Origin of the sequence: Vibrio sp. JC009 (assembly GCF_029016485.1) — a bacterium.
GTDB lineage: Bacteria > Pseudomonadota > Gammaproteobacteria > Enterobacterales > Vibrionaceae > Vibrio.
This window is the reverse complement of the sequence record NZ_CP092106.1, coordinates 1-922,746: the sequence shown is the minus strand read 5'-3', so window position 1 is coordinate 922,746 and position 922,746 is coordinate 1. Positions and strand designations below refer to the sequence as shown.

811 protein-coding genes, 39 tRNA genes, 13 rRNA genes, 1 other RNA gene, 4 pseudogenes, 1 riboswitch and 2 other annotated features (1 of these 871 only partly in view) are annotated in these 922,746 nt (G+C 46.4%); of the genes and pseudogenes, 338 read left to right on the top strand and 530 right to left on the bottom strand.

Going from position 1 to position 922,746, the window contains the following annotated elements:
* Positions 1-1,812, top strand: the 3' portion of a protein-coding gene (gene pta, locus L3Q72_RS04340) for a phosphate acetyltransferase (protein WP_275131445.1). Its footprint begins 327 nt before the window's first position; only the last 1,812 of its 2,139 coding nucleotides appear in the window; the start codon falls outside the window, past its left edge; its stop codon occupies positions 1,810-1,812.
* A gap of 155 nt (positions 1,813-1,967) precedes the next feature.
* Here the strand turns inward: pta and L3Q72_RS04335 are convergent, their stop codons facing one another.
* Positions 1,968-2,834 (bottom strand): TIM44-like domain-containing protein, encoded by an 867-nt coding sequence (locus tag L3Q72_RS04335; RefSeq protein WP_275131444.1) that lies wholly within the window; start codon positions 2,832-2,834, stop codon positions 1,968-1,970.
* 186 nt (positions 2,835-3,020) lie between these two features.
* On the opposite strand from L3Q72_RS04335, the gene L3Q72_RS04330 reads away from it, so the two are divergent.
* The 3 genes from L3Q72_RS04330 (at position 3,021) to L3Q72_RS04320 (ending at position 6,514) form a co-directional block, all read left to right on the top strand.
* Positions 3,021-3,617, top strand: a complete 597-nt coding sequence (locus L3Q72_RS04330; RefSeq protein ID WP_275131443.1) for a TetR-like C-terminal domain-containing protein — start codon at positions 3,021-3,023, stop codon at positions 3,615-3,617.
* Positions 3,618-3,627: 10 nt separating this feature from the next.
* Positions 3,628-5,502, top strand: a complete 1,875-nt coding sequence (locus L3Q72_RS04325) for an MFS transporter (protein ID WP_275131442.1) — start codon at positions 3,628-3,630, stop codon at positions 5,500-5,502.
* A gap of 94 nt (positions 5,503-5,596) precedes the next feature.
* Entirely contained in the window at positions 5,597-6,514 is a 918-nt protein-coding gene (locus L3Q72_RS04320) for a putative sulfate exporter family transporter (RefSeq protein WP_275131441.1), read from the top strand.
* Here L3Q72_RS04320 and L3Q72_RS04315 read toward each other — a convergent pair.
* Both L3Q72_RS04315 and L3Q72_RS04310 read right to left on the bottom strand, forming a co-directional pair.
* Positions 6,507-6,662 (bottom strand): hypothetical protein, encoded by a 156-nt coding sequence (locus tag L3Q72_RS04315; RefSeq protein ID WP_275131440.1) that lies wholly within the window; start codon positions 6,660-6,662, stop codon positions 6,507-6,509. The genes L3Q72_RS04320 and L3Q72_RS04315 overlap by 8 nt on opposite strands.
* Before the next feature lie 88 nt (positions 6,663-6,750).
* Positions 6,751-7,710, bottom strand: coding sequence for a helix-turn-helix domain-containing protein (locus tag L3Q72_RS04310; RefSeq protein WP_275131439.1), 960 nt, complete (start codon positions 7,708-7,710; stop codon positions 6,751-6,753).
* Between the two features lie 201 nt (positions 7,711-7,911).
* On the opposite strand from L3Q72_RS04310, the gene L3Q72_RS04305 reads away from it, so the two are divergent.
* The 9 genes from L3Q72_RS04305 (at position 7,912) to L3Q72_RS04265 (ending at position 19,281) form a co-directional block, all read left to right on the top strand.
* The gene (locus L3Q72_RS04305; RefSeq protein ID WP_275131438.1) at positions 7,912-8,421 is read left to right on the top strand and encodes a TRAP transporter small permease subunit; all 510 of its coding nucleotides are present in this window, start codon (positions 7,912-7,914) and stop codon (positions 8,419-8,421) included.
* The gene (locus tag L3Q72_RS04300; RefSeq protein ID WP_275131437.1) at positions 8,418-9,740 is read left to right on the top strand and encodes a TRAP transporter large permease subunit; all 1,323 of its coding nucleotides are present in this window, start codon (positions 8,418-8,420) and stop codon (positions 9,738-9,740) included. Before L3Q72_RS04305 ends, L3Q72_RS04300 begins: the two co-directional genes overlap by 4 nt.
* 85 nt (positions 9,741-9,825) lie before the next feature.
* Positions 9,826-10,866: a TRAP transporter substrate-binding protein DctP gene (gene dctP / locus L3Q72_RS04295; RefSeq protein ID WP_275131436.1), complete on the top strand. Its 1,041-nt coding sequence runs from the start codon at positions 9,826-9,828 to the stop codon at positions 10,864-10,866.
* Between the two features lie 77 nt (positions 10,867-10,943).
* Positions 10,944-12,350, top strand: a complete 1,407-nt coding sequence (locus L3Q72_RS04290) for an ethanolamine ammonia-lyase subunit EutB (protein ID WP_275131435.1) — start codon at positions 10,944-10,946, stop codon at positions 12,348-12,350.
* Complete coding sequence (eutC, locus tag L3Q72_RS04285) at positions 12,347-13,216, top strand: ethanolamine ammonia-lyase subunit EutC (RefSeq protein ID WP_275131434.1); 870 nt, start codon at positions 12,347-12,349, stop codon at positions 13,214-13,216. The genes L3Q72_RS04290 and eutC overlap by 4 nt, the downstream gene beginning before the upstream one ends.
* A gap of 109 nt (positions 13,217-13,325) precedes the next feature.
* A complete protein-coding gene (locus L3Q72_RS04280; protein ID WP_275131433.1) occupies positions 13,326-13,637 on the top strand; it encodes a hypothetical protein in 312 nt (103 codons plus the stop codon).
* A 189-nt stretch (positions 13,638-13,826) separates the two neighbouring features.
* The gene (locus tag L3Q72_RS04275) at positions 13,827-14,378 is read left to right on the top strand and encodes an NAD(P)H-dependent oxidoreductase subunit E (RefSeq protein ID WP_275131432.1); all 552 of its coding nucleotides are present in this window, start codon (positions 13,827-13,829) and stop codon (positions 14,376-14,378) included.
* Positions 14,379-17,516 carry an FAD-dependent oxidoreductase gene (locus tag L3Q72_RS04270; RefSeq protein ID WP_275131431.1) on the top strand — a complete coding sequence of 1,046 codons (3,138 nt, stop codon included), beginning with the start codon at positions 14,379-14,381 and terminating at the stop codon, positions 17,514-17,516.
* Complete coding sequence (locus tag L3Q72_RS04265; protein ID WP_275131430.1) at positions 17,509-19,281, top strand: NADH-dependent [FeFe] hydrogenase, group A6; 1,773 nt, start codon at positions 17,509-17,511, stop codon at positions 19,279-19,281. The genes L3Q72_RS04270 and L3Q72_RS04265 overlap by 8 nt, the downstream gene beginning before the upstream one ends.
* A 271-nt stretch (positions 19,282-19,552) precedes the next feature.
* Here the strand turns inward: L3Q72_RS04265 and L3Q72_RS04260 are convergent, their stop codons facing one another.
* The 4 genes from L3Q72_RS04260 to L3Q72_RS04245 form a co-directional block, all read right to left on the bottom strand.
* Positions 19,553-21,397, bottom strand: a complete 1,845-nt coding sequence (locus L3Q72_RS04260; protein ID WP_275131429.1) for a GGDEF domain-containing phosphodiesterase — start codon at positions 21,395-21,397, stop codon at positions 19,553-19,555.
* Positions 21,398-21,727: 330 nt separating this feature from the next.
* Positions 21,728-23,323 carry a methyl-accepting chemotaxis protein gene (locus tag L3Q72_RS04255; RefSeq protein WP_275131428.1) on the bottom strand — a complete coding sequence of 532 codons (1,596 nt, stop codon included), beginning with the start codon at positions 23,321-23,323 and terminating at the stop codon, positions 21,728-21,730.
* Positions 23,324-23,698: 375 nt separating this feature from the next.
* Complete coding sequence (locus L3Q72_RS04250; RefSeq protein WP_275131427.1) at positions 23,699-25,579, bottom strand: methyl-accepting chemotaxis protein; 1,881 nt, start codon at positions 25,577-25,579, stop codon at positions 23,699-23,701.
* A 604-nt stretch (positions 25,580-26,183) separates the two neighbouring features.
* Complete coding sequence (locus L3Q72_RS04245) at positions 26,184-27,062, bottom strand: LysR substrate-binding domain-containing protein (protein WP_275131426.1); 879 nt, start codon at positions 27,060-27,062, stop codon at positions 26,184-26,186.
* Between the two features lie 167 nt (positions 27,063-27,229).
* Here L3Q72_RS04245 and nagE point away from each other — a divergent pair, with 167 nt between their 5' ends.
* Complete coding sequence (gene nagE, locus L3Q72_RS04240) at positions 27,230-28,687, top strand: N-acetylglucosamine-specific PTS transporter subunit IIBC (RefSeq protein WP_275131425.1); 1,458 nt, start codon at positions 27,230-27,232, stop codon at positions 28,685-28,687.
* 32 nt (positions 28,688-28,719) lie between these two features.
* Here nagE and menE read toward each other — a convergent pair whose 3' ends face one another.
* From menE to L3Q72_RS04210, 6 genes are all read right to left on the bottom strand, one after another.
* A complete protein-coding gene (gene menE, locus L3Q72_RS04235) occupies positions 28,720-30,144 on the bottom strand; it encodes an o-succinylbenzoate--CoA ligase (RefSeq protein ID WP_275131424.1) in 1,425 nt (474 codons plus the stop codon).
* Positions 30,132-31,121, bottom strand: coding sequence for an o-succinylbenzoate synthase (gene menC, locus L3Q72_RS04230; RefSeq protein ID WP_275131423.1), 990 nt, complete (start codon positions 31,119-31,121; stop codon positions 30,132-30,134). Before menC ends, menE begins: the two co-directional genes overlap by 13 nt.
* 100 nt (positions 31,122-31,221) lie before the next feature.
* Positions 31,222-32,088, bottom strand: a complete 867-nt coding sequence (gene menB, locus L3Q72_RS04225) for a 1,4-dihydroxy-2-naphthoyl-CoA synthase (RefSeq protein WP_275131422.1) — start codon at positions 32,086-32,088, stop codon at positions 31,222-31,224.
* Positions 32,089-32,091: 3 nt separating this feature from the next.
* The gene (gene menH / locus L3Q72_RS04220) at positions 32,092-32,928 is read right to left on the bottom strand and encodes a 2-succinyl-6-hydroxy-2,4-cyclohexadiene-1-carboxylate synthase (protein WP_275131421.1); all 837 of its coding nucleotides are present in this window, start codon (positions 32,926-32,928) and stop codon (positions 32,092-32,094) included.
* Positions 32,915-34,630 carry a 2-succinyl-5-enolpyruvyl-6-hydroxy-3-cyclohexene-1-carboxylic-acid synthase gene (gene menD / locus L3Q72_RS04215; protein WP_275131420.1) on the bottom strand — a complete coding sequence of 572 codons (1,716 nt, stop codon included), beginning with the start codon at positions 34,628-34,630 and terminating at the stop codon, positions 32,915-32,917. The genes menH and menD overlap by 14 nt, the downstream gene beginning before the upstream one ends.
* Positions 34,627-35,913, bottom strand: a complete 1,287-nt coding sequence (locus L3Q72_RS04210) for an isochorismate synthase (RefSeq protein ID WP_275131419.1) — start codon at positions 35,911-35,913, stop codon at positions 34,627-34,629. Before L3Q72_RS04210 ends, menD begins: the two co-directional genes overlap by 4 nt.
* Positions 35,914-36,138: 225 nt before the next feature.
* Between L3Q72_RS04210 and L3Q72_RS04205 the strand changes: the two genes are divergently transcribed.
* Positions 36,139-37,353, top strand: a complete 1,215-nt coding sequence (locus L3Q72_RS04205) for a pyridoxal phosphate-dependent aminotransferase (RefSeq protein ID WP_275131418.1) — start codon at positions 36,139-36,141, stop codon at positions 37,351-37,353.
* A gap of 91 nt (positions 37,354-37,444) precedes the next feature.
* A complete protein-coding gene (gene yfbR, locus L3Q72_RS04200; RefSeq protein ID WP_275131417.1) occupies positions 37,445-38,047 on the top strand; it encodes a 5'-deoxynucleotidase in 603 nt (200 codons plus the stop codon).
* 89 nt (positions 38,048-38,136) lie between these two features.
* Here yfbR and L3Q72_RS04195 read toward each other — a convergent pair whose 3' ends face one another.
* Positions 38,137-40,053, bottom strand: a complete 1,917-nt coding sequence (locus L3Q72_RS04195) for a methyl-accepting chemotaxis protein (RefSeq protein ID WP_275131416.1) — start codon at positions 40,051-40,053, stop codon at positions 38,137-38,139.
* A 267-nt stretch (positions 40,054-40,320) separates the two neighbouring features.
* Complete coding sequence (locus tag L3Q72_RS04190; RefSeq protein WP_275131415.1) at positions 40,321-41,781, bottom strand: SLC5 family protein; 1,461 nt, start codon at positions 41,779-41,781, stop codon at positions 40,321-40,323.
* Positions 41,782-42,252: 471 nt separating this feature from the next.
* Between L3Q72_RS04190 and L3Q72_RS04185 the strand changes: the two genes are divergently transcribed.
* Positions 42,253-43,587, top strand: a complete 1,335-nt coding sequence (locus L3Q72_RS04185; protein WP_275131414.1) for an anti-phage deoxyguanosine triphosphatase — start codon at positions 42,253-42,255, stop codon at positions 43,585-43,587.
* Positions 43,588-43,628: 41 nt separating this feature from the next.
* Positions 43,629-44,141 (top strand): hypothetical protein, encoded by a 513-nt coding sequence (locus tag L3Q72_RS04180; protein WP_275131413.1) that lies wholly within the window; start codon positions 43,629-43,631, stop codon positions 44,139-44,141.
* A gap of 23 nt (positions 44,142-44,164) precedes the next feature.
* On the opposite strand, the gene L3Q72_RS04175 is transcribed toward L3Q72_RS04180, so the two are convergent.
* Positions 44,165-44,791, bottom strand: a complete 627-nt coding sequence (locus L3Q72_RS04175; protein WP_275131412.1) for a tRNA-uridine aminocarboxypropyltransferase — start codon at positions 44,789-44,791, stop codon at positions 44,165-44,167.
* Between the two features lie 3 nt (positions 44,792-44,794).
* On the opposite strand from L3Q72_RS04175, the gene rrtA reads away from it, so the two are divergent.
* The gene (rrtA, locus tag L3Q72_RS04170) at positions 44,795-45,343 is read left to right on the top strand and encodes a rhombosortase (RefSeq protein WP_275131411.1); all 549 of its coding nucleotides are present in this window, start codon (positions 44,795-44,797) and stop codon (positions 45,341-45,343) included.
* On the opposite strand, the gene cobA is transcribed toward rrtA, so the two are convergent.
* The 11 genes from cobA to tig all read right to left on the bottom strand — a co-directional run bounded on the left by cobA (position 45,340) and on the right by tig (position 59,387).
* Positions 45,340-46,095, bottom strand: a complete 756-nt coding sequence (gene cobA / locus L3Q72_RS04165; RefSeq protein WP_275131410.1) for a uroporphyrinogen-III C-methyltransferase — start codon at positions 46,093-46,095, stop codon at positions 45,340-45,342. The two genes, rrtA and cobA, sit on opposite strands and share 4 nt — an antisense overlap.
* 97 nt (positions 46,096-46,192) lie before the next feature.
* Entirely contained in the window at positions 46,193-47,047 is an 855-nt protein-coding gene (locus L3Q72_RS04160) for a formate/nitrite transporter family protein (protein WP_275131409.1), read from the bottom strand.
* 266 nt (positions 47,048-47,313) lie between these two features.
* Entirely contained in the window at positions 47,314-47,640 is a 327-nt protein-coding gene (gene nirD / locus L3Q72_RS04155; protein ID WP_275131408.1) for a nitrite reductase small subunit NirD, read from the bottom strand.
* Positions 47,637-50,204, bottom strand: a complete 2,568-nt coding sequence (nirB, locus tag L3Q72_RS04150; protein ID WP_275131407.1) for a nitrite reductase large subunit NirB — start codon at positions 50,202-50,204, stop codon at positions 47,637-47,639. Before nirB ends, nirD begins: the two co-directional genes overlap by 4 nt.
* Positions 50,205-50,488: 284 nt before the next feature.
* Positions 50,489-50,815 (bottom strand): helix-hairpin-helix domain-containing protein, encoded by a 327-nt coding sequence (locus L3Q72_RS04145; protein WP_275131406.1) that lies wholly within the window; start codon positions 50,813-50,815, stop codon positions 50,489-50,491.
* 127 nt (positions 50,816-50,942) lie between these two features.
* On the bottom strand, positions 50,943-52,808 hold the full coding sequence (gene ppiD, locus L3Q72_RS04140) for a peptidylprolyl isomerase (protein ID WP_275131405.1): 1,866 nt from the start codon (positions 52,806-52,808) through the stop codon (positions 50,943-50,945).
* Between the two features lie 175 nt (positions 52,809-52,983).
* Positions 52,984-53,256: an HU family DNA-binding protein gene (locus tag L3Q72_RS04135; RefSeq protein WP_275131404.1), complete on the bottom strand. Its 273-nt coding sequence runs from the start codon at positions 53,254-53,256 to the stop codon at positions 52,984-52,986.
* A 199-nt stretch (positions 53,257-53,455) separates the two neighbouring features.
* Complete coding sequence (lon, locus tag L3Q72_RS04130; protein WP_275131403.1) at positions 53,456-55,801, bottom strand: endopeptidase La; 2,346 nt, start codon at positions 55,799-55,801, stop codon at positions 53,456-53,458.
* Between the two features lie 118 nt (positions 55,802-55,919).
* Positions 55,920-57,194: an ATP-dependent protease ATP-binding subunit ClpX gene (gene clpX, locus L3Q72_RS04125; RefSeq protein WP_275131402.1), complete on the bottom strand. Its 1,275-nt coding sequence runs from the start codon at positions 57,192-57,194 to the stop codon at positions 55,920-55,922.
* Positions 57,195-57,269: 75 nt separating this feature from the next.
* The gene (clpP, locus tag L3Q72_RS04120) at positions 57,270-57,896 is read right to left on the bottom strand and encodes an ATP-dependent Clp endopeptidase proteolytic subunit ClpP (protein ID WP_275131401.1); all 627 of its coding nucleotides are present in this window, start codon (positions 57,894-57,896) and stop codon (positions 57,270-57,272) included.
* Positions 57,897-58,082: 186 nt separating this feature from the next.
* Positions 58,083-59,387 carry a trigger factor gene (tig, locus tag L3Q72_RS04115; RefSeq protein WP_275131400.1) on the bottom strand — a complete coding sequence of 435 codons (1,305 nt, stop codon included), beginning with the start codon at positions 59,385-59,387 and terminating at the stop codon, positions 58,083-58,085.
* A 481-nt stretch (positions 59,388-59,868) separates the two neighbouring features.
* On the opposite strand from tig, the gene L3Q72_RS04110 reads away from it, so the two are divergent.
* Together L3Q72_RS04110 and L3Q72_RS04105 are read left to right on the top strand one after the other, a co-directional pair.
* Complete coding sequence (locus tag L3Q72_RS04110) at positions 59,869-61,662, top strand: ATP-binding protein (RefSeq protein ID WP_275131399.1); 1,794 nt, start codon at positions 59,869-59,871, stop codon at positions 61,660-61,662.
* A 96-nt stretch (positions 61,663-61,758) separates the two neighbouring features.
* Positions 61,759-63,102, top strand: a complete 1,344-nt coding sequence (locus L3Q72_RS04105; protein WP_275131398.1) for a sigma-54 dependent transcriptional regulator — start codon at positions 61,759-61,761, stop codon at positions 63,100-63,102.
* A 54-nt stretch (positions 63,103-63,156) separates the two neighbouring features.
* Here L3Q72_RS04105 and L3Q72_RS04100 read toward each other — a convergent pair whose 3' ends face one another.
* From L3Q72_RS04100 to L3Q72_RS04090, 3 genes are read right to left on the bottom strand one after another with little or no spacing between them, the layout of a single operon-like run.
* On the bottom strand, positions 63,157-64,518 hold the full coding sequence (locus tag L3Q72_RS04100) for a TRAP transporter large permease (protein WP_275131397.1): 1,362 nt from the start codon (positions 64,516-64,518) through the stop codon (positions 63,157-63,159).
* 1 nt (position 64,519) lies between these two features.
* On the bottom strand, positions 64,520-65,140 hold the full coding sequence (locus L3Q72_RS04095; protein WP_275131396.1) for a TRAP transporter small permease: 621 nt from the start codon (positions 65,138-65,140) through the stop codon (positions 64,520-64,522).
* 60 nt (positions 65,141-65,200) lie between these two features.
* Positions 65,201-66,196, bottom strand: coding sequence for a TRAP transporter substrate-binding protein (locus L3Q72_RS04090; protein WP_275131395.1), 996 nt, complete (start codon positions 66,194-66,196; stop codon positions 65,201-65,203).
* Between the two features lie 428 nt (positions 66,197-66,624).
* Between L3Q72_RS04090 and L3Q72_RS04085 the strand changes: the two genes are divergently transcribed.
* Both L3Q72_RS04085 and L3Q72_RS04080 read left to right on the top strand, forming a co-directional pair.
* Positions 66,625-68,205 carry a tetrathionate reductase family octaheme c-type cytochrome gene (locus tag L3Q72_RS04085; RefSeq protein WP_275131394.1) on the top strand — a complete coding sequence of 527 codons (1,581 nt, stop codon included), beginning with the start codon at positions 66,625-66,627 and terminating at the stop codon, positions 68,203-68,205.
* Positions 68,206-68,215: 10 nt separating this feature from the next.
* Entirely contained in the window at positions 68,216-68,806 is a 591-nt protein-coding gene (locus L3Q72_RS04080) for a cytochrome b/b6 domain-containing protein (RefSeq protein WP_275131393.1), read from the top strand.
* Positions 68,807-68,890: 84 nt separating this feature from the next.
* Here the strand turns inward: L3Q72_RS04080 and L3Q72_RS04075 are convergent, their stop codons facing one another.
* The 4 genes from L3Q72_RS04075 to L3Q72_RS04060 all read right to left on the bottom strand — a co-directional run bounded on the left by L3Q72_RS04075 (position 68,891) and on the right by L3Q72_RS04060 (position 71,909).
* Positions 68,891-70,492, bottom strand: coding sequence for a PAS domain-containing methyl-accepting chemotaxis protein (locus tag L3Q72_RS04075; protein WP_275131392.1), 1,602 nt, complete (start codon positions 70,490-70,492; stop codon positions 68,891-68,893).
* Between the two features lie 125 nt (positions 70,493-70,617).
* Complete coding sequence (locus tag L3Q72_RS04070) at positions 70,618-70,785, bottom strand: hypothetical protein (protein WP_275131391.1); 168 nt, start codon at positions 70,783-70,785, stop codon at positions 70,618-70,620.
* Positions 70,786-70,890: 105 nt separating this feature from the next.
* Positions 70,891-71,673 (bottom strand): transporter substrate-binding domain-containing protein, encoded by a 783-nt coding sequence (locus tag L3Q72_RS04065; protein WP_275131390.1) that lies wholly within the window; start codon positions 71,671-71,673, stop codon positions 70,891-70,893.
* A gap of 159 nt (positions 71,674-71,832) precedes the next feature.
* Positions 71,833-71,909, bottom strand: a tRNA-Arg gene (locus L3Q72_RS04060).
* Positions 71,910-72,099: 190 nt separating this feature from the next.
* Here L3Q72_RS04060 and folD point away from each other — a divergent pair.
* A complete protein-coding gene (gene folD / locus L3Q72_RS04055) occupies positions 72,100-72,960 on the top strand; it encodes a bifunctional methylenetetrahydrofolate dehydrogenase/methenyltetrahydrofolate cyclohydrolase FolD (RefSeq protein ID WP_275131389.1) in 861 nt (286 codons plus the stop codon).
* Between the two features lie 157 nt (positions 72,961-73,117).
* Here the strand turns inward: folD and L3Q72_RS04050 are convergent, their stop codons facing one another.
* Positions 73,118-74,092 carry a lytic murein transglycosylase gene (locus L3Q72_RS04050; RefSeq protein WP_275131388.1) on the bottom strand — a complete coding sequence of 325 codons (975 nt, stop codon included), beginning with the start codon at positions 74,090-74,092 and terminating at the stop codon, positions 73,118-73,120.
* A 56-nt stretch (positions 74,093-74,148) separates the two neighbouring features.
* Positions 74,149-74,430: a YcgL domain-containing protein gene (locus tag L3Q72_RS04045; protein ID WP_275131387.1), complete on the bottom strand. Its 282-nt coding sequence runs from the start codon at positions 74,428-74,430 to the stop codon at positions 74,149-74,151.
* Between the two features lie 174 nt (positions 74,431-74,604).
* Between L3Q72_RS04045 and minC the strand changes: the two genes are divergently transcribed.
* The 6 genes from minC to L3Q72_RS04015 all read left to right on the top strand — a co-directional run bounded on the left by minC (position 74,605) and on the right by L3Q72_RS04015 (position 78,587).
* Positions 74,605-75,267: a septum site-determining protein MinC gene (gene minC, locus L3Q72_RS04040; RefSeq protein ID WP_275131386.1), complete on the top strand. Its 663-nt coding sequence runs from the start codon at positions 74,605-74,607 to the stop codon at positions 75,265-75,267.
* A gap of 24 nt (positions 75,268-75,291) precedes the next feature.
* The gene (gene minD, locus L3Q72_RS04035) at positions 75,292-76,104 is read left to right on the top strand and encodes a septum site-determining protein MinD (protein ID WP_275131385.1); all 813 of its coding nucleotides are present in this window, start codon (positions 75,292-75,294) and stop codon (positions 76,102-76,104) included.
* A 1-nt stretch (position 76,105) separates the two neighbouring features.
* On the top strand, positions 76,106-76,366 hold the full coding sequence (gene minE, locus L3Q72_RS04030; protein ID WP_275131384.1) for a cell division topological specificity factor MinE: 261 nt from the start codon (positions 76,106-76,108) through the stop codon (positions 76,364-76,366).
* Positions 76,367-76,549: 183 nt separating this feature from the next.
* Positions 76,550-76,774, top strand: a complete 225-nt coding sequence (locus tag L3Q72_RS04025; protein WP_275131383.1) for a hypothetical protein — start codon at positions 76,550-76,552, stop codon at positions 76,772-76,774.
* Positions 76,775-77,016: 242 nt separating this feature from the next.
* On the top strand, positions 77,017-77,334 hold the full coding sequence (locus L3Q72_RS04020; protein WP_275131382.1) for a helix-turn-helix transcriptional regulator: 318 nt from the start codon (positions 77,017-77,019) through the stop codon (positions 77,332-77,334).
* A gap of 11 nt (positions 77,335-77,345) precedes the next feature.
* Entirely contained in the window at positions 77,346-78,587 is a 1,242-nt protein-coding gene (locus tag L3Q72_RS04015) for a HipA domain-containing protein (protein WP_275131381.1), read from the top strand.
* A 709-nt stretch (positions 78,588-79,296) separates the two neighbouring features.
* Here L3Q72_RS04015 and L3Q72_RS04010 read toward each other — a convergent pair.
* From L3Q72_RS04010 to L3Q72_RS04000, 3 genes are all read right to left on the bottom strand, one after another.
* Positions 79,297-80,577 carry a TRAP transporter large permease gene (locus tag L3Q72_RS04010; protein WP_275131380.1) on the bottom strand — a complete coding sequence of 427 codons (1,281 nt, stop codon included), beginning with the start codon at positions 80,575-80,577 and terminating at the stop codon, positions 79,297-79,299.
* 15 nt (positions 80,578-80,592) lie between these two features.
* Positions 80,593-81,087, bottom strand: coding sequence for a TRAP transporter small permease (locus tag L3Q72_RS04005; RefSeq protein WP_275131379.1), 495 nt, complete (start codon positions 81,085-81,087; stop codon positions 80,593-80,595).
* Positions 81,088-81,169: 82 nt separating this feature from the next.
* A complete protein-coding gene (locus tag L3Q72_RS04000; protein ID WP_275131378.1) occupies positions 81,170-82,198 on the bottom strand; it encodes a TRAP transporter substrate-binding protein in 1,029 nt (342 codons plus the stop codon).
* 527 nt (positions 82,199-82,725) lie between these two features.
* Here L3Q72_RS04000 and L3Q72_RS03995 point away from each other — a divergent pair.
* Positions 82,726-83,370, top strand: coding sequence for a GntR family transcriptional regulator (locus tag L3Q72_RS03995; RefSeq protein WP_275131377.1), 645 nt, complete (start codon positions 82,726-82,728; stop codon positions 83,368-83,370).
* 88 nt (positions 83,371-83,458) lie between these two features.
* Here the strand turns inward: L3Q72_RS03995 and L3Q72_RS03990 are convergent, their stop codons facing one another.
* The 4 genes from L3Q72_RS03990 to L3Q72_RS03975 form a co-directional block, all read right to left on the bottom strand.
* Entirely contained in the window at positions 83,459-85,801 is a 2,343-nt protein-coding gene (locus L3Q72_RS03990; protein WP_275131376.1) for a pyruvate formate lyase family protein, read from the bottom strand.
* A 61-nt stretch (positions 85,802-85,862) separates the two neighbouring features.
* Entirely contained in the window at positions 85,863-86,765 is a 903-nt protein-coding gene (locus L3Q72_RS03985; RefSeq protein WP_275131375.1) for a glycyl-radical enzyme activating protein, read from the bottom strand.
* Positions 86,766-87,386: 621 nt separating this feature from the next.
* A complete protein-coding gene (locus L3Q72_RS03980) occupies positions 87,387-88,214 on the bottom strand; it encodes a transporter substrate-binding domain-containing protein (protein WP_275131374.1) in 828 nt (275 codons plus the stop codon).
* A 724-nt stretch (positions 88,215-88,938) separates the two neighbouring features.
* Entirely contained in the window at positions 88,939-89,772 is an 834-nt protein-coding gene (locus L3Q72_RS03975; protein WP_275131373.1) for a pyruvate, water dikinase regulatory protein, read from the bottom strand.
* 153 nt (positions 89,773-89,925) lie between these two features.
* Between L3Q72_RS03975 and ppsA the strand changes: the two genes are divergently transcribed.
* Complete coding sequence (gene ppsA, locus L3Q72_RS03970) at positions 89,926-92,313, top strand: phosphoenolpyruvate synthase (protein WP_275131372.1); 2,388 nt, start codon at positions 89,926-89,928, stop codon at positions 92,311-92,313.
* Positions 92,314-92,536: 223 nt separating this feature from the next.
* Here the strand turns inward: ppsA and rnd are convergent, their stop codons facing one another.
* The 7 genes from rnd to L3Q72_RS03935 all read right to left on the bottom strand — a co-directional run bounded on the left by rnd (position 92,537) and on the right by L3Q72_RS03935 (position 99,824).
* Positions 92,537-93,652, bottom strand: coding sequence for a ribonuclease D (gene rnd, locus L3Q72_RS03965; RefSeq protein ID WP_275131371.1), 1,116 nt, complete (start codon positions 93,650-93,652; stop codon positions 92,537-92,539).
* 83 nt (positions 93,653-93,735) lie between these two features.
* Positions 93,736-95,445, bottom strand: coding sequence for a long-chain-fatty-acid--CoA ligase FadD (fadD, locus tag L3Q72_RS03960; RefSeq protein WP_275131370.1), 1,710 nt, complete (start codon positions 95,443-95,445; stop codon positions 93,736-93,738).
* An 84-nt stretch (positions 95,446-95,529) separates the two neighbouring features.
* A complete protein-coding gene (locus L3Q72_RS03955; protein WP_275131369.1) occupies positions 95,530-96,399 on the bottom strand; it encodes an alpha/beta hydrolase in 870 nt (289 codons plus the stop codon).
* 117 nt (positions 96,400-96,516) lie between these two features.
* Positions 96,517-96,813, bottom strand: coding sequence for a chromosome partitioning protein ParA (locus L3Q72_RS03950; RefSeq protein WP_275131368.1), 297 nt, complete (start codon positions 96,811-96,813; stop codon positions 96,517-96,519).
* Between the two features lie 10 nt (positions 96,814-96,823).
* Positions 96,824-97,525 carry a tRNA (adenosine(37)-N6)-threonylcarbamoyltransferase complex dimerization subunit type 1 TsaB gene (gene tsaB, locus L3Q72_RS03945; RefSeq protein WP_275131367.1) on the bottom strand — a complete coding sequence of 234 codons (702 nt, stop codon included), beginning with the start codon at positions 97,523-97,525 and terminating at the stop codon, positions 96,824-96,826.
* Between the two features lie 33 nt (positions 97,526-97,558).
* Positions 97,559-99,490, bottom strand: a complete 1,932-nt coding sequence (locus L3Q72_RS03940; protein WP_275131366.1) for an ATP-dependent DNA helicase — start codon at positions 99,488-99,490, stop codon at positions 97,559-97,561.
* A 136-nt stretch (positions 99,491-99,626) separates the two neighbouring features.
* Positions 99,627-99,824 carry a hypothetical protein gene (locus L3Q72_RS03935; protein ID WP_275131365.1) on the bottom strand — a complete coding sequence of 66 codons (198 nt, stop codon included), beginning with the start codon at positions 99,822-99,824 and terminating at the stop codon, positions 99,627-99,629.
* A 198-nt stretch (positions 99,825-100,022) separates the two neighbouring features.
* Here L3Q72_RS03935 and purU point away from each other — a divergent pair, with 198 nt between their 5' ends.
* Positions 100,023-100,856: a formyltetrahydrofolate deformylase gene (gene purU, locus L3Q72_RS03930; RefSeq protein WP_275131364.1), complete on the top strand. Its 834-nt coding sequence runs from the start codon at positions 100,023-100,025 to the stop codon at positions 100,854-100,856.
* A gap of 291 nt (positions 100,857-101,147) precedes the next feature.
* On the opposite strand, the gene L3Q72_RS03925 is transcribed toward purU, so the two are convergent.
* Positions 101,148-102,029 carry an OmpA family protein gene (locus L3Q72_RS03925; RefSeq protein ID WP_275131363.1) on the bottom strand — a complete coding sequence of 294 codons (882 nt, stop codon included), beginning with the start codon at positions 102,027-102,029 and terminating at the stop codon, positions 101,148-101,150.
* A 279-nt stretch (positions 102,030-102,308) separates the two neighbouring features.
* Between L3Q72_RS03925 and rnt the strand changes: the two genes are divergently transcribed.
* Both rnt and L3Q72_RS03915 read left to right on the top strand, forming a co-directional pair.
* Positions 102,309-102,953: a ribonuclease T gene (gene rnt, locus L3Q72_RS03920; protein WP_275131362.1), complete on the top strand. Its 645-nt coding sequence runs from the start codon at positions 102,309-102,311 to the stop codon at positions 102,951-102,953.
* 32 nt (positions 102,954-102,985) lie between these two features.
* Positions 102,986-104,308 (top strand): Na+/H+ antiporter family protein, encoded by a 1,323-nt coding sequence (locus tag L3Q72_RS03915; protein WP_275131361.1) that lies wholly within the window; start codon positions 102,986-102,988, stop codon positions 104,306-104,308.
* A gap of 186 nt (positions 104,309-104,494) precedes the next feature.
* Here L3Q72_RS03915 and L3Q72_RS03910 read toward each other — a convergent pair whose 3' ends face one another.
* On the bottom strand, positions 104,495-104,830 hold the full coding sequence (locus L3Q72_RS03910; RefSeq protein WP_275131360.1) for a Grx4 family monothiol glutaredoxin: 336 nt from the start codon (positions 104,828-104,830) through the stop codon (positions 104,495-104,497).
* 286 nt (positions 104,831-105,116) lie between these two features.
* Between L3Q72_RS03910 and sodB the strand changes: the two genes are divergently transcribed.
* Positions 105,117-105,701: a superoxide dismutase [Fe] gene (sodB, locus tag L3Q72_RS03905; protein ID WP_275131359.1), complete on the top strand. Its 585-nt coding sequence runs from the start codon at positions 105,117-105,119 to the stop codon at positions 105,699-105,701.
* 101 nt (positions 105,702-105,802) lie between these two features.
* On the opposite strand, the gene L3Q72_RS03900 is transcribed toward sodB, so the two are convergent.
* Complete coding sequence (locus L3Q72_RS03900; RefSeq protein WP_275131358.1) at positions 105,803-107,032, bottom strand: sensor domain-containing diguanylate cyclase; 1,230 nt, start codon at positions 107,030-107,032, stop codon at positions 105,803-105,805.
* A 166-nt stretch (positions 107,033-107,198) separates the two neighbouring features.
* Here L3Q72_RS03900 and L3Q72_RS03895 point away from each other — a divergent pair, with 166 nt between their 5' ends.
* The 3 genes from L3Q72_RS03895 (at position 107,199) to L3Q72_RS03885 (ending at position 109,758) form a co-directional block, all read left to right on the top strand.
* A complete protein-coding gene (locus L3Q72_RS03895) occupies positions 107,199-107,825 on the top strand; it encodes a recombinase family protein (RefSeq protein WP_275131357.1) in 627 nt (208 codons plus the stop codon).
* Between the two features lie 35 nt (positions 107,826-107,860).
* On the top strand, positions 107,861-108,658 hold the full coding sequence (locus L3Q72_RS03890; RefSeq protein WP_275131356.1) for a siderophore-interacting protein: 798 nt from the start codon (positions 107,861-107,863) through the stop codon (positions 108,656-108,658).
* Positions 108,659-108,849: 191 nt separating this feature from the next.
* On the top strand, positions 108,850-109,758 hold the full coding sequence (locus L3Q72_RS03885) for an AraC family transcriptional regulator (protein WP_275131355.1): 909 nt from the start codon (positions 108,850-108,852) through the stop codon (positions 109,756-109,758).
* On the opposite strand, the gene L3Q72_RS03880 is transcribed toward L3Q72_RS03885, so the two are convergent.
* Complete coding sequence (locus L3Q72_RS03880; RefSeq protein WP_275131354.1) at positions 109,755-110,312, bottom strand: XRE family transcriptional regulator; 558 nt, start codon at positions 110,310-110,312, stop codon at positions 109,755-109,757. The genes L3Q72_RS03885 and L3Q72_RS03880 overlap by 4 nt on opposite strands.
* A gap of 436 nt (positions 110,313-110,748) precedes the next feature.
* On the opposite strand from L3Q72_RS03880, the gene L3Q72_RS03875 reads away from it, so the two are divergent.
* Together L3Q72_RS03875 and L3Q72_RS03870 are read left to right on the top strand one after the other, a co-directional pair.
* Positions 110,749-111,843, top strand: coding sequence for a NapC/NirT family cytochrome c (locus L3Q72_RS03875; protein WP_275131353.1), 1,095 nt, complete (start codon positions 110,749-110,751; stop codon positions 111,841-111,843).
* Positions 111,844-111,875: 32 nt separating this feature from the next.
* Positions 111,876-114,323: a molybdopterin guanine dinucleotide-containing S/N-oxide reductase gene (locus tag L3Q72_RS03870; RefSeq protein WP_275131352.1), complete on the top strand. Its 2,448-nt coding sequence runs from the start codon at positions 111,876-111,878 to the stop codon at positions 114,321-114,323.
* 79 nt (positions 114,324-114,402) lie between these two features.
* Here L3Q72_RS03870 and sucD read toward each other — a convergent pair whose 3' ends face one another.
* From sucD to sdhC, 8 genes are all read right to left on the bottom strand, one after another.
* A complete protein-coding gene (sucD, locus tag L3Q72_RS03865; RefSeq protein WP_275131351.1) occupies positions 114,403-115,275 on the bottom strand; it encodes a succinate--CoA ligase subunit alpha in 873 nt (290 codons plus the stop codon).
* Complete coding sequence (sucC, locus tag L3Q72_RS03860; protein WP_275131350.1) at positions 115,275-116,441, bottom strand: ADP-forming succinate--CoA ligase subunit beta; 1,167 nt, start codon at positions 116,439-116,441, stop codon at positions 115,275-115,277. The genes sucD and sucC overlap by 1 nt, the downstream gene beginning before the upstream one ends.
* Positions 116,442-116,630: 189 nt before the next feature.
* Complete coding sequence (odhB, locus tag L3Q72_RS03855) at positions 116,631-117,860, bottom strand: 2-oxoglutarate dehydrogenase complex dihydrolipoyllysine-residue succinyltransferase (protein WP_275131349.1); 1,230 nt, start codon at positions 117,858-117,860, stop codon at positions 116,631-116,633.
* A 53-nt stretch (positions 117,861-117,913) separates the two neighbouring features.
* Entirely contained in the window at positions 117,914-120,730 is a 2,817-nt protein-coding gene (gene sucA, locus L3Q72_RS03850) for a 2-oxoglutarate dehydrogenase E1 component (protein ID WP_275131348.1), read from the bottom strand.
* 92 nt (positions 120,731-120,822) lie between these two features.
* Entirely contained in the window at positions 120,823-121,536 is a 714-nt protein-coding gene (locus L3Q72_RS03845) for a succinate dehydrogenase iron-sulfur subunit (protein WP_275131347.1), read from the bottom strand.
* A 15-nt stretch (positions 121,537-121,551) separates the two neighbouring features.
* Positions 121,552-123,318, bottom strand: coding sequence for a succinate dehydrogenase flavoprotein subunit (gene sdhA / locus L3Q72_RS03840; RefSeq protein ID WP_275131346.1), 1,767 nt, complete (start codon positions 123,316-123,318; stop codon positions 121,552-121,554).
* Positions 123,319-123,663, bottom strand: a complete 345-nt coding sequence (sdhD, locus tag L3Q72_RS03835; RefSeq protein ID WP_275131345.1) for a succinate dehydrogenase, hydrophobic membrane anchor protein — start codon at positions 123,661-123,663, stop codon at positions 123,319-123,321.
* Positions 123,657-124,049: a succinate dehydrogenase cytochrome b556 subunit gene (gene sdhC, locus L3Q72_RS03830; RefSeq protein ID WP_275131344.1), complete on the bottom strand. Its 393-nt coding sequence runs from the start codon at positions 124,047-124,049 to the stop codon at positions 123,657-123,659. Before sdhC ends, sdhD begins: the two co-directional genes overlap by 7 nt.
* Before the next feature lie 380 nt (positions 124,050-124,429).
* Here sdhC and L3Q72_RS03825 point away from each other — a divergent pair, with 380 nt between their 5' ends.
* On the top strand, positions 124,430-125,719 hold the full coding sequence (locus L3Q72_RS03825) for a citrate synthase (RefSeq protein ID WP_275131343.1): 1,290 nt from the start codon (positions 124,430-124,432) through the stop codon (positions 125,717-125,719).
* Between the two features lie 173 nt (positions 125,720-125,892).
* Here the strand turns inward: L3Q72_RS03825 and L3Q72_RS03820 are convergent, their stop codons facing one another.
* Positions 125,893-126,648: a Nif3-like dinuclear metal center hexameric protein gene (locus L3Q72_RS03820; protein ID WP_275131342.1), complete on the bottom strand. Its 756-nt coding sequence runs from the start codon at positions 126,646-126,648 to the stop codon at positions 125,893-125,895.
* 261 nt (positions 126,649-126,909) lie between these two features.
* Between L3Q72_RS03820 and L3Q72_RS03815 the strand changes: the two genes are divergently transcribed.
* On the top strand, positions 126,910-127,170 hold the full coding sequence (locus L3Q72_RS03815; RefSeq protein ID WP_275131341.1) for a DUF5062 family protein: 261 nt from the start codon (positions 126,910-126,912) through the stop codon (positions 127,168-127,170).
* A gap of 93 nt (positions 127,171-127,263) precedes the next feature.
* On the opposite strand, the gene pgm is transcribed toward L3Q72_RS03815, so the two are convergent.
* Complete coding sequence (pgm, locus tag L3Q72_RS03810) at positions 127,264-128,910, bottom strand: phosphoglucomutase (alpha-D-glucose-1,6-bisphosphate-dependent) (RefSeq protein WP_275131340.1); 1,647 nt, start codon at positions 128,908-128,910, stop codon at positions 127,264-127,266.
* 193 nt (positions 128,911-129,103) lie between these two features.
* Positions 129,104-129,691 (bottom strand): replication initiation negative regulator SeqA, encoded by a 588-nt coding sequence (seqA, locus tag L3Q72_RS03805; RefSeq protein WP_275131339.1) that lies wholly within the window; start codon positions 129,689-129,691, stop codon positions 129,104-129,106.
* Positions 129,692-129,784: 93 nt separating this feature from the next.
* Here seqA and L3Q72_RS03800 point away from each other — a divergent pair, with 93 nt between their 5' ends.
* The 5 genes from L3Q72_RS03800 to L3Q72_RS03780 all read left to right on the top strand — a co-directional run bounded on the left by L3Q72_RS03800 (position 129,785) and on the right by L3Q72_RS03780 (position 133,563).
* Positions 129,785-130,567 (top strand): alpha/beta fold hydrolase, encoded by a 783-nt coding sequence (locus L3Q72_RS03800; protein ID WP_275131338.1) that lies wholly within the window; start codon positions 129,785-129,787, stop codon positions 130,565-130,567.
* Between the two features lie 69 nt (positions 130,568-130,636).
* The gene (locus L3Q72_RS03795) at positions 130,637-130,858 is read left to right on the top strand and encodes a DUF2788 domain-containing protein (protein ID WP_275132066.1); all 222 of its coding nucleotides are present in this window, start codon (positions 130,637-130,639) and stop codon (positions 130,856-130,858) included.
* A 51-nt stretch (positions 130,859-130,909) separates the two neighbouring features.
* Positions 130,910-131,437 (top strand): flavodoxin FldA, encoded by a 528-nt coding sequence (fldA, locus tag L3Q72_RS03790; RefSeq protein ID WP_275131337.1) that lies wholly within the window; start codon positions 130,910-130,912, stop codon positions 131,435-131,437.
* Positions 131,438-131,611: 174 nt separating this feature from the next.
* Positions 131,612-132,058 carry a ferric iron uptake transcriptional regulator gene (gene fur / locus L3Q72_RS03785; protein WP_275131336.1) on the top strand — a complete coding sequence of 149 codons (447 nt, stop codon included), beginning with the start codon at positions 131,612-131,614 and terminating at the stop codon, positions 132,056-132,058.
* Between the two features lie 467 nt (positions 132,059-132,525).
* Positions 132,526-133,563, top strand: coding sequence for an IS110 family transposase (locus L3Q72_RS03780; protein WP_275129398.1), 1,038 nt, complete (start codon positions 132,526-132,528; stop codon positions 133,561-133,563).
* A 597-nt stretch (positions 133,564-134,160) separates the two neighbouring features.
* Here L3Q72_RS03780 and glnS read toward each other — a convergent pair.
* The 5 genes from glnS to L3Q72_RS03755 form a co-directional block, all read right to left on the bottom strand.
* Positions 134,161-135,831 carry a glutamine--tRNA ligase gene (gene glnS, locus L3Q72_RS03775; RefSeq protein WP_275131335.1) on the bottom strand — a complete coding sequence of 557 codons (1,671 nt, stop codon included), beginning with the start codon at positions 135,829-135,831 and terminating at the stop codon, positions 134,161-134,163.
* Between the two features lie 208 nt (positions 135,832-136,039).
* Positions 136,040-137,170: a flagellin gene (locus tag L3Q72_RS03770; protein ID WP_275129907.1), complete on the bottom strand. Its 1,131-nt coding sequence runs from the start codon at positions 137,168-137,170 to the stop codon at positions 136,040-136,042.
* Positions 137,171-137,412: 242 nt separating this feature from the next.
* Positions 137,413-138,546 (bottom strand): flagellin, encoded by a 1,134-nt coding sequence (locus tag L3Q72_RS03765; protein ID WP_275131334.1) that lies wholly within the window; start codon positions 138,544-138,546, stop codon positions 137,413-137,415.
* Between the two features lie 382 nt (positions 138,547-138,928).
* Complete coding sequence (locus L3Q72_RS03760; protein WP_275131333.1) at positions 138,929-139,831, bottom strand: Dyp-type peroxidase; 903 nt, start codon at positions 139,829-139,831, stop codon at positions 138,929-138,931.
* 103 nt (positions 139,832-139,934) lie between these two features.
* Positions 139,935-140,393 (bottom strand): DUF2919 domain-containing protein, encoded by a 459-nt coding sequence (locus L3Q72_RS03755; protein WP_275131332.1) that lies wholly within the window; start codon positions 140,391-140,393, stop codon positions 139,935-139,937.
* An 86-nt stretch (positions 140,394-140,479) separates the two neighbouring features.
* Here L3Q72_RS03755 and L3Q72_RS03750 point away from each other — a divergent pair, with 86 nt between their 5' ends.
* Positions 140,480-140,824, top strand: a complete 345-nt coding sequence (locus L3Q72_RS03750) for a DUF2956 domain-containing protein (RefSeq protein ID WP_275131331.1) — start codon at positions 140,480-140,482, stop codon at positions 140,822-140,824.
* Between the two features lie 388 nt (positions 140,825-141,212).
* On the opposite strand, the gene L3Q72_RS03745 is transcribed toward L3Q72_RS03750, so the two are convergent.
* Positions 141,213-141,289, bottom strand: a tRNA-Pro gene (locus tag L3Q72_RS03745).
* Positions 141,290-141,888: 599 nt separating this feature from the next.
* On the opposite strand from L3Q72_RS03745, the gene smrA reads away from it, so the two are divergent.
* Together smrA and rluF are read left to right on the top strand one after the other, a co-directional pair.
* Entirely contained in the window at positions 141,889-142,470 is a 582-nt protein-coding gene (gene smrA, locus L3Q72_RS03740) for a DNA endonuclease SmrA (RefSeq protein ID WP_275131330.1), read from the top strand.
* A 45-nt stretch (positions 142,471-142,515) separates the two neighbouring features.
* Positions 142,516-143,532 (top strand): 23S rRNA pseudouridine(2604) synthase RluF, encoded by a 1,017-nt coding sequence (gene rluF, locus L3Q72_RS03735; protein ID WP_275131329.1) that lies wholly within the window; start codon positions 142,516-142,518, stop codon positions 143,530-143,532.
* A gap of 270 nt (positions 143,533-143,802) precedes the next feature.
* Here the strand turns inward: rluF and ybaK are convergent, their stop codons facing one another.
* The 8 genes from ybaK to hemA form a co-directional block, all read right to left on the bottom strand.
* Positions 143,803-144,276 carry a Cys-tRNA(Pro) deacylase gene (gene ybaK / locus L3Q72_RS03730; protein WP_275131328.1) on the bottom strand — a complete coding sequence of 158 codons (474 nt, stop codon included), beginning with the start codon at positions 144,274-144,276 and terminating at the stop codon, positions 143,803-143,805.
* A gap of 279 nt (positions 144,277-144,555) precedes the next feature.
* The gene (gene ushA, locus L3Q72_RS03725; protein WP_275131327.1) at positions 144,556-146,211 is read right to left on the bottom strand and encodes a bifunctional UDP-sugar hydrolase/5'-nucleotidase UshA; all 1,656 of its coding nucleotides are present in this window, start codon (positions 146,209-146,211) and stop codon (positions 144,556-144,558) included.
* A gap of 322 nt (positions 146,212-146,533) precedes the next feature.
* Positions 146,534-147,385 (bottom strand): 3-deoxy-8-phosphooctulonate synthase, encoded by an 852-nt coding sequence (gene kdsA / locus L3Q72_RS03720; protein WP_275131326.1) that lies wholly within the window; start codon positions 147,383-147,385, stop codon positions 146,534-146,536.
* Positions 147,386-147,407: 22 nt separating this feature from the next.
* Complete coding sequence (locus tag L3Q72_RS03715; RefSeq protein ID WP_275131325.1) at positions 147,408-148,217, bottom strand: SirB1 family protein; 810 nt, start codon at positions 148,215-148,217, stop codon at positions 147,408-147,410.
* Positions 148,218-148,220: 3 nt separating this feature from the next.
* Complete coding sequence (locus L3Q72_RS03710) at positions 148,221-148,604, bottom strand: SirB2 family protein (protein ID WP_275131324.1); 384 nt, start codon at positions 148,602-148,604, stop codon at positions 148,221-148,223.
* A gap of 41 nt (positions 148,605-148,645) precedes the next feature.
* Entirely contained in the window at positions 148,646-149,503 is an 858-nt protein-coding gene (gene prmC / locus L3Q72_RS03705) for a peptide chain release factor N(5)-glutamine methyltransferase (RefSeq protein ID WP_275131323.1), read from the bottom strand.
* 4 nt (positions 149,504-149,507) lie between these two features.
* The gene (gene prfA, locus L3Q72_RS03700; RefSeq protein WP_275131322.1) at positions 149,508-150,596 is read right to left on the bottom strand and encodes a peptide chain release factor 1; all 1,089 of its coding nucleotides are present in this window, start codon (positions 150,594-150,596) and stop codon (positions 149,508-149,510) included.
* Between the two features lie 8 nt (positions 150,597-150,604).
* Positions 150,605-151,870 carry a glutamyl-tRNA reductase gene (gene hemA / locus L3Q72_RS03695; RefSeq protein ID WP_275131321.1) on the bottom strand — a complete coding sequence of 422 codons (1,266 nt, stop codon included), beginning with the start codon at positions 151,868-151,870 and terminating at the stop codon, positions 150,605-150,607.
* A 258-nt stretch (positions 151,871-152,128) separates the two neighbouring features.
* Between hemA and lolB the strand changes: the two genes are divergently transcribed.
* Genes lolB through L3Q72_RS03680 form a run of 3 tightly spaced genes read left to right on the top strand, consistent with a single transcriptional unit; the run spans position 152,129 to position 154,587 of the window.
* Entirely contained in the window at positions 152,129-152,731 is a 603-nt protein-coding gene (gene lolB, locus L3Q72_RS03690; protein WP_275131320.1) for a lipoprotein insertase outer membrane protein LolB, read from the top strand.
* Positions 152,732-152,733: 2 nt separating this feature from the next.
* A complete protein-coding gene (gene ispE / locus L3Q72_RS03685; protein ID WP_275131319.1) occupies positions 152,734-153,606 on the top strand; it encodes a 4-(cytidine 5'-diphospho)-2-C-methyl-D-erythritol kinase in 873 nt (290 codons plus the stop codon).
* Positions 153,607-153,636: 30 nt separating this feature from the next.
* Positions 153,637-154,587, top strand: a complete 951-nt coding sequence (locus L3Q72_RS03680) for a ribose-phosphate pyrophosphokinase (RefSeq protein ID WP_275131318.1) — start codon at positions 153,637-153,639, stop codon at positions 154,585-154,587.
* A 349-nt stretch (positions 154,588-154,936) separates the two neighbouring features.
* Here L3Q72_RS03680 and L3Q72_RS03675 read toward each other — a convergent pair whose 3' ends face one another.
* Entirely contained in the window at positions 154,937-155,959 is a 1,023-nt protein-coding gene (locus L3Q72_RS03675) for an IS110 family transposase (RefSeq protein WP_275129409.1), read from the bottom strand.
* A gap of 277 nt (positions 155,960-156,236) precedes the next feature.
* On the opposite strand from L3Q72_RS03675, the gene pth reads away from it, so the two are divergent.
* From pth to L3Q72_RS03610, 13 genes are all read left to right on the top strand, one after another.
* Positions 156,237-156,827, top strand: a complete 591-nt coding sequence (pth, locus tag L3Q72_RS03670) for an aminoacyl-tRNA hydrolase (protein WP_275131317.1) — start codon at positions 156,237-156,239, stop codon at positions 156,825-156,827.
* Positions 156,828-156,838: 11 nt separating this feature from the next.
* Positions 156,839-157,930: a redox-regulated ATPase YchF gene (gene ychF / locus L3Q72_RS03665; RefSeq protein WP_275131316.1), complete on the top strand. Its 1,092-nt coding sequence runs from the start codon at positions 156,839-156,841 to the stop codon at positions 157,928-157,930.
* 654 nt (positions 157,931-158,584) lie between these two features.
* Positions 158,585-158,661: transfer RNA gene (locus L3Q72_RS03660), tRNA-Met, on the top strand.
* Between the two features lie 39 nt (positions 158,662-158,700).
* A tRNA-Leu gene (locus tag L3Q72_RS03655) sits at positions 158,701-158,785 on the top strand.
* Positions 158,786-158,886: 101 nt separating this feature from the next.
* Positions 158,887-158,961 (top strand) — tRNA-Gln (locus L3Q72_RS03650).
* A 108-nt stretch (positions 158,962-159,069) separates the two neighbouring features.
* A tRNA-Met gene (locus L3Q72_RS03645) sits at positions 159,070-159,146 on the top strand.
* A 58-nt stretch (positions 159,147-159,204) separates the two neighbouring features.
* Positions 159,205-159,289, top strand: a tRNA-Leu gene (locus tag L3Q72_RS03640).
* A 26-nt stretch (positions 159,290-159,315) separates the two neighbouring features.
* Positions 159,316-159,400, top strand: a tRNA-Leu gene (locus L3Q72_RS03635).
* 30 nt (positions 159,401-159,430) lie between these two features.
* A tRNA-Gln gene (locus L3Q72_RS03630) sits at positions 159,431-159,505 on the top strand.
* Between the two features lie 100 nt (positions 159,506-159,605).
* A tRNA-Met gene (locus tag L3Q72_RS03625) sits at positions 159,606-159,682 on the top strand.
* 58 nt (positions 159,683-159,740) lie between these two features.
* Positions 159,741-159,825: transfer RNA gene (locus tag L3Q72_RS03620), tRNA-Leu, on the top strand.
* A gap of 30 nt (positions 159,826-159,855) precedes the next feature.
* Positions 159,856-159,930, top strand: a tRNA-Gln gene (locus L3Q72_RS03615).
* 52 nt (positions 159,931-159,982) lie between these two features.
* Positions 159,983-160,067: transfer RNA gene (locus L3Q72_RS03610), tRNA-Leu, on the top strand.
* Positions 160,068-160,213: 146 nt separating this feature from the next.
* Here L3Q72_RS03610 and L3Q72_RS03605 read toward each other — a convergent pair.
* A complete protein-coding gene (locus L3Q72_RS03605; protein WP_275131315.1) occupies positions 160,214-161,362 on the bottom strand; it encodes a 2-octaprenyl-3-methyl-6-methoxy-1,4-benzoquinol hydroxylase in 1,149 nt (382 codons plus the stop codon).
* A 262-nt stretch (positions 161,363-161,624) separates the two neighbouring features.
* On the opposite strand from L3Q72_RS03605, the gene miaB reads away from it, so the two are divergent.
* From miaB to lnt, 5 genes are all read left to right on the top strand, one after another.
* Complete coding sequence (gene miaB, locus L3Q72_RS03600) at positions 161,625-163,049, top strand: tRNA (N6-isopentenyl adenosine(37)-C2)-methylthiotransferase MiaB (protein WP_275131314.1); 1,425 nt, start codon at positions 161,625-161,627, stop codon at positions 163,047-163,049.
* A 67-nt stretch (positions 163,050-163,116) separates the two neighbouring features.
* Entirely contained in the window at positions 163,117-164,223 is a 1,107-nt protein-coding gene (locus L3Q72_RS03595; RefSeq protein WP_275131313.1) for a PhoH family protein, read from the top strand.
* Complete coding sequence (ybeY, locus tag L3Q72_RS03590) at positions 164,224-164,688, top strand: rRNA maturation RNase YbeY (protein ID WP_275131312.1); 465 nt, start codon at positions 164,224-164,226, stop codon at positions 164,686-164,688.
* A gap of 76 nt (positions 164,689-164,764) precedes the next feature.
* On the top strand, positions 164,765-165,634 hold the full coding sequence (gene corC, locus L3Q72_RS03585) for a CNNM family magnesium/cobalt transport protein CorC (RefSeq protein WP_275131311.1): 870 nt from the start codon (positions 164,765-164,767) through the stop codon (positions 165,632-165,634).
* A gap of 30 nt (positions 165,635-165,664) precedes the next feature.
* A complete protein-coding gene (gene lnt, locus L3Q72_RS03580) occupies positions 165,665-167,179 on the top strand; it encodes an apolipoprotein N-acyltransferase (RefSeq protein ID WP_275131310.1) in 1,515 nt (504 codons plus the stop codon).
* 74 nt (positions 167,180-167,253) lie between these two features.
* Here the strand turns inward: lnt and L3Q72_RS03575 are convergent, their stop codons facing one another.
* Complete coding sequence (locus L3Q72_RS03575) at positions 167,254-167,724, bottom strand: zinc ribbon-containing protein (RefSeq protein ID WP_275131309.1); 471 nt, start codon at positions 167,722-167,724, stop codon at positions 167,254-167,256.
* A gap of 134 nt (positions 167,725-167,858) precedes the next feature.
* On the opposite strand from L3Q72_RS03575, the gene leuS reads away from it, so the two are divergent.
* From leuS to L3Q72_RS03510, 13 genes are all read left to right on the top strand, one after another.
* Positions 167,859-170,432, top strand: coding sequence for a leucine--tRNA ligase (gene leuS, locus L3Q72_RS03570; protein ID WP_275131308.1), 2,574 nt, complete (start codon positions 167,859-167,861; stop codon positions 170,430-170,432).
* A gap of 242 nt (positions 170,433-170,674) precedes the next feature.
* Positions 170,675-171,268, top strand: coding sequence for an LPS assembly lipoprotein LptE (gene lptE, locus L3Q72_RS03565; RefSeq protein ID WP_275131307.1), 594 nt, complete (start codon positions 170,675-170,677; stop codon positions 171,266-171,268).
* Positions 171,268-172,305: a DNA polymerase III subunit delta gene (gene holA, locus L3Q72_RS03560; protein ID WP_275131305.1), complete on the top strand. Its 1,038-nt coding sequence runs from the start codon at positions 171,268-171,270 to the stop codon at positions 172,303-172,305. Before lptE ends, holA begins: the two co-directional genes overlap by 1 nt.
* A 54-nt stretch (positions 172,306-172,359) precedes the next feature.
* The gene (gene rsfS / locus L3Q72_RS03555; protein WP_275131304.1) at positions 172,360-172,677 is read left to right on the top strand and encodes a ribosome silencing factor; all 318 of its coding nucleotides are present in this window, start codon (positions 172,360-172,362) and stop codon (positions 172,675-172,677) included.
* Between the two features lie 3 nt (positions 172,678-172,680).
* Positions 172,681-173,151 carry a 23S rRNA (pseudouridine(1915)-N(3))-methyltransferase RlmH gene (gene rlmH / locus L3Q72_RS03550; protein ID WP_275131303.1) on the top strand — a complete coding sequence of 157 codons (471 nt, stop codon included), beginning with the start codon at positions 172,681-172,683 and terminating at the stop codon, positions 173,149-173,151.
* A gap of 5 nt (positions 173,152-173,156) precedes the next feature.
* Positions 173,157-175,040 (top strand): penicillin-binding protein 2, encoded by a 1,884-nt coding sequence (mrdA, locus tag L3Q72_RS03545; protein WP_275131302.1) that lies wholly within the window; start codon positions 173,157-173,159, stop codon positions 175,038-175,040.
* 2 nt (positions 175,041-175,042) lie between these two features.
* Positions 175,043-176,164, top strand: coding sequence for a rod shape-determining protein RodA (gene rodA / locus L3Q72_RS03540; protein ID WP_275131301.1), 1,122 nt, complete (start codon positions 175,043-175,045; stop codon positions 176,162-176,164).
* On the top strand, positions 176,164-176,928 hold the full coding sequence (locus tag L3Q72_RS03535; RefSeq protein ID WP_275132065.1) for a septal ring lytic transglycosylase RlpA family protein: 765 nt from the start codon (positions 176,164-176,166) through the stop codon (positions 176,926-176,928). Before rodA ends, L3Q72_RS03535 begins: the two co-directional genes overlap by 1 nt.
* Before the next feature lie 131 nt (positions 176,929-177,059).
* On the top strand, positions 177,060-178,232 hold the full coding sequence (locus L3Q72_RS03530; RefSeq protein WP_275131300.1) for a serine hydrolase: 1,173 nt from the start codon (positions 177,060-177,062) through the stop codon (positions 178,230-178,232).
* Positions 178,233-178,421: 189 nt separating this feature from the next.
* Positions 178,422-178,691: a DUF493 family protein YbeD gene (gene ybeD, locus L3Q72_RS03525; RefSeq protein WP_275131299.1), complete on the top strand. Its 270-nt coding sequence runs from the start codon at positions 178,422-178,424 to the stop codon at positions 178,689-178,691.
* Between the two features lie 165 nt (positions 178,692-178,856).
* Positions 178,857-179,501 (top strand): lipoyl(octanoyl) transferase LipB, encoded by a 645-nt coding sequence (gene lipB / locus L3Q72_RS03520; protein WP_275131298.1) that lies wholly within the window; start codon positions 178,857-178,859, stop codon positions 179,499-179,501.
* Between the two features lie 25 nt (positions 179,502-179,526).
* Positions 179,527-180,492: a lipoyl synthase gene (gene lipA / locus L3Q72_RS03515; RefSeq protein WP_275131297.1), complete on the top strand. Its 966-nt coding sequence runs from the start codon at positions 179,527-179,529 to the stop codon at positions 180,490-180,492.
* Positions 180,493-180,593: 101 nt separating this feature from the next.
* Entirely contained in the window at positions 180,594-180,929 is a 336-nt protein-coding gene (locus L3Q72_RS03510; RefSeq protein WP_275131296.1) for a hypothetical protein, read from the top strand.
* 209 nt (positions 180,930-181,138) lie between these two features.
* On the opposite strand, the gene glyA is transcribed toward L3Q72_RS03510, so the two are convergent.
* Positions 181,139-182,389, bottom strand: coding sequence for a serine hydroxymethyltransferase (gene glyA, locus L3Q72_RS03505; RefSeq protein WP_275131295.1), 1,251 nt, complete (start codon positions 182,387-182,389; stop codon positions 181,139-181,141).
* A gap of 352 nt (positions 182,390-182,741) precedes the next feature.
* Here glyA and L3Q72_RS03500 point away from each other — a divergent pair, with 352 nt between their 5' ends.
* Positions 182,742-183,344 (top strand): YitT family protein, encoded by a 603-nt coding sequence (locus tag L3Q72_RS03500; RefSeq protein WP_275131294.1) that lies wholly within the window; start codon positions 182,742-182,744, stop codon positions 183,342-183,344.
* A gap of 52 nt (positions 183,345-183,396) precedes the next feature.
* Here L3Q72_RS03500 and treC read toward each other — a convergent pair whose 3' ends face one another.
* From treC to gmhB, 4 genes are all read right to left on the bottom strand, one after another.
* Complete coding sequence (treC, locus tag L3Q72_RS03495) at positions 183,397-185,073, bottom strand: alpha,alpha-phosphotrehalase (protein ID WP_275131293.1); 1,677 nt, start codon at positions 185,071-185,073, stop codon at positions 183,397-183,399.
* A 53-nt stretch (positions 185,074-185,126) separates the two neighbouring features.
* A complete protein-coding gene (gene treB, locus L3Q72_RS03490) occupies positions 185,127-186,551 on the bottom strand; it encodes a PTS trehalose transporter subunit IIBC (RefSeq protein ID WP_275131292.1) in 1,425 nt (474 codons plus the stop codon).
* A 369-nt stretch (positions 186,552-186,920) separates the two neighbouring features.
* A complete protein-coding gene (treR, locus tag L3Q72_RS03485; RefSeq protein ID WP_275131291.1) occupies positions 186,921-187,865 on the bottom strand; it encodes a trehalose operon repressor TreR in 945 nt (314 codons plus the stop codon).
* Between the two features lie 22 nt (positions 187,866-187,887).
* Positions 187,888-188,442: a D-glycero-beta-D-manno-heptose 1,7-bisphosphate 7-phosphatase gene (gene gmhB / locus L3Q72_RS03480; RefSeq protein WP_275131290.1), complete on the bottom strand. Its 555-nt coding sequence runs from the start codon at positions 188,440-188,442 to the stop codon at positions 187,888-187,890.
* A gap of 376 nt (positions 188,443-188,818) precedes the next feature.
* Here gmhB and metN point away from each other — a divergent pair, with 376 nt between their 5' ends.
* Genes metN through L3Q72_RS03465 form a run of 3 tightly spaced genes read left to right on the top strand, consistent with a single transcriptional unit; the run spans position 188,819 to position 191,368 of the window.
* Complete coding sequence (gene metN / locus L3Q72_RS03475; protein WP_275131289.1) at positions 188,819-189,853, top strand: methionine ABC transporter ATP-binding protein MetN; 1,035 nt, start codon at positions 188,819-188,821, stop codon at positions 189,851-189,853.
* Positions 189,843-190,520: a methionine ABC transporter permease gene (locus tag L3Q72_RS03470; RefSeq protein ID WP_275131288.1), complete on the top strand. Its 678-nt coding sequence runs from the start codon at positions 189,843-189,845 to the stop codon at positions 190,518-190,520. The genes metN and L3Q72_RS03470 overlap by 11 nt, the downstream gene beginning before the upstream one ends.
* Before the next feature lie 38 nt (positions 190,521-190,558).
* Positions 190,559-191,368, top strand: coding sequence for a MetQ/NlpA family lipoprotein (locus tag L3Q72_RS03465; protein WP_275131287.1), 810 nt, complete (start codon positions 190,559-190,561; stop codon positions 191,366-191,368).
* Between the two features lie 80 nt (positions 191,369-191,448).
* Here the strand turns inward: L3Q72_RS03465 and L3Q72_RS03460 are convergent, their stop codons facing one another.
* The 5 genes from L3Q72_RS03460 to L3Q72_RS03440 all read right to left on the bottom strand — a co-directional run bounded on the left by L3Q72_RS03460 (position 191,449) and on the right by L3Q72_RS03440 (position 193,481).
* Positions 191,449-191,751 (bottom strand): DNA-binding transcriptional regulator, encoded by a 303-nt coding sequence (locus tag L3Q72_RS03460; RefSeq protein WP_275131286.1) that lies wholly within the window; start codon positions 191,749-191,751, stop codon positions 191,449-191,451.
* A 7-nt stretch (positions 191,752-191,758) separates the two neighbouring features.
* A complete protein-coding gene (locus L3Q72_RS03455) occupies positions 191,759-192,133 on the bottom strand; it encodes a type II toxin-antitoxin system RelE/ParE family toxin (protein ID WP_275131285.1) in 375 nt (124 codons plus the stop codon).
* Positions 192,134-192,259: 126 nt separating this feature from the next.
* Positions 192,260-192,916, bottom strand: coding sequence for a PilZ domain-containing protein (locus tag L3Q72_RS03450; protein WP_275131284.1), 657 nt, complete (start codon positions 192,914-192,916; stop codon positions 192,260-192,262).
* A 152-nt stretch (positions 192,917-193,068) separates the two neighbouring features.
* Positions 193,069-193,209, bottom strand: coding sequence for a type B 50S ribosomal protein L36 (gene ykgO, locus L3Q72_RS03445; protein WP_275131283.1), 141 nt, complete (start codon positions 193,207-193,209; stop codon positions 193,069-193,071).
* The gene (locus tag L3Q72_RS03440; RefSeq protein ID WP_275131282.1) at positions 193,209-193,481 is read right to left on the bottom strand and encodes a type B 50S ribosomal protein L31; all 273 of its coding nucleotides are present in this window, start codon (positions 193,479-193,481) and stop codon (positions 193,209-193,211) included. The genes ykgO and L3Q72_RS03440 overlap by 1 nt, the downstream gene beginning before the upstream one ends.
* A gap of 113 nt (positions 193,482-193,594) precedes the next feature.
* Between L3Q72_RS03440 and tsaA the strand changes: the two genes are divergently transcribed.
* Together tsaA and L3Q72_RS03430 are read left to right on the top strand one after the other, a co-directional pair.
* The gene (gene tsaA / locus L3Q72_RS03435) at positions 193,595-194,293 is read left to right on the top strand and encodes a tRNA (N6-threonylcarbamoyladenosine(37)-N6)-methyltransferase TrmO (protein ID WP_275131281.1); all 699 of its coding nucleotides are present in this window, start codon (positions 193,595-193,597) and stop codon (positions 194,291-194,293) included.
* Between the two features lie 91 nt (positions 194,294-194,384).
* Positions 194,385-196,100 carry a proline--tRNA ligase gene (locus tag L3Q72_RS03430; RefSeq protein WP_275131280.1) on the top strand — a complete coding sequence of 572 codons (1,716 nt, stop codon included), beginning with the start codon at positions 194,385-194,387 and terminating at the stop codon, positions 196,098-196,100.
* A gap of 54 nt (positions 196,101-196,154) precedes the next feature.
* Here the strand turns inward: L3Q72_RS03430 and L3Q72_RS03425 are convergent, their stop codons facing one another.
* Both L3Q72_RS03425 and L3Q72_RS03420 read right to left on the bottom strand, forming a co-directional pair.
* The gene (locus L3Q72_RS03425) at positions 196,155-196,481 is read right to left on the bottom strand and encodes a hypothetical protein (RefSeq protein WP_275131279.1); all 327 of its coding nucleotides are present in this window, start codon (positions 196,479-196,481) and stop codon (positions 196,155-196,157) included.
* Positions 196,482-196,649: 168 nt separating this feature from the next.
* Positions 196,650-196,862: a hypothetical protein gene (locus tag L3Q72_RS03420; RefSeq protein WP_275131278.1), complete on the bottom strand. Its 213-nt coding sequence runs from the start codon at positions 196,860-196,862 to the stop codon at positions 196,650-196,652.
* A 200-nt stretch (positions 196,863-197,062) separates the two neighbouring features.
* On the opposite strand from L3Q72_RS03420, the gene L3Q72_RS03415 reads away from it, so the two are divergent.
* From L3Q72_RS03415 to L3Q72_RS03405, 3 genes are all read left to right on the top strand, one after another.
* Positions 197,063-197,755, top strand: coding sequence for a tellurite resistance TerB family protein (locus tag L3Q72_RS03415; RefSeq protein ID WP_275131277.1), 693 nt, complete (start codon positions 197,063-197,065; stop codon positions 197,753-197,755).
* Positions 197,756-197,852: 97 nt separating this feature from the next.
* The gene (locus L3Q72_RS03410; RefSeq protein WP_275131276.1) at positions 197,853-198,056 is read left to right on the top strand and encodes a YaeP family protein; all 204 of its coding nucleotides are present in this window, start codon (positions 197,853-197,855) and stop codon (positions 198,054-198,056) included.
* A gap of 4 nt (positions 198,057-198,060) precedes the next feature.
* Positions 198,061-198,252: a DUF4250 domain-containing protein gene (locus L3Q72_RS03405; RefSeq protein ID WP_275131275.1), complete on the top strand. Its 192-nt coding sequence runs from the start codon at positions 198,061-198,063 to the stop codon at positions 198,250-198,252.
* 39 nt (positions 198,253-198,291) lie between these two features.
* Here L3Q72_RS03405 and L3Q72_RS03400 read toward each other — a convergent pair whose 3' ends face one another.
* Together L3Q72_RS03400 and dinB are read right to left on the bottom strand one after the other, a co-directional pair.
* Positions 198,292-199,038 (bottom strand): DUF2884 family protein, encoded by a 747-nt coding sequence (locus L3Q72_RS03400; protein ID WP_275131274.1) that lies wholly within the window; start codon positions 199,036-199,038, stop codon positions 198,292-198,294.
* A gap of 102 nt (positions 199,039-199,140) precedes the next feature.
* Positions 199,141-200,223, bottom strand: a complete 1,083-nt coding sequence (gene dinB / locus L3Q72_RS03395) for a DNA polymerase IV (protein WP_275131273.1) — start codon at positions 200,221-200,223, stop codon at positions 199,141-199,143.
* Positions 200,224-200,328: 105 nt separating this feature from the next.
* On the opposite strand from dinB, the gene L3Q72_RS03390 reads away from it, so the two are divergent.
* Positions 200,329-201,543: a response regulator gene (locus L3Q72_RS03390; RefSeq protein WP_275131272.1), complete on the top strand. Its 1,215-nt coding sequence runs from the start codon at positions 200,329-200,331 to the stop codon at positions 201,541-201,543.
* A gap of 88 nt (positions 201,544-201,631) precedes the next feature.
* On the opposite strand, the gene L3Q72_RS03385 is transcribed toward L3Q72_RS03390, so the two are convergent.
* From L3Q72_RS03385 to L3Q72_RS03335, 11 genes are all read right to left on the bottom strand, one after another.
* Positions 201,632-202,045, bottom strand: coding sequence for a phosphate ABC transporter substrate-binding protein (locus L3Q72_RS03385; RefSeq protein ID WP_275131271.1), 414 nt, complete (start codon positions 202,043-202,045; stop codon positions 201,632-201,634).
* A 10-nt stretch (positions 202,046-202,055) separates the two neighbouring features.
* Complete coding sequence (locus L3Q72_RS03380) at positions 202,056-203,246, bottom strand: hypothetical protein (protein WP_275131270.1); 1,191 nt, start codon at positions 203,244-203,246, stop codon at positions 202,056-202,058.
* A gap of 106 nt (positions 203,247-203,352) precedes the next feature.
* A complete protein-coding gene (locus L3Q72_RS03375) occupies positions 203,353-204,969 on the bottom strand; it encodes a methyl-accepting chemotaxis protein (protein WP_275131269.1) in 1,617 nt (538 codons plus the stop codon).
* 404 nt (positions 204,970-205,373) lie between these two features.
* Positions 205,374-206,384, bottom strand: coding sequence for an FAD:protein FMN transferase (locus L3Q72_RS03370; protein WP_275132064.1), 1,011 nt, complete (start codon positions 206,382-206,384; stop codon positions 205,374-205,376).
* A 252-nt stretch (positions 206,385-206,636) separates the two neighbouring features.
* On the bottom strand, positions 206,637-207,863 hold the full coding sequence (gene nqrF, locus L3Q72_RS03365; RefSeq protein ID WP_275131268.1) for an NADH:ubiquinone reductase (Na(+)-transporting) subunit F: 1,227 nt from the start codon (positions 207,861-207,863) through the stop codon (positions 206,637-206,639).
* A 35-nt stretch (positions 207,864-207,898) separates the two neighbouring features.
* Positions 207,899-208,495, bottom strand: a complete 597-nt coding sequence (gene nqrE, locus L3Q72_RS03360; protein WP_275131267.1) for an NADH:ubiquinone reductase (Na(+)-transporting) subunit E — start codon at positions 208,493-208,495, stop codon at positions 207,899-207,901.
* A gap of 5 nt (positions 208,496-208,500) precedes the next feature.
* Positions 208,501-209,136: an NADH:ubiquinone reductase (Na(+)-transporting) subunit D gene (locus tag L3Q72_RS03355; protein WP_275131266.1), complete on the bottom strand. Its 636-nt coding sequence runs from the start codon at positions 209,134-209,136 to the stop codon at positions 208,501-208,503.
* Positions 209,136-209,906, bottom strand: a complete 771-nt coding sequence (locus tag L3Q72_RS03350; protein ID WP_275131265.1) for a Na(+)-translocating NADH-quinone reductase subunit C — start codon at positions 209,904-209,906, stop codon at positions 209,136-209,138. The genes L3Q72_RS03355 and L3Q72_RS03350 overlap by 1 nt, the downstream gene beginning before the upstream one ends.
* A complete protein-coding gene (locus L3Q72_RS03345) occupies positions 209,896-211,140 on the bottom strand; it encodes an NADH:ubiquinone reductase (Na(+)-transporting) subunit B (RefSeq protein ID WP_275131264.1) in 1,245 nt (414 codons plus the stop codon). The genes L3Q72_RS03350 and L3Q72_RS03345 overlap by 11 nt, the downstream gene beginning before the upstream one ends.
* A 3-nt stretch (positions 211,141-211,143) precedes the next feature.
* Positions 211,144-212,484, bottom strand: a complete 1,341-nt coding sequence (locus L3Q72_RS03340; protein ID WP_275131263.1) for a Na(+)-translocating NADH-quinone reductase subunit A — start codon at positions 212,482-212,484, stop codon at positions 211,144-211,146.
* A 421-nt stretch (positions 212,485-212,905) separates the two neighbouring features.
* Positions 212,906-213,217, bottom strand: coding sequence for a BolA/IbaG family iron-sulfur metabolism protein (locus tag L3Q72_RS03335; protein ID WP_275131262.1), 312 nt, complete (start codon positions 213,215-213,217; stop codon positions 212,906-212,908).
* A gap of 205 nt (positions 213,218-213,422) precedes the next feature.
* On the opposite strand from L3Q72_RS03335, the gene L3Q72_RS03330 reads away from it, so the two are divergent.
* Genes L3Q72_RS03330 through L3Q72_RS03315 form a run of 4 tightly spaced genes read left to right on the top strand, consistent with a single transcriptional unit; the run spans position 213,423 to position 217,128 of the window.
* A complete protein-coding gene (locus L3Q72_RS03330; protein ID WP_275131261.1) occupies positions 213,423-214,562 on the top strand; it encodes a methyltransferase in 1,140 nt (379 codons plus the stop codon).
* A 42-nt stretch (positions 214,563-214,604) separates the two neighbouring features.
* The gene (locus L3Q72_RS03325) at positions 214,605-215,177 is read left to right on the top strand and encodes a YajG family lipoprotein (RefSeq protein ID WP_275131260.1); all 573 of its coding nucleotides are present in this window, start codon (positions 214,605-214,607) and stop codon (positions 215,175-215,177) included.
* Positions 215,177-215,719, top strand: coding sequence for a peptidylprolyl isomerase (locus tag L3Q72_RS03320; protein ID WP_275131259.1), 543 nt, complete (start codon positions 215,177-215,179; stop codon positions 215,717-215,719). The genes L3Q72_RS03325 and L3Q72_RS03320 overlap by 1 nt, the downstream gene beginning before the upstream one ends.
* A gap of 59 nt (positions 215,720-215,778) precedes the next feature.
* On the top strand, positions 215,779-217,128 hold the full coding sequence (locus tag L3Q72_RS03315) for an MFS transporter (protein WP_275131258.1): 1,350 nt from the start codon (positions 215,779-215,781) through the stop codon (positions 217,126-217,128).
* Positions 217,129-217,477: 349 nt separating this feature from the next.
* Here the strand turns inward: L3Q72_RS03315 and L3Q72_RS03310 are convergent, their stop codons facing one another.
* Both L3Q72_RS03310 and L3Q72_RS03305 read right to left on the bottom strand, forming a co-directional pair.
* Positions 217,478-218,140 carry a ChrR family anti-sigma-E factor gene (locus tag L3Q72_RS03310; RefSeq protein WP_275131257.1) on the bottom strand — a complete coding sequence of 221 codons (663 nt, stop codon included), beginning with the start codon at positions 218,138-218,140 and terminating at the stop codon, positions 217,478-217,480.
* Complete coding sequence (locus tag L3Q72_RS03305) at positions 218,137-218,727, bottom strand: sigma-70 family RNA polymerase sigma factor (RefSeq protein WP_275131256.1); 591 nt, start codon at positions 218,725-218,727, stop codon at positions 218,137-218,139. The genes L3Q72_RS03310 and L3Q72_RS03305 overlap by 4 nt, the downstream gene beginning before the upstream one ends.
* A 447-nt stretch (positions 218,728-219,174) precedes the next feature.
* Here L3Q72_RS03305 and L3Q72_RS03300 point away from each other — a divergent pair, with 447 nt between their 5' ends.
* From L3Q72_RS03300 to L3Q72_RS03285, 4 genes are all read left to right on the top strand, one after another.
* Positions 219,175-219,960, top strand: a complete 786-nt coding sequence (locus tag L3Q72_RS03300; RefSeq protein ID WP_275131255.1) for an outer membrane protein OmpK — start codon at positions 219,175-219,177, stop codon at positions 219,958-219,960.
* A gap of 189 nt (positions 219,961-220,149) precedes the next feature.
* Entirely contained in the window at positions 220,150-221,040 is an 891-nt protein-coding gene (gene panE, locus L3Q72_RS03295; protein WP_275131254.1) for a 2-dehydropantoate 2-reductase, read from the top strand.
* The gene (locus tag L3Q72_RS03290; protein WP_275131253.1) at positions 221,037-221,636 is read left to right on the top strand and encodes a DJ-1 family glyoxalase III; all 600 of its coding nucleotides are present in this window, start codon (positions 221,037-221,039) and stop codon (positions 221,634-221,636) included. Before panE ends, L3Q72_RS03290 begins: the two co-directional genes overlap by 4 nt.
* The gene (locus L3Q72_RS03285) at positions 221,630-222,838 is read left to right on the top strand and encodes a cysteine desulfurase (protein ID WP_275132063.1); all 1,209 of its coding nucleotides are present in this window, start codon (positions 221,630-221,632) and stop codon (positions 222,836-222,838) included. The genes L3Q72_RS03290 and L3Q72_RS03285 overlap by 7 nt, the downstream gene beginning before the upstream one ends.
* A gap of 149 nt (positions 222,839-222,987) precedes the next feature.
* Here the strand turns inward: L3Q72_RS03285 and L3Q72_RS03280 are convergent, their stop codons facing one another.
* From L3Q72_RS03280 to rlmE, 17 genes are all read right to left on the bottom strand, one after another.
* Complete coding sequence (locus L3Q72_RS03280; RefSeq protein ID WP_275131252.1) at positions 222,988-224,295, bottom strand: MATE family efflux transporter; 1,308 nt, start codon at positions 224,293-224,295, stop codon at positions 222,988-222,990.
* Positions 224,296-224,365: 70 nt separating this feature from the next.
* The gene (locus L3Q72_RS03275; RefSeq protein ID WP_275131251.1) at positions 224,366-224,776 is read right to left on the bottom strand and encodes a MarR family transcriptional regulator; all 411 of its coding nucleotides are present in this window, start codon (positions 224,774-224,776) and stop codon (positions 224,366-224,368) included.
* A 187-nt stretch (positions 224,777-224,963) separates the two neighbouring features.
* Positions 224,964-225,884: a lipoprotein NlpI gene (nlpI, locus tag L3Q72_RS03270; RefSeq protein WP_275131250.1), complete on the bottom strand. Its 921-nt coding sequence runs from the start codon at positions 225,882-225,884 to the stop codon at positions 224,964-224,966.
* 99 nt (positions 225,885-225,983) lie between these two features.
* Positions 225,984-228,122 (bottom strand): polyribonucleotide nucleotidyltransferase, encoded by a 2,139-nt coding sequence (pnp, locus tag L3Q72_RS03265; protein WP_275131249.1) that lies wholly within the window; start codon positions 228,120-228,122, stop codon positions 225,984-225,986.
* Positions 228,123-228,397: 275 nt separating this feature from the next.
* On the bottom strand, positions 228,398-228,667 hold the full coding sequence (gene rpsO, locus L3Q72_RS03260) for a 30S ribosomal protein S15 (RefSeq protein WP_275131248.1): 270 nt from the start codon (positions 228,665-228,667) through the stop codon (positions 228,398-228,400).
* Between the two features lie 226 nt (positions 228,668-228,893).
* Positions 228,894-229,829: a tRNA pseudouridine(55) synthase TruB gene (gene truB / locus L3Q72_RS03255; protein WP_275131247.1), complete on the bottom strand. Its 936-nt coding sequence runs from the start codon at positions 229,827-229,829 to the stop codon at positions 228,894-228,896.
* Positions 229,829-230,224 (bottom strand): 30S ribosome-binding factor RbfA, encoded by a 396-nt coding sequence (gene rbfA / locus L3Q72_RS03250; protein WP_275131246.1) that lies wholly within the window; start codon positions 230,222-230,224, stop codon positions 229,829-229,831. The genes truB and rbfA overlap by 1 nt, the downstream gene beginning before the upstream one ends.
* A 311-nt stretch (positions 230,225-230,535) precedes the next feature.
* The gene (infB, locus tag L3Q72_RS03245; RefSeq protein ID WP_275131245.1) at positions 230,536-233,247 is read right to left on the bottom strand and encodes a translation initiation factor IF-2; all 2,712 of its coding nucleotides are present in this window, start codon (positions 233,245-233,247) and stop codon (positions 230,536-230,538) included.
* 22 nt (positions 233,248-233,269) lie between these two features.
* The gene (gene nusA / locus L3Q72_RS03240) at positions 233,270-234,757 is read right to left on the bottom strand and encodes a transcription termination factor NusA (RefSeq protein WP_275131244.1); all 1,488 of its coding nucleotides are present in this window, start codon (positions 234,755-234,757) and stop codon (positions 233,270-233,272) included.
* A gap of 47 nt (positions 234,758-234,804) precedes the next feature.
* On the bottom strand, positions 234,805-235,260 hold the full coding sequence (rimP, locus tag L3Q72_RS03235; protein WP_275131243.1) for a ribosome maturation factor RimP: 456 nt from the start codon (positions 235,258-235,260) through the stop codon (positions 234,805-234,807).
* A 245-nt stretch (positions 235,261-235,505) separates the two neighbouring features.
* Positions 235,506-235,582: transfer RNA gene (locus L3Q72_RS03230), tRNA-Met, on the bottom strand.
* Between the two features lie 46 nt (positions 235,583-235,628).
* Positions 235,629-235,713 (bottom strand) — tRNA-Leu (locus L3Q72_RS03225).
* Between the two features lie 9 nt (positions 235,714-235,722).
* The gene (secG, locus tag L3Q72_RS03220; protein WP_275131242.1) at positions 235,723-236,064 is read right to left on the bottom strand and encodes a preprotein translocase subunit SecG; all 342 of its coding nucleotides are present in this window, start codon (positions 236,062-236,064) and stop codon (positions 235,723-235,725) included.
* A gap of 341 nt (positions 236,065-236,405) precedes the next feature.
* A complete protein-coding gene (gene glmM, locus L3Q72_RS03215) occupies positions 236,406-237,743 on the bottom strand; it encodes a phosphoglucosamine mutase (RefSeq protein ID WP_275131241.1) in 1,338 nt (445 codons plus the stop codon).
* Between the two features lie 12 nt (positions 237,744-237,755).
* Positions 237,756-238,589, bottom strand: coding sequence for a dihydropteroate synthase (gene folP / locus L3Q72_RS03210; protein WP_275131240.1), 834 nt, complete (start codon positions 238,587-238,589; stop codon positions 237,756-237,758).
* Positions 238,590-238,659: 70 nt separating this feature from the next.
* Positions 238,660-240,633 carry an ATP-dependent zinc metalloprotease FtsH gene (gene ftsH, locus L3Q72_RS03205; protein WP_275131239.1) on the bottom strand — a complete coding sequence of 658 codons (1,974 nt, stop codon included), beginning with the start codon at positions 240,631-240,633 and terminating at the stop codon, positions 238,660-238,662.
* A gap of 154 nt (positions 240,634-240,787) precedes the next feature.
* Entirely contained in the window at positions 240,788-241,417 is a 630-nt protein-coding gene (gene rlmE, locus L3Q72_RS03200) for a 23S rRNA (uridine(2552)-2'-O)-methyltransferase RlmE (RefSeq protein WP_275131238.1), read from the bottom strand.
* A 143-nt stretch (positions 241,418-241,560) separates the two neighbouring features.
* Between rlmE and yhbY the strand changes: the two genes are divergently transcribed.
* Positions 241,561-241,857 (top strand): ribosome assembly RNA-binding protein YhbY, encoded by a 297-nt coding sequence (gene yhbY / locus L3Q72_RS03195; protein ID WP_275131237.1) that lies wholly within the window; start codon positions 241,561-241,563, stop codon positions 241,855-241,857.
* Between the two features lie 98 nt (positions 241,858-241,955).
* On the opposite strand, the gene greA is transcribed toward yhbY, so the two are convergent.
* Positions 241,956-242,429, bottom strand: a complete 474-nt coding sequence (greA, locus tag L3Q72_RS03190) for a transcription elongation factor GreA (protein WP_275131236.1) — start codon at positions 242,427-242,429, stop codon at positions 241,956-241,958.
* Between the two features lie 545 nt (positions 242,430-242,974).
* Between greA and L3Q72_RS03185 the strand changes: the two genes are divergently transcribed.
* The 3 genes from L3Q72_RS03185 to dacB all read left to right on the top strand — a co-directional run bounded on the left by L3Q72_RS03185 (position 242,975) and on the right by dacB (position 246,712).
* Positions 242,975-243,961, top strand: a complete 987-nt coding sequence (locus L3Q72_RS03185; protein WP_275131235.1) for a porin — start codon at positions 242,975-242,977, stop codon at positions 243,959-243,961.
* Between the two features lie 224 nt (positions 243,962-244,185).
* Positions 244,186-245,175 carry a porin gene (locus L3Q72_RS03180; protein ID WP_275131234.1) on the top strand — a complete coding sequence of 330 codons (990 nt, stop codon included), beginning with the start codon at positions 244,186-244,188 and terminating at the stop codon, positions 245,173-245,175.
* A gap of 124 nt (positions 245,176-245,299) precedes the next feature.
* Complete coding sequence (dacB, locus tag L3Q72_RS03175; protein WP_275131233.1) at positions 245,300-246,712, top strand: serine-type D-Ala-D-Ala carboxypeptidase; 1,413 nt, start codon at positions 245,300-245,302, stop codon at positions 246,710-246,712.
* Here dacB and L3Q72_RS03170 read toward each other — a convergent pair.
* Complete coding sequence (locus L3Q72_RS03170; RefSeq protein WP_275131232.1) at positions 246,680-247,006, bottom strand: hypothetical protein; 327 nt, start codon at positions 247,004-247,006, stop codon at positions 246,680-246,682. The two genes, dacB and L3Q72_RS03170, sit on opposite strands and share 33 nt — an antisense overlap.
* Before the next feature lie 382 nt (positions 247,007-247,388).
* The gene (gene tyrS, locus L3Q72_RS03165; protein WP_275131231.1) at positions 247,389-248,576 is read right to left on the bottom strand and encodes a tyrosine--tRNA ligase; all 1,188 of its coding nucleotides are present in this window, start codon (positions 248,574-248,576) and stop codon (positions 247,389-247,391) included.
* Between the two features lie 126 nt (positions 248,577-248,702).
* On the opposite strand from tyrS, the gene L3Q72_RS03160 reads away from it, so the two are divergent.
* Positions 248,703-249,992 (top strand): peptidoglycan DD-metalloendopeptidase family protein, encoded by a 1,290-nt coding sequence (locus L3Q72_RS03160; protein WP_275131230.1) that lies wholly within the window; start codon positions 248,703-248,705, stop codon positions 249,990-249,992.
* 294 nt (positions 249,993-250,286) lie between these two features.
* On the opposite strand, the gene tyrA is transcribed toward L3Q72_RS03160, so the two are convergent.
* Positions 250,287-251,414 carry a bifunctional chorismate mutase/prephenate dehydrogenase gene (gene tyrA / locus L3Q72_RS03155; protein WP_275131229.1) on the bottom strand — a complete coding sequence of 376 codons (1,128 nt, stop codon included), beginning with the start codon at positions 251,412-251,414 and terminating at the stop codon, positions 250,287-250,289.
* 14 nt (positions 251,415-251,428) lie between these two features.
* Positions 251,429-252,499 (bottom strand): 3-deoxy-7-phosphoheptulonate synthase, encoded by a 1,071-nt coding sequence (locus L3Q72_RS03150; protein ID WP_275131228.1) that lies wholly within the window; start codon positions 252,497-252,499, stop codon positions 251,429-251,431.
* Positions 252,500-252,737: 238 nt separating this feature from the next.
* On the opposite strand from L3Q72_RS03150, the gene L3Q72_RS03145 reads away from it, so the two are divergent.
* Positions 252,738-254,408 carry a sensor histidine kinase gene (locus L3Q72_RS03145; protein ID WP_275131227.1) on the top strand — a complete coding sequence of 557 codons (1,671 nt, stop codon included), beginning with the start codon at positions 252,738-252,740 and terminating at the stop codon, positions 254,406-254,408.
* 16 nt (positions 254,409-254,424) lie between these two features.
* Positions 254,425-255,150: a two-component system response regulator BtsR gene (btsR, locus tag L3Q72_RS03140; RefSeq protein ID WP_275131226.1), complete on the top strand. Its 726-nt coding sequence runs from the start codon at positions 254,425-254,427 to the stop codon at positions 255,148-255,150.
* A 16-nt stretch (positions 255,151-255,166) separates the two neighbouring features.
* On the opposite strand, the gene L3Q72_RS03135 is transcribed toward btsR, so the two are convergent.
* Positions 255,167-255,763, bottom strand: a complete 597-nt coding sequence (locus tag L3Q72_RS03135) for a DUF2057 family protein (RefSeq protein WP_275131225.1) — start codon at positions 255,761-255,763, stop codon at positions 255,167-255,169.
* Between the two features lie 111 nt (positions 255,764-255,874).
* Positions 255,875-256,861: a beta-N-acetylhexosaminidase gene (gene nagZ / locus L3Q72_RS03130; protein WP_275131224.1), complete on the bottom strand. Its 987-nt coding sequence runs from the start codon at positions 256,859-256,861 to the stop codon at positions 255,875-255,877.
* A gap of 104 nt (positions 256,862-256,965) precedes the next feature.
* Here nagZ and L3Q72_RS03125 point away from each other — a divergent pair, with 104 nt between their 5' ends.
* Both L3Q72_RS03125 and murQ read left to right on the top strand, forming a co-directional pair.
* Positions 256,966-258,084 carry an anhydro-N-acetylmuramic acid kinase gene (locus L3Q72_RS03125; RefSeq protein WP_275131223.1) on the top strand — a complete coding sequence of 373 codons (1,119 nt, stop codon included), beginning with the start codon at positions 256,966-256,968 and terminating at the stop codon, positions 258,082-258,084.
* 13 nt (positions 258,085-258,097) lie between these two features.
* On the top strand, positions 258,098-259,018 hold the full coding sequence (gene murQ / locus L3Q72_RS03120; RefSeq protein ID WP_275131222.1) for an N-acetylmuramic acid 6-phosphate etherase: 921 nt from the start codon (positions 258,098-258,100) through the stop codon (positions 259,016-259,018).
* Between the two features lie 41 nt (positions 259,019-259,059).
* On the opposite strand, the gene L3Q72_RS03115 is transcribed toward murQ, so the two are convergent.
* The gene (locus tag L3Q72_RS03115) at positions 259,060-259,806 is read right to left on the bottom strand and encodes a transporter substrate-binding domain-containing protein (protein WP_275131221.1); all 747 of its coding nucleotides are present in this window, start codon (positions 259,804-259,806) and stop codon (positions 259,060-259,062) included.
* A 74-nt stretch (positions 259,807-259,880) separates the two neighbouring features.
* On the bottom strand, positions 259,881-260,222 hold the full coding sequence (locus L3Q72_RS03110) for a DUF2799 domain-containing protein (RefSeq protein ID WP_275131220.1): 342 nt from the start codon (positions 260,220-260,222) through the stop codon (positions 259,881-259,883).
* A 250-nt stretch (positions 260,223-260,472) separates the two neighbouring features.
* Between L3Q72_RS03110 and L3Q72_RS03105 the strand changes: the two genes are divergently transcribed.
* Positions 260,473-261,957 carry a carbon starvation protein A gene (locus L3Q72_RS03105; RefSeq protein WP_275131219.1) on the top strand — a complete coding sequence of 495 codons (1,485 nt, stop codon included), beginning with the start codon at positions 260,473-260,475 and terminating at the stop codon, positions 261,955-261,957.
* Positions 261,958-262,569: 612 nt separating this feature from the next.
* On the opposite strand, the gene ispH is transcribed toward L3Q72_RS03105, so the two are convergent.
* From ispH to murJ, 6 genes are all read right to left on the bottom strand, one after another.
* Positions 262,570-263,523, bottom strand: a complete 954-nt coding sequence (gene ispH / locus L3Q72_RS03100) for a 4-hydroxy-3-methylbut-2-enyl diphosphate reductase (RefSeq protein ID WP_275131218.1) — start codon at positions 263,521-263,523, stop codon at positions 262,570-262,572.
* Between the two features lie 19 nt (positions 263,524-263,542).
* Positions 263,543-263,986 carry an FKBP-type peptidyl-prolyl cis-trans isomerase gene (gene fkpB, locus L3Q72_RS03095; protein ID WP_275131217.1) on the bottom strand — a complete coding sequence of 148 codons (444 nt, stop codon included), beginning with the start codon at positions 263,984-263,986 and terminating at the stop codon, positions 263,543-263,545.
* Between the two features lie 244 nt (positions 263,987-264,230).
* Positions 264,231-264,731: a signal peptidase II gene (gene lspA, locus L3Q72_RS03090; RefSeq protein ID WP_275131216.1), complete on the bottom strand. Its 501-nt coding sequence runs from the start codon at positions 264,729-264,731 to the stop codon at positions 264,231-264,233.
* 1 nt (position 264,732) lies between these two features.
* Positions 264,733-267,564 (bottom strand): isoleucine--tRNA ligase, encoded by a 2,832-nt coding sequence (gene ileS / locus L3Q72_RS03085; protein WP_275131215.1) that lies wholly within the window; start codon positions 267,562-267,564, stop codon positions 264,733-264,735.
* Positions 267,565-267,628: 64 nt separating this feature from the next.
* Complete coding sequence (gene ribF, locus L3Q72_RS03080; RefSeq protein ID WP_275131214.1) at positions 267,629-268,564, bottom strand: bifunctional riboflavin kinase/FAD synthetase; 936 nt, start codon at positions 268,562-268,564, stop codon at positions 267,629-267,631.
* A 91-nt stretch (positions 268,565-268,655) separates the two neighbouring features.
* Complete coding sequence (gene murJ / locus L3Q72_RS03075; RefSeq protein ID WP_275131213.1) at positions 268,656-270,218, bottom strand: murein biosynthesis integral membrane protein MurJ; 1,563 nt, start codon at positions 270,216-270,218, stop codon at positions 268,656-268,658.
* Between the two features lie 239 nt (positions 270,219-270,457).
* On the opposite strand from murJ, the gene rpsT reads away from it, so the two are divergent.
* Positions 270,458-270,718 (top strand): 30S ribosomal protein S20, encoded by a 261-nt coding sequence (rpsT, locus tag L3Q72_RS03070; RefSeq protein WP_006957718.1) that lies wholly within the window; start codon positions 270,458-270,460, stop codon positions 270,716-270,718.
* 116 nt (positions 270,719-270,834) lie between these two features.
* Here rpsT and L3Q72_RS03065 read toward each other — a convergent pair whose 3' ends face one another.
* The gene (locus L3Q72_RS03065) at positions 270,835-271,131 is read right to left on the bottom strand and encodes a metalloregulator ArsR/SmtB family transcription factor (RefSeq protein WP_275131212.1); all 297 of its coding nucleotides are present in this window, start codon (positions 271,129-271,131) and stop codon (positions 270,835-270,837) included.
* Between the two features lie 223 nt (positions 271,132-271,354).
* On the bottom strand, positions 271,355-272,242 hold the full coding sequence (gene nhaR, locus L3Q72_RS03060; RefSeq protein WP_275131211.1) for a transcriptional activator NhaR: 888 nt from the start codon (positions 272,240-272,242) through the stop codon (positions 271,355-271,357).
* Positions 272,243-272,624: 382 nt separating this feature from the next.
* Here nhaR and L3Q72_RS03055 point away from each other — a divergent pair, with 382 nt between their 5' ends.
* The gene (locus L3Q72_RS03055) at positions 272,625-273,770 is read left to right on the top strand and encodes a Na/Pi symporter (RefSeq protein WP_275131210.1); all 1,146 of its coding nucleotides are present in this window, start codon (positions 272,625-272,627) and stop codon (positions 273,768-273,770) included.
* Positions 273,771-273,974: 204 nt separating this feature from the next.
* Here the strand turns inward: L3Q72_RS03055 and L3Q72_RS03050 are convergent, their stop codons facing one another.
* The 14 genes from L3Q72_RS03050 to rppH form a co-directional block, all read right to left on the bottom strand.
* On the bottom strand, positions 273,975-274,826 hold the full coding sequence (locus L3Q72_RS03050; RefSeq protein ID WP_275131209.1) for a thymidylate synthase: 852 nt from the start codon (positions 274,824-274,826) through the stop codon (positions 273,975-273,977).
* A 108-nt stretch (positions 274,827-274,934) separates the two neighbouring features.
* Positions 274,935-275,636: a hypothetical protein gene (locus L3Q72_RS03045; protein ID WP_275131208.1), complete on the bottom strand. Its 702-nt coding sequence runs from the start codon at positions 275,634-275,636 to the stop codon at positions 274,935-274,937.
* An 87-nt stretch (positions 275,637-275,723) separates the two neighbouring features.
* On the bottom strand, positions 275,724-277,856 hold the full coding sequence (locus L3Q72_RS03040) for a peptidase domain-containing ABC transporter (RefSeq protein ID WP_275131207.1): 2,133 nt from the start codon (positions 277,854-277,856) through the stop codon (positions 275,724-275,726).
* Positions 277,857-277,859: 3 nt separating this feature from the next.
* The gene (locus L3Q72_RS03035) at positions 277,860-279,128 is read right to left on the bottom strand and encodes an HlyD family efflux transporter periplasmic adaptor subunit (protein ID WP_275131206.1); all 1,269 of its coding nucleotides are present in this window, start codon (positions 279,126-279,128) and stop codon (positions 277,860-277,862) included.
* Between the two features lie 12 nt (positions 279,129-279,140).
* Positions 279,141-280,127 carry a radical SAM protein gene (locus tag L3Q72_RS03030; protein WP_275131205.1) on the bottom strand — a complete coding sequence of 329 codons (987 nt, stop codon included), beginning with the start codon at positions 280,125-280,127 and terminating at the stop codon, positions 279,141-279,143.
* On the bottom strand, positions 280,108-280,299 hold the full coding sequence (locus L3Q72_RS03025; RefSeq protein ID WP_275131204.1) for a hypothetical protein: 192 nt from the start codon (positions 280,297-280,299) through the stop codon (positions 280,108-280,110). The genes L3Q72_RS03030 and L3Q72_RS03025 overlap by 20 nt, the downstream gene beginning before the upstream one ends.
* 59 nt (positions 280,300-280,358) lie before the next feature.
* Positions 280,359-280,646 (bottom strand): hypothetical protein, encoded by a 288-nt coding sequence (locus L3Q72_RS03020; protein WP_275131203.1) that lies wholly within the window; start codon positions 280,644-280,646, stop codon positions 280,359-280,361.
* 63 nt (positions 280,647-280,709) lie between these two features.
* Positions 280,710-281,882, bottom strand: a complete 1,173-nt coding sequence (locus L3Q72_RS03015; protein ID WP_275131202.1) for a glycosyltransferase — start codon at positions 281,880-281,882, stop codon at positions 280,710-280,712.
* A gap of 12 nt (positions 281,883-281,894) precedes the next feature.
* On the bottom strand, positions 281,895-283,280 hold the full coding sequence (locus L3Q72_RS03010; protein ID WP_275131201.1) for a protein adenylyltransferase SelO family protein: 1,386 nt from the start codon (positions 283,278-283,280) through the stop codon (positions 281,895-281,897).
* Entirely contained in the window at positions 283,270-283,794 is a 525-nt protein-coding gene (locus L3Q72_RS03005; RefSeq protein WP_275131200.1) for a toxin-activating lysine-acyltransferase, read from the bottom strand. The genes L3Q72_RS03010 and L3Q72_RS03005 overlap by 11 nt, the downstream gene beginning before the upstream one ends.
* Before the next feature lie 462 nt (positions 283,795-284,256).
* The gene (lgt, locus tag L3Q72_RS03000; protein WP_275131199.1) at positions 284,257-285,063 is read right to left on the bottom strand and encodes a prolipoprotein diacylglyceryl transferase; all 807 of its coding nucleotides are present in this window, start codon (positions 285,061-285,063) and stop codon (positions 284,257-284,259) included.
* A 23-nt stretch (positions 285,064-285,086) separates the two neighbouring features.
* Positions 285,087-285,881 carry a sulfite exporter TauE/SafE family protein gene (locus tag L3Q72_RS02995; protein ID WP_275131198.1) on the bottom strand — a complete coding sequence of 265 codons (795 nt, stop codon included), beginning with the start codon at positions 285,879-285,881 and terminating at the stop codon, positions 285,087-285,089.
* A 5-nt stretch (positions 285,882-285,886) separates the two neighbouring features.
* Entirely contained in the window at positions 285,887-288,136 is a 2,250-nt protein-coding gene (ptsP, locus tag L3Q72_RS02990) for a phosphoenolpyruvate--protein phosphotransferase (RefSeq protein ID WP_275131197.1), read from the bottom strand.
* Positions 288,137-288,139: 3 nt separating this feature from the next.
* A complete protein-coding gene (gene rppH, locus L3Q72_RS02985; protein ID WP_275132062.1) occupies positions 288,140-288,658 on the bottom strand; it encodes an RNA pyrophosphohydrolase in 519 nt (172 codons plus the stop codon).
* A 617-nt stretch (positions 288,659-289,275) separates the two neighbouring features.
* Between rppH and mutH the strand changes: the two genes are divergently transcribed.
* Positions 289,276-289,941, top strand: a complete 666-nt coding sequence (gene mutH / locus L3Q72_RS02980) for a DNA mismatch repair endonuclease MutH (RefSeq protein ID WP_275131196.1) — start codon at positions 289,276-289,278, stop codon at positions 289,939-289,941.
* A gap of 59 nt (positions 289,942-290,000) precedes the next feature.
* On the opposite strand, the gene L3Q72_RS02975 is transcribed toward mutH, so the two are convergent.
* The gene (locus L3Q72_RS02975; protein ID WP_275131195.1) at positions 290,001-290,309 is read right to left on the bottom strand and encodes a DUF6482 family protein; all 309 of its coding nucleotides are present in this window, start codon (positions 290,307-290,309) and stop codon (positions 290,001-290,003) included.
* A 117-nt stretch (positions 290,310-290,426) separates the two neighbouring features.
* Here L3Q72_RS02975 and L3Q72_RS02970 point away from each other — a divergent pair, with 117 nt between their 5' ends.
* Complete coding sequence (locus tag L3Q72_RS02970; RefSeq protein WP_275131194.1) at positions 290,427-291,461, top strand: NADP(H)-dependent aldo-keto reductase; 1,035 nt, start codon at positions 290,427-290,429, stop codon at positions 291,459-291,461.
* Between the two features lie 583 nt (positions 291,462-292,044).
* Complete coding sequence (locus L3Q72_RS02965; RefSeq protein WP_275131193.1) at positions 292,045-293,007, top strand: Abi family protein; 963 nt, start codon at positions 292,045-292,047, stop codon at positions 293,005-293,007.
* A 515-nt stretch (positions 293,008-293,522) separates the two neighbouring features.
* Here the strand turns inward: L3Q72_RS02965 and L3Q72_RS02960 are convergent.
* From L3Q72_RS02960 to hrpB, 6 genes are all read right to left on the bottom strand, one after another.
* On the bottom strand, positions 293,523-293,777 hold the full coding sequence (locus L3Q72_RS02960) for a DUF1127 domain-containing protein (RefSeq protein ID WP_275131192.1): 255 nt from the start codon (positions 293,775-293,777) through the stop codon (positions 293,523-293,525).
* Between the two features lie 447 nt (positions 293,778-294,224).
* A complete protein-coding gene (locus L3Q72_RS02955; RefSeq protein ID WP_275131191.1) occupies positions 294,225-295,556 on the bottom strand; it encodes a sigma-54 dependent transcriptional regulator in 1,332 nt (443 codons plus the stop codon).
* 280 nt (positions 295,557-295,836) lie between these two features.
* On the bottom strand, positions 295,837-298,434 hold the full coding sequence (acnB, locus tag L3Q72_RS02950; RefSeq protein ID WP_275131190.1) for a bifunctional aconitate hydratase 2/2-methylisocitrate dehydratase: 2,598 nt from the start codon (positions 298,432-298,434) through the stop codon (positions 295,837-295,839).
* Between the two features lie 225 nt (positions 298,435-298,659).
* Positions 298,660-300,993, bottom strand: a complete 2,334-nt coding sequence (locus L3Q72_RS02945; protein WP_275131189.1) for a patatin-like phospholipase family protein — start codon at positions 300,991-300,993, stop codon at positions 298,660-298,662.
* 14 nt (positions 300,994-301,007) lie between these two features.
* On the bottom strand, positions 301,008-303,398 hold the full coding sequence (mrcB, locus tag L3Q72_RS02940) for a penicillin-binding protein 1B (protein WP_275131188.1): 2,391 nt from the start codon (positions 303,396-303,398) through the stop codon (positions 301,008-301,010).
* Positions 303,395-305,875 carry an ATP-dependent helicase HrpB gene (hrpB, locus tag L3Q72_RS02935; RefSeq protein ID WP_275131187.1) on the bottom strand — a complete coding sequence of 827 codons (2,481 nt, stop codon included), beginning with the start codon at positions 305,873-305,875 and terminating at the stop codon, positions 303,395-303,397. The genes mrcB and hrpB overlap by 4 nt, the downstream gene beginning before the upstream one ends.
* A 55-nt stretch (positions 305,876-305,930) precedes the next feature.
* On the opposite strand from hrpB, the gene sfsA reads away from it, so the two are divergent.
* The 7 genes from sfsA to panC all read left to right on the top strand — a co-directional run bounded on the left by sfsA (position 305,931) and on the right by panC (position 312,128).
* On the top strand, positions 305,931-306,608 hold the full coding sequence (sfsA, locus tag L3Q72_RS02930) for a DNA/RNA nuclease SfsA (RefSeq protein ID WP_275131186.1): 678 nt from the start codon (positions 305,931-305,933) through the stop codon (positions 306,606-306,608).
* Positions 306,609-306,981: 373 nt separating this feature from the next.
* Positions 306,982-307,425, top strand: coding sequence for an RNA polymerase-binding protein DksA (dksA, locus tag L3Q72_RS02925; protein ID WP_275131185.1), 444 nt, complete (start codon positions 306,982-306,984; stop codon positions 307,423-307,425).
* A gap of 79 nt (positions 307,426-307,504) precedes the next feature.
* Positions 307,505-308,392 carry a tRNA glutamyl-Q(34) synthetase GluQRS gene (gene gluQRS, locus L3Q72_RS02920; RefSeq protein WP_275131184.1) on the top strand — a complete coding sequence of 296 codons (888 nt, stop codon included), beginning with the start codon at positions 307,505-307,507 and terminating at the stop codon, positions 308,390-308,392.
* Between the two features lie 168 nt (positions 308,393-308,560).
* Positions 308,561-309,919 carry a polynucleotide adenylyltransferase PcnB gene (gene pcnB / locus L3Q72_RS02915; protein ID WP_275131183.1) on the top strand — a complete coding sequence of 453 codons (1,359 nt, stop codon included), beginning with the start codon at positions 308,561-308,563 and terminating at the stop codon, positions 309,917-309,919.
* A complete protein-coding gene (gene folK / locus L3Q72_RS02910) occupies positions 309,912-310,397 on the top strand; it encodes a 2-amino-4-hydroxy-6-hydroxymethyldihydropteridine diphosphokinase (RefSeq protein WP_275131182.1) in 486 nt (161 codons plus the stop codon). The genes pcnB and folK overlap by 8 nt, the downstream gene beginning before the upstream one ends.
* 22 nt (positions 310,398-310,419) lie before the next feature.
* Complete coding sequence (gene panB, locus L3Q72_RS02905; protein WP_275131181.1) at positions 310,420-311,214, top strand: 3-methyl-2-oxobutanoate hydroxymethyltransferase; 795 nt, start codon at positions 310,420-310,422, stop codon at positions 311,212-311,214.
* An 8-nt stretch (positions 311,215-311,222) separates the two neighbouring features.
* Positions 311,223-312,128 (top strand): pantoate--beta-alanine ligase, encoded by a 906-nt coding sequence (gene panC / locus L3Q72_RS02900; RefSeq protein WP_275131180.1) that lies wholly within the window; start codon positions 311,223-311,225, stop codon positions 312,126-312,128.
* Between the two features lie 85 nt (positions 312,129-312,213).
* Here panC and L3Q72_RS02895 read toward each other — a convergent pair whose 3' ends face one another.
* Positions 312,214-312,984 carry an ABC transporter permease gene (locus L3Q72_RS02895; RefSeq protein WP_275131179.1) on the bottom strand — a complete coding sequence of 257 codons (771 nt, stop codon included), beginning with the start codon at positions 312,982-312,984 and terminating at the stop codon, positions 312,214-312,216.
* A 2-nt stretch (positions 312,985-312,986) separates the two neighbouring features.
* Positions 312,987-313,904: an ABC transporter ATP-binding protein gene (locus tag L3Q72_RS02890; protein ID WP_275131178.1), complete on the bottom strand. Its 918-nt coding sequence runs from the start codon at positions 313,902-313,904 to the stop codon at positions 312,987-312,989.
* 345 nt (positions 313,905-314,249) lie between these two features.
* Here L3Q72_RS02890 and can point away from each other — a divergent pair, with 345 nt between their 5' ends.
* Positions 314,250-314,909, top strand: coding sequence for a carbonate dehydratase (gene can / locus L3Q72_RS02885; protein WP_275131177.1), 660 nt, complete (start codon positions 314,250-314,252; stop codon positions 314,907-314,909).
* Between the two features lie 185 nt (positions 314,910-315,094).
* Here the strand turns inward: can and hpt are convergent, their stop codons facing one another.
* Positions 315,095-315,625, bottom strand: a complete 531-nt coding sequence (hpt, locus tag L3Q72_RS02880) for a hypoxanthine phosphoribosyltransferase (protein ID WP_275131176.1) — start codon at positions 315,623-315,625, stop codon at positions 315,095-315,097.
* Between the two features lie 257 nt (positions 315,626-315,882).
* Here hpt and L3Q72_RS02875 point away from each other — a divergent pair, with 257 nt between their 5' ends.
* Positions 315,883-316,506: a TetR/AcrR family transcriptional regulator gene (locus L3Q72_RS02875; protein ID WP_275131175.1), complete on the top strand. Its 624-nt coding sequence runs from the start codon at positions 315,883-315,885 to the stop codon at positions 316,504-316,506.
* A 65-nt stretch (positions 316,507-316,571) separates the two neighbouring features.
* Here L3Q72_RS02875 and lpdA read toward each other — a convergent pair whose 3' ends face one another.
* The 5 genes from lpdA to ampD all read right to left on the bottom strand — a co-directional run bounded on the left by lpdA (position 316,572) and on the right by ampD (position 323,983).
* Positions 316,572-317,999, bottom strand: coding sequence for a dihydrolipoyl dehydrogenase (gene lpdA, locus L3Q72_RS02870; protein ID WP_275131174.1), 1,428 nt, complete (start codon positions 317,997-317,999; stop codon positions 316,572-316,574).
* Positions 318,000-318,149: 150 nt separating this feature from the next.
* Entirely contained in the window at positions 318,150-319,727 is a 1,578-nt protein-coding gene (gene aceF / locus L3Q72_RS02865; protein ID WP_275131173.1) for a pyruvate dehydrogenase complex dihydrolipoyllysine-residue acetyltransferase, read from the bottom strand.
* 18 nt (positions 319,728-319,745) lie between these two features.
* Positions 319,746-322,409, bottom strand: coding sequence for a pyruvate dehydrogenase (acetyl-transferring), homodimeric type (aceE, locus tag L3Q72_RS02860; RefSeq protein ID WP_275131172.1), 2,664 nt, complete (start codon positions 322,407-322,409; stop codon positions 319,746-319,748).
* 47 nt (positions 322,410-322,456) lie between these two features.
* Complete coding sequence (pdhR, locus tag L3Q72_RS02855; protein WP_275131171.1) at positions 322,457-323,221, bottom strand: pyruvate dehydrogenase complex transcriptional repressor PdhR; 765 nt, start codon at positions 323,219-323,221, stop codon at positions 322,457-322,459.
* A gap of 216 nt (positions 323,222-323,437) precedes the next feature.
* Positions 323,438-323,983 carry a 1,6-anhydro-N-acetylmuramyl-L-alanine amidase AmpD gene (ampD, locus tag L3Q72_RS02850; RefSeq protein WP_275131170.1) on the bottom strand — a complete coding sequence of 182 codons (546 nt, stop codon included), beginning with the start codon at positions 323,981-323,983 and terminating at the stop codon, positions 323,438-323,440.
* Positions 323,984-324,328: 345 nt separating this feature from the next.
* On the opposite strand from ampD, the gene nadC reads away from it, so the two are divergent.
* Complete coding sequence (nadC, locus tag L3Q72_RS02845; RefSeq protein WP_275131169.1) at positions 324,329-325,216, top strand: carboxylating nicotinate-nucleotide diphosphorylase; 888 nt, start codon at positions 324,329-324,331, stop codon at positions 325,214-325,216.
* 59 nt (positions 325,217-325,275) lie between these two features.
* On the opposite strand, the gene L3Q72_RS02840 is transcribed toward nadC, so the two are convergent.
* The 3 genes from L3Q72_RS02840 to L3Q72_RS02830 form a co-directional block, all read right to left on the bottom strand.
* Positions 325,276-325,827, bottom strand: a complete 552-nt coding sequence (locus L3Q72_RS02840) for a hypothetical protein (RefSeq protein ID WP_275131168.1) — start codon at positions 325,825-325,827, stop codon at positions 325,276-325,278.
* Between the two features lie 76 nt (positions 325,828-325,903).
* Positions 325,904-326,455, bottom strand: a complete 552-nt coding sequence (locus tag L3Q72_RS02835; RefSeq protein WP_275131167.1) for an outer membrane beta-barrel protein — start codon at positions 326,453-326,455, stop codon at positions 325,904-325,906.
* Between the two features lie 21 nt (positions 326,456-326,476).
* Positions 326,477-327,550: a hypothetical protein gene (locus L3Q72_RS02830; RefSeq protein WP_275131166.1), complete on the bottom strand. Its 1,074-nt coding sequence runs from the start codon at positions 327,548-327,550 to the stop codon at positions 326,477-326,479.
* Between the two features lie 359 nt (positions 327,551-327,909).
* On the opposite strand from L3Q72_RS02830, the gene L3Q72_RS02825 reads away from it, so the two are divergent.
* From L3Q72_RS02825 to zapD, 6 genes are read left to right on the top strand one after another with little or no spacing between them, the layout of a single operon-like run.
* Complete coding sequence (locus tag L3Q72_RS02825; RefSeq protein WP_275131165.1) at positions 327,910-328,365, top strand: pilin; 456 nt, start codon at positions 327,910-327,912, stop codon at positions 328,363-328,365.
* Positions 328,366-330,042: a type IV-A pilus assembly ATPase PilB gene (pilB, locus tag L3Q72_RS02820; protein WP_275131164.1), complete on the top strand. Its 1,677-nt coding sequence runs from the start codon at positions 328,366-328,368 to the stop codon at positions 330,040-330,042. It abuts the gene before it with no gap.
* Positions 330,017-331,273 carry a type II secretion system F family protein gene (locus L3Q72_RS02815; RefSeq protein ID WP_275131163.1) on the top strand — a complete coding sequence of 419 codons (1,257 nt, stop codon included), beginning with the start codon at positions 330,017-330,019 and terminating at the stop codon, positions 331,271-331,273. Before pilB ends, L3Q72_RS02815 begins: the two co-directional genes overlap by 26 nt.
* A gap of 42 nt (positions 331,274-331,315) precedes the next feature.
* Positions 331,316-332,185, top strand: coding sequence for an A24 family peptidase (locus tag L3Q72_RS02810; protein WP_275131162.1), 870 nt, complete (start codon positions 331,316-331,318; stop codon positions 332,183-332,185).
* A 3-nt stretch (positions 332,186-332,188) separates the two neighbouring features.
* Entirely contained in the window at positions 332,189-332,788 is a 600-nt protein-coding gene (coaE, locus tag L3Q72_RS02805) for a dephospho-CoA kinase (RefSeq protein ID WP_275131161.1), read from the top strand.
* 46 nt (positions 332,789-332,834) lie between these two features.
* Positions 332,835-333,575: a cell division protein ZapD gene (zapD, locus tag L3Q72_RS02800; protein WP_275131160.1), complete on the top strand. Its 741-nt coding sequence runs from the start codon at positions 332,835-332,837 to the stop codon at positions 333,573-333,575.
* A 133-nt stretch (positions 333,576-333,708) separates the two neighbouring features.
* On the opposite strand, the gene yaaA is transcribed toward zapD, so the two are convergent.
* Together yaaA and L3Q72_RS02790 are read right to left on the bottom strand one after the other, a co-directional pair.
* The gene (gene yaaA, locus L3Q72_RS02795) at positions 333,709-334,482 is read right to left on the bottom strand and encodes a peroxide stress protein YaaA (protein WP_275131159.1); all 774 of its coding nucleotides are present in this window, start codon (positions 334,480-334,482) and stop codon (positions 333,709-333,711) included.
* Positions 334,483-334,569: 87 nt separating this feature from the next.
* The gene (locus L3Q72_RS02790) at positions 334,570-335,991 is read right to left on the bottom strand and encodes a sodium:alanine symporter family protein (protein ID WP_275131158.1); all 1,422 of its coding nucleotides are present in this window, start codon (positions 335,989-335,991) and stop codon (positions 334,570-334,572) included.
* Between the two features lie 261 nt (positions 335,992-336,252).
* On the opposite strand from L3Q72_RS02790, the gene L3Q72_RS02785 reads away from it, so the two are divergent.
* On the top strand, positions 336,253-336,435 hold the full coding sequence (locus tag L3Q72_RS02785) for a DUF3545 family protein (protein WP_275131157.1): 183 nt from the start codon (positions 336,253-336,255) through the stop codon (positions 336,433-336,435).
* Between the two features lie 46 nt (positions 336,436-336,481).
* Here L3Q72_RS02785 and L3Q72_RS02780 read toward each other — a convergent pair whose 3' ends face one another.
* From L3Q72_RS02780 to nfo, 3 genes are all read right to left on the bottom strand, one after another.
* A complete protein-coding gene (locus tag L3Q72_RS02780) occupies positions 336,482-337,048 on the bottom strand; it encodes a hemerythrin domain-containing protein (RefSeq protein ID WP_275131156.1) in 567 nt (188 codons plus the stop codon).
* A gap of 384 nt (positions 337,049-337,432) precedes the next feature.
* Entirely contained in the window at positions 337,433-338,113 is a 681-nt protein-coding gene (gene ung / locus L3Q72_RS02775) for a uracil-DNA glycosylase (protein WP_275131155.1), read from the bottom strand.
* A gap of 273 nt (positions 338,114-338,386) precedes the next feature.
* A complete protein-coding gene (gene nfo, locus L3Q72_RS02770) occupies positions 338,387-339,250 on the bottom strand; it encodes a deoxyribonuclease IV (RefSeq protein WP_275131154.1) in 864 nt (287 codons plus the stop codon).
* 183 nt (positions 339,251-339,433) lie between these two features.
* Between nfo and grcA the strand changes: the two genes are divergently transcribed.
* Positions 339,434-339,811 carry an autonomous glycyl radical cofactor GrcA gene (grcA, locus tag L3Q72_RS02765; RefSeq protein WP_275131153.1) on the top strand — a complete coding sequence of 126 codons (378 nt, stop codon included), beginning with the start codon at positions 339,434-339,436 and terminating at the stop codon, positions 339,809-339,811.
* A gap of 73 nt (positions 339,812-339,884) precedes the next feature.
* On the opposite strand, the gene L3Q72_RS02760 is transcribed toward grcA, so the two are convergent.
* The 5 genes and pseudogenes from L3Q72_RS02760 to thrA all read right to left on the bottom strand — a co-directional run bounded on the left by L3Q72_RS02760 (position 339,885) and on the right by thrA (position 347,611).
* Positions 339,885-342,344, bottom strand: a complete 2,460-nt coding sequence (locus L3Q72_RS02760; RefSeq protein WP_275131152.1) for a hypothetical protein — start codon at positions 342,342-342,344, stop codon at positions 339,885-339,887.
* 176 nt (positions 342,345-342,520) lie between these two features.
* A pseudogene (locus L3Q72_RS02755) lies at positions 342,521-342,682 on the bottom strand (threonine synthase); the annotation flags it as partial.
* A gap of 208 nt (positions 342,683-342,890) precedes the next feature.
* Positions 342,891-344,174 (bottom strand): threonine synthase, encoded by a 1,284-nt coding sequence (gene thrC / locus L3Q72_RS02750; protein ID WP_275131151.1) that lies wholly within the window; start codon positions 344,172-344,174, stop codon positions 342,891-342,893.
* Positions 344,175-344,177: 3 nt separating this feature from the next.
* Complete coding sequence (thrB, locus tag L3Q72_RS02745; protein WP_275132061.1) at positions 344,178-345,134, bottom strand: homoserine kinase; 957 nt, start codon at positions 345,132-345,134, stop codon at positions 344,178-344,180.
* Between the two features lie 17 nt (positions 345,135-345,151).
* Positions 345,152-347,611 (bottom strand): bifunctional aspartate kinase/homoserine dehydrogenase I, encoded by a 2,460-nt coding sequence (thrA, locus tag L3Q72_RS02740; RefSeq protein WP_275131150.1) that lies wholly within the window; start codon positions 347,609-347,611, stop codon positions 345,152-345,154.
* A 23-nt stretch (positions 347,612-347,634) separates the two neighbouring features.
* Positions 347,635-347,751 (bottom strand) — a sequence feature (Thr leader region).
* Between the two features lie 356 nt (positions 347,752-348,107).
* Between thrA and L3Q72_RS02735 the strand changes: the two genes are divergently transcribed.
* A complete protein-coding gene (locus L3Q72_RS02735) occupies positions 348,108-348,578 on the top strand; it encodes a ribonuclease regulator (protein WP_275131149.1) in 471 nt (156 codons plus the stop codon).
* 7 nt (positions 348,579-348,585) lie between these two features.
* On the opposite strand, the gene L3Q72_RS02730 is transcribed toward L3Q72_RS02735, so the two are convergent.
* Positions 348,586-349,068, bottom strand: a complete 483-nt coding sequence (locus L3Q72_RS02730; protein WP_275131148.1) for a putative 4-hydroxy-4-methyl-2-oxoglutarate aldolase — start codon at positions 349,066-349,068, stop codon at positions 348,586-348,588.
* A gap of 67 nt (positions 349,069-349,135) precedes the next feature.
* The gene (locus L3Q72_RS02725) at positions 349,136-349,561 is read right to left on the bottom strand and encodes a DUF3293 domain-containing protein (protein ID WP_275131147.1); all 426 of its coding nucleotides are present in this window, start codon (positions 349,559-349,561) and stop codon (positions 349,136-349,138) included.
* Between the two features lie 351 nt (positions 349,562-349,912).
* On the opposite strand from L3Q72_RS02725, the gene arcA reads away from it, so the two are divergent.
* A complete protein-coding gene (gene arcA, locus L3Q72_RS02720) occupies positions 349,913-350,629 on the top strand; it encodes a two-component system response regulator ArcA (RefSeq protein ID WP_275131146.1) in 717 nt (238 codons plus the stop codon).
* A 164-nt stretch (positions 350,630-350,793) separates the two neighbouring features.
* Here the strand turns inward: arcA and arcB are convergent, their stop codons facing one another.
* From arcB to L3Q72_RS02705, 3 genes are all read right to left on the bottom strand, one after another.
* Positions 350,794-353,139 carry an aerobic respiration two-component sensor histidine kinase ArcB gene (gene arcB / locus L3Q72_RS02715; RefSeq protein WP_275131145.1) on the bottom strand — a complete coding sequence of 782 codons (2,346 nt, stop codon included), beginning with the start codon at positions 353,137-353,139 and terminating at the stop codon, positions 350,794-350,796.
* Between the two features lie 71 nt (positions 353,140-353,210).
* Positions 353,211-354,977: a diguanylate cyclase gene (locus tag L3Q72_RS02710; RefSeq protein WP_275131144.1), complete on the bottom strand. Its 1,767-nt coding sequence runs from the start codon at positions 354,975-354,977 to the stop codon at positions 353,211-353,213.
* A gap of 68 nt (positions 354,978-355,045) precedes the next feature.
* On the bottom strand, positions 355,046-355,984 hold the full coding sequence (locus L3Q72_RS02705) for a TIGR01212 family radical SAM protein (protein WP_275131143.1): 939 nt from the start codon (positions 355,982-355,984) through the stop codon (positions 355,046-355,048).
* A 513-nt stretch (positions 355,985-356,497) separates the two neighbouring features.
* On the opposite strand from L3Q72_RS02705, the gene gltB reads away from it, so the two are divergent.
* The 6 genes from gltB (at position 356,498) to L3Q72_RS02675 (ending at position 365,886) form a co-directional block, all read left to right on the top strand.
* Positions 356,498-361,042 carry a glutamate synthase large subunit gene (gene gltB, locus L3Q72_RS02700; protein WP_275131142.1) on the top strand — a complete coding sequence of 1,515 codons (4,545 nt, stop codon included), beginning with the start codon at positions 356,498-356,500 and terminating at the stop codon, positions 361,040-361,042.
* On the top strand, positions 361,042-362,514 hold the full coding sequence (locus L3Q72_RS02695) for a glutamate synthase subunit beta (RefSeq protein ID WP_275131141.1): 1,473 nt from the start codon (positions 361,042-361,044) through the stop codon (positions 362,512-362,514). Before gltB ends, L3Q72_RS02695 begins: the two co-directional genes overlap by 1 nt.
* A gap of 211 nt (positions 362,515-362,725) precedes the next feature.
* A complete protein-coding gene (mtnN, locus tag L3Q72_RS02690; RefSeq protein WP_275131140.1) occupies positions 362,726-363,421 on the top strand; it encodes a 5'-methylthioadenosine/S-adenosylhomocysteine nucleosidase in 696 nt (231 codons plus the stop codon).
* 8 nt (positions 363,422-363,429) lie between these two features.
* Positions 363,430-364,383: a cobalamin biosynthesis family protein gene (locus L3Q72_RS02685; RefSeq protein WP_275131139.1), complete on the top strand. Its 954-nt coding sequence runs from the start codon at positions 363,430-363,432 to the stop codon at positions 364,381-364,383.
* A gap of 7 nt (positions 364,384-364,390) precedes the next feature.
* Entirely contained in the window at positions 364,391-365,203 is an 813-nt protein-coding gene (btuF, locus tag L3Q72_RS02680) for a vitamin B12 ABC transporter substrate-binding protein BtuF (RefSeq protein WP_275131138.1), read from the top strand.
* A gap of 62 nt (positions 365,204-365,265) precedes the next feature.
* Positions 365,266-365,886 carry a TRIC cation channel family protein gene (locus tag L3Q72_RS02675; protein WP_275131137.1) on the top strand — a complete coding sequence of 207 codons (621 nt, stop codon included), beginning with the start codon at positions 365,266-365,268 and terminating at the stop codon, positions 365,884-365,886.
* 46 nt (positions 365,887-365,932) lie between these two features.
* Here L3Q72_RS02675 and phoU read toward each other — a convergent pair whose 3' ends face one another.
* Genes phoU through L3Q72_RS02655 form a run of 4 tightly spaced genes read right to left on the bottom strand, consistent with a single transcriptional unit; the run spans position 365,933 to position 371,390 of the window.
* A complete protein-coding gene (gene phoU / locus L3Q72_RS02670; RefSeq protein WP_275131136.1) occupies positions 365,933-366,631 on the bottom strand; it encodes a phosphate signaling complex protein PhoU in 699 nt (232 codons plus the stop codon).
* Positions 366,632-366,667: 36 nt separating this feature from the next.
* Positions 366,668-367,489: a phosphate ABC transporter ATP-binding protein PstB gene (pstB, locus tag L3Q72_RS02665; RefSeq protein ID WP_275131135.1), complete on the bottom strand. Its 822-nt coding sequence runs from the start codon at positions 367,487-367,489 to the stop codon at positions 366,668-366,670.
* A gap of 2 nt (positions 367,490-367,491) precedes the next feature.
* On the bottom strand, positions 367,492-369,138 hold the full coding sequence (gene pstA / locus L3Q72_RS02660) for a phosphate ABC transporter permease PstA (protein ID WP_275131134.1): 1,647 nt from the start codon (positions 369,136-369,138) through the stop codon (positions 367,492-367,494).
* Positions 369,139-369,158: 20 nt separating this feature from the next.
* The gene (locus L3Q72_RS02655; protein WP_275131133.1) at positions 369,159-371,390 is read right to left on the bottom strand and encodes an ABC transporter permease subunit; all 2,232 of its coding nucleotides are present in this window, start codon (positions 371,388-371,390) and stop codon (positions 369,159-369,161) included.
* A 247-nt stretch (positions 371,391-371,637) separates the two neighbouring features.
* On the opposite strand from L3Q72_RS02655, the gene ppk1 reads away from it, so the two are divergent.
* A complete protein-coding gene (gene ppk1, locus L3Q72_RS02650; RefSeq protein WP_275131132.1) occupies positions 371,638-373,740 on the top strand; it encodes a polyphosphate kinase 1 in 2,103 nt (700 codons plus the stop codon).
* 44 nt (positions 373,741-373,784) lie between these two features.
* Here the strand turns inward: ppk1 and L3Q72_RS02645 are convergent, their stop codons facing one another.
* From L3Q72_RS02645 to phoB, 3 genes are read right to left on the bottom strand one after another with little or no spacing between them, the layout of a single operon-like run.
* Positions 373,785-374,738 carry a phosphate ABC transporter substrate-binding protein PstS family protein gene (locus tag L3Q72_RS02645; RefSeq protein ID WP_275131131.1) on the bottom strand — a complete coding sequence of 318 codons (954 nt, stop codon included), beginning with the start codon at positions 374,736-374,738 and terminating at the stop codon, positions 373,785-373,787.
* Positions 374,739-374,792: 54 nt separating this feature from the next.
* Positions 374,793-376,091 carry a phosphate regulon sensor histidine kinase PhoR gene (gene phoR, locus L3Q72_RS02640; protein WP_275131130.1) on the bottom strand — a complete coding sequence of 433 codons (1,299 nt, stop codon included), beginning with the start codon at positions 376,089-376,091 and terminating at the stop codon, positions 374,793-374,795.
* A gap of 42 nt (positions 376,092-376,133) precedes the next feature.
* Positions 376,134-376,823: a phosphate regulon transcriptional regulator PhoB gene (phoB, locus tag L3Q72_RS02635; RefSeq protein ID WP_275131129.1), complete on the bottom strand. Its 690-nt coding sequence runs from the start codon at positions 376,821-376,823 to the stop codon at positions 376,134-376,136.
* A 240-nt stretch (positions 376,824-377,063) separates the two neighbouring features.
* Between phoB and rdgC the strand changes: the two genes are divergently transcribed.
* The 6 genes from rdgC (at position 377,064) to L3Q72_RS02605 (ending at position 383,204) form a co-directional block, all read left to right on the top strand.
* Positions 377,064-377,972 (top strand): recombination-associated protein RdgC, encoded by a 909-nt coding sequence (gene rdgC / locus L3Q72_RS02630; protein WP_275131128.1) that lies wholly within the window; start codon positions 377,064-377,066, stop codon positions 377,970-377,972.
* A gap of 253 nt (positions 377,973-378,225) precedes the next feature.
* Positions 378,226-379,584 (top strand): tRNA 5-hydroxyuridine modification protein YegQ, encoded by a 1,359-nt coding sequence (yegQ, locus tag L3Q72_RS02625; RefSeq protein ID WP_275131127.1) that lies wholly within the window; start codon positions 378,226-378,228, stop codon positions 379,582-379,584.
* A 221-nt stretch (positions 379,585-379,805) separates the two neighbouring features.
* Positions 379,806-380,039 carry a hypothetical protein gene (locus L3Q72_RS02620; protein WP_275131126.1) on the top strand — a complete coding sequence of 78 codons (234 nt, stop codon included), beginning with the start codon at positions 379,806-379,808 and terminating at the stop codon, positions 380,037-380,039.
* Positions 380,040-380,192: 153 nt separating this feature from the next.
* Entirely contained in the window at positions 380,193-380,447 is a 255-nt protein-coding gene (locus L3Q72_RS02615) for a YfhL family 4Fe-4S dicluster ferredoxin (RefSeq protein WP_275131125.1), read from the top strand.
* Between the two features lie 189 nt (positions 380,448-380,636).
* Positions 380,637-380,870 (top strand): hypothetical protein, encoded by a 234-nt coding sequence (locus tag L3Q72_RS02610; RefSeq protein WP_275131124.1) that lies wholly within the window; start codon positions 380,637-380,639, stop codon positions 380,868-380,870.
* A gap of 222 nt (positions 380,871-381,092) precedes the next feature.
* Positions 381,093-383,204, top strand: coding sequence for an alpha-galactosidase (locus L3Q72_RS02605; protein WP_275131123.1), 2,112 nt, complete (start codon positions 381,093-381,095; stop codon positions 383,202-383,204).
* Positions 383,205-383,277: 73 nt separating this feature from the next.
* Here L3Q72_RS02605 and L3Q72_RS02600 read toward each other — a convergent pair whose 3' ends face one another.
* Together L3Q72_RS02600 and melB are read right to left on the bottom strand one after the other, a co-directional pair.
* The gene (locus L3Q72_RS02600) at positions 383,278-386,370 is read right to left on the bottom strand and encodes a beta-galactosidase (protein ID WP_275131122.1); all 3,093 of its coding nucleotides are present in this window, start codon (positions 386,368-386,370) and stop codon (positions 383,278-383,280) included.
* 70 nt (positions 386,371-386,440) lie between these two features.
* Positions 386,441-387,814 carry a melibiose:sodium transporter MelB gene (melB, locus tag L3Q72_RS02595; protein WP_275131121.1) on the bottom strand — a complete coding sequence of 458 codons (1,374 nt, stop codon included), beginning with the start codon at positions 387,812-387,814 and terminating at the stop codon, positions 386,441-386,443.
* 542 nt (positions 387,815-388,356) lie between these two features.
* Between melB and L3Q72_RS02590 the strand changes: the two genes are divergently transcribed.
* Positions 388,357-389,034: a response regulator gene (locus tag L3Q72_RS02590; protein ID WP_275131120.1), complete on the top strand. Its 678-nt coding sequence runs from the start codon at positions 388,357-388,359 to the stop codon at positions 389,032-389,034.
* Positions 389,035-389,041: 7 nt separating this feature from the next.
* Complete coding sequence (locus tag L3Q72_RS02585; protein ID WP_275131119.1) at positions 389,042-390,418, top strand: ATP-binding protein; 1,377 nt, start codon at positions 389,042-389,044, stop codon at positions 390,416-390,418.
* A gap of 160 nt (positions 390,419-390,578) precedes the next feature.
* Here L3Q72_RS02585 and L3Q72_RS02580 read toward each other — a convergent pair whose 3' ends face one another.
* The 14 genes from L3Q72_RS02580 to L3Q72_RS02515 all read right to left on the bottom strand — a co-directional run bounded on the left by L3Q72_RS02580 (position 390,579) and on the right by L3Q72_RS02515 (position 402,595).
* Positions 390,579-391,217 (bottom strand): OmpA family protein, encoded by a 639-nt coding sequence (locus L3Q72_RS02580; RefSeq protein ID WP_275131118.1) that lies wholly within the window; start codon positions 391,215-391,217, stop codon positions 390,579-390,581.
* Positions 391,218-391,227: 10 nt separating this feature from the next.
* Positions 391,228-392,514, bottom strand: a complete 1,287-nt coding sequence (locus L3Q72_RS02575; RefSeq protein ID WP_275131117.1) for a TadE/TadG family type IV pilus assembly protein — start codon at positions 392,512-392,514, stop codon at positions 391,228-391,230.
* Between the two features lie 3 nt (positions 392,515-392,517).
* Positions 392,518-393,063, bottom strand: coding sequence for a tight adherence pilus pseudopilin TadF (tadF, locus tag L3Q72_RS02570; protein WP_275131116.1), 546 nt, complete (start codon positions 393,061-393,063; stop codon positions 392,518-392,520).
* Positions 393,047-393,652 carry a pilus assembly protein gene (locus L3Q72_RS02565; protein ID WP_275131115.1) on the bottom strand — a complete coding sequence of 202 codons (606 nt, stop codon included), beginning with the start codon at positions 393,650-393,652 and terminating at the stop codon, positions 393,047-393,049. The genes tadF and L3Q72_RS02565 overlap by 17 nt, the downstream gene beginning before the upstream one ends.
* Entirely contained in the window at positions 393,652-394,404 is a 753-nt protein-coding gene (locus L3Q72_RS02560; protein WP_275131114.1) for a secretion protein, read from the bottom strand. Before L3Q72_RS02560 ends, L3Q72_RS02565 begins: the two co-directional genes overlap by 1 nt.
* The gene (locus L3Q72_RS02555) at positions 394,397-395,278 is read right to left on the bottom strand and encodes a type II secretion system F family protein (RefSeq protein ID WP_275131113.1); all 882 of its coding nucleotides are present in this window, start codon (positions 395,276-395,278) and stop codon (positions 394,397-394,399) included. The genes L3Q72_RS02560 and L3Q72_RS02555 overlap by 8 nt, the downstream gene beginning before the upstream one ends.
* The gene (locus L3Q72_RS02550; protein WP_275131112.1) at positions 395,278-396,195 is read right to left on the bottom strand and encodes a type II secretion system F family protein; all 918 of its coding nucleotides are present in this window, start codon (positions 396,193-396,195) and stop codon (positions 395,278-395,280) included. Before L3Q72_RS02550 ends, L3Q72_RS02555 begins: the two co-directional genes overlap by 1 nt.
* On the bottom strand, positions 396,195-397,484 hold the full coding sequence (locus tag L3Q72_RS02545; protein ID WP_275131111.1) for a CpaF family protein: 1,290 nt from the start codon (positions 397,482-397,484) through the stop codon (positions 396,195-396,197). The genes L3Q72_RS02550 and L3Q72_RS02545 overlap by 1 nt, the downstream gene beginning before the upstream one ends.
* Positions 397,481-398,719, bottom strand: a complete 1,239-nt coding sequence (locus tag L3Q72_RS02540; RefSeq protein WP_275131110.1) for a P-loop NTPase — start codon at positions 398,717-398,719, stop codon at positions 397,481-397,483. The genes L3Q72_RS02545 and L3Q72_RS02540 overlap by 4 nt, the downstream gene beginning before the upstream one ends.
* Before the next feature lie 41 nt (positions 398,720-398,760).
* Positions 398,761-399,222: a hypothetical protein gene (locus L3Q72_RS02535; protein ID WP_275131109.1), complete on the bottom strand. Its 462-nt coding sequence runs from the start codon at positions 399,220-399,222 to the stop codon at positions 398,761-398,763.
* Entirely contained in the window at positions 399,219-400,547 is a 1,329-nt protein-coding gene (locus tag L3Q72_RS02530; protein WP_275131108.1) for a type II and III secretion system protein family protein, read from the bottom strand. Before L3Q72_RS02530 ends, L3Q72_RS02535 begins: the two co-directional genes overlap by 4 nt.
* An 11-nt stretch (positions 400,548-400,558) precedes the next feature.
* The gene (gene cpaB, locus L3Q72_RS02525) at positions 400,559-401,341 is read right to left on the bottom strand and encodes a Flp pilus assembly protein CpaB (protein ID WP_275131107.1); all 783 of its coding nucleotides are present in this window, start codon (positions 401,339-401,341) and stop codon (positions 400,559-400,561) included.
* A gap of 264 nt (positions 401,342-401,605) precedes the next feature.
* A complete protein-coding gene (locus L3Q72_RS02520) occupies positions 401,606-401,815 on the bottom strand; it encodes a Flp family type IVb pilin (protein ID WP_275131106.1) in 210 nt (69 codons plus the stop codon).
* Positions 401,816-402,172: 357 nt separating this feature from the next.
* Positions 402,173-402,595, bottom strand: coding sequence for a GNAT family N-acetyltransferase (locus L3Q72_RS02515; RefSeq protein WP_275131105.1), 423 nt, complete (start codon positions 402,593-402,595; stop codon positions 402,173-402,175).
* Positions 402,596-402,843: 248 nt separating this feature from the next.
* Here L3Q72_RS02515 and L3Q72_RS02510 point away from each other — a divergent pair, with 248 nt between their 5' ends.
* Positions 402,844-403,278 carry a hypothetical protein gene (locus L3Q72_RS02510; RefSeq protein ID WP_275131104.1) on the top strand — a complete coding sequence of 145 codons (435 nt, stop codon included), beginning with the start codon at positions 402,844-402,846 and terminating at the stop codon, positions 403,276-403,278.
* Complete coding sequence (locus tag L3Q72_RS02505; protein WP_275131103.1) at positions 403,266-403,490, top strand: type II toxin-antitoxin system YafO family toxin; 225 nt, start codon at positions 403,266-403,268, stop codon at positions 403,488-403,490. Before L3Q72_RS02510 ends, L3Q72_RS02505 begins: the two co-directional genes overlap by 13 nt.
* Before the next feature lie 183 nt (positions 403,491-403,673).
* Here the strand turns inward: L3Q72_RS02505 and L3Q72_RS02500 are convergent.
* The 10 genes from L3Q72_RS02500 to rluD all read right to left on the bottom strand — a co-directional run bounded on the left by L3Q72_RS02500 (position 403,674) and on the right by rluD (position 414,172).
* Positions 403,674-403,750: transfer RNA gene (locus L3Q72_RS02500), tRNA-Trp, on the bottom strand.
* Positions 403,751-403,786: 36 nt separating this feature from the next.
* A tRNA-Asp gene (locus L3Q72_RS02495) sits at positions 403,787-403,863 on the bottom strand.
* Between the two features lie 89 nt (positions 403,864-403,952).
* Positions 403,953-404,068, bottom strand: a 5S ribosomal RNA gene (gene rrf / locus L3Q72_RS02490).
* A gap of 196 nt (positions 404,069-404,264) precedes the next feature.
* Positions 404,265-407,154: ribosomal RNA gene (locus L3Q72_RS02485) — 23S ribosomal RNA — on the bottom strand.
* Positions 407,155-407,460: 306 nt separating this feature from the next.
* A tRNA-Ala gene (locus tag L3Q72_RS02480) sits at positions 407,461-407,536 on the bottom strand.
* A 43-nt stretch (positions 407,537-407,579) separates the two neighbouring features.
* Positions 407,580-407,656 (bottom strand) — tRNA-Ile (locus L3Q72_RS02475).
* Between the two features lie 68 nt (positions 407,657-407,724).
* A 16S ribosomal RNA gene (locus tag L3Q72_RS02470) occupies positions 407,725-409,277 on the bottom strand.
* Together the 16S, 23S and 5S rRNA genes with 4 tRNA genes alongside form the textbook arrangement of a ribosomal RNA operon.
* Positions 409,278-409,759: 482 nt before the next feature.
* Positions 409,760-412,342, bottom strand: coding sequence for an ATP-dependent chaperone ClpB (clpB, locus tag L3Q72_RS02465; RefSeq protein WP_275131102.1), 2,583 nt, complete (start codon positions 412,340-412,342; stop codon positions 409,760-409,762).
* Positions 412,343-412,474: 132 nt separating this feature from the next.
* Positions 412,475-413,197, bottom strand: a complete 723-nt coding sequence (pgeF, locus tag L3Q72_RS02460) for a peptidoglycan editing factor PgeF (protein ID WP_275131101.1) — start codon at positions 413,195-413,197, stop codon at positions 412,475-412,477.
* Positions 413,198-414,172 carry a 23S rRNA pseudouridine(1911/1915/1917) synthase RluD gene (gene rluD, locus L3Q72_RS02455; protein ID WP_275131100.1) on the bottom strand — a complete coding sequence of 325 codons (975 nt, stop codon included), beginning with the start codon at positions 414,170-414,172 and terminating at the stop codon, positions 413,198-413,200.
* A gap of 133 nt (positions 414,173-414,305) precedes the next feature.
* Between rluD and bamD the strand changes: the two genes are divergently transcribed.
* The 4 genes from bamD to yjjX all read left to right on the top strand — a co-directional run bounded on the left by bamD (position 414,306) and on the right by yjjX (position 417,683).
* Entirely contained in the window at positions 414,306-415,031 is a 726-nt protein-coding gene (gene bamD, locus L3Q72_RS02450) for an outer membrane protein assembly factor BamD (protein WP_275131099.1), read from the top strand.
* Between the two features lie 368 nt (positions 415,032-415,399).
* Positions 415,400-415,732, top strand: a complete 333-nt coding sequence (raiA, locus tag L3Q72_RS02445; RefSeq protein ID WP_275131098.1) for a ribosome-associated translation inhibitor RaiA — start codon at positions 415,400-415,402, stop codon at positions 415,730-415,732.
* Positions 415,733-415,837: 105 nt separating this feature from the next.
* Positions 415,838-415,959, top strand: a sequence feature (Phe leader region).
* A gap of 13 nt (positions 415,960-415,972) precedes the next feature.
* Positions 415,973-417,151 (top strand): prephenate dehydratase, encoded by a 1,179-nt coding sequence (gene pheA, locus L3Q72_RS02440; RefSeq protein ID WP_275131097.1) that lies wholly within the window; start codon positions 415,973-415,975, stop codon positions 417,149-417,151.
* A 4-nt stretch (positions 417,152-417,155) separates the two neighbouring features.
* Positions 417,156-417,683: an inosine/xanthosine triphosphatase gene (yjjX, locus tag L3Q72_RS02435; protein ID WP_275131096.1), complete on the top strand. Its 528-nt coding sequence runs from the start codon at positions 417,156-417,158 to the stop codon at positions 417,681-417,683.
* A gap of 377 nt (positions 417,684-418,060) precedes the next feature.
* On the opposite strand, the gene trpR is transcribed toward yjjX, so the two are convergent.
* Together trpR and L3Q72_RS02425 are read right to left on the bottom strand one after the other, a co-directional pair.
* A complete protein-coding gene (gene trpR, locus L3Q72_RS02430) occupies positions 418,061-418,357 on the bottom strand; it encodes a trp operon repressor (RefSeq protein WP_275131095.1) in 297 nt (98 codons plus the stop codon).
* 107 nt (positions 418,358-418,464) lie between these two features.
* On the bottom strand, positions 418,465-420,393 hold the full coding sequence (locus L3Q72_RS02425; RefSeq protein WP_275131094.1) for a transglycosylase SLT domain-containing protein: 1,929 nt from the start codon (positions 420,391-420,393) through the stop codon (positions 418,465-418,467).
* 378 nt (positions 420,394-420,771) lie between these two features.
* Between L3Q72_RS02425 and ettA the strand changes: the two genes are divergently transcribed.
* The 3 genes from ettA to L3Q72_RS02410 all read left to right on the top strand — a co-directional run bounded on the left by ettA (position 420,772) and on the right by L3Q72_RS02410 (position 424,047).
* The gene (gene ettA / locus L3Q72_RS02420; protein ID WP_275131093.1) at positions 420,772-422,439 is read left to right on the top strand and encodes an energy-dependent translational throttle protein EttA; all 1,668 of its coding nucleotides are present in this window, start codon (positions 420,772-420,774) and stop codon (positions 422,437-422,439) included.
* Between the two features lie 156 nt (positions 422,440-422,595).
* Positions 422,596-422,958 (top strand): PilZ domain-containing protein, encoded by a 363-nt coding sequence (locus L3Q72_RS02415; protein WP_275131092.1) that lies wholly within the window; start codon positions 422,596-422,598, stop codon positions 422,956-422,958.
* A gap of 54 nt (positions 422,959-423,012) precedes the next feature.
* A complete protein-coding gene (locus L3Q72_RS02410; protein WP_275131091.1) occupies positions 423,013-424,047 on the top strand; it encodes a M23 family metallopeptidase in 1,035 nt (344 codons plus the stop codon).
* Here the strand turns inward: L3Q72_RS02410 and L3Q72_RS02405 are convergent.
* From L3Q72_RS02405 to erpA, 3 genes are all read right to left on the bottom strand, one after another.
* Positions 424,037-427,153, bottom strand: a complete 3,117-nt coding sequence (locus tag L3Q72_RS02405; RefSeq protein WP_275131090.1) for an efflux RND transporter permease subunit — start codon at positions 427,151-427,153, stop codon at positions 424,037-424,039. The two genes, L3Q72_RS02410 and L3Q72_RS02405, sit on opposite strands and share 11 nt — an antisense overlap.
* Before the next feature lie 14 nt (positions 427,154-427,167).
* A complete protein-coding gene (locus L3Q72_RS02400) occupies positions 427,168-428,268 on the bottom strand; it encodes an efflux RND transporter periplasmic adaptor subunit (protein ID WP_275131089.1) in 1,101 nt (366 codons plus the stop codon).
* A 115-nt stretch (positions 428,269-428,383) separates the two neighbouring features.
* Positions 428,384-428,725 (bottom strand): iron-sulfur cluster insertion protein ErpA, encoded by a 342-nt coding sequence (erpA, locus tag L3Q72_RS02395; protein ID WP_275131088.1) that lies wholly within the window; start codon positions 428,723-428,725, stop codon positions 428,384-428,386.
* A gap of 272 nt (positions 428,726-428,997) precedes the next feature.
* Between erpA and hemL the strand changes: the two genes are divergently transcribed.
* The 4 genes from hemL (at position 428,998) to L3Q72_RS02375 (ending at position 436,513) form a co-directional block, all read left to right on the top strand.
* Positions 428,998-430,290: a glutamate-1-semialdehyde 2,1-aminomutase gene (gene hemL, locus L3Q72_RS02390; protein WP_275131087.1), complete on the top strand. Its 1,293-nt coding sequence runs from the start codon at positions 428,998-429,000 to the stop codon at positions 430,288-430,290.
* A 437-nt stretch (positions 430,291-430,727) separates the two neighbouring features.
* Entirely contained in the window at positions 430,728-431,813 is a 1,086-nt protein-coding gene (locus L3Q72_RS02385; protein WP_275131086.1) for an AI-2E family transporter, read from the top strand.
* Positions 431,814-432,012: 199 nt separating this feature from the next.
* Positions 432,013-433,035: a 16S rRNA (guanine(1207)-N(2))-methyltransferase RsmC gene (gene rsmC, locus L3Q72_RS02380; RefSeq protein ID WP_275131085.1), complete on the top strand. Its 1,023-nt coding sequence runs from the start codon at positions 432,013-432,015 to the stop codon at positions 433,033-433,035.
* Between the two features lie 133 nt (positions 433,036-433,168).
* Positions 433,169-436,513 (top strand): ATP-binding protein, encoded by a 3,345-nt coding sequence (locus tag L3Q72_RS02375; protein ID WP_275131084.1) that lies wholly within the window; start codon positions 433,169-433,171, stop codon positions 436,511-436,513.
* Between the two features lie 24 nt (positions 436,514-436,537).
* Here the strand turns inward: L3Q72_RS02375 and L3Q72_RS02370 are convergent, their stop codons facing one another.
* Positions 436,538-436,672 (bottom strand): entericidin EcnAB, encoded by a 135-nt coding sequence (locus tag L3Q72_RS02370; protein WP_275131083.1) that lies wholly within the window; start codon positions 436,670-436,672, stop codon positions 436,538-436,540.
* A 498-nt stretch (positions 436,673-437,170) separates the two neighbouring features.
* Between L3Q72_RS02370 and L3Q72_RS02365 the strand changes: the two genes are divergently transcribed.
* From L3Q72_RS02365 to L3Q72_RS02330, 8 genes are all read left to right on the top strand, one after another.
* Positions 437,171-438,838: an ABC transporter substrate-binding protein gene (locus L3Q72_RS02365; protein ID WP_275131082.1), complete on the top strand. Its 1,668-nt coding sequence runs from the start codon at positions 437,171-437,173 to the stop codon at positions 438,836-438,838.
* A 148-nt stretch (positions 438,839-438,986) separates the two neighbouring features.
* Positions 438,987-439,973 carry an ABC transporter permease gene (locus L3Q72_RS02360; RefSeq protein WP_275131081.1) on the top strand — a complete coding sequence of 329 codons (987 nt, stop codon included), beginning with the start codon at positions 438,987-438,989 and terminating at the stop codon, positions 439,971-439,973.
* A gap of 2 nt (positions 439,974-439,975) precedes the next feature.
* Positions 439,976-441,001: an ABC transporter permease gene (locus tag L3Q72_RS02355; protein ID WP_275131080.1), complete on the top strand. Its 1,026-nt coding sequence runs from the start codon at positions 439,976-439,978 to the stop codon at positions 440,999-441,001.
* 4 nt (positions 441,002-441,005) lie between these two features.
* Entirely contained in the window at positions 441,006-441,989 is a 984-nt protein-coding gene (locus tag L3Q72_RS02350; RefSeq protein ID WP_275131079.1) for an ABC transporter ATP-binding protein, read from the top strand.
* A gap of 28 nt (positions 441,990-442,017) precedes the next feature.
* Entirely contained in the window at positions 442,018-443,010 is a 993-nt protein-coding gene (locus L3Q72_RS02345; protein ID WP_275131078.1) for an ABC transporter ATP-binding protein, read from the top strand.
* Positions 443,011-443,223: 213 nt separating this feature from the next.
* Positions 443,224-444,936, top strand: coding sequence for a glycoside hydrolase family 9 protein (locus L3Q72_RS02340; protein ID WP_275131077.1), 1,713 nt, complete (start codon positions 443,224-443,226; stop codon positions 444,934-444,936).
* A 58-nt stretch (positions 444,937-444,994) separates the two neighbouring features.
* Positions 444,995-447,400 (top strand): N,N'-diacetylchitobiose phosphorylase, encoded by a 2,406-nt coding sequence (locus L3Q72_RS02335; RefSeq protein WP_275131076.1) that lies wholly within the window; start codon positions 444,995-444,997, stop codon positions 447,398-447,400.
* A gap of 11 nt (positions 447,401-447,411) precedes the next feature.
* The gene (locus tag L3Q72_RS02330; RefSeq protein ID WP_275131075.1) at positions 447,412-448,824 is read left to right on the top strand and encodes a phosphoglucomutase/phosphomannomutase family protein; all 1,413 of its coding nucleotides are present in this window, start codon (positions 447,412-447,414) and stop codon (positions 448,822-448,824) included.
* Between the two features lie 88 nt (positions 448,825-448,912).
* On the opposite strand, the gene L3Q72_RS02325 is transcribed toward L3Q72_RS02330, so the two are convergent.
* The 13 genes from L3Q72_RS02325 to rlmD form a co-directional block, all read right to left on the bottom strand.
* The gene (locus tag L3Q72_RS02325) at positions 448,913-449,203 is read right to left on the bottom strand and encodes a type II toxin-antitoxin system RelE/ParE family toxin (protein ID WP_275131074.1); all 291 of its coding nucleotides are present in this window, start codon (positions 449,201-449,203) and stop codon (positions 448,913-448,915) included.
* Positions 449,193-449,441 (bottom strand): type II toxin-antitoxin system Phd/YefM family antitoxin, encoded by a 249-nt coding sequence (locus L3Q72_RS02320; RefSeq protein WP_275131073.1) that lies wholly within the window; start codon positions 449,439-449,441, stop codon positions 449,193-449,195. Before L3Q72_RS02320 ends, L3Q72_RS02325 begins: the two co-directional genes overlap by 11 nt.
* Before the next feature lie 294 nt (positions 449,442-449,735).
* Entirely contained in the window at positions 449,736-450,767 is a 1,032-nt protein-coding gene (locus L3Q72_RS02315) for an ABC transporter ATP-binding protein (RefSeq protein WP_275131072.1), read from the bottom strand.
* A complete protein-coding gene (locus L3Q72_RS02310; protein ID WP_275131071.1) occupies positions 450,767-452,395 on the bottom strand; it encodes an iron ABC transporter permease in 1,629 nt (542 codons plus the stop codon). The genes L3Q72_RS02315 and L3Q72_RS02310 overlap by 1 nt, the downstream gene beginning before the upstream one ends.
* Entirely contained in the window at positions 452,395-453,408 is a 1,014-nt protein-coding gene (locus L3Q72_RS02305) for a Fe(3+) ABC transporter substrate-binding protein (RefSeq protein WP_275131070.1), read from the bottom strand. The genes L3Q72_RS02310 and L3Q72_RS02305 overlap by 1 nt, the downstream gene beginning before the upstream one ends.
* 149 nt (positions 453,409-453,557) lie before the next feature.
* Positions 453,558-454,787 (bottom strand): ammonium transporter, encoded by a 1,230-nt coding sequence (locus L3Q72_RS02300; RefSeq protein ID WP_275131069.1) that lies wholly within the window; start codon positions 454,785-454,787, stop codon positions 453,558-453,560.
* A gap of 18 nt (positions 454,788-454,805) precedes the next feature.
* Positions 454,806-455,144, bottom strand: coding sequence for a P-II family nitrogen regulator (gene glnK / locus L3Q72_RS02295; protein WP_275131068.1), 339 nt, complete (start codon positions 455,142-455,144; stop codon positions 454,806-454,808).
* A gap of 222 nt (positions 455,145-455,366) precedes the next feature.
* Positions 455,367-455,726, bottom strand: a complete 360-nt coding sequence (locus L3Q72_RS02290) for a YacL family protein (protein WP_275131067.1) — start codon at positions 455,724-455,726, stop codon at positions 455,367-455,369.
* Between the two features lie 242 nt (positions 455,727-455,968).
* Positions 455,969-457,267, bottom strand: coding sequence for a phosphopyruvate hydratase (gene eno, locus L3Q72_RS02285; RefSeq protein ID WP_275131066.1), 1,299 nt, complete (start codon positions 457,265-457,267; stop codon positions 455,969-455,971).
* 76 nt (positions 457,268-457,343) lie between these two features.
* On the bottom strand, positions 457,344-458,987 hold the full coding sequence (locus L3Q72_RS02280) for a CTP synthase (RefSeq protein ID WP_275131065.1): 1,644 nt from the start codon (positions 458,985-458,987) through the stop codon (positions 457,344-457,346).
* A gap of 236 nt (positions 458,988-459,223) precedes the next feature.
* Positions 459,224-460,033 (bottom strand): nucleoside triphosphate pyrophosphohydrolase, encoded by an 810-nt coding sequence (mazG, locus tag L3Q72_RS02275; protein WP_275131064.1) that lies wholly within the window; start codon positions 460,031-460,033, stop codon positions 459,224-459,226.
* A 172-nt stretch (positions 460,034-460,205) separates the two neighbouring features.
* Entirely contained in the window at positions 460,206-462,428 is a 2,223-nt protein-coding gene (gene relA / locus L3Q72_RS02270; protein WP_275131063.1) for a GTP diphosphokinase, read from the bottom strand.
* A 49-nt stretch (positions 462,429-462,477) separates the two neighbouring features.
* Positions 462,478-463,791, bottom strand: a complete 1,314-nt coding sequence (rlmD, locus tag L3Q72_RS02265) for a 23S rRNA (uracil(1939)-C(5))-methyltransferase RlmD (RefSeq protein ID WP_275131062.1) — start codon at positions 463,789-463,791, stop codon at positions 462,478-462,480.
* A gap of 289 nt (positions 463,792-464,080) precedes the next feature.
* On the opposite strand from rlmD, the gene barA reads away from it, so the two are divergent.
* A complete protein-coding gene (gene barA / locus L3Q72_RS02260) occupies positions 464,081-466,870 on the top strand; it encodes a two-component sensor histidine kinase BarA (RefSeq protein WP_275131061.1) in 2,790 nt (929 codons plus the stop codon).
* 127 nt (positions 466,871-466,997) lie between these two features.
* Here the strand turns inward: barA and acpS are convergent, their stop codons facing one another.
* The 11 genes from acpS to rpoE all read right to left on the bottom strand — a co-directional run bounded on the left by acpS (position 466,998) and on the right by rpoE (position 476,309).
* Positions 466,998-467,384, bottom strand: coding sequence for a holo-ACP synthase (gene acpS, locus L3Q72_RS02255; RefSeq protein ID WP_275131060.1), 387 nt, complete (start codon positions 467,382-467,384; stop codon positions 466,998-467,000).
* A gap of 37 nt (positions 467,385-467,421) precedes the next feature.
* Positions 467,422-468,150, bottom strand: a complete 729-nt coding sequence (pdxJ, locus tag L3Q72_RS02250) for a pyridoxine 5'-phosphate synthase (protein ID WP_275131059.1) — start codon at positions 468,148-468,150, stop codon at positions 467,422-467,424.
* A 1-nt stretch (position 468,151) separates the two neighbouring features.
* Positions 468,152-468,871, bottom strand: a complete 720-nt coding sequence (gene recO / locus L3Q72_RS02245) for a DNA repair protein RecO (protein ID WP_275131058.1) — start codon at positions 468,869-468,871, stop codon at positions 468,152-468,154.
* A gap of 204 nt (positions 468,872-469,075) precedes the next feature.
* On the bottom strand, positions 469,076-470,053 hold the full coding sequence (gene era / locus L3Q72_RS02240) for a GTPase Era (protein WP_275131057.1): 978 nt from the start codon (positions 470,051-470,053) through the stop codon (positions 469,076-469,078).
* Entirely contained in the window at positions 470,046-470,723 is a 678-nt protein-coding gene (gene rnc / locus L3Q72_RS02235; RefSeq protein WP_275131056.1) for a ribonuclease III, read from the bottom strand. The genes era and rnc overlap by 8 nt, the downstream gene beginning before the upstream one ends.
* Positions 470,724-470,733: 10 nt before the next feature.
* Complete coding sequence (gene lepB, locus L3Q72_RS02230) at positions 470,734-471,630, bottom strand: signal peptidase I (RefSeq protein WP_275131055.1); 897 nt, start codon at positions 471,628-471,630, stop codon at positions 470,734-470,736.
* A gap of 108 nt (positions 471,631-471,738) precedes the next feature.
* Entirely contained in the window at positions 471,739-473,532 is a 1,794-nt protein-coding gene (gene lepA, locus L3Q72_RS02225; protein WP_275131054.1) for a translation elongation factor 4, read from the bottom strand.
* Positions 473,533-473,661: 129 nt separating this feature from the next.
* Positions 473,662-474,144 (bottom strand): SoxR reducing system RseC family protein, encoded by a 483-nt coding sequence (locus tag L3Q72_RS02220; protein ID WP_275131053.1) that lies wholly within the window; start codon positions 474,142-474,144, stop codon positions 473,662-473,664.
* A gap of 1 nt (position 474,145) precedes the next feature.
* Positions 474,146-475,111 carry a sigma-E factor regulatory protein RseB gene (rseB, locus tag L3Q72_RS02215; protein WP_275131052.1) on the bottom strand — a complete coding sequence of 322 codons (966 nt, stop codon included), beginning with the start codon at positions 475,109-475,111 and terminating at the stop codon, positions 474,146-474,148.
* Entirely contained in the window at positions 475,108-475,707 is a 600-nt protein-coding gene (locus L3Q72_RS02210; protein WP_275131051.1) for an RseA family anti-sigma factor, read from the bottom strand. The genes rseB and L3Q72_RS02210 overlap by 4 nt, the downstream gene beginning before the upstream one ends.
* A gap of 23 nt (positions 475,708-475,730) precedes the next feature.
* The gene (gene rpoE, locus L3Q72_RS02205) at positions 475,731-476,309 is read right to left on the bottom strand and encodes an RNA polymerase sigma factor RpoE (RefSeq protein WP_275131050.1); all 579 of its coding nucleotides are present in this window, start codon (positions 476,307-476,309) and stop codon (positions 475,731-475,733) included.
* Positions 476,310-476,667: 358 nt separating this feature from the next.
* On the opposite strand from rpoE, the gene nadB reads away from it, so the two are divergent.
* Entirely contained in the window at positions 476,668-478,266 is a 1,599-nt protein-coding gene (gene nadB / locus L3Q72_RS02200) for an L-aspartate oxidase (protein ID WP_275131049.1), read from the top strand.
* Positions 478,267-478,446: 180 nt separating this feature from the next.
* On the opposite strand, the gene L3Q72_RS02195 is transcribed toward nadB, so the two are convergent.
* Both L3Q72_RS02195 and L3Q72_RS02190 read right to left on the bottom strand, forming a co-directional pair.
* Positions 478,447-478,836, bottom strand: coding sequence for a protein YgfX (locus L3Q72_RS02195; protein ID WP_275131048.1), 390 nt, complete (start codon positions 478,834-478,836; stop codon positions 478,447-478,449).
* Positions 478,805-479,065 (bottom strand): succinate dehydrogenase assembly factor 2, encoded by a 261-nt coding sequence (locus L3Q72_RS02190; protein WP_275131047.1) that lies wholly within the window; start codon positions 479,063-479,065, stop codon positions 478,805-478,807. Before L3Q72_RS02190 ends, L3Q72_RS02195 begins: the two co-directional genes overlap by 32 nt.
* Positions 479,066-479,213: 148 nt before the next feature.
* Between L3Q72_RS02190 and ygfZ the strand changes: the two genes are divergently transcribed.
* The 3 genes from ygfZ (at position 479,214) to L3Q72_RS02175 (ending at position 481,437) form a co-directional block, all read left to right on the top strand.
* Complete coding sequence (ygfZ, locus tag L3Q72_RS02185; RefSeq protein WP_275131046.1) at positions 479,214-480,179, top strand: tRNA-modifying protein YgfZ; 966 nt, start codon at positions 479,214-479,216, stop codon at positions 480,177-480,179.
* 3 nt (positions 480,180-480,182) lie between these two features.
* Entirely contained in the window at positions 480,183-480,659 is a 477-nt protein-coding gene (locus L3Q72_RS02180; RefSeq protein ID WP_275131045.1) for a YbaK/EbsC family protein, read from the top strand.
* A gap of 571 nt (positions 480,660-481,230) precedes the next feature.
* A complete protein-coding gene (locus L3Q72_RS02175) occupies positions 481,231-481,437 on the top strand; it encodes a DUF1107 domain-containing protein (protein WP_275131044.1) in 207 nt (68 codons plus the stop codon).
* 62 nt (positions 481,438-481,499) lie between these two features.
* Here L3Q72_RS02175 and L3Q72_RS02170 read toward each other — a convergent pair whose 3' ends face one another.
* The 3 genes from L3Q72_RS02170 to L3Q72_RS02160 form a co-directional block, all read right to left on the bottom strand.
* Positions 481,500-482,726, bottom strand: coding sequence for an FAD-dependent 2-octaprenylphenol hydroxylase (locus tag L3Q72_RS02170; RefSeq protein ID WP_275131043.1), 1,227 nt, complete (start codon positions 482,724-482,726; stop codon positions 481,500-481,502).
* A gap of 3 nt (positions 482,727-482,729) precedes the next feature.
* The gene (gene ubiH, locus L3Q72_RS02165) at positions 482,730-483,905 is read right to left on the bottom strand and encodes a 2-octaprenyl-6-methoxyphenyl hydroxylase (protein WP_275131042.1); all 1,176 of its coding nucleotides are present in this window, start codon (positions 483,903-483,905) and stop codon (positions 482,730-482,732) included.
* A gap of 165 nt (positions 483,906-484,070) precedes the next feature.
* Positions 484,071-484,640 carry a YecA family protein gene (locus L3Q72_RS02160; protein WP_275131041.1) on the bottom strand — a complete coding sequence of 190 codons (570 nt, stop codon included), beginning with the start codon at positions 484,638-484,640 and terminating at the stop codon, positions 484,071-484,073.
* A gap of 410 nt (positions 484,641-485,050) precedes the next feature.
* Here L3Q72_RS02160 and zapA point away from each other — a divergent pair, with 410 nt between their 5' ends.
* From zapA to serA, 5 genes are all read left to right on the top strand, one after another.
* A complete protein-coding gene (gene zapA, locus L3Q72_RS02155) occupies positions 485,051-485,356 on the top strand; it encodes a cell division protein ZapA (RefSeq protein WP_275131040.1) in 306 nt (101 codons plus the stop codon).
* 10 nt (positions 485,357-485,366) lie between these two features.
* A non-coding RNA gene (gene ssrS, locus L3Q72_RS02150) (6S RNA) lies at positions 485,367-485,550 on the top strand.
* 2 nt (positions 485,551-485,552) lie between these two features.
* Entirely contained in the window at positions 485,553-486,149 is a 597-nt protein-coding gene (locus L3Q72_RS02145; protein ID WP_275131039.1) for a 5-formyltetrahydrofolate cyclo-ligase, read from the top strand.
* A 53-nt stretch (positions 486,150-486,202) separates the two neighbouring features.
* Positions 486,203-486,859 (top strand): ribose-5-phosphate isomerase RpiA, encoded by a 657-nt coding sequence (rpiA, locus tag L3Q72_RS02140; RefSeq protein ID WP_275131038.1) that lies wholly within the window; start codon positions 486,203-486,205, stop codon positions 486,857-486,859.
* A gap of 228 nt (positions 486,860-487,087) precedes the next feature.
* Positions 487,088-488,317 (top strand): phosphoglycerate dehydrogenase, encoded by a 1,230-nt coding sequence (gene serA, locus L3Q72_RS02135; RefSeq protein WP_275131037.1) that lies wholly within the window; start codon positions 487,088-487,090, stop codon positions 488,315-488,317.
* A gap of 37 nt (positions 488,318-488,354) precedes the next feature.
* On the opposite strand, the gene L3Q72_RS02130 is transcribed toward serA, so the two are convergent.
* Positions 488,355-489,053: an oxidative stress defense protein gene (locus L3Q72_RS02130; protein WP_275131036.1), complete on the bottom strand. Its 699-nt coding sequence runs from the start codon at positions 489,051-489,053 to the stop codon at positions 488,355-488,357.
* 117 nt (positions 489,054-489,170) lie between these two features.
* Entirely contained in the window at positions 489,171-490,067 is an 897-nt protein-coding gene (locus L3Q72_RS02125; protein WP_275131035.1) for a LysR family transcriptional regulator ArgP, read from the bottom strand.
* 174 nt (positions 490,068-490,241) lie between these two features.
* Here L3Q72_RS02125 and L3Q72_RS02120 point away from each other — a divergent pair, with 174 nt between their 5' ends.
* Positions 490,242-490,868: a LysE/ArgO family amino acid transporter gene (locus tag L3Q72_RS02120; RefSeq protein ID WP_275131034.1), complete on the top strand. Its 627-nt coding sequence runs from the start codon at positions 490,242-490,244 to the stop codon at positions 490,866-490,868.
* 98 nt (positions 490,869-490,966) lie between these two features.
* Here L3Q72_RS02120 and mscS read toward each other — a convergent pair whose 3' ends face one another.
* From mscS to epd, 4 genes are all read right to left on the bottom strand, one after another.
* A complete protein-coding gene (gene mscS / locus L3Q72_RS02115; protein WP_275131033.1) occupies positions 490,967-491,836 on the bottom strand; it encodes a small-conductance mechanosensitive channel MscS in 870 nt (289 codons plus the stop codon).
* Between the two features lie 241 nt (positions 491,837-492,077).
* Complete coding sequence (fbaA, locus tag L3Q72_RS02110; RefSeq protein WP_275131032.1) at positions 492,078-493,154, bottom strand: class II fructose-bisphosphate aldolase; 1,077 nt, start codon at positions 493,152-493,154, stop codon at positions 492,078-492,080.
* Between the two features lie 141 nt (positions 493,155-493,295).
* Positions 493,296-494,459 carry a phosphoglycerate kinase gene (locus L3Q72_RS02105; protein WP_275131031.1) on the bottom strand — a complete coding sequence of 388 codons (1,164 nt, stop codon included), beginning with the start codon at positions 494,457-494,459 and terminating at the stop codon, positions 493,296-493,298.
* A 189-nt stretch (positions 494,460-494,648) separates the two neighbouring features.
* Positions 494,649-495,668: an erythrose-4-phosphate dehydrogenase gene (gene epd / locus L3Q72_RS02100; RefSeq protein WP_275131030.1), complete on the bottom strand. Its 1,020-nt coding sequence runs from the start codon at positions 495,666-495,668 to the stop codon at positions 494,649-494,651.
* 135 nt (positions 495,669-495,803) lie between these two features.
* Between epd and L3Q72_RS02095 the strand changes: the two genes are divergently transcribed.
* Genes L3Q72_RS02095 through L3Q72_RS02085 form a run of 3 tightly spaced genes read left to right on the top strand, consistent with a single transcriptional unit; the run spans position 495,804 to position 499,290 of the window.
* Complete coding sequence (locus tag L3Q72_RS02095) at positions 495,804-497,600, top strand: hypothetical protein (RefSeq protein WP_275131029.1); 1,797 nt, start codon at positions 495,804-495,806, stop codon at positions 497,598-497,600.
* Positions 497,587-498,504: a glycosyltransferase gene (locus L3Q72_RS02090; protein ID WP_275131028.1), complete on the top strand. Its 918-nt coding sequence runs from the start codon at positions 497,587-497,589 to the stop codon at positions 498,502-498,504. Before L3Q72_RS02095 ends, L3Q72_RS02090 begins: the two co-directional genes overlap by 14 nt.
* A gap of 9 nt (positions 498,505-498,513) precedes the next feature.
* Positions 498,514-499,290, top strand: coding sequence for a hypothetical protein (locus L3Q72_RS02085; RefSeq protein WP_275131027.1), 777 nt, complete (start codon positions 498,514-498,516; stop codon positions 499,288-499,290).
* On the opposite strand, the gene L3Q72_RS02080 is transcribed toward L3Q72_RS02085, so the two are convergent.
* Together L3Q72_RS02080 and tkt are read right to left on the bottom strand one after the other, a co-directional pair.
* Positions 499,275-500,924 (bottom strand): LTA synthase family protein, encoded by a 1,650-nt coding sequence (locus L3Q72_RS02080; RefSeq protein ID WP_275131026.1) that lies wholly within the window; start codon positions 500,922-500,924, stop codon positions 499,275-499,277. The genes L3Q72_RS02085 and L3Q72_RS02080 overlap by 16 nt on opposite strands.
* Positions 500,925-501,043: 119 nt before the next feature.
* Positions 501,044-503,038, bottom strand: coding sequence for a transketolase (gene tkt, locus L3Q72_RS02075; protein ID WP_275131025.1), 1,995 nt, complete (start codon positions 503,036-503,038; stop codon positions 501,044-501,046).
* A gap of 396 nt (positions 503,039-503,434) precedes the next feature.
* Here tkt and metK point away from each other — a divergent pair, with 396 nt between their 5' ends.
* The 7 genes from metK to ruvX all read left to right on the top strand — a co-directional run bounded on the left by metK (position 503,435) and on the right by ruvX (position 508,893).
* A complete protein-coding gene (gene metK, locus L3Q72_RS02070) occupies positions 503,435-504,589 on the top strand; it encodes a methionine adenosyltransferase (RefSeq protein ID WP_275131024.1) in 1,155 nt (384 codons plus the stop codon).
* Positions 504,590-504,674: 85 nt separating this feature from the next.
* Positions 504,675-505,181, top strand: coding sequence for a SprT family zinc-dependent metalloprotease (locus L3Q72_RS02065; protein WP_275131023.1), 507 nt, complete (start codon positions 504,675-504,677; stop codon positions 505,179-505,181).
* A 77-nt stretch (positions 505,182-505,258) separates the two neighbouring features.
* Entirely contained in the window at positions 505,259-505,954 is a 696-nt protein-coding gene (locus L3Q72_RS02060; RefSeq protein ID WP_275131022.1) for an endonuclease, read from the top strand.
* 90 nt (positions 505,955-506,044) lie between these two features.
* Positions 506,045-506,776 carry a 16S rRNA (uracil(1498)-N(3))-methyltransferase gene (gene rsmE / locus L3Q72_RS02055; RefSeq protein WP_275131021.1) on the top strand — a complete coding sequence of 244 codons (732 nt, stop codon included), beginning with the start codon at positions 506,045-506,047 and terminating at the stop codon, positions 506,774-506,776.
* 13 nt (positions 506,777-506,789) lie between these two features.
* The gene (gene gshB, locus L3Q72_RS02050) at positions 506,790-507,737 is read left to right on the top strand and encodes a glutathione synthase (protein ID WP_275131020.1); all 948 of its coding nucleotides are present in this window, start codon (positions 506,790-506,792) and stop codon (positions 507,735-507,737) included.
* Between the two features lie 41 nt (positions 507,738-507,778).
* Complete coding sequence (locus tag L3Q72_RS02045; RefSeq protein WP_275131019.1) at positions 507,779-508,342, top strand: YqgE/AlgH family protein; 564 nt, start codon at positions 507,779-507,781, stop codon at positions 508,340-508,342.
* 122 nt (positions 508,343-508,464) lie between these two features.
* The gene (ruvX, locus tag L3Q72_RS02040; RefSeq protein ID WP_275131018.1) at positions 508,465-508,893 is read left to right on the top strand and encodes a Holliday junction resolvase RuvX; all 429 of its coding nucleotides are present in this window, start codon (positions 508,465-508,467) and stop codon (positions 508,891-508,893) included.
* Between the two features lie 16 nt (positions 508,894-508,909).
* Here ruvX and L3Q72_RS02035 read toward each other — a convergent pair whose 3' ends face one another.
* Together L3Q72_RS02035 and L3Q72_RS02030 are read right to left on the bottom strand one after the other, a co-directional pair.
* Positions 508,910-510,016: a PilT/PilU family type 4a pilus ATPase gene (locus tag L3Q72_RS02035; RefSeq protein WP_275131017.1), complete on the bottom strand. Its 1,107-nt coding sequence runs from the start codon at positions 510,014-510,016 to the stop codon at positions 508,910-508,912.
* Positions 510,017-510,178: 162 nt separating this feature from the next.
* Entirely contained in the window at positions 510,179-511,222 is a 1,044-nt protein-coding gene (locus L3Q72_RS02030; RefSeq protein WP_275131016.1) for a type IV pilus twitching motility protein PilT, read from the bottom strand.
* A 24-nt stretch (positions 511,223-511,246) separates the two neighbouring features.
* On the opposite strand from L3Q72_RS02030, the gene L3Q72_RS02025 reads away from it, so the two are divergent.
* From L3Q72_RS02025 to hemW, 6 genes are read left to right on the top strand one after another with little or no spacing between them, the layout of a single operon-like run.
* The gene (locus L3Q72_RS02025; protein ID WP_275131015.1) at positions 511,247-511,957 is read left to right on the top strand and encodes a YggS family pyridoxal phosphate-dependent enzyme; all 711 of its coding nucleotides are present in this window, start codon (positions 511,247-511,249) and stop codon (positions 511,955-511,957) included.
* Between the two features lie 24 nt (positions 511,958-511,981).
* The gene (proC, locus tag L3Q72_RS02020) at positions 511,982-512,800 is read left to right on the top strand and encodes a pyrroline-5-carboxylate reductase (protein ID WP_275131014.1); all 819 of its coding nucleotides are present in this window, start codon (positions 511,982-511,984) and stop codon (positions 512,798-512,800) included.
* An 18-nt stretch (positions 512,801-512,818) separates the two neighbouring features.
* Entirely contained in the window at positions 512,819-513,376 is a 558-nt protein-coding gene (locus L3Q72_RS02015; RefSeq protein ID WP_275131013.1) for a YggT family protein, read from the top strand.
* On the top strand, positions 513,376-513,663 hold the full coding sequence (gene yggU, locus L3Q72_RS02010) for a DUF167 family protein YggU (RefSeq protein ID WP_275131012.1): 288 nt from the start codon (positions 513,376-513,378) through the stop codon (positions 513,661-513,663). The genes L3Q72_RS02015 and yggU overlap by 1 nt, the downstream gene beginning before the upstream one ends.
* A 26-nt stretch (positions 513,664-513,689) precedes the next feature.
* Positions 513,690-514,289 (top strand): XTP/dITP diphosphatase, encoded by a 600-nt coding sequence (locus L3Q72_RS02005; RefSeq protein ID WP_275131011.1) that lies wholly within the window; start codon positions 513,690-513,692, stop codon positions 514,287-514,289.
* Positions 514,289-515,440, top strand: coding sequence for a radical SAM family heme chaperone HemW (gene hemW / locus L3Q72_RS02000; RefSeq protein ID WP_275131010.1), 1,152 nt, complete (start codon positions 514,289-514,291; stop codon positions 515,438-515,440). The genes L3Q72_RS02005 and hemW overlap by 1 nt, the downstream gene beginning before the upstream one ends.
* Before the next feature lie 232 nt (positions 515,441-515,672).
* Here hemW and L3Q72_RS01995 read toward each other — a convergent pair.
* The 7 genes from L3Q72_RS01995 to mutY form a co-directional block, all read right to left on the bottom strand.
* A tRNA-Asn gene (locus L3Q72_RS01995) sits at positions 515,673-515,748 on the bottom strand.
* A gap of 39 nt (positions 515,749-515,787) precedes the next feature.
* A tRNA-Phe gene (locus tag L3Q72_RS01990) sits at positions 515,788-515,863 on the bottom strand.
* A 7-nt stretch (positions 515,864-515,870) separates the two neighbouring features.
* A tRNA-Thr gene (locus L3Q72_RS01985) sits at positions 515,871-515,946 on the bottom strand.
* Positions 515,947-515,999: 53 nt separating this feature from the next.
* Positions 516,000-516,075, bottom strand: a tRNA-Phe gene (locus L3Q72_RS01980).
* 106 nt (positions 516,076-516,181) lie between these two features.
* Positions 516,182-517,321, bottom strand: a complete 1,140-nt coding sequence (mltC, locus tag L3Q72_RS01975) for a membrane-bound lytic murein transglycosylase MltC (protein ID WP_275131009.1) — start codon at positions 517,319-517,321, stop codon at positions 516,182-516,184.
* 163 nt (positions 517,322-517,484) lie between these two features.
* Positions 517,485-517,757, bottom strand: coding sequence for an oxidative damage protection protein (locus L3Q72_RS01970; RefSeq protein WP_275131008.1), 273 nt, complete (start codon positions 517,755-517,757; stop codon positions 517,485-517,487).
* Between the two features lie 10 nt (positions 517,758-517,767).
* A complete protein-coding gene (mutY, locus tag L3Q72_RS01965; protein ID WP_275131007.1) occupies positions 517,768-518,820 on the bottom strand; it encodes an A/G-specific adenine glycosylase in 1,053 nt (350 codons plus the stop codon).
* A gap of 170 nt (positions 518,821-518,990) precedes the next feature.
* Between mutY and trmB the strand changes: the two genes are divergently transcribed.
* Positions 518,991-519,710, top strand: a complete 720-nt coding sequence (gene trmB / locus L3Q72_RS01960; protein WP_275131006.1) for a tRNA (guanosine(46)-N7)-methyltransferase TrmB — start codon at positions 518,991-518,993, stop codon at positions 519,708-519,710.
* A gap of 148 nt (positions 519,711-519,858) precedes the next feature.
* On the opposite strand, the gene L3Q72_RS01955 is transcribed toward trmB, so the two are convergent.
* Together L3Q72_RS01955 and dcuC are read right to left on the bottom strand one after the other, a co-directional pair.
* Positions 519,859-521,001, bottom strand: a complete 1,143-nt coding sequence (locus L3Q72_RS01955; protein ID WP_275131005.1) for a M20 family metallopeptidase — start codon at positions 520,999-521,001, stop codon at positions 519,859-519,861.
* Between the two features lie 22 nt (positions 521,002-521,023).
* Positions 521,024-522,463, bottom strand: coding sequence for a C4-dicarboxylate transporter DcuC (dcuC, locus tag L3Q72_RS01950; protein ID WP_275131004.1), 1,440 nt, complete (start codon positions 522,461-522,463; stop codon positions 521,024-521,026).
* A gap of 443 nt (positions 522,464-522,906) precedes the next feature.
* Between dcuC and L3Q72_RS01945 the strand changes: the two genes are divergently transcribed.
* From L3Q72_RS01945 to queE, 7 genes are all read left to right on the top strand, one after another.
* A tRNA-Phe gene (locus L3Q72_RS01945) sits at positions 522,907-522,982 on the top strand.
* Between the two features lie 46 nt (positions 522,983-523,028).
* Positions 523,029-523,104, top strand: a tRNA-Thr gene (locus L3Q72_RS01940).
* A gap of 17 nt (positions 523,105-523,121) precedes the next feature.
* Positions 523,122-523,197 (top strand) — tRNA-Asn (locus tag L3Q72_RS01935).
* Positions 523,198-523,208: 11 nt separating this feature from the next.
* A tRNA-Thr gene (locus L3Q72_RS01930) sits at positions 523,209-523,284 on the top strand.
* Between the two features lie 5 nt (positions 523,285-523,289).
* Positions 523,290-523,365 (top strand) — tRNA-Asn (locus tag L3Q72_RS01925).
* Between the two features lie 181 nt (positions 523,366-523,546).
* Positions 523,547-523,903, top strand: a complete 357-nt coding sequence (gene queD, locus L3Q72_RS01920; RefSeq protein WP_275131003.1) for a 6-carboxytetrahydropterin synthase QueD — start codon at positions 523,547-523,549, stop codon at positions 523,901-523,903.
* A complete protein-coding gene (gene queE, locus L3Q72_RS01915; protein ID WP_275131002.1) occupies positions 523,900-524,595 on the top strand; it encodes a 7-carboxy-7-deazaguanine synthase QueE in 696 nt (231 codons plus the stop codon). The genes queD and queE overlap by 4 nt, the downstream gene beginning before the upstream one ends.
* A 58-nt stretch (positions 524,596-524,653) precedes the next feature.
* On the opposite strand, the gene L3Q72_RS01910 is transcribed toward queE, so the two are convergent.
* A complete protein-coding gene (locus tag L3Q72_RS01910; RefSeq protein ID WP_275131001.1) occupies positions 524,654-524,914 on the bottom strand; it encodes a hypothetical protein in 261 nt (86 codons plus the stop codon).
* Between the two features lie 314 nt (positions 524,915-525,228).
* Between L3Q72_RS01910 and L3Q72_RS01905 the strand changes: the two genes are divergently transcribed.
* Positions 525,229-525,735: a fasciclin domain-containing protein gene (locus tag L3Q72_RS01905; RefSeq protein WP_275131000.1), complete on the top strand. Its 507-nt coding sequence runs from the start codon at positions 525,229-525,231 to the stop codon at positions 525,733-525,735.
* Positions 525,736-525,869: 134 nt separating this feature from the next.
* Here L3Q72_RS01905 and L3Q72_RS01900 read toward each other — a convergent pair.
* The 19 genes from L3Q72_RS01900 to L3Q72_RS01810 form a co-directional block, all read right to left on the bottom strand.
* Positions 525,870-525,946 (bottom strand) — tRNA-Asp (locus L3Q72_RS01900).
* 89 nt (positions 525,947-526,035) lie between these two features.
* Positions 526,036-526,151 (bottom strand): 5S ribosomal RNA (gene rrf / locus L3Q72_RS01895).
* A 198-nt stretch (positions 526,152-526,349) separates the two neighbouring features.
* A 23S ribosomal RNA gene (locus L3Q72_RS01890) occupies positions 526,350-529,238 on the bottom strand.
* Between the two features lie 414 nt (positions 529,239-529,652).
* Positions 529,653-529,728, bottom strand: a tRNA-Ala gene (locus tag L3Q72_RS01885).
* A gap of 114 nt (positions 529,729-529,842) precedes the next feature.
* A 16S ribosomal RNA gene (locus L3Q72_RS01880) occupies positions 529,843-531,395 on the bottom strand.
* A gap of 477 nt (positions 531,396-531,872) precedes the next feature.
* Positions 531,873-531,988: ribosomal RNA gene (rrf, locus tag L3Q72_RS01875) — 5S ribosomal RNA — on the bottom strand.
* A gap of 198 nt (positions 531,989-532,186) precedes the next feature.
* Positions 532,187-535,184: ribosomal RNA gene (locus tag L3Q72_RS01870) — 23S ribosomal RNA — on the bottom strand.
* Between the two features lie 333 nt (positions 535,185-535,517).
* A 16S ribosomal RNA gene (locus tag L3Q72_RS01865) occupies positions 535,518-537,070 on the bottom strand.
* A 581-nt stretch (positions 537,071-537,651) separates the two neighbouring features.
* The gene (locus tag L3Q72_RS01860; RefSeq protein WP_275130999.1) at positions 537,652-538,911 is read right to left on the bottom strand and encodes an HD-GYP domain-containing protein; all 1,260 of its coding nucleotides are present in this window, start codon (positions 538,909-538,911) and stop codon (positions 537,652-537,654) included.
* A 253-nt stretch (positions 538,912-539,164) separates the two neighbouring features.
* A complete protein-coding gene (locus tag L3Q72_RS01855; RefSeq protein WP_275130998.1) occupies positions 539,165-540,718 on the bottom strand; it encodes a PAS domain-containing methyl-accepting chemotaxis protein in 1,554 nt (517 codons plus the stop codon).
* A 171-nt stretch (positions 540,719-540,889) separates the two neighbouring features.
* On the bottom strand, positions 540,890-542,164 hold the full coding sequence (locus tag L3Q72_RS01850; protein ID WP_275130997.1) for a divalent metal cation transporter: 1,275 nt from the start codon (positions 542,162-542,164) through the stop codon (positions 540,890-540,892).
* Positions 542,165-542,540: 376 nt separating this feature from the next.
* On the bottom strand, positions 542,541-543,155 hold the full coding sequence (locus L3Q72_RS01845; RefSeq protein ID WP_275130996.1) for a LysE family translocator: 615 nt from the start codon (positions 543,153-543,155) through the stop codon (positions 542,541-542,543).
* Positions 543,156-543,237: 82 nt separating this feature from the next.
* Positions 543,238-544,167, bottom strand: a complete 930-nt coding sequence (locus tag L3Q72_RS01840; RefSeq protein WP_275130995.1) for a LysR family transcriptional regulator — start codon at positions 544,165-544,167, stop codon at positions 543,238-543,240.
* 116 nt (positions 544,168-544,283) lie between these two features.
* The gene (locus L3Q72_RS01835; RefSeq protein WP_275130994.1) at positions 544,284-544,442 is read right to left on the bottom strand and encodes a hypothetical protein; all 159 of its coding nucleotides are present in this window, start codon (positions 544,440-544,442) and stop codon (positions 544,284-544,286) included.
* A gap of 210 nt (positions 544,443-544,652) precedes the next feature.
* Complete coding sequence (locus tag L3Q72_RS01830) at positions 544,653-545,651, bottom strand: OmpA family protein (protein ID WP_275130993.1); 999 nt, start codon at positions 545,649-545,651, stop codon at positions 544,653-544,655.
* 431 nt (positions 545,652-546,082) lie between these two features.
* Positions 546,083-546,167: transfer RNA gene (locus L3Q72_RS01825), tRNA-Leu, on the bottom strand.
* Between the two features lie 79 nt (positions 546,168-546,246).
* Entirely contained in the window at positions 546,247-547,725 is a 1,479-nt protein-coding gene (locus L3Q72_RS01820) for a methyl-accepting chemotaxis protein (protein ID WP_275130992.1), read from the bottom strand.
* 2 nt (positions 547,726-547,727) lie between these two features.
* Positions 547,728-548,255: a PAS domain-containing protein gene (locus L3Q72_RS01815; protein WP_275130991.1), complete on the bottom strand. Its 528-nt coding sequence runs from the start codon at positions 548,253-548,255 to the stop codon at positions 547,728-547,730.
* Between the two features lie 172 nt (positions 548,256-548,427).
* Complete coding sequence (locus L3Q72_RS01810; RefSeq protein WP_275130990.1) at positions 548,428-548,676, bottom strand: hypothetical protein; 249 nt, start codon at positions 548,674-548,676, stop codon at positions 548,428-548,430.
* Between the two features lie 236 nt (positions 548,677-548,912).
* Between L3Q72_RS01810 and L3Q72_RS01805 the strand changes: the two genes are divergently transcribed.
* Positions 548,913-549,389 carry an RDD family protein gene (locus L3Q72_RS01805; RefSeq protein WP_275130989.1) on the top strand — a complete coding sequence of 159 codons (477 nt, stop codon included), beginning with the start codon at positions 548,913-548,915 and terminating at the stop codon, positions 549,387-549,389.
* 44 nt (positions 549,390-549,433) lie between these two features.
* Here the strand turns inward: L3Q72_RS01805 and lptG are convergent, their stop codons facing one another.
* Together lptG and lptF are read right to left on the bottom strand one after the other, a co-directional pair.
* The gene (gene lptG, locus L3Q72_RS01800; protein WP_275130988.1) at positions 549,434-550,504 is read right to left on the bottom strand and encodes an LPS export ABC transporter permease LptG; all 1,071 of its coding nucleotides are present in this window, start codon (positions 550,502-550,504) and stop codon (positions 549,434-549,436) included.
* A 3-nt stretch (positions 550,505-550,507) separates the two neighbouring features.
* On the bottom strand, positions 550,508-551,614 hold the full coding sequence (gene lptF / locus L3Q72_RS01795; RefSeq protein ID WP_275130987.1) for an LPS export ABC transporter permease LptF: 1,107 nt from the start codon (positions 551,612-551,614) through the stop codon (positions 550,508-550,510).
* A gap of 224 nt (positions 551,615-551,838) precedes the next feature.
* On the opposite strand from lptF, the gene pepA reads away from it, so the two are divergent.
* From pepA to L3Q72_RS01780, 3 genes are all read left to right on the top strand, one after another.
* Positions 551,839-553,347, top strand: coding sequence for a leucyl aminopeptidase (gene pepA, locus L3Q72_RS01790; protein WP_275130986.1), 1,509 nt, complete (start codon positions 551,839-551,841; stop codon positions 553,345-553,347).
* A 57-nt stretch (positions 553,348-553,404) separates the two neighbouring features.
* Positions 553,405-553,857, top strand: a complete 453-nt coding sequence (locus tag L3Q72_RS01785; RefSeq protein WP_275130985.1) for a DNA polymerase III subunit chi — start codon at positions 553,405-553,407, stop codon at positions 553,855-553,857.
* A gap of 99 nt (positions 553,858-553,956) precedes the next feature.
* The gene (locus L3Q72_RS01780) at positions 553,957-556,812 is read left to right on the top strand and encodes a valine--tRNA ligase (protein WP_275130984.1); all 2,856 of its coding nucleotides are present in this window, start codon (positions 553,957-553,959) and stop codon (positions 556,810-556,812) included.
* A gap of 70 nt (positions 556,813-556,882) precedes the next feature.
* Here the strand turns inward: L3Q72_RS01780 and L3Q72_RS01775 are convergent, their stop codons facing one another.
* Positions 556,883-557,077 carry a hypothetical protein gene (locus tag L3Q72_RS01775; protein WP_275130983.1) on the bottom strand — a complete coding sequence of 65 codons (195 nt, stop codon included), beginning with the start codon at positions 557,075-557,077 and terminating at the stop codon, positions 556,883-556,885.
* Between the two features lie 407 nt (positions 557,078-557,484).
* On the opposite strand from L3Q72_RS01775, the gene L3Q72_RS01770 reads away from it, so the two are divergent.
* Positions 557,485-559,254, top strand: a complete 1,770-nt coding sequence (locus L3Q72_RS01770; protein WP_275130982.1) for a lysophospholipid acyltransferase family protein — start codon at positions 557,485-557,487, stop codon at positions 559,252-559,254.
* 43 nt (positions 559,255-559,297) lie between these two features.
* Here L3Q72_RS01770 and L3Q72_RS01765 read toward each other — a convergent pair.
* From L3Q72_RS01765 to L3Q72_RS01745, 5 genes are all read right to left on the bottom strand, one after another.
* Positions 559,298-559,384, bottom strand: a tRNA-Leu gene (locus tag L3Q72_RS01765).
* A 97-nt stretch (positions 559,385-559,481) separates the two neighbouring features.
* A complete protein-coding gene (locus L3Q72_RS01760) occupies positions 559,482-560,567 on the bottom strand; it encodes a GGDEF domain-containing protein (protein WP_275130981.1) in 1,086 nt (361 codons plus the stop codon).
* Positions 560,564-560,977 carry a hypothetical protein gene (locus L3Q72_RS01755; RefSeq protein ID WP_275130980.1) on the bottom strand — a complete coding sequence of 138 codons (414 nt, stop codon included), beginning with the start codon at positions 560,975-560,977 and terminating at the stop codon, positions 560,564-560,566. Before L3Q72_RS01755 ends, L3Q72_RS01760 begins: the two co-directional genes overlap by 4 nt.
* 286 nt (positions 560,978-561,263) lie before the next feature.
* A complete protein-coding gene (gene glmS / locus L3Q72_RS01750; protein WP_275130979.1) occupies positions 561,264-563,096 on the bottom strand; it encodes a glutamine--fructose-6-phosphate transaminase (isomerizing) in 1,833 nt (610 codons plus the stop codon).
* Positions 563,097-563,136: 40 nt separating this feature from the next.
* A complete protein-coding gene (locus tag L3Q72_RS01745) occupies positions 563,137-563,904 on the bottom strand; it encodes a DeoR family transcriptional regulator (protein ID WP_275130978.1) in 768 nt (255 codons plus the stop codon).
* A 437-nt stretch (positions 563,905-564,341) separates the two neighbouring features.
* Here L3Q72_RS01745 and pykF point away from each other — a divergent pair, with 437 nt between their 5' ends.
* On the top strand, positions 564,342-565,754 hold the full coding sequence (pykF, locus tag L3Q72_RS01740) for a pyruvate kinase PykF (protein WP_275130977.1): 1,413 nt from the start codon (positions 564,342-564,344) through the stop codon (positions 565,752-565,754).
* A 94-nt stretch (positions 565,755-565,848) separates the two neighbouring features.
* Here the strand turns inward: pykF and L3Q72_RS01735 are convergent, their stop codons facing one another.
* The 10 genes from L3Q72_RS01735 to L3Q72_RS01690 form a co-directional block, all read right to left on the bottom strand.
* Positions 565,849-565,980: a hypothetical protein gene (locus tag L3Q72_RS01735; RefSeq protein WP_275130976.1), complete on the bottom strand. Its 132-nt coding sequence runs from the start codon at positions 565,978-565,980 to the stop codon at positions 565,849-565,851.
* 218 nt (positions 565,981-566,198) lie between these two features.
* The gene (gene ilvN, locus L3Q72_RS01730) at positions 566,199-566,702 is read right to left on the bottom strand and encodes an acetolactate synthase small subunit (RefSeq protein ID WP_275130975.1); all 504 of its coding nucleotides are present in this window, start codon (positions 566,700-566,702) and stop codon (positions 566,199-566,201) included.
* A complete protein-coding gene (locus L3Q72_RS01725; RefSeq protein WP_275130974.1) occupies positions 566,702-568,420 on the bottom strand; it encodes an acetolactate synthase 3 large subunit in 1,719 nt (572 codons plus the stop codon). Before L3Q72_RS01725 ends, ilvN begins: the two co-directional genes overlap by 1 nt.
* A 423-nt stretch (positions 568,421-568,843) precedes the next feature.
* A complete protein-coding gene (locus L3Q72_RS01720) occupies positions 568,844-570,661 on the bottom strand; it encodes a long-chain fatty acid--CoA ligase (protein ID WP_275130973.1) in 1,818 nt (605 codons plus the stop codon).
* Positions 570,662-570,876: 215 nt separating this feature from the next.
* On the bottom strand, positions 570,877-571,836 hold the full coding sequence (gene leuO, locus L3Q72_RS01715) for a transcriptional regulator LeuO (RefSeq protein ID WP_275130972.1): 960 nt from the start codon (positions 571,834-571,836) through the stop codon (positions 570,877-570,879).
* Positions 571,837-572,319: 483 nt separating this feature from the next.
* Positions 572,320-573,372, bottom strand: coding sequence for an MJ1255/VC2487 family glycosyltransferase (locus L3Q72_RS01710; protein WP_275130971.1), 1,053 nt, complete (start codon positions 573,370-573,372; stop codon positions 572,320-572,322).
* Between the two features lie 4 nt (positions 573,373-573,376).
* On the bottom strand, positions 573,377-573,904 hold the full coding sequence (locus L3Q72_RS01705; protein ID WP_275130970.1) for a phosphatase PAP2 family protein: 528 nt from the start codon (positions 573,902-573,904) through the stop codon (positions 573,377-573,379).
* A gap of 405 nt (positions 573,905-574,309) precedes the next feature.
* Positions 574,310-577,420, bottom strand: a complete 3,111-nt coding sequence (locus L3Q72_RS01700) for an efflux RND transporter permease subunit (protein ID WP_275130969.1) — start codon at positions 577,418-577,420, stop codon at positions 574,310-574,312.
* Positions 577,417-578,730, bottom strand: a complete 1,314-nt coding sequence (locus L3Q72_RS01695; RefSeq protein ID WP_275130968.1) for an HlyD family secretion protein — start codon at positions 578,728-578,730, stop codon at positions 577,417-577,419. Before L3Q72_RS01695 ends, L3Q72_RS01700 begins: the two co-directional genes overlap by 4 nt.
* On the bottom strand, positions 578,720-579,382 hold the full coding sequence (locus L3Q72_RS01690) for a TetR/AcrR family transcriptional regulator (RefSeq protein WP_275130967.1): 663 nt from the start codon (positions 579,380-579,382) through the stop codon (positions 578,720-578,722). The genes L3Q72_RS01695 and L3Q72_RS01690 overlap by 11 nt, the downstream gene beginning before the upstream one ends.
* A 445-nt stretch (positions 579,383-579,827) precedes the next feature.
* Between L3Q72_RS01690 and leuA the strand changes: the two genes are divergently transcribed.
* The 4 genes from leuA to leuD all read left to right on the top strand — a co-directional run bounded on the left by leuA (position 579,828) and on the right by leuD (position 584,725).
* Complete coding sequence (gene leuA, locus L3Q72_RS01685) at positions 579,828-581,387, top strand: 2-isopropylmalate synthase (protein WP_275130966.1); 1,560 nt, start codon at positions 579,828-579,830, stop codon at positions 581,385-581,387.
* Positions 581,388-581,525: 138 nt separating this feature from the next.
* Positions 581,526-582,614: a 3-isopropylmalate dehydrogenase gene (gene leuB, locus L3Q72_RS01680; protein ID WP_275130965.1), complete on the top strand. Its 1,089-nt coding sequence runs from the start codon at positions 581,526-581,528 to the stop codon at positions 582,612-582,614.
* 92 nt (positions 582,615-582,706) lie between these two features.
* Positions 582,707-584,110, top strand: coding sequence for a 3-isopropylmalate dehydratase large subunit (gene leuC / locus L3Q72_RS01675; protein ID WP_275130964.1), 1,404 nt, complete (start codon positions 582,707-582,709; stop codon positions 584,108-584,110).
* 12 nt (positions 584,111-584,122) lie between these two features.
* On the top strand, positions 584,123-584,725 hold the full coding sequence (leuD, locus tag L3Q72_RS01670) for a 3-isopropylmalate dehydratase small subunit (protein ID WP_275130963.1): 603 nt from the start codon (positions 584,123-584,125) through the stop codon (positions 584,723-584,725).
* A gap of 200 nt (positions 584,726-584,925) precedes the next feature.
* Here leuD and djlA read toward each other — a convergent pair whose 3' ends face one another.
* A complete protein-coding gene (gene djlA, locus L3Q72_RS01665) occupies positions 584,926-585,792 on the bottom strand; it encodes a co-chaperone DjlA (RefSeq protein WP_275130962.1) in 867 nt (288 codons plus the stop codon).
* A 140-nt stretch (positions 585,793-585,932) separates the two neighbouring features.
* Here djlA and lptD point away from each other — a divergent pair, with 140 nt between their 5' ends.
* Genes lptD through L3Q72_RS01640 form a run of 5 tightly spaced genes read left to right on the top strand, consistent with a single transcriptional unit; the run spans position 585,933 to position 592,264 of the window.
* The gene (gene lptD / locus L3Q72_RS01660; RefSeq protein WP_275130961.1) at positions 585,933-588,329 is read left to right on the top strand and encodes an LPS assembly protein LptD; all 2,397 of its coding nucleotides are present in this window, start codon (positions 585,933-585,935) and stop codon (positions 588,327-588,329) included.
* 33 nt (positions 588,330-588,362) lie between these two features.
* Positions 588,363-589,652: a peptidylprolyl isomerase SurA gene (surA, locus tag L3Q72_RS01655; RefSeq protein ID WP_275130960.1), complete on the top strand. Its 1,290-nt coding sequence runs from the start codon at positions 588,363-588,365 to the stop codon at positions 589,650-589,652.
* Between the two features lies 1 nt (position 589,653).
* Positions 589,654-590,655 carry a 4-hydroxythreonine-4-phosphate dehydrogenase PdxA gene (pdxA, locus tag L3Q72_RS01650; protein WP_275130959.1) on the top strand — a complete coding sequence of 334 codons (1,002 nt, stop codon included), beginning with the start codon at positions 589,654-589,656 and terminating at the stop codon, positions 590,653-590,655.
* Positions 590,645-591,448, top strand: coding sequence for a 16S rRNA (adenine(1518)-N(6)/adenine(1519)-N(6))-dimethyltransferase RsmA (gene rsmA, locus L3Q72_RS01645; RefSeq protein WP_275130958.1), 804 nt, complete (start codon positions 590,645-590,647; stop codon positions 591,446-591,448). The genes pdxA and rsmA overlap by 11 nt, the downstream gene beginning before the upstream one ends.
* Before the next feature lie 12 nt (positions 591,449-591,460).
* On the top strand, positions 591,461-592,264 hold the full coding sequence (locus tag L3Q72_RS01640) for a symmetrical bis(5'-nucleosyl)-tetraphosphatase (protein WP_275130957.1): 804 nt from the start codon (positions 591,461-591,463) through the stop codon (positions 592,262-592,264).
* Positions 592,265-592,321: 57 nt separating this feature from the next.
* Here the strand turns inward: L3Q72_RS01640 and folA are convergent, their stop codons facing one another.
* The 6 genes from folA to rplU all read right to left on the bottom strand — a co-directional run bounded on the left by folA (position 592,322) and on the right by rplU (position 596,256).
* Positions 592,322-592,804: a type 3 dihydrofolate reductase gene (gene folA / locus L3Q72_RS01635; RefSeq protein ID WP_275130956.1), complete on the bottom strand. Its 483-nt coding sequence runs from the start codon at positions 592,802-592,804 to the stop codon at positions 592,322-592,324.
* Positions 592,805-592,911: 107 nt separating this feature from the next.
* Positions 592,912-593,376 (bottom strand): threonine/serine exporter family protein, encoded by a 465-nt coding sequence (locus tag L3Q72_RS01630; RefSeq protein ID WP_275130955.1) that lies wholly within the window; start codon positions 593,374-593,376, stop codon positions 592,912-592,914.
* Positions 593,376-594,143 (bottom strand): threonine/serine exporter family protein, encoded by a 768-nt coding sequence (locus L3Q72_RS01625; protein WP_275130954.1) that lies wholly within the window; start codon positions 594,141-594,143, stop codon positions 593,376-593,378. The genes L3Q72_RS01630 and L3Q72_RS01625 overlap by 1 nt, the downstream gene beginning before the upstream one ends.
* A gap of 132 nt (positions 594,144-594,275) precedes the next feature.
* Positions 594,276-595,451: an Obg family GTPase CgtA gene (gene cgtA, locus L3Q72_RS01620; RefSeq protein WP_275130953.1), complete on the bottom strand. Its 1,176-nt coding sequence runs from the start codon at positions 595,449-595,451 to the stop codon at positions 594,276-594,278.
* A gap of 215 nt (positions 595,452-595,666) precedes the next feature.
* A complete protein-coding gene (gene rpmA / locus L3Q72_RS01615; protein WP_014205843.1) occupies positions 595,667-595,924 on the bottom strand; it encodes a 50S ribosomal protein L27 in 258 nt (85 codons plus the stop codon).
* Positions 595,925-595,944: 20 nt separating this feature from the next.
* Positions 595,945-596,256 (bottom strand): 50S ribosomal protein L21, encoded by a 312-nt coding sequence (rplU, locus tag L3Q72_RS01610; RefSeq protein ID WP_275130952.1) that lies wholly within the window; start codon positions 596,254-596,256, stop codon positions 595,945-595,947.
* Between the two features lie 271 nt (positions 596,257-596,527).
* Here rplU and ispB point away from each other — a divergent pair, with 271 nt between their 5' ends.
* Entirely contained in the window at positions 596,528-597,499 is a 972-nt protein-coding gene (ispB, locus tag L3Q72_RS01605; protein ID WP_275130951.1) for an octaprenyl diphosphate synthase, read from the top strand.
* A gap of 163 nt (positions 597,500-597,662) precedes the next feature.
* On the opposite strand, the gene mdh is transcribed toward ispB, so the two are convergent.
* Positions 597,663-598,598: a malate dehydrogenase gene (gene mdh / locus L3Q72_RS01600; RefSeq protein WP_275130950.1), complete on the bottom strand. Its 936-nt coding sequence runs from the start codon at positions 598,596-598,598 to the stop codon at positions 597,663-597,665.
* A gap of 327 nt (positions 598,599-598,925) precedes the next feature.
* On the opposite strand from mdh, the gene argR reads away from it, so the two are divergent.
* The 4 genes from argR to L3Q72_RS01580 all read left to right on the top strand — a co-directional run bounded on the left by argR (position 598,926) and on the right by L3Q72_RS01580 (position 603,990).
* Complete coding sequence (gene argR / locus L3Q72_RS01595) at positions 598,926-599,396, top strand: transcriptional regulator ArgR (protein ID WP_275130949.1); 471 nt, start codon at positions 598,926-598,928, stop codon at positions 599,394-599,396.
* A 334-nt stretch (positions 599,397-599,730) separates the two neighbouring features.
* On the top strand, positions 599,731-600,699 hold the full coding sequence (locus L3Q72_RS01590) for a TAXI family TRAP transporter solute-binding subunit (RefSeq protein ID WP_275130948.1): 969 nt from the start codon (positions 599,731-599,733) through the stop codon (positions 600,697-600,699).
* 176 nt (positions 600,700-600,875) lie between these two features.
* Positions 600,876-603,455, top strand: a complete 2,580-nt coding sequence (locus tag L3Q72_RS01585; protein WP_275130947.1) for a TRAP transporter permease — start codon at positions 600,876-600,878, stop codon at positions 603,453-603,455.
* A gap of 97 nt (positions 603,456-603,552) precedes the next feature.
* Positions 603,553-603,990 (top strand): universal stress protein, encoded by a 438-nt coding sequence (locus tag L3Q72_RS01580; RefSeq protein ID WP_275130946.1) that lies wholly within the window; start codon positions 603,553-603,555, stop codon positions 603,988-603,990.
* Between the two features lie 82 nt (positions 603,991-604,072).
* Here L3Q72_RS01580 and rluA read toward each other — a convergent pair whose 3' ends face one another.
* The 7 genes from rluA to mpl form a co-directional block, all read right to left on the bottom strand.
* On the bottom strand, positions 604,073-604,810 hold the full coding sequence (rluA, locus tag L3Q72_RS01575; RefSeq protein ID WP_275130945.1) for a bifunctional tRNA pseudouridine(32) synthase/23S rRNA pseudouridine(746) synthase RluA: 738 nt from the start codon (positions 604,808-604,810) through the stop codon (positions 604,073-604,075).
* A 107-nt stretch (positions 604,811-604,917) separates the two neighbouring features.
* On the bottom strand, positions 604,918-607,827 hold the full coding sequence (gene rapA, locus L3Q72_RS01570) for an RNA polymerase-associated protein RapA (RefSeq protein ID WP_275130944.1): 2,910 nt from the start codon (positions 607,825-607,827) through the stop codon (positions 604,918-604,920).
* Between the two features lie 520 nt (positions 607,828-608,347).
* Entirely contained in the window at positions 608,348-609,052 is a 705-nt protein-coding gene (gene thiQ / locus L3Q72_RS01565; RefSeq protein WP_275130943.1) for a thiamine ABC transporter ATP-binding protein, read from the bottom strand.
* On the bottom strand, positions 609,052-610,629 hold the full coding sequence (thiP, locus tag L3Q72_RS01560; RefSeq protein WP_275130942.1) for a thiamine/thiamine pyrophosphate ABC transporter permease ThiP: 1,578 nt from the start codon (positions 610,627-610,629) through the stop codon (positions 609,052-609,054). Before thiP ends, thiQ begins: the two co-directional genes overlap by 1 nt.
* Before the next feature lie 135 nt (positions 610,630-610,764).
* Positions 610,765-611,751 carry a thiamine ABC transporter substrate binding subunit gene (thiB, locus tag L3Q72_RS01555; RefSeq protein ID WP_275130941.1) on the bottom strand — a complete coding sequence of 329 codons (987 nt, stop codon included), beginning with the start codon at positions 611,749-611,751 and terminating at the stop codon, positions 610,765-610,767.
* Between the two features lie 47 nt (positions 611,752-611,798).
* A riboswitch (TPP riboswitch) is annotated at positions 611,799-611,896 on the bottom strand.
* Positions 611,897-611,976: 80 nt separating this feature from the next.
* A complete protein-coding gene (locus tag L3Q72_RS01550; RefSeq protein ID WP_275130940.1) occupies positions 611,977-612,600 on the bottom strand; it encodes a flavin prenyltransferase UbiX in 624 nt (207 codons plus the stop codon).
* Between the two features lie 108 nt (positions 612,601-612,708).
* Positions 612,709-614,058, bottom strand: a complete 1,350-nt coding sequence (mpl, locus tag L3Q72_RS01545) for a UDP-N-acetylmuramate:L-alanyl-gamma-D-glutamyl-meso-diaminopimelate ligase (protein WP_275130939.1) — start codon at positions 614,056-614,058, stop codon at positions 612,709-612,711.
* 317 nt (positions 614,059-614,375) lie between these two features.
* Here mpl and fbp point away from each other — a divergent pair, with 317 nt between their 5' ends.
* Positions 614,376-615,395 carry a class 1 fructose-bisphosphatase gene (fbp, locus tag L3Q72_RS01540; RefSeq protein WP_275130938.1) on the top strand — a complete coding sequence of 340 codons (1,020 nt, stop codon included), beginning with the start codon at positions 614,376-614,378 and terminating at the stop codon, positions 615,393-615,395.
* 169 nt (positions 615,396-615,564) lie between these two features.
* Here fbp and L3Q72_RS01535 read toward each other — a convergent pair whose 3' ends face one another.
* From L3Q72_RS01535 to L3Q72_RS01520, 4 genes are all read right to left on the bottom strand, one after another.
* Positions 615,565-615,915: a gamma-glutamylcyclotransferase gene (locus L3Q72_RS01535; protein ID WP_275130937.1), complete on the bottom strand. Its 351-nt coding sequence runs from the start codon at positions 615,913-615,915 to the stop codon at positions 615,565-615,567.
* 45 nt (positions 615,916-615,960) lie between these two features.
* Complete coding sequence (locus tag L3Q72_RS01530; protein WP_275130936.1) at positions 615,961-619,713, bottom strand: translocation/assembly module TamB domain-containing protein; 3,753 nt, start codon at positions 619,711-619,713, stop codon at positions 615,961-615,963.
* Positions 619,710-621,425 (bottom strand): autotransporter assembly complex family protein, encoded by a 1,716-nt coding sequence (locus L3Q72_RS01525; protein WP_275130935.1) that lies wholly within the window; start codon positions 621,423-621,425, stop codon positions 619,710-619,712. The genes L3Q72_RS01530 and L3Q72_RS01525 overlap by 4 nt, the downstream gene beginning before the upstream one ends.
* Positions 621,426-621,620: 195 nt before the next feature.
* On the bottom strand, positions 621,621-621,830 hold the full coding sequence (locus L3Q72_RS01520; RefSeq protein WP_275130934.1) for a DUF1107 family protein: 210 nt from the start codon (positions 621,828-621,830) through the stop codon (positions 621,621-621,623).
* Between the two features lie 479 nt (positions 621,831-622,309).
* Between L3Q72_RS01520 and L3Q72_RS01515 the strand changes: the two genes are divergently transcribed.
* The 6 genes from L3Q72_RS01515 to L3Q72_RS01490 all read left to right on the top strand — a co-directional run bounded on the left by L3Q72_RS01515 (position 622,310) and on the right by L3Q72_RS01490 (position 627,416).
* Positions 622,310-622,966 (top strand): DUF2796 domain-containing protein, encoded by a 657-nt coding sequence (locus L3Q72_RS01515; protein ID WP_275130933.1) that lies wholly within the window; start codon positions 622,310-622,312, stop codon positions 622,964-622,966.
* A 120-nt stretch (positions 622,967-623,086) separates the two neighbouring features.
* A complete protein-coding gene (locus tag L3Q72_RS01510) occupies positions 623,087-623,806 on the top strand; it encodes an ABC transporter ATP-binding protein (RefSeq protein ID WP_275130932.1) in 720 nt (239 codons plus the stop codon).
* Positions 623,803-625,062, top strand: coding sequence for an ABC transporter permease (locus L3Q72_RS01505; protein ID WP_275130931.1), 1,260 nt, complete (start codon positions 623,803-623,805; stop codon positions 625,060-625,062). Before L3Q72_RS01510 ends, L3Q72_RS01505 begins: the two co-directional genes overlap by 4 nt.
* A 22-nt stretch (positions 625,063-625,084) precedes the next feature.
* On the top strand, positions 625,085-625,597 hold the full coding sequence (locus L3Q72_RS01500) for a DUF3299 domain-containing protein (protein WP_275130930.1): 513 nt from the start codon (positions 625,085-625,087) through the stop codon (positions 625,595-625,597).
* A gap of 389 nt (positions 625,598-625,986) precedes the next feature.
* Entirely contained in the window at positions 625,987-626,889 is a 903-nt protein-coding gene (locus tag L3Q72_RS01495) for a TIGR03899 family protein (protein ID WP_275130929.1), read from the top strand.
* Between the two features lie 74 nt (positions 626,890-626,963).
* A complete protein-coding gene (locus L3Q72_RS01490) occupies positions 626,964-627,416 on the top strand; it encodes a GNAT family N-acetyltransferase (RefSeq protein WP_275130928.1) in 453 nt (150 codons plus the stop codon).
* A 41-nt stretch (positions 627,417-627,457) separates the two neighbouring features.
* On the opposite strand, the gene L3Q72_RS01485 is transcribed toward L3Q72_RS01490, so the two are convergent.
* Positions 627,458-628,018 carry a LysM-like peptidoglycan-binding domain-containing protein gene (locus tag L3Q72_RS01485; protein WP_275130927.1) on the bottom strand — a complete coding sequence of 187 codons (561 nt, stop codon included), beginning with the start codon at positions 628,016-628,018 and terminating at the stop codon, positions 627,458-627,460.
* Positions 628,019-628,260: 242 nt separating this feature from the next.
* On the opposite strand from L3Q72_RS01485, the gene L3Q72_RS01480 reads away from it, so the two are divergent.
* The 3 genes from L3Q72_RS01480 (at position 628,261) to L3Q72_RS01470 (ending at position 630,875) form a co-directional block, all read left to right on the top strand.
* The gene (locus L3Q72_RS01480) at positions 628,261-628,881 is read left to right on the top strand and encodes an FKBP-type peptidyl-prolyl cis-trans isomerase (protein WP_275130926.1); all 621 of its coding nucleotides are present in this window, start codon (positions 628,261-628,263) and stop codon (positions 628,879-628,881) included.
* A 114-nt stretch (positions 628,882-628,995) separates the two neighbouring features.
* Positions 628,996-629,505 (top strand): DUF2780 domain-containing protein, encoded by a 510-nt coding sequence (locus tag L3Q72_RS01475; RefSeq protein ID WP_275130925.1) that lies wholly within the window; start codon positions 628,996-628,998, stop codon positions 629,503-629,505.
* A 101-nt stretch (positions 629,506-629,606) separates the two neighbouring features.
* Positions 629,607-630,875: an O-acetylhomoserine aminocarboxypropyltransferase/cysteine synthase gene (locus L3Q72_RS01470; protein WP_275130924.1), complete on the top strand. Its 1,269-nt coding sequence runs from the start codon at positions 629,607-629,609 to the stop codon at positions 630,873-630,875.
* 173 nt (positions 630,876-631,048) lie between these two features.
* On the opposite strand, the gene rplQ is transcribed toward L3Q72_RS01470, so the two are convergent.
* From rplQ to fkpA, 37 genes are all read right to left on the bottom strand, one after another.
* The gene (rplQ, locus tag L3Q72_RS01465; protein ID WP_275130923.1) at positions 631,049-631,429 is read right to left on the bottom strand and encodes a 50S ribosomal protein L17; all 381 of its coding nucleotides are present in this window, start codon (positions 631,427-631,429) and stop codon (positions 631,049-631,051) included.
* 26 nt (positions 631,430-631,455) lie between these two features.
* On the bottom strand, positions 631,456-632,448 hold the full coding sequence (gene rpoA / locus L3Q72_RS01460; RefSeq protein WP_275130922.1) for a DNA-directed RNA polymerase subunit alpha: 993 nt from the start codon (positions 632,446-632,448) through the stop codon (positions 631,456-631,458).
* A gap of 24 nt (positions 632,449-632,472) precedes the next feature.
* The gene (gene rpsD / locus L3Q72_RS01455) at positions 632,473-633,093 is read right to left on the bottom strand and encodes a 30S ribosomal protein S4 (protein ID WP_275130921.1); all 621 of its coding nucleotides are present in this window, start codon (positions 633,091-633,093) and stop codon (positions 632,473-632,475) included.
* A gap of 32 nt (positions 633,094-633,125) precedes the next feature.
* The gene (gene rpsK / locus L3Q72_RS01450) at positions 633,126-633,515 is read right to left on the bottom strand and encodes a 30S ribosomal protein S11 (protein ID WP_004398450.1); all 390 of its coding nucleotides are present in this window, start codon (positions 633,513-633,515) and stop codon (positions 633,126-633,128) included.
* Positions 633,516-633,534: 19 nt separating this feature from the next.
* The gene (rpsM, locus tag L3Q72_RS01445; protein WP_275130920.1) at positions 633,535-633,891 is read right to left on the bottom strand and encodes a 30S ribosomal protein S13; all 357 of its coding nucleotides are present in this window, start codon (positions 633,889-633,891) and stop codon (positions 633,535-633,537) included.
* A gap of 148 nt (positions 633,892-634,039) precedes the next feature.
* Entirely contained in the window at positions 634,040-634,153 is a 114-nt protein-coding gene (rpmJ, locus tag L3Q72_RS01440) for a 50S ribosomal protein L36 (RefSeq protein ID WP_039969906.1), read from the bottom strand.
* A gap of 42 nt (positions 634,154-634,195) precedes the next feature.
* The gene (secY, locus tag L3Q72_RS01435; protein WP_275130919.1) at positions 634,196-635,530 is read right to left on the bottom strand and encodes a preprotein translocase subunit SecY; all 1,335 of its coding nucleotides are present in this window, start codon (positions 635,528-635,530) and stop codon (positions 634,196-634,198) included.
* A gap of 20 nt (positions 635,531-635,550) precedes the next feature.
* Positions 635,551-635,985: a 50S ribosomal protein L15 gene (rplO, locus tag L3Q72_RS01430; protein ID WP_275130918.1), complete on the bottom strand. Its 435-nt coding sequence runs from the start codon at positions 635,983-635,985 to the stop codon at positions 635,551-635,553.
* Positions 635,986-635,990: 5 nt separating this feature from the next.
* Positions 635,991-636,167, bottom strand: coding sequence for a 50S ribosomal protein L30 (gene rpmD, locus L3Q72_RS01425; protein WP_004398455.1), 177 nt, complete (start codon positions 636,165-636,167; stop codon positions 635,991-635,993).
* Between the two features lie 6 nt (positions 636,168-636,173).
* The gene (rpsE, locus tag L3Q72_RS01420; protein WP_275130917.1) at positions 636,174-636,680 is read right to left on the bottom strand and encodes a 30S ribosomal protein S5; all 507 of its coding nucleotides are present in this window, start codon (positions 636,678-636,680) and stop codon (positions 636,174-636,176) included.
* A 15-nt stretch (positions 636,681-636,695) separates the two neighbouring features.
* A complete protein-coding gene (gene rplR, locus L3Q72_RS01415) occupies positions 636,696-637,049 on the bottom strand; it encodes a 50S ribosomal protein L18 (protein WP_275130916.1) in 354 nt (117 codons plus the stop codon).
* 9 nt (positions 637,050-637,058) lie between these two features.
* Positions 637,059-637,592: a 50S ribosomal protein L6 gene (gene rplF / locus L3Q72_RS01410; RefSeq protein WP_275130915.1), complete on the bottom strand. Its 534-nt coding sequence runs from the start codon at positions 637,590-637,592 to the stop codon at positions 637,059-637,061.
* 12 nt (positions 637,593-637,604) lie between these two features.
* Positions 637,605-637,997 (bottom strand): 30S ribosomal protein S8, encoded by a 393-nt coding sequence (rpsH, locus tag L3Q72_RS01405; RefSeq protein ID WP_275130914.1) that lies wholly within the window; start codon positions 637,995-637,997, stop codon positions 637,605-637,607.
* 29 nt (positions 637,998-638,026) lie between these two features.
* Complete coding sequence (gene rpsN / locus L3Q72_RS01400; protein WP_004398460.1) at positions 638,027-638,332, bottom strand: 30S ribosomal protein S14; 306 nt, start codon at positions 638,330-638,332, stop codon at positions 638,027-638,029.
* A 17-nt stretch (positions 638,333-638,349) separates the two neighbouring features.
* Entirely contained in the window at positions 638,350-638,889 is a 540-nt protein-coding gene (gene rplE, locus L3Q72_RS01395) for a 50S ribosomal protein L5 (RefSeq protein WP_275130913.1), read from the bottom strand.
* A 23-nt stretch (positions 638,890-638,912) separates the two neighbouring features.
* Positions 638,913-639,230 (bottom strand): 50S ribosomal protein L24, encoded by a 318-nt coding sequence (gene rplX, locus L3Q72_RS01390; protein WP_275130912.1) that lies wholly within the window; start codon positions 639,228-639,230, stop codon positions 638,913-638,915.
* 11 nt (positions 639,231-639,241) lie between these two features.
* Positions 639,242-639,613 carry a 50S ribosomal protein L14 gene (gene rplN, locus L3Q72_RS01385; protein ID WP_006075569.1) on the bottom strand — a complete coding sequence of 124 codons (372 nt, stop codon included), beginning with the start codon at positions 639,611-639,613 and terminating at the stop codon, positions 639,242-639,244.
* Positions 639,614-639,783: 170 nt separating this feature from the next.
* Positions 639,784-640,038: a 30S ribosomal protein S17 gene (gene rpsQ / locus L3Q72_RS01380; RefSeq protein ID WP_275130911.1), complete on the bottom strand. Its 255-nt coding sequence runs from the start codon at positions 640,036-640,038 to the stop codon at positions 639,784-639,786.
* Complete coding sequence (rpmC, locus tag L3Q72_RS01375) at positions 640,038-640,229, bottom strand: 50S ribosomal protein L29 (protein ID WP_275130910.1); 192 nt, start codon at positions 640,227-640,229, stop codon at positions 640,038-640,040. The genes rpsQ and rpmC overlap by 1 nt, the downstream gene beginning before the upstream one ends.
* Positions 640,229-640,639, bottom strand: a complete 411-nt coding sequence (gene rplP / locus L3Q72_RS01370) for a 50S ribosomal protein L16 (RefSeq protein WP_084888990.1) — start codon at positions 640,637-640,639, stop codon at positions 640,229-640,231. The genes rpmC and rplP overlap by 1 nt, the downstream gene beginning before the upstream one ends.
* An 11-nt stretch (positions 640,640-640,650) precedes the next feature.
* Positions 640,651-641,349 (bottom strand): 30S ribosomal protein S3, encoded by a 699-nt coding sequence (gene rpsC, locus L3Q72_RS01365; RefSeq protein WP_275130909.1) that lies wholly within the window; start codon positions 641,347-641,349, stop codon positions 640,651-640,653.
* Positions 641,350-641,366: 17 nt separating this feature from the next.
* Positions 641,367-641,699 carry a 50S ribosomal protein L22 gene (gene rplV, locus L3Q72_RS01360; RefSeq protein ID WP_275130908.1) on the bottom strand — a complete coding sequence of 111 codons (333 nt, stop codon included), beginning with the start codon at positions 641,697-641,699 and terminating at the stop codon, positions 641,367-641,369.
* 10 nt (positions 641,700-641,709) lie between these two features.
* A complete protein-coding gene (rpsS, locus tag L3Q72_RS01355; RefSeq protein ID WP_004398469.1) occupies positions 641,710-641,988 on the bottom strand; it encodes a 30S ribosomal protein S19 in 279 nt (92 codons plus the stop codon).
* Between the two features lie 19 nt (positions 641,989-642,007).
* Positions 642,008-642,832, bottom strand: a complete 825-nt coding sequence (gene rplB / locus L3Q72_RS01350; RefSeq protein ID WP_275130907.1) for a 50S ribosomal protein L2 — start codon at positions 642,830-642,832, stop codon at positions 642,008-642,010.
* A gap of 16 nt (positions 642,833-642,848) precedes the next feature.
* Positions 642,849-643,151 carry a 50S ribosomal protein L23 gene (gene rplW, locus L3Q72_RS01345; RefSeq protein ID WP_017029101.1) on the bottom strand — a complete coding sequence of 101 codons (303 nt, stop codon included), beginning with the start codon at positions 643,149-643,151 and terminating at the stop codon, positions 642,849-642,851.
* The gene (rplD, locus tag L3Q72_RS01340) at positions 643,148-643,750 is read right to left on the bottom strand and encodes a 50S ribosomal protein L4 (protein WP_271696588.1); all 603 of its coding nucleotides are present in this window, start codon (positions 643,748-643,750) and stop codon (positions 643,148-643,150) included. Before rplD ends, rplW begins: the two co-directional genes overlap by 4 nt.
* A 16-nt stretch (positions 643,751-643,766) precedes the next feature.
* Positions 643,767-644,396, bottom strand: a complete 630-nt coding sequence (gene rplC, locus L3Q72_RS01335) for a 50S ribosomal protein L3 (RefSeq protein ID WP_275130906.1) — start codon at positions 644,394-644,396, stop codon at positions 643,767-643,769.
* Positions 644,397-644,410: 14 nt separating this feature from the next.
* Entirely contained in the window at positions 644,411-644,722 is a 312-nt protein-coding gene (gene rpsJ / locus L3Q72_RS01330) for a 30S ribosomal protein S10 (protein ID WP_031495630.1), read from the bottom strand.
* Positions 644,723-645,212: 490 nt separating this feature from the next.
* The gene (tuf, locus tag L3Q72_RS01325; RefSeq protein ID WP_275130541.1) at positions 645,213-646,397 is read right to left on the bottom strand and encodes an elongation factor Tu; all 1,185 of its coding nucleotides are present in this window, start codon (positions 646,395-646,397) and stop codon (positions 645,213-645,215) included.
* A 173-nt stretch (positions 646,398-646,570) separates the two neighbouring features.
* The gene (gene fusA, locus L3Q72_RS01320; protein WP_275130905.1) at positions 646,571-648,667 is read right to left on the bottom strand and encodes an elongation factor G; all 2,097 of its coding nucleotides are present in this window, start codon (positions 648,665-648,667) and stop codon (positions 646,571-646,573) included.
* Between the two features lie 165 nt (positions 648,668-648,832).
* Positions 648,833-649,303: a 30S ribosomal protein S7 gene (gene rpsG, locus L3Q72_RS01315; protein ID WP_275130904.1), complete on the bottom strand. Its 471-nt coding sequence runs from the start codon at positions 649,301-649,303 to the stop codon at positions 648,833-648,835.
* Positions 649,304-649,399: 96 nt separating this feature from the next.
* A complete protein-coding gene (gene rpsL / locus L3Q72_RS01310) occupies positions 649,400-649,774 on the bottom strand; it encodes a 30S ribosomal protein S12 (RefSeq protein ID WP_275130903.1) in 375 nt (124 codons plus the stop codon).
* Between the two features lie 363 nt (positions 649,775-650,137).
* Entirely contained in the window at positions 650,138-650,407 is a 270-nt protein-coding gene (gene tusB / locus L3Q72_RS01305) for a sulfurtransferase complex subunit TusB (RefSeq protein ID WP_275130902.1), read from the bottom strand.
* A 10-nt stretch (positions 650,408-650,417) separates the two neighbouring features.
* Positions 650,418-650,774 (bottom strand): sulfurtransferase complex subunit TusC, encoded by a 357-nt coding sequence (gene tusC, locus L3Q72_RS01300; protein ID WP_275132060.1) that lies wholly within the window; start codon positions 650,772-650,774, stop codon positions 650,418-650,420.
* The gene (tusD, locus tag L3Q72_RS01295; RefSeq protein ID WP_275130901.1) at positions 650,771-651,163 is read right to left on the bottom strand and encodes a sulfurtransferase complex subunit TusD; all 393 of its coding nucleotides are present in this window, start codon (positions 651,161-651,163) and stop codon (positions 650,771-650,773) included. The genes tusC and tusD overlap by 4 nt, the downstream gene beginning before the upstream one ends.
* Complete coding sequence (locus L3Q72_RS01290) at positions 651,160-651,882, bottom strand: transcriptional regulator (protein WP_275130900.1); 723 nt, start codon at positions 651,880-651,882, stop codon at positions 651,160-651,162. The genes tusD and L3Q72_RS01290 overlap by 4 nt, the downstream gene beginning before the upstream one ends.
* A gap of 382 nt (positions 651,883-652,264) precedes the next feature.
* Positions 652,265-653,056, bottom strand: a complete 792-nt coding sequence (gene fkpA / locus L3Q72_RS01285) for an FKBP-type peptidyl-prolyl cis-trans isomerase (RefSeq protein WP_275130899.1) — start codon at positions 653,054-653,056, stop codon at positions 652,265-652,267.
* A 154-nt stretch (positions 653,057-653,210) separates the two neighbouring features.
* On the opposite strand from fkpA, the gene L3Q72_RS01280 reads away from it, so the two are divergent.
* Positions 653,211-654,173, top strand: coding sequence for a hypothetical protein (locus tag L3Q72_RS01280; RefSeq protein WP_275132059.1), 963 nt, complete (start codon positions 653,211-653,213; stop codon positions 654,171-654,173).
* Positions 654,166-654,393: a SlyX family protein gene (locus L3Q72_RS01275; RefSeq protein WP_275130898.1), complete on the top strand. Its 228-nt coding sequence runs from the start codon at positions 654,166-654,168 to the stop codon at positions 654,391-654,393. The genes L3Q72_RS01280 and L3Q72_RS01275 overlap by 8 nt, the downstream gene beginning before the upstream one ends.
* Before the next feature lie 77 nt (positions 654,394-654,470).
* Here L3Q72_RS01275 and L3Q72_RS01270 read toward each other — a convergent pair whose 3' ends face one another.
* The 4 genes from L3Q72_RS01270 to kefG all read right to left on the bottom strand — a co-directional run bounded on the left by L3Q72_RS01270 (position 654,471) and on the right by kefG (position 658,801).
* Positions 654,471-655,412 carry an isoaspartyl peptidase/L-asparaginase gene (locus L3Q72_RS01270; RefSeq protein WP_275130897.1) on the bottom strand — a complete coding sequence of 314 codons (942 nt, stop codon included), beginning with the start codon at positions 655,410-655,412 and terminating at the stop codon, positions 654,471-654,473.
* A gap of 267 nt (positions 655,413-655,679) precedes the next feature.
* Complete coding sequence (gene slyD / locus L3Q72_RS01265; RefSeq protein WP_275130896.1) at positions 655,680-656,267, bottom strand: peptidylprolyl isomerase; 588 nt, start codon at positions 656,265-656,267, stop codon at positions 655,680-655,682.
* A gap of 145 nt (positions 656,268-656,412) precedes the next feature.
* Positions 656,413-658,206, bottom strand: coding sequence for a glutathione-regulated potassium-efflux system protein KefB (gene kefB / locus L3Q72_RS01260; RefSeq protein WP_275130895.1), 1,794 nt, complete (start codon positions 658,204-658,206; stop codon positions 656,413-656,415).
* Positions 658,190-658,801, bottom strand: coding sequence for a glutathione-regulated potassium-efflux system ancillary protein KefG (gene kefG / locus L3Q72_RS01255; protein WP_275130894.1), 612 nt, complete (start codon positions 658,799-658,801; stop codon positions 658,190-658,192). The genes kefB and kefG overlap by 17 nt, the downstream gene beginning before the upstream one ends.
* Before the next feature lie 176 nt (positions 658,802-658,977).
* On the opposite strand from kefG, the gene L3Q72_RS01250 reads away from it, so the two are divergent.
* Both L3Q72_RS01250 and L3Q72_RS01245 read left to right on the top strand, forming a co-directional pair.
* On the top strand, positions 658,978-660,903 hold the full coding sequence (locus tag L3Q72_RS01250) for an ABC transporter ATP-binding protein (protein WP_275132058.1): 1,926 nt from the start codon (positions 658,978-658,980) through the stop codon (positions 660,901-660,903).
* Positions 660,904-660,931: 28 nt separating this feature from the next.
* The gene (locus L3Q72_RS01245; RefSeq protein ID WP_275130893.1) at positions 660,932-661,423 is read left to right on the top strand and encodes a TIGR02444 family protein; all 492 of its coding nucleotides are present in this window, start codon (positions 660,932-660,934) and stop codon (positions 661,421-661,423) included.
* On the opposite strand, the gene L3Q72_RS01240 is transcribed toward L3Q72_RS01245, so the two are convergent.
* Positions 661,391-661,987: a LysE family translocator gene (locus L3Q72_RS01240; protein ID WP_275130892.1), complete on the bottom strand. Its 597-nt coding sequence runs from the start codon at positions 661,985-661,987 to the stop codon at positions 661,391-661,393. The genes L3Q72_RS01245 and L3Q72_RS01240 overlap by 33 nt on opposite strands.
* A 127-nt stretch (positions 661,988-662,114) precedes the next feature.
* Here L3Q72_RS01240 and L3Q72_RS01235 point away from each other — a divergent pair, with 127 nt between their 5' ends.
* The 6 genes from L3Q72_RS01235 (at position 662,115) to L3Q72_RS01210 (ending at position 667,515) form a co-directional block, all read left to right on the top strand.
* A complete protein-coding gene (locus tag L3Q72_RS01235) occupies positions 662,115-663,506 on the top strand; it encodes a PLP-dependent aminotransferase family protein (protein WP_275130891.1) in 1,392 nt (463 codons plus the stop codon).
* On the top strand, positions 663,503-664,474 hold the full coding sequence (locus L3Q72_RS01230) for a hydrolase (protein WP_275130890.1): 972 nt from the start codon (positions 663,503-663,505) through the stop codon (positions 664,472-664,474). Before L3Q72_RS01235 ends, L3Q72_RS01230 begins: the two co-directional genes overlap by 4 nt.
* A 15-nt stretch (positions 664,475-664,489) precedes the next feature.
* On the top strand, positions 664,490-664,702 hold the full coding sequence (locus tag L3Q72_RS01225) for a YheU family protein (RefSeq protein WP_275130889.1): 213 nt from the start codon (positions 664,490-664,492) through the stop codon (positions 664,700-664,702).
* A gap of 31 nt (positions 664,703-664,733) precedes the next feature.
* Positions 664,734-665,603, top strand: a complete 870-nt coding sequence (locus tag L3Q72_RS01220; RefSeq protein ID WP_275130888.1) for a phosphoribulokinase — start codon at positions 664,734-664,736, stop codon at positions 665,601-665,603.
* A gap of 244 nt (positions 665,604-665,847) precedes the next feature.
* Positions 665,848-666,480: a cAMP-activated global transcriptional regulator CRP gene (gene crp / locus L3Q72_RS01215; RefSeq protein ID WP_004410522.1), complete on the top strand. Its 633-nt coding sequence runs from the start codon at positions 665,848-665,850 to the stop codon at positions 666,478-666,480.
* A gap of 351 nt (positions 666,481-666,831) precedes the next feature.
* Positions 666,832-667,515: a DNA-3-methyladenine glycosylase I gene (locus L3Q72_RS01210; RefSeq protein ID WP_275130887.1), complete on the top strand. Its 684-nt coding sequence runs from the start codon at positions 666,832-666,834 to the stop codon at positions 667,513-667,515.
* A gap of 297 nt (positions 667,516-667,812) precedes the next feature.
* Here L3Q72_RS01210 and L3Q72_RS01205 read toward each other — a convergent pair whose 3' ends face one another.
* From L3Q72_RS01205 to L3Q72_RS01190, 4 genes are all read right to left on the bottom strand, one after another.
* A complete protein-coding gene (locus tag L3Q72_RS01205; RefSeq protein ID WP_275130886.1) occupies positions 667,813-668,328 on the bottom strand; it encodes a transcriptional regulator in 516 nt (171 codons plus the stop codon).
* Entirely contained in the window at positions 668,328-668,591 is a 264-nt protein-coding gene (locus L3Q72_RS01200; protein WP_275130885.1) for a DUF4160 domain-containing protein, read from the bottom strand. The genes L3Q72_RS01205 and L3Q72_RS01200 overlap by 1 nt, the downstream gene beginning before the upstream one ends.
* 284 nt (positions 668,592-668,875) lie before the next feature.
* Positions 668,876-670,522, bottom strand: coding sequence for a chaperonin GroEL (gene groL, locus L3Q72_RS01195; RefSeq protein WP_275130884.1), 1,647 nt, complete (start codon positions 670,520-670,522; stop codon positions 668,876-668,878).
* 46 nt (positions 670,523-670,568) lie between these two features.
* Positions 670,569-670,859: a co-chaperone GroES gene (locus L3Q72_RS01190; protein WP_031493033.1), complete on the bottom strand. Its 291-nt coding sequence runs from the start codon at positions 670,857-670,859 to the stop codon at positions 670,569-670,571.
* Positions 670,860-671,149: 290 nt separating this feature from the next.
* Between L3Q72_RS01190 and L3Q72_RS01185 the strand changes: the two genes are divergently transcribed.
* Complete coding sequence (locus L3Q72_RS01185; protein WP_275130883.1) at positions 671,150-671,404, top strand: DUF3624 domain-containing protein; 255 nt, start codon at positions 671,150-671,152, stop codon at positions 671,402-671,404.
* 311 nt (positions 671,405-671,715) lie between these two features.
* Here the strand turns inward: L3Q72_RS01185 and argH are convergent, their stop codons facing one another.
* From argH to argC, 4 genes are all read right to left on the bottom strand, one after another.
* Complete coding sequence (argH, locus tag L3Q72_RS01180) at positions 671,716-673,590, bottom strand: argininosuccinate lyase (RefSeq protein WP_275130882.1); 1,875 nt, start codon at positions 673,588-673,590, stop codon at positions 671,716-671,718.
* Positions 673,591-673,846: 256 nt separating this feature from the next.
* On the bottom strand, positions 673,847-675,064 hold the full coding sequence (locus L3Q72_RS01175) for an argininosuccinate synthase (protein ID WP_275130881.1): 1,218 nt from the start codon (positions 675,062-675,064) through the stop codon (positions 673,847-673,849).
* A gap of 81 nt (positions 675,065-675,145) precedes the next feature.
* Positions 675,146-675,934: an acetylglutamate kinase gene (argB, locus tag L3Q72_RS01170; protein ID WP_275130880.1), complete on the bottom strand. Its 789-nt coding sequence runs from the start codon at positions 675,932-675,934 to the stop codon at positions 675,146-675,148.
* Positions 675,935-675,943: 9 nt separating this feature from the next.
* On the bottom strand, positions 675,944-676,948 hold the full coding sequence (gene argC, locus L3Q72_RS01165) for an N-acetyl-gamma-glutamyl-phosphate reductase (RefSeq protein ID WP_275132057.1): 1,005 nt from the start codon (positions 676,946-676,948) through the stop codon (positions 675,944-675,946).
* 144 nt (positions 676,949-677,092) lie between these two features.
* Between argC and argE the strand changes: the two genes are divergently transcribed.
* A complete protein-coding gene (gene argE / locus L3Q72_RS01160; protein WP_275130879.1) occupies positions 677,093-678,229 on the top strand; it encodes an acetylornithine deacetylase in 1,137 nt (378 codons plus the stop codon).
* Between the two features lie 157 nt (positions 678,230-678,386).
* On the opposite strand, the gene L3Q72_RS01155 is transcribed toward argE, so the two are convergent.
* The 5 genes from L3Q72_RS01155 to cysD all read right to left on the bottom strand — a co-directional run bounded on the left by L3Q72_RS01155 (position 678,387) and on the right by cysD (position 684,364).
* Positions 678,387-679,340: a DHH family phosphoesterase gene (locus tag L3Q72_RS01155; RefSeq protein ID WP_275130878.1), complete on the bottom strand. Its 954-nt coding sequence runs from the start codon at positions 679,338-679,340 to the stop codon at positions 678,387-678,389.
* A 253-nt stretch (positions 679,341-679,593) separates the two neighbouring features.
* Positions 679,594-680,235: an adenylyl-sulfate kinase gene (gene cysC, locus L3Q72_RS01150; protein WP_275130877.1), complete on the bottom strand. Its 642-nt coding sequence runs from the start codon at positions 680,233-680,235 to the stop codon at positions 679,594-679,596.
* Positions 680,236-680,239: 4 nt separating this feature from the next.
* On the bottom strand, positions 680,240-681,967 hold the full coding sequence (locus tag L3Q72_RS01145) for an SLC13 family permease (protein ID WP_275130876.1): 1,728 nt from the start codon (positions 681,965-681,967) through the stop codon (positions 680,240-680,242).
* Positions 681,968-682,043: 76 nt separating this feature from the next.
* Positions 682,044-683,456 carry a sulfate adenylyltransferase subunit CysN gene (gene cysN / locus L3Q72_RS01140; RefSeq protein WP_275130875.1) on the bottom strand — a complete coding sequence of 471 codons (1,413 nt, stop codon included), beginning with the start codon at positions 683,454-683,456 and terminating at the stop codon, positions 682,044-682,046.
* The gene (gene cysD / locus L3Q72_RS01135; protein WP_275130874.1) at positions 683,456-684,364 is read right to left on the bottom strand and encodes a sulfate adenylyltransferase subunit CysD; all 909 of its coding nucleotides are present in this window, start codon (positions 684,362-684,364) and stop codon (positions 683,456-683,458) included. Before cysD ends, cysN begins: the two co-directional genes overlap by 1 nt.
* 324 nt (positions 684,365-684,688) lie before the next feature.
* On the opposite strand from cysD, the gene ppc reads away from it, so the two are divergent.
* The gene (ppc, locus tag L3Q72_RS01130; RefSeq protein WP_275130873.1) at positions 684,689-687,322 is read left to right on the top strand and encodes a phosphoenolpyruvate carboxylase; all 2,634 of its coding nucleotides are present in this window, start codon (positions 684,689-684,691) and stop codon (positions 687,320-687,322) included.
* A gap of 442 nt (positions 687,323-687,764) precedes the next feature.
* Positions 687,765-688,304 carry a PadR family transcriptional regulator gene (locus tag L3Q72_RS01125; RefSeq protein ID WP_275130872.1) on the top strand — a complete coding sequence of 180 codons (540 nt, stop codon included), beginning with the start codon at positions 687,765-687,767 and terminating at the stop codon, positions 688,302-688,304.
* Between the two features lie 54 nt (positions 688,305-688,358).
* Here L3Q72_RS01125 and metF read toward each other — a convergent pair whose 3' ends face one another.
* From metF to L3Q72_RS01100, 5 genes are all read right to left on the bottom strand, one after another.
* The gene (gene metF, locus L3Q72_RS01120) at positions 688,359-689,246 is read right to left on the bottom strand and encodes a methylenetetrahydrofolate reductase (protein ID WP_275130871.1); all 888 of its coding nucleotides are present in this window, start codon (positions 689,244-689,246) and stop codon (positions 688,359-688,361) included.
* A gap of 175 nt (positions 689,247-689,421) precedes the next feature.
* Positions 689,422-689,706 (bottom strand): type II toxin-antitoxin system RelE/ParE family toxin, encoded by a 285-nt coding sequence (locus L3Q72_RS01115; RefSeq protein ID WP_275130870.1) that lies wholly within the window; start codon positions 689,704-689,706, stop codon positions 689,422-689,424.
* The gene (locus L3Q72_RS01110; protein WP_275130869.1) at positions 689,699-689,941 is read right to left on the bottom strand and encodes a type II toxin-antitoxin system ParD family antitoxin; all 243 of its coding nucleotides are present in this window, start codon (positions 689,939-689,941) and stop codon (positions 689,699-689,701) included. The genes L3Q72_RS01115 and L3Q72_RS01110 overlap by 8 nt, the downstream gene beginning before the upstream one ends.
* A gap of 153 nt (positions 689,942-690,094) precedes the next feature.
* Positions 690,095-692,500, bottom strand: coding sequence for a bifunctional aspartate kinase/homoserine dehydrogenase II (locus tag L3Q72_RS01105; RefSeq protein ID WP_275130868.1), 2,406 nt, complete (start codon positions 692,498-692,500; stop codon positions 690,095-690,097).
* Positions 692,501-693,667: an O-succinylhomoserine (thiol)-lyase gene (locus tag L3Q72_RS01100; protein ID WP_275130867.1), complete on the bottom strand. Its 1,167-nt coding sequence runs from the start codon at positions 693,665-693,667 to the stop codon at positions 692,501-692,503.
* 291 nt (positions 693,668-693,958) lie between these two features.
* Here L3Q72_RS01100 and metJ point away from each other — a divergent pair, with 291 nt between their 5' ends.
* The 3 genes from metJ to L3Q72_RS01085 all read left to right on the top strand — a co-directional run bounded on the left by metJ (position 693,959) and on the right by L3Q72_RS01085 (position 695,258).
* Entirely contained in the window at positions 693,959-694,279 is a 321-nt protein-coding gene (metJ, locus tag L3Q72_RS01095) for a met regulon transcriptional regulator MetJ (protein WP_275130866.1), read from the top strand.
* 273 nt (positions 694,280-694,552) lie between these two features.
* Positions 694,553-694,966: an HI0074 family nucleotidyltransferase substrate-binding subunit gene (locus L3Q72_RS01090; protein WP_275130865.1), complete on the top strand. Its 414-nt coding sequence runs from the start codon at positions 694,553-694,555 to the stop codon at positions 694,964-694,966.
* Positions 694,959-695,258, top strand: coding sequence for a nucleotidyltransferase domain-containing protein (locus L3Q72_RS01085; RefSeq protein WP_275130864.1), 300 nt, complete (start codon positions 694,959-694,961; stop codon positions 695,256-695,258). Before L3Q72_RS01090 ends, L3Q72_RS01085 begins: the two co-directional genes overlap by 8 nt.
* A 42-nt stretch (positions 695,259-695,300) precedes the next feature.
* On the opposite strand, the gene L3Q72_RS01080 is transcribed toward L3Q72_RS01085, so the two are convergent.
* The gene (locus L3Q72_RS01080) at positions 695,301-695,939 is read right to left on the bottom strand and encodes a TetR/AcrR family transcriptional regulator (protein ID WP_275130863.1); all 639 of its coding nucleotides are present in this window, start codon (positions 695,937-695,939) and stop codon (positions 695,301-695,303) included.
* Positions 695,940-696,080: 141 nt separating this feature from the next.
* Here L3Q72_RS01080 and L3Q72_RS01075 point away from each other — a divergent pair, with 141 nt between their 5' ends.
* Positions 696,081-697,307 carry a sugar transferase gene (locus tag L3Q72_RS01075; protein WP_275130862.1) on the top strand — a complete coding sequence of 409 codons (1,227 nt, stop codon included), beginning with the start codon at positions 696,081-696,083 and terminating at the stop codon, positions 697,305-697,307.
* On the opposite strand, the gene L3Q72_RS01070 is transcribed toward L3Q72_RS01075, so the two are convergent.
* Genes L3Q72_RS01070 through L3Q72_RS01055 form a run of 4 tightly spaced genes read right to left on the bottom strand, consistent with a single transcriptional unit; the run spans position 697,285 to position 701,010 of the window.
* On the bottom strand, positions 697,285-698,061 hold the full coding sequence (locus tag L3Q72_RS01070; protein ID WP_275130861.1) for a glycosyltransferase family 2 protein: 777 nt from the start codon (positions 698,059-698,061) through the stop codon (positions 697,285-697,287). The genes L3Q72_RS01075 and L3Q72_RS01070 overlap by 23 nt on opposite strands.
* The gene (locus L3Q72_RS01065; protein WP_275130860.1) at positions 698,045-698,818 is read right to left on the bottom strand and encodes a glycosyltransferase; all 774 of its coding nucleotides are present in this window, start codon (positions 698,816-698,818) and stop codon (positions 698,045-698,047) included. The genes L3Q72_RS01070 and L3Q72_RS01065 overlap by 17 nt, the downstream gene beginning before the upstream one ends.
* A gap of 51 nt (positions 698,819-698,869) precedes the next feature.
* Positions 698,870-699,742: a glycosyltransferase gene (locus L3Q72_RS01060; RefSeq protein ID WP_275130859.1), complete on the bottom strand. Its 873-nt coding sequence runs from the start codon at positions 699,740-699,742 to the stop codon at positions 698,870-698,872.
* 8 nt (positions 699,743-699,750) lie between these two features.
* The gene (locus L3Q72_RS01055) at positions 699,751-701,010 is read right to left on the bottom strand and encodes an oligosaccharide flippase family protein (protein ID WP_275130858.1); all 1,260 of its coding nucleotides are present in this window, start codon (positions 701,008-701,010) and stop codon (positions 699,751-699,753) included.
* Between the two features lie 277 nt (positions 701,011-701,287).
* Between L3Q72_RS01055 and L3Q72_RS01050 the strand changes: the two genes are divergently transcribed.
* The 3 genes from L3Q72_RS01050 to L3Q72_RS01040 all read left to right on the top strand — a co-directional run bounded on the left by L3Q72_RS01050 (position 701,288) and on the right by L3Q72_RS01040 (position 704,679).
* Positions 701,288-702,454 (top strand): nucleotide sugar dehydrogenase, encoded by a 1,167-nt coding sequence (locus L3Q72_RS01050; protein ID WP_275130857.1) that lies wholly within the window; start codon positions 701,288-701,290, stop codon positions 702,452-702,454.
* 284 nt (positions 702,455-702,738) lie between these two features.
* Complete coding sequence (locus tag L3Q72_RS01045) at positions 702,739-703,341, top strand: hypothetical protein (RefSeq protein ID WP_275130856.1); 603 nt, start codon at positions 702,739-702,741, stop codon at positions 703,339-703,341.
* Positions 703,342-703,464: 123 nt separating this feature from the next.
* Positions 703,465-704,679, top strand: coding sequence for a hypothetical protein (locus tag L3Q72_RS01040; RefSeq protein ID WP_275130855.1), 1,215 nt, complete (start codon positions 703,465-703,467; stop codon positions 704,677-704,679).
* A gap of 566 nt (positions 704,680-705,245) precedes the next feature.
* On the opposite strand, the gene L3Q72_RS01035 is transcribed toward L3Q72_RS01040, so the two are convergent.
* From L3Q72_RS01035 to istA, 6 genes and pseudogenes are all read right to left on the bottom strand, one after another.
* Complete coding sequence (locus tag L3Q72_RS01035; RefSeq protein WP_275130854.1) at positions 705,246-705,680, bottom strand: helix-turn-helix domain-containing protein; 435 nt, start codon at positions 705,678-705,680, stop codon at positions 705,246-705,248.
* Positions 705,677-707,026, bottom strand: coding sequence for a HipA domain-containing protein (locus L3Q72_RS01030; protein WP_275130853.1), 1,350 nt, complete (start codon positions 707,024-707,026; stop codon positions 705,677-705,679). Before L3Q72_RS01030 ends, L3Q72_RS01035 begins: the two co-directional genes overlap by 4 nt.
* Before the next feature lie 117 nt (positions 707,027-707,143).
* A pseudogene (locus tag L3Q72_RS01025) lies at positions 707,144-707,296 on the bottom strand (MBL fold metallo-hydrolase RNA specificity domain-containing protein); the annotation flags it as partial.
* A gap of 76 nt (positions 707,297-707,372) precedes the next feature.
* Positions 707,373-707,549 (bottom strand): hypothetical protein, encoded by a 177-nt coding sequence (locus tag L3Q72_RS01020; protein WP_275130852.1) that lies wholly within the window; start codon positions 707,547-707,549, stop codon positions 707,373-707,375.
* The gene (istB, locus tag L3Q72_RS01015; protein ID WP_275130851.1) at positions 707,549-708,307 is read right to left on the bottom strand and encodes an IS21-like element helper ATPase IstB; all 759 of its coding nucleotides are present in this window, start codon (positions 708,305-708,307) and stop codon (positions 707,549-707,551) included. Before istB ends, L3Q72_RS01020 begins: the two co-directional genes overlap by 1 nt.
* Positions 708,297-709,793 carry an IS21 family transposase gene (gene istA / locus L3Q72_RS01010; protein WP_275130850.1) on the bottom strand — a complete coding sequence of 499 codons (1,497 nt, stop codon included), beginning with the start codon at positions 709,791-709,793 and terminating at the stop codon, positions 708,297-708,299. The genes istB and istA overlap by 11 nt, the downstream gene beginning before the upstream one ends.
* Before the next feature lie 203 nt (positions 709,794-709,996).
* On the opposite strand from istA, the gene L3Q72_RS01005 reads away from it, so the two are divergent.
* Positions 709,997-710,347 carry a hypothetical protein gene (locus tag L3Q72_RS01005; RefSeq protein ID WP_275130849.1) on the top strand — a complete coding sequence of 117 codons (351 nt, stop codon included), beginning with the start codon at positions 709,997-709,999 and terminating at the stop codon, positions 710,345-710,347.
* Positions 710,348-710,503: 156 nt separating this feature from the next.
* On the opposite strand, the gene L3Q72_RS01000 is transcribed toward L3Q72_RS01005, so the two are convergent.
* The 3 genes from L3Q72_RS01000 to L3Q72_RS00990 all read right to left on the bottom strand — a co-directional run bounded on the left by L3Q72_RS01000 (position 710,504) and on the right by L3Q72_RS00990 (position 713,349).
* Complete coding sequence (locus tag L3Q72_RS01000; protein ID WP_275130848.1) at positions 710,504-711,733, bottom strand: MBL fold metallo-hydrolase; 1,230 nt, start codon at positions 711,731-711,733, stop codon at positions 710,504-710,506.
* Positions 711,734-711,840: 107 nt separating this feature from the next.
* Complete coding sequence (locus tag L3Q72_RS00995; RefSeq protein WP_275130847.1) at positions 711,841-712,389, bottom strand: sugar transferase; 549 nt, start codon at positions 712,387-712,389, stop codon at positions 711,841-711,843.
* 3 nt (positions 712,390-712,392) lie between these two features.
* Positions 712,393-713,349, bottom strand: coding sequence for an SDR family oxidoreductase (locus L3Q72_RS00990; protein ID WP_275130846.1), 957 nt, complete (start codon positions 713,347-713,349; stop codon positions 712,393-712,395).
* Positions 713,350-713,543: 194 nt separating this feature from the next.
* Here L3Q72_RS00990 and L3Q72_RS00985 point away from each other — a divergent pair, with 194 nt between their 5' ends.
* The 3 genes from L3Q72_RS00985 (at position 713,544) to L3Q72_RS00975 (ending at position 717,765) form a co-directional block, all read left to right on the top strand.
* Positions 713,544-715,415, top strand: coding sequence for a nucleoside-diphosphate sugar epimerase/dehydratase (locus L3Q72_RS00985; RefSeq protein ID WP_275130845.1), 1,872 nt, complete (start codon positions 713,544-713,546; stop codon positions 715,413-715,415).
* 1 nt (position 715,416) lies between these two features.
* Positions 715,417-716,526, top strand: a complete 1,110-nt coding sequence (locus tag L3Q72_RS00980) for a glycosyltransferase (RefSeq protein WP_275130844.1) — start codon at positions 715,417-715,419, stop codon at positions 716,524-716,526.
* Positions 716,527-717,147: 621 nt separating this feature from the next.
* A complete protein-coding gene (locus tag L3Q72_RS00975; RefSeq protein WP_275130843.1) occupies positions 717,148-717,765 on the top strand; it encodes a hypothetical protein in 618 nt (205 codons plus the stop codon).
* A gap of 109 nt (positions 717,766-717,874) precedes the next feature.
* Here L3Q72_RS00975 and L3Q72_RS00970 read toward each other — a convergent pair whose 3' ends face one another.
* The 5 genes from L3Q72_RS00970 to L3Q72_RS00950 are packed head-to-tail and all read right to left on the bottom strand — an operon-like array spanning position 717,875 to position 721,282.
* Positions 717,875-718,627, bottom strand: coding sequence for a glycosyltransferase family 2 protein (locus tag L3Q72_RS00970; protein WP_275130842.1), 753 nt, complete (start codon positions 718,625-718,627; stop codon positions 717,875-717,877).
* Entirely contained in the window at positions 718,628-718,951 is a 324-nt protein-coding gene (locus L3Q72_RS00965) for a hypothetical protein (RefSeq protein WP_275130841.1), read from the bottom strand.
* A complete protein-coding gene (locus tag L3Q72_RS00960; protein WP_275130840.1) occupies positions 718,938-720,035 on the bottom strand; it encodes a nuclear transport factor 2 family protein in 1,098 nt (365 codons plus the stop codon). The genes L3Q72_RS00965 and L3Q72_RS00960 overlap by 14 nt, the downstream gene beginning before the upstream one ends.
* On the bottom strand, positions 720,028-720,663 hold the full coding sequence (locus L3Q72_RS00955; protein WP_275130839.1) for an HAD family phosphatase: 636 nt from the start codon (positions 720,661-720,663) through the stop codon (positions 720,028-720,030). The genes L3Q72_RS00960 and L3Q72_RS00955 overlap by 8 nt, the downstream gene beginning before the upstream one ends.
* Positions 720,653-721,282: a hypothetical protein gene (locus L3Q72_RS00950; RefSeq protein ID WP_275130838.1), complete on the bottom strand. Its 630-nt coding sequence runs from the start codon at positions 721,280-721,282 to the stop codon at positions 720,653-720,655. Before L3Q72_RS00950 ends, L3Q72_RS00955 begins: the two co-directional genes overlap by 11 nt.
* Before the next feature lie 339 nt (positions 721,283-721,621).
* Here L3Q72_RS00950 and L3Q72_RS00945 point away from each other — a divergent pair, with 339 nt between their 5' ends.
* The 3 genes from L3Q72_RS00945 to L3Q72_RS00935 are packed head-to-tail and all read left to right on the top strand — an operon-like array spanning position 721,622 to position 724,313.
* Entirely contained in the window at positions 721,622-722,002 is a 381-nt protein-coding gene (locus tag L3Q72_RS00945; RefSeq protein WP_275130837.1) for an HAD-IIIC family phosphatase, read from the top strand.
* Complete coding sequence (locus L3Q72_RS00940; protein WP_275130836.1) at positions 721,993-723,579, top strand: capsular biosynthesis protein; 1,587 nt, start codon at positions 721,993-721,995, stop codon at positions 723,577-723,579. Before L3Q72_RS00945 ends, L3Q72_RS00940 begins: the two co-directional genes overlap by 10 nt.
* Complete coding sequence (locus L3Q72_RS00935; RefSeq protein WP_275130835.1) at positions 723,576-724,313, top strand: glycosyltransferase family 2 protein; 738 nt, start codon at positions 723,576-723,578, stop codon at positions 724,311-724,313. Before L3Q72_RS00940 ends, L3Q72_RS00935 begins: the two co-directional genes overlap by 4 nt.
* A 54-nt stretch (positions 724,314-724,367) precedes the next feature.
* Here the strand turns inward: L3Q72_RS00935 and L3Q72_RS00930 are convergent, their stop codons facing one another.
* From L3Q72_RS00930 to rfbB, 24 genes are all read right to left on the bottom strand, one after another.
* Positions 724,368-725,480, bottom strand: a complete 1,113-nt coding sequence (locus L3Q72_RS00930) for a glycosyltransferase family 1 protein (protein WP_275130834.1) — start codon at positions 725,478-725,480, stop codon at positions 724,368-724,370.
* A complete protein-coding gene (locus L3Q72_RS00925) occupies positions 725,477-726,370 on the bottom strand; it encodes a GDP-mannose 4,6-dehydratase (protein WP_275130833.1) in 894 nt (297 codons plus the stop codon). Before L3Q72_RS00925 ends, L3Q72_RS00930 begins: the two co-directional genes overlap by 4 nt.
* Before the next feature lie 26 nt (positions 726,371-726,396).
* The gene (gene gmd / locus L3Q72_RS00920; protein WP_275130832.1) at positions 726,397-727,431 is read right to left on the bottom strand and encodes a GDP-mannose 4,6-dehydratase; all 1,035 of its coding nucleotides are present in this window, start codon (positions 727,429-727,431) and stop codon (positions 726,397-726,399) included.
* Between the two features lie 28 nt (positions 727,432-727,459).
* A complete protein-coding gene (rffA, locus tag L3Q72_RS00915; RefSeq protein ID WP_275130831.1) occupies positions 727,460-728,593 on the bottom strand; it encodes a dTDP-4-amino-4,6-dideoxygalactose transaminase in 1,134 nt (377 codons plus the stop codon).
* A 44-nt stretch (positions 728,594-728,637) separates the two neighbouring features.
* Positions 728,638-729,381, bottom strand: coding sequence for a GNAT family N-acetyltransferase (locus L3Q72_RS00910; protein WP_275130830.1), 744 nt, complete (start codon positions 729,379-729,381; stop codon positions 728,638-728,640).
* Positions 729,382-729,423: 42 nt separating this feature from the next.
* Positions 729,424-729,999: a hypothetical protein gene (locus L3Q72_RS00905; protein ID WP_275130829.1), complete on the bottom strand. Its 576-nt coding sequence runs from the start codon at positions 729,997-729,999 to the stop codon at positions 729,424-729,426.
* 31 nt (positions 730,000-730,030) lie between these two features.
* Positions 730,031-731,287 carry a permease gene (locus L3Q72_RS00900; protein WP_275130828.1) on the bottom strand — a complete coding sequence of 419 codons (1,257 nt, stop codon included), beginning with the start codon at positions 731,285-731,287 and terminating at the stop codon, positions 730,031-730,033.
* Between the two features lie 77 nt (positions 731,288-731,364).
* Entirely contained in the window at positions 731,365-732,315 is a 951-nt protein-coding gene (locus L3Q72_RS00895; protein ID WP_275130827.1) for a glycosyltransferase family 2 protein, read from the bottom strand.
* A 9-nt stretch (positions 732,316-732,324) separates the two neighbouring features.
* Positions 732,325-733,086: a hypothetical protein gene (locus tag L3Q72_RS00890; protein WP_275130826.1), complete on the bottom strand. Its 762-nt coding sequence runs from the start codon at positions 733,084-733,086 to the stop codon at positions 732,325-732,327.
* On the bottom strand, positions 733,076-734,155 hold the full coding sequence (locus L3Q72_RS00885; RefSeq protein WP_275130825.1) for a glycosyltransferase family 2 protein: 1,080 nt from the start codon (positions 734,153-734,155) through the stop codon (positions 733,076-733,078). The genes L3Q72_RS00890 and L3Q72_RS00885 overlap by 11 nt, the downstream gene beginning before the upstream one ends.
* Before the next feature lie 3 nt (positions 734,156-734,158).
* Complete coding sequence (locus L3Q72_RS00880) at positions 734,159-735,256, bottom strand: UDP-N-acetylglucosamine 2-epimerase (RefSeq protein WP_275130824.1); 1,098 nt, start codon at positions 735,254-735,256, stop codon at positions 734,159-734,161.
* On the bottom strand, positions 735,249-736,241 hold the full coding sequence (locus L3Q72_RS00875) for a glycosyltransferase family 2 protein (protein WP_275130823.1): 993 nt from the start codon (positions 736,239-736,241) through the stop codon (positions 735,249-735,251). Before L3Q72_RS00875 ends, L3Q72_RS00880 begins: the two co-directional genes overlap by 8 nt.
* A 28-nt stretch (positions 736,242-736,269) precedes the next feature.
* Positions 736,270-738,081, bottom strand: a complete 1,812-nt coding sequence (locus L3Q72_RS00870; RefSeq protein ID WP_275130822.1) for a hypothetical protein — start codon at positions 738,079-738,081, stop codon at positions 736,270-736,272.
* A gap of 9 nt (positions 738,082-738,090) precedes the next feature.
* Positions 738,091-739,458 carry a glycosyltransferase family 1 protein gene (locus tag L3Q72_RS00865; protein WP_275130821.1) on the bottom strand — a complete coding sequence of 456 codons (1,368 nt, stop codon included), beginning with the start codon at positions 739,456-739,458 and terminating at the stop codon, positions 738,091-738,093.
* Entirely contained in the window at positions 739,459-739,686 is a 228-nt protein-coding gene (locus L3Q72_RS00860) for a hypothetical protein (protein WP_275130820.1), read from the bottom strand.
* A gap of 17 nt (positions 739,687-739,703) precedes the next feature.
* Positions 739,704-741,725: a glycosyltransferase family 1 protein gene (locus L3Q72_RS00855; protein WP_275130819.1), complete on the bottom strand. Its 2,022-nt coding sequence runs from the start codon at positions 741,723-741,725 to the stop codon at positions 739,704-739,706.
* Positions 741,709-742,941 (bottom strand): ABC transporter ATP-binding protein, encoded by a 1,233-nt coding sequence (locus L3Q72_RS00850; RefSeq protein WP_275130818.1) that lies wholly within the window; start codon positions 742,939-742,941, stop codon positions 741,709-741,711. Before L3Q72_RS00850 ends, L3Q72_RS00855 begins: the two co-directional genes overlap by 17 nt.
* Positions 742,941-743,738 carry an ABC transporter permease gene (locus L3Q72_RS00845; RefSeq protein ID WP_275130817.1) on the bottom strand — a complete coding sequence of 266 codons (798 nt, stop codon included), beginning with the start codon at positions 743,736-743,738 and terminating at the stop codon, positions 742,941-742,943. Before L3Q72_RS00845 ends, L3Q72_RS00850 begins: the two co-directional genes overlap by 1 nt.
* 1 nt (position 743,739) lies before the next feature.
* Entirely contained in the window at positions 743,740-745,116 is a 1,377-nt protein-coding gene (locus L3Q72_RS00840; protein WP_275130816.1) for a phosphomannomutase CpsG, read from the bottom strand.
* 7 nt (positions 745,117-745,123) lie between these two features.
* Positions 745,124-746,518 carry a mannose-1-phosphate guanylyltransferase/mannose-6-phosphate isomerase gene (locus tag L3Q72_RS00835; RefSeq protein ID WP_275130815.1) on the bottom strand — a complete coding sequence of 465 codons (1,395 nt, stop codon included), beginning with the start codon at positions 746,516-746,518 and terminating at the stop codon, positions 745,124-745,126.
* A 283-nt stretch (positions 746,519-746,801) separates the two neighbouring features.
* Positions 746,802-747,353 (bottom strand): dTDP-4-dehydrorhamnose 3,5-epimerase, encoded by a 552-nt coding sequence (rfbC, locus tag L3Q72_RS00830; protein ID WP_275130814.1) that lies wholly within the window; start codon positions 747,351-747,353, stop codon positions 746,802-746,804.
* A gap of 7 nt (positions 747,354-747,360) precedes the next feature.
* A complete protein-coding gene (rfbD, locus tag L3Q72_RS00825; RefSeq protein WP_275132056.1) occupies positions 747,361-748,233 on the bottom strand; it encodes a dTDP-4-dehydrorhamnose reductase in 873 nt (290 codons plus the stop codon).
* Between the two features lies 1 nt (position 748,234).
* On the bottom strand, positions 748,235-749,110 hold the full coding sequence (gene rfbA / locus L3Q72_RS00820) for a glucose-1-phosphate thymidylyltransferase RfbA (RefSeq protein ID WP_275130813.1): 876 nt from the start codon (positions 749,108-749,110) through the stop codon (positions 748,235-748,237).
* Positions 749,111-749,113: 3 nt separating this feature from the next.
* A complete protein-coding gene (rfbB, locus tag L3Q72_RS00815; protein WP_275130812.1) occupies positions 749,114-750,178 on the bottom strand; it encodes a dTDP-glucose 4,6-dehydratase in 1,065 nt (354 codons plus the stop codon).
* A gap of 229 nt (positions 750,179-750,407) precedes the next feature.
* On the opposite strand from rfbB, the gene rfaD reads away from it, so the two are divergent.
* The 10 genes from rfaD to L3Q72_RS00765 all read left to right on the top strand — a co-directional run bounded on the left by rfaD (position 750,408) and on the right by L3Q72_RS00765 (position 761,758).
* Positions 750,408-751,349 carry an ADP-glyceromanno-heptose 6-epimerase gene (rfaD, locus tag L3Q72_RS00810; protein WP_275130811.1) on the top strand — a complete coding sequence of 314 codons (942 nt, stop codon included), beginning with the start codon at positions 750,408-750,410 and terminating at the stop codon, positions 751,347-751,349.
* A 28-nt stretch (positions 751,350-751,377) separates the two neighbouring features.
* Positions 751,378-752,511, top strand: a complete 1,134-nt coding sequence (locus L3Q72_RS00805) for a glycosyltransferase family 4 protein (protein WP_275130810.1) — start codon at positions 751,378-751,380, stop codon at positions 752,509-752,511.
* A complete protein-coding gene (locus tag L3Q72_RS00800) occupies positions 752,504-753,595 on the top strand; it encodes a glycosyltransferase family 9 protein (protein WP_275130809.1) in 1,092 nt (363 codons plus the stop codon). The genes L3Q72_RS00805 and L3Q72_RS00800 overlap by 8 nt, the downstream gene beginning before the upstream one ends.
* 11 nt (positions 753,596-753,606) lie before the next feature.
* On the top strand, positions 753,607-754,632 hold the full coding sequence (gene waaF / locus L3Q72_RS00795; protein ID WP_275130808.1) for a lipopolysaccharide heptosyltransferase II: 1,026 nt from the start codon (positions 753,607-753,609) through the stop codon (positions 754,630-754,632).
* Between the two features lie 2 nt (positions 754,633-754,634).
* Positions 754,635-755,456: a glycosyltransferase gene (locus L3Q72_RS00790; RefSeq protein WP_275130807.1), complete on the top strand. Its 822-nt coding sequence runs from the start codon at positions 754,635-754,637 to the stop codon at positions 755,454-755,456.
* On the top strand, positions 755,446-756,705 hold the full coding sequence (locus tag L3Q72_RS00785; RefSeq protein WP_275130806.1) for an O-antigen ligase family protein: 1,260 nt from the start codon (positions 755,446-755,448) through the stop codon (positions 756,703-756,705). The genes L3Q72_RS00790 and L3Q72_RS00785 overlap by 11 nt, the downstream gene beginning before the upstream one ends.
* 1 nt (position 756,706) lies before the next feature.
* On the top strand, positions 756,707-757,486 hold the full coding sequence (locus L3Q72_RS00780; protein ID WP_275130805.1) for a glycosyltransferase: 780 nt from the start codon (positions 756,707-756,709) through the stop codon (positions 757,484-757,486).
* 2 nt (positions 757,487-757,488) lie between these two features.
* Positions 757,489-758,754 (top strand): lipid IV(A) 3-deoxy-D-manno-octulosonic acid transferase, encoded by a 1,266-nt coding sequence (gene waaA / locus L3Q72_RS00775; protein ID WP_275130804.1) that lies wholly within the window; start codon positions 757,489-757,491, stop codon positions 758,752-758,754.
* A gap of 73 nt (positions 758,755-758,827) precedes the next feature.
* Positions 758,828-760,843: an acyltransferase family protein gene (locus L3Q72_RS00770; RefSeq protein ID WP_275130803.1), complete on the top strand. Its 2,016-nt coding sequence runs from the start codon at positions 758,828-758,830 to the stop codon at positions 760,841-760,843.
* 195 nt (positions 760,844-761,038) lie between these two features.
* Complete coding sequence (locus tag L3Q72_RS00765; RefSeq protein ID WP_275130802.1) at positions 761,039-761,758, top strand: CatB-related O-acetyltransferase; 720 nt, start codon at positions 761,039-761,041, stop codon at positions 761,756-761,758.
* Between the two features lie 58 nt (positions 761,759-761,816).
* On the opposite strand, the gene L3Q72_RS00760 is transcribed toward L3Q72_RS00765, so the two are convergent.
* The 4 genes from L3Q72_RS00760 to L3Q72_RS00745 all read right to left on the bottom strand — a co-directional run bounded on the left by L3Q72_RS00760 (position 761,817) and on the right by L3Q72_RS00745 (position 765,231).
* The gene (locus tag L3Q72_RS00760) at positions 761,817-762,794 is read right to left on the bottom strand and encodes a hypothetical protein (protein WP_275130801.1); all 978 of its coding nucleotides are present in this window, start codon (positions 762,792-762,794) and stop codon (positions 761,817-761,819) included.
* Positions 762,795-762,877: 83 nt separating this feature from the next.
* Positions 762,878-763,579, bottom strand: a complete 702-nt coding sequence (locus tag L3Q72_RS00755; protein ID WP_275130800.1) for a 3-deoxy-D-manno-octulosonic acid kinase — start codon at positions 763,577-763,579, stop codon at positions 762,878-762,880.
* A 55-nt stretch (positions 763,580-763,634) separates the two neighbouring features.
* Positions 763,635-764,906: a HipA domain-containing protein gene (locus L3Q72_RS00750; RefSeq protein WP_275130799.1), complete on the bottom strand. Its 1,272-nt coding sequence runs from the start codon at positions 764,904-764,906 to the stop codon at positions 763,635-763,637.
* The gene (locus tag L3Q72_RS00745; RefSeq protein ID WP_275130798.1) at positions 764,896-765,231 is read right to left on the bottom strand and encodes a helix-turn-helix transcriptional regulator; all 336 of its coding nucleotides are present in this window, start codon (positions 765,229-765,231) and stop codon (positions 764,896-764,898) included. Before L3Q72_RS00745 ends, L3Q72_RS00750 begins: the two co-directional genes overlap by 11 nt.
* 286 nt (positions 765,232-765,517) lie before the next feature.
* Here L3Q72_RS00745 and L3Q72_RS00740 point away from each other — a divergent pair, with 286 nt between their 5' ends.
* Together L3Q72_RS00740 and L3Q72_RS00735 are read left to right on the top strand one after the other, a co-directional pair.
* Positions 765,518-766,606 (top strand): glycosyltransferase family 9 protein, encoded by a 1,089-nt coding sequence (locus tag L3Q72_RS00740; RefSeq protein ID WP_275130797.1) that lies wholly within the window; start codon positions 765,518-765,520, stop codon positions 766,604-766,606.
* A complete protein-coding gene (locus L3Q72_RS00735; RefSeq protein WP_275132055.1) occupies positions 766,597-767,382 on the top strand; it encodes a glycosyltransferase family 2 protein in 786 nt (261 codons plus the stop codon). The genes L3Q72_RS00740 and L3Q72_RS00735 overlap by 10 nt, the downstream gene beginning before the upstream one ends.
* Here the strand turns inward: L3Q72_RS00735 and L3Q72_RS00730 are convergent.
* Positions 767,351-768,385, bottom strand: coding sequence for a glycosyltransferase family 9 protein (locus L3Q72_RS00730; RefSeq protein ID WP_275130796.1), 1,035 nt, complete (start codon positions 768,383-768,385; stop codon positions 767,351-767,353). The two genes, L3Q72_RS00735 and L3Q72_RS00730, sit on opposite strands and share 32 nt — an antisense overlap.
* Before the next feature lie 122 nt (positions 768,386-768,507).
* On the opposite strand from L3Q72_RS00730, the gene coaD reads away from it, so the two are divergent.
* The 3 genes from coaD (at position 768,508) to L3Q72_RS00715 (ending at position 770,673) form a co-directional block, all read left to right on the top strand.
* Complete coding sequence (coaD, locus tag L3Q72_RS00725; protein ID WP_275130795.1) at positions 768,508-769,005, top strand: pantetheine-phosphate adenylyltransferase; 498 nt, start codon at positions 768,508-768,510, stop codon at positions 769,003-769,005.
* 194 nt (positions 769,006-769,199) lie between these two features.
* Positions 769,200-769,739 carry a hypothetical protein gene (locus L3Q72_RS00720; RefSeq protein ID WP_275130794.1) on the top strand — a complete coding sequence of 180 codons (540 nt, stop codon included), beginning with the start codon at positions 769,200-769,202 and terminating at the stop codon, positions 769,737-769,739.
* Positions 769,729-770,673, top strand: a complete 945-nt coding sequence (locus tag L3Q72_RS00715; RefSeq protein ID WP_275130793.1) for a nucleotidyl transferase AbiEii/AbiGii toxin family protein — start codon at positions 769,729-769,731, stop codon at positions 770,671-770,673. The genes L3Q72_RS00720 and L3Q72_RS00715 overlap by 11 nt, the downstream gene beginning before the upstream one ends.
* A gap of 64 nt (positions 770,674-770,737) precedes the next feature.
* Here the strand turns inward: L3Q72_RS00715 and L3Q72_RS00710 are convergent, their stop codons facing one another.
* Positions 770,738-771,277 (bottom strand): hypothetical protein, encoded by a 540-nt coding sequence (locus L3Q72_RS00710; RefSeq protein ID WP_275130792.1) that lies wholly within the window; start codon positions 771,275-771,277, stop codon positions 770,738-770,740.
* 630 nt (positions 771,278-771,907) lie between these two features.
* Between L3Q72_RS00710 and radC the strand changes: the two genes are divergently transcribed.
* The 7 genes from radC to mutM all read left to right on the top strand — a co-directional run bounded on the left by radC (position 771,908) and on the right by mutM (position 776,942).
* Positions 771,908-772,582: a DNA repair protein RadC gene (gene radC / locus L3Q72_RS00705; protein ID WP_275130791.1), complete on the top strand. Its 675-nt coding sequence runs from the start codon at positions 771,908-771,910 to the stop codon at positions 772,580-772,582.
* Positions 772,583-772,642: 60 nt separating this feature from the next.
* On the top strand, positions 772,643-772,996 hold the full coding sequence (locus L3Q72_RS00700; RefSeq protein WP_342752149.1) for a four helix bundle protein: 354 nt from the start codon (positions 772,643-772,645) through the stop codon (positions 772,994-772,996).
* 356 nt (positions 772,997-773,352) lie between these two features.
* On the top strand, positions 773,353-773,589 hold the full coding sequence (rpmB, locus tag L3Q72_RS00695) for a 50S ribosomal protein L28 (RefSeq protein ID WP_021704597.1): 237 nt from the start codon (positions 773,353-773,355) through the stop codon (positions 773,587-773,589).
* A gap of 13 nt (positions 773,590-773,602) precedes the next feature.
* A complete protein-coding gene (gene rpmG / locus L3Q72_RS00690) occupies positions 773,603-773,770 on the top strand; it encodes a 50S ribosomal protein L33 (RefSeq protein ID WP_004405486.1) in 168 nt (55 codons plus the stop codon).
* Between the two features lie 191 nt (positions 773,771-773,961).
* Positions 773,962-775,287, top strand: coding sequence for an AAA family ATPase (locus tag L3Q72_RS00685; RefSeq protein ID WP_275130790.1), 1,326 nt, complete (start codon positions 773,962-773,964; stop codon positions 775,285-775,287).
* 208 nt (positions 775,288-775,495) lie between these two features.
* Positions 775,496-775,963 carry a hypothetical protein gene (locus L3Q72_RS00680; protein WP_275130789.1) on the top strand — a complete coding sequence of 156 codons (468 nt, stop codon included), beginning with the start codon at positions 775,496-775,498 and terminating at the stop codon, positions 775,961-775,963.
* Positions 775,964-776,120: 157 nt separating this feature from the next.
* Positions 776,121-776,942: a bifunctional DNA-formamidopyrimidine glycosylase/DNA-(apurinic or apyrimidinic site) lyase gene (gene mutM, locus L3Q72_RS00675; protein ID WP_275130788.1), complete on the top strand. Its 822-nt coding sequence runs from the start codon at positions 776,121-776,123 to the stop codon at positions 776,940-776,942.
* Here mutM and L3Q72_RS00670 read toward each other — a convergent pair.
* Complete coding sequence (locus L3Q72_RS00670; RefSeq protein ID WP_275130787.1) at positions 776,932-778,605, bottom strand: methyl-accepting chemotaxis protein; 1,674 nt, start codon at positions 778,603-778,605, stop codon at positions 776,932-776,934. The two genes, mutM and L3Q72_RS00670, sit on opposite strands and share 11 nt — an antisense overlap.
* Before the next feature lie 329 nt (positions 778,606-778,934).
* On the opposite strand from L3Q72_RS00670, the gene coaBC reads away from it, so the two are divergent.
* From coaBC to lpxM, 5 genes are all read left to right on the top strand, one after another.
* A complete protein-coding gene (gene coaBC / locus L3Q72_RS00665) occupies positions 778,935-780,134 on the top strand; it encodes a bifunctional phosphopantothenoylcysteine decarboxylase/phosphopantothenate--cysteine ligase CoaBC (protein ID WP_275130786.1) in 1,200 nt (399 codons plus the stop codon).
* A gap of 126 nt (positions 780,135-780,260) precedes the next feature.
* Positions 780,261-780,716: a dUTP diphosphatase gene (dut, locus tag L3Q72_RS00660; RefSeq protein ID WP_275130785.1), complete on the top strand. Its 456-nt coding sequence runs from the start codon at positions 780,261-780,263 to the stop codon at positions 780,714-780,716.
* A 141-nt stretch (positions 780,717-780,857) separates the two neighbouring features.
* Positions 780,858-781,448 carry a nucleoid occlusion factor SlmA gene (slmA, locus tag L3Q72_RS00655; protein ID WP_275130784.1) on the top strand — a complete coding sequence of 197 codons (591 nt, stop codon included), beginning with the start codon at positions 780,858-780,860 and terminating at the stop codon, positions 781,446-781,448.
* On the top strand, positions 781,445-782,395 hold the full coding sequence (gene lpxL, locus L3Q72_RS00650; protein WP_275132053.1) for an LpxL/LpxP family Kdo(2)-lipid IV(A) lauroyl/palmitoleoyl acyltransferase: 951 nt from the start codon (positions 781,445-781,447) through the stop codon (positions 782,393-782,395). Before slmA ends, lpxL begins: the two co-directional genes overlap by 4 nt.
* A gap of 12 nt (positions 782,396-782,407) precedes the next feature.
* Positions 782,408-783,361: a lauroyl-Kdo(2)-lipid IV(A) myristoyltransferase gene (lpxM, locus tag L3Q72_RS00645; protein WP_275130783.1), complete on the top strand. Its 954-nt coding sequence runs from the start codon at positions 782,408-782,410 to the stop codon at positions 783,359-783,361.
* Between the two features lie 147 nt (positions 783,362-783,508).
* Here the strand turns inward: lpxM and pyrE are convergent, their stop codons facing one another.
* Both pyrE and rph read right to left on the bottom strand, forming a co-directional pair.
* Positions 783,509-784,150, bottom strand: coding sequence for an orotate phosphoribosyltransferase (gene pyrE / locus L3Q72_RS00640; RefSeq protein ID WP_275130782.1), 642 nt, complete (start codon positions 784,148-784,150; stop codon positions 783,509-783,511).
* 57 nt (positions 784,151-784,207) lie between these two features.
* Positions 784,208-784,924, bottom strand: a complete 717-nt coding sequence (rph, locus tag L3Q72_RS00635) for a ribonuclease PH (RefSeq protein ID WP_275130781.1) — start codon at positions 784,922-784,924, stop codon at positions 784,208-784,210.
* A gap of 191 nt (positions 784,925-785,115) precedes the next feature.
* On the opposite strand from rph, the gene L3Q72_RS00630 reads away from it, so the two are divergent.
* On the top strand, positions 785,116-785,982 hold the full coding sequence (locus L3Q72_RS00630) for a YicC/YloC family endoribonuclease (RefSeq protein ID WP_275130780.1): 867 nt from the start codon (positions 785,116-785,118) through the stop codon (positions 785,980-785,982).
* Between the two features lie 283 nt (positions 785,983-786,265).
* On the opposite strand, the gene L3Q72_RS00625 is transcribed toward L3Q72_RS00630, so the two are convergent.
* Genes L3Q72_RS00625 through L3Q72_RS00615 form a run of 3 tightly spaced genes read right to left on the bottom strand, consistent with a single transcriptional unit; the run spans position 786,266 to position 789,348 of the window.
* Positions 786,266-787,105, bottom strand: a complete 840-nt coding sequence (locus L3Q72_RS00625) for an energy-coupling factor transporter transmembrane component T (protein WP_275130779.1) — start codon at positions 787,103-787,105, stop codon at positions 786,266-786,268.
* Positions 787,102-788,793, bottom strand: a complete 1,692-nt coding sequence (locus L3Q72_RS00620; protein WP_275130778.1) for an ABC transporter ATP-binding protein — start codon at positions 788,791-788,793, stop codon at positions 787,102-787,104. The genes L3Q72_RS00625 and L3Q72_RS00620 overlap by 4 nt, the downstream gene beginning before the upstream one ends.
* Positions 788,794-788,799: 6 nt before the next feature.
* Positions 788,800-789,348 carry an ECF-type riboflavin transporter substrate-binding protein gene (locus tag L3Q72_RS00615; RefSeq protein WP_275130777.1) on the bottom strand — a complete coding sequence of 183 codons (549 nt, stop codon included), beginning with the start codon at positions 789,346-789,348 and terminating at the stop codon, positions 788,800-788,802.
* Between the two features lie 300 nt (positions 789,349-789,648).
* Between L3Q72_RS00615 and gmk the strand changes: the two genes are divergently transcribed.
* From gmk to recG, 5 genes are all read left to right on the top strand, one after another.
* Positions 789,649-790,272, top strand: a complete 624-nt coding sequence (gene gmk / locus L3Q72_RS00610; protein ID WP_275130776.1) for a guanylate kinase — start codon at positions 789,649-789,651, stop codon at positions 790,270-790,272.
* Positions 790,273-790,331: 59 nt separating this feature from the next.
* Entirely contained in the window at positions 790,332-790,604 is a 273-nt protein-coding gene (rpoZ, locus tag L3Q72_RS00605; RefSeq protein WP_171753509.1) for a DNA-directed RNA polymerase subunit omega, read from the top strand.
* Between the two features lie 38 nt (positions 790,605-790,642).
* Positions 790,643-792,763, top strand: a complete 2,121-nt coding sequence (gene spoT / locus L3Q72_RS00600) for a bifunctional GTP diphosphokinase/guanosine-3',5'-bis pyrophosphate 3'-pyrophosphohydrolase (RefSeq protein WP_275130775.1) — start codon at positions 790,643-790,645, stop codon at positions 792,761-792,763.
* 54 nt (positions 792,764-792,817) lie between these two features.
* The gene (trmH, locus tag L3Q72_RS00595; RefSeq protein ID WP_275130774.1) at positions 792,818-793,504 is read left to right on the top strand and encodes a tRNA (guanosine(18)-2'-O)-methyltransferase TrmH; all 687 of its coding nucleotides are present in this window, start codon (positions 792,818-792,820) and stop codon (positions 793,502-793,504) included.
* A 259-nt stretch (positions 793,505-793,763) separates the two neighbouring features.
* Entirely contained in the window at positions 793,764-795,842 is a 2,079-nt protein-coding gene (gene recG / locus L3Q72_RS00590) for an ATP-dependent DNA helicase RecG (protein WP_275130773.1), read from the top strand.
* Here the strand turns inward: recG and envZ are convergent.
* Both envZ and ompR read right to left on the bottom strand, forming a co-directional pair.
* Complete coding sequence (gene envZ, locus L3Q72_RS00585) at positions 795,839-797,161, bottom strand: two-component system sensor histidine kinase EnvZ (RefSeq protein WP_275130772.1); 1,323 nt, start codon at positions 797,159-797,161, stop codon at positions 795,839-795,841. The two genes, recG and envZ, sit on opposite strands and share 4 nt — an antisense overlap.
* Before the next feature lie 58 nt (positions 797,162-797,219).
* Complete coding sequence (gene ompR / locus L3Q72_RS00580; RefSeq protein ID WP_275130771.1) at positions 797,220-797,939, bottom strand: two-component system response regulator OmpR; 720 nt, start codon at positions 797,937-797,939, stop codon at positions 797,220-797,222.
* 151 nt (positions 797,940-798,090) lie between these two features.
* On the opposite strand from ompR, the gene greB reads away from it, so the two are divergent.
* The gene (gene greB, locus L3Q72_RS00575) at positions 798,091-798,564 is read left to right on the top strand and encodes a transcription elongation factor GreB (protein ID WP_275130770.1); all 474 of its coding nucleotides are present in this window, start codon (positions 798,091-798,093) and stop codon (positions 798,562-798,564) included.
* Between the two features lie 113 nt (positions 798,565-798,677).
* On the opposite strand, the gene L3Q72_RS00570 is transcribed toward greB, so the two are convergent.
* The 3 genes from L3Q72_RS00570 to L3Q72_RS00560 form a co-directional block, all read right to left on the bottom strand.
* Positions 798,678-798,911: a thioredoxin family protein gene (locus L3Q72_RS00570; protein WP_275130769.1), complete on the bottom strand. Its 234-nt coding sequence runs from the start codon at positions 798,909-798,911 to the stop codon at positions 798,678-798,680.
* A gap of 9 nt (positions 798,912-798,920) precedes the next feature.
* Entirely contained in the window at positions 798,921-799,916 is a 996-nt protein-coding gene (locus L3Q72_RS00565) for a permease (RefSeq protein ID WP_275130768.1), read from the bottom strand.
* Positions 799,917-800,039: 123 nt separating this feature from the next.
* The gene (locus L3Q72_RS00560; protein WP_275130767.1) at positions 800,040-800,606 is read right to left on the bottom strand and encodes a sigma-70 family RNA polymerase sigma factor; all 567 of its coding nucleotides are present in this window, start codon (positions 800,604-800,606) and stop codon (positions 800,040-800,042) included.
* Between the two features lie 143 nt (positions 800,607-800,749).
* Here L3Q72_RS00560 and L3Q72_RS00555 point away from each other — a divergent pair, with 143 nt between their 5' ends.
* Positions 800,750-803,086: a Tex family protein gene (locus L3Q72_RS00555; RefSeq protein WP_275130766.1), complete on the top strand. Its 2,337-nt coding sequence runs from the start codon at positions 800,750-800,752 to the stop codon at positions 803,084-803,086.
* A gap of 98 nt (positions 803,087-803,184) precedes the next feature.
* Here the strand turns inward: L3Q72_RS00555 and L3Q72_RS00550 are convergent, their stop codons facing one another.
* Both L3Q72_RS00550 and bioH read right to left on the bottom strand, forming a co-directional pair.
* Positions 803,185-803,655: an ATP-dependent Lon protease gene (locus L3Q72_RS00550; protein WP_275130765.1), complete on the bottom strand. Its 471-nt coding sequence runs from the start codon at positions 803,653-803,655 to the stop codon at positions 803,185-803,187.
* Positions 803,656-803,771: 116 nt separating this feature from the next.
* Positions 803,772-804,539 (bottom strand): pimeloyl-ACP methyl ester esterase BioH, encoded by a 768-nt coding sequence (gene bioH, locus L3Q72_RS00545; protein WP_275130764.1) that lies wholly within the window; start codon positions 804,537-804,539, stop codon positions 803,772-803,774.
* Between the two features lie 316 nt (positions 804,540-804,855).
* Between bioH and L3Q72_RS00540 the strand changes: the two genes are divergently transcribed.
* Both L3Q72_RS00540 and nfuA read left to right on the top strand, forming a co-directional pair.
* On the top strand, positions 804,856-805,332 hold the full coding sequence (locus L3Q72_RS00540) for a ComF family protein (protein WP_342752146.1): 477 nt from the start codon (positions 804,856-804,858) through the stop codon (positions 805,330-805,332).
* Between the two features lie 101 nt (positions 805,333-805,433).
* Positions 805,434-806,021, top strand: coding sequence for a Fe-S biogenesis protein NfuA (gene nfuA, locus L3Q72_RS00535; protein WP_275130762.1), 588 nt, complete (start codon positions 805,434-805,436; stop codon positions 806,019-806,021).
* 136 nt (positions 806,022-806,157) lie between these two features.
* On the opposite strand, the gene cysQ is transcribed toward nfuA, so the two are convergent.
* The 14 genes from cysQ to gspC form a co-directional block, all read right to left on the bottom strand.
* Positions 806,158-806,982 (bottom strand): 3'(2'),5'-bisphosphate nucleotidase CysQ, encoded by an 825-nt coding sequence (cysQ, locus tag L3Q72_RS00530; RefSeq protein ID WP_275130761.1) that lies wholly within the window; start codon positions 806,980-806,982, stop codon positions 806,158-806,160.
* Positions 806,983-806,992: 10 nt separating this feature from the next.
* Positions 806,993-807,550: an ADP compounds hydrolase NudE gene (gene nudE / locus L3Q72_RS00525; protein ID WP_275130760.1), complete on the bottom strand. Its 558-nt coding sequence runs from the start codon at positions 807,548-807,550 to the stop codon at positions 806,993-806,995.
* A 37-nt stretch (positions 807,551-807,587) separates the two neighbouring features.
* Positions 807,588-808,346, bottom strand: a complete 759-nt coding sequence (locus L3Q72_RS00520) for a type II secretion system protein N (protein WP_275130759.1) — start codon at positions 808,344-808,346, stop codon at positions 807,588-807,590.
* 1 nt (position 808,347) lies between these two features.
* Complete coding sequence (locus L3Q72_RS00515; protein WP_275130758.1) at positions 808,348-808,842, bottom strand: type II secretion system protein M; 495 nt, start codon at positions 808,840-808,842, stop codon at positions 808,348-808,350.
* A complete protein-coding gene (gene gspL / locus L3Q72_RS00510) occupies positions 808,839-810,050 on the bottom strand; it encodes a type II secretion system protein GspL (RefSeq protein ID WP_275130757.1) in 1,212 nt (403 codons plus the stop codon). Before gspL ends, L3Q72_RS00515 begins: the two co-directional genes overlap by 4 nt.
* Positions 810,043-811,062: a type II secretion system minor pseudopilin GspK gene (gene gspK, locus L3Q72_RS00505; RefSeq protein ID WP_275130756.1), complete on the bottom strand. Its 1,020-nt coding sequence runs from the start codon at positions 811,060-811,062 to the stop codon at positions 810,043-810,045. The genes gspL and gspK overlap by 8 nt, the downstream gene beginning before the upstream one ends.
* The gene (gene gspJ / locus L3Q72_RS00500; protein WP_275130755.1) at positions 811,055-811,720 is read right to left on the bottom strand and encodes a type II secretion system minor pseudopilin GspJ; all 666 of its coding nucleotides are present in this window, start codon (positions 811,718-811,720) and stop codon (positions 811,055-811,057) included. Before gspJ ends, gspK begins: the two co-directional genes overlap by 8 nt.
* Positions 811,707-812,063, bottom strand: a complete 357-nt coding sequence (gspI, locus tag L3Q72_RS00495) for a type II secretion system minor pseudopilin GspI (protein WP_275130754.1) — start codon at positions 812,061-812,063, stop codon at positions 811,707-811,709. The genes gspJ and gspI overlap by 14 nt, the downstream gene beginning before the upstream one ends.
* Positions 812,063-812,650 carry a prepilin-type N-terminal cleavage/methylation domain-containing protein gene (locus L3Q72_RS00490; protein ID WP_275130753.1) on the bottom strand — a complete coding sequence of 196 codons (588 nt, stop codon included), beginning with the start codon at positions 812,648-812,650 and terminating at the stop codon, positions 812,063-812,065. The genes gspI and L3Q72_RS00490 overlap by 1 nt, the downstream gene beginning before the upstream one ends.
* 9 nt (positions 812,651-812,659) lie before the next feature.
* Positions 812,660-813,106, bottom strand: a complete 447-nt coding sequence (gene gspG, locus L3Q72_RS00485; RefSeq protein WP_275130752.1) for a type II secretion system major pseudopilin GspG — start codon at positions 813,104-813,106, stop codon at positions 812,660-812,662.
* Positions 813,107-813,544: 438 nt separating this feature from the next.
* Positions 813,545-814,765, bottom strand: a complete 1,221-nt coding sequence (gspF, locus tag L3Q72_RS00480; RefSeq protein ID WP_275130751.1) for a type II secretion system inner membrane protein GspF — start codon at positions 814,763-814,765, stop codon at positions 813,545-813,547.
* A complete protein-coding gene (gspE, locus tag L3Q72_RS00475) occupies positions 814,765-816,258 on the bottom strand; it encodes a type II secretion system ATPase GspE (RefSeq protein ID WP_275130750.1) in 1,494 nt (497 codons plus the stop codon). Before gspE ends, gspF begins: the two co-directional genes overlap by 1 nt.
* Positions 816,258-818,279: a type II secretion system secretin GspD gene (gene gspD / locus L3Q72_RS00470; protein WP_275130749.1), complete on the bottom strand. Its 2,022-nt coding sequence runs from the start codon at positions 818,277-818,279 to the stop codon at positions 816,258-816,260. The genes gspE and gspD overlap by 1 nt, the downstream gene beginning before the upstream one ends.
* Positions 818,280-818,318: 39 nt before the next feature.
* On the bottom strand, positions 818,319-819,236 hold the full coding sequence (gene gspC, locus L3Q72_RS00465) for a type II secretion system protein GspC (RefSeq protein WP_275130748.1): 918 nt from the start codon (positions 819,234-819,236) through the stop codon (positions 818,319-818,321).
* 177 nt (positions 819,237-819,413) lie between these two features.
* On the opposite strand from gspC, the gene hslR reads away from it, so the two are divergent.
* From hslR to L3Q72_RS00445, 4 genes are all read left to right on the top strand, one after another.
* Positions 819,414-819,803, top strand: coding sequence for a ribosome-associated heat shock protein Hsp15 (gene hslR / locus L3Q72_RS00460; protein ID WP_275130747.1), 390 nt, complete (start codon positions 819,414-819,416; stop codon positions 819,801-819,803).
* Between the two features lie 16 nt (positions 819,804-819,819).
* Complete coding sequence (hslO, locus tag L3Q72_RS00455) at positions 819,820-820,695, top strand: Hsp33 family molecular chaperone HslO (protein WP_275130746.1); 876 nt, start codon at positions 819,820-819,822, stop codon at positions 820,693-820,695.
* Between the two features lie 349 nt (positions 820,696-821,044).
* Complete coding sequence (gene pckA, locus L3Q72_RS00450) at positions 821,045-822,673, top strand: phosphoenolpyruvate carboxykinase (ATP) (protein WP_275130745.1); 1,629 nt, start codon at positions 821,045-821,047, stop codon at positions 822,671-822,673.
* A 116-nt stretch (positions 822,674-822,789) separates the two neighbouring features.
* Entirely contained in the window at positions 822,790-824,679 is a 1,890-nt protein-coding gene (locus L3Q72_RS00445; protein WP_275130744.1) for an AsmA family protein, read from the top strand.
* Here the strand turns inward: L3Q72_RS00445 and L3Q72_RS00440 are convergent.
* From L3Q72_RS00440 to L3Q72_RS00430, 3 genes are all read right to left on the bottom strand, one after another.
* The gene (locus L3Q72_RS00440) at positions 824,676-825,611 is read right to left on the bottom strand and encodes a bifunctional GNAT family N-acetyltransferase/hotdog fold thioesterase (protein WP_275130743.1); all 936 of its coding nucleotides are present in this window, start codon (positions 825,609-825,611) and stop codon (positions 824,676-824,678) included. The genes L3Q72_RS00445 and L3Q72_RS00440 overlap by 4 nt on opposite strands.
* A 185-nt stretch (positions 825,612-825,796) precedes the next feature.
* Entirely contained in the window at positions 825,797-826,231 is a 435-nt protein-coding gene (dtd, locus tag L3Q72_RS00435) for a D-aminoacyl-tRNA deacylase (protein ID WP_275130742.1), read from the bottom strand.
* The gene (locus L3Q72_RS00430) at positions 826,203-827,126 is read right to left on the bottom strand and encodes a virulence factor BrkB family protein (RefSeq protein ID WP_275130741.1); all 924 of its coding nucleotides are present in this window, start codon (positions 827,124-827,126) and stop codon (positions 826,203-826,205) included. The genes dtd and L3Q72_RS00430 overlap by 29 nt, the downstream gene beginning before the upstream one ends.
* A gap of 79 nt (positions 827,127-827,205) precedes the next feature.
* Between L3Q72_RS00430 and L3Q72_RS00425 the strand changes: the two genes are divergently transcribed.
* Positions 827,206-827,847, top strand: coding sequence for a DUF2959 domain-containing protein (locus L3Q72_RS00425; RefSeq protein WP_275130740.1), 642 nt, complete (start codon positions 827,206-827,208; stop codon positions 827,845-827,847).
* A gap of 169 nt (positions 827,848-828,016) precedes the next feature.
* On the opposite strand, the gene typA is transcribed toward L3Q72_RS00425, so the two are convergent.
* Positions 828,017-829,846, bottom strand: coding sequence for a translational GTPase TypA (typA, locus tag L3Q72_RS00420; RefSeq protein ID WP_275130739.1), 1,830 nt, complete (start codon positions 829,844-829,846; stop codon positions 828,017-828,019).
* Between the two features lie 531 nt (positions 829,847-830,377).
* Here typA and glnA point away from each other — a divergent pair.
* The 3 genes from glnA (at position 830,378) to glnG (ending at position 834,724) form a co-directional block, all read left to right on the top strand.
* The gene (gene glnA, locus L3Q72_RS00415) at positions 830,378-831,787 is read left to right on the top strand and encodes a glutamate--ammonia ligase (protein WP_275130738.1); all 1,410 of its coding nucleotides are present in this window, start codon (positions 830,378-830,380) and stop codon (positions 831,785-831,787) included.
* A gap of 422 nt (positions 831,788-832,209) precedes the next feature.
* Entirely contained in the window at positions 832,210-833,253 is a 1,044-nt protein-coding gene (gene glnL / locus L3Q72_RS00410) for a nitrogen regulation protein NR(II) (protein WP_275130737.1), read from the top strand.
* Positions 833,254-833,314: 61 nt separating this feature from the next.
* Complete coding sequence (glnG, locus tag L3Q72_RS00405) at positions 833,315-834,724, top strand: nitrogen regulation protein NR(I) (RefSeq protein ID WP_275130736.1); 1,410 nt, start codon at positions 833,315-833,317, stop codon at positions 834,722-834,724.
* Positions 834,725-834,870: 146 nt separating this feature from the next.
* On the opposite strand, the gene L3Q72_RS00400 is transcribed toward glnG, so the two are convergent.
* The 8 genes from L3Q72_RS00400 to L3Q72_RS00365 form a co-directional block, all read right to left on the bottom strand.
* Positions 834,871-835,281: a phosphate ABC transporter substrate-binding protein gene (locus L3Q72_RS00400; protein WP_275130735.1), complete on the bottom strand. Its 411-nt coding sequence runs from the start codon at positions 835,279-835,281 to the stop codon at positions 834,871-834,873.
* A gap of 12 nt (positions 835,282-835,293) precedes the next feature.
* Complete coding sequence (locus L3Q72_RS00395; RefSeq protein WP_275130734.1) at positions 835,294-836,457, bottom strand: hypothetical protein; 1,164 nt, start codon at positions 836,455-836,457, stop codon at positions 835,294-835,296.
* A gap of 97 nt (positions 836,458-836,554) precedes the next feature.
* The gene (locus L3Q72_RS00390) at positions 836,555-838,021 is read right to left on the bottom strand and encodes a methyl-accepting chemotaxis protein (protein WP_275132052.1); all 1,467 of its coding nucleotides are present in this window, start codon (positions 838,019-838,021) and stop codon (positions 836,555-836,557) included.
* A 496-nt stretch (positions 838,022-838,517) separates the two neighbouring features.
* Positions 838,518-839,891: an oxygen-independent coproporphyrinogen III oxidase gene (hemN, locus tag L3Q72_RS00385; protein ID WP_275130733.1), complete on the bottom strand. Its 1,374-nt coding sequence runs from the start codon at positions 839,889-839,891 to the stop codon at positions 838,518-838,520.
* Positions 839,892-840,080: 189 nt separating this feature from the next.
* Positions 840,081-840,587, bottom strand: coding sequence for a DUF2489 domain-containing protein (locus tag L3Q72_RS00380; RefSeq protein WP_275130732.1), 507 nt, complete (start codon positions 840,585-840,587; stop codon positions 840,081-840,083).
* A gap of 10 nt (positions 840,588-840,597) precedes the next feature.
* Positions 840,598-841,155, bottom strand: coding sequence for a Der GTPase-activating protein YihI (gene yihI / locus L3Q72_RS00375; protein WP_275130731.1), 558 nt, complete (start codon positions 841,153-841,155; stop codon positions 840,598-840,600).
* A 5-nt stretch (positions 841,156-841,160) separates the two neighbouring features.
* Positions 841,161-841,796 carry a class I SAM-dependent methyltransferase gene (locus tag L3Q72_RS00370; protein WP_275130730.1) on the bottom strand — a complete coding sequence of 212 codons (636 nt, stop codon included), beginning with the start codon at positions 841,794-841,796 and terminating at the stop codon, positions 841,161-841,163.
* A gap of 593 nt (positions 841,797-842,389) precedes the next feature.
* The gene (locus L3Q72_RS00365; RefSeq protein ID WP_275130729.1) at positions 842,390-843,007 is read right to left on the bottom strand and encodes a c-type cytochrome; all 618 of its coding nucleotides are present in this window, start codon (positions 843,005-843,007) and stop codon (positions 842,390-842,392) included.
* Between the two features lie 133 nt (positions 843,008-843,140).
* Here L3Q72_RS00365 and yihA point away from each other — a divergent pair, with 133 nt between their 5' ends.
* On the top strand, positions 843,141-843,821 hold the full coding sequence (gene yihA / locus L3Q72_RS00360; protein WP_275130728.1) for a ribosome biogenesis GTP-binding protein YihA/YsxC: 681 nt from the start codon (positions 843,141-843,143) through the stop codon (positions 843,819-843,821).
* A 585-nt stretch (positions 843,822-844,406) separates the two neighbouring features.
* On the opposite strand, the gene polA is transcribed toward yihA, so the two are convergent.
* Together polA and hemB are read right to left on the bottom strand one after the other, a co-directional pair.
* Positions 844,407-847,193 carry a DNA polymerase I gene (gene polA / locus L3Q72_RS00355; RefSeq protein ID WP_275130727.1) on the bottom strand — a complete coding sequence of 929 codons (2,787 nt, stop codon included), beginning with the start codon at positions 847,191-847,193 and terminating at the stop codon, positions 844,407-844,409.
* Between the two features lie 575 nt (positions 847,194-847,768).
* Complete coding sequence (gene hemB / locus L3Q72_RS00350) at positions 847,769-848,812, bottom strand: porphobilinogen synthase (protein ID WP_275130726.1); 1,044 nt, start codon at positions 848,810-848,812, stop codon at positions 847,769-847,771.
* Positions 848,813-849,048: 236 nt separating this feature from the next.
* Here hemB and L3Q72_RS00345 point away from each other — a divergent pair, with 236 nt between their 5' ends.
* A complete protein-coding gene (locus tag L3Q72_RS00345; RefSeq protein WP_275130725.1) occupies positions 849,049-849,810 on the top strand; it encodes a TatD family hydrolase in 762 nt (253 codons plus the stop codon).
* Between the two features lie 290 nt (positions 849,811-850,100).
* On the opposite strand, the gene tatC is transcribed toward L3Q72_RS00345, so the two are convergent.
* The 7 genes from tatC to rmuC form a co-directional block, all read right to left on the bottom strand.
* A complete protein-coding gene (gene tatC / locus L3Q72_RS00340; RefSeq protein ID WP_275130724.1) occupies positions 850,101-850,859 on the bottom strand; it encodes a twin-arginine translocase subunit TatC in 759 nt (252 codons plus the stop codon).
* Between the two features lie 77 nt (positions 850,860-850,936).
* Positions 850,937-851,293, bottom strand: a complete 357-nt coding sequence (gene tatB / locus L3Q72_RS00335) for a Sec-independent protein translocase protein TatB (protein ID WP_275130723.1) — start codon at positions 851,291-851,293, stop codon at positions 850,937-850,939.
* Between the two features lie 3 nt (positions 851,294-851,296).
* Entirely contained in the window at positions 851,297-851,542 is a 246-nt protein-coding gene (gene tatA / locus L3Q72_RS00330) for a Sec-independent protein translocase subunit TatA (RefSeq protein WP_275130722.1), read from the bottom strand.
* Positions 851,543-851,599: 57 nt separating this feature from the next.
* On the bottom strand, positions 851,600-853,234 hold the full coding sequence (gene ubiB / locus L3Q72_RS00325; protein ID WP_275130721.1) for a ubiquinone biosynthesis regulatory protein kinase UbiB: 1,635 nt from the start codon (positions 853,232-853,234) through the stop codon (positions 851,600-851,602).
* Positions 853,231-853,836, bottom strand: a complete 606-nt coding sequence (locus tag L3Q72_RS00320; RefSeq protein WP_275130720.1) for an SCP2 domain-containing protein — start codon at positions 853,834-853,836, stop codon at positions 853,231-853,233. The genes ubiB and L3Q72_RS00320 overlap by 4 nt, the downstream gene beginning before the upstream one ends.
* 7 nt (positions 853,837-853,843) lie before the next feature.
* A complete protein-coding gene (ubiE, locus tag L3Q72_RS00315) occupies positions 853,844-854,626 on the bottom strand; it encodes a bifunctional demethylmenaquinone methyltransferase/2-methoxy-6-polyprenyl-1,4-benzoquinol methylase UbiE (RefSeq protein ID WP_275130719.1) in 783 nt (260 codons plus the stop codon).
* A 38-nt stretch (positions 854,627-854,664) separates the two neighbouring features.
* Complete coding sequence (gene rmuC, locus L3Q72_RS00310; RefSeq protein WP_275130718.1) at positions 854,665-856,179, bottom strand: DNA recombination protein RmuC; 1,515 nt, start codon at positions 856,177-856,179, stop codon at positions 854,665-854,667.
* A gap of 124 nt (positions 856,180-856,303) precedes the next feature.
* Between rmuC and L3Q72_RS00305 the strand changes: the two genes are divergently transcribed.
* Positions 856,304-857,191, top strand: a complete 888-nt coding sequence (locus L3Q72_RS00305) for a DMT family transporter (protein WP_275132051.1) — start codon at positions 856,304-856,306, stop codon at positions 857,189-857,191.
* Here L3Q72_RS00305 and L3Q72_RS00300 read toward each other — a convergent pair.
* Positions 857,184-858,008, bottom strand: coding sequence for an HDOD domain-containing protein (locus L3Q72_RS00300; protein ID WP_275130717.1), 825 nt, complete (start codon positions 858,006-858,008; stop codon positions 857,184-857,186). The two genes, L3Q72_RS00305 and L3Q72_RS00300, sit on opposite strands and share 8 nt — an antisense overlap.
* Positions 858,009-858,236: 228 nt before the next feature.
* On the opposite strand from L3Q72_RS00300, the gene L3Q72_RS00295 reads away from it, so the two are divergent.
* Positions 858,237-858,866: a hypothetical protein gene (locus L3Q72_RS00295; protein ID WP_275130716.1), complete on the top strand. Its 630-nt coding sequence runs from the start codon at positions 858,237-858,239 to the stop codon at positions 858,864-858,866.
* A 27-nt stretch (positions 858,867-858,893) separates the two neighbouring features.
* Here the strand turns inward: L3Q72_RS00295 and L3Q72_RS00290 are convergent, their stop codons facing one another.
* From L3Q72_RS00290 to ftnA, 3 genes are all read right to left on the bottom strand, one after another.
* Entirely contained in the window at positions 858,894-860,081 is a 1,188-nt protein-coding gene (locus L3Q72_RS00290) for an NAD(P)/FAD-dependent oxidoreductase (RefSeq protein ID WP_275130715.1), read from the bottom strand.
* A 133-nt stretch (positions 860,082-860,214) separates the two neighbouring features.
* Positions 860,215-860,538: a universal stress protein UspB gene (uspB, locus tag L3Q72_RS00285; RefSeq protein WP_275130714.1), complete on the bottom strand. Its 324-nt coding sequence runs from the start codon at positions 860,536-860,538 to the stop codon at positions 860,215-860,217.
* A gap of 68 nt (positions 860,539-860,606) precedes the next feature.
* The gene (ftnA, locus tag L3Q72_RS00280) at positions 860,607-861,137 is read right to left on the bottom strand and encodes a non-heme ferritin (RefSeq protein WP_275130713.1); all 531 of its coding nucleotides are present in this window, start codon (positions 861,135-861,137) and stop codon (positions 860,607-860,609) included.
* 187 nt (positions 861,138-861,324) lie between these two features.
* Between ftnA and uspA the strand changes: the two genes are divergently transcribed.
* Entirely contained in the window at positions 861,325-861,750 is a 426-nt protein-coding gene (gene uspA, locus L3Q72_RS00275; protein WP_275130712.1) for a universal stress protein UspA, read from the top strand.
* A 39-nt stretch (positions 861,751-861,789) separates the two neighbouring features.
* On the opposite strand, the gene L3Q72_RS00270 is transcribed toward uspA, so the two are convergent.
* From L3Q72_RS00270 to L3Q72_RS00260, 3 genes are all read right to left on the bottom strand, one after another.
* The gene (locus L3Q72_RS00270) at positions 861,790-862,179 is read right to left on the bottom strand and encodes a hypothetical protein (protein WP_275130711.1); all 390 of its coding nucleotides are present in this window, start codon (positions 862,177-862,179) and stop codon (positions 861,790-861,792) included.
* A 105-nt stretch (positions 862,180-862,284) separates the two neighbouring features.
* Positions 862,285-863,010, bottom strand: a complete 726-nt coding sequence (locus tag L3Q72_RS00265) for a class I SAM-dependent methyltransferase (protein ID WP_275132050.1) — start codon at positions 863,008-863,010, stop codon at positions 862,285-862,287.
* Between the two features lie 103 nt (positions 863,011-863,113).
* Positions 863,114-866,236, bottom strand: a complete 3,123-nt coding sequence (locus L3Q72_RS00260; protein WP_342752145.1) for an ABC transporter substrate binding protein — start codon at positions 866,234-866,236, stop codon at positions 863,114-863,116.
* A gap of 100 nt (positions 866,237-866,336) precedes the next feature.
* Here L3Q72_RS00260 and asnC point away from each other — a divergent pair, with 100 nt between their 5' ends.
* Positions 866,337-866,798, top strand: a complete 462-nt coding sequence (asnC, locus tag L3Q72_RS00255; RefSeq protein ID WP_275130710.1) for a transcriptional regulator AsnC — start codon at positions 866,337-866,339, stop codon at positions 866,796-866,798.
* 91 nt (positions 866,799-866,889) lie between these two features.
* On the opposite strand, the gene prlC is transcribed toward asnC, so the two are convergent.
* On the bottom strand, positions 866,890-868,932 hold the full coding sequence (gene prlC / locus L3Q72_RS00250; protein ID WP_275130709.1) for an oligopeptidase A: 2,043 nt from the start codon (positions 868,930-868,932) through the stop codon (positions 866,890-866,892).
* A 107-nt stretch (positions 868,933-869,039) separates the two neighbouring features.
* On the opposite strand from prlC, the gene L3Q72_RS00245 reads away from it, so the two are divergent.
* The 4 genes from L3Q72_RS00245 to L3Q72_RS00230 all read left to right on the top strand — a co-directional run bounded on the left by L3Q72_RS00245 (position 869,040) and on the right by L3Q72_RS00230 (position 873,308).
* A complete protein-coding gene (locus L3Q72_RS00245; protein WP_275130708.1) occupies positions 869,040-869,879 on the top strand; it encodes a 23S rRNA (adenine(2030)-N(6))-methyltransferase RlmJ in 840 nt (279 codons plus the stop codon).
* A gap of 84 nt (positions 869,880-869,963) precedes the next feature.
* Positions 869,964-871,319 carry a glutathione-disulfide reductase gene (gene gorA / locus L3Q72_RS00240; RefSeq protein WP_275130707.1) on the top strand — a complete coding sequence of 452 codons (1,356 nt, stop codon included), beginning with the start codon at positions 869,964-869,966 and terminating at the stop codon, positions 871,317-871,319.
* A 157-nt stretch (positions 871,320-871,476) separates the two neighbouring features.
* Entirely contained in the window at positions 871,477-872,397 is a 921-nt protein-coding gene (locus L3Q72_RS00235) for a homocysteine S-methyltransferase family protein (RefSeq protein WP_275130706.1), read from the top strand.
* A 161-nt stretch (positions 872,398-872,558) separates the two neighbouring features.
* Positions 872,559-873,308 (top strand): hypothetical protein, encoded by a 750-nt coding sequence (locus tag L3Q72_RS00230; RefSeq protein ID WP_275130705.1) that lies wholly within the window; start codon positions 872,559-872,561, stop codon positions 873,306-873,308.
* A 41-nt stretch (positions 873,309-873,349) separates the two neighbouring features.
* Here the strand turns inward: L3Q72_RS00230 and L3Q72_RS00225 are convergent, their stop codons facing one another.
* The 5 genes and pseudogenes from L3Q72_RS00225 to L3Q72_RS00205 all read right to left on the bottom strand — a co-directional run bounded on the left by L3Q72_RS00225 (position 873,350) and on the right by L3Q72_RS00205 (position 879,049).
* Positions 873,350-874,282, bottom strand: coding sequence for an SPOR domain-containing protein (locus L3Q72_RS00225; protein ID WP_275130704.1), 933 nt, complete (start codon positions 874,280-874,282; stop codon positions 873,350-873,352).
* 139 nt (positions 874,283-874,421) lie between these two features.
* The gene (locus tag L3Q72_RS00220) at positions 874,422-875,360 is read right to left on the bottom strand and encodes an ABC transporter permease (RefSeq protein WP_275130703.1); all 939 of its coding nucleotides are present in this window, start codon (positions 875,358-875,360) and stop codon (positions 874,422-874,424) included.
* Between the two features lie 2 nt (positions 875,361-875,362).
* A complete protein-coding gene (locus tag L3Q72_RS00215) occupies positions 875,363-876,340 on the bottom strand; it encodes an ABC transporter permease (RefSeq protein ID WP_275130702.1) in 978 nt (325 codons plus the stop codon).
* A gap of 216 nt (positions 876,341-876,556) precedes the next feature.
* Positions 876,557-877,897: pseudogene (locus L3Q72_RS00210) on the bottom strand (ABC transporter substrate-binding protein); the annotation flags it as partial.
* 33 nt (positions 877,898-877,930) lie between these two features.
* Positions 877,931-879,049 carry an IS630 family transposase gene (locus tag L3Q72_RS00205; protein WP_275130149.1) on the bottom strand — a complete coding sequence of 373 codons (1,119 nt, stop codon included), beginning with the start codon at positions 879,047-879,049 and terminating at the stop codon, positions 877,931-877,933.
* A gap of 204 nt (positions 879,050-879,253) precedes the next feature.
* On the opposite strand from L3Q72_RS00205, the gene L3Q72_RS00200 reads away from it, so the two are divergent.
* Positions 879,254-879,598, top strand: coding sequence for a hypothetical protein (locus tag L3Q72_RS00200; protein WP_275130249.1), 345 nt, complete (start codon positions 879,254-879,256; stop codon positions 879,596-879,598).
* Positions 879,599-879,680: 82 nt separating this feature from the next.
* Here L3Q72_RS00200 and L3Q72_RS00195 read toward each other — a convergent pair.
* The 7 genes and pseudogenes from L3Q72_RS00195 to L3Q72_RS00165 form a co-directional block, all read right to left on the bottom strand.
* A pseudogene (locus tag L3Q72_RS00195) lies at positions 879,681-879,902 on the bottom strand (ABC transporter substrate-binding protein); the annotation flags it as partial.
* Between the two features lie 143 nt (positions 879,903-880,045).
* On the bottom strand, positions 880,046-881,758 hold the full coding sequence (locus L3Q72_RS00190; RefSeq protein WP_275130701.1) for an ABC transporter ATP-binding protein: 1,713 nt from the start codon (positions 881,756-881,758) through the stop codon (positions 880,046-880,048).
* A 757-nt stretch (positions 881,759-882,515) separates the two neighbouring features.
* Positions 882,516-882,592 (bottom strand) — tRNA-Pro (locus L3Q72_RS00185).
* A gap of 9 nt (positions 882,593-882,601) precedes the next feature.
* A tRNA-His gene (locus tag L3Q72_RS00180) sits at positions 882,602-882,677 on the bottom strand.
* Between the two features lie 47 nt (positions 882,678-882,724).
* Positions 882,725-882,801 (bottom strand) — tRNA-Pro (locus L3Q72_RS00175).
* A 54-nt stretch (positions 882,802-882,855) separates the two neighbouring features.
* Positions 882,856-882,931, bottom strand: a tRNA-His gene (locus L3Q72_RS00170).
* A 39-nt stretch (positions 882,932-882,970) separates the two neighbouring features.
* Positions 882,971-883,047, bottom strand: a tRNA-Arg gene (locus tag L3Q72_RS00165).
* A gap of 277 nt (positions 883,048-883,324) precedes the next feature.
* Here L3Q72_RS00165 and L3Q72_RS00160 point away from each other — a divergent pair.
* Positions 883,325-883,741: a cytochrome c5 family protein gene (locus L3Q72_RS00160; protein WP_275130700.1), complete on the top strand. Its 417-nt coding sequence runs from the start codon at positions 883,325-883,327 to the stop codon at positions 883,739-883,741.
* A 52-nt stretch (positions 883,742-883,793) separates the two neighbouring features.
* On the opposite strand, the gene rep is transcribed toward L3Q72_RS00160, so the two are convergent.
* Positions 883,794-885,809: a DNA helicase Rep gene (rep, locus tag L3Q72_RS00155; protein WP_275130699.1), complete on the bottom strand. Its 2,016-nt coding sequence runs from the start codon at positions 885,807-885,809 to the stop codon at positions 883,794-883,796.
* A gap of 183 nt (positions 885,810-885,992) precedes the next feature.
* On the opposite strand from rep, the gene L3Q72_RS00150 reads away from it, so the two are divergent.
* The 4 genes from L3Q72_RS00150 (at position 885,993) to L3Q72_RS00135 (ending at position 891,199) form a co-directional block, all read left to right on the top strand.
* A complete protein-coding gene (locus tag L3Q72_RS00150) occupies positions 885,993-886,580 on the top strand; it encodes a TetR/AcrR family transcriptional regulator (protein ID WP_275130698.1) in 588 nt (195 codons plus the stop codon).
* 13 nt (positions 886,581-886,593) lie between these two features.
* Entirely contained in the window at positions 886,594-887,700 is a 1,107-nt protein-coding gene (locus tag L3Q72_RS00145; protein ID WP_275130697.1) for an efflux RND transporter periplasmic adaptor subunit, read from the top strand.
* An 11-nt stretch (positions 887,701-887,711) separates the two neighbouring features.
* Entirely contained in the window at positions 887,712-890,831 is a 3,120-nt protein-coding gene (locus L3Q72_RS00140) for a multidrug efflux RND transporter permease subunit (RefSeq protein ID WP_275130696.1), read from the top strand.
* 113 nt (positions 890,832-890,944) lie between these two features.
* Positions 890,945-891,199: an accessory factor UbiK family protein gene (locus tag L3Q72_RS00135; RefSeq protein WP_275130695.1), complete on the top strand. Its 255-nt coding sequence runs from the start codon at positions 890,945-890,947 to the stop codon at positions 891,197-891,199.
* 295 nt (positions 891,200-891,494) lie between these two features.
* Here L3Q72_RS00135 and ilvC read toward each other — a convergent pair whose 3' ends face one another.
* Positions 891,495-892,979 (bottom strand): ketol-acid reductoisomerase, encoded by a 1,485-nt coding sequence (gene ilvC, locus L3Q72_RS00130; RefSeq protein WP_275130694.1) that lies wholly within the window; start codon positions 892,977-892,979, stop codon positions 891,495-891,497.
* 133 nt (positions 892,980-893,112) lie between these two features.
* On the opposite strand from ilvC, the gene ilvY reads away from it, so the two are divergent.
* Positions 893,113-894,003 carry an HTH-type transcriptional activator IlvY gene (ilvY, locus tag L3Q72_RS00125; RefSeq protein ID WP_275130693.1) on the top strand — a complete coding sequence of 297 codons (891 nt, stop codon included), beginning with the start codon at positions 893,113-893,115 and terminating at the stop codon, positions 894,001-894,003.
* Positions 894,004-894,167: 164 nt separating this feature from the next.
* Here ilvY and rrf (L3Q72_RS00120) read toward each other — a convergent pair.
* The 9 genes from rrf (L3Q72_RS00120) to L3Q72_RS00080 form a co-directional block, all read right to left on the bottom strand.
* A 5S ribosomal RNA gene (gene rrf / locus L3Q72_RS00120) occupies positions 894,168-894,283 on the bottom strand.
* Between the two features lie 134 nt (positions 894,284-894,417).
* Positions 894,418-894,493: transfer RNA gene (locus L3Q72_RS00115), tRNA-Thr, on the bottom strand.
* A gap of 206 nt (positions 894,494-894,699) precedes the next feature.
* Positions 894,700-894,815: ribosomal RNA gene (rrf, locus tag L3Q72_RS00110) — 5S ribosomal RNA — on the bottom strand.
* A 198-nt stretch (positions 894,816-895,013) separates the two neighbouring features.
* A 23S ribosomal RNA gene (locus tag L3Q72_RS00105) occupies positions 895,014-897,903 on the bottom strand.
* 299 nt (positions 897,904-898,202) lie between these two features.
* Positions 898,203-898,278 (bottom strand) — tRNA-Glu (locus L3Q72_RS00100).
* 73 nt (positions 898,279-898,351) lie between these two features.
* Positions 898,352-899,904 (bottom strand): 16S ribosomal RNA (locus L3Q72_RS00095).
* A 443-nt stretch (positions 899,905-900,347) separates the two neighbouring features.
* Positions 900,348-900,875 carry a menaquinone-dependent protoporphyrinogen IX dehydrogenase gene (gene hemG, locus L3Q72_RS00090; protein ID WP_275130692.1) on the bottom strand — a complete coding sequence of 176 codons (528 nt, stop codon included), beginning with the start codon at positions 900,873-900,875 and terminating at the stop codon, positions 900,348-900,350.
* A 10-nt stretch (positions 900,876-900,885) separates the two neighbouring features.
* Complete coding sequence (locus L3Q72_RS00085; RefSeq protein WP_275130691.1) at positions 900,886-902,343, bottom strand: TrkH family potassium uptake protein; 1,458 nt, start codon at positions 902,341-902,343, stop codon at positions 900,886-900,888.
* Between the two features lie 38 nt (positions 902,344-902,381).
* Complete coding sequence (locus L3Q72_RS00080) at positions 902,382-903,002, bottom strand: YigZ family protein (RefSeq protein WP_275130690.1); 621 nt, start codon at positions 903,000-903,002, stop codon at positions 902,382-902,384.
* A 181-nt stretch (positions 903,003-903,183) separates the two neighbouring features.
* Between L3Q72_RS00080 and fadB the strand changes: the two genes are divergently transcribed.
* From fadB to L3Q72_RS00065, 3 genes are all read left to right on the top strand, one after another.
* Complete coding sequence (gene fadB, locus L3Q72_RS00075; protein WP_275130689.1) at positions 903,184-905,355, top strand: fatty acid oxidation complex subunit alpha FadB; 2,172 nt, start codon at positions 903,184-903,186, stop codon at positions 905,353-905,355.
* 28 nt (positions 905,356-905,383) lie between these two features.
* Complete coding sequence (gene fadA / locus L3Q72_RS00070) at positions 905,384-906,547, top strand: acetyl-CoA C-acyltransferase FadA (protein WP_275130688.1); 1,164 nt, start codon at positions 905,384-905,386, stop codon at positions 906,545-906,547.
* Between the two features lie 201 nt (positions 906,548-906,748).
* The gene (locus L3Q72_RS00065) at positions 906,749-907,729 is read left to right on the top strand and encodes an MDR family oxidoreductase (RefSeq protein WP_275130687.1); all 981 of its coding nucleotides are present in this window, start codon (positions 906,749-906,751) and stop codon (positions 907,727-907,729) included.
* A gap of 198 nt (positions 907,730-907,927) precedes the next feature.
* On the opposite strand, the gene L3Q72_RS00060 is transcribed toward L3Q72_RS00065, so the two are convergent.
* Complete coding sequence (locus L3Q72_RS00060; RefSeq protein WP_275130686.1) at positions 907,928-908,872, bottom strand: LysR family transcriptional regulator; 945 nt, start codon at positions 908,870-908,872, stop codon at positions 907,928-907,930.
* A 276-nt stretch (positions 908,873-909,148) separates the two neighbouring features.
* Between L3Q72_RS00060 and tusA the strand changes: the two genes are divergently transcribed.
* From tusA to L3Q72_RS00035, 5 genes are all read left to right on the top strand, one after another.
* On the top strand, positions 909,149-909,397 hold the full coding sequence (gene tusA, locus L3Q72_RS00055) for a sulfurtransferase TusA (RefSeq protein WP_275130685.1): 249 nt from the start codon (positions 909,149-909,151) through the stop codon (positions 909,395-909,397).
* Positions 909,398-909,654: 257 nt separating this feature from the next.
* Positions 909,655-910,575, top strand: a complete 921-nt coding sequence (gene glyQ, locus L3Q72_RS00050; protein ID WP_275130684.1) for a glycine--tRNA ligase subunit alpha — start codon at positions 909,655-909,657, stop codon at positions 910,573-910,575.
* A gap of 2 nt (positions 910,576-910,577) precedes the next feature.
* Positions 910,578-912,644, top strand: coding sequence for a glycine--tRNA ligase subunit beta (gene glyS, locus L3Q72_RS00045; RefSeq protein WP_275130683.1), 2,067 nt, complete (start codon positions 910,578-910,580; stop codon positions 912,642-912,644).
* Positions 912,645-912,838: 194 nt separating this feature from the next.
* On the top strand, positions 912,839-914,086 hold the full coding sequence (locus L3Q72_RS00040) for a valine--pyruvate transaminase (protein ID WP_275130682.1): 1,248 nt from the start codon (positions 912,839-912,841) through the stop codon (positions 914,084-914,086).
* A gap of 8 nt (positions 914,087-914,094) precedes the next feature.
* A complete protein-coding gene (locus L3Q72_RS00035; RefSeq protein WP_275130681.1) occupies positions 914,095-915,096 on the top strand; it encodes a substrate-binding domain-containing protein in 1,002 nt (333 codons plus the stop codon).
* Positions 915,097-915,207: 111 nt separating this feature from the next.
* Here L3Q72_RS00035 and L3Q72_RS00030 read toward each other — a convergent pair whose 3' ends face one another.
* The 6 genes from L3Q72_RS00030 to dnaA all read right to left on the bottom strand — a co-directional run bounded on the left by L3Q72_RS00030 (position 915,208) and on the right by dnaA (position 922,746).
* A complete protein-coding gene (locus L3Q72_RS00030; RefSeq protein WP_275130680.1) occupies positions 915,208-915,642 on the bottom strand; it encodes an Hsp20 family protein in 435 nt (144 codons plus the stop codon).
* A 265-nt stretch (positions 915,643-915,907) separates the two neighbouring features.
* Entirely contained in the window at positions 915,908-916,519 is a 612-nt protein-coding gene (locus L3Q72_RS00025) for a class I SAM-dependent methyltransferase (RefSeq protein ID WP_275130679.1), read from the bottom strand.
* A 135-nt stretch (positions 916,520-916,654) separates the two neighbouring features.
* Entirely contained in the window at positions 916,655-919,072 is a 2,418-nt protein-coding gene (gene gyrB / locus L3Q72_RS00020; RefSeq protein ID WP_275130678.1) for a DNA topoisomerase (ATP-hydrolyzing) subunit B, read from the bottom strand.
* Between the two features lie 42 nt (positions 919,073-919,114).
* A complete protein-coding gene (gene recF, locus L3Q72_RS00015; RefSeq protein WP_275130677.1) occupies positions 919,115-920,197 on the bottom strand; it encodes a DNA replication/repair protein RecF in 1,083 nt (360 codons plus the stop codon).
* A gap of 6 nt (positions 920,198-920,203) precedes the next feature.
* Complete coding sequence (gene dnaN, locus L3Q72_RS00010; RefSeq protein WP_275130676.1) at positions 920,204-921,304, bottom strand: DNA polymerase III subunit beta; 1,101 nt, start codon at positions 921,302-921,304, stop codon at positions 920,204-920,206.
* Between the two features lie 32 nt (positions 921,305-921,336).
* A complete protein-coding gene (gene dnaA, locus L3Q72_RS00005) occupies positions 921,337-922,746 on the bottom strand; it encodes a chromosomal replication initiator protein DnaA (protein ID WP_275130675.1) in 1,410 nt (469 codons plus the stop codon).

Below are 922,746 nucleotides of genomic sequence, written 5' to 3'. Positions count from 1 at the left end.
CCTACCCGTAAGCATCCGTTCGCTAACCAGGTGAACGAAGAAGTGGCTAAGACGCTGGGCGCTGAGATTGTATTTGTTGCAACGCCTGGTACTTACAACGCAAGCCAGCTTCGCGAGCGTATTGAACTAGCCGTTTCTAACTACGGTGGTTCTAAGAACAAAAACATCTGTGGTGTAATCATCAACAAACTGAATGCACCAGTGGATGAAGCAGGCCGTACCCGTCCTGATCTATCTGAAATCTTTGATGACTCTGACGCAGCCCAGCAGGCTGACGTGAAGACAATGGAGATCATCAACACAAGCCCTGTCCGTGTTCTTGGCTGCGTGCCATGGAGCATCGACCTGATTGCAACTCGTGCAATCGATATGGCTAAGCACCTTAACGCTGAAATCATCAGCGAAGGTGAGATGAACACTCGTCGTATCAAGAGCATCACTTTCTGTGCACGTTCTCTGCCAAACATGGTTGAGCACTTCCGTCCGGGCTCACTGCTGGTAACTTCAGCAGACCGTCCTGACGTTATCGTTGCTGCCTCTCTGGCTGCAATGAACGGAGTAGAAATCGGTGCAATGCTTCTGACCGGCGACTACGATATGCCAGAAGAGATTGCTAAGCTTTGTCAGCGTGCCGTAGACACAACCGGTCTTCCAATCTTTAAGGTTAATGGCAACACATGGCAGACTTCTCTTAACCTGCAGAGCTTCAGCCTTGAAGTACCGGCAGACGATAAAGAGCGTATCGAATATGTAAACGACCACGTTGCCGGTCACATTGACGGTCCATGGATCGACTCTCTGACTGAAGGTACTGAAGGTATCCGCCGTCTGAGCCCACCAGCATTCCGTTACCAGCTAACTGAGCTTGCCCGTAAAGCAGGTAAGCGCATCATCCTTCCTGAAGGTGATGAGCCTCGTACAGTTAAGGCTGCGGCTATCTGTGCTGAGCGCGGTATCGCAACGTGTGTGCTTCTTGGTAACCCTGACGAAATCCGTCGCGTTGCAGAGCAGCAGGGCGTAACTCTTGGCGCTGGCGTTGAAATCATCGACTCTGAAGCGGTACGTGAAAACTACGTTGCACGCCTTGTAGAGCTTCGCGCTAAGAAAGGCATGACTGAAGTCGTTGCCCGTGAAAAACTGGAAGACTCTGTGTTCCTGGGCACAATGATGCTTGAGAACAACGAAGTTGACGGTCTGGTTTCTGGTGCTGTTCACACAACGGCGAACACCATCGTTCCTCCGTTCCAGATCATCAAGACTGCACCTGATGCATCTATCGTATCTTCTGTATTCTTCATGCTTCTGCCTGACCAGGTACTGGTATACGGTGACTGTGCAATCAACCCGGATCCAACTGCTGAGCAGCTTGCAGAAATCGCTATCCAGTCTGCTGATTCTGCAACAGCATTTGGTGTTGACCCACGCGTTGCAATGATCTCTTACTCTACCGGTGAATCTGGTAAGGGTGCAGACGTTGAGAAAGTACGTGAAGCAACAGCAATCGCAAAAGAGAAGCGTCCTGATCTTGTTATCGACGGTCCTCTGCAGTACGACGCCGCTATCATGGAAAACGTTGCTGCTTCAAAAGCACCAAACTCTCCTGTAGCAGGTAAAGCGACAGTATTCGTATTCCCAGACCTGAACACAGGTAACACTACGTACAAAGCTGTACAGCGTTCTGCTGACCTTGTATCTATCGGTCCAATGCTTCAGGGCATGCGCAAGCCAGTTAACGACCTGTCTCGTGGTGCATTGGTAGACGATATCGTTTATACCATCGCGCTTACGGCTATTCAGGCGGAGCACGCTTAATAAAAGGGCTCTAGGTTATTAGGCCCTGGGAAAGAGAAAGCCCCGAGCATCGCTGCTCGGGGCTTTAGTTTTATCTGAAATACAAAGGCAACTACCCCTTAGATTTACGGGCTAGCTCCCAGGGCCCAGGGCCTATAAACCCAGGGCCCTTTTCCCTACCCCTGTATCCCCACAATCAACCAAGGCGCATTATCCACAGTAAGATCGCGTTCCAGATGCCAGACATCCTCAATATCCTCTTCGACACCTTCAACCGCATCACGGTAACGTCCGCTAAATTGCAGACTTAGCTGCGCTTTCTGGCTGTCGTAATCGGCGCGTACAATTTCAGCGTCAACGTACATAACGTCGGTATGCTGCTCGCCGTTCAGGCTCTCTCGTTCTGCCTTTAGTTCCTGGTACAAGCTCTCGGAAACATACTCTTTGATAGTGTGCAGCTCATTATAGTTCCAGGCACCCTGAATTGTGCGGTAGTGCTCGCGGGCACCGTTGATAAATGCCGCCTGATCAAAGCCCGGTGGGTAGTTGTGCGGAACATCGCTGTGACCTGAACTGCCAAAGCCGCCTGCTGCTGCGGGTTGAGGTTGCTCATAGCTTCTGAAACTGGAGTTACCGGATTCAAAGGTATTCTGATTCATACCTGAGTACGAGTGTTGATTCATGCTGCCCGCCTTCGCGCCCAGCATGCCTCGCAGGAACTTAAAGGCAAAGTAAGCGATCAGACCGATGATCAGGATATCCATAAACTGGATGCCCTCAAAGGCACCGCCAAAGAAAGCCGCAAGCAGGCCACCAGCTAACAAACCGCCCATCAGGCCCCCCATCAGGCCACGCTTAGAACTGCTCTTTGTTGTCTGATCCTTTTTAATTGAATTAGTGTTCTGGGTCGCCTTTTTAGGTGCCGGTGCCGTTTTAAACGACTTACCAAAAGACTTACCGCCTCCAAACTTTTTCGCTTCAACGATTGGTGATGCTGAAATGGTGAACATGAGCAAAGCCACCATAGCAAATAAACGTTTCATATTATTCCTTTTATCTTATTAGACTGACACATCTTATCGTCATGCATCTCATAAACAAGCCACCATGGGGAGCAAGTTTGTTTCAGAATGTTGCAACATATCATCTGGATTGTCACGCGCTATTAACTTGACCCTCAATTATCAGCCTCTTAGAATATCGAACATTGTTCATTAAAGTACTCAGATATGGCCAGAAGAAACGATCATACCCGCGACCAGTTAATTGCCCTGACTCTGGACAAGGTAAAGGCATTTCTGAGCGAAAACTCCCATCACGAACTCAGCCTGCGCAAGATAGCCAATATGATCGGCTATGTTCCCAGCACCCTGGTAAACGTTTTTGGTAACTATAATTTGCTATTGTTACATGTAGTTGCCCAGACAGTTGACGAGTTAAAAGAGCAGGCCGATATCGCTACATCTCAGGCGAAAACCACTGAAGAGGCACTTTTCAGACTTGCATACTGTTATCATGATTTTGCCAAAGCAAATCCCTACCGCTGGCAACTTATATTCCAGCACACTATGCAGGGAGAAACGCTGCCTCAATGGCAGGCAAAAAGAATCAGCTATCTGACCAGTATGCTTGAGGAGTTGCTTGAGTTAACTTCTCCGGGCAAATCTAAGCCGGAACTGGTTGAAGCAAGCCGGGTGCTCTGGGCCGGTGTACACGGAATCACTCTGCTGAGTGTGGACGACAAGTTTTTCACCTCGGAACCTGTCGATGGAAAAGGACTGATCGCTAACCTGCTGACCAATTACCTGCAGACCTGGCGTAACTAAAGGATACAGGATGACCAATTACAGCCAGTCATCACTACTGACCCAGAGACGTTTTCTGCCCTACTTTATCACCCAGTTTTTCGGGGCATTTAACGACAATATCTTCAAAAACGTACTCCTGATCTTTGTCGCCTTTGCAGGAAGCAGTGTGCTTCCCATTTCCTCTAACCTGTTTATTAACCTTGCTGCCGGCCTGTTTATTCTGCCCTTTTTCCTTTTTTCAGCCACCGCCGGAGAACTGGCCGATAAATACGATAAAGACTGGTTTATCCGTAGGGTAAAGCTGGCAGAAATCTGCATTATGCTGCTGGGCGCAGTCGGCTTTATCACCCACAGCTATCTGATTCTGCTATTTCTGCTGTTTTTAATGGGCACTCAGTCGGCCTTTTTTGGCCCGGTAAAATACGCCCTTCTGCCACATCATCTGGATAACAACGAACTGGTTTCCGGTAATGCACTGGTAGAAACCGGCACCTTTCTGGCCATTCTGCTGGGGACCATAGGCGCAGGCTTTATCGCTTCAAGTGAAAACGCAACCTTTGTAGCTGCGGCTTCTGTGGTTATCTTTGCTATCGCGGGGTATCTGGCCAGCCGTTATATTCCTAAAACAGCTGCAGCAGCACCGGAAGCGAAAGTGCGCTGGCAACCTCTGACACAAGCGAAAAAGACACTGGCAATAGGCAGGCAGGACAGAGTTATCTTTCAGGCCATTCTCGCCATTAGTTGGTTCTGGTTTCTGGGCGCGGCTTATCTCACTCAGTTCCCCAACTTCACCAAAATTTACCTGAACGGCAACGAAGCCTCGGTCTCTTTCCTTCTGGCTCTGTTTTCAATTGGCATTGCTGTCGGATCACTGCTCTGTGACAAGCTGTCTAACCACAGAATTGAGATTGGCATTGTGCCTCTGGGCAGCTTTGGTATCTCTCTGTTCGGCATTTTAATGGCAGTCAGTGTTCCTGACTCACTGCCGAAGTTTGAAACCTTTGCAAGCTTTGTTACATACCGTGAGCTCTGGCCTGTATTTCTCTCTCTGATCTGCCTTGGCGCATCCGGTGGCCTGTTTATCGTGCCCCTCTATACCATCATGCAGCAGAGAGCAGACAAAAAGCAGCGCTCACAGGTCATTGCCGCCAACAACATCTTTAACTCTCTGTTTATGGTCGGCAGCGCGATTTTAGGCATTGTCTGTCTGGGTGTGATTAAGATGAGTATCCCATCCATGTTTTTGCTGCTGGCGGTACTGAATCTCTTTATGGCCCTTTACCTCTTCCTGCAGGCTCCCATTTATGTGGTGCGTTTTCTGGTCTGGATACTGACCCATACCATGTACCGGGTAAAACACAAAAACCTGCATAATCTTCCGCAGGAAGGCGGAGCGCTGATTGTCTGCAACCATGTCAGCTATATGGATGCGCTGCTGCTCAGTGCGGTCTGCCCCCGCCTTATCCGTTTTGTAATGGAAGAGGATTATGCCAACCTCCGTCCGCTGAGGCGCTTTTTAAAACGTGCCGGTGTTATCCCCATTGACGGCACCAACCGCCGCTCCATAACCCGTGCTTTTAAAGATGTGGAACAAGCACTGAAGGAAGGCCACCTAGTGTGCATCTTCCCGGAAGGCCGCTTAACCAGTGACGGTGAAATTCAGGACTTTATGCGCGGCATAGATATTATCCTTAAGCGTACTCCCGTTCCTGTCATACCGATGGCGCTAAAAGGTATGTGGGGAAGCTACTTTAGCCGCCATAAGGGCAGAGCCTGCAAAGGGCTGCCAACAAGATTCCGCTCTAAGCTGGAAATAGAGGCTGCAATACCAATCCCGGCAACGGAAGCCTCATGTGATTTTCTCAAAGAAAAAGTGGCAGAGCTAAGAGGAAGCTACCGGTAATACCAATATAAGATTTCATCTATTTATGTTGTGAACAAGGAATCTGCCGATAGAATCCTTCTCTGTTAGATAGCCGATTACAGACACCCCAAAAATGAACAAAAATAATATCGCCTTTTTCTCTGCCGGACTGATTTGCCTGACTCCCTGGGTGTCTTCCCCAACCGCTCTGGTTCTGGGCTTTATGCTTTCAAGCCTGGGGCTTGTTCCGGGCGATATTCCAATCGGAAAAATCACCAAAAAACTGCTGGCCTGGTCCATTATCGGATTAGGCTTCGGTATTCATTTTCAGGAAGCACTTGCGGTTACCGGCAGTGGTATCGGTCTGATTATCGCCACCATCTTTGGCACTCTGATTACCGGTTCTTTGGTCAGTAAAAGAATCGGACTTGAGCGGCGTACCGGTTACCTGATTTCAGCAGGAACCTCTATCTGTGGTGGAAGCGCAATTGCTGCGGTCTCTCCGGCAATCAAAGCCAATGAAGAGCAGACCGGACTGGCACTCGCCACCGTTTTTGTCCTCAACTCCGTTGCCCTGTTTGTTTTTCCTGTGATAGGCCATGCCCTGAGCCTGGATCAGCACACCTTCGGAACCTGGGCCGCTATAGCAATACACGATACCTCGTCCGTTGTTGGCGCAGCTTCGGCCTATGGAGAGGAGGCACTTAAAACCGCGACAACACTGAAGCTTGCCCGGGCACTATGGATTATTCCCGTCGCTTTAATTAGTGCCGTACTGTTTAAAAACAAAAACAGCAAAATTGCTATTCCCTACTTTATATTCTTCTACTGTATCGCGATATTAGTAAGCGATTACTTACCTCATTACGAAGTTTTTTATGGGTATATTTTCACTTTTGCCAAAAAAACTCTGGTGGTCTGCCTGTTTCTGATTGGTTGTGGTATTTCCGTAGAAAAACTGAAAGCGGCCGGAGCAAAGCCACTTCTGTTTGGTGTGGGACTGTGGGTCGCAATTTCTGCGCTGTCACTGAGCTGGCTTGTGCTTACCTGAGTTTATAACGGTTTCCCCTGACTCCAAGAACCAACGCAAACAGCAGCATAAAGGCGCTAAGTTCAGCTAGCGCTCTGCTTAGCCCTTCAGACTGTGTTGCCATAACAAGCTGCAAAATCACAACGGCAAGCAAAATAATCCGGGTCATTGTTATTCCTTTCTCGCGCTATATACAAATCGATTATTGCGCAGAAGAATACAAAGCGGTAATTCTGTTTTGGACTATTTTATACCGGTCAGCAATACCTCTCACGCTGACGCGTCTGCTGCGGGGTTTCACCAAACAGGCGTTTGTAATCCTGGCCGAATTGCCCAAGGTGAAAAAAACCATAGTCAAACGCGACTTCACCAATGGTTTGCAAGTTATCACCAGATAATAGTGCCCGCCGTACCTGATTAAGCCGGGTAATCTGAATATACCGCTTAGGTGACATTCCGCAGCATTGGGTAAATGTGTACTGCAGCGTCCGTCGGCTGACATGTACTTCAGAGCAAATCTCACTGATGGTTACCGGATTTTTTAGTCGTGACTCAGTAAGATACCTGTTAACCCGCTGCATAATTCGCTGCCGCTGGTGAGAAGCGACTTGATTAACCTGGGTCTGTTGTGCCTGAGTAAGCAGTTCAAATACCGCATCCTGCAAGATGATCTGCTGCGTTTTACTACTCCACCGGTTTCCTTCCGGATGCAACAGCAAAGAGAGGTACTGGCTGAACGCAGTAAGAGTTCCTGACGGCACACCCTCCAGCCACAAAGCATCACTACTTTGATGCATTAAAGGCTCCTCATCGCATTCTGCAAGCTGAGTAAAAAAACTTTTCGTTAATACCAGACCATAAATGGAAAAGTCATCCGGAGTAAGTAATTCAAAATCTCTGCTTCCAGGTCTGCACAAAAACTGGTCATGCCGGGGCTGCTGATTGTTGATACGGCATCTTTTGTTATTGGCGCTGAATCCAAGCCATAAACCTCCATCCTCAACCCTGCACTGCTGCCGCAACCCCCGGTTGGTATCTTCACGAAACGCGTGAATGTGCGGAAACTTAATCTCCTTTATCATCCCCAGAAAACGCCCCTGACTTAACTGGTCATATTCCTGTTGCCAGTTAACCAGGTTTGCAGCCTGATGATTTGCATCATTAGAGTGAAGCGTGCACAGCAATGACGCACTGTCTGTTAATGTGTGATTCCCCATATCTCTTATCCTTGGCTCATAAGATGTTCCAACATAGGGCATAACCTTACTTACTTCATTGTTATTTATAGAATTTTTATCTTTGCCGATTTTTGATAACTGTCAGGAACAGATATCGCAACCTTAGCTTCATTGTTGTTGAAATCAGAATCAGCAAAAACCGAACCAAGTTATTTAAGCTTTTTGCGCTAAGGAAATCTTATGCCCGGTTTTATTATTGCCTATGTTAAGTACGTGGATAAATTGAACTATTTTATCGGCCGCGCAATGACATATGGGATCTTCGTGATAGTCGGCGTACTTTTATGGTCCTCTGTCTCTAAAACCTTTTTTATGCCATCTCTCTGGACCCTTGAATCCGCACAGTTTGCTATGGTCGCCTACTATATCCTCGGCGGCGCATACGCTATCCAGCTAAACGCTAACGTTCGGATGGATCTTTTCTATGGCGAATGGTCGGTAAAGCAGCGCGCCTGGGTTGATGCCTTTACCGTTTTCTTTCTCATCTTTTTCCTGATTGTGCTCCTCTACGGGGGGCTGGAAAGCACACTCTATTCACTTGAGTATGGCCAACGCAGCCGTACTGCCTGGCGTCCGTTACTGTGGCCAATCAAAGCCGTTATGTGTACCGGGTTTGTGCTGATGATCCTGCAGGCAGTATCACAGTTATTTAAAGATATCGCGATTATACGGGGAGTAGAAATCAAATGAGTTATGGCATGATCGCAACAATGATGTTCGCGTCGATGGCGTTGCTGATGGCAACGGGTCAGCGTGTATTTGCTGCAATAGGAGCCGTTGCCTCCGTCGCTGCTATTTTGCTGTGGGGAACCGGTGGTGTGGAGATACCTTTTACCGCAGCCATGAAGCTGATGAACTGGTACCCTATGCTTACCCTGCCCATGTTTATCTTTATGGGCTATATCCTTTCGGAATCCAAGATTGCCGATGACCTGTATAAGATGTTCCATGTATGGATGGGACCTATGCCCGGTGGACTTGCCATAGGCACCATTGGCCTTATGGTGCTTGTCTCGGCAATGAACGGGCTCTCTGTAGCAGGTATGGCTATCGGTGCCACTATTGCACTGCCAGAGCTATTAAAGCGTGGCTATGATAAGAAAATGGTTACCGGGGTCATTCAGGCCGGCTCCTCCCTCGGTATCCTTGTTCCCCCGTCAGTAGTACTGGTTCTGTACGCCATGATAGCCCGCCAGCCTGTTGGACAGCTCTGGCTGGCCGGTATTGTTCCCGGACTGATTATGGCGGTGCTGTTTATTGTCTATATCGTCGTTCGTTGCCGTATCAACCCGGATCTCGGGCCTGTGCTCAGTGAAGAAGAGCGCAATGTGCCTATGCCCGAAAAAATGCGTCTGCTTGGAGCAGGAGCACTGCCACTTGGTATTTTCGCGGTGATGATGGTTCCTTTTGTTAATGGCTGGACCAGCCTGGTAGAGAGCTCTGCCATCGGTGCCATGGCTGCGCTGGTAGCCGCTATTCTTAAGCGACGTCTGACAAAAGTCGTATTCGAGAACTCAGTACGCAGTACTCTTGCTATCTCCTGCATGTTTATGTGGATCATTCTTGCTGCATTAGGCTTTGGTGCTGTATTTGACGGATTGGGCGCGGTAAGAGCGATAGCCGATCTCTTTACTGAGCAGTTAGGACTGAGCCCCTGGACCATTCTTATCCTGATGCAGCTGTCATTTCTGGTTATGGGCACCTTCCTTGATGATACCGCGATGCTGGTGATCGTCGCGCCTCTCTACGTGCCTCTGGTACATGCTCTTGGATTTGATCTGATTTGGTATGGCGTTCTCTACACAATTACCTGCCAGATCGCTTATATGACGCCACCTTTTGGCTACAACCTGTTTTTGATGCGAGCTATGGCTCCACCAGAAATCAGCCTGCGCGATATCTACGGCTCCATTGGTCCCTTTGTCGGAATAATGGTGCTCTCACTCATTCTTATTATGGTTTTTCCGGAACTGGCTCTGTGGCTACCGGAATACGTTTACGGGAAATAGGCGTATTGCCTGTCCCACATATATATAAATATTTACTTTCAGGCGGGCAACGTACCGCCAGCAAATAATCCACTGGAGGGATTTTATGAACTCAAGACGTAAGTTTTTAACAGGTGCAGCAGCACTGACCGCTGGTACTATGCTGGCTCCCGCAAAAACCTTTGCAGCAAGCCCAAAGATTAAGTGGCGCATGCAGACCTACGCGGGCCCGGCACTGGCAGAACATGTCGTTAAGCCAGCAATCGAAGCCTTTAACCGCATTGCGGGTGACGAAATGCAGATTGAGCTCTATTATGCCGATCAGCTGGTTCCCACCGGAGAACTGTTCCGCGCTATGCAAAAAGGGATTATCGATGCCGTTCAGTCAGATGATGATTCCATGGCTTCTCCAACTGAAGTAACAACCTTTGGTGGCTATTTCCCATTTGGCAGCCGCTATTCACTGGATGTGCCTGTACTGTTCAATCAGTACGGCCTGGATGAAATCTGGAAAGAAGAATATGCCAAAGTGGGTGTAAAACATATCTCCGCAGGGGCATGGGATCCATGTCATTTCGCTACGAAAAAGCCGATTAACAGCCTGAAAGATCTGAAAGGGTTAAGGGTATTCACCTTCCCGACAGCAGGCCGCTTCATGGCTCAGTTTGGTGTAGTGCCAGTATCAATCCCATGGGAAGACGTAGAAGTTGCCCTTCAGACTGGTGAGCTGGATGGTATCGCCTGGTCAGGTATTACTGAAGACTACACCGTTGGCTGGTCTAAAGTGACGGAATACTTCCTTACCAACAACATCTCCGGAGCCTGGATTGGTCACTTCTTTGCCAATATGGACCGTTATAACGCGCTTCCGGAGCATCTTAAAGAACTGCTTCAGCTATGTATGGAAACGTCACACTACTACCGCCAGTGGTGGTACTGGGGTGGTGAAGCCAAACTGCGCGTAGGAGGCAGCGATATGAAGCTAACGACGATCCCTGATGAGGAATGGGCAGAAGTTGAAGCGGATGCGCACAAGTTCTGGGATGAAATTGCAAAAGAGTCTCCAACCAAAGCCAAGATTGTTGAAATATTTAAGCAATACAACGCAGATATGCAGAAAGCGGGCAGACCTTACCGCTACAGCTAATCGCGGCTAACAACAGCGGCACGGATCTCTTCCGGCCGCTGTTTTCATATCTGATTTAATCACTGATAGAGAAGACTATGACTGCAACATATCGTTGGCAACAGGGAGATAAGGTATACCACTTTGGCTCCCTGGCCGAATTAATGGCGAAAGCGACACCAGAACGCTCTGGTGATGCACTGGCAGGAGTTTGTGCAGAAACAGCTGAGCAAAGAGTTATAGCACAGATGACTCTGGCTGAGCTGCCGCTGAAAACCTTCCTGAACGAAGCCGTTATTCCCTATGAATCCGATGAGATAACCCGCCTGATTACCGATAGCCACAATGCCAGTGCGTTTGCTCCTGTCTCCCATATGACAGTAGGAGATTTCCGTAACTGGCTGCTTAGTGAGGAGGCAGACGGAGAAGCTCTGGCCAAATTACGCTATGGACTTACACCTGAAATGGTTGCCGCTGTGAGCAAGATTATGCGCAACCAGGATCTGATTCTGGTTGCTAAGAAATGCCGCGTTATCACTGCCTTCCGTAACACTATCGGCCTGGAAGGACGGCTCTCCACACGTTTGCAGCCAAACCATCCGACCGATTCACTCGACGGCATCGCAGCAACCATCTTTGACGGCCTGATGTACGGTAGTGGAGATGCAGTAATAGGAATTAATCCAGCCACAGATAATGTGCCGCAGACCATTAAACTGCTGTCAATGCTGGATGAGGTGATCCAGCACTATCAAATTCCGACCCAGTCCTGTGTGCTGACCCATGTCACCAATACGATTGAAGCGATAGAAAAAGGTGCGCCCGTAGATCTGGTGTTTCAGTCTATCGGCGGAACTCAGGGAACCAATGAGACCTTTGGTGTAAACCTCAGTGTTCTGAAAGAAGCGCAGGATGCCGCTCTTTCTCTTAACCGGGGAACCGCAGGCAACAATGTGATGTACTTTGAAACCGGGCAGGGAACTGCGCTCTCCGCTGATGCTTATTTTGGCGTAGATCAGCAAACCTGCGAAGCCAGAGCTTATGCTGTTGCCCGTCACTTCGACCCCCTGCTTGTGAACACAGTGGTAGGATTTATTGGCCCTGAGTACCTGTTCGACGGTAAACAAATTATCCGCGCCGGCCTGGAGGATCATTTCTGCGCTAAATTGCTTGGGCTGCCTATGGGCTGTGATATCTGCTATACCAACCACGCTTATGCTGACCAGAATGATATGGACAATCTGCTTACTCTTCTGAGTGTGGCCGGATGTTCGTTTATTATGGGAATTCCCGGCTCTGATGACATTATGCTGAGCTATCAGACGACCTCATTCCATGATGCACTTTATGCACGTACAGCACTGGGCCTGAAACCTGCCCCTGAATTTGAAAACTGGCTGACACAGATGCAGATATTCAGCGATGTCAGCCAGGTACAGCTCAACAAAAAACTGGCCAGCTCCTTTAACACCTCAATATCTCTGTTAGAGCAGGAGGACGCATGAGTAATCTTACCAAGCAACAGACCTCAAAGGATAAGGGGTTGGTAACCTCTAATCCATGGCAGAGCCTGAAACAGTTTACTTCTGCCCGTATTGCGCTTGGCCGGGCAGGAAACAGCATCCCCACAAATGAGCTTCTGGCTTTCCATCTGGACCACGCTCGGGCGATAGATGCCGTACACAAAGCGCTGGATGTCGAAGCACTGCATCAACAGCTTTCAGCTTCGCAACCCTTGCATTTCGCAACGGCTAAATTGCCAGGTGTAGTCAGCAGTAAAGCCAGAGACAGAATAACCTACCTGCAAAGGCCGGACTTAGGGCGTCAGCTTAGCGAGTCATCCTGGCAACAGTTGGCTAAAGTGGGTGCCGAAAGCAATACAGATTACGACTTAGCCATAGTCGTAGCAGACGGGCTGTCTTCTACCGCAATCCAAAACCATGCCGTACCCGTAATAGAAAGGCTGGTGACCAGACTAACCCGTGATGAGGGACATAAGTGGTCGATTGCACCTGTGACAATCGTTACTCAGGGCAGAGTCGCAGTAGGCGATGATATTGGTGAGTGCCTGAAAGCAAAAATCACCATGATACTCATCGGAGAGCGGCCCGGGTTAACCTCCCCTGACAGCATGGGAATATACATGACCTGGAATCCTAAGCGCGGAGCTAAGGAGTCCAGCCGTAACTGTATATCTAATATCCGGCCCGAAGGCCTTGGTTATGATGAAGCATGCCACAAAGCCTGTTACCTGCTCAGTGAGTCTATAAGGCTGAAAATATCTGGTATTGACCTGAAAGACCGCTCTGCCGGTGTTGAGGAAAGTGATGAGCTTGAATCAGCCTCCACAAGCAGTTTTCTGCTTTCCTAAAAAGTAGGCTCCAGAACAGATTGACCAACCAGCTTATCTACCGATAGTATTGACCAATCTTATTTATTACCGACTTTATCATTACGAGTCGAATATCAGGTTGAGAACAATGAAAAAAATAAGTTGGTTGGGCGATTACGACGAAGTCATCTTCGCCAGAAGCAGTATGTTTACCTTTGGCGCATTTATCATCTTCCTGACAATTGTTGTTATTGTTGGTGCTGGTTTAGCAGATTTTCTGTCTTTAATCCTTCCGGGCCTGTTCGGTTTGGTCGGTCTCTTTTTTGTCTATAACGGACTGTTTGCCACACCTAAACTCATCGTCGAGCTGGCTGAAGCCACATCAAAAAGCGAAGTATTTATTCTGATCAATATCCTTGCCACTCCGGTCTACTGGGTCTGGGCGAGACTAAAGAAATAGAATATTCATACAAAATCTCGTTCCCACGCAGGGAGTGAAGTGACCCCATAAAGTACATAAAATGTGACTTCTGACCATTTTTCAAAAACATCCTGACCATATTTATCCCATAATTTCTTTATGGGTATCAGGGTTAGGAACAAAGTTGTACGCCCGATGCATTTCATGTCTGAGAAACGGAGATTTCTAATGACGGAACATGTGAGCGGTTGTAACTGTTGTGAAGAGCTGACTGAAGAACAAATGCTTGAGCAACTGGATGAACTTATTGGGGATTATCCGGATAAGCTCGGAGGATTAATCCCTGCACTACAGATTTCACAAAGCCGGTTTGGCTATCTTCCCGAGAGCGTTCTGAAGCAGATTAGCGCCCGGTTCAATAAATCCTACAGCGAAGTGGCCGGCGTGGTCGGCTTCTACTCTTTCTTCTCTACTGTACCGCGTGGCCGGTATGTGGTCAGGGTATGCCTGGGGACTGCCTGTTATGTGCGCGGTGGCAACGAAGTACTTTCATCTCTGAAAAAAGAGCTGGGTATCGATGTGGGAGAAACCACTGAGGACCGGCAGTTCTCTCTGGATGTGGGCCGCTGCTTCGGTGCCTGCGGGCTTGCGCCTGTCATTATGATTAATGACGACGTACATCAAAGGGTAAAACCTGCCAGATTGCGTGAGTTGCTAAAAGCTTACGCCGATGAACAGGCTGAAGTCTCATGCACCACCAATGCTATGGAGGATGCCTAGATGAACCTGCCAATAAAACGCATCTCTTCATTTGAAGAACTCAAAAAACTGCCTGAGCAGCTTAACCGGGCGGAAGGCGTCAGTCAGATACTGGTCTGCGCCGGTGGCGGCTGTCTGGCTTCCGGGTCGGATAAAGTGGCCGCAGCCCTGCGGGAGCAGATAGAGGCTCAGAACCTTAACGACAAAGCAAATGTTATCTCTGTGGGCTGTATGGGCCTGTGCGTTGAAGGCCCGGTAATGCTGATGCTTGATGATATGACCTTCTATCAGCGTGTTAAGCCGGAAGATGCCGAAGAGATCATCACTCAGCATCTGCTCGGTGGCCAGGTGATTGAACGCCTGGTTGCCCGTGACAAACATGGTGACAAAGCGGTGCCTTCCATTTCCGATATCGAATTTTTCAGCAAACAGACCAAAATCGTTCTGCGCCACTGCGGGCAGATTGATCCGGAAAGCATTACCGAAGCGCTGAGTGCTGGTGTTTACCAGGGCATTGGCAAGGTGCTTGATAGCATGAGTTCCGACGATGTTATCGAACAGATGAAAATCTCCGGTCAGCGTGGCCGTGGCGGTGCCGGTTTCCCTACCTGGATAAAATGGAACACCACCCGCAATAGTCCAGCCGATCTGCGTTATATCCTCTGTAATGCCGATGAGGGGGATCCCGGTGCTTATATGGACCGCAGCGTACTGGAAGGTGACCCGCACAGCCTGATTGAAGGCATGATTATCGGTGCCTATGCCATTGGTGCGGCTGAAGGTTTTGTCTATGTGAGGGCAGAATATCCGCTCGCCGTATACCGGCTGCAGAAAGCCATTGATGAAGCCAGACAATATGGCCTGCTGGGCGAAAATATTCTGGGTTCTGACTTCTCATTCAACCTTGAAATCAGAATGGGTTCCGGGGCTTTTGTCTGCGGAGAAGAAACCGCGCTGATGGCATCTATCGAAGGACGCCGGGGTGAACCGCGCCCACGCCCGCCTTTCCCGGCTCAGAAAGGACTGTGGGACAGGCCTTCCTGTCTGAACAACGTCGAAACCTTTGCCAGTGTTCCTGAGATCATAAACCGCGGGGCTGAGTGGTATGCCTCCTTTGGTACAGAAAAAAGTAAGGGCACCAAGGTATTTGCGCTTGCCGGAGCAGTACGTAATACCGGGCTGGTAGAAGTGCCCATAGGTACCAGTCTGGGTGAGCTTATTTATGATATCGGCGGTGGTATCGTCAATAACAAGCCGTTTAAAGCGGCGCAACTGGGCGGTCCGTCCGGCGGATGCGTACCAAAAGAGCATCTGAATGTACCTCTGGATTACGAATCACTCAGTGAACTGGGCGCCATTATGGGCTCAGGCGGGCTGATTGTGATGGATGACGACGCCTGTATGGTGGACGTTGCCCGCTTCTTCCTGGAATTTGTTCAGGAAGAATCCTGCGGTAAATGTGTCCCCTGCCGCGTCGGCACCAAGCGGATGCTGGAAATACTGACCCGTATCTGCAACGGTCAGGGCCAGATGGAAGATATCGATAAACTGGAAGAGCTGGGCGAGCTGATTCAGGAAACCTCTCTGTGCGGGCTTGGTCAGACTGCGCCTAACCCTGTGTTATCAACCATACGCCACTTCCGCGAAGAGTATATTGAGCATATCAGAGACAAACACTGTCGTGCGGGTGTCTGCCCGTCACTGGTTCGCGCCCCTTGTCAGACAGCCTGCCCTGCCGGTGTTGATATTCCGGGCTTTGTCTCTTTAGTTGGTGAGAAGCGCTACTACGAAGCGCTGCAACTTCACCGCAACCGGAACCCGTTTGCCAGTGTATGTGCCAGAGTCTGCTTCCATACCTGTGAAGATAAATGCCGGCGATCCTCTCTGGATCAGCCAGTCTCTATCCGGGGTATCAAACGCTTTATGGTGGATCAGGAGGTGGAACTTCAACTGCCTGAAATCCGCTTTAATGAAGTCAATGCTGGTCGCAAAGTAGCCATTATCGGTGGCGGCCCTGCCGGGATTTCCTGTGCTTACTTCCTTGCCCGGCTGGGTTATAAGCCGGTTATCTACGAAAAAGAGCCGCGTCCGGGCGGAATGCTGGTACAGGCGATTCCGGCTTACCGCCTGCCAAGGGAAACCATCGCCCGTGAAATCCGTATGATCGAGAATATGGGCGTCAGCATAAAAACCGGTATGGCTCTGGGGCGGGATTTCAGTATCAAACAGCTTATTGATGAGGGCGCCGATGCCGTCTTTGTCGGTATTGGTGCGCCGCAGGGGGTAAGCGTTAACCTTCCGGGCATTGATTCTGAATCTGTGGTGGATGCAATGGCATTTCTGCGTGAATACAACATTCGCGGATCCGTACCTGTCGGAAAAAATGTCGCGGTTATCGGTGGCGGTAATGCGGCCATTGATGCTGCCCGTACGGCAATCCGGCTGGGCGCTGAAAGCGTCACTGTGCTTTATCGACGTACCCGTGAAGAGATGCCGGCCTATGCAGAGGAAATTGACGAAGCCATTCAGGAAGGCGTCACCATCAAAACACTCACCGCTCCGCAGGAGATCGAAAGCAGCGCTGAAGGCAAAGTCGCCGGGGTGAAATGCAGACACATGCATTTAGGTGACTTTGACCGCTCAGGCCGCAGACGTCCTGAAGCCGATGAAGACGGCATCTTCAGTGTGGCGGCGGATCAGGTCATTCTGGCTGTGGGACAAACCATGGATACCAGCGTGTTTGATAACCAGTTGGAGATCAACGGCAAAGGCTGGCTGCAGGCTGACCCGGTTACCGGCCAGACTTCAATGGAACGCGTATTTGCCGGAGGTGACTCTGTAACAGGACCTATGTCTGTGGTGACTGCAATCGCCGACGGTGAACGGGCTGCGGTGGGCATTGACCACTTCCTTAGCGGAGAGAAGCACGCCTTCTGGCGCACCGAGCAGGAAAATACCACCAACTATGATCCCGACGCCGATCCTGTCCCTTACCCAAGAGAGAAACTGCGGATGATTCAGGTAGAAAAACGCAGAAACAACTTTGATGAGGTGGAACAGGCGTGGAACGAAGCAGAAGCGACCCGCCAGGCGAAACGTTGTCTGCGCTGTGATTATGGAAAATGCCCGGTTCAGCCGGAGGAGGCTTCTGATGCTTAAGGTAACCATTAACGGAAAAGAGATAGCAGCAGGCGAAGGCACTACCATTCTGGAAGCAGCAAAACAGGCGGCTATCCACATCCCTACCCTCTGTTTTCTGGAGAAGCTGGCACCCATTGGTGGCTGCCGCGCCTGTCTGGTTGAGGTAGAAGGCGTACGGACTCTGAAAACCGCCTGCTCCACACCGGTTGAAGACGGTATGAAGGTGATGACTCACAGCCCGCGAGTACGGGATGCCCGCAGAAAAGTGGTTGAGCTGATCCTGTCAGAACATGATGGCGACTGCCAGGTCTGTGACCGTAACGACGACTGTGAACTTCAGCGTCTGGCTGCGGAACTGGGTCTGAAACAGGTGCGCTATCCCGGTGAAAAAGCGGCCGCCCATTTTGATGACAGTACACCCGCGCTGCTACGTGACAGCGGAAAATGCATTAAGTGCCGTCGCTGCGTGACCGTCTGCTCTGAAGTACAGGGCGTTGGTGCCCTCTATCCTCAGGGACGCGGCTTCGATACGGTGATCGGTCCGGCATTTGCTCACGACCTGAGTGATGTGGCCTGTGTTCAGTGCGGGCAGTGCGCCGCAGTTTGCCCGGTTGGTGCCATCACAGAGCGCAACCATGTTCAGGAGGTCTGGGAAGCGCTTGATGACCCGGAGCAGTTTGTTGTGGTGCAGACAGCTCCTGCCATCCGCGCCGCACTTGGCGAGTGCTTTGACTGTGAGCCGGGCACACTGGTCACAGGTAAAATGACCAGCGCCCTTCGTCAGCTCGGCTTTGATGGCGTGTTTGATACCAACTTTACCGCCGATCTGACCATTATGGAGGAAGGCTCTGAGCTGCTTAAACGGCTAAAACAGGCAATAGTGGGCGATGGCAATGTTTCGCTGCCAATGTTCACCAGCTGTTGTCCGGGCTGGATTAACTACGCCGAATATTACTGCGCAGATATGCTGCCAAACCTATCAAGCTGTAAATCACCACAGCAGATGTTCGGCGCGGTCGCTAAGACCTATTACGCGCAAAAACTGGATATCAGGCCTGAACAGATGACCGTCGTCTCCATTATGCCCTGCACGGCTAAAAAGTATGAAAGCCAGCGGGGCGAAATGGCCGACAGCAGCGTGCAGGATGTGGACTATGTTCTGACCACCCGCGAACTGGGCCAGATGATCAAAGAAGCCGGTATCAACTTTATGGCGTTGCCCGATAGTGAGATGGATGCCCCGCTGGGCCTGAGCTCGGGCGCGGCAGATATCTTCGCCAATACCGGTGGTGTTATGCAGGCCGCGCTGCGCACCGCTTACGAACTGGTGACTGAGCGCGAGCTACCCGCAGAGAACCTGCGTGTCACTCCGGTAACCGGGCTGGAAGGAATCAAAGAAGCATCGGTTGTGATTGAAAATCCGGTAGCCGACTGGTCATTCCTTGAGGGCGTGGAAGTGAAGGTTGCCGTATCACACGGTCTGGCTAACGCCCGTAACCTGGTGGAGCGGATAAAATCCGGCGAGAAAACCTATCACTTTATCGAAGTGATGGCCTGCCCCGGCGGCTGTATCGGCGGCGGCGGACAACCACGCCTGACCAATGACGCTGTTCGCATGAAACGGATCAACGCTATCTATGCCGAAGACGAAGGCAAACTGATGCGTAAATCCCATGAAAATGCGGCTATTCAGCAGTTATATACCGACTTCCTCGGCCAGCCACTTGGTGAGAAATCACATCACCTGTTGCATACTAAGTACAAACGTAAACCTGTGGTTTAAACTCTGGAAAGAAATCACCGGCTGAGAAAGCCGGTGATTTTTGTGGTGGCAGAGGTGGAAGTAAATGGACAGACTTTATCCAGCATTTTCAATAGAACATGCAAAACTCGATCAGCTCCTGAAACGCTTTTGCCCCTTTCCAATTTAGCGCAATTACTCAGCAGCGGATTACTCTGCTGAGTTTGCCATACGTGAGGTTATGGCAGATACCAGAACGGCGCTGCACGGGAACTCCCATTTCCGAACAAGGTCGGCAATCCTAGCCAGTAACTTATTCCAGCATTTTTATGCAATTTGCAGGCTGCAATTGCGCTGAGGAAGTAGATTGCTCTTGACGGTACCTGGATAAAAATGGGTAGACTTCTCTTGCCGGCAAAGGCTTGCAGAATAAATAGCCTTGTGCCATGTCACAGCCAAGAGAGAAAAGCAGATTCAACTGCTCCTCGGACTCCACTCCTTCGGCGATGACCAGCATATCCAGGTTATGACTTAGATCGATGATTGATTTGACGATGGTCCTGTCATGGGGACTTGAGTTTATTTTATCTATAAATGACTTATCAATTTTAAGAATATCCGCTTCAAGCTGTCTAAGGTAAGAAAGGGATGAGTACCCGGTACCAAAATCATCAATGGAGATACTGAACCCGGCCGTTTTCAGTTTTTGGAACAGTGACAGAGCGCGCTCTGGATCTTTGATTAACAGTGACTCGGTAACCTCTAGCTCAATCATAGACGGATCTATATCATGTTCATACAGCTCTGATTTGATATCCTCAAAGAATCTGGGGCTTTCTACTTGCTGAGCTGAGATATTAATGGCAATACGGCCTGAGAGACATGTTTGGCTGCTCTTCCAGAGGTTCAGCTGGCGACAAACCTCCCTTATTACCCACCTTCCAATGGGTATCATCTTCTTGTATTTTTCAGCTATGGGAATAAACTCTGCTGGGGATATTGGCCCCAACTCAAGATCATTCCAGCGCAGTAAAGCTTCCATACCGGTAGTATGCCCGGTTATTAAATCGACCTTAGGCTGATACACCAGACTAAACTGTCCTTCCTTTACTGCGATATCAAGTTTTCTTGCCAGCTCATACTCTCTGGTAAAACTTAATCCAATTGCTTCTGTATAAGGAGTGTAGCTACGACAGGCTACCTTCCCGTTATACATTGCCAGGTCAGCTCTTGCCAGGATCTGCGTTATACAAAGACCATCTGTTGGCCATGTCGCTGAGCCTATACTCGCATCAAGAAAATGCTCCTGACCCTCAACTATTACCGGGGATTTGAATGAATCTTCGATTAAATTTGCCAGAAGTGAAGTAGACATATTGGTCGCATTCTTATGTACTGCGACAAACTCATCACCGCCGACTCTCGCAACAAAACTACCTGAGGGCATTCTGGCCTCTAAACGCTTTGCTATTTCGTTTAGTGCCCGATCACCGACAAGGTGTCCGTAGGTATCGTTAAGATCTTTAAAACGGTTTAGATCTATGAATAGTACTGCAAAATGGTTTTCCTTCACTTGGGGCAAACAGGTTAATCCTTTGACCTCTTGTAAAAAATATGCCCTGTTAGGTACCCCGGTAAGGCAATCAAAATATGTCAGTTTCTGAACAACACTCTCTGCTGACTTTTGAGCCGTAATGTCCTTCTTCTCAGCAAGCACACATACAATCTCATCACGGGTGTTTGTGATGGGAGATATTATGTTTTCTACAATATACTCGTGTCCGTCACGGTGGATGTTAACGACCTCTCCCTTCCATTGTTGCTTAGCCTCAATCGTGCGATAGATGTCTTGGTATACCTCTTTTGCTGTTTTAGCAGATCTCAGAAAATCAGCGTGTTTTCCAAGTAACTCATCGCAAGTATATCCGCTCATTCGTTCGAACTTTTTATTCACATATACGATGCGCTTTTTGTCATCGAAGATAGCTACTGAGTTAGCGCTTTGGTCAACAATCGAAAAGAACAGCAGATATTTTTCATCTAAAGCCATGTCCGTAACCTTGCAGTTACGGATAAATGTCGGCTGCAACGTAGCTACTAAGTTGAGGTTGCCGCGAACAATATCTATTAGTTTGGGTTTAAAATTACTTTTATTCATCGTGAAGTCCTTTCCACAAGTGGTACCTTTGCTGATGCAATTTTGTATTCCCCTCCCCCCATTGGAGTAACAGTTTAGATTCATCGTATAAGGCGGTTGTAACATTGTGGCTACATAGCTAATAGTTATGTGAAGGGTAGATTCATTCCGGTGAGGCAGTCATGCTAATGACTATCCTCGCGTTTAACGACAATTTGTCGCTGTTGCGGGACGTGTTGTTTAACTTCTGCCCTAAAAGAGCCATAGAGCGACTACTTAGCAACGAATCACACAGCTAAGTCATGTTACACTACAGCTTAAAGCTGCTCTCAGCCTAGGAGCAAGGCAACATCAGAGTGTGTATGAATTAACATCCTCACGGATAGAACTGGCATACTCAGTAAGGATGGTTGCATCGCCAGCAAGCTGCTTAATCACCGTATCTGTATTTTCTACTTCAGAACTAATGGCCATCAGGTCATTGTTAATAGAGTCGCCCACAACTCGCTGTTGCTCTGTTGATGTAGCCACCAGCTCATTACCCTCAGACAGAAGGGCTATACGCTCTACAATAGCTTCTATCGCTACTCCTGCTTCTTTTGCATAGCTAGTCGCATTGTTCGCACGCTCTAAGCTGGAAGTCATCTGTTCGACTGAAAGAGTTGTGTTTTTTTGTAGTCCTTCAATCATCGTATTGATTTGAGTCGTTGATTCCTGAGTGTTGTGAGCCAGTTTGCGAACCTCATCAGCTACTACGGCAAATCCCCGGCCTTGCTCTCCGGCTCGTGCAGCTTCAATTGCCGCATTTAGTGCTAACAGGTTGGTTTGTTCGGATATAGCGGTAATGACTTCGACTATGCCACTAATTTTATCTACTTCGGTTTCTACGTCTGTAATAGCCTGGGCACTCTGAGTTAATTCGGTATCTAGCGAGTTGATTTCTATGGTGCAGGCCTGCAGTTTTTCAGAACCAAGCACGGCTTGTTCGTGTGTAACTTTGGTCTCATTAGACGTGCTGACGGCATTTAGAGAGATATCCCGGACAACAGCTGCGTTCTCTTCCATCGATACGGTTATTTTCTCAATCTGAGAGAACTGAGAAGATACAGATGTGGAGGTAGTGCTCATGTTCTTATCAAGTTCAATCGCTATCTCTGACAGGCTATCCGATACCGTTAGTTGTTGACGCATTAACTCGTTCAAATTTTTTCTGGTGGTATCGATGTGCTGGGCGATAGTGGAGAACTCGTCTGTCCCACCCAGCAGAAGCGGTTCGGTAAGATTTTTACCGGCGATTTGATCCAGTGATTTAATGATAGTGTTTACGCGGCGTGTTATCTGCCGACGCACTGTTACAATCAATACAATGAGAGCCGGGAAAATGCATGCAAATCCATAAAAAGCGTGAAGTAGGTGTTGTCTGAAGATGGTTTCTGCCACGTCCAGGTAAGTGCCACCCACTACCCTCCAGTTAGCGCCAGGTGAGGGAAAAACATAAGACACTTTTTCAAATTTTTCCTCTCCACCCGGCTTTGTATTCATATAGTAAACGGCAGAGGGTACATCTTTTTTAAGTGCTTCAAGCATCAGTGCGTTTTTGCTTATCCCACCTTCCTTTGTTTCGTCGGGAGGATAGATAAGCAACTCGCCATCACGCCCCATAAGGAAGAGGTACCCACTACCATCGTTCCCCCACGTTAAGCCTTTTACAATTGGTCGGACTTTTACCAGAAAGTCATCTTCGGAGGTGCTATCGTCGTATATTGAATCAAGTAGATTATACGCAGCTTCAACCTGGCTTTTCATTCCGAGTTCGGTTTCCTCTCGAATCGCTTCACGGCTATCAAGCATGAATATGACTGCTCCCGCCATACAGCACAACAAAGTCGCTATGGTAATAAACTGAATTTTTCGTCCCAGAGTTAACTTATTTAATAATTTTTCCATCATTAATCTCAAATGAGAATTCACGCCAACTATGTATTGTGTCAATAGATTGTGGTATTAATTGCTATAAATTATGGAGATATTGTGGATTTATTGACCACTCCATCGCTCCCCCCCTCTGGCAGACCCTGAAGCGACGTAACCTTTTAGAGAATCTGGGAAACACGATTGTAGTTTGCTGAGGGGAGTTAAGCTTCTTCATTCCTTCGAACAAGTCACTGCCGTAGTGAAACAGCCAGCATGAAGCAACGTCACTAGGGTTAACAAAATGTTTAGGCGAATATTCGTGTGGTTCTGATAGAGTTGGCTTCAGTTAGTTGATGGCTAGTCATAGGGAGAGCAATTAACCGCTACTCCCTTTCCCAAATAGGTTTGTTAAACGCGGAAAAATGATAATTCATCTTTCTGCGTTGCCGCCAACTGAGACAACTCCTGAGACGCTTGGAGCATTTCTTCAACAGCAGCAACATTTTGCTGGACTAAATCAAAGGTCTGAGTTGTATTTTGCGATATTTCCTCAGTAACACAGTTCTGTTGCTGAGATGCTGTAGCCACAAGTGTATTTATCTCAGAAATTGATTCTACAGAAGTATAAATCGACTCGAACGCTGACTTAATACCGTCAGCTAGAGCAACTGACTCTTCCATCAACGCCTGGTTCTTCGCCATGTTCTCAGTCGCTTTTTCGGACTGATTCTGGAGTTTAGTGATAATGTCTTGAATGCTCACCGTCGACTGTTGTGTTTTGGACGCGAGATTTCTCACTTCGTCTGCAACAACAGCAAAACCTCGTCCCTGCTCACCGGCACGAGCGGCCTCTATTGCCGCATTTAAAGCCAGCAGGTTAGTTTGCTCCGAAATCCCATTAATCACCTCAATTACTGAACCAATTTCTGTTGCATACTGACGAAGTTCATCAACAATTGCGGCACTCTCATTTACCGATTTATCGATGTCACCAGATAGCAATACGTTCTTCTCAAGTGCCTCTTTCCCTTGATTTACACTTTCTTGTGCACCCTTGGCAGCTTCTTCTGCCATTGCTGCTTTATTACTCACTTCAGTAGAAGTGGAGGACAGTTCATTTATTGCGGTGGAGATCTGTTCAACCTGAGCCAATTCTAACTGTGAGTTAGATTTAGAGTCTTTCATGATCACATTAAGTTCTTCAGATGCAGTTGCCACACTCTCTGAGATGGAAAGAGAGTTCTTGATGAGACCTGTTAGCTGTCTGGATAAGTTAACGAAAGAGCGATAGATGCCAGATTCTTCTCCGTTTACCACTACATTTTGGTTCAATTCACCCTCAGACATTTTTTCTATGAGTCCAGCAATCTCGTCTGGGGTGCCGCCTACAGGTTTTAAAACGAGTTTTTCTAGCACAAAAAGTACCACAATTATCGCTAACACCAGGCTAATCAGTCCAATTATTAGCGCAGACATTAGCTGACTATTGGCACTTTTTTCGATTTCTGCTGTTCTCAAGTACGTGACATACTGCCACCCTGTAATATCGACTTCCCCCCAGAACGAAGTGAAGCGAACATCATCTCCTTCGACAATGGCAGAGTACTGTAACTCTGGAGAGTCACTGTTGAAGCTCTTATACAGTGGACGCTCTTCAAATATATTCTTACCCAACAATTCATTGTATGGTGCAACCAAAATTGAGCCTTCCGCTGTGTAAAGAAACATATCTTTTCTATCGGCCATACTCCCAATGATTGACGACAACTCGACAGTTACCAGACAGGCAATATCACCTTCAAGCCTATACGCTAGTGCCAGCACTTCTACTCCCTTCGTTTGGGAAATAAATGGTGGTGAAACGAAGAAATCCGTATTCTCGTTAAAGACAGCGTTCCAGTAGCTGCGGTTTAACGTTCTGACATTAAAGTCTAAGCGAGTACCTTCCGAGTTATAGATAGTTCCGTCTCGGGTGAAAAGGTATGTACCAAGGCTTACTTTCTCAAGGTTTCTTTGGAGGGCTTGGAGTTGATTTGAAGCAGGCTCAGATAAGCGGTCAACCACATCAGACGATGTTATTTTTATGGATACTAGGGCATTTTTGTAACCCTTAAACCTTTCCGCCAGCGTGCTCTCTATTGAATGATTTTTCTCTCGAAGAACATTTTTGTTTAGTTCGACACTTTCGGATTTAAACGCGATAAAGTCCATTGCAACTAGCAAAACGACAATCACAACGATTAAACCAGATAAAGTTGCAGCAACCTTAACTTTAAAACTATTCATCATACCTAAGCCTGTTTTTATAATAAATTCAACAATTTTAACTAGGTATAATATCCTGAAGTGTTATTCATCACGATGAATTACAACAGACAATTCCTTGCACGTATGAAAACGAGCATTGCATCAAAAGGAATGCTGTTTGGGTGGTTTTTTATGCTTATTATCAAGTGGTTATGGTTTGTAGGGAGTGTGCTATATGTTGATTTTACAGAGAAACTCACACATTCACGCCGATTATTCAACCGAACTAATCAACAGGCTCACAGTTCGCAGGAGGAGCTTTACGCCGTTTTACTAGGTGGTTTTGCATGTTCTACTGAAAATTCCGCATAAAATAACTCCAGAATCACGGTTAAGGGTGGAAAGTTATGTCCAAAAGCTTTCATGGTCGGCATCTCACATAGAGGTGTCGATTGCCATCTTGGGATACCAGAGGTTATCCGAAGGGTAGATCGCTGCCGAAGCCCCAAACTCATTTTTGTCCAGTTTCGCCTCATAACCTCAAGTAAGCTTGCATGATTCTGGGCTAAAAATGTTAATGGGTGGACTGTGAACGTTTCTTGAAGTATTCCTTCACCGCATCCTGGCTTACGTAACTTCAAGCAGCTTAAGCACTCTCCTTCAACCAATTGTAAAAGGTCTTAATTTTCGGACGGTTTTCCGTTCCGGACGGGCAGATAAAGCTGTATTTCAGATCGGTTTTTATTCCGGGAAATGGCGTAACCAGGTCACCCGCTTCTATTTTGGATTTCACAAAAAGATACCGGCCGATGGCGATGCCTGCCGAGTATCCGGCGGCTGAGATCTCCATTCCGCGCTGGTCAAACCGGTAAGACTGGCGGTATGGGTCAATGGAAAATGTCATATGGCTCAGCCACTTTTCCCAGGACTTAGAGCCAACTGCATGCAGAAAGTTAGCCCTTGCCAGCGCCTGCTCTTCGCCGGAAAAAAGCCCCAGTCTGTCGGCATACTCTGCCGTGCAAACCGGGATATAAGTCTCTTCAAACAGCGGCTGGCAATGCATATCGCTCATCTTTTCCCCACCGTAATAAACCGCCGCATCAATGTTATTTTCAATGAGATCCTGGTGCTTATCGTGGATCAGGACTTTCAGATTAAATCCGGGAAAACGTGATTTAAAATCAGCCAGACGCGGAATAAGCCAGCCATGAGCAAAACTGGGCGCTACCGCTATGGTTAATTCCCCATGTAAATCGCTGGAATTAATCTCACTAATTTCATAAAAAATCGCGTTCAGAGATTTCGCCAGAGTCAGATGAAAACGGCTGCCCTCCGGCGTCAGTTCCAGCTTGCGCGTTCCCCTGACAAAAAGGGTAAAACCCAGCTCAGTCTCCAGCACCTTAATCCTGTGACTCACCGCACCCTGCGTGAGGTTTAGGGCCTGAGCAGCCAGTGTAAAGCTAAGACATTCTGCAGCTACATTAAAAGTATGCAGGTTCCTTAAAAGCAGTTGATCATTTGTCACCAGATGCCCTCTCCACCAGCCTATGCATTAAAAATTTTAATGCATACTAGCGAACATTTAGTTTGTTTGCACCGCAAATTAAGAATTAAATGCTGTTTCTTCGAAAGATTTCGAACATGTATCCAAATTTAATATAAATATTTTTAATTCATAAAACAGGTGTACGAATGAATATACTAGGTTACTTGCAGAAAGTGGGTAAGGCGCTGATGGTGCCGGTTGCCACCCTACCGGCAGCCGCCATTCTGATGGGTATCGGCTACTGGCTGGATCCGGTTAGCTGGGGCGCGGATAACGTCCTGGCCGCCTTCCTTATCAAATCCGGCGGAGCGATTATCGACAATATGGCGATTCTCTTTGCAGTGGGTGTGGCTTTTGGTCTTAGCCACGATAAGAACGGCTCTGCGGCGCTATCCGGTTTTGTCTGCTTTATGGTACTTACCACGCTTTTGAATCCCGGCACAGTAGCTCAGTTGCTGCATGTCTCTGCCGACGAAGTACCGGCGGCCTTTGATAAGATTGGTAACCAGTTTATCGGTATTCTTGTGGGTATTGTCTCTGCTGAGATATATAACCGCTTTTCCGGTGTCACCCTGCCAAAAGCGCTGGCCTTTTTCAGCGGTAAACGTCTGGTTCCGATTCTGACCTCGATTGCCGGTATGGTGCTGGCGTTTGTATTCCTGTACGTCTGGCCGGTTATCTACGATGCGCTGATTATCTTTGGTACCAAGCTGGAATCAATGGGCGCTCTTGGTGCCGGACTGTTCGGCTTCTTTAACCGCCTGCTGCTGACCATAGGTATGCACCACGCGCTTTACCCTGTGTTCTGGTTTGACGTTGTGGGGATTAATGATATTCCAAACTTCCTGGGCGGTGCTCAGTCCATTGCTGAAGGTACAGCGGTTGTGGGCAAGACAGGCATGTATCAGGCCGGTTTCTTCCCGATTATGATGTTTGGTCTGCCGGGCGCAGCACTTGCGATTTATCACTGCGCGGATGAGAAAAACAAAAACTCAGTCTTCTCCATCATGCTGGCGGCTGCGGTAGCGTCTTTCTTTACCGGTATCACAGAGCCGCTGGAATTCAGCTTTATGTTCCTGGCACCGCTGCTTTATCTGGTTCACGCTGTGCTTACCGGCATTTCAATGTACATTGCTGCGAGCATGGAATGGATGGCAGGATTTGGTTTCTCGGCAGGCTTTGTTGACTTTGTGCTCTCCAGCCAGAATCCGCTTGCCGTGAAATGGTACATGCTGATCCCGCAGGGCATTGTCTTCTTTATGATTTACTACGGCGTGTTCCGCTTCGCCATCCTGAAGTTTAACCTGAAAACGCCGGGCCGTGGTGAAGAGACAGAAACGGCGGCAAATCAGGAAGATATCCCTGAACTGACGCTGGAATATATCGAAGCCATCGGCGGCAGAGAGAACATTGTCGAAGTGGACAACTGTATTACCCGCCTGCGCCTGACGGTGAAGGACTCCTCTCTGGCCGATGCCGACAAGCTGAAAAAACTTGGCGCAGCAGGCGTTGTACCTATGGGCAAAAGCGGCCTGCAGGTGATTGTCGGCCTGGGTAAGGTGGATAAAGTTGCCGAGCAGATGAAACTGGCTATGGCCAACTAACTGACTTCCCCCAGAAGTGCAATTTCGCCTGGTCAGCGATTTTGCACTTCACTTTCAAACCACTCTTTTAGCGCCGCTCTGGAAACCTTTATGGTTCCGCTTTTGATATCCGGCATATCAAAAAACGCATCCGGAATCTTAAACTTGATTAACTTGTCGGTGAGCCACTGCTTCAGTTCTAACTCTGCAACCGGGACATCGCTCTGGATAATCGCAACGGGCCGGTAGCCAAATTCTTCGTTCTCGACAGGAATAACGATAGCCTGAGAAACCTGAGGGTGCTTGCAGATGGAAACTTCAATCTCCTCACAATGGATATTCTCACCACCGGAGATAAACAGGTTATCTGCCCGGCCAATCACCTTTAACTCATCCCGTTCCCACTCGCCAAGATCCTTGGTATCAAACCAGCCATCTTCCTGAGAAACAGGTGTCAGATTGCCGCGTTTGTAATACCCCTGCGCAATGGTATCGCCTTTGATAAAGATACGCTGACGCTCCAGCTTTAGCTTACGTTTGGGCAGAACACGCCCCGCTGTTAAGGCGTCATCCACTCGTTTTGCCGTCACCGTAGAGGCGGCCTCAGTCATTCCGTAACCCACCCAGGCTTCGATGCCAATCGCTTCTGCCCGCCTGCCAAGCTCAGCCGGAATATGGCTTCCACCCAACAGCACATGGTTCAGAGCGAGCGGCTCACCGCTATCCAGCAGACGCTTTAACTGAGTTGCCACCAGAGAAGCATGAGTCACCCCGGAGATATCTTCGGACAAGTTCCCTGCCCCCACTTTTAAACAGGCACCGGCATGCAGCCAGCGGTATACAATCGCAAGTCCCGAAACATGGTACATAGGCAAACTAAGCAGCCAGGTATCTCCGGCCGTAAAGTGGAAACGCTCAAGCAGACCGGCGGCTGATGCAAAATGCTGGACTGAGGTGTGAGCCACGGCTTTCGGCACGCCGGTGGAGCCGGAAGTAAATACAATGGTAGCCAGCTTCTCTGCGCTGTAATCATGTTCAATAACCGGCAGTTCAGTACCGAACCCGGAGCCTATCTCATATTTCAGCAGCGAAGAGCGGACGATGGAAAGCTCGCTATCACTGTAACCTCTTCTGACTTTTTCCGTCAGCCAGATCCTCACCCGCCCTTTATCGGCATAGAGAATATTCAGTTTACTGATAAGCACCGGCATCGGCTGCGGCATCATAAAGGCAGCAACAGCGCCCAGCTCCTGACAGGCAAGAAACAGAATAAGCATGGAAGGATGGTTTTTACCCACCAGAGTGACCACGTCACCGCTTTGGACTCCCTGAGCCTCAAGCAGGGTGATACACTTGCTCACCTCTTCACAGAGGCTTTGCCAGTTGTAACTCTTTTCCGCAGTGATCAGCGCATACGAAAGCGGGCTCTGCTGAGCCCACTGTCGCCATTTTGGTGCCTGTGACTCTACGACTGCCATGTCAGTGTCTGTTCACTCATCGGTACAACAGGGGCTTCACAGCCCGGCCAGGCCACTTCAAGCTGAGCTTTAAACAGCTTAATGGTATCCAGACCCGGCACCTGCTCAGGTGTCTGCCAGCGGGCAAAGCGGGCAAGCTGAGTCAGACCCAGGCTTGATTCAATACTGGAACTGATCACCACATTTATCGCCATGCGTTTAGCTTCTTCAATCAGAGACATGCAGCGTTTAACAGATCCAATCAGGGTTGGCTTAATTACGATAACCTTAGCTCCGGTCAGATGAGTCAGCTCAAAGCCCGGCTCTCTAATCGCTTTTTGCAGCGTTTCATCCCAGGCAATGGCAATACCGGTATCAATAGCAAAGGCAAAACTCTGCTCAGGCTTTTCGCAGGGCTCTTCAAGAAACTCAATACGCTGACGGAAAGAAGGGTTGATGTAAGTAGCAAACTTCTGCGCTTTTTCCGGTGTCCAGGCACGGTTAGCGTCCAGACGAAGGCTCAGCTCCGGAATGCTTTCCAGAAACAGATTGGTGATCATCCCGTCTCGAATCGGCTCGTAAAGGCCCACTTTGATCTTGGCGACCTTTTTCCCGGTAGGCATAGCCGCCAGAACCGGCAGCATGGAATCCGGGTCTCCGGTACATAAAGGCGCACTAAAATAGTTGCCTTCTTCCGGCAGCTCTCCCGCCAGTTCCAGTTCTGCCATAGAGAGACCAAAGGCAACGGAAGGATACAAAGAATCAAAATCAACTGAACCACCAGCAACCCACAGCTTCAGTTGTTGCTGAAGTTGTTCCCCGGCTTCATCAGCAGATTCCAGACTAAAGCCAGGCAGTGGCGCCACTTCCCCGTAAGCACTTTTTCCGTCCTCGGTAAGCTCCAGAATCCAGCCATCTCTCTGTTCCAGCTTATTGTCTCTGAGAATGACCCCGCTATCCATTGGCAGCAAATAGCGATATAACTTGGCATTGCGCATAAAAAATAACTCCAAACCCCAACGTAATTATTATTCGTTCAGAGGCAGCAACCAAGCCACCTCTGAAAGCTGACAGCTAATAGCTGATAGCTTTTATCCCTTACGGGTTACGCGGGAACTTGGAGAAGTCAGGTCTTCTCTTTTCATTGAACGAGTTACGTCCTTCCTGGCCTTCATCTGTCATGTAGAACAGCATGGTTGCATTACCCGCAAGCTCCTGAAGACCAGCCTGACCGTCACAGTCCGCATTCAGAGCCGCTTTCAAGCAGCGCAGCGCCATTGGGCTGTGCTGAAGCACTTCACGACACCAGCGGATAGTCTCTTTTTCAAGCTCAGCCACAGGCACAACTGTATTCACCAGACCCATATCCAGAGCTTCCTGTGCATCGTAGAAACGGCAAAGGAACCAGATTTCACGCGCTTTCTTCTGACCCACGATACGAGCCATGTAAGAAGCGCCCCAGCCACCGTCGAAAGAGCCTACTTTAGGACCCGTCTGACCAAACTGAGCATTTTCTGCCGCAATTGTCAGGTCACACATCATATGCAGTACATGACCGCCACCAACCGCGTAGCCGGCAACAGAGGCGATAACAGGTTTTGGACAGGTACGGATCTGACGCTGGAAGTCCAGAACGTTCAGGTGGTGAGTACCTTCGTCATCGCGGTAGCCGCCGTAGTCGCCACGGATCTTCTGGTCACCGCCTGAGCAGAATGCATCTTCACCCAGACCGGTCAGGATAATAACGCCCACGTTTTCGTCATAGCGCGCGTCTGCCAGAGCTTTGATCATCTCAGTTACTGTCTGAGGACGGAAAGCGTTGCGCACCTGAGGACGGGCAATAGTGATTCTTGCGATACCATCTTCAGATTTGTGATACTGAATATCTTCGTATTCAGAACTGCAGTCTGTCCATGCTACCGGTGCGTACAGCTCTTCTTCAGTAATTCCAACGGTTCTTGCCATGATTTATTCCAATTTAGTACTTTCGTTAGTTTCCGGGGACTGAATGTCACCCAATTTCGTTCGGATCAGTTGTGCAAAGTCTGCCGGACACTCCTTGTGGACGTTATGTCCGGCTCCCTGCACAACCGTGTAGAATAACCCGCTTTTGGCGGCCAATTCTAAAAATTTGTTATCTTTTCTGCCACAGATATACTCAAGGCGAACATCGATATCTTTTACCTTATCCAGCAGGTAAGGTTGCTTTGCCAGAGATGTAGATATCAGCATGTTTGCCACGCCTTTTCCATGATTCGCAGCACGCTTTGTGACAAGTTTTTTCCGGGCAACAGCATCAAGTGAAGAAAACACCGGCTGCTGATACCAGTTTTCCAGTACCTGCTCCATTGGCTCGCTGCTAAACCGCTCCGCCCAGGCTTTATCATTAGCCATTCTTACGGCTTTCTCATCCGGCGTTTTAAGGCCAAAGTTTCCACCTTCAATGAAAGCGTATCTGAGATTTAAGCCGCTAAAGCGTTCAAAGGCCAGTCCATACATGCTTAGTCTGGCACCCAGTGAATAACCGATCAATATAACCGGATAACCCGCAGGTAACTTCTCTCTGCTCAGCAAACCCTTTATTGCCTGTGCAATCTGGTTGCAGATGGTTTCAAAACCATCCGCGCTGCAACCGGTGCTTTTACCGTGTCCGGGCAGATCTATGGTCAGTCTGGGGTAGTCTTCCAGCGCATCCAGTACTTCTTTCCAGTCTTCTCCGCTGCCGAGCAGGCCATGGATAAAGACCAGCAAAGGCTTTTCCTGGTTATCAGACATCAGAGGCGAATAGAATTTATTGTAAAGCATGTACTTTTGCGACCAGTGACTTAATGTCCTTTGTTGCCTGCTCAGGTGGCGTTTTTAACTCCACCAGCAAAGCGCCTTTACCATTTTTTATATGCTCTGCTAGCGCAGATTCCATCTCTTTCACAGAACCTGGGTTGATATAACCAAGTCGGAACTGTTTTGCAGCAAACTCAAAGTCATAGCCGTGAGGCATCTGATACAGGCTCTGCTTCTGCTGCTCTGGTACAGGCAGCAAGTCAAAAATCGCCCCGCCGTCATTGTTGGTGACGATAATCACCACAGGCTCACTACAGGCATCTGTCAGCGCCAGTGAATTCAGATCATAAAGAAGAGAGGTGTCTCCCAGCAATACGACTAACGGCTTATTGCTGGCTTTTTGCACACCCATTGAGGTGGCAATCAGGCCATCTATGCCTGAAGCTCCACGGTTAGTAAATACCTGCTTACCTTGCAGAGCCCCGGTCATATCCAGCAGTCTGACGATCAGGCTGTTGCCGATAAACAGGTTTTCCGTTCCAACAATCTGATTTAGCCTGTGAGCCAGCTGAATTTCTGACAATTCACTGTTCTTAGCCAGAATTTGAGTCATCTGCTGCGGATAACGGACAAGGGCATCTGCCCAGCCTGAATGCAGACTTTCAATCAGAGCGCAACGCTCAGTCTGAGCAGAGAGCCATAAACTCACATCGGTCTGAATCACATTCATTGGCAGATGATTAGGGTTCAGCCGCTTCTGACTGTCTGTGATCAGAGTATAACCGGCACCCTGCACACTCACCTGCTGGCGGATAAATGCATCCAGTCTTTTCGATACCAGGCGGGTACCCACCTGAAGAATATAATCGCACTCTGCCAGTTGATTGCGTGCACTTTCGTTTTGCAGCCAGAGATCAAAATACTTCCAGTCACTGCTGATACCCGATTGCGGATCGCAAAACAGCGGCCAGCCGAGAACGTCCGCCAGCGCTTTCGCTTTTTCAGCTTCTTCCAGGCTAACATTGCCGACAACCAGCGCACCTTTCTTCTGCTCCAGTCCCGGAAGATATTCAGTATTGGGTATGCTCTCATTTAGCCGGGAAATATAGGGGCAAGTTTCTGACTGCCAGTTATCAACCGTGCTCAGATAGTCAGAAAAACCTTGATTGTCCGGCTCTGCATATAAAGGTTCCGGGAAAGCGCAATTGATATGGATACTGCCGCCCAGCTCTTTTTGCCGGTACATACAGTGATCAACGCTGGACAGCAGCCAGTTCAGAGGCAGGCTTTCAGAAGGCGCTGGCAGATTAATGGCATCAGTAACATGAGAGCTGAAAATGCCCTGTTGCTGAATCGCCTGATTGGCGCCACAATCAATCAGCTCAACCGGGCGGTCTGCCGTTAGCAGAACCAGTTTTTCACCGGTCAGACCGGACTCCGCCACCGCTGGCAGAAGGTTAGCCACCGCCGTTCCGGAAGTGACAATCACAGCCACAGGTTCATTACTGGCTTTGGCAATCCCTAAAGCCAGAAAACCTAAACCGCGTTCATCAAAATGAGTATGAATAGTAAGCTTGCTGTTTGCTTCAGCTTCCAGCGTCAGCGGCGTAGACCTTGAGCCGGGAGCAATACAGACATGCTTTACCCCAAAGCGGGAAAGCTCTTCTAATAGGGTTTTGCCCCAGATACGGTTTAACTGAGACTGTTCCTTGCCCCGCCCCTTCATGCGTCAGACTCTTTTTTCGGAAGCAAGCCAAACAGGGTCGACATTTTTTTATCCAGCTCCTGCCACTCATAGTCCGCATCAGATCCGGGAATAATGCCCACTCCGGCATAAAGCTCCATCCGGTTTCCGGCAATATAGGCGCTGCGCAGGGCAACGCTAAACTCAGCTTTCTTATGGCTGATATAACCTAAAGATCCGCTATACCAGCCTCTGGAGAAGGGTTCATGCTGGTGAATATAATCCATCGAAGCTTTTCTTGGCAGGCCGGCAACCGCAGCCGTCGGTTGCAGGGCAGATAACAGCTGAACGCCATTGATACCCTGATTTAGTGACGCTGAAATCTTACGCTTCAGATGCTGAACCGTTCTCAGACGGATTAATTTTGCTTCCTGCTGAATATCAATGCTGTTGGACAGAGGCGTCAGGCGTTCAATGATGTCGTCAACAACATACTGGTTTTCCTGCAGGTTTTTATGATCATGAGTCAGCCAGTTTGCCAGCGCCAGATCCTTCTCTTCGTCGGAACTGCGGGGACTGGTTCCCGCCAGTGCTTCGGTTTCCAGCTCCAGATCATTACGCGAATAAAGGCGCTCAGGTGATGAACCGATAAAGGCACTGTTCTCATCCAGTGCCAGCAGAAAATGGAAACTGCGGTGGTTTTTCGCCCGGCTTGCTTTTAGTAGCTGGGCTGCGGATATCTCAGACTCTAATGTCACATCTGTCTTGCGCGCCAGAACCACTTTTTTAAACTGATTTTCATCAATGCACTTTAGCGCATCACTTAGCATTTCAGTCCATTCAGGAAGCTCTGGTGTATGTGCTATGGACTGAATCTGTGAAGAAACTGGTGGTAGTTCTGGCGATTCAACAACAAGCTGTTCAAGAGCATCGGCTATCTGAGCGCTGTTGTTATCAATATTCACGCATAAAGACCAACGCCTGTCTCTGCGGATAAGTTCGATCTGAGGCAAAAAGAAAAAGGATGGCATACGCTCATCCAGAGCATCGAATGACTTCCCGCCCCAGATACGCTGCTCTCCCTCGATCACAGAATAGGCAGGAGCCGGCTCGGAAAACGTGTGTACCTTGCCTAAAGCGACAACTTCTTCCCTTGTATCTCTGGACTGCCAGTAAAACTTTGGAAACAGTAGCTGACCTTCCAGCCAGTCAACCATTGAAAACTCTGTGCAAGCGTCAAAATGCTGGGAAATTCGACAACGATTTTTGTCTGTGTGTTTTACCTTTTCGATTAATTCCGAAATGGCTTGCTTAAACAGGGACAATTTGACCTCTTTCTTCTTGGATACAGGATTATAATTATAGCCAGACCCGCTACTCTATTGGCTGAAAACCTTCAAATCAAGTTTGTGGCCCGGTTTTGAGTATGCTGACAACTAATATTGCACAAACAATAGGTTGCTTATAACTATTTAATGGTTTTTTATACTCTTAAAAACCGTTATGGTGTATTTTAATAAAAGAAAACAAGATATATCAGGAATCAAACAATGCAAAATATCGAGATGTCATCCAAACTCGATAATGTCTGCTACGACATTCGGGGACCAGTGCTCAAACATGCTAAGCGCATGGAAGAAGAAGGCCATAAAATATTAAAGCTTAATATCGGCAATCCGGCCCCGTTTGGTTTCGACGCCCCTGATGAAATCCTTGTTGACGTGATCCGCAACCTGCCAACATCTCAGGGTTATGCCGACTCCAAAGGCATCTATTCTGCAAGAAAAGCCGTGGTTCAGCACTACCAAAAAAGAGGTATTCGCAGCCTTGACGTGGAAGATGTCTACGTGGGTAACGGTGTTTCTGAACTGATTGTGATGGCGATGCAGGCACTGCTGAACAACGGTGACGAACTGCTGGTTCCTGCGCCGGATTATCCGTTATGGACGGCTGCGGTATCGGTATCCGGCGGTAAACCGGTTCATTACATCTGTGATGAAGAGTCAGACTGGTACCCGGACCTTGATGATATTGAAAAGAAAATCACCAAGAAAACCCGTGGTCTTGTCATCATTAACCCGAATAACCCGACCGGCGCTGTATACAGCCGTGATTTCCTGCAACGAATCATTGAGATTGCGCGTAAGCATAAGCTGATTATTTTCGCCGATGAAATCTACGATAAAGTGCTCTATGATGGTGCGACACACACCTCTATTGCCACTCTGGCTGACGACGTGCTGATGATGACCTTTAACGGTCTGTCAAAGGCATACCGCGTTTGTGGTTTCCGCGCCGGCTGGATGTTCCTGACAGGTCCGAGACACCTTGCTAAGGGCTATGTGGATGGTCTGGATATGCTCTCCTCAATGCGTCTGTGTGCAAACGTACCTATGCAGCATGCCATTCAGACGGCACTGGGCGGCTATCAGAGTATCAACGAACTGATCCTGCCGGGCGGACGCTTGTTGGAGCAGCGCGATAAAGCCTACGAGCTGATTACTCAGATCCCGGGGATCAGTTGTGTTAAGCCAAAAGGCGCCATGTATCTGTTCCCGAAAATCGATACCAAGATGTACAACATCCAGAACGACCAGCAGATGGTTTTAGATTTTCTGATTCAGGAAAAGGTACTTCTGGTTCAGGGCACCGGCTTTAACTGGCCAAAACCGGATCACTTCCGCATCGTGACCCTGCCCCATGTTGAAGATCTGGAAACCGCCATCGGCAGATTTGAGCGCTTCTTATCTACCTATAGCCAGTAGGCGTTATCTTTTTTATGATAGGCGTAAATTATCGTCATTCCCGGAGACGGGAATGACGGCGCATATCTAATTCAAAGATACGGAAGTCCTCATGCCATCATCAGATACCAACAAACAGAGCCATTTCTTCGCCCATCTGGCACGAATGAAGCTAATACAGCGCTGGCCGCTAATGCGCTCAATCTCCAAAGAAAATATCTCAGAGCACAGCCTTCAGGTTGCCTTTGTTGCTCATGCGCTGGCGGTAATCAAAAACAAAAAGTTCGGCGGAAATGTGAACCCGGAACGCGTGGCTCTGCTGGGTATGTATCACGATACCAGCGAGGTATTGACGGGTGACCTTCCAACCCCGGTAAAATACTACAATCCGGATATCGCCAAAGAGTATAAAAAGATTGAAGCTGCGGCTGAGCAGAAACTGGTCGCCATGCTGCCTGAAGAATTTCAGGAGGATTTCGCCCCGTTTTTAATCTCAGATGCGATCCATGAAGAAGATAAGGCTTTTGTAAAACAGGCTGACAGTATCTGTGCGTATCTGAAGTGTCTGGAAGAGTTGTCGGCAGGTAACCACGAATACCTTCAAGCGAAAAAACGTCTTGATAAAACCTTAACAGAACGCGAAACGCCGGAAATGCGCTACTTCCTTAAAACCTTCGCGCCAAGTTTTGAGCTGACTCTGGATGAGATTAGCTAATACCAATCCCAGCAATTATCTGGTATTGGTATAAAGCAAAAAAATAGCGGACTTTTCTGGTCCGCTATCTGTCACATCATCCGCAGCAGTTACTGAAGCTTAAACTGACCGACGATTTCCGTTAACTCTGTATTAGCTCCGGCAAGGTTCGCTGCTTCATTGTTCACATCATCACTCGCCGTCGAGATACGCTCAATCATTTCACTGATCGCTGCCATATTGCGGGTAATCTCTTCTGATACCGAGTTTTGCTGCTCTGCTGCTGTCGCAATCTGTACATTCAGATTGTTAATCTGATCAACAGACTCACTGATGCTATCTAAGTCAGTTACAACCAGATTTGTCTGTGAAGAGGCCTCTTCGCAGCTGGTACGGGTTTCATCCATTGCATCAATCACATTTTGAGAACTGGACGTCAGCCTGTTGATGGTGTTCTGAATTTCGCTGGTGCTGTCCTGAGTCCGGGAGGCCAGAGCACGAACCTCGTCAGCGACCACAGCAAACCCTCTTCCCTGCTCTCCTGCGCGTGCAGCTTCAATAGCGGCATTCAGGGCCAGCAGGTTGGTCTGCTCAGCAATATCACCGATAACCTTAAGCACCTGAGTGATTTCGGTTATCTCGCCACCCATCTGATTGACCTGCTGAGATGCAGCACCAACGCGCTCAACCAACTGAGCAACCGTATCGGTTGCACCAGACACAACCAGCTTAGACTCATTGGCTTTGTTATTTGTCGCGCCGGTAAACTGCACCGCTTCAGCAGTATTGTGCGCCACATCATTTGAGGTTGCGCTCATTTCATCTAATGCTGCCACAACCTGCTCAGTCTCCGCCTTATGCTGGCTAAGCGTTTTATGGTTCGCTTCTGTCAGCCCTTGCAGGCCGGCAATACTGCCGTTTATCTGCGTCGATGCATCAGAGATCTTCAGCATCATTTCCTGCAGGTTAGAAATGAAGGTATTGATATCACCGGAGATCTGGCCTAAGTCATCATTGCTGGTAACAGGAAGGCGGCGGGTCAGGTCACCGTTACCGTGGGACAGATCGTTTACTGTCTGTTTCAGTGCCAGCAGAGGCTTATACATATAGGACAGGGCAATAAAAATAAGCAAGGCTGAAATCGCAACCAGAGCGACAGTTGTAAGCAGCGAAGTCGTTCTGGATTCACTCAGGACACTGTACACTTTCGCCTTATCCAGCGCGACCAGAAGATGCCAGGAAGTCTCTTTGTCCAGCTCCAGACGCTCAAAATAGGCTACCTTGTCCATCCCCAGAAGGCTAAACTCGAACATGCCCACATCCTGAGCCAGCATCGTCTTTTCCAGTGCAACCAGTTCAGGGAAGTCAGACAGGCGCGATTCACCCGGGACATCCACTTCACCCGTTGACGCAATAGTCAAACCGGTATCGTCATAGAGCGCGGCAATTGCACCGTCAAAAACGGTTTTCTGCACCATAGGCACCAGAGCCGTAAGCTCAACATCTGCAAGCAACACCCCTGCCAGAGCGCGGTCTTTGTAGAATGGCGAGGCAACACTTATCATCAGTGTGCCGGTAGACTTACCTGTATAGATATCGGTAATTACCGTTTCACCCTTAGCTTTGGCAGACTTATACCAGCCGCGCACTCTCGGATCGTAATCCGCACCGTATTTACCCTTATTGCTGTTATAGGCAAGTCCGTCTTCATACCCGACAACGATAGCAGATGCTTCAGACATCAGGCTGATATGCTTCAGCATATCCATATTTCCTTCCTGATCACTGCTGTCAAAACCAGAAAATGCCCCGGCAGTACCTGTGATATCCGTCCTTATATTATCTATAAAGCCATGAATTTTATCGGCGTTTGAAGAGACTCTCAGGATAGAGTAAGCATCCACATTCTTAGTCGCTAAAGCTGACATTTGTGAATATGACAGGTAGGAAAGTACGGCCATTGACAGTGCTAACAGCACAATGGAAACAGAGACAATACGTCCCTTAAAGTTCAGTAGTTTATTCAAGCTTAGTTACCTTTTTCTTTTTTATGCGGTATACAACTGACGGACACACGGTACGCAGAAATCAAAATGATGTTGTGAAAAATGAGTATAAAAGGTTCAGAAATTACTGACAAATTCTTTGCTTTATATGTAGTTACAGATTCCAAAGCAAACGTTTAGCTATGCAATCTGTAGCGGATTTTGTGTAGTCTTATTTTCTATATACCCAAACAAAAAAAAGGCCCCGCACTGCGGGGCCAAGGGGCTTTTAATCACTCTACTCAAGGATTAATTTGTTTCTGTTGCCAGTTCTGCATTTGCGTCTTTTTTGAAGCCAACAAACTCAGCAGTGTTCTTGAATACAACCTTGTTTACTGTCAGTGCAAACACAACACAAGCAATCAGTGTTACTGCCATCAGGTGGATGTAGTGCAGACCAAATGGTGCGCTTCCGAATGTGAAGTAACCGTATAGTGCTGTACCAAATACCACTGACATGATTACTGACTCAGCTCTTACGTTGCGGAACAGAAGACCTGTGATAAATGCTGACAGGATTGGCATACTTAGCAGGCCGTTTAGCTGCTGAAGCAGGTTAATCAGGCTGTCTGCTGTTGCGAACGCAGGTACAAGAAGCAGTGCGATTACAACGAAGCTCAGTGATACAAAGTTGTTCAGTTTCTTAACGTTAGGCTCTTTGTTGAAGTAGTTCTGGTGAATATCACACACATACAGAGCTGCTGAAGAGTTAAGTACTGAGTTAAAGCTTGTTAGTACTGCCGCCGCCATTACTGCTGCAAATGCACCTGACAGCCAGCTTGGAAGAAGCTCACCAACGATACGGCCGTATGCTGCATCACCGATATCACCGTACAGTTTGTAAGAAACGATACCCGGGATGATTACGATTGCCGGTACAATCAGGATACGGATACATGCCGCTGCCAGTACACCCTTCTGCGCTTCTTTCACGTTTTCTGCTGCCATTGCACGCTGAGTGATCGTCTGGTTAGTACTCCAGTAGTAAATCTGGATAAACAGCATACCTGTCAGCAGTGTCGGCCATGGAATCGGAGAGTTCTCATCACCAATCAGAGTCAGACGTTCTGCCGGAATACCAGAGAAGTCAAAATCAATGGCGTTCAGAGCAAGGAATACGATAAGCAGTGCCATCAGAAGCAGACCAACACCAGAGAAGGTATCAGATACCGCAACCGCACGCAGACCACCGAAAATAGCGTATGCTGAACCAACAACTGCAAACATAATTGCCAGTGGCATCAGGCCGATTTCAACGTTAAACATGGACTGCATAAACAGCGCACCACCGTAAAGCATTGCCGGCAGGTAGATGAAAATGTTACCTAAAAGGAAAAGAGTACCTACTGTTGCACGGATATGTTTGCTGTTATAGCGACGCTCAAGAAGCTCTGTAGTCGTTGTACAGTTGTATTTGTAGTAGATTGGCACGAATACTTTTGCAAGGATAAGCAGACCAACAAAACCACAGATTTCCCAAAGAGCCAGCAGAGCCATCTGGTTACCGTTCATACCAACCAACTGGTCAGTACTCAGGTTAGTCAGTGTGATAGAACCTGCGATAAATACCCAGGAAAGGCCACCACCTGCAAGGAAGTAATCTTTAGCACTTTCCCCACGCGGGCCGGCTTCTGCACATTTTTTGTAAGTCAGATAACCCACAAGGGCTGTCAGACCGAAGAATACCGCTAACTGAATTGCGACGTCCATTAGATGTTCCTCATAACGATTGTTAACACGTTTAATTTAATTTGATTAATTTTCAAACTGATAACGTTTACATATTTTTCAATGCGTTCAACATACAGCCAGAACCCACGTTTTAATAGAATTGTTACCGCCTGTTTTCGGGAACAAGATTAGATGTTTGCAGGAACATTTTCCGTGATCAAAGCGACATTAGTGAAAACGTTTACCCGGAAAGCACCTCATAAAGTCAATCTCATGACCTTGATCACGCTATTGCAGCTTTACAGGCTAAACAGTCGTCATTCGCTGTGACACAGATCCATTTACCTCTGCTTTTACAGCCTAAATCTTCGATGATAACGTTTACATTCAAGACATCAAGCTCAATCAAAAGCCATAACTATCAAAGAGTTGTCTGAGGCTTGTTTTTTGTCACACTGGACGCACACATAAATTAAGCGCATTATGAGGTGAGTATTAGAGGCAGTATGTATGGAAACTATGAATCTGGAACTCTGGCATCAACGCATTAATAACGAACATAAACTCAGACGCAAAGATCACCGTGATCCTTTCCAAAGAGACAGAGCCCGGATACTTCACTCCGCCGCTTTCCGCCGTTTACAGGCAAAAACACAGATCCACAGTACGGGTGTTAACGATTTCCACCGGACACGCTTAACTCACTCTCTTGAAGCGGCCCAGATAGGCTCAGGTATTCTGGCCCAGCTGCAACATAAGCAGCCTGAGTTGGAAGAAATTTATCCGACAGCCAGTCTGGTTGAGTCTCTCTGTCTTGCCCACGATATTGGTCATCCGCCATTTGGGCATGGTGGTGAGATCGCCCTGAACTACGCCATGAGAGATCACGGCGGGTTTGAAGGCAATGCCCAGACCTTCCGGATCGTGACTCATCTGGAACCTTACACCCAGCATAACGGTATGAACCTGTCACGACGGACTCTTCTGGGCCTGTTAAAGTATCCGGCTCTTATCAGTAAAACGCGCAGCGAAAACACACCAGACCCTGTCACTCATCAGCGTCGGTTAAAAGCAAAAGACTGGGCCCCGGCGAAAGGCATTTACGATGCGGACCAAAAAGAGCTGAACTGGGTTTTCGAACCGCTGCCGGATTCAGAGCAAAAGCTGTTCAGTTCTCTAAGAAATGATGAACAAGATAATCCTCTAAAACACAGAAAAACCCGTTTTAAGTCCCTCGACTGTTCTATTATGGAACTGGCTGACGATATCGCTTACGGCGTTCACGATCTGGAAGATGCCATCGTTCTTGGCCTGATAGACAGAAATCAATGGCAGGAAGCGGCTGCAAGCCAGCTTGCCGAATGTGGTTCTTCATGGTTTGAAGATTACATTGCAGATATCAGCAGCATGCTGTTTTCCGGTGAACATTATCTGAGAAAAGATGCCATAGGGGGCATTGTCAACACTCTGCTGACCAGCGCCTATGTGAAAGAGGTAGAGGCCACGGGTTTTGAAAGCGAACTGCTCAGGTTCAACGCTTATCTGGAACCCGGGCTTGAAAATGCCCTGTCGATATTCAAACGCTTTGTAAACGACTATGTCATTCAGATACCACAGGTACAGATCCTTGAATATAAGGGACAGCAGATTATTATGGATCTGTTTGAAGCGTTAAGTGCAGATCCTGAGCGTTTGTTACCCGAAGCCACAAAGAAAAAATGGCAACTGGCAAACCAGAATCACGACGGCGGAATGCGTGTTATCTGCGACTATATCGCCAATATGACCGACGGTTACGCTCAAAGGCTGCATCAGCAGCTGTTTTCTGCGCATAATCCATATTAGAAATAATACAGAATAAATCGTTTATTGTTAGGAACCACTTCATGTTAAAAGTTTCTGTCTTAATTCTGGCTATTGTAATAGCCGCTATTTTTGGCATTTACTACTATCGGGCAAATCAGCAGAAAAAGGCGTCACGGGCCAGAATGAAAAAGCGGCTTGCGCATGTTGAAAGGATTAAAAGCGGCTTTCTGGCTGATCTTCAGCGCTTGTCTGAACTCGGGGTTCTGTCTGAGCAGGGACAGGAGGCCATTTACCGGTTAGCCAGCTATTTTTTTGTCCTTCAGCCTGCATCCCCCGAGAATGTGGAGCAGTGTGAAGCGATTATGAAGGGGCTGCTTATGGCTATCCGCGATAAAATGCAAGATGCTGAAAATAACAACCCTGTCTTTTTGCGGATTCAGCTCGACGACTTCGCTAAGTCCCTGCCCCGCAAGGCTACCGGCTACAATGCCGGGTTTTACCGCAACGAACTTCCGTTACTTATTCAAAAATTTGTAGATGCGCAGGGAGTGACAGTTAAGGAGATAAATACTCTGCAGGACTATTTTAGGTAAACGGAGGCGCAATCACTGAACAGCTAATTACTGGTATTGGTATTACTGTAATTCCTCTCATAAACCCCTTCAGGCATCTGAGCAATCTGAAAGTCGATCATTTTTTCAAAGGCATGCATCAGCGGCGAGTAATCTGTCTGCTCGTCAAGCGCAGAAAGAGCATAAAACCCCGCCTCCACCGTAGACAGGCTTTCATCCGACGGCGCCTTGCGAATACGGTAGTTGCCTTTAATTCCAGCGGAAATAGTTACAGCAGGAAGCGCCTGAAGGTTAGAAGAGAGCTGATAGATCTTATACGCCTTACGCCATGTGCCATCGATGATAACCAGGCGGATTTTCGGGCTGCTATCTTTAAACTTCAGAGCAAACTGCTCAGCCGGCTCTGCGTTTTCCCCCGGATAAACCAGCAACGGCTGCACACCTTCCTCGTTAAGCAATTGATTTAATTCCCTATGACCGCTAAAGTCTTCACCCACATAACAGTGGTTATGCTTTAAAGACAGGGAAAGGATCTTCGCTGTACCTTTGGCCTGATTAATTTCTGTCGGGTGCTGAAGAATGATAAGCTCAATCCTATTATCAATGGATTCTATCCAGGAACAGATACAGGCTTTTTTGGCTTTTCCGCATTGCTGGCAATATCGAGACATAGAGTGAATCTTTATATTTTCCTAATCATTGTGACTTTTATTTCAGGACTGCTCCAGATCCCAGCTTTGCAGTCGCTGACAATCTGGAACGCTGACCTGATTCAGTCAGGACAATTATGGCGTGTTATATCAGGAAACTTCACTCACACCAACCTCTATCATCTGCTGATGAATATGGCGGCGCTCTGGGTAATGGGGTTTCTGTTTAAACCTTCAGCAAAAAGCCTTCTTTCTTTATTAGTTCTTCTTTCGGCTGTGGTGGGTTGCGCATTGCTGGCAACTGAAATTGACATCTATGCGGGTTTGTCGGGCACTTTGCATGGCCTTTTTGCCTTTTACGCGGCAATTGAAGTAAGCAGAGGGCTAAGATCCAGCTGGTTGCTGATACTGGGTGTTATAGCCAAGGTTGGCTATGAGCAGGTATTCGGAGCACAAGAGAGCACCGCAAAGCTGATTGAAGCCAGTGTTGCAATCGACGCACATCTGGCTGGCTGTATCGCAGGAGTGATAGCTGCAACTGCCGTTATCAGCTATAGAAAACTGGCCCGCTAATACCAGGCCAGGGTTTGATGTAACTGAGTCACTTCACCCACAACAATCAGAGCCGGACTTTGTGCACCTTTTGCCGTCTCAGCCAGTTGTGAAAGCTCGCAGGTCAGAACACGCTGATCCTGCGTGGTTCCCTTTTCGATAATCGCGCAGGGCGTCGCTGCTGGCAGACCGTTTTCCTCAAGCTTGGCTGCAATATAAGGGCTCTGCTTCAGCCCCATATAAAACACCAGAGTGTTATTGGAGTGCGCAAGCGAATCCCAGTGGATCTCACGGCCATCTTTTTGCACATGTCCGGTAATAAACTGAACGCTCTGGGCGTAATCTCTGTGTGTGAGCGGGATTCCGGCATACGCAGTCGCACCTGCGGCTGCTGTAATACCCGGAACCACTTCATACTTAATCCCGTGTTTTGCCAGCTCTTCCAGCTCTTCACCGCCGCGGCCGAAGATAAAGGAATCTCCCCCTTTCAGCCGGACCACACGTTTTCCTTCCTGCGCCTTTTTTACCAGAATCTGATTGATTTGATCCTGAGGAACGCTATGGAAATCAAGTTTTTTACCCACATAGATCATCTCAGCACCCGGGTTCGCCAGTGCCAGAATTTCCGGTGAAACCAGACGGTCGTAAACCACTACGTCTGCCTGTGAAATAACGCGCTGCCCTTTAACTGTCAGCAAATCAGGATCACCAGGACCGGCACCAACCAGAGAGACAAAACCGCAACCAATTTGAGAAGAGAGATTTGTTGTCATAAGTTCACAACCAGAAAAAGAAAGTAAAAACAAAAAGGGAACCTGATTCGCTTTAACAGAAATCAGGCTCCCTTAAGAATAGATAAGCTAAGCGCGATTAGTTAGTGCCAAATACCGGCTCTGCCTTAATCTCTTCTTGTTGCTGCGCATCAATAGCCGGAGCTGTTTTTGCGTGAGTCAGGTAAAGAGGGATACAGGTACACACAAGGCCACCAACGATATTACCCAGGATAGTCGGGATAAGGTTGAAGTTCAGCCATGTCGCGATACCAAAATCAGCGCCAAGAAGCATGCCCAGCGGGAACAGGAACATATTTACTACTGTGTGTTCAAATACCAGAGCAAAGAAGGCAAAGATAGGCAGCCACATTGCAGCAACTTTGCCGGCAACAGTACGTGCCGTCATATTGCCGATAACGCCCAGACATACCATCAGATTACAGAAAATACCTCGTACGAAACAGGTAATCCAGCCGTCGCCGCCCAGGCTTTCAAAACCGGCAGAGCGTGCGGTTGATACTGCGATGATCTTTTGCGCTACGGCGTTTGGATCAATGGTGAAGTTTTTGGTCATTGAAAGTGCGATAAAGAAAGCCACCAACAGAGAACCAATCAGGTTACCCAGACCAACCAGTCCCCAGCAACGCAGGATACGGCTCCAGGTGATACCCGGACGGTTATCAAATTTTGCCAGCGGTGCAAGACCAAATACGCCTGTCACCAGGTCATAACCCATCAGGCTAAGAATACAGAAGCCAACCGGAAAGACCAGCGCGCCAACCAGGCCCATTCCGCTCTGAACGATAGCTGTAATTGCAACAACAACGGCAACAGAAAGAATAACACCGGCCATGGTGCCGCGTAGCAGAAGATCGCGGGTGCTGGTTTTCACCTTCGCTTCACCCACATCTATCATGGTTTGTACAAATTCTGCTGGTTTTAGATCTGACATTTTATGTCCCCATTTAAAGTTAAAGATTAAAAGTTAAGATTGAATAGTCAAAGGCTCCCTGTTGGTTGCTGGAAACCTTTTGCTATTGAATCCCAATGCTGTCGGCGTTGTAGAAATGCTCCTACGTCGTCACCCCGGAAATTGCGAAGCTTTTATCCGGGATCTACTTTCTGCGCGCTGTAGAGCCTGCAATAACCTTATGCCTTACAACACGCTTCAATTAGATTCCCGTTTTCACGGCTGTATTGGAATGAGGGAAGCTGGCCTTAAGCAGCCACTTCCACATTTCCGTCAGTCACGCGCACTTCAAAGGCTTCAATATTGAACTGCTCATCTTCCATGCATACACCTGTAGCAAGGTTAAAACGCTGCTTTTTCAAGGGACTGGCAACCCACAGCTCTTGTTTGTGCTCCACGATAAGGCCGCGGGATAGCACGTTGGACTGAGCGTAAGGGTCCATATTGCTGATCGCGTACACTTCTTCGTTGGCACGCGGGCGGAAAAGTGCCACCTGCTTACCGTCAACCAAAGCACATACGCCAGTGCCCGGGATGATGTCTTCTAGTGTGCAGACGTTGATCCAGTTACTCATACGTTTTCCTCCAGAGTCACATGCAGAATGTCACCCTTCGCTTCAGGGTGTTTCTCAGTAAAAGTGGCCGGGCGATGCTGGTCGCGGGCCGGAACAAACACCACATTGTCATCACGTTCATCAGAGTTGATAAAGTGAGAGAAACGCTTTAGCTGAGATTTATCATTGATGGTGTCAGTCCACTCACAACTGAACTCTTCAACCAGTTTCTGAATGTCGGCTTCAAGCTGGTCGTTGATACCAAGTTTGTCTTCAACGATCACTTCGCGCAGGTAGTCGATACCGCCTTCCAGATTCTCCATCCAGACAGAAGTACGCTGCAGTTTGTCTGCGGTACGGACGTAGAACATCATAAAGCGGTCGATGTACTTCAGCAGCGTCTCTTTATCCAGATCAGATGCCAGAAGATCAGCGTGACGAGGCTTCATACCACCATTGCCACACACATACATGTTCCAGCCTGCATCTGTTGCGATGATCCCCAGATCTTTACCCTGAGCTTCGGCACATTCACGGGTACAACCGGAAACACCAAACTTCATTTTGTGAGGGGCACGGATACCCTTGTAGCGGTTTTCCAGCTCAACACCCAGGCCGACACTGTCCTGAACACCGTAACGACACCAGGTTTTACCCACACAGGTTTTCACCATACGCAGCGATTTTGCGTAAGCCTGACCTGTTTCGTAACCCACTGCTATCAGCTTGCGCCAGATAGCCGGAAGGTCATCTTTCTGAGCGCCAAACAGACCGATACGCTGAGCACCGGTAACCTTGGTATACAGCTTGTACTCTTGTGCAACTTCAGCCAGTACCGCCAATGCTTGTGGCGTAACTTCACCACCCGGCATACGCGGTATAACAGAGTAAGTTCCGTCTTTTTGCATGTTGCCAAGGAAGTTATCGTTAGTGTCGTGCAGGCCAACCAGCTCAGGTTTCAGGATGTGCTCGCCCCAGCAGGAAGCCAGGATAGAACCGATTGCCGGTTTACACACTTCACAACCGTAACCCTTGCCGTATTTTTCAAGCAGAGCATCAAAAGTCTTGATGCCTTCAATGCGGATCAGATGGAACAGCTCCTGACGCGAGTATTCAAAGTGCTCACAGATATGGTTATTTACTTCAACGCCTGCTTTGGCCAGCTCGGCATTCAGAACATCAGTAACCAGCGGGATACAACCACCACAGCCGGTACCGGCACTGGTTGCCGCTTTTACATCACCGATAGTGTGGTGACCGTCAGCCACTGCCTGAGCAATCTTGCCTTTGGTGACATCGAAACAGGAACAGATAACCGCACTTTCAGGCAGTGAATCTGCACCCAGAGCCGGTTTTTCCGCACCGGCGTGTGCAGGAAGGATCAGCATGTCCGGCTTTTCCGGAAGCTCGATATCATTCAGTTTTAGCTGAAGCAGATTGCCGTAGTCGGAAGTGTCACCAACCAGAACCGCGCCCAGCAACTTCTTACCGTCTTCAGAAACGATAAGGCGCTTGTAAACCTCTTCTTCTTCATTCAGGTAAACGTAACTTTTACAATTTGGCGTGCGGCCGTTTGCATCGCCAATGCTGCCCACTTTTACGCCCAGAAGCTTTAGTTTGGCACTCATATCCGCGCCTTCAAAAGCGTTCTCGTTACCTGCCAGATGATCAACCGCTACCTGAGCCATCTTATAACCCGGAGCCACAAGGCCAAAGAAGGTTTCATTCCAGGACGCACATTCACCGATAGCGTAAATGTTTTCATCCGAAGTCTGACAGTGGTCGTTAATTGCAATACCGCCACGAGGGGCAATTTCCAGTCCAGCCTGACGTGCCAGCTTATCCTGCGGACGGATGCCGGTAGAGAATACGATAAAGTCCACCTGCAGCTCAGTGTCATCGGCAAACTTCATGGTGTTACGGGCAGTTTCACCTTCAGCCACAATCTCAAGGGTGTTCTTGCTTGTGTGAACCTGAACGCCCATGCGCTCAATCTTATTACGAAGCTGCTGACCGCCCTGCTGATCTAGCTGCTCGGCCATCAGCACAGGCGCAAATTCAATAACGTGAGTTTCAACGCCCAACGCTTTCAGAGCACCTGCCGCTTCAAGGCCCAGCAGACCGCCGCCAACTACAACACCGCTCTTGCTCTTCTTAGCGCAGGCTTCAATGGCTTTAAGATCTTCAATGGTGCGGTAGACAAAACAGTCCGGACCTTCGTTGCCCTTGATTGGCGGAACCCAGGGGTAAGAACCGGTAGCTAAAACCAGCTTATCGTAGCTTAGCTCGCGGCCGTTGCTTGAGTAGACAATCTGCTTATCGCGGTTGATGTTAATGGCACGCTCGCCCACCAGTACCTTGATGCCGTGCTTCTCATAGAAACCTTCCTTAACCAGAGAAAGTTCCTCGGCAGTATGATGCGAGAAGTAGGAAGATAGGTGAACACGGTCATAGGCAACACGAGGCTCTTCACAAAAGACAGTGATATCCATCTCCTGCACATTGGCTTTTTCAACCAACTCCTCGATGTAGCGATGACCCACCATGCCGTTACCAATAACGACAAGTTTTGTCTTGTTGCTCATTTTCGGATCCTAAGATTTACAAACTGAATTGTGTCGTATCTTAGTAACCAAATGCATTTATTTTTTGACACTAATCAATTTTTAAATGAAACACCACTAAAGTAGTAAGACTAAAGTGTGAGCTATATCTTTGTAAAAGCACCTAAAATCAAGGTGATAGCACCCGCCCTTTATTGACAGGTTAATTATTAATAAAAATGACAAGCTGGTTTTCTGAAACAGAAAGAAAAAAGCAGCAAAACAAGGAAGTTTTACTGCTAATGAAAGTTAATTAAATGAACAGGTTATAATTCGATACGTTCTCTGTTCTTATCCACGGTTGCCTGCCCTATCCCTTTGACATTCACCAGATCATCAGGCGACGTAAACAGACCTTTCTCTTCACGATATTTCACAACTTCCTGAGCTTTCTTGGCGCCGACACCTTTCAGCATAGTGGCAATCTCATCGGCCGTCGCAGTGTTAATATTGACCTTGAGTTCGATGCCTTCATATTTCTCTTCAGCAGATTTTGCAGGCTCAGCTGGTGCGCTGTTTGTATCTGCAGAAACTGCCGGAAATGCAAGAAATGCGGAAAGCAGAGCAGCAGGGATGAATTTAAATTTAGACATATGGTTTCCTTTAACCTATTGAAAAATATAATGCTAAAGAATCACAAAATGTCTTTCATCCTGACTGTACAAAAACAGAACGGGCTGCATAATGCAGCCCGTTAATCATTAACTCAATTACAAATTATTACGGCTGAACGTTTACTGCGTAATACTCAATGTCAGCCTTCTCACGAAGTGTACTCAGCACAGCCTCAAGATCCTGCTGGCTGCCGGTGCGAACCAGCTGCGCGCCAACCTGAGTGTTGATTGAATCATCGATGGTTTCGTTCACTTTTGACAGCTCAACAATAACGACGTTACCCATAAAGTCTTTTGTCTGCGCAAAACCTTTCTTGTCCGCTTCCGGCTTCGGCATAGCAAAAACCACCTTTGCCAGCGGAGAACTGCGGTCAATTGATTCGATTTCGCCAAACTCAAGACCATTGTCCGTCAATACAGCTTCGTTATCCGCTTTCAGAGCCTCTACAGCCGATTTAGCCACTTCCTGTGCCTTCTGCTCGCCTTTCACACCAGAAAGCTCCTGAGAAACTTTCTCCTGCACTTGCGCAAACGGAAGCACCATCTCATCACGGGTCTCTTCAACACGAACCACAATGACGTGCTCAGGCGCGATTTCCATTACCTCTGAGTTCAGGCCGTCCTCTTTTACTTCAGCACTTTCCAGAGCCTGAGTCACTTCTGCGCCGCGAAGAACTGCAGGTGCATCAAGCTGTGAAATAAAGTCTGTCGTCTGAACCGGCTGATTTACTGCTTCTGCAGCATCCTCCAGTGAGTCAGGGAATTCAAATGCCACTTTTTCCAGCTCAGTCAGCAGCTCATAGAACTTCTCAACAGCTTGCTGGTCAACAATCTCAGCTTTCACTTCTGCTGCTACGTCAGCAAACGGCTTAGACTCAGAAGCCTTAAGGTTGTCCAGCTTGATAATATGGTAACCGAAAGCTGACTTAACCAGACCTGTAGTGTCACCCGCTTTTGCCAGTGCAAATGCTGCCGCTTCAAAGTCAGCGTCCATCACGCCCTTTTCAACCCAGCCCAGTGAACCGCCAAGTTCCGCACTACCGATATCTTCCGATTTCGCTTTTGCCAGCTCAGCAAAATCAGCGCCACCGTTCAGTTCATCAAGGATTGCCTGCGCTTTTGCTTCATCGTCACCCTGTACAAGGATATGGCTCAGCTCACGCTGCTCTGCAGAAGCGTACTTGTCCAGGTTTTCCTCATAGTATTGCTGCGCCTGCTCATCAGAAATTTCAATCTGATCTTTAAGCTGCTGCGCTGAAAGCTCGATATAAGCCACTTTTGCCTGCTCAGGACGAGTATATTTTCCAGGATTCGCCTTGTAGTACTCCTGAAGCTCTTCCTCAGTCAGTTCAAGATTTTTGGCAAACTCTTCAGGGCTCAGTGAAATGGTTCTGATATCACGAGTCTGAGTAAACAGCTTGCTCTGATTCTCAATTTCTTTGCTCAGTACAAATTCACTCGCCTGGAGCGCAGTAACCACCTGAGCACGTGTCATTTCACGGCGAAGATATTCTGCGAAGCTGTCAGCATTGAAGCCTGCACGGCGCAGTGACGCAGCGTAGATTTCCTGGTCAAACTTACCGTTGTTCTGGAAAGGCTCCATGCGAAGGATTTCTTTACGGATTTGCTCATCGCTGATGCGCAGACCAAGCGAATCTGCATATTGCTCGATAAGAACATCGTTGATCATACGATCAAGTACCGATTTTCTGAACGACTGTACGTAAGCAGGATCAGCCAGAAGATTTGCAAAGTAATCGCCCATCTGTGACTGCATGCGATTACGTTCGTTTTGATATGCCTGCTCGAATGCGTTACGGCCAATTTCTGTGTTGCCGACTTTTGCCGCTGCATTGCTGCTGCCGCTGATTAGGTAGTTGCCCACACCAGCAAACACGAAGGAAAGGATGATAAGCCCCAAAATAATTTTAACTGCGATGCTGTTTACGCCCTCGCGTAATCGATCCATCATAATCTTTTAATTCTCCGATGGTTGAGCCTGCTGCGGTTGTTCCTGTCCAGCGACCCGGGTTTGAAGTTGAATGAGCAGATGATATCAGAAAAAGAAATGCGCACCAGTATGATGCGCATAATTACAGATTCAAAACCCAAGATATAGTCTTCTGTTTTGAAAGCCCGTAACTCGATTAGTTACACGCGTCTTTTAGAGCTTTACCAGCTTTGAATGCAGGAACTTTAGCTTCTGCAATCTGGATTTCTTCACCAGTCTTAGGGTTGCGGCCAGTGCGTGCTGCACGTGTACGTACGCTGAAAGTACCAAAGCCAACAAGAGCTACCTGCTCTTCTTCCTTAAGAGTGTCAGTCACTGCTTCAATGAATGCGTCAAGAGCACGGCCCGCTGATGCTTTTGAGATATCTGCGCTTTCTGCAATTTTTTCTACTAATTGTGTCTTATTCACGGTTATTCCCCTTATCGTTACCGATTATTTTTTTAGTTGGTAACATTCGTTCCATTTGAGATATTAAATTTTACCGCAGGCCTTTAATCACAAGCCCTGCGGCATGGTTTGATACGTTAGCTCCCAAAAAAAACGCTGACAAGCCTTTTTCCATGCTGTCAGCGTAATTCTTTACTTATTTTTGCTGTATATCACCTTTTTACGACTCTACAGTAAAGCCAGAAGGGTCGTTCTCAAGCGCTACGGCTAAAACTTCATCAATCCACTGCACCGGCTTGATAACCAGATCGGCAATAACATTGTCCGGAATTTCCTCAAGATCACGTTCGTTATCCTTAGGAATCAGCACAGTTTTGATGCCGCCACGGTGTGCAGCCAGCAGTTTTTCTTTCAGCCCGCCAATCGGCAAAACTTCACCACGAAGGGTAATTTCACCCGTCATAGCCACATCCGCACGCACAGGATTTCCGGTTAAGCTAGAAACCAGAGCCGTACACATAGCGATACCCGCACTTGGGCCATCTTTTGGCGTTGCACCTTCAGGTACGTGAACGTGAATATCACGCTTCTCGTAGAAGTCTTCGTTGATGCCCAGTTTATCGGTACGGGTGCGAACCACTGTCATTGCCGCCTGGATAGACTCCTGCATTACATCGCCAAGAGAGCCGGTCTGAGTCAGCTTGCCTTTACCCGGCATAGCTTCTGTCTCGATAGTCAGCAGATCGCCGCCCACTTCTGTCCATGCAAGGCCGGTAACCTGACCGATACGGTTGCTGTCATCCGCTTTGCCATAGTCGTGACGCTGAACACCCAGATAATCCTTCAGATTATCCATGTTCACCACAACCTGCTTCAGATCTTTATCCAGCAGGATGTTCTTAACCGCTTTACGGCAGATCTTGGAGATTTCACGCTCAAGGCCACGAACACCGGCTTCACGTGTGTAGTAACGGATAATGCCGATAATCGCTGAGTCTTCAATCTCAACTTCACCCGCTTTCAGTCCGTTACGCTGCATCTGCTTTTCAACCAGATGGCGCTTAGCGATATTCAGCTTTTCATCTTCGGTGTAACCGGACAGACGAATCACTTCCATACGGTCCAGTAGTGGGCCCGGAATGTTCATTGAGTTCGAAGTGGCAACAAACATAACGTCTGAAAGGTCATAATCCACTTCCAGATAGTGATCGTTGAAGGCGTTGTTCTGCTCAGGGTCAAGCACTTCAAGCAGAGCTGACGACGGGTCACCGCGCATATCTGAAGACATCTTGTCGATTTCATCCAGAAGGAACAGCGGGTTCTTCACCCCAACCTTAGACATTTTCTGAATAAGTTTACCCGGCAGAGAGCCGATGTAAGTACGTCTGTGACCGCGGATTTCCGCTTCATCACGAACGCCACCCAGAGCCATACGGGTATACTTACGACCTGTCGCCGATGCGATAGAACGGCCAAGAGAAGTTTTACCCACGCCAGGAGGACCAACAAGGCAAAGAATCGGACCTTTCAGCTTGTTGATGCGGTTCTGAACCGCAAGGTACTCAAGAATACGTTCTTTAACACGCTCAAGACCGTAATGGTCTTCGTTAAGGATCTCTTCCGCTTTCGCCAGATTCTTCTTAACTTTTGAGCGCTTAGACCAAGGTACACCAACCATCCAGTCAATGTAGCTGCGAACCACCGTTGCTTCAGCAGACATCGGAGACATCATCTTCAGCTTCTGCAGTTCCTGTTCCGTCTTTTCACGCGCTTCCTGAGGCATTTTCGACTCTTCAATCTTCTTCTTCAGAGTTTCAAATTCATCAGGCGCATCGTCCATCTCACCCAGTTCTTTCTGAATCGCCTTCATCTGCTCATTCAGATAGTACTCGCGTTGAGATTTTTCCATCTGCTTCTTAACGCGGCCACGGATACGTTTTTCAACCTGAAGCAGGTCGATTTCCGACTCCATCTGCCCCATCAAAAATTCCAGACGCTCGTTCACATCAATAATTTCAAGCACCTGCTGCTTCTCAGCAAGTTTTAAAGGCATGTGAGCAGCAATGGTATCCGCAAGGCGAGCAGCCTCGTCGATGCCGTTCAGAGAAGTCAGCACCTCTGGCGGAATCTTCTTATTCAGCTTGATAAAGCCTTCAAACTGATTGATCGCACTGCGGACAATCACTTCTTCTTCCTTCTCTTCCATCTCTGGCGTGATCAGGTATTCGGCTTCTGCCTGGAAGAACTCACCTTCAATAAAGTGTTCAATGCGGGCACGCTGCTGCCCTTCAACAAGCACTTTTACCGTGCCGTCAGGCAGTTTCAACAATTGCAGAATGGTTGCGACGGTACCTATTCCAAACAGGTCATCAATTGAGGGCTCATCGGTATCTGCTTCTTTCTGAGCAACAAGAAGGATCTGTTTGTTGTGCTCCATCGCTGTTTCCAGACAACGGATTGATTTTTCACGGCCAACAAACAAAGGAATTACCATATGAGGGTAAACCACTACATCGCGCAGCGGCAGTACGGGAATCTCTATACGCTCGGAACGTTCCAAGTTCATATTCTTCTCTCTTCCACTTTATCTATGTGAAAGTATATGGGGTTTTTTTAAAGAGATTCAACATAGGAATAAAAAAAGAGGAGGTATTTTTTACCTCCTCTTTCCATTTGAGTTATTTTTACTCAGCGCCAGCAGCCTGGCTTTCGGTTCCGTTGTAAATCAACAGAGGCTCAGACTCGCCATTGATGACTGACTCGTCAATAACCACTTTACTTACATCCGAAGTAGACGGAAGCTCGTACATGGTTTCAAGCAGCACACCCTCAAGAATTGAGCGAAGGCCACGAGCACCTGTTTTACGGTCCATCGCTTTCTTAGCAATTGCCTTCAGAGCGTCTTCACGGAACTCAAGCTCAGCGTTCTCCAGCTCAAACAGAGCTGCATACTGCTTAGTAAGCGCGTTCTTTGGTTCGCAAAGAATCTGAATAAGCGCATCCTCGTCCAGCTCGGTCAGAGTAGTTGTTACCGGAAGACGACCGATGAATTCAGGAATCAGTCCATATTTCACCAGATCTTCAGGCTCTACCTGCATAAACAGTTCACCAATAGTCTTAGTTTCATCCTTAGAACGGACTTCAGCACCAAAACCAATACCAGCACCTGTAGCCACACGCTGATCAATCACTTTATCCAGACCGGCAAACGCACCGCCACAGATAAACAGGATCTTAGATGTATCTACCTGCAGGAACTCCTGCTGAGGATGCTTACGTCCGCCCTGAGGAGGAACAGAAGCCACTGTACCTTCAACCAGCTTCAGCAGTGCCTGCTGTACACCTTCACCGGAAACATCACGGGTGATAGATGGGTTTTCAGCCTTACGGGAAATCTTGTCAATTTCATCGATGTAGACAATGCCACGCTCAGCTTTCGCTACGTCGTAATCACATTTTTGCAGCAGCTTCTGGATGATGTTTTCAACGTCTTCACCAACGTAACCCGCTTCTGTCAGCGTCGTTGCATCAGCCATTGTAAACGGTACATCCAGGAAGCGCGCCAGCGTTTCCGCCAGCAGTGTTTTACCACTACCGGTTGGACCAATCAGAAGGATGTTACTTTTACCAAGTTCCACACCTTCCGCAGTGGTATCACCATTACGTAAACGCTTGTAGTGGTTATATACCGCAACAGCTAGCACTTTCTTAGCATAATCCTGGCCAATTACATAATCGTCAAGGTGCTCGCGGATCTCGCGAGGTGTCGGTAGTGCCTCAGATTCTTTCTTCGGCAAAACGTCCTTGATCTCTTCACGAATGATGTCGTTACACAGATCGACACATTCATCACATATGTAAACAGATGGCCCTGCGATCAGCTTGCGAACTTCGTGCTGGCTTTTGCCGCAGAAAGAGCAATACAGTAACTTACCGCTCTCTTTGCTTTTATCTGTCATTCGCTAACCTCTTAGCCTTTACCTTATCTGATTTGAGTGTATATCAATTTCTGTCAAAACGCAGCGCGCAATTTGCTATTCGCCACGGTGATTCAGAACAGAATCCACCAAACCGTATTCAACTGCCTGATCACCAGACATGAAGTTGTCGCGATCCGTATCGCGCTCAATGATTTCCAATGGCTGACCGGTGTGTTCAGCCAACAGGCGATTCAGCTTCTCTTTAATGGTCAGAATTTCCTGAGCGTGGATCTGAATATCAGATGCCTGGCCCTGGAAGCCGCCAAGAGGCTGGTGAATCATCACTCTTGAGTTTGGCAGTACGTGACGCTTACCCGGTGCGCCACCAGCCAGCAGGAATGCACCCATAGAGCATGCCTGTCCCATACATACAGTACTTACATCCGGCTTGATAAACTGCATGGTGTCATAAATAGACATGCCCGCAGTGACACTTCCGCCCGGAGAGTTGATGTAAAGGAAAATATCTTTGTCCGGATTTTCAGACTCCAGAAATAGCAACTGAGCCGCGACAAGGTTAGCCATCTGATCTTCTACCTGGCCTGTCAGAAAGATGATTCTCTCTTTCAGCAGACGTGAGTAGATGTCGTAAGAGCGCTCACCACGAGAAGTTTGTTCCACAACCATTGGCACTAAGGCATTCATGATTGGTGACATTGCGTTGTTATCTTGAAAGCTCATTTATCTCTATCCCTAAATAATACCAACCTATGTAAATGTCAGATCTTTATAACACTAATTTAACTTAGGAAGCAAAAAGACATTTATATAGAATGGTACAAAATGGTCCGATTGAGCAACTCAAACGGACCATTGATTGCAGAGAAGTTAAGACTGGCTCAACTTTCTGCTTAACTTACGGAGAACTTAAGCAGCTGGCTGCTGGTTCATAAGATCGTTGAACGCAGTCTCTTTTTCGCTTACCTGAGCTTTAGCGATGATTGCGTCGATAGCCTGCTCTTCAAGAGCAACGTTACGCATGTTGTTCATCATCTCTTCGTTCTGCTCGTAGTATGCAACTACTTCAGATGGATCTTCGTAAGCTGTTGCCATCTCTTCGATTAGCGCTTTCACTTTCTCGTCGTCAGCTTTCAGCTCTTCAGACTTGATTACTTCACCAAGAAGAAGACCAACAACTACGCGACGCTTAGCCTGCTCTTCGAACAGTTCACGTGGAAGTTGCTCAGCAGCTTCTGGGTTACCGCCGAAACGCTGTGCAGCCTGCTGGCGAAGAACACCGATTTCCTGATCGATAAGTGCAGAAGGAACGTCGATTTCGTTCTGCTCAACCAGACCGTCGATAGCCTGTTCTTTGATCTTGTTCTTAACTGCTTGCTTAAGCTCACGCTCCATGTTCTTACGAACTTCAGCTTTAAGAGCATCAACACCGCCTTCAGCAACACCGAACTTAGCAACGAACTCGTCGTTTAGTTCAGGTAGTTCACGAGCTTCAACCTTGTTCACTTTGATAAGGAACTTAGCTGCTTTACCTTTTAGGTTTTCAGCGTGGTAGTCTTCCGGGAAAGTCACGTCGATTTCGAATTCCATACCAGCAGTCTTGCCTGCGATACCGTCTTCAAAACCAGGGATCATGCGGCCAGCACCCATCTCTAGTGGGAAGTTCTCAGCTTTACCGCCTTCGAACTCTTCACCGTCGATAGAACCAGTGAAGTCGATAGTTGCGCGCTTGCCTTCTTCAGCAGCTTCTTCAACTTCAACCCAACCAGCCTGCTGCTTGCGAAGAGTTTCGATCATCTCTTCAACGTCAGCATCTTTAACTTCTACTACTGGCTTTTCAACAGTAACGTTCTCAAGACCTTTCAGTTCGATTTCCGGGTAAACTTCGAAAGTCGCGTTGAATACAAGATCTTTACCAGCTTCGTTTTCAACCGGCTCAAAAGTAGGAGCGCCAGCCGGGTTGATTTTTTCTTTAACGATAGCTTCGATGAAGTGACGCTGCATCACTTCGCCCATTACGTCTTGACGTACTGCTTTGCCGTACATTTGAGCAACCATCTTCAAAGGCACTTTACCTTTACGGAAACCATCGAAACGACGGTTTTTAGCGATGTTGCGAAGTTCCGCTGTAACTGCATCTTCAATGTTTGCAGCAGGAACAGTAATTGATAGACGGCGTTCTAGGCCTTCTAGAGTTTCAACAGTAGCTTGCATTATTTTATAAACCTCAAAACTAACTCAGTTTCTCTGAGTATCTTAACCTCTGCATGTTTCACATAGCAGCAGGCTGTATCCTTGTAGCACCTTGGGTACTGATTCTAAATCGAGCATCGGTATCTGATATTCAAATACCGGACTAATCAGCGATATCTTTGCCCAAATAATAAGAAAAGGTATCTCCGATTAGCCTCAGGACCAAAAAATTAGACGCGACATTCTAGCGATATGACTAAGCGCTGTCGAGTCATCACCTAAATTCTCAACCTAAGTTGATACAAACACAGCAACTCACTGCTAATTTGACCAACATCGCCACAGAAATGGGGACGATATATGTTTTTTCAACAGAGCGAAGAGTTTTTTTTGATTAATTAGGTAAAAAGAGATCTTTGTCTTGTTTTGACAGTCCATTTCCTTCGTCTTTGTGGCTGTGTGCAAAACTAATCTAAGGAAAAATGTATACGGAGATGGATACGTGAGAAGACGAAAAAAGCGTGTTGTGATTACTATTGCTCTCCTTTATTTTCTCACCATTGCGCTGGGAGGTCAGCTCTACTGGAATTTCAGCTATGAAAGGCAGGTAACTGCTGATAACACCAAACTTCACAGCTACGCTTCCCAGTTGTCTGCGCTTTTAGAAAAGTACACCTATATTCCACAACTGCTGTCAAAGGACAGTGAACTTATTGATGCGTTAAAAAATCCGGCTAATTCCGCTCAGATAGATTTAGCTAACCGTTACCTTCTTGAGGTTAACCAGATTATAGAGGCCTCCGACACCTACCTGCTTAATATCGAAGGAACAACATTAGCGTCAAGCAACTGGCAAAAAGAAAACAGCTTTATCGGAAGAAACTTTGCATTCAGGCCCTACTTCCAGCAAGCCATACAAGGTGACAAAGGGCAGTACTTTGCTCTGGGTTCCACCTCAGGTAAACGAGGTTTTTATTACTCCTTTCCCATAGTCCATGCCGCTGAAATTCTCGGAATCATTGTGGTAAAAACCAACCTGACCGATATAGAACAGAACTGGGCCGGTAACGGCAGCTATGTGCTTGTCAGCGATAACAAGGGCATTATCTTTATGTCCAGCCATACTAAATGGCTGTATAAAAGCTTTACTCCCCTTTCAGAAAAACAGAAACAGGCCATTAGCGAAAGCCAGCAATATCTGGATAAAGAGATTGTTTCCCTTAATTTCACCCGGACCAAAGCCTCACAGCCAGCCCCGGAAAACACCAGCGAACTGATAAAGCAGAACTCGGCGCCGGGAAACGGCACCTACATCAGCAGTCAGCAAGAGGTGGACTTCCAGAACCTGACCGTCAGCATCCTTTCACCCAAAATACAGCTTTTCTGGTCTGCCATGAGCTTTACCGCCATGCTAACCGTGGCCTTCGCTCTTATTGTTGCATCCTGGCTGCTTATCAAAGACCGCCGGGAGAGAACACAGCAGATAGCCCATATCGAAGAGGAAGCTAAACAGCGGCTGGAGTACCAGGTGAAGACACGAACAGCCAAACTTCAGAAAGAGATCGAGGAGCGGGAGAAAACCGAAGCGGCTCTGAGGAAAACTCAGGATGAACTGATTCAGGCCGCAAAGCTTGCCGTGCTTGGCGAAATGTCCGCCAGCATCAGTCACGAACTGAACAACCCACTTGCTGCGATTCGCAGTTTTGCTGAAAACGGTAAAAAGTTTCTGGATAAAGGACAGCCGGAAAGAACGGCTGATAACCTTTCCCGTATCTCAGACCTGACAGAACGGATGGCGAAAATAAGCCAGCAGCTAAAAAGCTTTGCCCGTAAAAGCTCTTCAGAGGAGCTGGTCATCACACAGGTTCAGCCCGTTATTGTTTCTACTGTCGATTTAATGAAAACCCGGCTCCGCTCTGAGCAGATTGAACTGGAGTCACTGATCGCTGAACCAGAAACAAAAGCCAAAATCATCCCCCTCCAGTTGGGGCAGGTACTGATAAACCTGTTATCGAACGCCATCGAAGCGCTGAAAGAGTGCGAAGATAAACGGATCAGAATCATGCTCTATGAAGAGGAGAACTCGGTAAAACTTTCTGTAGAAGACTCAGGTAACGGCATACTGGAAGACACTATGCCTAAGCTCTTTGAACCTTTCTATACAACAAAGAGTGACGGACTGGGGCTCGGGCTCTCTATATCCCTACAGATAATTCAAAACATGGATGGCAGGCTTTCCATTGACAGTTCTGAGCTTGGCGGTGCTAAGTTTACTATTTCATTATCGGCAGAGTAATATCACTCTGCCTATCACATTTTCTTAACCACTTAAGAGCTTGTTTCCCGGTTCCGCTTTATTATCAAAACCATACAAAATCAGGAAGGAACCTTTATGTGCCAGCTGTTTTTTATTGATGATGAGTCAGATATGCGTATCGCATATGAACAGGCATTTGAGCTGGCAGATATTTCTGCAAAGTTTTTTCCGGATGCAGAGTCTGCGCTTCTGGAAGGGAAGAAGAGTGGCTTTCCTTTAGTTATCGTGACAGACATCTGCCTGCCCGGCCTATCCGGTCAGGATCTGTTTCATTCTATAAAACATCAGGATGCCGAGCTTCCCGTTATTCTGATAACCGGCCACGGCGATATCTCAATGGCCGTCGAAGCCATACGTAATGGCGCTTACGATTTTATCGAAAAGCCTTTTTCCACTGACCGCCTAATAGACACTGTAAACCGGGCTATGGAAAAACGCCGCCTGACGGAAGAGAACAAACAGCTAAAACAGGCGCTAAAAGCTAAGACAGCCCTTGGTCCCCGGATTATAGGTGAAACGTCCGCAATAGAAGCATTACGTGACACCATCACGCATATTGCCGATACCAACGCCGATATCCTGCTGTTCGGAGAAACCGGAACAGGTAAAGAGCTTATCGCCCGCTCACTGCATGAACAGAGCAGTCGCCGCGGGCAGAACTTTGTCGCAGTCAACTGCGGCGCAGTTCCGGAAAACCTGATTGAAAGTGAGCTTTACGGCCATGAAAAAGGTGCTTTTACCGGAGCAGAAAGCAAGCGGGTTGGTAAGTTTGAATACGCTCAGGGTGGCACACTGTTTCTTGATGAGATTGAATCCATGCCAATGCAAGCTCAGATCCGCCTGCTCCGCGTACTGCAGGAAAGAAATATCGAGCGTGTGGGTTCTAACCAGATGATTCCGCTTGATATTCGGGTAATCGCCGCCACTAAAGTGGATTTAAAACAGGCGGCTGCTGAAGGTACATTCAGAGAAGATCTCTATTATCGACTCAATGTAGTCACTCTTGATCTACCTCCTTTGCGTGAACGGAAAGAAGATATTCCTGCCCTATTCCATCACTTTCTGCTTGTTGCTGCCGCCCGTTATGGTAAAGCCGCCACCTCTCTTTCCGGCGCAGATTTACACACACTGATTGGCCACAGCTGGCCGGGCAATGTCCGTGAACTCAGAAACGCCGCTGAACGCTATGTGCTGCTGGGAAAACTGGCCCAGCCTGGCGGAGGTGACGAAAAGAGCTCAAAAGCCAGCAGCCTTGCCGAACAGGTTGCTGAATTCGAACGCTCGGTTCTGGAACAGGCACTTATCGAATGTGGCGGCAGTATTAAAGATACAATGGATAAACTCCACCTGGCTCGAAAAACGCTCTATGACAAGATGCAAAGGTATGAACTGAATAAGGATAATTACAAGGTTAATTAATCTGAAAAAAGCCCTGCAAATGCAGGGCAACCCATATGGAGCAAGGGATTCCCTTTATTTTGTTATAATCTCAGGTCCCATTAAAGTAGTCGGCATCCAGGTTGAAACCCATGGTACATAGGTAACAATCAGCAGGAACAGGAACATAACAGCTACCCAGGGCAGTGCTGCTTTTACTACATTCACCATAGACATCTTAGCCACACCGGCAGTTACAAACAGATTCAGCCCCACAGGCGGTGTAATCATACCTATCTCCATATTCACCACCATAATAATCCCAAGGTGAATCGGATCAATGCCCAGTGCGATAGCAATAGGGAATACCAGCGGCGCTACGATAATCAGCAAACCGGAAGGCTCCATAAACTGACCGCCAATAAGCAAAAGAACATTGACCACAATCAGGAAAGTAATCGGGCCAAGACCAGCCGAAAGCATAGACTCAGTAATCATCTGAGGAATACGCTCTTCTGTCAGTACATGCTTAAGGATCAGTGCATTGGCAATGATAAACAGCAGCATAATGGTCAGCTTACCCGCCTCAAACAGGGTGGCATGCGTATCCTTGTGAACAAAAGTCTGACACGCTTTTACTATCCATGGCTTACTATTGCTCTTATCAGCAAAGGGGCCCATGTCTTTGTAAACAAAGTTAGCGATAAAAAATGAATACACAGCTGCAACCGCCGCCGCTTCCGTCGGGGTGAAGATACCGCCGTAGATGCCACCAAGAATAATCACCACCAGCAGAAGACCCCAGCTTGCATCTTTTGCCGCTGCAATCGCCTCTCCCCAGCCCACAAATGGCTGCTTTGGCAGATTCTTAACCCGGGCTGCGATATAGATAGCGATCATCAGCATTAAACCGGCAAGCAGACCCGGAATCACGCCACCAAGGAACATACGGCCAACAGAGACATCGGTAGCAGCAGCATACACAACCATAACAATAGATGGCGGAATAAGGATCCCCAGCGTACCAGCATTACAGATAACGCCGGCAGCAAACTCTTTGGAATAACCGTTTTTCACCATACCGGCGATAACAATGCTGCCAATAGCAACCACAGTTGCCGGTGACGAACCGGACAGCGCTGCAAACATCATACAGGCTACAACCGACGCCATCGCCAGACCACCGCGAAACCAGCCAACCATAGCAATAGCAAAACGGATAATTCTTTTTGCCACGCCACCAGTAGACATAAAGCTTGAGGCCAGAATAAAAAATGGGATTGCCAAAAGTGTGTAGTGACCTGCAAAGGCATTAAACAGTGTCTGGGCAACAGAAGCTAAAGAGGCCTCTGAATGCATCATCAAAAACGATACGCTGGACAGCCCTAGGGAAATAGCGATTGGAACCCCAACCAGCATAAATCCGATGACCATCAGAAACAGAAATAAAATAGCCATATTAACCTTCCTTCACTTCCTGAAGCGATTCCAGATCTTCTTCTGCCTCATGGCCTGAAATAAGACGATCCAGTTCACCAAAAACTATCTGATAAGCTGCCTGCAAAAAACGGAACGTCAGCATAGCCATACCAATAGGCAGTGCGGCGTAAGGGATAAAGCGAGGCATTTTTTCGTAACGTTCACCTTCATTCAGCCAGTCGGCCAGAAACTGAAGCATCTCCGGCATGGGGATATCATCGGTTTCATACCAGGCACGCTCAGTAACAAACGGATACCAGTAGTTCCAGGAGCCGACAAGAAGCAGGATGGAAAACGCCAGACAACAACCCACAGCGATAATGGCATAGACTCTGCGCAACCCTTCGGGTGCCATATTCACCACCACATCCACACCTATGTGGAAATGGCGTTTGACCCCATAAGATGCGCCCACAAGGATCATCCATGCAAACATAAACACGGTCAGTTCAAGGGCCCAGAGAATGTTGTCGTTCAACACATAGCGGAATACAACATTGGTAAAGGTAAGCAAAGTCATTAACCCTAAGAAACCAGCTATCAGGGTTTCTTCGATTAAATCAGTCACTCTGCCGACTTTTGAAAAAAATGACTGTTCCATATGAAGACTCTTTAATTTTTTTGTTATCTCCTCCCCTTTTGAAGGGGAGGCCGGGAGGGGTTACTTATTAGACGCCAGTGCAGCTTCAATCAGATCTGCGCCAATATCCTTCTCAAACCTCTGCCACACAGGCTGAAGTGCCGTTACCCATGCCTGACGCTGCTCATCGGTAAGAGCGCGAACTTTACCACCTGCCTCAATAACATTTTGACGGTTAGCCTGATTCACCTTTGACGACTCGGAGTTACGTGTGTCCGTCACTTCCATAACGATATTCGCCAGCTGGTCGCGAACATCACCCGGCAGCTTGTCCCAGAACTTATTTGAGGTCACAACCAGATAGTCCAGAATGCCGTGATTGGTTTCTGTTACACCGTCCTGTACTTCGAAGAATTTTTTGCCATAGATGTTTGACCAGGTATTCTCCTGACCGTCGATAACCTTAGTCTGAAGACCACCATATACCTCTTTAAACGACATCTTCTGAGGGTTAGCACCGAGCTGCTCGAACTGTGCAACCAGCACATCGGATGCCTGTACACGGAACTTCAGCCCTTTGGCATCATCAGGATGAATAAGAGGCTTGTTCGCCGACATCTGCTTCATACCGTTATGCCAGAATGCCAGACCTCTCAGACCACGGCGCTTCATTGCATTTTTCAGCTTGTCACCGGCTTCAGAATTCTGGAAACGGTCAACGGCTTCAACATCTTTAAACAGGAAAGGAAGGTCAAAAATGCGGTATTTCTTAGTGATTTTTTCAAACTTAGACAGCGAAGGCGCCGCCATTTGAACATCACCATTTAAAAGGGCTTCCAGTACCTTATCATCATCGTAAAGTGTTGAGTTAGGGAACACCTGCATACAGGCTTTGCCATTCATCTCTTCGTTAACACGCCTTTCAAGCAGAGAGGCTGCAATGCCTTTCGGGTGTTTATCGGCATTGGTTACATGGCTGAACTTAATCACAATTTCACCTGCATCACAGTTTGCGAAAGCGTTAAAACTTGCCAGCGCAAGAGTGGAAACAGACAGTAGAGCAAGAGGCTTTTTCATATACAATCTCCTTTAGGTATTCGCAGATCCATCTGTGGGCTGCATAACTCCTATAGGGCAATAAGCGGGCCAGGAGAGTACAATTTATTTACAAGCCTTTAACCACAAGCCTTTCAGCTCTTTTCTTTTTATTTTTAATCAGGTACCAGACTTAGCTATGGGTAGAAAATGACCCATACCTTCAGAGCAAATGCGTCATTTGTTACACATTTCCATTTAGATTTAACACCTGAGCCAATGTGAATAATTCCCATTTCGATGTTGTTGAAATCCAAGGCTTTTACATCAAACTGATAACTGGCTTGCAGTTAGAGAAAAAACGCAACTGAAAGTTTGATCTTGAGCAAACTTTAATCAACCCCCCTTATTTTTCTATGGGTTATGGTCTAGTTATTAACGGAGATAAACACCGAAAAAGAGACGCTAATATGATACGAACGCTAATTACATCGATCACTTTAGCAATGTTGGCTGTTCAACCCGCTTCAGCTCTGACTGCCAATGCTAACGGCTCTACTGCTGATCACAGTAAATTCGAGCAACTTCAGGGGCCTTTTGAGAAAGGTCAGGATGTCACTAAAGCCTGTCTTGAGTGTCATACCGAGGCTGCGCATGAAATTCATGACACGCTTCACTGGACCTGGGCCTTCGATAAGGGCTTCGGTGGTGAGACGCTTGGTAAGACGAAAACTCTGAACAACTTCTGTATCTCCATCTCCTCCAACGAACCAAGATGTACCAGTTGTCACGTTGGTTACGGATGGAAAGACACAAAAACATTTGACTTCTCGTCGCAGGAAAATGTGGACTGCCTTGTCTGTCACGATACCTCAATGACCTACAGTAAATTCCCGACCGATGCCGGTCATCCAAACTATGTCGCGAAAGAGTGGCCAAAGGGCTCAGGCAAGATGAGACCACCAGTTGACCTTGTAAAAGCTGCGCAGAGTGTCGGTACTCCCGGTCGCCAGAACTGTGGTTCCTGCCACTTCTACGGTGGCGGTGGTGACGGTGTGAAGCATGGTGATTTAGACTCCAGCCTGAATAACCCGCCTAAGCATCTGGATGTACATATGTCGCCTGATGGCGCTAATTTCCAGTGTCAGGACTGTCACACCACCAGCGGCCATGAAACCGCAGGCTCCCGCTATATTGTGAACGCCAAAGATACCGACGGCATTGATGTGCCGGGACATGGTGACCAGAACCGCGCCAGCTGTGAATCCTGTCACGGGCTTGAACCGCATGAGCACGGACCAATGGCCGCTCGCCTGAACCATCACGCCACAGCGCTGGCCTGCTCCACCTGTCACGTCCCTGAATATGCACGGGAGTTAAAAACGAAAACCGTCTGGGACTGGTCTCAGGCTGGTGATACCTCCAGAAAGACCACTAAAGATGACGAAGGCTACACAACCTATACGCCTAAGAAGGGGGTATTCGAGTGGGAACGTAACGTTATTCCTGATTACGACTGCTTCAACGGCAATGTCGATTACACCTATGTGGGAGAAAAAATCGTTCCCGATGCTGATGGTATCGTTCGCCTGACTAAGCTTCAGGGCGACTGTGGTGATAAAGACGCCCGCATCTGGCCGTTTAAAATCATGCACAGCGTGAACCCGTATGATCCTAACGAGCAGGTTATGATTACTCCTCATCTGTTTGGTAAAGATAAAAATGCTCTGTGGAAGAACTATAAATGGGACAGAGCCATCAAAGCAGGCATGGAAGTAAGCGGAATGGATTACAGTGGCGAATATACCTTTGTTAATACCGAGTACCACTTCCCTATCGTACATATGGTTGCTCCGAAAGAAGACGCACTGAAATGTAATGCTTGTCATTCAGATAACGGACGCCTGGCAAAACTATCTGGCTTCTATATCGCCGGACAGACTAAATCGCCGCTGTTGGATACCATTGGCTGGCTACTGGTTATTGTTACCGCAATCGGTGTACTGGGACATGCTCTTGTTCGTATTACCATGAGTTCTAAGAGAAAATAAGGAGATAAGCATGAAACAGATGGTATTTAAACGCTTTGAGCGTTTCTGGCACTGGTCACAGGCTCTGCTTATTATCTCTATGATAGTAACCGGCTTTGAAGTTCACGGAACCTTCCACATATTTGGTTTCTATAAAGCCGTGCTCTACCATGAGCTTCTGGCCTGGGCCCTGATGACTCTTTGGGTATTCGCTGTTTTCTGGCACTTCACTACAGGTGAATGGAAACAATATACTCCAACGTTTGTACAATTACCCGAAGTTCTTAAGTACTATGCCTGGGGGATCTTTAAAGGAGAAGAACACCCTTATAAACCAACACCAGAACGTAAACACAACCCTATGCAGCGGTTCGCTTATCTGGGCTTCCACCTGGTAATGGGGCCTCTGGTATGGGTAACAGGTCTGATGAAGCTTTTCTATGCCGACTGGGAAGCTCTGGGACTTGGCTGGCTTGACCTAAGCTGGGTAGCCTACTTCCACCTTGTAGGGGCTTACCTGCTGGTTATTTTCCTGATAGCCCATGTTTATATGGCAACAACAGGCGCAACGCCACTGGCCTATATCAAGGCTATGATAACCGGCTATGACGAACACCATTAAAATAACTATCCTCCTACCTTGACTCTATGTTTTGCCCCGGTTCCGGGGCTTTTTTATAGAACTATCTCTGGCTAACGCTGTATCTCACCGGCCAAGATCAAAATCACTCAACTGTACCTGAAGATGCATGGCATTTTGATTAATTTTCGCCGCTTTTTCCTGAAGCAGTTCCGCCTCAACCTCTGTCTTGCCTGCATGTTCACTGATGGTTTCAATGCTTTTGCTCATCTCATGGGCAACCTGAGCCTGTTCTTCGGCTGCAGTCGCTATCTGGGTGCTCATATCGTTGATAAGCTCCATCCCTTCTGCAACCTGACCGAATATTTCACGGGATATTTCTACTTTATCAAGCGCCTCTTTGGCTTCTTTGTTATTCACCTCAATGGTGGATGCTGAATGCTTAATCCCGTCAGACAGGGTTTCCAGCATAGTGCGGATTTCCTGGGTCGCTTCCTGAGTTCTTGAAGCCAGATTACGAACCTCATCAGCAACAACAGCAAAGCCCCTTCCCTGCTCACCGGCGCGGGCTGCCTCAATCGCAGCGTTCAGCGCAAGCAGGTTAGTCTGCTCAGCGATAGAGCTGATGGCATCGGTAATCTGAGTGATCTGTTCACTGTCTGCGGAAAGCTGATTAATCTGCTCTGTGGTTTTGGTTAGCTCAACGGAAAAGGCTTCCATACTCTGAAGCGCTTCCATAATCACTTCATCGCCTTCCTGAACTGTTATCTGGGCACCGTTAGTGATATCAGCCGAGCCCTGCGCATTACCGGAAACTTCTTCCACTGTTGAACTCATCTCGTTCATCGCAGTGGCAACCTGAACGGTATGGCTGGACTGATTGCGCATATTGGCCAGCATTTCATGACTGGACGCAGAAAGCTGATCAGCCGAAACGATCAAATCCTGCGCAGACTCGATCACCTGACCCAGAATCGTTTTATTCCTTGCCTGGATCAGCTTAACCGCCAAGAAGAGCCTTCCTACTTCATCATTTCTGTCTGGCGTTATCTTGTGGCTGTAATCCCCGCTCGCCAGCTCTCTCATCAGCAAGCGCGCTGAATCAATCTTATTCAGAACACCAAATGTAATGGACCACCAGGTGAAAAGCACTGACGCAATAGCGAGAACCAGCATACCTGTCGCAAAGCCACTCAGATGCTGAAAAGCGAAAACCAGCACAGATATAAGGCTGACAAGGCTGATAAGAGACGAGGCCGCAAAGATGTTTTTTAAAGAAATCCGGTGAATAAGTTTAGGCTTTGGCAGAGTCATGCCGTTGTTCTGGCGCATTTTTGCATACAGCTCTTCTGCCTGCTTTACCTGCTCCCGGGAGGGCTCTGAGCGGACGGACTGATAGCCAATCACTTTTCCATGCTGCATAACGGGGGTAACAAAGGCATTCACCCAGTAATGATCACCGTTCTTGCAACGGTTCTTTACCATTCCACGCCAGGGCTCGCCGGATTTAACCGTTGCCCACAAATCAGCAAAAGCCGCCTTAGGCATATCCGGGTGACGTACAATATTATGATCCTGACCAACAAGTTCTTGTTCTGTGAATCCGCTTATATCAATAAACGCACTATTTACATATTTAATTTTACCGTTGAGATCGGTCACTGAAACCAGATCTTCAGAGCTGCGGAATTTTTGTTCTTTTTGACTTACTGGTTGGTTATTTCTCATCGGCCATTCTCCGTCACAAACCGAAAACATCCTCCCAATTATCAACCAGAAACAATAACAAAATCCACAATAAATCTACATTTTGTTACCGGCGTTACACATAAATCCACCGAATCGCCGTCAACTTACTGAAATATGGTCAGATGCTTCTGGGTATAATACTGCACCTGCCGAAGAAAGCTCATAAAACTATCCTCTCCTCCCCAGAATTCCACATAGAAGTAAAACAGAATAACCACTATCAGAGTAAGCCAGATACTGAGTCTGACACCAAAGATGGGCTCGTTTCTCATACGCGATAGTCCTTACGTAAATCTCACCTGCTCCTTATAGTATGGTCTATTTGCTTGAAAATTCACCGCTAAAGAAGAATCTTATCAATACATCAATTGAACAGCCTATGGCAATGGCAGATCGTACACTCCGTTCTCCAGATTCTCCTGCAACCTTTGATATGTGCCATTTGCCTTTATATTTTTAAGTCCCTGATTAAATAACGCTTTAAACTTTTCATTCTGTGGAATCTGATTAGACAAGATGATGTGGCACGGTTTGGTTTGCATCACTGTGGGTGAGAACGTAATCTTTTCACGCTGCTCAGCTGTTAAGTGATTCTTCAAAAAATACCGGCCAACGCTCCAGGTGTGGGGAACGGCGTCTATCCTGCCCGCAAGAAGACGAGTGAATAAAGTCTGATAATCACGGGCTCTCTCTAACTGAACAACGCCACTTTCCGCGGCTAGTTCAAGTTGTGGATAGAAGGTGTGCAGCGTCCCTCCAATCGTTTTTCCCTGCAGATCATCGATAGTTGTCCAATCCAGCGGATTTGAACGAAGGTGGAACAGAACCTGATAGTCAGTCATCACAACATCGGTATACATAAAGCTTTCTGCTCTCTCTGCATTAAATACCCAAACAACAGAACCATGCCATATTTCACCAGAGCCGCTAATCCCGTCTTTTGCATACTGATACGAACGTTTCCAGGGAAAGAAGCCATACTCGACATCGACACCAACCGTAGCAAAAGCCTCAGTGACAATATGCGATGCATAGCCGTGATGGGCCAGATTTTCGGATAAATAGGGAGGCCATTCACCATTCGTGAGCCGAATGGTTTCCTTTGATAAAGCGGGAGTAGAGAGCAAGATACTACTCAGTAAGATCCTGAACCAAAACATGCCGGCTCCACTGAAAAATGCGATTAATTACACTTTAGCATATGAACTCAGCCGGAATAGTGCTCATGTTTATTTATGAGATTTAAGTTCTGTCTTAGGGGTGGTAAGAACAACAAAGCCCCGGCAACTCATAGAGTTACCGGGGCTTTGTCTGAATAATGGCACGCCCTACAGGATTCGAACCTGTGACCACCTGCTTAGAAGGCAGGTGCTCTATCCAGCTGAGCTAAGGGCGCGCTATAGGGTGTGAATTATACGAGAAGACTTTTTCAGGTCAATGCCTTTATTAAACATTCTGGTTCAACCGACTAAAAAAAACTCAACTCTATGAATTTTCGAACAGGCAAACGTTTGCGCAATAGCTATTAAGTCCGTTTTTTGCGACAATGCCCGCACTCTTGATCACCATACAGCCTAAGGGAACTTATGACTGCTCAAAATATAGATGGAAAACTAATCTCACAAACGGTCCGCTCGGAAGTTGCGGCTCGTGTAAAAGCAAGAACAGAGGCTGGACTGAGAGCTCCGGGCCTTGCGGTAATTCTGGTTGGAGAAGACCCGGCTTCTCAGGTCTATGTCGGCAGTAAGCGTAAAGCCTGTGATGAAGTGGGTTTTGTCTCTAAATCCTATGACCTGCCAGCGACAGCAACAGAGCAGGAACTGCTGGATCTGGTTGATCAGTTAAATGAAGACGATGAAGTGGATGGCATCCTGGTTCAGTTGCCGCTTCCTGCAGGTATCGACAGCACTAAAGTGCTTGAGCAGATTCATCCTGATAAAGATGTGGACGGCTTCCACCCATACAACGTAGGCCGTCTGGCTCAGCGTATTCCTAAACTGCGCTCCTGTACGCCAAAGGGTATTATTACTCTTCTTGATCGTTACAACATTGAACTGCGTGGTAAGCATGCAGTGATCGTTGGTGCTTCTAATATCGTTGGCCGCCCTATGACTCTGGAACTTCTGCTTTCAGGCTGCACGACAACGACCTGTCACAGATTTACTCAGGATCTGGAATCTTTTGTACGTCAGGCTGACGTTGTGGTGGTTGCAGTGGGCAAACCAAACTTTATTCCTGGCTCTTGGATCAAAGAAGGTGCCGTGGTGATCGATGTTGGCATCAACCGTTTAGAAAACGGTAAGCTGGTTGGTGATGTGGATTATGAAGCAGCAAAAGAGAATGCCAGCTTTATCACTCCTGTACCGGGTGGTGTTGGTCCGATGACAGTTGCGACTCTGATTGAAAATACCATGATTGCCTGTGAGCAGTACAACGGTGTGAAGTAACCGGACTGTTTCATTATTCCCGAGTAACCGGGAATCTGATTGAAGCGCGTTGTAAAGCCAAAGACCATTGCTGACTCTACAGCGCGCAGACAGTAGATCCCGGATAATGGCTTCGCTATTTCCGGGATGACGCAAAGTTAGTTTTTAACCCAGGTCACTAATCAAACTTTATCCGGTCAGCCAAATGACTGACTGCGATACCGAAGTAATAAGAACGGTTCCACTTCATCAGCACCTGGTAGTTGTTGTAGATCAGGTAAGCACGACCATCTCTGTCATCCGGCATAATCAGCCAGGCTTTCATTGGTTCGGAAGGGCTAGGCAGGGCTGCACCATTGTATTTCGTCACACCCAGCTTACTCCACTCCTGAAGCGTTTTACCTTTGTCTGCACTTCTTCCGGTAAGATCCGATGAAAGTCCCTTCGGCACTTTAACCTGGCGTCCCCAGGTATACTTGTCATCCCAGCCAGACTGGCTCAGATAGTTGGCTGCAGAGGCAAATACATCAGCCTTAGTGGTCCAGATATCCTTTCTGCCGTCGTTGTTACCATCTGCAGCAAAATTCAGGAAGGAGCTAGGCATAAATTGACATTGCCCCATAGCGCCGGCCCATGAGCCCTTCATATCGTTGACCTTGATATGCCCCTGGTCAAGGATCTTAAGCGCAGCCATTGTTTCACTACGGAACAGTTTTTCACGTCTGCCGTCATAAGCCATGGTCGTCAGAGCATCGATAACATGATACCCGCCGGTATAGCGGCCAAAATTACTTTCTACGCCCCACAGAGCAATAATAAATCTCGGCTGAACACCGTATTGCTTACCTACTCTTTGCAGCACATCATAATGCTCTTTATATAAATCCTTCGCCTGCTTTACCTTCCAGTCAGGTACCGCTTTGGGAATATATTCGTCCAGGGTAAGACGTTTTTCCGGCTGATTCCGGTCTGCTTTTACCGCTTTTGGTTTATAGGAAACATTGGCGAACGCCTCTTCCAGCGTTTTCTCAGAAATACCCTGCCCGCGCGCTTCCTGTTTTAAACCTTCCACATATTCACTGAATTCCACTTTGGCTGCATATGATGGAAATGAAACCCCAGTAGCAAGCAATAATGTCACAATCTTATTCAAGCCATACTCCCTATTTAGCAACTGACAGCAAAAATCCACTTTTTAAGATTAGTTGGTTATTCGGATTTTTGTTTACGATTTAGTTCTTTAAATTGTTCCAGAACATTCTCTGGTGGTGGTGGCAACTGCAGGAAAAAGCCCTGCTCATTAAGAGATTCTTTTACTTTTTCAATGTCCACCTGAGCAAGCTTACGCTCATCAAGTTTTATTAACATGACAAAGGTCGGCTTTCCGAACATCTGCATAAGCTGTTCCGGTACCTGAGAGAAATCATCCCGCTTAGGAATGTACAAATAAGCACCATCTTTTTTTGTACTTTTATATATTGAACAAAGCATATTAGCCCTTGTTAACTCTGGGTTTCGTCTATTTTTTAATCACAAAAGTGTTAATTTTAGACACTATACCAACATTAAGACACTTACAGGCTGTTTTTGCAATAAGTTAACTTGATGGTCATGATTTTCAGCTATAACATGCATTAACTGAATATCTCCGCAAGAGTGCATACTATGGCAAACTCACCTGATTTGAAGGGTAGCAGCTTTACGCTATCGGTTCTTCATCTTTCTGACAACTCAATCTCGGATACTTTGAGTTACTTAAGTGACAAGGTGTCCAAAGCACCTGCTTTCTTTGCCTCTGCACCTGTTGTTCTGGATATCTCAAAGGTATCAGAAGATATCGACTTCTCAGAGCTGAAAGACGCAGTGACCAGCACAGGAATGATCCCGGTTGGTGTCACCGGCAGTAAAAATAAAAGAGCAGAAAGCCGGGCCAAAGAAGCAGGTCTGGCCGTGATGACCGGCAAAACAAACAGCAAGCAACCTCCTAAGGAGATGCAGCCGGCAAAGGTGGTTCACACACCGGTTCGTTCCGGACAGCAGATTTACGCTCAGGATAGTGACCTTATCATCCTGAATCATGTGAGTGCCGGGGCGGAAGTTATCGCTGACGGCAATATCCATATTCAGGGAACGCTGAGAGGACGGGCGATAGCCGGGGCGAGCGGACTGAAAGAAGCAAAAATAATTTGTCAGGATTTACAGGCTGAGCTGGTTTCCATTGCAGGAAATTACTGGCTCAGCGACCAGATTGAAAAGACGTACTGGAAACAGAAAACCATGCTTTCCATGCCTCAGGACAGTCTGCAGTTAGAAGTATTAAAAGTTTAAAATTTTAGGAATAAGGAAAAACACATGGCACGCATAATTGTTGTTACATCCGGAAAAGGCGGCGTAGGAAAGACCACCTCCAGTGCCGCTATTGCTTCCGGACTGGCGCTAAAAGGTAAAAAAACCGCTGTTATCGATTTTGATATCGGTCTGCGTAACCTTGACCTGATCATGGGTTGTGAGCGTCGCGTCGTTTACGACTTCGTTAACGTTATCAACGGTGAAGCAACACTGAATCAGGCACTTATCAAAGATAAGCGCACCGATAACCTGTTTATCCTTCCGGCATCACAAACACGTGATAAAGACGCACTGACAAAAGAAGGCGTAGAAAGAGTTCTGGAAGAGCTGGATGAAGCGGGTTTTGATTTCATCATCTGTGACTCTCCGGCAGGTATCGAGCAGGGTGCACTGATGGCGCTTTACTACGCCGATGAAGCAATTGTAACCACCAACCCTGAAGTCTCATCCGTACGTGACTCAGACCGTATTCTCGGCATTCTGGATTCAAAATCACGCCGCGCTGAACAAGGGCTGGAACCAGTTAAGCAGCACCTGCTTCTGACCCGCTACCACCCTGCACGAGTAAACCAGGGCGAAATGCTGAGCGTGGAAGATGTGGAGGAGATCCTGCATATCTCACTTCTGGGTGTTATCCCGGAAAGTCAGGCGGTACTGAACGCATCCAACAAAGGTGTTCCGGTTATTTTTGATGAACAATCAGATGCCGGTCAGGCCTATGACGATGCCGTAGAACGCTTGCTGGGAGAGCAGATGGATTTTCGATTCCTGACGGAAGAGAAAAAAGGCATCTTCAAGCGACTGTTCGGAGGTTAAGATGTCACTACTGGAATTTTTCCGTCCACAGAAGAAAACCTCAGCAGGCCTTGCAAAGGAGCGTTTGCAGATCATTGTTGCTGAACGCAGAAGTGAAGCGAACCCTTCTGTCTCTTATCTTCCCCAGCTTAAGGAAGATATTCTGAAAGTACTGGCCAAGTACGTTGAAGTTGATCCTTCAATGGTGAATGTCTCCCTTGAACAGGGCGACGATGACCTTTCCGTTCTGGAGCTGAACGTTAAGCTTCCTGACGAAGAGTAACACCAGCTTCCAAAAGTAATTCCGGTAATTTCCCAAGAGAGATTACCGGAATTCAGAATGCCATTCTCTCCCCAGTTTTCACTCTCTCATCTTGACTTATCACACTTTTAGCATATCAATGATATATGCATTGCAAATACTCCAGCAATGCAATGTATATACAAAAACCACCCGATCACGGAAATGGCAGAAGCTGGATATCAGCCCTGCTTTTATAAAATAGCTAAAAGGAAACTCATGATGGCTAAGAAAGACGCAAAGAAAGTAAAAGCACCTAAGAAAGCAGCAAAAAAAGTCGCTAAGAAAGATCTTAAAAAATCACTAAAGAAAGCAGAAGCTAAAGTTAAGAAGTTTAAAAAAGCCGCTGCTAAAGTGAAGAAAATCAAGAAGGCGCTTAAAAAGGCTTAGTTGGATTAATTTGCACTCAACCTGCAAGTCTCCCAATCTCGATACAAACAAATCTATCCCACCACCTTGCAAATGAAACTATGCTTTCACTAAAGACCAAGATAATGAAAGCATAGTTTCACTCTTGCTATTTTTTGCATCCCTGCCTACTTTTCTCAATTAATCGAAAATATCATTGAACAACCCACCAAAATGAAACTATACTTTCACTTATTGATATTAAGTGAAAGTATAACTTCATTATGGTAAGCAAGAATACTCAAACTAAGCGGGGAGCGGTCGTCTTCCCGAAAAATCAGAAAATCCTGCATAATTTGGGCGAAAACATAACGCTGGCGATGAAACGCCGTGGAATAAGCCAGGATATGATGCATAAGAGAACGGGTATTTCCAAGCCGACATTGCGCAAGATAGCTAAGGGAGATCCATCTGTGTCTATTGGCCACTATGTTAATGTACTCGCTGTTCTTGGCCTATTAGCTGATCTAAGCAAAGTAGCCCTTGACGATGTGCTTGGTAGAAAGCTACAAGACATTGAATTGTTGAAAAGTACACGATAAGGGCCGGGAAAATGGAAATCTACGTCTACGCTGATTGGCTTAAGTCTGGTGAACCTATGTTCGTAGGTACGTTGCGCTCCTCAGTGATTCGCGGTAAGGAACACTTTAGCTTTAATTACGATGATAAGTGGCTCGCTTCCAAGTACGTTCACCAAATCGATCCTGCCCTTCAATTATACGTAGGAGAGCAACACGCAGAAGACGATAGAAATTTCAAAGTCTTTCTAGACTCATGCCCTGACCGCTGGGGACGGTTACTTATGCAACGCAGAGAAGCGGTGATTGCCCGCAACGAAAAACGTAAAGCAAACAAACTGTTCGAAACCAATTATCTATTGGGTGTGCATGACTCATTTCGTATGGGTGCCTTACGTTTCTGTACCTCACATAACGGCCCATTCTTGGATGACAATGACGATTTAGCCGCACCGGCAATGACATCACTGCCAGAACTACAGCAAGCTGCGAATGGTATAGAGGATAAACCAGACTTTGATAACCCTGATTACCTAAAATGGCTGAATATGCTTATCTCTCCGGGCTCGTCACTAGGTGGTGCACGCCCTAAAGCATCCGTGAGGGATATCGACAACACTCTATGGCTAGCCAAGTTCCCGAGCCGTTATGATGACTACGATATTGGGCTATGGGAATTCGTTGTTTACCAGATGGCACTTGATGCCGGTATTGATATGGCAAAATCAAAGATACAGGCTATTGGGTCGCATCATCATATCTTTCTTACCAAGCGGTTTGATCGTGAAGATGACGGTAAGAGGCTTCATTTCACTTCGGCTATGACGCAGTTGGAGTACTATGACGGTAATGATGACGGTGCAAGCTATCTAGAACTGGCTGAATTCCTTATCCAGAGCGGCTCAAAAACACAAGAAGACTTAGAGCAGCTTTGGACACGTATGTTATTTAATATTATGGTTTCCAATAGCGATGATCATCTACGGAATCACGGATTCATTTTTGATACGACAGGTTGGCGATTGTCCCCAGCATACGACATTAACCCTACCCTGAATGCTACGGGTTTACATCTTAATATTGATGACGTGAGCAATGCCCTCGAAGTTGAGCTAGCCTATGAGGTCGCAGAATACTTTCAGCTAGATGCCAAGAGAGCTGAAAGTATTCACCAAAGAGTGACCACTGCCATTTCACAATGGGAAGAACGGGCGAAAGAAGCAGGAATAGGGAAAGGTGAACGGGATTTGCTCAGAGATTGCTTTCTCGTACCATAGTGGAACTGTTTGAATTTCAGTCGATAAATTCCGTCCCTGATTTATCGGCACAAGCTAAACGAACGGAAGCTCATATGGGGTGAAAGAAAACTCCCAGAAGTGTTCATGAAGGGTGCTCCGAAACAGTAGTTTTAGCCTGTATCGTTATGCAAGTTCGCTGGGAGGCATAGCTCACTTATGGACATTTCCGAGTTACGGCAACGGGCTGATTTCTACCCTTCGGATAACTTATGATGCCCCAAATTAACAAACGGCATCTCAATGCGAGATGCCGAATCTGAAAGGTTTTGGACAAAAGTTTTCATCCCAAACTTATAGTTTCAGATTAACTTAATGCAGGATTTCAGCATTAACATGCAAAACACAGTATGCTCCCGAGGCGGTTCAGCGCCTTCCCATGCTAATGAAACTGTCTACCATAAATCGCATCTTAATTTACCCTATATTTTGGTATCCCAAAACGCAATCAGGTACGGCTTATCGTTGTGCCTTAAGTGCAAGAAACGATAATTTCGTGCATGGACACTTCAAAATGTATGTTTATCTCGTGTAACTAAGGCTATGTTCTAAACCGTGATAGGAAACGGGAGATTCGGTTCGTGACTTGGAGAACAAGCCACGAACCACCTTCGGTGCTGGTTAAGCAGACATTGCGGCCTCAATTGCCTGATAAGTGATTCTTAGGGTTTGGTTAATTTATATTTTTTGTCTACTTAAATAAAGACGGAATAAAAAGAGTAAAACCGGGAATGTATGTAATTAGCAGAACAATGAGTACGTTAGCTAATATAAACGGCATGATGGCTTTGCTTATTTTCTCCATACTTTCACCCGAAATTATGGACGCTGCAAAAAGGCAGCAACCAACCGGTGGTGTGGCAAGGCCGGTGATCAGGTTAACGCTCATAAACAATCCCGCGTGAAGCGGATCTATTCCAAGCATTTTGAACAAAGGAAGGAAAACAGGAGTCACAATCATTAAAGCTGGTATTGAGTCCATAAACATTCCTAAGAAGAAGAGAAGCACATTGACTAGCAATAAAATCATCCAGGGAGACTGAATGTTCTCCATAAGAAACTGTGCAAATAGCATTGGTAGTTGTTCATTCGAGAGTGCCCAACCAAAAAGAGCTGCTGATGCGATAATTATGGATACACTGCCAGTTTCAACCGTGGATTCGCGGATAACTTCCAATAACTTTTTCCATGTCAATGAGCGGTAAATAAACATTGAAATGAAAATGGCATAAAAAGTGGCTATTACCGCTGCCTCTGTCGGGCTAACAATTCCGAAGACTATTCCACCCAGGATAATTACCGGGAGTAAAATAGCGAAAAACGCGTCACCGATGATCCCGACGCCTTCTTTAGCCGATATACGTTCTTCTCGTCTGGGCAGTTCAACTTTCTTACCATACAGCCACACAACTAGCATCTGAGCAACGCCCACCATCACTCCTGGAAGTGCGCCTGCTAAAAACATGTCTTGAATAGAAACCTGGGCTATGGAACCGTAAATGATAAACATTATGCTAGGTGGGATAATAGGCCCCATAGTTGAGGATACGGCGGTTACCGCAGCACTAAAGGCTTTTGAATACCCTTTTTTCGTCATGGACGGAATCATGACAGACCCAATTGCCGTTGTGTCAGAAATTGCTGTGCCGGTAATACCACCAAAGAACATACTCACTACAATATTTACGTAAGCGAGATTACCCTTAACTCTCCCCACCATAAGATCAGCCAGCTTTATTATACGGTCACTTATTCCCGCTTCTGACATGATTTTACCTGCCAGAATAAAAAATGGGATTGCAAGAAGTACGAAGGAATCAAAGGACCTTAGAAGCCTGACGTTCAGAATATTAAAGGGGATATCAGCACCAATAAAATATATCAAAGTTGATGCTATAAGAGCAAAAGGGATAGGAATTCTGATTGCCATGAGCAACAGAAAACAAATAATCATCAATACAACATAAGTCATGAATTATACCTGATGTTAGAAAAGAGAAATCAGCTTTTTCAGCAGATAAAGAAAAACCAGCAGGGCGAATAGTGGAATCGAAAGGTACACTAAACCAACAGGTAACCAAGGTATTATAGGTGCGTGAACGGCCCACATAGAGATAGCATGCTGGCTTCCCATCACTATAAAAATGACACAGACAGACATCATTATCAGGCAGTGAATAAAGTCAAACAGCTTTTTTACTCTGGGACTTGCTTTATCGTAAAAAAAGTCAACTCTTGCATGCCCGTCCTTGAGATAAGCTATTGCACTGCCGATAAGTACGATATAGATGTAAGCATATCTGGATACTGTATTAGACCAGGCAATAGGGGCATTAAAGCTGTATCTTAATAAGATATTCGCTCCAAGCAGAACAATCAGTCCACCCAATAACAAAAATATGGTATTCCCGCATACTGTTTGTAGCCTATTCATAGCTTTGTCTATGCTTGTGATTACGGCGAATTTCGGTGTTGTAGACATCTTATTACCTTTCCTTTGGAAGATAGGGCCGGTGTTCAAACTCAACCTAAGTCTTTTCGAGAACACCAGCGCCAGGATTTAGTTATTGATAGGCTTTCGGTAATCGGGCATTAGGATCCAGGTACTGGATTTGCTCATACCAGGATTTCCAGTTAGGTTTATTTTTAAACCACTTGGTATAAACAGATTCAGCGGCTGTTTTAAACTCTGCCGTATCCGGGTAGGTGACAGTTTGACCCGCAGCTTTCACTTTTTCGATATACTGAGCTTCACGTGCATACTGCCAGGCGTCAGTCAGTTCAATCGCTTCGTTAGCAACGCTTTTCACAATCGCTTTCTGCTCGTCATTTAACTTGCCCCAGGTGATAGGAGAAACAAACAGGATCTTTTGCGTCCACATTTGGTTCAGAATGGCATAGCTTCCAACAACTTCACTCATTTTGAAGATGCTGTTGCAATACACACCTAAATCATCGGCTTCAACCATGCCTGTTTGAAGTGATGTGTACAACTCACCCCAGTCTGTAGGTGTAGCTGTAAAGCCAAATGCTTCGTAGGTGTCAATAAACAGCGGATTCTGCATGCATCTCAGCTTCATTCCTTTAGCATCTTTGATGCTGTTGATGGCTTTCTTACTTGCGATTGCGAAACCGTTACAGTCAGAATAGATGCCCAGAGCTATCATTCCGGTTGCTTTGCTTACCCCTTCCAGAATTTCTTCAATCACACCAGATCGTCTGGCTACGTTGTAGTGCTCGTGGCTTTTAAATAGGTATGGGAGTTGAAGGAATTGAATATCATCGTAGTAACCTGCGATATGACCAGCACTATTTGCTGAAAAATCAACGGTTCCCATGGTTGCAAATTCGAGCGCTTCTTCTTCAGAGCCGGTAAGAGTGCCAGGATAGATGTTAATGTCCAAAGCCCCATCCGTTTTTTCTTCTACCAATTTCTTAAAGGTTTCAGCCAAGAGTTGGTCAGCATCGTAAACATTGTTCTGATGCGCAAACTTGAGATTCATCGTTTTTGCTTGAAGCCCGGGAACGGTAAAGAGAGCCAGACTGGCTATCCAGAGCATGGTCTTCACAGCCTTATTTCTGTTCAGTTTCATGGTTCATCCTTGTATATGTTATGTATCTAAAACTTAACAACTCAATAATATAAAAAGAGTTTTTAGTAAGCTGCTTATAGAGTTGCAGTAACCATGCCACTCTCAAGGTTATTCAGTAAAGACAGCGGTCACTAAACTTTCTGGCCACTAGAGTTTCAATCATTGCATCGTGTTTTTTGCGCCAACTAACTGATATACCAGTAGGTATACCAATTAGGTAAGATAAATGATGAGGGGGAGGATCTTTGTATTTTGACACCCGTGATTTGTGCTAAATACAGCTTTTCGAAGCAAAGGGTTGTGCTTTATCAGCGGAATGCACTACAAAAGGTCAGCTTGCACCAAAAGCACACACAAAGACTTAATATTCAACAAGTTAACTCCATGTTATATTGTGTGGCAAATTAGTTTGCAGGTATGTTTTCTAGAATCATTTTTGTAGTTCATGCACAACTTTACTTGGTAAAGATGCATTAATCTGAATATACTTCCATTGGTTAGCCAGTAGTAAAAAAGCAGAGATGGGTATGACCTCCACTAAGCAAAAAACTTATGAAGATCTTAAATATCGTATAATTACACAGCAACTTTCTCCCGGCGATTTGCTGAAAGATAAAGAAATCATGGAGCAATACGGTATCGGTCGAACACCGCTTCGTGACGTGTTTCTTGAACTGCAAAGTGAAGGGCTGATAAATCGGGTTCCCCGTTCCGGAACATGGGTTGCCCCCATGGATTTTAACTTTCTAAAACAAATTACTGAGGTTCGAGTAGGTATTGAAGGTATTGCTGCCGAGCTAACAGCATCAAGAATTACAGAAGAACAACTTGCGAACCTAAAAAATATTCTTGATGAAGTAGAAAGTTTTGAGGAGGAAGGTCAAGTAAATGACAAAGCTTTGATTCAACTAGAATCTGAGTTTCATAACATCATCTACTCCTCTACTGGTAACCCTCAACTTGAAAAGTTGTTGCGAAGCTACCAAAGTCTTGGTGCCAGATTTTGGCATTATCTTGTGTTCTCACCCGAGCAAATGTTGGAACAGTTTGAAAGTCATCGCCGGTTATTCGACGCGATTGAGCAGAAAGATGGAAGTCTGAGCAAAACTATTGCTGAAAATCACATTCGGGTTTATATCGATATTATTGACCGCAAGCTCGGCGTTCTGTGACAAAAAATAACCGGATATCACAGCAGTTTTTTCAACTGGGCATATCCGGTTACGTATGGTAGCAATTTTATGCCTGTCTCTTTTTTGATTACACGCCCATATGCTCAGTCCGCAAGATAATCTCATCTTGTGTTTCTTTTACCAGACTAGTGAAGTATGCGCTGAAGCCGGAAACCCTTACGACCAAATCTTTATATTGTTCAGGATTGGTCTGAGCATCCAGTAAGGTATTTCGATCCATAACATTGAACTGAATCTCTCCACCTCCTTGCTCTGCGTATGCCTGCACTAGCATTCTTAGTGCTTGATGGTGACTCTTTTTATCAAAGAAAGTCGGACTAAATTTAATATCTAAGACCATACCATTTGTAGCAACACTTAAATCTGTCTTTAGTAGTGAGTTGATTGCGGCTGTCGGCCCATTGATATCTTTTCCCTGAACAGGCGAGATAGCACTAGCCATCGCTTCGCCATTCCGTCTTCCATCAGGAAGAGCGCCAGTATTGATACCCATCTTTACGTGATCTTCTACAGAATACAGCCCCATTTGCCAACGTCCACCGCGAGGGTTTGTAAACGATTCAACCACACTGTTTGCCGATGCAACAAGCTCTGCCATCAGGCTATCGACTTTATCTATATCATTGCCAAATTTCGGGCATTTGCGTTGTATCGCCAGATGCAAATCTTCGTAACCTTCGTAGTTCGATTTCATTGCCTGTTTAAAATCTTGTAGAGAATATTGTTTCTCTTCAAAAACTAGTGTTCTGATAGCGCAGAGCGAGTCAACAACATTCGCCATCCCGCATAGATTCACTGCTGAGTTATTGTATATGGCTCCCCCTGCTGTCACATCTTTACCATTCTCGATACACCCATCCATAAATGCAGACAAGAAAGGCGTCGGATAGCATTTAGGAAGCGCAGAGTCTAGTCGATTTATGGCTGTCATCGAAAACTTTAGCTGCTCTGATAACTCAGATTTATACCAGTCGAACAGTTCTTCAAAACTGGCTATTTGATCAAATCGATAGCCACTGAACAGCGGAAACTTATAGTTTTGAATGCTTTCTTTGCTCACCGCAATACTCGCAATCGAAGAATTACCAATGATACCTCCTGCCGTTGTGCTATTACTTTTGCCGTCAAAGAACATAATCTCAAGAATTTTTCCTAAGTTAATACGTAACGCCTCTGTTTTCGAGTACTCTTTACCCGGACAAGCCATTTCGACGCATCCCACCAGGCCGTAATTCAGAGCATCTTCTTTGCTTTGCCCCATTTGCATCTTTGTTTTGATGCAAAAGTCATCGATGAAAATAGCGGGCAAACCTATCCCTGTCTGTAATAGTGCAATGCTTTCTTCCCAAATGTGTTCCGGCATAGATTCATGATAGCGAAGACAAAGCAGAGGTTGGTCGAAGCGAGTTTTACGGCTGGCTTGTAGCATCATTACCGTGAGTTCGTTGGCTACATAATTGTTATTCTTATCCAACCCGCCCAGAGTGATGTTCTGATAGCCGTGGAGAGTAATGCCGAACTTGAGCCAAAGGGCATCAATGATATCAACCGCTTGCTCCTTGGTCATTACACCATTTTTGAGGTCCTTCTCGTAAAATGGAAACAGATATTCATCCATCCGACCAAATGAAAAAGAAGCGGGGAAGTTCTCTGCGTACAACATTTCGTGAGTCAGCCAGACAAGTTGAACCGCTTCGAAAAACGTCTGTGCCGGTTTGTGAGATATATTGCGTAATGACTGTTCCATCATATCCAGGTGCGACTTAAAATTAATATCGTCTGTCTGTTTGGATAGCAGAGCAGTGTGGTCAGCATAACGAGTAATATATTCAGATGCGGCCTGCTGACAAATTAACATTGCTTGCAGATCGTCTTTTTCAGAGCTATTAGCCTGTTCCAGAGCCGCTTCTATTTGCTGAATTCGGCCGCCTATCCCGTCTTGTATAAGACTCTCAAAGCCGGGAATTATGTGTCCTGACTCCCAGTGTTTATATAACCACTTTGATACGCACTGCGCGAATGTTCGCATTTCTTCTGCTTCCTGGGAATCGCTAGCAAAGTTGTTGGCGAGAATCCCAGCCTCAGCTTCCTCAAAGGTATCGATACCTGCTGGCGGACGATATAACGGATCATAATCTTGCGGAAGGTTAAAAGGCGATGACGGTTTGTAAGTATAGCGATAGGCAAATCCGGCCAGGATATCATGCTCACAAACAAGAATTTTCTTCTCACAAATAAAATTTTTAAAGCCCATGGCAATCTGGATACTTTTCGAATCATGCTCATGCTTAGCAAAAGCAGTATGATAGTGAGGAGCTCTTTTAGGTATTTCTTTCCGGTCATAATAGTTATGACGGCGGTCAAATATGTATTTGACGCGTTTGCTCATGGTAACGGTTGGTGCTGTCATTGCTTTCTTCCTTGAATAATTATGTAAGTCTGATTTTGCTTTCTGTTGAGTTCTATTTTCATTATGCGATTTCTGCACTTAGCCCCAAGTCGTGGTAGCACTGCAATGCTTTTTGCAAAAATCCCTCGGTTGGTGGAGCATACTCTTTGGTGGTGTTGACCAGCCCTATCGCTTCGTATTTTCCTGCTCCATAGCTATGGTAAGGGAGCAGTTGAACCTGGCTTGGATTAGATAGAGTTGCGACAAATTGGGCTATGCGGCTATGTTCTTCAACACTGGTATTAAAATTAGGAATAACCGGAATACGAACGACATATTTCGCTTTACTTTGGTCGATCAACTGTAGGTTTCTGATAATTCTTCGGTTATCCACCTTAGTCCATCGTTTATGTTTTTCTGAATCGATGCACTTTAAGTCATAAAGAAAAAGTGAAATGTATGGGAGTAGCTTTTCTATGCTTTTAAACGGCACATTTCCGGCGGTGTCTAAAACCATGGATATACCTTCCGCTTTACAAAGCTTTGCTACCTCTAGAATGAAATCGACTTGCAGTGCGGCCTCACCACCCGAGAATGTCACACCACCACCTGATGTTGAGTAATAGTGTCGATCCTTGACTATTTCGGTGAACAGTTTGCCGGGGCTATAGCTTTTCCCTATGAGTTCCAGAGCATCCTGGGCACAGGATTCAACACAATCACCACAGCCGATGCACTTTGTACGGTCGAATGAGTGCACATACCCTTCTGTTTTGTGAGCTTTCTGGGTGCATACAGGCGAGCAGTTTCCACAAGAAGTGCAATTACTGGCAATAAACTGAAGTGTAGGTAGAGAGCCTATTGTTTCCGGGTTATGACACCAGGCACAACGTAAATTGCATCCCTTAAAAAAAATGGTGGTCCTGATTCCAGGCCCATCATCAAGAGAGAACCGTTGAATATTGCTTATCAATGCTGGTTTCACGCTATCACTTTGAAGAAGTCCAATTTGTAGGCTTAGTATTCCAACTGGTATATCAGTTGTCAATCATTTCTGGCCTTTAACTTATAGCCATTTCCTATGCTATGTTTAGTCATCGGAAAAGCCGGCCAGCTTCAACACTAAACCGCTAATTAGCACGACTTTGATGCTTAAATCGATGGAACTTAATCAAGTGATCTGCTCCAGTCAAACCGGACAACCATCAAAGCGAATCATTATGCAAGTGTGATAAAGAGGGTGAAATGTTAAAAAGTGATAGGTTTTGGGAGTTTCCTGTCACGATCTCTCTGCGGGTAACCATGAGAAAAAGTACGGTGATTTCAGTGGCACGATTTGCCACTGAGTAATTGCGTTAACACCGAAAGGGGCAGATCTGAGCTAGCAGCATCAGCCAGCTCGAAGTTGGACAGAAGCGAGCTGGGTGCTCAGTCCTAAATCTACCCATCGGATAGCCTCTGGTATCCAAAAATGACAATCAGCACCTCAATGTGAGATGCCGACCGTGCAAGCTTTTGGACATTTTAGAGCATCGCGATTTTGAGACATCTCCCTGTTTTATACAGCTAGATCGGTAGTCTATGCGTGATGTAACAATGAGCTACACTACAGATCCGTTTTATACTTATTGTGTATTATTTTGATTGTCCCTTCAGCCTCAAGCGTACTCATCTTATCACTCAAAAACGAAATAAAGTCATTCGGCATATTTTCAAGTGTGCGAGAAATAGCAAGATAGGTAATTCCTACCTTAAGAGGTGGACTCAACATTTTTATTCTGTGTTCCATACCATTGTTCCGTAAAAATGGATATGTTTGATTTGAAGTAAATACAAAAGCATCAATTCGATTGAAGAGTAACATTGATGTCAATTGCTCCAGCGTTTCAACCTCATGAACCTGAAATTCGTGCATTGCTAAAGCTTTATCGTATGCAGGAGAATTCAGAAATCCTCTTTTCTTACCAATCGTTTTACCTTTTATCTCTTTTACGGCAGAAGTATTTATCTGGCTATCTTGGCGAGCAAATAGTGTTACCTGAAACTTAGTAAGAGGAACAGAATCAACATAATAGAATTGCTTTCTTCTGTCTGGGGTATCATATATACCAATAATGCCGTCCACCTTATGAGACATTGCAAATTTTATGGCTCTCCCAAAAGGCATAATATTTGCTGTATAAGTAAACCCACTGTCAGCAAACAGAAGATCCATTATATCAATATAAATACCCGCTGGATTACCTTGCTCATCCAAGTAGCTATAGGGTTCGAAGTTTTCTATTGCTGCAAAAGTAAAATCTGTTTTTTCTTTCGCATGTATGAGGGGAGCGCATAAGCATACCGTGACAAAAATGATCAGTAGCTGTAGTCGTTTAATGTCAGCCACTATAAGGTTCTTACCACTTAACTCCGTTAGTTCTTTGTAAGACATGGACTACCCTACTCTTTCTATGTTGGTTAACTATACAAATATAGTATCTGGTGGAATTGCCGATTGTTCACAGGGTTGGGATACATCTTCCAATAGACAAAATGTTCCTTTTCTAAGAGTGCGTAGTTTTCTCACTTGATTCAGTATCGGAAACTGATGGTGCAGTTCAGTAACTTTATACACTAGAAAAAGTACGGTACAGGTGAGTATTTCGCAAACTTGATACTCGTTTTTGATGTAGTGGTCACATTGAACTATGTCCATCGAATATTGGCATAAATATTCACTATGTAAAATCAGCCTAAGTAGCCTACTTTGAACGGTTCTGGGAGTTTCCTTTCACCGCTCCTAAGATCTTAATCGTTGAGTTAATGCCTATGAGTGTGGGGTGAAATTTATCGGCTCAAAATCTCGCTGAAAGACAATGGGGCAAAAGTGATTCTGGGCTGATGAGGTATTGCATACTTTCTAATAATCACTGCATAAACTCAGTCTGGTGCGACAGATCGCTGGTGACAGAAAATGCCCATTTCCGTTCATCTCAGCCACCACAGAAAACGGTGGCTGATTACTTTTTGAGATACTAAAACTAATCCGCAGGTAGATTTCGTCCGAAAAACACCACTGATACTTTCTAGTGAATTTGGTAGTACATAAGCCCAGGACGCTCTATTAAACTGCTTTACGCCACCAATACCATCAAACCGCGCATAAGTGCAGGTCCCTAATAAAGATTCCTCTGAATACCAGTATGCTCCAGTATTCTGGCGGAGATCTCTTCAACAGACAGCTCAGATGTATCGATATACGGCACAGCTTCTCTGCGGAAGAACGCTTGTATATGCTCTATTTCATTGGTGCACTGTTCAAGGCTGGCGTAATTGCTCTGCGCAAGCCTGTGTCCGCGGACTTCAGCCAGTCTGTGCGGGTCGATAGTCAGGCCAAACAGTTTATGACGACAGACTTCCAGCTCAGGCAGCAGTTTTAAGCGCTGAAGATCCTCTTCAATAAACGGATAATTCACCACCCTCAGACCAAACTGCATCGCCAGATAAACACTGGTTGGTGTTTTGCCACTTCGCGATACACCCAGAAGAATAATATCGGCCTTATCAAGATCTTTAAGCGAAACGCCGTCATCATGCGCAAGGGTATACTCCACGGCGGCAATACGGTCGAAATAACCTTCCGAGTTCTTAGTCACACTGCGTGAGCGCTGAAGCTTTGGCATTGCCTCCATTTGCAAATCGCGCTGCATGGAGTCAATCAGTGGTTGCAGTACGTCATAAAAAAACGCACCGCACTGAAGCAGCTGCTCTTTAAGTTCAGGGATCACCATAGAGAAAAAAACCAGAGGTTTACAGCCTCTTTCCCGGTTAGAGCGCTCAATTTCTCTGATCAGTTCCTTAAGCTTTTCTTCTGACTCGATAAAGGGATAAGTCCTTTCAACTGGCGAAAATGTGAACTGAGGCATAACCGCATGCCCTAATGTTTCACATGTAATCGCTGTTCCATCAGAAACGTAGAATACATCACGAGTTTGGTTTAAATTTTCCATTTTCTGTTTAATCTTTAAAATATATTTGAGTAGGATGCACTTAATGATAACGATAACTAACCAGGCACTCAGTTATTTTTACCCTAAAACATGAATGATGGAAACACTATTCACAGGTAAGAAAACCGTTTGTCGCCCCCTACGTTGCCAATAATGTTTCTGGAGAAGAACATGCAAAACTACAGCCTCTGGTTTAATACCCTGACCATGGACGATGTTGATAAGGTCGGAGGAAAAAACGCCTCACTTGGTGAGATGGTTTCCAACCTTGCTAACGCCGGAGTTTCCGTACCTAACGGTTTCGCGACAACTGCTTATGCATTCCACCAGTTTCTTGAATATGAAGGCTTAAATCAGCGAATCTACAGCAAGCTTAACCAGCTGGATGTCGATGATGTAAAAGCACTGCAAGAAGCCGGCGCCGTTATCAGGCAGTGGATCCTTGAAGCTCCCTTTCTCGAAGAGCTTGAACAGGATATCCGCTCGCACTATCAGACATTAACCCAGGATAACCCTGAGATCTCAGTAGCGGTCCGCTCATCGGCAACCGCTGAAGATCTGCCCGACGCTTCCTTTGCCGGCCAGCAGGAAACCTTCCTCAATGTCAGAGGCATTGATTCTGTGCTGGAAGCGGCAAAGCACGTTTTCGCTTCCCTGTTTAACGACAGAGCCATCTCCTACCGAGTCCATCAGGGGTTCGACCACGAAGGCATCGCCTTGTCCGTGGGAATCCAGCGCATGATTCGCTCTGATATCGCCGCTTCTGGCGTAATGTTCTCCATCGATACAGAAACAGGTTTTGATAAGGCTGTGTTTATTACCTCATCCTGGGGTCTGGGTGAAATGGTGGTTCAGGGCGCAGTGAACCCTGATGAGTTCTACGTACACAAACCAATGCTGGAAGCGGGTAATCACGCGGTTATCAAAAAAACCTTTGGTTCTAAGCTGACGAAAATGATCTACTCAGATCAAAATGAAGTGGGCAAGCAGGTCCAGATCGTCGATACCAGCGAAGAAGAAAGAAACCAGTTTTCCCTTTCTGATTCGGAGCTGGAACAGCTGGCCCGCCAGGCCATGATTATCGAGAACCACTATCAGCGTCCTATGGATATTGAATGGGCGAAAGATGGTGTAGACGGCAAGCTGTATATCGTTCAGGCACGTCCTGAGACGGTTCAGTCGCAGCAGCAGGATAATGTTATCGAAAGATACCAGCTAAGCGACAGAAGCCAGGTTCTGATTGAAGGCCGTGCTATCGGCCAGAGAATCGGCAAAGGTAAAGCAAGGCTGGTTTCATCCCTTGATGAGATGTCTCTGGTTCAGGAAGGGGATGTTCTGGTCACCGATATGACCGACCCGGACTGGGAACCGGTGATGAAAAAAGCCGCCGCCATTATCACTAACCGAGGAGGCCGAACCTGTCACGCTGCCATTATTGCCCGTGAACTGGGCATTCCTGCCATCGTCGGTTGCGGACATGCTACCGAGGCGATCAAAGACGGACAGCTGGTCACCGTATCGTGCTCCGAAGGTGAGACGGGTTATGTCTACGAGGGTGATATTCCTTTCGATATCAGCCGCTCAAAGGTGGATGAGTTACCTGTACTTCAGACTAAGATCATGATGAACGTGGGTAACCCGGATCGCGCCTTTAACTTTGCTCAGCTACCCAATGAAGGCGTCGGCCTGGCCCGTCTGGAATTTATCATCAACAAAATGATTGGGGTTCACCCGAAAGCCTTGCTGAACTTTGAGCAGCAAAGCGATGAGGTGAAGACTGAAATTCGACAGAAAATGAAAGGGTACAAAGATCCGATCGATTTCTATGTCGAGAAGCTAACCGAAGGTATTGCTACCATTGGTGCGGCATTCTGGCCTAAGCGGGTTATTGTTCGTATGTCTGACTTTAAGTCGAACGAATACGGTAACCTGATTGGCGGCCCGGCATTCGAGCCTCATGAAGAGAACCCAATGCTGGGGTTCCGCGGTGCCTCCCGTTACATTTCAGAATCATTTGAAGACTGCTTCGAACTGGAAACACGGGCAATCAGGAAGGTCAGAAATGAGATGGGCCTGAAGAACGTGGAGATCATGATCCCGTTTGTGCGCACTCCGGATGAAGCCTCTTCAGTTATCGGACTGCTCGGCAAATACGGTCTGAACCGGGGCCAGCAGGGTTTGCGCATTATTATGATGTGTGAAATCCCTTCGAATGCCATTCTGGCTGATGAGTTCCTGAAGCACTTTGATGGCTTCTCTATCGGCTCAAATGATATGACTCAGTTGATGCTTGGTCTGGACAGGGATTCCGGCGATGTAGCCCATATCTTTGATGAGCGAAATCCGGCAGTTAAGGCGGTTCTGAAGATGGCAATCGATGCTTGTACCAGACAAAGGAAATATGTGGGAATTTGTGGTCAGGGCCCTTCCGACCATGATGACCTGGCACAGTGGCTGATGGATGAAGGTATCAGCTCAATCTCTCTGAACCCGGATACGGTAACCAGCACCTGGCTGAAGTTAGGAAATAGTCAGGGCTAACGGGATATAGTTACAACAAGTGGCGTGGGATAATCATATCCCACGCCTCCTCGAACCCGTTTTATACCAATACCAGTAATTAGCTGTTCAGTGATTGCGCAGGAAAAATCGCTAAGAGCAAGGCAAAATTTGCAGTAACTAGTGGATCTAATTACAAAAATTTTAACGCAGCTATTAGCGATTTTAACCAGCAAGGATGAACAGATAATTGCTGGGATTGGTATTACATCAGAGCGTCAAGCTTGTCGCCCAGCAATTCTTTTCTCCAACCATTACATACATCTGGTAACTTAGCCGGATTACGGTCATGCTTCCATACCCAGCTAAGAAATTGGTTCAGCTGTTTCTTTGAAGCCAAAAACTCAGTTGCGAGCCCGGTTGAATGAGAAACCTTTTTCACTTCATCTTTCAGCACTTTAAACTTCTGCTTGTAGCCCGGCATATCCATCAGGCGCTCAATACGCTCCGGCCACTCATCGGCAGGGGTTTTCTCAGCCGCTTTAACCATAGAAATAATGCGCTCACCATGACGACGAATAGCACGGTAGTCAATGCCTTCGTTTTCCATCTTTTTCAGGCTCTTAATACCGTATCTGGCAACCGCCCAGAGATCCTGCTCTTTAAATACAAAGTTCAGTGCCAAGTCGCGCTTCAGTGCTTCTTTTACGCGCCATGTAGCAAGAGGCTTAAGAATGGCCAGTTGCTCAGGGTGTAACTGCCAGACACCCTTGATATCCAGATAGGCATTTTCTGCATCGACCACAACAATACGTTTGTCAGCCAGAAGCTGGGACTCCTTTATTGCCGCTTCCCACCAGCCTGCATGAGTCACCTTTTCCTGTAGAATTTCAAACAGAGGCTTCAGGTAGAACACATCCGCAGCGGCGTAATCCAGCTGTTTTTCACTAAGCGGTCTTGCCAGCCAGTCGGTTCTTGACTCACTTTTATCCAGCTCAACATCCAGGTATTCATTCACCATAGCGGCAAAACCGGAAGAGAGGCCATGACCTAAAAAGGCAGACATGATTTGAGTATCAATCATAGGGAATGGCAGGCAGCCAAAGCTGTTCTTGAAAACTTCCAGATCTTCACCACAGGCATGCAGCACTTTAAGAACGGAAGTATCCGTCAGAAGGCTTTCCAAAGCGGACATGTCATCGATACAGGTTGGGTCGATAAGAGACAGGCTCTCACCGTCATAAAGCTGAATCAGACCGAGCTGAGGGAAATAAGTTCGTGTGCGGACAAACTCGGTATCAAGCATAACACAGTCAAACTGACGGGCAGCCTCACAAACGCTTTCCAGTGCCGGGGTGGTATCTATAATTGTAAATTTCATGCGTTCTCTTAGGGATAAAAAAGCCGAATCCCACTTTCCAGTGAGATTCGGCATTATATCAATGCTGAAGATAAATTGTTTCGTTAATTTTCAGAACTGACTTCGGCTTCGCGGGCTTCTCTTTTCGCCTTCTCTTCTTCGCGCAGTGCACGGCGAAGAATTTTGCCTACGTTGGTCTTTGGCAGTTCGTCTCTGAACTCAACCAGTTTCGGAATTTTGTAGCCAGTCAGATACTTACGGCAGTGCTCGATGACTTCATGCGCTTCAAGGCTAGGGTCACGCTTCACCACAAACAGCTTCACCACTTCGCCTGATACTTCATGAGGTTCGCCAATGGCCGCCACTTCCAGCACCTTGCCATGCAGTGATACCACATCTTCAATCTCATTCGGATACACGTTAAAGCCGGAAACAAGAATCATATCTTTCTTACGGTCAACGATATAGATAAAGCCCTGCTCATCAAATCGAACGATATCACCCGTTGAAACCCAGCCATCCGGAGTAATCACACCACGGGTCGCTTCTGCACGCTTCCAGTAGCCCTGCATAACCTGCGGGCCTCTTACCTGGAGTTCACCGGTCTGATCGTTTGGCAGCACGTTACCTTCATCGTCAACAATACGAACCTCTGTTGAAGACACAGGTAAACCGATTGAGCCGTTGTAATCTTCAAGGTCATACGGGTTAACTGAAACCAGGGGTGAACATTCTGTCAGGCCATAACCTTCCAGCAGCGGGTTATTGGTGATTTTTTTCCACTTCTCTGCCACAGCGCGGTGAACAGACATACCACCACCAATGGTTAGCTTAAGCTTTTTAAAGTTCAGCTCATGGAAATCTTCGTTGTTGATCAATGCATTAAACAGCGTATTTACACCAATCATTACGGTAAACGGATACTTTTGCAGCTCTTTCACAAAGCCCGGAATATCTCTCGGGTTGGTGATAAGCAGGTTCCGGCTGCCAATTTCGATAAACAGCATCAGGTTTACCGTCAGGGCAAACACATGGTAGAGCGGCAGAGCGGTAACCACCAGCTCACGTCCGTTATCAAGCTGCGGTGCATAGGAAGCCTTTGACTGAAGCACGTTGGCAACCATATTGCGGTGAGTCAGAACTGCACCTTTCGCCACACCGGTAGTGCCACCAGTGTACTGAAGAAAGGCGATATCTTCACCGGACATAAAGGGCTTAATATACTGAAGCCTGCGGCCTTTGCGCAGTGCTTTTCTGAAAGAGATTGCACCTGGCAAATGGTACTTAGGGATCATCCCTTTCACGTACTTCACCACAAAGTCGACAACGGTACCCTTCGCTCTTGGCAGCATCTGACCAAGGCTGGTAAGCACAACGTGTTTGATTGGAGTATTGTCCACCACCTGCTCAAGCGTGTTAGCAAAGTTAGACACAATCACAATCGCTTTGGCATCGGCATCCACAAGCTGGTGCTGAAGCTCTCTCGGAGTATAAAGCGGGTTTACGTTGACGGCGATTAAACCTGCTCTGAGAATACCAAACAGCGCAATCGGGTATTGCAGCAGGTTTGGCATCATGATCGCTACGCGGTCACCTTTCTCAAGCTTAAGTTCATTTTGCAGATAGGCGGCAAAAGCACGGCTACGCTCTTCCAGTTTACGGAAGGTCATAACCGAACCCATATTCATAAAGGCTGGCTGGTCGGCGTAATTACGCACCGCATTTTCAAACATCTCGACAAGAGACGGATATAAATCTGGATCGATAGTTTCTGGTACGTCACTTGGGTAACGTGAAAGCCAGGGTTTATCCACGATATAACTCCTCGTTGTTGGCTCACTTGTGCTTTTGATAGTTAACTTATTACAGCACAAGCCACTCACCTGAGCACGTCATGCTCAAGCCGTTGTTTTGATTTTGTTAACTAAACCCAGAATTATTTCTGAGATTTGGTCTGGGTTTTGAATATGGCAATGATGCGATCCCGGGATCTGCTCCACGCTGATTTCTAAGTGCTGATACTGCTTGGCAATATCCTTCAGCCCGGCATAACCTGAGTCACCCAAAACCACTTTATGCGGACACTCAATTGCTTCTAAAATGGCACTGCCATGCTCCGGAGACATTCTGTATAACGAATCGCACTTCAGCTTACTGTCGTGATTCCAGCGCCACTGCCCCAACTCCTGAGTTGTTCCCCTTTCAAGAATCGGCCTGATTTGCTCAGATGAAACCTGATTCAGCTCTGCCCGTCTCTGAACCATTTCATCCAGATCGCTAAAAGTTCGTTCTGGTTTCATCCTGCTACGCTGGCGGCTAAGTGCGCCCTTTCTCAGTCGTGAAACCGCATTCTCGGTGGTTTCACAAAGGGGCCCAAAACCCTCAATCTGAACAAGTCCGTCCACTTTCTCCGGAAACGCGGCACTATAGCAACTCGCGACCAATGCACCAAGTGAATGACCGATAATAATTAACCGGTTTGACGATAATTTCGTAACTAACTGATTCAGATCATCAATGTAGTCATGAAAAACATAGTAGTTATCTGCCCGTCTGTGACCGGAAAGCCCATGGCCGGGAAGGTCTGCTGCAACAAGGTGCGCTCCGGGCAGTTTTGCATGCAAACTCTGCATTACGGTGAAAAAGCTGGCGCTGTTATCCAGCCAGCCATGCAGAAACAGAATGCAGGTATCCGCTGCTGAAGCTTCTCCCAGTTCCACCGACGCCAGTCTTATATTTTCCAGTTGATATCTTTTTTCTGAAAACACGATTCTACTTCCTGATAGTCTGAAACAAGTGATTAGTGATGGGCAGGCTGAAAGAAAAACAGAAATGACATTAAAGAAAAGAATTCGTAGCTGAACCAGTCACGGACTTTCAAAGGGCTAAATATAAATATCAACCCCGACAAGCTGGGCAAGCTCTTCTTTTCTGGCCCGGTTTAGCACTTCCATATACTCTTCAAGTGCTTTGCGTGAGTTTCCTTCCGGTAAATCGTACTGAATCTGAGCTTTTTCTATCTCAGACTCCTTTACCTGACGGATGGAGCTGGAAACAGCATCAGCAACCCTGGTCGTCTGGCCGGGGTCGCCTTTAGTCTGGTCTTTCTTAACCTCAGCGCGCTTTTTCGCTTTCTGAGGTTTATTGACTACCGTTGCCGGTAATCCCTGAATCGTTACCATCTATTGCCTTTTATTCACGTCCCGGCAGCTTTTTCCAGGCTACCTTGTCTCTCAGGTAAACCGGGCTGGACTCTTCTGCTGGTACCGTTTCACCCTTTTCAAGCTTGCGCTTAGCAAGGACAACGATATCTTCCGCATCCGGGAAACGTACTTCTGAGCTTTCGGACTTAATCTTAAGCCCTGCCAGTTCATCAGCATACGCATCCCAGCCGGTTCCGGCCTGAGTCCAGAGCTCTTCAGAAGCCTGAGTCTGCTCGGCTAATACCTGAGGAGGAATCACACACTCCTGGTCCACTTCCACCCAGTCGCCATTTTCCTGACGCTCAAGGCGTGCCCAGTAAACCTCACTCATTCGTGCATCAATTGCGCATGCAACCCTTTGTGCGCCGTGTCTGCGCCAGGTTGCCTGTGCCATTGCCCCCAGAGTCGAAATACCGATCATAGGTAAATCTGCACCGAATGCTAAACCTTGTGCAATACCGATGCCAATTCTTACACCGGTAAAGCTGCCCGGCCCTCTTCCGAATGCCAGCGCGTCTAAGTCATTCAGTTTAATGCCCGCTTCTTTCAGCAACTCGTCCACCATAGGCAGAACCAGTTTGGTATGGTCACGGGGCGCAATTGCGCTCCGGCAAGTGATTTTGTCATCGATTAACAGTGCAACAGAACAGTTTTCTGTTGAAGTATCCAGTGCAAGAATTTTTGCGCTCATTTACGCCTCAGGTTGTTGATCTTGGTTTTGCGATTAGTTTTCTTCAGAGCTTTTTGACAGCTGCTCCAGAAACGAAGAGATCTTGTCAAGACTTCTTGTTCTCGGGATAGGGGGAAGACTCTGCAAAAAGATACCGCCATAGTCTCTGGTGACCAGCCGGTTATCACAGATTATCAGGGCCCCTTTGTCTTTCTTGTCTCTGATAAGCCGTCCTACTCCCTGCTTTAAGGTGATCACTGCATCGGGCAGCTGAACCTGAGCAAAAGGCTCTCCTCCGCTTAAGCGGCAATCTTCAATTCGCGCTTTAAGAAGGGGATCATCGGGAGCAGTAAAAGGCAATTTGTCGATGATAACACAGCTTAGCGTATCACCTCTAACATCTACGCCTTCCCAGAAGGCACCGGTCGCCACTAAAAGCGCATTTCCCAGCTCCATAAACTCTGCCAGCAGTTTCTGCTTACTGGTTTCACCCTGCATAAGTACCGGAATATCAAGCTGTTCCCGGAAGCCTTCTGCCAGTTCGCGCATCATGCTGTGGGAAGTACAGAGGAAAAAACAGCGTCCCTGGTTTTTCTCTATCACAGGGGAGAGCATATTCACCAGTTTAGCGGACAAGCCGGGGCTATTAGGCTCAGGAAGATAGCGTGGCACGCAGAGTCTTGCCTGAGACTGATAATCAAAGGGACTTGGCAGAGAAAACTGCTCCTTTGGCTCCAGTCCTAAACGGTTGGTAAAGTGTCCGAAGTCATCAGACACCGCAAGGGTGGCGGAGGTAAATATCCAGCTGCCCTGCTTTAGCTCCAGTTGCTCACGGAATTTATCGGCTACAGACAATGGCGTAATATGCAGGCTGAAATGCCTTGGTGTGGTATCAAACCAGTAGGAATAGCCGGTAATGGACACATCACAGACACGCTCAATGCGTGACTTGATAGTATTGGCTCTTTCAAAGGCCGCGTCCAGAATCTGACTTCGGCCCAGTGCCAGTTTCAGCACATCAATGGTCAGATCCAGCGCATCGGTTAGTCTTAACACTCCTCTGGCAACGGACTCTGATTTCATGGCCTCGCGCCAGTTACCACGAAAACCCGGCTCACCCAGAACAATGCGCAGATCCATAGCCGACTGATTCAGCCGGTCAGCGACCTTTTGCAACTGGCGCATATCCCTGGCCTCTGTGCGGTAGCCAATTTCAATGTCTTTTGCCAGCTCCTGCACCATACGGCTGGAAACCGACTGACCAAAATACTGACTGGCAATATCGGGAAGCTGATGGGCCTCGTCAAAGATAAAGACATCGGCCTCCGGGATCAGCTCACCAAAGCCAGTCTCTTTTATCGCAAGATCGGCAAGAAACAGATGGTGGTTTACCACCACCACATCGGCATCCAGCGCTCTCTTACGTGCTTTCAGTACAAAGCACTCTTTGTAACTTGGGCACTCTTTGCCAAGGCAGTTGTCATTGGTGGAAGTGATAGTCGGAATTACCGGGCTGTCTTCAGCGATGGCGTCACAGTCACCCAAATCTCCGGTTTGGGTCTCCGATGACCAGCTTCTGACCTTAACCAATTGAGTAAGAAGAGTGGGATCGGCCTCGTTGGAATGGCTTTCAACCAGCTGGCGGCTCAGCCTGTCCAGACAGAGATAGTTGGAGCGCCCTTTTAACAGCGCCACCTGTCCAAAGTAGCCAAGCGCATCCACCATTAAAGGCAAGTCACGGTGAAACAGCTGCTCCTGCAGATTTTTTGATCCTGTACTGATAATGGTTTTCTTACCACTTAACAGCGCAGGCACCAGATAAGCGAAGGTTTTCCCCGTTCCGGTTCCGGCCTCAACGACCAGCTGAGTCTGGTTATTGATCGCCTTCTCCACAGACTTAGCCATATCCAACTGGGCCTGACGAGGCTGAAAACCTGGGATTGCTTTACCTAAAGCACCATCTGAAGAAAACGTTTTATTGATCATTGCCGGGGAAAACTAAAAATTCGTGGGGGGAGTATAGCAAAGCAGAAAGAAAATCTGACTTAAAAATATTTGGCGTAAAATAAACAATGCGGCCGGTTGGCCGCATTGTTGAAAACCTTTTATCTTGAGTTAAACACTAACGATTGAGATAACGTGATAACCAGGCTGGGCCTTCAAAGCTTTGCTCATCTTCAGTAATACTTTTAGCTGCTTCTGCAGGGTTTGCTTTGCTTTCCCAAAGTTCAGTCAATGTATCTTCATCTATTTCCTGGTTGTTCGCCAGACGACTAACACGTTCACCGTATAATTTACGAGCCAATAGATCTCTGTCCATAACAACACCTCACTTAATAATAGAAAAAACGACTAAAACTTCTTTTTTCATCCTTTAACTTGAAGCTTATCTGTTGAATTCGATTCCATAATAGATTAAACATAGATACAAAAATGTTGCTCAGATCACTAACTGATTACTTTTGAGCTATAAAATAAACCGAATTGCACTCACACATTTTATTCACGGTACAAATAAATGGAAAAGAAGACTTTGTTGACTCATTGCAGCGATGCACCTGGGTTAATTTCAAAAATCACCAACATCTGTTACAAGCACCAGCTTAACATCATCCACAATAACGAGTACGTGGATTACACTAGCGGTCACTTTTTCATGCGTACAGAATTGGAAGGCATTTTTAATGATGAAACCTTCCTGATGGACCTTGATCATGCCCTTCCTGAAGGTGCTAACCGAAAACTGGTGAGCTCTACACGAAAAAAGGTTGTTATTTTAGTCACTAAGGAAGCACACTGTTTAGGTGACATCCTGATGAAAAATTACGATGGCAGCCTGGATGTGGATATCGAAGCCGTAGTTGGCAACTACGACACTCTGCAAAGCCTGACTGAAAAGTTCGATATTCCATACCACCATGTATCACATGAAGGTCTGAACCGTGAAGAGCATGAAGACAAAGTACTGGAAGTGTTAAGGCAATATGATGTGGACTATCTGGTTCTGGCTAAATACATGCGCGTACTGACACCTAAATTTGTTGAAGAATACAACAACCGCATTATCAACATCCACCACAGCTTCCTGCCGGCATTTATCGGTGCTAAGCCGTACCATCAGGCTTATGAGCGTGGCGTTAAGATTATCGGTGCAACGGCGCACTTTGTGACGAACGATCTGGACGAAGGTCCAATCATCAAGCAGGACGTTATCCCTGTTGACCACAACTTCAGTGCAAAAGACATGGCAAAGGCTGGCCGTGATGTTGAAAAGAATGTACTGAGTAAGGCGCTAAACAAAGTGGTTAACGACCATGTGTTTGTTTACGGTAACAGAACGGTAATTCTTTAAAGCTCCCCGCATTCCGGTAACGGGAGTAGTACAAAAGTCTAATGGGGCAAAGAATAGTTCCTCCCCTTAGCCACAAAAGGTTGGTTTTTGGAAGAAGTCATATCCAAGGGGAGGCTAGGAGGGGTTGTTTCTTAGAGGTTTAAGGTTCTATAAATTTTGTATACCCAACCCCCTCTAACTCCCCCTTCTATTAGCTTTATCAACCAGTTAGGCTTTTTCACTCAAGGGGGAGAACCGTTCTTTGAACCGTTTAATACTTGTGTAAAAGAATCAGCCAATTCCCTTCTTAAACTACACCTGACTCCTGCCCAGAGAAATCACAACCCTGCGGTTCTTATCTTTGCCCATTGGTGTTGAGTTATCGGCGATAGGTCTGCGCTTACCGTAACCCTGAATTTCAATCCGGTTCTCATCCAGGCCAAGAGATTTGAAGTAATCCCGCATAACCATAGCCCTTCTCTCTGACAGAGCCTGATTCACACCCTTCTCACCACTTGAGTCTGTATAGGTAGAGATAAGCACCAAATCGATATCTTTATTGTGTTTCACATATTCTGCGATTTGCGCCAGACGCTTCTGTGACGCTTTATTTAGCTGATCACTGTTTCGCTCATAGTGCAGAATGGTAAAGGAGATATCTTCAAAGCTGTACGGCAGAAGCTGACTGATACAGAAGCTGAAAGCGTCATATTTTTGTCTGAACTGAACAGAGGACAATGCCACTTCGATGCGCTGATCCCGGCTAACCCAGTCGGCATAACTGAAAGTTGGCGTCCTGCCTTTTTCCAGTTCAGACAGCATGCCCCAGGCAGCCTGACCACCGACATAGCCGTCAAACTGTTTGAAAAACTTAATAAGATTCATGCGCTCTGCGCTTTCACCCGGCCTCCATGCCGGTGGCATAGAAACAAGATTGACCGCTCTGGTTTCGCCCATAGGACGGCGCATTTTCAGCTCAAAATCCAGGTTAATTTTTTTACTGGCACGGGAAGAAAACTCAGCCTGACCGTAGTACGGTATTGGGTGCACCAGACGGCACTCCAATGGTGAATTGACCGTCATTTCCCACTCTGATTGCTCTGGCGTTGCCGCATAGCGGACTGCCGCAGCCTGTGATACCAAAGGCATCAGAGCGGCGGAAATAACACTATATGCGAACAGTTTTCTCATCATCACTTCAACTCTTTTCAGCAAAACGGCTAATCATTGCCGTCAAAAAGGCTAAAACGTCCTTTTTTGCACAGTAAATTTGTCTCTCACAAACATTAAGCAAAAAGCTAGCCAAGAAGTTGGTCGCATACATTCAAGCAGTCAATTTTTCTGACTAAAGCCACCTAATAAAGCTCTTAATCCTGTCAGATAAAGTTACTTTGGCATATTTACTGTTTTATCGTTTTTATTTTAGCCATTATCTGCAATAATGCCCGGCTTAATCAATCTGACTAGTACACCATGGACAAGCAAGAAAATTTACTGACACTGAAAAACCGCTTCAGAGGCTATTTCCCTGTCGTTATTGATGTCGAGACTGCCGGTTTTAATGCAAAAACCGATGCACTTTTAGAGATCTGCGCCGTTACTCTAAAAATGGATGAAAACGGAGACCTTCATCCGGCATCAACACTACATTTTCATGTTGAACCATTCGAGGGAGCCAATATTGAAAAAGAGGCTCTTGAATTTAATGGAATCCGTGATCCCTTCAGTCCGCTGCGTGGTGCCGTTACCGAAGCAGAAGCGCTGAAAGAGATCTATAAACTGGTCAGAAAAGAGCAGAAGAACACTGAATGTAGCCGTGCCATTATAGTTGCTCACAACGCAACCTTTGATCACAACTTTGTTATGGCTGCCAGTGAACGCTGCAAATTAAAAAGAGTCCCTTTTCATCCCTTTGCAACCTTTGATACTGCGGCTCTGTCCGGTCTGGCTTATGGGCAGACTGTACTGGCTAAGGCATGTAAAGCTGCCGGGATGGATTTCGACAATAAAGAAGCCCATTCGGCTCTTTATGATACGCAAAAAACCGCAGAGCTTTTCTGTGGCATTGTAAACAAATGGAAAGCCCTTGGCGGCTGGCCGCTTGAGAGCAATGAATAAAAATAACTCAAACACAACTCATTGAGAATAATATGAATCCTGTTGTAATTTCTGTATGTATCATGCTGCTGCTGGCGCTGATGAGAGTGAACGTTGTTGTCGCTCTTACCTTTAGTGCAATTATCGGTGGTCTGGTTTCAGGCATGAGCCTGAACGACTCAATCGCTGCATTTGAAGGCGGCCTGGGTGGCGGTGCAACTATCGCACTTAGCTACGCAATGCTGGGTACCTTCGCAGTAGCAATTTCTAAATCTGGTCTCACAGACCTGCTTGCACAAAACGTTATTAAACGAATTCATGGTAAAGGTCATGAAGGCGCAAAAACCGGTATTAAATTCCTGGTTCTTGGTGCTCTGATCCTGGTTACTATGTCTTCCCAGAACGTTATTCCTGTACACATCGCCTTTATTCCAATTCTGATTCCACCTCTGCTGGGCGTATTTGCAAAACTGAAACTTGACCGTCGTATGATCGCTTGTGTTCTGGCTTTCGGCCTGATCACGCCATACATGGTTCTGCCTATCGGTTTCGGTGGTATCTTCCTGAACAACATCCTGCTGAAAAACCTGCACGACAACGGCCTTCCTGACGTTGTAGCAAGCCAGGTTCCAACAGCAATGATGCTACCGGGTCTGGGTATGATCTTCGGCCTTCTGACGGCTATCTTCTTCACTTACCGTAAGCCTCGCGAATACCCTGAAACTGAGATGACTCACGTGCACACTGATGTTGAAGTGAGCAAGAAAAACGTGATGATCTCTATTGCTGGTATCATTGTAGCGCTTGGTGCTCAGCTGGCAACTGGCTCTATGATCGTTGGTGGTCTGGCTGGTTTCATGGTGTTCACACTAAGCGGCATGATTAAGTGGAAAGAGACCCACGATGTGTTCACTAAAGGTGTTCACATGATGGCGATGATCGGCTTTATCATGATTTCCGCTGCTGGCTTTGCTGCGGTTATGAAGCAGACCGGCGGTGTTGAGACTCTGGTTGAATCTATCTCTACAAGCATCGGTGACAACAAAGCACTTGCTGCTATGCTAATGCTTGTTGTGGGCCTTCTGGTAACTATGGGTATCGGTTCTTCTTTCTCGACTATCCCAATTATCGCAACTATCTATGTACCGCTTTGTGCTGCTTTTGGTTTCTCTCCGATGGCAACTATCGCACTTGTTGGTACGGCAGCGGCTCTGGGTGATGCAGGTTCACCGGCATCTGACTCAACACTTGGTCCAACATCCGGCCTGAATGCCGATGGCCAGCACGAGCACATCTGGGAAACGGTAGTACCGACGTTTGTCCACTACAACATCCCGCTGGTAGTGTTTGGCTGGATTGCAGCGATGACGCTGTAGGTTCGGCCCTGGGCCCTGGGGCGGTCGCTCCGCTCTCTGATGGGCTATGGGGCTATGGGGCTATGGGAAATTACCCTATAGCCCTATCACCCTCAAGGGCGAAGCCCGCCCCCATAGCCCTAAATACAAAAAGCCCGGTGAAGCTAATACCTCCACCGGGCTTTCCATTTCCAGATTCGTTAAAAGTTATTCCGAATCCCCAGCCACCTTTGCCGCAGCTTCCTTAATTAACGGCTGAAGCTCGCCCTTCTGGAACATCTCAAGGATGATGTCACAACCACCGATTAGCTCGCCTTCCACCCATAGCTGAGGGAAAGTCGGCCACTGAGCGTAAGCTGGCAGCTCTTCACGGATGTCCTGGTTTTGCAAAATATCTACGTACGCAAACTTCTCACCACACGCCATAAGCGCTTGTGCAGCCTGAGAAGAGAATCCGCAGCTTGGCAGCTTAGGAGAGCCTTTCATGTACAGAAGAATTGGGTTTTGCTCTATCTGCTGTTTAATTTTATCGATTGTTTCCATCTTTCACTCACTGGTTTTTCGGGCTGTTTGAACTTTACTTATTACAATATTTTACTGTTTTAGTCAGGAATAAAAAGCCCATTCTCATTGTGGACATGTAACAGACGTAATCTGAGTCTTAAAAGTAAATATATACAACTTTTTTTGTTAATGGGCTTTTAATAAAGTAAAAAGTTGATAAACTATAAAGCAAGTCACCTTTATGACCAAATAAAAATACATACAAGATCAATTACTGGAAGCTAACGAAAGAGGTAACTCTTTCATATCAATGGAGAATCCCGCAATGGCTTTTGAACTACCTGCTCTTCCTTATGCAAAAGATGCACTAGAACCACACATCTCAGCAGAAACTCTGGACTTCCACCACGGCAAGCACCACAACACTTATGTTGTGAAGCTTAACGGCCTTATTCCAGGTACAGAATTCGAAAACAAATCTCTGGAAGAGATCATCAAAACCTCTTCCGGCGGTGTATTTAACAACGCAGCGCAGATCTGGAACCACACTTTCTACTGGCACTGCCTGGCACCAAACGCTGGCGGCGAACCAACCGGCGCAGTTGCTGAAGCAATTAACGCGGCATTCGGTTCATTTGAAGAATTTAAAGCGAAATTTACCGATGCTGCGATCAACAACTTTGGCTCATCGTGGACCTGGCTGGTGAAGAAAGCGGACGGTTCTCTGGACATCGTAAACACTTCAAATGCCGCAACGCCACTGACTGAAGAAGGCGTTACACCACTACTAACCGTAGACCTGTGGGAACACGCTTACTACATCGACTACCGTAACGTTCGTCCTGATTACATGAACGGTTTCTGGGCGCTGGTTAACTGGGCGTTTGTTGAAGAAAATCTTGCGAAGTAATCTTTAGCCAGCCATACAACACGCTGATAGTGGATCCCGGATAATTGCACTGCAATTTCCGGGATGACTCATTTTTAGAAGCAGAGAAAGACTTTCTCTGGTTAGAAACAAACCTTATTCTTACCTGTCTTTTTCGCCTGATACATTTTGTCATCAGCTCTCTTCAACAGGCTGTCAAACAGATTTTTCTGGAAAGGACTGCTGTTAATGCTGACACCGATGCTGACCGTTGAATTAATGGTCACATCCCCGCAGCGGCATCCACGGGTCAGACAAGCCTGTCGTATTTTTTCCGCCACTTTATTGGCATCATCAGTATCCATATCCGGCAACAGAACTAAAAACTCTTCTCCGCCCCAGCGAGCGGCAATACCGTCACTACCGACTTCTGACTCACACAGATGAGCAAAGGCCTTTATCACCTTATCTCCGGCATGGTGACCATATGTATCATTAATCGCCTTAAAGTTGTCGATATCGATAATCAGGCAGGCAAGCACATCAAATGCAGAAGCGTGTCTGGATAACCAGTCAAACACCGCATCACGGTTCAGAAGATCGGTAAGCTGGTCATGTGTCGCCTTATATTCCAGCACCTTTTCAAGCTGAACCTTTTCGGTGACATCCTCAACCACAGTCTGAACCGCGGGCTCTCCGCCCCACTCTATCCGGTTGTCGTACAGGTTAAAGGTTCTGGTCACGCCATCAAAACAGAGATTTTCAACCTGAATACTCCCGGCTTCTACTTTGCCTTCAATCAGGTCCTGATAACGAAGCCGTGCAGCAACCTGATATTTTTCCGGAATACAGCAAAAAATATTATCAAGTTTCAGAACGCTCTCTATCGATTGTGCGTGATAAAGCCGTACCCAGGCATCATTAACAAGCAAAGGTTTAAAATTCCGGTGGATCAAGATTCCCTGAGCCGACTTAGTAATCAGCTCCCGGTACTGCTTTTCGTTTTCCTTAATCTGCTTATTGGCCTTCTCAATACTACTCAGATCGACAACCGTAACTTTTAGCGCGGGAAGACCATCCCATTCAATAAGTTCATCCAGAGTCAGGACGGTAAACGGCTCCCCGTTTGCTTTGACATTGACATGTGTCTGAGTGGTCGACTTCATCTCCCCTTTCAGGAGCTTTTCGTTTGCGGCCATCGCTATTTCCCTTTTCTCGGGAGAAATAAGGTCAAGAAGCGTATCCACCTTGGAAGTCAGGTCACTGGCAGACTCGTATCCAAACATTCTGGCGTAATTATCATCTATATGAAGGGGGATGAAATTTCGGTGGATAACCACACCATAAGTTGATTCGAGGGTTATAGAGGACATGAGCAGTTACCAGTTAACACTATTCCCATCAAAAATAGCATTCATTGCGAAATTCTCAATCTATTAATTAATAGAACTGTGATATGAATAATTGGTTCATTTGGTGTTTACATTTCTATATGAACCAATTATTATGAACCAAAAAATCAAATGAACCAAAAAAGTTATGGCAGAAAGTAAAGTATCCGGCTACATCAGGATCTCTCCAAAGAATCCAAATATTGAAGATGATATCGCTTCAATGAAACAGCGCTTCCCTCAGCTTTCTATGTACGAGGAAAGAAAAATAAGAGGTTTTGTTGCAGCAGAAGAACGCCCGGTATTGCAGAAGATGCTCAGTGAGCTGAATTCCGGGGACACAGTGATTGTCTGGTGGCTTGATGTACTTGGTGGTCACTTTGCCGATGTCAGGGACACCATTTGCAAGATCCTTGATAAAGGTGCGAAGCTGCACACGGTTAACCAAGAGCTGGTGCTGCAACAAGGTAGCCCTGAAACAGAAGCTCAGTTAGCACTTCTTGAAGGAATGGCGTCATCAGAAAAAAGACGCCGCCTCGCTTATGCAGAAATAAGCAGGCAGGCATTAAGGCAAAACCCGGATGAGTGGGCGAAAAAATTCCAGGGCCGACGGGCAAATAAAGAGCTTCATCACCAGATTGCCACACTGCTTCTGGAAGGCAAAACCCTCCAGGCCACCGCTGATGAAACAGGGGCCAGTATCTCAACGGTCAAAAGAGTAAAAAGCAAGTTAAAACAAAAAGCCGAGTCTCCTGAGATGAAACTACGCGGCTAAACCAGATAACAACAGATTTTAAAAGAGAGTCAGACATGAAAAAAGGTAAACCATCAAAAGCAACTGTAGTCTCCGCCTCGCTGGTAACACCCAATATGCAGCAGATCGTTTTCCAGAGCGAAAGCTTTGCTGATTTTCCGGATGAGTGTGAAGGCGGCTACATAAAGCTTATGTTCAACAAAGAAGGCGGTGTTGACCTCTCTTCTCTGGAGGAAGGCAGCAGACCTTTTATGCGCACCTACACCATTAAAAAATTCAATAAAGCTGAAAAAAGCATAGAAGTTCAGTTTGTAAGACACATTACAGAAAGCCCTGAAGGTGGCTTTGCCTGTAACTGGGCGTTTGAAGCACAGAAAGGCGATAGCATTTCAATCGCAGGTCCGGGCATTATTCAGGGGCTCAACCATGACGCAGACTGGTTCTTCCTTGTGGCTGATATGACGGCCCTGCCGGCTATGTCCGTAAAACTGAAAAACCTTCCTGCTGGTGCAAAAGGCTATGCGGTTGTTGAAGTAAACTCAGCCGATGATAAGCAGACACTGGAAGCACCTGAAGGCATAGAGATCGAGTGGCTTATTAAAGATGATGAAAGCGCTATTGCCGATGTCGCAAAAGGCAAAAAATGGCTGGATGGCGAAGCCTCTGTCTGGAGTGCCTGCGAATTTGATTCCATGCGCTCACTACGAGAGTACTTCCGAAATGAGCGCGATGTTCAGCGAGGTAATTCATACATCAGCAGCTACTGGAAAAACGGGGTTACCGAAGACGGTCATAAGGTAATTAAGCGTAAAGATGCTGAAGAACAAGAGTCAGGCAATCAGGGCTTGTCCTAGAATTCCCCGGGGTTGAGTGCTTCTAATTGGTTGCAGAACTCTCGTTCTTCGTCGTGAACCAATATAACTCTCTGCCTAGCGCAGAAATAGGCGAGATAATCTCTAATTTATGCCTAATTGTATCACTCGATTGAATTGTGCACTTCACAGTGCTACGTTGAATATGTGTTTTATTAAGCCGTGTAAGCTTTATGAGTAAAGAAATTATCAGGCAACTGATTGAAAGCAGAATCAGTGAAGATGGCATGTTTGAGACCGGTGTTAAAGGGGTGAAACTATTCCGGGAAACCCGCTCTATCCGGTGCACTCCGGCAGTATACGAACCCGTTGTCGCTGTTGTCGTCAGTGGAGCGAAAGAAGCAATACTGGATGGCAAAAGATACGTTTATGACAGCAACCAATACATGTGTTGCTCAATGTCGATGCCCGTTGAGGCCGGTGCGCCTCTTGCCTCTCCTGAAGAGCCTCTTCTGGGTGTTTATATCTCCCTCGATACAAAAGTGATGACTGAGCTGGCAATTGAAATGGAAAGTGCATCTGGTGCAATCCGCAAACCTACAGGTGGCCCGCTCCCTTCAGGGTTTGCTCTCTCACACTGGGACGACGCATTCACAGACGCACTGCTACGGTTACTGCAACTGGGCGATAGCCCTGCTGATACCTCAGTGCTGGGAGATGGCCGGCTCCGTGAGCTGTACTACACAGTGCTAAAGGGAGAGGCCGGTGATTCTGCCAGGCGCGCGTTTGGTATCGGCAATGAAATCGCCAGAGCCATAGAGTATCTGTCCACCAACCTGGATAAATCTGTCACCATCGAAGATATGGCTGCGCAGGTTGGAATGAGCCGGGCCGTGCTCCACCGTAAATTCAAACAGGCAACCATGATGTCGCCTATTCAGTTTGTGAAGTCGATGCGCCTGAATTCCGCAGCCATGAAACTGGCCGGCGGAATGAACGTAAGCACTGCCGCTCTGGAAGTGGGCTACGAAAGCTCTTCTCAATTTAGCCGTGAGTTTAAACGTATGTATGGACAGTCACCTAAGCAATGGGTGCAATCCATTCCTTTACCAGAAGGTGTAATCGACCAGATTTATCACTAATCGTAATTCACAATAATCAGCGCATTCACATCAGTATCGCCGGTATTGGTGTAGGTATGCGCATCCTTGGAGTCAAAGGTAATAGAGCTACCTTCATTTATGGCGTATGTTTTTTTACCGACAATCAAATCCAGGGTTCCCTGGTGAACAAAAATCTGCTCAGTGGTGCTGTTTTCATGGCTTGTGGGATCGGTATAGCTGCATCCCGGTTTAAAAACGGCGTACACCACTTCGTATCCGCTTGTTGGTGAGAACGGGAAGATACTGTAGATAATCATCCGGCCGTTATCATCTTCAACCGGGATCATATCCTTGATATTTTTCACATCATACGTGGAGCAAGGATTGGGATTATCCAGCAAACTTTCAAGCTTAATTTTTAAGCCGTTAGCTATTTTCCAGACGGTTGCAATGGTCGGCATGGATTCTGATCGCTCTATCTGACTTAGCATGGTTTTGCTTACACCCGTCAGGGAAGAGGCCTCACTCAGGCTTAACCCTCTCTTATTGCGGATACTTTTTAGGTTTTCTCCCAGAATCGAAAAATCTTCCATATGATCGCCTTATCTCTGTTTCTTATTTTAATGCCGCCTATATTTTCGTTATATCCCAAACACTCGACTCAAATTGACATTGGCAGGTTGGCAGATAACGCTATAGCGTACAAGCATCCATTATAGTGATTAATGGAATAACGTCACCTCTTAATCTAATCATGACCTACTGCGGCCAGACCGGAGCACTTGTATCTGGTGTGGTTGCCCCGCGATTTCATCATTCAGGCGAAAGATCTGAAAAAAACCACAAAAATTCACTCTATCAATAAAAAGATGTGATCCGCTATGTTGATCCAATAATCCGCTATAGCGTACAATGCGTTCATTATGACGCTCAAGCGTCCGTGATTGCGAACTATATGCAATTGCAAACCGATGTCATAACCGATGATGTTCCTGAAGTGCAGGAATTAACGATAACGAACACAGTGTAGTGAACATGAAAAAAACAATAGGAATTCTGTTAGCTGGTCTGGTAATTGGCTGGATCACTCTTGGTGGTACACAGGCAATTATGCACAGCACCTCAGACACTGAATTTTGTCTGTCCTGTCACAGCATGCAGATTCCGTATGAAGAGTATCAGGCGTCTATTCACTTCTCGAATGCTAAAGGTATTCGTGCTGAGTGCTCTGACTGCCATATCCCGGAAGAGCCGATTGATTATATCTGGACTAAAATCCGCGCCTCTAAAGACATCTATCATGAGTTTGTCACCGGCAAGATAGACGACGAAGAGAAGTTTGAAGAGCACCGTATGGAAATGGCGCAGATGGTGTGGGATCAGATGAAAGCAAACGACTCTGCAACCTGCCGCTCTTGTCACGACTTTGGTGCTATGGACACCTATGAGCAGTCTGAAAACGCCGTGAAGATGCACGAATATGGCCAGGAAAACGGCCTGACCTGTATCGAGTGTCACAAAGGTGTTGCTCACTTCCCGCCAGCCGCTGAGATGGACTCAGAAGCTTATGACAGCTTAGTAACAGAAGCCGGGAATACCCCGGAATCGGCTAAGCGTGTTTATACCGTAAGCAGCTCTGAAATGGGTGAACTTGGCCGCATCAATCCTGCTGTAGAGGTTGAAGTATTAAGTGCTAACGGCAACGAACGTCAGGTGCTTTTGCACGGCTATCAGATGCAGGGCGCTGAGCAGGTTATCTATATGGGTGAAGGACAGCGTTCCATTATCGCCTCTCTTACCGAAGCTGGCCAGGCCGCACTGAAAGTGGGTGAATTCAAAGCAGACGAATACGGCAACAATTGGCGTAGTGCCGAGCTGACAGCCACCATTGATGCACCTGTACTGCCTTCTTCTGAACCTTTATGGACATACGCAGAAGAACTGGACAACGTTTACTGCTCTGCATGTCATGCCAAGATCCCGGCAACCCACTTTACGGTTAACGCCTGGGGACCGGTTGCAAAAGGAATGGGCGAGCGAACAGATATCTCAGAGCTCGACCTTGAAATTCTTACCAAGTATTTCCAGAACCATGCGAAAGATGTCGCTGGCGCTGGTCATTAAACCTATTACTAAAATATACAAGGAACAACACTATGGATAATCTTACCCGCCGTAGTTTTCTGAAAGGTTCTGGTGCAACCGCTGGTGCACTGGCTATTACTTCGCTCGTTCCTATGAGCGTAAACGCAAAGTCTAACAAAGGTCAGGGAGTACTTACGGCGTCTCGCATGGGGCCCCTGTACGCAGTAGTAGAAGACGGAAAGCTGGTCTCAACTGAAGGCGCACTACCAAAAACAGTGCCAAACAGCCTGCAGCATACCGGCCCTGATCAGGTTCATACTAAGGCTCGTATCAAGTACCCTATGGTACGTAAAAGCTACCTGGAAAACCCTGAAAATCCGGCTAAGCCTCGTGGTAAAGACGAGTACGTGCGAGTGTCATGGGATGAAGCTCTGAAACTGATCCATGATCAGCATATGCGTATTCGTGGTAAGTACAGCGATGAAAGTGTGTTTGCCGGTTCTTACGGCTGGCGTTCATCCGGCGTTCTGCATAAAGGACGCGAGCTGCTGCGCCGTTATATGAGCCTTGCCGGTGGTTACACCAGCCACCTGGGTGACTACTCTACCGGTGCTTCTCAGATCATCATGCCTCACGTAATGGGTTCTATTGAAGTTTACGAACAGCAGACAACACACCCTGTGGTAATGGAAAACTCAGATGTTGTGGTGCTTTGGGGTATGAACCCGATGAACACGCTTCGTATCGCATGGACATCAACGGAAAACACAGGTATTGAGTTCTTCCACCAGCTGAAAAAATCTGGCAAGACGCTTATCTGTATCGACCCGATGCGCTCTGAAACTATCGATTTCTTCGGCGACGCTGCGCAGTGGATTGCTCCTCACCCGTTCACGGATACTGCCATGATGTTGGGTGTTGCTTATTCTCTGGTAGAGAAGAATAAGCACGATAAAGAGTTCCTGAACAAATACACCGTAGGTTACGACAAATTTGAAGAGTACCTGCTGGGTAAAACAGACGGTACACCAAAAACGCCTGCATGGGCTGAAGCTATCTGTGGCGTACCTGCTAAGCAGATGGAAGTGCTGGCTGATATCTTCAGCTCAAACCGCACCATGCTGATGTCAGGCTGGTCAATGCAGCGTCAGCAGCACGGTGAACAGCGCCACTGGATGCTGGCAACACTTGCTGCAATGCTGGGTCAGATCGGTCTTCCTGGTGGTGGTTTCGGTCTTTCTTACCACTACTCTAACGGCGGTAACCCGACCCGTGACGGTGGTGTATTGCCTGCAATGGGTGCAACGGTTGGTAAGGCTGGTAAGTCTGGTGCCCGCTCTGCATCTAAGGAAGCGGTGAACGCTGTTCCTGCAGCGCGTATTATTGAAGCAATTGAAAATCCTGGTATGAAGTACATGCACAATGGCCATGAGCTGACCTTCCCTAACCTGAAGATGATCTGGTGGACCGGTGGCGGTAACTTTACTCATCACCAGGATACAAACCGTCTGATCAAAGCGTGGCAAAAACTTGAGTTATCTGTTGTTTCAGAGATCTACTGGACAGCCGCAGCTAAGCACGCCGATGTGGTTCTGCCAATCACAACGTCATTTGAGCGTAATGACCTGACAATGACAGGTGACTACTCTAAGCAGCACATTGTTCCTATGCCTCAGGTTATTGAGCCTCAGTTTGAAGCACTGAATGACTTTGAAGTCTTTGCCCGTATGTCTGAGCTTCTGATCCCGGGAGAGGGTCGCAAGATCTTCACGGAAGGTAAAGAAGAGATGGACTGGCTGAAGTACTTCTACGATGAAGCTGCAAAAGGAGCAAAACGTGCCCGCGTTCGTATGCCGAAATTCCAGCAGTTCTGGAAGAAGAACGAGCTGATCGAAATGAAGCCGAATAAGAAGAATGCGAAATTTGTGCGTCATGAAAAATTCCGTAAGGATCCGGTAATGAATCCGCTGGGTACGCCTTCAGGTAAGATCGAGATCTACTCGAAAACCATCGAAGGCTTCGGTCTGAAGGACTGCCCGGCACACCCGACCTGGATGGTGCCTGATGAGTGGGCTGGCAACGCTAAGAAAAATGAGCTGACGCTGATCACTTCGCACCCTGCACACCGTCTGCACAGCCAGTTTAACTACGCTAAGCTGCGTGACGAATATGCGGTTGCAAACCGTGAACCTATCACCATCAACTCAGAAGATGCAAAAGCTCGCGGCATTGCAAACGGTGATCTGGTTCGTGCCTACAACGGCCGTGGTGAGATCCTGGTTGGCGCAGTTGTGACTGATGGCATTAAGCAAGGTACGGTTTGTGTTCACGAAGGTGCATGGCCGGATCAGGATGAAAATGGTCTGTGCCGCAACGGTGGCCCGAACGTACTGACCCGCGATATCCCGGCTTCGCGTCTGTCAAACGGCTGTGCTGCAAACTCTTCACTGGTTCGTATCGAGAAATACCAGGGCAAGGCTCCGGGGCTGATGGCATTCACACCACCTAAAAATGCCTAAAACAACATCATAACGGCTAGACAAAAAAAGCCCGAACCATGATAAGTTCGGGCTTTTCGTTGTCTCTTGCTGAGCTATATTACCAACCAGTAACTTCTCTCAGTCCCTTACCGATGTCAGCAAGGCTCTTAACTGTCTTCACACCGGCCGCTTCAAGAGCCGCGAATTTATCGTCAGCAGTACCTTTACCGCCTGAGATAATCGCACCGGCATGGCCCATACGCTTACCCGGAGGCGCTGTAACACCTGCAATATAAGAAACCACTGGCTTAGTCACATTCTCTTTGATAAATGCTGCTGCTTCTTCCTCGGCTGTGCCACCGATTTCACCAATCATAACAATCGCTTCGGTTTCAGGATCGTCCTGGAACAGTCTCAGGATATCGATAAAGTTAGAGCCGGGAATCGGATCACCACCAATACCAACACAGGTTGACTGGCCAAAGCCTTCATCTGTGGTCTGCTTAACCGCTTCATAAGTCAGAGTACCGGAGCGGGAAACAATGCCCACCTTGCCTCGCTTATGGATATGGCCCGGCATAATGCCGATCTTACACTCGTCCGGAGTAATTATACCCGGACAGTTAGGACCAATCATAACCACGCCTTCTGCATCCAGACGCACTTTCACATCCAGAAGATCCAGAGTCGGAATACCTTCGGTGATGGTAACAATAATCTTGATACCCGCATCAATAGCTTCAAGAATGGCATCTTTACAGAAAGGAGCCGGAACATAGATAACCGATGCAGTTGCACCCGTTGCTTCTACCGCTTCACGCACAGTGTTAAATACCGGAAGGCCCAGATGCATCTGTCCGCCTTTACCCGGAGAGACACCACCAACCATCTGCGTGCCGTATTCAATAGCCTGCTCAGAGTGGAATGTCCCCTGACCACCGGTGAAACCCTGACAGATTACCTTGGTGTTCTTATCGATTAATACAGACATTATTTACCCTCCGCTGCTGCAACTACTTTTTCCGCTGCTTCAGTTAGCGAGTTCGCAGCTATGATATTAAGGCCACTTTCTGCCAGCTTCTGAGAGCCAAGTGGAGCATTATTACCTTCAAGGCGAACCACTACAGGCACTTTTACGCCCACTTCTTCAACGGCACCGATAATACCTTCAGCAATCAGGTCACAGCGAACAATACCGCCAAAGATATTCACCAGTACTGCTTTCACATTTTCATCGGAAAGGATGATCTTAAAGGCTTCGGTGACACGCTCTTTGGTTGCGCCGCCACCAACATCAAGGAAGTTCGCCGGGCTGCCGCCGTGCGTGTTAACAATGTCCATGGTACCCATTGCAAGGCCTGCACCGTTCACCATACAGCCGATGCTTCCATCCAGAGCCACATAGTTCAGCTCCCACTGAGCCGCATGTGCTTCACGCTCATCTTCCTGCGAAGGATCGTGCATTTCACGCAGTTTTGGCTGACGGTAAAGCGCATTGGAATCAATGTTGATCTTACCGTCCAGACAAAGCAGGTTACCCTCGCCGGTAATCACCAGCGGGTTGATTTCAAGCAGCGCCAGATCGTACTGAGCAAACATATTGCCCAGTCCCATAAAGATTTTCGTAAACTGTTTGATCTGATCACCTTCCAGGCCAAGCTTAAAGGCAAGCTCACGTCCCTGGAATGCCTGAGGACCACATAAAGGGTCGATAGCGGCTTTATGAATAAGCTCCGGCGTCTCTTCCGCAACCTTCTCAATTTCTACACCACCTTCGGTAGAGGCCATAAAGACAATACGCTGAGAAGAGCGATCAACCACTGCGCCAAGATAAAGCTCACTGGCGATGTCGGATGCTTCTTCCACAAGGATTTTCGATACAGGCTGACCATTCGCATCTGTCTGATAAGTTACCAGGTTTTTACCCAGCCACTTTTGCGCAAACTCTTTCACGCCTTCTTTGGTTTCATGCAGTTCTACGCCACCAGCTTTACCGCGTCCGCCAGCGTGAACCTGACACTTAACGACTTTCTTTTCCGAGCTGATGCGGCCGGCTGCCTCGAAAGCTTCCTGTGGCGTATCACAAGCGTAACCTTCCGGTACCGGCAAACCGAATTCAGCAAAGAGCTGCTTGGCTTGATATTCATGCAAATTCATTGTGCTATTCCGTTAGTTTATCCCTTCAGGGATTTATTATATCTCTAAGGCTTTATGCCAATTCCGTTAATTAGCTAATCGCCTTCACGTTATAGGGTACTACTTTAACAAACACCTGCATAAAGCAGGCATTTGTAAAGAGTCAGATGTCGAGCCGTCTGACCCTTGATTTCTCAGGTATCAGAACGCTTACACATCCAGTAATAAACGAGCTGGATCTTCCAGTAATTCTTTGATGGTAACCAAGAAGCTCACTGACTCACGGCCATCGATTAAACGGTGATCGTAAGAAAGCGCCAGATACATCATCGGCAGAATTTCTACTTTGCCATCCACCGCCATTGGACGGTCCTGGATTTTATGCATACCAAGTATCGCTGCCTGAGGAGGGTTGATGATCGGTGTCGACATCAATGAACCAAAAACACCACCATTTGTAATGGTGAAGTTACCACCTGTTAGTTCTTCTACCGTTAACTTACCGTCACGGCCCTTAATTGCAAGATCTTTAATGCCTTTTTCTATATCTGCCATGCCTAAAGTGTCACAATCCTTAAGAACCGGCGTGACCAGACCACGCGGAGTAGACACCGCCATGCTGATATCGAAGAAGTTGTGGTAAACAATATCTTCACCATCAATGGACGCATTTACCTCAGGGAAACGCTTCAGCGCTTCAGTTACCGCCTTCACATAGAAGGACATAAAGCCCAGACGCACACCATGGCGCTCTTCAAACTGGTCCTTATACTGCTTGCGAAGATCCATGATTGGCCTCATGTTCACTTCGTTAAAGGTGGTCAGCATGGCTGTGCTGTTCTTCGCTTCCAGCAGACGCTCTGCAACACGCTTACGCAGACGTGTCATAGGAACGCGCTTCTGACTGCGGGCATCAGCCGGAGCTTCAGGAGTCGCAGCCTGCTCTGCCACAGGGGCCGGAGCTGGCGCCGGTTCTTCAACTGGTTTACTTGCCAGAAAGTTTTCCACGTCTTCGCGGATAATACGTCCGCCAACGCCGGTTCCCTTAATCTGATGAGGATCCAGACCATGCTCATCAATCAGGCGGCGTACTGCCGGGCTAAGCCAGTCGTTGGTCTCTTCTGTCAGAGAGGCTTTATGGCGTTTGTCCGGTGAAGCTTCGGTGGTTTCTGTTGTGTCTCTGGTTGGTTCGCCGGCCACAACATCGGTTTTCAGCTTACCGATCACCTGCTTAGCAAGTACGGTGGCCCCCTCTTGTTCAATAATGGCTTCCAGTACACCCGCTTCCGGCGCAGGTACTTCCAGCACCACTTTATCTGTTTCAATATCAACGATGACTTCGTCCCGGGCAACGGCTTCACCTGGCTGCTTGTGCCATGTGGCAACCGTTGCGTCGGCTACGGATTCAGGCAAATCTGGAACCAGAATTTCAATTGTCATATCTTTTCTTCCTTTACTTCTAGTTCTAATAATTAGTCAGTATCAAAAATCACTCAGCCTAAAAAATTCAGGTTTAAAGCGTCTTCTACCAGTTGTTTTTGCTGTTTCAGGTGGACGGACATATAACCCACAGCCGGTGAGGCTGAGGCCGGACGTCCCGCATACTTCAGATCCGCGCCACGAATGGCATTGCGGAAATTATGCTGACTACACCACCAGGCTCCCTGGTTTTGCGGCTCTTCCTGACACCAGACAAAGTCATCAGCATTCACATACTTCTCGATAAGCTCCCTCACTTCAAACAGCGGGAACGGATAGAGCTGTTCAAAGCGGATAATCGCCACATCTTCCTGTTCATTCTTGCGGCGCTGCTCAAGCAGATCGTAGTAAACCTTGCCGGAGCAGAACACAATCCGTTTCACTTTCTTCGGATCCAGATCGTCTATTTCGTCGATAGCCGGCTGGAAGGTGCCTTCGGCAAGCTCTTCCAGTGAAGAAGTACAAAGCGGATGACGCAGCAACGATTTCGGCGACATCACCACCAGCGGACGACGCATAGGACGAACCACCTGACGGCGCAGCATGTGATAAACCTGAGCCGGTGTAGATGGCACCACCACCTGCATATTCTGCTCAGCACACAGCTGGAGATATCTTTCCAGACGGGCTGATGAGTGCTCTGGCCCCTGGCCCTCATAGCCGTGAGGCAGCAGCATGGTCAGTCCGCAAAGGCGTCCCCACTTCTGCTCACCGGATGAGATAAACTGGTCAATCACCACCTGAGCGCCATTGGCAAAATCACCAAACTGCGCTTCCCAGATAGAAAGTCCGCCCGGCTCTGCCGTTGCATAGCCGTACTCAAAGGCCAGCACCGCCTCTTCAGAAAGCACGGAGTCAAAGACCTGGAATGGTCCCTGCTTATCATGCACCTTCTGTAGCGGCACATAGACACTGGCATCGTCCTGATTGTGCAGAACTGAGTGTCTGTGGAAGAAAGTACCGCGCCCTGAGTCCTGACCGGAGATCCGGATGCGCTTGCTGTCATCCACCAGCGTCGCATAGGCCAGCACTTCTGCCATACCCCAGTCCAACGCTTTTTCGCCTTTGACCATTGCCTTTCTGTCTTCGTAAATCTTATTTACCCGACTTTGCAGCTTATGGCTTTCCGGATACTGGCAAATTCGTTCGCCCAGCTCTTTTAAGCGCTCAATATCAAACTGAGAATCCCACTCTTCGTTCCAGTCGCGGCCCAGATACGGATTCCAGTCCACCGAGTGCATCTCCATCGGACGCCACTCTTTCACCACAACTTCACCGTGGTCCAGTGCATCGCGGTAGTTGTTGACCATCTCAGTGGCGATATCAATGCCCACCTCTTCCCGCTCCATCAGAACGTCAGCATAAAGCTTGCGCGGAGTCGGATGTTTTTTGATTTTCTGGTACATCAGAGGCTGGGTAGCATTTGGCTCATCCGCCTCATTGTGACCGTGCCTGCGGTAGCAAACCAGATCGATAACCACATCACGTTTAAAGGTGTTACGGAAATCCAGAGCTATCTGAGCAACAAAAGCGACCGCTTCCGGATCATCTGCATTAACGTGGAAAATCGGTGCCTGCACCATCTTAGCGATGTCAGTACAGTACATGGTTGAGCGGGTGTCTCTCGGGTTGGATGTGGTAAAGCCAACCTGATTGTTCACCACAATCCGGACGGTACCGCCAACCTTAAAGCCGCGGGTCTGAGACATATTAAAGGTCTCCTGGACCACGCCCTGCCCGGCGATGGCTGAGTCACCGTGGATGGTAATCGGAAGCACCTTGCTGCCGATTTTATCACCCAGCCGGTCCTGTCTTGCCCGAACCGAACCCATAACCACAGGATTAACGATCTCAAGGTGAGACGGGTTAAACGCCAGTACCAGGTGAACATCACCGCCCGGTGTTGCAAAGTCAGCAGAGAAGCCCTGATGGTACTTAACGTCACCTGTACCCCAGGTTTCATCGTGTTTACCGGCAAACTCATCAAACAGGCCCGCCGGTTTTTTACCCAGTACGTTAACCAGCATATTCAGACGGCCACGGTGCGCCATTCCGATAACGACTTCGCGCATATCGCTTCGGCCTGCGTGGCGGATAAGCTCTTTTGTCATCGGAATAAGTGCATCACCACCTTCCAGTGAGAATCGCTTGGCACCCGGGAATTTTGCCCCCAGATAGCGTTCAAGGCCTTCCGCAGCTGTTAGCTCATCAAGAAAGGTTTTCTTCTCATCAAGAGTAAAGGAGGGCTGACCAAGCACAGATTCCAGACGCTGCTGAACCCAGCGCTTCTGTTCGGTATTGGTCATGTGCATATATTCTGCACCGATGGAGCCACAGTAGGTTTTTTTCAGAGCATCAAACAGATCGCCAAGTTGCATGGTCTCTTGCGGAACAGCAAAAGAACCCACGTTAAAGGTCTGTTCAAAGTCATCTTCTGTCAGATTATGAAAGGCAGGATCCAGATCGGGACCAGCATCCCGCTTCCAGATTCCCAAAGGATCCAGATTTGCAGCCTGATGCCCACGGAAGCGGTAGGCATTGATTAACTGCAGAACTCTTACTTGCTTAGCATCGACATCAGGATCACTCACCTGGACACTGTAATGCTTTGTTTCTTTAGCGAGTCGCCGGAAGTAATCACGGACCCGTGAATGTGGTTGTTCTTCCACTTCTGATGGCTGCGTCGGCAGACCATCAAATACACGTTTCCACTCTTCACTTACCTGATCGGGGTCACTTAGATACAGTTCGTAGAGATCTTCTACGTAGGTTGCATTGGCGCCAGCCAAGTGTGAAGACTCGAGCCATGCCTTCATCACGCCGTTGTGCATATTTTCCCTTAATCAGTTGTATTGTTATTGCTACGCTCATTTTGCCTGAGCGACAAGAGCCGGCCCCTCAGAGCCGGCAATTTTTATCTGTTTTATACCGAACGCTTCACCAGCATCGTTTTGATATGGCCTATCGCTTTTGTTGGATTTAATCCCTTAGGACAAACACTTACACAATTCATAATGCCATGGCAACGAAAAACGCTAAATGCGTCGTCAAGATCTGACAGACGTTCATCTGTCGCGGTATCCCGGCTATCCACCAGCCAGCGGTACGCTGCGAGAAGACCGGCAGGGCCGATAAATTTATCCGGATTCCACCAGAATGACGGACATGAAGTCGTACAGCATGCGCACATAATGCACTCATATAAACCGTCAAGATGGGCCCGCTCGTCTGGCGACTGCAGATTTTCTCTTGATGGAGGTAAGCTTCCATCGGTTATTAAGTAAGGTCTGACTTTCGCATAATTATCATAAAATTGCGTCATGTCCACGATTAAATCGCGAACAACAGGTAATCCTGGTAATGGTCTGATTACTATAGGATTCTGCTGTGTAAGTTCAGATAACGGAGTGATACATGCTAGCCCGTTTTTTCCGTTCATATTCAGGCCGTCAGAGCCGCATACCCCCTCCCGGCAGGAACGGCGAAACGAAATGGAAGGATCCTGCTCTTTCAGTAAGATAAGTGCATCCAGCACCATCATATCCGAGCCTTCTTCCACTTCCAGAACGTAATCCTTCATATGCGGCTTTTTGTCCACATCCGGATTGTAGCGGTAAAGAGAGAAATTCAGTTTCATGTTTATGTCCTCCCCTTAGTATGTACGAACTTTTGGCGGGAACGCATCACGATGGACGGGCTCCATATTTACATCACGTTTCGACATATCTTCTGATACCGGATCATAGATGGAATGGCACAGCCACTGTTCATCATCACGGTCAGGGTAGTCAAAGCGGGCGTGTGCACCACGGCTCTCGGTACGATAGTTTGCCGCAACAGCTGTCGCAAACGCCGTTTCCATCAGGTTATCCAGCTCCAGACACTCGATTCGCTGTGTATTGAACTCTGAAGACTTATCAGAAAGGTGAGCCTCTTTCAGTCTGTCGCGAATCACTTTCAGCTCTTCCAGCCCGGTTGCCATAGCATCCCCTTCACGGAATACCGAGAAGCTGTTTTGCATGCAGGTTTGCAGATCTTTGCGGATTTGCACCGGATCTTCACCGCCACTGCTGTTTTCCCAGCGCATGGTACGGGCAAGCGAAGCTTCAATGTCCGACTCAGTAGCCGGACGCGCTTCCGCCTGCGCAGCCAGTGTTTCACCCAGATGCAGCCCTGTTGCCCTGCCGAACACCACAAGGTCGAGCAGCGAGTTACCACCCAGTCTGTTGGCACCATGAACCGATACAGAAGCAATTTCACCGCAGGCAAACAAACCCTGCACTTCTGCATCTGCGCCACTTTCGTCCTGTTTGATGGCCTGACCCGAAACCTGAGTCGGCACCCCGCCCATCATGTAGTGGCAAGTTGGGATCACCGGAATTGGCTCTTTAACCGGATCCACATGCGCGAAGGTTCGCGACAGCTCGCAGATACCCGGCAGGCGGGACTCAAGCACATCTTTACCAAGATGATCCAGTTTCAGTTTAATGTGCGGTCCCCATGGCCCGTCGCATCCGCGGCCTTCACGAATCTCTATCATCATAGAGCGGGCGACCACATCACGGCCGGCCAGGTCTTTGGCATTCGGTGCATAACGTTCCATAAAGCGCTCGCCACCTTTATTAAGAAGATAGCCCCCTTCCCCACGACAGCCTTCGGTAACCAATACACCGGCTCCGGCAATACCTGTCGGATGGAACTGCCACATCTCCATATCCTGCATAGGAACACCGGCCCGAAGCGCCATTCCTACACCGTCTCCGGTATTGATATGGGCATTGGTGGTTGAAGCGTAAATACGGCCTGCGCCACCGGTTGCCAGAATCGTTGCCTTGGCTTTGAAATAGAAAATCTCACCGGACTCCATGCAGATGGCAGTACAACCAAGGATGGCGCCATCCTGATTCTTCACCAAATCCAGTGCATACCACTCAGAAAATATGGTGGTCTTGTGTTTGATGTTCTGCTGGTAGAGGGTATGAAGCAGCGCATGCCCCGTCCGGTCTGCGGCAGCGGCTGTTCTTGCTGCCTGCTCACCGCCAAACTCTTTTGACTGCCCGCCGAAAGGGCGCTGGTAAATGGTGCCGTTGTCAAAACGAGAGAATGGCAGCCCCATTTTCTCTAACTCAATAACCGACTCAGGACCGTTTTTACACATATATTCGATAGCGTCCTGATCCCCGATATAGTCGGAGCCCTTTACGGTATCGTACATATGCCACTGCCAGTCATCTTTATGGGAATTACCCAGAGCGACGGTAATCCCTCCCTGCGCAGACACAGTATGAGAACGGGTTGGAAAAACTTTAGAAAGCAGTGCACATGTCAGGCCCTGCTCAGATATCTGAAGAGCTGCGCGCATACCCGCACCGCCCGCGCCGATCACCACGGCATCGAATTCACGAACTGGAATAGTCACTTAAGCACCCCACAATATAAACAGACCAGAGAAGAAGTAGATCAACAAAACAGCCACAATAACCAACTGTAAGGCACCACGTAACAAGGTGGGCTTAACGTAATCGGTCAGTACCTGCCACAAGCCTATCCAGCCATGGATAAGGATTGAGGTCAGTGCCAGCATTGAAAATGCTCTGGTAAAGGTGCCGGAGAAAAATGCCATCCAGATATTGTAATCGATATCATTAAAGGTAAAAAAACCGACTAAATAGATGGTGTACAGAGTTAAAATAATCGCAGTGGCACGAATCAGCAGGAAATCGTGCACACCATTTCGTCCAACAGAGGAGACATGTCTTACCATACCAGGATACCTCCGAGTAATGACAGAACCACTGTCGCGCCAAACGAAACCTTAGCGGTCATCTCGCCGGATTCCAGATCTTCATAACGGCCTGAGTCCATTATCAGATGCCGGATACCACCAACGATATGATAGGCAAGTGCGGTTACAATCCCCCACAGAATTAGTTTCACAAAAAAGTTGTCCACTAAATCCGCAGCCTGAGAAAAGCCGACAGGGGAAGAGAGGGAGAGGGACAGCAGCCAAAGCAGAATCCCGACAGCTACAAAAGTGATCACCCCGGACACTCGGTGCAGGATGGATGCAATTGCAGTAATCGGAAAGCGTATGGTCTGCAGATCCAGATTTACAGGTCTTGACTTACTTTCTTTCACGGGCTTGCTCACTCAGCTCCATTGAGCATTGTAGTTATGTTTAAACCCCTGCAATTTAACATTAACTTTACATTTGCACGCTAATACGCCATTATTGACAGGCCAAAATGTAAAGTAAATGTTATATTAAGCTCAAAGTTATCATTATCTATATTTCTTTCAAGCCTTGAATTTATAAGGGGTTAGTGTTGAGTTCAGGCTCACTATAAGAGTAGCAACACATTAATACAACAGATGTAACATTTTTTGTTACTTGGAACATATTTTTAACTTACAAAGCGTGTAAAAGTGCACACAAAACAGGAGAAAAATTGACTTTAAGCCCGATCATGAGTAAAAAAATGACTCACAAATGTCCCGGATGGACTAAATAATATACAAAGGAGATTGTTATGGCAGATAAGAAAGCGACCCTTCATGTAGAAGGTAAAGCTCCAATCGAGCTGCCAATTATGGACGGAACATTAGGTCCGGAAGTAATTGACGTTCGTAAACTGGGTGCCAATGGTTACTTTACTTTTGACCCTGGTTTTCTTGCCACTGCATCTTGTGAATCCCAAATCACTTTTATCGACGGCGGAAAAGGTGTCTTGCTGCACCGTGGTTTCCCTATCGACCAACTTGCTAATAATGCGGATTATCTGGAAGTTTGCTATATCCTGCTTTATGGAGAAGCTCCAAACCGCAAAGAGTACGACGAGTTCAAGAAAATTGTTACGCGCCACACCATGGTTCATGAGCAGATTGCCAGCTTCTTCCATGGCTTCCGTCGTGACGCACACCCAATGGCGATTATGGTGGGGGTTGTAGGTGCCCTTGCAGCTTTCTATCACGATTCTCTGGATATCAATAACGATAGCCACCGTGAGATCGCAGCATTCCGCCTGTTGTCTAAAATGCCGACTCTGGCTGCAATGTGTTACAAATATTCCATTGGCCAGCCGTTTATCTATCCTAGAAACGACCTTAGCTACGCGGAAAACTTCCTTCACATGATGTTTGCTAACCCATGTGAAGAGTACGAAGTCAACCCGGTTATTGCTCGCGCTATGGATAAGATCTTTACCCTTCATGCCGACCATGAACAGAATGCTTCAACTTCAACTGTTCGTCTTGCAGGCTCTTCGGGCGCTAACCCGTTCGCCTGTATCTCTGCCGGTATCGCGTCTCTTTGGGGGCCTGCACACGGCGGTGCAAACGAAGCCTGTCTGAAGATGCTGGAAGAGATCGGTGATGTTGATAAGATCCCTGAGTACGTTGCACGTGCAAAAGACAAGGATGACCCGTTCCGTCTAATGGGCTTCGGTCACCGTGTTTACAGAAACTACGACCCGCGCGCAACCGTAATGCGCGAAGCGTGTCACGAAGTTCTGAAAGAGCTGAATATCGAAGATCCGCTACTGGCAGTAGCCATGGAACTTGAGCGTATCGCACTTTCCGATGAATACTTCGTTGAGAAGAAACTGTACCCGAACGTAGACTTCTACTCAGGTATCATCCTGAAAGCTATCGGTATCCCGGTTTCCATGTTCACCGTAATCTTCGCCCTATCACGCACAGTAGGCTGGATAGCCCACTGGAGCGAAATGCACAGCAGCCCGGACAACCGCATCGGCCGCCCACGTCAGCTTTATACTGGTCAGCCAATGAGGGATTTTAAGCCGTTGCATGAGCGCGAGTAGCTATAAGGTTAGTTACGTAAATTGGATAAGAACCTCGCTGGGAATGCGGGGTTTCTTTTTTCAGGGCCCTAGGCCCTGGGAACGGACTTCGTCCTATAGGTCCTGGGAAAGTGGGTATAATTAGTATTTTCCCAGGGCCGAGGGCCCAGAAACCCAGAGCCCCAGGCCCTTATTTAAACCGGATTCCCCACATCCACAAACTCCACATAAACCCCATGCTCTTTCGCCAGCCATTCCCCCAGCGCTTTAACACCGTAACGTTCGGTTGCATGATGCCCTGCGCTAAAGTAATGAATACCCAGCTCGCGGGCTATGTGTGTAGTTCTTTCTGAAATCTCGCCGGAGATAAAGGCATCCAGGCCCTGTTGTGCGGCGAGTTCAATATAATCCTGACCGCCGCCAGTGCACCAGCCTACTTTTTTGATTGGTTTATCGAATTCAGGAGCAATGTATAACGGCTCGCGATCCAGCGCTGTGGTGATCCGGCTGGCCAGCTCATCGGCCATAATAGGTTCTGCCAGTGAACCGTGAAGTGCAACTGACTGAGGTGTCGGCTCCAGTCCGCCTTCTATTTTGATATCCAGCAATTCTGCCAGTTTGACGTTGTTACCCAGCTCAGGGTGAATATCCAGAGGAAGATGATACGCGTACATATTGATATCGTTTTGTATCAGAGCCTTAATTCTTGCCCCCTTCATACCGCGAATAGGCTCTGCTTCGCCTTTCCAGAAATAACCGTGATGAACCAGAATCGCATCTGCTTTGTGTTCAATAGCTTTCTCTATCAAGGCTTTGGAAGCAGTTACTCCTGTAACGATTTTTCTGACCTCTTCCTTGCCCTCTATCTGCAGGCCATTAGGACAGTAATCTTTAATTAACTCAGGGGAAAGCTTCTGATTTAGCAGTGTTTCTAATTGCAAGTTGTTCATTATGTGTTATACCCAGTTTATTAGCGCTCAGGTGATTAAAAAGAATAGCACATGAAGGCCGACTCACTAACTCAAATTGCACAATGGATAAGCAAACAGCCCGGTTCTGGATTGTGGTGCCGGCTAGCTGGCCTAATTAACCTCAGCTCGGGATACACAACAATTATCGCGCCTGTTTCTCCAACTTGAGATCAAGATAAACATGCAAAACCTCCTGTTTGATATACTAATTCTTCAATCAAAACAAAGGCTGGTCATAATATGTCGAAATCTACAAAGCTCCTCAACGAAGATAAGCTGGTTAAAAAGGCATTAGAAGTCGGTTTCAAGTTGGCAAAAATGCAGGGATTCGACTTACCTACTTCCTCCCAACCAATAAAAATTAAGGCCGTATATCTGTTTTTGGTCGAAGTGAAACAAATCACCCCTCTGCCCGAAGATAAGCTGGACGGAGCAAATATAAAAAAACGCCTGGCAATATGGATGCACAACGCGCTGCCTGATGATGATCCGTTAAAATAAAGACAAACAAAAACCCCGAAGAGCAATCTCCGGGGTTTCTTATTTCAGTCGGCAGACAAGGGTTCCCTCACCTGCCGCCTGTAGCCTGCTACCTTATAAGCCAGCGTCAGCAAATACCTGGTTAACGATGTCCTGAGCTTCTTTCTCAATCATCTTCAGATGCTCTTCGCCTTTAAAGCTTTCACAGTAGATCTTGTAGATATCTTCTGTGCCAGAAGGACGAGCAGCAAACCAGCCGTTTTCAGTGGTCACTTTCAGGCCACCGATAGCTGCGCCGTTACCCGGAGCATTTGTAAGACGAGCAGTGATTGTCTCGCCTGCAAGCGTATCAGCTGAAACCATTTCAGGAGACATCTTCTTAAGAACATTTTTCTGATCAGCATTTGCAACAGCCTGAATACGGTTGTATGCAGATTCGCCGTGCTTAGCAGCAAGTTCTTCGTAGTATTCCTGAGGGTTCTTACCGGTAACCGCTGTGATTTCTGCTGCAAGAAGACACAGGATGATGCCGTCTTTATCAGTAGACCAAGGCGTACCGTCTTTACGCAGGAATGATGCACCCGCACTCTCTTCACCACCGAAACCAAATGAACCGTTGTAAAGACCGTCTACAAACCACTTAAAGCCAACCGGTACTTCGCATAGCTCGCGGCCAAGGTCAGCAACAACACGGTCGATAAGTGCACTTGATACCAGAGTCTTACCAACAGCAACATCGCTTGCCCAGCCTTCACGGTGGCGGTACAGGTAGTCGATACATACAGCCAGGTAATGGTTTGGATTCATCAGGCCCTTAGGCGTTACGATACCGTGGCGGTCGTAGTCAGGGTCGTTACCAAATGCCAGAGTGTAGTCATCTTTAAGAGCCAGAAGGCCAGCCATTGCGTAAGGAGAAGAACAGTCCATACGAACCACGCCATCTTTATCCAGAGACATAAACTGGAAAGACGGGTCAACAGCTTCACTTACCAGCGTCAGGTCAAGATCGTAAGTCTTAGCGATAGTTCTCCAGTACTCGATACCAGAGCCACCTAGTGGATCAACACCGATTTTCAGACCCGCTTTCTGGATTGCTTCCATATCGATAACATTTACCAGGTCATCAACATATGGCTGAACCAGTTCCATCTCTTTCAGAAGAGGGCTTGCTTTCGCTTCTGCCAGAGGCATACGCTTAACGCCTTCAAGGCCTGCAGCAACCAGCTCATTTGCACGGTCTTCAATTGCCTGAGTCAGGTCAGCTTCTGCCGGACCACCGTGTGGCGGGTTGTACTTGATACCACCGTCCTGTGGTGGGTTATGAGATGGAGTGATGACAATACCATCTGCTTTTGCTTCGTTTTTCAGGTTGTAAGTCAGGATTGCGTGCGAAACACCCGGAGTTGGTGTATAGCCGTTATCTTCCTGAACGATCACTTCAATGCCATTTGCAATCAGAACTTCAATCACTGAGTAAATTGCTGCTTCTGAAAGAGCATGAGTATCTTTACCAACAAATACAGGGCCAGTTGTACCCTTTTCTGCACGTACTTCAGCTGTTGCCTGAGCAATCGCCAGAATATGTGTTTCGTTGAAAGAGGATTTGTCTGCTGTACCACGGTGACCAGAAGTACCAAACTGAACCTTATGAGCAGGGTTAGCCGGATCTGGTTGGAGTAAGAAGTAGTTAGCAACTAGCGCAGGAATATTATGTAAATCTTCTTGTTGTGCCTTTTGTCCGGCACGAGGGTGCATAGCCATTATAGTTTCCCTTCATTATTTCTCTACTTAAAGCCTTAAGACTGAATACCTTTTTAAGCACTATCCTGCAAGGGGGCAGCTAGGAAAACTTAAAAAATAAACAGGCTTATAAGAAAAAAGCCTCACAACGACGTCTGAGGACAGGTCATTATGAGGCTTAAGCCAGTCTTAAAGCTACGGTATGTGTTAAAAATTATATTGCAGCACACACTTTTTCAATTAAATCAGCCTGAAAACCCATTCTGGTCATCAATTGATCCACCATTTGGCGTTTTCGATTGGTATTTGTATTGGTAATTACCCAGAATGGCGTTGCCGGAATTGCCTTAGGTTTTGTGGTCTTACCGCTTTCAAGCAGCACCTGCTCATTGTCTGCAAAGTAGACGCGGGTACGGCCTTTCACCTGAGTCGCTTCAGCAAAACTTTCGCCGTCAACTCTGTACAGAGATGAAAGCACCAGCATAAATCGGTCAATGGCTTTTTTGCTTCCCGCAAACTCATCAGAAATCAGCAGAGAACGCATCTCTTTCACGCCATCGATACTGGTCTCTTTACCTGCATCTTTACTTACTACGATACCAACTTGCGGTTCTGGCTGCTTTTCTTGCGCGACAGGAACTACTTCTTCTGGTTCTGACGGGGCGACCTTTTGTGTCACCGGCTCACCAACTGCGCTAAAGCCCAGTAGTCTTCTCAGAATATCGGAAGCACTCTCACCAATATGTTCGGTTTGGCTGGCAATGTAACGGTAAAGATCCTCATCAACCTCAATTGTCTTCATTCGCTTTCACAATCTCACTGTTTTTACTATTCCGGTGATTATAACCAGAACTTCCGTGATACTCTACGCCAAACCCATCACGAATAAGAGAAAATGTCTGAACGTCTAAATTACACACTACAGGGAGAGGGACAGACCATAGTGCTTATTCACGGTCTGTTTGGCAGTCTGGATAACCTTGGCAGGCTTGCCAGAGACTTATCTTCTGACTATCAGGTACTTAGTGTTGATTTGAGAAATCACGGCCACTCTTTCCACTCGGACGTGCATACCTATGATGTGATGGCAGAAGATCTGCATAAGATCATTGACTCTCTGAAGCTATCCGGTATCCATATTATCGGCCACTCCATGGGCGGAAAGGTTGCCATGAAATATGCCGCAGACCACCCTGAAAATTTAGCCGGTCTTACTGTTATGGATATGGCTCCGGTTAATTATCCGCAAAACAGACATGATAATGTTTTTGCCGGGCTGGCAGCGGTTTTGGCAGAAAAGCCTGCCCACCGCTCAGAAGCACTGGCTGTTTTGGCTCAGCATGTGGAAATTGAGGGCGTAAGACAGTTTTTAGGCAAGTCTCTTTATAAAACCGAAGGCTATTTTACCTGGCGCTTCAATGTGGCAGCCATAAAGGAAAACTACCGCAATATCCTCGGCTGGGCTCCCGTACCTGAGTGCACCATTCCGACTCTTTTCCTCAAAGGTGCAAACTCAGATTACCTTCTGCCGGAATATCAAAATTTGATAAGAGACCAGTTCCCTAATTCTAAAGCCCATATAATAGCGAATACCGGGCACTGGCTGCATGCTGAAAAGCCACAGGAAGTCATAAGAGCAATCAGAAGATTTATCATCAACAATTCTAATTCTCAATGACTCTTCTGCATTAACTTTACCCAATAACGGTGGTATAGTGCAGGCACTCAAATGGCACCAAGGAGCGATATGCTTTACGACTACATCGATATTCTGGAATCCATTGGGCTTGATCTTCTTTTCGCCTCTGTCTTTTTTCTGATAGGCATGGCGATAAAAGATGTTCTTAAGCAAGGCAATGTTCCGGTTTTCGGTAGACGAATCGTATGGCTGGTTCTTTTTTTAGGGTGTGCCGGCTTTGTGGTAAAAGGAATTATTCAGCTGAGCTGGGAAGGCACAGGCTTGGGCTAATCAACTCCCTCTTTCGCCAACGTTAACAAAATAATAGATAGGTAATCATATATGGCAAGCGTAGGTCTCTTCTTTGGCAGCGACACAGGCAATACAGAAGCTGTCGCAAAGATGATCCAAAAACAACTAAGCAGTAAATTAGTACAGGTGCAGGATATTGCAAAAAGCAGCAAAGAAGATGTAGATAACTTCGATCTTCTTATCCTGGGTATCCCAACCTGGTACTACGGCGAAGCTCAGTGTGACTGGGATGATTTCTTCCCTGAACTGGAAGCAATTGATTTTTCAACAAAGCTTGTTGCTATTTTTGGCTGTGGTGATCAGGAAGACTACGCTGAGTACTTCTGTGATGCGATGGGTGATATCCGTGACATCGTAGAAAACAAAGGCGGTACCATTCTGGGTAACTGGCCTACTGAAGGTTATGAATTCGAAGCTTCTAAGGCACTGGTTGATGACAGCACTTTTGTTGGTCTGTGCATCGACGAAGACCGCCAGCCGGAACTGACAGAAGAGCGTGTAAACAAGTGGGTTAACCAGATCTACGACGAAATGTGCCTGGCTGAACTGGAAGACTAATCCTTTCCATTTCCCGACATCTGATTGATAAAACGCCTCTTAATGAGGCGTTTTTTGAATAGTAATAATTCTTATCCTTCATAAGATTGTGGTTTATTGTTACCGCTCAGTAACCTATAATAAACCAATTAAGACTGTCGAAACGTTTTATACAGTTCATCTACAGGAAAGAGTATGTCAGACAACAATAAAGCACTAAAGGACGCAGGACTAAAAGTTACCCTGCCCCGGCTAAAGATTTTAGAAATTCTGCAACAGCCAAGTTGCCAGCATATCAGTGCTGAAGAATTGTATAAAAAGTTGATCGATCTTGGGGAAGAGATCGGCCTGGCGACAGTATACCGTGTACTAAACCAGTTTGATGATGCCGGCATCGTCACCCGTCACCACTTTGAGGGTGGAAAATCTGTATTCGAACTGGCAACTCAGCACCACCACGATCACCTGGTTTGTCTGGACTGCGGCACAGTAATCGAATTTTCTGACGAAATGATCGAAAAGCGCCAGAAAGAGATCGCCCTTGAGCACAATATTGAGCTAACCAACCACAGCCTGTACCTTTACGGCAACTGTGTTGGCGGCAAGTGCAAAGAAGACCCTAAGGCACACGATAAGAAATAAGTGTGAATTGCGGATAAAGAAAAACCAGCACCTGGATCAAGCCACTACGTTTTCTGTGGTTAAGTAATGAAGAAACCCCCATAGAGTCAACCCTATGGGGGTTTTATATTGGACAGTTTTCTGTCTGTCGATTTGGTCTACTTAACGTCCGCGCCCGCAATCAAATACAGTCTTCTTATAAGATAAATCCTGCCGGAAGTTAGCAGTTTCAGGACTTAAAGCATTAGATTTAAATCTGAATAATTATGCAGACCACTCGTTCCCATGGTCCTCCGTGGGAATGCATGTCAGACTCAAAACTACCAGCCAGAGTATAAACTGCCACTGGACTTATTTTCTCTACTTTTAGTGGTTTACGAGAATACCTCCAGCCGTGGTATGCATTCCCACGCTGGAGATGTATGGACTCCCGGCTCCCTCAGGAGTAGCGTAATAAGCGACCAAACTTTTACAAAAGGAGTCCATACATGAAATATTCTACCGTTATTGCTATTGACCTTGCAAAGAGTGTTTTTCAGGTCTGTAAGATGAATTTCGATGGCAAGATTATTTTTAATCGAGAAATGAGCCGTAAGAAACTGCTGGAATTTTTAGCCAGGGAAAAAGCAACACTGGTAGCAATGGAGTCATGCAGTACAACCAACTATTGGGCTCGATATGCTAAAGAGCAAGGGCATGAAGTGAAGGCTATTGCCCCACGTCGGGCAGCTGCATTCAGGCAGGGCCAAAAAACCGATGCCAATGACGCTATTGCCATTGCTATCGCAGCTACGCAATCTCAAATAAAATCCTGTCGCATACCAACCGTTGAAGAGCAGTGTCAGCAATCCATCGTTCATATGCGAGATCTACTGGTTAGGCAGAAGGTAAGTATAAGTAATCAACTGCGTTCCTATTTACTGGAGTTTGGCATTCCGATCACTAAAGGTGATAAAGCATTGAGAGAAGCCATTCCTTATGTTCTTGAGGACGCTGATAACGGATTAACCGGCCAGTTTAGAGCTTGCCTGAGTCAGATGTATGAGCAGTTTATAAATTTGATAGAGCAAGTAGAAGCTTTTACACAACAACTACAGCAGTCAATAGCGCAAGATAAAGTGTGCAGGCGGTTACAAGCTCTGGAGGGGGTTGGCCCAGTATGCTCAGTTTTATTAAAAGTAGCGTTAGGCCAGGCAGAGCATTTTAGTAAGGGTAGAGAAGCTTCAGCTTGTCTGGGGTTAACACCCGTTCAACACAGTAGTGGTGGTAAACAGAAAATAGGTTCTATCGCTAAAAAGTGTGGTCACAACATGTTGCGTAGTGCACTCTTTCGAGGAGCCTTAACAGTTGTGTGTAAACTGGAAAAACGAGAAGCCCGGACAGGAAAAGAGCAATGGCTTAAAGATCTGACCACAAGGCGAGGCAAAAAAGTTGCAGCTATTGCTTTGGCAAATAAAACGGTGAGAACGGCTCTTGCCATGATAAAAAGTGATGAGGAATATAAGCCACAACCACTTGTGGCTTAATACCAGGTTAGTCAAAAAGAACGTAAGAACAAACAGGTAAGACCAACCTTCAAGAGACTGGCCCATGCTCAGGTAGAAACTACCGTGCGGGAGATAAAGTCATGAAGGTGCGAATACATCGAAGAGGCCGAGGTAGCTCCTCAGTTAGAGCCCGTATATAAGCAAGCATCTGACCTCTGTTCTAATAAACTTTTTGACAACACCCGGGAGTCCATATAAGCATGGGAACGAGAGAACGGTGACTAATTTAACAATATTATTGCATAAAGAAAGCGTGCCATTTCAAATAGCAATGCTCGTTTTTGTCCAAAAGCTTTCAGGTTCAGCATCACGAAAAGTGGTGCCGTTCATCATTTGGGGACACCGGAAGTTATTAGAAGGGTAGATTTAGGCCAGAACGCCCAAGTCGCTTTTGTCCAAAAACGAGTAAGCTAAGTATGAAACTTTAGTCCTATCCTACAGTGATCCGTACAAGTTGGGTGGACTAAGTTAACGCGGTTGCGGATGCTGGCTATGGCTTGCACCTGGATGCTGCTTTTTTATGCCTGCTTCCCAGAGTCCTGGGAGCGAAGCGACCGCCCCCAGGCCCCCAGAGCCTTAATTAGCTTCGATCTTCGCCCAGGTATCACGCAGACCGACAGTACGGTTAAACACCAGCGCCTCAGGCTGAGAGTCTTTAACATCCGAACAGAAGTAACCTGTACGCTCAAACTGATAACCCACTTCTGCTTGTGCTTCTTTCAGGCTTGGCTCAACAAAGCCATTCATTACAACCAGAGATTCAGGGTTGATTACTGAAGTAAAGTCTTCTGCTGCTGCCGGGTTTGGCACAGTGAACAGGCGGTCATACAGACGAATTTCAGCCGGAACACCTTTATCCGCTGAAACCCAGTGGATTACACCTTTTACTTTACGGCCGTCAGCCGGGTTTTTGCCCAGAGTATCCGCATCATAAGTACAGAAGATAGTGGTGATATTGCCTTCAGCGTCTTTTTCAATACGCTCAGCCTTAATCACATAAGCACCACGCAGACGAACTTCTTTTCCAAGTACCAGACGCTTGTATTTCTTGTTCGCTTCTTCGCGGAAGTCTTCGCGTTCAATCCAGATTTCACGGCTGAACGGCACTTCACGGGTACCCATTTCTGGCTTGTTCGGGTGGTTTGCGATGTTTAGTGTCTCAACTTCACCTTCAGCGAAGTTTTCAATCACGATTTTCACCGGCTCAAGAACCGCCATTGCACGCGCAGCATTCTCGTTCAGATCGTCACGGATACAGGATTCAAGAGATCCAAACTCGATCATGTTTTCCTGCTTGGTTACACCAATACGCTTACAGAACTCACGGATAGAAGCAGGAGTAAAGCCACGGCGACGCAGGCCTGAAATGGTCGGCATACGAGGGTCATCCCAGCCGTTAACCAGGTTGTCAGTCACAAGCTGGTTTAGCTTACGCTTAGACATCACTGTGTATTCAAGATTCAGGCGGCTGAACTCGTACTGACGAGGCTGGCAATCGATAGTGATATTATCCAGAACCCAGTCGTACAGACGACGGTTATCCTGGAACTCCAGCGTACAGATAGAGTGGGTAATGCCTTCCAGCGCATCGGAAATACAGTGAGTAAAGTCGTACATCGGGTAGATGCACCACTTGTCACCTGTCTGATGGTGCTCAGCAAAACGGACACGGTAAAGCACCGGATCACGCATAACCATAAAGGGTGACGCCATATCGATCTTGGCGCGAAGACAGGCTTTACCCTCTTCGAACTCACCTGCGCGCATCTTTTCAAACAGCGCCAGGTTCTCTTCAACACTACGGTCACGGTATGGGCTGTGCTTACCCGGCTCTTTTAGCGTACCGCGGTATTCACGAATTTGCTCTGGACTTAGCTCTTCAACATACGCTAAGCCTTTGTTAATTAATTCAACTGCATAATCATATAGCTTGTCGAAGTAGTTAGATGAATAGCAAATTTCATCCGACCACTCAAAGCCCAACCAGTGCACATCGTTTTTAATCGACTCAACGTACTCGACATCTTCTTTTTCAGGGTTTGTATCATCAAAACGCAGATTACATTGTCCCTGATAGTCCTGAGCAATTCCAAAGTTTAAACAGATAGATTTAGCGTGACCGATATGCAGGTAGCCATTTGGCTCCGGCGGGAATCGAGTATGCACGCTGGTATGTGTACCATCAGCCAGGTCTTTATCAATAATCTGGCGGATAAAATTCGATGGTCTAGCCTCAGCTTCACTCATCTAAACACCTCAGTTTTTTGGGATTGTCAGAAATAATCGCTAATGATCCAATATTCTGAGTCATTAAACAATATAAAGTGTGAAATTCTGCTTTATTTCTTACTGGTTGGATAAATTATACGCAAGAAAAAAGCCCGGCGGCCCGGGCTTTTAGAGTTCCTGCTTTCGCAGGATGGCGTTAATGTCCGCCTTGCACTATTTCCGGCTATTAACCTAGCAGGCTTAGTGCTGAGTTTGGTGCCTGCTTCGCCTGTGCCAGCACAGAAGTAGAAGCCTGCTGCAGAATCTGAGACTTGGTCATCGAAGTGGTTTCCTTCGCGAAGTCTGTATCCTTGATTCGGCTCTTAGACGCATTCACGTTTTCGTTGATGTTGTCTAAGTTGTTAATCGCATGGTCGAATCGGTTCTGGAATGCACCCAGCTCTGAACGGTGCTGGTCTACATATTTCAGGGCCGCATCCACAATCGCTACCGCTTCCTGTGAACCACCTACTGATGTTACATCGATAGTATCAACCGTTACTGCTGTCGGACCACCCATGCCCAATTCACCGGCAATATCGCCACCGAAGGATACATCGCCTTCAACCTTGTTGTTACCTGCAAATACCTGCAGACGGCCTTCTTCATCGACTGAAGCTTTTACCAGATCCTGCTGACCGTTGATGTAAGTCGCAAGCTCTTCAATATCGTCACCCGCTTTCGCGTTTACTGTGATTTCCTGAAGGTCACCGAACTTGTCAGTCATGCTCATGGTGAAAGTAGAGTCCTGGGATACTTTCCAGTCTTTACCCTGACCATTTTCTGCTTTGTAGCTTTCGCCACCCATCATTGCGTTATCAGAGCGCATGTCTTTTAGCTGAAGCATTACCGCTTCACCGTTGTCTGCGCCAATCTGGAATGACTTAGTACCGTGAGTACCGTTTAGCAGACGGTTACCACCGAAAGATGTGGTTTCTGCGATACGGTTCAGTTCGTCATTCAGTGCCACAACCTCTTCCTGAATCGCTACACGGTCTGCCTTAGTGTTAGAGCCATTCGCTGATTGTAGTGAAAGGTCACGCATACGTTGCAGGATGTTGGTGGTCTCTTTCATCGCACCTTCTGCTGTCTGAGCAATCGAGATGCCGTCGTTTGCATTTCGTACCGCTACATCCAGACCGCGACTCTGTACGTTCAAACGGTTAGAGATTTGAAGACCCGCTGCGTCGTCTTTTGCGCTGTTGATTTTGAAGCCAGAAGACAAACGTTCCATTGAACCATTCAGGTTGTTAGCTGCACTGTTCAGGTGTCGTTGAGCTGTCATTGCTGCTACGTTGGTATTTACATTAACTGCCATGGTGATTTCTCCAATTGATTTTCCGGTTTAGCGGTTTCCGACGTCTCGGAAAACCAAGTAGTTCTCTCAAAGATACTTTCATTAACGGCTCGGTTCAGAATTCCTTTAGGTTTTTTTTTCGATTTTTTATAAAAAAATCCGTTTGGGGTATTTATCGTGAGAAACAGCAGAAAACCGATAAAAAAGGATAAATAATAACTAAAGTTTTGCTGATTGTTGTCGAAAGGAGGAACCTGTAAAAACTACCCAAGCAAGCTCAAAGCAAGGTTAGGCGTCTGTTTTGCCTGTGCCAGAACCGAAGTGCTTACTTGCTGAAGTATCTGTTGCCTGATCATGGCGGTGGTTTCTTTGGCAAAGTCGGTATCTTTTATCCGGCTCTTGGAGCTGGCTAAGTTTTCGTGGATATTGCTCAGATTATTAATCGCATGATCAAAACGGTTCTGATATGCACCGAGCTCAGAACGGTGGCTATCTACAAATTTCAGCGCGCTATCAATAACCGATACCGCCCTTTGCGAACCACCCACGCTAGTGATATCTAAATCATGCACCGTTTCATACACGGGACCGGCCATGGAGAGCTCGCTTGCCAAGCCACCACTAAAACTGATAGCGCCACCGGCACGATCTCCGGCCATAAATATCTGCAGCTGCCCGTCTTCATTAACCGAAGCAGAAACCGCATCCGTCTGACCATTGATATAAGTAGCCAGCTCTTCAATATCATCGCCCGCTTTAGCTTTAATCTGAATGTTCTCTTCCCGGCCCTGAGCATTAGTAAATGACATATTGAACGTATTCTTTCCGTCCTTCACTTTCCAGCTCTTATCAGCCATCCCTTCTGCCACATAGGAGATACCGCCCATATCACGGGTATCAGAACGCATATTCTTCAGGCCAACCTGAACCGCTTCACCAGAGCCCGCTCCTATCTGGAAAGAAGCACTGGCAAAATTACCATTAAGAAGCTTTCTTCCGCCAAAGGAGGTGGTTTCAGCAATCCGGTTCAGTTCATCGTCCAGCGCTGACATCTCTTCCTGAAGCGCAACCCTGTCCGCTTTACTGTTAGAACCATTGGCCGACTGCAGAGAAAGATCCCGCATACGCTGAAGTATGCTGGTTGTCTCTTTCATTGCCCCTTCCGCCGTCTGCATAATGGAAATGCCATCGTTGGCATTTCTCACCGCCATATCCAGGCCGCTCATCTGAGACTCTAAACGATTGGAGATCTGCAATCCGGCAGCGTCATCTTTTGCACTGTTAATACGGTTTCCTGAAGACAAACGCTCAAGGGACTGGCTCAGCTTATGTGATGCCAATCCTAAGTTACGTTGTGCTATCAATGCAGGAACATTGGTATTAACGGTAACAGCCATGGATGCCTTTTAAACAAAACAATAAAAAATGGGTTTTCAGGCTGGTATCGGCGGAAAGTGGGGAAACTTTAGAGGATTTTTATATTGCAGGAACAGAGCATAACAATTTGATGGAGAGGCCAGAGAACAGTTCTCCCCCTTGAGTGAAAAAGCCTAACTGATTGATAAAGCTAATAGAAGGGGAAGTTAGAGGGGGTTGATTATGCTATGCATGGTTAAATCACAAAAGCTTAAACTCATGAGAAACAACCCCTCCCAACCTCCCCTTCGATGCTACTTCCTCGAACACCCAACCTTCCGAGGCTAAGGGGAGGAGCGTTCTTTGACTCCTTAACTTATGTATAAGAGTCAGGCCTCCGCGGGGATGACAACAGTAAATGGATTAAGCGATTTCAACCTTTTGCAGCATCTCTTCACACGGAGCAAAGAAATAAGCGCCCGTCACCGCTTTGGTAAAGCGCAGCATCTGGTCCGTCTTACCGTCTGTTACACCGTACATGCTTTCCAGCATGGTTTTGATATTGTGCAGCGTATTACAGTAAGCGATAAACAGCAGACCGTGATCGCCGGAAACAGAGCCATATGGCAGGCTGTGACGTACAATCTTAAGGCCAACACCTTCTTCCTTGATATCCACCCGGCCCACATGCGACGCAGCAGGAACATCATCAAGCTCAACAGAATCAGGCTTAGTACGGCCAATCACCTTCTCCTGAGCAGAAACAGACAGGCGGTTCCATGCCGGAAGATTGTGAATAAAACGCTGAGCCAGAACATAGCTGCCACCAGCGAACTCACCTTCAGGGATAATGGCTACCTCTGCACGCTCATCTCCTTCCGGATTTTCTGTACCATCAATAAAGTCCGTCATATCGCGGGCATCAAGGTAGCGATAGCCGTAGGTCTCATCCACCACATCGACAAATTCAGAAATCTCAGCCATTAGCTTGCGAAGCAGATAGAAGTGCAGATCATGACGGTTTGAATGGCAGTGAATAATCATATCCACATCGGTTGCCGGAGCGGTGATCTCGCCCTCACCTAAAGGAGCAAAAGGAATTAACTCCTCAGGCATTGCCTGGTTTGTCTGAGACCAGAAGCCATGATCAAAAGCGACGGAAACCGTAAGGTCTGCGCCTGGCTGAGTATCGTTCAGCTCTTTTACTAACTGCGGAAGCAACTTAACCTGAGCAAGCACCTTTGCTGCTTCTGAACGAACTTTTAGTTGAACATATAATGCAAATGGCCCTGCTTCCGGGACAATTGCAGATTGATAAACTGACATACTCTTTCTCTCTTTATTATTAAGGGGGTAAACGTTTGTTTAAGGTTCTAGTGTATACCGCAAAGCCCGGATCACATTGATTTTAGTCATACAATAGACATTCTTAGTTAAGCAAAGGTGAGCGAAAACAATCCCTTACCCTCCGACTTCTCATCACAAAAATAAGAATCCAGAACAGCATAAGCAGGGATAATGCATTTGCCCAGCTAAAGCGTCCGCCATCCAGATAGACCTGATAAGCCGAAAGCCCAATCTGGGCCAGTGTCACGCTTATCGTTAAAGCCCTGCCGTAATGAATCACCTTCAAAACCCACTTCCGGTCCGGATGCCGAAGACCAAGCAGCCAAAATAAAATCAACACCGGAGCTCCAACTATCAAACCTATATACAAAGTGGAGGTTACCGGATAAATCACTTCCAGCACCTTAACCCCGGCATCACGGCTGACTCCGGCCATAATAAAAACCACCCAGGCCTTAGCCAGAAAAAACCAGCTTAGCGATAACCATACCGGCACCTGAAGAAAGCCATGCTTGTCATACTGCTCAATTGAATACTGCACTTAATACACCCTGATGCTTGTTAGGCTTTGATGCGCTATGATAGCGCAAGTTTACATTCCTTCTATCAGATAAAAAATAATTAAGTATGGCCAAAAACAAAACTCCAATATCCGCAGAAACACAAACCGAAGCGATGAAAATAGCTAAAGCCACACAAAAACCGGGGCAGACAAAAGAGCAGACCAAACTTATCGCGCAGGGCATCGAAAAAGGGATCGCCCAATACAAAAAGCAGCAGAAAGAGAGAGCCAGACTGGCTGATAAAGCGAAAAAGAAAGAGCGCAAAGATAAGATCCGGCAGCAAGTGACGGAAGAAAGTCAGGTTGAGACGGTGGAAACAAAGGCATCAACCGGGACGTCGAATAGTATGTTGCCTTGGGCACTTTTGGTTATTAGCTGGATGGGATTTTTTGCCTATTTGCAGGTTTAGGGGCTCATACCTATAGCCCTATTACCCTGACTCTTATACACAAGTTTAAGGAGCCAAAGAATGCTCCTCCCCTTAGCCTCGAAAGGCCGGATTTTCGAAAAAGTAACATCGAAGGGGAGGCAGGGAGGGGTTGTTTCTCATGAGCTTAAGTTTTGGTGGTTTAACCATGCATGGCATAACCAACCCCCTCTAACTCCCCCTTCTGTTAGCTTTATCAACCAGTTAGGCTTTTCACTCAAGGGGGAGAACCGTTCTCTGGTCACTTTAATATTTGTGTATAAGAGTTAACCCTATTACGCTATAGGGCAAAGCCCGTCCCCGACCCTCTGATCCTGAACCAGTTATTACAGATATAAAAAAACCCCGTCATATGACGAGGTCTTAAATATGGTCGGTGAAGAGGGATTCGAACCCCCGACCCTCTGGTCCCAAACCAGATGCGCTACCAAACTGCGCTATTCACCGATAATGTCTGTTTTGCTTAGGAGCTCGCTAGAGGGTCGCCCTCTGGTCCGCTATTCCTAAAAGCCGGAGATGCGCTATCAAACTGCGCTATTCACCGATAATGTGTTGTTCGTTGGAACGGATGCGTATATTACGGATTCTTGACAGAGACGCAAGCCCTTTTCGTCAGTTTTTTTACAAAAAAGTTTTATCGGTCATTTTGCACCCAAAACGTGACTAAAAACACAACAATAAAAACAATTTATTAACCTATTCTAGCCACTTGATCCAGATCATGACTAAACACGCTAACTCGCTCTAAGTTAATACCTGTCTTCACATTCTTTGCTGAAGGATAACATGGAACGTTAGCTCGCACTCCTTTTTGGGATATGCCGATAGCCATCATGAACGATAGTTATAAGCGCTCTTAGTTTGATGCTATTTCCTGTGTTTGTTCATATGCGAGGGCGTGAGTGACAAATCTCCTCACTAGATCGCTTAGCAATTATAGCTATTGCTCCGGAGTAAATTTAAATATTTACTCCGGTTTTTCTATGCGCCGAATTTAAAATATCTTGGTATACTCTGCCAAAGCCGTTCTGTTTCGAGATGAAGTTATGTCTCACGAAGATGATCTAGATTTATTTCAGCAAATGATGGGGGATGTCAAACCCCTGACGCAAGATACTGCTGAACACCAGAAAAAACACAAAGTTACTGAAGCCCACATAGCAAGAAGGGAAGCCGCCGTCTGGCTCAGTGAACAGGATCCTGAATACCTGTCGCTTGACAATGCTCCAATGCTTAAGCCTGAGGACATCATCGAGTTTAAAAGAGATGGTGTTCAGGATGGCGTATACCGCAAGTTACGCTTAGGGAAATACCCTATTCAGGCGAAGCTCGACCTGCACAGGAAAACACTTGAGCAAGCCAGAGACGAAGTGGTTAAGTTTCTGAAACAGTGCCTGAGAATGGATATCCGGACCGTAATCATAGTCCATGGCAAAGGCGAACGTTCAAATCCGCCTGCTTTAATGAAAAGCTACGCCGCCGACTGGCTTCGCCAGATTAAGGATGTCATGTGTGTTCACAGCGCTCAGAGGCATCACGGTGGCAGCGGTGCTGTGTACGTTATGCTGCGTAAAAGCGATGAGAAAAAGCTGGAAAACAGAGAACGCCACCAAAAACGTATGGGTTAACCATTTTAGAGATTTCACCGTTGTGAAACGTTAGAGAGAAAAAACATGTCACAAGATACTGCTAAACGCCTGAATAAATTTATTAGTGAAACAGGGTATTGCTCCCGCCGCGAAGCCGACCGCTTAATCGATCAGGGCCGGGTCACCATCAACGGCTCAGTGCCTGAAATGGGCACCAAAGTACAGCCTGGCGATGACGTACTGGTAGACGGCAACCCTCTGAAGAAAAAAGAGAAACCAATCTATATCGCCCTGAACAAACCAACCGGTATCACCTGCACAACAGAACGCGATGTTCAGGGTAATATCGTTGACTTTATCGGGCACAAACAACGCATCTTTCCTATCGGCAGACTGGATAAGCCATCAGACGGCCTGATCTTCCTGACCAACGACGGTGATATCGTCAATAAGATTCTGCGCGCAGGCAACAACCACGAAAAAGAGTACGTGGTTCGTGTAGATAAACCGATCACCAAAGAATTTATCAAGCAGATGTCTTCCGGAGTTAAAATTCTGGATACAGTGACGCTGCCATGTAAAGTCACTCAGGAAACCAAATTCTCATTCCGCATCGTTCTGACTCAGGGACTTAACCGCCAGATCCGCCGTATGTGTGAAGCTCTGGGCTATGAAGTCTATAAACTTCGCCGGGTACGCATTATGAACATCACCATTGACGGCATTCCAAACGGTCAATGGCGCTACCTGAGCGATGAGGAAGTGGCAGAAATACTGCGCATGAGTGAAGACTCAGTGGGAACCGAAGAGGCATCTAAAGTGGACGGTGAAGGACGAAGAATCCGAAAAGCTACCGATGCCAAGCTTTTCGACAGCCGCGATGAGAACCAGACTTCAACAGCAAGACGCAACCAGAAACCAAAGCATCGTACGTACAGCGGTAAAGGTGCAGATGAATTCAGGCACTCTCCGAAAAAACGTAACGAACAGAAGCGTTCTTCCGGAAAACCGGCAAGATCGGATTCCAAGCCCTCTTCAGGCTCAAAGCCTGCTAAAAGGCCTGCAAAAAGAGTGACCGGTACTTTATCCCTGAAAAAGTGACTTTCTAGATTAGAGCGCACATATCTGAGGGGACAGAGAATGCTCCTCCCCTTAGTCTCGAAAGGCCGGATTTTCGAAGAAGTAACATCGAAGGGGAGGCTGGGAGGGGTTGTTTCTCATGGGTTTAAGTTTTGGTGGTTTAACCATGCATGGCATAACCAACCCCCTCTAACTCCCCCTTCTATCAACATCACCGATCTCTTAGCTATCGGGTCAAAGGGGGAGAACGGTTTAGAGCTCGCTTTTAGTTCGGAAGTCACAAGCAGACTTCTATGCGGTTAACTGACAATATACTCCACGCGTAACCACAATCAGATCCTGCGGGGCAAGCTCAATATCCAGTCCCCGCTTTCCTCCTGAAATCAAAATCGTCTCCTGAGCTTCAGCGCTGCTGTCTATAAACGTCGGCAGTGCTTTCTTTTGTCCCAGAGGGCTTATGCCACCAACAATATATCCCGTCACCTTCTGAGCGATATCCGGATCCGCCATATCCGCTTTTTTCGCTTTCATCGCCTTAGCCGCCTGCTTCAGATTCAGCTTCTCATCCACCGGAATAATTGCCACCGCCAGATTTCTTGCTTCACCATTAACGCTAAACAGCAGAGTTTTAAACACCTGCTTCGGATCCATCCCTAAAGCTTCAGCCGCTTCCATACCATAGCTCTGACAGTTTGGATCATGCTGATACTGGCGTAGTACGTGAGAGATTTTTTTCTTTTTTAATAGATTTATTGCCGGAGTCATTTGTTATTACTCTTCTTTCTTAGCGCTTTACTGACTGAATGTACTTGATGGAACAAACATACTTGGGCCATGGATGGCCAAGTTTAAGCGAACATGGATGTCTTGAGCGGTTTGTGGAATCAAGTACATTTAGTCAGTGACGGACTAAAATGGGTCACGTATTTATGTTTAATTCCTACATGTTGTCCTGCACCCACGAAACCATAAGCGCCCAAAAAAAACGGCCAGAGAAAACTCTGACCGCTTTAATTTACGTTTTTTCAGCTTTAATGGTCAAGCTTACTTATAAACCATCTCACCCTTAGGCTCGTACTTGCTAACATCAATCGGAGAGTTTTTCTCCAGGTAATCTTTCAGCACGCCTGCATCAACAAAGCCAGTGTTTACATAGCCTGGGTGGCCAGTCAGCTTAGGATAACCGTCACCACCAGCAGCGTTAAAGCTTGGTACAGTGAAGCGGTAAATCTTATTCATATCAACCGGCTTACCACCGATCAGGACATCACTCACCTTACCGTCAGCAACCGTCATAGAAATACCTGCAAACTGAGCGTAAGCACCAGAATCCACCGGCTTAGTCGCTACAACATTCAGATAATCAATAACTTCGCTACCCTTCATATCAGTAAAGGTAATCGCATTACCAAACGGCTGAACAGTCAGAACGTCTTTGTAAGTAATATCACCAGCATCCATTGACGCACGCACACCACCAGAGTTCATCACACCAAAGTCAGCTTTTGCGCTCTCCATCTGAGCTGTCGCAATCAGACGGCCAAGGTTAGTCTGGTTAAAGCGAACGATATTACGCTCACCTTCAAGACGGCCATTCGTCTCTGCTACCTTGATACCAAGCTTCTCCTGACCCTTATCCTGATAAGGCTGCAGGAATGCCTTCATTTCAGCATCTTGTGCAATCTCATCCTGAATAAATACGCGCTTCTTCTTACCATCAACCTTGATCTTCTTCTTCAGGTTAACCGGGATCAGGTTATAGCTAACCATCTCCAGTTCACCATTGATAAATTCAAAGTCAGCACGGCCAACATATTTACCCCACTCATGCGCCTGTACAATCCAGGTACCGTTCTGGTTATCCGGTTCACAAGATTCGCCCGGCTTAAAGTTCTTATTGTACATGTTAGGGCCTTCCATACAGACAGGCTCCTGTGAGTGACCACCCACAATCATGTCCAGGTCACCTTCATCAAGGTAACGGGCAAGAGCAACATCACCCGGTGCGTTTACGCCGCTCATCGCGTTAGCGTAGTGACCCATATGAGTTACCGCGAAAATCAGATCTGGTTTTTCCGTCTTCTTGATCTCAGCAATCAGCTTCTTCGCTTCTTCCTTCGGATCACGGAAGTCCAGTGAACTGATGTACTCTGGGTTACCGATCTTCATTGTGTCTTCAGTTGTCAGACCGATAAGTGCAATCTTAATACCCTGCTTTTCAAACATCTGATAAGCCTGATACTTACGCTTGCCGGTTTCCTTATCATAAATATTCGCAGAAAGCATAGGGAAGTTAGCCCAATCCATCTGCTGCTCAAGCACCTCGAGCGGGTTATCAAATTCATGGTTACCCAGAGCCATTGCATCATAACCAAGCATGTTCATGCCTTTGAAATCCGGCTCTGCGTCCTGAAGGTCAGACTCTGGAACTCCCGTATTAATATCACCACCAGAAAGCAGTAATACACTGCCGCCTTCCGCACGAATCTCTTCACGCAGGTCATCCACCAGAGTCTTACGAGCAGCCATACCGTACTCACCATACTTGTTGTGCCAGAAGCGGCCATGATGGTCGTTAGTATGCAGAATGGTTAGCTTATAAGTCTGATCTTCTTCCCACTGAGGACCAGAAGCACAACCGGCTAGCGTCGCAAGAATAGCTGCACTTAATGCAGTTTTAAGAATCAGGCGTTCCTTCATTGTCATTACCTTTATTTATCGATCTGTTAAAGCACTCTTTCGAATACTTAAGTTATAATTCATCCAACCAATACATTCGTTATATTTCTAGTATTGCTATAGAAACAAAAGAATTTCAACATCAGACGGATGAAGTATTTGTGTTGCGAATATTACAGATATATGACAAACAAACTGTGACTGCCTGCAAAAAAGCATCCGGAAATGGGGCTGAACCTGAATATGTTTCAGTATGTGTTTATTCTATGCTGTGTAACACATTTTTTTGGCACAAAAAAACCGGCGAGCGCCGGTTTTTCAATCTATAGTTTTGCAGTAAAAACTACTTAATATCAATCGGTTCAAAACCTTTAATCAGATCATCCAGCGCTTTCATCTGAGCCAGGAATGGCTCCAGCTTGTCCAGAGGAAGTGCTGAAGGGCCATCACATCGAGCTTTATCAGGATTTGGATGCGCTTCGATAAACAGACCTGCGATACCTGTCGCCAGGCCTGCTTTGGCCAGCTCAACCGTCTGCTCACGACGACCACCGGAAGCGGCACCAGAAGGATCACGCATCTGTAGTGAATGAGTCACATCAAAAATAATCGGGCTGCCGTTTGATGATTTTTTCATTACACCAAAACCAAGCATATCCACAACCAGGTTGTCGTAACCGTGGCAAGAGCCGCGCTCACACAGAATCACCTGCTCGTTACCACACTCAGCAAACTTTTCTACAATGTTGCCAACCTGACCAGGGCTCATAAACTGAGGCTTTTTAACATTAATTACAGAACCTGTTTTCGCCATCGCCTCAACCAGATCTGTCTGGCGGGCAAGGAACGCAGGAAGCTGGATCACATCAACCACTTCCGATACCGGCTGAGCCTGTTCTTCTGTGTGAACATCAGTAATGATTTTCACACCAAAGGTATCTTTCAGTTCCTGGAAGATTTTCATGCCTTCTTCCAGGCCTGGTCCACGATAAGAGTGAACAGAGCTGCGGTTCGCTTTATCGAAAGAAGCCTTAAATACATAAGGAATACCCAGCTTATCTGTCACCTTCACATAGTGCTCACAGATCTGCATCGCTAAGTCGCGGGACTCCAGAACATTCATACCTGCAAACAGGGTGAATGGCTTATCATTTGCGACAGGAATATCACCAACATGAACGATTTTCTGTTCCATTTTCTTCTCTCAGATTGATTAATTAATGTATGGTTACCGAGCTTTCATTCATTGCTTTAAGCTGCGCTTTAAGCAGATCGGCTGCCGGATCTTCAGGGCATTGATCAATGAAAAACTCATAATCCGTGATGGCTATCTGATGGCAGTCAAGCTGCTGATAGATAAAGCCGCGATCGCGGATTTCATATGGATCATCAGGTACAAAGGTCAGCGCCAGATTCGTACACCTTAAAGCAAGAGTATAACGCTCTTCTCTTAAAAGTGCGCTCTTAATAATGGCAAGCCAGCGACCGATAACCGTCGGGTTATCAGCAGACTCCAGATGAGAAGGCTCCAGCTTCGCCAGCGGCCCGTCATGACCAATCAGCCACGCCTGAAGGACTTTTTCCGGCACATACTCACCATTAAAGGGATTGATATAGACCGGCTTCTCTTCATACCAGCTGACTTTAACAATAAATTGTGTAGGGAAAGTGACGCCCTCAACAGGAAATCCAAGCTGACGGCCAAAGTAGAGCAGCAGCGAACCCAGGCTGACCGGGATCCCTTTTCTTCTCTCTAACACTTTATCCATAAAGACATTATCTGACGCAAAGTACGCCTCCGTGTCTCCCTGAAAATTCCACTCGTGGTAGAAAAGGCGAAGAAAAGATTCAAATCTCTGCTTTTCATTCTGCTCTGAAACCAGAGCCAGTTCAGCTTCGCTCAGCAGACGCTTTAGTTCCTGCTCTACCCAGTGATGATTGGTTTCAGGATTAATGGATACATTCAAAGCCAGTGCGCCTTCCACCAGCTCCATATTATCTAAATCTTCATCGACTAAATTAAACATCTTTTACCCCATTAATGCGGGAACTTTTGATACTGCAACATTGCCTGCCATAAACAGCCAGCCTAGTGCGCCGAAGAATGCGAATGCGCGGATCAGCTTGCCTTTGGCAATTTTCACAACAAAAAGAGTCAGTGCGAAATAGGCTAAGATGCAGGTTACTTTTTCAGTAAACCACTCTGTACCCGGTGTAAAAGGAACAAAGCCCATGCTAATAACCAGGCCGACACCTGACAGGATCAGAACCGTATCTACAACATGGGGAGCAATTTTGAGAATTTTTGCATTGAGTTTGTCCGACTCCATGGTGATAAGCGCATAGCGGACAGAGAGTAATATTGCACTCAGGGCAATGGATAAAAGGTGAATATGTTTCAGAGCAAAATACATTATTTCTCGCTTATTCTTTTTTAGTATACGGAGATGAACAATTACACTAACTGCCCGAGGGTAACCCTGTCATTCCCCGCATAATCTTGTTCTGTACAGACATTGGTGTAACCCAGTTCTGTCATCAACTGACGAACTGCAGCACCCTGCTCAAATCCATGCTCAAACAGCAGCCATCCCTGATTTTGGAGGTGGCTTTTAGCATGAGTGGCAATATGCCTGATATCCGCCAGGCCTTTTTCTTCAGCAACCAGTGCCGAAATGGGTTCAAAACGAACATCGCCCTGTGTCAGGTGCGGGTCGTCTTTTTCGATATATGGCGGGTTCGACACAATTAAAGCAAACTTTGTTCCATCTTCCAGCGGTTCAAACCAGCTTCCCTGATAGAATTTACAATTCAACAGCTTAAGTCTCTTGCCATTTTCCGTGGCAAGCTGCTTCGCCTCTTCACGCAGATCAACACCAATAATTTGACGCTCAGGCAGCTCTGACGCTAATGCCAGCGCAATTGCCCCGGTTCCGGTGCCCAGATCAAGCACAGGCCCCTGAATAAACAGGGCTTTATCCAGCGCAAGCTCCACCAGCCTTTCTGTGTCCGGCCTTGGGATAAGAGTTGAAGGGGCAACTTTCAGCGGAAGGGACCAGAACTCACGCTCACCCGTAATATAAGCCACAGGTTCGCCATTGATCCGGCGCTCCAGCAAGGCCTGGAAAGCTTTTTGCTGATCGTCGTCCAGCTCTTTTTCCGGCCAGGTAAGAAGGTAACTGCGTGGTTTATCCAGAACGTGGCAAAGAAGTACCGCCGCATCCAAAGACGGCGAATCAGTTCCACTCTCCTGCAGAACTGATATTGCCGCTTTTAAGGTCTGTTCAATGGAATGAATTGAGTGATTGTCCATTCAATTAGTTTTGTTCAGCCAGTGCCGCCAGCTGATCAGCCTGATGCTCCTGAAGTACAGGGTCAACAAGACTCTGCAGATCGCCTTCCATCACTTCGTTCAGACGGTAAAGCGTCAGGTTGATACGGTGATCAGACACCCGGCCCTGAGGATAGTTGTATGTACGGATACGGTCACTGCGGTCGCCACTGCCCAGCAGGTTACGGCGGGTATCAGAAACTTCTGCCGCGCGGCGCGCTTCTTCTGCCTGGATAATACGCGCAGCCAGAACAGACATGGCTTTCGCCTTGTTCTTGTGCTGTGAACGCTCATCCTGACACTCAACCACTGTACCCGTTGGAAGGTGGGTAATACGGATTGCAGAGTCGGTGGTGTTTACGTGCTGACCACCGGCACCCGATGCACGGAAGGTATCAATTTTCAGATCAGCCGCTTTAATTTCTGGAAGATCGGCTTCCGGAATTTCAGCCATAACCGCAACGGTACAGGCAGAGGTATGAACACGCCCCTGAGATTCAGTTGCAGGAACACGCTGTACACGGTGACCGCCGGATTCAAACTTCAGAATACCGTATGCGCCATCGCCATTTACTTTCGCGATCATCTCTTTATAACCGCCCTGCTCTGACTCGTTGGCACTCATTACTTCAATGCGCCAGCCCTGCTTTTCTGCATATTTGCTGTACATACGGAAAAGATCACCGGCAAAGATACCCGCTTCATCGCCACCAGCACCGGCTCGAATTTCAAGGAAGCAGTTACGCTCATCGTTAGGATCTTTTGGCAGAAGCAGGATCTGCAGCTCATCGGTCAGTCGTTCAATGGCTTCTTTTGCTTCCTTGATCTCTTCCTGCGCCATTTCGCGCATCTCTTCATCGTCTTCGTTTGCCATCTCTTGCGCAGCAGCCAGGTCTTCCTGCGCCTGCTGGTATGCCTGGAAGCACTTAGTCACTTCTTCCAGCTGAGAGTATTCTTTTGACAGGGCTCTGAATTTGTCCTGGTCTCCGATTACATCAGGATCACCAAGAAGGTGCTGAACCTCTTCGTATCTTTCTACAAGGGTTTCCAGCTTAGTTAGTATGGACGGTTTCATAATCTTCTTTAATTCTGTTGCAGGTCTTCAAGACCTAAGCTCTGTCTGATAACAGAGAGCTTCTCCGGCTCACCTTCTTCAGCGGCACTTTGCAGCGCTCTGGTCGGGGCATGGATAAGCTTGTTGGTTAATTTATTGCTCAATTCTAGCAGCACTTTTTCCGGGTCACCGCCTGCCTGTAAGCTTTGCAGACTCTTAGCCAGAAGCTCTTCTTTCACTTCATTTGCAGCGGTACGGTATTCGCGAATACTGTCCACTGCCTGCAGTGAACGCATCCAGCTCATAAATGCGGCGCTCTCTTCGGTGACAATAGCTTCAGCCTCTATCGCTTCGACTTTTCTCTGCTCGATATTCTGGTTCACTATCGACTGCAGATCATCAACCGTGTACAGATAGATATCTCTGAGGTCGCCCACCTGCTGCTCAACATCGCGTGGAACCGCAATATCAACGATCAGCATTGGCTGTCTTCTTCTCTGCTCGATAGCGGACTCTACCATACCTTTACCAATAATAGGTAAAGGACTTGCAGTAGAACTGATAACGATATCAGCGCGATGCAGATGTTCAGGGATTTCTGAAAGGCTGATCACCTCAGCGTTGAACTCTTTCGCAAGACCCAGCGCACGTTCCCGTGTCCGGTTGGCGACAATCATACTCGTACAACCGTTGTCTGCAAGATGTTTTGCAACAAGCTCTATGGTTTCTCCTGCACCAACAAGGAGAACCGTGGATTCCTGAAGGGATTCAAAAATGTGTTTTGCCAGTGTACATGCCGCGTAAGCAACAGATACCGCATTTCCGCCTATCTCCGTTTCGGTACGCACTCGCTTAGCAACAGAAAAAGCTTTTTGAAACAGTTTTTCCATGGTCGCGTCGACCGCTTTATGCTCGCGGGCACTGGAAAAGGCCTGCTTTACCTGCCCAAGGATCTGAGGCTCACCCAAAACCAGTGAGTCAAGCCCGCAGGAAACACGCATCAGATGCTTTATTGCAGCCTGCTCTTCATGAATATAAAGACTGGACATCAAGTCCTCAGGCGCAACCTGATGAAAATGGGTCAACCATTCAATAATTTTGTTCTTACAGGCTTGCTTTACATCGCAGTAAATCTCGGTTCTGTTACAGGTAGAAACGATCACGCCACCATTGACGTTACCGTTGGATTCAAATTGTTTATGCGCTTCAGTTAACTTCTCTGGTGAAAAAGCAACCTTTTCTCGCAATTCAACCGACGCTGTATTGTGATTGATACCTATAGCAAGCAAAGACATGAATAACGGTTTCTCGATTAGGAAAACTGACAAAGAAGGAATTTTACTTGATGGCTCAGTGTAAGAAAAGTGCGCAAGTCTACAGTTTTACTGACTTCGTGACTTAAACCAGCATACATACGCCATCTAAACAGCACAGAATCCAACATTTACCCACAAAGGGGTATGGCGCTCGCGGTAAACAAGCCGCTTAACTGAGACTTATTCCCTTTTAAATGCTATAGTTCGGCACCAAAAGTCTGAAATCCTAATGTACTGATGAAAACCATATTCCAAACCTTCTTACTATTTATGTCGGCTGTTTTTCTTGCCGCCTGTAGCTCCGTTCCGGAAGAGTCTAAACAGAGCGTTGAATGGGAAAACCACAAAAGCCTGCTGGCACAAATCGAACAGTATCAGGCCACCGGAAAACTGGGTTATAAAAGCCCGGAAATAAAGCAGAGCCTTAATTTCATCTGGACACATTCAAAAGATAAGAGCCAGTTACGTCTCACCACATTCCTCGGTCAAACTGTACTTAATCTGGAGATAAACCAGAAAGAGGCCAAAGTCACTGACAGAGACGGCAATATATTTACTGACAGCAATGCCACTCATCTGGTTTATCGTCTTACCGGTCTTGTCATCCCGGTAAACTACATGCAGGACTGGATTAAAGGACTGCCTACGGATGCAGACAGTTTTCAGCTCAATACCGAAACCAATACGCTTTCGTCACTGGCAAAACAGCTAGGGACACAGGACTGGCAGTTAAACTATGTAAGCTACCAAACCGTGGATAGGATTCCTCTGCCTTATTCCATGAATCTTGAACACTCTGATACCAGCCTTAAAATTGTTGTATCCAAATGGAAAATTTAACCATGATTTCAGATATCACTTCCTGGCCGTCTCCTGCCAAGCTAAACCTGTTCCTCTATATTACCGGCAGAAGAGAAAACGGTTATCACGATCTGCAGACCCTGTTTCAGTTTCTTGACCATGGTGATGAACTCACTATTCAGGCAACGGAAGGCGGGGAAATCAATATCTCACCTGAAATAGAAGGGCTGAAGAAAGAAGATAACCTTATCTGGAAAGCAGCAAAGGCGCTTCAGGAAAAAGCGGGCTGCCATTACGGGGCAGAAATCCGGCTTAATAAAATTCTCCCAATGGGTGGCGGGATCGGCGGCGGATCTTCCAATGCTGCAACTGCGCTGGTTGCACTTAACTATTTATGGCAGACCAATCTTAGCGAAGATGAATTAGCTGAAATTGGTCTGAAACTTGGTGCTGATGTTCCTGTGTTTGTCCGGGGTTTCTCTGCTTTTGCTGAAGGAGTAGGCGAAAAACTTGAAAAAGTGAGCCCTGAAGAAAAATGGTATCTGGTCGTTCGCCCCGATGTGGCCATTTCCACCGCAGAAATTTTTAACCATCCGGATCTCACCAGAAACACGCCAAAGCGCACAAGTAACAAATTGTTAACCGGATCATACGAAAACGATTGCGAAAAAATCGTCCGTTTGACCTATCCAGAGGTTGATAAGCAACTTTCATGGCTGCTACAATACGCGCCGTCAAGATTGACCGGCACCGGATCCTGCGTTTTTGCCGAATTTTCGAGCAAAAAAGAAGCAGAAAATATCCGTGCTAAGCTTTCTGACAATGTCTCTGCATTTGTCGCTCAGGGTAAAAATATTTCACCCTTAATTCAGAGACTGTCTGAGTATAAATCAGACAACATCCGATCTTTTTAAAAAACTGGACGCAACCTTGAGGTTTCCACCGTGCCTGATATGAAGCTATTTGCTGGTAACGCAACACCTGAACTAGCCCAACGCATTGCTGATCGCCTATACATTTCCCTAGGTGATGCTACTGTCGACCGATTCTCTGACGGCGAAATCGCTGTTCAAATCAACGAAAATGTTCGTGGTAGCGATGTTTTCATCATCCAATCTACCTGTGCACCAACCAACGACAACCTAATGGAGTTGGTGGTAATGATTGATGCTATGCGCCGTGCTTCAGCGGGCCGTATTACTGCTGTTATTCCGTATTTCGGTTATGCGCGTCAGGATCGTCGTGTACGTTCTGCCCGTGTGCCAATCACTGCAAAAGTTGTTGCAGACTTCCTTTCTAACGTTGGTGTTGACCGCGTTCTGACTATCGACCTTCACGCTGAGCAGATCCAGGGCTTCTTCGATGTTCCTGTAGATAACATCTTCGGTACTCCGGTACTTCTTGAAGATATGCTTTCCCGTGGCCTTGAAGATCCAGTGGTTGTATCTCCGGACCTTGGCGGTGTTGTACGTGCACGTGCTACAGCAAAAGCGCTGAACAACGTTGATATCGCTATCGTTGACAAGCGTCGTCCTCGCGCGAATGTTTCTGAAGTGATGAACCTTATCGGTGAAGTTGAAGGCCGTGACTGCATCATCGTTGATGACATGATCGACACCGGCGGTACTCTGTGTAAAGCAGCTGAAGCTCTGAAAGAGCGTGGCGCTAAGCGAGTATTTGCATACGCGACTCACGCCGTATTCTCTGGTAACGCAGCGAAGAACATCAAAGGTTCTGTACTGGACCAGGTTATCATAACGGACTCAATCACTCTGACTAAAGAGATGGCAGCAACGGGTAAAGTTACTCAGTTAACACTATCAAGCATGCTGGCTGAAGCGATTCGTCGTATCAGCAATGAAGAGTCTATTTCTGCTATGTTTAATCAGAAATAAGATCTTGGGTCCTGGGGTCGGGCTTCGCCCTGCTGGGTACTGGGCCCTGGGAAAACCGCCTCTCGTTCCCGCGCTCTGCGTGGGAATGTATATGGACTCCCCCTGTAACACAAGTGGTTTAAGATAATAAGAGTTTATGCAAGTGCACGTATATTCGGTTTCATCATGGGGCGCTACCCCGAACCTTTATGGCTAAATCCACTAACAAGGCTTCTAATCGCAGTCCAGGCATTTATTGCCTCATTCCCACACAGAGTTTGCCTTGTGTGCTGTGCTAACACTTTATCTTAATTACTTGCTATTACGCTGGTTTGTCGTTTGCTCCAAATTCAGCTTTACCTTATTTCAGTTAAGCTAACTTAAGCTGGTAAGGCTGTTTTGATTTCAATATGGCACACGCCATCCTGACTATCTTATTCGCTAGAGCAATAACGACTTTATTCACATGGTTTCTCTCTAACAGAGAGCGTATCCACTGACTAAGTGGATCAGTTTTATCTTTGACATGACTAACTACAGCTCGGGCACCATGAACGACAAGAGCTCTGAGATAACGATCTCCTCGCTTAGTAATGCCAAGGTTGATATTTCTACCTCCACTTCCTGTATGAGCAGGCACTAATCCAATGCTTGCGCTTGCATCCCTACCACACTTATAAGCCGATGCATTTCCTAACCTGGCATACAAAGCACTGCCTGAAATCCATGAAATACCCGGTAACGAGGCTAAAAGCTTACAATCTTCATTTTGTTTTGCCTGATTGGTAAGAGCTTGAGTGGCATCATCAATTTGGGTATCAAGCGCGAGCAACTGTTCTTTAAGATTATTTAGAATAAACCGAGCAGCATGGGTTAATTCATTTTCAGCATTTTCCAACTCAAACGGTAGCTGTTTTCTGAGCGAATTGATTCCTATGGGAAATTTGATGCCATATTCCATCGCAAGCCCCCGGATACGGTTAGCAAGCTGTGTTCGTTGCTTAATATAACCTTCCCGCAGTCTTAGTAAGCAGGCAAGATCTTGCTGTTCAACAGTTTTAACCGGAACGAAATGAATATCTGTCCGCTGACTGGCTTCATAAATAGCCAAAGCATCATTGGGATCATTTTTATTTCCCGAGCGATACTTAGCGGCGATCTGAGCAGGCACGAGTAAGACTTGATGTCCTGCCTGCTGGAACTTTCGACCCCAATAATGAGCCGTTGCACAAGCTTCCATACAAATAACAGCTTTGGGGTGCTTAGCCACCATTGAAATTAACTTTGATTGAGATACTTTTTGATTAGATGAAAGCTTTCCGTGCTTATTAATTATCGCAACTTGAATAACAGTCTTAGCAAGGTCGATAGAAATAGTGATATTCTTGTTCATGGCATGGGCTCCTTTTTAGTTGACACTCTTACCTTAGCCGATATTTTCGACGAAGGTGAGGGAGTCCATGCCATTGCATACCTCGGTTCAAAAAAACACTTCTCTCAACTTTTCCTTCCCTGTAAAGACACGCTAAAAGCGTTATATCATGCATGGTACCTTTAGTTCCGCATGCATTCCCACGCGGAGCATGGGAACGAAGAAAATTCCCTCCCCCGCAGCCTTAAATTTGTGCTACCATACGGCGCTTTTTATGATTCCAAGAGAGATCCTAGCCTTGAGTCAAGAGATAAAACTACTCGTTGGTCTTGCAAATCCAGGACCGGAATATGCGAAAACCCGCCACAATGCCGGTGCATGGGTTGTTGAAGAACTGGCTCGCGTTCATAACGTGATGCTGAAAAACGAGCCTAAATTCTTTGGTCTGACTGGCCGTATTCTGGCAAATGGTCATGACCTGCGTCTGCTTGTTCCAACCACTTATATGAACCTATCAGGTAAGGCAATTTCAGCGCTTGCTAAGTTCTATCAGATCAAACCTGAAGAGATCATGGTGGCGCACGATGAGTTAGATCTTCCTCCGGGCGTTGGTAAATTTAAAAAAGGTGGCGGTCACGGTGGTCATAACGGCCTGAAAGACACCATCAGCAAACTTGGAAACAACAAAGAATTTTACCGTCTTCGGATCGGCATCGGCCATCCGGGACACAGAGACAAAGTATCTGGTTATGTGTTAGGCAAAGCTCCTGCCAAAGAGCAAGAATGCATTGAAGCCGTCGTCGATGAGTCTGTTCGCAGTCTCGATATCTTACTGAAAGATGGCTTAACTAAAGCACAGAATCGCTTACATACATTCAAAGCAGAATAAGGTTTTATATCATGGGTTTTAAATGTGGCATCGTTGGTCTGCCAAACGTAGGTAAATCAACTCTGTTTAACGCACTGACAAAAGCGGGTATCGAAGCAGCAAACTTCCCGTTCTGTACTATCGAGCCAAACACAGGTGTTGTTCCTGTGCCGGACCTTCGTCTGGACGCACTGGCAAACATCGTTAACCCTCAGCGCGTACTGCCAACGACAATGGAATTTGTTGATATCGCTGGTCTGGTTGCCGGTGCTTCTAAAGGTGAAGGCCTGGGTAACAAATTCCTGGCAAACATCCGTGAAACTGACGCTATCGGTCACGTAGTTCGCTGCTTTGAGAACGAAAACATCGTTCACGTTGCAGGTAAAATCTCTCCGCTGGAAGATATCGAAATCATCAACCTTGAGCTTGCTCTTGCTGACCTTGATACCTGTGAGCGTGCTATTCAGCGTCAGGCAAAACGAGCTAAAGGCGGTGACAAGGATGCGAAATTTGAAATCACTGTTCTGGAAAAACTGCTTCCTGTACTGACAGAAGGTGGAATGGCACGCAGTGTTGAACTGGCTAAAGAAGAGCTGGCGGCTATCGGCTACCTGAACTTCCTGACACTGAAACCAACCATGTACATCGCTAACGTGAATGAAGACGGCTTTGAAGACAACCCGTACCTGGACCTTGTTCGTGAGCACGCTTCTAAAGAAAATGCGGTTGTTGTTCCTGTTTGTGCAGCCATTGAGTCTGAACTGTCAGAACTTGACGACGAAGACCGTGAAGAGTTCCTTGCTGATATGGGCATCGAAGAACCAGGCCTTAACCGCGTTATCCGTTCCGGTTATGAGCTGCTTGCGCTTCAGACTTACTTCACCGCTGGCGTAAAAGAGGTTCGCGCATGGACAATTCCAATCGGTGCAACGGCTCCTCAGTCAGCAGGTAAGATCCACACTGACTTCGAAAAAGGCTTTATCCGTGCAGAAGTTGTTGGTTATGACGACTTTATTGAATATAACGGTGAAAGTGGCGCTAAAGAAGCGGGTAAATGGCGTCTTGAAGGTAAAGACTACATTGTTAAAGATGGGGATGTGGTTCATTTCCGTTTTAATGTTTAATTAGCTATCAGCCTGACTCTTATACACAAATATTAAAGTGACCAGAGAAGGGTTCTCCCCCTTGAGTGAAAAAGCCTAACTGGTTGATAAAGCTAATAGAAGGGGGAGTTAGAGGGGGTTGGTTATGCCATGCATGGTTAAACCACCAAAACTTAAGCTCATGAGAAACAACCCCTCCCAGCCTCCCCTTCGATGTGACTTCTTCGAAAATCCAGCCTTTCGAGGCTAAGGGGAGGAGCATTCTTTGGCTCCTTTAACTTGTGTATAAAAGTTAGGCTATCAGCTATCAGCTATCAGCTATCAGCTATCAGCTATCAGCTATCAGCTATCAGCTATCAGCTATCAAAAAGCTTGTCATTTCATTTAGAGGTGACAAGCTTTTTTGGATTAAAGCATAAAATAAACCCGAACATAGCTTCTGGGTAACAAAAACTGAAAGCTGACAGCTCCAACTAAAAATAACTTCGCCTTGTACAGACGTTTAAGGCTACTTTTCGTTGACAAATACACCGTTTTGCTTAAAAAAGACTCGAACAACCTCAGAATGTGAATTTATTCAAAAAAACAGTTGACGGTTTTCTTACAGATACGCATAATGCGCTCCGTCTTCGGCACAGAGGGTAACTGAGTGTCGCTGATGAAAAAAGAAAGAATGGCTACGTAGCTCAGTTGGTTAGAGCACATCACTCATAATGATGGGGTCACAGGTTCGAATCCCGTCGTAGCCACCATTTCCTAAAAGCTTTTTATAAGAGTTTTCAGGAAATAATGCGGAAGTGGCGGAATTGGTAGACGCACCAGATTTAGGTTCTGGCGCCGCAAGGTGTGAGAGTTCAAGTCTCTCCTTCCGCACCATTTTTATTAGCTTTCAGTTTTTAGCTGTCAGCTATCAGAGGAATGAAAATTTTAATTTTCTTCCCAGGGCCCAGGGCCTAATAACCCAGGACCCAACTTGTAGGGCTATCGCCAAGCGGTAAGGCAACGGGTTTTGATCCCGTCATTCCCTGGTTCGAATCCAGGTAGCCCTGCCATTATTTATAATGGCTGTTAAATTTAATTGTCATTATTTTTTGAATATGTACAAATTAGTACTGTTCATCGGATGAAGTTTATATTATATTACTTCGCCCAAACGGAATGGCTACGTAGCTCAGCTGGTTAGAGCACATCACTCATAATGATGGGGTCACAGGTTCGAATCCCGTCGTAGCCACCATTTATTTCGTTTATTAGCTTTTACCAATTAGCTGATAAACCTGTAGAAAATTTGAGACGCGGAAGTGGCGGAATTGGTAGACGCACCAGATTTAGGTTCTGGCGCCGCAAGGTGTGAGAGTTCAAGTCTCTCCTTCCGCACCATCTCAAATCATCTACAAACAAATTTTGCGGAAGTGGCGGAATTGGTAGACGCACCAGATTTAGGTTCTGGCGCCGCAAGGTGTGAGAGTTCAAGTCTCTCCTTCCGCACCATTATTTAGATTGTTCATTGAACATATCTGCAGGGCTATCGCCAAGCGGTAAGGCAACGGGTTTTGATCCCGTCATCCCCTGGTTCGAATCCAGGTAGCCCTGCCATTTTCAAGCTTTCAGTTTTTAGCTGTCAGCTATCAGAGAATAAAATGCATTAGCTTTTATTCCCAGGACCCAGGGGCTAATAACCCAGGGCCACAGAGTTGGCTACGTAGCTCAGTTGGTTAGAGCACATCACTCATAATGATGGGGTCACAGGTTCGAATCCCGTCGTAGCCACCATTAACATTGTTTATTAGCTTTTACCAATTGGCTGATAAACCTGTAGAAAATTTGAGACGCGGAAGTGGCGGAATTGGTAGACGCACCAGATTTAGGTTCTGGCGCCGCAAGGTGTGAGAGTTCAAGTCTCTCCTTCCGCACCATTATTTAGAATGTTCACTGAACATTTCTGTAGGGCTATCGCCAAGCGGTAAGGCAACGGGTTTTGATCCCGTCATTCCCTGGTTCGAATCCAGGTAGCCCTGCCATTACACAACGCTTTTTGAGTTCTCCAATTACTCAATCAGCTACAAAATTGATGCGGAAGTGGCGGAATTGGTAGACGCACCAGATTTAGGTTCTGGCGCCGCAAGGTGTGAGAGTTCAAGTCTCTCCTTCCGCACCATCTTTATTAGCTTTCAGTTTTTAGCTGTCAGCTATCAGAAAACCACCATATTAGGTGGTTTTTTTGTATCTGAAACTCTTTGTAATCCATCAGAGGTTGAAGCACTCAGAAAGCCTCTGACAGCTGAAAGCCGATAGCTGACAGCTTTACACCCCCAACGCATATCTCAAAACCCTTTCCTTAACCGGCCCAGAATTCTCAGCCACCTTAAAACCAATATTTCTAAGTACTTTTAGCGGAAGCAGGTCGTTACTAAATCCTTTATAAAAGAAATCCATCCCCGACTGCATCAGTAAATTATCAGGACGCCTTTTCCGCTCGTATTGAATAAGTTGCGGCTCGCTATCCCAGTTATCCTGTTCCAGATTATTAAGAAGGGCCTGAACATCCTTAAAACCTATATTCACTCCCTGCCCTGCCAATGGGTTAATGGTGTGGGCAGAGTCACCAACCAGCACACATCGTTTGCTGTGATAGCTTTGAGCATGTCTTCTGGTTAACGGGAAAGCCCCGGATTGCAGAACCCGGATATCACCAAGCTCAGCCGGGAAATACGCTAAGACTTCTTCTCTCAACTCATCGCCACTCATATGTGAAAGCTGGCGAATTCTTTTTGGCGAGTCATACCAGACCAGTGACCCCTGATTCCCTTTCAGAGGAAGAAATGATCTTGGACCAGAAGGAGTAAACCACTGCCAGGTAATATCCTGCTGTGGCTTTTCGGTTTCTACGTTAATCAGCATGCAATGCTGGCGGTAATCCCAGGCTGTTACTCCGATTTTTGCCAGAGCTCTTACCTTTGAGTTTGCACCATCTGCACCGATAACCAGTCTGGATTCTATCTGCTCACCAGATTTTAGGGTTACAAGATTACTCTCATTGCCAAATTCGATATTCTCAAGCGAGTCAGGGCAGAACAAGGTAAGATTTTTATAGCCGGAAAACTGCTCCCAAAGGCCAAGCTGAATTACCCGGTTTTCAATGATATAGCCCAGATAGTCCATACCCAGAGAATCAGCATCAAATTTTACCCTGCAGTCAGGATGCTCCCAGGTTTCCAGCCGGCGGTAAACACAGGTCCTTTTCTCCTGGATCCTCTCCCAGGCTCCCAGTTCTTCCAGCAGCTTAACCGACTGATAGGAAATCGCTGAAACACGTATATCCATAGGTTGTTCAGGTGAAAACAGAGTTGGTTCAATTCCCTCAACCAAAGCGACATTAAGACCAAGCTTCGCCGCTCCCAGGGCAACCGATGCGCCCACCATTCCACCGCCAATTACGGTTATATCAAACACTTATTTTCTCCGTTTCCTTACCACCAAATCCCTTTATAAAATAAGGGTATTCGCCTGATTTCAGTAAGATCGTCATGAACTCTGGTCAGGTGGTTTTTAAAGCAGTACAATACGCGGCTCGCTTTTGTATGAACTGAATATTGCGAAGAGATCGGTTCAGAAGCGATAACTTATTTGGCTATATTACTGTTCACTATAGCAATGTCTATTGCGATTGGTACCAGCCAGACGATTTGAAGAATTAATACGAGCGATATGTGAGATGAGTAAGAAACTGCTAATTAAAACCTGGGGTTGCCAGATGAACGAATACGATTCATCAAAAATGGCCGACCTGCTTAATGCCACAAATGGTTACGAGCTGACTGAAAATCCAGATGAAGCAGATGTTCTGTTACTTAACACCTGTTCGATCCGTGAAAAAGCTCAGGAAAAGGTATTCCACCAGCTAGGTCGCTGGAAGACGCTGAAAGATAAAAAAGAAGATGTGATCATTGGTGTTGGTGGTTGTGTTGCGACTCAGGAGGGTGACCATATCCGTGAGCGTGCGCCATTTGTTGATGTTATCTTTGGCCCGCAGACGCTTCACCGTCTGCCTGAGATGATCAAATCATCCCGCGCTGATGAAGCGCCTGTAATGGATATCTCTTTCCCTGAAATTGAAAAATTTGACCGTCTGCCTGAACCTCGCGCAGAAGGCGCAACCGCTTTTGTTTCTATCATGGAAGGCTGTTCTAAGTACTGTACTTACTGTGTGGTGCCTTATACCCGTGGTGAAGAAGTAAGCCGTCCTATGGACGATGTGCTGTTTGAAATCGCACAGCTTGCAGAGCAAGGTGTACGCGAAGTAAACCTGCTTGGCCAGAACGTAAACGCCTACCGTGGCCCTATGCATGATGGCGAGATCTGCTCTTTTGCGGAACTGCTGCGCCTTGTGGCGACAATCGATGGCATTGACCGTATCCGCTTTACTACCAGCCACCCGGTAGAGTTCACTGACGATATCATCGCTGTGTATGAAGATACCCCAGAACTGGTTAGCTTCCTGCACCTTCCGGTACAGAGTGGTTCAGACCGTATTCTGACTATGATGAAGCGTCCACACACAGCTATCGAATACAAATCCATTATCCGTAAGCTGCGCAAGGCTCGCCCTGATATCCATATCAGCTCAGACTTTATTGTTGGTTTCCCGGGTGAAACAGACAAAGATTTCCAGGACACTATGAAGCTGATTAAGGACGTTGATTTTGATATGAGCTTTAGCTTTATCTTCTCTCCGCGTCCGGGGACGCCTGCCGCAGACTACCCTTGTGATCTGCCGGAGCAGACAAAGAAAGAGCGTCTGTACGAGCTACAACAGCAGGTTAACAGCCAGGCTATGCGTTACTCACGCCAGATGCTGGATACAGTGCAGCGCGTTCTGGTAGAAGGCCCTTCTAAGAAGAATCTGATGGAGCTTCGCGCGCGCACCGAGAACAACCGCGTGGTTAACTTTGAAGGTTCTGCGGATCTTATCGGCCAGTTTGTTGACGTGAAGATCACCGATGTATTCCCTAACTCACTGCGTGGTGAGCTGGTTCGCACGGAAAAAGAAATGAACCTTCGCGTTGTGACTTCTCCAAGCGAAATGATGGAAAAAACACGCCGCGAAGATGAACTTGGCGTTGCAACCTTTACGCCATAGAGCTGTTATAATATAGCCAGAGCCCGGTCAGAATCGGGCTCCATGATGGCTAAACTGAGAGGCAAAATTGAGCAATAAAATTGTAACTCTGGATATTGATCTGGAACCCGCTGATAACCACCGACTTTCCAGCCTGTGTGGCCCATTCGACGATAATATCAAACACCTTGAAAGACGCCTGGGCGTTGAAATCAATTACCGCGGCAATTCATTCTCCATTGTCGGAAAACCTCACACCGCAGCGGCCGCTTTAGATATTCTTAAAACACTTTATGTTGAAACGGCACCTGTAAAAGGCAAAGTTGTTGATATCGAACCTGAGCAGATCCACCTGGCGATTAAAGAGTCCGGTGTTTTAGATCAGAACACAGAGTCGAATATCGAACACGGCAAAGAAGTGTTTATCAAGACCAAGAAAGGCGTCATAAAACCGAGAACACCCAATCAGGCTCAGTATCTGGTCAATATGGTGACTCACGATATCAGCTACGGTATTGGCCCTGCAGGTACAGGTAAAACTTATCTTGCTGTTGCAGCTGCAGTGGATGCGCTTGAGCGTCAGGAAATCCGGAGAATTCTGCTTACCCGCCCTGCGGTTGAAGCAGGTGAAAAGCTGGGCTTTCTTCCTGGCGACCTTAGTCAGAAAGTAGACCCTTATCTGCGTCCGCTATACGACGCCCTGTTTGAAATGCTGGGCTTTGAGCGTGTTGAAAAGCTGATTGAGCGTAATGTGATAGAAGTTGCTCCGCTGGCTTATATGCGTGGCCGTACGCTAAACGATGCCTTTATCATTCTTGACGAAAGCCAGAACACCACGGTGGAGCAAATGAAGATGTTCCTGACCCGTATCGGCTTTAACTCACGCGCGGTAATTACCGGTGACGTTACCCAGATTGACCTGCCAAGAGGCGCTAAGTCTGGTCTGCGTCACGCCATCGAAGTGCTTTCTGAGGTTGATGAAATCAGCTTTAACTTCTTCCAGGCAGACGACGTTGTGCGTCACCCAGTCGTCGCGCGCATCGTAAACGCTTATGAGAAGTGGGAAGTTAAAGATCAGAGAGAGCGTAAAGAAGCAGAAAAGCGCCGTCGTGAAGAACGCGAAGCCAAGCTTCTTGAAGAACAAAAAGCCATTCTGACTGCTGTAAAGTCTGAAAAAACTAAGCCAGGTGAATAAATGAGTATTGAACTTGATCTTCAACTTGCTGTAGAAAACGAACAAAATCTGCCTTCCGGGGCAGATTTTAACCATTGGCTGTCTACAACCGTCTCTGCGTTCCAGCCTGATGCTGAAGTCACTATCCGCATCGTTGATGAAGAAGAGAGCCAGCAGCTAAACCACGACTATCGTGGTAAAGATAAACCGACTAACGTTTTGTCTTTCCCGTTCGAAGTACCTGAAGGTGTTGAGATTAATCTGTTGGGAGATCTCATTATTTGCAGACAGGTGGTTGAAAAAGAAGCCAAAGAACAGCATAAAGAAGTTATGGCCCATTGGGCTCATATGGTTGTACACGGCTCACTACATCTGTTAGGTTATGATCATATCGAAGATGACGAAGCTGAAGAGATGGAGTCACTCGAAACTGAGATTATGCAGTCTATGGGGTTTGAAGATCCGTATATTGCAGAGAAGGGTTAACAGGTTACAGGTTACTTAGTGTAAGCCCTTTTTAGCGAGCTATCACGCGTTTGATAGCGTTAATTGTAGAGAAATCATGAACGAAGATAATTCGCCCTCTGAAGGTCCGAGTAGGAAGTCCTTCTTTGAACGCCTTGGTCAGCTTTTTCAGGGAGAGCTTAAAGATCGCCAGGAACTGGTAGATGTCATAAGAGACTCTGAAAATAACGACCTGATCGACCACGACACCAGAGACATGCTTGAAGGTGTTATGGAGATTTCTGAAATGCGTGTCCGGGATATTATGATCCCACGCTCGCAAATGGTCACTGTTGAAAAAGATCATAATCTTGATCAGCTTGTTGCCCTGATCACCGATGCGTCTCACTCACGCTACCCGGTCATCAGTGAAGATAAAGACCATGTAGAAGGCATTCTGCTTGCGAAGGACCTATTAAAATACCTTGGCTCTGACAGTGAACCCTTCAATATTGACGAGGTTATCAGACCGGCCGTCGTTGTCCCGGAAAGTAAGCGGGTTGACCGGCTTTTAAAAGAATTCCGTGAAGAGCGCTACCATATGTCCATCGTGGTGGATGAATTTGGCGGTGTCTCCGGGCTGGTTACCATCGAAGATATTCTTGAAGAGATTGTAGGCGAAATCGAAGATGAGTTTGATGATGAGGAAGAGGTGGATATCCGTAAACTCAGCAAGCACACCTACTCAGTAAAAGCGCTGACCACAATTGAAGAGTTTAACGAGACATTCGGAACCAGCTTCAGTGATGAAGAAGTCGATACCATTGGCGGTATGGTGATGACCAGTTTTGGTCACCTGCCGGCCAGAGGTGAGATTGTCGACATTGAGGGATATAGCTTTAAAGTGACTGCTGCTGATAACAGACGCGTTGTTCAGCTTCAGGTTACGGTTCCCGATTCCGAACCTCTTCCAAACATAGAAGAATAAACGGCAGTCACTGCCGGGACAATAATTAAGATGATGCCTAATCTGAATCATCGCCTTATGCGGCCTTTACTGGCCGCTTTTGTTGGCGCTTTAACAACTCTGGCTTTCGCCCCTTATCAAATCTGGCCTCTGGCAATACTCAGCCCTGCTATCCTTTTTCTGCTTATTCATCAGCTCTCTACACGCTTAGCACTGCTTTGCGGGTTTTGCTGGGGTATAGGGCACTACGCAACCGGCCTGAGCTGGGTTCATGTCAGCATAGATAACTTTGGCGGTATGCCTAAAGCAGCCAGTATTTTTCTGATGGTTCTGCTAATAAGTTATCTTGCCGTCTATCCTGCGCTTTTTGCAGGTGCAGCCAACCGATTTTTTACTAAATCAAGCGCCTCTAAGTATTTCCTTGCCATTCCAGCTCTCTGGCTGATTTCAGACTGGGCCCGTGGCTGGGTGTTTACCGGCTTTCCATGGCTATGGCTGGGTTACAGCCAGATTGATACCCCATTGGCTGGATTTGCTCCCGTTGGAGGTGTTCAGTTAATTACTCTGGCCGTTATCCTGTGCGCCTCTGCGCTTGCTTATGGTCTGCTAAACAAAAAGCTGAGCATGCTTGCCCTTCCTGTCATTATTTTTGCCTCTGCCGCCAGCCTTAAGCAAGTTGAGTGGGTGGAGCAAAACCCGCAAAGCAAAACGTCATTTGCTCTGATTCAGGGGAATATCGCCCAGGAGATAAAGTGGCTGCCAAGCGAGCGCTGGCCGACCCTGATGAAGTTTATGGACCTTAGCCGTGAAAACTGGGACGCCGATATTATCATCTGGCCGGAAGCTGCCATCCCTGCTTTAGAAAAGGAGCTACCGCGTTTTCTCAGCAATGTGGATGCCGCCGCGCGTCTCAATGAGTCAGCCCTTATCACCGGCGTTATCTCTCAAAATGAAATGGGTAAGTTCTACAATAGCGTAATTACCCTGGGCGACACACCTGACGGAGAGTACGACTACCTGAGCCAGCACAGATACAACAAGCACCACCTGCTGCCATTTGGTGAGTTTGTCCCATTTGAAGATCTTCTGCGGCCACTGGCCCCCTTCTTTAACCTGCCAATGTCTTCATTTAGCAGAGGCGATTATATTCAGGACAATATCATTGCCAAAGGACGCCACCTTGCCACAGCGCTTTGCTATGAAATTATCTTCGGTAATCAGGTAAGGCAGAATATTACCGAAGAAACCGATTTTATCCTGACCCTCTCAAACGACGCCTGGTTCGGTCACTCCATAGGCCCGCTGCAACATATGGAAATCGCCCGTATGCGCGCACTGGAAACAGCAAAACCCGTGATCAGAGCCACCAATAACGGGGTAACAGCGGTTACGGATTATAAAGGAAATGTCACTGAATCGGTGCCTCAGTTTGAGACGCAGGTATTGAAGGCGGAGGTGACTTCGACGGTAGGTTCTACGCCATTTAGAAAGATAGGGAGTTGGCCGTTAATTATCTTTACGTTACTCGGGCTGGGGTTGGCGCTTATCGATAGACGGAAAGGTTGAGGGCTATGGGGGATTGTTCCCTATAGCCCCATCCCCTTCAAGGGCAAAGCCCGTCCCATAGCCCTAAAAAACCTTTAAGGTTTTAATGCTATCCGACTAAACTCCTCCCCCCCACACTCCGAACAAGGCGGAATCACCGTCGGATGAATATACTGCGTTTTATGTCCGCACTTTTCACAAACCAGGTGCCCAAGGCCAATCACATCACCGGCTTTGTATACGCCTTCATGCTCAAGATCCTCGAAGGCTTCAATCCACTCGATTTTTGTCTTGTCTGTGATATCTAAAAGCGCCTGCCAGATGGAGTCGGCAATCATGATGGAAAACGGGCTTTTGGTGCTCTCTTTATAGTTCCTGGCAAACTCCTTTAAATCTTCCTTCATATAGGCGGAAACCAAAGCCCACTCATCTTTGGTCATATCGCTTGCGGCATGGGCAACTTCTTTTGAAGTTTCAAGGACTTTATCCATCTCTTCAGGGCTATGCTTCAGAGTTTCGACAACCTCTTTGAACTTCTCCTCATAATCGGTTTTAAGCTTCGGCATATACGACCTCCGTTTTTTCACATACTTATAGTTATTGTAGCTTGTTGCTTGTGCTTCCTTTAGGTATTCTATGCCGATCTATATTTATCTGATCGAACAGATCTCACATATTCCACGATAACCGGAAATCATCGATGCAAGAGCAATACAATCCGCAAGATATTGAACAGAAAGTTCAAAAGCACTGGGATGACAACGAAACCTTCGTTGTAAGTGAAGACCCAAACAAAGAAAAATTCTACTGTCTGTCCATGTTCCCTTACCCGAGTGGCCGACTCCACATGGGTCACGTGCGTAACTATACAATCGGTGATGTAGTTTCCCGCTTCCAGCGTCTGCAGGGTAAAAACGTAATGCAGCCTATCGGCTGGGATGCGTTCGGCCTTCCTGCTGAAAACGCAGCGGTAAAAAACAAAACAGCACCAGCACCATGGACTTACGAAAATATCGAGTACATGAAAAACCAGCTTAAGCTGCTTGGTTTTGGCTACGACTGGAATCGTGAATTCGCAACATGTACGCCTGAGTACTACCGCTGGGAGCAAGAGTTCTTCACCAAGCTTTACGAAAAAGGCCTGGTTTATAAGAAGACTTCAGCAGTGAACTGGTGTCCTAACGACCAGACTGTACTGGCAAACGAGCAGGTTGAAGACGGCTGCTGCTGGCGCTGTGATACGCCTGTTGAGCAAAAAGAGATCCCACAGTGGTCTATCAAGATTACTGCATACGCTCAGGAGCTGCTTGACGAACTGGACAACATGGATGGCTGGCCTGAAATGGTTAAGACCATGCAGCGCAACTGGATTGGCCGCTCTGAAGGTGTTGAACTGAAGTTCACTGTTGCCGGTCAGGAAGATCTTGAAGTTTATACCACACGTCCTGACACGCTAATGGGCGTAACTTACGTTGGTATTGCGGCAGGCCACCCTCTGGCGGCACTGGCTGCTGAGAACAACACTGAGCTGGCTGCATTTATCGACGAATGTAAAAACAACAAAGTTGCTGAAGCTGACATGGCAACGATGGAAAAGAAAGGTATGGATACCGGCCTTAAGGCTGTCCACCCTCTTAACGGTCGTGAAGTGCCAATCTACGTGGCTAACTTTGTACTTATGGATTACGGTACAGGTGCGGTAATGGCGGTTCCTGGCCACGATCAGCGTGACTACGAGTTCGCAACTAAGTACGGCCTGGATATCATTCCGGTAATCAAGCCAGCTGACGGCAGCGAGCTTGATATCTCAGAAGCAGCTTACACAGAAAAAGGCATCTGTTTTGATTCTGGTGAATTCGATGGTATGGAATTCCAGCAGGCATTTGACGCTATCGCTGCAAAACTTGAATCGATCGGCAAAGGTAAGAAGACAGTAAACTTCCGTCTGCGTGACTGGGGTGTATCCCGTCAGCGTTACTGGGGTGCTCCAATCCCAATGGTAACTACCGAAGATGGTGAAGTTCACCCAGTACCTGCTGATCAGCTACCGGTTATCCTGCCTGAAGATGTGGTTATGGACGGCGTAACAAGCCCGATTAAAGCAGATAAGAGCTGGGCAGAAACCACGTTCAACGGCGAACCGGCACTACGTGAAACGGATACCTTCGATACCTTTATGGAATCTTCATGGTACTACGCACGTTACTGTTCTCCACAGGCTGACGAAATGCTGGATGCTGATGCAGCAAACTACTGGCTGCCTGTAGACCAGTACATTGGTGGTATTGAGCACGCATGTATGCACCTGCTTTACTCCCGTTTCTTCCATAAACTGCTGCGTGATGCAGGTATGGTAAACAGCGACGAACCTTTCAAGAAGCTGCTTTGTCAGGGCATGGTTCTGGCTGATGCTTACTACTACAACAACGAGAAAGGCGCTAAAGTTTGGGTTTCTCCGACTGATGTAACCGTTGAGCGTGACGAAAAAGGCCGCATCGTTAAAGCTACCGACAAAGATGGTAACGACGTTGTTCACACAGGCATGACTAAGATGTCTAAGTCTAAGAACAACGGTATCGACCCTCAGGAGATGGTAGACAAGTACGGTGCTGACACTGTTCGTCTGTTTATGATGTTTGCATCTCCGGCTGATATGACGCTTGAGTGGCAGGAGTCTGGCGTAGAAGGCGCTAACCGTTTCCTTAAGCGTGTATGGAAGCTGGTAAAAGAGCACACTGAAAAAGGCGCAGCAGAAGCCGTTGACGCTTCAGCACTAAGCGGTGACCAGAAAGCACTTCGCCGTGACGTACATAAGACTATTGCTAAAGTAACTGACGATATCGAACGTCGCCAGACCTACAACACAGCAATTGCTGCCATCATGGAGCTGATGAACAAGCTGGCTAAAGCTTCTCAGGAATCGGTTCAGGATCGCGCCATTCTGGACGAAGCACTGAAGGCTGTTGTTCGTATGCTTTACCCAATCACTCCGCACATCTCATACGAGCTATGGGAAGCGCTGGGTGAAGCCGGTATCGACACAGCAACATGGCCGGTTGCTGATGACAAAGCCATGGTTGAAGACGAAAAACTTATCGTTGTTCAGGTAAACGGCAAACTACGTGCGAAGCTGACTGTTGCAGCGGATGCTTCTAAAGAAGAAGTTGAAGCTCTGGGTCTTGCTGACGAGCACGTAGTTAAGTTCACAGAAGGCAAAACAGTACGTAAGGTTATCTACGTACCGGGTAAACTTCTGAACATTGTTGCGAACTAATTAGCAATTTACAGGTCTTTAAACAGGGTGGATTAATTCACCCTGTTTATATTTATCTAATACGGCTTTTCGGTTCTCCCCCTTTCCAAGGGGGAGTTAGAGGGGGTTAAGTCCTCAGAAGTTAAATGCTTCTATGGATGTCAATAACTGCTGTGGAAATAACCCCTCCCAGCCTCCCCTTGAAAAGGGGAGGAGCTAAAAAAGTCATATTAGATAAACATAAACAAGATAGAGAACATTTTGTGAAAACACTTTTATCCGTATCTTCAATAAAACTATCCGTTGTTTTACTGCTGGCCGGCGCTCTTTCTGCGTGTGGTTTTCATTTCCGTGGCAGCTACCTGGTACCGGAAGAGATCTCCAGAGTGTCACTCACCAGTTATGACCAGTACTCATTCCTGACCCGCTCTGTGCAGAGCCAGCTGAGAATGAACGATATTGAAATGGTTCAGCCTGCTGAAGATGTACCCAACATTCACCTGCTGAGCGGTAGTCTTGGCTCCCGTACTATCTCTCTGTATCAGAGCATGACAACAGCGGAAAAAGAGCTGACCTACACTGCCTCTTACCGTGTAACCATTCCTGAGCTTGGCAGCAAGCAATACTCCACCACAGTAAACCGAAGCTACCTGAGCAACCCTCAGACCGCTCTGGCTAAGTCTGTGGAAGAAGATACGCTGGAAGAAGAGATGATCAAACAGGCATCACGCCAGATTATGCGCCAGTTGGCCCGTCTGAACCACGAGATCAAACAGGGTCAGATTTCTGAAGAAGAATTTGAACATATCAAAATCAAACCTGAGCAGAAAGAAGAAACCCAAGAGCAGTCCAATTAATGCGTCTGTTTGCTGACAAACTTGCGGATAACCTGAAAAGACAGCTAAGTGGCGTATACCTGCTGTTTGGCAACGAGCCACTGCTGATTACCGAAAGCCGGGATCTGATTTATAAAGCAGCCCGGTCCGCCGGATTTGAAGAGCGACACTACTTTTCCGTTGATAGCAGCATTAACTGGAATGATGTTTACGACTGTACTCAGGCATTAAGCCTGTTCTCTTCCAGACAGATCATCGAGCTGGAAATCCCTGAGTCAGGAGTAAATGTCACCATCAGTAAAGAACTTGTTTCTCTTAGTGAATCCCTGCATAGCGACATTATTCTTATTGTCACCGGCTCAAAACTTACCCGTCAGCAGGAAAATGCCAAGTGGTTTAAGACCTTAAATCAACGTGGAACCTGGGTAAGCTGCTTAACGCCGGACACCCAAAGACTACCGGGATTTATCAACACCCGCTGCCGACAACTCGGTTTACAGCCGGATCAGGAAGCACTTCAGATGCTGGCTCAGTGGCATGAGGGTAACCTGCTTGCTCTGGTGCAGAGTCTGGAAAAACTGGCCCTGCTCTATCCGGACGGAGTGCTTACTCTGGTAAGAGTGGAAGAGGCCCTGAGCCGGCACAATCACTTCACCCCCTTTCACTGGATGGATGCCCTGCTGGCAGGAAAGCCCAAACGAGCGATGAGAATACTGCGCCAGCTTCAGACTGAAGGCACAGAACCGGTAATCTTACTGCGCACACTGCAGCGTGAGTTCAGCCAGCTTATGCAACTGAAAAAAGAGAGTCAGACTCAACCCCTGGGACGCCTGTTCGACCAGTACAGAATCTGGCAAAACAAACGCCCGCTGTATCAGGCGGCACTGACCCGGTTATCCGCAGATAATCTGAAAGCCATGTACAAGCAACTTGCTCAGGCAGAGATTCTGGCTAAAACTCAATATGAAGATTCCTGCTGGCCACAACTTACCCAGCTTTCGGTCGAGTTTTGCTCTCCCGAGCCCCGGCAAGATAGCAGTATCCCTTTTCCTGGCTAAAGGGTGATATAATTCGCCCAAGCGCAGACAATGTAATTTATTAGAGGTAAAACTTTGCAACTTAATGAGCTAAAAGACTTTCTTGTCGACAAAGCAGATGATATGAAGGCCCTGGACATCGTAACTTTAGACGTTACCGGCAAATCCAGCATCACAGACTATATGGTTATCTGTACCGGAACCTCGAAAAGACATGTTGCCTCTATCGCTGACAATGTCGCAAAAGAAGCGAAAACCGCAGGACTTGCACCATACGGCATCGATGGTGAAAACGAAGGCGAGTGGGTTGTTCTGGATATGGGCAATGTGATGGTTCATGTTATGCAGGAAGAGCAGCGCGAGTTATACCAGCTAGAAAAGTTGTGGAGCTAAGTTTTGAAAATCCAGCTAATCGCCGTCGGAACAAAAATGCCCAAATGGGTAGAAGAGGGCTTTCAGGAATATAAACGCCGGTTCCCGCATGATATGCCGCTTGAGCTTGTGGAAATACCCGCCGGCAAGCGTGGTAAAAATGCCGATATCGCCAGAATCCTTCAGAAAGAAGGTGAACTGATGTTAGCTGCAGTGCCGAAAGGAAACCGAATCGTCACTCTCGATATTCCGGGTAAACGCTGGGACACCCCGCAACTGGCTCAGCAGCTTGACAGCTGGAAACTGGATGGCAGAGATGTATCTATCCTTATTGGTGGCCCTGAAGGACTGGCGCCCGCCTGTAAAGCGGCGGCTGATCAAAGCTGGTCGCTGTCACCGCTAACCCTGCCCCACCCTCTTGTCCGGGTCGTCATGGCTGAAAGCCTGTACCGTGCGTGGAGTATCACGGCAAATCATCCTTATCACAGAGAATAGGACGAATGAGACGCAGACGTACTCAAATCAGGGATCATAAAGCGGAGCTCTCACTGTTCCGCAACCGGGCTGTGGTTTCTTTCCTGGGAATCGTTGCTCTGGTTGGCGTTCTTATCGCTAACCTCTACAACATTCAGGTCAATCAATATCAGGACTACAAAACCCGTTCAAATGACAACCGGATTAAAGTAGTGCCTATCGCACCAAACCGCGGACTGATTTACGACAGAAACGGTAAACTTCTTGCTGAAAACCGCCCTGTCTATACGCTGGATCTGATCCCGGAAAAGATCAAAGACATTGATGGCACAATACTGCGTCTTCAGGAAATTCTGGAAATCTCTCCAGAACGCATAGAATCTTTCCATAAGGAAAGAAGGCGCACCAGACGATTTAAGTCTGTCCCTCTGCTCACTCAGCTGACCGAGGAGCAGGTGGCTATTTTCTCTGTTCACCAGTACCGCTTCCCGGGCGTGGAAGTATCCGCGGTTCTGAAGCGCTTCTATCCATACGGTGAAGCCCTGACCCATGTGCTCGGTTATGTATCCAGGATTAACGACCGGGATATGCAAAAGCTCATCAGAGAAGAGAAGGAAGCGGACTATCAGGCCACTCACGATATCGGTAAGCTGGGTATCGAGCGTTATTATGAAGACGTTCTGCACGGCAAGCCCGGCTATCAGGAAGTTGAGGTAAACAGCCGCGGCAGAATTATCCGCACTCTGAAGTATGTTCCTCCGGTACCGGGAAAAGATCTTGTCCTCAACCTGGATATTGACCTGCAGCTGTATGTCTATGAGTTGCTTGACAACCGAAGAGGCTCGGCCGTTGTGCTGGATCCTGCTGACAACGGCATTCTGGCTATGGTATCCAGCCCAAGCTACGACCCGAATGATTTTGTGCATGGTATCTCAGGAAAAGACTACCGCGCACTGCTGAACGATACCAACAGACCTCTGGTAAACAGGACAACACTGGGTATCTACCCTCCTGCATCCACGGTTAAGCCATTTATCGCCATCGCAGCACTTCAGGAAGAGGTGATAACACCCTATACAACACGAAATGACCCTGGCTACTGGAAGATACCAAACTCCAAAACCAAACCATTCCGCGACTGGTTAAAATGGGGCCACGGCCGGGTGAATGTGACCCAGTCTATTGAAGAGTCCGTTGATACCTTCTTCTATCAGGTTGCCTACGATATGGGCATCGATAACCTGTCCAAATGGATGACCAAGTTTGGATTTGGTGAGTACACAGGCATAGATATCCACGAAGAGAGCAGAGCCAACATGCCGTCAAGAGAGTGGAAAATGGATAGGCACCGCACTCCATGGTATCAGGGCGATACGATTCCTGTGGGTATCGGTCAGGGGTACTGGACTGCCACTCCGCTGCAAATTGCCAAGGCAACCTCTGTACTGATCCACCGGGGTGAAGTGATGCCGCCGCATCTTCTGCGTTCAACCATAGATACTTCGCAGACACCAAGCCTTCATACGCTTGAACCGGTAGAAACTTACCCACCAATTACCGGTGTACCAGATAAGTTCTGGGATATTTCCATTGAGGGCATGTATCTGGTTAACCATGGTAAAAAAGGCACCGCCCGCCGCGCCTTCCAGAATCTGAAATATAAAAGTGGTGGTAAATCGGGTACTGCGCAAGTCTTTGGTTTGAAGGAAGATGAAGAATATAAAGCAGAAGAGCTGGCCGAACATCTTCATGACCACGCTCTGTTTACTGGTTTTGCACCTCTTGAAGAGCCGGAAATCGTTGCATCCGTGGTACTGGAAAACGCCGGTGGCGGCTCCTCAAATGCCGCTCCCGTGGTGCGTAAGATTTTTGACCACATATTGTTAGAAAACCAAGACGAGGCTGAGTAAAGATGAAACTGGATCCTTCTACCGGCAAGAGTCGAATCTTTTTTGAACGGCTTCATATTGACCTGCCGCTGCTTATCGGCCTGATACTTATGATGGGCTTTGGTTTGCTGATTATGTACAGTGCCAGCGGCCAGGATATGGGCATGATGGACCGCCAGGCCATGAGAATGGGCTTGTCACTTGGCGTAATGGTATTTCTGGCCCAGCTCTCTCCCAGAACCTATGAAGCTCTGGCTCCGATCCTGTTTGTGGCCGGTGTTGGCCTGTTGTTTGGCGTGCTCTTCTTCGGTGAAGCCTCTAAAGGTGCGCAGCGTTGGCTTAATCTGGGTTTTGTCCGCTTCCAGCCTTCAGAGCTTCTGAAACTGGCGGTGCCACTGATGGTTGCCAGATTTATTGGCAGAAAACCGCTGCCACCAACCCTGACCACTCTGGTTATTTCACTGGTTCTGGTCTTTGTGCCGACGATACTGATCGCAAAACAGCCAGACCTTGGCACCTCCATCCTTATCGCGGCTTCGGGGATATTTGTTATCTTCCTGGCCGGTATCAGCTGGAGAATCATCTTTGCAGCAGCAATGGCAGTGGGTGCCTTTATTCCCATTTTATGGTTCTTCCTGATGCGGGAATATCAGAAGGTCCGGGTAAGAACGCTGTTTGATCCTGAGTCGGATCCGCTGGGAGCCGGTTATCACATTATTCAGAGTAAAATCGCCATAGGCTCAGGCGGATTAAGCGGTAAAGGCTGGCTTCATGGCACTCAGTCACAGCTGGAATTTCTTCCGGAGCGGCATACCGACTTTATTTTCGCCGTTATCGCTGAAGAGTGGGGAATGCTGGGCATACTGGTACTGCTTTCACTTTACCTTTTTATAATCGGCAGAGGTCTGTTCCTGGCCAGTAATGCACAAACTGCATTTGGCCGTATGATGGCAGGCAGTATCGTACTGAGCTTCTTCGTTTATGTGTTTGTAAACATTGGCATGGTAAGCGGTATTCTGCCGGTGGTGGGGGTTCCGCTACCGCTAATCAGTTATGGCGGCACATCCATGGTGACATTGATGGCAGGTTTTGGCATTCTGATGTCTATCCACACTCACAGGAGCATGCTATCAAAAGCCACATAATAAACAGATACCGTTTTCTGACAGCGCTGGTTATTCTTGCTCTTGCCGGATGCTCGGGCTCCGGACGCTATTCGCTTTCTGAAGATGAAGCGCCGGAGAAGCCAATTTCCGTTGAGCATATCGAAGATGTGCAGCCTGTTTACGAGCCTTATAGCCGTGGCGGAAACGGCAGCTATACCGTGAGAGGTGGGTCCTATACCGTACTCAAAAATCCTGAAGGCTTCCGCCAGAAAGGTATCGCTTCCTGGTACGGAAAAAAATTCCACGGCCACCAGACCTCAAACGGCGAAGTGTATGACATGTATTCCATGTCAGCCGCCCATAAAACCCTGCCTATTCCAAGCTACGTAAAGGTTACTAACCTGGATAATGGAAAAACCGCCATTGTCAGACTGAACGACCGCGGCCCCTTTCATAAAGGGCGAATTATCGACCTGAGCTATGCCGCTGCCTATAAGCTGGGCGTGATAGCTACAGGCACAGCGAATGTAGAAATCGAACATATTTCCGTAAAGAAAACCAATGACTCAAAACTGCAGCAATTTGCTATTCAGGTTGCAGCATCTGGGCACCAGCAAAGAACACAGTCACTGGCTGATACTTTATCTGCTAAGCTTTCTGTCAGCACTTTTATCGAAAAGCAGAAAAACAACTTCAGAGTGATGGTCGGCCCCTTTGATGACTTTTTAAAAACGGAAGCAGCGCTGGAAAAAATCAGGCAACAGGGCTACCCGGAGGCTTTTATAAAGAAAGTCTCACAGTAAATCATTGTGGCGTAACGTCTCGTTTTTTGTCATAGTGCTATCGCATCAGTCAGTTATCCTGACGAATCTGAATGATTCTGCTAAGATACGGACCATTAAGCTTTTAAACATTCAAATTGATTACATACAAAATGAATAAGTCAAAAACATTACTTAAATCTCTACTTATCACAACTTCAGTATTTGCTGCCGGCACAGCTCAGGCGGCACCGATTGTGGTACCGGATGCACCTCAGATCGCAGCTAAAGGCTATGTACTGATTGACTATAACTCAGGCAAGGTACTGGCAGAGAAGGAAAAAGACACCAAACTTTCTCCTGCAAGTCTGACCAAGATGATGACAAGTTATGTTATCGGTCAGGAACTGGCTCGCGGTAATATCTCTCTTCAGGATGATGTTGTAATCAGTAAAAATGCCTGGGCTAAGAACTACCCTGACTCTTCTAAGATGTTTATTGAAGTGGGTACTACGGTAAAAGTAGAAGACCTTAACCGCGGTATCATCATCCAGTCGGGTAATGACGCTTGTGTAGCAATGGCAGAACATGTTGCCGGCTCAGAAGATGCGTTTGTTGACCTGATGAATGCATGGGCTCAGTCCATCGGCATGACAAATACCAATTTTGCCAACGTACACGGTCTCGATAATGCGAGCCTGTACTCAACACCTTACGATATGGCCCTTCTTGGTCGCGCACTTATCCGCGATGTACCGGAAGAGTATGCTATCTACAAGGAAAAACAGTTCACCTATAACGGCATCACACAGTACAACCGTAACGGTCTACTGTGGGATAAGAGCATGAATGTGGACGGCATCAAAACCGGTCACACATCAAAAGCAGGTTATAGCCTGGTAAGCTCAGCAACTGAAGGCAAGATGCGCCTTGTTGCAGTTGTGATGGGAACCAAGAGCGAAAATGCCCGTAAGGCAGAAAGCAAAAAGCTGCTTAACTACGGCTTCCGTTTCTTCGAAACCGTTGCTCCACACAAAGCGGGTGAAACCTTCGTAAATGAACGTATCTGGATGGGTTCACAGGAAACCGTTGCACTGGGCGTAAGCCAGGATACCTACGTAACCCTTCCACGCGGCCAGGCTAAAAACCTGAAAGCAAGCTTCGTTCTGGAAAAAGAGCTTGAAGCCCCAATCACCCAGGGCGACGTAGTTGGTACGCTTTACTACCAGGTTGACGGTGAAGATATCGCAGAATACCCGCTTCTGGCACTGGAAGATGTTGATCAGGGTAGTTTGTTTAGTCGTCTGATTGATTATATTGTGCTGCTGTTTAAGAGCTGGTTCTAATATTTGGCCCTAGGCCCTGGGAGCGGTCGCTTCGCTCCCTGCTGGGCCCTAGGTCAAATAACCGCACTTCCAAGGGCCCAGGGCCTGTAGGACGAAGTCCGTTCCCAGGGCCAAATCCCCTTTCCTCTTGAGTTCCCATTTTAATCCGAGTAATATTCCGCCTCAACAAATCCCCATCCGGAATAAGTCATGCAAGAACAACCAAAGCTAAAAGACCTGTTAGAATTTCCTTGTCAGTTCACCTACAAGGTAATGGGCTATGCAAAACCTGAACTTCCAGAGCTGGTTCTGGAAGTGATTCAGAAACATGCTCCTGGTGATTACAGCCCGACTGTAAAGCCAAGTGGTAAAGGAACTTATAACTCAGTTTCTGTTACTATCACTGCAACTTCTATCGAGCAGGTTGAAACACTTTATAAAGAGCTGGGCGAAATCGAAATTGTTCGAATGGTTCTTTAAAAGCGGGTTCAGAACAGCGGCATTAAGCCGCTGTTTTTGTATCCGGCGTTCAATCTTTTTTTAGATATTAAAAAAAATTTAAATTTGTGTAGCTAAGCCTAGTTCCTCGCCACAAAGCAGTTTATAATCATTTTACTTTATTAATTCGCTATACAGGTACCGGAAGTGGAAAACGTAGCAGATCGACTTGTTGTAAAACATCTGGGGCTTCAAGATTACCAACCTGTATGGCAGGCCATGCATGACTTTACCAACTCCAGAACTGACGATACTATTGATGAAATCTGGCTTGTAGAACACAACCCGGTATTTACCCAGGGTCAGGCCGGAAAAGCAGAGCACTTACTGGAAACCGGAGATATTCCCGTAGTGCAGAGTGACAGAGGCGGACAGGTAACCTATCACGGCCCCGGACAGCTGGTAGCCTATTTTCTGATTAACCTGAAAAGAAAAAAGTTAGGCGTGCGGGACCTTGTCACTCATATAGAAAATATCGTTATCCAGACCCTTGAGCAGTTCGGTATTTCATCAAGAGCAAGACCGGATGCGCCCGGAGTGTACGTTGACGAACGAAAGATTTGCTCCCTCGGTCTGAGAATTCGTAAGGGGTGTTCTTTCCACGGTCTGGCACTGAACGTCAATATGGACCTTTCACCCTTCCTGAGAATCAATCCGTGCGGTTATGCCGGAATGGAAATGATACAAACCCGGGATCTGGGTGGTCCGGATGATCTGGATGATATCAGCAAAATACTGGTTAAAGAGCTGGTAGCCGCTCTGAACTATACCCAGGTAACAGAGCACAAATAAACATAACAGGTAGACACTGAAGCATATGAGCAAACCAATTCAAATGGAAAAAGGCGTTAAATACAGAGACGCCGACAAGATGGCTCTGATTCCGACCAAAAACCTGCCATCAGAAGAGAAGGAAGTTCTGAGAAAACCGGAATGGATGAAGATTAAGCTGCCATCAGACAGCAAGCGAATTCAGAATATAAAATCTGCTATGCGCAAAAATAATCTTCATTCCGTCTGCGAAGAGGCTTCATGCCCGAACCTTGCAGAGTGCTTTAACCACGGAACGGCAACCTTTATGATCCTTGGTGCAATCTGCACCCGACGCTGCCCTTTCTGTGACGTTGCCCATGGCAGACCGGTAGCCCCTGACCCGGAAGAGCCGGCACACCTTGCAACTACCATTCAGGATATGGACCTGAAATATGTCGTTATCACTTCTGTTGACCGTGATGACCTGAGAGACGGTGGCGCCGCGCATTTTGCTGACTGTAACCGGGAAATTCGTGCGAAAAACCCTGAGATAAAAATCGAGACTCTGGTTCCTGACTTCCGCGGAAGAATGGACAAAGCTCTGGATATCCTGAAAGATAGCCCGCCGGATGTATTTAACCACAACCTTGAAACCGCGCCGCGCCTGTACCGAAAAGCGCGTCCGGGTGCAAACTATAAGTGGTCTCTGGAACTGCTGAAAAAGTTCAAAGAGCAACACCCTGATATACCGACCAAATCAGGCCTGATGATGGGACTGGGTGAAACCAAAGAAGAGATTATCGAAGTTCTGAAAGATCTTCGCGCTCATGGTGTAACCATGCTGACACTGGGACAGTATCTGGCACCAAGCCGCCACCATCTGCCGGTAGAACGTTATGTTCCGCCTGAAGAGTTCGACGAGCTGAAACAGGTTGCCTTAGACCTTGGGTTTACCCATGCAGCCTGTGGCCCGTTTGTGCGATCTTCCTATCACGCTGATCTTCAGGCTCAGGGTGTTGAAGTAAAGTAGAAAATTTTGTTCTAAATTCAAAAATGAACTCAAGAATTTTGGCATGGTCTACTAAACTATAAATACTCAAGTCCAAAGATTGACTGAAAAGGAAAAGTCGTATGAAAAAGCTAGGTTTTTTGGCAGTAGCAATGGCACTCGCTCTGACCGGGTGCTCATCAAACAACACTCAGAATGACAATTATCTGGATGCGTCATTTGAGCTGTGCAACACCGAAGTGGATGTCTACTCTGTCAGCGATGACGGCCGTGTACGTATTATCTGTGCCGATGGTTCTAAGTTCACCATGAACAGTGAAGACACCCTTGAAATCATGCGTGATATCAACATCGACTACTGCACCGGCGAAGGCCTGTCTAAGTTTAACGAAAGCCGCCGGTATTATTCGTTTCAGTGTAAGTCGGGGACTACGCTTAGTATAAATAAGGACGAGTAGTTTTTGGGGCCCTGGGCCCTTGGACGGTCGCTGCGCTCCCTGTTAGGCCCTGGGAAAGTGGCGATAGAAACTTTCGAGAAAACAAAAAATCCCCGCTTATTTTAAATAATGCGGGGATTTATATTTCAATCAAAGCAGGCCATCTTACCCGCCTTACTCCCAGAGCCCATAGGACGAAGTCCGTTCCCAGGGCCCAGGGCCTTTCTTAATTACGCATAAACCGGAAGACGCTTACAAATCTCTAAAACCTTAGCCTTAGTCGCCTCGATAACCGCTTCGTCGTTAATGTTATCAAGCACGTCACACATCCAGCCTGCAAGGTTCTTCGCGTCTTCTTCTGTGAAGCCACGGCGAGTGATTGCTGGTGTACCAACGCGGATACCAGAAGTCACAAACGGGCTGCGTGGGTCGTTTGGTACTGAGTTTTTGTTTACCGTGATGTTTGCTGCACCAAGCGCTGCGTCTGCTTCTTTACCTGTGATGTCTTTGTCGATCAGGTCAACAAGGAACAGGTGGTTTTCTGTCGAACCAGAAACGATCTTGTAGCCACGAGCGATAAACTCAGCAACCATAGCTTTTGCGTTTACAACCACGCGCTGCTGGTACTCTTTGAACTCTGGCTCCATCGCTTCTTTAAACGCTACCGCTTTACCAGCGATTACGTGCATCAGAGGACCACCCTGACCGCCAGGGAATACCGCTGAGTTCAGCTTCTTGTACATGTCTTCGCCAGCGTTAGACAGGATCAGACCGCCACGTGGGCCAGCAAGAGTCTTGTGAGTTGTTGTTGTTACAACGTGCGCGTGCGGCAGTGGAGTCGGGTATACGCCAGCAGCGATAAGACCGGCAACGTGCGCCATATCAACAAACAGGTAAGCATCTACTTTGTCTGCGATTTCACGCATGCGAGCCCAGTCAACCACCTGAGAGTAAGCAGAGAAACCACCGATGATCATCTTAGGCTTGTGCTCAAGAGCAAGTGCTTCCATCTCATCGTAGTTGATTTGACCTGCGTCATCGATACCGTAAGGAATGACGTTGTAGTGCTTACCAGAGAAGTTTACCGGTGAACCGTGAGTCAGGTGACCACCGTGAGCAAGGCTCATACCAAGAACTGTGTCGCCTGGCTTAAGAAGCGCCATGTAAACCGCGCTGTTCGCCTGAGAACCTGAGTGAGGCTGAACGTTCGCGTACTCACACTCAAATAGCTGACATGCACGGTCAATCGCCAGTGCTTCTGCCTTGTCTACATACTCACAACCACCGTAGTAGCGCTTACCCGGATAGCCTTCTGCATACTTGTTAGTTAGCTGAGAGCCCTGAGCTTCCATAACGCGTGGGCTGGTGTAGTTTTCTGAAGCAATTAGCTCAATATGCTCTTCCTGGCGAAGAGTCTCTTCCTGGATGGCTGCGAATAGCTCCGCATCATAATCAGCGATGTTCATGTCACGCTTTAGCATCTGTATCTCCTGACTCAGATAATCTGAAATTTCCTAAAAACCACACAACGAAACGTAAAATGCTCCGAGCAAACGTTTTCGTCACTCTGATAAGTGGCAATATTCTACCTAATTTGACTTAAGTCAGAAAGCCACTTGCCAGCATTTCTTTATGCAGAATTTTCATGTTCCATGTGAATTAACTTCATTAAACAGCAGGCCTGACCAGTTCTGGTTGTCCGCTGTCAATTTCCTGCTTTACACTCCGTAAAAAGTGAATTACACATGTTTACCACTAAATTCCCCCCCAAGCTACAGAAAATATAAGTTTTTTAATAAGATTCCAGCCATTATAGGTAAGATGATTTTAATAATGGCTGAAAAACACACACACAAAGAAGATTGGGTTGCCATCTTAACCGGTACATTTCTCACTGCGCAGGGCGTATTTTTGCTGCAATCAGCGGATCTGCTGACAGGCGGCACGGCCGGTTTAGCTCTGCTTTTAAATCAGATAATTCCGCTCACCTTCGGAACCCTCTATTTTGTGCTTAACTGTCCGTTTTACTATCTGGGATGGAAACGCTACGGCAAAACATTTGCGGTAAACAGCGTAATTTCCGGGGGACTGGTTTCCATTTTCGCAGATCACGCCGATCTGGTAATTAAGCTGGATTCAATCAATGAAATCTATTGTGCCGTTGCCGGCGGACTATTGATGGGGCTGGGAATGCTGATCCTTTTCCGTCACCGCTCCAGCCTGGGAGGGTTCAATATATTTTGCCTGCTGATTCAGGATAAAAAAGGCATTCCGGCGGGTAAAGTTCAGATGCTGATTGACGCAGGCATACTGATCGCTTCTCTGTTTTTTGTTTCAGTATGGACTATCGCCCTGTCAGTAACCGGGGCCATTGTGATTAATATGGTCCTTACCATGAACCATAAGCCAAACCGGTATATTGTTACCTATGGTTGATTAAAGAACTCCTGCACTGGTAATACCAATCCCAGTGCAGGAGTTCACCTTATCAGCTCTCAATCAGCAAAATTCTGCACTCATAAGGCCTGAGTACCAGGTTATTTTGCGACTCTTCCACCGGGTAGTTTGAAAGCAGGCAGCTTGCCTTGCTTAGCTCAAACTCCGCCGGAACTGTACATTCAGCCTCTTCACCATAATAGTTATTTACGCAGATAAGTGTCTGCTTACTATCACGGCGCGCATAACAGAACACCTGCTTGTGCTCAGGCAGAAGGTCAAGATAATCGCCGCTAGTGATAACCGGAATATCTTTACGCAACTGAATCAGTTTCTGATAGAAATAAAACACTGAATCCTGATCATCAACCGCAGATGCGGCATTCACTTCTGAATAATTAGCTGCCACTTCAAGCCATGGTTTACCCTTAGAGAAACCAGAGTATTTTTCCCGGTTCCACTGCATCGGTGTCCGGGAGTTATCACGGGACTTCTGGTCAAGGATTGCCAGCATTGCAGCCTGTTCCACGCCCTGCTGATTGACCATAATGTCGTACATATTGGTACTTTCAACATCCTGATACTGACTGATATCTGTGTAGTGAGGGTTGGTCATGCCGATCTCTTCCCCCTGATACACATACGGTGTGCCCTGCATCATATGCACAGAAGCCCCCAGCATCTTGGCTGATTCCACACGGTAGTTCTGATCGTCACCAAGACGGCTGACAACACGCGGCTGATCATGGTTACACCAGAAAATTGCGCCCCAGCCTTTACCGTTCAGGCCTGTCTGCCAGTGGTTAAAGATCTGCTTAAGCTGCAAAAAGTCAAAAGGGGCTTTTGTCCACTTATCACCATTTGTGTAGTCCACTTTCAGGTGGTGGAAATTAAACACCATGGAAAGCTCTTTGTTATCCAGCGATGAGTACTGCTGGCAGTGCTCAAGCGTGGTAGAGGACATCTCACCAACGGTAACTGAACCATACTTCTGGAATACCGCTTCGCTGATTTCCTGAAGGTATTCATGAACACGCGGGCCATCGGTATAGAAGCGGCGACCGTCACCGATATCATCGTTAGGAAAGTCCTGCTGCTTGGAGATCAGGTTAATCACATCCAGACGGAATCCATCCACGCCCTTCTCCGCCCAGAACTCAATCACAGACTTCACTTCTTCTCTGACTTTCGGGTTTTCCCAGTTCAGATCTGCCTGCTCTTTTGCAAACAGGTGCAGATAGTACTGACCGGTTTTCTCATCCAGCTCCCAGGCGTTGCCGCCAAACTTAGATTCCCAGTTGGTCGGTGCCTGACCCTCCACAGGATCTTTCCAGATGTAGTAATCACGGTACGGGCTGTTCTTGTTACCCAGTGCAGACTTAAACCAGGCATGCTCGGTAGAAGTGTGATTTACCACAATGTCCATAATGATACGGATGCCGCGCTGGTGCGCCTGCTCCAGCAGTTCATCAAAATCGGACATGGTGCCAAATTCAGGATTAATGGCGAAATAGTCCGAGATATCGTAACCGTTATCCACCATTGGCGATTCGTACACAGGTGTCAGCCAGATAGCATCAATACCAAGAAGCTTCAGATAATCCAGTTTGGAAATAATTCCCTGAATATCCCCGGTACCTTTATCTGTGCTGTCACAAAAACTTTTAGGATAGATCTGATAAATCGTGGCGGTTTTCCACCACAGTTGATCATTTGCATTCATGGTCATAACTCACTTACAGAAAAGAAAGGTGAGTGGCCAAGGTGGCCACTCAATCGGGGTTAAGCGCTTGCAACTTCAAGGCTGCCTTTTACTTGCGCTCTTTTATAGAAGAACAGGGTCAGGAAGGCCGGAAGAATAATCGCAACCAGCATTGCGATTGCATAAATCGTCCAGTACTGAGGCTGAATAGACAGGATGCCCGGAAGACCACCCACACCGATACCATTCGCCATAACACCAGCACTGCCACAGATTGCCGCTGCGATAGCTGAACCAACCATTGCGCTCAGCATAGGGAATTTGTACTTCAGGTTAATACCGTACATGGCAGGCTCTGTTACGCCCAGGTAAGCAGAAATCGCAGCCGGTACAGAGATATCACGCTCACCATTCTTTTTACTGATCATGATAATACCCACAACAGCCGATGCCTGAGCAATGTTAGACAAAGCAATCAGAGGCCAGATAGGCGTACCGCCAAGTTCCTGCATCAGTTGAAGGTCAACGGCGTTAGTTGTGTGGTGAACACCTGTGATAACCAGAGGTGCATAGAAGAAACCAAACACCATTGCGCCAAGCACAGCAAAATCACCTGTCATTGCCGCTTTGGCAGCATAAGCCACACCGTCACCGATAACACGGCCGAAAGGACCGATTAGTGAGTGAGCCAGAACAACAGACACCAGGATTGAAACAAACGGCACAACCACAAGGTACAGGTAAGACGGCACAACACGCTTCAGGCTGGTTTCAATAAACGCCAGAGCAATACCTGCCAGCATTGCCGGGATAACCTGCGCCTGATAGCCCACTTTTTCAATCACAAACAGACCAAAGTCCCAGGCTTCAGGCACCTGTTTACCAATCAGGTAAGCATTCATCAGCTGAGGGGAGACCAGGGTCACACCAAGCGTAATACCCAGAATCGGCGTACCACCTAGCTTCTTAACCGTAGACCAGCAGACACCAACCGGCAGGAAGAAGAAGATAGCTTCACCAATCAGCCACAGGAAGGAGTGAACCGTTGCCCAGAACTGACTGATTTGCGTCAGCGTCTGGCCATCAAACATTCTGATATCGCCAATGACGTTACGGAAACCAAGGATCAGACCACCCGTGATAATTGCCGGAAGCAGTGGTACAAAAATTTCGGCTAAATGGGAGATACCACGTTCCAGAATGTTCATATTCTGACGAGCGGCCAGTTTAGCTTCATCCTTAGATGCTGCTTTTTTGCCAGCCATATCGATAAGAAGCTTATAAACTTCATCCACTTCTGTACCAATTACAACCTGAAACTGACCGGCGTTAGTAAAGCAGCCCTTTACCATCGCCAGTTTTTCCAGCGCTTTTACATCTGCCGCATCAGTATCATTCAGCACAAAACGCAGTCTCGTCAGACAGTGGCTAACGCTAGCGATATTGTCGCCACCACCAACCAGTTCAATAAGACGAGCAATATCTTGCTTTGCAATCTTACTCATAATTCTCTACCCGTTATCGATTAATTTAATTATAACAAATGGACTGTTTTTAAATGAATGGGAACAGTCCCAAAAACTGGCGATATATTAACCCCGAAAATAAAAACCGGAAATGGGAACAGTCCCATTTATTGAATGCGATCACATAAAAGATCTTCAAAACCCTATAATTCAACGCCTTAATCGAGTAGAAGCCCTCTCGTTCCCACTCCAGCGTGGGAATGCATACCGGGGGTAAAATCTTCTACGTAAGGTTATGAAATTAAAGAAAATATGCTTGGAAAAAATCACACTATGACTGGATAATTTAAGTCTGGTATGCATTCCCACGCTGGAGCATGGGAACGAGGGATGGGGGCGGAAATATTCTTAATAAACAGGAATTTGAGTCAGGTGAATGTCTTCTGTTTGTCCGGTCAATTGTTTGATCAGTAGATCAGCGGCGCTTCGCCCTGCCTCTTCATAACCGGGATCCACACTAAATACATTTGGGAACATAAATGAGAGCAGATCATTGCCGCCCACACCGGTCACAGTGACCTCTTCTTTGCCCAGCTCCTGGAGCCTTTTTATCACCCCAAGGGCAAGGGTATCACTGGCGCAGACTATCGCCTGCGTGGACGGAGTCAGCACCTGATCCACCAGCTGGTAGGCACTTTCGTGATTAAGCTGACCTGTTGCGTAATTAGGCTGCACCTTATTGGTGTCACACCATTGCAGATAAGCGTCAAGACGAAGCTCACCTGTTGTCCGGTCGCTTCTGTCTACACCTATGTAGCTGATTTCAGAAAAGCCTTTTTGTTCAAGGTGCCGCAGAGCTTTGACGATTACACCCCGGTTATCGTAGTTGATGGATGAAACTTCCTGCACATCCATGGCAATAACCACCATTTTTGACTTCCAGCCTGCCAGTTTTTTTACATCGCAACCTGTAAAGCCAAACAGAATCACACCATCGACGTTACGCTTTTTCAGCACATCCAGATGTTCATTGGTTTTATTAACATCGAACTGGCTCTCCATAATCACAACATCGTACCCGGCAGAATAGAGCGAGTTAAGGATGCTGCTTACGGCGCGGTTTTCTGAAGGAGAATCCAGACGGGAGATAATAACGCCAATCACTTTCTGACTCCCCCCGCGCATAGACTGAGCCGATTTGGAGGGAACATAGCCTGACTCTTCAATCACCCTTTCCACCAGCGCTCTGGTTTCAGGTTTTACCTTAGGATCATTGGTCAGAACCCGGGATACGGTTGACTTCCCCACCCCGGCAAGTTTGGCTATATCATGAATGGTCAGCTTTTTACTCATAAAACGACAAAGTTACTTCTGTTTATCGGTTTGAAATAAAGCCAGGAACATCTTTGATGCTATCCAGTACAGCTGTGGCAAGGGCTTCACCTTTTTCAGTCACCGGCTTACCGGTACGAACAAGGATCTTAGTCCCAACGCCAGCCGCTTCAGCCGCTTCCAGATCCCCTGTTTTATCTCCAACCATTATTGAGTTAGCCATATCAATTTTCAGGTAATCACGCGCAGATACAAGCATTCCCGGCTTTGGCTTACGACAATCACAGTCCTGTTTGTAAGTACCAGTTCCGTGCTCAGGGTGATGAGGGCAGTAATAAAAACCATCAAACTCAACACCGTTATCAACAAAGTTCCAGTCCATCCACTGAGTCAGAGATAAGAACCTGTCTTCAGTGTAATAACCTCGTGCAATACCGGCCTGATTGGTGACCATAACCAAAAGATACCCCATATCTTTAAGCTGTTTCGTCGCCTCAAAAACACCATCGATAAATTCAAAGTCATGCTCATCATGCACATATCCGTGATCAACATTAATCACACCATCACGGTCTAAAAACACGGCAGGTTTAGCCAAGGTTCTGTCCTCTTATACGCTATATCAACGAAATTATTGCACTTATTGGGGCGGTTGGCACGAAATATATATTTGGGTATTGGGCGATGGGGCTATGGGACGGACTTCGTCCTTTAGGGCTATAGGGAGAGTCACCCCATAGCCCCATAGCCCCATAGCCCCATAGCCCCATAGCCCCATAGCCCCATAGCCCAGTTTCTTATACCCATTCCTTATATCCCATTACAAATCAACCTTACCACCCAACCCGTTTAGCCATCTAGACGTAAAAATATCTATTGACTTAAACTTCCATTCACAATAGCATCCTCTACCAGTTCATTCGCAATGCAAAATATTATGCTATTGCGGTTATTTGCTTCGCACAGGTTTTTACATGATTGAAATTTCTCAAGTAAACAAGGTTTTCTATCAGGGAGCTAAAGCTATCAACGCCCTGAAAGATATAAACCTGACTATCCCGCAGGGCACTATCTTTGGGGTTATCGGCTCGTCAGGTGCAGGGAAAAGCACACTGATCCGTTGTGTAAACATGCTGGAAGCACCAACATCAGGCAAGGTAGTGGTTGATGGTGTTGATTTAACCAAATTATCTAAAGCAGAATTAAGCGAAGCACGCCGAAATATCGGCATGATCTTTCAGCACTTCAATCTGCTTTCTTCACGTACTGTGTTTGAAAACATTGCGCTTCCGCTGGAACTGGCCGGAAAAGAGCAGTCTCACATCGAAGAGAAAGTCTCTGAACTACTGACACTGGTTGGCCTGGCTGATAAGCGTGATACCTACCCGGCAAACCTGAGTGGCGGCCAGAAGCAGCGTGTTGCCATCGCCCGTGCGCTTGCTTCGGATCCAAAAGTGCTGCTTTGTGATGAAGCAACAAGTGCGCTTGATCCGGCAACCACTCAGTCGATTCTGGAACTGCTTAAAGAGATCAACCGAAAGCTCAATATCACTATGCTGCTGATCACCCATGAGATGGATGTTGTAAAAAGTATCTGTCATGAGGTAGCCATTATTGGCGGCGGTGAATTGGTGGAAAAAGGCTCTGTGGGAGAGATTTTTGCTCACCCGAAAACCGAACTGGCGCATGAATTTATCCGCTCCACGCTGGATCTTTCCATTCCTGATGATTATCAGGCTCGTCTTCAGCAAGAGCGAGTGGCCGGAAGTTATCCGCTGGTCCGCCTTGAGTTTACCGGTGCCACTGTGGATGCGCCTCTGGTTAGCCAGATCAGCCGTAAGTACAACATTGATATCAGCATCTTAAGCTCTGATCTGGATTACGCCGGCGGTGTGAAGTTCGGCATGATGGTCGCAGAGATGTTCGGTAATGAAGCAGATGATGAAGCAGCCATTGCCTATCTGCGTGATCACAAGGTAAAAGTGGAGGTTCTGGGTTATGTCCTTTAACGATATCGCAAACTGGCTGAGCCAGAACTCAGGCCTGCTGTTAGATGCAACCTGGGAAACCGTTTATATGGTTGCTGTGTCCGGCATTGTCGGATTTGCAGTGGGTATCCCACTGGGTGTGATTCTGCATATCAGCAAGAAAGGCGGTCTGGCCGAAAATCCTAAGCTTAATTCCATACTGGGTGCCGTTGTAAACGTTGGCCGCTCTGTGCCGTTTCTGGTGCTTATGGTCGCTATTATCCCGGTAACCAAACTGCTTGTGGGCACCTTTATCGGCACTACTGCTGCTATCGTTCCGCTAACTATCGGTGCTATTCCGTTTGTTGCCCGGCTTATTGAAGGCGCACTGCTTGAAGTACCAACCGGACTCATTGAAGCGGCTCAGTCAATGGGGGCAACCACAAATCAGATTATTACCAAAGTGCTTTTACCTGAAGCACTGCCAACCATAGTGAACTCAGTGACTATCACTCTGGTTACTCTGGTCAGCTACTCTGCGATGGCAGGTACAGTTGGTGGTGGTGGCCTTGGTGACGTGGCTATCCGTTATGGTTTCCACAGATACGATATCGGCATTATGGCAGTAACCGTTGTGATGCTTATTGTACTGGTACAGATTATCCAGTCAGTCGGCGATGCCGTTGTACGCCGTGTTGACCACAGATAAAACAATATATTTACAAGAACAGACAGGAGGAAGAACTCATGAAATTTAGCCTGAAGAAATTACTGACAATCGCAACAGCAGCATCTGCACTGGTACTGGCCGGTTGTGGTGAAAAAGAAGCAGATACCAGCAAAATCAAAGTGGCGGTAATCGCTGGCGCAGAGGCACAGGTTGCTGAAGTGGCTGCAAAAATCGCAAAAGAGAAGTACGGCCTGGATGTTGAGTTGGTGACTTTCACTGATTATGTAACACCAAACGCAGCAACCGACGACGGCTCTGTTGATATCAACGCATTCCAGCACAAGCCATACCTTGACCAGCAAGTTGCTGACCGTGGCTACAAGCTGACTATCGCCGGTAACACTTTCGTATACCCGATTGCCGGTTACTCAAAGCAGGTTAAATCTGTCGACGAAATTGCTGAAGGTGCGCGCATTGCAGTACCAAACGACCCAACAAACCTTGGTCGTTCTCTGCTTCTTCTTGAGCAACAGGGTCTGCTTAAACTAAAAGAAGGGGTTGGCCTTCTGGCAACAGTTCGTGATGTAGTTGAAAACCCAAAGAACATCGAAATTGTTGAACTGGAAGCGCCTCAGCTACCACGCTCTCTGGATGATGTTGCTCTGGCAATCATCAACACTACTTACGCAAGCAGCATCAACCTGACTCCGGAAAAAGACGGTATCTTTGTTGAAGATAAAGAGTCTCCATACGTAAACCTGATTGTTGCCCGTGAAGACAATGTGAACGCAGAAAACGTACAAAACTTTGTGAAGTCTTATCAGACAGAAGAAGTTTACAAAGCAGCAACTGAAATCTTTAACGGCGGTGTGGTGAAGGGTTGGTAATCCAGACCTGAACGAACTGGTATTGGTATAAATACAAAATTTAAGGGTGGTTAACCTATTGGTTATACCGCCCTTTTTTATCAGGCAATAACATCAATACCTTTTTTCTCAGCCAAAGTAAGCAACTTTAAAGCAGCTCCCTTAGGGTGACTGACATTCTGCTCCCATTTCTGAACCAGTTTTGTACTTACATTCAGGTACTCAGCCAGTACAGCCTGACTCAAGTTAAACCTTACCCGCAAAGACTTTACTTCATCAGCGCTAAATTCATGAACAGGGGTAAGGCAAATTGCATCAAACTTTCGGAGCGTAGTCTTATCCATCTCACCATTTTTATGCAAATCCTGCGCAGTTTCATAAACCGTATTTAAAATGTCACTCATAATAAAATCACTCTTCTCCACGCAATTTGAAAAGCAGACCTTTCGAAACCATTCTCGCTAAATCCTCTGAAGTCTTATCAAGGAAGTGCCTTGCCAGCTCTTTTAGAGCCTTCTCCTCAGCTTTGTCTATATTGCTCTGTGCTTTCTTAGGAAACAAATAAAGAAAAAAATAACTGTCGCCTAACCGCGCACCAATCATCGTTCGGTAACTACCGGATTTACCTCTTCCAGGCATTGCCACCCTTTTCTTATAAAGGTGGCCTCCATAATCTGCATCTATCAGACCATGCTCCATTTCCAAACAGCACAGCTTCAGAATTTCATCGGTTAATGCTGTTTTTTTAAAGCTTCTTTGAAACGCCTTCGTCTTGTATATGTTCATATAGATAACTTCAAAGCCCCAAAACTATACCCCAAAAGGGCATAGTTTTCAATTAATGGAAAATACTCCCGCGTTTTGGGTATTAAAGCTTTTATCTATTGGTAAAGAATGTGAATTTCTACTGATTTAATGAATAACCAGATGCTTAAACAGTTCAACTCTGAGCTGGTCATCCACCTGAATCGGGGATTCGAAGGTAATTCCAAGCATGGTGCCCTTTCCATATTTTCTGGAATTCGCAACAAAGCATTTGGGCTTAGGGTCAGGGAGGGTGTCGACTTTAGCATCCAACTTAATTTCAGTGCCTTTTTCAACCATCAGTTCCTGCTGGGAAAAGATCCCGCATCCGGTTGCTGAAATATCCACAATATTGACACTGGTGCTGGAGGTTTCAATGGCCAGCTCAGCCGGAATGTTCACTTTGTAACGCTTGTTCTCACGAATCTCCCTCGCCTCTATATGACGGGGAAAGCGAACAAACATCAGCCAGGATGCCATAGGTTTAATACCCAGGATCTGGCTTTTAAATGCGATGATATGACCAACTTCTGTATCTGCGACGCCTTTGATAACGACTTGTGCGTCCTTAGTTCTTCTGGCGATCAGATCTTCCATTGTTTTCGCACTTAACTCAAAAATCAGGAACTGTTTTTCCTTCATTCCAAGAAAGTGACAACTCAGCGAGTACTCATTATCGGGTCCAAACTGAATGACTGCCGACAGTTTCATGCCTATGGTTAAAAATCTGCCAACATCAGTCTGGAATGTTGTTTTATGAACCATGCCAAACGAACCAAAACTTAATGTTAATTTGTATTGTATTTGTGCTTTTTATGCAGACAGAATCATACACTAAATCAGTAATGGCTGATAATGAATAATTAATAAAACTATTAAAAGTTCAACAGAAACAGAAGTTTTGGGATCTTGGTCTCTTAACGCTTTTTCACTTTGCCCTGAACAGCTTTAAAACGCGGATTACTTTTACAGATAACGTAAACACGACCTCTGCGTTTTACCACCTGACAATCGTGATGGCGCGTTTTTGCACTTTTCAGTGAGCTTAATACTTTCATTATTTGTCCCCTTCTGACGGCTTGCTGCCCAGGTTACCGAACCGGCGGTTAAAGTTTGCAACACGGCCCTCTTTATGAGCAATTCTCTGCTTGCCTGTATAGAAAGGATGAGACTCGGAAGAAACTTCAATGGTCATATATGGGTATGTTTTACCATCTTCCCACTCGATGGTTCTGTCAGTCTGTAGCGTTGAACCAATTAAGAAATACTTATCTACGCTGGTATCATGGAATACAACTGTGCGGTAATCCGGGTGGATATTACTTTTCATCTTACTCCTCGTATTGTTATGTTATAACAAACGCAATGATAACCATTCTCATTTAATAATGCGAGCGATTTTTGTGTTATTTTGTTGCAAGGAATAATGACCTAAGCATAACCATGGACCATCTAATCAACCCAATCGGAACTATTAAAAGTCCTTATAAAGAGAAGTTTGCCGTTCCCAGGCAACCAAGGCTCGCCCCAAGCGCGACAGCCCGGATAGAGTTGCTGGGAGAGGCAAATAACCCGGAATCAGTAAGAGGCTTAGAAGAGTTCAGCCATTTATGGCTGCTGTTTCTTTTTGACCAGAACCTGCAGGCAGGCTGGACTCCAACGGTAAGACCACCAAGGCTTGGCGGAAATGAACGGGTGGGCGTTTTCGCTACCCGCTCGCCATTCAGGCCCAACGGCATCGGCATGTCAGCGGTCGAGCTGAAAGGTATCAGCCAAAAAGACGGGCAGGTATCTCTGGAGCTGGGAAGTGTCGACCTGGTGGACGGTACCCCTGTTGTCGATATTAAGCCTTATATCCCTTACTCGGATTCTATTCCCCAGGCCAATGGTGGCTTTGCCCAGAACGAACCCAGACAACTTGAAGTCATTTTCTCCGATCTGGCCGGGCAACAGATCCGCTTTCATTCCAACCGCCAGCAGGTCACAGCTGTAATTACTGAGGTTTTAAGTCAGGATCCCAGACCTGCCTACAAGAAAAACCGGCCGGATGACAAAGAATATGCGGTAAATTTGTTCGATCTTAACGTGAAATTTAAGGTTGACGGTGAAATAGTTGTCGTCACCTCAATAGAACGCTTTTGACATGGCTAAAGGGCTGCTATTATTAGCGGCCTAATCTGATTACTGTAATCTCAGTAATTGTCTTTTAAATAATGATGAACGGATACCATAAATGCGTACCAGTAAATATCTTCTTTCTACTGTGAAGGAGACTCCAAACGACGCAGAGATCATTAGCCACCAGCTAATGCTACGTGCAGGTATGATCCGTAAGCTGGCTTCAGGTCTGTATACCTGGCTGCCTACCGGTCTGCGTGTTCTGCGTAAAGTCGAAAATATTGTTCGCGAAGAAATCGACAATGCAGGGGCAATTGAAACCTTAATGCCCGTTGTACAGCCGTTTGAGCTATGGGAAGAGACAGGCCGCTCTGAAAAAATGGGCCCTGAGCTACTTCGCTTTACTGACCGTCATGTTCGTCCGTTTGTACTTAGCCCGACAGCAGAAGAGGTGATCACCAGCCTTGTGCGCAATGAGGTGAACTCATACAAGCAACTTCCGCTGAATCTGTACCAGATCCAGACTAAATTCCGTGATGAAAGACGCCCTCGCTTCGGTGTGATGCGTGCACGTGAATTCTCGATGATGGATGCATACAGCTTCGATATCGACAAAGACGGGCTGCAAAAATCATACGACGCTATGCACGATGCATACTGTAAAGCGTTCGACCGCATGGGTCTTGATTACCGTCCGGTACTTGCAGACAGCGGTGCTATCGGTGGTAGCGGTTCACAAGAGTTCCACGTACTGGCAGAAAGCGGTGAAGACCTGATTGCATTCTCAACCGAATCTGACTATGCAGCAAATATCGAAAAAGCAGAAGCGCTTGCTCCGGCAACTGATCGCGCGCAGCCGACTCAGGAAATGACGCTGGTTGATACGCCAAATGCTAAGACCATCGCTGAGCTTGTTGAGCAGTTCGAGCTACCAATTGAAAAGACGGTTAAGACACTGTTCGTAAAAGCCTCTGACGAGGTAGAAGCTGATCTTATTGCGCTTATTATTCGTGGCGATCACGAGCTTAATGAAGTGAAAGCTGAAAACCTGAAAGAAGTAGCCGCTCCGCTTGAGATGGCGACAGAAGAAGAGATCCGCGCACTAATTGGTGCAGGCCCTGGTTCTCTTGGCCCTGTTGGCCTTGAACTGCCATTTATCGTTGACCGCTCAGTTGCAGTAATGAGCGACTTCGGTGCCGGTGCTAACGTAGACGACAAACACTACTTCGGTATTAACTGGGGCCGTGATGCCGAGCTTGGTCAGATTGAAGATCTGCGTAATGTAGTGGAAGGCGATCCAAGCCCATGTGGCCAGGGTACTATCCTGCTAAAACGTGGTATCGAAGTGGGTCATATCTTCCAGCTTGGTACTAACTACTCAGAGAAAATGAACTGTGGCGTTCTTGGTCCTGACGGTAAGAACGTCACTCTGGAGATGGGCTGTTACGGTATCGGCGTATCCCGCGTTGTGGCGGCAGCTATCGAGCAGAACCACGACAAGTACGGCGTTATCTGGCCGGATGCCATTGCACCATTCCAGGTTGGTATCGTACCTATGAACATGCACAAATCTGAGCGCGTTAAAGAAGCAGCTGAAAAGCTATATGCTGAACTGACTGCTGCCGGTATCGAAGTGCTGTTCGATGACCGTAAAGAGCGCCCGGGTGTCATGTTCTCCGATATGGAGCTTGTTGGTGTTCCTCACACCATTGTGATCGGCGATCGCAGCATGGATGAAGGCAACTTTGAATACAAGAACCGCCGTAGTGGTGAAAAAGTGGGTATTGCAATGGAAAGTATTGTTGAGCACGTTAAGGCTCAGCTGGCTTAATTTCCATGCTATCTAAGTAAAAAAGGCTGCAATTTGCAGCCTTTTTTGTCTATTTTACTTATTATCCGGAGTACCTGCAGCGGTCGCTTCGGCTACTCGTGTCGGATCCAATCCAGACCCGATGGCTGCAAACATAAGCGCATCCACCTGCTCTTCCGGGGCGGCTGCAATCGCAGCCTGAGCAATAGTAGAAGAGTTATCTGGATGGGCTTTCATTAAACTAGAAAGGATATCTTCTGCCAATTCAGGCTTCTGCTCCATCAGAAGCACAACTAACTCCTCTGGCTCCATAGCACCATTCAATGCTATTGCAAGATCAATAGCTATCTGCTCTTCTCGTGTCGCAGCACTGACAGCGAGGGAAATGCAAGAAAAAAGCAATAGTCCCTGCCATACCAAATTACCAATTTTCATATAAAGCCCAGGTTAAATCCATTATCCTTTTGTTGTGAGCCTATCAGACAAAATTGCGCTCACAATTACAAGCAAAAATATATTAAGATTACCAAAAAGTTGATTTAAAACAGGCTTTTTTTGTACTAAAAATACCTAATCATGCTTCAGGCGCTTTTCACCATTAAATACACAATGAGCATAATGCAGCTGATCCTCAGGGTCACTAAACCCCAGATTGCGCTCATATACCATACCCAGCCACTCACCACCCGGGTCTTTCTCGATACAACCTGCGTATGTACCTTTTGCTTTTAGCTCTTCGACGACCTTTCTGAATGCTTTCCTACTTTCATGTTCAACAGCCATATTGTTCTCCGGTTTGGATCCCTTGCTAATACTGGCGAAAACAGATATTTCATTAGTAAATAGTTTATACCTTCTCCGGAAATTTGCGATAAAAGTGGTCACTGAAAACACTATGTAAAACATCGTAAATCTTAGTCTGTATCATTTTTTTCTCGTCTATACTGATAAAAATCATATCTATACCGATACAGGAGAGTTGAATGGATCTTAAAAGCTTACTCAATCAGGCACTCAATTCAGATCTGGTTAAACAGGGCTCACAAACCCTCAAGCAAAGCACATCCGGTATGGGTGATATCGCCAATAAAAACAATCTGTCCGCGTTAGGAGCTGGTGCCGTTGGTGGTGGTTTAATTGGTCTGCTGATGGGCTCAAAGAAAGCCAGAAAGATGACGAAGAAGGTAGCAGGTGTAGGCGGAGCCGCCGCGCTGGGCGCACTGGCATATAAGGTTTACAACGACTGGCAGGCCGGACAAAACAGCCCTGACTCCGGCTCAGCACCTTCTTCAGCGGCAGAAATATCTCCGGCTGAAGCCACATTCGATGAAAACCAGCACAGTATCCTTATCTTAAAAGCCATGATTGCAGCTGCGAAAGCCGATGGTCACGTAGATAGCCAAGAGCAGGAAAAGATACAGCAGGCAGTTTCTGCCATGGGTGCAGATGATGCCGTAAGCCAGTTGGTGACAGAAGAGCTGAACAAACCGCTGGATCCTTCTGAAGTAGCCAGAGCTGCAACCACTCCACAGCAGGCTTCCGAGATTTATCTGGCTTCGCTTATTGTTGTGGACGAGCAGAATTTTATGGAGAAGGCCTATCTGAAAGAGCTGGCATCTCAGCTCAGACTTGAAGATGAGTTAGTGCATCGGCTGGAAAGTCAGGTGACACAATAAGGCACTTAAAAGGCTCAGATTCTGTTTGTAAGCCTTTGTCTTTAACTGCTCTCAAGTGTATATTGAGAGCAGTTCTCATTTCTTACGGAAAGTATCTATGAAAGTTTATGACTGTTGCGACTTAGTTCGCGAACTCTATTCACTGATTGGCAGTGGTGATCAGGGTTATATCCCTCAGGCAATTACCTGTGCGGTAAAAACTCTGAACGATATTGCTGCCGATACCAGTCTGCCTCAGGAAACCCGCGAAAAAGCGGCATTTGCAGCGGCGAACCTGCTTATCTCTGATTACGAGGATTAATTCTATGGATCTGGCAAACTTTGAAACCATGGACACGGTTATGCTGATGAGCATAATCAATCTTAAACTGCGTGATGACTTCAACGGCGATTTAGATGAACTGGTTAAGTTTTTCGATATTGACCGTGCGGCATTAGAGGCAAAATTAGCTACCGCCGGTTTTGAGTTTTTGCCAGAAACTAAGCAGTTCAGATAAGAACAACAGATATGATAAAGGGGCTTTTCAGCCCCTTTTTTAAATCAGAAACACCTGATAATCCTTAAGCTCAGGGATTTTCTCGTGAAGCATTTTCTCTTCTTCAGCCATTTTTTCCAGATCGTCACAGTACTGCTTCGCTTCCTTTTTGATCTCAGAAGAGTTATCAATCAGTTTTCCGCTCAGCTTAGTCTGGAGCTGTGTCAGCTGCTCTTTTAATGCCGTAAGGTTCAGCCCGCCTTCCTGCTTCATGCTCTCCGACACAAGATCAAATGCGCTTGAAAAGAACTCAGCATTAAAGGTTTCACGTGCATCAGCAAAATCCTGCCGCCAATTTTTATAGGCATCACCAAACGCCGCTTCCTGCAGAACCATTTCGTTGTCGTTAAAATAGCGCTTCTCTATCTTGCCCAAAAACGCTTCTAAAGCTGACTTTAGATCATTAAAAGCTTCTGAGTTATTAAAGCTCATGGCAAGCTCATCAAGCACATTTTTCACCAGCTCTAAAGCTTCTCTGCCAATTTCCTTTGCTCTTGGCAGGTACTCATTCATACCGGCCCTGTAAGCCTCAAGCGCCTCTTTTTGTACCGGAGTCAGGTTCAAAGCTTCTCCGTCAATAAACAGGTTACTGTTCTCATCAATCAGCACCTTAGTCTGATCCTGCTGATAGATTTCCACCTGTTCGCCATCAAGGTGAACTTCATTCTGTATATCCACTTTGCACTGGGGCTGAGCATACAGCGTGCCACTGAAAAGTAATACCAATAGCAAACCAAACTTCTTCATAACAACCTCAAATCTCACTTACTGCTCTTTAGCTTACCGAAAAATAGCTTACCGGAAACCCTATCAGATAATTATATTTCATACTGTAAATATTCTGTCAGTTTATGGCTCTAGCTCTAAAGTCAGCTGTTTTACCTCTTCTTCAGGTTTCAGCATAACGTTAAGCCCCAGCAGCCGGATTTCCCGCCCTTTCTGACGCTTCAGAACATCGGTGAGCAGTTCTCTGAAATACTCCAAATCAAGTGCTTTATGGTTGTGCTCGATTGTCGTCAACTGAAAATCGGCGAATTTCACTTTAATGCCCTGCTTGATGATGGCTCGTTCCGGGCTTGCCTTTGTCAGCCGGCGATCCAGCTCAGGATACAACTTACTTTCAATGACCTGCCAGCACTCATCAAAAGTTGAAATATTGCGGGTAAAGGTTCTTTCAACCCCAACCGATTTTCTTTCTCTTTCGGTAACCACTTCCCGGTTATCAATACCATGACAGCGCTTCCAGAGCGATTCACCCATTTTGCCAAACTTCCTCAGCAGTTCGCGGTAGTCGCTATTTTTTATATCTTCCCCGATAAAAAAGCCGGCCTGATGCAACCTTTCCAGGCTCACCTTTCCTACCCCGGGAATCTTCTCCAGAGGAAGTTTATCAATCACGTTCTGAACCTCTTCAGGAGGGATCACAAACTGCCCGTCAGGCTTATTCATATCCGAAGCAACTTTAGCCAGAAACTTAAGCGGAGCAACACCAGCGGACGCTGTCAGTTGAAGTTCATTGCATATATCTTTTCGGATGGCCTCTGCTATCAGAGTTGCAGAGCCGTGGCATAAAGAACAGTTGGTGACATCAAGAAAGGCTTCATCCAGTGACAAGGGCTCAATAATCAGAGTGTAACGCTCAAAAATAGCCCGAATCTGTTTTGATACCGACTTATAAACCTCCATCCGGCCCGGAACAACCACCAGATCAGGGCAGAGCTGAATCGCTTTTGCCGTTGGCATCGCTGAGCGTACACCGTATTTACGCGCTTCATAATTACAGGTGCTGAGCACCCCGCGCTGGCGTTCACTTCCGCCCACCGCAAGCGGGATATTTCTGTATTTCGGATTGTCACGCATCTCGACTGCGGCATAGAAGCAGTCCATATCCACATGAATGATTTTACGGAGTATCTGTTTAATTTCTGCCATGACAATAATTACGGTAACGACGACTTATCTTACCATCATCAAAATGATAGTTTATTCTTATATAACAAAGCCAACTAATTAAAGAACGACTCTTTTAGGTCTATTATGCAGGAAAAAGTACTGATTGTTGAAGACAGTGAGACATATCGCAACTACCTTGCCAGCCAGATTGCCACCTTAAACTATGAGGTTGTGCAAGCGAAAACCTATGCTCAGGCCAAGGAAATTATGCAGCATGAAACCAACTTTTTATGTGCTGTGACGGATCTTTGCCTGCCCGATGCAGAAGATGGTGAAATCGTCGATCTGGCGCATCAATATGATTTGAAAGTGATCGTTATTACTGCCAACTTTGATGACCAGATCAGGCAGCATTTTATTGCCAAAGGCATAGTTGACTACATAATAAAAGAAAATATCTCCTCGGTTACCTATCTTCTGACTCTGCTCAACCGGCTAAATAAAAACAAATGGCACAAAGCGCTGGTTGTGGATGATTCAAGACCGATACGACACCGCCTGGTTCAGCTTCTGGAGCATCAGTATATCAGGACTGTTCAGGCAGAAAACGGCGAACAGGCTATCCAGAAGATGAAAGAAAACCCGGATATTACTTTTATTATCACTGACCACAATATGCCGGTAAAAGACGGCATAACCATGACACGGGAGCTGAGAAGAAAATACGACAGAAACCAGCTCGTGATTCTGGGGCTTTCCGGGACCGAATCTGAATCACTGACAGCAAAGTTCTTGAAAGCCGGTGCCAATGACTATCTGAAAAAGCCCTTTAATCAGGAAGAGTTGTTCTGCCGGGTTCAGAACCTGCTGAACATGAAAGACAGCAGTGATGAACTGTATAAGATGGCAAACCAGGATTCACTTACCGGTTTATGGAACCGCCGCTACCTGTTCCAGCATGCAGATACATCAAAAGAGCAGTGCAATGTTGCTATGATGGATATCGACTTTTTTAAGAAGATCAACGATAAGTTCGGTCATGAAGGCGGCGATCAGGCACTCCGAACCGTAAGCCATATTATCACCATCTATTTTAATGATGACCTTGCAGCCCGCGTTGGCGGAGAGGAGTTCTGTGTTGTCAATTACGGTGATTTTGACTCCTTTGTTAAACGCCTTGAACATCTGCGCACACGGATAGAAAACACCGCAATCCCCTTCGGAAACTCTGAAATCAGGGTGACTATCAGCATCGGAGCCACAAAGGCTAAAAGAAATATTGATACTATGATGAGTATTGCCGATGAACGTTTGTATCAGGCCAAAAAGTCAGGAAGAAATCAGCTGATTTCCTCATAATACCAATACCAGTAATTAGCTGTTCAGCGATTGCTGGGATTGGTATAAGGTCACCAGGCATCCGCTCCGGATGCCTGGTGATGTGAGGCTATGGTGTAAATATCACTTTCACCGAATCTGTCACTTCAGTTGAATCAATATAACCCACCGCAGCCGGATTGTTACTCACTTCGGCAATCACCGCTGCTGCAGAATCAACAGCCTTTGGCGGTTTCGCTTTTCCTCTGAACACCAACTGTGCCCAGTATGCTTTGAGCTGAGACTCTGACTTTTTAGTTGCCTTTAAGTGGAACGCCTCTTTTATCGGGGTCCCATCCGAGTACTCGACAATCACTGGCTTAGCCCCGTTGGGCAGTTTTTTTAGCTTTCCCAGAAATAACTTTTTCACTTCTTTTGCATTAAGCTGATCAACACCAGAAGGATTACCAACCACAACCGGCTCTGCAAAAACGGACACAGAGCAAAGCATAATTCCAAGTGCTAACATTAATTTTTTCATCATGTTCCACTCCTTAGAATACACAGTCTAACCGGACAGCATAAACCACTGAGCTATCCTCTTCCGGTTGTAAAGACGAACTGATATTTCTTGCAGGCAAGCTATTGTTAATAATCCCGGTTGTTCCATTGAAATTATCAATCAGTGTGGCATCCGCCTTTATCGCAATACTGGAACTCAGCTCATAACGGACACCGACAGAGTACGCGTCGTGCTCAGCATCAGCCAGCAATGAAGTCGGTATTGTTATTCCATTTACGGAAACTGTCTCTCCTACCCGTTCCTCATTATCTGTCGTTTCCATCCTGGCGTAGCTTATATATGGCATCCACTGACCAAAACGATAACCTAAGGTTGCATAACCAGAGTCGGTATCAGAGTATTGCCCGTCTACTTTCACCCTTGTCAGCTCACTGACAAACAGCAGCTCTCCATCATCATAGCTAAGCCCCAGGCCATAGAAATTCGATTTCGAACCATCTTCGATAACTGAACCCACCGGATTGCTGCTGTCTGAAACCGTAATCTCTGTATAACCGTAAACACCACGAAGCAGCCACTCTTCATAACTCCAGCTGGCACTGGCACCATATACAGAGTCAAACTCGATCCCCGACTCTTCTGCTCGCCCTCCAAACGCCTGCAAAGAGAGAGTTGAATCGTCAAACTCAACATCATAGGCAAGATCCACACCCAGATAAGCATTAAACGGCACCGTACCGTAAACCTCTTCTGGTGGCCTTACCCAGGGTTGGGAATAGCCGACATCTAAATAGTCTGAATACATGTACAAAGGCACGCGCAGTTTACCTGCTCTGGCCGTAACATAGTTGTCAAAGGTATGCCTGATATAGGCCCATTCAAACTCAGGGTCAAAATCATCGCTTCCACGAGCGATCAACTGAGTGATAACGCTGGTTTCCTCTCCCGCAGCAAACTCAGCCTGAAGACCCAGCAGGCTCAGAGATTCAAATTCATAGCTGCTTTCAGTACCTGCATAACCAACATCATTATCAGATCGGGTCATTCCCGCACTGAAAAAACCGTTCACACTTACCCGATCCAGAATGCTTTCTGAAGACTGACTCTTCAGCATCTGAATCTCATTTTCCAGATTGGCGATACGCTCATCAACAGAATCACCAGCCACTGCCAGCCCTGAAGCCAACATCAACGCCGGGGCAACATAGTTTTTTATTATCATTCTTACCTCTAATTATTATTTTACGCGCTACCTGAAGCACCGCTTTCAACCTTCCAACACTGCTAATTAACCGGAGAGCTATTCTCTAAGCTCTTAACTCCTGCTCCTATACTTTGTACTGCCCAAGAACCCCGGTCAGATTCTTAGTTACCTTCTGAATCTCTTCACTTACCTGATAGATCTCCATCGCCCCATCTCTGACGGACACAGATACTTCATCCACATTCTGAATATATGCAGACATCGTATGGTAAGTACTTCTCTGTTCATCGGTCGCTTCCGCTATCTGCCTGTTCAGAGCAAGGATGCTTTCCACCTTCTCGGTAATCTCCCGTAGAGACTGTCCGGCCTTACCTGACTCATCGACAGTCACTGAAGCTGCGCCCTGACCTGAGTTCATCGCTTTAACAACAGCCGTTGCGCCCTTCTGAATTTCCTCAAGCACTCTTTGTATCTCGGAGGTAGAAGCCTGTGTTCTTGAAGCTAACGCCCTCACTTCATCGGCCACAACTGCAAATCCACGCCCTTGCTCACCGGCCCGGGCGGCTTCTATAGCAGCATTCAAAGCAAGAAGGTTTGTCTGATCAGCTATGCTGCTGATGGTTCCCAGAATCTCTCCGGCATCATTGGCAAGTGCTTCAAATTCATTCACCATATTGGCTGAATCATTGACATGCTGAGCCAGCTCTTCGATTGAACCCACGGTGTTGTATACGACATCAGTACTTAACTGAGCCGCATCGTTGGCATGGGAGGCTTGTGAGGAAGCGGTGGCGGCATTATCTGCAACGGCTTCAACACTGCTGGTAAGATCCTGTATCGAACCGGATACGGATTTCATCGCTGATTCCTGAGACTGGATCAGACTGGTACTGCTCTGGCTGGTTTCGGCAAGTTTTACAGAAACACACTCAAGGGTGGCAATCGTTTCCTGAGTTGAAGAAATACTGGTATGCATTTTAGCGATAAACTCATTAAACCAATGCACCAGCTCTGCAAGTTCATCACGGCCCTCATAGCTAACACGTCTGGTCAGATCGCCCTCACCTTCAACAATATCCCTCATAGAGCGGGTAACACGCTTCACCGACTTAAGAATACTTAACTTGAGCAAGTATCCGGATATCATCATCAGAGCCACTAAAATCGCTCCCATGGTCAATCCGATAACCCGGCTGTCTTCATTAGTCTTTAGCAGGTGAGTAACAATGTCCGCCGAGCCCTGATGGACAACTTCCACGCACTTATCAATTTCTTCTTCCAGAGAATAAAGGGTACTGTTTGCTTGCTGAGAGCGCTCTCCGAGCACTTCAAAATCATAATCATCCTGCAAAAGCGACGTTGCCACGAAAAACTTGTTGTCGGTATAACTCTTAAACAGGGGAATTAACTGTTGAGATAAGCCTAACTTAGTACCTTTAGACTCAATTTCACGCAAAACTGCCTCTACCCGCTCTACCTCTGACTTCGCTTCATCAATGAACTCTTCTTCTGCGGTAGTAACGGCACCTTCAAGATTACGCTCAATATCGGTAACCCCTTCCCTGGCTGAATTTAACAGCTCCAGAACCGGTGTATATTCATCCTGTAGCAACAGAACATTTTTTTCTGTCTGGTTAACAAGGTATTGTTGATAAGCAAAAAATAGAACAAATCCTACAATTGCCGACAAAGCCATAAGTACAATTCTATGACTGATTTTCAGATTTAAGCCAAGCCGCATAATTTCCCCAACCCAAAGGACACCGATTGTTTTCACCCTTATTTTAATAATGCATTCCAGCTAATAATCTAAGCCAGAAAAGAAACAGGTGGATTAGATTAATGGATACCAAAAGTGGTCCAATCAGTAAACAGAATAGGCAAATAGTGTGATAGGGGCACGCATTCTGTTGCTATTTTGATCTATTGGTTATGCTTTTGCACTAAAGCAAACTTATTCACTAAAAATATACAACACAATTAAAATGAGCCGCAAAACCAATAATGAGCCAATATTAGAGTGCAAAGCGGAAGTTCGTAGCGTAAGACGGAAGAGGAATTGTTTTTCAATTAAGGGAAAGCAACAAGATGAGAGGCAGCCAAATATGGCTGCCAATGTGTAATACCAATCTCAGCAGATATAACTTATTTGTTCAGAAACTTAGAAAACGCATCAGAATACACTTCCTTAAAGCCTTCTTTAGTTTTAACTACCATAAAGACTGGAATGTTATTTTCGTTAGCGACTTTTATTCCCGTTTCTTCACCAAGCACCATCAGGCCGGTTGCAAGACCGTCAGCCGTCATACAGGATGGATGAAGCGCCGTAACAGAAACAACTTTATGGCTGATAGGCTTACCGGTTTTTGGCTCAATGATATGGGAGTAACGGATACCATCACGCTCAAAGTAGTTGCGGTAATCACCCGAGGTCGCAATAGCCATATCACCAGGCTCAATGATTTCCTGAATAGCGCGCTCATTAACATCAGGCTTTTCAATCGCAATACGCCATTTTACCTTTTCGCTGTTTACGCCCTTCAGGCGAATCTCGCCGCCGATCTCGACCATATAATCAATAATGCCCTGTGACTCCAGATAGTCAGCAATCACATCCACACCCCAGCCCTTAGCAATCGTAGACAAGTCTACATAAAGATCCGGAATAGATTTTGCCAAAGAGTTTTCCGTTACCGTCAGGTGCTCAATCCCCACAATTGCACGGCGTGCCGCCAGCTCTTCATCCGTTGGCACAACTTCAGGACGCGCTTCCGGTCCAAAGCCCCACAGGTTAACCAGAGGACCAACGGTCACATCCAGAGCACCAAGGGTTAGCTTATTCAGCCTAACCGCTTCCTGAGTCACATAGGCCGTCTCCTTTGAAACCTCAAACGGCTCCGAACCCTTGTATTGATTAAAGCGGCTTAGCTCAGAACTTTTGCGGTAAGTTGACATCTGGTCATTCACCAGCTCAAGTTTTTCATCAATCACCTTCTGCAAGGCTTCCGATGCAGGCGTTTTATCCCCGGCAAAATACTTGATGTTATAAGTCGTGCCCATCGTCGGGCCTGAAAGGTGGATCTGCTGGCGGCTTTCGCTGCATGCGCTAAGCACCAGAATTGAACATAAAATTGCAACTACTGTTTTGAATTGCATGAAATAGGTAGAAATTGGCTTCACTGCCATGCTCCTGATTTTGTTCGCCCAAAGGTTGAATGGAAATAGATGTGGGTATGGTGGAGCAAACATACTTCGCCAGGGACGGCGAAGTTTGAGCGCCCATGGATGGCCCGAGCGTTTTGCGCAACCATACCCATATCTATTTCCAATGCGCAGATAGTATATAAAAAACAAATGGCTGACCCAAAGAGGTCAGCCATTAAATTTCGCATCAGTCGTAAAAACTAATTAACCACCGAAGTCATCAAGCAGGATGTTCTCATCCTCAACACCAAGATCCTTCAGCATACCGATAACGGCTGCGTTCATCATTGGAGGACCACACATGTAGTATTCACAATCTTCAGGCGCTTCATGATCCTTCAGATAGTTCTCATAAATTACATTGTGGATAAAGCCGGTGTAGCCGTCCCAGTTGTCCTCTGGAAGAGGATCAGACAGCGCACAGTGCCAAACGAAGTTATCGTTCTCAGCCTGCAGCTTATCGAAATCTTCAATGTAGAACATTTCACGCTTAGAACGTGCACCGTACCAGTAAGACATCTTACGCTTAGACTTAAGACGCAGCAGCTGGTCAAAGATATGCGAACGCATAGGCGCCATACCTGCACCACCACCGATAAATACCATCTCGTTATCCGTCTCTTTAGCGAAGAACTCACCAAACGGACCAGAAATCGTACACTTATCACCAGCCTTAAGTGACCAGATGTAAGAAGACATCACGCCCGGAGGCGCATCCGGCGCATTTGGCGGCGGAGTGGCAATACGAACGTTCAGCTTGATAAGACCCTTCTCATCCGGGTATGAAGCCATTGAGTAAGCACGGATTGAGTGCTCTTTCACGATAGACTCATAACGGAACAGATCAAACTTATCCCAGTCTTCGCGGTACTCATCAGGCACATCAAAGTCAGAGTATTTGATGTGATGAGGCTCAGCTTCAATCTGGATATAACCACCCGCACGGAACGGTACTTCTTCACCCTCAGGGATCTTAAGCACCAGCTCTTTGATGAAGGTTGCTTCGTTGTCGTTAGAAAGAACTTCACATTCCCACTTCTTAACACCGAAGATCTCTTCAGGCAGCTCGATATCCATGTCAGATTTCACAGCAACCTGACACGCCAGACGCTCACCTTCACGCGCTTCACCTTTAGTGATGTGGTCAAGCTCTGTCGGCAGGATATCACCGCCACCAGATTTCACCTTCACACGGCACTGACCACATGAGCCACCGCCACCACAAGCAGATGATACGAAGATACCGTTACCAGCCATCGCACCAAGCAGCTTATCACCAGGAGAAGTCACAAAGCTTTTCTCTGGATCGCCATTTACGGTAATTGTAACGTCACCCGATGGTACCAGCTTGGATTTAGCCATAAGAATGATTAAAACCAGTGCCAGTACAATCACGGTAAACATCACTACACCAAGGATAATGCTTTCCATTAACTATTCCTTATTTATTGTGTCGTTTACCCGACTTACAGTTGAACACCAGAGAAAGACATAAAGCCTAACGCCATAAGACCTGTCGTAATGAAGGTGATGCCCAGACCACGAAGGCCAGGAGGTACATCAGAGTACTTCATCTTCTCACGGATACCCGCAAGAGCAACAATCGCCAGCATCCAGCCAATACCTGAACCCAGACCGTATACTACAGATTCTGCGAAGTTGTAGTCACGCTGAACCATAAAGGATACGCCACCGAAAATCGCACAGTTAACTGTGATTAGCGGCAGGAAGATACCCAGTGCGTTGTACAGAGGCGGGAAGAAGCGGTCCAGGACCATTTCCAGAATCTGTACCAATGCGGCAATAACACCGATAAAGGTAATGAAGTTAAGGAAGCTTAAGTCCACACCTTCAACCAATGCACTATCTTTCAGGATCAGGTTGTAAAGCACGTTGTTCACAGGTACTGCAATTGTCAGTACTACGATTACCGCGACACCCAGACCAAAAGAGGTTTTAACTTTCTTAGATACCGCAAGGAATGTACACATACCTAAGAAGAATGATAGTGCTAAGTTCTCGATAAAAATCGAACGAACAAGCAAGCTAATATAATGTTCCATTCAGATTACTCCTTCGCTTCGATCTGCTCTGGCTTGATGATACGGATAACCCAAATCATAAAACCAATCAGGAAGAACGCTGATGGTGCCAGAAGCATCATACCGTTTGGCTGATACCAGCCGCCTTCTGATACAAGAGGGAAAACCTCCATACCAAACAGCTTGCCAGAACCAAACAGCTCACGGAAGAAACCAACAGTAATCAGAACAAAGCCGTAACCCAGACCGTTACCGATACCATCGATAAGAGACGGTAGTGGTTCAGACTTCATTGCGTAAGCTTCTGCACGACCCATTACGATACAGTTGGTGATAATCAGACCAACGAATACCGACAGCTGCTTAGAGATATCGTAAAGATACGCTTTAAGCACCTGGTCAACCACGATTACCAGTGATGCGATAATGGCCATCTGAATGATGATACGCACACTGTTAGGAATATGGTTACGGATCAGGGATACGAAGAAGTTGGAAAATGCCGTTACAAAGATAACCGCCAGCGTCATTACAAACGCTGTTTCCAGCTTAGTGGTTACCGCCAGTGCAGAACATACACCCAATACCTGAAGGGCAATCGGGTTGTTGTCCATGATTGGAGTAACCAGATGACTTTTCATCTCTTTAACATCTACAGACATTATTTCAGTCCTCCATCACGCACTTTAGCCAGGAACGGACCAAAGCCCATTTCGCCTAACCAGAAGTCGAATGTACCCTGAACGCCATTTGCGGTCAGAGTTGCACCAGACAGGCCGTCTACACCATGGATATCTCCAGGCTGAGCACCGCCCTTAACGATTCTGATTGCCGGCTTGTTGTTTTCATCAAACAGTTTCTTGCCAACAAACTGTGCACGCCAGCGTGGGTTTTCAATCTCACCACCAAGTCCGGGAGTTTCACCCTGCTCGTAGTAAGTGATACCCGCCACTGTGTTGCCGTCAGTCTCAACCGCAACAAAAGCGTACATCATTGACCACAGACCGTTACCGTGAACAGGAAGGATAACCTTAGAAACGTCATTGCCTTCTTTAACCAGATAAACCAGACCCTGGTTTGCACGACGAAGAATCTTAGCCAGATCCTGATCACCGCTCAGTTTCACTGACTGCTTAGGATCTTTAGCCGCGTTGCGCTGGTTGTAAGCAGCCGCATCGCCTTCAATGAACTCACCCGTTGCAAAATCAACAATACGAGGCTCAATGTACTGGGCAAACAGCTCAGGAACCGTGCCTTCTTTGCCTTCAAGACCCGCAACCGCAACGATGTTTTTCTGCTTATCCAGAACCGCATTTGCCTGTTGTTTATCACGTAAGAATACCGCTGCAGCAGATACTACAATCGAGCACACTAAACTTACCGCGATAACGACAGTCAGCGTTTTCTTAATGCTATCGTTATTACTTGCCATAGCGCGCTTGCCTCCGCTTAACGTTTTTCTCAACTACGTAGTAATCGAACAGTGGTGCAAACAGGTTAGCGAACAGAATCGCCAGCATCATACCCTCTGGGTAAGCCGGGTTAACTACTCGAACAAGTACACACATAACACCGATTAACGCACCGTATGCCCACTTACCTTTCTCAGTAAATGAAGCTGATACCGGGTCTGTCGCCATAAAGAACATGCCGAATGCAAAACCACCCAGAACCAGGTGCCAGTGCCAAGGCATAGCAAACATTGGGTTAGTGTCAGAGCCGATAATGTTGAACAGGAAGGATGTTGCGATCATACCGATCATGACACCAGCGATAATACGCCATGATGCAATGCCCATGTAGACGATCATTGCCGCACCAATCATAAGAGCAAGCGTTGAAACTTCACCGATTGAACCTGGGATATTACCAAGGAAAGCATCCATCCAGGTGATAGTTTCGCCAGTCACGTTGTGCATGATTGCGCCCATACCGCCCTGTGCCCACTGGCTAAGCGCCGTTGCACCAGAGAAGCCGTCAGCAGCAATCCATACCACATCACCTGAAATCTGCGCAGGGTATGCGAAGAACAGGAATGCACGACCAGCCAGTGCCGGGTTAAGGAAGTTACGGCCAGTACCACCAAAGATCTCTTTAGCGACTACCACACCGAAAGTGATACCCAGTGCAGCCTGCCAAAGTGGCAGCGTTGGCGGAACAATCAGAGCAAACAGGATAGAAGTAACAAAGAAACCTTCGTTAACTTCGTGCTTGCGAACGATACAGAACAGGACCTCCCAGAAACCACCCACTGCAAACACTACGGCATAGATTGGCAGGAAGTAAGTTGCGCCCAGGAACATCATGGTGAGCCAGCCGGCACCTTCTGTGGTTAAGCTTCCACAGATCGCCTCTGTCAGCCAGTAGTGCCAGTTGCCTGCAATCACTTCAGCAAGCTGAGCACCTTCATACATATGGTTCAGAGCAATAATTGCCTGATGACCTGAGTTGTACATACCCCAGAACATAGCCGGGAATACCGCAAACCATACCATGATCATGATACGTTTCAGGTCGACACTGTCACGAACGTGAGAGCTGCGCGGCGTTACTGTACCCGGAGTGTAGAAAAGGGTCGCAGTCGCTTCGAAAAGCGGATACCACTTCTCCCACTTACCGCCGGATTCAAAATGCGGCTCTAAGTCCTCAAATAACTTTTTAAGCATGGATTACCCTTCCTTCTCAATGATTTCCAGGCATTCACGAAGCATTACTCCGTATTCAGACTTGCCCGGGCATACATAGGTACACAATGCTAAATCTTCTTCGTCCAGCTCAAGACAGCCAAGACGCTGAGCACTATCCACATCGCGTGCACACAGGTCACGTAGCAGTGGCGTCGCTTCCATATCAAGAGGCAGTACTTTTTCAAAGTTGCCGATTGGAACCATGGCACGCTCACCACCGTTCAGAGCCGTTGTCATATTAAACAGCTGGCCTTTGAACAGATGAGAAAGGAAAGACTTAGTTACAGAGAATTTGTTTTTACCCGGCATCGCCCAGCCAAACAGTTCTTTATCGCGACCTTCGCGCAATACGGAAACCTGCTGGTGATAACGGCCAAGGTAAGCGTGAGGACCAGAAGCTTTGGTACCGGAAAGAACGCTTCCTGAGATAGCACGAACTTCGCCCGGCATCAGCTCACCATCAAGGATATCATCGGTGCATGCACCAAGCTGAGTACGTACCAGACGAGGGGTGGTAACGACAGGACCCGCAAGAGAAATAACACGGTCTGTGTAGATTTCACCTGTCAGGAACAACTTACCGAACGCGATAACGTCCTGATAGTTGATGCCCCAGGCAACATGTTCCATGCTTACCGGGTACAGGTGATGCATATGAGTACCAACAAGGCCCGCTGGGTGCGGTCCGTCGAACATATGCTCTTCAACATTAGGCTTTTCGCTCTTTGGTAAGCTGTGCTCACCTTTACAAACGTAAACCTTACCGTCAGTCAGAGTGGATAGCAGATCAAGACCCGCTACAAAAGCTTCCTGCTGCTCATTGATAATAACTTCAGGATCAGCCGCCAATGGATTGGTATCCATTGCAGTAACAAAAATCGCCTGAGTTGATGAGTCAACAGCCGGAACCTTGCTAAACGGACGAGTACGCAAAGCAGTCCAGACACCAGAGTCAATCAGCTGCTTCTTAACCGTTTCACGGTCAAGTTCAGCGATGGCTTTAGCATCGAAGCTATCGAAAGTGATCTGCTCATCACCTGCCACTTCAATCACAACAGACTGAAGGACACGTTTTGCGCCACGATTAATTTCGATAACTTTACCACTTGCAGGAGAAGTGAATACCACACCAGGATTCTTCTTATCAGCAAAAAGAACCTGACCTTTTTTCACTTCATCATCAACGCGAACATGCATGGTAGGTCGCATGCCAACGTACTCTTCGCCAAGCAAGGCGACTTTTTTGACGGTTTTACCGTCATTAATCACCTGGGCAGGAGCTCCCGAGATCGGAAGATCTAAGCCCTTCTTTATTGTAATCATACGCACTTGCACTATTTTATCGGGAAAAAGATTCTTATGATTGCGTAGTTTTTAGACACGACAATGTGTGTCCGGTCTTGGCTTTCGGTGAGCCAAAATCGCAACATCCTATTAAATATTAGCCTTCACTTATGTTAGCTGGAGGCTTTCCAGAGCTGACAGTTTAGCATTTTTACAGAGCCGCTTGCCATGCTCAACTTAGCCATTAATGCTTTATTTTTCTTAATATAGCATCAACTTCTGTAATAAATAGTAATAACTTTGAACTGTCGCACAATTGTTCAAATCAGGCGCTTAAAAGCACTAGATACACCCATAAACTGTAGCTATTAACCTTTACATTTTCCTAATTCAGAAATGCGAAAAATTTAACAAATCGCCCTTTCTGAAGCCGGTCAACAATAGCACCACAGCCGGGTATTTATTTATCACCACCTTTGCACTTCACAGAATCCGGAGCGACTTCACCCCGCTCCTCTTTCCACTCAAAGATGGTATAAGTGTGTATTGAAAGCGCATGAATATGTTCTTTTAGTTCCTCTGCCAGAGCTTCGTTGACTTTTCTGTGACGCGCAATTGGTCTCAACCCTTCAAAAGAGTCACTGACAACAACGACTTTAAAGTGGCTTTCAGAGCCCGGGGGAACATTATGCAGATAACTTTCGTTTATAACCTGAAGGTAACTGGGGTTCAGGGCCTGGTGTAACTTCGTTTCTATCACTTCTTGAAGCATATTCTTTCCTGTTACATCCGTAGGCAATACAAAGGGGATATGGTACTGAAACCCAACATAGACTGTAATACCCCAATGTGAGTAATTCTTCCTGCGATTTTTGTGACATCAACACCCCCTGTTTCCAGGTCTGATATATTGGTTTCCTGTTCCTGCCACATCTGAGACAATACGCCAAAATATCCAGTATCAAGAAGAATTCATAATGAGTGACGTTAAAACTCAACTCACACTGCAAGAGCGGACACTAAACCTGCTGCGCTTTCCAAAACGGGCTAATGAAACTTTCCAGGCATGGGATGCCGGCGACGAATATCTGATCAAGCACCTTGAAGAGTCAGGACTGGGCGAAAACAAAAACATTCTTATCCTAAATGATAATTTCGGCGCCCTCTCCTGCTGGTTCTCTGAAAAGCATAACGTCACCATGATGAGTGATTCCTATATCTCTCACAAAGCAACGCTAAAGAACCTGCAACGTAATCAGTGCCGTCATATTGAGTTTCTTACCGCGATGGATAAGTTACCTGAAGATATCGATCTGGTTCTGCTGCAGATCCCGAAGAACAACCGCTTTCTTACCTGGCAACTCCACCAGCTAAGAACTCAGCTACCGGAAGGTTGCCCGGTTATCGCAGTTAACAAAGTAAAAGAGATCCACACCTCTACTTTAAAGCTGTTTGAGAAATATCTTGGCACCACAACGACCTCTCTGGCCTGGAAAAAGCACAGATTAGTGTTTTCACAGCCAGACTGCGGGGTTAAACAAGAGGTAGAAGCCGTAACAGAGTGGAAAGTGGATGGTGAAAACTTCACGCTGAAAAACCTGCCAAATGTCTACTCTGGTGAAAGTCTGGATCTGGGAGCCCGCTTTATGCTTGAAAATCTCCCGGTAGATCCCACGCTGCGGCATATCATAGATCTCGGCTGCGGCAACGGCGTACTTTCAGTAAAAGCCGGTCAGCTAAACCCACAGGTCCGGATCACCAGTGTTGATGAAAGCTTTATGGCCATAGAGTCCGCAAAGCGGAATCTTATTGATAACCTTGGTGAAGGGCGGGATATCCAGTGCATTGCCAACAACTGTCTGGATGGGTTTGAGCAGGAAAGCGCATCTCTGGTTCTGTGCAACCCGCCTTTCCACCAGCAGTATACAATTACGGATCATATTGCCTGGCAGATGTTCTGTGATGCTAAGCATGTTCTTAGCACGGGGGGAAAATTAATAGTTATAGGTAACCGTCACCTGGGCTACGATGTTAAGTTAGGACGCCTGTTTGGAAAATCACAGGTTGAAGTCATCGCTTCCAATAAAAAGTTTGTTATATTACAGGCTACTAAATAGATACGAGCCAAAGACAGGCTAGGCTAAAAGGGAAACTATTTTATGAAGAAAATCATCATTGCTGCCTCACTGGCTTTTCTGGCGGCGTGCTCATCGTCACCGCAGCAGACACAGATTAGCTTTAACCCAAAAACAACAACAAGCCAGAACCGGGTTGTAGATAACAAGACTTTTACTCTGACCAGCCGGGATATCCGCTCTGCTCAGTATGTCGCTCTGATCGATACCGGACGCAGCAATATTGAACCGGTCCACGCGCAGCAGAATGTACGAATCACTCTGGAAACCGCGCTGCAGGAGCAGTTCCGCTCACAGGGCTATTATATTTCAGTAAACAGCCAGAATACGGTTGAACTGGAAGTTCAGGAACTTCTGGTGAATGTAAGACACAGTGTGATGGCAAATGAAATGGATGCAAAAGTCACCATTAAGCTGACCGCTGAAACGCCAGCCGGAAAGCTGGTTAAAACATACAACGGCACCGCAGCCAAGTCGGGCGCATTCAGTGCCTCTGACGCTCAGATTGAAATGGTTATTAATGATATCACCAGCCTGGTATTGGAAGATATTGCCAATGATCAGGAACTTACCAACTACATGAAGGAACGTTTCTAATGCGTAGATTTTTTATCTCTCTACTTTGTCTGTTTAGCGCAACGGCTTTTTCTGCCCCAACGGTTGTGGTTGATACCACAATGGGCACATTTGAAGTTGAGCTGTATTCTGAAAAAGCACCGATAACCGTTGAAAACTTCCTGACTTACGTAAAAGACGGCAGCTATGAAGGCTCTATCTTCCACAGGGTTATTCCGGGCTTTATGGCTCAGGGCGGTGGTTTTGATACAGATATGAAGCGCCTGAAATCCAATGCTCCAATCAAAAATGAAGCGAGCAACCGCGTACTGAATGAAACAGCAACCATTGCGATGGCAAGAACTAAAGCGGCTGATTCAGCAACCCGTCAGTTTTTCATTAACTATGCAGACAATGATTTTCTGGACTTCACCCACACCAATCCGGGATACGCGGTATTTGGTAAAGTGACTAAAGGTTTTGAAGTTGTACAGGAAATGGCTAAACAGCCAACTGCCTCTCTGGAACGTTATCATGACGTACCGGTCACAGCGATTGTGATCAATAAAATAACCATAAAATAAAATCAATTGAGGCAGCTTAGCTGCCTCTTTTCACGTCAGGCTACCAACCGGAGTGCACAATGACTAAAAATATGTCGTGGGCTGAAACTATTCGCAGCTATATGGACAGACGCCTGCTTTGGGTGTTTATGCTGGGGTGCTCCAGCGGTTTTCCATGGGTACTAATCGGCTCTAATATGTCCGGCTGGCTGAAAGATGCAGGCCTTACCCGCGCCGCTATCGGCTATTTCGGCTCTATCTTTGCTGTCTACGCTATTAACTTTCTCTGGGCACCTCTGGTTGACCGGATGAAACTGCCGCTACTGGGCTCATGGCTAGGCCAGAGAAGGAGCTGGATCTTTTTATGTCAGGCCGTGATCCTGGTAAGCACACTGACCATTGCCGGTGTTAACCCGGCTAATAATCTTATGATAACCTCCATGCTGGCACTGGGAATTGCCATTGCTTCAGCAACCCAGGATATTGCCGTGGATGCGTTCCGTATCGATACCTTCCCTAAGTCTGAGTCCAGCAAGTTACCACAGGCTTCAGCTATGGCGGTAATGGGCTGGTGGACAGGCTACTCGCTTCCGGGGTATCTGGCATTTATTAACGCTGACAGCATCGGCTGGAACGGCGTTTACTACGGTATGGCCGCTATTGTGATTCTGCTGATGATCTTTACCCTGCTAACCGGCGAACCGACAACCGCGCGGGAACAGCTGCAAGAACAGGCCGAGGAAAGGCACAGTAAACTTGTTGGCTCAAGAGTCGTTGCCTGGCTAACCGTAACTGTGGCAGAACCATTCCTGGATTTCTTCAGACGAAACGGTGTGCAGGTAGCACTTACACTTCTGCTGTTTGTCTTCCTGTTTAAGATTGGTGAAGCCTTCCTGGGCCGGATGTCCATCGTATTCTATAAAGAAGTCGGTTTCAGCAATGAACAGATTGGTCACTACTCCAAGCTGATTGGATGGTGGGTCACCATCTTCTTCACCCTTGTGGGCAGTATGTTTAATGTGAAGTTTGGTATCGTAAGAGGCCTGATGATTGGTGGTATTGCCATGGCAGCCAGTAACCTGATGTTCTCCTGGATTGCCAATGTGGGACCAAGTGAAAACCTGTTCCTGGCAACCATTATCGTAGATAACTTCACCACAGCGTTCTCAACCGTCGCCTTTGTATCCTTCCTGACGGTACTGACAGGCCAGGCTTTCTCAGCGACACAGTATGCCCTGCTCGCCTCTCTGGGTAACTTCGGCCGAACCACATTAGCCTCCTTCAGCGGCGAACTGGCAGACTACCTCAACGACTGGTCACTGTTCTTCGTCCTGACCGCAGTAATGGTAATTCCAAGCTTGCTAATGCTATGGTCACTAAGACACTATTTCCACGATCTGCTTGAAAAAGCAAAGGCTAGAGAAGACTGATACTTTTAGGGGGCGCAAGCCCCCTTTACCTGTAACCCTAACTCTTATACACAAATGTTAAAGTGACCAGAGAACGGTTCTCCCCCTTGAGTGAAAAAGCCTAACTGGTTGATAAAGCTAATAGAAGGGGGAGTTAGAGGGGGTTGGTTATACCATGCATGGTTAAACCACCAAAACTTAAGCTCATGAGAAACAACCCCTCCCTGCCTCCCCTTCGATGCTACTTCTTCGAAAACCCTTCCTTTCGAGGCTAAGGGGAGGAGCATTCTTTGACTCCTTAAACTTGTGTATAAGAGTCAGCCCCATAGCCCCATAGCCCCATAGCCCCATAGCCCCATAGCCCCATAGCCTAAGGATACATCCCCCTCCCAAACATATTAAAAACCCTCGCAACCCCCTGAGTAAAAACCATAGGTTCAGTAAGAATAGTCAGACAAAGACAATCCTGATCCTCCGGCGTTTCCGGTGAATGTTTAACACTGCCGTCAGTCACAATAAAGTCACCCGCCTTGTAGGTTCCGTTCTCATCTCTAAAACTGCCATGCAGCACCAGTGTCGACTCAATGCCTTTGTGGGTATGCTGAGGCACGGTCACTCCCTTGTTAATATACAAAAGGTTCATTCTTGCCGGCTCATCAACTTTCAGCTGAGCACTGTAAACCTTGCCGCCATAACTGTGCCACTTAGTAATGCGTCTGCTCAGCCTGCTCAGCGAGCGAGGCAATACAAAGCTCTTACCGTTAACTTCAATATGGCTGTTTGCCTCAGTTTTTACCTGCGTATTGTCCTTCGGCAAAGCTGTAATCCCTTCCAGCATGGCTTCAAAATCATCATCAAAATCCATATCCGGAAAACAGGCTAACTCTTTAGAAAGTTCCTCTTCCAGTGACTCTACCTTAAACTTGCACTCGTGGCATACTTCCAGATGAGCAGCAACAGCAACGCCATTACACGCGTCTATCGTGCCATCCGCATACGCCAGCAACATCTCTTCGCTTGGGTGATAGCTCATAACTGCTCCGAATTCATTGTCTGTTTTAACTTCTCAACCGCCAGTCTTAATCTGGATTTCACGGTTCCTATGGGTATATCCAGTCTTTCAGCCGCTTCCTGCTGAGATATATCATCCACGTAAACCGCTTTGACCACATCTCTCTGATTATCCGGCAGCATATGCAGATACCTCATGACCTGCTCTTTCAGAATCATCTGCTCCGGAGAATAGTGCTCAACCAGATCTGGCGGTGAATACTCTCCCGGCCAGATGTCGTCGGACTCTATGCTGAGCTCTTTGCCTTTCTGCTTGCGCAGCATATCAAAGCAGAGATTCCTGGCCAGTGTATAAATCCAGGTAGACAACGCACTCTTTTCAGGATCAAACATATGCGACTTCTGCCAGACAGCAGCCATAGTGTCCTGCACCAGCTCAAGCGCCACCTGCTCATTATTGATCTTCTTCATTAAAAACTGCTTTAAGCGAGGAGTGAAATAACGAAAGATAACGGCATAGGCCCGCTTATCCTCACTTTTTACCCGCTCCATGCATTCTGCCCAATCCTGCCTGGACATTGACTGAGCATTTTCAACAGTGATAGCCATATCACATCTCCGGGGAAAGGGAGTCAGCCCCCTCATGTATAGGTTACTCTGTTTCAGCATAGACGCCTGCTGCCTTTCCTGCATAAAACCAGATAAAACTTCCATACCTTCAACCCCAATAAGATGCTCAGTAACTTATACGGGAAAATGCTAATTTGGATCACAAGGGACTTTTAATCCGACAGACACAGAATTTAATCCATAGTTAAAATGCAAAAACTCGCGGCCATTCAAGCAGCAAATGGTCCAAACTGCTTGAACTTACAGTTGCGAGAAATATCACAATTTATTTTAATTTTCATACTATTAGCCGCTTTTCATTAAGCTATTTCTCGCTATTATTCTCGCCTCCCGAATCAGGGAAAGAACCAGCTCAATCAATCGCAACCAATTGATTAAAAAGAGTTATAGCTGGCAGGCATTTCTCACATATATAAAGAGTCTCTTATGCGTAAATCATTTCTCACTCTTAGCCTTTTAGCCGCCACTTCAGCGCCGGTATTTGCAGCTGATTATTCAGATGGCGATATTCATAAAAACGACTATCAATGGTCTCAGTTCAATCTAATGTATGCCGTTGGTGAACTGCCAGGAGAGTCCAACCACGATTATCTGGAAATGGAATTCGGTGGCCGCTCCGGTATTTTCGATCTGTATGGTTATGTTGATGTATTTAACCTGACGTCCGATTCAAGCAGTGACAAAGCTGGTAAGGATAAGATCTTTATGCAATTTGCTCCGCGTATGTCTCTGGATGCAGTCACCGGAAAAGATCTCTCCTTCGGAGCCGTTAAAGAGCTCTATATTGCATCCGTGATGGAATGGGGTGGCAATGACGGTAGTACCAATAACCAAAAAATCGGTCTTGGCTCAGATATCGAGCTGCCCTGGTTTGGCAAAGTAGGCCTGAACCTGTACGGAACTTATGATGGCAACCATAGTGACTGGAATGGCTATCAGATTTCTACCAACTGGTTTAAGCCTTTCTACACCTTCGGAAACGGTTCTTTTGTCTCTTACCAGGGTTACATTGATTACCAGTTTGGTATGAAAGATGAGTACTCATCTTCAAGTACTGGTGGTGGTATGTTCAACGGTATTTACTGGCACTCCGAGCGTTACGCTGTGGGTTATGGTCTTAAACTTTATCAGGACATTTACGGTATTGAAGACTCAAGCGCTCTGAAAACAAGCGGGGTAAGCCATTATTTCGATGTGACTTATAAATTCTGATGTAGAGTTAACCGGTTTATTCGCCTCTACAGCGCGTTGATAGTAGATCCCCGCCTTCGCGGGGATGACTTCATCTGGAGCGATGCCATACTTAGACCATTCAGACTAATCATCACTTTTTTATTTGGTTTTCAAACCATTCACCGCTATCCTTCCCCGATAATTCTTCTGCTTTAAGAGAACAAGTCTTTGAATATCACAGTACTGGGCGCCGGAGCAATCGGCTCTCTCTGGGCATATAAGCTATCTCAGGCCGGGCATACCGTTTCAGTCTGGACAAAGTCCTCTGAAGAGAGCCGTTACCCAATTCAGCTGGATGAAAACGCAGAGATAGTATTGCCGGCGAACAGCAAAGAGTCGCTTGGTAATAGCGATCTGATTCTTATCACAGTAAAAGCCTGGCAGGTAAAAGAGGCTATTTTACCTCTGATACAAGATATCCATCCCGATACTATTTTGCTGCTTATGCATAACGGTATGGGTGCAGTGGATGAAATTAAGCAGCAGCTGGCAGACTTTCCGGTAGTTTTAGCGACGACAACTCAGGCTGCTTATAAGCCAGAGAAAAGCCACGTTCTGCATACCGGCAAAGGAACCACTCAACTGGGGGCCTTCAATGACAAGGGAAACCATTGCCAGTTTCTGGCTGAGGTACTCAACCACGCCCTTGCAGAAGTGATCTGGAACGACAATATTTATCATGCACTCTGGAATAAACTTGCTATTAACTGTGCTATTAATCCTCTGACAGCCATTCATCAGATAAAAAACGGGCAGCTCTCGGATGCTGCGTTTCAGGATCAACTGGAAGAGATAGTGGCAGAAGTGGCAAAAGTTATGAGTCAGGAAAAAGTGTTAACCAGCAAAGAGGAGCTGCTTGGATCGGTACAGAAGGTGATTAACGCCACGGCTGAAAACAACTCCTCCATGCAACAGGACATTTTGCATAAAAGACGAAGTGAAATTGACTATATTAATGGTTATCTCTGCCGCGTTGCCGGGAAGCACTTAATCGCAACACCACAGAACAACAAACTCTATCAACAGATAAAAGATATAGAACAAGGCTGGAAATTATGAGTAAAAAAATACTTGTCCCTATCGCTCCCGGTACCGAAGAGATGGAAGCGGTAACCATTATCGATATCCTTGTTCGCGCCGGTTACGATGTGACAGTCGCCAGTGCAGACTTCGAAGGCCGGTTGACAATGAAAGCCTCCCGCGGCGTTACTCTTACCGCAGACTGTAAACTTGTGGATGTTGCCGATGATGAGTTTGACGTAATCGCTCTGCCTGGCGGTGTCGGGGGCTCAGAAACATTCAGAGACAGCACTCTGCTGGTTGAAATGGTTAAACAGCAAAAGTATGACGGACGCTGGATGGCGGCTATCTGCGCAGCACCGGCATTAGTGCTGCAAAGCCACAATATTTACCCGGGTGCACTTATGACCTGTCACCCTTCATTCCAGAGCCATATCCCGGAAGATTGCTGGCGGGTAAAACGGGTCACTATTGATATCAACAACAAACTAATCACCAGTCAGGGGCCGGGCTCTGCGCTGGAGTTTGCAATGGAAATCATTATACAGCTCTCAGGTAAAGAGCATGCGTGGAAAGTTGCCGAACCTATGGTAACCCTGCCAAATCTTCATTACCAGGAGATGAGTGAATCGTGAAGTTTGATGTAAACGCAGTTAAAGCTCAGTTTCCGGCTCTGGCTGATGAGTCTCTGGTATACCTTGATAGTGCAGCTACAACGCAAAAACCCCAGGCCGTTATCGAAGCAATAACCCAGTACTACAGCAGTCAGAATGCCAATGTGCACAGAGGCAGCCATAGCCTGACAGCCCATGCGACCAACCGGTTTGAGCAGGCGCGTGAAATCGTGCGCCAGTTTATTGGTGCTGCCAGCGTAAAAGAGATTGTCTGGACAAGAGGTGCAACTGAGGCTCTTAACCTGATCGCTCAAACCTGGGCAAGAAGCACGCTGAGCAAAGGCGATACAATCCTTGTGGGTGAATCTGAACACCACGCCAATATTGTTCCCTGGCAGATTGTCGCTGAGCAGACCGGAGCCTCTGTGGTAAAGATTCCGGTTAAGAGAGATGGTCACCTTTGTCAGGAAACATACCAGTCACTGCTTGATGAAGACCGTGTAAAAATGGTTGCGGTTGCTCATATCACCAATGTCACCGGCAGCAGAAACCCTATCGAGAGCATGATTAAGCTGGCTCACGAAGCCGGTGCAAAAGTGGTCGTTGACGGCTCTCAGGGAATAGTTCACGAGAAGCTCGATCTTGTCATGCTTGATGCCGACTTCTACGTGTTCTCCGGGCACAAGATCTACGCCCCGACAGGTATTGGCGTGCTCTACGGCAAGCGAGAACTTCTGGAAACTATGCCCCCATGGCACGGCGGCGGAAAAATGGTTCAGAAGGTCTCATTTGAAGGCACCACCTACTCCGAACTTCCCGGTAAGTTTGAAGCAGGAACGCCAAATATAGCCGGTGCAATCGCCCTGGCAGAAGCGATCAACTGGTATCAGCAATTTGATATCACAGCAATTGAGCAACATATTTCAGACCTCCAGCAACTTACCTATACCAAACTCTGCGAGCTGGACGATATAGAGATCATTGGCTACCAGAAAGGAGCCAGCGTTATCAGCTTCGTTATGGATGGCGTCCATCATCAGGACATTGCCACACTGCTGGATAAGCAGGGAATCGCTGTACGTTCAGGGCATCATTGTGCTCATCCGCTAATGGATGCTTTTGGTATTAAAGGGACAGTCCGGGTTTCTTTTGGGGTTTATAATACGGTGGAGGATGTGGAGAGGTTTGTTGCTGGGGTGGTTAAGGCGGTGGGTATTTTGTAGGGGTTATGGGGTTATGGGGTTATGGGGTTATGGGGCAAGATTTGATTCGACTGCACATGATGTCAAGCTTTATTAGCTTTTCCCTATAGCCTTATCTCCCTCAAGGACGAAGTCCGTCCCCATCCCCCTTTATGCTTTTCCCCATAACCTTATATTTCCTTCAAATCCTTCCGCAAAACATAAAACACAACAACCCCAACCACAACATTCGAAACCGGATAAGCCAACCAGACCCCTTCCAGCCCGAACCACATTGGCAGTATCAGCAGAAACGGCAGTTGAGCCAGCATATTTCCGCCTGTGGTAAACATGGCTTTTTTACTGCTACCCACAGACTGATAATAAGCAGCGGCAACCACGATAAAGCCATCTAAAAACAGAGTGATCATGTGCAGGCGGATACCTAAGGTGGTGGCTTCCATCAGCTCAGAGTCCTGGGCATTGAAGACCGAAATGATGGGTTCCGGGCACAGGTTGATCACAAGGGTAAAAAATACTCCCAGCAACACTGAAACCCACATGGCCAGATTCAGTAGCTTACGCACCAGTTCAGGCTTGTTCGCGCCATGATTAAAGCTCGCCAGCGGTTGCATACCATTCGCGACACCTTCAACCGTCAGATAATAGATCGTCACGATATACCCGATAATGGCGTAGGCGCCTACCACCAACACACCGCCATGCTGAGCGAACATCCAGTTATGAACTGCAACCATAACTGAACCGTAAACATACATAAAAAAGCTGGAGAGGCCGATTGCGAAGATCTGAGGCAGCTCTTCAAACCTCACGGTAAGTCCGGACAGCGAGAGGCGCATGGTAGAACGCCGGCTGAAAAAGTATCCGATACCGGAAATCGTGGTAACAAGCTGTGCGATAGCCGTTGCAACCGCAGCTCCGGTCAACTCCCAGCCCAGCACGCCGATCAGCAGGTAATCCAGCGCGATATTAATAAGGGCACCGGCCACCATTAACAGTGTCGCCAGCTTCGGACTGTTATCATTACGGATAAGAAACGGCAGCGCTATCGAACCTAAAGAAACCAGGCTGGCAACAACTAAAATATCCAGATACTGCTTACCAAGCTCAAATACCCGCCCTTCCACACCCTGAAGGAGTAATAGCTGATCAGAATAAAAGTACAGAAATAGCCCGATTACCGGATACAATCCAAGCAGGCAAATCAAACCTGTACTAATTATCTGCTTTGCTTTACCCCTGTTTTCAGCGCCAAGGTTGATAGAAGATAGAGCTCCGGTTCCCACTCCAACCATCATGCCAATGCCCATTACAGAGCCGATAACAGGCCATGCTACATTGATACCCGCCAAACCGTCAGCACCAACATACTGACCGATAAATATGCCATCGATAACCTGATACAGGCCGTTAACCAGCATGGCTGCTACCGTGGGCAAGGTGTAGTGCCAGAACTGTTTATAAATAGACTTGGACATCTTTGCTCTCTTTTTTTCGTTAGCATAGCTAACTAATTAAATAAACTAACACACTATTAATAGCTGAAAACTACTTCATCATCTTGGTAAAAATCGCAACAATTTGCTCTGCTTCTTCTGCAGTAATGCGCTTTTCTAATTTAGCCGCAATAATGGAGTTAACCTTCTCTTCCAGCGAGAGATCATTTTTCGCTTTTTCAGTAAGAATGACTCTTTTTACCCGTGCATCTTCAGCACAGCAGGTTCGCTGAACCAGTCCCTTCTTCTCAAGCCTTACAATCATATTTGACGCAGAAGGTTTGGCTACCATCATCTCCTTGGCGAGATCCGTAATTCGTATTGGCTCTTTCGATAGTTGTATGACCTTTAGGTAGTCAAACTCATTAAAACTGAGCTTCGCCATTGGATCTTCTTTTGAATAAGCACGCCACTCTCTTGAAAGAAAGCGCTCAAAGTCGAATAAAACGGATTTCAAGGACATAACAACACCTTTAGTTAGCCAGGCTAACTATTTTAATGTTATTGGTATTTATTGCAATGGTATTTTGGTGTAGGTGGCGGATATCTCGTTCCTACGCTCCGCGTGGGAACGAAGAGTAATTCTTAAGCAACAAAAAAAGCCAGCACAGGCTTAATCCCATACTGGCTTTCTCTCCCAGGGCCAATTACTAGTTTTTCGCTTCCAGAGTCCCCTTCTTCTCCATCGCTTTCCGAGCCTCTTTAACTTCATCAAAGATCCGCCCCAGCTCAAGGAAAGAGTACCTGTGCTCAACATATTCATAAACGTTAAATGAAAGTGCCAGCTTGTATAAAGCAATGGCATTGGCGAAATCACCTTCAAACTGGTAACGCTTGCCCAGGTAAAAATAGGCTTCTGTCAGGCGCTGTGCCAGAAGGACGTTGTCTCTGGTGCCGGTCAGCACGGCTTTAAAGGCGTCTTCTTCGGTGACATCTTTTAGCATAATGGCAACCAGAACCCAGCCCCATAGCTCACTGCGGTTCTGATATCTTTGGGTTAAATGCTCAACGGCCGCCTGCTCATCTAAATCTCTTTCCACAATATAGAGCCAGAGCGCACGGAATGGGTCTTCCGGATCATCCTGATAGTGCGCCTTCATCTCTTCAAAAGCCAACTCTGTACGGCCACCATAGTAGAGTGCAATGGCTCTGTTGCGTTCTGCATACTGGTTACTTGGGTCAAGCTCAAGCGTTGAATCAAAGGCTTCGTAGGCGGCATCAAACTCGCCTACCTGAGTGTAATAGACGCCAAGCAGGTTAAAGATATCCGGCTGCGCTGGGTTCATGCTCAGTGACTGATTGAAATCAAGGCGGGCAAGATCTCTTAGCCCCAGACTGTCGTAATAGCTGCCACGCTCATAGAACATCTTGGCGCGGACTTCATCATCAAGATCTGGTCTCTGCAGTAGCTGATTCAGACGGGCGACCTGAACCTCCTGCTGAATACTCGGCTGCAAAGGAACAGCCATTGGCGGATATACCCAGCTATTTTTAGGCTCACTGTCACCGGTAGACGCACAGCCTGACAAAACAGCCAGAACGCCCAGCCCAATCAATCGAAACCATTTCACGTAAACATCTCTCCTGTCTGGCTTCCCTAAAAAAACAAAGGGGAGCGTAATGCTCCCCTTTATAACAGCTTTGCAGCTTTTACGCTACAAACGAAACCATTACTCTGCTTCTGGTGCAGAACCTTCCGCTGCTGAATCAGCTTCTGCTGGTTTTTCAACAGCTTCTTTCATGCTCAGACGAACACGACCCTGACGGTCAATCTCAAGAACCTTAACCTTAACTTCCTGACCTTCAGACAGGTAGTCAGCCACTTTCTCGATACGCTTGTCAGCAATCTGAGAGATGTGAACAAGGCCATCTTTACCAGGAAGAACGGTAACGAATGCACCGAAGTCAGCAAGACGTGCAACCTTACCAGTATAGATGCGGCCAACTTCAACTTCTGCAGTGATCTCTTCGATACGACGGATAGCGTCTTTCGCCTGGTCACCATCTGTTGCAGCAATCTTGATAGTACCGTCGTCTTCGATTTCGATAGTTGTACCAGTCTCTTCAGTCAGCTGACGGATAACTGCACCACCTTTACCGATTACGTCTTTGATCTTCTCAGCGCTGATCTTCATTGTGTGAATGCGAGGAGCGAACTCAGAGATCTCTTCACGAGCACCAGAGATTGCTTCGTCCATCACAGTCAGGATGTGCTTACGAGCACCCTGTGCCTGGTTCAGAGCGATCTGCATGATCTCTTTAGTGATACCTTCAATCTTGATATCCATCTGAAGAGCAGTAACACCAGTGTTAGTACCTGCTACTTTAAAGTCCATGTCACCAAGGTGGTCTTCGTCACCCAGGATGTCAGAAAGAACAACAAAGTCGTCGCCTTCTTTAACAAGACCCATTGCGATACCCGCAACAGAAGACTTGATTGGCACACCAGCGTCCATAAGAGCCAGAGAAGTACCACATACAGAAGCCATTGAAGATGAACCGTTAGATTCTGTGATTTCAGAAACAACGCGTACTGTGTACGGGAATTCTTCAACTGAAGGCATTACCGCAGCAATACCGCGCTTAGCCAGTTTACCGTGGCCGATTTCACGACGCTTAGGAGAACCAACAAAGCCAGTTTCACCAACACAGTATGGAGGGAAGTTGTAGTGAAGCAGGAAGTGATCTTTACGCTCGCCAGTCAGCTCGTCAATGATCTGAGCATCACGCTGAGTACCAAGCGTTGCTGTAACCATTGCCTGAGTTTCACCACGGGTAAATAGCGCGCTGCCGTGTGTACGAGGAAGAACGCCAGTACGAACGTCAAGCGCACGAACCATATCTTTTTCACGGCCGTCGATACGTGGGTTACCAGCGATGATGCTGCGACGTACAACCGTCTTCTCCAGATCGTGGAAGATAGTGTGAATTTCTTTCGTGTTCGCTTCAGGATCTTCAGCCAGCAGAACTTCGTTTACTTCTGCAGAGATCTCATTGATACGATCATAACGAGCCATTTTCTCAGTGATCTGATAAGCCTCAACAAGCTTAGCTTCTGCCAGTTCAGCAATCTTAGTCTTAAGCGCTGTGTTCTCTTCAGGAGCAACCCAATCCCACGCTGGAGTAGCTACTTCTGCTGCAAATTCGTTGATAGCAGTGATAACAGCTTGCTGCTGATCGTGACCATATACAACCGCTGAAAGCATCTCTTCTTCAGTCAGGTTGTCTGCTTCAGATTCAACCATCAGTACTGCACCTTCTGTACCTGCAACAACAAGGTCAAGGCGAGAAGATTCCAGCTCAGTCTGGCTTGGGTTAAGAACCAGCTGACCATCAATGTGACCAACACGAGCAGAGCCGATAGGACCGTTAAACGGGATACCAGAGATAGCAAGAGCAGCAGAAGTACCAATCATGGTAACGATATCTGGCTGAACGTCCGGGTTTACAGAAACAACTGTAGCAATTACCTGTACTTCGTTTTTGAACTCGTCAGGGAATAGCGGACGGATTGGACGGTCGATAAGACGAGCTGTCAGAGTTTCGCCTTCAGAAGGACGACCTTCACGCTTGAAGAAACCGCCAGGGATTTTACCTGCTGCGTAAGTACGCTCCTGGTAGTTAACTGTCAGAGGGAAAAAGTCCTGACCTTCTACTGCTTCTTTTTTACCAACAACAGAAACGAATACGGCTGTATCGTCCATTGTTACCATTACGGCAGCAGTTGCCTGACGTGCAATTACGCCAGTTTCTAGAGTTACGGTGTGGTTACCGTACTTAAATGTTTTTACGACTGGATTCGCGAACATTATATTTCCTTAAGATATTAGTAAAAACACCTTCTCGGTATTACCAATCGCGACTAATGAAAAGCTTCTGCAACAGAGGCTTTTCATTAGCCGCGACCTTATGGTCGACTGCGGGTGACTGCAATACTCGATTAAGTGTCGGATAAACTGACTAAACCAGAATTGGTCGGGCTGTAGTATAGATGAAATTGAAAGTAAGTGCAGGTAATTAAGCCTAAAAATGGCTTAGAAACAAAAAAAGGAGCCCGAAAGCTCCTTTTTTCTACAAACTGATCTTAGCGACGTAGGCCCAGACGTTTGATTAGGTCGTGGTAACGATCCAGGTCTTTACCTTTCAGGTAGTCCAGAAGCTTACGACGACGAGAAACCATGCGTAGAAGACCGCGACGGCTGTGGTGGTCTTGCTTGTGGTTTGCAAAGTGACCCTGTAGGTGGTTGATAGAAGCAGTTAGCAGAGCTACCTGTACTTCTGGTGAACCTGTGTCGCCTTCGCTACGTGCGTATTCAGCAACTACTGCTGCTTTAGTTTCTGCATTCAGAGACATAATCTTTTCCTAATACATAAATGTTAAACACTGTACCAGCCAATCTCTGATTCAGCCGGTACGAGAAGCGCGGATTATACGGGTTGCGCGCGGGGATGGCAAGGGGATTTTTGGGCCCTGGGCCCTGGGGGCGGACTACGCCCTATAGGCCCTGGGAAAGTAGGAATATTTACTCCCAGGGCCCAGCAGGGCGAAGCCCGAACCCAGGGCCCAGGGCCCCAAAAACCTACCTAAAAACAACTAAACGTTTAGGCGCAATCTTCCCATCATCATCAATTTCACCAACCCCGATAAACAGCTTCTCTTCCCCGCTGGTCATGCGAACCTGACCTTCAGTTGGAGCGCCGAATACCTGTACCGGCTGGCCGTGCTGAACCATATCGGTCAGCTCAGGGATAAGATTAACTTCCGGCAGATCCTGTACCGCTGTATCCATTGGCATCAGGATTGGGTCCAGCAGCTCTTTTGGCTGAATGTCCTGCTCGCGTGCTTTTTCCAGAAGTGCTTCTAAGTCTTCCAGAGTCACCATTCGCTCATACGGATAGTCTGAAACTCCGGTACGGCGAAGGTAAGTCACGTGTGCGCCGCAGCCCAGCATTTCGCCAAGGTCATCAACTATGGTGCGGATGTAAGTACCTTTAGAGCAGTGTACTTCCATCTCTACTTCATGACCTTCAAAGCGAAGAAGCTCGATAGAGTAAACGGTGATCTTACGGGATTCACGAGGAACTTCGATACCTTCACGGGCGTATTCGTACAGAGGCTTGCCCTGGTACTTAAGTGCTGAAAACATCGAAGGGATCTGATCCGTTTCACCACGGAATTTCGCAATGCAACGCTCAAGCTGACCACGGTCCACTTTCACCGGACGGGTTTCTACCACTTCACCATCAGAGTCTGAGGTGTTAGTACGTTCGCCAAGTTTTGCAATCACGCGGTAGCGCTTATCTGAGTCCAGAAGGAACTGAGAAAACTTGGTTGCTTCACCCAGGCAGATTGGCAGCATGCCGGTTGCCAGTGGATCAAGCGCGCCTGTGTGGCCTGCTTTCTCAGCAAAGTAGATGCGCTTTACTTTCTGCAGCGCATCGTTAGAAGAGATACCTGTTGGCTTGTCTAAAAGGACAATACCATTTACCGGACGACCTTTACGACGACGAGCCATTACTCTTCTTCCTCACGACCGGATTCCTGAGCGCGCTGCTTGTCACTGTTTACTACTTCGGTAACAAGGTTAGACATGCGCATACCTTCAACAAGCGTGTTGTCATAGGTAAAGCGAACTTCCGGAGTCAGACGAAGACGGATGCGCTTGCCAAGCATCATACGGATATGCGCTTCATGCTCTTTCAGAGCAGCAAGGCTGGATTCCGGCGTCTGCTCACCCACACAAAGGAAAGTAACAAATACTTTCGCATACGCAAGGTCACGTGAAACCTCAACGTCAGAAATGGTTACCATGCCCATACGGGAGTCACGGATTTCTCTTTGCAGAATCACTGCAAGTTCTTTTTGTAATTGCTGCGACACGCGCTGCGTGCGGCTAAATTCTTTTGACATAATTTTTCTCTCTCAGTCATCCACTAAAGCTGCTGTGATTTGGTTTAGTGGTATTGGTGGAGCAAATGTAAATGTGCATGGACGCACATTTCCAAGCGCTCAAGGACGGCTTGAGCGTTTTGCGGAACCAATGCCACTGAGCCAAATCATTCCACCTTAGCAAGATAGAAGAAAATATGGGGGGATGGTATCAACCAGCCCCCCATGGCGTATTCAACAACCAACTATTGAAATCAAAGCACCCGGCTTCCCAGGGCCCAGGGCCTAAAAACCAAGGGCCCTGTCTCCAACAATCTTAGTCAATATTTCTATTAATCAAGCGTACGCTTAACTTCGACAGTTTCGAATACTTCGATCTGGTCACCAACGCGAACATCATTGTAGTTCTTAACACCGATACCACATTCGTAGCCGTTCTTAACTTCCTGAACGTCATCTTTAAAGCGACGTAGTGATTCTAGCTCACCTTCGTAGATAACAACGTTATCACGCAGTACGCGGATTGGGTTGTTACGCTTAATCAGACCTTCAGTAACCATACAACCTGCGATAGCACCAAGCTTAGGCGACTTAAATACGTCACGAACTTCAGCAAGACCAATGATCTCCTGCTTGAATTCAGGTGCAAGCATACCGCCCATAGCCTGCTTAACTTCGTCAATCAGCTGGTAGATGATTGAGTAGTAGCGCAGATCAAGGTTCTCAGCTTCGATTGTACGGCGAGCAGATGCATCAGCACGAACGTTGAAACCAAGGATGATTGCGTTAGATGCTGCTGCAAGTACTGCGTCAGTTTCAGTAATACCACCAACACCAGAACCAACAACGCTTACTTTAACTTCGTCAGTAGACAGTTTCAGTAGTGAGTCTGTGATCGCTTCTACAGAACCCTGTACGTCCGCTTTCAGTACTACATTCAGCTCTGCTACTTCGCCAGCTTCCATGTTAGAGAACATGTTCTCAAGCTTAGCCTTCTGCTGGCGAGCCAGTTTAACATCACGGAATTTACCCTGACGGTAGTTAGCAACTTCACGCGCTTTACGCTCATCACGAACAACTGTCGCTTCATCACCGGATGCCGGAACACCAGACAGACCGATAATTTCTACAGGAATAGAAGGACCAGCTGTAAAGATTTCCTGACCGTTTTCATCGCGCATTGCACGAACACGACCATACTCCTGACCACAAAGAAGGATATCACCTTTGTTAAGAGTACCTGACTGAACAAGCACTGTAGCAACCGGACCACGGCCTTTATCAAGACGCGATTCAACAACCACACCAGATGCCATGCCTTCTGAAACTGCAGTCAACTCCAGAACTTCTGACTGAAGAAGAATAGTTTCAAGCAGACCGTCGATGTTAGTGCCCTGTTTCGCAGAGATGTGAACAAACATGTTCTCACCGCCCCACTCTTCAGGAATAACGTCGTACTGAGCAAGCTCGTTCTTAACGTTGTCAGGGTTCGCATCTTCTTTATCAATCTTGTTTACAGCAACAATCAGAGGTACATCCGCCGCTTTTGCGTGCTGGATTGCTTCAATTGTCTGTGGCATTACACCATCGTCCGCTGCAACAACAAGTACTACGATATCCGTTGCCTGAGCACCACGAGCACGCATTGCGGTAAAGGCTGCGTGTCCAGGAGTATCCAGGAAGGTAATCATACCGTTCTCAGTTTCTACGTGGTATGCACCGATGTGCTGTGTAATACCACCCGCTTCACCTGAAGCAACGTGTGCCTTACGGATGTAGTCCAGTGTCGATGTCTTACCGTGGTCAACGTGACCCATAATAGTCACAACCGGTGCACGTGGCACTGCTTCAAACGTATCATCACGGTCAGACAGTACAGCTTCTTCCAGCTCGTTTTCTTTGCGAAGAACAACCTTGTGGCCCATCTCTTCAGCTACAAGCTGTGCTGTTTCCTGGTCGATTACCTGGTTGATAGTCGCCATAGCGCCCATCTTCATCATCACCTTGATAACTTCTGTCGCTTTAACCGACATCTTGTTAGCAAGTTCAGACACAACGATAGTTTCACCGATTACAACGTCCTGCTTAGCAACCGTTGCTGTCTTATCGAAACCGTGCTGCATGGAAGTTGGCTTAGCCAGCTTGCCTTTGTTGCGACCCTTGCCCTTGCCACGCTGGTTACGACCACCGCGGTTATTCTGAGCTGGTGAATCGTCATCACCGCCAGCCTTCTTCTTACGCTGCTTGCGTCGGCCACTGTCAGCACGACGGTCTGCTTCGTCTTCCGCTTCACGAGCATAGGTAGATGTTGTTGTATGATAGTCAACATCGTCTTCTTTTTTCTTTTCCGCCTCAGACCAGCGAGCTTCGTTTTCTTCTGCCAGCTTACGGGCTTCTTCAACGAGTTTAGCGGCTTCTTGTTCCGCTTTACGCTTAGCTTCTTCTTCCTGACGGCGTTTTAGTTCTTCCGCTTCTTTCTGCGCTGCTTTTTGCATAGCTTTATCTGCTGGATTCTCTTCTGGCTTCGCTGCGTCTTCAGACTTACGTTTTGCTTCAGCTTCACGCTTAGCTTCTGCTTCGCGTTTTGCTTTCTCTTCTGCTTCACGTTTTGCTGCTTCTTCAGCTTCGCGTTTTGCTGCTTCTTCAGCTGCACGCTTAGCTTCTGCTTCGCGTTTTGCAGCCTCTTCCGCTTCGCGTCTCGCTGCTTCTTCAGCTTCACGCTTAGCTTCTTCATCTACGGCACTGCGTTTAACGTATGTACGTTTTTTGCGCACCTCTACCTGCACATTTTTACTCTTACCGCCGCTCGCTGCAACATTTAATGTGCTGCGAGTTTTGCGTTGAAGCGTTAAACGCGTAGGTTGCGCCTCTCCAGATGTGTCACCGTGCTCTTTTTTCAGGTGAGTAAGAAGCTGCTGCTTCTCCTCTTCTGAAACCATGTCAGCACCCGACTTTTTCATTCCTGCATCGGCAAGTTGTTCAATTAAGCGATCAACCGGCGTACCGATCTCTTCACTCAGGGATTTTACTGTAAGTTGCGTCATTCGCTACCTCCTACTTGCCGAATTATTCTTCTTCACCGAACCAACAGATGTTACGTGCAGCCATGATCAGCTCACCCGCTCTCTCTTCTGTCAGTCCTTCAATACCTTCTAGATCGTCAATACCCTGGTCAGCAAGATCTTCTAGTGTGATTACACCTTTCGCTGCTAGTTTGAATGCCATCTCACGCTCAAGGCCTTCAAGACCAAGCAGGTCTTCAGCTGGCTCAAGACCTTCAAATGACTCTTCCTGAGCAAGCGCCAGTGTAGTCAGAGCTTCTTTCGCTCTTCCGCGCAGCTCTTCAACGATCTCTTCGTTCAGACCGTCAATTTCAAGCAGTTCGTTAACCGGAACATAAGCAACTTCTTCAAGCGTTGAGAAACCTTCTTCAACCAGAAGCTCTGCAAAGTCCTGTTCGATATCCAGGTGCTTCATAAAGTTTTCGATAGATGCGCCAGCTTCTTCCTGGTGCTTCTTCTCAAGATCAGCAACTGTCATTACATTCAGTTCCCAGCCAGTCAGCTGAGAGGCAAGACGTACGTTCTGGCCGTTACGGCCGATTGCCTGTGCCAGGTTGTCTGCTTCTACTGCGATGTCCATTGAGTTTGCATCTTCATCAACGATGATTGAAGCAACATCAGCCGGAGCCATTGCGTTGATAACAAACTGAGCCGGGTTATCGTCCCAAAGAACGATATCGATACGCTCACCGCCAAGCTCACCAGAAACAGCCTGAACACGTGCACCACGCATACCAACACAAGCACCAACAGGGTCGATACGCTTGTCGTTAGTTTTTACTGCGATTTTCGCACGAGAACCAGGATCGCGAGCCGCGCCACGCAGTTCAATCAGTTCTTCGCCGATTTCCGGCACTTCGATGCGGAACAGCTCAGTCAGCATCTCTGGCTTAGAACGCGTGATAAACAGCTGGAAGCCACGCGCTTCAGGAGCCACTTTGTAAAGCAGGCCACGAACGCGGTCACCCGGACGGAAGTTTTCGCGAGGAAGCTGGTCATCACGAAGGATTACTGCTTCTGCGTTGTTGCCAAGGTCAAGGATTACTGTGTCGCGGTTTACTTTCTTAACAACACCCGTTACCAGCTCGCCTTCGTTGTCGATGAACTGCTCAACGATTTGCGCACGCTCAGCTTCACGTACTTTCTGTACGATTACCTGCTTAGCCGTCTGTGTTGTGATTCGGTCAAAGGTTACTGACTCGATTTCGTCTTCAATGAAGTCGCCAAGCTCGATGGTCTCGTCTTCAAACTGAGCCGCTTCCAGCGAGATCTCTTTAGTCGGATGTTCAACTTCTTCTACTGCCATCCAGCGACGGAATGTGTCAAAGTTACCGGTTTTGCGATCGATCTCAACGCGAACTTCAATTTCTACTTCGTATTTCTTTTTAGTCGCTGTTGCCAGTGCAATTTCAAGCGCTTCAAAAATACGCTCACGAGGAACAGCTTTCTCGTTTGAAACCGCCTCAACAACCGCTAAAATTTCTCTGTTCATTTTTTCAGCCTCTTAAGCTCTTTTTCTCTAGTTTTTCTCTAGGAGAACTAAAATTTAGGGATCAGGTTAGCTTTAGAAATGTTGCTTAATGCAAACTCTTCTTCTTGCCCGTCTACGGTGACTGTGATGGTTTCACCTTCAGCAGAATGGATAACACCTTTCCACTTGCGGCGGTTGCCCATAGCCATTTTCAGAACAAGGCTGACCTCGTGACCAATAAACTGTTGATAATGTTCTGTTTTGAAAAGTGGTCGTTCCAGACCTGGTGAAGAAACTTCCAGATTGTATGCTACAGAGATAGGATCTTCGACATCCAGTACTGCGCTCACCTGATGGCTTACTTCAGCACAATCATCAACATTGATGCCGTTTTCGCTATCAATATATATACGGAGAGTAGAGTGCTCACCTGCACGAATAAACTCCAGACCAACTAATTCATAACCGGCAGCTTCCACCGCAGGTTCAAGTAATTCAGTTAGTTGTCTTTCTAAACCAGTCATTAAACCACTCCAGAAACAAAAAAAGGGCTCAGAGCCCAAACGAATATTCCAGACAACCCGTTTTCACTCAATAAGAAAAAACAGGTAATAAAAAACCCCGATAGTCGGGGTTTTTTAAATGCTGGACCCTGATATCACCAAGTCACTTTATCGCAGTAATCTGCGTTAAAATCACTTAGCTCATAGTTAATATAATTTTAGTAAAAAACATTAACTATGAAACCTGAAAATCAGCCTCAAGTAATTGGTTGCGGGGGCCGGATTTGAACCGACGACCTTCGGGTTATGAGCCCGACGAGCTACCAAGCTGCTCCACCCCGCGTCCGACTGCTGAGCATTATACGCTCAACGGCTTGATTTACAAGTCATGGTGCCGAGAGAGGGACTTGAACCCTCACACCTTACGGCACTAGCACCTCATGCTAGCGTGTCTACCAATTTCACCATCTCGGCATAAAGCTATTACTGAGGAATTTCGTCGCTATTTTCTTTAGCAGGAACTTCACTCGGTACGTCAGCAGCTTCTTCTACAACAGCTTGACCTTGAGTCGGGTCAACCCACTGAGATTCGGTTTTATGTGTTGCCATATTACCGAAAATCAAAGCTACAACGAAAAATACAGTTGCACAAATTGCAGTCATTCGGGTTAGGAAATTACCTGAGCCGCTAGCACCAAAAACTGTGTTTGAAGCACCAGCCCCGAAGGAGGCTCCCATGTCTGCGCCTTTACCTTGTTGAATCAACACCAGGCCAATTAAACCAGCAGCTGCCAACAGGTAAATCACAAGTAGAACAGTAGTCATTTTTCCACCTATGTTTCAAATTGTCGAGCCAGCGCCGCCTTTGACGGTATTCAGAGACAAAGCTAGCGACCTCCGATGCGAAGGCCGAGCAATACTATAGGAACAGGGGTTTTATGACAAGGGCAAAATCATAAAAAGTTCATGGAATTGGTGTGAATGGTTAATTTAGAGGCAATGGGCCCTGGGTTAATAGGCCCTGGGCCCTGGGAAATCGGTATTACGGGCTCCCGGTCCTATAAAAAGGAGTCCGTATTCAAGGAGTTTCCGCTTTGAACAGCGATAGTGTGCACTCCCAGGGCCTATAGGACGAAGTCCGTTCCCAGGGCCCAGGGCCTTTTTACCTAAAAACTCGCTTTCACCGCCTCAGCAATCTCCAACGCCGAAGCCTTAACCAGCTCCCCGTCTTCCCCCTCAACCATCACGCGGATAAGAGGCTCAGTACCAGACTTACGCAGCAACACCCGGCCCTTAGAGCCAAGCTTTTCTTCAACCGCTTTAACTGCAGCTGTTACCGCTTCGGCTTCCATTGGGTTGGAATCGCCGCTAAAGCGTACGTTTTCCAGAACCTGCGGGTATAGCGTCATGCCGCCGGCCAGCTCTTTCAGACTCATATGGCTATCGATCATAGAAGCCAGAACCTGAAGCGCAGCAACTATTGCATCGCCTGTAGTCACTTTATCCAGCAGGATTACATGACCTGAGTTTTCAGCACCGATCTTCCAGCCCTTTTCCAGTAGCTGTTCCATAACATAGCGGTCACCAACGGCAGCACGAACAAATGGAATACCCAACTGCTTCAGGCCGTTTTCCATACCAAGGTTGGTCATCAGAGTGCCGACTACGCCACCTTTCAGCTCGCCGCGGCGAAGTGCATCGCGGGCAATGATATAAGCAATCTGGTCACCATCCACTTTGTTGCCTTCATGATCAACCATAATGATACGGTCGCCGTCGCCATCAAACGCCAGGCCAAGGTCAGCTTTTTCTTCAACTACGCGTTTTTGCAACGCACGAACATCAGTGGCGCCCACTTCTTTATTGATGTTCACACCGTTCGGCTCAACGCCCATAGCAACCACTTCTGCACCCAGTTCAGAGAAAACGTTGGGAGCAATGTGGTAAGTTGCACCGTTTGCACAGTCAACGACGATTTTCAGACCGGTAAGGTGATGGTCTTTCGGGAAGGTGCCTTTACAGAATTCGATATAACGACCGGCCGCATCATCCAGACGAACCGCTTTACCCAATTCAGAAGATTCAACGCACTGCAGCTCTTTATCCAACTCTGCTTCAATGGCCAGCTCAACTTCATCAGGCAGTTTTGTCCCTTGAGATGAGAAGAACTTAATGCCATTGTCATAATACGGGTTATGCGAAGCTGAAATCACAATGCCGGCTTCTGCTCTGAATGTCTGTGTCAGATAGGCAATTGCCGGAGTTGGCATTGGGCCAGTCAATGTCGCCTTCAGGCCTGCTGCTGCCAAACCTGCTTCAAGTGCCGACTCCATCATATAACCAGAAATACGTGGGTCTTTACCGATTATAACCTGCTTTGTCCCCTGCTTAGCCAGTACACGTCCCGCAGCCCAGCCCAGCTTCAAAACAAAATCTGGAGTAATTGGATATTGTCCAACCTTTCCACGTACACCGTCAGTACCAAAATAACGTCTTTCAGACATATCAATTCCTGTTTAATTATTTGCTTTTAGCATATTAACAATCTTTACCGCATCCAGTGTTTCTTCATAGTCATGGACACGAATAATCTGAGCGCCTTTCATCGCAGCAAGCGTTGCGCAGGCAATGCTCCCGGCAACACTTTCCGCCGGTTTTTTATCTAATAGTTTAAAAATCATCGATTTTCTGGACATACCGGCAAGCAGAGGCAAGCCGAAGGAGTGAAAATCCTGCAGATGATTTAACAGTTCATAATTGTGTTCCAGAGTTTTACCGAAGCCAAAGCCGGGATCAAGAATTAACTTATTCTTTTCAATCCCCACTTGCGCACAGGCCTCTATTCTCTCATCCAGAAATGCTTTTACATCTGCCATCAGGTCTTCATATTCAGGAGCCTGCTGCATTGTCCTTGGTTGTCCCTGCATATGCATAAGGCAGACAGGTACATTCAGCTCAGCCGCGACCTCAAGAGCACCCGGCTCACGAAGTGCCCTGATATCATTGATGATATCTGCACCCGCAGCAACAGCCTGCCGCATTACCTCCGGCTTACTGGTATCAATAGAGATCCACACATCCTGATTTTGTTCTCTTATCGCTTTAATGACCGGAACTGTTCTCTCCAGCTCTTCACTAAGCGCAACCTCACTGGCTCCCGGCCGGGTAGATTCACCGCCAATATCAATAATAGTGACACCGGCTTGCACCATTTTTAACGCGACAGCAACGGCAGCATCAAGCTCGTTGTGCTTGCCGCCATCGGAAAAAGAGTCAGGAGTAACATTCAGGATCCCCATCACCTGAGGTTCGCTAAGCTGTAGCTGCTTATTCTTGGAAGTTAAGATCATGATTTTTCGTTTGAATGTAAAAACAAAAACCCCGGGAGACCCCGAGGTTTTAAAAGACAAAGATTAAAGATTACTCTTCATTATCCTTTGGCTGTTCAGCCTTGGCTTCCGCAGAAGGTGCTTCATCCTTTTTCTCTTCAGGCTTCTCTTCTGTCGCCTTAGATTCCGGATTCAAAGCTTCTTTCGCTTCAGCCCGCGCTTTTGCTACTTTCGCTTCTGCATCTGCAGACCAGCCCTGAGGCTCACGAATATCCTCTTTACGATCCATCAGGTCATCAATCTGGCCTGCATCAATCGTTTCATACTTCATCAGTGCATCTTTCATTGAATGCATGATGTCCATATTCTCTTCAAGGATTTTCTTCGCACGCTCGTAGTTACGGTCGATGATTTTACGTACTTCATCATCAATCAGCTTAGCGGTATCGTCAGACATATGTTTAGTCTGAGTTACGCTACGGCCCAGGAATACTTCACCCTCTTCTTCTGCGTAAAGCAGAGGACCAAGCTTCTCAGAGAAGCCCCACTGAGTCACCATCTTACGTGCAATATCTGTCGCACGTTCGATGTCGTTTGAAGCACCGGTTGATACTTTTTCAGCGCCGTAAATCAGCTCTTCAGCAAGACGGCCACCGTACAGACTTGAAATCATAGATTCAAGATGCTGACGGGACATGCTAACTCTGTCCTGCTCAGGCAGGTACATAGTCACACCAAGCGCACGGCCACGAGGAATAATAGATACTTTATAAACAGGATCATGCTCCGGTACGATACGGCCAACAATCGCGTGACCCGCTTCGTGGTATGCGGTTGATTCTTTGGTCTCATCCGTCATAACCATTGAGCGACGCTCCGCACCCATCATGATCTTGTCTTTAGCAAGTTCAAACTCAACCATGGAAACATTGCGCTTGTTACCACGTGCAGCAAACAGCGCTGCTTCGTTAACAAGGTTTGCCAGATCCGCACCAGAGAAGCCCGGAGTACCACGCGCGATCAGTGATGGCTCAACATCACCCGCCAGCGGTACTTTGCGCATATGAACTTTCAGGATCTGCTCACGGCCACGAACATCCGGAAGGCCAACAACCACCTGACGGTCGAAACGGCCTGGACGCAGTAGCGCAGGGTCAAGAACGTCCGGACGGTTAGTTGCGGCGATAACGATAATACCTTCGTTACCCTCGAAACCATCCATCTCAACCAGCATCTGGTTCAGTGTCTGTTCACGCTCATCGTGACCACCACCAACACCGGCACCACGCTGACGGCCAACCGCATCAATTTCATCGATAAAGATGATACATGGCGCAGCTTTCTTCGCCTGTTCGAACATGTCACGCACACGGGATGCACCCACACCAACGAACATTTCAACGAAGTCTGAACCAGAAATAGTAAAGAACGGCACTTTTGCTTCACCGGCAATCGCCTTAGCAAGAAGTGTTTTACCAGTACCCGGAGGACCAACCATCAGAACACCGGTCGGAATTTTACCGCCAAGCTTCTGGAAACGGCTTGGATCACGAAGATAATCCACCAGCTCTTTTACGTCTTCTTTGGCTTCATCACAGCCAGCAACATCAGCAAAAGTGGTTTTGATCTGCTCTTCGCTCATCATACGAGCTTTACTCTTACCAAAAGACATGGCGCCTTTGCCGCCACCGCCCTGCATCTGGCGCATAAAGAAAATCCAGACACCAATCAGTAAGATCATTGGGAACCAGGAGATGAAAATTGTGCCCAGCAGGCTCTGCTCTTCAGGTGGAGAACCCTGAACTTTTACATTCTGATTGATCAGATCATCAAGCAGTTTTTCATCATACATCGGCATGTAGGTTACGTAACGCGAGTTATCACGACGGTAGAAAGTGATCTCTCTGTCGTTAAATTGCGCTTCACGTATCTGGCCTTGGCCGACGTCTTGTACGAATGTAGTGTAATCCACTGCTCTGCCGCTGGCATCCCCAGGCCCAAAGCTCTGGAATACCGACATCAGGACTACAGCGATTACCAGCCACAGTATTAAATTTTTTGCCATGTCACTCAAGGTGTCAGCCTCTCGATAACTAATTGTAATTAAAGGTAGGGTACTACAGTTTCTAATACCAATCTATATAGCATAAGCCTCAGATCTATATTAGTGTAGCAATAATGTTATATATCCACGATCAAATGTAAATGCTACCAAGGAATTATCCTTTGTAACCCGTAGCGACAATATACACTTCTCTGGAACGGGCCCGTGAAGAATCCGGCTTACGAATCTTAACCACTTTAAACATATCACGGACATCTTTCACGTACTGATCAAAGCCTTCACCCTGGAAAACCTTAACAGCAAAACTGCCACCCGGAGCCAGTACCTGACGGCACATATCCAGAGCCAGTTCAACAAGATACATTGCTCTTGGCTGGTCAACCGACAGGTTTCCGGCCATATTCGGCGCCATATCAGACAGCACAACATCAACCATGTCCGGCTGAATGCGATCTAATAACGCTTCCAGAACCGCATCTTCCCGGAAATCTCCCTGAAGAAAAGCAACGCCGGCAATGGAATCCATCGGCAGGATATCACAGGCGATAACCTGTCCTTCATCACCAACAATCTTTGCTGCGTACTGAGACCAGCCACCAGGAGCTGCCCCCAAATCGACAACCGTCATGCCTGGTTTAAGAAGCTTATCCTTATCCTGAATCTCTTCAATCTTAAAGATAGCACGCGAGCGGTAACCCTTTTTCTTGGCTTCATTTACATATTTGTCATCAAAATGTTCTTTCAGCCAGCGCCCGGAACTCGCGGAGTGTTTCTGCTTACTCATTTATTACCCAATTTCAGGAGTGTTAATAAATTATAGTCTTCGGTACTAGATGGCGGTAGAATAACGTTTTTCAACCCCATATTCTGTTTATCTCGAAAAATTCGCGGTAGACAGTCCCGTAATTATAGAGATATGGCCGCATAATGAATTTAAGCACAAAACAAAAGCAGCACCTTAAAGGTCTGGCACACAACCTAAAACCTGTTGTGTTACTGGGCGCAAATGGACTTACAGAAGCAGTGCTTGCGGAAATTGAACTTGCTCTAGACCACCACGAACTGATCAAAATTAAAGTTGCCTCTGAGGACAGAGAAACTAAAAATCTGATTATTGACGCCATCGTTCGTGAAACAGAAGCAGAAAAAGTACAGACAATCGGTAAAGTTCTGGTTCTGTACCGCCAGTCAGAAGAGCGCAAAATCGAGATACCTCGAAAATAACGGCAAAGACTTGCAGTTACAAAAAAGACCGCATCATACGCGGTCTTTTTTGTATCTCTCACCCTTGTTCCCATAAACCCAGGGACCAGGGCCTGTAATTAGATGTAATCTACCTTATCGATTTCGTAGTCCTTGTCCCCACCCGGAGTAGAGATAACCACTTCATCGCCTTCCATCTTACCGATAAGGCCACGAGCGATAGGAGAACTAACAGAAATACGGCCGGCTTTAATATCGGCTTCATCATCACCCACGATTTGGTAGGTAGATTCCGCATCTGTATCCAGATCGATCACAGTCACTGTAGTACCAAAAATCACTTTGCCTGTGTTATCCATCTTAGTCACATCGATAACCTGAGCCACAGATAGCTTATATTCGATATCACGGATTTGCGCTTCACAGATGCCCTGCTCTTCACGGGCAGCATGATATTCAGCATTTTCTTTCAGGTCACCAAGCTCACGAGCTTCTGCGATAGCTTCAGAAATAAGCGGACGACGCTTTAGCAGCACATCAAGTTCTTCACGCAGCTTCTGCTCGCCGCGTACAGTCATTGGAATTTTTTCCATTATTAAACCTCAGATTCCAAAGCTTATCTTTGGACAAAACATTCCCACTCAACCTGGGCTGAGTAGGATTAAAAATTGATTCGGATTTCCGCTAGTGTAAACAAAGATAGAAAAATAATCACTAGCTAATCGAAAGATGTATTCACGGTTCACAGCAAAGAAAAATAAATACATCTAAATCAAGTGATCTTGATCACACATAAAAATCTAAAAAATAGTGAAGGATCGCTAAAACTCAATTTTTTTGCATACATTTTTAGACTTGTATCAAAAAAACATATAACCACAAAATATCAATAAGTTAGAAAGAGAAAAGCGTAAATAAAGGTTAATTAATATTTTCTTTTAGATCATTTTACTCACTTAAATCCGGCTTTGAGCGGTAAAACATTTGCGTGACTTGATAGGTGTAAGGCTATGCATCATAGCGCCTAATTTATTAATCCCTGCCTAATGTATTCAAGGCCTTACATTTAGAAGTTGGAATATCGGGTCACCTATAAAAGCGATAAAACTCATTAATAGGATTTAATAGGAATATAACGATGAACAAGAAAATCATCGCACTAGCAGTGGCTTTCGCAGCTACCGGTGTAAATGCAGCAACTATTTACGAAAACAATGCAACTACAGTTGGTCTATCAGGTGGAATTGACGCATTCCTTAGCGACACTGAGCTGAAAAACTATTCAGCTACAGACGACTACACTGGTGATGCAGATGTTGATGTTTCAGTTAAGATCCAGATCGACGCTAATCATCAGCTAAACGATGACGTTATGGTATTCGGTTCATTTGAAATTGAAGACGGCACAGGTTTTAAACCAGGCGGTGAAGACAAAAACGTAACAACTGATGATGAGTACATCGGTGCTATGTTTGGTGATAACTTTGGTATTGCTGTGGGTGAAATCGGTGACTTTGGTGATTCACTTGACGCAATTACTATCGATAACACTAATGAAGGTTACGGTTACATGGATGACTTTGTAACTTCCTTTGAATCTGCAGGCAACGGTATCAGCCTTAAATACAGCACTGATGCACTAACTCTGATCGCAGACACATTCCTGTCTGAAGAAGAAGACCAAGATGCAGCATACGGCGTATCCGCTGAATACACTGCTGCAGGTTTCACCGCAGGTGCTTCTTACCAGGATCACGGCAACCGTGGCTCATCTACAACAACAAACAGCGGCGACAATGACGTATACGGTGTAAAACTAGGCTACGCAATCGCAGGCTTCTCTGTTAACGCAAACTACGCTGTTGAACAAATCAACAGTGTTGATATTGACGTAATCGGCGCATCAGCAGACTACACTGTTGACGCAGCTCGCCTGTACGTTTCAGCATTCCAGGCAGAAAAAGATGGCTTTAGCGATGAAATGACTGCATACACAGTAGGTGCAGACTACGCATTCTCTGACGCTCTGAAAGGTTTTATTGAATACTCTTCAGCTGACAACTACAAGTACGACAACGATGCAGAAGAGACTATTGCAGTAGCTGGTGTCTACTTCTCGTTCTAATTCATCGTCTGAATTCATGTCCTGATTAATGCCTGCTTTGCAGGCATTTTTTATACCTAACAGAAAATAAAAAACATTGTTTTATTAGATTTCATCTTGTTTTACTAACACTCTCGCAGTTTAAAACTTATTAATAATCGTGTCGGTTAGCGTCTGATAATTTGCTCACCGGCACCATCCGGAGCGACAAGCCGGATTAACAAACAGTAAATCAGGACAAGATTATGAATAAGAAAATCATTGCGTTAGCGGTGGCTGCTGCAGCTACTTCGTCTCTGGCTTCAGCGGCTGAAGTATATAATGAGAATGGTACAAAGCTGAATATCGGCGGTCGTGCTGAATTCCGTGGCGACTTTATTGGCAAATCAAGCGGCGAAGAAATCGAAGGCACAATGAGCGACGCCAGCCGTTTCCGTCTGAATGTCGGCGGTGAAACTCAGATTACAGAAGAGCTGACAGGCTTTGGCTTCTATGAAGGCGAGCAGAGACAAAGCGCAGACCTGAAGCAACGTTACACTTATGCCGGTCTGAAAGGTAATTTCGGTGCAGTATCATTTGGCCGTCAGGATACAGCTGCGGTACAGATCTCAAATATGTCTGATATGACAACTTTTACCGGTGGTCAAAAGGCATTTATTGACGCAAGTAACGAGCAACAGAATAACACCATCGCTTATACCGGCGAGTTTGGTGGGCTGAATCTGCAGGCAAGCTATATAGCCGGCGAAGAGAAAGACAGTGACGGTTACGGTGTTTCCGCTGTCTATACCCTGGATATGGGCCTGGGCTTTGGTTTTGGCTACTCTGCTGAGGGTGAAGGCGACAACGGCGTTGAAGGCAATGCAATGATTGCCGGTATTAACTATGAGCTGGGTGGGCTATACCTTGGTGCCACTTACACTATGGGTGATACAGGCGATAACGAAGATGAAGAGTTCACAGGTATGGAACTTGCCGCTGTGTACGACTTCAGCAACGGCTTTGCTCTGAAGGGTGCTTACCAGAACTCTGAAATCGACGGAAAGAGCTCCAGCTACACTAAGAGCGACTTCTTTGAGATCACAGGTGATTACCGCTTCAACAAGAACCTGAACGCTTATGTTTCTTATATGCTGAATAACCTGGATCAAGATGACATGAATAATCTGATCGGCACTGGTTACAGCAAAGATGCTGAAAACACACTGCGTTTTGGTCTGAAGTACAGCTTCTAAGACCAAAAGATAAAACGATGGTTTCCCCGGAGCCTCTGATTCAGAGGCTCTTCTCTTTTTACTCCACTATAATTTCTATATACTCGTATAAGCTATTTTCTCATTTGCAGGCAGGTATTTTGTTATGCGTGTATTCATTGCCATTACCGCATTTTTGCTGACGCTCTCAGCGCAGGCATATTCTCCCGTAGACATATTACCTGAAGGAAGCCGGGTTGGATTATCAGTCCATACCCCGGAAGGCAACCCCATTGAGATTAACAGCGAACAGCTGTTCCCACCGGCAAGCACCCTGAAAATCGTCACCGCTCTGGCAGCAAAACTGGAGCTGGGCAATGAGTTTCGCTTTGCAACCTCTGTAGAGGCTGACGGCGATGATATGATTATCCGCTTTTCCGGCGATCCCACACTCACATCGCATGACCTTGCAGAGCTGCTGACGGCGGCTAAAGCAAACGGCCTAAAAGAGATTAAGGGCGATATCTACCTTAACAAAGGCACCTTTTCCGGTTATGAGCGGGGAGTCGGCTGGCCCTGGGATATACTTGGTGTCTGCTACAGTGCCCCTGCCAGCGCAATCACACTGGATGAAAACTGCGTTCAGGCCTCCATCTACACCAATAAAGACGGCACTACCCGGGTGCATGTACCTGAGCATCAGCCGATTAATGTCAGCACCAGAGCAACCTCTGTCAGCAAAGAGTTGCAGAAGGAGCGCCAGTGTGAACTTGAGCTTATCACTTTCGATAATAACCGCTACGAGCTATCCGGCTGCCTGACTTACCGGGAAAAGCCGCTTCCGCTGAAATTTGCCGTTCAGGAAACCTCGCTTTATACCGGAGAGGCTATCAAACATATCCTGAGCATCAATGGCATTAAGTTTAGTGGCAAGGTGAAAACCACCGATAACCGACAAGGCACTGTGTTAGCCACCAACTTATCCGCCCCTCTGCCTGAGCTTATCGACAAAATGCTGAAAGAATCTGATAACCTGATAGCCGACAACCTGGTGAAAACCATAGGGGCCAAATTCTATATCCAGCCGGGAAGCTTTAATAACGGCACAGAGGCTATTAAGCAGATTGTTTACTCCCATACGGGAATTAATCTGACTACCGCTCAACTGGCGGATGGCTCGGGTCTGTCGCGAAATAACCGTATGTCGGTTAAATCTATGACCGATATTCTTAACTATATCTGGCGCAACGATAATCAACTGGCACTTCTGCAATTGCTGCCAAACTCAGGGGAAAGCGGCACTCTTAAGTACCGGAGAAGTATGCGAAAAGAACCGGTGAAAGGTCATCTGAAAGCCAAAAGCGGTTCCCTTTACGGCAGCTACAATATGGCCGGTTATGTTCTGGATGACAGCGGCCAGCCCAAGGCGACCTTTGTACAGTTTGTAACTGACTACTATCCACCAAAAAGGGATGATAACCAAAAGGCTACCACCCCTGCTATTTTCCTGTTTGAAAAAGCTTTCTATACGGATTTGATTAAGCTTTCACTTAAAAACAGCACCAAACAGACGCACTAGCTTCTGCTTAAGAACACCCCGCATTGTTGCCTGAGAGCTGATAAATCCCAGCTCGCGGGCATACTCTGATGTTCGTTTTTCATATCCGTGCTTTTCCAGTTGATCCAGCAGATGCTGCACATAAGCCACGCTACAGTGAGCCAGAATCGCTATCGCTTCTTCCTTTGGCATGACTGCCAGCAACTGAATCTGCTTCTCTTCGCTGTACTGAAGAAAAACGCTGCGAGCCGCCCCAATCTCTTCAGTTGAGAATGAAGTTGGCTGGTCTATATAAATATCGCTCATTACCGTCATGGCAAATCTCCCGATTAGCTAAAAGGTAACGACCATCGATCTTAGGTTCTCGGTTGTCAGGCCCTGGGCCCTGGGAAATAGCCCCAAAGACGGACATAACTACGCTTTGAACTCTAGATACACGTATGTGGAGAAAAAAGAGAAGATGTTTTGAAAAGAAACGCCTCCTGCCCGGTTGGCAGGAGCGGAGATCGCCAATACCAAGCGGGTTATTTTTCTCCCTTCATACTAGGGGGATGGTCGGTATTGTTCATAAGAATCTCCAAAAGTACTGCACTTTGCAGCGGGCGTATTTTAGCGCCATCTCACAAAAATTGCACGCGGAAAATGGATAAAAAAAGAGCGCCTTTTACAGCGCCCTCTGTCTATTTGATTGCGTTAATTACTTAACTGTCACTCGAGCAAACTTACGCTTACCAACCTGATAAACCGCAGTACCTGCTTCCGGGATCAGCTTGGTATCTTCGATTTTCTCGCCATCCAGTTTTGCCGCGCCCTGACGAATCATGCGCATTGCATCAGAAGTCGAGTTCACCAGACCTGCATCTTTCAGAAGGTTTGCAATCGCGATACCTGCTTCAAATTCAAACTCTGGCATCTCATCAGGAATGTTACCTTTCTGGAAACGGCTGATAAATTCCTGCTCAGCCGCCTCTGCATCAGCTTCACTGTGGAAGCGTGCAATGATCTCTTTAGCAAGAAGGATCTTGATATCACGAGGGTTTGTGCCTGTCTGAACATCTTCTTTGAACTTAGCAATTTCTTCCAGCGGACGGAAAGAAAGCAGCTCATAGTAGCTCCACATCAGGTCATCGGAGATAGACATGATCTTACCGAACATCTCATTTGGAGCATCAGCAACACCGATGTAGTTGTTAGCAGACTTAGACATCTTCTTCTCGCCGTCAAGGCCAACAAGAAGAGGCATCATCAGAACACACTGCGGCTTCTGACCGTTTGCTTTTTGCAGTTCACGGCCCATCAGAAGGTTAAACTTCTGGTCAGTACCGCCAAGCTCAACGTCAGTTTCCATCGCAACAGAGTCATAGCCCTGAAGAAGCGGGTACATAAATTCATGGATAGCAATCGGCTGACCGCCGGCATAACGCTTTTTAAAATCGTCACGCTCAAGCATACGGGCAACAGTCTGGTTTGCAGCAAGGCGGATCATGCCTTCAGCACCCAGAGCAGAAAGCCACTCAGAGTTAAACTGAATCTTGGTTTTCTCAGGGTCAAGGATCTTAAATACCTGCTGCTTATAGGTTTCAGCGTTTGCAAGTACGTCTTCGCGTGTAAGCGGTGGACGGGTTGTGTTTTTACCTGTCGGGTCACCCACCATACCGGTAAAGTCACCGATAAGGAAAGTCACTTCATGGCCCAGTTCCTGGAACTGACGCAGTTTATTCAGAATTACCGTATGGCCCAGATGGATATCCGGTGCTGTAGGATCGGCACCCAGCTTGATTTTTAGTGGCCGACCTTCTTTTAACTTTTCAATTAGCTCTTCTTCCGGAAGAATCTCTTCGGCACCGCGCTTAATCTCGGCCAGTGCAGCTTCAATACTCGCCATTCTTGTTAGCTCCCACAGATTTGGCAAAAAAATAATAATTGGACAGTCTACTTGATTAGCGATGTTTTTTGAAACCAGTTAGACTCTATATTGTATATTTTCTTATTTTTTTGTTATTGCTTAAACATGCTTGCTATTTTTAGACGTCTTCCTATCTTCCATCAGGCGCTGATCGTTCTGGTTTCGGCGGTGGTCGCCTTTTTGCTTTTTCTTCCCGATGCCAGAGAACTGATGAAAGATCATCACACCCTCGAGATCGGTGAACACTACCCTCTCGCCATTAACAGTGAAGCTTTAGTTTCAGGCGAACAGCTCCAGCCTGTAACCCTGATTCGCTGGGAAAAGCATAAAGTTAACTCAGGTGAAAGTGCTGCGGTTCTTTTTAGCCGCATCGGACTGTCTGCCCGGCTTCTGCACAATCTGATTTCCGCCAACAAAGAGATAAATAAACAGCTTTCGCGTCTTCGTCCGGGTAATGAACTGCTATTTGGGTTTGATGAAAATCAGGAGTTGGTTCAGCTGGTCCGCCATATCTCAGCCTTTGAAACCTTCCGGGTAACCAAAACCAGTGACGGCTTTACCTCTGCATTCGAGAAAAAAGAGGTCGATATTCAGTACAACTACACAGAGGCGGAAATCACTTCCAACTTCTGGAATGCAGCGATTACCGCAGGAATGACGCCAAACCAGATAATGGAGCTGGCAGGCATATTTGGCTGGGATATCGACTTTGCTCTGGATATCCGCTCAGGAGACAGCTTCAGAGTGCTGTACGAAGAGAAGATAGTAGAAGGTGAAATGATAGGCCGGGGCCGTATTATCGCCGCTATTTTTACCAACCAGGGCGATACATTTAAAGCCGTTCTGGATGATAAAACAGAGAACTATTACGACGAAAACGGCCGGGCAATGAAAAAAGCCTTCCTACGCTCACCTGTCGATTTCCGCCGGGTGACCTCTAACTTTAACCCGCGCCGCAGACACCCGGTTACCGGAAAAGTCAGACCTCACAGAGGCACTGACTATGCGGCACCTGTCGGAACCCCTATCTGGGCCGCCGGTGATGGCGTAGTAATCAAATCCAGCTACAACAAGTACAACGGTAACTATGTATTTATCAAACACAGCAATACCTATATCACTAAGTATCTGCACCTCAAAAAACGTTATGTAAAAACCGGACAAAGAGTTAAACAGGGCAAGGCTATCGGTTCGCTAGGCGGCACCGGGCGTGTAACCGGCCCTCACCTGCACTATGAGTTTCTGGTAAACGGGGTACATAAAAACCCGAGAACGGTTAAATTGCCGCAGTCTAAGTCGCTGACCGGTGAGCATAAGCAGGTTTATCTGATGAAGGCGGATGAAAGGCTGACGCAGTTGGAGAGGTATGGGGAGTTGTTGTTTGCCAGGAAATAGGGTTGCAGGTTGCAGGCTGACTCTTATACACAAGTATTAAAGTGGCCAGAGAACGGTTCTCCCCCTTTAGTGAAAAAGCCTAACTGGTTGATAAAGCTAACAGAAGGGGGAGTTAGAGGGGGTTGGTTATGCCATGCATGGTTAAACCACCAAAACTTAAGCCCATGAGAAACAACCCCTCCCAGCCTCCCCTTCGATGTTACTTCTTCGAAAATCCGGCCTTTCGAGGCTAAGGGGAGGAGCATTCTTTGGCTCCTTAAACTTGTGTATAAGACTCAGGGTTACCTATAACCTCTAGCCCCGATGAATCGAATCGTTCGCCTGCTTCAGCAGATTCTGGCTCTCTACCATAAACTGCTGAGAGTAATCACCAAACCATTCGCTAACCTGGTTAAAGCTCTCGATAAATGCAGCTTTATCGTGATTGTCTAAAATCCTGATGGCTTCACCGAAACAGTGGTGGAAGCGCTTGATCATCTCAATGTTCTTTTCCGAAGAGAGAATAATGTCACCATATAACTTAGGATCCTGACCAAACAGACGGCCAACCATAGCCAGCTCCAGCCGGTAGATTGGGGAACTAAGCTGCAGAAGCTTGTCTATGTTCGGGTTCTCTCTGCTCAGATGCAGACCATAAGCAAAAGAGGTGAAGTGGCGCAGCGCCTGAATCAGGGTCATGCCGTGATCATGCTCATCTGCTTCTATCGGACAAAGGCTGGCTCCCCAGATGGAGAACTGCTGAAGCAGCCACTGATACTGTTCGCTTTCGCGGCCATCGCAGTAAACAATCACCTGCTTTGCCAGACTCGGAACATCCGGGCCGAACATAGGGTGAAGACCAACAACCGGGCCCTTGTGCACATCCAGCATCTTTTGCAGTGGCTTAGATTTGATCGAGGTAAGGTCACACAGAATACAGTCTTCAGGCAGACCGGATAGCTTTTCAATCACACCTTCTGTCAGATGAATAGGCACAGTAACCACAACAAGACCGGCACCATCAAGGATTTCATCGGCGCGGTCCCAGTCCTGACTGCCCAGAATTTTCACCTGATAGCCAGAAAGAGTGAACATCCGGCCAAACAAACCACCAAGCTGGCCCTTACCACCGACAATCACCACTGAACGAAGGTCCGGATTCAAACATTTGAAACCGGAGTCTTTTTCACTGGCATAGGACTCACGCATGGTCCGGCGAAGAATATCTTCAATCAACTGAGGCGGTACACCGCGCTTTTCCGCTTCTTCACGGCGGGACGCCAGCATAGCTGCTTCCCTGTCCGGGGCATAAATTGGCAGGCCGTGTTCGCTTTTCACTTCGCCCACTTTTTCAACCAAAGCCAGACGCTGAGCCAACAGCTCAACCATCTGCTTGTCTACCGCATCAATCTGATCTCTTAATTCGTTTAGCTCAACTGCCATGAGTTACCTTGTACTTATTTCAAACGGTCCTGTAAAAACGGCACTAACTCTTTGTGTGCTTTCGTCAATAGTGCCTCAGTTGAATCCCAATTGATACAGGCATCTGTGATAGAAACACCGTAAGCCATCTCATTCAGAGGAATATCTGAAGACTGGTTGCCTTCGTTCAGATGACTTTCAATCATCAGGCCGATAATAGACTTGTTACCTTCGCGGATCTGATGAATCACATCTTCTGCCACCAACGGCTGTCTGCGGTAGTCTTTACGGGAGTTCGCATGGCTGCAGTCCACCATCAGAGATGCATCCAGTCCTGACTTGGCCATTTCCTCTTCACACTCAGCCACAGAAACGGAATCATAGTTGGTCTGCTTACCACCACGAAGAATCACATGACCGTTAGGGTTACCCTGAGTTGTCAGCAAAGCAACCTGACCTTCGCGGTTGATCCCCATAAAGCGGTGACCGGAAGACGCCGCCTGCATCGCGTTAATCGCGGTAACCAGACTGCCGTCAGTGCCGTTCTTAAAACCGATAGGCATAGAAAGACCACTGGCCATTTCGCGGTGAGTCTGTGATTCCGTAGTACGCGCACCGATAGCTGCCCAGCTGAAAGTATCGGAAAGGTACTGAGGACTGATAGGATCCAGCGCTTCTGTTGCCAGCGGGATCTCCATTTCTGCCAGTTCCACCAGCAGCTGACGCCCGACATGCAGGCCGTGCTCAATATCAAAAGTACCATCAAGCTGCGGGTCGTTGATAAGTCCTTTCCAGCCGACTGTTGTACGCGGCTTTTCAAAGTACACACGCATCACGATGTAAAGCTGATCATCCAGTTTCTCAGACAAAGCCTTAAGACGCTTAGCGTACTCCTTAGCTGCTTCCACATCGTGGATAGAACAAGGTCCGCACACAATCAGCATACGGTGATCTTTTTTATGGATGATATTGGAAATTGTCTGGCGTGATTCACGAATAAAAGCCCGCGCCTTATCACTCAGAGGCAGCTTCTGTTTTAGTTCGTTGGGCGTAATCAGTACCTGTTCATTACTGATGTTAATGTCACTTAGTTCACTTCTATACATTTTACTCACCGTAAATTATTCGTTACACACCAAATCTCAATCTGGCTAATAAAACTCAATGACGGACAAGATAACAAGCATACAAAAATAAGCAAGCGTAAATTTAGAAAAACACCTTTGTAAATATTTTTATACACCCTCATTTTGTTAAGGATTCACACTTCCGGAGCGTTAAACTCCTTTTCTCAACCAGATAACTTATTATATTAGTGTGTCGTAAACTCCACCGGTCAACTATATGGATCTGATTCTTTCCCTTCTTCAGCAAATGTGTGTCTACCTTGTTCTGGCCTACATGCTAAGTAAGACGCCTGTTTTTCTGCCGCTTCTGGGGATGTCCAACCGGCTTGAACACAGAATCAACTGCTATGTCACCTTTTCGCTTTTCTGCATTCTGGGGACTTATCTGGGGCTACAGATAAATGACGCCATCGCTAACACCCGTGCTATTGGTGCTGTAATGGGCGGCCTTTTTGGCGGACCGGTTGTGGGCTTTGCGGTTGGCTTTACCGGCGGTATTCACCGCTATACCCTGGGCGGTTTTACCGATGTGGCCTGTGCTATATCTACCACCGCTGAAGGTGTAATCGGCGGTTTACTGCACTCCTATCTGGTAAAAAGACACAAGCAGGAAAAACTCTTCAACCCTGTGGTGGTGCTGTCCATTACCCTGTTTGCCGAAATTATTCAGATGCTGGTCATTCTGATTGTGGCAAGACCTTTTGATCAGGCATTTACTCTGGTTTCATCCATCGCAGCGCCAATGATTATTGCAAACTCAGTGGGCGCGGCGCTGTTTATGAGCATACTGCAGGATCGAAAAACCATCTTTGAAAAGTACTCAACCACATTTTCAAGGCGGGCACTGAGTATCGCTGAGCGCTCCGTCGGTATACTGAGTTCAGGGTTTAACTCCACCAATGCGGAAAAAATTGCCCGTATTGTCTACGAGGAGACCAGCGTAGGTGCCGTCGCCATCACAGACAGGGAAAAGATTCTCGCCTTTGTGGGAATAGGTGATGACCACCACAAGCCTAATATGCCTATCTCTTCCCAGTGCACGCTAAAATCCATGGACAGAAATGAGATCATCCACCTGAATGGCCGGGACAACCCCTACCATTGCTCAATCTCTGAAAACTGCAAACTTGGCTCAGCACTGATTATTCCTCTGGTGGCCGGGGATAATGTTATCGGTACTATTAAGCTCTATGAACCCAAAAGAAAGCTGCTCTCAACCGTTAATATGTCCATGGCAGAAGGGATAGCGCAGCTGCTTTCCAGCCAGATCCTTTATGGTGATTATCAGCAGCAGCAAACCCTGCTGAATCAGGCTGAAATTAAGCTCTTGCATGCCCAGGTTAACCCTCATTTTCTCTTTAACGCACTAAACACTATCAGCGCGGTTATACGAAAGAATCCGGATAAAGCCAGAGAGCTGATTCAGCATCTCTCTCACTTTTTCCGCAGCAACCTGAAGCAGAATATCGAAACTGTCTCGCTGAAAGACGAGCTGAAGCATGTTCACGCCTACCTGACCATCGAAAAAGCGCGTTTTACCGACAGACTGGAAGTGAGTATCGATATAGATGAAAACTTGCAGGACAGCTCCCTGCCCAGTTTCACCCTACAGCCACTGGTCGAAAATGCGATTAAGCACGGGATTTCTCACCTGCTTCAGGGGGGGAAAGTCAGCATTTACAATAGATGTACTGACACAGGCTGCGAAATCATTGTTGAAGATAACGCCGGAACCTATGAAGAACCCGCCGATGACCATTCGGGGCTTGGGATGCAGATTGTCAGTAAACGCCTTACCAACTACTTTGGTAGTGACGCAGGGCTTAAAATTGATTTTAAAAAGAACCATTATACGAGAATGAGCTTTATCATTCCGCACAAATGTTGAAAGGACCCGCATTAAGATGTTTACTGCAGTAGTCATTGATGATGAGCTTTTTGCCAGAGAAGAGCTGATAGAGCTGATAAAAGAAAATGGTCAGATAGAGGTTATCGATCAGGCTAGCAATGCCATTGAAGGCCTGAAAAAAATTAACGCCCACAAGCCGGATATCGTATTTCTGGATATTCAGATGCCTCAGGTAAGCGGTATTGAGCTTCTTTCTATGCTGGATCCGGAAAACACCCCTTACGTTATTTTTGTCACCGCATTTGATGAGTATGCCATTCAGGCCTTTGAAGATAACGCCTTCGATTATCTGCTTAAACCGGTTGATCCAAAACGTCTGGAGAAAACCATCAACCGGATTATCAGACAGGAAGGCAAGGCAAATGTAAAACAGGATCTCACCACCATTGAGCCTGAACATCTGGCTCAGATCCCTTGTGTCGGACTAAACCGCATCGTGATTATTCCGACCAAATATGTGGAGTGCGCCTACAGTGATATCAGCGGCGTGCATATCCAGAGCCACCAGCAGACAGCAACAACTCAGCTCACCCTAAAAACGCTGGAAGAGAAAACCGATTTACTGCGCTGTCATCGCCAGTATCTGGTTAATACCAACGCGATTAAAGAGATAAAGCTGCTGGAGAACGGACTGGCAGAAATTATCACTTTAAGTGACCATGAAATCCCGGTTAGCCGTCGGTATTTGAAGGTGCTTAAGGAGAAGTTGGGGATACACTGAGGTTACCTGTAACCCTCTACCTCAAACCAACAATCCAGTTTTTGAATTTTTCCTGTTCAGACGGAGAAGCTTTCTGATACCAGGCTTTTAGCTGCTCTGCGTCAGGGGTACCTTCGTACATTGCAGAGTTAGTGGTTAGCTCCGGCTGATCACCGACCTGAATCTGTTGTTCCTGATTGTATTTCGCGACCAGCTTATCCAAGTCCCTGTATGGCATAAAGCCTTTACGGCCCTGGATTGGGGCATATTCATAGCTGATCTCTTTACCTGCTGAAATCAGCTTAATATCTGGCTTCCCTCTGAATTGACGCTCTGCTCTCTCATAACTCTTCAGTTCAGGGGCAACAATAGCGATATCCTGCTCACCGGCCTCAAACATCAGGAGAAATGGTTTCGATTCAAACTCTTTCCGGTTTGAGCCACGGCCGATAGTTGCACGCACTTTAATTGCTACCTGAGTAAAACCGGGCTCCAATGGTGCAGGCTCTGCATCGTATTTTGGCTGCTCGCCGTTTAACAACAACAACCGGATGTGCTTCTCCGGGATCAGTTCTGCTGCTGATAACGATCCTGCAAAAAGCAGGGTAAGCAGAAAACAAAAAGCCGATCTCATATCATTTCCTAAAACTAGATTCAAAAGAGCACTTATTGTTAGTAGTTATAGTTAAAAAGACCACCCCGGAAGGTGGTCTTTTAGAAGATTTTAGGTTTTCTTATACTGCTGTTATGCGCCAATGACTCGCTTCATGGACTCATTCGCCTCTTTCCACTCTGTTGAGATTTTAAGTTCACTCAGCGAGAAGTTTTGCTTTTTGAGCAAAGTCAGAGCTTTTGGCACTTCCGTTACCGGCAGGTTATCCAGTATTTCAACTGCCCTATCACGGTTATTGCACATAAGCACCATATCGCAACCGGCCTCCAGCGACTGAGCAGCCCTTGCTGCTGCGCCTCCCATTACTGATGCACCTTCCATATTCAGGTCATCAGAAAAAACAATACCTTTAAAACCTAATTGCTGCCGTAACACCTTCTTAAGCCAATAAGCGGATCCACTGGCAGGTTTATCATCATAATTAGGAAAGATCACATGGGCAGGCATCATTGCATCCAGCAGACCGGCATCAATCTGGGCTTTAAATACTGCCATATCCTGAGAAATGATCTCTTCTCTTCTGTCGTAAGGCGTCTCAAAGTGAGAGTCTTCCAGCACTCCGCCGTGACCGGGGAAGTGCTTCCCTGTTGTCGCCATGCCCAGAGACTTCATACCTCGCATAAAAGCACTGCTGTATTTAAGTACCGTCTGTATATCCGAGCCAAAAGCACGGTTGCCTATTGCCTTACAGTCATGGCCTTTGTCCAGAACCGGGGCAAAACTTAGATCGATATCATGAGCAATCAGTTCTGCCGCCATCAACCAGCCTGCTTGCTCTGCTACTTTTTCTCCCTCTTTCTGCTCTGCAAACGCCTGTGCCGGAGGAATCAGAGTAAAGCCTTCACGAAAGCGCTGAACCCGGCCACCTTCCTGGTCAACGCCGATAAGTATTGGCCTGGAGGCACTTTTTCTTATCGCCTGGTTTAAAGCCAGCAGTTGTTTATTATCGTGATAGTTTCTGGCAAAAAGAATCACACCGCCAACCAGAGGGTGCTGAAGTATCTCTTTGTCTTCTGCGCTTAGTTCACAACCTTCAACATCCAGCCAGAGTGGTCCCATGTTATTCTCCTGAAATCTTTTGTTTTTTCCGTCCGATTCTTATAATCGGAGTCTAATTTACTTTACAATACACGACACATTAAGTCAGCCGGACTAAAAGCATAATGGATAAGGATGAACTCTACATCGGAGTAATGTCAGGAACAAGTATGGATGGGGTGGATACCGCTATCGTCCGTATACGGGAAGCAAAAGCTGAACTTCTGTTCCATGATTTTTACCCGCTTGACGAGACACTCAAGCAAGAGCTGCTTACCGTATGTCTTGGTCAGGAAACCACACTAAGACAGGTGGGCAGGCTGGACCATCATCTGGGCCATCTGTTTGCTGATGCGGTCATCGGGCTATTAAATAAATCGCCGTATAAGGCTGAAGATATTGTTGCCATCGGCAATCACGGCCAGACCGTGTTCCACCAGCCCTATGGCAGTGAAGCATTTACCATGCAGCTGGGCGATGCCAATATTATTGCCGCCAAAACAGGGATCACCACAGTTGCTGATTTTCGCCGTAAGGATATGGCTCTGGGTGGCCAGGGCGCCCCTCTGGTCCCGGCTTTTCATCATTCGGTTTTTGAACCCTCTGACTCAACTATCGTTGTTCTCAACATTGGCGGAATATCCAACATATCGGTAATGATTCCGGGAGAGCCAACCCTTGGTTATGACACCGGCCCCGGCAATATGTTAATGGATGCCTGGATTAACAAAGTTCAGGGTAAAAAGTACGACGACAGCGGAAACTTCGCCCGCTCAGGAAAGGTAAACGCCTCTTTGCTGAGTTCATTGTGCAGTGATGACTATTTCTCTCTTACTCCGCCCAAAAGCACCGGACGGGAAAAATTCAATCTTCCCTGGCTGATTAACCATCTTGATACTTTCGGCAGTGAACCGGATGCCGCTGATGTTCAGGCTACGCTGACTGAGTTTACTGTCAGAACCATCTGTGATGAGGTAGAAAAATTCAAACAGGGCCCAAATCCGGAGCTGATGGTCTGCGGTGGCGGAGCCAGTAACCGCTTTCTGATGGATAAACTCAAACAGCAACTGCCCGACTGGCAGGTATGTACAACAACAGACAAGGGTGTGGATAGCGACTATATGGAGGCCATCGCCTTTGCATGGCTGGCCCAGCGCCGGATCCACAATCTGCCTAGCAACCTCCCGGAAGTCACTGGAGCGGAAAAGGCCGCTTCTCTTGGCGTAATTTATCCGGCTGACTAATTGGAAAATAGAAATGGCAAATGATGCATTAATCTCAGCGCTTTCACATCTGGTCTCAGAAGAACGAAACCCGGATACCATGGATATTGATCTGCTCTCTTCACTTGAGATAGTAAAAAAGATAAATCAGCAGGATAAGCTTGTCCCGGAAGCCGTGGAAAAAGTGCTACCGGAAATTGCTCAGGCTGTCGATAAAATCACGCAGAGCTTTCAGCGGGGCGGAAGACTTATCTATCTGGGAGCCGGAACCAGCGGAAGGCTGGGTATTCTGGATGCATCCGAGTGTCCGCCCACCTTTGGCGTATCTCCGGATATGGTCGTGGGTCTGATTGCCGGTGGTCAGCAGGCGATATTTAAAGCGATTGAAGGCGCCGAAGACTCCCGCACGCTGGGACAAGAGGATCTGGAGCGCATTGAGGTATCATCAGATGATGTTGTGGTCGGTCTGGCAGCAAGCGGAAGAACCCCCTATGTTATCGGCGCGCTGGAGTATGCCAACTCGATTAAAGCCACAACTATCTCGGTTTCATGCAATCCGGGCTCAGAAATTGCCCATATTGCAAAAATCGCCATTAATCCCATTGTCGGCCCGGAAGCTCTGACCGGCTCTACCCGCTTAAAGTCAGGTACTGCGCAAAAGCTCATTCTGAATATGCTCACAACAGCCAGTATGATCCGGTTAGGAAAAAGCTACCAGAACCTGATGGTGGACGTAAAAGCCACCAACAAAAAGCTGATTGCCCGCGCTTCAAGAATTGTTATGCAGGCCACCGACTGCGATTCTGATACCGCTAAGCATATGCTGGAAAAGACTCACTATGACGTCAAACTTTCCATTCTGATGCTTCTGACTAATCTGGATCAGCAGCAGGCCAGACTACAGCTGGAACAGAGCAAAGGCTTTTTACGTCAGGCGGTTGAAGAAAACAACTAGGGCAGAAAGCAAAGGAGACACTAAGTGTCTCCTTTTATACTTTAACGGTACTTGTCATATATCTGTTCGATGGCACCTGTTTCAATCAGCTTTTCAATCGCCTGATTAAATCGCGGAACGGCGTTTTCTTTGCTTGGGTGAAAACGAATCATCATATCCAGCACATGATAAACCGAGCCTATAGTCAGCTTGTCTGCCATATGTTGCTGCTTAATCATAAAGCCGGCAAAGTCCTTGTTGATCAGAACCTGAGATAAGCGCCCCAGCGCCAGTAGCTTGATCAGCTTGTTTTCGTTTTCAAACTGGTGAGCTTCTATCCGTCCATCTTCAAAATAGGGCGTATATTTAGGGTAGTAGTAGCCCTTCACGACACCTATGGTTTTCCCCAGCAAGTCCTCCGGAGAGTTAACCTGAATATAGCGATCTTTATGAAACAGAATGATCTCTTCCGCAGCAGTAAAGGGAATGCTATATATCCCCGGAACCGATGAAGAACCTCTGAAGGCCGGATTTGTCATCGGCTCTATATCAATCTCCCCAATCTCGAACAAATGAAGAGCGCGGTTAAACGGAACCCGCACGTATTCAAAGGTATCGCCGGTTTCCCGGGAAATTGCAGTAAAGACATCACGGATAGTTCCGGTTCTGGTGTCGTTTTCTTCGAAAAAGTAGGGAGGAAATGAGCCGGTATGAAGCATGACACGGAAGGTTTCAGCAGCACTCACATGTGAAAAAAACAGAGCCAGTAAAAGAATGACTGGTTTAAGCCTGAACAGATCCAATTTCACGATTTATCACCCGAGGTTACTGCATAAATAAAACTGATAAAATTATAATCTATTTCAGGCTTCATGTGTAAGCCTTACTTTGACTCGTTCCAGCCCCTCTGCCACTCCATTCTGAATTTCTGTGCATGTTCGGTGCCTTCACAAACACCTTCATAGTGCTGGCCGGATAAACCAATCTGATAAGCAAAATCAGGATTACAGTACACCTTCACGCCTTCCAGGTAACCATCATCATACTGGCTCAGGTTTGCCTCCCCCAGCTCCTGCAATTTAGAGTAGCCGCGAGGTGGCTGTCCTTTAATGCCATCCCTGTAGCCTATTTCATGCCAGTCACCCTGATTTGCCAGATCTTCCGGGCCGGCAGCACACCCGGACAGTAATAACACAGCCAACAAACCAACGAAAATTGTTTTCATTATTAAACCTTTATCAGTTTTTATTACTTCTGACTTTAAGACTAGCCCCAATCAGAATAAGCCACAAGGCAATTGTTGTGACAAAACTCTCCTTTAATCTCAGCCAAAAACCACTCATCCGGATAATCGACCACTTAACTCAGAATAGAACCACTAACAGCAGAACCGGATGAAGCTGTATCTAAGCCCGTTTATTATTGACACTGTACTTAATTATTAATCTTAACCAACCAAACGTGGGACAACTATTATGATGTGGTTTCTATTCTGTGTCGCAGCCCTTATAGGCGGATACTTTATCTACGGGGCTTTCGTTGAGAAAGTTTTTGGTATTAACGAAAAACGCCAGACTCCGGCACATACCATGAACGACGGCGTTGACTATGTACCTATGTCAACTCCCCGAGTTTACCTTGTTCAGCTACTGAACATCGCAGGTGTTGGTCCAATCTTCGGCCCAATCATGGGTGCGCTGTACGGCCCTGCAGCGCTACTTTGGATTGTTGTTGGCTGTATCTTCGCAGGTGCGGTTCATGACTACTTCTCAGGAATGCTGTCTGTTCGCAATAAAGGTGCTTCAATTCCAACTATTACCGGCCGCTATCTTGGCAACGGTGCAAAACACTTTATGAACATCTTTGCGATCATCCTGCTTCTTCTTGTAGGTGTGGTATTCGTATCAGCACCGGCGGGCATGCTGACTAACCTTGCAAACGAGCAGATGGGCATGGGCATTGATAAGATCGCTATGGTGGTTCTGATCTTTGCTTACTACATCATCGCAACTATCGTACCTGTAGATAAGATCATAGGTCGTTTCTACCCATTCTTCGGTGCGCTTCTGGTATTCATGTCTGTTGGCCTGATGATTGCGATTGCAGTATCAAGCGAGCACGCAGTTCTGGGTGGCTTTGCCGTTAGCGATATCATGTCTAACCTGAACCCTAACAATGTTCCTCTTTGGCCTGCACTGTTTATCACCATCGCTTGTGGTGCAATCTCTGGCTTCCACGCAACTCAGTCTCCTCTGATGGCTCGCTGCATAGAAAATGAGAAGAACGGTCGCTTTGTATTCTACGGAGCAATGATCGGTGAAGGTATCATCGCAATCATCTGGTGTACTCTGGCTCTGTCTTTCTTCGACGGTATCGAAGGTCTTCAGGCTGCAGTTAAAGCAGGTGGCCCGGGTAACGTAGTTTACTCTTCAGCATTCGGTCTTCTTGGCACTGTTGGTGGTATCCTGGCATTCCTTGGTGTAGTTGTTCTGCCTATCACTTCTGGTGATACCGCGTTCCGCTCAAGCCGTCTGATTCTTGCTGAGTACTTCAACATCTCACAGGGCACTCTGCCTAAGCGTCTGATGATGGCTGTACCACTATTCGTAATCGGTGCGGTTCTGACTCAGGTAGACTTCGGCGTAATCTGGCGTTACTTCGGCTTCGCTAACCAGTCAACGGCAACTATCATGCTATGGACTGCGTCAGCTTACCTGCTACGCCACAACAAGCTACACTGGATTGCAACTGTACCGGCACTATTTATGACGACGGTTTGTGTATCCTTCATCATGAGCAGCGCAAAACTAGGCTTCGGTCTGCCAATCGCAACAGCAACTATCATTGGCGTAATCGCAGCAGCAGCTATCTGTGCATACGTGATTAAAGCTTCAAAAGGTAAAGGTGAAACTGACCTTGCTGATGAAGAGCAACCGCAAAGCGCAACAGAATCAGCTTAAGTCAACCCTCCCCTGACTTGTTGATGGGAAAGAGCTCCGGAATACCGGGGCTCTTTTTTTGTTTTTGGCCCTGGGCCCTGGGTTGCTGGGCCCTCGGACGTTAGTATTCTTTACTTATTTCCTACTAAACAACCTAAGATAGAAAATCCGCTCATTTCCACGGTCTGAACATACCCGCTTCTTCCCAGAGCCCAGGGCCTATAGGACGAAGTCCGTCCCCAGGGCCCTTTAAACTTCTTTAACCATTTCCTACTAAACAACCTAAAATAGAAAATCCGCTCGTTCCCACGGTCTGAACATACCCGCTTCTTCCCAGAGCCCAGGGCCTATAGGACGAAGTCCGTCCCCAGGGCCCTTTAAACTTCTTTAACCATTTCCTACTAAACAACCTAAAATAGAAAATCCGCTCGTTCCCACGGTCTGAACATACCCGCATCTTCCCAGGGCCCAGGGCCTATAGGACGAAGTCCGTCCCCAGGGCCCTTTAAACTTCTTTAACCATTTCCTACTAAACAACCTAAAATAGAAAATCCGCTCGTTCCCACGGTCTGAACATACCCACTTCTTCCCAGGGCCCAGGGCCTATAGGACGAAGTCCGTCCCCAGGGCCCTTTAAACTTCTTTAACCTGAAGCTCCTTAGGCACCTCAAAAAACATATTCTCTTCCCGCCCCTGAATCTCTTCGACAGAGTCGGCACCATGACTTTTTACCGCTTCGATTATCTGGTTAACCAGCTCTTCCGGTGCAGAAGCTCCGGCTGTAACGCCTACCTTGGTTTTGCCTTCAAACCAGTCTGCTGAAATATCTTCAGGCGAGTCGGTAAGGTATGCTGGCGTGCCTAGTTTCTCAGCCAGCTCTTTCAGACGGGTTGAGTTGGATGAGTTCTTTGAGCCAACAACTATAACCAGATCAACATCGGAAGCCAGCTCTCTTACTGCATCCTGCCGGTTCTGGGTTGCGTAGCAGATATCGTCTTTTCTCGGGCCCTGGATATCCGGGAACACCTCCCGAAGCCTGTTGATCACGTCTGAAGTTTCATCCACTGACAGAGTAGTCTGGCTGACATAGTGAAGATGTTTAGGATCTTTCACCTGCAACTTATCAACATCTTCCGGTTTTTCCACCAGATACATACCGCCAGACTCGCTGGTGTATTGACCCATAGTACCTTCCACTTCCGGATGACCGGCATGACCAATCAATACCACCTCCATATCTTTTCGGCTGGCTCTGGCAACTTCCATATGAACTTTGGTCACAAGCGGACAGGTTGCATCAAAAACGGTTAGCGCTCGGGAGCTTGCTTCTTTGCGCACCGCCTGCGAGACACCGTGGGCAGAGAAGATCACGATATTGTTGTCCGGCACTTCGTTTAGTTCTTCCACAAAAACCGCACCGCGCTGCTTAAGCCCTTCAACCACAAAACGATTGTGCACCACTTCATGACGTACATAGATAGGCGGCTCGTACATTTCCAGCGCTCTTTCAACAATACTGATCGCTCTGTGCACACCTGCGCAGAAGCCTCTTGGGTTAGCCATCAGTACTTTCATATTCTCACTCATTTTTTGCTCTGCCTGTAAATTATGCTTGCGCCTGTTCCACTGATAAGATCTCGACCTCAAATAAGAGATCCTGTCCGGCCAGCGGATGGTTGAAATCCACCGTGACCGAGTCACCCGAAATATCGGTAATGATTCCCGGAATTTCCATACCATCCGGCCCGCTAAACGCCATGATAGTGCCTACTTCAACATCCGCCGTATCAACAAACTTCACCCTGTCCATATGGTGGATATTATCCGGATTCGGCATGCCGAAAGCATCTTCCGCTTTCAGCTCAATCTTCCTTTCATCTCCGGCAGAAAGCCCGAGAAGATGACTTTCAAAGTTCTCACTCAGACTGCCATCCCCGATAATCAGTTTAGCTGGTTTGCCCATGTCGTGAGTACTGTCAGCGACGGAGCCGTCTTTTAGTTTGATGGAGAAGTGTAGGGTTACTGCGGAGTTTTGGGTTATTGTTGTCATGATTATGTCCGTTTTTTGGGCCCTGGGTTTCTAGGCCCTGGGCCCTGGGCCCTGGGTTGTATCCGTCAAAGTAATAAACCAGGGAAGTTCTTATCTACAGGATCACTGCTCAATCTGAAAAAGTTCATTCCCAGGGCCTATAGGGCGAAGCCCGTTCCCAGGGCCCAGGGCCTTTATATAAAAAAGCGCCCCCGGAATCAACCGACAGCGCTTAAGGGTATTCTTACACAACGACCTTTCGTTTCTAATCCTGATCCTTCCGGAAACTGTCAAGAATAATCATAGCCGCGCCCAAACAGATTGCCATATCTGCCAGGTTGAATGCCGGCCAGTGATAGCTTCCCCAGAAAAAATCCAGATAATCGACGACAAAGCCATGTACCAGACGGTCAAAGACATTTCCTACAGCACCACCGATAATGAGGCTGTAAGCGATATTGTTCCACTTATCGGTCGCCGGAAGCTTACGCATCCAGACAGTCAGCATAGCGCAGACAACAAAAGCAATGGCAGTAAAGAACCAGCGCTGCCAGCCCGCCTGATCACTTAAAAAGCTAAAGGCAGCACCATAGTTATGAACATACAGAAGGTTAAAGAAAGGCAGAATCTCAATGCGGTTCGCCCATCCGTAACCCATGTTGCCCATAACGGCAAACTTGATACCGATATCAAGAACAAAGATCAGAGCCGCCAGCCACAGCCAGCGTACTCCGGACTCTTTTAATGTCGGTGATGAATTACTCATATTAAGCGAACTTACGCGCTTCACCTTCACCGTCTACGTTTGATACGCAGCGGCCACAGATCTTCTCATGACCTTCAATAGTGCCCACATCAGCAACGTGGTGCCAGCAACGGTCACACTTCTGCGCTTCTGAAGCTTTCACTTCCACAAACAGGCCTTCAAGCTCTGTCTCTTTCGCTGCATCTGACTTTTCGCTTACAGGCTTAACTGCCGCTTTAGACGTCAGAAGAACGAAACGCAGCTCATCTTCAAGTTTGTTCAGCTTAGCAACCAGTGCATCATCTGCATAAAGGGTCACTTCAGCCTGAAGTGCACCACCGATAACTTTCTCGTTACGTGCTGCTTCAAGAAGCTTGTTCACCTGGCCACGAACTTCCTGGATATCGTTCCAGAATTCGTCGTTCAGCTCTTCGCCTTCAGCAAGACCAAACAGACCATCGAACCAGTCGTCAGCAAATACAAACTGACCACGCTCGCCCGGCATCTGATTCCAGATCTCGTCTGCTGTGAATGACATGATTGGCGCCATCCAGCGAACCAGTGCTTCTACGATGTAGTAAAGCGCTGTCTGACAACTGCGCTGAGCGTGACCGCCAAGCTTAGCTGTGTACTGACGGTCCTTAATCACATCAAGGTAGAATGAACCCATCTCGATAGAACAGAACTGCATCAGACGTTGTGTTACTGCGTGTGTGTTGTACTCATCGTACGCCTTAACAATCTCTTCCTGCGCAGCTTTCGCGCGACCAACTGCCCAGCGATCCAGTGCAACCATCTCTTCAGCAGGAACAATATCGGTTTCAGGGTTGAAGCCGTTCAGGTTCGCAAGGAAGAAACGCGCCGTGTTACGGATACGACGGTATGCGTCCGCACTGCGCTTAAGAATTTCATCAGAAACCGCCACTTCACCTGTGTAGTCAGTAGAAGCCACCCACAGGCGCAGGATATCAGCGCCCAGCTTGTTGGTTACATCCTTAGGAGCAACTACGTTACCGATGGACTTAGACATCTTACGGCCCTGTCCGTCAACCACGAAACCGTGAGTAAGTACTTGCTTGTACGGTGCTTCACCCTTCATTGCGATAGAAGAGATCAGTGAAGACTGGAACCAGCCACGGTGCTGGTCAGAACCTTCAAGGTACATATCAGCGCTTGCGCCGTTGTACTCATCGCGGTTGTCTACAACAGCGTAGTGAGTCACACCAGAGTCAAACCAAACGTCCAGCGTATCCAGTACTTTTTCATAGTGAAGCGCATCTTCGTCACCCATCAGCTCAGCAGGGTCTACATCCCACCATGCCTGAATGCCTTTCTCTTCAACCAGCTTAGCTACCTTCTCGATAAGCTCAGGAGAGTTAGGATGAAGTTCAGATGTCTCTTTGTGTACAAACAGAGCAATCGGCACACCCCAGGTACGCTGACGGGAGATACACCACTCAGGACGGCCTTCGATCATGCCTTCAATACGGCTCTGACCCCAGTCAGGGATCCACTGAACGCCTTTGATAGCGTCAAGTGCTTTAGCACGAAGACCCGCCTGATCCATAGAGACGAACCACTGAGGTGTCGCACGGAAGATGATAGGAGTCTTGTGACGCCAGCAGTGCGGGTAGCTGTGCTCGTAAGCGTGGTGATGCAGAAGCGCACCTTTCTCTTTCAGTACTTCAAGCACTGAATCGTTCGCTTTAAATACGTGCTGACCGGCAAACAGTTCAGTATCCGGCAGGAATACACCGTTAGAACCAACAGGGTTAGCCACTTCAAGGTCGTACTGCTGACCTACCGCGAAGTCTTCCTGACCGTGGCCCGGTGCGGTGTGAACCACACCCGTACCTGAATCAGTTGTTACGTGATCGCCCAGGATTGCAGGCACATCGAACGCGTAGAACGGGTGGTTAAAGCGCAGCAGCTCAAGGTCTGTACCCTTACAGAAACCAAGGTTGTGATAGTGCTCGATACCGGCACGATCCATCACATCTTTCGCCAGTTCAGAAGCGACAATCAGACGCTGCTTTTCTTCACCTTCAACCTGAATCAGTACATATTCAAGGTCAGCACGAACCGCTACTGCGCGGTTAGCAGGCAGTGTCCAAGGCGTTGTTGTCCAGATAACGATAGAAACGTCACCTTCACCGGCATGGTCGCCTGCAAGAGAGAACTTACCAACAACAGCCGCTTCATCAGCCGCGCCAAATTTCACATCGATAGATGGTGAAACCTTATCTTTATATTCAACCTCTGCTTCTGCCAGAGCAGAACCACAGTCTGTACACCAGTGAACAGGTTTGAAACCTTTTAGCAGGTGGCCTTCGTCAGCAATCTTGCCCAGAGCACGAATGATGTTTGCTTCTGTAGCAAAATCCATTGTGCGGTATGGCTTGTCCCACTCACCTAGAATACCAAGACGCTTAAAGCTCTCTTTTTGACCTTCAACCTGACCCGCAGCATAGTTACGACACTTTTCACGGAACTCAGCCGCTGTCACTTTCTGGCCAGGTTTGCCCACTTTTTTCTCTACCATCAACTCGATTGGCAGACCGTGGCAGTCCCAGCCAGGAATGTAAGGTGCGTCATAACCTGAAAGGGTTTTGGATTTAATAATAATGTCTTTAAGAATCTTGTTTAGTGCGTGACCAATGTGAATATCACCGTTGGCATATGGAGGGCCATCGTGCAGTACGAAAGATTTTTTGCCTTTCTTAGCTTTACGGATTTCACCGTAAAGATCTTCTTTGTACCAACGCTTAAGCATATCCGGCTCGCGATTTGCCAGATTACCACGCATCGGAAACCCTGTTTCTGGTAGGTTCAGGGTATCTTTATAATCAGTCATCGATTCTTGATTCCATTATCATTGGGCGAAGTTAGACATTACGTTAGTCGATGTAATAGTTCGGCTAACTCTCTAGCTGCTGCAGCCACACCCTTGCTGCATCAGCATCCAATTCGATTTGTGCTTTCAGTTGTTCTACAGATTCAAAGCGCTGCTCTTCCCGTATTTTTTTCAGAAGAGAGACTTCAATCTGCTTACCGTATAAATCAGCATTAAAGTCAAACAGGTGGACTTCCAGCTGCTGCCGGACACCGTTTACCGTTGGCCTGTTTCCCACATTAGCAACACCGCCAATGGGTTTTCCGCCTAAACCGTGCGCTTTAACGACATACACGCCGGAGACAGGAGAAACACACCTTTTTAACGGTATATTCGCCGTAGGAAAACCCAACTGTCTGCCTAGCTTTCTGCCATGCGCAACACGGCCACTAATGCTGTACGCTCTTCCGAGCATCATTTCCGCTTTTGCCAGATCATTGTCAGCCAGAGCCCTGCGGATCCCGGTACTGCTCACCCTTTGCTCCTTAAAACAGAAGCTTTCGGTGCTCACCACCTCAAATCCAAACTTCTTGCCCGCTTCTTTAAGCATCGAGAAGTTACCGGCGCGCTCTCTGCCAAAGCAAAAGTCATCACCGATCACCAGGTATTTTACTCCCAGCTTATTGACCAAAAGCTCCTGAATAAAATCTTCAGCGGCAATATTGGCAAAGTCCCGGTTGAAGCTAACACAAAGCAGGCGGTCAATCTTCAGCTTGTTTAACTGAACGTATTTATCGCGCAACCGGGTCAGTCTTGCCGGAGCTTTATCCCTGGCAAACAACTCCATCGGCTGAGGTTCAAACGTCATCACAGCAGAAGGCAAGCCTAAAATACCAGCCTGCTTACAAACCTGTGCCAGAACTTTCAGGTGCCCTAAATGCACACCATCAAAATTTCCTATGGTCAGCACGCAACCTTTATGCTGCGGCTTAATGTTGTGAATACCTCGAATCAGTTCCATTCGGATCTGCTACCAACTCAGCTGTTATTATTTGACTTGTCTGAAACCGACGGATTATATACCAATAACCGTATCAATGTCGCATTTTTTATCACTCGGAAGCGGCTTTTAGATGTCTGAAGCGGACACCCAGTAAAACCGCAACAAAAACATAGACTAAGCCACCAATTCCAATCATCAGTGCCAGCATCATGATTCTGTCCAGAGTTGACCAGGATAGCCAGAGGGTAAAATCATCCAGGCTATATAAAATGGCCGCCACCATGGCACCGCCTGCCACCAGCAATTTCAGAACAAAATGGAGCGTTTCTTTGCTCACCTGATAAACACCGGCCAGGTGCAGTCCTCTGTAGAGCAGCGTCATATTCACAAATGCAGACAGAGCTGTAGCAATTGCCAGCCCCACATAACCGTAGAAGTAGGCAAATATGGCGTTAAAGACCATATTCGACACCATGGCGATAATGCCGTACTTAACCGGTGTTTTTGTATCCTGCCTTGAGTAATAGCCGGGAGCCAGTACCTTTATCAGCATAAAGTTAAGCAAGCCGGAAGCATAAGCAATCAGAGAAGCGGAAGCCTGCTGCACATCAGTTGGGGTAAACTCCCCGCGCATAAACAGAACCATCATCATGGGTTTTGCCAGCACCATCAGGCCCAGCATTGCCGGGAAGCCGAGCAGCAATACCATTCTCACCCCCCAGTCCATGGTGTGAGCAAAGGCTTCGCCATGATCATCCACATGCTTTCTGGACAGGGTGGGAAGAATCACAGTAGCGATGGCAATACCAAAAAGCCCCAGAGGAAACTCCAGCAAGCGGTCAGAATAATAAAGCCAGCTGATGGAACCGGTTTGCAGGAAACTGGCAATGAAGGTGTCAAACAGCAGGTTAATCTGGCTGACTGACACACCGAAAAGCGCAGGGATCATCAGAGTCCGGATCTTTACTACTCCCGGATCACGCCATCCCCATTTCGGTCGCACCAGCATTCCCTCTTTAATAAGAAAGGGGATCTGAAACAGAAACTGCACCAGACCGCCAAGGAATACACCGATAGCAAGACCTATCTCTGGTTGAGCAAGCTTTGGCGCGATAAACAGAGCGGATGAAATGATCATTACATTGAGAAAAACCGGTGTAAAAGAAGAGACCGCAAATTTACCCAATGTATTCAGTATCGAGCCGGATAAGGCAACAAAGGTAATAAACCAGAGATAAGGGAAGGTAATTTTCAGCATCAGGCTGGCCAGTTCATATTTATGAGCCGAAGGGCCACCGTTAAGCCAGTCAATAAACCAGCCGGCACCAAACAGAGCAGTAACCGCGCCTGAACCCAGCACACCGATAATGGTGACTATGGTTACCAGCCCCCCCAATGTGCCGGAAACTTTAGCTATCAGCTGACGCGTTTTATCTTCATCCCCGGCTGCCTGATATTCGGTCAGTACAGGAACAAACGCCTGAGAAAAGGCGCCTTCTGCAAAAAGCCGTCTTAAAAAATTAGGAATCTTATTGGCAAAGAAGAAAACATCGGCACTGGCCCCAGCCCCCATTAAATTTGCTACCACTACATCCCTGACCAGGCCCAGGACACGGGAGACAAGCGTCATAGTACTGACTATCAGCCCTGACTTCAGAAGTCGCTTACTCACAAAAACCTCATATAATAGCCAACAAAACAAATAGGTAAGGTTTTAGAACCGGAATTGATGGCATTGGTATAAAAATGCTGTTAGAATCCCCGCCATCTTAACCGCGTTAACCAAACTAATCCAAAAATTTGTGTGGGTTAGATGGGTTTTTGCACAAATCATTTGACATACGGGCGAGAAAGAGGCATATTCCTCCGCCTTAAATTGTCACCGAACTAAAGTTTTTGGGAGTTAGACCCTTGGCAAACAGTAAATCTGCTAAGAAGCGCGCTATCCAGGCTGAGAAACGTCGCCAGCACAACGCTAGCCGTCGTTCTATGATGCGCACTTACATGAAAAAAACTGTCGCAGCTATTGAAGCTGGCGATAAAGAAGCTGCAACTGCTGCATTCGCTGTAGTTACACCTATCCTGGACCGTATGGCAACTAAAGGCCTTATTCACAAGAATAAAGCTGCTCGTCATAAGTCTCGCTTTGCTGCTGCTATCAAAGCTCTTTAATAGAACTTTAAATGCAAGCAAGAAAAAACCGGCTTTTAGCCGGTTTTTTTATATCTTAAATTCTGTCCGGGCAACCTTAAGGCACCCCGAAAACAGATAATTTGCTGGGATTAGTATTACACTTTGCAGTACAAAGAGTGAAGCAGGTGAATCATCTCTTTCACTTCAACACTGCTCAAAGAGTAATAGACTGTCTGCGCCTCTTTACGGGTATCCACCAGGCCATCTCTTCTTAGCCATGCTAAATGCTGTGACAACGCCGACTGGCTCAGATTTAACTTCTGACAAAGTTCACCAACGGAAAGTTCTGAATCATGAAGAATACATAGAATCTGCAATCTTCTCTCATTAGCCATAGCCTTTAACAAGGCAACAGCTTTTGCTGAATTCTTCTCCATATCCTGTAAGTTCATTCATACACCTCTGTATAGCTGTATTAGATCAAACGCCAGCTCCCCGTGAAAAGCTCTAATTAACTTTATCAGTCAACATAAATAGCCCATTAAACGGGCCACTTACCTTGATTGATAATGCAGTTCTTCTCTCTGGCAATAACAATTCTCAAGAGCCTGAATAGTAATACAAACCTGGTTATTGTTAAAGTTATTGAGTGTACTAATACTTCCTGTCTCAATGTTAATCAAACAAATGGCTGTAATCGGCCTCACAGACACTCTTAACGGAAGGGTGCTGAATCATTCTCTCTGCGAATATAACGTAGTACTCCTCTTTCAGGTCCGGCACACTACCAAGAAGCCGAAGCTGGCTATCATCGGACACTTCAGAGATATAAAAACGGGGAGCCAGAAAAATAACGTCCTTTTTATACTCAGCAAATGCTTTCATCAGAGCCACATCATCAAATTCACCCAATATATTAGCCTGAATCCCCTGCTGCTCGAACCATTGTGAAACCTTTCGGCCCATGGATGTTCTGCTGCCAGGGATCAGGAGTTTTTTACTTTCCAGAATTGCCGGAAAATCACCATCAATATTTCCTGAACAGAAAAAACTCAGAGAGCATTCCCCCAGTTTTTTGCTATAGAGTCCCGGGCTCTGGCTGGAGTCCACCGGGCAATCAGAAAGAATCATATCCAGCTTATGTTGTGACAACTGCTCCAGCAGCAATTCGTGGGTAGACTCAAAGCATCTCAGGTGAATGCTATTGTCATCGGGTATCGTACTCATCAGAACCTTACTGACCAGTCTCTTAGACAGAGCATCAGCTACCCCCACATCAAACAGCAGGTTTGATCTCTGGCTGTAGTTCACAATATCCAGCATTTCATAACTCAGCCCAAACATCCGGTCTGCGTACTTATAGATAAGCTGCCCCAGCTCTGTAGGCTCCACGCTTCTGCCGTTTCTTTTAGTGAGTTTGCCGTTTACTCTCTCTTCAAGCGCCTTTATCTGACCCGTGACCGTCTGGGGAGTCAGAAATAAGGCATCGGCGGCCTTGCTCACAGAACCCTGCTTGCAAACCATCCAGAAATAGTAAAGGTGGTTATAATTGAGATGAGACATACTTAACTACCATCAGTTGTTTTACACCATCTTATACGAGCAGTTTCAGCAACTCCATACTTCGTTAAAAACTACTTTATACCGCCTATTATTCGGATTTTACGAACATTGATTTTCTTTTATTACAGCGCTGTCATATAAAAAACGATCTTTTTGACACAAATCTCAATTTAAAACATTAAATTCAACTTAACCAGAACAAGATAAAATCTTATTTTTCAATCACATAAAAGCAAAAACAAGCCACGCAAACGTTTACCTTGCGACTGAACACAAAGTGACCGCTTTTTATAAAACTGTAATATTACTGAAATATAACTTCTCTACTATCGCGGCAGATTAATTAACCGACCAAACATAATTTCGGTCACGGAGAAATACAATGAATCAAGCGACCTCAGCAGCAAGTACACCAAATGGGTCTGGCCGTCTGCTGCGCTGGGTTAACCTGGCTTTCATGCTTTATCTTCTACTTCTTTCAGTTTCTATGGTAGGAAGCGGATTTAAACTTGCCACTGGTGAGCAGGCTAAAACACTTTTTGAATTTGCATCTCATCCTGTAGCCGGATTGATGATCGGTCTGGTTGCGACTGCACTTATCCAGTCATCAAGTACCGTTACTTCTATTATTGTTGGCCTGGTTGCAGGTGGCCTTCCTGTTGCGACTGCCATTCCTATGATCATGGGCGCAAACATTGGTACTACAGTCACCAATACACTGGTAAGCCTTGGTCACGTGCGTAATAAAGATGAATTTAAGCGTGCCTTTGCCAGTGCGACCATTCACGACTTCTTTAACCTGTTAGCCGTGGTTATCTTCCTGCCGCTGGAAATGATATTCGGCATTCTGGAAAAAGCCTCACACTGGCTGGTATCGCCAATGCTTGCAACCGGTGATATGAGCATCAAGGGCTTTAACTTTATTAAGCCAATCACTAAGCCGGTAATTAGCGCAATCAAAGGCCCTCTTGCTGACTTTGGTCACGTTGCTGCTGGTGTTACGCTTATCGTTCTGGGTATCGCGACTATCTTCGTAGCTATCACTGTTATGGGTAAGCTAATGAAGAGCCTGATGGTTGGCCGCGCAAAAGAGATCCTAAAGCACGCAATCGGCCGCGGCCCTCTGCACGGTATCTTCTCAGGCACTATCGTAACCATTCTGGTTCAGTCTTCTTCAACGACGACCAGTCTGATGGTACCGCTTGTTGGTACTGGCGTACTGAAAGTTCGTGATGTATATCCGTTTACGCTTGGCGCAAACATAGGTACCTGTATCACAGCCCTTCTGGCAGCAACAGCGGTAAGCGGTGAATACGCTGTATTCGCACTGCAGATCGCTCTGGTACACCTTGTATTTAACCTGATGGCAACCCTGTTCATCTTCGGCATCCCGTTCCTGCGTGAAATCCCGCTGAAAGGCGCAGATATCATCTCGGATATGGCGATTAAGAACAAAGCGGTTGTTGGGGCTTATCTGCTGATTATCTTTATTATTATGCCAGGGTCGATTTTGGCGCTTACGACTTAAGGGCTATAGGGCTATAGGGCTATAGGGCTATAGGGCTATAGGGCTATAGGGCTACTCAGCTTGAGTCTAAATGCTCAATAAGCAAAGATAAAAAAACCTCACATCTGAACTTTCAGTGTGAGGTTTTTTGTTAGCCTATGAAGTTAAATAAGTTCTACTCCCCATTGCCCCATAGCCTTCAGGGCGCAGCCCCCATAGCCCTATCTAAACCGAAAACGGATACTTAATCCCCTCATGACACTCATACCCGCTAACCTCAAAATCATCCAGCGTTACCCAGGTTTCCAAATCTTCCAGAGATTTAATGTCAGGGTTAATCTTAAATTCAGGGGCAGACAGAGGTTCACGCTTAAGCTGAACGTCTCGCATTAATTCAAGCTGGTCTTCGTAGATGTGTGCGTTTACAAGCTTGTGGTAAGCAAGGCCTGGTTTCTTTCCTGTTATCTGGGCCATCAGCGCCAGGAATACATAGACCTGAACCATATTGAAATTCAGGCCAAGTGGAACATCACAGGAGCGCTGAGTGCTGTTTAGATACAAGGTGTCACCCAGAAGCGAAAAGTGGTGGCTGTACATACACGGGCGCAGACAACCCATATGGAACTCACCCGGGTTGTAGAAATTCAGGATTTCACCACGGTCATCAATTCCACGGCTCAGGTCATCCACGATTTTCTTTAACTGGTCGATATGGCCGCCATCAGGTTTTGCCCAGGCGCGGCCCTGTACACCATATACACGGCCCATATCATCCTCACCTTTACGGTAAGCATTGTTCAGCCAGGCCTGGTTCAGGTTTGCATTGGCATCCCAGGTTTTAGTACCCAGCTTTCTGAAGTCTTCTGCGTTGTCATATCCGCGGATATAGCCCAGTAGCTCAGCTACCGCAGCTTTCCAGAAGCTCTTTCTGGTGGTAACCAGCGGGAACTGGTTATTCCCTACATCATAGGTCAGATCTGCGTTAATAACGGTAAGGCAACGCTTACCTGTACGCTTGTTTTCAACCCATACGCCTTCATCAACAATTCGCTGACATAGATCTAAATATTGTCTCACCGGTAATTCCTATCTTAAGAAGTCTGCCTGCATCTTGAGGTCACGTGAGTATACAATAAAACGGTGTAACAAAGTCTTTGAATCTGAAAAAGGTGCAGGGTTCCAAGCTCAAATTTTAAAGATCTCCGGCATCAGACAAGAGGTTATATCATCGCTGTTATACTTGATCTTGGTTGATAGTTCGCCACTTTGAATCTCGATATTCTTTATTCCCATATGGTCTAAGTCATTTAACGAATAAAACCAACCCGCGGTTTGCTCTTGTTTCTGACAACTGTCACTCCTTAAATGCCCATAGTTAGTAATATCCTGATCAACACCAACCATTTCAAAAAAGGCGGTTTCCTTGACTCTCAGACGGTCTAAATAGGAAAAAAAATCTTTACGGACATTATTAGGCACATTTTGTTCCCATAGCTCATCGGCCTGTTTTGCTCCTCCATGCCACCCGAGCAGCGCATCTGCCTTTATTACGATATGATTAGCGGCGGGTAATACATAGTTAGCGCAGGATGAAAAGCAAAGCTGACTAACCTCTACATCAAGGTTGTTCTCTCTGACGAAATATCCAAATTCGATTCCAACCGCCATATCACCACCAGTGCTCGTGATTCTTAGTTTTTTAACTTTTTTATCACTCAGCCTGACCAGTCTTACCGCTTCTAAAACAGCATTCCCAGTGATCATTCCTTCATAAACAAGAGTATCTCCTGTGATCATAACTTTGTATTGTGGAGGGACTATAATTTGTGGCTCAGCACATCCTGAGAGTATAACGACTAAGGTAATGAGATTAGTTCGATACATCATAGAAAACTCCTTATTCAGCTTGTATAAGAAATGTTTTTACAACACAAAGATCTCCAGAAATGACACAATCATCAGGTATGTTTTTGCTTACTCCACTCTATATGTGCCTAGCACTTCGGTAATCAAACCATCTTTCAAAAGCAAAACCCTATCCGAAGAGGCTATGGTTTCCGGACGATGAGCAATCATTAAAATTGGTAGTCCAATTTCTCTGAATTTCTGACAAACTAATGATTCTGTGTGTATGTCTAAGCTGCTTGTTGCTTCATCCAATATCAACAATTCTGGTTTTTTATATAACGCTCGTGCGATTAAAATTCTTTGCTTTTGTCCACCGGATAAACTCGAACCCATCTCTCCGACCAAAGTATGGTATCCCATGTTTAATCGCTCTATGTCGTCATGTACCCCTGCTTTTTGAGCACACTGAACCAACAATTCCTCATCCAGTTTTGAGCCAAAGAAGGTTATATTCTCAATAATTGAGCCACTAAACAATTGATCCTCTTGAAGTACCACTCCGATACGTTGCCTTACCTCTTTCACTGAAAGATTGGAGTTACCGAAAAATTTAATATGACCGGAAGTGGGCTGATAAATGCCAAGTAATAGCTTGGAAATGGTTGACTTACCACAACCCGAAGGGCCTACCAGCGCGACAATTTCACCTTGTTTGAGCTTAAATGAAGCCTTATTCAGTAGGAGAGGTTCATTTGTGCCATAGGAAAAAGACACATTGGAAAAATCAATCAGCTCCGTGCTATCAACTGTTGATTTGAGTTGAGCAGAGGCAATTCCATAGTCATAGTTCACTTCTTTTTGAGTAAGCACAATATCTGCAAGTCTCTCGTTGTATATTGAAAGCATTTTGTACTCAAAATACTTATCTATTAACGAACTGATACTCCCCGAAAAACGCCCCTGGTATGACAAAAAAGCCACAAGCATTCCTATAGTGAATTCTCCACTTAATACCAAATTTGCTCCAAACCAAAGCACAGAAGCAGAAACTAAGCTGATGATGGAGATATTTATTGTGTTATAAATCATCCCTAGTTTAAGCTCATAAAGTTGGGCGTTTCGTCTGCGAATGTTTAAATTGCGCCACGCCGATTCTCGCCAGGGAAGTGTTCCGTTGACCCGGAGACTTAAAACACCTCTGGCCGTTTCTAAGAAGTAACTTTCCTCTTGTGTATTGGCCTCCCAAGTGTTCTCTTCCGCTCTTTTAAACGCACCAAACCATACAAAGCGCAATAAGACATAAATAAAGGCAGCAATGATTGCGATAGCAGAAAGGACCGGACTGTACAGCAGCATTAACACTAGAGTTCCAATGACCAACACCAGATCAAGCAATGCCTGAATGACGCTCGTAGTTAATGTGTTTTGAATGACATTGATTGCTGCAAATTTTGCGCTAATGCTGCCGATATCTCGTTTCTCAAACCATTCAACAGGCAAACGAAAAAGGTGATGAAAAACATTCGCAGTCCATTGCAGATTGAAATTTACTGACAAGGAGATCGTAGCCCATTCCTTAGCTAAACCAATCAATGTCTGTGTAGCAGTGATGATAAGAATGGCAAAAATAATTAATATGAGTAAATTTTCATCATAACCAACTAAAACCTCATCAATCACTATCTGATTCAGCATAGGCAGTAGTAAAGCGAGTGCTTCCAGCACTAAAGCGAAGACAAAGATTTTAATCAGCGAGGCTTTTAAACCTATCGTTTTCCCAATAAGTTCGGACAGTTTTGTTTTTTCTTTTTCATAGCGTTTTTTAAAGTCATGAGTTGGCGTTAACTCAAGTGCTATACCTGTAAAATGCTTGTTCACCTCAGCTAGAGTTTGTTGAACAACACCATTAGCCGGATCATGAAGTACCACTTTGTCTCGCTTCACGGATTTAAGCACAACGAAGTGGTTTAAATTCCAGTGGAGGATGCAAGGCGTACTTAATTGATCTAATTCATCTAAATCAAGTCTCACGGCCCTGCCAGAAAGCTTTAGCAGCTCGGCACACTCTATCAGGCGGGCAAATGACATACCATGCTGAGTGATGCCAAACTTTTCTCTCAAGTGCCTTAAACTAATTTTATGCCCATGCCAGTCCGCTATCATAGCTAAACATGCAACACCACACTCGGCACTTTCAGTCTGGCGTACCAAAGCCAGTTTTTTACCCCATCCCCAATCTAACTGACTGATCATTTCCATGGATTAAATCTTCCCTTTGATGGTATATAACGGTTCAAGCATCCACTCGTAAATCTTACGTGTATCTAGCTCCACATCAGCAACAACCGTCATTCCCGAAACAAAACGTTCCTCTCGCCCATATACCGTTATCGTTGGCTTAGAGAGCTCAACTCTGACCTGATACAGACCTTCGGCCTCTGCCCTGTTGATTAAACTGCGATTCGCTATCATTTCTGGTGCAACGGCAGACTGAGATACGCTGGTAATTACTCCGGTCTGAACACCAAACTTCTCATAAGGAAACGCATCGAACCTCAGTCTCACTTTCTGTCCTTCTTTCATAAAACCAATACTGCGACTAGGGGCAAACAACTCTACAAACGCTTCCTCACTCTCCGGCACAATTACCAGCAAGGGTTGACCATTCATTACTGAATGTCCCTCCTCAGCAAGTATCAATGCGACAATTCCTTTAATGGGTGAAATAACCTGACTATCGCTCTGGTACAAAAACTCAACTTTGCTCTGAGTAATTGTTTCTAATTGTCTGTCCAGTTCTTTCAGGGTGATATTTAGGCTAATACCAAGATTTTTCCGGCTTGTAATAAGCTTTTGTTTTTCTCTTAGTAATCTTTGCAGATTTAAGTTATGGGTTTGCGTTTGTGACTCTTTGGAAATAAGTTCAAGCTGTTGTTTTTGATAATCAATTTCTGACAGAAAATTATTTCTAAGTAACGCTTCCTGTTTATTGATTAACTTTTGCGTAAGTGCTAATTCATAGTTGGAGAGCTTAAGTACATTTTTTAATATGCTTATTTCAGCGTCTAACCGATTAATATCCTCTATCAGCGACTGACGTTCAAACTGTGTCTTTTCCAATTCTTGTTGTCTGCGCTCAAGCAGTAATTGATATTGGTTTTCAATTGAAGCAAGTATTCTCTTTTTAACGCCTACACCTGATTCGTCGAATCGTTCAGTTTTAATTTCATAAAGAGGTGACAAGCGCTCAACTTTATCGCCTTCTTTTACGAACAGTTTTTCGACATAACCTGAATCGTTAGCCTGAACTTTAACCATTCCACCAAGAGGGCTGACAATTCCTACTAAGGTTTCCCTTCTTGTGTATTCAGCAAAGCGAATAAAAATGACTACAGCAATAAATACTAATACTGATAAACAAAGATACACGTGCTGATTAAACGAAGTATTGAGTAAAATGCTCCCTTCGTTGCTTGTTTTCCGTGCATCAAAATACTCAGGACGATAAAGGTTATTGCCTCTTGCAGTCATATTATCTACCTCTTAATTAACTTCCACGGCAGCGATACGTTCACTAAATTGTTCTGCTAACTTCCTGTTGACTTTTGTAGAAGATATATCTGCCCCACACTGGCAAATTTTTGTACGACACCGGGTAGGCAGTGTCGGCAGAATGAACTGGTTGTCATAAATTGAACCTAACGCACCATCCTGCATACACCATGCACGATATATTTTACCGGTAAAGGTTATAACCACACTCTCAACCCCTGCGTAGCAATCCCAACCGATAAAGTTCACCTGCTCATTGATTAACAAATCAAATGTAGACAGTGTTTCCCTTTTTCCATCCGGGTATTCAATATCTAAAAGTGCTCTTGGTTGTGGTAGTTCTTTATTTTCAGGTCTGCCACGAAAGATCTGCATTACTGATTCTTGTTCATCGGAGTAGTGATATTTTTTTGTAATACCATCATGACCAAACCCCTCATAAAGAGGCTGCAGAGCAATCGTGCACCTTGCCTGATCTTTTAGAGATTCTGCGAATGCATAACAATCATCAAACCGTTGCGGATCCATCATTACATTGACGTGCAGTCTGGTATTCTTTGAATGCTCCAGTATTTTTACCACTTCAATAAAGTGTGCTTCGTCTTTAATATCATTGACATGATAGCTAAGACTTACGCCATTCAGATATTCAGCATTCTCCCGCCACCATTGCAAAGGTTTTGAGCCATTCGAAATAATGGAAACTAATCCATGGTCTTCATGAATAAATTTAATGAGCTTACCGAAATACCTGAGAATGGTGACCTCACCGCCGCCAAACTCAAAATATGGTGTTAAACCACATTTTTTTGAATGTGCAATTGCTTTTTCCACAAACCTAATCACCACATCATAAGGTGGTGCTTTTATTGAACCACTGCTTAAATCTGAATGACAATAGTGACACTTGTAGTTGCAGTTATTCATTAATGCCCAGTTTATTGAGAAAAACCGACCTTTATTTTTGACCTCTATCATTTTTGCCCCCAATTTTTATTACTATGTCTTCTAAAAATTTTTTTATACCGTAAATCAAAAACACCAGCACAATAATTGAAGTTAAGCCAGTTACCCCTGAAGGGAATTCCTTACCTGACGAATAATAAAATAGCAATGAACCACAAAAAGAAGAAATAAAAATAATTAGCATAAGAGCCCCCCTTGTATATATCATAGCCCCAGATTACTGGAGCTATGATTTACATCAAACTACCTACTACATGATCCGCCCATAGCACCAGCTAAACCTCCGCCTATAGCTCCTGCTAACGAGCCTCCTAATCCACCGGCTCCACCTGCGATAGCGCCACCAATAGCATTACCCGCGATTGCTTGAGCACAGCCTTGTGAAGAGGAGTTTGCTTGCTGACCAACAGCACCCGATGAGGCGGGGTATCCTCCGGCATTATCACCTTTACCACCATAGCTACCTCCACTTGAACCACCATCACCGCCACCATCTACCATCAAAATTTCACTTGCATTAAGGTTATACATAATAATCTCCTTATCATTAATACAGTAAAAGAGTACTGCGCTCATTAATGCTTAACAGATATTTTATCGTGTTAACCATAATTTCTTTTTACCTGATAATTCGTCGATATAACCAAAAAGGTTTGGTAACCAAGTTATAGATTCCAACACCAATGAAAATATTGGAGCCCTTAATATCTGACTTAGAGTTAATTCTTTCCTTAAGTTATGCTCACTAATATATAAAGAAACAAGCATTAGGTAAAAGATCATATTTACAATACCTAATGCGATAGGAATCCAAATATGAAAGAACACCATAAATGCTAATAAGACAATACTCGAAGGAAATATATATTGGATCGCAGTAATAACAAACCAGGGAGTTGAACATACACCGGCTAACCAATGAGTTTTCCATGCAACTATATAAGCTTCTACCCGTCCTCTGGCCCATCTGCGTCTTTGTCTGAACAATGCCTTTGCACCAATAGGACATTGAGTTGTTGCCTTTGCTTTTGGCGCATAACCTGTTTTGTAGCAATTCGATATAGCTTTCCAGCACCAGGCTATATCTTCGACTAACCATTCACTCCAGCCACCAAGCTCTTTCACTACTGAAGCTCTGTGCGCAACAAAAGCTCCTGCCAAAACGGGAACACACCCCAACTTGTCCTGTGCGGCTCTAATAGCCCCATAAAAGCTGATATGTTCATAATGCTGCAACAGACCAATAAAGCTATCTTTATAGTTATTAGGGGTTATATACCCGCACACTGCTGCGTATCTGTCGTCAGACCACAACTTACTGACTAACTCCTTAATTCCCCTTGGCTCAATAAAAGTATCGCTGTCTACAACGACATAAACATCACCTGTTGCAACACTTAAGTCGAGTGCGTAATCAAGAGCATATCCCTTTCTACCTTCATTAGTTGGCTTCTTTATCAATTTGTAAATCTGATTTCTTGACTGAGTTAACCAATGTTCAATTTCTTTAGTTGTTTGATTACTTGAGCCATCATCTATCAGCAGTACCTGAAGACGTTTTGGGTATATCTGATGTTCTAATTTTGACAATACATTTAATAAAACATCAGGTTCTTCGTTATAGTACGGAACAAAAACAGATACTGCTGGTAATTCGCCAGTGTATGTTATTCCTTTTCGAAATTTATACGATAAAAACAAAGTAATAGTAGCCAGTAAGGTTACCGTTGATGTAGCAATTAAAATAATCTCTATTAAATCAATCATAACACCACCAATTTAGCAATAGCTTTTAATTAAGTTACCAATTGAATCTTTTGAGTACTTTTGGTTGTGTAAATCCTTATTATTTAAAATATCAAATGATGAATATTTGAACTTTCTTAATTCAAATTTAACTTTTCCTACCTTTAAGCCTTTTGATAATGCGATTCTTTTTATCTTCTTTCTAAAAACTTCATCTTTAAAGTCACCTATATTAACTCGATGGCTACTAACAAGATTAAGCTTTATATCTTTTGCTATTGCTAAATTATTTTCATTTACCTCACTTACACCAAGCTCTTCCAAAATAGCGATATTTTCCTGACGTTCTAACTCATTAAGAAATGTATCTAGCAAACCACTTAAGTATTCATAAGATAAATCACCACCAAAAAAGGCATATTTTTTTAAAGTTACAAATAAATTCATCAACCAATCTGAGATTAACTTATGGTCATCCCAAACAGCCCCTACACCATTGGCAAGAGCATAATTACCAAAATCTGGTACAGCAGTAATTGTTCCAAAATCTAAAAATCGACCATCAATCCCAATATTAGAGCTCGTTAGAGAACCGTGGGGTATACCTTTAACTCTTGAATAAGCTATTTGCTTTGAAATACGTAGTATGATTGTATTTAGACAATCATATAAATCTTGTTTACCTGATAATTCAGTATTAACCAGACCTAAAGCTATAGGCAGAAACTTGATACTCTCACGCACCCTTTTAGCATCATCATATCTCAAAGAAATATGCTCTGATGACGGCCAGAAAAAGGTCGCTCTCTCAAAATGAGCTGGTCGAACTGAAAACTCCCTTACCGCTAAGGCGCACGGCTTTTTTGGTCGTTCATCTGAATATAAAAATTCTTCCTGTACATTAGTTTTTATAATGGCCAGGGTTCTGACAGCACCAAAAGGTAAATGCCGATGACAAACTTCGCCCCAGACAGTTTCTAAAATCGCTTCATCTAAAAATAGCTTTCCATTAGAGTGCGATTTACTCATGTTTTGGGATAAAAGAGGTGTTAAGCCAACCCCTTTAACCTGAAAATAGCCATCAAATCCACACCGGGCACTTCCACCATTACATACTTCATGTCTGGAACCATAACGATCTGCCCAAAATGTTTTGCAATCGCTTGTAATCAAACGACTTGGATTCACATAACCAGAAGAAACGTAAGAATATTCACCTAATAAATAACGCTCTATATCCACAGAAGAACCCTGGATACCATATTTTTCAAGTAGCTCCTCATTTACCCAAACAAGTTCAGTATTTTTTAATCGCGATGTTTCAAATGATGAAAATGAAATTTCAGGTAATTTTTTACCCAAAATACTAAACTTTTCATCACTCTTTTCAATAACAGGTGAAACGATATTAGTATTCATAACCATCTCTCCTATTATGCTTAACTACTGAACCAGTATTATCCCGAATGCTGATGTTTACACTTTTGTATGAAATACCAGCCTGATACCGGGCTTTTCTATATAGCTGCTTTATTAGAAAATGAGATATTGATTTGTCGGAGCAAAAAAAATCAACAATGATAAGGTGCTCACCCTCATTCCAACACATCGGATGAAGGCTAAAACGCTCTTTATTTAAGTATTCAATTAATGTATTTCTGTCTACCCAGGCCCAAAGCACGTATCCGCAGGCTTCTATATCACCTTCATTTTTGATGAATACATATTGGTCGTGCAGAATAGCAGGCTTCACCCAATGTAAAAATGAACTAATATTGATTTCTTGCATGCCTTGGCTTTTAGCTGAAATTTCTAAAAATTGACCAAGTTCCTGCAATACTTCTTCTTTAGACTTGCCTCTTTGTTCTCTGCCGATGAACAAAGCATTCAGGCTACTGATTGGAAGGTTCTGATTTTTCTCATAACATCGCATAAGCCCACCTATCAAAGTGAATACAATACAATACAATAAGAAATTCAGGTTGCTTACATTTAAATAACAAAACAAAACATCAAGTTAACAACCATGCAAAAAAATATACTCCCAGGCGTTCTGTATGTATATATACCGACATAATAGAACATGATAAGCCTCGCATTTCACATGAAATTAATTAACGTTTTGATACTTTAAGCCAAAATTTTGACACTTTCTATATAAGAAAAATCTATAAGATTATTTTTTGTATAATAATTCTTACCTATTACTTCCACCATATACAGAAAGAAAATAAATGAATTTGTAGCATTGAAGGGCTAATTGGGTAAGAGGTCTTAGGGGGCGATGAGTTTTATGAGAGGAATTGTTTAACTAAGACACAATTATATCTTAGTTAAAAAAACCGCCTTTCCTGAAGGCGGTTTTTACTTACCCGGCGAAAATTATTGGGCCAGATTACTTCTGCAAAGCGGCACTGTTTCTCTTATATGCCCACACCATCATGATTACGCCAAGGATTATCATCGGAGACGATAATATCTGTCCCATGGAGATCACGCCGCCAAACAGGCCAAGGTGGGCATCCGGTTCACGGAAGTATTCTACAATAAACCGGAAAGAGCCATAACCAATTAAAAACAGGCCTGAAACCGCGCCCTCAGGCTTAGGTTTGCGAATAAATGCGTTCAGAATAAAGAAGAGTACTACCCCTTCCAGAGCAAATTCATACAGCTGAGACGGGTGACGAGGCAGGTAGCCACCACTTGGGAACAGAACCGCCCACGGCACATCTGTTACACGTCCCCACAGCTCATCATTCATAAAGTTGCCCAGTCGTCCCATTCCCAGTCCGAAGGGAACAAGTGGCGCAACAAAATCGGCAATACTGAAAAAAGTGCGCTTGTTTCTGTAACCGTACCAGGCCATAGCGGTAATCACGCCCAGCAGGCCTCCGTGGAATGACATACCTCCGGTCCAGACTTTAAACAGATACAGGGGATCTTCCACAAACAGACCAAAGTTATAGAAAAACACATAACCGACACGCCCGCCAATAACCACACCCAGGAACCCGGCAAACAGCAGGTCTGAAACCTGTTCACGGTTCCAGCCACTGCCCTCTTTGTCTGCCCTTCTGTTGGCCAGCCAGAGCGCGAACATAAAACCAAAAAGATACATCAGCCCGTACCAGCGTACAGACAGCGGCCCTAATGAAAACAAGACAGGGTCAATCTGGGGAAACTCGATAAATGTTTGAGACATAACCAACTCTTAAAATAGTATCTCTAGGAAAATAACATCTTAGCCGCAACAAAAAGCAGAAATACTGCAAATATCTTCTTCAGCGTCGGAGTCGGCAACTGAGTTGCCAGATTCGCACCGATTTTTGTTGTCAAAACGGAAGTGCACGCAATTGCAAATAGTGCCGGCAGATATACATAGCCGACAGAGTATGGCGGAAGGTGTTCTGCACTCACGCCATGCAGTATAAACCCTGTCATACCAGAAATCGCCACCACTGCACCACAAACGGAAGCGGAGCCGACAGCCCTTCGCATCTCTACACCATACCGGCTCAGATAGGGAACAATAATGGTTCCGCCACCAATTCCGGCCAAAGCAGAAACAGTACCGATAACAGAGCCGGCAATGACAGTTGAAACCTTACCCTGCGAGGCTTTAACCCGCTTAAAGCGCACAGCAAAAAGCATCTGCAGCCCAAGTAAAGTTACGATGACACCAAAAATCTTGGGCAACAGGTACTCAGGAACAAAGTCAGCAATATAAGAACCGGCAAATCCACCTGTCATAATGCCCGGCAGCAGCCACTTTACCACCGCGAAATCCACATTTCCCAGCTTCAGATGATTAAAAGCTGATGACCCTGCTGTAAGAATGATGGTAGCCAGTGAGGTTGCAAGCGCGATATGCATAACGATATCAGGGCGAATTCCGAATGCCGGGAGCATAACCGATAACGCCGGAACAACTACGATTCCCCCTCCGATACCAAGCAGCCCGGCCAGAACACCGACAATGCCGCCTAGCGCAAGCAGCATAGCTAACAATTCAAAATCCAAAGAAATTACCTTTTTCCTGCTCTGGTGAAACCTGCAAGCTCATTCTCTTCCAGGTACTGAAACATCATATTATAGGTGTTTTGACCGTACGATTGCATCAAAGCTTTGTTAGCAAGTCGTTCTAAATCCTGAGAATCCGACTTACGCAGCAGATATTTTATTCTGGCCACATTCGATGTGTTCATACTCAGCGAGCGGTAACCCAATCCCACAAGCAGCAATGCACCGACCGGATCACCGGCTAACTCACCACATACGCTGACAGGTAAATTAAATTGCTGACATGTCTCCAGAATCTGCTTCAGAGCCATAATCACCGCCGGATGAATGGTTTCATAGACATCAGAAACACGGGAATTGTTCCGGTCTACAGCCAGTAAATACTGAGTTAAGTCATTGCTGCCCACAGAAACAAAGTCAACCTTACCGGCAATAAACGGAAGCAGGTAGATCATGGAAGGCACTTCAACCATAACGCCGACTTCCGGCTTCTTCACATCCGGTGTCAGCTCTTTTACTTCATTGTAAGCCTGCTCGATAAACGCCCTGGCTTCATCCAGTTCCTGAGTACTGGCGATCATAGGCAGCAGAATTTTAAGATTATCCGTTCCTATGCTTGCTTTCAGCATTGCCCTGAGCTGGATAAGCAGTATATCCGGATGATCCAGAGTGAACCTGATACCGCGCCAGCCAAGGAAGGGGTTATCCTCTTCAATTGGCAGGTAAGGCAACGCCTTGTCTCCACCGATATCCAGGGTGCGCATCACCACTTTTTTATCCGGGTATGAGGAAAGCACCGCCCGGTACTGCTGCATCTGCTCCTCTTCCGAAGGGAAGCGGTGCTGAAGCAGAAAAGATATTTCGGTCCGGTAAAGGCCAACGCCACTGACTCCCTGATTGACCGCTATGCTGGTATCCGCACTCAGACCGGCATTCAAAAGGATCTCCACTTTACAGCCATCTTTGGTACAGGACGCCTTGGAAAGCTCTCCTTCCACCAAATCAGAAAGCTCAGATTCCTCTCTCTGGAGTGAGCGATACTCTGCCAGCAAGTGGGCATTGGGTTCTACCAGGATGTCGCCATTGTAGCCGTCAACAATGCCCATTCTCTTATGAATACGCTCAGGCTCAAAACTTGCCCCCATTACCGCAGGAACACCCAGTGCTCTGGACAGTATCGCAGCATGAGAGTTAGCAGCCCCTTCAAGCGAAACCACGGCCAGCAACTTATCTTTCGGAACGCTGGCAAGTATTGACGCGGTAAGTTCGCGGACAACAAGAATAACCGGCTCTTTAAGCTCGAACTGGCCCTCTTCCGTATTATGCAGAAAATAGAGCAGCCTCTGCCCCAGCTCTCTGATGTCCTGCGCTCTTTCACGCATATAAGCATCGGTCATCTTGGCAAAGCGGTTAGAATAGGATTCCACCACTTGCCTCAGCGCCCAGTCAGCTCTGTCGCCGGTATTAATCTGCGCCTTTAAATCCGAGCGCAACATAGGATCGTTAAGCAGGTGGGTAAAGAGATCAAAAATCGCCAGCGCTTCTTTATTGATTTCGCTGTCCAGCTTTTTTCTCATCCGGCGGAAATCTGCCAGTGCGCTTTCCACCGCCAGCATCAGCCACTCCTGCTCCTGATCAATATCCAGCGTGGAAGCCGGGCAGACCTGACTCAGCTCCGGCTGAGTGTTATCCCACCAAAATTTTCCGACTGCAACACCGGACGATGCTGCCACACCAGAGAAAGATTCGGTTTTCTTCTCCGTCAGCAGCCACTGTCCCTGAGCCTGAGCATGAGCAATGATCACCGCAACCTGAGCGGCAAGCGTCACCAGAAAAGATTCTTCCATCTCACTAAACAGACGGCGGGATTTTTGCTGAATGACCAGAACACCCAGAACCTGCTTCTGGTAAATAATGGGAGTGCCAAGAAAAGAGTGATAGATATCCTCCCCCAGCTCGGGAAAGAATTTGAAGTCAGGGTGAGAAGAGACATCCGTCAGGTTAACTGGCTCAGCGCTTCTTTTAACCAGACCAACCAGACCTTCCTGATAACCGATATGAATCGTATTACCTCTGAACTTCAGCCCCTGGGTTGCCATCAGCTCCAGACGCTGCTTTTCATCATTGGCAAAATAAACTGTACAACACTCCGTCTGAAGTGCAGTACAGGTTTCTTTTACCAATAGCTCCAGAGCCTGATGAACATCATCAAGCCTGGAAACCTGTTCAACTATGTCCCTTAGCTGAGTAAGCATTATCTATCCTTTACGATTTTTTCGTTTGCCTTTCACTCTACGCTCTCTGTACGGCATAGCAGATGAAGCAAACTCCTTCATCGCGCGTCGATAAACATCTCGCTTAAAAGAAACAACTTGTCTTACCGGGTACCAATAACTTACCCAGCGCCAACCATCAAATTCAGGGGTATTACCGCGCTGCATATTGATCTTAGACTCATCACAATCTAAACGCAGTAAAAACCATTTCTGTTTTTGACCGATACAAACGGGCTTTGAATCCCAGCGCACCAGCCGTTTTGGTAGGCGGTACCTTAACCAATGACGACTTGTCGCTATAATTTTCACGTCCTGACGAGTAAGACCAACTTCCTCGTACAGTTCACGAAACATTGCCTGCTCCGGTGTTTCTCCGTCATCAATTCCCCCTTGCGGGAATTGCCAGGAATGTTGTCCGTATCGTTTTGCCCAGAATACCTGACCATGGTTGTTACATATTACGATCCCCACATTTAAGCGGTAACCATCGCCATCGATCACTGGCCGACCTCTAAAAAATTTTTTGTTGGCATGATTTTTCCACATATCCTGTAACGGAGCAAATTTAAGGGATAAATTTCCATTAGATTTATTAGCCAGAGCCCACTTTTTGAATAAGCTCACACTCCAATATAAGTTATCAACACACAAATGAGATACAGACCACATTTATTCACCTTTTCTGTGAATAAGTTTGTGCAGAATTTGTCATTTGCATTTTTTACTGTTTATTTATTAATCTCTCAATTAGAGAGCCGCCAGCACCATAGCGCAATAATTATGTTTTATATTAAGCAGTTAACCACAAATAAACACAAGTTTTCACAGGTCAAAAAACTGGAGGATCTTTATATAAAACAGATCGGTCAAAGATCCACCACCTTAAGCTTTATCCACATCACGCCAGCCTGATTTCACTAAACACAAATTTTTGCAACCATTTTATTGGGTTAAAAGACCTGTTTATTCATACAGTCCAATATAAAAATCAGCAGAGAGAGTATATTCTGTGGATAACTTTTTAAAATGATCATTTTTCACTCAACCCGATCCGGCGATAGAGATCATAAAAGTCTGTTATAATCCGCAGGTTTTATCCGTTTCCCCTAAGTCCAGCTATGAAACCGACACCAAAATCTGAAGCCGAATTACTAGAAAGAGCACAGCAAATCGCAGGCCTGACTTTTCAGGAACTGGCTGAAGAGGCTGGTATTCCGGTCCCTAAAGACCTGAAGAAAGATAAAGGCTGGGTGGGACAACTGCTGGAGTGGCACCTTGGCGCCCCTGCCGGCAGCAAACCGGAGCAGGACTTTGCTGAACTTGGCATCGAGCTAAAGAGCATTCCCATCAGCTATACAGGCAAGCCTCTGGAAACCACCTTTGTCTGCGTCGCTCCGCTTACCGGAGTACATGGTCTTACCTGGGAATCCAGCCATGTCAGGCAGAAACTGTCCAGAGTATTGTGGATCCCGGTTGAGGGAGAAAGAGAGATCCCGCTTGCAGAGCGCCATGTGGGCTCTCCACTTCTCTGGTCGCCTTCTGAAGAGGAAGAGGATCAGTTGCGTCAGGACTGGGAAGAGCTGATGGAGTTTATTGTCTTAGGACAGGTGGCCCAGATTACCGCTAAACACGGAGAAGTGCTTCAGTTAAGGCCAAAGGCGGCAAACGGACGGGTACTGACAGAAGCATACGGGGCAACAGGCAAGCCGATAAAAACACTGCCGCGCGGCTTTTACCTGAGAACTCAGTTTACAGACCGCATTCTCAAACGGCATTTTATCTAGCACAAAAAGAACTATTGACCTAAACGATCTCATTTAGATCAATATTCGTTCTGTGTTTGCTAATGCAGCGATAATTCTATGTCATGATAGGAAACGCTACCTTCAGGGGCACCACATTCGTCGTCGGTATTGTGCAGCCTGAGGTAAACCGAATCCACGCCTAAACGTACAAGCTCCTCTTTCACTTTTTCCAGAGAAGAAAAATGCACCGGCTCCCCATCTTTACGAATCGGTTCCAGTCTGTGCTTGTACTCTACCGCCAGCAGATATTCTGAGACATCTTCACAGCTGATCACATAGATTTTAGGCGGTACATAACTGTCCTTATGCTCGCCATGCAGCCAATGATCAAGTTGGTTTATTTGCATAACAGTCCTCCTCAATTAAAGCTTAGCCCAGCCAGACCCGGTTGCTTATAACATTCTCTTCACATCAGCAGGCTAAATCCTATATATTGAAAACAAAGAACAAGACAGGGAAATAAAATGGAATACCACAAACTACCCAATTCGCCCCTGGAAGTGAGTCGGATCTGTCTGGGTACCATGACCTTTGGTGAGCAGAACACAGAGCAGGAAGCCTTTGAGCAGCTTGACTATTCTTTTGAACGCGGCATTAATTTTATCGATACTGCAGAGATGTATCCTATCATGCCAAAGCCTGAAACTCAGGGACGCACAGAGGAGTATATCGGCAACTGGCTGACCCGGTCAGGCAAAAGAGATAAAGTCGTCATTGCGACTAAAGTAGCAGGCCCGAGAAGGATCCCTTACATCCGCGAAGATATGAAACTGGATCGTAAACACATCCATCTGGCTATCGATGACAGCCTGAAAAGATTAAAAACCGACTATATCGACCTGTACCAGCTTCACTGGCCTCAAAGAGAGTCCAACTACTTTGGGCAGCTTAACTACAGCTATTCAGATCATCAGGAAGAGGTCACTATCCTTGATACGCTGGAAGCTCTGACAGAGCTCGTCCGCGCCGGAAAGATCCGCTATATAGGACTGTCCAATGAAACACCCTGGGGTGTGATGAAATTTCTTCAGTTGGCCGAGAAACATGAACTCCCAAAGGTGGTGTCCATTCAGAATCCCTATAACCTGCTAAACCGCAGCTTCGAAGTGGGACTGTCAGAAATCGCTCAGTTTGAAGGTGTTGAACTTCTGGCCTATTCCCCTCTGGCTTTTGGCTGTTTAAGTGGCAAATATCTTGACGGCGCAAGGCCTGAAAACGCCCGCTGCACCAAGTGGGAAAGGTTTGCACGCTACTTTACGCCTCAGGGCATAAAAGCAACGCAGGCCTATGTGGAGATCGCTAAAAAGTACGGTTTAAGTCCGGCTCAGATGGCTCTGGCCTTTGTTAATCAGCAGCCCTTTGTTGCCTCTAATATTATCGGAGCAACAAACCTGAACCAACTTAAAGAGAATATTGACAGCCTAGATCTTAAATTATCTCAAGAGTTGCTTGGCGAGCTCTATGAGGTAGGAAATATCTATTCCAACCCGTGCCCTTAAATAGCTGTAGGAAAGGAATGAAGGTTCATACTAATTGCTACTTCCAAGGCATCTAAAGAAATTAGTTTAACTTAAGCCAATTTAACTTATTTTCGTAACACTCTAATAGTGACTTATTTATTACATAGAACTCGACTAATTCGACAATTCAAACATAACACTCGATTAACCGAACCCTCCAGTAAAGGTGTAATTTGAATAGTGGAAAAATAATCCTGTGAATATGGAAATATTAATGCGGGAAACTCGGAAAAACTCTAGGTTTGTAGCGGCAGGTGAAGGTAACATCTCTTTCTGGCTCGTTGCTGGACAGAAGTTTGGCAGCGGTTTTACTAATTTAGTCTGTTACGGATAACTTTTAGTAATCTATATAGTCTTATTACGACAGCGATCGCATTGAGAAAATCATAGAGGTCAGATCACCACAGGAACAGATCGCACAATTTACTTATATAGAGGCATCGGGCTTGTTCAACAATCGGACTAAGTGCTGGCTTCGCAGCGCTTAATCCTTATTTGTTAAATGCATTTAGACGCACACGTAAATCTACCTTATAATGCACTTTTTTCTACCCACAAGCATATGAAACCTAACAATATTACTGAAACCATTAACACGATCTCTTCCGATCGTCTCAATAGTTACCGTAGCTACTTTAATCTGAACTCAGATGAAGAGTGCTTAGGGCTGTACTTGTGGAATGACGCTCTCTCAGCCTCCTTTTTCAAATTAATTAGTATCTTTGAAGTAGCTCTTCGCAATACTATTCATAGGGAGCTGTCTCACCAATTCAATGCACACCGACAACAAGGGCATGCATTCGATAATGATTGGTATGAGCACCTGATTGCCCAGGGTCAATTGAAGCCTAAGACAGTGAAAATGATTCGCAAAGTGACCCATTTGCAATCACGCGGTCGTGGAAGAAGAAACCGAAATCAATTAATAGCGAAAAACCCGGCACCAACACCGGGAAAAGTAATTGCGGCACAAAGTTTTGGTTTCTGGGGATTTTTAATTAGCGACACTTCGTCGAATAACTCAATAGACTGGCAAAGCGCACTGTTCAATGGACTTAAAGGGCACTTCGCTCTTCACTCTACTTACTGGTCTCAAAACGCATTAGAAGACTTTTTAATGCGATTGAGTCAGGTAAATGAGCTAAGAAACCGAATTGCTCACCACGAACCTATCTGGAAGTTCACTCAGATTAGACACTACAGCACCAACCAAGAGATTTATCCGGCAGCATCAACGCCAGAAGAAAGTATTCAACGAATGAAAACTTTAAATGATCGATTGTGCCGGATATTGGGCTGGGTATCCGAAGATAGAAAAAACGACTATCTGGACTTTCATTACAAATCACATTTTGATTGGCTTACAAGCATTGAAGCGCTAGATGTATACAAATCTCTTTCATACAGCAATATACTAACCCCCGCACAAGCGAAAAGACGCTTTAATGCTATAGTAAAAAGTTCAAAGGTATATGAGGTTATTGGTAAGCGAGGCATAGTTACTATACTCCCTGGAGTTGTATAGTTGACACTACAGTAGCTTTGTACCATAATTCAATCACTAGCTCGTTAGGCTACAGTGTTGGTAATAAAATTCTCGCCAATATCTCTAACTTGAGCATTCTAGAGAGCACCCTGCGGGGTGCTTTTCGCTTTTCTAAGAGCCCAAATCTAAAGGCATTTAACGCTTTATCTACGGATCAAACCTGCATATCACCCTATGAGAGCAGTTGCATACCAATCCGACATGGCTCAAACTATCAACTAATACTTTAAAAAAACAACAACATTGATTATGTCCATCGTAGTGCTTCGATCATCAAGCTATACCTAAATCGTTATCGTAGATGTTTATCATTAGGTTTTATAATGATCCTCTACCGTGGTCGAAACTAACTTTGGGGCAGAAAGGTGATAAGCAAAGGATAATACCACCTTTTTAGTATGAATCTTTATTCCTCTCCCACAATAGCAGACAGCCACTCCTGAGAACAGAAGTGGCTGGATAGGTTTCAGGGGGAGCGCTTAGCTCCCCTCAGGTTACGTAGCAATTCTGGAATGTAAAACCCGGCGGATATGACGGATGCGGCGTTCAACCAAAACAGCATCTGGAACAGAGTGGGTACCTATTGGGCGGCCATCGGCTTCCAGGCCGATATCGCGCAGCAGATAAGCGTTTTCCCATGGAATTTCATGAACAGAGCGACGCACTTTCCTTTTCCATTCGCGCTCTTCACGACGCAGATCAGCCTTAATCAGGACAGCAGCAAGTTTTATATAAACAGAATGAGTCATAGTAGTATTTCTCCAGTTAAGGGCCGGGGAAATGACTTGGACTAAATTAGGAGAATAATGAGACTTTCCCTGTACTTAGCTGCCATTTCTCCGCAGCCAGACAAGGGTTACGGATCAATTAGTTACGATCGGTTCGCATATCAGAGTCTGCTCGCACAGACATGAGCGATGACATAGGAAATACAGGCGCGCCGATAACATGTTTAACGATAAAGTTATTCATCTTACGCCTCCTGCTAACTAATTAATCCTAAAGAAGTTTTGTGAAATTCAGTTCACGATTAGATTCTAATCTAACCGTCTACATATTCAACAAATAAATGTAATTACTGGCAAATACACAGCTTTTAACTGGTATTCCTTACAATATTCGTGGTTATTAGATATTAACTCTGACAACTGACTGATAATGAAAAACTTTCCACTACCAGCCAGTTAATTGACAGGCTAAACCGCCTCGGTGATAAGGTTGTGTTTATTCAGCAAGCGGTACATTGTCGCTCTGGAAACACCCAGCTCTTTCGCTGCCGGGGAAACCTGGCCGTCGTGAGACTCCAGCACCAGCATAAGCGCATCACGTTCTGAGTTCTCTCTGATGGATTTCAGGCTGCGTTTTCCGTTCGCTTTCTGCGGAAGATCCAACTGAGAAATATCAATCAATGCGGTATCTGACATCAGTACTGCACGCTTAACCAGATTCATCAGTTCACGCACATTACCGGGCCAGTGATAATGAGTCAGCCCTTTTAGCGCCTCTTCAGAGAAGTCTTTCGCCTGAGCGTTATACTCTTTTGAGTACTCCTGCAGATACCGCTTAGCAAGCAGCGCAACATCACCTGCACGCTCCTTAAGACTAGGAACATTAATTCGCAGTACATTGATGTAGTGATAAAGCTCATCGCTGAAATCATTATCAGCCATCGCCTTATCAATATCTGAACTGTACGCTGCCAGAATTCTCACATCCAGATCAACGCTGCCTCTTTTGGTCTCCAGCTTGCCTTCCTGCATAAAGCGCAACAGGTTGTTTTGCTGTGAGCGGGGCATGGTCAGAATATCATTGAGGTAAAGCGTACCTTTATGCGCTTTTAGCAAGGCAGGATCCGGATCATCTTCTCCGGCACCAATGCCGAAAATTTCTACCGCCATACGAGCTTCTGACAGGGCACCACAATTAATAGAAACAAACTGCTCTTTAGAACGTGATGAAAGCTGATGAATCGCCTCTGCCACATCTTCTTTACCAGTACCGTTTTCGCCGTAAACAAGGATGCTCACATCTGTTGAGGCAATACGCTTAACCTGCTCGCGCAGGCGCTTCATTGCTACAGACTCGCCAGGCAATCCCATATCTTTACGGTTGCCGTAATCAGGCCAGACCTTTCTCTCCAGCGTCAGCATGCCCAGTTGGTGACCGATAGTACTCAGAAGCTGGGTATCCGGAATGGGTGCGGTAAAAAAGTCGATACAAAAGTTAACAATAAACTGGCTGATCGTATCAGAAGTCAACTGGGACTCACGAATAAACGCAAGCCAGCGGACATGCTTATAGCGACTTACCAGATTAGCTACACCATTCAGACTGAACTCGTCCTGACTGAGATCCACAATCCCTATACAAGGACCGATTTCATTTAACAGAGCGTCAGCTTTGCGCAGATCGCCACAGCGCTGACACTGCCAACCACCCTGCTCAAGCACCGAAAGCCACGGCTCATGTTTACCACCAACGACAACAAGCGAACCCGGAACGGATTCCAAGCGGAATTTTGTTCCCATTTTTATGTTCCTTCAATTTTTATAATGATATGTTCTACGCTCATCCTTTATTGTTCTATCCCGGTCTTCTACGCCGGAATTACGCGTCAAAACATATAGCCAACAATTATATTCATATTGCTGCTTACCATATCGAGATCGAGACAATTTTTCTGTCTCATTAGTAAGACTAGGCACATAACGGCATATCATCAAGGGAACTTATGAAAATTTGGCGGATTATCAGCCATAAAAAAGCCCACTCATAACAAGTGGGCTCTGAAGTTTTTTCCGGCTTTACTTATGCAGGTTCCTGAAAAATCACCTGCTCCGCTTTATCCGTGTACTGAGACATCTTGTGGAAGTTCAGATAACGGTAGGTGTCTGCCGCACTTGCATCAATCTGCTTAGCGTATTCCAGATACTCTTCCTGAGTTGGAATCTTACCAAGAATAGCACCAACTGCCGCCAGTTCAGCAGAGGCCAGGTATACATTGGCCCCTGTGCCCAGACGGTTCGGGAAGTTACGTGTTGAAGTGGAGATAACCGTTGCCTTATCTGCCACACGCGCCTGGTTACCCATACAGAGTGAACAGCCCGGAGTTTCAATACGCACACCAACACGGCCAAAGATGCTGTAGTAGCCTTCTTCAGTTAGCTGGTCCTTATCCATCTTGGTCGGCGGGGCAATCCACATTCTGGTATCCAGCTGACCGCTGAAGTTTTCCAGAAGTTTACCTGCCGCTCTGAAGTGACCGATATTGGTCATGCATGAACCGATAAAGACTTCATCCACCTCAGTACCCTGAACATCTGAAAGCAGACGGGCATCATCAGGATCGTTTGGCGCACAAAGAATCGGCTCTTTGATATCCGCAAGGTCAATTTCAATAACATGCGCATAATCGGCATCTGCATCCGCTTCCATCAGAGAAGGCTGTGCCAGCCACTCTTCCATTGACTTGATACGGCGCTCGATGGTTCTGCGGTCACCATAGCCTTCAGAGATCATCCACTTAAGCATGGTGATATTCGATTTCAGGTACTCTTCGATAGACTCCTGAGAAAGCTTCACGGTACAACCTGCAGCAGAACGCTCTGCCGATGCATCAGAAAGCTCGAACGCCTGCTCAACCGTCAGGTGTTCAACGCCTTCGATTTCCAGGATACGGCCTGAGAATTCATTGATCTTACCTGCTTTTTCAACCGTCAGAAGGCCTTGCTTGATGCCGTAGTAAGGAATCGCATGCACAAGATCACGCAGGGTAATACCCGGCTGCATTTCACCTTTAAAGCGAACCAGAATGGATTCCGGCATATCCAGCGGCATAACGCCGGTAGCTGCCGCAAAGGCAACCAGACCAGAGCCGGCAGGGAAAGAGATACCCAGCGGGAATCGGGTATGCGAGTCACCACCGGTACCAACAGTATCCGGCAGCAGCATACGGTTCAGCCAGGAGTGGATAACACCATCACCCGGACGCAGAGAAACACCGGCGCGGTTCATAATAAAGTCAGGCAACGTATGGTGCGTGTTTACATCAACCGGCTTAGGATAAGCGGATGTGTGACAGAAAGACTGCATCACAAGATCGGCAGAAAAGCCCAGGCAAGCCAGATCTTTCAGTTCATCACGCGTCATAGGACCCGTTGTATCCTGAGAGCCCACAGTAGTCATCTTAGGTTCACAGTAAGTGCCAGGGCGGATACCTTCAACGCCACACGCCTTACCAACCATCTTCTGAGCCAGGCTGTAACCTTTACCTGTATCGGCAACCGATACCGGCTTGCGGAACACTTCAGATGGCTCAAGTCCCAGAGACTCACGCGCTTTCTCAGTCAGGCCACGGCCAATGATCAGCGGAATGCGGCCACCGGCACGCACTTCATCAATCAGCACATCTGTCTTCAGACCAAACTCAGCCAGTACTTCACCGGTTTCGTGGTTAGTTACCTTACCTTCGTACGGGAAAACGTCGATAACATCGCCCATATTCAGTTTTGAAACATCAAGCTCGATAGGCAGAGCACCTGCATCTTCCATGGTATTAAAGAAGATTGGGGCAATTTTGCCACCCAGTACAAAACCACCGGCGCGCTTATTCGGTACATACGGGATATCGTCACCCATAAACCAAAGCACAGAGTTAGTGGCAGACTTACGCGAAGAGCCGGTACCCACAACATCGCCAACGTAAACGAGCTGATGGCCTTTTTCTTTCAGAGCATCGATTTGATTAACCGGGCCAACAGAGCCAGGCTGATCCGGTTCAATACCTTCACGGGCGTTTTTCAGCATAGCAAGCGCATGCAGCGGGATATCCGGACGGGACCAGGCATCCTGCGCAGGTGAAAGATCATCTGTGTTGGTTTCACCTGTTACTTTAAATACGGTAAGAGTGCTTTTCTCTTTCAGTTCAGGTTTAGAAAGGAACCACTCAGCATCAGCCCAAGACTGAATCACTTTTTTAGCTGACTCGTTGCCTGCTTTGGCTTTTTCTTCAACGTCATAAAAGGCATCAAACATCAGCAGCGTATGCGAAAGTGCTTTTACTGCGATAGGAGCAAGATCGGCATCATCAAGCAGATCAATCAGAGACTGAATATTGTAACCACCCTGCATGGTACCAAGAAGCTCAGCAGCCTTTTCACGGCTTACCAGTGGTGAACTCACTTCATTTTTAGCCAGAGCAGTCAGAAAGCCGGCCTTAACATAGGCAGCTTCATCCACACCCGGTGGGATACGATTTTCAAACAGATCAAGAACAAAAGCTTCTTCACCCTTAGGCGGGTTCTTCACAAGTTCCATAAGCTGGGAAACTTGCTCAGCGTTAAGCGGTTTAGGGACAACTCCTTCTGACGCACGCTCTTCTACGTGTTTACGATAGGCTTCAAGCACGACATAATCCTCTACATTGCGGTCCGTTTTATTATTAAAATGGACATCCTTGGAAACTTGGCATCCTGCCACTCTCATCAACCCAAAACCAGTCGATCAGGGTATCGTTATTACTTTTTATAATAATAAACAGTGGCAGAGGCCAAACTGTGCTGAAAGAATAGCAAATTTAACTAAAAATTAAAATCTTGCTGCTTCTGACGCCGCTCTCCTACGACTAAAGTACTAAAAACTCTGTCCCACAATCAGATAAATAGATTCGTGCCCTTCTTCGGTTGCCCCCAGCGCCAGAACAATAGGCCCGACCGGAGAGCTGATTCCTGCAAACAGAGAGCCAGCCCGGTACAGAGGAGCATCCCCGAGCGAAAGGTCGGTATCCGACCAGACCCCGCCGTACTCCAGTGAAGCCCCTAAATAGACAGGCGCGGTAAACAGGCCAAAGTCATTTTCAAACCAGCGGTAGCGGTAAACCAGGCTGCTGAAAAACAGGTTCTGTCCGTTAATGCTGTTTCTCGGAATGCCGGAAAGCCTTAAGAAACCACCCAGCTCTTTGGGCTGAATAGCCGGGTTATCGTCAGACTTATCTTCTACCGTGCCATATTCCACATGCCCGACCAAGGTGTTGTCACCAAAGCTGTATGCGCCGCGCAACATCAGGTCAAACTCGTGCACCAGGTCATCTTCAAAATCAGTCGTTGAAGAGGCGACACCCTCACCAACAGTTTCAGATCCGCTGACACTGTCATCAGAAACAAAGTACTCAGCGTTAAAGCGAACCCCTTCCGTCGGCAGGCTGAAATCATCCAGAGTATCCAGCGTATAGCCGACGAAAAGTCCTTTCCTGATATAGTCGAGCTGGCCATAGGCCGGCAGGCTGGTCAGAGAGACATCCCCTTCGATATAACGTCCGCCAACACGCGCTTCCTGCCAGAAGGTAGGCTGAATACCCACTGCCCCTTCCAGCTCAAACTCGGTATAGGTTGTGGAAAGGGAGTTTTCGCTCATAGCCAGCGAAGTGTCTCCGGTCAGCCCTTCTACTGTGGTACTTTTTTCATCTTTACGGTAAATAACATCAAAACTGTTAAACAGCTTCTGGCTGGTAAAAAATGGTGAGTACCAGCTCACTGAAGCCAGCCTGTCAGTACCCAGTTCCAGATTGACTTTAAGCTCTGCCCCCAGACTGTTCAGGCCGGTAAAATTGGTTGATACCCCAAGACCATACTGACTGTCACTGGTGAAATCCTCTTCCAGGAAGAAGCGGAAATTGACATAGTTAGGCCCCCACTCTTTTTCATTGATATCGATAAACAGCAGGGTTTCGTCATTTTGATCCTTTTCAAAGTGATAGAAAATACGCTGAAACTTATCCAGCGCATAAACCTTGCTGATGCTCTTTTCCAGCTCTTCCGTTGAGATAGATTTTCCGGGAGTCAGATTCAGATATTCCAGCAAAATATCGTCTTTGTAGTGAGAGTTGTTGTTCAGCACTATGTCACTGACCACCAGTTCATCACCGTACTCAACCTCTCTCCGTCTCTCCTCTTTTTCGTCTATGTACCTCTGATACTCTGCGGAAGAGACAGAATAACGGGCCAGAGCGTTGACGTTTTTCTGGGCGGATTCATAACCCCAGAGATAGGCCTGAGGCATTCTGTCGAACTCCGTGGTCTCCATCTGGCCCACAGCCGGTACAAGCAGCACATCTTTTTCTGTCAGCAGTTCAGCCTGTTCATCGGTGGTACGGCGCACCAGATAGTTGGAGATCTGATTTCCCACATCCACAAAGCTGCCCACATCTTCCTGCTTCAGATATTCGGTGCTGATATCCGCGGCGATAATAATATCCGCGCCCATCTCCCTGGCCACATCCACCGGCATATTGTTGGTGACACCACCGTCCACCAGCAGCACGCCATCCAGCTCATAAGGAGGAAGCGCGCCCGGCACAGACATACTTGCCATCATGGCATCAGTTATCAGCCCTTTATCCAGAACCACTTCTTTCAGGTTGACGATATCGGTCGCCACTGAGCGGAAGGGAACCGGCAGATCATCAAAGGAGTCCAGCTTAGGAATATTGCCCGAGCTTTCACGCAGAATACGCATCATATTCTGCCCCTGCACCACACCTTTCGGAGAGCGGATTTCCCCCCAGCCAAGTCCCATATCCGTATTTAGCTGGTAGTAGTCCTCATAGGCTTTATCGCGAATACGGCGCTCACCCCGGCTGACTCTGTCTTTATAGCCGTCATTCCATTCTATGGAATAGATAAGCGATTCGATTTCATCTGCGCTCATCCCTGCAGCATAAAGGCCCCCAACATAAGCCCCCATACTGGTTCCCGTGATCAGATCCACCGGAATATGCATCTCTTCAAGCGCTTTCAGCACCCCGATATGCGCAGCGCCTTTTGCCCCGCCTCCGGCCAGCACAACGGCGATTTTAGGTCTTTCTACGGCTTCCTTTTGTACCGCTTCAGCCGCACTAACCTGAGCCGCTGAAACACCGCAGCCAAACAAAACCAGTAGATTTATTAGTATTCGGTTTGCTCTGATCATTTAGTTACCTGTGATTACCAGTCAAACAATTTTCTCAGCCACTGGCCCGGAGAACTGCTGCAGGCTTTTCTTATCTGTCCCTGCTTATCCCATACCGGAAGCGTGAAATCATTGTTGCAGTCGAGCTTAAGCGCTCCGTTTTTGTTCTGTTTAAAGCCAATGGTAGCAATGTCCTGTGGCCATGGCAGCGTCAGCTTCTGCGGCGAGCGCAGAGCCAGATAGTCAGAATAGACCCGCAAAGCACCGCTGGCACCGGTGAGCTTAGTCGGCTTGTTATCATCCCGGCCAACCCAGACGGTCACTACTTCTCTGCCGTCCACACCCACAAACCAGCTGTCCCGGCTATCGTTACTGGTTCCGGTTTTCCCTGCCAGAGCCGCCCAGCCATACCGGCCCTGAAGATAACGACCGGTACCTTCCATTACCGCTTTTTTCATTGCATAAGTGGTGAGCCAGGCCGCCTGCTCATCCACGGTAGCACGCTTTCTCGGCATGGACTGATAGATAATATTCTCATCCAGATCCTTAACCACTCTCAGTGCCGAAAGCGGGGCCTGTTTTCCTGAGTTGGTCAGGGTCTGATACATCTGAGCCACCTGATAAGGTGACAGCGAAAAAGCACCAAGAAACATTGCCGGAACCGGTCTGATCTCCTGCCTGTCGACACCCAGAGCTTCCAGCGTGCCAATGACTCTCTGCATCCCAAGCTCCATGCCCAGTCTTACCGTCGGAACATTAAGAGAGTTTGCCAGAGCGCGGTACAGAGCCACTTCTCCCCGGAACTTACGGTCAAAGTTTTTCGGCTCCCAGACCGTACCTTTAATGCCTTTCAGGCGGATTTTTTCATCCAGCAGGGTGGTCGCCAGCGTATATCTGTCCGGCTCTGAAAGCGCGGTCAGATAAACCGCAGGTTTAACCAGAGAGCCAATGGGACGGCTGGCATTCAGTGCGCGGTTAAACCCGTCGTACCCGGTTCTTTTACCGCCCACCATTGCCCGGATTTCACCGGTTTTCCTGTCAACGGCCACTGCTGCAGACTCCAGACCTTTACCGGATTTTTTCTCCAGTTGCGGGATCTTGCTTTTGATCGCCCTTTCCAGCATCACCTGTGAAACAGGGTCCAGAGTGGTAAAAAGCCTCAATCCCTCAAATGAATGGAACTCTTCTCCAACCTTCTGCTTCAGTTCATTTTTCAATTGCTGGAAATAGGCCGGCTGCCTTGAGGCTATCTGCGGATTATCCTGAATATCCAGCTCACGGTTTACCGCCTGCTGGTATTGCTCTGCGGTCAGTGTTTCCTGCTTCATCAGCAGACGCAGAACCAGATCCCGGCGCTCTTTGGCCCTTTCCGGATGCTTAACCGGATTGTAGTAAGAAGGACCTTTCACCATACCCACCAGCAGAGCGATCTGATCAATTCTCAGCTCAGAAACCGGCTGACCGAAATAGAGCCGCGAAGCCAGAGCAAAACCGTGCACCGCCTGCCCCAGGCTCTGCCCCAGATAGACCTCATTTAAGTAAGCTTCCAGAATCCGGTCTTTGTCGTATCTGTAATCAAGGATCAGAGCGATATAGGCTTCACGCACCTTTCTCCACAGAGTACGCTCCCGGCTAAGAAACAGGTTTTTCGCTAACTGCTGAGTCAGGGTACTACCGCCCTGAACGGTCCGCCCGGCCTTAATATTAACCGCCAGCGCCCTTAAAATCGCCAGAGGTGAAACGCCGTCATGCTGATAAAACTCTCTGTCTTCGGTTGCCAGCAGTGCATCCACTAATACCTCAGGGAACTGCTCTCTTTTCAGGTAGAGGCGGGTCTGCTCAACATCCTTTTCCAGCATGCCCAGCATCTTGGGTTCGATACGCAAAAAGCCCATATCCGCCTTCTGCTCCAGCGACTGAATACGCTGCAGACCGCTCTGGTCAAAATAGAACATCACATGACGGTCAGGTTCAGGGCCGTCTTCAAACTCAAATGGCCTGCGGATCAGCTCGATTTTACTGGAAGATGAGGAGTACTCTCCCGGCCTTCTTGGGGTGCGCACTTTTCTGTAGTTAAGAACATCCAGCTCTTTGCTGACATCACTCAGGCTAATGCTGCTTCCCGGAGCCAGATTCAGCACCCTTGCGTAAACTACCGTTGGAAGGTCGAAGATCTGTCCTTCAAAGCGTTCGCGTACAATTGAATCTAAGTAAACACCCAGAAAGGCAAGCACAGCAATGCCTGCCAGAGCCAGCTTCCAGCCGATACTCCAGATCTGTTTAAGCCAGCTTTTCTTCGCTTTGCTCTGCCTGGCTTTTGGCTTCGCCTTTGCCCTTGTCTTTGGCTTGGTTCTTGAAGCCGGTTTTCTTCTGGTTGCCGGCTTTTTCCTGGTCACCTTCTTGGCCGGTGCTCTTTTATCACTCATGAATTCAACTGTCGCTTAGTTTTGGTTGTTGCAATATGGTTTGCCGGATCATCCGGCCAAGGGTGCTTAGGGTATCTGCCTTTCATTTCCTTTTGCACCTCTTTGTAAGCTCCCGCCCAGAAACCGGCCAAATCAGCAGTAACCTGCAAAGGCCGCTGCGCTGGCGAAAGCAGCTCAAGGGTTATTTTCACCCGCCCCTGAGCCAGCACAGGAGAGTCCTGCTCGCCAAACATCTCCTGCATTCTCACCGAAAGTACCGGCGGTTTTCCCCGCTGATAAACGATTTTCTTTCGGCTTCCCGTTGGTACCTGATAGCTGACCGGCAGCAGTTCATCAATTTCCTGATTCAGTGGCCAGCCTAAATAGGAGGTTAATGCCGCATAAAGATCAATGGATTTCAGGTCCCGGGCGCTTTTCACCCCTGTCATATAAGGTTCAAGCCAGCTTTCTAAATTCTCAAGCAGAACATCCGAATCCACTGAAGGCCACTCTTTTTCAGGAAGCCAGTCAGAGGCACAACGGATCCGCTCTCTTAGGCAACTGCTTTTCTCATCCCAGTTTAAAACATCTAAGCCTTTCCGGCGCAGGTAATTTAGCAGGGCTTCAACTATTTTTGCTTTATCCGGCTGAGGCAGAATTTCTGTTCCGGTTACAAGATAGTGTCCGTTTCTGTTTCCCAGACAGTAAAGCTGCTGTGCAATCAGGCGTCCTTTAGCTTCATCCCAGTCAACGGATTCCATGGTAAAAAACAGCTGAGGCACAAGGGTTTTCAGAGCGTGAATATCCAAAGAGGCTCCAAGAAATAACTGGCTCTCATCGCGGCCCGTACGCATCAAATCAATGGCGACAATAAACTCTTCTTCCGCCAGACGTTCCTGCTCTGAAATAAAGGCACCATGCCTGTTAGCCAGCAAAAAGCTTCCGTGACGGTTGCCCCTCTGTTTGCCGATTCTGTCCGGATAGGCAAACGCCAGACAAACACCTGTATACAGCTCATCAATTTCAGATGAGTTAAACTGATGGCTAAGCTTACGCCCTAACAGTGAAGCCCGCTTTTCAAATGCCCGGCTTTTAGGATGCTTTCCTGACTGCAGGCGATAGAGCGAATGGGTGATATCAACAATATTTCTTTCCGGTTCTTCGAGCAAAGGAATCAGTGCCAGCGCGGTATTCAGGTACTTTTCACCAAGCTCCGACGACTCCAGAAGCATAGCTCCCAGCCTGGGCTCGATTCCCAGCGTCTGAATCTGCTTTGCTCTCTCCGTAGGCTGATTGTGACAATTCAGCAGCCCAAGGGAATGCAGTAAATCACGCCCCTGCTGCAACAGAGATTTTGGCGGCACATCCATCCAGCTAAGCTCGTTAACTTCGTTAGTTCCCCAAACCGCCAGCTCCATAGCCAGTGAAGAGAGGTCTGAATGCAGTATCTCCGGCTCTGGCACCTTAGGCTGCTGGTTAAACTGGCTTTCACTATACAGACGAATACAGAGTCCTTCCTGCAAACGCCCTGCCCGCCCGGTACGCTGAATCGCTGACGACTGAGCCACTTTTACCTGATCAAGCCGGGTGATGCCGGTTTTAGGGTCAAAACGGGCGGTTCTCTCAAGTCCGGAATCCACCACAATACGGATGCCTTCAATGGTCAGAGACGTTTCGGCAATATTGGTTGCCAGCACCACTTTTCGTCTGCCCTGTGGTGAAGGACAAATCGCCTTTTCCTGCTCTGCGATACTTAACTGACCGTAAAGAGGGCAAATATCAGCATCCGGTTTTAACTCCAGCAGAGCCTGCTCCGTCTGCTTAATCGAAGCCATGCCCGGCAGAAACACAAGCACAGAACCCTCTTCCCGGTTAAGCACAGAATTGATTTGCTTAGTGACGGCAGGAACCAGTCTGTCATTGACCGCCAGAGGCGCATAACGAACTTCAACCGGATAGGAGCGTCCTTCCGATTCAATATAATCCGCATCCGGTAATAGCGTCTGCAGAGCCTGCTGATCCAGTGTTGCAGACATCACCACAATTTTCAGGTCATCCCTGAAGGCTTCCTGAATCTCCAGACTGAATGCCAGCGCAATATCTGCGTGTATGCTTCTTTCATGAAACTCATCAAAAATCAGCAGATCTATGCCGGTGAGCTCAGGGTCGGCCTGAAGCATGTTGGTCATAATGCCTTCGGTCACTATCTCCAGCCGGGTCTGAGCACTGACCTTCACATCATTTCTGACCCGGTAGCCCACAGTCTGCCCCACCTTTTCACCAAGCTGCTCTGAGAGATAGGTGGCGATATTTCTTGCCGCCAGACGCCTGGGCTCAAGCATCACTATTTTGCCCGAAACAGCATTGGTTTTTAGTAACTGCAAAGGGAAATAAGTCGACTTACCGGCACCCGGCTCAGCTTTAAGAATTATCTGGTTTGAGGAGCGGACACTTTCAAGAAGTTGTGGTAACACCGACTGAATGGGAAGTTGTGACAATAGAAAAACCTTGTGATATACCAGAACAAACTGGCCCACATTGTACAGGAAAAAGATGCACGCTGAATTAAAACAACAAAAGCCTAAGCTATATGCCGCCAAACTGATTAAAAGGTATAAACGCTTTCTGGCCGATATTGAAACCGGCGAAGGTGAGACCACTACCATTTATGTGCCCAATACCGGCTCAATGACAAACTGCGGCAGTGCCGGAGACACCATCTGGTACAGCGTAAGTGATAACAGCAAACGTAAATATCAGTGCACCTGGGAGCTGACTGAGCGGAACGGCCTTATCTGTGTAAACACAGCAAGAGCTAACGAGTTTGTCGGTAATGCACTCATGGCTGGTGAGATAGATTCACTGTCTGGTTATGAGGTTCGCCCGGAAGTGAAATACGGTGACAGCCGTATCGACTTTATGCTGACCAGAGGGGATGAAAAGTGCTTTGTTGAGGTAAAAAGCTGCACTCTGCTGGAACAGGGTCAGGGTTACTTTCCTGATGCGGTCACCAAAAGGGGTCAGAAACATCTTCAGGAGCTGATGCAGATAGTAAAAGAAGGCCACAGGGCGGTTCTGTTATTCGCCATTTTGCATTCAGGTATCGACTCAGTAAAAGCGGCCAGACATGTGGATCCTGCCTATGCCAGTCTTCTTGAACAGGCAATTGAGTCGGGCGTTGAAGTGTTAAGTTATAAGCCAGATTTAAAGTCACAATTTAGTTTCGAGTAGCGGGAGCAGCAGGCAACTCCCTCCAGTAAGTGCTTTAGAACAAAAAAACTATTTAAATAGCCGAATTTTGCACTCTGCACTTGAAAAAATGCCATCTTTACACCATAAAGAGTGGAAGTATTAAAAAACGACTTAAATTAAGCAAAAGAAGTTGGTATTTGGAAAACTTTTTGCGTTGCAAGGTTATCCAGATGAAGCTCGCATTCATTCAACTGTTTAAAAAACGTCATTAAATAGCTGAAAATGATGCGATGTTCACAATAACGCAGAGATAAAAACTCTGTGTTTGCTTCCGGCTTTTCTTTCTGCTATAGATACCCGCCTTAATTTGACAGCGGAGCTGTTGGTTATAGGTGTAAGTAGGAGATGTGGTATGCCAGAAAAGAAAAAAGCGCTAGGCATCCTAGCCATTGCAGGTGTTGAACCTTATCAGGAAAAAGCTGGTGAAGAGTATATGTCACCAGAACAAATGGCTCACTTTACTAAGATTTTAGAAGCGTGGCGTAACCAACTAATGGAAGAAGTTGACCGTACTGTGCACCATATGCAGGACGAAGCGGCAAACTTCCCTGACCCGGTTGACCGTGCTTCTCAGGAAGAAGAATTCAGTCTTGAACTTCGCAACCGTGACCGTGAGCGTCGTTTGATCAAGAAGATTGAAAAAACACTGAACAAAATCGAGGAAGATGAGTTCGGTTTCTGTGAATCTTGCGGTGTAGAGATTGGCATCCGTCGTCTGGAAGCCAGACCGACAGCCGACCTTTGTATCGACTGTAAAACTCTTGCAGAGATGAAAGAGAGACAGATGCAGGGCTAAGCAGCCAGCGACAGCTTGTTACTTTACTAAAGGGAGCCTAGGCTCCCTTTTTACTTAATACCATTTCCGGCACTCAGATATGAAATACACTGGACGCTTTGCGCCATCCCCTTCCGGCCCCCTGCATTTCGGCTCTCTTGTGGCTGCTCTGGGCAGTTACTTTCAGGCTAAAGCCAACAACGGAACCTGGCTGGTTAGGATGGAAGATCTGGATCCGCCAAGGGAAATGGCAGGCGCTGCTAATCTTATTCTTAAGGCACTGGAAGCTTATCAACTGCACTGGGACGGAGAAGTTCTGTTCCAAAGTCACCGCCATGACGCCTATCAGGAACAAATCGATACCTGGCTGACTTCTGAGATGGCTTATTACTGCCGGTGCACCAGAAAACAGATAAAAGCAGCAGGTGGCTACTATCAGGGCACCTGCAGAGATAAAAAAATATCCTCGCCTGACGGTTGCGCGGTAAGAGTAAAGGTTGATGAGCCGGTTCTGACCTTTAACGACATCAGACACGGTACTATGGATATCGCACCGGGCCTTGCCGGTGAAGACTTTATTATTAAAAGACGGGATGGTCTGTTCGCTTACAATCTGGCGGTGGTGCTTGATGATATTTATCAGGGAGTCACTGAAGTGGTACGGGGAGCGGATCTGATAGAACCCACGGGACGTCAGATCAGCCTTTATAAGCTGTTAGGGCTGGATGCGGTCAGTTACCTGCACCTTCCCCTGGCAATTGACTCGACAGGTAATAAGTTATCCAAGCAGAATCATGCAAAAGCCATAGATTTGCAACATCCCAAACCTACCCTACTCAAGGCGATGCATTTTTTAGGATTCGACCTTCCGCAAGGTATAGAAGAAGGACGGCTGGACGAGATTATTGGCTGGGGAACCGACAACTGGTCTGTCAGTCAACTGCCCGGTAAGCTGGAGATCCCGTCACCGTTTTCGGGTGCTGTGTAAACCTTTCAGGCCATAAACAGTAATTAGCTAATAAGGGCTTAGTGCAGGAACGGCATTGAAACTATAACAGCCCCTGAGCTATTATTAGCCGCAATTCAAGATAGCAGATTAAAAAGAAGTAAAACGAGGTGGACTATTTTTAGTCAAGTTGCCAGTTTTTACCGGAAGTTGGTCAGAAACAGCGAAAGCAGCCGAGAAGACAGCGGCGCAGGAGCTGAAATCTCTCTGAACATTATTCCGCGTGAAGAACATAACATTTCGAGACAGCAGATCAGTGACAATGCACTGAAGGTGCTTTATCGCCTGCACAATGCCGGATACGATGCGTTTCTGGTAGGTGGCGGTGTACGCGATCTATTACTTGGTAAGTCTCCAAAAGACTTCGATATCGCGACTAACGCGACACCAGAGCAGATTAAGCAGCTGTTCAGGAACTGCCGCCTTATCGGCCGACGCTTCCGTCTGGCGCATATCATGTTCGGCAGAGATATTATCGAAGTAGCCACTTTCCGTGGCCACCATCAGGAACCGGCGAAGAACGTATCTGCTCAGTCTAAAGAAGGGATGCTGCTTCGTGATAACGTTTACGGCAGTATCGACGAAGATGCAGAGCGCCGTGACTTTACCGTCAATGCCATGTACTACAACATCGCAGACTACAGCATCCATGACTACGCTGGCGGTATTGAAGACCTGGAAGACCGCCTGATCCGCCTGATTGGCGAGCCGGAAGTTCGTTACCGGGAAGACCCGGTTCGTATGCTGCGTGCAATTCGCTTTGCAGCAAAGCTGGATATGGACCTGTGTGAAAGTACCGCACTACCGATCCCTGAGCTTGCGCATCTGCTGGAAGATATTCCGGCGGCGAGAATGTACGAAGAGTCACTTAAGTTGCTTCAGTCCGGGCAGGGTCTGGTTACCTACTTCCTGCTGAGAGACTACAACCTTTTCGCACCGCTTTTCCCGCTTATCGCGCGAGAGTTTACCGAAGCGGAAGACTCTAATACCGAGAAGATGCTGGAGCTGGTTCTGAAATCCACCGATGCCAGAATCGAAGACGGAAAAAGAATTAACCCGGCCTTTATGTTTGCCGCTCTGCTCTGGTATCCGCTGAATAAAGAAGCGGAAATCCTTATGGAACACCGTAGTATGAGCTACTACGATGCCATCCTTGAAGCGAGCAATATCATTCTGGATCAGCAGGTTAAAAACCTTGCGATTCCAAGAAGACATACGGCAACCATCAGAGAGATCTGGCAGTTGCAGTTAAGACTGCCAAGACGAAGTGGTAAGCGTGCCTTCAGGCTGATGGAACTGAATAAGTTCCGCGCCGGTTTCGACTTCCTTGAGATGAGAGGAAAAATTGAAGGTGGTGAGACAGCTGAACTGGCGAACTGGTGGCAGAGCTTCCAGAATGCTGACCGTAACAAAAGACAGGTGATGATCACCGGTCTGGGTCAGGCTAAACCCAATTACCGACGCAAAAAGCGCTACCACAGTAAAAAGAGCAAAAAAGCGAATGACTAAGGCTTATATCGCAATAGGCAGCAACTTAAACGATCCCGAAACTCAGGCGCTAAATGCCATTGAAGCTTTAAAGTCGCTGCCCTGCTCAGAGTTCCTGATTGCATCCTCGCTGTACAGCAGCACGCCGATGGGGCCGCAGGATCAGCCTGAGTATATAAACGCGGTAGCCATTATCGAAACAGAATTAACGCCTCTGGAACTGCTCGACTGCACTCAGGCAATCGAACTGGAACACGGGCGTGTCCGTAAAGAGGAACGCTGGGGACCAAGAACACTGGACCTGGACATTCTTCTTTATGGCGATGAGGTGATCGATTCCGGGCGACTGACCGTTCCGCACTATGGAATGAAGGAGAGGGAGTTTGTCCTCTATCCGCTTGCCGAAATCGCACCAAGTTTGAAACTCCCGTGTGGGACTGAGTTAAGTCAGCTACTGGAAACAGTTGACCGAAACGGACTCAGAATTTGGCAATCATAGCCAACTCCGATAAGGAAAAATAATGAAAAAAATTACAATTAACGATCTGTTATCCTGGAAAAAAGAAGGTCGTAAATTTGCTACTTCTACCGCCTATGACGCCAGCTTTGCTCAGCTTTTTGAGCAGCAGGAAATGCCGGTACTTTTAGTTGGGGACTCACTTGGTATGGTGCTTCAGGGTAAGACTGACACTCTGCCGGTGACGGTAGACGAAGTGGCTTACCATACCAAATGTGTAAGAGCCGGCAGCCCGAACTGCCTGCTGATGGCTGATATGCCATTTATGAGTTACGCCACTCCGGAACAGGCTTGTGAAAGCGCAGCAACTCTGATGAGAGCCGGTGCAAACATGGTGAAACTGGAAGGCGGCGACTGGCTGGTTGATACAGTAAAAATGCTGACTGAAAGGGCAGTTCCGGTTTGTGCTCATCTGGGCCTTACCCCGCAGTCAGTGAATATTTTTGGCGGCTACCGTGTTCAGGGACGTGATCAGGAAAAAGCCGACAAGATGGTTGAAGACGCTATCGCACTGCAAAATGCCGGTGCACAGATCGTCCTGCTTGAGTGTGTTCCTGCTGCGCTGGCAGAAAGAATCACAAAGGCTGTGGATGTACCTGTGATTGGCATTGGCGCTGGTAATGCGACCGATGGTCAAATACTGGTAATGCATGATATGTTTGGCATTTCAGCGAACTATATGCCTAAGTTTTCTAAAAACTTTTTAGCTGAAAGCGGCGATATTCGTAAAGCGGTATCTCAATATATTGAAGATGTACAAAGTGGCACCTTCCCGGGTGAAGCCCACACAATTGCTTAAGGATGGCTATGCAGACGTTTGAAGAAGTATCAGCACTGAGAGAACAGATTAAACAGTACAAAAAGGATGGCCGTACTGTGGCATTTGTTCCGACTATGGGTAACCTGCACGAAGGGCATCTGACACTGGTCAGAAAAGCTCGCGAGCACGCAGACGTTGTGGTTGTCAGCATTTTCGTAAACCCGATGCAGTTCGAACGGGCAGATGACCTGAACAACTACCCGCGCACACTGGAAGATGATCTGAGCAAACTGAATGGTGAAGGTGTTGATCTGGTCTTTACCCCGACTCCTGAGATCATGTATCCGGAAGGTCTGGATAAGCAGACCTTCGTTGAAGTTCCGGGTCTGTCCCAGATGCTGGAAGGCGCTTCCCGTCCGGGTCATTTCCGTGGTGTAGCAACGATTGTCACTAAGCTGTTCAACATTGTTCAGCCTGATGTTGCCTGCTTCGGCGAGAAAGACTTCCAACAGCTTGCTGTTATCCGCCAGATGACACTGGACCTGGCAATGGATATCCAGATCATCGGCGTACCGACAGTACGTGAGATGGACGGCCTGGCAATGAGTTCACGCAACGGCCTGCTGACCATAGACGAACGCCAGCGCGCTCCGGTTGTCGCAAAAACCATGCGCTGGATCAGCAGCCAGATGCGAGGCGGAAGAAACGACTACGCATCCATTGTTGAAGATGCCAACGATCAGCTAAGAGCTGCCGATCTTCAGCCGGATGAAATCTTTATCCGCGACGCAAAAACACTGCTGCCGGTAACGGAAGAAACCACTCAGGCAGTGATTCTGATTGCGGTTTTCCTTGGCAAGGCCCGTCTGATTGATAATCAGGTTGTGGATATTGCGCCTGCGGTTGAAGCGGAGACGGAAGTTAGCGAGAAGGCTGACGAGCAAAGTTCATAAAACTATGGGGTTATGGGGTTATGGGGTTATGGGGCCAAAGTATCCCCCAGGCCTTATAGCCCACAACCCCATAGCCCTGAAAACTTTAACTCCTTAGCCCAATCCCCTTCGACACCAGTCTGTGCGCCACTGCGTAAAGTCCGACCACAAACACCAACAACACGCTAAATGAAGTGACGATGCCCACATCGGATACGCCTAAGAAGCCGTATCTGAACGCGTTGACCATATAAACGATCGGGTTGATTTTGGAAACGCCCTGCCAGAACTCAGGCAACAGACTGATTGAATAGAAGACACCACCAAGGTAGGTCATCGGAGTCAGAACAAAGGTTGGCACGATAGAGATATCGTCAAAGGTTCTGGCGAAAATCGCGTTGATCAAGCCACCCAGAGCAAAGACTACCGAGGTCAGGAATACCGTTGCGGTAATAATAAGCCAGTTGTGAACGTTTAGATCAACAAACAGCTGCGATACCATGGTGACGATAAAACCGACACCCAGCCCACGGGCAACGCCGCCCATTACGTAACCACAAATGATCACATAGTGCGGAACCGGCGCAACCAGAAGTTCCTCGATGTTTTTCTGCATCTTAGAGCTGAAAAAGGACGACGCGACATTGGAATAGGAGTTGGTAATAACCGACATCATAATCAGGCCCGGAACTATGTATTCCATATAGGAAAAACCTTCCATCTGGCCTATTCTTGAGCCGATAAGATTACCAAAGATGATGAAATAAAGTGTCATGGTAATCGCCGGCGGAACCAGAGTCTGAACCCAGATTCGCATAAAGCGGGTCACTTCTTTGCCAAGCAGGCTCTTAAATGCTGTCCAATACAAACTATACATGCTTATTCCCCACCCTGATTACGGACAATACTGACAAACAGCTCTTCAAGACGGTTTGCTTTATTTCTCATTGAAAGAACTTTTACGCCTTTGTCAGAAAGCTGAGCAAATACGCTGTTCAAGCCTGTTTCTTTATCTATCTCTATTTCAAGAGATCCATTTTCATACTTGAATGAGTTGACGCCTTGCAGCTCAATCTCCTGATTTCCTGCTTCAAGATCCAGAATAAAGGTCTCCACATGCAGCTTGTTAAGCAGCTCTTTCATGCTGGTGTTTTCAATCAGGTCACCCTGATTAATGATACCGATATTCCGGCAGAGCATTTCTGCCTCTTCCAGATAATGGGTTGTCAGAATGATGGTTACGCCATCGCGGTTAATTTCCTGAAGAAAGTCCCACATTGAACGGCGCAGCTCAATATCCACACCCGCTGTCGGCTCATCAAGAATAAGAAGCTTCGGCTCATGCATCAGCGCCCTGGCAATCATAAGGCGGCGCTTCATCCCTCCGGACAAACTTCTGGCTCGTGCAGTTCGCTTCTCCCACAGATCGAGTTTACTCAGATACTTTTTCGCTCTCTCTTTTGCCGTATCGCGGGCTACTCCATAGTAACCGGCCTGCTGAAGCACTATCTGCTCCACAGTTTCAAACTGATTGAAGTTGAACTCCTGAGGTACAAGACCAAGGTTCATCTTGGCTCGTTCCAGATCGCTGTCGATATCGTATCCGAATACTTTAACCTGACCCGAGGTCTTATTCACCAGCGAAGAGATAACGCCAATCGTAGTCGACTTACCTGCTCCATTTGGACCAAGAAGTGCGTAGAAGTCGCCCTTCTCTACTTTCAGGCTGACCCCTTTTAACGCCTCTACGCCACCGGCATAGGTTTTTCTTAAATTGTCTATTTCTAATGCGTACATGACTAACCCTAAATGGACACTCGTCCAAAGCTCACAGTAACCAATAAATGGAGGCTACCACATGAAAATACAATCCCCGTATTTATCTGCTCTTTATACCAATCCCAGTAATTAGCTGTTCAGTGATTGTTGGGATTGGTATTAGTCCGAGAGCCGGATAAAAAATTAAATTATTCCATATAACTTAATGAATTTAATAGGATTAACCATTAGCAGAAGCAGCATTAGCAACAAAATGTAAACGAAAGTGCTCTGATCAGTTAAAAATGTTGTATTTTTAACTGATAAAAAGAAGTATTGTCCGCTAACCTTGTGTATATTGAGCGCTTCAAAGAGGGAAATTGAATGCCAGATATTAAAGAGTTATTTAACAAAAATGCAGCTTGGTCAGAGCAGATGACCTCCGAATCTCCGGAGTACTTTTCCAAGTTGGTGAACCGACAGTCTCCTGACTACCTATGGATTGGGTGCTCAGACAGTCGCGTTCCGGCAGAGCTGCTAACCGGGCTGGACTCAGGTGAACTGTTTGTTCACCGAAATGTCGCTAACCAGGTGATTCACACCGATCTTAACTGTCTTTCGGTGGTTCAGTACGCTGTTGATGTACTGAAAGTTAAACACGTTATTGTATGTGGCCACTACGGCTGTGGCGGTGTAAATGCAGCCATTGACAACCCAGAGCTTGGATTAATCAACAACTGGCTTCTGCATATCCGCGATATCTACCTGAAATACCGCGACCTGCTGGAAACCCTGCCACGCGAGCAGTGGGGCGACAAGCTATGTGAACTAAACGCAGCAGAACAGGTATACAACCTGGGTAACTCAACCATAATGCAGAACGCATGGGACAGAGGCCAGAAAATCGACCTTCACGGTGTTATCTACGGCATCGGCGACGGAAAACTTATCGACCTGGGCATGAGATCCGATAGCAAAGAGACGCTTGAGGCGGCTTATAATAGTGCTATGGAGAAGATTGTTTCTGGGGTGATTGGGAAATAGGCTATAGGGCTATAGGGCTATAGGGCTATAGGGCTATAGGGAAGGTATCCCAGTTAAATCCGAAGTCAAACATAAAAAATCCCCGCTTATTAATGAAAGCGGGGATTTTTTTACTTTAAGGAATTAGCGCCGAGGTCAATAGAGAAATCCCCCATAGCCCCATTGCCCCATTGCCCAGAATAATCCTATTCCTGCGGAACCACCTTCCCAATATACGGCAGATGACGATACTTCTGCGCGTAATCAATGCCAACCCCAACCACAAACTCATCCGGGATTTCGAAGCCGATCCACTTAACGTCTACTTCCACTTCTCTTCTTGAAGGCTTGTCCAGAAGCGTACAGATGTTGATTGAGTTTGGCTCTCTGATAGAAAGGATTTCACAAACCTTGCTCAGAGTGTTGCCGGTATCGATGATATCTTCCACAAGCAGTACGTCCTTGCCCTGAATATCATCATCAAGATCTTTAAGGATACGCACATCTCTTGAGCTCTCCATTGAGCTGCCGTAGCTGGATGCCGTCATAAAGTCTACTGTGTGAGTCAAATCAATAGCACGAGCAAGGTCGGCCATAAACACAAATGATCCCCGCAGAAGACCAACCATCACCAGGTTTTCAGAATCTTTATAGTGTTCACTAATCTGTTTTCCAAGCTCAAGCACACGATTGCGTACTTCTTCCTCAGAAATCATTACTTCAACGGTATGTTTCATGTTTTTCTCATTTGATTAAGAATATGGAGACTTGCTGCAAAAACAACCAGCAAACCAATACAGGTGGGCTATTCTACCACCAGATTTAACTGAAGTAACTATCAGTAAAAATTAACACTGATCAAATAACTGACCAAAATATTAACAATATCCATTGAATTTCTAAATATGCACTTGTACACTCATCTGGCGGAAAATTAATTATAAACATCACATTACCGCATTAAATAACAACAACGTTGGCAAGGATAAATGTTATGGATATGATCAAAAAAAGACCCAGAACCCGTCTGTCTCCTCAGAAGCGTAAGCTTCAATTGATGGATATCGCATTAGAGGTATTCGCGAGAAGAGGTATCGGCCGGGGTGGGCATGCGGATATTGCTGAGATCGCTCAGGTTTCAGTGGCAACCGTCTTCAACTACTTCCCGACAAGAGAGGATCTTGTTGATGAAGTACTTCACCATGTGGTTCGTCAGTTCTCCGGTTTCCTGAATGAAACCGTTGATATGTCTGTTCACATCAAGGAAAACCTTGAAAAATCAACATCTCAGGTAGTTGAACTGGTTCGTTCAGACTGTCACTGGCTAAAAGTGTGGTTTGAGTGGAGTGCATCAACCCGTGATGAGATCTGGCCTCTGTTTGTTACTCTGAACAGCAACAGCTCAATCGTACTTGAGAGCATGTTCAGAAAGGCCGTTGAGCGTGGCGAAGTCTGTGAATCACAGAACCCTGAGTACCTGGCTAAACTGTTCCACGGTCTCTGCTATGCCGTTTATGTACAGGCAAACCGTGAGCAGGACGATGAAGCACTAAACGATATGGTTAAGGGCTTCCTTAACATGCTTTGTATCTATAATGACGAAGCAGCAACAGCTTAATTGTCTCTATAATAAGAATCCGGGCATTTAGCCCGGATTTTTTATTTATAATAATCTTATTAAGATTATTTCTTCTTAGCCTTCTTATTCGGCAGATCGGTAACTGTACCTTCGAAGACTTCAGCGGCAAGACCGACTGACTCATGCAGTGTCGGGTGAGCGTGAATAGTCAGAGCGATATCTTCGGCATCACAACCCATTTCGATTGCCAGACCGATTTCACCCAGCAGTTCACCGCCGTTTGTCCCTACAATCGCACCACCGATAATACGGTGACTCTCTTTATCAAAGATAAGCTTGGTCATACCGTCAGAGCAGTCAGATGCGATTGCACGACCGGAAGCTGACCAGGGGAAAGTAGCAACTTCGTAGTTGATACCCGCATCTTTTGCTTCCTTCTCTGTTTTACCCACCCATGCCACTTCAGGCTCTGTATAGGCAATCGAAGGGATCACCTTAGGATCGAAGTAGTGCTTCTTGCCGGAGATCACTTCAGCCGCCACATGACCTTCATGCACACCTTTGTGAGCCAGCATCGGCTGACCAACGATATCACCGATAGCATGAATGTGCGGGATGTTGGTACGCATCTGCTTATCAACGTTGATAAAGCCGCGCTCATCCACCTCAAGGCCAGCCAGCTCAGCATCGATTAGCTTACCGTTAGGTACACGGCCGATTGCCACCAGAACAGCGTCATAACGCTCAGGCTCAGCAGGCGCTTTCTTACCTTCCATTGAAACATAGATACCGTCTTCTTTGGCTTCAACAGCGGTAACCTTGGTTTCAAGCATCAGGTTGAACTTGTCTTTAATACGCTTGGTATAAACGCGGACAATATCTTTATCAGCAGCAGGAATAACCTGGTCGAACATCTCAACCACATCAATCTGAGAACCCAGAGAATGGTATACCGTACCCATTTCCAGACCGATAATACCGCCCCCCATGATAAGCATCTTACCCGGAACCTCTTTCAGATTCAGAGCATCAGTAGAGTCCCAGATACGCGGATCTTCATGCGGAATAAACGGCAGCTTGATCGGACGTGAACCGGCCGCAACAATAGCGTTATCGAAGTTAACCGTTGTTACCTCACCCTCTTCACCCTCAACCTGAATTGAGTTAGGGCTGGTAAATTTACCGTAACCGTGAACAACGTTAACCTTACGCATCTTAGCCATACCATCGATACCGCCGGTAAGCTGAGTGATTACTTTGTCCTTCCAGAGGCGGATCTTATCGATATCAGTCTGAGGCTCACCAAATACAATGCCGTGTTCCGCCAGTGATTTGGCCTCTTCAATAACCTTAGCAACGTGAAGCAGTGCTTTTGAAGGAATACATCCGACATTCAGACATACACCACCCAGAGCGTTATAGCGTTCTACCAGTACTGTATCCAGACCAAGGTCTGCACAGCGGAATGCAGCTGAGTATCCAGCAGGTCCGGCACCAAGCACCACAACCTGGGCTTTAATTTCTTTGCTCATTTTGACCTCTTGTAGTCATTATCCCTAACAGGCTAAAAGGGTTCTTTTTCGATTTACAAACTGAAACAGTTTATAAACTTGTTAACGATATGAAAAATATTTTCATTTAGCCTGTGAGCTATACAACAATTCAGTTGTTACTTAATAAAATTACAAAACAAGACGACGAATATCAGACAGACAGCCGTTCAGGTAAGTAATAAAGCGTGCACCATCAGCACCATCAATCACACGGTGGTCGTATGAAAGTGACAGCGGCAGTTGCAGGCGAGGCTCAAACTCTTTACCGTTCCACACCGGCTTCATTTCTGATTTCGATACTCCCAGAATAGCCACTTCCGGCGCATTCACAATCGGAGTAAAGGCTGTACCGCCAATGCCACCCAGGCTTGAGATAGTAAAGCAACCGCCCTGCATGTCCGCAGCCGTCAGCTTACCTTCACGGGCTTTCTTAGATACCGCTTTCAGCTCATCAGAAAGCTCATAGATACCTTTCTTGTTCACATCCTTAAAGACAGGAACCACAAGGCCGTTTGGTGTATCCACTGCAATGCCGATATTGACATACTTCTTCAGAATCAGGCTTTCACCGTCTTCCGTAAGCGAAGAGTTAAATGTCGGGAAAGCTTCCAGCGCTTTCGCAACCGCCTTCATGATAAATACCAGAGGTGTAATTTTCACACCTGAATCTTTCTTGGCTTCGATGGCATTCTGCTCTTTACGGAATGCTTCCAGTTCAGTGATGTCGGCATTATCCCACTGAGTAACATGAGGAATCATCACCCAGTTACGGTGCAGGTTGGCGCCCGAGATCTTCTTGATCTTCGACAATGGCTGAGTTTCAACGTCACCAAACTTGCTGAAATCAACCTTAGGCCAGGGAAGCAGACCAAGCGCACTGCCGTCACCTTTACCAGATGCCGCACCGGACTCAAGACGTTTAAGCGCTTCTTTCACATAACTCTGAACATCTTCTTTCAGAATACGACTCTTACGGCCCGTACCTTTTACCTTAGAAAGGTTAACACCAAACTCACGGGCAATACGGCGGACAACCGGAGAGGCATGTGCGTATTCGTTGTTTTCCTGGAAATCACCCGCCTGCGGAGCCTCTTCTTTAGCAGCCGCTTTTTCAGGCTTAGCCGCTTCAGGCGCTGGCGCTGCTGCCGGAGCGGCAACTTCAACAGAACCACCAGCGGTTTCAAATACCATAACCAGAGAGCCGGTTGAGACCTTGTCTCCTTCAGATACCTTAATCTCTTTTACGCTGCCAGCAAAAGGAGCCGGTACTTCCATTGACGCTTTATCACCTTCAACAGTGATAAGAGACTGCTCTTCTTCCACAGAATCACCAACAGAAACCATAATCTCGGTAACTTCAACTTCATCACCGCCGATATCCGGTACATGAACATCTTTTAGCTCAGAAGCCGCAGGCGCTGCCGGTGCCGGCTCTGCGGCTGGCGCTTCTGCCGGAGCCGGAGCAGCTTCAGAAGCTGCGCCTTCAAAGGTCATAATCAGAGAGCCGGTAGATACCTTATCGCCCTCAATGATCTTAAGCTCTTTAACCACACCGGCCTGAGGAGCCGGTACTTCCATTGAGGCCTTGTCGCCCTCAACAATAATCAGAGACTGCTCTTCTTCAACCCTGTCGCCTACGCTAACCAGGATCTCAGTAACCTCAACCTCATCCGCACCGATATCAGGTACATTAATTTCGATTGCCATTATTCTTTCCTACCTCTGTTAAGCGTATAGCGGGTTAGTTTTTTCAGTGTCGATACCGAACTTAGAAATCGCTTCAGTAACCACAGATTTTTCAATTTCGCCGCGTTTTGCCAGCTCATTTAGTGCAGCTACTACCACGTAACCAGCATTTACTTCGAAGTGACGACGCAGGTTGTCACGGCTGTCCGAGCGGCCAAAGCCGTCAGTGCCAAGAACCTTGTATGAATCCGCCGGAATAAAGGCGCGAACCTGTTCAGCGTAGTTCTTCATATAGTCTGTCGCAGCAATTGCAGGCTCACTGCCCATCACTTGCGCAATATAAGGCACCAGCTCTTCAGACTCAGGATGAAGCATGTTGTAACGCTCCGCCGCCTGTCCGTCACGGGTCACTTCGTTAAATGAAGTCACAGAGAACACATCGGAAGCAATGCCATAATCATCACTCAGAATCTGAGCTGCTTTACGCACTTCGTTCATAATCGTGCCTGAGCTCATCAGCTGTACCTTACCTTTAGAACCGGCATAGGTTTCCAGCTTGTAGATACCCTTACGGATACCCTCTTCAGCTCCTTCCGGAATCGCTGGCATGGCATAGTTTTCGTTCATTACCGTCAGGTAGTAGAAAACATTCTCCTGCTCACCGTACATACGACGAATACCGTCCTGCATGATAACCGCAACTTCATAGGCGAAAGTCGGGTCGTAGGAGATACAGTTAGGAACCGTACCGGCCATAATGTGAGAGTGACCATCTTCGTGCTGCAGACCTTCACCGTTCAGCGTTGTACGCCCGGCGGTTGCACCAAGCAGGAAGCCACGTGCCTGCTGGTCACCTGCCATCCATGCCATATCACCCACTCGCTGGAATCCGAACATTGAGTAGTAGATATAGAAAGGAATCATCGGCAGATCGTTGGTGCTGTATGATGTTGCTGCTGCAACCCATGAAGACATAGCACCAAGTTCGTTAATACCTTCCTGCAATACCTGACCAGAAGTCGCCTCTTTATAGTAAGAAACAATATCGCGGTCCTGCGGTGTGTAGTTCTGACCGTGCGGGTTATAGATACCCACCTGGCGGAACAGGCCTTCCATACCGAAGGTACGGGCTTCGTCGGCAATAATCGGAACAATGTTCTTGCCGATATTCTTATTCTTAAGCAGCACGTTCAGTGCACGAACAAATGCCATGGTCGAAGAGATATCACGCTTCTGCTCTTCAAGCAGCGGCTTAAACTCCTCAAGCTCCGGAATAACCAGCTCTTCGGTAAAGTTCGGAAGACGAACCGGCGTGTAACCAAGCAGATCTTTACGACGGGCATGTAGATATTCATACTCTGCTGAGCCTTCTTCCAGCTTCAGATACGGCAGTGTTTTCATATCTTCATCGGAAACCAGATCCTGCAGACCCAGACGGTCACGAAGATGCTCAACATGCTCCATGTTCATCTTCTTAACCTGGTGAGCAATGTTCTTACCTTCAGCAGCAGCACCCATGCCGTAACCTTTGACCGTTTTAGCAAGGATCACCGTCGGGCGGCCTTTGGTCTCCTGAGCGTTCTTATACGCTGCATACAACTTTGATGAGTCATGACCACCACGCTTCAGAGCAAAAATCTCAGTGTCCGTCATATCTGCAACCAGTGCTGCGGTTTCAGGGTAGCGGCCAAAGAAGTGTTCACGGATATAAGCGCCGTCTTTCGACTTATAGGTCTGGTAGTCACCGTCAACGGTTTCGTTCATCAGTTGCAGCAGTTTACCGCTGGTATCTTTTGCCAGAAGTGCATCCCAGCCACTACCCCAGACCACTTTCACCACGTTCCAGCCGGCACCTTTAAACAGACCTTCAAGTTCCTGAATGATTTTACCGTTACCCATCACAGGACCATCAAGGCGCTGAAGGTTACAGTTAATGGTGAAACACAGGTTGTCCAGGTGCTCACGGGCAGCAAAGGAGATAGCGCCGCGTGATTCCGGCTCATCCATCTCACCGTCACCAAGGAAAGCATAAACGCGCTGCTTAGAGGTATCTTTCAGACCACGGCCGTCCAGATACTTCAGGAAACGAGCCTGATAGATAGCAGAAATAGGCCCCAGCCCCATAGATACGGTCGGGAACTGCCAGAACTCAGGCATCAGTTTAGGGTGCGGATAAGACGGGATACCTTTTCCGTCTACTTCCTGACGGAAGTTATCCAGTTGGTCTTCAGTCAGGCGACCTTCAACAAAGGCGCGGGAATAGATACCCGGAGAGATATGTCCCTGATAGTAGACCAGATCGCCACCATCGTGCTCATTCGGAGCACGGAAGAAGTGGTTAAAACAGGTTTCGTAGAAAGCAGCAGAAGACTGGAAAGAGGCCATATGACCGCCAAGCTCTAAATCTTTCTTAGAAGCGCGCAACACAATCATAATTGCGTTCCAGCGGATTATTGAGCGAATCCTGCGTTCTAATGTGGTGTCACCCGGGTATGCCGGTTCCTGATCCGGAGCAATCGTGTTGATGTAGTTGGTTGTTACGCCTGTCGGCATATCAACGCCATCAAGGCGGGCTTTATCTAAAACTTGTTCAAGTAAGAACTGGGCACGCTCAACACCTTCTTCACGTACGACGGACTCAAGAGCTTCGAGCCACTCCTGAGTTTCCAGTGCATCAACGTCATGGTTCATGACTTCAGACATGGCGGTCTATCCTTTTGTTGGTTAGATCAAATAAAACCTGTAACGTTTTAATCGTTACTTTGCTGAATCCGGCGTAAAGAGCGCTTTCTACGACCCTCTTCTCGACTAAGATCCAACAAGGTTTCTTCGATATAGGCTAAATGGGAATGGGAAAGCTCACGCGCCCTTTCAGGCTGACCAGACACTATCGCATCCACCATATTAGCTCTGTGTTTACTTACTTTCTGTACCGCTTCATTGCGGCGTTGTAATAGTTTTAAATTCTGTAATATATTCTGCTCGAGAAGAGGTGCCAGACTACGCACTATATGAAGCAGGACCAGGTTGTGAGCGGCTTCTGTGACAGCGATAAGCGAGTGCACCACCGCTGCTGCTTCTTTTTCTAAATCTTTCTCTTCTTCTGCATTACAAATCTGCTTTTGAGCCTGGCAGATTCGTTCAAAATCTTCTTCTGTGCCACGAAGCGCTGCAAAGTAGGCTGAGATACCTTCTAGCGCATGGCGTGACTCCAGTAAGTCTAGTTGAGTCTCTTTATGATTAGACAAAAGATTAAGAAGAGGATCTGAAAAGCCGCTCCATAGCGTATCGCTGACAAATGTCCCGCCACCCTGACGGCGGCTAAGCAGTTTTTTCGCTTCGAGACGCTGAATCGCTTCCCGGACAGAAGGGCGGGAAACATCAAACTGCTTTGCCAGTTCACGCTCAGGAGGAAGCTGTTGTCCCGCGGAGTATGTTCCTTCGAGAATCAGCCTTTCCAGTTCCTTTTCAATAACGTCGGAAAGTTTAGGCTGACGGATCCTTTGATGGGCCATATCGCTGCTCTTCCCCTGTTAATCTTTCGTTGTAAATTGGTATTACCAATTCATTTCACGAAATAGAAATTAACACGGAGGAAACAAGAATGTCTAGCAAAAATTGATTTAAATCATAGAAAGCGTAGTTAATCGACATATTTGCAACAAATAACCATCAAGATATCAGCAAAATAAGTTTACAAATATTCACATCCCAAAGCCTTGCAGGCCAGACTAACCAAGGCGTTTACGGTAGTGACGCCAGTTAAAACTGAGCCCGGGATCCGTCTTTCTCTGAGGGGCAATATACTGATGGCCGGTAATACGATCTTCAGTTATCAAAGGGAAAGTTTTCATCAGTTGGAGGGTAACTTCGCTCAAAGCCTGATACTGCTCTTCGGTATAACCGTCAAAGTCGTTTCCCTCCAGTTCAATACCGATTGAGTAGTCATTGCAACGCCCTACCCCAGCAAAACTTGATTTCCCGGCATGCCAGGCTCTTTTATCAAAGGGAACAAACTGAACAATCTCACCCGTCCGCTTTATCAGGCAATGGGCAGAGACCCGCATGGTATGGATAACTTTAAAATAGGGATGCTCTTCAGGATCCAGTTTCCCGGTAAAAAACTTCTCAATAGCATCCCCGCCATACTGATTAGGCGGAAGGCTGATATTGTGAATAACCAGCAAAGAGATCTGCCCGCCTTCATCACGCTCATCACAATGGGTAGAAGGCACCCGCTTTGCACTATCAATCCAGTAATCTTCTGTAATATTCATCTAGAGCTTTTCTCGTGACCTAAAGAAATCCCACAAAATTAAGCCACATTAGTTAGTGTTTTGTAGGTACGAAAGTGGTTTAGTGAGGTGTACTACAGATGATCAGATATGCATTCCCACGCAGGAGCATGGGAACGAGGAACTATTCACACCTGTAACCTGTAACCTGTAACCTGTAACCTGTAACCTGTAACCTGTAACCTGTAACCTGTAACCCAAATTACCCCTTTCCCCCCCATCCGTCAGCAAAAATCCATAATTTCGAGACAATTAAAGCTGAATTATTTACCCAGCAAGAGTATCATCTGTAGCCCTTATCTAGGTAACAACAGGCTCAAGGATATAATGAAAAACTGTCACGATAGCCAAGCTCGTCTTGAATACTTACAAGAAATCCTTCCACGCGAAATTACTCGTGCTGTAGCAGACACCCTTAAAGAAGATTTAGGTGGCACATTAGATGCGTCGCTGGATATTTCTGCCAGCCTGATCCCGGAAGATACCATCAGCGTTGCAAATCTGATCACCCGTGAACACGGTGTATTCTGCGGTCAGATGTGGGCTGATGAAGTATTTAAGCAACTAGGTGGCGTGGTAGAGATCGACTGGAAAGTGAAAGACGGCGATACCGTAGAGCCAAACCAGGTGCTTTGTACTCTGACCGGCCCGGCAAGAATCATCCTGACCGGTGAGCGCAATGCCATGAACTTTATCCAAACGCTTTCCGGCTGTGCAACACTTGTTGCCCAGTATGCCACGCAACTGGAAGGCACCGACTGCAAGCTTCTGGATACACGTAAGACAATCCCGGGTATGCGCAGCGCTCTGAAATATGCCGTTGCATGCGGTGGCGGTTATAACCACCGAATCGGTGTATTTGACGCTTACCTGATCAAAGAGAACCATATCATCGCATGTGGTGGCATCACTAAAGCCATTGAAACTGCGAAGGCACTTAATCCGGGCAAGCCGGTTGAAGTAGAAACCGAAACACTGGAAGAACTGACCGAAGCAATCGATGCTGGCGCAGATATTGTTATGCTGGATAACTTCACCACTGCAATGATGGTTGAAGCGGTAAAAATTAATGCCGGCCGTGCCGATCTGGAAAACTCAGGTAATGTTACTCTGGAAACCATCCGCTCATACGCTCAGACAGGCGTGGACTATATCTCCGTCGGCGCACTGACTAAGCATCTGAAAGCTATGGATCTTTCAATGCGGTTTCAGTAATACGCTCCGAAAAATAAAAAACGGGCTGAGCTTGAGCTCAGCCCGTTTTTTATAAATTATTAAAACCTATAGCCTATACCAATAGCTGCATTTACCCCAACAGACCCATACCCCTTACCGAACTCCTCATAGGGCAAGTGGTGCGCACCCAAGCTAACTCTTGCATTAATATTATTTGTAATATTCAACACTGAACCAATTTCTGCGATTAATGCCGGAGGAGTAAAACCGGTTTCTGTCTTAACAGGACCATCATGATATACATGTTTAACTTCACCATAAGCAACCCCTAAACCTAAACTAAGATAAGGTATGAAACGCTGAGATAAGGGAAGGTAACCAGTTCCGTATATCTGCAGACCTTTCTGTTTTATTGATGTATCGTGATCCTCAAAGCTAACATTTTGCGTTGGCCTGTTTCCAAAATTGACGCCAACACTCCACAAATCGCTAAAATGGTGATTATAAAAAACATGAACAGGTTTCTCATTTTCATACATTCTATAAGCGCTACCAAGATACCATTGATTTTTTAAACCAATTTCATTCTGAGATGCAATAGTGTTATTTGATATTAATAAAAACAGTAATATATATAAAGTTCTTCCCATAAAAATCTGCATTTTATAAAATTTATAATTTTATTAAGGCGTTTATCGAACTAAAACTTCCCCCATTATAACCCCCTTAAAAGATATAAGAGATGCCAATTGCCAGGTTTGCACCTATAGAACCATAGCTCTCACCATCTTTCTCATAGAACAAATGGTGCCCACCTAAACTAATCCGGGCATTAATGTTATGTGTAACATTATAAATCGAACCAAACTCTGCAATTAATCCAGGATGGGTAAAACCACTATCCATTTCAGTATGACCATCATGATATGCATCTTTAACCTCATAATAAGCCTCTCCTAATCCTAAGCTAAAATAAGGCACGAAACGCTGAGATAAGGGAAAATAACCAGTTCCGTATACCTGTATGCTTTTCTGTTTTAGTGATGTGTTATAGTTATTAAAGCTAAATTTTCCTGTTGGTCTGTTTCCAAAGCTGGCACCTATACCAAAAAACTCATTAAAATGGTGGTTATAAAAAATATGAATAGGTTTCTCATTTTCATACATTCTATATACTCCACCAAGATAACCTTGATATTTCAAGCCAACTTCATTTTGAGAAGCAATACAATTAGTTGATTCAAATAAAAATAATAATGAATATAGAATTTTTTTCATAAATCCTCACATTCTATATACTTATATATTATTTAAGTCTATTGTATAGGATACTTGACCATTCTCATCTAAACCTAAACGTTCAGCCATTTTTTGATTTGCTTTGGTTTCCAAGCCAAAATAAAAGTCTTGAATAACAGTATTAGCTTGTGCATGAATATCCTCAAGAGCTGTTCTTACTTGCTCTTCTGTTATATCAAGCACATCTAGTAATACATTATGATCTACTTCTTCAACTAAAAACTGAGCCACATCAACAACTATAGGCAAAGATGAAGACGATATTGCAGCTGTAATATAGGCTAAATCCTCGCTTGCTTCTGCCCAAGTATAATCATCATCATGAATGTTATACATAAATTTTGTTAGTGCGTCACCCTTTAGTGGATCATATTCATCCTTTGGCTCTGTGAAATAGCCACCAATTTCTAACTCATGAACATCCCAATGAAAACTAACATCATCAATATCCCCTTGGACTGAAATATGTGGTCTCAAAGCCACGCGATATATTTTCTCATCTATCTTTTCAAAGGTTGGATGAAACTTAACACCAACAGCCTGGGTAGCTTCGACATGAGCACTGGAGCTTTGATAATAATGATCAGTAGTATAATCATTACAGCCATGACCAAACACTTCATTAACGCCTAGTGTTGCTTTATAGTTAACTCTATTATCGAATCGAAGTGGAACTTTTAAGAAACCAACTAGTTCATCATCGATTAAGCTAGCTTCAAATCCAATAGAAAAGTCCTGCTCCAAGTATGCATTATAATAGCCACTTTGTGCCCACATTCTTTCCTGACATTGATGCCCAGTTGGAATCTGCCTAGGGGTAACATTAGCACTGTATACTAGTTCACCATCTTGAACATAAAGGTTATTTTCATTTAATTTATTTATCACTTTCTCTGCGACAATTTCACATATCTGTTGATGTTCAGTATCTCCATCGTCACAATTTAATATTTCAAGTGGTTTTATTGTCTCAGGAGGATCCGTAATAATCCACTCATCCGAGTTAGCATAAGAAAAGGCTGGAATGGAAAACACTCCCCACATAAACAATGCAATCAAATTTAATTTTTTCATAATTAGATATCTATTATAGATAATAAAAACAGTTCATAAAAATGTTCACTCAAAATCATACCTAATATGTCAAAATAAATTCATAATCCGTTCATTGTAAGGTCAAGTATGAATGAAATAGGATTAATTGGAATATGTATCTAAAAGTATCAAGAGCAGCCTCCAAAAGTTGTAGGTGAACACCTAAACAATGATGGTTTCCAGTCAATTCCAATAAATAGGCCGAAGAAATATGTGAAAGGAATGCAATTCAGCCCGATTTTTTTTATTTCTGTCGCGTAAATCCAAATCGCTTATTTTCCACGGTCAGGCAGTTTTCTATTCTTGCTCCCCATTTCCCTGCAAACTACGGAGCCTGAATGAACCGAGGATTTTCTCTTATTGAACTGCTGGTTGTGATGGCTATTATCAGCGTTCTTACCGCTATCGCTCTTCCCAATTACCAGAAATATGCAAAAAAATCAGAACTAAGCGCCGCACTGGCAACCCTGCATAACCTGAAAGTCCCCATTGAAGACCATATTCTCACTAACGGCGCTTTCCCTGAAATAAACAGCCCGGCTGATTTACTTTCCCTGCTTGGCGCATCGGAAACGCCGCTTGGCGCTGTGACAGCCAGGCAAAATGATAGTCAGCTCCAGTCAGGGCAGATCATTCTCAATTTATCAGGAACTCAGTTCAGAGAATCCGGCGGAGAAGCAAATAATCTGGCGCTGGAAAGAAGCGAATCGGGCAACTGGCGATGCATTACCGACATTGCACAAGAGCACTATTCTCTTTTCCCGAAAGGGTGCGAAAGAGGAGAAATACTCTGAATGAGCTCTCTTATCTCTATCTTATGCCAGCATCAGCTTTTAACCCCGGAGCAAAGCTCAGAAGCCCGCACGCTATGTGAAAAAGAAACGATCCCTGCTGTCGTTGCTCTGAATAAGCTTGGCTACTTTACCTTTGACCAGCTCTCCGCTCATATCAGCTCTCTGTTTTCCATGCCACTGACTGACATCCGGGCCTATAACTATGAACCTGTCTGTCATCAGATGGGGCTAAGAAAGCTAATCTGCAAACATTCCGCTTTGCCGGTAGAGCTGAACGGTAACGAGCTGTTAGTTGCGGTCAGTGATCCCTGCAACTCCCAGGCAGAAGATGATTTCCGCTTTGCTACCCGTTACCAGATAAGGCTTTGCCTTGCCGATTACAAATCCATATCAGGCGCTATCCGGCATCTTTACGGACAAACGGATAACAGCGAAGAGCTCACCGGCAGGGAGATCCATGAAGACGAACTGAGCGGGCTTGTAGAGGCTTCAGATGAAACAGAAAGCAGCACAACCGCTGAAGAAGATCAGGCTCCCGTCAGCCGCTTTATCAGCCAGGTCATTGAAGATGCCGTACGAAAAGGCGCTTCAGATATTCACTTCGAACCCTATGAAAACCACTACCGGATCCGCTTTCGCTGCGACGGAATTTTAATAGAAACTCAGAAACCGGCCCCTCAGCTTGCCCGCCGGTTAGCTGCTCGAATTAAAATCCTGTCAAAACTGGATATCGCAGAAAGACGGATTCCTCAGGATGGCAGGATTAAGTTAAAAACCGGCAGAGGAAATCTGGTTGACCTCAGAGTGTCCACCCTGCCAACGTTGTGGGGAGAAAAAGTGGTTCTGCGTATTCTGGACAGTCATCAGGCCAGCCTGGATATCAAGCAGCTTGGCTTCAGTGACAAACAGATTGCACTCTACTCAGAGGCGCTAAAAAAGCCGCAGGGAATGATATTAATAACAGGGCCGACGGGAAGCGGAAAAACCGTCTCCCTCTATACGGGGCTTAACATTCTGAACAGCCCGGAGCTAAATATTTCAACCGCTGAAGACCCGGTTGAGATTAACCTTCCCGGCATTAATCAGGTTCAGATAAACCGGAAAATTCACTTTGACTTTGCTCAGGCTCTCCGGGCTTTCCTGCGTCAGGATCCGGATGTGGTTATGGTTGGGGAAATCCGTGACTCCGAAACGGCGGCTATTGCCATCAGAGCCGCTCAGACCGGTCACCTTGTTCTTTCCACCCTGCATACCAATTCAGCCATTGAAGCCGTGACCCGTCTTGGTAATTTAGGCACAGAGAATTTCGATATCGCCTCATCCTTAAGTCTGGTTATTGCACAAAGACTTGTCAGACGGCTTTGCCCTCACTGCAAGCAAAAACAAAACTTCCCACAGGAGCTTCTAAAGGAACTGAGCATCAGTAAACATACGGTTCTTTATCAGGCTAAAAAAGAGGGCTGCACCGAATGCAACGGCGGTTACTCCGGGCGAGTCGGGATCTATGAAGTAATAAACTGCGACTCGCAGCTCAGAAGCCTGATTGCCCAGGGAGCCAGTTATGAACAACTGGAAACAGTGGCAATAAGCAGCGGGATGAAAACGTTAAAAGAGTCAGGCCTCGATAAGCTAAAACAGGGAGCCACCAGCTATGCCGAAATACAGCGGGTTCTCTGATGCTTCCGGCAAGACCAGGCACCTTCCGCTGAAAAAATACCAATGGCGGGGAAGACTCAGTAACGGCCAAAAAGCCGCGGGGAAATTGCTGGCACTGTCTGAACTACAGGCTCATCAGCAGCTTATTAAGCAGGATATCCGGGCGCTAAAGATAAGAGAAAGCAGCCTGTCGCTTTCTGAGCGAATCCTGCATAAAGCAGGCCCCCGTGACATCACCCTGTTCACCCGCCAGTTGGCCACCATGCTTAATGCCGGTATCCCGCTATTACAGGCACTGCAGATGATCGCTCAGAATCAGGAAAAGGCAGAGGTAAAGTCACTGCTTTATCTGATTTCAGGCAAAGTAGAAGCAGGAACGGCGTTATCCCAGGCAATGAGATCGGTTAACCCTCTGTTTGAGGGACTCTATTCAGATTTAATCATGGCAGGGGAGCATTCCGGACAACTTCCGCAACTGCTGGACAGACTGGCAACCTACAGAGAGAAAAATGAAGCCACCAGAGCACAGATTATTAAGGCGATGATCTACCCGGTAATGGTTTTGATTGTCGCCCTTGGTGTCTCATTTCTTATGCTGACAACCGTGGTACCCCAGTTTGAGACCATGTTCAGCGGCTTCAATGCAGAGCTTCCCTGGTTTACCCGGCAGGTATTAAAGTTATCGGAATGGCTGAGAAGCTATACCCTGTGGTTAACCGGCTGCTCCGTTGTTTTCTGCCTCGCCCTTCGCTGGCACTACCGGCGCTCTGCCGGGTTCAGGCTTAAGGTCAGCAAACATCTGCTCCGGATTCCGCTATTCGGACAACTAATAACAAAATCTGTTATATCCCGCTTTTGCCGCACTATGGCCACCAGCTTTAGTGCCGGGATCCCGGTACTGGATGGTTTAAAAACAGGGGCGAAAACAGCAGGAAACCACCACTACGAAAAAGTGATTCAGAGACTGGCCGAGCAGGCAGCATCCGGAATGCCAATCCATATTGCCATGCGCAAAAGTCAGGAGTTCCCGGATCTGGTTCAGCAACTGATCATGATAGGTGAAGAGTCCGGCAGCCTTGACCAAATGATGAATAAGATCGCAACTATTTACGAGTCTGAAATCAGCAATACGGTAGATAATCTGGGTAAATTACTGGAGCCGCTGATCGTGATTATCTTAGGCCTTGTGGTCGGAGGGCTGGTTATTTCAATGTATCTTCCAATCTTTAGTTTAATGAATGTGTTAGGATAAGTGTTAACCACTTGTATCAAGCTGCCTCAGTTGAGTATTTAAATGGAAATGTTTTTAGTTTACCCCTGGCTTTTTCCCCTGTTTGCCGGTGTTTTTGGATTGATTATTGGTAGCTTCCTGAACGTTGTTATCCACCGCCTTCCTATTATGATGGAGCGGGAGTGGAAGCAAGATTGCGCTGAAGCCTTCCCAGAACTGAATATTCCCGTAGAGACAGAGACTTTTAACTTAAGTAAACCGCGCTCACACTGCCCGAAATGCAATACGCCAATCCGGCTAATTGACAATATCCCGCTTCTGAGCTGGATTATGCTCAGAGGCAAGTGCCACAAGTGCGCCCACCCTATCAGCATCCGCTACCCGTTAGTCGAACTGCTTACAGCTGCGATGTGCACTGTGGTGGCACTGGAAATGGGCTTTAGTTACTTTGCTGTTGCAGCCCTGTTTTTCACCTTTGTGCTTATCTGCGCCACCTTTATCGACTTTGATACCATGCTGCTGCCTGACTCACTAACGCTTCCGCTGATGTGGGGCGGGATAGCTCTGTCGCTGATGGATATCAGCCCGGTTTCCCTAACCGATTCTGTTATCGGCGCTATGGCCGGCTACCTCTGTTTATGGTCGGTTTACTGGATATTTAAAATCCTTACCGGAAAAGAAGGGATGGGGTATGGCGACTTTAAGCTCCTGGCCGCCTTAGGTGCCTGGCTGGGCTGGCAGTCTCTGCCTATGGTGGTGCTCGGTTCATCCATGGTGGGACTGGTGTTCGGTATTATTCAGTTAAGAATGCAAAAAAAAGGCATTGATAAATCCTTTCCCTTCGGCCCTTATCTGGCGATAGCAGGCTGGATTACCCTTTTATGGGGAAACAGTATTATTAACTGGTATTTCACTTCAGTTCTGGGACTATAACGCATGCCATTTATCGTTGGACTCACCGGCGGAATCGCTTCCGGTAAAACCACAGTAGCAAACCTTTTTAATCAGCACTTTCAGATAGAGATTGTTGATGCGGATATTGTTGCCCGTGAAGTTGTCGAGCCGGGAACCGAAGGTCTGCAAGCCATAGCTGAACACTTTGGACGTTCCATTCTCACTTCTGAGAAAACGTTGGATCGCTCCAAACTCAGAGAAATTATTTTTTCCCGCCCAGAAGAGAAGGAGTGGCTGAATAACCTGCTTCATCCCATGATCAGGCAGAAAATGAATGAATCACTCTCTGCAATAAAATCACCTTATGCATTATTAGTTATTCCATTGATGGTAGAAAATCAATTACAATCAATGGCAGACAGAATTTTGGTCATTGATGTCAGCCCTGAAACTCAGATTCAAAGAACGGTTATGCGGGATAATGTTGCCGATGATCAGGCAAAAGCCATTCTGGCTTCACAGGCAGACAGACAACAGAGACTGGCAATTGCCGACGATATTATTCTTAATGAAGATGACGAACAGGACTTGTTAGCTCAGATAACGACCCTGCACAATAAATATCTGTCTTTAGCTAAGTAATACACGGATAGTAATACCTATCAAGCGAGGACTTTAAGGTCGCGGAATGACAACGCATAAATTTGAACACCCTCTAAATGAAAAAACCCGTATTTATCTCAGAGTCGAAGCACTGCTGAGGCAAATGCACCATTCCGCAAACTTTAACGATACCCAGCAATATCATCAGTTTTTCCGGTCTATTTTTGATCTTCTGGAAATATTTGATCAGATCCAGTTAAAAGCAGAATTAGCTAAAGATCTGGAAAAGCAGAGACTCGCATACAGAAGCTGGTTAAACGTAGAAGGTGTTAATCAGGATAAGCTGCAGGCTGTCCTTGATGAGCTGGATCTGGCACATAAAAACCTGATGGGAGCTGAAAGATTCGGCCGAACCCTGAAGGAAGACCGCTTCTTAAGCTCAATCCGCCAGAGATTTAACCTTCCGGGCGGCACCTGCTGCTTTGACCTTCCGGCGCTGCACTACTGGAACCACCTTCCTCTGGAAGTAAGACAAAGAAACGCCAGTGAGTGGATGAAAACGCTGCAGCCCCTTTCAGAGTCGCTAAACCTCTGGCTCCAGCTATGCCGCGAAACCGGATACTTCAAACCACAGATAGCACGAAACGGCTTCTTCCAGAGTGACGCCGAAGAGGCTAATATCTTAAGGCTGAACATTCCATTGAATAATGGTGCCTACCCTATGATCTCAGGGCACAAAAACCGCTTTGCTATTAAGTTTATGTCCTTTGAAACCGGGCAGGCTTGCAGCCAGGATTTGGAGTTTGAGTTGGCTATTTGTAGTTAAAGGTTGCAGGTTGCAGGTTGCAGGTTGCAGGTTGCAGGTTATTTTGGAAATGCGTGTTCCATGTGTCAACCTTGTTTTACCTGTCACCTGCAGGACGAAGTTCGTCCTGTTACCTATAGGATAAAATCCGTCCCTATTTCTCTTCCCTCTTAAACACCAACTCCGTCGCCGTAGACTCTTCCTCAACAAAATAATACCCCGCAGTATCAAACTTCGTCAGATCAGCCACGCTGTCGATTCTGTTTTTTATGATATAGCGCGCCATCATTCCTCGGGCTTTTTTAGCGTAGAAGCTGATGACTTTGTACTGGCCATTCTTGCAATCTTTAAACACCGGAGTAATCACGCTTGCATCCAGCTCTTTGGTTTTTACCGACTTAAAGTATTCATTGGAAGCCAGGTTAACCAGAACGTTGTCACCCTGCTTAGCTATCGCTTCATTTAGCTTTTCAGTGATAATGCTTCCCCAGAACTGGTACAGGTTAGCACCTCGCTGGTTCGCCAGTTTCGTGCCCATTTCCAGACGGTATGGCTGCATAAGATCCAGTGGTTTTAGCAAACCATATAAACCCGACAGGATTCTCATGTGCGATTGTGCAAATTTAAAGTTTTCCGCACTCATGCTTTCTGCTTCAAGGCCGGTATAAACATCGCCTTTAAAGGCTAAAATTGCCTGACGGGCATTGTCTGTAGTGAACTCTTCACTCCACTGCTCAAACCTGGCGACATTCAGACCGGCAATTTTGTCGCTCACCTTCATCAGTGCCGAAATATTCTGCGGAGACAACTTGCGGCATACCTCTATCAGTTCTTTAGAGTGCCCGATCAGTTCCGGCTGGGAATGCTCTTCCGTTACCAATGGTGATTCATAATCCAATGTTTTTGCTGGTGAAACGACGATAAGCATATTTTTCTCCCGGACTTATTCGATATAAAACAAGGTTATATAAAAACGCTGAACAAGTCAGCACGACTATCGCTATTTATTTGATAGCTATTTCCTATCCCAAATTCCTTTTTCCAGCTGAGAATGCAGTTCCGGATATTCCTGAGTGTTAAAAACCGGCTCTTTACCCGCTCTGAGCTGACTGTTGTAATCCCGCGCCAGCTTGATAACGATTCCCGAAAGAAGCGTAATGGCCACAAGGTTTATAATAACCATCAAGCCCATGGAAACATCGGCCAGAGCCCAGATAACATCAAGCGCACCTAATGAACCAATCAACACCATTGCCAGCACAAGCAGGCGAAACACCTGTATACCTCTTTTACGGTTACGCCCCAAAAACAGAATATTGGTCTCTGCGTAACAATAGTTGGCAATAATGGAAGTAAACGCAAAGAAGAATATTGCGAAGGCAACAAACAAACTCCCCCAGTCACCAACCTGTGCGCTGACCGCTCTCTGAGTAAGCTGAATGCCGGTAATTTCACTATGCGGAATGTATTCCCCGGAAAGCAAAATTATCGATACCGTTGCTGTACATATCACTATGGTATCGATAAAGACACCCAGCATCTGCACATACCCCTGAGAAGCCGGATGTGGCGGGCTGGGAGCGGCAGAAGCCGCAATATTGGGAGCGGCACCCATTCCGCTTTCATTGGAAAACAGGCCTCGTCTGAAGCCGTTTATCATCGCCTGAGAGATCGCATACCCCACTCCGCCAGCCGCCGCTTCGGTTAATCCGAACGCACTTTCAACCACCAGAGATAAAACAGCCGGAACCTTTTCCAGATTCACAAAAACAATAAACAGAGCAAGGCCCAGATATATAAGCAGCATAAGAGGCACAAGAAGCTCTGCAACACGGGCGATCCGTCTCAACCCGCCGAATATAACCACAGCAGACAGTGCGGCTACGCCAAGGCCAACATAAAGATTGTCCCAGCCAAAGGCAGAACTCAATGCACTGGCGATAGAATTTGCCTGCACGGCATTAAAGATAAGCCCGAAGGCCACAATAAGCAGCATGGAGAAGACCATGCCCAGCCAGCGCATACCCAGACCTTTTTCAATATAGTAGGCAGGACCGCCACGGTAACACCCGTTTTCATCCCGCGTTTTGTATAGCTGAGCCAGGGTACTCTCTGCAAATGCCGTTGGCATGCCGAGCATAGCGATAAACCACATCCAGAAGACCGCCCCCGGACCGCCTGTGGTAATGGCTACAGCAACCCCGGCCATATTTCCGGTTCCTACCCTGGCAGCCAGCCCCGTACATAAGGCCTGAAAAGAAGAGATGCCCGACTGATCCCCCTTCCTGCTGTTCTTCAGCACAGAAAACATATGAGAAAAGTGCCGGAACTGGATAAAACCGAGTTTCGCGGTGAAAAAGATCCCAACCCCGCTCAGAAGGTAAATAAGTATCGCCCCCCAAAGCAGGTCACTCATCAGATAGATAACCTCTTCCACCAAAACTCCTTTTAAAAAATCCCTGTTTCCTTTCCGGATTATAAAATCAACAGATTCAAAATACCAAGCGGTTAATATTTAAACAAAACGTTAATGCAAAGTGTGAAATGGTGAATACTTTCTAATAAAACCTTCATATAAGAGAAACAAATGAGAAACACATCATAGCTAGACTCAGACCACATATGTTACTTAATGTATCGAGACGCAGAAATATAAGCGTCTCAAGTTGGAACGAATAACAAGTACAGTGAGGTCGATATGGAAGGCTTTATCCTAGATGATATTACTGCAATGAATGACGTACAGACTCGTTCAGGCAGAGCAAAACCTGTTAAGCGTAAGTGGCGTGAAATCGAAGCAATTAAGGATCGCCAGCGTCTGAAAAAAGAACTAATGGACATGGATTGCTGCTTTGACAGCTTAGATGACATCGACCTTTAATGAATATTAAAACAGGCACCTCACCGGGTGCCTGTTTTTTATCCTGCTAAAGTGTTTCGTCTTCGGTTTGTCTGACCCGCTCGGCAAGTTGCTTGTACTTGTCAGCAATAGTATCGCCAAACACAGGATCGTCGTCGCTTTTATCCCACTGACTTTCTACCGCCTGCCAGTCTTCTGTTGTGAATGTCTCACTGATTAGAGGCAGGATCTCCCGCTCTTCAAAGTCAAGGTGGCGTTTCTGCTCCAGAATAAATGACTCCAGCTGCTCTGAAAAAACATCCAGAGGAACAACCGCATCCTGCAGGATCATGTCGACAATGCCCATAAATTCATGAGTCTTCTCTGATAGCACCTTATGTTCCAGCTCCAGGTTTTTCATCTCCTGGTTCTCAACGGTATGCGCTGCCCCGTAGTGCTCCATATAATACTGGTAAAGAATATCTTCTTTAGGATGGTGCGTAGACTCAGAATGACTGGAAAGATAGTCGACGATCTCTTTCACCAGACTATAGTTGATAGGTTGCTCTTCTTTGATCTTATTCAGCTTCTTACGCAAAATAGCCAGCAGCCTAACCATATAGCCATGCTCACGGCGAATCTGTTCAATCATCATCGCGTACTTCTCCCTGATTAATTATCCTTATAAGGTTCTTGGTGAAACCACACTTAAGTGTATATAAGAATCAGGAATTTTGCTTTGATAGTGGTCGAATAATTGTGCAGATCAGAATTTTACCTAAGCACCTTATACACAAATATCAATGCAAGCGCTGTAGGTTCTCCCCCTTTAACTGAAAAGCTAACTGATCGTTGAAGTTAATAGAAGGGGGAGTTAGAGGGGGTTGGTTATATATGAGTATAATCAATAGATTAGATCTAAATGAAACAACCCTTCCCAACCTCCCCTTCGATGTAACTCGATCGAAAATCCAACCTTTTGAGGTGAAGGGGAGGAGCTTTTCTTTGTCCCATTGAGTTACGTATAAACAAGCTACATTTACTCAGCAGCAGAAGGTTGCCATTTAATTGGGCTCAGCTCTTTCTGTTCCAGGATCTGATTCGTCTGCGAAAAATGCTTACAACCGAAAAAGCCCCTGTGGGCGGAAAGCGGTGACGGATGTGGAGCAGTCAGCACATGGTGACGGTTTCTGTCGATTACCCGGCCTTTTTTCTGTGCATGCGCCCCCCAAAGCAGGAAGATAACACCTTCGCAGTTCTCATTTACCGCCTCAATCACTCTGTCAGTAAATGTTTCCCAGCCGGTTTTCGAGTGCGAATGAGCCTTTCCCTGCTCTACAGTAAGCACTGTATTAAGCAGCAACACACCCTGCTCGGCCCAGCTTTGCAGATAACCATGATCCGGGATCTGAAATCCCGGAATATCCTGCGCCAGTTCTTTGTACATGTTCACCAGTGACGGAGGCGTCTTGATGCCGGGAAGCACAGAAAAGCACAAACCGTGCGCCTGATTCGGGCCGTGGTATGGATCTTGTCCCAGAATCACAACCTTTACATCAGCCAGCTCAGTATAACGAAATGCGTTAAACACATCTTTTGCCGGAGGGTAGACAACCTTGCCTGCATCACGCTCGGCCTGAACGAATGCCATTGTCTGCTGAAAATAGTCCTGCTCCTTTTCACGACCAATAACATCGTGCCAGGTTAGTGCTTGATTCATGTCTGATTCCCTTAAAATTAATTGCGGTTATTGTACCGATTTTAAGAGAATCATAAAGGCTGGGTTAACCTGCCTTTTGAGGCGTTCGGAAGTGCCCTCGTCCCTGAATATGACGATTTGGAACCGGAGTAAAATGTGGACGGCTGGATGATCCTGATGGTCTGGACATAGTGGCACCTCTTTATGACTTTATCGAAACTTACAACAAAGACTATGAAAGAAAGATGCCACTTTTTTTAAAGTAAAAACTTGAACTGAGTTAGCTTTTGAAAATCAGGCGTTTTTTATTTCAAGATGTCTTAGAGCCTGAATCTCATCTTTCCAGATTTCAGGTTCTATTGTCTCTAAAATCAAAGGGATACCATCAAACCTAGAATCCTGAGCAATATACTCAAAGCAGTCCCAGCCAATTTCACCACGGCCAAGAGAGTGGTGCCTGTCTACACGGCTGGCAAATTCTACTTTTGAATCATTAAGATGCATTGCCCTGAGATAGTGCATACCGACAACTCTGTCGAACTCTGCAAAGGTCTCATCGCAGGCTTCTTTTGTCCGCAGGTCATATCCGGCGGTAAAGGTATGGCAAGTATCGAGGCAAACTCCTACCCTTTCCTTATCCTCAACCTGTTCAATAATTGCCGCCAGGTGTTCAAACTTCCAGCCAAGGTTGGTTCCCTGCCCTGCCGTATTTTCAATCACCGCAATCACACCCGGAACCGCTTTGTGCGCCAGATTAATAGACTCTGCAATAGTTGCCAGGCACTCTTCTTCGGATACTTTTTTAAGATGACTGCCCGGATGGAAGTTCAGCAGGCTTAACCCTAATTGGTCACAGCGCTCCATTTCATCAATAAACGCAAGGCGCGACTTCTCCAGTTTTTCTGCTTCAGGAGCACCGAGGTTAATCAGATAAGAGTCATGGGGAAGGATCTGCTCTTTGCTAAAGCCAAGCTTGCTGCAGTTCTCTTTAAAAGCACGGATGCTTTCACTTGTCAGAGGCTTAGCTACCCACTGTCTCTGATTCTTTGTAAACAGGGCAAAGGCGTTTGCCCCTATCTCTTTTGCTCTTAACGGAGCGTTTTCCACACCACCTGCTGCTGATACGTGCGCACCAAAAAATTTCTTACTCACAACCACTCTCTTTCTTAGTATTTTCGGGCTATTCGCCCTTTTGTTGATGCAGCGCAATAAAAACGCCACAAAAAAATTGAGGTTTTACTCTGTACTTTGACTTAAATCAATATTACCATACAGACAACAAGTTAACGACAAGCTCAACAAATTAATATTTAACACTAAAATTGTGATTAGGAGAAAGTTATGATTCAGGGTATTCAAATTACTAAAGCCGCTAACGATGACCTACTAAACTCAATCTGGCTACTGGACACTGAGAAAAACGAAGCTCGCTGTGTTGCAGCGGTTTCTGGCTATGAAGCAGATCAGGTTGTAGCCGCTTCTGAGCTGGGCGAGTTCGAAAGCCGCGAAGTCGCTATCGAAACAGCACCAAAAATCGAAGGTGGTCAGCACCTGAACGTGAACGTTCTTAAGCGTGAAACTCTTGAAGATGCAGTTGCACACCCAGAGAACTACCCTCAGCTGACTATCCGTGTATCCGGCTACGCAGTACGCTTCAACTCTCTGACTCCAGAGCAGCAGCGTGATGTAATTGCACGTACTTTTACTGATTCTCTGTAACTTCAGTAAGCATTGGTTTTATTTCAAAGCCCCGATAAGACTCTAGCTTATCGGGGCTTAATTTTATTTATGATTAATTGGTAGGATAAAACTCAATATGGACGTGATCTAGGTGCCCTTTGAGATGCTTTACTTTAAGAGACTTAGTCTCCCATTTTCCCAACCCTTCAATTTCTCTTCCTTTACTATCAACTCCCATAGTGACTAGTTTCTTAAACCATCCTCTATCATCTATATAAACTAACTTCACTGTTTCTCTAGCTGTTATTGCGTCAACTTCTGCCCTCATTTCAAGCACCCAATCTCTAACTTCCTTTGCTACACCCGGGTTACCATAAGACATATCCAGCTTATTTTTTAACTTTGTCTTTGGATTTAACATGGTGGAGGTAGGATAAAGCGTATCTACAGAAGTTCCGTCTCTATGGGAAAAATGATCATGTCTATATTTGCTGTAAGGAACTTCTTTTTCGATGTTGTAATGAGAATAATAAAAGTTATCCTTGGTAAAAAGGCCTCCATGTTCGCGAGAAGCATCATTATAAGCAAGGGATGATAATTGTTTCATTTGATTCATTGTAGAAAATTGCATCCAACTATCCCCGCCAATATCTCGAATAGCTCCATACCGCTTTCCATATGGATAATGATATAGTGGAATAAGACTTACCTGTTCATCAGGCATTTTCATAACTGCACGAGCATGTAAAGTCAGTATTTTCTCTTCAGGGTCTGTTCCGGAAAAGTCGCACCTTATCTTCCCAGACGGAATTTTTTCATCAGGTACGGTACTACCTGAAAAACGCATTTCAAATTCAACCCTACCACTTCGAACAGAGTTTACGTTATGTATGTCAATATCGAGCTCACTATCTTCATAAATAAATTTGCATTGCTCGACATCAACTTCAATACCTTTGGAAAGCGCATCATATGATACTTGAGCTTTCCAACTCCTAGTGGTATTTTTTCCTAATCCAATATACCACTTCTTTTTTAGCCCCAGACCAAGCCCTTCTTTCATAGAAAAGTCTTTGATACACAGCTCCCTCACTTCCTCAAAGGAATCATAAACAGAAATATTCACATATGCGTTCGATTTTACCTTTCCTGTATTTTCTGTCTTGGAAAACAGTTTTATATTAATAGGTTCTTTCTTTAAATTTTCATCAAAACGAACAACTTCACAGAAAAACTTAGAGCCTTCATTGTATTCATGAGTTTCACTACTCTTGCCTTCGTATATTGTTTTGTCTTCACCAACTGTATATCCCATATGCCAATTTAATTCAAAATCAGCTCTATCACTCTGTACATAAACTTCTGATAAGTATAAGTAACTAACCAATACTAGCTCTTTTGTGTCTTTTGGAACTGAGATAACTCCTGTATCACTGACTAAGTTTTCCTCTTCATTAGCGCTTTCGAAAGAACCTATCAAACTTGGAGGAGGAGAATAATAAGAGTCCGCCCTATTTGATATAGTTTGATCGTTCCCAATAAGAATGCTCTTATGTAATTCACTCAGCCACATAACCTCTATATTTACATTCAAGTTTGGTGTACCAGAACTAACTTCAACTTCTTCAAAAACAGACATATCGTTACTTTCAGGCATAGAAATAAAATACTGATCTTCTTGTAAACCTTTAAACTCAAAACTTCCATCACTTTTGACCAGGGTATAATAGGTAATTCGTTGAGTTTTAGAAGTTCCTCTTAATTGTACCAGTTGCCCCTCCAAATTAGAGAGTACCTTATGTTCTTTATCGACAAATGTACCTTTTATAGAACCGTGCCCATAATAGAAAAACACCTCTTTAGTTACATCAAAGCCTGAAGTATCTTTACCACTAATAAAAAGACTATTTTGCTCATGGCTATAGGATAAAAGCTCATTAAACTCAGAAATTTTATCCTCTTTCACATACAAAAGATTATTTAGTTCACTGAAATCAAATAGGTCCTGAATTTCCTTTACGTTTCTTCCGTAAAAAAGGGTCAGGTCAGTTAGCTCGCTAAAATCAAACACTGCACCAGATTCAGAAGTTAGTTCTATTTCAAACTTATTCGCAGATTTGTCATACACCCCGTATGGGGAGATATCCCTCAAGTTAAACTGAATATCGGTGCAAACTTCAGCTCTCTGGCAATCCCAGGGAATAACGTGCTCGCTCGCCAGAGGAAGCACGGTAAGGACACTTTTATGTACGGCACTATCTATACCGTCACTAACTCTGATTTCAAAAGCATAGACTCCCGTACCTGATTTTTGTGTAGGGATCTTCAAAGTCGCTTCGGAACCGGTAGGATCCTCATTCCAGAGAGGATCGCCTAACGTTTGTTTCCAGGCAATAGTGAGCGTACCTCCATCAGCATCAGATATCACTGCTTTCAGATCAAGCTCTCCACCGACTGCTATAACATAGTTTTCTTTAATACCATCAATAGTCGGCGGAGCATTATCCTCACAACCTGTAATAACAAAAATAGATATAACAATCAGCAATATTTTGGGAATCAAATCTTTCATAGAGTTCTCCTGGCTATAAAACTTGTTATTTTTTAGGAGTTAAACGAAAGATTGGTTAGATATCTAGCCGGAAAAAGAAGGAGTTAGGGAGAGTTATCACCATGTAATACTATTATCAGGCAGAAAACAAAAAAGGTGGCCAATATGACCACCTCTTAAAGCCGACAGCTAAAAGCTTATTTCTGTACTTTACGCAGAACTTCCTTCAACTTATCAAAATCCGCATCCAGCTCTTCGGAAAGATTTTCCATTGCAGCATGCTTAGCAAGCGGGCCAGGGATCTCGATATCAGTACCAAGGATCTCATCGACCACTTCTTTGAACTTAGCCGGGTGAGCATCAGCAATATTTTGGGAATCAAATCTTTCATAGAGTTCTCCTGGCTATAAAACTTGTTATTTTTTAGGAGTTAAACGAAAGATTGGTTAGATATCTAGCCGGAAAAAGAAGGAGTTAGGGAGAGTTATCACCATGTAATACTATTATCAGGCAGAAAACAAAAAAGGTGGCCAATATGACCACCTCTTAAAGCCGACAGCTAAAAGCTTATTTCTGTACTTTACGCAGAACTTCCTTCAACTTATCAAAATCCGCATCCAGCTCTTCGGAAAGATTTTCCATTGCAGCATGCTTAGCAAGCGGGCCAGGGATCTCGATATCAGTACCAAGGATCTCATCGACCACTTCTTTGAACTTAGCCGGGTGAGCGGTACACAGGAACAGGCCTGTTTCGCCTTCTGCAAGTTGCTCGTTCAGGCAGCGGTATGCGATTGCGCCGTGTGGCTCACACAGGTAGCCCTGTTCGTTCAGTTCGCGAACTGACTCTGCGCTCTGCTCATCAGTTACTGCGCCTCTGCCCAGAGTATCCAGGCCCCAGCCTTTGATCTGGCAAAGCTCTTCGATACGTGGCCAGTTGTTTGGCTGGCTTACGTCCATTGCGTTAGAAGTGGTTGCGATAGTTGGTTTTGGCTCCCACTTACCGGTTTCAAGATAACGAGGAACCGTATCGTTCACGTTTGTTGCCGCAATAAAGCGCTTAACAGGAAGGCCAAGAGCTTTTGCCAGCATACCTGCAGTCAGGTTACCGAAGTTACCGCTTGGTACAGAGATAACCAGATTTTCGCGCTCTTGTTTGCTCATCTGCGCTGCTGCTTCAAAGTAGTAGCAGATCTGAGCCATCAGACGGCTGATGTTGATTGAGTTTGCAGAGTTCAGACCGATTTCATCACGCAGTGCCTGATCATCAAACGCCTGCTTAACCAGAGACTGACAAGCGTCGAAGTCGCTGTTAATCGCAACTGTGTGGATGTTTTTACCCAGAGTACAGAACAGCTTTTCCTGAAGCGGGCTGATCTTGCCTTTCGGATAAAGGATAACAACGTTGATATCTTCCATTCCGTAGAATGCGTGCGCAACAGCAGCACCGGTATCACCAGAGGTTGCAGTCAGGATAGTGATTTTGCCACCGTCAGAAACCGCTGCCAGTGACTGCGCCATAAAGCGGCCACCGAAGTCTTTAAACGCCAGTGTAGGGCCGTGGAAAAGCTCAAGCGCGTAAACGCCCTCTTTTACACTCTTGATTGGTGCCGGGAACTGGAATGCATTGCCCACCAGCTCTTTTACCTTCTCTGCACTCAGCTCATCGCCGATCAGTGCAGAAAGGATTTTACCGCTGCGGGAAACAAAGTCTTCTTCCAGCAGCGCATCAATATCATCAAATTTTGGCAGCTCAGACGGGAAAAACAGCCCCTGATTGCGACCTAATCCCTGGCGAACGGCCTGGCCAAAGGATACGATTTCATCATTCTCTTTTATATTGTAAAGCTTCATAACTTATAGCTCACTTCCTGTTACCTTCGAACCCTGCTTGTCCAGACGGCAAACATGGACGAATCCTTCATCATTTTGTACGTAATTCTGTTCCAGCCAGTGAGCAACACGCTCAGCGACATCTTTTTCTTTGCAAATGCTAAACAGCGTAGGACCTGAACCAGAGATCCCTGTTGCCAGCGCACCAGCCGAAGCTGCATATTTACGCGCGTTGGCAAAGCCGGGCAGTAGTTTCTCACGATATGGTTCAGCGATCACGTCTTTGATCATTTTTGCTGCAAGTTCAGGCTGTCCTGAGTGACACGCATGAATAAAACCAGCCAGATGACGGCCATGGGCTATCACATCCTGACGGCGGTATTGTGAAGGCAGGATCTCACGCGCTTCTGCGGTAGAGACCTTAATGCCCGGATAAGCCATAACCCAGTACCAGTCATCAAAACACGGTACTTCCTGGCTGATAATACCAAGCTCTTCCAGCATCAGTTGCAGACCGCCAAGATAACATGGCGCTACATTATCGTAGTGAATACCGCCGGAGATCTTTCCTTCCATCTCACCCATAAGAGCAAGCAGTTCCATCTCATCCAGAGGCTGACCATGAAAGCGGTTCAGTGCATCCAGCGCAGCAACGATTGAGCAAGCCGAAGAACCAAGGCCTGAGCCGATTGGCATATTCTTCTCCAGAGTCATAGTAAGAGGCTTAAGCTCAACGCCCTTCTTCTTCAATTCTCTGGCAAAGACGACCCAGCAGTCATAAACAATGTTCTCTTTTGGCTCTGTCGGCAACTTGGAAACAAAATCCCCCGCTGTTAGCAGAGCAAAATCTTCACTGCCGGCTTTTACCTCAACACGGTCTCCTAAAAGAGTACCGTCGATTGGGGACACTGCTGCCCCCAGAACATCAAAACCTACGCTTACGTTTCCGATTGAAGCCGGAGCATAAACCACTACATTCATGTCACTTGAGTCCATCATTACATCCCCAGTTTCCAGCCAAGTGTACGCATCACATCAGCAAATACACCTGCAGCTGTTACCGCAGTACCGGCACCGTAACCACGAAGTACCAGCGGAATCGGCTGATAGTAGCGGCTGTAGAAGGCCAGTGCGTTTTCACCATCTTTAATCTTAAACATAGGATCATTTTCATCAACAGCGGAAATACATACTCTGCATTTACCTTCGTTGATTTCACCTACATAGCGAAGCACCTTGCCCTCGGCGGCTGCTTTCGCCGAAAGTTCAGAGAAGTAGGCATCGGCTTCAGGAAGACGGGCCATAAAGTCATCCACACTGCCTGAATCATCAAAGCCTGGTGGCAGAGCCTGTTCAACTTCAACATCGTCCAGTTCAAGCTCAAGACCGGCTTCACGGGCAAGAATAAGAAGCTTACGCGCCACATCCATACCAGAAAGATCATCTCGCGGATCCGGCTCGGTAAAGCCGTTATCTTTAGCGATATTGGTCGCCTGGCTCAGTGTCATGCCTTCATCCAGCTTACCGAAGATATAAGAAAGCGAACCAGAAAGAATACCGTTGAATTTAGACAGTTCATCACCTGCTGCAATCAGGTTCTGCAGGTTTTCAATAACCGGAAGACCAGCACCAACCGTTGTTTCATACATCAGCTTACGACGCGAGCTACGGGAAACTTCACGCAACTGGTGGTAGTAAGCCATGCTTGCTGTGTTGGCTTTCTTATTCGGCGTTACTACGTGAAAGCCGGCAGCCATAAAGTCAGCATACTGATCGGCAATGGCTTCACTTGAAGTACAGTCAACCAGTACCGGGTTGATAATGTGATTGCGCTGAACAGTGGAGATAAGGCTAGCCAGGCTAAAGCCTTCTGATACGTTGTTCATACGGTCACGCCAGTTTTCCAGTGGCAGTCCTTTTCCGTCCAGAAGTACGCCTTTACTGTTAGCAAGGCCGCATACGCGCAGAATAATGCCTTTCTCTGCCAGAGTTTCCTGCTGACGCTGAACCTGATCCACAAGCTCACCACCGACACCACCAACACCCACAACAAACAGATCCAGGAAGTGTTTGGAGTTGAACAGGTTCTCGTGGCAGGCTTTAATCGCTTCAGATACTTTATCTTCAGGAATAACAGCCGAAATAGCGCGCTCAGAAGAACCCTGAGCAATGGCAACCACGTTTACGTTGATTTCTGCCAGTGCAGAAAAGAAGCGTGATGCCACACCTTTCGATGTACGCATGCCGTCACCAACAAGAGTAACAATGGCAACGTCGTCAAGAAACTCTACCGGCTCCAGAAGGCCTTCCTTCAGTTCCAGTTCAAACATATTGCGAAGTGCTTCTTCGGCTTTAACCTTATCGGCCTCTTCAATACAGAAGCTGATGCTGTATTCAGATGAAGACTGAGTAATAAGCACGATAGAGACACCGGCAACAGACATAGCGCCAAATACACGGCTTGCCATACCAACCATGCCCTTCATACCAGGACCGGAAACGTTCACCATGGTCAGCTTGTTCAGGGTAGTGATGCCTTTGATCTCAAGGTTATCTTCACCTGTATCCTGACCAATCAGCGTACCGGCGCCCTGCGGGTTAAAACTGTTTTTGATCAGACATGGAATATGGAACTGAGCGATAGGAGCGATAGTTTTAGGGTGAAGCACTGAAGCACCGAAGTATGACAACTCCATGGCTTCCTGATAGCTCAGAGACTTCAGAAGACGCGCATCATCCACCAGACGAGGGTCACAGTTATATACGCCGTCTACATCGGTCCAGATTTCGCAGCAATCAGCTCTCAGACAGGCTGCCAGTACCGCAGCAGAATAGTCAGAACCGTTGCGGCCCAGAGTCACAAGGTCGCCTTCTTCATTACCTGCAGTAAAACCAGGCATGATATTTACATGTCCGACAGGAAGCGGGGACTTTTTGAAGTTCAGAGTGGATGACTCAACATCAACCATAGCTTCCAGATGATCACCGGTCGCATTCAGGTATTTCACCGGATCGATCAGACTTGCTGACTGCCCCTTAGCTTCAAGTACTGCCTGCATCAGTTTGATGGAAATGCGCTCACCTTTACTGATAATGCGTGCATTCACATTGTTCGGGCACATGCCCAGCAGTGCAATGCCGTGCACAAACTGGCGAAGCTGAGAAAGAGAGGAGCTGACCTGCTCGTCAAACGCTGCACTCTCAATGTTTGGTAATACCGCCTTGATATCAGCAAAAAGCTGATTAAATGAATTTTCCAGTTCTGTGATCTGTAAATCAGCGTCACCATTTCTCAGTGCACCTTCAATAACAGCCACCAACTTGTTGGTCGTTTTTCCCGGAGCTGACAGCACAACCGCTGTCTCTTCCTGTTGAGCATTATTGGCTATGATATCCGCTGCTCTTAAAAAACGGTCAACATCGGCTAATGAAGAACCACCAAACTTGAGAACTCGCATCCCTACCTCCAAGTAAATATATATAAAAAAAGGCCTGTATCTTTTTGGGATACAGGCCTTTTTTTGAAAATCTTTCGTCTAGCAGCCTGCCCCAACAATGGTCATGTCGGTCATAATAATGGTTGTGGTCATCATCATATGGCTTGCTGTTAACATTTAAATTCTTAGTCTAAAAACGTGTTATGTGTTTGCTTACCTCTACGTTTACCGACTTTCAGTCACAGAGTCAATGGAAAGTTCACTTTTTTTAAAAAAAGTTTGGTGAAATCAGTGGTGAATTATTATTGAGACAGGCAAGCAAACACAAAAGTTATCAGAGAGTTAACAAATCGTTGTGCAGTACAAATAACTTATGGTTATATCTAAAGATCCAAATGTAAGGATCAAAGCGCGAAAAATGTGTTTTAATGATCCTGCTGACAGTTTAAAAACAACTTATTAACAATTCAGCAAATATAACTATTTTACCAGTGGAACAGCAAAGCAGGGGGAGATGATGAAACGCATACTATTCTTGTCTCTTGTATTGCTTGCACAAAATGCACTGGCCGATCTCCTTCCGACACTACCGGGTCAGGAAGGAAAATCCCCGCATAAACTTTTTGTTTCCAGCCAGGCTCAGCCCAGCGACTCCTTCGATACCTGGATGTTCGATGGCGGCTATGCTTACACAGTTTTTGACACCGTCGACCTGTTTGTGGGTGCACGTATCGACAGCTCTGCAACAGAAGAAGAGAGTGACAGCGGATTTCTGAGTGGTGTCAGCTACCAGTTCAGTGAAAAAGTTTCACTGCAAAGTACCCTGCACTCAAAAACTGAGACGCTGGATTCAGGTGAAAAGGAAAGTGTTTATTCTGCTGAAGTGTCAAGCCGGGTAAAAATATCTGACCATTTTGATCTGCATGCCACCCTTGATTATGAAGAGTGGCAGCAGGGAATTGAAGTCGGATTAGGTTTCCGCTTCTGATGCGGAATTAAAACGCTAACTCCTCATGGGCAATTAATGTCCCATTCCAATCCGCGTATACATAATCTCCAGGAAGTACTGTTTGCTTATTCATGGTTATTGAAACATTCGTCTCGCCGGCACCTTTCGCTTCCGTCTTAAACGGACAGGCCGCTAGAGCCTTAATACCGATATCCATCTCAGCTAAAGCAGCTACATCTCTGACTGCGCCATAAACAATTACACCTTCCCAACCATTTTCTATCGCTAAGATAGCAAGTTGATCACCCAATAGTGCCTTTTTACAGGAACCATTCCCGTCTACGAAAAGAACTTTACCTTTTCCATCCTGACTCAGGACTTCTCTTACCATAGAGTTGTCATGAAAGCAGCGCACTGTGACGACTTCACCAAAAAAAGCGTATCTTTGACCAAAGCTTTGTAATGGCAGATCCAGTAAAGTGACCTGATCTTCGTACTTATCACAGATTTCCGGAAGTATATCGTTCATTTTTCCTCCTTGAGTTTTCACAGCCTTCAGCACAACAGCGAATCGCTTCTGCACATCCGGCAATGAGTTATTTTAATTCCTTAGGCAATCTTCCTGTGTATTTCAGCCTGGACGAAAAACATCCTATCTTTTCGCTGGCCTGTTCATCCCCTTTCACACAGGAAATCAAATAAATCTCATCATTTTCAATAAAATAGATCGCATTCTGATTATATTTTCTGCCTAGCTCCACAGACCGTTCCAGGTCAGTTTCAACTGCGAAGCTCTCTTCGATCCACTCTCTTTTTATATCACCAACTTCAAGTTTAGCGTAATTTTGTTTCAAAAATTCGTGCTCTAAGCGACGATTTGCATCCCGGTTATCTTTGTTTGACACTGGTTGACTAAATGGGTTCCATGCAGTGATAACCGCGAAATTTTTGTAACTTATCCTTTTGTTTATAAAGAAATAAACATCTTTATAAGCCTCTAATAACTCTCGCTCAAATCGCATAAACACCCCAAAAACCGGGTAATATTTCTATCAGCTCTGTATATATTTTGTCTATTGATATAAATCAAAAAAGTGAAAAAAATTAACATATCTTTATTGTTGCCAACAGGTTAAACCTCTAGAATCGACTGTTACACGGCAGAACTACAAAGAGATGCAAAGGATTTCGGTATCATCTCAACAACTGATAAGCTCATGAAAACAGAGATGTAAAAGGACTCGGATCTCACCTTAATTGAGAATTATCCATATTTTTTGTTGCGCAATATCGCAAACATAATGGTCATATGTTATTTTTTGCCTAGAATTCATTTAAATTTAAACAAAATATTTACAACTTAGGTACCGATGATGCAAACCCCGCAGATTCTTATCGTTGAAGATGAGCAAGTAACACGCAACACTCTTAAAAGCATTTTTGAAGCAGAGGGATACGCAGTATTTGAAGCCAGCGATGGCGAAGAGATGCATGACGTACTGTCTGATAATTCTATCAACCTGGTTATCATGGATATTAATCTGCCGGGTAAAAATGGCCTGCTACTTGCGCGCGAACTACGTGAGCAGGCAAGCGTTGCACTAATGTTCCTGACAGGCAGAGATAACGAAGTTGATAAGATTCTGGGCCTTGAAATTGGCGCAGACGACTACATCACTAAACCATTCAACCCACGTGAGCTGACTATCCGTGCCCGCAACCTGCTAAGCCGCTCTATGAGCAGCAGCGCAGTAACTGAAGAGAAGCGTACCGTAGACAAGTACGAGTTCAACGGCTGGGTTCTGGACATCAACAGCCGCTCTCTGGTTAGCCCTCTTGGAGACAGCTACAAGCTGCCTCGTTCAGAGTTCCGTGCTCTGCTTCACTTCTGTGAAAACCCGGGCAAAATCCAGACTCGTGCAGACCTTCTGAAGAAGATGACAGGCCGCGAGCTTAAGCCACATGACCGTACAGTAGACGTAACCATCCGCCGTATCCGTAAGCACTTTGAATCTGTGGGTGATACGCCTGAGATTATCGCTACGATTCACGGGGAAGGGTATCGTTTTTGTGGGGACCTGGAAGAGTAAAGGCCCTGGGTTATTGGGCCCTGGGCCCTGGGAAAGTAACCATTTTAAAGTTAGTACAAAAAACGCGAGTGTTGAGCACTCGCGTTTTTTGTTGGATGTTCGCTGAACTAAAAGCTAACAAAGTCCCAGGGCCCAGGGCCTAAAAACCCAGGGCCCCTAAAAACCTAAGCCCTATTATTCAACCACTCCCTCAACACCCCAATATCATGCTGATACTCATTCTTAATCTCCTCAACCCAGTCGTCGATGTTTTCCCACCAGGCGGTTAGTTGCGGAGACTGTGCCTTTTGTGCGACGCTCTGAATATGCTTCAGACCGATTGAACCGGCTGCACCTTTAATTTTATGAGCTTCAGATGTGATGCCGTCCTGATCCTTAGCAGTCATGTTTGAGTCCAGGATTTCAATATATTCCGGCATCATGGCCTCGAAGACGTCGATACTGTCGAATACCGGTTTTGTGCCCACTATTTCAATGTAAGACTCCAGCATTTCTATATCCAGCAGGGTTGCTACCAGATCCTGGCTGGACTTGCCTGTCTCAACTTCTTGCGGAGCGCTCTGTTTAATCTCAGAATCTTTCATAGTATACCTTTCTATTACTCTCTTAATCGCTTTCACAGACAAAGGCTTGCTCAGAGCATCATCCATGCCCTTATCGAGATAGTCCTTTTTATCTTTTATTACGTTTGCCGTCAGAGCAACAATCGGAGGCAGAACCTCGTAGTTGCTTCTCAGGTACATTGCTATATCAAATCCTGTCATATCAGGAAGCTGGATATCCAGCAGTACTAAATCATAGGCAGAAGGCTCAAACTTATCCAAAGCCTCCTCTCCGTCCATGGCAACAGTTACGCTGTGTCCCAGACTTTCCAGCAGGGATTTAGCCACTGTGACGTTCAGAGGGATATCTTCCACCATAAAGATATTCAAAGGAGCAGAAGAGTAGGTTTTCTCCGGCTCTTCCTGTGTAACTTCTGCAAGCGGAACCCGGAAGTTCACAGTAAACACACTGCCGAAACCCTCTTCACTGGATACGGTAATATCACCATCCATCATATTGATTAGCTGCTTGGATACTGCCAGTCCAATACCTGTACCCACTGCGTGCAGGTTATCTTTTCCGGATTTTACCTGATAGTACATGGCAAAAATGCTGTCCAACTCAGATTGCGGAATACCGATACCTGAATCTTCAATCTCAATGGTAATTTCTGCCACCTTCTCATCGCAGTCAGCACTGACGCTCATCACCACCCCGCCCTCACGGGTAAACTTCACTGCGTTACCAATGATATTCCACAGCACCTGCCGCAGGCGGGTAGCATCAACCTCTATCATTGAAGGTAAATCGGACAGTCTTTCTAAGTCGAACCTCAGCCCTTTCTGGTCAGCCATCAGTGCAGAAATGCTTTCCATCTCTGAAACAAAATCACCAAAATCGATGGCCTTTGGCAGCAGCTCCAGCTTACGGCGGTCAAACTTATCCATATCAATAATATCGTTAAAGATATTACCTAATGTAATGGCACTGATATTGATGGTCTGCATATGATGGCGCTGCTCACTATCCAGACTGGTATCAAGCAACATGCGGCTGAGGCCAACAATGCCATTAAGCGGGGTACGAAGCTCATGACTGACCGTTGAGATAAAGGTCGTCTTGTCCTGACTGGCTTTTTCCAGTGCATCCTGGTATTTCTTCCGCTCGGTAATATCACGGCCAAAACCGACCAGACCAAGGTGTCTGCCTTCCTGGCTGTAAAACGGCACTTTCCTCAGCTCAAAATAGACCTTTTTACCGTCCGGATACTCCATCCACTGTTCGTAGGTAACCGGCTCTTTATTTTTAAACACCCGCTGATCGGTCTCTACCACCTCACGGGCAACTTCTTTTCCATACACATCCCAGGGGGTTAAACCAATCAGCTCTTTTTCTTTCTTCCCGGTAAGTTCTTCTACTGCCCTGTTACAACCGGAAAAAGCGCCCTGCTCATTCCGGTAATAAATCAGATCGGGTGAAGCATCGATAAATGAACGCAGCAAAGCCGTTCTTTCTGCCAGTTCAACCTGAGTCATCTCACGCTGATAGACCTCGTTCTCCAGGTCCTTCATGGCCATTTCGCGTGCTTTCTCTGCTTTGCGGCGTTCTTCTATTTCCTGATTCAGTTTAATGATGTTTAGCTGAAGCTGGTTGTTCAGCTCCTGGTCGCGCGAGCGCATGTCTTTTAATTTGGATACCAGCTTAGCCAGACGTTGTCTTGACTCTTCCAACTGATCCACAACAACAGAAAGGAAATAAACCGCCCATGGAGTAATAATCAGGCCAAAGAAAACCGAGCGGATAATATCAATATTATCCACAGTTCCGCTAAGTCCCAGTGTAATACCAACCTGAACAAAAACAGCCAACGCAACAATAGCCAGCGCCAGCAGGATTGAAAATCTCAGGATACCTAGCTTAACCAGTAAATCTACATAGTATTGAGCTAAGTTTTTGATGGGTTTCATTTTATGCTCCATGCACAAGTCAGAGGTACATTCTAGCTTCTGCGGCGGAGATTGTAAGTGTAAAACTCACACTAGAGGGTATTTACCTGATGAGAAACGTCTTCCGGAGCATAAAAACAGGTACGGTTCCGGCCCTGTTTTTTCGCCTCATAAAGAGCTTCATCGGCCCAGCTAACTATCGAGTTCGGCGTTTCTCCGAACTGAGGTGTATGGGTTGCCACCCCGATACTCAGAGTCAGGCTTGAACTGATAACGGAAAACTCATGATGAATATCCAGCTCAGCTATCGCCTCATGGATAGACTCAGCAATCACCGCAGCCCCGTTCTCATCCGTTTCAGGAAGAATAAAGGCAAACTCTTCACCACCATACCTGGCAACGCAGTCTGTAGAGCGGGTTAGCACCTTGGTGAAAGTCTTTGCCACTTCAACTAACGCCTGGTCACCCTGCTGATGGCCGTAGTTATCGTTGTAGTGTTTAAAGAAGTCGATATCCACCAGAAGCACTGTCATGGCGGCTTTCTGCCTGATATGCAGGTTCCAGAAAGTCATCAGTTTTTCATCAAACTGACGTCGGTTGGCTATGGTTGTCAGGCTATCAAGGAAGCTGAGTTTTTCCAGCTCCTCATTCATATCTTCAAGTTTCCGCTCCGCCAGATATCTTTCCGTAACATCTCTGGCCATCACAAGAACACCGCTGGTTTCGGATGCCGTGTCTCTGTAAGGTGACTTCACGACATCCAGCCAGGTTTCACCCGTGTCATCAAACATGTGGTCAACATAGCGCAGTGTTTTGCCTTCATTTATTACCAGATCATCGGATCGGGAAAAGCGCTCATGAACCTCAGCCGGCAGAAGCTCTTCTACCCTGTGTCCGATCAGCTCGTGATAATCATCAATTCCCAGCGCTGTAGCAAAAGCCTGGTTACAGGCCTGATAAACCTTGTTCTCATCAAAAATACCAACGGCATCCGGAGATGAGTCCAGCAAAGACTGAAGGATAATATCCCTTTGAGCAAGTGCCGCTTCGGTGCCCTTACGCTTATCCATTTCGTTGCGAAGATCCTGCTGCATCTTGTACCAGTCAGTTACATCATGACTGATGCCCAACGTTCCCATTATCTCGCCACTTTCAGACAAAAGCATAGTTTGTGAGGTTTCAAGCAGGCAGCTTCTCCCTTCCGGATCCGTGGTCCAGCGCCTCTGGTTGCTCCGGCCCTGCATCCGGCCCTTAATACTGAGGTTGCCCTCTTCTCTTCTCTCTTTCCAGAAGTTATCAAAGGCTTTGTTGGTGCCGATAAGCAGATCGTCGTTATCTTTGATAAAGATAAGCTCAGACAGAGAGTCCATCGCCATTTTCGCCATCTTCAGAGAGGCCTGCTCTTTCACCGTCTCTTCCACGGTTTTTTCATAGGGAACCGCATAAAGCGTCCAGGCGCGCTGGCCTTTAAAGTTTCCCTTGCGGCCAGACAGATTAATATCAATGGCATGCAGGTCGGATACCGTCCAGCTAAACTGATGTTTATTAAAGCTGGAACCGCCAAACTGGCTGACAAGTGCAAAAATTGAATCAGAAGGTACGGTACTTGGGTAAACAAAGCGCTTCCCCACAACCCGGATACCCAGCAACTGCATAGCAGCGCGGTTCGAGGCCAGGAGCTGACCCGTCTGCTCACTCACAACCAGCATAGCGAGCGGAGAATCCTGAATAAGCTGAGACAGCTCATTCTGCTTGCGGGAGCGGATAAAAATGATGATACCAATACAGAAAGCGACCAGCAGGACATCATAACCTGCCAGGTAAAACCATTCTGATAACTGATAGTACAACTGTTCCATATCGGCTTAACTCATTATTTAACTGCGCTAAATATAACTAAGGCGTACAATCTATGCTCTTTTTCTTTTTAGTCAACTTTTGGTTTGGTATATGTGAAAGGCCGCCCTGTTAAAGAGCCCTGCGGACCCGAGTTATCCAGTGCCTTACCAATATCCGTCATAGCAAGCCAGCGATTCTCACACCACTCAGGAGCCAGAAGAGTCGGCTTTCTTGCTGATGCGGTTACCCGGTGGAAGACCACTTCCGGCGGCGTCATACGAATCATCTCAGTGGCAACGCTGACATATTCATCCAGTTCAGAGGCCGTCTGACGGCCCGCTTTCCAGGCTTTTGCCATGGTACTGCCCTCAACGATATGCAAAGGATGAAGCTTGATACCGTCGGTCCCTACTTCTATTACCTTTCTCATGGTTTCCAAATAGTCTTCGCGGGTCTCTTTCGGCAGACCCACAATAAGGTGAGTGCAGACTTTAATGCCCAAAGCCCTGGCTTTTTTTGTTGCCTCGGCATAGCACTCAAAGTCATGACCACGGTTAATCCGCTTCAGAGTTTCGTTGTTTGCCGTCTGCAGACCAAGCTCAAGCCAGATTTCATATCCCTGCTGAACATAGCCTGACAGCAAATCATAAACCGCATCCGGCACACAGTCCGGACGCGTGCCCACACACAGGCCGACAATATCGGCACTTTCCAGTGCCTGCTCGTACATGGACTTCAGCGTCTGAACTTCTGCATAGGTGCTGGTATAAGCCTGAAAATAGGCCAGGTACTTTTTCGCCCGGTTCACTTCTCCGGCACGGTCAGTTAGCTGCTCACGGATGCTTTTGATTTGTGACTGCTCATCAGAAAAAGAAGCGACATTACAGAAAGTACATCCGCCTCTACCCAGAGTTCCGTCCCGGTTAGGACAGCTGAAACCTCCGTGTAGTGTCAGCTTATGGACTTTCTCACCATAGCGTCTTTGTAAATCCTGTCCTAATGTATTAACTAGTTCGTGTAACTGCATGCTTTCGTGGTACCTGAGAAGATAGTAACTCTGCTGACAAGTGTGTCAGTCAAATCGGCCGTCTATTATAAGGCCTTAAGTAACTTTTATATAAATAAATAATAAAAATGCACTAAATCTGAAAGATTAAGCTGTGTTTAGGCTAATATATCTATTTGTTATTCATCAGCTTATTAAAAAAAATTTGCACAATGTCAACTTTTATTGGAATTAAGCTACGCAAAAATGTAGGATACCAGAACGTTCGCGAAAAGCCTCTGGTTGTAACCTGCAGGATTTTATTGGCGGAATAACTGTGAATATCCTCACCCACCTGTATAAACCACTGGATAGTGGATAAATAACAAAGGATATCACTAAGGAAATGTTTTCTTCACAAACTACTTCCTGTGAAGGACGGAACGGATTCGGGCTTGCGCTAGACTACAGGCAGGCTAGTTCTAACAAATATAAGGACAAGGCGGAGTTGCCTTCGGCAGATTGCGCCTTAAATTTAACTGGAAGGATGTATCTATGGTAGATAGAGAGCAGAAAGCACAAGGTCTGTATACTCCGGAACTGGAGCACGACGCTTGTGGTATCGGTTTTGTTGCTCACTTAAAAAACCGTAAATCTCATGAAGTCGTAACACAAGCACTGGATATGCTTGCACGTATGGAACACCGTGGCGGTCAGGGTTGTGACCCTAGCAGCGGTGATGGTGCAGGTATCCTTTTACAAAAACCTCATGAGTTTCTGTTAGAAGAGACGGTAAAGCTTGGTATTAAGCTACCTTCTTTTGAAAAGTATGGCGTTGGTGTTGTACTTTTCCCTAAAGACGAACACAAACGACAGCAGTGTCGTGACATTTTAGAACGTAACGCTCGCCGTCTGGATCTTGAAATCCTTGGCTACCGCGTACTGCCAACTGACAACTCAATGATTGGCGCTGACCCGCTAAGCACTGAGCCTCAGTTTGAGCACGTATTTGTTTCCGGTGGTCCGGGCACAACGCCGGAAGAGCTTGAGCGCAAACTTTACGTTCTGCGTAACTACACGGTTCGCGTTTGTCTGGAAAGTGTTTCCAACATCGGTGATGACTTCTATATCAACTCTATGTCTTACAAGACTATCGTATATAAAGGTCAGCTAACCACAGAACAGGTACCACAGTACTTCCTGGATCTGCAGAACCCGACAATGGTAACTGCACTTGCTCTGGTACACTCTCGCTTCTCAACCAATACATTCCCTAAGTGGCGTCTGGCACAGCCTTTCCGTTACATCGCGCACAACGGTGAAATCAACACAGTTCGCGGTAACCTGAACTGGATGAAGGCACGTGAAGCGATTCTTGAGTCAGAGCTATTTACTCAGACTGAAATCGACATGCTTCTGCCTATCTGTCAGGAAGGCAGCTCGGATTCATCTAACTTCGATATGGCACTTGAGCTCCTGGTTCTTTCCGGTCGCAGCCTGCCACACGCGCTGATGATGATGATTCCTGAAGCATGGCAGGAAAACAAAAACATGGATCCAACCCGTCGTGCGTTCTACCAGTACCACGCGAACGTAATGGAACCATGGGATGGCCCTGCATCAGTTTGTTTCACCGACGGTGTTCAGGTAGGTGCAACACTTGACCGTAACGGTCTTCGTCCTTCACGTTACACAGTGACTAAAGACGACTTCCTTGTTATGGCATCTGAAACCGGTGTTGTTGAAATCGAACCTGAAAATGTAGACTTCCATGGTCGTCTGCAGCCAGGCCGTATCTTTGTTGCTGACCTTGAGCAGGGCCGCATTATTTCTGATGAAGAAGTAAAAGACGGTATCGCATCAGCTCAGCCATACCAGCAGTGGGTTAAAGATAACCTGCTATGCCTGAAGCAGCTTCCTGAAGCGGACAACATGCACCATCAGCCTTCTGCTGAGCGTCTGCTACATACACAGCAGGCATTCGGTATTACTTCAGAAGAAGTGAACGAGATCATCGTTCCTATGGCTCGTGACGGTAAAGAACCTCTGGGTGCTATGGGTGCTGACTGGCCGCTTGCGGTTCTTTCTCACCAGTCTCAGCATCTTTCTAACTACTTTAAGCAGCTGTTTGCTCAGGTAACCAACCCGCCTATCGACCCGATTCGTGAGCGTATGGTTATGTCTCTGAACACTTACCTTGGTAAGGATCAGAACCTTCTTGCTGAGTCTCCGGAACACTGTCAGAAAGTTGAGCTTTCTTCTCCTGTGCTGTCTAACTCAGAGCTTGAAAAACTGCGTGCTATCGATAACGAGCACCTGCAGGCGAAATCTCTGGATATCACCTTCCGCGCAAGTGATGACGAAGGCAAGCTGCAACGCGCACTTAAGCGTGTTTGCCAGTACGCTGAAGATGCCGTAGTCGATGGCTACTCAATCATTCTTCTGACTGACCGTAACATCAACTCAAACCACGCTGCCATTCCGGCAATGCTGGCGGTTGGTGCGGTACATCACCACCTGATCCGTAAAGGTCTGCGTGCTAAGTGTGACATCGTCATTGAAACCGGTGACGCACGTGAAACGCACCACTTTGCCACTCTGGTTGGTTACGGTGCAAACGCAGTTAACCCATACCTGATCAAAGAGACCATTGTTGATCTTCAGAACAAGAAGAAACTGGATCCTGAAGCAACGCCAAGCGAGTTGTTCGACAACTACCGTAAAGGTATCAACGCCGGCCTGCTTAAGATCTTCTCTAAGATGGGTATCTCTACACTTCAGTCTTACCACGGCGCTCAGATCTTTGAAGCTCTGGGTATCAGCAAGTCTGTTGTGGACAAATACTTCACTGGTACGGTTTCCCGTATCCAGGGTATGACTATCGACGATATCGCAAAAGAAGTGCTTATCCGTCACCGTATCGGCTTCCCGTCTCGCGAGATCCCGGTTCAGATGCTGGATGTGGGCGGTATCTATCAGTGGAAACAGCGTGGTGAAAAACACCTGTTTAACCCTGAAACGATTTCTCTGCTACAGAAGTCTACCCGTAACAAAGACTATGAGCAGTTCAAGAAATATGCTGCTACTGTTGACAGTCAGGGCGATGATGCAGCAACACTGCGTAGCCAGCTTGACTTTATTAAGAATCCGTCAGGCTCAATCCCTCTGGAAGAAGTTGAACCGGCTGAAAACATCCTGAAGCGTTTTGCAACGGGTGCTATGAGTTACGGCTCAATCTCTCACGAGGCACACACAACGCTTGCTATCGCGATGAACCGCATCGGCGCGAAATCTAACTCAGGTGAAGGTGGTGAAAACCCGGCTCGCTTCGAGAAGAAAGAGAACGGTGACTGGGAACGCTCTGCTATCAAGCAGGTAGCATCGGGCCGTTTCGGTGTAACCTCTTATTACCTGACCAACTCTGATGAAGTTCAGATCAAGATGGCACAGGGCGCGAAGCCTGGTGAAGGTGGTCAGCTACCGGGACACAAGGTAGACGAAATCGTAGGTGCGACTCGTCACTCGACTCCTGGCGTAGGTCTGATTTCTCCACCGCCACACCACGATATCTACTCTATCGAGGATCTGGCTCAGCTAATCTACGACCTGAAGAACGCAAACCGCGCAGGCCGTGTAAACGTTAAGCTGGTATCAGAAGCGGGTGTTGGTACTATCGCATCAGGTGTTGCTAAAGCAAAAGCTGACGTTGTACTTATCGCAGGTTTCGACGGCGGTACAGGCGCATCACCAATTTCATCTATCCGCCACACCGGTCTTCCTTGGGAACTGGGTCTGGCTGAAACTCACCAGACACTTCTGAAAAACGGTCTGCGTAACCGTATCGTAGTTCAGACTGACGGTCAGATGAAGACACCTCGCGACCTTGCAGTTGCAACACTGCTTGGTGCTGAAGAGTGGGGTATTGCAACAGCGGCACTGGTTGTTGAAGGTTGTATCATGATGCGTAAGTGTCACAACAACACCTGTCCTGTTGGTATCGCAACACAGAACAAGACTCTGCGTGAGCGTTTCGACGGCCGCGTAGAAGACATCATCACCTTCTTCAACTACATGACTGAAGGTCTGCGTGAAATCATGGCTGAACTTGGTTTCCGTACTATCGATGAAATGGTGGGTCAGTCTCACAAACTGAAAGTTCGTGAAGATGTGAAACACTGGAAATACACAAACCTTGACCTGTCTCCGGTACTGTTTATCGAGCCAGCTCGTGAAGCGGATGGCGAATACCAGCAGATCCAGCAGAACCACATGCTTGAAGAAGTTGTGGACCGTAAGCTAATCAAGATGGCACAGCCTGCTCTTGAGAAAGGTGAAGAAGTTAACGGTGAATTGCCAATCATCAACACCGACCGTAGTACAGGTACTATGCTGTCGAATGAAATTTCGAAAGTATACAAAGACAAAGGTCTGCCTCAGCCAATGAACGTTAAGTTCACAGGTTCTGCCGGTCAGTCATTCGGTGCTTTCCTTGCTAAGGGCGTGAAGTTCGAAGTTGAAGGTAATGCGAACGACTACTGGGGTAAAGGCCTGTCAGGCGGTACGCTTGTACTTTACCCTGACTCTTCATCAACAATTGTTCCGGAAGATAACATCGTTGTTGGTAACGTATGTTTCTACGGTGCAACCTCTGGTGAGTCCTACATCCGTGGTCTTGCCGGTGAGCGTTTCTGTGTACGTAACTCAGGTGCGAAGGTTGTTGTAGAAGGTGTGGGTGACCACGGTTGTGAATACATGACTGGTGGTGTAGCTGTAATCCTTGGCTCAACCGGCCGTAACTTCGCTGCAGGTATGAGTGGTGGTGTGGCATACGTTTGGGATAAAGCGGGTGACTTCGAAGCCACTAAGCTTAACCCTGAACTTGTTGACCTGGATCCACTGGAGCAGGAAGACCAAGATCTGCTACGCGATATGCTGACTAAGCACGTCGAACTCACCGGAAGTACAGTTGCAAAAGCGTTCCTGGACGACTTTGAAGCTAACCTTGCTCAAATGGTTAAGGTAATGCCGCGTGATTACAAAGCGGTTCTTCAGAAGCGTAAAGCGGAAGCTGCGAACAAGGAAGAAGTGGAGACAGTATAATGGGTAAGCCTACTGGATTTTTGGAGCACGGTCGTGAACTGCCTAAGAAGATCGACCCGAGTGTTCGTATTCAAAACAACAAAGAGTTCGTACTAAACGAGGAGTTTGGCGAAAAGATCAATACTCAGGCTTCTCGCTGTATGGACTGTGGTGTGCCGTTCTGTCATAACGGCTGCCCAATCGGTAACATCATCCCTGAATTCAACGATGCGGTGTATCGTGACAGCTGGGAAGAAGCATGGAATATCCTGAGCAGCACAAACAACTTCCCGGAATTTACCGGTCGTGTCTGCCCGGCGCCATGTGAGAGCGCTTGTGTCCTGGGCATTAACCAGGACCCAATCACTATCTGTAATATCGAAAAAACTATCGTGGAAACAGCGTACCGTGAAGGGTACGCTAAACCTAAAAAACCGCGTAGCCGCACAGGTAAAACTGTCGCTATTATCGGCTCAGGCCCTGCTGGCCTGGCCGCTGCTGAGCAGCTAAACAGCGCAGGTCACTGCGTCACTGTTTACGAGCGTGATGAAAAGGTTGGTGGTCTGCTGCGTTTCGGTATCCCTGACTTTAAGCTGGGCATGGATGTGATTGACCGTAAAGTTAATCTTATGGAAGAAGCGGGTATCGTATTTGAAACCAATGCTCATATCGGTGTTGATATCAATGCACAACAGCTGCGTCAGGAGTTCGATGCCGTTCTTCTGACTGGTGGTTCAACCGTGCCACGCGATCTTCCTGTAGAAGGCCGTCAGTTCAAGGGCGTTCATTTCGCAATGGAATTCCTTGCTCAGAACAACCGCCGTGCCAACAACATGGACCTTAAAACTGAAGAGATCCACGCTAAGGGCAAGAAAGTGGTTGTTATCGGTGGTGGTGATACAGGCTCTGACTGTGTTGGTACTTCTAACCGTCACGGTGCTGAGAGCATCACTCAGGTGGAAATCATGCCGATGCCACCAGAGAAGCGTACTGAAAACATGCCATGGCCTGAGTATCCAATGATTCTTCGCACCTCCACTTCTCACGAAGAGGGTTGTGAGCGTCACTGGAACATTCTGACCAAAGAGTTTGTCGGTGATGAAAACGGCAACCTGACAGGTGTTCGTGTTGCAGACATCGAGTGGGAAGATGCCGCTCCTGGTGTTCGTCCAAACTTCTGTGAAATTCAGGGCAGCGAGCGTGTTATCCCTTGTGATATGGCGTTCCTTGCAATGGGCTTCCTGCATCCGGAACCAACCGGCGTTCTTGCTCAGCTTGATATCAAGCTGGATGAGCGCGGTAACGTGGCAACTGAAGGCTTTGCTACAAACCAGAAGGGTGTTTTCGCTGCAGGCGATATGCGCACAGGTCAGTCTCTTGTTGTTCGCTGTATCAACGAAGGCCGTGAATGTGCCCGCGCAGTGGACGAGTTCCTGATGGGTAACACAAATCTGGAAGCAAAAGCAGATTCAGCAATGTTATCAAACTCATAACTGATGCTTTGCTTCAGAGACAAATAAAGTTTCCTTCCAAACTTTATTTTTGGCCAGCCCCCAGAGGCTGGCCTTTTTTGTGCCCTGCCAGGTAGCTGGCCGCTGGCCGCCAAAAGCCTGCTCCTATGTATTTTCATATTTCACTAGTGAGCCTGCATACTTCGTTGTGCTACAATTTGCCGATTACAACCTAAAACTGAAGAGTAACACTATGAAAATCGGCATTATTGGTGCAATGGAACAAGAGGTCGCTATCCTTAAAGCGGCTATCTCTGACTGCGAAGAATTAACTAAAGGCGGCTGCACTTTTTATCAGGGCCAGCTTAACGGTGTCGACGTCGTGCTTCTTCAGTCCGGTATCGGTAAAGTAGCTGCGGCGGTTGGTACGACTATTCTTCTGGATCAGTATGCACCGGATGTGATCATCAACACTGGCTCAGCAGGTGGTTTTGACCCTTCTCTGAATCTTGGTGATGTGGTTATTTCCACTGAAGTTCGCCATCACGACGCTGATGTAACTGCATTTGGTTACGAGATTGGTCAGATGGCAAGCCAGCCGGCTGCGTTTCTTGCGGATGAAAAGCTGATGGATATCGCGGAAAAAGCACTGGAGCAGATGGAAGACAAGCATGCGGTTCGCGGTCTGATTTGTACCGGCGACACCTTTGTCTGCACAGAAGAGAAACAGAAATTTATCCGTGAAAACTTCCCGTCGGTTATTGCAGTAGAGATGGAAGCATCTGCTATCGCACAAACCTGTCACCAGTTTAAGGTACCTTTTGTTGTGGTACGTGCAATCTCTGATGTGGCAGACAAAGAGTCACCAATGAGCTTTGAAGAGTTCCTGCCGCTGGCAGCGAAGAGCTCTTCAGAAATGGTTATCAAGATGGTAGACCTTCTGAAGTAAGAGTAACAATGCAGCAAGTGTTCGAACAGTTATACAGCAATGGTGCCCTGCTGGTCTTGTGGGGCGCGCTACTGTTTCACCTGATCCTGCCCATTCCTGTATCGGGGCACCCTGCCACTCTGTGGCGGGCCTTTGCAAGGATTCTTGCAGAGAAGGTGAACACCAATCAGAGTTACTCCCAAAGCATTATCTCCGGAACACTTGCCTGGCTGTTAATGACCCTGCCTGCGCTTGCTGTGCTTTTAGCCTTAAAGCCACTGGTCTGGCAGCCACAGTTTTACGAACTGGCTCTGCTTCTGCTGGCTCTGGACTGGCGAAACTATGAAAAGCTGGCAAACGGTCTGGCCGGTGCTCTGGCAAAGGAAGATAAAAAGCTGGCCAGAAGCCTGCTTGAACCGCTTCTTAACCGAGAAACCTCAACCCTGTCACCTCTGGGACTTGGCAAGGCCGGTGTTGAAACCATCATTATTGGTTACGGCAGAAACGTTATCTCAGTCCTTTTCTGGTATGCACTGACCGGAGGAATCGGCGCCTTTACTTACCGTCTGATCCAGGAGCTTGCTCGCGCCTGGTCTCCGAGCCGGAACGAGTTTTTGCCATTTGGCATTCCCGCAATCCGGATGCTGGCAATGCTCGATTTTATCCCGCTACGACTGTTCAGTATTTTTATTGCAACAGGTAAGAGCGCTTCCCGCGTATTCAGCCAAATGATTGAACAGGGTAAAACCTGGCCTACCCCTGGCCCCGCATGGCTACTGGCCTCAGTAGGCAGCAAACTGGAGCTCTCGTTGGGTGGTCCGGCAATCTACTCTGGCAAGAAAACCATCCGCCCTAAAATAGGTGGCCGGATTGCTCCGGCTGCTATTCACTTTTCTCAGGTTCAGCGACTGCTTGCCTGGCGGATCTGCGTATGGCTGGTTTTGCAGAGCATGGTTATGTTTGCCGTTAATCAGGGTGTCTGATTAAGCAATGAAACCACTTTTGATCTCAGCCTGCCTTTTACTGGTAAGTGACTACTCACTTGCCATAGAGCGTGTTATTTCTCTGGCTCCCTCTTCCACTGAAATCGCCTATGCTGCGGGCCTGGGCGGTAAGATGATTGCAGCCAGTGTCCACAGTGACTACCCTGAAGAGGCAAAGCGGCTGGAACATGTGGCGGCATACAGCAGCATCAATATAGAGCGCATTATCGCCCTGAACCCGGATCTGATTGTTGCCTGGAAGTCCGGCGGCTCAGGTAACGCCCTGAGTCAGCTAAAAGATCTGGGATATAAGATATTTTATACCGATACAGACTCGCTTTCAGATATCGCAACCCGTATCGAAGAGCTGAGTGAATTTAGTGATGCACCTGAAAAGGGAAAAAACAGGGCGAAACAGTTCCGGGACGAATTGGGCAAGCTAAGAAAGCAGTATCAGGGAAGTAAAAAAGTCTCCTTCTTTTATCAGATAAGCGGACGCCCAATCTATACTCTGGCTCAGTCAGCATGGCCTGGCGAGGTATTTGAGCTTTGCGGCGGAGTCAATGTGTTTAAAGACACTCCGGCCCCCTATCCGCAGGTCAGCTTTGAAGAGGTACTTGTACGCGCTCCGGAAGTGATATTCACCTCCGCCCACGCAACCCAGAACACAGAGCAATGGATGGCATGGGAAGATCAGATACCGGCTGTAGCCAATCAAGCTATCTGGTCACTGAACGCAGACTGGATAAACCGCCCAACCCCCCGCTCGCTTAACGCGGTACGGGAAGTCTGCAACTATCTTGATCGTGCTAGAGAATAATACTTTGCATTTTTCTAAAGTGGCGTAGAATTTAGCCTCTTTGAACTCAGACTGTTACAACTATGGATTCATCACTACTCTATTTCATCGATATGTTTGGCACTGCGATCTTTGCAATATCCGGAGTGCTTCTGGCCGGGCGCCTTAAGATGGATCCCTTTGGTGTGATGGTTCTGGCCAGTGTAACGGCCATTGGTGGCGGCTCGATCCGCGATATGGCACTGGGCGCAACCCCGGTATTCTGGATAACAGACTCCACCTATATCTGGATTATTCTGATCACCTGCCTGCTGACTATGATGCTGGTACGCAGACCAAAGCGCCTGCCCTGGTACGTCTTACCTGTATGCGATGCCATCGGACTGGCTGCCTTTGTCGGCATAGGCGTTGAAAAAGCACTCTCCTATCAGGGCTCCTATCTGATAGCGGTTATTATGGGTGTGATTACCGGATGCGGCGGCGGTATTATCCGTGACGTTCTGGCCAGAGAAATTCCCATGGTACTAAGAAGTGAAGTCTATGCCACCGCCTGTATTATGGGGGGTATTTTCCATGTATCAGCGCTTCATCTGGGGTGTGAGAATAATACGGCATTTTTAGCCGGAGCTGTGTCCACCCTGATTATTCGCCTGGGGGCGATTAAATGGCACCTTTCGTTGCCTACATTTGCGATAAACAGGTGACAGGCGGCAGAAAAATGAACACTCTTCCGTTCTGTAGCCGTAAAAGCTATTTGATGTATTTATCTATATCATCTTCGTCAAGATGACGGATATCCCGCCCCTTGACGAAGTAAATAATGTATTCGCAGATATTCTGACAGCGATCCCCTACCCGCTCAATATCACGTGCTGACCACATCACCTGCAGAATATTCGGGATATCTTTCGGATTTTCCATCATCAGCTTGGTCAACTGACGGGTAACGGCTTCGTATTCCGCATCCAGCTTGTTGTCCAGCTTATAAACCTCAGCAGCCGAATCCAGATCCATCCGGGCAAAGGCATCTAAAACCTGATGCAGCATATCGATAGCACTTCGGCATAGTGGCTCAAGGGAGACATGAAATTTGGTATTTTTTGAGGATGGCTTCTTAATCGCAATACGGGCAATCCGGATTGCAACATCACCGATACGTTCAAGGTCTGTGATGGTTTTTACAATCGCCATGATCAGACGAAGATCTATCGCAGTAGGCTGCCTTTTGGCGATGATCCGGGTACAGGCCTCATCGATAGAGACTTCCATTGCATTGACCTTATGGTCATCACGCACTACCTTTTTCGCCAGCTCAATATCGTCTTTATTCAGAGCCTGCATGGCAAATGAGAGCTGCTGCTCAACCAGACCGCCCATGGTTAATACATGAGTTCTGATGGACTCCAGCTCAACATTAAACTGCCCGGATATGTGGCGACCAAAATGCATGGATATACCTTAAGTTATTTATTTACAATCTGATTATTAACCATAACGGCCTGTAATATAATCTTCAGTCTGTTTTTTTCTTGGCGAGGTAAAAATTGAATCTGTGTCACTATATTCAATCAGTTCACCAAGGTGAATAAAGGCGGTATGGTCACTAACCCTTGCTGCCTGCTGCATGTTGTGAGTGACAATCACCACCGTATACTGGGTTTTCAGGTCGTACACCAGCTCTTCAATGGTCAGTGTCGATATCGGATCCAGTGCCGATGTTGGCTCATCCAGAAGCAGCACCTCAGGTTCAATGGCAATGGCTCTTGCAATAACCAGGCGCTGCTGCTGACCCCCGGAAAGCCCAAAGGCATTCTCATGCAGGCGGTTTTTCACCTCATCCCAGAGCGCGGCCGCTCTTAAGGATCTTTCAGCGGCATCATCCAGGGTTCTGGCATTCTTAACACCCTGCAGCCTTAAGCCGTAAACCACATTTTCATAGATGGATTTAGGGAACGGATTCGGCCTCTGAAATACCATTCCCACTCTTCGGCGCAGTGTTGCCACATCCACCTGAGGATCATAGACATTTTTCCCGTGCAGGTGGACTTTGCCGTCCACCCGGCACCCGTCAATAAGATCATTCATCCGGTTAATGCAGCGTAGCAGCGTTGATTTACCACAACCTGAAGGGCCGATAAACGCCGTTACTTTTCCCTTTGGAATGCGCATTGAAATGTCTTTCAGTGCCTGACTGCCATTTTTATAGAACAGGTTCAGCCCTTCGATGGAGATAGCGGTATCTTCATCAGAAAGATTATTTACATCCAGTGGGGGCGTATAGCCCAGAGCTGTATCTATAGAAAACATGCTTAATCTTGTCCCAGAGTACGGAATTTCTCCCGCAGGTTATTTCTGATATTAATCGCCGTTAAGTTTAGCCCGACAATAACGGTCACCAGCAAAAATGAAGTGGCGTACACCAGAGGTCTTGCTGCTTCAATATTCGGTGACTGAAAACCTAAATCGTAAATATGATACCCCATGTGCATAAACTTTCTTTCCAGATGCACATAGGGGAATGTGGTATCTACCGGCAGTGTTGGTGCCAGTTTAACCACCCCCACCAGCATCAGCGGCGCTACCTCACCTGCTGCACGGGCTACAGCCAGGATCAGTCCGGTAATAATAGCCGGACTTGCCATAGGCAGAACAATACGCCAGATAGTCTCAAACTGGGTTGCTCCGAGCGCCAGTGAACCGTGTCTTACCGAATTCGGTATCCGGCTCAAACCCTCCTCCGTGGCAACGATTACCACCGGAAGAGTCAGCAGGGCCAGTGTCAATGCTGACCAGAGCACGCCCGGAGTTCCGAATGTTGGCGTAGGCAGCTTGTCTGCATAAAGCAGATCATCAAGCGAGCCGCCGATAGTATAAACAAAGAATCCCAGGCCAAAGACACCATAGACAATGGAAGGCACACCCGCCAGGTTCATGACAGCGATGCGAATCAGACGGGTCAGCGGGCCTTCCTTTGCGTATTCATGAAGATAAATGGCAGCCATTACCCCAAGCGGCATAACAATTACCGACATCAGAAGCACCAGAAACACGGTACCGAATATGGCAGGAAAGATCCCGCCTTCGGAGTTGGCTTCCCTTGGCTGCTCAAGCAGAAACTGCTTAACCTGAATCAGCCAGTGCTGCACCTTTTCCAGGTAACTCATATTATTCGGATACCAGGCATTGAGTATACTTCCCAGCGATACCTCTGTCTGAGCGCCTGTCATGTCCTGCACCACCAGTTTTTCCTGGTCGAGACGCTTCTGAAGCAATACCAGCTTCAGCTCAGCCTCAGAAAGCCGGGCACTCAGCTCGTTTTTTCTCTTGTTATAATCGGTTAAATAGGCCTCGGTTAAGCTGTTATTCAGTTCAGCTTTTCTTCTCTCCAGCTTAAGCTGGCTCAGCTCCCAGCCAACGGGTTTTATCTCGTTTTCAGAGATTCTCACAATCTCTTCTCTGGAGGCGGCGGCAGACTCTATTCCCTCTTCCAGAAGTCCTTTTACATCTTCAGTCTGCGTTATATTTTTAGCGATATAAGCCACAGGTGTGCCAAAGAAACTGCCGTGTCTGGCTCTTTCCAGTACCACAATATTTTCAGGGGCTCCGGTTAGCTTCAGGTCACTGGAAAGCACAGAGATAAAATCAAGCGGATAGAGCTCTCGATTGGCCACTTTGATATTCAGCCTTTCCACGCTGCCACTTTGGTAAACCTCCTCAGGAAGGCGCTGCTTAGCATGGATAACATGCTCAACGGGAACCGAGTCTTTCTGGTATACCTGTCCAATAATCCTGTTGCCGCTGGCATCTTCCCACTGATATACGGGCATAGGCCAGAAATAGGTCAGCCCTTTCCATCCAATGAGCAATAGCAGGCCAAGAACAGCGATCAGACTAATGCTGACTGCTCCTCCCGATAACCATATCCATGGTTTTCCTGATTTAACCCACTGAATCATTTCTATTTCAAACCCTACAATTACATTGAGCTGTACTTCACTCTCAGCCTGTGACGAACCATCTCAGCCAGAGAGTTAACAGCAAAAGTGAACACAAACAGAATCAGAGCAGACAGAAACAGCAAGCGGTAGTGCGTACTGCCCACTTCCGATTCCGGCATTTCCACGGCGATGGTTGCCGACAGTGTGCGCATCCCTTCAAGAACATTCCAGTCAAGCACCGGAGTGTTACCTGTGGCCATTAAAACAATCATGGTTTCACCCACTGCGCGTCCTAAACCAATCATAACCGCTGAAAATATGCCCGGACTCGCCGTCAGCAGAACCACACGGGTCAGAGTCTGCCAGTGCGTTGCCCCTAACGCCAGAGACCCGTCAGACAGATGCTTGGGAACCGAAAATACCGCATCTTCCGCTATGGTAAATATGCTGGGAATCACCGCAAACCCCATGGCAATACCGATAACCAGAGCATTTCGCTGGTCAAAATCAATACCATACTGAGCCAGATAAACCCGGATATCGCCGCTAAATAACAGCATTTCCAGATCATCACTGAAGTTTAATACAGTCACGATAACAATAAGGGTCACAGGGATCAGAATCAGTGCATGCCAGCCATTTGGCAGCTTATCCATCACATGTCGTGGTATCAGTGTCCACAGAGCCCCCACCAGCAATATAAAAAGCGGCAGCATAACAAAGAGTATAAACACAGCCGGAAGGTGCCTCTCCACAATCGGAGCCAGCCACATCCCCGCCAGAAAACCGATAATAACCGTAGGCAGGGCTTCCATCAGTTCGATACTTGGCTTCACTACCCGGCGCATTGCTGGTGTCATAAAGTAAGCAGTATATATCGCGCCCAGTACAGCAATCGGTGTCGAGATCAGCATACAGAAGAGAGCGGCTTTGAGAGTACCAAAGGTGATAGGAACAAAACTGAACTTAGCTTCATACTCATCACTGGCTGCCGTAGACTGCCAGACATATTCCGGCTCAGGGTAATTCTCATACCAGACTTTACGCCATAATGACTTGAACGAGATCTCCGGATGCGGGTTGTCTACAGAAAACAGAGTCACTCTGTTATCGCTCAGCGTTGCCAGAAATTTTTCGTTTACCGATAAAGCGGCAAGATCAGGCGTTTTATCCAGTAACTTATCGGAAAACACCCGGCTTTCACTGGTTGTGTAATGCCCTTCTATCACGCCTGACTGATGAAAACTCAGGAAACCTTTTTTCTGAGAGTTAGGCAGCAGATTCGCCAGTTGCTTATCCGTATCCAGGCTTCTGATGAAAGTCAGATACCTCTGGCCCTCATTCAGCACATCAAACCACTGTGACACCGTATTGTCCGCGTGCGAAACCAGCAAAGACTGGGCACCGGCCAGTAGCTTAATATTTAAAACCGCCTTTTCTGCTTCTCCCTTAGAAAGATCAATGATATCTCTGACCATAAAGCCCAGGCGTTTTCTTACCGCCACAATAAGCTCATTCTCAGACAAAGCGAACAGCTGCTTACCATCAGGAGAAAGAATAATTTTGCTTACGGCCTGTGGCAACTGAGGAACAATCAGGGCTCTGCTGACGACTTGTTCTTTGTTATCAAGCTGAGCCTTTACCTCTTTTGCAACGGTTGCACCGCTTTCTGTTATGCCGGCAAAAATGCCCAGCTCATCATTTACCGCCAGCGCCAGATGCTTCAGAGCCTGTTGCCCCTGGTCCAACACAATCTCTCTGCCATCCAGAAACGACTCCAGATCCGGTGTCAGCACCTTTCCGCTGTTGGTAAAAGAGACATTAAACTTCGGCCGGACAGCAACCACTGCCCCCTGCGAACTGCCGTAACCATACCAGCCCATTGCACTGCTGGCAGGAGAGAATGCGCTGGGGCTGTCTATCACCTGAGATGAAAGAAGAGAAGTGAGTCTCTTTGGCTTATCTGCCTTGTCTGCATCCAAGCTGATATAGGAAAGAGAGCCAAGGTTATCGAACAGAAATAGATTCTCACCATAATTGTCCACTCCCATGGCAACAATCCCGGAATCTTGCTGATAAGAGTAATCAGCAACTTTTTCCAGCGAAGCCCCTGAAAAAACAGGAAGAACAATAGAAATCAGATAGAAGAAGATAAGTACAAGCGCAAGCAGAACCGTCACACCCCCGGATGTCACCAAGGTGCGAGCCACGCGATCTTTGATATATCGTGTTCTGTCCCGTTCTTTTAAAGAAAATTCCGCCTGTGGCATGCTGGTTATGTCTACCCGACCATTAAACCTTCAAATACTATTACGAATAGATGACACTTATATTACACAGGATAGAACTTTTCTTAAAAATTCGCCCCTTCACATACTGTAACTTACTGAAAGTTACGCTAAGATTTATCTGTGACATATAGATGTAATAATTAAAGTTTAAGTTTCACTATCTACCCCTCTATCAGTATTTTTTGGAACTCTGTTCCCGGGCAAGTTAACAACATCGGAAGGTATCATGAGCGCAGAAACGCTGTATATTGAAAAAGAGCTGAGCTGGCTTTCATTTAACGAACGCGTTCTACAGGAAGCGGCAGACAAAACCGTGCCACTTATCGAAAGAGTGCGCTTTTTAGGTATTTTTGCTAACAACTTAGACGAGTTCTATAAAGTTCGTTTTGCCGACGTTAAACGTCGAATTCTGATTGCTCAGGAAAGTGGCCGTAAGGACAATGCTAAAGAACTTCTGGCGAAGATGCAAAAAAAGGCCGCCGAGCTGGATGAAAGGTTCAATGAGCTATACAACGAACTTCTGATGGAGATGGCAAGAAGGCGAATCTTCCTTGTTAACGAAACACAGCTTAGCGAGCATCAGCTGAAGTGGGTAAAAAAATACTTCCGTAAGGAAGTGCTTCCTCACATCACCCCCCTTCTGATGACTGAAGATATCGACGTTCTTCAGTTCCTGAAAGATGAATATGCTTACCTTGGAGTTGGCATCAGAAAAGATGACTCAGATCCGCAGTATGCTCTTTTAGAGATCCCGACTGATCAGCTTCCGCGTTTTGTGATGGTTCCTGAAGAGAAAGGAAAGCGCCGTAAAACCATTATTCTGCTGGATAACATTATCCGTTCTTGTCTGGATGATATTTTCCGTGGCTTCTTTGAATATGATGCACTTGACTGCTACGCATTTAAAATGACCCGTGACGCTGAATATGATCTGGGCTACGAAGTGGAACACAGTCTTCTGGAGCAGATGTCAGAAGGTGTGGCTCAGCGTCTGTCAGCCATGCCGGTCCGGTTCGTTTATGAAAAAGATATGCCACAGGATATGCTTTCTTTCCTGTGTGACACGCTGAAAATCTCAAACTACGACAGCTTGCTTCCGGGCGGACGCTACCACAACTTTAACGATTTTATCGGCTTCCCCAATGTTGGCCGTGAATATTTGGAAAACAAACCGCTTCCTCCGCTTCCGAGCGCGGATTTTGAGAACCACAACAACGCCTTTGACGCTATCCGCGAAAAGGACATTCTGCTTTATTACCCATACCATACCTTTGATCACATCACAGAGCTGGTACGTCAGGCTTCGTTCGATCCAAAAGTACTCAGCATCAAGATAAACATCTATCGTGTTGCGAAAAACTCGAAGCTAATGAACTCGCTGATTGATGCTGTTCATAGTGGCAAAGAAGTCACGGTTATTGTTGAGCTTCAGGCGCGGTTTGATGAAGAAGCCAATATCGAATGGTCTAAGGTACTGACTGAGGCGGGTGTTCATGTACTATTCGGTGCTCCGGGCCTTAAAATTCACTCTAAGCTGCTGCTGATTTCCCGTCGTGAAAACGATGAAATCGTTCGCTACGCACACGTGGGTACAGGTAACTTCCATGAGAAAACCGCGCGTATCTACACTGACTTCTCTCTTCTGACTGCGAAAAAAGAGATCACTGATGAAGTGCGTAATGTATTCGGCTATATCGAGAATCCATACCGTCCGGTTCGTTTTGATCAGCTGATTGTTTCGCCGCGTAACTCAAGAAAGCAGCTTTACCGTCTGATAGACACTGAAATCGCCAACGCGAAGGAAGGCAAGAAAGCAGGCATCACTTTAAAAGTGAACAACCTGGTAGATAAAGGCCTGGTGAACAAACTTTACGGCGCAAGCGCTGCCGGAGTTAAGATCAAGATGATCATCCGTGGTATGTGCTCTCTGGTTCCCGGCGTTAAAAACGTAAGTGAGAACATCGAGATTATCAGTATCGTTGACCGCTTCCTTGAGCACCCTCGGGTCATCATCACTGAAAACGGCGGTGATCCTGCGGTTTATATCTCCTCTGCTGACTGGATGACACGAAATATTGATAACCGTATCGAAGTAGCCGTTCCGATTAAGGATGAAAGGCTTAAGAAACGTATTATGGATATAATCGATATCCACTTTACGGATACCGTTAAAGCCCGCCTTATTGATGCAGAGATGAGCAATAAGTACGTGCCAAGGGGTAACCGTAAGAAGATCCGCTCTCAGATTGCCATTTACGACTACATCAAACAGGTAGAGAAGCAGATCAGAAAAGAGAACGAAAAACGGTTAAGCGAAGAAAATAAATAAAAGCTGAACTTCGAAGCTTAAGAACACTCCCCCCGGGGAGTGTTCTATAATCCCACTTTCTGCAATTCTTTATCCGCAATCTCCTGACTCACTGGCACATAGCCATCTTTCTGAACCATCTCCTGCCCCTGCTTTGAGTAGATAAAGCGGATAAACTCTCTTTCTATTGGCGAAAGCCGTTTGGTCGGGTGCTTATTCACGTAAACATAGAGGTATCTGGACAGAGGATACTTGTCGGCAGAGATATTTTCCGGGGTGGCTTCAATATAGTCGCTGCCATATCTGGCAATAGGCAGATACTTAGCCCCTGAAACCTGATAACCGATTCCCGAATAACCGATAGTGTTGATAGAAGATGCGACCGACTGAACCACTGAAGCCGAACCCGGCAATTCATTCACATATTGCTTAAAGTCACCGCCGCAAAGTGCAGTTTGCTTAAAGAAACCATAGGTACCAGAAACAGAATTTCGCCCGAACAGCTGGAAGCGCCTTTTGGCCCAGCTATCGTCAAGCCCCAGTTGCTGCCAGGTTTCAATCGGGAAGTGCCCGCCACAGTTCAGGGTAATAGAAAAAATCGCGTCAATCTGTTCAAAGTTCAGACCTTTAACCGGGTTATCTTCGTGAACAAAGATACCGATAGCATCAATCGCGACTCTTAACGCCGTCGGTTTGTAGCCGTGCTCCCGCTCAAAGGCTTCAATCTCTTTTAGGCGCATCAGCCGGCTCATAGGCCCCAGTTGAGCAGTCCCTTCCGCCAAAGCCGGCCCCGCCGTCGAAGAACCCGACGCCTGCACCTGCATCACCACGTTAGGGTAAATTTCCTGAAACTCTTCACTCCAGCGGGACATAATGCTCGCCAGCGTATCTGACCCGGTAGAAGTAAGGTTACCTGACAGCCCCTGAATACGGTTGTATTCGGGCAGGTCTTTTGCTATTGAAATATGGCCAACTGACAACATAGCAATCGTGAGCAAAGCACCTAACAATCTCTTCATTGGTCTGGGAATGTCCTCTCGTTCCCACGCTCCAGCGTGGGAATGTATATCTGACTATTTAACAATAAGCCGCCCGGGCAACACAAACGAAAACTGACTCCCAATCCCCACTTCACTACTGATTTCCAGAGCAGAGTCATGGTGGTTCAGTGCATGCTTAACAATGGCAAGCCCAAGTCCGCTGCCGCCGGTATCACGGGAGCGCGCCTTATCAACCCGGTAGAAACGCTCTGTCAGGCGGTGCAGGTGCTGTGGTTCAATACCTTCACCGCTGTCTTCCACATCCAGGTGCGCCCCTTTCTTGGTCTGATACCAGCGAACATGAATATTAGCGCCCGGAGGCGTGTATTTAACTGCGTTATAAACCAGGTTAGAAATCGCACTGCGTAACTGGTCTTCATCGCCCAGAACCGAAAGGTCTGTATCAATATCAAAATCAAATACATGACCCTGATCTCCGCTGAGCGTGACAGCTTCTTTCTCAAGCACTTCCAGCATACGCGGAACATTCACCACCTGATCCAACTCATGCATTGGTGCCGCTTCAATTTTGGAGAGCGTCAGCAACTGGCTGACAAGGCTGTTCATCCGGTTAAGCTGCTCGGTCATTACACCGTGAGCTTTGGTCCACATAGGGCCAACCACCATATCCGGATCTTCCGTCATCTCCAGATAGCCCTGAAGTACTGTCATTGGCGTGCGCAGTTCGTGAGAGACGTTAGCAAAGAAATTGCGGCGCATCCCCTCAAGCTGTTTAAGCTGACTAACGTCACGAACCACCATCAGGTGCTCACCCTCAGTGTAAGGTACGATACGCAGTTCCAGCATACGCTCGATATTCAGCGGTGAGCGCATCTCAAGAGGTTCAGAGAAATCGTTTTTGTTCAGATATTTGATGAAATCGGGAGTACGGATAAGATTTGAAATAGGCTGTCCGGAATCATCCGGCCAGCGGAAGCCAAGCAGATGCTGAGCCAGTTTGTTACACCAGACAATATTACCTTCACCACGGAAAACCACCACGGCATCCGGCAGCGCTTCGGCACCGTTTCTGAAACGGCGGATAAGATTGGTCAGCTCTTTGCGCCTTCTTCTCTGACGCTGCTGAAGACGGTAAATACCATTAAACAGGCCTTCCCAGTGGCCGGTGCCCGAAGGCGGTGTCAATCGCTTCTCATCCCAGAGCCAGGAAGAGAGCCGCACCTGATTATGCAGGTGCCAGAAAAGCTGAATAACCGTGGCAGCTAGCAGCAACCACGGCATATATCCAAACAGCCACCCCACTATTACCCAGGGGGTGTAAAAAAAAGCTAGCGACCAGGCTAGCTTTTTCCAGGTTAACTTTTCAACCATCTAGTTCTCCGTCACCGGATACCTTATATCCTGACAGTTCAATTAAGCTTTTGTTGAAAAACGGTAGCCAGCTCCGCGAACGGTCTGCACCAGCTTGTCGTGCCCTTCACCTTCAAGCGCTTTACGCAGGCGGCGGATATGTACGTCTACAGTACGGTCTTCAACATATACATTGGTACCCCAGACGTTATTCAAAAGCTGCTCGCGGCTGTAAACACGTTCCTGATGCGTCATAAAGAAATGCAACATCTTAAACTCTGTAGGTCCCATATCTATCGCTTCATCATTCACTGTTACGCGATGCGATACAGGATCCAGTCTCAGGCCCTGAACGTCAATTACATCCTCAAGAGCTGTCGGAGTTACGCGGCGGATAACGGCTTTCAGGCGAGCGACAAGTTCTTTCGGTGAGAACGGCTTAGTGATGTAGTCATCTGCGCCCACTTCCAGCCCTTTAACCTTGTCTTCTTCTTCACCACGAGCGGTTAGCATAACAACCGGAATATTGCGGGTTAGCTCATCACGCTTCAGATGTTTGATCATATTGATACCGGAACCACCTGGCAGCATCCAGTCCAGAAGAATCAGATCCGGGTAGGGTTCGCACAGCTTGCTAAGCGCAGTATCGTAATCTTCTGCTTCTACTGCCTGATAGCCTTTTTGTTCAAGAACGAAGCAAAGCATCTCACGAATCGGGGCTTCATCTTCAACAACCAGAATCCTTCTCGCCATAATTGAATAACCTTTTGAGTATCTGTCAACGCTACGCATTATCTGTACTTAGTATGACACTTTTGTGACCTTTGCAAACTATTTTTCATATAACTGTCGTATTCAGTTCATTGCTTCTTAAAAAAGAAGATTCGGCGCAAAATACAGAAAGTTAGCCCGCTAAGTTAAACAAAGCACTCTACAAACCCGCTTATTTCACCTATTATTGCGGCCACTAAACAGAGTGAAAAGAGAGCAACTATGTGGTTTAAAAACTGTCTGGTTTATCGCTTCAACCGCGATATCGAATTCAACGCAGATAAACTGGAAAAGCAACTGGAAGAGTTCCGCTTTACTCCATGTGGCAGTCAGGATAAGAGCAAAACCGGCTGGTGCAACGTGATGGGAAAACATGGCGATATGATGACCCATGTTTCTGAGAAACGTATTCTTATCTGCGCTAAAAAAGAAGAAAAAATGCTTCCGGCTTCTGTGATTAAAGATTCTATGACTGAAAAAGTTGAGATGATGGAGCAGGAAGGTGGCCGCCCTCTGAATAAGAAAGAGAAGGACAACATTAAGGAAGATATTATTGTCGACCTGCTTCCCCGCGCCTTCAGCCGCAGCCAGAATACCTTTGTATTAATCCTGCCAGAAGAAAGGATGATCCTGGTTGACGCAAGCAGCTATAAAAAAGCCGAAGATGTTCTGGCTCTGCTGCGTAAAACCATGGGCAGCCTTCCGGTTGTTCCGGCCTTCCCGGAAAGAGATGTTGATGAGTCAATGACCGAGTGGGTGAAATCCGGTGAAGCACCACACGGATTCGAAATGCTGGACGAGGCGGAGCTACGGTCAGTACAGGAAGATGGCGGCATCATCCGCTGTAAGAAGCAGGAACTGAGCGCAGAAGAGATCCTGAACCATATCGAAGCCAATAAAGTTGTAACTAAACTGGCTCTGAACTGGCAGGAAAGAATCGAGTTCCTTCTGGCAGACGACGGCAGCATCAAGCGCCTTAAATTCAGCGATGAACTGAAAGATGAGAATGAAGATATCCCAAGAGAAGATCAGGCCGCACGCTTTGACGCGGATATCTCTTTGATGAGTTCGGAGTTTAGTGTTTTTCTTCCGGCGCTTTATGAGGCGTTGGGGGGATTGCCGGAAGAATAATAAGGGGCCCTCGGCCCTAGGTTTCTGGGCCCTGGGAAATGCCAATACTATACTCCCAGGGCCTAATAGGACGAAGTCCGTCCCAGGGCCCAGGGCCCATAGACCAAACTCCTGCTACAAGACAACACTTCAAAACGCCAACAAAGTTCAAGTTTTCCCCTATCCTAATCCCAAATTTTCCCGTAAAATCCGCCTCCCCATCCCGCTATCAGGTAGCGTGATCCTGACTTATAATCAGACAGAGAATTTAGCAATGTTTAAACCAGAACTACTGTCCCCTGCGGGCAGCCTTAAGAATATGCGTTACGCATTCGCCTACGGTGCAGATGCGGTGTACGCTGGCCAGCCTCGTTACAGCCTTCGTGTTCGTAACAACGAATTTAACCACGAGAACCTGAAAATCGGTATCGATGAAGCGCATGCTCAGGGTAAAAAGCTGTACGTTGTATGTAACATCCAGCCGCATAACTCTAAACTGAAGACGTTTATCCGTGACCTGAAACCGGTTGTGGATATGGGCCCTGATGCGCTGATCATGTCTGATCCTGGTCTGATTATGATGGTTCGTGAAGCTTTTCCTGAAATGCCTATCCACCTTTCAGTGCAGGCGAACGCGGTTAACTGGGCGACAGTAAAATTCTGGGAATCACAGGGCGTTGAGCGTGTCATTCTTTCCCGAGAGCTTTCTCTGGAAGAGATCGAAGAGATCCGCGAAAAATGCCCGGGCACAGAAATTGAAATCTTTGTTCATGGTGCGCTTTGCATGGCGTACTCCGGCCGCTGCCTGCTTTCTGGCTACATCAACAAGCGTGACCCTAACCAGGGTACCTGCACCAACGCCTGCCGCTGGGAATATAAAGTGGAAAAAGCAGAGCAGGACGACGCAGGGCAGATCGTTGAAATTCAGGAAGCGCAGGAACGTCCTGACAACACCATCGGCCTTGGCAAACCTACAGATGAAGTTGTATTGCTTTCTGAAAGCCACCGCCCTGACGAAAAAATGGCGGCATTTGAAGATGAGCACGGCACCTACATCATGAACTCAAAGGATCTTCGTGCAATTCAGCATGTTGAGCGCCTGACGAAAATGGGTGTTCACTCACTGAAAATCGAAGGCCGTACTAAATCTTTCTACTACTGCGCAAGAACGGCACAGGTTTACCGCAAGGCAATTGACGATGCGGTAGCCGGCAAGCCATTTGATACCAGCCTGATGGGCACACTGGAGAGCCTTGCACACCGTGGTTATACCGAAGGCTTCCTTCGCCGTCATACTCATGACGCGTATCAGAACTACGATTACGGCTACTCGGTTTCTGACTCCCAGCAGTTTGTGGGCGAGTTTACCGGCAAGCGTCGTGGCGAGCTGGCAGAAGTGGAAGTAAAAAACAAGTTTATGATTGGCGACAGCCTGGAGCTGATGACTCCGCAAGGCAATGTTATCTTTACACTTAATCAGATGGAAAACCGTAAGTCTGAATCCATTGACGATGCGAAAGGTAACGGCCACTTTGTCTTTATCCCGGTTCCTGAAGATATGGATCTTGAGTACGGTCTGCTGATGCGAAACCTTAACGCCGGACAGGACACAAGAAACCCAACCGGCAAATAACCGCCACTGTTGCTCAGTTTTTATACTTTTAAACAAATTAGCCGGAAATTTAAATTTCCGGCTAATTTCTTGTTATGACAAAGTAAAAATAATAACAATTTACATAATAAGCTCTGCTAAGTATTGCATTGGTACTTAAAATGCATAGGATGTTGTGAAAAATAAAAATAAGAAACGTCGTTGGTGCTAGTAAATAAACAACCAAATATGAGTCTTATATTATGAACGGTATCTACAAAATCGAAACCTACAGCGAATCTTGTGCAGACAAGATCTCTGGCTACATTTTAAAAATGGGCGGACGATGTGTAGTTCAGGGATGGGCAGTCATTACCGATCACTGTTTCAGCAGTCAGAACTCTCTGAGTCTGCTTCCGGACATTTCACGCATTTCTGACGATGTAAGTGAATCGGATCTTCACAACTGGAATCTTGCCCTCCAGATAGCAGCATAATACTTCAGGTAACTTCAAGATACGGTGCTTCGAACCCTATCCTGAAGTTGCCAGAGGTATAAATAAAATTCCCAATATCATGGCTTGTAGCTCAATTTATGCTACACTTCGCGCCCAGTTTTATTCCTTACGCATTCCCTGATAGGTATTTCCATGGCTCTTCTGATACAAAGCAGCTGCATTAACTGTGATATGTGCGAACCCGAGTGTCCGAACAACGCTATATCTATGGGCGACGAGATCTATGAGATCGATCCAAACCTGTGTACCGAATGTAAAGGTCATTATGATGCACCAACCTGCCAGTCAGTTTGTCCTATCACCAAGTGCATCATTACCGATCCCCAGCACGTTGAAACTGATGAAGAGTTGTTAGAAAAATTCGTCATTATTCAGGGCCTGGCCTAACCTGATTCTTTCCCTGTTAACATCGAAATAACACTCATCCTACCACTTTTGTGTAAACGCTCTCACATCTTGAAGCAGCTCACAGTTTTATTGACCTAACTATCACATAATCAAATCGTAAGTTGACCCGTGCGACACATTTTCCTGTAACGGGTGATAATGTTCCAATAAAACAGCGGAGGGTATCGGATGAACGATATCTACAAGATTGAAACCTATAGTGACTCCTGTGCGAATGAAGTGTCTGACTTTATCGTCAATATGGGAGGCCAGTGCGTGGTTCAAGGATGGGCTGTTATAACCGATTACACATTTAACTCACCTGCATGTACCCAATTGCTTTCTGTGATTTCATCCATAAGCGATAACGTCAGCGACACTGATATGCAGCACTGGGTGAACACACTATCAATGGTTGTTTAAAACACCAGATAGTTTAAAAAGGATCAGTAAAAGGCAGGATAAATTCCTGCCTTTTTTATTTTTTGCTTATCATGCCAACAGAACTCACCTCCGCCTGACCTGATATCAATTTACTCAGATGCACCCTTAAGTGTAAACGTTACCACTAAGTGAACTAATTCACAGTTTCTTCCAAAGCGATCCCCCATAATATCTTCACCGAGATAACAATAGTGAACAACTATGAACGAACAGATTGTGTCCCTTAAGGGAACAGAAACTGAAATTTTATTTAAACTGTGTGATTACACAGAAATCCTTTACTGGGGAGAAGCTTTCAACTCCCACAAGCAGCACGAAGAACAAACCCTTTCCAGAGCTATCCCCTATGGCCGGCTGGATACAGATATTCCAATGACTCTGCATCCGGAACTGGGCAGAGGCCTGTTCAGCAGCCCCGCTCTGGAAGGTCACCGTAATGGTCAGCACTGGGCTCCGGTATTTATCAACAAGTCCGTTGAAAGCAAGGATCACTCACTGATTATCACCAGTGAAGATGAACTGGCCGGTCTTGCGCTTAAAACTGAACTGTCACTGGATAAAAATGATGTAGTCAAAGTGCGCCATACCCTGACAAACCTTCAGGATGGCCCTTATTCAGTTAACCGTCTGGCAAGCACCCTGCCTCTGCCGGAAAGAGCAAAAGAGCTGCTGACCTACTACGGCCGCTGGGTAAATGAGTTCCAGCAGACACGTACACTTCTGACTCAGGGCGGTTACCAGCAGGAAAACCGTCGCGGACGCACTTCACATGAACACTACCCTGCATTGATTGCCGGAACAAAAGGCTTTGATGAGCTAAGCGGCGAAAGCTGGGGCTTCCATCTTGCCTGGAGTGGTAACCACAGAATGCGCGTGGATGTTAAAGCCGACGGACGCCGCTTTATGCAGGCTGAAGCGCTTTATCTGCCGGGTGAAATCGTTCTTGAGAAAGGTGAAAGTATCTCAACGCCCTGGTTGTACGCAGCATACAGCGACAGTGGCCTGAATAAGATGAGTCAGCATTTCCACCAGCATGTAAGAGAAAACATTCTTGGTAGCCGAATCTCATCCAAGCCCCGCCCGATTCACCTGAACACCTGGGAAGGCATCTATTTCGACCACGATCCTGACTACATTATGGATATGGCAACCCAGTCAGCTGAGATGGGCGTGGAGCGCTTTATTATCGATGATGGCTGGTTCCGTAAGCGCGATGGCGATAAAGCCGCGCTGGGCGACTGGTATCTGGATGAAGATAAGTATCCGGAAGGCCTGCAGAAGCTCGTTGAACATGTCAATGATCAGGGTATGGAATTCGGCCTCTGGTTTGAGCCGGAAATGATCAACAAAGACTCGGATCTTTACCGCACTCATCCGCAGTGGCTGTTAGCCGTTGATGGTTACGAGCAGCCAACCGGACGCAACCAGTACGCTATCAACCTGCAGATTGATGAAGCCTTTGACTATCTGTTCGATCGCCTTGATCACTTCCTGAGTACCTACAATATTGAGTACATCAAATGGGATATGAACCGCGAGATCGTCCAGCCCGGACACAATGGCTACGCATCTGGCCACAAGCAGGTTGAGCGCTACTATCAGCTGGTCGATAAACTGGTAGCCAAACACCCGGGTGTTGAAATCGAATCCTGCGCTGCGGGCGGTGGCCGTATAGACTTTGAGGTACTAAAACGCACCCTTCGCTTCTGGGCTTCCGATAACAACGATGCTCTGGAGCGTCAGCAAATCCAGCGTGGCATGAGCTACTTCTTCCCGCCTGAGGTGATGGGCTGTCATATCGGTGCCAAACACTGCCACAGCACTCGCCGTACCCACGACATCAACTTCCGCGGCCTGACGGCTCTGTTCGGTCATATGGGGATTGAGCTGGATCCGGTTAAAGAAGCCGCCGAAGAAAAAGAGGGCTTTATTAAGTATATCGAGCTGCATAAACAGCTTCGCCCGCTTCTGCACAGCGGCAAGGGCGTTCGCTTTAACACGGATGATGAAGCGCATCTTGCCCACGGTGTGATTGCTGAAGATCAGAAGCAGGCTGCCATTATGATTGCTCAGCTGGCCATGCCAACCAATTCACTGAGCAGTACACTGCGTATTCCTGGGCTGAAGAAAGAGGCGGTCTACAAAATCACGCTTCTGGATCAGCCGGATAACTTTAACGACATTGTGAATACTCAACCACAATGGACTAAAGAAGAGATGGCTTGTTCCGGAGAGTGGCTGGAGAAAGCAGGTATTGCTGTGCCTGTTCTGGATCCTGAGACTGCGGTTCTTGTGAAGTTAGAGCAGATATAAGCTTCATAGCAAAGGTAAAAAGCCCGGCTTGATAATCAAACCGGGCTTTTTTATCAATGTTCAACCGCGAACGTTAAAGCGACAGGGTAAAGCTGTACTCATAACGAGAGTCTTCCAACAGAAACTCTTTATGAACGCTCGGGCTCCATGAGTCATCACCGCCGATGCCCATTGAATATCCGTCAAGGCGTACATACAGGCAGTCATCAGCTTTCAGTTCATTGGTGTGCTTCGCTTCTGCCAGAGTTGTCTGACTGTAACGGCTTACCGCAAAGTTAAAATCACCTTCAACCAGCATGTTTCCTGCTTTAACGCGTTTCACATCGCAGCGAAGGCCATTTTCCGATGGGAAGATATAGTCAGTATGCATCTCTTCAACCGGCAGAGAATACTCACCCACTCTTGCTGAGCTCATACGATCCGGGTAGTTTTCGTGAGGGCCGCGTCCGTACCAGTCAATGTTTGAAGCCGGAACCGGAAGTGCAAACTCACAGCCAACACGAGGCAAAGAAGGCAGGCCTTCCGCCACATCAACCACCACTGATACCGCCAGCTTGTCATCACCTGTGATTTCATATTTCCACTCAGAAATAAGCACCACTTCACCATTAGCAAAATGGTGGTAAGAAGCAGAAACAAGCGCGCTCTTAGCCGTCTCTTCCACCTGAATGAATTTGCATTCACGGGTCAGAGAGTCCAGGCCTGACTGGCTCCACTTGCTGATCCAGGAGTTAGGATCAACAAAGTCAGCTTCACTGGTGCCGATATCGTTATCCAGCGGTGCGCGGTAGAAGTTATCTTTCAGCGGTTCAATAAGCTGCTCTTCACCTTCTTTTATCCAGGAAGACAAGGCACCGCTGCCCTTTTCAAAACTGATCACAGATGACGAAGTCTTAACAGTGATCGCCTCTTCTGAAGTTTTAACCTGTGGCGGCGACATAGCAACCTCCTCATCACTTACCGGCGCAAGGCTTAGTGAGCCGGACAGTGGCAACTGCTCCTGCGCTGTAACATGGCCTTTTTCCGCCCACTTCAGATCCTTGTTCAGAACCAAGTCAATATTCAGGTAGCTCTCTTTACCGGCAGCCACTTCCGGCAGATTATCCGCCAGCTTAAACACTTTGGTTTCTGAAGGCTGAATATCAAGCTCAAACTCACCGCTTGCGATAACTTTACCTTCTTCGCAGACCTGCCACTTCAGTGTTTCATCTTCACTTGCCGCAAACAGATTCTCACTGGTGACTTCAATCGCAAGACCATTCTCATTATGAAGCGCAAACTGATAGAACTGCTGTGCCTTCTTCACTTCAAACAGAGAAGGATGCGGAGTACGGTCCGGGAACATCAGGCCATTGATACAGAACTGACGGTCGTTGATTTCATCACCAAAGTCACCACCATAACCCCAGAACTTCTGGCCGTTTTCATCATACTTGGTCAGGCCCTGATCAACCCAGTCCCAGATAAAGCCGCCCTGAAGTCTAGGATACTGACGGAACGCTTCCCAGTACTTATTAAAGCTACCAGAGCTGTTACCCATAGCGTGTGAATATTCACAAAGGATCAGCGGACGGTTTTCGCCCGGACGGGTGATCCAGCCTTTAATTGCCCACTTAGGCACGGCTTCAAATGGCTGATCCTGATCCACTCGCGCATACATAGGACAGATAATATCGGTTGCCGCAGTATCAGAGCCGCCACCTTCATACTGAACCGGACGGCCTGGATCGCGCTGCTTGGTCCACTGGTACATAGCATGGTGGTTAAAGCCGATGCCGGACTCGTTACCCAGAGACCAGATAATAATGGAGGCGTGGTTCTTATCACGTTCAACCATACCCACCATTCTCTGCATATAAGCATTCAGCCACAGAGAATCATTAGACAGTCGGCTCATCGGGAACTGACCGTGAGTTTCTATGTTTGCTTCATCAACGACATACAGGCCGTACTCATCACACAGCTCATAGAATCTCGGGTGGTTCGGATAGTGCGCGGTACGAACCGCATTAAAGTTATTCTGTTTCAGCAGCAGGATATCTTCCAGCATGCTCTGTTCAGAAACCGCATGACCGTCAGTTTCATGATGCTCATGTCGGTTTACACCACGGATCAGTACCGGCTTACCATTTACTTTCAGCAGGCCGTCTTCAATTTCTACGCTGCGGAAACCGATACGGTACGCTTCACAGTCAACCAGCTCATTGTTCTCATCAAGCAGTGAGACGACACAGCGGTAAAGGTAAGGAGACTCCGCGCTCCACTTCTGTGGTTCAGTTACTGCAATTTCATGGAAAGCGATATCTTCCCAGCTGCCCTTTTCATCAATAACACGCTGACCGCACTGGCTGTTATAACCAGCCGATTCACCAATAGGCTGATTGTTCGCATCAAACAGTTTTACGTTAATTTTATGACTGGTTGTTTTGCTGTTAAGGCGTGTTCTCAGTTTCAGGGTTGCGTCACGGTAAGTCCCGTCCAGCTCTGTCTGGATACTAATGTCTTCCAGTGCGACTTCCGGCTTACTCAGCAGGGAAACATCGCGGAAAATACCGCTTAGCCACCACATATCCTGATCTTCAAGATAAGAGCCATCAGACCAGCGCATTACCATCACCATTAGCTGGTTTTTGCCTGCTTTCAGGTAAGAGCTAAGATCGAACTCAGCCGGAAGGCGGCTGTCCTGGGAATAACCAACCCACTCACCGTTACACCAGAGATGAAAAGCAGAGTTCACGCCCTCAAAGATAATTCTGGTGGTGCGCTTTGCCCACATCTCTTCCAGTTCAAAGCTGGTGCGGTAACAACCGGTTGGGTTCTCTTCTGGTACAAAAGGAGGGTTATCCTGAAACGGATACTTGATGTTTGTATAGATAGGTTTGTCGTGACCCTGCATCTGCCAGTTTGCAGGTACTTTGATATCGTTCCACCCGGCATCATCAAAATCTGCATTTATGCTCTCTGCCGGAACCTCTTCCGGACGGGAAAACAGGTTAAATTTCCACTCACCATTCAGAGATTTTTTATAAGCCGACGAATCAGCTTCCAGAGCACTCTTTTCTGAAGCATAAGCATTCAGGGGAGCGTGTGCTGCAACCTTATTAGCACCAATTACCTGCTGGTTTTCCCAGTCGCGTGCGCGAATAATCTCATCAAATGTTTTCATCTTACTTTACCAAAATAAAACAACCCCATAAGTGACAAGCAGTTATGGGGTCATTGTTACCAAAAAATTATTATGCTTTTGCCAGTTCGTATTCAGCTTCCGCCTGCTCAGCAGCAGCCTTGTCGAAACCTTCGTGCAGACGGTAGTAGCGCTTGTAGATAACTGCACTGATAACCATCATGATGGCTGGCAGACCAAGCATCATAAACTGAAGACCAAAGATAGTGTCGGCAGTCTGTTCTACGTTTGGAACATAACCAACAGCAGACAAACCAACACCAACGATAAAGCCACCGGCAGCACCTGCAAATTTCACCAGCATAGTCTGTACAGAGAAGATAACACTCTCACTACGACGACCAGTTTTGTGCTCACCGTAGTCAACAACGTCAGCCAGCATTACCGTCTGAAGTGCGTTCGCAGTACCCACACCAAACTTGATAGCCGCACCAGACAAGCCGATTAGTAGTGTGCTGCCCGGAGTAAATACGCCCATAAATACAAGGATCAGACATGAAAGAATCGGGAAACCACACGCCATCATCCACAGGTGCTTACGAGGCAGCAGGTTAGCGATACGCGGGAACAGGAATACACCAGCAACTTCCGCTGCACCTGCAATACCCATGTAAACCGGGAACAGGTCAGCATTACCCAGTGCGTAAGTGAAGTAGTAGATAGCGAAGCCACCAACCAGCATGTTTGCAACCTGGAAAGAAAGAACCGAACCAATAAGCGCTTTTAGCTGGTCGTTCTGGCCGATGATTACCATTACATCTTTAAAGTTGAACTTCTCAGCTTTTGCTGTTTCTTCAACTGTCGCTTTCTCTTTTACGTTACGTGCAATCAGGAAAGCACTCATAACAAACAGAACGGCAATCAGACAAGCAACGTTGAAGAAACCAGTACCCTGGTCGCCGTTACCCAGCTCACCAACAATATGCAGACCGTAAGTACCGGTCACAAACCATGCAAGGCTGGCGAACAGACGTGGCCATACAACCAGCTTCTCACGCTCCTGACGAGAGTCAGACAGAGCAGGAATCATTGACCAGTAAGGGATATCCATAATGGTGTAAGTCAGACCCCAAAGGATATAAGCCGCCGCCGCATAAACATACAGTGCAGTGCCTTCAAACATGTGGGTAGCAAAAAGGCCAACAAGCACTACAGCGTTAAGGATGGTACCGATAACGATCCATGGGCGGAACTTACCGAATTTAGAACGTGTATTGTCACAGATTACGCCCATCATAGGGTCAGTAACCGCATCAAGAACTCGTGCAGCAAGGAAGATAGTACCTACAAATGCAGCAGACAGGTTTGCCACATCAGTGAAGTAGAACATCAGGAAAATATAGATAGGCGCACAGGCAAAGTCTTTACCTAAGGCACCCAGGCCATATGAAAGTTTTGTTTTAAGGGTGATCGTCGAATTAGACATAAAAAGTAAACCTAGTAGTAAATATTTATTAAAGCAGGCGTAGTCTCTTACATCTTTTACCTCAATTCTGTGATCTAAATCCTACTTGGAAACGTTTACACCTACCTTTCGGGTGATCAGTTAAAATTATTGACAATGATCACAAAAATAGTAGCCAGGCATGATTATCAAATAAATAAAAAAATATTTATTCCACAGCTAATTCTCTCTCAACCCCAGTAAAAACGGCGCCTCCCTGTTTAATTGGTTTATTTTACAAGCATGTTTTCGCAAACTATTTATAATCACATATTATTTGCAAACGTTTACATTTAATATTCCATATTTTCTGTATTTATTGTCATTATAAATACTCTGAGATGACAGAATTTAACTTAAAACCATCCTTATTTATCCCGCCTTACAATAAAAAATAAAATTATATAAATAGCCCAGACAGGCTCGCAAAACACAATAACTTGCTGATCATAAAGGTGATCTAATTCGTAACTCGCGAGATAATTATACCTTCCAGACACGATTCGTTACTTAGTAAAATTGTTATGCGCATACTGCTCGTAGAAGACAATCACCTGTTAAGCCACCACGTCAGCTCACAGCTGTCGGAAGCGGGTCATATTGTTGTGACAGAAAACACAGCGTCTGCCGGTCTGCAGACTATCCGGAAACAAGGATTTGATATCGGGATAATCGATATTGGTCTGCCGGACTTTGACGGCATCCGCCTGATAAAACAGATCCGCCGGGACGGACTAGCCATTCCTCTTATCACTCTCACCGCCAGATCAAGCTGGCAGGAGAAGGTCGAAGGCCTGGAGGCCGGAGCCGATGACTATATGGTCAAGCCATTTCAGATGGAGGAGTTGATTGCGCGGCTTTATGCGCTGGTCCGGCGCAGTGCCGGGTTTAGTTCCCAGAACCTGAATGTGGGCAATATAGAACTGAACTTAAACGACAAAAGCGTGTTTGCTAACGGGCAGGCTCTGATCCTCACATCCACCGAATACTCAGTTATTGAGTGCCTGGTAAAAAATCACGACAGGATCATTTCCAAGCAAAAGCTGATTGAATATATCTATCCCCCTGAAGAGATCAGCGAATCTCAGCTCAATACGATTGAAGTTATGGTCTCCAGAGTACGAAAAAAGCTGGCGGAAACCGGAACTTCCGGAGCGATATCCACGGTTCGTGGGCGCGGCTATATTCTGAAAGTGGAGTAACCCGTCTATGCAGTTTCTTATCCGCTCTGACTTTCGCCGCAGGATACTGATTTCAGCGCTGAGCATCTCCTTTGCCTTTCTGATCACAATCGCCTATCTGGTAAACCAGAAACACCACCAGGATGTGTTGCTCGACTTTGTCTCCGATATTGTCCTTCAAATGCCCAGTGTGATAAATGAAATCGAACAATCCGGGCTGCTCCCTGACCCTGAAGAGTGGAGCCACTACTACGCCCCCTCCTCTGCTGAAATTTCCGCGGTGATCTGTGATAAAAACGACAGGCTTCTCTGGACTTCCGTTGCCGCACTTCTGCCCGGAGGCAAAAATGAGAACTTTAATATCTGCGCCTTCCTGCCGGACAAACTCAATAAGCCACAACTCTTTGAAGATGCTGATGGCGAAAATTTTGTAGCCTATAAGATGATGAAGCATAAATACGACAAAGATATGCGTATTATTGTCCTTAAATCGGCCAACAAAGAGATCCGGCAATTAGAGCAGCTTGAACAACTGATCCTTATCTTTATCGTGGCGCTTATTCTGTTAACTATTGCCACGCTTGTTTTGCTCTTTCGCTGGGCCTTAAATCCGGTAAAAATGCTGGTCAGTGAGATACACAAAATTCAGGAAAACCACCAAAGCCGGATAGAAGGAAACTACCCGGAAGAGCTACGGGCAACCGTCAGTGCCTTTAACCGCCTGCTTCATCAGGCCGGACAACAGGAAAAGCGTTATAAGAACGCCATGTCCGACCTTGCGCATGGTCTGAAAACCCGCATAGCAACCTCTATGCTGCTGATAAACGAACAAAAAACAGAGGGAACTGATAAACAGCCGTTAATTACAGAGCAGCTCAGCGAAATGGACTCAGTTGTGCAATATCAGCTAAAACGCGCCACATTGGGAGCCAAGGGCCTTAGCAACAGCGAAACGTCCCTGGACAGCGTTATCAACAAGTTTGAACCTATGTTTTCCCAGTTCCACCAGCCAAAGTCCATTGCAATGCAAAGGCGTTTTGCACCTTCCACCACACTGCCCATTGAAGAAGGTGATCTTATTGAAATCTTTGGCAATATATTCGAAAACGCCTACCGCTATGCGCAAAGCCAAATCTCTGTCGCAGTTGAAACAAGCCTTTATGGCTATTTAGTTGAAGTCTGCAATGACGGCCCTGCAATAGAGAAATCCCAAATGGAGCTACTGTTTGCCCGGGGAATACGCGCCGATGAAATCAATCCGGGAACCGGACTGGGACTGGCAATCTGCCGCGAGATTATGCAGAGCTATGGCGGAGATATCTGGTTTGATATCCCCTTTCCTTCGGAGTTGCCTTCGGAGAATGGCGTTTGCCTGAAGTTATTTCTTCCGTACCGGAAGAGCTAGAAACAACTTTTCTTTCACCTAAGTTCAATTACAGGTTAGCAGGTAGGTATAGATAAGCAGACCTTCCTCGCCAGGGATGGCGAGGTAGAGCTACATGAAAGTATTTATGCGTGTCTGCTTATCTATACCTGCCTGCTGGCCTGTAACCCGTACATTACACTCAGTTTACCGAACTAATATCCACCCGGCGGTTTGCCTTACGTTTCTCTGCAGATGTTTCATCGGTTACCGGCTTTAGCTCCCCGTAAGATTTGCCCTGCTGAGTCGCGACATCTTCAGACAGGTAATTCATCACGGTTTCCGTTCGCTTAAGTCCCAAATCAAAATTGTAATCTTCACTACCGGAGCTGTCGGTATGCCCTTCCACCAGCAGATCCTTTGAATTACTGCGCAGCTTATCTTTCAGTTGTTCCAGAATATACCGGCTTTCACTGTCTAAACTGCTTTTATCAAAATCAAAGGTAACCCGGGCAAGAAGGCTGCTGTCCGCAGAATTTGCAGATGATGATACAGATAACAGATATTCCATGCACTCCGCCTCAACACCGGCCCCGACTCCTGCCTGAATAAACCCGGCACTGGCTCCGGCGTTTTCATCAAAGCCGGAGATCTGAAGATAAGGACCGTGATGAGGCTTAACCACTATGGTTTCACCGGCACTTACCTGCTGCTTATATTTGATATCCGGGGTGGAGCAATAGAAGCTAAAGCCGGCACTGCTAAACTCTGCCGAATGACCAGATAAAACAAAGAGTGACGAAGCCACGGCGAATAGATTTTTTATCCAAGGTTTGTTCATTTTTTCTCTCTTATGCCAAATGGCCTATTTCTTCGGTAATCAATGCAAGAATCTGATCCAGGATTTGCTCTTTATCCTGAGCTCGGTAGACGTTTTCTTCCCCCACACAATCCCTAAGCGCAGTATTCTGATAAGGGTTATAACCAAAACCGATAACAGCCATTTTTCCCTGAACTTTTTCCTTATCCTCTGTGGTCAGATTATTTAATTTATTAAGAATCCTCGTACACATTCCCATATCAACCAACATTCTGGATGTATGCATTACGTGATCATTATCATTTCCGTCAGAAAGGATAATGATCAATTGTCGGGGGCTAAGATCTTCAGAGCGCTTTTTGGTAGCCATTTGACCGGCACGTATTATCCCCTGATATGAAGCAGTTCCCCCCTCGGCATGAAAGTAATCTAGGTTTCTGTGAAATGAATCAAAATCATCGGTATAGCTGATATCTGTATAGCGGGCATCCGCGTTGTTATAAATCGGAGCGAAAGGGGCAAAACAAGGTTTTATATTGAACTGCTGATTGATTGTCGCCTGATAATCAACCTGATGATACTCAGGTCGCACTGTGTATAAGCTAACAATGCGTTGATCGCGCACGCAGTTCTGATTATCAAAGTCGTTTTTCCTTCCTCGTTGGTATTCGTTGTAACCTGTAAGAGCAACCCTGTTGTGGTAACCAACATCTAATTCATTGAACTTTTGTAGTTCATCGGTAACCATCTGCAAAATATCAAAAAGATCATTTATTCTAGACTGAGAACCACCATCCCATGGCCAGTTCATCGAACCAGAAAAATCCACCACAAACAAAACATCAACCGCCTTAGACTGATACTTACGCGCCTTAGCAAACCCGGCTACATCAAACTGTTCACCAAAACCGATAATCGGACCGTTTCTGGGAAACCAGGAGTCATACTGAATATGCCCTGTCACCTGATACTCAAAGAACCTTGGCCTGTCTTCTTCCAAACCATCAAGACAGTCATCAATTTCCTCACAGGTAAACCTCTTTATTTTAACGTCCGTCAAGGTTGCGTAATTACCCATGTAATACCGGATATAGTTCCCGGCGATTTCCTTATTAACGGCGCTTCCTGAGTCCGTGTCATCATCACGGTTTTCATCATTTCTGGCAGCAACTGCCAGTGACGCCACTTCCGCAGCATCTTCCAGACGGGCTTTCGCCTGAAGCGCTCTGGCACCGTCGGTTCCCATGGCAAAAATGCCAAACAGCACTGGCAGGCACATCGCCAGAATAATTGCGGCATTGCCTCTCTGTTTTCTCATCTTTTATCGACCTATCAAAATGGCGTCTGACATTACGGTTTTATGGTCCTCATCAATTAAGTCACCAAACCAGTTGATCCCCTGATAACAGAGAGTGACGCGATAAAGCGGCACCTGACGTCCCCATGAACTCACAACGGACATGTCCCGAAACTCGGTTAAATCATTCTTCACCGAGCACTGATAACCGCCAAAACTGAAGCTCTGAAGCTTATTGAAGTTCTCCGTACCCTCTGCATAAAAAGTCTGCACCTCGATAAGAATGCCGTATTTTTTCTCATCAAAGGGACCATAGGTTCTTTTCAGGGAGCCTCTTGCGATCTTGTCAATCAGACGGGCATCATCTTTGGAAAGGTCCAAATCCTCTTCAAACAGCTGTGTCCGCTCTTTCAGCAGTTCAACCATGGAGTAGCTGAGCCGGTCCAGTTTTCCGCGAAGCGCCAGTTTCACCACGATATCGGCACTGAATACCAGAAGTGCGGCAAACAGAACGCCGAGAATGGCAAACTCGACGGTAAAGTTACCGCGCTGATTAGACTTCAAACTCACTGCGTTCATACTCCTGAATAACAATCACTTCCCGGCTCAGTATCGATTTGCCATCCATAAAAAATGCAAATATCGGCTGATAGGAATAACTGGTCCTGTAAACTGCGATGGCGCTTTCCTCAGCATCACCACATTCGATGCTGCCCTGAGAGATGGATAGCTTGCAGTCTTCGAAATCGTCCATATCGTCAAGATCATCGAGGTCATCTAAATCCTCTAAATCCTCTAAATCCTCTAAATCCTCTAAATCCTCTAAGATATCTTCCAGGTCATCACCGATATCCTCTAAATCTTCCATATCTTTGACGTACAGCACCGAGAGACGAAAGCCGTCACTGTTTGCCACATAGCTCCAGATACTGCCCTGCGATTTCAGGGTCTGTTCAAAGACCTTTTTGTAGTCATCCTTGCTGATCTTGGCCGTGCGTGCTGACTGAGCGATCGCCAGATCATTGATTGCGGAAAGAAACGAGAGATAGGACATCTCCACCCACATCATGCACATAAACCAGAGGCCCAGAAATCCCATGGCAAACTCAATGGTTGCCGTACCTTTCTGAAAACGGGCCCGCAGACTAAGCAGACTCATTACCCGTCTTCCCCGAAGTGACCGTTTTCAGCCCGGTAACGTGGCTGATACTCGCGCAAAGTGCGGTAAATACCTTCTATCTCTGCATCGGAATAGTCAGACTCCAGGATCTGATAAAGCAGTGAATACTGACGCTGTTTTGCTGCCGCCAGAATCAGATTGGATTTCACCATCTTATCTTTAGGCTTCCGCTTATAGATGGGAAGCAAGCGTTCCATCGCCGCCTGATACTTGCCTTCCGCGATATCCAGAACCGCCAGATTATTGTTTACCGCAGCGGAGTTGTAGAAATGCCTGCGCGCCGCAGTGAAGCTTTTCCTCGCTTTGGCGTAGTTGTACTGGCCGGCATATATAATACCCAGCAGGTTTTCGGTTTCCGCTCTGTCCGGACAAAGCTCCAGCGCCTTTAATGCCGGCTCTTCTGCTTCTATATATTCGCCGGTCAGGGCAATGGCCTGAGCTTTATAGTCGTAAGCCTGGCAGTTACGCTGATCCTGCTCAAACACAGGCTCCAGATAGAAAAGCGCACTTTCAGAGTCTTCAAGCTGAATATAGGTGTGTACCAGTTTAAGCCTGGTTTCTATGGTCTCTTTCTGCTCCAGCTGCTGCTGATAAAACTCTGCCAGTTCAGTGTAGTTTCCTGTCTGCTGGTAGACAGACTCTTTTGCACCGTCATCCATCTGCTTGTCAGGGGTTGATGAACACGCCGCCACCGACAGTGTTAGCAGCGCAAGCATTAAAATTCTATACATCAGAAAGCACTCTCATTACGCCGGGTGCGGCGATCAAAATAACAATGGGAATCATGATAAAAATGATCAGCGGGATAGACATCTTGGCCGCCAGTTTGCCGATCTTCTCTTCTACCCCTAACATCTGCATCTCACGGATATCGGCAGCCAGTGTGGTCAGCACCTGATAAATTGACGAGCCATAACGCAGACTCTGATTCAGCGTCATAGCAAAGCTGCTGATCTCATTAGAGGTGATCATGCTTTGCAGTTCATCCAGCGCCTGTTCCAGGCCCACAAGCTGGGCTCTGTCATTTAACCTGTTGAGCATAAAAGCCAGATCTTTATCAAAGCCCTTCATCTCTTTACACAGGTACTTAATCGAGGCCTCAATGGTCATCCCCGTCTGCACACAGACCGCCATAAGATCCAGCAGGTAAGGCATCTTGGAGGACAACTTTCTGATCAACGTTTTCCTGCGCATTGCCAGATAAAGATCCGGCAGGCTGACCACAGCCACCAGCCACAGCGCTGAGCCCATAACCCAGAAATCAGAAGCCAGAATCTCCTGCAGATAAAGAACAAACAGCGTGAGCTCGCCCGCTATCAACAGCAGATATTTCAGAGGCATAAACAGGTGGGCGTAAGCGGTATTGTAAAAGCCGGCCTCCACCATTTTCTTCGCCACCTCTTCCTGACTGCTGGAGAACAAACCCGCCAGCTGCTCGGTCGCCTTGTGAAGCAGGCTCTCTTTCTCATTTCCTGTATCAGCGATGCTGATAATCCGGCGCCTCATACGCCATCTCTTCAGCATCCACATGCCTAATCCAAGGCAGCTGTAGGCAACAATCAAAAGAGATAAAAACAGCTTCAGTCTTGGTTCCAGTGGTAACATCAGGTTTTTACCCCCTTCATCAGCGCCCAGATAATGGTCATGCCGATGGCCTCACTGATAATCACGTAATAGAGAATCGGCCGCCCCCTCTCATCAAACATCACAAAGTCGAAGTTATCCGGGTTGAGATACTGCAACATAAACAGAAAGATAAACGGCATGGCGCAGACTATCTTGGAAGAGATACGCGCCTCGGATGTGAGCGCATACTTCTTACGTTCTGCCGCACGGCTTAAAAACATCAGTCTGTTCAGGCGTGATAAAACATCTTTCAGCTGTCCGCCTCTGCTCATATTTGCCCTTAGCGTAATGACAAAAAACTGAAAGGAGGGATAAGGAAAGCGCCGGCAGGATTTACGAAAAACTTCATCCGGAGTTTCCCCCAGTTGCAGCCGCTCTCCCATCACACGGAACTCCTGCCCCACATCGCCCGGTAGTTTTTCTCCCACAAAGGCAATGGCCTGAGCGATACCTTCACCGGAGGACACTGCTCCGGTAAGCATATTCAGCGCATCAGGAAAGCCCTCTTCAAACTGAATTCTTTCGCGTTTTTTCAGCCAGAGATGCAACGGGATCCAGCCGGACAACACCGCCGCCGAAATAACCAGTGGCGTTGAAAACCAGAGAAATTCCTCGTTGATATAATTCCCGGACAGAGCCATAAATGTGGTAAACAGAAACAGCTTAAGTTCCGCCGCTTTGCCAAGGCGAATCCTGGTTACATTCCAGAACTCCATCAGCGCCTGCTTCCAGTTTCGGTCAGACAGAGAAGCCATATCGATGGCCTGCTGATCGCTCATATTGTCGACAAACTGAGTCTGGTTAACCGCTTGCAGATATTCTTTTTTTGCATTCTTCGGTTTCTTCAGGCTAAACAGCAAAAATGCGATGCCGATTGCTAAAAACAGCCAGTACATCAGACGCCCTCCGGTTCCGGCTTACGGAACACCTGAGCCAGTTTGTCTTCCATGCCGAAAAAGCGCGCCTTCTCAACCAGCACCGAACGCTGCATCAGACCGGAAGTAAAGAAGTTACCGCGAACCTTGCCCGTATCACTGGGTGTGGTAACCGGCCGGAAAGCAAAAATCTCTTCCATCACCACATTGCTGCCCTCAAGGCCGACAACCTCACTGATACTGATAACCTTACGGCTGCCGTCATGCAGACGGTTCACCTGAACCACCAGATCCACAGCATTAACAATGGCTCTTCTTACCGCTTCCAGCGGCAGGTTGCTGGTTGCCATCATCACCATGGACTCCACCCTTGCCAGCGCATCTCTGGCGCTGTTGGCGTGCAGCGTCGACATAGAGCCGTCGTGACCAGTGTTCATGGCCTGCAGCATTTCAAAAGCCTCGCCGCCACGACACTCACCCACAATGATCCGGTCCGGACGCATCCGCAGGGAGTTGATTACCAGATCGCGCTGGGATACTGCACCCGTTCCCTCAACACCTGAGGTACGGGTTTCCAGGCGTACCACATGCGGCTGCTGGAGCTTAAGCTCGGCCGCATCTTCAATAGTAACAATCCGCTCCCGCTCAGAAATAAACTGACTCAGCGCATTAAGCATTGTGGTTTTGCCCGAACCTGTACCACCTGAAACCAGAATATTCAGGCGGCAGTGCGAAGCGATAGAAAGCAACTGGCCCATTTCAGGGCTCATGGCTCCAAACTCCACCAGTTCACGAAAGCCAATGGACTGCTTACGAAACTTACGGATTGAGATAGAAGTCCCGTCTATGGCAATAGGCGGAATCACGATATTTACCCGGCTGCCGTCCTCAAGGCGCGCATCGCAGGTGGGTGATGAATCATCCACCCGACGCCCGACGCGGCTGGCAATACGCTTGGCGATATCCAGCAGTTGCTGATTGCTGATAAAACTGACCGAGGCCTTCTCAACCAGTCCGTCCCTTTCAATAAAGATATTGTCGGGGCCGTTGATCATAATGTCGCTGATGCTTTCATCATCCATAAGGCTCTGCAGCGGTCCCAGTCCCAGAAGCTCATCCAGCAGGCTGGTGACATACTCCTGTTTAATGACCTTTGATACGGGCAGTTGCTCGCGCTCAATCAGCAGATCCACCGCACTTTTCAGCTGCAGCTCCAGCGCTTCCCGGCTAAGCGAGTTAAGTACGTTTACATCCAGGGCTTCAAAGATCCTGCTGCGCAGCTGAATATAAAACTGTTTAGAATCCATCATCTTCGTAACCAGCGCTTAAGTTCAGCCCAAGCGCCCTCTTCGTATTTGCTCTCTTCTCCCAGAATCATGGAAGCCAGGAGCGAGATGGATTTTGCCGCTGATGACGAGGAGTTAAATATCCGCTCACCGGTCAGTATTCTTTCGTTCACCCTTGCATCAAAAGGGATCCTGATATCAACCGGAGCCAGTGCAAACTTTTCGATATCATTTTTATTAACGGAGTTGGTCTGCTTTGGCCTGGTACAGTTCATCACTGTGATCAGGCGGATCTGGTTCTCTTTGTCCATTTTCCTGACAAGTGTCACCAGTCGGTTATAGTCCCGCATGGCTGAAACCGTGGGATCCATAATCAGAACCAGGGTATCAATCCGCGTCAGTATCTGCTCCAGCTCGACTTCGCCGCCGATACCGTGGCCAAAGTCTTCCAGCATAACGTTGACATCATAGGCAAGCTGCTCAGTGATGGTCTGGATATACTCTCCGATAGTCGGCCTGTCGAAGCTCTCTGAACAGACAGAAAGCAGCGAAAGATGGCTCCCCACCTTTTTCACCAGACCGGAAGCGTAGGTATTGTCAATTGATCCCAGCAGCGTTCCCGGCTGTAACAGTCGTTTTTCAAACTGCTTCACACCAAGAACGATATCCAGATTTCCGCCGGCGTAATCGTGATCCACAAGCAGGGTAGAAACCTTTCTTTCATTAGCCAGAATACTGCCCAGCTCAGCCGTTAGCAGCGAAGCGCCCAGTCCGCCTTTTGCCGAAACGATTGCTGCCCGTTTTGATTTTCTTTTCTTGCCTATGCTGTATTCACTGTCGCGGCTTCCCGCCACATTGCGGTAAAAGTGGATAAGATCCTCTTTGGTTACCGGCCAGAACAGGTAGTAAAGCCCCATATCCTTTAGCTCACGGATAATGGAGATCATATCTTTGCTGCCGATAATCACCACGGAAAGGTGTGCCGGTAACAGGGGCAGAATACGGTTTGCTTCGCTGATCAGATCCTCAGTCTGGGTCAGCTCAATAAACACAAATTCAACCTCTTCGGAGAGCTGATCGAAGTCGGCCCCATCAAAGGACTTATCAACAGGCTCGCTCAGTCCTTCAAAGCGGAAGGCTTCCATAACTAACTGCTGGCACTGCTCTGTCTGATAATACAAAGCGCAGTTTTGTGAAACAGGAGCGGCTACTCCTGCCTTTTTATCTTCTCTTTTAAGAATATCTACCAGATCAAACATCTTCTTGACCTATTCACGCTTACATTTGTAATAACAGAAAGTTAAATCGCGTCATGCGGATTAACCATGGATTGCCAGCGGGCATTTTCGGTGTAGCAGCCAACCGTGTCGCCATAGTCGCCCATTTCATCCCGGGAGCATGGCTCAATAGCCAGTATGCTGTCACTGAACTGAGCCCTGATATCAAAGTGAGGCGACAGAGTCTCAGCCCGGATCACTCTGACGGTATAACCGGCACCATCGGGCCGCTTAAACTTATCCAGGAAAGCCTTACCTCTGTGGGTATACCAAACCAGCTGCAGCTCACGCCCTTCCAGCTGGTTTGCATGCATATCGATAAAGGATTCCAGCTGCTCCTGCGCGGCATGGCTGTTATCTATGCTGATTTCCAGCTGGTAACGGACCGGTGTTACGCTTATCTCTGAGCCGACGCTGTCTTTATCCACGCCTGTACAAGCCGAAAGTACAATTCCGGCTATCAGGGAGATCAGGATATGTCTCATTTCTTAAAACCTCCGGATACCAGTACTTCTTCAGCACCTTTATGATTTCCGCCATTTGAATCGCTGTTACCTGTCAGGGCAAAGAAACGGCTAAGAGTGGTACTTTTCTTCATTCTCGGCACCTGAATCTGATGCCCTTTCACCGGTTTCACCAGATTAACGGTTGCCACTATGATGAGTTCTGTTTTGTTGTTTTCCGTTTCGGTATGACGGAAAAGCGCACCCAGAATCGGGATATCTCCGATAAACGGAATCCGGCTTAATGACTCACGGTCTTCTTTGTTCAGAAGTCCGCCCAGCACAAAGCTCTGCCCGTCACCAAGCTCAATTGTGGTTTGAGCTCTGCGGGTTTTTAGTGCCGGTAAATCGTAAAGTGCATTTTTATACTGAGCATCTAAAGAGCTTACCTCCGGCATAAGGGAGAGCTTGATCTTGTCATCCCGCAGTACGCGCGCCATCAGCTCCAGTTTGATACCGAATTCTTTATACTCAACATTGGTGGAACCATCGAAAACCGTCACAACGGGCAGTTCACCACCAACCAGAAAGCTCGCCTGCTCGCCTGAAATCACCGAAAGGTTAGGCTCCGCTAAGACCTGACCAAGGTTTTCGTTGTTGATGGCAGTGATAACCGAAACAATATCGCTGGAGCTAAAGTTAGATAGCTGATCCACAAACACGCCCGGACTGCCATTACTGCCCATCTGAATACCAAACTGCTCAGCAAATGAGTGGGATACTTCAGCAATAGTCAGCTTTACGTTAACCTGCTTTGTGGCACTGACTTCGATGTTATTGACTATGCCGTCGTAGCGGCTTCGGGTCATAAAGTCCACTTCAATTGAGTCATCGTCATCACCTTCCAGCTCAAACTCCAGATCATTTGCTTTCTTACCCAATAACTCCCCTGCCATCTGATAAATTCTTTGTTTCTCTTCATCACTGCTGGCCTGGCCGCTTAAAACGACCTGCTTACCAATGCCGGATATCCGGATATCTGAGTGAGGAAACTGTGTGTGGATCTGCAGCTCCAGCTCTTTATAACTGGTAGTGACAAAGACATTATGGTTAATCACTGTCTTGCCCGTATCATCAAAGGCCATAAAGGCTGCCTGACCGGTCTTCTTCCCAAATACGATAATCTTTTGGTTATCGATAACCTGATAGTCCACAATGGCAGAATCGGAAGTAAAAGCTGACTCTACAGGTACTGCCAACGAGATAGCTTTGGCTTCACCTTCAGACAATGAAAGCGTTGAAGCCGCAACAGCCAGCCCGGATAAGGAAACTAAAGCTATCCAAAACAGGGCAATGGAATATTTCATCTGACGCATCCTTATTTGGTGCTGGAACGAAATTCGCGAACAGTGCGAATAGCGCTTGAGTGAATGACATCCCCGGAATCGGCATACAACTGAGCAGACTGCCCCGGAACGGATTTATGCACTTCAACCTCTGCAATACGTTTAGCAATACTTAGTTTTGCAAGCTGCCGGTTAGTGACCTCTAGGGTAAGAATCACTTCCGGTTTTTTATTTCTTTTACTCTGTTTCGGGTAAACAATATTTAAGACTTTGGCCTGCGAAATAAGCAGCGTCAGCTCAAGCTGGTTTACATCGTTAATTAAGCTTTTCTGAGACAGGTTCTGCCTGCTGGATGAAACGGTTGAAATATCCACTAAGTCGCCAATGGATATACTGCCGCCAATAATCGCTTCCGTTGATAAGCTAAGGTTATACGGTGCGAATCCCTCATTAACCACAAGCGATAAGTAACCATCATCACCCGGCTTTACCAGATCTTCTGAATATATAAGCTCGTCACTATTCACTGAGCGATTTAGATACCAGTGCTTTTTAAAGTCGATAGAAAAGCTCTTTTTAATTCCAGACTCGCGGGCTTTGGTTTCAGAAATTTCCACAATTTTTAAGTCATCACGGGAAATCCTTGCACCTTTTATAAGGTTTTCCTTTGCCCGCCAGACTGAAATTGTTTTTTCTTTAGCAACAGGTTTATCTACAGGCTGCTCTTGTTTTTTTGCTGTAATATTCCCGGAAATGCCGTATATTCCTGCTGTAATTGCTATACAGGCAATTACAAATATCAGTTTTGAGTTCATCTTTAATGCCTATAAGGTGCAGCAATTCCTCATAATCCATCACAGACAGAAACACCTAAGACAAACTATATATACTGCTGAAAATAATTTAATATCTGTTTTGTATATAGGGACAAATAAAATATATAAAATTGAAGGCTCAATAATATTTTTAAGAAAAGAGAATACCCAAAGTAACAACACATCGAATAAACCTATTAGGTATACTCCCATCTTAATATTGATACATAAAATATGTCTAATGGTTAGGGTACAATAACTTACTTACTTACTAACGTTGCTTATTTCGCTAACTATCGTGTTAAATGCACCTTTAATAGAGGCACCAAAACCAGAAGCATCAGAAAAAGCCCAACCAAGAATAACAGCCATAGCAACACCGATCATTGCATATTCAATTGCAGTCACACCATTCTGGTCTTTCTTGAAATCGTTAATTAAAGATATAGATTTTACATATAATTTAGTTAGCATTTCTTTCTCCAAATATATTTTTTAACTAGCTTTTAAGTGGAGGCAAATACTAAATGTAGGTTATCAATTGAACAATCCGTACGAGAAAGAAACCAAAGATTATTCCGTTATATCTGGCAGTTGTTCAGCTAGCGTTCAGACTAGTAATCTTAGTAATTTATTACCATAAAACATAAATATATTATGCCAATATCTTTCAATCATTAATTTACCAAGCGTATATTTGTTATTGCATTCTATGAGCGATAACAATAACCGTAAGAGATGTAAGTAGGAGCAGTCTTCTGACCACTCCTGGTATTTAAATGGTCAAGAGTAGTCAGAATATAGGAATAGGGTTACATTAACAGACAGAGCCTACTGGATACTCTTCTGCAAGAAGAACTTCTCAATGCCTTTTGATGGATAATCTGTGTATTTACCAACATCAGTAAAACCCAGCTTCAGATAAAACCCCCTTGCCTGAAAAGAGTAGGTATCAAGAAAAATATCCGTCACACCTCGACTCTTAGCTTCTGATTCGGCCGTCTGCATCAGCTTTGAGCCTAACTGACCGCCTCTGTGCTTTTCATCCAGCCATAGGTGCTCTACAAACAGGCTGGTAGTGAAGATATACCCGTTCAAACCTCCTACAATCTCATCAGCGGAGTTTTTTACAACACAGGCAATCTGAACCTCTTCTTGCTTATCAGCCAGAAACTGACGGTTATAGGCCCTCAATCCCTGGTGGATAGTCTTGTAGATCTCCTGGCTCGGGTTTTCGATAAATTCTATTTTCATGACTGTTCTTTGTTGCTGATTGTTTTCACATATTAGAAGGGATAAAGCGTTAAAAAGGAAGGGAACAAGATCGAAAAAAGCCTCAGTCTTTTGAATGTGCAATAACAAAGTTATGTAGTCTGCACGCCGTAAACTGGCCTTGCTTACAAATTGAAATAATTGCATAAACAGTCATCAATGGCGTCTATTAGATATCAGTCTCACAATCGTTTATACTTTAGACAGAAATAACACGTGGGAAGTCCATTATGAGTAATGAAATGAAGTATCCTTTGATGATGCTCCCCGCTTTGATTAGCTGCGCAGAGCATAAGAATAGTGATTCCTATGCTGGGCTGTTCTCTATGTTGATTAAGATGTATGACGCTGTTCTGAAAGAAATTCAGGCAAATAACGCCGCACTACGTGAGTCAGAAAAGCCAAGAATGGGTTATGACGACATTCATGAAGTGGAAGGCTGCATAGACGATTTGAAGAAAATCATTTTTTCTATGAGACATGACCTCACCAGAGAAGACATAACACCAATCAGACATTTAGCTTGCCTGATTGAGGAAAACATTCAGCTAAATAAGCAATTACTACCACCGGAAAAAACGGTGGATGTAGAACTTAATATTGACCTGAAACACGCACTAAACGCTAGCATCAGCCTTGCAAAGGGGATGGAATGCCGCAGGTAGAAGTAACCTATGAACGTGATGTGTTTACCGAACAATATAAGCCACTTATTGAAGTATTCGAAAACTATAAAGCAACCAGAATCCTGCCATCCGTATTTGGCAGGGAAGGTTTGTTAGAACGCCCAGACAAAGCCCGTACTGAGGAGGTGTTTCACATTCACCTCAACCTGAGCGGATTTCCAGCCAGACCCCCCCAACGACAGAAAAAGTGATATCTGGCTTCTGTACACTCACTTTGCTGATATGGCCGAAAAATTCAGAGAAAACAATTAAGCCCTCAACCGAGGGCTTTTTTATTATACCAAGCGCAAAAAGCGCAAATAACAAAACGTCAAATAGACAAAAGGCCGCTATTTCTAGCGGCCTTTCTTTTTGCATAAACATGCAATCAAATATGGCAGGGGTGGAGAGATTCGAACTCCCAACACGCGGATTTGGAATCCGCTGCTCTGCCAATTGGAGCTACACCCCTGTAGTTATTTTAAAGACTTAACTCTGTCTGAATAAGTGGCGGAGCGGACGGGACTCGAACCCGCGACCCCCGGCGTGACAGGCCGGTATTCTAACCAACTGAACTACCGCTCCACTCATCAAGCTGTCAGTCCTAAGCTGTCAGCTATCAGTTTTTGCCTTTAGATTTTTCTGAAAAATCTGAAAACAAAAAGGTGTTCAAAGCCTGGCGATGTCCTACTCTCACATGGGGAAACCCCACACTACCATCGGCGCTATTGCGTTTCACTTCTGAGTTCGGCATGGGATCAGGTGGGTCCACAATGCTATGGTCGCCAAGCAAATTCTTTATAAGGCCCTGGGCCCTGGGTTTATAGGCCCTGGGACGAAGTACCTTATCAATTCGGAAAGCTGTCTTTTCTTTTCCCACTGCCTGTAGGACGAAGTCCGTTCCCAGGGCCCAGGGCCAGATTCTCAATTCACATTCAAGTTTATTCGTTCTTGCTTTGAGTCCATCAAAACCCCTTGGGTGTTGTATGGTTAAGCCTCACGGGCAATTAGTACAGGTTAGCTCAACGCCTCACAACGCTTACACACCCTGCCTATCAACGTCGTAGTCTACGACAACCCTTTAGGACAGTTAAACTGCCAGGGAGAACTCATCTCAAGGCTCGCTTCCCGCTTAGATGCTTTCAGCGGTTATCGATTCCGAACTTAGCTACCGGGCAATGCCATTGGCATGACAACCCGAACACCAGAGGTTCGTCCACTCCGGTCCTCTCGTACTAGGAGCAGCCCCTTTCAATTCTCCAACGCCCACGGCAGATAGGGACCGAACTGTCTCACGACGTTCTAAACCCAGCTCGCGTACCACTTTAAATGGCGAACAGCCATACCCTTGGGACCGACTTCAGCCCCAGGATGTGATGAGCCGACATCGAGGTGCCAAACACCGCCGTCGATATGAACTCTTGGGCGGTATCAGCCTGTTATCCCCGGAGTACCTTTTATCCGTTGAGCGATGGCCCTTCCATTCAGAACCACCGGATCACTATGACCTGCTTTCGCACCTGCTCGAATTGTCATTCTCGCAGTCAAGCGGGCTTATGCCATTGCACTAACCTCACGATGTCCAACCGTGATTAGCCCACCTTCGTGCTCCTCCGTTACTCTTTGGGAGGAGACCGCCCCAGTCAAACTACCCACCAGGCACTGTCCTCACCCCAGATAATGGGGCTAAGTTAGAACATCAAACATACAAGGGTGGTATTTCAAGGATGGCTCCACCGTATCTGGCGACACGGGTTCAAAGCCTCCCACCTATCCTACACATGTAGGCTCAATGTTCAGTGCCAAGCTGTAGTAAAGGTTCACGGGGTCTTTCCGTCTAGCCGCGGGTACACTGCATCTTCACAGCGATTTCAATTTCACTGAGTCTCGGGTGGAGACAGCGTGGCCATCATTACGCCATTCGTGCAGGTCGGAACTTACCCGACAAGGAATTTCGCTACCTTAGGACCGTTATAGTTACGGCCGCCGTTTACCGGGGCTTCGATCAAGAGCTTCGACCTAAGTCTAACCCCATCAATTAACCTTCCGGCACCGGGCAGGCGTCACACCGTATACGTCATCTTACGATTTTGCACAGTGCTGTGTTTTTAATAAACAGTTGCAGCCACCTGGTATCTGCGACTCTCAATAGCTCCATCCGCAAGGGACTTCACCGTTAAGAGCGTACCTTCTCCCGAAGTTACGGTACCATTTTGCCTAGTTCCTTCACCCGAGTTCTCTCAAGCGCCTTGGTATTCTCTACCCGACCACCTGTGTCGGTTTGGGGTACGATTCCTTACAATCTGAAGCTTAGAGGCTTTTCCTGGAAGCATGGCATCAATGACTTCACTGCCGTAGCAGCTCGACGTCGTGTCTCAGCCTTAAAGAGAGCCGGATTTACCTAACTCTCAAGCCTACGCACTTGAACCTGGACAACCGTCGCCAGGCCCACCTAGCCTTCTCCGTCCCCCCATCGCAATTGTAAGAAGTACGGGAATATTAACCCGTTTCCCATCGACTACGCTTTTCAGCCTCGCCTTAGGGGTCGACTTACCCTGCCCCGATTAACGTTGGACAGGAACCCTTGGTCTTCCGGCGTGGAGGTTTTTCACCCCCATTATCGTTACTCATGTCAGCATTCGCACTTCTGATACCTCCAGCATACCTTACGATACACCTTCAACGGCTTACAGAACGCTCCCCTACCCCGCATACAAAGTATGCAGCCGCAGCTTCGGTTTATAGCTTAGCCCCGTTACATCTTCCGCGCAGGCCGACTCGACTAGTGAGCTATTACGCTTTCTTTAAATGATGGCTGCTTCTAAGCCAACATCCTAGCTGTTTTAGCCTTCCCACATCGTTTCCCACTTAGCTATAATTTGGGACCTTAGCTGGCGGTCTGGGTTGTTTCCCTCTCCACGACGGACGTTAGCACCCGCCGTGTGTCTCCCGGATAGTACTTACTGGTATTCGGAGTTTGCAAAGGGTTGGTAAGTCGGGATGACCCCCTAGCCTTAACAGTGCTCTACCCCCAGTAGTATTCGTCCGAGGCGCTACCTAAATAGCTTTCGGGGAGAACCAGCTATCTCCAGGTTTGATTGGCCTTTCACCCCTAGCCACAAGTCATCCGCTAATTTTTCAACATTAGTCGGTTCGGTCCTCCAGTTGATGTTACTCAACCTTCAACCTGCCCATGGCTAGATCACCTGGTTTCGGGTCTATATCCAGAGACTAAACGCCCAGTTAAGACTCGGTTTCCCTACGGCTCCCCTAAATGGTTAACCTTGCCACTGAATATAAGTCGCTGACCCATTATACAAAAGGTACGCAGTCACCCCACAAAGGAGGCTCCTACTGCTTGTACGTACACGGTTTCAGGTTCTATTTCACTCCCCTCACAGGGGTTCTTTTCGCCTTTCCCTCACGGTACTGGTTCACTATCGGTCAGTCAGTAGTATTTAGCCTTGGAGGATGGTCCCCCCATATTCAGACAGGATATCACGTGTCCCGCCTTACTCGATTTCACTTAAAATGACATGTCGGTTACGGGGCTATCACCCTGTATCGCGGCACTTTCCAGAGCCTTCACCTGTATCATTAAAAGCTTAAGGGCTAGTCCAATTTCGCTCGCCGCTACTTTCGGAATCTCGGTTGATTTCTTTTCCTCGGGGTACTTAGATGTTTCAGTTCCCCCGGTTCGCCTCCTTAACCTATGTATTCAGTTAAGGATACTTACTTATGTAAGTGGGTTTCCCCATTCGGAAATCCCAGACTCAAGTGGCTTTTACTGCCTAATCTGGGCTTATCGCAAGTTAATACGTCCTTCATCGCCTCTGACTGCCAAGGCATCCACCGTGTACGCTTAGTCACTTAACCATACAACCCCAAGAAGTTTCGAAGAAACGCTTAAGATTGTTTAATCAAACAACCAAAGTTTGTCTGCATTTTTATACATGTGCAGACACGATTTTGCCGGACTCAAATATGAACAACATAAATGTCATTCCCAAGAACACTTGAATGTGTTGTTTTGGTACCTATTTCCTAAGAAATAGGATTTGAGAACTTTTACATTATCTATTCAATCAAAATAGATAATTGTCAGCTTTCCAAATTGTTAAAGAGCAAAGATTTTCTTTCGAAAACCATTTTTAAAGATTCTTAAGGAAAAACCCTTAAAGATGGTGGAGCTAAGCAGGATCGAACTGCTGACCTCCTGCGTGCAAGGCAGGCGCTCTCCCAGCTGAGCTATAGCCCCATCAAAAGTGTCGATGCCATCCAATTCAACCGGGAAGAAAAATTGGTGGGTCTGAGTGGACTTGAACCACCGACCTCTCGCTTATCAGGCGAACGCTCTAACCACCTGAGCTACAGACCCAGCATCGTCTCTTTACTTTCTAAACCTAATCAATCTGTGTGGACACTAATCAACAACAATCTATCGTTTAAGGAGGTGATCCAGCCCCAGGTTCCCCTAGGGCTACCTTGTTACGACTTCACCCCAGTCATGAACCACAAAGTGGTAAGCGTCCCCCCGAAGGTTAAACTACCTACTTCTTTTGCAGCCCACTCCCATGGTGTGACGGGCGGTGTGTACAAGGCCCGGGAACGTATTCACCGTGGCATTCTGATCCACGATTACTAGCGATTCCGACTTCATGGAGTCGAGTTGCAGACTCCAATCCGGACTACGACGCACTTTTTGGGATTCGCTAACTTTCGCAAGCTTGCCGCCCTCTGTATGCGCCATTGTAGCACGTGTGTAGCCCTACTCGTAAGGGCCATGATGACTTGACGTCGTCCCCACCTTCCTCCGGTTTATCACCGGCAGTCTCCCTGGAGTTCCCGACATTACTCGCTGGCAAACAAGGATAAGGGTTGCGCTCGTTGCGGGACTTAACCCAACATTTCACAACACGAGCTGACGACAGCCATGCAGCACCTGTCTCAGAGTTCCCGAAGGCACACTAAAATCTCTTCTAGCTTCTCTGGATGTCAAGAGTAGGTAAGGTTCTTCGCGTTGCATCGAATTAAACCACATGCTCCACCGCTTGTGCGGGCCCCCGTCAATTCATTTGAGTTTTAATCTTGCGACCGTACTCCCCAGGCGGTCTACTTAACGCGTTAGCTCCGAAAGCCACTCCTCAAGGGAACAACCTCCAAGTAGACATCGTTTACGGCGTGGACTACCAGGGTATCTAATCCTGTTTGCTCCCCACGCTTTCGCATCTGAGTGTCAGTATCTGTCCAGGGGGCCGCCTTCGCCACCGGTATTCCTTCAGATCTCTACGCATTTCACCGCTACACCTGAAATTCTACCCCCCTCTACAGTACTCTAGCTTGCCAGTTTCAAATGACCTTCCGAGGTTGAGCCCCGGGCTTTCACATCTGACTTAACAAACCACCTGCATGCGCTTTACGCCCAGTAATTCCGATTAACGCTCGCACCCTCCGTATTACCGCGGCTGCTGGCACGGAGTTAGCCGGTGCTTCTTCTGCAGCTAACGTCAAATAATAAGCGTATTAAACTTACTACCTTCCTCACTGCTGAAAGTGCTTTACAACCCGAAGGCCTTCTTCACACACGCGGCATGGCTGCATCAGGCTTGCGCCCATTGTGCAATATTCCCCACTGCTGCCTCCCGTAGGAGTCTGGACCGTGTCTCAGTTCCAGTGTGGCTGATCATCCTCTCAGACCAGCTAGAGATCGTCGCCTTGGTGAGCCTTTACCTCACCAACTAGCTAATCTCACTTAGGCGTATCCGGTAGCGTGAGGTCCGAAGATCCCCCACTTTGACCCAAAGGTGTTATGCGGTATTAGCCATCGTTTCCAATGGTTATCCCCCTCACCAGGGCAACTTCCTAAGCATTACTCACCCGTCCGCCGCTCGACGCCCATAAGCGCACCCGAAGGATTGTTTATGTCGTTTCCGCTCGACTTGCATGTGTTAGGCCTGCCGCCAGCGTTCAATCTGAGCCATGATCAAACTCTTCAATTTAAGATTTTGAGGCTCAATGAATACTGATAACATTACATGTAATGTTGAATTGACTGTGCCGATATTTCTATCGATTGGTCACTCAGTTCATTGAAACCAAATTGTTTCCGAAGAAACTATTTTGATTGTCATCAACGAGTGCCCACACAGATTGATAGGTTTAAATTGTTAAAGAGCAGGTTTTGATTGCATTCTTGTTACAGAACTCTCAAAACGGACGGTCATTTTAGCGAGATAAGTCTCAGTGTCAAACACTTTTTTCAACTTTTTTTCTCAGTCAATTTTGACCTCGTTAATCACCAGTGCTCAGTGAGCGACTATTCCGTGACAACGGAGGCGCATTATAGGGAGAATTCAGATGAGCACAACCCTTAAATGAAGTTTTTTTATAAAAAAGATATTGTTCGGTCAGAATTCATTCAAAACGTATAAAAAAGGAGCTTAACTGCCCCTTTTTTATCTATTTGCTGATAGTTACCCGTCTACAATTGTGACTGGTGCGCAATGATCCTATCATTGTTGACCAATAACTGAATCGCCTTATCCGGATTAACCTTACCGGCCAGTATCGCCTTCGCCAGCGGGTTCTCCACACTATGTTGAATTGCTCTTTTCAGCGGTCTTGCACCAAAGACAGGATCAAAACCAACCTGAGCAATCAGCTCCAGCGCTTTATGAGATACCTCAAGCTTGTAACCATTTTCGGCCATGCGCTTGGCCAGCCTGTCCAATTGAATGGAAGCAATAGACTGGATATGTTCCTGCCCCAATGGATGGAATACCACGCTTTCATCAACACGGTTTAGAAACTCCGGACGGAAATGCTTATTTACCACTTCCATCACTTCACGCTTGATTCCGTCATAATCGAGATGCATAAAGTTTTCCTGGATTCGGTCTGACCCCAGATTCGACGTCATAATCACTACGGTATTTCTGAAATCTACTGTTCTTCCCTGGCCATCTGTTAAACGGCCATCATCCAGAACCTGAAGCAGGATATTGAAAACATCCGGATGCGCTTTTTCTACTTCATCCAGCAAAATTACAGAATAAGGCTTTCTTCTTACCGCTTCTGTCAGATAGCCGCCTTCTTCATATCCGACATAACCAGGAGGTGCACCAACCAGGCGAGCTACAGAGTGCTTCTCCATAAACTCGGACATATCGATACGCACCATGGCATCTTCACTGTCAAACATAAAAGCAGCCAGAGTTTTACAAAGCTCTGTTTTACCCACACCAGTCGGCCCTAAGAACAGGAACGAACCAATAGGCTTATTTGGATCAGACAACCCCGCCCTGCTACGGCGAATAGAATCCGATACCACCTGAACCGCTTCCTGCTGACCAACTACGCGTTTATGCAACACATCTTCCATACGAAGCAGCTTCTCTTTTTCTGCTTCTAACATTTTCGATACCGGGATTCCCGTCTGCTTGGAAAGCACCTCTGCTATTTCTGCATCGGTTACCTTATTTCGCAGCAGTGTCATTTCATGCATTTCTGCCTGAGTCGCAAGGTCCAGCTGTTTTTCCAGCTCAGGAATTCTGCCGTACTGAAGTTCTGACATCCGGTTAAGATCACCGGCACGGCGGGCAATATCCATATCCATTCTTGCCTGCTCAAGAGCTGTCTTTATATGCTGGGTTCCGGATAGTGCCGCTTTTTCTGCATTCCATACCTCTTCTAACTCTGCGTATTCACGCTCTTTGTCAGAGAGTTCATCATTGATGGTTTCCAGCCGCTTACTGCTTGCTTCATCAACTTCGTTAATAAGAGCCTGCTGCTCTATCTTTAGCTGGATGATTTTCCGTTCCAGCTTATCCAGAGATTCAGGTTTGGAATCAATTTGCAGCCGGATACTGGATGCAGCCTCATCAATTAAGTCGATAGCTTTATCCGGCAGTTGGCGGTCTGAAATATAGCGGTGAGACAGACTGGCAGCAGCAACAATTGCCGGATCGGTGATCTCTACATGATGGTGAAGCTCGTAGCGCTCTTTCAGACCACGCAGAATTGCCACTGTATCTTCCACTGTTGGTTCATCCACCAGCACTTTCTGGAAACGGCGCTCAAGAGCGGCATCCTTCTCTATATACTGACGGTATTCATCCAGAGTGGTGGCTCCCACGCAGTGCAACTCACCACGGGCAAGAGCTGGCTTAAGCATATTGCCCGCATCCATTGAGCCTTCACCCTTACCGGCTCCGACCATGGTATGCAGCTCATCAATAAAGAGAATGATATTCCCCTCTTCTTTTGACAGCTCGGTTAACACTGATTTCAGGCGCTCTTCAAATTCACCCCGGTATTTTGCCCCTGCAACCAGAGCGCCCAGATCCAGAGAAAGTACTCTTCGGCCTCTCAGACCTTCCGGCACCTCATTATTCACAATACGCTGAGCAAGCCCTTCAACAATAGCGGTTTTACCCACCCCTGGCTCACCAATAATGACAGGGTTATTTTTGGTACGGCGCTGGAGCACCTGAATCGTGCGGCGAATTTCGTCATCGCGGCCGATAACAGGATCAAGCTTGCCCTGCTCAGCACGCTCAGTCAGATCGATAGTGAACTTTTCCAGAGCCTGACGCTTTTCTTCAGCATTCGGGTCATCCACCTTCTGACCACCACGAACCTTCTCTATGGCTTCTGAAACTTTATCTTCCGTCAGCCCCATCTCACGAAGGACATCACCCAGCGGACCTTTATCTTCCACCGCAGCCAGCAGGAATATTTCCGACGAAATATAGCTATCCTGTCTTTTCTGAGCCACTTTGTCACAAAGGTTGAACAGCACACCCATACCGCTGGAAAGCTGTACATCGCCACCAATTCCGCTAACTTTTGGCAGGCGATCCAGCATTTCAGATAATTTAGACCTGAGCTGAACAACATCCACGTTAAGCATAGTCAGCAGAGGCCGAACCGTACTTCCGTCCTGGTTCAGCAAAGAAACCATCAGGTGAACCGGTTCTATATACTGGTGATCGCGCCCCAGCGCCAAAGACTGCGCATCAGAGATCGCAAGCTGAAATTTACTGGTAAATCTATCTAGTCGCATGACAATCCGAAACCTCAGAGAGAAGAATACGTTATGCAAAAAAGATGGATACTGAGGAGAGTTTTTTCAAGGGGCTGACAGCTTCAGCCCTGAAAATTTGAGAGGTAGATTAGATGCAGAAATTAAAGAGGGCTATTCAATCCAGATAAAACTGGCCTGCCTTCCGGTTACACCATCTCTTCTGTATGAGTAAAAGCGCTCAGAATCAGAAAAAGTACACAGGCCACTGTCATAAACCTCACTCACACCAATTGCATTTAAGCGCTGAGTTGCCAGAAGAGACATATTGGCCCAGTACTTACCTTCACCTTTGCTGATAAACGCTTTTTCAGCTTCAGGACTAAAAGCGGTAAAGGCTTCAAGCACATCTTCACCCACTTCAAAGGCATCCGGGCCAATTGCCGGGCCAAGCCAGGCCATAACCGGCTTATCGAAAAGCTTTACTGCATTTTCAACAATGCCGCCAGCCAGACCGCGCCAGCCCGCATGTACCGCAGCAACCTGAGTTCCTTCAGTATCAGTCAACAACACAGGCAGGCAGTCTGCTGTCATTGCACTGCACACGACACCTTTAGCGCTGGTAAAGAGCGCGTCAGCATTAACAACTTCAGAAGTAGACTGATCCAGACAAGCTACAACCGTAGAATGAGTCTGATTCAGCCAGACCGGAGCAGCAGGCAAATGGTTCGCCTTAATCAGAGTGATGCGGTTGACCTCTACATCCTGAATATCATCCCCAACATGAGTACCCAGATTAAGCCCTTCGTAGGGAGCCTTAGATACACCGCCGCTTCTCAACGAGCTAAATGCTTTGATGTGAGCAGGCGCCGGCCAGTTGGGAATGATGACATCCATTTAAAAGTCTTCCTCTTTATTCAGTTTTGCATCTTCTCGCAGAGCTTCTGTCATCGCGACCATGTCATCCGGTACCGGAGCATGGAACTCCAGCTCTTCCCCCGTGATAGGGTGCTCAAACTTCAGCATAACCGCGTGAAGCGCCTGACGGTCAAAGCCGCGGATCATCTCTGTCAGCTCTTCTGATGCGCCTCGTGGAATTCTTGCTCTGCCACCATAGGCGATATCACCAAGCAGAGGATGCTGCAGATAAGACATATGAACACGGATCTGGTGGGTACGACCGGTTTCCAGGCGAAGACGGATACGGGTATGCTCACGGAAATGCTCAGCAACACGGTAATGAGTAACTGCAGGTTTACCCAGTTCATTCACCGCCATCAGCGTTCTTTTTGTTGAGTGCCGGCCAATGGCTTTATCCACCATACCACCTGCGGTCATTTTACCGATAGCTATGGCTTCGTACTCACGGGTGATATTTCTTTTCTGTAGCGCACGAACCAGACGGGTTTGAGCCGGTACAGTTTTCGCCACCACCATAAGGCCGGTGGTATCTTTATCCAGACGGTGAACAATACCGGCGCGCGGCACTTCAGCAATATCCGGGTAGTGGAATAAAAGTGCATTCAGAACCGTTCCGTCTGGCGTGCCAGCTCCCGGGTGAACCACAAAGTCTCTCGGCTTATTAATTACAATGATATCGTCATCTTCATAAACGATATCCAACGGAAGATCCTGTGCTTCCCAGCGTTCTTCATCTGCCAGTTCAGCAAGTACAGTGATACTTTCGCCTCCCATAACACGAGTGCGGGGCTTAGTCACCACTTCTCCATTTACCTGAACTTTACCTTCCAATAACCACTCTTTCAGTCTTGAACGTGAAAAATCGGCGAATAATTCAGCGATCGCCTGATCAAGACGCTGACCAAGTTGGCTTTCTTTTACGGTATTTGTTAATTCTATCTGCTGGGCCATATCGAACTTTTTTAAAAACTATGAGACTAATGCTCACGACTGTGGAAAAATAACGCCCCTATTCTATCTGTTAACTGAGCAGAAGTAACGGAAGCTGAAAACTTTATTTATATTCGAGGAATGAACTCCTGTCATGAAACACCGCACTTTATCGGGCTTACTAGCATTAACCCTGTTGTTTGGCTGCTCCAGCACTAAAGAAGTTGTACCTGATATTCCGGCAGCGGAACTGTACTCAGAAGCACAAGAATCAATCAGAAGCGGCAACTGGATGACCGCTGTTGAAAGGCTGGAAGCACTTGACTCCCGCTACCCGTTTGGCGCTTACTCCGAGCAGGTACAGCTGGATTTAATCTATGTTTACTACAAAAACAATGATCTGCCTTTAGGTTTAGCAACCATAGAGCGCTTTATCCGCTTAAATCCCACTCATGACAAAATTGACTGGGTTCTGTATATGCGCGGCCTGACTTATATGGCTCAGGACAGAAGCTGGATGCACGATGTATTCAACACTGACCGCTCTGACCGGGATCCGGAACCGGCAAAGTCTGCTTTTGCTGATTTTAAGCGTCTGTTGCAAAGATACCCGGACAGCGCCTACGCAGCCGATGCTAAAAAGCGCATGCTGTCACTTAAGAACCGTCTGGCTAATTACGATCTTGCTACCGCAGACTTTTATCTGAGAAGAGAAGCCTGGATTGCCGCCATTAACCGTTGTCAGGAACTACAGAAAACTTTCCCTGATACAGAAGCGGCGAAAAAATCTCTGCAAATTCAGCTTGAAGCATATAAACAGCTGGAACTAACAGAAGCAATTGAACGAACTGAAGAGCTGATAAGACTCAATCCGATGTAAGTCAGCTATAAAAAATGAAAAACGCCGCATAGAGTTCACTATGCGGCGTTTTAGTTTTCGGCCAGAAATCAAATTGTTCCGTTCTGGATCACATTTTCTTATTGAGCATAATTTAAACAACACAATTTTCAGGCTGTACAAAATCCCTAAAAACGGGGAATTTCTAGTGCTCTACTTCTTTCCAATCTAACCAATCTAAAATCTTCTACAAGCTTTTTTAGAGAAAAACTTTAACAGATTTGTAACGGATCACATTTGGCTTCCATACTGCAACCGTTTCCATTTTAAGTGATCTTTATCACTTTTTTTTCTCTTTAGAAGGGTAATCTGGAGTTAACCCATGAGGGATGCAACAGAGGAAAAAATATATGAAAGTAAACATCACTGGTAAAAATATCGACATCACCTCTGCAATCCGCACGCATATCGAAGCGAAGTTTAAAAAGCTTGAAAAGTGGCAAGTAGACATTATCAGCTGTCAGACAGCAATTAGTGAGGAACCCAACAAACAGAAGAAATTTGAAGCGAGCATTACAGTTCCTAAAGGAAAATTAAACGCCTCTTCTGTACATGAAGATTTATACGCAGCGATTACCGAAGTAGAACAAAAACTGGAGCGTCAATTAAATAAACTGGTTCATAAACCATCCTCCCGCCGGGCAACACACAGTGATGTGCCGGATCTGGATGAAGCTGTGTAATAGACAGATTTTTCGAATTAGCGCCTCCGGGCGCTATTTTTTTGCTTGACGGTTTATGAGGCATTTCATATTGTGTCTACTCAAGCAAGGAAAATGACTAAACATGCATAAATTTAACCTGTTCTTTTTTGACTTCTTTTTTACCGCCTAATCAGGGGGCTGAAGTCGTTTTGGAAAAATAAGTCAAAAACGAACAGAGAGCCTCCCAACCGGGAGGCTTTTTTTATAAGGATAATTCACATGACAGACAGCAAATATTCTCTTGATGAGATAAGACTTCGTTTAAATGACCTCGATGACAACCTGCTACAGCTTCTATCAGAAAGGCGCTCACTCAGTATTGAGGTCGCCAAAAGCAAGATAGAGACTTCTAAGCCGGTCAGAGACGCAAAACGAGAGCAGCAGCTGTTAGTCAAACTGATTGAAAACGGCAATGTTAAGTATGATCTTGATGCGCCGTACATCACTAAGATCTTCCACACCATTATTGAAGATTCAGTGCTGCTTCAGCAGTCCTATCTGCAAAACCAGGCCAATCCGGAAATAAGCAGAAAGCCTATCGCTCGCGTTGCCTACCTTGGAGCAAAGGGCTCATACTCACACCTTGCCAGCCGTGAGTATTTCAGCCGCAGAAATACAGAACTGGTTGAACTGAACTGTGAACACTTTAAAGAAGTGACCAAAACCGTAGAGTCAGGTCATGCGGATTACGCGGTTCTTCCGATTGAAAACACCAGCTCAGGCTCCATCAATGCGGTTTACGACCTTCTTCAGCACACAACGTTATACATTGTCGGCGAAATTACTCTGCCAATTGAGCACTGTATTCTGGCCTCTTCTGAAGTTCACCTTGAAGATATCAAAACGCTTTACTCACACCCTCAGCCACATGAGCAGTGCAGTGAGTTTCTGAGTGAGCTAAAAGATGCAACGCTTGAGTCCTGTGCCAGCACAGCAGATGCAATGCAGAAAGTAAAAGATCTTGGCCGTAGTGATGTGGCAGCAATTGGCAATGCTTCAAGTGGCAAACTTTACGGTTTGCAGCCAATTAAGAGCAATATCGCCAATCAGACCGAAAACCACACCCGCTTTATCGTGGTTGCCCGTAAGCCAGTGGAAGTATCCACACAAATTCCGGCTAAAACTACGCTGATTATGTCCACTCAGCAGCAAGCAGGCTCTCTGGTACAGACGCTTCTGGTTCTGCAGAAATACGGTATCAATATGACAAAATTAGAAAACCGTCCAATAATCGGTAACCCGTGGGAAGAAATGTTTTACGTGGATCTGGAAGCGCACCTGGAATCCGACGACATGCAGAAAGCCCTGGCTGAGCTGATTAAGATCACTACTCACCTGAAGGTGCTTGGCTGCTACCCGATAGAAAACATCACGCCAACAGAAGTTAAGGTTCAGTAGTAGTATGAAGAAGGTTATTGTTACCTCATTAAACCCGGCAAAAATCCGCGCTGTAGAAAGTGCCTTTCAGGAGGTCTTTCCTGAGCAGGAGTTCCGCTTTGACGGCATCAGTGTCGCCAGCGAAGTGCCGGACCAGCCTATTTCCAATGAGGAAACCAAGCTGGGCGCCCTGAACCGGGTTAAAAATGCTAAGGCAGAAATATCTGATGCAGATTATTACGTTGGCATAGAAGCAGGTAACGAAGAAGATATTACCTTTGCCTGGATGGTTATCGAATCTCAAACCAAACGTGGAGAGTCCCGCTCGGCAAGCCTGATGCTACCGCCGGTTGTTCTGGAAAAGCTTCAGGAAGGCAAAGAGTTGGGTACGGCGATGGATGAGGTTTACTCGACAGATAACATCAAGCAGAAAGGCGGGGCTATCGGCCTTCTGACCAATCATATCCTGACCCGGAGTTCTGTTTATCATCAGGCGCTGATTCTGGCTCTGATTCCGTTTATTAATGATGAGCAGTTTCCTGGGAATTTGTGATAAGTAAGTAATTACTCCCGCTTCAACCCTCGTTCCCACGCTCCAGCGTGGGAATGCATATCTGACTCAACAGTAAGTAAATATGCTACCGAAAACACTCTTCGGCTATGGTTCCATGCTCTTTGTTTTTCTTGATAGAGTCATACGCTGAATTTTCGGAGTCTCCTTATACCAATCCCAGTAATTAGCTGTTCAGTGATTGCGCAGGAAAAATCGCTAAGAGCAAGGCAAAATTTGCAGTAACTAGTGGATCTAATTACAAAAATTTTAACGCAGCTATTAGCGATTTTGACAAGCAAGGATGAACAGATAATTGCTGGGATTGGTATTAAACTCAGGTATGCATTCCAACGCTGGAGCGTAGGAACGAGGAAAAGCTATTCCCCCGACAGCAACTTAAGCAGCTCAGCCTTCTCTTCTTCGCTATGTCCTTTCAGCTCATTAGAGCCTCTGGTAATCGTTGCCACACCCACTCCCAGCATCTGGCTCAGTTGCCGCTGAGAGACATCTCCTTTTAGCAGCTCATTAAGAATATTGACTCTGGTTACCAGTGCATCACGCTCATCTGGTGTCATCAGCATAGTCAGCAACATCTCATGCTGGCCTTTTTCCGTTGCATGTTTTACCAGGTCTAATAACTGTTGCCAGTCTGTGTAGTCAGGCGTTTGTGACATAAATTAAGCTCTTATAAATGTTCGTTCTTCATTGTAAACACAAACGGCCTCAAGATGCAGTACATCTTGAGGCCATGCAGATGACTTTATACCAATCCCAGTAATTATTAATATTTTGCCAGTAGCTCACTCTGCTTCAGAAAGTCTCCTTCAACCTGCATCAGATTACGGTAGTAGGTTTCAAACATCAGGATATTCTGCACATACCCTCTTGTCTCTTTAAAAGGAATGGCCTCGATAAAAGCAAAGACATCCACATTCCCCTTAGTTCTTTCCCGCCAGGTCTTCACTCTGTGCGGACCGGCATTATAGGCGGCAAAGGCAAACACCCGGTTGTTTTCATACTGCTCCAGCAGGCTATTCAGATAATGACTGCCGATTTCAATATTCTTACCCACATCATAGAGCTGGCTTGCACCGTTATACGAGAGCTTAAATTTCTTGGCCGTATATTTCGCCGTCCTCGGCATAATCTGCATAATGCCTCTGGCACCAACAGGTGAACGGGCCCTGGCATCCAGCGCACTCTCCTGTCTTGCCACCGACATCAGGGTAATAGGATCCACGCCATGCTTGTCACCGTAAAAATTAAACCACCACTGATGAGCAATCGGGAACCTGAGAGCCGTTGCATCCCACATTCTGGCTTCAATGGTCGCTTTTACTGTCAGGTGATACCAGTCTTTTTCCGCAGCGTATACGGCTAGCGCTTTTTTCTCTTCTGCCCCAACCTGCCACAACAACCAAATCCACTCGCTTTTTGCTGCGGTGATTTTGTTAACATCGATCATCTCTTTAATTCTGGCCAGGCTCTCTTCATAGGGCTTCAGAATATCAGTATCGGCCTGAGCATTATTCGAAATATAGGAAACCGGCTTATCCAGAGACTTGGCTGCCGCCGCGCTGTAAAAGTTTCGTTTACCAAGCAGGCTTTGCATCCGCTTAATTCCAGCATCATTATCACCCAAAGCCATTTCTGACCGGGCCAGCCAGTACTGCCAGCGCATGGAATCACGGGCCTTTTCCGGTAAACGTGAAATCCAGAAAGACATCATAGGCCAGTCAGCCTGACGAATCGCCAGACGAATGCGCGACTCCAGCACCTTAGTATTTGAGGACTTTTGCAACACAGCATCACGCCAGCCCGCCAGATAATTAACATCAGTATTAATTAACCTGTTGGCAAAATACTCAGATAATTTCTGAGCCTGTTCAGGCTGAAAGTTCTGCGCTTCCAGTATCAAAGGCAGCAAACTGTGAGCATAGCGGATATCACTGCGAGCCAGTTTTCTCAGAGCCACTTCCGACTGACGCCGGTTAAAGTCACTTGGCGGGTACTTCTGCGCAAACTCCATAACGTATTTCGGATCCTGCGCCAGCTTTTTCATCTCTTTGGCCTGAAGACGACTCTTATTACTTTCCGTCATCTTAGCCAGATAAGTGACCATGGAATTACTGTTGCTTTCATAACTGAGCAGCATTCTGCGCAGAACCAGATCATCGGTTCTCAGCCCGGCATTTTTCCACTCTTCAAACAGCAAGTCGCAGTTTTCTGACACACTTTTACCACTCAGCCAGAGCTTTTCAGCCCCTTTAAATGCCTTATCCTTAGCACCATTTCTGAAGTGGGCGTAGTAATAACTGCACTTATACTTCTCCATTTTCGGCTCATAGGTCTGATACCGATAAAAGGTTTTCCACTTTCCTTCTTTAATCAGAGCATCCAGATAGGCTGCCCGGACTTTATTGGAAAACGGAAAAGATTTATGTCGCTGGACGAAGCTGTTGACTTCCTCCGGAGAGCGGTCACCTATACCGATTAAAAACGTACGGTAATCCACGTAAGGAGTTAAAGGGTAATCCGCGATCTGATCGCGTATTTCCATGTATTCTTCTACCTGTTTTTTATCCAGATAGTTTTGAGCTTTCTTATAAATTAACCTCTGCTGTGCAAGAGACGCCGGAGCCGAATACGCCCCGGAAGAGATAGCCATTACTGGCAGAATCACAGCAGCAAGTTTTACTAGCCTTTGCATCTGAAAAACTTCCGATTGTTCAACACGAGCCAAAGCCGCCAGCTTCCTCCGGCAGCCATTCTCATCGGTAATATTTTTTACCGTATGTAAATCTAATGTTAGAAATGTTTCACTACTTCTTTCAAGTCTAATTTGATTAAAATCTGGATTTTCTCACTACTTTGTATCCTTGTTTGCAGCTTGGGGGTATCGATAAGCAAACCCTCCGTGCCAGGGAAGGCACGGTGGAGCCCCATGGAAGGGTTGATGCATGTTTGTGTTCGATACCCCCAAGCTGCGAACGCGCACTCAAAGGCAAGAGTACTTTTTCAGTTCACTTTAAAAGGTCAGTTATATAAAATGCACCTTTCCCTACTCTGAATACAGGAACGATCGGCAATGGCTGAATACGTCTATACCATGTCGCGGGTGAGCAAAATCGTGCCACCTAAGCGTCAAATTCTTAAGGACATTTCTCTTAGCTTCTTCCCGGGCGCCAAAATTGGTGTTCTTGGTCTGAACGGTGCAGGTAAATCTACCCTGCTACGCATCATGGCGGGCATCGATACCGATATCGATGGTGAAGCTCGTCCACAACCAGGTCTGAATGTTGGCTACCTGCCTCAGGAGCCTCAGCTTGATGAATCAAAAACCGTTCGTGAAATTGTTGAAGAAGCGGTTGCTGATGTTGCTGATGCACTGACTCGTCTGGATGCGGTTTATGCAGCCTATGCAGAACCGGATGCAAACTTTGATGCTCTGGCTAAAGAGCAGGGCGAACTGGAAGCACTGATTCAGGCTAAAGATGGTCATAACCTGGAAAATGCGCTGGAACGTGCAGCCGATGCTCTTCGTCTTCCTGAGTGGGACTCTAAGATTGAACACCTGTCCGGTGGTGAGCGCCGCCGTGTGGCTATCTGTCGTCTTCTTCTTGAACACCCTGATATGCTGCTTCTTGACGAACCAACCAACCACCTGGATGCGGAATCTGTGGCATGGCTGGAACGTTTCCTTGTGGACTACACAGGTACAGTGGTCGCGATTACCCACGACCGTTACTTCCTTGATAACGCAGCTGGCTGGATTCTGGAACTTGACCGCGGTGAGGGTATCCCATGGGAAGGTAACTATACTTCATGGCTTGAGCAGAAAGATGCTCGTCTGAAGCAGGAAGCGGCTCAGGAAAAAGCCCGTCAGAAGACCATCGAGAAAGAACTTGAGTGGGTTCGTCAGAATCCAAAAGGTCGTCAGGCTAAATCTAAGGCTCGTATGGCGCGCTTTGAAGAGCTTAACAACTCAGATCATCAGAAGCGTAACGAAACCAACGAACTGTTTATCCCGCCGGGTGAGCGTTTAGGTGACAAGGTTATCGAAGTAAACAACCTGACCAAATCTTTTGGTGATCGTGTACTTATCGATGATCTTTCATTCAGCATTCCTAAGGGTGCTATCGTGGGTATTATCGGTGCCAACGGTGCTGGTAAATCTACTCTGTTCAAAATGCTGAGCGGCACAGAGCAGCCAGACTCAGGTACTATTGAGCTGGGTGACACAGTTAGCCTGGCTTCTGTTGATCAGTTCCGTGACAGCATGGATGACAGCAAAACGGTATTCCAGGAGATCTCTGAAGGCGCTGACATCATCAAGATCAACAACTTTGAGATCCCGGCTCGTGCCTACTGCTCACGCTTTAACTTTAAAGGCGTTGATCAGCAGAAGGTTATCGGTGAGCTGTCTGGTGGTGAACGTAACCGTGTACACCTTGCTAAGCTGCTTAAAGCCGGCGGCAACGTACTGCTACTCGATGAACCAACCAACGACCTTGATGTAGAAACACTTCGTGCACTGGAAGAAGCCCTGCTTGAATTCCCTGGCTGTGCAATGGTTATCTCGCACGACCGTTGGTTCCTGGACCGTATCGCAACTCATATCCTTGATTACCGCGATGAAGGTCAGGTGAACTTCTACGAAGGCAACTATACTGAGTATACAGAGTGGCTGAAACAGACTCTTGGTGCTCAGGCTGCAGAGCCACACCGCATCAAATATAAGCGTATTACTAAATAACCGCTTATATTCAGATTCAGGCCGCTGCATACAGCGGCCTTTTTACTGTTAAGTGAGAGCGCTCCAACAATTTGGATATCATATTGTATATATAAGCTTCTGTTTCAATTTGCTATGATGTAAAAAGTAAACAACTTAATTTGTAAGTGAGGGATCATGAGCGAGAGACGTCGATTTTCGCGTATCATTTATCAAGCTCCGGCAGAATTGCACCAGGGGAAGGTGAAAGCGACTAGTTCCATCAGGGACTTATCGTTACATGGTCTGCTTCTCTCTTCACCAAGTGAACCGCTGGATACGTCAAAGCCGGTAGATATCTTTTTTCATATCCCTGAAAGCGATATCATTATCTCTCTGCAGGCAGAAATTGTTGATCTGAACGACAACTATTTAAGAGCCAAGATTCAGCATATTGATATCGACAGCATCAGTCATCTGAGAAGACTGGTTGAACTCAATGTGGGTGATGAAAAGCTGCTGCACAGAGAATTAGAGCAATTATCTGACTTAGACGACTAAGTCACAGAAAACAAATAACAACCGGGTAGCTGAACTTCGCTACCGCATAACCTTATGTCCAAGAAAATAAAAATAACTATTCCCTCATCAAAAGGGGAACAGAGCTTTCACGTTGGCAAGAAAACCGTACTTGTAACGCTTGCAACCCTTATTCTATCGCCTGCTGTTGCGGGCTATTTTGTGTATCAGAACAATCTGCAGCAGGATACAGCTAAAAAAACGTTCTCAAAGCTAATGAATGAGCTTGGTGACCGGGAGCAAACCATCAGCAGCAGAGAAAACCGCATTGTCAGTCTGAACAGCGATATTGAACAGCTTGCTCAAAATAACCTGCATCTGAATCAGGAACTGGAAGCGAAAAACAGCCAGCTTCTTATTCTGAACAAAAGAGTCTACGACGTAGAAAAGGTGCTGGGTATTTCAGAGGAAGAGCCTGAAAACAGTGCTGAACTGGCGCTGGAACAACGAATGGATACGGCTGCGGTGAACTCTGCGGTACGAGCAACCATGTTCCGCCTGATCCCCAATGATACACCTTTGAACTATAACCGGATATCATCTCCTTTCGGGCGAAGACTGAATCCGGTAACGGGAAAGAGACATTTTCACACCGGTATCGATCTGACCTGTAAGCGCGGAGAGCCAATTTACACTCCTGCTGATGGTGTAGTGGAAACCGTGCGTCCAAGTAAAAAAGGCTTTGGTAACTTCCTGATCCTGAGACACTCATTCGGTTTCTCAACCTCTTATGCCCATCTGAAAGGCTTTAAAGTGAAGAAGGGCCAGTTTGTCAGTAAAGGGGAACAAATTGCTCTATGCGGGAACTCAGGCACCTCCACCGGAGCTCATCTGCACTATGAAATCCGCTTTCTGGGGCGTTATCTCAACCCGTACAACCTGATCAAATGGACTCCGGAAAACTTTGATACTCTGTTCGAGAAAGAGAAAAAGGTAAGCTGGCCAAGTCTGGTCACTCTGATTGATAACGTGGTTCGCCTGCAGGTTAACCTGACCAATCATCCTTATGTGGATAACAGTATTAACACTGCAAGCTCAACCGAAGCCCCGGATGAGGCTTCTACTCAATAATCTCTTCCATCTCTGATGCTGGTTTGGCGGACTTGTCCTTTCTTCCCAGCATCAGCAGGCATGGCGTCAGCACCAGAGTCAGGGCTGTTGCAAAAGCCAGCCCGCCAGCCACAGCCGTTGCCAGTTGCGACCACCACTGGGTACTCGGCGCTCCGAACTCAATATTCTGATTAACAATATCGATATTCATCTCAAGCACCATAGGCAGAAGGCCGAGAATGGTGGTAACTGTGGTCAGCATCACCGGACGCAGACGCTGAACACCGGTTCTTAAGATAGCCTCTTCACGGCTTAACCCCCGTCTCAGCAGTTGGTTAAAAGTATCGATAAGCACGATATTGTTATTTACAACGATACCTGCCAGAGAGATAACCCCGATTCCCGACATAACAATGCCGAAAGGTTTCTGGAAGATCAGCAGACCGGCAAACACACCAACGGTGGAAAACAGCACGGCGCTGAGGATCAGAAATGCCTGATAGAAGCTGTTGAACTGGGTGATCAGAATCAGGGCCATCACACCAAGAGCAACAACAAAGGCCTTCATCAGGAAAGCAGAGGACTTATCCTGATCTTCGTTCTTACCTCTCAGTTTAAAATCCACTCCGGTCAGTCCCAGCTCTTTTAACCTGGCTTCAATCTTCGGCAACTCAATAGACAGATTATAGTCACCCTTAATATCAGCCATCACCTCTGACACGCGTCTGCCATCGGTACGGTGAATCGTATCCTGCTTCTGCTCAGGTCTGATTTCAGCAAAATTAGTAATAGGTACCAGACCTGCCGGAGTCTTTACTCTTAACTCATCAAAGCGGCCGATATCTCTCTGCTCTTTAGGGAAACGAACCAGAATATCCACTTCTTCATTGGCATCATCCGGCAGGTAGTCTCCTATCTTCAGGCCATTGGTAACAAACTGAACCGTATTACCCACCAGGGTTGCATCGGCGGCAAAACGGCCTGCATCATCTCGCTTGATATCAATCTGCCAGTCGATTCCCGGTTTTTTAGAATTGTCACTTATGTTGGTAAATGCCGGATAGCTGTCAGCCCAGTGACGGACAACCTTAGTTGCAGCATCCAGCTTATCCTGCTCCCGTGCAGAGAGTTCAATCACCAGATCATGATCGCTTGGCGGCCCGGCTTCCGGTTTTTTATATTCGATTTCGACACCGGCAAACTGATCAGTTTTCTGCTTCAGCTCTTCAATAATTTCATTTACCGGTCTGCGGTACTGCCAGTCCACCGGAGTCACCTGAATCTGGCCGATAGAATCACCTCCCCCGGTTCTTGTGTATACACTCTCAAACTCTTCGCCACCGATAACCACAGATTCAATTTCGCGCATGATCTTATCTTTTTCATTAATAGAAAGATCACCATAGGAGCGAACCTTAATGGTAAATGAAGGCGGGTCCACCTCCGGGAAAAACTCGGCGCCCAACCCGGCCTTGGAATAGGCAAAGCCAACACCGATAGCAAGCAAAACTGCGCCGATAAAGATTTTTACCGGATGCTTAATCGCAATCGACAGGGTATTAAAATAGAGCCTGGTAAAACCGGTCGCCTTGGAAAAATCGCCGTCATGCAGAGCAACCAGCTCTGCCCGGAATTCAGGTCTGATATACTGCTCTTTACCAATCAGGCTACCCAGAACCGGCACAAAGACCAGTGCCATCAACAGTGATGCACTCAAAGTTGCGATGAGCGTAATCGGCAGATACTTCATAAACTCGCCGGTCACATCCGGCCAGAACAGCAGTGGTGCAAAGGCAGCCAGAGTGGTTGCTGTGGATGCAATGATCGGCCAGGCCATCCTTTTTGCCGCATCGCGGTAGGCATCAACCCGGTTTTTGCCTTCGTGCATTCGCCGGTCAGCAAACTCGGTAACCACTATGGCCCCATCCACCAGCATCCCCACCGCCATAATCAGCGAAAAAAGAACGATGATGTTCACCGTCAGGCCAAACACCGCTAATACCAAAAGTCCGGTAAGGAAAGAGCCTGGAATAGAGACACCCACAAGAAAGGCGGTTCTTACCCCAAGGATGGCGATAATGACGATCACCACCAGAATAATGGCCGATAAGATATTGTTCTGAAGATCGTTCAGCATCATCTTCACATCTTCAGATTCATCCCAGGTATATTCCACCATCAGGTTGTTCGGCCACTCTTCCTGCTGCTCAGCTGTGGCAATAATTGCCCTGACCAGTTCAACGGTTTCAATAATGTTTTCACCGGCGCGCTTTTTCACATCCAGAACAACAGCTGACTCACCGTCCAGTCTTGCATAACTTTCAGGGTCGCGGAATGAGCGCCTTACCGTAGCAATATCACCAAAGGTAATCACCTGTTTGCCATCCACTTTAATCGGCAGTTCCAGAACATCTTTTAAAGAGTCAAAAACCGAAGGAACTTTTACTGAAAAGCGTCCGTAACCCGTATCCACAAAGCCGGCTGCAACCACTCTGTTATTCAGAGCAATCAGATTGTAGATATCGCCCTGGTCCAGGTTATAGCTTTCCATTAGCAGAGGATCGACGATGATCTCAACAATATCCTCACGGTCACCGGCAATATCCACTTCCAGTACCTGCTTATAGCTTTCCAGCTTATCGCCCAGTTCACGTGCCACCTGCACTATGGTTCTTTCTGGCACACTGCCGTACAGCACAACAGAAAGTACCGGCTGGAAGGATGCCAGCGTCACTTCATTAACCGTTGGCTCATCACTGTCAGCCGGAAGTTTAGGCTTAGCCTGATCCACGGCATCACGCACATCAGCCATGGCTTTATCGAGATCCATTCCCACATTAAACTCCAGCATCACAGAGGCGTGGCCTTCTGCAGCTGTGGAGGTCATCTCTTTAACGCCTTCAATGGAACGCAATTCCTGCTCTATAGGACGAACCAGCAGCCGCTCCGCATCTCCGGGAGAAATCCCCTGATGGCCGACACTGACATAGATAACCGGGATGGTGATATCCGGACTGGATTCCTTGGGAATCGTGATATAGGTGATAACGCCTGCTATCAGAATCATAACCAGCAGAGTCATCACTGTCCTTGAGCGTGACAGCGCAGCATCAATCGTCGTAAACATAGTCCTCTCCGCTGTTACTGGCTATTATCAGGATTTTTGCTAACGGCAATGACCCGGTCGCCATCGCGGACAAAGCCCTGGCCGACAGTCACAATATCCACCGAATCACCAAAGCCTGACAGCCAGACGCCGTCCTGCTCAGCTTTTACCAACTGAATAGGAACAAACTTAATCATGTTGTCTTTGACCGTCTTAACGCCAAGGTTACCGCTTTCATCCAGCGCCAGCATAGCGGGGGTGACTTTAATTGCTCTGGTTGCTTCCAGTTCAAGCTCAACCTCTGCACTGATACCTGCCGGAATTTTTCCGTCCCGGTTTTCGATTTCCACTTCAATCGGGAAGGTATTGGTGGCAACAGAAGAAACTCTGGAAATGTATCTGAGCTTGCCGTATACAATCTGTCCGCCAATCATCCGGATACGCGCTTTCTGATTCAGTTCCAGGCTCTGTATATGCCGCTCGCTGACATCCGCTTCTATCACCAGTTTTTTTAGATCGATAAAGGAAGAAACCGGATCCCCGACGCCGATAAAATCACCAAGATCAACAAAAAGATCATCCACTATGCCGTCAAACGGTGCCTTGATAAGGGAGTTCTTTATTGCCAGTTGTGCATCTTTAACCAGCGCCCTGGCCTCAATCAGAGATGACTGCGCCTGAGTAAAGGCCACTTCCCCCTGAAGACCTTTGCTTTTCAGAGACTGAGCTGCTTTATACTCTTTTTCTCTTAACCTTAAAGATGCTTTGGCTCTTTCCAGCTGAGTTTCCAGGTTAGCTTTATCTACCTGAACAACACCCTGCCCTTTCTCTACAAAATCACCTTTTTTCACCAATAGTCCGGTGACTTTCCCCGCAACTTCAGCACCTAATTTCGCCTGCCGGTCTGGCGCTGTTCTGCCGTAGAGGTCGATCTTCTTAGCGGTATTCTGAGGAGTGAATGTCTGATAAACCACTCTGGCAAGCGGTGCCTGTTCATGCTCGCTTTTCACTGTTGAAGAACTCTCTTCAGCCTTAAGCATCCCCATGGACAGCCACAGAGATAAACCAATAATGATCAGCAGTGATATCAGCCAGGGACGATGAGATAAGAAGGTCAGGGGGCTTATCCGGCGCATAACGAAATCCTTGTTATATTAAAAAACCCTGCGTAATAAAGTTATTACGCAGGGTTTATGGTATCTCAAACTTAATCGTTATAGCAGGAGAAATGCGGTGATGCTGGTCTAAAAATCAGACACTGAATGAAGCGCCACAGCCACAGGTTGTTGTTGCGTTCGGGTTATCTACGAAAAAGCGCGATCCTTCCAGGCCATCAGTAAAGTCAACCGTTCCGCCAATCAGGTATTGCAGACTCATAGGGTCTACAACCAGAGTGACCTCATTTTTCTCAATAACCATATCTCCCTCGTTCACATCTTCATCAAATGTGAAACCATACTGAAATCCGCTACAACCACCACCGGTAATATAAACGCGCAATTTCAGGTTAGGATTTTCCTCTTCTAAAATCAGAGTCTTAACCCTTGATGCTGCCGCATCAGAAAATGTTAATGGTACGCTAACTTCGCTCACGACGACCTCTCTCACTCACATTGCACTCAAATAATAATAGTTGTGCTTCAGTATGTATCAAAACTGATAATCGGGTGATTATCTAATACCTGACTGTTTTGTTCAAGTATTCTGCTCAGCAATATACCAGCAGTTAGTCGCTTTATATCACTTTTTAGGTAATTCGCTAAAAAAGCACTTGTTAATTAATGAAAAAAAATCTTCTCTGGTTACAATGCAAAACAAGGTCACAAAATAGGGCTCTCCCTAACCAACACAACGAGGATAATTCAATGACCAAATCAGTGGAACTATATCAAAAGGCTCAGGATAAGATTCCAGGTGGCGTAAACTCGCCGGTACGAGCATTTAACGGCGTTGGCGGCTCACCAATTTTCATTGAGAAGGCTGACGGCCCTTTGATCACAGATGCGGACGGCAAAGAATATATCGATTACGTTGGCTCATGGGGACCTATGATTCTGGGTCACAACCATCCGGCAATCCGTGATGCAGTGATTGAAGCGGCGCACCGCGGTCTGAGCTTTGGTGCTCCGACGGAAATGGAAATCTCCATGGCTGAGCTGGTCTCTGAACTTGTTCCGTCTATGGAGCAGGTAAGAATGGTAAGTTCAGGCACAGAAGCAACCATGAGTGCTATCCGTCTTGCCCGTGGCTTTACCGGCAGAGACAAGCTGCTGAAGTTCGAAGGTTGTTACCACGGCCACGCTGACAGCCTGCTGGTTAAAGCAGGCTCTGGTGCGCTGACTCTTGGTCAGCCAAGCTCACCGGGTGTTCCTGCTGATTTTGCCAAGCATACGCTAACGGCAACATTTAACGACTTGGAATCGGTTAAGTCTCTGTTCAGAGCAAATAAAGGCGAAATCGCCTGTATTATCGTTGAACCTGTTGCAGGCAACATGAACTGCATTCCTCCGGTTGAAGGCTTCCTTGAAGGTCTGAGAGAGATCTGTGACGCTGAAGGCGCGCTGCTTATCTTTGATGAAGTAATGACAGGTTTCCGCGTGGCTCAGGGCTGTGCTCAGGCTTACTACAACATCAAACCTGATTTGACCACACTAGGCAAAGTTATCGGCGGCGGTATGCCGGTTGGCGCTTTCGGCGGCCGCAAGGAAGTAATGCAATATATCGCACCGACAGGCCCTGTATATCAGGCAGGTACGCTTTCAGGTAACCCGATTGCGATGGCTGCCGGTTTTGCTTGCCTGAACGAGCTGAAAAAAGAAGGCAACGAAGCCCGTCTTGCTGAAATCACCAAAAAACTGGCTGAAGGCTTTAAGGCAATGGCAGCTAAAAACAACATCCCGCTGCTTGTTAGTCAGGTTGGCGGTATGTTCGGCTTCTTCTTTACCGACCAGGAAAAAGTCACCAGCTTTGAAGAAGTGTGTAAATGCGATGTAGAGCGCTTTAAGAAGTTCTTCCACTATATGCTGGGCGAAGGCGTTTACCTTGCACCGTCTGCATTCGAAGCAAGCTTCACCTCTCTGGCTCATACCGATAAGGATATTGAGAAAACACTGGAAGCTGCGGATAGGTGTTTTGCGCGATTGGCGGCAGAGGATTAAAAATAGGTTACGGGTTACGGGTATAACCGCCTGTAACCTGTAACCTTGACTCTTATACACAAGTTTAAGAAGCCAAAGAATGCTCCTCCCCTTAGCCTCGAAAGGCCGGATTTTCGAAGAAGTAACATCGAAGGGGAGGCTGGGAGGGGTTGTTTCTCATGGGTTTAAGTTTTGGTGCTTTAACCATACATGGCATAACCAACCCCCTCTAACTCCCCCTTCTATTAGCTTTATCAACCAGTTAGACTTTTTCACTCAAGGGGGAGAACCGTTCTCTGGTCACTTTAATATTTGTGTATAAGAGTCAGCCTGTAACCTGTAACCCCATTATCAATTTTCAACAAATAGCCACTATCCCCAAAAATCCCCCACACCATTTGCTAACCACTTGATAAACCGCCATCATATACCCCTAAATATTGCGAAAGGATTGTCTCGTGTCAGATAAAGCAAAAATATCTTCAAGCCATTGGGTGCTTATCGTTGCGCTGTTGGCGGCGGCCTTTGGCTGTTACCTGATTGTTGAACCTTATGTGAACTCCATTGTGATGGCCTTTATCATTTCGCTGATGATGTTTCCGATTCATGAGCGGATTGAACGTAAAATGCCCACACACAGAAACATGGCGTCACTGGTTTCCTGTATTGTGCTGACCTTTATTATCGTTATCCCTTTGCTAACCGTGTTCGGGGCTATCGTCCAGCAGGGTTCTCATGCGTCGCAGAATATTTATACCTGGGTTACCGACGGCGGCATTCAGAAATTGTTTGAAAATCCATGGATAGTCAAAGCTCTGGATTTCGCTAACCAGTATCTGCCTTTTGAGAGCGTTGAGCCACAAGAGATAGCAACAAAAATTGGCCAGTATGCGAGCACCTTTGGTTCCAATCTGGTTGCCCTTAGCGCCAAAATACTGGGTGATGCCACCAACTTCCTGATGGACTTTTTCCTGATGCTGTTTGTGCTCTTCTTCCTGTTAAGAGACCACGACACTATCATTAAAGCTCTGCGCCATATCCTGCCGTTTTCCCGCAGCCAGGAAGATAAGCTTCTGGAAGAGATAGAAAAAGTGTCCAAGTCAGCTGTGTTGGGATCATTTTTAACCGCCATTGCACAGGGTGTGGCCGGGGGCATTGGTATGTGGATAGTAGGATTCCCGGGCCTGTTCTGGGGAACCATGTTCGGCTTTGCTTCATTTATTCCCGTTGTGGGAACCGCACTGATCTGGATTCCTGCATCCCTTTATCTGTTTTTTACCGGCGATGTAACCTGGGCGATTTTCTTAGCGGTCTGGAGTGCCGTTGTGGTTGGCTCTATCGACAACCTGCTCAGACCTTTCCTGATGCAAGGCAGTGCCGGGATGAATACCCTGATGATCTTCTTCTCCCTGCTGGGAGGTATTCAGCTATTCGGTCTAATTGGTTTAATCTACGGCCCGCTGGTCTTTGCCATCACCATAGTGCTGTTTAACATCTATGAAGATGAGTTCCATAACTTCCTGAAAAATCAGGATAACAGTTAAAGCAGAGCAATTAAGTGGAGCTGTTTTGCGACAGCTCCACTATCCAAATCCTCATTTTTATACTCACACCCTTTATCCTTACTGTTCCAGCGTCCTCCGTTATCCAGACATTTATCTAGCTGCCAAAGCCCCTTTTCTTCTTCATCATGCCGCCAGATTATGCGAAAATCGGCGCAAATTTTTTCACTCAGGTCTTTTCATGTCCTCTTATATCGCACCAAGCCAAATCGCAGAACGTCAACTTGAATACTTTGCAGGCAAGCATGTGCTTGTTGCCGGTGAAGCCGAAGATCTGTTTCCGGTGGAACTGGCTAAGCATTGTGAGTCTGTTACTGTATTTACCACTAACTACGGCTACTACCGTCAGTTAGAGAGACAGACCTCTGTGAAACGTATCTTTGATGTTGAACTAACCGAAGAAACCGGCGCTGATATGATTCTGCTTTACTGGCCTAAAGCAAAGGCAGAAGCGGAATATCTGCTGGCTATGCTGCTGAGCAAGCTGGGCACTGAGACTGAAATTGTGGTGGTGGGTGAAAACCGCTCCGGTGTGAAAAGCATTGAAAAGTTCTTTAAACCCTACGGCCCGATTAAGAAATATGACTCAGCAAGACGCAGCTCTTTCTACTGGGGACAGTGCATAAATGAGCCTGCTGCTTTTGTCCTGCAAGACTGGTACAAAACCTACACCCTAAATGTGTCCGGCAATGAAATCACTGTAAAAAGTCTTCCGGGTGTATTCAGCCATGGTGAATTTGATATCGGCAGTCAACTACTTGTAGACTCCCTGCCATCACTAAAAGGCAAGGTACTGGACTTTGGCTGCGGCGCCGGTGTACTAGGTGCCGTCATGGCAGTCACCAATCCGGGTATTGAACTGGAAATGTGCGATATCAGCGCCTTAGCCATCGCTTCAAGTAAACAAACACTGGCTGCCAACGGTGCAAACGCAAAAGTGTTTGCCTCTGATGTTTATTCGGATACCAGCAAGGACTACGACTTTATCATCAGCAACCCTCCTTTCCATTCAGGTCTGGATACCAGCTACAGCGCAACAGAAACCCTGCTGGAAAAGGCGCCGGAATATCTGAATGCATCAGGTGAACTCTATATCGTTGCTAACAGCTTCCTTAAGTATCAGCCAATCATTCAGGAAAGTTTCACTAATTACGCGACAATAAATAAGACCAATAAATTCGCTATTTACCACGCATCAAAATAACTGACATCAATAGGCAACCTCCCTTTGATTGCCTATTTTTGCGTGACCCTACCCGTATATCAAAAAACTTTATTGTTGACTAAAAATAAGATGCTAGAGTAAGCAACCACCCAGCCCCATCTTATGCAGTCATATGATTAAAAAGAGAAAAAAGAACCTATTTAAGAAGCTTCGCAACACACTGATGACAGCTTTTCTGACTCTGAGCCTGATTCCCCTCACCTTAATTGCCCTCTTTTTTCTCCACTCCCACAGCAAAGATCTGCAGGAGCAGAGCCACTCGTATCTGGTGTCGGTGCGGGACACCAAACAGCAACAGATACTGGACTATTTTGAAGCCAAAAGAACCGAGGTTTCCGGTTTCGTCCGCTCAGAGCTTGCCTATGCCAGTGGCGGACGCTTCTATGGTCTGGTCAAGGCCTTCCGGCTGCTTGGCTCTGATATTGAAGAGGCGCGGACAAATCTTAAGCAGCGCTATATCACTGGCTCCGGAGATAAAATAAAGACCTCGGTAAATAAAAAGTCTAAGGACTACACCAGCACAGAAAGATACCGTCTGCTGCACAAGAGATACCACAGAGGTTATGTGGAACATCTCAAACGCTCTGATTTTGACGATATTCTCCTGGTCGACTTTGAAGGGAACGTCGCCTATTCAACACTAAAAAGTGACAATATTGGAGCGAACCTGCTAAGCGATAACTACAAGAGCACCAATCTGGGAATCACTTTTCTGAGAATCCGGAAGGAAATGAATTCATATCAGAGCAGGCCGGATGAAACACTTCCTGTGGTTATCTCTGATTTTTCAGCAGAGCACGAAAATAGTTATGCATGGTTTGCCGCTCCGATTGTTCAGCAAGGCTATCTGCACAGCTATGCCCTGTTCCGCCTCCCGCTTGAGGGAATCGATGTGCTGGTTGATGACAACAGCGATGCGCTTCAGCTCCTGCTTACCGGCTCTGACCTGACTTCAAGATCCTCTTCACTCGCTCAGGAAGACATTAACAACAACCAGTACGCAGTAAACCGCGCTCTGAAGGGTATTACAGAAGTAAATACTTACACCAACTCCAAAGGCGAAAGAATAATAGCAGCATCCGCTCCGGTTTCCTTTATGGGACTAAACTGGGCGCTCTCGGTTCAGCTTTCAGAAGATGTCGCCTATGCCAGAGTTCATCATCTGAAAAAAGTCTTTATTGCCGCTATGCTTCTGGCATTTGCACTTGTGGTTATCGCTTCGCATTTTTTGTCCCGCTTTATAACCGACCCGCTGCTTAAACTAACCTGGGCAGCAGAAAAAGTCTCAGCAGGCGAACTGGAACACAATATGCTCAGCACCGACAGAACCGATGAAATAGGCCGTCTGGCTGTCAGCTTTGAAAGGATGCGCGCGTCTATCCGGGAAAAAATACTCACCATAGGTAAACAAAATGATGAGCTGGAAAAAAATCTCAGACTTATCCGCCAGCAAAACCTGGAGCTTCAGCAGGCAGATAAACTCAAGGACGAATTCCTGGCCTCCACTTCCTATGAGTTGCGAACGCCGCTTCACGGAATTATAGGAATCGCAGAAGCACTGGCCTCAGGTTCCATCGGCTCTGTTCCGGCCCATCAGAAATACCAGTTAGAGATCATCATAAATAGCGGCAAGCGCCTGTCTAATCTGGTTGATGACCTGCTGGATTATCATAAGATGCGTTATGGTCATATGGAGATAAATAAACAGGCAACGGATCTGTTTTCTGCCACCAGCCTGGTTTTGCAGTTATCCGGCCATCTTCTGAAGGGAAAACGAATCCGTATTCTGAACCAGATCCCGGACGAACTGCCCAAAATCTCCGCCGATCCGGAAAGGCTCGAGCAGGTTCTCTACAACCTTATCGGCAACGCTGTCAGATACACTCATGAGGGTAAGATCGTCATTTCAGCCACGGCTTTAAATCACCATGTCAGAGTACAGATCGTGGATACCGGCCAGGGGATCCCGCCGCAATACCTGGAACATGCTGACAAATTCAGGCAGGGAACCGGGATCGGCCTTTCCATCAGCTATCAGCTAATTGAGTTAATGGGCGGTAATCTTTATATCAGCAGTCAGCCATATGTTGGAACAACCTTCAGCTTCAGCCTGCCTCTGGCTTCTGAAGATAACTCGGAACTGGCAAAGGAAACTCACCCGGTTCACTTTCAGCTGCCTGAAATACCAAAGCAGCCAGAGCCTGATAGCTCCGCTTTTCCTGAAAACAGTGACGGACCGCTTATCCTGGTGGCCGACGCAAACCCTGTGACTCTCCAGGTGGTTGAAAGCTTTTTACGCTATGAAGGCTACCGCGTAATCACCTCCTCTGAAGGATGTGAAGTGCTAAAACAGATACAGGAAGAGCAGCCGGAAATCTTATTGCTGGACATTATGCTTCCGGGGATCAGCAGCTATGAGATTTGTGAATCAATTCGCAACGAATTCAGCCAGGCAGAGCTGCCTGTCATTATGCTCACTTCTCAAAATCAAACGGAAGAAAGAACAAAAGGGTTCGGGTCCGGAGCCAATGATTATCTGATAAAACCCTTTAGCAAGCAGGAGCTGACCGCAAGAGTTTCCACCAATCTGGCAGCCGGTAAAACGCAAACCAGCCTTTTAGAAAACCACCAGCTGCAACAGGAGGTTGAAAGCCAGAAAATCACAGAAACAGAGCTGCTCATGGCCCAGAAAACCCTGCTTGAGAGGCTGGACTCCACACAGGAAGCTATCCTCTGCGTTAACCTGGAAGATAAGGTTATCTTTGCTAATCAGGCTGCATCTATGCTTTTCAAAAAGACCGCCGGCCAGCTTACACGCTCCCACCTGAACGAGCTTATCGCCAGAAAGTACTGCTACATGCTGACGGATCAATACAGCGGCGATATAGAAATCTTCACCGGTGACCGGCAACGAAAAATACCGGGCGATATTATTACGCTTCCAGAAAGCTCAGGTATCCGTTTGCTGTTTATCTTTGATAGCGGAAAGTCTGCCAGCAGCGAAAGGATACACAGCCTGGAAACCGCGGTTGAAGTACTCTCTTCCTACGCCTGCGAGGGAGATAAGGACAAACTGGAACAGCTTCAGAATCTGGGCGATGAGTTTAAGGAAGTGGTGCAGAAGGTCAGCGGAAACGCTCAGGATAAACAGCAACAACTCCGAGAGCTGCTGGTTGCTGCAATGACAACAGCCATCGGCTACTGGGAAACCTCCACAGGCAAAAGCAAGTTCGACTTTGCTGAAGCCAGCGGTCTGTGGCGGGTTTATCTGGACAGAAGCACTCTGCAGACCCGTACGCTGGACAAATACCTCAGACTGGAAACCCTGCCAAAAACCCCAAGGTGGCGCACCGTCCTCAGCTCTCTGGACTATATTCTGGATAAATGCGCAGACCAGGATACAGACCAGCGCAAAGAGCTTGAGCAGCTAAGAAGCCAGTTAGCCAAACTTATCTGACGCCTCAGAAGCTATGTATGATGGCTACTCTGTAGCCTCATGGATAGCTTCTTTCGTATCCTTCCAGATCTTAGACGAGTCATCCTTTACACCTTGCCAGGTATTGGAACAACCTGCCAGAAACAGAGCAGCCATCAGAGCAATAACAGACAATTTCATTTTACTTTCCTTGATTTATACCTATCTGTTTATCGTACAAAATATCAAGCAGGCAAACCAGATTAGATATGCAAAACTGATAATTATCTATATCGGGATCTCTATCACGACAAACTGTCACCTTTTCCCTACAGCAACTTTTCCCTTCACAAACTCTGGTGTGATGACTATCAACTTCATAAGTAACCAAGCTAACACACCAATAAAAATAGAGAATAAAGGTAGTGAGCACTCACACAAACAGAAAGACCAGAAAGGAAAGTGACCAATATCACACAAGCTTTTCTCTATACAAACCAATAAATTGCACCATTTTTAACGTTTTTTACGTAACAGAAAACCATTTTGACGTTATTAACGGAACCGCTAATTGACCAAATTAGCAGCAAGATGTTTTCTTACTTACGGACCAGGGCTACAGGCCACTGAGTTATCCGGTTAAGGAGAGCTTAGGTAGCAAGGTCAGGAAATAATGAATCCAAATAGTAAGGAACAGCTATGCTTACCATGATTAAAAAGACGATCGTTGCAACAACTGTCATTGCAGCTACAAGCGTCTCAGCTCAGGCTCTAGCCAGAAGTGAGCTAACCATCGTACCCGACTTCTATCCGACTATGGTTAGAAACTTTAACCCCTATCTTGCAACTAACCTTCGCACCACAACCGACTTTATCTATGAACCTCTGGTGGTTTTCAATGAGATGCACGGCAATACGCCGGTTATGCGTCTGGCAGAAAACTTCTCTATGTCGGATGACCTGATGACCGTGACTTTTGACCTTCGCAAGGGGGTAAAATGGTCTGACGGTAAAGCCTTCACTGCAGATGACGTTGTCTTCTCCTATAAGCTTCTGGAGCAAAAACCAGAGCTGGACCAGCGCGGCATCAACAAATGGATTAAGTCCGTTAACAAAGTCAATGCTCATAAGGTTGAGTTTAAGCTGACAGAAGAAAACTCAAATGTCCCGTACGAAATGTCTCATGTTCCGGTTGTCGCTAAACATATCTGGAAAGAGGTAAAAGACCCGACAACCTTCACCAATGAGCAGCCGGTGGGTACAGGTCCTTTTACCGAAATCGACACCTTTACTCCGCAGCTCTACATTCAGTGCCGCAACCCGAACTACTGGGATAATGCGAGCCTGAAGGTTGATTGTCTGCGCGTGCCTCAGATTGCCAACAACGATCAGCTGCTGGGTAAAATCGTAAACTCAGAACTGGACTGGACCTCTTCATTTGTGCCGGATATCGACCGCACCTATGCCGCAGCCAGCCCGAACCATCACTACTGGTATCCGGCATCCGGTACTCAGGCATTTGTGGTTAACTACAAAAACCCTGATCCGGCTAAGCATGAAGCCCTGAACAATGTGGATTTCCGCCGCGCCTTCTCTATGGCGTTGGATCGCCAGACCATTATTGATATCGCCTTCTATGGCGGTGGCACAGTCAATGACTTTGCATCCGGCCTTGGCTACGCATTTGAAGCCTGGTCAGATAAGGATACCCATGAGAAATTCAAGAAATTTAATACCTACGACACACAAGGAGCGAAGGATCTGCTGGCAAAAGCCGGATTTAAAGACATCAACAAAGATGGCTTTGTTGAAACGCCATCAGGAAAGACTTTTGAGCTGCTGATTCAGTCACCAAACGGCTGGACTGACTTTAACAACACAGTGCAGCTTGCCGTTGAACAGCTAAACGAAGCCGGTATTAAGGCGCGCGCCCGTACTCCTGAGTTTGCGGTATATAACCAGGCGATGCTGGACGCAACTTACGATGTCGCTTACACCAACTACTTCCACGGTGCAGACCCGCACAAGTACTGGCACAGTGGCTACAGCTCAGCACTTCAGAAAGGTGAAGGCATGCCGCGCTTTGCCATGCACTTCTTCCAGAATGACAAACTGGATCAGTTGCTGGACAGCTTCTACAAAACGGCTGACAAAGGTGAGCAGATGAAGATTGCCCACGGCATTCAGAGAATCATCGCTGAAAATCAGGTGACGATTCCGGTTCTCTCCGGTGCCAATATGTATCAGTACAACACCACCCGCTTTACCGGATGGTGGAATGAAGAAAACCCTCAGGGCCGTCCAAATATCTGGGCCGGTATTCCGGAGCGTCTGCTTCATGTGCTGGACCTTAAACCAGTGAACTGATTCACAACACTCCAGGCGGCGTACCCCGGTGCGCCGCAATCCCCAAAGCAATAATTATGGCGCCAGTTCGTCAGGGGATGATTCGTTCTAAAAACAGAGCTACTGACACCAGAGTCAGCAAATATCTGGATTAAGTAAGGTGTAAGTTATGGGTTATTTTCTGAGACGACTCTCTTTTTATCTGATTGCGCTGCTTGTCGCCGCAACACTGAATTTTATTATCCCCCGGGCCATGCCGGGCGATCCGGTCACCATGATGTTCGCCAATGCGACCACACAGGTTACCCCGGAACGTATTGAAGCTATGAAACAGCTTCTTGGTTTTGTCGACGGTCCAATCTGGATGCAGTACCTGACCTATATGAAAAGCATCCTGAGCTGGGAGCTGGGTACCTCAATTAAGTTTTATCCGCTAAGCGTAAACGAACTTCTGGGCAGTGCCTTTGGCTGGTCTTTGTTCCTTGCCGGCACCGCTGTGGTTATCTCCTTCTCCATAGGTTCCATCCTGGGCATATTTGCCGCCTGGAAGCGGGGCAGTAAATACGACGCCATGGTCACACCGGGCACTCTGATTATTCAGGCGGTTCCTCAGGTGGTTATCGCTATGCTGGCGATGTTTGTCTTTGCCATCGGCTTTAAATGGTTCCCGACCGGCTATGCCTATACACCAGGCAGCACGCCTGACTGGACTAGCTGGGCATTTATTAAAGACGTTGCCTATCACGCTGTGCTTCCTCTTTTCTGTGCATCTGTCGTTCAGATTGGCGGCTTTCTGGTGAACATGCGTAACAACATGATCAACCTGCTGGCTGAAGACTATATCACCATGGCAAAGGGTAAGGGCCTGAGCGAAAACCGGGTGGTCTTTAACTACGCCGCCAGAAACGCTCTGCTGCCAAGTGTAACTGCTTTGTCCATGTCTCTGGGCATGGCTATCGGTGGTCAGCTGATTATCGAAATTATCTTTAACTATCCGGGTCTTGGCACTGTTCTGTTTAACGCCATCACAGCCCGTGACTATCAGGTTCTTCAGGGACAACTGCTGATTATGACGCTGTTTATGCTCTGCTTTAACCTGCTGGCAGACATGCTTTATGTGGTTCTTGACCCTCGCCTGCGTAAGGGAGGCAAATAATTATGAAAGGTTTTATTAAGCTAATTCTGGGTAACCGTATGGCGCTGACCGGCGTATCTATACTGGGCATATTTATCTTTATTGCGCTTGCCGCGCCTTTAATCACCAAGCACGCTCCGGACAAGCGGAGCGGTAACCCACACGAATATCCGGCCTTTGTGGTCAAGAGTGCGCAAGGTAATCCGGACGGATGGGTGGCGCAGAGCCTTGCCACCGACCGCCGCACAATGCATATGTCGAAAGAAGCCGATCATGTGCTGGGCACTTCCCGCATGGGGCGCGATATCTGGTCTCAGGTGGCGTACGGTGCAAGGGTTTCACTTGCCGTTGGTTTTGGTGCAGGCCTGACCGTCTGTTTTCTGGCAACTGTCATTGGCGTTTCAGCCGGTTACTTTGGCGGACGGGTGGATGATTTTCTTACCGCTGCTATGAACATTATGCTGGTGATTCCTCAGTACCCGCTGCTGTTTGTGGTTGCCGCCTTTATCGGTGAAGCCGGGCCGCTCACTATTGCTCTGATTATCGGCTGTACCTCCTGGGCCTGGGGCGCAAGGGTCATCCGCTCACAGACTCTTGCCCTGCGTGAAAAGGAGTTTGTTAAAGCGGCCGAAGTACTTGGTGAGAAGTCATGGCGCATCATCTTTGTGGAAATACTGCCAAACCTGATCTCCATTGTGGGCGCCAGTTTTATCGGCTCGGTGATGTACGCCATCATGATGGAAGCGACCATTTCCTTCCTTGGTCTGGGCGACCCGAACACCATCAGCTGGGGCATCATGCTGTACAACGTACAGACGTCATCTTCCATGCTAATCGGCGCATGGTGGGAACTGCTTGCTCCGTGTCTGTCCCTGACACTGCTTGTTACCGGCCTTGCCCTGCTTAACTTCGCTGTCGATGAAATTGCCAACCCTCAGCTTCGCTCCCACAAGGGAATGAAACGCTGGAAGAAGATGGCAAAAAAAGACAAGCAAGAGCGCCAACCAGAACTATTCCCTCAGCGTAAAGAACTATGGGATGGAGAGTAACCCTATGACTAATCCGTTAATTTCAATCCGTAATCTGTGCGTCGACTATATCACTGACGCCGGTGATGTCCGTGCCTGCAACAATATCAGTTTCGATATTGGTAAAGGTGAGGTTTTCGGTCTGGCCGGTGAATCCGGATGCGGTAAATCCACCGTGGCCTTTTCACTGATGCGGCTGCATAAGCCACCAGCGTTTATCACCGGAGGAGAAGTGTTCTTCAACGGTGAGGATATCCTTAAATACAGCGATGCCAGAATGCAGTCATTCCGCTGGAGTGAGATGTCCATGGTTTTCCAGAGTGCAATGAATGCGCTGAACCCGGTTCTGACCATGGAAGAGCAATTCTGTGATGTGATTATGCGTCACACCAGTATGACCCGCCAGCAGGCGAAAAGCCGGGCGGAAGGTCTGCTGGAAATAGTGGATATTCATCCAAGCCGTTTAACTGACTATCCGCACCAGTTCTCAGGTGGTATGCGTCAGCGTCTGGTGATCGCCATTGCTCTGGCCCTGAATCCGAAGATGATCATTATGGATGAACCGACAACGGCGCTGGATGTGGTGGTTCAGAGGGAGATTCTGCAAAAAATCTATGCGCTGAAAGAAGAGTTCGGGTTCTCGATTATGTTTATCACCCATGACCTTTCTCTGATGGTGGAGTTCTCGGATCGTATCGGGATCATGTATTCAGGTGAACTGATAGAAGTCGCACCTTCAAAGGATATTCTTGAAAGCCCTTATCACCCGTACACCAAAGGTCTGGGAAGCTCGTTCCCTCCGTTAACAGGACCAAAGACCAAGCTGACGGGTATTCCCGGCAATCCGCTTAATTTACTTGAAATTCCGCAGGGGTGTCGTTTTCAGGCGCGATGCGAAAAAGTCAGCGAGATATGCCGTCAGCAAACGACACAACTAAGACAAATTAAGCCGAACCGCTTCTCCAACTGCCACCTGTATGGCGAGCAGATAGCTCTGGCACAAGTGTAAACAGTAACGGGAATTTGAGGAGATAACTATGAGTAACCATTTCGGCGAACTGCTGGTTGAAGGTAATAACCTGATTAAGGATTTTCCTATCACCAGCAACGCACTAAAGCAGCCTATGATGCGCGCAATTAATGATGTGTCATTCAGAATGTATAAAAGCCGGGGTCTGGCTGTTGTCGGGGAATCCGGTTCAGGCAAGTCAACTACGGCTAAGATGATCGCCAGGATGTACGCCCCCACCGGCGGGCATATCGAGTACAAGGGCCGTGATATCCAGACAATTCAGAAGCGTGCAGACCTGATGAAGTACCGCGAAGGCGTGCAGATGGTCTGGCAGGATCCCTTCGGTTCACTCAATCCGACCCACACCATATTCCACCATATCGCCAGACCGCTTCTGATCCACAAGAAGGTGACGAAGGGGAACAAAAAAGAGCTGCAGGAGCGGGTTTATGATCTACTGGAACAGGTGGGTCTTATCCCGCCAAAGGAAACGGCAGCTAAGTACCCGCACCAGCTTTCCGGTGGTCAGCGCCAGCGGGTAAACCTTGCACGCAATATCGCTGTGGGCGCTGAGGTGGTTCTGGCCGATGAGCCAACTTCTATGCTGGATGTCTCTATCCGGGCCGGGGTTCTGAACCTGATGGAAGAGATGAAATTTGAGAAGCAGATGTCTCTGCTCTACATCACTCACGATATCGCCACAGCCCGCTATATCGCGGAAGATCTGGCGGTAATGTACGTGGGCCATATGGTGGAATGGGGAGATACGGAAGAGATCATTCACGATCCACAGCACCCTTATACCCAGCTTCTGGTTTCCGCCGTTCCGGATCCTAAAAAGTCGATCCACGAAAAGCTCAAAGGCAATAAGGGAGAGATCCCGCTCTGGACACCTGACTCCACAGGCTGCCCTTTCGCCGGCCGCTGCATACATGCAACAGCCCGCTGTAAAGAACAGTTACCAGGAGTAACTAAGTTGTCCGACAACCATTTTGTGCGTTGTTACTTGTTTGAATAATTTGAGTTCAGAGATAGGTCACTCTGGGTGGGTATGGCTGCGCAAAACGCTCAGGCCATCCATGGGCGCTCACAAATGTACATCCATGTACATTTTATGTTTGCTCCGCCACACCCACCCAGAGTGCCCCTCAGCTACAGAGTAAAAAATCCCAGGGCCCAGGGCCTAAAAACCCCATAGCCCTATAACCCCATTTTTAAACCGGAGAACGATATGCAGCTGCTAACCAACCACATAGGTTATGAATTGACGGGAGAGAAAAAAGCCATTCTCATGACCGGTAAAAAGCTGACTCAGCCATTAACCGCACAACTTATTTCGGGGGAAAGTAAGGAGTGCGTCGCTGAGTTTGATCTGCTCTATCAGGGCAGAGTGGCCAACTGGCACTGCGGTCTCTTCTACAGCATAGATCTCTCACGCTGGACTGAAAAAGGATCCTACTATCTGGCTGTGGGAGAGGCCCGTTCTCACGTGTTTATTATTGATGAAGATGTGCTGATTACGCACACCTTCTCAGATCTCCTTCACTATTTTAAATCTCAACGCTGCGGCGGGATCTATGAACAGCAGGATAAAAATGTACCTCTGCTGGATAGCGATTTGTGCATTGATGCAAGAGGCGGCTGGTACGATGCATCCGGAGATGTGAGTAAGTACCTGAGTCACCTCTCTTATGCCAATTACCTGAACCCTCAGCAAACGCCAATGGTTGTCTGGAATATGCTGAAGGGTCATCAGTTGCTTGACAGTAAAACTGATTTCCCGCCTTTTCTGAAAAGCCGTCTTCTGGAAGAAGCTTTGCATGGCGCGGATTTTCTGGTTCGCATGCAGGATCCATCCGGCTTTTTCTATATGACAGTGTTTGATAAGTGGAGTAAAGACAGCAAGCAGCGGGAGCTTTGCTGTTACTCAACTCAGGAGGGCATTAAATCCGACGATTTTGAGGCAGCGTTTCGCCAAGGGGGTGGAGTTGCAATTGCTGCTCTGGCATCTGCTGCCCGTTTTATTTATCACGGCGAATTCGGCCAGAAAACCTATCTGGAATGCGCCGAAAAAGGCTACCGGCATCTGAGAGAAAATAACCTGCGCTACCTGCCCGATGGTGAAGAAAATATCATCGATGAGTACTGCGCTCTGTTAGCCTGCGTGGAACTCTACCGCACGACAGAAAAAAGTTGTTATCTGACTGAAGCCCGGGAATGGGCGGCAAGGCTTGCCAGACGCCAGCACACAGATAATCAGTTTTCATATTACTGGTCAGCAAACCATGACGGCTCTCGTCCCTATTTTCATGCCTCGGAAGCGGGCATGCCGGTTATCGCTCTTTGTGAATATCTTGCAATCGAAACCGATGAAGAAATAAAAAAATCAATAAAATCAAAAGTCGGGGTTGCCATGATCTTTGAGCTCACAGTAACTCAAAAGGTCATCAATCCCTTTGGTTATCCAAGGCAGTACGTTAAGTCAGTTTCGGGCAATAAGCGCGAGGCGTTTTTTATTGCTCAGGACAATGAGTCCGGTTACTGGTGGCAGGGGGAAAACGCCCGGCTGGCTTCTCTGGCCTGCGCCGCCTATCTGGCAACCGAAGCCGTTCCTTCTCTCAGGTTAGAAAAAACGCTGTCAGATTATGCGCAGAATGCACTGAACTGGATTACCGGCCTTAACCCTTTCGATATCTGCATGCTGGACGGGCACGGTCATAACAACCCGGACTACCTCCCTCACCAGGGCTTTAACAATGCTAAAGGAGGGATCTGCAACGGAATCACCGCAGGTTTTGAAGACGAGGAAGATATCGCCTTTAACCCGGAGAAACAGAAAGATGACATGCTGCAAAACTGGCGCTGGGGAGAGCAATGGATCCCCCACGGAGCCTGGTTCCTGCTCGCCGTTATCTGCCAGTTTACCTGTTCAACAAGAGAGTAATTCCCTGATTTTTAATCAACAAAAACAACTGAAAAAGAACATCTAGAAGGAAGTTTCAATGCAATACGGTTATTTCGACAATGAAAATCGCGAATATGTTATCACCAGGCCGGACACGCCGGCTCCGTGGACGAACTATCTGGGCACGGAAAAATTCTGCACGGTAATCTCGCAGAACGCCGGAGGGTACTCATTCTATAATTCACCGGAATACAACCGGGTAACCAAGTTCCGCCCTAATGCACCCTTTGACCGTCCGGGACACTATGTCTATCTGCGAGATGATGAGAGCGGCGATTACTGGTCTGTTTCATGGCAGCCGGTGGCAAAGAGCCTTGAAGAGGCTGACTACGAAGTTCGTCATGGCCTCTCCTATTCAAAATTCCGTTGTGACTATAGCGGTATAACCGCAACCAAAACTCTGTTTGTGCCAAAGGGCGAAGATGCCGAAGTCTGGGATCTGGTGATTAAAAACAATTCAGATAAACCAAGAACCATCAGTGCTTTCTCTTTTGTTGAGTTCTCCTTCAGCCATATCGCTTCCGACAATCAGAACCATCAGATGTCACTTTATTCCGGCGGCACGGAATACAGAGAAGGGGTGATTGAATACGATCTTTTCTACAACACAGACGAGTTTGAAGGCTTTTACTATCTGGCTTCCACCTTCACGCCTGACAGCTACGATGGTCAGAGAGATAACTTCCTTGGCCTGTACCGGGATGAGTCCAACCCGGTTGCAGTGGAGAAAGGACATTGTTCAAACCAGACTCAAACCTGTTACAACCAGTGCGGATCGCTGCATAAGCAGTTTGTTATCCAGCCGGGTGAAGAGGTGCGCTTTGCCTTTATTCTAGGGCTAGGCAAAGGCAATGGAGAAAGATTAAGAAACAAATATCAGAATCCGGAGAATATTGATAAGGCCTTTAACGATATCAAGGCTCACTGGGATAAGCGTTGCAGTAAGTTTCAGGTGAAGTCCCCGAACAAAGGGCTGGATACCATGATTAACGCCTGGACACTTTATCAGGCCGAGACCTGTGTGGTCTGGTCCCGTTTCGCCTCTTTTATTGAAGTGGGAGGAAGAACCGGCCTTGGTTACAGGGATACCGCTCAGGATGCCATGGCCGTTCCTCACTCCAACCCTGAAATGACCAGAAAGCGAATTGTGGATCTGCTTCGCGGTCAGGTAAAAGCCGGTTATGGCCTGCATCTTTTTGATCCCGACTGGTTTGATCCTGAAAAAGCCAGTGTTGAGCCTTCAAAGTCACCAACCGTTGTACCGACACCAGGTGATGAAGATAAGATCCACGGCATTGATGATACCTGCTCAGACGATCACCTCTGGCTGATCCCGACCATCTGCCGCTATGTGATGGAGACTGGCGAGACGAAGTTCTTTGACGAGGTGATTCCCTATGCCGATGGCGGCGAAGCCTGCGTTTATGATCATATGAAAGCAGCGCTGGAGTTTACCGACATACATGTAGGCAAAACCGGGGTAGCAAAGGGTTTGAGAGCTGACTGGAATGACTGCCTGAACCTTGGTGGTGGCGAGTCATCCATGGTTTCCTTCCTGCATTACTGGTCACTCAATGAGTTTGTCCATCTGGCCCGTTACCTTGGCAGAGGCGAAGATGTTACCCGCTATCAGGCCATGGCAAATAAAGTAAAAGATGTCTGTGAAACTCACCTCTGGGATGAAGAAGGTGGCTGGTATATCCGTGGCATCACGAAAAACGGAGAAAAAATCGGAACCAGTGAACAGGAGGAAGGCAAGGTTCATCTTGAATCAAACACCTGGGCAGTAGTTTCCGGTGCGGTTTCAGAAGAGCGCGGCACAAAAGCCATGAACGCAGTCGATGAATATCTCTATTCAGACTACGGACTGCATCTGAATGCCCCTTCCTTTGCCACACCAGATGATGATATCGGCTTTGTTACCCGTGTCTATCAGGGAGTAAAAGAGAACGGCGCCATCTTCTCGCACCCTAACCCATGGGCCTGGGTTGCTGAAGCTAAGCTTGGCCGGGGAGACAGGGCAATGAAGTTCTACGACGCCCTGAATCCGTATAACCAGAACGAGATGATCGAAACCCGCATCACCGAACCATACTCTTATGTTCAGTTCATTATGGGCAAAGACCATCAGGATCATGGCAGAGCGAACCACCCATGGCTGACCGGCACTTCCGGCTGGGCATATATTGCAGCAACCAACCATATTCTGGGTGTGAGATTAAGCTTTGACGGCCTGATTATTGACCCATGTATTCCAAAAGAGTGGCCAGGCTTTGAGGTCCAGCGTGAGTGGCGCGGAGCGACATACCATATTGAAGTAAAGAATCCCGACAACGTCAGTAAGGGTGTAAAACAAGTCACGCTAAACGGGACTGAAGTGACGGGAGCTATCGCTCCTCAGGCACAGGGAAGTGTCAACTATATCAGCGTGACTATGGGCTAAGGAGACCGGAAATGATCAAATTTGGCACCGGGGGCTGGAGAGCCTTTATTGGTGAGGAGTTCACCAGAGATAATGTCAGAGTCGTGGCCCAGGCAATGGCTAATATTATCAATGCCGAACAGGTAGCAGACCGCGGTTTTGTTATCGGTTATGACCGCCGCTTTCTGTCAGATAAAGCTGCGAAGTGGTTTTCTGAGGTGCTGACTGCTAACGGGATAACCGTCAGCTTTATCGGTAACTTTGTCCCGACCCCCATTGTGATGTTTAAAGCCAGGGAGATGAAGTGCGCTTATTCTGCCTGCATTACCGCTTCTCATAACCCGGCTGACTACAACGGTATTAAGATCTTTACTGAAGGAGGCCGGGATGCTGACGAGGTGATCACCGAAAAGATCGAAGTTCAGGTCGCTTCCATCTGCCAGAGTGATATCCGCTGCATGGATTTTAAAACTGCGGTTTCCAGCGCAAAGATCCAGGTTATCAACCCAATGAACGAGTTTGTGGATTCGGTCATCGACTTTATTGATACTGACTCGATCAAACAGGCAAACCTGAAGGTGCTTATCGATCCTATGTTTGGTGTGGCAAAGAACGCCCTGCAAACCGTCCTGATTGCAGGCCGCTGCGAAGTGGATGTTATCAATGACGGAGAAAACCCGGCCTTTGGTGGCCTGATGCCCTCCCCCAGCGCCGCAACGCTTTACCGCTTAAAACATCTGGTTGCCCATGAAGGCTACGATATCGGTATAGGTACCGACGGAGATGCAGACCGGCTGGGCATCATTGATGAAAAGGGGAACTTTATCCATCCCAATGAGGTGCTAATTCTGCTCTATTACTACCTGCTGGAATACAAAAAATGGGAAGGCTCAGTGGTTCGCAATATCGCCACCACCCATATTCTGGACAGGATAGCGTCAGATTACGGAGAAAAGAGCTTTGAGGTTCCCGTAGGCTTTAAGCATATCAGCTCAAAGATGGAAGAAGATAACTCCCTGATTGGCGGAGAAAGCTCCGGCGGCCTGACAATTCGCGGGCATATTAAGGGCAAAGATGGCGTATTTGCTTCAAGCCTTCTGGTGGAAATGATCAGCGTGACCGGAAAGAAACTCTCTGAACTGCTTGATGAGATCTACTCAAAATACGGTTATGCCTACACTGCCGAAGGCGATTGTACTTTTAAACCGGAGGAGAAGGAGGCTTTGTATAATAAACTCTATGTTGAAAAACAGCTTCCGCAATTTGAGCATAAAATCGAGCGGGTCAGCTATACCGATGGTCTTAAAGTCTACTTCCAGAACGGAGGCTGGGTTATCGCACGCTTCTCAGGCACAGAACCGCTGCTGAGAATTTTTTCTGAAATGGAAGATAAGGCAACGGCTGAGAAAGTGCTAAAACAGATGAAAGACTTCTTGTCTTTATAACGACTCTACACCAGGGCTGCTGGACTATCAGCCCCTAATCCCTATAGGTAGAGACCTTTGCCCGGCTTGTTGTATCGCCGGGCCTTTTTTAGTCATCCAAACGTTTCATTGCCTTTCGATAAACATCGCTTCGTTCACGCTTACCTACAGCCAAAACGGTAACAACAATTACGTTATCTTCAACCTTGTACACCAGACGATAACCAGACTGACGCAGCTTAATCTTATACAAATTATCAGCACCTGAAAGTTTGGACGCCGGTACATGCGGATTATCCAAACGCTCAATTAGTTTCTTTTTAAACTGCTGCTGTAACGTCGAGCCCAGCTTTTTCCACTCTTTGAGAGCACTCTTTTTAAAATCCAGCTTATAGGTCATCAATGTTTACCGAAATACTCTCTTCAGATTCACGTTCCTGAGCTATAGCAAGCAGTTCAAGATCTTCAAGCTTGTCCATCATCATTTCGTACGCTTCAGCAGGGACACAATAAAATGCAGGCTCATTTCGGTTTAGCACGGCAACAGGTTCGCCATATGCACTAGATGCAACTTTCATTGGATTAGCTTTTAATTCCGTAATACTCGCTGCTACATCAGCCAAAATTCTAGCGGTCATTTTTTAGGTCTCTTAAACAGTCTTTATATAGGTCATATTAGCTCTATATATGGGGTATAACAAGCTGCTTATAGACCAAAATTGTGAGAACAAAGTTAGCATCAGATTTACATGTTTGATCCGGGTGGTTTATTTAAATATCCTCAGTGGTAGCGAGTGGTAAAAATTTTACCACTCAGGCCCTCAGTGGTAGACCCATTTACCACTAGCTACCCAAATGAACAAAAAACACCCGATATGCATTACCACGCAGAGCATGGTAACGAGGGGGATCTGGCATGAAGGATTTTAAAATCAGGCAAAGGCCAGAATACCTTCCTGATCTAACGCTATGGAAACCTTATCCCCAACAGACAAAGGCTCAGAAGAAGTAGCAACTAACCGGGTTCCGTTAACATCCACAATATAGCGGCAGTGATCCCCCATAAACTGCTGCTCTGCCACTCTAAGCTCACTATCGTTATCAGGCCGGATAATCACTTGCTGCGGGCGCAGAAGCAGAACGCACTCCTGTCCCGGAGCTATCTCCTTGTCGGAACTTGCAGAGATCTCTCCAAGCGAGGTTTTATAGATGCCCTCTGATATTCTCCTGGCTGGCAGGTAACTGCCACCACCTAAGAAATCAGCCACAAACTTACTTGAGGGCCGGTAATATAGCTCACCCGGGCTGCCAAACTGCTCTATTACTCCTTTATTCATTACCGCCATTTTATCGGCAAAGGCAAAAGCTTCTTCACGGCTGTGAGTAACAAAGATCGCTGTTACGCCCTGGCTTTTAAATATCTTTCGGATCTCAAGAATCAGGGCGTGCCTTACCTGTGTGTCGATGTTGGAGAAAGGTTCATCCAGTAGCAGAAGATCCGGCTGATAAGCTAACGAGCGTGCAATCGCAACCCGCTGCTGCTGACCTCCGGAAAGCTGATGCGGATAGCGCTCTCCATAGCCATTTAAATGCACCAGAGAAAGCATCTCTTCGACTTTCTTTTCTTTCCCGGCTTTAGATTGATTTTTCAATCCAAAGACAATGTTTTCAGCCACGGTTAAGTGAGGAAAGAGCGCATAATCCTGAAAGATCATACCAATATTACGCTTTTCCGGAGCGATCCAGCGCTTTCCATCATCCAGAAGTTGATCATTAAGGCTCAGGTTTCCTGAACTCAGCGGAATCAATCCCGCGATCGCTTTCAATAAGGTTGTTTTTCCACAGCCACTTGCGCCAAGCAGACAGACAATTTCACCTTTATCAACTTTCAGGGAAAGAGACTCAAGTACGACCTGCTGTTCGTACTTACAAACTAAATCTGTAATTGAAAGAGTACTGCTCATTAATGTGCCTGCTCCAGTGAACGGTTAACGACAATTAGCGGGATTAAACCGACCAGAACCAGAAGCACTGCGGGTAATGCAGCCAGCTCCAGGTGTTCGTCGGATGCAAAGTTATAAACATAGGTTGCCAGGGTTTCAAAGTTAAAGGGCCGCAAAAGTAAAGCGGCATTCAGCTCCTTCATGGACTCAATAAAGACCAGCAGACCTCCCACCAGAATACCTCTGCGGATCATAGGAAGGTGTATCCGGCGTAGCATCTGACCCGGCTCGCACCCCATGGTTCTTCCCGCCATATCCATCGACGGAGAGATCTTATTCAGGCTGCTTTCCACACTACCAATCGCCACTGCAGAAAAGCGCACTACCATGGCAAAGATAATAGCAAACATAGAGCCGGACAGAATAAGTCCCGGCCGTCCCCATTCCATCAGCTTAGCAATATCATTTATCCAGTGATCCATGGTTAATACCGGTGCCATCACACCAATAGCCAGAACCGTTCCCGGCACGGCATAGCCTAAAGAAGAGAGCCGGATAAGTGCCAGACTGACTCCCGACTTATCCAGACGATAAGCAAAGTTAACCACTAAAGCCACCATGATTGCCGCAATTGCAGCAAGCACGGACACCTGCAGGCTGTTTAGCGCATAGGCTTTAAATTCAGCGGTCCAGCTTTCAGCCAAATATTGAAACGCGTAAATAAGTAACTGGCCTAAGGGAAAAATAAAAGCGACAGAAATCAGCCCCCAGCACCAGATTAGTGCCAACCATTTTTTCCAGCCGGTGAGTGCATAACGGATATCTTCATGGCTACTGAAACTGCTCTGGAATAGCTTTTGTTTGCGCCTGCTGTATCTTTCTCCGCTTAGCAGCAGAACCACCACAACCAGCATAATGGCCGAAATTTTCGCGGCAGCATTTAAGTTTGAATACCCAAGCCAGGTATCGTAAACCGCAGTAGTTAATGTGTTCACCGCAAAATAACTAACCGTACCAAAGTCTCCCAAAGCTTCCATAGCAACCAAAGAAAGACCAACGGCAATTGAGGGCCTTGCAAGCGGAAGCGATACCCGTTTAAAGCTTTCCCACGGAGAACATTTCAGTAACCGCGCTGATTGCAGCAGACTCACACTCTGCTCCATAAAAGCTGCACGCACCATCAGATAAACATAGGGATAAAATACCAGAGCCAGAATCAGAGTCGCTCCCGGCAGGGTTCTGAGATCAGGAAACCAATATTCTCCGGCTCCCCACCCTGTCATATCTCTGATAAAAAATTGTATCGGCCCGGCATAGTCAAACCAGTCGGTGTAAATATATCCGACGATATAACCGGGCATAGCAAGAGGAAGAACCAGTGCCCACTGAAGGACTTTCTCTCCCGGAACCCGGCACATTGCCATCAGCCAGGCAGAGGGAACGCCAAAAAGCAGAGCCAGAATCATTACTCCGGAAACCAGAGCAAAAGTATTCAGGGTATAAACAGGTAAAACAGTGTCAAAAAGGTGAGTAAAAAGGCCCTCTGTTTCACCGAAGGATAAGTAGAAAATTGCCAGAATAGGTAAAACCAGCAGTAGGGCTGTAGCCCCGCTGCCGGTTTTCCAGAGCTTAAAGGTTTCTTTGGTCATCAAAGATCAAACTTCACTTCGTCAACCAGTTTCACCGCGGTAGCATGGTGCTTTGCAATCTCTTCCAGCTTCAGAGTATCAGCAGTGAAATCGCCCCATGACTCAACCAGAGCAGAGCGCTTAACACCTTCTTTAACCGGGTATTCATAGTTCACTTCTGCGTACATCTGCTGAGCTTTATCACCCGTCAGGAACTCCATCAGCTTCTGAGCATTTTCACGGTTTGGTGCATATTTAGCCAAAGCCATACCGCTAACATTTACGTGTGTGCCGGTTGTGTTCTGATTCGGGAAATTGATGTAAACAGACTCAGCCCATGCCTTCTGGTTTTCATCGTTCACCATCTTGCCAAGGTAGTAGCTGTTACCCAGAGAAACGTCACAAAGGCCTTCTTTGATGGCTTTAACCTGAGCACGGTCATTGCCCTGTGGTTTACGGGCAAGGTTAGCTTTTACGCCTTCCAGCCACTGCCTGGTTTCAGCTTCACCTTTATGAGCAATCATCGCAGAGATCAGAGATACGTTATACGGATGCTTGCCTGATCGGGTACAGATCTTTCCCTTAAATTCAGGATTAGTCAGATCGGCGTAATTAAAGTCAGCACCTAACCTGCCCACTCTGTCACGGGATGAGTACAGACTGCGGGTTCTTACTGTCAGGGCAAACCACTCATCCTTACTGTCACGGTATTGAGCTGGAATATTTGCTTCAATAACATCACTATCTAACGACTGAACAACGTCTTTCTGTACCAGTTCCACCAAGCGACTGATATCTGTGGTCAGAACAACATCCGCAGGACTGTACTCTCCTTCCTGAACCATTTTTTCTGCCAGACCTTTCTTGGCAAATTTCACATTGACCTGAATTCCGGTCTCTTTGGTAAATTCGTCAAACATTGGCTGAACCAGAAATGGCTGGCGGTACGAATAAACATTAACTTCTTCCGCCGCGAAAGAAGAAGTGGCAAACGCACTAAGTGCTACTGTGCTAAGAGCAATGATTTTTTTCATAAATACATCCCAACTAGATTTACTTTCTTGCAAATGATAATAGTTATTAGTTGCGTTATTGTATTCAAATTTACTCTGCCTGCAATAGTACTGAACGTAAAAAAGCCTGCTTTTCAGCAGGCTTTATTATGTTTTTTAGTAATAAGCTATTACTTAAGTGATACGAACTCTGGGTAAGCTACGATACCGCAATCCTGCATATCCATACCTTCCATCTCTTCGTCTTCAGAAACTCGGATACCAACTGTCGCTTTAAGTACAGCCCATACTGCAAGGCTAGCTGCGAATACCCAACCGAAGATGACTGCTGCACCCAGAAGCTGAGCACCGAAAGATGCGTCGCCATTGCTTAGTGGCACAACCATGATACCGAAGAAACCACATACACCGTGTACAGAGATAGCACCCACTGGATCATCAATCTTAACTTTATCCAGAGCCAGGATGCTGAATACTACGATTACACCTGCAACTGCACCGATAGCTACTGAGAACATTGGCGATGGTGATAGTGGGTCTGCTGTGATTGCAACCAGACCAGCCAGTGCGCCGTTCAGAATCATTGTCAGGTCAGCTTTGCCCCACATTGTCTTACATACTAGCAGTGAAGCAATTGCACCTGCTGCTGCTGCTGCGTTCGTGTTCAGGAAGATCTGACCCACTGCTGTTGCGTTTTCAAAGTCAGATACCATCAGCTGAGAACCACCGTTGAAACCGAACCAGCCTAACCACAGGATAAATGTACCAAGCGTTGCAAGAGGCATGTTTGAACCTGGAATCGGGTGAACTTCACCATTCTTACCATATTTACCTTTACGGGCACCTAGTAGTAGTACACCCGAAAGTGCTGCTGCTGCACCAGCCATGTGAACGATACCTGAGCCTGCGAAGTCACTGAAACCTGCTTCAGAAAGGAAACCGCCGCCCCATGTCCAGTAACCTTCAACCGGGTAGATTACACCTGTCAGTACTACTGAGAAGATTAGGAATGCCCAAAGCTTCATACGCTCAGCAACCGCGCCAGATACCACTGACATTGCTGTTGCTACGAATACCACCTGGAAGAAGAAGTCAGATTCCAGAGAGTGGTCTGCGCCTTCAGCCTGAGTACCAATCAGAGCACCCAGTGATGGCAGGAAGCCGCCTTCTGCGTTATCAACATACATGATGTTGTAACCAATCAGCAGGTACATGGTACAAGCGATTGCGTATAGTACGAAGTTCTTAGTAAGGATTTCTGTTGTGTTCTTAGAGCGGACCAGACCGGCTTCCAACATTGCGAAACCTGCTGCCATCCACATAACCAACGCACCCGAAATTAGGAAGAAAAATGTATCCAGTGCGTAACGTAATTCTGTAACTGTAGTCGTTAATTCCATCGTAATATCTCCAATCGCTTAAAGTGCTTCTGTATCCATTTCACCAGTACGAATACGCACTACCTGGCTCAGGTCGTAAACAAATACTTTACCGTCACCAATTTTTCCTGTGTGTGCCGCCTTTGAAATTGCTTCGATAACGCGATCGACATTTTCAGCCTGCGTTGCAATTTCCAGCTTTACCTTCGGCAGGAAATCAACCTGATACTCTGCACCACGATATAGCTCAGTATGACCCTTTTGACGACCAAAGCCTTTTACCTCTGATACCGTCATCCCTTCGATACCAGCATCAGATAATGCTTCACGTACATCATCCAATTTGAATGGTTTGATAATTGCGTTGATAAGTTTCATTGCATCCCCTTTGAGCAAAAAGTTTTTTAACACTTATAGGGTAATCAAGAGGCGTGCCAATTTTTTAACTTGTTGTTTTACATAGAATTGAGTGATTTACATCACATTTTGCAGAAAGTGATGCACAATTTTGGTGCAGAAGAATCACCCGAATGATGCGCGATTTATGTACGACCCAATTTTGTGCAAGGAGATAACTTGAGGAGAAAAGAGAAGTAAAAATCAGCAAAGAAACTCGAGAAATGACTTCAGCAGCTCTTCAAAATCTTCCAGACCACAAGCTGAAGTGCTTTCGCTGTCGTAGAAATCAAACTCGCTCTCTTCATCTGAGTCGTAAGAGAGGACGTTTTCCTGAATAATCACATCATCGGAAGAAAGGTAGGCAGAGATCTCTTTACCGCGCAGGGTAACTTCTCCGGAAAGGCCGGTTTTAAGCTCTGCTACAGTCTCAAGCAGCGCATTGATTTTCTCTTTATCCGCCGTCAGCTCTTCTTCCAGCCAGCGCGCAACGACTTCGTGGCCCATGCTGCATTTGATGCGGATACCGCCGGTTAAGGTGTTTTTTGTGAATTGGTATTCCATGGGGGAAAGAGCCCTCGGTTTTTGGGCCCTGGGCCCTGGGAAAATGGTAATACTTGAGTTCAGGCATAAACCTTAGCTCAGGGTGCGGATTTTAATGTGGTGAACCTAGGAGTCAAGTACACCTAAATTCCCAGGGCCTAATAGGGCGCAGCCCGTCCCAGGGCCCAGGGCCGAAAAAACAAAAACGCCCCCGAAACCGGAGGCGTTTTATCAAAGACTTAAGAGTCGGATAATCCTACGGATTATTGACCTTTAACTTCTTTAAGACCGTTGTAAGGAGCTTTAGCACCTAGAGCTTCTTCGATACGGATTAGCTGGTTGTACTTAGCAACACGGTCAGAACGGCTCATAGAACCAGTCTTGATTTGGCCTGCAGCAGTACCTACCGCTAGGTCAGCGATAGTTGCGTCTTCAGTTTCACCAGAACGGTGAGAGATAACAGCAGTGTAACCAGCGTCTTTAGCCATCTTGATTGCAGCTAGAGTTTCAGTTAGAGAACCGATCTGGTTGAACTTGATAAGGATAGAGTTAGCAATGCCTTTCTCGATACCTTCAGCAAGGATCTTAGTGTTAGTTACGAACAGGTCGTCACCAACAAGCTGGATCTTGTCGCCAAGTAGTTTAGTCTGGTGTGCGAAACCATCCCAGTCAGACTCGTCAAGACCGTCTTCGATAGATACGATTGGGTAATCTTCAACTAGACCAGCTAGGTAGTGGTTGAACTCTTCAGAAGTGAATACTTTACCTTCACCCTTCATGTTGTAGTTACCAGCTTCTTTGTCGAAGAACTCGGAAGCAGCACAGTCCATAGCTAGAGTAACGTCTTTACCCAGCTCGTAGCCAGCTAGCTCAACAGCTTCTTTGATTGCAGCTAGTGCAGCAGCGTTAGACTCAAGGTTAGGAGCGAAACCACCTTCGTCACCAACTGCAGTGCTCATGCCTTTGCCTTTAAGAACTTTAGCAAGGTTGTGGAATACTTCAGCACCGATACGCAGACCTTCTTTCAGAGTCGCAGCGCCAACAGGCTGGATCATGAATTCCTGGATATCAACGTTGTTATCAGCGTGCTCACCACCGTTGATGATGTTCATCATTGGTAGAGGCATAGAGAACTGACCTGGAGTGCCGTTTAGTTCAGCGATGTGCTCGTATAGAGGCATGCCTTTAACAGCAGCAGCAGCTTTAGCAGCAGCTAGAGATACAGCTAGGATTGCGTTTGCGCCGAAGTTAGCTTTGTTGTCAGTGCCGTCTAGGTCGATCATGATCTGATCTAGTTCAGCTTGAGCTTTTGCGTCCTTACCAACTAGTGCTTCAGCGATTGGGCCGTTTACAGCTTCAACTGCCTTAAGAACACCTTTTCCTAGGAAACGTGCTTTGTCACCGTCACGTAGCTCAAGAGCTTCGCGAGAACCAGTAGATGCGCCAGATGGAGCAGCAGCCATACCTACGAAACCGCCTTCTAGGTGTACTTCAGCTTCTACAGTTGGGTTACCACGTGAGTCGATGATTTCACGACCTAGAACTTTAACGATCTTAGACATTAATGTTTCCTCTCGTTTCTATATTAAATGTCATAACTAATGAACGGTTGAACAACAAAATCAACCGCCCGTATCCTTACTTACTTTCTAATTCACCGCGCTGATATTCACCAGCAGCTTTTACGAATCCAGCGAACAGCGGGTGGCCATCGCGCGGAGTCGAGGTAAATTCAGGGTGGAACTGAGCCGCAACAAACCAAGGGTGTGCCGGGTTCTCAATTACCTCAACAAGCTTCTTATCCGATGACAGGCCAGACACTTTCAGACCCGCTTTTTCGATTTGTGGACGAAGGTTGTTGTTAACTTCATAACGGTGGCGATGACGCTCATGGATCTTCGCATTACCGTATAGTTCGTGTGCCAGCGTGCCTTTCTCAAGGTGACATAGCTGCGAACCAAGACGCATAGTACCACCAAGGTCTGACAGCTCGGTACGTTCTTCAACTTTACCTTCGCCGTCAACCCATTCGGTGATCAAGCCTACCACAGGGTACTTGGTCTCTTTGTTAAATTCTGTTGAATGTGCACCTTCAAGGCCAGCTACGTTACGAGCGTACTCGATAAGCGCAACCTGCATACCCAGACAAATGCCAAGGTAAGGCACATTGTTTTCACGTGCGTACTGCGCAGCGCGAATCTTACCTTCTACACCACGGTCACCAAAACCGCCCGGTACAAGGATTGCGTCAAGGCCTTCAAGGACTTCTTCGCCTCTTGACTCAACGTCTTCTGAATCTACGTACTTAATGGTGACGTTCAGGCGATTTTTCAAGCCTGCGTGTTTTAACGCTTCGTTCACCGACTTATAAGCATCCGGAAGCTGGATATATTTACCAACCATACCGATAACCACTTCACCAGTTGGGTTAGCTTCTTCGTAGATTACCTGTTCCCACTCTGAAAGGTCTGCTTCAGGAGCCTTAATGCCAAAACGTTCACAAACCAGATCATCCAGACCTTGAGATTTAACAAGTTGAGGGATCTTATAGATAGAGTCAACGTCTTTCATTGAGATTACAGCTCTTTCCTGCACATTACAGAAAAGTGCGATCTTCTTACGCTCGTTTGCAGGGATCATGCGATCGCTACGACAAACAAGAATGTCAGGCTGAATACCGATAGACAGTAGCTCTTTAACAGAGTGCTGAGTCGGCTTAGTTTTCACTTCACCAGCAGCAGCAAGGTAAGGAACCAGAGTCAGGTGCATAAACATAGCACGCTCACGGCCCAGCTCTACAGCAAGCTGACGAATAGCTTCCATAAATGGTAGTGATTCGATATCACCAACCGTACCACCAACTTCTACAATCGCCACATCATGGCCTTCAGAACCTGCAATTACGCGGTCTTTGATTGCGTTAGTGATATGTGGAATAACCTGAATGGTGGCACCAAGATAGTCACCGCGACGCTCTTTACGAAGTACGTCTGCGTATACACGACCAGCAGTGAAGTTGTTACGCTTGGTCATCTTGGTGCGAATGAATCGCTCGTAGTGACCAAGGTCAAGGTCAGTTTCAGCGCCATCTTCTGTTACAAATACTTCACCGTGCTGAGTCGGGCTCATTGTACCCGGGTCAACGTTGATGTACGGATCAAGTTTCATCATGGTCACTTTAAGACCACGAGCTTCCAAGATCGCTGCTAGAGATGCTGCTGCAATACCTTTACCTAGTGAGGATACAACCCCGCCAGTAACAAAAATGTAATTTGTCGTCATGTTTAACCTGAAATTGGTTGAATGAGGGAAATGAGTACTTTCTGGACGGGACGTAAATATACCAGAAGCCCTTTACCACCACAACGTGAAACTTATCACAGACGTGTTTTTTATTTTTTGCTTCAAATCAAATCAACAACTAACGGTACTACGTTCGGGTTATGCACTCTCAGGCCCTGGGCCCTGGGTTCGGGCTTCGCCCTGCTGGGCTCTGGGAAGATACCCCCTCCCAGGGCCTATAGGACGGAGTCCGTTCCCAGGGCCCTTTTAACTTCCTCCCAAAACCCATCCAGCTCTTCCAAACTATAATCCGTAAGCTCCTTCCCTTCCCCCCGAACAATCGCTTCAACCCCTTTAAACCGCTTACTAAACTTAATATTGGCTTTATTAAGAGCAACTTCCGGATCTTTGCCCAGATGCCTGACCAGGTTTACGGTAGCAAACAGCAGATCGCCCAACTCTTCCTCTACCCGTTCTTCATCCGGGGTAACCTGATGGGCTTCATCGACCACTTCGTCGATTTCTTCCCGGACTTTATCAACTACCGGGCCAAGGGTTTTCCAGTCAAAACCGTATTTGGCGCATTTTTTCTGGATCTTGTTGGCTTTGGACAGGGCTGGCAGAGAGTTAGGGATCGCATCCAGAATGCTTTCTTCTGTTTTTCCCTTTTCGGCTTTTTCTTTTGCCTTTTCCAGTTCCCAGTTGGCGTTTATCTCTTCGTCGGTGTCAAACTCTGAATCGGAGAAGACGTGAGGGTGGCGGCGAATCAGTTTTTCGTTGACGGTTTCTACCACCTCTTCGAATTTAAAGTGGCCTTCTTCCTGTGCCATCTGGCTGTAGAAGATGATCTGAAACAGCAGATCACCCAGCTCTTCTCTGAGGTTTTCCCAGTCACGGTTATGGATGGCATCGACCACTTCATAGGTTTCTTCAATGGTGTGAGGGACTATGGTGTCGAAGGTTTGCTTTAGATCCCAGGGACATCCTTTCTGCGGATCTCTTAGGGTGGTCATTAGTTCTAACAGCTGGTCTATTGGCTGACTCATTGTTATCTAACTCTTGTATGGTGTGGTTACGTTTGGTGATATCCGGCAGGTGTGCAGGTATCGAACACAGACACGCATAAACCCTTCCCTGGGGCTCGGCTTTGCCATCCATGGCAAAGACGGTCTGCTTATCGATACCTGCACACCTGCCTCAATTGAGTTTTGTGGGATCCTAACTCAGCCTTTTTACTGATACTACATCTTTGATTTGTTCAATGCGGGTTAGAATTCTTCCCAGAATTTCAACACTTTGAACTTCAATGTCAAAATCCATAACTGAGATTTGGCGTTTATAGTCAGTACGGCTCTTCATACCGGACACTTTCAGCTTTTCATTTGCCAGAAGCGTGGTGATATCTTTTAACAGTCCGCTTCGCTCAAGGGCCTCTACGCGAACCGTCAGAATATAAGAACCGACAAAACCGCCACCCCAGACAGTATCAATAATACGTTCCGGTGCATGAATGCGCAGCTCGGCCAGTTGTTCACAGTCGGCGCGGTGAACTGAAATACCGCGCCCCTGAGTGATATAACCGGCAATGGCGTCACCCGGAATTGGCTGACAGCAGCGGGCCAGGTGAGTCATCAGATTATCAACGCCTTCAACAACAACGGCATCTTTATGCGGCCTGCTTTGAGCTGGTGCTTTGGCTTCCGACTCCTGAAGCTTCTCCAGCGCCTGCTGATCTTCTTCTTCCGCGGTTGGCTTATTTACCAGAGCATTAATGTGGTTGATGATCTGGTTAATTCTTAAATCACCGCTGCCTACACCAACGTACAACTCATCCGGCGTGTTTACATTGAAGCGTTTTAGCGCGTACTCACTGGCATCTTTCAGGTTAGCCCCTATCTTGGCTAACTCGGCTTCCAGGATCTCACGACCCGCTTCCAGGTTTTTTTCACGGCTCTGTTTGCGGAACCAGGCATTAATTTTTGCGCGGGCACGTCCTGAGAGAACAAAGCCCATGGAAGGGTTTAACCAGTCACGGGAAGGGTTTGGCTCTTTTGCCGTAATAATCTCAACCTGATCGCCCATTTCCAGTTTATGAGTAAACGGAACGATTCGTCCTGCGACCTTGGCACCGATACAGCGGTGACCCACTTCAGAGTGGATGTGGTAGGCAAAATCCAGAGGTGTTGCGCCCATTGGCAGGTCTACAACATCACCTCGCGGGGTAAAGGCGTATACGCGGTCATCAAATACCTGACTACGCAGTTCATCCAGCATTTCTCCGGAATCAGACATCTCTTCCTGCCAGTCAAGCAGCTTACGCAGCCATTTGATTTTCTCGTCGTAACCACTGCGACCGCCTGAGCTGCCTTCTTTATATTTCCAGTGAGCCGCAACACCAAGCTCAGACTCTTCATGCATCTGATTGGTACGGATCTGGATCTCAATGGTTTTGCCTTCCGGCCCCAGAATAACGGTATGGATAGACTGGTAGCCGTTTGGTTTAGGGTTGGCAACGTAGTCGTCAAACTCGCTGGGAAGGTGCTTGTACTTAGTGTGAACAACACCAAGTGCTGCATAACAGTCCTGCAGCCTTTCTGCAATAATGCGCACGGCGCGCACATCAAACAGCTCATCAAATGCCAGACTCTTCTTCTGCATTTTGCGCCAGATACTGTAAATATGTTTAGGACGGCCACTCACTTCTGCACGGATATCGGAAGCTTGCATCTCCTGCGTCAGGTCGTTAACAAAGTCTTCAATATACTGCTCGCGATCAATCCGGCGCTCGGAAAGCTGTTTGGCAATTTGTTTGTAGGTTGCTGAATGCTGGTAGCGGAAAGCGTAATCTTCAATTTCCCACTTTAACTGACCGATACCAAGACGGTTTGCCAGTGGCGCGTAGATATTGGCACACTCTTTAGCAGCAGCCTGACGAACCTCATCCGGCTCATTTTTCACTTCACGAAGATTACAGATACGCTCAGCAAGCTTGATGATTACACAGCGGAAGTCATCCACCATTGCCAGCAACATGCGACGAACGTTATCCACCTGTCCCGATGCAGCACTGCCTTCCAGTGTAACGTTAAGCTGACCTATGGCCGCCATTTCGTCTACGCCTTCAATAAGCTTAACGATTTCCTTACCGTAGTCTTCTTCCAGAGCTTCCTGATCGAAATACCCGGCAGAAACAACAGGGAAAAGCTGAGCGGCCACCAGCGTTGGTCTGTCCATGGAAAGCGTGATAAGGATTTCAATCATCTCACGTCCGCGCCAAAGCAGGAGTTGAGCATCTTCTTTTCCTTCAAGAAGTTCCTCACACTGTCTGTAGACTTTAATCAGCTTATTGCCGGTCTTTTTTTCCTGCTTCAGGCTGGAAATCCATTCTTCCAGCTCAAACTCTTCATCTTTCTTTAAGTGCGCACCACGTACAGCAACCATTTTCTTTCCTAGCTTGTTCTTCCGGTGACTTTCCCGTCACCACGGTTTTCTATTTTTCAAATAAAGCAATGGATTCCAGATGACCGGTATGCGGAAACATATCCAGCATACCCAGTTTCGTCAGCCGGAAACCTTGCTGAGTCAAACTCTGACTATCTCTGGCTAGAGTAGCAGGATTACAGGAAACGTAAACTACGCGTTTCGCTCCGAGCTCAGAAACTTGATCTACGATTCCGGCAGCTCCCGCACGGGCAGGGTCTAGCAGAATTTTTTCAAACTTAGATTTAGCCCACTCGCGGTCGGACAAATCTTCTTCCAGGTTGGCCTGATAAAACTCTGCGTTGGTGACCCGGTTTATTTCAGCATTCTGCTTCGCCTGAACCACCATCTCATCCACACCTTCAATACCAACCACTTTTCTGGCCTTTTGTGCAGCAGGAAGACTGAAATTGCCCAGCCCACAGAAAAGGTCCAGTATGGATTCATCTTCCTGAATATCCAGCCAGTCCAGCGCCTTAGCGACCATCTTCTGGTTCACCTTACGGTTTACCTGAATAAAGTTAGTCGGCAAAAACGGAATCCGGACTCCGGCTTCACTGTAAGCAGGCATATCACCAGTAACCAGCTCCAGCTCTTTATCAGACTGAAGATACAAAGACACATTTACCTGTTGTGCAAACTCAACCAGCTTATCTCTGTCTTCCTGAGGAAGCGCTCGAACATAACGCAGCAGAACAACCGGAGTATCATCGCCCAAAACAACTTCGGCATGCCCTAAATTGGCGCTCGCCTTCAGCTTTGACAGGCAAGCTTTTAACTCAGGCAGAAGGCTATTTAAAGCAGGATCCAGAACAGGACAGTCCGTCACGTTCACAACCTGCTTACTCTGTTTCTTGCGAAAACCAAACCGCAGCTCGCCACTGCGCTTATCCACCAGCAGACTAAAACGAGCCCTTCTGCGGTAGCCCTTTTCATCCCCGGTTACCGGTGCTTCAAGCTTAATATCCTCTTTAGCAAACTTGGCAAACAACTGCTTTAAAGACTGACACTTGTACTCAATCTGATCCTCGTGAGAAAGGTGCTGCATATTGCACCCGCCACACTCTTTGTAGTGAGGACAAAAAGGCTCCACCCTTTTACTGCTTTCCGATAACAGCTTAATCAGGTTGCCACGTGCATATTTGCTCTTACTCTCAGTTAGCTGCACCAACACCTCTTCACCGGGCAGCGCCCCCTCAACAAACACCGGCTTTTTATTCAGATAACCTATCCCCGCACCATGATGGTCAAGGCGTTCAATCTTCACCTGCTGATGTTTTTTCTCAATTTGGGATTTCTTTTTGGGTTGGAAGAAGCGGGCCATTTAGTTGTTCCATAAGTTGTGTTTACAATCAGTTGCATGCTAACGATTTATTCCTTCCCGAAGCCTTACTTGAGGGCTGTAAGCAGGTATCGATAAGCAGACCGTCTTTGCCATGGATGGCAAAGCCGAGCTACAGGGAAGTATTTATGCGTGTCTGTGTTCGATACCTGCTTATAGCCCGGCGCGCACAGACCCCCACAAATATCACTATTCTAGTCTGCAATGATTGTAGAAATTCAATGCTTTGATACTATTTTCACATATCCAGATTCGAATGTAATCACAGAACATGACCAGATATGGCTTACGCGCCCGCGTAATCACATTAACTTTAGCGCCAACACTAATCATTGGCCTGCTTTTAAGTGCCTTCTTCACATCAAATCGTTATAACGATCTTGAGTCTCAACTTGTTGATTCCGGTACCAGTATTCTTGAACCTCTGGCCATTGCCAGCGAATACGGCATGACCCAGGAAAGCCGCGAAGCCGTCAGACGACTTATCAGCTACGCCCACAGAAAAAATTCTGAAATAGTCCGAAGTATCGCCGTATTCGATGCCAACCATGAACTGTTTGTAACCTCGAACTTTCACCCAAACTTTGCCTCGCTCACCTTTCAGCTTAAAGATAAGCCCATCCCCCTGCTAACCCAGATAGAACAGCATGAAAGGCGAATGATCCTTCGCGCCCCCATCGTAGCCGAAGGACAGTTCTCACAACTGGACGGCACCATCTCCGATCCCAATCAGGCCATGGGCTACATAGCCATGGAGCTGGATACCTCGCCACTAAGGCTGCAACAGTATCAGGAAATCTTCGCAGCACTACTCGTTCTGGCGCTTGGTCTGGGCATGTCAGGCTTTTTCGCATACAGCCTGATGCAAAACGTAACCCAGCCTATCACCAACATGAAAAAGACCGTCGACAGAATTCGTCGCGGCCACCTCGACTCCCGTATCGAAGGGAAAATGCATGGCGAGCTGGATTCCCTGAAAAACGGTATCAACGCCATGGCCGTTTCCCTCTCCGAATACCATGTGGAGATGCAAAACAGTATCGACCAGGCCACGTCCGATTTGCGGGAAACACTGGAACAGCTAGAGATTCAGAACGTTGAGCTGGACATCGCCAAAAAGCGCGCACAGGAAGCCGCCCGGGTTAAGTCCGAGTTCCTGGCTAATATGTCGCATGAGTTAAGAACCCCGCTAAACGGCGTTATCGGCTTTACCCGCCAGATGCTTAAAACTCAGCTCTCCTCCAGCCAGACAGATTATCTGCAGACCATTGAACGCTCTGCCAACAACCTGCTCAATATCATCAACGATATTCTCGACTTCTCTAAGCTGGAAGCCGGTAAACTTCTTCTGGAAAATATCCCGTTCGAATTCCAGGAAACCCTTGAAGAAGTGGTCGCCCTTCAGGCAACCAGTGCGCACGAAAAAGGTCTGGAGCTGACACTGAAAATTGACCCTAAAGTTCCTTCAGGACTGATTGGTGACCCGCTTCGTCTGCAACAGATCCTCACCAACCTCGTAGGCAACTCCATTAAGTTTACCGAACGCGGCAATATCGATATCAGCATAGAAATGCGCAACCAGAAAGACGGAGCCGTTGAGCTGCAGTTTATGGTCAAAGATACCGGAATCGGAATTTCCGAACGCCAGCAGGCGCAACTGTTCCAGGCATTCAGTCAGGCCGATGCCAGCATTTCACGCCGTTATGGCGGTACCGGGCTAGGTCTGGTTATCACCCAGAAACTGGTTGCCCAGATGGGTGGTGAGATAAGCCTTACCAGCCGCCTGCATCAGGGCTCAACCTTCTGGTTTACCATCAGACTGGAAACCACCAATCTTCCTCTGGGACAAAGTTTTGATTCTCAGTACCTTGCTAACCGGCGCATTCTTGTTATCGAATCCAATATGCAGGCCGCATCAGTTATTCAGCAACAGCTAAGCCTGGAAGGGCTTCTGGTTACCTACCAGACATCCCCTCCGGCTATGTTTGAGAAACAAGATTGCGTTCTGCTCTGTCTGTCACCTAAGAACAGCTACGACCTGGAAGAGGTTCAGGGAATGATTCAGGTTATCAAACGATACTCTGAGCAGATCATTGTCGGAATTCCAAGCACAGAACTGGCCCTGGCAGAAAAACTGATTAACGACAGCAGTATTCAATGCATGACCAAACCTCTGTCACGAAGAAAGCTGCTCACTTCACTTGCCCAGCACCAGTTAGAAGCCGGCAGCACAGAAACCGTACAAGAAAGAGAGCCTGAAAAGCAGGAACAGAAAAAACTACCATTAACCGTGATGGCGGTGGATGACAACCCGGCAAACCTGAAACTTATCACAGCTCTTCTTACCGAGCGCGTAGAGCACGTGGTCTCCTGCACCAATGGCTCCGATGCCATTAAGGAAGCGATGAAATGTAAGTTCGATATGATTCTGATGGATATTCAGATGCCACATATGGACGGCGTTACCGCCTGTCGTCATATCAAGGAAGTCGAACTGAACCATGATACCCCTGTGATTGCTGTTACCGCCCATGCAATGAGCGGAGAAAGAGACCGACTTCTGAATGCAGGAATGGACGACTACCTGACCAAACCTATCGAAGAGCATGTTCTTCAGCAGGTTCTGGTTCACTGGAACCCTAACGCCAACACAGAAGAAGTAGACAAAGTAGAGCTGCCTCCGGCAGAAGCAGATTTACCACAAAACAAACAAAACCCGGATGTCATCGTAGACTGGCAGGCAGCACTAAAGCAGGCCGCCAATAAAGAAGATCTGGCCAAAGAGATGCTGCAGATGCTTATCGACTACATCGCCGAAGTGGATCAGGTCGCAGAACAGGCACTAATGGACGATAACTTCTCCACAGAAGAACTTCTGCATCATATCCACAAACTGCACGGCAGCTGTTCATACAGCGGCGTTCCTAAGCTTAAATCTATTTGTGCTCTGATTGAGAAATCACTGCGTTCCGGGATGAGCATTATGGATATTGAGCCGGAATTGTTTGAGCTTCAGGATGAGATGGAGAAGGTTAGGGAGACTGGGAGGTTGTATTTGTAGGTTATGGGGTTATGGGGTTATGGGGTTATGGGGTTATCAAGATTTGATTCAACTGCACATGATGTCAAGCTTTTTCAGCTTTTCCCTATAGCCCCTTAGGACGAAGTCCGTCCCCTAGCCCATAGCCCTACTTAGGCCCCTCAAAAATCACCGTCGCCACCGCATACTGCCTTTCATCCGATATCGACAAATGCACCCCCGACACCCCCAGCCCTTCAGCGATTTGCTTTGCCTTATTGGCTAACGTCAGTACCGGTCTGCCGTGTTCGTCATTGCTGACGATAAAGTCGTGGAAGGTGACTCCCTGGGCTATGCCAGTACCTAATGCTTTGGACGCGGCTTCTTTTGCAGCAAAGCGCTTTGCCAGAAAGCGGCCTTTTTGCTTAAGAGAATGGAAGGTTTCAAGTTCAGAGGCAGACAGAATGCGCTCAGCAAACGCATCGCCGGACCTTGAGAGGGCTTTTTCTACCCTCTCAATTTCAGCGATATCTGTGCCTAATCCTATGATGCTCATGCTTTATTCTGACAGCTGAAAGCCGATAGCTGACAGCTTATCGAACGGCCGCCATAGCTGCTTTCATATCCGCTACCGCTTTGCTCAGACCATCAAATGCCGCACGGCCAATAATTGAGTGACCGATATTCAGCTCATACAGCTCAGGAAGGGCTGCGATAGGGCCTACGTTGTGGTAAGTCAGACCATGACCGGCGTTCACTGTGATGCCAAGATCGTCTGCGTAGCTTGCTGCTGCTGCGATTTTTTTCAGCTCGTTCTGCTGGTCCAGTTCAGTCTCTGCATCTGCGTAGTGACCTGTGTGAAGTTCGATAAATGGCGCTTCACACTCTTTTGCAGCATCGATCTGCTCGCGGTCTGCGTCGATAAACAGAGAAACCTTGATCCCCGCTTCAGTCAGAGCTTTGGTGGCCGCTTTGATCTTCTCAAGCTGGCCTTTAACATCCAGACCACCTTCGGTTGTCAGCTCTTCACGCTTTTCAGGTACAAGGCAAACAAACTCAGGCTTGGTTTCAACGGCGATTTTCACCATCTCGTCGGTTACCGCCATTTCAAGGTTCATTCGGGTCTGAATGGTTTCGCGAAGAATGCGAACATCACGATCTTTGATATGACGGCGGTCTTCACGCAGATGAATGGTGATACCGTCAGCGCCCGCACGCTCAGCGATTTCAGCTGCGTGCACAGGATCCGGATACTTGGTACCGCGAGCATTTCTTAGTGTCGCGATATGGTCGATGTTAACTCCTAAAAGGATAGAGCTCATTTTATCTACTCCATGATCTGGGGCTCTTTACAAAGAGCTCCCTGCTTTTTAATGGTTTGCCGCCAAGATAAGGCTTCAGGGCTATTCGTGTAAAGCGTTTTGCAGCAATTAACTGCTCTTTTGTCATAAATCGTCGTTCGGCGATGGCAATCAGTTCATTTCCGAGAAAAGTCAGGTTGTCTTTGCGAACGCTGGCGATAAATCCTTTCTGCTCCCGGTACCTATAGGTCATATCAGGGGCTATTGGTTCTCCGGTTCCGGCGCAGTGAAGAAAGTCCACTCCGTAGCCAAGAGCAGAAAGCAGAGCTAACTCAAAGCGACGCAATGCAGGCTCTGGATTTTCTGCCTGAGCAAGTTCGGTTAATGCCTGAAGATAATCGTGAAAAAGGGCCGGATATGGGGTTTCATTTTCAATGACCCGGGCAAGCAGTTCATTGACGTACATTGCCGAGTAAAGATAGATACCGGAAAGTGGTAAACCCAGGCTGATAGGCTCTGCCTGTCGCAGTGTTTTCATTGATCCGCTACCGGACCATTTCATCAATAAGGGGGTGAATGGCTGAAGCGCGCCTTTAAGATTGGAACGCTTACTACGCGAGCCTTTGGACATGATAGAAAGGCGACCAAACTCTTCGCTGAAGACATCAAGGATCAGGCTGCTTTCGCTGTAGGGGCGGCGGTTTAGAATGAAGCAACGTTGAAGTTCTGATCCTTGGGACATTTATAAGGGCCCTAGGTTTCTGGGCCCTGGGCCCTGGGTAAGAAACCAATAATATTTTCACTTCCCAGGGCCCAAAGGACGGAGTCCGCTCCCAGGGCCCAGGGCCTATCGATCTATTTCAACTTCGTTCCCACGCTGGAACATGGAAACGAGTCTTTTCCCAGGGCCCGTAGGACGCAGTCCGTCCCCAGGGCCCAGGGCCTACTATTTATCCAAATCGTCAATATACCCAAGCGAACGCAGCGCACGCTCGTCATCCGCCCAGCCTGACTTAACCTTAACCCAGGTCTCCAGATAGACTTTACGCTCAAACAGCTCTTCCATATCCAGACGGGCTTCGCGGCCTATGGTTTTGATCTTCTCGCCACCTTTACCGATCACCATCTTCTTCTGGCCGTTTCGCTCAACAAGAATCAGGGCGTTGATATGGAAGCCGTCGGTTTCCGGGTTGTAATCGAAGCGTTCGATTTCAACGGTTACCGAGTAAGGCAGCTCTTCACCAGTGAAGCGCATCAGCTTTTCACGTAAGATTTCAGAGGCCATAAAGCGCTGAGAACGGTCGGTTACATACTCTTCAGGGAAGTGGTGCTCCGCCAAAGGCAAATGCTCACGCACATGCTTTCGAATCACATCTGTGTTCTTGCCGTGTTTTGCAGAGATTGGCACTACATCGACAAATTCCATCTTCCTGGAAAGCTCCTGCATATGAAGCATGACATCATTTCTGTCTTTCACGTTGTCGACCTTGTTTACACAAAGTACAACCGGGAAGTCAGACTTCTGCAGCTTGGTCAGCACCATCTCATCATCTTTGGTCCAGTGCGTACCGTCAACAAGGAAAAGCACCAGGTTCACATCACTCAGGGAGCTGTTCGCCGCACGGTTCATCAGGCGGTTAATCGCACGCTTCTCTTCGATATGAAGTCCCGGCGTATCAACATAAATTGCCTGATAGTCACCATCAGTATCCACGCCCATAATACGGTGACGTGTTGTCTGTGGTTTTCTTGAGGTGATAGAAATCTTCTGTCCCAGAATATGGTTCAGCAGGGTTGATTTACCAACGTTCGGACGGCCTACAATGGCAATAAAACCACAGTGCTGATTCTCCGGAGAGCTCGCCTGTGTTTCATGCGTTGCAAAGTATGCATCCAAATCAAATTCGTTGTTATCTTCAGCCATTGGTCAGTCGCTCCAGAGCTAATTCTGCAGCCGCTTGTTCTGCCTTGCGGCGGCTGGTGCCTTTACCAATAACAGGTTTATCCACACCCGCTACATCGCACGAAATCGTAAATTCCTGATTGTGTGCTTCACCCTTAATATTAGCCACAGTGTAAACCGGCAGAGGCTTTTTACGCCCCTGCAGGAATTCCTGCAGACGGGTTTTAGGGTCTTTCTGCGATACACCCGGCTTGATAGCTTCAAGGCGTGACTGGTACCAGGAAAGAATAATTTCCCGTACCTTCTCAATATCGCTGTCCAGATAAATCGCGCCGATAATCGCTTCAACCGCATCCGCAAGAATGGAGTCTCGACGGAAACCGCCACTTTTCAGCTCACCTGGACCTAATTTTAAGTACTCTCCCAGGTCGAATTCACGACCCAGCTCTGCAAGGGTATGACCACGCACGAGCGTTGCACGCATACGGCTCATATCACCTTCGTTTACCTTAGGGAAACGGTGGTAAAGGTCGTCTGCAATGACAAAACTTAAAATTGAATCGCCCAGAAACTCAAGACGTTCGTTGTGTTTACTGTTGGCGCTGCGGTGTGTCAGCGCCAGATTAATCAGCTGGCCATCTTCAAACTGATAGCCAAGCTTCTTCTCTAACTTTGTTAATGGAGTAGTCATACTCTCTCAACTAATCTATGCCACCGATGCGGCTAAAGCGCACACCAGTAGGAATCCAAGAAGGCAGTGCACTGTCTGCACCACGTTCAAACTCAAAGCTAATCCAAATACCGACTGCTTTGCCAACAAGGTTTGCTTCAGGAACAAAGCCCCAGAAGCGGCTGTCTGCACTGTTGTCACGGTTATCACCCATCACAAAGTACTGACCTTCCGGCACAACCCACTCGTTGATACCGGGACGGGGCTTATACAGCGCCGAATTATCAATCTGCAGCGGATTGACCAGAATCTGGTGATCCACTTCACCCAGTTTTTCATCCAGCTGAGCCAGAGGAATACCGCGCTGAACAAACTCACTTTCTACAACATTGGACAGCTTCACAGGCTTGCAGCTTGCTTCGCCCTTTGGCTTGATGCAAAGTTCCTTTTTCTTGCTGTAGACAACGGTATCGCCCGGCATACCGACCACACGCTTGATGTAGTCAATGTTTGGCTGTGGCGGGTATTTAAATACCGCGATATCACCACGCTCAGGCTTACCGGTTTCAACCAGCTCGCTGCGGAATACCGGATCTTTAATACCGTACGAGAACTTCTCCACCAGAATAAAATCACCAACAAGCAGTGTCGGCATCATTGAACCTGACGGGATCTGGAACGGCTCATAAATAAACGAACGAAGCACCAGAACAAATGCGATAACAGGGAAAATGGATACGCTGTTTTCCACCCACCACGGCTGCGCAGCCACTTTTGCTGCCACTTCGCCATCAAGCCCGTTTGTCTGCGCCTGGACATCCGCCAGTTTTTGCTCACGCTTTTTAGCCCAGACAAGCTTCTCAAGAGCCCAGACGATACCAGTCACCAGGGTAACTAAGACCAAAATGAGCGAGAATGTATTAGCCATCTATTTCCCTTAAATCTGCTGTTCTTAAAAAACAATATTCCCGGCGAGGGGGAAACCCTGTCCGGGAATGACAATTTCTTGCACTATTCTGATAGTTGGGTCGTCAAATTAATCTTTGCCGACATGAAGAATAGCAAGGAACGCTTCTTGTGGCAGTTCAACGTTACCGATCTGCTTCATACGTTTCTTACCTTCTTTCTGCTTCTTCAGAAGTTTCTTCTTACGGCTTACGTCACCACCGTAACATTTCGCGATTACGTTCTTACGTAACTGCTTAACGGTTGAACGTGCAATGATGTGGTTACCGATTGCAGCCTGAATCGCGATATCAAACATCTGGCGAGGGATGAACTCTTTCATCTTCTCAACCAGCAGTCGGCCACGCGATTGTGCCTGGTCTTTGTGAGTGATGATCGCAAGAGCATCAACGGTATCGCCGTTAAGCAGTACATCAACACGAACCATGTTAGAAGCTTCAAAGCGCTGGAAGTTGTAATCCAGAGAAGCATAACCACGAGAAGTGGACTTAACACGGTCAAAGAAGTCCAGAACCACTTCAGCCATAGGAATGTCGTAGGTTACCGCTACCTGATTGCCGTGGTAAACCATATCCACCTGAACACCACGCTTCTCAACACACAGTGTGATTACGTTACCCAGGTACTCTGAAGGCACCAGGATATTACAGCGGGCAATCGGCTCACGAATCTCCAGCAGGTCGTTTACCGCAGGAAGCTTAGCCGGGCTGTCCACATACAGGATTTCGCCGTTGGTCTGCTCAACTTCATACACTACGGTAGGCGCTGTGGTGATCAGGTCCAGATCGTATTCACGCTCCAGACGCTCCTGAATGATCTCCATGTGCAGCATACCAAGGAAACCACAGCGGAAACCAAAGCCAAGTGCCGCTGAGTTCTCTGGCTCATAGAACAGAGACGCATCGTTCAGACTCAGTTTGCCAAGTGCATCACGGAAGCTTTCGTAGTCATCAGATGATACCGGGAACAGACCCGCGTATACCTGAGGCTTAACTTTCTGGAAACCAGGCAGTGCTTTTTCACAACCGTGTTTAGCCAGAGTCAGGGTATCACCTACCGGCGCACCCAGAATATCTTTAATACCACAAACCACCCAGCCTACTTCGCCGGTTTTCAGTTCAGTGGTGTCGACCTGCTTAGGTGTGAAGATACCCAGACGGTCTACACCCCAAACCTGATCGGTACTCATTACCTTGATCTTGTCGTTCTTCTTCAGAACACCGTTCTTAATACGAACAAGGGATACAACACCAAGGTAGTTATCAAACCATGAATCGATAATAAGCGCCTGAAGCGGAGCGTCAGGATCGCCTTCCGGAGCAGGAATTGCTGTTACGATATTTTCCAGAACATCGTCAACACCCAGGCCAGTCTTCGCTGAACAGCGGGTTGCTTCCAGCGCATCGATACCAACGATCTCTTCGATCTCTTCGGATACGCGTTCAGGGTCGGCGGCTGGCAGGTCGATCTTGTTCAGAATCGGCACCACTTCCAGATCCATTTCGATCGCCGTGTAACAGTTAGCCAGAGTCTGAGCTTCTACACCCTGACCGGCATCCACCACCAGCAGTGCACCTTCACAGGCAGCCAGTGAGCGTGAAACTTCATAGGAGAAGTCAACGTGTCCCGGTGTATCGATAAAGTTAAGCTGGTAGGTTTCACCATCTTTTGCTTTATAGTCGAGAGTCACACTCTGTGCTTTGATGGTAATACCACGTTCACGTTCCAGATCCATTGAATCCAGAACCTGAGCGTCCATTTCACGCTCACTTAATCCACCACATACCTGGATTAAGCGGTCTGAAAGGGTCGACTTACCATGGTCAATGTGGGCGATAATCGAAAAGTTACGAATGTGCTTCATAGGTTGGTGTGACTAAACTCTTAAAAATAGTGAATGGAAGAAATACTCATCTTTGATGGTATTTCGATCAAGTTGCGCGATTCTACCCAATTTCACGCCTTGCCGCTATCTTCATTTGCATACAAGCTGTCAATTTATACCGGTTTCCAGCGTTTCTCCCAGTACTCTGATAAGAGAAACCGACTGCTGAGACTTGGCCTGAAGACTTTTAGCTATCTGTTTCGCAAGCAAAATACCTGCAGACATAAACAGAATCGCCACTCCGATTATTAAGCCTTCTCCCATACTTAGCATAGGTGCCAGATACAGCTCAGCAATAGCCGCGCCAAGGATAAGGGCAAATATAGGAAGCAGGTAAACAACAGAGGCATACTGGACAAGATTACGCTCTGACAGTCCTATCTCCACCGTTTGCCCGGCTTTGACAGATTTGGAAGTGGTCAGTACCCAGCGGTGTGATTTGTTGCCGACAGCTTTAGAAACGATTCCGGTTCCGCAACTGCTTCTGGATGAGCAGTGGCTGCAACTGGTCTGCTGCTCGCAGCTCAGCTCCAGCCGGTTTCCCTCATCGGTTGCTTCAACGGAAACAACCGTAGCTAACGCGGTAATCATACTACTGCTGCTCCGTTGTCTTCGGCAGGAATGTTACTGAAGCAGCGATCTGCTTGGCCGTTGCAGGCGGAATGTCACCAACAACGGTGATCTCTTTGTTCTCTTTAACAAAGCTGTGCAGGGTTCTTCTGCCCTGGCGGACAAGCTGGCCCTTCAGGGAAGCATCATCTTTTTCAGCAATATAGACCGAGAAGCTGAACAAACCATCACTGTACATCTGGCTTTCAACAACCTTTTCCGTTGTCAGCATTTTGTAGCGGTTCATCTGGTGTGGCTTAAAGCCGTCCGGAATCCATTCAACCTTCCAGAATGACGAGGCCGGTTTCTGCTTAGGAAGGCTGATCACCGAAGGCAGGCGGGCATCGTTCAGTCCGGCCATGACCTCACCGATTTTGTCATTTACCGCATAAGAGATAACTCTGTACTGTTCAAGCACCTCTCCGTCTCTGTCAACCAAATCGGCCCGCATGGGAAGATGACTCTTCTCGTCAATCCACATCACATAGGAATATCTCTGCCCGTCTTTAGGCACTATGCGGATAACCTGTGTGGCTGAGCCGGTTTCCCTTGCCCTTCCCATGGTGACAAAGTCGTAGTACTCACTTATTTCCGTGATATCACTGTCGATAAGAGGAATGAGCGGAGCGACCATATTGTCGGACTTGATGGAGAAAGGTTCGATACCCGGTTCGATGTAGCTGATTTCTTCACCACGACGGATGACTTCCCGAACGGGTCCGCTCAGATAAAGCAGATGAGCCAGGCTTTGTTCATTGTTGCTTGCGTGACGGTATCTTATTGGTTCTATGCTGTTTTTCTTTATCAGAATATAAGACAGCTCATAATTTAGGCTCTGACTGGCCTGATTCATTTGATGCAACAAAGCCTCAGCTGAGATCTCCTCTGCTGAGGCTTGTGGCTGGATCAAACTGAACAGTGTCAGTGCACTGATCAGAAATTTCTTCATTCAACTACCAAATCTGTTTCTTCTTGGCCTTCTGCAACCTGAGTTGCCAGGCGTAGCTGCAATTCATAGTCCTGCAGCATTAAGTTAATTTTACGACGCTTCTCAACCAGAAGCGCTTCATTCTGCTGCTTCTGAGTATTCACTGATTCGCGAGTCAGGCTTACCGGCTCTACGCTACCTGCTACCGGAATAGTCTGAAGTACAGGAAGCTGATCCGGAGCAGATGGGTCTACGCTGCCACCATACTGCTGAACACCCACTATCACAGCTAGAGAGACACTTGCAGCAACTGCTACCTGACCTAACTGAGTCAACCATGAAGGCAACTCTCTTCTCGCTTTAGCCGGAGTAGGCTGAGCCTCAACCATAGGTGTTGTCAGCGGCTTGTGTGCAGGCTCATCTTCTAATGCAGCAGCAACACTTTCAGCAATATTCCAGCTTGGCGTCTCAGGTGCTTCACCTCTCATCACATCACCGATTAAGTGATAGTTTTGCCAGGTTTCTTGCTCCTGAGGGTCTTGTTCCAGTTTTGCTATCAGGGCCTTGTCGACCGTTTCTCCATCCATTAGAGCTGAAAGCAATTCTTTTTCAGACATTCTAGTCACCATAGTCTCTGAGGTTATCTCTGTATTAACGGCTGAATTTTCTTTTCAACCGCCTCCCTGGCACGGAAGATACGCGAACGTACTGTCCCTACCGGGCAATCCATCACTTCAGCAATTTCTTCATAGCTCAAGCCATCCAGCTCTCGCAGAGTCATTGCCGTCTTTAAATCATCAGGCAGCGCTTCTATCGCACTGAAAACAACGCGTTTCAACTCGTTGGACAACGTTAAGTTCTCAGGGTTCGATATTTCTTTTAACGCACTACCCGTTTCGTAATATTCAGCTTCTTCAGCATCCACATCATTTGCCGGTGGCCTGCGCCCCTGTGCAACAATGTGATTTTTTGCCGTATTAACAGCGATTCGATATAACCAAGTATAGAACGCACTCTCCCCTCTGAAACCAGGGATCGCTTTATAAGCCTTAATAAATGCTTCCTGTGCTACATCTGCTACATCGCCAGAATTATTCACGTACCGGGAAATAAGGTTGCAAACTTTGTTCTGATATTTGATCACCAACAAGTTAAACGCTTGCTTATCTCCGTTCTGAACTCGCTCAATTAATACCTGATCGGTCAACTGCTCGTTCATTCGAGCATATACTCCTATGTTTTCGCCCTTACCTTCTCAGATATGAGCATTAATAATGCAAAATGTAGTGTTGACACCACCGCTTACATGAGCACTATTGTGACTTTATATATTTCAGAAAGTTCAAAACTTTCTAAACATTTATTCGATTTATTTGATAGTGTGATGAATAAGACATTTTTGTGCTACCTCGAAATAGTGAGGCCGCAGATGGAGAAATGCAACTTTTTCGCAGTTCACACCATGAAATAAATTGAAGGTGTCGTTAAATCACCACATAATGCTTTGTGTTGGTTGCATATTTTTTTAAGAGTAAGATTTTCACTACTCTAATATAGTTCAGGATTTTAAAAGTTTTATGAACGGAAATCGGGAACATCAGTGTGATGTGTTAGTTGTGGGTAGCGGTGCAGCAGGCCTGTCTCTTGCGTTACGTATCGCGAAGTACGCCAAAGTTATTGTTCTGAGTAAAAGCCAGCTTAGTGAAGGCTCAACCTTTTACGCTCAAGGCGGTATTGCTGCGGTATTTGATGAATCAGACAGTATCGAGTCTCACGTTGAAGATACCCTGATCGCCGGCGCCGGTCTGTGTGAAAAAGAGACGGTTGAGTACATTGCTAAAAACGGTAAACGCTGCGTCCAGTGGCTTATCGACGGCGGTGTTCCTTTTGACCGTATTGACGATGATTCAGATGATGAACCACGCTATCACCTGACAAGGGAAGGCGGACACAGTCACCGCCGCATTCTGCATGCCGCTGATGCAACAGGCATGGCGATGCAGACTTCACTGCAGGATAACGTGAAAAACCACCCTAACATTACGATTTTCGAACGTTATAACGCTCTGGACCTTATTACTGAAGATAAAAAAGTACTCGGAGCTTATATCTGGAGCCGCAATCATGAGCAGGTGGAAACCGTAAGAGCGAAGTTTGTTGTACTGGCAACCGGCGGGGCTTCAAAAGTGTACCAGTACACTTCTAACCCGGATGTCTCTTCCGGTGACGGTATTGCGATGGCCTGGCGTGCGGGTTGCCGTGTTGCCAATATGGAATTTAACCAGTTCCACCCGACCTGCCTGTATCACCCGGAAGCGCGTAACTTTCTGCTGACTGAAGCCCTGCGTGGTGAAGGTGCATTCCTTAAACGTCCGGACGGCACACGCTTTATGCCGGACTTTGATGAACGTGAAGAGCTGGCTCCACGCGATGTCGTGGCAAGAGCCATCGACTATGAAATGAAGCGTCTGGGTGCCGACTGCATGTATCTGGATATCAGCCATAAATCTTCTGAATTTATCGAGAAACACTTCCCGACCATTCATATGAGGCTTCTGGATCTTGGCATCGATATGACCAAAGAGCCGATTCCTATTGTCCCTGCTGCACATTACACCTGCGGTGGCGTTATGGTTAACCAGAGAGGTAATACCGACTTAGCCAACCTCTATGCCATTGGTGAAGTCAGTTACACCGGCCTTCACGGTGCAAACCGTATGGCTTCTAACTCTCTGCTTGAGTGTGTGGTTTACGCCCGCTCAGCGGCCAAAGATATCCTGAAAAAACTGGACAGCGTTGAGCTGCCGACAGATCTTCCGCTATGGGATGAAAGTCAGGTTTGTGATTCTGATGAAGAAGTTATCATTCAGCACAACTGGCACGAGCTGCGCCTGTTTATGTGGGACTACATGGGCATTGTAAGGACCGATAAACGTCTTGAGCGGGCAATGCGCCGTATCCAGCTGCTTAAGCAGGAAACGCACGAGTACTACAGTAATTTCCGTGTATCAAACAACCTGCTTGAAATGCGAAACCTGCTGCAGGTTGCCGAGCTGATGGTGCGCTGTGCCATGATGCGTAAAGAGAGCCGTGGCCTTCACTATACGCTGGACTACCCGGATAAACTGGAGAATTCAGGCCCGACAATTCTGGATCCTGAAAAAACAGATAGCTGAAAGCAGAAACATCGCTAACGTTTTTTGTCACTCCGACAACACCTGAGGCGTCATCCCGGAAATAGCGAAGCCATTATCCGGGATCTACTTTCAACGCGCTGTAGAGCTGCGGTCATATAATGCTCTACAGCGCGCTTCAATCAGATTCCTGCCTTCACACAATGACATCCGTTTTTAACGTTAATCTTTAGGCTGATTAGAAATAACCACCATCAAATGCCGGTAATCCTCTTCCCTGCAACTGTCTCTCCACACGGTAATCTTTTGTCCGCTCTGTGAGTGAATAACAACGCACATAGGCCTGAATAAGGTTTCAGCAAACCTGAATACATCCTCCACTCCATTCCAGATTAGCTTCTTGTCCGCCGCAATTTTTAATTGCCCTGCCTGTGATTTCCTGACTCCCTTTGAAAACAGATAAGCTAACATCCAGGCTGAGGCAACTAAGCATACCGGCGAGATCAAAATAGCCCAGATAATAACAACAGAAACAACCAGTTGTATTACCTGAGCTATCAAAGATGGTTGAAGATAGAGATTAACGGACTTTGGCGAGGTTGTGGGCAACAATCTTATCTACCATTAAAGCCAGCGGCTCCCTTTCACTTCTGCCGTGCCCCATCACCCAGGTAAAGAGATCCGGGTCATCACACTCCAGCAGAGCGACAAAATCTTGTTGCTCCTGTTCGGTCAGAGATTCAAAGCACTCCTCAAAAAAAGGCATAATAACTACGTCCAGCTCCAGCATTCCTCTACGGCACGCCCACTTGATACGAGCTTTCTCTTCCGCTGTGTACATGTAAAATCCTCTTAAACTCTTATTTATCTACTTGATTTGTCAATATTAGCCCTAATACTTTCTATGGATGAAGAAAACATCCATTAGCTGACAAATTTTTGTAAGCCGATTAACATAACCTGAAATAATCAGCCCCTGGAACGAAATTATGGACTGGAAAAACCGATTTACTCCTCTCTCCCTGAATGAGAACGACAAGCTGCCTTCTCTGGTACTGTCCTACCTTCCCTCATGCCAGGCAATAAGTGTTTCCGGTGAAGACAGAAAGACTTACCTGCAGGGACAACTCACCTGTGATCTGGTCACCCTTCCAGAGTCTGAATCTACTCTGGGTGCCCACTGTGATGCCAAAGGAAAGGTCTGGAGCCTATTCAGGCTGTTCGGACATAAAGACTCTTACGCCCTTTGCCTGCATGCATCCTCTGCTGAAAAAGCTCTGGCTGAGATTAAGAAATACTCGGTGTTTTCCAAAGTAACTATTGAACTAAGCTCTGATATTGCTCTGGGGCTTCAGGGAGATGGTGCAGATGAGTATATTAACAAAGCAACAGAAGGCAGCGGTAAGGTCCGGAGCTTTATGAACGGAAGCGCTGTCTGGGTGGAAGATAACCGCTGGCTGCTTCTGCTTTCTGAGCAGGATGCCGTCACTCTCACCGAAGAAGATAGCTTTAATCTGGCTAGCGAAGAGGCCTGGAACCTTGCCGATATTAAAGCCGCTCTGCCTTGCGTTACCGACAGCAACCAGAATGAACATATTCCTCAGGCATTCAACCTGCACTTAATTGGTGGCGTCAGCTTTAACAAGGGCTGCTACACAGGCCAGGAAACCGTGGCCAGAGCCAAATACAGAGGCACCAATAAAAGAGCAACCTATATCCTGAAGGGAAAATGCGATACCAGGCTGGAAGGAAGGGTTGAACTGGAAAGAAATGTCGGACAAAACTGGCGCAGCGCCGGAGAGTTTCTCAGCTACTATCAGTATGCTGACGGCCAAGTAACCGGCATAGCCGTTCTGCCAAATAATCTGGAACCGGATACCAAATTCAGACTTGCGCACCAGCCTGACAGCAGCTTTGTTTTTGGTGAAATGCCTTACTCACTGGAAAGTGAATAAGTCATGACAGACACCCCGTTTAATACCCGGATAACCGACTATCTGGAAGGGCAAAAAATTCCCTATCAGATACTGCGGCACCAGACTCCGGCTGTCACCATAGAAGATGCCGCCAGACAGCGCGGCATTTCTCCACGCCAGATGGTCAAATCCATTTTGCTAAGGGATATGGACAATAATTATGCCTTAGCCTGCGTCCCCGGAGATCTGCAGGCTGACCCTAAAAAAGTAAGGCAGATTCTTCAGTGCCGTAGAATGACTTGTGTATCATTAAGTGAAGTCCCCGAAATCACCGGCTACCAGCCCGGTACGGTAGCCCCCATTATGCTGCCAACTCCAATGCCTGTTTTTTTCGACAACAGCTTTAAATCCATTCCTGAGATAACAATCAGTAGCGGAAGCAATATGGCCGGACTGGCGCTTAAAACCGAGCATCTTGTTTCACTCTGCAATCCTACCTTTGCAGATATCACCCGTTAATTAGTGAGAACACAATTACATCCTTTCATATTATCTCGATCTAGATCACACTAATAAACTCCCAATTATGAATATTTAATTAATTACAACAAATAAATATTCACAAGACCTTATTTTGTGTATGCTCTTCGTGCTGTTCGGCTCTAACGTTTTTTACGTTGCTTTTGAGCCGGAGAAAAAGTGAATCCGCTGATTTATTCAGTTATCCACTTTTGTGTAATGCATCTGTGACTATTGGCCCGCCTTGCGCGGGCATTTTTTTTTAGACTATCTGCTCTTTTTTCTGGTAGAAGCCAGAAACCGAACTATCCTTATTAAGTGAGCTTTAAATGAACAAACTTAGTACAAAATTTAGCCAAGAGTTCATTAAATCTAAAAACGAATAAATATCCGATTTAATTTTTGCGCCCAAGGTCACGCTGATGCGGATAAATATCCTCATTTATGCAGAACTCAGCACAAAAATCCAAATCCATAGGTTCATGCGAATCTTTAGTCGGTTTTAGTCACATTAATGTAACCCTGTTTTTTCTATAATTCGTCTTGCAAGATTGATAACAAGGATTCAACTATGAGGTTGTTTAAGCGCTATTCACCCGGCATGATAGCGAAGCATGTTAGTAGGCTTTTTAAAGGAAGAATTTACATCTACGGAATTGGAAAATTTGAATTTGATAACGGTAAGCTCATATTGCCGGAGCGAGCTGACAAGCGTCATTTTATGGCTGTAAAAGAGATCAATGAAGAGGTAATGAGACTTCGTTGCGCGTACGCTTAATTGTTTTTTGTTCTCAAAAGAGGAAGGGGTTGGTTTATAATACCAACCCTTTTTAGTTTCAGCTATTTACCAGCAAAATCAGGCATTTTGGCAAGATAAGGCAGGTTACCTTTTAACCCCAGAGCGCGCTTCATAAGCTCATCTTTTGCTCCCGGCAGCTTACCGGCAAGAGTCATACCTATACCACGAACCAGTTTCTTCGCAGGATTTCCGCCATCAAACAGATCTCTGAACCCCTGCATTGCAGCAATCATTTTTGCCGCTTCAGATTTTCTCCAGCGCTCGTATTTTCTCAGCCCGGGGCGGCGGCCGATATCTTCCCCATTCTGCCACAATTCCAGAATAACCTGAGCCAGACTGGCCGCATCTAACAGTCCAAGGTTAACACCCTGCCCGGCAAGCGGATGTATGGTATGAGCCGCATCTCCAACCAATGCAATGCGCTCCAGAGTAAAGTCTCTTGCATAACGCATTTTTAGCGGAAATGCCTGCCTGTCACCGATAACTCTGCAGCGTCCAAGCTTCATATCAAACTCGGCTGACAGATGCTTGTTAAATTCATCATCCGGCATAGCCAGCAACTGCTCGGCGCGGTTTGGATCCGTTGACCAGACAATTGAACTCATATCCGGTTCAGACATTGGCAGAAAAGCCAGAGGTCCCATAGGTGAAAATGACTGCCTTGCTGTTTTTTGGTGAGGTTCAGCCGTTCTTATATTGGCAACAATGGCACTGTGGCCGTAATCCCAGTGAGTTAAGGGAATATCCATCTGCTGGCGAACCCAGGAGTTAGCACCGTCCGCGCCCACAACAAGCTTAGTGGTCAGGGACTGGCCGTTATCTAAAGTAATCCAGGCTTCGCTTTCGCCCATTACCAGACTCTGACATCTGGTCGGCATATACATGGTTACATTTGGCTGATTGCTTACCTGCTCCAGCAGTGCCAGTTGTATCACCCTGTTTTCAACAATATGCCCCAGATTAGGCTGTCCGAATTCACCGGCATTAAATTCAATGCGGGCGAAGCTGTCCTGTTCCCAGACTTCCATTGCTTTATAGGGAGAAAAACGCCTGCGCTCTATTCCCGGCCAGGCGCCAAGATTCCGCATAATCACTTCACTTGCCCGGCTTAGCGCAGATACACGCACATCCGGCAGAAGATCCAGTTCATCTGAAGGTTTATTCGCCTCCACAACAGCAATTCTTAAATCCGTATCTTTCAGAGCGGCAGCCAGCGTTAAGCCAACCATCCCGCCACCAATAATGGCGATATCAAAACTTTTCATCATAATCTATCTTTTCACCATACCCATGGTTCTGCTCAGTAGTGGCTTTGTAAGCAGAGGAATATTATCCATTGCCATCAGCGATACGTTTCTTCCCACAACCAGAGGCAACCACTCATTTGAGAAAACATGTACCAATCCCGCCGTCAGATCAATCGTAGAGCGGCGGTCATCCTCTCTTCTTTGCTGATAGCGGTTTAAGGTCCGGAAGGCACCGGGATCATCACTCTTAACCAGCTCTTCAGCCAACGAGGCCACATCGCGGATACCAAGATTAAAACCCTGCCCGGCAATAGGGTGAAGAGTCTGAGCGGCATTGCCAACTGTCGCAAAGCGATGGGAAGTGATTTTACTTTTTTCTTTCAGTATCAGCGGATAGGAAGCTCTGGAGCCAACCTGAGTCAGTTTTCCCAGTCGCCAGCCAAATGAATCCTGTAGCTGAGCGAGAAACTCTTCATCAGAAACCGCCATCATCTGAGATGCAATCTCCGGAGATAAACACCAGACCAGTGACATTCTGTCTTGAGTCAAAGGAAGCAGCGCAAGCGGCCCGTTTTTGGTAAAGCGCTCAAAGGCCCTGCCATTATGCGCTTCTGTGGCGGAGATATTGGCAATCAAAGCCGTCTGATTAAAGTCATGCTGCAGGTTTTCAATCTTCATTAACTGGCAGCAGTGCGATACCGCACCATCAGCTGCCACCAGCAAGTTAGCTTCAAACTGCACTTGCGACTTCAGCGTCACCCGCACAACATCAGGAAATGACTCAATATCGCTCACAGAATCCGGGCACAGGAAGTCGATATTATCCAGCTGATTCAAGCGGCTATGATAAAAACAGCCCACCTTTTCCAGCTCGGCAACATAGCCCAAAGCATCAACGGCATAATCAGCAGCAACGATATCCGTCATTCCGGCATGGCCTCTGTCAGACACATGAATATGCCTGATAGCCGTCGCTTCAGACTTTATGCCTTCCCATAAGCTAAAGGATTTAAGGATATTCACGGTTCCATGCGAAAGCGCAATAGAGCGGGAGTCAAACCCGGGATGAAGAGAGTTATCGGCCTGATAGGGTTCAATCACCGCAATGGAAAAGCTGCGGTTACTCAGCTCACTCAAGGCCAGAGCTAACGTTGCCCCGGCCATGGCACCACCGGCAATTGCGATATCGTAGTGTTTCATTGCTCGCTTTTCATCCCTGACACTTTGTACACATGTTACTGAGGGCATCATGCTGGTATCGATAAGCAAACCCTCCGTGCCAGGGAAGGCACGGTGGAGCCCCATGGATGGGTCTATGCGTGTTTGTGTTCGATACCAGTATGATGCCCGCCACCGGGCCAAACCTTAATGTATCGTAGGCTGGCTATCTTTCTCCGCCTTAACACCATACTGAGCATGAATAGTCAGCACACACGCTTTTACATGCTCAATAACCTGCTCCAGCAGGTCCGCCTGCTCATCCATATCGTCATCTTCATCAATACCAAGCTTGCCGATTTCTTCTAAGTCACCCAGCGCTTCTTTTACATCCTCTGGCATATCTTTCAGAGAAACGTTAATCAGGCCCAGGCCAGAAATAAAGTGATTCACCCAGTCAGACAAAGCATCAGCAAATTCCAAAAGATCCTTATCTTCATCAGGTAACAGCAGCGACATCTCCATGCCCGTGCCCGTCAGTTCTGATGTTGTAACCTTTAGAATATCGTCGGCAATTCTCAGAGCCCTGTCAGTCCAGGCCATACCATCACTGGTGTAATCAAAAATCAGCGGCTGCCAGCTTGTATCATTCAAAGACATCCCGCCACTTAGCATACCTGCCAGCAAACCATGTAACTCAGCAGGGGTGACAGACAGCTCTGCCGACTGAAGTACCGATTCCACACTCAGATATTCCGGAAGCGTTGTTTCGCTCATGATGACTCACTATTTATTAAATGTTTGTTAAAGAGTAATCGTATCATTTCATGGCTAAGGCGGGAATGGTAAAAAGCGTTTTGAGACAAGCAGGAGATAAGCTGGTAGCTAAAAGTTCGGTGGAGAGGGCAGTGAACTGATATTGAACACAAACACGCATAAACCCTTCCATGGGGCTCGATCTTGCCATCCATGGCAAGAACGGTTTGCTTATCAATATCAGTCCACTACCCTTTCGGCTCCTCAGAATAACAAATAGACAATTCGCTTAGTTCCTGAGTCATTGCATCAGCAAATATACCGAATTAATGAGGAATCACTTGAATCTTAAATTGGCTTTACCTATAGTTCCACTTCGGTGGTAACAGACCACCAAACGGCTTTTGTGGCGCATTAAGAGTTCATTCGGTATGAGTAATCAAGCGGTAGAAATAGAGATTCTAGGTAAGATGACCAGAGTTAACTGTCCTCCGGGTCAGGAAGAGTCATTGCTTAACGCTGCTGCTGACCTGAATGAACGACTACAGAAGATGAGCGAAAAGACTAATGTAGCTAACACAGAAAAGCTGCTTACTATCGCTGCACTAAACGCCTGCTACGAACTTCAGCAGAGAAAAACTGATGAAGAAAGTCAAAAGCAGATGACTGAGCGCATGGAAAAGCTCAGTGCATCGTTAGAAGATGCATTAAAAGATTTATCACACGGACAGCAGTGATATACTCAAATTTACCCTGGAGTGTTTGTCAGCAGGATTACGTCCCTGAGCCGATAAGCAATACCTAAGGGTTAGTACTTGATAGCTATTGAGCAAGCTCGGCCCGTATCGAGAAGCCTACGGTTATCATTGCTGATCCGCCTTGAACCAGCTGGTTCAAGGGTCAATATCCTCAACGGCACTCTGGGGTACCTCTATGCCAAACCTGTCCAGAACAGAAATCCGCAAGCAAATCCGCAGCAATAGAAACGCCATCAACGCCTTAGATCAGACTCTGGCCGCTGAGGATATCCTGCAAAAAGTCAAAAAATTCCCGTTAATCCAGACCGCGCAAAATATTGCCATCTATTTATCTGCAGACGGCGAGATAGATACTCACCCTATCATTGAATACTTCTGGCAGCAGGGAAAAACCGTTTGCCTGCCTGTAATTCACCCTTTCTCCAAAGGGCATCTGCTATTTCTGGAATATACTCCGCAAACCCCTATGGTAGAGAACCGCTTTAATATTCAGGAGCCGGAGCTGGATAAACAGAAAATTGTGCCTGTGTCTGAATTGGATATTGTTTTCACTCCTCTGGTGGCCTTTGATGACAAAGGGCACAGGCTTGGTATGGGCGGCGGGTATTACGACAGAACACTTGAGAAGTGGTTTAAAACAGGCGAAGGCCCCACTCCGGCTGGTATTGCTCACAACTGCCAGCAAGTTGATGAAGTACCGGTTGAGCCCTGGGATGTCCCGCTTCCTTATATCATTACCCCTGATAAAATTTGGCAATGGGAAAGCGAGTAAGAAACCGCTATAATCCCGCGCAATATATCCCCCTATTAATTCCGGAGAATGGCATGACTCAAGATGAAATGAAGAAAGAAGCTGGCTGGGCGGCACTTAAGTACGTTGAAAAAGGAAGCATCGTTGGCGTTGGTACAGGTTCTACAGTAAAACACTTCATTGATGCTCTGGGCACTATGAAAGATGACATCAAAGGTGCTGTATCCAGCTCTGTCGACTCTACGGAAAAACTAAAGGCGCTTGGCATCGAAGTTTTTGACTGCAACGAAATACTAAAACTGGATGTTTACGTTGACGGCGCAGACGAAATTAACCCGGCGCGTGAAATGATCAAAGGCGGCGGTGCTGCACTGACTCGCGAAAAGATTGTTGCGGCTATCTCTGAGAAGTTCGTATGTATCGTTGACGGTACTAAAGCTGTGGATGTTCTGGGTAAATTCCCGCTTCCGGTTGAAGTTATTCCGATGGCCCGCTCTCAGGTTGGCCGTGAAATGGTGAAGCTGGGTGGTGACCCGGCTTACCGTGAAGGTGTGGTAACGGATAACGGCAATATCATTATTGATGTATACGGCCTTGAAATCACCAACCCGAAAGAGATGGAAGACAAGATCAACAACATTCCTGGCGTTGTGACTGTTGGCCTGTTTGCTCACCGCGGCGCTGATGTGGTGATTACAGGTACTCCTGAAGGAGCAAAAATCGAAGACTAACTGAGTAAGTTTTCTTGATTTTCTGTTGCTTAATGACGAACGGCGCTTGAAAGCGCCGTTTTTTATTATTTATTCCGTAATTTTCTTACCCATACGCCGTTTTTTTTGGTAAGTTTATGGTCACTAACTGTGCAACCTTCCCTAGTATCCCCCGTGTCACCCATGGGATTAGCTAATCAGATTAAAAAAAGTTGCGCTTATAACTTTTCATTTTAAGGACGAGAAGAGATGGCGAAAGTATCACTGGAAAAAGATAAGATTAAAATCCTGCTTTTAGAAGGACTACACCCTTCAACGGTAGAGGTTTTAGAAGCCGCAGGTTACACCAATATTGAATACCATAAAGGCTCCCTGCCAGAAGACGAACTGCTTGAAGCAGTGAAAGATGTTCATTTTATCGGTATCCGCTCCAGAACTAACCTGACTGAAGAAGTATTCCAGGCTGCGAACAAGCTGGTTGCTGTTGGCTGTTTCTGTATTGGTACAAACCAGGTAAACCTGAATGCGGCAGCTGTGCGTGGTATTCCGGTATTTAATGCGCCGTTCTCAAACACACGAAGCGTTGCAGAACTGGTTGTTGGTCAGCTTCTTCTGTTACTTCGCGGCATTCCAGAGAAAAACGCACTGGCTCACCGTGGCATCTGGCAGAAAAGTGCTATCGGTTCTTTTGAGGCCCGTGGTAAGCGCCTTGGTATTATCGGTTACGGTCATATCGGTACTCAGTTGGGTATTATGGCTGAAAACCTGGGCATGCGCGTCTACTTCTACGATATCGAGAACAAACTGACTCTGGGTAACGCCACTCAGGTTCACACCATGAGCGATCTGCTGAACAAGTGTGATGTTATCTCTCTTCACGTTCCGGAAACACCGGAAACCAAAAACATGATGGGCGCTGAAGAGTTCTCCCGCATGAAGCCTGGCGCTATCTTTATCAACGCCGCTCGCGGTACCGTTGTTGATATTCCGGCACTGTGTGACTCTCTTGAGTCTGGTCACCTTGGCGGTGCAGCTGTGGACGTATTCCCGACAGAGCCGAAAACAAATGCAGACCCGTTTGAATCTCCACTGATGAAGTTTGACAATGTGATTCTGACTCCGCACGTGGGTGGTTCTACTCAGGAAGCTCAGGAAAACATCGGTATTGAGGTTGCAGGTAAGCTTGCGAAATACTCTGACAACGGTTCAACACTATCAAGTGTGAACTTCCCTGAAGTATCTCTGCCAAGCCACACAGGTGCTTCACGTCTGCTGCACATTCACGAAAACCGCCCTGGTATTCTGAACAAGATCAACACCATCTTCGCAGAAGAGAATATCAACATCGTTGGTCAGTACCTGCAGACAAAAGCAGATATCGGTTATGTTGTTCTGGATATTGAAGCAGACCGCTCAGAAGAGGCTCTGCAGAAGCTGAAAGGCATCGACGGCACTATCCGCGCACGTCTTCTTTTCTAATACTTGTAAGCCCGGCAGTCACCAGCCGGGCTTTTTATTACTTCTGCTCAAACCGGTAAATCACACTGACATTGTCCCGGATAGTGATACTGGTATCCTGATACTCCATTGAAGACTCAGCCTTTGCGTTCATCGCTCTCATCATCACAGGCTGCACTCCCTGGTTGTTGTGGTAACTGACCTTCCACACACCATGCAACTCACCACCAAAGCCTTCAGCAAGAGATTTCGCTTTTTCATTGGCATCTCTGATCGCTTCAAGGCGGGCTAAGCTCTGATACTTATCCCTGTTTTTTACCTTCAGTTGAATATTATCAACTCGCTTAATTCCCTCTCCCAGCGCTTCATCCAGATAGGTATTGAGTTGCTCCAGATTATAAGTGGTCACCGTTATCCTTCTTGTCGCCCGGTACCCCACAAGCTCAGACTCACCTGACTTAGGGTAGTGATAACGCGGAGCCAGATGCAGGTTGGCCGCCTGGATATCATCCCGGCTGACCCCGGCTTTAGTTAATCTGCTGACAAACTTAACGACTACCTCATCGGCAGCTTTCTTGGCCTGTTCAGCACTCAGCGCCGACTCTATCACCTGGACAGAAAAGACCGCCATATCCGGCTTTGTGACCACCTCGCCATAACCACTTGTTTCAATATGAGGGAAGTCCGGAGACGCCGAATAAGCGGGAGTGACCAGATTCCAGGTTAGCGCAGCAAGCAAAACAGAAACTTTTTTCATCGTATCGACCTTTTTTGTTGTTTTAAGAATATCTTAGCTTCTGACAGAGAAAAAAAGGCGAAATAATCGGCATTTAACCAAAAGCTGACTTACAGAACACCATTCTTGGAACAGGTATCATTGCGGAAGATGAGACCGGGCATAGCTAACGATGGAATCAGACAACTCCTTCAGAACACCGCTTTCCAGCTGCCAGTGGTGCCAGTACATTTTTTGTGGCACGGACAGCTTCGGCGTGAGATTAACCAGGCGTCCATCCCTCAGTTCATCTTTGATTTGCGGCTCCGGAATAAGGCTGTACGCAATTCCGGCTACAGCCAGTTTAACAAAGGCTTCAGAGCTCCGGACTGTGTGCTTCATAACACTGGTCATTGGCAAACCAAAGTGCTGCTGGATAAAGTTTCCGTGCATATAATCATACTGGTCAAACACCACTGCCGGAGCCTGAACTAAAGACTCGGGCGTCACTCCTTCAGAAAAGTAACGCTGTTTAAACTCAGGACTGGCAACACAAAGATAATCCACCCGCCCCAGATAGTCAGCCTCACACCCCTGCATAGGCTGCACTTCCCGGCTTATTGCACCAACAACCTCACCACTTCTTAGTTTCTCGAGAGTGCGTCCTTCATCTTCCACAACCAGATTCAGTTCAATCCGATTGGTAAGCAGCAGCGAGCTGAGGCTGGGAATAAACCAGGTTGCTAAACTGTCAGCATTGGTAGCAATGGAAACCGATAAGGCACTTTCCAGCGCATCACTGCTTAACTCCGGCAACAGATCCTGCTCGAGTAGCCTGACCCTCCGGTACAAACCAAGCAACTTCTGCCCTGCCCCCGTCGCCCTTGGAGGCTGCTCCCGGACAAGCACCGGCTGAGCCAGCCACTTCTCCAGTTGCTTTATCCGCTGTGAAACCGCAGACTGAGTAATACACAAAACCTCAGCCGCCTTCTCAAAGCTCCCCCGATTAATCACCTCATCCAGTGCCTCAATCCACCGATAATCCAACCCTCTCATACTACCCTCCTAGCCCCATAACCCCATAACCCCATAACCCCATAACCCCATAACCCCATAACCCCATAACCCCATCATAAGCCAAACTAATAAGCAATAAATAAAATTAGTTACATTTATACCACACCGCTAAGTAAACTACCCCCAGTCTAATTTCTAATTTTCGAGGAAAACGTGAACTTCTGGATTCTTCTTCAGGGCTTTACCCTTGGCGCAGGTATGATCATTCCCATTGGCGCACAAAACGCCTATGTCTTAAATCAGGGTATAAAGCGTAACCACCACCTGACAACTGCAACCCTGTGCAGTCTTCTTGATATTCTGTTTATTTCTGTTGGTGTGTTTGGTGGCGGGGCATTACTGTCACAAAATGAACTGCTGCTAAATAGTGTGACTGTCGGCGGCGTTGGCTTCCTTAGCTACTATGGTTATCTATCACTGAAAAGTGCACTAAACCCTCAGCCAGAGGAAATCGAACTAGAAGGCAGTAAGAGAAGAAAGCGGGCTGTGATTGCCGGAGCATTGGCGGTTACTGTATTAAATCCACATGTCTATCTGGATACCATAGTCGTGCTGGGTTCTATCGGCGGTCAGTTTGAGGGAGTCAACCGCATCTCCTTTGCTGTAGGAACCATGCTGGCCTCACTAACCTGGTTTTACGGATTAGCTATCGGAGCCGCCAAAGCCGCCCCTCTGCTGTCACAACCAAAAGTACAAAGAGGCATAGACGCGGTTGTAGCCCTCATCATGTTCGCCATCGCAACTTCTTTAGCGAAAGAGCTTTACCTTCAGTACGCGTAGATAGTTTCAACGCAAAGCGTTGGAACGAGCAAGGAAGCATCACAGAAAGCAACATAAAAAAAGCGCGAAGTAACCAACTCACTTCGCGCTCCTGTAACCTAGCCTACCTTATTCAAATGCACATCCATCTGCGGAAACGGAATCTCAATCCCTTCTTTATCAAGCGCTTCTTTAATCGCCTGAAGCGTATCAAAATAAACGCCCCAGTAGTCTGCAGTCTTAACCCATGGACGAACAACAAAGTTCACAGATGAGTCAGCAAGTTCAGAAACGCCGATAGTTACAGCAGGATCTTTCAAAATTCTCTCATCCGCAGCCAATACAGAACCGATAACCTCTTTGGTTTTGTTCAGGTCAGCACTGTAAGAGACACCAATAACCAGATCCACACGACGGGTATCATGACGGGAATAGTTAACGATTGGACCACCAATCACACCGCCATTAGGAACAACCACCATCTTATTGTCCGGTGTTTTCAGTACCGTCTGGAAAATCTGGATAGACTCAACCGAACCAGCGACACCACCGATTTCCACATAGTCACCTGACTTAAACGGACGGAAAGCAACAATAAGCACACCGGCAGCAAAGTTAGATAACGAGCCCTGCAATGCCAGACCAACCGCTAAACCGGCGGCACCGATTACCGCAACCACAGAAGCAGTCTGTACGCCAACTCTGCCCAATGCTGCGATCAGAACAATGATAAACAGCAGATAACGAACCAGCGCAGTAACAAAGTCCACTACCGCTTTATCCATATCACGCTTGCTGAGCAGTTTACCTACGCTGTTCGCAATAGCTTTAACGATAATATTACCGATAAAGAGGATCAGAACTGCAGAGATAATATTTACGCCATACTGGATCAGAAGGTCTGAGTTATCCACCAGCCAGCTTTCCATTTTCGATATGCCCTGAGTAACATCTGCCACTGCCGGCACAATAGTTTCTTCTTTTGCCATTTTTATTCCTTAAAGCTGTTGTTCTTCGAAGTGTAAACACGCGCGGTGTGACTATAAAAGGTATAAGAAAGTCTGGGTCAAATTTCTGTAAAGAAACAAGCCACTTACCACACGCATGACCAATTTAAGATAGCGCACTGTCATACTGTAAATCCAGAAGCTGATCTTAGAATTAATCAAAAAGCATAAAAAAAAGCCGCTCTTTCGAGCGGCTTTTTTAAATAATGCTATTAAAGACGAATTATAGTACGTCTACAGCGTTAAGGTCAGCGAATGCTTTCTCAAGACGAGCAACCATAGAAGCCTGACCAGCACGTAGCCATACGCGTGGATCGTAGTACTTCTTGTTAGGCGCATCTTCGCCAGTTGGGTTACCGATTTGACCTTGTAGGTAATCGTGGTTTTCAGCTTCGAACTGACGGATACCGTCCCAGCAAGCCCACTGAGTATCAGTATCGATGTTCATTTTGATTACACCGTAGCCGATAGACTCTTGGATTTCTGCTTCAGAAGAACCAGAACCACCGTGGAATACGAAGTTTAGAGCGTTAGGTGCGATACCGAACTTCTCTGCACAGTATGCCTGAGAATCACGTAGGATAGTTGGAGTAAGAACAACGTTACCTGGCTTGTAAACACCGTGTACGTTACCGAAAGAAGCTGCGATAGTGAAACGGTGGCTAACAGCGTTCAGTTTCTCGTATGCGTATGCAACGTCTTCTGGAGAAGTGTATAGCTCAGACTGATCCATATCAGTGTTGTCTACGCCATCTTCTTCACCACCAGTACAACCAAGTTCGATCTCGATTGTCATGTTCATCTTAGCCATGCGCTCCAGGTACTTAGCACAAGTTTCGATGTTCTCTTCCAGAGACTCTTCAGAAAGGTCCAGCATGTGAGAAGAGAATAGAGGCTTACCAGTTTGAGCGAAGAACTCTTCACCAGCGTCTAGTAGTCCGTCGATCCAAGGAAGTAGTTTCTTAGCAGCGTGGTCAGTGTGCAGGATTACTGGAACACCGTAAGACTCAGCTACAGCGTGAACGTACTTAGCACCAGCTACAGCACCAAGAATTTGAGCTTCCTGACCTTCTAGCTTAAGACCTTTACCAGCGAAGAATGCAGCACCGCCGTTAGAGAACTGAACGATAACTGGAGACTTAACTTTAGCAGCTGCTTCAAGTACTGCGTTTACAGAGTCAGTACCAACACAGTTAACTGCTGGAAGAGCAAAGTTGTTTTCTTTAGCTACTTCAAATACTTTTTGTACGTCGTCACCAGCGATAACACCTGGCTTTACGAAATCGAAGATCTTAGACATGGGTTTAGTCCTATTTTCTGTCGTATTAAATTAAAAATTTGGCAATCGTTTGCTTACAACGGGCGGCATTTTAGCAACATTTATCCGATAACAGCAAACGTAAAAAGGCGGGAAATAAAACCCGCCTTATAAATCAGTCAATTAAGCTTTAGCACGCTCTTCAAGCATTGCTACTGCAGGAAGTACTTTACCTTCAACGAACTCAAGGAATGCACCGCCACCAGTAGAGATGTAAGAAACGTCAGCTTTGATACCGAACTTGTCGATAGCAGCCAGAGTATCACCACCACCTGCTACAGAGAAACCTGCAGATTCAGCGATTGCTTTAGAGATACCAGCAGTACCCGCTTCGAAGTTCTTGAATTCGAATACGCCTACAGGGCCGTTCCAAAGGATAGTTTTTGCGTTACCGATGATTTCAGCAAGAGCCGCAGTTGAATCAGGGCCAAGGTCGAAGATCATGTCGTCATCAGCAACGTCAGCAACGTTCTTGATTTCAGCTTCTGCGTTTTCGTCAAATGCTTTTGCACATGCTACGTCAGTTGCAACTGGGATAGAACACTCTTTCATTAGCTTCTGAGCAGTTTCAACAAGGTCTGCTTCGTACAGAGATTTACCAACATTGTGGCCGTCTGCAGCGATGAATGTGTTTGCGATACCGCCACCAACAACTAGCTGGTCAGCAACTTTAGACAGAGACTCAAGAACAGTCAGCTTAGTAGAAACCTTAGAACCACCAACGATAGCAACCAGTGGGCGCTCTGGGTTGTCCATTGCTTTACCAAGTGCTTCTAGCTCAGCAGCAAGAAGAGGACCAGCACATGCAACAGGAGCGTTCATGCCAACACCGTGAGTTGAAGCCTGTGCACGGTGAGCAGTACCGAATGCATCCATTACGAACACGTCACAAAGTGCAGCGTACTTCTTAGAAAGCTCTTCTTCGTTTTTCTTCTCGCCTTTGTTAAAGCGAACGTTTTCAAGAACAACAAGCTCACCAGCGTTTAGTTCAAGACCGTTTAGGTAGTCTTTTGCCAGTTTAACTTCGCAGTCTAGTGCGTCGTTCAGGTAGTTAACTACAGGAGCAAGAGAGAACTCTTCTGCATATTCACCTTCAGTTGGGCGACCCAGGTGAGAAGTAACCATTACTTTCGCACCAGCTTCCAGGCAAAGCTTGATAGTTGGTAGTGATGCAAGGATACGTGCATCTGAAGTTACTTTGCCGTCTTTTACTGGCACGTTAAGGTCAGCACGGATGAATACACGTTTACCTGCTAGATCCAGGTCAGTCATCTTGATTACAGACATGGTTTGTCCTCTCGATATTTAAAATTAAAAAGTTTGAGCGGTTTGGCTCCATGCCAAACCATAAATTCTTTAACTGCACTTAAGGTTGGGATGCTGGATATTTTTTTCAAGTCCTGAAATAAATATTTCTACTATCCCTGTTCTACCACGGCTCGATGGTAGTCTTTCTATGTTCCGGCAAAATTATTCTTAGCCGAACATTTCTGTGGCGGTATCCAGCATTCTGTTGGCGAAACCCCATTCGTTGTCGCACCAAACTAACATTTTCACTAAATGACCGTCACTCACTCTGGTTTGGGTTCCGTCCACAATCGCGCTATGCGGGTCGTGGTTAAAGTCGATGGAAACCAGAGGTGATTCAGTATAATCAACAATGCCACGTAATGTACACCGAGATGCCTCTACGATGGTTTGATTTACGTCATTAACTTTCACATTTGTACCGATAGTGACACTTAAATCCATTGCGGTCACATTAACAGTGGGCACCCTCACAGAAATTGCTTCAAACTTGTTGGAAAATTTCGGAAAGATTCTTTCAATTCCCTTATGCAACTTAGTATCAACTGGAATAATTGACTGACTGGCCGAGCGGGTTCTGCGCAAATCTGAATGGTAAGCGTCGATGACTTGCTGATCATTCATCGCTGAGTGAATGGTTGTAATTGTGCCTGACTGAATACCAAATGCCTCATCAAGCACCTTAATGATCGGTACAATGCAGTTTGTTGTACAAGAACCATTTGAAACCACATTGTGCTCAGGCTTAAGGGTCTGATGGTTAACACCATAAATAATGGTGTTGTCTAAGTCACTCGCCCCCGGGTGTGAAAACAGCACCTTCTTTGCACCGGCTTTGATATGTTTCTGTCCATCAGACTGATTGCCGAATACCCCGGTACAATCTAAAACAATATCCACATCCAGATCCCGCCAGGGTAAGAGCTCAATATCTGCAAGGTGCAGAATACGCACAGAATCAAAATCGCCGCTGGCATGGTGAATAAACAGATGCTCCTGATCATTGGTCACCTTCTTACCAAAACGACCATGACTGGTATCAAACTGAAGCAGATGCGCCATAGCGTCAGGCTGGGCTAATTCATTTACTGCGACTATCTGAATCGTTTCGTTCTTACCGCTTTCGTATAGGGCACGAAGTACATTGCGCCCGATACGGCCAAATCCGTTTATTGCTACTCTTAACATGAACTAATTGAATTTCCTGTATATAGAATGAGACATGATTCTACAAAACCCTGACATAACACCATTGTCACTGGATATACTTTCTCATTAATGAAATCATACAGATGTATCACTTACAACCTACGAGAACCAGTAGTGTCTAGCCTTGATTCACCATTATTATTACCCAAACAAGAACTAAAAAAACACCTTTATCCTGTTCTGATTTTTGTCATCCTACTTTCCGTTATTTCAGCGGTGAAGTTCTGGCCTAAAGTTTCAGGAATGGATCTCTGGGATAACGACGACTATATGAGATACGTCCAGTTCTCTGAATGGCTGGAGCATGGTCACTGGTACTTACAACCCATGGAGCGCTTTAATCCGCAAGACGGTCAGATTATGCACTGGTCCCGCCTTCCGGATATTCCGCTCGCAGGTTTTACACTGATTTTCTCTTCGGTATTTGAGCCTGAGACTGCAAAAGCAATCTCAATGACTCTGGTGCCAGCTATATATATGCTGGTTACTGTTACCAGTTTGTCAATTCTCAGTATCCGCTTATTTGGCGCATCTTCGGCCTTCTATTGTGCGGTGTACGCCGTATCTTCTGCATTGCTGGTAAAGTTTATTCCCGGCTCTATAGATCACCACAATATACAGCTTGCTATCGCAGCTTTGTTTTTAGCCCTGCTACCGCTCAGCAGCGCTGACTTAGATAAAAAGCATATTGCCTGGTTACAGGGGCTGCTTATCGCACTGTCTCTCTGGGTCGGAGTCGGTAATGTTATTTTTTATGCTATCACTTTGTCTGTTTTCACTTTGATGGCTTACTTCTACAAGCCCAACGCTTTCAAATACATTCTGAACTTATGTAGTAGTGCTTTTATTTTCACTGTTGTCTGTACTCTGCTCAACCGGCCGTTCTCTGAATTTTTCATCCCGCATACCGATGCGATTTCTGCTCTCTTTGCCTCCTGTCTGTTTTCCGGGGTTATTTTCTGTGTACTGGCCCCGATAGCACTAAAGCAAGATAAAAAGTACAAAATCGCTGCGCTGTTCCTTCTAGGCGGACTCTCAGTACTACCCACAATACTGCTTTTCCCAGAGGTGCTCTCAGGCGGATATGTAGGTTACCCGCCCCTGTTATTAGAGTACTGGTTAGATCATGTTGCAGAGGCAAAATCCAAACTGGAATACATCAGACAAGATGGATTCTTCTCATCAAGTAATATTTTCCTGATATATCTTCCGGCAATTCTCTCCATTTACTTTCTTAAGAAAAAGCCGCAATACATTGCCCTTTATCTGGTTTTTATCTTAGCTGTAGCGCAGTGCCTCTTCTGGCAAAACAGGGCATCTCTGATTGCTGTTTTACTTGGCGTTCCTCTACAAACACTGTTCTGCCTGTCTATAACAGAAAAGCTAAAAACCTCACTGGCGAGAGTCGCTGTTGTTCTTTGGCTATCACCACTATTTATCACCGTTGCACTGGGTGGGCTTTCTGAGGATGATACTAAATCTGGGAATGAGCTAACGACTGTTGATAAAGATAAAATTTCTTTGGTGCAGTTAATTAAAGAGAATGAAGTGCATCAGGAGTTGATATTAGCTCCCATTGAGTATGGGGCTATTCTATTAGCAAGAACAGATAACCACATTCTTTCTGCACCTTACCACCGAAATATCAAAGGCAATACCTATACCATAGAAACATTTGTAGAAAATGATATGGAACAAGTCAGGCAGTCTCTTGCAAATAAAGATATTTCATACATTCTTATAGGAGAAAAAAAACAAAGCGCTCTGTTAAGAAATCACTCAGAAAAAGGCTCATTCATCAATAGATTGGCGGAAAAGGAGCTACCTTCCTGGATTCAGCTTATCGACTCCACTTCTTCCGGCGAGGTGCTTTTTAAGGTTCAAAAAGAGGGAATGTATGAAAAACAATAACCATAGTGTAGCCGTAATTATTCCTTGCTTTAATGAAGCTGGCGCTATTGGAGAGACTATTAGCGGATTTCAGTCGGCTCTTCCAGACGCCAAAATCTACGTCTATGACAATAACTCCACGGACAACACTATTCAGGAAGCCAAGGAAGCTGGAGCCATTGTAAGAAAAGAACCAAGGCAAGGGAAAGGTGAAGTCGTCAGACGAATGTTTGCAGATATTGATGTGGATATCTATGTAATGACTGACGGGGACGCAACTTATGATCCAACGGCTGCTCCTACGCTAGTTGAAACCCTAATCGAGCAACAATTGGATATGGTTGTCGGCACAAGGTCAATTGCAAAGGAAGCCTACCCAACAGGGCATATTCTGGGGAACAAGGCTTTCTCTAGCCTAATCAACGGCTTTTTTAACGCATCCCTTACCGATGTTTTTTCAGGCTATCGTGTTATGAGTAAACGCTTTGTAAAAACAATCCCGGTATTGAGTGATGGATTTCAGATAGAAACAGAATTAACTGTACATGCTTTACATCACAAGCTCCCCATTATGGAGCTACCAACCAGCTATCAATCAAGGCCAGAAGGCACAAGCAGCAAACTGCGTACTTTTTCCGATGGGTTTAAGATCCTTAGCTTTATTTTGTTCCTTATCCGAGATATTAAACCACTGTTGTTTTTCTCATCCACAGCACTTCTGCTTACGGTCATATCTCTGTTCTTAGGCGTTCCTGTGATCTTTGAGTTTATGGCAACCGGGTTGGTAGAAAGATTTCCGACAGCTATTCTTTCCAGCAGTATTGGGGTTATTGCTATTATTTGTCTGTTTACTGGGTTGATCTTGGATAATGTTAGTCGGGGTAGAGTGGAAGCTAAAAAACTATTTTATTTAAGAAATCGTTAGGCCGATTGCATGAGGTTTATATATTACCCACTGGTCTTCGTTCTTTTTGTTTATAGTTTCGTTCCTTTTTATTATCCATTATCGACTAAAGCGAAAGGGTTCCCCACAGAAAGAGTAGCTCATGCAGGTGGTGCAATCGATAACCACACCTATACAAACTCTTATGAAGCCTTAGATTATAATCTTAATAATGGGTTTAAATACTTCGAAATAGATTTTTTATTTACATCAGATAAACACTTAGTCTGCGCTCATGACTGGAGGTCTTTTTACCCTTCCAAAGGTCCTCATAGGGTACCGTCTTTAAATGAATTTAAATCGATTGTAGATGAGGAAAAGACATATAAAAACTGTACCTTAAAAGGACTGTCCCATTGGATGAATAAAAATACTGGCACAGTAATAATAACCGATATAAAGAGTGATAACTTAAGAGGTTTGAAAAAAATTTATCAACAAATTCCAGAAGCAAAAGATAGAGTAATACCACAAATATATGACCCAGACAACTTAAAAGAAGTAAGAAAAATTGGATTTAAAAATGTTATCTGGGCTCTATATGGACATCTGATAAATAATAACTATGTTCTATATAAAATAAAAGATTTCTACGGAAATATTGCCATTACAATGCCTAAAGAAAGAGCCATAACAGATCTACCTTTAAAATTAAAGAAACTTGGAATTCCTACCTATGTGCATACAGTAAACAATGAGGGAGAGATGGTCATGTTTATGGAAGAAAAACACATATCAGAAATATATACAGATTATCTAATACCCTGATCGTTTTTTATTCTAATCATATTTAAGTAGTCAACTGATTTATATTCAAAAGTTCCTTTCTCAAGAACCCTAGTATCATCACCATCTAATAAAACATCAAACTGATTATTGTCACACATAACCGAAACTTTAGACCTTTCATCCCCTCTAGCATAATAAACACATTTAGAATCCGCTATATTATTCGTTGGTAATATAGCTCCTCTTGAACTTGAAATACATTGGTGTCCATCTATCATATTTAGAATACTTGGAAGAACATCCGTTTGTTGAAGCACATTTTCTACAGTAATATTTTTATTTTTCCAAACGATAAACATTGGCACCTTACTAGCAGCCATCCTACCAGAATCAGACTTTTCTTTTTCCGTTATTGGTGTCATTGCCCGGTGGTCACTCATTACAACAATCATAGTATCAGGTTCAGAGAGACTATGAACAGCCTTCGAAAGTTGCTTATCTGCATATTTAAATGCAAACTCCTCTGAAATTTTCACTTCTCCATTATCAGGGTAGTAATAAGGTTGATGAGTATTTACATTTTCAACAACTATAAAATTATTATTGTCGTCATTAATCAAATCATTCACTTTAGTATAGAGCATTTCATCAGACACCGAATCAAATAGGAATTTCCGTTCTTTTTTATCAAAAATCTCATTACCCATAATTCTTTCAAATCCTAATGATTTTAACCATGATCTTTTATTTAAAAAATTCAAGTCCCCTGAAGTTATAAATTTAGTTATATATCCCAATTTTGAAAATCTATTAGGCAGAGAGGAACTGTATCCAATTGAGTTTAACCCCACTGCACCATCTGTTCCATAACCGACTTTATAAGGAATTAGAATATCCCCAGTGAACAAAGCATACAGTCCAGCTTCGGTGGTAAATCCATTCGCATAAAAATTATTATATGATATGTTCTCCTTTGCTAACTTATCCAATTGTGGAGTCCAGTTTTTGTCTCCACCAAACCATTCACTTTGATAGTACGACCAGGACTCAAAAAGAAATATAACTATATTTTTAGGTATCTTCGTAGATATCTTCCCACATTGTTCATCATTAACGTACGAAAAAGACTTAACAAATTCATCTGAATATTCCGCTTTATATGTAATAGAAAGATTAACCAATATGTAATTCTTAAAAAATGGACTTCTAACAGAAGAATCCACACTATATAAAGAAGCTACAACCATTAATAACAAAGAAGTTATAATCTTAAACCAAACTCTTTTAAGATTATTATTCTCTCTTATACAAAAGGTCAATCCAAAATATAGAAAACACGAAATCAACAACACATAAAACGGTTTAACTACATCCAACTCTAAGTTAGTTAAATATTTCCCGATATCATCAAGATAGAACCTTGAATTAAAAGTATATATAATCAAAAGATCTAGTATATAGAATAGAGAAATAAGAAATATAAGTAGCTTTAACAGTTTCGATATCCACTGATTAAACAAAGTCGAAGAATAATAAATAGAAAAGCAAAGAAAAATTATTACACTATCACTGATAGCTATATTTATATAACTACTAGGGTCATCAATATAGAAAGCACGTCCTAGAGAATAAACCTTTACTATATAAATAAGGAACAAAAAGACCAGCAACATGTAACAACCTCGATATAAATAGGCAGCTCACCGAATATAATTCATTTTATAAAAGAAAAAGCGCCTTTTCTCAACTAAAGAAAGGGCGCTTTAACTAAAAGCTGACAAAAGCTAAGGGTTTAAACCAAAACTTCCTTAGCCTTCTCAACCACATTCTCAACAGTAAAGCCGAACATCTTGAACAGCTCACCGGCAGGAGCAGACTCACCAAAGGTCGTCATACCAACGATACGGCCACCGAAGCCAACGTACTTGTACCAGTAGTCTGCAATACCCGCTTCAACAGCAACACGTGCGGTTACATCAGATGGCAGTACAGATTCGCGGTAAGCTTCGTCCTGTGCATCGAATACATCAGTAGCAGGCATTGAAACAACGCGTACTTTCTTGCCTTCAGCTGTCAGTACTGCTGCAGCTTCTACTGCAAGCTCAACTTCTGAACCTGTTGCGATAAAGATAAGATCAGGCTTGCCTTCACACTCTTTCAGTACGTAAGCACCTTTTGCGATGTTCGCCAACTGCTCTGCATCACGTTCCTGCTGCGCCAGGTTCTGACGAGAGAAGATAAGTGAAGTCGGGCCGTCTTTACGCTCGATTGCGTATTTCCATGCTACTGCAGATTCAACCTGGTCACATGGACGCCATGTGCTCATGTTTGGAGTCACACGCAGAGAAGCAATCTGCTCTACCGGCTGGTGAGTCGGGCCGTCTTCACCCAGACCGATTGAGTCGTGCGTGTAAACCTGGATGTTCTGAACTTTCATCAGAGCAGCCATACGCATTGCGTTACGTGCGTATTCCATAAACATCAGGAAGGTTGCACCGTAAGGAACAAAACCACCGTGAAGCGCGATACCGTTCATGATAGCCGTCATACCGAACTCACGTACACCGTAGTGGATGTAGTTGCCAGAGAAGTCTTCGCGAGTCAGAGACTTAGAGCCAGACCACATAGTCAGGTTAGAAGGCGCAAGGTCAGCAGAGCCGCCCATAAATTCAGGAAGCATCTTACCGAAAGCTTCAAGCGCGTTCTGAGAAGCTTTACGTGATGCGATGTTTGCCGGGTTTGCCTGAAGGTCAGCAATGATTGCTGAAGTCTTCTCTTCCCACTCTGCAGGAAGCTCACCGTTTACGCGGCGCTTAAATTCTGCTGCAAGCTCTGGGTATGCTGCTGCGTATGCTTCAAATTTAGCATTCCAGTCAGCTTCCTTCGCCGCGCCAGCTTCTTTCGCATCCCACTCAGAGTAGATATCTGCCGGGATTTCAAAAGGAGCGTGTTCCCAGCCAAGGAATTCACGTGCTGCTGCAATTTCTTCATGACCAAGAGGCGCACCGTGACAGTCGTGAGAGCCGGACTTGTTTGGAGAACCAAAACCGATGATAGTCTTAGTACAGATAAGTGTTGGACGAGGGTCTGCTTTCGCAGCTTCGATAGCAGCGTTAATCGCTTGCGCATCATGACCGTCAACAGCAGGAATAACATGCCAGCCGTAAGCTTCAAAACGCTTAGGCGTGTCGTCTGCAAACCAGCCTTCAACGTGACCGTCGATAGAGATACCGTTGTCATCCCAGAAAGCGATAAGCTTGCCAAGACCAAGTGTACCTGCAAGAGAACATGCTTCGTGAGAAACACCTTCCATCAGACAGCCGTCACCCATAAATACGTAAGTATTGTGGTCTACGATATCGTGACCTTCTTTGTTGAACTGCTCAGCAAGAGCACGCTCAGCCATCGCCATACCAACTGCGTTAGTGATGCCCTGACCAAGAGGACCTGTTGTTGTCTCAACGCCTGGTGCATAACCATACTCAGGGTGGCCCGGAGTTTTAGAATGCAGCTGACGGAAGTTTTTCAGGTCATCGATAGACAGCTCGTAGCCAGTCAGGTGAAGCAGAGAGTAAATCAGCATAGAGCCGTGGCCGTTTGACAGGATAAAACGGTCGCGGTCAGCCCACTCAGGGTTTTGTGGGTTGTGGTTCATGTGGCCCCGCCAAAGTACTTCGGCGATATCAGCCATACCCATAGGCGCACCAGGGTGACCAGAGTTTGCTTGTTGAACACCGTCCATGCTCAGTGCACGGATTGCATTTGCTAATTCTTTTTGAGACGGCATGTCTGCTCCTGAATAGATAAGCGAATTGATAGAGAAAGAAGTAATAAAAATTTCATCCGGAAATTTGCGGGCATATTCTCTCAAAGGCGGTTGCGGACTGCAAACGTTTTACTTAGGGAATTGCGGGTTATGGGGTTATGGGGTTATGGGGTTATGGGGTTATGGGGACATTATCGTGTAACTAAGTCAAGTACAACTAAAGACTGACGGCTGATAGCTGATAGTTGCTATCCTGACTTATATCAATTTTCACTTGTATTTTTACTGGAAGAATCTAAAATAGACGTCTAGATGTAAAAGCCCCTACATGTGTAGGCGTATTTACAAAATCACACTATTTTTTAAAAGATGCAGCTGAGCATCTTTTTTAACCTTTAAATTACGGAGCTCACTATTATGGCTAAGCACCTATTTACTTCAGAATCTGTATCTGAAGGTCATCCGGATAAAATCGCAGACCAGATCTCTGATGCCGTTCTTGACGCTATTCTTGAGCAGGATTCTAAAGCCCGTGTAGCTTGTGAGACCTATGTTAAAACAGGGATGGTAATGGTAGGTGGTGAAATCACTACCTCTGCATGGGTTGATATTGAAGAACTGACTCGTGAAACTGTTCGTGAAATCGGCTACGTTCATTCGGACATGGGCTTTGATGCTGATTCATGTGCAATTCTGAACACTATCGGTAAGCAGTCTCCTGACATCAACCAGGGTGTTGATAAGACTGATCCTAAAGAACAGGGCGCTGGCGACCAGGGCATCATGTTTGGTTACGCGACTAACGAAACTGACGTGCTAATGCCAGCTCCGATTACTTACGCACACCGTCTGATGGAAAGACAAGCGAAAGTACGTAAGAACGGCACACTGCCATGGTTGCGTCCGGACGCTAAGTCTCAGGTAACTTTCCAGTACGACCAAGGCAAGATCGTAGGCATCGATGCGGTTGTTCTTTCTACTCAGCACTGTGATTCAATCTCTACTGACGCTCTGCGTGAAGCAGTAATGGAAGAGATCATCAAGCCGGTTCTTCCGACAGAGTGGCTGAACAAAGAAACGAAATACTTTATCAACCCAACCGGCCGTTTTGTTATCGGTGGCCCAATGGGTGACTGTGGTCTGACTGGCCGTAAGATCATCGTAGATACCTACGGTGGTGCTGCTCGTCACGGTGGTGGTGCTTTCTCTGGTAAAGATCCATCTAAGGTTGACCGCTCTGCAGCTTACGCAGCTCGTTACGTTGCTAAGAACATCGTTGCAGCTGGTCTTGCAGACCGTTGTGAAATCCAGCTTTCTTACGCAATCGGTGTTGCTGATCCAACTTCTATTATGGTTGAAACCTTCGGTACAGAAAAAGTGTCTCACGACATCATCATCGATGCTGTACGTAAGTTCTTCGACCTGCGCCCATACGGTCTTCAGGAAATGCTGAGCCTGCTTCAGCCTATCTACAAGAAGACGGCTGCTTACGGTCACTTTGGTCGTGAAGAGTTCCCTTGGGAGAAGACGGATAAAGTTGAGCTTATTCGCGATTTTGCGGGAATTAAATAATAAGGTTGCAGGTTGCAGGTTGCAGGTTGCAGGTTGCAGGTTAAAAATATTAGGTTGGGCAACTTGCTCAACCTTTTTTATGCATATGAATAAATTAGCTGAGCAAAAATATAAAGATATCCAAGATAAACTTTCCTGGTGTGTTCACCGGGCTGAGGTTGCTTTTCAGCGCTCTTTTGAACTTCCTTCTGTTAATTTTAAGCTTCGTGGTAAAGCTGCAGGGAAGGCTTATCTTCAGGCCAGCGAGATCCGGTTAAACCGGGTTCTTTTTGAAGAAAACTATACCGCTTTTATTAATGAAGTGATTCCTCATGAAGTGGCTCATCTGGTTACCTTTCAGGTGTTTGGTAAAGTCCGCCCTCATGGGAAAGAGTGGCAGATGGTGATGGAGAAGGTGTTCGGTATTCCGGCAAAAACCACACATAGCTTTGAGGTTATCTCGGTTCAGGGGAAGACCTTTGAATATCAGTGCAGCTGTGAACAGTACGCCCTTTCCATAAGACGCCATAATAAAGTTCAGAGAAAACAGGCAAACTATATTTGTAAAAGTTGCAGGCAGCCGCTTTTGTTTACCGGAAAACAACTTTCCTAAAATCAATCAGAACCACATACCAATACGACAAATGAGTGTTAGACTGAATAAAATAATACTTAACTTCAGTCCTTTATATGCTCAAATCACATTTACTCATACTTTCTGTCGCACTAGTTCCTGCTGTTGCGTTCTCTGCGCCCCCTTCGTCGTTTTCTAAAGCAAAGAAAATCGCGGTTAAAATCTATCAGGACCACCCTGTCAGCTTTTACTGCGGCTGCGATATCGAGTGGCAGGGAAGAAAAGGGATTCCTCAGTTGGAAGAGTGCGGCTATCAGGTCCGCAAACAGGAAAGAAGAGCCAGTCGTATCGAATGGGAACATGTGGTTCCGGCCTGGCAGTTTGGCCACCAGCGCCAGTGCTGGCAGAATGGCGGCAGGAAGAACTGCAGTAAAAACGACTCTCAGTTTCGTCTGATGGAAGCTGACCTTCATAACCTCACCCCGGCAATTGGTGAAGTAAACGGCGACCGCTCAAACTACAACTTCAGCCAGTGGAATGGCCTGGACGGCGTAACCTATGGCGCGTGCGAAATGCAGGTCAACTTCAAACAGCGCAAAGCCATGCCGCCGGAAAGAGCACGTGGTGCCGTTGCCAGAGCCTATCTTTATATGTCGCAGGAGTATGGTTTTACGCTGTCAAAACAGCAGACTAACCTGATGAATGCCTGGAATAAAACCTACCCTGTGAATGAATGGGAATGCGAGCGGGACAGAAGAATCAGTAAAATACAGGGCAATCACAACCCGTTTGTTGTTAAGCAGTGCGAATAATACGACAGCATTCGGTACTGCCCTTGTTTTTTCCCCCAGCCGCATCCATGTTATGGAAAGTTGTCCATTTTTATTCAGGAAGCGGCTTCAATGCGAATCCCACGAATTTACCACCCCGAACCCATCACTCAACTTGGTTTACTGGCTCTCAGTGACGATGCCGCCGGACATATAGGCCGGGTACTGAGAATGAAAACTGGTCAGGAAGTGCTGCTGTTTGACGGAAGCAATGCAGAATTTCCGGCAGTGATTTCAGAAGTTGGTAAGAAAAGTGTTCAGGTTGAAATAAAGGAAAGAGTGGAGCGAAGCTCTGAATCTCCTCTGGATATCCATCTTGGTCAGGTGGTATCCCGCGGAGAAAAAATGGAATTCACGATTCAAAAATCCGTGGAGCTGGGCGTAAACACCATTACCCCGCTTATCTCTGAACGTTGCGGTGTAAAACTCGACCCTAAACGTTTTGAGAAAAAACTGGCTCAGTGGCAAAAAATTGCGGTTTCAGCCTGTGAACAGTGCGGCAGAAACCGGGTTCCGGTAGTACGTCCACTGATGAAACTGGAAGACTGGTGCGCCGAGCAGGATGACGCCTTAAAGCTAAACCTGCACCCGAGAGCAAAGTACTCCATTAATACTCTGCCAGAGCCAATCAGCAAGGTTCGCCTGCTTATCGGCCCGGAAGGCGGATTATCGGCAGATGAAATCGCCATGACCGAAGAATATAAATTTGAAGAAACCCTGTTAGGTCCACGGGTTCTGAGAACAGAAACAGCCGCGCTAACCGCAATTACAGCATTACAAGTTCGCTTCGGTGATCTTGGTTAATCGGGAGAAAGAAATGATTAAACTCGGCATAGTAATGGATCCGATTTCATCCATTAACATCAAAAAAGATTCAAGTTTCGCCATGCTGCTTGAAGCGCAAAAGCGTGGTTATGAAATCCACTATATGGAAATGCAGGATCTTAGCCTTGAGCAAGGCGTTGCCATGGCAGACACCAGGATCGTAGAGCTTAAAGAAGATCCAAACGGCTGGTATGAATTTAAATCTGAGCAAACCATCGAACTGTCAGAGTTGGATGCAGTGCTTATGCGTAAAGATCCACCGTTTGATACGGAATACATTTACGCCACCTATATCCTTGAACGTGCAGAAGAAAAAGGCACTCTTATCGTAAACAAGCCTCAGAGTCTGCGTGACTGCAATGAAAAGCTGTTTACAGCCTGGTTCCCGGAACTGACACCAACCACCATTGTGACCCGCAAAGCAAAACGAATCCGCGAATTTCAGCAAGAGCATGGCGATATCATTCTTAAGCCTCTGGACGGAATGGGCGGAGCGTCAATATTCCGGGTTAAGCAGGGCGACCCTAATATGTCGGTGATCATCGAAGCACTGACCAACCACGGCGAATACTACGCCATGGCCCAGACATTTGTTCCGGATATCAGCAACGGTGACAAGCGAATTCTGGTCGTTGACGGAGAGCCAATGCCTTACAGCCTGGCCCGAATTCCGGCCAAAGGCGAAACAAGAGGCAACCTGGCAGCAGGCGGCACAGGTGAGCCAAGACCATTAAGTGAAACGGATCTCAACATTGCACGCGCAGTTGCGCCTACACTTAAAGAAAAGGGGCTAATCTTCGTTGGCTTGGATGTTATCGGTGACAAATTAACAGAAATAAATGTAACCAGCCCTACCTGTATCCGTGAGATAGAAGCAGCGTTTGATATTTCTATAACGGGTAAGCTAATGGATGCAATCGAAAAAAGAGTAAACAAATAAAAACAGGCATCCGTCATTCATATTTGTGCAGGAGAGATAACATGAATTTAGCAAATCACTTCCTCGTGGCGATGCCAGGGATGCAAGACCCGTTTTTTCAACGGTCGGTTATCTACATTTGTGAGCACACTGACGAAGGGGCAATGGGAATCGTGGTAAATGCCCCTATCGACATTACTGTGGGCGGAATGCTCCAACAGGTGGAAGTTGAGCCAGACCAGCCTCAGGTTAACCCACAGAGCTTGAGCCAGCAGGTTCTCAGTGGTGGTCCGGTATCTGAAGACCGTGGATTTATACTCCATAGGCCAAAGGATAAATATCACTCAAGCATCCAGATGACGGATGACCTTTCCGTAACCACTTCAAAAGATATCCTTGGCGTTCTGGGCACAGAAGCTGAACCCAAAGACTATATTGTCGCTCTGGGTTACTCAGGCTGGACAGCTGGTCAGCTGGAACATGAGCTGGCTGAAAACTCCTGGCTGACTGTAGAAGCCGACCCAAGTGTTATCTTTGACACTCCGGTTCAGGACAGATGGAACCGGGCGGTTAAGATGCTGGGGATTGATGCAGCGCAACTGTCTGCGGATGCGGGGCATGCGTAAAAGGCTATAGGGACAGGCTTTGCCCTTAAGGGTGATGGGGTGATAGGGTACAAGCCGCCCCATAGCCCCATAGCCCCATAGCCCCATAGCCCAAGATTAAACAACTAAGCGAATATAATAAAATGTCCTCAAAAACAATCATGTCCTTCGACTACGGCACCAAAAGCATCGGCAGCGCCATTGGCCAGGAAATTACCGGTACTGCTTCCCCTTTGAAAGCATTTAAAGCTAATGATGGCATCCCTAACTGGGATGATATTGAAAAACAGATCAAAGAGTGGCAACCGGACCTTATAGTGGTTGGCCTGCCAACGGATCTTTATGGAAAAGATCTGGAAACCATTACTCCAAGAGCTAAGAAATTCGCAAACCGCCTGCACGGCAGGTTTGGCCTTCCCGTAGAGCTGCATGATGAACGTCTTTCTACCGCAGAAGCACGTTCAGAGTTGTTTGATATGGGTGGCTATAAAGCTTTAAGTAAAGGGAATGTGGACTGTCAGTCGGCGGTAGTGATTCTTGAGAGCTGGTTTGAGGCGCAGTGGGGGGAGTAGCTATCAGCTACTCTTCTCACTCCATATCAATACTAACCCCATCCATAGCGCCAGAACCAAAATTGCCACCGCGCTTCGCTTTTAGCATCATTCTCAGATCATTGGCAGAATCTGCGCTGTGCAGAGCATCATCTTCAGCGATCTTATCCTCGATCACCAATTCATAAAGAGACTGATCAAAAGTCTTCATACCGCTTTCGGTTGATCTTGCCATGGTCGCTTTCAGCTCATGCAGATCGCCTCGCCGGATCAAATCGGCGATCCTTGGGGTATTTAGCAATAACTCAAAGCAGCCATGGCGGGCATTGCCGTTTTTGTCTTTGATCAACTGCTGCGCTATTACGCCCTTCAGATTATTGGAAAGATCAAACAAAAACTGATCCCTACCCTCTTTCGGAACAAGGTTAAGAATTCGCTCCAGCGCCTGATTGGCATTATTGGCGTGCAAAGTCGCCATACACAGATGCCCGGTTTCCGCAAAGTTCATGGCAAACTCCATTGTTTCACGGCTACGGATCTCACCAATCAGAATCATATCCGGAGCCTGACGAAGGGAGTTTTTCAGCGCCACTTCAAAGCTCTCCGTATCTAATCCCACTTCCCTTTGTGTCACCAGACACTTCTTATGTTCGTGGACAAACTCAATGGGATCTTCCACGGTAAGAATATGACCTGACCGGTTATCATTTCTGTATCCCGTCATTGCCGCCATGGTAGTTGATTTACCGGAACCCGTCGCCCCTACCACCAGCACCAGGCCGCGTTTAGCTGTTGCCAGCTCTTTCAGTACTTCGGGAAGCTTCAGCTCTTCAAAGGTCGGAATCACAGTTTCAATCCGGCGGATAACGGCCCCCGGCAACTCCCTCTGAAAAAAAGCACTGACACGGAAACGGCCACTATTTCTGACAATGGCAAAGTTGGCCTCCTTACTCGCCAGATAATCCTGCTTACGCTGCTCATCCATAATAGTATCAAGAAACTGAAACACGCCCTCTTCATTCAGTTTTTCACCTACGCCGGTAAGCTCACCATGCACCCGCAACAAACAGGGTGCATCCACCGTGATATAAAGATCCGATGCTTTGTTTTCCAGCATCGATTCCAGAATCTGATCCAACTGCATTGCCGCTCCCTCTATAAAAAATTTAATACTCCGGAGTTCAAGGCGGTAGACAGGTATTGATAAACAGACCTTCTTTGCCATGGATGGCAAAGCAGAGCTACATGGATGTATTTATGCGTGTCTGATTATCAATACCTGTCTGCCGCCCCCACGGAAACCTACTTAAAAAGTAGAACTCATTTGCACTATCTCAATTTTCTTATTTACTTCTTCCTGCTCAACCTCTCCCCGCGCCAGAAGCTGCTTCGCACTCTGCTCCATGGTTTTCATACCTGAAGCTGCCCCCGTCTGAATAATAGACAACATCTGAGCTACTTTATCTTCGCGGATAAGGTTACGGATAGCGTTGTTAGCAATCATCACCTCATGACAGGCCACCCTGCCCCCGCCAACACGCTTTAGCAGCTTCTGAGCAATAACCGCGCGAAGCGACTCAGACAGCATTGAACGAACCATATTTTTCTCAGAGCCCGGGAACACATCAATAATACGGTCAATGGTTTTAGCCGCAGAACTGGTGTGCAGAGTACCAAATACCAGATGCCCGGTTTCCGCTGCTGTTAATGCCAGACTAATGGTTTCCTGATCGCGAAGCTCACCCACCAGAATCACATCCGGGTCTTCACGTAAAGCAGAACGCAGAGCCGCTTTAAAGCTATGGGTATCCCTGTGCACTTCCCGCTGGTTAATCAGACACTTATTATTCTGATGAACAAACTCAATCGGATCTTCAATGGTCAGGATATGCTTATTATGGTGCTGGTTAACATAGTCAACCATTGCCGCCAGCGTCGTAGACTTACCAGAGCCCGTTGGGCCAGTCACCAGAACCAGACCTTTTTCATAGTTTGCTATCTCAGAAAAAATCTCAGGAGCGGAAAGCTCATCCAGTGTCGGAATTCTTGTCGGGATGGTACGAAAAACAGCCGCACACCCTCTGGACTGATTAAAGGCATTCACCCTAAAGCGCCCCACATCCGGCAACTCAAAGGAAAAATCCGTCTCCAGCTTTTCTTCAAATTCGCTTCTTTGCGCATCATTCATAATGTCAAAAACCAGTCTGTGAACATCAGAATGAGAAAATGCCGGCATTCCAAGCTTTCTTACATCACCATCTATCCTTATCATTGGAGGAACACCTGCAGAAAGATGTAGATCTGAAGCATTATGCTTTACACTAAATTGCAGTAACTCAGCGATATCCATGAAAATTCCTTAATCAGATAAATTATGTCTAGTATTCAACAAAATATAGAACAGATCATCACACAAATCCGCAGTGAAGAAATTAAATGTGGCCGACCACAAGATTCTGTACAGCTTCTCGCGGTAAGTAAGACCAAGCCGGTTGAAGCTATTGAAGAAGCGATAGCAGCAGGCCAGAGAGCATTTGGTGAAAACTATGTTCAGGAAGGCGTTGATAAAGTTCAGTACTTCACTGAAAACCACGCCAGTGAACAACTGGAGTGGCACTTTATCGGCCCGATACAGTCAAACAAAACGAAACTGGTCGCCGAGCACTTCGACTGGGTTCACACCATCGACCGTGAGAAAATTGCCAGACGTCTGAATGATCAGAGACCGGCGAACCTTCCACCGCTAAAGGTTCTGATTCAGGTAAACACCAGTGGCGAAGAGAGTAAGTCCGGCACCACAGAAGCGGAAGTTTTTGCACTGGCTGAGTTGATTTCTGCTCTGCCAAACCTCACTTTAAAAGGGTTGATGTCTATTCCGGCCAATGTGTCTGACCACCAGTCTCAGTTAAGCGCATTTACTCAACTGGCAGACCTTAAAAACAAACTGGCTGCTAAGTATGAAGGTTTAGACACCTTATCAATGGGAATGAGTGGCGATATGGAAGCCGCCGTGGAAGCCGGTAGTACTATGGTAAGAATTGGTACCGCGATTTTTGGTGCCAGAGACTATTCAAACAAAAAATAACAGCAGCTTCAGGAAGAAAAGAATATGGAAAACAGAAAAATCACATTTATCGGTGCCGGTAATATGGCTCGCTCTATCATCGCAGGACTGGTTTCCAGCGGTTATGAGGCATCAAATATTACAGCAACCGACCCAAACAAAGAGCAGAGAGAACTGCTGACACAACTGTATGGCGTGAATACAGCAAAAGACAACCATGACGCAGCAGCCGATGCCGATGTGATAGTTCTGGCCGTAAAACCACAGCTGATGGAACTTGTGTGTGGCGGGCTGACCGATATCGATTTTTCTGACAAGCTGGTTATTTCTATTGCAGCCGGTATCTCTGCATCCCGTCTGAATGAACTGCTGGAAACTGAACTGAACCTTGTGCGCGTAATGCCAAACACACCAGCTCTTGTCAGTCAGGGAATGAGCGGCCTATACGCAGCGCCTGCAGTCACTGAGCAGGACAAAGACTTTGCCGGTGAGTTAATGACAGCCGTTGGTAAAGTATGCTGGGTTGAACGGGAAACAGAAATCAACAATGTTATCGCAGCAGCGGGTAGCGCTCCGGCCTACTTCTTCCTGTTTATGGAAGCGATGCAAAGTGAAGCCATCGCACAGGGCTTTGATAAAGAGACCGCCCGGCTACTGGTACAACAGTCAGCGCTGGGAGCAGCTGAAATGGTTATCGCCAATGCTGATACAGAACTTTCCACTTTAAGAGAACAGGTAACTTCAAAAGGTGGAACCACAGCTGAGGCACTAAGAGTATTTAACGAAAATCAGCTAACTGATATCGTAGCGAAAGCAATGCAAGCCGCTGTTCTGAGAGCGGAAGAAATGGAAAAGTTATTCTAATTACAGATAGGTTTAATAATGAATTCAATGAGTTTTCTGATCTCCACCCTGTTCGATTTATACATCATGGTGGTGCTGTTAAGAATCTGGCTACAGGCTGCCAGAGCAGATTTTTATAATCCGTTCTCTCAGTTTATAGTGAAAGCTACGCAGCCTGTGGTAGCCCCGCTGCGCAGATTCATTCCATCCATCGGCAGTATCGATCTGGCAACGGTACTGTTTGCCTACCTGCTTTGCCTGGTGAAGTTTGTCGCGCTGATCTTTATCGTATCAGGTGGCAGCCTGGCATTTGACACAAGCTTCCCGTTTCTTGCGCTTCTGTCGCTGGTAAAAGCTGCCGGTGGCCTGCTGTTCTGGATACTGATCATTCGCGCCATTATGAGCTGGGTTAGCCAGGGCCGCAGCCCTATCGAGTATGTATTCCACCAGCTAACCGAGCCAATGCTTGCTCCTATCCGCCGCATTATCCCGGCAATGGGTGGACTGGATCTTAGCGTACTGGTTCTGTTTATCGCGCTGCAGTTTGCTAACTTCCTGATGGCTGACCTAATCGGTCCAATCTGGTATCAGCTGTAATGCCCGCAGTAGTGAAAGAAGGCGAAGACTTAGTGCTTCGCCTTTATATTCAGCCCAAAGCCAGCAGAGACAAAATTGTCGGCCTGCACGGAGACGAGCTGAAAATTGCGATTACCGCACCACCGGTGGACGGAAAAGCCAATGCTCACCTGACTAAAGTGCTAAGCAAACAGTTTAAGGTGGCAAAGGGACAAATAAATATAGAGAAGGGAGAGCTTGGGCGGCATAAGCAGGTCCGGATCAGTTCCCCCACTCAAATACCAAGTGAAATTGAAGCTCTCTTATGAGAGCTTTTCTGTAAGAGAGAATCATCATGAGTAAAATCGTTCTGGCAACAGGCAATCAGGGTAAGGTTCGCGAAATGGCGGATCTGCTTTCAGACTTCGGCTTCGAAGTTCTGGCTCAAAGCGAATTTAACGTATCAGAGGTCGCAGAAACCGGCACCACATTTATTGAAAACGCCATTATTAAAGCCCGCCATGCAGCAAAAGAGACCGGCCTTCCGGCTATCGCGGATGATTCCGGCCTTGAAGTGGATTACCTGAAAGGTGCTCCGGGCATCTACTCCGCACGTTACTCCGGTGAAGGCGCTACTGACCAGAAAAATCTGGAAAAGCTGCTGCAAGATATGGACGGCGTACCGGAAGCGGAAAGAAGCGCACGCTTTCACTGCGTACTGGTTCTGATGCGTCATGAAAACGATCCGACACCTATCGTCTGCCACGGTAAATGGGAAGGACAGATCCTGACAGAATCCAAAGGCAGCAACGGCTTTGGTTATGACCCTGTATTCTGGGTTCCGGAAAAGGGCTGTGCATCGGCAGAGCTGGAAGCGGCTGAGAAAAAACAGCTTTCTCACCGTGGCAAAGCACTGAAAGTACTGTTTGAAGAACTGAAGAAGCAGCAGAAGTAATGATATTAAAACCACCACCGTTAAGCCTGTATGTACATATTCCATGGTGTGTACAAAAATGTCCCTACTGCGACTTCAACTCTCACGCCTTAAAAGCTGAAATCCCTGAAGCTCAGTATATCGATGCTCTGTTAGAGGATCTGGATAAAGACATTGAAAAATACGCTTTTGAGAGTGATAGCAGACAACTGCATTCAATCTTTATCGGTGGTGGTACACCCAGCCTGATTTCTCCGCAAGAGATCGGCCGCCTGCTTGAAGGAGTTCGTAAAAGAATTCCCTTCAAAGAAGACATCGAAATCACCATGGAAGCCAATCCAGGTACCATTGAGGCTGAACGCTTTTCACAGTACCAGAAACAGGGTGTAACCCGTATCTCTATCGGCGTTCAAAGCTTCGAGCAGGAAAAACTGGAGCGCCTGGGAAGAATCCACGGACAGAATGAAGCCGTTAATGCAGCGCAGCTGGCCCACTCTATCGGCCTGAAAAGCTTTAACCTGGACCTGATGCACGGTTTGCCGGATCAATCCATAGAGCAGGCCCTGAGCGACCTGGAGAAAGCGATAGAACTTAATCCGCCTCACCTCTCCTGGTATCAGTTAACCATTGAACCTAACACCCTGTTCTATTCAAAACCTCCGGTACTGCCGGATGACGACGACCTGTGGGAAATCTTCGATGCCGGACACAAAAAACTCACCGAAGCAGGTTATGTACAATACGAAATCTCCGGCTACAGCAAGCCCGAATTCCAGTGCCAGCACAACCTGAACTACTGGCGCTTTGGTGACTACCTTGGCATCGGCTGCGGCTCTCACGGCAAGCTGAGCTTTGCTGACGGCAGAATCATAAGAACAACTAAGGTTAAGCATCCCAGAGGCTATCTGAACATGCTCAAGCCTTATCTGGACACAGAAACCGTGGTAGAAAAAGAAGACCGCCCTTTCGAGTTCTTTATGAACCGCTTCCGCTTAATGGAAGCTTGTCCGAAGCAGGATTTTTTAGACAGAACCGGATTAACACTTAAAGACATTCAGGAGCAACTCAATCAAGCACTGGATAAAGGTTACCTGGCAGAGAGTGAGACTGAATGGCAGATCACCGAAAAAGGAAAACTCTTCCTAAACGACCTGCTCGAATGCTTTATGTAACAAAAATAAGTACGAGAAAGCCCAAAGGCATCTGAGTGGGTATGGTGGAACAAACATACAAGGACAGGGAAGTCCTTGTTTGAGCGCCCATGGATGGCCCGAGCGTTTTGTGGAACCATGCCCATTCAGGTGCCTGATCACCGAACCAACAACAAGTAAGAAACTCGTTCTAAATTACTTAAAAGCAAAAACGAAAAAAGCCACCTCAAACGAGATGGCTTTTTTCTTAAAGTGGCTCCCCCTGCGGGACTCGAACCTGCGACATACGGATTAACAGTCCGCCGTTCTACCAACTGAACTAAGGGGGAATTATTTGTGTCAACTCTATGAGTTGAAGCACCAAATAATGGTGCCTCGAGGCGGAATCGAACCACCGACACGAGGATTTTCAATCCTCTGCTCTACCGACTGAGCTATCGAGGCAAAAGAATGGTGCCGACTACCGGAGTCGAACTGGTGACCTACTGATTACAAGTCAGTTGCTCTACCTACTGAGCTAAGTCGGCACACTTTATTCTTTCTAATACTGAAGCTTATCAAAAGCACCAATATCTAAATATGGTGCCCGGAGGCGGAATCGAACCACCGACACGAGGATTTTCAATCCTCTGCTCTACCGACTGAGCTATCCGGGCAACGGAGCGCTATTAAACGGATTTTCGGCCCTGCCGTCAACAGGTTTTTTCAAAAAATGCTAAAAAAGTTCTCGTTTGCTGTGAAATTAGTCAAACTGAGCATTCCCTAACCTTTTCCCTGGTTAAAATCCCGCTTGTATTTGGTTACCTTCTGCAAATACCTTCTTGCTTCACTGTTAGCATGTTTATTTGTCAGCGCCCAGTAAACCTGATTAGGCTCCAGAGAATTCAGACTATTCATCGCCCTCTGGCGACTACGCCGGTTAAACGTATTTAAAACACCACCAGCACCACCGTTATAAGCAGAAATCATACTGTATTCCTGAGAAAGCGGATTTTTCACCTCTTTCAGATAACGGTTCTTCAGAATATAAAAATAGGCGGTTCCGGTATCAATATTGTTCTCAGGATTAAACAGATACTCAGGGCTAGGCTGCCCGGAGCGCTTTTTCACCAGTTTAAATACATCGGCTCCGGCCGTCTTTGGCACCACCTGCATCAAACCATAAGCATTCGCCCAGCTCACCGCATACGGGTTAAAGCTGCTTTCGGTTTTTATGATGGCATAGATAAGATCTTCCGGGATGTTATAACGCTGAGAAGCTCTTCTGACAATATCTGCATACTTATAACTACGAAGCTCAAAGTGCTCCTTCACCATAGGGATCTCAACATAGTAGGCTATCTTAAAATCCACCTTCTTAGTCTTAAGATTGTTGGCAATCAGATGATCGGCAAAACGATTAGCACGCCAGGACCACTGAATCGGCTGCCTGTCCTGATCCACCACCTGCCGGTAAAGAAACGGCTGCCCTTCCAGGACAATGTTAGACGAAGAAAACAGGTCGACCTGAGCCGGGTCATCCGGCGTCAGCAGAGTGGTCATTATGGCAGTTTTAAGGTGCTTCTTAGGATCCGTCGGAGAAACGGTTTCGACCGTGATAAGTCCCTTAGTAAAGTTAACTTCCGAGCGGCTCAGGTAATTGTCGATATATTTGACGTAATTAGACTTACCTGCCATCCGCACTTCATTACGTCCCCATTTCTTTTCTATGGAGCCGGAAAAGCTGTTGATCAGCGCATCAAGAGCGGCAGTATCTTTCTGAAACTGTCCGGGAAGTTTGGCCAGGTTTTTCGCAAAGCGGTTGGTTGGCTCGTAATTCGGGGTATAAACGTGCTCTTCGATAAACTCGCGGCTACAACCGGAAAGGATAAAAGGCAGTAATAAACAGAGAAACTTCTTCATAGGATCACGATAAATATGCGAACCTTCGTCATCCCGGAAATTGCCCGGGCTCTGCAATCAAAGCGTTGTAGTCTTGAATATTAAACTTGAGCCTTACAACACGCTTTAAGTAGATTCCCGTTTTCACGGGAATGACGGTAGGTTCAGAGTGTATGACAGACCGTTACTTCGACGGTGGCGTATAGCCATCAATCACAATATCTTTTCCTTCAAATAAGAACTGCTCCATTTCACTTTCAAGCAGCTTGCGGTGTTCCGGGTCCATCATATTCAGTTTCTTTTCATTGATAAGCATGGTTTGTTTATGCTGCCACTGAGCCCAGGCTTCTTTGGAAATATTGTCAAAGATACGCTTACCCAGTTCACCCGGGTAAAGTTGAAAGTCCAGTCCTTCAGCTTCTTTTTTCAGATAGGCACAAAATACTGTACGGCTCATAATTTTTCCTTTAGTTAATTTCAAAGGGTAAGGCTTCAATCAGCTGTTTTACCGGAGCAGCCAGACCAATTTGTTCAGGTTGAGATAAGTTATACCAGAGACCACCCGCACCTTCCATTATCAGACCGGGTTGTTTGTTTAACTTTATGAGCAAAGGTGTGATGTCCAGATGATAATGGCTAAATGTATGCCTGAAACTGATAAGGTTTGTTACTGACTCAATATCCGAATCTGAAATAGCCCGGCTGTCCAGTTGCAGCTGAATATCAGCATGCTCGTTCTGAGGAAAACAAAACAGCCCGCCCCAGATCCCGGACTGAGGGCGCTGCTCCAGCCAGACCTGATTGTCGTGATACAGCATAATAAACCAGGTCTCTTTTACCGGCTTTTCCTTTTTAGGCTTCTTACCCGGGAACTCCGACTCTCTTCCCTGCTTTTTCGCCTCACAGAAGCTTTCAACCGGGCAGAGTGAACACTTAGGCCTGCTTCTGGTACAGACAAGCGCACCCATATCCATCATTGCCTGATTGTACTTATCAACATCTGTCTCAGGCGTGTGCTGTTCGGCCAGCTCCCATAAACGGCTCTCAACGGCCTTCTTTCCCGGCCAGCCTTCAACGGTAAAGCATCTGGCTAGGGTACGCTTTACATTTCCATCCAGAATCGCGTGGGGCTGATTAAGAACAGAGGAAAGCACGGCACCAGCAGTTGAACGCCCCACACCAGGCAGTTCATTTACTGCAGTAATATCAGTTGGAAACTCTCCCTGATACCGGTCTCGCACAATCTGAGCCGCTTTATGCAGGTTGCGGGCACGGGCGTAGTACCCAAGGCCGGTCCAGAGATGAAGCACTTCATCCTGATGTGCGTTAGCTAAATCAGTTATGGTCGGGAATCTCTCGACAAAGCGTTCAAAGTAAGGGATGACAGTGGTTACCTGCGTCTGTTGCAGCATAATTTCGGATAACCAAACCTTGTAGAGGGTCTTCTCTTTCTGCCACGGCAGCTCTTTACGGCCATAGGCTTCATACCAGGTAAGTATTGCTTGGGAAAATGGTGTCACAACATGCTCATTGATAGTTTTCTTATTGCGGGAAATTGCATCACAATTCTTCTGCTGTGTAAAACAGGAAAAGAGTGTGGGTATTTTGCATATTTGACTTGCACCGAGGGCAGATCTTTGGATAATTCCCGCTCTACATTTAAATGACTTAACTTTGTACAGGCGAACTCATGAGTGAAGTGACCACAAACGAATATAACGAAGATGGCAAATTGATACGTAAGGTACGTAGTTTTGTACGTCGGGAAGGACGTTTAACTAAAGGTCAGGAAGCCGCAATTAATGATTGCTGGCCGACTATGGGGATCGACTACAAAGAAGAGCTGCTTAACTGGAGTGAAGTGTTCGGCAACGATAACCCTGTCGTGCTGGAGATCGGCTTCGGTATGGGCGCATCACTGGTTGAGATGGCTAAGAATGCCCCTGAGAAAAACTTCATCGGAATTGAGGTTCACAGCCCTGGTGTTGGCGCTTGTCTGAAAGATGCACAGGAAGCAGGTGTAACTAACCTGAGAGTCATGTGCCACGATGCCGTGGAAGTGTTTGCCAATATGATCCCGGATAGCAGCCTGCATACCGTACAGCTATTCTTCCCGGACCCATGGCATAAGAAACGTCACCACAAGCGCCGTATCGTTCAGCTTGAGTTTGCTGAAATGGTTCGTCAGAAACTGGCTCTTGAGACAGGTATTTTCCATATGGCAACAGACTGGGAAAACTACGCAGAGCATATGGTTGAAGTGATGAATCAGGCTCCTGGCTATGAAAACATTGCAGAAGACGGCGATTACATTCCGCGTCCGGAAGAGCGTCCGCTAACCAAATTTGAAGCTCGTGGCCACCGCCTTGGACACGGTGTCTGGGATATCAAGTATAAGCGTACCGCTTAACCTTCTCCCTGCAAGAAAAGTGTCATCCTGGAAATTGCGAAGCTTTTGTCCGGGATCTACTCTCTACGCGCTGTAGAATATGCAATAACCTTATCTCCTACAGCGCGCTTCAATCAAACTCCCGCCTCGGCGACAATTTTGCTTTTCATTAACGGTCAGAGCCCAGCTCTTCCAGCACTTTAGTCAGTAACTTCACTCTTGGCTCAATCGTAGAAATCAGAACAAACTCCTCCTTCACATTGTGGAAACCACCACCGCAGGGGCCAAAACCATCAATGGTCGGTACACCAAGAGCAGCCGCTATATTACCGTCAGACGCTCCGCCTCCGGTAATAAAGTTGATATCAATATCCAGCTTCTGAGCACTATTTTTTACCAGCTCAATCAACTCCGGGGCACCATCAACAACCTGAAATGCCGGCCTCCCGGCAAGCCTTTGTACTTTAACTTTCATGCCTTGCAGAAAAGGCTTTTCACTTAGGGTATGCAGATAGTCCAGAACCCGGTCCCCTTCAGAATTCTCCAGAAACCGTAAATCAACCATAGCTTTAGCGTAATCAGGAACAACATTAATTCCTGTCCCCCCTTCGACAATACCGACGGATGCTGTGGTGCCTTTTTTCAGATCAACCAGGTCATTGATTGCATGCACCCAGTGAGCCAGTTCGGTGACTGCCGATACACCCTCAGTCAAAGCACTTCCCGCATGAGCTGCTTTACCAAAGAACTCAACCTGAATTTTACCATTACCTTTACGGGCTTTTAGCAGGCTGCCATCAGGTCTTGCGGCTTCACCAACCAGCACTCTTTTCGATCTCTTCGCGACTTCCTCAATATAAGAGTGTGAATAAGGCGCTCCAATTTCTTCATCAGGAGTAAAACAGACACAAACTGAAAGTGAATCGAAGACCTCTTTTGCCATCAGCTTAAGAGCATAAATAACAGCAAGACAGCCCGATTTCATATCAGAAACACCCGGACCTCTGTACTTATCACCGTCTGTGTAAGCAGGATACTGATCGCAAATACCCGGCTTATAAACCGTATCCATATGGCACAGTAAAGTAACATCGTACGTTTCAGCCTGCTTTCTGTTGCTGAAGATCAGAAAAGGACCACACTCATGATGGATGCTTTTTCGGTCAGCAAACCACGTCTTTCCTTCCATTTCCATCTGTTTAAAGTGGCGAGTGATAACATCCGCAACCTGCTCCACTCCCTCCTTGTTATCAGAACCGCAATCTATGCTGACTAACTCATTCAGGTCTGAAAGAAACTTCTCAGTAAACATAACTTTCTCCGCTTGTATCTGGTTAGTAGTAAAAGGCAATGGTCAGGACGAGACAAGTCACCAATGCGGATAGCATTGGAACTATGGTTCTACGGACCACTTCAGTAGTCGAAATGCCGGCAATGCCCGCAGCAGCAACGATGACCGCAGCGATAGGTGACATACTCCGACCAATAGAGCTACCCATCTGCATCGGCAACATTACGCTAATCTTGGCAATACCGAATTTGGTTGCGATAGTCGGAGCTATCTCAACAAAAGACATAAAACTGGCATTGCCTGAGCCCATTAATACGGCCGCAAAAGCAATCAGAGCGGTGGAGACAATGATCATCCCGATACCATTAACACCAAGACCGGAGGCGAAATTCAAAAATGCAGTAACAGCCCCCATATCCTTCAGAGCATCAGCAAAAAGCTGCGCGGCAACAATAAGCACAACCACGCTGGCGAACACCGATCCCATCCCCTCCAGAAAGACCTTGTAGCCGTCAGTAGCCTGTTTAAAGCTGCGGCCACGGATACCGTGAATCACCATGGCCAGAATAGCCGGAACCAGCATAGCAACGACAACATCCAGATTGATTGCCTGCAGCGGGTAGCCTGGCCAGAACTCTTTAACCCAGGCGATCACTGCCGGATTACCCAACACCAGCTTGGAGAAGAACAGCATCAGAACAAACGGAAACAGAGGGAAAATCGCGTACCAGGAAGGTGCGTCGGGAATGGCAACCTTACCCTCTTCAACCTCTTCGGGCTCATTAACATGTTGTCGGGGATCCCAGCCATCTTTCGCATCGCAGCGACGTTGCCACCAGACATGAACCAGCATGGTAGAGAAAACCATAATCACAGCGACAAGCGCCTGATAATCAACAAAGTAGTCCACGTTGCTCATTTCAATCGCTTCAGCGGCCCGGATCAGGTTTGACTGAACATGACCAATCTCAAAAGCCTGTGAGGTAGCAATAACACCAACAGCGGAGGCCTTAGAGATCCCGGCGCCACGCATAATCGGATACAAAGTCACCATTAAAAGCAAACCCAGACCGGTTGCAGAGGTGATAAACAGACTGACAAAAATCCCAATCAGATAAGCCAGTGCAAGCGTAATCCACGGATTGCTTATCATTGAAACAGGCTTCACTGAAACCTTCACCAGAGCCTGAGCTGCACCTATATGAGACATATAAGCAGCAAAACCGGCAACCGACATGATTACCAGGCCTAATCCGCCAGTGCGATAAGCAAATATGTCTTTCAGTTTGATAAACACATCAAGGATCGCCAGACCTGAAGAGTCCGCAATAATTGGTGTGCCGTTTATCCAGTGAGAAGAGAGGTAAAGAATAATACCGGCAATGGTTAACACTGCCTGAGGGTAATACTGTTTTAATATCAGCCAGCCTAGTGCGACGACGACACACAGAGCAATAATCAGCTCGTAAATAGTGGGTTCCATGATTAAACCTATAAATTTCCGCTTTAAAAAACGAAGAAATTCTAAAGCCCGATATTCAGGATACTGTTTTAGCTCCGTCAGTTTACGTGCAAAGTCACAAAGAATATTTTTATCTTTATCATGATGTTACATGTAATTCTCACAACAAATACAGCAAGAAACAAACCGACAAAGCAATATATACTTTTTGGCTATTTCTTTGCATTTATCATTCATAGATATAAAGCAACGAGAGTATTGAGTTTTAACAATTACACTTTGTTTATCCCCCTCAGGAGAGGAGAAATTACTTCTGTAAAATACCTGCCACCCCCTTTCAGTGCTGACATCTCAAGCACCCAACTAGTAAAAACTCAAACTTGAGTACAGAAAAGCATCAAACAGCTAATTTTTTCAATTTTTCTATTGACCTCAAAGCCGAAAAACCTTTTAATACACACCTCGCCCGGATAGCTCAGTTGGTAGAGCAGAGGATTGAAAATCCTCGTGTCGGTGGTTCGACTCCGCCTCCGGGCACCATATTTTGATTTGGTGCTGTTGTGTTAAATCGTTGAGAATTTAGTGTGCCGACTTAGCTCAGTAGGTAGAGCAACTGACTTGTAATCAGTAGGTCACCAGTTCGATTCCGGTAGTCGGCACCATCTCTTATAAAATTTGTTCCCCCTTAGTTCAGTTGGTAGAACGGCGGACTGTTAATCCGTATGTCGCAGGTTCGAGTCCCGCAGGGGGAGCCACTATTTAGTGTGCCGACTTAGCTCAGTAGGTAGAGCAACTGACTTGTAATCAGTAGGTCACCAGTTCGATTCCGGTAGTCGGCACCACTTATTCCCCCTTAGTTCAGTTGGTAGAACGGCGGACTGTTAATCCGTATGTCGCAGGTTCGAGTCCCGCAGGGGGAGCCACTTTTAAAGAAGCCATCTCGCAAGAGATGGCTTTTTTCTTATCTGAAATTAATATACAATCCCGCTTCGCTGAAATACTAATCAGCCCTGTCGTAGCACCAGGTAAAAAACACACTTCCTGAACCTTCCGGTTCGGGTTCTTGTGCTGCATTGTTAATTAGACTGTTTAGGACAATGCACTATGTACCGTATTCGTAAATCCTTCCAATTTTGCGCATCTCACCAACTACAGGGATTGCCGGAAGATCACCCATGTACACGTCTGCATGGCCACAACTATGAAGTAATTGTAGAGCTGGCTTCAGAAACCCTGAATTCAACCGGCTTTGTACGTGACTATCGTGAACTTTCTCCTCTGAAAGAATATATCGACAACAATTTAGATCACCAACACCTTAATGATGTCCTTGGTGCAGATAACACAACCGCCGAGCGTATTGCTAAGCACCTTTATACGTGGTGCAGTGAGCGCTGGCCGGAAGTATGTGCTGTAGCAGTTTCTGAAACACCAAAGACCTGGGCAGAGTACCGCCCATGATTTTAATCTCTGAAATATTTGGCCCAACAATTCAGGGCGAAGGTGCGTCAATCGGCAGGCCTACCGTTTTTGTCAGAACGGCTGGCTGTGATTTTCGCTGCAGCTGGTGCGATACGCTTCACGCAGTAGATAAGTCTTATCGTGATGACTGGTATCAGATGAGTGCTGAAGAGATCATGGCTAAAGTTGAAAAGCTGAGTGACGGAAAGCCTCTGCTGATCACGCTTTCCGGTGGTAATCCGGCCACTCAGGAGCTTTCAGAGCTAATTCTGCTCGGGAAGTCCAAAGGCTACACTTTTGCAATGGAAACCCAAGGTAGTGTTTCAGCAGCATGGTTTTCACTGTTGGATCAGATAACCTTCAGCCCGAAACCACCCTCAAGCAAAATGCGTTTTGTGAGGGAGCGTTTTGAAGCTTGCCTGATTGCAGCCGGAAACGCTGACATCAGCCTGAAGATTGTTGTCGCTGATGAAGAAGACCTTGAATGGGCAGGTGAGTTCAAAGAGCGTTACCCACAATTACCACTCTTTTTACAGCCGTGTAATACTGAGCTTGATGACGAACCGGATCAGGATACGCTTGCAAGCAATACCCGCAAACTTGTCGATGCTGTCGTTAACCGCAAATGGTTTGATGTTACGGTTCTGCCTCAGTTACATGTGTATCTCTGGGGTAATGAGAAAGGCGTATAGAAGAACAAAGGGAGCAAATCACTGCTCCCTTTGTCTTATGCCAATTCCGGATTTTCCTTTAAGCTGCTTTCAGCTTTGAAGTCACCACTTTTTGTCTCATCTGCTTAGAACGGTAAGCTTTCAATACCGAGTATGTATTCGCTAATAAAACCAGTCCGCTGATAGTCACTATCGACGACTCCGCCGACAATACTCCGTATCCAAGACATAGTGCACAAACAAGTGTGTTCAGCACACGCATGGTTACTACATCTTTAGCTGCAAGCGAGATTGCGATAATAACAGGCACTGCATAACCTAAAGCGTCAACATATTCCACAGGGATTTCCTCTTTTATTGTTTCACTTATCCAATAACTCGTCTTGAGAACAGTGAGGAAAATCCTTACCTCGTATGGCTTAAGTGTGGATCAACAGATGCTGATCTGACATACCTAATTTCTAGAGCTAACAATCCTATCATTAAGAAGACTCAAACTGAAGATTTTTTGAACAAAGATCTCATTTTTATGTGAGGAAGTGGTCTTTTTTTACTCTCAACGCCTGACGAGTGATCTTTTCCTTTTAGGTTCACGTACCAGATAACGACACACAAACCCAGCGTTAGAAACACGATATTCAAAAGGAACAAATTATGTTTAAGAAACTTATTTCAGCTTTGATGGCACTGACAGCAACTTTCGCAATCGCAGCATGCAGCAACACATCGTCGCATTCTAATAAGATGATGAAACAGGATATAGTTGATATTGCAGCAAGCAATGGCTCATTCAATACACTTGTCGCTGCGGTAAAAGCTGCCGGACTTGTAGATACCCTGAAGAGTGACGGCCCCTTCACCGTATTCGCCCCAACCGACGAAGCCTTTGCCAAGCTCCCGGCAGGTACAGTAGAAAGCCTACTTAAACCAGAGAACAAAGATACGCTAATTGCGGTACTAACCTACCACGTTGTCCCAGGTAAAGTCATGGCGTCTGATGTCGTCAATATTGATAGCGCTAAAACAGTGCAAGGCCAGAGCCTGATGGTAAAAACCAACAGCGGTAATGTAATGATAGATAACGCCAAAGTTGTAGCTGCAGATATTGAAGCTAGTAATGGGGTTATTCATGTGATTGATCGGGTTGTGTTGCCGAAATAAAGGTTATGGGGTTATGGGGTTATCCCCCTCAAGGACGAAGTCCGCCCCATAGCCCATACAACAAAAGCCGAAATGGACACATAAATCCCAAACACAAAAAAACCTCAGCCTTTCGACTGAGGTTTCATATAAAGTGGCGGAGCGGACGGGACTCGAACCCGCGACCCCCGGCGTGACAGGCCGGTATTCTAACCAACTGAACTACCGCTCCACTCATCAAGCTGTCAGTCCTAAGCTGTCAGCTATCAGTTTTTGCCTTTAGATTTTTCTGAAAAATCTGAAAACAAAAAGGTGTTCAAAGCCTGGCGATGTCCTACTCTCACATGGGGAAACCCCACACTACCATCGGCGCTATTGCGTTTCACTTCTGAGTTCGGCATGGAATCAGGTGGGTCCACAATGCTATGGTCGCCAAGCAAATTCTTTTTATAAGGCCCTGGGCCCTGGGTTTATAGGCCCTGGGACAAAGTACCTTATCAATTCGGAAAGCTGTCTTTTCTTTTCCCAGTGCCTGTAGGACGAAGTCCGTTCCCAGGGCCCAGGGCCAGATTCTCAATTCACATTCAAGTTTATTCGTTCTTGCTTTGAGTCCATCAAAACCCCTTGGGTGTTGTATGGTTAAGCCTCACGGGCAATTAGTACAGGTTAGCTCAACGCCTCACAACGCTTACACACCCTGCCTATCAACGTCGTAGTCTACGACAACCCTTTAGGACAGTTAAACTGCCAGGGAGAACTCATCTCAAGGCTCGCTTCCCGCTTAGATGCTTTCAGCGGTTATCGATTCCGAACTTAGCTACCGGGCAATGCCATTGGCATGACAACCCGAACACCAGAGGTTCGTCCACTCCGGTCCTCTCGTACTAGGAGCAGCCCCTTTCAATTCTCCAACGCCCACGGCAGATAGGGACCGAACTGTCTCACGACGTTCTAAACCCAGCTCGCGTACCACTTTAAATGGCGAACAGCCATACCCTTGGGACCGACTTCAGCCCCAGGATGTGATGAGCCGACATCGAGGTGCCAAACACCGCCGTCGATATGAACTCTTGGGCGGTATCAGCCTGTTATCCCCGGAGTACCTTTTATCCGTTGAGCGATGGCCCTTCCATTCAGAACCACCGGATCACTATGACCTGCTTTCGCACCTGCTCGAATTGTCATTCTCGCAGTCAAGCGGGCTTATGCCATTGCACTAACCTCACGATGTCCAACCGTGATTAGCCCACCTTCGTGCTCCTCCGTTACTCTTTGGGAGGAGACCGCCCCAGTCAAACTACCCACCAGGCACTGTCCTCACCCCAGATAATGGGGCTAAGTTAGAACATCAAACATACAAGGGTGGTATTTCAAGGATGGCTCCACCGTATCTGGCGACACGGGTTCAAAGCCTCCCACCTATCCTACACATGTAGGCTCAATGTTCAGTGCCAAGCTGTAGTAAAGGTTCACGGGGTCTTTCCGTCTAGCCGCGGGTACACTGCATCTTCACAGCGATTTCAATTTCACTGAGTCTCGGGTGGAGACAGCGTGGCCATCATTACGCCATTCGTGCAGGTCGGAACTTACCCGACAAGGAATTTCGCTACCTTAGGACCGTTATAGTTACGGCCGCCGTTTACCGGGGCTTCGATCAAGAGCTTCGACCTAAGTCTAACCCCATCAATTAACCTTCCGGCACCGGGCAGGCGTCACACCGTATACGTCATCTTACGATTTTGCACAGTGCTGTGTTTTTAATAAACAGTTGCAGCCACCTGGTATCTGCGACTCTCAATAGCTCCATCCGCAAGGGACTTCACCGTTAAGAGCGTACCTTCTCCCGAAGTTACGGTACCATTTTGCCTAGTTCCTTCACCCGAGTTCTCTCAAGCGCCTTGGTATTCTCTACCCGACCACCTGTGTCGGTTTGGGGTACGATTCCTTACAATCTGAAGCTTAGAGGCTTTTCCTGGAAGCATGGCATCAATGACTTCACTGCCGTAGCAGCTCGACGTCGTGTCTCAGCCTTAAAGAGAGCCGGATTTACCTAACTCTCAAGCCTACGCACTTGAACCTGGACAACCGTCGCCAGGCCCACCTAGCCTTCTCCGTCCCCCCATCGCAATTGTAAGAAGTACGGGAATATTAACCCGTTTCCCATCGACTACGCTTTTCAGCCTCGCCTTAGGGGTCGACTTACCCTGCCCCGATTAACGTTGGACAGGAACCCTTGGTCTTCCGGCGTGGAGGTTTTTCACCCCCATTATCGTTACTCATGTCAGCATTCGCACTTCTGATACCTCCAGCATACCTTACGATACACCTTCAACGGCTTACAGAACGCTCCCCTACCCCGCATACAAAGTATGCAGCCGCAGCTTCGGTTTATAGCTTAGCCCCGTTACATCTTCCGCGCAGGCCGACTCGACTAGTGAGCTATTACGCTTTCTTTAAATGATGGCTGCTTCTAAGCCAACATCCTAGCTGTTTTAGCCTTCCCACATCGTTTCCCACTTAGCTATAATTTGGGACCTTAGCTGGCGGTCTGGGTTGTTTCCCTCTCCACGACGGACGTTAGCACCCGCCGTGTGTCTCCCGGATAGTACTTACTGGTATTCGGAGTTTGCAAAGGGTTGGTAAGTCGGGATGACCCCCTAGCCTTAACAGTGCTCTACCCCCAGTAGTATTCGTCCGAGGCGCTACCTAAATAGCTTTCGGGGAGAACCAGCTATCTCCAGGTTTGATTGGCCTTTCACCCCTAGCCACAAGTCATCCGCTAATTTTTCAACATTAGTCGGTTCGGTCCTCCAGTTGATGTTACTCAACCTTCAACCTGCCCATGGCTAGATCACCTGGTTTCGGGTCTATATCCAGAGACTATGCGCCCAGTTAAGACTCGGTTTCCCTACGGCTCCCCTAAATGGTTAACCTTGCCACTGAATATAAGTCGCTGACCCATTATACAAAAGGTACGCAGTCACACCACGAAGGTGCTCCTACTGCTTGTACGTACACGGTTTCAGGTTCTATTTCACTCCCCTCACAGGGGTTCTTTTCGCCTTTCCCTCACGGTACTGGTTCACTATCGGTCAGTCAGTAGTATTTAGCCTTGGAGGATGGTCCCCCCATATTCAGACAGGATATCACGTGTCCCGCCTTACTCGATTTCACTTAAAATGACATGTCGGTTACGGGGCTATCACCCTGTATCGCGGCACTTTCCAGAGCCTTCACCTGTATCATTAAAAGCTTAAGGGCTAGTCCAATTTCGCTCGCCGCTACTTTCGGAATCTCGGTTGATTTCTTTTCCTCGGGGTACTTAGATGTTTCAGTTCCCCCGGTTCGCCTCCTTAACCTATGTATTCAGTTAAGGATACTTACTTATGTAAGTGGGTTTCCCCATTCGGAAATCCCAGACTCAAGTGGCTTTTACTGCCTAATCTGGGCTTATCGCAAGTTAATACGTCCTTCATCGCCTCTGACTGCCAAGGCATCCACCGTGTACGCTTAGTCACTTAACCATACAACCCCAAGAAGTTTCGAGGAATTGTTAATTAAACAACCAAAGTTGTCTGCAATTAACTCTTTGCTTTCACTTTGAAAAGTGAAGACAAACAGGACATGATGCAGACACGATTTTGCCGGACTCAAATATGAATACTTACTTTAAAAGTAAGATTCCCAAGAACACTTGAATGTGTTGTTTTGGTACTTAATCTTTCGATTAAGATTTGAGAACTTTTACATTATCTATTCAATCAAAATAGATAATTGTCAGCTTTCCAAATTGTTAAAGAGCTTGATTTAAATAATAAATCACCTATGAGCACTCATGGAATACGCATAAATAATCTTATCAATTACTTTCTTAGAGCCGAAAAAATTTCTCGCTGCTTATTATATAAACGACGATGAAATTATTTTGCAGAAGAAAGTGGTGGAGCTAACCGGGATCGAACCGGTGACCTCTTGCCTGCCAGGCAAGCGCTCTCCCAGCTGAGCTATAGCCCCACATATAAACGACTGCTCAACGAGAGCAATCTTTTTAGGAGAAGGTTCCTAAGATACTCTTTTTTCTAAACCTAATCAATCTGTGTGGACACTAATCAACAACAATCTATCGTTTAAGGAGGTGATCCAGCCCCAGGTTCCCCTAGGGCTACCTTGTTACGACTTCACCCCAGTCATGAACCACAAAGTGGTAAGCGTCCCCCCGAAGGTTAAACTACCTACTTCTTTTGCAGCCCACTCCCATGGTGTGACGGGCGGTGTGTACAAGGCCCGGGAACGTATTCACCGTGGCATTCTGATCCACGATTACTAGCGATTCCGACTTCATGGAGTCGAGTTGCAGACTCCAATCCGGACTACGACGCACTTTTTGGGATTCGCTAACTTTCGCAAGCTTGCCGCCCTCTGTATGCGCCATTGTAGCACGTGTGTAGCCCTACTCGTAAGGGCCATGATGACTTGACGTCGTCCCCACCTTCCTCCGGTTTATCACCGGCAGTCTCCCTGGAGTTCCCGACATTACTCGCTGGCAAACAAGGATAAGGGTTGCGCTCGTTGCGGGACTTAACCCAACATTTCACAACACGAGCTGACGACAGCCATGCAGCACCTGTCTCAGAGTTCCCGAAGGCACACTAAAATCTCTTCTAGCTTCTCTGGATGTCAAGAGTAGGTAAGGTTCTTCGCGTTGCATCGAATTAAACCACATGCTCCACCGCTTGTGCGGGCCCCCGTCAATTCATTTGAGTTTTAATCTTGCGACCGTACTCCCCAGGCGGTCTACTTAACGCGTTAGCTCCGAAAGCCACTCCTCAAGGGAACAACCTCCAAGTAGACATCGTTTACGGCGTGGACTACCAGGGTATCTAATCCTGTTTGCTCCCCACGCTTTCGCATCTGAGTGTCAGTATCTGTCCAGGGGGCCGCCTTCGCCACCGGTATTCCTTCAGATCTCTACGCATTTCACCGCTACACCTGAAATTCTACCCCCCTCTACAGTACTCTAGCTTGCCAGTTTCAAATGACCTTCCGAGGTTGAGCCCCGGGCTTTCACATCTGACTTAACAAACCACCTGCATGCGCTTTACGCCCAGTAATTCCGATTAACGCTCGCACCCTCCGTATTACCGCGGCTGCTGGCACGGAGTTAGCCGGTGCTTCTTCTGCAGCTAACGTCAAATAATAAGCGTATTAAACTTACTACCTTCCTCACTGCTGAAAGTGCTTTACAACCCGAAGGCCTTCTTCACACACGCGGCATGGCTGCATCAGGCTTGCGCCCATTGTGCAATATTCCCCACTGCTGCCTCCCGTAGGAGTCTGGACCGTGTCTCAGTTCCAGTGTGGCTGATCATCCTCTCAGACCAGCTAGAGATCGTCGCCTTGGTGAGCCTTTACCTCACCAACTAGCTAATCTCACTTAGGCGTATCCGGTAGCGTGAGGTCCGAAGATCCCCCACTTTGACCCATAGGTATTATGCGGTATTAGCCATCGTTTCCAATGGTTATCCCCCTCTACCGGGCAACTTCCTAAGCATTACTCACCCGTCCGCCGCTCGACGCCCATAAGCGCACCCGAAGGATTGTTTATGTCGTTTCCGCTCGACTTGCATGTGTTAGGCCTGCCGCCAGCGTTCAATCTGAGCCATGATCAAACTCTTCAATTTAAGATTTTGTCGGCTCAATGAATACTGATTACATTACCTATTCTTACGAATAAATAGTGTTTGAATTGACTGTGCCGAATGATTGCTCATTCGTATTGGTCACTCAGTTCATTGAAACCAAATTGTTTCCGAAGAAACTATTTTGATTGTCATCAACGAGTGCCCACACAGATTGATAGGTTTAAATTATTAAAGAGCTTTGCTTTCAGTGCCTTAGCACTTAAGCAGGACGCGTATAATACGTTCTCTACTTTGAAAGTCAACATAAAGTTCTAACTATTTTTAAAACTTTATGGTCACTTGCTTAACAAGTAAGCAAGTAGAGTTTTTTATATCCAAAGTCTTACGCATAACCGCTTTGGACGTTAAATTGTTTCTGTAACGCCGCAGATTTTGGCGTGAGAAGCGCAGTGTACGTCAGTACATGAGCATCGCAACGGCAAAAGATGCAAGTTACGGGAACAATTTATGTTCAAAGCCTGGCGATGTCCTACTCTCACATGGGGAAACCCCACACTACCATCGGCGCTATTGCGTTTCACTTCTGAGTTCGGCATGGGATCAGGTGGGTCCACAATGCTATGGTCGCCAAGCAAATTCTTTTTATAAGGCCCTGGGCCCTGGGTTTATAGGCCCTGGGACAAAGTACCTTATCAATTCGGAAAGCTGTCTTTTCTTTTCCCAGTGCCTGTAGGACGAAGTCCGTTCCCAGGGCCCAGGGCCAGATTCTCAATTCACATTCAAGTTTATTCGTTCTTGCTTTGAGTCCATCAAAACCCCTTGGGTGTTGTATGGTTAAGCCTCACGGGCAATTAGTACAGGTTAGCTCAACGCCTCACAACGCTTACACACCCTGCCTATCAACGTCGTAGTCTACGACAACCCTTTAGGACAGTTAAACTGCCAGGGAGAACTCATCTCAAGGCTCGCTTCCCGCTTAGATGCTTTCAGCGGTTATCGATTCCGAACTTAGCTACCGGGCAATGCCATTGGCATGACAACCCGAACACCAGAGGTTCGTCCACTCCGGTCCTCTCGTACTAGGAGCAGCCCCTTTCAATTCTCCAACGCCCACGGCAGATAGGGACCGAACTGTCTCACGACGTTCTAAACCCAGCTCGCGTACCACTTTAAATGGCGAACAGCCATACCCTTGGGACCGACTTCAGCCCCAGGATGTGATGAGCCGACATCGAGGTGCCAAACACCGCCGTCGATATGAACTCTTGGGCGGTATCAGCCTGTTATCCCCGGAGTACCTTTTATCCGTTGAGCGATGGCCCTTCCATTCAGAACCACCGGATCACTATGACCTGCTTTCGCACCTGCTCGAATTGTCATTCTCGCAGTCAAGCGGGCTTATGCCATTGCACTAACCTCACGATGTCCAACCGTGATTAGCCCACCTTCGTGCTCCTCCGTTACTCTTTGGGAGGAGACCGCCCCAGTCAAACTACCCACCAGGCACTGTCCTCACCCCAGATAATGGGGCTAAGTTAGAACATCAAACATACAAGGGTGGTATTTCAAGGATGGCTCCACCGTATCTGGCGACACGGGTTCAAAGCCTCCCACCTATCCTACACATGTAGGCTCAATGTTCAGTGCCAAGCTGTAGTAAAGGTTCACGGGGTCTTTCCGTCTAGCCGCGGGTACACTGCATCTTCACAGCGATTTCAATTTCACTGAGTCTCGGGTGGAGACAGCGTGGCCATCATTACGCCATTCGTGCAGGTCGGAACTTACCCGACAAGGAATTTCGCTACCTTAGGACCGTTATAGTTACGGCCGCCGTTTACCGGGGCTTCGATCAAGAGCTTCGACCTAAGTCTAACCCCATCAATTAACCTTCCGGCACCGGGCAGGCGTCACACCGTATACGTCATCTTACGATTTTGCACAGTGCTGTGTTTTTAATAAACAGTTGCAGCCACCTGGTATCTGCGACTCCTAATAGCTCCATCCGCAAGGGACTTCACCGTCAGGAGCGTACCTTCTCCCGAAGTTACGGTACCATTTTGCCTAGTTCCTTCACCCGAGTTCTCTCAAGCGCCTTGGTATTCTCTACCCGACCACCTGTGTCGGTTTGGGGTACGATTCCTTACAATCTGAAGCTTAGAGGCTTTTCCTGGAAGCATGGCATCAATGACTTCACTGCCGTAGCAGCTCGACGTCGTGTCTCAGCCTTAAAGAGAGCCGGATTTACCTAACTCTCAAGCCTACGCACTTGAACCTGGACAACCGTCGCCAGGCCCACCTAGCCTTCTCCGTCCCCCCATCGCAATTGTAAGAAGTACGGGAATATTAACCCGTTTCCCATCGACTACGCTTTTCAGCCTCGCCTTAGGGGTCGACTTACCCTGCCCCGATTAACGTTGGACAGGAACCCTTGGTCTTCCGGCGTGGAGGTTTTTCACCCCCATTATCGTTACTCATGTCAGCATTCGCACTTCTGATACCTCCAGCATACCTTACGATACACCTTCAACGGCTTACAGAACGCTCCCCTACCCCGCATACAAAGTATGCAGCCGCAGCTTCGGTTTATAGCTTAGCCCCGTTACATCTTCCGCGCAGGCCGACTCGACTAGTGAGCTATTACGCTTTCTTTAAATGATGGCTGCTTCTAAGCCAACATCCTAGCTGTTTTAGCCTTCCCACATCGTTTCCCACTTAGCTATAATTTGGGACCTTAGCTGGCGGTCTGGGTTGTTTCCCTCTCCACGACGGACGTTAGCACCCGCCGTGTGTCTCCCGGATAGTACTTACTGGTATTCGGAGTTTGCAAAGGGTTGGTAAGTCGGGATGACCCCCTAGCCTTAACAGTGCTCTACCCCCAGTAGTATTCGTCCGAGGCGCTACCTAAATAGCTTTCGGGGAGAACCAGCTATCTCCAGGTTTGATTGGCCTTTCACCCCTAGCCACAAGTCATCCGCTAATTTTTCAACATTAGTCGGTTCGGTCCTCCAGTTGATGTTACTCAACCTTCAACCTGCCCATGGCTAGATCACCTGGTTTCGGGTCTATATCCAGAGACTAAACGCCCAGTTAAGACTCGGTTTCCCTACGGCTCCCCTAAATGGTTAACCTTGCCACTGAATATAAGTCGCTGACCCATTATACAAAAGGTACGCAGTCACCCCATCACTAAGCCACCTCTGCTTGATTTGGTAGGTTGAACAATGCAAAAAGACGCATTGTTAACCGCCATCAGCAAAAGTACTCGCAATGAGCACATCATCACCAAGCTTAGTGATGGGGCTCCTACTGCTTGTACGTACACGGTTTCAGGTTCTATTTCACTCCCCTCACAGGGGTTCTTTTCGCCTTTCCCTCACGGTACTGGTTCACTATCGGTCAGTCAGTAGTATTTAGCCTTGGAGGATGGTCCCCCCATATTCAGACAGGATATCACGTGTCCCGCCTTACTCGATTTCACTTAAAATGACATGTCGGTTACGGGGCTATCACCCTGTATCGCGGCACTTTCCAGAGCCTTCACCTGTATCATTAAAAGCTTAAGGGCTAGTCCAATTTCGCTCGCCGCTACTTTCGGAATCTCGGTTGATTTCTTTTCCTCGGGGTACTTAGATGTTTCAGTTCCCCCGGTTCGCCTCCTTAACCTATGTATTCAGTTAAGGATACTTACTTATGTAAGTGGGTTTCCCCATTCGGAAATCCCAGACTCAAGTGGCTTTTACTGCCTAATCTGGGCTTATCGCAAGTTAATACGTCCTTCATCGCCTCTGACTGCCAAGGCATCCACCGTGTACGCTTAGTCACTTAACCATACAACCCCAAAGGGTCTTTGTTAAACAACCAAAGTTGTCTGCAATTAACTCTTTGCTTTCACTTTGAAAAGTGAAGACAAACAGGACATGATGCAGACACGATTTTGCCGGACTCAAATATGAACAACATAAAATGTCATTCCCAAGAACACTTGAATGTGTTGTTTTGGTACCTAAATCATTAAGATTTAGGATTTGAGAACTTTTACAAATAACGATTAATCAAATCGTTATTTTGTCAGCTTTCCAAATTGTTAAAGAGCTATGCTCTGAGCTTATAAAAGCTCAAACCATCAATCTGTGTGGACACTTGTCAAAGACAATCTATCGTTAAGGAGGTGATCCAGCCCCAGGTTCCCCTAGGGCTACCTTGTTACGACTTCACCCCAGTCATGAACCACAAAGTGGTAAGCGTCCCCCCGAAGGTTAAACTACCTACTTCTTTTGCAGCCCACTCCCATGGTGTGACGGGCGGTGTGTACAAGGCCCGGGAACGTATTCACCGTGGCATTCTGATCCACGATTACTAGCGATTCCGACTTCATGGAGTCGAGTTGCAGACTCCAATCCGGACTACGACGCACTTTTTGGGATTCGCTAACTTTCGCAAGCTTGCCGCCCTCTGTATGCGCCATTGTAGCACGTGTGTAGCCCTACTCGTAAGGGCCATGATGACTTGACGTCGTCCCCACCTTCCTCCGGTTTATCACCGGCAGTCTCCCTGGAGTTCCCGACATTACTCGCTGGCAAACAAGGATAAGGGTTGCGCTCGTTGCGGGACTTAACCCAACATTTCACAACACGAGCTGACGACAGCCATGCAGCACCTGTCTCAGAGTTCCCGAAGGCACACTAAAATCTCTTCTAGCTTCTCTGGATGTCAAGAGTAGGTAAGGTTCTTCGCGTTGCATCGAATTAAACCACATGCTCCACCGCTTGTGCGGGCCCCCGTCAATTCATTTGAGTTTTAATCTTGCGACCGTACTCCCCAGGCGGTCTACTTAACGCGTTAGCTCCGAAAGCCACTCCTCAAGGGAACAACCTCCAAGTAGACATCGTTTACGGCGTGGACTACCAGGGTATCTAATCCTGTTTGCTCCCCACGCTTTCGCATCTGAGTGTCAGTATCTGTCCAGGGGGCCGCCTTCGCCACCGGTATTCCTTCAGATCTCTACGCATTTCACCGCTACACCTGAAATTCTACCCCCCTCTACAGTACTCTAGCTTGCCAGTTTCAAATGACCTTCCGAGGTTGAGCCCCGGGCTTTCACATCTGACTTAACAAACCACCTGCATGCGCTTTACGCCCAGTAATTCCGATTAACGCTCGCACCCTCCGTATTACCGCGGCTGCTGGCACGGAGTTAGCCGGTGCTTCTTCTGCAGCTAACGTCAAATAATAAGCGTATTAAACTTACTACCTTCCTCACTGCTGAAAGTGCTTTACAACCCGAAGGCCTTCTTCACACACGCGGCATGGCTGCATCAGGCTTGCGCCCATTGTGCAATATTCCCCACTGCTGCCTCCCGTAGGAGTCTGGACCGTGTCTCAGTTCCAGTGTGGCTGATCATCCTCTCAGACCAGCTAGAGATCGTCGCCTTGGTGAGCCTTTACCTCACCAACTAGCTAATCTCACTTAGGCGTATCCGGTAGCGTGAGGTCCGAAGATCCCCCACTTTGACCCGTAGGTATTATGCGGTATTAGCCATCGTTTCCAATGGTTATCCCCCTCTACCGGGCAACTTCCTAAGCATTACTCACCCGTCCGCCGCTCGACGCCCTTAACGTTCCCCGAAGGTTCAGTTAAGTCGTTTCCGCTCGACTTGCATGTGTTAGGCCTGCCGCCAGCGTTCAATCTGAGCCATGATCAAACTCTTCAATTAAAGTTCTTGTGGTCTTGCGACCGGCTCAATGAATACTGTTAACTGTTGAAAGGTTTTCCCAGGAACCAGTAGGGCGAAGCCCGTCCCAGGGCCCAGGGCCTATTCAACAATTGAATTGACTGTGCCAAGTAACTAATTACTTGTTTGGTCACTCAGTTCATTGATAAATCTTTTTGATTATCATCAACGAGTGCCCACACAGATTGATAGGTTTAAATTGTTAAAGAGCTTGCCATTCGGCGCTTCGAGAAAGAAAACTTTCGTTTTTAAGCCTTTCAGACTTTCTCTCGAAGAGGGCGGCCATTTTAGCTAGATAACTTGTCGTGTCAACCACTATTTTTCGTTTATTTCATTTTATTTCTAAATTCAATAAACAACCATTATCCGGCTTTCCGCCTCGTTAGCAGTAGAAGTTTCTGTTAAGTAACTCTGCCGTGCCAACGAGGAGCGCATTATAGGGAGGGATTTTCTCTTGGCAACACTTTTCTGTAAAAAAAAAAGAAATTTTTCTGACTTTTTCCTATATACAAGGATAAGCACTTAGAAGTAACAAGTTATCCACAAAATCCTGTGGATAACTATCAATCGTCACTATCAAAGAAATAAGATATGCGTGAGCGGGGATTTAGATACTCTCTGACATTATCAGGTAATTTAGAAGGAACAATTGCTCCCTCTATCTTTATGTCTTTATCTGCCAGGTCAACAATAGGAGCCTGAGTCCGGGGAACATTCGAATCATAAAGCAGTACATTCGGGTAAAGAATGTTGCTTGCGTTAACAGAGATCACCATGCCCACCATTTTATTTGAAAGGTGAACAACGGTTCCCGGCGGATAAACCCCCATAAACTTGATCAGAATATTGAGGTTTTCACTGTTATATAGTGCCTGGCAGTTCTTATACATATAAGCCAGCGCGGTATAAGGCACCTTCTGCTCAGCGGTAATATTGGTGTGGCACAGATTGTCGTATGCATTTACTACTGCAACTATCTGCGACAGCTCATCAATATCATCCCCTTTTTTACCATCGGGGTATCCGGAACCATCAACCATCTCATGGTGCTGGGTAATAATTCTTTTTGCGCTGTCAGGAAAATCTTTAATCGCATCGGCCATGTCGAGGCCATACTTGGTATGAAGCTTAAGGTAGTTTTGCTCAGGCTCTGTCAGAGGCGTGGTTTTACGCAGAATCGCCGTAGGGATCTTGATCTTGCCGATATCGTGAAACAGGGCACCAAAAGCCACTTCTTTTATCTGCTGACTATTAAGCCCCTTATTTTTGGCGATCATCATCGACAAAATAGAAACGTTGAGCGAATGGAAGTAGATATCTTCAAACTCACTCTTACCATTCATCAGGTGTAGAGTCACGTTATCATCGGAAAGCAGCTTCTCAACGATATCGTCCACCATCAGAGCAGCTTCGTTAACCGCAGTCTCAGGACGGCTGCGTATCTTGCTCATAACAGAACGAAGTTGTGAAAGTGAACGTTCAAACTCTTTTTCACAGCTAATAACACGACGCCGGTAATTATTCAGCTTATCAATGCGCGACTGTTTCTCATCCCACATCTTTTTGGTTTGCTCATCGATATTAACTTCTTCTGACTTTGAGTCTTCAGAGCCTCCGGTTTCGGTGACCGGAAGCGGAGTCGTATCACTCTGGCTTGGATCTATATAGACGTGCTGAATCCCCAGATGTTTGATCATGTTGATCTGATCCTGGTTCTTCAGTTTAAAACTATTGAAAAGGAATGGATGCTCATTCCACTTTACTGGCAGACGAACATGCAGCCCCGGCCGAATTCTGTCTACAGTAATTTTAATGCTAGCCACTTTTTTCTAAACGACCCGATCTATATAAGTTGAAACACAACATAAGCATAAGACATTTGAGAAACATTGATAATGCATTCCAAGTGTCGATATGCACCTCAATGCCGGAATGTTGCGATAAGTTACATTCCGTTCTTATATATTAGCAAAACTATAAAGTAAGAGTTATATTCGGAAATATAAATAAAATCAACAGTGATAGCACCTCAGGATCACAGGTTCTGAAAACTGAAATGCTACCGTGCCATCATCTTTATGACTGAAACTGCTTGATCAAACGCTGAAGTGCTTCAAGATTATCCACCAGCATACTTGTCCTGGACACCGATCCTTTAGACGCCTCAAGAGTTTCATCCGCCAGCGTTTTAATGTTCAACAGATTGTTATTCACTTCCTGAGTCACACCCGCCTGTTGATCAACCGCCACCGCTATCTGGTGACTATTATCGGTTACACGGTTTAGCATATCAGCGATGTTATTTAGCACTCTTCCTGTGTCGCCGGCTTTCTCAGTGCAGTCTTTGGAAAGCTCTCCGCCCTTCTCCATTATAGAGACGGCATTGTCCGCTGTTTCCTGAAGCTGAGAAATCATCCCCTGAATCTCATCGGTTGACGATCTTGTCTTAATTGCCAGAGAACGGACTTCATCTGCAACCACAGCAAAACCACGCCCGGCCTCCCCGGCCCTTGCTGCTTCAATGGCGGCATTTAGTGCCAGCAGATTCGTTTGCTCTGATATTGTTCCGATAACATCCAGAATGCTTTCGATTTTCTCACTATTTTTAGAAAGCTGATCGATAACCTCTCTTGAGTTCTCCAGCTCCCGGGCAAGATTATCGATAACTGCGATAGTTTCGTTAATACGTTCCAGCCCTGCATCTGATTCTGAGCGGGCCTCCTCTGCAACCTTTGAAGCAGAAGACGCGCTGGATGACACATCGTTAATTGACTGAGTCAACTCTTCAACCGCAGCAGCAACCATTTCAGTTTCACTGTACTGCTGGCCAAGGCTCTGCTCTATCGACTGAATGGTTCCAAACTCTTCTTCCGCATTAATCAGTATCTTACCCGCAGTCTCAGCAGTCCGGCCAGAAACAGCTCTTAGCTCAGCCTTGCGCATCATCAGCGCCAGTTCAATTTGTGAATAATCGTCAAAGCATCCGGTATATGGCTTTTCCATAAGCGGATTACTATAGGCATCATTGGCTAGCTGTTTGATTTTGTTAAAGCGCTTGCCGTGATAAAGAGAGAGACCCATCATCAGTGCAGACAGAGTAATTCCTGCAACGCCTATATATAGTGGGGAGATACCCGCCAGCAAAAGGGCAGATAGCAGCAAGGTAATCAGACCAAAAGCTAACGGCGCTGATACAAAAGGAAGTCTGAAACCTGAAACTTTCTCACCCTTATTTAGCTTCTTATACAGCTCTGCTGCGCGGTCAATCTGTTCCGGTTCAGGTTTTGAGCGAACGGACTGATATTCCGTTATTTCGCCTTTTTCGTTTTTAATCGGTGTAACAAAGGCAGAAACCCAGTAGTGACCATCACCCTGACACTGATTCTTAACCAGACCCATCCAGCTTTTTCCGGACTGAATGTACTGCCATAGCTGGCCAAATGCAGCTTTCGGCATATCCTTATGCCGCACAACGTTATGCGGTTTACCAATAAGTTCCTCTTCCTTGTACTCAGCGACATCACAAAAAACTTCGTTCGCATAAGTGACAATACTGGAAGGATCAGTCGTCGATATCAGGTTCACATCTTTCGGGTAGTTTTTATTTCTTGGATCTCTACTACTGGACATAGGTGATACTTTGGTCAATGGCTAAAACAGAAATGCTACATATAACAAATTACAGACAAATTAATATGACAGCTATCAATAAATACGCCGTTAAGTAAAATGCACCATAAAATTCAACACCTAACCCGTTGATAATAAAAAAGGCTTCCGAAGAAGCCTTTTTTATCAGAATCACATTAGCCACTTCCACCAGATAAAGACACCCAGGAAACCAAACAGGTACGCCAGGCCAACCCAACAAAGTGCCTTCAGCCTTGGAGTTAGTGCTAACTCACCTTCCAGTTCTGAACGAGTAAGAAGTTTATAGTTCAGTAAAGCAAAAACAGGGGTGGTCATAAATGCCAGAATCATAGCGAAGTTCAGCATCGTCATCAGTGCTGATGTAAAGAACATCAGGATAGCCATAGCGATAACGCTCACTACAATCATCCATATATTGTGATGCTTACGCTGCTCAAGCGGCTTTTCCTGAATCAATAGCTGCGCTTCTGCCATCGCGCGTGAATAACCATCAATAACCGTGATTGTGCTGCCAAAGATACAGAAGAAGGCAACCACTGCGATAAGATAGCGTGACCACTCACCAATAGTCGTTGCATACATACTAACTAACTGGTGAGAGAAGCCAATTCCCGAAGTTTTCAGTTCCTGACCGTTTCCGTGAAGAACCAGAGCACCGAGAGCAAGGAATACAACAGCCAGAAGTGCGGTACCAATATAACCAACATTAAAATCAAACAGCGCTGATTTTGCCGTTACATTTTGCTCTTTACGCTGACTCTTAAGCCACATTGATGTCAGGCTAGAGATTTCGATAGGGGCCGGCATCCAGCCCATCATTATCACCACAAAACCGATAGCAGCGATACTCCAGACAGAAGGCGCTTCATACTCAGCTGGAGCAACAGCGCCATTACCGAATGCAATCACTACTGCACTCACAGTTGCAAGCACCAGCACTGCCATGATGACCTTTGACAGACCATCCAGGGCTTTATAGTGCCCAGCCAGCAGTATTGCCAGACAAACCACCAGAATCACTCCGGCATTGGCAGTCAGAGAAAGCTCAAAGGGAGAGAAATAGCTCAGAAGACTAGCACTGAATAGCAATAAAGCGGCGCTATTTACCACAGACGAGACTCCGGCCAAAGCGGTAAACAACCATAAATAAGGTTTGCCCAGATCTTTATACCCTTCAATCAGGCTCTGACCCGTTCCCATAGTGTACTGTACGCCTGCCCGGAAAAACGGATACTTAAAAAGATTTACAAGCAGAATGACAGCCGCAAGTTGCCAGCCATAAATGGCACCGGCTTTTGTTGATGCCACAAGATGAGAGCCACCAACAGCTGCCGTTGCCGTCATGATTCCCGGGCCAAGAAGTCTTATTGAATCTACCAGCCGGTTCCCACCGGTCCGGCTTTCTACTGCCACTGAGTTGTCCATGGTTTGTCCTTATATACTCATATTTTATGCAGCCAGAGTTTTTCTGTCTGTCAGGTCACTGATATTTAGAATGTCAGGGCTATTTTTCTCCTGACCACCTGTATAATCAACCCCTCCCAGATCTCACAAAAGTAGATAAGTCCAGATGAAGCAGAAAAACCAGTCAATCACTTCTAGTTAAGAAAGCCAAACCTGCCAAAAATAGCAGTAAGCACTAGAAAAAAACGATATTAATTTTTACACCATTCGTATAATTTTCTTTACACAGAATGAAATCCACTGAATTTTATATAAAAAGTAATACTGCTGATTTTACACAAGCAAAAAAACCGGAGCTAAGCTCCGGCAATCCACACAACATATAGAGTAGTTTTTATTAGAGTGTCCAGACGAGCCTGCAGGCAATAAGGATCAATATCGCACCAGTCAGACGATCGATTAGCTGAGCTTTTGATCGTAAGCGATCAAGCAGGATCGGAGAGGAGAGCATCAGAGTAATAAAGGTATACCAGAGCCCGTCAACAAAATAGGGCGTTGCGACAATCAGGGTTTTGCTGCTCAGTTCATTTCCGGCGGTAATAAACTGACTAAACAGGGCGGTAAAAAACATCATGATCTTAGGACTGGTAAGCGATATAAAAAAGCCCTCTTTCGCTGACTCTAATGCACTTACTTTTTCTCCGGATTCCAGTCTGGCTGCTATGCCCCCTTTTGAACGCAACGCATTCACACCTAAATAAGCAAGATAAACAGCACCAACGATGCTGATAGCTTTAAATACAATTGGAAACTGATGCAGTATCGCAGCCAGACCAACCAGAGTGATCAGTGCATAGATTGCGATTCCGGTTGCATGAGCCCATGCGGTTGCAATTCCGTTAATACGGCCACCCGCAAGACTGTGTTTAGCAACAATAGCCAGACTTGGCCCTGGCGACATAGCCCCCAGCAGGCATATAGTAAATAGAGATAACCAAACCGTAAAAGTCATAAATATTCCAGCGACAACACTTTATTTCGAACAACAATAGCAACAAGCAGCTATGAATTGAAATTAAAATAATTCATTCAGGTTATGATTTTAGATTATACCCAATAGAGTAAATCGAACTCTTCAGCACTTCAGAAGCCTGCTCCCGCACCCAGCTATGAGCCGGATCCTGGTCATACTTGGTATGCCATATAAGCCAGTATTTATGGCTGGCAAGATCGAGTGGAATGGTCCGGTAAATAACAGGCAGAGTCTGGCTAACCGTTCTGGCGATATGTTCAGGTATGACAAGGAGGTAGTCGCTGTTTAGCAAGGAGTGAAATGCCGCCGAAAAGAACGGAACCCGAAGTCCTATGGTCCGGGTTCTCTTTATTTTACGCAGTGCGGCTTCAAACTGAGAGTTTTTATCTCCCCCGGCACTCACAACGATATGCGGGTAGCGAAGAATGTCGTCAACGCTGAGCTCAGGCTGCTGAGACAAAGCGTGTCCCTGACTCATTACGATAACAGGCTTATCTTCACCCAAAAACAGACTCGATAATCCATCGGGCTTTTCAGGCAACATTGTCGATGCCAGGTGTATGTTGGTATTGGATAACTCCGACAGATACTCCGGTTGCCACATGACATATCTAAAAGTCGCATTCGGAGCCTGTTTTCTGGTCTGCACCACAAAGTCAGGAAAGATATACTGAGCGACATAATCACTGGAAGCAAAAACCACCTCTCCGCTCCATTGAGACGGCTCAAAGTTTTGCTCATCCAGTAAATGATCAAACTCTTTAAAAAGCGCAGAGAGTTTCACTTTGATATCCAGAGCTTTAGGAGTGGGGATCAGGCGGTTTCCTTCCCGGATCAACAGAGGATCACCAAACAACTCCCGCAACTGAGATAACTGGCGGCTAACAGCAGATTGAGAAACATGTAAACGTTGAGCTGCATTGCTGACATGGCACTCTTCCAGCAGTACATGCAGAGAACGGAGCAGATTAAGGTTTACATTACTGAGCATAAGTTTCCCGGATTAATACAGAATGAAAAGTCATTCTAACAGATATAAAAAAACCCCGGCGAGCCGACCGGGGAGTTTATACATACAAAACAAAGCTCGAACATCTCAGTAAGGATCTATTTACTCTTTTTCTCCCAGCTTTTGGTCAGGTAGTTACGTGCTTCACAACAAGGGCAGTATGGCAGTACTTTACTATCGTCATCCAACACAACTGCTATACGGCACTTTTCGCACATATAAGAGCCCTTTCCTGGCTTATCTCCTGTAGAAAACATTCTACACCTCCCCTGTGAATATCAACTGGGGCCGATTGTATAACTAATGTTAAAAAAATGTTCAGAATTCAGTCACACAAAAGTGAATCCAAGCTAATAATTGAAACATTGATGATCCGGATCAAAATATTTTCTTTACATTAAAAAAACAAAAAAGCAGAGATCCAAAAAAGGATCTCTGCTTCAATAATCAACCGGATGTCAGAAAAATTATTCCTGATACTCAAACTCGTTGATGATCACTTCTACTCTTCGGTTTGCCATACGGCCTTCCGGAGTATCATTTGTTGCTTTCGGCTGGCTCTCACCCATACCTTTTACAGTTACGCGTGACGCTTCAACGCCCTGTGTATACAAGTAATCTGCCACTGCCTGTGCCCGGTTTTCAGACAGCTTCTGGTTGTATGCTTCAGAACCAACAGAGTCAGTATGACCAATGATTTCTACTTCAGCCTGAGGATACTTATCCATTACACCAACAATCCAGTCAAAGTACTGCTCACTACCCTGAGCAAGCTTGTAGCTGTCATTATCAAACAGCTCAGTACCAAACTCCTGGAAGCGCTTAATCTCTGGTTTTGGCTTTTCTACCACAGGTGCCTGTTCTTCTACTACAGGTGCCGGCTCAGGAGCAGGCTCAACTTTTGGTTCAATAACCGGAGCGGGTTTAGCCTTGCTGCCAAACTTATAGGTAAGACCCAGGAACACTGAATCAAGATCCATACCTTCAACAAAGTCATCCTGAATATTGTTGATACGCTGATACTCTAAACGGCCAAGCAAGTTTTTAGAGAATGCATATTCAGCACCCAGAGCGCCCATTAAAACAAGGTCATCTGCACTGCCGTAATCTACTTTCGCAGCACCCAGCTTGGCAAAAATATCCAGACTATCCATTGGAAGTGTCAGTTTAGGCGCAAGCGTAAATGCGGAGAAAGTATCATCAATAACGACAGAGGTGCCATTATCATTGAAGTTAGACTCCAGGCTGCCTAAGCGGTCATAACCAGCTTCCAGTGCAATCATATCTGTGAAATCATAACCGGCATAAATACCACCGCCAAAGCTATCGTCATCACATGGGGAGCTTGCATAACAAGCATCATCGGCCCAGGTATTACCCAGCTTACCACCCAGGTACACCTCTGCATTAGCTACCTGGATAGAAAGAGCAACAAGAGAAGGGAGTATAATAGCGACTTTTTTCATAATAATTCCTTTTGTATGTTCTTTTGTTCGCATAATTAGACTGAACATAAATCAGACTATAGCCATTTGTATATTCAATCTATTGATTTCCTATTATTTAAACCCTCTATTACCCAATTTTTAAGCTGTGTCTTATTTTTGATTATTGTTACTAATTTGTTGCTAAATATTTGGTAAGCATCACAAAAAATAATCCGCATTTAAGCACGGTTATTTTGCGAAAATGCCTTTCATTTACTAATATTTAAGTAACTTCTAATGCTCATACGCATACAGAAGTTCCTAGCCAACTGACGTTTTGTTTATGTTTATTGTTTGCCAGTCATCCCCATGGCTGGCTTTTTTTGCTACCTCAGAATGTGATGAGTTGATTTTCACAGAGCAGAAACAACAAAGCCCCGACATAAGTCGAGGCTTTGTTGTTTAAATGATGGTACCGGTGAGCGGACTTGAACCGCTACGCCCGAAGGCAACGGATTTTGAATCCGTCGTGTATACCAATTTCACCACACCGGCAATTTGTTCTGAGCATTATACGGATGAAACCTTACCACGCAAGGATAAAGCTGTTATTTGTGAGTTAGTTGCCGATTAATTAGCCATACTTTTCTCTGAGCATATCTGAAATCGTCTCTACCACTCTGGAACTTGCCGCTTCTGCATTGTTAACATGGACAAGCATTTGATTCAGAACTTCATCATCAGACTTCCAGTCCTCTCCAACCAGTTCCAGTGCCGCATGAATATGCTCGTGAACCTGAATATGGTGAGTTTCCAGACTCTGATAAGCAGATAACTCGTGGAAGCTCTTATAACCCTCGCCTTCGTAGTACCACTTACCTAAGTTACAGCTGTAATGATCACCTCTCACTTCATCAGCCTCAGTGCCAGAGCCTTCCCGCTCCAGACCGATATAGCTGTTCTGCATATAAACCACATGGTCCAGTTTCACCAGAGAAGCAAAGGAGAGATCTTTCGCCTGATTCATCAGCATAATGGTTCGCTGCGAAGCATCTGCTACTTTGTCGAAGTTCACATGGAAGTTGGTCACTTCATCACTGACTGTCTTGGTCTGTTCTCCGACGGTTAAAGTCTGAGAAACCATATCCTCAATCTGACTGGTCAGAGAGCTGATAGTACTGTTTATTTCAGCGGTTGATGAGCGGGTTCTGTCCGCCAGCTGGCGCACCTCATCTGCTACCACAGAAAATCCCCGGCCAAACTCACCAGCCCTTGCCGCTTCTATGGCAGCATTAAGAGCAAGAAGATTAGTCTGATCGGCTATATCGGTAATAACTTTGATGGTTTCAGCAATGCGGATACTCTCCTCTCCAAGATTCTGCGCCGTGCTTTCCATTGCCGACATACGTGAATTCATATCGTCTAAAGAGTTACGGATAACACCAACAGCAGAAAGGCTCTCCTCCGCCCCGTCCCGGCTCTCAGTTGCAATGGAAAGCACATCGTCCATTTTGCTTGAAAGACCGGCCAGCTCGTGCTGGTTATTTTTCAGATTAATCAGAAGGTTTGTGGTGTTGATATGGTGCAGCTCACTGCGCAAGCGGTTCTGTCTGGCGAAGATATGGGCTTTCTCCATGGAGTCGATAGCCATATTGATATTAGTCATTGTCTTGGCAAACTCACCGGGCAATCCCTGAACCAGACCCTTTCGGTGATACTTATTTTCACTGGCACGCTGGAAGGTATTCGACAGCTCCTTAAAGTTTGTCTCCACAATATCCAGCAGATCGTTCAGCGCCCAGGCAACATGCCCAATCTCTCCAAGTCCCTTTGTTTTCACAATGCGGATATGGATATTACCCTTTTTCGCCTCATCCAGAGCCTCCCTGATCTTTTCCAGAACATACATAGGGCGCCCCTGATCATAATAGGCATACGTAGCAAATAGGATGGCGAACACCGGCAAAACCAGGTTCATTGAACTGATGCCGTAATTGTAAATATTAACGGCAGATAAGAGGCTCGTAACAGACACAAACACCAGGCAGATAACCAGGAATTTCTGTCTGAGCAGCAGTATATTTCGGCTGACTTTACTTGTACGTTTAATCACTATCAGCCTCCTTTATAGTGTTCGTGGTAAAGGCTAAGGATAAATTCTTCATAGCAGGTCTGGTGAGATTCTAAGATGCTGTTTTGCAGCCAGCTCCAGGAAGCTTCGGGCGCTCTGTTCTTTTCCATTGAACGCTCTTGCTGAAGCATCTGCCGGTAAACAGGTTCAATCACCTCTAATGCACCTCGCGGAGCCGAACGCCTGACAGAGTAAAATCCGACAATACTGCCGTTTACCAAATCGGGAGTAACATTTGCGAATACCCAGTAGTAGTTGTGTTCTGAGGTGTAGTTTTTTACAAAACCAAAAAACTCTTGCTTAGACTTTATTGATTTCCACAATCCGTAAAACACCCCTCTGGGCATATCCGGATGACGGATAATGTTGTGATTCCTGCCAATCAGCTGCAATTCACTATAGTTAGCCACACGCATAAAGGTTCTGTTGGCGTATGTGATCATCCCTTTGGTATCTGTCTTGGTAACGATAAATTCATCATTACCAAATGAGACTTCCTTCTCTGTACCCACCAGCAACTCCCTGTTCGAGTATTGGGAAACCGTATTTCAACTATAGGTGATGGATGTAATTCCTCAAGAATCGTGTTGATATTTTTAACACCTGAAGGCAATTCCAGCTCTATAAAAAACAAAAGGCTCCGATAATTATCAGAGCCTTTCGGATAAACTTTCTTTGTAGAGTTTAAGACTGCTCAGGCATACGTGATAACGATCCATAAAGCGCAGCAAAGCTGAGGCACGCCATATAAACAATCAACGCACTCTTAATGATCGTTCCCGCCACATTCATCAATTCCATAGCACCACATGATGAGCAAGCCGGGCTGGCAATAAAGCCTGCGGCAATTGCAGCAAGCACTGCAAACACTACAGAAATGCCTACACTTTTTCTGATCATTGAACCAATCACAGCTAATCTGCCAGTAACCATAACTCACCCCAAATAAAAAACAGTCATTAAGTAACAAAAGTCTCAATACAAAGAATAGCACTAATTCTTAGAAGTAAATCTTGTTTGCACAATTTACTTTTCACCTTTTGAAGTCAGGCGATTTTAGAGTAAATTGGCTAATAAGTTAGCTGATATTCTATTCTTATACCAATGCCCGTAATTAGCTGTTCAGTGATTGCCGGGATTGGTATTCACTCTTTATCTGAAGAATAACGATGAAAAACAAAGCAGATTACCCAAAAGCAGGTCTTTTCAGACGTCTTGCCGCCCTTATTTATGACGGTCTGGTTATTATTGCGATTGAAATGATGGCTGCCGGTGTGGTCATTGCCGTATTAGAAGCCCTTGTTGCTGCTGGAGCGATGGAGTATGCACCGTATATAGATGCCAGCGATTTACTTTCCAGACACCCTGTTGCCAGCTCTCTCTTTACGCTCTATCTGGTGGCTTTATGGGTTGGATTCTTTGTCTATTTCTGGACCAGAGCCGGTCAGACAGTCGGTATGAGAGCCTGGAAGCTCAGGGTTCAAAACAGTAACGGCAATGCGGTTACTCTAACTCAGGCTCTGATAAGAGTCGCCACATCAGCCTTTGGCCTTGCAAATCTGAGCGTACCTTTTGATCCTGAAAAGCGTGGGTTTCATGATATGTGGGCAAAGACAGAAGTGATTGTATTAAAAGAGCCGAAGTAACATAAAAAAAGAGAAGCAACACACCGCTTCCCTTTTTTAATTCCTTACAGCTTTCTTCTTAACAGCATAATTGCCACACTCAGAAACACCAGACTGGGCGCTATCGCTCCGACAAATGGCGGAATGCTGTATACCAGACTTAACGGCCCGAAGAACTCACTGGAAATATAGAAGGTAAACCCGGCAATCACACCAGAGAGGATCCTCGCACCCATAGTAACGCTTCGCAGTGGTCCGAATACGAATGAAAGTGCCATCAGCATCATTACCGCAATGGAAAATGGCTGGGTTATTTTGCGCCAGAAGGCCAGTTCATAGCGGGAAGCGTCCTGCTCTGATGCTTTCAGGTAACTGACATAATCGTACAAGCCACTTAATGCCAGCTCTTCCGGTTTTACCGTCACTATCGCCAGCTTGTCCGGTGCCAGAGAGGTCGACCATTCATAACTATCAAGTCTGACTTTAGATATCTCGACATCATTCGCCATATCCGTGATCTGAACGTCCTTCATTTGCCACTTGTTGTCGCCGATATAACTGGCACGCGCAGCGTAGATCACTTCATCCAGTTTCTTTTCCTTGTTAAAGCGCCATAGGTTAATGGCTTTTAACTGGTTGTCGTCAACCCGTCCGATAAAGATAAAGTCACCCGCATCACGCGCCCAGACACCGCTCCGGACCGAAACAATCTGCCCGCCGGAGATAGAAAATGCTCTCAGTTCACGCGCCATTTTCTGGGCCTGTGGTGCACCCCACTGCCCCAGCAGCATAACAATCAGCATAAGAGGAACAGCGGTTTTCAGAACCGACAAACCGATATCCAGCTTGGAATAACCAGAAGCCTGCATTACCGTCAGCTCAGAGCTGGCAGCAAGCATACCAAGGCCAATCAGTGCCCCCAGCAGCGCAGCCATCGGGAAGAACATTTCAATATCCCGGGGAACAGAAAGTAAAACGAAATAAAGCGCCTGCAGCAGGTCGTAGGTACCCCGGCCTACTTTACGGAGCTGTTCCACATATTTAATAATGCCGGACAGTCCGATAAGCGTTGCTAAAACAATAGAGCTGGTAGCAATAATGGTTTTGCCGATGTAGATATCAAGAATCTTAAACATGCCTTATGCTACCTTTCTTCTCTTCTGTTTTATTCTGTCTTTCAATCTGCGAACGGCGACGCTATCAAGAGTGTTCATAACGATCCCGGCCAGCAACAGAGCGCTGTTAATCGGCCACATGCCTATCTGAGGAGGAACAGAGCCATCTTCCATTGCCGATTTCATGGCACTTAATGCCAGGAAGTAAGCCAGATAAAGCAGTATTGCCGGTCCCATTTTAGCAAAGCGGCCCTGACGAGGATTTACAGCAGACAGAGGCACAACAAGCATGGTAAGCATAGGAATACAGATAATCAGAGAAATACGCCAGTGCAGCTCAGCGTTGGCCTTAATACTCGGGTTACCGATAAGCTCAAACGTCGATCTGGCTTCCCAGTCCCGGCCTTTTTTCCTGACTTCCCGCTGGCCAATCAGCGCATCGTACTCATCAAAGTGGGTCACCATATAATCCAGACGGAAAGGCACCCCTTCATACCGAGAGCCCTCTAACAGAGACAGTACCTGTCTGCCGTCATCAAGTTCTTTAACCACGCCGGTTTTAGAAAGAGCAACACTCGGTCGGATAGACTCTCTCGGAACTATCTGTGAAATAAAGACACTTTCGAGCTGTTTTCCGTCTACATCATCAATAAATACTACTGCTGAGCCATCGGGCGTTCTCTGGAACTGCCCTTTTTGCAGAAGTTCAACACTGTTGTCTGCCGCAACTTCTTCCAGTAACTGAGCTTCTCTGTCCTGAGCCCATGGAGCGAGCCAGAGTGAGTTAAATGCAGCAACACCAGCAGTAATCAAAGCCAAATAAAGTGCCGCCTGAATAAGGAATTTATTGCCGATTCCTGTGGCATTCATTACGGTAATCTCACTTTCGGCATACAAGCGGCCAAAAGTAACAAGAATCCCGATATAAAGACTAAGGGGCAGCATTAGCAGCCCCATCGCTGGCATATTAAGGCCAACAATGGAAAAAATTAAGCTCGCGGGGATATCACCATCGGATGCATCGGCCAAAACACGAATGAACTTCTGACTAACAAAGATCAGAAACAGCACAAAAAATATGGCAAATTGGCTCTTGATTGTCTCGCGGGTCAAATATCTGACAATAATCACGCTAAAAGTACCTATACAAAACTTGTTTTTTTAGTCTAATCACTATAATTTCTCGTTGAACCTTTTATTTTTTTAATTTTTGGCTAATTGTTAGATAAGGGATTATTTCTTATCCAACAGGATAAACAAGGCCCAGGCTCATTGTATTCTACACGGAAATTCACGTACCGGGTCCTGATTATCTAACATTTAGTTCAGTTTGTCTTCACGATGTAGGAGTTCCCATGGAGTTTAGTGTAAAAAGTGGCAGCCCGGAGAAACAGCGCAGCGCATGTATCGTTGTGGGTGTGTTTGAACCACGCCGACTTTCTCCTGTGGCAGAACAACTTGACAAGATTAGTGACGGCTATATCAGCTCATTGCTTCGCCGCGGCGATTTAGAAGGAAAACCAGGCCAGATGCTGTTGTTGCATCAGGTTCCGGGTGTGTTATCTGAACGGGTTCTGCTCGTTGGCTGCGGTAAAGAGCGTGAACTGGGTGAGCGCCAGTACAAAGAGATCATTCAGAAAACCATCAGCACGCTAAATGAAACTGGCTCTATGGAAGCGGTGTGCTTTCTGACAGAGCTTCATGTAAAAGGCCGCGATACCTACTGGAAAGTGCGTCAGGCTGTCGAATCGACAAAAGAAGGCCTGTACACCTTTGATCAGTTTAAGAGCAATAAACCTGAAACACGCCGTCCACTGCGCAAACTGGTATTTAACGTACCAACGCGCCGTGAGCTGAACCTTGGTGAAAAAGCCATTGCGCACGGTCTTGCTGTCGCATCCGGTGTTCGTGCATCCAAAGATTTGGGCAACATGCCGCCAAATGTTGCTAACCCTGCCTACCTTGCCTCTCAGGCTCGCAGACTGGCTGATGACTACGAATCGGTAAGCACAAAGATTATCGGTGAAGAGGAAATGGAAAAGCTGGGCATGACCTCTTACCTGGCAGTAGGTCGTGGTTCTAAAAACGAATCCATGATGTCCGTCATGGAGTACAAAGGAAACCCTGATCCTGAAGCGAAACCAATCGTTCTTATCGGTAAAGGCCTGACCTTTGACTCAGGTGGCATTTCACTGAAGCCGGGTGAAGGCATGGATGAGATGAAATACGATATGTGCGGTGCAGCCTCTGTTTTCGGTACCATGAAAGCACTGGCGAAACTGGATCTGCCAATTAACGTAGTCGCTATTCTGGCTGGCTGTGAAAACATGCCGGGCAGCAATGCCTACCGTCCTGGTGATATTCTGACCACTATGTCAGGCCAGACTGTAGAAGTACTGAATACCGATGCTGAAGGTCGTCTGGTTCTGTGTGATGCACTGACTTACGTAGAACGCTACGAGCCAGAATGCGTTATCGATGTTGCCACACTGACTGGCGCATGTGTCATTGCGCTGGGCCATCATATCAGCGGCCTGATTTCAAACCATAACCCGCTGGCTCACGAGCTGACCAATGCTTCTGACCAGTCTGGCGACAGAGCGTGGCGTCTGCCAATGGCTGATGAGTACCAGGAACAGCTAAACAGCCCGTTTGCGGATATGCAGAATATTGGTGGCCGTCCGGGTGGCACAATCACTGCCGGTTGTTTCCTTTCCCGCTTTGCCAAGAAGTACCACTGGGCACATATCGATATTGCCGGTACTGCGTGGAAGTCAGGCAAGGCAAAAGGCTCAACAGGTCGCCCTGTATCTATGCTGGTTCAGTTCCTGCTAAACCGCAGCGGCCAGGAAATCGAAGAGTAACCCTCCTCTCCTCGTTCCCACGCTCCGGCGTGGGAATGCATACCGGGCTAAAAACCAGTGACCACAGCCACTTTTTACATCATAAAACCCGAAACCCCTCAGACCTCTGAAAATGGCTTCGAGGAATATGTGCTGTTCTTAATCCGTCACTTTGTTTCTCAGGGAGCAAAAATCTATCTCAACGCTCACGACAAAAAAGAAGCTGAACACTGGGACGATATTCTCTTCCAGAGTCCGCCTGAGCAGTTCCTCCCTCACAATCTGATCGGCGAAGGCCCAAAAAACGGCACTCAAATCGAAATCGGTTACAGTAAATTAAAGCCATCCTGGAGCCGTCAAATCATAATAAATTTGGCGAAAGATGAGACAATCTTTGCCCGAACCTCTGCACAAGTGGTAGACTTCGTCCCTTGCGATGAAAAAACCAGGCAACTGGCGCGAGAACGTTATAAACTATACCGTCAGGCTGGTTTTTCGATGCAGACCATCGAAATTGAGCACCAGAATTAAATATTGACCGTATAGGTAACCTCCTTCTTCTTATGAGGAAAATTACCTATACGGTTTAACTTGTTTAAAAATCAACGAAAAGTATCCATAAAGAACGCCATGGAAAAGACATACAACCCACAATCTATTGAACAGTCTCTATACCAGAACTGGGAAGAGAAAGGCTACTTCAAGCCACACGGTGACACATCTAAAGAATCATACAGCATCATGATCCCGCCACCGAACGTCACAGGTAGCCTGCACATGGGCCACGCGTTCCAGGACACAATCATGGATACGCTTATCCGCTGTGAGCGAATGAAGGGCAAAAACACCCTTTGGCAGGTGGGTACTGACCACGCTGGTATCGCTACTCAAATGGTTGTTGAACGTAAGATTGCAGCAGAAGAAGGCAAAACAAAGCACGACTACGGCCGTGATGCTTTCATCGACAAGATCTGGGAATGGAAAGGCCAGTCTGGCGGTACTATCACTAAGCAGCTTCGTCGTCTTGGTGCATCTGTAGACTGGGAGCGTGAGCGCTTCACTATGGATGACGGTCTTTCTGATGCGGTTAAAGAAGTATTCGTTCGCCTTTACGAAGAAGATCTTATCTACCGCGGTAAGCGCCTGGTTAACTGGGATCCAAAGCTGCACACCGCTATCTCTGATCTTGAAGTTGAAAACAAAGATAAAAAAGGCCACATGTGGCACTTCCGTTACCCGCTTGCTGACGGTGTAAAAACAGCAGAAGGTAAAGATTACATTATCGTAGCAACAACCCGTCCGGAAACCATGCTGGGTGATACCGGTGTTGCTGTGAACCCGGAAGATCCGCGCTACAAAGATCTTATCGGTAAAGAGCTGATTCTTCCTATCGTTGATCGTCGCATTCCAATCGTGGGTGACGAACACGCAGATATGGAAAAGGGCACAGGTTGTGTGAAGATCACCCCTGCGCACGACTTTAACGACTACGAAGTAGGTAAGCGCCACCAGCTTCCTATGATCAACATCCTGACTTTCAACGGTGATATCCGTGACGAAGCACAGGTGTTCAACTCTAACGGCGAAGCAAGCGACGCATACGGCACTGAACTTCCGGCTAAATACCACGGCATGGAGCGTTTCGCTGCGCGTAAAGCGGTAGTCGCAGAGTTTGAAGAGCTTGGTCTTCTTGATGAAATCAAAGATCACGACCTGACAGTACCTTACGGCGACCGTGGCGGCGTGGTAATCGAACCAATGCTGACTGACCAGTGGTACGTACGCGCTGCACCGCTTGCTGAAACAGCAACGAAAGCGGTTGAAGACGGTGAAATCCAGTTCGTTCCTAAGCAGTACGAAAACATGTACTTCTCATGGATGCGTGATATCCAGGACTGGTGTATCTCACGTCAGCTTTGGTGGGGCCACCGTATCCCTGCATGGTACGACAACGACGGCAACGTATATGTTGGCCGCACAGAAGAAGAAGTACGTGAGAAGCACGGCCTTGCTCCTGTTGTTGTTCTGCATCAGGACGATGATGTACTGGATACCTGGTTCTCATCTGCACTCTGGACTTTCAGTACTCAGGGCTGGCCTGCAGATACAGAAGATATGAAGGTATTCCACCCTTCAGATGTTCTGGTAACAGGTTTTGACATCATCTTCTTCTGGGTTGCGCGCATGATCATGATGACCATGCACTTCATCAAAGATGAAAACGGCAAGCCTCAGGTTCCGTTTAAGACAGTTTACGTGACCGGCCTTATCCGTGATGAGAACGGCGACAAAATGTCTAAGTCTAAGGGTAACGTGCTTGACCCAATCGACATGATTGATGGTATCGACCTTGAGTCTCTGGTTGAGAAGCGCACCGGTAACATGATGCAGCCTCAGCTTGCTCAGAAGATCGAGAAGAACACGCGTAAGACTTTTGAAAACGGTATCGAAGCCTACGGTACTGACGCACTTCGTTTCACTCTTGCTGCTATGGCTTCTACCGGCCGTGACATCAACTGGGATATGAAGCGTCTGGAAGGTTACCGTAACTTCTGTAACAAGCTTTGGAATGCAAGCCGTTATGTTCTGATGAATACTGAAGATCAGGACTGTGGTCTGAACGGTGGCGAAATGGAGTTTTCACTGGCTGATAAGTGGATCGAATCTCAGTTCCAGATCGCAGCAAAAGACTTCAACGCGCATATCGATAACTACCGTCTGGATATGGCGGCAAACACCATCTACGAATTTATCTGGAACCAGTTCTGTGACTGGTACCTTGAGCTGACTAAGCCGGTTCTTTGGAAAGGCAACGAAGCTCAGCAGCGTGCGACTCGCCATACGCTGATCACTGTTCTTGAGAAGACTCTGCGTCTTGCTCATCCGGTAATCCCGTACATCACTGAATCTATCTGGCAGAGCGTTAAAGGCCTTGCTGGCGTTGAAGGTGAAACCATCATGACTCAGGCACTGCCTCAATTTGATGAAGCGGCATACGATGAAGCCGTTGTTGCTGATATCGAGTGGGTGAAGGCATTTATCACCAGCATCCGTAACCTGCGTGCAGAGTACGACATCAACCCGGGTAAACCTCTGGAAGTAATGCTGAAAGCGGCTGATGAAGCAGATGCAGAACGCCTTGAAGCAAACAAGCAGGTTCTTATCTCTCTTGCGAAGCTGGAAAGTGTTCGTGTACTGGCGGCTGATGAAGAGACTCCTGCCTGTGCAACGGCACTGGTTGCTAAGTCTGAGCTGATGATTCCTATGGCTGGTCTTATCGATAAAGATGCTGAACTGGCTCGTCTTGAAGGTGAAGTGAAGAAAACGCACGGCGAAATCAAGCGTATCGAAGGCAAGCTGAGCAATCAGGGTTTCGTGGCGAAAGCACCGGAAGCGGTTGTAGCAAAAGAGCGCGAGAAGCTTGAAGGCTATAAAGAGACACTGGCTAAGCTTGAAGAGCAGAAAGCAACGATTGCAGCGCTTTAAGATATAAGCCCCCTAAACAAAAAAAGTCTGGCAAACCAAATTGCCAGACTTTTTCTTTATCTGAATTCTGCTATTTAAGCTGAGAAGCTGAATTCTTCAGTAGCTCAATTAATTCGTCTTCTGTTTTTGGCTCCCTTTCCAGCTCCAGTTGCGGCGCAGATCCGCCCCATAACATATATGCTTTTTTTCCACAGTGATCGTAGTGATACCAGCGTCCGTCAATGCACACATCGGTATAACAGCGTGGGTCTTGTTTTAGATCCATAATTCAGCCCCTTTTTATTCCGTACATTTCTAATCCTAGTCACCAAGATAGAAAACAGAAATACCAGCAAAACCAATTATTGACCGGAAGCACACTTTTTAACTGATATTTGACATCTCACTCTAAGGTAAATTAGATGTCGGTCGATAACAGTGATAATACTTCCGCATATAAACTATAGAAAGGATGACTAGATACATAACTCAGGAACAGCTTCGCCTGCGAAAAACATATCCTCAGATTTACAAACGAAAGAAAGTGGCTTCATAATATGACCACTGCAACAAAGTGTGTGACGACAATACAAATGTCATAAAGTCGTCACCATCTCCTCATTTTTTTGACTCCAATCTGCAACCTTTGATTCATAACATTTACCCAGAAATATGTATCAATTCGAGGTTGTTATGCCATCTGCAAGTCCGTTTCGTCTTCCAAGAAAAACACCATTTGGCATTGGTGAATCTGTTGCTGAGTGGGCAACAGGACTAAGTGTTCTGGACAGACTATATGCACAGCGTCCGGCCGGTTGTAATACGCAGGCGTTTTTACGCTTTACTCTGGACATTCTGGGTATTGATTATCAGGTTATGCGCGGCTCTCTTGGCTCTGTTCCAGAAAAGGGAGCAACAGTTGTTGTAGCGAATCACCCACTGGGCTGTATAGAGGGCGTAATCCTTGCGGAAATTCTTCTTTCAATCCGCAGTGATATTCAGATTCTGGCGAATCACTACCTTAAAACCGTTCCGGAAATTGATAACCTCTTCATTGGTGTCGATGTATTCGAAACCAAAAACGCAGTTAAAGCGAATATGCGTGCTATGCGAGAAGCAAACCGGCACCTTGCAGATGACGGCCTGCTGCTGATGTTCCCTGCCGGAGAAGTTTCCCAACTTGTAGACCGCAAGCAAAAGAAGCTTGAGGATAAAGAGTGGAGCCGCTCCGTCAGCTCACTGATCCGTAAGAACAAGGCGGTAACCGTACCGGTGTTTATCAACGGAATGAACTCAAAGCACTTCTACGTGGCCGGAAAAGTACATCCTCTGCTTCGCACCATGATGCTTGGACGTGAACTTCTGAATAAGAAGCAGGAAACCATTTCCATCGCCATCGGTGACGTCATCAGATACAAAGAAGTAAACAACCTGGACGACCGCAACCTGGTGAACTACCTGCGGCTAAATACTTACCTGCTAAACCGCAATGCTGCAAGCAGTGCGCAAACTGTCTGCATGATGAAAGACGCACAGCCGGTGGCTAAGGCAAAGGCTCCGGAAGAAATTCTTAATGAGCTTGAGTCTCTTCCGTCAGATGCACACCTGCTGTCCAGCGGTGAGTACGAGGTTTACTGTACAGGTTCAGAGAATATTCCGTCACTCATGCATGAGATCGGCAGACTGCGTGAAATAAACTTCCGTCAGGCAGGCGAAGGTACAGGTCTAGCTCTGGATATCGATGAGTTCGACAAGGATTACCTGCAGCTTTTTGTCTGGGACAAAGAGAAGCAGCAACTTGTTGGTGCCTACCGCCTTGGCCTGGTGGACCAGGTTCTGGAGAACAGACAACTGGAAGGCCTGTACTCAAGAACCCTGTTTAACTATGACCAGCGCTTCCTGAACCGCATGAATGGCGGCAAAGCCATTGAAATGGGCCGCTCTGTTATCGGAGCAGAGTATCAGCGCAGCATGAGCCCGCTGCTTCTGCTCTGGAAAGGCATTGCCACTTATATTCACCGCAACCCGCAGTATACGCATCTGTTTGGTCCGGTAAGCATAAGCAACGATTACAGCCATGAAGCACGCCAGTTGCTGGCTGAGACAATGACACTGCACCACTACGATGTCGAAAGTGCCAAGTGTGTTACCGCATCTAACCCGCTGGAAACTCACTCTTCTTTATGGAACACCAGTCTGCTGACCGCATTGGGTGACCTGCAGCTGCTTTCCCGCGTAATTGCACGCCTTGACGAAGGTAAAGGAGTTCCGGTTTTGCTACGCCAGTATATCTGCCTGAACGGTAAGCTGGTCTGCTTTAACGTAGATCCTGCATTTAACGATGCTCTGGACGGCCTGATTGTGGTTGACCTGCGTAAAGTGCCACAGAAAACGCTTGGCCGTTATATGGGGGTTGAGCAGGCTGGGGAGTATCTTCAGTTGCACAGTGTTGATACTGACTAACAAGCACAAAAAAGCCCGCTTAAAAGCGGGCTTTTTGTGAATTTGGTGCAGATGGGGAGACTTGAACTCCCACGGCCGTGAGGCCACTAGCACCTGAAGCTAGCGTGTCTACCAATTCCACCACATCTGCGTAGGCACTTATAATCTGCCTAAATTTGAATGAATTAAAGCGGATATCGTTCATAGCGTGACAACCTTCACACTTAACCCGCCTAACTGCTTGTCATTTAAGCAATTATACAGTTACGCCCGGCTTTTTTAGCCTGATACAAACGCTGATCCGCTAAACGAATCAGACTCTGTGCACCGGGCTCTTCGCGGCTTGTCGCGCAACCAATACTAATAGTCACAACTTCATGCTCGCTTTCTGGATGATGAAGCTCTAGTTTCCGGATCAGGTTCAGGATGCGCTCTCCAATTTTTTCAGCCTGTCTGATATCGGTACGGGAAAGAATAACTGCCAGCTCTTCTCCTCCATAGCGGTAGAGGCAGTCCTCTTCACGCAGAACGGTTCTTATTGCATCAGAAACCAGCTTTAGAGCCTTATCACCTTCTAAGTGCCCGAAGCTATCGTTATATTGCTTAAAGTAGTCGATATCGCACATCAGCAGCGAGAACAGCTGATTTCCCTCACCAAGCCGTGTTATCTCTGCATCAAATGCCCGGCGGTTTCGTGCTCCGGTAAGAGAGTCTTCCATGGCATGCTGAATCCAGCGGTCTGCCTCATCCCGGTTCTGACGAATCATTTTTGACTGTTTATGGTGTATTCCCCAGATAACTAAACCTGCAATAAAAACCAGACAAGCAACTGAAACTAACACCTGAACCTGAAAGTTAAGCTCGTTCAACATATCATTGGCCAGATCGGCCCGCTTTTTATCCAGGGTAGACTGAATATCATCTGTACACAGAATGACCGAAGCAGCTGTATTTGTATAGGAATGGAGTGTAAAGGCACTCTGTTGCTCTAATTGCATGTAGAGCTGATCAATTTTTTCAAGAGCCGAAGATGAACAGGAGTACTCTCTAAGGTGATAGTCAATGTTCATTAATCCGTAAGCAAGATCAAGGCGCTCTTTAGCCAGTTCTCGCTTGGATGGCTCAAGGGGAGACTCAGAAACCAATACCAGACTCTCTGTCAGATACTGCCTGGCTCGGGCCACTAAGGTTTGCGCCGCAAGCCTGCTGGAGTTATCAAAATAATTCTTTACTTCAGGGTAATACAGGCTTACTTCAACCGTAAAAACAAGAAGTGCACCGAAACCAGTCAGTCCCAGCCACAAAAACGTTTTCTTCTGTAATTTACCGATCATGGCAGGATTTCAATCTTAGCCAGCATCCATATCCAGTCGTTAAACTCTCTCAGGTTATTAACATTTTTACCATTGAGGTCCATCTCAACAACTCTCAGTGGTCCCTGCTGGCGTACGCTAAGCGGTTTTCCATCTTCATGTGTAACCACTACCCACTGATTCTTTTTCCAGTTATCAAAAGTTATCTGATAGTCATCAAGAGCTGTAAATCTGATACGCTCCGGAACCTTAGATAAATACCTGCTCAGCAAGTCTTCTAAGAGAATGCCTTTAATCCGCACTTCCCGGTGGCGGAAGGGGGCAAACATCGTAAACTCCGTGTCCGCCTGAGAACGAAGTTCATCTATCGAGACTTCCACCCGTGTATCTCTGTCGATCAGAACCAGCGGTTCGCTACCTGCATAACACACTGAAGATAAACACAAAAGCAGAAGTAAATATAATTGGTGACACTGTTTAGTAAACATAAGTAATTTGTTATATGTCTTATATTAAATAATCTGAAACCTGGCCCAAAACAACCGCCAGATACTGCTTACTTTTCAATCCGGTATGATATACGTAATTATCAATTTTGTATGTTAATTATTTCCGGTTTTATAAATAAATATGAGTGATTATGACAAAAAAGTAAAAAGCAGCCGTTGCTTCCAACGACTGCTTTTTTTTATGGTCTTGTTATGACAAGAAGAGTTTTTACTCTACTGTCACTGCTTTTGCCAGGTTCCTTGGCTGGTCAACATCAGTGCCTTTAATCAGAGCAACATGATAAGCCAGTAGCTGCATCGGAACTGTGTAGAAGATTGGTGCCGTAATTTCGTTTACGTGCGGCATTTTAACGATCTTCATATTGTCACTGCTCTCAAAGCCTGCTTTCTCATCAGCAAATACGTAAAGCTGACCGCCACGTGCACGAACTTCTTCCACGTTAGACTTCAGCTTCTCAAGCAGGTCGTTATTTGGAGCGATAACCACTACCGGCATTTCTGCATCAATCAGGGCAAGAGGACCATGCTTAAGTTCACCTGCAGCATAAGCTTCAGCGTGAATATAAGAGATCTCTTTCAGTTTCAGAGCTGCTTCCATCGCGATTGGATAGTACTCACCACGGCCAAGGAATAGCGTATGCTGCTTGTCCGCAAAATCTTCTGCCAGAGCTTCAATCTCTTTATCGTAAGCAAGCGCACTTTCGATATGTACAGGAAGAGCATGAATCTCTTTTACAATTTCCGCTTCCTGCGCAGCATCAATACGGCCCTGGTGCTTACCAATTGCCGTAACCAGCATCAGCATAGCTGTCAGCTGAGTAGTAAATGCTTTTGTTGACGCAACACCGATCTCTGTTCCTGCACGGGTCATAAAGGCGATATCGGATTCACGTACCATTGAAGAGCCGGATACGTTACAGATAGTCATTGCTGACATGTAGCCTTTTTCTTTAGCAATACGCAGCGCTGCCAGCGTATCGGCGGTTTCACCAGACTGAGACAGGGTGATAAGCAGGCTGTTAGGACGTGTAACAAACTTGCGGTAGCGGAACTCAGATGCGATTTCCACGTCACAGCTAACACCGGCAATAGACTCAAACCAGTAGCGTGCTGCCATACCAGAGTTATAAGAAGTACCACATGCAATGATCTGTACGTGCTCAACTTTGCTCAGGATCTCAACCGCATTAACACCGATACTTTCGGTGATAACAGAGTCTTTGGTTACGCGGCCTTCCATCACGTTCTTCATTGATGTCGGCTGTTCGAAGATCTCTTTCTGCATAAAGTGGCGGTATCCCGCTTTCGTGCCCGCATCGTGCTCTACCGTCGATTCGATGATCTCACGCTCAACTTCTTTACCGTTTACATCAAGGATCTTAACGCTGCGGCGGGTAACTTCTGCCACGTCACCTTCTTCCAGGTAAGAGAAACGACGGGTAACGCTTAGAAGAGCAAGCTGATCCGAAGCCAGGAAGTTTTCACCAACACCATAACCGATAACAATCGGGCTACCGGAACGGGCAACAACGATACGCTCAGGGTCGTTACGATCAACAATTACTGTACCGTATGCACCTTCAAGCTGAGCGGCCGTTTTGTGCAGTGCTTCAATCAGAGTTTCAGAAGTGCGGTATTCCCACTCAACAAGGTGAGCGATAACTTCAGTATCGGTTTCTGAAGTAAATACATAACCACGCTCTTTCAGCGTCTCTCGCAGTTCTTCATAGTTTTCGATAATACCGTTGTGAACAACCGCAATATCACCAGACATATGCGGGTGTGCGTTTGCTTCAGAAGGTTCGCCATGTGTAGCCCAACGTGTATGCGCAATACCTGTTCCGCCAGTTACGCTCGCTTCAGTAACGGCATCAGCCAGTTCCTGAACCTTACCAAGACGACGAACACGAGTCAGATTACAATCTTCATCAACAACCGCAACACCGGCTGAGTCATAACCACGATACTCAAGGCGGCGAAGCCCTTCTACTAAAATTTCAGCTACGTCCCTTTGTGCCACTGCACCAACAATTCCACACATGGTGATTCTCCAATATTTTATTTGTTCTTTCGTACAATATTTATTCTGATGCCCGGATAACCCGCACATCCTGTAATTCAATTTGTTGCTTTATTTCATCTGTCAGTCTGTCATCGGTCACTATGACGTCAATTTTGTCCCAGGACAGCTCTAAGTTCGGGATTCTTCTCCCGACCTTGTCGGACTCGATCATAACAATCACTTCTCTGGACACTTCAGCCATTACCTGGCTGAGACCTGTCATTTCATTAAAGGTCGTGGTGCCTCTCTGAACATCCACACCATCAGCACCAATAAACAGCTGGTCAAAATCATAGGATCTCAATACAGACTCAGCGACCTGGCCCTGGAAAGACTCAGAACGAATATCCCAGGTGCCTCCGGTCATAAGCAGTGTAGGCTCGTTTTCAAGTTCATTTAGTGCACTGGCGACATGCAGTGAGTTAGTCATCACTACCAAACCTCTTTTGTCGTTCAAAAGAGGAATTAACGCGCCGGTGGTGCTGCCACTGTCTATAACAATGCGATTATGATCTTTTATTAGCTTAGAAGCACATTTCGAAATCTCAACCTTTCGGTTTGAAACTTTTTCAGATAATCCCTCTGTTACTACCTCTTTAGGAATAGAGATAGCCCCGCCATACCGCCTTAGCAGCAGGCCATTGGACTCCAGAGAGGCTAAATCTTTACGAACGGTTACTTCTGAAGTTTCAAACCGGTTAGCCAGTTCTTCAACACTGATTTCGCCTAACTCATCAACGAGTTTTGAAATCATATGACGTCTAAGTTGCGTATTTCTTTTTGACATGACTTGAAAGATATAAGTTACGAACCGAAAGGATTATATTCAAAGTGAAACTTTCTTGTCCATTTATTTTGAACCAAAAATTAAATATTTTGAGCAAAAACCTTGTTCTAAAACAATTCTGAACAGTGATCTTGGTCAGATTCAATGTTAGAATTCGCGCCGAAAAGAAAATTTATTACAGAATTTGTCGTTATTTTTTTGCAATCTTTCATTGTTAAGATTGCAAACATTAAAGTTATCCATAAGGCACAAATCCCATACCGGGCCTAGCATTAGCCGGATTTCTGGGTGAGATTTTCATGTTCAGGAAGTCACTCTGACTGCGTTCAATGACAGTCAGCACTGAAAGAAATGTTGTCATTTTCTTTCTTATGTACTTCTTCCTGAATAGACTAGAATTTAAAAACTGTAACTATACTTACCGGAGAGTATTTTCCATGAAAAAGACCAAAATCGTATGTACGATTGGCCCTAAAACTGAATCTGTAGAGAAGCTACGTGAACTAGTAAACGCAGGCATGAACGTAATGCGCCTGAACTTCTCTCACGGTGACTTCGCAGAGCACGGTACTCGTATCGCTAACTTCCGCACTATCATCGCTGAGCAGCAGAAAGAACTAGCTATCCTTCTTGATACTAAGGGTCCAGAAATCCGTACTATCAAACTAGAAAACGGCGATGACGTTGATCTGGTTGCTGGTCAAGAATTCACTTTCACTACTGACGCTTCTGTTGTTGGTAACAAAGACGTAGTAGCTGTTACTTATGCTGGTTTCGCAAACGACCTGACTGCTGGTAACACTATCCTTGTAGATGACGGCCTGATCGAAATGGAAGTTATCTCTACTACTGATACTGAAGTTAAGTGTAAAGTTCTTAACAACGGTGCACTAGGCGAAAACAAAGGTGTTAACCTTCCTGGCGTATCTGTACAGCTTCCTGCTCTTTCTGAAAAAGACAAGGCTGACCTTAAGTTCGGTTGTGAGCAAGGCGTTGACTTCGTTGCTGCATCTTTCATCCGTAAAGCGGCTGACGTTAAAGAAATCCGTGAGCTACTAGACGCTAACGGCGGCAGCGACATCCACATCATCTCTAAGATCGAAAACCAGGAAGGCGTTGACAACTTTGACGAAATCCTAGAGCTTTCTGACGGTATCATGGTTGCTCGTGGTGACCTTGGTGTTGAAATCCCGGCTGAAGAAGTAATCTTCGCTCAGAAGATGATGATCGAGAAGTGTAACCGTGCACGTAAGATGGTTATCACTGCAACTCAGATGCTTGACTCTATGATCAAGAACCCACGTCCAACTCGTGCGGAAGCGGGTGACGTTGCAAACGCAATCATGGACGGTACTGACGCAGTAATGCTTTCTGGTGAAACAGCTAAAGGTAAGTACCCTGTTGAAGCGGTAACTATCATGGCTCAGATCGCTAACCGTACTGACGGCGCTCTAAAAGCTGAACTGGGTGACCGTCTGGACAGCGCTCGTCTTCGCATCACTGAAGCAGTATGTAAAGGTGCTGTAGACACTTCTGAGAAGCTGGCTGCTCCACTAATCGTTGTTGCTACTAAAGGCGGTAAGTCTGCGCGTTCTATCCGTAAGTACTTCCCAACTGCAAACATTCTGGCTCTTACTTCTAACCAGAAGACTGCTGCACAGCTTGCACTAACTAAAGGCGTTCGTCCTATCGTTGTTGACGAGTTCGAAAGCACTGACGCATTCTACACTCGCGGTAAAGAGCTTGCTCTTGAAACTGGTCTTGGCCAGAAAGGCGACATCGTAGTAATGGTTTCTGGTGCTCTTGTTGCTTCTGGCACAACTAACACAGCATCTGTACACGTACTATAAGACGTCTGAATTCAGATACTTTAAAGGGGAGCTTTTTAGCTCCCCTTTTTGTTTTTCGCAAGGCATAAAAAATAGGAGCCTTAACTCCGATTTTTTACCAGCCAAAGAACTCTTTATGGTGAGTATTCAGCAGCAGTACCATTGGTAAGAAGTAGATAGCACTCAGCTTAATGCCAAGTATTGCAAGGCTTCCTATGGTGAGCCTCACTAAAGATTGCGTAAACATACATCGCCTCATCGCCCCAGACTGTATGACTTCCTTAATAAAACACGGAGTTCCGCGAATCTTCCTGGATAAGCTAACTGGGAAAGTTGTTCATAAAACACTCAGTTTACTCATTTACAGGTTCAGCTCAAGCATTTCATTAGACTAAAGTATCAATAAAAACGGGGTATGCCTGGCATACCCCGTTTTACTATTTGAAATAATTAAGCTTTGTCTGATTAGGCTTTCAGAGCAGAACGTTCACCACGAACAATACCTACGATACCACTTCGTGCCACTTCGACCACTTCAGTCAGATCTGAGATGGCTGAGATAAAAGCATCCAGCTTATCGCTGCTGCCGGCCATCTGAACCGTGTACTGAGTCGGAGTGATATCAACAATCTGTCCGCGGAAGATATCGGCTGTACGCTTAACCTCTTCACGATCGTGACTGCTGGCCGCCTTCAGTTTCACCAGCATAAGCTCGCGTTCAATATGCTCATACTCAGTGACTTCCTGCACTTTCAGTACATCAATCAGCTTGTGCAGCTGCTTCTCAATCTGCTCCAGAACCATATCATTACTTTTGGTGGTAATGTTCAGGCGCGACAGGGTTTCATCATCCGTTGGCGATACTGTCAGTGACTCGATGTTATATCCGCGCTGTGAAAACAGACCAACAACACGTGACAGAGAGCCTGGCTGGTTTTCTAACAGTAGTGAAATAATATGCTTTCTCATTAGGTTCTCTCCGTTTTGCTTAGCCACATCTTGTCCATACCCTCACCTTTAATCTGCATCGGGTATACGTGCTCAGTTTCATCTACGTTAATATCAACAAATACCAGCTTATCCTTCATCGCCAGAGCCTTCTTCAGCCCCTCTTCAAGCTCATCAGGAGAAGAGATACGGATACCAACGTGACCATAAGCTTCAGCGATCGCAGCGAAGTCTGGCACAGAGTCCATATATGAGTGGGAGTGACGTCCCTGATAGATAATATCCTGCCACTGCTTAACCATGCCCAGGAAGCGGTTGTTCAGGTTAATGATTTTCACAGGAATTGCATACTGCATTGCAGTAGAAAGCTCCTGAATATTCATCTGAATACTGCCGTCACCGGTAACAACCACCACTTCTTCTTCCGGCATGGCAAACTTGATGCCCATACCAGCTGGCAGGCCAAAGCCCATAGTGCCCAGACCACCTGAGTTAATCCAGCGACGTGGTTTATCAAACGGGTAGTAGTGAGCGGCGAACATCTGGTGCTGACCAACATCAGAAGCAACGTAAGCATCACCGTTTGTCAGCTTGTGTAGGGTTTCAATGACCTGCTGAGGTTTGATGCGGTCAGTGGTGGTGTCGTAGCTTAAGCAGTTACGTTCACGCCAGCTGTTAATACTGCTCCACCACTCAGCCAGCGCCTCAAGATCGTTCGCGCTGCTCTGCTCTTCAAGCAGTTTCAGCATGGAACCCAGAACTACATCTGCTGAGCCAACAATTGGCAGGTCCGCGCGAACGGTTTTGGAAATAGAAGACGGGTCAATATCGATATGCAGAACCTTAGCATTCGGACAGTACTTTTCCAGATTGTTGGTGGTACGGTCATCAAAGCGCACACCGATACCAAATATCAGGTCAGCATTGTGCATTGCCATATTGGCTTCATAGGTACCGTGCATACCAAGCATGCCAAGGCTATTCTTATGTGTACCCGGGAAAGCACCAAGTCCCATCAGGGTACTTACCACCGGCAGATTTAATTTTTCTGCCAGCTCTAAAATCTGTCCGTGAGATTCGGAAATAACTGCCCCGCCACCAACATAAAGTACAGGCTTCTTCGCTTCCAGAAGCGCCTTCAGGCCTTTTTTAATCTGGCCTTTGTGACCTGTGGTGGTCGGGTTGTAAGAGCGCATCTTAATGGATTCTGGATACTTATACGGGAATTTAACCAATGGGTTTAGCATATCTTTCGGCAGATCAACCACCACAGGACCAGGGCGGCCGGTATTTGCCAAGTAGAATGCTTTTTTGATGGTCTCCGGAATCGTCTGAGGATCGGTGATCAGGAAGCTGTGTTTTACCACAGGACGGGAGATACCCACCATGTCACACTCCTGGAATGCATCGTTACCGATAAGAGTGCCCGGAACCTGTCCGGAAAGAACAACCATAGGAACTGAGTCCATATAAGCTGTAGCGATACCTGTAATCGCGTTTGTTGCACCAGGGCCGGAAGTAACCAGAACCACACCGGTATCACCTGTTGCACGAGCGTAGCCGTCAGCCATATGCACCGCTGCCTGCTCATGACGAACAAGGACGTGTTCTATATCGCTTTTTTCATGTAGTGCATCGTAGATGTCTAGAACTGAGCCACCTGGGTAGCCAAAGATGTGTTCAACGCCTTCGTCGATCAGAGAGCGAACAACCATATCCGCGCCGGATAACATTTCCATCGAGTTGTCTCCTTAAATACGCACAACTCAGCTCCAATAGGCCTGATAAGATCCGTAGCCTGTAACCTATTTTCCTGATTGTCGTATTTCATAGTTAGGGCTTATTTTTAGCCTAAAAATACCGCCACTAAAGGAGAACAGAGGTACTGCTTAAACATGTTCCGGTGACGATACATCCATGAACAACGTAAGAAATTCCCTTACGTTGAAACTCTATTCTCGGGCTTTAGGCTTTTTTAGATCAAGGGGAAATGTAAAAAAGATAGCATGTGCTAATGATTAAAGGTTATACAGGCATATATTCTTATACAAACTGACTAGCCAGAAGAATCAACAGATTAATAATTAAACACTTAATAAAAAGCTCACCCTTCTCATGGAAAAAGGTGAGCCATTCATCACATTATGAGCTAAAGAGGCGATTTATTTTTTATCGTCTTCCTTTGGCTTGTCTGAATACATCTCTTCAATTTCTTCTTCGTAACGCTCGTTGATAACCTTACGGCGAAGTTTCTGGGTCGGCGTCAGTTCGCCTTTATCCATAGAGAATGCCTTAGGCAGCAGTGTGAACTTCTTAACCTGCTCAAATTTAGCCAGATCCTTTTGCAGTTCATGTACCCGGGTTTCAATCATTTCCACAATCTGGCTGTGCTTGAGGAGCTCCAGCCTGTCGTGGTACTTGATATTCAGCTCTTTTGCATACTCTTCCAGAGATTCATAACTCGGAACGATCAATGCCGATACAAACTTGCGGGTATCTGCGATAACCGCAATCTGCTCGATAAAATGGTCTTTACCGATAGCGCCTTCAACAACCTGAGGAGCAATGTATTTACCGCCGGATGTCTTCATGAGCTCTTTAATACGGTCGGTAATGTACAGGTTACCCTCTGAGTCGAACTCGCCCGCATCACCGGTTTTCAGAAATCCGTGCTCATCGAAGGTTTTTTCCGTCTCTTCCGGCATTTTGTAGTAGCCGCGCATGACCATAGGTCCGCGAACAAGAATTTCATTGTTCTCGCCTATTTTCACTTCTGCGCCCGGCATCAACTGACCGATGGAATCCGGGTTGAAGACCTCATCCCGCCAGCACGAAACGGTTGCCGTGGTCTCTGTCATACCGTAGCCCAGTTTTACGTTAATCCCCAGAGCATGGAAGAAGCGGCCTATCGTGGCATCAAGCTTGGCACCACCGCATGGCATAAATTTGATTCTTCCGCCCAGCAGATCCCTGAGTTTTTTCAGTACAATCTTATCTGCAAACTTGTAACTGCGTTTTAACAGCCAGGACGGCTCACGCTGCTCCTGCTTACAGGCTGCAATTCTTGCCCCCATATTCACCGCCCAGGTAAAGACCATCTTGCGATGCACAGGAGCTCTGGCAACCTTCTCGTGGATTGCAGAAAAAATCTTTTCATAGAAGCGCGGTACAGCACACATTAGCGTCGGACGTACTTCACCAAGGGCATCTCTCACCTGCATGGTATCCTGCAGATAACAGTTGGTGGCACCTTTGTACAGAACATAGAAGGTCCAGGCGCGCTCATAAACATGTGACAGAGGCAGGAAGCAGAGAGAAACGTCCTCTTCTGTCACTGTCATGCTCATATCATGGCTTTCACACTGAGAGCCCATATTGGCGTAATCCAGCATCACACCTTTTGGTGTGCCCGTAGTGCCTGAGGTATAAATCAGGGTAAAGAGATCGTTCATGCTGGCTTCTGTCAGACGGGTGTCCAACTCTTGCTGAAACGCCTCTTTACCACGGGCAATAAAATCATCCCAGCACAGCGCAGCCGGATGTTCCTTAAGATCGATGTCATCAGACATGGCAACGATCAGTTCCAGCTCATCACACTGTTCAAAGGTGCTGATTGCGGCGTCAAACTGAGGCTGCTCTCCGACAAACAGAACTTTTACGTCAGCATTCTGAGTAATATAGGCTGCCTGTTCGGCGGTATTTGTCGGATAGATGGGAACGGTAATGCAGCGTATTTGCAGCGCACCGACATCGGCAATCGTCCAGCGAGGCATATTGCTGGAAAAGATACCGACCTTATCCTGAACTTTCAGTCCCTGAGCCAAAAGAGCAAGCGACAACTCGTCCAGCTGCTCACCAAACTGCCTCCAGTTGATGCCTTCCCATGCACCTTTAACCTTATGACGAAGCGCAATACGCTCCCCGCCCCGGGCAATCTGATCACGAATTCTGGTTACTATATGAAAATCTAAATTGGCCATTATTTTTACCTTGTGCTTACATGTGTAAGCTGATTGGGCGTACAAGTGTACATTCCGCTAAGTAAAAGGCAACCCGGGAGAGGCCAGTTGCCAATCTAATTTGACAGAAGTGTGTGATAAACCTTGAAAATGGATTTATCAGTAACACTAACGCAATAAAAAACACCAATAAGCATAACGCCTATTGGTGTTTCAAGTATGACAGCCGGTTAGCTTTACGCTGTAATTATGGCTTTTCCGCAGATCATCATCAGTTGATCTCGCATCCAGATATGTCCCTTATCCTTCTCACTGGACTCATGCCAGCTCAGGTAACCACTGATCTTCTTATTCGCCAGAGGGAAAGTAAGCACTTTAAGCTGATCCCTGTCCGGGCTGCTTTCAACCAGCCACCTAGGTGCAATGGTAATAAGCTCAGACTGACTGACCACATAGAGCACATTGCTCAGGCTGGTTCCTTTATATGCTGCGTCTACTTCAATATCGCGGTACGCCTGCTCTGAGAAGCTACGCACACCATTCGCTTTCGATAGCTTGGCATGTTTCTCCTGAAGCATTCCGCTTTGTGTGATGGCGTTGCCCAGACGCGGATGTCTGGAGGATGCAACGACCACCAGCTCATCAGAGAAAATCTCAGTGCTTGAGAAGCCTTGCTGCTCAAAGCGCGCGTAATCTATAACAAAATCGACTTCCTGGTAGCGCATTTTTTCAGCCAGATTACTGTCGATATCAGCGTCCATACGCAGTTGAATATTTGGTGCAACCTCATTGATTCCAGACAGAACTTTCGGTGCAAATCTCACATCACAAGGGCTGCAGATAGCCAGTTTAAATAGCCTGCTGGATGTTTCAGGGGAAAATATCGAACATGGCAGTTCATTTCTGATAAGTTGCAGTGCCTGGCGAACAGGGCCAAATAACTGGCGAGCTCTCTGAGTCGGCTGGATTCCGCGGCCGTGTCTCATAAACAATTCGTCATTAAACATCACCTTCAGCCTTGCAACCGCATTACTTACAGCAGGCTGAGACATGCCAAGGTTCTGTGCAGCACGTGTAATGTTCTGCTCCTGCATTACTGCATCAAATACAGTCAGAAGGTTCAGATCTACTCCGCGAAGGGTTGATTCCATCCGGTAACCAGCTGCCGCATGGTTTGTTTCATTTTTACTTAGCATTGATGCGCCTCGTATCATCGTTAGTCAGGAAGTGTTCCTGTTTCAAATTTGCTCCGACCGGAAGCAGCAGAAAAGTCACAAGTCCCGAAAATTAATAGTAAGACATGGCAAAACAGCCACGGAATAGAAACCCTTTTTGTAGTTGTAGTCCCAAATATTCGTGCTACCAAATATTTGGTTGCGTCCTACTATCTATCAATCTATCGGCACACATCAATTCGTTTTATATATAATTAGTATATTTTATATAAGCCAAGCAAATAGCCATTAAAAATCATTAAGTTAAGTACAAATCTAAAAATTAATCAAAAGGTATAGGAATTAGCTGCGGCTCAACTTATTGACTTAGCTTATAGCAGATAACTCTGTTATAAAGGTAGGATTTTTCTGACAAATCGACGAAAACAAAAGAGCATTGCCTTTATTTAAGACAATGCTCTCAAATGTAGAAAAATTCTGGATACCAGTCAGGCAAGGATAGCTTTAGTCATTAATCGCTGCATAACCAGGAAAATCCACTTTATCCCATAGCGCTGACATCAGCTTATCTTTCGCATTCCAGTCACCGCTCAGTAACCAGTCTGCAATGTGGCTGGCCACATCAGGATAACTTACGCTTTCTGCTTCCTGCTCATCTAACCAGGTTCTGACCGCCATGGGATCCAGACTGTCCATAGACTGTGCAAGCCCCAGAGTTTCCAGAGTTGCTACGTTACTTTCCTGTTCAAACTGACCCGCCAGAGGTTTAAGCAAAAGCTTCTTACCCAGAGTCAGAGACTCTGAAGGCAGCTCAAATCCACCATTTGCTATCACCCCCTGACAGCGGTGCAGGTCCACCTGAAAGTTGGTATGAGAAAGAGGCTTTAAATGAATATTCTCTATCACTTCCTCTTCGATAACTTCCGGGTGATAACAGGTAAATTTCTGGCTTGAAAAGCGTAGCAGCAGGTTTGTAATCTCTTCAACACTCTCAAACGGAAGGTAAACCAAAGCAAAACTCTCTTTGCTTACTGCATGTCCGGCATTGGTATGCACTATCGGTGGCAGAATTGGCTGACCAAAGTGATACCAGTGCAAACCTATCTGAATATTGGTTGGTGCAAAATGACGGATAATCAGGTTATCAATCAGGCCATTGCCCTTCTTAGGCACATCATAAAGGAAAGCATTCTGATGACTGATGCCAATACAAGGTACTTTCTGCAGCTTTGCCGCCCATGCAGAAACCGGCTCAAAGTCGTTGATAACCAGGTCGTACTCAGACAGGTCGAGTTCTCTGATCTCTTTGTACATATTCAAAACATTGGCATTCAGCCCCGTTTTGACGTAGTTAATCTTTCCCTTCTCCGTGGCAAAGGTGACACCTCTTCGGGTCTGGTAGTCCCCGAAAGCTTCCATGGAAAAATATCTGGATTTTTCACGACCACTGAAAAGAAAATCCACATCGACATTGCGCTCTTTCAGAGCATAAGCCATTGCGCGGGCGCGGGCAGTGTGTCCATTACCCGTCCCCTGTACACCGTAAAGAATCTTCAAAAAATTATGCTCCGATAAGAGAGATTGCTGCAATTGCACTGCCGATACCTAAAGCGGCTCCGATAACAACATCAGTCAGGAAGTGAACACCAAGCAAAATCCTTGCGCTGCCAATCAAAGCAGCCCAGACAATTGCTGTCACATAGGCGTCCGGGAAAAAATGACCAATCAGAGTCGCCATAACAAAGGCAGCTGCTGTATGACCTGAAGGAAGACTGTATCTGTCAGAAGGTGTGATGTATGAGGTTAGCTGATTTGACAGCTCTTCAGGACGGCGACGGCGGAAGCTGTTTTTTGCTACCCAGTAAATCGGCAGCTCGATAGCAAATGCCATAAGACCTGTCATCAGGAAAATGCCACCGATAACAGGCTCCAGCCACCATGCCAGCAGACCAATAACAAGATACAAGTGGCCATCACCTGTGTGAGAAACCGCTTTACTTATTCTGGCTACTTCAGAGTTGAACTTGTGCTGCAGACAAAACAGCGAAAATGCCAAATCAAATCGTGCAATTGGTTCTATACGCATCATAGACTCCCTGCAATACACCACCACCTAATCTATATGGGTCTAATTTAGGCGAGAAAAATTACAGCTAGGTGACGGGGGGTTTTAGGATTGATTACAGTTTTGTCTAGGTTTGATGACTTATGGGGTTATGGGGTTATGGGGTTATGGGGTTATGGGGTTATGGGGTTATGGGGTTATGGGGTTATGGGGTTATGGGGTTATGGGGTTATGGGGTTATGGGGTTATGGGGTTATGGGGTTATGGGGTTATGGGGTTATGGGGTTATGGGGTTATGGGGTTATGGGGTTATGGGGTTATGGGGTTATGCAAAGTTTGCTTCTGCTGCACATGGTGTCAAGCTTTTTTTGCTTTTCCCTATAGCCTTATTCCCCCAAAAGGGCGAAGCCCGCCCCATAGCCCTACAAACTATTCATCACTCCATTCCACATGCTTATGAACCAGCCCCCAATCCGCCAGAATCGCGTAGGCTGAAGGGATCATAAACAACACCAGCAAGGTGGATGCAAAGATACCGAATACGATGGAGATAACCAGAGGCTGGATGACCTGAGCCTGCAGGCTGGTTTCTGACAGCAATGGCAGCAGACCGGCGGCTGTAGTCATGGAGGTGAGGAACACTGCCCGGAAGCGTTCGCGGCTGGCCTTTACTACTGAATCGTGGACGCTATCTCCCTCATCCACGTGGTGGCGTATATACTGAACCAGAAGTATAGAGTCATTAACCACTACCCCGGCAAGGGAAACAAAACCCATCATACTTGGCATACTTAACGAATGCCCGAGCAGGAAGTGGCCCCAGATAACGCCGATAAATGCCAGAGGGATGGCCAGCATAACCACAACCGGTTCCAGATAACTGCGAAACTGGAAGCTCAGGATGATATAGACACCAAATAAACCCAGTAAAAAGCCCTTCTGCATGGAAGAGGATGTCTGCTGGCTGTCTTTAGTCTGGCCTTCAAAGTCAAACCTCAACCCCGGATACTTTTTGCTCAGCTCCGGTGCTTTTTCCGTACGGAACTTGTTGACGATATCGGATGAACTCACAATGCTATTGTCCACATCGCCGTAAATACTGATGGTACGCAGGCCATCGATACGGTTAATTCGCACATAGTTACGCTGGAAATCAAAGCTTGCCACGGTCGCAAGCGGGATCTGGCTGCCGTCCGGCATCATAATCGGGAAGTTGGCTAATTCCTGCAGTTCCCCTGCCTGAACTTTATTCAGCCTGACTTCAACCTCAATATTTTCTACTCCAATCTGAATCTCATCGGCCGTCTGACCAAAGAAGGCAGAGCGGAGCTGATTTGCGATTGTCTGGCCGTTCACACCATAGGTCTCAGCCCCCGGACGCAGTTTAATAAGGATCTCTTCCTTACCCTTGCGCATATCATCCAAAACACCATAAACACCGGCAAACTCATTCAGATAACGCTGAATCTCTATGGATGCCGCTTTAAGTTCTTCAAGGTCGTCATGCCGTGCTCTAATCTCTATATCCCGGCCCCCCGGTCCCATAGTCGGCTGTTTGTATACCAGAGAAACCGGCTGGGCCAGTTCACCGACATCTTCACGCCAGGCATCAACAAAATCATCGATCAGAGTATTACGGAGCTCTGCCCCAAGCAGATCAAGCCGGACTGTCGCCAGATGCGGCCCGGACTCATCGGCATCGGAGTTAACGTTAAAACTGGCGGTGATATGCTCAACCAGATTAGTGCCATTCTCCACCTCTTCTGACCACTTCAGATTAAGCCTCTCCGCAGACGCGACTATTTTGTCTACTACTTGCTCTGTCTGGCTCAGCGATGAGCCCGGAGGCAGAATGATTCTGGCCGCCGCGATATCACCATCCAGTTCAGGAAAAGGAACAAACTTAACCGAACCACCGGCAATTAATGCAACAGAGCCGAGCAGAAGCGCGAGTACCCCACCTAAAAAGGCATATCTGTACTGAACCACCTTATCAACAGCGCTAACCAGTTTGGTATTACGGAAGTTTTCAAAGCCATCCAGAACCGCCTTTTTAAACTTCATCGGTTCTTTCTCTTTTTTCGCCTTATGCAGAGAGTGAGAAAGGTGGTTTGGCAGAATCAGGAAAGCCTCAACCAGACTCAGAGAAAGCACCAGAATCAGCACCTGAGGCACCACTTTCAGCACGGCCCCCATCTGACCTTCAAGAAACATCAGGCTGCCAAAAATACAGACTGTGGTCAGGAAGGAAGAAGTCACACCGGGCAGAACCTTGTTAACGCCTTTGATAACGGCTTCATCAATCTTGTGTCCCCTGTCCACATGAGCGGCTATGGACTCGGCGATAACAATGGCGTCATCCATCATAATACCGATGGCCATCAGCAGGGCGACCAGAGTCATAATATTGATAGACAATCCAAGGTTTGCCATCAGGAACAGGCCACCAAGAAAGGCCACCGGCAGACCGGCAGCGACCCAGAATGAATAACGGAAGCTAAAGAACAGCCACATGGTTGCAAACACAAGGATAATACCCTGCCAGCCGTTGCGAACCATCATGGTCAGACGATCCCAGAGCACGGAAGAGAGATCATTGGTCATGGACATCTCTACGCCATCCGGAGCGATAGCACGCTGATCCTCCAAGAACTTAACCACCTGATCTTTAACGCGAAGGGCATCATCTTCTTTATTTCTACTGATCTTCAGTACCGCTGAAGGTTTGCCGTCAAACAGGATCTTCTGTTCATCCAGCTCGAACCTGTCTGTAATCGTCGCGATATCTTTAAGGCGGATAAGAGAGCCGTTTGAGCCAGAGCCGACCACAATATCTTCCAGCTCTTCAGGCGTAATACGCCGCTCATCAAAGCGGATCAGGAAGTTTTTATCCTGGGTTTCTATGTTACCGCTCGGAAGCTTAATATTTTGATTTCCAATCTGGCTGGCTATCTCACCAACACTGAGCCCAAGCTGACGCATAGCCAGCGTATCCAGTTCCACCCGGTACTGGTGATCAGAGAAACCGCTGACATCCACCAGAGAAACCCCATAGTCCAGTTTGAGTATTCTCTTTAGCTGCTCGGCATAGGCTTTAAGATCCGGCCATGAAAGATCGGCGGTAATGGCGATATCCACCACCGGCTCATTTCGGTCCAGCTCCTGAACCACCGGCGACTCAATTTCATCGGGAAAATCGCTGATTGAGTCGATCTGAGTCTGGACATCGATCAGCATCATTCCAATGTCGGCATTATCCGACAGTTTTAAAACCAGACGTGCAGAACCTTCAATGGCTTCGCAACTGGTTTCCTCAATATTGGACAGACCATCAACCGCATCTTCCATCCGGACACAGATACTCTCTTCCACTTCCTGAGGAGAGGCGCCGGGGTACGCAACGCCAGCCATAATGTACGGCGGATCAAATTCGGGGAAAGTTTCCCTTTTTATGGTCGGCAGAGCCGAAAGACCCAGCACAAACAGCGCCAGCATCATAAGATTGGCAGCTGTCGGGTGTTTAGAGAAAAAGCGGATCATGCAGCATCCTCCGCAACATCAGAGGCTTCTCTTAAAAGCATTCCTTCGATTGCCGGAAGCAGGTCATTCAGGATCAGTTTTTCTCCGTCTTTAAAACTGCCTTTAATCACAACCTGATTGTCACGACGGTAAATCACTTCAACCTTACGAATTTCCAGCTTGTTGTCAGCACCCTTAATATAAACTCTGTCACCATGCAGTGCGCGCTCAGGTATCACCCAGTCTGAGCTTGCTTTACCAACAATATCGGCTTTCACAAACATGCCGGTTACCAAAGGTGGCACATTCTCAGGCGTCAGACCGGTATAGTCCTGCTCAATTTCCAGAATCACCCCGGCGGTAGCCTGATTCGCATCAACACTATCGCTGATACGTGACACTTTTGCAGGCCAGCTTGCTTTCAGGTTACCGCTTGAAAGCTCAATACTCGCCTTCATTGAGTTCATAGCAGGATCCGGGACACTGGACTTATCACGAACAAAGCTATCAAGGCTGGAAGCGATAAGTCGCATATCATGAATGGAAAGCTGAGCTTCCACCTCCATAACATCAACCCGGTGGGCCTCAACCATGGTCTGCTGAAGATTGACCACCTGATTTTCTTCGATATCAACCGACGAAATTCTCAGCTGCTGCGGCAAAACAACCGAGGTTTTTTCAAGAGAGCGCTGTGCTTCGGCAACTCTTGACTCATTTACAGCGACCTGTGCCTGAGAAACCTTTCTCTCATCCGGGTAAAGCGAAAGCTGGTTTTCCAGTTCCTTAACCAGTTTTTGCTGCGACAGATAAGACTGCTGTTGCTGATCCACATCCGACTGTGAAGTCAGCCCTTTTTTCTTCAGGTTTACCTTACGATCCAGTTCTTTTTTGCTGATAACCAGACGGTTCTTTTCGATCTTTAACGTGCTTTTAAGATTGCTCTCTTCAAGATCCAGTCTGGCTAACTGGGTTTCGCTGGATTTAAGATCCGCCTCTGCCTGTACCAGAACCAGCTCATAATCCAGAGGATCGATTCTTATAATTTCAGTTCCCGCAGGTAGTACACGCCCCTTCTCCAGAGCCGGATTGCGGTAAACCACTTTACCCGAAACTTCAGCAATGGCTTTCCACTCATATTTTGGTGCCACCTTGCCATAGCCCACCACCACAGGAGCAAGCTCTTGCTTTTCCATTGACATTGTCTCTACCAGCCTGGCCTTGCTGACAGCCGGCTTTACCGGTAAGTCCGGACGCATTTTTACAGCCAGGACTAAAGCGACAACACCGACAGCTAAAGCGGGAAAGAAAAGAAGGCTACGGTTAATTTTCATTATTTTCTCCTGAAGGAGCAAATTGCTCCGGGTTCTGGAACCCGTGAGATAATACTTTGATATTATGCTCTAAAAGTTTATCTAAAAACGCTTCGTTTAACTCAATTCCATGTAATTTAAACATGGCGGGAGGTGCTAAAAACGGAAACACCATCAAACTCATAAAAGTCACCCGGCAACAGTGAGGGTCCATCCCATCCCGGATCGCTCCGTTATTCACCAGCTTTTCCGATAACAGTTTTTCTACCGGACTGGTTACATCACTAAATACTCTTTCCACCAACTTTCTCTGCATATCCGATGGAGCCATATTCATAATCTGGACGATCAGTCTGGGAAGCTGAGGTGTTTTTATCATGGTCTGGTAATAAGTTCGCATCACCTCTCCCAGACCATCACGACCGTCATCGCCAGTGCTCCTTTCCATCTCGGCTTTAATGGGGGCCACAATTTCACGAATCATGGTCTCAAACAGTCCCTCTTTATTACCGAAGTAATAACGGATCATCGCCATATTCACATCGGCCTTTTCGGCGATCATCCGGATAGAGACCTTATCGTAGGGCAAAACCATAAACAGCTTCTGAGCAGCCGCTATCAGCTTTTCCCTTGAATCCGTCTTCTCACTCGGCCTGCCAACTTTCCTGCTCATATAACCGCCCTGAATTAATCACCCGATTAATTATAGCCAATTAAAGAAACCTGTAGTGAGTCCATTAATTAATCACTATTTCATCAAGTGATTAATTAAATTCCCCCCCTTCCCAGGACCCAGCAGGGCGAAGCCCGTCCCCATTCCCCAGAACCCTCTATGCATAAAAAATCAACTTAATGCTTGACGCATGCACTTGAGTGCGGTACTAATTGGGCACTAAATTTGTGGAATAGTTACAAAGTACTAAAAAATGACATTTTGTTTTTCATCACTCCTGAACCTCCTCCTTATCGTGAACAATTCGCGCGGGTAGGTTGTGGACGAAAAACACCACAAAAGAATTCTGAAAACCCGCATCTGAATGCGGGTTTTTTTATATCTGATTAAAACAAACACAACATAGCAAACACAATACGATACAGGACAGGAAAAGGACGCAACCATGAACGATCAGGTCATTATATTCGACACCACATTGCGTGATGGCGAGCAGGCACTTTCAGCAAGTTTGACGGTAAAAGAAAAACTGCAGATCGCATTCGCCCTTGAACGTCTGGGTGTTGATGTTATCGAAGCGGGTTTCCCGGTTTCTTCACCTGGTGATTTTGAGTCTGTGCAGACCATTGCCAAGAACATCAAAAACAGCCGCATATGTGCCCTTTCTCGTGCCGTACCAAAGGACATTGATGTTGCTGCCGAATCACTAAAAGTAGCCGAAGCTTTCCGTATCCACACCTTTATCTCTACCTCTACGATTCACGTACAGGACAAGCTTCGCCGCAGCTATGATGATGTGGTTGAAATGGGTGTGAAAGCGGTAAAACATGCACGCAAATACACAGATGATGTTGAATTCTCCTGTGAAGATGCGGGCCGTACACCAATTGATAACCTATGCCGTATGGTTGAAGCCGCTATCGATGCAGGTGCAACTACAGTAAATATCCCGGATACCGTAGGTTACACAATTCCAAGCGAGTTTGGCGGCATTGTAGAGCAACTGTTTAACCGTGTGCCAAACATTGATAAAGCCGTTATCTCTGTTCACTGTCACGATGACTTAGGCATGTCGGTCGCAAACTCAATCGCCGCTGTTCAGGCTGGCGCGCGCCAGGTTGAAGGTACTATCAACGGAATCGGTGAACGTGCCGGTAACTGTGCACTTGAAGAAGTGGCAATGATCATCAAAACCCGCTCAGAGTTTATGGGTGGTGTTCATACTGGTCTTAAACACGATGAGATTCACCGCACCAGCAAGATGGTTAGCCAGCTATGTAACATGCCGGTTCAGTCCAACAAAGCAATTGTCGGTGCAAACGCATTCAGCCACTCTTCAGGCATTCACCAGGATGGCATGCTGAAAAATAAAAACACTTATGAGATTATGACGCCTGAGTCTATCGGTCTGCAGAATCAGGCGCTGAATCTGACCAGCCGTTCAGGCCGCGCAGCGGTTAAGAGCCATATGGATCGCATGGGTTACAACGAAGCTGAATACAATCTGGATACGCTATATGAAGACTTCCTGAAACTTGCTGACCGCAAGGGTCAGGTTTTCGACTACGATCTGGAATCATTAATGTATTTTGCTAACCTTCGCGATGAAGATGACTTCTTCAAACTGACCTACTTCAGCTCTCAGGCAGGCAGCGTAATGGCAACGACGACCATTAAACTGCAGTGTGGTGAAGAAGAGAAATGCGAAGCGGCGGTCGGTAACGGCCCGGTTGATGCGCTTTATCAGGCTATTTACCGTCTGACCGGCTACGACATCGTTCTGGATAAGTTCGACCTTACCGCGAAAGGCGAAGGTGAAGACGGTCTTGGTCAGGCAGATATCATCGCCAACTACAAAGGCCGTAAGTACCACGGTACCGGTGTTTCCACTGATATTATCGAAGCATCAGGTCAGGCTCTTCTTCATGTAATCAACAGTATTCATCGTGCGGATGAGATTGAAGAGATTAAGACGAAGAAGAAGAAGAAAGAAGCGACGGTATAGAATAAAGGCTATGGGGCAATGGGGTTTTCCCTCATACCCTTTAGGGCGAAGCCCGTCCCTATAGCCCCATAACCCAAAAAACAAACACAGCATATTTGAATTAACAACCAAGATTTACACATACAGGAAAAAACAACAATGGCAGGCAAAACATACAAAATCGCCGTTCTACCGGGTGACGGTATCGGTCCGGAAGTAATGCAACAGGCAGAAAAGGTTCTGGATGCAATTGAAAAGAAACATAGCATTACTTTCACTCGTGAAGAGCACGATGTTGGTGGTATCGCTATTGATAACCACGGTTGTCCGCTTCCGGAAAGCACGGTAAAAGCTTGTGAAGACGCTGATGCCGTTCTTTTCGGCTCTGTTGGCGGTCCTAAGTGGGAACATCTGCCACCAAACGATCAGCCTGAGCGTGGTGCGCTTCTTCCGCTGCGTAAACACTTCCAGCTGTTCTGTAACCTTCGTCCTGCACAGATTCACGCAGGTCTTGAGGCATTCTCTCCGCTGCGTGCTGATATCTCTGAAAAAGGCTTCGACATCGTTGTTGTTCGTGAGCTGACTGGCGGCATCTACTTTGGTCAGCCAAAAGGCCGTGAAGGTGAAGGCGCAAACGAGAAAGCCTTTGATACAGAGGTTTACCACCGCTACGAAATCGAGCGCATCGCTAAAATCGCTTTTGAATCAGCCCGCCTTCGCCGTAAGAAAGTTTGTTCAATCGACAAAGCAAACGTACTTCAGAGCTCTATTCTGTGGCGTGAAGTGGTTGAAGAGATCGCTAAAGACTACCCGGATGTTGAGCTTTCTCATATGTACATCGACAACGCAACTATGCAGCTAATCAAAGATCCTGCTCAGTTCGACGTTATGCTTTGTTCAAACATCTTTGGTGACATCATCTCTGATGAGTGTGCAATGATTACCGGCTCTATGGGTATGCTGCCATCAGCAAGCCTGAACGAAAGCAAGTTCGGCCTGTACGAACCAGCGGGTGGCTCTGCACCTGACATCGCAGGTAAGAACATCGCAAACCCGGTTGCTCAGATCCTGTCAGCTGCACTAATGCTACGCTACAGCCTTGGTGAAGAAGAAGCAGCACGCGATATTGAAGCTGCGGTAAGCAAAGCACTGGAAGCAGGCGAACTGACGGGCGATCTTGCAGGTGACAAACCAGCACTATCTACTTCAGAAATGGGCGATAAGATCGCTCAGTACATCACGGAATAATTAAGCAAGGAGCAGGGAAAAAGGATTCCGGTACAGGGCGTTGGGAGTTTTCCCAGGGCCCAGAGCCCAGAACCCAGAACCCTAATAAAGCAATGTCAAAAACACTATACGAAAAAGTTTACGACGCTCACGTTGCAGTAGCAGCGGAGGGCGAAAACCCGATTTTATATATCGACCGTCATCTGGTGCATGAAGTAACTTCACCTCAGGCGTTTGACGGCCTGCGTGAAAAAGGCCGTAAGGTTCGTCAGCTAGGCAAAACCTTCGCAACCATGGACCACAACGTTTCTACTACCACTAAGGATATCAACGCCTCTGGTGAGATGGCCCGTATCCAGATGGAAACCCTGTCTAAGAACTGTGAAGAGTTTGGTGTAACCCTTTACGATCTAAACCACAAGTATCAGGGTATCGTACACGTTATGGGTCCTGAGCTGGGTATTACTCTTCCGGGTATGACCATTGTATGTGGTGACTCACACACAGCAACTCACGGTGCTTTCGGTTCACTGGCATTTGGTATCGGTACTTCAGAAGTTGAGCACGTACTTGCTACTCAGACTCTGAAACAAGCTCGTGCTAAAACCATGAAAATCGAAGTTAAAGGCAAGGTAGCTGAAGGCATTACAGCAAAAGATATCGTGCTGGCGATCATTGGTAAAACAACAGCAGCAGGCGGTACTGGCTATGTTGTTGAGTTCTGCGGTGAAGCCATTACTGACCTTTCCATGGAAGGCCGTATGACGGTTTGTAACATGGCTATCGAGCTGGGTGCAAAAGCCGGTCTTATCGCTCCTGACCAGACAACTTTCGACTACATCAAAGACCGTGAATTTGCACCAAAAGGTGCTGACTGGGATGCGGCGGTTGAGTACTGGTCAACACTTAAGACAGACGACGATGCGCAGTTTGATGCTGTTGTCACTCTGGAAGCGGCGGATATCAAGCCACAGGTAACCTGGGGTACTAACCCTGGTCAGGTAGTCGCTGTCGATGCTCCGATCCCTGCGCCTGAGTCTTTCTCTGACCCTGTAGAAAAAGCTTCTGCGGAAAAAGCACTGGCTTATATGGGACTGGAAGCAGGCACATCACTGACGGATTACAAAGTGGATAAAGTATTTGTCGGCTCTTGTACTAACTCACGTATCGAAGATATGCGCGCTGCAGCGGTAGTAGCAAAAGGCCGTCAAGTCGCCGAGCATGTACAGGCACTTATCGTACCTGGCTCTGAGCAGGTGAAAGCACAGGCGGAAGCAGAAGGTCTGGATAAGATCTTTATCGAAGCCGGTTTTGAATGGCGTCTGCCAGGCTGTTCTATGTGTCTTGCGATGAACAACGACCGCTTAGGTCCACATGAGCGCTGCGCTTCAACCAGTAACCGTAACTTCGAAGGCCGTCAGGGCCGCGATGGTCGTACGCACCTGGTAAGCCCTGCAATGGCAGCGGCAGCAGCAATCGCTGGTCATTTTGTTGATATTCGTGAACTGGACGCATAAGGAGAGAGCAATATGTCAGGTTTTAAACAGCACACAGGCTTAGTTGTTCCTCTGGATCTTGCTAACGTTGATACGGACGCCATCATCCCTAAGCAGTTCCTGCAAAAAGTAACCCGCGTAGGTTTCGGCAAGCACCTGTTCCACGACTGGCGCTTCCTTGATGATGCAGGTGAGCAGCCAAACCCGGAGTTTGTAATGAACGCAGACCGCTACCAGGGTGCATCTATCCTGCTGGCGCGCGAAAACTTTGGTTGTGGCTCATCACGTGAACACGCACCATGGGCACTGGCTGACTACGGTATCCGCGTTATGATCGCACCAAGCTTTGCAGATATCTTCTACGGTAACTCAATCAACAACCAGATGGTTCCGGTAAAACTGACCGAAGCTGAGGTAGATGAGATCTTCACTTTCGTTCAAGCCAACGAAGGCGCAGAAATCACCGTTGACCTGGAAGCGATGAAGGTAACAGCAAACGGCAAAGAGTACTCATTCGAAATCGACGAGTTCCGCCGTCACTGTCTGCTGAACGGCCTGGATAATATCGGACTGACGCTTCAGCATGAGGATAAGATTGCGGAGTTTGAGGGTAAGATTCCTGGGTTTATGAAGTAGAAGGCTAGGGAGCGAGCTTCGCTCTTAGGGGCTATGGGGCCATAGGATTCCAGTGCTTTGCTCCAAAAGAAAAGGTTCTGCATACGTGCAGAACCTTTTTTTAGGTCCGAAAAACTAAAGTAACCTTTCCCCATAGCCCTCCAGAGCGAAGCTCGCCCCATAGCCTATAACCTATAACCTATAACCTATAACCTATAACCCTACTTAAACCCTTTTTCCTTCTTAATCAAATCATAAGCCGACTGAATCTCCTGCGCCTTCTCCTTCGCCACTTCCATCATTTCCGGCGGAAGACCTTTTGCGACTAGCTTATCCGGGTGGTGTTCATTCATCAGTTTACGGTAAGCCTTTTTAACCTCTCTGCCATCGGCATCTTCGGTAATGCCCAGCACCTTGTATGCATCGGCCAGGTGATCTTTCTGATAAGTCTGTTGCCATCCGCCCTGGCTTTGCTGGCGGCCTCCGGCTGAACCGCCACCGAAGCCTCCGCCACCCTGCTGGAAGCGGAATGCAGCTTCCTGCATCTGTAGTCTTTGTTCAAGCTGCTGAGAAGAGAAGCCTAAGCCTTTAGCGATTACGTGAAGGATATTTCTTTCCGACGGGTGAAGACTGCCGTCGGCAAAGGCGGCTGAAATCTGAAGCTCTAAGAAGAACTGCAGCAGGTCAAAGCGGCCAGCGGATGAAATGCGGACTCTCTCCAGAACCTCTTCCAGCGGGAAGTCTGATGATTTACCTTCTCTGAAAGCCTCCTGAGCCGCTTTTCGCTGCTCACCATGCAGGCGCATTCTGTCCATCATGGTTGAAGCAAGCTGAATCTCTTCCTTTGTTACCTGTCCTTTCGCCTTGGCAACATGTCCCATTACTGCAAAGCCGGCTTTAAAAAACTCCGCCTGTCGCTCCTGCTGGCTTGGTCCGCCGGAGAACGCACTGGATGCGCGAAAACCCGCGTTGCTTAACCGGCGAGCCTTATCAAACTGGTGCCCGAGAAAAAGGCCGAACAGGGCGCCAAAAAGCCCGCCAAAAAGAAAACCGAAAAATATACCTAGTATCTTGCCGAAAACATACATTGTTGTGCTCTCAATTATGAATTTTTGTTATGTTCGTGCCCCAAAGCGTAATTTCCTTTATGATAGGGAACGTTTTATTCGTAAACCGGTCAATTAACTTGCCGAATAAATAATAAAGTTACACAGGATAGTAAAATTCGATGTCACATTTCCCACGCACTTTATTAGCAGCATCTATTTACGCAGCACTATTTGTGCCCGCTGCCTATGCAGAAAGTTCTGAAAATACGAGTACCCAAAACGTTTCTGCGGAAAGTACCAATGAATCTGATGCACTAGTAACTGAAGACACTAGTGTGCAGGAAATGTCCTCCCCAGATCAATGCCTGACCCCAAATCAGTCAGATAATAACTCAACACAAGAGCCAATTAACATTGAAGCTGACGATCTGGAAGGGATTAGCGGAGATAAAGCAACCTATAGAGGTGAAGTTGTTGTCACCCAGGGCAATAAGCGAATCACTGCCGATACCGTTACCTACCATCAACAGGACAGTGTTGTGGTAGCGGAAGGAAACGTCACCTATGCCGATGGCCAGGTCAAGACGCATTCCGTTAAAGCGGTTACCAACCTGAACACAGACGAGACGTCGCTGGAAGAAACTAAGTATCAGTTCCTGTGTGAAGCCGGACGGGGCGAAGCTGCATTTATCCATAAATCAGGCCAGGCCTTTTATGAAATGGAAGATGGCTCCCTGACCTCCTGTCCTGAAGGCAACAACGCCTGGCGACTGAGAGCCACCACCATAGAGCTGAATCAGAATGACGAAATGGCAACCCTGTATAACCCATGGGTTGAAATCGCACGAGTTCCTGTTTTCTATCTGCCATACCTGACAGTCCCTGTGGGTGATACCCGTAAAACCGGTTTCCTCTATCCTAGTATCTCCATGGATAGTACCGACGGTTTCGGTATGGAAGTGCCTATCTACTGGAATATCGCACCCAACTACGACCTGAAAACCACGATTAAACATATGGAAAAGAGAGGACAGCAGCTTGACTCTTATTTCCGCTATCTGAACGACTTCGGCCAGGGTGACATCACATTCGAATACCTTCCGGAAGATAAGAAGAACTTAGACGAAGGAAAGCGCTGGGGTGGTAACTGGAAGCACAATGCCATCATAGATGAATCATGGAAGCTGGAAGTCGACTACTCCCGGGTAAGTGATATCTCCTACTTCTCTGACCTGAGCTCCAGCATCGGTAACCGTGAAGATGGTCAGTTGTTGCAGGAAGGTACGGTTTCATACCGTTCTAAAGCCTGGGATACCACGCTAAAAGTTAAGGACTTTCAGGTTCTCTCTACCGGTTCAACCCCTTATCGCCTGATGCCTCAGCTTGAATATAACTACTATGCACCTGAGTTCTACTCTAAGCTTGATTTTAATCTGCTCAGCCATATCAGCCGCTTTGAAACAGACTCAACCACGGATCCGTCGGCAACCAGGCTGCATATCGAGCCAACCCTGACTCTGCCGTTGGCAGCGCCATGGGGCAGCTTTACCACTGAAGCCAAGATGATGTACTCCTACTACCAGCAGGATCTGGACAGCACTATTCTGGCCGAAGACGGAAACGAAGATCTTGAAGAGAATGTCGACCGCGCCGTTCCTAAACTAAGACTTCACGGTGAGCTTTATCTGGAGCGGGATACCGTCTTTCTGGACAACTATGTACAGACCCTTGAACCTCAGGTTCAGTATCTGTACATAGCGAAAAAAGATCAGAGCAATATCTACTCCTACTATGACACCACCAAACTTCAGCTGGACTACTACGGCCTGTTTATGGATAAACGCTACAGCAGCGTTGACTATATCGCACCAGCCAACCAGTTCAGCTATGGTGCCACCTCACGATTCTACGATGATGAATTCCGTGAAAGGATGAATATCTCCTTTGGTCAGATAATCTACGCTAACTCGACCTACGATGATGCCCTGTCCGATGAAGATGATGACTCAACCTATTCAGCCTGGGCCGTTGAAGCCGATTTCAACTTCGCTGATACCGTGTTTTATCATGGCGGTCTTCAGTATGATGTCAGTACCAATGATTTTCAGTTGGCTAACAGTACGCTGGAATACCGTTATGGTGGAGGCTTTAGCCAGCTAAACTACCGCTATGTCAGTATGGACTATATCGAGTCTAACGCTCCGGATTATGCAGACAGCGACTATACCAACGACGGTATATCCCAGCTTGGCTTTATTTCCCAGTATCAGTTAACCAGAAAACTGAATGCTTATGGACAGTATTTCTATGACCTGACTGAAGATGTTAATCTTGAGTGGCTGGCGAGGCTGACCTACCGCAGTGACTGCTGGTATATCGCCCTTACTTACGCCAACCAATTGGATAGTTGGGCTGACGACATCATCGGCTCTGAAGCAACCTATGAGAAAAACTTCAGCCTTAACTTTGGTATTACCGGATTCGGTACCACTATTGGTGCAGGGTCAGGCATGGCTGGCTACGACACTTCAAGTAACTCTCTGGGATACGGTCGTCCGTTTTACCTGAACAACTAGTACCAGAACAATAAAAGAAATTGGAAAGATTGAATGAAAATGTGGAAACACACTTTAGTCAGCTTATCGCTGCTACTCTCAGCATTTCAGACCAGCGCTCAGCCTGTAGAGCTGGACAGTGTCGTGGTTATCGTAAATGACGGCGTTATTCTTCAAAGCGATATAGACAACACAATAAAAACTCTTAAAGCCAACGCAAATGGCGGTAAGCAGGCTCTGCCTGAAGAGTCTGTACTGAATGATCAGGTAATGGAAAAGCTGATCACAGATAAAATCCAGCTTCAGGAAGCAGAGCGTATTGGCGTTCGTATTGATGACAACAGACTGAACACGGCCATTACACAACTGGCGAAAGACAAAGGTAAAACCGTTGAGCAACTAACAAATTCAGTCATTGCAGAAGGTCTGACCTATGAAGAGTTCAGGGAGCAGATTCGTCAGGAGATAGCCATCTCTGAAGCGCGTAATGCTCTGGTACGAAGAAGAATTAATATTCTTCCGGCTGAAGTTGAAACCCTTGCAAATAACCTGTCACAGGAAAGCAATGCAACGGTTCAGTATAAGATTTCGCATATTCAGCTTAAGTTCGATGACGATACCGACAAGCATGAAGTTGAAAAACAGGCCAACGAGCTGGTTAAAAAGCTAAAAAGAGGCGAAGAGTTCGGCAAAATGGCTTACGCCTACTCCAAAGGCCCTAAAGCGCTAAACGGCGGTGACTGGGGATGGATGCGTAAAGAAGAGATGCCAACCGTGTTTGCCGATCAGATTACCACTCAGAACAAAGGCGCAATTATCGGCCCTTTCCGCAGCGGTGTTGGTTTCCATATTCTGCGCATTGATGATGTGAAAGGCCTGGAAACCGTTGCAGTTACTGAGGTAAATGCAAGGCACATTCTGATTAAAACGTCCGTGATCATGAGTGATGACGGCGCAGAGCGTCAACTGAATAAGTTTATCCGTCAGATTAAATCCGGTGAGACCACCTTTGGTGAACTTGCTGCGCAATTCAGTCAGGATCCGGGCTCTGCGGCTCAAAATGGCGAACTTGGTTTCCAGACACCAGATCTCTATGTACCGGAGTTTAAACATCAGGTGGAAACCCTGCCTGTTGGCCAGATCAGTGAACCATTTAAAACCGTTCATGGCTGGCACATTGTAGAAGTGCTAAAAAGACGTGAAGTGGACAGAACAGATTCAGCCCAGAAGAATAAGGCTTACCGAATTCTGTTCAACAGAAAATTTAACGAAGAAGCAACGGCATGGATTCAGGAACTCAGAGCCAGTGCTTTCGTTGAAGTTGTAGACAGGGATGAAGAATAAAATGACTCAGTCAATCAGACGCATAATCGTAACCGCCGGTGAACCGGCAGGTATTGGTCCGGATCTGGTTCTGGCACTTTCGGCCCACGACTGGACACACCAGATTGTGGTTTGCGCCGATAAAAATATGCTGGCAGAAAGGGCGGATGCTCTTGGTATTCATGTTGAGCTGATTGACTACAATACGGCTACAGAGCTTGCTCCACAAAAAGCGGGCAGCCTGCTGGTTGACCATATTGAGGCCGATGGAAATGTTGTTGCCGGACAACTGAATGAGAGCAATGGCCTGTATGTACTGAAAACTCTTGAGCGCGCCACTCAGGGATGCATGAGCGGTGAGTTTGATGCTGTAGTCACAGGGCCGGTACATAAAGGCGTGATAAACCGCGCCGGTGTGACCTTCAGCGGCCACACCGAATTCTTTGCAGAAAAGTCGGATACGCCACTTGTGGTGATGATGCTGGCAACCGAAGGACTCAGAACCGCTCTGGTTACCACACATATTCCTCTGAATCAGGTATCAAAAGCCGTTACAGAAGAGCGTCTAGAGAGTATAATCCGCATCCTTTATTCAGACTTAGTCACTAAGTTTGCAATTAAGAACCCAAATATTTATGTATGTGGGTTAAATCCGCATGCTGGAGAAGATGGCGTTCTGGGCAGAGAAGAGATAGAAACAATCACGCCAACACTGGAAAAGCTAAAAGCCAGTGATGGAATGAACCTGATTGGCCCTCTTCCGGCAGACACCATTTTTAACGAAAAGTATTTGCAAGATGCTGATGCTGTTCTTGGTATGTACCACGACCAGGTATTGCCTGTATTGAAGTACAAGGGCTTTGGTCGCTCCGTGAATATTACTCTGGGTCTGCCTTTTATAAGAACATCGGTGGATCACGGAACTGCACTGGAACTGGCGGGAACAGGAAAAGCGGATACAGGAAGTTTCCAGACAGCGCTGCAATACGCGATAGATTTAGTAGAGAACAAAGATGAGAAATGATGTCCACTTAGGACACAAAGCGCGTAAACGTTTTGGTCAGAACTTCCTGAACGACCCTTATATTATCGACGGGATCGTATCAGCCATTAACCCGAGACCGGGGCAGAACCTGGTTGAAATCGGCCCTGGCCTTGGTGCAATCACCGAGCCGGTGGGTAAAGAGGTCGACAAATTTACCGTAATCGAGCTTGACCGTGATCTGGCAGAACGCCTGAGAAACCACCCGGACCTTGGCGATAAGCTGACCATCCATGAAGGCGATGCCATGCGCTTCGACTTCACACAGCTGGTTAAGCCAAATAACAAGTTACGTATATTTGGTAACCTACCATACAACATTTCAACCCCTCTTATGTTCCATCTTTTTGAGTTCCACAAAGAGATTCAGGATATGCACTTTATGCTGCAAAAAGAGGTAGTAAACCGTCTGGCTGCGGGCCCTGGCTCAAAGGCATACGGCAGACTAACGGTAATGGCACAGTACTTCTGTAAAGTGGTTCCTGTACTGGAAGTGCCACCAACGGCTTTCGTACCGCCGCCAAAGGTTGATTCGGCAGTGGTAAGGCTGGTGCCTTACGAAGAGCTTCCATACCCGGCAACCAGTCTGAAGTGGCTGGATCGCGTTTGCCGTGAAGGCTTCAACCAGAGAAGAAAGACCGTCAGAAACTGTTATAAAGCTCTTCTGAGCGCTGAAGTTCTGGAAGAGTTGGGGGTCAACCCGGGCATGCGTCCTGAAAACCTGACGCTGGAGCAGTTTGTTGATATGGCAAACTGGCTGGATAAAAATCACTAATCAGGTGCGAGATTGGCTAATTATATCGTAGGTGATATTCAGGGTTGCTTCGATGAACTGGAAGCGCTGCTGAATAAAGCGAAATTTGATAAAGCGAAAGATGTTCTGTGGCTGGCCGGTGACCTGGTGGCACGAGGCCCGAAGTCCCTTGAAACGCTGCGCTTTGTTAAATCTCTGGGCGATTCCGCCGTGGTTGTTCTTGGCAACCACGATCTGCACCTGCTTGCCGTCTCTTTAGGTGTTCACCCTGAAAAGAAAAAAGACAAAACCATGCCGATTTTCGCAGCTCCGGACAGAGAAGAGCTGCTTGACTGGCTGAGAAAGCAGCCACTGCTGGCAGAACACCCCGAGTTTGTGGTCTGCCATGCCGGTGTTTCTCCGCAATGGGATTTAGCCACTGCCCGAAGCGCATCCGAAGAAATATCGCATATCCTGCGCGGAGATAACTGGCGTGAACTTATCGAAGAGATGTATGCCAATACGCCGGATATCTGGGATGAAAACCTCTCGGGAATCGAGCGTTACCGCTATATCATCAACGCCTATACCAGAATGCGCTTTTGTCATCTGGATACCCGCCTCGACATGCTGTGCAAGCTCCCGCCCCATGAAATGGAAGAAGGTGAACTGATCCCATGGTTTAAGGTTCCGGGAAGAAAGCCTTTAGGTAAAACCGTCCTATTTGGTCACTGGGCCGCGCTGAAAGGCGGAGAGTATAATGACGTTATCGGATTGGATACGGGGTGTGTTTGGGGGGGGACTCTGACTATGCTTCGGTGGGAGGATAGGGAGTATTTTGTTCAAGAGGCTTTGTAGGCCCCAGGGCTATGGGGCTATGGGGCTATGGGGCTATGGGGCTATGCAGTATGATAATTAAGCCCTTTCTAAAACTACAAATCTCATATCGTACGCATTCTTCTCATCTGAAGAATAATGCTCAGAATAAGTTTCAACCCAACCGTCCCCCCAATCCGGGAATTGGGTATCACCTTCAACCTCAAGATCTATAAAAGTCAGATAAAGTTTATCTGCTTTATTAAGACAGGTTTGGTAAATAGAGCCGCCACCTATAATCATTATCTCCTCAACGTCACCAGCAAGCTCAACAGCCTGATCGATAGACGTTGCCATCTTAACGCCATCAATAGAAAGTGTTTCATCACGGCTTATAACGATATTTGTTCTTCCCGGGAGTGGCCTTCCAATGGACTCATAGGTTTTTCGCCCCATCACAACTGGCTTGCCCATAGTCGACTTTTTAAACCAGGTAAAATCAGCAGGAAGGTGCCAAGGCATCTGGTTGTCTTTACCAATTACACGATTATCAGCCATCGCAGCTATCATGCTAATTTTCATACTTTTATACGTTCCATAATTCAAGAAAGCAAAACGATAGCAACTCAAACCCCAAGAGTCTAGCTATCCCCCCATAGCCCACAAGGACGAAGTCCGCCCCATCCCCCTTAAACAACGGATTTCCTCCGATAAAACAACATCCCCGGCAACGCCAGTCCAAGTGCCAGTCCCGCGATAATAAACATCGCCTTCAAAAAGTTTTCCATCAATACTGAAATAAGCTCAGGGGTATAGCCAAGGTGATTGATCTCTACCAGCGCAATCATTGCCTTAAATGCAAATACTCCGGGAACCATGGGAATCAAAGCAGCCACCGTAAACACTTTCGGGTGAGCGAGAAAACGGTGAGATAGACGAATTCCGATAATGCTGACAATGGTCGCAGCAAAAAAGGTAGCCCACTCAATGGGTACACCATAGCGCATAAACAGAAACCTTGAACCATGACCTATTGCCCCTAGAATCGCGCAATATTTAAGTGCCTGCTTCGGCACATTAAATACCAAAGCAAACCCCACGGCAGGAATCGAAGCAAAAAACATATCGTTAATCAGTGCAAGTAACAGTTCCATTATCCAACCCACCCCCACACACCAACCAGCATCATTGCGCCTACGATTCCCAGGCATGTGGCGAAGGTCAGCATGCTTGCAAATACAAAGCGGGCAATCCCCATATTGACATAGCCTTTAACCATATCCGCAACCGCATTAATAAGCGGGAAGCCGGGAACCAGCATCAGCACTGAAGAAGCCATGGCGATAAACGGATGATTACCAATACCAAAGACCATGCCCTGAGCCGAAATAAAAGTGGTCACAAATGCAGTAACGGCAAAGTTGAGCAGGGGATTAAAATGACGGTGGCCGATCTCCTGCCGGACAATCATACCAATGGCGGAAGCCGTAAAGGTAACAGCAAAAACTAACCAGTCGCCCCCGGCCAGGCGGGCAAATGACGCGCAGGACAAGCCTATCATCAGCACCACAAACCAGCGGTTATAGCGCTCCGGGCTTATTTTATTCAGACGCTCCTGAGCAAGGCTGTAGTTAAGCACCCCTTTTTCCATCATGATACAGATCCGCTGAACCTGAGTTACCGCCCGCATGTTGATCCCCCTGTCAGGAGCATTACGGGTCGTTGTCATGCATTTATCGTTGAAAAAAGTGGTCACCACAATCGAGTTGGCAGAAAGAGAAACCTGAACGTCGTCAGCCCCGCTAGCCAGCCCCATTCTTTGCATGATATCTCCCACCAGAGTGCTTTCCGCACCATGGGCAAGCAACATCTGCCCTGCCTGAGCTATCAGCCTCGAAACTTTTCGTTGTTTATCTTCCACACAAACTCCGGACACCTTACAAATAAATCAGATATAAGTGTCCTATAAAACAGGGAAGCAAAATATGATTTAAACACAAAAAAACCACAACAAGCTGTTGTGGTTTTTGGAAATTATAAATACAAAAATGGTTTATTCACGAACGTAGATCACGTGGCCGTCATCTTCATCATCATCGTCCCAATCATCCCAGTCATCGTCATCTTCAGTAATGACATCTTTTCCGGACATGGCATCTTTATGGTAGTCATCCCACATAAAGTCGACTTTTTCTTCTTCCGACTCTTCAATGACCTCTTTTGGCAAAGCTTCCATAAACTCAGCCAGCTGGAAGCAAAGATCCTTGGTGCCCTGTTTATTCACCGCTGAGATCTTAAAGTAACGATCTTCCCATCCAAGCGCATCTAAGATCTCCTGGATCTTCTCATTCGCTTCTTCTTCAGGCATAAGATCGGCCTTATTAAATACAAGCCATCTCGGTTTAGCTGCCACTTTTTCACTGTACTGTTCCAGCTCATCAATAATGGTCAGAGCATTTTGCACAGGATCCGTGCCATCAATAGGCAGAATATCGATCATATGCAGAAGTACACGGCAACGCTCAAGATGCTTAAGGAAGCGGATACCAAGACCGGCACCATCAGCCGCACCTTCAATCAGACCTGGAATATCAGCAACAACAAAGCTTTTTTCCGGAACCACACTCACAACACCAAGACTTGGGATCAGAGTGGTAAAAGGATAATCCGCCACTTTTGGTTTGGCCGCTGAAACCGCGCGAATAAAGGTAGACTTACCGGCGTTAGGCAGGCCAAGCATACCAACATCAGCAAGCAGCAATAGCTCCAGACGAAGCTCACGCACTTCACCTTTAGTACCCATGGTCTTCTGACGAGGAGCACGGTTTACTGAAGATTTAAAACGTGTGTTGCCAAGGCCATGCCAGCCGCCTTTAGCGACCATCACTTTTTTACCGTGCTCAGCAACTTCAGCTACGATTTCGTTAGTGTGGATATCAACCGCACGTGTACCAACAGGTACCTTCATAACCTTGTCTTTACCACGCTTACCGGTACAGTTACCGCCACGACCATTTTCACCACGCTCTGCTGCGTAGAAACGCTGGAAGCGATAGTCAATAAGTGTATTCAGGTTCTCATCAGCTTCAATATAAACATCACCGCCGTCACCACCGTCGCCACCATCAGGACCACCTTTAGCAACAAACTTTTCTCTCCAGAAGCTAACAACCCCGTTACCGCCGTCGCCAGCATCTACTTTTACTACCGCTTCATCTACGAATTTCATTTCTTACTCCGCATTGGTGCAAATACCAATCTTCGATATCAATTTTAGCAGATATAAGGGCTATAGGACGGGCTTCGCCCTTGGAGGCTATGGGGCTATGGGGCTATCAGGGAAAACTCCCCATAACCTCATAGCCCTATAACCCCATTACCCTTTATATAAATAAAAAACCCCGCCGAATCGGCAGGGCTTTTGAATTCAGCTAGAAACTAAAATTATTCAGCTTCGATGCTTACGAATTTACGGTTCTTAGGACCTTTAACCTCGAACTTCACTTTACCGTCAGATAGAGCGAATAGAGTGTGGTCTTTACCGATACCAACGTTAGTACCAGCGTGGAACTTAGTACCACGTTGGCGAACGATGATGTTGCCCGCTAGAACTGATTCACCACCGAAACGCTTAACACCAAGACGTTTACTTTCTGAATCACGACCGTTACGAGTAGAACCGCCAGCTTTTTTGTGTGCCATTGTAAAACTCTCCTAATAACTTAAGCGTTGATACCAGTGATCTTCACTTCAGTGAACCACTGACGATGACCCTGTTGCTTACGAGAGTGCTTACGACGACGGAACTTAACGATTTTTACTTTATCGCCACGACCGTGCTTAACCACTTCAGCAATTACCTTGCCACCCTCTACAAGAGGAGCACCAACAGCGATTTCTTCGCCATTAGCTACAAGAAGAACTTTATCGAACTCAACAGTTGCGCCTGTTTCAACGTCTAATTTCTCTAAACGAAGAGTTTGACCTTCGCTTACACGGTGTTGTTTACCACCAGATTGGAAAACAGCGTACATTTTTTACTCCGCTTTTTCCGCACAGCCTAATATGCATTATGAGCAATTTCGGGTGTGCGCTAAACTAATCATCAATAGGGCGCAGATTCTACGCGAATGAGCACTCTATGACAAGCCATATTTTAAAAAAATTGGCGAAAAGCTAATCGCCAAAGAAAAGTGGGAGGATCATGCCTATGAATGTTGTATTAATCAATGCTTTTTAGTGTAAAATTCCACTTCAAACTAAAACAATTATCCCTTACAGGACCTGATCTCAGCCGGATGTACCATGGATTTTAAAGCTATCCAAGCTCTTACTGCCGATGACATGGCAAAAGTGAACGAAACAATCCTCGCCCAACTTAATTCTGAAGTAACTTTAATTAATCAGTTAGGGTTCTATATTGTCAGTGGTGGAGGCAAGCGTCTGCGCCCTCTTCTGGCTGTTCTTTCTGCAAAAGCACTGGACTACAAAGGTGATGCTCATATTACTGCTGCTGCTTTTATTGAGTTTATCCATACGGCTACCCTGCTGCATGATGATGTGGTTGATGAATCTGATATGCGCAGAGGCAAAGCAACCGCAAATGCCGCATTTGGTAATGCTGCCAGCGTGCTGGTTGGTGACTATATCTACACACGCTCTTTCCAGATGATGACCAGCCTGGGATCCTTAAAGATCCTTGAGCTGATGAGTGAGGCGGTAAATGTTGTCTCTGAAGGTGAAGTTCAGCAGTTGATCAACTGCAACGATCCGGAGACAACAGAAGAGAGCTACATGCAGGTGATCTATTCAAAAACCGCCCGCCTGTTTGAAGCTGCAACCCAGATCGGCGCGATCTTGGTGGAAGCACCGGAAGAGACAGAAAAAGCGCTACAGAACTATGGCAAGTATCTGGGTACCGCCTTTCAGCTTATTGACGATGTGCTTGATTACACCGCTGACGGTAAAGAGATGGGTAAAAACGTTGGTGACGATCTGGCCGAAGGTAAACCTACCCTTCCTCTTCTATATGCTATGTGGAACGGATCAGACGATCAATCGGATATGATCCGTGACGCCATCGAAAATACCAACGGCATGGAAAAACTGGATCAGATCCTGGAAGCAATGAAAGAGACAGGTGCGCTGGAGTACACAACAGAGCAGGCCCATAAAGAAGCGGATAAGGCGATTGCTGAGTTATCTGTACTGCCGGACTCAGAGTATAAAGAGGCCTTGGTGGCGTTGGCGCATTTGGCGGTTAAAAGGAATAAATAAGGTTATAGGTTATAGGTTATAGGTTATAGGTTATAGGTTATACACAAGACTAAAAACATAAAGCGCGGAGGTTCAATACCTTCCGCGCTTTTTTCTAAATTCAGTTACACAAAAACGAGCACGTAAAACCTGTAACCCGCCACCTGTAACCTGTTACCCACTTTTAAACCTCAAACTTCTCCCCCTTAACAATATCCCCGTTAAGGCTTTCCAACATTCCGCTTAAAGTTTGAGTTTCAAACGCACTCAGCTCACCAATGCTAAGGACTTCTTTAACCCCTTCTTTACCTAACTCAACCGGCTGAGCGAAGAAACGGGCATGTTCACCGTTACCTTCTACATAAGCACACTCAACGATGCCCTCTTCACCGTTCATGGCTTTAACCAGAGACATACCGAAGCGGCAACCAGCCTGAGCCATAGAAAGTGTCGCAGAGCCGCCACCGGCTTTTGCTTCTACAACTTCTGTGCCTGCTTCCTGGATACGGGTAGTTAATGCAGCGATCTCTTCTTCACTGAACTCAACACCCTCTACCTGTGACAACAAAGGTACAATAGTTGGTGCAGAGTGGCCGCCGATAACAGGAACACGGACTTCACCAGGATCTTTACCCTTTAACTCAGCAACAAAAGCTTCTGCGCGGATACAGTCAAGCGTGGTGATACCAAATAACCGGCGCTTATCGTAAACACCGGCCTTCTTCAGAATTTCAGCGGCGATAGGAACAAGTGTATTTACAGGGTTAGTAATGATACCCAAAAGAGCATTCGGGCAAGTAGCTGCAACATTTTCTGTTACGACTTTGGCAATACCTGCATTCACATTAAACAGGTCAGCGCGGGACATACCGGGTTTTCGGGCAACACCGGCAGAAACTAATACGATATCAGCACCTTTAAGTGCAGGCGTCATATCATCTCCGGCAAAACCTTCAACAGAAACAGGAGTCGGAATATGACTGAGATCTTTTGCTACACCCGGCGTAACCGGAGCAATATCATACAGAGAAAGCTCTGAACCAGCAGGAAGACGATTCTTCAGCAACAAAGCCAGAGACTGCCCTATACCGCCAGCGGCACCTATTACAGCTACTTTCATAGTAGTTCTCCTTTAGGATTTAAAGTTATAAATGTTTCACGTTCGTTTTCTTAATTCTTTTACTTCATCAATAAAACGAAACTAAATGATCCATATACTTATTACAATTATTTAACTTCAGCTTTGCGACGTCGCGCACCTCACTCTTCACATGCGACCAAAGTAGTATTGATATTTTAAACTTTACAAGGAGTTATCTACATTTATGTCATATTCAGGTTAACTGCCATGATCTTGATGTCTACTGCATTTTTATGCAGTTTGTTTGCTCCAAAACACAGGTTTGTGCCAAAATAAGTTAAATTAATTTTTCGTGAAATGAACATTATGCGTAATACAGAAAAACAAGATAACCTGGTCCGTGCATTTAAAGCGATCCTGAAGGAAGAGAGATTTGGTTCTCAGGGAGAAATTGTTGATGCACTGAAACTGGAAGGTTTCGAAAACATCAACCAGTCAAAAGTTTCCCGAATGCTGACTAAATTCGGCGCAGTGCGTACAAGAAACGCAAAAATGGAGATGGTTTACTGTCTGCCTGCTGAACTTGGCGTACCAACAACATCCAGCCCATTAAGAGAACTGGTTCTGGATATTGACCACAATAACGCACTTGTCGTTATCCATACCGGTCCTGGTGCGGCCCAGCTTATCGCCCGCCTGCTTGACTCGCTGGGAAAAGCAGAAGGCATTCTGGGTGTTGTTGCCGGTGATGACACCATCTTTATAACACCGACGCTGAGCGTATCGACAAAAGAATTATATGACTCTGTATGCACGCTTTTTGAATATGCAGGTTAGATAATTTTACAATTTCAATATGTGATCATACTTCCATTTTTATTCCGTGACAAAGATCACATAAAAGCAAATCCAATTACAAAAATCAGTCACGCAGCTAAGTGACTGATTTTTATGAAATTGCCTTTTCTTTAGCGAATAAAAATCACACTTGTAGCACAGGTTTTTCACCTAATTCTCGTATTCTTTCTATAATTATTCGCCACATTTTTGGTATTATTCAGCCAATTTTCCAACAAATGGATTGGAAAAGATGCCGTATCCAACACAGGAAACTCCCCTTTCAACTATGCTTTGAAAGCGGAATAAATAATGAATAAAGGAAGGAAAATTCATGGCATTCAGAAAACTTGTGCAAGCTGGCGCAATCGCAGCAGCAGTAATGGGGTCAGGTGCAGTTAGCGCTCAGGAATTTATTACTATTGGTACTGGTTCAGTTACAGGTGTTTACTACCCAACTGGCGGTGCAATCTGCAAACTCGTCAACAAAGGCCGTAAGGATCACAATATCCGTTGTTCAGTTGAATCAACTGGTGGTTCTATCTACAACGTAAACACAATCCGTGCAGGTGAGCTGGATTTTGGTGTTGTACAGTCAGACTGGCAATTCCACGGATATAACGGTACAAGCAAGTTCGAAGAGCAGGGTCCGTACAAAAAACTACGTGCTATGTTCTCTCTTCACACAGAACCATTCAACATCATCGTTCGTAGCGATGCTGGTATCGACAACGTAAAAGATCTTGAAGGTAAGCGCGTTAATATCGGTAACCCAGGTTCCGGTGACCGTGCAACTATGGGCGTTGTAATGGATGCTTTAGGCTGGACTAACGACAGCTTTAAACTAGCAGCTGAACTAAAAGGTTCAGAGCGCTCACAGGCACTGTGTGATAACAAAATTGATGCATTTATTTACATGGTTGGCCACCCAAGTGGAGCTATCAAAGAAGCGACAACTTCTTGTGATGCAAAACTGGTTTCGGCTACAGGTCCTGAGATCGATAAAATCGTAGGCGACCACCCATACTATGCATACAGCACACTACCAGCGGGTACTTACCGCGGTACAGAATCAGATGTGAACAGCTTTGGTGTAGCTGCAACTATGGTAACAACAACTGACGTTTCAGATGATGTTGCTTATAACGTAGCTAAAGCAGTATTTGAAAACTTCGATACTTTCAAACGTCTGCACCCTGCGTTCGCTAATCTGAAGAAAGAAGATATGGTTAAAGCTGGTCTTTCAATTCCTCTACACCCAGGTGCAGAGAAATACTACAGAGAAGTGGGCTTAATTGAATAAGCATAAATTGCTTGTCAATGAGTAAGAATTAAGGAGGCGCAAGCCTCCTTATCAATTTTAAGCTCAATTGATTTATTTCTTTCCCGAATAACACATTGTTTTTAAAGACAATAAATTTAATTCTTCGGGTGTTTCCCACTTTTCTGGATAGACCATCAATAATAAGGATAAAGTACATGACGAAGACAAACACACCGTCTCCAGATGTGCAAGAAATGGTGGCACAGGCAGATACAGGCGCAAGAAACCCGAAAGGTATTCCTGGCCGTATTCTATGGTTTGTGCCCCTTTGCTGGTCATTGTTTCAACTTTGGTACGCTTCGCCACTGCCATTTATTTTTAATTTCGGCGTACTTAATGACACTGAAGCTCGTGCAATACACTTAACGTTTGCAATCTTTCTTGCCTTCACTGCTTACCCGGCTCTGGCGCACTCTCCAAGAGACAGAGTGCCTTTGATCGACTGGGTTTTATCTCTGGCAGGCAGTTTCTCGGCAGCATACATTTTTATTTTCTATACCGAACTGGCTAACCGTTCAGGTGCACCTACTACGCTTGATATCGTAGTAGCTGTTATCGGTATGATTCTGCTTCTGGAAGCAACACGCCGGGCTCTGGGTCCACCGCTTATGGTTGTAGCGGCTGTATTCCTGACCTACACCTTCGCAGGCCCTTATATGCCTGACGTTATTGCCCACAAAGGTGCCAGCCTTAACAAAGCTATGTCGCACCTGTGGCTAACGACGGAAGGTGTATTTGGTGTTGCTCTGGGTGTTTCCACATCCTTCGTATTCCTGTTTGTACTTTTTGGTGCCATGCTTGAACGCGCCGGTGCCGGAGCTTACTTCATTAAAGTGGCTTTCTCCCTGCTTGGACACATGCGTGGTGGTCCGGCTAAAGCTGCGGTTGTTGCATCTGGTCTGTCCGGTCTTGTTTCCGGTTCATCCATTGCAAACGTAGTAACAACAGGTACCTTCACCATTCCACTAATGAAGCGTGTTGGCTTCCCGGGCACTAAAGCAGGTGCCGTTGAAGTAGCGGCTTCCACTAATGGCCAGCTAACTCCACCAATCATGGGTGCGGCGGCATTCCTTATGGTGGAATACGTTGGTATCTCCTATGTTGAAGTAATCAAAGCTGCGCTTCTACCTGCATTGATCTCTTATGTGGCACTGCTTTACATCGTTCACCTTGAAGCCTGTAAAGCGGGCATGAAAGGTCTGCCTCGTCGTCATACTCCGACTATCGTGCAGAGCCTACTCTCTTTCACTGGTACTATCCTTGGCCTTTGTGTTATCAGCGCCGCTGTTTACTACGGTGTTGGCTGGACTAAAGATGCCTTTGGCGATGCTGCAACCCCTATCGTAACTGTTGCACTATTTATTGCTTACCTTGCGCTGGTTCGTGTTTCTGCTGCCTATCAGGAGCATGCACATATGTCCATTGACGAAGAGCTGCAGGAAGTGCCTGATGCCGGTCCGACCATCAAGTCCGGTCTGCACTACCTGCTGCCAATCGTGGTACTGGTCTGGTGTCTGACTGTTGAGCGCTTCTCGCCGGGTCTGTCAGCATTCTGGGCTACGGTATTTATGATCTTTATCCTGCTGACTCAGCGTCCTCTGATTGCTTTCTTCTCTAAAGAAGGTGATATCAAAGAAGAGGTGATGCAGGGCGTAAATGATCTGACTGAAAGCCTGGTATCCGGTGCCCGTAACATGATCGGTATCGGTGTAGCGACAGCGGCTGCCGGTACTGTTGTTGGTGTTGTGACACTAACCGGTATCGGTCTGGTTATGACTGACTTTGTCGAGTTCATCTCGGGCGGTAGCGTTATTCTGATGCTTCTGTTTACAGCCGTTATCAGTCTGGTGCTGGGTATGGGTCTGCCGACAACGGCAAACTATATCGTTGTATCAACACTTATGGCTCCGGTTATCGTAACTCTGGGTGCAAGCCATGGCCTGATCATTCCGCTAATCGCTGTACACCTGTTTGTGTTCTACTTCGGTATCCTGGCGGATGATACACCTCCGGTTGGTCTTGCTGCCTTCGCAGCAGCTGCGATCGCTAAGTCTGACCCGATTCGTACCGGTATTCAGGGCTTTACCTACGATATCCGGACCGCAATTCTGCCATTTATGTTTGTGTTCAACACCCAGCTTCTGATGATGGGTATTGATACCTGGTGGCATCTGGTTCTTACCGTCATTTCAGCAACACTTGCTATGCTGATATTCTCTGCCGCAACTCAGGGATGGTGGTTTACCAAGAACAAGTGGTGGGAAACTATTCTCCTTCTGGTACTGACATTCTCCTTCTTCCGTCCGGGATTCTGGTGGGATATGGTTTATGCTCCGGAAGAACTTCACCCGGGAGTTGAGATAGCTCAAATTACTGAAGATCTTCATGTGGGACAATCACTTGAGCTAAGAGTTGCAGGTGAAACTCTGGAAGGCAAGTATGTCGAAAAAACGGTTCGACTGCCATTTGATGATCATGCTGTCGGTGCAGAAGCCAGACTCGCTTCCACAGGCCTGATGCTAAACGAAACTGACGGCAAGATGATTGTCGATATGGTTGAGTTCGGCAGCCCGGCTGAAGCGTCTGGTATCGATTTTGACTGGGAAATTAAGTCAGTTGTGATCGAAGCCGACCGTCCGATGAAAGAATGGGTATTTGTTCCTGCCTTCCTGCTGCTTCTTGGTCTAGGATTAAATCAGAGAAGACGTGCTCGTCAGGAAGAAATGAGCGCATAGCGGATTTTCCGGTATCAGGTACAGCCTGATACCGGAGTGGTTCATAACGGAAAGGGATAATTAGGAATTACCTCCTGCCATAAAAAGAGTTGCGAATATGTATAAACAGATCCTTGTTCCTGTTGATTTGAATGAAAAAGGCTTTTCAGATAAAGCGGTGGCGCAGGCAGTTTGGCACGCCAAACATGCGAATGCTGAAGTACACCTGTTAAAAGTACTTCCCGGAATCCATATGTCTATGGTAGCGACATACTTCCCCAAAGATGCTGCTATCCAGATGAAAAAAGACGTGAAAAAACAGCTTGAGCAATTTGCGACTCAGCATATTGATGACGAAGTTGTTTATAAAACACACGTTGCCGAAGGGAAACCTTATGCAACTATCCTTGAGTACGCAGCAAAGCTGGGCATTGATCTGATAATTATGCCAAGCCACAAGCGCTCTAAGGTTGATAAGGTAGTACTTGGTTCTGTGGCAAGTAAGGTTGTGCAGAATTCACCGGTGAATGTGCTGGTGGTTAAGCCGCAGGGTTAATTAGCTTTCAGCCTTCAGCTATCAGCTGTCAGAACTCGAACTGATAGCTGACAGCTCCGCTTTCCTGCACCCTGCCGCCCCATTAACTTTTCGGCAGTGTTTTATAATCCGGCAACTCCCCCGCAACCTCAAACTGCTCCAACACCGACGCCTCTGCCTGCGGATAAAACTCGCAAGGCACAAACATAGTCCGCAGCTTATTATCTTGCGGGTGGTAAAAACTTAACTCCGCCGAATGCAGCTGAAGCCGGTCTGAAAATGCCTTCGCTTCGTCGTGAGCATAAAACTCATCGCCCACAATCGGATGGTCAATTGCCAACATATGCACCCTCAGTTGATGAGACCTGCCGGTGATTGGCAGAAGCCTGACCAGCGTGGTCTGCGCTTCTCTCTGTACGACCTGATATTTTGTTAGTGAGTGCTTACCGTGCTCAAAACAGACTTTTTGTCTCGGCCTGTTTGGCCAGTCACAGATAAGAGGCAGCTCCACTTCACCTTCATCCTGCTCCACATGTCCCCATACCCGGGCATAATAAATCTTATGCGTCAGACGGTACTGAAACTGTTTCTTCAGGTGACGTTCAGCCTCTTTGTTCAGAGCAAACAACATCAGACCGGAAGTCGACATATCCAGCCGGTGTACAACCTGAATCTCAGGAAAGCGCTCAACCAGCCGGCTCCAGAGACTGTCGTAATGTTCAGCTAAACGCCCCGGAACAGATAACAACCCCGCAGGCTTGTTTGCTACCAGGATATGATCGTCCTGATAGGTGATGTCCAGGTAGGGGTCGGTGGGGGGGGTGTAGGTTAGTAGTGCCATAAAATCTCAGGGCTATGGGGCTATGGGGCTATGGGGCTATGGGAACCGTACCCTATCGCCCTATAACCCTCAAGGGCAAAGCCCGTCCCCATAGCCTATAATCTTAATCAATTATGCGAAACAACAATCAACCGCAACGAATCCAGCTGAACCTGAGCTTTACCGATATACCCGGTAAGCTCACTAATCTGCTGCTCAATCGCCTGAAGTTCTTCATCACGGATATTCGGGTTTACCGCTTTTAGTGCCTGCAGACGCTCTAACTCGCTGTTCAGGCTGGCTGACATATCGGACTGAGCCTGAGTGCGGATGGCTTCAACCTTATCTCCAATCTGGCCTTCAGCCGCTTCAATCAGCTTATGTACATCATTCTGCACTGAAGTCACCAGCTTACTTGCCAGGTGCCGGTTTACTGCACTTAGCTGACGGTTAAAGCCTTCAAACTCAACCTGAGAAGAGAGATCATTGCCGCGGGCATCCATCATCAGGCGAATTGGTGTCTGAGGCAGGAAGCGGCTGATACCGCTGCTCTTCGGTGCCTGAGCATCCACAAGATATATCAGCTCAAGCAGAATGGTCCCCACCGGCAGTGCTTTGTTTTTCAGCAGAGAAACAGCAGAGGTACCTACGCCTTCGCTAAGCAGCAGATCGATGCCACCCTGAATCATAGGGTGTTCCCAACTGATAAAGTGCATATCTTCACGGGAAAGTGCTGTTTCACGGTCGAAAGTGATGGTTGCGCCTTCATAAGGAAGCCCAGGGTAACTTGGCACCATCATATGCTCAGATGGTGTAACCACCAGCGCATTATCGCCTTTGTCATCCTGATTCAGACCAATGGTATCAAACAGGCTAAGGGCAAAGGTCACAAGGTTAGTGTCGCCGTCGGTAGAAGCAATCTTCTCTGCGATTTTTTCAGCTTCTTTGCCACCGTTCGAGTGCATTTCCAGCAGACGGTCTCGTCCCTGCTCAAGCTGCGCCTTAAGAGTCAGGTTAATTTTACGGGACTCTTCGATGATATCGTCCAGCTTCTCCGTATCACCGGATGCCAGCATAGCAATCAAATCATCAGAAAACTTATCATAAACCGCACGCCCTGTCGGGCAGGTTTCAGAGAATGCCTGCAGACCTTCATCGTACCAGCGTGCAAGAATCCCCTGAGAAGTCCCCTTCAGATACGGAACATGAATATCGATATCACGCTTCTGACCAATACGGTCCAGACGACCGATACGCTGCTCCAGCAGGTCCGGGTTAAACGGCAGGTCAAACATCACCAGTTGATTCGCAAACTGGAAGTTACGGCCTTCAGAACCAATCTCTGAACAGATAAGCACCTGAGCACCGCCCTCTTCCTGAGCAAAGTAAGCTGCTGCTTTATCTCTCTCCAGAATGGACATACCTTCATGGAATACAGTGGCACGGATACCTTCACGCTCACGCAGTGCCTGCTCAAGCTGCAGTGCAGTTGAAGCGCGGGAAGCAATCACCAGAATCTTCTCTGAACGCTTCTCCATTACTTTTTCAATCAGCCAGTCAACACGGCTGTCAAACTGCCACCAGCTTCCTGCGTCGCCTTCAAACTCCTGGAAGATCTCTTCCGGATAAAGCATTTTCATTGCTCTGGCTTCAGGAGCCATCTTTCCGCCAATCATGCCGGAAACACGCATGGAAGTTTCATACTGCTTTGGAATATCCATCGGCATAAGGTGAACGTTACGCTTAGGGAAACCGGATATCGCTGCTCGGGTGTTTCTGAACAGAACCCGGCCTGTACCATGTCTGTCCATCAGGTTATCGATAAGTTCGTGACGCGCGCTGGCTTTCTCTTCTTCAGCAACATCGCCTTCGATGATTCTGAACAGCGGCTCAACATCCTGCTCGGACAGCAGTTCTGTGATCTGGTTTTTCGCCTCATCAGCAAGTTGCTCGCCTGAGAACAGGTTACTTACCGCATCGGCTACCGGAGCGTACTGCTGCTCTTCTTTCACAAACTCAGCGTAATCATAGAAGCGGTCCGGGTCCAGAAGGCGCAGACGGGCGAAGTGGCTCTCATGGCCAAGCTGCTCAGGCGTTGCCGTCAGAAGCAGCACACCGTCAGTATTTTCCGCTAAACCTTCAACCACCTGATACTGTCTGCTTGGCTTATCTTCGCTCCACTCAAGGTGATGAGCTTCATCCACCACAAGAAGATCCCATTCACCTTCCAGAGCCTGCTCAAAGCGCTTTTTGCTTTTTGAGATAAAGTCCAGTGAACAAAGCACCAGCTGTGCGGTATCAAAGGGGTTATCGGCTTCAGCAAAAGCTTCCACGCAGCGCTCTTCATCAAAGATAGAGAAATGAAGATTAAAGCGGCGCATCATCTCCACCAACCACTGATGCTGAAGGGTTTCAGGTACGACGATCAGCACACGTTCGGCGCGGCCGGAAAGCACCTGCTGATGAATAATCATACCCGCTTCGATGGTTTTACCCAGACCAACTTCATCGGCCAGTAAAACACGCGGCGCATAACGGCGGCCGACTTCGTGGGCAATAAACAGCTGATGCGGAATAAGACCGGCACGCATACCACAAAGGCCGCGCATCGGGCTCTTATGCTGCTCAAACTGATTTTTCAGAGCGCGGTAGCGAAGGACAAAGTTATCCATACGGTCAATCTGACCGGCAAACAGCTTGTCCTGAGGCTTGTTAAAACGGATCTGGTGGCTAAGGAAAATTTCACGCAGCACAACACCGGTTTCTTCCGTGTCATTACGGGTACCGATATAGGTCAGCAGGCCGTTATCTTCCTGAACCTCTTCAACGGTCAAAGACCAGCCTTCCTGGCACTCGACCTCATCTCCAACATTAAATAATACTCTGGTAACAGGAGCATCGGCTTTGGCATAAACCCGGTTCTCTTCCGATGCCGCAAACATCAGCGTCACCGTCCGGGCGTCCATTTCCACTACTGTTCCTAAACCTAAATCGCTTTCTGTATCGCTGATCCAGCGTTGGCCCAAAGCAAATGTCATAGGGTTGGTTACCTCTTTGTTGGAGTTGAATTGAATCTTTAAATCTTAGTTTTAAATGGAAAAGCAGGGGCTACTTTTTTGCGCCTATTTTAGCCTATCCAGGAAAGGGCGCTAATATTACTCGAAGCCGTGACACAGGTCACGGGGAATTGGGGGATTTTTTTTGGGGGGTGGGGGCGGGCTTCGCCCTGATGGGAAGATGGGGTTATAGGAAAAAGCATTTCACCCCATAGCCCTGACTTTTATACACAAATATTAAAGTGACCAGAGAACGGTTCTCCCCCTTGAGTGAAAAAGCCTAACTGATTGATAAAGCTAATAGAAGGGGGAGTTAGAGGGGGTTGGTTATGCCACGTATGGTTAAACCACCAAAACTTAAGCTCATGAGAAGCAACCCCTCCCAGCCTCCCCTTCGATGCTACTTCTTCGAAAATCCGGCCTTTCGAGGCTAAGGGGAGGAGCATTCTTTGGCTCATTAAACTTGTGTATAAGAGTCAGCGCCCCATAACCCCATAACCTATTATTCCCCCGCCCTAACAAATTCCGCCAGCCGCTCATCCTCATGCCCGGCACTCAACCTTTCCACCCGGTCGCATACCTTAACCTTCCCCTCATCCACAAACACAAAATCCGTAGCAATCGCTTTTGCGTCGTTAATATGGTGAGTGACCATCAAAACCGTGATGTTTCGTTCTGATGCCAACTGCTTTACCAGTGCCAGCATTTCCGCTCTCAGGATGGGATCCAGTGCTGAGAAAGGTTCATCCAGCAGCCAGACTGAGTGAGGCTGAACAAAGCAGCGGGCCAGTGCGACTCTCTGTCTCTGGCCTCCGGATAACTGCTCCGGCAGGCGGTCGAGATACTCTTTTATTCCTACCTGTTCTGCGGCATCTTCAACCTGTTTTTTCTGAGCTGAAGTGAGCTTTAAACCCGGATGCAAACCCAGCCCGATGTTTTCTCTGACAGTCAGATGTCCAAACAGGTTATGCTCCTGAAACAGCATGGCAAAGGGACGCTGATGCGGTTCCAGTTGAGTCAGCTTGTTATCACCTAACTTTACCTCTCCGCTTTCCGGGGTAATAAAACCGGCAATTAAGGCAAGCAGTGTCGACTTACCTGCACCGCTTGGCCCCATAACCGAAGTGATTGAACCCTGTCTGATATTCACATCAAAAGAAAACAGCGCTTTGTGGTATCGGTACTTAATATTATTTACAGCAAGCATCAGAGTCTCCGGAACATTCTTTCTACAAAGCTAAAGGTCGCAAGGGTAAGGAGGAAAAGACAGAGTGAAACCATTGCAGCGGCTTCCATCTGATAACTTCCAAGTAACTGATAAAGATAAAGCGGCAGGGTACGGAAATCCTGACTGCCAAACAGGGCAATGGCACTCAAATCGCCGATAGAAACCATAAAGCCAAGCGCGAAGGCGTGTGAAATTGGCTTTCTCAGCGCCCGGCACTCCACAAGCCATAAGCGATTCCAGCCTTTCATTCCAAGGCTGGCACACAACTGCTGATAGTTATGCTCAACCTGAAACATGGGCTGAGCAAGTGTTTTAATCACGTAAGGCAGTGCCATCAGGCTGTTTACTGCAATGACGATAAAAAAGGCAAAGCTGAATACATCGCCAAACTGCCGGAACAGCAGAAACAGGCCGGTACTGACCACCAGGCCGGGTGTAACAAGAATCACAGTCCCTACCAGCTCCAGTCGGTTGGCACTTCTTCCCATATTGCGTAACCGCCATGAACGGCTGGTCAGCAGTATTCCGGCTCCCGCCAGCAAGGCAATAGCCGCAGAAACAGAGGCGATGGATACAGAAGTCTGCAGTGCCTTCCAGAAGGAGATATCTCCCAGAACACTGAGTGATTTCGGGTTAATCCCGCTGATGATAACCATCAGCAACGGGGGAACAACTAAAAGAACAGACATGGATATCCAGAGCCAGTCCCATAAGCGTGATTTCCAGTCATCATTAATCAGCAAAGCTGTCTCATTTCGGTAGTCTGAAGAAACGGTATTCCCCTTACCCAGCTTCTGAATGGTCAGATACAAAACCGTACAAACCAGCATCTGCCAGATAGCCAGAATAGCGCCAGCCTGCAGGTCAAAATCAAACTTTATCGCCTGATAAACCGCTACTTCAATGGTTGTGGATTCCGGCCCACCACCCAGCGCCATTACAGTGGCAAAGCTGGTAAAGCAGAGCATAAACACCAGCCCGCAAATCTGCGGAAGCTGCTGGCGGATACGCGGCCACTCCACCCATTTAAATTTATACCAGTGACTCATTCCAAGGTGCGCACAAAGCTTATGCTGCTCCAGCGGAATACTCTCCAGCGACTGCAGAAACAGACGGCTGGCGTAGGGAAGATTAAAAAACACATGAGCCAGCAATATACCGTTCAGACCATAGATGGAAAACGGCAGTTTCTTATCAAACCAGACAAACAGCTCCGCCAGCAAACCACTGTTACCGTAAATAGCCAGAAGGCCAAACACCCCAACCAGAACAGGCAGCACCAAAGTAGAAGCAAAAAGTTTAAGCAGCAGTTTCTTTCCCCGAAACTCTCTGCGAAACAGAGCATGAGCCACAGGTATCGCCAGCACCACACTTATCAGGGTAGAAAGAAAAGCCTGATAGAAACTGAACTTAGTTACATGCCGGTAGTAGGGGTCCGCCCAGATATGGGTAATATCCAGGGAAGGGGAATGGGTCAGCAGAGCAGAAAGGGCAGAAACGACGAAGGCCAGGATGATAAAGGCTATGAGTAGGCCGGATATTGGGGTTTTCTGCATAGGTAAATTATGACTCTATGGTGACTGGTTAGAATTTGGGGCTATGGGGCTATGGGGCTATGGGGCTATGGGGGACCGTACCCTATAGCCCTATTACCCTCAAGGGCGGAGCCCGTCCCTATAGCCCTAATCCCTCTATTTTATACTCGCCCTCTGCCATTCCCTAATCCACCCTTTCCTGTTCTCCTTCACCTCTTCCGGTGTAAAGGTTAGAGATGTTTTAGGCAGAGTCAGGGTATCAAAGCCTTGCGGAAGACTGGTGTCGGTTACCGGGTACATCCAGTTGCCGGTTGGGATTGTGTTCTGGAATTCATCGCTCAGGATAAAGCTCATAAACTTATCCGCCAGTTTTTCGTTCTTTGAGCCCTTCACTTTGGCTGCCACTTCTACCTGCATATAGTGACCTTCAGCGAAATCTGCTGCGGCATATGCAGAGTTACTTTCAGCAATCAGGTGGTAAGCCGGGGAGGTGGTGTAGGAAAGCACCATATCTGACTCCCCTTTCAGGAACATGGAGTAGGCTTCCCACCAGCCTTTGGTTACTGTTACTTTTTTCTTATCCAGTTGCTGCCAGGCTTTTGCTACGTCATCACCGTAAACAGACTTCATCCAGAGCATCAGGCCCTGCCCAGGCGTGGAAGTACGCGGATCCTGATAAATCACCTTCAGGTCGTCGCGCTCTTCAACCAGTTCTTTCAGGCTTTTTGGTGGATTGGTCAGTTTTTCTTTGTTGTAGACGAAAGCAAAGTAGCCATAGTCAAAGGGAACAAAAGTGCTGTCAGACCAGCCGTCAGGCAAAGTAACGGCCGCAGTGTCCACAGAGTGCTCAGCTAAAAGACCGCTGGCTTTAGCCTCAGCCATAAGGTTGGTATCAAGGCCAAGGATGATATCCGCTTTGCTGGATTTACCTTCCAGACGAAGACGGTTCAGAATAGAAACGCCATCATCAAGGGCTACAAATTCAAGATCGCAACCGCACTGTTCTTCAAAGGCTTTCTCTATTTTAGGGCCAGGGCCCCACTCTGCTGAAAAAGAGTCATAGGTATAAACTGTCAGCTTATTGTCTGCTGCCAGAGCCGAAAATGAGGTTGCAAGTGCTAATGCGGAAATAGTGTATTTCACTGGACGCTCTCCTTAAATGAGCGGCACAGGGATGAGGAGGAATGCTGTACAGATTCTTGCTCAATTCCTACGCCAGTATTATCTGGTTCAGGTCTACGGGTATTCTCTCAGCCAGCCAAGTTGGTCAGCACCCCGTTGAGTTATGGTTCCTGCAATTTTCAGTCATTGAATATTACAGGAGCTATGGATTGTAATGCGGAAATATAATCAGAGCTAATATTTCTTTTAATCTCTTTGATCGTAGCCCCAGCGTGACACCAACTGCTGATCAATGCCGAGGTGATCTAAGATTCTTGCCACCATAAAATCAACCAGATCATCAATGCTTTGCGGCTGATGATAAAAACCCGGTGCAGCCGGCATTATAGTCACGCCCATCTGAGACAGCTTATGCATATTCTCCAGATGTAAGGTTGAAAACGGCGTTTCGCGCACCACCAGAAGGAGCTGTCCCCGCTCTTTCATCACCACATCGGCAGCGCGTTCAATCAGATTATCCGACATACCGTGAGCAATCGCCGCCACACTGCCTGCCGAACACGGGCACACTACCATCTGTTTTGGCGCAGCACTTCCGGAAGCCACCGGAGAAAACCAGTCTTCTTTGCCACAGACAACCAACTTCTCAGCATCACAGTTCAGATGCTTAACCAGCGCCTCTTTCATCGCATCCGGGTTTGCCGGGAGTTTCAGGTTTTCTTCCGTAGCAAGAACAACCCGCGCAGCCGATGAAACCAACAGGTATACCTGATAGTCCGCTTTTAGCAGGCATTCTAAAAGGCGAAGTCCGTATGGGGCTCCGGAGGCTCCGGTAAAGGCCAGGGTGATTTTCTTGTGAACCTTACTCACTCACACCTCCCAAAGCCAACAAACGACCTCTGCACCCTCGTTCCCACGCTGGAGCATGGGAACGAGAACTTACATACGGCCTGCCGCCTGCCGCCTGCCGCCCGTCATTCATTTCAACGCCTCCAGCAGCTTCCCGTGAATCCCGCCAAACCCGCCATTACTCATCACCAAAACCTGATCGCCCGGCTTAGCTTCAGCTACAATCTGAGCCACCAGATTATCAATATCATCGGAAACATAAGCAGGCTGACCGCAATGAACAGCAATATCCTCTACCGACCAGTCGATATTTTCCGGCTGGTAAAGGTAAACAGAATCCGCCTGGGCTAAAGATGCCGCCAGAGTCTCTTTATGCACACCCATTTTCATTGTTGCTGAGCGTGGCTCAAGAACCGCGATTATTTTCTTCTCTTCCACCTTATTGCGAAGGCCGCCAAGCGTCAGCTCAATCGCTGTCGGGTGGTGAGCAAAGTCATCATAAACCGTAACACCACCGACTTCTCCCTTAAGCTCCAGACGGCGTTTAGTATTGATAAACTTAGCCAGAGCCTCACAGGCAAGATCCGGCGTAACGCCCACATGACGGGCAGCGGCTATCGCCATCAGCGCGTTATTTACATTGTGGTCACCCACCAGCTCCCAGTTTACTTCACCAACATGACTTCCCTGGAACAGCACCTTAAACCGGCTACCATCTTTATTGATTTTCTCAGCCTGCCAGTCCTGCCCTTCACCGGAGAACTCTTTTTCACTCCAGCACCCCATTTCCAGAACTTCCTGAATGGCGGTTTCTGATTCAGGCGCAAAGATACGTCCGTTCCCCGGAACCGTTCTGACCAGATGGTGGAACTGTTTCTTGATCGCTTCAAGATCATCAAAGATATCAGCATGATCAAACTCAAGATTGTTCATCACCAGAGTCCTTGGATGGTAATGAACAAACTTAGAACGCTTATCAAAGAAGGCGCTGTCATATTCATCTGCCTCAACCACAAAGAACATACTCTCACCAAGACGCGCTGAAACGCCGAAGTTACCCAGTACACCGCCAACTAAAAAGCCCGGCGCATAACCGCACTCTTCCAGGATCCAGGCCAGCATACTTGAGGTTGTGGTTTTGCCGTGAGTACCGGATACCGCCAGTACCCAGCGGTCGTGCAGAAGAAACTCCTGCAGCCACTGAGGGCCGGAGGTATATCTGAGGTTGTTGTTAAGCACATACTCAACGCAAGGGTTTCCCCTGCTCATTGCATTTCCGATGACCACAAGGTCTGGTTTAGGCTCCAGCTGGGACGGATCATACCCCTGAATGATTTCAATTCCCTGAGACTCTAAAAGCGTGCTCATTGGCGGGTAAACATTGGCATCGCATCCCGTCACTTTATGACCAAGCTGACGCGCTAACACAGCTGCGCCGCCCATAAATGTGCCGCAAATACCTAAAATGTGAATGTGCATAAATTATATCCCTGACTAAGCTAGATAATTAGCCCTTTTGATCCAGATCACATAAAAAAGAAAACTCTAAACTTGTTAACATAATAAATGTGATCAGAGACTGAAAGTTTTTATGATTCAAATAATTACTTCGTTACTCGTAATAAATCCTTTGTCATACAATTCGCTTCGTTACAAAAAGAAACATTACCATAACAATCTTCTAAGTTTCTCCCATTGTAACCAATACAAATGCCGATAAATAGCTTAAGACCCTGCAATGCAGGGGAATTTGCGTCGGCAATAGCCCCCAAAATCAGAAAAGTTAAGGATCAAACATGTCTGAGTTTCGCACTCTTGGCGAATATATTGTAGAGAAACAGCAAGACTTCCCCCATGCAACCGGTGAGCTGTCTTCTTTACTGGCATCCATTCAATTGGCTGCAAAAATTGTTAACCGTGAAATCAATAAAGCGGGACTGGCGGATATTACCGGAGCCGTTGGTACCGAAAATGTTCAGGGTGAGGAGCAGCAAAAACTGGATCTATATGCCAACGAGGTATTTAAAGCGGCCTTGGAAGCTCGTGACCAGGTATGTGGTGTCGCAAGTGAAGAGGAAGATGAAGCCGTCGCGTTTAACAAAGAGCTAAACAAAAATGCGAAATACGTTGTCCTTATGGACCCCCTGGATGGTTCGACAAACATTGAGGTCAACGTTTCCGTCGGAACGATTTTCTCCATATACCGCCGGGTATCACCGGTAGGCACACCCCTTACTCAGGAAGACTTCCTTCAGCCAGGAGAGCAGCAGGTTGCCGCTGGTTACGTCATATACGGTTCTTCAACCATGCTGGTATACACAACCGGAAACGGTGTCCACGGCTTTACTTATGATCCTTCCATCGGATCTTTCTGCCTGTCGCACGAAAGAATGATGGTGCCTGAAGAAGGAAAAATCTATTCCATCAACGAAGGGAACTACATTCGCTTTCCAATGGGTGTAAAAAAGTACATTAAGTATTGTCAGGAAAGTGTTCCTGAAGACAACCGTCCATATACGTCACGCTATATAGGCTCTCTTGTGTCAGACTTTCACCGCAACCTGTTGAAAGGGGGGATTTACCTCTATCCAAGTACCGAAAGCCACCCAAATGGTAAGCTGCGACTACTCTATGAATGCAACCCTATTGCATTTCTTGCTGAGCAGGCTGGTGGTATCGCCACTGATGGTAAAAACCGAATTATGGAAATAAAACCGACTGAGCTGCATGAGCGCGTTCCTTTCTTTGTGGGTTCGACCAATATGGTAAGGAAAGTGGAAGAGTTCCTGGAAGAGTTTCCTAACGGGAAAGGCTGATAAACTTCCGTCATCTCGGAATTGCAAAGCAATATCCGAGATCTGCTTTCTGAGTGCTGTAGAGTTAAAGATATCCTTCTGCTCTACAGCGCGTTGACAGTAGATTCCGGATAGAAGCTTCGCAACTTCCGGAATGACCGAAGTGATAACAGGAGTGATACAAAATTAGTCATTCCCCCCTGAACAACCAGTTTCCCGAATCTATCACCTGATCCTCCGGAACTACATCCTGATAAATATAGATCCAGGCACTACCAAAAGGCGTATTAATCGACTCTCTTCGGTACTCCACCGGCACATCTTCCAGGAGATCCAGCTTCGCAAGTGTGGCCTCATCGATATGATAAACCTCCCCGGTAACACTGCTTTTTCCGTCACTAAGCCCCGGGTACTCACCAAGATCAAAAAGCTGATAATCTGGTTCTGTCTCATACATTCCCAGATATTCACTGCTCTCAAGCAGGTGATGATTACACTCGCCCTTTCTGAGCGTTCCATAGACAAACACTAAATGCTGCATCCTGCCCTCGCTGACTAGTCCTTTGAGTTCTGTGTTCAGTTAAGTCTAGTCGAATTCAAACTGGTAAAGTAGATCAACCGCGCTATCCATTCCGGATACCGCCTCAAGATAGAGATCCTCCAGCAGACGGTAACGGACCGTAAACTCACCGAATGAATCAAAGATACCGACCCCGTACTTTACCTGCAAACCGGGAAGAATATAACCGCTCACGGTTACCTGAGACTCCTCTCCCGAGCCTGCGGTATCCAGTTGCAGGTCACTTACGCCAAAGGCTTCGCCTATCTCGCCCACAATACGCCCACTTTTTGCCAGGCTCAGTCCAATCAGTGCCGTTGTCATAGCGCTGCCACCGGACTCACCGTCGATATCCTGCCCACGCAGCAGATAAGAGAGTGCATTTTGCTGCGGCATTGCCGGATCAGAAAAGATCTCGATCTCAGGCTCATTGGCAGGCCCCGTAACTTTGATCCCTGCGGTAACATCATCCTGAGTATTGTCGGGGTTTCTTACTGCCGTTACCTGAAGATAAGGCTGATCTGCCGGGCCGTTCATAAGAATTTTGCCCTTGGAGATAATCAGATCCTGTCCAAAGGAGCGGTAGGTACCGTCCTGGATATTGATCTCGCCGGTAATAAAGGGTCCCTTATCCTTTTGGGAAACATTCAGCTGTCCTTTGAGATTACCTTTAAGACCAAATGCCGAAAGAGTGAAATCATTCCCGACATGTATATTTACGTTGGATTCCAGCAACATTGGCAGAGGAGCACTCTCCTGCTCAGGCTGTAATTTACTGTTGAGTACAACTTCATCAGAAGAGACATTAACCGCTTCCTCAGGCAGTTCCTCAACCAGTATCCGGCCCCATGGCAGATGGATATCGCCCTCGATTTTTGCCAGCTCAGGGGTTACCGAAATGGCCATATCCGGCTTTACTTTCACCTTTACCATTGGTGGCAAATTGACGTTCAGCTCATCAGAGTGGACCCGGACATTGGTATGCCAGGCTTTTAGATCCTGCCAACCCGCACTGCCATCAACTTGCAGTAACCCGTCGCTGCTTTCAATATCAGCATCCAGCGACGCATCATAGCCGTTAAATAACAGAGAAATATTGCCCTTTTTCACTTCCAGAGGGGTAATTTCCCCCAGAACTACCATGTCATGCACCGCCAGTTCACCATACACTTCGGGATGCTCCACCGGCCCGGCGAATTTTAGCCTGGAGTCAATCAGGGCTTCCAGGTGACTGTATTCCCCCAGAACCGGCTCGAACATATCCAGTGACAGCGCTTCTATATTCAGGCTGCCATCCAGACTCCGGCCGGAAGCCTGAATATCGGCTATGTCAGCATCACCGTAAATTCTGCCGTTATCGGTCAGATGGACCAGCCAGTCCGCCTTCAGCTCGTCATCACGCAGACTGGCATTTAAACGGACAGCGTCCCAGCCCAGAGTCAGCCGGTCTGAATTCTGAACCACTTTACCCTCAGGCAACTGAATACTGACAGAGACGTCCGGGCTGGTTTCAGGTGCCCATTTCGCATGGCCCGTCGCATCCAGCTTCCCGGTTAAACTCAGTGCCTTTGGAATAAACATTGCGATCTGTGAAAAATCAAAGTTTGTCACAGCCAGCTCTGCCTCACCGGATTTTCCCGCTCTGGTATCCTTTGTCAGGCACACATTTGACTCAGCCTGTGACCAGCAGTGAGCCTGTATCTTTGCCATCTGCTCCCGGACAGAAAAGGCTAAATCAACCGGATGATTAATGCTCCAGGAGCCCTGCTCTGTTTTAAAATCCGCCTTTTCCAGAGTTCCCTGCCAGACCGGGGCTGGCTTATCCTCAAAGCTGCCTGAGACATACAGACTGGCATTAATCAGCTTTGATAGCAGGCTCAGGCTGAGCTCATGCTTTGTCTGGTCTCCGGAAAAAGAGAGATCCGCTGAATCGATAACCTGTCCCTGACTTTCAGCGTCTTTCACAAACAGGGTTAAGGTCCCCTTCGGCGTGGGAAGCGGAGAGATATCCGCCGCCAGCTCAGCCGTTGCGACTTTGCCCACCGGCGCATAAGCCATATCACTTGCGGTTATATTTGCCCTGACCTGCGGCTGTTTCATCTGCCCGCGAACGGTGACATCTCCGAGCAGTTTCCCCTGCAAGTCCGGTACTGATTTTTGAATAGCCGGAATATCGATCCGGGCATCCATATTCCACTCTTTATCCAGATTACCGCTGACAAAAATACCGTTTACACCATGTTTAACACTCAGACCCCGGGTATCCAGCCTGATATCTCCGCTCCCCTTAAGGTCGGCGATGTTTATATTACCTTCTATATCAAGCGGATATTCACGCACTCTTCCTTCAATATCCAGCACTGGAAGCTGTACCTCCCAGCCCCCTGACTCTAATAGCTGGCCTGTTGTTGTAAGCGCACCGCTAATACTTCCCTGCATCTCCTGCCACTCTTGTCCCGGCTGAATATCCGACATACCAAGTGTTGCCTGCCAGTTTACCGGGGCTTCCCAGCCAGCTTTCACACTACCGCTAATTTCACCGCCCAGAGTATCCAGTTTAATGGTTTCCAGCTTAATGCTGTTCAGGTCGCCTTCCCCGGCGGTGACAAGCTGCATAGCCGGAATATCCTTTCCCGTAATAGCCGCGTCCAGATTCAGTCTGTATCCTTGCAGTGAACCCGATAACTGCAACGCATCAATCGCAGCTTTATAGTCAGCACTTCCGGTTAACGGCCAACGCAAAGCACCTTTTTTTACTGCCATATCAAAGGGCAACTGAGAATTTAGAGACTCCAGGCTTCCCTGTAGAACAGCCTTAACAGGCCCTGAAAGATCCGCATTCAGTTTAAGCTTTTCAACACTGCCGCTCGCTTCCAGCGTTAGTGACTCTCCTTTCAGCTCAGTCTGTTTTACTTTCGCTTCTGCCTTTAGCTTTAACGGATAGCCACCTGTAAGAGTGATATCCGATTCGAGGGTTAAGCCGGCCTGCGGCGTATCCAGATTAAGGCTTTTGATACTGACATTATGCTTCTCAGCTGACGCCTCAAGCCCCAGATGATTCACAACCACAGGCGTATCTCCCTGCAGAGAAAAATCTGTGATATCAAAGCGCTTAACAATCACCTGAAGCGGAATTTCAATTTCAGGAAGTTTGATAGCCGAGGGAGCATTCTGGCTGGCAGTTTGCTTATCTGCCTTGCTATCTGCAGGTGCCAGTGCCAGTTGAATATTCTTCAGCTCAGTTTTGTAGACAATCAGTGAGTTACCTGACATTCCGACTGCCGTGGAAAAGTGCTTCCACGCCACTCTGTTTCCAAGGATATCAAGCGCAATATCGTTCAGCTCAACACCATTGATTTGCAGCGGAAAAGGAAATCGAAAGTCAGTTGCCGCCTGCGATGAATTGTCTTCAGCAATCTCTGATGGGCTCTTCTGCTCACCTAAGCGAAAATCCACACCATCCAGTGCTAACTGTTCAACACAAACAGAGGAAGAGAGAAAACAGGCCGGATTTACAGCAATGGCAAGCGCCTTTGCGGTTAAATCCACCGAGAGTGAATCATCACTAAAGCTGGTGTTATGCAGCGTAAAGCCCGGCAGAATAGCGCCTTCACCTTGCTCTACACTTAACTGTGGCAGAGCCTTTTCAGCGCCCCAGAGCACAAGGCTAAGTCCGGTATTGGTAAAGAGCACGCCCGAAATCAGAGCAATCAGCAGCCCAGCCAGTACAAAAAGACTCAGCGCTATCCGTTTAAGCCACTTCAAAGCCACCCTGCTCACAACTCAGGCCCCAGGGTAAAATGCAGTCTGAATCTGTCACCGGGGTCAGCGTCCAGCCCCCAGGCAAAGTCCAGCCTTACCGGTCCCACGGGAGAGACCCAGCGAATACCGAAACCGGCGCCTTTTTTGCCGTCAGGAACTTCATCACTCCAGGCGTCACCATAATCAATAAAAGTCGCGCCCCACCAGTTACCGGAAAAGTTGTACTGATATTCTAAACTGCCTGCAGCCATATACTTGGCACCAATCAAAGCACCGCTTTCATCTGTGGGAGAAATTGATTCATAGTCATACCCTCGTATGGAATTATCACCACCGGCGAAGAAGCGAATCGAAGGAGGCACATCTTCGATCTGCTCTATAAAGTTAGCATTAAGGTCGACACGCCCAAGCCAGCGGTGCTTTTCACCAAAACTGCGGATTCGGGCTATCCGGCCAAGCACCCTGACCATTCTGGCTCGGGAAACCAGATTTTTATCCGAGACTTCAAAGGTGACCGACTGTTTGTCACCCTTACGTGGCATTGGTCCGCCGCTGGTTTTGGTTCTTGAAAAGGATATGCCAGGTAAAATCATCTCAATATCATCGTCCTGAAGCCCCTGGGTAAAGTCCTCATGCAGATAACGAATGGAAGCCGTTCTGTGCCAGCCGGACTCCAGCTGCCAGTGTCTCTCTACAGACAGGCTGGACTCTAAGCTATCGGTATCATTGTTATCTTCACTCTTCATCCCGTATTCAAGGCGGTAGTAATCGTTCAGAACATCCTCAAGCGGGATCTGATAACCCAGAGTGACTATCTGCTCAGGTTCGGATATGGAAAGAGAGGAATCAAAACTGTGCCCCTTGCTGTTTACCCAGGGCTTTTTCCAGTTAAGTGTGCCCCGCACACCCACATCGGTTGAGTAGCCAAGGCCGGTTTCAATCTGGTTTTTCGATTCTGGAGCCAGATTCACCAGCATTGGCAGCTCTCTGTTTTTACCAATATGCTCAGTATCAGGCTGAACAAAAACAGATGAAAACCAGTCTGTGTTCGAAAGCCTCTGGTTAAATAGCCCGACTTTTGATGCCAGATACTCATCACCCTCGTCATAGGGGATTAGTGAATGCAGACGCCCCTGCTCAATCTGGCTGCCTGCAAACCGGGTTTTACCAAATTTATACCTGTGGCCACTCTTATAATGAAGAAAGATAAACCCCTGATTAAGCGTTGGGGCAACCTCTAACGACTTTTTCTCAAAATCTCCGTCGAAGTAACCTTTCGCCAGGGCAAGATTCCGAAAGCCGGTTTTCAGGGCTTCGTACTGGCTATGATTGAGGATGCCTCCAACTTTCAAAGGGGTACTTTGCTTTAATTTGATAAATTCAGCATCCTGCGCAGCCTCACCCTCTATTTTTATATCCACCACCTGTAAAAGCACAGGATCACCGGCGTTAACTAAAGCGGTCAGCGATGTTTCATCTTCTGAAATCACAAATGAGATATCAGGGTTATAGTAACCGAGGGCTTTCAGTGCGTTTTCAATGCGCTCCTCAACCCTTGAACGAAAACGGAGAGATGTTGAGTAATCATCCTCAGGAATGGCAGAAAGATAGGCGTCGACATTTTTCTTTAATGCCCCTTCCAAACCTTTAATGCTTAATGACACGGCTGCGCTGGCTGAAAAACTCATCAGCGCAGTGAACATTAAGCAGGTTATGGATTTGTTGAGCATATTAGCCTGAAGCCTGTGATATCAATCCCGGTAAGTTACCAAAATTCATATTGTTACAAAAGGGAGGCAGGTATGGTGTTTTTGGATACAGCTCCCGTTATACGCTTCAATTTTAAGAATGGAAGAAAGTTTATATCTTGCCAGTCAGATAACAACTTTCTGACTTTTCTGACTGGCAAGTTTCGAGGTAGGTTTTTAGAACAGCTGCGGTGAAATAGTCTCAATCATCACATTAATCTCTTTCATAACCGAAAGCATCTCACGGTTATTCAAATCAGGCACTAACACCCTGCCCTTATCGAAGTAGAACACGCCGACACCAGCAATCGAAAAAGTCCCTTTAAACAGCCTCTTTACGAACTTAGCGATTTGAAAAGGTCGGTAAGTGGTAAATTCACGTAACATAACAGCCTCTGTTTCCATATTTTTATATTCTTATTAATTTAGCCAACGAGATATTCGCCTTTTCTAAAGGCGAGAGCACTTTACTGAAGAAATGCTTAATTTTTATTGCATATATGTTAATGCAATTTTAAAGCCAGTATCAATAATTAGTTGCAAAATTCGCTTAATCTCTTTGTTTAAAAGGCTTTCGGGCTATAATCCTTATTCTTGCAACGCCAAATTAATGCCTCATTTGTTTTAACATTGTGCAAAGCACCAGTATGGTGCACGGAAATCCGTCACACAAAATCCCCCTGACACCACCGTGTTCAAAAAAAGTTCTTGAAGCTGAATTGTTATATTATTACATTACATTCTTGCAATTTATTCTCATTTGCTACTTATCCATGGCTCCACAATGCCAACACATTGATGGTGCTTAATTCACTACGGAGCTTAAAATTTCCAAATACGCTCCCAAACTGATAGAGGCTCTGAAAATGCAAAAGGCATTTAAAATTTCACTGTTAGCTGGTCTGGTTGTATCGGGTATCGCCCAGGCATCAGACGAGTTCCGCCAGCACGAAGCACACGTACATGGTCATGTTGAGTTCAATATCGCTCAGGATGCAGACGAACTACTGGTAGAAATTACAGCTCCTGGCGCTGATGTTGTCGGTTTTGAGCACGCACCGGAAAACCATGCTCAGGAAGAAAAAATTGAAGCGGCAGAAAAAACACTGAAACAAGCCGAAGAGATCATTCTTCTGAGTGCGGCGGCAGGCTGTTCTCTGGAGCATGTTTCGGTTAAAAACACTCTGGAGAAAGATGAACATCATGACCATGAAGGCCATGATCATGAAAAACATGATGATCACGACCATGAAAAACACGAAGACCATGATCACGAAAAGCATGACGACCACGACCATGACAAGCATGAAGGTCATGATCATGAGGAGCATGAGCATAGCGGCCACGGCGAATTCACCATCGAATATCATTTCGAATGTAGCGATATCTCTAAGCTGAGTCAGGTTGGTACAAACTGGTTTAAACATTTCCCGGCAACCGAAGAAGTTGAAGTAAACCTGCTGACAGATACCGCTCAGGTTGCAGCTGAGCTAAATAAAGACAAAACGGTTATTAAGCTGTAAATTGCTTATAGAAGCCTCATTCCCGTGAAAACGGGAATCTGGTTAAAGCGCGTTGTAAATTCACAGATAGCATTTGGTTTTACAACGCGTTGTCCCCCCAAACGTCATATGGACAGAAAAATGAGCAGTTCCGAACCGGTCGTATCTCTGGCTGATATCAGCTTTCGATGGAATGAAAAACAGCCACCGACGCTTATTTTTGACCAGCTGAATATTCAAAAAAAAGAACACATATTTATCAAAGGCCCCAGCGGCAGCGGCAAATCTACCCTGCTGAGTTTGCTGACCGGCATTATCTCGCCCCAGCAAGGCAAGGTCTCCATACTGGGACAAGACATTTCCACCCTGAAATCCAATCAGAGAGACAGTTTCCGGGCGGATCATATCGGCTATATCTTTCAGCAGTTCAACCTGCTGCCTTATCTCTCCGTAATTGAAAATGTTCTTCTGCCCTGCCACTTCTCTAAAAAACGTAAATCACAGGCTGATGGCGATATAAAAGCCAATGCCGTGCATCTCCTTAAGCGCCTGAGACTCACAGACGATCTGCTGGAAAAGCCAGTCGTTGAGCTGAGTATTGGTCAGCAGCAGCGAGTAGCAGCTGCAAGGGCTCTCATCGGCAGGCCTGAAATCCTGATTGCAGACGAGCCAACCTCTGCCCTGGACTTTGACAACCGCTGCGCCTTTATCGAACTGCTGATGGAAGAGGCAGAAAAAGCGGGCTCTACGCTGATTTTTGTCAGTCATGACCCGACTCTGGAATCCATGTTCGAACGGACCATCAACCTTAACGAGCTAAACCATATGGCTCTTAGCAAACAGGCGGAGGTAATAAGGTGAAAGCAACAGCACATTTAGCATGGAAGAGTTTAACCAACCGGAAAGCAACGGCTATTCTGACAATCCTGACCGTCGCCATTTCAGTGGTGCTTCTGCTGGGCGTTGAAAGAATCAGAACCCAGGCCAAAAGCAGCTTTGCCAATACCATTTCCGGCACTGACTTGATCGTCGGAGCCAGATCCGGCTCGGTTAACCTGCTGCTCTATTCCGTATTCAGAATTGGTAATGCCACCGCCAACATCGACTGGAAAAGCTTTGAGGAGTTCAGCACTAACAAATCCGTTAAGTGGGCAATCCCTATCTCACTGGGTGACTCTCACCGGGGATTCCGGGTAATGGGCACCAACCTGGACTACTTTAAGTTCTTTAAATACGGCAGGAAACAGCCTCTGGAAATGCAGCAGGGGCGCCAGTTTTCCGGGCTTTTTGAAACCGTTCTTGGAGCGGACGTTGCTCAGGAGCTTGGCTATAAAATAGGTACTGAAATCATTATTGCCCACGGCATCAGTGATGTGGGATTTAGCCGCCACGATACGCTCCCGTTTAAAGTCGTGGGTATTCTGGCGCCAACAGGCACGCCGGTGGATAAAACCGTTCATGTTTCACTGGAAGCCATTGAGGCTATTCATGTTGGCTGGGAATCAGGAGCCAATATGGGCAACACGCCCGCAGCAGAGGAGCTCATGAGCCGCGAGTTCCAGCCGGGACAAGTCACCGCAATGTTATTGGGTCTGAAATCAAAAATTCATACCTTTAAGTTGCAAAGACAGATAAATACCTACAGAAAAGAGCCTCTTAGTGCCATTCTGCCCGGCATTGCCTTACATGAGCTATGGGGTATGATGTCTGTGGCTGAGCAGGCCCTGATGGCGGTATCCGGATTTGTTGTTATTGCGGGGTTGCTGGGCATGTTAAGCAGCCTTTTAACCAGCCTTCAGGAGCGGCGACGAGAGATGGCGATTCTCAGGGCAATGGGGGCAAGGCCTAAGCATATATTTGCCCTTCTGGTTAGTGAGGCCAGCTCACTGACTTTTGCTGGTATAGTGACCGGTGTGATAATTCTGTATGCAGTGCTGGCTCTAATTCAGCCTGTGATAAGAGAGCTCTACGGAATCAGCATTGAGCTTTCAGCCATCAGCAGCTATGAATGGCTGTTGCTGGGACTGGTGCAGCTTGCGGGAATTATTATTGGCTTTATACCGGCATTCAGAGCATATCGCCAGTCGCTGACAGACGGCATGACTATCCGGATTTAATATAAAATTTTATGGATAAACAATGAGAAAGATATTATTAATTCTATCACTTCTGTTCACAAGCTTAGTTCCCGGACTATCAATTGCGGCAGCAGATGAAGATATTCTGAGCCTGGAATGGCTGGATTTGATTCCGGAAAGTGAACGAAGTAATTTTAACCACCTTGGTATGCCTCAGGTGCAGGATCACAGCGGAGATGCTGCAGCACAAACAAAAATCGGCGCTGTCCGGCCAGAGCTAAACGGCAGCATGGTAAAAATACCGGGATTTGTCATTCCACTTGAAGGGGACGAAAACGTCATAACCGAGTTTCTTCTGGTGCCTTTCCTGGGCGCATGTATCCATGTTCCGCCACCGCCACCAAACCAGATTATCTACGTGCGCTTTAAAGAAGGTGCTCCCGTTCAGCAGCTTTGGGATGTGGTTTATATAATAGGAACACTTAAGACTGAAAATGTAATGACGGACAGCCTTGAGGCGGAGTCCGCATATACTATTGAAGGTATCGCTCTGGAAGAGTACGACGATATGTAACCTGTCTGCTTATCTGTCTCTTTATGCAATAAAATGGGACAGGTAAGCCAGAACCCCCACATATACTGCAAACAATAGCGTTACTGATAATTGTTTTCTCAACTTACCAAATTCCTTTTGGTTTGTAGCATTTGCCAACATTGTTAACATTTCCTTATCAATAATATCAGAAAAATCACATTTCGCGAGTCTTAGCCCAAGATTTTAGTGCTTTTAATCTATTCATAATTTGATTAATAACAAGTTTATATTTAATTAACCTTTAATCAGCATGTTTAACATTCCAACTTGCGTTAATTATTACTCCTTAGCTTATTTATCTGGTGGAAAATCATGTGATTTCTGGGTACATTTTCTATGGGCTTGCGAACTTATGAATGAGAAAAACAATGGCTGAGAAAAGAGCACCTGTCACAATCGATCAAGCAGAGACCTCAAAGAAGAGTAGCTATGCGAATAAGAAGAGTAATATTAAGGACAGTTCAAGCCGGATTGTCAGCATTGCTCAGACCTTTGGCCTTGATGCTCAACTTCAGCCAGGAAAGCCCGAGAAAACTCTGCTCGACCGGGCGGCTAACCGGGAAAAGAAGAGACAGGAGCAGAGACAGAAAAACCTTGAGCAAATTGTAAAATATACTCACGGCTTCTGCCGGGATGAAACCGCCGGAGATCCTGATCAGGACTGGCTCTACCGCTTCTTTGACATGGCTCAGGACATCCATAACACATCAATGCAGAAATTATGGGCGCAGGTTCTTAAACTGGAGATCACCAATCCCGGTTCAACCTCAATGAAGGCGCTTCAGGTGTTAAAAGATATGACGCCTAAAGAGGCACAGACACTGCAAAGAGCCGCTTCCCTCGCCTGCAGCTTCGGCAGCGAAAACTCTAAAAAGCTGTTACTGGGCTTTAAAACTCAGGCAGGCTTCTTCAGCTTTGGCCGCAAACAGACCAGCACTACTGTTAACCTGGGCTCTTTTCAGCTTCCTTATTCCGGTATGCTGCTGCTTATTGAACTTGGCATCCTGCTAGGAACAGAGCTTGAGTCAGGGGAGATCGAATTCGATCCTGCTCTGGTCATCAACTATCAGGGCAAATCTATCTCTCTTATGCCGATGGGCAAAGGCTCAAAGCTTATTTACTACCGCTTCAGTCCTGTTGGCAATGAGTTGTGTAAACTGCTTGGTAATAAACCAAACACTCAGTACTACGATCAGCTTTTGGGTCTGTTTAGCCAGAAGTTTACTGTTCAGTCCGATGCTAAGGGTGGCTCTGTCGATCAAATGGTGTAATCTGTACGGCACTTATTTTTCCTGGTTCTGACTGATAACTGTCCGGTCAGATAAAATTTAAACCTAAGAGAATTATGATTTCCTGGCAACTACTGAGCTTTGATCAGCTCACCACTCACCAACTGTATGAACTGTTAAAACTACGCGTCGATGTCTTTGTTGTAGAACAGACCTGCCCCTACCCTGAACTGGACAATAAAGATCTGGCCGAAGGGGTTTATCAGCTTATCGGCTATAAAGATAACGAGATAGTGGCCTGCGCAAGACTACTACCGGCTGGCATAAGTTTCGACAATGTCTCTATTGGCCGCTTTGCCAGTAAACAGACAGCAAGAGGAAATGGGCTGGGACATAAACTAATGAGCGCAGCTCTTGAGCAGTGCGAAGTACTCTGGCCAGGCCAAAGTATCGATATTCAGGCGCAGGAATACCTGAGATCCTTCTATGAAAAGCATGGGTTTAGAGCTTACACAGAAAGCTACCTTGAAGATGATATCCCACACTTAGATATGAGGCTAGAAAAATAGTTGGTGCTCACTAACACAGATAGCTGCTGATAGCTAGCGTATTACTTACTTCTTCCAAACCCACCTTCAGAAAGACGGAAAAACATCACCGATGTCCCCTGTTTCTCAAGCTGAAGAATATCGACGTTGCCTTCAGAGGTCAGCTTATAGCGAATAAGCTGGCCCTGCTTGATTTTACTTAGAGGTTTATCCAGGCCTTCTATTGCCACCAGAGCATTTAAGTCAGTCATAGGCAGTTGGTTGCTTCTGAAGACCTTAGCAAGCGTATCACCGGACTGAACCGTGTACTCTTTCCAGCCTTTGGTATTTACAACCTTTTTGCCTTCTTCCCTTTGCTGGCTCAGGCTATCGGTGTTAACACTAACCGTCACTCTTTCTGTCGGTTTTGGCTCCGCAACAGGCTGACTGGTTTCACCTGACTCAGGGAAAGGAACCACTAACAGAATCAGAAAGAGCGGAACTAAAACCATCAGTGCGCGACGGTGGAAATTGGGCAGTCCATACCAGAATCCGGTCAATCTCTCTTTGTCGAGACTACCTAAGCTGCCCTTAATATCATCAAGAGAGCTGGTCTGCTTTTTCTTCCTGTTCCGACGACTCATGTCCTACATTCCCTTACTAAGCAAAAGATTCACTGATAGCTGATTAGATTATATGGATTCCTGAGAAAAGAATACAGACAGAGCGGCAATTCATGCACGATTCTGACTTTCTTTTTCACCTCAGTCTCACATATTCACGCTTTCACCAACAATTAAGCCACTTCTTGGCTAACACGGTTTCTAATCCATTGTATTGCTGCTATTCTTTGGCCTTTCTACTCAAGTAAATAAAGAGAGACAAAATGTCTGAAATCAAACTAGAGACTGTAGAGCAGAAAGCTAGCTACGGTATTGGCCTGCAGATGGGTCAGCAACTTGCTGGAAGTGGTCTTGAAGGCCTTAACGTTGACGCTATCGCAAAAGGTATCGCAACGGCACTAACTGGCGACATGCCAGAAATTGAAGTTGATGAAATCAACGCTGCACTTCAGGACCTTCACCAGCGCGCTGAAGCTGCACGTGCTGAAGCTGCAAAAGCAGCAGCTGCTGACGGCGAAGCTTTCCTGAAAGACAACGCACTACGTCCGGAAGTCACTGTTCTTGAGTCTGGCCTGCAGTACGAAGTAATCACTGAAGGTACTGGTGAAATCCCGACTTCTGACAAGCAAGTACGTGTTCACTACCACGGTGAGCTAACTGACGGTACTGTATTCGACAGCTCTGTATCTCGCGGTCAGCCTGCTGAATTCCCTGTAACTGGTGTTATCAAGGGCTGGGTTGAAGCACTTCAGCTAATGCCTGTTGGTTCTAAGTGGAAACTATACATCCCTCAGGATCTTGCATACGGAGAGCGTGGCGCAGGTGCTGCTATCCCTCCATATGCAGCTCTAGTATTCGAAGTTGAGCTACTGGATATTCTTTAATATCAGTCTCAATAACGAGCGAGAATTTAAAAAAGCGGTGCTGATGCATCGCTTTTTTTGTGGTTAGCGTAAACTAAAAGAGCGTAATTCTCTGCTTCTTCAAGGACTGAAAATATGAAAATGATGAAATACTCAATGCTTCTTGGTGCTCTGGTAGTTTCAATGCCAAGCTACGCTCTGTTTAACTTAGGTGGTTCTTCCGACAAAGCCCCGGCAATCGATACTGGTGCCATTACAGGTCTGGTAGAAAACTTTACCGGCCAGGTTCAGGCGCAGCCCGACTCTCCTATCGTCAGTGCATTAACCAGCCAGTTTAGTGACGTTAGCCCCGTTCAGGCTACAGGGGGCGCAGGTGCCCTATTAGCCCTGGCTTCCAACTCTTTATCCGGCTCCCAATCAAGCGAGCTGACAAGCCTTATTCCTGGCATGAGTTCACTACAAAACTCAACGCCGGGTTTGATGAGCACAGCTACAGACCTGAGCGCTGTAGGCAATATCTTCAGTAACCTCGGATTAAGTTCTTCAATGGTTAGCCAGTTTGCTCCTGTAATTCTTCAGTATCTTACCGGGCAAGGAGCGTCGGCGGGGTTGTTGGGATCTCTTAGCAGTCTTTGGGGAGTTTAGGGGTTATAAAGGCTATGGGGCTATGGGGTTATGTACTCCCGCCCCCTTTTATGCCATCCTGTCTGACCAAGTCAGATTCATCCAAGGAAGAGAAAACTAAAATGAAAGACGAAACCCTTTCCATCCATTACGGATACGAAACCGACCCGACAACTAAATCCGTTGCTACACCAATTTACCAAACCGTAGCTTACGAATTTGATAACGCTCAACACGGTGCGGATCTTTTTAACCTGGAAGTTCCGGGGAATATCTACACTCGTATCATGAACCCAACCAACGATGTGCTGGAAAAGCGTATGGCCGCTCTGGAAGGTGGTATTGCTGGTCTTGCGGTTAGTGCCGGTAGCTCAGCTATTCATTATGCAATCCTGACTCTGGCACAAGCAGGGGATAATATTGTATCAACGCCACAACTATATGGTGGTACTTACACTCTGTTTGCCCATATGTTCCCAAGCATGGGTATCGAAGTTAAGTTTGCAAAAGATGATAAACCGGAAAGTCTTGCTGAACTAATCGATGATAAGACTAAAGCAGTCTACTGTGAGTCTATTGGTAACCCGGCAGGTAACATTGTCGATCTGGAGAAAATTGCAGAGCTTGCACACGCTCAGGGAGTACCTGTAGTTGTAGACAACACGGTAGCCTCTCCGGCAGTTTGCAAGCCAATCGAGTTTGGTGCTGACATCGTTGTACATTCACTAACGAAATACGTAGGTGGTCACGGCACAAGCCTTGGCGGTATGATTATCGATTCCGGCAAATTCCCGTGGGCAGAACACAAAGAGCGCTTCCCTGTATTTAACCAGCCAGAACCGTCTTACCACGGCGTTGTTTATGCAGAAGCGTTTGGTGAAGCAGCCTTTATCGGTCGTGCCCGTACTGTACCACTCAGAAACACCGGTTCAGCACTATCACCAATGAATGCCTTTATGCTGCTTCAAGGCCTTGAGACCCTGTCTCTTCGCATGGAACGCCATTGTGAGAATGCAATGAAAGTCGCTGAGTTTTTGAAGAATCATGAGAAAGTTAGCTGGGTAAGCTACGCAGGTCTTGAAGACTCAGAGTTTTATCCACTTGCTCAGAAATACATGAAAGGTAAGCCATCATCCATCCTGTCTTTCGGCCTTAAAGATGGTTATGACGCAGGCGTTCGCTTCTACGATGCACTGAAGATATTCAAGCGACTGGTAAACATTGGCGATGCCAAATCTCTCGCGTGCCACCCGGCATCAACAACTCACCGCCAGCTAGATGAAGCCGAGCAGAAACAAGCGGGGGTTACGCCGGAGATGATTCGACTTTCGGTGGGGATTGAGCATATTGATGATATTCTGGAAGACTTGGATCAGGCACTTAAGGCATAGTTTTGGGCTATGGGGCTATGGGGCTATGGGGCTATGGGGCTATGGGGCTATGGGAAACTCTAACCGATAGTCCTACTTCTCTCAAGGGCGAAGTCCGTCCTCATCCCCCCTAGATTCCAGACATAAAAAAACCGGGCCAAGGCCCGGTTTTTTTATTCTTTCGAACATGACGATTACTCAGCAGCTTCTTCAGCTTCTGGGCGATCTACAAGCTCAATGTAAGCCATTGGAGCTTTGTCACCAGCGCGGAAACCGCACTTCAGGATACGAGTGTAACCGCCTTGGCGGCTAGCGAAACGTGGACCTAGTTCGTTAAATAGTTTTGCTACAACTTCGTTATCACGAGTGCGAGCAAATGCTAGACGACGGTTAGCAACACTGTCAGTCTTAGCTAATGTAATCAAAGGCTCAACTACGCGACGTAGCTCTTTAGCTTTTGGCAATGTAGTCTTGATAACTTCATGACGTACAAGAGAGCTAGCCATATTGCTGAACATCGCCTTGCGATGACTGCTGTTGCGGTTGAGTTGACGACCACTCTTACGATGGCGCATGACCTAATCCTTCTAACTATTATCGATTAATCTTCAGCGATTGATGCTGGTGGCCAGTTCTCAAGGCGCATGCCAAGAGAAAGACCGCGAGAAGCAAGAACGTCCTTGATCTCAGTAAGAGATTTCTTACCAAGGTTAGGCGTCTTCAGAAGTTCAACTTCTGTACGCTGTACAAGATCACCGATGTAGTGAATCGCTTCTGCTTTCAGACAGTTAGCAGAGCGAACTGTTAGTTCAAGATCGTCTACAGGACGCAGTAGGATCGGATCGAATTCTGGCTTCTCTTCCTTCTCCTCAGGTACACGTACATCACGAAGATCTACGAACGCATCCAGTTGCTCAGCTAGGATAGTAGCTGCGCGACGGATAGCTTCCTCAGGTTCCAGAGTACCATTCGTTTCCATATCGATAACAAGCTTATCCAGGTCAGTACGCTGCTCAACACGTGCCGCTTCTACAGAGTAGGCAATTTTGTCTACTGGGCTGTAAGTTGCGTCAACAAGCAGACGACCGATAGGACGCTCATCTTCTTCAGTATGGATACGAGCAGAAGACGGAACATAACCACGACCACGCTCAACCTTGATACGCATTGCGATCTCAGCGTTGTCATCCGTTAGGTGACAAATAACGTGTTCCGGGTTAGCGATCTCTACATCACCATCGTGGGTGATGTCACCTGCAACAACAGGGCCTGAGCCTGATTTGTTCAGTGTAATAAACACTTCATCTTTGCCTTCTGCAACGCGTACTGCCAAACCTTTAAGGTTTAGAAGGATTTCAAGAATATCTTCCTGAACACCTTCCTTAGTGCTGTACTCGTGCAATACGCCTTCAATCTCAACTTCTGTTACGGCACAACCCGGCATAGAAGATAGAAGAATACGACGAAGCGCGTTACCTAGAGTATGGCCAAAGCCACGCTCTAACGGCTCAAGAGTTACTTTCGCATGTGTCGTGTTGATCTGTTCGATGTCAACAAGACGTGGCTTAAGAAATTCTGTTACAGAACCCTGCATTGTGTCCTCTCTTTAGTTTAAACCTTACTTAGAGTAAAGCTCGACGATCAGGTGTTCGTTGATGTCAGCTGATAGATCAGAACGTTCAGGCATACGCTTGAATGTACCTTCCATTTTGCCAGCATCTACTTCAATCCAAGTTGGTTTTTCGCGTTGTTCAGCAACTTCTAGAGCCGCTTTAATACGAGCTTGCGTTTTAGCCTTCTCGCGAATTGAAACAACGTCGTTAGCCGCAACTTTGAATGAAGGAACGTTTACAACTTTACCATTAACCATGATAGCCTTGTGGCTAACTAGCTGACGTGCTTCTGCGCGAGTTGCGCCAAAGCCCATGCGGTAAACTACGTTATCAAGACGACCTTCAAGAAGCTGAAGAAGGTTTTCACCTGTGTTGCCCTTAAGGCGAGCAGCTTCTTTGTAGTAGTTACGGAATTGTTTTTCTAGTACGCCGTAAGTACGACGAACTTTTTGCTTCTCACGAAGCTGAACGCCATATTCAGACAGACGGCCTTTACGAGCACCGTGTACGCCTGGAGCGTTATCGATTTTACACTTGGTATCGATCGCGCGAACACCAGACTTAAGGAATAAGTCAGTGCCTTCACGACGGCTAAGCTTCAGCTTAGGACCCAAATATCTTGCCATGTTTCTTCTCCAATTATCCTAGAAACGAAACGTTATACGCGACGTTTCTTAGGTGGACGACAACCGTTATGAGGGATCGGAGTTGCATCAACGATGTTAGTGATGCGGTATCCAGCTGCGTTTAGAGCACGGATAGTAGACTCACGACCAGGACCAGGGCCCTTAACCATAACTTCCAGATTCTTCAGGCCATATTCTTTAGCCATTTCGCCTGCACGCTCTGCTGCAACCTGTGCTGCGAACGGAGTAGACTTACGAGAACCACGGAAACCAGAACCACCTGCAGTAGCCCAAGCTAGTGCGTTACCTTGACGGTCAGTGATGGTTACGATTGTGTTGTTAAAAGAAGCATGGATGTGCGCTACGCCATCTGCAACTTGCTTGCGTACGCGCTTACGAGCGCGAGTTGGTTGTTTTGCCATTGTACGTTACCTCTCCCGATTATTTCTTGATCGGCTTGCGCGGACCCTTACGGGTACGAGCGTTGGTTTTAGTACGCTGTCCACGTAGTGGTAGACTGCGACGATGACGAAGGCCACGGTAACAACCAAGGTCCATAAGACGCTTGATGTTCATTGACACTTCACGACGTAGATCACCTTCTACAGTGTACTTAGCTACACCATCACGCAGTTGATCAATCTGCTCTTCAGTTAGTTCACTGATCTTAACACTTTCAGCAATACCCACTTCAGCTAGGATAGCTTGAGCGCGAGTTTTACCGATACCGTAAATCGCTGTAAGAGCGATCACAGAGTGTTTCTGATCAGGAATGTTAATGCCTGCTATACGGGCCACTATTCACTCCTAGTACTTTAATAAAGAATTATCCGCAGCAAAGCCCGTCGAGGATACGCTGCGGCATACTACTTCTTTTGCACGCAAAAGGTAGGCCGAGCAATATACTCGACCAACCTCATAATTTCAAGTAAAAATTTCTGCTTTATTAGCCTTGGCGCTGCTTGTGCTTTGGCTCACTGCAGATCACGCGAACAACACCGTTGCGCTTGATGATTTTGCAGTTACGGCAGATTTTTTTAACGGAAGCACGAACTTTCATTGCTAAACTCCGTAAATGGGAATCTTATTGACCAGACCGCTATTAGCGGCCGTAGCCTTTTAGATTCGCTTTTTTCAACACAGAATCATACTGTTGTGACATCAGATGAGTCTGTACCTGTGCCATAAAGTCCATAATTACAACAACTACGATAAGTAGTGATGTACCGCCAAAGTAGAAACGTACGTTCCACATGACCATCATGAACTCGGGAATCAGACAGATAAAGGTAATATATAGAGCACCTGCAAGGGTAAGTCTAGTCATTACTTTATCAATATACTTAGCTGTCTGTTCACCTGGGCGGATGCCGGGTACGAACGCACCGGACTTCTTCAAATTATCTGCTGTTTCACGCGGGTTGAAAACCAACGCCGTGTAGAAGAAACAGAAGAAAATTATCGCTGCTGCATAAAGCATAGAGTACAGCGGCTGACCCGGGCTAAGAGCCAAAGACACATCAGTTAACCAACCAAATGTGCTGCTCTCACCGTTCTGACCAAACCACTGAGCCAATGTTCCTGGGAACAAGATAATGCTCGATGCGAAAATCGCTGGTATTACACCTGCCATGTTTATTTTCAGTGGCAAATGAGTGCTTTGTGCTGCGAAAACCTTACGACCTTGCTGACGCTTCGCGTAGTTAACAACGATACGACGCTGACCACGCTCCATGAAAACAACGAAGTAAATCACGGCAAAAGCTAATACACCGATTAGCAATAAAAGAAGTACGTGCAGTTCACCTTGACGCGCTTGCTCGATAGTTTGTCCGATTGCAGAAGGCAATCCAGCAACGATACCTGCGAAGATAATCAACGAGATACCATTACCAATTCCACGCTCTGTGATTTGTTCACCTAACCACATCAGGAACATGGTGCCGGTTACTAAACTAACGGTTGCAATAAGAGTAAACATGGTTTGGTTGATAACAACCAGATTGTCGACCATGTTTGGCAAACCTGTTGCAATACCGATTGCCTGGAATGTTGCTAATACAAGCGTACCGTAGCGTGTATATTGGCTAATCTTACGACGCCCTGCTTCACCCTCTTTCTTGAGTTCAGCTAACGCTGGATGAACTACAGTTAGCAGCTGGACTACGATCGATGCCGATATATACGGCATGATACCCAACGCTAATATAGATGCACGCTCAAGAGCACCACCAGAGAACATGTTAAACATTTCAACGATGGTGCCTTTTTGCTGTTCGAACAAATCGGCAAGTACAGCTGCGTCAATACCAGGTAGCGGTACAAAAGAACCGGCTCTGAATACTAATAACGCTACTACAACGAATAGTAAACGCGACTTTAATTCAGCTAAGCCGCTCTGTGCACTTTTAAAATCTTGTCCTGGTTTCTTAGCCATCTGTACCTCAATCCTCGAGATTATTCCTCGATTTTACCGCCTGCAGCTTCGATTGCAGCTTTAGCGCCTTTAGTCACGCGTAGACCTTTAACAGTCACAGCTTTGCTGATTTCACCAGAAAGAACAACTTTAACGAACTCGATGTTCTTAGTGATTACGTTAGCAGCTTTCAGGCTGTTTAGATCAACCACGTCGCCAGTTACTTTCGCTAGCTCAGCTAGACGAACTTCAGCAGACACAAGGCTCTTACGAGAAGTGAAGCCGAACTTAGGCAGACGTTGTTTCAGAGGCATCTGACCGCCTTCGAAACCTGGACGAACTTTACCGCCAGAACGTGACTTTTGACCTTTGTGACCACGGCCACCTGTTTTACCAAGGCCTGAACCGATACCACGACCTAAACGCTTCTTAGAAGGCTTAGAACCCGCAGCCGGTGATAGAGTATTCAAACGCATTCTGATTACTCCTCAACTTTAACCATGTAGTAAACCTTGTTGATCATACCGCGTACGCACGGAGTATCTTCAAGTTCTACAGTGTGGTTGATGCGACGAAGACCTAGACCACGCAAAGTAGCTTTGTGCTTTGGTAGTCGGCCGATTGAGCTTTTAGTTTGAGTTACTTTGATAGTTGCCATGGTATCTTACTCCGAAATAGCTTCAACAGTTAGACCACGCTTAGCAGCAACCATTTCTGGTGACTTCATACCGCTCAGACCATCAATCGTCGCGCGAACGATGTTAATTGGGTTCGTAGAACCGTACGCTTTCGCAAGTACGTTATGAACACCTACAACTTCAAGTACTGCACGCATCGCACCACCTGCGATGATACCTGTACCTTCAGCAGCTGGCTGCATGTAAACTTTAGAGCCAGTGTGACGACCTTTCACCGCGTGGTGAAGAGTACCGTCGTTAAGCGCAACAGTAACCATGTTACGACGCGCTTTTTCCATTGCTTTTTGAATAGCCGCTGGTACTTCACGAGCTTTGCCGTAACCGAAACCAACGCGACCATTACCGTCACCAACTACAGTCAGAGCAGTAAAGCTGAAAATACGACCACCTTTAACCGTTTTAGAAACACGGTTAACTGCGATTAGCTTTTCCTGCAGGTCTGTAGCTTGTGCTTGTGCTTGTTCTTTAGCCATCTTCCAAACCCTACCTTAGAATTTCAGACCAGCTTCGCGAGCAGAATCTGCTAGCGCCGCTACACGGCCGTGGTATTGGAAACCAGAACGATCAAATGCAACTGAAGTTACGCCTTTTTCAAGAGCGCGCTCAGCAACAGCTTTACCCACTGCTTTAGCTGCATCGATGTTACCAGTAGTCTTAACTTGCTCACGGATCGCTTTTTCTACAGTAGAAGCGGCTGCGATAACTTCAGAGCCGTTCGCTGCAATTACCTGAGCGTACACATGACGTGGAGTACGGTGTACAACTAGGCGCTCAACGCGAAGTTCTGCAATCTTACGACGTGCACGCGTAGCACGACGGATGCGAGATGCTTTCTTATCCATAGCGTTACCTTACTTCTTCTTAGCTTCTTTAGTACGCACATATTCATCTGCGTAACGAACACCTTTACCTTTGTAAGGCTCAGGCTCACGGTAAGAACGAATGTCAGCCGCAACCTGACCAACAAGCTGCTTATCACAACCAGTTAGTACGATTTCAGTTTGGCTTGGACATTCAGCTTTAACACCCTCTGGAAGCTCATGCTCTACAGGGTGAGAGAAGCCCAGTGTTAGGCTTACAGCTTTGCCTTTAACAGCAGCACGGTAACCAACACCTTTTAGTACTAGCTTCTTAGTAAAGCCAGCAGTAACACCAACAACCATGTTGTTTACTAGCGCACGAGCAGTACCTGCTTGAGCGTTAGACTTAGCAACACCTTCAACAGCTGCGAAAGTTAGGTTGTTTTCTTCCTGAGCTACAACTACTGCGTCGTTGATTACGCGAGATAGTTCGCCTTTAGCACCTTTTACAGTGATTTCTTGGCCGTTTAGTTTCACCTCTACGCCAGCTGGAATAGCGACAGGTGCCTTAGCAACACGAGACATATTCTACTCCTATTACGCTACGTAGCAGATGATTTCACCACCAAGACCGGCTTTACGTGCAGCGCGATCGGTCATAAGACCTTTGGAAGTGGACACTACAGCAATACCCAGACCGCCCATCACGGTAGGTAGCGAGTCTTTGTTCTTATAGACGCGCAGACCTGGACGTGAAACACGTTGGATTTGCTCGATTACTGGTTTAGCTTGGAAGTACTTAAGAGTAACTTCTAGCTCTGGTTTTGCTTCGCCTTCAACAGCGAAGTCAGCGATATAACCTTCAGCTTTTAGCAAAGTAGCAATTGCAACTTTAAGCTTTGAAGAAGGCATTTTAACAGCAACTTTGTTTGCTGCCTGACCGTTACGAACGCGGGTCAGCATATCCGAAATCGGATCTTGCATGCTCATAGATTTCTCTCCAAATGATTAAGTGGCAATTACCAGCTAGCCTTACGAAGTCCAGGAATCTCGCCTTTCATGCAAGCTTCACGAACTTTGATACGGCTCAGACCGAACTTACGTAGGTAACCGTGTGGACGACCAGTTTGGTTGCAACGGTTGCGCTGACGTGATGCACTTGAATCACGTGGAAGAGACTGAAGCTTCAGTACTGCGTTCCAACGATCTTCTTCAGATGCGTTTACATCGCTGATGATAGCTTTTAGTGCTGAGCGCTTTTCAGCAAACTTAGCAACTAGCTTTGCACGCTTTGCTTCACGTGCTTTCATTGATTGTTTAGCCATAACAGTAACCCTTCACCTTACTTACGGAATGGGAAGTTAAAGGCAGCCAGCAGAGCACGGCCTTCCTCATCGTTTGCAGCAGATGTCGTGATAGTAATATCAAGACCGCGCACACGATCGACTTTATCGTAGTCGATTTCCGGGAAGATGATTTGCTCGCGAACGCCCATGCTGTAGTTACCGCGTCCGTCAAAAGACTTAGCGCTAACGCCACGGAAGTCACGTACACGTGGAAGAGCGATTGAAATCAGACGCTCAAGAAAATCCCACATACGTTCGCCACGCAAGGTTACTTTACAACCGATAGGGTAGCCTTCACGGATTTTGAAACCTGCAACAGATTTGCGCGCTTTAGTGATAAGTGGCTTCTGACCAGAGATCGTTGCCATATCAGACGCTGCATTTTCTAGCAGTTTCTTATCGTTGATTGCTTCACCAACACCCATGTTTAGGGTGATTTTCTCGATTCTAGGGACTTGCATGACGCTTGTATAGCCGAACTCTTTGGTAAGTTCAGCCACTACAGACGACTTGTAGTAATCATGCAGTTTCGCCATAGTAGAACTCCAAATTACTTCTATTAGTTAGAAACAGTTTCGCCGTTTGACTTGAAGAAGCGAACTTTCTTGCCATCTTCAAAACGGAAACCGATGCGGTCTGCTTTGCCAGTAGCCGCGTTAAAGATTGCAACGTTAGAAGCGTCAATAGCTGCTTCTTGTTCAACGATGCCACCTTGGATACCAAGAGCCGGTACAGGCTTCTGGTGTTTCTTCACAAGGTTGATACCTTCAACGATAACTTTACCGGTTGTCAGAACCTTAGTTACTTTACCTTTCTTGCCTTTATCTTTACCAGCAAGAACGATTACTTCGTCATTACGACGGATTTTAGCTGCCATTATTGTGCTCCTTACAGAACTTCTGGAGCCAGTGAAACAATCTTCATGAATTTCGCGTTACGAAGTTCACGAGTCACTGGGCCAAAAATACGTGTGCCGACTGGTTGCTCAGTAGTGTCGTTCAACAATACACAAGCATTACGGTCGAAGCGAATGACAGAACCGTCAGGGCGACGTACGCCTTTACGGGTGCGCACTACTACCGCCTTCAGAACATCACCTTTTTTAACTTTACCGCGAGGAATTGCTTCCTTAACAGTAACTTTGATGATGTCACCGATATGTGCATAACGGCGGTGTGAGCCACCCAGAACCTTAATACACATTACCTTGCGCGCGCCAGAGTTATCTGCTGCGTCAAGTGTACTTTGCATTTGGATCATGTTAGTGCTCCGCTAAATATTAAAAACTAGACCCTCTCGGGTCGGGCTGCCTCTTTATAAGGGCTGCGAATTGTACCACCCTTTTTTGTGATTGGGTAGACAAAAAACAAGCGGCTCCAAAAAAAATTTGGAGCCGCCTATAAGTCATAGAATCAACTAGTGTTTAAAAATTAAACTTTCGCTTTTTCTAGAACTTTTACCAGAGTCCAAGACTTAGTCTTAGACAGTGGACGACATTCACGAATTTCAACAGTATCGCCTAGGCCACACTCGTTGTTTTCGTCATGTGCGTGTAGTTTAGTCGTGCGCTTTACGAACTTGCCGTAAATTGGGTGTTTAACCATACGCTCGATAGCAACAACGATAGACTTGTCCATTTTGTCGCTAACTACACGGCCTTGCATAGTACGGATTTTGTCGCTCATTATGCGCCTGCCTTCTCAGTCAAAACAGTTTTCACACGTGCGATATCACGGCGTACAGCTTTCAGAGTATGAGTCTGCTGTAGCTGACCAGTCGCAGCCTGCATGCGCAGGTTGAACTGCTCGCGCAGTAGATTCAGTAGCTCTTCATTTAGCTCTTCAACGCTTTTGTCGCGTAGATCTTGTGCTTTCATCACATCACCTGCTTAGTTACAAATGTTGTTTTGATTGGCAGTTTACGTGCCGCCAGGCGGAACGCTTCACGTGCCAACTCTTCAGGTACACCATCCATTTCGTACATTACTTTACCAGGTTGGATTTGGGCTACCCAGTACTCTACGTTACCCTTACCTTTACCTTGACGAACTTCAAGTGGTTTTTCAGTGATTGGCTTATCTGGGAAAATACGAATCCAGATTTGACCTTGACGCTTAACGTGACGCGTCATCGCACGACGAGCCGCTTCGATCTGACGAGCAGTAATACGGCCACGGCCAACTGCTTTAAGACCAAAAGTACCGAAGCTTACATCAGTACCTTTAGCTAGACCACGGTTGCGACCAGTCTGAACCTTACGGAATTTAGTACGTTTAGGTTGTAGCATCAGTCGACTCCTTATTTACGGCCTTTACGCTGCTTCTTAGGCTTGTCAGCCTTTGGCTCTACTGCGTTAGCAGCTGGCATACCGCCTAGAATCTCACCTTTGAAGATCCAAACTTTAATGCCGATCACACCGTATTGAGTGTGAGCCGAAGAAGTTGCGTAATCAATATCAGCACGTAGTGTGTGTAGTGGCACACGGCCTTCACGGTACCATTCAGTACGCGCGATTTCAGCACCGCCAAGACGGCCGCTTACTTCAACCTTGATACCCTTCGCACCTAGGCGCATTGCGTTCTGTACTGCGCGCTTCATAGCACGACGGAACATAACACGACGCTCTAGCTGAGACGCGATGCTATCAGCCACTAATTGACCGTCTAGCTCAGGCTTACGTACTTCAGCGATGTTAATTTGCGCTGGTACACCTGCAATTTTAGCTACAGCTGCGCGTAGCTTCTCAACGTCTTCACCTTTCTTACCGATAACAACACCTGGGCGAGCAGTGTGAATAGTCACACGAATGCTCTTAGCAGGACGCTCGATAACGATACGTGAAAGAGACGCTTTCGAAAGTTCCTTAGTAAGGAACTGACGTACCTTGAAGTCGCCGTCTAGGTTGTCAGCGAATTCTTTGGTGTTAGCAAACCATGTAGCATTCCAAGGCTTAACGATGCCTAGACGAATACCATTTGGATGTACTTTCTGACCCATTGCTTACTCTCCTAGTCTTAAACGTCTGCTACAACAACAGTGATGTGGCAAGAACGCTTCAAGATACGGTCCGCACGGCCTTTTGCACGAGGCATAATACGCTTCATGATTGGGCCTTCATCTACGAAGATCTTTGCAACATTAAGATCGTCGATATCTGCACCTTCGTTGTGTTCTGCGTTAGCGATTGCTGACTCAAGAACTTTCTTAACCAGATCAGCAGCTTTTTTGTTGCTGAAAGTTAGAATTTCTAGAGCCTGGTCAACAGATTTACCACGAATTTGATCTGCAACTAAGCGAGCTTTCTGTGGAGAAATACGAGCAAAGTTATGTTTAGCTAAAGCTTCCATTATCTACTCCTTACTTCTTCTTAGCTTTCTTATCCGCAGCGTGGCCGCGGTAAGTGCGAGTTGGTGCAAATTCACCCAGTTTGTGACCGATCATTTCATCAGTTACAAATACTGGTACGTGCTGACGACCATTATGGACAGCGATGGTCAAACCGATCATTGATGGAATGATCATTGAGCGACGGGACCAAGTCTTAATAGGCTTCTTGTCTCCGCTTTCCACCGCTTTCTCTACCTTCTTCAGCAAGTGTAGGTCAATAAATGGACCTTTCTTGAGAGAACGTGGCATGGCGATTCCTCTTTATAGATTACTTGTTACGACGACGTACGATGTACTTGTCAGTGCGCTTGTTCTTACGGGTCTTAAAGCCTTTAGTTGGCATACCCCAAGGTGATACTGGGTGACGACCACCAGAAGTACGACCTTCACCACCACCGTGTGGGTGGTCTACTGGGTTCATTACTACACCACGTACGGTTGGACGTACGCCGCGCCAGCGTGAAGCACCAGCTTTACCTAGTTCACGTAGCATGTGCTCAGCATTGCCTACTTCACCGATCGTTGCACGACCTTCAGCAAGAACTTTGCGCATTTCGCCAGAACGTAGGCGTAGAGTTACATATGCACCGTCGCGAGCGACGATCTGTGCGTATGCACCTGCAGAACGAGCAATTTGTGCACCTTTACCAGGCTTAAGCTCAACACAGTGAACTGTAGAACCTACTGGGATGTTGCGCATTGGCAGAGTGTTACCTGCTTTGATTGGCGCATCAACACCAGACTGGATCTGATCACCAGCTTGAATGCCTTTTGGTGCAATGATGTAGCGGCGCTCACCGTCTGCGTACAGAACTAGAGCAATGTTTGCGCTACGGTTTGGATCGTACTCAAGACGCTCAACTTTAGCTGGGATACCATCTTTGGTACGCTTAAAGTCGATTACACGGTAATGATGCTTGTGACCACCACCGATGTGACGTACTGTGATACGACCGTTGTTGTTACGACCACCGTTCTTAGAGTTTTTCTCTAGAAGTGGAGCGTATGGCTTACCCTTGTGCAGGTCAGCGTTAACAACTTTAACTACATGACGACGACCAGGGGAAGTCGGCTTACATTTAACAATAGCCATTTTTCAACTACTCCTGTTATTCCGCACCGCCAACGAAGTCAAGATCCTGACCTTCTTTCAGAGTTACGTAAGCTTTCTTCACATCGCTGCGACGGCCTTCACGCATACCCTGACGCTTGGTCTTACCCTTAAGAACAAGAGTATTTACAGATTTAACTTCAACTTCAAATAGCTTTTCTACAGCTGCTTTGATCTCTTTCTTAGTTGCATCTTTTGCTACTTTGAAAACGATAGTGTTCGCTTTCTCTGCAGCCATAGTTGCTTTTTCAGAGATATGTGGAGCACGTAGAACTTTTAGTAGACGCTCTTCAGTGATCATGCCAGCATCTCCTCAACTTGCTTAACTGCTTCTGCAGTCATTAGAACCTTGTCAAACGCAATCAGACTTACTGGATCAATCGCAGCAACGTCACGAGCGTCAACTTTGTATAGGTTACGAGCAGCTAAGAATAGATTCTCATCTACTTCGCCAGTCACAATAAGAACGTCGTTAAGCTCAAGTTCTTTAAGCTTAGCTACTAGCTCTTTAGTTTTTGGTGCTTCTACTGAGAAGTTATCAACAACGATTAGACGCTCTTGACGAACAAGCTCAGAAAGAATGCTCTTCATAGCACCACGGTACATTTTCTTGTTAACTTTTTGGCTGTGATCCTGAGGTTTCGCAGCAAAAGTAACACCACCTGTACGCCAGATTGGGCTACGGATTGTACCAGCACGTGCACGGCCAGTACCTTTTTGACGCCATGGCTTAGCGCCACCGCCAGAAACTTCTGAACGTGTTTTTTGAGCACGAGTACCTTGACGAGCACCTGCTGCAAACGCAACAACTACCTGGTGTACTAGAGCTTCGTTAAACTCACGTCCGAAAGTAGTTTCGGAAACAGTTAGTGCATCAGCACCTTTAACCATTAGTTCCATTACTTACTCCTAGACGTTATGCTTTAACAGCTGGTTTAACGATCACGTCGCCGCCAGTTGCGCCTGGTACTGCACCTTTGATAAGAAGCAGGTTGCGCTCAGCGTCAACACGTACGATCTCTAGGTTTTGAGTCGTTACACGCTCAGCACCCATGTGACCTGCCATTTTCTTGCCTTTAAACACGCGACCTGGAGTCTGACATTGACCGATAGAACCAGGAGCACGGTGAGACAATGAGTTACCGTGAGTCATATCTTGAGTACGGAAGTTCCAACGCTTAACAGCGCCTTGGAAACCTTTACCCTTAGATGTACCAGTAACGTCTACTTTTTTAATTTCGTTGAAAAGTTCTACGTTTAGCTCAGCGCCAACTTCAAACTCTTCGCCGTTTTCTAAACGGAATTCCCAAAGACCGCGGCCAGCTTCAACACCTGCTTTCGCAAAGTGACCAGCTTCTGGCTTAGATACACGGTTAGCTTTCTTACCGCCAGCAGTTACCTGGATAGCAGCGTAGCCATCGTTCTCAAGAGTTTTCACCTGAGAAACGCGGTTAGCTTCTACTTCAACAACTGTTACTGGGATAGAAACGCCTTCTTCGGTAAATACGCGGGTCATACCCACTTTACGTCCGACTAGACCAATCATTCTTCTAATCTCCCTTAACCTAGGCTGATTTGAACATCAACACCAGCAGCAAGATCTAGACGCATAAGAGCATCAACAGTCTTGTCAGTTGGTTCTACGATGTCGATCAGACGCTTGTGAGTACGGATTTCGTACTGGTCACGCGCATCTTTGTTTACGTGTGGAGAGATAAGAACAGTGAAACGCTCTTTACGAGTAGGTAGTGGAATTGGACCACGAACCTGTGCGCCGGTACGCTTTGCTGTTTCTACGATTTCCGCAGTTGACTGGTCGATTAGTTTGTAATCGAACGCCTTCAGGCGGATTCGGATACGTTGGTTCTGCATGAGACAGAGCTCCAATAATAAAAAATTACACAAACAATATCGCCACTCACACTCGTAAAGACGAGGGAATGCCGATTGATTTATGTGAAACCGTAGCCTCCAAAATTAGGAAGCATTGTCAGTTAAATTTGAATTAACTTGATAGCTAATATTTTATTAACCGCGAACATAAGCTGAGTATACATTACCGATTAATTTCACAGGGAAAATAACCGCTCCTCAGTGCTCATTGGTTCACAACTGGCTAGGCCAGTGCGCGGTATTATACAGATCACAGTTTGGGATGCAAGGGGTGGGTGAAAATTAAACGAAAGTTTTTGGGGCCCTCGGCCCTGGGGACGGGCTTCGCCCTATAGGCCCTGGGAAAGTGGTATTCCAAACAAACGTCCCAGGGCCCAGGGCCTAATAACCCAGAGTCCCAAAAACGCAAAAAGGGAGACCGAAGCCCCCCTTTCCAGATGCGATTATCGCAAGTATCTATCGAATAATATTATTCGAAGATCTTAGCAACAACACCAGCACCTACTGTACGGCCACCTTCACGGATTGCGAAGCGTAGACCTTCGTCCATCGCGATTGGTGCGATTAGCTCTACAGTCATCTGGATGTTATCACCAGGCATAACCATTTCTACGCCTTCTGGTAGCTCGATGTTACCAGTTACGTCAGTTGTACGGAAGTAGAACTGTGGACGGTAGCCTTTGAAGAATGGAGTGTGACGACCACCTTCATCTTTAGACAGTACGTATACTTCAGACTCAAACTTAGTGTGTGGAGTGATTGAACCAGGTGCAGCTAGAACCTGACCACGCTCAACTTCATCACGCTTAGTACCACGTAGAAGTGCACCAACGTTCTCACCTGCACGACCTTCGTCAAGCAGCTTACGGAACATTTCAACACCAGTACATGTAGTAGTAGTAGTTTCTTTGATACCAACGATTGCTACTTCATCACCTACAGTCAGGATACCACGCTCGATACGGCCAGTTACTACTGTACCACGACCCTGGATTGAGAATACGTCTTCGATTGGCATTAGGAACGGCTGGTCTACAGCACGCTCTGGCTCTGGGATGTAAGAATCTAGTGCTTCTGCAAGCTCAACAATCTTAGCTTCCCACTGCTCTTCACCGTTAAGTGCACCAAGAGCAGAACCCTGGATAACTGGTAGGTCATCACCTGGGAAGTCGTATTCAGACAGAAGTTCACGAACTTCCATTTCTACTAGCTCTAGAAGCTCTTCATCGTCAACCATGTCACATTTGTTCATGAATACGATGATGTATGGGATACCAACCTGACGGCCTAGTAGGATGTGCTCACGAGTCTGAGGCATTGGGCCATCAGTTGCAGCAACTACAAGGATACCACCGTCCATCTGCGCAGCACCAGTGATCATGTTTTTAACATAGTCAGCGTGTCCTGGGCAGTCTACGTGTGCGTAGTGACGAGTTGGAGTATCGTACTCAACGTGAGAAGTTGCGATTGTGATACCGCGCTCACGCTCTTCTGGAGCGTTATCGATAGATGCGAAGTCTTTTGCTTCACCACCGTACACTTTTGAAAGAGTAGTACAGATTGCTGCAGTTAGAGTTGTTTTACCGTGGTCAACGTGGCCGATAGTACCAACGTTAACGTGCGGTTTAGTACGTTCAAATTTTTCTTTAGACACGATCGTGTTCCTTACCTAGTTATGATTCGCCCCGATAAGAACGGTCAGGGCGCGCCAGAATTTGCTATTCTATGCGCCAACGTCCGTTAGCGCAATATTTGGACGCATTGATCTTGCAAATTTAACAAAACTTATTGCTGATTTGCCTCAAAAAACGCCCAAATTACCTTTTATTAACCACGCTCTGCAATAATTGCTTCAGCAACGTTCTTAGGAACTTCAGCATACTCAGAGAATTCCATAGAGTATGAAGCACGTCCCTGAGTCGCAGAACGCAGGTCAGTTGCGTAACCGAACATCTCAGAAAGCGGAACCTGAGCACGAACGATCTTCAGACCGGCTGGTCCTTCGTCCATACCTTCGATAATGCCGCGGCGACGGTTAAGGTCACCAACCACATCACCCATCCAGTCTTCCGGAGTGGTTACTTCAACCTTCATCATTGGTTCAAGAAGTACAGGCTGCGCTTCAAGAGCACCCTTCCTGAACGCCATTGAGCCGGCGATCTTAAACGCCATCTCACTGGAATCGACATCGTGGTATGAGCCGTCAAATAGTGTTGCTTTAACATCAAGCACTGGATAACCGGCTAAAACACCGTTATTCATCTGCTCTTCAACACCTTTGCCAACTGAGCTGATGTATTCCTTAGGAACCACACCACCCACGATTTCGTCAACAAAGACAAAGCCTTCGCCTTGCTCTGCCGGTTCAATCTTCAGCCATACATGACCGTACTGACCACGACCACCAGACTGACGAACGAATTTACCTTCAACTTCAGTCGTACCACGAATAGTTTCACGGTAAGCAACCTGAGGTTTACCTACATTACAGTCAACGCTGAATTCACGCTTCATGCGATCAACGATAATATCTAAGTGTAGCTCACCCATACCAGAAATCAGAGTCTGACCTGTCTCATCGTCTGTTTCTACGCGGAATGACGGGTCTTCTGCAGCCAGTTTACCCAGTGCGATACCCATTTTTTCCTGGTCAGCTTTAGAACGAGGCTCTACCGCGATCTGAATTACAGGATCCGGGAACTCCATACGCTCAAGAACAACTTTCGCATTCTGGTCACAAAGAGTGTCACCAGTAGTCACTTCTTTCAGACCGATTGCCGCGGCAATATCACCTGCGCGAACTTCTTTCACTTCTTCACGCTTGTTTGAGTGCATCTGTACAATACGGCCGAAACGTTCGCGCTTCTGCTTCACTGAGTTGTATACAGTATCGCCAGAGTTCACTACACCAGAGTAAACACGCATAAAGGTCAGCGTACCTACGAATGGGTCTGTTGCGATCTTAAATGCCAGCGCAGAGAAAGGTTCTTTATCATCAGCATGACGCTCAACTTCGTTTTCGTTGTCGTCAACACCTTTGATTGCAGGTACATCAACTGGAGCAGGAAGATATTCGATTACTGCATCAAGTACTGCCTGTACACCTTTGTTCTTAAATGCACTACCACAGGTAGCCAGAACAATTTCGTTATTTAGTGTACGGGTACGCAGACCTTCTTTCAGCTCAGCTTCTGTCAGCTCGCCTTCTTCAAGGTATTTTTCCATCAGCTCTTCAGTTGCTTCAGCTGCCGCTTCAATCATGTTGGTGCGGTATTCTTCAGCCAGCTCAAGCATATCGGCAGGAATCTCTTCATATGAGAAGGTCATGCCCTGATCAGCTTCGTTCCAGTTGATAGCCTTCATCTTGATAAGGTCGATAACGCCCTTAAACTCGTCTTCCGCACCAATGTTTAGCTGGATTGGAACAGGAGTAGCACCAAGACGGTCTTTGATCTGTTCAACTACGCGAATGAAGTCTGCGCCTGCACGGTCCATCTTGTTTACAAATACCATACGAGGAACCTGGTATTTGTCAGCCTGACGCCATACAGTTTCAGATTGAGGTTCAACACCAGATGCACCACAGAACACGACTACTGCACCGTCAAGTACACGAAGAGAACGCTCTACTTCGATGGTGAAGTCTACGTGTCCAGGGGTGTCGATAATATTGATACGGTGTTCATCAAACTGAGCTTCCATACCACGCCAGAAGGTAGTAGTTGCAGCAGATGTGATTGTGATACCACGCTCCTGCTCCTGTTCCATCCAGTCCATGGTTGCAGCGCCATCGTGAACTTCACCGATTTTGTGGGATAGGCCAGTGTAGAACAGAATACGCTCACTTGTGGTTGTTTTACCTGCGTCTACGTGAGCAACAATACCTATGTTGCGGTAACGCTCAATCGGAGTTTTACGTGCCACGATTCTATCCTCTTATTTTGGGACTATTAATGTTTGAAAATATCTTTTGATTAAAGAAGAGAAGATATTTTGAAACAGTAATATGACCTTAGCATTTCTTTTGCGAAAAGCCTTATGTTCCAAAAGAAAACAGCACTGCGGAGGACTCCGCAGTGCCTGAAGGTATTACCAGCGGTAATGAGCGAATGCTTTGTTCGCATCTGCCATGCGGTGAACGTCTTCACGTTTCTTCACAGCAGTACCTTTGTTTTCTGACGCATCCAGCATTTCAGCAGCCAGGCGTGCAGCCATAGATTTTTCACCACGCTTACGCGCAGCTTCAACCAACCAACGCATAGCAAGTGCGTTACGGCGAACCGGACGTACTTCTACAGGTACCTGGTAAGTTGAACCACCCACACGACGAGATTTAACCTCTACCGCAGGGCGAACATTTTCAAGAGCTTCTTCAAATACAGCTAAGTGGTCTTTGCCAGACTTCTCAGCCATAGTATCTAGTGCACCGTATACGATTTTTTCAGCAGTTGATTTCTTACCGTCAACCATAACGATGTTTACAAATTTTGCCAGCAGTTCAGATTTGAACTTTGGATCTGGAAGGATCTTACGCTGACCAATAACGCGACGACGTGGCATGGTTTTTCTCCGTTGTCTTCTTCAGGTTATCCAAAACTTTTCAGTTTCTTCAAAAATTAAATAATTTAGTGTTTGGCCTTACTTAACGGGGAACCATTAAGACTTAGGTTTTTTCACACCGTACTTAGAACGACCTTGCTTACGGTCATTTACGCCAGCACAGTCAAGTGCGCCGCGAACAGTGTGGTAACGCACACCTGGAAGGTCTTTAACACGACCGCCACGGATAAGAACAACTGAGTGCTCCTGAAGGTTGTGACCTTCACCGCCGATGTACGAAGTTACTTCGAAGCCGTTTGTCAGACGTACACGACAAACTTTACGAAGTGCTGAGTTAGGTTTTTTAGGTGTAGTAGTGTAAACACGAGTACATACACCACGCTTTTGTGGGCACGCTTCTAGCGCAGGCACGTTGCTTTTTACAACTTGCTTAACGCGAGGTTTACGTACCAACTGGTTAATAGTTGCCATTAACTAGCTCCTGGTTGTTACTAAATAGTAAGCTTTGTGAAAAATCTAATCCCTACAATTAGGGACGCAAAATTCTATTCAGGGATGAGGGGGGTGTCAAGGGATAATAGGATCTTTTTTAATCATCTCTTGTTGGGAGGGGGCTTCGCCCTTGGGTTATGGGGTTATGGGGTTATGGGGTTATGGGGTTATGGGGTTATGGGGTTATGGGGTTATGGGGTTATGGGGTTATGGGGTTATGGGGTTATGGGGTTATGGGGTTATGCAAGATTGTGTCCTTGCCATAATCCAAGTCAAGCATTTTATTCCGCTTTTCCCTATAGCCCTATTACCCTCAAGGACGAAGTCCGCCCCATAGCCCTTTTACCAAGTAACCGACTTCCCTTCCCCTTCCGTCAACCCCACAAACCCACCAAAATCAACCACCGTAAACCCGGCACCTTCCAGCCCCCTGGCCTGAAGGTCCGCCTCCAGAACATAAATACCCTGCGTCGCATCTTTCAGCAGGCCGTGAGACTTATGCCCCGATACTGCGGCATAAACGGCATCTTCCACCAGCAGAATCTTATCTTCAGCTAGCGAATAATCGATAACGTCGTTTAGTGCGCGGTAATGTTTAACAATATGCAGCATGAAAGGGTTCTCAGAAAGTTAGCAGTTTGTCGCATTGGTGGATTTTCAGGGCGATATCGCTTTTAGACAGCTTCTCTGCATCTATTATTAGCTCTGCTTCAGCCAGACCAAGTGCGGCTAAAGAGTCGGAACAGAGGTATACATTTTCCACATCGTACAACTCCATCAGCTTATAAGCCGGAGCATAATCGCGGGATAAAATAGCTTTTGGATCCTGGGAGCCCAAAAGCTGGGTAACCCCGTCGCCAATAAAGAAGACCGAGATATCTTCGCTATAGGCGGAAGCAGCCAGTAAGGCGTCTAGACCTTCTCTTCCTGAGCTTGTGCTGTGCGGTGAGGTTTTAAAGATAAATCCAAGCTTCATCAGAACTGTACCACTCTATCCTGAGTAAGCAGGGCTTCCGCCAGACTGCCTAGTCCGGTTTGTTCAAACCCGTGTGCCAGGTTATCGGTATCCAGGCCGTGCTGAGAAGCTTCCTGGTGACCTATAACGCCACGGCGAAGGGCAGCCGCTACGCAGGTTTCCAGGCTGACACTGTTTTCCAGTGCCAGTTTCTGCCACGCAGCGGTCAGGTCAAACTCGTCATTCGCCGGAACCACCAGCTTTGAACCATTATTTACACCATCCTGGTAAAAGAACACGGATTTAAGCGTATGCCCCTTTTCTATTAGCGCACAGGCAAAGGCATAGGCGTTTCTGGCAGACTGGCTGCCATAAACAGAACCGTTAACAAGAAGGGTGTAAGTCAGACTCACTTTTCGCCGTCCTCAGTTTTACGCTGACGGATATAAAGGTAGACCGTATGTTTGGAAATGTTCAGGCGGTCAGCAACACGGTTAATCGCATCTTTAATATCAAAGATACCTTTGTCATACAGCTCCATCACAATCTGACGGTTCTTGGTGTTGTTAGAAACCGACTTATCTGCATTGATCTCTTCGATGGTCATTTCAACCGTCTGGTCCACCAGCTCAACCACATCACTGGCAAAGTTAACGGTTGAAGCGGCTTCTTTCGCCTCTTCTGTCGGCATAAAGGACTGAAGGATCTGTGAGAAAGGTGCATCCAGATTGATATTGATACACAGCAGACCGATAACGCGGTTATTGCCGTTACGGATAGCGATAGTGATGGACTTCATCAACACGCCACCCTTTGCGCGGGTAAAGTAAGCACGGGAGAAGTTTCTTTCCGTGCTTTCAATGTCTCTTAACATTTTCAGAGCCATATCGGTAATCGGAGAACCGACATGACGCCCTGTATTCTCACCGTTGGCAATTTTGATTGCGGAAGTATCCAGGTTTTCCAGAGAGTGAAGAACAATTTCACAGAAAGGCCCAATCAGACCGGCAAGTCCATCTACCACGGCTTCATACGATTTAAGTATGATCAGATCGTGTTCACTAAAGGGTTCAACAAAAACCGATTCCATTTCCATTAATGCATCTGCATGCAATGCTTCTGTTGTAGTCACAGGAGGGGCCTCTGGGTAATAAATCAACTAATTACGTCAAGTTTATCAGAAAATTTGAATAGCGCACCGATTTGGTTAATTCCTATTGTCTGAAATCAAGTTTGACGTGGAAAATGACACAAGCTTGTCATTCTTCAACTGGGTAGGAAGCGATGAAAAATCACAATTAACCAAATGAAATAAAAGAATAGTTTGAAGGAATATGAAGCGGGAAAGAAAATAAAGCGGTCATCTCGGAATTGCAAAGCAATATCCGAGATCTACTTTCTGAGTGTTGTAGAGCCAGAGATTTTCTTCCGCTCTACAACGCGTTGTCAGTAGATTCCGGATAGAAGCTTCGCAACTTCCGGAATGACAAAGTACTAATTACAGGCAGGTGATTTTACTGAGTAGCAGTCTCTTCTACTTCACCGTTATCAATGCTCAGCAGCTCAACTTCGAATACCAGCGTAGAGTTAGCCGGAATCGTCGGAGTATCCTGCTCACCGTATGCAAGCTCTGGCGGGATAACGAACTTGAACTTAGAACCAACAGGCATTAGCTGTACGCCTTCAGTCCAGCCAGGGATAACGCGGTTAAGCGGGAAAGTTGCCGGCGCATTACGATCGTAAGAGCTGTCAAACTTAGTACCGTCGATTAGCGTACCAACATAGTGAACTTCAACAGTATCAGTTTCAGCCGGCTTGTTGCCTTCTGCCGGTGTCAGAATCTGGTAAAGAAGACCAGTGTCTGTTTTCGCCACGCCTTCCTGCTTTTCAAACTCAGCGCGGAAGTCTGCACCTTCTTTCTTAGTTGCCGCTGCTTTCTCAACTGCCGCTTCCTGCATCTTAGCTGCTACACGCTTATCAAGATCTTCAAGAGCTGCACGCGCTTCTTCTTCAGTCAGGTCGCCTTTACCGGCAAACACATCTTCAATACCTTTTAGTACCAGCTCTTTTTTCAGCTCAATACCAAACTCAGCTGGCTTTTCAATGCTCTCTGACAGGTAGTTCGCAAAAGAAAGACCAATTGCATAAGATGCTTTGTCATCTTCTGACTGGAATTTAACAGCCTGCTCAACCTGAGCCTGCTCTTCTACCTTAGGGGCTGCTTCTGGTTTTGGCTCTTCTTTACCACAACCTACCGCTAACATTACTGTCGCTGCCAGCAGAGACACTTTAAAAAAAGGTTTCATCTAATTCTCCAATTGAATGGCTAAGCCATTTTTGTTTGATACTTTTCTGCTTTACCAACAGAAATGTGCAAATCCTGTGATGTATCAATATACTAGGTATACAGGCCTTAACACAAACCGGAATAATCCCGTGAAGCGAACATTCTCACATTTAATGGCTATTTTGTTTGTCATTTCCATGTTAAATGGGTGCTTTTTTTCAAGCCAGGATGACCAGAAGTGGGTTTTAGAACCCAACGGCTCCACAAGCTTTGCCCTTAGCAGAGACGGTCGCTTTGCGCTTCTTTACTCCAAAGAGAAGCAGCTTCTTCTATGGGATCTAAAAGAAGAAAAACAACTCGCCGCTTTAGGAAAACAGGATCCTGATGGCAACGTCGTTTCTCATATCCGCATTTCAGATAACGGCCGGTACGCAGTCACAGCTACCCAGTTAAACTTCGCAGTCTGGGACCTGGCCTGGACTCAGGCTCAGGGTCTGTGGTCCATCTCCGACGGACTGATAAGAGATATCGATATCAGCAGCAACGGTGAGCAGGTACTTCTTGGCTTGTCCAATGGTAAAGCGATATACGTTAACTTAGTCACCGGAAGAAGAATGGAGTTCCTCGCCCACAGAGAAAAAGTAAATACCGTTGCTCTGTCAGCCAATGGTAAGTTTGCCCTGTCCGGCGGGAATGACTACAAAGCCTACCTCTGGGATACAGACACAGGCCAGGCGCTTTATATGTTTGAGCACGATGCCAGAATTAACCGGGTTGCTCTGCACAGAGACGGTAAACTGGCTCTGACTTCGGACGGTGCGAACGATAGCTTTATCTGGGACTTATCCGACGGTAGCAAAATAACCGCACTAAAATCCCTCTCAAGACAGCTGATCTTCTCAACCGCCCGTTTTTCCGATGATAGCAACTCGCTGGTAACCGGAACCCCTTCAGGCAGAGTGATGCTGTGGGATACCAAGTCAGGAAAAAGAACCGATGGCTGGGAAGTGGAACCACTGAAAGATACTCGCCCTCCCCGCGCAGTCGTGTATGATGCAGCCTTTGATCATCAGAACCGGATAATTTCCGCAACCTCAGCGGGAATTGCACAAGCCTGGAAAATAGAGAATGAGTGAAACAAGCACACAAGAACTCGAGCAGAGAATCAATGACCTTGAAGTAAAAGCAGCCTTCCAGGAACAGACCATAGAAGAGCTGAACGAAGCCCTTAGTCAGCAGCAACTTCTGATTTCAAAAATGCAGGAGCAGATGAAGTTTGTGGTTGGGAAGCTGAAGGGGATGGATAGTTCTAATATGGCGAAAGAGTCGGAGGAGACTCCACCGCCGCACTACTAAAAGGCTATGGGGGAAGAGGGCGGTCGCTTCGCTCGCTGATGAGGCTATAGGGTTGCTCCCCATAGCCCCATAACCCATTATTCATCCACATAAATCTTAACCTCAACCTCCCCCCGAACATCCACCGTCGCCCGATACATCCCCGAACTATTCATAGCACAATGAATATTCCCGTCCTTATCGATCGCAATCAATCCACCCTCACCGCCCATCAGTTTCAGGTCACCCTGAATAATCATTTCGGAAGCGGTATAAACATCTTCTTTTAGATAACGCATTCTTGCAGCGACATCTGATGCAACACATTTTCGGATAAAGTATTCACCCTCGCCAGTCGCAGAAACCGCCACGACATTGTTCTCAGCGAATGTGCCACCTCCGATAATTGGCGTGTCACCTACCCGGCCATACTTTTTATTGGTCAGGCCGCCCGTGCTGGTTGCTGCTGCAAGATTGCCCTGTTTGTCCAGAGCGACAGCACCGACGGTGCCGTATTTATGGTCGTCCGGATAGCGGGATTCAGAGATAGCGCAAATACCTTTCTCTTTCATGGATTGCAGTTGTTCATAACGACGATCAGTAAAGAAGTAATCCTGCTCTGTGTATTCATAACCATGTTCAAAGGCGAACTCTTCCGCCCCTTCCCCAAAAAGCATCACATGGTTACTTTTAAGCATCACTTCCCGGGCCAGTTCAACCGGGTTCTTAATATGCCGGACCGAAGCTACAGCACCCGCATTAAGATCTTTACCATGCATAACAGAAGCATCCATCTCAACCATTTCAGAATGAGTAAGCACCGAACCCTTACCTGCATTAAAGTGCGGACAATCCTCCAGCACCTTAACCGCAGCCACAACTGCATCCAGAGCATCTTTCCCCTGCGCTAACTCTTTATGACCGGTTTTAACCGCGAACTCTAACGCAGCTCTGATTTCCGTTTCCAGTTCAGGAGACATTTTGGATTTTTCGATGGTTCCGGCACCGGCGTGGATGGCGAGGGAGAAGGGGGTTGGCATATGGTTTTTCCTTATGGGGTTATGGGGTTATGGGGTTATGGGGTTATGGGGTTATGGGGTTATGGGGTTATGGGGTTATGGGGTTATGGGGTTATGCAAGATTTGATTCGACTGCACATGATGTCAAGCTTTTTCAGCTTTTCCCTATAGCCTTATTACCCTCAAGGACAAAGTCCGCCCCCATAGCCCATCCCCCTAAAACCAAAAAACTCCGGCACTTTCAAAAAAAGCCACCGGAGTTTATCTATTCAAACCAGGCAAAAGCCCTTAGTGCGAACATCCACACCCTTCGCCGTTACCGCCACCACCGCAGCAGCCTTCTTCTTTATCTTCGCCTTCACCGCCACAGCAACCTTCTTCTTTACCTTTGCCGCTGCAGCCACAACCGCCAGATCTGTGGATATGACCATGCTCAACTTCTTCAGCAGTCGCTTCGCGGGTTGCCATTACTTCAACATCGAAAGTCAGAGTCTGGCCAGCAAGCATATGGTTACCGTCAACCACGACTTCATCACCGTCAACTTCTGTGATTTCTACAGGAATCGGACCCTGGTCAGTATCAGCCATAAAGCGCATACCCACCTCAACCTGATCAACACCCTGAAATACATCAGCAGGTACACGCTGAACCAGCGCGTCGTTGTGTTCACCGTAAGCATCTTCCGGAGCAACAGTAACTGAGAACTTATCGCCTGTTACTTTACCTTCCAGTTCGTTTTCAAGACCGGTGATCAGATTGTTGTGACCATGCAGGTAGTCCAGTGGCGCATCAGTTGTTGCCTGATCAACCACAACACCGTCTTCAAGTTTAACCTGGTAAGCAAGGCTTACTACTACGTTCTTTTCAATTTGCATAATAACTCCAGAGGATAGGGTAAGCCGGTACATAAGCCCTGCTATAAATTATTCTCACCAGTATGTGGTGTACATGACCATTATGGGGGCAAATATTTTAAACTCAATTGTTAATCGAAAAAGTTGCTGATGTGGGGTTATGGGGTTACCAATAATCCCCCGCATGATTATCCTTCTCCATCTCCAGCGTAAAGATCTCCTCCAGATCCTTCCTGGCCTGTATAGATTTAAGCGCGGAGCTTTTATCGTCGGCATGCTGCGGCAATAACTCCTCAAGCATGGCATTATCCAGTTTTCTGAAATAGGACTCCGCTCGCTTAGCCTGATGAGGGTGCATACCTAACTCCACCAGAGTCTGCCTTCCAAGATCCAGTGCGCCTAAAAAAGTCTCTCTTGAATAGTTTTCAACACCGTGGTGAAGCAACTGGTAGGCCTCTACCCGGCTCCGGGCTCGTGCCAGAACTTTCATATTCGGGAAATGCTGCTGACAGATTGAAGTTATTTCCAGAACCTCACCTGGGTTATCGGTACAGATAACCATGGCTTCGGCAGTTTCTGCTCCCGCCGCTCTGAGCAGATCCAGCTGAGTGGCATCACCATAAAACACTTTGTAGCCGTATTTTTTCAGCAACTGGATCTGGCTGGCGTCGCTTTCCAGTACAGTGATTTTGATTTTATTGGCATACATAAGACGGCCGATAACCTGACCAAAACGGCCAAATCCGGCAATAATCACTCTGGGCTTTTTATCGACGATATTATCCGGGCCCGACTCAGACTCAGTCACATTAATGGTCACAGAGAACCACTTTTTCTGCGCAAGCAGCAACAGTGGTGTGGTTACCATGGATAAGCTCACCACCACCAGCAGAAACTCAACCAGGTCTGTACTCAGCAAATTTTCAGCCTGAGCGGCCGTAAAGAGAACAAAAGCAAACTCACCGCCCTGACTTAAGATGGCGGCCATCTTACTGCGGGCTTTGGGCCGGGTACCAAACAGCCGGGCTAAGACATAAAGAATAAGCCCTTTTGCAACCACCAAACCTATTACAGCTAAAAGAATTTTTACCGGTTCGAGCACCAGAAGGCCAAGGTTCACCGCCATTCCCACTGCGATAAAGAAAAGGCCGAGTAACAAGCCTTTGAAAGGCTCAATGGCAATTTCCAGTTCATGCCGGAATTCACTTTCTGCAAGCAAAACACCGGCAAGAAAAGTCCCCAGAGCCATAGAAAAACCGAGCTTTTGCATAATAAGTGCAATGCCAATAACCAGTAACAAAGCCGCCACCGTAAACAACTCTCTTACACCGGTAATCACGATATAGCGGAACAGCGGCCTGAGCAGGAAGTGCCCGCCAACCAGAAAGACCACAATACTCCCCAACATCCACAAGGCATCACGCCAGTCTCCGCCGACCTTTCCAGCCAGCAGAGGCAGCAAGGCAAGCATAGGAATCACGGCAATATCCTGAAACAAGAGCACCGCAAATCCGGACTGTCCGGTTTCAGATCCGCCAAGCCCCTGCTCTTCAATTACTCTTAATGCAATGGCCGTGGAAGAGAGAGCCAGCCCCATCCCTATCACCAGACTGTTTTGCCAGCCAATACCAAACATGCAGCTCACCGAGGCAATAACTGCACTGGTCACAACCACCTGAGCACCGCCCAAACCAAGGATCGGATAGCGCATCTCCCACAACTTTTTAGGGTTCAGCTCCAGACCAATCAGAAACAGCAGCAGAACAACACCGAACTCAGCAAAGTGAAGTATCTCTTCCACATCGCTGATTAATCCGAATCCCCAGGGACCGATTGCAATACCGGCAAGCAGATAACCGAGCACAGAGCCCAGTCCCATTCTCTGCGCCAGAGGCACCGCTATCACAGCTGAAGAGAGAAAAATAACTCCGCTCTGGAGTAACTCATTTGTCGCAGCCATTGAGATCCTCCTGCTGTTTTTCGTCGTCTTCAAACACAATAAGAGGCTTTAGCGTCCATGGATTTTGCAGCCAGTGACGATAATTTTCCGCATGTTCATAACGGCCAATATCTGAGATATGTCTTGCCCAGTGCAGCACCAGCGGCTCGAACCAGTGCATCTGACACAATGTTGCCGTCAGCTCAAAGGGCTGAAGAATTTCCTGCATGGGATAACGGTTATAACCGGACGGAGCAAATGCCTCTCTGGCACCTCCGGTAGTAATGACACTGCGCCAGCACTTTCCTTTCAATAGGTGTCCCTTACCAAAGGCAAAGCCTTTACCAAGCACTCTGTCCATCCACTCTTTAAGTAGTGCCGGGCAGGAATAAAGAAACAGCGGGTGCTGGAAAACAATGATGTCGTATTCAAGGAGCAGTGCGTGCTCTTGCTCAATATCAATAAAGAAATCCGGATAACAGGCGTAAAGATCATGAACCCTGACGTGCTCAAGATCCTTAATTCTTTCTATCATCATCTTATTGGCAACTGACGCATCCGGTTCCGGATGAGCGTAAATCACTAAGATCCTTGGGAGTTGCTTCTGTTCTTCCATGACATCCCGACAACTGTTTACAGGTTAGGCGATAAAGATAAACACGCCCTAACAACATAATATATAAATCCATGAAAATATCGACAGCTGGTGCTCTTACCATCGACTTTTTCTTCACTAAAGCCTACTATGCAGGCGTAAATATCAGTCCATCCATTCTCATCGATAAGCGTTCTATGATTACTTTTTCAGACATTCAGTTACTTCGCGGCGGCAAGCCACTTCTGGACCAGGCTTCTGCAACCATTCACCCGGGCGATAAAGTCGGCCTTGTGGGCAAAAACGGCTGCGGTAAATCGACACTGTTTGCACTGCTGAAGGATGAACTCTCTGTCGATGCAGGTACTTTTCAGCAACCATCACACTGGGAGCTGGCATGGGTTGCACAGGAAACGCCTGCTCTGGAACGTCCGGCTCTGGATTATGTGATTGACGGAGACCGCGAATTCCGTCAGCTTGAGGCAGATCTTGCCAAAGCAGAGCATGAAGATAACGGTACTCTTGTCGCTGAAATCCACGGCAAAATTGAAACCATTGGCGGCTACAGCATTCGTGCCCGCGCGGCAGAACTGCTGGATGGTCTTGGCTTTTCTCAGGAGCAGATGAGCTGGAACCTGACCCAGTTCTCCGGTGGCTGGCGTATGCGTCTTAACCTGGCTCAGGCTCTGCTTTGCCGCTCAGATCTTCTGCTGCTCGATGAACCGACCAACCACCTGGATCTGGATGCGGTAATGTGGCTGGAACGCTGGCTGCAATCTTATCCGGGGACCCTGATTCTGATCTCGCACGACCGTGATTTTCTCGACCCTATTGTCGGCCGGATTATCCATATCGAAAACCAACTGCTGAACGAATACACGGGTAATTACTCTTCTTTCGAAGATCAGCGCGCGCAGAAGCTTGTCCTTCAGCAGGCGATGTTCCAGAAACAGCAAAAACAGATGGCTCATATGCAGAGCTATATCGACCGTTTCCGCTACAAAGCATCCAAAGCCCGTCAGGCTCAGAGCCGTATTAAGGCACTGGAAAAAATGGAAAAGGTACTGCCGGCTCAGTTTGATAACCCGTTCAGTTTTGAGTTCCGCGAGCCTTCTGCATTGCCAAATCCGATTCTGATGATGGATGAGGTTTCAGCAGGGTACGATGATAATCTGATTCTGGAGAAAATCAGACTGAATCTGGTACCGGGCAGCCGCATTGGTCTGCTTGGCCGAAATGGTGCGGGTAAATCTACCCTGATTAAACTTCTGTCCAGTGAGTTAAAACCTCAGGACGGAGACCTGACTTATTCGCAGGGCGTTAAAATAGGTTACTTCGCCCAGCACCAGCTTGAAACACTGCACCCGGAAGAAACACCGCTTCAGCATATGATGCAGATAGCGCCAAATAAAACCGAGCAGGAGCTGAGAAACTATCTGGGCAGCTTTGGTTTCCACGGCGATAAGGCGCTGGAAAAAGTGGCACCTTTCTCAGGTGGAGAGAAAGCACGTTTGGTGCTGGCACTGATTGTATGGCAAAAGCCGAATCTGCTGCTGCTCGATGAACCGACCAACCACCTGGATCTGGATATGCGTCAGGCTCTGACTCTGGCACTTCAGACCTTTGAGGGTGCAATGGTTATCGTCAGTCACGACAGATACCTGTTAAGAGCAACAACTGATGACCTTTATCTGGTTCACGATCGTCAGGTTGCCCCCTTTGACGGCGACCTGAATGACTACTACAAATGGCTGACCGATCAGAGCAAAGCAGAAAAACAGGAAGCTCAGGCAGACAGCCCGGCAAAGGACAGCAGCAACAGTGCCGCAGCCAGAAAAGAGCAAAAACGCCGTGAAGCAGAGTTCCGCAAACAGACCGCTCCGCTAAGGAAAAAGCTGGATAAGCTGGAAAAAAGCCTGGATGCACTAAATGTGACGCTGGCGGAAATTGAGCAACAATTAGCAGATACTTCTCTGTACCAGTCGGAAAACAAAGCTAAACTTAATCAGGTATTGGCTACTCAGGCCAGCTCAAAATCGGAGCTGGAAGAAGTAGAAATGGAATGGATGGAGATTCAGGAATCTCTTGAGCAGATGGAGTCTGAATTTACAGACAACAGCTAAATGGAATAGACGTATCAGGGAATGGTAGATGGTTCAAAACGCTTCTCCTCAATTACTCACAATAGAACGCCTGTGGCAATTCAGCCTGCAGTACTACAGCGTGAGAGAAGTAAAAGAAGCCTGCCTTACCCTGCAAAACCGCTTTCACGGCAACGTTAACCTGCTTATGTTGTTTAAATGGCTGGATGAGCAGCACCTGACTTTTCAGGAACAAGAGTGGCACAAGATTGAGTCATGCCTGGCTCGCAGCGAAACCCTGTTGAATTATTACCGGGAAATACGAAAGCAGTACAAAGAGCACCTTCCCGATACGCTTTACCGTAAATCTCTTGAATTCGAGCTGCTGCTGGAAAAACAGCAGCAGGCCGATCTGGTGGAATGCATTAACTCGCTCACACTATCCGAAAACAATCGCACGCCATTAACCACAGTCTATTGCCAGCACCTTGGAGCCGCGCATCTCGCAGGATATTTTTCTGAGGCAGAGCTACCACATAAAGACCACACACGCTGCGGTTAGTGCCCCCATACTGAAGTTGAAACGCTTCCATGCCACGGCGTCAGATAAAAGCCGGCCTATCAGAGTACCAAAGCCCACCCAGATTGATGATGTATGCAGTTGGGTAACCCAGAATATCAGCGCAATATAAAGTACAGATAACCAGTAATCACTCCCCTGCAAGGAAAATGAACCTATGGCGGTGACCATCATCATCCAGGCTTTCGGGTTCAGATACTGAAACAGCGCCGCCTGAATCAGGGTCATCGGCTTTCTTTCAGCCTGATCTGAATCTGTTTTTGGCCGGGTTGTGGCGATCTTCCAGCCAAGATAAAGAATGTATGCACTTCCCAGCCATTTCATACCCTCCTGAAGAACAGGATAAGTCTGAAACATCACACCCATACCGGCAGCAAGCAGCAGTATCATGCTCATCAGGCCGATACCCACACCGAGGAAATGAGGAATACTTTTTCTGTAGCCAAAGTTGGCTCCCGATGCCGTCAGCATCACGTTATTGGGCCCCGGCGTTCCGGTCATAACGATTGCAAACATGATTACTGATAAGAAAAATTGCCACTCCATCCGATTACCCTCACACAAAAGAAATTGTATCGATACAATCTCAATAAATAAGTTGATTTAGTCATATTGTGCGCACACAATAAACATAACAACCGGATTAACTAAGATCAAAGGGTTTATTGTCACCATGACAATTGAAAAATTTGCACTAAATGATTTAGACAGTTCACCTAAATACAAACAGATCGCCGATCTGATCGAAGAAAAGATCGCATCAGGAGAACTAACGTCGAACGATAAGCTGCCGACTCACCGCTCTCTGGCAGATCAGCTAAATGTGACCGTCGGAACGGTAACAAGAGCCTATGCCGAAGCTGAGCGACGCGGACTGGTAGAAGCCAGAGTCGGAGCCGGAACCTTTGTTGTTGACAGCAAAAGGACATACTGGGTCTTCGATAAAACGGAAGAAAGACAGCCGGATGAATGCAACTTTGGTTTTAACATCCCCCCTTTGATCGACCGCAGCGATCTATTGCGTGAAGCGATGGAAAAGGTCTCTCACTCACCTCAGGCACTAAACCAGTTTATGATTTATCAGAAACCTGAAGGGATAGAGTCTCACCGGGTAATAATGGCAAACTGGCTGCAAAGCAAAGGAATCCATCTGGAAGCAGAACGCCTTCTGTTCAGTTCCGGAGGGCAGCACGGCGTGCAGATGGTGCTGGATGCCTTTACCCGCGCAGGTGATACTATTTTTGTGGAAAAGCTGACTTATCCGGGATTGATAAGTCTGGCAAAACAGAAACAACTGAGTCTGAAAGGCATCGAAATGGATGACGAAGGTATTACTCCAGAAGCGCTGGATGCTGCCTGCCGTCAGTTTCAGGCCCGGTTTATCTATCTGACGCCTACACTGCAGAATCCAACTACCGCTACTATGTCCCTTGAAAGGCGTCATGCCGTTCTGGAGATATGCAAAAAACACGATCTTTACGTGATTGAAGATGATGTGAACGGCCCGCTTCTGGAAGGTGCGCCGCCACCGCTGGTGAATCTGGAACCTGAGCATGTTTTTCATGTGGGAGCCGTCTCTAAGTGGCTGGCTCCGGGCCTGAGAGTTGGTTATGTTCAGCCACCACAAAAGCTTTATCAGCGTCTGAGTATCGCTTTACAGAATCATAGCTGGATGATCAGCCCGTTGCTGACTGCCATTACCTGCGAACTGATGGAAAGCGGAAAGGCAGAGCAGACGCTCTCTGCAATACGTAAAGAGATGGAAGCCCGGCTGGAGAAAACCCTTACCATGCTCGGTGATTGCAATCCGGGCTATAAAGAACACTGCTTCCATCTCTGGCTGCCACTGCCGGAACAGTGGCGGCTAACTGACTTTATTGAGCAGGCAGGAAGGATAAATGTCACGGTAAAATCGGCTGAGCTCTTCACCCCGCCAGCAGGAAACGTCATTCCGGCAGTGAGGCTTGCATTAAGCTCTCCTTTAAATCAGACTGAGCTGGAAACAGGACTTCGTAAGCTAAAAGAACTACTAGAAACCGATCCAATAAGCGACTTTACGTTATGACAGATTTTTCGCCGGCCAGAGGGCTGAAGAACCCTCACCTGCAAACCATTATTCCCCGTTTTATCCGCAGAAAGCCGTTGTTTGAACCGGTATGGCAGACGCTTGAAACCGCAGACGGCGACTTTCTGGATCTGGCCTGGAGTGAAGACTGGCAGCAAGAAAGCGCAAAGCAAAAACCTGTCTTTGTGCTGTTCCATGGCTTAGAGGGAAGCTTCTACAGCCCTTATGCCAATGGTTTGATGAAAGCTTTTGCTGATCAGGGCTGGCTTTCAGTCATGATGCACTTTCGCGGATGCAGCGGCAGACCAAACCGGTTGGCTCGCGCATACCACTCTGGTGAAACTAAAGATGCACGCCAGTTTCTGGAACATGTAAACACACTGTTCCCGGAGCAGAAGAAAGTGGCTGTGGGCATCTCTCTTGGCGGAAATATGCTGGTTAACTATCTGGCCAACCATCACGAACTGCCACTGCTGGAAGCGGCGACCATAGTTTCTGCACCTTTAGATCTGGCCGCCTGTTCAGAAAAAATCGAGAAAGGTTTTTCAAAGGTTTATTGCAGCTACCTGCTAAGTTCACTAAAAGCCAATGCCATTAAAAAGCATGAAAAGCTCGATAAGGCACTTGGGATAAATCAGAAAACCATCCGCAGCCTGAAAACCCTGTATGGATTTGACGATCTGATAACCGCGCCTCTGCACGGTTTTCAGGGAGCCACGGATTACTATAACCGCTGCTCAGGTATACGGGTTCTGAATCAGGTATCCATTCCGTTGCAGGTTATCCATGCCCAGGATGATCCCTTTATGACGGAGGCTGTGATCCCTAAGTTTAAGCTTAACGACAATATCGACTACCGTTTGCTAAAGTCCGGCGGGCATGTGGGCTTTCTGTCCGGCAGCTTCAGAAAGCCGGAATTCTGGCTGGAGCAGGCGCTTCCTGCCTACTATCAACATATTAAGCAGTAATGTGAGAAAGCGACTATGATTATCCCTTGGGAACAGATAAACCCGGAGACACTGGAAAATCTGATTAAAGAATTTATTCTCCGTGAAGGAACCGATTACGGTGAAGTGGAAGTGTCACTGGAAGATAAAGCCGATCAGGTCAGAGAGCTGATAAAATCCGGAGAGGCCGTCATTCTCTATTCAGAACTGCACGAGACCGTAGATATAAAGTTAAGACGCGAGTTATAAGTAATTAAACCAATCCAGGACAAGGAATGTCATGTCAGCAAAACATCCCATCATAGCAGTAACAGGTTCATCGGGAGCCGGTACATCCACCACCTCTGAAGCCTTCAGAAAAATGTTCAATATGATGGACGTAAAAGCTGCCTGGGTGGAAGGTGACAGTTTCCACCGATACACCCGGCCAGAAATGGATGTGGCTATCCGCAAAGCCAAAGAGCAGGGAAAACACATCAGCTATTTCGGCCCGGAAGCCAATGATTTTGCTGCTCTCGAGCAGTTCTTCAGAAAGTACGGAGATGAAGGCACAGGTCAAATCCGTCGCTATCTGCACTCCTTTGACGAAGCGGTTCCCTATAACCAGATGCCCGGCACTTTCACCCCCTGGCAGGATCTGCCGGAGAACACAGATGTTCTGTTTTATGAGGGTTTACATGGTGGCGTAAGAGACGGAGATATTAACGTCTCCCAGCATGTGGATATGCTGATAGGCATGGTGCCGATAGTGAACCTGGAGTGGATACAGAAATTTATCCGCGATACGCGTGACAGAGGACATTCACGGGAAGCAGTGATGGACTCCATTGTCCGCTCCATGGATGACTACCTGAATTACATTACCCCTCAGTTTTCCCGCACTCATATTAACTTTCAACGGGTCCCCACAGTGGATACCTCTAACCCTTTGGATGCCAAAGCAATTCCGAGTCTGGATGAAAGTTTTGTTGTAATTAGGTTAAGAGGTATGAAAAATGTTGATTACCCGTACCTTCTGGCCATGCTCGACGGTTCTTTTATGTCACGCCACAATACGCTTGTGGTACCGGGGGGTAAAATGAGTTTTGCCATGGAACTGATCATACGTCCTATGCTTGCCCAACTGATAGAAACCGGTAAAATCGGTTAAAATGTTAACATTTGTCACATTTTTTCCAAGTCCGTGATCATGTGCACGAATTTGCGTAAAAAATCGCGTTTTTAAAGCGATCAAAATCAAGAAATCGATTGCAAAAAGAGATAATATTCTTAATCGAATTATAAGTTGCTTGCAGCTTTCAAAGAGAAATCCTATGCTAAACCACCTAATTGAGTGGCTTAGCAGCAAAGGAAAGCTGCTGAGCAGCAGGCCCTGCAGATAAAGTGAGATAATTATGGTTCTAGGTAAACCTCAAACCGATCCAACACTAGAGTGGTTTCTTTCACACTGTCATATTCATAAGTACCCATCAAAGAGTACTCTGATTCATGCTGGTGAAAAGGCTGAAACTCTGTATTACATTGTAAAAGGCTCTGTGGCTGTCCTAATCAAGGATGAAGAAGGTAAGGAAATGATTCTTTCTTATCTGAACCAGGGTGACTTTATTGGTGAACTGGGTCTTTTCGAAGAAGACCAGGAGCGTACAGCATGGGTTCGCGCTAAATCTCCATGTGAAGTAGCAGAAATTTCATTTAAGAAATTCCGTCAGCTAATTCAGGTAAACCCAGACATTCTGATGCGTCTGTCAGCTCAAATGGCAAGCCGCCTTCAGGTAACCAGCCAGAAAGTTGGTGACCTTGCGTTCCTTGACGTTACAGGCCGTATCGCACAAACACTTCTGAACCTGGCTAAGCAACCGGATGCAATGACTCACCCGGACGGCATGCAGATCAAGATCACCCGTCAGGAGATTGGTCAGATTGTTGGCTGTTCACGTGAAACCGTTGGCCGTATCCTGAAGATGCTGGAAGAACAGAATCTGATTTCTGCACACGGTAAAACTATCGTGGTTTACGGTACTCGTTAATTCTTTAGCGAAACAGTTTGTAAAAAGCGCAGCTCACGGGCTGCGCTTTTTTTATACCTTTTACTTACTACCCTTACCCCTTACCACTGGGTCATTCCGGAAGTTGCGAAGCTTCTATCCGGAATCTACTGTCAGCGCGTAGTAGGGCAGAAGAAACCTCTGACTCTACAACACCCAGAAAGTAGATCTCGGATATTGCTTTGCAATTCCGAGATGACGGCAGTGGGAGACAGCAAGAAATGTGCATCTTTTTACTGAACAATTAGCTTTAAGCAAGTATGGGCTACTGGTGACCAAAAGCTATTTAAGCTAACCTAAGCCAATTACAAAGAAAAAATCCAGTAAAAAACAATGGAAAAATTCGAATCAATTTACCAAAGAGCTGCCGAGCGTAAAGGGGGAGAAAAGCGCCTTGAGGAATTGCTCAGCAAGCCACTCAGCAGTGAAGAACTGGCAGCCATATCCAACGATCGCTGGCTTTCGGCTTTTACCATGAAAGTGTTTCAGTCGGGTATCTCATGGAGTGTGGTCCGCAAAAAGTGGCCTGACTTTGAAGAGGCATTTTTCGGGTTTAAGATCGAATCATTACTTATGCTGTCGGATGAACAGTGGGAAACCAAAGCACAGAACCCGGCTATCATACGCCACCTGACCAAAGTAATGTCCATCCCGGCCAATGCCCATATGATCCATAGCGCTTCCATTCAACATGATTCATTTGGTCAGATGGTGGCAAACTGGCCGAAAGAGGAGATTACCGGGCTTTGGGAGTACCTGAAAAAGAATGGAGCCCGTCTGGGCGGAAACACAGGTCCATACGCTTTAAGAACTCTGGGAGTCGATACTTTTATACTTTCATCCGATGTTGAATCTCATCTGCGCAATATCGGGATAATTGATTCAGGAAGAGGGACGAAGCGAGCACTGAATGCAGCAAACAAAGCCTTTGCACAGTGGCAACAGGAGTCCGGCCGTTCGCTTACTGAGATTAGCCAGACTATTGCGTTTAGTTGTGGGGATAATCGGGTGGTTTGAGCTATCAGCCTGACTCTTATACACAAATATTAAAGTGAACAGAGAACGGTTCTCCCCCTTAATTGAAAAGCCTAATTGGTTGATAAAGCTAATAGAAGGGGGAGTTAGAGGGGGTTGGTTATGCCATGCATGGTTAAACAACCAAAACTTAACCCCATGAGAAGCAACCCCTCCCCGCCTCCCCTTCGATGTTACTTCTTCGAAAATCCGTCCTTTTGATGCTAAGGGGAGGAGCATTCTTTGGCTCCTTAAACTTGTGTATAAGAGTCAGGCTATCAGCTATCAAAATAAAAGGTTCTAGCCTTTCTGACTAATTTCTCGACTCTCAAATTCTAACTCGAATGCAGCATGGCCTAACTGGATGAGCGTATCCAGTTTTGGAGACTTGTTCGAAGATAATGCCTTGTAGATGCTTGGCCTACTCTTCAGGTTTGTGTGTTGCTGGATTTTCTGAATCCCATACTCTTCGACAAAACCTTTAATTGCGGCCTGAAAAATATCCGGGCGGTTGGAAACTATCGCATCCCAGGCTGCTTGTTTTAACACGTCTTCCATATTGCTGGCGCTGACACATGGCCTATCTGTGTAGTGCCCCTTACCAGCTGCCATTTTTCGAAGAATGTTTGCGGAAAGCTCCACTCCATCCCAGTCAAGATAAGTACCTTCAAGTGAAAAGGCGCTAAAATCCTGGATCTGCTTATATGGTTCAGAATTAAAAACCTCTTCCAGATCAACAATACCTTTAAAGCCATCACTAAACTCGAGCTCCAGCAGATAGCCGGACAACCAGTCAAGATCTACGATTTTAAGCATTAATTGATCCTCCCGATACCTTGTCCGATTACCGCTCCGTCCCATGCCAGCAATAACTCGTCCCGGTGCTTATCAATATAAAATTCTGCCAACTTCCTCTTTTTAGGAGGCAGGAAACCCGCAAGTACTTCGATATCATCGATGGCAATTGAGGCTTCATACTCACCAAAAGAAACATGAATATGAGGACGGTTATGAAAGTCATTATCCTCATATCTCATCTGGAACTTAAGTCCTAACAGCCTTTTCAGTATTTCCGGCATTACTCTTTCTAAACAGGATAGCACGTATCCAAAAGGATACAAACTCAAACCATTCTGCATATCTGACAAGCGCTAAAATCAAAGGCTCTTCGAAACAAATAAGACTTTTATAATACTTCGGCATAAAAAAACCGAAGCCACAAGACTCCGGTTCTTCTTAATGAAGGGTTATATTTTTCTAAGCTGTATGGTTTGAGAACAAGGAGAACGCGCGGAATGTACATGTGTACATGAGCACGATCGACGCAGTTATCAGGCCATACAGCGACGAAAAATTAATCCGATCACATCATGCCTGGCATGCCGCCCATACCACCCATGCCGCCCATATCAGGCATTGCAGGAGCGTCTTTAGCTGGCATATCTGAAACCATAGCTTCTGTTGTGATCATCAGGCCTGCAACAGATGCTGCGAACTGTAGTGCTGAACGGGTTACTTTAGTTGGGTCAAGGATACCCATTTCAAGCATGTCACCGTATTCGCCGGTTGCTGCGTTGTAGCCGTAGCTGCCTTCACCGTTCTTAACGTTGTTTGCAACTACAGACTCTTCGTCACCTGCGTTACCAACGATCTGACGTAGCGGAGCTTCCATTGCACGAAGTGCTACGCGGATACCCACGTTCTGCTCTTCGTTTACGCCTTCAAGGCCAGCAACTTTGGAAGCAACGCGGATAAGTGCAACACCACCACCAGCAACAACACCTTCTTCAACTGCTGCGCGGGTTGCGTGAAGTGCGTCTTCTACGCGGTCTTTCTTCTCTTTCATTTCAACTTCAGTTGCTGCGCCAACTTTGATTACTGCAACACCGCCAGCCAGCTTAGCTACACGCTCTTGTAGTTTCTCTTTGTCGTAGTCTGAAGTTGCTTCTTCGATCTGCTGACGAATCTGAGCAACGCGGCCGTTGATCATCGCTTCTTCACCCACACCATCGATGATAGTTGTGTTTTCTTTAGTGATAGTTACGCGCTTCGCCTGACCAAGGTCTTCAAGAGTAACTTTTTCAAGCTCTAGGCCAACTTCTTCAGAGATAACAGTACCAGCCGTCAGGATAGCGATATCCTGAAGCATTGCTTTACGACGGTCACCAAAACCAGGAGCCTTAACAGCTGCCGCTTTAACGATACCGCGCATGTTGTTCACAACAAGCGTTGCCAGTGCTTCACCTTCAACATCTTCAGCGATGATTAGAAGAGGACGAGATGCTTTTGCAACAGCTTCAAGAGTCGGAAGAAGTTCACGGATGTTAGAAACTTTCTTGTCGATCAGAAGAATGAATGGGTTTTCAAGGTCAACAGAGCCAGCTTCCTGGTTGTTGATGAAGTAAGGAGACAGGTAACCACGGTCAAACTGCATACCTTCTACAACGTCCAGTTCATCATGCAGAGCCTGACCTTCTTCAACAGTGATAACACCGTCGCGGCCAACTTTTTCCATTGCTTCAGCAATGATGTTACCAACAGTCTCGTCAGAGTTTGCAGAGATAGTACCTACCTGAGCGATAGCCTTTGTGTCTTTGCAATCTTCTGAAAGCTTGCTTAGCTCTTCAACAGCAGCAGCAACCGCTTTGTCGATGCCGCGCTTAAGGTCCATTGGGTTCATACCCGCAGCAACCGCTTTAAGGCCTTCGTTTACGATAGACTGAGCAAGTACAGTTGCAGTCGTTGTACCGTCACCAGCAGCGTCGTTCGCCTGAGACGCTACTTCTTTAACCATTTGTGCGCCCATGTTCTGGAACTTGTCTTCAAGTTCAATTTCACGCGCAACAGATACACCATCTTTAGTGATAGTCGGAGCACCGAAAGATTTGTCCAGTACTACGTTACGGCCTTTAGGGCCAAGTGTTACTTTTACAGCATCAGCCAGAACGTTTACACCTTCCAGCATTTTAACTCGTGCGTCGTTACCAAATTTAACGTCTTTAGCAGCCATCTTTTTTTCCTTTAAATTCTTTATTCTGATTCAGTTGAAAAGTGAATTATTCAACGATAGCCATGATGTCGTTTTCAGACATGATAAGAACTTCTTTACCGTCGATCTTTTCAGTTTTAGTGCCGTAGCCTTCTGCAAAGATAACAGTGTCGCCAACTTTAACGTCCAGAGGCTGAACAGTGCCGTTCTCAAGGATGCGGCCCTTACCAACAGCCAGAACAGTGCCACGAGTTGATTTCTCTGCAGCAGAACCAGTCAGAACGATGCCACCAGCAGATTTTGACTCAACTTCCTGGCGTTCAACGATAACACGGTCATGTAACGGACGAATATTCATCGGTCGTCTCTCCTGATTAAATTTCCATTTGATTATAGGGTTGCCAAATTTGGCGTTTGATGAAGGTTATGTGGGGGGGGGATCTAAGGATCACAAGGGGGGAGAGTGAATTTTTTGCGATCGGAGGCGGGTTATTGGATACTGAGTTTAAAAGGCCCTGGGGTTTTAGGCCCTGGGCCCTGGGTGAGAAGTGCGTTTCGTTTATTTCATTGCCCACTCATTTGTATTCCCAGGGCCCAGCAGGACGAAGTCCGATCCTAGGGCCCAGGGCCTTAATCCGGGTAATTTTTATGTCCTGCAAATACTGTAACGACAACTGGTTCTGGAAAAAAATCGGCCGCTGCAAACGCTGTATGGATCAGCTTACCGTGCTTTCAGTACTTTGCTGGGTGATCTGGTGGTTTGCCTTCCGGGATAATCCGGCCAGCGTAGAGTCCATTGCGCTGATTATGTCGGGCTTTGCGTTTAACGGGCTGCTGTTTCTGCACCTGCTATACAAATTTATAGTCATCCCGTACAAAAAGAAGCACGGAATGGACGAATAACCCACTGAACTTAAACACAATCCCTCATTCCCATGCTCCAGCGTGGGAATGCATACCAGACCAACATATTTCGCAAATAGTCTAGTTTTTCACCACAGAAGATGTACTTGCAACAGCAGAGAAGAGCAATTTTCTCAGGCCCAGAAAAACAAAAAGCCCCATAGCCAAATCTGACTCGGGGCTCTCTTAGATTCTTCTAAGAAAAAGCAGTGGTATTACTAAGACCAGCTCTTTCTTAAAATGTTCCCAAAAAGATCATTATTTTTTCAACTTTTTCCTAAATAATCTTTTTCTAATGGATATTCAGTGTGTTACGCCACACTTGTACGAACGATCGTTTGCTCAGAAAGATCGAACTCCAGTGCAACTTCATCACATGCATGGATTCGAGGACACTGCTCGCAATCTTTCAGTACTTTCTCTGGTAGCAGGCTCTTCGAGGTCGGAATAAAGCTGTGCTTCATAAAGAACTCTGGCTTACGGGTCAGTACAAACACCTTCTTGATTGCCATCTGCTTAGCTTTGCTAACAAGGTGCTGAACAATAGCGCTGCCCTGCCCCTGTCGCTGCCAACCAGCTTCGATACCAAGAGAACGAATCTCTGCCAGGCCTGAATCGTAAACATACAGGGATGCACAACCGGTCACTTCACCCTGAGTTTCCACTACCGCGAAGGAGCCGATATCACGAATCATTTCACTGCGGGATCTTGGCAGGTTCTCACCCATGTTAGTCCAGTAAGCCACCATGCCTTCAAGCGCATCGATATCAGTCAGTCTTGCAACACGAACCTTGATACCGGAAGTATCACGCTTAGCAAGACGCTGCTCTGCCTGACCAATTGCGTAACCAACCTGCTGAGGCGATACGCCACCAAGCGCGCTGCGCTTCTCAAGACAGGAGTCGATAGTCAGAATGTCATACACATCTTCTTCGATAACATCCGAGAATTCTTTCAGCTCTTCAATGGAAAGCTCTTCCAGTGCACAACCTTTAGCGATAGCACCAACAACCGCAACACCCACAATATGGTGAGCTTCACGGAACGGAATATCTTTAGCAACAAGGTAATCTGCAAGTTCTGTTGCATTCGCGTAGCCCTGCTTAGCCGCTTCAAGCGTACGCTCGCCGTTCACTTTGATGCCATCGAAACAAAGTGCTGCCATTTCCATGCAGTCATTCCAGGTATCAAGAGCGTCGAACAGACCTTCTTTGTCTTCCTGCATATCTTTGTTGTATGCAAGAGGCAGAGCCTTAACTGTCATCATCATGCCGGCAAGTGAACCATAAACACGACCGGTTTTACCACGAATCAGCTCAAGTGCATCCGGGTTTTTCTTCTGCGGCATCAGAGAAGAACCTGAAGTGACTGTGTCTGCCAGTTCAATAAAGTTAGATTCACCAGAGTTGTAGAAGATCATATCTTCTGCAAGACGGGAAAGGTGCAGCATAGAGATAGATGCCACTGACATCAGCTCCATAACGTGGTCACGGTCGGATACTGAGTCCAGACTGTTACGCGTTGCTCTGCGGAAACCAAGGTTATGCGCCAGCTCTTCACGGTCCATCGGGTATGCTGTACCTGCAAGCGCACCAGAACCAAGCGGACAAGTATCCAGACGGGTAATAGCATCACTCAGACGAGAGTAGTCACGCTCAAACATCTCAACGTAAGCCAGACACCAGTGAGCAAAGGTCACAGGCTGAGCACGCTGAAGGTGAGTATACCCCGGAAGCACAGTACCCTGATGCTCAGCCGCTACCTGCACCATCTGGTGCTGAAGACGGTCAAGAGCGATAAGCAGTTGCTGTCCCTGCTGGCGGCACCAAAGCTTAAGGTCAGTAGCAACCTGGTCATTACGCGAACGGCCGGTATGAAGCTTTTTACCAAGGTCACCCACTTTGCTGATAAGCTGCTGCTCAACCCAGCTGTGAATATCCTCCGCTGCTGATTTTAAGATCTGCTCAGGATCTTCCATCACTTCCAGCTTCAGTTCATTCAGAGCCAGTTCCAGCTTCTGCTGCTCAGCTTCGTTAAGAACCTTTACAGAAAGCAAAGCCTTAGACCAGGCGATAGAGCCCACAATGTCCTGCTCAGCCAATCGGTAGTCAAAGCGTAACGAATCGTTAAAATCTTTGAACCGTGTGTCTGCTGCCTGGGTAAATCTGCCGCCCCATAATGCCATTGTGTGTCTCCTGCGTAATATTCGGCCCTGGGTTTATTGGCCCTTGGCCCTGAGAATAAATGGCCCTGGGTTTCTAGGCCCTGGGCCCTGGGATTGGACTTCCCGAATATTCCGATTAATTAGTTATTTTTTAATCTAGTCGGATAATTAGCTGCCCCACTTTCGTGGGAACGATAATTTCAAACCATTATTATAAAGTTTTGCTTCCCAGGGCCCAGCAGGACGAAGTCCGTCCCAGGGCCCAGGGCCAAAAAATCTACTTCTTCTGCTCGTTCAGCGTACGAATCCGGCTTGCCAGCGAGTAAAGACGGATAAATCCTTCCGCATGGCTCTGATCGTAAACTTCGTCCTCACCGAATGTTGCGAACTCTTCGCTGTACAGGCTGTTTTCAGAACGCTTCTGCGTTGCTGTAGCCTGGCCTTTGTAAAGCTTGATAACCACTTCACCGTTCACATCTTTAGCTAATTCTTCAGTTGCTGCAAGGATTGATTTACACAGCGGTGTAAACCAGCGGCCGTCGTATACAAGGTGAGAAGCTTTCACACCCAGTTCTTCACGGAATTCGAAAGAGCTCTTATCAAGAACAAGTTGCTCGATTGCACGCAGAGCTTCCATCATGATGGTGCCGCCCGGAGTTTCGTAGCAACCACGAGACTTCATACCAACAAGACGGTTTTCAACGATATCAATACGTCCAACACCGTGCTCAACACCTTTTTCGTTCAGGTACATAAGCGCTGCGTATGGTGACATGTCTTTACCGTCAACTGCAACTACTGCGCCTTTTTCTACTTTAAGAGTTACGTACTCAGCTTCGTTTGGCGCTTCTTCAGGACTCTTAGTCCATGCCCAGCAGTCAGCGTTCGGTGCATTCCATGTATCTTCCAGAACGCCACCTTCAGTTGAGATGTGCCATGCGTTTGCGTCACGAGAGTAGATCTTAGTCAGAGAAGCAGTACATGGGATGTTACGCTCAGCAAGGTAGTCCAGACACTCTTCACGGCTAACAAGATCCCACTCACGCCAAGGAGCGATTACGTGCAGATCCGGTGCAAGTGCTGCGAATGCACCTTCGAAACGAACCTGGTCGTTACCTTTACCGGTACAACCGTGAGCCAGTGCATCTGCACCTACTTTACGTGCACACTCAACCTGAGCCTTAGCGATGATAGGACGCGCCATAGAAGTACCCAGCAGGTACTTACCTTCGTATAGAGCACCAGTTTTCAGAGTCGGGTAGATGTAATCCGCTACCATCTCCTCTTTCAGGTCTGCAATGTATACTTCTGATGCACCTGATGCGATCGCTTTCTCTTCGATGCCTTCCAGCTCTTCTTCGCCCTGACCAACATCAGCAACGAATGCTACCACTTCACAGTTGTCGTAGTTCTCTTTCAGCCACGGAATGATTACCGAAGTATCCAGACCGCCGGAATAGGCACAAACCACTTTTTTCACTTCAACCTTGCTCATTTGCTTCTCTCCAATTTCCCGGACTGCTCTGGCGGTCAGTAACTCGGGGTTATTCATTCGTTTAACTAGGTAATAAATCTTTTACTGAGGTAAGAACTGTGTTCCGATGCTCTTGCCTGCAAATAATTCTGTTAGTTTGTCCGGGTAACGCCATGTCGCGACCTCGATAGGTCTGCCCAGATCATTTGCTGCTTCCAGTGCAGCCTGTACTTTTACAATCATGCCGTCAGTAATAACCTTTCCGGCAATCAGTTCATCCGCTTCTTTCTGATTCAGGTTCGGCAGAAGGTTTCCTTTACCATCCAGCACACCGCTTACATCAGAAAGCAGAACCAGTTCTGCATCCAGCGCACTGGCAACAGCCACTGCAGCCTGATCAGCGTTAACGTTCATCAGCTGGCCTTCTTTTGTCAGGCCGATTGAGCTGATAATTGGCAAAGCGCCTGTAGCAAGAATCGCTTTTGCAACAGTTGCATCGCCTGCTGATGCTTTACCAACTGCACCCAGCTCAGGGTTCAGCTCTTCCACCTGACACAGACCACCGTCCGCAAGAGAAAGGCCAACAGCGTTAAGACCGTTCTTAATCGCTTCACCCTGCAGCAGCTTGTTTGCTGTACCGGCCAGTGCACCTGCAATCACAGGGATCTGGTCGTAAGGGGTAACACGCAGACCATCTTTCTTAACCGTTTCCAGTTGCAGGTTCTTCATCAGGTCATCAACCAGATAACCACCACCGTGAACAATAACCAGCTCACGTGCCGCCTGCTCCTGGTATGTCTGGATCGCTTTAAACAGCTTGCTCAGCGTTTCTGAACATGAAAGTGCAGCACCGCCCAGCTTAACAACCAATGGTTTTAGTTCGTTACTCATAACCTTTCCTCACAGCAGAGATGTAAGCGGCGAGAAGCCGTTACGAATGTTTAAACACTGCATCGCATGGCTGGATGCACCTTTCAGTAAGTTATCAATCGCAGAAACCACGATGATGTGCTCGCCCTGAACCTTCCAGCCGATATCGCAGAAAGGTGTAAACTGTACGTCCTGCACTTTTGGCATCTGCTGATACTTAAGACGTACCGCAGGTTTGTCCTTATATGCTTTCTCAAATGCTGAGGTTACCTGCTCTTCAGTAATGCCTTTTTCCAGCTTCATAGTAATAGTAGCCAGAATACCGCGCTTGAAGTTGCCAAGGTGCGGAGTGAAGATAAGATCACAGCCAAGGTGAGAGGCGATTTCCGGCTGATGTCTGTGGTTAAACAGGCCATATGGCTGATGGCTTACTTCACAGAAACTGTTTGTCATGGTCGCTTTACGGCCAGCGCCCGTTACGCCACTTACCGCGTTAATGATCGGCCACTGGTTCAGATCCAGGAAGTTAAGCTCGATAAGCGGCTTAATCGCAAGCTGAGAAGCTGTCGGATAACAACCGGCAACAGCGACCATATCGGTCTTCTTAATCTCTTCTTCATTCCACTCAGCAAGACCATAAACTGCAGAGCTCAATAGCTCTGAATATTTATGCTCGAAACCGTAAAATGTTTCATAAAACTTGTCAGCCTGAACACGGTAAGCACCTGAAAGATCAAATACCTGACAGCCTTCCTTAAGGAACACAGGTGCCAGATCGTGGCTGACTTCATGTGCTGTAGCAAGGAAAACAATGTCGCACTCTTTCGCGGCTTGTTCAGGGTTTGTCAGTGGCTGTACCGGCATTTCAACAACACCAGCCAGTTTTCCGTGAAGCTGGCTAATTGGCTTATTCGCGTCCACACTATTGGCGGAAACGTATAAACCTGATAGCGTGAGCTCAGGGTGTTTGGTCACCATCAGAGCGAGTTCTGCCCCCGTGTAACCGCTGGCGCCGATAATCGTGGTTTTTAGCATCTTACTGTACCCAAATTTAGCTGGTTCAAACTGACTAATCATACTTAAAAAATCTCATTATTTGATTTTCTATTCACAAATAATGATTTAATATGCTTTTTAACTTCTTATCGTCCATCTGTCAATAGGAGAAGCAAATATAATATGCAATTACCTAAATTTACTGAGCTATACAGAGGCCTGATTTCTTCCTCTTCCATAAGTTCCACCGACCCATCCTGGGACCAGGGAAATGCCAATGTCATCGCCCTCCTTTCACAGTGGCTGACCGATCTCGGCTTTGAAGTGGAAGTAACTGAAGTAGAGAAAGGAAAACAGAACCTGATAGCTAAGCGCGGCAGTGGTGAAGGTGGCCTGCTTTTATCCGGACATACAGACACGGTTCCCTTTGATGAAGGACGCTGGAACTTTGACCCGCACGCGTTAACTGAAGCCAACAACCGATTCTATGGTTTAGGCACTGCTGATATGAAAGGCTTCTTTGCTTTTATTCTTGAAGCGGTTAAAGACATCGACTGGAACAATCAGACTAAGCCACTTTATATACTGGCAACCTGTGACGAAGAGACCACCATGCTGGGCGCACGTCATTTCACAGAAAATGCACCAATAAAACCGGACTACTGCATTATCGGCGAGCCAACTGAGCTTGTGCCTGTGCGCGCACATAAGGGGCATGTTGCCAATGCTATCCGCATTACAGGTAAATCAGGCCACTCTTCTGATCCTTCTCTGGGCGTAAACGCCATCGAAATTATGCATGAAGTGATGTATGCCATGATGCAGCTAAGAGATAAGCTGGTTAAGGAATACCATCACCCGGGGTTTGCCATTCCTTCCCCTACCCTGAATCTGGGCTGTATCCATGGTGGTGACAGTGCCAACCGTATCTGTGGCTGCTGCGAACTGCACTATGATGTTCGTCCCCTTCCGGGAATCAGTCTGGACGGGCTGGACAATATGCTGCGCGGAGCACTAACAGAAGTAGAGGCCAAATGGCCAGGCAGAATCTCAGTCACACCACTGCATGAATCCATTCCTGGCTACGAATGTCAGCATGATCACCCGTTTGTTAAGGGAGTGGAAGAGATCTGTGAAATACCTTCTGAGACTGTGAACTACTGTACAGAGGCGCCATTCCTGCAGGAACTTTGTCCGACATTGGTTATGGGGCCGGGGTCGATTGAACAGGCGCATCAGCCGGATGAGTTTTTGGCGTTTGATTATATTGAGCCGACGATTGGGGTGCTTCGGAAGGCTATTGGGAAGTATTGTTTTTAAATGAAGGCCCTGGGCCCTGGGTTTCTGGGCCCTGGGAGCGGAGTCTTTAGCTCTGAGAGAAGAATTTTAAGGTTAAGGGGAGGAGCATTCTTTGGCTCCTTAAACTTGTGTATAAGAGTCAACCTCCCAGGGCCCAGGGCCTAAAACCCCAGGGCCCCTAATAATACTCCTCAACCCGCTCAATAAACTCCGTCACCATCCCCTCCGGCAACGCGTTCACCCCCGCTGCCGCTTCTCTTCCCCCTCCGGTCGGGAAGCTTGCGCAGATTTCTCCGGCACCTTTTTTATTGTTTAAAGGCGCACGTAGCGAAACTGTGTAGGTTTTATCTTTGTTCAGGGTAAAGACTGCGTGTGCAGAGTCCGGACTCTGGTTTGCCAGCCAGTTGCCGAATACGCCGCTGATTCGGCGTGATGCTGCGCTATTTGGAAGCTCAAATACCTTTAGTTTTTCGCTCTGGTGCATGGGCTCTATGGACTGGGCCATATCCATATCCTGCTGATAAGCCTTTTGAAGTTGGTAGTAAGGCGAGTTTTGGTCAGCAATTACGTCAAAAGGCGAAGGGTAAGCCAACAGTGCTTTGAACAGGTCTGCCGGGTGGAAGTGAAGGTCTTCTACTTTTTCGCCGTAGCCGTTGTAATTGATTAACGTGCCCAGTTCTTTTAGCTGTGCTTTCTGCTCTGCGCTATAGCCTGCTTTGTCAGCCAGTTCGTCCGCCTTTGCAATCAGGTTGTCACCATAAGCAGCGGTGATTGCCCAGTCTTGGTATTTGCCTTGCAGCAGTTTATCGATAATCAGGGCTGTACAGCAGTTTGCGTCCAGATCGATATGCGCCTCAAGGTTTGCGTTTTCAGGGATATCACCTGACTGATGATGATCGACGTAAAACACCTTAGCGCCAGCTTCCAGAGCCGTTTCCAGTGCGTTCATGTTCTTCAGCATTGAAACATCCAGAACGGTTATCTGGTTATTTTCTGATACTTCAATTTTACCAAGCAGGTTAATATCGCGCTTAACGCCTGTTACCAACTCAGCGTCCTTTGGCTGAGCCAGACGCAGCTGAAGTAGAGCGATAATGCCGTCTGCATCACCGTTAAATAGGTCAAAATTCATCGTCTTTCCAACTTAAAAATATCTGCGGACAGGTTCTCCCCCTTGAGCGAAAAAGCCAAATGGTTTGATGAAGTTGACAGAAGGGGGAGTTAGAGGGGGTTGGTAATACAACACTTAGCTAAATCGTAGAACCTAAAACCTCTAAGAAACAACCCCTCCTAGCCTCCCCTTGGATGTTACTTCTTCTAAAAACCAGTCTTTCGCGCCTAAGGGGAGGAATTTTTCTCTGTCCCATTAAACTTATATATAAAACTCAGGAGCGAGATCGAAGATAACCTAGCACTGTGAGGTAATTAACCACCTCCTGAGCACACTCTTCCACTGATTTTTCCGCGGTTTTAACCTGAATCTCAGGCTGCTCAGGCAGTTCATAGGCAGAATCAATACCGGTGAAGTTTTTGATCTCCCCGGCACGCGCTTTTTTGTAAAGCCCTTTAGGATCCCGCTGCTCACACACTTCAAGCGGTGTGTCGATAAAGACTTCGATAAATTCGCCTTCACCCATAATACTGCGCACCATCTTACGGTCAGCAATAAATGGAGAGATAAATGCCGTTGAAACCAGCAGGCCTGCATCAACAAAAAGTTTAGAGACTTCACCTATACGGCGAATATTTTCTACTCTGTCTGCATCACTAAAGCCCAGATCGCCATTTAAGCCATGACGTACATTATCGCCATCCAGAACATAAGTTTTGCAGCCTAAGTCATGCAGCATTTTATCAACTGCATTGGCAACGGTGGATTTACCTGAACCACTTAAACCGGTAAACCAGAGAACCGCCGGCTTATGTCCGTTTAAAGCAACACGCTCCTGATGAGAGACGCTTGCCTGATGCCAGACAACATCGGAAGATTTTTCTTTGTTTGTTTCTTTTTCGGTATATGGTGACATGTTTTTAAACTCCGTAAACCCAAACGATGGCACTGATTGCGACAACACCATAAATAATGCTTAGTGGCAGGCCTATCCTGATAAAATCTCCAATCTTGTAACGACCGGCATTGAACACCATCAGATTGGTCTGATAGCCATAAGGGCTGATAAAACTGGCACTGGCACCAAAGGCAACCACCATAATAAATGCCATAGGGTTTGCATCCAGACTTTGAGCCAGGCTATAGGCGATTGGAAATATCAGTGCTGCTGCTGCGTTGTTAGTTACCAGCTCTGTCAGCAGCCAGGTAAGCAGATAAACAATTATCAGGGCCATCAGGGGCGTTAGTTCATTCAGATACAAATCCTGCAACCTGTTGAGGTTATCAAGGACTCCGCTATTTGAAAGAGCCTGAGAAAGTAACAGGGCTGATGAGATGATGAGCCAGATCTCTCCGGGGAAGCGGCGTCTGAGCTCCATTGGCGTCAACCCGCCCGTCAGCACCAAAGTCCCCAGCAGTACAAACACTCCTTTAAATAAACTGATTACCCCAAACGCAACCAGTAACAACGCACTGAAGAAGCCACCGACCACCAGCAACTCGCTCTTACCACTCAGCATGGCATCAGGCTCAACTCCACTGAGCACAATAAAGTTCTTGTTTATGTTGCTGCGGCTTTTAAAGTCATTTCCCACAGCCAGGACCAAAAAGTCCCCAGCCTGAAGCGCGACTTCTCCGAGCTTTCCGGAAACCCGCTCCCCATCTCTTCGTATTGCTACTACAGCAGCATCAAACAAAGCTCTGAATCCTGCGCTTTTTAATGTCTTACCAATAAGAACGCTTTCCGGGCGAACAACAACTTCGGTCAGATTATTGGTAGGCAGGCCATTTTCCCCGGCAAACATTCCCAGCCCCTCAAACTGATTCAGCTGAGCCATTTTATTAATATCGCCGGTAAAAACTAAACGGTCTCCCTCCTGAAGCACTTCTGCCGGAGCAACCGGACTAACCAGACAGTTTGACCGAACCACCTCAACCAAAAACAAAGACTCCAGGTGTCGCAGTCCGTTCTGCTCAATACTTTTACCGATTAAAGTTGAGCCCTGCTGTACTTTGGCGTCAATAAAATACTCTTTGTAACTGTCTTTACTTAAGCTTCGCTCCGGCAACAGTCGGCTAAGAAGCCACAATGCAACCCCGCAAGCAACAACCACACAGGCTCCGACAAGTGTAAAATCAAAAAACTTCAGCGATGAAAGATTGGCATCAATCACCAGACTGTTAACAATTAAATTGGTAGAGGTGCCAACAAGAGTCAGCGTTCCACCTAAAATAGCCGCATAAGAAAGAGGCAAAAGAAGTTTGCTCGCAGAGTGATAGCTGTTGTTTCTCAGCGGAGCAAGCATAGTGGAGACCACCGCTGTATTATTTAAGAATGCAGATGTCACAACAGTCAGGCTGAAGAGCCGGATCCATGTTCCTCCATACCCTTCACGAACCACTTTCGCTGCCACTACTCTTAGTAACCGGGTTTTCTCCAGCGCAAGAGAGCAAAGCATCAGCATAATCAGAGTTAACAGCCCCTGATTGGATACACTAAGAATCACATCATCGGTGGAAGCAACACCCGAAAGGTATAGCAACACCATAGCGCTGCCAAAAACCATAACCGGACGGATCTGAAAGATCGTTAACCCGGCAATTGCTCCAGCAAAGATGATAAGTACAAATATGGAATCGAAAGTCATAGATAGCTGTCAGCTTTCAGCTATCAGCTGTCAGAATCAGAGAACGGATAACTGACGACTGAAAGCTGATAGCTAATTACCCCAGTTTCTTGGTGCCCCAGTGAGGGAATGTTCTCCGGATTAACGCATTCAGCTCCAGTTCAAATTCACTGAATTCTTCCGGCGCTTTTGCGTTGACGATTCCGGACTCAACAGGCTGACGTATCATGCCCGCACCAACCGTCACATTAGTTAAGCGATCGATAATGATAAACGCGCCTGTCTGGCGGCTGTTCTCATAAGAATCAAACTGAACATCTTCAGTAAAGTTAAACTGGCAATTGCCGATTTCATTCAGCTCTAACTGCTGAGCCTCTTCATGCTCCATAGTATTGACGTTAACTTTATAGTTAATCGCCTGAGCTTCGCCGAACACAGACTTAGTACCCACTTTAATTTCATACTGGCGATCCAGATGCATCGGCTCTTCGGTCATCCAGACCACGTCAGCTTCTACATTTGAAGCGGTAAACGGCTTTTCATGCGGACGAACCAGCATATCACCACGGCTGATATCTATTTCATCTTCCAGCGTGATCGTTATCGCCATATCGGCAGACGCCGTTTCCAGATCGCCATCAAAAGTGACGATGGATTTAACCTTGCTCTCTTTCTCCGACGGCAATGCAACAACGGTATCACCAACACGAATATCACCGGCAGCAACGGTTCCCGCAAAGCCACGGAAGTCCAGGTTCGGGCGGTTCACGTACTGAACCGGAAAACGGAACGACTGAAACTCATCTTTGCGAATATTGACTGAGTTTAATAACTTCATCAGGGGGGATCCCGGATACCAGGTCATATTCTCGCTTTCATTTACCACGTTATCGCCTTTCAGCGCAGAAATAGGCACAAAACGCACATCATCGAAATTCAGTTCTTCCGCAAAAGATCTGTATTCATTTTTTATCTTCCGGTAAACGCTCTGGTCATAATCAACAATGTCCATTTTGTTTACCGCAACAATAATGTGTTTGATTCCCAGCAGTGAGCAGATATAGCTGTGGCGCCGCGTCTGTGCCTGCACACCATGACGGGCATCAATCAGGATAATAGCCAGATCACAGGTAGAAGCCCCTGTTGCCATATTCCGCGTGTACTGCTCATGCCCCGGCGTATCGGCAATAATAAATTTGCGCTGCTCGGTAGAGAAATAGCGGTAAGCAACATCAATAGTGATGCCCTGTTCACGTTCAGACTGAAGGCCATCCACTAGCAGAGCCAGGTCGAACTCTTCATCTGTGGTGTTAAAGCGTTTTGAGTCTTTCTCGATAGCGGACATCTGATCTTCAAAAATCATCTTGCTATCGTAAAGAAGACGGCCAATCAGAGTTGATTTGCCATCATCCACGCTTCCGCAAGTCAGAAAACGAAGCATATCCTTGTTTTCATGAACTTTCAGGTAGCCTTCAATATCTTGTGCGATTAAATCTGATGAGTGTGACATTAGAAGTAGCCCTCCATTTTTTTCTTTTCCATTGAGCCAGCAGAGTCATGGTCTATGACACGTCCCTGACGCTCTGAAGTAGTGGAAAGCAGCATTTCCTGAATAATCTCCGGCAATGTTTTTGCCTCAGATTCAACTGCACCGGTTAGCGGATAACAGCCAAGTGTTCTGAACCGAACCGTTCTCATTTCAGGAGTCTCACCTTCTTCCAATGGCATACGCTCATCATCAACCATGATTAGTGCGCCATCGCGCTCAACTACAGGGCGTTTTTCGGCCAAGTAAAGAGGGACGATTTCAATATGTTCCAGATAGATGTACTGCCAGATATCCAGCTCAGTCCAGTTGGAAAGCGGGAATACACGGATGCTCTCGCCCTTCTCTACTTTTGAGTTGTAAATATTCCACAGTTCAGGGCGCTGGTTTTTCGGATCCCAGCGATGGTTCTTATCGCGGAAGGAATAAACCCGTTCTTTAGCACGGGACTTCTCTTCATCACGGCGGGCACCACCAAAAGCGGCATCAAACCCATATTTGTCGAGTGCCTGCTTAAGACCTTCGGTTTTCATAATGTCGGTATGTTTAGCACTGCCGTGTTCAAACGGGCTAATGCCCATCTCAAGACCACGCGGATTCTTGTGAACGATAAGATCAAAACCGTACTCTTTTGCCAGCCGGTCCCGGAACTCAATCATCTGCCTGAATTTCCAGTTGGTATCCACATGCATCAAAGGAAATGGAATTTTCCCCGGGTAGAAGGCTTTACGCGCCAGGTGAAGCAGCACGGAAGAGTCTTTACCAATTGAGTAGAGCATGACCGGGTTGTCAAACTCTGCGGCTACTTCCCGCATAATCTGAATCGACTCAGCCTCTAATGCTTTTAAGTGAGTTAATCTTCGTTTGTCCATATTTCTGTTCGCCACAATTTATCTATGCACTATGTTTAAAACACGTCTGGATTAAGTTTATATAACCAGACAAACGCAAAACAAAAGATCTTATGGCTATTTGTTATAACGAGATTAAAGTTAAGTGAAAAAGCGAACATCTCGGAGGCAGTGAAACAAATTTTCACATCTCCCTAGTTTCAACAGCTTGCAAAACGACCAAGATCAAGTAAACAAAATTAAAACCATTATGACTTACGGAAAATTTGACTCAGACAACAGAAATTGGCTAGATTGTCTCCATAACAAGGAAAAAAGTGTAATTTTATTACAGGCAGGACGAGAATGATTGAAAAATACTCTGCTTTAAAAAGCAATGTACGTATGTTGGGGCATCTACTGGGCAACACCATTAAAGATGCACACGGCGACGCAATCTTAGAAAAAGTTGAGTTAATCCGCACCCTTTCAAAGGCAGCGGAAAGAAATAATGACAACGAAGCACGTGAAGAGCTGATCAAAGTAATTTCCACATTACCTGACGAGCAGCTTAATCCGGTAGCACGTGCGTTTAACCAGTTTCTGAATCTGACCAATATGGCTGAGCAGTATCATACGATTTCACGTCACTGTGATGCCCACGTTTGTCAGCCGGATGCTATGAATACCCTTTTTGCCAAACTGACGCAGAAAGAGGTAAGCAAGCTGGATACGGCAGACGCCATCCGCAACCTGAGCATTGAGCTGGTTCTTACCGCTCACCCGACAGAAATCGCACGTCGCACCATGATTAACAAGCTGGTAAAGATTAATAAGTGTCTTTCTCAGCTTGAACTGAGCGATCTGTCGGTAAAAGAGCGTCAGAAGACTGAGCGCCGCCTGGAACAGCTTATTGCCCAGTCATGGCACTCTGACGATATGCGTCAGCAGAGACCAACACCGCTGGATGAAGCCAAGTGGGGCTTTGCAGTTGTAGAAAACTCTCTGTGGCAGGCAGTACCTGATTTTCTTCGTGAACTGGACGAAAAGGTATCTGGATACCTGGGCGAGCGCCTGCCAATTGATGCACAGCCAATTCATTTCTCATCATGGATGGGGGGGGACCGTGACGGTAACCCGTTTGTGACTCACAAAATCACCCATGAAGTTCTGCACCTTTCCCGCTGGAAAGCAGCAGACCTATACTTTGCTGATATTCAGGAGCTGGTTACTGAGCTTTCCATGGTGAACTGCAACGATAAAGTACGTTCACTTGCAGGAGATGCTCACGAACCTTACCGTGCCATCCTGAAAGAGCTGAGAGTTCTTCTGACAGATACGCTGGAAGTTCTGGATGCCAAAATCAACGGCAAGGAAGTCCCGAATAAACCAATTCTGGAATCTACAGAACAACTATGGGAACCGCTGCACGCCTGTTATGAATCTCTGCACGAATGTGGCATGGGCGTTATCGCGGATGGTTGTCTGCTGGATACACTTCGCCGTATTAAAGCCTTTGGTGTTCATCTGGTACGTCTGGATATCCGTCAGGAGAGTACTCGTCACTCAGATGTGCTTTCTGAACTGACCCGCTACCTGGGCATTGGCGACTACGACCAGTGGACTGAACAGGATAAGATTTCCTTCCTGGTTAATGAGCTAAGCTCTAAACGTCCTCTGCTTCCACGCGACTGGCAGCCTTCTGAGCCGGTACAGGAAGTTCTGGACACCTGTAAGATCATTGCCAGCCAGTCACGCGAAGCCTTCGGTGCTTACGTTATCTCAATGGCGCGTACCGCATCTGACGTTTTGGCAGTACACCTGTTGCTTCAGGAGTCCGGCTGCCAGTTCCGTATGGACGTTTGTCCTCTGTTTGAAACACTGGACGACCTGAACAACTCTGAAGCGGTAATCAAGCAGCTTATCTCTATCGACTGGTACCGTGGATTTATTCAGGGCCACCAGATGGTCATGATCGGCTACTCTGACTCAGCAAAAGATGCCGGTGCTATGGCTGCCGGCTGGGCGCAGTACTCTGCGATGGAATCACTGGTTGAGGTCTGTGAAGAGGCTAACATTGAGCTGACTCTGTTCCATGGCCGTGGCGGTACCATTGGCCGTGGTGGTGCACCAGCACACGCTGCGCTACTTTCTCAGCCACCAAAGAGCCTGCAGGGCGGTCTGCGCGTTACAGAGCAGGGCGAGATGATCCGCTTTAAGCTTGGCTTACCTGATGTTGCGGTAAACAGCTTTAATATGTACGCCAGCGCAATCCTTGAAGCAAACCTGCTTCCGCCACCGGAACCAAAACAAGAGTGGCGTGACCTGATGGAGGTTCTTTCTCAGGTGTCTTGTGATGCATACCGCGATGTTGTCCGTGGCGAGCCGGATTTCGTTCCGTACTTCCGCGCTGCAACACCGGAGCAGGAGCTGGGCAAACTGCCTCTGGGCTCCCGTCCGGCTAAGCGTAACCCGAAAGGTGGTGTGGAAAGCCTGCGTGCAATCCCGTGGATCTTCTCCTGGAGCCAGAACAGACTGATGCTGCCTGCATGGTTAGGTGCCGGTGAATCTATTCAGTACTCAATCGATCATGGCCATAAAGCGCTATTGGAAGAGATGTGTCGTGAATGGCCGTTCTTCTCTACCCGCCTTGGTATGCTTGAAATGGTTTACACAAAGTGTAATCTTGAAATTTCCAGCTATTACGATCAGAGACTAACGGACAAATCACTGTGGCGTCTGGGTGACCGTCTGCGTGGACAACTGCAGACAGATATCCATGCCGTACTGGAAGTGGAAAACAACGAGAACCTGATGCAGAGCGATCCCTGGGGTCTGGAATCGATAAAATTGCGCAATGTTTATGTTTTACCGATGAATATTCTTCAGGCAGAACTTCTGTACCGAACCCGACAAATGGAAGCGCCGTCACAGGAATTGGAAGAAGCCCTGATGGTAACTATTGCCGGAATCGCGGCCGGAATGCGAAATACGGGATAACATCCAGTTTTTTATTCTATAAAAGAGACAAAAAGGCTGACATGTTCAGCCTTTTATTTTGAAAGTATATCATTACTGAGATAGTTGTCAGCTTTTTGCGACAAATTGCACCCACATCCTACTTAATGCTTAATAATTAAGATATTCTTACATTCCTACAGGTAAATATCGTCTAGACTTATAAAATACGTAGCTAATAACAAATTACTTTTTATTAAAAGCAGCAGTAATTAGTGAACTTCTATGCATATAGAAGCTGTGTTTACCTTTACTGAAGTGATAATAATCATACTAGGTGATATTTCGACAATAGATGGAGCGCAGTATACCAATCTGAGATCGAGGGTTGGTAGGTTTGGACGCATTATATTCCGTGACGTCAGAAGCACAGATACAGTTCAAACAAGGAATTTTGAAGTTTATTTTTTATTGGATTTAAGACATGTCATTACCACACGTAATCCTAACCGTTTTGAGCACTCGCGACGCGACCGGATACGATATTACGAAAGAATTTTCGTATAGCATTGGGTATTTTTGGAAAGCCAGCCACCAGCAAGTTTATCGTGAACTTAACAAGATGGCACAAAATCACCTGGTGACCTGTGAGCTTCAGCCGCAGGAAGGAAAGCCGGATCGAAAGGTTTACTCTATTACGGACAACGGTAGAAAAGCTTTAGGCGAGTGGTTTGAGCAACCGACCGTTCAGCCAACTATCAGAGATGAATTATCAGCTAAACTGATGGCTTGTACCATTGAAGACTCTGCCCCTTTTAAGAAACAGGTTCAGAACTTAATTGAAGAAGCCAAAAAGTTAATTGAGCACTATAAAGAGATAGAAGCGAAGCATTATGCATCACCGGAATCTCTTGATATGCACGCCAGACTGGAGCGTTTAACACTTCGCCGTAACCTGAAGATACGGGAAGCCTGGATAAGCTGGGCTGAAGAAGTAGTTAGCGAACTGGATGCGCTAAGCTAAAAATAACAAAAGGTTGAGTGCCCCCACTCAACCTTTTTTCTTTTCTGCACAATATTATGCTTTTGGTCTTACACCCAGCGTATGGCACAGAGCGTAAGTCATTTCTGCTCGGTTAAGTGTGTAGAAATGGAAGTCCTTCACCCCTTCACGACTTAAAATTCTTACCATATCAATGGCCTGGCTTGCACCAACCAGCTGACGGGTAACCGGATCATCATCCAGACCTTCAAACTGCTGCGCCATCCAGCCCGGTACTTTTACATCATTCATTGCAGCAAAGCGCGAAGCCTGCTTAAAGTTAGAAACAGGAAGAATGCCCGGAACAATTTCCACATCAATTCCAGCCGTTACACAACGGTCACGGAAGCGCAGGTAAGACTCAACATCAAAGAAGAACTGAGTAATAGCGCGGTTGGCACCGGCATCCACCTTACGCTTCAGGTTAAGCAGATCCGCCTGCGCACTTTTCGCTTCCGGGTGAACTTCAGGGAATGCAGCAACAGAGATATCAAAGTCATGCAGGGATTTTAAAAGCTCTACCAGATCAGACGCATACATATCCGGCGCACCACCTCCCGGTGGAATATCACCACGCAGCGCAACGATATTTTTAATGCCGTTTGCCCAGTAGTCGTTGGCAATATCTTTCAGCTCATCACGGCAGGCATCAATACAGGTTAAATGCGGAGCGGCTACCAGACCTGTCTGATCTTTGATCTCTTTGATAATAGAATGAGTTCTGTCACGCTCACCAGAGTTTGCACCATAGGTAACAGAAACAAACTTCGGCTGAAGCTTCTTCAGACGGTGAACAGAATTCCACAGCGTCTCTTCCATCTTCTCGCTGCTTGGCGGAAAGAATTCAAAAGAAACATTAATATCACCCAACTCGGCAATATTCTGATTAAGCGCATCTAAGTGGCTTGCATGTGTATAACCCATTCCATTCTCCCTGAGGTGGCTGTCACCTTAGTAATTATATGCTGTCTGTCTTGGTTGTGTTTGCTTATATTTGCGTTTGACGTTTGGACGTCTATATGTCTGTAGAATGTAATGAATTGGAATTGATGTCAACCGCGTGAACATGAATTATTTTCATGTGGTTGTTGAAAGAGATTCAGAAGTGGAGGGCGGGGTACATTTGCTGGTGAAGGATTCGGATTATAAATACATCTAACTCCCTGACTCTATAGAAAATCGAGTGCTTCTGGAAGTCATGTCTGCGGATACCTTTTCTTATTTCATTCGATTCACGACCAATAAAAGGAGACTCGGCAAGAATTTCAAGGCATGATTCCAAATCATTTGTGTATTTGTCTGCTCTGCATTCGCCAAAGTTGAGAAGGGTATACTCATAAATACTTTCAATATCTTTGACCGCGCGCAGAGAGAGTTTATACATGCATTGAAGCCTTTTTCTTTGCGACAATCTCTTTAACAGATAAAGTACTTTCTCCGCTTAGCTCCCCTTCATCTATTGCATTTCTTAGATGCTCAAGTTGATTTTCTTGTTGTTCAAGCAACCGAAGTGCACTCCGCATCACTTCACTGGCAGAGCCATAACGCCCTGACTCAAGCATACGATTTACAAACTTTTCTAAAGGTTCACCAATTGTCACGCTTGTTGTTCTCGCCATGAAAAAATCCTGTGTGAATAATCAGCACATCAAGTTTAGCACATGATAGCTTTGCCAACCTATCCACAATTCAAGCCGCTATTATTCTCTAAAAACAAATATTCAACATAGTAAAAAGGGCGCCTTTCGACGCCCTTAACAAAGATTCATTATTTAAAGCAAACTTGAAAGCCTATTAATATCCGACTGAATCGCCCCGGCAGTCACTTCTTTACCGGCACCTGGCCCACGGATAACCAGCGGATTATCCTTATACCAGACACTTTCAATAGCAAAGATATTGTCACAAGGCAGAAGATTCGCCAGAGCGTGTTCTGCCGGCAGGTCTTCGATACCTACGTAAGCTGAACCATCTTTTGTCATTCTGGCAACATAACGCAGCACCTTGCCTTCTCGCTGTGCTTTTTCCAGTCTTTCCGCCAGATCTTCACTCAAGCGGCTACCCTGCTCGAAAAACTCATCCAGAGAAAGAGATTTCAGCTCACCCGGTACCAGCGACTCCACTTTGACATTTTCCGGCTCCAGCTCCAGTCCGGATTCACGCGCCAGGATCACCAGCTTACGCATCACATCAGAACCATCTAAATCAGAACGAGGGTCAGGCTCGGTTAAGCCCTGCTGCCAGGCAAGGTCGACTAAATCCATAAACGGCAGAGAACCATCAAACTGCTGGAACAGCCAGGATAAAGTACCAGAGAAAATACCTGACAACGCAACAATCTCATCACCGCTTTCGCGCAGGTCCTGCACCGTATGGTTCACAGGCAGGCCAGCACCTACAGTTGCATTGTAAAGCCAGTGACGGCCTGTTTTCGCAAAAGCATTCTGCACCTGATGATAGAAGTGACCGGAAGCGGAGCCTGCCACTTTATTTGCAGAGATCAGATGCAAACCTTTCCCGGCAATTTCAGGATACTGAAGCGACAGACTTTCGCTGGCAGTCACATCCAGCACGATAACTTCATCGTAGCCCTGATGATGAGTCAGCCTGTCCAGCCACTCTTTACCGTCGTTCTCAATCGCTTCATCATCAAAACGCGCAGAGACAGACTCAACATCAATACCGTCAAAGTCCATCCAGTAAGTGTGGCTATCAACCACACCAATCAGCTCAAAGTTCATGCCGCGACGCTTTTCAAGCTCAGTCTTCTGCTTAGCAAACAGCTCAAGCCAGCTGGAGCCGATATTTCCTTTGCCACACAAGACAAGACCAATACGCTTTTGCGCCTGAAACAGCTGCTTGTGAATCGCATTCACCAGAAGCTGAGTGTCGGTTTTGCGCAGAACAGCAACAAGACTAAGCCCGGTTTCCGCTTCGCTGATAAACTTAACAGGCGCGTTTTTTAACTGCTGATAAATGCCGTGGCTATGAATTGCATTGTTGGTCACTCCCGCGCCAACCGCAGCAATCATTGAATAACCTTCTCTAAGGTGAATATCCGCTTCAATAGCGGCATCCTGAAGGTACTCCAGAGCACCTGCCGCAACTTCAGCTGTATAAGCCAGCAAAAGCTCACCCTGATCGGCCTGAATATCATAAGCAAGAGGCTGCAACTGCGCTCTTTGCAGCCTGCCCATCACCTCTTCCTGAACGCGCTCAAAGTCATGGCCATCAGCAAAATTAAGCTCGATAAGCAGAACTTCATCAAGTGATGAGATAATTTTAGCCCCCCGGCCAGAAGCCAGTACACGCTCAATACGGGTAGAACCAGCTTCAGGCTGATAGCTGCACCTTAGCTCCAGGTTCATCGCACTCTGGGCAACCGGCTGCAGAGTTCTGCTGTGAAGCACAGGAGCAGCAAGGCGAGCCAGTTCACTGGCTTCATCAAGGCGCAGCAACGGAAGCAGACAAGCATCGTTAACCTTTCTCGGGTCGGCGCTGTATACACCAGCTACATCGCTCCAGATAGTTACTTGCGAGGCTTCCGCAAGAGCGCCAATAACGGTTGCGGAGTAGTCCGACCCATTACGGCCCAGCAGTACCGTCTCTTCCGCCTGATTCTGGGCCATAAAACCAGTAATCACTAACCTGTGATTTGAATGCTGCACCAGAAGTTCTTTAAGTAGTGGCCATGAACGCGCACCGTCCACCTCTGGCTGAGTGGCTCTTTCTGCCCGCAGGAAGTTTCTTGCATCAACAGCTACCGCAGGCAGTTCCTTCTGGTTGAGCAGCGCAGAAAGCAACCTTGCCGACCAGCTTTCCCCATGCCCCTGAACTGCGGACTTCTGAGCAATAGTTAAAGGCGCGTTTAACTCGCCAAGTGCGGTAATTTCCGAGTGAAACTGGCTAAGCAGATCATCCGGCTCATCCAGTAAAGCGGTGATAAGGCCGCTTTGATATTCCCGCAGCGACATAAGCAGTTCATGAGCGATGCGTCCGTCTTTATCCAGCGTATCGCACCACTCAATCAGCCTGTTGGTGGTATCACCGGCTGCTGAAACAACAATTAAATCTTCTTTGTCTGAGTACTCTTTAAGAATATTCGCTACGCGTTTATAGCACTCAGGATCAGCAAGGCTACTGCCACCAAACTTATGTAACTGACGAGAAACGGTCATTTATACTCCCTCCGCAACCGCATTAAAGGCATATTCTAAATCTGAAATTAAATCTTGTTTATCTTCCAGACCCACTGAAAGTCTGAGAAGGTTTTGTGATACTCCGGCTTTTGCAAGCGCCTCTTCACCCATTGCTCTGTGAGTCATGGAGGCCGGATGACAAATCAGGCTCTCCACTCCGCCAAGAGACTCAGCAAGTGAAAACAGCTTCAGCTCATTAACAAAAGCTTTCAACTGCTCAAAACTACCAGCAAACTCGAAACTTAACATTGAACCAAATCCCGACTGCTGCTTTTTAGCAATTTCATGCCCCGGATGCTCTTCAAGGCTAGGATGATAAATACTTCCCACCAAAGGCTGTTTTTTCAAAGCCTCCAGGATAGCCAGTGAACTCTCTTCATGAATCCGCATTCTGGCTCCAAGTGTACGCAAACCTCGCAACGTCATATAGCTGTCAAATGGCGTCCCGGTAGCACCAATACAGTTCCCCCACCAGCCAAGCTCTTCTGCATGCTCTTCTGTTGCAGTAACAATAACCCCGCCAATCACATCGGAATGACCGTTGATATACTTGGTGGTTGAATGAATAACCAGGTCCGCGCCCAGTTCCAGAGGCTTTTGGTATATGGGTGTCAAAAAGGTGTTATCCACGGCAACCAAAGCACCGATTTTTTTCGCTTTCTCGCAAACCGCCGCAATATCCACCACACGTACCAACGGGTTAGACGGCGTCTCCAGAAGGATCAGTTTTGGCTTTTGAGCCAGAACTGCCTCCAGCGCACTTTCATCTGTCTGATCGATAAACTGAACTTTAAAGTCACCTTTCTGAGCACGGGTATTAAACAACCGGTACGAACCACCGTAGCAGTCATTCGGCGCAATAAGCAGATCATCCGGCCCTAAAAAAGCAGAAACCATCAGGTTAAGCGCAGATGTCCCGCAGTTTGTGACTACCGCGCCTTTTCCGGACTCTAGCTCAGACAGAGCCTGCTCCAGCATCCCCCTGTTCGGGTTCCCCGAGCGGGTGTAATCATATTGAGGCACTTCACCAAACTCAGGAAAACTGTAGTTTGTTGAAAGATAAATCGGTGGCACAACGGCATTGAACTGAGTATCAGATTCAATCCCCGTCCTGACAGCAATAGTTGAAGACTTCCTTTGAGACATAACTAGTTATTTCCTTTTGAGCTTGCTGATTATTTATAGTTGTTATGTAAATATATACTTGTTTAGGGGTTACAGGTAGAAATCCATAGCCCATAGCCCATAGCCCATAGCCCATAGCCCATAGCCCATAGCCCATAGCCCATAGCCCATAGCCCATAGCCCAATTTACCCCCTACAACTTTAGCCGTCAACCCATCTAGCCATCTAAACGCCTTTGCTTATGGCAGTAAATCCCGCTAAAATTAACAGTTAGATTTATTATTCAAAGTTTTCTGATAACAAAGGTGTGCAATGGCTGACTGGAACGGTGACTACATTAGTCCTTATGCGGAACATGGGAAAAAGAGTGAACAGGTTAAAAAGGTAACGGTTTCAATCCCTTTAAAGGTACTTAAGATACTTACCGATGAACGTACCCGCAGACAGATAAATAACCTTCGCCATGCAACAAACAGTGAACTTCTGTGTGAAGCATTCTTACACGCATACACAGGCCAGCCTCTGCCAATTGATGAAGACCTGAGAAAAGACCGTCCGGATGATATCCCGGCAGAAGCGAAGAAAATGCTGGAAGAGATGGGCATTGAGATTGAAGCTTTTGATGAAGAGTAAGTGAAACCAGCCAGAGCCAGTTCACAAAAGGCCTATTTGTGCCAAGTAGTTACCAGGCATTACAAATGGAAAATATGTCGTCATCTCGGAATTGCAAAGCAATATCCGAGATCTACTTTCAGAGTGTTGTAGAGTTAAGATATCACGGTACTCTACAACGCGCAGACGGTAGATTCCGGATAGAAGTTTCGCAACTTCCGGAATGACGAAGAATAAGCTCAGGAGCAAGGTAACAAAAAAAGAGCCATAACTACAGAATCAGAGGTTCACTCTATGACCACTAATCCACTACGCTGGAAACAGCGCTTTGAAAATCTGCAAAAAGCTCACAAAAGACTGGTTAAAGCCTGCTCGCAAGAATCCTACAGTGAACTGGAACTTGCAGGCTTAATTCAGACATTTGAATTTTCGTTTGAGCTGACCTGGAAAACACTTAAAGATCTGGTTGAATATGAAGGATACGATGCAGCTTCACCAAGAGGCACAATTCGCACAGCTATGGAAGCTGCACATATCTCACCAGAGCAGTGTGAAACGCTTCTGGAAGCACTTAACAAGCGCAACCTTCTAACCCACACCTACGATGAAGAAAATGCGCTTGAAGCGCAGGCTTTAATTGTAGAAACATTTGAGCCAGCAATTTCAGAAATTGTTGCCTATTTAACAGAGAAATCTCAGGATGACTGATAACGGAATTAGCCTGAAACATCAGCAGACTATTCTCAGCATTATCACAGCATACTCAAGTGTGAAAGAAGCGTGGCTATTCGGTTCAAGGGCTCTGGGGACTTATAGACCAAACTCTGATATTGATATTGTTTTAGTTGGCGAGAAAATTACAACTAGCGACGTCGCTTCTATCCTAAGTCAGATAGAGCAAACTACGATTCCCTACAAAGTTGATATGCTGGTTAAACACAAAATTAATAATCAGGCGTTAATTGAACATATCGAGAAGTTTGGGAAAAGACTAATGTAAACAGAGTAAAGTAAAGGCACCTCCCGGTGCCTTTACTATTTGTTAAGAAGCATGCATCGCCTTGATACCTTCCTCTATCAATTTCACCTGCTCAGTTCCAAGCGGCGTAGTATACGGCTTAACAATAGAGATAAGCTGCAGAACCCCTTGGTGAATAACCTGCTCAGTGATTTTGGTATCTTTCGACATAGCCGCCCGGTAGCTCAGCCAGTTAGTTGCCACAAGGTGCGTTGATGTCACCAGCAAGCGCGCTTCTTCTTTGGTCAGTTCCAGCAGCTTTCTTTCAATAAAGAGGGCAAAAATTGCAGCGATGTTTTCCTGCATCTTTGTCTGCACTTCCAGATAACGCTCATGCAATATCGGATCTCTGTGAAGAATTTCCGGCAAGTTTGCATAGAAGAAGCGGAACTTCCACATCAAAGTAAAGATGGAGTCTAAGTAACGTTTTAACATCACAAGACTCTCTTCCTGAGCCTCTACCGGAGTAAAACGCTCCAGCAGCTCATTTGAATAAATGGCGAAAATCTCTCTTAAGATCTCTTGTTTGTTTCTAAAGTGGTAATACAGGTTGCCCGGGCTGATATCAATATGAGCGGCAATATGGTTGGTTGTGATATTACGCTCACCATGCTCGTTAAACAGTTCCAGTGCTGCATGCACAATTCTTTCGCGTGTTTTCATGACATTTCCCGATTCGTTGCTTAACCTAAGTATATGAAGAAAATAATGAAGCTGAAAGTTTTACCGCATATTTAGACATATAGACGTTTTATTCGAAAACGGAAGTAACATTTGCAAATTTAATAATTAAAGGCGCAGAACGTGAGACTAAACAGATCAGGAATGACTCATCTTATTGCCTCTCTGGGTATTACCGGGGGAATACTGCTTTTGTCTTTAACTCACTTTCCGGACTTTCCCGACACCGTAAGAAACAGCCTGCCAGTGGTCATAGGGTGCTACTGGTGCACCATAACCCTGCTTCCAAAGCCGTTACCCAAAGTAATCTCTGACCGGAAACAGGAAATCCTGCCCATACTTTTAAGCTGTTATTGTGTCGCTATCGCCACTATTGCTATGTTCCGGATAGAGTACTCACGTTCTGTTTTAGCACTTGGTGCAAGTATCACTTTTATATGGTTACTGGGATTTTTCTACTTTCAGGCCAGATATCAAAAAGTGTCACTCAGCGTAATTACAAACTTTAACCTTAAAGACCTACAGAAATACTCATTTTTGCAGCTAAAACCTGTGGAGCATCCATATTCGATCTCTGATGTCGAAGATGGCTTAGTGGTAAACCTGCACAAGCCTATGAGCAACGAGCAGGAAAAATTTCTGGCAGACTGTTCCATCAGCAATGTACCGGTAATCCACTCCGAAACCATTAAAGAAAGACTGGAAAGAAAAGTCCCCACCACGCATTTAAGTGAAAACAGCATAGGCACGTTGCTACCCTCTCAAACTTATATGATCAGTAAATCCGTCATTGAGCGCTTATTTATCATTACAATCCTCCCTGCTGTTGTGGTGGTTTGCACCATTATTGCGGCACTGATACGGACAAGCAGCAAAGGAAAAATACTCTTCTCTCAGGAAAGAATCGGCTACAAAAACAAACGCTTCACTATCTATAAATTCCGGACAATGGAAGAAGCATATGGAGGAGACAGCAGGCTTTTTGCTACAGAAGAAGAGCACAGAATAAATAAACTGGGAAACTTACTGAGAAAAAGCCGCCTGGACGAGCTTCCTCAATTGTGGAATGTTCTTATAGGAGATATGTCCTTAATCGGTCCACGACCGGAGCGGCCGGAGCTGGTACAGGAATACGAAAAGAAGATTCCTTTTTACAATTTTCGGCATGTTGTAAGACCGGGCATTTCTGGATGGGCACAGGTTGAGCAGGGGTATACGGATACTACTGATATGACCCGGCACAAATTAGGGTATGACTTGTATTATATTAAGAATTTATCGTTTGTGTTAGATATGAAGATTGCAGTTAAGACGATAGGGATTATGCTTACCGGGTTGGGGGCGAAGTAAAATAATGATTCTTCAGGCCATTAATTGCGTAGTGAATAAAGTAGTAAACTGAAGTGAAGAAACCAAGCTTTTCGCACTCGCGATAAATTTTCCACTGGTACTTTAACACTTTCCACTTGTTTGAAGAGACTGAACTGGCACCGACACGGTATTGAACCAGAGGCTCTTGGAGGCCTGCTATTTTTGCGCCTGTTTTGGCTATTTTTAGCCAAAGAGTTAGATCTTCATGTCGTCTCAGATTTTCAAAATACTGTTTACCTATCAATTTAGTATCATATATCGCAGTTGAGCAACCGATTTGATTGCACTTCAGTAAGTCTTTATAAGTAAGCGTCTTAGGAACAGAACGACAGCCAATGATATTGCCTTGTTGGTCGATAATTTCATAAGCGGTATAACAGAGAGTTGTGCCTGCCTCCTGCATAAATGTGATTTGTTTTTTTAGTTTATCAGGATGCCAGATATCGTCTGCGTCTAAGAAGGCTATATAGCGACCTTTTGCTAGTTCTATGCCCTTATTACGTGCAACCGCTGGACCACTATTTTCATTAAGGCGACAGACTGAAACATTTGGTAGCGGAGATATCAGGTTGCTTACCAGCGACCAGTCAGCCTCACTCGAGCCATCATCAATAACCAGATGCTCGTAAGTAAGCGGACCTTCGATAAATACAGAGGATAGAGCACCTTTCATAGCTCCATTATCAGGGTTAAAACAAGGGGTAATGATACTTATATCAATTTTTTCTTTCATCACAAAGCACATAATGTCTTAAGTATAACGCCAGAGAATGAAGTAACCTCCTATTTTTAAACAAAAATCTGAACTTCTTCATCAGAAATAGCAAAGAAACTACAAAACCAAACCATCCAAAAACCCTATCAAACATACAGAACTTGGTTAATATACCTTCATCTGTTTCATAGAAATAGTAACCAGATGATACATCCGGATGCGTAACTCCACAGTAATCAGTTTGCAATATTACCTTACCCGACTTAAGTAGATCGGTTGAAAATATATACTCTTCACCCGATGGTCTCTTAGTTCCTAGACCAAAATTTTCATCAAAACGAAAGCCTTCGCTAATGACCTTTCTCGATATACACATATTAATTGATATTATCGATATTGCGGTAAATAAATTATGCTTAATTATTTTTCTTGAGTTTAATTTTCTTCTACAATTTTCTTTCAGAACCAACATATCTGGATCATATTTTTCAAATAGATCCACTATAACTCTTTTTGCACCAAGGTGTAGTGATGCATCATCATCCATTATCCAAACAATATCTCCTCTACTTTTTTCAAGTGCAAGGTTACGACTACGACTGATACCTTTTCCTTTTACCTGAAAATATCGCACATTATTCTGACAGAAAATAACATCGTCATATTGTTTATTATTTGATATTTGATGCATGATCAAATAACAATAATCATCATTAATTTCCAAATCATAAATTCGATCATTTATTGTAGATACTAAAACTTCCAAAGTTGACATAACCTACGACCTCTAAAAATAAACTTACAAGGCTCATTATTACGATCACAACTACTTATAACGAAAGTAATCTATAAATTCAATAACATATTTAAAACTTCCTCTCAAATACAGAGAAATACAGAGCTTATAATTATATATATTTATATTTTTGATAAGAGTACAAAGTGACAATTTAGTACCAGAGTATTTTACATTCATTATTTTCATTGACTTTTTGTTTGAATGATTCATTAGTAATTTATGTTTACTATAAAAAATCTCATACGCTTTGGCTGTTTTATTTAAACTAGATGATATTCTTTCTTGAGCATGCATATTGTCCCAAACATAAGACAAGTTATCTATTTTAAACCCACTACCGTAACTTTTAACCAATCTAACCCATAAATCATAGTCTTGGAAAGCAGGCAAACTCTCGTCAAAACCTCCAATATCTTGTATCCTCTTGGTTAACGTTAACACTTGATTACCAACAATATTATAATGTAATAGCTTCTCGATAGTTACTATACCTAACTTATTATTTCTATTGATTTTTCCTTTACTAGAGTTTTCTATGTATGAAGTGCAAACAAACGAGTAATCTGTTGAAAATGCTGTAACTAATTCTGATATATGGTTAGGTTTAAGTAAATCATCATCATCTAACCCTGTAATATACTCACCTTTTGCAACAGAAATCGCTTTATTTCTTGCATGACATGCACCATATGAGCGATTACTTCTAATATAAGTAATATTACTGTTACATAGAATAATACTACAACAATACTCCTCTGTACCATCATCAGAGCCGTCGTCAGAGATAATTATCTCTATATTTTTATATGTTTGTTTCAATACCGATTCAACAGCTCTCTCTAACAATTTTTTCCTATTATAGGTGGGAATATAAACAGACACTAAGGGTAAAGAACTCATTTATAGACTTAAACCTTTTTAAAAGAATGCAGCCATGGCATAGGATAAACCTTGCTCGCTAACCACCATGTACCTAAAAATTGAATAAATTTAGAAATAGAAAATACTATCGCAACTCCAGGCAAATAAAACCAATTAATAACAGCCAATAACAAAATAACATTAATTACACCAGAACCAATTGTTACAATAGATAATAAAGCTGTTTTTTTAGCATAGAAAACATAGTTATTAACAGATAAATACATACCATGAAATATTTGACCCAAACATATCCAATTTATTAAATATGAAGATTCTTCGTATTTACTCCCTCCAATAAGCACAACAAGTTTAGGCGATAGAAAAAACATGGGTACAATACTTAAAACAAGCAGCAAATAAAAATAGTATGTGTACTTTATTATATTATGATTTAATTTCACGTCATTTTTATTCAGAGCATTAAATAACCAAGGCGTATAAGCCCTATTAATCGCATCAAAACACAAATGAATAACCATACTTATCTGCATTGCTAGCATGTAGACACCAACTTTAGATAATCCCAATTCTCTGCTAATTATAAACCGATCAATTAATCCTAGAAGGATAAATCCTAACATATGGGGTATTAATGGCGTGCTATATTCAACTATTTCTTGAATATGAGATTTTTTTATGTTTTTAATCTTAACAAGACGCTTACTAATTAAATAAATTAGTGATAAAACTGAAACAAATATAATAGCCACTAACCACGCTTCAACCCTTCCTTCCGCACCCATCCCAAAAAACACAATAAAATTATATGCTAAAATAAAATGAAAAAAACCATATCCAATCTGCCATAACCCATATGACTTTGAATTACCACGAGCTTGAATTTGACCTAACATAAACTGAAAAATAAAATATGATATAGAAATTACGACTGCGTAATATAGCCACGAAGCTGGCACCTTTAATATTTCAGACAGTACATCAGAAACATAAAAAACAAATAAAATAGATATAACTGAAGAAATAGCTAATAGTAATAGTGAAGCACCATTTACATATCTAATTTCGTCTATAGTATCATTGTCATAATACTTTCTAACTACATAACTAGCTGAATTTAAACCAATGAATATTGAGAATAAAGATACAGCCATCTGAAAAATAGCAACTTGGCCGTACTCTTCTTGTGTCAAAAAGCTAGTCATTATGGGCAGAAGAAAGAACGGGACCAAAGCACATATTATATTGCTTAACAAATAAATCCCGCTGTTAACTATCAGCCTCAAACCTGTTCCTTACTTTGTGATAAGAGTATAATGTTTCGTGCCTAAACGTTAAAAATCAATAAATAACACGCTACCGCCTTGAGACACGCACTTATCTCCCAATTCTTATACAAGATTATAGTCAAAGCTTATGTTCAATAACCTTTTCCCATACGTACCTAAATAAATATAGGCGACTTTGCATCAAAATACCTAAGCACACATGCAACCAACATCACAGGCCAGAGAAAAAAGCAGGTCTATACTCATTTATACACCACTCTAAAAGGACAATGCATTGAAAATAGCTGTATCAGGTACTGGATATGTGGGTTTGTCGAATGGCATATTGCTGGCGCAAAACCACGAGGTTGTTGCCGTTGACATTCTTGAGCATAAGGTAAAACTTCTGAATGAAAAGCAATCCCCTATAGCAGACAAGGAAGTAGAAGCGTTCCTAAAAACAAAAGAGCTTAACTTTGTTGCCACAATGGACAAGGAAGCTGCGTATAAAGACGCTGACTTTATTATTATCGCAACCCCAACAGACTATGATCCTGACACAAACTATTTCAATACCTCTTCAGTTGAATCCGTTATCCGGGATGTAATGGCGATCAACCCAAATGCCGTCATGGTTATCAAATCAACGGTACCGGTAGGTTACACAGAAAAGGTAAAAGCACTATTTAACAGTGACAATATTATCTTCTCTCCGGAATTTCTGCGTGAAGGCCGAGCCCTCTATGACAACCTCTACCCTTCTCGCATCATTATTGGCGAGCAGAGTGAAAGAGCGAAAACCTTTGCTGGCTTGTTAATAGAGGGGGCGATTAAGACCGATATTCCTGTTTTGTATACGAATTCAACAGAAGCAGAAGCGGTAAAGCTGTTCTCTAATACCTATCTGGCAATGCGCATAGCTTTTTTTAACGAATTAGACTCCTACGCAGAAGCCTTTGGCCTGAACTCACGGCAAATCATTGAAGGAATTGGCTTAGATCCACGAATCGGTAATCACTACAACAACCCTTCTTTTGGCTACGGCGGTTACTGTCTTCCGAAAGACACCAAGCAACTTCTGGCGAACTATCAAACCGTTCCAAACAACATTATTGGTGCCATTGTAAATGCAAACCGTACCCGTAAAGATTTTATTGCCGATTCGATTGTTAAACGAAATCCCAAAGTGGTTGGTATCTATCGCTTAATAATGAAGTCAGGCTCAGATAACTTCAGAGAATCTTCTATCCAAGGGATTATGAAGCGCCTGAAGGCAAAGGGAATCAAGGTTGTCATATACGAACCAGCACTAAATGAAGAACACTTCTTCCACTCGAAAGTAATCCGTGAACTTGATAAGTTTAAGTTTATGTCAGACGTTATCGTTGCAAACCGGATGACAGGAGCGCTTGAAGATGTGGCTGACAAAGTCTACACCAGAGATCTTTTTGGCTCGGATTAATATTCAATAATTTCATCGAAATAGTCTTCATCCACAACACTTTCAGCAACAGGATTGGCGTGAATTAACAGGTTTTATGTATAGCTGGAAATGCAAATCGAGCTATACATGAAATCAACTTTAGCAGCTTTTATGTATAGCCAAAAGCATAATCTCAGCTATACATGAAACGTGTTTTTGCAGGTTTCATGTATAGCGCATAAGAAGCAGCTTCACCAGAACATCCGGTTATCTTTTTCTATGTTATAATTTGTTCGTTTTCACGTTAACTTACGGACTTTACTATGCCGCAGATCTTCTACGACCCCAAAGATATGAAGCAAGACTTCGCGTTTCTGGCAAAGCGCGGAAGAAACGTGGAAGAGTACCTGCATGCAGCCCAAAATGGTTACGAGTTAAAAGATACCAAGCTTGTAATACCAGTCGGTTGCCGATTCATTCGCTATGACGAGAATGACTCCGGATTTAAACTAGCTCTACTGCTCGATTCTGAACAATCTGTTCTTTATTACTGCAATATAGTTAAAGTTACCGATGAAGAGCTTAACATCGCTGGTGTAACCCAATCTCTGGTTTGGCGAAACCGTATGAAACCAGCATATAAAAGAGCCACACAAGACTTTGTCGGTCAGGTCTTTGATCATTACCTCATCGAAAACTACACGGTTATCATCTCAGACGTTTATCACAGCTTTGGCGGGATGTTCATGTGGCAGGAACAACTGGGTTATGCCATCGAGCGTGAAGACCGCAATGTGTATCTTTATGATCAGCTAAGCTGCATTAAAACCCAGATAGATAAAAGCAACTTTGATGAATTTCTGGATAGCCTCTGGAGCGAAGATGAATCGAAGTTGCATCACAGAGCCGTGATTGAAAAAAAGTGAGGACGGAGTCGTTATCTCCAGCGTTGTAAATTCCCAGATAACCAGAGACAGATTCCCAAATAACCATAATCATATTCCCAGATAACCAGAGTTAATCTGATATTTATTAACAAAGAACAGACGATGAATACCTTAACCATTACAGATATCACCAACACAACAAAGAAAGGCAAAGAGTGGACCAAGCTCCAGAAACTCTGGAAAGATGTGGAGAAAAATCAGGCCAGAAACGATCGCTATGAAAAAAAACTGGATGATTTTCTGGCTCAGTTTAAGCAAAAAGCAGAGAAATCAGAGCAAGATGTCTGTGCAGCAACGGAAAAGTTTATTCGTCATCTGCTGAAATTTATTCCACGTAAAACGATTAAAGGTTATCAGCGGGAAGCTCTCTATGCATGGATTGAAGAAGAACTCACCATCCTGGAATCCAACCCATTCAGGCACATTTCCACCACTGAGCTAAGAGAAGAGTTCACCCAGGCCCTGATAGAGGCAGCCCCAAAAGACAACTCGCAACTCGAGTTCGATCCCTATGAATTAGACAATTTTCGCGAGGAGCTGTCTGAGATCTTCGGCGAAGACCTTATGCTCAGTGACGAAGAACTTACCGAAATGGTCAAAGATCCTCTGAAATTTAAAAACTTCGTAGAGGAATATATGGAGCAGAAAGCAAACGCCTTTGATGAAGAGGATGAAGACGAGGGAATAGACTGGGAAGGTTTTGAAGATGATGCGTTTGACAGCGATCCATTTGGGCATAGCAGTTCATCTCACCACTCATCGTTCCACGGCAGTCAGATGTCGTCAGAGAAGAGCCTGGCATTCTTCCAGACTAAAGAGATAACCAAGCTATACAGGCAGCTTGCCAGGCAACTGCACCCGGATAAGGAATCGGATCCAGAGAAAAAAGAGCATAAGAAAACTCTGATGCAGCAGTTATCTCTGGCTAAAAAGGATCAGGATACCTTCGCTATGCTAATTCTGGCACAGACTCACCTGCCTGATTTCGAGCTAACCTTTGACAAGCACTCCCTGACCGGACTGGAACACGCTCTGAAAGATAAGATCACCCAGCTAAACCAGGCACATCAAGAGCTTCAGTATGGACCTGAGCTGAAAACGATGATTTGGCAGCGATTCGGTGGTGGCAATAAACAGGCAAGAGAGAAGTCTATATCTGACTATGTGCAAAGCCTGAACTATGAGCTAGAACAGATGGAAGGCAAAATTACCGGGCTGAAAACCGTCAAAGCGATGCAGGTTGCACTACGGGAAAGAATGAACCAGAACGATATGTATGATATTTTTGGACAACTGTTTATGGAAGAACTTCAGTAACTTCGTGCCGCTAAAGCCCGGAGTATCTGTCCTCAGCTCATGTATATACTTCTCTGAAAGGTAAAAAAGTGCTTGAAGATATAGTAGCTCTTGCTAGCAACGATCAAAACATAGATGCACTATGACTATATGGCTCCCGCGATAATACTTACACTCAATCAATGAGAGAGCGTGTAGCCCTAATTTCTTCAGAATTAGATGGCTTATCTCAGAACGCTCCTTCAGCCGTTACGAGTATCGTGCCGCAGAACGAACACTGCAGATATTGATTGAGGCTTGCATAGGGATTGCTAAACACTGGAGCAAAGATCTGATCGGAGTATCCCCTTCTGACGCATATATGGCCTTTCAGCGCCTGCAAGAGAATCAAATTCCCGTTGCTGTAAAAACTGACTGGCGCCCAATAGTCGGAATGCGGAATGCGCTCGTACACGACTATCTCAATATAGATCAGACAACTGTTGAATATATAATCAGAAAAAGAAAATACTCCGAATTGATGGAGTTCGCCTCCGCAGGTTTAGCTCACCTGGAGCAGAGAAAATCAGAATGAATTAAATTTTTCATTAATCAGAAAGAAGATCCAATAACCGATGCCGGGAAGTTGGAACAAGCCCCATCTGCAACCCAAACGGCTTAAAGAGCTTATTAATAATCTCGGATGTGTAATTTCCCTTATCATTTTCCACTTCAGACAATGTCTTTCTGGAAACCGAAACTATTTCTGCAAATGAATCCTGCCGTAATCCCAAAACCTCTACCCGCAACGCCTTCAAAGCCTGCCCCTGGGTTATTTCCCCAAGCAAAACTTTTTTTATAATCCTATCCATCGCAATCTTTCTGCGCTGAGCATCCATAGGCACCGTATCTTTTGAAGCTCTTTGTCGACTCTGAGGGTTTACGGTGTACGTAACTTCTTTCTCATTCACTGCAGAAACATTGGATGCCTGCTGCTTCGCTTTAATCTTTCGGATAGTTTCGTCAGCCGATTGATTTTTCATAATAGCCCCCACCTGGTTAACTTCTCAGGGATATAATCAAACCCGATAGCTGGCATAGTGATTATTTGTTCCGGAACGCCCCTTTGCTCTAGCCTTGCTTTCAGATCCAACAGTTGCTTAGCACTGGCCTTTAAAGCAGTTAACAATTCCTCTGCCGGAATTAAATCAGCAAGTGAGTCCGCTATTCCCGGAAAGTTATACTCACCTCCGACTTCAAACTGTTGTCCCCACTTAGTCGTTCTTGGTATACCTTCCGGATCTGCTTTCATCGGAGCAAAATCATAAACTGGAGCCAAACGGATAGAACCTTCATCCTTTATAAATGAGGTGTTACGACCATGGTTATCACTATTACCAAAAATGATATTGAGCAAATCCCGCCTAACCCACTCAACAACAAATGCTTTTACATCAAAATGGAAACCCTGAGCTATTACCATATGGCTGGAAGTGATTTTCTGAATCACTTCCCTTATCACGCTTTCATGGTCAAGCGTAACCCCTGGGGACTTATCAAGCATTGAGTATACAGATTCCATGCTATAGCGCTTTACCTGTCCTTCTTCTGAAAAAGACACATCAAACCTGGGCAGCCATAGTGAAGGATAATTAACTCCCTCTTCCAACCGCATATTCTCTATTGGAATAGTATCAAACCCCAAAGCTGCCAATTCATGATAATAATAATATTCTGCCCTTAATATATTGCAGTCCACTTCTAAGCGAGATCCTCTGGGGTACTTAACCAGATAGTGAATATCCTGATTAGCAAGATTATTCTGGTAGGTATCAATCCATATTTGTTCTTTCGCACTACACCTTAGCAGTAACTTAGGAGCCTCCCCCCCTGCTCCCGTTGCACCGCCAGCAGTTGCCCCTCGCAACTGAGCATAGTCCAGAAAATCACTTGCCCGGTTTTTTACATCATCAATTGAAAAAAACAGGCTTTCTGCCAGTGGATTAAATTCCGGAAGTGACTCTTTAACTCTGAGGTTACCAACAGGAGATATAGTCCCGTGTTTCAGAAGAACATAGTTTTGCTGATCTACTGTCAGCCCTTCCAAGTCCAGATAATTGATCCAATAACGTCTGCTGGCCCCACTTGGTACAATATCATCAAGGAATTTAAGCCAGCCCGGCTTCCCTTTGTCATCAAAAAACAGTGATACCGGATAATTTAACGATACAGCATGGTTGTCATCACGCTCCAAAAACTCCAGAGCATAACCAGACTCGTAGTCTAAGATCGTAAGCTGATAAGAGTTTTGTTCACTATTCGGAAAGCCAATGGTCGCGATATCTACCCATTGCATTTCCAAAAAAGCCTGTAACGTTAAATGTTTCATATGAGCTTCCCATGACAATCATAATGTGCAGTATAGCACACATTACAAGCTCAAAAAGCAATTAATGACACCTATAGTACTCGTTATATGATTTTATTCCATTTTGCGTAACAGATATCACTCAATAACATTCTTATAACCAGCATCACCCAAAGCTTCCTTCAAAGCCACTCTCGCACACTCTTCTCCATGCACCAGATGAATTTCACCAGGCTTACTCTCAATCCCTTCAACAAAGCGCAGCAAATCTTTCTGATCAGCATGAGCTGTTAACGCCGGTGAAGAACCGCGACTATTTGCCGCAGTTTTTTGAGGACAGATCGCGACCTTCACTGGCGCTGTAGATTTAGAACGTCAGATCATCGTTAAAGCTATCCGTTTCCTGTGATGTTGCTTCCCGGTACATTTCCTCTATATCCTGACCATAGATTTGCCAGATAACTTCTCTCAGCTCGCCAAGGAACTGGTAAACGGTGTCCGCTTCTTCCGCAGACCAGTATATGGTCACCGCTATTCTTCTCATCAGTTTTTCCCCCGCCTGGTTGGTTTACGTTTTTCTGCCTGCTCTTTGGCTTCTTTGATCCGGTAGGACTCGCCTTCGATAGTGAGGATCTCGCTGTGATGTACGAGCCGATCGACAAGTGAGACAACACAAGCTGAGTTGGGGAAGACTTCGTTCCATTCACTGAAGACCCGGTTGGTCGTGATCACCGTTGAGCGTTGCTCGTAACGGCGGTTGACGATCTCGAACAGTAAGTCAGCATGACGATTTGAGTAAGAGAGATAACCGATTTCATCTATCACCAACAGGTCGGGTTGAGCATAGTGTTTAAGTCTGCGCCGCAAAGCGTTATCGCCATCCTGTGCTGCCAGGTCGCTGAGCATATTAGCCGCTGTGATAAACAGGGCTGTATGCCCTTCAATCACCGCCTGATGGGCCAGATTCTGCGCGATAGTGGATTTGCCAACCCCGTTACTGCCTATTAGGATCACGTTACTGGCTTCAGCGAAGAAGGTCAGTTGCATGAGTTCATGGATAGTCTGTTGATCAATGTGCTGTGGCCAGTCCCAGTCGAACTCTGCCAGTGGTTTGAAGTGTCCCAGTTTGGCGCTTCGCAACCGACGCTCTAATGAGCGCTGCTGACGTTCAGTAAGCTCCCAGTTGAACCAGACGCTCAGCCATTGCTGTTGCTCTTCTGTCAACTCAGCCCAATGCGCTTGCAGGCCATAGAGTCTGAGCATGTTAGCCTGTACTTTCAGGATTTCTTTATCACTGCTCATCGTCTGACTCCCGGGTATTGAGTTGATCGTAATCGGCGAGGCTGGCTAACTTGATCTGATATCCCTGCGCCTGCAGGGGCAAGTTCATGGGAACAGGCGGTGGTAACTGATGCTGCTCCCGGCGTTGTTCGAGAATTTGCTGAACCCCACCCGGGTACGGTACCTGTTTAGTCAGCGCCATATTGACCGCCAGATTAAATGCCTCACAGCCATAGTCATCCAGCAAGGCGATAAGTGCCTTAACCGTCCCTCTCAGGGTATGTCCCCGGCTAACGGCCTGCTCCAGTAAGGTATCGATATTGGAGCAGGCCTGGCGCAGACGATGCTGCCCTCGATGTTGCCTGGCCTTCGCCTTGTGTGCCACCAGAGCGTCAATGTGAGCGCTATCTTCAATTTGCTCGCCCTGGCTAAAACTGCGCCGGTGTTCGGCAACACAGCATTCACCATCGGAGATCCGTACCCGGGTCAGACTGGCATAAAGGGTTAACGGCTTTTGCACCAACGTATGCGGGATCGAGTAGTCATTGCGGTCGAAGCGCAGGTAAGGTGTTTTGCCAGAGCGTAATGCCTTTCGCTCATCCGTGTTAAACGGCGTATCTGGTAAGGGAAGCAGCAGTGGCCGCTCTTCGTTGAAGGCTTCCAGCACGGTCATGTCCCGGTTTTCCGGACATGTACGTTCCATGCTTTGGTGCTGACACCAGTGCGCCGCCTGAGCGTTTAGGTCTTCCAGATCACGCCACTGGCGACCGGCGAAGAAGTTATCCCGGATATAGCGGATCGCCCGCTCTACCCGACCTTTTTCATTTCCTCTGGCGACTGCGACGGGGCGAGGTTCGAAGTGATAATGTGCAGCCAGAGCCAGTAAGGTAGGGTGATATCGAATGGCATTACCCTGGCGCTCTAATACCGCTGAGCGTAAATTGTCATACAAAAGAACTCTGGGAAGGCCGCCCCAGGTGTTGAAGGCTGCGACATGCCCACGCAGGAAGCTCTCCATTTGCTGGTTTAAGTAAAAGCGCAGGAAGATTGCACGCGAGAAGCTCAGCACCATCACGAACGCCATCAGGGGACGTTTGGCTTTGCCCACCTCAATGTAACCGAAATGCCCCCAGTCAACCTGACCCTGCTCAGCTGGCAGGGTCCTTAATCGCAGGTAGGCTTCGGGGGCCGGTTTAGGGCGAAGCTGAGCAATATGATGACGGAACTGGCTGGGTTTACCGGGGTAACCACGCTGACGAACCATCTCATACAACCGTGCAGCGGTGAGCTTAGGGAAGTCGTTGAGAGTTTTAAGGATAAAGGGTAAATAGGGGTCAATCAGCAGTGGACGACTGGTGCGCCGGGCTTTAGGTATCCCTGCTTGCGACAACACCCGGTCAACCACACTGTGATGCACGTTCAGTTCACTGGCAATGGTGCCGACACGCCATTTCTCGACGTGATAATAACGCAATATTTTTGCTTCAAGGGCTTGGTCTATCGTCATGAGTGGCCTCCTGTGAGGTGATAAACCCTGACAGCAGCGGACTCATGTCTGCTGCGCGAGCGGTGAAACCGTCCCGTAGTCAGAAAATGGGAGCGTAAATACGGCTGACAGGCACATCCACAGAAGTGGCAGCAGAGCATCGCCGTTGACGGTCCCTTGTACTGACTTATTGACGGAGAAACCGGCTTTGCACGCAGTACAACATGGCTATGAGCAGGGGCGGAACCCTGATGCGTTACTTTTTCTTTTTGGCGGGCACGATAGCGCTTTTGACGCAGGGCGTTATTGTGCTTTCCCTGACGACTTTGCTGGTATTTCATCGCCGCTCTTTTGAGGGAGTCTGCACGGGCTTTTTCAGCACACCCGTCAGAACAATAGCGGTTACCGCGATCACACCGGGTACAGATGATCACTTGCTTATGGCAGCGTTGGCAATTGAACAGTCGGCTGGAATCAGGCATCGGCAAAAAAAGGCCGATGAGGGCTGGATTTATTCCTCTTCTACAGCAACACTTAAGAGGGTCGCGCACCATGCGCGGGCTGGTAAGGCATGACGTCGGTGATCGCCAAATCAAATATGGCGTCATGCCGTTCTCACGGCACTTCTTGTTATAGCTCTACTCTGAAAATCTTGCCTGTTTTAGTCTGAAAATTTACCTGAGCAGAGATCATTCTCTGCGGGGATATTTAGGCTCTGGGAAATTTAGACTTTAAAGATCTGCGGCAAATAGTGGCGGTTTTAGACCGTTATTTACATGAGCAGAATAACCCGACATAGAATGCACCTGCGCAGCCAACTGCACGCGTTCACCTTCAATCTCAACCCACTCAGTACCCGATTGAATTTCCCGCCCTAAGGTACCCTGCGCCTGATACCCGGCAAAAATCACATCCGTTCTCTTATCTGGTAGCAGTGCTTTAAGATAATCCATAACCCGCCCACCTTCACACATGCCGGAAGCTGCTACAACAATGGCCGGCTCACCGGTGGAAACAAGACGATTAACTACTGCTTTATGCATCCGGTAATCATCAATTACAGTACACTGCTCAAAAGCTAAAGGATGCCGATGAGAGTCCAGTCTTCGCTTAGCCTCTTTGCCCCATAGTTTTTTATAGCGCCGATAGGATTTGGTAACCTTAATTGCCATAGGTGAATCAAGAATAATTGGTATCTTGCCGTTTATTCCAAACTGATAAATTAACTGCTCGATATCAAACAGGATCTCCTGAGTTCTGCCGACACTAAACGCTGGGATGATGATTGCACCACCATCATGCAGGGAGCGGTTAATGATCGATTTCAGGCGGTTTGCCCGTTCAGAAACACTTTCATGAAGCTTATTTCCGTAGGTAGACTCCAGGATCAGATAGTCAGCTCGTTTAGGTGAAACCGGATCAGGCAAAAGAGGTGTTTGTGAAGGACCTAAATCTCCCGAGAAAACAATTCGTTTATCATCAGGTAGTTTCAGTTCAACATAAGCAGAGCCAAGGATATGCCCTGCAGGCTGAAAGCGGCAATACAGGAAAGAACTTCTGTCTGCACTATTTTTTATTCGGTGCCATTCACGGTATTTAACAGGCCTGATTCGCTTCTTAATCAAATCAAGCACTCGTTCTCTGCTGACCTTTTTCATTCCCAGGGCAAGCTTTAGTCCGTCGTCAAGCATAAGAGGAATTAGTTCTGCCGTTGCGGGAGTGCAGTAGATTGGGCCTTTAAAGCCTGCGGCCAGTAGCCATGGAATACGGCCTATGTGATCGATGTGGGCGTGGGTGACAATAAGAGCCTGGATATGTTTTACCGGAAAGTCGATATCCAGAGATTGTGTATCCTTTCCCTGAAATTGGCCACAATCAATAAGGATGCTCAGGCTATCAACTGTCAGTTCATGGCATGAGCCGGTTACTGTTTGTTTGGCGCCGTGGTGGATTAGGTGCATAGAGTTACCTCAGAAAGTAGTGCACCCACCCTAACCTGTTAATATTAAAACAACAGTAACTCTTGATTTTTACTCGATGTGGTTCAAAAATCACGGCCAGAGATAAGTTACACCCTATCGCCAGAACCTTTTCCTGAGACTGTTTGCAGAATATAACTAAAATAGTTCTTAACCGACATTGTCTGGATCATCTTCTGATCCCACTCAGCCAATTTCTTAGGCGTAGACATATCAATCTCATTGACCTGAGCTAACCCGGTTACTCCCGGAAGTACATCAAACACACCTCTGGCATCACGTTCAGCAATCAACTCTTCCTGGTTAAACAAGCAGGGTCTTGGGCCAACAAGGCTCATTTCGCCTTTCACCACATTGATCAACTGCGGAAGTTCATCTAGTTTGGTTTTCCTCAGAAAGCCACCCAGCTTAGTTACAGAGCTTTTGCCAACCAAATGAGTAGCTACCGACTTAGTCTCTACCGGCATGGTTCTGAACTTAACCAGAGTAAACGGCTTCTGATTCTTACCGACACGGGTCTGAGTGAAAATGGGGGATTTTGTGTCAAAGTAACCGAGTACACATACAACCAGCAATACCGGCCAGAGAAAAAGCAGGCCGAAAAATGAAAATAGAAAATCTAAGATACGAATCATCATTATTTACTTGTTATTTATTAAAAAGTCGCTAACCGTTTGCTCAATGCCTTCCTGCACCGAATAGGGAGGAACCCAGCTAAGAGCTTGCTTAGTTTCGGAAATATCGACCTGCAGGTTAGCACATAATCGTGTACCAATATCGCCCTTACCTAATAAAGTAGCGGTTAGTTTTAGTAAAGAAGCCGGAAAAGGAATCATCCTGTTTGGTTTGTCCAAGGCACTAGCAATCATAGCCAGTAAAGATGACAGAGAAGTATCCTGATCATCAGATACCAAAAAGGTTTTGTTAGCAGCATCTGGATGTTCACAACTCAACAGAATCAAATCAACCAGATTATCTAAGAACACCATGCTACGAAGGTTATTAATACTTCTTAATGGTAGCGGCACGCCCTTATAAACCCAGTTCATCATGGACAAGAAGTTTGCCTTTACTCCTGGCCCATAAATTAAAGGAGGACGGATAATAACAACCTCAAGTCCTGTTTCATCGGCCAGTTTTCTAAGCCCAAGCTCAGCTTCGTACTTACTCAGGCCATAAGGATCTTCAGGCGGAATACTCACTTCCGGAGTAAAAGGCTTGCCTGCTTCAGTTAATTCACCATTTACCTTTACTGTACTCAAGAACACAAAACGCTTTACACCGGCATCAGCAGCCTGTCTCGCTAAGTTAAGAGTCCCATGGGTATTTACTTCACGATAAGCTTCTAATACATCACTTTCGGTTTCCTTCATCTGATGTACTCGAGCCGCACAGTGCACCACGCAGTCTATACCCTGCAATACATCGACCCAATGCTCATTAGGGGCAACATCCCGGTAAACAACATTTGAGGTATCAACCAGCTCGCCGCCTGCCGCCTGCCGCCTGCCGCCCACACAGCACCATCCACGTGCATCCGCCAGCTCAACAACCCTACTCCCAACAAACCCCTTGCTACCTGTGACTAGTATGTTCAATGAATCCCTCACAATCAGGTAATTTTTATATATCAAGCCCAACAGTTTAATGTTATTCAGGTACTACGACAATTTTTACCTAATCACTTCGATATTCACATCAAAGTTGCATTTGAGATCTGGCGATAATGACTTAAGAAGTCTACAATACAGCCGATAAAAATTATTAGATAAATGACAACTTCAGGCTTTGCATGTTTACTCCCGTTCAGTTTTTACTTAATGCTTCACGAAAAGATAAGCGCATAATCAGTGTCATATATGACATTTTAGCGATTTTGTTCTCTCTTTATTTGGCTATTGCTGTACGGCTTGGGGTTTATAGCTTTGCACTAGATAACGAAGAACTTATCAGCATGCTAGTGACTCTTTTTGTCACAATATACTGCTTTGTCAAACTTGGTATGTATCGCGCTGTCCTTAGGTATATGACTATTCCTGCTTTAGGGAATATTTTTTTCGGTATAATCATTTCTGCAATCACACTGGCTCTAAGTGGATTTTTCTTCCAGTCATTCGTCCCCCGTAGTGTTCCGTTTATCTATGCAGGCCTTGCTGCACTCACTCTTGGCGGCCCTCGTATTTTTATCCGTGCCATTTACTACCATTACTATAAACGACAGAAACCAAATGTCTTCATTTACGGAGCTGGTGCAACCGGGCGGGAGCTTGCTTATGCTCTAATACAGGGTGATGAGTACCATCCGGTAGCCATTCTCGATGATGACAAAAGAAAATCGGGTGAGATTTACTTTGGAATTCGAGTCCACCACAGCAATGAGTTCGAAAATCTTCGATCGCTCTATCAGCCAGTAAAACTATTACTAGCAATAAATAACATAAATAAAGGCAAACGACTTCGCCTTGTGGAAAAACTCTCTGACTGGCCAATCGAAATTCAATCGGTTCCTTCCGTTGAAGATATTGCGGCTGGAAAGGCTCACACAACCGATGTGCGCGATCTGGAAATAGCCGATTTACTCGGCCGAGCACCAGTTGATCCTGATGAAGCACTGCTAGCTCAAAACATCGCCGGAAAAAGTGTTATGGTTACAGGAGCAGGAGGCTCTATAGGTTCAGAGTTATGTCGTCAGATATTAGCTCAAAGGCCTAAAACACTAGTACTTTTTGAGCTAAACGAGTACAACCTTTACTCCATAGATCAGGAACTTAAGTCTATGAAGAAAAACCTGAAGTCAGAAACTCAAATTATCGCTGCTTTAGGTACAGTTCAACGCAAAAACCGCGTTTTGAATATGCTTAAGGCCTACAACGTTAACACCGTTTACCACGCTGCAGCATACAAACATGTGCCCATCGTTGAGGACAATATTGTAGAAGGTATAAGAAACAATGTATTCGGCACGCTCTCTGCTGCAGAAGCAGCAATTGAAGCAGGAGTGGAAAATTTCACTCTAATCTCAACCGACAAAGCAGTTCGCCCAACTAATATTATGGGTGCTAGTAAGCGTATGGCAGAGCTTGTTCTTCAAGCAGTTGCCGATAAGGACACCACTACGACTTTTACCATGGTACGCTTCGGTAATGTATTAGGCTCTTCTGGCTCTGTGGTCCCTCTATTTAAAGAGCAGATTCGTAAGGGAGGGCCTGTTACCGTTACACACCCAGACATTATTCGCTATTTTATGCTGATTCCAGAAGCTGCACAGCTAGTTATTCAGGCAGGAGCGATGGGAAATAATGGGCAGGTTTTTGTGTTAGATATGGGTGAGCCCGTAAAAATTCTTGACCTAGCCAAGCGGATGATTCACCTAATGGGCTACAAAGAAACTACAGAAGGAGAACCTGAAGAAGGAGACATCGCCATTAAATTTGTTGGCTTACGGCCTGGTGAGAAGCTATATGAAGAGTTGCTAATCGGTGAGAATGTTGAAGGAACAAGTCATAAAAAAATAATGACAGCAAAAGAAGAAAAGTTAACTTGGCCAAGCATGGAGATACTACTCAACCAACTAGATGCATGCTGTCACGAGTTTGATGTCAAATGTATAAAGCGAATCTTACTTGAAGCGCCTACCGGCTATTCACCTGAAGGTAATAAATAAAATGAAAGTGCTACATGTCTATAGAACCTGTTTTCCAGAGACCAAAGGAGGGGTGGAGCAAGTTATTCGCTTTATTTCTACTGGAGCACAACAGTACGGGGTTGAAACAAAAATTTTGTCATTATCGGACGAACACGATAAGGCTTTTTTACATGATGGTAGTGAAATAATACTAAAGAAAAAAAGTTGGGAAATTGCATCCAATGGTTTTTCTTTAGGCTTAATAAGTGAATTTAAAAAACTAGCCGAATGGGCTGACATCATCCATTACCACTACCCGTGGCCAACAGGTGACATACTAAACTTATTTGACAAAAATACACCTTCGGTACTAACTTATCACTCGGATATAGTCAGACAAAAGTTTTTGAAAGTATTATATTCGCCACTAGAAAGGTACTTTCTTAAACACGTAACTCGTATTGCACCCACATCACCACAATATGTTGCATCAAGTAAAACACTATCTGAGTACAAAGATAAAATAGAGGTTATTCCTCTTGGGATTGACCCCAGTGCTTATGGTAAGTGTCCTGATGAACTCATTGAAACATGGAAAAACAGTGTTGGTGACTCATTCTTTCTGTTTGTAGGTGTTCTTCGCTATTACAAAGGGCTTGAGTTTCTGATAAAAGCAGCAGAAATAAACAGGCTTCCCGTTGTTATCGCAGGAGATGGGCCTTTACGAAAAGAGCTAGAATCGTTGGTAAGAGAGAAGGGCTTGGCGAACGTAAAATTTGTCGGATTTATTTCAGAGGAAGATAAAGTAGCTTTATTAAACTTATGTCAAGCCTTCGTATTTCCTTCGCACCTAAGATCTGAAGCATTTGGTGTATCCCTGCTAGAAGCGCAGCTTTTCAAAAAGGCCATTATCAGCTGCGATGTCGGCACTGGTTCAAGCTATGTAAATATTGATGGTGAAACAGGCCTTGTTGTCGAAAAAGAAAACTATCAACAAATCTCAGACGCAATGATCACTCTCAATGAAAACATGGAACTGCGCCAACAGTTGGGGAAAAACGGATATGAAAGGTTCAATAACCTTTTTACGGCGGAGATTCTTACAAAGAGCTACTACAAGCTATATACAAGCCTTCTGAACACAAACTAAATTGATTATTTTTCTATCGAGCCGTTTACAAAACGTGGATCTAAAAATCCACGTTTTGTCATTTTAGCACTATAATCAAGTAGTAAGAGGCTGCTAGATTATGGAAAATGCGAAAGAAATCTTCTGAAAGGAAATGGGAAACTTTCCCAAGAGAGAGTAAAGGCGTCCAAGTAAATGTTTGCAAATCTGTAGGTTGCAAGAACTTTGGCGTTTCACCACATGCAGAAAGCCTTTCTTTAGATGAGTCTGCCACAAGAAACAAACACCACCCTCTTTATAAGACCAATGGTAACGGTAAGAACGAAGCCGTCATTATATGTAAAGAATGCCAGAAAGCAAAAGAGAACCTATCAGGTGTTCAAGCTTCGTGGGTAGTTAAAAGTAATGAAGCTATCACCCAAGAGGTTGAACGGCTATGGAAGTATCTCGATAAATCAATAATCTGCCCAAAAAAGGAATGCCAGACAAGCAATTCACAAGACCCCAGCGCCATTAAGAAGCGTGGATTTACGAAGAAAGGAACTCAGCGGTATTTCTGTAATCGGTGTAAAACGTCATTTACCACGGAACATACTAAGCCCCATAAGCGCTCAGAAGTAAATCGAAGAGTATTTGATTTAATTGTCTGTAAAACACCTCTCAGGAAAATTGCTCGCCACCTTAACATTTACACATGGCACCGTGATCAGTTCCAGCAAAGGCTATACGGTTAATCAAAGGCGCACTGAGGTAGCAAAAACAAGTAAGCTTATTCAAGAACACTGTGGCAAGCCGCGCAAGGGAATGTCTGGTCTGGAGTTCTACAAAGTAACAACAGAGATCCTGAAAAATGAGCTTCAAGATGTGAGTGACCTAGATTGGTTCGAGCACCCGATAGCCACAATGTCTGAGCCTAAGAAGAAGGTGCTGGCAATCAGTCAATTATCGGAACTTGAAGATGAGGCTAGAGCGGATACTTATTGGCGAGCATCGCTACACCCCATTGACAGGTTCTTTATGCAAATAAGAAGGTCTATAAACCTTTTTGAACGCCCATTTACCTCTGCAAATAAAGATGCAACATGGTATGGCTACGCGCCTTACAATCCTGAGATGTTCCAGAAGCTTGGTGACATATACCGTGTTTACTATAACTACTGCGAGAAACACGGCAAGAAAGGCACTCCAGCAATGCAGCTTGGCCTTACTAAGAGTGTGATTGATTTAGAGAAAATTATCTATTTCTCGAAATACCAGTAACCCATGAGATACAAAAATGGAGATCTGCTTCCAGATCCCCATTGTGTAAACGGCTCGTTTTTCTATTGAGGCCTTTTCTTTGAGGCCTCAATTGATGAGCAAACGATGACTAAAAATTCGTTGCTTTCTCGCACACATCTGAGCCTAAAAACAGTGTCAGATCTGATGGTATTCCTAGTCCATACATACCATGAGCTTCACTACCAATATTGAACACACCTATCTTACTTCCTTGTTCTGCCATAAATGTATAGACAGGAGCAACATAAAACTCACCATTGCTTCTTATGTCTCGTTCAATCATTTGGTTCGCAAAGCTGCAAAACTCAGAGCCTTTTGCAAAGTTGTAAATTCCAACGGTCGCTTCATCGGATACGACAACTTTTTCAACAACTTCGGTAACCAGGCCATTTTCACCTACTTTTGCATAAGACCATTTAGGATCGTCCGCTGTCATTGTAAGCATGCTACCTTGAAGTTGACGATCATCCATATCTTTAAGATATACATTAATATCAGCATCTATCCATTGATCAGAGTTCGCTATCATCAATGGTTCTGCATTGTCTATATACTGCTCAGCTTTCATAACTGTAACAGCTGCACCTTCCGTAACGCCATCTATACCAATGATCTCAAAATTATCACACGCTTTCGAGAAAATATTTTCTAGGTTGTACTTATCTATATGCTCTTGTTGGCAAACGAAGATAAAACGATGATCACATTCAGGTTTGAGGTTATTGATTACAACCTCGATCATATGCTTTCCATTCACATCAATTAAAGGTTTAGGCAGTTCATATCCTTCTTTACTAAACCGACTTCCACGCCCAGCCATAGGAATCACAATATTTAACACTTAATCCTCCAAATACTTATCGTTGAGGGCACCAGGCAGCTTAACAACCGCTGTTACCGTATCTTCCAATGCTTCAAAGTCTGTAAACTCCCCCGGTTCAATACGTAAAATATCACCTGACACTGCAATATTTTCCCCCATCCTAGCCTTACCTGAAATTATTACTGTAATTTCGGTAGCTATCTTATGGCAATGACTTGCCTCTTTATCACCCTTATTAAACTTTTGGATCGCCACCTCAACATCCGTTGTTTTATACAAAGTTGGTTCGAACCCCCCCACAAACCAACCACGAACAAAGTTGTCTAAATTATGCTTGTCCATTATTAACCTCATACAGATAAGCGTCCATGGAAACCATTTCCAGCTCTTTATTCCACTGTATCACATCTGTTCCAATTAAGGTTTGCCCATCGACAATTAGTTCAAATTCTATGATGCTCTGTAGCTCACCTGTAATAAATATATTCTTACTGGAAAAAGAAAGCTCTCTTACGTTATTAAATATTCCAGCGATATACTCGCAAACCTCTTTCTTTCCTTGGATAGAGGCACTTGGATCGGTCAATGAAAAATCATCTGAAAAGAATCCAGAAACCAAATTAATATCCTTACTGTCAAAAGCAACTATATAGTCCTCTGATCTTCGTTTTATTGCTTTTTTATGTTTTTCTCTATCTTCAGACAATTTTATTTCAAAATTCTCAAGCGTATGTTCGTCATTTATATGAAAATACTTTTTATTGTCAATTTTAACAGCCCGAACTACGCCTTCATTTAAGATTATTTCATTTAAAGTAGATGAAATAAAAAAGCTATCATTAGTTTTTACATCTTTACGAATAACTGACTTTGCTGCCTCGACAAATGATCGGGCTGTTTTGTAGTAATACAGTCCAGCGATGGCATGTTTGCTAATAGGTACCTTTTCTGCTGACTCAGTAACATTTCCGTATTCACCTATTTTTACATATGACCATTTAGGGTGGATAGCCTCAAATGTAAAGACACCAGCATCAGCACTCTCTTCAATAAAATCTTGAATATATGGTGTCAGATCCAACTCTAAAACCTGTTCAAAACTAGAAATAATTAATGGCGAATCTAAGTCTAAACTCTCAACAGCTAAAAGAGCCGAGCATACCGCACCCTGTGTATTACCGTTGATGAGGCATGTTTGAATATCCTCACCTAGCAACCTAATTATACTATTCAGCTTGTATTTTTCTGACTGTTTTTCAGGTACAGCAACTATGATTTTTTTTTCCATTCCCAAAGATGTAAACGGCTCTGCTGCATGCTCAATCAATAGCTTTCCGTTCACTTCACTTAAAAACTTAGGGAAAGAGTTTACGGAATTTACTTTGAATGTGTTCTTTCCAGACAAGGGGATCAAAATATTAATCATTACTCTCAACCTTATTTATAAAACTAGAAATATTGTCATAATTTACATCATAAATTGTTTCAACCTTAAGAACATGTGCACCTGAAGCAAGTGCCGCTTTAATCCCATTCTCATTATCTTCAACTATCACACATTCTTCTGGCTTCAGACCAAGTTTAGATATTGCTAAGTTATATATCTCTGGATCAGGCTTTCCTTTTGCAACATCTTGGTTAGAAAGGTAGAAACTCAGGTATTTCATTAGCTCAGACTTTTCCATCATCACTTTAACGGTATTTCTTATTGAGTTTGAAGCTACAGCAAGCTGAAAGCCATTCTCTTTTAGTTTTGATAGTGCATACTGTGTATGGAACACTGGTTTACAGAGCTGGTGCGTAATATCCATCGTATACTGCTGCTTCATCTCGTTTATAAAGACATGCAATGACTCTGGCAAAACATAAGTTTTCGAGAGCATTTTAAGCTTCTGGTTGGTCGATAACCCATCGAAAGTTACTAAGTGTTCATGTCGACTTATTTCCAAACCAAAAATCGATAAAGCTTTATTAAGTGCATCATAATGCCAGTCTTTCGCATCAATAAGCACACCGTCCATATCAAAAATTACAGCCTTAATCTTAGTCGACATTAAAGTACTCCTTAGCTTTTGATGGATAATCCGTACATATACTCAACTTATCAGAAAAATGTGGATAAATATTTAAGAAGTCTTTTACTTCTCTCCAGTAGTCCTTTTCACAAAGTTTATGTAGTTCGGGAGAAACCAATACAACAAATTTATCGTCATCAAGAAACTTCTTAAGAGCAGATAGGTCAACTTGGTTAGACGAAAAGTTATCCAGCCATATACCATCAGCTTCTTTATAAAGACAAGGGACTTGCTCTATATCTGAGCTTCTTGTATAAAAACGTAGCCCATTTTTGATAAAGCCCAAGCTATCTGGGACAGACATATCAAAATAAAAGTGAGGGTTATCTATATTTGACTTAACTAATGCTTGCTGCAACCCGTCCGCCTTGATATTCAACGCAAGTGTTGCATTTGGATGCTTAGCGCAAACGGCTAAAAATCGCTCTAAGAGCATCGCGTCATCCGCTGGCATATCGTGACTAATAACCACATTTTGATTAAGATCTCGCAAGTCAGTTTCGATACCATAGCCGTTATTTAGAGCCAACTCAAATGCCTGCATGGTATTCTGCTGACACTTCTCACTCCATTCACCTCTGTGAGCTAATATTTCCATAAATTTACCGTTCAGTATTAGATAGAATTGCTGTAATTAAGCGTAAAAAGAAAAAACTTTAAACTTGTCTGTGAGTTTATACACCGTATACTTTTTCGATTTCCCGACTGTTGATTCTACCAGAACCATCTTAAACGTTCACAGTTGTTTTGTATCAAGCTAGAGAGCTGGCCCTGAGCTTTCCGACTGCTACAAATAACCTGCCTCATACTTATCCTATGTGTTTTGTTACTCGTGACTCTAGGCAGTTTAATTTTACACATCAACGACACTTGTAGTTTGCAGCGCACTCCATATCTATTACACTTGCATACTGGAGAAAATTTTGACGGCAATGCTATGAAGAAAATAATCGTTGATTTGGATGGAACTTTAACCAAGGCAAACACCTCGGACTATAGAAATGTGTTACCTAAGGAAGACATAATTCAGACGCTAAGAGGCTATAAAAAAGAAGGTTTCACTATTGTAATCTTTACTGCCCGCAATATGCGAACTTATGAGAATAATGTTGGGAAAATCAACATTCATACTTTACCCATAATAACTGCGTGGCTAGATAAGCATGAAGTCCCATATGATGAAGTTATAGTAGGCAAACCATGGTGTGGCACAGATGGTTTTTATGTTGATGACCGCGCGGTTAGACCTTCGGAGTTTGCAGCCCTTTCGTTTGACGAGATTAACGAACTACTGAAAAAGGAAAAAATATGCTCTTAATCATGTCTTCAGCATATATAGAGCAAGAACTAAAGTCCGAGCTAGGAAAGATTCCACCGAGCTTCCTCCCTTTGGGAAACCGTAGATTATTTCAGCACCAAGTCAAGCTTGCTCCTCAGAATGTCAGTATTTATCTGTCAATTCCCGACTCCTACAGGATTTCTGCTATTGATGAAAAGTGGCTTTCAGATCACTCTGTGCACATTTTACGTATCCCTGAAAACCTTTCTATCGGCGCAGCTCTGGTTGCAGCATTAAATCTAGCTGACCACAGTTTAGATACACCTCTTCATGTTTTGTACGGTGATACTCTGTTTGACTCTCTCCCTGAGGGAGATGATATTATTGGTATAACCGAAGTAAAAGACAGCTATAATTGGGCCGTGGTTACGAATAATAAATCACAATGGGTACAGAATTCTGACTTAGGTTTAGACGTCGATACAAATAATGTCGTTAGTGGTTACTTCAAGTTTAGTCAACCAAGACAACTGATAAAGTGTATAACCCAAAGTAGCTGGGATTATATTGAAGGCCTGAATCGGTACCACAGTTCAGTAGCTCTTGACACAATAAGGCTAGACTCCTGGCTAGATTTCGGCCATGTAAATACTTACTACCGCTCCAAGGCTAAGTTTACTACACAAAGAGCATTTAATCAGCTAAAGATAACGTCAGACTGGATTGAGAAATCTAGTGATAAGAACCTAAAAATAGAAGCTGAAGCACACTGGTTTGAAACATTACCTAAAAAACTTCGAGGATATATTCCACAATACCTTGGAACAACAAATAATGAGAATAGAGTATCTTATAAACTAGAATATTTGTATCACACAGCGTTAAACGAGCTATTTGTTTTTTCAGAAACATCATCTAGCGCTTGGAAGCAAATAATTTTCGGATGCCTGAAATTCCTAGAAGATTGCTATAAAGTAAAAAAACCACAGTCAGAACCAGCCAATACGCTTGAAGAGCTATTTGGCAAAAAAACTAACGAGCGTATTGATGATTTTTGCAGCGACAATGGTATTTCCAGAAAGCAAATCTGGCAATTTAATAATGAGCTTACGGTTTCCATTGACGAGGTGTTAACACTAAGCAACTCTTATCTACCGAAGAAACAATTCGACTTAAGTGTGCTACATGGCGATTTTTGCTTCAGCAACATACTGTATGATTTCAGAACTGGAAGGGTAAAAACTATTGACCCCAGGGGTATAACTCCAGAGAATCAACTCTCTATATATGGTGACATTCGCTACGATCTTGCAAAATTAAGCCATTCCATTTTAGGGATGTATGATTGGATTATTGCTGGATATTACGATGTATCTATTGAAAGTGATTCAATCAACTTCCGCATAGAGTCATCTCAAAAGCATAGGCAAATCCAAAAGATATTTTCGGACCTAGTACTGGAAAAATTTGGAATTAGCATTTTGAATTTGTATGCTATGCAAATACAGTTATTTTTATCTATGCTGCCTTTACACTCCGATGATCCCCAACGACAAAAGGCCTTATTCGCTAATGTATTCCGACTATATCAAATATTACAGAGGTTAGAAAAATGATTATTATACCAATGGCTGGTATGAGCTCTAGATTTTTTAAAGCTGGTTACACTCAACCTAAATATATGTTGAAAGCTCATGGTAAGTCTTTGTTTGATCATGCTGTGACTAGTTTTGAAAACTACTTTGACACACTCCCCTTCTTATTTATTGTAAAGGATGTGTACAACACTGTTGAATTTGTAAAGTCGCGTATTCTTGCATTGGGTATAAAGAAATACGAAATTGTTGTTCTAAATAATGATACCAGAGGTCAAGCCGAAACTGTTTTTCTTGGTTTAGATGAAATTATAGCTAAGAATAGCTCATATAGCGATCTACCAATTACTATATTTAATATAGACACATTCAGGCCTAACTTTAAATTTCCTGAAATTACTACGCTAGGAAATGGTTATCTAGAAGTATTTAGAGGGGCTGGTGATAACTGGTCATTTGTCCTGCCTAGGGACACTAACTTGAGAACCGTCGAAAAGACAGCAGAAAAAAGTCCTATATCGGATTTATGCTGTACCGGACTTTACCATTTTAAAGCTGCGTCAGTCTATATAGCTGCTTATAGTCGATATATAGAAAAGCCGATGTCTGAGTGGGAAAAAGGTGAATTATATGTCGCTCCACTCTATAATATGCTACTAGATGAAGATAAAACTATTCATTATCATATTATTGATAGGCAAGACGTTATTTTTTGTGGTGTTCCTGCAGAGTATACAGCTTTTAAAGCTAAATAATATAAAGGGTATCCCCCTCTAAAGGTGTTTCAAGCCAGTTACTAGAGGGGGGTGTCACAATAAACTTTTATATAACTTAGCAGTTTCAGCAGCAGTCTGTTTCCAAGTAAATGACTTCGCCCTATCAAAACCTCTATTCTTCATACTATCAGCCAGCTCAGTATCTAAGACAACCTCTCGCATTGCTTTAGAAATCTGCTCCGTAGAAGTTGGATCAACAAGTATTGCCGCATCACCTGCTACCTCGGGAAGAGAAGTGACATTTGAAGTGATAACTGGGGTTCGAGAAGCAAACGCTTCGACCACAGGCAAGCCGAATCCTTCATATAAGCTAGGAAAAACTAAAGCTGAAGCGTTCTGCAATAAGACCTGCTTATCTTGTTCATCTACATACTGCAGCCACTTTACCTGCCCCTTACCTTCCAGATCATCAATAATCTTAGGTAAGTGCTCCACTCCCCAGCCTAATCTGCCAACGATAATTAGTTTGTACATTGCCCGCAACTCGGCTGGCAATTCCAAATAAGCCTCAATTACGCGGTCAATATTTTTTCTCGGCTGCAGAGTTCCTATGAAAATAAAATATTTGGAACTTATTGAATATCGAGAGAGAACCCTGAACGAACGCTCAGGAGAGGCTTGATTGAAATAGGAACCATCCACACCCAACGGGGTAACAGTAATCCTGCTACGCTCAATACCGAAGTGCTTGACTATATCATCAACAACATATTCGCTTATGGTGACATAGTGATCAGCGGATTTTGCCATACGCTTAAAAAAGTAGTTCTTCAATAAGCCTAACTTACTGCTACCCCATGCCCACCGAGGGTTCATTAGAGGAACAGGATCCATTAGATTAGCTAAAACCGGAACAGATTTGAATTTAGGAATTATATGATCCGTCGCGTGAAATATATCTATATTTCCATCCAGCTCCTTTAAACTAAAGCAGGTAGAAGTGGCTAGGTAACGTAACGTTGGAATTGAATAATACTGACCTAAGCTTACAGTATTATCGGGTAGCTGCTTACCAAAGGCTGCCGGAATTAACTCAATATCTCCACTAATGTGTTTGGAGATATTCTGGCAGTAAACCCCGATACCATCTAATTTATTATCCACTAAACACTTGCAAAGTGTTGTCGTGCCAAAACCAACTTTCATGAAGCTTCCAGCTCAGAGTACATATGCTCTAATGTTTCTCTGAAACTATATTTAGGTGTAATGCCTGTAAGCTTATGCAACTTTTCTCTGCTTCCACCAAGCACTTTAATTTCATTGTTTCGGACAAAGTCAGGGTTTACTTTAACATCAATCGGATACCCGGCGATACTGCTCATTTCCTCAAGGATATAAGATAGAGAGAATACCTGTCCTGAACATAGGTTTACGACCTCACTGTCAACTTCACTCTCATATAGACTGACATAATAACGAGCAACATCTCTAACATCAGAAAAGTCTCGAGAAACATCTAAGTTACCTAACTCAATTACCTGAGCTTTGTCCTTAAAGTGTTGAACAATTTTCGGAACAAGGAACTTAGCGTCTTGACCACGGCCAGTATAATTAAAAGGCCTAGTCAAAATTATAGGAAAAGTATCAAACCAATTAGATACCGTATATTCCATGGCGGCTTTACTTGTTGCGTAGTGGTTTACAGGGGCAAGTTGCCTTGATTCTTCAATACTTCCATCGTTAACAGAGCCATAAACATTAGCGCTACTTGCGATCACTAGCTTATCTAAGTTTAATGAGGCTTCTTTTGCTGCTTTCAATAAGTTTTGGGTGCCAAACACATTTACATCATAGAAAGCTCTTTCATCTGAATGCCCAACGAATGAGAGCGCAGCCAGATGAATAATACCATCTGGCTGTGTATCGTTAAGTAGGTTTAATATATCTGAGTACTTAGTCAAATCACAGGCAACGATACCCCTTGAGTTATCGCAAGCTATACCGCTTTTTACAACCTGATACCCCTTGCTTGCTAGCAGGTTACTAACATACTTACCGGTGAACCCGTCCGCACCAGTGACTAAAACTTTTTTCATGAAAACCTACTTTCTTTCCTTAGCGACTAAAAAGAAAAACCTATTTTATTTCTACGTAAGTCGGCTTCTACCATCATTTCACACAACTCTTCTAAAGTCGTTTTTGGTTCCCAGCCAAGATCTTTTTGAGCTTTTTCTGGGTTACCAATTAATAGGTCTACTTCTGCCGGGCGGTAATATTTAGGGTTAACTTTCACTACTACCTTGCCAGACTCTACATCTGTTGCGATTTCCTGCTCTTCCTTACCTGACCACTCAAGCTTTATGTCCGCGGCTTTGAAAGCCATAGTTACGAAATCTCTTACAGTTTCTGTTCTGTTGGTTGCCAGTACATAAGTATCAGGCTTATCTGCCTGCAGCATTCGCCACATACCCTCAACATAATCCTTAGCAAAGCCCCAATCGCGCTTAGCGTCCATATTGCCCAACTCGAGAACATCTAGTTGACCAAGTTTAATTTTCGCAACAGAGTCTGTAATTTTTCTTGTAACAAACTCTTGGCCACGCAATGGAGACTCGTGGTTAAAAAGAATCCCGCTAGTTGCAAAGATATCATAAGACTCGCGATAATTAATAACCATCCAATGAGCATACAGTTTTGCTACACCATACGGGCTTCTAGGATAAAATGGCGTTGTTTCTTTCTGAGGAATTTCCTGAACCTTACCAAACATTTCAGATGTTGATGCTTGGTAGAATTTAATCTTAGGGTTAACTATACGGATAGCTTCCAAAAGGTTAACTGGACCTACTCCAGTTATCTCTGCAGTAGTTAACGGCTGATCAAAGGATACACCAACAAAGCTTTGTGCTGCTAAATTGTATACTTCTGTTGCCTTGCTCATTTGCAGCAGTCTGATACTAGAAGACAGGTCTGTTAAATCATATTCAACTAGCTCAAGATTCTCATGGTTCTGAATACCAAGTTCTTCGATTCTCCAGAAGTTCACAGAGCTTGTGCGTCTGTAAGTTCCGTATACTTTGTATCCTTTATCTAGTAATAATTCAGCCAAGTAGGCTGCGTCCTGGCCGGTGATTCCGGTAATAACTGCTGTTTTCATGTTTGCTGCTCTAGCTGTTATAGTTGAATTAAATTTTGAAAAACGACTTTATTGTATCACAAATATACGTGACGTCTTCACTGCTTAGCGAATAATACATAGGTAGCCTTACCAACCTTTCACTTTCTTTTGTGGTGTACTTGTCTTCACCTTCCATCCGACCACAGCTTCTTCCTTGAACAGAAGAGTGCAAAGGAACGTAATGAAAAGCTGCCATTATTCCGTTATCTTTCAAAAAGGCAATTAACTCACTTCTTTCTTGGAGATCCTTGCATTTTACATAAAACATATGCCCATTATTCGAAGCATAATCTGGTATAAATGGCGGCTCAAGCACACCCCCATCAAACAGAGACGAAAGGTGATCCAAGTACTGCCTCCATATGTTTACACGCTTACTATTAATCCCATCAATACCTTTGAGCTGACCATAGAGAAATGCAGCCTGTATCTCTGAAGGCAGGTAGCTAGAACCGATATCTACCCAGGAATATTTGTCGACTTGCCCTCTGAAGAACTGATTACGATTAGTTCCCTTCTCTCTAATGATTTCCGCTCTTTCAATATGCTTAGAATCATTGATACAGAGCGCACCACCTTCTCCTCCGCTAGTCACATTCTTAGTTTCATGAAAGCTAAAAGTGGCCATATGCCCAATAGAGCCTAACGGTTTACCTTTATAGAAACTTCCTATAGCCTGTGCCGCATCTTCTATAACGACAAGCCCGTAACGCTCTGCGATTGACATCAAACTGTCCATATCGCAGGCAACTCCGGCATAGTGGACAGGCACTATCGCTCTGGTTTTTTCCGTTATAGCTTTAGCAACTGAATCCGGATCGATATTCATCGTTAAAGGGTTAACATCTACAAACACTATTTTAGCTCCCATTAGGGCGAAGGCGTTTGCTGTAGAGACAAATGTATAACTTGGAACGATTACTTCGTCTTCTGGTTGAAGATCCAGCAGTATTGCTGCCATCTCTAAAGCAGCTGTACACGATGGAGTAAGAAGCACTCGCGAAGAGCCTAGCAGGCGCATAATTAACTCTTCTGACTGTCTTGCAAACTCACCATCACCGGAAATTTTGCTAGAGTTTAATGCCTGTTCAATTAACCTAAACTCAGTTCCAAGCATTGGGAACTTATTGAATGGAATCATAAAAAGCTAACCTACCTAATGATTATTCACAAATATGGAAACACCTAAAACCATTTGTGTAAAGTTATTTCTGGTTCTGGAAAAGTGAAACCAAGAGAGATGTACAAATTAAAAACAAGAGTGTTATGAGAAGATATACTCGTGCTAATTTTTTTAACACCACAATCCTTCAAATAAGCTAATAAAGCACCCCAAACAAATTTCGACAATCTCTTTCCTATATAATTAGGCATTAAGCCCACTAGCGATAGAAAACACTCACTTGGTTCTGGATATTCGACTATAAAAAAGGCCAAGATATCATCGGTTTTAGTACTAACGCATTTGAGAATCGATTGACACTCGTTATCAAATGCATTCATAACCCAGTTGTAATACCTTATGTTTGCCAGTTTATCTTCCACGTTAGGATCTTGATGATATCTACCGAAGGAAAATATTGCCCCCGCAGCTTCAGCGATTCTAATTGAATCGCCAATATTAGCCTCTTTTAGTAGAAACTTTTCCTGAGTATTCAAATGAGCAATATCTTTAAGAATAAGAAATGGTCTGTAGCTAGCTTCGATATACTGATAACCATGATTTTCGAAGAAGTTAATTGCTTTCAAATCAGACTGTGGAATGCGCAGACCTAGCAGCTCGACTCCTTTCTTATACAACTCAGACTCAAACTCATGATATTCATGCAGTGTAGTATCTGAAATAATAAACCTGCTAATCTTTGCATTATAAACTTGTTTATTAAACAATTGGGAATCAGATTCTAATTTATAGTAACCGATGTCCATACTTCTATTCGAGTAATTATTCATGTTCAAAACCACGCATAATCACTTTATCACTTCCAACTCATAATACACTTCTTCAAACCCACCAATATAGTACACTAGTAGACGCTCAAAAATGTCCTGCATTAATGAAGAAGAGTTTACAATTTTGTTGACAATGTGATTTATGAATAATGGCATTTTTTGGAGGGCTACACCGTTTCTTACACCTTCATAAAGATAGTAATGCAATCTAACTTTTTTAACCACAAAGTTAGTTTTAAATCCATATATGTTGTTTGCATCACCTCTGAAGTGAATAAAAGAGTTTTTTACAAAAAACCGTTTATGCGTGGGATCTGCCCAGGCTGTAGAGCAACTAGTGGGGTGAGGGCAGCGAATGTAAATTTTCGCACCATTCTGACATATCCTATAAATTTCATGCATCATCCCTATAAAATCATCGACATGCTCCATTACATGGTAACAGTGAACCTCTTCAACATCACTTTCTTCAAAGGGATAAGGAAAACTATTAAGATCATGCACGATATCCACTGACTCTTGTTTAACTATATCGACTCCTAGGGTCCCTTCAATCTTATATCGGCCACAGCCTAAATCCAACTTTTTGCCCATTAAATATGGCTCCTACTACAATTAAACTAGTTCAAAAAATGCTATTTTTAATTTGTTTTACTTTATTCTCAAAAACCAAATAGAGGTTTACCAGAAGTATTATCACCATTAAATTCCTCACAAGTAACGACATTTTCAATGATGATAAGTCTTTGCCATAGAAGAGAAATACATATCCTACCACAATAGCTAAAAGTATCAGCAATGGTTTTTGGTAAGTATAGTTCCTCTTAGCAAGAAAATAACTAAAAAATATACTATTCACACTTAGCAATGTCATCGATAGAGATAATACTTGAAAAACATCCTTCGAAGCTAAATATCTATGTCCAAATAGAAGAGTTATGATTTGCTCGGGAAAGAGATAAGATAATGAAACAACCAGTCCACCAGTTACAAGAGCCATTAATGAAGATGAAAAAAGCACCTTCAAGCCACTTTCTCCCTGATTCAGCGTCTTGGTTACCAGCGCATACATCACCCCTCCTAATGCACCTGATACAAAGTATGCTATTTTCGATAAATTTGATGCTACAGAATATTCAGCAGCCACTATAGGATCAAAAAAGTGCTTGGCTAGTACAATATCACCCGTAATCAATATGCCTACGATCATAAAATTCAGCCCAATAGGAACGCTTCTGGAAGCGTATCTCTTCAAGCGAGTAAAACTAAGAACATTATTAAAATCAAACACTATATTGCTTCGAATAATCCTCCCCAGAAAGAATATAGATAGTACTGTCGCTATTCCTTCAGCAATTAAAACAGTATTAACCTCAACCCCCACAGAATTAAACAGCAAAAATACCAGCGCAAGTTTCCCAATGCTAAGCACAAGCCCTTGGAGTTGTACTTCCTTATATTTATGATATCCCTGTCCATAGCCAATCGGAACCTGTAACAAAAGACTAAAACAAAGGCAGCATGCGTACAGTCTTACAGGCCACAAACTGTTTAAATGTAAAAATGCTGATAAACTATCTGAAAAAAGGAGCATTCCGAGAAGGACGGCACCACTTATCACAATTACCAAATTACTTAACCTGGAACCATTTAGCTTTCGATCATCAGAACTGACACTCATGTCGTTGAGCACCAAAACGTAGATGGAAGGAATCACTGCAGCAAAGGAAAGAAACATAATCCCGAGAGAAGTTACTGAAGTGACTGTAGCAAACTCTTCTTTAGACAGACTCCTAGATACATATATCATGAGGGCATAATTTAATACATTTGTTACGTTGGAAATCCCTATAAGCATCACTCCAACTTTAAAAATATTCAATGTTTCTCACCAAGAGTATAATTCAAAAAATTTAACAGCATCACCAATTCATAACATATAAAACAACAGTTTAATAACTATTTAAGAAGCATCATCCATATTTTTTTAATATTTCTTGCTAAGTTAGGGGATAGGCGTTTGATTGCTCCAAAAGCAACCATTCTGGATATAACTATAAGCTCCTCTTTTTTTAGCATTCTAAACAAAGTAGCCCTTTCCTTCGGAGAAAGTTGAATACTACTTTCTACAGCCCTTCTATAAGCATCATAAGATCTTCTGCATATCTCTACTTCCCTCTTATTGAATAGTTCCCCCTCACGTAAGCCTTCTGATGATGGCAACAGATTTGCGTGGAAAAGTACATCAGGAACAATTGATAGGTTGCCCTTCGCAAGTAAGCGAAATTCAACTGGTAACTCAGCCCATGTAATATTTGATCGTTCAGGCAAGCCTACAAATACTTCATCAAAGGCTTCTCGGAGAGTCGAAATTCTATGGATACCCCATAAGATCTTCGATTTCCCTTGATAGTCAGGTTGACGCACGTAATTACTCATACGTTCAAAAGGAGTACCTCCTGGGATATCAAAAAGATATTGAGTAAAGTCTGTTTTAATCACAGGCTCTTTCATTCGATCTACAACATCGTATCCGGATACTACAAATATTGAACCTTTTTCAGAGGTTAATTTATCCATTAAAGCTTCGATGTAATTAGGCTCAAGCTCATCATCATCAGCTGCCCACATAAAATAATCAGCTGTAGCCTTCCCTAGTACAAACTTAAAGTTTCCTATTGAACCAATATTTGTTTCTTGTTGAAAAAACCTTATTCTATTATCAGAACTTTGAAACTTACTAACTATTTTTTTAACTTCTTCCGAACGTTCGGATTTATTATCCGACACAATCACTTCAATATTCTCATACGTCTGATTTAGAATCAGCTCTATTGCAGAAGATAGCTCTTCAGGCCGATTATAAGTCGGAATCCCAACACTAACTAAGTCTTTTTCTATATTTGACATTCTTTACCTTTATTTGTTGTTATAAAGCTTATTATATAGGCTAAAGTTATCTTTTATAAGCATATCTTTTAACGTGCGATCACCCTCAATATCATACTCGGCAAAATGAAATACAGGTATACGCATTTTATAATACGCAGTGAGGTACCGTTGGAAAAACAGTCTCACATATGCATGCTTCTCAGCCTGACCAGGAGAAAAAATGTTATCACTGAGCCTCCCGCATAGCTTCGTAAAAAACTCTGTTCTGGAGATAGTGCATGACAGTGAAAACTGCTCGTGAAAGTCTCTCCTCCATTGCCGCCTGGATATAAACAAGTCATCGCATTCTTCAAGCTTTTCTCCTGTGACGACTTGGTTACCTTCATACCATGGCTTGGGAGCAGGATTTTGGGAAGAAAACCACTCCATTCCCCGACACACCATTTTTATCTGATCAATATTATGTTTTCTGCAATTATTAATAACATCTGCTAGTGGGTATGGACAGATCCAGCGGAAATCATCTGGGTGGAATAAGAAATAATCATTGGTTACCTTTGATTCAATCATCTTTAAACGTTGAGAATAAGATGTCCCAGGAGCATGAACAAGCTCAATATCATATTTATCATAGTACTCTTTTTGGCGTCCCACCCTTTGTGAAGAATCGAATACTATATGTCTGATATCAACATCATTATAATGGTAAAAGCTCCCAAAAGACTCTCTTAAATATCTACTTCTATCTTGGTTATCAAAATTCACCAAAGACACAACTTCAATCATCATCAATTACCTTTGTTCCGTCATAACTTTTAAGCCTTGGCTTATAACCAAATAGAAACAGCACCTGATTAAATACTATCTTCGATGCTGCATATATAGATAATGGCGTGTGCAGAACATAAACCAACTTCCTACGCGAACAGATCAAATACAGTGTATCTACTATTGAAGGAACAATTAGCAACGCATAAGGAATAAATAAATACTTCTTAATTTTGTCAATGCTTTTTGCACGCTTGGCCATCAGTTTATCTCTCACTAAATAGCCAGCAGCCCCCACACCATCCCTATGATAGATATTATTATATATTCGCCATGAAATTTTTTTCAGATATCCCTGAATGGATTCAGAAGAGTAATGTACCAGCATATGTTTTTTACATATCCCAACTCTAGTATCCTTACTCATTAGAAAATAAAAGAGATGTGGAAGATTTTCTGCATTCTTAACATAATCAGAAAATACACTATTGAAGTAACTTCGATCGATTAGAGTTCCCATAGCAAGTAACTCTATTAGCGGTAATGGCCCTTCTTCACCAAAGTTTACTATACAGCAATCACTGTTCTCTTCCTCGATATCATATTTACTAGCCATTTCCTTGATAAAGTATTTTGGAGACTTCGATAGTCGATATATAAAAAAACTAAAAGGATCTCCATATTCGTTGATGTATTCATTAATAGCATGCTCGCCAGGGGGGTTAACATAGCCAGAGCTCAATACTACTCTCATTCCTAACCTGGTAGCACAGCTGACTTGATCTTCTATACACCGTTCATTTTCAAAAACCTCATCATGATCTAGATAAATCAAATATTTCGTTTTTGCCTTATGGAAACCTAAATATTTTGCGTATACAGGTTCCGTACGAGGGTTATCAATCACAGTATAACCTTTAGAGCGACCAAATTTAATAGTCTCATCAGTAGATCCACCATCTACCAACAGAACATCAATCATCTCCCGAGGAAAGGTTTGAGCATCGATAGCATCCGCTACTCTTGGAAGCACATGCATAGAGTTATAGGTCGCTATGACTATAGTGACTTGTTTTAATACATCACTCATTTGCTACCTTACCTTTCCAGCCAGCTCAGATAAGTGCTGCGCAATTGTTTCAGATGGGCGCTCAGTATTGAGCTTACTGTCCAATCTATAGCCATCTATATTATCAAAGAACTTGTTTATTAGTGTCTTTTCTTTATTAGAGATAATAACGTTTTTATCAAGCCCCTCAACCCTTTCCGTATGCGTTCTGAGAATCAAGCAGGGCTTTCCTAAATAATAAGACTCTTCCTGATTGCTCCCACCGTCAGTTACCATATAAGAACAAGCTGATAGTACCTTCATAAACTGAACATAAGGCTGCCGTGGAATTAAAGTCACATCTGGCGCTTTCTCCAGAATTTCAAGTAAACCTAACTCTTCCAACTTAATTCGAGTAAGCTCATGCAAGACTAGGACACAATGAGTTTTTTTGGACTCCTCGATGCACCTTTCAACGATCCACTTTACAAAGTCTGAATCAAAAAGATTTTCCTGGCGATGTACAACAAATACGAAGTAATCATGAGATTGCAACTTATCCATGAAATCCGGACTAGAGGTTTTCACTTCATTAGCTAATCTGAGAGCATCAATAAGTGTGTTCTCCTGGGTATTGACTACCTCACCTTTTACCTTACCTAAATTCCCGCAAGACCAATCGTTTGGTGCATAGTGTATACTTGCTAACCTTGAAGTAATAACCCTGTCAATTTCTTCTGGAAATGGATTCAGATAATTATATGAACGCAAGCCGGCCTCAACGTGAGCTACCTTCATTTTTAAAAGCCTACCAAGCATAGCCCCCATCACGGTTGAAACTGTATCACCATGAACGACCATAACTTCGCTACTGGTTCGTGGTAACTTTCGTAATTGATTATAACCGCGCACTAGTGTCGATATGAACCATATTATTAAACCCAGTGCTGATTGTTTATGACTGGAATTAGTAAATACAATATCTGGTCTTTCTAAATCAAATAGATCGAATAACTCAGAATGACGAATATCATTCTGACCGCTTGATATTAGACGATATTGAATTTTCTTTCTATTCAGCTCTACCATCAAGGGAAAAACTTTTATTAACTCAGCAGTAGTGCCAACAAAAACATTAATCATCTTGTTTATCTCTTTGGTTTTCTTCTTTTTCTTTATTTTTTTCGGAGAAACCTTTCTCTACAATAAATAAAGGTCTATCAACCACTTGCACGTGTATTCTTCCTATATAAATAGCTGTAAATCCGATAGCTGACAATACAATTCCCGTCAATAAGGTGTTAAACACTACAAAATAACCCATAGCGGTAAAAACTTGTGTATTTAATGCTTCAGTAATAACCATAAATAATAGTAAGGCACTCGAACAAAAAATAATAATTGTTCCAAGAATTCCGGCAGCTTTTAATGGCAAAAGAGAAAAGGATGTAAAACTATTCCAAGCTAGTCGATACAACTTCCTGAACGAATACGATACTTCGCCACTGTGACGAGATGGAGCTTCGAAATCTATATAAGCTCGGCTGAACCCCATCCATTCTATCAACCCTCTGAACATCAGTGCTTTTTCTTTAAATTTTAAAAACTCTGATACAACCTTTTTGTCTATTAATTTAAAGTCCGTTAACCCTTTAGGAATATCTACATCAGAAAATATATTCATTAACTTGTAAAATATACTTGATGCAAACTTCTTAAAAGCGGAATAGTCCTCAGCTTTTTTCCTCACTCCTGATACATTTAGGTAGCCCTCTTCCCACTTCCTCAAAAATACGGGGATTAATTCTGGCGGATGCTGAAGGTCACCATCCATAAAAATCACAGCATCTGACTCTGTGCACTCCTGCAACCCTGCAACCAGCGCTGGTTCTTTACCGAAGTTAGTAGAAAAACGTATCGCTGATATCTCTAAGTGATCACTTTTTAACTCTTTAAGCCTATCCCAGGTTGCATCTTTACTACAGTCATCCACAAACTGAATTGACCATAAGTAGCTGTCTTCCTGTGTTGCAATACCACCGAGCTTTTCAACAAGCAACTCTACATTATCTTGCTCATTATATACAGGAATAACAATGCTAACTTTTTTCTTGTTATTCTTACTCATACCTGTACCACCTGTTAAATCTACCATATTAGTCTTTGCTTGCTACAATATTTGAAAAAACAAAATATTGGATGCTTACACTAGGCAACTTAGCCTGCTCTTTAACTGCATAAACGTTCGTACGCTCGTCACTTGACACCAAACCAAACACCTCTGAGCGCTCAATCACTTCAATAACTTCGTCCATATCCTTCTTAACCGCCAGGTACCTCAATCCACCCACTACAAGGTTGTTTAATAACTGGTCATCCAGATTATTCACCGCTTCAGAGAAATCATGAATGTCATCCAGGTACTTGGTATTGTTCGAGCCAGTATAAACTTGGTTGGCGATAGGCTTCTTATGAGCAACCCTGTTATATAAATACTCATATACAGCTTCCGGTGTTGCTGTTTTCGGCGAGTGATAAGGAAGCTCCATCAGCACTCCATCTTGAAGCTCTCCAAGTTCTCTATATACATCAACAATAGGTAACGATAAGGCCGGCAACTTGCCTTTTATACTGATTTTCGAAGAGTCCGAATATGAAAGAAGCCCAACAAAACCAACAATCAGAGCAACCAACACTGCTGAGGCTATTTTATTGCTAATATTTTCCTTTATGATTACGACAAGCCACTTTAGAGACAAAGCAAGCATAACAAGCATACATATATCAAAATATAATAGTGCTCTGGTGGAGACCCTAAACATCGGGGCAATCTTATAGGTCAAAGGAACCAATGAGAACGAAAATGAAGGATGTAACGACAGACACAACATCACAACACTAGAAATAACTAGCGGACCGATCACCTGAAGATCCGCCATAATTTTTTCCTTATCCTTCAACAACACAGTATAAGTGATAACAAAAATAAAAAGCGGAATAGCTAAACCAATCCTATATGTCATCTCCCACAATTCATTCTTGAATATGTCGATATTAATAAATCGAGCGAGTATTGCATTATCTGGCTCAAAAATAGAATAGATATTAGAAATGGAAAAAATTAAGAAGGAATTCCAATCATGAACATGATGGCTTTCCGCACTCTTAGCTGCGGCCTCATTTGCACCGAAAGAAGTGAGTTTTGAGGCAATAGGTTCAAAAAGGACTGTAGGGTAAAGCAAGAGCATCAAAACAAGAAATGCACACAAGCCTATCAATAGGCTTTTGATGAGCCCCCGTATCTCGATATCTTTTACTTTAATAAGCCAAGAAACAACAAGATACGATGTGGTGAAAAATACTCCAAAGTAACCATAGTACTCATTAGTATTAAAATTAACAGCATGCAGAATTGCTAAAATTACAATGATCTTGTTATCTACCTCTTTTCCAGCTTTCATAGTGTACAGTACGACTAGAATTGGTATAAAAAACATCCCAACTCCAAAAAGATGACTATTCGAGCGGATAAGAGTCACATCAAGTGACGCAACTATCACAGAGAGGATTATGCATGCAAATTTGTTAAAATTAATGTATGAAAATAACTTGTAGCCACAAGCACAAGCAAGAACGAAACCCAGCATACCTACCACATCATATGCGGTATTAGGTTCAAATAGCCCCCCAAAGACCACATCTACAATCTTCCAAATTTGACTAAAGGGCCCAGGCTGAGCAAGCAAACCTCCATGCCTTTCAAATTGAAACATATCACTAATAAATAGGCTAGAGTCATACCCAAGTACTTGTTCAGATACAGCAAAAATACCAGCTATAGTTGCAATACCATCTCCACTATTTGCCAAAGACATAGTCTGAGAGAAAATTACGTCGCTATATCGCCAAACACCAAGTGCTATAAAGAACAAGTATATAGCTAAAGCTTCCATTCGTTTTATTGACATAAATATGCTCTAAAGGTAATTATTTTTAATATATTGACTGTTGGCACTTATACTACAAGCAACCTCTCTCATGAGAGTATCACTTGCATTTAACTCGTCACATTTCTCAGTAAGCTTTTCTATCATGTGTTTTTCCGCATCTGATACTAACGAGTCACTACTATATCCAACTTTCATATCCAAAAAATGTTCTAAAATTCTATTTGTCGTTATTTTCCAGCTAAATAAAAGTTTTCGTACCTCTGCATTTTCAAGAAGCTCTTTTTTCTTGTCGCTATTTGTCAACACGAGTTGCATTAAATCTCTTATTTCCTTAACATTCTCTGGGTCGAACATTGCGGATTCAATCCCTATCACTTCAGGTAGGCTTGATGTATTCGAGCAAATCACCGGCGCCCCACAAGTCATTGCCTCTAAAACTGGCAAGCCAAAGCCTTCATGCAATGATGGAAAAACAAACAAACTACATTTACTATATAAAACATTCAGTTCTCTATTGCTTATATAGCCAGTGTAAATAATATTACCACTACTTAGCCCGCATTTTTTTACGTATTTAGAAAGAAGCTTTTTATCTACCTCGCTATATCTTCCCACTAAAGCCAGTTTATTATTCTCAATAATACTCTCATCAAGCTTAGAGTAAGCCTCTATAAGTCTAAATAGATTTTTCCTTTCATCACAGGCACCGCTGTAAAGAATATAATGACTATTGATCCCGATTTTTTCTAAACAACGTTTTCTTTCACTTTCCTCGACATCTTCAAAGTAATCTTGGCTACAGGCTGAGGATATATTTACTACAGAGTTTGGTGATATATTTAAGTACTCAATAAACTCGCTTCTAGCACTATCAGATATTGCAAATATGATGTCAGCATTATGAAACTGATTTACCTTTCTCATATACCATTGTTTAACATTTGGAATCACCAAGTGCATGTCTGGGTTTATTAACGGGATCAAGTCATAACCAATCACGCCAACTTTATAGTTCCGTACCTTTGGTATCGAGCACGCAAACTCTTCTGAGCCACCTTCGATCAGAGATGTAATCAGTACAACGTCAGGATTCAATGCCTCTATAGCTGTGTGACGTAACTCTTCAGATAGCTTAACTCTAGTAAGGTATTCCTGCGACGATTCTACAGAACCATTTAAACCTTCAAAAAAAACGACTTTAAATTGTGTGAAGAAGTCTTCATGCTCAAAACAAAGATCTTCTATGTTTTTTTTATCAAAACGATTCAGCAATAGAATGACTTCATGGTCCGACCAATCGCTAGAAATTTGAGTTAATAGAGACTTTGTATAATGGCCAATCCCTCTATTCTTACTGCTCGACTGAAGGCTCTGCAAATCAATTACTATTTTCATTTATTTACACCCCCTTCTTAGGCACTTCATTTTTTTATATATTTTATAGGCCTCAGGATCCATGTATGCTCTTTCTACTTCAACTTCAGAAGAAAACATCAGTTTTACTTTGTTAAGTAATTTTTCCCCTAGTTTATTATCAAGGGTTTTTAAAACAACCTTCTTTAAAAAAGGAGATGTTGAAATAAGTTCAATTAAAATTCTTAGAAGTCGCTTAATAATACTCATTGTCACTCTTCAATAATTTATTTTAGTACTAAATCTAATAAGCTCTTTGCACTTTCTTTCCATGATACTCGTGGAACAAGTGCCGGTTTCGGATGAGCTCCTAAGTTATATAAAGATATCCAGTCCAGAATACATGCAGAAATAGTTTCTGGAGAGCGTTCATCAGAAAAATAATATGCTCCCTCACCAGCTACCTCTTTGAATACAGGGATATTACGCGCGATAACTGGCAGAGAGTTTTGTGCTGCCTCAACCAAAGGTAACCCGACCCCCTCACCGTATGAGGCAGCAATAAGAGCGGAAGAACTTGAGTACATTCGGTTTAAAAGCTCATCACTCACTCCCTCAAGCCAATAAAGATGATGGCTAAACTCTTCATGTGCTAATATCTTATGAGCTAATCCTTCTGACATCCAACCTTTTTTACCTACGATCACTAGGTTAATATCCTCACCTTTATTCCAGAGTAACTCAAATCCTCTTAAAACTTGCTCATGTGCCTTTCTTGGTTCTAAAGTACCCACCATCAGGAACGATTTTTTCGCTTGAATATTTGCCACAAATGAGTCGAGTTCTTGGCTAAGTTTAGCCGGAGTACTTTCTGACAGACTGACAGCGTCAGAGCCGAGTATAAAGTGATCCAACTTAGGTGACGAACCACCTACAATACCCTGCTCCTCAAGCCATTGCGCGTAATCATTCTTGACGGTTTCTGAAATGCAGATTACATGGTCCGAAGATGATATAACATCAACCCACTTTCTAAACTGGTCCGTAACCTTCGGAAAAAAATGAGGAAATCGGATAGGAAGGATGTCATACAAAATAAATTGAATATTAACTCCAATCTCCTTTAAATCTTGTAATAAGCTTGCATTTGAAGCTATAACTGTTGGTTGGAAGTCCAATCCAAGAAATATATCTCCTGCCTTAAATTTTACAGGTTCCGCGTCTGGTACATCAGATATAATCTTGGTATCACTGAAGTTCTCCTCCACAAATCGTGTAGCATGCCAATAACAGTTCTCATGCCCAAAGGAATAAATAAGTTTTAGTTTGTTCGCTACCGCAGACTCATGCCCCCAACTCCGGATTATGTTCCATACAACTCTTTGTATTCCTGTTTTAGAGTCTACATGTACAAGTTGAGATATATCTATGTATATACACTGGCGATCTTTATTTACTGCATATTCCATACAACTTTTTGCTGAAGAGACTGCGTTAAAAATTCGGCGAAATGGATAAGTGATTTTCCAAGAAAGACTATTGTAAATTAGATCCAATTCGTTTTTTTGTAATGTTAACTCTGTGTGAAGCTTGGCTATCTCTAGTTGATTTTTTTTAGTAGATTCAGGTTCCCCACTAAACGGTCGATCAGCAAACATTTCATCATAGCTTATAATCCCAAGTTCATTACCACCGTTCTTTTTTCCTACAAAGAGATATGTAGGAAGCATTCTATGTTCAACCTTTTCTTTCCCTTTAAAAAGATTAACAGAATCAACACACTTACTCTTCTCTAAGCCAGCATTTAAAAACAATTTTGTACTATTTTCAAAAGAAAGTGGAGTTATACTTTTAACTATAATACCTTGCCGATAAAAATAATCAGGATTAGCAAAGCTACATATGCAAATACCACCATCCTTCAACACTTCACTAAGTCGCTTCGATACCTGTTCAGATTCTTCATTTGAAATCCTACTAAAGCAATCAATTAGTACAATAGCTTCGAAACTATTACTGGAGTAATTATCGAGACAACTCATAATATCGGCGTAAACATCTGAGTCTACACCAGTCAGCTCAAAACACTCCGCATTTAAACCTGCTTGCGATCTAATATTACTAACGCAGTTTTCTATGTTACTATTGATGACTAACACATTTCCTATAGAGTTAGGAAATACGGATGATATAGGCTTCAAATAGATTTCATATACATCTGAAGATGAAATCGTCTTTATTTCCTCGAAATAAGCATGCGCTAACTTATTTTCTAAAACAGATAAATGGCTACTACTTTCTATGTTCATAGGTAACTTTTAGCTCTTGATCTATCCAACTATTTCCTTCGAATATGGGTTTATCTACATTAATAATGTTAAAAATCAACTCCTTATCACGCCACTCATAACAGTTATCAATATGATTTTCGCCGCTATGTAAAGCAACTGAAACACTATATGAACCAACCCCAATATTACACGCAAAGTTAAAGTTAAACTCAACCACGTCACCTTCCTCAAGGTTTGATTGTGTTTGGTTGAGGTGATAACTATTGGTTCCAAATACCACTTGCCCCAAACGGTCTTTAACTGAAAAGCCAGCTACCAACTCAGGTACAGACTTCTTTACTATTGCTTTAATTTTAATAGAGATAGGCTGGCTAACATGAACAACATCCAATTTCTCACCTGAACGACTCTCCACAGAAATACTGGATATTACAACTTCCCCTGTTCCAGAAGAAACTTTACTACTAACACTAGTTTCTTTAGCTTCAACCAGAACCTTCTCACTGTCTCGCTCGGCTAACAAAGCATTGTAATAACTCATCACGGTCTCTGGATTGCCTTCCATCTCAATAACTCCACCATTGATTAGGACGGCTCTATCGCAGATACCCTGTATTACTTGTTTATCATGAGAAACTATTAATAAAGTTGTTCCTTGCTCTCTAAAGTCTCTAATCCTCGAAAAGCTCTTATGTTGAAAGTATGTATCACCTACAGATAAAGCTTCATCGACAATTAAAATATCTGGGCGTACAGCTGTCGCAACACTAAAAGCTAATCTCATTTGCATACCACTGGAGTACACTCTTACAGGTTGATCTATATAGTCACCTATTTCCGAGAACTCTATAATCGACTCCATTTTCTCTTCTAATTGAGACTTTGAGTATCCTAAGAGCTGCCCAGCCATGTATGCATTTTGACGCCCAGTAAACTCTGGATGGAAGCCCATTCCTAGCTCTAAAAGTGCAGCAACACTTCCCGTTAGCTGGATATTTCCTTTTGTTGGGACTGTTGTTCCTGTTATCATTTTTAACAAGGTGCTCTTTCCAGCCCCATTGATTCCAACGATCCCAACGGCTTCTCCCGGTTCTATAGTAAAGTTTAAATCTTTAAGTACCCACCTATCTACGTGCCTCTTACCCAATGGTGTAAACCACTCAATTAATCTAGACCAACGGTTGGGATATATTTTGTACGCCTTCCCAACACTAGAAACCACTATTTTACCCATTAGACTTCATCCACAATTTCACCTGCATGTTTTTTAAACAAAACAAGCGCGATGCTACAAAAAAATAAGCCTAGCAAAAACACGAAAGATAAAGCGGTCCAGCTTGGCCAAGCTCCCATTACAAATAGGTTTTGGTAAGATGACATGACTATGGTCATTGGGTTCAGCCCTACGATGAACTGAATAGACTCTGGAAGAATATTTATTGGATAAACTATTGGCGTTCCCCAGAACCAAAGCTGTGTAAGAATATTAAATAGCTGGCCAACATCTCTAAAAAAGACATTAAGGACACCTAATGTTAAGCCCAACCCCATAGCGAAGGTAATTAGCACAAGAGAAATTGGTAGAACAGCTACTATTTTATATCCAGGAAAATTCCCAGATATAATAATAAACAGTAAGAAAATAGAAAATATGATAGAAAAGTTTAAAAGAGAATTTAGCGTTATTATTACAGGTAAGCACAACCGCGGAAAATTAATTTTTTTTATCAAATTAGCATGTTCTATAAACATGCCGATACTTTTCCTAGTAAGTTCGGCAAATAACCCCCATGTTACTATACCTGAACACAGATAAATACTATAACCAAATGCCCCGTCAATACCAGGGAGTTTAGCTTTCATTAACTGAGAGAAAATGACTGTATAAACTAATATCATAGATAAAGGATTTGCAATAGACCAAGCAATACCTAACATAGATCGCTGATAGTTTAACTGGAACTCTCTTTTCACACTGCCTAGGATAAACTCTCTATACAGCCATAAACTTTTTATCACATTCAAAAACATACTAAGCCTTAATATAGCTCTCTAGCAGTAAAACTTTATCGTTCACCAGTTGTTTATTTCTCTTCGACTCAATATTTAATCTTAGCAATGGCTCCGTATTTGATGTTCTTATATTGAATCTCCAATCATCAAACTCTATACTTAATCCGTCCGTTTTATCAATTTTGCCTTTCTTACCGAAATCAAATTCAATTTTACTTATTAGCTCCTTTGCGTTGGCGACTTTATAATTAATTTCACCACTGCATGGATAAGCCGTAACCTTGCTTTCAATTGCCCCTGAAAGAGATATTTCTTTTAGGGAAAGTAGCTCTGTGACTAATAGCCAAGGAATCATGCCAGAATCACAATACGCAAAATCTCTAAAGTAATGGTGAGCGCTCATTTCACCACCATAAACTGCATCTTCATCTCGCATTTTCTCTTTAATAAATGCATGACCCGTCTTAGATAAGACTGGAACACCACCTGAATTTTTTACATCTTGGATAGTACTCCATGTCAATCTTGGATCATGAATTATTTTTGCATTTGCTTCTTTTTGTAAAAATGCTTCCGCTAGCATACCAACGATGTAGTACCCCTCAATAAAGTTTCCATATTCATCGAAGAAGAAACATCTATCAAAGTCCCCATCAAAAGCGATACCGATATCAGCATTATGTTTTTTTACAGCAGCAGCAGTGTCTTCTCGACACTCTGGTAAAAGTGGATTAGGAATGCCGTTAGGGAAGTTTCCATCAGCGTCATTATGCACTTTCACTATTTCCAGAGGAACATCTAGTTTTCTAAATCTAGCTTCTAACTCATCAATTACGTGACCAGCTGCACCGTTACCCGAGTTTATTACTAACTTCATAGGTTTAATATTTTCGATAGCAACATAACCCAATAGATGATCAACATAGTCTTCCAGGATTGATATTTTCTTATAGTTCCCCTTAGTTACCGGCTCTACAAAGCAATTATTTTCTGCTAGTTCTTGAATCTCCTCTAACCCGCAATCTCTGCTTAGAGGACGAGATCCTTCCAGAACGATTTTCATACCATTGTAATCAATTGGATTATGACTGGCAGTAACCTCAACACCGCCCTGAACACCCAGATGGAAAGTAGCAAAGTAAACTTCCTCGGTACCAGATAATCCAATATCCAATACGTTTACACCGGCATCGTTCAAGCCATCAGATAATGCAAGCTTTAGCTCCTCACTGGTTAAACGAACATCACCACCTACTACGACCGTTTTTTCTTCCGTTCCACTCTTTTGTAAGAACTGACCAAAAGCTCGTCCAATTCGGTAAGCTATATCCGCACTGATTTCTTTTTCTAGCTGGCCACGAATGTCATAGGCCTTAAAACAAGTTAGTTTTTCCACTTCAAGTTCACTCTTCAATACGTACTACATCATCTTCATTAAGGTAAGAACCTGACTGAATTTCTATCAACTCTAAAGGAAGAGACCCTGGGTTTTCGATCATATGGCTAACGCCAACAGGGATATACAACGATTGATTTTCTGTAATCAAATGCTCAACACCCTCTTTTACTACCTTTGCAGTCCCGGAAACTACAACCCAATGCTCAGCTCTATGGTAATGCATCTGCAATGACTGCTTACCTCCAGGCTGAACGGTAATTCTATTAACCTTATACCTTTGTCCCTTATCTATCGCATCAGACTTGCCCCAAGGCCTATATTGTTCTCGGTGCTCTTTATACTCTGCACGACTCTCTGCTTTTAAATGCTCTACAATCTTTTTAACTTCCTGAACCTTATCTTTGTCAGCAACCAGTACAGCATCTTTAGTTTCAATAACAACGACATTTTCCAGCCCAACAGCTGCAACTAATTTGTTGGGGGCGTATATATAGCAATCTTTCGTACCTTTGAGGATAGTATCACCGTGATATACATTACCCTGTTGATCCTTTTCTGAAACCTCCCATAACGCCGACCAAGAGCCAACATCACTCCACCCAGCATCTAGCGGGACAACTATAGCCTTTTCGGTATGCTCCATTACCGCATAATCAATTGAGTCGTCAGGGCATTTCAAAAACTCTTTTTCATTAACACGAATAAAGTCTAGGTCTGAGTTTGTTTCCTCTGAAGCTTTCTGACAGCTAAGATAAATATCTTTAGAGTGACGCTCTAACTCTTTCAAATAGACACTGGCTTTAAACATGAAGCACCCGCTATTCCAGTAATAATGGCCGCTTTCATAATACTTTTCTGCTACTTCTAGTTTAGGCTTTTCGACAAACTGTTTAACCGAGTACGTACCATCTCCTACAGGTTCTCCCCGCTGGATATAGCCATACCCAGTTTCAGGAGCAGTCGGTACAATTCCGAATGTAACTAAGTTTCCTTTCTGAGCTTCATCTAAAGCTTTTAAGACCGACGCTTGAAAGGCTGGCTTGTCTTTAACTATATGATCAGCAGCTAAAACAAGCATCACAGGATCTTCTCCACCTTCTAAAGCCTGGATTGCTGCCAATGCTATTGCTGGTGCCGTATTTCTTCCCGCTGGCTCAAGGATTATTCTTGCTTTGCTACCATGCGTCCTTAATTGCTCTGCAACTATAAACCGATGCTCCTCATTCGAGATAATTATTGCATCAGAGGCATCCATATCAGCAACTCTATCCAGTGTCGCCTGCAACATTGTATGCGAACTTTTACTATCAAGAGATAAAAACTGTTTAGGAAATGAAGAGCGTGATAATGGCCACAGACGAGAACCCGCCCCTCCCGCCATGATTACAGGTAAAAACATCAATATTCCTTACTTCTCATATTGTTAGATAATTCATCAGGGTAAGCTCCCCCCGCACAGTAGGGACTTCAGAAAGTGCTACGTTGGTTATTTCGGTTTCCTAATTCATTTCAAGCCAAGTAACACGAGCATATTTATCCTGTTTTCCAGCACGCTACCGCCCTTAGGTAACACTCCCCACATGCAAATTCATAGCGTTATGTGATATTCGCCTTAATGCGCGAAGGTAAAATTCTGCCGATTCTACAGCAAAAGACACAAACCTGCTATTCAGGTGCTACACCTACAAAAGCTCCGATTCTAATAGTTTGATACCTAACTTATCTTTTTCGGATAAGACAGGAAGCTCGTTAGGCATAACAGGCCATTCAATCCCAATATCGGAATCATTCCATAGAACTGTATGTTCCGCCTTAGGGTTGTAGTAATCCGTACACTTATACACGAACTCTGCTTCGTCACTTGTTACATAGAAACCATGGGCAAAACCTTCCGGCACCCATAACTGCCTTTTATTTTCAGCAGACAAGTAGACTCCTACCCACTGACCTAATGTCGGAGAATCTTTCCGCACATCAACAGCCACATCAAACACCTCCCCGGAAACTACGCGAACCAATTTCCCTTGAGTATTCTCTGTCTGGTAATGAAGCCCTCTCAGAATCCCTTTCGTTGACTTGGAGTGATTATCTTGAACAAACGTAACCGGTTTACCTGCAACCAGATCTTCGAATGTATTATCTCGCCAGATTTCCATAAAAAAACCTCGCTCATCACCAAACACTCTTGGTTCTATAATTTTTATTTCTGGGATTTTGGTTTCAATAATTTTCATAAGCAAACTAGTTTAGATAATTCGTAAGGTTAAGAAGCTCTGATTTCCAGTCACTTCCCTTAATATTGAACTCCTCTCCAATCTTACTTAGATCAAGCTTGGAGTTTTTAGGGCGCTCAACCGGAGTCAGGTACTCTTCTGAAACAATTTCTTTTAATTCTGGCTTCTTAGCAATTAGATCTTGCTCCAGAGCACTATCAAAAATCTGTTCAGCAAACTGGTACCAACTGACATAAGGAGTACCCGAATAATGGTATACACCGAATACCACGCCATCTCCCTGATAGATAAGATTGGCAATCCGAACTAATACTGTAGCAACGTCTTTCGCCGAGGTTGGGCCTCCAACCTGATCACCAACAACACTTAGACTTTCTCTATCCGCAAGCTTAAGCATAGTTTTTACAAAATTATTTCCATGCTCTCCAAATACCCAAGCAGTTCTCAGAACTATATGATGGTGACAATTTTCACGCACAGCCTGTTCACCAGCTAACTTACTTGCCCCGTAAACAGACCTTGGTTCAGTAACATCCTGCTCAATATAACAACCTTCTTTATTCCCGGGGAATACATAGTCCGTTGAGATATGAAGAATTGAAGCACCAATTGAATTTGCAGCCTGAGCCAGATACAGAGGGCCATCTCTGTTAACTCTATACGCCAGCTCTTTTTCTTCTTCAGCTTTATCAACAGCAGTATACGCAGCAGCATTGATTACAACATCTGGCTGAAAGGATTCAACGGTTTTAAATACTGCATTTTTGTCAGTGATATCCAGTTCATCCTGATCGACTGCTAATAAATCAGCCTTATCGCGAAGTAGCTTTTCCAGCCAGTAACCAACCTGGCCATTACTTCCTGTTACGAGAACCTTCATTTTATTCATTAATCCCTGAGGCTAGTCTCATTAAATATTGGCCGTATTCATTTTTCATCATACTTCGCCCAATTTCTTCTAAGCATTCAATGGAAAGCCATCCGTTGCGCCAAGCTATTTCTTCAAGGCAAGCCACTTTCAGTCCCTGAATATTCTCTATTGTTTGCACAAAAGAAGAAGCCTCATGTAGGCTCTCATGGGTACCAGTATCCAACCAAGCGAATCCACGCCCTAACAGCTCAACGTTTAATGAACCGTCTTCAAGGTACATCTGATTAATAGCTGTAATTTCCAACTCACCACGCTCAGAGGGCTTAACCTGCTTTGCAAAATCCACAACCCGGTTGTCGTAAAAATAAAGGCCGGTAACAGCGTAACTGGATTTAGGTTTTTCTGGTTTTTCTTCGATGGAAAGGGCCTTCATATTTTCATCGAACTCAACCACCCCAAATCGCTCTGGGTCCTTAACACTATACCCAAATACTGTTGCTGTGTTATTTCTAGCAGCGGCCTGTTGAAGTGTTCGGCTAAAAGATTGGCCATAAAAAATGTTATCACCAAGTACTAAACAGCAAGAGTCATCACCAATAAACTCCTCTCCAATAATGAAAGCCTGAGCTAGTCCATCTGGAGATGGTTGCACTTTATATTGCAGATCAACCCCATAGTCAGAACCATCCCCCAATAGCCTTTTAAATGACTCACTATCTTCAGGCGTTGTAATAATTAAAATTTCCCTAATTCCAGCTAACATCAACGTCGATAGGGGATAATAAATCATCGGCTTGTCGTAGACAGGTAATAGCTGCTTAGACACTCCTTTTGTTATTGGGTACAACCTGGTACCACTGCCGCCAGCTAATACAATACCTTTCATATTCTATCCTTTTGTGCCTAAGCGCTCTCTGCTATACGAACCATCTAGTACCCGGCTCCACCACTCTTGATTGTTCAAGTACCACTCGACCGTTTTACGAATACCGCTCTCAAATGTTTCTTCCGGCTTCCAGCCCAATTCATCAGCAATCTTGGTTGCGTCAATTGCATATCTGACATCATGCCCAGGGCGGTCAGTTACATAAGTAACAAGGTCCTGATATTTTTCAACACCTTCAGGCTTATTAGGCATTAACTCTTCAAGAAGGTCGCAAATAGTTCTTACTACTTCAATATTAGCTTTTTCGTTATGACCACCAATATTATACGTTTCAGCAACTTCGCCTTCTGTTACCACCTTATATAGGGCTCTTGCATGGTCTTCCACGAACAACCAGTCACGAATCTGCATACCATCTCCATATACAGGAAGAGGCTTTCCTTCTAACGCATTAAGAATCATTAGAGGAATCAGTTTTTCTGGAAAATGGTATGGTCCATAGTTGTTTGAGCAGTTAGTTACAACAGTCGGAAAGCCGTAGGTTCGTTGCCAGGATCTTACAAGGTGGTCGCTTGAAGCCTTAGAAGCTGAGTAAGGACTGCTCGGAGCATAAGGTGTACTCTCTGTGAACAAATCCTCCGTCCCCTCTAGATCTCCGTACACTTCATCTGTCGAGATATGGTGAAACCGAAAAGATTCTTTTTTCTCTTGCCCTAGATTGTTCCAGTATGAGCGAGCAGCTTCCAGTAATGTGTATGTACCTACTATATTGGTTTCAATAAATGCAGCAGGCCCATCAATTGAACGATCCACATGAGACTCTGCAGCTAAATGCATCACAGCATCAGGCTGGTGATAAGAAAATACCCTGTCTAACTCCTGTCGATTACAAATGTCTACCAACTCGAACGAATACCGGGAGCTATCGGCAACGTCATTCAATGACTCTAGGTTTCCCGCATAAGTAAGTTTGTCTACATTTATGACTTCATCCTGAGTATTGTTTACAATATGTCTGATAACAGCAGAGCCAATAAATCCAGCCCCTCCAGTAACAAGTATTTTCATTTCTTTTGTCCATAAGTGAATGTCAGCTTAACTTTTTGGTTAAAGCCTACTCATACCAATAAAGCAGGGGATGATTCTATATTAGTAGGATACTTTGGGCTATATAATCCCGCATTTCATGTCAATTTTTTTAGCAAAAAAACTACATTTATGAACATTAGTACAAAATATCCATCATCGGCGTTTTACTGATATACTATCCCCAAGTTATTACTAAGGAATTTGTACCATGATCATTGTAACTGGCGGCGCTGGCATGATTGGCAGCAACATTGTTAAGGCACTAAACGAAAAAGGTTATACCGATATTCTGGTTGTAGATCACCTGAAAAACGGTAAGAAGTTTAAAAACCTTGTTGATCTGGATATTGCCGACTACATGGATCGTGAAGACTTCCTGATGCAGGTTATGGCAGGCGAGGAGTTCGGCCCTATTGAGGCGGTGTTTCATGAAGGCGCATGTTCTGCTACCACTGAGTGGGATGGTAAGTACATGATGCTGAACAACTATGAGTACTCAAAAGAACTGCTTCACTACTGTCTGGAAAGAGAGATTCCATTCCTGTATGCATCATCTGCTGCGACCTACGGTGAAACAGATACCTTTGTTGAAGAAGAAAAGTACGAAGGCGCGTTGAACGTATATGGCTACTCCAAGCAACAGTTTGACAATTATGTCCGCCGTGTTTGGAAAGACGCAGAAGAACACGGAGAAGAACTTTCTCAGGTTACTGGTTTCCGCTACTTCAATGTTTATGGCCCTCGTGAAGATCATAAAGGCAGCATGGCATCCGTTGCTTTCCATCTGAACAACCAGATGAATGCCGGTGAAAACCCGAAACTATTTGCTGGTAGCGAGCAGTTTATACGTGACTTTGTTTATGTTGGTGATGTAGCAGCCGTTAACCTTTGGTTTATGCAAAACGGTAAATCAGGCATTTTCAATCTGGGGACAGGCAATGCAGAGTCCTTTGAAGAAGTAGCAAAAGCGGTAATTAAGCATCACGGTAAAGGTGAAATTGAAACAATCCCATTCCCTGAGCATTTGAAAGGAGCGTATCAGGAATTTACTCAAGCAGACCTAACTAAACTGCGAGCAGCCGGCTGTGACCATGAGTTCAAGACGGTTGCAGAAGGTGTCGCTGAGTATATGGAAATTCAAAACAAATAATAAACAGACTTTGTAGCCAGGTAACCTTTTGAGCAAAAAAGCAGTATTACATATTTGCCTCTCCAAAGGATGGGGAGGCCTTGAGATGTATCCCATTCGCACAGGTAAAGAGTTTATTAAGCACGGCTATAAAGTATTTGGTCTGTGCGTAGCCGGAACTCGTGTAGCAAGCGGGATGGATGAGGCGGGGTTAGAAACCTATCAGGTAAAAAGCAAAAACCACCTTATCGCTTTTGAATTACTCAAATTAAACCGCTGGCTTAAGCAGAATAATGTGGAAGTTATTCACTGCCATAAGTCGGGGGATATCCTGGTCTCCGCGCTATTGAACCTCCTCACTTCACGTAGAGTGCTTTTTACTGAGCATATGGGCGTTACCCGCCCAAAGAAGGACATCTACCATAAATGGGTATACTCCCATGTAGATCAGGTTCTTTCCATCAGTAATGAAACACTGAAAAGAAACATCAAAGCACTTCCTGTTCCTGAAAACAAAATTGAGAGATTATGGTTAGGGACAGATATTCCTGAGCAGCCCATCACAGATCAGGCTCATATTGCGGAAGTTAAGGAATCATTAGACATACCCGAATCAGCAAAAATAATTGGTACTATTGGCAGAATATGTCGTGGTAAAGGGCAGTTAGAGCTGATTCGCGCCTTTGAGTTAATAGCTTCAGACTTTAAAGATCTTCACTTATTAATTGTAGGTGGCCTCAATGAATCAGAAGGTGCAGACGCTGATTATACCAGAGAGCTAACAGCCGCAGCCTCTGCCAGTAAACACAATAACCGCATCCATCTGGCTGGATTTCAGAAAGACATAACTGCGATGTATTCGGTTATGGATATTGTTTGTCTACCCTATTACAATGAAGCATTTGGTTTAACCGCTATAGAAGCAATGGCTGAAAAAAAGGCGATTGTTGCAGCAAAAACTGGAGCATTACCGGAAATACTGGGGGAGCATGCTCTATTCTGCGATCCCAAATCATCGGAAAGTATTGCTAATGCCATAGCTGAGTATCTGAACAAACCTGAATTAATCAGCAGAAATAGTGAGAGCGCCCGCATTCGGGCCGAAAATGAGTTTTCAATGCAAAAGCATATTGAAAAGTTGGCAGCTAAATTAACAGACCTGGAATATTCAAAAAGTGAATAAGCTTTACCTTCCCATCTCAAAGCTTCAACTCCTCAGGGACATTGTAAGAAGAAAGCTGGGTATTGCGCTCTTTGATAAAGAGAAAAACAACCTCGCTTCTATGCAAAATGAATCTATTAAGCGAATCGTCTTTTTACGATGGGATGCAAAGCTTGGGGATTCTTTTGTCTCATCGTCTTCATTTAATGCCATACGGCGCAGTGCTCCGGACTGTAAGATCAGCGTTATTACGACCCCTGCAATGTCTGATCTGTTTACTAAGCACTTTGGTGTCGATGAAGTGCTTCAACTCCCCAAAAGGCCGAAATATAAACAGCTCAATAAGCTAGCCAAAGATTTAGGTGAAGTCGACCTTGTCATTGCTCTTAATGACAATATGAAAATGAAAGATATTTACTTCCTTAATCTTGTGAAGGCCAGGCACATAGCCAGCACCGACGATCGACTCAAGCTGGTAGATATAAAGCTGGGTACAAAGACAAAAGACCTTCATTTTTCCGGTAAATTTAAAACTGCACTAGAAGCAGTTGGTATTCAGGCACCATCTATTGACTACACTATTCCTCTGCTCCCCGACTCACAGGATAAAGTTAAGCAGTTTTTGAGTAAAAATGAGATAGCAGCTCCATTTTTAGCCTTAAACCCATTTGGCAGCGGTCACTCAAGAAAGCTCAGCACTGAAAGTGTTCAAAAGCTTATTCACCTCGTTCACAGCTCAGCCCCTGAACTGCCTGTAGTAATCATGTCTTCGCCTGATACAAGGAAAGAGGCTGAGATAATGAGCAAAGAAGGAGGGAGAAATGTATTCCATTTCGGTGAGAGTGAAAATATTTTTGACATCATTGCACTGATCGAGAGCTCCGAGTACGTCGCATCTGTAGATACCGCCACCGTACATATAGCGTCGGGGCTGAACAAACCGCAATTTTGTATTTATAACTTTGACCTGAAGAACTTTACTCAATGGGGGCCAAACTCAGAAATAGCGATCTCTGTATTTTCCAGAGATACAACACCTCCATCCGTCAATTATCTGGACTGGGATGAAGTAAAGTCTAAAATTAACTTGCTTGTGTCGACTTAATGCAGATAGGTATGAATATTCTAATCATTGGCCCGTCTTGGGTTGGCGACATGGTAATGTCGCAAAGCTTATACAAAGAGCTAAAAGCTCTAAACCCTGAAGCATCGATTGATGTGCTGGCTCCGGCGTGGTGTAAACCTATTTTGCAGCGTATGCCTGAAGTCGCCAATGCCATTGAAATGCCTGTTGGGCACGGCTCTTTTAACCTAAGCGAAAGGTGGAAAATAGGCCGAAGCCTGGCCGAAAAAAAATATGACCAGGCCTATGTGCTGCCTAATTCCGCTAAATCTGCTTTAATCCCTCTCTTTGCCGGTATCAAAAAAAGAACCGGCTGGAAAGGTGAGTTTCGCTATGGTCTGCTTACAGATTTACGCCCGGACAAGCGGGTCTTCCAATACATGGTGGAAAGATACGTCGCGCTGGCTTACCCCAGACAAGACATGCTACAGAAGGTAGCTCTGACGACTGTATCAAAACCTTCTCTGGAGGTAGATATTGCCTCACAGCAACAATTAAAGAAGAGATTAAACTTATCAAGCGAACGACCGGTTTTAGGGCTTTGTCCCGGAGCAGAGTTTGGCCCTGCTAAAAGATGGCCAGAAGAGTATTATACCTCAGTTGCAGAGCACGCAATTCAATCAGGCCAGCAAGTCTGGCTGTTCGGCTCAGTAAATGATCAGGAAACTACGGATAAAATTAAATCTGGGTTATCTGAAAAAAGCAGAGCGGTTTGTTTTGATCTCGCTGGCAAAACGAAGCTTGTCGAAGCCGTTGACCTACTCGCATGCTGCCACACTGTTATCAGCAATGATTCCGGGCTGATGCATGTATCTGCCGCTGTTGGGTGCAATATCATTGCGCTATATGGTTCAACATCCCCTGAATATACTCCGCCACTGTCAGACAAAGTACAGATTCTTAATACTGATATTGAGTGTAGGCCATGCTTCAAAAGGGAATGCCCGCTGGGTCACTCTAAGTGTCTTAAAGAGCTATCACCACAGACCGTCATTGAACACCTGGAGAAGAAGCTATAGCCATGTTTAACGCCTCAGTAATTGTCTCTTTTTACAACAACACCAAAGCTTTGGGCCTGATACTCAGAGCTTTGGAATCCCAGAAAGATAATTTTGAAGTAATCATCGCTGACGATGGTTCTAATTCTGATGCAGTGAGCTATGTTAGGCATGAGATTAATACAAGCTCACTAAATATAAAGCATGTGTCCCAACTGGATAAAGGTTTCAGGAAAAACCGCATATTAAACAAAGCGATAAATATTGCCGATAGTGATTATGTAATTTTTATTGACGGAGACTGTATTCCACAATCAGGTTTTGTTGAGGATCATCTTTCTAATAAGGTTCAAAATCATATCTTAAATGGAAGAAGGGTAGATCTTCCGGCACAGCTTGGTGAGCAGCTTTACTCTCAGTCAAACCCTGAAAATTTTTTCAACCGGAATGTTTTTAAGATTCTGGCTCTATACCTGAAATCCCAGGGAAAAAACATAGAAAAAGGATTCCGAATCAAAAACCGGTTCTTATCAAACCAGCTAAATCGTAAAGATAAGGGCATTGTTGGCTGTAATTTTTCTGCTTTTAAAGCTGATTTAGAAAAAATTAATGGGTTTGACAACAGATACGAAGCAGCAAGTATTGGGGAAGACACTGATATAGAGTACAGGCTTCGTGGTGCTGGTGTGAAAGTAAAAAATATTTTCTATCAGGCTAACATACTTCATCTTATGCATAGAGAGCTTCCAAGAACCCAGGCGGTACTTGACCTTTTTGAGACAACCAGAAAAACAAAGCAATATATTGCTGAAAGTGGCTTAGCACAGGCAAACGATGAAGAGTAGTAATACGTTTTTAAAAGAACAACCCATACAAATGACATTTTTATGTCTGCTGGGCATATCTTTTTTTGTCTATAAAGGGGGGCTCTACCTTTTCCCGGTACTAACGCTGCTTGGCTACTTCTATTTCAGAAGTTTCCACTATATCAACTACAATACAGAGCTCTCTCTTTTTGTTAAAACTCTGTTGGGTTTGCTTGTCGTTGGTACAATTACTAGCCTGTTTTCTTTAGAAGGTTATACAAGCACTATTGATTTCACCAGAAAAGCTATACCCCTTCTTGCTGTACCTGTATCTTTTTATTACTTCAAAATCAAAGAGATTCGAAGAGCATTTTCTTATAGCTTGGCAATTGGTCTGGTTATAGCTTGTGGGCAATCAGCTTTATATATACTGAAAGCAGATCTTGCACACTTTAGTTTCGATATCACTAGATTTTCCAGCTTTTGGGATCTTGGAAGGTGGGGGGAAATTCTTTCCTATGTTTTTGCACTCCTGATCCCCATTGCATTTAAAACCAGAAACCTGAAAGTTGCTTACGCCATAAGACTCTTATTGCTTATTGTTCTGGCTTTTATTGTTATGTCAGGCAGTCGCGCAGCAATACTCGTTCTTGGCATCATCACTGCTGCGTACTTCCTTCTGTACAACAGAAAATACCTTTTACCTTTTATCCTGGTAGGTGTAGGGCTGGCGACTATATTTCACATCGCCACACCAAACATTGCTGAAGCATATAAAAACCGTGTTGCCTCTATAATCGAAACTGATGGACACAAATCAAATCTGGCAAGGCTCCGAATCTGGGAAGAGGCCTCCTTGTATGCTGCTAAAAACTTTAAAGAGGATCAGCAAGCTTTTTTATTTGGAACTGGTGTAAATAAAATCTGGTCAGAATTCGAGCAACACCTACAGTCTGAAAATAAGCTTGAAAAGTTAGTGAAAGAAACTGACAACCAATTTTCCACACGAGATCATCACAACGCTTTTTTAAATATGCTGAATAGAATGGGAGCAATTTATACTTTTATTTTTTGCTTCATGATGCTTCATAGTTTGCTGATAAGTTTAAAAAAATCATTCCGGACAGAAGAGTTACTTCATCAGTCAGCATTTTTGATCTTACTTTCATACTGTATTTTCGGTATTTTTTACAGTAATGAACTCAGTTACCAAACCTACATTATGTTTTTCTTATGGAGTTTTGCTTTTACATATGCGCCAAGCACACACCTCATCAAAGGTAAATAAAATGAACAAAACCCTGATTGTCATCTCGAACCGGCTAACCCGACTTTTTGGCAACATTTTCAAAATGTTGTCGTACCCTTTTCACTGGATTCTTCCAAAGCAAAGGTTTGCAATACCCGAGTATTCTAAGGCTAAAGTCGTCGCTGCAACATCAACACGCATTCCAAAAACAATATGGCAGACGAATTTCTCTAACCAGAGCACTCTTCCTGTATACCTTAACTATCTTTTCAACAGATTTCGATCTCTGGACTTTGACTACAGGTATGTCAGCACGGAAGAGCGGGAGGAATACATAAAGCAGAACGCAAGCGAAAGGGTATACAACGCCTACATGCAGCTTAAAGATGGCGCTTCACAGGCAGACTTTTGGCGACTGATCACCCTTAACAATGAAGGCGGTATTTATATGGATATCGATGCAACATTGGTAAGAAAGCTAAACAAGATCATTGGCCCTGAAGACGACGCCGTCTACGTTACACTTAAGAAAAATAATCACTACACAAACTTTTTCCTGGCATCGGCACCTAACAATCCCGTTTATAAAGAGGCCATCGATAATATCGTAAAAAATATTGAAGACAGAAGAATAGATAAAGGTGTTTATGGAATGACAGGTCCAGGGGTTCTGACTGAAATACTAGAGACCAAGGACGTAAAATCATTTGACCGTAAATACGTCTGTATTCAGGGGGCATTTACTAACGAGCACTTCCAGTATCTGGACAGGCCTCGTACTAAATGGACACATAAAAAACCTGAAGATCTTCTGAAGTAATTATGCTGTTAAGATTTATCTACACTTTTGTCCTTACATTAGCTGCTCCCTTCTTTCTATTTAGCTTATTAAAAAAAAGAGAAGGGAAACCTTCTGTCGGTAGCAGATGGAAGGAGTACTTTGGTATCACCCCAAAACCACAAGCTGAATCAGCACCAATCTGGATCCATGCGGTATCAGTTGGTGAAACTATCGCTGCTACACCAATCATCAAAGCGCTAAAAGCGAAACACCCTGACCTAGCCATAATTCTGACTACGACCACCACAACAGGGGCAGAACAGGCAGCTAAACTGGGTGATCTGGTTGAGCACAGATATATGCCCCTGGACTTCCCTTTTGCTATAAAGGGTTTTCTAAAAGCTACTTCACCATCCCAACTACTGATTATGGAAACGGAGCTCTGGCCAAACACCTTAAACACGGTGAATAAAGCCGGATTACTTATTACCGTTCTAAATGCCAGGCTTTCAGAACGTTCATGCCTGCGCTACCAGAAAGTCCAGCCCGTGTTTAATCAGTTATCCAAAAATCTGACTCAGATACTCTGTCAGCACGCAGATGATGCCGAGCGTTTTATCAGGCTTGGAGTAACAGATGAGAAGGTGCAGGTTACCGGCTCAGTTAAATTCGACATTAGTGTTAGCGATGATATTAAACGCAAAGGAGAAATCTTAAGAAGCTTTCTTGGTAAGAATCGGCCCATCTGGATTGCCGCAAGCACACACCAGGGTGAAGATGAAAAGATATTGGAGGCACACCAGGCTTTGCTCGCACATTTCCCTGAAGCACTTCTTGTTTTAGTTCCAAGGCATCCTGAACGTTTTCAGCAAGTTGAGAAGCTATCAGCACAATCAGGACTCCAAACAATTTCCCGTACAAGCAAGCAAGCAGTTACCCCTGAAACTCAGGTTTACCTGGGAGATACAATGGGAGAAATGATGCTGCTTTTAGGCGCAGCTGACATCTGCTTTATGGGTGGCAGCCTTCTGGGAGACAAAGTTGGAGGGCACAATCTTCTGGAGCCAGCAGCACTGGGCAAAGCATTGATTAACGGCCCAAGCTACTTCAACTTTTCTGATATTGCTAACCAGCTCATAACAGCAAATGCGTTACAGCTGTGCAACAACACATCCGAGCTTTTTGTTACTCTGACAAAGCTATTTGAAGACCGAACTATAAGAGAGCAAATGGGCAAAGCAGCATTGGAGGTCGTACAGAAAAACCGCGGTGCTATTAAAAAAACTATCGATAGCATTCACATATAAATTTGATTAAATGGACGGCAGTGATAATAATGTTATCATTAGCGTCTATTTATATATCACCACACATATACCCATGCTGCAGTATAGAAAAGAGTTGGACGGACTGCGTACACTCGCCGTCATCGCCGTTATTACTTATCATGCTAATATCCAGATAGGAGGCACTCCGTTATTTCCGGGAGGCTTTCTGGGAGTTGATATTTTCTTTGTCCTCTCAGGCTATCTGATCACAGGGATTCTGAGGGATAAGTTGGAAAAAGAGCATTTCTCTTTTGCTGATTTTTATCTTCGCAGAGCAAAACGCATCATTCCGGTTATGTTGTTGGTTTTGCTGGTTACCTCTGTTGTTGCCTACCAAGTACTGCTGCCCACAGATTTAGTAGAATACGCCCACTCTTTAAAGTCAGCAGCCTATTTTGCATCAAATTATCATTTTTATGCGGAAGACAGCTATGTTGCGGCAGCCAGCATATATAAACCCTTACTGCACACCTGGAGTCTGGCCGTCGAGTGGCAGTTCTATATGCTATACCCTGTACTGGTCTGGTTCTGTTACCGTTACTTCCCTAATCGCTTATTTATCATACTAGTAGCATGTGCCGTTTTATCTTTTGCTTATTCACAGTGGATGGTGATACAAGACCATGATTTTGCTTTTTATATGCTACCAACCAGGGCGTGGGAGTTAATCGCAGGAGGGTTGATAACCTTTATTCAACGAGAGAAGCTGTTTAAGCTTTGCTCCTCTACTCAGGCGAATATTGCCGTTCTTCTCTCACTAGTTCTGATGCTCACCGGACTATGTTTTTTTGATCACTTTATTCTCCATCCATCATACCTGACCCTTATTCCGGTCTTAGGCACCTGCCTGTTTATTGCATTCACTAATGAAAGCAGCCTTATCAGCCAGATATTTCGCCTCAGACCGATAGTTTATATTGGGTTAATTTCGTATTCACTATACCTTTGGCACCAGCCACTTTTTGTATTCTTCCGCATTATCAAGCACGACTATTTTCGACTGGAACAGTTTATCCTTCTGTTGGTTATCTCTATTGTTCTGGCAGCTCTGTCACATAAATTTGTTGAAGCTCCATTCAGGAAAAGCACCCTATCGAAAGCCAAAAGCCTCATTCTGGCCGGAACCTGTACCGCTGTTTTTTCCTTCGCATTTTTAACACTACACAGCGAAGGCTTCCCCGGCAGAAATGCACCTGTAATTGCAAAGCTATTCCATAATATCAATGCACTACAGAACTTCAGATTAGATAGCCGCAAATGCCATGATCGTGAGTTCCATGACGCCTGCGAGGTGAAGGGTAAGACAACACAGAACTACATAGTGATCGGAGACAGCCATGCTGGCGCAATTAGCAAAGCTGTATTTGAGCTTTCCCAAAGCCAAAGAGCCGGCTTTATGGATCTCACGACTGCAACCTGTTTAGGGATTGACTCAGTTGTTCTTAAAGCCAAGACCAAGGCTGGTATAGAAACTCAGGAAAAATGCCTGAATAAATCCAAGCTGGTTTCAGCCTATATAGAGGCACCAGAAACGCCAAGATCAACGATAGTCTTTTTGGGCAGGCTTCCTCTTTACCTGTCAGGAGAGCACTTTGATAATCAGCAAGGTGGAGTGGAGCACGGTGATGCAACTATCTGGCTGGAAAGCACAACTAAAGGCACTGCTGCTCAAGCCATTATTGATAAATTAAACCTATGGACGGAGCTAGGGCACAGGTTAGTTCTTATTTATCCTGTCCCAGAGGTAGGCTGGAGTGTTCCTCAGAAGGTTAAATCTGAGATTAGAAAGCACTCTGAGGTTGCCGATAAACTAAAGGCTTTCAGAGCACTTGACCTATCGACCAGCTATGAACTGTACAAAGAGCGCTCTCGAGTCGCTTTTTCACTGCTTGATCAGGTCGCAGGAGAACAGACTATTCGCCTGTATCCGGAAAAAATCTTGTGCGACACAGAACGCTGTTACACGCATACGGATAATGAACTTTATTATTACGATGACGATCATATTTCCGCATACGGTGCTGCGCGGTTGATTGAACAAATCAGCGACTTTATTCCAAAAGAATAAAGACTTAAAAAGCTTATATGAATTGAGCCCCCGCATGCAATGTAAACGTATAGCTTTCAAATACTCTATTCTGGTAGACCTTAAACCCTACCAGAATATGAATAACCTTAACTTTATCAGCCAAATCAATAAGCTACCATCAGCAATGCAAAGGCGCTATATTCAAAGGCCATTACTTGAAAGTTAAAGATTGAAATGAGAAAGATCCATATTACAAAGGGACTTACAAAAGCGTTTCAAGAGAACAACATCTATATAGAACCACGACGAAATATATTTTGCTTGAATATTTATGGTCGAATTAGAGTTCATGATGAACCTATTGAAGTTGAGCCCAATTGCCGATTTGATCCCAAAGGCAAAAGTATATGGGAAATGGGAGCATTTTCTTATTCCTACTCTGAGCTACCATTAAAAAGCTCGGTTGGTCGCTATTGTTCTATTGCTCCAGATGTTCAAGGGTTTGGTCACCCCCACCCTTTAGACCGTTTTACAACATCACCAATAACATACAGTCAAGAATTTAGTGACGAAATAGGTTTCAATCCACCATTTATAATAGAGCCAATTAGCCATAATCCTGAGTTTTTCATTAAAAATGATGTATGGATTGGGAAAAATGTAAAAATAAAACCAGGAGTCACTATTGGCAACGGTGCTGTTATTGCAGCTAATTCAGTTGTAACAAAGGATGTTCCCGACTTTGCTATTGTGGGAGGTATTCCTGCAAAAGTAATACGATACAGATTCTCTGACAAAGAGATTGAAAGGCTATTACATTTAAAGTGGTGGGAATACAATGCCTCCCAGTTTGAAGGCTTAACCGCATCAGCAAACATTAGTAGCTCTATTTCTTTTCTGGAGGATACTTTATGTAAACTTGAAAAATATACTCCTCAAAAGATAAAGATATAAAGAGTCGCTCATTTACCATTTTCTTAGTAAATGAGCGACGAGCTTAACGTGTTATAACTTAGTTGAGTTTTCCTAAGACATGGCTCACCCATGAAGACACTGTATAACCCTGAGTGATACTTTCTGGAATTTCATTATATTCACTAGAGAAAAATTCACCTGGCAACCGGAGATCTTCTCCAACAATCGCTATATTATCACTATTGTAGAAATCATAGCCCTTGATACTGTCATTATTTGTTATTAGCTTTCTTTTATAACCCATAGCTTCATAAGCTCTAAATGATAGTCCCGTTTGATGCCCCTGAAGAATATCGAGAAATGCTTTTGAGCTTTCAAGCCTCTCACTTAGTTCATCCCCAAGTAATAATTTTTCCACAACCTTGATTCTTTTATCCGTGATATATTTTCTTTTTCTTTTATTATCAATATAAAACAAAATATCAGGTGTAATTTGAGGGTTTGCATCTAAAAAAGCCACGACTTTTTTATACCTTTCTTTAGTAAAGCTCATAATAGCAAACGCATCATATTCACACTTATCATATGCTTTATTGCTTTGCCAAGAAGCATCTAGATAATTATTTATTTTTAATAAATTATGATTTTTGCAGTCTTCTTCATCATAGCTAAATTTATAATCAAATAAGTCCAAGTCGTAACCATTATCTGGTGACTTTGTTAAGCTATCCCAAAGTGTAGCTACCAGGTATCGAGTATGCTTCTTTAGCTCTTCCAACTGAGAACGTTCAAATAGATTGGGCTCTGTCATAATGATTGCATCAAACGGTTCCCTGGCAATAAAGAAACTATCAATTGTCCGTGAGACCTGTTCTTTTGTTCTAACGTGCTTATAGTTCTTTTTACAGATCAATTGATATGCTTTGGACAGCATACGATGCGCACTATTGTCATAGCTAAAGCTAGAGAAGTCTTTATGGTCAAGATGAACCACATCATGCCCCTGCCTTTTCATCTCTGAAAGTACCGGTGTCGCTAAACTCGCCCAATTAGGGCATATAAATAAAATCCGCATTACAAACATCCCAAGCCAAAACTTATTTAAGACCTTTCATCTTATCTTTTCAAAGCAGTGTAATCTATATACTTTTTTCGGCCTCAAGAAGAATAGATGCCAACCAAAACTTTCCAATCTTCTTGATTCCAATTTATTCCCCGCTTACCAACCTCTTTGGTAAACGATCTCTTCAACCGCTCCAAATTCCCCAACTTCCAACTCCCCCCCCCCTGCACACAACACTTATCAAAATCAATAATCCACACCTTCTCCTGATCATCAATCAAAATATTGTGAATATTAAGATCAGTATGATTAACCTGCGCATCATGCATCTTACGAATCTCAGTACCGATTTTCTGATAAAGCTCTTTTGAAATTGCTTTTTTCTGCAAAATAGAAACAAGATCGCGGGCGTTGGCGATTTTTTCACTTAGTAAATCCGCTTGATAACAGAAGTTACGCTTGCAAGCTCTGGCAGCGATAGGTTTTGGAACATGAACTCCGGCTTCAATTAACTTAAGCAGCAGCTGAAACTCCTGATAGCTGCGGGTCTGCTCCCAACCACTGAACAGGTAATGGTCTTTAACCAGCTTACCGAACAGGCCACCACGGCGGTAATGTCTTAATGCTGCAGGGATGGTTTCTGTCTGCACAAACCAGGTTGTTCCCCTGCCCTCAGCACTGCCGATTACTTTGTTCTGTTGCTTCCAGAATTCAGGGTCAAAGCAACATTCCGGAGACTCTTTTAGCAGCTCTTCGTTGTACCAGATGTGTTGTTTTTTTGATTTTATTACTTTCAATTTATCATCCATGGTTGCTATTCACTCTGCAGCACATAAAGTTCTCAGAAACATGCTACAAAGAAAAAGTTACCAACTCCTTAAAATCTTCATTACCGTAAAATATATAGTCATTAAGAATGGCCCTCTTCCACAACAATCTTCTTCCTGCATCAGATAAGTCTATTTCATCACAAAGCAGTCCAAAGTTGCCGTTGATCACCGTAATTTGCTGACTAATTATCTCAATAGCATCATCTCTCTTGATATGGAAAGTTGGAGCTGATTTTAGGCAATTCTCAATGGAAGATTTATTAGAGTTACCAACGATAATCATGCCGTGACCGGCTTCTCCCCCAGTCCTGCTTTGTGGACATATATCATAAGCGGGGGTTAGGTTAAGTTGCTCACCATCTACAAAAAAAGCATGATTTCGAGCATGATCATCTGTGTTTCCAACCAGAACATTAAACACAACACGCTTATATAGCTCTCGCGCATCCTGACTGAAAAATTTACAGAGGCGCTGCATCTTCTCAACAAGTTCAGGGTAGCTACAATAATGAGCAAGGCTCTCATCTAAGCCAAGAACCGTTAACCCTGAAATCATGGAGTGCCGCATCCAGCCTTTACCCTCCAACTCTGTACGATCAAAGCGCTTCACCAGTAATGCATCTTTGCCAGCAGAATGAACAAGCTTTACCTCAGCCACATTGATACCACAGAGTTTTGCCAGTTTCATCGCTATATATTCCGACTTAACAATGTCATAGGTATCGTTGGATGCAGAAAATTTAGCAATGTACTTGGTTGAAGCGTCAATAATCATTGCTTTGGGACGGGCACCGCCCAATGAGGTTCCATGCAATAGGGCTTTATCAAGTTCAACCGGCAGCTTGTTACCCGATAAGATTATATCAGCAGCAGATTGAAGCTCCTCTAACGTTGCCTGTTCTTCACCTCTTGGTACGAATTCAGTTGGAGAAGACTGGAAATCAATTGAGCCTATACGATCAGATGAAGAGTTCATCATATAGGTCATCTCGCTTAAGAGCTCATTCGGATCCATCTCGAGCTTACTGTGAATAACCCTTCTACCCCAGGCATCAGGGGCAGCATCACGAATGGAAGAGAAATTGTTGAGCTCTATGTCTCTGGCAAAAAAAGTCTCATCGACCAGCGGAAGCTCTTCTGCATAGATGGGTTCTTTGTCTTTACGCTCCAGATATTTCCGACCGTAGCGAAAACTCATCTCCCCATCGTCATTTACGCTTATGACGCCTGCTGGCACTGGCTCTGTGCTACCTTTTAACCATTTCCAGACATAACAAAGCTGTTCAGAAGTCATTATCTAGCTCCCTTTTCTTAACCCGGACTCGCTTTGGCAGCAATGACTCAACCTGCTGAGTTTTCCTTTTGCTTACCTCTAACCTTGATGGTTCCTGATCAAAAAGGCTAACTCCCAATATCCTTGCTGCTTCGAAATAGAGTCCAATGTTTACGGTAGGAGAACCCTTTAACATACTTGTTGCCGTGGTTCTTGATACTCCTAACTTGTCCGACAACTCTACAACAGTCATAGACTTATTTTTGCGAGCAACACTAAGTAAGCCTGAGAAGTGTTCAAGTGCAACCATAGTTTGTTTGCTGAAACTGTAATTAGTCTTACTCATAATGCCACCAGGGTTAGTTTTCCGCTCTTCTAACTCTATAGCATCCTACTTAGCTCAACAATAAAAACCAATAAAATGACTAATAAAATAGTCATAATAGCACTTTAAGGCTATTTTATTGTGCATTGTAAATCTTAAAATTTCTGAGATAACAAAACCTAAAATGGCCGTGATGTTGAAGTTTGCTGGAAAAGCCTGCTGCCCACAGACTGGCGTCTTAATATTTTACATTTACCTACCCGACCTGCATAATTCCCAACAATCAGATAAATAGCGAAATTACTATATGCCCCTGTTCTCTTCTCCCCCAGAGTCCCTGTGTATCCTCCGGTTATCCGCCATTGGCGATGTGTGTAATACCGTTGCTGCGGTGCAGGCTATTCAGCGTCAGTGGCCGGAAACTAAGATCACCTGGATTACCGGTAAGCTGGAGGCTCAGCTTATTCATGATCTGGAAGGAATTGAAGTTGTTACCTTTGATAAGAAACAAGGGTGGAAGGGGTATCGGGCTCTTTGGGCTCAGCTTAAAGGCCGTCGTTTTGATGCTCTGCTGCATATGCAGTATGCCTTTCGGGCAAGTATTGCGACCCTTGGGATAAAAGCGAAATATAAGCTTGGTTTTGACTCTGCGCGCAGTCAGGATTTTCAGACGCTGTTTACCAATGTCAAAGTGCCCTCTCCTAATAAAACCCATGTGCTGGATGGATTACTGGCATTCTGCTCTACACTGGGCATTGAGGATATAACGCCTCAGTGGTCTATTACCTATTCAGATTCCGACTGGCAATGGGCAACCGGGCAGGCTATACCTGATAAACGAAATCTGGTTATCGTGCCAGCTGCCAGTAAGGCCTATAAGAACTGGAATGCTCAGGGGTATGTTGATGTTATTCATCATGCTCAGTCTCTGGGCTGGCATATTATTCTGGCGGGTAGCCCGGCTCAGGTGGAGGTTGATCTGGCTGAGCAGATAGAAAAGTCTCTGAATAAGCCGGTGTTAAATCTGGTTGGCAAAAGCAGCCTGAAGGAGATGCTTGCCCTGCTGGATTTGGCGGATCTGGTTATCGCCCCAGACACTGGCCCTGCTCATATGGCGAATGCGGTGAATACGCCAGTGCTTGGTCTGTATGCTCACCATAATCCGGACAGAACCGGACCTTATCAGTACAGGCAATACGTTGTCTCTGCCTATGAAGAAGCTATCAAAGCGGAAACAGGCAAGGCAAGCCAGGAGCTTAGCTGGAGAGCGCGGGTAAAAGATAAGAGCGCTATGAACCGCATTCAGTCTGATGACGTTATTGCAATGTTTGATAAAATAGTAAGTGATTACTCTCTAAGAACAGATAAGCCAAATACTACCGAGGTATCTCAGTGAATAAACCGACTTTAGCCGTTGCATTGATTGTTAAAAACGAGTCACAGCACCTTAAAGCCTGCCTGGAAACCGTTAAGGGCTGGGTTGATGAGATTGTGATTCTCGACTCCGGCAGTACGGATGATACCGAGGTTATTGCACGCCAGTATACGGACAAGTTCTTTGTGAATGAGCAGTGGCCGGGCTTTGGCCCTCAGAGAAGGCTGGCTCAGTCTCATATCGAATCTGATTATGTGCTCTGGCTTGATGCCGATGAGCGTGTCACTCCAGAACTAAAAGAAAGCATTCTGAAGGCAGTTGAAGCCAATAAGCCAAATACACTTTATCGCTTTGCCCGCTTAAGCTGGGTGTTTGGACGCTATATCCGTCACTGTGGCTGGTATCCGGACAGAGTTTTAAGGCTTTACCCGACTAAGCTGACTCAGTACAACGATGCTCTGGTACATGAAAAGGTGGAAGTCTCTTCTGATATGCAGGTGGAAAACCTGAGCGGAGATGCCATCCACTATACCTACAACGATATGAATCACTATCTGGTGAAGTCTGCCGGGTACGCAAAAGCCTGGGCAGAGCAGAGAGAGAAAAAAGGTAAGAAGAGCAGCATCAGCCAGGGAATTATCCATGCCATTACCTGCTTTCTGAAAATGTATGTGCTTAAGGCTGGTTTCTTAGATGGTAAGCAAGGCTTTCTGCTTTCGCTGTTGTCAGCGCACTCCACCTTTGTGAAGTACGCTGATCTCTGGATCAGGACAAGTACTGAGCCGCCCAGGGATTAATCTCTTCCAGAGCCTTATTGATATCGATAAGGCTCATATCCACCTGCTTATCTTTATCTTCCGCCTCTGGTGGACAGAATGCGATATGTCTTCCCTCTGAGTTTATCGGATTCCAGCGCAGCGGCGTTGCTGAGCGCTTTCTCGGGAAAAAGCCAACTGTCGGTACATCTATAGCAGCTGCAATATGAAGCGGGCCTGTGGAGCCTGCAATAAAGGTATCTGCACATGCGATAGAGCGGGAGAAATCCACCAGCCCGTCGTTTTTATCGTAAACCGCTGCTGAGCTACCCTTTTTTTCAATCAGTTCTTTTAGTTCATGAGCTTTTTGCTCTTCTCCCGGACCTGCTGTCAGAACAATTTCTTTATCTGCATCAATACCGGTTACCAGAGCAGCATACTGCTCAAGGGAAAGGTTATTTGCCGAACCACCGCTTCCTGCATGAATAAACAGCCATTTTTTATCTGTGCTGATGGAGAGCTGTTCTGACAGTTTCTGTTTCTGCGCGGTAAGTTCTTCAGGTGCAAAAGTCAGATAAGGTGCTTCTGGTTCTGCAATCTGATGGCCGGTGTCTTTTAAGAATGCCCTGATTAGGTCCAAGTTGTATTCAAACTCAGGCTTAGCTGACTGAGAACGCTTTTGTTTAATCCTGCGGTTATAAAAGATCTGCGCCAGTTTAGTTGCCGGTGCCAGACGGTATGGAATTCTTGCTTTCCAGACTAATAATGCATTGTAGGTTGTTGAAAACAGGTTGATTGAGGCATCAAAATTATTGGCTTTAATCTCTTCGATTAATTTTGTCTGTTCCTGCTTTGGTCCGTTTTTGGTCGGATCAACCAAAACGGAATCAATCCAGGGGCACAGCTCTGCCAGTTGAACCGTATATTTGGGAACCAGTGCAGTAATATGGCATTCAGGTAAGGATTTTTTCAGCATAGCGAAGCTTGGCCACGCCAGCATAAAGTCGCCGATTTTGTCGTTACGGATTACGAGGATTTTTTTCATTTTATTGCCTGTTCACTGAATACCATCAATTCCAACGACATAATACCCAGTTAAATAGGTAATTTTGAGTATTTTTGTTAGTATTTAACCCAGTTTTTCATAGATATCTTGAGATTAGCCCTGTGACAGAGAAAAGATTCACCAAAGTACTTTATCCCGGCACCTTCGATCCTATTACTAACGGACATCTGGATTTGATTGAACGTGCAGCCAAAATGTTTGATGAAGTGCTTATCGCCGTGGCTGCCAGCCCATCTAAAAAGACTCTGTTTTCACTGGAGCAGCGTGTTGAGTTAGCTAAAGAAGTGACAAAGGATCTGCCTAACGTTTCAGCAAAAGGTTTCTCCGGCCTTCTGGTTGACTTTGCCAACCAGGAGCAGTCCAACATTCTAATCCGCGGATTAAGAACAACCATCGACTTTGAGTATGAGTTCGGCCTGACTAATATGTACCGCCGCCTATCACCAAATCTGGAAAGTGTGTTTCTTACTCCTTCTGAGCAGTACACCTTTATCTCATCTACGATTGTGCGTGAAACTGCTATTCATGGGGGCGATGTTGCACAGTTTGTTCCGGTGGCGGTTAATGAGGCGTTGGCTGAAGTTGTGGCAGACATATAACTGGGTATCGTAAGAGTCAAAGCGACTCCCCCACAAGGATACTTTGCAATTACTCGCTAAGCCTTTCATACCCACGTTTACCTAAGTGGTAAGTAATACCGCATATTACCGTAATAACTCTCCACTTATTAAAATTGAAGAACAATAAGTAGGTAGTTATACTACCTATAAGCGTAATAACTCACCACTTAATTATGAAACAAGAAATCGCAATCAATAGACTAAGTGAGCTTGATGCCAAAGGCAGATACGTATTCTTACATAGAGACCTGGTAAAGATTTTTCACGAAGACTCACTACGGTCACTAAATGACAGCCTTGCCAGGCTTGTTAAGAGCGCTGTTCTGGAGCGCGTAGCGAGAGGTGTTTATGTCTATAGTTTATCCCGGCATAGATACACTGCGAAAACCCTTGATTTAATCGCTACCGCACTGAGACGTGGTGAATTCAATTACGTGAGCCTGGAATCGGCACTGTCGGCATATGGGGTGATTTCCCAAATCCCAATCGATAGGCTGACTCTGATGACCACTGGTGTTAAGGGAGTATACAAAACCAATTACGGTGTCATTGAGTTCACCCACACTAAGCGTTCTATTAAAAGTATCCTTGATGATATCTTCCAAGCTGACAGGCCACTTAAAATGGCCAAAAAGACAGCAGCACTAAGAGATCTTAAGCGTGTGGGTAGAAATACCCATTTGATCGATATGGAGGCAATGTATGACGACTGAACAGGAAGACTTTAAAGCCTTGGTAGCTAAAGCTGTAGAAGCAAGCAAGACCGGAGATAGTTCAGATAGCCGGGCTCATAATCAGCCAGTAATCGAAAAAGAACTGTTGCATTACGACATCCTGTTTGCGCTCGATCAGGCTGGGATGCTGGATGATGTTGTATTTCAGGGCGGTACCAGTCTGCGGCTATGCTATGGCTCTAGTCGATACAGTGAAGATCTTGATTTTGCTGGTGGGTATGACTTCAATACAAAATCGCTTTCCAAAATGAAAGATGTCATCGAAAAGTATATCGGTAACAGATACGGCCTGGAGGTGACGGTAAAAGAACCGAACGCCTTAAAAGAAGACCCTAAATACGCAGAGCTAAGAATTGATAAGTGGCAGATTGCTATCATCACTGCACCGGAACAAAAAGATATTGCCAAGCAGAGAATTAAACTCGAAGTGGCTAATATTCCTGCTTACACTAAATCGCCACTACCGCTAAAGCAGAACTACGAATTCTTACCTGACGGTTACAGGGATACGCTTGTGTATGTAGAGTCTTTAGATGAAGTCATGGCTAACAAGATTATCTCTCTTCCTGCAACTAAGCGATATGTGCGTCACAGAGATATTTGGGATCTAATGTGGTTAAAGCAAGAAGGTGCAAACATAGACAAGGACCTAATCGAGAAGAAGATAGCTGACTACAAGATTAAGAATTTTACCCAAATGCTGGATGACAGAATCGCTTCTATCAAAGATATTGTGCACGGTAAAGAGTTCGATAAAGAGATGAGCCGATTCTTAAGTAGTGATGCTTATGAGCGCACACTTGGAAAAGACAAGTTTCGAGATTACCTAGTGTCTAACCTGGTTGAGATACTAAGTCAGGCTAAGCGACAGCTAAACAATACAGCAAAAGATGAGCTCGAGTTTAAGTTGTAGCTTAATTCATCATTCCAAGTAGAGAGTTATACCAGCAATTACCGTAATAACTCTCTACCTATCTTTACAGTGCAGCAATGATATGGCTGTACTCTTTATCTGACTGATATTTTCTCACCTCAAGCGCATTGTTTACCAGACTGATGGTTTTTGCGCTTGTTACTGTGCTTTCTGAAACTTTGCCTTTGGCATATAGCCATTCAGCAATATCCCACAGACGCCATAAAGGATCTTTTTTGGCTATCTTCCGGGCCGGAGCAGGAAAACCACCGCCACCGAACAGACCTTTTCTGTATTTAGAAAGCGTTGGCTTTTTAACTCCGGTTATCGCAGCTGCTTCACCTAAACTGACAAGATCACCCTCAACAGAGGCAACAACCAGTTCATAACCTTTGATTGACTCCACATCCCGGATAGCCCGAATAATCGCTGACTCCAGTGATTCAGCTTCTCTTTCAAACTCAATAAACATGGCTTCATCGATAGATCCTACAAATGTGTCCTCATCTATTTGCTCATAAATCGTTGCTGACACATTTAGTAAGTCCTCATCACTACAGATCGAAATGTTGCCAATATTTAGTGTGAACTCATACATTTTCATGATACTTCTCCCAAAGGAGGCTAGGTTCATTACTTACACTCATCTACCCACCGGTAGATTCTTCTAGCCCAATTCCCAGTATTCTTTGGAGTAGACGGAATAGAATAGCGGTGGCACTTTTTCTCGTTGTTACACTTGAGAATTCCTGCCGGATGCCCTTTGCTGTTTTCATACGTCCAACCACATTTAATCGCGTAATCCAGAGCCTTATCTATATCCTTCTTTGAATGATGCTTTCCGATAAGCGCCTCCCGACATCGACAATTGTAGCCATTCAACTTTGAAACATCAACAATTGTAGCCATATCCAGACTAAGCTTTGACTGAATTTAAGAATGACTATCTTAGATATTGATCGTGAACTTTTTTCTCGCTCCCATGCTCCAGCGCGGGAATGCATATCTTGGTTAGAGGTGTCACGCAGAATGTACTACTTCCACACTTTCTCATTCTTTTGCAAGGGCATAATCGGGAAAAAAGTAAGTTGAACTAAAAGAGTAGGAAACGAAACCGGCAGAGAGGTACAGCCAAGGCCTACGCCGGTAAGTCCGGTATGCATTCCCACGCGGGAGATGTATGGGAACGAGGGAGCGTTTTACCTTCCCTCTTTGGAAAGCAAAGGAGAAATTTATGTCAATCAAATCATTACCTCTTGAATCCCAACCAAGGGAAAAACTACTTAAGCGCGGAGCACAAGCGCTATCCGATGCCGAACTGCTGGCTATATTTCTCAGAACCGGCGTAAAAGGCATGAACGTTATCGAGCTGTCCGACTTTCTTATCAATGAGTTTGGATCTCTTCGGGCCCTGTTTAACAGCACTGAAAGTGAATTCTGCAGCCATAAAGGCCTTGGGGAAGCTAAATACGTGCAACTGCAAGCCGTACTGGAAATGAGCCGCAGATACCTCGCAGAGACCCTGACGAGGGATGATGCCCTTAACAGTCCCCAGCAAACCAAAATGTTCCTTGCCAGCATTCTGAGAGACCGGCAGAGGGAAGCTTTCTATGTTCTGTTCTTAGATAACCAGAACCGGGTAATAAAAGATGAAGTTCTGTTTGAAGGGACGATAGACGCCGCCTCCGTTTATCCGAGGGAGGTTGTTAAGCGAGCGCTGTATCACGGAGCTGCCGCTTTGATTCTTGCTCATAACCATCCATCGGGGGTAGCGGAGCCTAGTCAGGCGGACAGGAGGATTACGAGGAGGCTGGTTGATGCGCTGGGGTTGGTTGATATTCGGGTGCTTGATCATTTTGTGGTGGGGGATGGGGAGATGGTTTCGTTTGCGGAGCGGGGGTGGGTATAGGGCTCTGGGATGTTGGGCCCTGGGCCCTGGGAAAGTGCACTTGGTGAAGGGGTGTTTGTTATGATGAACTTTGAGAAGTTGGTGGTTTGGCAGATGAGTTTTGAGCTTGCGCAAATGATTAATTATTATACGCGCAACTTCAGAGATTTTGGGCTTAAAGATCAAATGAGACGGTCATCGGTGTCAGTTGCATCGAACATAGCTGAAGGAGAAGAGCGAGAAACATTGAGAGAGTCAATTCGTTTCCTTTATATTGCGAAGGGATCTAATGGTGAATTGCTAACACAAATAATGCTAGCCCGCTCTTTTGGATATATCGATGAAGAAGTTTTTCTTCAACTGGAGGATAAAACAAGACGAGTAAGCAGACTACTTGCATCATTAATTAAACACAGATGCGGAAAAGTCCTGTAAATCATAAAGATAGACTGAAATATTTCAGAAAAATGCCGTTTTCCCAGGGCCCAGGGCCCATAACCCAGGGCCCTCCCCCAAAAAACACTTATCATTTCTCAAATTTCTGCTACAATCCGCCCACTATTTTTTGAACACAAATTCAGCTCTGCTCAAAAAAAGATCACGAAATCCTGTAAAAAGGATCTGTTCGGGTCTTGAGCTCTGCACGTCAAGTTAGTATAATGCGCGACCTTTGATAGCCTTGTATGGGTTCCCATAACGGTTTTTGACCTCGACACATTCTACTTGGAATGGGTAGAGAGGTTCGGCCACCAAGGTTGATATCGAGCTGAAACGATTTGGAGAAGACTTAAATGTCCCGAGTATGCCAAGTAACTGGTAAGCGTCCAGTAACGGGTAACAACCGTTCACACGCACGAAATGCTACTAAGCGTCGTTTTCTGCCGAACCTACAAACTCATCGTTTCTGGGTAGAGAGCGAAAAGCGCTTTGTTAAACTACGTCTAACTGCTAAGGGTATGCGTATCATCGACAAGAAAGGCATCGATGCTGTTCTTGCTGATATCCGTGCTCGTGGCGAGAACGTATAAGAGGAATTGAACAATGGCTAAAGGCATTCGTGAGAAAATCCGTCTAGTATCTTCTGCTGGTACTGGTCACTTCTACACAACTGACAAGAACAAGCGTAACATGCCAGGCAAATTCGAGATCAAGAAATTTGATCCTGTAGTTCGCAAGCACGTTATGTACAAAGAAGCAAAAATCAAGTAATTGGTTTTCAGGTTTCTCAAAAACCCAGTCGAAAGACTGGGTTTTTTTATGTCCGCTCATTCAACTCTTTCATCTCTCGTCAAAGCGAATCGGCCATGCTACACTTTTATGCGCATAAAAGTGTGAAAACATCCTTTTTTATGCGCATAAAAGTGTAGCACTCAACTAAGTCAGAGGCGCGAGGTAAGCAGATGAAACGAGCACTACTTGAAAAACTAATCATCTGGAAAGAGAAGAAAACCAGAAAGCCTTTACTTATTGACGGTGCCAGGCAGACTGGAAAAACGTTTCTATTGCAGGAATTGTTGGGAAGCACTTTTGAAAATGTTCTGAGAATCGACTTTTTAGAAAGCCCTGAGCTAATGGAAGCTTTTGCTGGCTCCCTTAGTCCTGAAGACATTATCACGAATATCGAACTCTTAACCGGAGAGATCTTCGAGTCATCCACCGATCTCCTCATTCTGGATGAAATCGGAGAATGTCCAAGAGCAGTAACCGCTCTGAAATACTTTGCAGAAAAGGCTCCTGAAGCTTACATAGCAGCAAGCGGGTCAAATATCGGCTTACTGACATCATTTCCTGTAGGGAAAGTAGAGCAACACAATCTAAGACCACTTACGTTTAAAGAGTTTTTATGGGCTTCTGAAGAGAAAGCTCTTTTGAAAGCCTATGAACAGCAACTAAATTCTCCAGCTGCTCACACAAAACTATTTGAATTGCTTACTGATTACTACTTTGTTGGCGGTATGCCTGAAGCCGTAAACTCCTGGTTCGAGAAATCAAGCTCAAGCATAATCGAACGGATTGAATCTGTATCTGAAGTACATAGAAACTTAGTTGAAGGCTACATACGTGACTTCGGAAAGTATTCGGGAAAAGTAGATGCACCATTGATTGAGTCCGTATTTAGAAGCATACCTGCCCAACTTTCTTCTGTTTATGACGACTCCGTAAAGCGATTCAAGTTTAAAGGAGTCCACGAACGTAAGTCCCGCTATGCTGAGTATGAGAGTGCAATAACCTGGTTGCACAAGTGCAGGCTTGCTTTGAAAAACCATCCCATTGATGGATCCCCCCGGTCTCCGCTGGCAGCATATCAGAAAGAGAATGCAGTTAAGCTGTTTCTCTTCGATGTCGGACTTCTGAACCATATGCTTGGCACTGGCTACCGAGAAATAAAGCAGCAAGGTTATGAATACAAAGGTTATGTCGCCGAAAACTATGTTCAGCAAGAAATAACGGCATTGGGTATCGAGCCTAGCTTTTCCTGGGGAGACGCCCGTGCAGAAATTGAGTTCATCATTACAGATGACCTTGGCCGCATAATCCCTGTCGAAGTAAAGAGCGGAAAAAGAACCCGAGCGAAGTCACTACAATCCTATATAAATAAGTGTAATCCTCATAAGATAATCAAGCTTACAGGGACTCAAGGGTCTCCCGTAACTGAGAAAGAGAATGTGGTTATTCCGCTTTACTATACGGGGTATTTGCTTGAGCACTTTAGGAATACTGATTAACGAAAACCTTCTGAATACGGCCCTGGGCCCTAGGTTCGGGCTTCGCCCTGCTAGGATCTGGGAAAATATAGATAGCTTCTGAAGCTAGAGTACCATTTATGTAATTAGTATTGCTTGCTAAAATAAGCATTATTAAAAGCTATTAAGCTTTCCCAGGGCCCAGGGCCTAGAAACCCAGGGCCTGATCAATACTCAGGACCTTATGCCCATGAAACTCTCCCGCCGCGGATGGAACAATCTACTCATACTCTGCATCATCATCTTTATTGTGGCGTTGAATCTGCCGAACATCCTGAAGTCTGCTTTTGATGAGCAGGAGCTAAGCCCGTACCCTTATCTGCTAAGTCAGGAAAAAAATCTGCTTCAGGTTGATTTTGCAAAGTGGTCTCTAAAGCGGGATGGGACAAACTGGGTTGCAACAAAGGATCTTTCTATCTCGGCACTTGAGCTGGTACAGCGCTGGAAATCCCTTGTGGGAACAGAGGTAACAGAAAGCACCTTCACCCAACTCAAACCGACTCTACCAAATGCACAGACGATAGAGGTCTGGTATGTGGAAGTCGAAGAGCCTCAGCGTATTACCTATTATCAGACACCGCAGTTCTGGTTGATGAAGAACTGGCAGGAGAAGTGGATTGCGGTTTCGGTGGATGAGGGGTATTTGTTTCCGTTTTAAGGCCCTGGGCCCTAGGTTCGGGCTTCGCCCTGCTGGGCCCTGGGAAGTTAGTTGAAAGTTATATAAAAATGTTTCCCCTCGGATTCGATAGCTCACCCGCCCTCTGAAACTCCCAGGGCCCAGGGCCTAGAAACCCAGGGCCCAAAAAGGATTCCCCATGCCCGAACTCCCCGAAGTAGAAGTCAGCCGCCTGGGAATAACCCCCCACCTAAAAAACCAAACCATCAAAGAAATCATCGTTCGTCAGCCTAAGCTGCGCTGGATGGTGCCTGGTGAAATTTCTCAGCTTTCCGGGCAGAAGATTATTGATATCAGCCGTCGGGCTAAGTATCTGCTTATTCGTGTGGAAACCGGGACTGTTATTGTCCACCTTGGTATGTCGGGGTCACTTCGGGTTTTGGATAACAGCTTTCCGACCGGGAAGCATGACCATGTGGATCTTGTGTTGTCGGGCGGTAAATTGCTGAGATATAACGACCCTCGCCGGTTTGGGGCATGGCTTTGGCAGGAGGGTGATCAGCTTCATGAGCTTTTGGGTAGCTTAGGACCAGAACCTCTGGAAACTGATTTTTCTGCTGAATATATGCTTGAAAAAGCCAAAAACAAAAGAACGGCGGTCAAGCAGTTTATTATGGATAACAAGATTGTTGTAGGGGTCGGGAATATCTATGCCAACGAATCTCTTTTCTCTTCCGGTATTCATCCGCAAACACCGGCAGGGACTTTGAAACCAGAACAATGGACAACTCTGGTAGCAGAAATTAAGCAGGTTCTGAAAACCGCTATAAAGCAAGGTGGAACAACACTGAAGGATTTCACCAAAGCGGATGGCAAGCCGGGATATTTTGCTCAGGAGCTACAGATGTACGGCAAGGCAGGTGAGCCCTGCCCTGTGTGTGGCAGCCCTATCCAACAACTTAAGATAGGGCAGAGGAACAGTTATTTTTGTGCGGATTGCCAGCCAAAGATTAGGCCTTAAAGCTTCCCACCAAATCATTCACATGCGAACCAGACTGAGCCAGCGATGAACTGATTGCCTCAGAACGCTGAAGATCTTCGCTTAGTTCACTGACTATCTGCTGAATCGACACCAGATTTTGATTGATATCTTCTGCCACAGCACTTTGCTCTTCCGCAGCTGAGGCTGTCTGAATACCCATATCATGGATGGTGCTAACAGAACCTTCGATACCAGCCAGCCTGTCCTGAATCACGGAAGAGTCCTGAACAGTCTTCTCACCGCGCTCCTGACTAGCCGCCATAGTGGTTACCGCTTTCTTAACGCCGCCCTGAAGCGCAGTCAGCATCTCATTGATCTCTTCGGTGCTGGCCTGAGTTCTGCTTGCCAGCGAACGAACCTCATCGGCAACAACAGCAAAGCCGCGGCCCTGCTCACCGGCACGGGCGGCTTCAATAGCAGCGTTAAGCGCCAGCAGGTTAGTCTGCTCAGCGATTCCGCCGATAACCTCAATTACGCTGGTAATCTGGTTTGTCTGATCACTAAGTGACTCAATCGCATCTGAAGTCACGTTCACTTCATTAACCAGCTCATTGATACTGTTAATGGCTTCTGCAACTTCTCTCTGAGCATCCTGGATCTGCTGGTTAGCATCCGTTATCGCCGCAGAAGTGGAGTTGGTATTGTTGGCAACCTCGCGGGATGTCGCTGCCATCTGAGTGACAGCGGTTACCACCTTCTCTGTTTCCTGACTGTGATGCTGCATCGTCTTACTGGAGTGAGATGTGTGCGAGTCAATATCATTTGCAGCCTGCATAACAGTGACAGAGGTTTCCTGAATATCTTTGATAAGCGGCTGCAGTTTATCCATAAAGGTGTTAAATGCCTGCCCCAGTTGAGCAACTTCATCATTACCTTTGGCTTCAAGACGGCTGGTCAGATCCCCGCCCCCCTGAGCGATATCATTCAGTTTTTCGGCCATATTTCTTAGTGGAGTAAGACTCTTGCTCACCACCAGGCTGATAACCGTAACAGCAATCAGCAGAACAACAACCGAGATCAGAACAGCGAAACTGATATCAGCCATAATGTTCGCTTCTCTTTGTTCTCTGTACTGAGCCACTATCTTATCCACATCATCAATATAGATACCGGTACCAAGAACCCAGTCCCACTTTGGAAGGTACTCTGCATAGCCCAGCTTTGGTGCCTGCGCGTCAATAGAAGGTTTATGCCAGGAGAAGTAAAGGAATCCGTCACCCTGCTTTGAAGCATCAATCAGACCCGAAATAACCGGAACGCCGTTATCATCCTTAAGCCCGTAAAGATTTTTCCCTACCAGTTGAGGCTTAATCGCGTGCATGGTGTTCACGCCTTTGGAATCATAGGCAAAGAAGTAACCGTCATCGGCAAAGCGCATATTGTTCAGAATAACTTTGGCAGCCTCAATATTCTCACCGTTCTGGTCAGCATCATAAAGCGCCTTGATCGCTGTTCTGCCCATTCTAAGGTGCGCTTTCAGCTCTGCTTTGTGCGTATTAATCAACTCTTCACGATATAACTGTGCCTGTTCTACCAGGTCTCGCTGACCATTCCAGTAAAACACCCCCGTGACCAAAACAGTTATAAGAATAAGAGGAATAATTGTAATTGACAGTAACTTGCCGCGGCTTTTCAGGTTCATCACCACATCTCCAGTTATCAGACTAGGGCTAATTGCATTTTTGTAAGTATAGATGCTCGTTTCATGAGCGTTTTTTTAGTGCACACAATATTAAGCCTGAAAGTGCTCTGCAGGTATATCTCTCTGTAGCAAAATACATATAAAGCTCACAATATGTGATGCAATACGCTAAAAATTCATGCCAATAGTTAGTTAAACTTTCTTTTGGGGCTTTAACTCTAGATAAAAAAACTCCCTATCCGTTGAGAATGAATGGCTCTGAACATATATCTCCCTGTAATTACCCGTTTTTGTGGTATGGTTTGCTCAGAATTTTGGAGAACCTATCAATGCGAACATTAGAAGGCAAAAAGATCCTGCTTGGTATCAGCGGTGGTATTGCTGCGTATAAGTGTGCAGAGCTGACCCGCCGTCTGGCAGAAAGAGGCGCAACGGTACATGTTGTGATGACTCAGGCAGCAAAGGAATTTATTACCCCTCTGACAATGCAGGCCGTTTCCGGAAGGCCGGTATCAGAAAGCCTGTTTGACCCGGCAGCAGAAGCATCAATGGGCCATATTGAGCTGGGCAAATGGGCAGACTTAGTGCTTCTGGCACCCGCTACTGCCGACCTTATCGCCCGCGTAGCCGCCGGCATGGGTAATGACCTGCTTTCCACACTTGTGCTGGCAACAGAAGCAGAAGTCGCCGTCGCCCCTGCTATGAATATGCAGATGTATAACAATGTGGCCACTCAGGAAAATATCGCCACGCTAAAACGCCGTGGTATGCATATCTGGGGACCGGGAGCCGGTGAGCAAGCATGTGGCGACGTAGGTAAAGGCAGAATGCTGGAGCCAATGCAGCTTGTCGGACTATGCGAAAACTACTTCCAGCCGAAGCTGTTAGAAGGTAAATCCGTTCTTATTACTGCAGGCCCAACCCGTGAAGCCATTGATCCGGTCCGCTACATCAGCAATCACAGCTCAGGAAAAATGGGCTTTGCTCTTGCAAAAGCCGCATCTCAGCTTGGTGCTGAAGTAACACTGGTAAGTGGTCCGGTTAGCCTTGAAACTCCGCAAGGTGTAAACCGCATCAATGTGGACAGCGCTCAGAACATGTATGACGCCGTCATGGAAAATACAGCCAGCAACAATATTTTTATTGCCTGCGCCGCTGTTGCCGACTATCGTCCGGAAGCCGTTTCTTCACAAAAGATTAAGAAAACCGACGATTCAGACTCAATGTCCGTCACCATGGTGAAAAATCCGGATATCGTCGCATCCGTCGCAGCACTTGAAGAGTCCCGCCCCTTTACTGTAGGCTTCGCGGCTGAAACACAGGACGTAGAAAAATACGCCCGCAGTAAACTGGAGCGCAAGAAGCTTGATATGATCTGCGCCAACGATGTCTCAGTCGAAGGACAGGGCTTTAACAGCAACAATAATGCACTGCATCTTTATTGGAAGGATGGAGAGTTGGAGTTGCCGTTGGATGCGAAGGAAACGCTGGCGGCGGAAATACTTAAGAAAATTTCAGAGTTAATGTAAATAAGGCCCTAGGCCCTGGGTTCGGCTGCTTCGCAGCCTGCTGGTACCTGGGTGAAATACTCTTCACCTAACCCCACCAGCTAACTCCCAGGGCCCAGGGCCCAGAACCCCAGGGCCCTTTTACCCATGAAACAAATCGACCTAAAAATCCTCGACTCCCGCATCGGCGGCGAGTTCCCACTACCAACCTACGCAACAGAAGGCTCGGCTGGTATCGATCTGAGAGCTTGCCTTGACGAAGCGCTGACCGTAGAGCCGGGTAAGACTCACCTTGTTCCTACCGGTATGGCGATTCATATTAACGACCACAATCTTGCTGCGACTATTCTGCCTCGCTCTGGTCTTGGCCATAAGCACGGTATCGTACTTGGTAACCTGGTTGGTCTTATCGACTCTGATTATCAGGGTCAGCTGATGGTTTCTGTATGGAACCGCGGTCAGACTACATTCACCATCGAACCCGGTGATCGTATTGCTCAGCTTGTCTTTGTTCCTGTGGTACAGGCAGAGTTCAACATTGTTGACGATTTCGACGCGACAAAACGCGGTGAAGGCGGTTTTGGTCACTCAGGTAAGCAATAAGCGCCTAAAAATGCGCGAATAATTCAAAAATTCGCGCATTTTCTTTACCTATTCAACTGAAAAGCTACGAACTATTGTTAGAATGATGTTCTGGGACCAATGGTTGTCCTGAAGTAGTAATGTAATTAAAGGAACTGGTACATGACCGGCACGAGAAAATCCAATCGTCGCGAAGAGATTCTTCAGGCTCTGGCCCATATGCTGGAATCTAATGAAGGCGCATCCCGTATTACCACAGCAAAACTTGCTAAGCAGGTTGGCGTTTCAGAAGCAGCTTTATATCGTCACTTCCCAAGCAAAGCCCGTATGTTTGAAGGCTTAATCGAGTTTATGGAAGAGGCAATTATGCCACGAATCAACCGTATTCTTGATGATGAAAAGGATACCCTTCAGCGCCTGAGACTTGTGCTACAGCTGATTCTAGTCTTTGCTGAAAGAAACCCAGGCCTGACACGAATACTGTCTGGTCATGCTCTAATGTTCGAAAATGAGCGCTTAAGAGGCAGAGTCAACCAGCTGTTTGAACGCATTGAAACTCAGCTAAGACAGATTCTGAGAGAAAGAAAGCTGCGTGAGGGCAAATCATTCCCTGTGGATGAGAAAATACTTGCGGCACAGCTGCTGGGCCAGGTTGAAGGCAGCCTGAACCGGTTCGTGCGTTCAGATTTTAAATATAAGCCAACGGAAAACTTTGAGGATTACTGGGCACTGCTCAGTGCTCAAATTCAATAAATATGAGTAAAAGAAGCATCAAACCAACTTTCACCATCTCTCTGCTGCACCCTAAAAACTGGGGTGTCTGGCTTGGTTTTGGCTTTCTGGCCCTTTTTGTAAATATTATGCCCTACAGAGTTCTTCTGTTTACAGGGCGTAAAATCGGCCAAATAGGCATGAAATACGGCCAGAAGCGTGTTCATGTTGCATCACGCAACCTTGAACTCTCTTTCCCTGAGAAATCAAAAGAAGAGATTGATGCAATCGTCGTTGAGAACTTCAAAAACACAGGTATGGCTCTGATCGAAACAGGAATTGCCTGGTTCTGGCCTGCCTGGCGTCTGAAGCGTTTTCTGACCTATGAAAACATGGAGCAACTTTCCCGCTATGAAGAAGAGGGTAAAGGTGCCCTGCTCTGTTTTGTTCACGCCCTGAATCTGGAAATTGCGGCAAGAGCTTTTGGTATTGCCGGCATGCCTGGTCATGGTGTTTACCGTCCGCATACCAACCCGGCTTACGACTTTATTCAGTACTGGGGAAGAACGCATAACGGCAACACTTTAGTAGACCGCAGAGACCTGAAAGAGATGATCCGTGTTCTGCGTAAAGGCCAGCGTCTGTTCTATCTTCCGGACCACGATTACGGTCATAACAAATCTGTATTCGTACCTTTCTTTGCTGTTGAGGAAGCTTGTACAACCACTGGTCCTAGTATTCTTGCCTATCCTAGCCATTGCGCTATTATCTCCGGCTCTGGATTCAGAACTAAGGATGGTAAGTACGAAATCATCCTGGATGACTCCATGCATGAAATCTATCCTCAAAAGGATATGGAAGCCGCTGCTGCACTTATGAATAAGTATATGGAGAAGGTTATCCTAAGAGGGCTAGATCAGTGGATGTGGCTGCATAAACGCTTCAAATCCATGCCTGATCACGACAGAACAAATGAACGCTATCTTTAGGACTCCGGTTGCATGACCAACAATAAAAACAGTATCGACAGTTATCTATATAACCCCACTTTTAAATGGGAGTTTCTGCACCCTAAACACTGGCCTACCTGGCTGGGAATGGTGTTTGCAGTACTGCTGGCGTTTATTCCACCAAAAATCAGAGACAAGATAGCCGCTTCACTTTCAAAAGTTATCGTAAACCGCAACGGAAGAATTATCCGCCGGACCAGAACAAATCTGACCCGATGCTTTCCTGAAAAAAGCGAGCAGGAGGTTCAGGAACTGCTCTACGGCTGCTTTGCCAAGGCGACTCAGTTTATGCTTGGTTACTCGGAGCTTCTTGTCCGCTCAACTAAACATAACCAGAACCGTGGCGAGATGATTGGGGAAGAGAACATCATCCCTTATCTGGATAAGGGCGAGAAAGTGATCATTCTTGCTCCGCACGCCTGGGCGGTGGATTATCCGGCGATAATGCTGGCCGCAAGAGGCTACAAAATCTCAACCATTATGAAGCCTCAGAAAAACCCTATCGGTGACTGGCTGATGCATGTTCAGCGTATGCAGTATGGCGGACGCATCTTTGCCCGCAGCGCTGGTATCAAGCCTTTTATCCGTTCCATCAAAGATGGTTATGTGGGTTACTGGCTGCCAGATGAAGACCATGGTGCGGCGAACTCTGTGTTTGTGCCTTTCTTCGGCACGGAAAAAGCGACGCTGAAAGGCTTCGGTAAGATGGCAAGGCTTTCCAGAGCTAAAGTGGTTCCTGTACTTCCCGCTTACAATGATAAAACCGGTAAGTATGAAGTACACATTTTGCCAGCACTTGAAGACTTCCCGACCGGTGATGAAGAGACAGATGCAAGAAGGATGAATCAGGCGATTGAAGATTTGGTTACACCAAGGCCTGAGCAGTATATGTGGAATCTGGCGCTGCTGAAGACACAAAGGGATGGGTCGCAGATTTACGATTAACGGGCACTTCCTCTTTTCAAGGAAGTTAACTCTTATCCATAAATTCAATGGTGCAGAGAAAAGTTCCTCCCCTTAGCCTCTAAAGGCCGGACTTTCGAAGAAGTTACATCGAAGGGGAGGTTAGGAGGGGTTGTTGCTTAGAGGTTTTTAGACCCCGAACTCCGCACGATACGCTTTAACCGCTTCAAGATGCTCAGCGTTATCGCCTTTCTCTTCAAGATAAGTAACCAGGTCAGTCAGGCTTACAATAGAAATCACTGCACAACCAAAATCACGCTCAACTTCCTGAATAGCTGAAAGCTCACCTTTGCCCTTCTCCTGGCGGTCGATAGCAACCAGAACACCAGCCAGATCCGCACCATTCGCTTTGATGATTTCCATAGACTCACGAATCGCAGTACCCGCTGTAATTACATCATCCACCAGCATAATGCGACCTTCTAGTGGGCTGCCTACCAGATTGCCGCCTTCACCATGGTCCTTCGCTTCTTTACGGTTAAAACAGTATGGCGTATCCACATCATGGTGATCTGCCAGCGCAACCGCTGTTGTTGTTGCAATAGGGATGCCTTTGTAAGCCGGGCCAAACAGCACATCATATTCAATGCCCGAGTCAGCCAGAGCCGCAGCATAAAAGCGACCAAGGCGAGCCAGGTCTCTGCCTGTATTAAACAGGCCAGCGTTGAAGAAGTAAGGGCTCTTACGGCCCGATTTCAAAGTAAACTCACCAAACTTAAGAACTTCCTTTTCCAGGGCAAATTCAATAAATTCACGCTGATATGCTTTCATGGTATTCCTCTTTCCTTCATATAAAAAAATAGCCCCTAAAAAGGAGCTATCTAAAAATTAATCTTCTAACGACGACTTCTGAATCTCGACAATGTCGGCAATGCCCTTCTGAGCAATATCCAGAAGCTCAAGAAGTTCAGCATGGCTGAAAGGTTCGCCCTCTGCAGTACCCTGAACCTCGATCATCTTACCTTCTTCTGTCATCACAACATTCATATCGGTGTCGGCAGCTGAGTCTTCTACATACTCAAGGTCACAAAGTGCTTCTCCGCCTACGATGCCAACAGAAACTGCAGCAACATGACCCTTCATCGGGTTAGCTTTCAGCTTACCAGCCTTCACTAGATGCTTGAACGCGTCAGCCATTGCTACGCTTGCACCCGAGATAGAAGCGGTACGGGTACCACCATCTGCCTGGATTACATCGCAGTCAACGGTAATCATAATTTCGCCCATGGCTTCCAGGTCAACCACTGCACGCAGGCTGCGGGCAATAAGGCGTTGGATTTCCATTGTACGGCCGCCCTGCTTGCCACTGGCAGCTTCACGACGGTTACGCGAATGAGTTGCACGAGGCAGCATGCCATATTCAGCCGTTACCCAGCCTCTGCCCTGACCTTTTAGCCAGCGAGGAACATTTTCTTCCACAGATGCGTTACAAAGCACCTTGGTGTTACCAAACTCTACCAGCACAGAGCCTTCCGCATACGCTGTGTAGTTACGGGTCAGTTTGATAGGGCGAACTTGTTCTGGTTTTCTGTCGTTTGGACGCATGAAAATTTCCTAATAAGGGGACACAATTGGCGCAGAATTATATAGGAATTACTACACTCTTCATAGTAGCAGTCAATTTTCAAAGCATGCTGGCAATGAAACTGTGCTAACATGTCGGCAATTCCAAACTAATCTAACAGGTTATCAGCCTTACCAATTCTAAGAAGCCTGATGACAAAAAAGGTATTTCAATGATCTACAGCATGACCGCCTATGCGCGCAAAGAAGTGAAAGGTGATTGGGGCAACGCAGTCTGGGAAATTCGTTCTGTAAACCAGCGCTATCTTGAAACTTACTTCCGCCTTCCAGAGCAATTCCGGGGGCTAGAGCCAATTCTTCGCGAGCGTTTCCGTAAACGTCTTGCACGCGGTAAGGTTGAATGCCACCTGCGCTTTGAAGCAAATCCAGCAGCTCAGGGCGTGCTGACCATCAACGAAACACTGGCAAATCAGGTTATCAAGGCTGCCGAGCAGGTTATGCATATGACCGGAGAGCTAAGCCGCATCAACCCGTTTCAGGTTATGCAGTGGCAGGGTGTGATGGAAACACCAGAGCAGGATATGGATGCGGTAAATCAGGATCTGCTGAGCGCGTTTGATGAAGCGGTAACCGACTTTATCGAAGCCCGTGGCCGTGAAGGCGATAACATGAAGGCGCTGATTGAACAGCGTCTGTCTGCAATCACGCAAGAGGTGGTTAAGGTTCGCAACCGCATGCCTGAAATTCTTGAGTGGCAACGTGAACGCTTAATCTCTAAGTTTGAAGAGGCAAAAATCGAGCTGGATGCATCACGAGTAGAGCAGGAACTAATCCTGTTGGCGCAAAAAGTCGATGTAGCCGAAGAACTTGACCGCCTGGACTCACACGTAAAAGAAACCACCAACATCCTGAAAAAAGGTGGAGCCTGCGGCCGTCGTCTGGACTTTATGATGCAGGAGTTCAACCGCGAATCAAATACGCTGGCTTCTAAGTCTATCAGTACGGACATCACGGCTTCTGGTGTGGAGCTTAAGGTGCTGATTGAGCAGATGCGGGAACAGATCCAGAATATAGAATAAGCTTTCCCCCAAACCTGTTAGTTAGCAGTAGTTCTAAAGGCTGGTGGCAGAGTTATTTAGTAGCTACCACCAGCGTACAGTTTATTTATAGGCATAAGAATGCAAATTTCTTATGCCTATTTTTATAATATGTATAATTTTTGGGGTTATCTATACACATAAAACCTTTCATGTATAAAAAACCTCCAAATATATACATTACTGTCAAATTAGGGATACTTAATGACGTCTAGGTTGCTCGACAAATTTTGGTGACACCGACGATGACACAAGTTGCAAAGCACTAAAACGGATACCAGAACAACTGCTCATCCATCACTCGCTTAGTAATAGCCAATACCACAACCGTCAGCATAACCAGCATCCAGACGGCATCAACTTTACCCAGCGGTTTTAAGCTATACCAGGTACGGCTCTTATGCCTGCCGAACCCGCGTAATGTCATGGCATTTGAGATGTCTTCTGCTTTATCCAGACTGGAGAAAATCAAAGGTCCAAGTATCCGGACAATATTCTTGAACCGGGAAAACAGAGGTGCCTTTTTCGATAGCTCCACACCTCTGGCTTGCTGAGCGTGCATGATATTTACAAAATCTTTTTTGATCTCAGGAAGATAACGCAGAGTCAGGCTCACCGCATAGGCGATTTTGTACGGAACACCCAGGCGGTTCAGGCTGGCAGCAAACTCTGTTGGATGGGTGGTAAATACAAACACCAGCGCAATCGGGAACATGCTGAAGTACTTCAGGGTTACGTTTACCAGATAAAACAGGGTTTCCTGTGTAACAGAGTAGCCATAGGGCATGCTCACCAGCACAGTTTCACTGCCCAGATATTCTGTTCCCTGTTGAGGCGCGAGCAGATAAATAAATACCGCATTTAGTGTCAGAACACTTGCTGCCGCAATCAGCAGTGGCTTATAGATTCGGAAGGGTACTGCTGATAGCTTTAACAGAGCTAAGCCGGACAAAAGCAAAGCAGCAATCACTCTGATATCAAAGGTAATCAGCACTACGGTAGTCCAGGCGATAAACAGCATAAACTTGGTAATACCGTTAAGCTTATGCAGCGGTGAGCCGGTATCTATATAGTTAATACCGAAAGAGATTTTAGAGTCCTTCACGCGGCCTTCTCCTGATCAATAAAGTGCTGCATAAAGGCATCGGTATCATCAATATTCATCGCAACAGCAAGCTCATACAAACTGGTTAATGCCAGGTTGGCCTTCCCGAGCAATTCCGGGTCGGAAAATACATTTGTCATCGGAGCATCTGCGATTAAGCAGCTATCAGAGATAACAACAGAGCGGGTGGTGTATTCCAGAACCAGATGCATATCATGGGAGATAACAATCACCGTAATGCCATGTTCTTTATTCAATTTCTGAACAAAGCGCATGATTGAAGTGTAATTTTTGTAGTCCTGCCCGGCTGTCGGCTCATCCAGGATCAGTATTTCAGGTTCCAGCACCAGAATTGAGGCGATAGTGACACGTTTCTTCTGACCATAGCTCAGTGCATCCACAGGCCAGTTGCGGTACTTACTCAAGCCACATAGCTCAAGAACGTTGAGAACCTTCTCTTTGATAACAGACTCTTTATAGCCTCTGTTACGAAGGCCAAAAGCAACCTCATCAAAAATCATATGATGCGAGATCATATGATTCGGATTCTGCATTACCACGCCCACCTTCTGGCTGCGCTCAAAGATCGACAGCTCAGACAGATCTTCGCCGTTAATCTCGATCGAGCCTTCATCTGGCTGAATCACCCCCATAACCAGCTTGGTCAGGGTTGATTTACCAGAGCCATTCTTGCCGAGAATAGAAACCATCTCGCCTTTGCTGACCTGAAAACTCACATCATCAAGCGCCTTTTCTTCACCATCGTAGGAGAAGCTCAGGTTATTTAGTTTCAGTAAAGGCCCGGCTTCAGCGCTACCCACCGGATGAGTGCGCTGGCAATACCATTCAGATACCGGCCCGATATATTCCGAAACCGGCATATTCCCTAGTCTGGACGGGCTATCGCTTTCCTGAATACGACATCCGGCAGCCTTAAGAGCAGATAGATAGAGAGGCTCTCTGATCCCATGCTTTGCAAGAAGCGGCGATGAAAGCAGTGCATCCGGCGTCATATCTGCGATGATTTCGCCACCATCAATTAATATGACGCGATCTACGTTGCGGTACAGTACATCCTCGAGACGATGCTCAATAATAACGACCGTTTTTCCACTGTCTGAATGCAGCTTATCTATGATGTCGATGGTTTTCTTACTGGTTTTCGGATCCAAAGCAGCAAGAGGCTCATCAAAAAGCAGAACATCCACTTCATCAACCAAAATGCCAGCCAGGGAGACACGTTGCTTCTGGCCACCCGAAAGCTCATGCGGAGAGTGCTCCAGCATGTTTTCAAGGTCCACCAGTTGAGCGGTCGCCTTAACTACCGGATACATATCGATACTTTTGACCAGCTGGTTTTCCAGGGCAAACGCAATATCTTCACCGATACTCAGGCCAACAAACTGGTTATCTGTATCCTGCAATACCGTACCGACTTTCTCGGTATAGGCATTCATATCAAACTGCTGTGTATCCTTGCCGTCTATCTTCAGACTGCCGGATATGCGGCCTTTGATTGAATGAGGGATCAGACCATTCAGACATTGCCCCAGGGTAGATTTTCCACTACCGCTAGGGCCAACGATGACAACCTTCTCACCTTTCTCAATCCGCAGATTGATATTTTTAAGAGTAGGTTTGTCTAGTGAGTCATACTGAAATGAAAACTCGGAAAACTCGATCGTCATTAACTATTATTCTTCTGTCAGGTTGCGGCTCTGCTGGTTGCGCTTTGCAACAGACTTCAGAATAAAGAAGCCAACAACAGCAATCAGAACGCTGTTACCTGCAGCGATGATAACAAGCTGTGTGAACACCTTAGTAAATGGTTCTGCATACAGCACTGTATCCAGAAATGCAGAGCAGCCGTAGCCCACAACATTACCTACCAAAGTAAGAACCACGAAAATGATAAAGTCTTTGGTTTCAAACAGACCTTCAGCAAGACGTTTCTTGGTAATAGAAGGGAACAGACCAATAACCAGACCAACAATACCTGAACCCAGAACCCAGGTCAGCCAGACACCCCAGCCAGCAAACAGGTCAGTAACCCAGTGGCCGATAAAACCAACCAAAAAGCCGACAATTGGTCCGTAAAGCACAGAGAACAGAGCCAGAATAGCCATTGCAGGTTTTAGCGTTGTATTCGCAAATACCGGTATACCAAACATCGGAAGACCACCGATGCCATACAGAGCCGCACCAATAGCAATCACTACTACTGTTTTTGCTGACAAGTTCATATCGATTCCTTTTGTGATTTTCTCAAATTAATCAGGACAATTAGATCCACTAACAAATTAGCGGAGATTATAAATCACTACAGGCACAATTGGAACGATAGACGTCTAGACTACCAGACATATTTAAATTCCAAAGACAACAGTGATAATTCAGACTTAAGTTGAGAAATGATCAAACTTTATGCTACCCTCCCCCTCCATTTTTCTGCGCACTGGTATATAAAGCCAGATGCCAGTACTATCTTTATATAGGTCCGCGAATCAGCGGCACTCTTCAAAACAAAGTGGAAGAATTAAGAGATGGCTAAAGGTACTCTTTACATCGTATCTGCACCAAGTGGCGCAGGTAAATCCAGCTTAATCAATGCATTGCTGGAGAAGAACCCGACTTATGCAATGAAGGTTTCTGTTTCTCACACCACTCGCGGTATGCGTCCTGGTGAGGAAGATGGGGTCCACTATCACTTTATTCAGAAAGAGAAGTTTGAAGAGCTGATCGAACAGGGTGTATTCCTTGAGTACGCTGAAGTGTTTGGTAACTACTACGGTACTTCACGTGTATGGATCGAAGAGACTCTGGAAAAAGGCATTGATGTTTTTCTGGATATCGACTGGCAAGGTGCCCGTCAGATTCGTGAACAGATGCCACAGGCGAAAAGCGTATTTATCCTGCCACCATCTAACGGTGAACTGGAACGTCGTCTGAATACCCGTGGTCAGGATAGCGAAGCTGTTATTGCCAAGCGCATGAGCGAAGCAAAATCAGAAATGTCTCATTACGATGAATACGATTATGTCATCGTTAATGATGACTTTGATGTTTCTCTGATGGATTTTAAAGCCATTATCAGGGCAGAACGTCTTAAACAAGATAAACAAGCGGCTAAATACAGCGGCATGTTAAAAGCACTATTGGCTGAATAAGCTATTAGAGTGTATAATTTCTCGTCATATCAATTTTTAGTTAACTATTGGGAGTCCTCATGGCACGCGTAACTGTACAAGACGCAGTTGAAAAAGTTGGCAACCGTTTCGACCTTGTTCTAATTGCGGCACGCCGCGCTCGTCAGATGCAAACTGGCGGTAAAGATTCACTAGTGCCTGAAGAGAACGATAAGCCAACGGTTATCGCTCTTCGTGAAATCGAAGAAGGTTTGATCACTAAGGAAGTTCTTGATGCACGTGAGCGTCAGGAGCAGCAAGAGCAGGAAGCAGCAGAACTAGCAGCAGTAAGCAGCATCGCTCACAGCCGTTAATCTGTATTTATCAGTAAAAAACCTTTCGGGCCTATAATTTGTATCTATTCGATAGTCTCAAAGACGTTGCCCAGGAATACCTAACAGAGCCTCAATTAGAGGCTCTGCGTCAATCTTATGTGGTAGCAAAGGAAGCTCACGAGGGACAGACACGTTCCAGCGGCGAGCCTTATATTATTCACCCGGTCGCTGTTGCCCGAATCCTCGCAGAAATGCGTCTGGATGTGGAAACACTGATGGCCGCCCTTCTTCACGATGTCATCGAAGACACCGAAGTCTCCAAAGAAGACCTTGCCGGACAGTTCGGCGATACGGTTGCAGAGCTGGTTGATGGCGTTTCCAAGCTGGATAAGCTGAAGTTCCGCGACAGAAAAGAAGCGCAGGCTGAAAACTTCCGCAAAATGGTTCTGGCCATGGTGCAGGATATCCGCGTGATTCTTATCAAGCTCTCGGACCGCACGCACAACATGCGTACGCTTGGTGCTCTGCGCCCGGATAAGCGACGCCGTATCGCGCGTGAAACGCTGGAAATCTATGCTCCGCTGGCTCACCGTCTAGGTATCCACAATATCAAGACCGAACTGGAAGAGCTGGGCTTTGAAGCGCTTTACCCGAACCGTTATCGCGTACTGAAGGAAGTGGTTCGTTCCGCTCGCGGTAACCGTAAAGAGATGATTCAGCGTATTCACTCTGAGCTTGAAGGCCGTCTTGAAGAAGTAGGTCTGGCAGCCAGAGTGATTGGCAGAGAGAAAAACCTTTTCTCCATCTACAACAAGATGAAGACCAAGGAACAGCGCTTCCATACCATTATGGATATCTATGCGTTCCGGGTTATTGTTGAAGATGCCGACACCTGCTACCGCGTGCTTGGACAGGTGCATAACCTGTACAAACCACGTCCTGGCCGGATGAAAGACTATATCGCGGTACCGAAAGCCAACGGCTATCAATCTTTGCATACTTCCATGGTTGGCCCTCACGGTGTTCCGGTGGAAGTGCAGATCCGTACTGAAGATATGGATCAGATGGCGGACAAAGGTGTTGCAGCACACTGGTCTTATAAAGCCGGCGGTGACCGTAAAGGCACAACCGCTCAGGTTAAAGCCCAGCGCTGGATGCAGAGCCTTGTTGAACTTCAGCAAAGTGCCGGCAGCTCATTTGAGTTTATCGAAAACGTTAAGTCTGATCTGTTCCCGGATGAGATTTTTGTATTCACACCGAAAGGCCGGATTGTTGAGCTGCCTGCTGGCGCAACAGCGGTAGACTTCGCCTACGCCGTACACACAGATGTGGGTAACACCTGTGTGGGTGCAAGAGTTGATCGTCAGCCTTACCCGCTAAGTAAAGCGCTGAAAAACGGTCAGGCCATTGAGATTATCAGTGCACCAGGTGCCCGCCCGAATGCGGCATGGCTGAACTATGTGGTGACTTCCCGTGCCCGCACTAAGATACGTCAGGTTCTGAAAACCATGCGCCGCGAAGAGTCCGTGGCTCTGGGCCGCAGGCTTCTGAACCACGCACTTGGCAGACACTCCATCGATACCATCTATCCGGAAAATATCGAGCATGTACTTAACGATCTGAAGATGGACAGCGTGGACGATATGCTTGCTGCAATCGGTCTTGGCGAATTGATGAGTATTGTTATCGCACGCCGCCTGCTGGGAGACGCAGACGAGCTGACCGAAACCAGCTCAATTCCGCCAACCTCCAGTAAGAAGCTGTCCATCAAAGGTGCTGACGGTATCCTTCTGACTTACGCTAAGTGTTGCCACCCAATTCCGGGCGACCATATTATTGCGCACGTTTCACCAGGCCGGGGCTTAGTTGTCCACCGTGAAGTGTGTTCGAATGTGCGTGGCTACCAGAAAGAGCCTGATAAATACATGGGTGTAGAGTGGTCTGATGAACACGAGCAGGAATTTATCTCCGAGCTGCAGATCGATATGCACAACCGTCAGGGTGCACTGGCCGAGCTGACCAATGTCATTTCCCGTACCGGTTCAAATATCCACGGTATTGCGACGGAAGAGAAAGATGGACGCCTGTATACCATCACTATCGCTCTGACCACCAAAGACCGTGTGCATCTGGCCGGAATTATGAAGAAAATCCGCGTAATGCCTCACGCACTGAAAGTGCGCAGAAGAAGACCTTAACCAAACGCCTTCAGCCCCCGCTGAAGGCGTTTTACTTTCCTGAGTTGTATATCCATGAATCTCGAACGTTATCAACGCATTCAAACCGTACTTAAAGCCCGCCAGCCTGACCTGACCCTGTGTCTGGAAGAAGTGCATAAGCCCAACAACGTATCCGCCGTGATCCGCACCGCAGATGCAGCAGGCGTACACAAAATCCACGCTGTCTGGCCGGATGAAAAAATGCGCACCCTGAGCCACACCTCAGCCGGAGCACGTAACTGGGTTGAAGTGGATACACATGAAAGTACTGAAGCGGCAATACAGACGCTTAAATCTCAGGGCATGCAGGTACTGGCAACCAACCTGTCTGATACTGCGGTAGACTTCCGGGAAATCGACTACACCAAGCCGACTGCGATCATCCTTGGCGGTGAAAAACACGGTATCTCCCAAAAAGCTCTCGGGCTTGCTGATCAGGATATTATCATCCCTATGGTCGGTATGGTTCAGTCACTAAACGTCTCCGTTGCCAGCGCACTTATCCTGTTTGAAGCCCAGCGCCAAAGAGAACTGGCGGGTATGTACAACCGTGAAAAGTCTGCGCTACCGGAAGAAACCATCCACCGCATTTTGTTTGAACGGGGACATCCTGTTCTGGCGAAAGTTGCCAAGCGTAAGGGGATGGCTTATCCACCGCTGGATGATGAAGGGCAGATTGTGGCGGATGAGGAATGGTGGAAGGAGATGCAGAGGAAATAGGGCTATGGGGCTATGGGGCTATGGGGCTATGGGGCTATGGGGCTATGGGGCTATGGGGCTATGGGGCTATGGGGCTATGGGGCTATGCAAAGTTTGAATAAGCTGCGCATGGCGTCAAGCTCTTTAAGCTTTTCCCTATAGCCTTCAAGGGCGAAGCCCGTCCCATAGCCCCATCCCCCCTTTTTCATACCTGTACAAACTAACAGTATTAAGCTTAAAATAATGGCTAACTTACTTTAACTGCCTGAGTATGAAGCCTATGTCCCAGTTACTTTCTGCTGTACCTATTACCTCCCTTTCCGGTGTCGGTGCCAAGATGGCGGAAAAACTGGCGAAAATAGGGCTAAATAGCGTTCAGGATCTGCTGTTTCATCTTCCGCTTCGTTATGAAGACCGTACTCGCGTTTATCCTATGGCCAGGCTGCATCCAGGGCTTTGGGGAGCGGTTCAGGGGAAGGTGATGAACGTGGACACTATTTTTGGCCGGAGGAAGATGCTGACGGTTAAGATTAGTGACGGTAATGGCACTATCACGCTACGCTTCTTTAACTTTACCGCGGGCATGAAGAATAACTTTGCTGAAGGTAAGTTAGTGCACGCTTACGGTGAGATAAAGCGAGGCAGCTATGGACTGGAAATTATCCACCCTGACTATAAGTTTTTCGCACCAGCACAGAAACCAGAAACCGAAAATAACCTGACTCCGGTTTACCCCACCACAGATGGCCTCAGGCAAAACACCCTGAGAAACCTGACTGACCAGGCTCTGGAATTACTTGATAAAGCCGCTGTTCAGGAGTTATTGCCTGAAGGACTTTATAATAATCAGCTGACTTTAGGGCAGGCATTACACACCATTCACAGGCCTCCGCCATCCATCAATATTGAAGAGTTTGATGAAGGCAAGCATCCGGCACAAAGGCGTTTAATCATTGAAGAGCTGCTGGCTCAGAATCTTTCTATGCTGGCTATCCGGAGCAAAGGTCAGAAGGATACCGCCCTTCCGCTGCCTAAAGTTTCCGCCCTGAAAAATCAGTTACTTGGTCAGCTTCCCTTCTCTCCGACAAATGCTCAGGCCAGAGTTGTGGGAGAGATAGAGACAGACTTAGCTAAGCCCCATCCTATGATGCGTCTGGTGCAGGGAGATGTTGGCTCAGGTAAAACTCTGGTTGCCGCCCTGTCTGCTCTCAGAGCCATTGAGCACGGTTATCAGGTTGCCCTGATGGCGCCAACTGAACTACTTGCAGAGCAGCACGCGGTTAACTTTGCTAACTGGCTTGAACCAATGGGAATTCAGGTGGGCTGGCTGGCGGGTAAGCTAAAAGGCAAAGCGAAGGATACTGAGCTTAGCCGCATTGCCAGTGGTGAAGCTAAGATGGTAGTGGGTACTCACGCACTGTTTCAGGAGCATGTGAACTTTCATCATCTTGCTCTGGTAATTATTGATGAGCAGCACAGATTTGGTGTCCACCAGCGGCTGAAACTTCGTGAAAAGGGAGAAGCTCAGGGTGCCTTCCCGCATCAGTTAATTATGACTGCGACGCCGATTCCAAGAACCTTAGCTATGACCGCTTATGCCGATCTGGAAACCTCGGTGATTGATGAACTACCACCGGGAAGAACGCCTATTACCACGGTCGCTATTCCGGATACCAAGCGAAACGATGTCATTGAGCGGGTTCGTAACGCCTGCCTGAATGAAGGTAAACAGGCTTACTGGGTTTGCACTCTGATAGATGAATCGGAAGTACTGGAAGCTCAGGCGGCGGCAGATACGGCAGAAGAGCTGCAAAGGCAGTTGCCAGAGTTAAAAATAGGTCTGGTTCACGGCAGGATGAAACCAGCAGAGAAGCAGGAAGTGATGCAGCAGTTTAAAGGCAATAAACTGCATCTTCTGGTTGCCACCACAGTAATTGAAGTAGGCGTAGATGTTCCTAATTCCAGCCTGATGATTATTGAAAACCCGGAAAGGCTAGGGCTTGCTCAGCTGCATCAGCTCAGAGGCAGGGTTGGACGGGGCTCGGTAGCCAGCCACTGTGTACTGCTTTATCACTCACCACTTTCCAAAACGGCGCAAAAACGACTTGGTGTACTGCGTGAAAGTAACGACGGCTTTGTGATTGCCCAGCGGGACTTGGAAATCCGTGGGCCGGGTGAACTACTGGGAACCAAACAGACTGGTGTCGCTGATTTTAAAATTGCTGACTTAGTCAGAGATCAGCGCCTGATCCCGGAAGTTCAGCGCATAGCGCGCCACCTTCATGACAATTACCCAAAGAACTCACAGGCAATTATAGAACGCTGGCTGGGGAACCGGGATGTTTATTCAAATGCCTAAGACTTAGGGGTAAAACCAACAGCAAAACTCAACTGGATCTTAAGCCCCCCTTCAGTCCGGTTATTCACCGAAATCGAACCTTCATGCTGTGCGATAATCCTCTGCACAATGGCGAGCCCAAGTCCGGTCCCTTCACTGGCTCTGGCGGTATCACCGCGGGTAAAGGGTTCAAACAGATTGCCCATCTGCCCTTCTTCAATACCGGGGCCATTATCTTCCACCGATATCCAGGCCATTTTTCTGTTTGCCGTCATCCCGGTGGATATCCTGCACCAGCCGTTCCCGTAGCGCCGGGCATTAACCACCAGATTACTTACAGCACGTTTAACAGCGATGGCATTGGCTGAGATATTCTCCAGCGAAGGATCGGTATTGACCTCAATATCTAATCCGTCTGTGGATTCTGCATTCGCCAGCCCGTTAGCCAGGGAGTTAAGGTTAACCACTTCAAAGGAGTCTGTCTTTATCGGTTTCAGGTAGTCCATAAACTGGCTGATAATCTGATTACACTCCTCTGTGTCCTCAATCATGCTTTCTGCCAGATAGCTGTCTTCCTTCGACATCATCTCAGTTGCCAGCCGGATACGGGTTAGCGGCGTTCTCAAATCATGGCTTATCCCGGCCATTAACAAGGCTCTGTCCTCTTCCAGTTGCTGAATGCCCTTAGACATTTTATTGAAAGCCTGAGTCACCGCCTTTATCTCGGCGGTGCCCTTTTCGGGCAGTGGCGGCGGCGTTTCTCCCCGTCCAACTCTGAGCGCAGCTTTTTCCAGAGCCATTAGGGGCCGGTTTTGCATACGGATAAACATCCAGCCACCGACAATAATCATCAGTGCCATTAGCAGGCTATTCCTGAACAGAGGTACAAAGTCATCTTCCTGCAGTTCAGAAAGCGGGATCCGCAGCAGGCTGTCGGGAAGCTCCTCCAGTTTCACCCAGAGCACATAACTTTCTGAAGCCAGGATAATCCTCACCTCAGCCTGAGTATCAAGCTCCCGGCTCATATCCGCACTAAGAAACTCCACAGCGGTTGCGCTGTTAAACTCTTCAAGTACAGGTTCGCTGACCTGGTGAACCGTCACACCAAGCTTTTCCAGCAACTGACGCCTGACCGGTGTTTCAAGCGAGACAATATTCTGCTCAGCCTCAGCGGCATCATCCAGCATCAAATTGACTTCATGGGCAACAATCTTATTAAACTGCTGCAGACTGGGGAGAAGCGCGTAATTAAATACCGCGTAGTAAGAAAAAATCTGGCTGGCAATCAGAACGATAGCAAACAGTAATATGGCCTGAGTTCGTGAACTGCGAATCCGCATAACAACAACTGTTCCTTGTTAAATTCCTCCCCTGCAGCAGAGGAGGTTTTGAGAGAAGTTAGGCACTCTTTCCGTCAGGTACAAAGACATATCCAAGTCCCCATACTGTTTGAATATAGCGGGGTTTACCCGGATCTTCCTCCACCATACGGCGTAATCTGGAGATCTGCACATCAATGGAACGCTCCATCGCAGAGTACTCACGCCCACGGGCCATATTCATCAGCTTGTCTCTGGACATAGGCTCTCTGGCATTGGTCACCAGCGCCTTCAGAACCGCAAACTCACCGGAAGTCAGCGTCATTGCCTCTTCGCCCCTGAACATCTCCCGGGTACCAAGGTTAAGCCTGAACTCACCAAACTCAACGATGGACTCTTCAGCACTTGGCGCGCCAGGCGCTTCAATCACCTGTCTTCTCAGCACAGCTTTAATCCTGGCCAGCAGTTCGCGCGGATTAAACGGTTTAGGCAGATAATCATCAGCCCCCACCTCAAGACCCACAATCCGGTCTATTTCGTCACCTTTCGCCGTTAACATTAAAATAGGTATCATGTTTTCCACGCTTCTCAGGCGACGACAGATAGAAAGACCATCTTCGCCGGGCAGCATCAAATCTAATACCATCAAATGGAAATTTTCGCGTGTTAATAAGCGATCCATCTGCTCACTATTTGCTACACTACGAACCTGAAACCCTTGTTCAGACAGATAACGTTCCAGTAAAGAACGTAATCTAGCGTCATCGTCGACAACCAGAATTTTATAATTCTCTTGCATTTACTTACACCCGTCAGTGGTCGTTTACTTTTTAATAAGCATAGGAAACAGTATCATTGCTGAGGTCATTTTTAAGTAAAGAATTGTTAACATATATTTCATTGTTCGTTAATGTATTTAAAAGTAAAAAGTTAATTCGATAATTAATCCTATGAAAACAAATCTGATTACCCGCGAAGGCTACGAAAAATTAAAAAATGAGCTCAATTTCCTGTGGAAAGAGGAGCGGCCAGAAGTAACGAAAAAAGTCACCTGGGCAGCCAGCTTAGGCGACAGGAGTGAAAACGCTGACTACCAGTACAACAAGAAAAGGCTCAGAGAGATAGACCGCCGGGTGCGCTATCTCAGAAAGCGTCTTGAGCAGGTCACGGTTGTCGACTATTCACCACAGCAGGAAGGCAAAGTATTTTTCGGGGCCTGGGTAGAGATCGAAAATGAAGCGGGCGATACCATGTCTTTTCGCATCGTGGGGCCGGATGAGATTTACGGTGATGCTAAGGGATATATCTCTATCGACTCACCTATGGCCAGAGCGATTCTGAAAAAAGAAGTGGATGATGAGTTTACGGTTCGCACTCCGGAGGGGGAGAAGGAGTGGTTTGTGAATGAGATTAGGTATAAATAACTCAAGGGAACTGGGCTATGGGACGGGCTGCGCCCTTCTGGGCTATGGGAATTTCTCGTTTCCATGCAGGAGCGTGGAAACGAGGATAAATCATTACATTACAGACACATAGCTTACTCAAACCACCCAGCCACGTCTTCTGCCTTAGGCACACTTCCCTTATGCACCACCTGCTCGTCAATGACTACAGCCGGTGTTTTCATCACATTGTACGCCATAATATCCTGTGGCTGAGTCACTTTGATCAGCTCAATTTCAGTGCCGCTCTCTTTTGCCGCATCTTCAATCATTGAAGCCGTTACCTGACAGTTTTTGCAGCCAGAACCTAAAACTTTTACTGTTTTCATCATATTTCCTTACACTAATGGGATGTAATTAAAGAACCAACCAACCAGCGTAAACGCTGTCAGCAGTACAACAAACAGAGTGGCCAGTAGTCGCCACTGCATAACCTGCTTAAGCAGAATAAATTCAGGAAAGCTCGCCGCTACCGTACTCATACAGAAAGCCAGAGTGGTACCAATCGGCAGACCATTTACAAGCAGGCTTTCCATTACCGGAATCACACCGGTTGCATTGGAATAAAGCGGAATCCCCAAAAATACAGCCGCAGGTACAGACCACCACTGGCGGTCACCAAGATGAGATTCAATCCAGCCGTCAGGCACAAAGCCGTGCAGCGCAGCACCCAGACCAACACCGATAAATACCCACTTCCAGACACGGCCAAAGATTTCACTGGTCTCATCTTTCGCAAACTGATGTCTCTCTTTCAGAGTCAGAGGCTCACGCTCTTCAATTTCGAGCGGATTGTTTTCCTGATTCTCAATACCACGCTTAAGCGCATCAGCGGCAAAAGACTGCAGCCAGCGTTCTGCTTTAATTGCATCCAGGAACATACCGCCGATAATGCCAACGCAAATGCCAATCACTATGTACATAGCGGTAAACTTCCAGCCCAAAAGGCTGACCAGCAACAGCACAGCGACTTCATTAATTAAAGGCGAAGTAATCAGAAATGCCATAGTGATCCCTAGAGGGATACCCGCTGAGGTAAAACCGAGAAATACCGGAATACTGGAGCACGAGCAAAATGGTGTGATGGAGCCGAACGTGGCCCCCATAAAATAGCCGAACAGACGATGCTTTCCAGCAAGATAATCTCGAACCCTTTCAACATCCAGAGAGGCACGGATTACGGCAATGATGTAAATCATCACAAGAAGAAGTGCGAAGATTTTAGTGGTATCTTCAACAAAGAAATGCAGCGCATCACCTAACTTTGAATCCGGTGATAAGCCAAAAAGCCCAAACACCAACCAAGAGGCGAAGTCGGTAAACAACTGAAACATAAACTACCTTTTCGGATAAATCATTTTGGTTCTGTTATATAGACGCAGCAGATTCGAAAAGGATGCAGATTTTTTAAATTTATTTATAACGAGAAACTAGTCAGTATGCTGACGGGCCGAAGCTTACTGTCTGGCAGTAAAACAGCAAACATTCTGCTGTTCATCCAGCTGAACTTTGCACGACACCTGGATCTGTTGTTTCAGTTTTTCTCTTGCTCTGCGGATGCGGGATTTCACGGCTGGCAAGGAAAGGCCGTGCTGAACCGCATAATCCTGCTGATTCATACCCTGAAGATCGCAGGCGGTTATCACTTCTCTGTCTGACTGTTCCAGTTCCGATAAGACGCGCGGGAGGCAGCTGATTGCCAGAAGATCGACAGCATCATACTGCAGCTCTTCCGCCTCTTCTTCCACCTCGCCGTCAAAAGGCTGGTAACGGTTTTTTCTGATTTGATCGATTAACAGGTTATGAGCGACCCGTCGCATCCAGGCTTTAGGGCTTTCCACATTGCAGAACGCCTCCTTCTGCTGCATCACGCGGATAAACACCTCCTGCAGAATATCCTGAGAAAGCTGCTTATCGTGCGTCTCTTTCAAAAGCCACTGCAGTAAAATCTGCTCATTCTGGCTCCATGCCCGCATTGCACATGGAAATGCGCCTTCCTGATTTAAAAAGTCCGTCTCACTCATTTTCCGCGTCCCCGCTAAACAAACCTTAGGCATTTTTATACATAAAGCGTACCACCTCAATACCCAGTTCTTCATTTCAGAGCTGGAAATTTCAGAATTTGTCCCCATTAATTAGGAAAGTAAAAACCGATTAAGAGACCACCATGAGTCAAAAAAACTCAGCAACGCAGCACATCTGCAGCCAAATCGCTCAGGAACTGAATGTAAGAGTGGAACAGGTCATTGCCACCGTTAAACTGATTGACGAAGGCAGCACCATTCCATTTATTGCCCGGTACAGGAAAGAAGTGACCGGGGGGCTGGATGACTCTCAGCTTCGTACTCTGGATACCCGCCTCTCTTACCTGAGAGAGCTCAATGACAGACGCCAGACCATTTTAAAATCCATTTCCGAGCAGGGGAAACTGACGCCGGAACTGGAGCAGTCCATCAATCAGGCGGACAGTAAAACCCGCCTCGAAGACCTTTACCTGCCATACAAACCAAAACGACGCACAAAAGGTCAGATAGCCATTGAAGCAGGCCTTGAACCTCTGGCAGATACTCTCTGGAACGAACCGCAGCACGAGCCTGAAACGGAAGCGGCAAAATATATCAGCAGCGACAAAGGCATTGCCGACACCAAAGCTGCACTGGACGGTGCCCGCGCCATTATTATGGAGCGCATTGCTGAAGACGCAGACCTTCTGGAAAAAATCCGTCAGCATCTGAATAAACAAGCTCAAATTAGCTCCCGTGTCGTCGCAGGCAAGGAGCAGGAAGGTGAGAAGTTCAAAGATTACTTTGAGCACGATGAGCTATTAAGTCGTGTGCCTTCTCACCGCGCTCTGGCAATGCTTCGTGGCCGCAACGAAGGTTTCTTGCAGCTCTCCCTTAATGCCGATCCTGAGCAGGAAGAGTCTGTTCGGGGCTCATATTGCGAAACCATTATCGCAAACCACTACAATATTCACCTGAGCGAAGCCCCTGCCGACAGCTGGAGAAAGCAGGTCATCAGCTGGGCATGGCGTATCAAGGTCTCCATGCATATGGAAACCGAACTGATGAGCGCCATGAAAGAGCGTTCAGAAATCGATGCCATTGAAGTATTCGCAACCAACCTGAAAGACCTGCTGATGGCTGCGCCTGCCGGTCCGCGAGCAACCCTTGGTCTGGATCCGGGTTTAAGAACCGGTTCAAAAATCGCCGTAGTAGATTCAACAGGTAAGCTTCTGGCAACCGACACCATCTACCCGAATCCACCACAGAAACAGATCGAAAAATCAGCTCATGTGGTTGAACTGCTAATCAGAAAACACAATGTTGATCTGATTGCCATCGGTAACGGTACCGCTTCAAGGGAAACAGACACCTTTGTGGCTGACACTCTGAAAAGAGCCAACCTTCAGGTACAGAAAATTGTTGTCAGCGAAGCCGGCGCATCGGTTTACTCCGCTTCAGAGCTTGCGGCAAAAGAGTTCCCGAATCTGGATGTATCACTTCGTGGCGCAGTTTCCATTGCACGACGTCTTCAGGATCCGCTGGCTGAACTGGTTAAAATTGATCCTAAATCCATCGGTGTCGGCCAGTACCAGCATGATGTGAGTCAGAGTATGCTGGCAAAACGACTGGATGCCGTAGTAGAAGACTGTGTAAACGCCGTGGGTGTTGATGTAAATACAGCCTCACCGGCACTGCTGACCCGTGTTGCCGGTTTGTCTGCAACTATCGCTCAGAATATTGTGGATTACCGCGATACCAATGGCCGCTTTGAAGCCCGCACCACACTGAAAAAAGTGGCAAGACTGGGGCCAAAAGCCTTTGAACAGTGCGCCGGATTCCTGCGCATTATGGACGGTAAAAACCCGCTGGATGCCTCTTCGGTTCACCCGGAAGCCTATCCGGTGGTAAAACGTATTTCTGAAAGCACCAGTAAAAACATCAAGTCAATTATCGGTGACAGCGACTTCCTGAAAAAGCTAAGCGCATCAGACTACACGGATGAAACCTTCGGTGTACCAACCGTCACCGATATCATTAAGGAGCTGGATAAACCGGGCCGAGATCCCCGTCCTGAGTTTAAAACTGCCACCTTTGCTGACGGTGTAAACCAAGTGTCTGATCTGGAGCCGGGTATGGTTCTGGAAGGTGTGGTTTCAAACGTGGCTAACTTCGGTGCTTTCGTCGATATCGGTGTTCATCAGGATGGTCTGGTGCATATCTCTGCCCTGACTGACCGATTTGTCTCTGACCCGCGTGAAGTGGTAAAAGCCGGTGATATCGTTAAGGTCAAAGTGATGGAAGTGGATGTACAGAGAAAGCGTATCGCACTATCCATGCGTCTGAAGGACGAGCCGGGACAGGATAACCGTCCGAAGGGCGGCTCCGGTGGCCGCGCAGCGAAACCACAGCAAAGACAAAACCGTCAGCGCAATGAACCTCAGGGGAATAATGCGATGGGTGGAGCGTTTGCGGCGGCGTTTGCTAAGGCGAAGAAATAAATAGGGCCCTTGGTCCTGGGTTCGTTCGCTTCGCTCACTGCTGGTTCCTGGGGGAGGCTCCCCCAAGAGCCTGTAAACCCAGGGCCCAGGGCCTTCTATTACAACACCGCCAACACCTCCGATGGTGTATGCGGTGCAACGGCGTGGCCATAGTGATAGCTTATCACTGTCCGGCGTCGCTCCATTTTTCCCTGAATAATCGCGGCATCCAGCAGGCGTTTCGGCAGCCGGAAGCGTATTGTGTAGCCCATACCCTGCTTTTCTGCGTAGGTTTGCAACGCAATTAACCTAAACAGTCTGCTCAGTGTATCTTCTGGCTCTTCACTATACGAAGAAGAAGTACTTGTCTCGTTCTCCAACTCATAATCAGGGTGGTCAGACGGCTCCCATGAGGGACGTTTCCGGCGTTTATCATCCGCAGTGATACGTCTTTCTGCATTGGATTTCGTCAGTTCGACAGTCGGGACTATTGGCTCACGGATTTTGTTTTCGTGCGCCGCCTGCTCTGTCTGAACATTGACCGAAGGGGCAATCAGTGGCACGCTCACATTGGTCGGCGACACAATCATGACAAACCTCCTTCAATTTCAGTATCACTTCCCATGCGCAGCATAATCCGCGATACACCAACAGCGACCTTAATGTATCTCTCTTGGTTAGACTAGTTATCGGCCAACTTGCTCAATTATTTACCAATAAATTGAATTATTCTTGAACAGAAGGCCTCCAGCTCCGTCATAAACGGGGCGTGAGAAGACTCTGCAAAAGTAAAATCTTCTGAATTTTCAATATAGTTAGCCACATCCTTAGCGACTTTTACCGGTACAAGTCCGTCCAGTCGGCCATAAAGACGGAGTATTGGCATCGTCAAATTTTTGAGTTCTGACCGGAAATCCACATCTGCCAGCAGGCTTAATCCAAGCACCAAAGAGTCCTGATCCGGAGCCGGACGGGACAGTACGGCCTTTTTCAGCGTTTTTACATCCTGCCTTGCTGTGGGACTACCCATGGCCTGAAGCGCCATAAACCGCTCTATGGTTGTCTGAAAATCTTCCACCAGTTGCTCAGTAAAGGCCTTCAGAACCTGTGGCTTAATACCTCGCCAGCCTTTCTCTGCTGCAAACTTTGGTGAACTGGCTACGGTAATAAGTTTAGCAACCCGTTGCGGATAGTTCAGTGCCACATGGGTTGCCACCAGTCCACCCAGTGACCAGCCAATCCAGATAGCCTTATCCGGCGCAGAGTCCAGCACCAGAGAAGCGATTTCATCCAGATCCTGCGCGCCGGTTTCAGCGCTGTGCCCGTAGCCCGGCAGATCCACAATATGCACCCTGTAATGCTGCGACAGAATATCCGCTGTCTGCTGCCAGACTGCTCCGTTCATTCCCCAGCCGTGGATCAGCACAACATCTTCGCCTTCGCCCAGGGTCTGCCAAAATAAAGGTGCGCTCATTGTCTCTCTTTCTCCTACTAAACTCATACAGCGGACCAGATTAACGGGGCTAATCTACAAAGATGCCCACTAACCAGTACTTCCCATGCTAACAGAGCCGCTAAGAACTCTTTTCTTCAGGTATTGTACTCCTCAATGCGATTTATGTGGTCTCACCATTGATAGTGTTCATAATACCACCATCTGGTGTAAAAGCTGTCAGAGATATTTTCTGCCTCAGCCACGTTGCCGCTGTTGCGGGCTTCCTACGCTGAAACCCGTGGATAAATGTGGACAGTGTCTTATCAATCCACCAATCTGGCACAGATTATATTGTGTGGGAGATTATCAGACACCGCTTTCCGGATACGTCAGTCAGCTGAAATATCACCACAAATACCGCTTCGCCTATGACCTGAGCTATCTGCTTTCCCTGAATATCGATCACCCGGCTCCTGTTGTAATCCCTGTCCCGCTGCACTGGAAACGCTATATCCGCAGGGGCTACAACCAAAGCTGGATACTGGCACACTATCTTTGTGAACATCTAGGGCAACAGAGCCAGCTTAATCGTAAGGTGTTCCGGAGAATAAAGTCCACACCACCTCAGCAAAGCCTCTCCTTACAGGCAAGACAGTCCAACCTCAGTGGCGCATTTCAGTTATTAAATCACCCCGGTGTGGAGCATGTTGCTATCGTTGACGATGTGGTGACAACAGGCAGTACAGCCCGGCATTTATGCCAGTTACTCCTTGATATTGGAGTAAAAAAAATTGATATTTACTGTATATGCCGAACTCCTGAACCGTCATAAAAGTGATGCAAAATCTCATTGCTGAATAAAAAGGTGGCATCCGATTTAAACAGGAGTAGAATGTAATCGAAATAACCTACAAAATAAGTCAGGTATTAGCCGTGTCGAATATTATTACTATCACTGAGAATGCTCAGAACCACTTTGCAAAATTGCTGGAACAACAGCCTGAAGGTACCAACATCCGTGTATTTGTTGTCAATCCGGGAACACCAAACGCAGAATGCGGCGTGTCCTACTGCCCGACAGAAGCGGTTGAAAGTGCCGATACCGAAATGAAATTCGAAGCCTTTTCAGCCTTCGTTGATGATCTAAGCCTGCCTTTCCTTGAAGATGCAGAAATTGATTTCGTAACAGACAAAATGGGTTCTCAGCTAACCCTGAAAGCACCGAACGCAAAAATGCGTAAAGTTGCAGATGACGCCCCGCTAATGGAACGCGTTGAGTACGCAATCCAGACGCAAGTAAACCCACAGCTGGCAGGCCACGGTGGTCATGTAAGCCTGGTTGAAATCACCGAAGACGGCATCGCCCTAGTCCAGTTCGGCGGCGGTTGTAATGGCTGTTCTATGGTTGATGTCACTCTGAAAGAAGGTATAGAAAAAGAACTTCTGGCTCAGTTTGAGGGGGAGTTAACCGCAGTGCGTGATGCTACGGAGCATGCTCGGGGGGAGCATTCGTACTACTAATATTCGGCCCTGGGCCCTGGGTTCGGGCTTCGCCCTGCTAGGCCCTGGGAAAAAACGTTATAACAAGCTAAATACAATTAGCTTACCCAAGCAAAGTCAATATCCCAGGGCCCAGAAACCTAGGGCCCAGGGCCCACTAACCTTTTTCCCTAAGTATCTGATCCCAAGGCAACCTCTCATCCCCCAACACGATAAAATTCGGGTTTTCCAGCGTTTCTCTTTCGTTATAGGAAAGAGCTTCCAGTTTTGTGCTCAGCACTCTGCCGCCGGCTTCCTGGACGATGCACTGGGTTGCTGCTGTGTCCCATTCTCCCGTCGGCCCCAGGCGCAGGTAGCAGTCTACTGCACCTTCTGCTACCAGACAGGCTTTTAAGGCTGCGGATCCCAGAGGGACTAAATCGTAGTTCCATGACGGGCACATACGGCTGGTGATTCGGTTGATATCCTGGCGACGGCTGATGGCGATGGCCAGCGTCTGACTCTCTTCGTCATGCTGATGCGTCTGGATAGGCACACTTTCGTCGCCTATTTGCGGGATCTTCCAGGCACCTTTGCCCTCATAAGCGTAGTAAGTCACTCCGGATACCGGGGCATAGACCACGCCCATTACCGGCTTGTTGTCTTCAACAAGGGCAATAATGGTAGCGAAATCGCCGCTGCGGGCAATAAATTCCTGAGTACCGTCAAGCGGGTCCACCAGCCAGTAGCGCGACCATTGCGCCCGCTTTTCAAGGCTGATATCAGCAGCTTCTTCTGAAAGAACGGGGATATCGGGTGTCAGCTCCGGCAGTTTTTCGTTGATAAGCTTATGCGCGGCTAAGTCCGCACTGGTCACAGGTGTAGAATCACTTTTGGTAAATGACTCGTAATGCTTGTTTTCATAGATATCCAGTATCAGCTGACCGGCCGATCTGGCAACCTCAATGATGGATGGAAGAAGATGGGACATATCTTTAGACATCACGGACACCTCAGTTTGATTCCTGCGATAAAACACGCATTGCCAGCATCAGTGCGGCAATACTCCTCGCTTCGCTGAAGTCCATATGCGTTAACAACTCCTCCGCCTGTGCAAGTGGCCAGCGCACCACTTCCAGCGGTTCAGGCTCATCACCTTCCAGTTTTTCCGGATACAGCCCTCGTGCAATATAAAGACTCATCTTGCTGGAAAAGTAAGACGGTGCCAGCACAACTTCTTTCAGGAAGGTCAGATTGTTGCTGCCAAAGCCTATCTCTTCCTTTAACTCTCTATCGGCAGCCTGTTCAGGCGTTTCACCTAAATCAACCAATCCCTTGGGAAAGCCCAGCTCGTACTCTTCTGTTCCGGCACCATATTCCCGCACCAACAGCAGATCTCCGCTGTCAGTAACAGGCACAACCAATACGGCTTCACGGTTAGTGCGCTTCATGCGCTCATAGGTGCGCTGCGCTCCATTGGAGAACTCCAACTCAAGGGATTCGATGGAAAAAAGCTTAGACCTGGCCACGGTTTCAACCGATTTAATGATGGGTTTTTTCCTCGCTGGCATAGCTTTCTCCTTAGTAGTAATTATTTAACAATCTATACTACAACTTCCCTGACAACACAAATGGGTAGCGTCCCTGATTATCCGGATCACCCAGCCATTTTAGCTGTTTCTGCATGGATGGCGGGAACTGCGCACCGGGCTTAAACCAGGTATCCAGTCTGTATTTCATGTCAGAACTTAACTCTGCATCAATAGCCCCGGAAAGCTGAGCAACATCATGCTCGCCCTTTGCAATCAGCGTGCTGTCGGAGCATTCCAGATCAGCAATAATCGTCCCAAGCTCCAGGCCACCCAGCGGAGAATCTATCTGGCTGGCATTCCATACCAGGGCGCCCCGGGCAGATTGGCACCAGGGAGATGCATACTGATATTCATTGATGGTCAGATCCAACTGTCCGCTCACCTCAACCGGCACCGGGACAGGAGCAAACTGAAGCGCAGACTCTGCTGGTACTGAAGCATGCAGGTTTTCAGCAAACGGGCCGGAGAAACCGTAGCCGATAATCCCTTTGCCACTCAGCTTCATAGGGCTATTTCGTCCAAATCTGACTGCGTATGCCGCCTCTCCCTGAAACAGGTCTGAAGGTATAAAGTCCCAGCTAACCTGACCCAGATTGATACCCCGGACCACCACAGACTGAGCTTTTCCATGCCAGATAGTCCCGGACAATCCGGCAATCTCAAGCCCTTTTACTTTTGGCATATATTTGAAAACAAATGAGGCCGGAGTATGGGCACAGACACTAATTAAGGTCACAAATAAAAACAGAATTGAAAACAAAACAATGCGTTTCACGCTAGATGCCTCTCTTCAGTTGTAAGCGCTTCACATCCACAACCCCTTCGGTTTCTGATGCGGCCAGATCGATAAATTCCACACCAATACCCTGACTTTCTTCAAGATAAGCCAGCCAGTTTAGCAACTGATTAAACGGCAGAGGCTTCACCCAGACCTGAAGGGAATCATTTCTCGGCTGCATACGGATTAGCTCAACCCTGTAGCGCCCGACAGACGAAGAGACAACCTGATTCACTGGTGCAGAAGAGATGGCTTTACCGCCAACGCCTCTTAACTCCGTAATTCTGTCGGCTTTTTTTACCACCCAGTCATGCAATTGCTTTTCGCTGTTGATACGGTTTTGCGCCTGACCGGCCCGGTCAGCCATTGGCTGAACAAGGCCCCAGTAAACACCGGCAAACACCATTAAAGTCAGGCAGATTAGCAATAACCGCTGCTCCCGGACGCTGTTGCTGTTCCACCAGGTAAGCACACTATTCTTCAATCCGCTCATGGCTCTCTCCTCAGCACAAAGCTTCCCTGAACCTTATCGCCTTCACGATCCAGCGGTCCCTGAGTTACCACGAAAGTTTCCGCCAGTTTCTTTCTGACAACTTCAAAAGTCTGGAAGTCTTTCATCTTAGCTTCCACTCTGACCTCACCCCGGTTGGCGTCGTATCTCAGCGATGTGAACTTAACCTCTCCCTGTTTGTTCAAAGCCTCAGGCAATGCCATCAGCCAGGTAAATACAGAGTCACCAACACCGCCTCCAGAAAGCCTTCTCTCTTCATCATTCATCTGGCGTTTAAGATAACTGACGGTCGGGATTTTTCTTTTATCCGGAAAGATAGCCCGGAAAATCCGCTCGCTCTCAGCCCGGTACGCCTTCGCCTGCTCTTCAGCCTGATTTATCTGCATGACGTTCTGAATCAGCGCCACCACAAGCAAGAAGCAGGCAGCAACGGCTGCACCTTTCCACACTCTCAGATGCTTCAGAATAGATGACTGAGGCTTAAACTCACCGGACAACAGGTTTTCAGAAGATGCGATTGCCCCTTTTGCCAGCAGCTCCATCACCAGCTCAGGCTCTTGCTGCTGCCACTGTTGTGAATCACTGTTTTCTGGTGCCGGGGTATAACTGTGAACCGGCAGAACGGACTCTTCCGCTTTTCGCCAGTCAGAAGCAAAAAACTGAGGCAGCCATTCCTGCTCAATCACCAGTCCCGAGTACACCGCCTTGCGAAGCAGCCAGGTATCATCTATCTGAACCGCAGAAATCGCCTTCTCTTTCACCGGAAGCGCAAGCACATCCGGGACCACTTTCTTCACTTCAATGCCAAGCTTAGAGAACTTATCAAGCAGAGATTTAATATACTGGCGCTCAACTACTGCCACATAAGCCTTCTGGCCTGCTTTTTTCATCACATGAAAGTGCAGACTTTCCACATCCTGGGCAATATCGTCTTCCATCAGATACGGCAGAACCGTGTCCAGCTGCTTTGAAGCGCCGGCAGGCAGTTCAACCTCCGACAGAACAATATCGCCGGAATCCGGAATAATGATGGTCGTTCTTTGTCTGGCATAAGGAGCCAGCTCTTCAAGCTGCTCATGACCTGCTAGTTCACCACTGGCAATAATCTCATTCTGGCTTGCCGACCAAACAAGCCAGCTAACGGTCTTTTCTTTATCCCTGCTCAGCCGAACGGTCAGAAACTCACTCACTGATCCCTCCAAAGCGACGACGTATCACCGATACCTCGTCATTATCATTAACGTAAAGCAAGCTGCGAACTCTTACTCTCGATTCATTCACTAATATCTGTGCATCCAGTTCAAAATAACTGCTATCCACAGCAAGATAGCCCTTTGCCTTGTCTGTGATAGTGCTGTCTATACCGGAAAGACTGGCCTCAGACAGAAACTCATCAACACTCTCCCAGCCATCAAAGGGGCGGTTTTCCACCAGACTCCGTGCATCACCAACACTAAGCTGAGGAGAAAACAGCGCGGCCAGAATCACAGCGCCTTTCTCATCCAGCGTATTTATATTTAACCGCCAGTCATCCTGCGGTATGGCACAAAGCACAGGGGCAATCAGTGTCATCATCCGCGGGTCAGTCTGGTATATGGACCTTAACTCGCTGGCATCAGCCAGAATGCCATTTGCGGCCATATAAGCCGGCGAAAGTGCCTCATAGGTACTGTCTTCCACGCCAAAGTTACTCAGCGATCTGTCATCCGCATCGAGATACTCCCGCACTGAATCAGCAAATACTTCAGCCTGATAGTTTTCTATTCCAAGCTCTTCCAGAGTCAATTGCAGCACACTGACTAAATAGGGCTTGGTCTCACCCTCAGAAAGCTGCTGACTGCTACTGGCCGCCAGTACATTAATATTGTAGCAGGACTGCATATCACGAATCTTTCCGGCTGCCTGTCCGTAATCAAGCGGGAAGACCTGCTCCTCCAGTGCCCATGGCTGACTCATATTAATCGTATCGCTGTCTTTTTTACTTTCGGTAACAGCGTACTTTGCCAGTGCTTCCACACCGATGGCATACCAGTAAGCTTGCTGGGAATCCCTCTGATTCTCTGCGTGCTGAAAATTAATAAACAGCCGTTCAGACATGGTCGCAGCCAGGGAAACCATCACAGCCAGCACAAGCAGCACCACGATAAGCGCAACGCCCTGCTGTTTATATTTCGGCCCGGACTTATGGCGATATTTACTCATCCGTTACCTCTTCATCCGAGGCAGTAATCGCCAGTTTCGCTCCCGAAGTCAGATATACCCGGGTCACCACACCATAGTCAGCCAGCGTCAGGTTCAGCTCAACGGCTTTTGGCAGACTGTAGGACTCACTCCATTCGCTTTTCCAGCCCTCTTCGCCATAAAAGCGCATTTCCAGTTCTTCAACATCCGTCAACAGAGGGGTCACAATTCCCTGCTGTCCGGCTGGCGTATCCGGATAGCGCCACCAGACTCTTTCCAGTTGCTTATCTCGGATGCGGTAACCAACCTTGGTCACTTCGCCTCTGGGAAAAAACTGCTGAGGGTTCTGCCAGCCCAGACGGACAAACAGCACACCGTTACTGTCCGAATCTAACAATCCTTCACTGAACCAGAGCAACTTCCCCGATGCCTCTTCGCCATTGTTTCTGAATGGTCTGAGCGCTATCTGACGAAAGTCATTGTCAATCATCACCATAGCCCGCTGAATCTCTTTCAGGCGACCAGTGACTTCTATCGATTGCTGGTTGCTCTTCTGCGTCTGATCCAGAACCTGATAAGCCGAAAAGCTTAAAGTGGTAAAAATCGCGATAGCAACCAGCACTTCAATCAGGGTAAATCCGCTGTGCTTCCCGCTGAATTTATAACTATTTCGGCGCATAACTTCTCACCGTCGCCACAGGATTTTTTACTCCCGGCTCTGTAGAAACACTGACATCAAACCCGGTAATGTAATCCGCTACCGTGGGAACCGGTGCCACCTTCCAGTACCAGGTGCGTCCGGCCATTTCTGTTTTGCCGGTTTTGGCCGATGAAGGCACACCATCAAGCAGAACCAGAGCCATCTGATTATCCACCACCATGGAAGCAAAGGTCTTTTCTTCCAGGTGACGCAGTGTATTCGTATGCTGACTGACCGCACGGATAATACTGAGCGAAGCGGTGGCAAAAATCGCCAGTGCCACCAGAACCTCAAGCAGAGTCATTCCTTTAGAAGTCCGCATTACTCTTCTGCCCCCTCAAGCGACTCGCCGGGAGCCAGAAGTTTTACCTCTCCGGTTTCAAGCGCTATCACCCGCCAGGCATCCTCTTCTCTTTTGACTGACTGCGCCTGAATACTCAGATTAAACGGGGTAATTTCACCACTGGACAGCACAAACACCTGTGGTGGTTTTTCCTTTTTCTCTTCTTTAAACTCGGCAAACATTTGATCGTCAAACAGACTGCTCTGTTCAAACAGGCTTTCGTTCCGGTTCCAGGCACTGTTCCCAAGAGAAAAAGAGAAGCTCAGCGCTTCATCCAGCTCTTTGGTCTGGTAACGCTTGGACTCAAACAGCTGCCAGCCTTCTCCGGTCAGCTTTAAATAACGGTACTGATTTTCCGGCACCTCAAAACGAAGGCCAAAATCGGTACCATTGAGAACCGCATCTTCATTAAGCAGTAAAAGCCGGTGATAAAAACGCCGCGCTTCCTCTTCCGCCAAATCCTCCTGAGTGGCAGGAAGACTCATCACCACAGCTACAGTACCCAAAGAAAGCACCACCATGGCAAGCATGATTTCTATCAGAGTAAATCCAGCATTTCTCTTCATAAAGGTGGCTTACTGGAAGTCCTGCAGGTTCCAGTTACCGATATCAGCGTTAATTCCTTCACCACCTTCCTGACCATCGGCACCTAAAGTAAAGATATCGATAGTGCCGTTATCACCCGGGCTCATGTACTGGTAGTCGTATCCCCAAGGGTCTTTTGGCAGACGCTTGATATAACCATCTTCCGGATAACGGCGTGGCTCAGGGTTACCGGAAGGCTTATCAACCAAAGCCTCAAGCCCCTGATCGGTTGTCGGGTATACGCTGTTATCCAGCTTGTAGCGATCCAGCGCACTCTCCAGAGAAGTAATATCCGCAACCGCTTTTTGTACTTTTGCTGTATCTACGTTGCCAAACATATTCTGCGCCACAAAACCGGCCAGAATACCTAAAATAACAACAACAACCATCACCTCAAGCAGGGTAAAACCCGCCTGCTTTTTATGTACTTTTCTCATTTTTACTCCTGAATAACTAAACCTTGTTATTCTTAACCAACTTAAACAACTTTAGATCTACAACACGCTGTGAGCAGATTCCTGCCTCCGCAGGAATGACGACGATAGTCGCTGAAATACCATAACGCCACCTAGCCTGTAACCCTGACTCTTATACACAAATTTTAAGGTAACCAAAGAACGGTTCTCCCCCTTGAGTAATAAAGCCTAATTGGTTGCTAAAGCTAATAGAAGGGGGAGTTAGAGGGGGTTGGTTATACAAAAATTAACTAAATCGTAGAACCTTAAACCTCTAAGCAACAACCCCTCCTAACCTCCCCTTGGATGTAACTTCTTCTAAATACCGACCTTTCATGTCTAAGGGGAGGAACTTTTCTCTGCCCCACTAGACTTGTGTATAAGAGTTCGCCTGCCGCCCAAAAAGCGTAGCGCCACCCCCTAAGAAACCAAATTATTCATCTCCAATATCGGCATCAGCGTAGCCATAACAATAAACAGCACCATCCCCGCCATCAGCACCACCACCATAGGCGTAAACAACCCAAGAGCAATATTAACGGTCGCTTCAAAATCCCGGTCCTGGTTATCCGCTGCCCGGGTCAGCATCTGCTCAAGTTCCCCGCTCTGCTCACCACTGGCAATCATATGCAGCATCATTGGCGGAAACAGACGGGTCTGTTCCAGTGACTTTCTCAGACTGGCCCCTTCCCGCACTTTTTCCGCAGCCTGCAACACCTGCTCTTTCACAAACTGGTTGGTCATCACATCGACAGCCACCTTCATGCCGTCCAGAAGTGGAATGGCACTGGAAGTACAGATAGATAAAGTGCGGGCAAAACGGGAGGTATTAATCCCCCTGGCAACCTTTCCGATAATTGGGAAGTTCAGAACCTTTCGGTCCCATGAAAGCCTGAAAGATGGCTTTTTCAGCAAAGCCCTGAACAGGAAGATCAGTGCGATAACCGCGGCCAGAACATAAATGCCCCAGTTCTGAACAAAGTCACTCATACCAAGCAGAACCTGAGTCGGGCCGGGCAGCTCCTGTCCCATTTCAACAAACTGGTCAACAATTTTAGGTACCACGGTCGCAAGCAGAAAAGCGACTACTGAAATGGCGATAACCGTTAGCATGGTCGGATAAATCAGGGCCTGCTGTAGCTTAGAGCGCATATGCTGACGGTTTTCAGCATAGTCAGCCAGACGGTTAAGAACGGTATCCAGATGCCCGGATTTTTCACCGGCAGCCACCATAGCGCGGAACAGTTCATCAAAAACCTGCGGGTAATCCGCGAGGCTTTCTGCCAGCATATAGCCCTCAACTACTCTTGAGCGAACGCCCATCATAATATTGGTGATACGCGGCTTTTCTGACTGCTCAGCGACGGCTTTCAGGCACTCTTCCAGCGGCATGCCTGCCTGTACTAACGTCGATAACTGGCGGGTCAGCAAAGACAGATCATTAACACTGATCCCTCTCTGGAACAGTGGCTGCTGCGAGGATGCCTTAACTCCGTTCTGAGCACTGGTTTCGCTCACTTCCACGGGAACCAGTCCCTGCTCCTTCAGCCTCTGCCTTACCTGACGTGCATTGTCGCCTTCAATAACACCTTTCTTTTTCCGGCCTCTTGCATCCAGGGCTCTGTACTCAAAAGCTGCCATTATCCTTCCTTGGTCACACGCATAACTTCTTCAAGGGTGGTTATACCCTGTAGCACTTTTTCCAGACCGTCATCTTTAATACTTGGTGTATGCTGACGAATTGCCTTTTCAATCACCTGCTCACCGGCTTCAGCATGAATTAGCTCCTGAACATCATCATTGATCAGCAGCAGTTCATGAATACCGGTACGGCCGCGGTATCCCTTGCCATTACATGCATCACAACCGCAAGGTCTGAACAGGGTTAACGGCTCACCTTCACTCAGACTAAACAGTTTTTTCTGTTCATTATCAGCCTGATAAGGCAGCTTACAATCGGGGCACAATGTACGGACAAGACGCTGAGCTAACACACCCAAAAGCGAGGAGGAAATCAGGAAGGGCTCAATCCCCATATCACGCAGACGGGTAACTGCACCCACGGCGGTATTGGTGTGAAGAGTAGACATTACCAGGTGACCGGTTAATGAGGCCTGCACTGCTATTTGTGCGGTTTCCAGATCCCGGATTTCCCCTACCATCACCACATCCGGGTCCTGACGCAGAATAGCCCTTAAGCCACGGGCAAATGTCATATCCACTTTAGGATTGACCTGTGTCTGGCCGATTCCGTCGATATCAAATTCAATCGGATCTTCAACGGTCAGGATATTGCGCTCTGTGCTGTTCAGCTCCTGAAGACCGGCATACAGAGTGGTGGATTTACCCGAACCTGTCGGCCCGGTAACCAGAATGATACCGTGAGGACGGGCGATCAGTTTTTCAAACCCATCATGGTTGCGGTCTGTCATGCCGAGACTATGCAGGTCAAGCCGGTTGGCGTTTTTATCCAGAAGACGCATTACCACCCGCTCGCCATGCGATGAAGGCATGGTAGAAACGCGAACATCGACGGCTCTGCCACCAATTCTCAGTGAGATACGGCCGTCCTGCGGAACCCGCTTCTCAGCAATATCCAGCTTCGCCATAACCTTTACCCGGGAAACCAGCAAAGGTGCCAGTTTACGGCTTGGCGCAAGAACCTCCCGCATCACACCATCAACACGGAAACGTATCGACAGCGCCTGCTCAAAGGTTTCGATATGAATATCTGAAGCCGCTTCCTTAATCGCTTCTGCCAGCATGGCATTAATCAGCTTAATAATCGGCGCATCGTCTTCGGATTCCAGCAGATCTTCATTTTGCGGCAGCTCTTCTGCCAGAGAAAAGAAATCATCATCTGCCCCGATATCTTCCATAAGCTGGCGCGCTTCCGACGAATCGCGCTGATACGCTTCGGTCAGCTTGCTTTCAAACTCTTCATGGCTGGTTTCCAGCGGTGAAAAAGAAGCCCTGACCACACGTTTTACTTCAGCCAGTGTCGCCATATTCAGCGGAGCAACATAGTAAAGTACCGGACGTTCTGAGCGGTTGTCACTGTAATCGAGCACCACTTGGTGCCGCTTAGCAAAACTAAACGGCAGACGTACCTGAAAACCTCTCATCTCAGACATTACTTAAGCTCCAGTTGCTCAATAAATGCCTGGATTTCAGGTGCATGCTGTCTCTCTTCACCAAACTCCGGCAGCACCGGCAGTTCATTGGAAAGCAGAGCCATGCCATCCTGAGCTTTATACAGCTGCTCGGCACGCATATAGTTATATTTGCGCTGGGTAATACCGTCGGCTGTCACTCCATCGCGGATAATGGTCGGCTTGATAAATACCATCAGGTTACGCTTTTCAACTGAGTTAGAAGTGGATTTAAACAGATAACCCAGGACAGGAATATCCCCCAGGAGTGGTACCTTAGACTCACTCTCCTGCGTGTATTCGTCAATCAGGCCGCCAATCACCAGCATTTCACCGTCCTGCACCATTACAGAAGTATTTAGCTGACGCTTGGCAAAACGCACATCAACCGCACCATCGGCAGCCAGAACGCTGGAAACTTCCTGCTCAATACTTAACTGAACTGAGTCACCTTCGTTAATCTGAGGAACCACTTTCAGCTTAATACCCACTTCCTGACGCTCTACGGTCTGGAACGGGTTATCGTTAGAAGAGCTGGTTGTTGAACCGGAAATAACCGGCACCTCTTCACCCACCACAAATGACGCTTCACCATTATCCATTACGGTAATGCTTGGTGATGAAAGAATGTTTGAGTTGGTGTCTGAACTAACCGCATTGATAAGCGCCGTCCAGTCACCCATTACAATGCTGGCTGCTGCACCATTCACGCCAGACAGGGCAGAAGCAAGCGTTGAGTAGTCACCGGACTCTGTTGTTTCAGTGGTTACCCATTCATTATCATCAGAATCCCAGTAGCTTGAGGATGTCGTGGTATCTTTGGCTTCTTCCAGACCAACCATCACCGAGCCAATTGTGGTGCCGCTGTTACCGTACTGAATAACAGAACCAGTATCCAGAGAGCCCCACTGAACGCCCAGCTCTGCGCCATCACCTTCTGTCATTTCTACAATCAGCGCTTCAATCAGAACCTGAGCCCTGCGGATATCAAGCTGCGCAATCACATCTTCCAGTGCCTGCATCACATCCGGCTGTGCTGTAATTACCAGAGAGTTAGTATCGGCGTGGGCAGAAATCATTACATCACTGCTACCGGATGAACTTCCCTTCTTAGAAGTTCCCTGCTTCTCTTTCTGAATATTGTCGGATACGCCTTTCAGCACATCCACCAGTTCTTCTGCTTTCGCATACTTAAGGTAGATAACCCGGTTATTGCCTTTGGTCGCCATCTCCACATCCAACTGCTTAATCAGATCGCGAAGGCGGTTACGAACCGTTGGCTCACCGGAGATCAGCACCGAGTTGGTTCTCTCATCAGCCACCAGTTTTGGCTGCAAAAATGCAGGGGTATTTTTGGTATCTGTGGTTTTATTCAGCGCTTCAACAATACGCACCATCTCAGAGGCCGAAGCGTTTTTCAGTTCAACCACTTCAATCTCTTTATCACCAGCACGGTCCACTTTCTCAATAATCTCTGCAAGACGGTTTACCACAGCCGCACGGCCGGTAATAAGAATGATATTGGCAGGATCATAGTGAACAACGTTACCGGCACCGGCATTATCATTGAGCTGACGCAGCAAAGGGGAAAGTTCACGAACGGAAACATTGCGCACAGCCACAACCCGGGTGACTACCGAATCGCCGGATATTTTTTCATTATCGCCGACAACAGGAATCGCTGAAGTTTTGGCATCTTTTGCCTTAATGACCTTCAGCACATTGTTTTCCATTTCAACAACGGCAAAACCGTAAACCTCAAGCACATTGAGGAAGAACTGGTAGTACTGCTCTTCATTCAGCACATCATAACTGCGGACATCGATTTTCCCCCGCACAGCAGGGTCAACAATAATGCTTTTTTCCAGGTTTCGGCTCACGATATTGATAAATTCCTGGATGTCCGTCCCTTTAAAGCTTGCGCTGAATTCATTTGCAAAGGACGGAGCAGTCAACAGACTTCCCATCAAAAGCCACGCACTTTTGCTTAACCAAGGTTTCACGTTTAACTCCCTAGATGTCTCTGCCTTTCGCAGCACACATTAAAATTGAATATAAATTTCTTCCACCTGACCGCCTCGCTCAACAGTCAGGTTAACTTCCGTCAGCTCAGAAAGAGATTGCCATACTTTGCTCATCGTCTTGGGATCGGTAAGTTCTTCACCATTCAGGTGAGTGGCGATATCTCCGTTTTTCAGACCCACAGACTCAAACAGTACTCTGTCTTTACCCGGTCTTACCCGGTAACCGGAAATTTTGCCCTCTTTATTTCTCACCTGAGATAAGCGGATATACTGAAGCAATACCTGAGGGTTCTGGGTAATTTCAGCCCTGATGGCCTCCAGTTTGCTCACTGGGCTATTGCCGGAATCGGATGAGTTCCGTACTGAAGTTCTGCCGTTATCAGTCAGCTTTTTGTACTCGATACCTTCAAGCATCAGGGTTTCATCACGGCCAGAGTTATCAATAATGACGCGGTCAATAAGAACGGCTTTTAATTTAGCTCGCGTCCCTTCTATGACCTCTCCCACTCCGTAAGTTGACTGATTGCCTTTATTAGAAATAACCGCAAGACTGTTTTCAGGCTGAGAACTGGCCACTGCACCAACAAGGACCAGGTTTAGTCTGGTTTTGGGAGCATTCTGCACAACCGGAGCAGCAACTTCAGGGGCAAGCGCATTTTCTGAGTAGACTCCAAAAAGGTTCGCATTTTTTAATTCCGTCAAATCCAGTGCAGGCTGTTCAACCCTGCCACCCGTAACACGCTGAGGCTTCCACAGGGTAATACTCTGGTCGTCTTCTACGCCAAACCAGATCGCCTGGCCTGCAATCCAGGCTGAAGATGCAACAAGTAAAACTGTTACTACTGAGCTGAGATAGGACTGAGAACTGACCACCAGTTGCACAGAGCTAGTCAGTAAACCGCCGGCCTTATTGCCGGGGTTCAATGATAACGACATCGGACCTTTTCCCCTGTTAAAATCTACGCTACTTATTCATGTAAAACAGTGCCAGAGCGTACCATAACTAGCTGTTATTAATTCAGTGAGGATGCCAATTTTCCGGCCTCCCTTGAAAAGAGAGACACATATCACCATTTTTAGTTCCAAGAAAGACAAAATATATACAAAGTTATTATGACTACAAACACAGAGACTGTAAGACTCGACAAGTGGTTATGGGCAGCCCGCTTTTATAAAACGCGATCAATTGCACGGAATATGGTCGACGGGGGCAAGGTTCACTATAACAACCAACGTTCCAAGCCAAGCAAAATTGTTGAACTCGGAGCGGTTATCTCGCTTCGTCAGGGTAATGAAGAAAAAACCGTCATTATCGAAAAAATCTCTGATCAGAGACGAGGAGCTCCTGAAGCTCAAACACTTTACAGAGAGACTGAAGAAAGCATTAAGAAGCGCGAAGAGAACAGCGTAAAGCGTAAACTCAATGCCTTAAACAGTCCTAGCCCGGATCGCCGCCCTGATAAAAAGCAGCGTCGCGATCTAATTAAATTTAAACATCAATAAGCTGGAGTTTCCTGCAATGGCAAACAATGTTTTAAACCGCTACCTATTTGAAGACCTGTCTGTACGTGGCGAGTTGGTTCAACTGGATGAAACGTACCAACAAATTATTTCCAGCAAGGAATACCCGCAGCCGGTAAGCAATCTGCTGGGTGAGCTGCTGGTAGCAACAACACTTCTGACCGCAACACTTAAGTTTGAAGGCTCTATTACTCTGCAACTTCAGGGGGACGGACCGGTATCACTGGCAGTGATCAACGGCGATCACGATCAGAAAGTAAGAGGCGTTGCCCGCTGGGAAGGCGATATCGCTGACGATGCAACCCTGCACTCACTGATGGGCAAGGGCCATCTGGTGATTACCATCACTCCTAAGCAGGGTGAAAGGTATCAGGGTGTGGTTGGCCTTGAAGGTGATACTTTGTCAGACGTTCTGGAAAACTACTTTATCCGTTCAGAGCAGCTGAAAACCCGTATCTGGATTCGTCTTGGCCAGCAGGACGGTAAACCGCATGCTGCCGGTATGCTGCTGCAGGTTGTTCCTGACGGCACCGGTACTCCGGAAGACTTCGAACATCTTGAGCAACTGACTCAGACTATTAAGAATGAAGAGCTGTTCACTCTGGAAGCAAACGAACTGCTATACCGCCTGTACAATCAGGAAAAAGTTCAGCTGTTCCCGGCACAGGAAGTTGAATTCCATTGTGGCTGTTCCCGTGAAAGAAGTGCTGCTGCAATTGTCACCATTGAAAAATCAGAAGTGGACGACATTTTAACAAAAGAAGGTACAATTTCTTTACATTGCGATTATTGCGGTACCACCTATTCTTTCGACGAAAGTCAGGTTGCTGAGCTTTATGTGCAAGCGAATGGCGGAAATAACACCATTCACTAAAATCAGCCGTCACCGCAAAAACGAACATAAGAAATATCCCCTCCTAAAGCCAGCATTTTGCTGGCTTTTCTTTTATCTCAATGATTAATACTAATATTAACCCTCTCATAATCAGTCATTTATTTTCGAATTCGAATAAAAACGAACTAAATTTGATCTAACTCAAACCCGATCTTTGACGGAAAAATAATCGGCAAAAAGTGTGATGCAAAAACAGTATCGCAGGCTTATTGTTGAATTATTTTTGACTTGTCTCCCTGTTTACTCGGTTTCACGTTGTTAGTATGGACAACAGATAAAACAACAAATCTTTACAAAATCCCTACAAAAATCTCAATAAGGAGCACCTATGACCGTTATGGAACAGACTAAGGCTGCAGAACTAGACCTGAAGAAGTACGGACTAACTGACGTAAAGGAGATTGTGCGTAACCCTAGTTACGAGCAGTTGTTCGAAGAAGAAACCCGCGATGACTTAGAAGGTTATGAGAGAGGTATAGTTACTGAGCTTGGCGCTGTAGCTGTAGATACCGGTATCTTTACCGGCCGCTCACCTAAAGATAAGTTCGTTGTAAAAGATGACACCACCCGAGATACGTTATGGTGGACATCGGATCACGCTAAAAACGACAACAAACCCATCACCAAAGAAACCTGGGACGATCTAAAAGTACTGACAACGAAACAGCTATCCGGCAAGCGCCTGTTTGTTCTGGACTGTTACTGTGGCGCAAACGCAGACAGCCGCATTGCTATCCGCTTTATTACCGAGGTTGCATGGCAGACTCACTTCGTGAAGAACATGTTCCTTCGTCCGACAGAAGAAGAGCTGGAAACCTTCGAGCCAGACTTCGTAGTAATGAACGCAGCAAAAACCGTTAACCCAGACTGGCAAAAACACGAAATGAACTCTGAAGTTTATACCGTGTTCAACCTGACAGAAAAAATGCAGCTTATCGGTGGCAGCTGGTACGGCGGCGAGATGAAGAAAGGTATGTTCGCAATGATGAACTACTTCCTTCCTCTGAAAGGCATCGCATCTATGCACTGTTCCGCTAACGTGGGCGAAGAAGGCGATGTGGCTATCTTCTTCGGTCTGTCCGGTACAGGTAAAACAACGCTATCTACTGACCCTAAACGTGCACTTATCGGTGATGATGAGCACGGCTGGGATGATGACGGTATCTTTAACTACGAAGGTGGCTGTTACGCGAAAACCATCCGCCTGTCTAAAGAAGCTGAGCCAGACATTTATAATGCTATCCGCCGTGATGCACTATTGGAAAACGTGGTACTGCGCAACGATAATTCTATCGATTTTGATGACGCATCTAAGACAGAAAACTCGCGCGTATCTTACCCGATCTACCATATAGACAACATTGTTAAGCCTGTATCTAAGGCTGGCCATGCCGAAAAAGTTATCTTCCTGACTGCCGATGCGTTTGGTGTTCTTCCTCCGGTCGCTAAGCTGACTCCGGATCAGACTGAATATCACTTCCTGTCTGGCTTTACAGCAAAACTGGCAGGTACTGAGCGCCATATTACTGAGCCTAAGCCAACCTTCTCGGCTTGTTTCGGTGCGGCATTCCTTACTCTGCACCCAACTAAGTACGCAGAAGTTCTGGTTGAGCGCATGAATGCCGCCGGTGCTGAAGCTTATCTGGTAAACACAGGCTGGAACGGCAGCGGCAAGCGTATCTCTATTCAGGATACCCGCGGCATCATTGATGCGATTCTGGACGGCTCAATCGATAAGGCTGAAACCAAGCAGATTCCTATCTTCAACCTTGAAGTACCAACAGCACTTCCTGGTGTAGATCCTGCGATTCTTGACCCAAGAGACACTTATGTGGATCCGCTACAGTGGGAAAGCAAAGCAGAAGATCTGGCTTCACGCTTTATTAAGAACTTCGAGAAGTACACTGATAACGAAGAAGGTGCACGCCTTGTAGCTGCTGGTCCTCAGCTGGACTAAGCACTATATATCAAAACTGCTAACCTAAGCCCCTCAATTGAGGGGCTTTTTGTTGAATATTAAGTCTATTTGGGTCAACCTTATACTTAGGTAATGAATCATTTGGCTGGATAGTGATGAAACGGATCATCATCATTTTAATATCAACATTTCTTCTGTTATTGACTCTGGGTGCAGGTACGCTTTACTGGATCTTTCAGAGCCAGTACGCCAGCACATTCGTTAATCAGGTATTTCAGCAGCTTTCCCTGCCAGTCACCGTGCTGAAAGCCAGGTATCATTTCCCCAATCAGCTTACTTTTTCCGGTATCGATATAAAGGAGGTACAGGAAGAAGAGATTACCATTGAAAAAGCGGATATATGGTTCACCCCTTCTTCTCTGCTAACCGGAAAACCTGTCATTGAAAGTCTGCTCATTGACGGGATCAGTCTTCAGCACGGGATACCGGAGTTCCAGCTACCGGACACCATCGAACTTAAGCAGCTGGCCGTGATGAATCTGGATTACTCAGACAACGAGATTATCGGCAGAGATATAGAACTGCAGATAAAAAATCCGCAATTTAATCAAAACCCGATTCCTGTACCCTACGGCACCATTCAGTTATCCGCCGGACAGATTTACTGGAAAGGCGAGGCACTGAATAACTTACTGGTGGATATAGACTATACCCCGGAAAAAAGTACCTTATACGGCCTTTCATTTGACTGGAGAAAGGGCAAGTTCTCGGGCCAGGCAGAAAAATACTCTTCCGGCTGGTCTCTGGTTAACTTTACCGTCGAGAACCTTCGATTAAATCAGCAGGACTGGCAACACCTGAACCAGCTTGGATTAAAAGGACTAACCTCAGGTATTACTCACATCAACAGCCTGGATATGCTTAGCAGCTCTGTGGAAACCCCGGAGTTTTCAGTAATCAACTTTGACCTTTCACTGGAGAACATTGATCTGACCAAAAGCCGCTGGCAACAGAGCGAAGGCTATCTTTCACTTAGCAGTGAGAGTATAGAAGCGCATAAACAGCAGCTTATTGACCCTGTATTCAAACTATTTCTGAATCGCGGTGAGATAGAGCTAAATGAGTTCAGTGCAGAGTTCCAGCAAGGTGATATCAACGCCAGCGGTACCTTCTCTCCTGACAGCATTAAAATGGAAAGACTAAGCCTTAACAGCCTGAAGTGGTTCCCTGAGTCCGCTGAGGATACCCGAATTTTCACAGACACCCTGGCAGGACTACAGGAACTGGATCTGAATGAGTTCGAAATCAAACACAGCCAGTTTATCGAGCTAAACGGCAAGCATAAATGGCAGGCCAGCGGACTGAATCTGGAAGGCAAAAACCTTTCTATTATCCGCGATGGCAACTGGGGGCTATGGAGTGGCGAACTGGATATCAGCTCCAGCAGTATCAGTATTGATGAACTGGTTTCCAGTCAGCCTATGATGAAAATGAAAAACCGGGATGGTATCTGGCTGTTAGAGGACCTGTTTGTACCGCTTGATGACGGGCTAATAGAAGCAACAGGGGATGTTGACCTGAGTAAAATCAGCAAACCATGGCGGTTGGAGTTAAGCGCGGACGGAGTGCCACTGGAACTGCTTTCTCACTGGTACAACCCGCCGGTAAAATTAACCGGCCTTACCGAATTTCAGCTTAGCGCTTCCGGCCTGAGTGGTGATGAGCTGATGCTGAGACATTCGCTTTCGTCTGATGTAATCGGTTCGTTCCGCAATACGACCATGACTAACCAAGATGAGGATGAAGCCAGACCGGCCACCATTTCTGATATCCGGATCTCGGCAGTAAGAGGCCATATATCCATGAAACCGGTTGAAATTGAAGGCTATGATTCAACCGGCGTGCTCAGTGCTAATATCGATCTGGTAGAAAAGGAGCAGAACAGCTTTAATTTTCAGTTAAAGAAAAAGTGCGTCGACAGGGAGTGGGATCTGCTTAAACAGACTGAAACTATGCGTATTAGCTGCAGTATCGATGAGCCTTAAGGCTCATCGGTTGATTCTGGCTCACTGTTTTCCGGCAATTTTGGCAGCAGCACATAAGTGCCGGTAAATGCCACCGACTCCTTACCTCCGCTCTCAATAGTGACGTCAATAATAATGCGCGCCTTTCTGCCTTTGCCAAGGCGGTCCAAGTCACCACTAATGCCATCCAGAGAGGTTTTAGCAACCGGCGTTTCTTCAACCGCATGCCGGTAACGAATACGACTGTCAGCCAGAACAATATCCGCTTTCAGGCCACGCTCCTTCATCAGCAACCAGGTCATCCCCCAGCCGGTTAGTGTCGCCAGGGTAAAAGCAGAGCCTGCGAACATAGTATTTCTGGGATTAAGATTCGGGTTTAACTGAGCACAGCACTCAAACTGATAGCCGGTATACTGGCTGATTTTGATTCCCATTTTATCACTGATAGGGATCTGCTGTTCCCAGCGCTCCTGCAGCTCAGCGCACCAGTCAGGCCTGCGCAGAATATTGTCCATGGGATAGAGCTGCTTAACCAGTTGCTGATGACGGTTAGGCCCAATCTGCTCAACCAGTTCACCATGATTTTCAAAACCATGTTTTTTATAGAAAGGTGCAGAGATTTCTCTGGCGTTACAAACCAGCCTTTTGACCCCTTCCTGACGGGCATAAGACTCCAGAGCCACCAGTATTAGTGAACCCAGCCCCCGGTTCTGTTTGTTGCCCTTCACCGCCATATAACGGATCTGACCTTCATTATCCGGAGTAATATAAAGACGCCCGGCAGCCATAGGCCTTCCCCGCCCGTCAACGATCATCCGATGATGACTCATCTCATCAAACTCATCACGCTCAGAACCTCGAGGCAACTGCAAAGGCTCCCGCAGCACCTGCCAGCGAAACTGGTAATACTTCTCGATCTGGTTTTCTGTTTTTGGGGTGAGTAGTTTAAACATTTAAGTCCTTATAAAATTGGGGCTATGGGGCTATGGGGCTATGGGGCTATGGGGCTATGGGGCTATGGGCATCGTAGTTTATCGAAAACAGCTGTCTACAATAATATTCCCAGACCTAACAATCTCGCTTACCCCATCACCTTATAGCCCTAAAGGGCAAAGCCCGTCCCATAGCCCATTACCCTTTAAACCTGCAACCAAAACGTAACCGGCCCGTCATTCACCAACGAAACCTTCATATCCGCAGCAAATCTTCCTCTTTCCGTTGGAAGTACGTTTGAGCAGAGATCGGAGAAATGGTCATAAAGACGCTCTGCATCCGATGGGTGTGCTCCTCGGGAGAAACCTGCTCTGGTTCCTTTTTTGGTGTCCGCCGGTAGTGTAAATTGAGACACCACTAAAACACTTCCGTTCACCTGTTGTACGTTCAGGTTCATTTTATCTTCATCGTCACCGAATACGCGGTATGTGGTGACTTTTTCCATCAGCCTTTTTGCTTTGGCTTCATCGTCATCTTTTTCAACGCCAAGCAGCACCAGTAAGCCTTTTTCAATCTCACCAACTACTTCACCTTCAACCTTAACGGCTGCTTCACTTACTCTCTGGATCAGCGCTATCACTCTTTAACCCTTTCTCTTGTTCTGTCTGTTGATTCTCTCCGGAAACCGAGTTTACCACGTCAGGCCCCGCTCGCCAGCGATCACTTTCGCCCAGGGAGGCAGTGACCTCAGCGCCAACCAGAACAATCAGCCAGCAAAGATAAACCCAGAGGAAAAGGATCGGGATGGTAGCCAGCGCGCCGTAAATAATCTGATAGGAGGGGAAGTTTGTGATGTAAAAAGCAAAGCCCCTTTTGGATACCTCAAAAAGCACAGCAGCAACAACAGCTCCGGCTAATGCATGGGTGTAGTTAACTTTTTTATTGGGAACCAGCAAATAAAGGCCCACAAAGGTCACCAGAGACAGAATAAATGGCAGCCAGCCTATTAGCAGACGGTAAGCTCCGGAAAACGCTTCGCTCTCCATGATTTTTAAGGAGGTCACAAAGGAAGTAGCCGCTAAGCTGGCACCAACCAGAATAGGTCCCAGAGTCAGCACCATCCAGTACATAGAAAAAGAGTAAACCGCACGGCGCTTCTGTTTTACCCGCCAGATGTAGTTCAGGTTCTTATCGATATTGGAGATAAGCAGCAGGGCAGCAACAAACAGAAAGGCACCACCCATAGCGGACATTCTGCCGGTATTTGCCACAAACTCATTCAGGGCATTGCTGACTGCGTCACCGGCAGCCGGCATAAAGTTCGAAATCATAAAATCCTGAATCACGCTTCCGGCATTATTGAAAAACGAAAATGAGGAGAGCACCGAAAGCAGTACTGTCAACATTGGTACCAGCGACAGCAGACTAATGTAGGTAAGATAACCTGCATTAACGTTAATCCGGTCGTGCTGCATCCGCTGCAACAGATAGCGGGAGAAATGAAGTGACTGCTTTGTCACATCCTGGAAATTCAACTTGTATCTTCCTGACAACTCATTCATCCTTTTGATGAGGTTATTTTAACCTATTCATTTTAATAGAAAGGAAATCGATATGCGCTATTTACTGACCGCTATCTTATCAGTTTTTGTTCTTTCCGGCTGTCAGTCGGCATATTACTCAGCCATGGAGCAGGTGGGCGTTCATAAACGGGATATTATGGTTGACCGGGTTGAGGATGCAAAAGAGTCCCAGCAGGAAGCCCAGCAAGAGTTTACCAGTGCACTTGAAGCCCTTTCTGCACTGACCCAGTTTGACGGTGGCGAACTGGAATCCATGTATAACCAGATCAATGACAGATATGAAGCCAGTGAAGCAGCAGCTCAGGATGTCAGCGACCGTATTGCCGCTATTGAAGATGTTTCTGATGCTCTGTTTGATGAATGGCAGGCAGAGCTTGAGCTTTATTCCAGCGCGAAACTGCGTCGTTCCAGCGAACAGAAGCTAAAGGAAACCAAGAGCTCATATCAGACCATGCTTAAGGCAATGAAACGCGCTGAAGCTAAAATGACTCCGGTTCTGAATACGCTTCGCGATAATACGCTTTATCTGAAACACAACCTGAATGCCGCTGCCATTGGCTCACTGAAAGGTGAATTCAGTAGCCTTGAGAAAGATATTGAATATGCGATCAGGGATATGAAAGCAGCGATTGCGGAGTCGGATAAGTTTCTTAGTAAGCTGAGTGCGAAGTAACCCACAAAAACCTCGTTCCCACGCTCCCGCGTGGGAACGAGTGACTTTTCATCCCTGAAAAGTAGGTTTTACTCCAGAACAGCCCAATACTTACTCATAAACTTCTGCTCAAAATAAAAGCCAGTAGTGATTAGCTACTGGCTTTCGTATTTTTGAGCAAAAAGTTCTTTTACTTCGCAGGGCGGCTTGCGCGCTTACGCTCGTTCTCGCTCAGGAACTTCTTACGGATACGGATGTTTTCCGGTGTTACTTCTACCAGTTCATCGTCATCGATAAATTCAAGTGCCTGCTCAAGTGTATAAATGATTGGCGGGCTCAGTACCTGAGCGTCATCAGTACCTGAAGCACGAACGTTAGTCAGCTGCTTACCTTTTAGCGGGTTAACTGTCAGGTCGTTATCACGGCTGTGAATGCCGATAACCATACCTTCGTATACTTCCACACCGTGACCGATAAACAGACGACCGCGATCCTGAAGGTTAAATAGTGCGTTCGTCAGCGCCTTACCAGCACCATTTGAGATTAGCACACCATTGTTACGCTGACCGATTACGCCACCTTTATGCGGACCGTAGTGATCGAATGTGTGGTACATCAGACCAGAACCAGAAGTCAGAGTCATAAACTCAGTCTGGAAACCGATAAGACCACGGGAAGGCATCATAAAGTCCATACGAACACGGCCTTTACCGTCAGGTGCCATATCTGTCAGTTCACCCTTACGAAGACCGATGTTTTCCATGATACCGCCCTGGTGCTCTTCAAGAACGTCGATGGTTACGGTTTCGTATGGTTCCATCAGCTGACCATCTTCTTCTTTGATGATTACTTCAGGACGAGATACCGCAAGCTCGAAGCCTTCACGGCGCATGTTTTCAATCAGGATAGAAAGATGAAGCTCACCACGGCCTGATACGCGGAACTTGTCCGGATCGTCAGTCTGCTCAACACGTAGCGCTACGTTGTGAACCAGTTCTTTCTCAAGACGCTCGAGGATGTTACGGGAAGTAACGAACTTACCTTCAAGACCCGCAAACGGAGAAGTGTTCACCTGGAAAGTCATTGTAACTGTCGGCTCATCAACAGAAAGTGCAGGAAGCGCTTCAACATTAGCCTGGTCACAGATGGTGTCAGAGATCTTCAGTTCACCAAGACCGGTTATAGCGATGATATCACCCGCAGTCGCCTGCTGAACTTCGTGACGTTCAAGGCCAAGATAACCAAGAACTGTACCCACTTTACCGTTACGTGTTTTACCATCAGCACCCACAACCGTTACCATCTGGTTTGGTTTAACTGTACCGCGGGTTACACGACCAACACCGATAACGCCAACGTAAGAGCTGTAGTCCAGCTGAGAGATCTGCATCTGCAGAGAACCTTCAAGGTCAACCTCCGGAGCTTCTACATTTTCAACGATAGCTTCAAACAATGGTTCCATGTTCTCGCCTTCAGCACCTTCTTCCAGTGTTGCCCAGCCATTAAGAGCAGAAGCGTATACCACCTGGAAGTCCAACTGTTCATCAGTAGCACCAAGGTTATCAAACAGGTCGAATACCTGGTCCATTACCCAATCAGGACGAGCGCCCGGACGGTCAATCTTGTTGATAACAACGATTGGCTTAAGGCCGTGAGCAAATGCTTTCTGAGTTACAAAGCGAGTCTGAGGCATTGGGCCGTCAACTGCGTCTACAATAAGCAGAACAGAATCAACCATAGACATAATGCGCTCTACTTCACCACCGAAGTCTGCGTGTCCCGGAGTATCTACGATGTTGATACGGTAGTCGTTCCAGTTAATCGCTGTGTTTTTAGCAAGAATGGTAATACCACGCTCTTTCTCGATGTCGTTCGAGTCCATCACGCGTTCTTCTGCTTCTCCACGAGATTCTAAAGTACCGGACTGCTGAAGAAGCTTGTCTACAAGTGTGGTTTTACCGTGGTCAACGTGCGCGATGATCGCGATATTTCTTAATTTATCAATCTGTGGAGTCGTCATGAATTTGATTCACTCAATGTATTAAGCAGCAACCATTTGCTACTTGGTTTAAAAATCGGCGGATAATGTACCAGATTTTTCCCAAAACGCCTAAAAAATGTGATCTTGAACGGGCCCTGGGTTTATAGGCCCTGGGCCCTGGGATTTTGCACCCGTACTTCTTGTGAATAATTGTAGTCCACCCGCCATATAATCCCAGGGCCTATAGGGCGAAGTCCGTTCCCAGGGCCCAGGGCCTTTTTCCTTTGATTTAAAGCAATTTTATCCCCGCTAGTAAAAAATCCCATTTGACATCTACCCTCATAACATGCGAAATAACTCAGGTCTTTTTGTGATCTTTGAACAATCGACGCACCAAAACAGTGCAATTAAGGATCATTTTGGTGCGTGCCATGCACCAAAATAAGACAAGAATTTAAAACAGCCTTGAAATTAAAGGATTTATTTTTTTGGCACAGTTCTGGCTTAAGAGAATCAACACCGATTTTTGAATCGAACTGTACCGTTTATTAACACTGGAGGTTATCCAAGATGTCAGTAGAAAATGTTCTATCGCTGATCCAAGAAAACGAAGTTAAGTTTGTTGACCTACGCTTTACTGATACTAAAGGTAAAGAGCAACATATCTCTCTACCTGCTCACCAAATCGACGCAGACTTCTTCGAAGAAGGCAAAATGTTCGATGGTTCTTCTGTAGCTGGCTGGAAAGGCATTAACGAATCAGACATGGTAATGATGCCTGACGCTGCAAGTGCTGTTCTTGACCCATTCACTGAAGATGCAACTCTAAACATTCGTTGTGACATCCTTGAACCTGCAACTATGCAAGGTTACGACCGTGACCCTCGTTCTGTAGCTAAGCGTGCTGAAGAGTACATGCGTTCTACTGGCGTTGCAGACACTGTTCTTATCGGTCCTGAGCCAGAGTTCTTCCTGTTTGACGATGTTAAGTTCAACACTGACATGTCTGGTTCTTTCTACAAAATCGACGACGTAGAAGCTGTATGGAACACTGGTACAGACATGGAAGAAGGTAACAAAGGTCACCGTCCAGGCGTTAAAGGTGGTTACTTCCCAGTTGCTCCAGTTGACTCATCTCAGGACATCCGCTCTGCAATGTGTCTTGTAATGGAAGAAATGGGTCTGGTAGTTGAAGCTCACCACCACGAAGTTGCAACTGCTGGTCAGAACGAAATCGCTACTCGTTTCAACACTCTGACTGAAAAAGCTGACGAAATCCAAATCTACAAGTATGTAGTTCATAACGTTGCTCACGCATACGGTAAAACTGCTACATTCATGCCTAAGCCACTAGTTGGTGATAACGGTTCTGGTATGCACGTTCACCAGTCTCTGGCTAAAGATGGCGTTAACCTGTTTGCTGGTGACAAGTACGGCGGTCTTTCTGAAACTGCTCTTTACTACATCGGTGGTATCATCAAGCACGCTCGCGCAATCAACGCATTTGCTAACGCATCTACTAACTCGTACAAGCGTCTTGTACCAGGCTTCGAAGCTCCAGTTATGCTAGCTTACTCTGCTCGTAACCGTTCTGCTTCTATCCGTATCCCAGTGGTACCAAGCCCTAAAGCACGTCGTATCGAAGTTCGCTTCGGTGATCCATCTGCTAACCCATACCTATGCTTCGCAGCAATGCTTATGGCTGGTCTTGACGGTATCAAGAACAAAATCCACCCAGGTGAAGCAATGGATAAGGACCTTTACGACCTACCAGCAGAAGAAGCACTGGCTATCCCAACTGTTGCTTACTCTCTGAAAGATGCTCTAGAAGAACTAGACGCAGACCGTGAGTTCCTGACAGCTGGCGGCGTATTCTCTGACGACTTCATCGATTCTTACATCGACCTTAAGTCTCAGGACGTAGAGAAAGTAAACATGACAACTCACCCACTTGAGTTTGATCTTTACTACTCTGTTTAATATGTAAGTAACTGGTTTTAAGTTATTTAGAAAGACCTGCCTTTGGGCGGGTCTTTTTTTTGGCCCTGGGCCCTGGGTTCGGGCTTCGCCCTGCTGGTACCTGGGACGACTATTCTAAATAATACCAATAATTAGCTGTTCAGTGATTGGTATAATTGCACTTCCCAGGGCCCAGAAGTGAGCGCAGCGAACGCACCAGGGCCCAGGGCCTAAAACCCGGCAAACTTCTTGCATCATCATGTCCTATAACGGTGCATTCACCCCAGAATCCCATGAGTTTGAGCCGGATTGATATAAATCCCTGCTTTTTCGGACTATTAGAGAGATAAGCGCTTTTTATCTTCACCATCATAGCTCATACTCTTAAAAAACAACGCACCATTTTGGTGCATTGTGCATTCATAGAGCATAGCGGAGGCATTGTGAGCAAAGATCTTTCAACTGCAATACTGGAAAATGTAGTGACAGCGACAATCATGCTGGATGAAAGCTTAGTTATTCGTTATGCCAATCCGGCTGCTGAGCAACTTTTTTCACAGAGCATAAAGCGCATGATGGATTGTCCGCTGACTCAGTTTATCCAGCACGCCTCTTTGGACCTGGCGCTGCTGACTCAGCCACTACAAAGCGGTCAGAGTATTACCGACAGCGATGTTACCTTTGTTATTGATGGCAAGCCGCTAATGCTGGAGGTAACGGTAAGCCCGATTTCCTGGCAGAAAAAGCTGATGCTGCTAGTTGAAATGCGCAAAATCGGCCAGCAAAGGAGGCTGACACAGGAACTGAATCAGCATGCCCAGCAGCAGGCCGCTAAGTTACTGGTTCGTGGTCTGGCACATGAGATTAAAAACCCGCTGGGCGGTTTACGCGGCGCAGCACAGCTGCTGGAAAAAATGCTGCCGGAGCCATCGCTGACCGAATATACCCAGATCATTATTGAGCAGGCAGACAGACTGAGATCTCTGGTTGACCGTCTGCTTGGACCGCAAAAACCGGGTAAAAAGAAAGAAGAAAATCTGCATATTGTTCTGGAAAAAGTGCGCCAGCTGGTTGAGTTGGAAGCTCCGGCGATCACAGTGGAGAGAGATTACGATCCAAGCCTTCCCGAAATCCTTATGGACCCGGACCAGATTGAGCAGGCCATGCTAAATATCGTCAGTAATGCGGCACAGATTCTCGCCGACCGGGAAGATGGAACCATCATTCTGAAAACCAGAACCGTGCATCAGGCAAATATCCATGGTCACAGGTACAAGCTGGCAGCCAGGATAGAAATTATTGATAACGGCCCGGGCATTCCAGCCAAACTGCAGGATACGCTTTTTTATCCAATGGTAAGCGGAAGAGAAGGCGGAACAGGGCTTGGCTTGTCAATTTCACAGAATTTAATCGACCAGCATAAAGGCAAAATAGACGTAGAAAGCTGGCCGGGTAGAACCACATTTACTATTTATTTACCTATCTGAACTGACTTGGTTAAGTCTCTTTTAAAAATAGAAAAATCAGATAGAACGGGGAAACAAAGATATGAGTAAAGGATATGTCTGGGTTGTAGATGATGACAGTTCCATTCGATGGGTAATGGAAAAAACGCTCTCATCTGCCGACATCAAATGTGAGACATTTGCCGATGCTGAAAGCGTGTTGATGGCACTGGAGCGTGAAGCACCAGATGTCCTGGTATCGGATATTCGCATGCCTGGTATTGATGGTTTAGATCTGCTGAAACAGGTTCATCAGAGAAATCCTGACCTGCCTGTTATTATCATGACAGCACACTCGGATCTGGATGCGGCAGTCAATGCGTATCAGCAGGGTGCCTTTGAGTATCTTCCCAAGCCATTCGACATAGATGAAACCCTTCTTCTGGTTGAAAGGGCTCTTACACATAGCCAGGAGCAGAAGAAGGAAAGCGCAGCTGACGAAGCTTTCCCCAATGACACGCCTGAAATTATCGGTGAAGCACCGGCCATGCAGGAAGTATTTCGAGCCATCGGCCGTCTGTCCCGTTCTTCTATCTCAGTTCTGATCAATGGTGAATCCGGTACAGGTAAAGAGCTGGTTGCCCATGCGCTGCACAGGCACAGCCCGAGAGCGAAAAACCCGTTTATCGCGCTGAATATGGCCGCAATTCCTAAAGACCTGATTGAATCAGAGCTGTTCGGCCACGAAAAGGGCGCCTTTACCGGAGCCAATAACGTCCGCCAGGGCCGCTTTGAACAGGCTAACGGCGGCACACTTTTTCTGGATGAAATCGGTGATATGCCGCTGGATATCCAGACCCGACTGCTTCGTGTTCTGGCTGACGGTCAGTTCTACCGCGTTGGTGGTCACTCGGCTATCAAAGTAGATGTTCGCATTGTTGCTGCAACGCACCAGAACCTGGAAAAGCTGGTACATGAAGGTAAATTCCGTGAGGATTTATTCCATCGTCTGAATGTTATCCGCGTACATATCCCGGCTCTGAGAGACAGAAAGCAGGATATTGAAAAGCTTACTCTGCATTTTCTGGCAAAAGCTGCAGAAGAGCTTGGTGTAGAAATCAAAACTCTCCATTCTTCAACAGTTGATGCATTAAAACGTCTGTCCTGGCCGGGTAACGTACGTCAGTTGGAAAACATATGTCGCTGGCTGACGGTTATGGCAAGCGGCAGTGAAGTACTGCCTTCCGATCTTCCCACTGAACTGCTGGAAGAGAAATCAGTAGCCACAGCACATGGTGGCGGCAGCTGGCAGGAAGAGCTGGAATCCTGGGCACGCGCTGCACTCTCTTCCGGTGAAACTGAACTGCTGGCTTATGCCCTGCCTGAATTTGAAAGAATTCTGCTGAAAACGGCACTGAATCATACCAACGGACATAAGCAGGAAGCGGCTAAGGTGCTTGGGTGGGGAAGGAATACGCTTACGCGGAAGTTGAAAGAGTTGGATATTGGTTAAAGGCCCTGGGATCGGGCTTCGCCCTGCTGGTGCCTAGGCTATGGGGCTATGGGGCTATGGGGCTATGGGGCTAAAAAATAACAATAAAGCGCGGGTGGTACAACACCTGCGCTTTCTTCTTCCCTGCTGCCTGCCGCCCTTCAACCTCAGAACTTAAATAGTATTCTAACCTCTCCGGTAACTGCTGACTCATCAACATAACCTATCGCCTCCGGGCTGGAGGCTACTTTTGAGATCATTTCCGTGTAGTTGCTGACCTGAATAGGAGCGTTGGCTTTGCCGGTAAATACCAGTCTGGACCAGGCGGACTGGAGCTGGGTTTCTGTTCTGCCTGTGGCTAGTGCGTGGAATGCTAACCGGCCTTCAGAGCCATCCTGCAACTCAATAATCTGGATATTTCCGGATCCGTCCAGCCTGGTTTTCTTGCCTAAAAACAGCTTTTTTACATCACTTTCAGAAAGAGTCGCACCATTCGCCGGATTACCGATAACCACCATACCGGCCAGTGCGTTAAAGGAAAGCAGAGAAGTCACAGCAAAAGTTAGTATCTTTTTCATCTTAAGCCTCCTTTAAAATACAAAGTCTAGAGCAAGGGAGTAAACGAAGGAGTCTGATTCCTGCACCTCAAAGGTTGGCTTTGGGCCAATGTTGCCGGAATAGCCTCCGCTGGTATCCATATAGTCCACATAAGTAACATCCAGCTTCAGAGCAATGTTCTGGACCAGATCCCAGCGGGAACCCACTGAAAAAGCCATTTTTTCAAAATTATGCCGGACTTTCTCTCCAGCAAAGAGAGCAATATTACCCGGTTCGGAATTGACTGGCATAGCTCGCTCTTCATCATCTGTACTTTTATTCCAGTTAACAGAAAAGTAAGGAGTAAAGTCACCAAAACGGTATCCAAGCAATCCTGAAACAGCGGCTACATCCGGATAGCGCCCAGTCATCTTCATTGTCATCCCTTCTAATACCGTCAGGACGCTTCCATTATCATACTGAACCCCTGCGGATATAAACTGACCTTCCTGCCCTTTCAAAATATCAGCAGCGTATTTTTTAACCAGCTCTTCCTGTGAAGTTACTACTGCCGGAGACTTGTAACTATAGTCACAATCCGTTGAAACATATGATGCACGCAGCGTCAGATCATCGATATACCAGTGTGCAGTAAGGCCGAAAGTATTATTCAGATCCACCTTACCAATCGGCGTATCCCTGGCCTCCACCTGAGATACTCCAATAAACGGCTGCAACTGCAAATGTGTATCACCAATATCAAACGGAATCAGCAGATCACCACCGGTATAGCTGTTGATAATAATATGCTCATACATCTCCTGCGAAGGACGGATGGCTGGCAAAGCATAACCAACATCCAGATAATCTGAGTACATAAACAACGGCGTTCTCATCTTACCGGCGCGGGCAACAAAGCGGTCGAAGTCATAACTGACGTAAGCAACCTCCACCGTTGGTTCAAAGTCATACCTGCCGTTAGCCACCAGCTGAGCGGTAAATTCAGCCTTATCGTTCACCTCGAAATCAAACTGAATGCCAGCCAGTGTATCCTGCTTGGTATCTATATGATCTGAGGTATAGCCTGCATAACCAACGTCATTATCTGACTTACCCACACCCACACTGCCAAATCCGCTAATGGACAGGTTCTCCATACTTGCGGCACTCACACTGAATGACATGCCGATCAATACAGTAAGCACTTTTTTCTTCATAACTACTCCACCTAAGTTTATTTCCGGCCTCAGCAAACTGAGACGATAATCCCCGCCCCTTACCGCATATGCCGTAAAGGGGTGTTCTGGCAGGCAATTAATTGACTCTGAAACAAGCTGTCAGGTCAGTCAGGCTGTGGGTAACTTCTTCTATATTTTCAGCTGCAACCTCTACCTGGCTGACGCTGTCTGTGGTTACCTTAGCGGTATTACGGATATCATCGACATGCGATTCGATCTGTTTGGAAGTGCGCTCCTGTTGCTCGGTCGCCCGGGCAATCTTTTGATTTAGCTGGCTTATCTCGGCAACATTGGCTGTAATTTTTTGCAGCGATTGTTCGGTAATCAGAGACTGCTCATAGCAGGACTCCGCTCTGTCAGCACTTTCAGAAAAAATGGAAACGGCGGTTCTGGCCTGTTCCTGCAACTGGGTCAGGACGGTCTGAATCCCCTGGGTTGAAGTCTGAGTCCGGGAGGCAAGGGTCCGGACTTCATCGGCAACCACCGCAAAGCCCCTTCCCTGCTCTCCGGCTCTAGCGGCTTCAATGGCTGCATTCAGTGCAAGCAGGTTGGTTTGCTCAGCAATGGAGCTGATGGTGTCCAGAATTGAGCCTGCATTATGGATATTGTTATCCAGCTGGCGCACGATATTGGAGGCACTGTGTACATTCTCGGTCAAGCTCTGAACAGCATCTATGGTGCTCCTCACCTGAAGCTCACCGCCGACAGCCTGTTCATTGGCACTGGTAGCAGACTGCAGAGCCTCTGTCGCATACTTACCTATCTGATGAGCTGCCTCAGACAGGCTTAGCAGAGAGATGGATATCTCTTCCAGCGCATGGCTCTGCTTCTCCGATGAGGAGCTTGTGGCTTTACTGGAATCCATCAGCGCAGGAGAAATGGACTCCAGCAGCGCAACATTCTCAATGGTGTTTTTTACATTGCTCTGAATGTGCCCGACAAAGACGTTAAAGGAGTCAACCAGAGGTTTTAGTTCATCATTTTTCTCATGACTAAGCCGGATAGTCAGGTCGCCATCTCCCTCGGCAATGTCCTTCATATTGCTGCTGATCTTATGCAGATCACTGCGGATACCTTTTACCACAAACCAGCCGACGCCAAGAATCAGCACCAGAATCGCAAGACCAAGCGCTATCATTGCTTCGTTGGCTGTTGTATTACTCTCTCCAAGCACTGTCACAGACTGCTCAAAGTCACTCTGACGGTCTCTTGAGAACTGCTCGATGGAAACTGTCAGTTGTTCAAGTCTCTGGTTATTTTGATTTCCGGCTTCAACTGCCTCATTCAGGCTAACCTCTTCATTAATCATACTGTGAGCCAGCTGATGGGCATTTTCAAAATAGCTGTGAAGCAGTTGCTGCAGAGGCTCTATCCGTGCGTTCAGAGCCGGAAGTAAAGCGCTTTGCAGCTCAAAATTATTAGAGATCTGCTCAAGCGTGGTGCGGTTCAGCTCCAGCAGCTCTTCATCTCCGATTGTGACGGCTAAATTAAAGCGTTCAGCCAGTTGCTGAATTAGTATGTTGTTCAGCGAGGCCGCATTCATAACCGGGTAATAGACTTTTTCTATATCCTGAACTTTTTTGGTATTGCCTGACAGCGCACTGCCGCCAATCACTAACAAGCTGACAAATCCCACCGAAGAGAGCAGACATAAGAATATGATTTTGTTTTTGATTGATAGCATAAGCAGGCTCCGAAACCGACAGTTATTCTTTACATCCATTGAACTCCCTACATTAATACACAAGTTTTAACCGCTTGATTATCAATGCTTTGTAAGAAAAAACTTCTGGGCGTAAAATTCTGTAACGGTCGAAATCGATTACATAACCAGTTGATATAAAAGAAATTAGAATAAAGATTATCAGGACTGAAGAATGGTATTAGTGAGTGATAGGTATGCCGAAAAAGCGACTCACATTTATTGATATTTGCCCAATTAATAAAAAAGGGTGAAGATCCTCTCTTCACCCTTTTTGACTGTTTTCGAATTATTTCAGAAAGTGTTATACCAATACCAGTAATTGCTGGGATTGGTATTAAATCACTCTCGAGAACTGCTGCTGTCTTGCTCTTTTTCTCATGTATTTATCGAAGCACATGCAGATGTTCCGGATCAGCAGTCTTCCTCTCGGAGTCACTTTAATGTGAGTATCCGATACTTCCACCAGTTCATCATCAATGAAAGTCTGAAGCAGTTGCAGATCTTCTTCAAAATACTGATTGAAAGTCAGATTATGTGCCGATTCGATTTCTCTCTTATCCAGAGTAAAGTTACAGATAAGTGCTTTAATCACTTCACGGCGGATCAGGTCATCTTTATCCAGGGAGACGCCTTTCCAAAGGGCATGACGCATTTCATCAACCTGAGCATAGTAGTGCTTCAGCTCTTTCTGGTTCTGAGCATAACAGTCGCCAATCATGGAAATAGCAGAAACACCAAAGCCGATCAGATCGCAGTCGCCCTGAGTGGTGTAGCCCTGGAAGTTTCTGTGCAGCACGCCTTCTCTTTGCGCCACTGCCAGTTCATCGTCCGGTTTGGCAAAGTGGTCCATGCCGATAAACTGATAACCGGCACCGGTCAGAGTGGCAATGGTATCCTGAAGGATAGCCATTTTCTCCTCTGCCTTTGGCAGGTCTTCATCTTTGATTTTACGCTGCGCAGCAAATAACTGAGGCATATGAGCATAGTTAAACACCGACAGGCGCCCAGGCTGAAGCTCCAGCACCTGATCAAGCGTTTTTGCAAACCCTTCTTTGGTTTGCTTCGGCAGGCCGTAAATCAAATCCAGATTGGTGGAGCGGAAGCCAAGCTCCTTCGCTCTTTCCACCATAGCAAAGATAAACTCTTCATCCTGCTCCCGGTTAACCAGCTTCTGAACTTCTTTATCAAAATCCTGAACCCCGATGCTCAGACGGTTAAAACCTTCTTTACGCAGATGATCCAGCATATCCAGTTCGATTTCACGCGGATCCACTTCAATACTGATTTCCGCATCGCTGTCAAAATCAAACTCAGTGTAAATAATCTTCATCAGACGGGTAATCTGAGCTTTGCTCAGGAATGTCGGAGTGCCGCCACCAAAATGCAGCTGAGTGACATTTCTGGTATTTAACAGGAATGCGCGCTGGCGGATCTCATGCTCCAGAGCATCCAGATATTCATCCGCTTTATGTGCGTGACGGGTAATAACCTTATTACAGCCACAGTAGTAACAAAGCTTGTGGCAGAACGGAATATGAACGTACAGGGATAGCGGGCGATCCGGATACTGATGGCACGCCATATCAAATTCGGCAATGGTGAATGCTTCGTGGAATTCAAGCGCTGTTGGATAAGAGGTATATCTTGGGCCCGAGTAATTGTATTTATCGATGACGGACTGGTCCCAAACAATTTGTTCGCTAGACATGACTACTTCCAATTTAAGACTTTGACTTTTCTTTGACCGTATATTCTGCCATATCAAGGTGACAGACGTGGATCATTCAGTGCGGATTATTTAAGAAATATACAGAAGTGCTAGATGGATCACTAGCCATTTAGGGGTATCAATGGATATTGCCCCAAGATCGGGCAATATCCATAAACTACATCAGGATTAACAAGTTGCAGAAGTGACGGTGACCGTATCTTCCGGCGCCTTCATCCATGGCTGGATCCGGCTCTGAAGATCCTTCAGCTCTTCAATAATTGCATCCGTCAGGCGCGCTTCTGCTTTATTGCGCGCAAGATCCTGCTTCATTCGCTCTTTCTTAACCAGAGCCTGTCTTGCTTCGCCACGGGCAAAGTTCTTCACCACACCGTACAGTTCAAACAGTGATGGGTACTCTTTTTCAATATCAATGCGGTTCTCACCCTGAACATAATCCAGAATGTAATACACCCGGATACTCACCTCTGCGAGATCACACTGCCCCTGAATACCGGCCAGGCAAAGAGTATTAACACTGTCAAAGATATTGGCGTTGCGTTTAGCAATGGAAATATCCATAAACTCCTGACGAAGCTGGTTCTGCTTTTTCACCTTTAACAGCAGATGAACCGCATACCCGCCTAAAGCCAGAATAATAATAACGCCAAGCGCAATCAAAAGAGTCAGGCTCATAGTCTCTTCCTTATTTTTCGAAATCGCCCAGATCAAGATCTTCAAACTGGGACAGAAGATCTTCATCAGTTGAAGCTCGTTTCTGCTTCTTCGGCTCAGCAATAACTTGTTCTTCTTCTGGTTCGTCTTCAGGCTCAATCAGGCCAAGCTGATTCATCAGAGCTTCAATACGATCCAGTTTTTCATCCACATACTTCTGCAAACCAGCGCCCAGCTTTTCGCCGTTATCGATGCGATCCAGAAGTACATTCAGCTGTGCATCATTTTCCAGCATATCAAGCTCTTGCTCAGCAGACAGACGACGCTCCTGCTTGGTCGGCTTTTTCTTCTCTTCTACAATAAGAGGAATTTTTTTCTTACTGCCAAGGCGCGGATCTTTTGCTTTAGAAGCGCCCCGTTGTTTCGCTTCATTTGCTTCAGAGTGACGGCTGCCTGTTTTCAGGCCCTTGCGCTTTTTCATTTTTTTACGCAGACGGCCTTCCACATCAGACTCGCTGCGGTTTCTGGTTACTATCAGGTCGGTATCGCCTGTAGAACCCGGTTTTCTCGATTTCTTATGTCGACTCATGGTTACTAAGGTTTCCTCAGTAAAATTACATCATTGCCAATAAATTCTAGTTGGAGGTTATCTCTCTCCGCCAGGTATTGAAAGGTTTCGCGGCTAAAAAATATCACGTGTGTTAGATCATTTTTATAGTGCCATGATGAAAACGCTTCAACACCTTTAACCTGCTTGGTCATAATACCAAGCCAGCCACCCGGCTTAACTAAATTCAACCATTGCTGCCAGACCTTATCCGGTTCAAACAGGTGTTCAATCACCTCTGTGGCAGTCATAAAGTCATATGTCTTATCCAACACCCCTGTATCAGGGTAGTAGTAGATATCATATAACTCTACATTGTGTCCCTCTTGCTCCAGAAGCAAATGCAGAGTTGGCCCGGGGCCACAACCAAAGTCCAGTCCGGAAGAGTTGGCTTCCAGCTTATCCAGCAGCGGATCAGCCATTCTGGAAAGAAAACGGCGGTAACCTTCATCTTCTGGGTTGTTTTCATGCAAATCATAGAAGCCTTTTTCTCTTGCCGGATCCAGTCTGTGTTCTTCCGGAACAAAGACCAGCTGGCAACGCGAACACTGGTAATAAGGCCGCACCTTATCTTCATAATAGAATTCAGCGTCAGCTTGTTTACACAAAGGGCATGAATACATGGGGACATCCTCAATTAGGGATGCGAAACATATCAAAAAGCAGAAATGGTGTATATAAAAAAAGCGATAGAGAACCTATCGCTTACTAAACTGACCAGAGATCAGTGATATTAAACTGTGTTAACAAAAATGCGAACGAACACAATAATCCGTATGTTTTTAGTGCTTTCCCTGCAAATTCTCGTTGGCCATCGTCCTGATGCGTTTTACCTTTCCTTTAACATCCAGTTTCTGAGCGCTTCCCGCGCCTGGTCCTTTTCCTGTCTTTTCCTCAAGACAAATCAACCATCCCTGTTCCAGAAGCTCCCAGCTAATGGCTTACTTCATCCTGAAGTCAACGGCTCCTGCCTAGGGGGTTAAATTTACCTGATTCAGAAATACGGACAATATGATGAAGTAAAAAAACAGGAAAAAATTACGTGCTACATTGAAAGGCAAGAAGTAACAGTCAGTTAGCGAATCAGGCTAACCGGCACTATGGCGGATCTCTTACAAACGGAAAAGAGATTTACTTTGATATTGAACTACGAGTAAAGAGAAACAGCTCACAAGCCGACTTCTGCCAGTGATTTATTGCAGAAGCCAGCCTGTTGTTAATGCAATCCACCAACATATTTAGACAGGATTTCTATATCCTCATCGGTGAGCAGTTTTGCCACATCACGCATCATGCCATTGGGATCATTGGTTCTTTCCGCCTTACGGAACTTGGTTAGCTGAAGTTTGATATAATCCGCATGCTGACCCGAAATCTTAGGGAAGCCGGCAAGACCCATACCATTTCCGCGCGGACCATGGCAGGCAATACAGGCTGTTAAACCTCTTTCCTTATCCCCAGCCAGATAGAGAACTTTACCTTTTTCGACCACATTTTCAGGTGTCGAGTTATCTGACATAGGTAAAGAAGCATAATACGCCGCCAGATCCGCCATATCTTCGGGAGAAAGAGGTATCGCCATCGGGCTCATTACCGGGTCATAACGGCCTTTTTCACCAGCGGTTTCCCCTCCGAGCTTAAGCTCTTTGAGCTGCTTCTTTATATAAGTTTCATGCTGACCAGCCAGTTTAGGGTAACTGGTAATAAGACTATTACCATCCGCAGCATGACAAGCGACACAGGTTGTGGTTTTCGCTTTACCAGCTTCTATACTTCCCTGAGCCCAAACAGTGCAGCTGGCAAACAAGCTTAAGGCTAACACTAATTTTTTCATGATACTCCCTTAGGTTTATAATTATTAAACTTCCTGTACCACCAAATAACCTACCTCATGATACAATAGGCGACTTTCGGTGTTATTTTACACAATTTAACAAAATTTCAATCAACTGATTACATAAAGTCAGATGGAGTTAACATTGAGCGTTAAAATTCATTATCAAAATACGCATTTTATCACTAGTGCGCCTGATATCCGTCACATGCCTGATGACGCAGGTATCGAGATTGCCTTTGCAGGCCGCTCAAATGCTGGCAAATCCAGTGCGTTAAACCGTCTGACGAATCAGCGCAGCCTGGCGAAGACCAGTAAAACTCCAGGCCGGACTCAGTTAATCAACCTGTTTAAAGTTCAGGATAACTGTCATATCGTCGACCTGCCGGGATACGGTTTCGCACAGGTTCCACTGGAGATGAAGAAGAAGTGGCAGAAGTCTCTGGGCGAATACCTGCAAAAGCGTGAATGCCTGAAAGGCCTGGTTGTACTGATGGACATCCGTCATCCGATGAAAGATCTGGATCAGCAGCTTATTTACTGGGCAGTTGAGTGTGGCATTCCTGTGCAGGTACTGCTGACGAAAGCTGATAAACTAAAAAGCGGCGCAAGGAAGGCAACGCTTCTTAAGATCCGTGAAGCTGCACTTGCATTCGGCGGTGACGTAAAAGTAGACGTATTCTCGTCCCTGAAAGGAATCGGCGTAGACCAGCTAAGAAACAAACTAGACCTGTGGTTCGCTCCAGCTCTGGAAGTTATAGAAAGCGAAGAGGAAGAAGCAATCTCTGACAGTGACGAAAGCACGGAGTCTTAGTCCCCATAGCCCAGAAACCTCGATCTCCAGACATAAAAATCCCCACCTGTCCAGGTGGGGTAACGGGAGAGAATTAGGAGGTATTTATTATTATTCGTCCATAATTCATTAATTCGGACAAAATCGCAACTCTTGCTGTTAACAAATCAACCCGCCGTCTCAGTTTAAGCCTCTGACTCCCTCATCCCGGAAAGTAAATTACAAGATCCTAACGCCACGGCTTTCATGCTTAGTCGAAAAAATAATGAGAGAAATGCCGGAACAGGTATTACATCAGAGTGGGGAAAATTTTCTTTCGCACAAGAAAAAACGCCCCGGTCAAACACTGACCGGGGCGGCTGAATTAGCCTAATCCAATAACGTGAAACAAAAGGTCTGAAAGATAGAACATCTTACCTCTGTACCCTACGAGAGATAATGTACAACAATTGAGCGTACATGAAAACCATTTTTGTAATTTTTTTTCAAAAAACTTTTATAAAGCGGTATTAATAGCCTGAATACAAAAAGATTTGTCCGGACAAAAAAAGAGCCAGCTATTGTGCGCTGGCTCATGCTATTTTTCAGTTTTTATCTAAAAAGTGTCTAGTGGGCCTGATCCCAGTTATCTCCATGACCCGCATCAGCCACCAGAGGAACATCAAGCGAAGCTGCTGACTCCATCAATTTTTGTACTTTACTTTCAATTTCGTCTAAAGAACTTTCTTTCACTTCCAGCACAAGTTCATCGTGTACCTGCATAAGCAGCTTCACATTGCCTTCGCCTTCAGACTGAATCCAGTTGTCCACCAACAGCATGGCTTTCTTGATAATGTCTGCAGCCGTTCCCTGCATTGGTGCGTTGATTGCAGCCCGCTCCGCCGCTTTACGTCTCATGCCGTTTCTGGACTTGATCTCCGGCAGATGCAAACGACGGCCAAACAGGGTTTCAACATAGCCCTGCTCTGAAGCCTGTGCACGGGTATCTTCCATATACTGCATCACGCCAGGGTAACGCTCGAAGTAGGTATCCATATAGCTTTGTGCTTCGCCACGAGGAATACCCAGCTGCTTAGCCAGACCAAATGCGCTCATACCATAGATAAGACCAAAGTTAATCGCTTTCGCCCTGCGACGCTGCTCACTGCTCACCTGGTCAATATCCAGACCAAGAATTTCTGCCGCCGTTGCTGCGTGGATATCTTTGCCGTGCTTAAACGCATCCAGAAGAGCCTGGTCACCTGACAGGTGCGCCATAATTCTCAGCTCAATCTGAGAGTAGTCCACCGCCATGATTTTCCACCCGTGCGGCGCAACAAATGCCTGACGGATACGGCGGCCTTCTTCATTTCTGACCGGAATATTCTGCAGGTTAGGATCTGTTGATGACAGACGCCCTGTCGCTGTTACCGCCTGATGGTAGGAGGTATGCACACGTCCGGTATGCGGATTAATCATCTTAGGCAGCTTGTCAGTATAAGTGGACTTTAGCTTCGCCAGACCACGGTATTCAAGGATTCGCTTCGGAAGCGGGTAGTCCAGTGCCAGCTCCTGCAGAACCTCTTCATTGGTTGAAGGAGCACCTGACGGTGTTTTCTTCACAACAGGCAGGCCCATCTTCTCAAAAAGAATCGCCTGAAGCTGTTTCGGTGAGCTCAGGTTAAACTCTTCTCCGGCAATCTCATAGGCTTCCTTCTCAAGCTCTTCCAGACGCACTGCAATCTCCTGAGACTGAGCGCCAAGCAGCATGTCGTCAATCAGAACACCGGTACGCTCCATGCGCGACAGCACAGGTACAAGCGGCATTTCAATCTCTTGATAAACAGACTTTAGCTTTTCATCCTGTTCAATGCTTTCGTTCAGGCGGTTATGCAGACGAAGCGTCACATCGGCATCTTCTGCGGCATAAGGTGCAGCCTGCTCAAGATCGATCTGATTGAATGTCAGCTGTTTCTTGCCTTTACCGGCAACGCTTTCAAATGAGATACAGCTGTGCTGAAGGAAGCGCAGAGCAAGACTGTCCATATCATGCTTACCACCTACGCTGTTGTAGACGTAAGAGGCCAGCATGGTGTCATGCTTAATGCCCTTCATCTCAATATCATAACGAGCCAGTACGCTTGCATCGTATTTCAGGTTCTGGCCCACTTTTGCCTGGGCTTCATCTTCAAGAATTGGTTTAAGCTGCTGTAGTACCCAGTCGCGGTCTAACTGCTCTGGCGCATCAAGGTAGTCATGTGCCACCGGAACATAGGCCGCCTCACCTTCACTTACGGCAAAGGAGAGACCCACAAGGTTGGCCACCATGTAATCAAGGCTGTCGGTTTCGGTATCAAAGGCAAAAACCTCTGCCGCTTTTAGTTTTTCCAGCCAGTTATTGAAAGATTCTTCATCTGACACTGTCTCATACTGGCTTCGGTCAATGGTAACTGCGGAAGTATCAGCTTCGGCAATAGCAGCACCGGCGCTGCCTGCTGCTGCACCTGCATCAGCCTGAACTGCACCAGAACCGCCTTCCAGAAGTTCGTTAAGCCAGGATTTAAATGTAAGCTGGCCATACAGCTTAATCAGCTCATCTGTGCTTGGTTCTGCTTTTACCAGTGAGTCATGGCTCTCTTCAAGCTCGACATCCAGCTTGATGGTTGCCAGCTCATAGGAAAGGTAGGCATTCTCTCTGTTTTCAGTCAGTTTCTTCGCCATGGTCTTAGAGCCACGGAATCCAAGAGCGGCAATATCATCCAGCTTGTCATACAGAGCTTCCAGACCACCAATACCCTGAAGAAGCGCGGTTGCCGTTTTATCACCCACACCCGGCACGCCCGGAATGTTATCCACTTTGTCGCCCATGAGTGCCAGATAATCGATAATCAGCTCTGGCGGTATACCGAATTTCTCGATAACGCCTTCGCGATCCATCACCACATCTGTCATGGTGTTAATCAGAGTGACGTTTTCATCCACCAGCTGAGCCATATCTTTATCACCGGTACTGATAAGTACCGGAACGCCAGCCTTAGAAGCCTGAGAAGACAAAGTACCGATAACATCGTCCGCCTCTACACCCGGAATAGAGATCAGAGGCAAACCCATTGCTTTAATTACATTGTACAAAGGTTCAATCTGGCATCTGAGGTCATCCGGCATCGGTGGACGGTTGGCTTTATACTCCGGATACATATCGTCACGGAAAGTTTTGCCCTTGGCATCAAATACCACGGCTATCTTGTCTGAAGGGTACTTTCTCATCATGCTTCGCAGCATGTTTACCACGCCATAAACGGCATTGGTCGGGATTTCTCCATTGCTCATGGTGCCAGGATAGGCGTGAAACGCGCGATACAGGTAAGAAGAGCCGTCAATAAGAATAAGTGGGTTTTCAGGGATGCTTGCCATGCGAAACTAAATCCAGTCAAAGAGGAAAGATGAGCTAAGGATGCCATGAAGTTGTTTATGATTCCACGCACTCATTGAGGCTTCGCTCCCGAAAAGTTGCCCTTCCCTGTGGATAAGTCTGTTTGTATTTTATGATCTGATAAAACTAAAAATAAACATTAGAATAACAATTAAGAATTAATTTGTTTTATAACAATAAGATAGAGGCGGTGCAATTATGAAGATCGAGATCATAAAATGATCCTATTGTGTGGAAAAGTTATCCGTGTTCCTAAAAGTGAATGATATGAGGTGCCTGAATACTGAACAAAATTTATCGCTGTTCAGCAGATAAAAGAAAGCGACATCTTTCGATGTCGCCTAGCAGAAGCGGTAAAACTGATAAGATAAGCACATTATCAATCACCTGTAAGCCAAATTACACTGGAAGCAATGTGAGCAATGTCGTGTCATTCGGAATCAAAGTTCGCATACTCCAACAAGGCTGTTGTTTCTGCTGGCCCTTTCTCCCGCCGACAAGTTAATAATAACCATTCTCACTTGGATGTCAACAGTTAATTGATAACTTTTCTCATTTAGTCTTGAGATAAGCTTTCTTTCGCCTTCGCATTATCTTCAGCCAGCCAAAGTGCTACATCTTTGGCAAAGTAGGTAAGAATGCCATCTGCACCTGCTCGCTTAAAGCAGAGCAATGATTCAAGAACGATCTCTTTCTCTTTCAGCCAGCCGTTCTGAATTGCAGCTTTGTGCATGGCGTATTCACCAGAAACCTGATACGCATAGGTTGGCACCTGAAGCTCGGACTTAACACGGCGCACCACATCAAGGTAAGGCATACCAGGCTTAACCATCACCATGTCTGCGCCTTCATTGATGTCCATTGCCACTTCATGCAAGGCTTCATCGCTGTTGGCCGGATCCATCTGATAGTTTTTCTTGTTGCCGCCTTTCAGGTTGGAAGCGGAGCCCACTGCATCACGGAAAGGCCCGTAATAGCTGGAAGCGTATTTCGCCGAGTAGGCCATGATCTGGGTGTAAATATATCCGGCTTCTTCCAGAGCTTCACGAATTTTGCCGATACGTCCGTCCATCATATCCGATGGAGCAACCACATCCGCGCCCGCTTCTGCGTGAGAAAGTGCCTGCTTAATCAGCACTTCAGTCGTCTCGTCATTCAGAACATAGCCGGTTTCATCAATAATGCCGTCCTGTCCGTGAGTGGTGAAGGGATCCAGAGCCACATCGGTAATCACGCCCATTTCCGGTACATGTTCTTTCAGTGCACGAACCGCGCGCTGTACCAGACCTTCCGGATTATAGGCTTCTTCCGCATTCAGGCTTTTCACATCCTGATTGACAACCGGGAACAGTGCAATTGCCGGAACGCCCAGTCCAGCCAGCAACTGAGCTTCTTCGATCAGCAGATCGATAGATACACGTTCAATACCCGGCATTGATTCAACAGCTTCACGCCTGTTTTTACCCATAAGAATAAACATCGGGTAGATAAGATCATTTACGCTTAACTGGTTCTCTGCCATTAGGCGGCGGCTAAAATCATGCTTACGCATACGGCGCATTCTGCGTCCGGGAAATTGTCCTTGGATTGAAACACTCATTCCGGAGTCTCCTGACTACTAAAAATATTTAGAAACATCATATCACTACCGTTAGTTCAAGCCAGATAACTCATGCAAAAACCTCAGGGAAATAGATAAAATTGAGATATAGCCTGGACCACAACACTGCATATATAATCCCAAAGAGATATGAACGAAGCGGGGGAGCACGGAGGGTTTGCTTATCGATACCTACTTACTCCCCCTCAGCCACTCATCAGATTGAAGTAATAAAAATGATCGATACACACGCACATATATACGCAAAAGAATTTGATAACGACAGAGATGAAGTTATCGAAAGAGCCCTTCAGCAGGGCATAAACCAGATACTGATGCCGAATATCGATCTGGACTCTATCGCCCCTATGCTGGAAACAGAAAAAGCTTATCCGCAGGTCTGCAAATCTATGATGGGGCTTCACCCATGTTATGTGGATGCGGATGTGAAGAAAACACTGGAAACCATCCATAACTGGTTCGAAAAGCACAACTTTATCGCAGTGGGCGAAATCGGTATCGATCTGTACTGGGATAAAACCTACCGCGCAGAACAGGAATACGCCCTGCTCACTCAGCTGGAATGGGCCAAAGAGATGAGCCTGCCGGTAGTTATCCACACCCGGGACTCTATTGATGAAACACTCGCGCTGCTAAAACCGGTCCAGGATGGCTCACTTTCCGGTGTGTTCCACTGCTTCGGCGGCTCGGTTGAAGAAGCTAAAGCGATTACCGACCTCGGTTTTCACCTGGGACTGGGTGGTGTATCCACCTTTAAAAATGGCGGAATGGATAAGGTTATTCCGCATCTGGATATGCAAAATATCATTCTGGAGACCGACTGCCCTTACCTTGCGCCTGTTCCACACAGGGGTAAGCGTAATGAACCTTCGTATACAGAGTTAGTGGCAAAACGAATTGCTGAGTTAAAAGAGCTATCTCTTGCCGAGGTGGATACGTTGACCAGTGAGAATGCAAGGAAGCTTTTTAAGCTGTAGAAGAACTGGAACCGTTAATAAAGGGCTATCACTTAAACTCAAGAACTAAAGCGCTCCATGTAAGCTCCTCCCCTTAGCCTCGAAAGGCTGGATTTTCGAAGAAGTAACATCGAAGGGGAGGCTGGGAGGGGTTGTTTCTCATGAGCTTAAACTTTTGTAATTTAACCATGCATAGCATAACCAACCCCCTCTAACTCCCCCTTCTATAAACTTCCGCGACCAATTAGCTTGATCGCAAAAGGGGGAGAACCATTCTTTATTCCTTCAAGCTCAGTAGAAGGAGGTAAGAACTACTCCTCAGTTGCCTCTTCCTCTTCTTCATCTCTGTCTTTAGTATAAAAACGAGCAAAGAACAGCCCTACCTCAAAGAGTAAACACATAGGTATGGCAAGAAGGGTCTGTGAAATCATATCCGGTGGTGTCAGCATCATGCCCACAACAAAGGCACCCACAACGATATAAGGGCGCTTCTCCTTCAGACTCTGAACATCTGTTGCACCGGTCCAGCAAAGCAGGATAATGGCGACCGGAACTTCAAAGGCGATACCAAAGGCAAGGAACAGAGCCAGCACAAAATCCAGATAGCTGGAAATATCTGTCGCAAACTCCACCCCTCCCAGAGAGATGGCGGTAAAAAAGCCAAAGACCAGCGGAAATACCACATAATAGGCAAAAGCAACGCCGCAATAAAACAGGAGCGAGCTGGAAAACATCAGCGGCATAATGAGCTTTCGCTCGTGCTTATATAAGCCAGGCGCAACAAAAGCCCAGACCTGATAAAGGATAAAAGGTACAGCAACAAAAATTGATGCAATCAGAGTCAGCTTCAGTGGTGTAAAAAACGGAGATGCGACATCCGTTGCGATCATCGTTGCCCCTTCGGGCAAACGCTCAATCAGGGGAGCAGAGATAAATTCGTAAATATCGTTAGCAAAATAGATCAGACCGATAAAAACGACAAGAACAGCAGCCAATGCTCTTAGAAGGCGGTTTCTTAATTCAAGAAGATGGCTGATTAAAGGTTGCGTGTTCTGATCAACCGAAGACATATAAACCTCGCGGAAAAACAAAAGAGCTGCATCGTCGGCAGCTCCAGTACTATAACGCCGAATATCTTACTTCTGTACTACTCGGCTTTACTTTCTGTCTTAGACTCAGGCTTAACTGCAGATTCCGCTGACGAGGCCGCATCAGCAAACGGGCGCTGTACATCCTTCGCCGCTTGTTTCAGCTCTTCAACTGAAGCCTTAAGATCGGGAGAAAGCTCCTCCATACTCATCTTTTCGGCCTTCTTCAGGTTGTCCTGCAGTTCCTGAATCTTTAGTTCATGGGAAAGTTCATCTTTCACACCGTTGGCCATCGCTTTAGCTCCACTAATAAACCTGGAAATACTGCGAATGGCAACAGGCAGTCGCTCCGGTCCTAAAACAACCAGACCAACAACGGAAATCAGTATCAGTTCCCAAAAACCGATATCAAACACGGTTTATGCCTGCTCTTTGTCTTTTTTAACTTCTTCAGAAGAAGACGCTTCTTTCTTCTGTTCGATATTCTGAGGCTCAAAGTCCGCATCTTTCTCTTTTGACGCAGGCTCATCGTCGTTCATTGCTTTTTTGAAACCTTTAACAGCAGAACCCAGATCGCCACCCATATTACGCAACTTCTTAGTTCCGAACAGCAATACAACAATTACAGCAATGATAAGCAATTGCCAGATACTAATACCACCCATTCTACATACCTCAGGGACAATGATTGAACATAGTAATTAATCCGTTAAGTGTACCGATTATTTGCTGTAGGTACGCCAACTTAACAGCCAAAATGTGACACCTGTAATACCACTACCTACAGATAGGTAGCTAAATGGACCTAATACAAGTATTGAAGAGCATACGACGAGAGTCGATCCAATTCCAAGGAATAATTTAGCTTTTCCATGGTTCCGCTTCGATTCTCGGTATCCCTGATATATTTTGTCCATTTTCTGGTCAATTTCGCGACCTCGTTTCAGGTTGTCATAGACTAACTCAGGTAACTCCGGCAACCGCTCGGTCCAGAATGGCGCCTTCTCTTTTACAGCATTGATTATTGACTGAGGGCCAACCTGATTGGCCATCCACTTTTCAAGAAACGGCTTGGCGGTTTCCCACAGATCCAGCTGCGGATACAGCTGTCGCCCCAAACCTTCAATATAGAGCAGAGTTTTCTGCAGCAATACCAGTTGCGGCTGCACTTCCATATTAAAGCGGCGCGCAGTATTAAACAGATTCAGCAGCACATGACCGAAAGAGATTTCACAAAGCGGTTTGGCAAAGATCGGTTCGCAGACGATACGAATGGCAAACTCAAACTCCTGAACATTGGTATCTTCCGGAACCCAGCCTGAATCCACATGCAGCTGAGCCACTTTATGGTAATCACGGTTAAAGAAGGCCAGAAAGTTTTCCGCCAGATAACGTTTATCTTCGCTGTTCAGGGTGCCGACTATGCCGCAGTCCAGTCCGATCCACTGCGGATTTTCCGGATGGTCATACTGAACAAACACATTCCCCGGATGCATATCTGCATGGAAAAAGCTGTCCCGGAACACCTGAGTGAAGAAAACACTGACACCGCGCTCAGCCAGCAGCTTCATATTGGTGCCGTTAGCTTCCAACCCTTCAATATCCGAAACCTGAATGCCATAGATACGCTCAGACACCATAAGGGATTCACTGCTTAAATCCGGGATCACTTCCGGAACATACAGCTCTTCACTGCCTTCGAAATTTCTTCTTAGCTGAATCGCATTCGCGGCTTCACGTCTTAGATCCAGCTCATCCAGCAATGTTTTTTCATACTCACGTACAACTTCAACCGGCTTCAGGCGCTTAGCTTCCGGTGTCGCCTTTGCTACCAACCGGGCCATCCGGTACATCAGCTTGATGTCCGCATCGATAACCGGACGAATGTCAGGGCGGATAACCTTAAGCACTATCTCCCGGCCACTCTCTTTCAGTCTGGCTGTGTGCACCTGAGCAATAGAAGCGGAAGCCAGAGGTTCGATATCAAAATCGGTAAACCAGTTTTCCAGCGGGCCGCCTAAGGCCTCTTCCATCTGCTGCTTTGCCAGCTCACCGTCAAATGGCGCCACTCTGTCCTGAAGCAGGGCTAACTGATCAGCAAGATGAGGAGGAAACAGGTCTCTTCGGGTAGACATCATCTGGCCGAATTTGATCCAGACGGGACCTAACTCCTGAAGTGCCAGCCTTAGTCTGACACCCAGCGGCTTATCCTGATGCCTGTTCTTAATCCAGAACAGCGCTTTTCGCGCCAGAAGGGGGGCTTTGGTCAGCTGATGCTCAGGGAGCAGTTCATCCAGCCCGTATTCAAGCTGAACTTTGGTAATTCGGTAGAGTCTTTTCAGTTCTGTTGGTGTCATACTCTCTCCAACAGCTTATTCAGCCGGCTTTCCAGCTTGTCTGCCAGTTGCTTTACATCATCAACCTGATCGCAGAAATAAGCCACTTCCAGCGGAGGCGGAGCAATTTTCCACTCCTCTGTCAGCACCTGACCTAGGTGGTTTTCATGTCTTTTCGCCTGGCGCTTCACCCAGCAGGCAAGGTCTTTGGCACCCTGAACAAAAGTATGGGCAACAATGTCGCCGGTATAGCGGGAGATCCACTCCTCGATATCAGGCTTAATCTCTTCAAGCAGTTGAGAGAAGTTCTGTACCAGCTTGATATCGCCTTCCAGCTCGATTTTTTCCTGCCTGATCAACTGAGTAATATTAGACTGATTCTTCAGCTCAGGCAGTGCCGACAGGTGAATGGAAAGATAACAGTCTGGCTCTCCTTCGTAGGCAGCCAGCACATCGACCTGCTGACTAAAGATAAAGGTCAGCGTCTTGTCCACCTCTATCAGGTGGATCTGTAAAACCTGCCCCTTAAGACGCAGAAGACGCCTTGCATGGTCAGGATTGTCATTAATCAGTGTGTTTAATGCTGTTTCAATAGCAGCCGTTGCAAGCGGTTCAAATGGCATGCTTTCCTCAGAATTTATATCCACGGTGCAGTGCGACAATACCACCGGTCAGGTTGTAGTAACTTGTTTTTTCAAAACCGGCCTCTTCCATCATCCCTTTCAGCGTATCCTGATCCGGATGCATGCGGATTGACTCAGCCAGATAGCGGTAACTCTCAGAGTCATTAGCAATCACTTCGCCCATTTTAGGCAGAAGGTGGAAAGAGTAAGCATCGTACACCTTTGAAAGCGGCTCAATCAGAGGCTTGGAGAACTCAAGAACAAGCAGGCGGCCACCCGGCTTTAGCACACGGAACATGGAGCGTAACGCCTTGTCTTTATCGGTTACGTTACGAAGACAGAAGCTGATGGTAATACAGTCAAAATAGTCATCCGGGAACGGCAGTTCTTCAGCATTGGCCTGAACGTAGTGAACATTGCCCACAACGCCGCAGTCTCTTAACTTGTCACGGCCGACATTCAGCATTGAGTTATTGATATCCGCCAGAATCACATGACCTTTTTCACCGACGATACGGGAAAACTTCGCCGTCAGATCACCGGTACCGCCACCAAGATCAAGAATTCTCTGTCCCGGACGGGCGCCACTGCAATCGATGGTAAAGCGCTTCCATAATCGGTGAATGCCGCCTGACATCAGGTCATTCATAATGTCGTATTTAGTGGCTACCGAGTGAAAAACCTCGGCAACTTTGGCCACTTTTTCGTCTTTGGCTACGGTCTGAAATCCGAAGTGTGTGGTTTCATCTGTGCCCACAACCGGATTTGATTCTAGGGTCATATCTGTCATTTTACTGTTCTGTCTTGTTACTTTCTCATTGAGCCAGTTCAGTTTACTTTATCCTCAATGGGATGTCTTTCTGTAACCACTTCATTTTGGGTAATTTCTGTCAGGCTCTGCGGTATAGGTCGCTTAATTTCCACCCCCAGCTCTTTAAAGCTTTCCGCCTGACGAATCACGTTGCCCCGGCCTGTGGTCAGTTTATTCATGGCTCCCTGATAATTCTGGCTTGCCTTATCCAGTGACTGCCCGATGGCTTCCATATCGGTCAGGAACAGTCTGAGCTTGTCGTAAAGCTTGCTTGCTCTTTCCGCAATGACTTTAGCATTCTGGTTCTGCCTTTCATTACGCCACAGATTATCTATGGTTCGCAGCGCCACCAGCAAGGTGGTAGGGCTGACCAGGATGATGTTGTTTTCCATGGCATCTTTAACCAGGCTTGGATCCGCCTCAATGGCGACCTGAAAGGCGGGTTCCACCGGAATAAACATCAGTACATAATCCAGGCTTTCGATACCTTTCAGTTTCTGATAATCCTTCTGACTTAAGCCTTTAATATGGGTCCGAAGCGCAAGTAAATGCTCACTTAATGCCTGCTCCCGCTCTTCATCCTGCTCTGCATTAAAGTATCTTTCATAGGCTACCAGCGCCATTTTGGAATCCACGACAACCTGTTTATCATGAGGTAAATGAACAATCACATCGGGCTGATATCTTTTTCCTGCTTCATCCTGCAGGCTGACCTGTGTCTGGTATTCGTGCCCTTCTCTTAATCCGGATTCGGCCAAAACACGGGCCAGAACCACTTCACCCCAGTTGCCCTGCTGTTTGTTGTCTCCCTTCAGGGCCTGAGTCAGGTTTACCGCTTCCTGCGCCATCTTTTCATTCAGCCTTTGCAGGCTTTTGATTTCGTGCACCAGAGTATGCCTCTCTCTGGATTCAAAGCTAAAGCTGTCGGTCACCTGCTTCTTAAAGCCTTCCAGTTGCTCTTTCAGCGGAGTCAGCAGACCTTCCAGACTTTGCTTGTTCTGCTGATCCACTCTGGCTGTTTTCACCTCAAATAACTGGTTTGCCAGTTGCTCAAACTGCTGTTTCAGCCTTTCTTCTGCCTGTTCCAGTAGTTGCAATTTTTCTTTACTGGCCCGGTTTTCTTCCTGATGACGGGCTTCCTGCTCACGGATATCGGCATGCAGCTGAGCCAGCTGCTCTTTTGAGCCTTCCAGTTCCTGCTGATAGTGAAGCCGTTCCTGATTGACCGTCTCAAAGTGACGCAGTTTCTCCACCGCAGCCATCAGCTTGCCGTGGGATTGCCTGAGCTCCATTGCCGCTTTATCACGCTCAATATCCAGCTGATCCAGTTCATCCTGGCTTTCAGCAAGCGCCTTTTCCAAGTCGGCCAGCTTTCCCAGTAGCAATTTCTGATCGGATTCTGACTGCTGCTCTAAAAGGGCAAGTCTGAATGCCATTTTCTGACTTACCCACCAGCCCGAAATAAGCCCGCCAAATAGGGTGCTTGCTGTCACAGCAATAACCAAAGTCTGATTGTCGAGAATCCACTGCATAACGAAACCTGAATCTGTTTTTTTAAAATGGTATGAAACCACTGGATAAATGTCCAGATAGTTATGTTTAGAATTCGCTGTGGCCTCAGTGTAAACTGTGCCTCTCCATTAAGACGTAAACATGATGAAAAACGAAAAACGCGCATTAACTCTGGGCATTTCAGCCGTTCTGCTGTGGTCCACTGTGGCCACGGCATTTAAACTCACGCTACTGGAATTTACCCCTATCCAGATGCTGACGGTGGCAAGCTCTGTCTCTGCACTGGCGCTGGCTGGTATCTGCTTTTATCAGGGAAAGTTAAACCGGCTTGCGAATACGTTTTTCTCCAATCCGCTTTATTATCTGATTCTGGGTCTGATTAATCCGCTGGCTTACTACCTGATTCTGTTTAAAGCCTATGACCTGTTACCGGCCTCTCAGGCTCAGCCGTTAAACTACAGCTGGGCAATAACTCTGACCCTGATGGCCGCTCTGTTTCTGGGGCAAAAAATCCGTAAGCAGGACTGGCTGGCCTGTCTGCTCGGTTATGCCGGTGTTGTGGTTATTGCCACCAAAGGAGATATCCTGGCATTGGAGTTCGACAGCCCTCTTGGTGTGGGTCTTGCCCTGCTTTCAACCCTGCTCTGGGCGGGATACTGGATTCTGAATACTAAAAACAAAGCCGATCCTGTTATCGGTGTTCTGTTGGGTTTTCTGGTAGCGCTGCCATTTGCCGTAGCACTTAGTATTTATGAAGGGGAAAGCTGGCAGGCAAGCTATCAGGGCTGGCTGGCGGTCACTTATGTCGGGCTGTTTGAGATGGGAATAACTTTTGTGCTCTGGTTGTCCGCATTAAAAGCGACGGACAACACTGCACGGATCAGTAACCTTATCTTTATTTCACCCTTTATCTCTCTGATATTACTGGCTTCCGTTATCGGTGAGGAAATTCCGTTTTCCACACTTGTCGGTCTGGTGATGATAGTCAGTGGCCTGGTTGTTCAGCAACTTAAGCGAAAACCGGCTAACTAAACATCTGATAGGCCAGTTCATAACCTTCGCCCCGTATTTCATCAATCATATCCGAGATTTCCGGGCCGAACCCGAAGACTTTGCTACAAGGGTGCTTGGTGACAAAAACTACCTTGTCTCTGTCAAATAATGAGTCCCAGGCTTTGTGCACATCAATGGCAAAACGCAGAAGAAATGCCGCCTTCTTGGAGACCTGAGCCTTGGCCGGGCTATGTGAGTGAGCGATAGCATCGACCATTTGCGGAGGAAAATCCCATGCTTCGGCCAGCTTAGCTCCTAGTGTCGGTACATCGGTACCCAGAACCTCTCTCTGAACCGCAAAAGGTTTTTCGCCCCCTTCGACCCTCTTGGTTATCTCTTTTGCCATTTCCGGCACATTGGTATGGATCAACAGCAGCCCCATGTTATGCAATGTTCCCATGGTAAATATTTCATTGGGATCAAGACCCACCTTTGGTGCCAGCTGGCCTGCAATCATGGAAACTTCGAAGGTATTTGCCCAGTAATCTTTCAGGCTGAGGGTTTCAAGCTTAGGAAAAGCCTGAGACATTACCGAACAACGAACCAGAGTACGCACCGCATCACTGCCAACCCTGACAATCGCTTCATTAATTGAAGAAACTTCCCTGCGCCCCCCAAACTGAGCTGAATTGGCCATCCTCAGCATCTTTGTGCTAAGCATCTGGTCCATAGAAACTTTTAGTGCCAACTCATCAAAATCAAAGTCAATCTGATTCACCATTTCAAGAATTTCGTGGAGAACCTTTTCCAGCCTCGGTAGTTCATCTACTTTTTCTAATATGTTGTCTTGACTCATTCCCTCACCCCGCTTCCATCCTACACATAAAATATAGGTCAGAAAGAGGGAGGGGGGCGGGTAATTTTTAGGCTCTTGTGTGCAGTGACACAACAAACTGTATGCCAGATTGACAGCATAGCAAGTTGCGTTTACAACAAAGTAACTGTTGCCTTACGGAGTAAGGAAAAGCATATTGTGTTAAAAAGCATCACTGCTTATTTGAAGTAAATTATCAGGAAGTACGGAATGAAAAATAAAGTGTGGTCGATAACCTGGCCTTTGGTTCTGATTTTGTTAGGTTTCTGGTTTGCGCCATTACTGACGGTTATTTATCTGCTGATTGGTATGGCAGTAAAAATCGGACAACTCTCATCTTCAGGTTATGACCGGGAGCCTGACTTTAAGTCGGCATTTGGCTATATCGTAGAGGCATACTACATTCTGACCTGGCCTCGCTTTTTTGCAGGCGACGGATATAAAGGTCTGATAAAAATCCTGGGCAGCAGTTTACTGGTTGTTGGCGTTCTCTTTGGAGGCCTGTATTACCTGGGGACAAGCGCCGGCATTCCTGACTCTGTGACCGAAGATTACAAAGCTGTGCTATCTGAAGCCGGACATCCACTCTCTGAGCCGGTTAAAGAAGAAATAAGCAAAAGAATTAAAGAAGGGTTTACCTACACTGACATGCTCTGGTCCAGAAACCAGATTCTGGATGCGTGTGGTTATGAAAAACAGTCTGAATCCCCTGTAGATCAGTTTAAAACCACTCTGATTGTCGGCCTGTTCAGCCTGGACTCCTCATACTCATCAGGAACCATTGCCGCTCAACACGCAAGATATAATCTGAGCTGCTCTGTTAAAGAAAAAGCCGAATAATCAATCCGTTTTAATGTTCGGGGCAGGTTAAACCCACTGCCCCGCCACAAATCCACTGCTCCAGCACCACTGAAAATTGAACCCCCCGAGCCAGCCCGTGACATCGAGCACTTCACCGATAAAATAAAGCCCTTTGGTCTCTTTCACTTCCATGGTTTTTGAAGAGATATGATTGGTATCAACGCCTCCGAGGGTAACTTCAGCCGTTCGATACCCTTCAGTCCCAACCGGTTGAATGATCCAGTTCTCAAGCAGGTGAACAACTGCTTCCAATTCCTTTGGATTAAACTGCTTAAGCGGCTTATCCTGAAGCTCTTTTCGCTCAATCAAAAGCTCCACAAAGCGCTTTGGTAAAATTCGGGATAAGGTGATTTTCAGACTCTGGTTTGGATGTTTCTCTTTGGAGCGGTTAAGCTGCTCTTCAACATCATTCTCAGGAACCAGATTGATTGTGACCTTCTGACCGGCCTTCCAGTAAGAAGAAATCTGTAAAACAGCTGGACCAGACAGACCTCTGTGAGTAAACAGAAGCGCTTCCTTAAAGCTGGTTCCGTCTTCTGCGGTTATTTCAGCAGGTATGGCAATACCGGAAAGTTCAGCCAGCTGCTCTTTGTCTTCTTTATGCAGGGTGAAAGGCACCAGCCCTGCGGTTGTCTGAATAACAGAAAGCCCAAACTGCTCAGCAATTTTGTAGCCGAACGGTGTTGCGCCAAGCTTTGGCATGGAAAGTCCACCAGTGGCAACAACCAGAGATTCACACTCCACCAGCTCTGTACCAGCATTCAGGTTAAAGCCATTTTCCGTTTTTTGGATAGAATGCACATCGGCCTGATACCGGAACTCAACATCACCCAGCTGACACTCCTGAAGAAGCATGCTGACAATCTGTTTTGCTGAATCTAAGCAGAAAAGTTGACCATGGTCGCGCTCTTCATAGTCAATGCCATATTTGGAAACCAGTGAGATAAAGTCCCAGTTTGTGTACTGAGACAGGGCAGATTTTACAAAATGCGGATTCTGACAGAGGTAGTTCGAGGCACTGACGTCGTAGTTAGTGAAGTTGCACTTACCACCACCGGAGATCAGAATTTTTCGGCCCGGTTTCTTGGCATGATCCAGAACCAGGACCTTACGCCCACGTTTTCCTGCTTCGGCAGCACACATCAGCCCGGCCGCTCCGGCACCAATAATTACAACGTCGACTCTGTTACTCACCACAACAACCTCTGTATTCAGTCAAACAAAAAGGATGCACGAACCCGCACATCCTTATTCAAAGGCCATTTTAACTTTTCAGCACGCTAATGCCAATTTCACTGCCTTACTATTTCATCCAAAGCATCTTCAGCTAAAGAATCCAGGAAGCAAATACGGTAACCCCCAGCAAGGAGACAAACAGAACAAAGAGCTCTCTGACTTTAGTGCACTTCTTGATAAACACCGGGTCGTGGTGGTGCAGATATTCCCGGTCTTTAATGTAATGGAAAAGGCGCACTTGCTTAGTTACGTTCCCATGAGCCGTAAAGAAACCACCTCCATCCACTTGCTGGTACAGCAACGGATGAGCCTCTCTCATGATAAAAATTAACGAACGCAAAGCAGTCAGATAGCGTGCTAAATTCAAGCTCACCACTATCATCAATGCTAATAAAACGGTGTCTCCACTGATCATTTTGTCCTCCCTACATCTTCCCAGATGCCAAGAAAAAGATGATCGCACGTCTTTTCCTTTACGCTGAATTACTCAGCCGGGCTGGCATCCATTATCGAAGATGAACCTTCTTTTGCCATCATTGCCAGATCCTTGTCGATAAAGAACAATGCCTTACCGTCTTCTCCTACAAGTTCCAGCTTATCCAGGATTCCCTTAAACAGTTTTTCTTCTTCATGCTGCTCAGCAACATACCACTGCAAGAAGTTAAACGTTGAGTAGTCCTGAGTTGTGAACGCAGCATGAGCAAGTTTGTTGATCTTTTCAGTAATCATCTTTTCATGCTCATAGGTTTCACGAAACACTTCCCCAAGGCTTTCGAAGTCAAATCTCGGTGCCTCAATTGCCCCTAAAATCGGCATTGCACCTGTCTCACTGACATAGGTAAACAGGCGTTGCATGTGCTCCATTTCCTCTGTCGCATGAGCCTTCAAAAACTCAGCTGCTCCCTCAAATCCTCTATCTTCACACCAGGCACTCATCTGTAAGTATAGATTGGATGAAAAAAATTCGAGGTTTATTTGCTCATTTAGTTGATCGATCATGGTTTGAGAAAGCATATCTAATCCTTTTTTGGTACTTATTCGCCTTTGGTCTTACTATAAATATACCACGTTCTGACAAGGATGTTACCAAGCTGTTAAATAGTCCTGAGGCATAATGAGATCCTTTCAACAAAAAATCTCTGCAACAGGTGCTAACCTTATAGAAGTATTAATCATTTTAGGCAGTTAAACGGAGAGCACTATGAGTTACAAACACATACTAGTAGCGGTTGATCTTACGGAAGAGAGTAAGGTTTTGATAGAAAAAGCCGTGGCTCTTGCGAAGCCTTTAGAGGCTGAAGTCTCATTTATCCATATTGATGTTAACTACGCTGAGATCTACACAGGCCTTATCGACATTAACCTGGCGGAAACTCAGAACCATGCCATGGAAGCTTCCATGCAGCAGTTAAATGATCTGGCAGATCACGCTAACTATCCGATAAAGCATACTTTAGTCGGAAGCGGTGATTTAGGGTATGAATTAAAAGATGCCATTAAGCAAAGAAACGTCGATCTGGTGATTTGTGGTCACCATCAGGATTTCTGGAGTGTGATTCTTTCTTCAACCAAGCAACTGCTTAACAGCGTACAGGTTGATATGCTGGTAGTGCCGCTACAGGACTAATGACTTAAGCTCCAAGGAAAACTCAGTTGCTGCACTGTCTCAGTGCAGCGGTTGGGTTTGTTCGTTTACCTGGGAACTCAGCAGTGCCAGATTTATCTTTGCGTACTGCTTCTCAAGCTTCTGATGTTTCTTTGTAAGTTTGCTCTGCTTCTTCAACACCTTTGCCAGCTTTTTCTGATGCTTTTTCTGCTTTTTAACTGCTTTTTTCGACTTTTTAATATCTTTTCCGGATAGGGTCTGGCTCTGCTGTTCTGCAGGTTTAAGCTCAGGAGAAGGGTTTATGGAGTGCGGTTTGCACAAGACAGATTTATCCGAGGAAGAGCGGGCACAGGATCGGCACAAAAAGCGAGGCTGTGCCACCAGCTTATGAATGGTTCCGAGATTATCCGCAATATCATGACGCTTAAGCTTACATAAACGCTTTGTCATTCAGTCACTCCAAAAAAAAACACGTAATGAGAATTATTCTTGGTTATGATACGTCTGAGTGACAGGATTTCAAGTGATTTAACACTCAATAAAAACGGGAACGAGTTAACCCATTGAGGCTAATACATAAACATCAAAACGGTTTTTCTTGGTCTCAATGGCCATGGCCGGTTTTTCCCCTGCCAGCCAGTCTGCGTAGTCCGGCCTTTTAACCACAACCCGCTTTGATGCCAGAGAGAGAGCAGGTTTAAGCAAACCATCGGCATCTGTATCAGCGCCAACCAGAGACTGAAACACCCGCATCTCTTTTTTCACCAACGCGCTCTTCTTTTTGTTTTCCGGGTGCGGATACATAGGGTCAAGATAAACCACATCCGGAGCTGCAAAGTCTTTATCCTGAGCCAGTTTCTCAAGAGCATCATGACTAGAAGCATGCAGCAGAGTCATTCGCTCTGATACCCAGCCGCCAATTTCAGGATCCTGCTTTGCCCGTTTCAGACCGTTATCCAGCAAAGCAGCAACAACCGGATTACGCTCCACCATCTGAACTTTACATCCGAGGGAAGCTAGCACAAAGGCATCACGGCCCAGCCCGGCAGTACCATCCAGCACAGTTGGAGTGACACCCTTATTCAGCCCCGCCGCCTTAGCAATCGCCTGACCTTTACCGCCACCAAATTTTCGCCTGTGTCCTACCGCACCGCCGACCAAGTCCACGTAAATCGCACCTAGTTTTGGTTCATCCGTCTTACGAAGCTCTAGCCTCTGCTCTGTCAGGACTAAGGCAAAGGTGCTGTCAGGATCATGCTCCAGATTCCACTCAGCAGCAATTCGCTCAAGCTCACCTTGAAGTTCAGGGGATTCTGGTAATAGTTGTAGACGCAATATTTTCTCCGGTGCAAATATAAGTTCAGTAAATGAAGGCTGCGCGATTCTAACTCAGTTCCGGCAGTAACTCACCGATAAGTTCCGGAAGCGGCTTAGGACGGGCAATCACATAGCCCTGAGCGTAGTCGACTCCCATCTCTGTCAGCAGCTCCAGGATTTCTGTATTTTCAACAAACTCTGCCACCGTCTTTTTACCCATCTGCTTAGCCAGTTCATTGATAGAGCGGACCATAATCAAGTCGGTTTCATTGTTGTGCATATCGCGCACAAACAGGCCATCGATCTTAACCGTATCAACCGGCAGCTTTTTCAGGTAGCCGAAGGATGACAGGCCGGAACCAAAGTCATCCAGAGAGATGCGACAGCCCAGTTGTTTCAGACGGGTAAACAGCTCAACAGCTGAGTCTACGTTCCCCATTGCAGCAGTTTCTGTTATCTCGATTGAAAGCTTTTCTGCTGGCACCAGGCTGTGCTCAATGGCATCAATAAGGAACCCGATAAATTCACTGTTACCCATGGACTGACCGGAAAGGTTGATCGCACAGCCCCCCAGTCTTTCCAGCACTGCCGGATTGTGTTCAAACCATGCCAGAGTTTTGGTTACCACCGATTTATCAATCAGATGCGCAACATTGTACTTCTCTGAGGCTGGCATAAAGATACCCGGAGAGATGTACTCCCCTTCCACATCACGAATACGCACCAGAATTTCAAAGAAGATATCAGCATCTGCATCGGTTTCAGTCAGACTCAGAATGCGCTGGGCAAAGAGCTCAACCCTGTCCTTAGCCAGAGCATCATGCACAAGGTTAACGCTCTCCATCTCCTGCTGACGGCGACGCAGGTCTTCATCATCCACATGATAAAGGTGGAAGCGGTTACGCCCCTCTTCTTTCGCAGCATGACAGGCTGTATCGGCCTGAGCATGAATCATCTGCGTTGAGCTTGCGGTATGGTCAATCAGACGAATACCGATAGAACAGGTGATGTTCAGAACAATGTCATTCCATTTAAATGGGTTTGAACCCAGGGAGAGAATAATACTCTTCGCAATTTTCTTGGCATCCAGCTCGGTACAATCCCTCAGCAGCACAGCAAACTCATCGCCACCCATCCGCGCCAGAACAGACTTATAAGGCAGGATCTGCTCGATAATGGTCGCGGCAAATTTAATTGCCGAGTCACCCGCCTCATGACCTGCGGTATCATTCAGTACTTTTAGCTGGTCAAGATCGATATAGAGCATGGCGTGAGTGCGCAGCTGATCCCTGACTTCATTCAGAGACGCTTCCAGCTCAACTTCAAAGTGGTTGCGGTTAAATGCTTCGGTAAGGATGTCGTAGCGGGCCTGATATTCCAGTTGCTCATGCAGGCTGTGTATCTCTGTAATATCTTCCCCCACAATCAGCAATTGCCCTGTCGCTTCAAGAGGACGTATATTCTCCCGAATCCATAAGGTAGAGCCATCCTTATGCCGGTAGCGTATTTCCCGGCGCCAGACATCTTTCATCGCCTGCTTTGGATTCAGCAGCATCTGCCTTGCCGGAGCGGACTTCTCATCGAGATAAAAATGACTCAGATAATGACCAAGAATATCCATATCCCGGTAACCCAGCAGCTCTTCGGTAAAGCGGTTTGCCGCCTGAATACGGTTGGTTTCATCCAGGGTCATCATCATAACCGGCTGCTGTTCATAGTAAGCTCGCATATTGGACTCACGCTCAACCAGCTTCTGCTCTGCCAGTTTTTCCGCCGTGATATCACTGCCCTCCATCAGGTACTGAAGTTCCTGATTCGTTGAAGCCGGCAACGGGTTAATAATAATATCAAGCAGCCTGCTGCCTGCCTTCAGGTCAAAAATCTCTGTTTCAAAGCGGATGGAGTCCTGCGGAGCTGTTGTAGCAAAGTAGTCGCTCATCAGGCTGCCACAGGCCTGCTCCCAGTTTTTGTGCTGCCAGATAGGTCTGTCCAGATTCATACCGTGACCAACCAGCAGTTCATGGAATTTATTATTGCTGGATACCAGACGCCCGTGCTGATCCAGAATACAGATATACTGGTGGCTGTTATCAAAAATAGACTCAAGCAGGGACTGACTCTGCCGGGCTCTCTGCTCGCTCAGCTTTAATCGCTGCAGGTAATAAAGCAATGCCAGAATAATAATGATAAGAGCGAGCAGGGCTATAAATATATACTGAATCTTATCGGCAAAACTCTCTTTTAACGAGCCGGTATCATCAACAACACTATCGCCCCGGTTAATCCGCAGGTTCCACATTTTAACGGCTTTACTGCTGATTTTTAGCTCGGGAACGGTATTTCGAATCTCAGGTAACGCTGAGCCGGGGTTATGCAAAACTTCAACCAACAACTGACCTGCTGATTTGCCCTGAGCAACCCCGCTATTGATGTAGCCACCCACGACACCGCCACCAAAGCGCCTTTCGTGCAAAATATAAACAGGGTTATTGGCCGCACGAACGATTTCTTCACTGGTATCAGTAACGTTCTTTTGGCTGTCGTACCCCCAGAAAATAATAGCAGAATGTTCAGGAGTGGCAGAGACAAACTCTTTCAGCTGTTCATATGAACCCGGAATAAAGTGTTTTACCAGGCCCTTATCTAATGAACTCTGGTTAAGGTACTGATTGAAAGTGCTTCTTATCGCTTCGCCGGTCACAGTATCTTCGGTGATTACAAAAATTTTCTGCACATCCGGCTGCAGACGTTTAATCAGCTCAATATTTGATTTTATCTCTATCCTGGAACTCACCCCTGTCGCATTCAGGCTGGCATGCATTTCCGGGTGATAACCATTAATGCCACTGAAGATGACCGGAGTATTACCCAGTTGAGGAGCTAGCCGCTCCAGCAGGTTAAGCGCGTTATTGTCACTGGCGACAATGGCTGCAAATGATTCGCGCTCCAGTTTGACTTTATAGAGGGAGTAAAGTTGCTCGAGATATTCCGGGCTCTGATGCTGTTTGGTATCCAGATAAACGACACGGTGAGAGATATCATGCCGCTTCAGGACCCTTTCTAATCCTTCCTGAAATCCATCCGTCCAGTAATAGCCCTGATGATAGGAATGCATAACCAGCACATCTTTCTCTTTTGCCTGCAGCAGGCAACTGAAAAGAACAAGAATGAAGATGAAAAATCTGCGCACTGGATCTATCTCGCTGAATTAATGAGCAGAGTATAGTATCACTCTTATCATTAAAATATACTCTTGGGATTCAATATGTTTGAGAATGGCAGGCTAATAAATGGATACATCCGTACGTTTAGATGATCTCGACAGAGCGATTTTAAAAACGCTTCTGGAGGATGCACGCAGACCTTACGCTGAAATGGCAAAGCAATTTGATGTCAGCCCGGCCACGATTCACGTCCGTATTGAAAAGATGAAAGCGGCGGAAATCATTGAAGGAACAGAAGTTATCGTTAACCCGAAAAAGCTTGGTTACGATGTCTGCTGCTTTATCGGTATCAACCTTAACGCCGCAAGGGATTACCATTCCGCCCTGGAAAAACTGAATGCACTGGATGAGGTGGTTGAAGCCTACTACACCACAGGCGCTTACAATATTTTCGTCAAGCTTATGTGTAAATCCATTGAAGAACTGCAGTATGTGCTGATTGATAAGCTGCAGGCGATTGATGAGGTTCAGTCGACGGAGACGCTGATTTCGTTGCAGAATCCGATTAATAGGAATGTGAATCCGTAAATAAAGGCCCTGGGTTATTAGGCCCTGGGCCCTCGGACAGCAAATAGTTCAACACTCCCAGGGCCCATTAACCTAGGGCCCAGGGCCTTAACTAAGCTTTAATCCCCGAATGCCTCAACAAGGCATCAATCTCCGGCTCTCTGCCCCGGAAACGCTTAAACAATTCCATCGGCTCTTCGCTGCCACCCATTTCCAGGATGTTGTTCAGGAAGCTTTTGCCGGTTTCGGTGTTGAAGATACCTTCTTCTTCAAAGCGGGAGAAAGCATCTGCTGAAAGCACTTCGGCCCACAGGTAGCTGTAGTAACCGGCGCTGTAGCCACCGGCGAAGATATGGCTGAAGGAGTGCGAGAAACGGTTCCATTCAAGACTTGGCAGTACCGCGACTTTTTTCTTCACCTCTGCCAGTGTTTCCAGGATCTTCGCGCCTACTTCCGGGTCATATTCAGTGTGCAGCGTAAAGTCGAACAGGCCGAACTCCAGCTGGCGCAGAATAAACATGGCTGACTGGAAGTTTTTCGCTGCCAGCATTTTTTCCAGCATCTCTTTTGGCAGAGACTCGCCCGTTTCATAATGGCCTGAGATAAACTTCAGCGCCTCTTCTTCCCAGCACCAGTTTTCCAGAAACTGACTTGGCAGTTCAACCGCATCCCAAGGTACACCGTTAATGCCGGATACCGCCGCCACATCGACCTGAGTCAGCATATGGTGGATACCATGGCCAAACTCGTGGAACAGGGTGACCACTTCATCATGAGTAAAGAGTGCCGGCTTATCACCAACCGGTCTGTTGAAGTTACAGGTCAGATAAGCAACCGGGGTAATCAGCTCACCCTTGTCTGTTGTGCGGCGAACACGGCACTCATCCATCCAGGCACCGCCACGCTTATGTTCACGCGCGTACAGGTCCAGATAGAAACTTCCGCGCAGTGTGCCTTCTGCATCAAAAATATCGAAGAAGCGCACTGACTCATGCCAGGTATCAACACCTTCTTTCTCAACCACTTTCATGCCAAACACGCGGCCCAGCACTTCAAACAACCCGCCCACAGCCTTAGACTCAGGGAAATAAGGACGCAGCTGCTCATCTGAAATCTGGAACAGGTGCTGTTTCTGCTTCTCGCTGTAGTAAGCGATATCCCAAAGATTCAGCGCGATTACACCAAACTCTTTTTCTGCAAACTGTCTCAGCTCTTCCACCTCACGCTCACCCTGAGGTTTTGCTTTAACCGCCAGATCATTCAGGAAACCAAGCACCTGCTCCGGCGTTTCTGCCATCTTGGTTGCCAGAGATTTTTCGCTGTAAGTGTTAAAGCCAAGCATACGGGCAATCTCATGACGCAGTTTCATCTGCTCAACCATGATTTCGCTGTTGTCCCACTTACCGGCATTCGGGCCACGATCAGAAGCGCGGGTCACATAAGCTTCATACATCTCACGACGCAGTTCCTGATTATCACAGTAAGTCAGCACAGGAAGATAGGACGGAATATCCAGAGTCAGCAGCCAGCCTTCCAGCTCTTTTGCTTCAGCGGCGGCTTTAGCAGCAGCCATTGCAGATTCAGGCATACCCTTAAGCATGGCCTCATCAGTCACATGCTTGGTCCAGCCCATAGTGGCATCCAGCACATTGTTGGAGAACTTAGAACCCAGCTCAGACATACGCTTACTGATTTCACCGTATCTGTGCTGCTCATCGGCAGGCAGGCCAATACCAGAAAGCTCAAAATCACGCAGCGCATCGGTAATCGTCTTCTGCTGAGCCTGATTCAAGGCCGCAAAGGCTTCGCTCTCTTTAATGTGCTTATAAGCCTCATACAAGCCTTTATGCTGACCAACCCAGGTACCGTATTCAGACAGCAACGGCAGGCAACTTTCATATGCTTCACGCAGTTCCTGGCTATTCACCACAGAGTTCATATGACTAACCGGAGACCAGACACGGCTTAATCTGTCATCCACTTCCGTCAGTGGCGCACAGATATTGTCCCAGCTCGGCTTAGTATTATCCTGCAGTACCTCCTCCACCTTCAGGCGGCAGTCAGCAATACACTGCTCAACAGCAGGCTTTACATGCTCAGGTTTAATCTGAGAAAAGGGAGGTAAATCTGTAAAGGTAAGAAGCGGGTTGGACATAAATCATTCCTTTTAAAAAGCTTTATATGTAAATGTAGGTCGCTTATAGAATTTTCAATAGTGGCGTATAATCAAAAGATTCAAAAATCTGATTAATAGAGTATACATTGTTAAGTTACAGACACAGTTTTCATGCCGGCAACCATGCTGACGTGGTAAAACATATAGTACAGAGCCTGATACTGGACGCCCTGAAACAAAAAGAAAAACCATTTGTTTACCATGATACACATTCTGGTGTGGGCAGATACGATCTCACCCACGAATGGTCAGAAAAAACCGGTGAATACAAGCAGGGTATTGCCAGACTCTGGCAAAGCGGTGCTATTCCTTCTGAACTGGAAAGCTATCTTTCTGCTATCACAGCCCTGAATCAGGATAAGGAACTGCGCTACTACCCCGGCTCACCAAGAGTGGCAAGAGCTCAGCTCCGCCAGCAGGACCGCATGGTTTTAACTGAGCTGCATCCGAGCGACTACCCGCTTCTTGAACAGGAGTTCCACAGAGATCGTCAGGTAAAAATTTTTAAAGAAGATGGCTTTAAACGCCTGAAAGCAAGCCTTCCGCCGAAAGAGCGCAGGGGTCTGGTGCTGATTGACCCGCCTTATGAGCTGGCAAAAGAGTACCGGGATGTGGTGACTGCTATTGCTCAGAGCCATAAACGCTGGGCTACCGGCATCTACGCTATCTGGTATCCGGTGGTCAACCGGGCAGATATCGATGACATGGTAGAGGGCCTTGAGTCACTGGGCATTCGTAAGATACTGCAAATTGAGCTGGGCGTTTCACCGGACACCAATGAGCGTGGTATGACGGCTTCGGGCATGATTGTTGTCAACCCACCATGGAAACTGGAATCTCAAATGAAGGAAATCCTTCCGTTTCTTAAAGAAACTATTGCTCCGGTCACCGGTCACTATAAAGTGGAATGGATAGTACCGGAGTAAGATTAAACGAATACGGTTGAACTTATATTAGACAATCCCAATATACGTTTATATACCAAGCATAAAAACAAATTGGAGAAAGTAATGGCTAAACATTTTGATTATATCTGTATTGGCGGCGGCAGCGGCGGTATCGCTTCAGCTAACCGGGCAGCAATGCATGGCGCTAAAGTTGCGCTGATCGAAGCAAAGGATCTGGGCGGTACCTGTGTAAACGTCGGTTGTGTGCCGAAAAAAGTCATGTGGCACGGTGCTCAGGTTGCAGAAGCCATTAACTTATACTCTGAAGATTACGGCTTTGATGTAGACGTAAAAGGATTTAGCTGGAGCAAACTGATTGAAAACCGTCAGGCGTATATCGGCCGTATCCACCAGTCTTATGAGCGCGTGTTAGGCAATAACAAAATCGAAGTCATTAAAGGCTTCGCAAAGTTTATTGATGCTAAGACCCTTGAGGTTAACGGTGAACAATACACGGCGGATCATATCCTGATTGCCGTTGGTGGCCGCCCGTCCATTCCGAATGTTCCGGGCGCTGAGTACGGCATTGATTCAAACGGCTTCTTTGAACTGGCAGAGCAGCCAAAACGTGTTGCCGTTATTGGTGCGGGATACATTGCGGTAGAGATCGCCGGCGTGCTGAATGCTCTGGGTAGTGAAACTCACCTGTTCTGCCGTAAGCAGTCTCCAATCAGAAGCTTTGACCCTATGGTGATCGATACTCTGGTGGAAGTAATGGAGGCGGAAGGTCCGACACTTCATACTCACTCCGTTCCAAAAGAGATCGTCAAAGAAGAGGACGGCAGCCTGACTCTGCACCTTGAAAACGGCAACAGCCAGAACGTAGATACCCTTATCTGGGCTATCGGCCGTCATCCGGCTACCGATGCCATCAATCTGGACGTTACCGGCGTAGAGCTTAACGAGCGCGGCTACATCAAGGTAGATGAATATCAGCAAACCAACGTAAAAGGCATCTACTGTGTTGGCGATATCATGGAAGGCGGCATTGAGCTGACTCCGGTTGCCGTTAAAGCAGGCCGCCAGCTATCAGAAAGACTGTTTAACAATAAGCCGGAAGCTAAGATGGATTACGACTTAGTTCCGACTGTGGTATTCAGCCACCCGCCAATCGGCACCATTGGCCTGACCGAACCTGAAGCCATCGAAAAATACGGCGAAGAGAACGTAAAGGTCTACACCTCAGGCTTCACCGCTATGTACACCGCAGTTACCCAGCACCGCCAGCCATGCAAAATGAAACTGGTTTGCGCAGGTGACGATGAAAAAGTGGTTGGCCTGCACGGTATCGGCTTTGCGGTTGACGAAATGATTCAGGGATTTGGTGTAGCCATGAAGATGGGCGCGACAAAAGCAGACTTCGACAGTGTTGTGGCGATACATCCTACGGGGTCAGAGGAATTCGTTACCATGAGATGATGCGCCAATACAAGCATCAAACACATGGTAAAGCCGACAGAGAAAGCTCTGTCGGCTTTTTTGTTTCAAATTATGTTGAATTCATTCTTAATTAAGTTTAACTTTTTAGACGTCTATATAGCCAAATAAAAATAAGATAACGATAAAGAGGAAAGATATGTCAGACAAGCAAGCAATCACAATTCTTGATGGTGGCATGGGCCGGGAACTGGAACGACGGGGAGCGCCGTTTCGTCAGCCTGAATGGTCTGCACTGGCAATGATGGAAACACCTGAGCTTGTAGCGGATGTGCACAAATCTTTTATCCGCAGTGGTGCGCAACTTATTATGACTAACAGTTATGCTCTTGTGCCTTTTCATATCGGTGAGGAACGCTTTGCTGAGCAGGCGCAGACGCTGGCCGATCTTTCCGGCTCTGTTGCGCGAGAAGCCTCTGAGGCTGAAGGAAAGAACACGCTTGTGGCAGGTTCTATTCCTCCGCTATTTGGCTCTTACCGCGCGGACCTTTACCAACCGGAGCGAGCGGAAGAAATTGCCACACCACTTATTAACGGGCTTGCTCCTTATGTTGATGTCTGGATTGCTGAAACTCAGAGCCTGATTGAAGAATCTGTTGCAGTCCATAATCTGGTTAGCAAGCTGGATAAGGAGAAAAAGCCATTCTGGGTATCCTTTACTCTGGAAGACAGCATTGCAACTGAGCAACCTGTACTTCGCTCAGGTGAGTCTGTTGAGGACGCAGTTGAGAAAATGGTTGAGCTGAATGTCACAGCGATACTGTTTAACTGCAGCCAGCCGGAAGTGATCGAGGAGGGCTTAAAAGTCGCTCACCGGACACTTGCGAAGCTAGATGCTCTGCACATCGAACTAGGCGCTTATGCCAATGCCTTCCCGCCACAGTCTAAAGATGCCACCGCAAATGACGGGCTGGATGAGTTTCGTGACGATCTCAACGAAAACGCCTATCTGGAAATGGCAAAGAAATGGCAGAAGCAGGGAGCAACACTGATTGGTGGTTGCTGTGGCATTGGCCCGGAATATATCGAAAAGTTAAGTCAGCATTTTCACGCTGAATAGAACAACTCATAAATAACGCATATCAATGGCTGAGCAGAAATAACCTAATCTGCTCAGCCATTTTTTTATCTTTTGACTCTCCTCTAACCTTCTTCCTTCCGGCAAGTGGAATAATCACTCTCCGCAACCAATATGCGCACTGAGACATATAGAGTTAAAAGATGAAATATATTGCTATCCTTCCCAGCCTTACTCTTTTCACAGCAAATGTTCTGGCCGGAGAAGTAAAATCAAACAATGAAAAGCTGGCTGATGACCCCACTAAGATAACCACACAGCTAGGTATTTCCTATTCCGACTATTATGACTTCGGCGGTGAAACCATTTTTATTTCAGGCTCCCTGGCTTTAGATGAGGTAAGGAAGCTCAATGTCAGCGCAAACAGTAGCGGCTCTGAGTGGCGGGTCGGGGGGTCATGGCTGTTTGATATTGGTATCGTCAATTTCAATTTCGGCAAAAATGAATTTGAAGACGGCTCCACCCAGACCAATTACAGCATAGGCACATTTATGCCGCTGAGCTACTTTGGCTTTCAGCCTCTGGGAATTCAGATATTTCCGATGGCCGGTTACAGCTATAACGACGGCGAGAATAAGTGCTACGTAAATAACCCCGGCAGCCCGTGTTTCAATGAAACGCCGGAGATAAACGAAGATTACATAATGGTCTCCAATCAGGCCCACAGCGGTTATCTGGGCGCATTTGCGTTAAAGCCCCTTTCTGAAAGCTGGACATTGATGGCTATGGGTGGCGGATCAGCCGGTTCAAATGATTACAGCGGTTACTGGCTGGGAGGCGGCGTCGGTTACTCGCTCTCAGAGTCACACTCATTCAGCATTTTTACTTTCTTAGTGGATAACTCGTACGGAAGTGAAGAGAAGTTTGGGGTGTCTTATAAGTATCAGTTGTGAGGTGTTTTTATATGCCCGGCAACAACCGGGCATAATTCGTTTTACTGAACACAAACCACATTCAGCAAAGAAGTACCGGTAAGCTGAGTGACCTTACCACTAGTGAAAAGCCCACGCTTTCCAGCTCCCCAATAGGGCAAATGAAGCGGCCACTGCTTGCTGCTCATTACGCTGGAGCCGATCAGCAGTTTCCAGTTGCTTTCGTCGACCAGTGTCATATCCAGAGAGTGGCAAACCTCGTTCGCCTTCTGATAGCTTAAGCGGTTCCAGGCAATATTGTATTCCATATAAAACTGTTCATTGCTCTCCATCAGGAACGGAATAACAAATTTACGTCTCTGAATATTCACTTCCCGGCGAACAACTATGGATTTAGCGGCCGCAGGTTTAGCTTCTGGCTTAGGTGCCGGTTTTACTTGCTCAACGGGCTTAGGGGCTGCAACCGGTGCCTTTGCAACAACCTTTGCCACTTCGGCTTTTTTAGCTGTTGGAGCTACAGAAGCCGGCTTAACTTTTTTCTTTTTCTGCGGCTGATATTTAACTTTTGTATTCACCGCGCGGATAAATGCTTCCTCTAACCCCGGCAATTTTCTGACTTTAACCACCTCTTTTTTTGCCGCAGCATAATCTGCATACGGACCAATCAGGCAGCGATAACCGGAACCTTCCGGCTTCAGCCACACATCCACCGAAATATTTTGATAAATAGGCTTCGCCTCTTCCAGAGTCACAGGCTTAGGATAAATACCGCATTGAATCCAAAACAGATCATCCCCTCTTGCCGGTCTCGCTTTTCCCCATAGTCCCTTACCTACCGGGCACCCCTTTGAGAGAACAGGTAGTTCACTCTTTGAGTTTTGCCTTGCGTCACAGACGTATTCATCTTCTGCTGCAACAGAAAGCGAAATCTGGCTAAAAGACAGAAGAATAATGGCAAGAGCGGCCGACAATTTGCTTGTCAGATTTTTTTTCATACGTCCTTCTCTAAACTTCATATGCGCATCAATTATCTTAACAATAAAGAGTTACAAATTTTGAATGCAAAAAAAGAGCCGTATTTCATACGACTCTCATAGTTTAGAAAGGTTTCCGATTAGATTTCAATCGGTTTGGTCACCCTTTATAAATTTTCGGGTTAAATACATCACGAAGCCAGTCGCCAAGCAGGTTGATAACCAGCACCAGCGTCACTAATACGACGCCAGGAAAGGCAGTGATCCACCATGCACCAGAGAAAATATAGTTAAATCCGATGCTGATCAGTGCGCCCAGTGACGGTTGGTCCACCGGCAAACCCAAACCAAGGAAAGAAAGTGCCGCTTCTGACATGATGGCGTTTGCCACCTGAACCGTAGAGATAACCAGAATCGGAGACAGACAATTCGGCAGAATATGGCGGAACATGATTCTCGGCGCTTTAAAGCCCATTACCCGGGCCGCTTCCACATACTCTTTTTTCTTCTCAGCTAGCACAGAAGCACGGATAGTTCGGGCATACTGTGGCCACTCTGCCACACCGATAATCACCACCAGCATAACAACGGCATATTGACTGTAAAACTCACTGCCAAAGCTGGCCTTAAAGATAGCCGATACGATAATCGCCACCATCATGGTAGAGAAAGAGAGCTGAATATCAGCAAAACGCATCAGGAAGGTATCAATACGGCCACCAAAGTAACCCGCAGACAAACCAATGATAATGCCTAAAAACAGCTGAAGGCCTACCGCCAGAAAACCGATGGTCAGAGAAAGGCGGGAACCGTACAGAATGGTCGACAGAATGTCGCGCCCCTGCTCATCAGTACCCAGAACAAAACGCTCATCTCCCTCTTCCATCCATGACGGTGGAAGCTCTGAGTCCATAATATCGATAGAAGTTAAATCATAGGGATCCGTCGGCGAAAGAAGAGGTGCTGCAATGGAAACCAGCAAAAATGCCATAAATATGGCAAAGCTCGCCATTGCCACTTTGTCGCGCAGAAAATAGTACAGAAAATCGGATTGTTTAAAACGCTCCCAACGACTCGGAGCTGCATTTGTCTGACTCATGATTATGCTCCTTTGCCAGTTAGGTTAACAGTTGGGTTAATCAGACCGTACATAAGGTCAACTATGGTATTGGTCACAACAAATACCAGTCCGACAAAGATAACGTAAGCGGTAATCAGCGGAGTATCTACACGGTTAATCGCCTCAAGGAACAGGAAGCCGGTACCCGGCCACTGGAATACGGTTTCAGTCAGAATGGTGTAAGCCACCATGGTACCAATCTGAACACCACCGACTGTCAGTACAGGCAGCATGGTGTTCTTCAGCGCGTGCTGATAATAAATCTTGTTCATTGCCAGGCCTTTCGCCTTGGCAAACTTAATGTATTCCGAACTAAGCACTTCCAGCATTTCAGAACGTACTAAGCGGATAAACAGCGGCAGCATAATGGAGGCCAGTGCAATACTTGGCAGAATAAGGTGCGCCAGACCATCAAGGGTAAAGAACCCTGACTCCCAACCAAGCACATTCGCAGTTTCTCCCCGCCCGTAAGAAGGCAACCATTGCAGTTCAATGGAGAAGACATACATCAGCATAATTGCAGTCAGGAATACAGGAATGGAGATACCGATACTACTGAACGCCATCACCACTTTGGTAAAGATACTTTTCGGATGAATCGCAGAATAGACGCCAAGAGGTATCGATAAGCAGACAATGATTAGCGATGCACCAAACACCAGCTCTAGCGTTGCCACCAGTTTATCCAGAATCACTTCCGCAGCTGGCTTCTTAAAGAAGTAAGATGTTCCCAGATCACCATGAAGAGCGTTAGTTATAAAGCGAGTATATTTGGTGACAAACGGATCGTTCAGGCCAAGTTCATCACGAAGCGCCTGACGCTCTGCTTCTGAAACTGACTGACCAACCAGCTCCCGTAGTGGATCGCCTAAATTATCCTGGATAGAAAAGGCCACCAGGCTGATCACAAACATCACTATAATCGCCTGATACAGGCGCTTGACCAGAAACGATAACATTTCCTGCCCCTTAAAAATAAATCAATATTCAGTCTAAACGTTTATTCAAAAATAGAGCTAACCCCGACTGAAACAAGGATTAGCTCATAAATGCTCTGTCACTTCCGAATAAAGGAAATCTGATTTAAGCGCACTGCTGCGTTAACTCAGCAACACGCTGAAAACAGATCCCGGATAACCACCATGGCAGTTATCCGGGATGACTAGCTGAATTCCTTACTTAACAACAAGGTCGCCAAAGTAAGGGAAGTTCATAGCGTTAACGATAGGCTGGATGTCAACATTAGACTTCGCACCCCAAGCCAGGTTCTGCCAGTGCAGAGGAACAAACGCAGCTTCGTTATAAAGCGTTGCTTCTACCTGCTGAAGCATCTTATTACGCTTAGCGGTATCGGTTTCAACATTTGACTCTTCAACCAGGCGGTCTACGTCTGCATTTGAGTAGTGGCCACAGTTGTACTGACCTCGACCGGTTTCTTCGTTACGGGTCATTGTCAGGAACTCAGAGAAGTTTGCTGAATCTTCTGTATCTGAGTGCCAGCCAATCATCAGCATATCAGCTTCACACTTGTCAAACTCAGGCCAGTACTGAGCCTTAGGCATAGTCTTCAGATCAACCTTGATACCGATTTTAGATAGCATTGCAGCAACAGACTGAGCAATTTTTGCGTCATTCACGTAACGGTTGTTTGGTGCAATCATTGAAATCGCAAAACCATCAGCATAACCAGCTTCCTTCATCAGCTTCTTCGCTTTTTTCAGATCATAGCGTGGCTGAAGCTCTGCATCATAACCAGCATAACCTGAAGGCCCCTGCTGACCCGCCGGTGTAGCGAAGCCTTTCATGATCTTCTTAGCAATACCTTCATTGTTAATGGCATGAACAATAGCCTGACGAACGCGTACATCTTTAAACGCTGGCTGAGTGCTCTGGTTCATCTGGAAAGTGATGATACGGGTACCTGGCAGTGTTACTAAATCAATGCCTTTAGCCTGCTTAACACGCTTGTGATCATTTGGAGCAACCGGAGCAATCATATCGACATCACCAGAAAGCAGTGCTGCTACACGAGTCGCGTCTTCTTTGATTGGTACCAAAGTCAAGTTATCAACATTACCTTTTGATTCTGTATCCCAGTACCCATCAAAACGAGCGAAATCCAACTTGATACCTTGTTCACGATATACAACCTTGAATGGGCCTGTACCTGAAGTATTTGTTGATGCAAAAGTGTCCCCAGACTTAACAATTTCTGACTTGTCTTTACCATCTTCTGTTGTACCTGAGTAGAACTTGCTATCCATAGGGAAGATGTAAGTTGCAGTCTGAAGAACCAGCGGATATGCAATGTTAGATACCAGATCAACGGTATAGTCATCCACCTTTACCATCTTCTCATAAGGAGCAAAGATGGCTTTAAAGTCTGCAGATGACTTCAGGCGTTCAAAAGTCCATACCACATCATCAGCTGTCATTTCATTACCTGAGTGGAACTTAACACCCTTACGTAGGTTGAAACGGAAAGTTTTGTCATCTATCCGCTCCCAGCTAGTACTCCGACACATAAGTTCTGACATATTGAGCCTACGCTATTTCTTTCGTAGTTTGGCGTAGGCTTTGGTGAACTTTTCTCGTGCTGCTTCTATGTCAAACTGCCAGTTGATAGAAGCTTTTTCCTGATTCCTTCGCGTTTCCCACGCATCCAGTTCATTGCGTAATTTCTCCCATGTCGGGATCCTTTGATTCAGACATTGTCTGTTCATGACCCCTATTTCAATTTCCACTTTATTCAGCCAACTGGCATGCTTAGGGGTATAGTGAAATTCCAATTGGCTCAGAAGCCTCCGGGCCTCTGCTGGTTCAAATGCCTTATAGAGTGAAGCCTCTGTATGCGTGCCAAAGTTGTCCATCACGACATGAATTTTCTTAGCTTCAGGGTAGTGGATATCCACCAACTCCTTCATACATTGTGCAAAGTCCTCAGCCTTTTTATTTTCTGTTTCTTTGACTTTTCTCCACCCTCGGTGACAGTCATAAAACATGAACAGATTAGCCACCGCCACTCGCTTGTATTCATAGTCTTCTCTCGGAGGTTGCCCTGACTTAGCCTGAGTTGATGGCTTAATATCTGCCACCAATTGTTTCATCGCCTCATCAAAGTTGATTAGTGGTTCATCGGGAATAGCTGGACGACTGTACAAGTCAAGCACATGCTCCATGCGGGCAATATATTCGGCATTCATATCACCAACGCACCACATCTTTTTCTGCCAGGGTTTCAAATCGTTGCTCTTGAGCTGCCTTCGAATCGTCTCAACTGATATCGATTCTCCTTCCACCAAGGCCATAAATTCATCGGCGATTAGGTTTAATGTCCACCGGCCACAACCTTCTGGTGGCTCACTACAGGCAATGGCCGTCAACAATGCATCACTGACAGCATCGAGCTTGCGCGGGCAACCTGTTCTTCTTCCTTCATTCAAAGCTTCAGGCAAACCCTCTTCGACAAATCGTTTCTTGGTCCGGTAAATGGTTGATGTACTGATATGAAGCAGTTCGACAATGTCTTTGTCTTGCTTGCCGTCATCGGCAAGTAATAACAGTTGGGCTCTTTTGAGTTTTCTGGCGCTTTCCTTACCTTTTGACGTGAGTTTTATTAACGTATCTCGTTCTTCATTACTCAGCTCTACAACGTATTTGACATTCATGGCACAATCTCGGTATTGATAACCACCATACTTGATCACAAAAGGCTTGCTGTGTCGATCCCTGACCCTGAAAATTACGCATTTACGGAAAAAGAGCGAAAATATCTGACTTATATTCTCGAATACACACGATTGAGAGGGATCCCGCCAGCCTTCGCTGATATCCAGGCTTACTTCAAAGTCACCGCCCCTACAGTGAATCAAATGATAAAAAACCTAGAAAAGAAAAAGTGGATAATTAAGTCCCCCGGTGTTGCCCGAAGTCTCTTTGTTAATGTTCCAGCTGAACTATTGTTATCGCTACCGGAGCCGCCGGATATTCCGTACACGGAGAAACAAGGTCAATATCTGGCTTTTATTCATCAATACACCAAGATGCGTGGTTTTCCCCCGGCTTACGCCGAAATGGAGCACTACTTTAAAGTAACCGCTCCCACTGTTAATCAGATGATTAAAAATCTGGAGAAAAAAGGACTTATTGAAAAACAGCCGCGTAAACCGCGAAGTATTCGGGTGACTTTGCCTGACTCCCAGATACCGGTTATTTAATTATGCAGCTTTAGTGCACCAAAGAGGTGAGACACCACCTTGGTGTACTAAATTCAATCGATCATAACTTCTGTGTTTAGGTACTAGATGCAAGACGCGCTTCGAAGTCCAAGTCTTGTGTGTAGCGTACCAGTGGGTCAAACACCATGTGAGACATTTGCAATGTACCACCAGAAAGCTGTTCATGCGGATCCAGTGAGATTGGATCGGCATCATAAGCAACGGTGATATCTGCAGCAGCTGCGCTAAAGCTAAGCCCTGCTGCCATTAGAGCTACTGCCAGTTTGGTCTTTATGGTTTTCATGCATAACTCCTTATGCGGGAATCCGTATCCCTTAATTGTTGTATTTGCTTCTGTTACTGTTTTTTCCAGAGCGTTAGGCTCAAGAACTTTCTCTGCCGGAAGAGAAAACGGCTTTCTTCCGGCAAAATCTGGTTTTACTTTTATCAGGCAGTCAGATCTTCTCTTAAACCTGTAAATTCAGGCATCAGAGAAATCAGCTGCTTACTGTATTCGTGTTGTGGGTCGTTAAATAACTGTTCTGTAGGTGCTACTTCTAGCAAGGTTCCCATCTTCATTACACCGATTCGGTCACACATCTGGCGAATAACCGGCAAGTCATGACTGATAAACAGCATTGTCAGGTTCAACTCATCCTGCAGATCTTTCAGCAGGTTAAGAATCTGAGCCTGTACAGATACATCCAGTGCCGAAGTCGGCTCATCACAGATAAGCAGACGCGGACGGGTCGCAAGGGCGCGTGCAATAGAGATACGCTGACGCTGACCACCGGAGAATTCATGTGGATACTTCACACCCGCCATAACTCCCAACCCCACGTGTTCCAGCAGATCGTTCACAATCTGACGGGTTTCTGTTTCATTGCGGGTCAGTTTGTGGAAGCGAATAGGCTCTGCAATGATATCGAATATCTTCATTCGAGGGTTCATTGAGGTGTATGGGTTCTGGAATACCATCTGCATCTGACGGCGAAGCGGGCGACGCTCGTTTTCAGACTTCAGTGCTGTCAGGTCGATACCTTCAAAGCTAACCTTACCTGAGTTTGGCGCATAAAGGCCGGCAATAACCCGGGCAATGGTCGACTTACCAGAGCCGGACTCACCTACCAGGCCAAAGGTTTCACCCTCAAATACTTCAAAGCTTACATTGTTAGAAGCCTGAACGTATTCGCGGCGGCTTTCAAACAGAGAGTCCTTAGTAATAAAGCGCAGATTAACCTTCTCTACATTAAGCAGAGGGCCTGTATATGATCTCTGATCTTCACTCTGTCCTAACCAGTGGTTTTTAACATCAAGAGGCTCCATCTCGGTTGCTTCTTCGATATAGCTTACCAGCGGGAAACGGTCTAATTTAATATCTGAACGGGGAACGGCAGAAATCAGGCTTCGGGTGTAAGAATGATCCGGGTCACCAAGGACTTTCTCTGTCTTGCCGAACTCAACCAGATCACCGCGATACATGACCGCTACTTTGTCAGTCACGTTGGAAACCACACCCATATCGTGGGTTACCAGCATACAGCCCACGTTGTTCTTCACGCAAAGCTCACGAATCAGGTTCAGGATCTGATCCTGAATGGAAACGTCCAGTGCGGTTGTCGGTTCATCGGCAATAATCAGATCAGGCTCACCGGCCAGTGCGATTGCAATAACAACACGCTGGCGCATACCACCGGAAAACTGGTGCGGGAACTGCTTTAGTCTGTTTTCTGGCTGAGGAATACCAACCTGCTTCATCAGGTTCAGGGCGCGCTCATAAGCCTCTTCATCAGAGACCTTCATATTGGCGTGAATGGTTTCTTTTAACTGCTGTTCCACAGTAAATAGCGGATTTAGCGATGTCATCGGATCCTGGAAGATAAATCCAATCTTAGAACCACGTACCTTACGCATCTGTTCCGGTGATAATCCTGAGATTTTTTCACCATCCAGATAAACATCACCGCTGGCAATAAGACCCGGAGGGCTCAGAAGATCGATGACGGCATTACCAACTGTAGACTTACCGGCGCCAGACTCACCAACAACACCAACTATCTCACCTCGTTCTATAGAAAACGAAAGCTCTTTTACCGCAGCATGAACACCATGTCGTGACGGATATTCGATACGAAGGTTTTTAACTTCTAAAAGGGACATTACCAGACCTCTAATACTTGGGTTCCACCGCCCAGTATGCAAAATTGATTCCATTCACCAAACAGAACAAAACTCTGTTTAGTTATTAATCACCTAATTTGGCAATTAGTTCACAAGAAAGCAACAATAATAGGATAAAACACGGCTAATAACAATTTTTAAAGCATACAAACTCAATAAGTATGCGACATGAGCTATTTTCATTCATCTTGAACTTTTTAAGAAAAAAACCAAAAAAACCGCAAATAACAGCATTTTCATTGGAAAAAACCTTAAAAACCAAGTTCAATATATTGAAAAGCAAAAACACTCAAATGAATGATTATTCCAGGCAACCTGGTAAGAGCAGTAACATTTATCACAAACAAGCCAGATTTTAGACATAAAACCCAACTCGACGACCCACAACAGACATATAACTCCAAAACAGCTATAAGTGCGATTTATTACACTTGCCACTCTGACAAGCATATACATCCGAAAAAGGCTTTATATCCAGACCAGTATAGTCCAAATCTATAATTACAGTTTCAATATGGTGCAACAATCCGCACTATATCGGTGCGCAAATCTTGTAGTAAGAACGAATAGCCTAATACCAATCCCAGCAATTATCTGTTCATCCTTGCTTGTCAAAATCGCTAATAGCTAATTACTGGTATAACAGGGTGGTTTATTGAATAGAAAACAGAGAGCGGTGGTTTTATAGCAACCCCAGGATCGAAAAAGCCCCGTCGAACGACGAGGCTTTATATAGTGGTCGGTGAAGAGGGATTCGAACCCCCGACCCTCTGGTCCCAAACCAGATGCGCTACCAAACTGCGCTATTCACCGACAGAATAATGGGGTGGCTAACGAGACTTGAACTCGCGACAACTGGAATCACAATCCAGGGCTCTACCAACTGAGCTATAGCCACCACTGAGAGAAGTAAAAGCCTCGTCCTGTGACGAGGCTTTATTGTAGTGGTCGGTGAAGAGGGATTCGAACCCCCGACCCTCTGGTCCCAAACCAGATGCGCTACCAAACTGCGCTATTCACCGACTAAAGTTTCGTTTCGAATTTAATCAAAACCGGAAGCAATGCTACCGAAATAATGGGGTGGCTAACGAGACTTGAACTCGCGACAACTGGAATCACAATCCAGGGCTCTACCAACTGAGCTATAGCCACCAATGTTTTTTTGCCGCCCTGTTTACCTACCGGATGAAATGGCGCGCCCGAAAGGATTCGAACCTTCGACCTTTGGCTCCGGAGGCCAACGCTCTATCCAGCTGAGCTACGGGCGCATGCCCTATCGGCGGAGTGGAATAATACGTATATCATCATTCGCCGTCTAGCTTTTTTTGCAGTTTTTTTATCAATTGTTGTCTTTTTCAGCAATTAACGTGTGATAGAGCCCTTATCGTGAAGGTTTTTCTGTTTATCACTCTATTATTAAAGGATATAATCGCTCGATATTTACATTAAATTAACAGTTATTTATCATTTAAGACATTAAAGAAAAACAGTTTATCAATGAGCCTTGGTAAACGATGCAAAGAACAATTACCGTAAAGTGAGCTAATGGATATGTCTCAAAAAATCATTCGGATATTGGTTACAGCACTCGCCGCCTTTTCCACTGCATTATTTGCCTCAACCGCAAATAATAAAGACCATGATGCAATCGCGGAACGAATTAAACCCGTCGGTGATGTTTATCTTACAGGAGCAGAGCCAGTGGTTGAGGAACCCACCGGCCCACGGGATGCCACTACCATTTACAACACCTTCTGCACAGCCTGTCATGCAACCGGAGTTTCCGGAGCTCCACTAAAAGGTAACGCGGAACAATGGGCACCGCGTATTGCTCAGGGAATGGAGATTCTGACTGATCACGCCATAAACGGCTTTAATGCGATGCCGGTTAAAGGGTCTTGTATGGATTGTTCGGATGATGAGATTGTTGCGACTGTTGAGTATATGATTGAGGGGCTATAGGGCTATGGGTTAGATTTTTTGTCTAACCCTTTTCTTACTCTCAAGGAAAACGCTACTTCTTAAACATTGCCTTTAGATTCGCGATATGTGCCTGCCCTTTTGCCATTCGTTCTTCCTGAGTCTGGGGTTTCTTCACTCTTTCCCACTCAACATCATCAAAAGGCAGCTCATCCAGAAAACGGCTTTGTTGTGGCTTGATTAGCTCACCAAACTGACGACGCTCTTTGCACAGGGTAAAGGTCAGCTCTTTTTGCGCACGAGTAATCCCCACATACGCCAGGCGGCGCTCCTCTTCGACGTTTTCTTCATCGATACTGGTCTGGTGCGGAAGGATACCCTCTTCGGCTCCCATCAGGTAGACATAAGGAAACTCAAGACCTTTGGATGCATGCAGAGTCATCAACTGAACCTGATCGGCATCATCGTCGTCTTCCCCGCGCTCCATCATATCTCTGAGTGTCAGGCGCTGTACTACTTCTTTCAGGGTTTTCTCTTCCTGATCGTAGTTGTCACCTTCAAGGTCAGCCACAATCCAGCTATAAAGGTCGGAAACGTTCTTCATACGCATTTCTGCGGCTTTTGCACTGGCTGAGGTTTCGTACAACCAGTCTTCATAGTTGATATCACGAACCAGAGAACGAACCGCTTCAACCGTGTTACCACGCTCGGCATTATCGGAAATTGCCACGACCCACTGGGTAAACTTACGCAGGTTTTCCAGGCCACGCCCTTTCAGGTGCTGCTCCAGTCCAAGCTCAAAACTGGCTTCAAACAGACTTTTTCCGCGCATATTAGCGTAGCTGCCCAGCTTCTCCAGTGTAGCCGGGCCTATCTCTCGGCGTGGCGTATTCACGATTCTCAGGAAAGCATTATCATCATCCGGGTTCACCAGCACTTTCAGGTAAGCCATGATATCTTTAATCTCGGCTCTGGCGAAAAACGAGGTGCCACCGGAAATCTTGTAAGGAACCCGGTTCTGCATCAGCGACTTTTCTATCAGGCGGGACTGATGGTTGCCGCGGTACAGGACGGCGTAATCTTTATACTCGGTGCGATTCAGAAACTTGTGGGCAATAAGCTCACCCGTTATTCGCTCAGCTTCATGATCTTCATTTTTAGCAGTAAGAACCTTAAGCTTTTCACCTTCCGGGATCTCGGAAAAAAGCGTCTTCTCAAACACATGCGGATTATTGGCAATCAGAATATTCGCCGCACGAAGAATGCGGCTGGTTGAACGGTAGTTCTGCTCCAGCTTAATCACTTTCAGGTTAGGATAATCCTGGCTAAGCAGTACCAGATTCTGCGGTTTTGCTCCGCGCCATGAATAGATTGACTGATCATCATCCCCAACCACTGTCAGGCGGCCACGCTCACCGACAATCAGCTTCACCAGTTCGTACTGACTGGTGTTGGTATCCTGATACTCATCCACCAGAAGGTATCTGATTTTCGACTGCCAGCGCTGACGTACCTCTTCATTGGTTTTAAGCAGAAGTACCGGCATCAGGATCAGGTCGTCAAAATCCAGCGCGTTATAGGCCTTCATCTGGATCTGATACATCTCAAAACAGAAGGCGAACAGTTGCTCTTGCTCAGAACGGGCCTGAGCTTTTGCCTGATCCGGCGTCAGCATATCGTTCTTCCAGTTGGAGATGGTACTGAGAAGCTGTCTCAGCAAATCTTTGTCACCATCTAACTGCTTTTCTGTCAGTTCTTTTAATAGCGCCAGCTGATCCTGATCGTCAAAAAGGGAGAAACCAGCCTTGAGGCCCAGAGCCTTATACTCACGACGAATAATATTCAGACCAAGCGTGTGGAAAGTGGAAACCATCAGGCCTCTGGATTCCTTCTTGCCAAGAGTCTGACCCACACGCTCAGTCATCTCACGGGCGGCTTTGTTGGTAAAGGTTACCGCTGCGATATTTCTGGCTTTATAACCACACTGCTGAACCAAATAAGCGATTTTATTAGTGATAACACGCGTTTTACCCGAACCGGCACCAGCCAGTACCAGACATGGTCCTGAGACATATTTTACCGCTTCGTCTTGTCTTGGATTTAGCTTCATCGTGTTACCTGAATCACTCTTGGAAATGGGTGCCTATAATAATAGGCAATCTTGATTTTTACTACGCCGCAAGCAGTTCAAAGCCACTATTTTTATTTTCCATATGGGTAATTAATCATTGAAACGCCATGCTGTATTGTGATTCAATTAATGAATGAACGTTCATTCATTTTTGGTGACTATATGAATTCTGAGACAAAAGATAAAAGGACTCTCATTCTTAATGCCGTTGAAAAAATGATTGCTGAAGATGGCTTTGAAGGTTTGTCGATGCAAAAACTGGCTAACGAAGCCGGTGTTGCCGCGGGTACTATCTACCGCTATTTCGAAGACAAAAACCACCTTCTCAGAGAAACCCGTCTGCATGTGCTGGCTAAAACAGCCGAAATTATTCAGGCCGGTGTTACTGATGAGATGTCTCTGAAGGAGCAGTACAGAACATTCTGGCTCAATATCTGGAACTACTCAAAAACCCAGAACGCGGTAAAGAGCCACCTGCTTTATGAACAGCTAATTTCTGCTGACGTGGATGCCGAGCAGCTCCGGGAAGCGGAAAAGAAGCTGTTCTACAAAATGGATAAGATGTTTGAAACGGGTAAAAAGCAGGGGCTGTTCAAGCCTCTGGATAGCAAAATTCTGTCCGGAGTCAGTTTAGAGTCAAGCTCGACTCTGGCCAGGAAACAGAGAAATAACTGCGCAGAGCTAAGCCAGGAGGTTTTGGAGCAAGCCATCGAAGCTAGCTGGGATGCGTTAATTAACCATAAACACTAAGGTTCAGAAAACAATGAAAAAGTGGACTTTCTTTATGCTGCTGCTTGCACTACTGCTGTTTGGTAGTGTCATTGGCTTTAACATGTTTAAACAACAAAAAATTGCTGAGTTTATGGCAAATATGCCAGAGCCAGAGTTCCCGGTAACGGTCGCTAAAGTGACCCCCGTTGACTGGGTGCCGACCATCGAGGCTATCGGCTTTATCGAGCCCAATCAGGGGGTAACCCTGACCGCAGAATCCAGCGGTGTTATTAAGAAGATTCAGTTTGAATCCGGAAATACGGTGAAAAAAGGCCAGAAGCTGGTTGTGCTGGATGCTGAAGTTGAGAAGGCAAACCTGAACAGTGCAAAAGCGCGCTTGCCTGCTGCTGAGGCAAAATACAAGCGCTACAAAGGGCTGTATAAGAAAGGCTCGGTTTCAAAAGAGTCTTATGACTCAGCTGAAGCAGAGTACTACTCTCTGAAAGCCGATATCACCGCACTTGAGGCCTCTATCGATCGCCGTGAGATTTCAGCACCATTCGACGGCGTTGTGGGTATCCGGAATGTGTTCTTAGGCCAGTACCTGCAGCCGGGTACGGATGTTGTTCGCCTTGAAGACACCAGTGTTATGCGCCTTCGCTTTACTGTTCCTCAGACAGATATCTCTCGTATCTATATTGAGCAGCCGGTGGATATCCGCGTTGATTCTTACCCTCAGGATATCTTTAAGGGCACTATCTCTGCTATCGAACCAGCTGTAGATAACCAAAGTGGCCTGGTTCAGATTCAGGCTGATATCCCGAACAACGGCGGTAAGCTGCGCAGCGGTATGTTTGCCCGTGCAGATATTATCCTACCAACTATCGCAGAGCAGGTGGTTATTCCTCAGACGGCTATCTCATTTAACCTTTACGGCGACAATGTTTACATCATCTCTGAAGAAAACGGCGAAAAGCGTGTTAAGCAGTTAGTTGTTAAGGTGGGTGAGCGTAAAGGTCTGAGCGCCCATGTTCTGGAAGGTGTGGAACCAGGAAGTCAGATTGTCACTTCCGGCCAGGTTCGTCTGAGTAATGGTGCAAAAGTAAAAGTTGTTGAAAGTGATGCTCTTAACCCGCCAGCAGAAACACCAATGCTGTAACCGGAGGAAGTATGCGCTTTACTGATATTTTTATAAAACGTCCGGTTCTGGCTGTTTCAATCAGTTTTCTGATTGCACTGCTTGGCTTGCAGGCTGTGTTCAAGATGCAGGTTCGTCAGTATCCGGAAATGACAAATACCGTGGTGACTGTCACCACAGGGTATTACGGTGCCAGCGCCGATCTGATCCAGGGCTTTATTACTCAGCCGCTGGAACAGGCAATTGCGCAGGCAGACAATATTGATTACATGACTTCGCAGTCGGTGCTGGGCCGTTCAACCATTACCGTCACCATGAAGCTGAATACGGATCCGAATGCGGCTCTGTCAGATATTCTGGCAAAGACCAACTCGGTTCGTTCGCAGTTGCCTGGTGAGGCAGAAGATCCGTCTGTAACCATGTCTACAGGCTCAACCACTGCGGTTCTTTACCTTGGCTTTACCAGTGATGAGCTGGCTTCAAGTCAGGTTACCGACTATCTTGAGCGGGTTGTGGATCCTCAGTTGTTCTCTGTGAATGGTGTAGCCAGTATCGACCATTACGGTGGCTCTAAGTACGCAATGCGCATCTGGCTGGATCCGGCGAAAATGGCGGCTCTTGGCCTGACGGCAACGGATGTGATGGGCGTACTAAGCGCGAATAACTATCAGTCTGCAACAGGTCAGTCAATTGGTGAATTTGTACTTTATAACGGCAGTGCCGACACTCAAATCTCAAGCGTTGCAGAGCTTAAACGTCTGGTTATTAAGCAGGATAATGGCGAGCTAATCCGCCTGAGTGATATTGCCCGAGTCACCCGTGAAAAAAGCCACGATGTGGTACGTGCGAACGCTAACGGCCGCGAGGCTGTGGTTGCCGCGATCAACGCAACACCAAGTGCAAACCCGATTAACATCGCCAAAGATGTTCGTGACCTCTTGCCTGTCATCGAGAAAAACATGCCAAGCAATATGAAGATGAACATTCTTTATGACTCAACCATCGCGATTAACGAATCCATCAATGAGGTTATTAAAACCATTGTGGAGGCGGCGCTTATCGTTCTGGTGGTTATCACTCTGTTCCTTGGCTCACTGCGTGCGGTAATTATCCCTATTGTCACCATTCCTCTGTCTATGATTGGTGTGGCAATGGTAATGCAAACTATGGGCTTCTCATGGAACCTGATGACGCTGCTGGCTATGGTTCTGGCAATCGGTCTTGTGGTGGATGACGCCATCGTTGTTCTGGAGAACGTCGACCGTCATCTCAAACTGGGTGAATCACCTTTCCGTGCAGCTATCATTGGTACCCGTGAAATTGCTATTCCGGTTATTGCAATGACACTAACACTGGGCGCGGTATATGCACCAATCGCAATGATGGGCGGTATTACCGGCTCGCTGTTTAAGGAGTTTGCCCTGACCCTGGCTGGCGCCGTATTTGTTTCCGGTATTGTGGCACTGACTCTTTCACCGATGATGTGTTCAAAGATGCTGAAAGCAAATGAAAAGCCAAACCGCTTTGAGCAGGCCGTTCACTCTGTTCTGGACAGAATGACAAGCCGCTACAGCCGCATGCTTGCTGCGATTATGCAGCGTCGCCCAGTGGTTATCGGCTTTGCCCTGATCGTATTTATCAGCCTGCCATCGCTGTTTAAGTTTATCCCTAGTGAACTGGCACCTTCTGAGGATAACGGTATTGTGGTTCTGATGGGTACCGGCCCGTCAAACGCCAACCTGGATTATCTGCAGAACACCATGGCAGATGTGAACGAGATAATGGCAGAGCAGCCGGAAGTAGCCTACTCGCAAGTGTTTATGGGGGTACCTAACTCCAACCAGGCATTTGGTATCGCATCCATGGTGCCGTGGAGTGAACGCGAGGCAAGTCAGGCAGAGGTAACTAACCGTGTGGGCCAACTGGTTAAAGATATTCCGGGAATGGCGGTAACCGCCTTCCAGATGCCGGAGCTTCCGGGTGCAGGTTCAGGTCTTCCGATTCAGTTTGTTATTACTACACCGAATAACTTTGAAAGCCTGTATCAGATCGCGTTGGAAATCTTCACTGACGCAATGAAGAGCCCGTATTTTGTTTACTCCAATATCGATCTGAACTTCGACTCTGCAACCATGAAGATCAATATCGATAAGGATAAAGCAGGTGCTTATGGCGTTACCATGCAGGATATCGGCGTAACTCTGGCAACTATGATGGCAGACGGTTATGTAAACCGTATCGACCTGAGTGGCCGTTCTTACGAGGTGATTCCTCAGGTTGAACGTAAATACCGTTTAAATCCTGAGTCGATGAAGAACTTCTACGTTCGTGCAGCCAATGGCGCATCTATCCCACTTAGCAGCCTGATCAGCATTGATGTTGTCGCTGAACCTCGTTCACTGCCACACTTCAACCAGCTGAACTCTGCCACTATCGGTGCAGTACCGTCTCCGACTGTTGCTATGGGTGATGCGATTAACTGGTTTGAAGAGGTTGCTCAGACTAAGCTGCCAACCGGCTACACCTACGACTATATGGGTGAAGCAAGACAGTTTGTTACTGAGGGTAGCTCGCTGTTTACCACCTTTGGTCTGGCTCTGGCGATTATCTTCCTGGTTCTGGCGATTCAGTTTGAATCAGCTAAAGATCCTATTGTTATCATGGTATCTGTACCTCTGGCAATCTGTGGCGCTCTGATCGCACTGGCCTGGGGAGCTTCAACTATGAATATCTACTCTCAGGTGGGTCTGATTACTCTGGTTGGCCTGATTACCAAGCACGGTATTCTTATCTGTGAGGTAGCAAAAGAAGAGCAGCTTCATAACAAGAAGTCCCGAATGGATGCGGTAATGGAAGCAGCGAAGGTTCGTCTTCGTCCGATTCTGATGACGACAGCTGCGATGATTGCCGGTCTTATCCCGCTGATGTATGCAACGGGAGCAGGTGCCGCGCAGCGCTTTAGTATCGGTATTGTTATTGTTGCCGGTCTGGCAATCGGTACTCTGTTTACTCTGTTTGTACTTCCGGTTATCTATACTTATCTGGCAGAAAAACATAAGCCTCTTCCGGTTTTTGTTGAGGATAAAGATCTGGAAAAGCTGGCAAGAGTGGATGAAGCAAAAGCGGCACAACGCGAGTTAGCAAAACAGTAGTTACAGATTGTTATGGAAAGGTCACTTCGGTGGCCTTTTTTATTGCCTGATATAACGACTTTTGCCATTGATTTGCATAAAATGGTCACAAATAGAAAGGAGTTTCAGCCGATATGTTTGATGCAAAAAAACTAGAGCAAGTTGCTAAGCAGATTCACGAGTCTATGCCTGAGCCGGTAAAAGAGCTGGGTGCAGACGTAGATGCAAAAGTTCGCCAGGTAATTCAGGGGCAGCTAAACAAACTGGATGTAGTAAGCCGTGAGGAGTTCGATGTACAGACTCAGGTATTGCTGCGCACCCGTCAGAAGCTGACCGAAATGGAACAGAAGTTAGCGGATATTGAAGCTAAGCTGGCAGATAAAGAGTAAGTTTATTTGAGGTCAGGATTCCGGCGATTGGGTTACTGTTTCTCAGGCCGCCGTGAATACATCCCTGTAGGCTTGAATGCAGCTTCCCTGCTGCATACACCTGATAAACAGTAACCCAATCACCTCATTCATAAAATGATAAAGGGCCTGATTTGAAAAAATCAGGCCCTTTTAATATCTCTTTTTGGGGGATTAAATTACGCAGGGCTATTGACTGAGTTCAAGGAAAAGGCGCGCAGTTTACGATAGTAAATGAGCACCTTTGACGCCGAAATCAGCCGATAGAACCAGTAATTTAACCGCCAACAGCGATGCGCTTCATATCCGTCATGTAACCGCGTAGCTCTTCACCGATGTACTCAACAGGGTGATTACGGATTACTTCGTTCACTTCAATCAGAGTTGCGTTATCAACCTGGTTAGAAGTTTCGCCCAGACCTTTACCGATTACGTCAGTACCAACGTTAGGCATGAACTTCTCACGTAGAAGAGGAGTTGCAACGTTAGCGAACAGGTAGTTACCGTATTCAGCAGTGTCAGAGATTACTACGTTCATTTCGTACAGACGCTTACGTGCGATTGTGTTAGCAATCAGTGGAAGCTCGTGTAGTGATTCGTAGTATGCAGACTCGTCGATGATGCCAGATGCAGTCATTGCTTCGAATGCAAGCTCAACACCGGCGCGAACCATAGCAACCATAAGGATACCGTTGTCGAAGTATTCTTGCTCTGGGATCTCAACGTCTGATTCTGGGTAGTTTTCAAATGCTGTTTCGCCAGTCTCTTCACGCCATTTAAGCAGGTTAACATCGTCGTTTGCCCAGTCAGCCATCATAGTGCCTGAGAATTCACCTTCGATGATGTCATCCATGTGCTTGTTGTATAGAGGGCGCATTAGCTCTTTCAGCTCTTCAGAAAGCTCGAATGCTTTGATCTTAGCTGGGTTAGACAGACGGTCCATCATGTGAGTGATACCACCGAACTTCAGTGCTTCAGTTACTGTTTCCCAACCGTACTGAAGAAGCTTACCAGCGTAACCAGCGTCGATGCCGTCAGCAATCATCTTCTCGTAACATACGATAGAACCAGCCTGTAGCATGCCACAAAGGATAGTCTGCTCACCCATAAGGTCAGATTTAACTTCAGCAACGAAAGAAGACTCAAGACAACCAGCGCGGTGACCACCTGTAGCTGCAGCCCATGCTTTAGCGATATCCCAGCCTTCGCCCTTAGGATCGTTCTCTGGGTGTACAGCGATCAGTGTTGGAACACCGAAACCACGCTTGTACTCTTCACGTACTTCAGTACCAGGACACTTAGGTGCAACCATTACTACTGTAAGGTCTTTACGGATCTGCATACCTTCTTCAACAACGTTGAAGCCGTGTGAGTAACCCAGTGCAGCGCCTTCTTTCATTAGAGGCATTACTGTCTCAACAACGTTTGTGTGCTGCTTATCAGGAGTCAGGTTAACTACAAGGTCAGCCTGTGGAATAAGATCTTCGTAGCTACCTACGTTGAAGCCGTTTTCAGATGCGTTTTTGAAAGACTGACGCTTTTCATCGATAGCAGCCTGACGTAGAGCATAAGAAACGTCCAGACCAGAATCGCGCATGTTTAGACCCTGGTTAAGACCCTGAGCACCACAACCTACGATTACTACTTTCTTACCCTTCAGGTATTCTGCTTCATCCGCGAACTCTTCGCGATCCATGAAACGGCAACGACCAAGCTGGTCCAGCTGCTGACGTAGGTTTAGTGTGTTGAAATAGTTAGCCATTTTTAGAGACTCCTTTGAGAAACTTTCCGTTGGTCGACTCGTTTGTCGAATGTCCACATAGTAATGCAGGATTTAAATTGCTTAAAGTGATATATTCACAACATGTAATTGCAATTAATGCAACATGGATATTATGAACATCAAAAGCCTGCAGCTCTTTATACACCTCTGCGACAGTAAAAACTTTAGTAAAACTGCGACAGCTATGCACATTAGTCCTTCTGCCCTGAGCCGCCAGATTCAGAAGCTTGAAGAAGAGGTTGGGCAGAGCCTGTTTATCAGAGACAACAGAAGTGTAGACCTGACTAATGCAGGGAGAAAGTTATTACCTATCGCTTTGAGTATTACTAATAATTGGTATGACTATCAGTCGAGCCTGTCTGAGCAGACAAAAGAGCTTAAAGGGGAACTGCGTCTGTTTTGTTCGGTAACCGCCAGCTACAGCCATCTTCCTGACCTACTTAATGATTTTCGTCTTAACTACCCGCAGATAGAGCTTAAGCTTTCGACGGGCGATCCCGCTCAGGCGATCGATAAAATTCTTGAAGATGAGGCGGATATTGCGATCTCAGCAAAACCAGAACACCTACCAGCCCGTCTGGCCTTTGAAACAATCAGCACGATTCCTTTGTCTGTAATCGCTCCAACAGGTGTAAGCAGCTTTTCTCTGGAGCTTCAGAAAGAAACCCCAGACTGGAATCAGATTCCCTTCATCCTGCCAGAAGCAGGAACAGCAAGAGACAGGGCAAATCACTGGTTTAAGGCAATGAAGATAAAACCCAATATCTATGCTCAGGTATCGGGGCATGAAGCAATTGTGAGTATGGTAGCGCTTGGATGTGGTATTGGAATAGCACCAGACGTTGTTATCAACAACAGCCCGGTAAAAGATAAGATCCAGCGTCTAAAAGTAGAATCCATCAAACCTTTCGATCTGGGGATCTGCTGTAACCGCTCTAAGCTAAACGATCCGCTAGTAAAAGCGCTTTGGGAATTGGCTGAAGGGAAATTTATTACGCCGTAGGCTATGGGGCTATGGGGCTATGGGGCTATGGGGCTATGGGGCTATGGGGCTATGGAAGATTCTAGTCTTTTCCCTATTGCCTTCAAGGGCAAAGCCCGCCCCCATCACCTCATATCCCTAAGATCGAAAAAGCCCCAGTCTTTCGACTGAGGCTTCGGATATGAACCTGGCGATGTCCTACTCTCACATGGGGAAACCCCACACTACCATCGGCGCTATTGCGTTTCACTTCTGAGTTCGGCATGGAATCAGGTGGGTCCACAATGCTATGGTCGCCAAGTAAATTCTTTTAAGGCCCTCGACCCTGGGTTTATAGGCCCTGGGAAGGAGCACCTTATTAATTTAAAGCTAATTGTTTTGTACCCAGAGCCTATAGGACGAAGTTCGTTCCTAGGGCCCAAGGCCTTTATATTCTGGTGCTGATACCCAGACTCGAACTGGGGACCTCATCCTTACCAAGGATGCGCTCTACCACCTGAGCTATATCAGCGCAGTTTTCGCTCAGTGAAGAGCAAAAAACCCGTTCGTCGAACGGGTCCTTCATTTTCTTCTATCCAAAGTCTTACGCTTGACCGCTTTGGACGTTAAATTGTTTCTGTAACGCCGCAGATTTTGGCGTGAGAAGCGCAGTGTACGTTAGTACATGAGCATCGCAACGGCAAAAGATGCAAGTTACGGGAACAATTTATGTTCAAAGCCTGGCGATGTCCTACTCTCACATGGGGAAACCCCACACTACCATCGGCGCTATTGCGTTTCACTTCTGAGTTCGGCATGGAATCAGGTGGGTCCACAATGCTATGGTCGCCAAGCAAATTCTTTTTATAAGGCCCTGGGCCCTGGGTTTATAGGCCCTGGGACAAAGTACCTTATCAATTCGGAAAGCTGTCTTTTCTTTTCCCAGTGCCTGTAGGACGAAGTCCGTTCCCAGGGCCCAGGGCCAGATTCTCAATTCACATTCAAGTTTATTCGTTCTTGCTTTGAGTCCATCAAAACCCCTTGGGTGTTGTATGGTTAAGCCTCACGGGCAATTAGTACAGGTTAGCTCAACGCCTCACAACGCTTACACACCCTGCCTATCAACGTCGTAGTCTACGACAACCCTTTAGGACAGTTAAACTGCCAGGGAGAACTCATCTCAAGGCTCGCTTCCCGCTTAGATGCTTTCAGCGGTTATCGATTCCGAACTTAGCTACCGGGCAATGCCATTGGCATGACAACCCGAACACCAGAGGTTCGTCCACTCCGGTCCTCTCGTACTAGGAGCAGCCCCTTTCAATTCTCCAACGCCCACGGCAGATAGGGACCGAACTGTCTCACGACGTTCTAAACCCAGCTCGCGTACCACTTTAAATGGCGAACAGCCATACCCTTGGGACCGACTTCAGCCCCAGGATGTGATGAGCCGACATCGAGGTGCCAAACACCGCCGTCGATATGAACTCTTGGGCGGTATCAGCCTGTTATCCCCGGAGTACCTTTTATCCGTTGAGCGATGGCCCTTCCATTCAGAACCACCGGATCACTATGACCTGCTTTCGCACCTGCTCGAATTGTCATTCTCGCAGTCAAGCGGGCTTATGCCATTGCACTAACCTCACGATGTCCAACCGTGATTAGCCCACCTTCGTGCTCCTCCGTTACTCTTTGGGAGGAGACCGCCCCAGTCAAACTACCCACCAGGCACTGTCCTCACCCCAGATAATGGGGCTAAGTTAGAACATCAAACATACAAGGGTGGTATTTCAAGGATGGCTCCACCGTATCTGGCGACACGGGTTCAAAGCCTCCCACCTATCCTACACATGTAGGCTCAATGTTCAGTGCCAAGCTGTAGTAAAGGTTCACGGGGTCTTTCCGTCTAGCCGCGGGTACACTGCATCTTCACAGCGATTTCAATTTCACTGAGTCTCGGGTGGAGACAGCGTGGCCATCATTACGCCATTCGTGCAGGTCGGAACTTACCCGACAAGGAATTTCGCTACCTTAGGACCGTTATAGTTACGGCCGCCGTTTACCGGGGCTTCGATCAAGAGCTTCGTCCAAAGACTAACCCCATCAATTAACCTTCCGGCACCGGGCAGGCGTCACACCGTATACGTCATCTTACGATTTTGCACAGTGCTGTGTTTTTAATAAACAGTTGCAGCCACCTGGTATCTGCGACTCCTAATAGCTCCATCCGCTAGGGACTTCACCGTCAGGAGCGTACCTTCTCCCGAAGTTACGGTACCATTTTGCCTAGTTCCTTCACCCGAGTTCTCTCAAGCGCCTTGGTATTCTCTACCCGACCACCTGTGTCGGTTTGGGGTACGATTCCTTACAATCTGAAGCTTAGAGGCTTTTCCTGGAAGCATGGCATCAATGACTTCACTGCCGTAGCAGCTCGACGTCGTGTCTCAGCCTTAAAGAGAGCCGGATTTACCTAACTCTCAAGCCTACGCACTTGAACCTGGACAACCGTCGCCAGGCCCACCTAGCCTTCTCCGTCCCCCCATCGCAATTGTAAGAAGTACGGGAATATTAACCCGTTTCCCATCGACTACGCTTTTCAGCCTCGCCTTAGGGGTCGACTTACCCTGCCCCGATTAACGTTGGACAGGAACCCTTGGTCTTCCGGCGTGGAGGTTTTTCACCCCCATTATCGTTACTCATGTCAGCATTCGCACTTCTGATACCTCCAGCATACCTTACGATACACCTTCAACGGCTTACAGAACGCTCCCCTACCCCGCATACAAAGTATGCAGCCGCAGCTTCGGTTTATAGCTTAGCCCCGTTACATCTTCCGCGCAGGCCGACTCGACTAGTGAGCTATTACGCTTTCTTTAAATGATGGCTGCTTCTAAGCCAACATCCTAGCTGTTTTAGCCTTCCCACATCGTTTCCCACTTAGCTATAATTTGGGACCTTAGCTGGCGGTCTGGGTTGTTTCCCTCTCCACGACGGACGTTAGCACCCGCCGTGTGTCTCCCGGATAGTACTTACTGGTATTCGGAGTTTGCAAAGGGTTGGTAAGTCGGGATGACCCCCTAGCCTTAACAGTGCTCTACCCCCAGTAGTATTCGTCCGAGGCGCTACCTAAATAGCTTTCGGGGAGAACCAGCTATCTCCAGGTTTGATTGGCCTTTCACCCCTAGCCACAAGTCATCCGCTAATTTTTCAACATTAGTCGGTTCGGTCCTCCAGTTGATGTTACTCAACCTTCAACCTGCCCATGGCTAGATCACCTGGTTTCGGGTCTATATCCAGAGACTAAACGCCCAGTTAAGACTCGGTTTCCCTACGGCTCCCCTAAATGGTTAACCTTGCCACTGAATATAAGTCGCTGACCCATTATACAAAAGGTACGCAGTCACCCCACAAAGGAGGCTCCTACTGCTTGTACGTACACGGTTTCAGGTTCTATTTCACTCCCCTCACAGGGGTTCTTTTCGCCTTTCCCTCACGGTACTGGTTCACTATCGGTCAGTCAGTAGTATTTAGCCTTGGAGGATGGTCCCCCCATATTCAGACAGGATATCACGTGTCCCGCCTTACTCGATTTCACTTAAAATGACATGTCGGTTACGGGGCTATCACCCTGTATCGCGGCACTTTCCAGAGCCTTCACCTGTATCATTAAAAGCTTAAGGGCTAGTCCAATTTCGCTCGCCGCTACTTTCGGAATCTCGGTTGATTTCTTTTCCTCGGGGTACTTAGATGTTTCAGTTCCCCCGGTTCGCCTCCTTAACCTATGTATTCAGTTAAGGATACTTACTTATGTAAGTGGGTTTCCCCATTCGGAAATCCCAGACTCAAGTGGCTTTTACTGCCTAATCTGGGCTTATCGCAAGTTAATACGTCCTTCATCGCCTCTGACTGCCAAGGCATCCACCGTGTACGCTTAGTCACTTAACCATACAACCCCAAGAAGTTTCGAAGAAACGCTTAAGATTGTTTAATCAAACAACCAAAGTTTGTCTGCATTTTTATACATGTGCAGACACGATTTTGCCGGACTCAAATATGAACAACATAAATGTCATTCCCAAGAACACTTGAATGTGTTGTTTTGGTACTTAATCTTTCGATTAAGATTTGAGAACTTTTACAAATAACAATAATCAATTGTTATTTTGTCAGCTTTCCAAATTGTTAAAGAGCAAAGATTTCTTTCGAAACCATTTTTAAACATTCTCAGCGAAAACGCTTAAAGATGGTATCCCGTAGGGGAGTCGAACCCCTGTTACCGCCGTGAAAGGGCGGTGTCCTAGGCCTCTAGACGAACGGGACATCTTTCTAAATCTCTTTTACTTTCTAAACCTAATCAATCTGTGTGGACACTAATCAACAACAATCTATCGTTTAAGGAGGTGATCCAGCCCCAGGTTCCCCTAGGGCTACCTTGTTACGACTTCACCCCAGTCATGAACCACAAAGTGGTAAGCGTCCCCCCGAAGGTTAAACTACCTACTTCTTTTGCAGCCCACTCCCATGGTGTGACGGGCGGTGTGTACAAGGCCCGGGAACGTATTCACCGTGGCATTCTGATCCACGATTACTAGCGATTCCGACTTCATGGAGTCGAGTTGCAGACTCCAATCCGGACTACGACGCACTTTTTGGGATTCGCTAACTTTCGCAAGCTTGCCGCCCTCTGTATGCGCCATTGTAGCACGTGTGTAGCCCTACTCGTAAGGGCCATGATGACTTGACGTCGTCCCCACCTTCCTCCGGTTTATCACCGGCAGTCTCCCTGGAGTTCCCGACATTACTCGCTGGCAAACAAGGATAAGGGTTGCGCTCGTTGCGGGACTTAACCCAACATTTCACAACACGAGCTGACGACAGCCATGCAGCACCTGTCTCAGAGTTCCCGAAGGCACACTAAAATCTCTTCTAGCTTCTCTGGATGTCAAGAGTAGGTAAGGTTCTTCGCGTTGCATCGAATTAAACCACATGCTCCACCGCTTGTGCGGGCCCCCGTCAATTCATTTGAGTTTTAATCTTGCGACCGTACTCCCCAGGCGGTCTACTTAACGCGTTAGCTCCGAAAGCCACTCCTCAAGGGAACAACCTCCAAGTAGACATCGTTTACGGCGTGGACTACCAGGGTATCTAATCCTGTTTGCTCCCCACGCTTTCGCATCTGAGTGTCAGTATCTGTCCAGGGGGCCGCCTTCGCCACCGGTATTCCTTCAGATCTCTACGCATTTCACCGCTACACCTGAAATTCTACCCCCCTCTACAGTACTCTAGCTTGCCAGTTTCAAATGACCTTCCGAGGTTGAGCCCCGGGCTTTCACATCTGACTTAACAAACCACCTGCATGCGCTTTACGCCCAGTAATTCCGATTAACGCTCGCACCCTCCGTATTACCGCGGCTGCTGGCACGGAGTTAGCCGGTGCTTCTTCTGCAGCTAACGTCAAATAATAAGCGTATTAAACTTACTACCTTCCTCACTGCTGAAAGTGCTTTACAACCCGAAGGCCTTCTTCACACACGCGGCATGGCTGCATCAGGCTTGCGCCCATTGTGCAATATTCCCCACTGCTGCCTCCCGTAGGAGTCTGGACCGTGTCTCAGTTCCAGTGTGGCTGATCATCCTCTCAGACCAGCTAGAGATCGTCGCCTTGGTGAGCCTTTACCTCACCAACTAGCTAATCTCACTTAGGCGTATCCTATAGCGTGAGGCCCGAAGGTCCCCCACTTTACTCCGAAGAGGTTATGCGGTATTAGCCATCGTTTCCAATGGTTATCCCCCTCTACAGGGCAACTTCCTAAGCATTACTCACCCGTCCGCCGCTCGACGCCCATAAGCGCACCCGAAGGATTGTTTATGTCGTTTCCGCTCGACTTGCATGTGTTAGGCCTGCCGCCAGCGTTCAATCTGAGCCATGATCAAACTCTTCAATTTAAGATTTTGAGGCTCAATGAATACTGATAACATTACATGTAATGTTGAATTGACTGTGCCGATATTTCTATCGATTGGTCACTCAGTTCATTGAAACCAAATTGTTTCCGAAGAAACTATTTTGATTGTCATCAACGAGTGCCCACACAGATTGATAGGTTTAAATTGTTAAAGAGCTTTGCTTCGAGGCTTTCCCTCAAAGCGGACGTGCATTCTAGCGAGATAAATCACAGTGTCAAACACTTTTTTAAATCTTTTTGCTAGCCGCTGTTGCCAGCGGTTCGTCCAACTGATTTCGACGTTTCCTTTCGGTGTCCGCCGTGTCAGTGAGGGCGCATTATAGAGACATGCGTCACATTGGCAAGCCTTTTTTGAACTTTTTTTGAATTTTCTTTTCAACAGTAGAAAACTTGTTCAAAAAAGGCTAAAAACGGAGATTTTATCTACAATTCTTTAAATTTGCGGGCAAATATGGCAACTTTTTCCCAGTTGGTATATTCAATCTCTTTACTGGAATCTGTTTCTCCACCAGTAATCTTCATAATGAACTGAATACACAGACGATCAAACAACTTATATCTTGGATATAAAAGCGCACCGGCAAATACGCCTATCATATTTGGCGTCCATGGCGACTTTTTCAGAAACGTCTTAACGTACGCACTACCTTCCGGTGTATCTTTGCCCTGGTCTTCTTTTCTCGCAGTCAGGTTAACTAAGAAGAAAGCGGCATTAATACGTTCTAAGCGACTCTTGTTCGCAGTAACAAACTTGTAGAACTCTTTATGCAGGTGTCCGTAGCGGATAGAAGCCCCGATAAGCACCTTATCGTAATCTTCTAATTTAATGGACTGATTTTCGTGCAGACTAAGAATATCGCACTGATGGTCATCCAGCTCCTTACCAATAAACTCACTGATTTTTATCGTCTGACCATCCGTACTTGAATAGAGTATAAGCGCTTTTTTCACAACATATCCTTTAGCTACGCCAGAACGTAGGAGTAAATAAGATTAACAGGGTAAATATTTCCAGGCGGCCGAACAGCATGGAAACAACCAGCACCCACTTAGCTTTATCATTGATATCACCATAGTGAAGCGCCACATCCCCGAGTCCAGGCCCCAGGTTATTAAGAGTTGAAGCTACAGCAGAAAATGCACTTAGCTCATCAATACCTGTTGCTATCAATGCCAGCATACAGATAACAAATACCAGCGCATAAGCAGAGAAGAATCCCCATACCGCATCCACAACCCGCTGCGGAAGTGCTTTATCTCCAAGCTTGATTGTAAATACCGCTCTTGGGTGAATCAGGCGTTTAATTTCCCGCGAGCCCTGAAGAGTCAGCAAAAGAATACGGATAACCTTCATACCACCACCAGTAGAACCGGCACAGCCACCAATAAAAGAAGAGAACAGAAGCAGAACCGGCAAAAACAGCGGCCACTCAGCAAAACCTGTGGTAGTAAACCCGGCAGTAGTAGAAATCGATACTGTCTGGAACAGGGCCTGATCAAAAGCATCATAAACAGAGTCATAAGAGTGATGCTTAAGTAATAAGAGGAAACAGATGGCAAAGAGTACAAACTGAATAAAGAAGAAAGCCCTGAACTCTGGATCTTTGGTGTAGTACTGCGGATGCACCCCACCCGAGGCAAAAGCAGCAAAGTGCAGAGAGAAGTTACAACCGGATATCAGCAGGAAAACCACCGTAATCATATTGATGGCGGAGCTGTCAAAGTACCCCATACTTGCATCATGTGTAGAGAAGCCACCAATAGCAATAGTAGAGAAGCTGTGACAGATAGCATCAAACAGGCTCATCCCCGCCACCCAGAAGGCTCCGGCACAAGCAATAGTCAGCCCCAGATAGATATACCAAAGCACCTTGGCTGTCTCTGCAATCCTTGGGGTCATTTTACTGTCTTTAACCGGCCCCGGGATCTCCGCCCGGTACAGCTGCATACCACCGATACCCAGCACAGGCAGTATCGCTACCGCCAGCACAATAATACCCATACCACCAAACCACTGCAGGATCTGGCGATAGAACAATATCGCTTTAGGCAGTTCATCGAGCCCGACAATAACAGTAGCACCCGTTGTGGTTAAGGCAGAGAAGGATTCAAAGAAAGCATCTGTAATAGATATAGCCGGGTTCTCAGAAAGCAGAAACGGCAACGCGCCCGCACTGCCGATAACGGTCCAGAACAGAACCACAATAAGGAAGCCATCACGGGCCTTAAGATCTCTTTTATGGTAGCGGTTGGGAAACCAGCAGATACCGCCGCACACCAGAAGAACAAAAAAAGTAGTGACAAAGGGAACACCGGCACCATCACGAAAGATTAATGCGACAAAAGCTGGCGCAAGCATAGATACACTAAACAGTGCCAGAAGCAGTCCCACAATACGGGTTATTGAACGAAATTCCATGATTGTTGTTTTTAGATGAAGCCTGAGCCTCTTATTTCCTAATCCTTGTTATCGGAGACAATAACCTTTGCACCACTTTTATTGACTACAGACTGCTTAAACTCTTCAGCCACCAGCTTTTCCAGCTCAATAACCAACTCTATACGCTCACCATAGCTCGCATCAAGCTCTACAGCGTCATATTGGCTGACAAGTGACTGCGTTAACGGCATCAAAGCGTAGTCTAACGTCAGATGAAGTCTGGTTGTGATTTTTTTCTCAATAGTTTGAAGTAACTTAAGCGCCTGCTGAACACCGCCACCATAGGCTTTAACCAGTCCGCCGGTACCTAATTTAATACCACCGGAATAGCGGGTAACAACGGCGGTTATCTCTCCTACACCCGATCCGCTAAGCTGAGCAAGAATAGGTTTGCCAGCGGTTCCAGAAGGTTCACCGTCATCACTGAATCCCCACTTCATTGAATCTTCCGGCCTGCCTGCCACAAATCCCCAGCAGTTATGCCTTGCATCCGAGTGCTTTGCTTTTATCTGTTCAACAAAGGCTTTCGCTGACTCCACTGACGGAGTATGTGCCAGATAAGTAATAAAGACGCTCTTCTTTATTTCTTCTTCAAAAGTCACCGCTGCTTCGGGAATTAAATAGGGTTGGTCACTCATAACTTCATTTATATTTCTGCTGACCTGTTAGTGTATCACGCAACACACAATATGCAGATACGAATCTGGATCCCACAAATGTTAAACACTTGTTTGATTTTTGTTGTTATTAATGATTTTATCGTCCAAACTTAGCCAACAACTTGTACCAGTCGCAGATTGTCTCTCATGGAGGAAGATAATGATCTATAAAGCCGATACGCTACAGGTAAAGCAGCTAAGCAACGGACTTGCTGAGCTCTGCTTTTGTGCCCCTGCCTCTGTAAATAAGCTCGATCTTGCCACCCTGGACTCTCTGGATAAAGCGCTTGATGCCATACTGGCTAACGCTGAAATCAGCGGTCTTATGCTTACATCAGATAAAGACAGCTTTATTGTCGGGGCTGATATCACCGAGTTTTTGGGGCTGTTTGCTAAACCAGAAGCGGAACTGGACCACTGGCTGCAGTATGCCAACGCTATCTTTGATAAGCTGGAAGATCTGCCATTCCCTACTCTTTCCATGATCAAAGGATATGCGCTTGGAGGTGGATGTGAGTGTGTACTCGCTACCGACTTCCGCATTGGAGACAAAACCACCAGCATAGGATTACCTGAAACCTCTCTTGGCATTATGCCGGGCTTTGGCGGCTCAGTACGCATGCCCCGTATTATTGGCGCGGATCCGGCCATGGAGTTAATTGCCACCGGCAAGCCTCTGCGGGCAGAAGAGGCACTCAAGACCGGTTTACTGGATGCTGTGGTCGAGTCAGAGGCGCTTCAGGAATCAGCAATCAATACTCTTACTCTTGCTATCGGTCAGCTGCTTGACTGGCAGAGCAGACGCAAACAAAAAACAGCAGCTCTGACACTAAACAAAACCGAAGCCACCATGAGCTTTACCACGGCAAAAGGTCTGGTAATGCAAAAGGCCGGCCCGCACTATCCTGCCCCTGTCACTTCGGTTATTGCGATAGAAGAAGCGGCAACGATGGAACGCAATGCGGCACTGGACATTGAACGTAAGCACTTTATCAGACTGGCCAAGTCTGAAGAGGCTAAGTCTCTGGTGGGAATATTCCTTAATGATCAGTACATAAAGGGACTGGCCAAAAAGCGGGCCCAATCAGCCAATAAAGAGACTAAACAGGCAGCTGTTCTGGGGGCAGGAATTATGGGCGGAGGTATCGCCTATCAGTCAGCATTTAAAGGGACACCTGTTGTAATGAAAGATATCGCTCACTCTTCACTGAAACTGGGAATGAGCGAAGCTTCCAAGCTACTGAACAAGCAACTTGAACGCGGAAGAATTGACGGTCTGAAAATGGGACAGGTCCTTTCATCCATCACGCCTGCCATGAGCTATTCCGGCATAGAGCAGGCTGACATTATTGTAGAAGCCGTTGTTGAAAACCCGAAAATCAAGGCAGCAGTGCTGAGAGAAGTGGAAGGACATGTTCCGGAAGACACGGTAATAGCCTCAAACACCTCAACCATTCAAATCAACCTGCTGGCCAGTTCACTTGAGCGTCCGGAAAATTTCTGCGGGATGCACTTTTTCAACCCGGTACACAGAATGCCTCTGGTAGAAATCATCCGCGGAGAAAAAACTTCTGAAGAAACCATCAACCGGGTTGTCGCATACGCAACAAAAATGGGTAAATCTCCGGTAGTGGTTAACGACTGCCCCGGTTTCTTCGTCAATCGCGTGCTGTTTTCCTACTTTCGCGGGTTCAGTTCACTTATACGTTGTGGAGCTGACTTTACCGAGGTCGATAAAGTAATGGAGAAAAAATTTGGCTGGCCAATGGGGCCTGCCTACCTGCTTGATGTCGTGGGCATCGATACCGCTCACCACGCCAGAGCAGTTATCGCTGAAGGCTTCCCGGAAAGAATGGCAAAAAGAGGCCGCAGTGCTGTTGATGCTCTGTTTGAGGCTGAGCGCTTTGGGCAAAAAAACAATAAGGGCTTCTACTCTTATACCACTAACAAAAAAGGTCACCCGGTGAAAGCCTTTGATGAAAGCGTTCTGCCCCTCTTAAATGAAGTGCGCACAGGTTCCGGCAGTTTCGATGAAGAGACCATTATCCAGCACATGATGATTCCTATGATCAATGAAGTCGTACTCTGTCTGGAAGAGGGTATTGTTGCTTCACCCCAGGAGGCAGATATGGCACTGGTGTACGGGCTGGGCTTTCCTCCTTTCAGGGGCGGGGTTTTCCGTTACCTGGACAGTATTAGTATTAACAAATATATCGAACAAGCCACTAAATATCAGGATCTTGGCCCTCTGTACCAGATACCTCAGCTATTGCTGAATATGGCAAAAGACGGGCAGTCTTTTTACCTGTCACAGCAGAAAAGCTCTGTTTAGCTTCACTTTTGGATAAGGAATATCAGAAATGGATAATGCAGTGATCGTTGATTGTATCCGCACCCCAATGGGACGTTCCAAAGGTGGCGCATTCAGAAACATCCGGGCTGAAGACCTTTCTGCTCATCTGATGAAAGGTCTTCTTGCCCGCAACCCACAGGTAAACCCGAACCAGATCGAAGATATTTACTGGGGCTGCGTTCAGCAAACCCTTGAGCAGGGATTTAACATTGCCCGAAATGCAGCTCTGCTTGCTAATCTTCCCAAACAGATTGGCGCTGTAACCGTTAACCGGCTTTGCGGCTCTTCAATGCAGGCTCTTCACGATGCATCCAGGGCAATTATGGTGGGTGATGCAGAAATCTGTCTGATTGGCGGAGTGGAGCATATGGGACATGTACCCATGACTCACGGTGTGGACTTTCACCCCGGCTTATCCAAAAACCTTGCTAAAGCCGCCGCAATGATGGGGTTAACAGCAGAGATGCTCGGTAAACTTCACAGCATTTCCCGTGAACAGCAGGATGAATTTGCAGCCCGCTCTCATGCCCGCTCCTATACGGCCACCAAAGAAGGGCGCTTTGACAATGAAATTCTTCCAACAGAGGGGCATGATTCTGATGGGTCACTAATCTTACTGAGACACGATGAGGTTATCCGACCGGAAACTTCAGTTGAAGGACTATCCCAGCTAAAACCTGTTTTCGATCCTAAAAACGGTACCGTAACCGCCGGCTCATCATCGGCGCTTTCCGATGGCGCATCAGCCATGCTGGTGATGAGTGAAAGCAAAGCCAGAGATCTGGGTGTGCCTATCCGTGCGAAAGTGAAATCTATGGCCGTCGTCGGTTACGATCCCTCTATCATGGGATATGGTCCTGTCCCGGCAACTGAAAAAGCACTAAAACGCGCAGGCCTGTCTATTGAAGATATGGACTTAATTGAACTGAACGAAGCCTTTGCCGCTCAGGCCCTTCCCTGCGTAAAAGACTTAGGACTAATGGATATTATGGATAAAAAAGTAAACCTGAACGGCGGAGCCATAGCCCTGGGCCACCCGCTAGGTTGCTCAGGAGCCAGAATATCCACCACCCTAATCAATCTGATGGAATCCAAAGACGCACAATTTGGCCTGGCGACCATGTGTATCGGACTAGGCCAGGGCATAGCCACAATATTCGAACGCCCATAACCCCATAACCCCATAACCCCATAACCCAGAATAGGTGACCTTATTCACTAAGGCCACCTATTCCCGTATAGCTCAACCCTCGCACAATATGCACAAAATACATACTAAAAATGCGAAAGTTTCACTGTTATCATAAAATTTGAAAGATTAAACTAATCACATAATTTTTAATGCTTGTTCACTCAACTGGAGACTCCCCACATGTTTAAGGCTTTAGTTTTAAATCAAGAAGAAAAACGCACCATTTCAGCAATCGAACAGATCGACGAAGCACAGCTTCCTGAAGGCGAAGTTCTGGTTGCAGTAAATTACACCTCACTTAACTATAAAGATGGCCTGGCAATTACAGGTAAAGGCAAAATCATCCGTAACTTCCCTATGGTTCCGGGTATTGATATGGCTGGTAAAGTAGTGAGTTCTGATGATGAACGCTACAAAGAAGGCGATGAAGTTGTTCTGACTGGCTGGGGTGTTGGCGAAAACCACTGGGGTGGTATGGCTGAACGAGCAAAACTGAAAGCAGACTGGCTGGTTCCTCTGCCAAAGGGTTTAGATGCGAAAAAAGCAATGATGGTTGGTACTGCCGGCTTTACTGCAATGCTGTGTGTTCAGGCAATTGTAGACAGCGGTGTTAAACCTGAAGATGGTGAAATTCTGGTAACCGGTGCAAGTGGTGGCGTTGGTTCTGTATCTGTAACCCTGCTTGCTCAGCTTGGCTACAAGGTTGCTGCTGTAACAGGCCGTATTGAAGAGAACGGTCCGCTGCTGGAAAAACTGGGCGCTGCTCGCTGCATCGACCGTACTGTATTTGAAGAACCGGCTCGTCCGCTTGAAAAGCAGATCTGGGCAGGTGCTGTAGATACTGTTGGCAGCAAAGTACTTGCTAAGCTTCTTACACAAATGGACTACGGCCGCACTGTGGCAGCATGTGGTCTTGCCGGTGGTTTTGACCTTCCGACGACTGTTATGCCATTTATCCTGCGCAACGTATGTCTACAGGGTATCGACTCTGTTTCATGCCCGACCGAAAAACGTATCGCAGCATGGGAGAAACTGTCTGAGCTTCTGCCTGAAAGCTACTTCGAGCAGGCGTGTACTGAGATTGATCTGGAAGAAGCACCGAAATACGCTGAAGATATTACTAACGGTCAGGTAACTGGTCGTGTGGTGATTAAGCTTTAATACGGTGGAACCGGACACCAGGTGGAATTTACAGCTCAGGACGCCGTAAATACATCCATGTAGGCTTGAATGCAGCATCCCTGCTGCATACACCTGCTCTGCAAACACCACCTGATGTCCATTGAAACATCGGTACGCGCTAAAAGCTAAAATCACTTGGGCAGAAACGCCCAAGTTCAAATCAAGAGCTGTGCCTAATTACCCTTCCAGACCCAAGTCCTCTACCCGCTTAGCAATCAGCCTGCCACACTCTTCCTTAAGCAGCTTTCTTAACCACTCCTGCGCTGGTGAGTGCTCACATCTTTGATGCCAGATCATCGAATAATCAAACGGGGTAAATTCAAATGGCAGAGGTTTAATTACCAGGTCATATCTCTCTGCAACCAGATAAGCTAAGTCAGCTGGGACTGTAATGATAAGAGGAATAGTTTCAAAAACTGCCAGTGCCGCTTCAAGGTGGTAAGCCCGGATAAGCATCTTCCGCTCAGGCTGATCACGCAGAGCGTCATCTAATAAAGCCTTTACTCCGTCGCTGATAGCAATCATTGCATGTGGATACTCAAGGTAATCGTCCAGCGTCATCTCTTTATCAGCCAGAGGGTGGTTCCGCCCCAGCAGGCAGAAAACGCCAACTTTGCCAAGCACATCACTTCTTAGTGGTGCCACTGAAGAAGTAGGACGACAAATCGCTAAGTCCGCCCCCAGAGTTGTTAACTGATCAAGCAACTGATCATGCTGAAGCGGCAGAAAGTTCAGGGAAACATTTGGCGCTTCTTTATAAATTCGGGGAAGAGCAAAGGGCAGGATGGTCTGCATCGCGTAATCTGTGGTTGCTATGGTAAAAGTCTGATCGCAACTATGCGGCTCAAAGACCTTATCAGACAATACCGCTCTTATCGTCTCTAGAGGCTCACCCAGAGAGCGGTTCAGCTCAAGCGCTTTTTCTGTAGGGAGAAGTTTATGCCCCTGACGGGTGAACAGGGGATCATCAAGCAGTTCGCGAAGACGGCCAAGTACACGGCTCATTGCAGACTGGCTGAGGTTCAGCCTGAGCGCCGCCTTGCTGACACTTTCCTCTTCAATCATCACTCGCAGCGCCACCAGCAGATTAAGGTCCCGGCGGTATATTTCTTCTAATTCCACAGCAACTGGCTCTTTTAATTCCTAAAGATGCCCATATACTAAGCGATACCTGAAGATTTGGGGCAAAAAAATCCCGCCTTTCGACGGGTAAGCCCAAGAAAACTGAAGAATGTACCTGCACACAAAAGCAATGTTGCGCACTTGTTAATTAAATGTACGCGCAATTTTGCATTTTGCCAAGTATTATCTTCGTACTTTTCGTGCTACAAAGAGAACCAGACATAGCCTGACAACAAAACAGACTATGCCCACGATTTAACATTGAGAGCCATACCCATGACCTTTAATCCTGAATTGGCAACTAAAATACTGGAAGCGGAAGGACTACGCTGTCCGGAGCCGGTAATGATGGTCAGGAAGACAATTCGTACAATGCAGGATGGAGAAGTTTTGCTGATCAAAGCAGATGATCCATCAACAACCCGTGATATCCCAAGCTTCTGCCGCTTTATGGATCACCAGCTTATAGGATCACAGACAGAAACCCTTCCTTATCAGTACCTGATTAAGAAGGGGCTGGATTAACTCCACGGAACGGTAACGATCCTCGTTCCCGCGCTCCGCGTGGGAGTGAGGGGACAGCCTTACACCTGTCTACCCTAAAAACTTCAGATATACCTTTAAATAGATTCCTGCCTTCGCAGGAATGACGGCTAATTTGCCAAAAATCCACGAATACTGACTAAATAAACAAGATTAGCCCTACTCCCAAGAACAATATCTGGGTATACTTTAGCGTTATTTTTTATTCAATCAGACAGAAGAATCGCGCGAACCTGACTATGCAAAAATACGATATCAAAACCTTTCAAGGTATGATCCTCGCGCTGCAGGATTATTGGGCACAACAGGGCTGTACCATCGTTCAGCCATTAGACATGGAAGTGGGTGCAGGTACTTCTCACCCAATGACGTGCTTACGCGCTCTTGGCCCTGAGCCAATTGCAACCGCTTATGTACAGCCATCACGCCGTCCTACTGACGGTCGTTACGGTGAAAACCCGAACCGCCTGCAACACTACTACCAGTTCCAGGTAATTATTAAGCCATCTCCGGACAACATTCAGGAGCTATACCTTGGCTCTCTTGAAGCTCTGGGTATTGACCCTCAGGTACACGACATCCGTTTCGTGGAAGATAACTGGGAGAACCCGACTCTGGGCGCATGGGGCCTGGGCTGGGAAGTCTGGCTAAACGGCATGGAAGTAACTCAGTTTACTTACTTCCAGCAGGTTGGTGGTCTTGAGTGTAAGCCGGTTACCGGTGAAATCACTTACGGTATCGAACGTCTTGCAATGTACATTCAAGGTGTTGATTCTGTTTATGACCTAGTATGGTCTGACGGCCCGCTGGGCAAAACAACTTACGGTGATATCTTCCACCAGAACGAAGTTGAGCAGTCAACTTACAACTTCGAATACGCAGATGTAGACTTCCTGTTTACTTTCTTCGACCAGTGCGAGAAAGAGTGTAAAGAGCTTCTTGAACTTGAAAAGCCTCTTCCGCTACCGGCTTACGAGCGCATCCTGAAAGCAGGTCATGCATTTAACCTTCTTGATGCACGTAAAGCTATCTCAGTAACTGAGCGCCAGCGTTACATCCTTCGCATCCGCAACCTGACTAAAGGTGTTGCAGAAGCATACTACGCATCGCGTGAAGCTCTTGGCTTCCCAATGTGCAAAAAAGAAGGTGAGGAGAAGTAATCATGGCGAAGAATTTTCTAATTGAACTGGGTACGGAAGAGCTGCCACCAACACAGCTTCGCACTCTTGCTGAAGCATTTGCTGCTAACTTTGAAGCTGGCCTGAAAGATGCTGACTTAGCGCACGAAGGTGTTAAGTGGTATGCCGCTCCTCGTCGCCTTGCACTGAAAGTTGCTGCACTGGCTGACGGCCAGGCAGACAAGGTTGTTGAAAAGCGTGGCCCTGCAGTCTCTGTAGCATTTGATGCTGACGGTAATCCGACTAAAGCCGCACAAGGCTGGGCTCGTGGTAACGGCATTACTGTTGACCAGGCTGACCGCCTGAAAACAGACAAAGGCGAATGGCTTCTTTTCAAACAAGAAGTAAAAGGCAAGCCAGCTTCTGAGATTGTTGTAGACCTTGCAGCAAAAGCACTGGCTCACCTGCCAATCGCTAAGCCAATGCGCTGGGGTGACAAAGAGACTCAGTTTATCCGTCCGGTTAAAACCCTGACCATCCTTCTGGGTGACGAACTAATCGCGGGTGAAATCCTGGGTGTTGCGTCAGACCGCACTATCCGTGGCCACCGCTTTATGGGTGAGCAGGAATTTACTATCGATAACGCTGACCAGTACCCTGCGATTCTTGAAGAGCGCGGCAAAGTAATGGCGGATTACGAAGCTCGTAAAGCGATTATCATTGCTGATTCTCAGAAAGCTGCAGCCGCTGTTGGCGGTATCGCTGATCTTGAAGACGACCTTGTAGAAGAAGTTGCTTCTCTGGTTGAGTGGCCGGTTGTACTGACTGCAAAATTCGAAGAAGAGTTCCTGAAAGTACCAGCTGAAGCTCTGGTTTACACCATGAAAGGTGACCAGAAATACTTCCCTGTTTACGATGAGAACAAAAAGCTTCTTCCAAACTTTATCTTCGTATCTAACATCGAGTCTAAAGAGCCTCGCCACGTTATCGAAGGTAACGAGAAGGTTGTTCGTCCTCGCCTTGCTGACGCAGAGTTCTTCTTTAATACAGACCGTAAGCGTCCTCTGATTGACCGTCTTCCTGAACTGGAAAACGCTATCTTCCAGAAGCAGCTTGGTACTATCAAAGATAAAACAGATCGCATCGCAGTTCTTGCAGGCTTTATCGCTAAGCAGATCGGTGCTGATGTTGAGAAGTCTACCCGCGCAGGCCTTCTGGCTAAGTGTGACCTGATGACCTCTATGGTATTCGAATTTACCGATACTCAGGGCGTGATGGGTATGCACTACGCTCGCCACGACGGTGAAGACGAAGAAGTAGCACTGGCACTGAACGAGCAGTACATGCCGCGTTTTGCAGGTGATGAACTACCGAGCACAGCCGTTTCTACCGCTGTCGCTATGGCTGACAAGCTGGATACTATCGTTGGTATCTTCGGTATCGGTCAGGCACCAAAAGGTTCTGACCCGTTTGCACTACGCCGCGCATCACTGGGTGTTCTGCGTATGATCGTAGAAAACGGCTACAAGCTGGACCTTGTTGAGCTGATCGCAGAAGCTAAAACTCTGTTTGCCGACAAGCTGACTAACGAAAACGTAGAAAAAGACGTTATCGACTTTATGCTTGGCCGTTTCCGCGCATGGTATCAGGATGAAGGCTTCTCTGTTGACATCATTCAGGCAGTACTGGCACGTCGCCCTACTAAGCCTGCCGATTTCGATCAGCGTGTTAAGGCGGTATCTCACTTCCGTGGCCTGGACGCAGCAGAATCACTTGCAGCAGCGAACAAGCGTGTAGGTAACATTCTGGCTAAGTTCGACGGTGAACTGAGCGATGAAATTGATCTGGCTCTTCTTCAGGAAGATGCAGAAAAAGCTCTGGCTGAAAACGTTGAAGTAATGACAGAAGCACTTGAACCTGCATTTGCAACAGGTAACTACCAGGAAGCGCTAAGCAAACTGGCTGACCTGCGTGAGCCGGTAGATACTTTCTTCGACTCAGTAATGGTTATGGCTGATGATGAAGCGCTTAAGAAGAACCGCTTAACGCTTCTGAATAACCTGCGTAACCTGTTCCTGCAAATTGCGGATATTTCTCTTCTGCAGAAATAAAAAAGCAGCTATCAGAAAATGATAAATCGGGCCGAATAAAGGCCCGATTTTTTTTGCTCTATTATTCATTAATGTTGCTTATTTACACAGATTTCCTATAGCTTTCACGTTAGCATTGCGGTATGTTCTATGGCCTCTCCAAGGCCTGCACCATAGCAGGGCAGCAAATAATATAAATATCAGGTAACGTCGTAATGCAATTTTCTAAATTTGGTGAAAAATTTACTCAGTACTCAGGCATAACCCAGTTAATGGACGACCTAAATGACGGACTTCGTACGCCAGGCGCCATTATGCTCGGAGGTGGTAACCCAGCCGCCATTCCTGCCATGCTCGATTATTTTCATCAGGCCAGCAGCGATATGCTGGTAAACGGAAAATTGATAGAAGCCATGGCTAACTATGACGGCCCTCAGGGTAAAAATGCCTTTATTAAGGCTCTGGCAAATCTTCTGAAAGAAACCTTCGGCTGGAACGTTTCTGAAAAGAACATCAGTCTGACCAACGGTAGCCAGAGTGCCTTCTTTTATCTGTTCAATATGTTTGCTGGCGCACAGCCTGACGGCTCTCATAAAAAAATTCTGCTGCCACTGGCTCCGGAATATATCGGCTATGGCGACTCAGGATTAGACGAAGATATCTTTGTCTCATACAAGCCTGAAATCTCACTGCTGGATAACGGTATGTTTAAGTACCATGTCGATTTTGAAAACCTGAAAATCGATGATTCCATTGCGGCTATCTGTGCATCACGTCCGACAAACCCAACCGGTAATGTTCTGACCGATGAAGAGATCGTTAAGTTAGATGAACTGGCACGCGCGAATAATGTTCCTCTACTTATTGATAATGCCTACGGAACCCCTTTCCCGAATATTATTTTCGAAGATGTAAAACCCTTCTGGAATGAAAACACTATCCTGTGCATGAGCCTTTCCAAGCTCGGCCTGCCGGGGGTTCGCTGCGGTATTGTTATCGCCAACGAAGAAGTGACTCAGGCCATTACTAATATGAATGGCATTGTCAGCCTGGCTCCAAGCGGTATTGGTCCTGCACTGGGTGCACATATGATTGAGTCCGGTGATCTGCTTCAGCTAAGTCAGATGATTGTTAAGCCTTTCTATCAGCAAAAAGCCCAGCACGCTGTAGAGCTTCTGAAAGAGCATATTGACGATCCAAGGTTTAAAATCCATAAGCCGGAAGGCGCTATCTTCCTGTGGCTCTGGTTTGATGAGCTGCCGATCCCGACAATGGAACTGTATAAACGACTAAAAGCACGTGGCGTACTCATCGTTCCGGGTGAATACTTCTTTATAGGCCAGGATGCCGAGTGGGAACACACCCGCCAGTGCCTGCGTATGAACTATGTTCAGGATGAAAAAGCGATGCGTGACGGAATTAAGGTTATCGCTGAAGAAGTGAAGAAGGCTTATCAGGAATAACCTCTTACATGAAAAAAGCCCGCCCAACCCTTCAGGACATTGCAGATAAAGTCGGCGTAACCAAGATGACGGTTAGCCGCTATCTGCGAGATCCAGAAAAAGTATCCGAGCAAGTTGGGAAAAAAATAGCCTTAGCCGTTGAAGAGCTGGGCTATATTCCAAACCGGGCACCGGATCTGCTTTCCAATGCAAAAAGCTACTCTATTGGTGTATTGGTTCCCTCGCTGGGGAATCAGGTCTTTGAAGATGTGATTAAGGGAATAGAAAGTGTTATCGAGCCTCAGGGCTATCAGGCAATGCTTACTCATTACGGCTACAGCAAAACGGCTGAAGAAAAGCGAATCGAAACGCTTCTTTCCTATCATGTAGACGGCATCATTCTTTCAGAAAGCCTGCATACCGAACGCGCTACACGTATGTTGCAGGCTGCCGGCATTCCTATTGTCGAAATAATGGACTCAACCCTGACACCGATTCAGCAAGCGGTAGGATTCAATAACTACCGGGCCAGTCTGGATATGACAAATACCATGATTAAGTCAGGTAAGAAACATATCGTTTATCTGGCTGCTAAAATGGATGAGCGCGCAAAACAAAAGATTCAGGGCTACTCAGATGCAATGAAAAAGGCCGGTATTGAGCCTGTAATTTTATCATCTAAACAGGCTTCATCTTTTACTACAGGCGCATGTCTGCTTCAGGAAGTGATTAACCAACACCCAGATACCGACGGAATCTTCTGTACCAACGATGTCCTGGCAGCCGGAGCTCTTTTTGAGTGTACCCGCCAGCAGATAAGTGTTCCTGACAATATGGCGATTGCTGGTTTTCACGGAAATGATATTACTTCGGTAATGAGCCCAAAGCTGGCAACGGTAATCACCCCAAGAAAAGAGATTGGCAGAATTGCTGCAGAGCAGTTAATGAACCGGATAACAAATCCCAAAGAAGCAATTCAGAATCAGATCATAGAATTAAAAACTGAAATCTACAGGGGAGAAAGTCTCTAAGGCTTGCTACACCAAAGAACAATACCACTAAGCTTTTCACAACGAGTTAGAAATGAATCAAAAAGAGCGCCCAATCGGACGCTCTTACTATATTAACCGGGGTTTAGTTAATTACTTTCCCTCGATCAGGCTACCATTATTAATTTCAATCTTACGTGGCTTCATCGCTTCAGGGATTTCTCTTTCCAGATCCACATGAAGCAGGCCATTTTCCATTGAAGCACCGATAACTCTAACGTAGTCCGCTAGCTGGAATTTACGCTCAAAGTTGCGCTCAGCAATACCCTGATAAACATACTTTTTATTTTCATCGGATTTTTGTTCGCCACGAACAATCAGCATGTTTTCTTTCTGGGTGATATCCAGTTGTTCTTCAGCAAAACCTGCAACCGCCATAGTAATGCGGTACTTATTCTCGTCCTGCTGCTCAATGTTGTATGGAGGGTAGCCGTTAGACGCCGCTTTATTACCCGCTTCCATCATGTCAAAAAGACGATCAAAGCCGATAGCGTTACGGTATAGTGGTGTGAAATCTACAGTTCTCATGATTCTATCCTCATAAATAAGCAATAGCCTTAAAGTCACCAGATACATTTGTGGTGTTTAAGGTAGTCAGCCCAGTACACTCTTGTTAGACGTGTCTGTCTGATTGCGGTATTAAATTGTGTGCTTTCCTTTTTGCCTCTCGCTTAGCGACCAGGCTGGACAAGCGTTTCAGAGGTCCATTTGGCATCCCCTGTACTTTTAATATAGGTCCGTAAAATCGGGATTCAAGGGCTCAACGTAAAAAACTTTAATTTTTTTATAGCCTTTAAACCAAAGGCTTACGTGCCACTATCTGCACAACAGCGCTGTCACCCTGATGGAATTTACCTTCACTCATATGGCGCTCTGTTTCATGAGCAAGGATAAACTCAAGTCCGGATAGCTCTTGTTTCAGCTCTTCAAGGTCATAGAACATTTCTATCTGGGTTGCTGGCGGACCACCGGCTCCTTCCATCTCCAGATGCCTGGCTGTATAACCTTCAATAAGATAAATTCCACCCGGAGCCAGACCATTCACCACCTGCTCATGCACTCTTTTGCGAATAAAAGGCGGAACATGACCGGCAATAGAAATAATGCCACTCACACTTTCTGGTTCAATCTCAAACTCAGCCAGATCAGCCGCTTGGGTTTCAATCTCCACACCCAGCTTTTCTGCTAACTGCTCCGCTTTTTTCAGGCCAGACGTGGACTGATCCATAGCGGTAACCTGATACCCTTTTCCAGCCAGAAAAACAGCATTACGCCCTTCCCCTTCAGCCAGGCAAAGTACTTTACCCTGCGGAATTTCAGAATACTGCTCACGGACAAAGTCGTTTACTTCAGTACCATAAGCATAATCATCATCGCTATAGCGCTTATCCCACATCTCTTTCATCACAATCTCCGGACATATCATTGAAAGCTAATATACTTTATGCCTTCTATCTCTGTTTGTCATGCATAAAAAAAGCACCCCATAACCGGAGTGCTCTTTCCCAGGGCCAAGGGCCCAAAAACCCAGGGCCTTATACTATACGTCCAGGTTTGCTACTTTCAGCGCATTCTCTTCGATAAAGTTACGACGAGGCTCAACCTGATCACCCATCAGAGTGGTGAACAGCTGATCCGCACCTACCGCATCTTCGATAGTAACCTGCATCATACGGCGGGTATCAGGGTCCATGGTAGTTTCCCAAAGCTGATCCGGGTTCATCTCACCCAGACCTTTGTATCGCTGCAGGCTCAGACCACGACGAGACTCTTTAATCAGCCAGTTCAGTGCATCAACAAAGCTTGAAACAGGCTGAACACGCTCACCACGCTTGATGTAAGCGCCTTCTTCAATCAGGCCTTCAAGTGCTTCCGAAAGGCTTGCAAGCTTGCCGTACTCTTTAGAGTTAAGCAGATCAAGAGTAATCACATGCTCATGAGTCACACCGTGAGTACGAACAACAACCTTAACAAGGTTAACGTTCATCTCTTCATGCTTCTCAACTTCAAGGCTGTACTGGCTTGCGCCCACTTCTTTCGCGTTCAACTGTTCAACCAGCTGCTTACCCCATGCTTCAACAGCCGCTTCATCCTGACACATTTCAGCAGTCAGACGCGGAACATAAGCAAACTCATGAACCAGAGGACGAGGAAGGCGGCGGGACATACGGTCCACCAGCTTCATACCAGAGTTGTACTCCTGAACAAGCTGTTCAAGCGCTGAACCTGACATAGCCGGCGCATCAGCGTTAACATGAAGAGCAGCGTTATCCAGCGCCAGTGATACCTGATATTGGTCCATTGCATCTTCATCTTTGATGTACTGCTCTTGTTTACCCTTCTTCACTTTGTAAAGCGGTGGCTGAGCAATATAAACATAACCGCGCTCAATCAGTTCAGGCATCTGACGGTAGAAGAAGGTCAGAAGCAGAGTACGGATGTGAGAACCATCGACGTCCGCATCGGTCATGATAATGATATTGTGGTAACGCAACTTATCAGGGTTGTATTCGTCACGACCAATACCACAGCCAAGCGCAGTGATAAGGGTTGCCACTTCCTGAGAAGAGAGCATTTTATCAAAACGTGCTTTTTCTACGTTAAGAATCTTACCTTTCAGCGGAAGGATTGCCTGATTCTTACGGTTACGACCCTGCTTAGCACTACCGCCCGCAGAGTCACCCTCCACAATGTATAGTTCAGACAGTGCAGGATCTTTTTCCTGACAGTCAGCAAGTTTGCCCGGAAGACCAGCAAGGTCCAGCGCGCCCTTACGGCGAGTCATTTCACGAGCTTTACGCGCCGCTTCACGTGCACGTGCAGCGTCGATAATTTTGGTACAAACCGTCTTAGCTTCGTTTGGATGCTCAGCAAGGAAGTCTGTCAGTTTTTCACCCATTACAGATTCAACCGCAGATTTCACTTCAGAGGAAACCAGCTTGTCTTTTGTCTGGCTTGAGAACTTAGGATCAGGCACCTTAACAGAAACTACAGCTGTCAGACCTTCACGCGCATCGTCACCCGATGTAGAAGTCTTGGCTTTCTTAGAATAACCCTCTTTTTCCATGTAGTTATTCAGTGTACGTGTCAGTGCAGCACGGAAACCGGCAAGGTGAGTACCGCCATCCTTCTGAGGAATGTTGTTGGTGTAGCAGTAGATGTTTTCCTGGAAGCCATCGTTCCACTGCATAGCAACTTCAACAGAGATACCATCTTCGCGCTCAAAGTCGAAGTGGAATACTTTTGGATGAATAGGTGTTTTGTTGGTGTTCAGGTGCTCAACGAATGCCTGAATACCACCTTCATACATAAAGTGGTCTTCTTTACCTTCTTCACGCTCATCTTTCAGCTTGATAGATACGCCGGAGTTAAGGAAAGAAAGCTCGCGCAGACGCTTAGCCAGAATATCGTAGTGGAACTCTACGTTAGAGAAAGTCTCTTCGCTTGGCCAGAAACGAATGGTTGTACCCGTTGCTTCTGTTTTACCTGTTACCGCCAGCGGCGCTTTTGGTTCACCGTGTGCGTAAGTCTGCTCGTGGATTTCACCTGCGCGGTGAATCGTCAGGTCAACCTGCTTAGATAGTGCGTTTACAACCGAAACACCTACGCCGTGCAGACCACCGGAAACCTTGTAAGAGTTGTCATCGAACTTACCACCTGCGTGAAGAACCGTCATGATAACTTCCGCTGCGGATACGCCCTCTTCCGGGTGCATTTCAGTCGGAATACCACGACCGTCATCGCTAACAGAAACAGAGTTGTCTTCGTGAATAGTTATAACGATGTCATTACAGTGACCAGCTAACGCTTCATCGATGGAGTTATCTACTACCTCGAATACCATATGGTGAAGACCGGTACCGTCGTCGGTATCACCAATGTACATTCCCGGACGCTTACGTACCGCATCCAGACCCTTAAGTACTTTAATACTCGATGAATCGTAATTTTCTGCCATGAGTTACTCTCTTGTCCAAGCCCGAAAAAAGTTCGCAGGCCATTAATTTCTTTGCTCTATTTTACCATGTTCCACATGAAACATTGCGCAATTTTCGTCCTGCATATCCAATATCTGGTCAGCAGTAATAGAGCTAACAAAAACCTGAGCCCCCGTCTCTTTTAAACACCTTGCCAGGCGTTCACGACGTTGGCTGTCTAGTTCAGATGCAAAGTCATCAATCAAATAGATGCTCTGCTTTCCGGTCACCTTAGCCAGATGCTGCCCCTGAGCCAGTCTCAGTGCACATACCATCAGCTTTAGCTGACCTCGTGACAGAACGTCCTCAACCGGAGTTCCGTTCACTTTAATTCTCAGATCGGCTTTATTTGGTCCACTGAATGTGTAACCAAGCTGCTGATCCCGTTCGAAATTCTTCTCAAGAATCTCTTTGTAATCTGTATCTTTATCCCAGCCACGGTAGTAACCAAGGCGGATATCAAATTCAGGAAGAAAACCTTCACAGATTTCCTGCGCTACTTCCGTCAACTGAGCAACATAATCCGAACGCCAGCCACTGATAGTCTCAGCCAGCTGCGCCAGCTCCTGATCCCAGTAACTGAGTTCTCGGTAGCCGTTGGCTGTTTTTAACAGTGCATTTCTCTGTTTAGTGAGCCGCTTTAATCTGCCCCATGCGTCATAAAATCCGGGTTCGGTATGAAATACCCCCCAGTCTATAAATGCACGGCGATGCTTTGGTCCATCGGTTAGCAGATCAAAACCTTCAGGATGAATCAGTTGCAGTGGTAAAACCTGGGCTAATTGTGCCAGTTTTTGTCCGGACTGACCGCCTATTTTAACCTCTGTTGTGCCATCGCGCTGCTTATTTATTCCAATAGGCAGCTCAAATTGATCCGGATTCAAAAAACGGCCGTGAACAAACAGCTCAGAACACTCGTTCTGTATCACCCGGCTGGTCAGTGAACTTTTAAATGAGCGGCCGTGCCCCAACAGATAGATGGCTTCCAATACACTGGTTTTACCGCTTCCGTTAGGGCCAATAAGAAAGTTAAAGCCTGGTGATAGTTCAATATCACAGGCTTTAATATTTCTGAACTGCTGAACAATAAGACGCTTTAACGGCATTGCAGCTTACAGTCGAATCGGCATCACCACATACATGGCACTGTCATCCTGCGCATTCTCAATAAGCGCACTCGCATTAGCGTCAGACATTGAAATTCTTACCTGCTCGCACTTTAGCGTATTAAGCACATCGAGTACATAACTCACATTGAAGCCGATCTCGATATCCTCACCCTGGAAACTGACATCCAGCATCTCTTCTGCTTCTTCCTGCTCAGGGTTGTTTGCGGTAATACGCATTTCAGTGCCGGTCATATTAATTCTGACACCGCGGAATTTTTCATTGGACAGGATTGCAGCACGGGAAAAGGCTTGTCTTAATTCGTCACAACCTGCTTCCAGAGTTTTGGTGGTGCTTTGCGGCATCACCCGGCGATAGTCAGGGAAGCGGCCGTCAACCAGCTTAGAGGTATAGGTAAAGTTGTTCACATCTGCACGAACATTTGACTGACCAATCTGAAGCGTCACCGGATTTTCCGGAGCATCCAGCAATTTAACCAGTTCCTGAATACCTTTACGCGGAACAATCACCTGCTGCTTTTCAAACGCAGCACCAAGCGCAGTCTGCGCCACAGCCATACGGTGACCGTCAGTGGCAACGGCACGCAATGTCGTGTCATCCACCTCAAACAGCATACCATTCAGATAGTAACGAACATCCTGGTTTGCCATGGAAAACTGGGTTTTCTCAATAATGGAGCGCAGTTCAGCCTGAGAAAGTGTAATCTCGATTTCACTCTGCCAGTCTTCAATATTCGGGAAATCAGCAGCAGGAAGTGTCGCTAAGGTAAAGCGGCTTCTTCCGGAACGAACAATCACACGCTCGCCTTCCAGAACAACTGTAATTACAGAATCATCCGGCAGGCCACGGCAAATATCTAAAAACTTACGGGAAGGAACGGTAACACTACCGGTTTCAAAGTCGCCTTCCAGAGCAATTCTGGCAATCAGCTCGACTTCAAGATCGGTGGCAGTCAGTGACAAAGTGCCCTCTTCCACTTTTAAAAGCAGATTACCGAGAATAGGCAGCGTTGGACGTCCGCCCAGCGCGCCGGATACTTGTTGCAGAGGTTTAATAAGATGATTACGTTCGATGGTAAATTTCATATTGATCTCTTTGATATCAACAAGTCACTGAGTTAAGAGGAAAGCGTTCGGATCAGGTTCGAGTAGTCTTCTTTAATATCGTGACTCTCTTCCCTTAACTGCTCTATCTTACGACAAGCATGCAGAACCGTTGTATGGTCGCGGCCACCAAATGCATCACCAATTTCAGGTAAGCTGTGGTTGGTCAGCTCTTTAGCCAGAGCCATCGCCAGCTGTCTTGGACGGGCAACCGAACGGGAGCGTCGCTTAGAAAGCAGATCGGCTACTTTAATCTTGTAGTATTCCGCCACTGTCTTCTGGATATTATCGATAGTGACCAGTTTTTCCTGCAGCGCTAAAAGATCGCGCAGCGCTTCACGCACAAAGTCGATGGTAATCGGACGGCCGGTAAAGTTGGCATTAGCGATAACACGGTTCAGTGCGCCTTCCAGCTCACGAACATTGGAACGCAGGCGCTTGGCAATAAAGAAAGCCACTTCATCAGCCAGATGGATCTGATGATCTTCAGCTTTCTTCATTAATATAGCAACACGGGTTTCCAGCTCTGGCGGCTCAATAGCAACTGTTAAACCCCAGCCAAAGCGGGATTTCAGACGATCTTCTACACCGCTGATCTCTTTCGGATAACGGTCAGAAGTAAGAATAATCTGCTGGTTTCCTTCAAGCAGTGCGTTGAAGGTATGGAAGAACTCTTCCTGTGAACGCTCTTTATTGGCAAAGAACTGAATGTCATCGATAAGCAGTGCATCAACACTTCGGTAATAACGCTTAAATTCTTCGATGGCATTGTTCTGCAGTGCCTTAACCATATCCTGAACAAAACGCTCAGAGTGCATATAAACAACCTTTGCGTTCGGGTTGTTATCTATGATGGCATTACCTACTGCATGCAGAAGGTGAGTTTTACCCAGACCTGTTCCACCGTATAGAAACAGAGGGTTGTAGGAAACGCCCGGGTTATCAGAAACCTGTCTTGCCGCCGCCAGACCAAGCTGGTTGGATTTACCCTCAACAAAGTTAGTAAACTTATGCTTAAAGTTAACGTTAGATCGATAGGTAATATCTGCGGGTACTGACTCGTCATCCCAGGTTTTATGAACCGGTTTGGCAGCCTGCAGCTGTGCAGGAGCAGAAGACTCAGCAGCCACATCAGCTTTTGTTTTTTGAGGAGCAGGTACTGTCTGAGGCATTGAAACCGGCTTGCTGCCCACTTCAAATCTCAGGTTGGGAACATCATTACCGCAAAATTCATTTAATAAGCGGTTAATGTTGTTCAGGTACTTATCACGCACCCAGTCAAGTACAAAGCGGTTTGGCGCATAGAGCGTCAGGGTGTTGTCATTGAGCTCAGCCTGTAGCGGTCTGACCCACATACTAAATTCTGTAGCTGTAAGCTCTTCCTGAAGCTGTTGCAGACATTGCAACCAAAGCGAAGATGACAC

Bases quoted from the DNA above. Each gene is read 5' to 3' on its own strand.
- L3Q72_RS04335 (WP_275131444.1), bottom strand. From the start codon at position 2,834: ATGAAACGTTTATTTGCTATGGTGGCTTTGCTCATGTTCACCATTTCA.
- L3Q72_RS04330 (WP_275131443.1), top strand. From the start codon at position 3,021: ATGGCCAGAAGAAACGATCATACCCGCGACCAGTTAATTGCCCTGACT.
- L3Q72_RS04325 (WP_275131442.1), top strand. From the start codon at position 3,628: ATGACCAATTACAGCCAGTCATCACTACTGACCCAGAGACGTTTTCTG.
- L3Q72_RS04320 (WP_275131441.1), top strand. From the start codon at position 5,597: ATGAACAAAAATAATATCGCCTTTTTCTCTGCCGGACTGATTTGCCTG.
- L3Q72_RS04315 (WP_275131440.1), bottom strand. From the start codon at position 6,662: ATGACCCGGATTATTTTGCTTGCCGTTGTGATTTTGCAGCTTGTTATG.
- L3Q72_RS04310 (WP_275131439.1), bottom strand. From the start codon at position 7,710: ATGGGGAATCACACATTAACAGACAGTGCGTCATTGCTGTGCACGCTT.
- L3Q72_RS04305 (WP_275131438.1), top strand. From the start codon at position 7,912: ATGCCCGGTTTTATTATTGCCTATGTTAAGTACGTGGATAAATTGAAC.
- L3Q72_RS04300 (WP_275131437.1), top strand. From the start codon at position 8,418: ATGAGTTATGGCATGATCGCAACAATGATGTTCGCGTCGATGGCGTTG.
- dctP (WP_275131436.1), top strand. From the start codon at position 9,826: ATGAACTCAAGACGTAAGTTTTTAACAGGTGCAGCAGCACTGACCGCT.
- L3Q72_RS04290 (WP_275131435.1), top strand. From the start codon at position 10,944: ATGACTGCAACATATCGTTGGCAACAGGGAGATAAGGTATACCACTTT.
- eutC (WP_275131434.1), top strand. From the start codon at position 12,347: ATGAGTAATCTTACCAAGCAACAGACCTCAAAGGATAAGGGGTTGGTA.
- L3Q72_RS04280 (WP_275131433.1), top strand. From the start codon at position 13,326: ATGAAAAAAATAAGTTGGTTGGGCGATTACGACGAAGTCATCTTCGCC.
- L3Q72_RS04275 (WP_275131432.1), top strand. From the start codon at position 13,827: ATGACGGAACATGTGAGCGGTTGTAACTGTTGTGAAGAGCTGACTGAA.
- L3Q72_RS04270 (WP_275131431.1), top strand. From the start codon at position 14,379: ATGAACCTGCCAATAAAACGCATCTCTTCATTTGAAGAACTCAAAAAA.
- L3Q72_RS04265 (WP_275131430.1), top strand. From the start codon at position 17,509: ATGCTTAAGGTAACCATTAACGGAAAAGAGATAGCAGCAGGCGAAGGC.
- L3Q72_RS04260 (WP_275131429.1), bottom strand. From the start codon at position 21,397: ATGAATAAAAGTAATTTTAAACCCAAACTAATAGATATTGTTCGCGGC.
- L3Q72_RS04255 (WP_275131428.1), bottom strand. From the start codon at position 23,323: ATGGAAAAATTATTAAATAAGTTAACTCTGGGACGAAAAATTCAGTTT.
- L3Q72_RS04250 (WP_275131427.1), bottom strand. From the start codon at position 25,579: ATGATGAATAGTTTTAAAGTTAAGGTTGCTGCAACTTTATCTGGTTTA.
- nagE (WP_275131425.1), top strand. From the start codon at position 27,230: ATGAATATACTAGGTTACTTGCAGAAAGTGGGTAAGGCGCTGATGGTG.
- menE (WP_275131424.1), bottom strand. From the start codon at position 30,144: ATGGCAGTCGTAGAGTCACAGGCACCAAAATGGCGACAGTGGGCTCAG.
- menC (WP_275131423.1), bottom strand. From the start codon at position 31,121: ATGCGCAATGCCAAGTTATATCGCTATTTGCTGCCAATGGATAGCGGG.
- menB (WP_275131422.1), bottom strand. From the start codon at position 32,088: ATGGCAAGAACCGTTGGAATTACTGAAGAAGAGCTGTACGCACCGGTA.
- menH (WP_275131421.1), bottom strand. From the start codon at position 32,928: ATGCTTTACAATAAATTCTATTCGCCTCTGATGTCTGATAACCAGGAA.
- menD (WP_275131420.1), bottom strand. From the start codon at position 34,630: ATGAAGGGGCGGGGCAAGGAACAGTCTCAGTTAAACCGTATCTGGGGC.
- L3Q72_RS04205 (WP_275131418.1), top strand. From the start codon at position 36,139: ATGCAAAATATCGAGATGTCATCCAAACTCGATAATGTCTGCTACGAC.
- yfbR (WP_275131417.1), top strand. From the start codon at position 37,445: ATGCCATCATCAGATACCAACAAACAGAGCCATTTCTTCGCCCATCTG.
- L3Q72_RS04190 (WP_275131415.1), bottom strand. From the start codon at position 41,781: ATGGACGTCGCAATTCAGTTAGCGGTATTCTTCGGTCTGACAGCCCTT.
- L3Q72_RS04185 (WP_275131414.1), top strand. From the start codon at position 42,253: ATGGAAACTATGAATCTGGAACTCTGGCATCAACGCATTAATAACGAA.
- L3Q72_RS04180 (WP_275131413.1), top strand. From the start codon at position 43,629: ATGTTAAAAGTTTCTGTCTTAATTCTGGCTATTGTAATAGCCGCTATT.
- L3Q72_RS04175 (WP_275131412.1), bottom strand. From the start codon at position 44,791: ATGTCTCGATATTGCCAGCAATGCGGAAAAGCCAAAAAAGCCTGTATC.
- cobA (WP_275131410.1), bottom strand. From the start codon at position 46,095: ATGACAACAAATCTCTCTTCTCAAATTGGTTGCGGTTTTGTCTCTCTG.
- L3Q72_RS04160 (WP_275131409.1), bottom strand. From the start codon at position 47,047: ATGTCAGATCTAAAACCAGCAGAATTTGTACAAACCATGATAGATGTG.
- nirD (WP_275131408.1), bottom strand. From the start codon at position 47,640: ATGAGTAACTGGATCAACGTCTGCACACTAGAAGACATCATCCCGGGC.
- nirB (WP_275131407.1), bottom strand. From the start codon at position 50,204: ATGAGCAACAAGACAAAACTTGTCGTTATTGGTAACGGCATGGTGGGT.
- L3Q72_RS04145 (WP_275131406.1), bottom strand. From the start codon at position 50,815: ATGTCTAAATTTAAATTCATCCCTGCTGCTCTGCTTTCCGCATTTCTT.
- ppiD (WP_275131405.1), bottom strand. From the start codon at position 52,808: ATGATGGATCGATTACGCGAGGGCGTAAACAGCATCGCAGTTAAAATT.
- lon (WP_275131403.1), bottom strand. From the start codon at position 55,801: ATGAACTTGGAACGTTCCGAGCGTATAGAGATTCCCGTACTGCCGCTG.
- clpX (WP_275131402.1), bottom strand. From the start codon at position 57,194: ATGACAGATAAAAGCAAAGAGAGCGGTAAGTTACTGTATTGCTCTTTC.
- clpP (WP_275131401.1), bottom strand. From the start codon at position 57,896: ATGAGCTTTCAAGATAACAACGCAATGTCACCAATCATGAATGCCTTA.
- tig (WP_275131400.1), bottom strand. From the start codon at position 59,387: ATGCAAGCTACTGTTGAAACTCTAGAAGGCCTAGAACGCCGTCTATCA.
- L3Q72_RS04105 (WP_275131398.1), top strand. From the start codon at position 61,759: ATGTGCCAGCTGTTTTTTATTGATGATGAGTCAGATATGCGTATCGCA.
- L3Q72_RS04100 (WP_275131397.1), bottom strand. From the start codon at position 64,518: ATGGCTATTTTATTTCTGTTTCTGATGGTCATCGGATTTATGCTGGTT.
- L3Q72_RS04095 (WP_275131396.1), bottom strand. From the start codon at position 65,140: ATGGAACAGTCATTTTTTTCAAAAGTCGGCAGAGTGACTGATTTAATC.
- L3Q72_RS04090 (WP_275131395.1), bottom strand. From the start codon at position 66,196: ATGAAAAAGCCTCTTGCTCTACTGTCTGTTTCCACTCTTGCGCTGGCA.
- L3Q72_RS04085 (WP_275131394.1), top strand. From the start codon at position 66,625: ATGATACGAACGCTAATTACATCGATCACTTTAGCAATGTTGGCTGTT.
- L3Q72_RS04080 (WP_275131393.1), top strand. From the start codon at position 68,216: ATGAAACAGATGGTATTTAAACGCTTTGAGCGTTTCTGGCACTGGTCA.
- L3Q72_RS04075 (WP_275131392.1), bottom strand. From the start codon at position 70,492: ATGAGAAATAACCAACCAGTAAGTCAAAAAGAACAAAAATTCCGCAGC.
- L3Q72_RS04070 (WP_275131391.1), bottom strand. From the start codon at position 70,785: ATGAGAAACGAGCCCATCTTTGGTGTCAGACTCAGTATCTGGCTTACT.
- L3Q72_RS04065 (WP_275131390.1), bottom strand. From the start codon at position 71,673: ATGTTTTGGTTCAGGATCTTACTGAGTAGTATCTTGCTCTCTACTCCC.
- folD (WP_275131389.1), top strand. From the start codon at position 72,100: ATGACTGCTCAAAATATAGATGGAAAACTAATCTCACAAACGGTCCGC.
- L3Q72_RS04045 (WP_275131387.1), bottom strand. From the start codon at position 74,430: ATGCTTTGTTCAATATATAAAAGTACAAAAAAAGATGGTGCTTATTTG.
- minC (WP_275131386.1), top strand. From the start codon at position 74,605: ATGGCAAACTCACCTGATTTGAAGGGTAGCAGCTTTACGCTATCGGTT.
- minD (WP_275131385.1), top strand. From the start codon at position 75,292: ATGGCACGCATAATTGTTGTTACATCCGGAAAAGGCGGCGTAGGAAAG.
- minE (WP_275131384.1), top strand. From the start codon at position 76,106: ATGTCACTACTGGAATTTTTCCGTCCACAGAAGAAAACCTCAGCAGGC.
- L3Q72_RS04025 (WP_275131383.1), top strand. From the start codon at position 76,550: ATGGCAGAAGCTGGATATCAGCCCTGCTTTTATAAAATAGCTAAAAGG.
- L3Q72_RS04020 (WP_275131382.1), top strand. From the start codon at position 77,017: ATGGTAAGCAAGAATACTCAAACTAAGCGGGGAGCGGTCGTCTTCCCG.
- L3Q72_RS04015 (WP_275131381.1), top strand. From the start codon at position 77,346: ATGGAAATCTACGTCTACGCTGATTGGCTTAAGTCTGGTGAACCTATG.
- L3Q72_RS04010 (WP_275131380.1), bottom strand. From the start codon at position 80,577: ATGACTTATGTTGTATTGATGATTATTTGTTTTCTGTTGCTCATGGCA.
- L3Q72_RS04005 (WP_275131379.1), bottom strand. From the start codon at position 81,087: ATGTCTACAACACCGAAATTCGCCGTAATCACAAGCATAGACAAAGCT.
- L3Q72_RS04000 (WP_275131378.1), bottom strand. From the start codon at position 82,198: ATGAAACTGAACAGAAATAAGGCTGTGAAGACCATGCTCTGGATAGCC.
- L3Q72_RS03995 (WP_275131377.1), top strand. From the start codon at position 82,726: ATGACCTCCACTAAGCAAAAAACTTATGAAGATCTTAAATATCGTATA.
- L3Q72_RS03990 (WP_275131376.1), bottom strand. From the start codon at position 85,801: ATGACAGCACCAACCGTTACCATGAGCAAACGCGTCAAATACATATTT.
- L3Q72_RS03980 (WP_275131374.1), bottom strand. From the start codon at position 88,214: ATGTCTTACAAAGAACTAACGGAGTTAAGTGGTAAGAACCTTATAGTG.
- L3Q72_RS03975 (WP_275131373.1), bottom strand. From the start codon at position 89,772: ATGGAAAATTTAAACCAAACTCGTGATGTATTCTACGTTTCTGATGGA.
- ppsA (WP_275131372.1), top strand. From the start codon at position 89,926: ATGTTTCTGGAGAAGAACATGCAAAACTACAGCCTCTGGTTTAATACC.
- rnd (WP_275131371.1), bottom strand. From the start codon at position 93,652: ATGAAATTTACAATTATAGATACCACCCCGGCACTGGAAAGCGTTTGT.
- L3Q72_RS03950 (WP_275131368.1), bottom strand. From the start codon at position 96,813: ATGGTAACGATTCAGGGATTACCGGCAACGGTAGTCAATAAACCTCAG.
- tsaB (WP_275131367.1), bottom strand. From the start codon at position 97,525: ATGAGCGCAAAAATTCTTGCACTGGATACTTCAACAGAAAACTGTTCT.
- L3Q72_RS03940 (WP_275131366.1), bottom strand. From the start codon at position 99,490: ATGATCAATAAAACGTTTTCTTCAGATGGTGCTTTAGGTAAAGCAATC.
- L3Q72_RS03935 (WP_275131365.1), bottom strand. From the start codon at position 99,824: ATGGACAGAGATCTATTGGCTCGTAAATTATACGGTGAACGTGTTAGT.
- purU (WP_275131364.1), top strand. From the start codon at position 100,023: ATGGAAAAGAAGACTTTGTTGACTCATTGCAGCGATGCACCTGGGTTA.
- L3Q72_RS03925 (WP_275131363.1), bottom strand. From the start codon at position 102,029: ATGATGAGAAAACTGTTCGCATATAGTGTTATTTCCGCCGCTCTGATG.
- rnt (WP_275131362.1), top strand. From the start codon at position 102,309: ATGGACAAGCAAGAAAATTTACTGACACTGAAAAACCGCTTCAGAGGC.
- L3Q72_RS03915 (WP_275131361.1), top strand. From the start codon at position 102,986: ATGAATCCTGTTGTAATTTCTGTATGTATCATGCTGCTGCTGGCGCTG.
- L3Q72_RS03910 (WP_275131360.1), bottom strand. From the start codon at position 104,830: ATGGAAACAATCGATAAAATTAAACAGCAGATAGAGCAAAACCCAATT.
- sodB (WP_275131359.1), top strand. From the start codon at position 105,117: ATGGCTTTTGAACTACCTGCTCTTCCTTATGCAAAAGATGCACTAGAA.
- L3Q72_RS03900 (WP_275131358.1), bottom strand. From the start codon at position 107,032: ATGTCCTCTATAACCCTCGAATCAACTTATGGTGTGGTTATCCACCGA.
- L3Q72_RS03895 (WP_275131357.1), top strand. From the start codon at position 107,199: ATGGCAGAAAGTAAAGTATCCGGCTACATCAGGATCTCTCCAAAGAAT.
- L3Q72_RS03890 (WP_275131356.1), top strand. From the start codon at position 107,861: ATGAAAAAAGGTAAACCATCAAAAGCAACTGTAGTCTCCGCCTCGCTG.
- L3Q72_RS03885 (WP_275131355.1), top strand. From the start codon at position 108,850: ATGAGTAAAGAAATTATCAGGCAACTGATTGAAAGCAGAATCAGTGAA.
- L3Q72_RS03880 (WP_275131354.1), bottom strand. From the start codon at position 110,312: ATGGAAGATTTTTCGATTCTGGGAGAAAACCTAAAAAGTATCCGCAAT.
- L3Q72_RS03870 (WP_275131352.1), top strand. From the start codon at position 111,876: ATGGATAATCTTACCCGCCGTAGTTTTCTGAAAGGTTCTGGTGCAACC.
- sucD (WP_275131351.1), bottom strand. From the start codon at position 115,275: ATGTCTGTATTAATCGATAAGAACACCAAGGTAATCTGTCAGGGTTTC.
- sucC (WP_275131350.1), bottom strand. From the start codon at position 116,441: ATGAATTTGCATGAATATCAAGCCAAGCAGCTCTTTGCTGAATTCGGT.
- odhB (WP_275131349.1), bottom strand. From the start codon at position 117,860: ATGACAATTGAAATTCTGGTTCCAGATTTGCCTGAATCCGTAGCCGAC.
- sucA (WP_275131348.1), bottom strand. From the start codon at position 120,730: ATGCACAACGGCGTGATGAAGGCATGGCTCGAGTCTTCACACTTGGCT.
- L3Q72_RS03845 (WP_275131347.1), bottom strand. From the start codon at position 121,536: ATGAAACTGAATTTCTCTCTTTACCGCTACAATCCGGATGTGGACAAA.
- sdhD (WP_275131345.1), bottom strand. From the start codon at position 123,663: ATGGTAAGACATGTCTCCTCTGTTGGACGAAATGGTGTGCACGATTTC.
- L3Q72_RS03825 (WP_275131343.1), top strand. From the start codon at position 124,430: ATGGCAGATAAGAAAGCGACCCTTCATGTAGAAGGTAAAGCTCCAATC.
- L3Q72_RS03820 (WP_275131342.1), bottom strand. From the start codon at position 126,648: ATGAACAACTTGCAATTAGAAACACTGCTAAATCAGAAGCTTTCCCCT.
- L3Q72_RS03815 (WP_275131341.1), top strand. From the start codon at position 126,910: ATGTCGAAATCTACAAAGCTCCTCAACGAAGATAAGCTGGTTAAAAAG.
- pgm (WP_275131340.1), bottom strand. From the start codon at position 128,910: ATGGCTATGCACCCTCGTGCCGGACAAAAGGCACAACAAGAAGATTTA.
- seqA (WP_275131339.1), bottom strand. From the start codon at position 129,691: ATGAAGACAATTGAGGTTGATGAGGATCTTTACCGTTACATTGCCAGC.
- L3Q72_RS03800 (WP_275131338.1), top strand. From the start codon at position 129,785: ATGTCTGAACGTCTAAATTACACACTACAGGGAGAGGGACAGACCATA.
- L3Q72_RS03795 (WP_275132066.1), top strand. From the start codon at position 130,637: ATGCTTTACGACTACATCGATATTCTGGAATCCATTGGGCTTGATCTT.
- fldA (WP_275131337.1), top strand. From the start codon at position 130,910: ATGGCAAGCGTAGGTCTCTTCTTTGGCAGCGACACAGGCAATACAGAA.
- fur (WP_275131336.1), top strand. From the start codon at position 131,612: ATGTCAGACAACAATAAAGCACTAAAGGACGCAGGACTAAAAGTTACC.
- L3Q72_RS03780 (WP_275129398.1), top strand. From the start codon at position 132,526: ATGAAATATTCTACCGTTATTGCTATTGACCTTGCAAAGAGTGTTTTT.
- glnS (WP_275131335.1), bottom strand. From the start codon at position 135,831: ATGAGTGAAGCTGAGGCTAGACCATCGAATTTTATCCGCCAGATTATT.
- L3Q72_RS03770 (WP_275129907.1), bottom strand. From the start codon at position 137,170: ATGGCAGTTAATGTAAATACCAACGTAGCAGCAATGACAGCTCAACGA.
- L3Q72_RS03765 (WP_275131334.1), bottom strand. From the start codon at position 138,546: ATGGCTGTTACCGTTAATACCAATGTTCCTGCATTGATAGCACAACGT.
- L3Q72_RS03760 (WP_275131333.1), bottom strand. From the start codon at position 139,831: ATGTCAGTTTATCAATCTGCAATTGTCCCGGAAGCAGGGCCATTTGCA.
- L3Q72_RS03750 (WP_275131331.1), top strand. From the start codon at position 140,480: ATGGCCAAAAACAAAACTCCAATATCCGCAGAAACACAAACCGAAGCG.
- smrA (WP_275131330.1), top strand. From the start codon at position 141,889: ATGTCTCACGAAGATGATCTAGATTTATTTCAGCAAATGATGGGGGAT.
- rluF (WP_275131329.1), top strand. From the start codon at position 142,516: ATGTCACAAGATACTGCTAAACGCCTGAATAAATTTATTAGTGAAACA.
- ybaK (WP_275131328.1), bottom strand. From the start codon at position 144,276: ATGACTCCGGCAATAAATCTATTAAAAAAGAAAAAAATCTCTCACGTA.
- ushA (WP_275131327.1), bottom strand. From the start codon at position 146,211: ATGAAGGAACGCCTGATTCTTAAAACTGCATTAAGTGCAGCTATTCTT.
- kdsA (WP_275131326.1), bottom strand. From the start codon at position 147,385: ATGGAACAGAAAATCGTTCATGTTGGTGATATTCCTGTCGCAAATGAT.
- L3Q72_RS03715 (WP_275131325.1), bottom strand. From the start codon at position 148,217: ATGTTTAATTTAGTCGATGAAGATTTAGATAATATGGAGCTGGTGGAA.
- L3Q72_RS03710 (WP_275131324.1), bottom strand. From the start codon at position 148,604: ATGTATTTTGCTCTGAAACATATTCACCTTTTATCCATTGCCCTGAGT.
- prmC (WP_275131323.1), bottom strand. From the start codon at position 149,503: ATGGACAATCACTCAATTCATTCCATTGAACAGACCTTAAAAGCGGCA.
- prfA (WP_275131322.1), bottom strand. From the start codon at position 150,596: ATGAAACCGTCCATACTAACTAAGCTGGAAACCCTTGTAGAAAGATAC.
- hemA (WP_275131321.1), bottom strand. From the start codon at position 151,870: ATGTCTTTGCTTGCTATAGGTATCAATCACAATACAGCGTCGGTTGAA.
- lolB (WP_275131320.1), top strand. From the start codon at position 152,129: ATGAAAACCATATTCCAAACCTTCTTACTATTTATGTCGGCTGTTTTT.
- ispE (WP_275131319.1), top strand. From the start codon at position 152,734: ATGATTTCAGATATCACTTCCTGGCCGTCTCCTGCCAAGCTAAACCTG.
- L3Q72_RS03675 (WP_275129409.1), bottom strand. From the start codon at position 155,959: ATGAACAAGAATATCACTATTTCTATCGACCTTGCTAAGACTGTTATT.
- ychF (WP_275131316.1), top strand. From the start codon at position 156,839: ATGGGTTTTAAATGTGGCATCGTTGGTCTGCCAAACGTAGGTAAATCA.
- miaB (WP_275131314.1), top strand. From the start codon at position 161,625: ATGAGTAAGAAACTGCTAATTAAAACCTGGGGTTGCCAGATGAACGAA.
- ybeY (WP_275131312.1), top strand. From the start codon at position 164,224: ATGAGTATTGAACTTGATCTTCAACTTGCTGTAGAAAACGAACAAAAT.
- corC (WP_275131311.1), top strand. From the start codon at position 164,765: ATGAACGAAGATAATTCGCCCTCTGAAGGTCCGAGTAGGAAGTCCTTC.
- lnt (WP_275131310.1), top strand. From the start codon at position 165,665: ATGATGCCTAATCTGAATCATCGCCTTATGCGGCCTTTACTGGCCGCT.
- L3Q72_RS03575 (WP_275131309.1), bottom strand. From the start codon at position 167,724: ATGCCGAAGCTTAAAACCGATTATGAGGAGAAGTTCAAAGAGGTTGTC.
- leuS (WP_275131308.1), top strand. From the start codon at position 167,859: ATGCAAGAGCAATACAATCCGCAAGATATTGAACAGAAAGTTCAAAAG.
- holA (WP_275131305.1), top strand. From the start codon at position 171,268: ATGCGTCTGTTTGCTGACAAACTTGCGGATAACCTGAAAAGACAGCTA.
- mrdA (WP_275131302.1), top strand. From the start codon at position 173,157: ATGAGACGCAGACGTACTCAAATCAGGGATCATAAAGCGGAGCTCTCA.
- rodA (WP_275131301.1), top strand. From the start codon at position 175,043: ATGAAACTGGATCCTTCTACCGGCAAGAGTCGAATCTTTTTTGAACGG.
- L3Q72_RS03530 (WP_275131300.1), top strand. From the start codon at position 177,060: ATGAATAAGTCAAAAACATTACTTAAATCTCTACTTATCACAACTTCA.
- ybeD (WP_275131299.1), top strand. From the start codon at position 178,422: ATGCAAGAACAACCAAAGCTAAAAGACCTGTTAGAATTTCCTTGTCAG.
- lipA (WP_275131297.1), top strand. From the start codon at position 179,527: ATGAGCAAACCAATTCAAATGGAAAAAGGCGTTAAATACAGAGACGCC.
- L3Q72_RS03510 (WP_275131296.1), top strand. From the start codon at position 180,594: ATGAAAAAGCTAGGTTTTTTGGCAGTAGCAATGGCACTCGCTCTGACC.
- glyA (WP_275131295.1), bottom strand. From the start codon at position 182,389: ATGCTAAAGCGTGACATGAACATCGCTGATTATGATGCGGAGCTATTC.
- L3Q72_RS03500 (WP_275131294.1), top strand. From the start codon at position 182,742: ATGGCTGAAAAACACACACACAAAGAAGATTGGGTTGCCATCTTAACC.
- treC (WP_275131293.1), bottom strand. From the start codon at position 185,073: ATGACCATGAATGCAAATGATCAACTGTGGTGGAAAACCGCCACGATT.
- treB (WP_275131292.1), bottom strand. From the start codon at position 186,551: ATGAGTAAGATTGCAAAGCAAGATATTGCTCGTCTTATTGAACTGGTT.
- treR (WP_275131291.1), bottom strand. From the start codon at position 187,865: ATGAGTAAAAAGCTGACCATTCATGATATAGCCAAACTTGCCGGGGTG.
- metN (WP_275131289.1), top strand. From the start codon at position 188,819: ATGATTGAAATTTCTCAAGTAAACAAGGTTTTCTATCAGGGAGCTAAA.
- L3Q72_RS03470 (WP_275131288.1), top strand. From the start codon at position 189,843: ATGTCCTTTAACGATATCGCAAACTGGCTGAGCCAGAACTCAGGCCTG.
- L3Q72_RS03465 (WP_275131287.1), top strand. From the start codon at position 190,559: ATGAAATTTAGCCTGAAGAAATTACTGACAATCGCAACAGCAGCATCT.
- L3Q72_RS03460 (WP_275131286.1), bottom strand. From the start codon at position 191,751: ATGAGTGACATTTTAAATACGGTTTATGAAACTGCGCAGGATTTGCAT.
- L3Q72_RS03455 (WP_275131285.1), bottom strand. From the start codon at position 192,133: ATGAACATATACAAGACGAAGGCGTTTCAAAGAAGCTTTAAAAAAACA.
- L3Q72_RS03450 (WP_275131284.1), bottom strand. From the start codon at position 192,916: ATGGTTCATAAAACAACATTCCAGACTGATGTTGGCAGATTTTTAACC.
- ykgO (WP_275131283.1), bottom strand. From the start codon at position 193,209: ATGAAAGTATTAAGCTCACTGAAAAGTGCAAAAACGCGCCATCACGAT.
- L3Q72_RS03440 (WP_275131282.1), bottom strand. From the start codon at position 193,481: ATGAAAAGTAATATCCACCCGGATTACCGCACAGTTGTATTCCATGAT.
- tsaA (WP_275131281.1), top strand. From the start codon at position 193,595: ATGGACCATCTAATCAACCCAATCGGAACTATTAAAAGTCCTTATAAA.
- L3Q72_RS03430 (WP_275131280.1), top strand. From the start codon at position 194,385: ATGCGTACCAGTAAATATCTTCTTTCTACTGTGAAGGAGACTCCAAAC.
- L3Q72_RS03420 (WP_275131278.1), bottom strand. From the start codon at position 196,862: ATGGCTGTTGAACATGAAAGTAGGAAAGCATTCAGAAAGGTCGTCGAA.
- L3Q72_RS03415 (WP_275131277.1), top strand. From the start codon at position 197,063: ATGGATCTTAAAAGCTTACTCAATCAGGCACTCAATTCAGATCTGGTT.
- L3Q72_RS03410 (WP_275131276.1), top strand. From the start codon at position 197,853: ATGAAAGTTTATGACTGTTGCGACTTAGTTCGCGAACTCTATTCACTG.
- L3Q72_RS03405 (WP_275131275.1), top strand. From the start codon at position 198,061: ATGGATCTGGCAAACTTTGAAACCATGGACACGGTTATGCTGATGAGC.
- L3Q72_RS03400 (WP_275131274.1), bottom strand. From the start codon at position 199,038: ATGAAGAAGTTTGGTTTGCTATTGGTATTACTTTTCAGTGGCACGCTG.
- dinB (WP_275131273.1), bottom strand. From the start codon at position 200,223: ATGGCAGAAATTAAACAGATACTCCGTAAAATCATTCATGTGGATATG.
- L3Q72_RS03390 (WP_275131272.1), top strand. From the start codon at position 200,329: ATGCAGGAAAAAGTACTGATTGTTGAAGACAGTGAGACATATCGCAAC.
- L3Q72_RS03385 (WP_275131271.1), bottom strand. From the start codon at position 202,045: ATGATGAAAAAATTAATGTTAGCACTTGGAATTATGCTTTGCTCTGTG.
- L3Q72_RS03380 (WP_275131270.1), bottom strand. From the start codon at position 203,246: ATGATAATAAAAAACTATGTTGCCCCGGCGTTGATGTTGGCTTCAGGG.
- L3Q72_RS03375 (WP_275131269.1), bottom strand. From the start codon at position 204,969: ATGCGGCTTGGCTTAAATCTGAAAATCAGTCATAGAATTGTACTTATG.
- L3Q72_RS03370 (WP_275132064.1), bottom strand. From the start codon at position 206,384: ATGCAATTCAAAACAGTAGTTGCAATTTTATGTTCAATTCTGGTGCTT.
- nqrF (WP_275131268.1), bottom strand. From the start codon at position 207,863: ATGGAAAGCATTATCCTTGGTGTAGTGATGTTTACCGTGATTGTACTG.
- nqrE (WP_275131267.1), bottom strand. From the start codon at position 208,495: ATGGAACATTATATTAGCTTGCTTGTTCGTTCGATTTTTATCGAGAAC.
- L3Q72_RS03355 (WP_275131266.1), bottom strand. From the start codon at position 209,136: ATGTCTGTAGATGTTAAAGAGATGAAAAGTCATCTGGTTACTCCAATC.
- L3Q72_RS03350 (WP_275131265.1), bottom strand. From the start codon at position 209,906: ATGGCAAGTAATAACGATAGCATTAAGAAAACGCTGACTGTCGTTATC.
- L3Q72_RS03345 (WP_275131264.1), bottom strand. From the start codon at position 211,140: ATGCTTAAAAAGTTATTTGAGGACTTAGAGCCGCATTTTGAATCCGGC.
- L3Q72_RS03340 (WP_275131263.1), bottom strand. From the start codon at position 212,484: ATGATTACAATAAAGAAGGGCTTAGATCTTCCGATCTCGGGAGCTCCT.
- L3Q72_RS03335 (WP_275131262.1), bottom strand. From the start codon at position 213,217: ATGCTTCAAGAAGTGATAGAAACGAAGTTACACCAGGCCCTGAACCCC.
- L3Q72_RS03330 (WP_275131261.1), top strand. From the start codon at position 213,423: ATGAGTGACGTTAAAACTCAACTCACACTGCAAGAGCGGACACTAAAC.
- L3Q72_RS03325 (WP_275131260.1), top strand. From the start codon at position 214,605: ATGAAGAAAATCATCATTGCTGCCTCACTGGCTTTTCTGGCGGCGTGC.
- L3Q72_RS03320 (WP_275131259.1), top strand. From the start codon at position 215,177: ATGCGTAGATTTTTTATCTCTCTACTTTGTCTGTTTAGCGCAACGGCT.
- L3Q72_RS03315 (WP_275131258.1), top strand. From the start codon at position 215,779: ATGACTAAAAATATGTCGTGGGCTGAAACTATTCGCAGCTATATGGAC.
- L3Q72_RS03310 (WP_275131257.1), bottom strand. From the start codon at position 218,140: ATGAGCTATCACCCAAGCGAAGAGATGTTGCTGGCGTATGCGGATGGC.
- L3Q72_RS03305 (WP_275131256.1), bottom strand. From the start codon at position 218,727: ATGGCTATCACTGTTGAAAATGCTCAGTCAATGTCCAGGCAGGATTGG.
- L3Q72_RS03300 (WP_275131255.1), top strand. From the start codon at position 219,175: ATGCGTAAATCATTTCTCACTCTTAGCCTTTTAGCCGCCACTTCAGCG.
- L3Q72_RS03290 (WP_275131253.1), top strand. From the start codon at position 221,037: ATGAGTAAAAAAATACTTGTCCCTATCGCTCCCGGTACCGAAGAGATG.
- L3Q72_RS03280 (WP_275131252.1), bottom strand. From the start codon at position 224,295: ATGTCCAAGTCTATTTATAAACAGTTCTGGCACTACACCTTGCCCACG.
- L3Q72_RS03275 (WP_275131251.1), bottom strand. From the start codon at position 224,776: ATGTCCTTGAAATCCGTTTTATTCGACTTTGAGCGCTTTCTTTCAAGA.
- pnp (WP_275131249.1), bottom strand. From the start codon at position 228,122: ATGTTCGCGAATCCAGTCGTAAAAACATTTAAGTACGGTAACCACACC.
- rpsO (WP_275131248.1), bottom strand. From the start codon at position 228,667: ATGTCTCTGAATGCAGAAACTAAAGCAGCAGTAGTTGCTGAATACGCA.
- truB (WP_275131247.1), bottom strand. From the start codon at position 229,829: ATGGCTCGTCGTCGTAAAGGTCGTCCGGTAAATGGTATTGTCCTTTTA.
- rbfA (WP_275131246.1), bottom strand. From the start codon at position 230,224: ATGTCAAAAGAATTTAGCCGCACGCAGCGCGTGTCGCAGCAATTACAA.
- infB (WP_275131245.1), bottom strand. From the start codon at position 233,247: ATGACGCAACTTACAGTAAAATCCCTGAGTGAAGAGATCGGTACGCCG.
- nusA (WP_275131244.1), bottom strand. From the start codon at position 234,757: ATGAACAGAGAAATTTTAGCGGTTGTTGAGGCGGTTTCAAACGAGAAA.
- rimP (WP_275131243.1), bottom strand. From the start codon at position 235,260: ATGACTGGTTTAGAAAGACAACTAACTGAATTACTTGAACCTGCGGTG.
- secG (WP_275131242.1), bottom strand. From the start codon at position 236,064: ATGACTACTGTTCTACTTGTGATTTACCTGTTGGCAGCTGCTGGTTTA.
- glmM (WP_275131241.1), bottom strand. From the start codon at position 237,743: ATGTCTGAAAGACGTTATTTTGGTACTGACGGTGTACGTGGAAAGGTT.
- folP (WP_275131240.1), bottom strand. From the start codon at position 238,589: ATGATCTTAACTTCCAAGAATAAGCAGCTACAGCTTAGCGAACCTCAG.
- ftsH (WP_275131239.1), bottom strand. From the start codon at position 240,633: ATGGCAAAAAATTTAATACTGTGGCTGGTAATCGCTGTAGTCCTGATG.
- rlmE (WP_275131238.1), bottom strand. From the start codon at position 241,417: ATGAGTAAGCAGAAACACTCCGCGAGTTCCGGGCGCTGGCTGAAAGAA.
- yhbY (WP_275131237.1), top strand. From the start codon at position 241,561: ATGAATTTAAGCACAAAACAAAAGCAGCACCTTAAAGGTCTGGCACAC.
- greA (WP_275131236.1), bottom strand. From the start codon at position 242,429: ATGGAAAAAATTCCAATGACTGTACGCGGCGAGCAGAAGCTGCGTGAA.
- L3Q72_RS03185 (WP_275131235.1), top strand. From the start codon at position 242,975: ATGAACAAGAAAATCATCGCACTAGCAGTGGCTTTCGCAGCTACCGGT.
- L3Q72_RS03180 (WP_275131234.1), top strand. From the start codon at position 244,186: ATGAATAAGAAAATCATTGCGTTAGCGGTGGCTGCTGCAGCTACTTCG.
- dacB (WP_275131233.1), top strand. From the start codon at position 245,300: ATGCGTGTATTCATTGCCATTACCGCATTTTTGCTGACGCTCTCAGCG.
- L3Q72_RS03170 (WP_275131232.1), bottom strand. From the start codon at position 247,006: ATGACGGTAATGAGCGATATTTATATAGACCAGCCAACTTCATTCTCA.
- tyrS (WP_275131231.1), bottom strand. From the start codon at position 248,576: ATGGCGAGTATTGAAGCTGCACTGGCCGAGATTAAGCGCGGTGCCGAA.
- L3Q72_RS03160 (WP_275131230.1), top strand. From the start codon at position 248,703: ATGCTTGCTATTTTTAGACGTCTTCCTATCTTCCATCAGGCGCTGATC.
- tyrA (WP_275131229.1), bottom strand. From the start codon at position 251,414: ATGGCAGTTGAGCTAAACGAATTAAGAGATCAGATTGATGCGGTAGAC.
- L3Q72_RS03150 (WP_275131228.1), bottom strand. From the start codon at position 252,499: ATGTATAGAAGTGAACTAAGTGACATTAACATCAGTAATGAACAGGTA.
- L3Q72_RS03145 (WP_275131227.1), top strand. From the start codon at position 252,738: ATGGATCTGATTCTTTCCCTTCTTCAGCAAATGTGTGTCTACCTTGTT.
- btsR (WP_275131226.1), top strand. From the start codon at position 254,425: ATGTTTACTGCAGTAGTCATTGATGATGAGCTTTTTGCCAGAGAAGAG.
- L3Q72_RS03135 (WP_275131225.1), bottom strand. From the start codon at position 255,763: ATGAGATCGGCTTTTTGTTTTCTGCTTACCCTGCTTTTTGCAGGATCG.
- nagZ (WP_275131224.1), bottom strand. From the start codon at position 256,861: ATGGGACCACTCTGGCTGGATGTTGAAGGTTGTGAACTAAGCGCAGAA.
- L3Q72_RS03125 (WP_275131223.1), top strand. From the start codon at position 256,966: ATGGATAAGGATGAACTCTACATCGGAGTAATGTCAGGAACAAGTATG.
- murQ (WP_275131222.1), top strand. From the start codon at position 258,098: ATGGCAAATGATGCATTAATCTCAGCGCTTTCACATCTGGTCTCAGAA.
- L3Q72_RS03110 (WP_275131220.1), bottom strand. From the start codon at position 260,222: ATGAAAACAATTTTCGTTGGTTTGTTGGCTGTGTTATTACTGTCCGGG.
- L3Q72_RS03105 (WP_275131219.1), top strand. From the start codon at position 260,473: ATGATGTGGTTTCTATTCTGTGTCGCAGCCCTTATAGGCGGATACTTT.
- ispH (WP_275131218.1), bottom strand. From the start codon at position 263,523: ATGAGTGAGAATATGAAAGTACTGATGGCTAACCCAAGAGGCTTCTGC.
- fkpB (WP_275131217.1), bottom strand. From the start codon at position 263,986: ATGACAACAATAACCCAAAACTCCGCAGTAACCCTACACTTCTCCATC.
- lspA (WP_275131216.1), bottom strand. From the start codon at position 264,731: ATGAGTAATTCATCACCGACATTAAAAGAGTCCGGAGTACGCTGGCTG.
- ileS (WP_275131215.1), bottom strand. From the start codon at position 267,564: ATGACTGATTATAAAGATACCCTGAACCTACCAGAAACAGGGTTTCCG.
- ribF (WP_275131214.1), bottom strand. From the start codon at position 268,564: ATGGAACTGATTCGAGGTATTCACAACATTAAGCCGCAGCATAAAGGT.
- L3Q72_RS03065 (WP_275131212.1), bottom strand. From the start codon at position 271,131: ATGAACTTACAGGATATGGAGAAGAATTCAGCAAAAGCTGTTGCCTTG.
- nhaR (WP_275131211.1), bottom strand. From the start codon at position 272,242: ATGTCTCATCTCAATTATAACCACCTTTACTATTTCTGGATGGTTTGC.
- L3Q72_RS03055 (WP_275131210.1), top strand. From the start codon at position 272,625: ATGAATCAAGCGACCTCAGCAGCAAGTACACCAAATGGGTCTGGCCGT.
- L3Q72_RS03045 (WP_275131208.1), bottom strand. From the start codon at position 275,636: ATGATGTATCGAACTAATCTCATTACCTTAGTCGTTATACTCTCAGGA.
- L3Q72_RS03040 (WP_275131207.1), bottom strand. From the start codon at position 277,856: ATGGAAATGATCAGTCAGTTAGATTGGGGATGGGGTAAAAAACTGGCT.
- L3Q72_RS03035 (WP_275131206.1), bottom strand. From the start codon at position 279,128: ATGACTGCAAGAGGCAATAACCTTTATCGTCCTGAGTATTTTGATGCA.
- L3Q72_RS03030 (WP_275131205.1), bottom strand. From the start codon at position 280,127: ATGATAGAGGTCAAAAATAAAGGTCGGTTTTTCTCAATAAACTGGGCA.
- L3Q72_RS03025 (WP_275131204.1), bottom strand. From the start codon at position 280,299: ATGCTAATTATTTTTATTTCTTCTTTTTGTGGTTCATTGCTATTTTAT.
- L3Q72_RS03020 (WP_275131203.1), bottom strand. From the start codon at position 280,646: ATGTATAACCTTAATGCAAGTGAAATTTTGATGGTAGATGGTGGCGGT.
- L3Q72_RS03015 (WP_275131202.1), bottom strand. From the start codon at position 281,882: ATGATTGATTTAATAGAGATTATTTTAATTGCTACATCAACGGTAACC.
- L3Q72_RS03010 (WP_275131201.1), bottom strand. From the start codon at position 283,280: ATGAATACTAATATCGTTTCACCTGTTATTGAAAAGAGTGATGAAAAG.
- L3Q72_RS03005 (WP_275131200.1), bottom strand. From the start codon at position 283,794: ATGCGATGTTATGAGAAAAATCAGAACCTTCCAATCAGTAGCCTGAAT.
- lgt (WP_275131199.1), bottom strand. From the start codon at position 285,063: ATGTCTCAAACATTTATCGAGTTTCCCCAGATTGACCCTGTCTTGTTT.
- ptsP (WP_275131197.1), bottom strand. From the start codon at position 288,136: ATGCTTACTCAGCTAAGGGACATAGTTGAACAGGTTTCCAGGCTTGAT.
- mutH (WP_275131196.1), top strand. From the start codon at position 289,276: ATGAAACCGACACCAAAATCTGAAGCCGAATTACTAGAAAGAGCACAG.
- L3Q72_RS02975 (WP_275131195.1), bottom strand. From the start codon at position 290,309: ATGCAAATAAACCAACTTGATCATTGGCTGCATGGCGAGCATAAGGAC.
- L3Q72_RS02970 (WP_275131194.1), top strand. From the start codon at position 290,427: ATGGAATACCACAAACTACCCAATTCGCCCCTGGAAGTGAGTCGGATC.
- L3Q72_RS02965 (WP_275131193.1), top strand. From the start codon at position 292,045: ATGAAACCTAACAATATTACTGAAACCATTAACACGATCTCTTCCGAT.
- L3Q72_RS02960 (WP_275131192.1), bottom strand. From the start codon at position 293,777: ATGACTCATTCTGTTTATATAAAACTTGCTGCTGTCCTGATTAAGGCT.
- L3Q72_RS02955 (WP_275131191.1), bottom strand. From the start codon at position 295,556: ATGGGAACAAAATTCCGCTTGGAATCCGTTCCGGGTTCGCTTGTTGTC.
- L3Q72_RS02945 (WP_275131189.1), bottom strand. From the start codon at position 300,993: ATGATCAGAGCAAACCGAATACTAATAAATCTACTGGTTTTGTTTGGC.
- mrcB (WP_275131188.1), bottom strand. From the start codon at position 303,398: ATGAGTGATAAAAGAGCACCGGCCAAGAAGGTGACCAGGAAAAAGCCG.
- sfsA (WP_275131186.1), top strand. From the start codon at position 305,931: ATGCACGCTGAATTAAAACAACAAAAGCCTAAGCTATATGCCGCCAAA.
- dksA (WP_275131185.1), top strand. From the start codon at position 306,982: ATGCCAGAAAAGAAAAAAGCGCTAGGCATCCTAGCCATTGCAGGTGTT.
- gluQRS (WP_275131184.1), top strand. From the start codon at position 307,505: ATGAAATACACTGGACGCTTTGCGCCATCCCCTTCCGGCCCCCTGCAT.
- folK (WP_275131182.1), top strand. From the start codon at position 309,912: ATGACTAAGGCTTATATCGCAATAGGCAGCAACTTAAACGATCCCGAA.
- panB (WP_275131181.1), top strand. From the start codon at position 310,420: ATGAAAAAAATTACAATTAACGATCTGTTATCCTGGAAAAAAGAAGGT.
- panC (WP_275131180.1), top strand. From the start codon at position 311,223: ATGCAGACGTTTGAAGAAGTATCAGCACTGAGAGAACAGATTAAACAG.
- L3Q72_RS02895 (WP_275131179.1), bottom strand. From the start codon at position 312,984: ATGTATAGTTTGTATTGGACAGCATTTAAGAGCCTGCTTGGCAAAGAA.
- L3Q72_RS02890 (WP_275131178.1), bottom strand. From the start codon at position 313,904: ATGTACGCATTAGAAATAGACAATTTAAGAAAAACCTATGCCGGTGGC.
- can (WP_275131177.1), top strand. From the start codon at position 314,250: ATGCCAGATATTAAAGAGTTATTTAACAAAAATGCAGCTTGGTCAGAG.
- hpt (WP_275131176.1), bottom strand. From the start codon at position 315,625: ATGAAACATACCGTTGAAGTAATGATTTCTGAGGAAGAAGTACGCAAT.
- L3Q72_RS02875 (WP_275131175.1), top strand. From the start codon at position 315,883: ATGGATATGATCAAAAAAAGACCCAGAACCCGTCTGTCTCCTCAGAAG.
- lpdA (WP_275131174.1), bottom strand. From the start codon at position 317,999: ATGAGCAAAGAAATTAAAGCCCAGGTTGTGGTGCTTGGTGCCGGACCT.
- aceF (WP_275131173.1), bottom strand. From the start codon at position 319,727: ATGGCAATCGAAATTAATGTACCTGATATCGGTGCGGATGAGGTTGAG.
- aceE (WP_275131172.1), bottom strand. From the start codon at position 322,409: ATGTCTGAAGTCATGAACCATGACGTTGATGCACTGGAAACTCAGGAG.
- pdhR (WP_275131171.1), bottom strand. From the start codon at position 323,221: ATGGCCCATCAAAGGATCCGTCAGCCTAAACTTTCCGACGTTATTGAA.
- ampD (WP_275131170.1), bottom strand. From the start codon at position 323,983: ATGAATATTACAGAAGATTACTGGATTGATAGTGCAAAGCGGGTGCCT.
- nadC (WP_275131169.1), top strand. From the start codon at position 324,329: ATGAAAAACTGTCACGATAGCCAAGCTCGTCTTGAATACTTACAAGAA.
- L3Q72_RS02840 (WP_275131168.1), bottom strand. From the start codon at position 325,827: ATGGGAAGAACTTTATATATATTACTGTTTTTATTAATATCAAATAAC.
- L3Q72_RS02835 (WP_275131167.1), bottom strand. From the start codon at position 326,455: ATGAAAAAAATTCTATATTCATTATTATTTTTATTTGAATCAACTAAT.
- L3Q72_RS02830 (WP_275131166.1), bottom strand. From the start codon at position 327,550: ATGAAAAAATTAAATTTGATTGCATTGTTTATGTGGGGAGTGTTTTCC.
- L3Q72_RS02825 (WP_275131165.1), top strand. From the start codon at position 327,910: ATGAACCGAGGATTTTCTCTTATTGAACTGCTGGTTGTGATGGCTATT.
- pilB (WP_275131164.1), top strand. From the start codon at position 328,366: ATGAGCTCTCTTATCTCTATCTTATGCCAGCATCAGCTTTTAACCCCG.
- L3Q72_RS02815 (WP_275131163.1), top strand. From the start codon at position 330,017: ATGCCGAAATACAGCGGGTTCTCTGATGCTTCCGGCAAGACCAGGCAC.
- L3Q72_RS02810 (WP_275131162.1), top strand. From the start codon at position 331,316: ATGGAAATGTTTTTAGTTTACCCCTGGCTTTTTCCCCTGTTTGCCGGT.
- coaE (WP_275131161.1), top strand. From the start codon at position 332,189: ATGCCATTTATCGTTGGACTCACCGGCGGAATCGCTTCCGGTAAAACC.
- zapD (WP_275131160.1), top strand. From the start codon at position 332,835: ATGACAACGCATAAATTTGAACACCCTCTAAATGAAAAAACCCGTATT.
- yaaA (WP_275131159.1), bottom strand. From the start codon at position 334,482: ATGCTTATCGTCGTTTCACCAGCAAAAACATTGGATTATGAATCACCA.
- L3Q72_RS02785 (WP_275131157.1), top strand. From the start codon at position 336,253: ATGGAAGGCTTTATCCTAGATGATATTACTGCAATGAATGACGTACAG.
- L3Q72_RS02780 (WP_275131156.1), bottom strand. From the start codon at position 337,048: ATGATGATTGAACAGATTCGCCGTGAGCATGGCTATATGGTTAGGCTG.
- ung (WP_275131155.1), bottom strand. From the start codon at position 338,113: ATGAATCAAGCACTAACCTGGCACGATGTTATTGGTCGTGAAAAGGAG.
- grcA (WP_275131153.1), top strand. From the start codon at position 339,434: ATGATTCAGGGTATTCAAATTACTAAAGCCGCTAACGATGACCTACTA.
- L3Q72_RS02760 (WP_275131152.1), bottom strand. From the start codon at position 342,344: ATGAAAGATTTGATTCCCAAAATATTGCTGATTGTTATATCTATTTTT.
- thrC (WP_275131151.1), bottom strand. From the start codon at position 344,174: ATGAAGCTTTACAATATAAAAGAGAATGATGAAATCGTATCCTTTGGC.
- thrB (WP_275132061.1), bottom strand. From the start codon at position 345,134: ATGAATGTAGTGGTTTATGCTCCGGCTTCAATCGGAAACGTAAGCGTA.
- thrA (WP_275131150.1), bottom strand. From the start codon at position 347,611: ATGCGAGTTCTCAAGTTTGGTGGTTCTTCATTAGCCGATGTTGACCGT.
- L3Q72_RS02735 (WP_275131149.1), top strand. From the start codon at position 348,108: ATGAAACGCATACTATTCTTGTCTCTTGTATTGCTTGCACAAAATGCA.
- L3Q72_RS02730 (WP_275131148.1), bottom strand. From the start codon at position 349,068: ATGAACGATATACTTCCGGAAATCTGTGATAAGTACGAAGATCAGGTC.
- L3Q72_RS02725 (WP_275131147.1), bottom strand. From the start codon at position 349,561: ATGCGATTTGAGCGAGAGTTATTAGAGGCTTATAAAGATGTTTATTTC.
- arcA (WP_275131146.1), top strand. From the start codon at position 349,913: ATGCAAACCCCGCAGATTCTTATCGTTGAAGATGAGCAAGTAACACGC.
- arcB (WP_275131145.1), bottom strand. From the start codon at position 353,139: ATGAAACCCATCAAAAACTTAGCTCAATACTATGTAGATTTACTGGTT.
- L3Q72_RS02710 (WP_275131144.1), bottom strand. From the start codon at position 354,977: ATGGAACAGTTGTACTATCAGTTATCAGAATGGTTTTACCTGGCAGGT.
- L3Q72_RS02705 (WP_275131143.1), bottom strand. From the start codon at position 355,984: ATGCAGTTACACGAACTAGTTAATACATTAGGACAGGATTTACAAAGA.
- gltB (WP_275131142.1), top strand. From the start codon at position 356,498: ATGGTAGATAGAGAGCAGAAAGCACAAGGTCTGTATACTCCGGAACTG.
- L3Q72_RS02695 (WP_275131141.1), top strand. From the start codon at position 361,042: ATGGGTAAGCCTACTGGATTTTTGGAGCACGGTCGTGAACTGCCTAAG.
- mtnN (WP_275131140.1), top strand. From the start codon at position 362,726: ATGAAAATCGGCATTATTGGTGCAATGGAACAAGAGGTCGCTATCCTT.
- L3Q72_RS02685 (WP_275131139.1), top strand. From the start codon at position 363,430: ATGCAGCAAGTGTTCGAACAGTTATACAGCAATGGTGCCCTGCTGGTC.
- btuF (WP_275131138.1), top strand. From the start codon at position 364,391: ATGAAACCACTTTTGATCTCAGCCTGCCTTTTACTGGTAAGTGACTAC.
- L3Q72_RS02675 (WP_275131137.1), top strand. From the start codon at position 365,266: ATGGATTCATCACTACTCTATTTCATCGATATGTTTGGCACTGCGATC.
- phoU (WP_275131136.1), bottom strand. From the start codon at position 366,631: ATGCATTTTGGTCGCCACATATCCGGGCAGTTTAATGTTGAGCTGGAG.
- pstB (WP_275131135.1), bottom strand. From the start codon at position 367,489: ATGTTTTCTATAGATACAGCTCTGGGCTATACGCCCCCACTGGATGTA.
- pstA (WP_275131134.1), bottom strand. From the start codon at position 369,138: ATGATTCAGTGGGTTAAATCAGGAAAACCATGGATATGGTTATCGGGA.
- L3Q72_RS02655 (WP_275131133.1), bottom strand. From the start codon at position 371,390: ATGCCACAGGCGGAATTTTCTTTAAAAGAACGGGACAGAACACGATAT.
- ppk1 (WP_275131132.1), top strand. From the start codon at position 371,638: ATGAGCGCAGAAACGCTGTATATTGAAAAAGAGCTGAGCTGGCTTTCA.
- L3Q72_RS02645 (WP_275131131.1), bottom strand. From the start codon at position 374,738: ATGAAGAGATTGTTAGGTGCTTTGCTCACGATTGCTATGTTGTCAGTT.
- phoR (WP_275131130.1), bottom strand. From the start codon at position 376,091: ATGGTTGAAAAGTTAACCTGGAAAAAGCTAGCCTGGTCGCTAGCTTTT.
- phoB (WP_275131129.1), bottom strand. From the start codon at position 376,823: ATGGCGAGAAGGATTCTGGTTGTTGAAGATGAAGCCCCGATTCGTGAG.
- rdgC (WP_275131128.1), top strand. From the start codon at position 377,064: ATGTGGTTTAAAAACTGTCTGGTTTATCGCTTCAACCGCGATATCGAA.
- yegQ (WP_275131127.1), top strand. From the start codon at position 378,226: ATGTTTAAACCAGAACTACTGTCCCCTGCGGGCAGCCTTAAGAATATG.
- L3Q72_RS02620 (WP_275131126.1), top strand. From the start codon at position 379,806: ATGAACGGTATCTACAAAATCGAAACCTACAGCGAATCTTGTGCAGAC.
- L3Q72_RS02615 (WP_275131125.1), top strand. From the start codon at position 380,193: ATGGCTCTTCTGATACAAAGCAGCTGCATTAACTGTGATATGTGCGAA.
- L3Q72_RS02610 (WP_275131124.1), top strand. From the start codon at position 380,637: ATGAACGATATCTACAAGATTGAAACCTATAGTGACTCCTGTGCGAAT.
- L3Q72_RS02605 (WP_275131123.1), top strand. From the start codon at position 381,093: ATGAACGAACAGATTGTGTCCCTTAAGGGAACAGAAACTGAAATTTTA.
- L3Q72_RS02600 (WP_275131122.1), bottom strand. From the start codon at position 386,370: ATGAAAACATTTGATGAGATTATTCGCGCACGCGACTGGGAAAACCAG.
- melB (WP_275131121.1), bottom strand. From the start codon at position 387,814: ATGTCTAATTCGACGATCACCCTTAAAACAAAACTTTCATATGGCCTG.
- L3Q72_RS02590 (WP_275131120.1), top strand. From the start codon at position 388,357: ATGCGCATACTGCTCGTAGAAGACAATCACCTGTTAAGCCACCACGTC.
- L3Q72_RS02585 (WP_275131119.1), top strand. From the start codon at position 389,042: ATGCAGTTTCTTATCCGCTCTGACTTTCGCCGCAGGATACTGATTTCA.
- L3Q72_RS02580 (WP_275131118.1), bottom strand. From the start codon at position 391,217: ATGAACAAACCTTGGATAAAAAATCTATTCGCCGTGGCTTCGTCACTC.
- L3Q72_RS02575 (WP_275131117.1), bottom strand. From the start codon at position 392,514: ATGAGAAAACAGAGAGGCAATGCCGCAATTATTCTGGCGATGTGCCTG.
- L3Q72_RS02565 (WP_275131115.1), bottom strand. From the start codon at position 393,652: ATGAGTCTGCTTAGTCTGCGGGCCCGTTTTCAGAAAGGTACGGCAACC.
- L3Q72_RS02560 (WP_275131114.1), bottom strand. From the start codon at position 394,404: ATGTATAGAATTTTAATGCTTGCGCTGCTAACACTGTCGGTGGCGGCG.
- L3Q72_RS02555 (WP_275131113.1), bottom strand. From the start codon at position 395,278: ATGTTACCACTGGAACCAAGACTGAAGCTGTTTTTATCTCTTTTGATT.
- L3Q72_RS02550 (WP_275131112.1), bottom strand. From the start codon at position 396,195: ATGTACTGGCTGTTTTTAGCAATCGGCATCGCATTTTTGCTGTTTAGC.
- L3Q72_RS02545 (WP_275131111.1), bottom strand. From the start codon at position 397,484: ATGATGGATTCTAAACAGTTTTATATTCAGCTGCGCAGCAGGATCTTT.
- L3Q72_RS02540 (WP_275131110.1), bottom strand. From the start codon at position 398,719: ATGTTTGATCTGGTAGATATTCTTAAAAGAGAAGATAAAAAGGCAGGA.
- L3Q72_RS02535 (WP_275131109.1), bottom strand. From the start codon at position 399,222: ATGAGACATATCCTGATCTCCCTGATAGCCGGAATTGTACTTTCGGCT.
- L3Q72_RS02530 (WP_275131108.1), bottom strand. From the start codon at position 400,547: ATGAAATATTCCATTGCCCTGTTTTGGATAGCTTTAGTTTCCTTATCC.
- cpaB (WP_275131107.1), bottom strand. From the start codon at position 401,341: ATGAACTCAAAACTGATATTTGTAATTGCCTGTATAGCAATTACAGCA.
- L3Q72_RS02520 (WP_275131106.1), bottom strand. From the start codon at position 401,815: ATGCTAACTAAATTATATGTAAAATCTATATCTTTAATTAACGATTTC.
- L3Q72_RS02515 (WP_275131105.1), bottom strand. From the start codon at position 402,595: ATGAAAATAGAATTTATCGAAAACCCGAGCCAGGAGATCTACAAGACT.
- L3Q72_RS02510 (WP_275131104.1), top strand. From the start codon at position 402,844: ATGAGTAATGAAATGAAGTATCCTTTGATGATGCTCCCCGCTTTGATT.
- L3Q72_RS02505 (WP_275131103.1), top strand. From the start codon at position 403,266: ATGCCGCAGGTAGAAGTAACCTATGAACGTGATGTGTTTACCGAACAA.
- clpB (WP_275131102.1), bottom strand. From the start codon at position 412,342: ATGCGACTAGATAGATTTACCAGTAAATTTCAGCTTGCGATCTCTGAT.
- pgeF (WP_275131101.1), bottom strand. From the start codon at position 413,197: ATGGATGTCATCATTCCCAACTGGCCGGCGCCTGCTCACATCAAAGCA.
- rluD (WP_275131100.1), bottom strand. From the start codon at position 414,172: ATGGCCCAGCAGATAGAATTAACAAATACCGTAAAAGAAAGCCAACTT.
- bamD (WP_275131099.1), top strand. From the start codon at position 414,306: ATGAAACACCGCACTTTATCGGGCTTACTAGCATTAACCCTGTTGTTT.
- raiA (WP_275131098.1), top strand. From the start codon at position 415,400: ATGAAAGTAAACATCACTGGTAAAAATATCGACATCACCTCTGCAATC.
- pheA (WP_275131097.1), top strand. From the start codon at position 415,973: ATGACAGACAGCAAATATTCTCTTGATGAGATAAGACTTCGTTTAAAT.
- yjjX (WP_275131096.1), top strand. From the start codon at position 417,156: ATGAAGAAGGTTATTGTTACCTCATTAAACCCGGCAAAAATCCGCGCT.
- trpR (WP_275131095.1), bottom strand. From the start codon at position 418,357: ATGTCACAAACGCCTGACTACACAGACTGGCAACAGTTATTAGACCTG.
- L3Q72_RS02425 (WP_275131094.1), bottom strand. From the start codon at position 420,393: ATGCAAAGGCTAGTAAAACTTGCTGCTGTGATTCTGCCAGTAATGGCT.
- ettA (WP_275131093.1), top strand. From the start codon at position 420,772: ATGGCTGAATACGTCTATACCATGTCGCGGGTGAGCAAAATCGTGCCA.
- L3Q72_RS02415 (WP_275131092.1), top strand. From the start codon at position 422,596: ATGAGCGAGAGACGTCGATTTTCGCGTATCATTTATCAAGCTCCGGCA.
- L3Q72_RS02410 (WP_275131091.1), top strand. From the start codon at position 423,013: ATGTCCAAGAAAATAAAAATAACTATTCCCTCATCAAAAGGGGAACAG.
- L3Q72_RS02405 (WP_275131090.1), bottom strand. From the start codon at position 427,153: ATGTTTACGACGATTGATGCTGCGCTGTCACGCTCAAGGACAGTGATG.
- L3Q72_RS02400 (WP_275131089.1), bottom strand. From the start codon at position 428,268: ATGCGCCGGATAAGCCCCCTGACCTTCTTATCTCATCGTCCCTGGCTG.
- hemL (WP_275131087.1), top strand. From the start codon at position 428,998: ATGACCAAATCAGTGGAACTATATCAAAAGGCTCAGGATAAGATTCCA.
- rsmC (WP_275131085.1), top strand. From the start codon at position 432,013: ATGTCCTCTTATATCGCACCAAGCCAAATCGCAGAACGTCAACTTGAA.
- L3Q72_RS02375 (WP_275131084.1), top strand. From the start codon at position 433,169: ATGATTAAAAAGAGAAAAAAGAACCTATTTAAGAAGCTTCGCAACACA.
- L3Q72_RS02370 (WP_275131083.1), bottom strand. From the start codon at position 436,672: ATGAAATTGTCTGTTATTGCTCTGATGGCTGCTCTGTTTCTGGCAGGT.
- L3Q72_RS02365 (WP_275131082.1), top strand. From the start codon at position 437,171: ATGCTTACCATGATTAAAAAGACGATCGTTGCAACAACTGTCATTGCA.
- L3Q72_RS02360 (WP_275131081.1), top strand. From the start codon at position 438,987: ATGGGTTATTTTCTGAGACGACTCTCTTTTTATCTGATTGCGCTGCTT.
- L3Q72_RS02355 (WP_275131080.1), top strand. From the start codon at position 439,976: ATGAAAGGTTTTATTAAGCTAATTCTGGGTAACCGTATGGCGCTGACC.
- L3Q72_RS02350 (WP_275131079.1), top strand. From the start codon at position 441,006: ATGACTAATCCGTTAATTTCAATCCGTAATCTGTGCGTCGACTATATC.
- L3Q72_RS02345 (WP_275131078.1), top strand. From the start codon at position 442,018: ATGAGTAACCATTTCGGCGAACTGCTGGTTGAAGGTAATAACCTGATT.
- L3Q72_RS02340 (WP_275131077.1), top strand. From the start codon at position 443,224: ATGCAGCTGCTAACCAACCACATAGGTTATGAATTGACGGGAGAGAAA.
- L3Q72_RS02335 (WP_275131076.1), top strand. From the start codon at position 444,995: ATGCAATACGGTTATTTCGACAATGAAAATCGCGAATATGTTATCACC.
- L3Q72_RS02330 (WP_275131075.1), top strand. From the start codon at position 447,412: ATGATCAAATTTGGCACCGGGGGCTGGAGAGCCTTTATTGGTGAGGAG.
- L3Q72_RS02325 (WP_275131074.1), bottom strand. From the start codon at position 449,203: ATGACCTATAAGCTGGATTTTAAAAAGAGTGCTCTCAAAGAGTGGAAA.
- L3Q72_RS02320 (WP_275131073.1), bottom strand. From the start codon at position 449,441: ATGACCGCTAGAATTTTGGCTGATGTAGCAGCGAGTATTACGGAATTA.
- L3Q72_RS02315 (WP_275131072.1), bottom strand. From the start codon at position 450,767: ATGAGCAGTACTCTTTCAATTACAGATTTAGTTTGTAAGTACGAACAG.
- L3Q72_RS02310 (WP_275131071.1), bottom strand. From the start codon at position 452,395: ATGACCAAAGAAACCTTTAAGCTCTGGAAAACCGGCAGCGGGGCTACA.
- L3Q72_RS02305 (WP_275131070.1), bottom strand. From the start codon at position 453,408: ATGAAAAAAATCATTGCTCTTAGCACAGTAGCACTTAGTGCGTTTGCC.
- L3Q72_RS02300 (WP_275131069.1), bottom strand. From the start codon at position 454,787: ATGGAATTAACGACTACAGTTACAGAATTACGTTACGCACTGGATACA.
- glnK (WP_275131068.1), bottom strand. From the start codon at position 455,144: ATGAAACTTATCAACGCAATTATCAAACCATTCAAATTGGATGATGTA.
- L3Q72_RS02290 (WP_275131067.1), bottom strand. From the start codon at position 455,726: ATGGAATACCAATTCACAAAAAACACCTTAACCGGCGGTATCCGCATC.
- eno (WP_275131066.1), bottom strand. From the start codon at position 457,267: ATGTCTAAGATCGTTAAAGTTCTAGGTCGTGAAATCATCGACTCACGT.
- L3Q72_RS02280 (WP_275131065.1), bottom strand. From the start codon at position 458,987: ATGACGACAAATTACATTTTTGTTACTGGCGGGGTTGTATCCTCACTA.
- mazG (WP_275131064.1), bottom strand. From the start codon at position 460,033: ATGAGTCAGCCAATAGACCAGCTGTTAGAACTAATGACCACCCTAAGA.
- relA (WP_275131063.1), bottom strand. From the start codon at position 462,428: ATGGTTGCTGTACGTGGTGCGCACTTAAAGAAAGATGAAGAGTTTGAG.
- rlmD (WP_275131062.1), bottom strand. From the start codon at position 463,791: ATGGCCCGCTTCTTCCAACCCAAAAAGAAATCCCAAATTGAGAAAAAA.
- barA (WP_275131061.1), top strand. From the start codon at position 464,081: ATGACCAGATATGGCTTACGCGCCCGCGTAATCACATTAACTTTAGCG.
- acpS (WP_275131060.1), bottom strand. From the start codon at position 467,384: ATGAGCATCATAGGATTAGGCACAGATATCGCTGAAATTGAGAGGGTA.
- pdxJ (WP_275131059.1), bottom strand. From the start codon at position 468,150: ATGAGCTCTATCCTTTTAGGAGTTAACATCGACCATATCGCGACACTA.
- recO (WP_275131058.1), bottom strand. From the start codon at position 468,871: ATGTCCCAAGGATCAGAACTTCAACGTTGCTTCATTCTAAACCGCCGC.
- era (WP_275131057.1), bottom strand. From the start codon at position 470,053: ATGGCTGAAGATAACAACGAATTTGATTTGGATGCATACTTTGCAACG.
- rnc (WP_275131056.1), bottom strand. From the start codon at position 470,723: ATGACTACTCCATTAACAAAGTTAGAGAAGAAGCTTGGCTATCAGTTT.
- lepB (WP_275131055.1), bottom strand. From the start codon at position 471,630: ATGGCTAATACATTCTCGCTCATTTTGGTCTTAGTTACCCTGGTGACT.
- lepA (WP_275131054.1), bottom strand. From the start codon at position 473,532: ATGAAGCACATTCGTAACTTTTCGATTATCGCCCACATTGACCATGGT.
- L3Q72_RS02220 (WP_275131053.1), bottom strand. From the start codon at position 474,144: ATGATTACCGCGTTAGCTACGGTTGTTTCCGTTGAAGCAACCGATGAG.
- rseB (WP_275131052.1), bottom strand. From the start codon at position 475,111: ATGAAGAAATTTCTGATCAGTGCACTGACACTGTTCAGTTTGATCCAG.
- L3Q72_RS02210 (WP_275131051.1), bottom strand. From the start codon at position 475,707: ATGTCTGAAAAAGAATTGCTTTCAGCTCTAATGGATGGAGAAACGGTC.
- rpoE (WP_275131050.1), bottom strand. From the start codon at position 476,309: ATGAACGAGCAGTTGACCGATCAGGTATTAATTGAGCGAGTTCAGAAC.
- nadB (WP_275131049.1), top strand. From the start codon at position 476,668: ATGAACGGAAATCGGGAACATCAGTGTGATGTGTTAGTTGTGGGTAGC.
- L3Q72_RS02190 (WP_275131047.1), bottom strand. From the start codon at position 479,065: ATGTACACAGCGGAAGAGAAAGCTCGTATCAAGTGGGCGTGCCGTAGA.
- ygfZ (WP_275131046.1), top strand. From the start codon at position 479,214: ATGGACTGGAAAAACCGATTTACTCCTCTCTCCCTGAATGAGAACGAC.
- L3Q72_RS02180 (WP_275131045.1), top strand. From the start codon at position 480,183: ATGACAGACACCCCGTTTAATACCCGGATAACCGACTATCTGGAAGGG.
- L3Q72_RS02175 (WP_275131044.1), top strand. From the start codon at position 481,231: ATGAGGTTGTTTAAGCGCTATTCACCCGGCATGATAGCGAAGCATGTT.
- L3Q72_RS02170 (WP_275131043.1), bottom strand. From the start codon at position 482,726: ATGATGAAAAGTTTTGATATCGCCATTATTGGTGGCGGGATGGTTGGC.
- ubiH (WP_275131042.1), bottom strand. From the start codon at position 483,905: ATGAAACACTACGATATCGCAATTGCCGGTGGTGCCATGGCCGGGGCA.
- L3Q72_RS02160 (WP_275131041.1), bottom strand. From the start codon at position 484,640: ATGAGCGAAACAACGCTTCCGGAATATCTGAGTGTGGAATCGGTACTT.
- zapA (WP_275131040.1), top strand. From the start codon at position 485,051: ATGAGTAATCAAGCGGTAGAAATAGAGATTCTAGGTAAGATGACCAGA.
- L3Q72_RS02145 (WP_275131039.1), top strand. From the start codon at position 485,553: ATGCCAAACCTGTCCAGAACAGAAATCCGCAAGCAAATCCGCAGCAAT.
- rpiA (WP_275131038.1), top strand. From the start codon at position 486,203: ATGACTCAAGATGAAATGAAGAAAGAAGCTGGCTGGGCGGCACTTAAG.
- serA (WP_275131037.1), top strand. From the start codon at position 487,088: ATGGCGAAAGTATCACTGGAAAAAGATAAGATTAAAATCCTGCTTTTA.
- L3Q72_RS02130 (WP_275131036.1), bottom strand. From the start codon at position 489,053: ATGAAAAAAGTTTCTGTTTTGCTTGCTGCGCTAACCTGGAATCTGGTC.
- L3Q72_RS02125 (WP_275131035.1), bottom strand. From the start codon at position 490,067: ATGAGAGGGTTGGATTATCGGTGGATTGAGGCACTGGATGAGGTGATT.
- mscS (WP_275131033.1), bottom strand. From the start codon at position 491,836: ATGGCAAAAGAAGAAACTATTGTGCCGGCAGTGGCAGATGTTACTCAG.
- fbaA (WP_275131032.1), bottom strand. From the start codon at position 493,154: ATGTCTAAGATCTTCGATTTCGTAAAGCCAGGTGTTATCGCTGGTGAC.
- L3Q72_RS02105 (WP_275131031.1), bottom strand. From the start codon at position 494,459: ATGTCTGTAATCAAGATGACTGACCTGGATCTAGCAGGTAAACGTGTA.
- epd (WP_275131030.1), bottom strand. From the start codon at position 495,668: ATGTTAAGAGTAGCAATAAACGGATTTGGCCGTATCGGGCGCAATGTA.
- L3Q72_RS02090 (WP_275131028.1), top strand. From the start codon at position 497,587: ATGAAAAACAATAACCATAGTGTAGCCGTAATTATTCCTTGCTTTAAT.
- L3Q72_RS02085 (WP_275131027.1), top strand. From the start codon at position 498,514: ATGAGGTTTATATATTACCCACTGGTCTTCGTTCTTTTTGTTTATAGT.
- L3Q72_RS02080 (WP_275131026.1), bottom strand. From the start codon at position 500,924: ATGTTGCTGGTCTTTTTGTTCCTTATTTATATAGTAAAGGTTTATTCT.
- tkt (WP_275131025.1), bottom strand. From the start codon at position 503,038: ATGCCGTCTCAAAAAGAATTAGCAAATGCAATCCGTGCACTGAGCATG.
- metK (WP_275131024.1), top strand. From the start codon at position 503,435: ATGGCTAAGCACCTATTTACTTCAGAATCTGTATCTGAAGGTCATCCG.
- L3Q72_RS02065 (WP_275131023.1), top strand. From the start codon at position 504,675: ATGAATAAATTAGCTGAGCAAAAATATAAAGATATCCAAGATAAACTT.
- L3Q72_RS02060 (WP_275131022.1), top strand. From the start codon at position 505,259: ATGCTCAAATCACATTTACTCATACTTTCTGTCGCACTAGTTCCTGCT.
- rsmE (WP_275131021.1), top strand. From the start codon at position 506,045: ATGCGAATCCCACGAATTTACCACCCCGAACCCATCACTCAACTTGGT.
- gshB (WP_275131020.1), top strand. From the start codon at position 506,790: ATGATTAAACTCGGCATAGTAATGGATCCGATTTCATCCATTAACATC.
- L3Q72_RS02045 (WP_275131019.1), top strand. From the start codon at position 507,779: ATGAATTTAGCAAATCACTTCCTCGTGGCGATGCCAGGGATGCAAGAC.
- ruvX (WP_275131018.1), top strand. From the start codon at position 508,465: ATGTCCTCAAAAACAATCATGTCCTTCGACTACGGCACCAAAAGCATC.
- L3Q72_RS02035 (WP_275131017.1), bottom strand. From the start codon at position 510,016: ATGCAGTTGGATCAGATTCTGGAATCGATGCTGGAAAACAAAGCATCG.
- L3Q72_RS02030 (WP_275131016.1), bottom strand. From the start codon at position 511,222: ATGGATATCGCTGAGTTACTGCAATTTAGTGTAAAGCATAATGCTTCA.
- L3Q72_RS02025 (WP_275131015.1), top strand. From the start codon at position 511,247: ATGTCTAGTATTCAACAAAATATAGAACAGATCATCACACAAATCCGC.
- proC (WP_275131014.1), top strand. From the start codon at position 511,982: ATGGAAAACAGAAAAATCACATTTATCGGTGCCGGTAATATGGCTCGC.
- L3Q72_RS02015 (WP_275131013.1), top strand. From the start codon at position 512,819: ATGAATTCAATGAGTTTTCTGATCTCCACCCTGTTCGATTTATACATC.
- yggU (WP_275131012.1), top strand. From the start codon at position 513,376: ATGCCCGCAGTAGTGAAAGAAGGCGAAGACTTAGTGCTTCGCCTTTAT.
- L3Q72_RS02005 (WP_275131011.1), top strand. From the start codon at position 513,690: ATGAGTAAAATCGTTCTGGCAACAGGCAATCAGGGTAAGGTTCGCGAA.
- hemW (WP_275131010.1), top strand. From the start codon at position 514,289: ATGATATTAAAACCACCACCGTTAAGCCTGTATGTACATATTCCATGG.
- mltC (WP_275131009.1), bottom strand. From the start codon at position 517,321: ATGAAGAAGTTTCTCTGTTTATTACTGCCTTTTATCCTTTCCGGTTGT.
- L3Q72_RS01970 (WP_275131008.1), bottom strand. From the start codon at position 517,757: ATGAGCCGTACAGTATTTTGTGCCTATCTGAAAAAAGAAGCTGAAGGA.
- trmB (WP_275131006.1), top strand. From the start codon at position 518,991: ATGAGTGAAGTGACCACAAACGAATATAACGAAGATGGCAAATTGATA.
- L3Q72_RS01955 (WP_275131005.1), bottom strand. From the start codon at position 521,001: ATGTTTACTGAGAAGTTTCTTTCAGACCTGAATGAGTTAGTCAGCATA.
- dcuC (WP_275131004.1), bottom strand. From the start codon at position 522,463: ATGGAACCCACTATTTACGAGCTGATTATTGCTCTGTGTGTCGTCGTC.
- queD (WP_275131003.1), top strand. From the start codon at position 523,547: ATGTACCGTATTCGTAAATCCTTCCAATTTTGCGCATCTCACCAACTA.
- queE (WP_275131002.1), top strand. From the start codon at position 523,900: ATGATTTTAATCTCTGAAATATTTGGCCCAACAATTCAGGGCGAAGGT.
- L3Q72_RS01905 (WP_275131000.1), top strand. From the start codon at position 525,229: ATGTTTAAGAAACTTATTTCAGCTTTGATGGCACTGACAGCAACTTTC.
- L3Q72_RS01855 (WP_275130998.1), bottom strand. From the start codon at position 540,718: ATGTCCAGTAGTAGAGATCCAAGAAATAAAAACTACCCGAAAGATGTG.
- L3Q72_RS01850 (WP_275130997.1), bottom strand. From the start codon at position 542,164: ATGGACAACTCAGTGGCAGTAGAAAGCCGGACCGGTGGGAACCGGCTG.
- L3Q72_RS01845 (WP_275130996.1), bottom strand. From the start codon at position 543,155: ATGACTTTTACGGTTTGGTTATCTCTATTTACTATATGCCTGCTGGGG.
- L3Q72_RS01840 (WP_275130995.1), bottom strand. From the start codon at position 544,167: ATGCTCAGTAATGTAAACCTTAATCTGCTCCGTTCTCTGCATGTACTG.
- L3Q72_RS01835 (WP_275130994.1), bottom strand. From the start codon at position 544,442: ATGTTTTCTACAGGAGATAAGCCAGGAAAGGGCTCTTATATGTGCGAA.
- L3Q72_RS01830 (WP_275130993.1), bottom strand. From the start codon at position 545,651: ATGAAAAAAGTCGCTATTATACTCCCTTCTCTTGTTGCTCTTTCTATC.
- L3Q72_RS01810 (WP_275130990.1), bottom strand. From the start codon at position 548,676: ATGGTTACTGGCAGATTAGCTGTGATTGGTTCAATGATCAGAAAAAGT.
- L3Q72_RS01805 (WP_275130989.1), top strand. From the start codon at position 548,913: ATGAAAAACAAAGCAGATTACCCAAAAGCAGGTCTTTTCAGACGTCTT.
- lptG (WP_275130988.1), bottom strand. From the start codon at position 550,504: ATGTTTAAGATTCTTGATATCTACATCGGCAAAACCATTATTGCTACC.
- pepA (WP_275130986.1), top strand. From the start codon at position 551,839: ATGGAGTTTAGTGTAAAAAGTGGCAGCCCGGAGAAACAGCGCAGCGCA.
- L3Q72_RS01780 (WP_275130984.1), top strand. From the start codon at position 553,957: ATGGAAAAGACATACAACCCACAATCTATTGAACAGTCTCTATACCAG.
- L3Q72_RS01775 (WP_275130983.1), bottom strand. From the start codon at position 557,077: ATGGATCTAAAACAAGACCCACGCTGTTATACCGATGTGTGCATTGAC.
- L3Q72_RS01770 (WP_275130982.1), top strand. From the start codon at position 557,485: ATGCCATCTGCAAGTCCGTTTCGTCTTCCAAGAAAAACACCATTTGGC.
- L3Q72_RS01760 (WP_275130981.1), bottom strand. From the start codon at position 560,567: ATGATCGGTAAATTACAGAAGAAAACGTTTTTGTGGCTGGGACTGACT.
- glmS (WP_275130979.1), bottom strand. From the start codon at position 563,096: ATGTGTGGAATTGTTGGTGCAGTGGCACAAAGGGACGTAGCTGAAATT.
- L3Q72_RS01745 (WP_275130978.1), bottom strand. From the start codon at position 563,904: ATGTCAAAAAGAAATACGCAACTTAGACGTCATATGATTTCAAAACTC.
- pykF (WP_275130977.1), top strand. From the start codon at position 564,342: ATGAAAAAGACCAAAATCGTATGTACGATTGGCCCTAAAACTGAATCT.
- L3Q72_RS01735 (WP_275130976.1), bottom strand. From the start codon at position 565,980: ATGTTTACGCAATCTTTAGTGAGGCTCACCATAGGAAGCCTTGCAATA.
- ilvN (WP_275130975.1), bottom strand. From the start codon at position 566,702: ATGAGAAAGCATATTATTTCACTACTGTTAGAAAACCAGCCAGGCTCT.
- L3Q72_RS01725 (WP_275130974.1), bottom strand. From the start codon at position 568,420: ATGGAAATGTTATCCGGCGCGGATATGGTTGTTCGCTCTCTGATCGAC.
- L3Q72_RS01720 (WP_275130973.1), bottom strand. From the start codon at position 570,661: ATGGCCAATTTAGATTTTCATATAGTAACCAGAATTCGTGATCAGATT.
- leuO (WP_275130972.1), bottom strand. From the start codon at position 571,836: ATGCTAAGTAAAAATGAAACAAACCATGCGGCAGCTGGTTACCGGATG.
- L3Q72_RS01705 (WP_275130970.1), bottom strand. From the start codon at position 573,904: ATGATGCGTATAGAACCAATTGCACGATTTGATTTGGCATTTTCGCTG.
- L3Q72_RS01700 (WP_275130969.1), bottom strand. From the start codon at position 577,420: ATGATCCGCTTTTTCTCTAAACACCCGACAGCTGCCAATCTTATGATG.
- L3Q72_RS01695 (WP_275130968.1), bottom strand. From the start codon at position 578,730: ATGAAAATTAACCGTAGCCTTCTTTTCTTTCCCGCTTTAGCTGTCGGT.
- L3Q72_RS01690 (WP_275130967.1), bottom strand. From the start codon at position 579,382: ATGAGCAGGAAAGTTGGCAGGCCGAGTGAGAAGACGGATTCAAGGGAA.
- leuA (WP_275130966.1), top strand. From the start codon at position 579,828: ATGAACGATCAGGTCATTATATTCGACACCACATTGCGTGATGGCGAG.
- leuB (WP_275130965.1), top strand. From the start codon at position 581,526: ATGGCAGGCAAAACATACAAAATCGCCGTTCTACCGGGTGACGGTATC.
- leuC (WP_275130964.1), top strand. From the start codon at position 582,707: ATGTCAAAAACACTATACGAAAAAGTTTACGACGCTCACGTTGCAGTA.
- leuD (WP_275130963.1), top strand. From the start codon at position 584,123: ATGTCAGGTTTTAAACAGCACACAGGCTTAGTTGTTCCTCTGGATCTT.
- djlA (WP_275130962.1), bottom strand. From the start codon at position 585,792: ATGTATGTTTTCGGCAAGATACTAGGTATATTTTTCGGTTTTCTTTTT.
- lptD (WP_275130961.1), top strand. From the start codon at position 585,933: ATGTCACATTTCCCACGCACTTTATTAGCAGCATCTATTTACGCAGCA.
- surA (WP_275130960.1), top strand. From the start codon at position 588,363: ATGAAAATGTGGAAACACACTTTAGTCAGCTTATCGCTGCTACTCTCA.
- pdxA (WP_275130959.1), top strand. From the start codon at position 589,654: ATGACTCAGTCAATCAGACGCATAATCGTAACCGCCGGTGAACCGGCA.
- rsmA (WP_275130958.1), top strand. From the start codon at position 590,645: ATGAGAAATGATGTCCACTTAGGACACAAAGCGCGTAAACGTTTTGGT.
- folA (WP_275130956.1), bottom strand. From the start codon at position 592,804: ATGAAAATTAGCATGATAGCTGCGATGGCTGATAATCGTGTAATTGGT.
- L3Q72_RS01630 (WP_275130955.1), bottom strand. From the start codon at position 593,376: ATGGAACTGTTACTTGCACTGATTAACGATATGTTTTTTGCTTCGATT.
- cgtA (WP_275130953.1), bottom strand. From the start codon at position 595,451: ATGAAATTCGTAGATGAAGCGGTAGTAAAAGTAGATGCTGGCGACGGC.
- rpmA (WP_014205843.1), bottom strand. From the start codon at position 595,924: ATGGCACACAAAAAAGCTGGCGGTTCTACTCGTAACGGTCGTGATTCA.
- rplU (WP_275130952.1), bottom strand. From the start codon at position 596,256: ATGTACGCTGTTTTCCAATCTGGTGGTAAACAACACCGTGTAAGCGAA.
- ispB (WP_275130951.1), top strand. From the start codon at position 596,528: ATGGATTTTAAAGCTATCCAAGCTCTTACTGCCGATGACATGGCAAAA.
- mdh (WP_275130950.1), bottom strand. From the start codon at position 598,598: ATGAAAGTAGCTGTAATAGGTGCCGCTGGCGGTATAGGGCAGTCTCTG.
- argR (WP_275130949.1), top strand. From the start codon at position 598,926: ATGCGTAATACAGAAAAACAAGATAACCTGGTCCGTGCATTTAAAGCG.
- L3Q72_RS01590 (WP_275130948.1), top strand. From the start codon at position 599,731: ATGGCATTCAGAAAACTTGTGCAAGCTGGCGCAATCGCAGCAGCAGTA.
- L3Q72_RS01585 (WP_275130947.1), top strand. From the start codon at position 600,876: ATGACGAAGACAAACACACCGTCTCCAGATGTGCAAGAAATGGTGGCA.
- L3Q72_RS01580 (WP_275130946.1), top strand. From the start codon at position 603,553: ATGTATAAACAGATCCTTGTTCCTGTTGATTTGAATGAAAAAGGCTTT.
- rluA (WP_275130945.1), bottom strand. From the start codon at position 604,810: ATGGCACTACTAACCTACACCCCCCCCACCGACCCCTACCTGGACATC.
- rapA (WP_275130944.1), bottom strand. From the start codon at position 607,827: ATGACATTTGCTTTGGGCCAACGCTGGATCAGCGATACAGAAAGCGAT.
- thiQ (WP_275130943.1), bottom strand. From the start codon at position 609,052: ATGCTTGCTGTAAATAATATTAAGTACCGATACCACAAAGCGCTGTTT.
- thiP (WP_275130942.1), bottom strand. From the start codon at position 610,629: ATGCAGAAAACCCCAATATCCGGCCTACTCATAGCCTTTATCATCCTG.
- mpl (WP_275130939.1), bottom strand. From the start codon at position 614,058: ATGCACATTCACATTTTAGGTATTTGCGGCACATTTATGGGCGGCGCA.
- fbp (WP_275130938.1), top strand. From the start codon at position 614,376: ATGTCTGAGTTTCGCACTCTTGGCGAATATATTGTAGAGAAACAGCAA.
- L3Q72_RS01535 (WP_275130937.1), bottom strand. From the start codon at position 615,915: ATGCAGCATTTAGTGTTTGTCTATGGAACGCTCAGAAAGGGCGAGTGT.
- L3Q72_RS01525 (WP_275130935.1), bottom strand. From the start codon at position 621,425: ATGCTCAACAAATCCATAACCTGCTTAATGTTCACTGCGCTGATGAGT.
- L3Q72_RS01520 (WP_275130934.1), bottom strand. From the start codon at position 621,830: ATGTTACGTGAATTTACCACTTACCGACCTTTTCAAATCGCTAAGTTC.
- L3Q72_RS01515 (WP_275130933.1), top strand. From the start codon at position 622,310: ATGCAAAAGGCATTTAAAATTTCACTGTTAGCTGGTCTGGTTGTATCG.
- L3Q72_RS01510 (WP_275130932.1), top strand. From the start codon at position 623,087: ATGAGCAGTTCCGAACCGGTCGTATCTCTGGCTGATATCAGCTTTCGA.
- L3Q72_RS01500 (WP_275130930.1), top strand. From the start codon at position 625,085: ATGAGAAAGATATTATTAATTCTATCACTTCTGTTCACAAGCTTAGTT.
- L3Q72_RS01495 (WP_275130929.1), top strand. From the start codon at position 625,987: ATGGCTGAGAAAAGAGCACCTGTCACAATCGATCAAGCAGAGACCTCA.
- L3Q72_RS01490 (WP_275130928.1), top strand. From the start codon at position 626,964: ATGATTTCCTGGCAACTACTGAGCTTTGATCAGCTCACCACTCACCAA.
- L3Q72_RS01485 (WP_275130927.1), bottom strand. From the start codon at position 628,018: ATGAGTCGTCGGAACAGGAAGAAAAAGCAGACCAGCTCTCTTGATGAT.
- L3Q72_RS01480 (WP_275130926.1), top strand. From the start codon at position 628,261: ATGTCTGAAATCAAACTAGAGACTGTAGAGCAGAAAGCTAGCTACGGT.
- L3Q72_RS01475 (WP_275130925.1), top strand. From the start codon at position 628,996: ATGAAAATGATGAAATACTCAATGCTTCTTGGTGCTCTGGTAGTTTCA.
- L3Q72_RS01470 (WP_275130924.1), top strand. From the start codon at position 629,607: ATGAAAGACGAAACCCTTTCCATCCATTACGGATACGAAACCGACCCG.
- rplQ (WP_275130923.1), bottom strand. From the start codon at position 631,429: ATGCGCCATCGTAAGAGTGGTCGTCAACTCAACCGCAACAGCAGTCAT.
- rpoA (WP_275130922.1), bottom strand. From the start codon at position 632,448: ATGCAGGGTTCTGTAACAGAATTTCTTAAGCCACGTCTTGTTGACATC.
- rpsD (WP_275130921.1), bottom strand. From the start codon at position 633,093: ATGGCAAGATATTTGGGTCCTAAGCTGAAGCTTAGCCGTCGTGAAGGC.
- rpsK (WP_004398450.1), bottom strand. From the start codon at position 633,515: ATGGCAAAACAACCAACTCGCGCTCGTAAGCGCGTACGCAAGCAAGTT.
- rpmJ (WP_039969906.1), bottom strand. From the start codon at position 634,153: ATGAAAGTTCGTGCTTCCGTTAAAAAAATCTGCCGTAACTGCAAAATC.
- secY (WP_275130919.1), bottom strand. From the start codon at position 635,530: ATGGCTAAGAAACCAGGACAAGATTTTAAAAGTGCACAGAGCGGCTTA.
- rplO (WP_275130918.1), bottom strand. From the start codon at position 635,985: ATGCGTTTGAATACTCTATCACCGGCTGCGGGTTCTAAGCCTTCTAAG.
- rpmD (WP_004398455.1), bottom strand. From the start codon at position 636,167: ATGGCAACTATCAAAGTAACTCAAACTAAAAGCTCAATCGGCCGACTA.
- rpsE (WP_275130917.1), bottom strand. From the start codon at position 636,680: ATGGCTAAAGAACAAGCACAAGCACAAGCTACAGACCTGCAGGAAAAG.
- rplR (WP_275130916.1), bottom strand. From the start codon at position 637,049: ATGGATAAGAAAGCATCTCGCATCCGTCGTGCTACGCGTGCACGTCGT.
- rplF (WP_275130915.1), bottom strand. From the start codon at position 637,592: ATGTCTCGTGTTGCTAAGGCACCTGTCGCTATTCCAGCTGGCGTAGAG.
- rpsH (WP_275130914.1), bottom strand. From the start codon at position 637,997: ATGAGCATGCAAGATCCGATTTCGGATATGCTGACCCGCGTTCGTAAC.
- rpsN (WP_004398460.1), bottom strand. From the start codon at position 638,332: ATGGCTAAACAATCAATGAAAGCACGTGAAGCAAAGCGTGCAAAGCTA.
- rplE (WP_275130913.1), bottom strand. From the start codon at position 638,889: ATGGCGAAACTGCATGATTACTACAAGTCGTCTGTAGTGGCTGAACTT.
- rplX (WP_275130912.1), bottom strand. From the start codon at position 639,230: ATGGCAGCTAAAATCCGTCGTAATGACGAAGTAATCGTTCTTGCTGGT.
- rplN (WP_006075569.1), bottom strand. From the start codon at position 639,613: ATGATCCAAATGCAAAGTACACTTGACGCAGCAGATAACTCTGGCGCG.
- rpsQ (WP_275130911.1), bottom strand. From the start codon at position 640,038: ATGAGCGACAAAATCCGTACTATGCAAGGCCGTGTAGTTAGCGACAAA.
- rpmC (WP_275130910.1), bottom strand. From the start codon at position 640,229: ATGAAAGCACAAGATCTACGCGACAAAAGCGTTGAAGAGCTAAATGAA.
- rplP (WP_084888990.1), bottom strand. From the start codon at position 640,639: ATGCTACAACCTAAACGTACTAAATTCCGTAAGGTTCAGACTGGTCGC.
- rpsC (WP_275130909.1), bottom strand. From the start codon at position 641,349: ATGGGTCAGAAAGTACATCCAAATGGTATTCGTCTAGGCATCGTTAAG.
- rplV (WP_275130908.1), bottom strand. From the start codon at position 641,699: ATGGAAGCTTTAGCTAAACATAACTTTGCTCGTATTTCTCCACAGAAA.
- rpsS (WP_004398469.1), bottom strand. From the start codon at position 641,988: ATGCCACGTTCTCTCAAGAAAGGTCCATTTATTGACCTACACTTGCTG.
- rplB (WP_275130907.1), bottom strand. From the start codon at position 642,832: ATGGCTATTGTTAAATGTAAGCCGACTTCCCCTGGTCGTCGTCATGTA.
- rplW (WP_017029101.1), bottom strand. From the start codon at position 643,151: ATGATCACTGAAGAGCGTCTACTAAAAGTTCTACGTGCTCCACATATC.
- rplD (WP_271696588.1), bottom strand. From the start codon at position 643,750: ATGGAACTAATGGTTAAAGGTGCTGATGCACTAACTGTTTCCGAAACT.
- rplC (WP_275130906.1), bottom strand. From the start codon at position 644,396: ATGATTGGTCTAGTCGGACGTAAAGTGGGTATGACCCGCGTATTTACC.
- rpsJ (WP_031495630.1), bottom strand. From the start codon at position 644,722: ATGCAGAACCAACGTATCCGAATCCGCCTGAAGGCGTTCGATTACAAA.
- rpsG (WP_275130904.1), bottom strand. From the start codon at position 649,303: ATGCCACGTCGTCGCGTTATTGGTCAGCGTAAGATCCTTCCAGATCCA.
- rpsL (WP_275130903.1), bottom strand. From the start codon at position 649,774: ATGGCAACTATTAACCAGTTGGTACGTAAACCTCGCGTTAAGCAAGTT.
- tusB (WP_275130902.1), bottom strand. From the start codon at position 650,407: ATGCTGCATATTGTTAAACATTACCGCGCACTAAACGACGTTATCGAT.
- fkpA (WP_275130899.1), bottom strand. From the start codon at position 653,056: ATGAAACCTTTTTTTAAAGTGTCTCTGCTGGCAGCGACAGTAATGTTA.
- L3Q72_RS01280 (WP_275132059.1), top strand. From the start codon at position 653,211: ATGGCTATTTTGTTTGTCATTTCCATGTTAAATGGGTGCTTTTTTTCA.
- L3Q72_RS01275 (WP_275130898.1), top strand. From the start codon at position 654,166: ATGAGTGAAACAAGCACACAAGAACTCGAGCAGAGAATCAATGACCTT.
- L3Q72_RS01270 (WP_275130897.1), bottom strand. From the start codon at position 655,412: ATGCCAACCCCCTTCTCCCTCGCCATCCACGCCGGTGCCGGAACCATC.
- slyD (WP_275130896.1), bottom strand. From the start codon at position 656,267: ATGCAAATTGAAAAGAACGTAGTAGTAAGCCTTGCTTACCAGGTTAAA.
- kefB (WP_275130895.1), bottom strand. From the start codon at position 658,206: ATGGCTGCGACAAATGAGTTACTCCAGAGCGGAGTTATTTTTCTCTCT.
- kefG (WP_275130894.1), bottom strand. From the start codon at position 658,801: ATGGAAGAACAGAAGCAACTCCCAAGGATCTTAGTGATTTACGCTCAT.
- L3Q72_RS01250 (WP_275132058.1), top strand. From the start codon at position 658,978: ATGATTACTTTTTCAGACATTCAGTTACTTCGCGGCGGCAAGCCACTT.
- L3Q72_RS01245 (WP_275130893.1), top strand. From the start codon at position 660,932: ATGGTTCAAAACGCTTCTCCTCAATTACTCACAATAGAACGCCTGTGG.
- L3Q72_RS01240 (WP_275130892.1), bottom strand. From the start codon at position 661,987: ATGGAGTGGCAATTTTTCTTATCAGTAATCATGTTTGCAATCGTTATG.
- L3Q72_RS01235 (WP_275130891.1), top strand. From the start codon at position 662,115: ATGACAATTGAAAAATTTGCACTAAATGATTTAGACAGTTCACCTAAA.
- L3Q72_RS01230 (WP_275130890.1), top strand. From the start codon at position 663,503: ATGACAGATTTTTCGCCGGCCAGAGGGCTGAAGAACCCTCACCTGCAA.
- L3Q72_RS01225 (WP_275130889.1), top strand. From the start codon at position 664,490: ATGATTATCCCTTGGGAACAGATAAACCCGGAGACACTGGAAAATCTG.
- L3Q72_RS01220 (WP_275130888.1), top strand. From the start codon at position 664,734: ATGTCAGCAAAACATCCCATCATAGCAGTAACAGGTTCATCGGGAGCC.
- crp (WP_004410522.1), top strand. From the start codon at position 665,848: ATGGTTCTAGGTAAACCTCAAACCGATCCAACACTAGAGTGGTTTCTT.
- L3Q72_RS01210 (WP_275130887.1), top strand. From the start codon at position 666,832: ATGGAAAAATTCGAATCAATTTACCAAAGAGCTGCCGAGCGTAAAGGG.
- L3Q72_RS01205 (WP_275130886.1), bottom strand. From the start codon at position 668,328: ATGCTTAAAATCGTAGATCTTGACTGGTTGTCCGGCTATCTGCTGGAG.
- L3Q72_RS01200 (WP_275130885.1), bottom strand. From the start codon at position 668,591: ATGCCGGAAATACTGAAAAGGCTGTTAGGACTTAAGTTCCAGATGAGA.
- groL (WP_275130884.1), bottom strand. From the start codon at position 670,522: ATGGCTGCTAAAGACGTTAAATTTGGTAACGACGCACGAGTTAAAATG.
- L3Q72_RS01190 (WP_031493033.1), bottom strand. From the start codon at position 670,859: ATGAATATTCGTCCGTTACATGACCGTGTTATCGTTGAACGCCAGGAA.
- L3Q72_RS01185 (WP_275130883.1), top strand. From the start codon at position 671,150: ATGTCCTGCAAATACTGTAACGACAACTGGTTCTGGAAAAAAATCGGC.
- argH (WP_275130882.1), bottom strand. From the start codon at position 673,590: ATGGCATTATGGGGCGGCAGATTTACCCAGGCAGCAGACACACGGTTC.
- L3Q72_RS01175 (WP_275130881.1), bottom strand. From the start codon at position 675,064: ATGAGCAAGGTTGAAGTGAAAAAAGTGGTTTGTGCCTATTCCGGCGGT.
- argB (WP_275130880.1), bottom strand. From the start codon at position 675,934: ATGAGTAACGAACTAAAACCATTGGTTGTTAAGCTGGGCGGTGCTGCA.
- argC (WP_275132057.1), bottom strand. From the start codon at position 676,948: ATGCTAAAAACCACGATTATCGGCGCCAGCGGTTACACGGGGGCAGAA.
- argE (WP_275130879.1), top strand. From the start codon at position 677,093: ATGCAATTACCTAAATTTACTGAGCTATACAGAGGCCTGATTTCTTCC.
- L3Q72_RS01155 (WP_275130878.1), bottom strand. From the start codon at position 679,340: ATGAATTTTGACCTATTTAACGGTGATGCAGACGGCATTATCGCTCTA.
- cysC (WP_275130877.1), bottom strand. From the start codon at position 680,235: ATGTCACCATATACCGAAAAAGAAACAAACAAAGAAAAATCTTCCGAT.
- L3Q72_RS01145 (WP_275130876.1), bottom strand. From the start codon at position 681,967: ATGACTTTCGATTCCATATTTGTACTTATCATCTTTGCTGGAGCAATT.
- cysN (WP_275130875.1), bottom strand. From the start codon at position 683,456: ATGTCACACTCATCAGATTTAATCGCACAAGATATTGAAGGCTACCTG.
- cysD (WP_275130874.1), bottom strand. From the start codon at position 684,364: ATGGACAAACGAAGATTAACTCACTTAAAAGCATTAGAGGCTGAGTCG.
- ppc (WP_275130873.1), top strand. From the start codon at position 684,689: ATGATTGAAAAATACTCTGCTTTAAAAAGCAATGTACGTATGTTGGGG.
- L3Q72_RS01125 (WP_275130872.1), top strand. From the start codon at position 687,765: ATGTCATTACCACACGTAATCCTAACCGTTTTGAGCACTCGCGACGCG.
- metF (WP_275130871.1), bottom strand. From the start codon at position 689,246: ATGGGTTATACACATGCAAGCCACTTAGATGCGCTTAATCAGAATATT.
- L3Q72_RS01115 (WP_275130870.1), bottom strand. From the start codon at position 689,706: ATGTATAAACTCTCTCTGCGCGCGGTCAAAGATATTGAAAGTATTTAT.
- L3Q72_RS01110 (WP_275130869.1), bottom strand. From the start codon at position 689,941: ATGGCGAGAACAACAAGCGTGACAATTGGTGAACCTTTAGAAAAGTTT.
- L3Q72_RS01105 (WP_275130868.1), bottom strand. From the start codon at position 692,500: ATGACCGTTTCTCGTCAGTTACATAAGTTTGGTGGCAGTAGCCTTGCT.
- L3Q72_RS01100 (WP_275130867.1), bottom strand. From the start codon at position 693,667: ATGTCTCAAAGGAAGTCTTCAACTATTGCTGTCAGGACGGGGATTGAA.
- metJ (WP_275130866.1), top strand. From the start codon at position 693,959: ATGGCTGACTGGAACGGTGACTACATTAGTCCTTATGCGGAACATGGG.
- L3Q72_RS01090 (WP_275130865.1), top strand. From the start codon at position 694,553: ATGACCACTAATCCACTACGCTGGAAACAGCGCTTTGAAAATCTGCAA.
- L3Q72_RS01085 (WP_275130864.1), top strand. From the start codon at position 694,959: ATGACTGATAACGGAATTAGCCTGAAACATCAGCAGACTATTCTCAGC.
- L3Q72_RS01080 (WP_275130863.1), bottom strand. From the start codon at position 695,939: ATGAAAACACGCGAAAGAATTGTGCATGCAGCACTGGAACTGTTTAAC.
- L3Q72_RS01070 (WP_275130861.1), bottom strand. From the start codon at position 698,061: ATGAAAGAAAAAATTGATATAAGTATCATTACCCCTTGTTTTAACCCT.
- L3Q72_RS01065 (WP_275130860.1), bottom strand. From the start codon at position 698,818: ATGTCAACTTTGGAAGTTTTAGTATCTACAATAAATGATCGAATTTAT.
- L3Q72_RS01060 (WP_275130859.1), bottom strand. From the start codon at position 699,742: ATGAGTTCTTTACCCTTAGTGTCTGTTTATATTCCCACCTATAATAGG.
- L3Q72_RS01045 (WP_275130856.1), top strand. From the start codon at position 702,739: ATGCCGCAGATCTTCTACGACCCCAAAGATATGAAGCAAGACTTCGCG.
- L3Q72_RS01040 (WP_275130855.1), top strand. From the start codon at position 703,465: ATGAATACCTTAACCATTACAGATATCACCAACACAACAAAGAAAGGC.
- L3Q72_RS01035 (WP_275130854.1), bottom strand. From the start codon at position 705,680: ATGAAAAATCAATCGGCTGACGAAACTATCCGAAAGATTAAAGCGAAG.
- L3Q72_RS01030 (WP_275130853.1), bottom strand. From the start codon at position 707,026: ATGAAACATTTAACGTTACAGGCTTTTTTGGAAATGCAATGGGTAGAT.
- L3Q72_RS01020 (WP_275130852.1), bottom strand. From the start codon at position 707,549: ATGAGAAGAATAGCGGTGACCATATACTGGTCTGCGGAAGAAGCGGAC.
- istB (WP_275130851.1), bottom strand. From the start codon at position 708,307: ATGAGCAGTGATAAAGAAATCCTGAAAGTACAGGCTAACATGCTCAGA.
- istA (WP_275130850.1), bottom strand. From the start codon at position 709,793: ATGACGATAGACCAAGCCCTTGAAGCAAAAATATTGCGTTATTATCAC.
- L3Q72_RS01005 (WP_275130849.1), top strand. From the start codon at position 709,997: ATGGCTATGAGCAGGGGCGGAACCCTGATGCGTTACTTTTTCTTTTTG.
- L3Q72_RS01000 (WP_275130848.1), bottom strand. From the start codon at position 711,733: ATGCACCTAATCCACCACGGCGCCAAACAAACAGTAACCGGCTCATGC.
- L3Q72_RS00995 (WP_275130847.1), bottom strand. From the start codon at position 712,389: ATGATGATTCGTATCTTAGATTTTCTATTTTCATTTTTCGGCCTGCTT.
- L3Q72_RS00985 (WP_275130845.1), top strand. From the start codon at position 713,544: ATGTTTACTCCCGTTCAGTTTTTACTTAATGCTTCACGAAAAGATAAG.
- L3Q72_RS00980 (WP_275130844.1), top strand. From the start codon at position 715,417: ATGAAAGTGCTACATGTCTATAGAACCTGTTTTCCAGAGACCAAAGGA.
- L3Q72_RS00965 (WP_275130841.1), bottom strand. From the start codon at position 718,951: ATGGACAAGCATAATTTAGACAACTTTGTTCGTGGTTGGTTTGTGGGG.
- L3Q72_RS00960 (WP_275130840.1), bottom strand. From the start codon at position 720,035: ATGATTAATATTTTGATCCCCTTGTCTGGAAAGAACACATTCAAAGTA.
- L3Q72_RS00955 (WP_275130839.1), bottom strand. From the start codon at position 720,663: ATGTCGACTAAGATTAAGGCTGTAATTTTTGATATGGACGGTGTGCTT.
- L3Q72_RS00950 (WP_275130838.1), bottom strand. From the start codon at position 721,282: ATGGAAATATTAGCTCACAGAGGTGAATGGAGTGAGAAGTGTCAGCAG.
- L3Q72_RS00945 (WP_275130837.1), top strand. From the start codon at position 721,622: ATGAAGAAAATAATCGTTGATTTGGATGGAACTTTAACCAAGGCAAAC.
- L3Q72_RS00940 (WP_275130836.1), top strand. From the start codon at position 721,993: ATGCTCTTAATCATGTCTTCAGCATATATAGAGCAAGAACTAAAGTCC.
- L3Q72_RS00935 (WP_275130835.1), top strand. From the start codon at position 723,576: ATGATTATTATACCAATGGCTGGTATGAGCTCTAGATTTTTTAAAGCT.
- L3Q72_RS00930 (WP_275130834.1), bottom strand. From the start codon at position 725,480: ATGAAAGTTGGTTTTGGCACGACAACACTTTGCAAGTGTTTAGTGGAT.
- L3Q72_RS00925 (WP_275130833.1), bottom strand. From the start codon at position 726,370: ATGAAAAAAGTTTTAGTCACTGGTGCGGACGGGTTCACCGGTAAGTAT.
- gmd (WP_275130832.1), bottom strand. From the start codon at position 727,431: ATGAAAACAGCAGTTATTACCGGAATCACCGGCCAGGACGCAGCCTAC.
- rffA (WP_275130831.1), bottom strand. From the start codon at position 728,593: ATGATTCCATTCAATAAGTTCCCAATGCTTGGAACTGAGTTTAGGTTA.
- L3Q72_RS00910 (WP_275130830.1), bottom strand. From the start codon at position 729,381: ATGGACATCGGTTACTATAAATTAGAATCTGATTCCCAATTGTTTAAT.
- L3Q72_RS00905 (WP_275130829.1), bottom strand. From the start codon at position 729,999: ATGGGCAAAAAGTTGGATTTAGGCTGTGGCCGATATAAGATTGAAGGG.
- L3Q72_RS00895 (WP_275130827.1), bottom strand. From the start codon at position 732,315: ATGTCAAATATAGAAAAAGACTTAGTTAGTGTTGGGATTCCGACTTAT.
- L3Q72_RS00890 (WP_275130826.1), bottom strand. From the start codon at position 733,086: ATGATGATTGAAGTTGTGTCTTTGGTGAATTTTGATAACCAAGATAGA.
- L3Q72_RS00885 (WP_275130825.1), bottom strand. From the start codon at position 734,155: ATGAGTGATGTATTAAAACAAGTCACTATAGTCATAGCGACCTATAAC.
- L3Q72_RS00880 (WP_275130824.1), bottom strand. From the start codon at position 735,256: ATGATTAATGTTTTTGTTGGCACTACTGCTGAGTTAATAAAAGTTTTT.
- L3Q72_RS00875 (WP_275130823.1), bottom strand. From the start codon at position 736,241: ATGAGTAAGAATAACAAGAAAAAAGTTAGCATTGTTATTCCTGTATAT.
- L3Q72_RS00870 (WP_275130822.1), bottom strand. From the start codon at position 738,081: ATGTCAATAAAACGAATGGAAGCTTTAGCTATATACTTGTTCTTTATA.
- L3Q72_RS00865 (WP_275130821.1), bottom strand. From the start codon at position 739,458: ATGAAAATAGTAATTGATTTGCAGAGCCTTCAGTCGAGCAGTAAGAAT.
- L3Q72_RS00860 (WP_275130820.1), bottom strand. From the start codon at position 739,686: ATGAGTATTATTAAGCGACTTCTAAGAATTTTAATTGAACTTATTTCA.
- L3Q72_RS00855 (WP_275130819.1), bottom strand. From the start codon at position 741,725: ATGAACATAGAAAGTAGTAGCCATTTATCTGTTTTAGAAAATAAGTTA.
- L3Q72_RS00850 (WP_275130818.1), bottom strand. From the start codon at position 742,941: ATGGGTAAAATAGTGGTTTCTAGTGTTGGGAAGGCGTACAAAATATAT.
- L3Q72_RS00845 (WP_275130817.1), bottom strand. From the start codon at position 743,738: ATGTTTTTGAATGTGATAAAAAGTTTATGGCTGTATAGAGAGTTTATC.
- L3Q72_RS00835 (WP_275130815.1), bottom strand. From the start codon at position 746,518: ATGTTTTTACCTGTAATCATGGCGGGAGGGGCGGGTTCTCGTCTGTGG.
- rfbC (WP_275130814.1), bottom strand. From the start codon at position 747,353: ATGAAAATTATTGAAACCAAAATCCCAGAAATAAAAATTATAGAACCA.
- rfbD (WP_275132056.1), bottom strand. From the start codon at position 748,233: ATGAAGGTTCTCGTAACAGGAAGTAATGGCCAGGTTGGTTACTGGCTG.
- rfbA (WP_275130813.1), bottom strand. From the start codon at position 749,110: ATGAAAGGTATTGTATTAGCTGGCGGCAGTGGTACCAGGTTGTACCCA.
- rfbB (WP_275130812.1), bottom strand. From the start codon at position 750,178: ATGAAAATACTTGTTACTGGAGGGGCTGGATTTATTGGCTCTGCTGTT.
- rfaD (WP_275130811.1), top strand. From the start codon at position 750,408: ATGATCATTGTAACTGGCGGCGCTGGCATGATTGGCAGCAACATTGTT.
- waaF (WP_275130808.1), top strand. From the start codon at position 753,607: ATGAATATTCTAATCATTGGCCCGTCTTGGGTTGGCGACATGGTAATG.
- L3Q72_RS00790 (WP_275130807.1), top strand. From the start codon at position 754,635: ATGTTTAACGCCTCAGTAATTGTCTCTTTTTACAACAACACCAAAGCT.
- L3Q72_RS00785 (WP_275130806.1), top strand. From the start codon at position 755,446: ATGAAGAGTAGTAATACGTTTTTAAAAGAACAACCCATACAAATGACA.
- L3Q72_RS00780 (WP_275130805.1), top strand. From the start codon at position 756,707: ATGAACAAAACCCTGATTGTCATCTCGAACCGGCTAACCCGACTTTTT.
- waaA (WP_275130804.1), top strand. From the start codon at position 757,489: ATGCTGTTAAGATTTATCTACACTTTTGTCCTTACATTAGCTGCTCCC.
- L3Q72_RS00770 (WP_275130803.1), top strand. From the start codon at position 758,828: ATGCTGCAGTATAGAAAAGAGTTGGACGGACTGCGTACACTCGCCGTC.
- L3Q72_RS00765 (WP_275130802.1), top strand. From the start codon at position 761,039: ATGAGAAAGATCCATATTACAAAGGGACTTACAAAAGCGTTTCAAGAG.
- L3Q72_RS00760 (WP_275130801.1), bottom strand. From the start codon at position 762,794: ATGCGGATTTTATTTATATGCCCTAATTGGGCGAGTTTAGCGACACCG.
- L3Q72_RS00750 (WP_275130799.1), bottom strand. From the start codon at position 764,906: ATGACTTCTGAACAGCTTTGTTATGTCTGGAAATGGTTAAAAGGTAGC.
- L3Q72_RS00745 (WP_275130798.1), bottom strand. From the start codon at position 765,231: ATGAGTAAGACTAATTACAGTTTCAGCAAACAAACTATGGTTGCACTT.
- L3Q72_RS00740 (WP_275130797.1), top strand. From the start codon at position 765,518: ATGCCCCTGTTCTCTTCTCCCCCAGAGTCCCTGTGTATCCTCCGGTTA.
- L3Q72_RS00730 (WP_275130796.1), bottom strand. From the start codon at position 768,385: ATGAAAAAAATCCTCGTAATCCGTAACGACAAAATCGGCGACTTTATG.
- L3Q72_RS00720 (WP_275130794.1), top strand. From the start codon at position 769,200: ATGAAACAAGAAATCGCAATCAATAGACTAAGTGAGCTTGATGCCAAA.
- L3Q72_RS00715 (WP_275130793.1), top strand. From the start codon at position 769,729: ATGACGACTGAACAGGAAGACTTTAAAGCCTTGGTAGCTAAAGCTGTA.
- L3Q72_RS00710 (WP_275130792.1), bottom strand. From the start codon at position 771,277: ATGAAAATGTATGAGTTCACACTAAATATTGGCAACATTTCGATCTGT.
- radC (WP_275130791.1), top strand. From the start codon at position 771,908: ATGTCAATCAAATCATTACCTCTTGAATCCCAACCAAGGGAAAAACTA.
- L3Q72_RS00700 (WP_342752149.1), top strand. From the start codon at position 772,643: ATGATGAACTTTGAGAAGTTGGTGGTTTGGCAGATGAGTTTTGAGCTT.
- rpmB (WP_021704597.1), top strand. From the start codon at position 773,353: ATGTCCCGAGTATGCCAAGTAACTGGTAAGCGTCCAGTAACGGGTAAC.
- rpmG (WP_004405486.1), top strand. From the start codon at position 773,603: ATGGCTAAAGGCATTCGTGAGAAAATCCGTCTAGTATCTTCTGCTGGT.
- L3Q72_RS00685 (WP_275130790.1), top strand. From the start codon at position 773,962: ATGAAACGAGCACTACTTGAAAAACTAATCATCTGGAAAGAGAAGAAA.
- L3Q72_RS00680 (WP_275130789.1), top strand. From the start codon at position 775,496: ATGAAACTCTCCCGCCGCGGATGGAACAATCTACTCATACTCTGCATC.
- mutM (WP_275130788.1), top strand. From the start codon at position 776,121: ATGCCCGAACTCCCCGAAGTAGAAGTCAGCCGCCTGGGAATAACCCCC.
- L3Q72_RS00670 (WP_275130787.1), bottom strand. From the start codon at position 778,605: ATGAACCTGAAAAGCCGCGGCAAGTTACTGTCAATTACAATTATTCCT.
- coaBC (WP_275130786.1), top strand. From the start codon at position 778,935: ATGCGAACATTAGAAGGCAAAAAGATCCTGCTTGGTATCAGCGGTGGT.
- dut (WP_275130785.1), top strand. From the start codon at position 780,261: ATGAAACAAATCGACCTAAAAATCCTCGACTCCCGCATCGGCGGCGAG.
- slmA (WP_275130784.1), top strand. From the start codon at position 780,858: ATGACCGGCACGAGAAAATCCAATCGTCGCGAAGAGATTCTTCAGGCT.
- lpxM (WP_275130783.1), top strand. From the start codon at position 782,408: ATGACCAACAATAAAAACAGTATCGACAGTTATCTATATAACCCCACT.
- pyrE (WP_275130782.1), bottom strand. From the start codon at position 784,150: ATGAAAGCATATCAGCGTGAATTTATTGAATTTGCCCTGGAAAAGGAA.
- rph (WP_275130781.1), bottom strand. From the start codon at position 784,924: ATGCGTCCAAACGACAGAAAACCAGAACAAGTTCGCCCTATCAAACTG.
- L3Q72_RS00630 (WP_275130780.1), top strand. From the start codon at position 785,116: ATGATCTACAGCATGACCGCCTATGCGCGCAAAGAAGTGAAAGGTGAT.
- L3Q72_RS00620 (WP_275130778.1), bottom strand. From the start codon at position 788,793: ATGACGATCGAGTTTTCCGAGTTTTCATTTCAGTATGACTCACTAGAC.
- L3Q72_RS00615 (WP_275130777.1), bottom strand. From the start codon at position 789,348: ATGAACTTGTCAGCAAAAACAGTAGTAGTGATTGCTATTGGTGCGGCT.
- gmk (WP_275130776.1), top strand. From the start codon at position 789,649: ATGGCTAAAGGTACTCTTTACATCGTATCTGCACCAAGTGGCGCAGGT.
- rpoZ (WP_171753509.1), top strand. From the start codon at position 790,332: ATGGCACGCGTAACTGTACAAGACGCAGTTGAAAAAGTTGGCAACCGT.
- trmH (WP_275130774.1), top strand. From the start codon at position 792,818: ATGAATCTCGAACGTTATCAACGCATTCAAACCGTACTTAAAGCCCGC.
- recG (WP_275130773.1), top strand. From the start codon at position 793,764: ATGTCCCAGTTACTTTCTGCTGTACCTATTACCTCCCTTTCCGGTGTC.
- envZ (WP_275130772.1), bottom strand. From the start codon at position 797,161: ATGCGGATTCGCAGTTCACGAACTCAGGCCATATTACTGTTTGCTATC.
- ompR (WP_275130771.1), bottom strand. From the start codon at position 797,939: ATGCAAGAGAATTATAAAATTCTGGTTGTCGACGATGACGCTAGATTA.
- greB (WP_275130770.1), top strand. From the start codon at position 798,091: ATGAAAACAAATCTGATTACCCGCGAAGGCTACGAAAAATTAAAAAAT.
- L3Q72_RS00570 (WP_275130769.1), bottom strand. From the start codon at position 798,911: ATGAAAACAGTAAAAGTTTTAGGTTCTGGCTGCAAAAACTGTCAGGTA.
- L3Q72_RS00565 (WP_275130768.1), bottom strand. From the start codon at position 799,916: ATGTTTCAGTTGTTTACCGACTTCGCCTCTTGGTTGGTGTTTGGGCTT.
- L3Q72_RS00560 (WP_275130767.1), bottom strand. From the start codon at position 800,606: ATGAGTGAGACGGACTTTTTAAATCAGGAAGGCGCATTTCCATGTGCA.
- L3Q72_RS00555 (WP_275130766.1), top strand. From the start codon at position 800,750: ATGAGTCAAAAAAACTCAGCAACGCAGCACATCTGCAGCCAAATCGCT.
- L3Q72_RS00550 (WP_275130765.1), bottom strand. From the start codon at position 803,655: ATGATTGTGTCGCCGACCAATGTGAGCGTGCCACTGATTGCCCCTTCG.
- bioH (WP_275130764.1), bottom strand. From the start codon at position 804,539: ATGAGCGCACCTTTATTTTGGCAGACCCTGGGCGAAGGCGAAGATGTT.
- cysQ (WP_275130761.1), bottom strand. From the start codon at position 806,982: ATGTCTAAAGATATGTCCCATCTTCTTCCATCCATCATTGAGGTTGCC.
- nudE (WP_275130760.1), bottom strand. From the start codon at position 807,550: ATGCCAGCGAGGAAAAAACCCATCATTAAATCGGTTGAAACCGTGGCC.
- L3Q72_RS00515 (WP_275130758.1), bottom strand. From the start codon at position 808,842: ATGAGCGGATTGAAGAATAGTGTGCTTACCTGGTGGAACAGCAACAGC.
- gspK (WP_275130756.1), bottom strand. From the start codon at position 811,062: ATGAGTAAATATCGCCATAAGTCCGGGCCGAAATATAAACAGCAGGGC.
- gspJ (WP_275130755.1), bottom strand. From the start codon at position 811,720: ATGCGCCGAAATAGTTATAAATTCAGCGGGAAGCACAGCGGATTTACC.
- gspI (WP_275130754.1), bottom strand. From the start codon at position 812,063: ATGCGGACTTCTAAAGGAATGACTCTGCTTGAGGTTCTGGTGGCACTG.
- L3Q72_RS00490 (WP_275130753.1), bottom strand. From the start codon at position 812,650: ATGAAGAGAAATGCTGGATTTACTCTGATAGAAATCATGCTTGCCATG.
- gspG (WP_275130752.1), bottom strand. From the start codon at position 813,106: ATGAGAAAAGTACATAAAAAGCAGGCGGGTTTTACCCTGCTTGAGGTG.
- gspF (WP_275130751.1), bottom strand. From the start codon at position 814,765: ATGGCAGCTTTTGAGTACAGAGCCCTGGATGCAAGAGGCCGGAAAAAG.
- gspE (WP_275130750.1), bottom strand. From the start codon at position 816,258: ATGTCTGAGATGAGAGGTTTTCAGGTACGTCTGCCGTTTAGTTTTGCT.
- gspC (WP_275130748.1), bottom strand. From the start codon at position 819,236: ATGTCGTTATCATTGAACCCCGGCAATAAGGCCGGCGGTTTACTGACT.
- hslR (WP_275130747.1), top strand. From the start codon at position 819,414: ATGACTACAAACACAGAGACTGTAAGACTCGACAAGTGGTTATGGGCA.
- hslO (WP_275130746.1), top strand. From the start codon at position 819,820: ATGGCAAACAATGTTTTAAACCGCTACCTATTTGAAGACCTGTCTGTA.
- pckA (WP_275130745.1), top strand. From the start codon at position 821,045: ATGACCGTTATGGAACAGACTAAGGCTGCAGAACTAGACCTGAAGAAG.
- L3Q72_RS00445 (WP_275130744.1), top strand. From the start codon at position 822,790: ATGAAACGGATCATCATCATTTTAATATCAACATTTCTTCTGTTATTG.
- L3Q72_RS00440 (WP_275130743.1), bottom strand. From the start codon at position 825,611: ATGTTTAAACTACTCACCCCAAAAACAGAAAACCAGATCGAGAAGTAT.
- L3Q72_RS00425 (WP_275130740.1), top strand. From the start codon at position 827,206: ATGCGCTATTTACTGACCGCTATCTTATCAGTTTTTGTTCTTTCCGGC.
- typA (WP_275130739.1), bottom strand. From the start codon at position 829,846: ATGACGACTCCACAGATTGATAAATTAAGAAATATCGCGATCATCGCG.
- glnA (WP_275130738.1), top strand. From the start codon at position 830,378: ATGTCAGTAGAAAATGTTCTATCGCTGATCCAAGAAAACGAAGTTAAG.
- glnG (WP_275130736.1), top strand. From the start codon at position 833,315: ATGAGTAAAGGATATGTCTGGGTTGTAGATGATGACAGTTCCATTCGA.
- L3Q72_RS00400 (WP_275130735.1), bottom strand. From the start codon at position 835,281: ATGAAAAAGATACTAACTTTTGCTGTGACTTCTCTGCTTTCCTTTAAC.
- L3Q72_RS00395 (WP_275130734.1), bottom strand. From the start codon at position 836,457: ATGAAGAAAAAAGTGCTTACTGTATTGATCGGCATGTCATTCAGTGTG.
- L3Q72_RS00390 (WP_275132052.1), bottom strand. From the start codon at position 838,021: ATGAATGCGGCCTCGCTGAACAACATACTAATTCAGCAACTGGCTGAA.
- hemN (WP_275130733.1), bottom strand. From the start codon at position 839,891: ATGTCTAGCGAACAAATTGTTTGGGACCAGTCCGTCATCGATAAATAC.
- L3Q72_RS00380 (WP_275130732.1), bottom strand. From the start codon at position 840,587: ATGAGCCTGACTCTTTTGATTGCGCTTGGCGTTATTATTATTCTGGCT.
- yihI (WP_275130731.1), bottom strand. From the start codon at position 841,155: ATGAGTCGACATAAGAAATCGAGAAAACCGGGTTCTACAGGCGATACC.
- L3Q72_RS00370 (WP_275130730.1), bottom strand. From the start codon at position 841,796: ATGTATTCATGCCCTTTGTGTAAACAAGCTGACGCTGAATTCTATTAT.
- L3Q72_RS00365 (WP_275130729.1), bottom strand. From the start codon at position 843,007: ATGAAAAAATTAGTGTTAGCCTTAAGCTTGTTTGCCAGCTGCACTGTT.
- yihA (WP_275130728.1), top strand. From the start codon at position 843,141: ATGGAGTTAACATTGAGCGTTAAAATTCATTATCAAAATACGCATTTT.
- polA (WP_275130727.1), bottom strand. From the start codon at position 847,193: ATGGCAAGCATCCCTGAAAACCCACTTATTCTTATTGACGGCTCTTCT.
- hemB (WP_275130726.1), bottom strand. From the start codon at position 848,812: ATGAGTGTTTCAATCCAAGGACAATTTCCCGGACGCAGAATGCGCCGT.
- L3Q72_RS00345 (WP_275130725.1), top strand. From the start codon at position 849,049: ATGATCGATACACACGCACATATATACGCAAAAGAATTTGATAACGAC.
- tatC (WP_275130724.1), bottom strand. From the start codon at position 850,859: ATGTCTTCGGTTGATCAGAACACGCAACCTTTAATCAGCCATCTTCTT.
- tatA (WP_275130722.1), bottom strand. From the start codon at position 851,542: ATGGGTGGTATTAGTATCTGGCAATTGCTTATCATTGCTGTAATTGTT.
- ubiB (WP_275130721.1), bottom strand. From the start codon at position 853,234: ATGACACCAACAGAACTGAAAAGACTCTACCGAATTACCAAAGTTCAG.
- L3Q72_RS00320 (WP_275130720.1), bottom strand. From the start codon at position 853,836: ATGCCATTTGAACCGCTTGCAACGGCTGCTATTGAAACAGCATTAAAC.
- ubiE (WP_275130719.1), bottom strand. From the start codon at position 854,626: ATGACAGATATGACCCTAGAATCAAATCCGGTTGTGGGCACAGATGAA.
- rmuC (WP_275130718.1), bottom strand. From the start codon at position 856,179: ATGCAGTGGATTCTCGACAATCAGACTTTGGTTATTGCTGTGACAGCA.
- L3Q72_RS00305 (WP_275132051.1), top strand. From the start codon at position 856,304: ATGAAAAACGAAAAACGCGCATTAACTCTGGGCATTTCAGCCGTTCTG.
- L3Q72_RS00300 (WP_275130717.1), bottom strand. From the start codon at position 858,008: ATGAGTCAAGACAACATATTAGAAAAAGTAGATGAACTACCGAGGCTG.
- L3Q72_RS00295 (WP_275130716.1), top strand. From the start codon at position 858,237: ATGAAAAATAAAGTGTGGTCGATAACCTGGCCTTTGGTTCTGATTTTG.
- uspB (WP_275130714.1), bottom strand. From the start codon at position 860,538: ATGATCAGTGGAGACACCGTTTTATTAGCATTGATGATAGTGGTGAGC.
- ftnA (WP_275130713.1), bottom strand. From the start codon at position 861,137: ATGCTTTCTCAAACCATGATCGATCAACTAAATGAGCAAATAAACCTC.
- uspA (WP_275130712.1), top strand. From the start codon at position 861,325: ATGAGTTACAAACACATACTAGTAGCGGTTGATCTTACGGAAGAGAGT.
- L3Q72_RS00270 (WP_275130711.1), bottom strand. From the start codon at position 862,179: ATGACAAAGCGTTTATGTAAGCTTAAGCGTCATGATATTGCGGATAAT.
- asnC (WP_275130710.1), top strand. From the start codon at position 866,337: ATGGATACATCCGTACGTTTAGATGATCTCGACAGAGCGATTTTAAAA.
- prlC (WP_275130709.1), bottom strand. From the start codon at position 868,932: ATGTCCAACCCGCTTCTTACCTTTACAGATTTACCTCCCTTTTCTCAG.
- gorA (WP_275130707.1), top strand. From the start codon at position 869,964: ATGGCTAAACATTTTGATTATATCTGTATTGGCGGCGGCAGCGGCGGT.
- L3Q72_RS00235 (WP_275130706.1), top strand. From the start codon at position 871,477: ATGTCAGACAAGCAAGCAATCACAATTCTTGATGGTGGCATGGGCCGG.
- L3Q72_RS00230 (WP_275130705.1), top strand. From the start codon at position 872,559: ATGAAATATATTGCTATCCTTCCCAGCCTTACTCTTTTCACAGCAAAT.
- L3Q72_RS00225 (WP_275130704.1), bottom strand. From the start codon at position 874,282: ATGAAAAAAAATCTGACAAGCAAATTGTCGGCCGCTCTTGCCATTATT.
- L3Q72_RS00220 (WP_275130703.1), bottom strand. From the start codon at position 875,360: ATGAGTCAGACAAATGCAGCTCCGAGTCGTTGGGAGCGTTTTAAACAA.
- L3Q72_RS00215 (WP_275130702.1), bottom strand. From the start codon at position 876,340: ATGTTATCGTTTCTGGTCAAGCGCCTGTATCAGGCGATTATAGTGATG.
- L3Q72_RS00205 (WP_275130149.1), bottom strand. From the start codon at position 879,049: ATGAATGTCAAATACGTTGTAGAGCTGAGTAATGAAGAACGAGATACG.
- L3Q72_RS00200 (WP_275130249.1), top strand. From the start codon at position 879,254: ATGATAAAAAACCTAGAAAAGAAAAAGTGGATAATTAAGTCCCCCGGT.
- L3Q72_RS00190 (WP_275130701.1), bottom strand. From the start codon at position 881,758: ATGTCCCTTTTAGAAGTTAAAAACCTTCGTATCGAATATCCGTCACGA.
- L3Q72_RS00160 (WP_275130700.1), top strand. From the start codon at position 883,325: ATGGATATGTCTCAAAAAATCATTCGGATATTGGTTACAGCACTCGCC.
- rep (WP_275130699.1), bottom strand. From the start codon at position 885,809: ATGAAGCTAAATCCAAGACAAGACGAAGCGGTAAAATATGTCTCAGGA.
- L3Q72_RS00150 (WP_275130698.1), top strand. From the start codon at position 885,993: ATGAATTCTGAGACAAAAGATAAAAGGACTCTCATTCTTAATGCCGTT.
- L3Q72_RS00145 (WP_275130697.1), top strand. From the start codon at position 886,594: ATGAAAAAGTGGACTTTCTTTATGCTGCTGCTTGCACTACTGCTGTTT.
- L3Q72_RS00140 (WP_275130696.1), top strand. From the start codon at position 887,712: ATGCGCTTTACTGATATTTTTATAAAACGTCCGGTTCTGGCTGTTTCA.
- L3Q72_RS00135 (WP_275130695.1), top strand. From the start codon at position 890,945: ATGTTTGATGCAAAAAAACTAGAGCAAGTTGCTAAGCAGATTCACGAG.
- ilvC (WP_275130694.1), bottom strand. From the start codon at position 892,979: ATGGCTAACTATTTCAACACACTAAACCTACGTCAGCAGCTGGACCAG.
- ilvY (WP_275130693.1), top strand. From the start codon at position 893,113: ATGAACATCAAAAGCCTGCAGCTCTTTATACACCTCTGCGACAGTAAA.
- L3Q72_RS00085 (WP_275130691.1), bottom strand. From the start codon at position 902,343: ATGGAATTTCGTTCAATAACCCGTATTGTGGGACTGCTTCTGGCACTG.
- L3Q72_RS00080 (WP_275130690.1), bottom strand. From the start codon at position 903,002: ATGAGTGACCAACCCTATTTAATTCCCGAAGCAGCGGTGACTTTTGAA.
- fadB (WP_275130689.1), top strand. From the start codon at position 903,184: ATGATCTATAAAGCCGATACGCTACAGGTAAAGCAGCTAAGCAACGGA.
- fadA (WP_275130688.1), top strand. From the start codon at position 905,384: ATGGATAATGCAGTGATCGTTGATTGTATCCGCACCCCAATGGGACGT.
- L3Q72_RS00065 (WP_275130687.1), top strand. From the start codon at position 906,749: ATGTTTAAGGCTTTAGTTTTAAATCAAGAAGAAAAACGCACCATTTCA.
- tusA (WP_275130685.1), top strand. From the start codon at position 909,149: ATGACCTTTAATCCTGAATTGGCAACTAAAATACTGGAAGCGGAAGGA.
- glyQ (WP_275130684.1), top strand. From the start codon at position 909,655: ATGCAAAAATACGATATCAAAACCTTTCAAGGTATGATCCTCGCGCTG.
- glyS (WP_275130683.1), top strand. From the start codon at position 910,578: ATGGCGAAGAATTTTCTAATTGAACTGGGTACGGAAGAGCTGCCACCA.
- L3Q72_RS00040 (WP_275130682.1), top strand. From the start codon at position 912,839: ATGCAATTTTCTAAATTTGGTGAAAAATTTACTCAGTACTCAGGCATA.
- L3Q72_RS00035 (WP_275130681.1), top strand. From the start codon at position 914,095: ATGAAAAAAGCCCGCCCAACCCTTCAGGACATTGCAGATAAAGTCGGC.
- L3Q72_RS00030 (WP_275130680.1), bottom strand. From the start codon at position 915,642: ATGAGAACTGTAGATTTCACACCACTATACCGTAACGCTATCGGCTTT.
- L3Q72_RS00025 (WP_275130679.1), bottom strand. From the start codon at position 916,519: ATGAAAGAGATGTGGGATAAGCGCTATAGCGATGATGATTATGCTTAT.
- gyrB (WP_275130678.1), bottom strand. From the start codon at position 919,072: ATGGCAGAAAATTACGATTCATCGAGTATTAAAGTACTTAAGGGTCTG.
- recF (WP_275130677.1), bottom strand. From the start codon at position 920,197: ATGCCGTTAAAGCGTCTTATTGTTCAGCAGTTCAGAAATATTAAAGCC.
- dnaN (WP_275130676.1), bottom strand. From the start codon at position 921,304: ATGAAATTTACCATCGAACGTAATCATCTTATTAAACCTCTGCAACAA.